General features: G+C 39.7%; 757 protein-coding genes, 5 tRNA genes, 2 other RNA genes and 3 pseudogenes (2 of these 767 cut by a window edge). 401 read left to right on the forward strand and 366 right to left on the reverse strand.

Going from position 1 to position 922,746, the window contains the following annotated elements; translation table 11 throughout:
- The 7 genes from SY85_RS00660 to SY85_RS00690 form a co-directional block, all read left to right on the forward strand.
- On the forward strand, window positions 1–672 hold the 3' portion of the coding sequence (locus SY85_RS00660) for a helix-turn-helix domain-containing protein (protein WP_066401307.1). It extends 492 nt beyond the left edge of the window; 672 of the gene's 1,164 nt are visible here — the last part of the coding sequence; its start codon lies off the left edge, out of view; it ends in the stop codon at window positions 670–672.
- A 1,777-nt stretch (window positions 673–2,449) separates the two neighbouring features.
- The gene (locus SY85_RS00665) at window positions 2,450–3,076 is read left to right on the forward strand and encodes a hypothetical protein (RefSeq protein ID WP_066401308.1); all 627 of its coding nucleotides are present in this window, start codon (window positions 2,450–2,452) and stop codon (window positions 3,074–3,076) included.
- Between the two features lie 425 nt (window positions 3,077–3,501).
- On the forward strand, window positions 3,502–5,298 hold the full coding sequence (locus SY85_RS00670; protein ID WP_066401309.1) for a sensor histidine kinase: 1,797 nt from the start codon (window positions 3,502–3,504) through the stop codon (window positions 5,296–5,298).
- A gap of 139 nt (window positions 5,299–5,437) precedes the next feature.
- On the forward strand, window positions 5,438–6,430 hold the full coding sequence (locus tag SY85_RS00675; RefSeq protein WP_158512920.1) for a helix-turn-helix transcriptional regulator: 993 nt from the start codon (window positions 5,438–5,440) through the stop codon (window positions 6,428–6,430).
- Window positions 6,431–6,615: 185 nt separating this feature from the next.
- Window positions 6,616–7,692, forward strand: a complete 1,077-nt coding sequence (locus tag SY85_RS00680) for a calcium:cation antiporter (RefSeq protein WP_066401311.1) — start codon at window positions 6,616–6,618, stop codon at window positions 7,690–7,692.
- 163 nt (window positions 7,693–7,855) lie between these two features.
- On the forward strand, window positions 7,856–8,932 hold the full coding sequence (locus SY85_RS00685; protein WP_066401312.1) for a DUF2652 domain-containing protein: 1,077 nt from the start codon (window positions 7,856–7,858) through the stop codon (window positions 8,930–8,932).
- Between the two features lie 84 nt (window positions 8,933–9,016).
- The gene (locus SY85_RS00690; RefSeq protein ID WP_066401313.1) at window positions 9,017–11,047 is read left to right on the forward strand and encodes a M13 family metallopeptidase; all 2,031 of its coding nucleotides are present in this window, start codon (window positions 9,017–9,019) and stop codon (window positions 11,045–11,047) included.
- A 433-nt stretch (window positions 11,048–11,480) separates the two neighbouring features.
- Here the strand turns inward: SY85_RS00690 and SY85_RS24970 are convergent, their stop codons facing one another.
- On the reverse strand, window positions 11,481–11,867 hold the full coding sequence (locus SY85_RS24970; RefSeq protein ID WP_071890928.1) for a cupredoxin domain-containing protein: 387 nt from the start codon (window positions 11,865–11,867) through the stop codon (window positions 11,481–11,483).
- 230 nt (window positions 11,868–12,097) lie between these two features.
- Here SY85_RS24970 and SY85_RS00700 point away from each other — a divergent pair, with 230 nt between their 5' ends.
- The gene (locus SY85_RS00700) at window positions 12,098–14,668 is read left to right on the forward strand and encodes a phosphoenolpyruvate carboxylase (protein ID WP_066401314.1); all 2,571 of its coding nucleotides are present in this window, start codon (window positions 12,098–12,100) and stop codon (window positions 14,666–14,668) included.
- A 227-nt stretch (window positions 14,669–14,895) separates the two neighbouring features.
- Here SY85_RS00700 and SY85_RS00705 read toward each other — a convergent pair whose 3' ends face one another.
- Entirely contained in the window at window positions 14,896–15,312 is a 417-nt protein-coding gene (locus SY85_RS00705; protein ID WP_066401315.1) for a hypothetical protein, read from the reverse strand.
- 695 nt (window positions 15,313–16,007) lie between these two features.
- Between SY85_RS00705 and SY85_RS00710 the strand changes: the two genes are divergently transcribed.
- From SY85_RS00710 to SY85_RS00880, 36 genes are all read left to right on the forward strand, one after another.
- Window positions 16,008–16,649 (forward strand): response regulator transcription factor, encoded by a 642-nt coding sequence (locus tag SY85_RS00710; RefSeq protein ID WP_066401316.1) that lies wholly within the window; start codon window positions 16,008–16,010, stop codon window positions 16,647–16,649.
- 576 nt (window positions 16,650–17,225) lie between these two features.
- The gene (locus SY85_RS00715; protein ID WP_066401317.1) at window positions 17,226–17,756 is read left to right on the forward strand and encodes a UpxY family transcription antiterminator; all 531 of its coding nucleotides are present in this window, start codon (window positions 17,226–17,228) and stop codon (window positions 17,754–17,756) included.
- A gap of 152 nt (window positions 17,757–17,908) precedes the next feature.
- Window positions 17,909–19,174, forward strand: a complete 1,266-nt coding sequence (locus SY85_RS00720; RefSeq protein WP_066401318.1) for a hypothetical protein — start codon at window positions 17,909–17,911, stop codon at window positions 19,172–19,174.
- A gap of 290 nt (window positions 19,175–19,464) precedes the next feature.
- Window positions 19,465–20,769, forward strand: coding sequence for a WcaI family glycosyltransferase (locus tag SY85_RS00725; protein WP_226998960.1), 1,305 nt, complete (start codon window positions 19,465–19,467; stop codon window positions 20,767–20,769).
- A 155-nt stretch (window positions 20,770–20,924) separates the two neighbouring features.
- Window positions 20,925–21,764 carry a polysaccharide biosynthesis/export family protein gene (locus SY85_RS00730; RefSeq protein WP_082886245.1) on the forward strand — a complete coding sequence of 280 codons (840 nt, stop codon included), beginning with the start codon at window positions 20,925–20,927 and terminating at the stop codon, window positions 21,762–21,764.
- 3 nt (window positions 21,765–21,767) lie between these two features.
- Window positions 21,768–24,158: a GumC family protein gene (locus SY85_RS00735; RefSeq protein WP_066401320.1), complete on the forward strand. Its 2,391-nt coding sequence runs from the start codon at window positions 21,768–21,770 to the stop codon at window positions 24,156–24,158.
- A 125-nt stretch (window positions 24,159–24,283) separates the two neighbouring features.
- Window positions 24,284–25,939 (forward strand): hypothetical protein, encoded by a 1,656-nt coding sequence (locus SY85_RS00740; protein WP_066401321.1) that lies wholly within the window; start codon window positions 24,284–24,286, stop codon window positions 25,937–25,939.
- Window positions 25,940–26,149: 210 nt separating this feature from the next.
- Window positions 26,150–27,205 (forward strand): Gfo/Idh/MocA family protein, encoded by a 1,056-nt coding sequence (locus SY85_RS00745; protein ID WP_066401322.1) that lies wholly within the window; start codon window positions 26,150–26,152, stop codon window positions 27,203–27,205.
- A 2-nt stretch (window positions 27,206–27,207) separates the two neighbouring features.
- Complete coding sequence (locus tag SY85_RS26145; protein WP_066401323.1) at window positions 27,208–27,711, forward strand: acyltransferase; 504 nt, start codon at window positions 27,208–27,210, stop codon at window positions 27,709–27,711.
- A gap of 1 nt (window position 27,712) precedes the next feature.
- The gene (locus SY85_RS00755; RefSeq protein WP_066401324.1) at window positions 27,713–28,828 is read left to right on the forward strand and encodes a DegT/DnrJ/EryC1/StrS family aminotransferase; all 1,116 of its coding nucleotides are present in this window, start codon (window positions 27,713–27,715) and stop codon (window positions 28,826–28,828) included.
- 1 nt (window position 28,829) lies between these two features.
- Complete coding sequence (locus SY85_RS00760; protein WP_066401325.1) at window positions 28,830–29,459, forward strand: DapH/DapD/GlmU-related protein; 630 nt, start codon at window positions 28,830–28,832, stop codon at window positions 29,457–29,459.
- Window positions 29,460–29,470: 11 nt separating this feature from the next.
- Window positions 29,471–30,442, forward strand: coding sequence for a glycosyltransferase (locus SY85_RS00765; protein ID WP_066401326.1), 972 nt, complete (start codon window positions 29,471–29,473; stop codon window positions 30,440–30,442).
- Window positions 30,439–30,807 carry a hypothetical protein gene (locus SY85_RS00770; protein ID WP_066401327.1) on the forward strand — a complete coding sequence of 123 codons (369 nt, stop codon included), beginning with the start codon at window positions 30,439–30,441 and terminating at the stop codon, window positions 30,805–30,807. Before SY85_RS00765 ends, SY85_RS00770 begins: the two co-directional genes overlap by 4 nt.
- Entirely contained in the window at window positions 30,800–31,783 is a 984-nt protein-coding gene (locus SY85_RS00775) for an NAD-dependent epimerase/dehydratase family protein (RefSeq protein ID WP_226998961.1), read from the forward strand. Before SY85_RS00770 ends, SY85_RS00775 begins: the two co-directional genes overlap by 8 nt.
- A gap of 20 nt (window positions 31,784–31,803) precedes the next feature.
- Entirely contained in the window at window positions 31,804–32,931 is a 1,128-nt protein-coding gene (locus SY85_RS00780) for a DegT/DnrJ/EryC1/StrS family aminotransferase (RefSeq protein WP_226998962.1), read from the forward strand.
- A gap of 64 nt (window positions 32,932–32,995) precedes the next feature.
- Window positions 32,996–34,279, forward strand: a complete 1,284-nt coding sequence (locus SY85_RS00785; protein ID WP_066401329.1) for an MATE family efflux transporter — start codon at window positions 32,996–32,998, stop codon at window positions 34,277–34,279.
- Between the two features lie 61 nt (window positions 34,280–34,340).
- Entirely contained in the window at window positions 34,341–35,285 is a 945-nt protein-coding gene (locus tag SY85_RS00790) for a hypothetical protein (protein WP_066401330.1), read from the forward strand.
- A 151-nt stretch (window positions 35,286–35,436) separates the two neighbouring features.
- Window positions 35,437–37,872 carry a glycosyltransferase gene (locus SY85_RS00795; protein WP_226998963.1) on the forward strand — a complete coding sequence of 812 codons (2,436 nt, stop codon included), beginning with the start codon at window positions 35,437–35,439 and terminating at the stop codon, window positions 37,870–37,872.
- A gap of 69 nt (window positions 37,873–37,941) precedes the next feature.
- Window positions 37,942–38,952 (forward strand): exostosin domain-containing protein, encoded by a 1,011-nt coding sequence (locus SY85_RS00800; RefSeq protein WP_066401331.1) that lies wholly within the window; start codon window positions 37,942–37,944, stop codon window positions 38,950–38,952.
- Window positions 38,953–38,985: 33 nt separating this feature from the next.
- Entirely contained in the window at window positions 38,986–40,113 is a 1,128-nt protein-coding gene (locus SY85_RS00805) for a glycosyltransferase family protein (RefSeq protein WP_066401332.1), read from the forward strand.
- 226 nt (window positions 40,114–40,339) lie between these two features.
- Window positions 40,340–41,221: a glycosyltransferase family 2 protein gene (locus SY85_RS00810; RefSeq protein ID WP_066401333.1), complete on the forward strand. Its 882-nt coding sequence runs from the start codon at window positions 40,340–40,342 to the stop codon at window positions 41,219–41,221.
- A 9-nt stretch (window positions 41,222–41,230) separates the two neighbouring features.
- Complete coding sequence (locus tag SY85_RS00815; RefSeq protein ID WP_066401334.1) at window positions 41,231–42,268, forward strand: glycosyltransferase family 4 protein; 1,038 nt, start codon at window positions 41,231–41,233, stop codon at window positions 42,266–42,268.
- A 9-nt stretch (window positions 42,269–42,277) separates the two neighbouring features.
- Window positions 42,278–42,439, forward strand: coding sequence for a hypothetical protein (locus SY85_RS25565; protein WP_158512921.1), 162 nt, complete (start codon window positions 42,278–42,280; stop codon window positions 42,437–42,439).
- A gap of 428 nt (window positions 42,440–42,867) precedes the next feature.
- Window positions 42,868–44,127 (forward strand): glycosyltransferase family 4 protein, encoded by a 1,260-nt coding sequence (locus SY85_RS00820; protein ID WP_066401335.1) that lies wholly within the window; start codon window positions 42,868–42,870, stop codon window positions 44,125–44,127.
- A gap of 33 nt (window positions 44,128–44,160) precedes the next feature.
- A complete protein-coding gene (locus SY85_RS00825) occupies window positions 44,161–45,528 on the forward strand; it encodes a hypothetical protein (RefSeq protein ID WP_226998964.1) in 1,368 nt (455 codons plus the stop codon).
- Between the two features lie 60 nt (window positions 45,529–45,588).
- Window positions 45,589–46,755 (forward strand): glycosyltransferase, encoded by a 1,167-nt coding sequence (locus SY85_RS00830; protein WP_066401336.1) that lies wholly within the window; start codon window positions 45,589–45,591, stop codon window positions 46,753–46,755.
- A 31-nt stretch (window positions 46,756–46,786) separates the two neighbouring features.
- Window positions 46,787–48,022 carry a glycosyltransferase gene (locus SY85_RS00835; RefSeq protein WP_226998965.1) on the forward strand — a complete coding sequence of 412 codons (1,236 nt, stop codon included), beginning with the start codon at window positions 46,787–46,789 and terminating at the stop codon, window positions 48,020–48,022.
- A 4-nt stretch (window positions 48,023–48,026) separates the two neighbouring features.
- Complete coding sequence (locus tag SY85_RS00840) at window positions 48,027–48,911, forward strand: glycosyltransferase family 8 protein (protein ID WP_066401338.1); 885 nt, start codon at window positions 48,027–48,029, stop codon at window positions 48,909–48,911.
- Between the two features lie 49 nt (window positions 48,912–48,960).
- Entirely contained in the window at window positions 48,961–49,551 is a 591-nt protein-coding gene (locus SY85_RS00845; protein WP_066401339.1) for a WcaF family extracellular polysaccharide biosynthesis acetyltransferase, read from the forward strand.
- A 185-nt stretch (window positions 49,552–49,736) separates the two neighbouring features.
- Window positions 49,737–50,642, forward strand: coding sequence for a glycosyltransferase family 2 protein (locus SY85_RS00850; RefSeq protein ID WP_066401340.1), 906 nt, complete (start codon window positions 49,737–49,739; stop codon window positions 50,640–50,642).
- 151 nt (window positions 50,643–50,793) lie between these two features.
- A complete protein-coding gene (locus SY85_RS00855; RefSeq protein ID WP_066401341.1) occupies window positions 50,794–51,681 on the forward strand; it encodes a class I SAM-dependent methyltransferase in 888 nt (295 codons plus the stop codon).
- Between the two features lie 15 nt (window positions 51,682–51,696).
- Window positions 51,697–53,142: an undecaprenyl-phosphate glucose phosphotransferase gene (locus SY85_RS00860; protein WP_082886246.1), complete on the forward strand. Its 1,446-nt coding sequence runs from the start codon at window positions 51,697–51,699 to the stop codon at window positions 53,140–53,142.
- A gap of 381 nt (window positions 53,143–53,523) precedes the next feature.
- On the forward strand, window positions 53,524–59,382 hold the full coding sequence (locus SY85_RS00865; protein WP_148661091.1) for a N,N-dimethylformamidase beta subunit family domain-containing protein: 5,859 nt from the start codon (window positions 53,524–53,526) through the stop codon (window positions 59,380–59,382).
- A 150-nt stretch (window positions 59,383–59,532) separates the two neighbouring features.
- A complete protein-coding gene (locus SY85_RS00870; RefSeq protein ID WP_066401343.1) occupies window positions 59,533–60,042 on the forward strand; it encodes a hypothetical protein in 510 nt (169 codons plus the stop codon).
- A 285-nt stretch (window positions 60,043–60,327) separates the two neighbouring features.
- Window positions 60,328–61,425, forward strand: coding sequence for a GDP-mannose 4,6-dehydratase (gene gmd / locus SY85_RS00875; RefSeq protein WP_066401344.1), 1,098 nt, complete (start codon window positions 60,328–60,330; stop codon window positions 61,423–61,425).
- 254 nt (window positions 61,426–61,679) lie between these two features.
- Entirely contained in the window at window positions 61,680–61,928 is a 249-nt protein-coding gene (locus SY85_RS00880) for a hypothetical protein (protein WP_066401345.1), read from the forward strand.
- Between the two features lie 75 nt (window positions 61,929–62,003).
- Here SY85_RS00880 and SY85_RS00885 read toward each other — a convergent pair whose 3' ends face one another.
- Window positions 62,004–62,540 (reverse strand): hypothetical protein, encoded by a 537-nt coding sequence (locus SY85_RS00885; protein WP_066401346.1) that lies wholly within the window; start codon window positions 62,538–62,540, stop codon window positions 62,004–62,006.
- Between the two features lie 213 nt (window positions 62,541–62,753).
- On the opposite strand from SY85_RS00885, the gene SY85_RS26065 reads away from it, so the two are divergent.
- Together SY85_RS26065 and SY85_RS25815 are read left to right on the forward strand one after the other, a co-directional pair.
- Window positions 62,754–63,836 (forward strand): M28 family peptidase, encoded by a 1,083-nt coding sequence (locus tag SY85_RS26065; protein WP_250647448.1) that lies wholly within the window; start codon window positions 62,754–62,756, stop codon window positions 63,834–63,836.
- Window positions 63,803–64,342, forward strand: a complete 540-nt coding sequence (locus SY85_RS25815; RefSeq protein ID WP_250647449.1) for a M28 family peptidase — start codon at window positions 63,803–63,805, stop codon at window positions 64,340–64,342. Before SY85_RS26065 ends, SY85_RS25815 begins: the two co-directional genes overlap by 34 nt.
- 125 nt (window positions 64,343–64,467) lie before the next feature.
- Here SY85_RS25815 and SY85_RS00895 read toward each other — a convergent pair whose 3' ends face one another.
- Window positions 64,468–65,769 carry a hypothetical protein gene (locus tag SY85_RS00895; protein WP_066401347.1) on the reverse strand — a complete coding sequence of 434 codons (1,302 nt, stop codon included), beginning with the start codon at window positions 65,767–65,769 and terminating at the stop codon, window positions 64,468–64,470.
- 848 nt (window positions 65,770–66,617) lie between these two features.
- On the opposite strand from SY85_RS00895, the gene SY85_RS00900 reads away from it, so the two are divergent.
- Complete coding sequence (locus tag SY85_RS00900; RefSeq protein WP_066401348.1) at window positions 66,618–67,070, forward strand: hypothetical protein; 453 nt, start codon at window positions 66,618–66,620, stop codon at window positions 67,068–67,070.
- Window positions 67,071–67,158: 88 nt separating this feature from the next.
- Here the strand turns inward: SY85_RS00900 and SY85_RS00905 are convergent, their stop codons facing one another.
- Entirely contained in the window at window positions 67,159–68,085 is a 927-nt protein-coding gene (locus SY85_RS00905) for an alpha/beta fold hydrolase (RefSeq protein ID WP_066401349.1), read from the reverse strand.
- Window positions 68,086–68,542: 457 nt separating this feature from the next.
- Between SY85_RS00905 and SY85_RS00910 the strand changes: the two genes are divergently transcribed.
- From SY85_RS00910 to SY85_RS00930, 5 genes are all read left to right on the forward strand, one after another.
- Window positions 68,543–69,145, forward strand: a complete 603-nt coding sequence (locus SY85_RS00910) for a TetR/AcrR family transcriptional regulator (RefSeq protein ID WP_066401350.1) — start codon at window positions 68,543–68,545, stop codon at window positions 69,143–69,145.
- A gap of 318 nt (window positions 69,146–69,463) precedes the next feature.
- Window positions 69,464–70,672, forward strand: coding sequence for an efflux RND transporter periplasmic adaptor subunit (locus tag SY85_RS00915; protein ID WP_082886247.1), 1,209 nt, complete (start codon window positions 69,464–69,466; stop codon window positions 70,670–70,672).
- A gap of 141 nt (window positions 70,673–70,813) precedes the next feature.
- Window positions 70,814–73,984 carry an efflux RND transporter permease subunit gene (locus SY85_RS00920; RefSeq protein ID WP_066401351.1) on the forward strand — a complete coding sequence of 1,057 codons (3,171 nt, stop codon included), beginning with the start codon at window positions 70,814–70,816 and terminating at the stop codon, window positions 73,982–73,984.
- 25 nt (window positions 73,985–74,009) lie between these two features.
- Window positions 74,010–75,431: an efflux transporter outer membrane subunit gene (locus tag SY85_RS00925; RefSeq protein ID WP_066409191.1), complete on the forward strand. Its 1,422-nt coding sequence runs from the start codon at window positions 74,010–74,012 to the stop codon at window positions 75,429–75,431.
- Between the two features lie 987 nt (window positions 75,432–76,418).
- Window positions 76,419–76,970: a nuclear transport factor 2-like protein gene (locus tag SY85_RS00930; RefSeq protein WP_066401352.1), complete on the forward strand. Its 552-nt coding sequence runs from the start codon at window positions 76,419–76,421 to the stop codon at window positions 76,968–76,970.
- 161 nt (window positions 76,971–77,131) lie between these two features.
- On the opposite strand, the gene SY85_RS25390 is transcribed toward SY85_RS00930, so the two are convergent.
- Window positions 77,132–77,446: a hypothetical protein gene (locus SY85_RS25390; protein WP_148661092.1), complete on the reverse strand. Its 315-nt coding sequence runs from the start codon at window positions 77,444–77,446 to the stop codon at window positions 77,132–77,134.
- Between the two features lie 204 nt (window positions 77,447–77,650).
- Between SY85_RS25390 and folE the strand changes: the two genes are divergently transcribed.
- Both folE and SY85_RS00945 read left to right on the forward strand, forming a co-directional pair.
- A complete protein-coding gene (folE, locus tag SY85_RS00940; protein WP_066401354.1) occupies window positions 77,651–78,328 on the forward strand; it encodes a GTP cyclohydrolase I FolE in 678 nt (225 codons plus the stop codon).
- Between the two features lie 36 nt (window positions 78,329–78,364).
- A complete protein-coding gene (locus SY85_RS00945; protein WP_066401355.1) occupies window positions 78,365–79,030 on the forward strand; it encodes an FAD-binding oxidoreductase in 666 nt (221 codons plus the stop codon).
- Window positions 79,031–79,369: 339 nt separating this feature from the next.
- On the opposite strand, the gene SY85_RS00950 is transcribed toward SY85_RS00945, so the two are convergent.
- A complete protein-coding gene (locus SY85_RS00950) occupies window positions 79,370–79,960 on the reverse strand; it encodes a porin family protein (RefSeq protein WP_066401356.1) in 591 nt (196 codons plus the stop codon).
- Window positions 79,961–80,890: 930 nt separating this feature from the next.
- Here SY85_RS00950 and SY85_RS00955 point away from each other — a divergent pair.
- Window positions 80,891–81,577 (forward strand): outer membrane beta-barrel protein, encoded by a 687-nt coding sequence (locus SY85_RS00955; RefSeq protein ID WP_066401357.1) that lies wholly within the window; start codon window positions 80,891–80,893, stop codon window positions 81,575–81,577.
- A 135-nt stretch (window positions 81,578–81,712) separates the two neighbouring features.
- Here SY85_RS00955 and SY85_RS00960 read toward each other — a convergent pair whose 3' ends face one another.
- From SY85_RS00960 to SY85_RS00970, 3 genes are all read right to left on the reverse strand, one after another.
- Window positions 81,713–82,249 carry a hypothetical protein gene (locus tag SY85_RS00960; protein WP_066401358.1) on the reverse strand — a complete coding sequence of 179 codons (537 nt, stop codon included), beginning with the start codon at window positions 82,247–82,249 and terminating at the stop codon, window positions 81,713–81,715.
- 295 nt (window positions 82,250–82,544) lie between these two features.
- Window positions 82,545–83,273, reverse strand: coding sequence for a LytR/AlgR family response regulator transcription factor (locus tag SY85_RS00965; RefSeq protein WP_066401359.1), 729 nt, complete (start codon window positions 83,271–83,273; stop codon window positions 82,545–82,547).
- Window positions 83,242–84,279: a sensor histidine kinase gene (locus tag SY85_RS00970; protein WP_066401360.1), complete on the reverse strand. Its 1,038-nt coding sequence runs from the start codon at window positions 84,277–84,279 to the stop codon at window positions 83,242–83,244. Before SY85_RS00970 ends, SY85_RS00965 begins: the two co-directional genes overlap by 32 nt.
- 241 nt (window positions 84,280–84,520) lie before the next feature.
- On the opposite strand from SY85_RS00970, the gene SY85_RS00975 reads away from it, so the two are divergent.
- The 3 genes from SY85_RS00975 (at window position 84,521) to SY85_RS00985 (ending at window position 90,714) form a co-directional block, all read left to right on the forward strand.
- Window positions 84,521–85,435: an ABC transporter ATP-binding protein gene (locus SY85_RS00975; protein WP_066401361.1), complete on the forward strand. Its 915-nt coding sequence runs from the start codon at window positions 84,521–84,523 to the stop codon at window positions 85,433–85,435.
- Window positions 85,432–89,019 (forward strand): ABC transporter permease/M1 family aminopeptidase, encoded by a 3,588-nt coding sequence (locus tag SY85_RS00980; RefSeq protein ID WP_066401362.1) that lies wholly within the window; start codon window positions 85,432–85,434, stop codon window positions 89,017–89,019. Before SY85_RS00975 ends, SY85_RS00980 begins: the two co-directional genes overlap by 4 nt.
- A 624-nt stretch (window positions 89,020–89,643) precedes the next feature.
- Window positions 89,644–90,714 carry an IS110 family RNA-guided transposase gene (locus SY85_RS00985; protein ID WP_066401363.1) on the forward strand — a complete coding sequence of 357 codons (1,071 nt, stop codon included), beginning with the start codon at window positions 89,644–89,646 and terminating at the stop codon, window positions 90,712–90,714.
- 225 nt (window positions 90,715–90,939) lie between these two features.
- Here the strand turns inward: SY85_RS00985 and SY85_RS00990 are convergent, their stop codons facing one another.
- The 7 genes from SY85_RS00990 to SY85_RS01015 all read right to left on the reverse strand — a co-directional run bounded on the left by SY85_RS00990 (window position 90,940) and on the right by SY85_RS01015 (window position 94,609).
- Window positions 90,940–91,185 (reverse strand): hypothetical protein, encoded by a 246-nt coding sequence (locus SY85_RS00990; protein ID WP_066401364.1) that lies wholly within the window; start codon window positions 91,183–91,185, stop codon window positions 90,940–90,942.
- A gap of 77 nt (window positions 91,186–91,262) precedes the next feature.
- Window positions 91,263–91,562: an RNA recognition motif domain-containing protein gene (locus tag SY85_RS00995; RefSeq protein WP_066401365.1), complete on the reverse strand. Its 300-nt coding sequence runs from the start codon at window positions 91,560–91,562 to the stop codon at window positions 91,263–91,265.
- Between the two features lie 424 nt (window positions 91,563–91,986).
- A complete protein-coding gene (locus tag SY85_RS01000; protein ID WP_066401366.1) occupies window positions 91,987–92,262 on the reverse strand; it encodes a hypothetical protein in 276 nt (91 codons plus the stop codon).
- 393 nt (window positions 92,263–92,655) lie between these two features.
- Window positions 92,656–93,612, reverse strand: a complete 957-nt coding sequence (locus SY85_RS01005) for a hypothetical protein (protein WP_066401367.1) — start codon at window positions 93,610–93,612, stop codon at window positions 92,656–92,658.
- A gap of 108 nt (window positions 93,613–93,720) precedes the next feature.
- Window positions 93,721–93,849: a hypothetical protein gene (locus SY85_RS26100; RefSeq protein ID WP_257739097.1), complete on the reverse strand. Its 129-nt coding sequence runs from the start codon at window positions 93,847–93,849 to the stop codon at window positions 93,721–93,723.
- A gap of 120 nt (window positions 93,850–93,969) precedes the next feature.
- A tRNA-Arg gene (locus SY85_RS01010) sits at window positions 93,970–94,043 on the reverse strand.
- Between the two features lie 47 nt (window positions 94,044–94,090).
- A complete protein-coding gene (locus tag SY85_RS01015; RefSeq protein ID WP_066401368.1) occupies window positions 94,091–94,609 on the reverse strand; it encodes a hypothetical protein in 519 nt (172 codons plus the stop codon).
- A 56-nt stretch (window positions 94,610–94,665) separates the two neighbouring features.
- On the opposite strand from SY85_RS01015, the gene hutH reads away from it, so the two are divergent.
- The 3 genes from hutH to SY85_RS01030 all read left to right on the forward strand — a co-directional run bounded on the left by hutH (window position 94,666) and on the right by SY85_RS01030 (window position 100,851).
- Entirely contained in the window at window positions 94,666–96,234 is a 1,569-nt protein-coding gene (gene hutH / locus SY85_RS01020; RefSeq protein ID WP_066401369.1) for a histidine ammonia-lyase, read from the forward strand.
- A 257-nt stretch (window positions 96,235–96,491) separates the two neighbouring features.
- A complete protein-coding gene (hutU, locus tag SY85_RS01025; protein WP_066401370.1) occupies window positions 96,492–98,174 on the forward strand; it encodes a urocanate hydratase in 1,683 nt (560 codons plus the stop codon).
- A gap of 352 nt (window positions 98,175–98,526) precedes the next feature.
- The gene (locus SY85_RS01030; RefSeq protein WP_226998966.1) at window positions 98,527–100,851 is read left to right on the forward strand and encodes a bifunctional alpha,alpha-trehalose-phosphate synthase (UDP-forming)/trehalose-phosphatase; all 2,325 of its coding nucleotides are present in this window, start codon (window positions 98,527–98,529) and stop codon (window positions 100,849–100,851) included.
- A gap of 12 nt (window positions 100,852–100,863) precedes the next feature.
- On the opposite strand, the gene treS is transcribed toward SY85_RS01030, so the two are convergent.
- Window positions 100,864–104,232, reverse strand: coding sequence for a maltose alpha-D-glucosyltransferase (gene treS, locus SY85_RS01035; protein WP_066401371.1), 3,369 nt, complete (start codon window positions 104,230–104,232; stop codon window positions 100,864–100,866).
- Window positions 104,233–104,435: 203 nt separating this feature from the next.
- Here treS and hutI point away from each other — a divergent pair, with 203 nt between their 5' ends.
- The 3 genes from hutI to SY85_RS01050 are packed head-to-tail and all read left to right on the forward strand — an operon-like array spanning window position 104,436 to window position 107,984.
- Window positions 104,436–105,680: an imidazolonepropionase gene (hutI, locus tag SY85_RS01040; RefSeq protein ID WP_066409197.1), complete on the forward strand. Its 1,245-nt coding sequence runs from the start codon at window positions 104,436–104,438 to the stop codon at window positions 105,678–105,680.
- Window positions 105,681–105,696: 16 nt separating this feature from the next.
- Window positions 105,697–106,926, forward strand: coding sequence for a cation:proton antiporter domain-containing protein (locus SY85_RS01045; RefSeq protein WP_066401372.1), 1,230 nt, complete (start codon window positions 105,697–105,699; stop codon window positions 106,924–106,926).
- Complete coding sequence (locus SY85_RS01050; protein ID WP_066401373.1) at window positions 106,923–107,984, forward strand: formimidoylglutamase; 1,062 nt, start codon at window positions 106,923–106,925, stop codon at window positions 107,982–107,984. The genes SY85_RS01045 and SY85_RS01050 overlap by 4 nt, the downstream gene beginning before the upstream one ends.
- On the opposite strand, the gene SY85_RS01055 is transcribed toward SY85_RS01050, so the two are convergent.
- The 8 genes from SY85_RS01055 to SY85_RS01090 form a co-directional block, all read right to left on the reverse strand.
- Window positions 107,981–108,394 carry an SH3 domain-containing protein gene (locus SY85_RS01055; protein ID WP_066401374.1) on the reverse strand — a complete coding sequence of 138 codons (414 nt, stop codon included), beginning with the start codon at window positions 108,392–108,394 and terminating at the stop codon, window positions 107,981–107,983. The two genes, SY85_RS01050 and SY85_RS01055, sit on opposite strands and share 4 nt — an antisense overlap.
- 8 nt (window positions 108,395–108,402) lie before the next feature.
- Window positions 108,403–108,747: a hypothetical protein gene (locus SY85_RS01060; protein ID WP_066401375.1), complete on the reverse strand. Its 345-nt coding sequence runs from the start codon at window positions 108,745–108,747 to the stop codon at window positions 108,403–108,405.
- A 766-nt stretch (window positions 108,748–109,513) separates the two neighbouring features.
- Window positions 109,514–111,478 (reverse strand): ABC-F family ATP-binding cassette domain-containing protein, encoded by a 1,965-nt coding sequence (locus tag SY85_RS01065; RefSeq protein WP_066401376.1) that lies wholly within the window; start codon window positions 111,476–111,478, stop codon window positions 109,514–109,516.
- Window positions 111,479–111,663: 185 nt separating this feature from the next.
- A complete protein-coding gene (locus SY85_RS01070) occupies window positions 111,664–113,094 on the reverse strand; it encodes a SusD/RagB family nutrient-binding outer membrane lipoprotein (RefSeq protein ID WP_066401377.1) in 1,431 nt (476 codons plus the stop codon).
- Between the two features lie 24 nt (window positions 113,095–113,118).
- Window positions 113,119–114,342 carry a SusC/RagA family TonB-linked outer membrane protein gene (locus SY85_RS01075; RefSeq protein ID WP_066401378.1) on the reverse strand — a complete coding sequence of 408 codons (1,224 nt, stop codon included), beginning with the start codon at window positions 114,340–114,342 and terminating at the stop codon, window positions 113,119–113,121.
- 8 nt (window positions 114,343–114,350) lie between these two features.
- Entirely contained in the window at window positions 114,351–116,210 is a 1,860-nt protein-coding gene (locus tag SY85_RS01080; protein WP_066401379.1) for a SusC/RagA family TonB-linked outer membrane protein, read from the reverse strand.
- 283 nt (window positions 116,211–116,493) lie between these two features.
- The gene (locus SY85_RS01085) at window positions 116,494–117,924 is read right to left on the reverse strand and encodes a SusD/RagB family nutrient-binding outer membrane lipoprotein (protein WP_066401380.1); all 1,431 of its coding nucleotides are present in this window, start codon (window positions 117,922–117,924) and stop codon (window positions 116,494–116,496) included.
- Between the two features lie 14 nt (window positions 117,925–117,938).
- Entirely contained in the window at window positions 117,939–121,193 is a 3,255-nt protein-coding gene (locus SY85_RS01090) for a SusC/RagA family TonB-linked outer membrane protein (protein WP_066401381.1), read from the reverse strand.
- A 429-nt stretch (window positions 121,194–121,622) separates the two neighbouring features.
- Between SY85_RS01090 and SY85_RS01095 the strand changes: the two genes are divergently transcribed.
- From SY85_RS01095 to SY85_RS01105, 3 genes are all read left to right on the forward strand, one after another.
- Window positions 121,623–122,243, forward strand: coding sequence for a DUF3347 domain-containing protein (locus SY85_RS01095; protein ID WP_066401382.1), 621 nt, complete (start codon window positions 121,623–121,625; stop codon window positions 122,241–122,243).
- 3 nt (window positions 122,244–122,246) lie between these two features.
- Window positions 122,247–124,598 carry a TonB-dependent receptor gene (locus SY85_RS01100; protein WP_066401383.1) on the forward strand — a complete coding sequence of 784 codons (2,352 nt, stop codon included), beginning with the start codon at window positions 122,247–122,249 and terminating at the stop codon, window positions 124,596–124,598.
- 281 nt (window positions 124,599–124,879) lie between these two features.
- A complete protein-coding gene (locus SY85_RS01105; protein ID WP_066401384.1) occupies window positions 124,880–126,850 on the forward strand; it encodes a delta-60 repeat domain-containing protein in 1,971 nt (656 codons plus the stop codon).
- Window positions 126,851–126,929: 79 nt separating this feature from the next.
- Here the strand turns inward: SY85_RS01105 and SY85_RS01110 are convergent, their stop codons facing one another.
- Together SY85_RS01110 and SY85_RS01115 are read right to left on the reverse strand one after the other, a co-directional pair.
- Entirely contained in the window at window positions 126,930–127,733 is an 804-nt protein-coding gene (locus SY85_RS01110; RefSeq protein ID WP_066401385.1) for a hypothetical protein, read from the reverse strand.
- 53 nt (window positions 127,734–127,786) lie between these two features.
- A complete protein-coding gene (locus SY85_RS01115; protein WP_066401386.1) occupies window positions 127,787–128,923 on the reverse strand; it encodes a hypothetical protein in 1,137 nt (378 codons plus the stop codon).
- 80 nt (window positions 128,924–129,003) lie between these two features.
- Here SY85_RS01115 and thrS point away from each other — a divergent pair, with 80 nt between their 5' ends.
- From thrS to SY85_RS01150, 7 genes are all read left to right on the forward strand, one after another.
- Window positions 129,004–130,947, forward strand: coding sequence for a threonine--tRNA ligase (gene thrS, locus SY85_RS01120; RefSeq protein ID WP_066401387.1), 1,944 nt, complete (start codon window positions 129,004–129,006; stop codon window positions 130,945–130,947).
- A 122-nt stretch (window positions 130,948–131,069) separates the two neighbouring features.
- Window positions 131,070–131,669: a translation initiation factor IF-3 gene (gene infC, locus SY85_RS01125; protein ID WP_066401388.1), complete on the forward strand. Its 600-nt coding sequence runs from the start codon at window positions 131,070–131,072 to the stop codon at window positions 131,667–131,669.
- Window positions 131,670–131,728: 59 nt separating this feature from the next.
- Window positions 131,729–132,076: an MmcQ/YjbR family DNA-binding protein gene (locus SY85_RS01130; protein ID WP_066401389.1), complete on the forward strand. Its 348-nt coding sequence runs from the start codon at window positions 131,729–131,731 to the stop codon at window positions 132,074–132,076.
- A 512-nt stretch (window positions 132,077–132,588) separates the two neighbouring features.
- Entirely contained in the window at window positions 132,589–132,786 is a 198-nt protein-coding gene (gene rpmI / locus SY85_RS01135; RefSeq protein WP_066401390.1) for a 50S ribosomal protein L35, read from the forward strand.
- A 95-nt stretch (window positions 132,787–132,881) separates the two neighbouring features.
- Window positions 132,882–133,226, forward strand: coding sequence for a 50S ribosomal protein L20 (gene rplT, locus SY85_RS01140; RefSeq protein WP_066401391.1), 345 nt, complete (start codon window positions 132,882–132,884; stop codon window positions 133,224–133,226).
- A 129-nt stretch (window positions 133,227–133,355) separates the two neighbouring features.
- Window positions 133,356–134,756 (forward strand): type III PLP-dependent enzyme domain-containing protein, encoded by a 1,401-nt coding sequence (locus SY85_RS01145; RefSeq protein WP_066401392.1) that lies wholly within the window; start codon window positions 133,356–133,358, stop codon window positions 134,754–134,756.
- A 66-nt stretch (window positions 134,757–134,822) separates the two neighbouring features.
- The gene (locus SY85_RS01150) at window positions 134,823–135,275 is read left to right on the forward strand and encodes a nuclear transport factor 2 family protein (RefSeq protein WP_066401393.1); all 453 of its coding nucleotides are present in this window, start codon (window positions 134,823–134,825) and stop codon (window positions 135,273–135,275) included.
- Window positions 135,276–135,461: 186 nt separating this feature from the next.
- On the opposite strand, the gene SY85_RS01155 is transcribed toward SY85_RS01150, so the two are convergent.
- Window positions 135,462–136,733: a hypothetical protein gene (locus SY85_RS01155; RefSeq protein ID WP_066409200.1), complete on the reverse strand. Its 1,272-nt coding sequence runs from the start codon at window positions 136,731–136,733 to the stop codon at window positions 135,462–135,464.
- Window positions 136,734–136,860: 127 nt separating this feature from the next.
- Window positions 136,861–137,307: an Hsp20/alpha crystallin family protein gene (locus SY85_RS01160; RefSeq protein WP_066409202.1), complete on the reverse strand. Its 447-nt coding sequence runs from the start codon at window positions 137,305–137,307 to the stop codon at window positions 136,861–136,863.
- A gap of 183 nt (window positions 137,308–137,490) precedes the next feature.
- Between SY85_RS01160 and SY85_RS01165 the strand changes: the two genes are divergently transcribed.
- The 7 genes from SY85_RS01165 to SY85_RS01195 all read left to right on the forward strand — a co-directional run bounded on the left by SY85_RS01165 (window position 137,491) and on the right by SY85_RS01195 (window position 143,382).
- A complete protein-coding gene (locus SY85_RS01165) occupies window positions 137,491–137,907 on the forward strand; it encodes a BrxA/BrxB family bacilliredoxin (RefSeq protein WP_066401394.1) in 417 nt (138 codons plus the stop codon).
- An 86-nt stretch (window positions 137,908–137,993) separates the two neighbouring features.
- A complete protein-coding gene (locus SY85_RS01170) occupies window positions 137,994–139,157 on the forward strand; it encodes a prolipoprotein diacylglyceryl transferase (RefSeq protein WP_066401395.1) in 1,164 nt (387 codons plus the stop codon).
- A gap of 225 nt (window positions 139,158–139,382) precedes the next feature.
- Window positions 139,383–140,240, forward strand: a complete 858-nt coding sequence (locus SY85_RS01175) for a sigma-70 family RNA polymerase sigma factor (RefSeq protein ID WP_066401396.1) — start codon at window positions 139,383–139,385, stop codon at window positions 140,238–140,240.
- Window positions 140,241–140,321: 81 nt separating this feature from the next.
- On the forward strand, window positions 140,322–141,209 hold the full coding sequence (locus SY85_RS01180) for a DUF4249 domain-containing protein (protein ID WP_066401397.1): 888 nt from the start codon (window positions 140,322–140,324) through the stop codon (window positions 141,207–141,209).
- Window positions 141,210–141,272: 63 nt separating this feature from the next.
- Window positions 141,273–142,220: a thioredoxin-disulfide reductase gene (trxB, locus tag SY85_RS01185; RefSeq protein WP_066401398.1), complete on the forward strand. Its 948-nt coding sequence runs from the start codon at window positions 141,273–141,275 to the stop codon at window positions 142,218–142,220.
- A gap of 37 nt (window positions 142,221–142,257) precedes the next feature.
- Window positions 142,258–142,623 (forward strand): dihydroneopterin aldolase, encoded by a 366-nt coding sequence (gene folB, locus SY85_RS01190; protein WP_066401399.1) that lies wholly within the window; start codon window positions 142,258–142,260, stop codon window positions 142,621–142,623.
- A gap of 6 nt (window positions 142,624–142,629) precedes the next feature.
- The gene (locus SY85_RS01195; protein WP_066401400.1) at window positions 142,630–143,382 is read left to right on the forward strand and encodes a hypothetical protein; all 753 of its coding nucleotides are present in this window, start codon (window positions 142,630–142,632) and stop codon (window positions 143,380–143,382) included.
- Here SY85_RS01195 and SY85_RS01200 read toward each other — a convergent pair.
- The gene (locus tag SY85_RS01200; RefSeq protein ID WP_066401401.1) at window positions 143,379–144,722 is read right to left on the reverse strand and encodes an MATE family efflux transporter; all 1,344 of its coding nucleotides are present in this window, start codon (window positions 144,720–144,722) and stop codon (window positions 143,379–143,381) included. The two genes, SY85_RS01195 and SY85_RS01200, sit on opposite strands and share 4 nt — an antisense overlap.
- A gap of 84 nt (window positions 144,723–144,806) precedes the next feature.
- Here SY85_RS01200 and SY85_RS01205 point away from each other — a divergent pair, with 84 nt between their 5' ends.
- The 7 genes from SY85_RS01205 to SY85_RS01235 are packed head-to-tail and all read left to right on the forward strand — an operon-like array spanning window position 144,807 to window position 151,245.
- Window positions 144,807–145,592 (forward strand): DUF3822 family protein, encoded by a 786-nt coding sequence (locus SY85_RS01205; protein ID WP_158512922.1) that lies wholly within the window; start codon window positions 144,807–144,809, stop codon window positions 145,590–145,592.
- Window positions 145,580–146,134: an RsmD family RNA methyltransferase gene (locus tag SY85_RS01210; RefSeq protein ID WP_066401403.1), complete on the forward strand. Its 555-nt coding sequence runs from the start codon at window positions 145,580–145,582 to the stop codon at window positions 146,132–146,134. Before SY85_RS01205 ends, SY85_RS01210 begins: the two co-directional genes overlap by 13 nt.
- Before the next feature lie 3 nt (window positions 146,135–146,137).
- A complete protein-coding gene (locus SY85_RS01215) occupies window positions 146,138–146,707 on the forward strand; it encodes a 5-formyltetrahydrofolate cyclo-ligase (RefSeq protein WP_066401404.1) in 570 nt (189 codons plus the stop codon).
- Window positions 146,697–147,770, forward strand: coding sequence for a tetraacyldisaccharide 4'-kinase (lpxK, locus tag SY85_RS01220; protein WP_066401405.1), 1,074 nt, complete (start codon window positions 146,697–146,699; stop codon window positions 147,768–147,770). The genes SY85_RS01215 and lpxK overlap by 11 nt, the downstream gene beginning before the upstream one ends.
- Before the next feature lie 3 nt (window positions 147,771–147,773).
- On the forward strand, window positions 147,774–149,822 hold the full coding sequence (gene rnr, locus SY85_RS01225) for a ribonuclease R (RefSeq protein WP_066401406.1): 2,049 nt from the start codon (window positions 147,774–147,776) through the stop codon (window positions 149,820–149,822).
- Window positions 149,823–149,873: 51 nt separating this feature from the next.
- Window positions 149,874–150,242, forward strand: coding sequence for a four helix bundle protein (locus tag SY85_RS01230; protein ID WP_066401407.1), 369 nt, complete (start codon window positions 149,874–149,876; stop codon window positions 150,240–150,242).
- 37 nt (window positions 150,243–150,279) lie between these two features.
- Window positions 150,280–151,245: a polyprenyl synthetase family protein gene (locus SY85_RS01235; RefSeq protein ID WP_066401408.1), complete on the forward strand. Its 966-nt coding sequence runs from the start codon at window positions 150,280–150,282 to the stop codon at window positions 151,243–151,245.
- A gap of 73 nt (window positions 151,246–151,318) precedes the next feature.
- Here the strand turns inward: SY85_RS01235 and SY85_RS01240 are convergent, their stop codons facing one another.
- On the reverse strand, window positions 151,319–151,708 hold the full coding sequence (locus tag SY85_RS01240) for a hypothetical protein (protein ID WP_148661093.1): 390 nt from the start codon (window positions 151,706–151,708) through the stop codon (window positions 151,319–151,321).
- Between the two features lie 154 nt (window positions 151,709–151,862).
- On the opposite strand from SY85_RS01240, the gene SY85_RS01245 reads away from it, so the two are divergent.
- The 5 genes from SY85_RS01245 to rnpB all read left to right on the forward strand — a co-directional run bounded on the left by SY85_RS01245 (window position 151,863) and on the right by rnpB (window position 156,406).
- On the forward strand, window positions 151,863–153,566 hold the full coding sequence (locus SY85_RS01245; protein ID WP_066401410.1) for an amino acid permease: 1,704 nt from the start codon (window positions 151,863–151,865) through the stop codon (window positions 153,564–153,566).
- A 273-nt stretch (window positions 153,567–153,839) separates the two neighbouring features.
- Complete coding sequence (locus tag SY85_RS01250; protein WP_066401411.1) at window positions 153,840–154,313, forward strand: hypothetical protein; 474 nt, start codon at window positions 153,840–153,842, stop codon at window positions 154,311–154,313.
- A 129-nt stretch (window positions 154,314–154,442) separates the two neighbouring features.
- The gene (locus SY85_RS01255; RefSeq protein ID WP_066401412.1) at window positions 154,443–155,462 is read left to right on the forward strand and encodes a Smr/MutS family protein; all 1,020 of its coding nucleotides are present in this window, start codon (window positions 154,443–154,445) and stop codon (window positions 155,460–155,462) included.
- Between the two features lie 57 nt (window positions 155,463–155,519).
- On the forward strand, window positions 155,520–155,927 hold the full coding sequence (locus SY85_RS01260; protein ID WP_148661094.1) for a hypothetical protein: 408 nt from the start codon (window positions 155,520–155,522) through the stop codon (window positions 155,925–155,927).
- Between the two features lie 86 nt (window positions 155,928–156,013).
- Window positions 156,014–156,406: RNase P RNA component class A (rnpB, locus tag SY85_RS01265), an RNA gene on the forward strand.
- 544 nt (window positions 156,407–156,950) lie between these two features.
- On the opposite strand, the gene SY85_RS01270 is transcribed toward rnpB, so the two are convergent.
- Together SY85_RS01270 and SY85_RS01275 are read right to left on the reverse strand one after the other, a co-directional pair.
- The gene (locus SY85_RS01270; protein WP_066401414.1) at window positions 156,951–157,370 is read right to left on the reverse strand and encodes a CPBP family intramembrane glutamic endopeptidase; all 420 of its coding nucleotides are present in this window, start codon (window positions 157,368–157,370) and stop codon (window positions 156,951–156,953) included.
- Window positions 157,364–157,855 (reverse strand): hypothetical protein, encoded by a 492-nt coding sequence (locus tag SY85_RS01275; protein ID WP_066401415.1) that lies wholly within the window; start codon window positions 157,853–157,855, stop codon window positions 157,364–157,366. Before SY85_RS01275 ends, SY85_RS01270 begins: the two co-directional genes overlap by 7 nt.
- 116 nt (window positions 157,856–157,971) lie before the next feature.
- Here SY85_RS01275 and SY85_RS01280 point away from each other — a divergent pair, with 116 nt between their 5' ends.
- Window positions 157,972–158,448: a GAF domain-containing protein gene (locus tag SY85_RS01280; protein WP_066401416.1), complete on the forward strand. Its 477-nt coding sequence runs from the start codon at window positions 157,972–157,974 to the stop codon at window positions 158,446–158,448.
- Window positions 158,449–158,511: 63 nt separating this feature from the next.
- Here SY85_RS01280 and SY85_RS01285 read toward each other — a convergent pair whose 3' ends face one another.
- On the reverse strand, window positions 158,512–158,937 hold the full coding sequence (locus SY85_RS01285) for a cupin domain-containing protein (protein WP_226998967.1): 426 nt from the start codon (window positions 158,935–158,937) through the stop codon (window positions 158,512–158,514).
- Window positions 158,938–158,951: 14 nt separating this feature from the next.
- Between SY85_RS01285 and SY85_RS01290 the strand changes: the two genes are divergently transcribed.
- On the forward strand, window positions 158,952–159,164 hold the full coding sequence (locus tag SY85_RS01290; protein ID WP_066401417.1) for a hypothetical protein: 213 nt from the start codon (window positions 158,952–158,954) through the stop codon (window positions 159,162–159,164).
- 26 nt (window positions 159,165–159,190) lie between these two features.
- Entirely contained in the window at window positions 159,191–159,394 is a 204-nt protein-coding gene (locus SY85_RS25395; RefSeq protein ID WP_148661095.1) for a hypothetical protein, read from the forward strand.
- A gap of 85 nt (window positions 159,395–159,479) precedes the next feature.
- Here the strand turns inward: SY85_RS25395 and SY85_RS01295 are convergent, their stop codons facing one another.
- Both SY85_RS01295 and SY85_RS01305 read right to left on the reverse strand, forming a co-directional pair.
- Window positions 159,480–159,740: an acyl-CoA-binding protein gene (locus SY85_RS01295; RefSeq protein WP_066401418.1), complete on the reverse strand. Its 261-nt coding sequence runs from the start codon at window positions 159,738–159,740 to the stop codon at window positions 159,480–159,482.
- 1,182 nt (window positions 159,741–160,922) lie between these two features.
- Window positions 160,923–161,549 carry an ABC transporter ATP-binding protein gene (locus SY85_RS01305; protein WP_066401420.1) on the reverse strand — a complete coding sequence of 209 codons (627 nt, stop codon included), beginning with the start codon at window positions 161,547–161,549 and terminating at the stop codon, window positions 160,923–160,925.
- Between the two features lie 434 nt (window positions 161,550–161,983).
- On the opposite strand from SY85_RS01305, the gene SY85_RS01310 reads away from it, so the two are divergent.
- On the forward strand, window positions 161,984–162,307 hold the full coding sequence (locus SY85_RS01310; RefSeq protein WP_066401421.1) for a hypothetical protein: 324 nt from the start codon (window positions 161,984–161,986) through the stop codon (window positions 162,305–162,307).
- Window positions 162,308–162,427: 120 nt separating this feature from the next.
- Here the strand turns inward: SY85_RS01310 and SY85_RS25570 are convergent, their stop codons facing one another.
- Complete coding sequence (locus SY85_RS25570; protein ID WP_158512923.1) at window positions 162,428–162,586, reverse strand: hypothetical protein; 159 nt, start codon at window positions 162,584–162,586, stop codon at window positions 162,428–162,430.
- 255 nt (window positions 162,587–162,841) lie between these two features.
- Here SY85_RS25570 and prfB point away from each other — a divergent pair.
- Both prfB and pruA read left to right on the forward strand, forming a co-directional pair.
- A protein-coding gene (gene prfB, locus SY85_RS01315; protein ID WP_099459364.1) for a peptide chain release factor 2 occupies window positions 162,842–163,937 on the forward strand; the annotation gives its coding sequence in 2 pieces (ribosomal slippage) (window positions 162,842–162,901 and window positions 162,903–163,937; 1,095 coding nt in all).
- A gap of 121 nt (window positions 163,938–164,058) precedes the next feature.
- Window positions 164,059–165,675 (forward strand): L-glutamate gamma-semialdehyde dehydrogenase, encoded by a 1,617-nt coding sequence (gene pruA, locus SY85_RS01320; protein WP_226998969.1) that lies wholly within the window; start codon window positions 164,059–164,061, stop codon window positions 165,673–165,675.
- A 141-nt stretch (window positions 165,676–165,816) separates the two neighbouring features.
- Here pruA and SY85_RS01325 read toward each other — a convergent pair whose 3' ends face one another.
- Window positions 165,817–166,380, reverse strand: coding sequence for an outer membrane beta-barrel protein (locus SY85_RS01325; protein ID WP_066401424.1), 564 nt, complete (start codon window positions 166,378–166,380; stop codon window positions 165,817–165,819).
- Window positions 166,381–166,624: 244 nt separating this feature from the next.
- Here SY85_RS01325 and SY85_RS01330 point away from each other — a divergent pair, with 244 nt between their 5' ends.
- The 7 genes from SY85_RS01330 to coaD all read left to right on the forward strand — a co-directional run bounded on the left by SY85_RS01330 (window position 166,625) and on the right by coaD (window position 171,834).
- The gene (locus SY85_RS01330) at window positions 166,625–167,167 is read left to right on the forward strand and encodes a DUF3575 domain-containing protein (protein WP_066401425.1); all 543 of its coding nucleotides are present in this window, start codon (window positions 166,625–166,627) and stop codon (window positions 167,165–167,167) included.
- A gap of 278 nt (window positions 167,168–167,445) precedes the next feature.
- A complete protein-coding gene (locus tag SY85_RS01335) occupies window positions 167,446–168,009 on the forward strand; it encodes an outer membrane beta-barrel protein (protein WP_066401426.1) in 564 nt (187 codons plus the stop codon).
- A 241-nt stretch (window positions 168,010–168,250) separates the two neighbouring features.
- Window positions 168,251–168,844: a porin family protein gene (locus SY85_RS01340; protein ID WP_066401427.1), complete on the forward strand. Its 594-nt coding sequence runs from the start codon at window positions 168,251–168,253 to the stop codon at window positions 168,842–168,844.
- A gap of 91 nt (window positions 168,845–168,935) precedes the next feature.
- A complete protein-coding gene (locus SY85_RS01345; protein WP_066401428.1) occupies window positions 168,936–169,625 on the forward strand; it encodes a porin family protein in 690 nt (229 codons plus the stop codon).
- A 98-nt stretch (window positions 169,626–169,723) separates the two neighbouring features.
- Window positions 169,724–170,251, forward strand: a complete 528-nt coding sequence (gene pyrR / locus SY85_RS01350) for a bifunctional pyr operon transcriptional regulator/uracil phosphoribosyltransferase PyrR (RefSeq protein WP_066409207.1) — start codon at window positions 169,724–169,726, stop codon at window positions 170,249–170,251.
- 112 nt (window positions 170,252–170,363) lie between these two features.
- On the forward strand, window positions 170,364–171,293 hold the full coding sequence (locus SY85_RS01355) for an aspartate carbamoyltransferase catalytic subunit (RefSeq protein WP_066401429.1): 930 nt from the start codon (window positions 170,364–170,366) through the stop codon (window positions 171,291–171,293).
- 64 nt (window positions 171,294–171,357) lie between these two features.
- Window positions 171,358–171,834: a pantetheine-phosphate adenylyltransferase gene (gene coaD, locus SY85_RS01360; protein WP_066401430.1), complete on the forward strand. Its 477-nt coding sequence runs from the start codon at window positions 171,358–171,360 to the stop codon at window positions 171,832–171,834.
- A gap of 3 nt (window positions 171,835–171,837) precedes the next feature.
- Here coaD and SY85_RS01365 read toward each other — a convergent pair whose 3' ends face one another.
- Window positions 171,838–172,437, reverse strand: coding sequence for an NUDIX hydrolase (locus tag SY85_RS01365; RefSeq protein WP_066401431.1), 600 nt, complete (start codon window positions 172,435–172,437; stop codon window positions 171,838–171,840).
- A gap of 41 nt (window positions 172,438–172,478) precedes the next feature.
- Here SY85_RS01365 and pyrE point away from each other — a divergent pair, with 41 nt between their 5' ends.
- Both pyrE and SY85_RS01375 read left to right on the forward strand, forming a co-directional pair.
- Complete coding sequence (gene pyrE / locus SY85_RS01370; RefSeq protein ID WP_066401432.1) at window positions 172,479–173,114, forward strand: orotate phosphoribosyltransferase; 636 nt, start codon at window positions 172,479–172,481, stop codon at window positions 173,112–173,114.
- Window positions 173,115–173,136: 22 nt separating this feature from the next.
- Window positions 173,137–173,499 carry a heavy-metal-associated domain-containing protein gene (locus SY85_RS01375; protein ID WP_066401433.1) on the forward strand — a complete coding sequence of 121 codons (363 nt, stop codon included), beginning with the start codon at window positions 173,137–173,139 and terminating at the stop codon, window positions 173,497–173,499.
- A 20-nt stretch (window positions 173,500–173,519) separates the two neighbouring features.
- Here SY85_RS01375 and SY85_RS01380 read toward each other — a convergent pair whose 3' ends face one another.
- The 3 genes from SY85_RS01380 to SY85_RS01390 form a co-directional block, all read right to left on the reverse strand.
- The gene (locus SY85_RS01380) at window positions 173,520–174,005 is read right to left on the reverse strand and encodes an LEA/WHy family protein (RefSeq protein ID WP_148661096.1); all 486 of its coding nucleotides are present in this window, start codon (window positions 174,003–174,005) and stop codon (window positions 173,520–173,522) included.
- Window positions 174,006–175,172: 1,167 nt separating this feature from the next.
- Window positions 175,173–176,855 carry a M56 family metallopeptidase gene (locus tag SY85_RS01385; RefSeq protein WP_066401435.1) on the reverse strand — a complete coding sequence of 561 codons (1,683 nt, stop codon included), beginning with the start codon at window positions 176,853–176,855 and terminating at the stop codon, window positions 175,173–175,175.
- A 1-nt stretch (window position 176,856) separates the two neighbouring features.
- Complete coding sequence (locus SY85_RS01390) at window positions 176,857–177,240, reverse strand: BlaI/MecI/CopY family transcriptional regulator (RefSeq protein ID WP_066401436.1); 384 nt, start codon at window positions 177,238–177,240, stop codon at window positions 176,857–176,859.
- 192 nt (window positions 177,241–177,432) lie between these two features.
- Here SY85_RS01390 and SY85_RS01395 point away from each other — a divergent pair, with 192 nt between their 5' ends.
- From SY85_RS01395 to SY85_RS01405, 3 genes are all read left to right on the forward strand, one after another.
- Entirely contained in the window at window positions 177,433–177,918 is a 486-nt protein-coding gene (locus tag SY85_RS01395; protein ID WP_066401437.1) for a hypothetical protein, read from the forward strand.
- 359 nt (window positions 177,919–178,277) lie between these two features.
- Window positions 178,278–179,285, forward strand: a complete 1,008-nt coding sequence (locus tag SY85_RS01400; RefSeq protein ID WP_066401438.1) for a DHH family phosphoesterase — start codon at window positions 178,278–178,280, stop codon at window positions 179,283–179,285.
- 9 nt (window positions 179,286–179,294) lie between these two features.
- The gene (locus tag SY85_RS01405; protein WP_066401439.1) at window positions 179,295–180,230 is read left to right on the forward strand and encodes an FKBP-type peptidyl-prolyl cis-trans isomerase; all 936 of its coding nucleotides are present in this window, start codon (window positions 179,295–179,297) and stop codon (window positions 180,228–180,230) included.
- A gap of 249 nt (window positions 180,231–180,479) precedes the next feature.
- On the opposite strand, the gene folP is transcribed toward SY85_RS01405, so the two are convergent.
- Complete coding sequence (gene folP, locus SY85_RS01410) at window positions 180,480–181,325, reverse strand: dihydropteroate synthase (protein ID WP_066401440.1); 846 nt, start codon at window positions 181,323–181,325, stop codon at window positions 180,480–180,482.
- A gap of 54 nt (window positions 181,326–181,379) precedes the next feature.
- Here folP and SY85_RS01415 point away from each other — a divergent pair, with 54 nt between their 5' ends.
- The 4 genes from SY85_RS01415 (at window position 181,380) to SY85_RS01430 (ending at window position 184,774) form a co-directional block, all read left to right on the forward strand.
- Entirely contained in the window at window positions 181,380–181,940 is a 561-nt protein-coding gene (locus SY85_RS01415) for a DUF1599 domain-containing protein (RefSeq protein WP_066401441.1), read from the forward strand.
- A 3-nt stretch (window positions 181,941–181,943) separates the two neighbouring features.
- Entirely contained in the window at window positions 181,944–183,077 is a 1,134-nt protein-coding gene (locus SY85_RS01420; RefSeq protein ID WP_066401442.1) for a BT_3928 family protein, read from the forward strand.
- 23 nt (window positions 183,078–183,100) lie between these two features.
- Window positions 183,101–184,147, forward strand: coding sequence for an ABC transporter permease (locus SY85_RS01425; RefSeq protein WP_066401443.1), 1,047 nt, complete (start codon window positions 183,101–183,103; stop codon window positions 184,145–184,147).
- A gap of 192 nt (window positions 184,148–184,339) precedes the next feature.
- Window positions 184,340–184,774: a CBS domain-containing protein gene (locus SY85_RS01430; protein WP_066401444.1), complete on the forward strand. Its 435-nt coding sequence runs from the start codon at window positions 184,340–184,342 to the stop codon at window positions 184,772–184,774.
- Here SY85_RS01430 and SY85_RS01435 read toward each other — a convergent pair.
- Window positions 184,768–185,049 carry a DciA family protein gene (locus tag SY85_RS01435; RefSeq protein ID WP_066401445.1) on the reverse strand — a complete coding sequence of 94 codons (282 nt, stop codon included), beginning with the start codon at window positions 185,047–185,049 and terminating at the stop codon, window positions 184,768–184,770. The two genes, SY85_RS01430 and SY85_RS01435, sit on opposite strands and share 7 nt — an antisense overlap.
- Window positions 185,050–185,063: 14 nt before the next feature.
- Window positions 185,064–186,152: a DNA replication/repair protein RecF gene (gene recF, locus SY85_RS01440; protein WP_066401446.1), complete on the reverse strand. Its 1,089-nt coding sequence runs from the start codon at window positions 186,150–186,152 to the stop codon at window positions 185,064–185,066.
- Between the two features lie 187 nt (window positions 186,153–186,339).
- On the opposite strand from recF, the gene SY85_RS01445 reads away from it, so the two are divergent.
- Window positions 186,340–186,798 (forward strand): DoxX family protein, encoded by a 459-nt coding sequence (locus SY85_RS01445; protein WP_066401447.1) that lies wholly within the window; start codon window positions 186,340–186,342, stop codon window positions 186,796–186,798.
- 151 nt (window positions 186,799–186,949) lie between these two features.
- Here the strand turns inward: SY85_RS01445 and SY85_RS01450 are convergent, their stop codons facing one another.
- The gene (locus tag SY85_RS01450; protein ID WP_066401448.1) at window positions 186,950–188,146 is read right to left on the reverse strand and encodes a DUF3095 family protein; all 1,197 of its coding nucleotides are present in this window, start codon (window positions 188,144–188,146) and stop codon (window positions 186,950–186,952) included.
- 176 nt (window positions 188,147–188,322) lie between these two features.
- Here SY85_RS01450 and SY85_RS01455 point away from each other — a divergent pair, with 176 nt between their 5' ends.
- The 5 genes from SY85_RS01455 to SY85_RS01475 all read left to right on the forward strand — a co-directional run bounded on the left by SY85_RS01455 (window position 188,323) and on the right by SY85_RS01475 (window position 191,654).
- Window positions 188,323–188,814, forward strand: coding sequence for a YajQ family cyclic di-GMP-binding protein (locus tag SY85_RS01455; protein ID WP_066401449.1), 492 nt, complete (start codon window positions 188,323–188,325; stop codon window positions 188,812–188,814).
- Between the two features lie 95 nt (window positions 188,815–188,909).
- Window positions 188,910–189,158: a type B 50S ribosomal protein L31 gene (locus tag SY85_RS01460; protein ID WP_066401450.1), complete on the forward strand. Its 249-nt coding sequence runs from the start codon at window positions 188,910–188,912 to the stop codon at window positions 189,156–189,158.
- Window positions 189,159–189,237: 79 nt separating this feature from the next.
- Window positions 189,238–190,416, forward strand: coding sequence for a putative sugar nucleotidyl transferase (locus tag SY85_RS01465; RefSeq protein WP_066401451.1), 1,179 nt, complete (start codon window positions 189,238–189,240; stop codon window positions 190,414–190,416).
- Between the two features lie 24 nt (window positions 190,417–190,440).
- Complete coding sequence (gene tpiA, locus SY85_RS01470) at window positions 190,441–191,211, forward strand: triose-phosphate isomerase (protein WP_066401452.1); 771 nt, start codon at window positions 190,441–190,443, stop codon at window positions 191,209–191,211.
- Between the two features lie 14 nt (window positions 191,212–191,225).
- Complete coding sequence (locus tag SY85_RS01475) at window positions 191,226–191,654, forward strand: hypothetical protein (protein WP_066401453.1); 429 nt, start codon at window positions 191,226–191,228, stop codon at window positions 191,652–191,654.
- A gap of 311 nt (window positions 191,655–191,965) precedes the next feature.
- Here the strand turns inward: SY85_RS01475 and SY85_RS01480 are convergent, their stop codons facing one another.
- Window positions 191,966–193,174 carry a lipopolysaccharide biosynthesis protein gene (locus tag SY85_RS01480; RefSeq protein WP_066401454.1) on the reverse strand — a complete coding sequence of 403 codons (1,209 nt, stop codon included), beginning with the start codon at window positions 193,172–193,174 and terminating at the stop codon, window positions 191,966–191,968.
- Between the two features lie 230 nt (window positions 193,175–193,404).
- Here SY85_RS01480 and lepA point away from each other — a divergent pair, with 230 nt between their 5' ends.
- On the forward strand, window positions 193,405–195,195 hold the full coding sequence (gene lepA, locus SY85_RS01485) for a translation elongation factor 4 (RefSeq protein WP_066401455.1): 1,791 nt from the start codon (window positions 193,405–193,407) through the stop codon (window positions 195,193–195,195).
- A gap of 70 nt (window positions 195,196–195,265) precedes the next feature.
- On the opposite strand, the gene SY85_RS01490 is transcribed toward lepA, so the two are convergent.
- The 10 genes from SY85_RS01490 to SY85_RS01535 all read right to left on the reverse strand — a co-directional run bounded on the left by SY85_RS01490 (window position 195,266) and on the right by SY85_RS01535 (window position 204,950).
- Window positions 195,266–196,261 (reverse strand): hypothetical protein, encoded by a 996-nt coding sequence (locus SY85_RS01490; RefSeq protein ID WP_148661097.1) that lies wholly within the window; start codon window positions 196,259–196,261, stop codon window positions 195,266–195,268.
- 552 nt (window positions 196,262–196,813) lie between these two features.
- On the reverse strand, window positions 196,814–198,055 hold the full coding sequence (locus tag SY85_RS01495) for an HAD-IIIA family hydrolase (protein WP_066401457.1): 1,242 nt from the start codon (window positions 198,053–198,055) through the stop codon (window positions 196,814–196,816).
- A gap of 33 nt (window positions 198,056–198,088) precedes the next feature.
- Window positions 198,089–198,667 carry a D-sedoheptulose-7-phosphate isomerase gene (locus tag SY85_RS01500; protein WP_066401458.1) on the reverse strand — a complete coding sequence of 193 codons (579 nt, stop codon included), beginning with the start codon at window positions 198,665–198,667 and terminating at the stop codon, window positions 198,089–198,091.
- A gap of 29 nt (window positions 198,668–198,696) precedes the next feature.
- On the reverse strand, window positions 198,697–199,719 hold the full coding sequence (locus SY85_RS01505; RefSeq protein ID WP_066401459.1) for a GHMP family kinase ATP-binding protein: 1,023 nt from the start codon (window positions 199,717–199,719) through the stop codon (window positions 198,697–198,699).
- Window positions 199,720–199,793: 74 nt separating this feature from the next.
- Complete coding sequence (locus SY85_RS01510; RefSeq protein WP_066401460.1) at window positions 199,794–200,933, reverse strand: glycosyltransferase; 1,140 nt, start codon at window positions 200,931–200,933, stop codon at window positions 199,794–199,796.
- Complete coding sequence (locus SY85_RS01515) at window positions 200,933–201,877, reverse strand: glycosyltransferase family 2 protein (RefSeq protein WP_066401461.1); 945 nt, start codon at window positions 201,875–201,877, stop codon at window positions 200,933–200,935. Before SY85_RS01515 ends, SY85_RS01510 begins: the two co-directional genes overlap by 1 nt.
- A gap of 2 nt (window positions 201,878–201,879) precedes the next feature.
- The gene (locus SY85_RS01520; protein ID WP_066401462.1) at window positions 201,880–202,449 is read right to left on the reverse strand and encodes a DUF4199 domain-containing protein; all 570 of its coding nucleotides are present in this window, start codon (window positions 202,447–202,449) and stop codon (window positions 201,880–201,882) included.
- Window positions 202,450–202,457: 8 nt separating this feature from the next.
- On the reverse strand, window positions 202,458–203,723 hold the full coding sequence (locus SY85_RS01525; protein ID WP_066401463.1) for a dihydroorotase: 1,266 nt from the start codon (window positions 203,721–203,723) through the stop codon (window positions 202,458–202,460).
- 158 nt (window positions 203,724–203,881) lie between these two features.
- On the reverse strand, window positions 203,882–204,370 hold the full coding sequence (locus SY85_RS01530) for a TlpA disulfide reductase family protein (RefSeq protein WP_066401464.1): 489 nt from the start codon (window positions 204,368–204,370) through the stop codon (window positions 203,882–203,884).
- The gene (locus SY85_RS01535; RefSeq protein ID WP_066401465.1) at window positions 204,354–204,950 is read right to left on the reverse strand and encodes a TrmH family RNA methyltransferase; all 597 of its coding nucleotides are present in this window, start codon (window positions 204,948–204,950) and stop codon (window positions 204,354–204,356) included. Before SY85_RS01535 ends, SY85_RS01530 begins: the two co-directional genes overlap by 17 nt.
- 99 nt (window positions 204,951–205,049) lie before the next feature.
- Between SY85_RS01535 and SY85_RS01540 the strand changes: the two genes are divergently transcribed.
- Window positions 205,050–205,123: transfer RNA gene (locus tag SY85_RS01540), tRNA-Pro, on the forward strand.
- A gap of 43 nt (window positions 205,124–205,166) precedes the next feature.
- On the opposite strand, the gene SY85_RS01545 is transcribed toward SY85_RS01540, so the two are convergent.
- The 8 genes from SY85_RS01545 to miaB all read right to left on the reverse strand — a co-directional run bounded on the left by SY85_RS01545 (window position 205,167) and on the right by miaB (window position 212,222).
- Window positions 205,167–205,769, reverse strand: coding sequence for a thioredoxin family protein (locus SY85_RS01545; protein ID WP_066409210.1), 603 nt, complete (start codon window positions 205,767–205,769; stop codon window positions 205,167–205,169).
- Window positions 205,770–205,851: 82 nt separating this feature from the next.
- Window positions 205,852–206,778, reverse strand: a complete 927-nt coding sequence (locus tag SY85_RS01550) for a YihY/virulence factor BrkB family protein (protein WP_066401466.1) — start codon at window positions 206,776–206,778, stop codon at window positions 205,852–205,854.
- Window positions 206,779–206,792: 14 nt separating this feature from the next.
- Window positions 206,793–207,803, reverse strand: a complete 1,011-nt coding sequence (gene mltG / locus SY85_RS01555; RefSeq protein ID WP_066401467.1) for an endolytic transglycosylase MltG — start codon at window positions 207,801–207,803, stop codon at window positions 206,793–206,795.
- Window positions 207,804–207,871: 68 nt separating this feature from the next.
- The gene (secG, locus tag SY85_RS01560) at window positions 207,872–208,237 is read right to left on the reverse strand and encodes a preprotein translocase subunit SecG (protein ID WP_066401468.1); all 366 of its coding nucleotides are present in this window, start codon (window positions 208,235–208,237) and stop codon (window positions 207,872–207,874) included.
- 1 nt (window position 208,238) lies between these two features.
- Window positions 208,239–208,994, reverse strand: a complete 756-nt coding sequence (locus SY85_RS01565; RefSeq protein ID WP_066401469.1) for a hypothetical protein — start codon at window positions 208,992–208,994, stop codon at window positions 208,239–208,241.
- Between the two features lie 19 nt (window positions 208,995–209,013).
- Window positions 209,014–209,523, reverse strand: a complete 510-nt coding sequence (lptE, locus tag SY85_RS01570; RefSeq protein WP_226998970.1) for an LPS assembly lipoprotein LptE — start codon at window positions 209,521–209,523, stop codon at window positions 209,014–209,016.
- A 30-nt stretch (window positions 209,524–209,553) separates the two neighbouring features.
- A complete protein-coding gene (locus SY85_RS01575; protein ID WP_066401470.1) occupies window positions 209,554–210,798 on the reverse strand; it encodes a sigma-54 interaction domain-containing protein in 1,245 nt (414 codons plus the stop codon).
- 2 nt (window positions 210,799–210,800) lie between these two features.
- Window positions 210,801–212,222: a tRNA (N6-isopentenyl adenosine(37)-C2)-methylthiotransferase MiaB gene (miaB, locus tag SY85_RS01580; RefSeq protein WP_066401471.1), complete on the reverse strand. Its 1,422-nt coding sequence runs from the start codon at window positions 212,220–212,222 to the stop codon at window positions 210,801–210,803.
- Window positions 212,223–212,331: 109 nt separating this feature from the next.
- On the opposite strand from miaB, the gene SY85_RS01585 reads away from it, so the two are divergent.
- Entirely contained in the window at window positions 212,332–214,752 is a 2,421-nt protein-coding gene (locus tag SY85_RS01585) for an outer membrane beta-barrel protein (RefSeq protein ID WP_066401472.1), read from the forward strand.
- Here SY85_RS01585 and SY85_RS01590 read toward each other — a convergent pair.
- Entirely contained in the window at window positions 214,749–215,258 is a 510-nt protein-coding gene (locus tag SY85_RS01590; RefSeq protein WP_066401473.1) for a hypothetical protein, read from the reverse strand. The genes SY85_RS01585 and SY85_RS01590 overlap by 4 nt on opposite strands.
- A gap of 46 nt (window positions 215,259–215,304) precedes the next feature.
- On the reverse strand, window positions 215,305–216,087 hold the full coding sequence (locus tag SY85_RS01595) for a (Fe-S)-binding protein (protein WP_066401474.1): 783 nt from the start codon (window positions 216,085–216,087) through the stop codon (window positions 215,305–215,307).
- A 184-nt stretch (window positions 216,088–216,271) separates the two neighbouring features.
- On the opposite strand from SY85_RS01595, the gene SY85_RS01600 reads away from it, so the two are divergent.
- The 3 genes from SY85_RS01600 to SY85_RS01610 all read left to right on the forward strand — a co-directional run bounded on the left by SY85_RS01600 (window position 216,272) and on the right by SY85_RS01610 (window position 218,771).
- Window positions 216,272–217,318 (forward strand): ATP-grasp domain-containing protein, encoded by a 1,047-nt coding sequence (locus tag SY85_RS01600; protein ID WP_066409216.1) that lies wholly within the window; start codon window positions 216,272–216,274, stop codon window positions 217,316–217,318.
- Between the two features lie 45 nt (window positions 217,319–217,363).
- On the forward strand, window positions 217,364–218,074 hold the full coding sequence (locus tag SY85_RS01605) for a LysE family translocator (RefSeq protein ID WP_066401475.1): 711 nt from the start codon (window positions 217,364–217,366) through the stop codon (window positions 218,072–218,074).
- A 235-nt stretch (window positions 218,075–218,309) separates the two neighbouring features.
- Window positions 218,310–218,771, forward strand: coding sequence for a hypothetical protein (locus SY85_RS01610; protein ID WP_082886252.1), 462 nt, complete (start codon window positions 218,310–218,312; stop codon window positions 218,769–218,771).
- Window positions 218,772–218,857: 86 nt separating this feature from the next.
- Here the strand turns inward: SY85_RS01610 and SY85_RS01615 are convergent, their stop codons facing one another.
- On the reverse strand, window positions 218,858–220,183 hold the full coding sequence (locus tag SY85_RS01615) for a 4Fe-4S dicluster domain-containing protein (protein ID WP_066401476.1): 1,326 nt from the start codon (window positions 220,181–220,183) through the stop codon (window positions 218,858–218,860).
- A 44-nt stretch (window positions 220,184–220,227) separates the two neighbouring features.
- Between SY85_RS01615 and SY85_RS01620 the strand changes: the two genes are divergently transcribed.
- Entirely contained in the window at window positions 220,228–220,737 is a 510-nt protein-coding gene (locus SY85_RS01620; protein WP_066401477.1) for a phosphoribosyltransferase family protein, read from the forward strand.
- Here the strand turns inward: SY85_RS01620 and SY85_RS01625 are convergent.
- Window positions 220,734–221,717: a DUF2279 domain-containing protein gene (locus tag SY85_RS01625; protein WP_158512924.1), complete on the reverse strand. Its 984-nt coding sequence runs from the start codon at window positions 221,715–221,717 to the stop codon at window positions 220,734–220,736. The genes SY85_RS01620 and SY85_RS01625 overlap by 4 nt on opposite strands.
- Window positions 221,718–221,797: 80 nt before the next feature.
- On the opposite strand from SY85_RS01625, the gene SY85_RS01630 reads away from it, so the two are divergent.
- Window positions 221,798–223,522 (forward strand): phospho-sugar mutase, encoded by a 1,725-nt coding sequence (locus tag SY85_RS01630; RefSeq protein WP_066401478.1) that lies wholly within the window; start codon window positions 221,798–221,800, stop codon window positions 223,520–223,522.
- 962 nt (window positions 223,523–224,484) lie between these two features.
- On the opposite strand, the gene SY85_RS01640 is transcribed toward SY85_RS01630, so the two are convergent.
- Window positions 224,485–225,108 (reverse strand): methyltransferase family protein, encoded by a 624-nt coding sequence (locus tag SY85_RS01640; RefSeq protein WP_066401480.1) that lies wholly within the window; start codon window positions 225,106–225,108, stop codon window positions 224,485–224,487.
- Between the two features lie 60 nt (window positions 225,109–225,168).
- Between SY85_RS01640 and SY85_RS01645 the strand changes: the two genes are divergently transcribed.
- From SY85_RS01645 to trhO, 6 genes and pseudogenes are all read left to right on the forward strand, one after another.
- On the forward strand, window positions 225,169–225,825 hold the full coding sequence (locus tag SY85_RS01645; protein ID WP_066401481.1) for a protein-L-isoaspartate(D-aspartate) O-methyltransferase: 657 nt from the start codon (window positions 225,169–225,171) through the stop codon (window positions 225,823–225,825).
- Between the two features lie 205 nt (window positions 225,826–226,030).
- Entirely contained in the window at window positions 226,031–228,493 is a 2,463-nt protein-coding gene (locus tag SY85_RS01650; protein WP_066401482.1) for a penicillin acylase family protein, read from the forward strand.
- Between the two features lie 9 nt (window positions 228,494–228,502).
- The gene (locus SY85_RS01655; RefSeq protein WP_066401483.1) at window positions 228,503–228,865 is read left to right on the forward strand and encodes a hypothetical protein; all 363 of its coding nucleotides are present in this window, start codon (window positions 228,503–228,505) and stop codon (window positions 228,863–228,865) included.
- A gap of 32 nt (window positions 228,866–228,897) precedes the next feature.
- A pseudogene (locus SY85_RS25820) lies at window positions 228,898–231,353 on the forward strand (DUF5686 and carboxypeptidase regulatory-like domain-containing protein).
- Between the two features lie 41 nt (window positions 231,354–231,394).
- Entirely contained in the window at window positions 231,395–231,766 is a 372-nt protein-coding gene (locus SY85_RS01670) for a hypothetical protein (protein WP_066401486.1), read from the forward strand.
- Window positions 231,767–231,898: 132 nt separating this feature from the next.
- The gene (trhO, locus tag SY85_RS01675) at window positions 231,899–232,939 is read left to right on the forward strand and encodes an oxygen-dependent tRNA uridine(34) hydroxylase TrhO (protein WP_066401487.1); all 1,041 of its coding nucleotides are present in this window, start codon (window positions 231,899–231,901) and stop codon (window positions 232,937–232,939) included.
- 28 nt (window positions 232,940–232,967) lie between these two features.
- Here the strand turns inward: trhO and SY85_RS01680 are convergent, their stop codons facing one another.
- The gene (locus SY85_RS01680; protein WP_066401488.1) at window positions 232,968–233,897 is read right to left on the reverse strand and encodes a phosphoribosylaminoimidazolesuccinocarboxamide synthase; all 930 of its coding nucleotides are present in this window, start codon (window positions 233,895–233,897) and stop codon (window positions 232,968–232,970) included.
- Between the two features lie 200 nt (window positions 233,898–234,097).
- Between SY85_RS01680 and SY85_RS01685 the strand changes: the two genes are divergently transcribed.
- On the forward strand, window positions 234,098–236,782 hold the full coding sequence (locus SY85_RS01685; RefSeq protein ID WP_066401489.1) for a TonB-dependent receptor: 2,685 nt from the start codon (window positions 234,098–234,100) through the stop codon (window positions 236,780–236,782).
- Window positions 236,783–236,799: 17 nt separating this feature from the next.
- Window positions 236,800–238,011, forward strand: coding sequence for a fasciclin domain-containing protein (locus tag SY85_RS01690; RefSeq protein ID WP_066401490.1), 1,212 nt, complete (start codon window positions 236,800–236,802; stop codon window positions 238,009–238,011).
- An 80-nt stretch (window positions 238,012–238,091) separates the two neighbouring features.
- Here SY85_RS01690 and SY85_RS01695 read toward each other — a convergent pair whose 3' ends face one another.
- The gene (locus SY85_RS01695; RefSeq protein WP_066401491.1) at window positions 238,092–239,090 is read right to left on the reverse strand and encodes a hypothetical protein; all 999 of its coding nucleotides are present in this window, start codon (window positions 239,088–239,090) and stop codon (window positions 238,092–238,094) included.
- A gap of 128 nt (window positions 239,091–239,218) precedes the next feature.
- Between SY85_RS01695 and holA the strand changes: the two genes are divergently transcribed.
- Window positions 239,219–240,220, forward strand: coding sequence for a DNA polymerase III subunit delta (gene holA, locus SY85_RS01700; protein WP_066401492.1), 1,002 nt, complete (start codon window positions 239,219–239,221; stop codon window positions 240,218–240,220).
- Here holA and SY85_RS01705 read toward each other — a convergent pair.
- Window positions 240,217–241,143, reverse strand: a complete 927-nt coding sequence (locus tag SY85_RS01705; protein ID WP_066401493.1) for a bifunctional riboflavin kinase/FAD synthetase — start codon at window positions 241,141–241,143, stop codon at window positions 240,217–240,219. The two genes, holA and SY85_RS01705, sit on opposite strands and share 4 nt — an antisense overlap.
- Window positions 241,144–241,208: 65 nt before the next feature.
- On the opposite strand from SY85_RS01705, the gene SY85_RS01710 reads away from it, so the two are divergent.
- Genes SY85_RS01710 through SY85_RS01720 form a run of 3 tightly spaced genes read left to right on the forward strand, consistent with a single transcriptional unit; the run spans window position 241,209 to window position 244,021 of the window.
- Window positions 241,209–242,387, forward strand: a complete 1,179-nt coding sequence (locus SY85_RS01710) for an AIR synthase related protein (protein WP_066401494.1) — start codon at window positions 241,209–241,211, stop codon at window positions 242,385–242,387.
- A gap of 24 nt (window positions 242,388–242,411) precedes the next feature.
- Window positions 242,412–243,101 (forward strand): cell division ATP-binding protein FtsE, encoded by a 690-nt coding sequence (locus SY85_RS01715; protein WP_066401495.1) that lies wholly within the window; start codon window positions 242,412–242,414, stop codon window positions 243,099–243,101.
- Window positions 243,098–244,021 carry a glycosyltransferase family 2 protein gene (locus SY85_RS01720; protein ID WP_066401496.1) on the forward strand — a complete coding sequence of 308 codons (924 nt, stop codon included), beginning with the start codon at window positions 243,098–243,100 and terminating at the stop codon, window positions 244,019–244,021. The genes SY85_RS01715 and SY85_RS01720 overlap by 4 nt, the downstream gene beginning before the upstream one ends.
- Window positions 244,022–244,036: 15 nt before the next feature.
- On the opposite strand, the gene SY85_RS01725 is transcribed toward SY85_RS01720, so the two are convergent.
- The 5 genes from SY85_RS01725 to SY85_RS01745 all read right to left on the reverse strand — a co-directional run bounded on the left by SY85_RS01725 (window position 244,037) and on the right by SY85_RS01745 (window position 250,208).
- On the reverse strand, window positions 244,037–245,218 hold the full coding sequence (locus tag SY85_RS01725; protein ID WP_066401497.1) for a glycosyltransferase: 1,182 nt from the start codon (window positions 245,216–245,218) through the stop codon (window positions 244,037–244,039).
- Between the two features lie 9 nt (window positions 245,219–245,227).
- The gene (gene wecB, locus SY85_RS01730) at window positions 245,228–246,325 is read right to left on the reverse strand and encodes a non-hydrolyzing UDP-N-acetylglucosamine 2-epimerase (protein ID WP_066401498.1); all 1,098 of its coding nucleotides are present in this window, start codon (window positions 246,323–246,325) and stop codon (window positions 245,228–245,230) included.
- Window positions 246,326–247,321 carry a Gfo/Idh/MocA family protein gene (locus SY85_RS01735; protein WP_066401499.1) on the reverse strand — a complete coding sequence of 332 codons (996 nt, stop codon included), beginning with the start codon at window positions 247,319–247,321 and terminating at the stop codon, window positions 246,326–246,328.
- 74 nt (window positions 247,322–247,395) lie between these two features.
- Window positions 247,396–249,984 (reverse strand): outer membrane beta-barrel protein, encoded by a 2,589-nt coding sequence (locus tag SY85_RS01740; RefSeq protein ID WP_066401500.1) that lies wholly within the window; start codon window positions 249,982–249,984, stop codon window positions 247,396–247,398.
- Between the two features lie 150 nt (window positions 249,985–250,134).
- A tRNA-His gene (locus SY85_RS01745) sits at window positions 250,135–250,208 on the reverse strand.
- A gap of 563 nt (window positions 250,209–250,771) precedes the next feature.
- Between SY85_RS01745 and SY85_RS01750 the strand changes: the two genes are divergently transcribed.
- Window positions 250,772–252,922: a carboxy terminal-processing peptidase gene (locus SY85_RS01750; RefSeq protein ID WP_082886702.1), complete on the forward strand. Its 2,151-nt coding sequence runs from the start codon at window positions 250,772–250,774 to the stop codon at window positions 252,920–252,922.
- 49 nt (window positions 252,923–252,971) lie between these two features.
- On the opposite strand, the gene SY85_RS01755 is transcribed toward SY85_RS01750, so the two are convergent.
- The 12 genes from SY85_RS01755 to panC form a co-directional block, all read right to left on the reverse strand.
- The gene (locus tag SY85_RS01755; protein ID WP_066401501.1) at window positions 252,972–253,481 is read right to left on the reverse strand and encodes a DinB family protein; all 510 of its coding nucleotides are present in this window, start codon (window positions 253,479–253,481) and stop codon (window positions 252,972–252,974) included.
- Between the two features lie 72 nt (window positions 253,482–253,553).
- Window positions 253,554–255,275 (reverse strand): S8 family peptidase, encoded by a 1,722-nt coding sequence (locus SY85_RS01760; RefSeq protein ID WP_066401502.1) that lies wholly within the window; start codon window positions 255,273–255,275, stop codon window positions 253,554–253,556.
- Window positions 255,276–255,394: 119 nt separating this feature from the next.
- Window positions 255,395–256,753 carry an OmpA family protein gene (locus tag SY85_RS01765; protein ID WP_066401503.1) on the reverse strand — a complete coding sequence of 453 codons (1,359 nt, stop codon included), beginning with the start codon at window positions 256,751–256,753 and terminating at the stop codon, window positions 255,395–255,397.
- 43 nt (window positions 256,754–256,796) lie between these two features.
- On the reverse strand, window positions 256,797–258,323 hold the full coding sequence (amaB, locus tag SY85_RS01770) for an L-piperidine-6-carboxylate dehydrogenase (RefSeq protein ID WP_066401504.1): 1,527 nt from the start codon (window positions 258,321–258,323) through the stop codon (window positions 256,797–256,799).
- 9 nt (window positions 258,324–258,332) lie between these two features.
- A complete protein-coding gene (locus SY85_RS01775; RefSeq protein ID WP_066401505.1) occupies window positions 258,333–260,252 on the reverse strand; it encodes a TonB-dependent receptor plug domain-containing protein in 1,920 nt (639 codons plus the stop codon).
- A 690-nt stretch (window positions 260,253–260,942) separates the two neighbouring features.
- Complete coding sequence (gene panB, locus SY85_RS01780) at window positions 260,943–261,758, reverse strand: 3-methyl-2-oxobutanoate hydroxymethyltransferase (RefSeq protein ID WP_066401506.1); 816 nt, start codon at window positions 261,756–261,758, stop codon at window positions 260,943–260,945.
- Window positions 261,759–261,808: 50 nt separating this feature from the next.
- The gene (locus tag SY85_RS01785) at window positions 261,809–262,699 is read right to left on the reverse strand and encodes a Ppx/GppA phosphatase family protein (protein WP_066401507.1); all 891 of its coding nucleotides are present in this window, start codon (window positions 262,697–262,699) and stop codon (window positions 261,809–261,811) included.
- Window positions 262,680–264,776, reverse strand: a complete 2,097-nt coding sequence (ppk1, locus tag SY85_RS01790; RefSeq protein WP_066401508.1) for a polyphosphate kinase 1 — start codon at window positions 264,774–264,776, stop codon at window positions 262,680–262,682. Before ppk1 ends, SY85_RS01785 begins: the two co-directional genes overlap by 20 nt.
- Before the next feature lie 37 nt (window positions 264,777–264,813).
- The gene (gene rfaE2, locus SY85_RS01795) at window positions 264,814–265,308 is read right to left on the reverse strand and encodes a D-glycero-beta-D-manno-heptose 1-phosphate adenylyltransferase (RefSeq protein WP_082886255.1); all 495 of its coding nucleotides are present in this window, start codon (window positions 265,306–265,308) and stop codon (window positions 264,814–264,816) included.
- Window positions 265,295–266,314, reverse strand: a complete 1,020-nt coding sequence (locus tag SY85_RS01800) for a lysylphosphatidylglycerol synthase transmembrane domain-containing protein (protein ID WP_066401509.1) — start codon at window positions 266,312–266,314, stop codon at window positions 265,295–265,297. The genes rfaE2 and SY85_RS01800 overlap by 14 nt, the downstream gene beginning before the upstream one ends.
- Window positions 266,315–266,615: 301 nt before the next feature.
- Window positions 266,616–266,960: an aspartate 1-decarboxylase gene (gene panD / locus SY85_RS01805; protein ID WP_066401510.1), complete on the reverse strand. Its 345-nt coding sequence runs from the start codon at window positions 266,958–266,960 to the stop codon at window positions 266,616–266,618.
- Between the two features lie 37 nt (window positions 266,961–266,997).
- Window positions 266,998–267,834, reverse strand: a complete 837-nt coding sequence (panC, locus tag SY85_RS01810; protein ID WP_066401511.1) for a pantoate--beta-alanine ligase — start codon at window positions 267,832–267,834, stop codon at window positions 266,998–267,000.
- Window positions 267,835–267,923: 89 nt separating this feature from the next.
- On the opposite strand from panC, the gene SY85_RS01815 reads away from it, so the two are divergent.
- The 6 genes from SY85_RS01815 (at window position 267,924) to SY85_RS01840 (ending at window position 274,545) form a co-directional block, all read left to right on the forward strand.
- Window positions 267,924–268,739, forward strand: a complete 816-nt coding sequence (locus SY85_RS01815) for a glycogen/starch synthase (RefSeq protein ID WP_066401512.1) — start codon at window positions 267,924–267,926, stop codon at window positions 268,737–268,739.
- Window positions 268,740–268,771: 32 nt separating this feature from the next.
- Window positions 268,772–270,232: a DUF4270 family protein gene (locus tag SY85_RS01820; RefSeq protein ID WP_066401513.1), complete on the forward strand. Its 1,461-nt coding sequence runs from the start codon at window positions 268,772–268,774 to the stop codon at window positions 270,230–270,232.
- Window positions 270,233–270,311: 79 nt separating this feature from the next.
- Window positions 270,312–271,565, forward strand: a complete 1,254-nt coding sequence (gene metK, locus SY85_RS01825; RefSeq protein WP_066401514.1) for a methionine adenosyltransferase — start codon at window positions 270,312–270,314, stop codon at window positions 271,563–271,565.
- 77 nt (window positions 271,566–271,642) lie between these two features.
- A complete protein-coding gene (rlmB, locus tag SY85_RS01830; RefSeq protein ID WP_066401515.1) occupies window positions 271,643–272,410 on the forward strand; it encodes a 23S rRNA (guanosine(2251)-2'-O)-methyltransferase RlmB in 768 nt (255 codons plus the stop codon).
- Between the two features lie 250 nt (window positions 272,411–272,660).
- On the forward strand, window positions 272,661–273,542 hold the full coding sequence (locus SY85_RS01835) for a hydroxymethylglutaryl-CoA lyase (protein WP_066409229.1): 882 nt from the start codon (window positions 272,661–272,663) through the stop codon (window positions 273,540–273,542).
- Between the two features lies 1 nt (window position 273,543).
- Window positions 273,544–274,545: a GSCFA domain-containing protein gene (locus tag SY85_RS01840; protein ID WP_066401516.1), complete on the forward strand. Its 1,002-nt coding sequence runs from the start codon at window positions 273,544–273,546 to the stop codon at window positions 274,543–274,545.
- Here the strand turns inward: SY85_RS01840 and SY85_RS01845 are convergent.
- On the reverse strand, window positions 274,542–275,165 hold the full coding sequence (locus SY85_RS01845) for a MiaE family protein (RefSeq protein ID WP_066401517.1): 624 nt from the start codon (window positions 275,163–275,165) through the stop codon (window positions 274,542–274,544). The two genes, SY85_RS01840 and SY85_RS01845, sit on opposite strands and share 4 nt — an antisense overlap.
- A gap of 519 nt (window positions 275,166–275,684) precedes the next feature.
- Between SY85_RS01845 and rpsO the strand changes: the two genes are divergently transcribed.
- The 9 genes from rpsO to SY85_RS01890 all read left to right on the forward strand — a co-directional run bounded on the left by rpsO (window position 275,685) and on the right by SY85_RS01890 (window position 285,806).
- Window positions 275,685–276,077, forward strand: a complete 393-nt coding sequence (rpsO, locus tag SY85_RS01850; RefSeq protein WP_269465690.1) for a 30S ribosomal protein S15 — start codon at window positions 275,685–275,687, stop codon at window positions 276,075–276,077.
- A gap of 113 nt (window positions 276,078–276,190) precedes the next feature.
- A complete protein-coding gene (gene pnp, locus SY85_RS01855) occupies window positions 276,191–278,509 on the forward strand; it encodes a polyribonucleotide nucleotidyltransferase (RefSeq protein ID WP_066401518.1) in 2,319 nt (772 codons plus the stop codon).
- Window positions 278,510–278,563: 54 nt separating this feature from the next.
- A complete protein-coding gene (prmA, locus tag SY85_RS01860; RefSeq protein WP_066401519.1) occupies window positions 278,564–279,376 on the forward strand; it encodes a 50S ribosomal protein L11 methyltransferase in 813 nt (270 codons plus the stop codon).
- 70 nt (window positions 279,377–279,446) lie between these two features.
- The gene (plsY, locus tag SY85_RS01865; RefSeq protein WP_066401520.1) at window positions 279,447–280,097 is read left to right on the forward strand and encodes a glycerol-3-phosphate 1-O-acyltransferase PlsY; all 651 of its coding nucleotides are present in this window, start codon (window positions 279,447–279,449) and stop codon (window positions 280,095–280,097) included.
- An 84-nt stretch (window positions 280,098–280,181) separates the two neighbouring features.
- A complete protein-coding gene (locus tag SY85_RS01870; RefSeq protein WP_066401521.1) occupies window positions 280,182–280,994 on the forward strand; it encodes a M48 family metallopeptidase in 813 nt (270 codons plus the stop codon).
- A 162-nt stretch (window positions 280,995–281,156) separates the two neighbouring features.
- Complete coding sequence (locus SY85_RS01875) at window positions 281,157–281,630, forward strand: hypothetical protein (RefSeq protein ID WP_066401522.1); 474 nt, start codon at window positions 281,157–281,159, stop codon at window positions 281,628–281,630.
- A 244-nt stretch (window positions 281,631–281,874) separates the two neighbouring features.
- Window positions 281,875–283,062 (forward strand): glycosyltransferase family 1 protein, encoded by a 1,188-nt coding sequence (locus tag SY85_RS01880; RefSeq protein WP_066409234.1) that lies wholly within the window; start codon window positions 281,875–281,877, stop codon window positions 283,060–283,062.
- Window positions 283,063–283,189: 127 nt separating this feature from the next.
- A complete protein-coding gene (locus tag SY85_RS01885; protein WP_066401523.1) occupies window positions 283,190–285,385 on the forward strand; it encodes a sugar nucleotide-binding protein in 2,196 nt (731 codons plus the stop codon).
- Between the two features lie 88 nt (window positions 285,386–285,473).
- Entirely contained in the window at window positions 285,474–285,806 is a 333-nt protein-coding gene (locus SY85_RS01890; RefSeq protein WP_226999078.1) for an aldose epimerase family protein, read from the forward strand.
- On the opposite strand, the gene SY85_RS01895 is transcribed toward SY85_RS01890, so the two are convergent.
- Window positions 285,764–286,927: a galactokinase gene (locus tag SY85_RS01895; protein ID WP_066401525.1), complete on the reverse strand. Its 1,164-nt coding sequence runs from the start codon at window positions 286,925–286,927 to the stop codon at window positions 285,764–285,766. The two genes, SY85_RS01890 and SY85_RS01895, sit on opposite strands and share 43 nt — an antisense overlap.
- A 213-nt stretch (window positions 286,928–287,140) precedes the next feature.
- On the opposite strand from SY85_RS01895, the gene SY85_RS01900 reads away from it, so the two are divergent.
- From SY85_RS01900 to SY85_RS01955, 11 genes are all read left to right on the forward strand, one after another.
- Window positions 287,141–288,274, forward strand: a complete 1,134-nt coding sequence (locus SY85_RS01900) for a cellulase family glycosylhydrolase (protein ID WP_066401526.1) — start codon at window positions 287,141–287,143, stop codon at window positions 288,272–288,274.
- A gap of 605 nt (window positions 288,275–288,879) precedes the next feature.
- Window positions 288,880–291,978: a SusC/RagA family TonB-linked outer membrane protein gene (locus tag SY85_RS01910; protein WP_226998971.1), complete on the forward strand. Its 3,099-nt coding sequence runs from the start codon at window positions 288,880–288,882 to the stop codon at window positions 291,976–291,978.
- Window positions 291,979–292,009: 31 nt separating this feature from the next.
- Window positions 292,010–293,596: a SusD/RagB family nutrient-binding outer membrane lipoprotein gene (locus tag SY85_RS01915; RefSeq protein ID WP_226998972.1), complete on the forward strand. Its 1,587-nt coding sequence runs from the start codon at window positions 292,010–292,012 to the stop codon at window positions 293,594–293,596.
- Window positions 293,597–293,679: 83 nt separating this feature from the next.
- A complete protein-coding gene (locus SY85_RS01920; protein ID WP_066401528.1) occupies window positions 293,680–294,786 on the forward strand; it encodes a glycoside hydrolase family 18 protein in 1,107 nt (368 codons plus the stop codon).
- Window positions 294,787–294,965: 179 nt separating this feature from the next.
- Window positions 294,966–295,616, forward strand: a complete 651-nt coding sequence (locus tag SY85_RS01925; protein ID WP_066401529.1) for a hypothetical protein — start codon at window positions 294,966–294,968, stop codon at window positions 295,614–295,616.
- Entirely contained in the window at window positions 295,603–296,733 is a 1,131-nt protein-coding gene (locus SY85_RS01930) for an AAA family ATPase (protein WP_066401530.1), read from the forward strand. The genes SY85_RS01925 and SY85_RS01930 overlap by 14 nt, the downstream gene beginning before the upstream one ends.
- Complete coding sequence (locus SY85_RS01935; protein WP_066401531.1) at window positions 296,706–297,443, forward strand: hypothetical protein; 738 nt, start codon at window positions 296,706–296,708, stop codon at window positions 297,441–297,443. The genes SY85_RS01930 and SY85_RS01935 overlap by 28 nt, the downstream gene beginning before the upstream one ends.
- A complete protein-coding gene (locus SY85_RS01940) occupies window positions 297,440–299,785 on the forward strand; it encodes a hypothetical protein (protein ID WP_066401532.1) in 2,346 nt (781 codons plus the stop codon). The genes SY85_RS01935 and SY85_RS01940 overlap by 4 nt, the downstream gene beginning before the upstream one ends.
- Entirely contained in the window at window positions 299,760–300,539 is a 780-nt protein-coding gene (locus SY85_RS01945; RefSeq protein ID WP_066401533.1) for a hypothetical protein, read from the forward strand. Before SY85_RS01940 ends, SY85_RS01945 begins: the two co-directional genes overlap by 26 nt.
- Window positions 300,539–301,489, forward strand: coding sequence for a tetratricopeptide repeat protein (locus SY85_RS01950; RefSeq protein ID WP_066401534.1), 951 nt, complete (start codon window positions 300,539–300,541; stop codon window positions 301,487–301,489). Before SY85_RS01945 ends, SY85_RS01950 begins: the two co-directional genes overlap by 1 nt.
- Window positions 301,490–301,709: 220 nt before the next feature.
- Window positions 301,710–302,141: a DoxX family protein gene (locus tag SY85_RS01955; protein ID WP_066401535.1), complete on the forward strand. Its 432-nt coding sequence runs from the start codon at window positions 301,710–301,712 to the stop codon at window positions 302,139–302,141.
- Between the two features lie 229 nt (window positions 302,142–302,370).
- Here SY85_RS01955 and SY85_RS01960 read toward each other — a convergent pair whose 3' ends face one another.
- The 3 genes from SY85_RS01960 to SY85_RS01970 all read right to left on the reverse strand — a co-directional run bounded on the left by SY85_RS01960 (window position 302,371) and on the right by SY85_RS01970 (window position 304,433).
- Complete coding sequence (locus SY85_RS01960; RefSeq protein WP_066401536.1) at window positions 302,371–302,850, reverse strand: DUF416 family protein; 480 nt, start codon at window positions 302,848–302,850, stop codon at window positions 302,371–302,373.
- A 127-nt stretch (window positions 302,851–302,977) separates the two neighbouring features.
- Window positions 302,978–303,622: a hypothetical protein gene (locus SY85_RS01965; RefSeq protein WP_066401537.1), complete on the reverse strand. Its 645-nt coding sequence runs from the start codon at window positions 303,620–303,622 to the stop codon at window positions 302,978–302,980.
- Window positions 303,623–303,881: 259 nt separating this feature from the next.
- A complete protein-coding gene (locus tag SY85_RS01970; protein WP_066401538.1) occupies window positions 303,882–304,433 on the reverse strand; it encodes a hypothetical protein in 552 nt (183 codons plus the stop codon).
- A 731-nt stretch (window positions 304,434–305,164) separates the two neighbouring features.
- Between SY85_RS01970 and SY85_RS01980 the strand changes: the two genes are divergently transcribed.
- Window positions 305,165–305,965 carry a HipA family kinase gene (locus SY85_RS01980; RefSeq protein WP_066401540.1) on the forward strand — a complete coding sequence of 267 codons (801 nt, stop codon included), beginning with the start codon at window positions 305,165–305,167 and terminating at the stop codon, window positions 305,963–305,965.
- On the forward strand, window positions 305,943–306,326 hold the full coding sequence (locus tag SY85_RS01985; protein WP_066401541.1) for a DUF3037 domain-containing protein: 384 nt from the start codon (window positions 305,943–305,945) through the stop codon (window positions 306,324–306,326). The genes SY85_RS01980 and SY85_RS01985 overlap by 23 nt, the downstream gene beginning before the upstream one ends.
- A 259-nt stretch (window positions 306,327–306,585) precedes the next feature.
- Here the strand turns inward: SY85_RS01985 and SY85_RS01990 are convergent, their stop codons facing one another.
- The 4 genes from SY85_RS01990 to SY85_RS02005 all read right to left on the reverse strand — a co-directional run bounded on the left by SY85_RS01990 (window position 306,586) and on the right by SY85_RS02005 (window position 313,070).
- Window positions 306,586–307,368 carry a carboxylesterase family protein gene (locus SY85_RS01990; protein ID WP_066401542.1) on the reverse strand — a complete coding sequence of 261 codons (783 nt, stop codon included), beginning with the start codon at window positions 307,366–307,368 and terminating at the stop codon, window positions 306,586–306,588.
- A 167-nt stretch (window positions 307,369–307,535) separates the two neighbouring features.
- A complete protein-coding gene (locus tag SY85_RS01995) occupies window positions 307,536–308,432 on the reverse strand; it encodes a LamG domain-containing protein (RefSeq protein WP_066401543.1) in 897 nt (298 codons plus the stop codon).
- Window positions 308,433–308,450: 18 nt separating this feature from the next.
- Complete coding sequence (locus SY85_RS02000) at window positions 308,451–309,977, reverse strand: RagB/SusD family nutrient uptake outer membrane protein (protein ID WP_066401544.1); 1,527 nt, start codon at window positions 309,975–309,977, stop codon at window positions 308,451–308,453.
- Between the two features lie 18 nt (window positions 309,978–309,995).
- A complete protein-coding gene (locus tag SY85_RS02005; RefSeq protein WP_082886258.1) occupies window positions 309,996–313,070 on the reverse strand; it encodes a SusC/RagA family TonB-linked outer membrane protein in 3,075 nt (1,024 codons plus the stop codon).
- Window positions 313,071–313,361: 291 nt separating this feature from the next.
- Between SY85_RS02005 and SY85_RS02010 the strand changes: the two genes are divergently transcribed.
- The gene (locus tag SY85_RS02010; RefSeq protein ID WP_226998973.1) at window positions 313,362–314,240 is read left to right on the forward strand and encodes an MBL fold metallo-hydrolase; all 879 of its coding nucleotides are present in this window, start codon (window positions 313,362–313,364) and stop codon (window positions 314,238–314,240) included.
- Between the two features lie 6 nt (window positions 314,241–314,246).
- Here the strand turns inward: SY85_RS02010 and SY85_RS02015 are convergent, their stop codons facing one another.
- Both SY85_RS02015 and SY85_RS02020 read right to left on the reverse strand, forming a co-directional pair.
- A complete protein-coding gene (locus tag SY85_RS02015) occupies window positions 314,247–315,488 on the reverse strand; it encodes an outer membrane protein assembly factor BamB family protein (RefSeq protein WP_066401546.1) in 1,242 nt (413 codons plus the stop codon).
- Window positions 315,489–315,632: 144 nt separating this feature from the next.
- On the reverse strand, window positions 315,633–316,004 hold the full coding sequence (locus SY85_RS02020; protein WP_066401547.1) for a LytR/AlgR family response regulator transcription factor: 372 nt from the start codon (window positions 316,002–316,004) through the stop codon (window positions 315,633–315,635).
- Window positions 316,005–316,317: 313 nt separating this feature from the next.
- Between SY85_RS02020 and SY85_RS02025 the strand changes: the two genes are divergently transcribed.
- Window positions 316,318–317,811, forward strand: a complete 1,494-nt coding sequence (locus SY85_RS02025; RefSeq protein ID WP_066401548.1) for an MFS transporter — start codon at window positions 316,318–316,320, stop codon at window positions 317,809–317,811.
- A gap of 5 nt (window positions 317,812–317,816) precedes the next feature.
- Window positions 317,817–318,062 carry a DUF6814 family protein gene (locus tag SY85_RS26160; RefSeq protein WP_066401549.1) on the forward strand — a complete coding sequence of 82 codons (246 nt, stop codon included), beginning with the start codon at window positions 317,817–317,819 and terminating at the stop codon, window positions 318,060–318,062.
- Window positions 318,063–318,230: 168 nt separating this feature from the next.
- Here SY85_RS26160 and SY85_RS02035 read toward each other — a convergent pair whose 3' ends face one another.
- Window positions 318,231–319,754 carry a glycoside hydrolase family 10-like protein gene (locus SY85_RS02035; protein ID WP_066401550.1) on the reverse strand — a complete coding sequence of 508 codons (1,524 nt, stop codon included), beginning with the start codon at window positions 319,752–319,754 and terminating at the stop codon, window positions 318,231–318,233.
- Between the two features lie 266 nt (window positions 319,755–320,020).
- Window positions 320,021–320,650 carry a LytR/AlgR family response regulator transcription factor gene (locus SY85_RS02040; RefSeq protein WP_066401551.1) on the reverse strand — a complete coding sequence of 210 codons (630 nt, stop codon included), beginning with the start codon at window positions 320,648–320,650 and terminating at the stop codon, window positions 320,021–320,023.
- A 219-nt stretch (window positions 320,651–320,869) separates the two neighbouring features.
- On the opposite strand from SY85_RS02040, the gene SY85_RS02045 reads away from it, so the two are divergent.
- From SY85_RS02045 to SY85_RS02055, 3 genes are all read left to right on the forward strand, one after another.
- Window positions 320,870–322,696, forward strand: a complete 1,827-nt coding sequence (locus SY85_RS02045; protein WP_066409248.1) for an ABC transporter ATP-binding protein — start codon at window positions 320,870–320,872, stop codon at window positions 322,694–322,696.
- A gap of 91 nt (window positions 322,697–322,787) precedes the next feature.
- Window positions 322,788–323,201 carry a DUF3276 family protein gene (locus SY85_RS02050; RefSeq protein ID WP_066401552.1) on the forward strand — a complete coding sequence of 138 codons (414 nt, stop codon included), beginning with the start codon at window positions 322,788–322,790 and terminating at the stop codon, window positions 323,199–323,201.
- 85 nt (window positions 323,202–323,286) lie between these two features.
- Entirely contained in the window at window positions 323,287–327,669 is a 4,383-nt protein-coding gene (locus tag SY85_RS02055) for a T9SS type A sorting domain-containing protein (protein ID WP_066401553.1), read from the forward strand.
- Between the two features lie 54 nt (window positions 327,670–327,723).
- Here SY85_RS02055 and pgi read toward each other — a convergent pair whose 3' ends face one another.
- Both pgi and ltaE read right to left on the reverse strand, forming a co-directional pair.
- Window positions 327,724–329,373 (reverse strand): glucose-6-phosphate isomerase, encoded by a 1,650-nt coding sequence (gene pgi / locus SY85_RS02060; protein WP_066401554.1) that lies wholly within the window; start codon window positions 329,371–329,373, stop codon window positions 327,724–327,726.
- A gap of 22 nt (window positions 329,374–329,395) precedes the next feature.
- The gene (gene ltaE, locus SY85_RS02065) at window positions 329,396–330,412 is read right to left on the reverse strand and encodes a low-specificity L-threonine aldolase (RefSeq protein WP_066401555.1); all 1,017 of its coding nucleotides are present in this window, start codon (window positions 330,410–330,412) and stop codon (window positions 329,396–329,398) included.
- Window positions 330,413–330,658: 246 nt separating this feature from the next.
- Here ltaE and SY85_RS02070 point away from each other — a divergent pair, with 246 nt between their 5' ends.
- From SY85_RS02070 to SY85_RS02080, 3 genes are all read left to right on the forward strand, one after another.
- On the forward strand, window positions 330,659–333,115 hold the full coding sequence (locus SY85_RS02070) for an outer membrane beta-barrel family protein (protein ID WP_066401556.1): 2,457 nt from the start codon (window positions 330,659–330,661) through the stop codon (window positions 333,113–333,115).
- Window positions 333,116–333,368: 253 nt separating this feature from the next.
- The gene (locus SY85_RS02075) at window positions 333,369–335,819 is read left to right on the forward strand and encodes a TonB-dependent receptor (RefSeq protein ID WP_066401559.1); all 2,451 of its coding nucleotides are present in this window, start codon (window positions 333,369–333,371) and stop codon (window positions 335,817–335,819) included.
- Between the two features lie 249 nt (window positions 335,820–336,068).
- The gene (locus tag SY85_RS02080; protein WP_066409250.1) at window positions 336,069–338,525 is read left to right on the forward strand and encodes a TonB-dependent receptor; all 2,457 of its coding nucleotides are present in this window, start codon (window positions 336,069–336,071) and stop codon (window positions 338,523–338,525) included.
- 103 nt (window positions 338,526–338,628) lie between these two features.
- Here the strand turns inward: SY85_RS02080 and thrC are convergent, their stop codons facing one another.
- The 3 genes from thrC to thrA all read right to left on the reverse strand — a co-directional run bounded on the left by thrC (window position 338,629) and on the right by thrA (window position 343,450).
- Window positions 338,629–339,948 (reverse strand): threonine synthase, encoded by a 1,320-nt coding sequence (thrC, locus tag SY85_RS02085; RefSeq protein WP_226998974.1) that lies wholly within the window; start codon window positions 339,946–339,948, stop codon window positions 338,629–338,631.
- The gene (locus SY85_RS02090; protein WP_066401561.1) at window positions 339,917–340,864 is read right to left on the reverse strand and encodes a homoserine kinase; all 948 of its coding nucleotides are present in this window, start codon (window positions 340,862–340,864) and stop codon (window positions 339,917–339,919) included. Before SY85_RS02090 ends, thrC begins: the two co-directional genes overlap by 32 nt.
- Before the next feature lie 144 nt (window positions 340,865–341,008).
- Window positions 341,009–343,450, reverse strand: a complete 2,442-nt coding sequence (gene thrA, locus SY85_RS02095) for a bifunctional aspartate kinase/homoserine dehydrogenase I (protein ID WP_066401562.1) — start codon at window positions 343,448–343,450, stop codon at window positions 341,009–341,011.
- Between the two features lie 1,024 nt (window positions 343,451–344,474).
- On the opposite strand from thrA, the gene SY85_RS02100 reads away from it, so the two are divergent.
- The 3 genes from SY85_RS02100 (at window position 344,475) to SY85_RS02110 (ending at window position 349,305) form a co-directional block, all read left to right on the forward strand.
- On the forward strand, window positions 344,475–345,461 hold the full coding sequence (locus SY85_RS02100; protein ID WP_066401563.1) for a GlxA family transcriptional regulator: 987 nt from the start codon (window positions 344,475–344,477) through the stop codon (window positions 345,459–345,461).
- Between the two features lie 1,352 nt (window positions 345,462–346,813).
- The gene (locus tag SY85_RS02105; protein WP_066401565.1) at window positions 346,814–348,133 is read left to right on the forward strand and encodes an O-acetylhomoserine aminocarboxypropyltransferase/cysteine synthase family protein; all 1,320 of its coding nucleotides are present in this window, start codon (window positions 346,814–346,816) and stop codon (window positions 348,131–348,133) included.
- Window positions 348,134–348,237: 104 nt separating this feature from the next.
- Window positions 348,238–349,305, forward strand: a complete 1,068-nt coding sequence (locus SY85_RS02110; RefSeq protein WP_066401567.1) for a homoserine O-acetyltransferase family protein — start codon at window positions 348,238–348,240, stop codon at window positions 349,303–349,305.
- A 30-nt stretch (window positions 349,306–349,335) separates the two neighbouring features.
- Here SY85_RS02110 and SY85_RS02115 read toward each other — a convergent pair whose 3' ends face one another.
- Together SY85_RS02115 and SY85_RS02120 are read right to left on the reverse strand one after the other, a co-directional pair.
- On the reverse strand, window positions 349,336–349,581 hold the full coding sequence (locus SY85_RS02115; protein WP_066401569.1) for a hypothetical protein: 246 nt from the start codon (window positions 349,579–349,581) through the stop codon (window positions 349,336–349,338).
- 263 nt (window positions 349,582–349,844) lie between these two features.
- Window positions 349,845–350,045, reverse strand: a complete 201-nt coding sequence (locus tag SY85_RS02120; protein WP_066401570.1) for a hypothetical protein — start codon at window positions 350,043–350,045, stop codon at window positions 349,845–349,847.
- Window positions 350,046–350,345: 300 nt separating this feature from the next.
- Between SY85_RS02120 and SY85_RS02125 the strand changes: the two genes are divergently transcribed.
- Complete coding sequence (locus tag SY85_RS02125; RefSeq protein ID WP_066401572.1) at window positions 350,346–351,101, forward strand: TerC family protein; 756 nt, start codon at window positions 350,346–350,348, stop codon at window positions 351,099–351,101.
- Window positions 351,102–351,163: 62 nt separating this feature from the next.
- Here the strand turns inward: SY85_RS02125 and SY85_RS02130 are convergent, their stop codons facing one another.
- Window positions 351,164–351,676 carry a formyl transferase gene (locus SY85_RS02130; RefSeq protein ID WP_066401573.1) on the reverse strand — a complete coding sequence of 171 codons (513 nt, stop codon included), beginning with the start codon at window positions 351,674–351,676 and terminating at the stop codon, window positions 351,164–351,166.
- 185 nt (window positions 351,677–351,861) lie between these two features.
- Here SY85_RS02130 and SY85_RS02135 point away from each other — a divergent pair, with 185 nt between their 5' ends.
- Window positions 351,862–352,608: a LytR/AlgR family response regulator transcription factor gene (locus SY85_RS02135; RefSeq protein WP_066401574.1), complete on the forward strand. Its 747-nt coding sequence runs from the start codon at window positions 351,862–351,864 to the stop codon at window positions 352,606–352,608.
- On the opposite strand, the pseudogene SY85_RS26105 reads toward SY85_RS02135, so the two are convergent.
- Window positions 352,591–354,627: pseudogene (locus SY85_RS26105) on the reverse strand (tetratricopeptide repeat-containing sensor histidine kinase). The gene SY85_RS02135 and the pseudogene SY85_RS26105 sit on opposite strands and share 18 nt — an antisense overlap.
- A gap of 258 nt (window positions 354,628–354,885) precedes the next feature.
- On the opposite strand from SY85_RS26105, the gene SY85_RS02150 reads away from it, so the two are divergent.
- The gene (locus SY85_RS02150) at window positions 354,886–356,709 is read left to right on the forward strand and encodes a M61 family metallopeptidase (protein ID WP_066401583.1); all 1,824 of its coding nucleotides are present in this window, start codon (window positions 354,886–354,888) and stop codon (window positions 356,707–356,709) included.
- Window positions 356,710–356,886: 177 nt separating this feature from the next.
- On the opposite strand, the gene SY85_RS02155 is transcribed toward SY85_RS02150, so the two are convergent.
- Together SY85_RS02155 and SY85_RS02160 are read right to left on the reverse strand one after the other, a co-directional pair.
- Window positions 356,887–358,125, reverse strand: a complete 1,239-nt coding sequence (locus SY85_RS02155) for a PQQ-dependent sugar dehydrogenase (protein ID WP_066401584.1) — start codon at window positions 358,123–358,125, stop codon at window positions 356,887–356,889.
- Window positions 358,126–358,272: 147 nt separating this feature from the next.
- On the reverse strand, window positions 358,273–359,037 hold the full coding sequence (locus SY85_RS02160; protein WP_066401585.1) for a DeoR/GlpR family DNA-binding transcription regulator: 765 nt from the start codon (window positions 359,035–359,037) through the stop codon (window positions 358,273–358,275).
- Window positions 359,038–359,564: 527 nt separating this feature from the next.
- Between SY85_RS02160 and SY85_RS02165 the strand changes: the two genes are divergently transcribed.
- From SY85_RS02165 to SY85_RS02215, 11 genes are all read left to right on the forward strand, one after another.
- On the forward strand, window positions 359,565–361,157 hold the full coding sequence (locus tag SY85_RS02165; protein ID WP_099459365.1) for a glycerol-3-phosphate dehydrogenase/oxidase: 1,593 nt from the start codon (window positions 359,565–359,567) through the stop codon (window positions 361,155–361,157).
- 22 nt (window positions 361,158–361,179) lie between these two features.
- Window positions 361,180–362,508 (forward strand): glycerol-3-phosphate transporter, encoded by a 1,329-nt coding sequence (gene glpT, locus SY85_RS02170; protein ID WP_066401586.1) that lies wholly within the window; start codon window positions 361,180–361,182, stop codon window positions 362,506–362,508.
- A gap of 58 nt (window positions 362,509–362,566) precedes the next feature.
- Entirely contained in the window at window positions 362,567–365,791 is a 3,225-nt protein-coding gene (locus SY85_RS02175; RefSeq protein WP_226998975.1) for a SusC/RagA family TonB-linked outer membrane protein, read from the forward strand.
- Complete coding sequence (locus tag SY85_RS02180; RefSeq protein WP_066401590.1) at window positions 365,788–367,305, forward strand: SusD/RagB family nutrient-binding outer membrane lipoprotein; 1,518 nt, start codon at window positions 365,788–365,790, stop codon at window positions 367,303–367,305. Before SY85_RS02175 ends, SY85_RS02180 begins: the two co-directional genes overlap by 4 nt.
- A 57-nt stretch (window positions 367,306–367,362) precedes the next feature.
- A complete protein-coding gene (locus SY85_RS02185; RefSeq protein ID WP_066401591.1) occupies window positions 367,363–368,862 on the forward strand; it encodes a DUF5689 domain-containing protein in 1,500 nt (499 codons plus the stop codon).
- Window positions 368,863–368,963: 101 nt separating this feature from the next.
- The gene (locus tag SY85_RS02190; protein ID WP_066401592.1) at window positions 368,964–370,382 is read left to right on the forward strand and encodes a calcineurin-like phosphoesterase C-terminal domain-containing protein; all 1,419 of its coding nucleotides are present in this window, start codon (window positions 368,964–368,966) and stop codon (window positions 370,380–370,382) included.
- A gap of 4 nt (window positions 370,383–370,386) precedes the next feature.
- Complete coding sequence (locus SY85_RS02195) at window positions 370,387–371,064, forward strand: GDSL-type esterase/lipase family protein (RefSeq protein WP_066409258.1); 678 nt, start codon at window positions 370,387–370,389, stop codon at window positions 371,062–371,064.
- Window positions 371,065–371,073: 9 nt separating this feature from the next.
- Entirely contained in the window at window positions 371,074–372,000 is a 927-nt protein-coding gene (locus tag SY85_RS02200; RefSeq protein WP_226998976.1) for a glycerophosphodiester phosphodiesterase family protein, read from the forward strand.
- A 152-nt stretch (window positions 372,001–372,152) separates the two neighbouring features.
- On the forward strand, window positions 372,153–373,652 hold the full coding sequence (gene glpK, locus SY85_RS02205) for a glycerol kinase GlpK (RefSeq protein WP_066401594.1): 1,500 nt from the start codon (window positions 372,153–372,155) through the stop codon (window positions 373,650–373,652).
- 15 nt (window positions 373,653–373,667) lie between these two features.
- Window positions 373,668–374,381 carry an MIP/aquaporin family protein gene (locus tag SY85_RS02210; protein WP_066401595.1) on the forward strand — a complete coding sequence of 238 codons (714 nt, stop codon included), beginning with the start codon at window positions 373,668–373,670 and terminating at the stop codon, window positions 374,379–374,381.
- Between the two features lie 125 nt (window positions 374,382–374,506).
- Window positions 374,507–375,409 carry a glycerophosphodiester phosphodiesterase family protein gene (locus SY85_RS02215; protein WP_066401596.1) on the forward strand — a complete coding sequence of 301 codons (903 nt, stop codon included), beginning with the start codon at window positions 374,507–374,509 and terminating at the stop codon, window positions 375,407–375,409.
- A gap of 151 nt (window positions 375,410–375,560) precedes the next feature.
- On the opposite strand, the gene xth is transcribed toward SY85_RS02215, so the two are convergent.
- Window positions 375,561–376,337: an exodeoxyribonuclease III gene (gene xth / locus SY85_RS02220; protein ID WP_066401597.1), complete on the reverse strand. Its 777-nt coding sequence runs from the start codon at window positions 376,335–376,337 to the stop codon at window positions 375,561–375,563.
- 804 nt (window positions 376,338–377,141) lie between these two features.
- Here xth and SY85_RS02225 point away from each other — a divergent pair.
- The 3 genes from SY85_RS02225 to SY85_RS02235 all read left to right on the forward strand — a co-directional run bounded on the left by SY85_RS02225 (window position 377,142) and on the right by SY85_RS02235 (window position 380,177).
- Window positions 377,142–377,633, forward strand: coding sequence for a hypothetical protein (locus SY85_RS02225; RefSeq protein ID WP_066401598.1), 492 nt, complete (start codon window positions 377,142–377,144; stop codon window positions 377,631–377,633).
- A gap of 154 nt (window positions 377,634–377,787) precedes the next feature.
- Window positions 377,788–378,363 (forward strand): carboxypeptidase regulatory-like domain-containing protein, encoded by a 576-nt coding sequence (locus tag SY85_RS02230; protein ID WP_066401599.1) that lies wholly within the window; start codon window positions 377,788–377,790, stop codon window positions 378,361–378,363.
- Window positions 378,364–378,374: 11 nt separating this feature from the next.
- A complete protein-coding gene (locus tag SY85_RS02235) occupies window positions 378,375–380,177 on the forward strand; it encodes an outer membrane beta-barrel family protein (RefSeq protein ID WP_066401600.1) in 1,803 nt (600 codons plus the stop codon).
- Between the two features lie 128 nt (window positions 380,178–380,305).
- On the opposite strand, the gene SY85_RS02240 is transcribed toward SY85_RS02235, so the two are convergent.
- The 3 genes from SY85_RS02240 to SY85_RS02250 all read right to left on the reverse strand — a co-directional run bounded on the left by SY85_RS02240 (window position 380,306) and on the right by SY85_RS02250 (window position 383,294).
- Window positions 380,306–380,554 carry a hypothetical protein gene (locus SY85_RS02240; protein WP_066401601.1) on the reverse strand — a complete coding sequence of 83 codons (249 nt, stop codon included), beginning with the start codon at window positions 380,552–380,554 and terminating at the stop codon, window positions 380,306–380,308.
- Window positions 380,555–380,697: 143 nt separating this feature from the next.
- On the reverse strand, window positions 380,698–382,836 hold the full coding sequence (locus SY85_RS02245; protein ID WP_066401602.1) for an elongation factor G: 2,139 nt from the start codon (window positions 382,834–382,836) through the stop codon (window positions 380,698–380,700).
- Window positions 382,837–382,913: 77 nt separating this feature from the next.
- Entirely contained in the window at window positions 382,914–383,294 is a 381-nt protein-coding gene (locus SY85_RS02250) for a hypothetical protein (protein WP_066401603.1), read from the reverse strand.
- 677 nt (window positions 383,295–383,971) lie between these two features.
- Between SY85_RS02250 and SY85_RS02255 the strand changes: the two genes are divergently transcribed.
- The 3 genes from SY85_RS02255 (at window position 383,972) to SY85_RS02265 (ending at window position 386,694) form a co-directional block, all read left to right on the forward strand.
- Window positions 383,972–384,541, forward strand: a complete 570-nt coding sequence (locus tag SY85_RS02255) for an REP-associated tyrosine transposase (protein WP_066401604.1) — start codon at window positions 383,972–383,974, stop codon at window positions 384,539–384,541.
- A 287-nt stretch (window positions 384,542–384,828) separates the two neighbouring features.
- A complete protein-coding gene (locus tag SY85_RS02260; protein ID WP_066401363.1) occupies window positions 384,829–385,899 on the forward strand; it encodes an IS110 family RNA-guided transposase in 1,071 nt (356 codons plus the stop codon).
- 111 nt (window positions 385,900–386,010) lie between these two features.
- Entirely contained in the window at window positions 386,011–386,694 is a 684-nt protein-coding gene (locus SY85_RS02265; RefSeq protein WP_066401605.1) for a hypothetical protein, read from the forward strand.
- Between the two features lie 243 nt (window positions 386,695–386,937).
- Here the strand turns inward: SY85_RS02265 and SY85_RS02270 are convergent, their stop codons facing one another.
- The 3 genes from SY85_RS02270 to SY85_RS02280 form a co-directional block, all read right to left on the reverse strand.
- Window positions 386,938–387,678 (reverse strand): DUF3307 domain-containing protein, encoded by a 741-nt coding sequence (locus SY85_RS02270; RefSeq protein WP_066401606.1) that lies wholly within the window; start codon window positions 387,676–387,678, stop codon window positions 386,938–386,940.
- Between the two features lie 2 nt (window positions 387,679–387,680).
- Window positions 387,681–388,298 (reverse strand): transcriptional regulator, encoded by a 618-nt coding sequence (locus SY85_RS02275; protein ID WP_066401607.1) that lies wholly within the window; start codon window positions 388,296–388,298, stop codon window positions 387,681–387,683.
- A 562-nt stretch (window positions 388,299–388,860) separates the two neighbouring features.
- The gene (locus SY85_RS02280) at window positions 388,861–389,454 is read right to left on the reverse strand and encodes a hypothetical protein (RefSeq protein WP_066401608.1); all 594 of its coding nucleotides are present in this window, start codon (window positions 389,452–389,454) and stop codon (window positions 388,861–388,863) included.
- A gap of 976 nt (window positions 389,455–390,430) precedes the next feature.
- Here SY85_RS02280 and dnaG point away from each other — a divergent pair.
- A complete protein-coding gene (gene dnaG / locus SY85_RS02285; protein ID WP_066409260.1) occupies window positions 390,431–392,455 on the forward strand; it encodes a DNA primase in 2,025 nt (674 codons plus the stop codon).
- A gap of 2 nt (window positions 392,456–392,457) precedes the next feature.
- Here dnaG and SY85_RS02290 read toward each other — a convergent pair whose 3' ends face one another.
- A complete protein-coding gene (locus SY85_RS02290) occupies window positions 392,458–393,276 on the reverse strand; it encodes an AraC family transcriptional regulator (RefSeq protein WP_066401609.1) in 819 nt (272 codons plus the stop codon).
- Window positions 393,277–393,400: 124 nt separating this feature from the next.
- Between SY85_RS02290 and SY85_RS02295 the strand changes: the two genes are divergently transcribed.
- Window positions 393,401–394,051, forward strand: coding sequence for an NADPH-dependent F420 reductase (locus SY85_RS02295; RefSeq protein WP_066401610.1), 651 nt, complete (start codon window positions 393,401–393,403; stop codon window positions 394,049–394,051).
- Between the two features lie 44 nt (window positions 394,052–394,095).
- On the opposite strand, the gene SY85_RS02300 is transcribed toward SY85_RS02295, so the two are convergent.
- Complete coding sequence (locus SY85_RS02300) at window positions 394,096–396,159, reverse strand: TonB-dependent receptor family protein (protein ID WP_066401611.1); 2,064 nt, start codon at window positions 396,157–396,159, stop codon at window positions 394,096–394,098.
- 76 nt (window positions 396,160–396,235) lie between these two features.
- Between SY85_RS02300 and SY85_RS02305 the strand changes: the two genes are divergently transcribed.
- The gene (locus tag SY85_RS02305) at window positions 396,236–396,451 is read left to right on the forward strand and encodes a hypothetical protein (RefSeq protein WP_066401612.1); all 216 of its coding nucleotides are present in this window, start codon (window positions 396,236–396,238) and stop codon (window positions 396,449–396,451) included.
- A 45-nt stretch (window positions 396,452–396,496) separates the two neighbouring features.
- Window positions 396,497–397,126 carry a metallophosphatase domain-containing protein gene (locus tag SY85_RS02310; RefSeq protein ID WP_066409263.1) on the forward strand — a complete coding sequence of 210 codons (630 nt, stop codon included), beginning with the start codon at window positions 396,497–396,499 and terminating at the stop codon, window positions 397,124–397,126.
- A gap of 42 nt (window positions 397,127–397,168) precedes the next feature.
- Here SY85_RS02310 and SY85_RS02315 read toward each other — a convergent pair whose 3' ends face one another.
- Window positions 397,169–398,191: a YpdA family putative bacillithiol disulfide reductase gene (locus SY85_RS02315; RefSeq protein ID WP_066401613.1), complete on the reverse strand. Its 1,023-nt coding sequence runs from the start codon at window positions 398,189–398,191 to the stop codon at window positions 397,169–397,171.
- A 94-nt stretch (window positions 398,192–398,285) separates the two neighbouring features.
- On the opposite strand from SY85_RS02315, the gene SY85_RS02320 reads away from it, so the two are divergent.
- Together SY85_RS02320 and SY85_RS02325 are read left to right on the forward strand one after the other, a co-directional pair.
- Window positions 398,286–399,557 (forward strand): NfeD family protein, encoded by a 1,272-nt coding sequence (locus tag SY85_RS02320; protein ID WP_066409266.1) that lies wholly within the window; start codon window positions 398,286–398,288, stop codon window positions 399,555–399,557.
- Window positions 399,558–399,574: 17 nt separating this feature from the next.
- Window positions 399,575–400,354 carry a slipin family protein gene (locus SY85_RS02325; protein WP_066401614.1) on the forward strand — a complete coding sequence of 260 codons (780 nt, stop codon included), beginning with the start codon at window positions 399,575–399,577 and terminating at the stop codon, window positions 400,352–400,354.
- 13 nt (window positions 400,355–400,367) lie between these two features.
- Here SY85_RS02325 and SY85_RS02330 read toward each other — a convergent pair whose 3' ends face one another.
- Window positions 400,368–401,612, reverse strand: a complete 1,245-nt coding sequence (locus SY85_RS02330; RefSeq protein ID WP_066401615.1) for a serine hydrolase domain-containing protein — start codon at window positions 401,610–401,612, stop codon at window positions 400,368–400,370.
- Window positions 401,613–401,794: 182 nt separating this feature from the next.
- On the opposite strand from SY85_RS02330, the gene SY85_RS02335 reads away from it, so the two are divergent.
- The gene (locus tag SY85_RS02335; protein ID WP_066401616.1) at window positions 401,795–402,973 is read left to right on the forward strand and encodes an acetyl-CoA C-acyltransferase; all 1,179 of its coding nucleotides are present in this window, start codon (window positions 401,795–401,797) and stop codon (window positions 402,971–402,973) included.
- Window positions 402,974–403,056: 83 nt separating this feature from the next.
- Window positions 403,057–403,476, forward strand: a complete 420-nt coding sequence (locus tag SY85_RS02340; protein WP_066401617.1) for a DoxX family protein — start codon at window positions 403,057–403,059, stop codon at window positions 403,474–403,476.
- 6 nt (window positions 403,477–403,482) lie between these two features.
- Here SY85_RS02340 and SY85_RS02345 read toward each other — a convergent pair whose 3' ends face one another.
- Window positions 403,483–403,743, reverse strand: coding sequence for a SemiSWEET family sugar transporter (locus SY85_RS02345; RefSeq protein ID WP_066401618.1), 261 nt, complete (start codon window positions 403,741–403,743; stop codon window positions 403,483–403,485).
- 313 nt (window positions 403,744–404,056) lie between these two features.
- Between SY85_RS02345 and SY85_RS02350 the strand changes: the two genes are divergently transcribed.
- Both SY85_RS02350 and SY85_RS02355 read left to right on the forward strand, forming a co-directional pair.
- Window positions 404,057–405,043, forward strand: a complete 987-nt coding sequence (locus tag SY85_RS02350) for a pyruvate dehydrogenase complex E1 component subunit beta (protein WP_066401619.1) — start codon at window positions 404,057–404,059, stop codon at window positions 405,041–405,043.
- An 839-nt stretch (window positions 405,044–405,882) separates the two neighbouring features.
- Window positions 405,883–407,043 (forward strand): sigma-54-dependent transcriptional regulator, encoded by a 1,161-nt coding sequence (locus tag SY85_RS02355; RefSeq protein ID WP_066401620.1) that lies wholly within the window; start codon window positions 405,883–405,885, stop codon window positions 407,041–407,043.
- Window positions 407,044–407,073: 30 nt separating this feature from the next.
- On the opposite strand, the gene SY85_RS02360 is transcribed toward SY85_RS02355, so the two are convergent.
- On the reverse strand, window positions 407,074–407,958 hold the full coding sequence (locus tag SY85_RS02360; RefSeq protein ID WP_066401621.1) for a MerR family transcriptional regulator: 885 nt from the start codon (window positions 407,956–407,958) through the stop codon (window positions 407,074–407,076).
- A gap of 114 nt (window positions 407,959–408,072) precedes the next feature.
- Here SY85_RS02360 and lepB point away from each other — a divergent pair, with 114 nt between their 5' ends.
- Window positions 408,073–409,620, forward strand: a complete 1,548-nt coding sequence (gene lepB / locus SY85_RS02365; protein ID WP_066401622.1) for a signal peptidase I — start codon at window positions 408,073–408,075, stop codon at window positions 409,618–409,620.
- A 60-nt stretch (window positions 409,621–409,680) separates the two neighbouring features.
- The gene (locus tag SY85_RS02370) at window positions 409,681–410,172 is read left to right on the forward strand and encodes a cytidine deaminase (RefSeq protein ID WP_066401623.1); all 492 of its coding nucleotides are present in this window, start codon (window positions 409,681–409,683) and stop codon (window positions 410,170–410,172) included.
- Between the two features lie 56 nt (window positions 410,173–410,228).
- Here SY85_RS02370 and SY85_RS02375 read toward each other — a convergent pair whose 3' ends face one another.
- From SY85_RS02375 to SY85_RS02400, 6 genes are all read right to left on the reverse strand, one after another.
- Entirely contained in the window at window positions 410,229–410,708 is a 480-nt protein-coding gene (locus tag SY85_RS02375; protein ID WP_066401624.1) for a methylated-DNA--[protein]-cysteine S-methyltransferase, read from the reverse strand.
- Complete coding sequence (locus tag SY85_RS02380) at window positions 410,708–411,043, reverse strand: tRNA-binding protein (RefSeq protein WP_066401625.1); 336 nt, start codon at window positions 411,041–411,043, stop codon at window positions 410,708–410,710. Before SY85_RS02380 ends, SY85_RS02375 begins: the two co-directional genes overlap by 1 nt.
- Window positions 411,044–411,050: 7 nt before the next feature.
- Window positions 411,051–411,920, reverse strand: a complete 870-nt coding sequence (locus SY85_RS02385; protein WP_066401626.1) for a transglutaminase family protein — start codon at window positions 411,918–411,920, stop codon at window positions 411,051–411,053.
- Between the two features lie 29 nt (window positions 411,921–411,949).
- Window positions 411,950–414,529 carry a type I DNA topoisomerase gene (gene topA, locus SY85_RS02390; protein ID WP_066401627.1) on the reverse strand — a complete coding sequence of 860 codons (2,580 nt, stop codon included), beginning with the start codon at window positions 414,527–414,529 and terminating at the stop codon, window positions 411,950–411,952.
- 106 nt (window positions 414,530–414,635) lie between these two features.
- The gene (locus tag SY85_RS02395) at window positions 414,636–415,244 is read right to left on the reverse strand and encodes an SGNH/GDSL hydrolase family protein (RefSeq protein ID WP_066401628.1); all 609 of its coding nucleotides are present in this window, start codon (window positions 415,242–415,244) and stop codon (window positions 414,636–414,638) included.
- Window positions 415,245–415,289: 45 nt separating this feature from the next.
- A complete protein-coding gene (locus SY85_RS02400; protein WP_066401629.1) occupies window positions 415,290–416,132 on the reverse strand; it encodes an alpha/beta hydrolase in 843 nt (280 codons plus the stop codon).
- A gap of 15 nt (window positions 416,133–416,147) precedes the next feature.
- Here SY85_RS02400 and SY85_RS02405 point away from each other — a divergent pair, with 15 nt between their 5' ends.
- The 5 genes from SY85_RS02405 to SY85_RS02425 all read left to right on the forward strand — a co-directional run bounded on the left by SY85_RS02405 (window position 416,148) and on the right by SY85_RS02425 (window position 420,284).
- Window positions 416,148–416,906, forward strand: a complete 759-nt coding sequence (locus SY85_RS02405) for a Rossmann-like and DUF2520 domain-containing protein (RefSeq protein ID WP_066401630.1) — start codon at window positions 416,148–416,150, stop codon at window positions 416,904–416,906.
- A gap of 72 nt (window positions 416,907–416,978) precedes the next feature.
- Window positions 416,979–417,500 carry a KdsC family phosphatase gene (locus SY85_RS02410; protein WP_066401631.1) on the forward strand — a complete coding sequence of 174 codons (522 nt, stop codon included), beginning with the start codon at window positions 416,979–416,981 and terminating at the stop codon, window positions 417,498–417,500.
- A 15-nt stretch (window positions 417,501–417,515) separates the two neighbouring features.
- Window positions 417,516–418,436 carry a geranylgeranylglycerol-phosphate geranylgeranyltransferase gene (locus tag SY85_RS02415; RefSeq protein WP_066401632.1) on the forward strand — a complete coding sequence of 307 codons (921 nt, stop codon included), beginning with the start codon at window positions 417,516–417,518 and terminating at the stop codon, window positions 418,434–418,436.
- A gap of 2 nt (window positions 418,437–418,438) precedes the next feature.
- A complete protein-coding gene (locus SY85_RS02420; RefSeq protein WP_066401633.1) occupies window positions 418,439–418,999 on the forward strand; it encodes a Maf family protein in 561 nt (186 codons plus the stop codon).
- A gap of 22 nt (window positions 419,000–419,021) precedes the next feature.
- Window positions 419,022–420,284, forward strand: a complete 1,263-nt coding sequence (locus tag SY85_RS02425) for a DUF2851 family protein (protein ID WP_066401634.1) — start codon at window positions 419,022–419,024, stop codon at window positions 420,282–420,284.
- A gap of 526 nt (window positions 420,285–420,810) precedes the next feature.
- Here SY85_RS02425 and SY85_RS02430 read toward each other — a convergent pair.
- Window positions 420,811–421,224 (reverse strand): OsmC family protein, encoded by a 414-nt coding sequence (locus tag SY85_RS02430; protein ID WP_066401635.1) that lies wholly within the window; start codon window positions 421,222–421,224, stop codon window positions 420,811–420,813.
- A gap of 43 nt (window positions 421,225–421,267) precedes the next feature.
- Here SY85_RS02430 and SY85_RS02435 point away from each other — a divergent pair, with 43 nt between their 5' ends.
- The 3 genes from SY85_RS02435 (at window position 421,268) to SY85_RS02445 (ending at window position 424,167) form a co-directional block, all read left to right on the forward strand.
- Window positions 421,268–422,065, forward strand: a complete 798-nt coding sequence (locus tag SY85_RS02435) for a hypothetical protein (protein ID WP_066401636.1) — start codon at window positions 421,268–421,270, stop codon at window positions 422,063–422,065.
- A 183-nt stretch (window positions 422,066–422,248) separates the two neighbouring features.
- A complete protein-coding gene (gene lipA / locus SY85_RS02440; protein ID WP_066401637.1) occupies window positions 422,249–423,178 on the forward strand; it encodes a lipoyl synthase in 930 nt (309 codons plus the stop codon).
- On the forward strand, window positions 423,178–424,167 hold the full coding sequence (locus SY85_RS02445; protein ID WP_066401638.1) for a phosphodiester glycosidase family protein: 990 nt from the start codon (window positions 423,178–423,180) through the stop codon (window positions 424,165–424,167). Before lipA ends, SY85_RS02445 begins: the two co-directional genes overlap by 1 nt.
- Window positions 424,168–424,285: 118 nt before the next feature.
- Here SY85_RS02445 and SY85_RS02450 read toward each other — a convergent pair whose 3' ends face one another.
- Together SY85_RS02450 and SY85_RS02455 are read right to left on the reverse strand one after the other, a co-directional pair.
- Window positions 424,286–425,254, reverse strand: coding sequence for an ROK family protein (locus SY85_RS02450; RefSeq protein ID WP_066401639.1), 969 nt, complete (start codon window positions 425,252–425,254; stop codon window positions 424,286–424,288).
- Between the two features lie 25 nt (window positions 425,255–425,279).
- Window positions 425,280–427,055: an MFS transporter gene (locus tag SY85_RS02455; RefSeq protein ID WP_066401640.1), complete on the reverse strand. Its 1,776-nt coding sequence runs from the start codon at window positions 427,053–427,055 to the stop codon at window positions 425,280–425,282.
- Window positions 427,056–427,220: 165 nt separating this feature from the next.
- On the opposite strand from SY85_RS02455, the gene SY85_RS02460 reads away from it, so the two are divergent.
- The 4 genes from SY85_RS02460 to SY85_RS02475 all read left to right on the forward strand — a co-directional run bounded on the left by SY85_RS02460 (window position 427,221) and on the right by SY85_RS02475 (window position 433,355).
- Window positions 427,221–428,639, forward strand: coding sequence for a glycogen synthase (locus tag SY85_RS02460; protein ID WP_066401641.1), 1,419 nt, complete (start codon window positions 427,221–427,223; stop codon window positions 428,637–428,639).
- A 94-nt stretch (window positions 428,640–428,733) separates the two neighbouring features.
- Window positions 428,734–430,002, forward strand: coding sequence for a glucose-1-phosphate adenylyltransferase (locus tag SY85_RS02465; RefSeq protein ID WP_066401642.1), 1,269 nt, complete (start codon window positions 428,734–428,736; stop codon window positions 430,000–430,002).
- Window positions 430,003–430,105: 103 nt separating this feature from the next.
- Window positions 430,106–431,488, forward strand: coding sequence for an MFS transporter (locus SY85_RS02470; RefSeq protein WP_066401643.1), 1,383 nt, complete (start codon window positions 430,106–430,108; stop codon window positions 431,486–431,488).
- A gap of 7 nt (window positions 431,489–431,495) precedes the next feature.
- Window positions 431,496–433,355 carry a glycoside hydrolase family 13 protein gene (locus SY85_RS02475; RefSeq protein WP_066401644.1) on the forward strand — a complete coding sequence of 620 codons (1,860 nt, stop codon included), beginning with the start codon at window positions 431,496–431,498 and terminating at the stop codon, window positions 433,353–433,355.
- A gap of 106 nt (window positions 433,356–433,461) precedes the next feature.
- Here SY85_RS02475 and SY85_RS02480 read toward each other — a convergent pair whose 3' ends face one another.
- Window positions 433,462–434,199 (reverse strand): GLPGLI family protein, encoded by a 738-nt coding sequence (locus SY85_RS02480; protein ID WP_066401645.1) that lies wholly within the window; start codon window positions 434,197–434,199, stop codon window positions 433,462–433,464.
- Between the two features lie 6 nt (window positions 434,200–434,205).
- Entirely contained in the window at window positions 434,206–436,968 is a 2,763-nt protein-coding gene (locus SY85_RS02485; RefSeq protein WP_066401646.1) for an outer membrane beta-barrel protein, read from the reverse strand.
- 171 nt (window positions 436,969–437,139) lie between these two features.
- Here SY85_RS02485 and glgB point away from each other — a divergent pair, with 171 nt between their 5' ends.
- The gene (gene glgB / locus SY85_RS02490; RefSeq protein ID WP_082886262.1) at window positions 437,140–439,110 is read left to right on the forward strand and encodes a 1,4-alpha-glucan branching protein GlgB; all 1,971 of its coding nucleotides are present in this window, start codon (window positions 437,140–437,142) and stop codon (window positions 439,108–439,110) included.
- 91 nt (window positions 439,111–439,201) lie between these two features.
- Window positions 439,202–440,230, forward strand: a complete 1,029-nt coding sequence (locus SY85_RS02495; RefSeq protein ID WP_066401647.1) for a tetratricopeptide repeat protein — start codon at window positions 439,202–439,204, stop codon at window positions 440,228–440,230.
- 662 nt (window positions 440,231–440,892) lie between these two features.
- Here the strand turns inward: SY85_RS02495 and argS are convergent.
- Complete coding sequence (argS, locus tag SY85_RS02500) at window positions 440,893–442,803, reverse strand: arginine--tRNA ligase (protein ID WP_066401648.1); 1,911 nt, start codon at window positions 442,801–442,803, stop codon at window positions 440,893–440,895.
- Between the two features lie 120 nt (window positions 442,804–442,923).
- Here argS and SY85_RS02505 point away from each other — a divergent pair, with 120 nt between their 5' ends.
- On the forward strand, window positions 442,924–443,451 hold the full coding sequence (locus SY85_RS02505; protein WP_066401649.1) for a GtrA family protein: 528 nt from the start codon (window positions 442,924–442,926) through the stop codon (window positions 443,449–443,451).
- Here the strand turns inward: SY85_RS02505 and SY85_RS02510 are convergent.
- Entirely contained in the window at window positions 443,448–444,851 is a 1,404-nt protein-coding gene (locus tag SY85_RS02510) for a DUF4403 family protein (RefSeq protein WP_066401650.1), read from the reverse strand. The genes SY85_RS02505 and SY85_RS02510 overlap by 4 nt on opposite strands.
- Before the next feature lie 250 nt (window positions 444,852–445,101).
- Between SY85_RS02510 and dnaK the strand changes: the two genes are divergently transcribed.
- Window positions 445,102–447,006: a molecular chaperone DnaK gene (gene dnaK, locus SY85_RS02515; RefSeq protein ID WP_066401651.1), complete on the forward strand. Its 1,905-nt coding sequence runs from the start codon at window positions 445,102–445,104 to the stop codon at window positions 447,004–447,006.
- A 113-nt stretch (window positions 447,007–447,119) separates the two neighbouring features.
- Entirely contained in the window at window positions 447,120–448,562 is a 1,443-nt protein-coding gene (locus SY85_RS02520; RefSeq protein ID WP_066401652.1) for a vWA domain-containing protein, read from the forward strand.
- Between the two features lie 55 nt (window positions 448,563–448,617).
- On the opposite strand, the gene SY85_RS25775 is transcribed toward SY85_RS02520, so the two are convergent.
- Window positions 448,618–448,773, reverse strand: a complete 156-nt coding sequence (locus tag SY85_RS25775) for a hypothetical protein (protein WP_193408747.1) — start codon at window positions 448,771–448,773, stop codon at window positions 448,618–448,620.
- A 166-nt stretch (window positions 448,774–448,939) separates the two neighbouring features.
- Between SY85_RS25775 and SY85_RS02525 the strand changes: the two genes are divergently transcribed.
- From SY85_RS02525 to SY85_RS02550, 6 genes are all read left to right on the forward strand, one after another.
- Complete coding sequence (locus SY85_RS02525; RefSeq protein ID WP_066401653.1) at window positions 448,940–451,630, forward strand: 4-alpha-glucanotransferase; 2,691 nt, start codon at window positions 448,940–448,942, stop codon at window positions 451,628–451,630.
- A 2-nt stretch (window positions 451,631–451,632) separates the two neighbouring features.
- Complete coding sequence (locus tag SY85_RS02530; RefSeq protein WP_066401654.1) at window positions 451,633–452,676, forward strand: dipeptide epimerase; 1,044 nt, start codon at window positions 451,633–451,635, stop codon at window positions 452,674–452,676.
- 116 nt (window positions 452,677–452,792) lie between these two features.
- A complete protein-coding gene (locus SY85_RS02535; RefSeq protein WP_066401655.1) occupies window positions 452,793–453,668 on the forward strand; it encodes a DUF6089 family protein in 876 nt (291 codons plus the stop codon).
- 50 nt (window positions 453,669–453,718) lie between these two features.
- Entirely contained in the window at window positions 453,719–454,576 is an 858-nt protein-coding gene (gene porG, locus SY85_RS02540; protein ID WP_066401656.1) for a type IX secretion system protein PorG, read from the forward strand.
- Window positions 454,577–454,606: 30 nt separating this feature from the next.
- Window positions 454,607–456,523 carry a menaquinone biosynthesis decarboxylase gene (locus SY85_RS02545; protein ID WP_066401657.1) on the forward strand — a complete coding sequence of 639 codons (1,917 nt, stop codon included), beginning with the start codon at window positions 454,607–454,609 and terminating at the stop codon, window positions 456,521–456,523.
- Window positions 456,524–456,711: 188 nt separating this feature from the next.
- Window positions 456,712–457,620 carry a TraB/GumN family protein gene (locus SY85_RS02550; protein ID WP_066401658.1) on the forward strand — a complete coding sequence of 303 codons (909 nt, stop codon included), beginning with the start codon at window positions 456,712–456,714 and terminating at the stop codon, window positions 457,618–457,620.
- Between the two features lie 33 nt (window positions 457,621–457,653).
- On the opposite strand, the gene SY85_RS02555 is transcribed toward SY85_RS02550, so the two are convergent.
- The 5 genes from SY85_RS02555 to SY85_RS02575 all read right to left on the reverse strand — a co-directional run bounded on the left by SY85_RS02555 (window position 457,654) and on the right by SY85_RS02575 (window position 464,690).
- Complete coding sequence (locus SY85_RS02555) at window positions 457,654–458,070, reverse strand: nucleoside-diphosphate kinase (protein WP_066401659.1); 417 nt, start codon at window positions 458,068–458,070, stop codon at window positions 457,654–457,656.
- Window positions 458,071–458,145: 75 nt separating this feature from the next.
- Entirely contained in the window at window positions 458,146–459,066 is a 921-nt protein-coding gene (locus tag SY85_RS02560) for a sterol desaturase family protein (RefSeq protein ID WP_066401660.1), read from the reverse strand.
- Between the two features lie 172 nt (window positions 459,067–459,238).
- The gene (locus tag SY85_RS02565) at window positions 459,239–461,455 is read right to left on the reverse strand and encodes a sodium-translocating pyrophosphatase (protein ID WP_066401661.1); all 2,217 of its coding nucleotides are present in this window, start codon (window positions 461,453–461,455) and stop codon (window positions 459,239–459,241) included.
- A gap of 554 nt (window positions 461,456–462,009) precedes the next feature.
- Window positions 462,010–463,521 (reverse strand): bifunctional ADP-dependent NAD(P)H-hydrate dehydratase/NAD(P)H-hydrate epimerase, encoded by a 1,512-nt coding sequence (locus SY85_RS02570; RefSeq protein ID WP_066401662.1) that lies wholly within the window; start codon window positions 463,519–463,521, stop codon window positions 462,010–462,012.
- An 11-nt stretch (window positions 463,522–463,532) separates the two neighbouring features.
- A complete protein-coding gene (locus tag SY85_RS02575; protein ID WP_148661100.1) occupies window positions 463,533–464,690 on the reverse strand; it encodes a serine hydrolase domain-containing protein in 1,158 nt (385 codons plus the stop codon).
- Window positions 464,691–464,823: 133 nt separating this feature from the next.
- Between SY85_RS02575 and serA the strand changes: the two genes are divergently transcribed.
- Window positions 464,824–466,056 (forward strand): phosphoglycerate dehydrogenase, encoded by a 1,233-nt coding sequence (serA, locus tag SY85_RS02580; RefSeq protein ID WP_066401664.1) that lies wholly within the window; start codon window positions 464,824–464,826, stop codon window positions 466,054–466,056.
- A gap of 137 nt (window positions 466,057–466,193) precedes the next feature.
- Here serA and SY85_RS02585 read toward each other — a convergent pair whose 3' ends face one another.
- A complete protein-coding gene (locus SY85_RS02585; protein WP_066409268.1) occupies window positions 466,194–466,649 on the reverse strand; it encodes a heme-binding domain-containing protein in 456 nt (151 codons plus the stop codon).
- Between the two features lie 95 nt (window positions 466,650–466,744).
- Between SY85_RS02585 and SY85_RS02590 the strand changes: the two genes are divergently transcribed.
- The 3 genes from SY85_RS02590 to SY85_RS02600 are packed head-to-tail and all read left to right on the forward strand — an operon-like array spanning window position 466,745 to window position 469,036.
- On the forward strand, window positions 466,745–467,248 hold the full coding sequence (locus SY85_RS02590) for a GbsR/MarR family transcriptional regulator (protein ID WP_066401665.1): 504 nt from the start codon (window positions 466,745–466,747) through the stop codon (window positions 467,246–467,248).
- A 39-nt stretch (window positions 467,249–467,287) separates the two neighbouring features.
- Window positions 467,288–468,103 carry a DCC1-like thiol-disulfide oxidoreductase family protein gene (locus SY85_RS02595; RefSeq protein WP_066401666.1) on the forward strand — a complete coding sequence of 272 codons (816 nt, stop codon included), beginning with the start codon at window positions 467,288–467,290 and terminating at the stop codon, window positions 468,101–468,103.
- A gap of 9 nt (window positions 468,104–468,112) precedes the next feature.
- On the forward strand, window positions 468,113–469,036 hold the full coding sequence (locus SY85_RS02600) for a TIGR01777 family oxidoreductase (protein WP_066401667.1): 924 nt from the start codon (window positions 468,113–468,115) through the stop codon (window positions 469,034–469,036).
- 75 nt (window positions 469,037–469,111) lie between these two features.
- On the opposite strand, the gene SY85_RS02605 is transcribed toward SY85_RS02600, so the two are convergent.
- The 16 genes from SY85_RS02605 to SY85_RS02675 all read right to left on the reverse strand — a co-directional run bounded on the left by SY85_RS02605 (window position 469,112) and on the right by SY85_RS02675 (window position 485,330).
- Complete coding sequence (locus SY85_RS02605; protein ID WP_066401668.1) at window positions 469,112–470,551, reverse strand: NADH-quinone oxidoreductase subunit N; 1,440 nt, start codon at window positions 470,549–470,551, stop codon at window positions 469,112–469,114.
- A 36-nt stretch (window positions 470,552–470,587) separates the two neighbouring features.
- On the reverse strand, window positions 470,588–472,075 hold the full coding sequence (gene nuoM / locus SY85_RS02610; RefSeq protein ID WP_066401669.1) for an NADH-quinone oxidoreductase subunit M: 1,488 nt from the start codon (window positions 472,073–472,075) through the stop codon (window positions 470,588–470,590).
- Window positions 472,072–473,961, reverse strand: coding sequence for an NADH-quinone oxidoreductase subunit L (nuoL, locus tag SY85_RS02615; protein WP_066401670.1), 1,890 nt, complete (start codon window positions 473,959–473,961; stop codon window positions 472,072–472,074). The genes nuoM and nuoL overlap by 4 nt, the downstream gene beginning before the upstream one ends.
- Window positions 473,962–474,014: 53 nt before the next feature.
- The gene (gene nuoK, locus SY85_RS02620) at window positions 474,015–474,335 is read right to left on the reverse strand and encodes an NADH-quinone oxidoreductase subunit NuoK (protein WP_099459420.1); all 321 of its coding nucleotides are present in this window, start codon (window positions 474,333–474,335) and stop codon (window positions 474,015–474,017) included.
- Window positions 474,336–474,414: 79 nt separating this feature from the next.
- Window positions 474,415–475,041, reverse strand: coding sequence for an NADH-quinone oxidoreductase subunit J (nuoJ, locus tag SY85_RS02625; RefSeq protein ID WP_066401672.1), 627 nt, complete (start codon window positions 475,039–475,041; stop codon window positions 474,415–474,417).
- A 92-nt stretch (window positions 475,042–475,133) separates the two neighbouring features.
- Window positions 475,134–475,649: an NADH-quinone oxidoreductase subunit NuoI gene (gene nuoI, locus SY85_RS02630; protein WP_066401673.1), complete on the reverse strand. Its 516-nt coding sequence runs from the start codon at window positions 475,647–475,649 to the stop codon at window positions 475,134–475,136.
- Window positions 475,650–475,695: 46 nt separating this feature from the next.
- Entirely contained in the window at window positions 475,696–476,655 is a 960-nt protein-coding gene (gene nuoH, locus SY85_RS02635) for an NADH-quinone oxidoreductase subunit NuoH (protein ID WP_066401674.1), read from the reverse strand.
- Window positions 476,656–476,684: 29 nt separating this feature from the next.
- A complete protein-coding gene (nuoG, locus tag SY85_RS02640; protein WP_066401675.1) occupies window positions 476,685–479,399 on the reverse strand; it encodes an NADH-quinone oxidoreductase subunit NuoG in 2,715 nt (904 codons plus the stop codon).
- A gap of 80 nt (window positions 479,400–479,479) precedes the next feature.
- Window positions 479,480–479,908: an ester cyclase gene (locus tag SY85_RS02645; RefSeq protein WP_066401676.1), complete on the reverse strand. Its 429-nt coding sequence runs from the start codon at window positions 479,906–479,908 to the stop codon at window positions 479,480–479,482.
- A 16-nt stretch (window positions 479,909–479,924) separates the two neighbouring features.
- Entirely contained in the window at window positions 479,925–480,293 is a 369-nt protein-coding gene (locus tag SY85_RS25825; protein ID WP_226998977.1) for an NADH-ubiquinone oxidoreductase-F iron-sulfur binding region domain-containing protein, read from the reverse strand.
- Window positions 480,294–480,367: 74 nt separating this feature from the next.
- Window positions 480,368–481,246: a complex I 51 kDa subunit family protein gene (locus tag SY85_RS02650; RefSeq protein ID WP_226998978.1), complete on the reverse strand. Its 879-nt coding sequence runs from the start codon at window positions 481,244–481,246 to the stop codon at window positions 480,368–480,370.
- Window positions 481,247–481,299: 53 nt separating this feature from the next.
- Entirely contained in the window at window positions 481,300–481,764 is a 465-nt protein-coding gene (nuoE, locus tag SY85_RS02655) for an NADH-quinone oxidoreductase subunit NuoE (protein WP_066401677.1), read from the reverse strand.
- Window positions 481,765–481,806: 42 nt separating this feature from the next.
- Window positions 481,807–483,552, reverse strand: a complete 1,746-nt coding sequence (gene nuoC / locus SY85_RS02660; protein ID WP_066401678.1) for an NADH-quinone oxidoreductase subunit C/D — start codon at window positions 483,550–483,552, stop codon at window positions 481,807–481,809.
- A gap of 72 nt (window positions 483,553–483,624) precedes the next feature.
- Entirely contained in the window at window positions 483,625–484,263 is a 639-nt protein-coding gene (locus SY85_RS02665) for an NADH-quinone oxidoreductase subunit B (protein ID WP_066401679.1), read from the reverse strand.
- Between the two features lie 133 nt (window positions 484,264–484,396).
- Window positions 484,397–484,831 carry an NADH-quinone oxidoreductase subunit A gene (locus SY85_RS02670; protein WP_066401680.1) on the reverse strand — a complete coding sequence of 145 codons (435 nt, stop codon included), beginning with the start codon at window positions 484,829–484,831 and terminating at the stop codon, window positions 484,397–484,399.
- A gap of 70 nt (window positions 484,832–484,901) precedes the next feature.
- The gene (locus tag SY85_RS02675; RefSeq protein WP_066401681.1) at window positions 484,902–485,330 is read right to left on the reverse strand and encodes a CBS domain-containing protein; all 429 of its coding nucleotides are present in this window, start codon (window positions 485,328–485,330) and stop codon (window positions 484,902–484,904) included.
- Between the two features lie 1,526 nt (window positions 485,331–486,856).
- Between SY85_RS02675 and SY85_RS02680 the strand changes: the two genes are divergently transcribed.
- From SY85_RS02680 to SY85_RS02720, 8 genes are all read left to right on the forward strand, one after another.
- Complete coding sequence (locus tag SY85_RS02680) at window positions 486,857–487,378, forward strand: hypothetical protein (RefSeq protein WP_066401682.1); 522 nt, start codon at window positions 486,857–486,859, stop codon at window positions 487,376–487,378.
- A gap of 623 nt (window positions 487,379–488,001) precedes the next feature.
- The gene (locus tag SY85_RS02685) at window positions 488,002–488,673 is read left to right on the forward strand and encodes a BON domain-containing protein (RefSeq protein ID WP_066401683.1); all 672 of its coding nucleotides are present in this window, start codon (window positions 488,002–488,004) and stop codon (window positions 488,671–488,673) included.
- A 65-nt stretch (window positions 488,674–488,738) separates the two neighbouring features.
- A complete protein-coding gene (locus SY85_RS02690) occupies window positions 488,739–489,563 on the forward strand; it encodes an adenine nucleotide alpha hydrolase family protein (RefSeq protein WP_066401684.1) in 825 nt (274 codons plus the stop codon).
- 16 nt (window positions 489,564–489,579) lie between these two features.
- Window positions 489,580–490,404, forward strand: a complete 825-nt coding sequence (locus SY85_RS02695) for a universal stress protein (protein WP_066401685.1) — start codon at window positions 489,580–489,582, stop codon at window positions 490,402–490,404.
- Between the two features lie 7 nt (window positions 490,405–490,411).
- The gene (locus SY85_RS02700) at window positions 490,412–491,257 is read left to right on the forward strand and encodes a universal stress protein (protein WP_066401686.1); all 846 of its coding nucleotides are present in this window, start codon (window positions 490,412–490,414) and stop codon (window positions 491,255–491,257) included.
- An 881-nt stretch (window positions 491,258–492,138) separates the two neighbouring features.
- Window positions 492,139–494,538 (forward strand): phosphoenolpyruvate synthase, encoded by a 2,400-nt coding sequence (gene ppsA, locus SY85_RS02710; RefSeq protein WP_066401688.1) that lies wholly within the window; start codon window positions 492,139–492,141, stop codon window positions 494,536–494,538.
- On the forward strand, window positions 494,535–495,575 hold the full coding sequence (locus tag SY85_RS02715) for a 2-hydroxyacid dehydrogenase (RefSeq protein WP_066401689.1): 1,041 nt from the start codon (window positions 494,535–494,537) through the stop codon (window positions 495,573–495,575). The genes ppsA and SY85_RS02715 overlap by 4 nt, the downstream gene beginning before the upstream one ends.
- Window positions 495,572–496,030: a pyridoxamine 5'-phosphate oxidase family protein gene (locus SY85_RS02720; protein ID WP_066401690.1), complete on the forward strand. Its 459-nt coding sequence runs from the start codon at window positions 495,572–495,574 to the stop codon at window positions 496,028–496,030. Before SY85_RS02715 ends, SY85_RS02720 begins: the two co-directional genes overlap by 4 nt.
- 32 nt (window positions 496,031–496,062) lie before the next feature.
- On the opposite strand, the gene SY85_RS02725 is transcribed toward SY85_RS02720, so the two are convergent.
- From SY85_RS02725 to SY85_RS02735, 3 genes are all read right to left on the reverse strand, one after another.
- The gene (locus tag SY85_RS02725; RefSeq protein WP_066401691.1) at window positions 496,063–497,124 is read right to left on the reverse strand and encodes a response regulator; all 1,062 of its coding nucleotides are present in this window, start codon (window positions 497,122–497,124) and stop codon (window positions 496,063–496,065) included.
- Between the two features lie 199 nt (window positions 497,125–497,323).
- Window positions 497,324–498,991 (reverse strand): sensor histidine kinase, encoded by a 1,668-nt coding sequence (locus tag SY85_RS02730; RefSeq protein WP_226998979.1) that lies wholly within the window; start codon window positions 498,989–498,991, stop codon window positions 497,324–497,326.
- Window positions 498,992–499,138: 147 nt separating this feature from the next.
- Window positions 499,139–499,537, reverse strand: coding sequence for a hypothetical protein (locus SY85_RS02735; protein WP_066401692.1), 399 nt, complete (start codon window positions 499,535–499,537; stop codon window positions 499,139–499,141).
- Between the two features lie 196 nt (window positions 499,538–499,733).
- Here SY85_RS02735 and SY85_RS02740 point away from each other — a divergent pair, with 196 nt between their 5' ends.
- Together SY85_RS02740 and SY85_RS02745 are read left to right on the forward strand one after the other, a co-directional pair.
- Complete coding sequence (locus tag SY85_RS02740) at window positions 499,734–502,205, forward strand: cation-translocating P-type ATPase (RefSeq protein ID WP_066401693.1); 2,472 nt, start codon at window positions 499,734–499,736, stop codon at window positions 502,203–502,205.
- A gap of 122 nt (window positions 502,206–502,327) precedes the next feature.
- Entirely contained in the window at window positions 502,328–502,801 is a 474-nt protein-coding gene (locus SY85_RS02745) for a pyridoxamine 5'-phosphate oxidase family protein (RefSeq protein WP_066401694.1), read from the forward strand.
- 211 nt (window positions 502,802–503,012) lie between these two features.
- Here the strand turns inward: SY85_RS02745 and SY85_RS02750 are convergent, their stop codons facing one another.
- Window positions 503,013–503,495, reverse strand: coding sequence for a chemotaxis protein CheB (locus SY85_RS02750; RefSeq protein ID WP_082886264.1), 483 nt, complete (start codon window positions 503,493–503,495; stop codon window positions 503,013–503,015).
- Window positions 503,496–503,561: 66 nt separating this feature from the next.
- Window positions 503,562–504,383 (reverse strand): universal stress protein, encoded by an 822-nt coding sequence (locus SY85_RS02755; protein WP_066401696.1) that lies wholly within the window; start codon window positions 504,381–504,383, stop codon window positions 503,562–503,564.
- 234 nt (window positions 504,384–504,617) lie between these two features.
- Between SY85_RS02755 and SY85_RS02760 the strand changes: the two genes are divergently transcribed.
- On the forward strand, window positions 504,618–505,379 hold the full coding sequence (locus tag SY85_RS02760; protein WP_066401697.1) for an SDR family oxidoreductase: 762 nt from the start codon (window positions 504,618–504,620) through the stop codon (window positions 505,377–505,379).
- Between the two features lie 136 nt (window positions 505,380–505,515).
- Here SY85_RS02760 and SY85_RS02765 read toward each other — a convergent pair whose 3' ends face one another.
- Complete coding sequence (locus SY85_RS02765; protein WP_066401698.1) at window positions 505,516–505,962, reverse strand: Hsp20/alpha crystallin family protein; 447 nt, start codon at window positions 505,960–505,962, stop codon at window positions 505,516–505,518.
- Window positions 505,963–506,462: 500 nt separating this feature from the next.
- On the opposite strand from SY85_RS02765, the gene mgtA reads away from it, so the two are divergent.
- The 4 genes from mgtA (at window position 506,463) to SY85_RS02785 (ending at window position 511,782) form a co-directional block, all read left to right on the forward strand.
- Entirely contained in the window at window positions 506,463–509,027 is a 2,565-nt protein-coding gene (gene mgtA, locus SY85_RS02770; protein ID WP_099459366.1) for a magnesium-translocating P-type ATPase, read from the forward strand.
- Between the two features lie 608 nt (window positions 509,028–509,635).
- Window positions 509,636–510,442 (forward strand): MlaE family ABC transporter permease, encoded by an 807-nt coding sequence (locus tag SY85_RS02775; RefSeq protein WP_066401699.1) that lies wholly within the window; start codon window positions 509,636–509,638, stop codon window positions 510,440–510,442.
- Between the two features lie 16 nt (window positions 510,443–510,458).
- Complete coding sequence (locus tag SY85_RS02780) at window positions 510,459–511,235, forward strand: ABC transporter ATP-binding protein (protein ID WP_066401700.1); 777 nt, start codon at window positions 510,459–510,461, stop codon at window positions 511,233–511,235.
- A 325-nt stretch (window positions 511,236–511,560) separates the two neighbouring features.
- Window positions 511,561–511,782: a hypothetical protein gene (locus SY85_RS02785; protein WP_148661101.1), complete on the forward strand. Its 222-nt coding sequence runs from the start codon at window positions 511,561–511,563 to the stop codon at window positions 511,780–511,782.
- A gap of 114 nt (window positions 511,783–511,896) precedes the next feature.
- Here SY85_RS02785 and SY85_RS02790 read toward each other — a convergent pair whose 3' ends face one another.
- Both SY85_RS02790 and gyrA read right to left on the reverse strand, forming a co-directional pair.
- The gene (locus SY85_RS02790) at window positions 511,897–513,141 is read right to left on the reverse strand and encodes a hypothetical protein (RefSeq protein WP_066401702.1); all 1,245 of its coding nucleotides are present in this window, start codon (window positions 513,139–513,141) and stop codon (window positions 511,897–511,899) included.
- 30 nt (window positions 513,142–513,171) lie between these two features.
- A complete protein-coding gene (gene gyrA / locus SY85_RS02795; protein WP_066401703.1) occupies window positions 513,172–515,757 on the reverse strand; it encodes a DNA gyrase subunit A in 2,586 nt (861 codons plus the stop codon).
- A 302-nt stretch (window positions 515,758–516,059) separates the two neighbouring features.
- Between gyrA and SY85_RS02800 the strand changes: the two genes are divergently transcribed.
- Window positions 516,060–517,571 carry a saccharopine dehydrogenase C-terminal domain-containing protein gene (locus SY85_RS02800; protein WP_066401704.1) on the forward strand — a complete coding sequence of 504 codons (1,512 nt, stop codon included), beginning with the start codon at window positions 516,060–516,062 and terminating at the stop codon, window positions 517,569–517,571.
- A complete protein-coding gene (locus SY85_RS02805) occupies window positions 517,571–517,903 on the forward strand; it encodes a cupin domain-containing protein (RefSeq protein WP_066401705.1) in 333 nt (110 codons plus the stop codon). Before SY85_RS02800 ends, SY85_RS02805 begins: the two co-directional genes overlap by 1 nt.
- On the opposite strand, the gene SY85_RS02810 is transcribed toward SY85_RS02805, so the two are convergent.
- The 7 genes from SY85_RS02810 to SY85_RS02835 form a co-directional block, all read right to left on the reverse strand.
- Window positions 517,900–518,748 (reverse strand): hypothetical protein, encoded by an 849-nt coding sequence (locus SY85_RS02810; protein ID WP_148661102.1) that lies wholly within the window; start codon window positions 518,746–518,748, stop codon window positions 517,900–517,902. The two genes, SY85_RS02805 and SY85_RS02810, sit on opposite strands and share 4 nt — an antisense overlap.
- Before the next feature lie 129 nt (window positions 518,749–518,877).
- Window positions 518,878–519,759, reverse strand: coding sequence for a hypothetical protein (locus tag SY85_RS02815; RefSeq protein ID WP_148661103.1), 882 nt, complete (start codon window positions 519,757–519,759; stop codon window positions 518,878–518,880).
- The gene (locus SY85_RS02820) at window positions 519,756–520,448 is read right to left on the reverse strand and encodes an SIR2 family NAD-dependent protein deacylase (RefSeq protein ID WP_066401708.1); all 693 of its coding nucleotides are present in this window, start codon (window positions 520,446–520,448) and stop codon (window positions 519,756–519,758) included. The genes SY85_RS02815 and SY85_RS02820 overlap by 4 nt, the downstream gene beginning before the upstream one ends.
- A gap of 67 nt (window positions 520,449–520,515) precedes the next feature.
- Complete coding sequence (locus SY85_RS25830; RefSeq protein WP_236938279.1) at window positions 520,516–521,175, reverse strand: YfbK domain-containing protein; 660 nt, start codon at window positions 521,173–521,175, stop codon at window positions 520,516–520,518.
- A gap of 188 nt (window positions 521,176–521,363) precedes the next feature.
- Window positions 521,364–522,122 carry a vWA domain-containing protein gene (locus tag SY85_RS25835; RefSeq protein WP_250647450.1) on the reverse strand — a complete coding sequence of 253 codons (759 nt, stop codon included), beginning with the start codon at window positions 522,120–522,122 and terminating at the stop codon, window positions 521,364–521,366.
- A 149-nt stretch (window positions 522,123–522,271) separates the two neighbouring features.
- Complete coding sequence (locus SY85_RS02830; RefSeq protein ID WP_066401709.1) at window positions 522,272–522,652, reverse strand: hypothetical protein; 381 nt, start codon at window positions 522,650–522,652, stop codon at window positions 522,272–522,274.
- A gap of 97 nt (window positions 522,653–522,749) precedes the next feature.
- Complete coding sequence (locus tag SY85_RS02835; protein WP_066401710.1) at window positions 522,750–523,157, reverse strand: EVE domain-containing protein; 408 nt, start codon at window positions 523,155–523,157, stop codon at window positions 522,750–522,752.
- A 135-nt stretch (window positions 523,158–523,292) separates the two neighbouring features.
- Here SY85_RS02835 and SY85_RS02840 point away from each other — a divergent pair, with 135 nt between their 5' ends.
- Entirely contained in the window at window positions 523,293–523,856 is a 564-nt protein-coding gene (locus tag SY85_RS02840; RefSeq protein WP_066401711.1) for a fasciclin domain-containing protein, read from the forward strand.
- A 186-nt stretch (window positions 523,857–524,042) separates the two neighbouring features.
- On the opposite strand, the gene SY85_RS02845 is transcribed toward SY85_RS02840, so the two are convergent.
- Genes SY85_RS02845 through pdhA form a run of 5 tightly spaced genes read right to left on the reverse strand, consistent with a single transcriptional unit; the run spans window position 524,043 to window position 527,401 of the window.
- Window positions 524,043–524,762 (reverse strand): (Fe-S)-binding protein, encoded by a 720-nt coding sequence (locus SY85_RS02845; RefSeq protein ID WP_066401712.1) that lies wholly within the window; start codon window positions 524,760–524,762, stop codon window positions 524,043–524,045.
- A gap of 1 nt (window position 524,763) precedes the next feature.
- Complete coding sequence (gene ribH, locus SY85_RS02850) at window positions 524,764–525,264, reverse strand: 6,7-dimethyl-8-ribityllumazine synthase (protein WP_066401713.1); 501 nt, start codon at window positions 525,262–525,264, stop codon at window positions 524,764–524,766.
- Between the two features lie 44 nt (window positions 525,265–525,308).
- Entirely contained in the window at window positions 525,309–525,653 is a 345-nt protein-coding gene (locus tag SY85_RS02855; protein ID WP_066401714.1) for a four helix bundle protein, read from the reverse strand.
- 35 nt (window positions 525,654–525,688) lie between these two features.
- Window positions 525,689–526,381, reverse strand: a complete 693-nt coding sequence (locus SY85_RS02860) for a tetratricopeptide repeat protein (RefSeq protein WP_066401715.1) — start codon at window positions 526,379–526,381, stop codon at window positions 525,689–525,691.
- Window positions 526,382–526,405: 24 nt separating this feature from the next.
- Entirely contained in the window at window positions 526,406–527,401 is a 996-nt protein-coding gene (gene pdhA / locus SY85_RS02865) for a pyruvate dehydrogenase (acetyl-transferring) E1 component subunit alpha (RefSeq protein WP_066401716.1), read from the reverse strand.
- 580 nt (window positions 527,402–527,981) lie between these two features.
- Here pdhA and hxpB point away from each other — a divergent pair.
- A complete protein-coding gene (hxpB, locus tag SY85_RS02870) occupies window positions 527,982–528,644 on the forward strand; it encodes a hexitol phosphatase HxpB (protein WP_066401717.1) in 663 nt (220 codons plus the stop codon).
- A gap of 85 nt (window positions 528,645–528,729) precedes the next feature.
- On the forward strand, window positions 528,730–531,606 hold the full coding sequence (locus SY85_RS02875) for a DEAD/DEAH box helicase (RefSeq protein ID WP_066401718.1): 2,877 nt from the start codon (window positions 528,730–528,732) through the stop codon (window positions 531,604–531,606).
- A gap of 102 nt (window positions 531,607–531,708) precedes the next feature.
- On the opposite strand, the gene SY85_RS02880 is transcribed toward SY85_RS02875, so the two are convergent.
- The 8 genes from SY85_RS02880 to SY85_RS02915 form a co-directional block, all read right to left on the reverse strand.
- Entirely contained in the window at window positions 531,709–531,936 is a 228-nt protein-coding gene (locus SY85_RS02880) for a hypothetical protein (protein ID WP_066401719.1), read from the reverse strand.
- A gap of 10 nt (window positions 531,937–531,946) precedes the next feature.
- Entirely contained in the window at window positions 531,947–533,599 is a 1,653-nt protein-coding gene (locus SY85_RS02885) for a sodium:solute symporter family protein (protein WP_066401720.1), read from the reverse strand.
- A 55-nt stretch (window positions 533,600–533,654) separates the two neighbouring features.
- Window positions 533,655–535,145 (reverse strand): family 43 glycosylhydrolase, encoded by a 1,491-nt coding sequence (locus tag SY85_RS02890; RefSeq protein WP_066401721.1) that lies wholly within the window; start codon window positions 535,143–535,145, stop codon window positions 533,655–533,657.
- Window positions 535,146–535,209: 64 nt separating this feature from the next.
- Window positions 535,210–536,403 carry an aldose epimerase family protein gene (locus SY85_RS02895; protein ID WP_066401722.1) on the reverse strand — a complete coding sequence of 398 codons (1,194 nt, stop codon included), beginning with the start codon at window positions 536,401–536,403 and terminating at the stop codon, window positions 535,210–535,212.
- Between the two features lie 475 nt (window positions 536,404–536,878).
- The gene (locus SY85_RS25300; RefSeq protein ID WP_066401723.1) at window positions 536,879–537,601 is read right to left on the reverse strand and encodes a 3-keto-disaccharide hydrolase; all 723 of its coding nucleotides are present in this window, start codon (window positions 537,599–537,601) and stop codon (window positions 536,879–536,881) included.
- Between the two features lie 3 nt (window positions 537,602–537,604).
- A complete protein-coding gene (locus SY85_RS25305; RefSeq protein WP_066401724.1) occupies window positions 537,605–537,991 on the reverse strand; it encodes a c-type cytochrome in 387 nt (128 codons plus the stop codon).
- 26 nt (window positions 537,992–538,017) lie between these two features.
- Window positions 538,018–539,073, reverse strand: coding sequence for a sugar phosphate isomerase/epimerase family protein (locus SY85_RS02910; protein ID WP_066401725.1), 1,056 nt, complete (start codon window positions 539,071–539,073; stop codon window positions 538,018–538,020).
- Between the two features lie 57 nt (window positions 539,074–539,130).
- Window positions 539,131–540,288, reverse strand: a complete 1,158-nt coding sequence (locus SY85_RS02915; protein WP_226998980.1) for a Gfo/Idh/MocA family protein — start codon at window positions 540,286–540,288, stop codon at window positions 539,131–539,133.
- A 461-nt stretch (window positions 540,289–540,749) separates the two neighbouring features.
- Between SY85_RS02915 and SY85_RS02920 the strand changes: the two genes are divergently transcribed.
- From SY85_RS02920 to SY85_RS02945, 6 genes are all read left to right on the forward strand, one after another.
- The gene (locus SY85_RS02920; RefSeq protein ID WP_066401727.1) at window positions 540,750–542,051 is read left to right on the forward strand and encodes an MFS transporter; all 1,302 of its coding nucleotides are present in this window, start codon (window positions 540,750–540,752) and stop codon (window positions 542,049–542,051) included.
- A gap of 11 nt (window positions 542,052–542,062) precedes the next feature.
- A complete protein-coding gene (locus SY85_RS02925) occupies window positions 542,063–542,938 on the forward strand; it encodes a hydroxypyruvate isomerase family protein (RefSeq protein WP_066401728.1) in 876 nt (291 codons plus the stop codon).
- Window positions 542,939–543,012: 74 nt separating this feature from the next.
- Window positions 543,013–544,698 carry a GMC oxidoreductase gene (locus SY85_RS02930; protein ID WP_066401729.1) on the forward strand — a complete coding sequence of 562 codons (1,686 nt, stop codon included), beginning with the start codon at window positions 543,013–543,015 and terminating at the stop codon, window positions 544,696–544,698.
- Window position 544,699: 1 nt separating this feature from the next.
- The gene (locus SY85_RS02935; protein WP_066401730.1) at window positions 544,700–546,160 is read left to right on the forward strand and encodes a Gfo/Idh/MocA family protein; all 1,461 of its coding nucleotides are present in this window, start codon (window positions 544,700–544,702) and stop codon (window positions 546,158–546,160) included.
- Window positions 546,161–546,177: 17 nt separating this feature from the next.
- Complete coding sequence (locus SY85_RS02940; RefSeq protein WP_066401731.1) at window positions 546,178–546,804, forward strand: gluconate 2-dehydrogenase subunit 3 family protein; 627 nt, start codon at window positions 546,178–546,180, stop codon at window positions 546,802–546,804.
- Between the two features lie 11 nt (window positions 546,805–546,815).
- Entirely contained in the window at window positions 546,816–547,691 is an 876-nt protein-coding gene (locus SY85_RS02945) for a sugar phosphate isomerase/epimerase family protein (RefSeq protein ID WP_066401732.1), read from the forward strand.
- Here SY85_RS02945 and SY85_RS02950 read toward each other — a convergent pair.
- Entirely contained in the window at window positions 547,688–547,903 is a 216-nt protein-coding gene (locus tag SY85_RS02950) for a hypothetical protein (protein WP_148661104.1), read from the reverse strand. The genes SY85_RS02945 and SY85_RS02950 overlap by 4 nt on opposite strands.
- A 496-nt stretch (window positions 547,904–548,399) precedes the next feature.
- Between SY85_RS02950 and SY85_RS02955 the strand changes: the two genes are divergently transcribed.
- Window positions 548,400–551,063 (forward strand): DUF5916 domain-containing protein, encoded by a 2,664-nt coding sequence (locus SY85_RS02955; RefSeq protein WP_066401734.1) that lies wholly within the window; start codon window positions 548,400–548,402, stop codon window positions 551,061–551,063.
- Between the two features lie 83 nt (window positions 551,064–551,146).
- Here the strand turns inward: SY85_RS02955 and SY85_RS02960 are convergent, their stop codons facing one another.
- The 3 genes from SY85_RS02960 to SY85_RS02970 form a co-directional block, all read right to left on the reverse strand.
- Window positions 551,147–552,214: a WD40 repeat domain-containing protein gene (locus SY85_RS02960; RefSeq protein ID WP_066401735.1), complete on the reverse strand. Its 1,068-nt coding sequence runs from the start codon at window positions 552,212–552,214 to the stop codon at window positions 551,147–551,149.
- 235 nt (window positions 552,215–552,449) lie between these two features.
- Window positions 552,450–552,659, reverse strand: a complete 210-nt coding sequence (locus SY85_RS02965; RefSeq protein ID WP_066401736.1) for a helix-turn-helix domain-containing protein — start codon at window positions 552,657–552,659, stop codon at window positions 552,450–552,452.
- A gap of 1 nt (window position 552,660) precedes the next feature.
- Entirely contained in the window at window positions 552,661–553,191 is a 531-nt protein-coding gene (locus SY85_RS02970; protein WP_066401737.1) for a DUF2975 domain-containing protein, read from the reverse strand.
- 283 nt (window positions 553,192–553,474) lie between these two features.
- On the opposite strand from SY85_RS02970, the gene trxA (SY85_RS02975) reads away from it, so the two are divergent.
- Window positions 553,475–553,843, forward strand: a complete 369-nt coding sequence (gene trxA / locus SY85_RS02975) for a thioredoxin (RefSeq protein ID WP_066401738.1) — start codon at window positions 553,475–553,477, stop codon at window positions 553,841–553,843.
- Between the two features lie 794 nt (window positions 553,844–554,637).
- Here the strand turns inward: trxA (SY85_RS02975) and SY85_RS02980 are convergent.
- Entirely contained in the window at window positions 554,638–555,657 is a 1,020-nt protein-coding gene (locus tag SY85_RS02980) for a c-type cytochrome (protein WP_082886267.1), read from the reverse strand.
- Between the two features lie 1,223 nt (window positions 555,658–556,880).
- Between SY85_RS02980 and SY85_RS02985 the strand changes: the two genes are divergently transcribed.
- The 18 genes from SY85_RS02985 (at window position 556,881) to SY85_RS03070 (ending at window position 583,824) form a co-directional block, all read left to right on the forward strand.
- On the forward strand, window positions 556,881–557,681 hold the full coding sequence (locus SY85_RS02985) for a polysaccharide biosynthesis/export family protein (protein WP_066401739.1): 801 nt from the start codon (window positions 556,881–556,883) through the stop codon (window positions 557,679–557,681).
- Between the two features lie 6 nt (window positions 557,682–557,687).
- The gene (locus SY85_RS02990; protein ID WP_082886268.1) at window positions 557,688–560,009 is read left to right on the forward strand and encodes a GumC family protein; all 2,322 of its coding nucleotides are present in this window, start codon (window positions 557,688–557,690) and stop codon (window positions 560,007–560,009) included.
- A 26-nt stretch (window positions 560,010–560,035) separates the two neighbouring features.
- Window positions 560,036–560,569: a UpxY family transcription antiterminator gene (locus SY85_RS02995; protein WP_066401740.1), complete on the forward strand. Its 534-nt coding sequence runs from the start codon at window positions 560,036–560,038 to the stop codon at window positions 560,567–560,569.
- Between the two features lie 32 nt (window positions 560,570–560,601).
- Window positions 560,602–561,753 (forward strand): glycosyltransferase family 4 protein, encoded by a 1,152-nt coding sequence (locus tag SY85_RS03000; protein ID WP_066401741.1) that lies wholly within the window; start codon window positions 560,602–560,604, stop codon window positions 561,751–561,753.
- Window positions 561,754–561,836: 83 nt separating this feature from the next.
- On the forward strand, window positions 561,837–563,207 hold the full coding sequence (locus SY85_RS03005; RefSeq protein ID WP_066401742.1) for a hypothetical protein: 1,371 nt from the start codon (window positions 561,837–561,839) through the stop codon (window positions 563,205–563,207).
- Window positions 563,167–564,087, forward strand: a complete 921-nt coding sequence (locus tag SY85_RS03010; protein ID WP_066401743.1) for a glycosyltransferase — start codon at window positions 563,167–563,169, stop codon at window positions 564,085–564,087. Before SY85_RS03005 ends, SY85_RS03010 begins: the two co-directional genes overlap by 41 nt.
- A 5-nt stretch (window positions 564,088–564,092) precedes the next feature.
- Complete coding sequence (locus SY85_RS03015; protein WP_066401744.1) at window positions 564,093–565,169, forward strand: glycosyltransferase; 1,077 nt, start codon at window positions 564,093–564,095, stop codon at window positions 565,167–565,169.
- Window positions 565,170–565,213: 44 nt separating this feature from the next.
- Window positions 565,214–566,290 carry a glycosyltransferase family 4 protein gene (locus SY85_RS03020; RefSeq protein WP_066401745.1) on the forward strand — a complete coding sequence of 359 codons (1,077 nt, stop codon included), beginning with the start codon at window positions 565,214–565,216 and terminating at the stop codon, window positions 566,288–566,290.
- 122 nt (window positions 566,291–566,412) lie between these two features.
- Complete coding sequence (locus SY85_RS03025; RefSeq protein ID WP_066401746.1) at window positions 566,413–567,804, forward strand: undecaprenyl-phosphate glucose phosphotransferase; 1,392 nt, start codon at window positions 566,413–566,415, stop codon at window positions 567,802–567,804.
- Between the two features lie 71 nt (window positions 567,805–567,875).
- Window positions 567,876–568,910, forward strand: coding sequence for a glycosyltransferase (locus SY85_RS03030; RefSeq protein WP_066401747.1), 1,035 nt, complete (start codon window positions 567,876–567,878; stop codon window positions 568,908–568,910).
- Window positions 568,911–568,998: 88 nt separating this feature from the next.
- Window positions 568,999–569,850, forward strand: coding sequence for an ABC transporter permease (locus SY85_RS03035; protein WP_066401748.1), 852 nt, complete (start codon window positions 568,999–569,001; stop codon window positions 569,848–569,850).
- Window positions 569,851–569,884: 34 nt separating this feature from the next.
- Complete coding sequence (locus tag SY85_RS03040) at window positions 569,885–571,177, forward strand: ABC transporter ATP-binding protein (RefSeq protein WP_066401749.1); 1,293 nt, start codon at window positions 569,885–569,887, stop codon at window positions 571,175–571,177.
- A 53-nt stretch (window positions 571,178–571,230) separates the two neighbouring features.
- Window positions 571,231–572,541: a glycosyltransferase family 2 protein gene (locus SY85_RS03045; protein WP_066401750.1), complete on the forward strand. Its 1,311-nt coding sequence runs from the start codon at window positions 571,231–571,233 to the stop codon at window positions 572,539–572,541.
- Window positions 572,538–573,554, forward strand: coding sequence for a polysaccharide deacetylase family protein (locus tag SY85_RS03050; RefSeq protein ID WP_066401751.1), 1,017 nt, complete (start codon window positions 572,538–572,540; stop codon window positions 573,552–573,554). Before SY85_RS03045 ends, SY85_RS03050 begins: the two co-directional genes overlap by 4 nt.
- Before the next feature lie 48 nt (window positions 573,555–573,602).
- Window positions 573,603–575,231, forward strand: a complete 1,629-nt coding sequence (locus tag SY85_RS03055; protein ID WP_066401752.1) for a glycosyltransferase — start codon at window positions 573,603–573,605, stop codon at window positions 575,229–575,231.
- 129 nt (window positions 575,232–575,360) lie between these two features.
- Window positions 575,361–582,242: a malectin domain-containing carbohydrate-binding protein gene (locus SY85_RS03060; RefSeq protein ID WP_066401753.1), complete on the forward strand. Its 6,882-nt coding sequence runs from the start codon at window positions 575,361–575,363 to the stop codon at window positions 582,240–582,242.
- A gap of 39 nt (window positions 582,243–582,281) precedes the next feature.
- On the forward strand, window positions 582,282–583,214 hold the full coding sequence (locus tag SY85_RS03065; protein WP_066401754.1) for a beta-1,6-N-acetylglucosaminyltransferase: 933 nt from the start codon (window positions 582,282–582,284) through the stop codon (window positions 583,212–583,214).
- A gap of 58 nt (window positions 583,215–583,272) precedes the next feature.
- Window positions 583,273–583,824: a nucleoside/nucleotide kinase family protein gene (locus tag SY85_RS03070; RefSeq protein WP_066401755.1), complete on the forward strand. Its 552-nt coding sequence runs from the start codon at window positions 583,273–583,275 to the stop codon at window positions 583,822–583,824.
- Here SY85_RS03070 and SY85_RS03075 read toward each other — a convergent pair.
- The 5 genes from SY85_RS03075 to SY85_RS03095 all read right to left on the reverse strand — a co-directional run bounded on the left by SY85_RS03075 (window position 583,821) and on the right by SY85_RS03095 (window position 591,871).
- A complete protein-coding gene (locus tag SY85_RS03075) occupies window positions 583,821–584,645 on the reverse strand; it encodes a polysaccharide lyase family 20 protein (protein WP_082886270.1) in 825 nt (274 codons plus the stop codon). The genes SY85_RS03070 and SY85_RS03075 overlap by 4 nt on opposite strands.
- 182 nt (window positions 584,646–584,827) lie before the next feature.
- A complete protein-coding gene (locus tag SY85_RS03080; protein ID WP_066401757.1) occupies window positions 584,828–586,171 on the reverse strand; it encodes a heparin lyase I family protein in 1,344 nt (447 codons plus the stop codon).
- A 1,217-nt stretch (window positions 586,172–587,388) separates the two neighbouring features.
- Window positions 587,389–589,128 (reverse strand): carbohydrate-binding protein, encoded by a 1,740-nt coding sequence (locus SY85_RS03085; RefSeq protein ID WP_066401758.1) that lies wholly within the window; start codon window positions 589,126–589,128, stop codon window positions 587,389–587,391.
- Window positions 589,129–589,905: 777 nt separating this feature from the next.
- Window positions 589,906–591,039, reverse strand: a complete 1,134-nt coding sequence (gene wecB / locus SY85_RS03090) for a non-hydrolyzing UDP-N-acetylglucosamine 2-epimerase (protein ID WP_066401759.1) — start codon at window positions 591,037–591,039, stop codon at window positions 589,906–589,908.
- Between the two features lie 124 nt (window positions 591,040–591,163).
- Window positions 591,164–591,871, reverse strand: a complete 708-nt coding sequence (locus SY85_RS03095; RefSeq protein ID WP_226998981.1) for a WecB/TagA/CpsF family glycosyltransferase — start codon at window positions 591,869–591,871, stop codon at window positions 591,164–591,166.
- A 665-nt stretch (window positions 591,872–592,536) separates the two neighbouring features.
- Here SY85_RS03095 and SY85_RS03100 point away from each other — a divergent pair.
- Together SY85_RS03100 and SY85_RS03105 are read left to right on the forward strand one after the other, a co-directional pair.
- Window positions 592,537–593,058: a hypothetical protein gene (locus SY85_RS03100; protein ID WP_066401761.1), complete on the forward strand. Its 522-nt coding sequence runs from the start codon at window positions 592,537–592,539 to the stop codon at window positions 593,056–593,058.
- A gap of 263 nt (window positions 593,059–593,321) precedes the next feature.
- The gene (locus SY85_RS03105) at window positions 593,322–594,083 is read left to right on the forward strand and encodes a hypothetical protein (RefSeq protein WP_066401762.1); all 762 of its coding nucleotides are present in this window, start codon (window positions 593,322–593,324) and stop codon (window positions 594,081–594,083) included.
- Between the two features lie 150 nt (window positions 594,084–594,233).
- Here the strand turns inward: SY85_RS03105 and SY85_RS03110 are convergent, their stop codons facing one another.
- The 5 genes from SY85_RS03110 to SY85_RS03130 form a co-directional block, all read right to left on the reverse strand.
- Window positions 594,234–594,560 (reverse strand): hypothetical protein, encoded by a 327-nt coding sequence (locus SY85_RS03110; RefSeq protein ID WP_066401763.1) that lies wholly within the window; start codon window positions 594,558–594,560, stop codon window positions 594,234–594,236.
- A 537-nt stretch (window positions 594,561–595,097) separates the two neighbouring features.
- Window positions 595,098–595,424 (reverse strand): TonB-dependent receptor, encoded by a 327-nt coding sequence (locus SY85_RS26070; RefSeq protein WP_066401764.1) that lies wholly within the window; start codon window positions 595,422–595,424, stop codon window positions 595,098–595,100.
- A gap of 20 nt (window positions 595,425–595,444) precedes the next feature.
- A complete protein-coding gene (locus SY85_RS03120; RefSeq protein ID WP_066401765.1) occupies window positions 595,445–596,209 on the reverse strand; it encodes a TonB-dependent receptor domain-containing protein in 765 nt (254 codons plus the stop codon).
- 231 nt (window positions 596,210–596,440) lie between these two features.
- Window positions 596,441–597,754 carry a gluconate:H+ symporter gene (locus SY85_RS03125; protein WP_066401766.1) on the reverse strand — a complete coding sequence of 438 codons (1,314 nt, stop codon included), beginning with the start codon at window positions 597,752–597,754 and terminating at the stop codon, window positions 596,441–596,443.
- A gap of 66 nt (window positions 597,755–597,820) precedes the next feature.
- Entirely contained in the window at window positions 597,821–599,263 is a 1,443-nt protein-coding gene (locus SY85_RS03130) for a gluconokinase (RefSeq protein ID WP_066401767.1), read from the reverse strand.
- Between the two features lie 484 nt (window positions 599,264–599,747).
- Here SY85_RS03130 and SY85_RS03135 point away from each other — a divergent pair, with 484 nt between their 5' ends.
- Complete coding sequence (locus SY85_RS03135; protein ID WP_066401768.1) at window positions 599,748–600,329, forward strand: HD domain-containing protein; 582 nt, start codon at window positions 599,748–599,750, stop codon at window positions 600,327–600,329.
- Here the strand turns inward: SY85_RS03135 and SY85_RS03140 are convergent.
- Both SY85_RS03140 and SY85_RS03145 read right to left on the reverse strand, forming a co-directional pair.
- Window positions 600,326–600,775, reverse strand: coding sequence for a cyclic nucleotide-binding domain-containing protein (locus SY85_RS03140; protein WP_066401769.1), 450 nt, complete (start codon window positions 600,773–600,775; stop codon window positions 600,326–600,328). The genes SY85_RS03135 and SY85_RS03140 overlap by 4 nt on opposite strands.
- Before the next feature lie 10 nt (window positions 600,776–600,785).
- A complete protein-coding gene (locus tag SY85_RS03145; RefSeq protein WP_066401770.1) occupies window positions 600,786–603,518 on the reverse strand; it encodes an MFS transporter in 2,733 nt (910 codons plus the stop codon).
- Window positions 603,519–603,976: 458 nt separating this feature from the next.
- Here SY85_RS03145 and SY85_RS03150 point away from each other — a divergent pair, with 458 nt between their 5' ends.
- From SY85_RS03150 to SY85_RS03160, 3 genes are all read left to right on the forward strand, one after another.
- Complete coding sequence (locus tag SY85_RS03150; protein ID WP_066401771.1) at window positions 603,977–609,679, forward strand: MBG domain-containing protein; 5,703 nt, start codon at window positions 603,977–603,979, stop codon at window positions 609,677–609,679.
- 72 nt (window positions 609,680–609,751) lie between these two features.
- On the forward strand, window positions 609,752–611,725 hold the full coding sequence (locus SY85_RS03155) for an adenylate/guanylate cyclase domain-containing protein (protein WP_082886272.1): 1,974 nt from the start codon (window positions 609,752–609,754) through the stop codon (window positions 611,723–611,725).
- 284 nt (window positions 611,726–612,009) lie between these two features.
- Window positions 612,010–612,351 (forward strand): hypothetical protein, encoded by a 342-nt coding sequence (locus tag SY85_RS03160; RefSeq protein ID WP_066401772.1) that lies wholly within the window; start codon window positions 612,010–612,012, stop codon window positions 612,349–612,351.
- Between the two features lie 183 nt (window positions 612,352–612,534).
- Here SY85_RS03160 and uxuA read toward each other — a convergent pair whose 3' ends face one another.
- Together uxuA and SY85_RS03170 are read right to left on the reverse strand one after the other, a co-directional pair.
- Entirely contained in the window at window positions 612,535–613,707 is a 1,173-nt protein-coding gene (gene uxuA, locus SY85_RS03165) for a mannonate dehydratase (RefSeq protein ID WP_226998982.1), read from the reverse strand.
- A gap of 25 nt (window positions 613,708–613,732) precedes the next feature.
- Entirely contained in the window at window positions 613,733–614,545 is an 813-nt protein-coding gene (locus tag SY85_RS03170) for an SDR family oxidoreductase (RefSeq protein ID WP_066401773.1), read from the reverse strand.
- A gap of 137 nt (window positions 614,546–614,682) precedes the next feature.
- Here SY85_RS03170 and SY85_RS03175 point away from each other — a divergent pair, with 137 nt between their 5' ends.
- The 7 genes from SY85_RS03175 to SY85_RS03205 all read left to right on the forward strand — a co-directional run bounded on the left by SY85_RS03175 (window position 614,683) and on the right by SY85_RS03205 (window position 619,359).
- Entirely contained in the window at window positions 614,683–615,687 is a 1,005-nt protein-coding gene (locus tag SY85_RS03175) for a LacI family DNA-binding transcriptional regulator (protein WP_066401774.1), read from the forward strand.
- A 150-nt stretch (window positions 615,688–615,837) separates the two neighbouring features.
- Window positions 615,838–616,080: a hypothetical protein gene (locus SY85_RS03180; protein ID WP_066401775.1), complete on the forward strand. Its 243-nt coding sequence runs from the start codon at window positions 615,838–615,840 to the stop codon at window positions 616,078–616,080.
- Window positions 616,067–616,603, forward strand: coding sequence for a hypothetical protein (locus SY85_RS03185; RefSeq protein ID WP_066401776.1), 537 nt, complete (start codon window positions 616,067–616,069; stop codon window positions 616,601–616,603). Before SY85_RS03180 ends, SY85_RS03185 begins: the two co-directional genes overlap by 14 nt.
- Window positions 616,604–616,994: 391 nt before the next feature.
- On the forward strand, window positions 616,995–617,570 hold the full coding sequence (locus SY85_RS03190; RefSeq protein ID WP_066401777.1) for a Crp/Fnr family transcriptional regulator: 576 nt from the start codon (window positions 616,995–616,997) through the stop codon (window positions 617,568–617,570).
- A gap of 70 nt (window positions 617,571–617,640) precedes the next feature.
- A complete protein-coding gene (locus tag SY85_RS03195) occupies window positions 617,641–618,135 on the forward strand; it encodes a carboxymuconolactone decarboxylase family protein (RefSeq protein WP_066409284.1) in 495 nt (164 codons plus the stop codon).
- A 330-nt stretch (window positions 618,136–618,465) separates the two neighbouring features.
- On the forward strand, window positions 618,466–618,885 hold the full coding sequence (locus tag SY85_RS03200; protein WP_066401778.1) for a response regulator: 420 nt from the start codon (window positions 618,466–618,468) through the stop codon (window positions 618,883–618,885).
- Between the two features lie 54 nt (window positions 618,886–618,939).
- The gene (locus tag SY85_RS03205) at window positions 618,940–619,359 is read left to right on the forward strand and encodes a response regulator (RefSeq protein WP_066401779.1); all 420 of its coding nucleotides are present in this window, start codon (window positions 618,940–618,942) and stop codon (window positions 619,357–619,359) included.
- A gap of 410 nt (window positions 619,360–619,769) precedes the next feature.
- On the opposite strand, the gene SY85_RS03215 is transcribed toward SY85_RS03205, so the two are convergent.
- The 5 genes from SY85_RS03215 to SY85_RS03235 form a co-directional block, all read right to left on the reverse strand.
- A complete protein-coding gene (locus SY85_RS03215; protein ID WP_066401781.1) occupies window positions 619,770–621,518 on the reverse strand; it encodes a serine hydrolase in 1,749 nt (582 codons plus the stop codon).
- A 72-nt stretch (window positions 621,519–621,590) separates the two neighbouring features.
- Complete coding sequence (locus SY85_RS03220) at window positions 621,591–622,979, reverse strand: serine hydrolase domain-containing protein (RefSeq protein WP_158512925.1); 1,389 nt, start codon at window positions 622,977–622,979, stop codon at window positions 621,591–621,593.
- Window positions 622,980–623,104: 125 nt separating this feature from the next.
- A complete protein-coding gene (locus SY85_RS03225) occupies window positions 623,105–624,349 on the reverse strand; it encodes a hypothetical protein (RefSeq protein WP_066401782.1) in 1,245 nt (414 codons plus the stop codon).
- Between the two features lie 231 nt (window positions 624,350–624,580).
- Entirely contained in the window at window positions 624,581–624,880 is a 300-nt protein-coding gene (locus SY85_RS03230) for a winged helix-turn-helix domain-containing protein (protein WP_066401783.1), read from the reverse strand.
- A complete protein-coding gene (locus SY85_RS03235; protein ID WP_066401784.1) occupies window positions 624,877–625,503 on the reverse strand; it encodes a hypothetical protein in 627 nt (208 codons plus the stop codon). Before SY85_RS03235 ends, SY85_RS03230 begins: the two co-directional genes overlap by 4 nt.
- A gap of 865 nt (window positions 625,504–626,368) precedes the next feature.
- Between SY85_RS03235 and SY85_RS03240 the strand changes: the two genes are divergently transcribed.
- Genes SY85_RS03240 through SY85_RS03260 form a run of 5 tightly spaced genes read left to right on the forward strand, consistent with a single transcriptional unit; the run spans window position 626,369 to window position 630,886 of the window.
- Entirely contained in the window at window positions 626,369–627,448 is a 1,080-nt protein-coding gene (locus tag SY85_RS03240) for a DegT/DnrJ/EryC1/StrS family aminotransferase (RefSeq protein ID WP_066401785.1), read from the forward strand.
- On the forward strand, window positions 627,445–628,134 hold the full coding sequence (locus SY85_RS03245) for a WbqC family protein (protein ID WP_066401786.1): 690 nt from the start codon (window positions 627,445–627,447) through the stop codon (window positions 628,132–628,134). The genes SY85_RS03240 and SY85_RS03245 overlap by 4 nt, the downstream gene beginning before the upstream one ends.
- Window positions 628,135–628,169: 35 nt before the next feature.
- Window positions 628,170–629,171 (forward strand): hypothetical protein, encoded by a 1,002-nt coding sequence (locus SY85_RS03250; protein WP_066401787.1) that lies wholly within the window; start codon window positions 628,170–628,172, stop codon window positions 629,169–629,171.
- 43 nt (window positions 629,172–629,214) lie between these two features.
- Window positions 629,215–629,913 carry a class I SAM-dependent DNA methyltransferase gene (locus SY85_RS03255; RefSeq protein ID WP_066401788.1) on the forward strand — a complete coding sequence of 233 codons (699 nt, stop codon included), beginning with the start codon at window positions 629,215–629,217 and terminating at the stop codon, window positions 629,911–629,913.
- Between the two features lie 28 nt (window positions 629,914–629,941).
- Window positions 629,942–630,886, forward strand: a complete 945-nt coding sequence (locus SY85_RS03260; RefSeq protein WP_066401789.1) for a glycosyltransferase family 2 protein — start codon at window positions 629,942–629,944, stop codon at window positions 630,884–630,886.
- A 162-nt stretch (window positions 630,887–631,048) separates the two neighbouring features.
- On the opposite strand, the gene SY85_RS03265 is transcribed toward SY85_RS03260, so the two are convergent.
- A tRNA-Ser gene (locus SY85_RS03265) sits at window positions 631,049–631,133 on the reverse strand.
- Window positions 631,134–631,177: 44 nt separating this feature from the next.
- Window positions 631,178–633,289, reverse strand: coding sequence for an endonuclease MutS2 (locus SY85_RS03270; RefSeq protein WP_066401790.1), 2,112 nt, complete (start codon window positions 633,287–633,289; stop codon window positions 631,178–631,180).
- A 153-nt stretch (window positions 633,290–633,442) separates the two neighbouring features.
- Here SY85_RS03270 and msrA point away from each other — a divergent pair, with 153 nt between their 5' ends.
- Together msrA and SY85_RS03280 are read left to right on the forward strand one after the other, a co-directional pair.
- Window positions 633,443–634,093 carry a peptide-methionine (S)-S-oxide reductase MsrA gene (gene msrA, locus SY85_RS03275; RefSeq protein ID WP_335583199.1) on the forward strand — a complete coding sequence of 217 codons (651 nt, stop codon included), beginning with the start codon at window positions 633,443–633,445 and terminating at the stop codon, window positions 634,091–634,093.
- 334 nt (window positions 634,094–634,427) lie between these two features.
- Window positions 634,428–635,459, forward strand: coding sequence for a WD40/YVTN/BNR-like repeat-containing protein (locus SY85_RS03280; RefSeq protein ID WP_066401791.1), 1,032 nt, complete (start codon window positions 634,428–634,430; stop codon window positions 635,457–635,459).
- Window positions 635,460–635,462: 3 nt separating this feature from the next.
- On the opposite strand, the gene SY85_RS03285 is transcribed toward SY85_RS03280, so the two are convergent.
- The 3 genes from SY85_RS03285 to smc form a co-directional block, all read right to left on the reverse strand.
- The gene (locus SY85_RS03285; RefSeq protein WP_066401792.1) at window positions 635,463–636,050 is read right to left on the reverse strand and encodes a peroxiredoxin-like family protein; all 588 of its coding nucleotides are present in this window, start codon (window positions 636,048–636,050) and stop codon (window positions 635,463–635,465) included.
- A 79-nt stretch (window positions 636,051–636,129) separates the two neighbouring features.
- Window positions 636,130–636,459 carry a DMT family protein gene (locus SY85_RS03290; protein ID WP_066401793.1) on the reverse strand — a complete coding sequence of 110 codons (330 nt, stop codon included), beginning with the start codon at window positions 636,457–636,459 and terminating at the stop codon, window positions 636,130–636,132.
- A 92-nt stretch (window positions 636,460–636,551) separates the two neighbouring features.
- Window positions 636,552–640,073, reverse strand: coding sequence for a chromosome segregation protein SMC (gene smc / locus SY85_RS03295; RefSeq protein ID WP_066401794.1), 3,522 nt, complete (start codon window positions 640,071–640,073; stop codon window positions 636,552–636,554).
- Window positions 640,074–640,260: 187 nt separating this feature from the next.
- On the opposite strand from smc, the gene SY85_RS03300 reads away from it, so the two are divergent.
- Window positions 640,261–641,046, forward strand: a complete 786-nt coding sequence (locus SY85_RS03300) for a universal stress protein (protein WP_066401795.1) — start codon at window positions 640,261–640,263, stop codon at window positions 641,044–641,046.
- Window positions 641,047–641,135: 89 nt separating this feature from the next.
- Complete coding sequence (locus SY85_RS03305; protein WP_066401796.1) at window positions 641,136–642,083, forward strand: arginase; 948 nt, start codon at window positions 641,136–641,138, stop codon at window positions 642,081–642,083.
- Between the two features lie 7 nt (window positions 642,084–642,090).
- Here SY85_RS03305 and SY85_RS03310 read toward each other — a convergent pair whose 3' ends face one another.
- Both SY85_RS03310 and SY85_RS03315 read right to left on the reverse strand, forming a co-directional pair.
- On the reverse strand, window positions 642,091–643,005 hold the full coding sequence (locus SY85_RS03310; protein WP_226998983.1) for an SDR family oxidoreductase: 915 nt from the start codon (window positions 643,003–643,005) through the stop codon (window positions 642,091–642,093).
- A gap of 21 nt (window positions 643,006–643,026) precedes the next feature.
- Window positions 643,027–643,653, reverse strand: coding sequence for a hypothetical protein (locus tag SY85_RS03315; RefSeq protein ID WP_066401797.1), 627 nt, complete (start codon window positions 643,651–643,653; stop codon window positions 643,027–643,029).
- A gap of 184 nt (window positions 643,654–643,837) precedes the next feature.
- Between SY85_RS03315 and pfkA the strand changes: the two genes are divergently transcribed.
- The 3 genes from pfkA to SY85_RS03330 all read left to right on the forward strand — a co-directional run bounded on the left by pfkA (window position 643,838) and on the right by SY85_RS03330 (window position 646,792).
- A complete protein-coding gene (gene pfkA, locus SY85_RS03320; protein ID WP_066401798.1) occupies window positions 643,838–644,821 on the forward strand; it encodes a 6-phosphofructokinase in 984 nt (327 codons plus the stop codon).
- Window positions 644,822–644,955: 134 nt separating this feature from the next.
- Window positions 644,956–646,449: a pyruvate kinase gene (gene pyk / locus SY85_RS03325; RefSeq protein WP_066401799.1), complete on the forward strand. Its 1,494-nt coding sequence runs from the start codon at window positions 644,956–644,958 to the stop codon at window positions 646,447–646,449.
- A gap of 4 nt (window positions 646,450–646,453) precedes the next feature.
- Window positions 646,454–646,792 carry an avidin-fold protein gene (locus tag SY85_RS03330; protein ID WP_066401800.1) on the forward strand — a complete coding sequence of 113 codons (339 nt, stop codon included), beginning with the start codon at window positions 646,454–646,456 and terminating at the stop codon, window positions 646,790–646,792.
- Between the two features lie 229 nt (window positions 646,793–647,021).
- Here SY85_RS03330 and SY85_RS03335 read toward each other — a convergent pair whose 3' ends face one another.
- From SY85_RS03335 to SY85_RS03345, 3 genes are all read right to left on the reverse strand, one after another.
- Window positions 647,022–649,943 carry a GH92 family glycosyl hydrolase gene (locus SY85_RS03335; protein WP_066401801.1) on the reverse strand — a complete coding sequence of 974 codons (2,922 nt, stop codon included), beginning with the start codon at window positions 649,941–649,943 and terminating at the stop codon, window positions 647,022–647,024.
- Between the two features lies 1 nt (window position 649,944).
- Entirely contained in the window at window positions 649,945–650,679 is a 735-nt protein-coding gene (locus tag SY85_RS03340) for a copper homeostasis protein CutC (protein WP_066401802.1), read from the reverse strand.
- A gap of 68 nt (window positions 650,680–650,747) precedes the next feature.
- On the reverse strand, window positions 650,748–651,767 hold the full coding sequence (locus SY85_RS03345) for a glycosylasparaginase (protein ID WP_066401803.1): 1,020 nt from the start codon (window positions 651,765–651,767) through the stop codon (window positions 650,748–650,750).
- A 121-nt stretch (window positions 651,768–651,888) separates the two neighbouring features.
- On the opposite strand from SY85_RS03345, the gene SY85_RS03350 reads away from it, so the two are divergent.
- The 7 genes and pseudogenes from SY85_RS03350 to SY85_RS25840 all read left to right on the forward strand — a co-directional run bounded on the left by SY85_RS03350 (window position 651,889) and on the right by SY85_RS25840 (window position 658,208).
- Window positions 651,889–652,446, forward strand: a complete 558-nt coding sequence (locus SY85_RS03350) for an NADPH-dependent FMN reductase (RefSeq protein WP_066401804.1) — start codon at window positions 651,889–651,891, stop codon at window positions 652,444–652,446.
- Window positions 652,447–652,520: 74 nt separating this feature from the next.
- Window positions 652,521–653,375: a pirin family protein gene (locus tag SY85_RS03355; protein WP_066401805.1), complete on the forward strand. Its 855-nt coding sequence runs from the start codon at window positions 652,521–652,523 to the stop codon at window positions 653,373–653,375.
- A gap of 80 nt (window positions 653,376–653,455) precedes the next feature.
- The gene (locus SY85_RS03360) at window positions 653,456–653,842 is read left to right on the forward strand and encodes a hypothetical protein (protein ID WP_066401806.1); all 387 of its coding nucleotides are present in this window, start codon (window positions 653,456–653,458) and stop codon (window positions 653,840–653,842) included.
- A gap of 113 nt (window positions 653,843–653,955) precedes the next feature.
- Window positions 653,956–654,831: a CocE/NonD family hydrolase gene (locus SY85_RS26075; RefSeq protein ID WP_250647451.1), complete on the forward strand. Its 876-nt coding sequence runs from the start codon at window positions 653,956–653,958 to the stop codon at window positions 654,829–654,831.
- Entirely contained in the window at window positions 654,756–655,835 is a 1,080-nt protein-coding gene (locus tag SY85_RS26080; protein ID WP_250647452.1) for a CocE/NonD family hydrolase, read from the forward strand. Before SY85_RS26075 ends, SY85_RS26080 begins: the two co-directional genes overlap by 76 nt.
- 100 nt (window positions 655,836–655,935) lie before the next feature.
- Window positions 655,936–657,362, forward strand: a pseudogene (locus SY85_RS03370) (beta-N-acetylhexosaminidase); the annotation flags it as partial.
- 12 nt (window positions 657,363–657,374) lie between these two features.
- Window positions 657,375–658,208: a discoidin domain-containing protein gene (locus SY85_RS25840; RefSeq protein WP_066401808.1), complete on the forward strand. Its 834-nt coding sequence runs from the start codon at window positions 657,375–657,377 to the stop codon at window positions 658,206–658,208.
- Between the two features lie 198 nt (window positions 658,209–658,406).
- Here SY85_RS25840 and SY85_RS25575 read toward each other — a convergent pair whose 3' ends face one another.
- From SY85_RS25575 to SY85_RS03400, 5 genes are all read right to left on the reverse strand, one after another.
- A complete protein-coding gene (locus SY85_RS25575) occupies window positions 658,407–658,544 on the reverse strand; it encodes a hypothetical protein (RefSeq protein ID WP_158512926.1) in 138 nt (45 codons plus the stop codon).
- Window positions 658,545–659,188: 644 nt separating this feature from the next.
- Complete coding sequence (locus tag SY85_RS03385) at window positions 659,189–660,409, reverse strand: ABC transporter permease (protein WP_066401810.1); 1,221 nt, start codon at window positions 660,407–660,409, stop codon at window positions 659,189–659,191.
- Between the two features lie 6 nt (window positions 660,410–660,415).
- A complete protein-coding gene (locus SY85_RS03390; protein ID WP_066401811.1) occupies window positions 660,416–661,162 on the reverse strand; it encodes an ABC transporter ATP-binding protein in 747 nt (248 codons plus the stop codon).
- An 81-nt stretch (window positions 661,163–661,243) separates the two neighbouring features.
- Window positions 661,244–662,485, reverse strand: coding sequence for an efflux RND transporter periplasmic adaptor subunit (locus SY85_RS03395; protein ID WP_066401812.1), 1,242 nt, complete (start codon window positions 662,483–662,485; stop codon window positions 661,244–661,246).
- A gap of 10 nt (window positions 662,486–662,495) precedes the next feature.
- Entirely contained in the window at window positions 662,496–663,848 is a 1,353-nt protein-coding gene (locus SY85_RS03400) for a TolC family protein (protein ID WP_066401813.1), read from the reverse strand.
- Between the two features lie 512 nt (window positions 663,849–664,360).
- Here SY85_RS03400 and SY85_RS03405 point away from each other — a divergent pair.
- A complete protein-coding gene (locus SY85_RS03405; protein ID WP_148661108.1) occupies window positions 664,361–664,837 on the forward strand; it encodes a hypothetical protein in 477 nt (158 codons plus the stop codon).
- Window positions 664,838–664,939: 102 nt separating this feature from the next.
- On the opposite strand, the gene SY85_RS03410 is transcribed toward SY85_RS03405, so the two are convergent.
- Both SY85_RS03410 and nagB read right to left on the reverse strand, forming a co-directional pair.
- Window positions 664,940–665,013: transfer RNA gene (locus tag SY85_RS03410), tRNA-Arg, on the reverse strand.
- Window positions 665,014–665,181: 168 nt separating this feature from the next.
- Window positions 665,182–667,110 carry a glucosamine-6-phosphate deaminase gene (nagB, locus tag SY85_RS03415; RefSeq protein ID WP_066401815.1) on the reverse strand — a complete coding sequence of 643 codons (1,929 nt, stop codon included), beginning with the start codon at window positions 667,108–667,110 and terminating at the stop codon, window positions 665,182–665,184.
- 861 nt (window positions 667,111–667,971) lie between these two features.
- Between nagB and SY85_RS03420 the strand changes: the two genes are divergently transcribed.
- Window positions 667,972–668,436 (forward strand): response regulator, encoded by a 465-nt coding sequence (locus tag SY85_RS03420; RefSeq protein WP_066401816.1) that lies wholly within the window; start codon window positions 667,972–667,974, stop codon window positions 668,434–668,436.
- A gap of 297 nt (window positions 668,437–668,733) precedes the next feature.
- On the opposite strand, the gene SY85_RS25120 is transcribed toward SY85_RS03420, so the two are convergent.
- Both SY85_RS25120 and SY85_RS03430 read right to left on the reverse strand, forming a co-directional pair.
- A complete protein-coding gene (locus SY85_RS25120; RefSeq protein ID WP_082886275.1) occupies window positions 668,734–670,752 on the reverse strand; it encodes a PAS domain-containing protein in 2,019 nt (672 codons plus the stop codon).
- A 67-nt stretch (window positions 670,753–670,819) separates the two neighbouring features.
- Entirely contained in the window at window positions 670,820–672,397 is a 1,578-nt protein-coding gene (locus SY85_RS03430; protein WP_066401817.1) for a hypothetical protein, read from the reverse strand.
- A 293-nt stretch (window positions 672,398–672,690) separates the two neighbouring features.
- On the opposite strand from SY85_RS03430, the gene SY85_RS03435 reads away from it, so the two are divergent.
- The 11 genes from SY85_RS03435 (at window position 672,691) to SY85_RS03485 (ending at window position 686,418) form a co-directional block, all read left to right on the forward strand.
- On the forward strand, window positions 672,691–673,863 hold the full coding sequence (locus tag SY85_RS03435) for a 2-isopropylmalate synthase (protein WP_066401818.1): 1,173 nt from the start codon (window positions 672,691–672,693) through the stop codon (window positions 673,861–673,863).
- 6 nt (window positions 673,864–673,869) lie between these two features.
- Window positions 673,870–675,273, forward strand: a complete 1,404-nt coding sequence (leuC, locus tag SY85_RS03440) for a 3-isopropylmalate dehydratase large subunit (RefSeq protein ID WP_193408748.1) — start codon at window positions 673,870–673,872, stop codon at window positions 675,271–675,273.
- A gap of 4 nt (window positions 675,274–675,277) precedes the next feature.
- Window positions 675,278–675,862, forward strand: a complete 585-nt coding sequence (gene leuD / locus SY85_RS03445; protein WP_066401820.1) for a 3-isopropylmalate dehydratase small subunit — start codon at window positions 675,278–675,280, stop codon at window positions 675,860–675,862.
- A 27-nt stretch (window positions 675,863–675,889) separates the two neighbouring features.
- On the forward strand, window positions 675,890–677,005 hold the full coding sequence (leuB, locus tag SY85_RS03450) for a 3-isopropylmalate dehydrogenase (RefSeq protein WP_066401821.1): 1,116 nt from the start codon (window positions 675,890–675,892) through the stop codon (window positions 677,003–677,005).
- 65 nt (window positions 677,006–677,070) lie between these two features.
- Window positions 677,071–677,961 (forward strand): branched-chain amino acid transaminase, encoded by an 891-nt coding sequence (locus tag SY85_RS03455; RefSeq protein ID WP_066401822.1) that lies wholly within the window; start codon window positions 677,071–677,073, stop codon window positions 677,959–677,961.
- A gap of 10 nt (window positions 677,962–677,971) precedes the next feature.
- Complete coding sequence (gene ilvD / locus SY85_RS03460; protein ID WP_226998984.1) at window positions 677,972–679,651, forward strand: dihydroxy-acid dehydratase; 1,680 nt, start codon at window positions 677,972–677,974, stop codon at window positions 679,649–679,651.
- Between the two features lie 62 nt (window positions 679,652–679,713).
- Window positions 679,714–681,459: a biosynthetic-type acetolactate synthase large subunit gene (gene ilvB / locus SY85_RS03465; protein WP_066401824.1), complete on the forward strand. Its 1,746-nt coding sequence runs from the start codon at window positions 679,714–679,716 to the stop codon at window positions 681,457–681,459.
- Between the two features lie 6 nt (window positions 681,460–681,465).
- Entirely contained in the window at window positions 681,466–682,056 is a 591-nt protein-coding gene (gene ilvN / locus SY85_RS03470; protein ID WP_066401825.1) for an acetolactate synthase small subunit, read from the forward strand.
- 117 nt (window positions 682,057–682,173) lie between these two features.
- Complete coding sequence (gene ilvC, locus SY85_RS03475; RefSeq protein WP_066401826.1) at window positions 682,174–683,298, forward strand: ketol-acid reductoisomerase; 1,125 nt, start codon at window positions 682,174–682,176, stop codon at window positions 683,296–683,298.
- Window positions 683,291–684,547 (forward strand): threonine ammonia-lyase, encoded by a 1,257-nt coding sequence (ilvA, locus tag SY85_RS03480; protein WP_066401827.1) that lies wholly within the window; start codon window positions 683,291–683,293, stop codon window positions 684,545–684,547. The genes ilvC and ilvA overlap by 8 nt, the downstream gene beginning before the upstream one ends.
- 296 nt (window positions 684,548–684,843) lie before the next feature.
- The gene (locus SY85_RS03485) at window positions 684,844–686,418 is read left to right on the forward strand and encodes a hypothetical protein (RefSeq protein WP_066401828.1); all 1,575 of its coding nucleotides are present in this window, start codon (window positions 684,844–684,846) and stop codon (window positions 686,416–686,418) included.
- A gap of 310 nt (window positions 686,419–686,728) precedes the next feature.
- Here the strand turns inward: SY85_RS03485 and SY85_RS03490 are convergent, their stop codons facing one another.
- From SY85_RS03490 to SY85_RS03525, 8 genes are all read right to left on the reverse strand, one after another.
- Window positions 686,729–687,850, reverse strand: coding sequence for a lactonase family protein (locus tag SY85_RS03490; RefSeq protein ID WP_066401829.1), 1,122 nt, complete (start codon window positions 687,848–687,850; stop codon window positions 686,729–686,731).
- A 106-nt stretch (window positions 687,851–687,956) separates the two neighbouring features.
- Window positions 687,957–688,223 carry a hypothetical protein gene (locus tag SY85_RS03495; protein ID WP_226998985.1) on the reverse strand — a complete coding sequence of 89 codons (267 nt, stop codon included), beginning with the start codon at window positions 688,221–688,223 and terminating at the stop codon, window positions 687,957–687,959.
- Between the two features lie 177 nt (window positions 688,224–688,400).
- Window positions 688,401–688,637, reverse strand: coding sequence for a hypothetical protein (locus SY85_RS03500; RefSeq protein WP_066401830.1), 237 nt, complete (start codon window positions 688,635–688,637; stop codon window positions 688,401–688,403).
- 1,316 nt (window positions 688,638–689,953) lie between these two features.
- Window positions 689,954–691,048: an adenylate/guanylate cyclase domain-containing protein gene (locus tag SY85_RS03505; protein WP_066401831.1), complete on the reverse strand. Its 1,095-nt coding sequence runs from the start codon at window positions 691,046–691,048 to the stop codon at window positions 689,954–689,956.
- A 172-nt stretch (window positions 691,049–691,220) separates the two neighbouring features.
- Complete coding sequence (hemN, locus tag SY85_RS03510; RefSeq protein WP_066401832.1) at window positions 691,221–692,600, reverse strand: oxygen-independent coproporphyrinogen III oxidase; 1,380 nt, start codon at window positions 692,598–692,600, stop codon at window positions 691,221–691,223.
- An 82-nt stretch (window positions 692,601–692,682) separates the two neighbouring features.
- A complete protein-coding gene (locus SY85_RS03515; RefSeq protein WP_066401833.1) occupies window positions 692,683–693,738 on the reverse strand; it encodes a response regulator in 1,056 nt (351 codons plus the stop codon).
- Window positions 693,716–695,302 (reverse strand): sensor histidine kinase, encoded by a 1,587-nt coding sequence (locus tag SY85_RS03520; RefSeq protein ID WP_226998986.1) that lies wholly within the window; start codon window positions 695,300–695,302, stop codon window positions 693,716–693,718. The genes SY85_RS03515 and SY85_RS03520 overlap by 23 nt, the downstream gene beginning before the upstream one ends.
- Before the next feature lie 39 nt (window positions 695,303–695,341).
- Window positions 695,342–696,061: a DUF542 domain-containing protein gene (locus tag SY85_RS03525; protein WP_158512927.1), complete on the reverse strand. Its 720-nt coding sequence runs from the start codon at window positions 696,059–696,061 to the stop codon at window positions 695,342–695,344.
- A 152-nt stretch (window positions 696,062–696,213) separates the two neighbouring features.
- Here SY85_RS03525 and SY85_RS25580 point away from each other — a divergent pair, with 152 nt between their 5' ends.
- From SY85_RS25580 to SY85_RS03545, 5 genes are all read left to right on the forward strand, one after another.
- The gene (locus SY85_RS25580) at window positions 696,214–696,381 is read left to right on the forward strand and encodes a hypothetical protein (RefSeq protein WP_158512928.1); all 168 of its coding nucleotides are present in this window, start codon (window positions 696,214–696,216) and stop codon (window positions 696,379–696,381) included.
- A 10-nt stretch (window positions 696,382–696,391) separates the two neighbouring features.
- Entirely contained in the window at window positions 696,392–696,853 is a 462-nt protein-coding gene (locus SY85_RS03530) for a cytochrome c oxidase subunit II (RefSeq protein WP_082886276.1), read from the forward strand.
- A 25-nt stretch (window positions 696,854–696,878) separates the two neighbouring features.
- Window positions 696,879–698,609 carry a cbb3-type cytochrome c oxidase subunit I gene (locus SY85_RS03535; RefSeq protein ID WP_066401835.1) on the forward strand — a complete coding sequence of 577 codons (1,731 nt, stop codon included), beginning with the start codon at window positions 696,879–696,881 and terminating at the stop codon, window positions 698,607–698,609.
- Entirely contained in the window at window positions 698,609–699,223 is a 615-nt protein-coding gene (locus tag SY85_RS03540; protein ID WP_066401836.1) for an SCO family protein, read from the forward strand. Before SY85_RS03535 ends, SY85_RS03540 begins: the two co-directional genes overlap by 1 nt.
- 87 nt (window positions 699,224–699,310) lie before the next feature.
- A complete protein-coding gene (locus SY85_RS03545) occupies window positions 699,311–699,829 on the forward strand; it encodes a c-type cytochrome (protein ID WP_066401837.1) in 519 nt (172 codons plus the stop codon).
- Window positions 699,830–699,905: 76 nt separating this feature from the next.
- Here the strand turns inward: SY85_RS03545 and SY85_RS03550 are convergent, their stop codons facing one another.
- The 11 genes from SY85_RS03550 to SY85_RS03600 form a co-directional block, all read right to left on the reverse strand.
- A complete protein-coding gene (locus tag SY85_RS03550; RefSeq protein WP_335583204.1) occupies window positions 699,906–700,844 on the reverse strand; it encodes an adenylate/guanylate cyclase domain-containing protein in 939 nt (312 codons plus the stop codon).
- A gap of 118 nt (window positions 700,845–700,962) precedes the next feature.
- Window positions 700,963–702,333 carry an MFS transporter gene (locus SY85_RS03555; protein WP_082886277.1) on the reverse strand — a complete coding sequence of 457 codons (1,371 nt, stop codon included), beginning with the start codon at window positions 702,331–702,333 and terminating at the stop codon, window positions 700,963–700,965.
- Window positions 702,334–702,440: 107 nt separating this feature from the next.
- Complete coding sequence (locus SY85_RS03560; RefSeq protein WP_066401839.1) at window positions 702,441–703,103, reverse strand: bifunctional 4-hydroxy-2-oxoglutarate aldolase/2-dehydro-3-deoxy-phosphogluconate aldolase; 663 nt, start codon at window positions 703,101–703,103, stop codon at window positions 702,441–702,443.
- Window positions 703,096–704,106 carry a sugar kinase gene (locus SY85_RS03565; protein ID WP_066401840.1) on the reverse strand — a complete coding sequence of 337 codons (1,011 nt, stop codon included), beginning with the start codon at window positions 704,104–704,106 and terminating at the stop codon, window positions 703,096–703,098. The genes SY85_RS03560 and SY85_RS03565 overlap by 8 nt, the downstream gene beginning before the upstream one ends.
- Window positions 704,106–705,731, reverse strand: a complete 1,626-nt coding sequence (locus SY85_RS03570; protein WP_066401841.1) for an NADP-dependent glyceraldehyde-3-phosphate dehydrogenase — start codon at window positions 705,729–705,731, stop codon at window positions 704,106–704,108. The genes SY85_RS03565 and SY85_RS03570 overlap by 1 nt, the downstream gene beginning before the upstream one ends.
- A gap of 18 nt (window positions 705,732–705,749) precedes the next feature.
- Window positions 705,750–707,189, reverse strand: a complete 1,440-nt coding sequence (gene uxaC / locus SY85_RS03575) for a glucuronate isomerase (RefSeq protein WP_066409308.1) — start codon at window positions 707,187–707,189, stop codon at window positions 705,750–705,752.
- A gap of 13 nt (window positions 707,190–707,202) precedes the next feature.
- Window positions 707,203–708,834 carry a UxaA family hydrolase gene (locus SY85_RS03580; RefSeq protein WP_066401842.1) on the reverse strand — a complete coding sequence of 544 codons (1,632 nt, stop codon included), beginning with the start codon at window positions 708,832–708,834 and terminating at the stop codon, window positions 707,203–707,205.
- Entirely contained in the window at window positions 708,831–710,351 is a 1,521-nt protein-coding gene (locus tag SY85_RS03585; RefSeq protein WP_066401843.1) for a tagaturonate reductase, read from the reverse strand. The genes SY85_RS03580 and SY85_RS03585 overlap by 4 nt, the downstream gene beginning before the upstream one ends.
- Window positions 710,348–712,309 (reverse strand): pectinesterase family protein, encoded by a 1,962-nt coding sequence (locus tag SY85_RS03590; protein ID WP_066401844.1) that lies wholly within the window; start codon window positions 712,307–712,309, stop codon window positions 710,348–710,350. Before SY85_RS03590 ends, SY85_RS03585 begins: the two co-directional genes overlap by 4 nt.
- Window positions 712,306–714,228 (reverse strand): glycoside hydrolase family 88 protein, encoded by a 1,923-nt coding sequence (locus tag SY85_RS03595; protein WP_066401845.1) that lies wholly within the window; start codon window positions 714,226–714,228, stop codon window positions 712,306–712,308. Before SY85_RS03595 ends, SY85_RS03590 begins: the two co-directional genes overlap by 4 nt.
- A 60-nt stretch (window positions 714,229–714,288) precedes the next feature.
- Window positions 714,289–715,932, reverse strand: a complete 1,644-nt coding sequence (locus SY85_RS03600; RefSeq protein ID WP_066401846.1) for a glycoside hydrolase family 28 protein — start codon at window positions 715,930–715,932, stop codon at window positions 714,289–714,291.
- Window positions 715,933–716,749: 817 nt separating this feature from the next.
- Here SY85_RS03600 and SY85_RS03610 point away from each other — a divergent pair.
- Window positions 716,750–717,328, forward strand: coding sequence for a hypothetical protein (locus tag SY85_RS03610; RefSeq protein ID WP_066401848.1), 579 nt, complete (start codon window positions 716,750–716,752; stop codon window positions 717,326–717,328).
- Window positions 717,329–717,416: 88 nt separating this feature from the next.
- On the opposite strand, the gene SY85_RS03615 is transcribed toward SY85_RS03610, so the two are convergent.
- The 12 genes from SY85_RS03615 to SY85_RS03670 all read right to left on the reverse strand — a co-directional run bounded on the left by SY85_RS03615 (window position 717,417) and on the right by SY85_RS03670 (window position 733,314).
- On the reverse strand, window positions 717,417–717,611 hold the full coding sequence (locus SY85_RS03615; protein WP_066401849.1) for a hypothetical protein: 195 nt from the start codon (window positions 717,609–717,611) through the stop codon (window positions 717,417–717,419).
- A 395-nt stretch (window positions 717,612–718,006) separates the two neighbouring features.
- Window positions 718,007–718,435 carry a hypothetical protein gene (locus SY85_RS03620; protein WP_066401850.1) on the reverse strand — a complete coding sequence of 143 codons (429 nt, stop codon included), beginning with the start codon at window positions 718,433–718,435 and terminating at the stop codon, window positions 718,007–718,009.
- Window positions 718,436–718,851: 416 nt separating this feature from the next.
- Entirely contained in the window at window positions 718,852–720,519 is a 1,668-nt protein-coding gene (locus tag SY85_RS03625) for a glycoside hydrolase family 43 protein (RefSeq protein ID WP_066401851.1), read from the reverse strand.
- A complete protein-coding gene (locus SY85_RS03630) occupies window positions 720,491–721,534 on the reverse strand; it encodes a Gfo/Idh/MocA family oxidoreductase (RefSeq protein ID WP_066401852.1) in 1,044 nt (347 codons plus the stop codon). Before SY85_RS03630 ends, SY85_RS03625 begins: the two co-directional genes overlap by 29 nt.
- A 3-nt stretch (window positions 721,535–721,537) precedes the next feature.
- Window positions 721,538–722,491, reverse strand: a complete 954-nt coding sequence (locus SY85_RS03635; RefSeq protein ID WP_226998987.1) for a pectinesterase family protein — start codon at window positions 722,489–722,491, stop codon at window positions 721,538–721,540.
- A gap of 142 nt (window positions 722,492–722,633) precedes the next feature.
- The gene (locus SY85_RS03640; RefSeq protein WP_066401853.1) at window positions 722,634–723,389 is read right to left on the reverse strand and encodes a rhamnogalacturonan acetylesterase; all 756 of its coding nucleotides are present in this window, start codon (window positions 723,387–723,389) and stop codon (window positions 722,634–722,636) included.
- Between the two features lie 64 nt (window positions 723,390–723,453).
- Window positions 723,454–724,872, reverse strand: coding sequence for a pectate lyase (locus tag SY85_RS03645; RefSeq protein WP_226998988.1), 1,419 nt, complete (start codon window positions 724,870–724,872; stop codon window positions 723,454–723,456).
- A gap of 111 nt (window positions 724,873–724,983) precedes the next feature.
- On the reverse strand, window positions 724,984–726,627 hold the full coding sequence (locus tag SY85_RS03650; protein WP_066401854.1) for a DUF4957 domain-containing protein: 1,644 nt from the start codon (window positions 726,625–726,627) through the stop codon (window positions 724,984–724,986).
- A 21-nt stretch (window positions 726,628–726,648) separates the two neighbouring features.
- Window positions 726,649–728,418 (reverse strand): RagB/SusD family nutrient uptake outer membrane protein, encoded by a 1,770-nt coding sequence (locus tag SY85_RS03655; RefSeq protein WP_082886278.1) that lies wholly within the window; start codon window positions 728,416–728,418, stop codon window positions 726,649–726,651.
- Between the two features lie 12 nt (window positions 728,419–728,430).
- Window positions 728,431–731,658, reverse strand: a complete 3,228-nt coding sequence (locus tag SY85_RS03660; RefSeq protein WP_066401856.1) for a SusC/RagA family TonB-linked outer membrane protein — start codon at window positions 731,656–731,658, stop codon at window positions 728,431–728,433.
- 41 nt (window positions 731,659–731,699) lie between these two features.
- A complete protein-coding gene (kduI, locus tag SY85_RS03665) occupies window positions 731,700–732,530 on the reverse strand; it encodes a 5-dehydro-4-deoxy-D-glucuronate isomerase (RefSeq protein WP_066401857.1) in 831 nt (276 codons plus the stop codon).
- 37 nt (window positions 732,531–732,567) lie between these two features.
- A complete protein-coding gene (locus tag SY85_RS03670) occupies window positions 732,568–733,314 on the reverse strand; it encodes an SDR family NAD(P)-dependent oxidoreductase (protein WP_269465691.1) in 747 nt (248 codons plus the stop codon).
- A 239-nt stretch (window positions 733,315–733,553) separates the two neighbouring features.
- Between SY85_RS03670 and SY85_RS03675 the strand changes: the two genes are divergently transcribed.
- Complete coding sequence (locus SY85_RS03675; RefSeq protein WP_066401859.1) at window positions 733,554–734,582, forward strand: LacI family DNA-binding transcriptional regulator; 1,029 nt, start codon at window positions 733,554–733,556, stop codon at window positions 734,580–734,582.
- A 418-nt stretch (window positions 734,583–735,000) separates the two neighbouring features.
- On the opposite strand, the gene SY85_RS03680 is transcribed toward SY85_RS03675, so the two are convergent.
- The 19 genes from SY85_RS03680 to SY85_RS03765 form a co-directional block, all read right to left on the reverse strand.
- Window positions 735,001–736,944 (reverse strand): hypothetical protein, encoded by a 1,944-nt coding sequence (locus tag SY85_RS03680; RefSeq protein ID WP_066401860.1) that lies wholly within the window; start codon window positions 736,942–736,944, stop codon window positions 735,001–735,003.
- Window positions 736,945–737,136: 192 nt separating this feature from the next.
- On the reverse strand, window positions 737,137–738,849 hold the full coding sequence (locus SY85_RS03685) for a RagB/SusD family nutrient uptake outer membrane protein (protein ID WP_236938264.1): 1,713 nt from the start codon (window positions 738,847–738,849) through the stop codon (window positions 737,137–737,139).
- A 116-nt stretch (window positions 738,850–738,965) separates the two neighbouring features.
- Entirely contained in the window at window positions 738,966–742,190 is a 3,225-nt protein-coding gene (locus SY85_RS03690) for a SusC/RagA family TonB-linked outer membrane protein (protein WP_082886279.1), read from the reverse strand.
- 883 nt (window positions 742,191–743,073) lie between these two features.
- Window positions 743,074–745,149, reverse strand: coding sequence for a hypothetical protein (locus tag SY85_RS03695; RefSeq protein ID WP_066401862.1), 2,076 nt, complete (start codon window positions 745,147–745,149; stop codon window positions 743,074–743,076).
- Window positions 745,150–745,292: 143 nt separating this feature from the next.
- Window positions 745,293–747,995, reverse strand: coding sequence for a GH92 family glycosyl hydrolase (locus tag SY85_RS03700; RefSeq protein ID WP_226998989.1), 2,703 nt, complete (start codon window positions 747,993–747,995; stop codon window positions 745,293–745,295).
- 250 nt (window positions 747,996–748,245) lie between these two features.
- Window positions 748,246–748,422, reverse strand: a complete 177-nt coding sequence (locus SY85_RS25585) for a hypothetical protein (RefSeq protein ID WP_158512929.1) — start codon at window positions 748,420–748,422, stop codon at window positions 748,246–748,248.
- On the reverse strand, window positions 748,419–750,176 hold the full coding sequence (locus SY85_RS03705) for a right-handed parallel beta-helix repeat-containing protein (RefSeq protein ID WP_082886280.1): 1,758 nt from the start codon (window positions 750,174–750,176) through the stop codon (window positions 748,419–748,421). Before SY85_RS03705 ends, SY85_RS25585 begins: the two co-directional genes overlap by 4 nt.
- Before the next feature lie 76 nt (window positions 750,177–750,252).
- On the reverse strand, window positions 750,253–751,065 hold the full coding sequence (locus tag SY85_RS03710; RefSeq protein WP_066401864.1) for a sugar phosphate isomerase/epimerase family protein: 813 nt from the start codon (window positions 751,063–751,065) through the stop codon (window positions 750,253–750,255).
- Window positions 751,066–751,168: 103 nt separating this feature from the next.
- On the reverse strand, window positions 751,169–752,578 hold the full coding sequence (locus SY85_RS03715; protein WP_066401865.1) for a sugar porter family MFS transporter: 1,410 nt from the start codon (window positions 752,576–752,578) through the stop codon (window positions 751,169–751,171).
- 105 nt (window positions 752,579–752,683) lie between these two features.
- Window positions 752,684–753,490 carry a sialate O-acetylesterase gene (locus SY85_RS03720; RefSeq protein ID WP_066401866.1) on the reverse strand — a complete coding sequence of 269 codons (807 nt, stop codon included), beginning with the start codon at window positions 753,488–753,490 and terminating at the stop codon, window positions 752,684–752,686.
- A gap of 13 nt (window positions 753,491–753,503) precedes the next feature.
- A complete protein-coding gene (locus SY85_RS03725) occupies window positions 753,504–755,873 on the reverse strand; it encodes a GH92 family glycosyl hydrolase (protein ID WP_158512930.1) in 2,370 nt (789 codons plus the stop codon).
- Window positions 755,874–756,186: 313 nt separating this feature from the next.
- Window positions 756,187–757,347 (reverse strand): XylR family transcriptional regulator, encoded by a 1,161-nt coding sequence (locus SY85_RS03730; protein WP_066401868.1) that lies wholly within the window; start codon window positions 757,345–757,347, stop codon window positions 756,187–756,189.
- Window positions 757,348–757,548: 201 nt separating this feature from the next.
- Window positions 757,549–758,523: a phytanoyl-CoA dioxygenase family protein gene (locus SY85_RS03735; protein ID WP_066401869.1), complete on the reverse strand. Its 975-nt coding sequence runs from the start codon at window positions 758,521–758,523 to the stop codon at window positions 757,549–757,551.
- A 350-nt stretch (window positions 758,524–758,873) separates the two neighbouring features.
- Window positions 758,874–760,694, reverse strand: a complete 1,821-nt coding sequence (locus tag SY85_RS03740) for a hypothetical protein (protein WP_226998990.1) — start codon at window positions 760,692–760,694, stop codon at window positions 758,874–758,876.
- A gap of 105 nt (window positions 760,695–760,799) precedes the next feature.
- A complete protein-coding gene (locus SY85_RS03745; protein WP_148661110.1) occupies window positions 760,800–763,670 on the reverse strand; it encodes an ROK family protein in 2,871 nt (956 codons plus the stop codon).
- A gap of 470 nt (window positions 763,671–764,140) precedes the next feature.
- Window positions 764,141–765,004, reverse strand: a complete 864-nt coding sequence (locus SY85_RS03750; RefSeq protein ID WP_158512931.1) for a M48 family metallopeptidase — start codon at window positions 765,002–765,004, stop codon at window positions 764,141–764,143.
- A gap of 159 nt (window positions 765,005–765,163) precedes the next feature.
- Window positions 765,164–766,588 (reverse strand): RagB/SusD family nutrient uptake outer membrane protein, encoded by a 1,425-nt coding sequence (locus SY85_RS03755; protein WP_082886282.1) that lies wholly within the window; start codon window positions 766,586–766,588, stop codon window positions 765,164–765,166.
- 26 nt (window positions 766,589–766,614) lie between these two features.
- Window positions 766,615–769,620: a SusC/RagA family TonB-linked outer membrane protein gene (locus SY85_RS03760; protein WP_066401871.1), complete on the reverse strand. Its 3,006-nt coding sequence runs from the start codon at window positions 769,618–769,620 to the stop codon at window positions 766,615–766,617.
- Between the two features lie 482 nt (window positions 769,621–770,102).
- Window positions 770,103–770,762, reverse strand: a complete 660-nt coding sequence (locus SY85_RS03765) for an arylesterase (RefSeq protein ID WP_226998991.1) — start codon at window positions 770,760–770,762, stop codon at window positions 770,103–770,105.
- 79 nt (window positions 770,763–770,841) lie between these two features.
- Between SY85_RS03765 and SY85_RS03770 the strand changes: the two genes are divergently transcribed.
- Window positions 770,842–771,630 carry an ABC transporter ATP-binding protein gene (locus SY85_RS03770; RefSeq protein ID WP_226998992.1) on the forward strand — a complete coding sequence of 263 codons (789 nt, stop codon included), beginning with the start codon at window positions 770,842–770,844 and terminating at the stop codon, window positions 771,628–771,630.
- Between the two features lie 160 nt (window positions 771,631–771,790).
- A complete protein-coding gene (locus SY85_RS03775) occupies window positions 771,791–774,334 on the forward strand; it encodes an ABC transporter permease (RefSeq protein WP_066401872.1) in 2,544 nt (847 codons plus the stop codon).
- Window positions 774,335–774,442: 108 nt separating this feature from the next.
- Here the strand turns inward: SY85_RS03775 and SY85_RS03780 are convergent, their stop codons facing one another.
- The 10 genes from SY85_RS03780 to SY85_RS03815 form a co-directional block, all read right to left on the reverse strand.
- The gene (locus SY85_RS03780) at window positions 774,443–775,855 is read right to left on the reverse strand and encodes a TolC family protein (RefSeq protein WP_066401873.1); all 1,413 of its coding nucleotides are present in this window, start codon (window positions 775,853–775,855) and stop codon (window positions 774,443–774,445) included.
- A gap of 6 nt (window positions 775,856–775,861) precedes the next feature.
- Window positions 775,862–776,524 carry an ABC transporter ATP-binding protein gene (locus SY85_RS03785; protein WP_066401874.1) on the reverse strand — a complete coding sequence of 221 codons (663 nt, stop codon included), beginning with the start codon at window positions 776,522–776,524 and terminating at the stop codon, window positions 775,862–775,864.
- A 43-nt stretch (window positions 776,525–776,567) separates the two neighbouring features.
- Window positions 776,568–778,004: an ABC transporter permease gene (locus SY85_RS25845; RefSeq protein ID WP_226998993.1), complete on the reverse strand. Its 1,437-nt coding sequence runs from the start codon at window positions 778,002–778,004 to the stop codon at window positions 776,568–776,570.
- Window positions 778,001–778,996, reverse strand: a complete 996-nt coding sequence (locus tag SY85_RS25850) for an ABC transporter permease (RefSeq protein ID WP_226998994.1) — start codon at window positions 778,994–778,996, stop codon at window positions 778,001–778,003. Before SY85_RS25850 ends, SY85_RS25845 begins: the two co-directional genes overlap by 4 nt.
- Window positions 778,997–779,005: 9 nt before the next feature.
- Window positions 779,006–781,423 (reverse strand): ABC transporter permease, encoded by a 2,418-nt coding sequence (locus tag SY85_RS03795; protein ID WP_066401875.1) that lies wholly within the window; start codon window positions 781,421–781,423, stop codon window positions 779,006–779,008.
- Window positions 781,424–781,442: 19 nt separating this feature from the next.
- Window positions 781,443–783,872, reverse strand: coding sequence for an ABC transporter permease (locus SY85_RS03800; protein ID WP_066401876.1), 2,430 nt, complete (start codon window positions 783,870–783,872; stop codon window positions 781,443–781,445).
- Window positions 783,873–783,882: 10 nt separating this feature from the next.
- Window positions 783,883–786,030: an ABC transporter permease gene (locus tag SY85_RS03805; protein WP_226999085.1), complete on the reverse strand. Its 2,148-nt coding sequence runs from the start codon at window positions 786,028–786,030 to the stop codon at window positions 783,883–783,885.
- 14 nt (window positions 786,031–786,044) lie between these two features.
- Entirely contained in the window at window positions 786,045–786,317 is a 273-nt protein-coding gene (locus SY85_RS25855) for a hypothetical protein (RefSeq protein WP_226998995.1), read from the reverse strand.
- 198 nt (window positions 786,318–786,515) lie between these two features.
- Window positions 786,516–787,193 carry an ABC transporter ATP-binding protein gene (locus SY85_RS03810; protein WP_066401877.1) on the reverse strand — a complete coding sequence of 226 codons (678 nt, stop codon included), beginning with the start codon at window positions 787,191–787,193 and terminating at the stop codon, window positions 786,516–786,518.
- A 227-nt stretch (window positions 787,194–787,420) separates the two neighbouring features.
- Complete coding sequence (locus tag SY85_RS03815) at window positions 787,421–788,680, reverse strand: efflux RND transporter periplasmic adaptor subunit (protein ID WP_226998996.1); 1,260 nt, start codon at window positions 788,678–788,680, stop codon at window positions 787,421–787,423.
- A 282-nt stretch (window positions 788,681–788,962) separates the two neighbouring features.
- Between SY85_RS03815 and SY85_RS03820 the strand changes: the two genes are divergently transcribed.
- Window positions 788,963–790,321, forward strand: coding sequence for a sigma-54-dependent transcriptional regulator (locus SY85_RS03820; RefSeq protein WP_066401878.1), 1,359 nt, complete (start codon window positions 788,963–788,965; stop codon window positions 790,319–790,321).
- Entirely contained in the window at window positions 790,311–791,657 is a 1,347-nt protein-coding gene (locus SY85_RS03825; RefSeq protein WP_066401879.1) for a sensor histidine kinase, read from the forward strand. The genes SY85_RS03820 and SY85_RS03825 overlap by 11 nt, the downstream gene beginning before the upstream one ends.
- Window positions 791,658–791,712: 55 nt before the next feature.
- On the opposite strand, the gene SY85_RS03830 is transcribed toward SY85_RS03825, so the two are convergent.
- The 3 genes from SY85_RS03830 to SY85_RS03840 all read right to left on the reverse strand — a co-directional run bounded on the left by SY85_RS03830 (window position 791,713) and on the right by SY85_RS03840 (window position 796,184).
- Window positions 791,713–792,570, reverse strand: a complete 858-nt coding sequence (locus tag SY85_RS03830) for a hypothetical protein (RefSeq protein WP_066401880.1) — start codon at window positions 792,568–792,570, stop codon at window positions 791,713–791,715.
- 69 nt (window positions 792,571–792,639) lie between these two features.
- The gene (locus SY85_RS03835) at window positions 792,640–794,193 is read right to left on the reverse strand and encodes a hypothetical protein (protein ID WP_066401881.1); all 1,554 of its coding nucleotides are present in this window, start codon (window positions 794,191–794,193) and stop codon (window positions 792,640–792,642) included.
- A gap of 158 nt (window positions 794,194–794,351) precedes the next feature.
- Complete coding sequence (locus tag SY85_RS03840; protein WP_066401882.1) at window positions 794,352–796,184, reverse strand: sensor histidine kinase; 1,833 nt, start codon at window positions 796,182–796,184, stop codon at window positions 794,352–794,354.
- Between the two features lie 545 nt (window positions 796,185–796,729).
- Here SY85_RS03840 and SY85_RS25860 point away from each other — a divergent pair.
- Both SY85_RS25860 and SY85_RS03845 read left to right on the forward strand, forming a co-directional pair.
- Window positions 796,730–796,993, forward strand: coding sequence for a hypothetical protein (locus SY85_RS25860; protein WP_082886284.1), 264 nt, complete (start codon window positions 796,730–796,732; stop codon window positions 796,991–796,993).
- Window positions 796,978–798,633 (forward strand): ABC transporter ATP-binding protein, encoded by a 1,656-nt coding sequence (locus tag SY85_RS03845; protein WP_082886285.1) that lies wholly within the window; start codon window positions 796,978–796,980, stop codon window positions 798,631–798,633. Before SY85_RS25860 ends, SY85_RS03845 begins: the two co-directional genes overlap by 16 nt.
- Before the next feature lie 107 nt (window positions 798,634–798,740).
- On the opposite strand, the gene SY85_RS03850 is transcribed toward SY85_RS03845, so the two are convergent.
- The 3 genes from SY85_RS03850 to SY85_RS03860 form a co-directional block, all read right to left on the reverse strand.
- A complete protein-coding gene (locus SY85_RS03850; RefSeq protein WP_066401883.1) occupies window positions 798,741–799,454 on the reverse strand; it encodes a hypothetical protein in 714 nt (237 codons plus the stop codon).
- Between the two features lie 98 nt (window positions 799,455–799,552).
- Entirely contained in the window at window positions 799,553–800,995 is a 1,443-nt protein-coding gene (locus tag SY85_RS03855) for a hypothetical protein (RefSeq protein WP_148661112.1), read from the reverse strand.
- A 225-nt stretch (window positions 800,996–801,220) separates the two neighbouring features.
- A complete protein-coding gene (locus tag SY85_RS03860; protein ID WP_066401885.1) occupies window positions 801,221–801,667 on the reverse strand; it encodes a hypothetical protein in 447 nt (148 codons plus the stop codon).
- Window positions 801,668–801,725: 58 nt separating this feature from the next.
- Between SY85_RS03860 and rlmH the strand changes: the two genes are divergently transcribed.
- Together rlmH and SY85_RS03870 are read left to right on the forward strand one after the other, a co-directional pair.
- A complete protein-coding gene (gene rlmH / locus SY85_RS03865; protein ID WP_066401886.1) occupies window positions 801,726–802,199 on the forward strand; it encodes a 23S rRNA (pseudouridine(1915)-N(3))-methyltransferase RlmH in 474 nt (157 codons plus the stop codon).
- Window positions 802,200–802,258: 59 nt separating this feature from the next.
- Window positions 802,259–802,912 (forward strand): rhomboid family intramembrane serine protease, encoded by a 654-nt coding sequence (locus SY85_RS03870; protein ID WP_066401887.1) that lies wholly within the window; start codon window positions 802,259–802,261, stop codon window positions 802,910–802,912.
- Between the two features lie 576 nt (window positions 802,913–803,488).
- Here SY85_RS03870 and tilS read toward each other — a convergent pair.
- A complete protein-coding gene (gene tilS / locus SY85_RS03875; RefSeq protein ID WP_066401888.1) occupies window positions 803,489–804,895 on the reverse strand; it encodes a tRNA lysidine(34) synthetase TilS in 1,407 nt (468 codons plus the stop codon).
- A 109-nt stretch (window positions 804,896–805,004) separates the two neighbouring features.
- Here tilS and SY85_RS03880 point away from each other — a divergent pair, with 109 nt between their 5' ends.
- Entirely contained in the window at window positions 805,005–805,580 is a 576-nt protein-coding gene (locus SY85_RS03880) for a hypothetical protein (protein ID WP_066401889.1), read from the forward strand.
- Here the strand turns inward: SY85_RS03880 and SY85_RS03885 are convergent, their stop codons facing one another.
- Window positions 805,581–805,895, reverse strand: a complete 315-nt coding sequence (locus tag SY85_RS03885; RefSeq protein WP_066401890.1) for a tetratricopeptide repeat protein — start codon at window positions 805,893–805,895, stop codon at window positions 805,581–805,583.
- A gap of 82 nt (window positions 805,896–805,977) precedes the next feature.
- On the opposite strand from SY85_RS03885, the gene SY85_RS03890 reads away from it, so the two are divergent.
- From SY85_RS03890 to ispE, 4 genes are all read left to right on the forward strand, one after another.
- Window positions 805,978–806,721 (forward strand): electron transfer flavoprotein subunit beta/FixA family protein, encoded by a 744-nt coding sequence (locus SY85_RS03890; RefSeq protein ID WP_066401891.1) that lies wholly within the window; start codon window positions 805,978–805,980, stop codon window positions 806,719–806,721.
- 55 nt (window positions 806,722–806,776) lie between these two features.
- Window positions 806,777–807,742: an electron transfer flavoprotein subunit alpha/FixB family protein gene (locus tag SY85_RS03895; RefSeq protein ID WP_066401892.1), complete on the forward strand. Its 966-nt coding sequence runs from the start codon at window positions 806,777–806,779 to the stop codon at window positions 807,740–807,742.
- Between the two features lie 196 nt (window positions 807,743–807,938).
- Window positions 807,939–808,535 (forward strand): bifunctional nuclease family protein, encoded by a 597-nt coding sequence (locus tag SY85_RS03900; RefSeq protein ID WP_066401893.1) that lies wholly within the window; start codon window positions 807,939–807,941, stop codon window positions 808,533–808,535.
- Window positions 808,536–808,624: 89 nt separating this feature from the next.
- The gene (gene ispE / locus SY85_RS03905) at window positions 808,625–809,443 is read left to right on the forward strand and encodes a 4-(cytidine 5'-diphospho)-2-C-methyl-D-erythritol kinase (RefSeq protein ID WP_066401894.1); all 819 of its coding nucleotides are present in this window, start codon (window positions 808,625–808,627) and stop codon (window positions 809,441–809,443) included.
- Here the strand turns inward: ispE and SY85_RS03910 are convergent.
- Window positions 809,436–809,924, reverse strand: coding sequence for a VOC family protein (locus SY85_RS03910; protein ID WP_066401895.1), 489 nt, complete (start codon window positions 809,922–809,924; stop codon window positions 809,436–809,438). The genes ispE and SY85_RS03910 overlap by 8 nt on opposite strands.
- 149 nt (window positions 809,925–810,073) lie before the next feature.
- Between SY85_RS03910 and rocD the strand changes: the two genes are divergently transcribed.
- Complete coding sequence (gene rocD / locus SY85_RS03915) at window positions 810,074–811,306, forward strand: ornithine--oxo-acid transaminase (RefSeq protein WP_066401896.1); 1,233 nt, start codon at window positions 810,074–810,076, stop codon at window positions 811,304–811,306.
- Window positions 811,307–811,356: 50 nt separating this feature from the next.
- Here rocD and SY85_RS03920 read toward each other — a convergent pair whose 3' ends face one another.
- Window positions 811,357–811,758, reverse strand: coding sequence for a hypothetical protein (locus tag SY85_RS03920; RefSeq protein WP_066401897.1), 402 nt, complete (start codon window positions 811,756–811,758; stop codon window positions 811,357–811,359).
- Window positions 811,759–812,388: 630 nt separating this feature from the next.
- Between SY85_RS03920 and SY85_RS03925 the strand changes: the two genes are divergently transcribed.
- From SY85_RS03925 to coaE, 7 genes are all read left to right on the forward strand, one after another.
- Window positions 812,389–812,670 carry a co-chaperone GroES gene (locus tag SY85_RS03925; protein WP_066401898.1) on the forward strand — a complete coding sequence of 94 codons (282 nt, stop codon included), beginning with the start codon at window positions 812,389–812,391 and terminating at the stop codon, window positions 812,668–812,670.
- 134 nt (window positions 812,671–812,804) lie between these two features.
- On the forward strand, window positions 812,805–814,442 hold the full coding sequence (gene groL / locus SY85_RS03930; RefSeq protein ID WP_066401899.1) for a chaperonin GroEL: 1,638 nt from the start codon (window positions 812,805–812,807) through the stop codon (window positions 814,440–814,442).
- Between the two features lie 684 nt (window positions 814,443–815,126).
- Entirely contained in the window at window positions 815,127–815,825 is a 699-nt protein-coding gene (locus SY85_RS03935; RefSeq protein ID WP_066401900.1) for an outer membrane beta-barrel protein, read from the forward strand.
- 105 nt (window positions 815,826–815,930) lie between these two features.
- Window positions 815,931–816,857 carry a transcription antitermination factor NusB gene (gene nusB / locus SY85_RS03940; RefSeq protein WP_066401901.1) on the forward strand — a complete coding sequence of 309 codons (927 nt, stop codon included), beginning with the start codon at window positions 815,931–815,933 and terminating at the stop codon, window positions 816,855–816,857.
- A 44-nt stretch (window positions 816,858–816,901) separates the two neighbouring features.
- A complete protein-coding gene (locus SY85_RS03945) occupies window positions 816,902–817,360 on the forward strand; it encodes a DUF1573 domain-containing protein (RefSeq protein ID WP_066401902.1) in 459 nt (152 codons plus the stop codon).
- 22 nt (window positions 817,361–817,382) lie between these two features.
- A complete protein-coding gene (gene yajC, locus SY85_RS03950; RefSeq protein ID WP_066401903.1) occupies window positions 817,383–817,709 on the forward strand; it encodes a preprotein translocase subunit YajC in 327 nt (108 codons plus the stop codon).
- 125 nt (window positions 817,710–817,834) lie between these two features.
- Window positions 817,835–818,428, forward strand: coding sequence for a dephospho-CoA kinase (coaE, locus tag SY85_RS03955; RefSeq protein WP_066401904.1), 594 nt, complete (start codon window positions 817,835–817,837; stop codon window positions 818,426–818,428).
- On the opposite strand, the gene SY85_RS03960 is transcribed toward coaE, so the two are convergent.
- Window positions 818,429–819,619 carry a pyridoxal phosphate-dependent aminotransferase gene (locus SY85_RS03960; protein ID WP_066401905.1) on the reverse strand — a complete coding sequence of 397 codons (1,191 nt, stop codon included), beginning with the start codon at window positions 819,617–819,619 and terminating at the stop codon, window positions 818,429–818,431.
- A 37-nt stretch (window positions 819,620–819,656) separates the two neighbouring features.
- Window positions 819,657–820,964, reverse strand: a complete 1,308-nt coding sequence (locus SY85_RS03965; protein ID WP_082886286.1) for a serine hydrolase — start codon at window positions 820,962–820,964, stop codon at window positions 819,657–819,659.
- 460 nt (window positions 820,965–821,424) lie between these two features.
- On the opposite strand from SY85_RS03965, the gene secDF reads away from it, so the two are divergent.
- Window positions 821,425–824,502, forward strand: a complete 3,078-nt coding sequence (gene secDF, locus SY85_RS03970) for a protein translocase subunit SecDF (RefSeq protein WP_066401907.1) — start codon at window positions 821,425–821,427, stop codon at window positions 824,500–824,502.
- Window positions 824,503–824,602: 100 nt separating this feature from the next.
- Here secDF and SY85_RS03975 read toward each other — a convergent pair whose 3' ends face one another.
- Window positions 824,603–824,947, reverse strand: a complete 345-nt coding sequence (locus tag SY85_RS03975) for a HesB/IscA family protein (RefSeq protein ID WP_066401908.1) — start codon at window positions 824,945–824,947, stop codon at window positions 824,603–824,605.
- A 101-nt stretch (window positions 824,948–825,048) separates the two neighbouring features.
- Between SY85_RS03975 and SY85_RS03980 the strand changes: the two genes are divergently transcribed.
- Together SY85_RS03980 and SY85_RS03985 are read left to right on the forward strand one after the other, a co-directional pair.
- A complete protein-coding gene (locus SY85_RS03980; RefSeq protein ID WP_066401909.1) occupies window positions 825,049–825,549 on the forward strand; it encodes a DUF7935 family protein in 501 nt (166 codons plus the stop codon).
- 39 nt (window positions 825,550–825,588) lie between these two features.
- Window positions 825,589–827,148: an acyl-CoA mutase large subunit family protein gene (locus SY85_RS03985; RefSeq protein WP_066401910.1), complete on the forward strand. Its 1,560-nt coding sequence runs from the start codon at window positions 825,589–825,591 to the stop codon at window positions 827,146–827,148.
- A gap of 59 nt (window positions 827,149–827,207) precedes the next feature.
- On the opposite strand, the gene SY85_RS03990 is transcribed toward SY85_RS03985, so the two are convergent.
- Window positions 827,208–827,870: a DUF4142 domain-containing protein gene (locus SY85_RS03990; RefSeq protein ID WP_066401911.1), complete on the reverse strand. Its 663-nt coding sequence runs from the start codon at window positions 827,868–827,870 to the stop codon at window positions 827,208–827,210.
- 105 nt (window positions 827,871–827,975) lie between these two features.
- The gene (locus SY85_RS03995; RefSeq protein WP_066401912.1) at window positions 827,976–828,590 is read right to left on the reverse strand and encodes a DUF4142 domain-containing protein; all 615 of its coding nucleotides are present in this window, start codon (window positions 828,588–828,590) and stop codon (window positions 827,976–827,978) included.
- Between the two features lie 158 nt (window positions 828,591–828,748).
- On the opposite strand from SY85_RS03995, the gene SY85_RS04000 reads away from it, so the two are divergent.
- On the forward strand, window positions 828,749–830,272 hold the full coding sequence (locus SY85_RS04000; protein WP_066401913.1) for a serine hydrolase: 1,524 nt from the start codon (window positions 828,749–828,751) through the stop codon (window positions 830,270–830,272).
- A gap of 74 nt (window positions 830,273–830,346) precedes the next feature.
- Here SY85_RS04000 and SY85_RS04005 read toward each other — a convergent pair whose 3' ends face one another.
- A complete protein-coding gene (locus SY85_RS04005) occupies window positions 830,347–832,017 on the reverse strand; it encodes a glutamine--tRNA ligase/YqeY domain fusion protein (RefSeq protein WP_066401914.1) in 1,671 nt (556 codons plus the stop codon).
- 292 nt (window positions 832,018–832,309) lie between these two features.
- Here SY85_RS04005 and SY85_RS04010 point away from each other — a divergent pair, with 292 nt between their 5' ends.
- Window positions 832,310–833,386, forward strand: coding sequence for a 3-oxoacyl-ACP synthase III family protein (locus SY85_RS04010; RefSeq protein ID WP_066401915.1), 1,077 nt, complete (start codon window positions 832,310–832,312; stop codon window positions 833,384–833,386).
- Between the two features lie 231 nt (window positions 833,387–833,617).
- The gene (locus tag SY85_RS04015; protein WP_066401916.1) at window positions 833,618–833,929 is read left to right on the forward strand and encodes an RNA recognition motif domain-containing protein; all 312 of its coding nucleotides are present in this window, start codon (window positions 833,618–833,620) and stop codon (window positions 833,927–833,929) included.
- Between the two features lie 60 nt (window positions 833,930–833,989).
- Here SY85_RS04015 and SY85_RS04020 read toward each other — a convergent pair whose 3' ends face one another.
- The 3 genes from SY85_RS04020 to dgt form a co-directional block, all read right to left on the reverse strand.
- Window positions 833,990–835,072, reverse strand: a complete 1,083-nt coding sequence (locus SY85_RS04020) for an ATP-grasp domain-containing protein (protein ID WP_226998997.1) — start codon at window positions 835,070–835,072, stop codon at window positions 833,990–833,992.
- A complete protein-coding gene (locus SY85_RS04025) occupies window positions 835,047–835,412 on the reverse strand; it encodes an aspartate 1-decarboxylase (protein ID WP_066401918.1) in 366 nt (121 codons plus the stop codon). Before SY85_RS04025 ends, SY85_RS04020 begins: the two co-directional genes overlap by 26 nt.
- Window positions 835,413–835,600: 188 nt before the next feature.
- Entirely contained in the window at window positions 835,601–836,983 is a 1,383-nt protein-coding gene (gene dgt / locus SY85_RS04030; protein WP_226998998.1) for a dGTP triphosphohydrolase, read from the reverse strand.
- A 139-nt stretch (window positions 836,984–837,122) separates the two neighbouring features.
- On the opposite strand from dgt, the gene SY85_RS04035 reads away from it, so the two are divergent.
- The 3 genes from SY85_RS04035 to SY85_RS04045 all read left to right on the forward strand — a co-directional run bounded on the left by SY85_RS04035 (window position 837,123) and on the right by SY85_RS04045 (window position 838,933).
- The gene (locus SY85_RS04035; protein ID WP_066401919.1) at window positions 837,123–837,437 is read left to right on the forward strand and encodes an HPF/RaiA family ribosome-associated protein; all 315 of its coding nucleotides are present in this window, start codon (window positions 837,123–837,125) and stop codon (window positions 837,435–837,437) included.
- A 179-nt stretch (window positions 837,438–837,616) separates the two neighbouring features.
- Window positions 837,617–838,063 carry a hypothetical protein gene (locus SY85_RS04040; RefSeq protein ID WP_148661113.1) on the forward strand — a complete coding sequence of 149 codons (447 nt, stop codon included), beginning with the start codon at window positions 837,617–837,619 and terminating at the stop codon, window positions 838,061–838,063.
- Between the two features lie 102 nt (window positions 838,064–838,165).
- Window positions 838,166–838,933, forward strand: coding sequence for a Mut7-C ubiquitin/RNAse domain-containing protein (locus SY85_RS04045; RefSeq protein WP_226998999.1), 768 nt, complete (start codon window positions 838,166–838,168; stop codon window positions 838,931–838,933).
- 1 nt (window position 838,934) lies between these two features.
- On the opposite strand, the gene SY85_RS04050 is transcribed toward SY85_RS04045, so the two are convergent.
- Complete coding sequence (locus tag SY85_RS04050; RefSeq protein WP_066401921.1) at window positions 838,935–839,963, reverse strand: transglutaminase domain-containing protein; 1,029 nt, start codon at window positions 839,961–839,963, stop codon at window positions 838,935–838,937.
- A gap of 679 nt (window positions 839,964–840,642) precedes the next feature.
- On the opposite strand from SY85_RS04050, the gene SY85_RS04055 reads away from it, so the two are divergent.
- Window positions 840,643–841,140: a hypothetical protein gene (locus SY85_RS04055; RefSeq protein WP_066401922.1), complete on the forward strand. Its 498-nt coding sequence runs from the start codon at window positions 840,643–840,645 to the stop codon at window positions 841,138–841,140.
- A 43-nt stretch (window positions 841,141–841,183) separates the two neighbouring features.
- On the forward strand, window positions 841,184–841,681 hold the full coding sequence (locus tag SY85_RS04060) for a hypothetical protein (protein WP_066401923.1): 498 nt from the start codon (window positions 841,184–841,186) through the stop codon (window positions 841,679–841,681).
- 11 nt (window positions 841,682–841,692) lie between these two features.
- Here SY85_RS04060 and SY85_RS04065 read toward each other — a convergent pair whose 3' ends face one another.
- A complete protein-coding gene (locus SY85_RS04065; protein WP_099459367.1) occupies window positions 841,693–842,127 on the reverse strand; it encodes a DUF2141 domain-containing protein in 435 nt (144 codons plus the stop codon).
- 360 nt (window positions 842,128–842,487) lie between these two features.
- Between SY85_RS04065 and SY85_RS04070 the strand changes: the two genes are divergently transcribed.
- Both SY85_RS04070 and SY85_RS25590 read left to right on the forward strand, forming a co-directional pair.
- Window positions 842,488–843,636, forward strand: a complete 1,149-nt coding sequence (locus SY85_RS04070) for a hypothetical protein (RefSeq protein ID WP_066401925.1) — start codon at window positions 842,488–842,490, stop codon at window positions 843,634–843,636.
- Window positions 843,637–843,903: 267 nt separating this feature from the next.
- Complete coding sequence (locus tag SY85_RS25590) at window positions 843,904–844,080, forward strand: hypothetical protein (protein ID WP_158512932.1); 177 nt, start codon at window positions 843,904–843,906, stop codon at window positions 844,078–844,080.
- Between the two features lie 89 nt (window positions 844,081–844,169).
- Here SY85_RS25590 and SY85_RS04075 read toward each other — a convergent pair whose 3' ends face one another.
- Complete coding sequence (locus tag SY85_RS04075) at window positions 844,170–844,361, reverse strand: DUF3606 domain-containing protein (protein WP_066401926.1); 192 nt, start codon at window positions 844,359–844,361, stop codon at window positions 844,170–844,172.
- 196 nt (window positions 844,362–844,557) lie between these two features.
- On the opposite strand from SY85_RS04075, the gene SY85_RS04080 reads away from it, so the two are divergent.
- Window positions 844,558–846,228, forward strand: coding sequence for a L,D-transpeptidase family protein (locus tag SY85_RS04080; protein WP_066401927.1), 1,671 nt, complete (start codon window positions 844,558–844,560; stop codon window positions 846,226–846,228).
- Between the two features lie 53 nt (window positions 846,229–846,281).
- Here SY85_RS04080 and SY85_RS04085 read toward each other — a convergent pair whose 3' ends face one another.
- Window positions 846,282–847,235 carry a CvpA family protein gene (locus SY85_RS04085; RefSeq protein WP_066401928.1) on the reverse strand — a complete coding sequence of 318 codons (954 nt, stop codon included), beginning with the start codon at window positions 847,233–847,235 and terminating at the stop codon, window positions 846,282–846,284.
- Between the two features lie 33 nt (window positions 847,236–847,268).
- Entirely contained in the window at window positions 847,269–847,508 is a 240-nt protein-coding gene (locus SY85_RS04090; RefSeq protein WP_066401929.1) for a hypothetical protein, read from the reverse strand.
- 135 nt (window positions 847,509–847,643) lie between these two features.
- Between SY85_RS04090 and SY85_RS04095 the strand changes: the two genes are divergently transcribed.
- Window positions 847,644–847,925 carry a hypothetical protein gene (locus SY85_RS04095; RefSeq protein WP_066401930.1) on the forward strand — a complete coding sequence of 94 codons (282 nt, stop codon included), beginning with the start codon at window positions 847,644–847,646 and terminating at the stop codon, window positions 847,923–847,925.
- Between the two features lie 55 nt (window positions 847,926–847,980).
- On the opposite strand, the gene SY85_RS04100 is transcribed toward SY85_RS04095, so the two are convergent.
- The 3 genes from SY85_RS04100 to SY85_RS04110 form a co-directional block, all read right to left on the reverse strand.
- The gene (locus SY85_RS04100; RefSeq protein WP_099459368.1) at window positions 847,981–848,367 is read right to left on the reverse strand and encodes a hypothetical protein; all 387 of its coding nucleotides are present in this window, start codon (window positions 848,365–848,367) and stop codon (window positions 847,981–847,983) included.
- A gap of 244 nt (window positions 848,368–848,611) precedes the next feature.
- Complete coding sequence (locus SY85_RS04105) at window positions 848,612–849,982, reverse strand: S41 family peptidase (RefSeq protein WP_066401931.1); 1,371 nt, start codon at window positions 849,980–849,982, stop codon at window positions 848,612–848,614.
- A 131-nt stretch (window positions 849,983–850,113) separates the two neighbouring features.
- Complete coding sequence (locus tag SY85_RS04110; RefSeq protein ID WP_066401932.1) at window positions 850,114–850,293, reverse strand: hypothetical protein; 180 nt, start codon at window positions 850,291–850,293, stop codon at window positions 850,114–850,116.
- Window positions 850,294–850,358: 65 nt separating this feature from the next.
- Between SY85_RS04110 and SY85_RS04115 the strand changes: the two genes are divergently transcribed.
- From SY85_RS04115 to SY85_RS04130, 4 genes are all read left to right on the forward strand, one after another.
- Window positions 850,359–850,823 carry an NUDIX hydrolase gene (locus tag SY85_RS04115; protein WP_066401933.1) on the forward strand — a complete coding sequence of 155 codons (465 nt, stop codon included), beginning with the start codon at window positions 850,359–850,361 and terminating at the stop codon, window positions 850,821–850,823.
- 42 nt (window positions 850,824–850,865) lie between these two features.
- Complete coding sequence (locus SY85_RS04120; RefSeq protein WP_066401934.1) at window positions 850,866–851,633, forward strand: TSUP family transporter; 768 nt, start codon at window positions 850,866–850,868, stop codon at window positions 851,631–851,633.
- A 135-nt stretch (window positions 851,634–851,768) separates the two neighbouring features.
- Window positions 851,769–851,960: a hypothetical protein gene (locus SY85_RS04125; RefSeq protein WP_066401935.1), complete on the forward strand. Its 192-nt coding sequence runs from the start codon at window positions 851,769–851,771 to the stop codon at window positions 851,958–851,960.
- A gap of 12 nt (window positions 851,961–851,972) precedes the next feature.
- The gene (locus SY85_RS04130) at window positions 851,973–852,194 is read left to right on the forward strand and encodes a hypothetical protein (protein WP_066401936.1); all 222 of its coding nucleotides are present in this window, start codon (window positions 851,973–851,975) and stop codon (window positions 852,192–852,194) included.
- Between the two features lie 499 nt (window positions 852,195–852,693).
- Here SY85_RS04130 and SY85_RS04135 read toward each other — a convergent pair whose 3' ends face one another.
- The 3 genes from SY85_RS04135 to SY85_RS04145 all read right to left on the reverse strand — a co-directional run bounded on the left by SY85_RS04135 (window position 852,694) and on the right by SY85_RS04145 (window position 854,952).
- Window positions 852,694–852,900: a hypothetical protein gene (locus tag SY85_RS04135; protein WP_066401937.1), complete on the reverse strand. Its 207-nt coding sequence runs from the start codon at window positions 852,898–852,900 to the stop codon at window positions 852,694–852,696.
- Between the two features lie 79 nt (window positions 852,901–852,979).
- Entirely contained in the window at window positions 852,980–853,648 is a 669-nt protein-coding gene (locus SY85_RS04140; protein WP_066401938.1) for a YggS family pyridoxal phosphate-dependent enzyme, read from the reverse strand.
- Window positions 853,649–853,797: 149 nt separating this feature from the next.
- A complete protein-coding gene (locus SY85_RS04145; protein WP_066401939.1) occupies window positions 853,798–854,952 on the reverse strand; it encodes an acyl-CoA dehydrogenase family protein in 1,155 nt (384 codons plus the stop codon).
- Between the two features lie 270 nt (window positions 854,953–855,222).
- Here SY85_RS04145 and SY85_RS04150 point away from each other — a divergent pair, with 270 nt between their 5' ends.
- Entirely contained in the window at window positions 855,223–855,651 is a 429-nt protein-coding gene (locus SY85_RS04150; RefSeq protein WP_066409343.1) for a GNAT family N-acetyltransferase, read from the forward strand.
- 32 nt (window positions 855,652–855,683) lie between these two features.
- Here the strand turns inward: SY85_RS04150 and SY85_RS04155 are convergent, their stop codons facing one another.
- Window positions 855,684–856,754 carry a fatty acid desaturase family protein gene (locus SY85_RS04155; protein ID WP_066401940.1) on the reverse strand — a complete coding sequence of 357 codons (1,071 nt, stop codon included), beginning with the start codon at window positions 856,752–856,754 and terminating at the stop codon, window positions 855,684–855,686.
- A 75-nt stretch (window positions 856,755–856,829) separates the two neighbouring features.
- Window positions 856,830–857,561: a bacillithiol biosynthesis deacetylase BshB1 gene (bshB1, locus tag SY85_RS04160; protein WP_066401941.1), complete on the reverse strand. Its 732-nt coding sequence runs from the start codon at window positions 857,559–857,561 to the stop codon at window positions 856,830–856,832.
- A gap of 449 nt (window positions 857,562–858,010) precedes the next feature.
- On the opposite strand from bshB1, the gene accD reads away from it, so the two are divergent.
- The 3 genes from accD to SY85_RS04175 all read left to right on the forward strand — a co-directional run bounded on the left by accD (window position 858,011) and on the right by SY85_RS04175 (window position 860,392).
- On the forward strand, window positions 858,011–858,925 hold the full coding sequence (gene accD / locus SY85_RS04165) for an acetyl-CoA carboxylase, carboxyltransferase subunit beta (RefSeq protein ID WP_082886290.1): 915 nt from the start codon (window positions 858,011–858,013) through the stop codon (window positions 858,923–858,925).
- A gap of 63 nt (window positions 858,926–858,988) precedes the next feature.
- The gene (smpB, locus tag SY85_RS04170; RefSeq protein ID WP_066401942.1) at window positions 858,989–859,423 is read left to right on the forward strand and encodes an SsrA-binding protein SmpB; all 435 of its coding nucleotides are present in this window, start codon (window positions 858,989–858,991) and stop codon (window positions 859,421–859,423) included.
- A gap of 33 nt (window positions 859,424–859,456) precedes the next feature.
- Entirely contained in the window at window positions 859,457–860,392 is a 936-nt protein-coding gene (locus SY85_RS04175; RefSeq protein ID WP_066401943.1) for a hypothetical protein, read from the forward strand.
- Between the two features lie 41 nt (window positions 860,393–860,433).
- Here the strand turns inward: SY85_RS04175 and SY85_RS04180 are convergent, their stop codons facing one another.
- The 4 genes from SY85_RS04180 to SY85_RS04195 all read right to left on the reverse strand — a co-directional run bounded on the left by SY85_RS04180 (window position 860,434) and on the right by SY85_RS04195 (window position 868,111).
- Window positions 860,434–862,434, reverse strand: coding sequence for an adenylate/guanylate cyclase domain-containing protein (locus tag SY85_RS04180; protein WP_066401944.1), 2,001 nt, complete (start codon window positions 862,432–862,434; stop codon window positions 860,434–860,436).
- Window positions 862,435–862,668: 234 nt separating this feature from the next.
- Complete coding sequence (locus tag SY85_RS04185; protein WP_066401945.1) at window positions 862,669–865,173, reverse strand: DNA gyrase/topoisomerase IV subunit A; 2,505 nt, start codon at window positions 865,171–865,173, stop codon at window positions 862,669–862,671.
- A 74-nt stretch (window positions 865,174–865,247) separates the two neighbouring features.
- Window positions 865,248–866,102: a DUF1835 domain-containing protein gene (locus SY85_RS04190; protein ID WP_066401946.1), complete on the reverse strand. Its 855-nt coding sequence runs from the start codon at window positions 866,100–866,102 to the stop codon at window positions 865,248–865,250.
- Between the two features lie 116 nt (window positions 866,103–866,218).
- A complete protein-coding gene (locus tag SY85_RS04195) occupies window positions 866,219–868,111 on the reverse strand; it encodes a DNA topoisomerase IV subunit B (protein WP_066409346.1) in 1,893 nt (630 codons plus the stop codon).
- A gap of 1,275 nt (window positions 868,112–869,386) precedes the next feature.
- On the opposite strand from SY85_RS04195, the gene SY85_RS04200 reads away from it, so the two are divergent.
- Window positions 869,387–869,656, forward strand: coding sequence for a hypothetical protein (locus SY85_RS04200; RefSeq protein WP_066401947.1), 270 nt, complete (start codon window positions 869,387–869,389; stop codon window positions 869,654–869,656).
- A 213-nt stretch (window positions 869,657–869,869) separates the two neighbouring features.
- Window positions 869,870–871,342: an aminopeptidase P N-terminal domain-containing protein gene (locus tag SY85_RS04205; protein ID WP_066401948.1), complete on the forward strand. Its 1,473-nt coding sequence runs from the start codon at window positions 869,870–869,872 to the stop codon at window positions 871,340–871,342.
- A 305-nt stretch (window positions 871,343–871,647) separates the two neighbouring features.
- Here the strand turns inward: SY85_RS04205 and SY85_RS04210 are convergent, their stop codons facing one another.
- Window positions 871,648–873,276 (reverse strand): ABC transporter substrate-binding protein, encoded by a 1,629-nt coding sequence (locus tag SY85_RS04210; RefSeq protein ID WP_066401949.1) that lies wholly within the window; start codon window positions 873,274–873,276, stop codon window positions 871,648–871,650.
- A 210-nt stretch (window positions 873,277–873,486) separates the two neighbouring features.
- On the opposite strand from SY85_RS04210, the gene SY85_RS04215 reads away from it, so the two are divergent.
- Complete coding sequence (locus SY85_RS04215) at window positions 873,487–875,148, forward strand: M1 family metallopeptidase (RefSeq protein WP_066401950.1); 1,662 nt, start codon at window positions 873,487–873,489, stop codon at window positions 875,146–875,148.
- Window positions 875,149–875,323: 175 nt separating this feature from the next.
- Here the strand turns inward: SY85_RS04215 and SY85_RS04220 are convergent, their stop codons facing one another.
- The gene (locus SY85_RS04220; RefSeq protein ID WP_082886291.1) at window positions 875,324–876,013 is read right to left on the reverse strand and encodes a C40 family peptidase; all 690 of its coding nucleotides are present in this window, start codon (window positions 876,011–876,013) and stop codon (window positions 875,324–875,326) included.
- A gap of 347 nt (window positions 876,014–876,360) precedes the next feature.
- Here SY85_RS04220 and SY85_RS04225 point away from each other — a divergent pair, with 347 nt between their 5' ends.
- From SY85_RS04225 to SY85_RS04255, 7 genes are all read left to right on the forward strand, one after another.
- Window positions 876,361–877,590, forward strand: a complete 1,230-nt coding sequence (locus SY85_RS04225) for a YncE family protein (protein WP_066401951.1) — start codon at window positions 876,361–876,363, stop codon at window positions 877,588–877,590.
- Window positions 877,591–877,663: 73 nt separating this feature from the next.
- The gene (gene dnaE, locus SY85_RS04230) at window positions 877,664–881,302 is read left to right on the forward strand and encodes a DNA polymerase III subunit alpha (RefSeq protein WP_066401952.1); all 3,639 of its coding nucleotides are present in this window, start codon (window positions 877,664–877,666) and stop codon (window positions 881,300–881,302) included.
- Between the two features lie 97 nt (window positions 881,303–881,399).
- Entirely contained in the window at window positions 881,400–881,717 is a 318-nt protein-coding gene (gene trxA / locus SY85_RS04235) for a thioredoxin (RefSeq protein WP_066401953.1), read from the forward strand.
- Between the two features lie 147 nt (window positions 881,718–881,864).
- The gene (locus SY85_RS04240) at window positions 881,865–883,511 is read left to right on the forward strand and encodes a NupC/NupG family nucleoside CNT transporter (protein ID WP_082886292.1); all 1,647 of its coding nucleotides are present in this window, start codon (window positions 881,865–881,867) and stop codon (window positions 883,509–883,511) included.
- A gap of 152 nt (window positions 883,512–883,663) precedes the next feature.
- Window positions 883,664–885,895, forward strand: coding sequence for a zinc-dependent metalloprotease (locus SY85_RS04245; protein WP_158512933.1), 2,232 nt, complete (start codon window positions 883,664–883,666; stop codon window positions 885,893–885,895).
- Entirely contained in the window at window positions 885,888–887,012 is a 1,125-nt protein-coding gene (mqnE, locus tag SY85_RS04250; protein WP_066401955.1) for an aminofutalosine synthase MqnE, read from the forward strand. Before SY85_RS04245 ends, mqnE begins: the two co-directional genes overlap by 8 nt.
- 181 nt (window positions 887,013–887,193) lie before the next feature.
- Window positions 887,194–887,715, forward strand: a complete 522-nt coding sequence (locus tag SY85_RS04255) for a DUF4262 domain-containing protein (protein WP_066401956.1) — start codon at window positions 887,194–887,196, stop codon at window positions 887,713–887,715.
- A gap of 179 nt (window positions 887,716–887,894) precedes the next feature.
- Here SY85_RS04255 and SY85_RS04260 read toward each other — a convergent pair whose 3' ends face one another.
- The 18 genes from SY85_RS04260 to SY85_RS04345 form a co-directional block, all read right to left on the reverse strand.
- Complete coding sequence (locus SY85_RS04260) at window positions 887,895–888,944, reverse strand: nucleoid-associated protein (protein ID WP_066401957.1); 1,050 nt, start codon at window positions 888,942–888,944, stop codon at window positions 887,895–887,897.
- A gap of 150 nt (window positions 888,945–889,094) precedes the next feature.
- The gene (locus SY85_RS04265; protein WP_066401958.1) at window positions 889,095–890,177 is read right to left on the reverse strand and encodes a TlpA disulfide reductase family protein; all 1,083 of its coding nucleotides are present in this window, start codon (window positions 890,175–890,177) and stop codon (window positions 889,095–889,097) included.
- A gap of 2 nt (window positions 890,178–890,179) precedes the next feature.
- Window positions 890,180–890,794 carry a bifunctional phosphoribosyl-AMP cyclohydrolase/phosphoribosyl-ATP diphosphatase HisIE gene (hisIE, locus tag SY85_RS04270; protein ID WP_066401959.1) on the reverse strand — a complete coding sequence of 205 codons (615 nt, stop codon included), beginning with the start codon at window positions 890,792–890,794 and terminating at the stop codon, window positions 890,180–890,182.
- Between the two features lie 90 nt (window positions 890,795–890,884).
- Entirely contained in the window at window positions 890,885–891,643 is a 759-nt protein-coding gene (hisF, locus tag SY85_RS04275) for an imidazole glycerol phosphate synthase subunit HisF (RefSeq protein ID WP_066401960.1), read from the reverse strand.
- Between the two features lie 12 nt (window positions 891,644–891,655).
- On the reverse strand, window positions 891,656–892,375 hold the full coding sequence (gene hisA, locus SY85_RS04280) for a 1-(5-phosphoribosyl)-5-[(5-phosphoribosylamino)methylideneamino]imidazole-4-carboxamide isomerase (protein ID WP_226999000.1): 720 nt from the start codon (window positions 892,373–892,375) through the stop codon (window positions 891,656–891,658).
- Window positions 892,353–892,784 carry a GNAT family N-acetyltransferase gene (locus SY85_RS04285; RefSeq protein ID WP_066401962.1) on the reverse strand — a complete coding sequence of 144 codons (432 nt, stop codon included), beginning with the start codon at window positions 892,782–892,784 and terminating at the stop codon, window positions 892,353–892,355. The genes hisA and SY85_RS04285 overlap by 23 nt, the downstream gene beginning before the upstream one ends.
- Window positions 892,785–892,786: 2 nt before the next feature.
- Window positions 892,787–893,377, reverse strand: a complete 591-nt coding sequence (gene hisH / locus SY85_RS04290) for an imidazole glycerol phosphate synthase subunit HisH (RefSeq protein WP_066401963.1) — start codon at window positions 893,375–893,377, stop codon at window positions 892,787–892,789.
- Window positions 893,378–893,379: 2 nt separating this feature from the next.
- The gene (gene trpA, locus SY85_RS04295) at window positions 893,380–894,150 is read right to left on the reverse strand and encodes a tryptophan synthase subunit alpha (protein WP_066401964.1); all 771 of its coding nucleotides are present in this window, start codon (window positions 894,148–894,150) and stop codon (window positions 893,380–893,382) included.
- Entirely contained in the window at window positions 894,147–894,611 is a 465-nt protein-coding gene (locus SY85_RS04300) for a GNAT family N-acetyltransferase (protein WP_066401965.1), read from the reverse strand. Before SY85_RS04300 ends, trpA begins: the two co-directional genes overlap by 4 nt.
- Complete coding sequence (locus SY85_RS04305; RefSeq protein ID WP_066401966.1) at window positions 894,608–895,030, reverse strand: DUF695 domain-containing protein; 423 nt, start codon at window positions 895,028–895,030, stop codon at window positions 894,608–894,610. Before SY85_RS04305 ends, SY85_RS04300 begins: the two co-directional genes overlap by 4 nt.
- A gap of 27 nt (window positions 895,031–895,057) precedes the next feature.
- Complete coding sequence (gene trpB / locus SY85_RS04310) at window positions 895,058–896,263, reverse strand: tryptophan synthase subunit beta (protein WP_066401967.1); 1,206 nt, start codon at window positions 896,261–896,263, stop codon at window positions 895,058–895,060.
- A gap of 66 nt (window positions 896,264–896,329) precedes the next feature.
- A complete protein-coding gene (locus SY85_RS04315; RefSeq protein WP_099459369.1) occupies window positions 896,330–896,848 on the reverse strand; it encodes a GNAT family N-acetyltransferase in 519 nt (172 codons plus the stop codon).
- A 78-nt stretch (window positions 896,849–896,926) separates the two neighbouring features.
- Window positions 896,927–897,286, reverse strand: a complete 360-nt coding sequence (locus tag SY85_RS04320; RefSeq protein ID WP_066409353.1) for a cupin domain-containing protein — start codon at window positions 897,284–897,286, stop codon at window positions 896,927–896,929.
- Window position 897,287: 1 nt separating this feature from the next.
- On the reverse strand, window positions 897,288–897,911 hold the full coding sequence (locus tag SY85_RS04325) for a phosphoribosylanthranilate isomerase (RefSeq protein ID WP_066401968.1): 624 nt from the start codon (window positions 897,909–897,911) through the stop codon (window positions 897,288–897,290).
- Window positions 897,908–898,699, reverse strand: coding sequence for an indole-3-glycerol phosphate synthase TrpC (gene trpC / locus SY85_RS04330; RefSeq protein ID WP_066401969.1), 792 nt, complete (start codon window positions 898,697–898,699; stop codon window positions 897,908–897,910). The genes SY85_RS04325 and trpC overlap by 4 nt, the downstream gene beginning before the upstream one ends.
- Entirely contained in the window at window positions 898,696–899,688 is a 993-nt protein-coding gene (gene trpD / locus SY85_RS04335; RefSeq protein WP_066401970.1) for an anthranilate phosphoribosyltransferase, read from the reverse strand. Before trpD ends, trpC begins: the two co-directional genes overlap by 4 nt.
- Before the next feature lie 2 nt (window positions 899,689–899,690).
- A complete protein-coding gene (locus SY85_RS04340; RefSeq protein ID WP_066401971.1) occupies window positions 899,691–900,308 on the reverse strand; it encodes an anthranilate synthase component II in 618 nt (205 codons plus the stop codon).
- A 23-nt stretch (window positions 900,309–900,331) separates the two neighbouring features.
- Window positions 900,332–901,786 (reverse strand): anthranilate synthase component I family protein, encoded by a 1,455-nt coding sequence (locus tag SY85_RS04345; RefSeq protein WP_226999001.1) that lies wholly within the window; start codon window positions 901,784–901,786, stop codon window positions 900,332–900,334.
- 289 nt (window positions 901,787–902,075) lie between these two features.
- Between SY85_RS04345 and SY85_RS04350 the strand changes: the two genes are divergently transcribed.
- From SY85_RS04350 to SY85_RS04365, 4 genes are all read left to right on the forward strand, one after another.
- The gene (locus SY85_RS04350) at window positions 902,076–902,363 is read left to right on the forward strand and encodes a GNAT family N-acetyltransferase (RefSeq protein WP_066401972.1); all 288 of its coding nucleotides are present in this window, start codon (window positions 902,076–902,078) and stop codon (window positions 902,361–902,363) included.
- An 87-nt stretch (window positions 902,364–902,450) separates the two neighbouring features.
- Window positions 902,451–902,747, forward strand: a complete 297-nt coding sequence (locus SY85_RS04355; protein ID WP_066409358.1) for a GNAT family N-acetyltransferase — start codon at window positions 902,451–902,453, stop codon at window positions 902,745–902,747.
- Window positions 902,748–903,125: 378 nt separating this feature from the next.
- Window positions 903,126–903,647 carry a hypothetical protein gene (locus SY85_RS04360; protein WP_066401973.1) on the forward strand — a complete coding sequence of 174 codons (522 nt, stop codon included), beginning with the start codon at window positions 903,126–903,128 and terminating at the stop codon, window positions 903,645–903,647.
- Between the two features lie 140 nt (window positions 903,648–903,787).
- On the forward strand, window positions 903,788–905,065 hold the full coding sequence (locus tag SY85_RS04365; RefSeq protein WP_066401974.1) for an amidohydrolase family protein: 1,278 nt from the start codon (window positions 903,788–903,790) through the stop codon (window positions 905,063–905,065).
- Window positions 905,066–905,093: 28 nt separating this feature from the next.
- Here SY85_RS04365 and hisB read toward each other — a convergent pair whose 3' ends face one another.
- From hisB to hisG, 4 genes are all read right to left on the reverse strand, one after another.
- The gene (gene hisB / locus SY85_RS04370) at window positions 905,094–906,257 is read right to left on the reverse strand and encodes a bifunctional histidinol-phosphatase/imidazoleglycerol-phosphate dehydratase HisB (RefSeq protein ID WP_066401975.1); all 1,164 of its coding nucleotides are present in this window, start codon (window positions 906,255–906,257) and stop codon (window positions 905,094–905,096) included.
- A gap of 2 nt (window positions 906,258–906,259) precedes the next feature.
- Window positions 906,260–907,315, reverse strand: coding sequence for a histidinol-phosphate transaminase (gene hisC / locus SY85_RS04375; protein WP_066401976.1), 1,056 nt, complete (start codon window positions 907,313–907,315; stop codon window positions 906,260–906,262).
- A gap of 80 nt (window positions 907,316–907,395) precedes the next feature.
- The gene (gene hisD / locus SY85_RS04380; protein WP_066401977.1) at window positions 907,396–908,691 is read right to left on the reverse strand and encodes a histidinol dehydrogenase; all 1,296 of its coding nucleotides are present in this window, start codon (window positions 908,689–908,691) and stop codon (window positions 907,396–907,398) included.
- Window positions 908,692–908,736: 45 nt separating this feature from the next.
- The gene (gene hisG / locus SY85_RS04385) at window positions 908,737–909,591 is read right to left on the reverse strand and encodes an ATP phosphoribosyltransferase (protein WP_066401978.1); all 855 of its coding nucleotides are present in this window, start codon (window positions 909,589–909,591) and stop codon (window positions 908,737–908,739) included.
- Window positions 909,592–909,884: 293 nt separating this feature from the next.
- Here hisG and SY85_RS04390 point away from each other — a divergent pair, with 293 nt between their 5' ends.
- Complete coding sequence (locus SY85_RS04390; RefSeq protein WP_082886294.1) at window positions 909,885–912,329, forward strand: alpha/beta hydrolase family protein; 2,445 nt, start codon at window positions 909,885–909,887, stop codon at window positions 912,327–912,329.
- A 443-nt stretch (window positions 912,330–912,772) separates the two neighbouring features.
- Here SY85_RS04390 and SY85_RS25865 read toward each other — a convergent pair whose 3' ends face one another.
- The 8 genes from SY85_RS25865 to SY85_RS04425 all read right to left on the reverse strand — a co-directional run bounded on the left by SY85_RS25865 (window position 912,773) and on the right by SY85_RS04425 (window position 917,947).
- Window positions 912,773–913,183 (reverse strand): M43 family zinc metalloprotease, encoded by a 411-nt coding sequence (locus SY85_RS25865; RefSeq protein WP_226999002.1) that lies wholly within the window; start codon window positions 913,181–913,183, stop codon window positions 912,773–912,775.
- A 50-nt stretch (window positions 913,184–913,233) separates the two neighbouring features.
- A complete protein-coding gene (locus SY85_RS25870; RefSeq protein ID WP_226999003.1) occupies window positions 913,234–913,761 on the reverse strand; it encodes a zinc metalloprotease in 528 nt (175 codons plus the stop codon).
- Between the two features lie 161 nt (window positions 913,762–913,922).
- Window positions 913,923–914,795 (reverse strand): DUF5777 family beta-barrel protein, encoded by an 873-nt coding sequence (locus SY85_RS04400; RefSeq protein WP_066401980.1) that lies wholly within the window; start codon window positions 914,793–914,795, stop codon window positions 913,923–913,925.
- A 1-nt stretch (window position 914,796) separates the two neighbouring features.
- On the reverse strand, window positions 914,797–915,339 hold the full coding sequence (locus SY85_RS04405; protein ID WP_066401981.1) for a YceI family protein: 543 nt from the start codon (window positions 915,337–915,339) through the stop codon (window positions 914,797–914,799).
- Between the two features lie 9 nt (window positions 915,340–915,348).
- Window positions 915,349–915,729, reverse strand: coding sequence for a c-type cytochrome (locus tag SY85_RS04410; RefSeq protein WP_066401982.1), 381 nt, complete (start codon window positions 915,727–915,729; stop codon window positions 915,349–915,351).
- A gap of 22 nt (window positions 915,730–915,751) precedes the next feature.
- Window positions 915,752–916,159 (reverse strand): OB-fold protein, encoded by a 408-nt coding sequence (locus tag SY85_RS04415; RefSeq protein ID WP_066401983.1) that lies wholly within the window; start codon window positions 916,157–916,159, stop codon window positions 915,752–915,754.
- A gap of 23 nt (window positions 916,160–916,182) precedes the next feature.
- Window positions 916,183–917,391, reverse strand: a complete 1,209-nt coding sequence (locus SY85_RS04420; RefSeq protein ID WP_066401984.1) for a porin family protein — start codon at window positions 917,389–917,391, stop codon at window positions 916,183–916,185.
- Window positions 917,369–917,947 carry an RNA polymerase sigma factor gene (locus SY85_RS04425; protein ID WP_066401985.1) on the reverse strand — a complete coding sequence of 193 codons (579 nt, stop codon included), beginning with the start codon at window positions 917,945–917,947 and terminating at the stop codon, window positions 917,369–917,371. The genes SY85_RS04420 and SY85_RS04425 overlap by 23 nt, the downstream gene beginning before the upstream one ends.
- 208 nt (window positions 917,948–918,155) lie before the next feature.
- Here SY85_RS04425 and SY85_RS04430 point away from each other — a divergent pair, with 208 nt between their 5' ends.
- Window positions 918,156–918,575 (forward strand): hypothetical protein, encoded by a 420-nt coding sequence (locus SY85_RS04430; RefSeq protein ID WP_066401986.1) that lies wholly within the window; start codon window positions 918,156–918,158, stop codon window positions 918,573–918,575.
- On the opposite strand, the gene fsa is transcribed toward SY85_RS04430, so the two are convergent.
- The 3 genes from fsa to SY85_RS04445 all read right to left on the reverse strand — a co-directional run bounded on the left by fsa (window position 918,576) and on the right by SY85_RS04445 (window position 920,092).
- Entirely contained in the window at window positions 918,576–919,226 is a 651-nt protein-coding gene (fsa, locus tag SY85_RS04435) for a fructose-6-phosphate aldolase (RefSeq protein ID WP_066401987.1), read from the reverse strand.
- An 83-nt stretch (window positions 919,227–919,309) separates the two neighbouring features.
- An RNA gene (gene ffs, locus SY85_RS04440) (signal recognition particle sRNA small type) lies at window positions 919,310–919,409 on the reverse strand.
- 413 nt (window positions 919,410–919,822) lie between these two features.
- Complete coding sequence (locus SY85_RS04445; protein WP_066401988.1) at window positions 919,823–920,092, reverse strand: hypothetical protein; 270 nt, start codon at window positions 920,090–920,092, stop codon at window positions 919,823–919,825.
- Between the two features lie 43 nt (window positions 920,093–920,135).
- Between SY85_RS04445 and SY85_RS04450 the strand changes: the two genes are divergently transcribed.
- Both SY85_RS04450 and SY85_RS04455 read left to right on the forward strand, forming a co-directional pair.
- Complete coding sequence (locus tag SY85_RS04450) at window positions 920,136–921,491, forward strand: pyridoxal-phosphate dependent enzyme (protein ID WP_066401989.1); 1,356 nt, start codon at window positions 920,136–920,138, stop codon at window positions 921,489–921,491.
- Window positions 921,492–922,355: 864 nt separating this feature from the next.
- Window positions 922,356–922,746, forward strand: the start of a protein-coding gene (locus SY85_RS04455; protein ID WP_226999004.1) for an ABC transporter substrate-binding protein. The gene runs 428 nt beyond the window's last position; 391 of the gene's 819 nt are visible here — the first part of the coding sequence; the start codon lies at window positions 922,356–922,358; the stop codon falls past the right edge of the window.

Consider the following 922,746-nt stretch of genomic DNA (forward strand, 5'->3'; position numbering starts at 1 on the left):
TGGAAGAAATACCGGCCAAGTATTTCAGATGAGGTGTCGAATAACAACCAAGTATTAAACTGGATAAAGGTTATTGTGGCCATCTATTCTATTAATGGCAGTTTAGGCGTTTTGATTGGAATTTATCCATCCACTATTCTTATCTGGGTGGCAGCTGTTTGGCATACCTTATCTTATTGCGGTGTAATTTGCGTAGGTCTTTTCTTTTTGCCCAATATCCTTTACGGTACATCTAAAGCATCTATTGTAGATCCAGTGGTAGATAGGCTTAAAACAGCGACGCCATCGGAAGAGAATGCCAATTTGATAAAGAACCGGCTTACAGAATTTTTAGAGAAAAAGGGGTTTTTGCAAAAACAAATTAAGCTTGCCGATCTGGCCAATCAAATTGGCGTGCAGCCTTATATTTTGTCGGCCTATATCAACCAGGTGTATCAATTGCGGTTTAATGATTTTATCAACTTTTACCGAATTCAATTCGTTGCTGAAGGTTTAGTAAAAGGGGAATGGGGGCAGTTAACCCTGGAAGCCGTTGGTGAAAAAGCTGGCTTCACTAATCGCACAACATTTCTTAATGCATTCAAGAAGTATAAAGGAACAACTCCAACGTTATTTTTGCACCAGCATCGATTTATTAAAAATCAACGTGATCATAAGCCTGATCAAGAATAAATTTTAATTCTCGCGATTGATCCATTATTCCCACTGATCTTCTCCTTTTTGCGAATGCTCTATTGGTTGAAAACCCTAAGTGTTCGAATGTTGTTCTTTGCGTTGCTTTGCGCGGCTTTGCGGTTGTTTTTTTATTGCAAAGGCCACAGAGAAACCGCAGAGGGGCGCAAAGGAAACTGCTTCAAAGAGTACGCTCTCTACTGTCTATTATAGCTTTCGAACACTTGGGGTTGAAAACCTAAGTAATGACCATTTTTAAATCTGTCTTTTACCACTTTTTAAACGTCTTGCAGAACTCTTCTATAGCTGTCAGCGTCTATAGCTTTGCACCATCAATTACACAGTACATTGTTCGTTGGTTGATTGGAGTTCTAAAACGAATTATTTACCTGCTGTGTGTTTAGTAGCGTGCTGTTAGGCGAGTTGGTTTGTAATTCCGTACCCTATTGAAACTATTGCCTTTGGAGTGGCACGAGCGTCATTGAAAAGGCTAGCAAATAGCAATCCCTGTGTAAACATAAATAATGTAGCTCAAAACTAAGATCAACATTATTTCAATCCGTATCCTTTGTTAGTGAAGTATGCTAAAATCTGTCCCTATGTAAAACTACTAATGAATACACCGCAAAAATGAAGTGCACATTGATCCGTACCCTCTGAAAACTTAATTGGTACCTTGAAAGCTCAACTGGTCTGTATCAAGAAATAGTCTATATCTGTGTAAACGTTGGTAAATCTGTAATCGTTGGAAATCTAAATTGCGACCATTTTGAAAGCGGTTTCTATGTCCTTGTCTGATCTACTAATTCAGTAGCTATGGAAATTGATATTTAACCGAGCCCTAATCCCATTGACAATTGATGCCCGTTTTTAATCTAATTACCATTGAATGGCTATAAATCTGTTCGCGTAAACGATTGTCCAAATATCCAAGAAAACCATGAAATCCAGGCTGCACAATGCCTGGATTTTTATTGTTTACTACTTACTGTCTTAGGAGTAATACTTTATTAAAGGTGTAGCCTCGAAAGGCCCGGCAACTTAAAGAGAGCGCTTCGCGCAGTATTGTTTCACGCTGGATGCGCCTTTGGCGCGAAGAGAAGAACCACGGAGACGCGGGGACAGGGAGGGACACAGAGGATAGGAGAAAAGGAGAAGAATATTGAAGAGGGAACAAGGAAGGATGAAGGAAGAAGTGGAGGAAAGGCATAAGGGGCAAGAAACAAGGAACAAGAAAGGAAATGTTCAATGCTCAATTTTCGATACTCAATGTTCAATGAAGAGAGGAGTAGTATAGGAGGATGGTAGGAGGAGTAGTGAATGTGGAAGGCAGGTAGAGGGCTTTATCTGTGCAGTTGGTACGGACTTACCTACAGAAGAGGTACAGAAGAGGTACAGACTAGGTACAGGAGAGGTACAGGCTAGGCAGGGCAGCGCGGCTGAAGCCTGGCTCGTGAATGGTGAGTGGGTGAGTGGTCAGTGGTGAGTAGCCAGCACACGCCCCCGGCCCCTAAAGGGGAGCATCCACGCACAAGAAGACTCCCGCCGATAGCACCGATTGACCACGGAGCATTTATGATATTAGAAGTGGCCTACATGTGTATAAATAAAGGGGGTGAAAGGTTTTGAGGGGGGCCTTTAGTTGGGTAGATTTGCTAAGATAATTAGCAATTAAGGCTCAGGGGACAAGATCCAGGAAGCAAGTGGAGGCCTGGATTTTTAACCTTAGACTTTACACTTTTACCCATTAACGCTCCACCTTTAACCTGTACTCTTTATGGCAAAACAAGTAGGCCCCGTATTTATTACCGGAACCATCGATGGCATCATCTTCTATAAGTTAGGGGACACGTATTACCTGCGCTCCAAGGGTGATTATAAGAGTGCTAAGATGATGCGCAAGGATCCCCGCCTCCAGCGCACGATGGCCAATGCCGAGCGGTTTGGCGTAGCTGCTAAAATGGTGAAGCGCGTATACTACCGCCAGCTTCCAGGGACCGTGCGCAAGCCTGGCTTGTTTGCCAGGCTAACAGGGATGGTCAATAAGTGGTTGTACCAGGGAAAGACCAAGGAAGAAGCACAGGAACTGCTGCTAGCGCATTGCCAAACCCTGCAGTCAACAGTTACACCTACATCTATAAATAAGGAAGTAAACCCCGCAACACCAGTATCTAATTCAATACCAACGAAATCTTCAATCCCAAATCCTTTGAAAACACCGATACACCGGGTCAAACAAGCCCGCTACCTTTCGCGCTGGAAGATCAAACCTAACGGGCGACTTCATATTCCTGGTAAACTAAAAGGGATTAACCATAAAAGGATGGCAGGAAGAAAATCCTGGAAAGGAGTGTGTGCAACAAACCATGATGTAATGCAGCTAACGCAGAAAATAAACACATAAATAGAATATCGTTTTTATCAAGCCTATCTTGTTCATTTCGAAGTTTGAAGGCAGCTAGTTTGCCATTGTTATCTCATCAATAGATGCTACGATTTATTGTTTGCTTGAAGAACTGTTGGTATAATCAATTTATTAGGTATTGCCCAGCAGTCTAAAGTATTTCTCATTACAATATTCTACTTTTGTTCAGGAGAGATGTTTGTTAGAAGTAAGGCGTTTTGCAGTATTTTTTTGTAGACTGTTCTTTAGAAGTGTTATGAACGATGTTTTGATCCCTGATGTAATATAGGTGCTTTAATTGTCGCTATTTCTTTGCTTGTTGTGGCTCAATTTTTCCCCGCACTTCCTCCCTGTATAACTAATGTTCCTGCTCAGTGAATTAACAAGACCAATGCTTGTATTTCTTAACAAGCTAATTTGTAGTTATGACCACCAAAGTTAAGTATGGTAAAAAGCTGATAAGCTACAGATCATTGCTGAATGCTATGTCAGAACCAGCCTTTTGTACCGACACTTCTTTTATTATTCAAAGCTGGAATGAAGCATCTGAGAAAATATTCGGCCTAACTGAAGACCAGGTTATGGATCACTATTTATTTTCCCTGATCGACTTTGCAATTGTAGGAGGAGCTCTTGCGCAAGTTCTAGAATCCATACATGTTACGGGGCATTGGGTAGGAATAACTGTGGTTGTTTACCCTAATGGGAAAGAGTTAAGTATTCAGGTTAGCATTGATCCTATTTACGATGTAAATGGTCACCTGATAGGGTACGTTTCCGTTTCTAAAGATATTACTGAAACTGTGGAAGCAAAGGGCAGTTTGACGGCCTTACAAAAAATGTTTACAGCTTTTATGGATCACAGCCCAACCCTTACCTGGATCATTGATGATGAAGGTTACTGCCATTTTTTTAATGACTTGTATTTGAAAACGTTTCATCTAGACCACAGTGTTATTGGTAAGCACGCAAGCCAGTTATTTCCCAAAGAAATAGTTGACCCTTATTTAGAGAATAATGCCATTGTATTCCAAACCGATCAGCCACTGGAGTTTATAGAAACAGCTGTAGGACCCGATGGTAAAAAAATTATTCTCAAGGTTTTAAAGTTTCCTCTTGACCTGCCTGGTATGAAAAAGTATTTAGGAGGTGTAGCTATCAATATTACCAAAGAAGTTGAAAAGCAGGAACAGTTGAGTTTGATTAATGAGCGATTCAGGCTGGTAAATAAAGCTACTTCCGATCATATCTGGGACTGGGATATTGTTGCGGATCGAATTGTAACGGATGGATTTGAAGAGGCTGAAAATGAGCGTAAGAACTGGCATAGTTTAGAAGAAAGTCTAGGTGAAGTAAATGTAAAAGACCGTGAAAGGATAAAAGAAAGTTTGCATAAGGCCATTGCTGACAAGGGTAGGCAATACTGGGAAGAAGAATATAGTGCCTTAGATGGAAAAGGAAGTTATAAAACGGTTATTGACAAAGGTTATATCATTCGTAATGCGTCGGGCAAAGCCATGAGAATGATTGGTGCGCAACATGATATTACAGAACTGAAAGTGCTGCAACACAGATTGTTAGAGCAGGAAAAAAACAGGCAGCGGGAAATCGTGAAAGCTGTGATTGATGCGCAGGAAAAAGAAAGACATGAAATAGCACACGAACTGCACGACAATGTGAACCAGCTACTCACTACTTGCAAGCTACAACTGGAAGCAGCCGAACATTATGCCAATGACGAAACCTATCTCTCCCGGATCTCATCCTATGTACAAAGCATCATAAATGAGATACGTAGTATCAGTCACCAGCTCAATCCTGCTAATATTGGAACCATAGGTCTTATTCCTACTATTGATGATATTGTTTCAAAGATCAATGCAGCCGGCAAATTGGCAATTGCGTTTGATTACAAAAAAATTAAAGCCAACGAACGTTTTGATAAGGATATTGAATTGATCATTTTCCGGATCATACAGGAGCAAATTCAAAACATTATAAAACATGCAGCGGCTAAACAAGCTAGTATTGCCTTGGAAAAGAATCAAAGCAAGCTGTATCTCTCTATTGAAGATGACGGTAAAGGATTTGATCTTAGTGTAACGAAAAAAGGATTAGGCCTAACAAACATTATTAACCGGGCAGAATATTTTGGTGGAGAGGTAGAAATAAACACCAGCCTGGGTAAGGGATGTAAAGTGTTGGTAACGTTACCTCTTTAATTTGTAGACGCATTTCTGAAATTTATATGATTTTGCAAGAGCGTCTTATTGTTGCTTTAAGATGTTTACTCTCAAATATCCTGTGTACTGTAATCAACTTCGTCCCTGTTGAATGCGGGCAAGTGATTAATGAATGATTATGATACATTATCCATTTACGCAAAAGAACTTTGAAGATTGGATAAAGGACCTTGGCCACTTTCTTCATACAGATGTAACTAATAATTGCTTATGCTTTCCTGAAAATGTTGGTGAAGGGTTTGCCTATGCCGGTAGTTTGAAAAGCGGCATGTCATTTCTGTATGTCAATATTGTTTTGCAACAGGATGTTTTGTTTGAAAGAACCGATGCTGATGATGCTGGTATTTTGCTCTATTTTAATAAAGTACAAATTGGTCGCTTTTACAAAATTACCTCGGGTGGCCAAGAGATCTTAGTCAATGAAAAAGAGTATGATACTGTATTGTTGAATTCATCCCAATATCCCTTAAAGCTGCATCTTACAAAAGATTCACATCTTCGAATGATTGGTATTCGTTTTAGTGAAAGCCTGGTGAAAAAGTTTATGAAGTCAAATAACCTAGCCTTCATAAAAAGCATTACCCAGCAAAACCTGGATAATGCAACCGACGCTTACCTGACTCCGGAAGTGCAGCGTTTGTTGGAGGATGTTTATCATACTGATGTACGTACTACTTTGGGTCAATTTGTTCTTCTTAACCGGGTCTTACTACTCGTTGAGAAATTCCTGCATTTGTTTTTCATTCGCGAACTGCCACCAGAAAAACAATATCATCCCAGCCAGGAAGAGTTAGAAAACCTGGGAAAAGTAGAAACCTTTTTGGCTAAAGTTCCTGATGACTTTCCATCTGTAGAAAAGCTGGCCAGAATGGCTATGATGAGTAGTACAAAGCTAAAAGCCCGGTTCAAAGAAGTGTATGGTATGAAGCTGTATGAGTATTATAATTATAACCGTTTAATCAAAGCCAAACAATGGATAGAAAATGGGGTAGCATCTATACAGGATGCTGCTTATCGTATAGGATTTACAAATAGTAGTAATTTTTCCAAAGCCTTTAAAAAAGAGTTTGGCATTTTACCTGGTAAATTGAAAGTTTTTCAGCCTGCCTGATTCATTTGCTTTACAAATTTCATTACGACATTCGGCATACACCCATTTTCAACTGAGTATAAATGGAGAACTGGAAGTAAAACCTTAACGGATGAGATTGAGCAATTTGGGGTGCTTTGCGGTTCATCGTGAAGGTGAGGTATAGTTCTACTAGCGATTCTCTTGTAGAATTTTTACATTTGTGAATGAAGTTCAAACTTCCGCTTCCAGCCTGGACAATGGTGGCACCCCTGGTGGCGTGGTTGCTTTACTTCTTATCCTCACTATCTTCCAGTAATTTATTTATACTGCTGCTTACCGTTTCACTAATGGGATCTGTAATGGCAGCTGTTCACCATGCCGAGGTGGTGGCACACCGTGTAGGTGAGCCATATGGGACTTTAGTACTAGCCATAGCGGTTACTGTTATTGAAGTTTCATTGATCGTTTCTTTAATGTTGTCCGGCGGGGCTGATACGGCCACACTAGCCAGGGATACTGTTTTTGCGGCTGTTATGATCATTCTTACAGGTATTATTGGCTTATGTTTACTAATAGGCGGTGTACATCATCATGAGCAAAGTTTTGGGCCTTTTGGAGTAAATGCTTCCTTGGTAACACTTATGGCTATAACAGCTTTAACGCTTATTCTTCCCAATTTTACTACCAGTATTAAGGGGCCGGTTTATAATGAAAGTCAGCTGGTATTTGTTGCCATCATTTCATTAGTATTATATGGAACCTTTGTAATGGTACAAACCGTACGGCATCGTAATTATTTTTTAGCTCCAGGCACTGATGAAGATGCCCATGCTGAACCACCTACTGCAAAGACAACATTGATAAGTGCTGTTTTGTTACTCGTTTGTTTGGGAGCCGTAGTATTACTAGCTAAAACGCTGGCCCCTTCTATAGAGCAAGGTGTAGCCCGATTAGGGGCGCCCAAATCAATGGTCGGTATTATTGTGGCATTGGTTATTTTGTTGCCAGAGGGGCTGGCCGCTTTTCGTGCCGCCCGGATGAACCGGTTACAGACCAGCCTTAACCTGGCATTAGGATCTGCCCTGGCCAGTATTGGCTTAACCATACCTGCAGTAGCAATTGTATCGGTTGTTACCGATATTCCTGTTGCGCTGGGTATTGATACTAAATCCATGGTGTTGTTAGTCTTGTCTTTATTCACCATCGTGTTGTCATTTGGAACAGGGCGTACCAACATCCTGCAAGGGGTGGTTTTACTGGTCATTTTTGCTGTTTATCTTTTTACTACCATTGTGCCATAAGGGGAAATTCGAAATATTAAATTCGAAATTCGAAGGGGCAAATGCCAAATACCAGAAGCTTTCTAATGGAAAAGGGTTTGGTATCATGCGGTAAAATACCTGTTAAAACGGCATTCCTCATGACTATTCATTTCTGGGGAATGGTAGTAACTTTAAAAGAAAAATGGAAAACAAAGGGCTGCTTTTTATCCCTGATATAAGTGGCTTTACACGTTTTATTAATGAATCGGAAATTGAACACAGCCGACTGATCATACAGGAATTACTGGAGCTGTTGTTGAATGCCAATCAGCTGGCATTAGAGGTTTCTGAAATAGAAGGCGATGCTATCCTCTTTTATAAATTTGGTGATGCTCCAAACATCAAAGACCTGTTTAAGCAAGTGGAAAAGATGTTTTGGGCCTTTCACCGTCATTTAAATACGTATGAACGCGGTCGATTTTGCCAGTGCAGGGCCTGTATGTCGGCAGCTAATCTTTCACTTAAGATCATTACACATTATGGTGAGTTTACCGATTATAGCGTAAAGAACTTTAATAAGCTGATTGGGCGAGATGTGATCATTGCACACCAGCTTTTGAAAAACAATATAGAGCAGCATGAATACTGGCTGGTCACTAAAAGCCTGCTTCCCAACGATCCTCCCATTGATCTTTCAGCGTACTTACACTGGGATAAAAGTGCTAAGCAAATAGAAAGTGGGGAAGTGCCGTTTTACTATACACAACTTGGTCCGCTAAAAGATATCATACCTCCAGAGCCGTTGCCTTTATTGGATCTTTCTAAAAAAGTAAAAGTGCTTTCCGTATCGCAGGATTATAAAACAGATATGATAACCTTATTTCATGCGGCTGGCGATCTGCGTTATCGCAGCCAATGGCAGGTTGGCGTAAAAGAAATTAAAGGGATTGAACATATTTTACCCCGTGTAGGCATGCGTTACCAAGCCGTACATGAAGATGAACAAACTGTGGTGTATTATAGCAGTTGCTCGTATCATCCTGAACATATAGCGTTTAGTGAGACAGATGAAAAGAAGGAAACTACAACCTATTATATTCTTGAAAAGAAAGAGGCGAAGCTTACAAAATTGACCCTAACGTTATACCTTAAGAAGTCGCCCTTTACCTATATTTTATACCAATTAAGTCGGAAAGACAAAGAGGCTACCTATAGCCAGTCATTAATAAACCTGGAGAAGGTAGTTGAAAAATTAAATCAGTCGGAAGATGGCTGGTAATAGAATGATCTCCTGCTTCCGTATATCAAATTATTTGGTGGTAAAACGATAAACGGTTTACCTTGTCGGAAATCATTTTACGCAATGAAACGAATTTCGCCTGTATTGCTTGCCTTATCTTTTTTGACGGCTTGTAATCAACAGAACGAGGTTGTCCCTAAAGGAGACATTCTCGCCCAAAACCGTGATACTACGGTAGATCCGTCCCAAGACTTTTTTATGTACGCAAATGGTGGGTGGGTAAAAAAGAATCCCATTCCCCCTGCATATGGCAGTTGGGGTATTGGGAACCTGGTCATTGAAGAAAATTTAAAACGACTACGTGATATCAGTGAAAAAGCTGCGGAAGCCAAGGCCGCAAAAGGTAGTGCCGAGCAGAAGATCGGTGATTACTGGGCTACTGCTATGGACAGTTCTAAGATTGAGCAACAGGGATTAAAACCCTTGCAACCCTACCTTGATAAGATAGCTGCGATTAAAGATGTGCCATCACTTGTGGCAACTGTGGCAGAATTAAAAAGCATTGGTTCGTCTACACTCTTTAGCGATTACATTACGCAGGATGATAAGAACAGTGATGTAATGGCCTATAAACTAATGCAAGGCGGAATTGGGCTTCCTGAGCGTGAGTATTATTTTAAGACCGATTCTGCTACTGTTGCTATCCGTAGTGCCTATACGAACTATATTACCCGAATTCTAACCTTATCTGGCGAAGACAGCACAAAGGCAGCCAAAGATGCACAAGATATCCTGGCTCTTGAAACAACCCTGGCCAAGTCGTCTCGTAAGTTGGAAGACCTGCGCGATCCCTATAAGAACTATAATAAAATGGCGATAGCTGATTTGGGCAAAATGTCTTCTAATATAAACTGGACACAATTCTTAAGCATTTCTGGTGTTAAGAATATTGATTCCGCTATTGTAGGCCAGCCTGAATTTTTTAAGGCACTGAACACGGTGCTTACCACAACTTCTATCGAGGTGTGGAAGAGCGATTTGAGGTTTAACCTGATCTCTGACTTTTCAGGATCGCTGCCCGATGCCTATGGACAGGCGTCGTTTAATTTTTCTAAACTATTAAGTGGTGCAAAAGAACGCTTGCCTCGTTGGAAGCGCGTGATCCGTGCTGAAGAAGCTTCCATGGGAGAGTTGTTGGGTAAATTGTATGTAAAAGAGTTCTTTAATGAAACCGCTAAGAAACGCTATAGCGATATGGTGGAAGCCATTCGGGGAGCGTTAAAGGACCGCATAAGCCAACTAGAATGGATGAGCGATAGTACCAAGCAAAAAGCCTATACGAAGCTGGCGGCTATGAAAAAGAAGGTAGGCTATCCTGATAAATGGAAAGACTTTTCTGCAATGGAAATTGGGCGAGAGAGCTTTGTTCAGAATTCGATCAATGCCAACCTTTGGTGGCATCACTTTTATATTAATAAGCTAGGTAAGCCGGTAGATAGGGATGAATGGGATATGAATCCACAGGAATACAACGCTTATTACAATCCATCCAATAACGAGATTGTTTTGCCGGCAGGTATTTTTACTGTGCCAGGGTATAGAGATGAAGAATTGGATGATGCATTAGTGTATGGCTATGGCGGCGCTTCAACCATTGGTCATGAAATAACGCATGGTTTTGATGACCAGGGAAGACAGTATGATGAAAAGGGCAATCTTAAATCATGGTGGACAAAAGGCGATGAAGAAAAATTCAATAAGCGTGCAGATGTAATGGTGAAGCAGTTCAATGCCTACGAACCTGTCAAGGGCTATACTATCAATGGGAAGGCCACATTGGGTGAGAATATTGCCGATCTGGGCGGTATTTTATTAGGCATAGAGGCATTTAAAAACACAGAGCAATACAAAAAGGGAGAGAAGATAGCGGGACTGACACCTATGCAGCGCTTTTTCCTGGGTTATTCATTGGGATGGTTAGGGCATATTCGTGATGAGCAGTTGCGCAATCGCCTGTTGACCGATGTGCACTCTCCAGGCAAATACCGGGTAAATGGGCCATTTGTAGATGTGGATGAGTTTTATTCAGCATTTCCTATTAAGCAAGGAACACCTATGTACCGGGCCGATAGTTTACGGGTACGCATCTGGTAATTCCCTTTATTTAGAGAACAACTTATTTACAAGGCCTTTTTAGGCCTTGTTTTATTTGTGGGCTTTTAGATCATCTGATGATGTCTAAAGGGGTGCTATTGCGTGTTTAAATTCGTTTGGCGCAACTAGAACAGCCCTCGCACTGGCCGTTTTCTAAAGTTAGCTATTACAGGAGCCGCTTTAATTAAGGATAAGGCCTGTTTTAGCCACCAGGTAATTAAAGTATCCGAATTTGGGATTTGTTTTTGGGTTCTTAAACGCACTATTTGAACATCCTGATATTGAAAAGGTTTTCATAGGAAGGAAGAGAATGAGGGCATCTGTAATCAGCAAGCAAGAAAAAGTAAATAGGCGTCTAGACCGAAATAGTGGTGTAAGTCGGCTTCTACATTGGGCTAAGTACATTAGATGTTATATCTGTAGGAGGATCGAATTAATAACTAACGACAACATTTGCTTTCATTGTTGGATGGAAGGTACAGTGATAAGGATAAGTACCCGCACCGCTAAACGTATGTTTATAGCTATCGCCTTTTTTTAAACTACCACTGTTGAAACTGTTATCATCAGCTGTTACCGTATGTGCCATGTCATCATCATTAATCCATGTGACCGTTGTACCAGAACTTACGGTTAAAGAGCCGATACTAAATTTCATATTGGAAATGTTAACTGTATTGGCTGCAGCCGGTGGTGGGTTGTTGCCGCCACTACTGCTGCCAGAACCGTAGTCGGAACCGCTACCTTTACTGCAGGCGGCAAGGAATAAAGTGCTCCACATTGCAAACACTATTCCTGCTGGAATCCATCTTAATTTCATATATAGTGTTTTAAAATAGTAATACGTATTACCGCAAAGTCCGGTTGCCCTTTGCTATCCGGAATTATGCAAAAAGCATTGTATTACATGTGTGTTTAAATCCGTTGTTTTGCCTATCTTTTCTCTATTGTTTTTATACACGTCAGCAGTAGCAAAGACTGGGCGAGTGGTTGCAATTTTCACTCAAGCAGAAGTAGTCATTTTTTAAAAGCACAGGTAAATTGAATCATATGGATTACCCTTCCAGTAGAGCTTTGGAAAACTTTAAGCGCCAGGTGGGCCTTAAGTTTCAGCTGTATAATAGCTTGTTTACCGCCTTGCCTTTTCATCGGATAGAGAAAACGGGCGTATTGTTAGCCTTGTTTTTAAATAACTGTGAGGAAGGGTATGAAAATAAACAAAGCCCAACTGAAATTGTTACTGATTTTTTTAATCGCTTTACATCCTACGCCGGTGGAAAGGAGCAGATCGATTTATTATTTCGCTTTGTGCAGTATGTAGAACGCCAGGTAGTATTATTTGATGCTTTAGAAGATGCAGCCTTCAATGAAGTAAACGATCTTGTAGGTGCCGGTACCTTAAAACAATTAATAAGCAAGGTGGTGCAGGTTAATAACCGTCAGACACTGATAGCCCGGTTGAAAAACTTCTCTGTATCATTGGTACTTACGGCACATCCTACCCAGTTTTATCCCGGTTCAGTACTGGGAATCATTAATGACCTGGCTAAAGCGCTTAAAGACAATAAAACGGACCAGGTAAATCTATACTTGCAGCAATTAGGGAAAACACCCCTGTTTAAACATGAAAAGCCTACTCCGTATGATGAAGCCGTTAGCTTGATCTGGTATCTTGAAAACGTTTTTTACAAGGCCATTGGCCGCATTTTAGCGGAGCTGAAGATGGAGATTGCAGGATTAAACCTCTTGGAGAGCCAGGTTGTTAAACTGGGCTTCTGGCCAGGTGGTGACAGAGATGGAAACCCTAATGTAACAGTAGATACCTCATTAAAAGTGGCTGATGCCTTGCGGACCAGCATTATCAAGTGTTATTACCAGGATGTAAGAAGACTGCGGCATCGCCTCACCTTTAAAGGCGTTGAATCCATACTGGCCGATTTAGAATCCAAGTTGTACCATCACTTGTTTATTCCCGGTAGCGACATTACACTTTCCCAACAAGAGATATTGCAGTCATTACAGCAGATTCGTAACATATTGGTTAAGGAACACAATAGCTTATTTCTCTTTTTGTTAGATGATCTGATCAATAAAGTAGAGGTATTTGGGTTGCACTTTGCTTCGCTGGATATACGGCAGGAGAGTTCAGTGCATAATACCGTTCTGGAAGAAATAGCAGCAAAGGAAAACCTGCTGCCACGTGATTATGCAACGTTGAATGAGAAAGAAAAGATCGAATTACTTACATCAATAGAAGGCCGCGCAGATATATCATTGTATGAGGGCCTTACTAAAGATACCTTACAGTCATTTGAAGTAATAAAGGCCATACAGGCCACTAATGGCCCACTAGGCTGTTACCGCTATATCATTAGTCAGTGTACGAGTGCTTTAAATGTGTTGGAGGTGTATGGTTTGTTCTTATGTAATGGCTGGAAAAAAGAAGAACTGTCAGCAGATATCATCCCCTTGTTTGAGACCATTGACGATTTGAAAAGGGCGCCACAGGTAATGCGTGATCTTTATGAGAATCAGGCTTACCGGCAGCACCTACAACGTAGGAAAAACATACAAACTATTATGGTGGGTTTTTCAGACGGTACAAAAGATGGCGGCTACCTGATGGCCAACTGGAGTATCTATAAAGCTAAAAACGAGTTGTCGCTCGTATCTAAAGAATATGGTATTGAGGTCATCTTCTTTGATGGCCGGGGCGGACCTCCAGCCAGAGGGGGTGGTAAAACACATAAATATTATGCTGCTATGGGCCAACAGATCTCCTCCAAAGAGATCCAATTGACCATTCAGGGGCAAACCATTAGCTCCAATTTTGGCAATGTTGATGCTGCTCAGTATAACATAGAGCAGTTGTTGGATGCCGGAGTTACCAATGTCTTGTTCGCAGACAGTAAGATGCAGATGCTTCCGGAGCAAGAAGAAGTAATAATTGAACTGGCCGATATTAGCTACCAGGCATATAATCAACTCAAACAGCACCCGCAGTTTTTTGACTATTTAGCAGAGATCAGTCCACTCAATTATTTCAGTGACACCAATATTAGCAGCCGTCCTTCTAAAAGAGGAAAGACCAGCGGCCTTACCTTAAAAGACCTTCGTGCCATTCCGTTTGTTGGTGCCTGGAGTCAAATCAAGCAAAACGTTCCGGGTTATTTTGGAGTAGGAACAGCGCTTCAAACCTTAGATGATAAAGGGAAATTGGAGGATATAAAGCATTTGTACAAACAATCGCTTTATTTTAAAACGCTTTTGGATAACTGTGAGATGGTGATGAAGAAAAGTTATTTCTCTTTAACGGCTTACCTGGCTGGTAACCCTGTGTACAGCAATATTTATGATATCATTTGGCGCGAGTATGAACTAACAAAAAAATACATCTTGCTGGTTACAGAGCGGCCTGAGTTAATGAGTGATTATCCAGTAGAGCAATTGTCCATACAAATGAGAGAAAAGATCGTGCTGCCGCTAACCACTATTCAGCAGTTTGCGCTTACCAAACTGAGGGAGGATAAAGAAATGCCTGCAGAAGAACGCTCTGTTTTGGAACGCTTAGTGGTGCGCACATCTTTTGGAATCATCAATGCCGGAAGGAATTCGGTATAGATTGTAGCTCAATTGTAATGGGATTTTAGGAAAAGTACTGTGATACGTTATGCACTAAATGGGCGGCTGATTGATAGGGGTGCATTTTAAATTCCCATCCATTCACGGGCCTTACCGATTATTTAAAAGACAAGGTATCGATTTTGGGCTCAGAACAATTGATGATAACTCTGGCTGCCAGGCATGGCATTAATGGCTGGAAAGCGTTTAAAATAGCCAAAAAGAGGCTACTGTACTTTAAACCCAACCTTTGCTTTTTGGGTGTGACCATCGTGGTCAAGGTAAATTGATACTTCTGCCAACAAGTTGGCCGGCAAGTTTAATGCATCAGTTTTCCATTTTTCATTGACGATGACTGTATCGTTATGGTCATGAATATGGATAAAGTATAGACTTTTTGTGGTATCCCTGGTATCGCGAATAGCCAGATCATAACCATGTATACTGGCAGTAGAAATAGCAGTTGCTTTTATGGTTACCGAGTCGCCGTTGTTATAAACTGCATCTGGAACGGGAGAAGAAAATTGTAAGGTTGCTACCGGCAGAGGTTCTGATTCATCAGCATCTGCGCTATCATTTCTGCTACAAGACGAATATATAAGACCAAGCCCTGCAATAAAAGGTAAAGCAACAAAACGGTTCATGTTAAAAACCTCCTTGTATAAGATACGAAAAGGGAGGATAAAAGGTTGTTTCCTTCATGATGATTGGCACGATCATCTAAAACAGAGAGGAATAACTCATTTTCCAAACAGGAGCCTGGGAAAGATCAAACGGAATATTGATGAGCTTACAGATTAGGTAATGAAATTCTAATAAAAAAACAAATGGCTTTGCTTTACAATTTTAAACTTTTACTTAATATATTTATATAACAATCCCGTATAAGTTGAAATCACCAGTCACTACCAAAACTACCCCATAAAGACTGTAAGCCAGTTCCTATTAACTTTTCGACAAATCAATATCGAATTTTTATAAGATCATTCCTTGGCAAAGGATATCAATTAATGATGTTCTTTCTTATATCTTTTAAAAATATCGATAAACCTGCGGCCTTTACTATGAGGCTGTTTTAAATTGTTCTAGACTTTGGTATCAGGAAAACGTTTAGAGTAATTTGTGACAGTTGCCTTAATAGGATCAGTGAATAGCACCTCTAATAAATGCGAAATGTTGCACTTGCCACACTTTATTGTGTCATAATTAAGATGAGCAATAAATTAATTGGTACGCAATAATTGCCGACTTCATTAACATTCATAACAGTAAATAGCGCTGAAACTCAATCCCAAAAGGTTGCGAAAGGCGTTTATTAACGATAAATCAATTTGGTGCTATGAAAAAAGTGGTAGCAATAGTAGATGAAGATTGTTTCTTTCAACATATGATTAGTAACGTTTTAAAAGCCAGTAATGAATTTGAATTAGGTAAAGTATATACAACAGCGGAAGAGGCTATGGAGCTAGTGGAAAGCCCTGCGGATATTGTATTTGTTGAAATTGCATTACCCGGGATAAGTGGTATAGAGCTAATTAAAGTATTGCATCAAAATAGTGCTATCCAGTGTATCATTTATAGTAAGAATAAGGAGGACGTTCATATTCTGTCAGCGCTAGAAAGTGGAGCTTCAGGGTATATTTTAAAAGAAGCCAGGGAGCAGGAGATAAACGGTGCTCTAAATGAATTAAAAAATGGTGGAGCTCCTATGAGTCCGTATATTTCTAAACGTGTTATTTCATTTTTTCAGCAGACCGAAAATAAGGTCCAGTCAACTATATTGAGTGAAAGAGAAATGCAAGTGCTTCAGTTATTAGCAAAGGGGCTGCCGTATAAGCAGATAGCTGAAAGTCTTTATATTAGTTCAGAGACGGTGAAAAGGCATTTGCATAATATTTACCATAAGTTAGGGGTACAGAATAAAATTGAGGCAATTAATAAGCTTAATCTGTTACAGGATAGAAATATAAGTAAGCACTGAAATCTGTATTTAAAACGTTAGTTGACTATATAATCTGCACCTATTCATTGGCTATAAGGTTTATGCGAAAAAAAAAGTCTAAATGCCCTATTCGGGTGATTGACTTGCGCAAAGCTGAAAGGTAATTTTGAAATAACAGGTCAGTCCCCTTTGAAGTTTTACCTACTCGGATCTTACTCCTGATGAAACTTTTACTTTACTTATTTTTTTCACTAGTTGCTATATGTAAATTATATAGATACTAGTAGCAAGAAAACGGTGTGAAGCAATGTCTGGAAAGGCGGCAATCACTTGCTGGCAACTTTCCAATTCAACGTTTTTCATTGTAAATGGAAGTGTATTTAAGACAAATTGAACTGCAAACAACTAGACTTTGGAGAACTACTTATTTCAAATTAACTAGTATAGATCATTGTTTAAAGTGAATTAGCTAAAACCTGATTTACTTAAAAAAGAGTCGGTTATCGTCTTTCCAATATGTGATGCTAGTATTGGAAGGGAGATAGTGGGATTGAAATTTCTTGTGCTTATTATTTCGAAGAGACAGCAATTTTAACAACTAACTGTTATTATCAAATGAATAATACGACAAGCCCTAAGAAATGGTATGCAATTTATACAAAGCCAAAATGGGAAAAAAGAGTAGATCAACTACTTAAAAATAAAGATATCGAAAGCTATTGCCCCCTTAATAAAGTATGCCGGCAATGGTCTGATAGAAAAAAGATTGTGCAGGAACCTTTATTCATCTCCTATGTTTTTGTACAGCTTACGGAAGCTATGATCCACTCAATTAAAGAAGTTGATGGTGTAATTAATTTGGTTTACTGGCTTGGTAAACCTGCTGTGATTAGGGATGAGGAGATACAGGCTATCAAAGAGTTTTTAGATACTTATGAAAATGTTCAACTTGAAAAAGCGAAGATTAGTATAAATGATACGGTCAAAATAATAAGTGGCGCTTTTATGGATATGGAAGGGAGGGTGGTTCAGGTAATGAACAATACAATTAAAGTTATTTTACCATCATTAGGGTTTGCAATGGTAGCGCCAGTTACAAAAGTAAATGTAATAAAAGCAAAAACTGGTGTCTCGAAAATTGCATAAAGCAAATTGTTATTAAGATTCAACGATTAGGAGTACAAGTTTAATCCTTTTTGATCTTGAAGTTTTCTATTGCTAACCAGTTGTTTTCTCAATAACCTACACCGCTAGGTTCATTACAAAGGTATTCGATACTATTCTTTATAAAAACTGACGTGGAAACACAGCATATCCATTTATTGAATCAAGAAGTAGAAAAGAAACTTGGAAGAAAAATTTTATCTTCTTCTGATTGTTATGATCTTTCTGCAGAAATTGAGCTTAAGCTAAAAGTTAGAGTCAGTTTCAATACATTAAGACGATTCTTTGGGCTGATAAAGTCTGATCACAAGCCCTCGATTTTTACATTGAATGCACTTTCCTGTTTTTGCGGCTATTCATCATTTGATGATTTCGAGAACGCTAAAAATGAACCTCATTCAAATACTGAAGTTATAGAAGGAAGTGGGTTGTTAAATTACCTAGTGTTGTTATTTAAAAACACAGAAGTAAGTAGCATCCATGACGCAACCTATTTTAGCCTGGTGCAACATACAATTGACTATATTTCACATTACCCTTATTTAATTGAACGGTTTCAGAAGGAGATAGCCTCTACAAAAAACGGACAAAACTATTATTATGAAATTTTTGTTCATTTCGATAAGTTGAATTCATTTTATGGAGATGGCCTTCAGTTTTATCTGCAAAAGAAGAAGGATGTTGAGGCTCAAATTTTTGCTAATTCCTTATTGTGTTTCACAGGATGGCTAACAGAGTCTAAGGATGAAGTACAAAAGTATCATTCTATTATAATGGATTATACAATCTGTAGATCCATGAAACCTTCAGTTTGCGCGCGGTATTATGCTGCTCAGCTATTTTATGGTAATGCCATGGGTGTAAGCAATGATGAAGTTGTAGCTGAGGGGATGCAATATTATACTAGTCTTATACCTCAGAAGGATCATTATAACTCCTTTTATTGTTTTGAAATAATCTGGACGGAAGCTTTGATTTTAACAGGCTATTATGAAGAGGCTCTGTTTTATCTCGACGAGCTTTCCATAAATCTAAATAAGTTCTTCCCGTCGAGCATTGATTTGCCATTAATGGAAGCCATCTTGCTTTTTAAGGCGATTATTTATTACCTGGAAGGTAAAAAGCAACGAGCGTTAGAGTTATTAGGTTATATATTACCGCAAAAGTTTTGCTTTTTATCCAGGCAGTATCAAACGCTTTTGTATTTACTGCTAAAAGGTACATTGCGAAATACTAATTCCGAAAATGAACAGGTGAGCCATCTTGTTAGAGAGACAGGGTTCACAAAATTATTATTACTCTGGCAAAATGAGTACGTTAAGGGGGATATTCAAGACCGTGAGAAGTTTATTTATACTGTGAGCAAAAATGGGCAAAAAAATACTGTTTCAAGTATCTAATTTAGAAATACCAAAAAGCAATATAACTGTTACAACTAAATGTATAATTGGCTCGATATGTTATCACTTTAATTAATTTTTATAACGTAATAACATAGCCACCTGGAATTACACCCGTCTCAAAATCTGAAAGAAATACAACATGGTAAGGGTGTCTTATAGTGTTGTCATAGTCAATCTAAAAGTAGAAATCTAAAAGCTACACGATAAAGTTATGTAGTAAACTACGGTACTGTAACTGGGGGCAGCGAAGCTATGAATTCTTATGTAATTGTTATTTCCGTTTCTCCATGGATTTGATCAATTGTATTACAAAACTGAATTCATTTGCTATGGAACTACTTTCATCATCAAAGAAAAGAATTCTGTTTATTGGCGGAAACTATTACCCAGAGCCCACAGGAATTGGAAAGTACAATGGGGAAATGATAGACCAACTTGCCAACTTCGGCTATCAATGTACCGTAATTACTTCTTTCCCTTATTATCCATATTGGCAGGTGCAAAAGCCCTACGCCAAGTATTCCTACTGGTTTAAACATGAAAAAAAGAGTGTGCATCCATCTGATGATAACTGTATTGATATTTATAGATGTCCACAATATGTACCTACACGTCCTACTGGATTAAGGCGTATGTTGTTGGACTTTAGCTTTTGCTGTACTTCACTTGTGACAATATTTAAATTGATCTTTTCTAAAAAGTTTGATTACGTTTTTACTGTAGTACCTGGATTTCCAGCTGGCATCCTAGGTGTTTTTTATAAAAGGATCAAGGGCGGGAAGTTTATATATCATATCCAGGATTTGCAAATAGATGCTGCCAATGATTTAAATATTATTAAGTCCAAATTTATTGTCAGGGTGTTACTTAAAATGGAGAAATACCTATTGAAAAATGCGGATATTGTTAGTAGCATTTCTCAGGGTATGATCAAAAAGATAAAAAACAAATACAATCGTGAAGTAATACTTTTCCCCAATTGGGTTGACACAAATGATTTCTATCCAATCACTGATGCTGAAAACCAAAAAAAGGCTTTTGGCTTTAAGGTTACCGATAAGGTAATCCTATATTCCGGGGCTATAGGAGAAAAGCAAGGATTAGAAATTATAATAGAGATAGCGCCCTATTTTAAGGGTAATACAGACTTGAAATTTGTTATTTGCGGATCTGGACCATATAAAGATAAATTGCAGCAAGCTGCTTTGTCTAAAGGTTGTGATAATATAATCTTTTTGCCCATTCAGCCAGTTGATAAATTAAACCTGTTTTTAAATATGGCGGATGCGCATTTGGTTTTACAAAAGCAAAATGCTGCTGATTTAGTGATGCCATCTAAGCTTACTACTATTTTTTCAGTTGGGGGAGTGGCTATAGTAAGTGCAAGTACAGGTTCAACCTTACATGATATTTTGGTGGCACATAAACTAGGCTTTCCGATTGAACCAGATTGCAAGGAGTCTTTGTTAAAAGCGGTTACTAGTTTTTTGCAATCAGATGTGGAAGTATTCAAGGTAAATGCACGTGAATATGCTGAAACGCATCTTTCTGTAGATAAGATTATCCCTAATTATTTGAGGCATTTGCAATAGGAGATACAAAATAAATTCTTCTCTTATTTTATCTTTTGATTTAAAGGAGCGCGGCCTTCTTCTGCCACTGAACTACTCCTTTTAAGATTTACCAGTTTTTATTTATTTGTTTTTTCAGCCACTTGATTTAATTCATTAAACTCAGCTCAAAGGAAATGAAAAGTAGACATTGTTTAAGCGTACCTATTAATATGCTTACGCTTGTAGTCTGTGTAGTGTTATTTTCTTCCTGCATTTTCACAAAGGATCTTAATAAGAATTACACTTATTTTCAAAAGGGCTTAGATAGTGTAGGGTTAAGAGAATTGGATAGTATTGGTTTGAATATTAAAGAAACTACTATACAGTCAAATGACCTGTTAAGTATTCTAGTATATAGTCAAACAATTAATCAAGAACAAACGGCAGTATTCAATATAGCTAATTCCAGTTCTTCGGGTAGTACACAAGGATTGTCTGGTGGAGCGCAAGGTTACAAGGTAAGCTTGATAGGAACTATCGATATGCCAATATTGGGTACTATAAAAGTGGCAGGACTAACTCAAAGTGATCTGCAAAAGATATTGGTAGAAAAACTTACACCTTATGTTAAGAATCCATCTGTGATCATTAAGCTAATGCAGTTTAATGTAAATGTATTGGGAGAGGTGAAATCTCCAGGCATTCATAGTTTTCAATCGGAAAAGGTAACTATTCTTGATGCTATAAGTTCTGCCGAGGATTTAACTGACTATGGCAGAAGGGAAGATATATTGGTAATTAGAGAAGAGGATGGAAAGAGAGCCTTTTATAAAATTGATTTAAGAACTGCCGATCTATTTAAATCTCCTGTTTATCAACTACGACCTAATGATGTGATATACGTATCACCAAATAAAAATAAGTTAAGCATGTTGAACGTGAATCCTGAGGCTCAACGAAAAACGGGGTTGCTTTTTGCTGTAACATCCACTTTGATAGGGTTAATTTCATTGGTTGTGAATTTAAGTCGATAGAATATGTCAACTATTAACGGATTAGTAGAAGAGAGTGGGAAGGGAAAGGATATAAAGGAGATCTTAACTAAATATTTAGCCTTTTACCCACTTTTTATTATTTCATTAGCTATATGTTTGGGAGTTGGCTATTATTACATAAGGATTACGCCACCATTGTATAAGGCTACAGCTACCATACTTGTTAAAGGTAATTCCAGTGAAGGTGCATCTTCAAATGCAGATCTAATTGAAAGTGCATTAAGCGGCAAGCCTCAGATTAATTTAAGTAATGAGATATTGCAACTTACTTCCGATAACTTAATGCAAAGGGTGGTTGCCAAATATGGCTTTAATATTTCTTACTTTATAAAAGGTAGGGTTTTGACCAGTGATATTTATCATTCTTCTCCTTTTAGATTGGTTGTTAAAAGTATAAAAGACAGTTTAACACCAATGCAAATCACAATCAATGAGCTTAGTGCAGATGGTGGTAAAATTACTTATGGCTCAGAAAAGGATGTGCATTCTTTCATCTTTGCCTGGAATAAGGCATTCAACTATAGTGGAAGTACTTTAATACTTGTGCCACAAGCGATTGGCTTCAATAATAATAATAATATAAAATATATTGTTCAGTGGAAGCCAGTTGCACAAGCAGCAGATGAATTGTTGTCAACCTTTAATGCTAGCCCTTTAGACGCCAAAACAAATGCTATTCAATTAAGCATAATATCAGAAAACATTGGCCGCTGCAAGGAAGTTTTGGATGCCATTTGTAATGAATTCAAAATGGTAGATATGGAAGAACGAAATCTGTTATCAGAAAACACTGTAGCCTTTATTGATGAACGATTGAATGTTATATCAAATGAATTAAAAGGGGTTGAAGGAAATTTAGAACGTTACCAAGGGTCGCAGAGTATAATTGATATAAAAAGCCAATCGACACTTTCTTTTGATAATTCCAATTCTATATCCAATAGTATTAAAGAGCTTAATATTCAACAAGGAATTGTAACAATGATTATGGCATATTTTAATAATACTGCCAACAATTCAGGTAAATTAGTTCCTTCCTCACTTGGTTTGAATGATCCCACTCTGGCTTCATTAATAGCGCAGTATAATGAATTGCAGTTAAAGCTGGATCGTGAATCAGTATTAGTAGGTCCAAATAATCCTACCATACTTGATATGAATAACCAGCTAGTTAATCTAAAGAAGAGTATTATCGAAAGCCTTGGTAGTATTTCAAATAGTCTTAAGTTGCAAGAAAGGCAGTTACAAGAACATAATACGCAGTATCGTCAATTTCTATCTTCATTGCCACATAATGAGCGTGTTATGCAGGGCATAAAGCGTAAGCAGTCGATTACAGAAGGACTATATTTATATCTTTTGCAAAAGCGTGAGGAGTCTGCTATCTCAAGTACATCAACTATTATTGCACATTATAAGCAAATTAATAAAGCGAAAGGTTTTGGACCGATAAAGCCTAATAAGTCGACAATCTATATTTCTTTTGTTATGTTGGGATTACTCATCCCTATTGGTATTGTTTATTTACGTGACCTGTTAAATGATAAAGTATCCAGCCAGGATGATGTTACCAGAAGATTGCCGATTCCCTTTTTAGGCAATATTAGCCATGTATCTGGAAAAGTAAATCTACTTACATCCTATAAGCGTCGTGATCTATTAGGAGAAGAATTTAGGATGATACGTACTAATCTCGCCTTCCTGTATAAACAAATCGATAAAAAGGTAATACTGGTTACGTCCACTTTGGGTAATGAAGGGAAGTCTTTTATAAGTATAAATATTGCTTCTGTGCTAGCGATGCCCGGAAAGAAAGTGGCATTGCTGGAGTTTGATTTTAGAAGACCTACTATAAGTAAAAGTTTAAATATTGCCAGCAAAAAAGGAATTACCGATTATTTGTTTGGGGGCATTCATAATTTTTCAGAACTATATCAAGCTTCTCATAAGGAGATACCCTCATTACATATTTATTCTTCCGGGCCTGTACCTGCAGATCCTGGGGATGTTTTACTTAGCGAAAATCTTAATAAACTGTTTACAGAACTAAAAAAGCGTTATGATTATGTGATCATTGATTCTGCACCATCTGGCTTAGTGAGTGATGCATTTCTTTTGGGTGAGTATAGCGATGTTGTCCTTTACGTTATTAGGCAAAGGTTTACATCAAAAAAGCAGCTTGACTTTATATATGACTTATATTATACAAAGAAACTTATCAATGTAGGACTTATTTTAAATGATGTAAAGGTGGGTGGTAAATATGGGTATTACAATAGCAACTTTGCAAATAAAAAGGGATATAATAATGCTACCCCAAATGGTAAAAAAGTTTTTTACTGGGGTTGGAGAAAAAATACAATAGAAAATTGATCAATTGTTGAGGTGCAGTTTAACAATACTTTTCTACATGTGCCTTCTTAAATCGACTTGCATTTTGCAATAGGTGAAATCTGACCTTAGCAACGCATTGCTGCTTAGTTTGTAAACGTTCGACTGTGGTTACACTTCAGAAATTAAATAATTCAGTCTATAGAAAATTCTGGGGCAAATGGGCTCTTGTTCTCTTTATTGCCTTTTTTATCCAGGTGTTTACTGTTGATGTTTTACCCCACATGCAGCAGGACGAGGCGCAAATAACAGACTATGGGCGACTTGCTCTGCACCCCGAAAGCAATTGGTCAGTTACCTGGTTGACTGGGGAAGAAAAACCATTGTTCCTGTGGTCTTATCTTGGTCCAGTTATAGATGAAGTCAGTTACCAACTAGGTGGACCAAATGGTCTTGGTCCGAGGATCGCATCTTTACTTGGAGGCTTATTAGCGGCAACCATGGCGCTGGGCTGGTTGCGCTCCCGTAAAGTTCCTTTACCTGCAGCCTTTGGCCTTAGTCTGGCATTGCTCCTAGATCCACTATTTGTCTTATCTCAGCGTATGGCAAGAGTTGATTGTTGGGTAGTAGCAGTTTGCCTAGCCTCCTGTTGGCTGCTCCGTGATGCGGCAGGTATCAGAGGTCGATTTATTAAAATAAGAATCATTGTTGCCGGGATTTTGGCTGGTACAGCCTTACTTATATGGCCTTCAGCAGTGTTTCTTTATCCTTTGATTGCCCTGGAGTTTTCTCACTTCGTACGTGGAGAGATACACACAGGACGTAGCTGGAAGAGTGTTGTCGTTGTATCCTTATGGTTTTTTGCAAGTGCGTTGGTAGCCGTGATTTTACTTCTTATCCCCATAAGAGAACACTTGTATGTGATCATAGGTGATATGACAAATATGATTTCTTTAAATACGAAGTCATCCCAATCGCAGACTTCTCAACTTGAACATATTTTTCAGTTACAGTCTTGGGCCAAGATAGGGAAGGCATTAATAAAAACATTTACTCCTTTCTTGCCAATTTTAGCTTTGATAGGAGCATTTTATCGGCGCGAAAAAGGGTTGCTGTTTGTAAGTTTAGCAACCCTAGGCCTGATGATGGCTACATTGGTCTATGAATTTCGTGTCTTATATCTATTTCCTTATTTTATCGCTTTCGCAGGGGGGATTTATTTTAAATTTAGCCTTAACCCTCCTTCTAGAGTTTTCAGGCAAATTAGTTCTATTGCATTAATTGCGGTAATCGCTTGGTCTGTAATTATATCCTTAGTGGTGCGTTCCGTACTAGCATACGAGAGTAAAACAAGCATGGGTCGGAGTAAAATACAGCATGCTGCTGCTTCAACTATCGGACCTGGAAAACACAAAGTATTTATGGCATTTACTTATGAGTTCTATTATGCCGGGCGCTCATTGGGTTGGGAGTTATATACACCCTATATAAACTTTTCGTATGACGGTTTAGGAAATTGGATTCGAAACAATGATTATGAGCCGAAAGATAAATTTGTTAAGCTGCTTTCAGGAATGGACTATGCTATCTTTCCAAAATCGGCTATTACACAAGAGCTTTCCACTGAGTTGGCAAAATCAGGTTTAAACTATTGCAGTATAATTTTGTTAGTAGGAAAGGATCACGAAAACGACAATAAGACAATTGATAGCCGAACTAAAAATATTCTGTTTTGGTTTTTGAAAGGGAAAGAATATTATGGTGATTATTTTCTTTATAGCAGGGCTGGGAAGTTTTGCAATGGACAGTTGGTAAAGCTATGATTCTGCTTTATACCCTCTAAATCAAATAGAAAAAGATTTGCTCCTTATTAAATATCATATCCGCAGGCATTAGCTTAAGTAAAATGTGTTAGTCTAATTTGAAACAAACAGTTTTAAAAGCAATTTCTTAGTACGCCTACTTTTCAAATGTTTTGCTGATCCCTTTGCCGCAACAATAAATAGCACAGACATCACCATAATTTATATTATATGATAAACATTGGCATCATAGGCTACGGCTATTGGGGCCCAAACCTTGTAAGAAACTTTTTCGCAGCTAAAGACTGTTGTGTTAGGTGTGTAGCTGACGCCCGATCAGACCGGTTGGAACAATTAGGAAAAGTTTTTCCAGGTATAACTGGCTTGCAGGATGCTGATGGTATCATTCGAGATCCCGAAATAGATGCAGTGGTTATTGCAACACCTGTTTTTACACATTTTTCATTGGCTAAAGAAGCAATCCTCCAAGGGAAGCACGTACTGATTGAAAAGCCAATGACCTCTTCCTTGATCGAGGCGGAAATCTTGTTGAATCTGGCCGAGCAAAAGAACGTCCTGCTCATGGTCGATCATACCTTTTTATATACCGGTGCCGTCGAAAAGATGAAACAGTTGGTAGAGAGCCGGGAACTGGGAAATATAAAGTATCTGGACTCAACTCGAATTAACCTTGGCCTCTTTCAATCAGATGTAAATGTGCTTTGGGACTTAGCCCCACATGATATCTCCATATTGAACTACATCATAAATGAGCGCCCATACAGTGTCAATGCCACTGGGGTTACACATACACATAATGCCATTGAAAACATTGCCTACTTGACTGTAAACTACAGCTCCGGATTTATTGCTCACTTCAACTGCTCTTGGACCAGCCCGGTTAAGGTAAGAATGATGCTAATAGGTGGTGACCAGAAAATGATTTTGTACAATGACCTGGAACCAACTGAGAAAGTTAAGATTTACGATACCGGATATCATCACAAAACCGATGAAGAAAAGAAGCGGATACTGGTAGATTATCGTACCGGTGACATTCATGTGCCTAAGCTAAATACTTCTGAGGCATTGCTGGGTATGGCAAATGATTTTATAAGCTCAATTACAGAAAGTAAGGATCCAAGATCATCGGCCCAGTTAGGCCTAAATGTAGTACAGATACTAGAGGCATCTAGTAAATCTATTAAGCAAAATGGACGAGAGGTAAAACTAGAATCAGTTAACGCGCACATTCAACATATTGATCAAACCGTATTAAGTTTTTAAAGATGGAAACAGTAACAATTACCACCGATAGGCTTTCTTTAAAGAATGTAAGACTAGGAAGCGAGGTTAAAATATTTGATTTCGTTAACGCCTATGGTTGCAGTATTGATGATGGGTCACGTATAGGAGCATTTGTTGAAATTCAAAAGGGTGTCAGTATAGGTAAGAATTGCAAAATATCAAGTCATAGTTTTATTTGTGAAGGTGTGCATATTGGTAATAATACTTTTGTTGGGCACAATGTTACGTTTATCAATGACAAGTTTCCAAGAGCCACAAATGACGATGGGTCTTTGCAAACAGCAGATGATTGGACATGTATAGAGACGTTTGTGGAGGAAGGGGCTTCAATTGGTTCTAGTGCTACCATTCTTTGTGGTCTTCGTATAGGTCAGGGGGCAATAGTAGGTGCAGGGTCAGTTGTTACCAAAGATGTACCCCAAAATGCAGTAGTGGCCGGCAATCCTGCGCGAATTATTAAATACGTAGAAAACATTCTCATTTAATATGCATTATATTGATACCAAAGCAGGAATTAACTGCCTTGATTTGTATGGCCAACACCAACAAATTAAAAAAGAGGTTTTCGAAGCTTTCGAAAAAGTATATGATAATACAGCCTTTTCTGGAGGTTACTTTGTTGAAGAGTTTGAAAAAAGCTTTGCCCAGTTTTGTCATACTCAATATGCCGTTGGATTAAATAATGGAACATCTGCCTTGCATCTGGCCATGTTAGTATTAGGCATTGGACCTGGGGATGAAGTAATTGTACCAGCAAACACATTTATAGCTACTGCATGGGGTGTTTCATATTCCGGCGCCAAACCCGTTTTTGTTGATTGTACATCTGATACCTGGCAAATAGACCCTACAAAGATTGAAAGTAAAATCAATTCACGTACAAAGGCTATTATTGGCGTACACCTATATGGGCAGCCTTTTGATATTGAGTCAGTAACTGCAATTTGTAAAAAGTACAACCTTTTTTTAGTGGAGGATGCAGCCCAAGCACAGGGTGCAATCTTTAAAGATAAACCTGTAGGCAGTTTTGGTGAAGTGGGTTGCTTTAGCTTTTATCCAGGTAAAAATCTGGGTGCTTGTGGTGAGGCTGGTGGTATTGTAACAAACGATGAGGGTTATTATAAGCATTTATTACGGCTACGTAACCATGGAGCGCATATCCGATATCATCACGATGAATTAGGGTTTAATATGCGTATGGGCGGGCTCGAGGGGGCTTCTTTACAAATCAAATTAAAATACTTACAAGGCTGGAATAACCGGAGACGGGAAATTGCACGGAGATACCAGCATGAAATTGTAAATGAGCAAATCAGGTGGCAGAAACAGCCATTGTGGGCTCAATCTGTTTATCATTTATTTGTTATTACTACTAATGACAAAGAAGAATTGATCAGTTATTTAAATCGCCATCATATTTATCCTGGTTTGCATTACCCCGTTCCATGTCATTTACAGAAGGCCTATAAGCATCTGGGCTACCAATTGGGCGATTGTCCCAATGCTGAATTTCTGGCTGGCCATTGTTTGTCTTTACCTATGTATGCAGAATTATCAGACAGCGAGGTGAGTTACATTATTGACATGATCAACCGGTATTGAAATGAACAAAAAGAAGTTAGTTATATTCCCGTTTAATGGCAATGGCATTGAAGCTTTAGATTGTATTGATTTTGATGAATATGAACTAATAGGTTTTATTGATGATAATCCTTTTAAGAAGGTTAGTTGTTACCCGCTTTTTTCCAGAGATATCTTATTAAAATACGGGGAGCTTTATGTTCTTGCCGTGCCTGGCAACTCATTAACTTTTAGAGACAGGAAGGAAGTGATTCTTTCACTTAATGTTGATCGCTTTGTTACCATTATACATCCTAGAAGTTCGATAGGAAGAAATGTTTCAATAGGTCATAATTGCTTAATTATGGCAGGAGTGGTGCTGACAAGTAACGTTAAATTAGGTAACCATGTTTGTGTTCTTCCAAACTCAGTCTTGCATCATGATGTGTCTATTGGAAATTACACTTTAATTGGAAGTAATGTTGTAATTGCTGGAGGAACTGCAATAGGCGAAAGTTGTTATGTTGGTAGTGGTACTAATATAATCAATGGGGTTAGCATTGGAGATAGTACTCTCATTGGCCTTGGTAGCAACATTACAAAAACGGTAGTAGAAGGTTCAAAGATGGTAGGAAACCCTGCCAGGAATCTCAATATTAGTTCTGTTCAATAAGATAAAAGCGTATGCTAAAGTTATCGCTAATTGTACCAATGTTTAATGAACAGGAAAACATTGACCGATTAACTACAGAATTGAATAGTTTCTTTAAAAAAGAAACCCGTTTTATTGCTGAGGTCATATTTGTAAATGACGGTTCAACAGATGATTCATTAGACAATTTGAAAAAAGTTAAGCATAGCAGCTACACGTATAAAATAGTTAGTTTTTCCAGAAATTTTGGTTCCCATGCAGCCTTAAGAGCCGGTTTGTTAGAGGCAAAAGGGGACTATATAACCTTTTTGTACGCTGACTTGCAAGATCCACTTTCATTAATCAGATATCTCTATGATGAAATCATTGCAAAAGGTGTAGACATTGTTTGGGCTTTTAGAAACGAAACAGCTGTTTCACGAAGTGAAAAATTGTTTTCAAATGCATATGCATCCTTAATGCGACGATTCGCAATCGCAAACTTTCCACAAAAGGGGTTTGATGTTGTCATGTTTTCTAAAAAAGTCAAGATTAGCTTAAATGAAAATATTGAAAGCAACTCTTCCCTTTTTATTCAAATTCTTTCATTAGGATTTAAACAGTCTAGTGTTTTTTATAATAAACAGGCTAGAAAAGCTGGCAAATCAAAATGGACATTGTCGAAAAAGATAAAATTGCTGATTGATTCATTTGTTGCGTTTTCATTTGCTCCCATTCGACTTGTTTCACTTATAGGTATTGCTTTTTTCATTTCAGGATCTTTTTGGACAGCTTATATTATTTTTCGGAAGGTATTTTATGACGACTTGTCTAGTGGCTGGCCAGCTCTTGTTTCCATATTAATGATCGGCTTTGGTATAACAAATATTTGTCTGGGTATCATTGCTGAATATTTATGGAGAACCTTGGATGCGAGTAGAAAACGCCCAGTTTTTATAATTGATGAAATAATTGATGGTGTCAAACAGGAAAAAGAAACTAAATCGTCAAGTTTAGTTGTATGATACAAGCAATCGTATACATATCCCTTTACGCTATATTAAATGTTTCAGGTTCTGCGATAATTAAATGGCAGTTAAAAGGGCGTGTTTTGCAAGGTTTAAATGATTGGATACAATTTTTATGGAATCCTTCCTTCATGGCTGCTTTTGTTATGATTTTGGCATCAGCTTTAGTTCTATTTAAAGCACTGTCGTTTAATAACTTTTCTTTAATCATACCCGTAGCTACCGGCCTAAACTTTCTTTTGACGGTATTGGTTGGATACTTTCTTTTTCAAGACAAATTATCGTACCTGTCTTTTATAGGATTCCTATTTATCATTAGTGGTGTAATTATTTTAAGCTTAAATAATCAACGGCATGCATAATTTAATTGCAAATTCTCAAATACTTGTTACTGGTGGAGCTGGTTTTATTGGTTCTTATGTGGTAGAAGAACTTCTGAAATATCACCCTAGGAAAATTATTATTGTTGATAATCTTGTAAGGGGGCGCCTTGAAAACCTGGGATCATTTATAGACAATTCTGCCATTGAATTTATTGAAGGCGATATTAGAGATGTATCATTAATGGATAAGTGTATATCAAATGTTGATTACGTTTTTCATATGGCTGCTTTACGAATTAATGCCTGTGCGGCCAATCCTGGGGATGGTTTTGATGTTATGTTAAAGGCAACATTTGATTTAGCCACATTATGTGTAAAGTATAAAGTAAAAAAAGTTATATATAGTTCAAGTGCATCTGTTTATGGTTTGGCTCAACATTTTCCAACTCCAGAAACTGATAACCCATATGACAACCAAACATTCTATGGGGGCGCAAAACTTTGGGGAGAGCAATTATTCCGCAGTTTTAAATTTATGTATGGATTGGACTATGTAGCACTGCGGTATTTTAATGTTTATGGTCCAAGGATGGACACTGATGGTAAATATACAGAAGTAATGATCCGTTGGCTGGACTGTATACAACATGGCTTAAATCCGTTGATCTATGGGGATGGTGAGACTACAATGGATTTTGTATATATAAAAGATGTGGCCAGGGCAAATGTGGCGGCTTTAATGGCAAATGTTTCAGACCAGGTTTTTAATATTGGCACCTGTCGAGAAACCAGTTTAAAACAATTGCTACAAATTATGCTTGCTGTAAATAAATCACATCTTATACCTGAATTTAAAGAAAGTGATACAGTCAACCCTGTTAGCAGAAGGTGTGCGGAAAATGGAAAAGCCAAGCATTTGTTAGGCTTTGAGCCCAAGTCGACGTTGAAAGAAGGCCTCTATGAATTAAGTCAATGGTATTTTAAAAAACAAAAAGCCACTCTTTATAGCATATGATACCTTTAGCGAAACCCTATTTGACCAAAGAAGAAGCCCAGGCTGCTTATGATACTATTCTTACCGGTTGGATCACACAAGGTCCTAAAGTGCAGGAGTTTGAAGAAAAGTTTGCTAGTTATACAGGTGCTTCTTACGCTGTAGCGGTCTCTAACTGTACGACGGCGCTACATTTAGCAATGATTGTTGCGGGGGTGAGTACGGGGGATGAAGTGATATGTCCTTCGATGAGTTATATAGCAACAGCAAATGCAATTAAGTATGTTGGGGCAGTGCCTGTTTTCGCTGAAGTGTTGCCCGAAACTTATAACCTGGACCCAGTTGACGTGCAAAGGAAAATTACCCAAAAGACTAAAGCTATTTTGATTGTACATCAAATTGGCCTTCCAGCGGATATCGATGCGTTTGCTGCTTTATGTCAAAAGAATAATCTGATCTTGATTGAAGATGCAGCTTGTGCAATTGGATCTGCCTATAAAGGGAAAAAAATTGGTTCTCATTCAGACTTAGTCTGTTTTTCTTTTCACCCCAGGAAGGTTATCTCAACGGGGGATGGGGGAATGATAACTACTAGCCGTAAAGATTTTTACAAGCGGCTTAAGTTACTGCGTCAGCACGGTATGTCAATTAGCGATAGAGTAAGGCATGAGGCAAAGAGTTTAGTTTTTGAGGACCATGTAGAAGTTGGATACAATTACCGTATGACTGATATACAAGCGGCAGTTGGTATTAAACAATTGGATAAGCTAGACTGGATTGTTTCTGAGCGCAGGAAAATTGCTATGGCATATAATAATGCATTTAGTGAAATACCCTTTCTACAGTTGCCTTTTGAAAATGATGGTTATTTTAGTAATTATCAATCATACTGTGTTTATTTGAAAAGGTCATCTCCTTTATCAAGAAACGACCTGATGCAACTTTTGTTGGACAGTGGTATTGCCAGCAGGAGAGGAGTAATGAATGCACACAGGGAAACAGCTTATGCAAAAGATGCCGAAGGTTTGAGTTTGCCAATTTCTGAAGATTTGCAGGATAACACAATTATTTTGCCCTTATTTATACCAATGGGAAAAGATGAAATCAATTACGTTATTGATACATTAATTGGTGCGTTAAAAAGTAATGTGGCCTCAGAAGCTATATAAAGTGAGTTGCTCTTAAAGTTACAGTGTTAAATGTGAGGGCGCTTTTCATCCATCCTTTATAAAAATGTTTATTCAGCGTTTTCACACTTATTCATTTTATAGTAAGATCCTTGATTGGAGTAAGTTGATTGCTATAACGGGTTCTGCCCAAGCTATAATTCAGGCTATTGGATTTATCAGCGGCGTATTAATTATACGCATATTGTCTACCTCGGAATATGCACTTTATACCCTTGCCAATACAATGTTGGGTACTATGTTAGTACTTGCAGATGGTGGCATCTCGGCAAGTGTAATGGCTCAGGGGGGCAAAGTTTGGCAAAACCGTGGAAAATTGGGTAGTGTTCTGGTAACTGGCTTTGATCTAAGGAAAAAGTTTGCTATTGGCAGCTTGGTAATTGCAATTCCAGTCTTATTTTACCTATTGAGAGGTCATGGTGCCGGCACATTCACTTCCATACTGATTGTTGGATCACTAGTTCCAGCATTCTATTGTGCACTTTCAGGCAATCTGCTTGCCGTTGGGCCGACACTTCATCAAATGATTACACCTTTGCAAAAGATAAATATCAGCGTAAGTTTACTCCGTTTACTTTCCTTGTTATCAATTTTACTGATTTTCCCATTTGCATATATTGCCATTTTCGCGGCCAGCTTACCGCAAATTTGGGCAAACTTTCGTTTGCGAAGTATTTCTGCAGTTTATGCAGACTGGCAGCAACCCCCCGATTCTTTAGTTCGTAATAATATTTTAACTGTTGTTAAGCGTATTTTTCCAGGTTCAATATACTACTGTCTTTCGGGCCAAATTACAATATGGTTAATTTCGATATTTGGGACTACTGCTGCTGTTGCACAGATAGGTGCTTTGGGTAGATTGTCAATGATGTTAAACTTATTTAGTGCCACTTTTACTACCCTTATAATACCACGTTTTGCAAGACTTGAAAATAATAAAGCCCTTTTATTTAAAAGGTTTTTACACATGTCCAGCGGGTTGACTTTTCTGTTCTCCATTATAATTATCATAGTATCAAAATTGCCAACACAATTGTTATGGTTATTAGGTAAAAGTTATTCGGGATTAGAGCACGAGCTTGTTTTGAGTGTTGCTGGCAGTTGTTTAAGTTTAATGGCCGGATTATTATTTACGATTGCAACAAGCAGAAATTGGGCTATTAACCCGTTGGTTTCAATACCAATTACACTAGTTTCCATTATTTGTGCTATCTCATTAATAGATATTTCTAGTCTCCGCGGCATTTTAAAACTGAATTTATTCGTTTCATCCGCTGAAGTAGGTATGTATTTTATTTACTGTTCACTAAAAATTAGAAAGATAAATTAGATACCTACCCTTTTTAATATAGTATGCTTCATCTGGTATAAACTTAATTTATTTACTTTTTATGATTTCTGCTGTATGTACTCTTTTTGAAGATCACTATCATAAAGGAGTAGTTGGTCTAGTAAATTCGCTTTATAAGAATGGATATAGGGGAGATTTTTATGCAGGTTATAAAGGGCGACTACCAAAATGGGCTAGCCAAGCAAAAGAAAATTTAGAATTGAACTGGCAAGGAGCAAAGACAATGCATCTAGGCGAAGATCTGCACATTCATTTTTTGCCTATTATAACAAACTATCACCTCTCATCATATAAGCCCAAGTTCATGATTAGTTTATTGAGGGGAGTAGCAAAAGCTGCAGACGCTCTGGCCTATTTTGATCCTGATATTATTGCCTTATGTCGATGGGGATTTTATAATAAATGGATGTCATATGGCGTAGCAATGGTTCACGAAGTAGTAAAAAATGACATGCCAGCTACGCATCCATGTAGGATGGAGTGGTATGAAATAATTAGGCTAATAAATAAAGAGCCAAAGCGCCAAATACATTCGTATATAAATTCAGGTTTTTGTGGTGTTACAAGATGCAATATTGAGTTTCTGGAGGTATGGTCGAAAATAATTGAGGTTGCAATAAATGAGTATAATATCAAAGAAACAGCAATGATGTCGTTTGATAAAACATCTGTTTTTTATTTCATAGACCAAGATGCTTTTAATATTGCAGCAATGTGTGCTGATTCGCCAATTAGTGAAATGGGACCTGAAGCAATGGATTTTGTTGGTTCTGGTTGGACCATGTCTCATGCTGCTGGCTGGCCCAAGCCATGGAAAAATAAATTTATCATTTCTTCATTACGTGGCATACCTCCATGTAGGCCACATAAGTACTATTGGGATAATCTTAAAAGTCCAATAAAACTGCATGGAAGTTTATATGTAATGATAAAGAAAGCTGAAATATCCATAGCCTCTTTAATTAGTAGATTTTATAAGCGGTAATAGATTTAACTAATTAGATCCTAATCTTATTCTAATTGAACTAGCAGTTTAATGTCTGTTTTGAGGTAGTTTGCTAATGAACTAAATGTAGCCAACTAATAATTTTTTGCAGCGTTTGAATCCTTGAGCTTATTAAACCATCGTAGATAAAATGATGAATGTTCTGAGCAAGCCTAGGTTAGTTTATTTTCAATGGAATCATAGTGCTTTGCCTTCGTTTTTGAAGTTACATATGCAATTGCATGTAAAATGTTTGTCTGAGTTTTTTGATGTTGTGTTGATTAATCAAGATTGTGATTATGGACAAGTTTGTGACAAATTTCAGCCAGACTTAACATTATTTGAAAGTGGGTACAGAACATCTATTTCTAAAAGGCTTACAATAAAAAACACATCTTCCCATTCTCATATTCCTAAGCTTGGTTTGCATAATGGTGATTCTTGGTGTGAATGCCGTACTGGTTTTATTTCGGATATGGACTATTGGGGAATAGAAACTTATTTTTCAATTTGTACTACTACGGCAGAACATACACCGGCACTTGCTGAAAATTTATTTGTTTGGCCGAACTTTATCGATAGTGATGTTTTTCATGACTATGATCAGCCTAAAGTTGTACCGGTTTTATTTAATGGCTTTATAAACCCTTTATATCCATGGCGGCAAAAAATTTATAAGGTAATTTCAAATTGCTATCCCTCACTAATTTTTCCTCACTTCGGTTATGATACGCATTCACCAATAATGATACATGGTGAGGAGTATGCCCGTACTATAAATGCTTCTTGGTTTGTGCCAGCTTGCGGTACTTTAGCTAAAGAAGTTGTTCGGAAACATTTTGAGATACCTGGCTCTAAATCTTGCCTGATTACAGAACGAACACCATCCGTTGAAGCTGCAGGCTTTGTTGATATGGAAAATTGTGTTTTTGCAGATGAAAATGATGTTCTTGATAAGCTTGATTATTTATTTCAAAATAAAGTTGAACTCGAAAGAATTATTCATTCAGGGTATGAACTTGTTCAAACAAAACATACATTAAAACAGAGGAGCCAGATTTTTCAATGGTTTAACCTCTACAAAAGCCTTAAATCAAATGAAAAGATTGTTCAACTGGGGCCATTTGAGCCTTTTGTAACTGTGCAAAGTTCCAAAGCTATTAAGAACTTACATGTTATTTGTAATGGATTAAACATAGAACTTTTACGCGCTGGAGATGAAAAGCTGTGGGCCTGTAAATATGACGAAGCGGAGTTGTGTTTTCTTAAATGTTTAAATTATATACATTGGATGCCTGAGCCAAAGCTTAAACTGGCAATCTGTGGTTTATTTAAAGGGAAACCGGAAAGTGCATTTCAACTGATTTCTGATACGACAATAAACATCTTAAGAGATTATAGAGCTGTAGACCCAGATCCAATAGAGTGGGCTTACCTGATTATTACGCTTATTTGCCAGGGGAAGTTTAATGAAGCCATAATCCGTGCAAATCAATTTCCTTCCTTAAGTCATCCTGAGTTAGACCGTGTTCGTTGGGTTATAAATAGTTTGGAAGATTGTTCATATTCAATTCAATCTCAACAAAATCCATTAATAAAGTGCAGAAATAGTGTTCATCAACTTCCATTGTTAAGTTTAACTGATTGGATTGAAAATCTTTGCAAAATGCTAGTTGCATGTCAGCAGTTTAATCTTGCAGAAAGAGTAAATAATCTGATAGAATTTAAAGAGGACTCTGTAAAAGAGCTAAAAAAAAAGACAATTATTAACGCAGGGGGGCATGGTAATCGCTTATTGTTTATTCGCATTCAATGGCTTAATCTTTTAAGCTTTATTTTCCAACGACTTCATATTCCTAATCCAAGGCCAGGTTTGCCCCCGACTTCTGAATTTGATTATTTCGTGCGTTTGGGTAGATGTTTTAAAATAAATTCAATAAAAGCTCTTATTATAAAGTATTATTTACGGTTTAAAAGATTTGTCATTTCCCCTAATACGAAATCTGTAGTTAAAACTGAAGTTGGCGATTTATGTCAACTTGTGAAGCTCCTTTTTCAACATGAGAGTGTTCGAAAGATTGTTATTATAGGAGCATCTTGTGTTGAATTAATTGAGAAGGTAATGTGTGAATTAGAAAGTACAAATACTTACCAGGTTTACTGTATTTATAATTCAAATGGTCAACTTCTTAATATTAAAAATAGTGATACTGAGAGCAATAGTTCAACAAACGACATGACATTCAAAAGTTTCACTACTGATTTATCACCAGAAGTATCCAGGATAATTAAAAAAATAAAAAAGGAAAATAGTATAAACGCTTTTGATCTGACTTTAATTGATAATTCTGATTGGAATACATTGGTTGACTTCAATGAGATCTTGGGGGCTAATTTTATTTTTATAAATAAAATTAATTCTTACCAAAACTTCAGCAATAAAGCAAAGCTATTGTTAGATAAAAGTTATACTATAATGGATCAAGGATTTTTTGGGAGTGATGGTTATGCGCTTTTTAAAATGCGGGGAAGTTTGAAACAGCACACTGCACTTATTGATTCAAGTAAAGAGAAAGTGCAAGTATAACTTCCCAATTAATGATTTGAGCAAAGCCTTGCATTATTTTCCCGAAAAGGACGTTTTCTCTATTTTAAAATGAAATTATTTTTTGTAAATAGAACGTTGTCAACAATTTCAGACGGCGAAGCAAAAATATTGCAAGACATAAAGGGTGAAATTCTAGCTAAAGACTATATTGAAGAAGTAATTTATCCAGAGGTTGCAGATGCTATTATTATTCAGGAAGACAGTAGCACGTATAAAGGTTTTCGTTATATTAAAGAACTTGAGTCGGATCCAATAACTTTTGCATATCCAGAGAAAGTTTTTACCATTAATACAGACGATAGTGCAACGGGATTGTTGAGAGGGTTATATACTGGACTGCCGAGAAGTAGATTCAATCCTAGAATTTATAAATCTGTTCCTTACATGTATTTTCCAAATGAGTTGGCATTTAGTCAAGCTACTGATGATTTTACTCCTACTTTTCTGGCTAGCTGGAGGGGAAATGCAAAATCGAATAGTATAAGAAAGAGAATGATTGATCTTTTAATAGATGATGATAGGTTTTGCATACAAATGACAGATAGCTGGCTTAATCATAAAGAGGATGAGAAATTAAGATATGTTGACCTCATTCGTTCTTCAAAATTTTCTCTATGTCCTGCTGGGTGGGCCCCAGTTAGTTTTAGAATCTATGAAAGCATGGCATTAGGCAGATGTCCGGTTATAATTGCTGATAATTTTGTACCACCTAAAGGACCAAAATGGCGCGATTTTGCACTCTTTTATCAGGAAAGAAAGATTTCGGGTTTGTCATCCTACCTTCTTAAGAATGAGCACTTGGCATTTAACCTAGGTTATAAAGCATTAGAAGCATGGAATAACTATTTTGGCGCTGCTGTTATTAAACAATATTATGCAAATGCATTAGTGTCTCTTATAAAATTAGCTCCTAAAACAACACGAGAAACTGAAATCAAAAGATGGAGGTCATTTAAGCTACAGTGGGACAATAAGTGGACCATATCTCAAAGGGCTTTGAATAGGTTGAATAAAATAGTAGGAAAGTATAAACACCCCTTTAGAAAGGAGCATCCTTAAAAGGTAGTTGAAATTCTAGTTACTTTAAGTAGCATGAAAATAACTTTTCTATGTGGCTCTTTAGAACCCGGCCGTGATGGCGTTGGAGATTACACAAGGCGATTAGCAGGCGAATTAGTACGTAGTGGGCATCAAATATCCATTGTTTCTATATTCGATAGTTTTATAAAAGATGAATTAATCGGTAAACAATGTGTAGATGAAGTTGAGCTGACTGTATTAAGACTTCCTTCCATAATTCCTTTTAATAAAAGACTCAAAAGTGCAAAATGCCATATAGATAGCTTTGATCCAAATTGGTTAAGTCTGCAATTTGTGCCATACGCATTTCATGCAAAAGGTTTGCCGTTTTATTTAAGCAGTTTTTTTAAAAGTGTTGGGCAAGGTAGGAAATGGCATATAATGTTTCATGAGTTATGGATAGGTAGCAGCCATTCGTTAAAAAGTCTTTTTTATGCATCCTTGCAAAAACTAATTATCAAAGATTTGAATAGGCAATTAAATCCTACGATAGTTCATACACATCTTCCTATTTATTATTCTAAATTGAAAAGGTTGAGGTTCAATGTGATGGTTTTGCCTTTGTTTTCTAATATACCTGTACATCCAGTTAGAAAAATTAAGGACAATGGCAAAATCTTCAGAATTGGGATTTTTAGCCAAGTTGATATTAATCAAAACATTTTTTGCTTTATCCAAGAAATTAACCAAGTCCTTTTTAATAGGAAGATATTTTTAGAGTTGCTTCTAATTGGTGACAATAACAAGTTAAAGGTGTTTGGAACTATGTTAGAGGTGCTGTTGGATGGCCAAGTCCTAATAAAGTATACCGGTTTTCTACAAAGTGAGGAAGTGTCTTGTGCCATTCAAAGTTGCGATATTGGACTTACTTCTGTACCTCGGCATGCGTTAGGGAAAAGCGGTAGCGTTGCTGCATTTATTTCTCATGGGATACCTGTTGCTGCACCCAACATTTATTACAGTGAAAAACCAGAAGTGGCTCCATTTTTTTCTGATACTTTTTGTTCAGCAATAATCAAGAATGCTGATTATAAGAAAATATGCGAAGCAAAGGAAACCGTCAATGTAGTGAAAGGAGAAATTGATATTTTAAATATTGCAAGAAAGTTTATGTTAGATATTATAGATAGTTCTTTTTAAATGCAATAGATAATCTAAAAATTACTTGTTATGCATTCCTTCTTTTAAAATATCAATAATCTGTTATGAATAGTTGTTGTGATCAGTTCCTTGTAAAAGCAATAAGCAAACTTTTGAGACATGTATCCCTTAGACTATTTGATATTTATTTATCCATTGTTAATTATTAGAGCTCCTATATAATAGTAATAGCAAAACAATTTATCTAATCAACTATAATATTGATATGCTTAAGGTCAGCGTTGTTATACCCGTATATGGACAATGGCATTTGGTGAAGCGTAATGTTGACTCGTTGTTAGCGTTGGATGGCAATAATATTGAAGAGATTATCATTGTAAATGATTGTTCCAAAGAAAGTAACCCTTATAAGTTTGATAGCCCTTTGGTTAAAATTATTTCAAATGAGAATAACTTAGGTTACACTGGCACTGTAAATAAAGGGTTGAAAATAGCTGCTGCTCAGATTGTTGTTTTATTGGATTCTGATGCTTTCCCTATAGAACCTTTTATACAAAGATTGACTACTTTTTATAGTAGTTCATCTGTTGGATGTGTTGGATTTTCTACGGTAGATGAAGATGGGAGAGATAATGGAAACTACCAGTTTGAGCCATCCATTACTGGACTTGTAATAGGACAGGCACTGGCGCATAAACTTAGATTTTTACCTTTTTATAAAAAAAAGTATTTTCTTCCTAATTCATGTGCTGTTAGCTTCCATAAGAGTTGTCTTGAAGAATTAGGTTATTTCGATGCTGTTAATTTCCCGGTACTAGAAGCAGATGTTGATTTGTGCATGCGTATACATCGTTCAAAGTGGGATTTGATATTTACCAAAGACATTGTTATCTGTCACAAAGGAGGGAACTCCTACAAGATTAATTATAAAAGAGTTTTGCTCTATCATAAAAGCAGATGGATATTATTAAAGAAGTTTAATCTGATTTTGTTTCCAAAACTTTCAAAAGTTTTATTAAATATTAGGGTAAGGGTTGAGCTATATGTTCTTTGTTTACTAGCGTTATTTAAGGAAGATGCCATTGATTTGGATGAAAAAAAATATGGCCGGCGTATTCTTCTTAAAGAAATAAATAATTATAAATAATACCACTCTTTGAAGATATTGTTTTTAACTCATCGATTTTATCCATGCATAGGTGGCATTGAAACTGTTTCTGCTTTATTAGCAAATGCTTTTCATAATGATGGCCATGAGGTTCATTTGTTAACATGGCAGGAGGGTAAGATTGGAGATGAATTTCTTTTTACAGTAATGAGGAGACCTAATTTGATTTCATTAATCAAAGAACATGCTTGGGCCGATGTGGTTTTTGAAAATAACCCCTGCCTGCAATTGTCATGGCCTGGTATGTTATTCAAAAAGCCTTTTATTGTGGCTTTACACACATGGATATCAAGAGTGGATGGTACAATTGGATGGAAGGATAGAGTAAAGCTTAAATGGTGGTTGAAAAGGGCCAAAAGAGTTGTTGCAGTGAGCAAAGCCATTGGTAAAGTAAGCTGGCCAATTGCAGAAATTATCGGTAACCCTTACGATGCTAATTTGTTTCGGCGCATTTCTTTTATAAAAAAAACAAGTGATTTTATATTTCTGGGAAGATTGGTTTCAGATAAAGGTGTTGATATTGCAATTAAAGCCTTTCACAAGTTAAAGACTTTAGGAGTAAGCAAAATCGACTCCGATAATTTGTCTTTTACGATTGTGGGTGACGGCCCGGAAAAGGAGCGTTTGAGTAATATGGCATTAAAGCTTGGCTTGGATAAATGCATTCACTTTGTTGGAGTATTACAAGGAGAGAGGTTAGTTGAATGTCTTAATAGGCATCGCTTTATATTAATACCGTCAGTATGGGAAGAACCTTTTGGATTAGTGGCTTTAGAAGGAATTGCTTGTGGATGTATTCCTATAGCTTCAGATGGTGGTGGATTGCCTGATGCAGTAGGCAAAGCTGGAGTTATTTTTAAACGAGGTAATATTGATGCTTTTTTTGATGTTCTATGTAAAGTTATACATGATACTGATTTAGAAAACCAGTATCGCAATGCCGGAGAAGAGCATTTGAAGAGATTTAAACAAGATGTAGTTGCCGAAAAATATTTACAGGTCATTAAAGGTGCTGTAAACAGTTAATATCTCCCTATGAAGGTTATATTACCCCATCCTACAGGCTACGCAAACGTTAGGGAAACTGTTAATGGTCTGGAAAATGAAAATATTTTAACTGGCCTTCATACTTCAATAGCCTCAATTCAAGGTAATATCTTTGATAAGATAGGGGCCATTGGTGTATTTTTGAAATAAGATGCAGGCGTTTTGATACTATTATCAAGCCTTATACAACCATATCCCCAATTAGGAATTTGGAAGAATAGTAGCTGCTAATTTAAAATTATCCAGATTGGTTCAGCATGAAATAAATGTTTTTTGTATTGAAGCGGTTGATAGGAATATGTTTAATTAAACAACACTTAATATTAGTTAGCAATCCAATGAAAGCGATGATAGGGTTTATGCTTATGAAGATGATGCCGTTGCAACTTTTCTGAAGGCCAAGGCGCTGAATGTTCTAATGTTTCTATGATCTTTCTATCGTTTATTGGCGAGCTGACAAAGAGCTTAATCATCTGTTGTTTTAATCCTTAAAAGGTTTTATTATTCTCTTCAGTTTTAATCTAAGTGGAGTTTCTTTTATCGTAGCTAAAGATTAATTGCAACTTCCTTCATGAATTATGTCAATCGTTATCTCTCATCCAACTGGCAATCAAAATGTACGTGCAGTACTGAATAGCTTTTCTGAAACTGAATTATTAACAAGATTCATTACTACAGTTGCTATTAATGCAAGAGCTCAGTGGTTAAATTTTTTGCCAAACAGATTTCGCCAAGAGTGTCTTCGTCGTACATATTCATTACCAGCTGCGTTAGTAACTACACATCCTTATTTAGAATTGGCTAGAATAGGATTATCTGCATTTGGTTTTATTAAGTGGGTGCAAGGCGAATATAAATGGGCTAGCATTGACTCCGTTTATAAAAATTTAGATATGGTTACTGCTAAGAAGCTCAGCTCTTTTTCAAGTAAATACAATGTAAGTGCTGTTTATGCGTATGAAGATGGAGCCTTTGATACATTTTCAAAAGCAAAAAAGTTAGGATTAAAATGCATTTATGACTTACCGATTGCTTATTGGGAAACCTCACGGAAGCTTTTACTGGATGAAGCCGAACGGCTCCCGCAATGGGTAAATACACTTGGAGGAGGCATTCTTGATTCAAGAATGAAACTAGAACGCAAAACTGCTGAATTAGAACTAGCCGATATAATTATCACACCCGGTAAGTTTGTTTCAGATTCGTTACCCATATGGGCTAAAAACAAAAAGATTATCACCTCGCCTTTCGGTTCACCAATGATGATAGACAAAAGCAGCAGGGGATTAAAAAACCGTAAGAAAAAGCAGAATCAACGATTACGGGTTTTATTCGTTGGTTCAATGGGACAACGCAAAGGCTTAGGTGACTTATTTAATGCCATTAAGTTACTTAATTGCTCAAACATAGAGCTAGTCGTTTTGGGGGCAATGTTAGATCGTTCAGACTTTTATAGAAAAGAGTTTCCTGATTTTACCTACGAGATTGGAAGACCACACAAACAAGTGCTAGAACTAATGCAAACCTGTGATGTATTTTGTTTGCCCTCGATAGTGGAGGGGAGAGCCTTAGTTATGCAAGAAGCTATGAGCCAGGGGTTGCCACTCATAATAACACCTAATACCGGTGGGGATGATTTGATTTTAGAGGAGCAAACTGGTTTTTTAGTTCCAATTAGGTCTCCACAAGCAATTGCGGAAAAGTTATCTTGGTTTTTAGATAATCGCTCAAAACTGAAAGAAATGAGTGTATTAGCACAAGAGCATGCTGGCACTTATACTTGGGAAAAATATGGGATGAACATAGTGAGTGAGATTAAAGAATCACTATGTTATTGAGAGCGTGTAGTAACAAAAAGACATTTGAATTACATGTTTACAAGTCAATTATATTCATTCGATAGTTGTAGGCTGGAAGGAAATGCTATACTTGTTACTGAAAACAAGGCAATAACAGAATATCGTTTGATCAAAAAGGGTATTTGGGCATACTTTATTTTACTTATTTTGGAAGGTGCATTAAGGAAATGGGCTTTCCCAAGCTTGGCCACTCCGTTATTGGTTGTGCGTGACCCAATTGCAATCTGGTTGGTACTGCTAGCCTGGAAAAATGGATTACTGCCATTAAGCGCAATTTTAACTCTTATAATACTTATCGGCATCATTGGTATTTATACAGCTGTGTTTACTGGTCATGGGAGTCTGCCTGTAGCATTTTTTGGGGCACGCATTTTATTATTTCATTTTCCTCTAATGTATGTGATTGGGAGTGTTTTTTCGCGAGAAGATGTTATCAAGCTTGGCAAGGTGTTACTACTACTTTCAATACCAATGGCTATATTAATCACACTACAATTTTTCAGTCCTCAATCAGCATGGGTAAACAAAGGTATTGGCGGTGAGGGATCAGGTGGCTTCTCTGGAGCAAATGGATATTATAGACCACCTGCAACATTCTCTTTTACAAATGGTACCAGTCTTTTTTTTGCTTTTGCAGGAAGCTATTTATTTTATTTCTGGTTAAATCTGAAGCGTATTAATAGTTTTTTACTCTTTGGGGCTTCAATTGCACTTCTGATTGCAATACCTTTTTCTATCAGCCGTGGTTTATTGTTTCATGTTTCAGTGACTTTAATTTTTGCCATTCTTGCAATATTCCGGAAACCAAAGTTCATGGGAAAAATGATGATAATAGGTTTTCTTCTTATTGCCGTCATATCTTTTTTAAGTAAGTATTCCTTTTTTCAAACAGCAACTGAAGCTTTTACAGCTCGATTTGAGCATGCAAATGATGCTGAAGGGGGCTTAAATGGTGTCTTGGCAGACCGTTATTTAGGAGGTATGATAGGGGCTCTTAACGAATCATCCAATTACCCTTTTTTCGGTTATGGCATTGGCATGGGAACGAACGTTGGCAGTATGTTATTATCTGGGCAACGAACCTATCTAATTGCTGAAGGCGAATGGGGTAGATTAATTGGGGAACTAGGTTTTTTGATGGGGCTTTTTGTAATACTAATACGTTTAGGTTTTAGCTTACGTATTGCTTTAGCAAGCTATGTGAAGCTTGTTCAGGGAGATTTGCTACCGTGGATGCTTCTAAGTTTTGGACTTTTGACAATTCCTCAAGCTCAATGGGCACAGCCTACAGCGTTGGGTTTTAGTACACTGATAGGCGGATTGATACTGGCCAGTGTAAAAAAAGATGATAGAAGTACTCAACAAGAAAGTATTAATTAACGTGGCCAATCAATTTTGTTTCTTATAGTGAGAAACAAAACCTCTAATAAACTTTGCTCTTTGAATATTGTATTTTTTGCACACCCCGATTTCCTACATCTTAAAAGCATGATTCGCTATACGAATATGCTGGTTAAGGGTATGAGAGAGCGTGGGCATAATGTAGAGGTATGGTCACCGAATAGTAAGTTCTTATTCTTAACATCAATAACATTTTTTAAAAAATGGTTAGGTTATTTAGATCAATACATTTTATTTCCTATTAAAATAAGGCACAGTATTAAGATTTGTCCTTCTGATACACTCTTTGTATTTACAGACCATGCATTGGGGCCATGGGTGCCTCTTGTAAGTAACCGTCCTCATATTATTCATTGCCATGATTTCCTTGCCCAGCGTTCTGCCCTAAATGAAATTGCAGAACATAAAACAGGATGGACCGGCCGAAGATATCAGAATATGATTTATAATGGTTATTCAAAAGCAAAGAACTTTATTTCAGTTTCACAGAAGACAAAAGAGGACTTGCATCAATTTTTGCCATATGTACCGCAACTTTCAGAAGTTGTTTATAATGGATTCAATCAAACCTTTATACCCCATGACGCTGGAAAGGCAAGGGCATTGCTTTCTAGTAAAACTGGGATCGAATTGACCAAGGGATATCTCTTGCATGTTGGTGGCAATCAATGGTACAAAAACCGTATAGGAGTACTAGAAATTTATGAAGCCTTCCGCAGTAAAAACAATTTAGAAATTCCCTTGTTAATGGTAGGTGATATGCCGGATCATCTTTTGAATAGTAAAGTAAGGAACTCCATATATAAAAAGGATATTCACTTCCTAACAAATATTAATGATTGCTTCTTAAACTTTTGTTACTCCGGCGCTTCAGTTTTTGTTTTTCCTTCATTTGCAGAAGGGTTTGGGTGGCCCATTGCAGAAGCTATGGCCTCTGGTTGTCCTGTTATTACTACTAATGAAGCCCCAATGACGGAAGTGGCGGGTCAAGCTGGATTTCTTATTCCGCGTAGACCGTCAGATGACTGTAAAGCTTGTGAATGGGCATATGAGGCTGCAAAAGTTGTTAAACTGGTGCTTTCACTTCTTCCAAATGAAAGAAAGGCTGTTATCGATGAATGCATTAACAACATAGAAAGGTTTAATGCTATAAATGCAATCAGCCGTATAGAATCTATATACGAAGATGTAATGAAATTCAATTGAAAAAATGAGGTTGTTACATGTTATTGCGCAGATGGATCCTCGATTAGGAGGGGTTTGTGAGGCCGTTCGTATTACCGTTAAAAAACTCAATGAATTAGAGGTTTGTAATGAAATAGTAAGTTTAGATTCGCCAAATGCTTCTTTTTTAGCCAAAGAAAAGGTAATGATACATGCACTTGGACCCGGTAGAACACCTTGGTGTTATAGTGGAAAACTTATACCATGGCTAATTAAGCATGCCTCCCGGTTTGATGCAATAATTCTTCATGGCTTATGGTTGTTTCCCAGTTTTGCTGTTAGAAAAGCATTGCAGTATTTACACCGGCAAGATCCATCCAACAAAGCGAAGCGACCAAAGATCTTTATAATGCCTCATGGAATGTTGGACCCTTATTTTCAGCGAGCTCAAAATAGGAGGCTTAAGGCAATCAGAAACTGGATATACTGGAAGTTAATAGAAGGAAGAGTTATAAAGAATGCCAACGGATTGCTTTTCACCTGTGAAGAGGAACTTTTCTTAGCAAGAACAACATTTAGTCCTTACAGGCCACAGAAAGAGATGAATGTTGGTTTAGGTATAGCACAGCCACCGTCTTATAGTAACAGAATGAGGAATAGCTTTTTGGAAAGTTGTCCAGGTCTAAACAATGAAACTTATATTTTGTTTTTAGGGCGAATTCATCCTAAAAAAGGAATTGATATCTTATTCAAGGCCTATGATGAATTGTTGCGAAGTACATTACAATTAATAAATTACACGACTTACACAAATAATGCAGGATTATTTAATGGAGTTTATTCCCACGATATCAAATTTCCAAAGCTTGTTATTGCAGGGCCCGGCTGGGATACTCCCTATGGTGTTTCTATTAAGAAGTTAGTAGAAGGAAACTCTTTACTAAATGGTTTCATTTACTTTCCTGATATGCTTGTCGATGAAGAAAAATGGGGAGCTATTTATGGATGTGAGGCTTTTATTTTACCTAGTCATCAAGAGAACTTTGGTATTGCAGTAGTTGAGGCATTATCATGTGGCAAACCAGTATTAATATCTAATCAAATAAACATTTGGAAAGAAATACAGGAATTAAGATGTGGTATTATTAAGCCTGATACATTAGATGGGGTGAAAGAGTTATTTAGTTCTTGGCTTTGCCTTTCACATGAGGAAAAGAAGTATATGAATGAGAAGGCTAGGTTAGCCTATGAACATAAATTTTCAATCGGCAGTGTAGCGGTTAATTTACTCAACATTATCAAAGAATAGTAATATGAATATTGTTTTTTGTATTAACCGATTAGGTATGGTGGGACTTGGTGCAACACTTACATCATTAATCAGAAATTGCTCAGATACAAAAAGAATAAAAATTTACTTTCTATGTGCAGGTATAACTAGTTGTGAAAAATATTACATTAAAAGTTTGTTTAATGAAGAACAGTTTTTAGGTGGGTACCAATTTATCGATTTTGACCCATCTAGAATATTTGGATCCTTTCCATCACTTCATGGCGATTGGACTACCTATGGGCGTCTATTGATTTCAGATTATTTAGAGGAAGATCAAGTACTTTACCTTGACTGTGATCTAATTATAGAATTAGATGTTCTGGAAGTCGAGAAGTTTGATTTTCAAGGTGAAGTTTTAGGGGCTGTTGGTGGAGGTAAATTCAAATATACGCTCGGTAATAAATTTTATATAGAAAAAATTGGCATTTCACCTGATGTAGAGTACTTCAACGCTGGGGTTTTGATTTTAGACCTATTCAAATGGAGAATGAAAAATATAAAAGAACAATGTCTTGAACTCGCTAATAAATATTCGTTGGAACTACCTTCTCATGATCAATCAATTCTGAATATTATTTTAAAAGGAAGCTTTGCCAAACTTTCTCCTGCGTTTAATTGTGAATGGTGTGCTGATAAAGTCAGACCTAATGTTTCGGAAAAAATGTTATTGCATTTTGTTGGTTCTCCAAAACCCTGGGACCTATTTGGTTCTTTCATTCATAATGGATATCAAAGCTGGCTTAAATATTCTACAAATAAATGGATGGCAAAATTTGGAGGAATATCCACATCTTCCTTGTTTAGAACATGGAGGATACGCAGATCCTACGCTCGTTGCATTCGTAATAGGTACTTGAATAAGTAATCATTGTCTGAATGTAAACAAATCGTCTTTCTTAAAAAAACGTAAACATATGTACAACCAGAATACCTATTCTGGACCTTCATTTTCATTAAAAAATAGAGTTAAAAGGGTTTTATGGGAGTTTGTTGCACTACTATTTTTTCGCTATTCGCCAAAACCCTTACATATATGGAGGTCGTTTCTGCTGCGATGTTTTGATGCAAAAATTGGCAGTAATGTGCACGTTTATCCAAAAGTTAAAATTTGGGCACCTTGGAATCTTGAGTTGGGAGATGAATGTGGGATTGCCAATGGAGTAACCCTTTACAGTCAGGGCAAGATTAAAATTGGAAAAAGAACGGTTATTTCTCAAGGGGCGCATTTATGTGGAGGCTCTCATGATTATAACCAACCAGGTTTTCCCTTAATTACTAAGCCTATTTTAATCGGGGACCAAGTATGGGTTGCGGCAGAAACCTTTGTTCATCCTGGGGTAATTGTTGGCGAAGGGTGTGTCATAGGTGCACGCTCGGTAGTTAATACTGATATGCCAGCATGGATGATTTGCGCTGGCCATCCCTGCAAGCCTATAAAAGAAAGACAACGTTTTAAGTGTCAATTTGATGTTCATCCAAATGAAGGTGTAAAACAAAACTCATAGAATAATTGCTATTGATTTTATTGCGGCCTTGTTTGGCGTTACAATCAATACAACTGTTTGGATAGTGGTTTCTGGTCAGCCATATAAACAAATAAACGAGAGAACACTAGTGAAATGTGAGTTGTTGATTAAGCTTCTTGTCATTATTCCTTTATCTGCGATTGCTAGTATGTAAAACACATCATATGATTTCTGTAGTAATCCTAACTAAAAACGAGGAGGTCAGCTTACCCAGCTGTTTAGCATCTCTGAGTTGGTGCGATGATATACATGTTCTGGACTCGGGTAGTACAGATAAGACCAATGAAATAGCGAAAATGTTTGGTGCAAATACCTATGTGCATCCATTTGAAGGTTTTGGGAAGCAAAGGAATTATGCGTTAGACAACTTAGATTTTAAAAATGAGTGGATCCTATTTCTTGATGCTGACGAGCATTCGACGGAAAAGTTTAGAGAAGCGATATATAAAGAAATAACAAAAGCAACCAATGGGGTAGCTGGTTTCTATTGTTGCAGTAAACTTATGCTAGAAGGAAGGTGGCTAAAGCGATCAGATACGTTTCCTATTTGGCAATTCCGTTTATTACGAAAAGGAAGAGCCAGGTTTACCAACCTTGGACATGGACAAAAGGAATGTGATCTAACAGGGGAAGTAAAGTATATTAAAGAAGGTTATTTACACTATTCCATTTCTAAGGGCTGGTTTGAATGGATTAATAGGCATAACATTTATGCCAAAAAAGAAGCAGCATTCAGGTATTATAATTGTCCACCATTTCGGAATATTTTCGTTCGTCACGCAAGTATGCGAAGGATTGCTTTAAAATGCTGGCTAACCAAATCTCTAATCTGGCCTTTTCTACGTTTTATTCATGCCTATTTCTTCAAATTGGGATTTTTAGAGGGTATTCAGGGATTATTGTATTGTGTTAATAACTTCTATTATGAATTTATGATCTCAATTCAATACAGAGAACTAAAAAGAAATGAAATTATTGCAAATGGGCAGCGTTCAAGTCCTATTCTAAATATAAAAAGTGATTTAAGGCTTGTTATACATCAGCCAGATAAAAGCCAAATTTCAGAATAAGATTGCCTTTTTTCAAAATGCTTAAATAGTAGCTCTGTCTAATAGACTCTCATAAATTATTCATAATCGTATTTCTATAGAATCAATTTTTCATCCTTTTACGGCAAGTCATTGTATCATTCCTTAATTATATACACATAAAAATTGAAAAATGCTCGCACAAATCAAACCATTTCTAGCTTCTAATGCGAATGTTGAAGAAAAAGAGAATTACTTAGAAATTCCGATTCAAAATCAAACTAACGGCTTAAAGGCAAACGCTTATTATTTCAACCATCCTGAATGGGCTGAAGAATATTTGAATTATTGTCATAGGAGTGATGCGTTTATTAATAGATGGAGGGCTGCTATTGGGGATTGGACTGATAAAATTGTTGTTGATTTGGGTTGTGGCCCAGGCAATATTTATGCGTCATTAAAGGGAAAGCCAAAGCTTTTAATTGGGGTTGATGTAGCACCCAAATCGCTTGAGTTTGCAAAAGATCTAGGGTACCTGCCTATTCTGGCTGATGCTACAAGTTTGCCATTTAAATCGGAATTTGCCGATATCGTTACTTTAAATGCGGCGTTACATCATTGTGAAAATATGGAAGCTGTTTTAAAAGAAGCTGCACGTCTTGTAAAGCCAGGCGGCCTATTGATCACTGATCATGATCCGCAGTTAAGTGCATGGAATTATAAAGGGTTAGCCAAGCTCTTATGGAATGTACGTTTAGTATGGTATAAAGTAACTGGTCATGGTTTTCATAAAACAAACAGTCAACAATACTGGGGATTGGCTTGTGAGCTTCATCATAAGCCAGGGCATGGCGTGACAAAACTATTTTTTCAAAAAACACTTAAGTCAATGGGTTTTGATGTTAAAGTGTTCCCTCATAATCATCAATTGGGGGCGGAAGTACTTGAAGGTCAAATAGGCAAGGCTGAACTCAAGTATAGAGTAGGAAATATTTTATCTGGAAGAAATCCAAATGCAGTTGGTAGTGCTTTGACGTTAATGTGTGTTGCCAAAAAAAGAGCGTTCAAAAGTTCTCTTTAATACTATAACGAGTTATTGGTTTTCAAACTGGCACAAGCAACTAATGTTGCTTGTGCTTTAAGAGTAAAGGTTATGAATAGTCGCTATTTATACTATTTGCAAGTCGTAACCGCTGCTTTAGACATTATTCTGTGTAATATACTATGTTTAATAATGTCGATCTGGCTTGAAGGTCCGATAGCTTTTCCCTTAACAAAGAGCTATTATGCGTTGGGCTTATTTATTAGTTCAGCATGGATACTTATAAGCTATGTGAATAAAATTTATAGTAAAAAGAACGTACTGTCATTTTTACTCTTTAAAAAGAAGACCTTAGAAGGGATTTTCTACTTTGGAATTATTGTTACGGCTTATTCTGTTATTTTTTATCCGGTAATGCTCTTCTCTGGAGTGTTTATCGGTGTCGCCTGTTTATTAATTACATTAACAAGCAATCGGTATTTGTATTTAAAAATATATAGGGCATTTAAAAGCAAACCTTTTCTGAAAGAAAAGGTGGTTCTCATAGGCTATAATGCTACTTCTAAAAAAATTGCCTCTAGTATTGAAGAAAATGAGATCAATAAAGAGGTGATTGGTTTTTGTGACGAGGAATCTAATGTAGAAGAGCTATCTCATTATCCAATTTTGGGAAATATTGACCAAGCTTTAGAAGTTTGTAAGAAATATGGTGCAACTGAAATTTATTCTAGCATAGCACCAGAATATAATCCCGAAATATATCGAATCATTCAATTAGCCGATCGGCATTGTATCCATTTTAGATTTGTTCCTGATATCGATGTTTTTATAAAAACACCCTATCACGTAGATTTTTGGAATAATATGCCTGTACTATCTCTTCGCAAAGAGCCATTACAGCAATTGGACAATCAAATTCTAAAAACTGCTTTCGATTTTGTTTTTAGTCTCATTGTTGTACTATTTATTCTTTCCTGGTTGGTTCCTTTAATTGGATTGATAATTTGGTTGGAATCTGGCGGTCCTGTTTTTTTCAAACAGGAGCGAAATGGAAAGGGAAATAAAAAGTTTACTTGTTTGAAGTTTAGAAGTATGAAATTAAATGAGCAGGCTGATGTAAAACAGGCAATTGTCAATGATGAGCGTCTGACGCGGGTTGGAAAACTACTTCGACATTTAAACATAGATGAATTACCCCAATTTATAAATGTTTTAAAGGGAGAGATGAGTATTGTAGGCCCACGCCCTCATATGCTAAAGCATACAACTGAATATGCTGAAACCGTAGATGATTTTATGGTCCGCCATTTTGTAAAGCCAGGCATAACAGGTTGGGCGCAGGTAAATGGATGTAGAGGCGGTATTGAATCAAAGGAAAAACTAAAAAGGAGAGTTCAATATGATTTGTGGTATTTGGAAAATTGGAGATTTGTACTTGATGTAAAAATCATCCTATTAACTACCATAAGCGTTTTTAAAGGTGATAAAAATGCTTATTAGCTATCTCTGTAAAATAGTAAGTACTTTATTTACATTTGTATCTTAAAGCAAGATTCTACTTCCGCTATATATATCCAATCTTATAAGATATACATTTCCTGAATTTATTACCATTTCATAAACGCTAACTTTTTTCATATACTGAATAGCGTTAAATAGGTATTTATCACCAGTTTAAATATGATCTAATTCCTCTGATCTGCTACCTGATTTTTTATTCGCATCTACTCAATTGTATTAACTGCAAAATTAAACTGTATGTTACCCCGCCATCGATCAGTCATTACTCTAAGATCTAAAACTGGCATCCGCAAAATTTTCCAGAGCAAATGCGGTTCATTAAAAGCATCAAATGCTAACTATATTTTTAGTCTAAGTATTATGATGTTGTTTCTCTTTAGTATTCTATCTGCTAACGCACAGAATGCAATAGTTGCTGAAAATCAGAAACCGGGCAGCCCTAGTAGTGAATGGGACATAAGTGGCGCAGGTGACTTGGGCCTTCAAGGCTTTGCAACTGATATCAGCGTCAATAAAGGAGAACGCATACAGTTTAAGATCAAATCAAATACAGCTTACACCATTGACATATACCGGATAGGATATTATCAAGGCAATGGAGCTCGGAAAGTGGGAACCGGAACTATTACTGCTACTTTACCTCAAACACAACCTGCCGAATTTGAAGATCCAGTTACAGGACTTATAGACTGTGGCACTTGGCTAGTTTCAGGCTATTGGGATGTACCTACAGATGCTGTGTCAGGTGTCTATGTAGCACTTCTTAAAAGTGTGAGCTCCAGCGGTGCCAGCCATATTGTATTTATTGTACGTGATGATGCCAGCACATCTGAATTATTATTCCAAACCTCCGATGCAACATGGCAGGCTTACAACAACTATGGTGGAAATAGCCTTTATGTGGGAAATACAAGCTTACCTGGCGGGCATGCTTCAAAAGTGAGTTATAATCGGCCCTTCCTTACACGTGATGGTGGCGGTGGTGGTGGCGTGGCTGAAGACTGGTTGTTTAATGCTGAATATCCCATGATACGATGGCTAGAACGTAATGGATATAATGTAACGTATTTCACCGATGTTGATGCTGATAGACGTGGTAACTTAATAAGGAATCATAAGGTCTTTATGTCTGTTGGACATGATGAGTATTGGTCGGCCCAGCATAGAGCCAATGTAGAAGCTGCCCGTGATGCTGGAGTACATTTAGCTTTTTTTAGTGGTAATGAAATTTATTGGAAAACACGGTGGGAGCCAAGCAAAGATGGTACCAATACAAACTATCGTACGTTAGTCTGTTACAAAGAAGGAACATTGGGCGAAAACGTATGTGGAGGAAAATGTGATCCATTGCCAAATGTTTGGACTGGATTATGGCGAGATGGCTGTCAAAGTTCAGCAGCAGATGCTTGCAAACCTGAAAATGCACTTTCGGGTCAAATTAGTTGGTCCGGTGATATTTCAACAATTTTGGTTCCTGCGAAATACAAAAGTTATCGTTTTTGGAGGAACACCTCTATCGCTACCCTTGCTAATAATCAAACAGCATCACTTTCAACTAATACATTGGGTTATGAGTGGAACTATGAACAAAATAATGGAGCTTACCCAGCAGGAAGAGTAAGGCTTTCTGAAACGACCGTAAATGGCAAAACGCATAAACTATCATTATACCGCCATAGCAGTGGAGCGTTAGTGTTTGGTGCTGGAACCGTACAATGGTCCTGGGGATTAGATGGTAAGCATGACAGGGGAAGCTCTCCAGAAGATCTGGATGTGCAGCAGGCCACTATTAACCTTTTCGCTGATATGGGTGTTCAACCAGGCTCCTTACAAACAGGAGTTGCAGTTACGGCTATTACAGAGCGTGTACCTCCCACTACTGTAATAACATCGCCAGTCAATGGTGCTACCATTGCTAGTGGGGCCACACTAACGATTAGCGGTACTGCTACTGAAACTGCAGGTGTGGTGGCCGGTGTTGAAGTATCAGTAGATGGAGGTGTTACCTGGAATGAGGCCACAGGAGCTACTAGTTGGACGTACTCCTGGACAGTCGCTGGAACGGGAACATTTACTATTAAAAGCAGGGCAGTGGATGATATGGGAAACCTGGAAACTACTGAGACAACTGCTAATAAAATACAGGTTAGTACTTCGGGTACAGTTCCTCCTCCACCTGATCCTTCTCCATCGCCAATTGATGGGCCTGGTGGGCCTATATTGTTGATCACTTCAACATCCAACCCGTTTAGCCGTTATACGGTTGAAATTCTTAGGACTGAAGGTTTTAATGCCTTTGCTAATAAAGATATTTCTCAGGTAACTGCAACCGAGCTTGATAATTATGACGTAGTGATACTAGGTGAATTCACGCTGAATTCAACCCAGGTTACTATGTTTACTAACTGGGTTACGAATGGTGGAACACTGATAGCAATGCGACCTGGTACACAATTGGCCTCACTATTTGGAATAACAGTTACATCCAATACACTTTCCAATCGCTATTTATTAGTGAATACAGCAACAGTGCAAGGCAAGGGTATTGTAAACCAAACGATCCAATTTCATGGAGCTGCTACTTTATATACTCTAAATGGTGCAACTAGTTTGGCTACCTTTTATTCCTCCGCCACGGCTGCAACTACCAATCCGGCTGTTACCATTCGTAATGTAGGCAGTAAGGGAGGGCAGGCAATTGCCTTTGCGTATGACCTGGCAAAGTCAGTGATTTACTCACGGCAAGGTAATCCGGCCTGGTCAGGGCAAGAAAGGGATGGACAGGATGGACCTATTCGTTCAGATGATCTGTATTATGGTAATGCATCCTCTGACCCACAAGCAGACTGGATTGACCTTAATAAAGTATCTATTCCCCAGGCGGATGAGCAACAGCGATTGTTGACCAATATTATCATGATTGGTAATGAAGATAAAAAGCCTTTGCCGCGTTTCTGGTTTCTTCCAAGAGGATTGAAAGCCGCTATTGTTATGACAGGGGATGATCATGCTAATGGAGGTACGGCTGGCCGTTTTGATATATACAAATCAATGAGTTCGTCTAATACAGCGGATGCAGTTGCTGACTGGAGAGCTATTAGAGGTACATCCTATATTTTTCCGAATACGCCACTTACTAATAGCCAAATACAATCCTACCAGTCACAGGGCTTTGAAATAGGAGTACACATTAATACCAATTGCGGTAACTGGACGTCCTCCACGTTACAGAACTTCTACAACACACAAATAGGAGAATTTACATCCAATTTTCCGGGTGCTGCAACGATTCGTACAAATCGCACTCACTGTATTGCCTGGAGTGATTGGGCTACCCAGGCAAAAATAGAAAGTGGTAAGGGAATTCGCCTTGATGTAAATTACTATTATTGGCCAGGTCAATGGATTCAAAACCGGCCGGGGATGTTTACAGGTTCGGGTATGCCCATGCGCTTTGCTGACCTGGATGGATCTATAATTGACTGTTACCAGGTTACAACCCAAATGACAGACGAATCGGATCAAATTTACCCTGGCTTTATCAATGATATGCTAGACAAGGCGATTGGTGCTGAAGGATATTATGGCGTATTCTGTGCGAATATGCATACTGATAATGAAACTTCTACCGGATCTGATGCTATTGTTAATGCTGCATTGGATCATAACATTCCCGTTGTGTCTGCTAAGCAAATGCTTACATGGCTGGATGCCAGGAACTCATCAACGTTTGGCTCACCAGCCTGGAGTAACAATACGTTGACTTTTACGATTAATGCAGCAAGTGGAGCCAGGAACTTAGAAGCCATGTTGCCCTACAATTATGGCACATTTAGATTGAAAACGTTGAAAATTAATGGTGCTTCTCAAGCGGTTCGGAAAGAAATTATTAAAGGTATAACTTATGCCTTCTTCCCGGCTGCTACTGGTAATTATACTGCTGAATACGAAATCAATCCTTGCAGCACACCACCGACGGCTACCTTAAATGCTTCTGTAGATTGTAGCACAAAGACCATTAAGTTAAAACTAGCTACAGCTACTGGCAATGCACCTTATAACGTAGTAGTGAATAATATTACCTATTCAGGTATTACTATAGGACAGGAGTTTGGTGCGATTCAAGCTTCAGAGCAAAGTATTTGGGGCAACAACAATACTCAGTCTTCTGACTACAATGATGGACAATTGATTGAGGTAGGTGTGAAATTCAAAGCTTTACAAAATGGTACCCTAACAGGCATTCGTTTTTATAAGGGAACTTCCAATAACGGAACTCACACTGGTAGATTATACTCAGCTAATGGCACTTTGTTGACCTCAGCTACATTTATAAATGAAACATCCACCGGTTGGCAAGAAGTAAGATTTGGTTCGCCAATACCAATTACAGCAAATACTACCTATGTTGCTTCTTACTTATCACAAAACGGTTGGTATGCAGCTTCTAATAATTATTTTGGAAGTAGTTATACCAATGGCTCTCTTACTGCCTTGCAATCAGGTGGTGGCGAAGTCAATGGCGTTTACAAATATGGTGGAGGCTTCCCTACTGACACCTACCAGGGGGCAAATTATTGGGTGGATGTTCTATTCAAGCCTGATGCTTATACCTACACGCTTACAAGTATAACGGATGCATTGGACTGCAATAACACAGGAAACCTAAGTAGTGCTACCGTTTCAAAACAAGACTTAGAATCTGGCAGTCAAACGTTTTATCAAGACAGCGATGGTGATGGTTATGGAAATACGTCAGTAATACAGACAGGTTGTACGCAACCAACAGGATTTGTAGCGCAGAGTGGAGATTGCAATGATGGCGACAACACGATCTATCCGGGTGCGCCAGAACTCTGTGATGGTAAAGACAATGACTGTGATGGTCAAACCGACGAAGGCTGTCCGGTACCGATAACCTATTACCAGGACAGCGATGGTGATGGTTTTGGTAACGCCGCGGTCAGCCAGACGGGTACCAGCGTGCCAGGCGGTTATGTGGTCAACAACACCGATTGCAACGATGGCGACAACACGATCTATCCGGGTGCGCCAGAACTCTGTGATGGTAAAGACAATGACTGTGATGGTCAAACCGACGAAGGCTGTGCTATAAAAACGTATTATTTAGATAATGATAAAGATGGATTTGGTGACAGGTCAAAACCAATTAGTACAACTCTGGCAACACCACCAGCTGGCTATGTGGTAAACAGCACCGATTGTAACGATAATAATAAAACAGTTTACCCAGGTGCTCCAGAGCTCTGTGATGGACTGGATAACGATTGTGATAATGTAGTCGATGATGGCCTTCTGGTCACATACTATCGCGATGCAGATGGCGACACTTATGGGGATCCTAACAATAGCATAAGAAGTTGTTCACAACCAGCAGGCTATGTGACTAGAGCGCGCGATTGCAACGATAATAACAACACGATCTATCCGGGTGCGCCAGAACTCTGTGATGGTCTGGATAACGACTGTGATGGATTGGTAGATGAAAACACAAAGACTTTCTACCGTGATGTGGATGGTGATGGCTATGGAAATAAAAACAGTACCATTAAAGCTTGTTCTGCACCTGCGGGATATGTATCTAATAGCACCGATTGCAACGATAATAACAATAAAGTCTATCCAAATGCTCCGGAAATCTGCGATGGTATTGACAATAATTGCAACGGAAAAGTGGATGAAAACACGCTGACAACCTTCTATCGTGACGCCGATGGTGATGGCTATGGAAATAGGAACGTTACCATTAAAGCTTGTTCAGCGCCGGTAGGTTATGTATTGATGGGCAATGATTGTAATGATAATGACAAAACCATCTATCCAAATGCTCCTGAATTATGCGATGGTAAAAACAACGATTGTGATAATAGAACAGATGAAGGATGTATTGTTGCGCCTACTGCCAAGTTATCTGAACAATCTAGTTCAGATAATATAGCAACAGTACCGTCATTAGCTGTGAAGGTGATTCCTAATCCTTCATCAACCAGCTTTAGCCTTTCAATAGAAAGCCCTGAAGAAAAGCCGGCAACAATAAGAGTATTCGATGTGTTAGGCCGCGTGGTGGAAATGAAACAGGGCATCCCGGCTAATGGAACGATCCGGGTAGGACATACTTACCGGCCTGGCGTATATCATGCAGAAGTAGTGCAAGGAAGTGAGAAGGTGGTGGTAAGACTATTAAAAATTAGTCAATAGACATCTCTGAAAACCAACTATAATCAGGCGACTTTCTAAAGTCGTCTGATTATTCTGATGTAGCAATAGGGTAGTGCCTTCTCCATTTCCACAATCGGATCTATTTCAAAAAATGTTTAAAATCTTAATGGTTAAATTAACTTGTTTGTTATGAAAAGAATACTTGTATTAATAATCTGTTTTGGCAGCTTTATGACGCTATGTGCCCAACCCGCTAAAGGGAAGAAAATCAGCGAAAACGCAGGAAGGAAAGTGTTAGGATTATTCCCGGCCCAAATGAATGGACAAGGTACAAATAGTGATAAGGATAAAGTATTTGGGCCACAAAGAAATATTGGTGTTACAGTACACCGGGATTACACAAAAGGGAGTAAAAAGATGACCCTAACGCTAATAAACGAATCGCCATCACTGGCAACGGTAAATAAACTTATTGCTCAAGCAGGTTCATCTACCAATGGCAAATACCAGGTGGTTGATGTAAATGGATATAAAGCCTTAATTCAAAGTGCAAACAGTGAAAGCAATAGTCTTTATTTAGAATTGCTTTTGCCGATAAAGTCTTCCCTTTTGGTATTAAAAGGAAATGATGTTACAAAAGACAAATTAACGAATGAGGCAAGAAAAATAAACATCGCAAAAATCGCTGAGAACTTATAGTGTGAGTAAACTTGACAGATCAACATAGTGTCTTGTTTATTGTTGGATGGTAGACTTTAGAAAAACTACTAGCTGCTCTAAAGTCTATTCATTCAGAACAGATGGCATCCCATTATTCAGATAAATAGGTGGTGCTATCGAGTCGAATCAGCCATTTCCGTCTAATCATTTTTGATATCTACCTGCTTAAGTGGAAGTGGGGTATTGTATGTTTTTGCCTATAAGAAGACATACACAATACACTATTGAAAAATTACTATTCGCCATTCACGAAATATTATTAAAATGAAAACAGCTCTAATTACTGGTATTACCGGACAAGATGGTGCGTATCTCGCTGAATTACTGTTAGAAAAAGGATATTTAGTTCATGGCATAAAACGTCGCTCATCACTGATAAATACTAATCGAATCGATCACTTGTACCAGGATCCACATGAACGTAATGTTCGTTTTAAGCTGCATTATGGCGATATGACAGATAGTACCAACTTAATCCGGATTATTCAGGAAACGCAGCCCGACGAGATCTATAACCTGGCGGCAATGAGTCATGTTAAGGTGAGTTTTGATACACCAGAATATACTGCAAATGCTGATGGTATAGGTACACTGCGATTGCTTGAGGCCATTCGCATACTAAAACTGGAAAAGAAAACCAAAATTTATCAGGCGTCTACTTCAGAGCTTTATGGTTTAGTGCAGGAAGTGCCCCAACGCGAAACGACACCATTTTACCCTCGATCTCCATATGCAGTGGCTAAACTTTATGCCTACTGGATTACTCGAAATTACAGAGAGGCTTATGGATTATTTGCCTGTAATGGCATCTTATTCAACCATGAAAGCCCCTTGCGTGGCGAAACCTTTGTTACACGAAAGATCACGCGGGCGGTAGCAGCAATTGCATTGAGATTACAGGACTGCTTATTCTTAGGAAATTTGGATGCACTGCGCGACTGGGGGCATGCTAAAGATTATGTGGAAGCCATGTGGCGGATCCTTCAACAAGATACGCCCGATGATTTTGTAATAGCTACAGGGATTACTACAAGTGTAAGAGAGTTTGTAAGGATGGCATTTGCAGAAGCAGGTATAGTAGTAGAATTCAGAGGAGAGGGCGTAGATGAGGTTGGCTATGTGGTTGCCAATAATAACGACGAATATCAATTGGAGATCGGGAAGCAAGTAGTTGCTGTAGATCCTACGTATTTTAGGCCAACAGAAGTAGAACTCTTGATCGGTGATCCAACAAAGGCTAAGGAAAAATTAGGCTGGCAACCCCAATATGATTTGGAGGCTATAGTAAGGGAAATGGTAGAAGGTGATATAAGCTTATTTGCAAAGGATGGAACCATTCATTTAAGTGATATGTTATATTGAAGTTCAATGTTATAAGATAAATAGATATTAGAATATAGAATCTAATAAAATGACAAAAGGCTACTTGTAAAAAGTAGCCTTTTGTTTTGATATAACTTGATGAATGATCATTAGTTGAGCTTCGATGTCCAATAATAATTTCTGAGAAAATACAGGCGTTTAAATAATTAGTTTTAAAGAACAAATTCAATTGTTGGAATGACAATTGTTATTTATTGTAATTAACTCGTTTGTTATAAGGGTAAAAGCATTTTATGGACTCCCGAGAAACGCTACCTGTTAACGCCACTTTTATGAAGCACTTGGCAGAAGCTTATCAGGCTGGCAGTAAAGTTCATCTATTGGTTGATGATGAAGGATTGGTGAGAGCCGAGGGATTCATAAAAACAATAATTACCGATACAGCAAATTCGATTGTTGAATTAGAGGGTGGAATGAAAATAGAAGTAAGGAAGATCGTCGCTGTTAATGGGCTCTTTTTGCCGGAGTACGGCGAGTGCTAGAACACTTTGAATAATCTGAATAATTTTTAACAAGAAAGCCTTTAGCAAACTTTTACGAAGGGCAAGTATTATTGTTTAATTCGCGAAAGGATCGGCATCCATTTCCGCCTTATAAATTTTCTTTAGATGTTCAAATGCGTTCTTAAGCTTATTGAAGTTGGTTGCATCAGCTTGTAAAAAGGGAACTCTTATGGTATCGGTGCTTTCGTTCACAACTTCGCCGCCTGAGTAGCGAACAGATCGAATCCCAACTTTACCTGTCAAGTAAATAAATAAAATGCCAACGGGATCTGAACTGCTCTTAACTGGGACAATAGAAGAAATATAGGCAGGGTTAAACGAATATTTTGAATCATCGCTTTCCAGTTCAGAATCATCTGGTTTTCTAGTATAATTAACAACTACGATTGCTTCTTTTCCAGATGATACGCCAAAGGCATGATTGCTGAATACCATTTTTACATTCTTTGAGTCATGTTCAAGGTAGCGGTAATGGCCTTCTGCTTCTTTCATTTTCTTGTCGATATAAACTATTGTTTCTCTTTTGGAAAGCTGTGCTTGCCCTTGAAAGAAGGCTGTGAAAAGGAGTACGAAAAGAATAAGTTTTGGCATCTTGTCTATTGTGGTTGCTAATATATAGATTATCTCAGTACTTGTTTCCTTAAGTTGCCTTTTTCTCCTGCTTCTTCTTGGCGCAAATGTCTTGTCGGAAAGCTTGGCTTGTATAAGATTTCATTTTATGTTTCATCTATTAAAAGTGCATTAGAAAGATTCAACGAAGACCCTCGTTAGCCAAGCCAAACAAATTATTGTTAAATTGCATCTATGCAATACCGTACTAAAATGAATAAAACATTACTCAGAAGATCTGCCGTTTTGCTTTTCTTCGGTTCCATTACTTGTAGTATTACAGCGCATGCACAGAATAAAGATTCTGTATTGGTGCAACAAATTGTAAAAGAAGCAACAGAGAACTCTCAATTACAATCCTTAGGACACCAATTAGTGGATTTGATTGGTCCTCGCTTAGTAGGTACACCGCAAATGCAACAGGCAAACGATTGGGCTGTAAAGACTTATGAGAACTGGGGTATTTCGGCACGAAATGAAAAATGGGGTGAGTGGCGTGGATGGGAAAGAGGCATCACGCATATTGATTTAATATCTCCTCGTGTGAGAACATTGGAAGGTATGCAGTTAGCCTGGAGCCCTTCTACTAATGGAAAAACAGTAACTGCTGAAACCATTATTCTACCAGATGTGGCAGACTCAATTGCTTTTAAGCAATGGTTGCCTTCCGTTAAAGGCAAGTTTGTACTGATCTCTATGGAGCAACCTTCTGGTCGCCCGGATTACAACTGGGAGGAGTTTGCCACAAAGGAATCCTTTGAAAAAATGAAAAAGGAGAGAGAGGCGCAAACTGAGGCCTGGCGCAAGCGTATTAGTAAAACTGGTTTGACTGCCAAAACATTGGCGCTGGCGTTGGAGAATGCTGGTGCGGTGGGTATCATTCAATCCCAATGGAGCAGCGGCTTTGGAGCTAACAAAATCTTTGGTGCTAATACCAAAAAGGTACCAACACTTGATATTTCATTAGAGGATTACGGTTTGTTATATCGCCTAACTGAATCTGGTCAAAAGCCTAAATTAAGTGTGCGCGCAGACTCTAAAGAGAGAGGCGTGGTTCCAACCTTTAATACTGTGGCTGAAATACGCGGATCAGAAAAGCCAAACGAATATGTTATGCTTTCTGCCCACTTTGATAGCTGGGATGGCGGCGGCGGCGCCACCGACAATGGTACTGGAACCCTAGTGATGATGGAGGCCATGCGTATTCTTAAAAAGTATATCCTAATCCTAAGCGTACCATCCTGGTGGGCCATTGGGGTAGTGAAGAGCAAGGATTGAACGGTTCAAGGGCTTTTGTTGAAGATCATCCAGAGATCGTTCAAAACCTGCAGGCGCTTTTCAATCAGGATAATGGAACAGGCCGTGTTGTAAATATATCAGGCCAAGGTTTTTTACATTCTTACGAATTTATAAATCGATGGTTAACTAAAGTTCCTGCCGATATCAAAGGCCAAATACAAACATCTTTCCCAGGTACCCCTGGTGCAGGTGGTTCTGACTTTGCTTCGTTTGTAGCAGCCGGGGCGCCTGGTTTCTCATTAAGTTCTAACAGCTGGCTATATGGTAATTATACCTGGCATACCAACCGCGACACCTACGATAAAATCGTTTGGGATGATGTACGTAGTAATGCCATTTTAACAGCTATACTAGTATATATGGCTTGTGAAGACACGCAGAAGATGCCAAGAGAGAAAAGTGTATTATCTGTTAATCCTAGAACTGGGCAACCCGCAACCTGGCCAGAGCAACGTAAAGCAACACGTAAAGGTGGCTTAGACTAAATAGTATTATTAAATTTCTGATCTCAAATCTCAAACTCCATAATATCGAAAACGCCGGAATCAACTGATTCTGGCGTTTTCATTTGTATTCATGAAGTATTTAGTTTTTATTAATGATCATGCCATTATAATGATTTTAAGTATTGAACCAGGTCCTTTTTTTCCTGGTTTGATAAGTTGAGCTTAAAGTGATCATCGTAATGGTTAACCACATCTGCCAGGTTGGCAAATCGACCATCATGGTAATAGCCGCCTTTTTCTTTGGCAAATAATCCTCCTAAAGGCATTGTACGGTACTTGCCGGTAGGAGATCGCATGGCTTCAAAATCATCAATCCCCAATTCTGAACCACTGTGCAACATATTGTCAGCATACAATGGTAGCTTGTGGCAGGATGCACATTTAGCTTTTGTAAGAAATAAGGACTTCCCTTTTACAGCGGCAGAATGATCGTAGTAGCTAGAAGGTGGCTTAGGAGCGTCTATTGAGTGTTGATATGCCCGCAATGCTGGAAGTTTTGAAGTGATCAGATCAGGTGAATTGAAGACACTGTAAAAACGATTCTCTACTGCTATAGGATACTTTGCAGGATTATTCAGGCGTGGGTCTACAAATGTTCCTTTACCATGCATTTCCAGGTTGCCAACAAAGGCATTCCAATAGGATATATCGCCCCAGCCAGTATAGGTGGTTAGGTCTATATCTTTCAGTCCAAAAGCCGCGGGAATTAAGTTGGCAGCAACTTTTCCATCAGGCCGGAGAGCCTTGCCATCCATAAATAATACAGCTGCAAATTTACCCGGACCCCATTGGCTTAATACCTGCCGAAGCGTAGTTTCATCTACATGCAACAAATTGGCAATGGGGATGGCATTGTCGGTAAGTGAAATAATACCACCTACATTCAAATCACGGTTGGGCCAGCCATCTAACCTTTTGCCAATACCAGGAGCAAAGGAATTGTCAACTGTAGAATGACAGGAAGCACAGGTGATGCCAATTGATTTTAAATCACCCTTTTGGTCAAAATTACCTTTTATACCTACTACCGCATTGAGCTTTAAAAGTGCTAACGTGGTGGCGGGATCAGTAAGTTTAAGGGCACCTGAAGTAATGCCGGCTACTACGTCTGGTGGTAGCGCTTCTGCATCTACCTTCAATCCAACAGCCAATGCTGTATTTGGGCTAACACCTGGACCATAGCCTCCATTGTCTTTACCTGCAATGGCTTTGTCTAAGTGAAGCAACCCGCTCCAAAAGTCTTCATCACCAAACGTATCGAACCGAAAGATCTGCTTGCCCTGTTGCACAAGACTTGGATTATTATCCGTGTGATGATCTATCCGGTCCTCGATCTTGGAACATTGAAACATACCAACGCTGAGAATTAGAAAGGTAATGATCAATACTTGCTTCCTGTATTTCATGATAAATGAGTTTAGCGGTAAATACTGGTTCGGCGGTGATCTTATAATTATATGAGAAACAGTAAGGTGGTAGTTTTGTAATAGAGTAATTGAAATGGAATAAGGTTACAAAATGGAAAAGAAAAAAAGTGCTTCCATTTCTCTGCATAGCTTAGCTGTATTAAGTGAAACCCGTGTTGTATTAGGTAATTCTGTGAGGCCTCTAAAGTCAATAGCACAAAATGAAGGTTTATACTTTCTCGCGTGTCGTTATGCTTGAAAAAGACTGTAGGTTTATTACTACTTTTTATTTGTTTTAATGCCAATATTTAATCACTTAACTCGCCTCTCTTCCCTGAAAATTTTAATGCAGTATAGTAAAATTAAGAAAGAGCGTTCTGGTAGTTTTTAGTGGACGGTCTTGCTGAGGTTTGAGGATAAAACTGAATTGTCTAATTTATATTTCGATTTCAATTGTGCTTTAATGCACATCTCTTTACTTATTTAAACTAGGCTTGTTTTGCAACAAGTGTATAAAAAAGATCCTGTGAAAAAAGGTATTGTCTTTGAGGAAAATACCACACATAATAAAGATGAAAACGATTGTAAAATTTGATGATTCCTTAAAAAAACTTGCTTTAGAATGGCATTTGTATTGCATAGTTTTTTATAGCTTACTCATGGAAAACAGAAAGTTGACAAGTACTCATTTTTATCTTGCTATTATACTTTATTAAATCGCTTTATCAAGGAAAACAATAACTGCCGTAGGCTAACCTCTATCCGCAAACGAACCATAGAGCTATGTTGGAAAATTAATAGGCGAACCAGCTTTTGGCTATTATAAATAGAAGCAAAAATTTCTAATCATGAAGCCACAACCACCTCTACTTGCTTTAATAGCATTCCTGTTCCTTACTGCCTGCCATAAAGACGATCTCCAATTCATTTACAGTAGAGACGGCATTTATGGTGCCAATGAAGTATTTGTAATCCCCACAGGAGAGGCCGCTAAAATTTTGGGGAAATGGATGGTAAACAGCATCACTGTTAAGCACAAAATATCAACCTTTGTTCAAACGAATAACTATGTAGGTAGGCCCGTGGATTATATAGACTTTCGCACCGATGGAAAAGTGTATACGTTTACACTTAATAATAGCGATACATCAAAATACTTCGTACGCAGCGAAAAGGAAATAACTATTGACACAGACCCCGCTACTGTAAAACTCTTAACAGCTAACAAGCTGGTGCTCTACTCTTATGATGAAGTAGGTTCGCTTGGTTTTACAGAAGTAACCTATGATCTGAGAAAATAAGGTAGGATTGCTAAGTTGAAGTTTTGTAAGAGCCGTGCCTTCTTCTGGTAATTGTAATAAAGTGAGACACGACTCTGAAAAGACCGTTTTATTGTTGTACTTCTTTTAAGAAGTTGGTAATACTTTTATTCAACAAATCAGGTTGCTCAATTGGTGGCAAATGCCCGCAACTGTCCAACATTAACAGCTTAGCATGAATTAAATCTGGAATTTCTTTATCAAGCGTTAGCGTCTTGTCTTGTTTGCCCCAAACCAACAATACTGGTTTTTTAATGTTTCCCAATTTTACATATGAAGGCTTTGGATCTACAGCTATAAAGTTTCGCAGAGTAGAAAGGATAGCCGTATTGAACCCTTTGTATTGCATCTGTTCTTCAAAGTTTTCTTTATAGTTAGCTGGAATAGTGGCAGGATTTAGGAAATCGCTCGTTTGGTCGTTCGTTAAGCTTGGAACAAACCAAACCTTGTTGAGGTAGGCACCCAGGTAAGGCGTTTTTAATACACTGATATCACTGGGCTGGTTGAACGGGTCAATTAATACAACTTTATTGATCCGGTCAGGAAAGTTAGCTGCATAACCTGTTGCAATTGCGCCTCCCATAGAAAGTCCGGCAATATTTATAGGACCTTGAATGTGCAAAGCATCTAACAGATCATTGATTTGTTGATGATAAAAGTCGGCATTGTAATCGGCTTCCGGGCGATCAGAAAATCCTCTTCCAAAAGCATCATAACGTATAACACGAAAACCTGAATCAGCCAGCGCCTGGAAGTTACGATCCCAGATATAGGAGGGTACAGAGAAGCCATGTATTAACAGGAGTACAGGTCCGTTAGCCGGGCCAGCCATTTCATAATGGGTTACACCCTGTGGCAGTTTTACAAAGCTGCCTTTCATTCCTTTACGGGTTTGATCATTTAAGGATAATTGCTCCTTAGAGCGTGCAAACGGCAGTATCACCAGGACTGCTACTAAAAGAACAAGAAATGTGTAAAGAATTGTTTTAAGTTTCATGGTACGAATGATAATCTTTGAGAGGGAAAAGTATGCAAAATACGATAGTGAAACAATTTTAAAGGTCGTCACTAAAAGTTGATAGAGTACCCTAGTGTTCGAATGTTTTAGTAAAGTACAACCATCAGACCTAGAAACGAGTTCAGGTTGACAAAAGCAAGAGGCGTTAAGAATAGCAGTTTGGTTGAGAACGAAGGCGTTTACCAGAAACCAGAAACATGCAATCTGAAATATTCAAATCAGAAATCAGGCATACCACATCAGCCATTTCCTCTGTGTCCCTTCGTGCCTCTTTGCCTCTGGAGTTCAAGAAGCCTGAGCGCTCCCCTTTAGGGGCTGGTGGCGTGCTGAGCTTCAACTGTAGCCACTTTTAATTAACACACCTTTCTAAAAGAATAGTTGCATTCCGGGATAAAACGTTGTTACTTTTACGAACAGTGTTCTATAAAATAACGGTATGGGAATAACGGAGCGCCGATTGAAACAAAAAGAAGAGCTGAGATCCCGCATTCTTGCTACTGCCTGGCAAATGGTTAAGGAGGATGGATGGCAATCGCTGTCAATCCGAAAGATCGCTGACGCCATAGAGTACAGCGTCTCTGTTATTTATGAACACTTTGAGAACAAAGAAGCCATTTTGCAGGAATTTGGAAAAGAGGGCTTTGAATTGTTGGCAAAAAAGGTTCACCAGGCCAAAGCCAAATTTGAAGACCCTGCTGAACAATTGAAAGCCATAGCGCTTGCTTACTGGAACTTTGCTTCTAAAAATAAAGAATACTACCAGTTGATGTTTGGACTCGGTATACCGAGTTGTGAGTTGGAAAAATGTCTGCCCGAAAGAACCAACTTGCGAGAAGCAGTAATAGCACCCATTACAGAGCTGATGCAAAGAAGTAAAAAGCAGGCAAATGCCGATCCCTGTCTAAAATACTATACTTTCTGGTCCGTACTCCATGGACTCAACTCCATTAAAATGATGGATGATACCAGCGTGTCAAATGAGATAAACAAGTTGGTAATGGAAGACGCTATTGCAGGGTTTATAAAGAACCTGAGCTGAATTTACTATTTGTAACTTGCAGCCCCAAGGCTAGTGGCCTTTCTTGAATGCATTGCTATATGAAGTTTAGCCTGATTACCACTACAATAAGTCGTTTGTGGTAAAAGTGATTACTAAAAAAATTAGCATTTTTATGCTGGTTGAATTAGTTAATCTGTAATTTAGTCCTTCGTTATTTAAACTGTGTGGCAGCATTCGCTAGCCTTTTCTAAAATCCTTCGCCCAAATATTATTTATACGCAAGATTCTTTCCTCTGGAAACATCCGGACCGTTTATTCTTAACTAAAAAGCTGTAATGCTTTTAAACCGTTTGGACCATGATTGAATGCAAAACCAATAAAAAACTTCTGTGGCTTTTGGAACGGGCTGGCCGTAAGTATTTCCTTTTTGTCACGGTCTTCATCGTTTTTATAGTATATGGCTGTGGCTCATCCTCAGGTAAAGAGGGCATGCCACAAGCCCCGCCGCCACAAGAGTTGCCAGTTGTTACGGTAGGCATTGCGCCTGCTACTACCTACCAGGAATTTTCAGCTTCACTGGAGGGAATTAAGGACATCGAGATCAGACCACAGGTAGAAGGATACTTAGATCGCATTTTTATAGACGAAGGGGCTCATGTCAAACAAGGGCAGGTGTTGTTCCATATTAACGATAGGCCATATCATGCACAACTCGAAAATGCTAAGGCTTCATTAGCAGCTGCCCGTGCCGATATGGTTAATGCACAGATTAATGTCACCAGGCTTACACCATTGGTAGACAATAATGTGATCTCTGATGTGCAATTGAAAACGGCAAAGGCCTCTTATGATGAAGCCAAGGCAAGGGTAGCACAGGCACAAGCCTTAGTGAATAATGCTGAAATTAATTTGGGATATACATCAGTAAAAGCACCGGTGCAAGGTTATGTAGGAAGAATTCCTTTAAAGATCGGTAGCCTGGTAGGTGTCTCCACTACAGAACCATTGACAGTGCTTTCTGAAATAAGGGAGATCTATGCATATTTTTCTCTGAGTGAAAATGACTTTCTCCAATTTAAGAACCAGTACCCCGGTACAACAGTAGAAGAAAAGATCAAGCAAATGCCACCTGTTGAATTGGTGCTGGCCGACGGTAGCACCTATCCACAAAAAGGAAAAGTGCAGGTTGTATCCGGACAATTCAATAATAGTATGGGGGCCATTAGTTTCAGGGCCAGCTTCTTAAATCAGGATGGCCTGTTGCGTTCTGGCAATACGGGCAAAATACGTATACCTCGCACCGTTACTACGGCTGTTTTAATACCACAGGAGGCAACCTTTGAGTTGCAGGACAAGGTATTTGTTTTTGTTGTAGGAGATAGTAATAAAGTAGCCAGTGTGCCCATTGTGGTAACGGGAAGCAGTGGCAATTATTATCTGGTCGACAAAGGAGTGAAAGCCGGCGATAAGATTGTTTACTCCGGAACTGACCGGCTTCAGGATGGAGCTGTGATTCAACCGCAACTGATATCCATGGACAGTCTGTTGAAGAAAAAGCCGCTATAATTATTTGAGAATGGCCAATTACCATCCATACACAAGCAGTATAGTAACGGACCGCCAGCTTATGAAATAGTTCTTGTATCAACGTGAGTAATGATTCAACTATTATTTCATTACTGGTAGCTGGTAAAAAACAAAAAGCTCATGTTAAAGCGATTTATTGAACGGCCGGTTTTGTCAACCGTTGTTTCTATCATCATTACCTTATTGGGATTATTATCTCTGTATACCTTACCTGTCACTTTATTCCCAGACATTGCCCCACCCACCGTACAAGTTACTGCCAGCTATCCGGGTGCAAATGCTGAAGTAGTAGCAAGAGCGGTGGCCACACCACTAGAAGAAGCCGTTAATGGCGTAGAAAATATGAGCTATATGACTTCTACTTCCAGTAATGATGGCTCCATGGCCTTGAATGTATTTTTTAAGGTCGGTACTAACCCCGATCTGGCCGCAGTGAATGTGCAGAGCCGTGTGTCAAAGGCAATCAGCCAGTTGCCTCCTGAAGTAGTGGTGGCAGGTGTTTCCACACAAAAACAACAAAACAGTATGATCATGGTTCCCCTCGTGTACAGCACCGATTCTGCTGCCTATGATGAAACTTTTTTACAGAACTATGCTAAGATCAATATCATTCCAGAGTTGCAGCGTATACCGGGCGTGGGACAGGCCGTAGTGTTTGGTGCTAAGGATTACTCCATGCGCATCTGGCTCAAGCCGGATCGTCTAACGGCAAATAATCTTTCAACACAAGATGTACTTAAAGCCATCCAAGAGCAAAACCTGGAAGCAGCTCCAGGTAGGTTTGGTCAAATGAGCACCGCCTCGTTTGAATATGTGTTGAAGTACAAGGGTAAATTTTCCAGGAACCAGGATTATGAGAACATCATTTTGAAGTCGGATGTAAGTGGGGCAGTAGTTAGGTTAAAAGACGTAGCACGCATAGAGTTTGGCGCCTTTGCCTATAATGCCAACACACACATTGCCAGCTACCCAGGTATTGGCATCGCACTGTTTCAAACGGCGGGTTCCAACGCCAATGATATTCTTACCGAAGCTAATAAGGTCATGCAGCGGGCAGCAACTACTTTTCCCAGGGGCATTAAGTATTTTAATATCTACAGCGCTAAGGAGTTCCTTGATGAATCTATTGGGCAGGTATTGGAAACCTTGTTGATTGCCTTTGCACTGGTATTCCTAGTGGTGTTTCTGTTTTTGCAAGATTTCCGCTCTACGCTTATCCCGGCCATTGCTGTACCCGTTGCTATTATTGGTACGTTCTTTTTTATGCAGGTGTTTGGTTATACCATCAACCTGCTAACGTTGTTTGCGCTTGTGCTGGCCATCGGTATCGTAGTGGATGATGCCATCGTGGTGGTAGAAGCAGTGCACTCTAAAATGGAGCGTACAGGACTACCGGCCAAGCCGGCCACCATTCAAACCATGAACGAAATCTCCAGTGCTATTATCTCAATCACCTTGGTAATGGCGGCCGTGTTTGTACCCGTTGGGTTTATGCAGGGGCCCGCTGGTGTGTTCTATAAACAGTTTGCCTTTACGCTAGCCACTGCCATATTGATTTCAGCTGTAAACGCATTAACGCTGAGTCCCGCATTGTGTGCGTTGTTTTTAAAAACGAGTCACAGTGATCCTGCTGGCAATACGGCAAGAAGGCAAGGATGGGCAAGGCGGTTTGGTAATGCGTTTAATTCAGGCTTTACCTCCATGACCAACAGGTACACCAGGAGTATTAATTTTTTGATTAAACATAAATGGGTGCCCATTATTGGATTAGTGCTCGTGACACTAGGTGCATTCTGGCTGGCAAAGAAGACGCCCACCGGATTTATTCCCACAGAAGACCAGGGCTTTATTGTTTTTTCCGTCAACCTTCCGCCCGGTGCTTCGCTTGATCGTACACAGAAAGTAATGGATAAGATCGATGCCTTGTTAAACGAAGTACAGGCTGTGGAAAGAAGGGGAACCGTAACGGGCTTAAACATTGTGGCCAATGCCATTAGTTCCAATTATGCGGTGGGCTTTATTCGCATGAAGCCGCATGGCCAAAGAGGGCCTGTTGATAATGTAGAAGGAGTGATGGGTGTCATCAATCAAAAACTGAGTGTGATCAAGGAGGCAAGTATTTTTCTTTTCCAGTTTCCTACCGTTCAGGGTTTTGGTAATACCAGTGGTTTTGAGTTCATTCTGCAGGATCGGAGCAGTGGTGCCTTGGATAAACTGGCCGGAACGGCCTATGGTTTTATTGGAGAATTGATGAAGCGGAAAGAGATCGCCTATGCCTTTACCACGTTCAACACTGGTAATCCGCAATACATGTTGCATATAAATGAAGCCAAGGCTGAACAGTTAGGCGTATCCGTGAGTAATGTGCTACAAACCGTGCAGGTCTACTATGGAAGTAGTTTTGCCTCTGATTTTAACCGCTTTGGCAAATTCTACCGGGTCATTGTGCAGGCCGATGTGCCTTACCGCGCAGAGCCGGCTTCTCTAAATAATGTTTATGTGAAAAACGATAAGGATGAGATGGTGCCGATAAATACGATCGTTTCGCTAGAAAGAGTATATGGCCCGGAAACGGTTACACGAAACAATCTGTTCAATGCTGTTACTATAAACGGTATGGCCAAACCGGGTTATAGCTCCGGCGATGCGATTGTAGCCATAAAAGAAGTCGCACAAAACTATTTGCCTCGCGGCTATTCGTATGAATGGTCTGGCATGACGCGAGAAGAAATAGGTGCCGGCTCACAAACCACATTGATCTTTTTACTGAGCGTAGTATTTGTATATTTCCTGCTGGCCGCACAGTATGAAAGTTATGTGTTACCGCTGGCTGTGATACTAACAGTGCCAACCGGTATATTGGGAGTGTTCGGCATCATTAACCTTAGAGGTATTGATAACAATATTTATGTGCAGATAGGATTGATCATGCTGGTGGGATTGCTGGCCAAGAATGCCATCCTGATTGTTGAATATGCCGTACAACGTAGACGGTCCGGAATGTCATTATTAGACTCTGCGCTGGAAGCCGCGCAACTGCGCTTGCGCCCAATTCTTATGACCTCGTTTGCCTTTATTGTAGGCCTGCTGCCCTTAACCTGGGTAGAGGGCGGATCGGCGTTGGGCAACCACTCCATTGGCACAGGAGCCATCGGTGGTATGTTGGCTGGCGTGCTACTGGGCATATTCATCATACCCGTTTTGTTTGTCATCTTCCAATACCTGCATGAAAAAGTAAGTGGTCAAAGAGTACAAACGGATGCCGCTACTATGGATCATTTGGCTGAATAAGTTTTGTAAGCAAAAAGAAGAAGTTATGTTACAAAAGAATATCAGGATACAATACATCATTTTTTCCTTGCTGATTATTTGGTTTACAGCATGTAGGGTAGGGAAGAACTATCAGCGTCCGGAGCTTGAGTTGCCCCAGCAATTCCAGGCGGTCAGCTTTGCCGATACCAGCAGTATTGCCGACATTGACTGGAAGGCCTTCTTTACCGATGTAACACTGCAACAGCTAATTGAAAAGGGGCTTGCCCATAATCATGACCTGCTTATTGCTATCAAGCGCATGGAAGTGGCAAGGCTCCAATCCAAACAGGCCGAGTTGCTCCAGTTGCCAGATGTAAACCTGCAGGTAACGGCTCAGTACAACCGGCCTTCTGACAATAGTCTTAATGGTATTAGTGCTAAGAGTTTTTTAGGAAAATCGCATATTGAGAACTACAACGCTATTGTTGCCTTGTCTTGGGAGGCAGATATATGGGGGAAGATACGCCGGCAGCAGGAGGCCGCACTGGCCAGGTATCTGCAATCCTATGAGGCGGTAAGGGCTGTACAAACACAACTGGTTGCCAATATTGCGCAAGGGTATTTTAACCTGCTGATGCTGGACCGCCAACTGGAAATTACGCGTGTCAACCTGGCCGTTAATGATTCTTTTGTAACAGCCACCCGTTTGCTACGTAATGCCGGTATAGGAACATCGCTGGCCGTGCAACAGGCAATAGCGCAACAACAAACGACAGCCTTGCTTATACCAAAGCTGGAACAAAGCAGGGCGCTCGAAGAAAATGCCTTGCAGATACTCACAGGTAGTCTGCCCGGTAAACTGACACTGAGTGCAACAATGCAGGATTATAGATTGCCGGAAAATCTTTCAACGGGATTACCAGTAGCTATGGTGAGCCGAAGACCCGATGTGCGGGCCAGCGAAATGGCCTTGGTGGCAGCCAATGCTGAAGTAGGTGTTGCGCAAGCCAATATGTATCCAGCGTTGAATATAACAGCTGGCGGCGGTCTGGAGTCATTTAAATCAAGCAATTGGTTTAATATTCCTAACTCCTTGTTTGGATTAGCTGCCGGTAGCATTGCGCAACCTATATTCAACAGGAATGCTTTAAAAACACAGGCGGCTGTAGCCGGCCAGCAAAGAGAACAGGCCGTCATTGAGTTCAGACAAACGGTGTTAAGGGCTACTGGAGAAGTTTCAGATGCGTTGATACAATTAGAGCAACTAAAAAAACAGCAACAGATAGCCGCAGACCAGGTTGACACGCTTACCCATGCCGTTTTTAATGCCCAACTATTATTCAAAAGCGATATGGCCAACTACCTGGAGGTGCTCCTTGCGCAGGGCAGTGTCATAAGGGCCCAGTTGGAACTGGTAACCATACGGCGGGATCAGATGGGGGCAGCCGTTGAATTATACCGTTCGTTAGGAGGGGGGTGGAAGTAGGTAAATAATTATAGTTAAAGTACATAAGGCTGTATATAAGCAGTAAATGCAGTAACGGGATAATGTAGTCTTAAGAACGTTTGCTTTTCTTCTTTTTATACTTTCTCCATTCTATAAATGCAGCTAAAATATCCCCTATACTATTACTTATAATTTCCGCTATCCACATTATGATCAAATTTAAAAAAATAAGCCTGTGATCCCCAAATGGATATCTAACCTATTTGAATAAACTTTTATGTAAATATGTAACATCTGGTATTATGCCGTAAGTTCTATCGGTCTTTGGCAGTTATAGCGTTTGTTGCTATTTAGTTAGCGCTGCTTGGTGATTACAACTCCGCTTACTAAAATCTACTGTTATTGAACTTATTTAAGCATATTAAAACTATTTACTGTGACTTAGGCTGACATCCGACCAAACAGTGGTGTTGATTCTGATTGTAAGGGATGTTAGTAACCTTCAAATCCCCACACTTCTGGTACCTATCTTTTGACTAACTCCTTACTGAAATTTAGGTGTTTTAATAAATACATCGTATTTAAAGACTATATAACTGGAAGATGACAGGAGGATAACCTGAGTCCTTATAGACTCGGGTTATCCTCTCTTTATCCTCGGGTTATCCTATCCGGTTAGCAAGTTTTTATAAGGCGAAAAAAGACGAGAATCCGGGGAAGTAATGCTTATTAAGGGAAATGAAGTAATCTTTAGGGAGGTTTTAATGGGAGGGCGAATCAGTGACTGATTTGGCCTTTTGGGGTCTTGTGTAGGCGGAGGCCTTTTTGTGTCTTTTGGCCAACAAGGGAAATAAGCCCCTTGATGGTGGTATGACATTCAAACAACTATAATCTCTTAGTAATGCAAAATTAATTGAGTATCTTACACATTGCCATTCTTTCTTACATATCCTATCTATAAGTCTTTACATGGTTTAGTGTTGTCCTATTTAAGACGATAATTCTTCATTCACTAAAACCACATATATGTACAAGTTTCGATTGCTTATTATTTGGACAATTGTTTTGGCATCTTGCAATAGCGCTCAACAGAAACCGGCAGAAGGCGGTACCGCGGCTACTAATGCTTCAGAGAACGCTCCGGCTGATCTTCCTTACAAGGCTTCTTATTCTAGTAGCTGGTCTACCGACGTTACTGATGCGGATCTGAAAATGGTATTAATGACCTATAAAAACTGGGCTGATGGAAATATGAAAGGACTGGGAGCTGGCATGGCAGATACTGTGGAATATGATAATGCCAATGGTAAGCATTATCGGTTATCTAATGCCGATTTGATGAAGATGTGGACGACATCCAGAGACAGTTTGAGCTCAATTGTTATTGATATGGAGGCATGGCAAAAAATGTATTCTACAGATAAGAAAGAAGGCCACATTGTAACATGGTATAAAGAAACCGACACGTATAAAACCGGAAAAGTAGATTCTGCCTATTTCCAAGATATTAACCGGTTGAAAAATGGTAAGATTGTGTGGTATGCGCAGTATAAGCGGCCGGCATTACCTAATCAATAGAAGCACTTAAGAAAATAGTAGTAATAATCCACGGTTCTAGCCGTGTCTCCAATGCAACGCTGAAGTGTTTTGGCTGGGACACGGCGCTTTAAATGTAACGCCGTGTCCCTCTCTGCGCACAATAGCCATACAGAGGAGACACGGCTAGGACCCAAAAAACTTTAACCGTATACATTTGCATACAAATACCATAACCCGATACTAAAGAGGAGAATTTCAATAAGCCATATATACAAAACCTTGTCTTTAAATATGGCTTTGAGAATAAAGTCGCTAATCCATAATAAAAAAGAAGCTGGCAGGAAAATTATTATTCCAAAGAAGCTCCATCCCTTAGATTCTTCCATATTTAGAATGCTAATAATTATGGTTATAGCACAGAAAGCGATGGCTATTACACATGGAGAAAGAATTCTTAGCCAATTAGTGGTTGCGCCAATAGTATTGGATTGGTCAACAGGCATATTCAAGTTCATTTAATTAAAGTTACAATCTGTTAGTGTCTCGGCCTTGTTCTTACCAATGCAAATTATCCATAGCATGGCGAACTGGTGTGAAGCCAAAATATTTCCTTTCTCTTTTGTAACCTTTTGTTCCCTCACTTACTCTACTATGGTTGATGCGCTTTGGTATTGGCTAAGAAAGCCCGTATAGCTGCATTTTCTTTAATCAAATAAACTATGATACAAAACGGGACGTTAGTGACAGTAAATGGAAAACACGCAGCGGAAACAAATGGCTATCACCTCGAATCAACCTCAGAGGGAGGGATACACAAGAATGGGCATTTAATAGATGATGAGACGAAGATCAAAATGATCAGCCATCATTTTAGACAGATCATGCAGATATTGGGTCTTGATCTAAACGATGATAGTTTAAAAGATACACCGGATCGTGTGGCTAAGATGTATGTGAAGGAGGCCTTTAGTGGCTTGAACCCTAATAATAAACCAGATATTTCTCTATTTGAAAATAGTTACCACTATAATGAGATGCTGGTTGAAAAGAATATCACCCTTTATTCCTACTGCGAGCATCATTTTGTTCCCATCATCGGTAAAGCACACGTAGCTTATTTATCCAGCGGCAGGGTGATAGGCCTTTCCAAGATCAACCGTATTGTGCAATACTATGGGCGTAGGCCGCAAGTACAGGAACGACTAACCGAACAGATTGCTACTGCCTTAAAAAAGGCACTAAATACAGATGATGTAGCCGTTGTTATAGATGCAGCTCATCTATGTGTAGCTTCAAGGGGTATTTGTGATGTGAATAGTACTACTGTTACCAGTCACTATTCCGGTAAATTCAAAGATGTAGAAGTTAAAAAAGAATTCTTATCTTATATAAAATAGCCTCGTCCACTAAAGATTACGCAAAGCAATAAAACAATGCCGCATATTATAAAAATAAAGTCGATAGAAAACGTTACCCATAATGTAAAGCGTTTCAGATGTGAAAAGCCTGCTGGTTATACGTTTCATCCTGGACAGGCAACGGAAGTAGCCATCAATAAGCCAGGATGGGAGGAGGAGAAAAGACCTTTCACCTTTACTGCACTTAATGATTCTCCTGATCTTGAATTCACCATAAAGATCTATGATGATCATCAGGGGGTAACCAACGAACTCAATAGCCTTAAACCGGGCAATGAGTTAATTGTTGATGATGTATGGGGTACGATAGAATACAAAGGCCCTGGCTATTTTATTGCCGGTGGGGCTGGTATTACACCCTTTATTGCCATACTCCGGCAGTTAAAGAAAGACAATGAGGTAGCAGGAAACAAGCTTTTCTTCTCCAATAAAACCTCGCGTGATATCATTTTAGAAGAGGAGCTGAGTAACATACTTGGCGAGAACGCTATTTATGTAATTACAGATGAACCAGCCAACAACTATCATACTGGTCTCATTAACGAAGCCTTCCTTAAAACACACATTGATGATTTTAGCAAGCCATTTTATTTGTGTGGTCCGACCCCAATGGTAGAAGCGTTAAAGGAATGTCTGACTATGCTGGGATCTTCTCCAGATGCTGTAGTATTTGAGAAATAGTACAGCGTTCGAGGTCTGTCGCCTGTTAATTGATATACACTAAAAGAATAGCCCCTTATCAAGTGTAAGCTTGATAAGGGGCTATTCTTTTCTTATCATTCTATGGATTCAAATTGATTGAATTTAAAACTACAGGCAGTGGTTGTTTATAATTTAGGAAACACTAGGAATTGCATGTGGCTGCGTAGACGCTGCAAAGAAAACACAAGACCTCAGCTAGTTGGCTAAGGCCAGCGAACTATAAGTTAAATAGGCTTTGCTTTTGTCTAGCAAAGGTAAGCCGAACTATAAAGAGTCACCAAGCTCTGAAAGAAAAGACAGAACATAGTCTTTACCTGCTTACTGCTCAACCTTCTTTTTATTTAAAAAGGTATAAAACAAACCCACTTGAAATACTCCATTTTTAAAGTCGGAACTATAATCGGGCGATTCTATGTTGCCGATACTGCTGAGACCCAAGATATAGCGTGCATTAATTCCAAGGCCTAACTTGGTTTCAAAACCAAGGCCTAATGCACCTGCCACATCGCTAGACTTGGTGAAGTCTTCACTGCTCGCATCGGGAACGTCTTCATTCAGTTTGAATCCTACCTGGGGGCCAATTTCTATATACAAACTATTAAAGTGATATTGTAACATTATGGGAACATTGATGTACGAAACCTTGGCATCAAATTCTGTTGTGCTTGACTTTAATTTAGCACCCTGTTCTGACCAAACGACTTCAGGTTGAAGTCCCAAATTATTGGCAAAGCGCCAACGTACATACGCTCCGGCATAAGGTCTTGTCAATGATTCATTTTCTATATTTTTGAAATCACCACCGACAAAGTTGCTAATGTTAACCCCAGCCTTCAGTCCAAGTTGGAGTTGAGCGTAAGTAGTTTGCAGGGAAAGCAGCAGAACCGCTGCCAATAAATGTTTAAGCATAATAAAGCATTTAATTTTAGAGATAAGTGCTAAGCACCGGGTACTAAAAACGGCAATCTGTAATCATGATATTTTCTATTGTATCATGATACTATACACGTTCTCGACCGGCATACAGATTTGATATTAGGCAAGCAGAAATTTTATCGGTAATCAGCAGGTAGCAGAATACAACGGAAGAATTCTAAAGCAAGTCGCTGTAGGAATAATACTAGGAAATTTGGCAAAAGTGATGAAACGTACTATTCATCATCTTTTCAAGCGGATAACATGATGTTAATGGCTGTAAAATTAAAACAAAATATATACTCGGTCGCTTATAATTGAACTTATTTACGCATTTCGGCTCAAAGTTGCTCAAAATCCTACAGTGAAGCCTGAATAGTCGTGCTAGTGGTGTAGTTCTTGTGTTTTATGTCTTGGACGTGGCTCCAATGGCGAGTCAAAGTGAGTTGGCATTGGAGAAACAGCTGAGGCTAACGAGCTATTATTTGAGTAGACATTACAAGCTTAAAGTAGCTGAGGTGCCATTCACATAAATGTCATAAAATAAGGTTGTCTTTTATTGGTGACATTGGCCCCGGAAAAGATGGCCGCACCGTAAACAGAAGAAATTTACTTATCTGGCTATCACGTACCTACGTTGTCCTTACTGTATGATCACCTGACTTTTCTTGAGAGATAACGTGACTGCTTATATGTAATTACCCAGTTCGCTTAGGGGTCAATGCACAAATTCTTATATGAGCTATAATAGGAGTTTATAATTGAATTGATGTAGGTAATGATGTAAATCAAACAATTTACTAATCCACATCATTTTGTAAGAATCAAGGCTGGCTTACATTAATATGTTGTAGAAAATAAAGACCTTAAATTGGTTATGTAAGCTGCTGAATTTGATGAGTGGTATGCAAAAACTAAGAAGTTATGAAAATACTTATTTGCTTGTTCGTATGTAGCTTGACCCTTACGATTCCGTGTTTCAGTCAATCAAAAACAAACTCATCAAAAGCATATGTGACGTCAGGTGGAGAGCTAATATTTTCTTTCGCGAACATCGAACAAGACGGGAGCAGCGAAAATTCTATTCTTCGTTTTTCACCTGTTATCAATTTACAGGGAATGCTAAATAAAGACTTGAGTGAAAAATTTGGTGTCTTTACCGGATTGGCTTTAAGAAATGTGGGTTATATAATGGATGACTATAAAGACCCATCCAATAATCTAAATTATAAGAAAAAGTTTCGGTCTTATAATCTGGGGATTCCGGTTGGGTTCAAAGTTGGAAATCTTGATAAGACCTTTTTTTATGGAGGTTACGAAGGGGAGGTTGCCCTTGCTTACAAAGAAAAGACCTATGAAGGGGGCGATAAAACAAATAAGATAACAGGCTGGTTTAGTAACAGGCAGGAAATATTTCAGCATGGCTTCCTTGCAGGGATTCAGTTTCCTTATGGCGCCAACCTGAAGTTTAAATATTATCTGAGTGAATTTCATAACCGTGATTATGTAGACAATGCCGGCGTAAAACCTTATGCTGCACTTAAATCAAACATCTATTATTTTTCGCTAAGCTTTTTTCTTTTCAAGAATTTAGACTTTAATGCATACTAGTAAATGCTATCATGTCTTTTTAATAAAAGGTTTAAGTGCTGAACGATATAAGCGAAGCTGGCCTAGCTGTTCGGAATAAATAAGTTTGGCTGATAAGAATAGGCTGTATACTTGCGTTAGTAATGGCTCCATTTTCTAATACTGCCTCTTTATTTTCTTCCTTACCCCATTTACAAGCACTTCATCATCAAAATAACCCCAAGGTAAATCATTTGGTAGTTTGGACTGAAAATAATGCGCTTGTTGTATGAAGACTGCTGAATTGGCATTCGTGTACTTATTCTCCTGTTTTGATAAAAGTGAATCGTTGGAATAATAGTACCTAGAGGCGCAATTTTTACATGTAGATTTTGGTGGAATAACCGTAACGGAAGTCAATTTGTTTTTACCGAAGGAATAAATCACCTGTGCTCCCTTCTCTGGCTTTTGGCAATTGTCGGATTCTCGAACAGAGCTGAGCATCCTGTTCTGTTTGTCAAAATAATAGCCACGGCTCATGGTGATTTTCTTTCCGGATACATCTACGGTATCCATAAGCTCAAACATTACCAGGAAGTATTCACTAGGCTTAAACTTTTTTGCCTTACTAACAATGGTCACCGTGTCCAATGCCTGTGCGCCGGCGAATGTTCCCACAGTAAGTAAGAGTAACAATACAGTTATCTTTTTCATGGTTAATTGTTTAACTGAGAGTAGTTGGATTTGACTCCAAAAGAATACTAGCTTCCACAACAAATACGGTTGTTTGGAACTACCCGACTGCGTTACTATTACAAAGATAAACCGAGATGTGTTGAGCAGAAAGGACAGTGAAGAAGAACAGGTTAAAACAGTGGTTGCTTTTGAAGATTGCAATAAAGTTATTCTTTGACCTTTGAAGTATATTATTCAACCAGTCCTTGTAGTTAATGGAATGGATAATAGCTTGGTTCAATTAATTCATTTTAAATCATCGTAGAGTGCCATCTTACTGAAAGCCTTTTAGCTTATTATAGAAGGCGTCAGCGTAGGTGTCGCTGATGGGGATGACCTGATCAGCAATACAGATTCTGTTTTTCTCGATGTGGTCTATTTTGTCAATGGCCACCAGAAAGGAACGGTGCACGCGGACAAAATCCTGTGGGGGTAACAACTCCTCCAATTTAGCAAAATTCAGAAGCGTCATGATCTTCTCTTCCTTAGTATGAATCCGCAGGTAGTCTTTCATACCCTCCACAAAAAGAATATCACCGGTAGCCACTTTTTGAATACGGTGGCCCACCTTCAGGAAGATATATTCCTGTTCGCTTTTCGGCTCTGGTTTCGGTCCCTTCGTTTCCGGTTGAAGTTTGAGGCTTTGTTCCTGGTACAGGCGCAGGACGCCCTTGTAAAAACGTTCAAAGGAAAAGGGCTTTAATAGATAATCCTTCACCTCAAGATCAAAGGCTTTTAGGGCATACTGGTCATAGGCAGTGGTCAGGATGATCATAGGTTTAGGATTCAGCATCGGGATGAAACTGAGCCCGTCCAGATCCGGCATGTTGATATCGAGAAAAAGAAGGTCAGGTTCGTATTCCTTTAAAGCGCTTGCAGCTTCCAGCGGGCTCATGAAACTACCTTTCAGCTCTAGAAAGGAAACTTTGGCGATATAGTCTTCCAGTATTTCCTGCGCCAAAGGTTCATCATCAATGATATAGCAGGTTAGCTTTTCTTTCATGAGGCTGTAATTGAAGACCTTGAATTTTGAGAACGACGGCAAATGTTTCGCCCGAGTTTTGAATTTCCAGTGTGTGCTGGTCCGGGTACAGCAAAGTCAGCCTTTTCCGGACATTTGGTAAACCTATACCGCCGGGTTCTTCAAGGGTATGGGCCGGATTATTGCCAACTGGATTCTGCACGCTGAAGGTAAGGATATCTTCCTGCACCTCCACTTTGACTTTCAGATCGCCAGGATTGAGCCGGGCAGGGCTGTGTTTATAGGCGTTTTCCAGGAGGTGTATGAATAGCAGCGGGGCAATATGGCAGGCTTCTGTTTCTCCTTCTATCTTCAAATCAACAACTGGGCTTTGTTTATAACGGAGTTGCTGCAAACTCATATAATCCTGCAAATAATTCATCTCCCTTGTGAGTGGAACGGTAGGGGCGTTTGACTCATAGATCATGTAGCGCATAAGAGAAGCTAGTTGCATGACGGCCTCTGGAGCGGTTGGTGCCTGTTTGTAAACCAGGGTGTGGATGTTATTAAGCGTGTTGAATAGAAAGTGTGGGTTGATCTGCGATTTGAGATAATATAACTCGGCCTCTACAGCCTGTTTCTCCAGCTGCTCTTTTTTGACTGTATTGATTACTAAATTCTCGGTGACCCTGGCCAGCCAACTTAAGAAGATAAAGGGGATTACAATAGAGATCAGAGAGATCATATAATACTCAGAGAAAAGGTCCCAGGTATCAAGCTTTCTGTAATGAAAAAACAAATACAGAAAAGGCCCGGTTAATAAGACTCCTGTCAGCCGGAGAAAATAAGGCCCCTTCTTTCGTTTGCCTAAATAGCGGGTCAGGAGAAAGAAATGGCTGTAATAGACATACAAACATGTCCCAACCACTCCCACAGTTAAGGCAAACCAGTGGGAAGTATCCTGGCTTAATTGTAAAGCTGCCAGCAAGGCAAACAATATCCAAAGGGAGATTTGGATCAGCACGAATACCTTCTTAATTCGTTTCATTGAACAAAAGTATTTTTTCTCTCCATTGTAACATTAGCTGATCGACCAGAGCCATATTCTAATCTATTAAAGCTCTTTAGGTAAGCAAAGCAGCCGTTGGTCGATTGCTTCGCCGCATTAGCATATCGCTTTTTGCTTTCCCGGCCCTTGCCAATTGCTTTGTACAGAAATAAAATGAAAGTACCGGTAAAGGTGCTTCACTTCTTTCCTTTAAAAGAATCACTGAAGAAAATCAGACAAGATGGAAAATCACCCATTTGGACTATCTATTCGCAACATCTCCAAAACGTATGCTAATGGAGTGCAGGCATTGAAAAATATTTCGCTTGACATTCCTATGGGGATGTATGGACTGCTAGGCCCAAATGGCGCTGGTAAATCAACGCTAATGCGCACACTAGCCACGCTGCAGGAGCCAGATCAAGGGCAACTTTTTTTAGGCGACATCAATGTAGTGAACCAGAAGGAAAAGGTGCGTGAGACGCTGGGCTACCTTCCCCAAGAGTTTGGCGTTTACCCCAAATCCAGTGCAGAGGAACTGCTGGATTATTTCGCCGTGCTCAAAGGCATTACCAATCGGGCTTCCAGAAAAGAAGTGGTAGAAGCCTTATTGAAACAAACCAACCTTTGGGATAAGCGCAGGCAGAAATTGGGCGGTTTCTCGGGTGGTATGAAGCAGCGTTTTGGAGTGGCAGTGGCCCTGTTAGGCAATCCCAAACTAATGATTGTGGACGAGCCAACAGCAGGGTTGGACCCAGCTGAACGTGTTCGGTTTCTCAATCTTTTGAGCGAATTGGGAGAGAACAGCATAGTGATTCTATCTACTCATATTGTAGAAGATGTGAGTGAGCTTTGTACTCGAATGGCCATTATCAACAGAGGACAAATATTGTTGGAAGTTGAGCCATTAAAAGCAATGCAAGGACTGCAAGGAATGGTTTGGCGGCGCATTGTTGATAAAAGTGCAATGCCTAAACTGGAGCAGGAATATAAAATCATCACTACCAAACTGCTAAGCGGACGAACAGTCGTTCATATTTACAGCGAAGAAGATCCCGGCAACGGCTTTGAACAGGTGGTTCCCGATCTGGAAGATGTCTACTTTACCACCATGGCCGGACATATCAACAACCATAAACTGGAGGTGGTACTATGAAGCTCTGGAAGATCTTTAGCTTTGAGTTTGCCTATCTGGTAAGGCGCACTTCAACCTGGCTCTATTTTGCCGTTCTTTTCTTATTTACATTAGTAATGAACCTGGTCACTACACCGGGGGACGGCGTATACGTTAACAATACCTTTCACATCACCGCTATTACTGTAATTGGCGGCCTTATCTGGCTTGTAATCGGCGCTGCCATTGCTGGCGAAGCAGCAGCACGGGACATGAAAATGCGGATGCATCCGCTTACATTCACCACTCCGATTAGAAAGCTTTACTACCTTGGTGGACGATTTTTTGCAGCCTTTGTACTGAATGCACTCCTTATCCTTTGCTTGCTGTTAGGTACGCTGCTTTCCTTTTATCTGCCAGGAATGGGAGAGGGTACGCTAGGACCATTCATGCCAACGGCCTATCTGAGTGTTTATTTTCTGATTGCCTTACCTAATGTATTTATAGCCACCGCCCTTCAATTTAGTTTAGCGGCACTTAGTCGCCAAGTGATGACAAGTTATCTGGCCAGCCTGCTATTGGCTATTGTTGCTCAGATTATTGCCATAGCGGTGGCAAAGCTTTTTGGAAACTGGGACCTGGTGAAACTATTGGACCCAGTTGGTGTTGCAGGTGTTGTAGGCAGCGAACTGGCAACATGGACACCCGCAGAGAAAAATACGCGGCTGGTTACGCTGGAAGGAATGTTTCTTTGGAATCGCGTCTTGTGGATTAGCATTGCTATAAGTTTATTGTGGCTTACCTACCACCGCTTCAATTTTGCTAATGCTGTAACAAACAGCTGGTGGAGTCGCTTTAAACGTAGGCCTATTGAACTGGAGAAAGCGTCTGCTAAAACTGCAGTTATTAGATCAACAGCGATCACTGTTTCGCAGGTTCAGCGAAGTTTCGATTTCGCAACTTATTTCCGTCAGACAATCCGAATTGCGTGGTCATCTTTCAAGATGATAGCCAGGCACCCAATAGGACTTACCCTGGTTGCTGTTATTACCTTGTTTTCAGTTGTGTTCAGCCAGCGAATAATGACTCAGTTTGAGATTCCGTTGTTTCCAACTACCCAGCAGGTGTTAACCTACCTGACCACATCTGTAGGTAACCTTAGTGCCCCATGGGTTGTTATTCCGCTACTCATCATATACTTCACTGGCGAGCTTGTCTGGCGCGAAAGAGATGCGGGTCTTAGTGATATTGCAGATGCATCACCTGTTCAGGAATGGGTACTTTTTACAGGTAAGTATTTTGGGTTGGGGCTCATCATAATTGCCTGGATGGCACTGCTCATGGCAGGAGGTATATTTATGCAGTTGGGCCTGAAGTACGATAAATTAGAGATAGGCCTGTACTTGAAAGTTCTCTTTGGGCTTCAACTTGTAGACTACCTGCTCTTTGCTTTACTAGCCCTTGTGGTACATGTAGTAGTGAATCAAAAATATATAAGCTACTTGGTGATACTTTTAGTTTTCATCTTCATTGCCTTTCCTTCCACATTTAAGATTGAGCATAGTATGCTCATTTTTGGAAAAGATCCAGGATGGTGGTACACCGATATGCGTGGTTTCGGAGCTACACTTAGGCCGTGGCTATGGTTTAAACTCTATTGGATATCCTGGGCTTTGCTGCTTGCTGTGTTCGCTAGATTACTCTGGGCACGGGGTAGGGAACAAGGTTTGACGTATCGTCTTCAATTAGCAAAGCGCCGTTTCTCACACTCAACAATCAAGTTTGCAATAGTAGCTTTAGTGCTTATACTTTCCCTTGGGAGCTTCATTTTCTATAATACAAATGTGCTGAATGAGTACCAAAGCAGCTCCGATATTAATGAACAAAAGGCTGAATATGAACGGCGCTATGGCCAGTATAGAAATACTCCACAACCACAGCTAACCGATACAAAGTTGCAGGTTGAGATTTACCCTGACCAGCAACAAGTTGATATACGTGCGACATATACACTTTTGAATAACAATAAAGTATCAATAGGCTCCATACATCTAGGAAGTATTTCGGGTATAGCGCCGACTGAAGTAACGTTTAATCGACCGGCCGTCGCCGTGAGTATAGACCATGAAGTTTGCCACTACATTTATGCACTAAAGCAAGCGCTAAGGCCCGGAGATTCACTACAATTACACTTTGTAGTGCATTATAAGCAACGCGGTTTCCTTCATAGTGGTCCGAAACCATTAGTTGTAGAGAACGGTACCAATTTCACGAATTTCGAGCTGCTCCCTACTATTGGCTACCAACGCTATAGAGAACTCAATGATGCGGTCATTAGAAAAAGCTATGGGCTTGCTTCACGCCAGGCAATACCGTCACTCTATGATCCTGAGGCGCGTAAAAAACCGTTCAGTACAGATAATATCACTTTTGAGGCAATTGTAGGCACTGCTAAGAATGAAATAGCCGTTGCGCCGGGTGTTTTACGCCAAACCTGGACAAAAAACGATCGGCGCTACTTCCACTACAAAACTGATGCTTCTATTGGGGGCGAGTACTCTATCTTATCAGGGGATTATGCAATGAAGGAGAGCATGTGGAATGATGTTGCCATCAGGATTTATTATCATCCGGACCATGACATGAATATTAATCGAATGCTCCGGAGCGTAAAAGCTTCGCTGGAGTACTATTCGGGGCAGTTTGGTCCTTACCCTTATAGGAATATTACGGTAGTAGAAGGCGCTGGACCCGGTGGCGGAGCAAGTGCAGATGCGAGCATCATTTATTATGGAGAACAGTATGCCCTTTTTAATCCTGATGAGAGTCCGAATGGCTTAGATCTTCCCTTTTATATTTTGGCTCATGAAATGGCGCACCAGTGGTGGGGAATGGCTAGATTAACACCTGCAAATGTAGAAGGAGCTGGTGTTTTGATTGAAGGTCTGTCTGTTTATTCCGGTATGCAGGTTCTGGAAAAAAGTTATGGTGATGCTCATTTGCGAAAATACCTGGGCTTTCTGCATTCTTCCTACGAAATGCCACGCTCACTTGCAACAGCTTCTTTACTTCAGGCAAATGAAGACTTTTTATACTATCGTAAGGGTGGACTCGCCCTATACGCCCTGAGTAAGTACATTGGTAAAGAAAAAGTGAATGCGGCGCTTCGGAGTCTGCTCCAAAAGCATTATTCAGGAGAGCTACCGCTGCCAACTACCTTGGATCTTTATCAGGAGATACAAAAGGTGACCCCAGACTCATTAAATTATTTGTTAAACGACCTGTTTAATACGAATACGTATTGGCGCCTTAAAACAAACCAATTTGCGGTAGAGCAGACTAAAGCTGGCAGCTGGCAAGTAACCTTGAAGGTGCAGGCGCAAAAGATAGTAATTGATACTACGGGCAGCGAAAAAGAAGTGCCGATGAATGATTGGCTGGAAGTTGGTATTTATGAAGAACACAAGGGGCAGGATAAACCGCTCTACCTTCAGATGCACCGCATCCGGTCTGGTGAGCAGATAATAAAAGTGATCGTGCCGCGAAAGCCTGTATGTGGTGGTATTGATCCTAACAATCTGATGATTGACTTGAGACTTGATGATAATCTTTTGAAACTGGATTAGTAAGAAGGCTAATATACTATCGTCATTATGAAACAAAGTGCTTTTATCATTCCTAAGTAATCGTATTCCAGTTTAATAGTTTGAGTGTATACTTAGCTGTTAAAACCTTGCTTTACCAGGTGAATGAACTTTAGTTCTTTAGGTCCCCGACGTCTCTCCTAAGCTTGGCCTAGTGCGGTTGCAGGGACACGGTGGTGGCAGAAAGGTAATGACTGTATTTTTCCTTAGTTCTGTTTTACAAGGATACAAGAATGCAAGTAGCCAAACTTGTTATGACTATCGCAGTGTCCATTGACACGCACAGGGCCTGGATAAGAAGATACGGCGCTTATCTAAACACCTAACGGTTCAGTACAAGTACGATCGGCTGCAAAGGCTTGGCTGCATACTCATATCATTGCAAAAGATTATTTTTCATTATAGCAACAAAGCAATTAAGTAACCAGTACGCATACTAAACAAGCATCGCTATGTTGAGCGCAAGGCCTCCCTTAATTGCTTTTTCTTTTAAAGCCTGAACAGTACTTAAAGGTAGCCGCCTTACAGAGCTGCTAACCTTGTATAAAATATGAGAGAAGGCTACTAAAGAAAACGTTGCTGCGTATTCATTTTTCAAATTCAGGTATGGATTTATTGAAGTATGGTATTGGTATAGACATGGCCATGGACAGCTTTGATGTTTGTTTAAGTGTAATTGACCGCCAGCAGCACGTTATCATTCAAGCACGCAGCAGTTTTAGTAATGACAAAACAGGGTTTGATCGTTTCGATGCCTGGTGTACGAAACACAAGAAGCTCCCTTTGCCGACGGTTTATTTAATGGAAGCAACGGGGGTCTATTATGAGCAGCTGGCCTGGTACCTGCACACCAAAGCATACGATCTCTCCGTTGTGCTTCCCAACAAAGCCCGGAAATATAAAGAGTCGCTGGGCCTGAAATCAAAAACCGATCGTATTGATGCCAAAGGCCTTGCCCAAATGGCCTGCGAACAACAGTGCAGCCGGTGGCAACCCTTATCGGCCAACATTTACCGGCTGCGATTGGTGACCCGGCAGATTCAAAACCTTACCGAGCAAGCCATCGCGCTGTCCAATCAGTTGCACGCCCTGCAGCATGGCATGTTCCGCGATAAAGACCTGGAGAAGATGCTGCAAAAGCAACTAGTGGTTCTAAAAAAGAACAAAGCGTCACTTAAAACAAAAGTGCAGGCACTTATCGATGCTGATCCGGCCTTAAAACAAAAATTTGAAAAGATCGGGAGCATCAAAGGACTGGGCTGCCAAAGCCTGGCCGTAATTGTAGCAGAGACCAATGGTTTTGCGGCTTTTGAAAGTGCGGGGCAACTGGTCAGTTATGCAGGCTATGATGTAGTGGCCAACGACTCCGGTAAGCGGGTAGGTAAAACAAAAATATCCAAGAAGGGCAATAGCCGGATCCGGAGGTGCTTGCATTTTCCGGCTTTTAATATGATTAAATATGAAGTGGGTGTTTTTAAAAACCTCTATCAAAGGGTGTATGAAAGAAGTAAGCTGAAAATGAAAGCGTATACAGCGGTACAGAAAAAACTGCTTATGATCATCTATGCACTTTGGAAAAACAACGAAGCTTTTATCGATAAGATACCGGGGCCAGCATTAGGCGATACAGCCGCAGCGCCTTCGGTGGCATTGGTTGGGCAAGGGACAAAAAATTAGCCCGGGCAAACGCCTGGGCTAAACAAGATAGACAGCCATCGAAGTATCGGCAGATGTCTTCTTTAAGAAAACAAAGGTATTAAAAATTAGTGCCTGAATAATTTGGTTTTCTTGACAGTACCTTGCGCCAGATGTTGGGCTTAGGTCACCTACTTACATTAAATCAGGAATTTACTGCCTTTGTGCTGTCTTGCAATTAAAATGTGAGCTACTTATATTAACAGATTAGCTTAAACGAGTATCGCGAATAGCCTCTGATAACTGCGACTCTATTTCATACAACCATCGTAGTGAACCTGGGGTAAGCTTCCAGTTACTTTCTTTTGCACGAATTAAACTAAAGGAAATATCCTTCTTATTTTCATCTTTTGATGTAATAAAGAATTTAACACCATTTACGTTTTCCATCCGTGTAAATACAAACTGCCTGGTTTCATTTCCGACTGCAATTTCTTTAACAAACCTGTCCATGTTTTAAAGCTTTAGGATGAAGCAATGTGCACAATAAAAAACCCCGGTTGACCGGGGTTTTATTATAAATACTTAGATCAATACCTGTTTTTGTTATAACTGTTGCTATTATTAAAATTACGGGCTGGTCTATCTTCTTTAGGTTTAGCTTCCATTACTTTAATAGTTCTGCCATCAACGGTTGCTTCATTTAATTCAGCAATAGCCTTTTGAGACGCTGCGGCATCGCTCATTTCTACAAAGCCAAAGCCTTTTGAACGGCCAGTTTCCCTGTCGATAATGATTTTAGCGGAAGTAACCTCACCATAAGGTGTAAAAAATTCTTTTAAGTCTTCATCCTGTACGTTGAAGCTTAAGTTTGAAACGTAAATGTTCATTCTTGAAATAATAAATAGATTAAAAGGTATCTGAGGAAGGCGAGGAGTAAAAATTAACTAAGATGCAGATGAAGCAGGATAATTATTGAATACTAATGCGAGACTCAAATTAACTTGGTGAAGATAGGCATTTTATAATGAATAGCTATACTTCAAATCACAAAGAATACACAATGTCTCTTTTCACTGATTTTAGTAGTGTTAACAGTCAGGGATAAGTTGACTTGCACAGACATGATTCTATCACGATTATTAAGGGATACGCATCTTGCATAAACTGGCTAATGTGATTGTATAAAGGAATTATAATTATTGAAAGCTAAAGAACAGCGTAACCACTAATAAATAATGGCTGCTTGTTAATGTATTACATGTCTTTAGCATTAAGCTGAGTGCACTCTTTCGAAAATAAAAACCATTTCCTTTATTGTAGTCTTTTTATGGTTTTTATTATTTCATCAACTAATGGATGTGTTCCAATTGTTTCAGTCTTTGCATCTTTATCTATTTTATTGAATTGGCGAATGAAGCCATAGGGTTTAACCTGATTAGCGTAGATGTCCAGAGAGGTAACATACCTAAACTGTTCATCATTCCATTCCAATTCAATGTAATTATACATGCCATATGATCTATTCTTAGCAATAATAACTTGTGGAAACTGTTCCTGTATCTTCTCAATAATTACTTGTGGCTCCATTTTGCAAAGAAAAGGCTTTAAACTTTAGTAAAGGTGACAGATCAGGGTCACAGCCGTGCCTCCAATGCTAGGCCAAAGTGTGTTGGCTAGGATAGGGCGTTGCACATTGAACACCGTGTCCCTCTCTGCTCACAAAAGCCATACAGAGGAGACACGGCTGGGACAGAAATGACTGTATTTTTCCTTAGTTCTGTTTTATAAGGATACAAGAATGCAAGTAGCCTTACTGACTATGACTGCCACCGTGTCCATTGCCACGCACAGGGCCTGGATAAGAAGATACGGCGCTTATCTAAACCTATCTAGCGGTTCAGCACAAGTACGCTCGGCTGCAAAGGCTTGGCTGCATACTTGCGCCAGATGTTGGGACACGGCTGGGACCGAAAAACCTCATTAAATCCCTATCTCAATCTCTTCTATTAATTGGGAAGAAAAGTCTAACTCCTTAATTAGATCATTTAGTACTTCTAAAGCTTCTCTTTTAGCTTTCTTGTATGTTGGAGTTACATTTGGCATTGCCTGCAATGATAATCGAAATGAAGAAGTTCCTTCAATCGCATAAATTATTTGAGCTTTTAGTGCAATTAAAGACGTTCTTATTACCTGAACTTCATCTGATCCTCCGGCAAGAGATGTCAATACAGAATAAGCACTTGTAAATAACTTAATTCCAATTTCAAAAGATTCTTTATAGAGAGATATTTCAATTTTAGTTCTTTTTACATAAGTAGTTAAATCTATGCTTACCTTATCCATTATTTTCTTTATCTCTTTGCTTCTCGCTTCTAAAGACCAGCCTTGAGTTCTATTTATGGCATCGGTTCTTTCATTTGTCTTTTCAGAAAGTTCATTCAAAAACTTGGACATATTTTGTAGTGTATGAGCACTATCAATAATCTTTTCTAGTGAAAGTTCAAGACTTTCGGCAAGGCCAATTTCTTCTGTTTGTTCATCTTCAATTATTGTCACGGGAGCTTCAATGGAAAGGACTTCTGTTTTGGGCTCAGTTATTTTAGGGGTATTAGGATTTATAGAATCTTCCTTTTCTTTTGTTTTAACTAAAGAGGTTATTGCATTATTTAGATGAATTCTTAATAATTGGGTAAATTCTGCAGAATCTTTATATGACCCATATAAACCACCTTTTTCATTTAATTCATGTTTGAAATCTTTGACAAACTTTATTTGCTCAATGTCAATGTTGTCGGGGAGAATAGGTGCATTTTTAAAGTAAAACATTATTTTAATGTCTTTGCCACCTGTTTCTTTCCATCTTTTATAAGCTCTTAAAAATTCCTCTTTAGTTCCGGAGTCTGCTCTATCGGTAGGTGAACCAAATCTACTCCACATAATACCAATAAAAATATCGTAGTCATCATTGATTTGGGTATTTATTACTTCTTGAGCATCCGTGCCAAAGCTCGGGTATGTATGTGTTTCCCACTTTACAAGTTCAAGTTATATAGATAGGAAATTTGCTGTAGTTAAATTAAATTCTCTAACAACTCCTTCTAAAGCTTCTCTTTCTTCTTTTACATCAGAGGGAGATGCAACAAAAACATTATAAAGTGTTATGTTTTTAGCCATATTACAATAGTTAGTTTGGTAATTAGATTATTGAAAATATGAAAATGGAGAAAATGATAATTGGAAAAACAAAAACCCCTTATCAAACTCACGCCTGACAAGGGGTTTAAAACTTCTTTGTGATCCGGATTGGATTCAAACCAATGACCTACTGCTTAGAAGGCAGTTGCTCTATTCAGCTGAGCTACCGGACCTTAAGGGGCAGCAAAGATAAGGATTGAAACTATTTTGCAAAAAGGAATTATGCAAATTGGAAACTATCCAGGAACATTTCCACTTTATTAACAGGTAAATCGGCTATGTTGGATACATAGACAACCGACATAATGCGTCCATTGGTCCAGCCTTTCAGCTTCCAATCCACTTCGGCGGCGTCCTGCCAGTAGTCCACAATGCCGCGGGCCTGGCTGTTGTTTTTGGGCATGTGGCCAAAACATAGGCCTGCCGTGTAGTCAACACTATATGATTTTTGTAGTGTTTGCATGAAAAATGCAAGGTTTTTTTCCGCTTCTGCCAGATTGTCTAGCTGCTCTTTTAATACAACGGTCACGCAGCCATAAGTAACACCATTATCCTCCGTTTCTGCGAAATACATTAAGTCGCCGTTCTTGGTATAGGACGGGCGGAAAGCGCCAGGATCATGGGGAAGAAGAAGAGTGCAGCCGCTGCGGCCAATGACGTATTTACTAAAACCATACGGATTGGGCTTTTTACGGCTTAAAATAAGCGTTGTAGCCAGGATTAATAGCAGGTTTTCCATAGTGAATCGAATAGGATTTAATTGGTAGCTGTAAGATATAATTTATTTTCGCCGCGATGATTGCGCATTCTACATTTTTCTATGGAACGGGTCATTTGACCGTCCAACAAGCGATTGCTATAGGTACAGGCCTCCAAAAGGGTGATTTGAGTCAAGAAACAATAGCCCGAATTGAGCAAAGTCAGCGCCACGTGCAGGAAATGACGGAAGCTGGCCGTACTGTATATGGTGTAACTACCGGTTTTGGCATCTTGGCCAATAAAAAAATCAGTGAGGCCGATGCCGCCTTATTACAGTATAAGATCTTACAAAGTCATAGTGTGGGTGTAGGTAATCCTATACCGGAGGAAGTAGCCAAGATCATGCTGATCACTAAGGTGCATGCATTAGCGCAAGGTTTTTCGGGTGTGCAGCTGCAAACCATTCAGCGTATCATCTGGCACATACAAAACGATGTGATTCCGGTAGTACCAGAGAAGGGTAGCGTAGGGGCTTCCGGCGATCTGGCACCTCTGGCGCATTTGTTCCTGCCACTGATAGGCTTAGGCGAAGTTTTCTATAAAGGCAATAAGTATAAGTCGGCCGAGATCTTAAACCAGTTTGACCTGCAATCCATTCCATTGGGCCCTAAAGAAGGATTGGCCCTGATCAACGGTACGCAGTTTATCTTATCCTTTGCTGTAAAAGCGGTGCAGCGTATGCACAACTGCCTGGAAGCGGCCGATATTATTGGTGCGATGAGCCTGGAAGCCCTTACAGGTACCAAGGCGCCGTTTGATGAACGCCTGCATGGTCTGCGTCCATTTAAAGGCAATCTATTGGTAGCGCAGCGCTTACGCTTGTTGTTACAGCAATCTGATATCATGCAAAGCCACGTTGATTGTGGTCGTGTGCAGGATCCTTATTCGTTACGCTGTATGCCGCAGGTTCATGGTGCTTCAAGAAATGCCTGGCTGCATTTAAAAGAGCTGACAGAAATAGAACTGAATGCCGTAACCGATAACCCGGTTGTATTTGGTGCAGAAGATACCATCAGTGGTGGTAACTTCCATGGTCAACCGCTGGCCTTACCATTAGACTATGCCTGCTTTGCTGCTGCCGAAATTGGCAATATCTCTGATAGAAGATGTTATTTGTTATTAGAAGGTAAGTGGGGCTTGCCTATGCTGCTGATGAATGATGTGGGCTTGAACAGTGGTTTTATGATCCCGCAGTATACAACAGCCGCATTGGTTACCGAGAATAAAACGCTTTGCTTCCCTAGTAGTGCGGATAGCATTCCTACCTCTTTGGGTCAGGAAGATCACGTTAGTATGGGTAGTATCAGCGGCCGGAAAGTAAACCGTGTTATTGATAACCTGGAATACATTCTGGCCATTGAGTTGCTGAGTGCCTGCCAGGCTATTGAGTTTCGCCGCCCATTAAAGAGTAGCGCCCTGTTAGAATTTGCGCATGGCTTTGTGCGTGAGCATGTAAGCTTTGCAGAAGAGGACCGCATCTTTGCTGAGGATATCAACGCCATTAAACACATTATATCCGACTTCTCTTTTGTAGAGAAAGTGAATGGCTTTGCAGAGGAAAAGGGCGTTGGGCTGAATAAAGGGTTTGAGGCCTTTGGCCTGTAGTTTCGCACAGAGAAAAGGAGAATAGGAGAAGAATATTGAACAAGGAACAAGGAATGATGAATTTTGAAGGAATTGGGAATGAGGGAAGGAATGATGAATAGTGAGTGATGAGTAAGGAGAGAAGGAATGTTCACTGCTCAATTTTCAATACTCAATGATCAATGTAGAGCGAAGGAAGGAGGGAGAAGGGCTGTTATTTCTAAAGTGGTTCAAAATAAAAAAGAAATAAAAAACGATTGTAACTTAAATAAATTGCTATGTCTACAACGACTATAACAAAGTATGATCCTGTAAAGTATAAAACACCTACAGGAAGTCAACTACAGTGTAAAGGCTGGATTCAGGAAGCCGCTTTACGCATGTTACTAAATAATCTAAATCCAGAAGTAGCCGAGCGCCCAGACGACTTGATCGTTTACGGTGGAAGAGGAAAGGCAGCACGTGATTTTGATGCACTGGATAAGATCATTGCCGGATTAAAGATCCTGGAAAACGACGAAAGCTTATTGGTACAAAGTGGTAAGCCGGTTGGCATATTGAAAACGCATAAAGATGCACCACGTGTGTTGATCTCTAACTCACAATTGGTACCCAACTGGGCCAACTGGCAGCATTTTGAAGAGTTGGAGAAAAAAGGGCTGATGATGTATGGCCAAATGACAGCGGGTAGCTGGATCTATATTGGTTCACAAGGTATCGTTCAGGGAACGTATGAAACCTTTGCTGCTATTGCAGATAAGCATTTTGGTGGTACATTGAAAGGTACACTAAGTGTAACAGCGGGTCTTGGTGGTATGGGTGGCGCTCAACCACTTTCTATCACCATGAACGAAGGTGTTTGTTTGGCTGCTGAAGTAGAACGTTGGAGAATTGAAAAGCGCATTGAAACGCGTTATTGCGATGTGTTGATCGAAGATATTGATGCTGCAATTGATAGAGCGTTAGAAGCCAAGCAAAATGGTGAGGCATTATCCATAGGTGTATTGTGTAATGCCGTGCATTTGTTGGAGCGCATGTTGGAGCGAAATATAATCCCTGATATATTGACCGACCAAACATCTGCACATGATCCGTTAATTGGTTACTGGCCACATGAGATCTCTTATGAGCAAGCCAAGGTATTAAGAGATGAAAATCCTAAGCAATACTTAGAGTATGCCTACACTTCTATGTACAGACATGTAGAACTAATGTTGGAATTACAGAAGCGTGGTGCCATTACGTTTGACTATGGTAATAACATTCGTGCAAGGGCTAAAGAAAAAGGATTGACTAATGCTTTTGACTTTCCCGGTTTTGTACCTGCTTATATCCGTCCACTATTCTGTGAAGGAAAAGGACCGTTCCGTTGGGCAGCTTTAAGTGGCGATCCAGAGGATATTGCCGTAACGGATAAAGTAATTGCTGAACTCTTTCCTGAGAATGCTTCTTTACAACGTTGGTTGAAGTTGGCGAAAGAAAAGATCGCGTTTCAAGGCTTGCCAGCACGTATTTGCTGGTTAGGGCAAGGCGAGCGTGAGAAAGCGGGACTAGCTTTTAATGAGTTGGTGCGTACTGGTAAAGTAAAAGCGCCCATTGTTATTGGACGTGATCACTTAGATACAGGTTCTGTTGCTTCACCTAATCGTGAAACAGAAGCGATGATGGATGGTAGTGATGCGGTAGCTGACTGGCCAATATTAAACGCATTGGTCAATACAGCTGGTGGTGCTTCGTGGGTAAGCTTACATCATGGCGGTGGTGTAGGTATGGGGTATAGCATACATGCCGGTATGGTGATCGTAGCCGATGGTACAGACGATGCTGCAGCTCGTTTAAGCCGCGTATTACGTAATGATCCAGGTATGGGTGTTATTCGTCATGCAGATGCTGGTTATGAATTGGCTAAAGAAACAGCGAAGGCAAATGGCCTTGATGTAATTGATCGTTTGAAAGCATAGAGGGGAATTAGCTGATTAGCTGATGTGAAGATTAGCTAATGAATAATGAACAAGGAACAAGGAAGGAAGAAGGAAGAAGGAAGAAGTGGAGGAAATGTTTAATGCTCAATGATTAGTAATGAATAATGATTGAAAAAATAATGTACGTGTTAAAGCACTCCGTTGGTGGAGTGCTTTTCTATTTATGGACATATCCTTTCTTCTCCTTTTCTCCTTTCCTCTGCGCGAAACCAATAGCGCGCAGCGCTCCCCCTTAGGGGCCGGGGGCGTGTGAGGCTTGCTGCGTGCAGCGAACAGCTTGTAGCGGGTAGCTTGTATTTGCCAATTATAAAGCAATTAGAATCCCCATAGAATGCAGTTAGAATCGCGAAAAATGGCTTCTAATGGTCTAATTTTTGGACCCTATATGGCAATAGATTGTTTGCAGTATATGGGAAGACTCATCATTATTTCTAATCGATTACCTTTTTCGATTGATAAAACCGGAGAGGGATTAATTGTTCGGCAGAGTTCGGGTGGACTGGTGTCGGCTCTGAAAAGCTTTTTTGAAAGGAGAGGTACAGATAGTTTTGCCAATCAATATAGTGAAGAGATTTGGGTAGGTAGTGTTGATTCTACAGAAGAGGATTGGCGTTCAGCAGAGGCAGAAGGATTGATTGATGCTGACTTCATCATTGAGCCTATTTTCCCTCCTCCAGCTCTTTATAATGGCTATTATACTGGCTTTTCCAATTCTGCTATTTGGCCATTGTTTCATTATTTTCCTACGTTGGTTGAATACAAAAAAGAATATTTTGAGGCCTATCTAAAGGTCAATCAACTTTTTGCTGATAAGATCGCTTCTATTTACGAGCCAGGCGATGTAATATGGGTACATGACTATCAATTGATGTTATTACCCAACATGCTTCGGCAGCGAATGCCAGAGGCTTCTATCGGGTTCTTTTTGCATATTCCTTTTCCTTCGTATGAGATCTTTCGTCTGATGCCATCAGATTGGAAGAGGGCCCTATTGGAAGGATTGTTAGGGGCTGATCTGGTCGGTTTTCATACATATGATTATGTACAACATTTCGTACAATCAGCTAAGATGATTGTAAAAGTAGAAAGCCAGTTCAATACCATTTATTATAACAACCGGGTAGTAAAGGCTGATCAGTTTCCTATAGGAATTGATTATGAAAAATTCAGAGATGCCAGTTTAGATGAAACAGTAGTAGGGATCAGTAGTGCTTTAGAGGAAAAATTCTATGATCAGAAGATCCTATTTTCTGTAGACCGGCTTGACTATACCAAAGGATTGGAACATCGGTTAGAAAGCTTTGAAATATTTTTAGCCTTATATCCGGAGTGGAGAGAACGTGTGGTATTTATACTAAATGTAATTCCTTCCCGCGATTCGATACCTACTTACAATGAGCGGCGAAAATTAATTGAAGAGCGTGTCAGTACTATAAATGGTAAATATTCAACACTGCAGTGGCAACCTTTAATTTATAGATATAATCATCTTTCTTTTGATGAGTTATGCGCCTTATACCAAGTGGCCGATGTGGCATTAATTACCCCATTGCGCGATGGTATGAACTTAGTGGCAAAAGAATACATTGCCAGCTGCATTGATAAAGGGGTATTGATCTTAAGTGAACTTACAGGTGCCGCTAGCGAGCTAAATGAAGCATTGATTGTAAACCCTACAGATACCACAGAGGTGGCCAACGCTATCAATCAGGCTTTGATTATGCCACTGATGGAACAGCGCTCGCGTCTATCTTATATGCAACGCCGCCTAGCAGAATATGATGTTTTACGTTGGTTGAAAGACTTCCTGGAGCAATTAAGTGCTTCTAAAAAAGATCAGGATGCACTACGTATCAACATCCTGAAGGAAGAAACAATTCAGGAAATGCTGTATCAGTATTCACAAGCAAATAAACGGAGCTTGCTTCTGGATTATGATGGAACCCTGGCGCCTTTTCAAAAGATACCCTCAATGGCAGCGCCTAGTACAGAGCTTTTGCAGTTGCTGGATGATCTGACAATTGATCCAGCTAACGAGGTGGTTATCATTAGTGGTCGAGACATGAATACCTTAGATAAGTGGTTGGGGCACCTGCCAGTGAACATGATTGCAGAACATGGCGCCTGTATCAAGCATAAAGGGGAGAAATGGAAAGAAGTAATTACCATGTCAACTGAGTGGAAAGAGCAGGTAAGACCACTAATGCAGCTCTTTGTGGATCGCTGTGCCGGCTCCTTTATTGAAGAAAAGAAAAGCACCTTAGCATGGCATTACCGCAATACCTATCCAGAATTAGGCTTTATGCGTTCCCGTGAATTACGTAATAGCTTATTGCAGCTTACGGCTAATACATCATTGCAGGTAATAGATGGCAATCGTGTTTTAGAAGTGCGCATGGTAGGTGTAGATAAGGGGGCTTCTTCTATACAGATGATCAACTACCTGAACCCTGATTTTATATTATGTATTGGCGATGATACAACCGATGAAGATATGTTTCGTGCATTGTCAGACAGGGGGTATACCATAAAGGTAGGTCGTGGCAATACGGCTGCTCAGCATACTTTATTATCACAACGGGAAGTGTATCCATTTCTAAGGCGTTTTATTTTGCCGGTTAAAACGGAGTTCTATAACTATTCAAAAATTGGATAGGAACCATGCAGGCTATGTTCCCGCCTGCATGGTATTGGTCATACTATTCGATGACTTTAATTCTTTCGTTTCTTTAATGATCGCTGCTATCAGGTGCAGCGGTATTATCACCCTGTCGGGCCGATTGTTTAATTCTATATTAAAGCGGTATAATGCTTTTTGTAATAAAAGTGTTTGTCCTAAAATGCGTAGATCCTGTTTGTCTTTTGGAACAAAAGACGAGCCCTTTACTTTATTCAAGTAAGCCTTTATGAAGAAAGAACTCATGTAGTAAGCCCATAGTCTTGCGAAAGGCAATAAGCCAGCTCGCTCTTCTGCTGTTACATGCGGATTGGTAAAGAACCCCTCATAAGCTACATAATAAAAAGAGCAAACCATATCGGCTACATCTCTTAATGGTGAGCGTTTTATCCGTCGCTCACTAAAACTACGCATGGGGTCACCACCAAAGTCTTGTATCACCAGGTCTTTGCCCGTTAATAAAACCTTGTCTAAATGAAAGTTGCCGTGATGCCGCACCTTTACTACATTCAGTTTTTTAGCATAGATGCGTTTCAACATATTAAGAAGGTGATCTTTACTATGAAACATTTCATTGGCTTCTTGTTTTACATCAATGGGCAAGTCGTCAAAGTGTTTTTGTAAACTTTGAAAGCTTTCTCTTACTAATGATTGCATAGCAGAAAAAAGCGAGCGTTGGTAGTGTAAAGAGAACTCCTCCGGTTGAAAGTCTGTATTGGGAATAGCTGCCAACGCTACATGCATTTCACCCGTGCGCTCGCCCAATAGTTTAGCAAAGTCGGCTGCTCTGTTACCTAGTAATACTTGTAAATGCTCAGGTAGCTCTTCAAAGCTCAAAGGTTCTATTAGGCTCCCATAACGTTCCGCTGGATTTAGAAAGTTCCTGTCCCGGGCAAGTATGCGTTCAATGTAATTATTGATACGCTCTAGCATGTAGGAATAACCGGTACCATGGTTCTCAATCAGCTCTTGCACCATTCCTAAAACAATCACCTCTTTTTCTAATTGCCATTCTATAGCACCAAGATATTTTGGTATGTGTTCAAATAAGTTTCGGGTAGAGAGGTAAGAGGTTGTTTCCACATCGGGATTGATGCTTTTATCTACTTCCCGATACATTTTTAAGAAGAAGGATTGGTTATAAGTTATCGAAGTATTGTTTTCATCTACCGTATGGATCTTCGATTTTACATGCGTGGACTCTTCGGGCCGAAACGCCAGACGGGTTGTTATTTTAAAATTTAGTTTACCTGTGGTTGTGGTTAACTGTTTTCCTTCTGCCAAGCTATTGATAAGAAACTGTTGGTAAAAAGGAAAATAGAAGGCATCGCATAATACGGTGAATTCACCGTCGGGCCGTAAGAAGGCTAAAACAGCCTCAGGAGTTTCTTCTACCAGCTTTCTCGCATCCACTCCCTCACAAATGGTAACAGCTAATTGATAATTCTCCGGAAGACCACTTTCATAAGCTACTTCTAGTATAAGTAAAATAGCTTGTGCTTCTACAAGAGGTATACTTGTTTTATGTGATATGGTAATGCTGTATATCGTTCGGTTCTTTCCTTTGAACCAGGACCTTTTTTGTAAAAAAGTAGGCAGCACTATTTCTGTCAGCTCTTTGAGATTGCGGCTTTCAAATACACTTTCCAAACTGTCTGCTTGTATGGTTGGTAGTGTTTTTTTGTCTTCTGTTTGTGCATACGCTTTTTGCAGTATAAACCATTGAAACGAATGGGGGCTTAGTGTAAAGAAATAAGGAGTGTTCTCCTTTATGGCTGGAAACTGGTTCTTGCTGAATGCCTCTACAGGTATATTACCTTTAAAAGCTTTGAGGTCAATTTCAGCCGGCTGTGCGTACTTGGCTAAGTTGGCAACGATCAATAAGGTCTCATCTTGGTAAGTGCGGGTAAATGCAAGCACTTTTGGATTTTCTACGTGAAGAAACTGCATATCGCCGCGGCCAAAGGCTTTATGGTTTTTACGCATGTTGATTATACGCTTCATAAACCAGAACAAAGACGATGTGTTGCGACGTTGCATTTCTACATTCACAGACTCATAGCTATACTCCGGATCCAGGATCACGGGCAGGTACAACGATTGTGGATTGGCCTCTGAAAAGCCAGCATTTCTATCGGCAGACCATTGCATAGGGGTGCGTACACCGTCCCGATCGCCCAAGTAAAAATTATCGCCCATGCCTATTTCATCTCCATAATAGATTACGGGTGTTCCTGGCAAAGAAAAAAGTAAGGAATTCATTAACTCAATCTTGCGCAGGCTGTTATCCATAAGGGGCGCCAATCGATGCCGGATACCTAAATTGATTTTTGCTTTAGGGTCTTTGGCATAAACTTTATACATAAAATCCCGCTCTTCATCGGTCACCATTTCAAGGGTAAGCTCATCATGATTGCGCAGAAAGATGGCCCACTGACACGTAGGCGGAATTGGTGGCGTTTGGTCAAAAATATCAGTAATAGGGTAGCGGTCTTCCTGTTGCATGGCCATAAACATGCGAGGCATTACCGGAAAGTGATAATTCATGTGGCATTCGTCACCATCTCCAAAATAGGAGGCTGAATCTTCTGGCCACATATTGGCCTCAGCCAAAAACACAGTACCTGGGTAATGGGTATCTACATGATGACGCAGCTTCTTTAAAAAAGCGTGTGTTTCTGGCAGGTTTTCTCCATTGGTGCCTTCCCGTTCAAAAAGATAGGGGACCGCATCCAGTCGAAATCCGTCTACTCCCATACTGCACCAATAATCCATGATCTTAAAGATCTCCTCCTGAACAATTGGGTTGTCATAATTCAGATCGGGTTGGTGATGAAAGAACCGATGCCAGTAATATTGTTGAGCTACTGGGTCCCAGGTCCAGTTGGAAGCCTCAAAATCCTGAAAAATGATACGTACGTCTTTATATTGGGTTGGGTCGTCGCTCCATACATAGAACTCTCGTTCTATTGAGCCTTTGTGGGCTGAGCGTGCCCGCTGAAACCAAGGATGTTGATCGGATGTGTGGTTGATCACCAGTTCAGTGATCACCTTTAAATTACGTTTGTGGGCCTCCGCTAGAAAAGCCTTGAATTGATCAAGGGTGCCATAGCTGTTATTGATACTATAATAGTCCGCAATGTCATAGCCATCGTCTTTCAAAGGCGATGGATAAAAAGGTAAGACCCAAATCGCGGTAATACCAAGATCCTGCAGGTAGTCCAGTTTGTCTAATAAGCCCTGAAAATCGCCTATTCCGTCTCCATTGCTGTCGCGAAACGCTTTGATATGCAACTCGTAAATAATGGCGTCTTTATACCAATGTAACTTATCATCAATCACAGAATTATTTGTTGCCATAGTGTTTGCTTAAAGTTTCCTGATTCTGGCTGAGCCAATTGTTGGTATTGCAGAAAATACCATGCCTATAAATTTGAATGAAGTGGCTGATGGTCAATGTCAAATTGCCATTTATTATTAAATGCGGCGTTAAGGTGCATTGTTTTTTTGGAAGCATATTGAAATATGGAAATGGATTTATAAGGCTGTACATTAGCAGCGTTATGGCAACACTGTTTACGAACATTCACACATTGGTAAATATTAGAGAAAATGCCGCGCTTTTGCGAGGAAAAGAGTTATCGTATTTACCAAGTATTGAAAATGCTTTTTTGATTGTAGAAGGCGATAGGATAGTAGCTTATGGCCCAATGAGTGAATTAAAGTTCAAGCCTTCCGATTTTGCGTTTCATATAAACGCAAAGGGTAAAATGGTCTTGCCATCCTGGTGCGATAGTCATACTCATATTGTGTTTGCCGGAAGTAGGGAGAATGAGTTTGTAGATAAGATCAAGGGATTGAGTTATGCAGAAATAGCGGCCAAAGGCGGTGGTATTTTGAACTCGGCCCGCAAACTCAATGAAACATCGGAAGATGAACTGTTTAATCAATCCTATGCCCGCTTACAGGATTTGATCAAGTTAGGAACAGGGGCCATTGAAATAAAGAGTGGTTATGGCTTGACCAAAGAAGGGGAGCTGAAGATGTTGCGCGTGATTCGCCGACTTAAACAAACTTCAAGCCTGCCAATAAAAGCTAGTTTTCTGGGTGCCCATACAATACCACTGGACTATAAGGAAAATAAAGAGGGGTATATAGAGCTGATCATTAACGAGATGCTACCCATTATAGGACAGGAAGGGCTTGCTGATTATATTGATGTTTTTTGTGAAACCGGATTTTATACACCAGAAGATACAGAACGTATCATCAAGGCTGGAAAACAATACGGACTAAAGGCCAAAATTCATGCTAACCAATTAAATCTTTCTGGCGGTGTGCAGGTAGGTGTAAAAATGGGGGCCATCTCTGTTGATCATTTGGAAACTATGGATGAGGATGCCATTCAAACATTGGCAGCTTCTTCAACCATTGGAACCTTATTGCCAACAGCTGCTTTCTTTTTACGAATGCCTTTTCAACCGGCGCGACAACTGATTGATGCCAATTGTGCTATTGCGTTGGCTTCAGACTTTAACCCAGGTTCATCGCCTTCTGGAAACATGAATTTGGTGGTAGCTATGAGTTGTATTCAAATGCGGATGCTACCTGAAGAAGCGATTAATGCAGCTACTATAAACGGTGCCTTTGCTATGGAACTTGAAAATGAAGTAGGCAGTATTACAGTAGGGAAGAAGGCTAACTTCATTTTAACCAAGCCAGTGCCTTCTATTGCTTATTTGCCTTATGCATTCGGTTCTAATTTAATTGAAAGAGTAATGTTGAATGGGGAATGGGTAAATAGCTAACAATAATTTTTGAGTTATGCACTATGTAAGTACAGAATGGCTGCTAATAATTTTATGTTGTCTTGTAGTGCTTTCTTATCTCTTTTCCATTGTAAGTAGGAAAATTAGAGTTCCATCTGTTTTATTGCTCTTGTTTGCAGGAATAGGCCTACGCTTTTTAGCACTGGCCTATAATATTGTGATCCCTTTGCCGGGACAAATCATTGAAGCCCTTGGTGTGGTTGGCTTGATCATGATTGTATTGGAGGCAGGCTTGGATTTGAAGATTGAAAAAGAAAAGATCGGCCTCATACGATATTCATTTTTTACAGCGCTATTTATATTAATCTTTTCAACTGCAATAGTTACAGGCATATTGTATTATTGGTTACGGGAAGATCTGGTAAAGTCGTTGGTTTATGCCATTCCCTTATGTATCATGAGCAGTTCTATTGTACTTCCAAGTATTCACCATCTAACGGAACGCAAAAGAGAGTTTTTGATTTATGAGGCCTCTTTTTCTGATATACTTGGCATTATCTTCTTCAACTATTTTATCGCTAAGGAAGTATTAACGCTGTATTCGTTTGGCTTATTTGGCTTCAATTTTATCGTATCAATCATCCTTTCCTTTTTTCTGTCCATAGCCTTGTTTTTTATTCTAAGGCGAACACACTTGGAAGTGAAGTTCTTTTTGATCTTCTCGTTGCTGGTTCTAATTTATGCTGGCGGTAAACTGTTGCACTTGCCTTCTTTAATGATCATTTTAGCCTTTGGCTTGTTAATCAATAATTGGGAAGGTATTCAAAAGCTGCCCGCAGTTAATAAGATTGCCCATTGGGAAATGGGGAGCATACGTTCATCCTTGCATTCTATTACCGCAGAATCCTCTTTCCTGGTACGAACGTTTTTCTTCCTGCTTTTTGGCTTTTCTATTGACCTGAAGTTTTTATATGAGGTAGAAGTATGGATGGTAGGAAGCCTGATTGTAATTGGCCTTTTTTTGATTCGTCTTTTATATTTACGGTTCTCTTTTAAGACAACTATTTTTCCAGAGAGTTTCTTTATACCACGTGGTTTAATTACTATTGTTCTGTTTTATAAGATACCTGCGCATTTGAAATTAGCCAACTTTAATGATGGTATCTTATTTTTTGTAGTACTATCAACAAGTATCATTTTAGCCTTGGGTATGTTGTTTTACAAAGCCTCGGGCACAGATGTAATAGAAGAACCTCAATTTGCTGAACGAAAAGAATTATTATGAACACACCCCATTTTAAGTTTTATACGAAAGAAGACATCTTGTCCATTACCCGTTTACGTCGCTATGAAACTAAATTAGGCGAACGTGTAGAAGTGTTGGGAGATGACCATTCCCCGGAAGCTTTTCAACGACTAAATGCAGAATATGTAATCATTGGTGTGCCTGAAGATATTGGTGTGCAAGCCAATATGGGAGTAGCCGGGGCCAGTACAACATGGGTGCCCTTTCTGCAATCGTTTTTGAATATTCAGAGCAATGATTTTTTGAATGGTGATGAAGTTGCAGTTATCGGTCATTTTGATTTTAGTGACCTGCAGGCTTTAATTGTTAGTAATGCCCAGACAGAAGAAGAAAGGGTAGAAGCGTTTCGCCATGCAGTAAATACCATTGATGAAGAAGTGGAAAAATTGGTAAAAGCTATTGTAGCTGCCGAACGTATTCCTATTGTAATTGGTGGTGGACATAACAATGCCTATCCTTTGCTTAAAGGAGCCGCTAAAGGCTTGAATGCCGCCCAGATCATAGATATGCCTCAGATCAATTGTGTAAACCTGGATGCGCATGCTGATTATCGTCCTGCAGAGGGGCGTCATAGCGGTAATGCCTTTCGTTATGCAGAGGAAGATGGTTTCTTGCAGAAGTATTGTGTGATAGGATTACAGGAGAATTACCTGCAACAAAATGTATGGATGGATATTGTCAATAATCCTTTCTTCGATTGTATAACCTTTGAAGACATCTTCATACATGAAAAACAAAACTTCCGTCAGGCGGTTTCCCACGCTATTGGTTTTACGGATGATAATTATGTGGGCGTAGAACTGGATCTGGATGCTATTGAAGATGTATTAAGTAGTGCCTATACTCCTAGTGGTATTAGCTCTTTTCAAGCTCGCCAGTATGTAACACAGTGTGCAGCGCAGGCAAAAACCGCCTATTTACATATTTGTGAGGGAGCTGCTAAATTGACCAATGGAAAAGCTGACGAAGCAACGGGTAAGTTAATTAGTTACCTCGTCAGCGATTTTATTAAGTCGAATGCTGCGCCTAAGGACTAAACCTGTAAATACTGCGCATAGGCATAGCCTTCTTCGCCATCTTTACTACGTACCAGCCACCACTGTTCGTTGGCTTTACTGATGACGGTTACGGTTTCGCCATGCGCAGCCTTTCCTACAATGGGCTGGTCTGTGCCTGGCCCTTTACGGATATTAAGGTTAGACGACTCCGTTACTACTTTTGCCTGTGTTCCAGTATTAACGTTGGAGTTAATATTAAGTACCAGGTCTCCCGCTCTGAAGTCGGGGTCTATTTGGTTATAGATATTCCAGAGCTGGTCTTTAACAGCCCCACTAGGTGCCGTACCATCTATATACAATACATTATTTTGTTCCCTTACCTGTAAGTCGGTAACACCTGCTTGTTGAGCAGCCGTGATGAGTTGTTGGTATTTTGATTGAAGTGCCATATCGCCTCCTATTGTTGAATGGTTAAGTTGTTATTGATTTTCTTTGGCTGTAGCGTATTTAACGACTGCATGAGTGTTGGCAGCCTGTCTCTTTTAATGGTTCCGGTTAGCGTGATCTCACCATTGTTTACGGTAGCTGTTACGCCTGGGAAGTCTTTTGTAGCGTCAGTTACCCCTTTTTTTAAAGCATCGTCGCTGGAAATGGTAACAGGTTCTGTAGAGGTAGTTGTTTCCGGGGTGGTGGTTGTAGTGGTAGTCGTTGTATCTACCTTCTTTTTATTTCCGCACGACTGTAACGTAAAACCAGCTAAAAGCATAACCCCTAGGCTTAGGGGAACAAAAAATCTTTTCATGAGCTTAATTTTAATTTGAGGTAAATATTGGCTCAACACTGCTACAACTCTTATACCAGACAAGGGCCAGTGCGTACCCCCGGCCCCTAAAGGGGAGGGCAGCGCGGCAGAATCCAGTCAATAGTTGTTGGTCAGTGGGGAAGGTTTAGTGAAGTAGTATAGGAGGATGGTAGGAGGAGTAGAGGAGGATATCCTCTGTAACTCCCCAGTAAGGGAGGCTCATATAACTGGAATTTGGAATTTGTCTTTTGGAATTTAATAGCGGTCTGGGGTGTGGTCTCTCCCCTTTAGGGGCTGGGAGCGGGTGTTAGCCTACTCACCACTGACCATTCACGAGCCTGGCTGCTGCCACGCCGCCCTACCTATCTCCCTAGTCTCTTGTACCTCTCCTGTACCTAGTCTGTACCTAATCTGTGGGTGTTCTGTAGGTAAGTCCGTACTAACTGCACAGATAAAGCCCTCTACCTGCCTTCCACATTCACTACTCCTCCTTAGATAAGCCTATACAACTTCTACTTACATCCCTAAGTCATAAGTAAAATAAATAATACAACTGCTTGAGATCCAGGCTAAAGGGCAGAACCTTAAAGATATAAATTAACCCTCCTGGGCATAGCATAACAGCTAATGTTGATGAATAGTACCAGCTTGCATGCGTAAAGTGACCCATCGGCAAGATCAGGGTATAGTCATAATAAGACAAAGCGAGGGCCTATAGAATAGTATGCCCTCGCTTTGTCTTATAAAAGCTTTTAAACATTTGGGATTACTGCCCTTCCAGCTCCATTAACTTCTCAAATACCTGTTCGTATGTAGTATTTAGCTCAGTCAGCTTTGCCAACACTGACTTATACTGCTTTTCAGTATCGGCAAATATGTTTTTGTCTGCGTAGGCTTCGGGAGAACCCAATTTTGCTTCCAGTTGGCTTTTTTGAGCATTTAATGCAGCAATATCTTCTTCAAGCTTTTGAAACAGGCGTTGTTGCTTTTGCAGTTCTTTTTTTGCCTCTTTGTTGATAGGAACATTAGGCGCTGTATTAACAACGGGTTGTGGTGTTATTACCTGGGGTGTTTCTTTTTCCTTCTGTACCTGGCTTTTTGCTTTTGGTTCCGCACCCTGAGCGCCATTTTTAGCCATACGCTCGTTCCAGGCTACCCATTCTTCATAAGTGCCCTTGAACTCCTTGATCTCATGATCTTTGATCTCCCAGATCTTATTGGCAGTTTTGGATACAAAATAACGGTCGTGACTAACCAGCACCAAGCTTCCCTCATAACGCTTCAGTGCGTCAATAAGAAGTTCAGTAGAGTGTATATCTAAGTGGTTGGTCGGTTCATCCAGTAATAAGAAGTTGGCTTTACTGATGATGGTTTTAGCCAAGGCTACTCTTGCTTTTTCCCCTCCACTTAGGACCTTGATTTTTTTATCAATATCATCTCCTCCAAAAAGAAAGCAACCTAATAAGTTGCGCAGCTCTTGCTCTGTTTTTTGGGAGCCGGCGCTTTTCATTTCTTCAAGGATAGTATGCGTTAATGTTAATGATTCTAACTGGTGCTGCGCGTAGAAGGCTTCTTCAATATTATGCCCCCATTTACGTTCTCCTTCAATAGGTTCACTACCATCTATAATTCTAAGAAGGGTAGACTTACCTTTACCGTTAGCACCGATCAGGGCAATCTTATCACCACGCTCAATTTCAGCGGTAGCATTTTGTAAGATCACATTTTCACTGTATCGTTTGCTCACTCCCTTTAGGTCCACCAATACTTTACCCGGTACTTTATCTACTGGGAAGTTGATACGGATGTCTGGACGTTCAATCTCTACATCTTCAATACGTTCTAGCCTGTCCAAACGCTTTACAATACTTTGGGCCTGCGCGGCTTTTGAAGCTTTTGCTTTAAAGCGCTCAATAAAGCGTTCTTGCTGGCGTATGTATTCTTGCTGGTTTTCAAAGGCGCGTTGCTGCAATTCTATCCGTTGTTGCTTCTCTGTTTCATAATACTCATAATTGCCGGTATAGAAATGCAGTTCTTTTTGATACAGCTCTACAATCTTCTTCACCATGCGGTTCAGGAAGTATTTATCGTGGCTCACAATAACCACTGCACCTTTATAGTGTTGGAGGTATTTTTCCAGCCATTCGATGGATGGAAGGTCCAAGTGGTTGGTAGGTTCATCCATTAACAGCAGGTCGGGCTGTTGCAAGATCATTTTAGCTAATAAGACGCGCATACGCCATCCACCGCTGAATTCCCGGTAAGGGCGCTTTAAATCGCTGTTGTTAAAGCCCAGTCCCTGTAAAACTTCTTCAGTTTGATGTTCTATGGTATAACCTCCGGCTTCTTCAAACTCGTGCAGTTTTTCGCTGTACTGCATAAGCAGCTCATCCGTTTCATTTTTAGCCAACGCATCTGTAATTTGGGCCAATTCTTTTTCTATTTGCTTGGCCTTATCAAAAGCATGCATGGCTACCTCAAGGATACTTTCGCTGGTGTCAAAGCTCAGAAGATCCTGGTGTAAATAACCAATAGAGGTATTCCGGCTGCGTTCAACAGTACCTGCAGATGGCTGGTATTCGCCTACAAAAAGCTTTAGTAGGGTAGATTTTCCCGTTCCATTATAGCCAATCAGGCCAATACGGTCATTGGGATGAATGTGCCAGGTCGCGTCTCTTACAATTGTGCGCGCCCCAAAGTCAAATGTTACATTTTGTAGTCCTGCCAGCATACGGTGAAACTTAAGAGCCGCAAAGGTAACCGCTGAGAGGAGGAATTAAAGGGGGATTAACAGGATTTTTTTATAAGGAGAATGTATAATTCTAGTATTTGCCAGGGATAGGAAAGCTTAAAGGCCTGCCAAGAAAAAAGGCTTGGTGTTAGACAACCAAGCCATTAAACTGCGCTAAGATGAATTTATGGTACATCCCACCAAACCCTGGTTTTAAGTGTTTCAAATGGAATAGGCACCCCTGGACCAGCTTCCAGAGCTGCGCGGTTAAGGTTGATTTCCAATTGTGGATAGGGAAGTCTCCGAGGGATCACACCACCGGTTCTATTTGTTCCGTTATTTACTATAGCAGGAAAACCTGTTCTTCTCCAGTCAACCCAGGATTCATAAGGAGCCTGATACATGGTGATCCATTTTTGTTCCATTATCCGTTTTAATGTATTGTCAAAAGCAACGTCTGGTTTAGCCAAGTAGGCAGCTGCGCCAGTAAGTCCTAAAGCCTCAAAATCCTTTGTAATGGCTGTATTATAAGCAGTGCCAGCCGCAGCTAAATTGTTAGCTCTGAAACGTACTTCAGCAATGATGAACTGTACCTCTGCTGCGCTCATTAGTACAACAGGCGAGTTAATAGATGCATAGAAAGAACCTACTCTGGAAAAATAGTTCTGGGCTGCATCATCTAGGTCATTTCCTGGGGTATTTCCCCAATACTGTCCTTTACGGCCTTGTCCATTATTTAGTACTGGAAAAAAATATAACGGAATTCGGGGGTCATTTAAACTCTGCATTTTCGTTACCAAAGTTGCACTAACAGCCATATCCTTTCGTCCGGAGAGTACGTCAAATCCATAAATAGGATTGGCATTATTTGCAGTTGTACCAAATACTAACATTGCATTATCCGCATTATCGGTAATGAGTAATGGGTTGCTGTTCAAAAAGGTTAGAACTGCATTGGGATCTCTCTTACTAATGTGGTTAAGTAGGCGAAGCTTTAAAGAGTTGGCGAATTTTTCCCATTTCACCATATCTCCTCCATAAATAACATCATCATCACCCATCTCTAATCCTGCATTTGATTTAATATTAGTTATTCCGGTTTCCAACATGGTAATAAGAGCAGGATAGATCGTTTCTTGTTTGTCATAACCTGGGGTAATATTTTTATCGTCTTGGAGTGATTGGGTAAATGGTATGTCACCAAATAAGTCAGTTAAAATACTATATGTATATGCTGAAAGTATTTGAGATACGCCAAGATACATTTTGTCGCCTGATACTTCTGCTTTATCACTAATAGATTTCAGGTCTCTTAATGTTACAGAATACAACCGTTGCCACAATCCATCTGATGTTGGAGGTGTTACATCAAACTGATTGTATTCTAATGGTTGGTTTCTATGACCAGCATAATGTTGTACAAAAGAGCCTGTAATTCTGGAAACGTCACCTCCTAAGGTATAAGCAAGCTGAACCTGTGCAGGTGGTAATATTAATTGAATCGGGACATCAGTAAAATTGTTTGGATCATTATTTATATCCAGATTTTTTTTACAGGAAAGTAGTGATGTTAGAGATATCAACACTACCATGCCTAATTTATATGTTGTTTTCATTGCTTGATTTTGAATGGTTAACACTTAAAAGGTCAGTCGAAGATTCACACCGTAACTTCTGGTAGTAGGGAATGACATACGTGTAGCACCTTGTCCATTGCCGGTACCAAATGAACTGGATTCCGGATCCACGTGAGGAACATCTGTGTCTATCCAAAGGTTTCTTCCATAAACACTTACTGTTCCAGATTTAAGAACCTTAGTATTATTGAGTTTGAAGTTGTAGCTCAGGTTGGCTTCACGTAGCTTAACCCAGTTGTTTTTATAGACATATTCTTCATTTCCCTGTGCAAAGTTCCACCAGGTAGCATCACGCTTCACTACTATATCATTAGGCTTATTATCGGATTCTTTAACGCCAGGGAAAATATAATCTTCTTCACGGGTTGCTGTTTTTTTGCTTACACCGTAGAAGTCTAGTAGTTCTTCTGTGCCATTGTATATATAACCACCTTGCCTTGTGTCAATTAAAAAATCAAGTCCAAAGTTCTTAAAGGTAAGCGTGTTTCTGATACCACCAGTCCAATCTGGTTCTGTATGTCCTAAACGTAAACCATCTGCAAAAAGTGGAAAGCCATCGCTATCTACAAGTACGTTGCCGTTGGCATCTCTCTGATATCCGGTTCCTATAATGGTTCCATAGCGTTCACCTTTAACTGCAAAGATGGCTGGGTTACCACTAAAACCACCCAGGTAAATTTGCTCTACGCCCGGATAGGTTTCTTCTACTTTAGACCGTATCCTGCTAAATGTAATGTTGGCATTCCACGTAAAGCCACTTTTCGATTTAACTGGAGTTACATTTAAACCTACCTCAATACCTTGTACTGTAGTTAAACCAGAGTTGACCACGAAGTTAGTAGCACCGGCTGCTGGTGAAATATCTACAGGAACGATACCATCAGTGTTTCTATTATGGAAATAAGTAAAGTCCAGGTTTATGCGTTCTTTTAAAAAACGCAACTCGGTACCTACTTCAATTTCAGCAGTTTTTTCGGCTTTCAGTTTAGGGTTGTTGATTACGTTGTTAAGTGTATAACCAGGTATAGATCCGAATGGGAATACAAAAGGCGCTGAGGCGCTTACAAAGCCATCACCAAAATCAGCTGCAATAGTGTTATCTGGTAATACATAGGTGTTTACAACTTGATAAGGATCTGGATCGCGTGCAGTTTGCGCGTATCCTACTCTTACTTTACCGTAGCTTAATATGGACTTATCAATATTGAACAGGTCTGTAAAGATCAATGAAGCGTTTACGCCTGGGAAAAATAACTTCTATTTTCTTCTGGTAAGGTAGAAGACCATTCGTTTCTTCCTGTTAAACCAAGGAACAGGTAGTTTTTATAGTCAAACTTCAGGTCGCCAAATACACCGACAAGTCTTCTCTTTTCCTGGTACTCAAAATCCGGATCAAATGCCTGAACGTTTGTCATATGTGCCACACCAGGAACAACCAGGCTGGTACCCGTTTGGGTATATTGCTTCAGTCTTCTCTGGAAATAGTCATGGCCGCCGGTAAACGTCATGCCTATATCAGAATTTATTTTTCGGTTAATGTTTACAAAGAACGTAGAGTTTATTTGCTGGCGGTTTATATTGTCATTTGCTAAATTACCATTTGGGTAAGAGCCTGTATGAATGTCTTTAAATGACTTTCGATCATCGTACATCTGGTCTAGCCCCAATCGATAAGCAACATCTAACCAGGGAAGAAATTTATAGCCAAGATTTAGTGCTCCAATGATCCTGTCATCAACAGTATTGAAGAAGGTTTTATTTACAGTCCATAGTGGGTTGTCAAATGATCCTCCTCTAAAGTTGATTTGCTCGCCTGTTTCTTTTTGATAACCGTACCCTTTAATATCCCAGCTAACAGGCATATTGAATAAGGCGAAGAATGGGTTATTACCACTTTGTCCCAAATCAGGAACATCACCCCAGGAGCGTACGTAATTTAAATTGACGCCAGCATTTAATCTGCTATTTACCTGGTTGTTTACGTTTAAACGGATACTTGCTTTATTATAATCCTGGTTGGGAACAATAGATTCCTGGCGGGAGTGTCCTACGGATAAATAATAGTTGGTGTTTTCTCTGCTTTGCGCCAGTGATAAGTTATTGCTATAGGTTACACCTGTTTCCAGGAAATCTTCCCTTGGATTAAACGCGCGAAGTGTTATATCCTTGCCTGCTGCATTACTATGCACAGTTTGTCCTACTATTTTTGGTCCAAAAGAGCGTGATGTGCCTTCTGTATAAGCTGCAGGACTTGTACCTTGTGCGTATATAGTCTGGAATTCCGGCATTCGTAAAGGATCATCAAAGCCGACAGTGCTGCTCAATGTAATGACTGGCGCACCAGCACGGCCTCTGCCAGATTTGGTTGTAATTAAAACTACGCCATTTGCACCTCTGTTTCCATAAAGAACAGCTGCTGCACTACCTTTCAGGATAGACATGGACTCTATATCTTCAGGGTTTATATCTGCAATGCGGTTAGGTGTAGCTACACCTTCTACTTCAGTGCTGCTACCGCTACCATCATTGGCATTACTGACAGGCACGCCATCTATAACAAAAAGTGGTTCATTATTACCTGTAATTGATTTGGCGCCACCGCGTATAATAATTTTGGAGGCTTGGCCGGGTGCACCGCCACTAGATACAACCTGTACACCAGATACTCTACCGTTCAACGAGTTTACAACGTTTTGATTATTGGATCTATTCAGTTGATCGCCTTTAACTTCATCAACAGAATATCCAAGTCCTCTGCGTTGTCTTCTAACACCTAAGGCTGTAACAACTACTTCTTGTAGTTGCCCTTCACCTCTAACCAAGGCCACATTTGCCATATTGCCTGTGACAGATAGGGTTTGAGGCTGAAAGCCAGTGGCTGAAATGGTCAATTGACCATTTGGGCTGAGCTTGATACTATAAGCTCCATTTGCATCAGCTTTAACTACATTTTGCGTTCCTGCTTCTGTTACCGTAGCAAATGGTACCGCTTCTCCTTTATCATCTCTTACGACACCAGTTACCGTTCTGGTTTGGGCAAAAGCCAGCGTACTACAAAGCATCAGCATTGTAAGCAATGAAGTAAAACTTCTCATGAAAGATCAAGTTTAATGGTTAAGTAATTAAGGGTAGGTTTTAAAGCAGTTCCTTGGGGTATTGATAAAGTGCTGAGAAGGGAAGGTGTTAAAGTAAAGCCTAAAAAAGTAGACAGATGAATTAAAATGAACGCTGCTTATTTAAAAACATATTCAAAACAATAGGCTAAGGTGTACCGCAAAATCTGAGTCATTAAAAGCAATATTTTTAATTGTAGGTGTATACAATAAAAGGAGTTGTCAATTGACAACTCCTTTTATTGTATACAAACAACAAGTAAGGCTATAGTACATCCCAAAATAGCTTCACACCAACTACATCTTTACCGCCAGGAATTTTTGAAACCGCTGCATTATAATTGGTTGTGTTTACGTTTTGTTCAGGTATTGGGTACGTGAAGCGTAATGGAACATCGGACACCGCTGAAGCTGGGGCTTTAATGATTGGATAATCTAACCGTCTCCATTCTATCCATGATTCCCAACCTCTATTATAAAGAGCAAGCCACTTCTGCTCGCCAATCAATTGTTTCCAATTTGCTGAATTATAAGCAACCCCTGGTTGTGCAAGGTATGCTGTTGCATCTGCTGCCGTGTTGCCCCAATACGTAATTGATGCTGTTACTGCATTATTATAATGCTCCTGTGCTGTGCCGGGTACATTATATCCTCTTTCTTTTGCTTCTGCCAAGAAAAATTCTACTTCTGAATAATCTATTAGCAAGGCATTGTTATCAGGCCGATAAAACACTGTGCCGGGCTTTGAAAATTGTGCCCAGGGACTGGATGCGCCAGGTGTACCACCTATATAGATACCGCCTGGTTGTGCTTGGAAGTACTCGTTTAACCTTGGGTCTTTGAGTGCATTCATTCTGTCAACAACGGTGCTGGCAGCAACGAAGTCTTTGCGATTACTTTGTACAAGATCATCCCAAACCGGGTTAGTGTTAGGCGGAGCACTAGTGTATACGATGTCAGTGTTTTCAGCATTCGAGCTGATAACGCCTGCTGCAACAGCTGATTCTACTGTAGCTTTTGCTTTTGCAGGGTCTACATCTGCTAGCGTCATACCCATTTTAAGCTTGAATGAATTGGCAAACTTTTTCCAAAGGCTTACATCACCACCATAAAGTAAATCAGCATTACCAAAACTTCCGTGATCTGGATTCAACTTACCAATGGCCGCATCAAGGCGTGTTAGTAAATCATTGTAGATGTCGTGCTGATTATCATATTTAGGCAAAATTTTCTGCGGATCCAATGCCTGTGAATAGGGTATATCGCCAAAACTGGTTACCAAATAATACCAAGTAACGATCTCTGTGATCTCAGCAATGGCTAATTGATTCTGTTGTAAGCCAGCATCTGTTACCTGTTGTGGAATCAGTTTTTTAGATTCCTGAATATCTCTCAAAACATCTCTATACAGATAGTTCCACATTTGCCTTGGAATTTGACGGGTAATCAAGTCATAGTTACTTTCATCTGTATAGGTTGTTTCCTGCCAGTATTGCATGATCAACCTAAAGATGTTTTCATTTACGTTCGTGGAGGTTAGTTCATCCATTAAGTTTACCTGGGCGTTGCTATAGAATGCATATGATGGTGCCGTTAATGGATTCTTTGGGTCCACGTTTATATCCGTTAGATCTTTTTCACAAGCTGCCAACATAAGTATTGGCAGAAAGATCAGTGTTATGAATTTCTTTTTCATTGTGATAAGGGCTTTTAGAATCTAAAACGTAGGTTGAAAGTATAGGTCTTTACAGAAGGGTATGCACCACTTTGCAGACCTTGGAAGTTACCGGCACTGATATTCTCTTCAGGGTCGGCATATGGAAGATCTTTATGAATGATCCATAAGTTGCGGCCAATTAATGAAAAATCAATACTCTTAAATGGATTCAGCTTGCTCATTACTGATTTAGGTAATGAGTAACCTAATACCACTTCTCTCAGTTTTACAAAACTGGCATTGTAAACAAAGGCCTTGTTAGGTTGGCGTCTATAACCATATAAACCAAATTGGTTATTGTCAGCGCGAACTGTGTTCGGCTTGCCATCGGGCGCTACACCTGGTAAAATTACGCCACCACCTTGCGAAAGTGGTAATCTTGAAGGGTTGCCTAAATCATTCAGGCCTGCTGATTCAGGATATAATCCAGTAGCCAGACCATAGTACCTATCGAGGGAGTATACATCACCACCTTGCCGCATATCGATCAGGAAGCTCAGCGATGCATTTTTATAACGCAAGGCATTATTGATACCACCTACCCAATCCGGATTGATATTACCAATCACAATATTGGATGAAGTGGTTCTCATGGGACGTCCATTCGATTGGTTAATGATCGGCTGACCATTTTCGTGATAAATAAAATCGGTACCTCGAATAGTACCATAAGGCTGTCCTAAAGTCGCATTCAGTGTTACGCCACCCTGGAAGTTGGGCACTAACACCACGTTGTCAATCTTAATGCTAGGATCATTTGGATCGGTATACAAAGATTCTACCTTGTTTCTATTGCGTGTCCAGTTCAAATTAATGTTCCAAGAGAAGTCGTGCTTTTGAATGGGTGTACCAAACATTGTAACTTCCCAGCCTTTGTTGCGTACATCACCAGAGTTGAACCACCGGGAGTTATAACCGATAGAAGTAGATAGAGGAACCGGATAGATCTGGTTAAACGTTTTGGCATTATAGTAAGTGGCATCAAAGCCTAAGCGATTCTTAAAGAAGGAAGCCTCTAAACCAAACTCATAACTCTTTGTTTTTTCTGGAAGCAAATTGGGGTTGGCATTGATACCAGTAACTGATACTAGTGGGTTGGAACCAAATGGACTACCAATTTGATAGGTTTCGGTAGTTGCATATGGGTCAGTATCATTACCCACTTCAGCATAGTTGGCTCTAACCTTACCATAGCTCAGCCAGTCGAAATTGCTCAACAATCTGGAGAAAGTAAAGCCACCAGAAACTGATGGATACCAATAACTATTATTACCCTTAGGGAGTGTTGAAGATTGGTCATTGCGGATAGTGGCATCTAAGGTTACCATATCGCGCCATGTAAAGGTTACTCCAGCGAAATTACCCCATACCTGGCGTCTGGCGTCTGATTCAATAGGCGCTGTAATTGGGTTCGTTGTATTAGATAGCGCATAGACCTTTGGAATGATCAGACCGTTGTTTGTAGAGCTCAATATGAATTGGCTGCGTTCTCTGCGGACGTTTGTACCAATTAATCCTTTGAAATTAATATCTGTATTTAGGTCGCGGTCAAAATTGGCGATCAGATCATAGTTGGTCTCATTTACTTTTCGATTTCTTTTGACATAGGAAGATGTAGTAACGCTACCTACAGCTTGTCGTTCTTCCTGTAGTTCATCAAAGGCATCACGAGAAACCCTACCCAATATGCTTAGCCAATCCAGGGGCTTATACGTAACGTTTATATTTCCGAAATAGCGGTCTCGGGTATCGGTTTCATAGTTCTCGTATCGACTGAAATAGGGATTATCCCAATAAATTGGTGTTAGTATATCTGCATCTGTCCAGTTCCAGGTAATGTTTTCATGATTAGCAAAATAGGCGTCTTTTTGTTCTTTAATATCCACGTTCATCTCCCACCATTGACGGAAGTTGGTCATTACGTTTTTGTCATCATAACCAGTACCATAACGACCTTTACCGTTGGTGTTCGTATAGTTGATATTTCCACCTACTGTTAGTTTTGGTACGATGCTATAGACGCTACCAAAGTTGACTATGTTTTTAGTAACAAGACTGTTAGGTAAAATACCTTTATCATCTGTACGTGTATATCCAAGCTTAAATGATCCTTTATCATTGGCGCCATCCACCATAATGCTTTGATTAGAAGAGATGGCTGTTTCTAAGAAAGTAGAAGGATCATTTGCTGCAGCTACCCAAGGCGTAGCTTTTCCATAATTAGGAGAGTTCGGATCAAATGCGTGCCATTGGTATACCAGTAAACTGGGATCAAAGGGGGCACCATAAGAGGCATCTTCATAAAAGGGAGCTACCAGATCATCCACACCATCGCCATTTATATCTCTCTTATCAAAATAGGCATCCTGGTTTGGACCATAGAATGGACCATATCCGGCGCCATAACTGTGTTGATAGGTTGGAAAAGTAGATTTATCATACTTGCCTATGCCTATACTGGAATTTACTGTAACGCCTACACCTCTTACTCCTTTTTTAGTAGTTATTAAAATAACGCCATTGCCACCACGAGAGCCATAGAGGGCAGTAGCAGCGGCGCCTTTTAAAACAGTGATACTTTCAATGTCATCGGGGTTAACGTCTGCAGCATTGCTACCATAGTCATAACCACCACGGCCAACGCTTTGCTGGGCAACACCAGTAACTGGATCTATAGATTTTTGGTTGCTGTTGTTAATAGGAACACCATCAATAACAAACAAAGCCTGATTACTACTAATCATGGTTTTTGTACCCCGTAGTACTACGTTTGTTGAGCCACCTAAAGTGTTAGATTGGCGCATTTCCAAACCAGAGACCCGGCCTGAGAGGTTTTGCATAAAGTTGGAGCTGCGGTTCTTAGAAACATCATCTCCAGTTACTTGTTGTGCTGCATAAGGCACCTGGTTTCTACTCCTTCTTTGTCCAAACGCAGTAACCACTACTTCTTGCAATTGGCCCGTACCTCTTTGAATGTTGAAATTGGCAGTGTTGCCATTTACGGTAATTGTTTGAGGTTGAAAGCCTGTGGCGGAGGCTACCAACTGGGCACCTTGACGTGCTGAAATTGTAAAATTACCGTTTGCATCTGCCTGAACAGCAGTAGTAGAGCCAGCAACAGTAACAGTAGCAAATGGTACAGCCTCCCCGTTTCCTGTGGTGATTTTACCCGTTACGGTAATTGTCTGGGCAATTACTAATGCATGAAAAAGCATTAGCATAAAGACCGCTAATGTGAATCTTTTCATGAAACGTTTAATTTAAAGGTTAAGCAAAAAGGGAGGATTAGCGCTGTGTTTCAGGGGGTTGAACTGGTTTTCATTAGGAAGCAAATAAAGCCTTTGATCAAGTGTAGACACCGATTGTAAAATAAATGCTGCAAGAATGTTACAAGATTGTAAAATTTTATTGGCTAGGATGCGCTACTGGATTACATTTTAGAAGATTGCCAAAGGGGAAAATAGGTTGAGGTCTAATACAAACCAACAGCTTCTTTTCTTTGCATCCTTATCCTGCCGGTTCTTATTCTAAAAGAATTTCCGAACTTCCTCTGTTGTTTGCCTCAGCTATAAATTCTCAATTAGAACATATGACTTCCTAATACTAAGTGCACAGTCTTCAACACGTGTTTTGGTAGGCTGTTCAGCCTACGTAACTTTGTCCAAATTCTGACTTAAATGAAGAAAATTGTATTACTAGTTGTATTGGCTTTGATTGGCGTACTTGCATGGTGGTTATTAGAAACTAAGAAAAAACCAAAAGATGAAACCCCTGATCTGCAACCTGTAGCTGTAAGTAAATACAGCCGGGACTTTATAAATGCAGTAGATACTGCTTTAAACAATTATTATCTTCTATCTGAAACCTTTGTTAATTGGGATAGTACCCTTTTGGCTGATCGGGCCAAAAACCTGCAAACCAATATTGAAAAGGTTCCTTTTGATGAGCTGAAAAAAGATACTGTTATTTATCAAACAGCCACATCTTACTTGGATGGCTTCAAAACAGACTTAGCTACCATTGCTGGTCAAGGTGACATAACAAGCAAGCGCAGAGCCTTTAATACATTTTCAGATAACCTTTATACCCTATTACGTGTTGTTAAATATGATGGTGGTAAAGTGTATATGGCCGAGTGTCCAATGGCCTTTAATGATTCAGAAGCCGCCATGTGGTTGAGCAAGACAGGTGAAATACGCAACCCTTATTTGGGCTTACACCATCCGAGGTATAAAGGGGGGATGTTAGAGTGCGGCGAAGTAAAGGACAGCCTTGCATTTATGGCTCAAACAAAATAACACATGCGCTCCATACTGATAGGACTATTTTGTTTGATGTCGATTGCTGGACAGTCTCAAACCAAATTTGCCATCAATGGATATGTAAGAGATAGCGCCAGTGGTGAAAGCATTATTGGCGCTACTATTGCTGTCAGCGGTCTGACAAAAACGATTACAACCAATCAGTATGGCTATTATTCTATCACATTAGATTCTGGCGCTCATTTGCTCATGGCGTCTCATGTATCCTATTTTGCCAAGCAACTATCCCTTTCATTACAGGCTAGCCAGCAATTAGATTTTTTGCTGACTTCTAAGTCTGCTGCTATGAATGAAGTAGTAGTTTATAGCAGACAAAAAGACGCTAATGTAAAGAATGCCCAAATGGGTAAGATTGACTTATCTATCAGCCAGATCAAAAGCGTTCCTGCCTTTATGGGCGAAGTAGATATTTTAAAGACCATACAGTTGCTCCCAGGCGTGCGAAATGCGGGAGAGGGGAACGCTGGCTTTTATGTGCGAGGAGGTGGGCCAGATCAAAACCTGATCCTTTTAGATGATGCCATTGTTTATAATACAGGACATTTATTTGGCTTCTTTTCCATTTTCAACTCCGACGCTATTAAAAATGTATCCTTAATAAAAGGTGGGATGCCAGCCCAGTATGGAGGGCGCATTTCATCGGTACTGGATATATCCATGAAAGATGGAAATAGTCAAGTGTTTACTGGCGAAGGTGGTATTGGTGCTATTTCTTCCCGTTTGTCGCTACAAGGGCCGATCCTGAAAAACAAGTCGTCGTTTATTATTTCCGGACGTCGCACTTATATAGATGCTTTGCTTAAACCTTTTGTTAGTAAAAAGAGCAATGCTTATGGTTCAGGTTATTTCTTTTATGACCTTAATACCAAGGCCAACTTTCAGCTATCTGAAAAAGACAGGTTGTTTCTTAGTGGTTATTTTGGAAGAGATGTGTTTGCTTACAAGAACGCGCAGCGGTCTTTCCGTGCCGACATTCCCTGGGGTAATTCAACCGCTACACTTCGCTGGAACCATATTTTTAACCGTCGATTGTTTGCCAATACTACATTAGTATATAACGACTATAATTTCACTTTTGGTGCCGCTCAAAACAATTTTGAATTAGCCCTAGCCTCTGGAATAAAAGATGGTGGCGCAAAGATTGATTTTGATTATTACCCTGCAGCAAGGCACAAAGTGCGGTTTGGGGGGCAATCCACTTTGCATAAATTTATTCCCAATGTAGTATCTGGACGGCAGGATTCAGTGGTTTTTAATCCAAGCAATGAAGATGTCAAGTATGCCTTGGAGAATGGACTCTACATTCAAGACGACTGGGATATTACTAGTAAACTGAAGGTAAATGTAGGTTTGCGCTGGAGTTCTTTTTCACAAAAAGGGCCTTATACAAGGTATATAAGAGATCAAAATGAAAACAAGCTCGATAGTATCTATTATTCATCGTTTCAAACCATTAAAAACTACAGTGGCTTTGAGCCAAGATTTACAATAAGGTATACATTAGACGAGTCGACTTCTCTAAAGGCGGCCATTACCCGTAACTTACAGTTCACGCACTTGGTTAGTAATTCCGGCACCACATTACCAACTGATCTTTGGGTACCTAGTACGTTTATGGTAAAGCCACAAACATGTTGGCAATATTCAGCCGGTATATTTAAGAACTTTAATAACAATCAATTTGAAACCTCTTTAGAAGTCTATTATAAAGACATGAGGAACCAGATTGAGTATAAGGAAGGGTATACGCCTGCCTTAAAAGATCCTGAAGTAGACTTTGTGTTCGGAAGGGGCTGGAGCTATGGATCTGAGTTGTTTATCAATAAGGTAAGGGGGCGTCTTACCGGTTGGATCGGTTATACCTTATCGTGGACCTGGCGAAAGTTTGATCAGTTGAATGGAGGTGAGAAATTTCCTGCAAAATATGACCGTCGCCATGACTTATCTATTGTCGGTAACTATGAACTTAGTCCAAAATGGAAGTTGGGTAGTGTCTTTGTATATGGAACTGGTAATGCCACTTCATTGCCTGTTCGATTTTATTTTGTAGAAGGCGTACTTACGCAAGAATACAGCAAAATCAATCAATACCGGCTGGCCCCTTATCATCGTTTAGATATTTCCGCTACATATACACCCAGACCTTTTAATAAGAAACGATTTCAAAGCTCCTGGGTCTTTGGTATCTATAATGTTTACAGCCGTCTTAATCCTTACTTTGTTTATTTTGATCAAGATGGTAGTATCATTAACGGCGATCTAAAAATTGAGGCAAGGCAAGTTTCTTTATTTCCAATTCTACCATCTGTTACCTGGAACTTTAAGTTTTAAAAGGAATCTCTCAATGTAATAAAAGCGAACATGCTGTTGTGTTGGATTTTTGTATGAGTTGTGCTTTTTATTACATGAGGTGTATGTTCGTTACCGTTATATTATATTTATAATACATGTAATAAATATTTACTACGATTTTAGGGTAGGTATTAGTACTTATGTTAAATTATGTAGATTGATATATAAGCAAAAGAAAAGTTAACGAATTCGGCATTAGATGTTGCACCACTGAAAGGTAGGCCTATACATTTGTTGCAATCAAAACATGCCGTGCTTATATGAAAGAGAAATTCTACTTTCCATCAATTTTCATAAGTATTGCTTTCCTTCTAATTGTCTATCCCTTTACTGGGTATTCGCAAGACAACCTCATTCGTGATTTTGGTTTTAATAGCAATATCACTACTACAAATGGGACTACATATGCTGTAGAAGTATTGAATGACGCCACTAATAAAGGAAAAATATTGGTGGGCGGTTTTTTTAATATCTATGGTGTGCCTCCAGGAACTTCAGTGCCCGGTAAAATTGTACGATTGAATCCAGATGGTTCGGTTGATAACAGTTTTACTGCGCCTACGCTCAACAGTTATTGGGGTGGTGCTGGTGGCGGAATCTATACTATTGCTGTGCAGCCTTGGGATGGAAAAACGCTAATTGGTGGTGAGTTTTCCATTAATTCATCTGGTAAAACTTTCACTAATATAGCCCGCTTGAACACCAATGGAAGTTTAGATCTAACCTTTAATCCGTCGGGTGGGGGTACCAGGGATGGTGGCGCCTTTGGAAAGGTAACTAAGATCCTGGTATTGGATCCGGAGAAACAAATAGTGATAGGAGGGGTTTTGGGTTCATATAATGGTACAACAATCGGAAACAATAAAGGCGGCGTATTAATTGTAAACGAAAACGGAAGTTTATTTAAAGATGCAAAAGTTACTTCTACCAGCGAAGATTGGACTGGTGAGGGGGTGACAGATATGGCATTAGCACCAGACGGAAAAATTGTTATTGCAGGTGAGTTTGGAAGGGTTGACACCTATCTTGCCAGAAGAGTAGCTCGTTTAAACAGAGATGGATCATTTGATGTAACATGGAAGAATGATGGTTATTTAGGAACTGGGCCATCGAACCATGTTACGGCTGTGACTGTACAACCCGATGGAAAAATTTTAATAGGAGGATTGTTTGACTATTACATTGAGTACAATAAAAGTCTTGGTGTAACCAAACAAATATTCCGGACAAGAATTGCCCGTTTGAATGTTAATGGGAAATTAGATAATACATTCAATTATGATGCTATAGCAGGCACCTGGTTGACCAGAGGGTTTAATGCCGAAGTACGTGATATACTTGTTGATTCAAGGGACAATATATTGGTTGCAGGGTTGTTTACAGATTACGGAGGAGTAGGTACTTCAACGGGTAGGATAGCCCGATTATTGTCTGACGGATCACTGGATACGGATTTTAATGCTGAAAATTTTGATGGGGGCGTGTATGCAATTGCATTTCAAGATTGGAAGTCAAATGGTACTTATAAATCTGAAGCGCATCTTTTGGCAGTAGGTACATTTAATAAATATGATGATGTAGGAACACAACAGTATGCAGCACGTTTTACTATAGTTCCTTCATCGCCAGATTTATCTTCATCAGGCGGTGGGGGAGATCCTCCAACACCTACGCCCACTCCATTGGCGAAAACAATTTCCAACTTCAAGGTCGTTAAAATCAATGCTTCTAAAAACAAGCTGACATGGAATGCTTTGCAAACTCAAACAACATATACAGTTGAACGCTCCTTTGATGGACAAAGCTTCCAAAAGATCGCGTCTTTTTACAACACGAATGCAGATGCTGCTTTGTCCTATGATGATGCCCTGAGTCATACAGGAAAAGTTCATTACCGGATAGTAGTAACAGCGGGCAATAATGTAAGTAGCGCTTCTACAACTATTGAGTATACTGGGGTTGTTACAGTGAATATGCTTAATGGAGTCTCCACAAATCTTGCTTTGAAGGAGTTTGTAATCGATATTAGTATTTCATCAAATGATAGCTCAAACCAAACGTATAATCTTTACGTGCTTAATGGTAGTGGACAAAGATTATTGACCAAGTCTTTATTAATGAAGAATAAAACCATTAATGAAACCATATGGTCAACCCAGTCAATGAAAAACTGCCTGGTCATTTTAAAGGATAGTAGTGGTGAAGTATTGAAGAAGGTCTTATTTAAATAATTGTGTGAGCGTTTCAGTGTCTTACAATTACTTCATCTAACAAAGAATAAAAGCCCTGAAAAGGGCTTTTATTCTTTGATTATAAGGGTTGGGCGTTTGGTGGTGGCGGCGAATAAATAAAGCGAACCATTGCATTCTTTTGGTTGGTTGATGTTAAATACAAGTTGTAGCGTTTTGTTCCTGCTGTAACGATCAATAATGCTGTGTTAGGTGGAATGCGCCCCATGTTTTCGGCCACCATTTCAATTTCCTGAAAGGTATTTTGTAAATCGATCTTAATAAAAGTGGTAGCTGCTTTGGCACTGAGTCTTTGATTGGAGAGAATCATTTTTTTGTTTACATAAACAGAGATCGTGTCATCATCGATTTCTCCATTGTCGTAAAAATCTAACCGGATGGTACCGGTGTCAACCTCTATTTCAGGGACCTCTTTAAAGGCAGATTCTTTTACTCGTGTTAGTACTAATTGGCCAGGCTGACAATCGAGGTTGGTGTTCATAACCTTACCGTTCCATTGGCCGGTTAGTGTTTCTTTGTCGCCGCTTGCGCTATACCAAAGCTCATAGTTTTTAATACAGGGTGTGCAGTCAGCTGGTATTTTAAACGTTTGAACAGGGCCTTCATTCATTACCAACTTCTTGTAAGACTGAATATAATGGCCGGTAAATTTTTTCTTTACATAATTCGTAATATCGGAATAGTGGTAGGTTGCGCCATGTACGCTATCGCCATTGATACTAAGTTGTACTTCGATAAAATAAACGGGAAAACACCCACCGGCTTGTTGTGTTAACGTTCCTTTCCAGATGCCATTCAAATCCTGTCCATAGGATAGAATACAGCTAATAATAAGGCAATAGGAGAGGAATATGAGTCTTTTCACTTATGGAAAATAATGCTATTAACTAAGTTTGATTGAAATTTTCGATGAACGGTTTATGGAGTGGATTTCTGATAACGGAATCGTACCATCGCATTTTTCTGTTCTGTAGAAGTAATACGTACTTCGTGACGTGTTTCTCCATCCTGTACTATCATCAATGATGTATTGGGTGGGATGCGTCCCATATTTTCAGCCACCATAATTAACACATGCTCCGGATTCGACTCATCCATTTTTAATTGAATAGTTATTGGGGCAGCTGTCAGTAGCTTGTTGCTTAAAATGGGTTTGTTATCCAGATAAACAGATATGGTATCGCCATCTATTTCTCCATTGTCATACAGTTTAACTGTAATTTCTTCATTGGTAACCGTTAGCGTTTTGGTCAGTTCGTTTGTACGAGCCCGCGTTTGAACAGGAATAGTAACCTTGGGAGCATCAATTGTTTTGGGTGCCTCCGTTTTGGTAATTTCGGTCTTTGGTTGCTCAATCTCAGTAGTCTTGGGCTTGGTGACTGTTGTTTTTTGATCCGGGGTTTTAGCCGGGGTAGTTTTTTTGGCTACTGCTGGTGGATTTTTAGCAGGCGGTGTTTTAGTTGGGCTTGTTTTAGCCGGAGGCGTTTTACTTTTTGCTACTGGAGGATTGGTTGCAGGCGGTTTTGTAGCTGGGGGTGTTTTTACAACCGGATTGTCTCTTAAGAAAGGTTCAATATAAAAATCGGAAGTGGGTACTTTTCGCAAGAAAATACGGCCGCCGCCGCAGTTTCCGCCCTTTTTAATACCTTCAGCAGTACTGGTTTTTTCATAGGTACTAGTGTATTCTCCTTCAAGAAACTCTTCGTTTCCTGATTTTACATAGGTGAAATTACACTTCATGATGCAGGCAACAGAACCTGCAGACATGCGTACCTCTACCGTTTTTGTCTCCTGGATCAAGGCTTTTTGGGAGGAATTGGTAAAATAACCCGTTAAGGAAGCTTTCCCATAAAAGCGGGTATCTAAATATGAGTAAGAAACACCAGTAACGCGGTTTGTTTTGTTTTGAATGATTTGGAGTTCAAACTTGTATTGGTCAGAGAAATCAGTAATAAAATAGCCGCGCCAAATGCCAGTAATATTCTGAGCTTTGGCAGTACAAAAAAGGAACAGGAACGTAAATGCTAACAGGACTTGTCGGAATGATCGGTTCATGTCGGTGTGAAATTAAAATATTAACAATCCGAACTTTAATCTTACTCTAGCAAGAGTTTGTTAATTTTGCCACTCATTTTATGGATCAACAAATAAATATAACATTTCCTGATGGTGCTGTACGACAGTATGCATCTGGAATTACGGCTTTGGACATTGCTAAATCTATTTCAGAGGGTTTGGCCAGGAAAATATTAGCGGCTGATGTAGCCGGGGAAGTATGGGACCTTACCAGACCAATTACAAAAGACACGACGGTAAAGTTTCTGTCGTGGGATGACGCTGGCGGTAAGTCTACCTTCTGGCACTCTTCTGCGCATTTGATGGCAGAGGCTATTGAAAGCCTATTTCCTGGCGTTAAGTTTTGGGTAGGTCCACCAGTTGACAATGGTTTTTATTATGATGTTGACCTTGGCGGTCGTTCCATTTCGGAGGACGATCTGCGTAAGCTAGAAACCAAAATGGCTGAGCTGGCCAAGCAAAATAACCCCTACATCCGCAAGCCTATGCCAAAGGCGGAGGCTGTAAACTATTTTACTGAAAAGGGTGATGAGTACAAGTTAGACCTGCTTCAAGGCCTGACTGATGGCGAGATTACGTTTTACACACAGGGTGCTTTTACCGACCTATGTCGCGGGCCCCATATTCCGCATACAGGCTTTATTAAAGCTGTTAAACTGACCAATATTGCTGGTGCTTATTGGAAAGGCGATGAAAAGAACAAGCAGTTAACCCGTATTTATGGAGTAACCTTCCCAACTCAAAAGCAGCTGGATGAATACCTACAATTGCTTGAAGAGGCTAAGAAGCGTGACCACCGTAAGCTGGGTAAAGAGTTGAGCATCTACACCATGGATGATGATGTAGGCCAAGGATTGATCATGTGGTTGCCAAACGGAACGGTTATCATTGAGGAGCTGGAAAAGCTGGCTAAGGAAACTGAATCTGAAGGTGGATATAAAAGAGTAGTGACGCCCCACATTGCCAAAGAAAGCATGTACCTGACCAGCGGTCACTTGCCTTATTATGCAGATAGTATGTACCCCCCCATGGAAATGGAAGGGGAAAAGTATTATCTCAAATCCATGAACTGTCCACACCACCATAAGATATTTGCGGCTGAACCTAAGAGCTATCGCGATCTTCCTTACCGCATAGCTGAATATGGTACTGTGTACCGTTATGAGCAAAGCGGGGAGTTATTTGGTTTAATGCGGGTACGTTGCCTGCATATGAACGATGCCCATATTTATTGTACTAAAGAGCAGTTCTTTGACGAGTTTCGCGCTGTGAATGAAATGTACCAGAAGTACTTTAAGATCTTTGGTATTGAAAAATATGTGATGCGCCTTTCATTGCACTCACCTGAAAAGCTGGGGATTAAGTATGTGAATGAGCCGGAGCTTTGGAAAGAGACCGAAGCTATGGTAAGGAACGTATTGATTGAGTCTAATATTCCTTATGTAGAAGTACAGGATGAAGCTGCCTTCTACGGTCCAAAGATTGACGTTCAGATCTATAGCGTGATTGGAAGAGAGTTTACTTTGGCAACTAACCAAGTGGATTTCTCTCAAGGTCGTAGCTTTAAGCTGGAGTATACCTCTCAGGATAACCAGGCAGAAACGCCATTGATCATCCACCGTGCACCACTGGGTACGCACGAACGGTTCATTGGCTTCCTACTGGAGCATTATGCTGGTAAGTTCCCTACCTGGTTGGCGCCACAGCAGGTAAAAATCCTTCCGATCTCAGATAAATTCATGGATTATGCGAAAGAGGTTTTAAAGAAATTGAAAAAAGCAGATATTCGTGTAGAGATTGATGACCGTAACGAAAAGATCGGTAAAAAGATCCGCGATACGGAATTACTGAAGGTGCCTTACATGCTGGTAATTGGTGAAAAAGAAATGAATGAAGGAAAAGTAGCCATACGCAGACAGGGTAAGGGTGATTTAGGCGCGAAATTGGTAGATGAGTTTGTTGCTGAAATTGTGGAAGAAGTAAAAGAAAGAAAAGGTGAGTAAGCCTTGTATATCTGGCATCAGATTTATTATTTTACCAAAAACTTATTTTTACATAGAAACGCACAGGCTAAGCCAATAGTTTTGTGTCGTCAGATTTATAATTATTAACTTAAAAAACGTAAATGGCATTACCAAACAGAGGTGGAATTAACAAAGGTGGCTTTAAAGGAAGATTTGCTCCCCGTAAAGAAGCAGAACATCGTATCAATCATCACATCCGTGTCCCGCAGGTTCGATTAGTGGGTGACAACGTAACTGTTGGAATTTATTCTACTCAAGATGCTATGAAAATAGCCCAGGAGCAAGAACTGGATTTGGTTGAAATTTCCCCACAAGCAGACCCACCAGTTTGTAGGGTCATTGACTATAATAAGTTCCTGTACGACAAAAAGAAGAAGGAAAAGGAAATGAAGGCGAAGGCCAAAACAACGGAAATGAAAGAGATCCGTTTTACGCCTAACACCGATGACCATGACTTTGACTTCAAAGCAAAACACGCCGAAGCTTTCTTAAAAGAAGGCAATAAGGTGAAGGCCTATGTGCAGTTCAAGGGCCGTGCTATTCAATTTAAAGACAGAGGAGAGCTGTTGTTGTTGAAGTTTGCTGAGCGTCTTGCCGATTTCGGTTCATTGGAAAGCATGCCTAAACTGGAAGGTAAGCGTATGTTGGCCATCTTTACGCCAAAAACCACTAAGAAGAAAACTGAAAAAGCACAAGCTTAATTTTTTATTCTGAATATGAATCCGCAGCCATCAAGCTGCGGATTTTTTATTTTTGGCCAATGAATATTGACCAACTGCGTTCTATTTGCCTTACATTACCTGCTGTAAATGAGGGTGTTAAGTGGGATAATGACTTGGTTTTCTCTGTCGGTGATAAAATGTTTTGTGTAGCAAGTCTGGAACCTCCATTTAAATGCTCCTTTAAAGTGCCGGATGAGGAATTTGAAGAGTTAAGCACCCGGCAAGGCTTTCAGCCAGCCCCCTACATGGCCAGGGCTAAATGGGTACTGGTAACCCAGCCATCTGTATTGCATAAGAGTGATTGGGAGGCTTACATTAAACAAAGCTATGGGCTAGTAAAAGCCAAACTAACCAGGAAGCTAAGGGGGGAGTTGGGGATAGATTAGCTGATGATGGTTGACAGGTTAACAAGTTGATAAGTTGACAAGGAGGAGGTCAATGGTGAGTGATGAGTGGTGAATGGTGAGTAATGAGTGATGAGAGCCGCTGTAATGGACCTGTAGTGAATGGATATAGGAGGTAGAGTGAAGGAGTAGAGGAGGATATCCTCTGTAACTCCCCTATAACTCCTCTGTAACTCCCCTATAAGTGGGCAACAGATTAGGGGAATTGGGGTGGTAGTTTTGGATTGGGGAACGGAAGATTGGGAATTTAGCTATTGGGATTTGGTGTTTGAGAGTGAGACTAAGGGTAAGTATTAATAATACATTAACGGCATTGCTTGGTAAAGTAGCCCGAAGATGTTTTGTTCCTTTTTTAATATGGATGCTTTTTCTTACTTTTGCGCTCCCAAATCCAAGACTTTGGTGGCGGATGAGGGGATATTGCCTGAAGAGGCCCCAAAAGTTTCCTCCAGTGAGGAGCGCCTCAAGGGTGTAATTATTAATCGCATTTTGAAATGCCAAAGGTTAAAACGAACTCCAGTGCTAAAAAGCGTTTTAAAGTAACAGCAACTGGAAAGATCACTCACCAACGTTCTTTCAAGCGTCACATCCTGACTAAAAAATCTAAAAAGCGTAAACGTGCTTTAGCTAAAGACGGCGTTGTTTCACAATCTCACAAAGATTTTGTAATGCGTTTGTTAAGACTCAAGTAATCAAGATACAAGGCACAAGAATATAAAACCTTGTTGCTTCGTACCTAGACCTTGTTCTTTAAACTTTAATTAATCAACTTTAAACTTATTTAGATATGCCACGTTCCGTTAACGCTGTAGCTTCTAGAGCACGCAGAAAAAGAATATTAAAACAAGCCAAAGGCTTTTATGGCAAACGTAAAAACGTATATACCGTTGCCAAAAACGTTGTAGAAAAAGGTATGACTTACAGCTATGTAGGTCGTAAACTGAAGAAGAGAGAATACCGTCGTCTGTGGATTGCCCGTATTAATGCGGCTGTTCGTGAAGAAGGTTTGACTTATTCTCAATTCATCAACTTGCTGAATACAAAAGGCATCACGTTAGATCGTAAAGTGTTAGCTGACTTAGCGATGAATAACCCTGAGTCTTTCAAAGCTCTGGTTGGCCAGGTTAAGTAATTAACATGCTATAAACAGATTTTAAAACCGGGTGCAGTTTTTGCACCCGGTTTTGTTTTTTATAATGAGTAACATATACTTTTGTTTAAAATAACAATCTTGTTCACTGAACAATCCATTTACCGTTAGATGAACAATACATACCTTGGTCTCGTTGAGCAAACCTTCAACTTTCCCCAAGAAGGGCTCCTGGTTAAAGATAACTCTCTTCATTTCAATGGCCTTGACATCAAAGCACTCATTGACAAGTATGGAACCCCAATGAAGATTTCCTATTTGCCGAAAATAGGGATGCAGATCAATAAGGCTAAGCAGATGTTTGCCAACGCTATTAAAAAGCACAAGTACGAGGGCCAGTATAATTACTGCTATTGTACGAAGAGTTCTCACTTCTCTTTTGTGGTAGAGGAAGCTTTAAAGCATGGGATTCATTTGGAGACGTCTTATGCATATGATATTGAGATCATCAAAAAGCTTTACGAAAAGCGTAAGATCACAAAGGACATCTTTATTATTTGTAACGGTTATAAGCAAAAAGGATATACGCGCCGTATTGCACAATTGATCAATAGCGGCTTTAAAAATGTTATCCCCGTTCTTGATAATAAGGAGGAGTTGAATGCCTATAAAAGAGCTGTTAAAGGGCCATTCAAGCTTGGAATCAGAGTAGCAGCAGAGGAGGAGCCAACGTTTCCATTCTACACCTCTCGCTTAGGTATACGCGCAAAGGATATCCTGGAGTTTTATGTAGATAATATTGAAGGGTATGAGGATAAGTTCCAGTTGAAGATGCTTCATATTTTCCTGAACAAGGGTATCAAGGATGATATTTATTACTGGTCAGAGTTAAACAAGATCATTAACCTTTATTGCCAGTTAAAAAAGATCTGCCCTGAGCTGGATTCTTTGAACATTGGTGGTGGTTTTCCAATCAAGCACTCATTAGGCTTTGAATATGATTATCAATTCATGATCAATGAGATTGTTGGAAACATTAAAGCTGCTTGTAAAAAGGCAAAGGTGCCAATGCCGAACATCTTTACAGAGTTTGGTTCCTATACAGTAGGTGAGAGTATGGCTCATATCTATAGCGTTATAGGTCAGAAAACGCAAAACGACAGAGAAATCTGGTATATGATAGACTCTTCTTTCATAACCACTTTACCGGATACCTGGGGTATCGGAGAGCGCTTCCTGATGTTACCAATTAATAAGTGGGATCAGGAACCACAACGGGTAGTGCTAGGGGGTATTACCTGCGATAGCCATGATTATTATGATTCGGAAGAGCACATTAATGAAGTATTCTTGCCAAAGGCTAACGGTGAGGAGCCGTTGTATGTCGGATTTTTCCATACTGGTGCTTACCAGGATCAGATCAGTGGTTATGGTGGAATCAAGCACTGCTTAATTCCTTCTCCAAAGCACATTATCATTGAGCACGACAAAAATGGTAAGCTGGTGGATTGGGTATATGCGAAAGAGCAAACTGCTCAGAGCATGCTGAAGATTTTAGGTTATATTAAGTAGGCTTTACCGCTGATGTAATTTGATATTTAGGAATACTTCATGTTCTTATTTTTAAAGAAAAAGAACATGAAGTATTTTTTTGTCCTGATATTACTGGGAAGTCTAACTGCTAATGCTCAAAAAGAGGAAGAAAATGTAAAAACACCCATTCAGGCTCTCTTTGATGGTATGCGCAAAGCGGATACTGCATTAATGCGCTCTTCCTTTGCTCCAAATGCACAACTGCAAACCATTGCGAAAAATAAAGAAGGGCAAATGATAGTTAGATCTGAGAATATTGAAGAGTTCATTGTCTCCGTTGCAAAAGCTAAAGAAGGAGCGCTAGATGAACGAATAAAGTATGATGCTATAAAAATAGATGCCGATCTGGCGAGTGTTTGGACACCTTACCAATTTTATTATAATTCAGCCTTTAGTCATTGTGGTGTTAACTCCTTTCAATTAGTACGCTTGAATGGTCAATGGAAGATTCAATATATTATTGATACGCGCAGAAAGCAAGGCTGTGAAGGGCAGTAATGTTGTTTCAAATTGAATAGTCTGGTAAAGGAAATTCGAAAAATAAAATAGCGAAATCCGAAGATTAGTAATAATACAAAATTCCAAATCGCAAATTCCAAAAACCAAATGGCCTATTATCCTGCTAGCCGTTTCATAAGGTAGTAGGATAATAGGCCACAAATTGAAGCAAGTATCTTGCTATTGCTAACTTTTTAACCGGTATTTTTTGGTCACTTTAGGACTATTGAAATACCGGTTTAATTCTTCTTCAGTAAAGTTGTTTGTGAGTTCTACGGGTACATCGATCAGCTGAATTTGAATTTGTTTCAATTCTTCTTTCAGTTTGGTAACTTTCTTTATGATATCAGGATCCTTTGAGCCGAGTAATTGGTTGTCAAAAAGAACATACTCCAATCGTTTAATAGAAGTACGGATCAGGGAGGCCTGATTTTGATCTACGGCCTTATTGGGTACCGAAGCTTCTTTAATGGGCACTAAGGCTAGACCAACGCTTGGTAAAATTTTACCGTTTCGTTGATCGGTTTTACTTGCTGAAGTAGATAATACAGTACCTGTTAGCGATGTTGAGGCTGAAGTAAGATCAAAGCTAGTCCGGTAGTTTTTGGTTCTTTTTAAGCGCTTGTCCAATTGTAAGAATGTATACTTCAATTGCAGAACATACCGCTCTATATTTTTAGATGTCTGCTTGTGCTCTTCTATTGCCATTGGGTAGTCTAATGCATTGCGTACGATGATGCGCACATTTGCAGTATCTCTATTTTGGAATTTTGTACTGCCGATAAACTGAACTATGATCTCCCGTTGTTTGTTTGGGTCTGTTTCTCTGGCAAAATCATAGCCAGGTGTCCAGCTGAATTGATCTCCGCATTTCTGTACACTTGTATAGTTATTTATGGGATCACTAACGGATGTTATAATAGACTCGATAGGGAAGCTACCCGTTTCGCAAAAAACAGAGAATTTAACTGATTCACCTTCATCAATTAAGAAGCTACCATTGATGGCGGGTTTAACGCGTGAAGGGATGATCTCTGTACTATAGAATACAAGAGAAAAGCTGGTATCTATTTTTTCTGTTGGGTCATTTAAGTTTTGAACACCAACAATTATTTTGTAGTTGACATCGTATTTCAGCTTGCCAGATAGAAAGTAGGCTTTATCCGCTCTAAAAGATAAAATACCATTGTCTTTATTGATGCGTAGACCTACTGGCGCATTTTTAAGGTACCAGAAATAATTTGAGGGGTTTTTATTGATCTGCAGTTGATAATTCATTGATGAGTCAACATGCAACGTAAAGTAAGGATTTAGGTCAATGATACGCAATGCCGAATCGGGATGAAATACCGAATTATAGCTTGTATCCGTTTTTAAAGTCGTTACTGTGTCAGAATATTGACAAAAACTAACAAGGCTACCTAAGATCAATAAGAGACAGATTAATGACTTCTTCATGGGCATTCTCATCTATAAAAGAAATGCAATATTACTTATTTAAAAAAACAAACCCCTCGTGGAAACGAGGGGTGATAAACCAAAACCAACTGCTTATGAGAAAATCTTTATTATTATATACGTTCAATTACTGAACGGCGATTTGTTTTGTTTGAGGTTTGACTTCAGCCTTCTTGGGAAGGTTTAATGTCAATACGCCATTAACATATTGTGCTGCTATAGCTTCTGTGTCGATGGTTTTATCTACTGTAAAAGAGCGTTTGAAAGATTGAAACTGGTATTCTCTTCTAATATGTTTCTCTTTCTCTTGTTCTGCTTCTTTTTTCACTTCGGCAGAAACGGTAAGAATGTTTTGATCTACATCAATCTTAAAATCCTCTTTGTTGAAGCCGGGTACTACCAGTTCTAAAGCAAATCCGTTTTCTACCTCTTTAACGTTTGCCGGAGCGAAGTGTTTGAAATTTGATGTCTGAACATCATCTCTATATAAAGACGTAAAAGGAGTAAAAAAGTTATTCATCAAATTGTTAAAAGAGTTATCCATTTGTTGATTTTTAAATTTTACAAGTGTCATAGTTATCAAGCTTTTAGGGTTAATAATCAATAATTGTTTCTTTCTTAATCCCAAACGGCATACCATCAGGTATTTTTATGCCATTACGTCACTGTTTAAACATTGAGCATGACATAATTTCTTAACAATCAGTTTATTATTGTAATAATTACAGTTTGCTACCTTTGCAAAAATTATAATAGTATGTATCCAGTAGAAATAGTTCAACCCATGAAAGAGGAGTTGACAGAAAATGGTTTTAAAGAATTACTGAATGGCCAGGAAGTGGAATCTCAACTGCAACAGAAGGGAACAACTTTAGTTATGATCAATTCTGTTTGTGGTTGTTCAGCTGGTACGGCTCGCCCAGGTGTGTTAATGGCTGTTGCAAACGCTGCTAAGAAACCTGATTTTTTAGCTACATCCTTTGCGGGCTTTGATGTAGAAGCTGTGCAAACCTTGCGTCAACATTTAATGCCTTATCCTCCATCTTCTCCAGCTATTGCTTTGTTTAAAGATGGAGAGTTGGTTCATTTTATCGAGCGTCATCAGATTGAGGGCCGTTCTGCACAAATGATTGCAACTAACCTAATCAGTGCATTTGACCATTATTGCAACTAAACTTTCCAAGTAAGTAGTTTGTGGTTTGTAGTTATGGACTAATATTGCCGGTTCAAACTATAAACCGCAAACTATAAACGCTTTACATGTATCCCAACCTTTACTACGCTTTTAAAGATTTATTTGGAGCTGATATTCCGGCCCTTCGGTTTGTTAATTCATTTGGTTTTTTTGTAGCACTTGCATTTTTAGCAGCTGCTTCCATTCTTACAGCAGAGCTTAAACGTAAAAGTAAAGCTGGTTTATTGCAACCGGTTGACGAGCAAGTGTTAGTTGGGCAGCCAGCAACTCCTTGGGAATTGGCGACCAATTTTATTTTAGGCTTTGTACTGGGATATAAAATTCTTGCTCTTTTCTTTTTAAGTCCTGAAGCAAAAGAAGATCCTCAGACTTTTATCTTTTCGGGTATGGGTAACTGGCCCTTAGGAATTGGTTTAGGTTTGTTCTTTGCGGGTTTGAAATGGTGGGAAAAAAGAAAGCGTCAATTACCGCAACCTGAAAAACGAACTGTTCGTATTTGGCCTCAAGATCGGGTAGGAGAGATAACTGTGCTTGCATTGATCTTTGGGATCGTTGGTGCTAAGCTTTTTGATATTTTTGAGAACTGGAGTGACTTTTTAGAACATCCTGCAGCTTATTTACTTTCTCCTGCAGGGCTAACTTTTTATGGCGGACTTATTTGTGCTGCCATTGCTATTATTCTATTTGCCAGAAAAAATAAAATTCCTTTGCGTCATTTGGCTGATGCAGTGGCGCCTGCTTTAATGCTGGCTTATGCTATTGGCCGTATTGGTTGCCATGTAGCCGGTGATGGTGATTGGGGAATTGTTAATACAAGCCCAAAGCCATTTGAATGGTTGCCTAACTGGATGTGGGCTTATAACTATCCTCATAATGTAAATGAGGCTGGTGTTGCTATTCCGGGTTGTGTTGGGCGTTATTGTAATCAACTTCCACAAACTGTTTATCCAACTGCATTTTATGAAACTATAGCCTCAACAATTTTGTTTTTAATTCTTTGGAGTTTACGCAAAAGGTTAAAACCCTATGGTGCCATTTTTTGCCTCTATCTTATCCTCAATGGCATTGAACGTTTCCTAATTGAAACTATCCGAGTAAACAATCAAATGGATTTGTTTGGTCTACATCCTACACAAGCAGAAGTTATAGCTATTGGACTTATTGTTACTGGAATAGCCTTGTGGGTATTCCTTTCAAAAAGATTTAATAGTAGAGTTGTTAAATCATAGTTATTAGTACCAGTTCTCTACTAAGAGTTAACCCTCATGATGCGTAATTGCTATGGTGTAGTATAGTTTTTGATGCGCATATTATGTGGCAAATCATTATGAATTATGGGTTTTGCGCTGTACTTTTGCAGATAGTGTCGAGATGTATTTAACTACACATTAGCATTATCCTGCAGCTCAAATTGGTCTTTATTTCGTTCATTATAAAAAACAAGGATAAATAACATGAGGCAGCTTAAAATTGCTACCCAGATCACGAACCGCGATTCCCAAGCCGTAGAAAAGTACCTCCAGGAGATCTCAAAGATTCCGATGATCACACCTGAGGAGGAAACTACACTTGCCCAGCGCATCAAAATGGGGGATCAGCGTGCATTGGATAAGTTGGTGCAAGCCAACCTCCGTTTCGTGGTTTCAGTAGCAAAGCAGTATCAACATCAGGGTTTGTCTTTAAGCGATTTGATCAACGAGGGTAATTTAGGTTTGATCAAGGCCGCTCAACGTTTCGATGAAACCAAGGGTTTCAAATTCATTTCATATGCTGTATGGTGGATTCGCCAGTCCATTTTACAGGCATTGGCAGAGCAGGGTCGTTTAGTCCGCTTGCCTCAAAACAAAATTGGCACCTACAATAAAGCTAACAAAGCGTACATGGCTTTTGAACAAGAGCATGAGCGTGAACCAAGTACAGAAGAGTTAGCTGATATCCTGGAAATGAGTGAGACAGAGATCAACAACATTTTCCAAAGCAATACCCGTCATACTTCGTTAGATGCTCCTGTACATGAAGCAGAAGACGTAGCCATGGGTGATTTATTAGAAGGTGGTGATGATACCGATGATGATGTGATGAAAGATTCTTTGCGTAATGAAATTCGTCGTGTATTAAAATCACTATCACCTAGAGAAGCCGAGATTGTAAATGCATACTTTGGTTTGGATGGTGAAAATGGTGTTACCATTGAACAAATTGGTCAGAAGTACGACCTTACAAAAGAACGTATTCGTCAGATCAAAGAGAGAGCGATTAAGCGTTTGCAGAAAGCTCGTTATAGCAATGCGTTAAAAGCCTATTTGGGCTAATACGATACAAATTGATGGGTTTTAAACGGCCTTGGTTTAATTAAACCAAGGCCGTTTTGTTTAATAACTTTACGAGTAGTTATGAAAAACAGCCTTTTACTTTTTGTCATTTCATTAAGCTTTTTCAGTTGTGAAAAAAAAGTAGATTTTCAGCTGGAGAAAACGCAGCCCAAGTTAACCATAGAAGCTACCATTGAAAATGGGCAAGCTCCAATAGTGATTTTAAGTAATTCGATTGATTATTTTTCAACGATTTCATTACAACAGTTGTCCGGTATATTCGTTCATAATGCCATAGTTGAAATTTCTAACCAGCGTCAAACACATCGCTTAAAAGAATATGCAATACCCGTGGGGCCTGGTTTGTTTTATTACTATTATTCAACTGATTCATCTTCTTTATCAACGGCCATTACTGGCGAATTGAATATGGCTTACACCTTAAACATAACTAGCCAAAACGAACAATATTCTGCTGCTACTACTATTCCTAATATCACTAAAAAGATTGATTCTATTTGGTGGAAGCCTACGCCTAATGATACTTCCAATAAGAAAGCAACGGTAATCATGAAGGCCACAGACCCACCTGGATTTGGAGACTATGTGCGGTATTGGACTAAAAAGAATCGAGAGAGCTTTTTACCAGGATTAAACTCTGTCTTTGATGATTTAATAATTGATGGAACCACTTATGAATTGGAAGTAGAACCTGGTTTTAATAGAAACAAAAGCTGGAGTGATAATGAGAAGGAGAGTGTTTTTCATAAGGGAGACACGGTTGCAGTTAAATTAAGCAATATAGACAAGGCTACATATGATTTCTGGCGAACTATGGAATATACCTATCAATCTGTTGGCAATCCTTTCTCTACACCTACAAAGGTCATTTCGAATATAAAAGGCAATGCACTGGGTTATTTTGGAGGATACGCCTCTCAATACCGCCAGCTGGTTATTCCACAATAGTGTATTTCTTTTTGTCAATACTTTTGAATTACTAGTATTTTTGGCGTTAATCATTTTCAAGCAATGGAAAATTCCACTATAGAAAAAGTACAGCTTTTAATTATTGGCTCTGGTCCGGCGGGGTATACGGCTGCCGTTTATGCGGCTCGTGCGAACATGAAGCCGGTTTTATACCAAGGTATACAGCCTGGAGGGCAATTAACCATTACCACTGATGTTGAAAACTATCCAGGTTTCCCTGAAGGTATACAAGGTCCTGAGTTAATGATCAATTTTGAGAAACAAGCACAGCGTATGGGGGCAGATCTGCGCTATGGTTTAGCTACTAAAGTAGATCTTTCAAAGCAGCCTTATAAGGTATGGATTGACGATGAAAAGGAAATTGAGGCCAATGCAATCATTATTGCTACAGGAGCCTCTGCTAAATGGTTAGGAATAGAAAGTGAGCAGCGATTGAATGGATATGGCGTAAGTGCATGCGCTGTTTGTGATGGCTTTTTCTTTAAAGGAAAAGAAGTTGCTATTGTAGGTGCCGGTGATACAGCTGCAGAAGAAGCTTTATATCTTTCTAAGCTATGTACAACGGTTCATATGTTGGTGCGTCGTGATGAAATGAGAGCCAGCAAGATCATGCAGGACCGTGTGTTGAATACTTCTAACATTAAGGTTTATTGGAACTCAGAAACTGATGAAATATTAGGTGAGAAAACAGTAGAAGCGGTTCGCATTAAAAACAATAAATCTGGAGAACTAACAACAGTCCCTATCAAAGGGTTCTTTGTTGCCATTGGTCATCAGCCCAACTCTGACATTTTTAAGGACTGGCTAAAAATGGATGAAGCCGGTTACATAGAAACAATACCCGGAACTTCAAAAACGAATATAGAAGGTGTTTTTGCATCCGGTGATGTTCAAGATAAAATTTATCGCCAGGCAGTAACTGCAGCTGGAAGCGGCTGTATGGCAGCATTAGACGCTGAACGATATCTTTCTGAAAAGGGTTTCCATTAAGCAGCAATTCATACCAGTTTTTACTCTATAATAGAATATGGCAGGCGCCCTGACTATACAGTTACAAAATGTGCGGTTTTTTGCCGGACATGGGTTGTATAAAGAAGAAGCTCTTGTAGGTAATGAATTTGAAATAGATGCATTCATTACTTACAAGGCTCCTAAAGACATAGTAGGGGCCATTGATGAAACAGTTGATTATGTAAAAGTGTACCAGCTGATTGAGGAGATTATGTATCAGCAAAAGGGGCTGCTTGAAACATGCGCCATGCAAATAGCTGACCGGATTCAACAGCAATTTCCATTTGTAAAGAAGGTTTCCATAACAATCAGAAAAGTACATGCACCCATAACCAACTTTGCCGGAACGGTAGGCGTTACCTATTCTAAACGATATAAGTAATACTGAATGAAGACCACCATTCTTTTACTGTTCTCTTTTTGCACTTTATTCTCCAAGGCACAAGACGAACAGCAGCTTTTGGCACAAGCTAGTCAGCAGGAGGCGGCATTAAATGAAAATGCAGCATTTGAGACCTTAAAACAAGTCCTTCGAATTAATCCACATAATTACAACGCCTTATGGAAGATAAGTGAGCTTTGTAGCCGAATAGGTAACCGCCAATCTACTAAAGAAAAGAAACAAGCTTTTTTTAATGCTGGTAAATCGTATGCTGAAGCTGCTATTAAAGTGAATCCCAATGCTGCCGATGGATACTATGCATTAGCGGTTGCCATGGGACGTTATGCTTTAGCTCAATCAGGTAGGGACAAGATCAATACTGTAAAAGAAATTCGCGCTAATGCTGAAAAAGCTATTAAGCTGAATCCCAATCATGGGCGTGCCTGGCATGTATTAGGAAAATGGCATTATGAAGTGAGCAATTTAAGTATGTTAGAGAAAGCAGGCGTTCGCATAATGTATGGTGGATTGCCAGAAGCTTCCTTAAAAGAAAGTATAAAAGCCTACGAGAAAGCAAAAGCACTTGAACCCAATTTTGCTCTGAATTACCTGGAGCTGGCAAAGGCCTATAACCGAAATGATGAAATATCAAAGGCTATTGAATGTTTGCGCAAACTTCCAACACTTCCCAATAAAACATTGGATGACAACCGCATCAAAGCTGAAGGAGCAACTTTGCTAAAAGAATTGAGCAACTAAATTGTCATTTTTTTCCATTTATTACTACGGATATAGAAATACGAAAGTGAAAATAGAATTGACCAATATAGAAGTTCGGACATCCATCCCCATAAAATACCCAGCTTGAATACTTCCAGAACTAAGAATACATAGGTGCAATAAAATATTATAGCTCCCAATTCTATTAAAAAAGTAACCCTGCTATTACCAGTACCTGTAACAGCATTTAGCCAAATGGTACCAAATGACATAAATAACATTGCCACAGCAACCGTTCGAATAACAGGGATACCTTCTTCTATAAAAGCTGCATCTGATCGGAATAAAGAAAGGTAGAACTGCGGGAAAACATTCAATATGATAAAAACACCTGCAGCAATACTTACACTAAGGGTCATGATCTTCGTAACCAATTTGACTACCTGGTCTTTTTTACCTTGACCGATTACATTGCTCACCATTGTATTGGCTGTAGAAGCCAAGGCCCAGATAAAAGTGCCAAAAAAGCCAAATACAGTGCGCATGGTAGTAGATATAGCTAAACCAGTTTGTGAAGCATTACGCGCTACCAGCATATAAAAGAAAAACCAACTAATAATGGAAATGGCATGTTGAAAAATGAGGGGACCGGCTATTTTTAAGATCAACCGGGCATTTGCTTTATCCAACTGAAATGATTGAAATAAACCATAAGTGTTTGTAATCCCTTTTTGGCGCAATACCATAAAGATGACAAACATGCCGGTAAACTCTGCAATAATCGATGCTACTGCTGCACCATTAAATCCCATAGCAGGAAAGCCAAATCCGCCATAAATAAGCGCATAATCAAAGAATACATTAGCAATGGTTTCAGCCAAGGTGCCGGCAACTAAAAATTTACTCTGATTAATTCCAACTAGTAATGCATTCCGCATTTGGTAGATATACAAAAAGGGAAGTCCCAGTATTCGGATGTTTAGAAAATTTATAACCGGGGTAGCCTGACTTTCTGATAAGAAAGTTTTAAATATGAGAGGCGCAGCAAACAGTGTAAACAAAATGCCTACAGTAGCTATTGAAAGAGCGATAAAAATCCCTTGTGTAAAGATCTTGCCGATTTCTTCAGGCCTGTTTTCTCCGGCGCGTCGCGAGATAAGCATTTGCAGACCATTGTTCAATCCATACCCAATACCGCCAAAGATCAGGTAATAAACACCGGTAATACTGGCATTAGCAAGTGAAGTTTCACTGTGGTGACCTAAAAAAATATTATTGATAATCAGGTTCAATTGAGGGACCAGTAAGGCTAGGCTTATTGGTAAGGCAATTTTCCAGATCTGCTTATAGTTGGTTTCTACTTGTAAAGACGTTGACATAACAAGGGAGCAAAAGTAATGGAAAAGCCTACGGCATCAGGAACAATAAGCAGATTATACTTACTTTGCAACAAACAACGTTCAGTGAAAACGCTATTTCAACTAGGGGATCAAAGTAAGAATGTGAATAAGGTATTATGTGAGTGGAGCCGACAACACTGTTGCCTGGCCGGTTTTGATTCCAAGGCAAATCAACTCTCCTGGCTGACCTACAATACATATGACCAACTGGATGAAGCAACGATCCAGACTATAATTAATGAGGTGACAAGCTCAGGAACTATAATTGTTTCATCGGCCTTTCCTGAATCCATTTTTACACCATTAGGTTATAATGGGGAAGAGGTTTTGCAGAATTTATACAATTCTGCAAAACCTGTGGTTGCGCTTTCGGATAATGTAAATGAATGGCAAGTAAAAAATCATTATCTGCTGCCTAAAGCCATTCATAATGTGATCAACCATAAGTTCTCCAATGTATCTTATATCAACTTCTTTACTGTAGCTTTAAAAGGAGATAACGGGATAGTGGCCAGCGAACAAATAGCAGTTCATTTTTCACCTAATCAGTTTTCCGTATTGGTTAAAAAAAGTGGCCAGCTTCAATTAGCACAACTCTACAGCTATCAGTCACCATTAGATGTTGTCTATTATTTAATGAAAATTGTTGATGAATTTAATCTATCTAAAGAAGAGACTGTTTTGATAATTTCTGGTCTTATTGAAGAAAGCTCTGACTTGTATAGAGAAATGTACCAGTATTTTCCAAACATTCAATTTGCCACGTCAACAATGCCTTCAATTGAGGGTGATACTTATCCATCACATTTTTTTACGTCTATTTATAATTTAGCAGCATGCGTATCATAAGTGGAGATCTTGGTGGTAGACGGATTAATCCACCTACAAATATGCCATACACCCGCCCTACAACCGATATTGCCAAGGAGGGGTTGTTTAATATTCTTCAAAACAATCTGGACTTTGAAGATTTAAAGACCCTGGATCTATTTGGCGGTACAGGTAGTATCAGTTATGAGTTAGCGTCAAGAGGTGTAGAAGACCTAACCATTGTGGAGAAGGACACACAGATGTTTAACTTCATTAAGAAAACGGCAGAGGCTTTGAAGTTGGAAAACTTTAAGGTTGTGAAGTCGGATGTTTTCAAGTTTATTGAAAACAGCGGTGAGCAGTATGATTTTATTTTTGCAGGTCCTCCCTATGCATTACAAACTATTGATGAATTACCCAAACTCATATTTGAAAAGAAATTATTGAAAGTGAATGGTTGGTTTATTTTAGAACATACACCAAGGAACGATTATAAAACGTTTCCTTATTTTAAATGGGAGAGAAGCTATGGAACTACAATCTTTTCCTTGTTTGTCAACAGCTTTGCTACTACAGAATAGGATATGCTAAAAAAAGAGGCCCGTAGGATCTATAAAAAGAAGAAGGAAGAGTTGTCTGCTTCGGAACAACTGAAAGGGGATGACTTGCTATTGATTCAATTTCAAACAGTAGATTGGCCTCAGGTTACGAATGTGCTTAGCTTTTATCCTATTTTAGAGATGAAAGAAATCAATTCGTTTATTCTCACTGATTATTTGCATTTTAGAAATCCCTCTTTGCAATTTTTTTATCCAAGAGCCAATTTTGATAGCCATACGATGCATGCTATACATTGCACAGCGGATACATCATTTGAGGAAAATAAATATGGCATATTTGAACCCGTTCAGGGGGAGGTTATTGATCCAAGGGAGCTGGATATGATCATTGTTCCATTATTGGCCTTTGATATGAACGGGCATCGTGTTGGTTATGGAAAAGGATTTTATGACCGTTTTTTGAAGGAGTGCCATGAAGATTGCCTGATTGTAGGCGTTTCTTATTTTGAGCCTGTTGAAGCCATTGAGGATACGGGTGAATTTGACGTACCTTTAGACCTTTGTATTACACCGCAACAGGTTTATGTTTTCTAATTGGTTTTTGAAGTCATTTCGCATTCTACTTCTTCCATTTGCTTTTTTATATGGTGGAATAGTCATCTTTCGTAACTGGTTATATAAGAAAAACGTACTTAAATCCACTTCATTTGGTTTGCCACTAATTGGTGTTGGTAACCTATCTGTAGGAGGTACGGGAAAATCGCCGATGGTGGAGTACCTGGTGGCTCATTTAAAGCAGAAATATAAAGTAGCTACATTAAGCCGGGGATATAAACGTAAAACTAAGGGCTATGCGTTAGCGAATGAGCGAACTACAGCTCTTGAAATAGGTGACGAGCCTATGCAGTTTCATCGCAAGTTTCCTGATATACCTGTAGCCGTTGGGGAAGAGCGTATTGTGGCCATTCCCCAATTATTACATGACCGCCCAGAAACAGATATTGTTATACTTGATGATGTTTTTCAACATCGCGCTATAAAACCGGGTTTCAACATTCTGCTAACCGATTGCAATAACCTGTTTACCCGCGACTTCTTTTTGCCAACAGGCGACCTAAGAGATCAACGTAGCAGTTATAAAAGGGCAGATGTGATCATTGTTACCAAATGCCGGACCGACTTATCTATAACAGAAAGGGATAAGCTTATAAAAGAGATAAATCCGTTATCTAATCAACAGGTATTTTTTACTACCATATCTTATGGCACTCCATACCATATTACAAATTATACTTCCTTTGATCTAAACCAACAGACAGAGGTTTTATTAGTTACGGGCATAGCTAATCCGAGGCCACTAAAAGAGTACCTGGAAAGCCTCATTCACACCTATACTATGATGAATTACGGTGATCATCATATATTTTCTATTGATGATTGGCGCGACATTAAAAAGCGTTTTGAGGGTATTGATGCTGAGCATAAAGTGATTCTTACTACAGAGAAGGATGCCATGCGGCTGATGAAGTTTGATTCTGAATTACAGTCACTTCCTTTCTACGTTATACCTATTGAGCACAAATTCTTATTTGAGCAGGGAACAATGTTTGATGATATAGTTATTAAATTCATTGAAAATTTTAAACAATCTGTTTAAAGCATGGGCCGAAAAAACAATAAGAATACCAAGAAAGGCAAACGGAAAGGCAGTCAGAAAGAAACTTACAAGGGAAGATTAGAAATAACCCGTTCAGGGATGGGGTTTGTAATTGTGGAAGGTTTGGAATCTGATGTTTTAGTTCGTCCCCCCGATTTCAATACAGCTTTGAATGGCGATACTGTAAGAATTCATGTGAAGCCGAACCGTGATGGGAAGCGCATGCAAGGGGAAGTGGTTGAAGTACTGGAACGTAAGCAGCTCGAGTTTATAGGCAAGCTGGAAATGAATAAAGGTTTTGCCTTTTTTGTGGGAGACAGCAAGAACCGGATGCCGGATATTTATATCCCGGAAAAAAACTTCAACAATGCGAATGAAAATGATCGTGTTGTTGTACGTATTACAGAGTGGGAGCAAGGGACCGGAAAGCGTCCAGTGGGAGAGGTGGTAACTGTGCTGGCTGCAGAAGATGCCAATGACATGGCTATGAAGGAAATCTTGTTGGAAAATGGCTTTCCGCTAGAATTTCCTGAAGAAGCAATGGAGGAAGCTGCACGAATTAGTGATGTGATACCAGAGGCTGAGATCAATAAAAGAAGAGACTTTAGAAACACGCTAACTTTTACTATAGACCCCGTAGATGCAAAGGATTTTGACGATGCATTATCTATTCGCGTATTGAAAAACGGGAATTATGAAATAGGTGTGCATATTGCTGATGTGGGCCACTATGTGGAAGAAGGTACTGCATTAGATGAAGCAGCCTATACAAAGGCGACATCCGTTTACCTGCCCGACCGCGTGAACCCAATGCTCCCTGAGCATATTTCTAACGTACTCTGTTCATTGCGTCCACACGAGGATAAATTGACTTTTTCGGCCGTATTTGAAATGACGCCGAAAGGTGCCGTAAAGAAATACTGGCTAGGCAAGACTGCTATACATTCTGACCACCGTTTTACTTACGAAGAGGTTCAGGAAATAATAGAGAAGCAAGAGGGGCATCTTTTGGACGAAATATTGTTGTTAAACAATATTGCCCAGCGCTTACGGAAAAAGCGTTTTGACAGTGGTGCTATTAATTTCTCCTCTCAGGAAGTGCGGTTTAAGCTGGACGAAACAGGTAAGCCGATTGGGGTTGTTGTTAAGGAAAGCAAAGAGTCCCACCAATTGATTGAGGAATTTATGCTTTTGGCAAATAGATATGTGGCACAACACGTATCAGAAATTGAGATCAATAAAAAGCCGTTGCCTTTTCCTTACAGGGTACATGATCTGCCCAGTGAAGAAAAACTTTTGCCCTTTATGGCCTTTGCCCGCAAGTTTGGACATAAGTTCGACATGTCTTCACCTGAAAAAATTGCTGAATCCTTCAATCAAATGCTGGAAGATGCCCAAGGAAAGCCAGAGCAGCATGTATTGGAGCAGTTAGGTATACGCACAATGGCTAAGGCCGTTTATACAACCGAAAATATTGGTCACTATGGCTTAGGCTTTGAGAACTATTGTCATTTTACTTCTCCAATACGTCGTTATCCAGATATCCTGGTGCATCGGGTGCTTTTAGGGGTATTAAGGGATAACATTAAGCCCGATAAGAAAATGGAGCAAAAGTGTAAGCATAGTAGTGAGCGGGAACGGGCCGCTATGGAAGCGGAAAGGGCAGCTAATAAATACAAACAGGTGGAGTATATGCAAAACTTCCTGGGCGAAGAGTTTGAAGGCGTTGTAAGTGGGGTTTCGGCTTTTGGCTTTTGGGTAGAAACTGTAGAACACAAATGTGAAGGAATGGTGAGTATAACTACCTTGTCGGATTATGATGATTTCCGCTTAGTTGATACAGAATATGCATTAGTAGGAATGCGGAGTAGACGTAAGTTCCGGATGGGAGATAAAGTGCGTATTAAAGTTGTAGCGGCGAATTTAGAGAAGAGACAATTAGATTATGAATGGGTGCTTTCGACTACTGCCGAATCATTTGAAAACAATAATGTCGTTGAAGAGGCACCTAAAAAAGCAAAACGGAAAAAGAAAAAGAGCACAGAAGATTAAGGGAAATGGGGAATGTGAATTTCGGATTGCGGAAGTGTAAACTACCAAAATATGACTGAATTTAAAATTCGTACCAAGGAATTTGCTTTGAATATTATCAAGTTAATAAAAGAAATTCCGTCAGATAAGATTGCTGATGTCCTCAACAAACAATTATTACGTTCGTCAACTAGTGTAGCTGCTAATTACAGGGCTGCATGTAGATCCCGCTCTCATGCTGAGTTTATTTCAAAAATTGGGATCGTAGAAGAAGAGGCTGATGAATCAACTTTTTGGTTGGAATTGATATCCGAGTCTAATACCCACAATTCAGATTCCCTTCAAGTATTATTAAAAGAATCAAAAGAATTAACGGCTATTTTTACCAGTTCTGGAAAAACAGCCAAAGCAAATAAAGTTCTAAATAACAAGGGAAAGTAATTTCGCATTTCGCGTTTCCCCTTTCGCATTTTAGTATATGTACACATTTGAAGAACTGTCGAAGCTGTTTATAGAAAAATTTGAAGTTGACCATTTTCCAGCTTCGCCTAAAACATTATATGATCCTAATCGCTATTTTTTACAATTAGGAGGTAAGCGGATCAGACCCGTATTATGTGTGATGGGCAATGACCTGTTTGATGTTATAAACCCTGATACATGGCCCGTAGCAAAGGCCATTGAACTGTTTCACAACTTTACCCTTATTCATGATGATATAATGGATAACGCCCCGCTACGCAGAGGGATGCAAACTGTTCATGAAAAATATGGTCAAAGTACAGCCTTATTAGCAGGTGATGTAATGTTGGTTAAGGCTTATGATTATTTGAATGCCATTTCAAGGGATTATTCCAAGAATATAATTGCCCTCTTTAATAAAACAGCCCGTCAAGTTTGTGAGGGCCAGCAGCTGGATATGGACTTTGAAAAAAAGCAGGAGGTAGGATTTGAGGAATACTTGAATATGATCAACCTTAAAACTTCGGTTCTGTTGGCTGCCAGTCTGCAATTAGGTGCAATATTAGGTGGAGCGAGCGAGCGTAACCAGCAGCTTATTTATGAGTTTGGGCGGAAATTGGGGCTGGCATTCCAGGTGCAAGATGATTATCTGGATGCCTTTGGAGACCCGGATAAGTTTGGAAAGCAGGTGGGCGGTGATATTAAGGCCAATAAAAAAACCTTTTTACTGATTCATGCTCTAGAGGCTGCATCTGCCGATCAGAAGACGGCATTAAATGAGCTTTTACATTCTGATGGGGATAATAAGGTGGAGCAAGTGCTAGCCATATTTAAGGCTTGTAAGGTAGATCAATGGGCTGCTTCATTAAAAGAGCAGTTTATGAATGAAGCCTTTACTCATTTAGAAGATATAGCTGTTGTAGCTAAACGGAAAGAGCCTCTAAAACAATTGGCAAATTATCTTGTGGAAAGAGAACACTAGGTTTGAAGACTTTCTCTAAAAATAAAAAGGCACCCAAATGAGGTGCCTTTTCCCTTTAAAACGATTATTTTGATTACATAGCGGCGTTTAAATTAAAGCCCATAGCTAAGCAGGAAATAATAATTGCCAGATCCATTACTATACTAAGTAGGAAGGCTGGAATGGTATATTTTGTAGGCATAGCGGCCAAGTTGGTAACCAGTGCGGTCATCATTGCCACAATAGCCATGATCCAAAAAAAGATAAAGTTGCCAGATAAAATAATTGCAAATAATGTAATTGGTGTTAATGCACAGCCATGGCCAGCTAAAGCCAAGCCCAACCAAACAAAGCGGTTCTTTTCCTGGCCTTCGCACCAATTAATAAAACGGCTAAAGGCTGTGGGTTTACCAGTAGTAATTTTATAAGAGGTAGGGATAGAATGTTGAATAGTATGTGCCATTGTCATTTCGTTTTGTTTCACAAAATTGCTTTTAGCTGATTTTCCATCTGTTGACTTGCATGTATATAGTACCTGATTTTTGTCAGCTTTACATTTGACAAAACACAGAATGTAGAAAACTCCTGAGCTTTGCTGTTCCTTTTTTCTCTATTTTGTCGCTTCAAAAATTTTAGACATGGCGAATTCGCTTTTCCGGAAGAAATCCATTGATCAAATCAAAAAAGACTATGATTCTACACATGGAGGGGAAGCTGGAAATTTGAAAAAAGTACTGGGCGTTCGGGATTTGACGTTCTTAGGGATAGCTGCTGTTATTGGTGCCGGTATCTTTTCGACTATTGGAAATGCGGCTTTTAATGGGGGGCCGGGTGTTACTATTTTGTTTGTTATTACTGCAATTGCCTGTGGATTTTCAGCCCTTTGTTACGCAGAGTTTGCCAGCCGAGTGCCAGTAGCAGGAAGTGCTTATACCTATTCCTATGTCACTTTTGGCGAGCTTATAGCCTGGATTATTGGATGGGCCCTTATATTGGAATATGCCATTGGAAACATTGTAGTGGCCATATCCTGGAGTGGTTATTTTAATAATCTTTTGGAAAATGTGTTCCATATCCATTTGCCCGAATGGATGTTGGTGGATCCGATGACAGCTAAGAAGGCCTTTACAGAAGCCAGTACAGCATTTGCTGCAGGACCTGTTACTGATCCTACTCATTTAAAGAATTACCAGTTTGCAGTAGATGCCTGGAATTCAGCTCCAACCATCGGCGACTGGCATATCTTTTTTAACCTGCCGGCTTGTATTATTGTTATTTTGATCACTTGGTTAGCGTATACGGGTATAAAGGAGAGTAAGCAAACGGCTAACTATATGGTAATGTTCAAAATAGCTGTGATCATCTTTGTAATTGTTGCGGGTGCATTCTTTGTTGATACCAATAACTGGACGCCCTTCCTGCCCAATCGCTTTGAGGGGGTGTTAAGAGGTGTTTCGGCTGTGTTCTATGCATATATAGGTTTTGATGCTATTTCAACAACAGCAGAAGAAGCGAAGAATCCGCAGCGGGATATGCCACGAGCAATGATCTACTCTTTATTGATCTGTACCGTACTTTATATCCTGGTAGCCTTAGTATTGACAGGAATAGAAAATTATTCAAAGTTTCAAAATGTGAATGATCCATTGGCCTTTGTTTTTGCAAACCGGGCACCATGGATTGAAACTGTAATATCAGTTAGTGCCGTTGTGGCTACAACGAGTGTGCTACTGGTATTCCAGTTAGGCCAACCACGTATTTGGATGAGCATGAGCCGTGATGGACTTTTGCCAAAACAATTTCAAAAGATTCACCCTAAGTATCAGACGCCTTCTTTCGCAACTATCGTTACGGGTTTTTTAGTGGCAGTGCCCGCGCTGTTTTTGGAGGATTCGCTAGTGACAGATCTAACCAGCATTGGTACCTTATTTGCGTTTGCACTGGTTGCTGGCGGTGTGCTATTGCTGCCACCTCGCCCACGTGAAGCAGGACGTTTCTTTTTACCGTATATCAACGGCCGCTTCATAATTCCTGTAATTTTTGCTTTATTCCTATATGCCTTTCATGGACGGTTGACAGATGCCTTTGCAAACTTTGGTAACGAAAACCACCAGGAGGTACTGTTCATATTATTTGTCATTATTTCCCTAATCATTACAGTATTGACAGTAATTAGGAACTATTCTTTTATTCCAATTATGGGTGTATTATTCTGCCTGTATTTGATGGTAGAGATTCCTGCTAACAGCTGGTTTGTATTCTTTGCCTGGATGGCGTTAGGTCTTTTCATCTATTTCCTGTACGGATTTAGAAATAGCAAGCTGGCAGACGTAAAAGCCTGAAATGACTCACTTCATTAAATAAAAAAGGACTGTTTTGAGGACAGTCCTTTTTTATTTTCTACTACTCAAGACAATAAACCAGCTTAACTAAACTGGAAGTTGAGCACATACGTATGGTAGCCAAAAGGTAAAATGGCAGTGTAGATGCGCAATCTATACAATAGAAAATACATTTTAATACATATGTAAAGCCACTGTGACAGTGGCTTTTTTAATTTGGTAGATAGAAGCTGAACTCTAGCTTTTTATTATATTTTTCTAATTCTAACTGTCATGAAACCAATCCTATTTTATTTCCTTGCTGTTTTTTGCTTACTAACTGGATGCAAAAAAGAGAATGCAATAGAGAGTTTTTATATTAAACATAAGGTTGATGGAGTCGTAAAAGAGTACAAAATTGCCATTGTAGCCAGTAAGAACAAAATTGGTAATGAGTACTATTTTGTTTTAAGTGGCCGCAGAACATTAAACACAAATCAAACAATAATTGTTGACTTTGCAGATGGATCTCCAATAGTCGAGAGAACATATCAACAGAATGACAATTTTGAGTATCATATAGCTTATGGGGATGAAAATAATAACCTTTATACCACTCAAAGAGTTACTAACCCGCAGGTAAATGTTACAATTACCAAGCTATCGGGCTCTACAGTTAGAGGAAGTTTTAGTGGCCGCGTTTATGACGATTTCACTAATAAGTATGTAACTATTACGGAAGGAGAATTTTATGCCGAGCTTCAATAGCACCTTCATGGTGGTGATATTATAATTATCTAACCTGATTACTTGTTCGTAATTTTGCTAGCTTCTTTTATTTCAATGAACTTGTCATTGAAATAAAAGAAGCTATTTTACTGTATACACATTTGCAATATGAAGTTTCAGATAGGTGATAAAGTACTGGTGTTACACTCTAATGAAGAAGGAGAGGTAATTGACATTATTAATGAAAAGATGGTAATGGTAGAAGTTAGGGGCGTACGTTTCCCGGCTTATATTGACCAGCTTGACTTTCCTTATTTTAAGCGATTTACGGAAAAGAAACTGTTTCCTCAGAAAAAGGAAAAGCGCTATGTTGAAGATGTACGTAAAGAGAAAACCCTTCCCAGGGAAAAAGTGGTGGATGGTGTTTGGATTTCCTTTCTGCCCAAGTTTGAAACCGACGAGTTTGGCGATGATGTAGTAGAAACATTAAAAATTTACCTGATCAATCGGACAGAGCAGTCCTACCACTTTATTTACCGTCTGCAATTTTTTGGTAAGACTGATTTTGAGCTTAAGAACGAAGTGTTACCGTTTACTGATTTCTACGTGCATGATATTCCTTTTTCGGATATGAACGATAGTCCAACCTTTGCTTTCGAGTTTTCATTACCCATTCCAGAAAAGTTGAAAGCGGAATATTATGAAACAACATTGCGTTTGAAGCCCAAGCAATTGTTTGATAAAATAGCTGAAATACAGCAAAAAGGTGAGGCCACCTTTGCTTATCGCCTATTTGAAAACTATCCCAACAGACAACAAGAAGAGAAGTTGGACCTGGGCAAGCTTTCCGCCAAGGGTATGAAAGTGTATGACGCGAAGGATGTGCGTAAACATTTGCCTCCAGCACGTTCTGTAGTAGATCTTCATATTGAAAAACTAACAGACAACTGGGAGCGAATGTCTAATATGGAAATATTGGATATTCAGCTCCGTGAGTTTGAAAAATGGTACGAGTTGGCTGTTGCCCATCGCCAGCCTAGTCTGATTATTATCCATGGCGTAGGAAAAGGTGTTTTACGCAATGAGATCCATGATATTTTGCGAATGAAAAGAGAAGTAAAGTCTTTTGTGAATCAATATCATTCTTCCTTCGGTTACGGTGCTACTGAGATCTTTTTTCAATATTAGTCAAAAGGAAGTGCAACAGTTTTGGTTAGGCCAGTGTCAATGGGACAAATGAAGAATATGAGACTGGTTACGCTGTTTTTTGCATTGCTGTTAGTGGTTTTGACTGGTTGCGATAAATTGGAAAAGAATAAAGAATTTGCTGCTACCTATAAGGGAACTTTTGTTAGAACAGAAGGTACTACACTTAGTAATGAAATAGTAGCTAACGTAACCTTGAACTTTACTAAGAATACATTTAGCGGGTTGAGTGATAGACGTAATTATCCAGCCATTTGCTCTGGGAAATTTTCGATCAGTCAATCCAAACTGATGGTAACCAACAGTTGTTATTTTACGGCTGATTTTGATTGGGCTTTAGTATTCAATGGTGAATACAATTATGAGCTAAAAGGGAACCACTTAAAAATCTGGCGTTCTTATGGGAATGGATCTAAAGATGTTTATGAACTTACCAAAGTAGAGTAATCATAACAGACAAGGGGAAGAATCAAGCAATAATAAAATCACGTTAATCTGCCTCAAATCCACTCATCTGTAGTTAATTTTGCAATACTGCAAGCTGCACTATCGATTCCGTTTAAATCGGGATAGGAAAGTCCGGACAGCATAGAGCAACGTATCCAGCTAACGGCTGGACATCCTCCTTCAAACGGGGAGCGAGACAGTGCCACAGAAAATAACCGCTCTGCTTTGGCAGAGTAAGGGTGAAAATGTGGGGTAAGAGCCCACGGTTGCTAGTGGTAACGCTAGTGGCGGGTAAACCTTGCGTGCTGAAATGCCATGTATAGGATCGACAGAAGGCGGCTCGTCTTCGTTCCTGTTGAAAATCAGGACGCGATCCAGGGTAGGCAGATACAGGTAGTCAGTAATGACCATCGCAGATAAATGATAGTGGTTCCGCTTCTGGCGGGATACAGAATCCGGCTTATAGGCTTGCAGTTATTTTTGCTCTCCTAATTTCATTATCGCAGATTTGGGGAGTTTGGGGTTTGAAATTGGTTGGAGGCGGGTGGGTTTTGTGATTGCAGATTTTAGATTGGCGATTGCGGATTGAGGGGGAAAGCCGCTTGCTTTTAGTATCTTTAGGGTCTTCTTTTAAGGTGTTTTCTGCCTTTCTTATTACACTTTTCTTTACTACTTCTTATGAGTTTATAAGGGTGACCGGATGACGACATACGGGTCAAGGTACGGGTGAGGTAGGGCCAAGGATCGGCCGAGGTACGGGTGAGATACGGAGTAACCTAGTCTTCCATACGGAGTAACCATGAAGGGACAGAGGCGTAGCAATGAAGGAACGTAGGAGTAGCAGGCAAGGAAGTACCAAGGATTAATGGGATTTGGGGAAGGATTGACAGGATTAGAAAAAGTATGATTTTGATTTACTCCATAAAAAAGCACCCCTTAAGGAGTGCACTTAAATTATAAGAAAGTTTGAAGGGAGGAATGAGTGATATATTATTGCCTTTATTAATGCCTTTCACAATGGGGCTAAAAATAGAGATTGCCTATATAGCCGCCTAGTTCCATCATCCAGGCGATACCAAGATGCACCATTAAGCCGCCCCAGATGGTTCGTGTATGATACGTTACCACTCCTAAAATAAGTCCACCAAAAAAGGAGGAAATGCATTCGCCTAGCGGTTTTCCAAAGTGGATGGTGCAGTAAAACAAAGCCATAGGAAGGATGGCATCTTTTCCCACCCATTTGGCAAATGCTAATATTAAAAAACCACGGAAAAAGAGCTCGATGCCCACAAAGTCAGAGCCATAGGAGAGCTCAAATAGCAGTTTTTTCCAGCCTTCGGTTACATGTATATGATTGGCGATGTTTTTTATTTTGGGATACATGGCTAGAAAGTCGGGTTGTGTAGATGCAGCTGTAATCAGCGGTAGCATAATCATCAGCATAAGCAGGTAAGGCTTTGCTTTAAAGCCTTTTGTGGTAGTGCCATAAAATGGCTGCTCTTTATTAAAAACTGCCAGGTTATCCCTAAACAAATAAACATTACGGCAAGCTTAAATGGCCAGTAAATAACCTGATTCCAATATTCATTATCTGCTTTGTTGGAACTGATAGCGAAGTCGAGATTAGCGGCCATTTTCCAGGCAAAGAAAGCGGGTGCTATTAAAAGCAAAGCAACAAACTTTGAATTGAATTGGTGAGTAAAATGCTTAAAGCTATAGTACAATAGGTAAGGAAAAGAAAGTGCAAGTAGGAATATAAAATACCAACCTGAAACTGACAGGTAAAACGGTTGCTTGCTTAAATAGGGACTGATAGAAAAATGATAGTTGCAAAAGATCATTAAACTAATCAGGCTTACACTAACTGTAAATACCCCTTTATTTAATGATAACCAATACTCCCGCAGATAACCAAAAATAGACCTCATGAGACGTTAAAAAGAGGTGTAAAATAGCCAAACTCTGGGGTTTTATAGAAGCATTATATAGCTGTTTTTGGGTGCAGCATCTGGTTTGGTTAATTTAGCCACCAAATTTGGAATGTATGGCAGAAGACTTACTTATTATAAAAGGAACAAAAGTGGAACAATATGAGGCTTTAATTCCGCAAATAAAAGGTTTGTTGGAAGGCGAGCCGGATATGGTAGCCAATTTGGCCAATGTTGCAGCGGCTTTAAAAGAGCAGTTTGGCTGGTTTTGGGTTGGGTTTTATATGATCAAGCAAGATGAATTAGTATTGGGGCCATTTCAAGGGCCGGTAGCCTGTACGCGCATCAGAAAAGGCAAAGGTGTATGTGGCAGTAGCTGGGCGCAGGAAAAAACGTTGATCGTACCCGATGTAGAAAAATTTCCTGGGCATATTGCCTGTAGCAGCCTTTCTAAATCAGAGATAGTGGTTCCGCTATTTAATAATGGAGAAATTAAGGGAGTTTTGGATGTAGATAGTGAGGTACTAGACCAATTTGATGAAACGGATCAAAAGTATTTAGAAGCAATAGTGAAACTGATTCCATTAGATTAATATTGAAAGATCGGTTTAAATAAAAAAGCTCATCCATATAATTATATGGATGAGCTTTTTTATTTAATGCTCAAATTTATAATCTTCCCGTTCTGGGTTGAAGACGTCTAACAACTGACATTCAGTAATAGCTCTGCCGCCATGCAACACATGAGGTGGTATAACGGCAACGATCCCGGGTTCTAATAGACGTGTTTCACCATCAACAACTAATTCAAATTTACCTTCTAAAACATGCGCTACTTGCTCATGTAAGTGAGAGTGTATGGGCATTGTGGCGCCTGCTTCTACATGCCAATAAACAAAGCTCATCGTTCCCGTATGAATAGTTTGAGCTTTATATCCTTTTATTATTTCTTTTGTCGGTAAATTTTTTAAATTTATGAAAGGCATTGCTAATACAGTTTTATTAAGGGAAATTACGGCTTCCCTCTTTTTAGAGAGATAAATATTATTAAAGCACAGATCGGCATAAATTTTATTGCACATTTAGAAAAAGGTTTATGCAAGAACGGAAAGGAAATACAAGCGGTCGGCATGAGCATCCTTTGCCACGAGAAATCAGCAGGCGAGAGGCTGACGCTGCTGCAGCAGCGCACAAGCAGGCCGAGCATGATATGGAAGAAGATGCTGAATTAACATCCCATAGCCCTAATGATGACTTAGATGAAGAAGAAACAGCGCGTTTAGGTGAAGACAAAACGGATTTGATCTAATTTATTAACATCATCAAACTGAAACTATGTCTCGAGATAAAAAACCAACAGCCAGAGAAGAAAAAGCGCCCCATCCACCATCGAATAATAAACCGGTTGCTAATACCCGTAGGCCAGAATTCAGAGAGCATATTGAGCTTTTTAGGAATAATGGCAACACTTCTCATCGTATACGCTCAGAACGGCAGATATTGTGGGAGAACGATCTTTACGAACGCCAAAGTATATAATACGGTTATACGTAGTCGAAAAATAAAAAAGCCTTGTTCTGTATATATTAAACAAGGCTGAAACTTCTTTGAAAGAGAATGTTTATCAATTCGTTTTTAGTCGATCTATCAAATTGATATAACTCTGCATTGCCTCTTCTTTTGTTTTTCCTTTTAGTCCGTTCCAAGCTTCGTACTTAGCCTTGGCCACAAAATCAAATGGATTTGCTGGAGGATCTGTATTAACGTCTCCTTCTGTTCCCTGTTTATATAGTGAATACAATTGCAATAATGTTTCATTAGATGGCTTCTCGGTTAAGGCTTTGCTTTCCGCTATTGCGTTTTGAAATTGTTCGTGCAAATTCATGATCTCAAAGTTTGGGTGAATATATAAAATAAAACTACAGTTTGGTGATTACTCTATTGACTGAACGATAATGTAGTTAGGTGTCTAGCGGTGGCTCATATAAACTGTAACTGGTAAAAAATAAAAGTAGAGCAATAAAAATTGTGAGCGTTGCCCACCACGTATATTGTTCACTGTTAAAAAAGAAGACAGAGACGAAGCTGACGCCAAAAATAATTTTCACAAATTCATTTCGGTCAATAATTCCGCTATACTGAACTGTTGTAAAAAGTAGTAATGTGTGAACTAACGTAAAATAAACAGCGAGTATTTGCTGTATCCCTAGAAGGGGGTATCCTGCTAAAATAAGATAAAGCAGCTCTGGCAGGAGTAATACTATAAAAGTGATATAATACATTAAGAAAATTCGGATAGGTTGAATAGGTAAGTTTCTAAAGAACTGCAATGACAATTCTATAAACCTAACAAACTGAAATGCAAGCGCCGCATGCGTTATTATAATTAGCAGTAAGAATAATACAAGTGAGTCGTGATCATAACGATCACCATTCCAAACTAAGGCTATGTAAAAGGCAATAAGAGATATCAGTTTTAGTACAAGAAGTTGTTTCTTCTTTTTCTGAAATGATAATCGAAGTAATAGAAAATGAAAGTGTTTGGGTTTTGTTATTTTGAAAAAATTGAAAGCTAGAAGTGGTTTTTTATAAATCCACGTTTTGTTGATTAGATTACTATAGTAAATGCTGCTGATAGAACAAATGGAAAGTGCAAAGAGAATCAGTATACTTGCTTGCAGCAACTGGTTTTGATGCAAGGCAATTACAACCACTATTGTTATATAAGAAAGAATAGGAAAGAATAAGAATAACTCAATTAAACTGAGTAATGCAATCTGTTTTTTAAACGGTAATGCTTGAAACTGGTATAAAAAATTGCCCTCTTCTTTCGTAATACTATTGAAAATAAACTGTGTGCATTTATGATTATAACAGGTCCATAGAAATAGAACGCCTGCTAAAATGATATTTGAGGATAGAATTGACTGAATTAGTGAAAAATGATAAGTAACTAACGAGCCAGGGCTAACGGTACCAAAGAATAAGAAAAAGAAGAAAAGAAAAAAGCCGGCATTACTCCTGTAAAAAGGGATAGCCCAAATTTTAAGAAGCAAATTGAAGAGCTTCATTGTTTTATCAGCGATTTGTTTTCAATACGAAGCAATTGAGTCTGGAAAGGGGCTGTGTCCATAAAAGATTGATGTGAAGTAATCAAAAATGAGACACCCTGTTGATTATATGAATGGATCAGGGATAAGCAGGTATCTATGGCCTTAATATCTAAAGTAATCAAAGGCTCGTCCAGAAGTATCCACTTAGGTTGTCCCATAAATGCTAATATTAGAGAAAGTTTTTTGGTCATTCCGCTGGAGTATGTACCAATCTTTTGATGTACATACTGATCTACACCGAATGCTTTAATAAGTCGATTAGTGTCAATAGCATCAGCCTGATTTGTTTGCTGATAGAAATTGATGAGATCCGTGCCTGTAAGAAAATCAGGATAGATAGGTTCTGCATATGACCAATTCACCAATCTTCGATATTGCATGCGGTGTTTTCGAATATCAATATCATGCACCCGGATGCTGCCTGAAAACGGAATGAGTCCTGCAATGGTTTTTAGCAAGGTGGTTTTACCAGCGCCATTTTCACCTTGTAGCCAATAAACACCTTCTTTTAATGTAAAGTTGGGTATAGAAATTACTGGCGCAGTGCCATAGCTTTTCTCATAATGGTTTAAATGCAGCATAGTATTACTTATCTAAAATAGGCTTTCTTAAAAATTGAATTCCTAATAACCTCTTAAAAGGGATGAAAGTATCCTTTGTGATTTTAAATGGGTTTATGGCACCAGTTTTTCACTGATAAGTATTTAAAAAAAAGAAATGGGTATCAAAAACAATAATTCACAAAGCAGTAAGAAAGGACTTCTAACTATTATAATATGACAAAAGATGCTAGTCTAAGGCCTCAAACAGATAGCAGTACTGAACAAGCTCGACAGCTAGAAAGTGATGACGTAAATGAAGAAACCGCTCAGGGGCCTATAAGCTCACCGTCAGAAGATAACTGGGCTGAAAAATAAGATAGCTACTTAATTAGATGATGAGTCTTAAATCGGCAGAAAGTTTGAGTATCAATTAAGTACTTTAAAAGGAATGATTATGAAACTCAATAAAAAAAGTGCAAGCACCGCAACCCCGTCAGAATGAGCAGGATATAAGAGAGCAAGTAAAAGGAGGCCCAACTTATGAAGGTAAAAGGAAGCACGCAGAAAGAGATGGAGAGCGGGCGCGTCAAGATGAAGCAAAAGGTGCCAGCCATATAAAAGATAAGGGGCATAACCTGGCGGCTGCTGAAGGTAGAATCAACCGTAATAAATCTCAGAATATTGATAGCGAAGCCCAAAATATCAATGATGCTGATGGTCGCCCATTAACAGATGAAGAAGCACATCATGCAAGGTTTAAAGCTGGCCAGGGACGTCAAAAGGGCAGTAACAAGTAGGCTCTAGGTATTGATGGAGGCCTAGCGCTATTACGCAGACAACAGTAAAGCAGGATAACGTGAAAAGCTCATTCTAAGGAATGGGCTTTTTACTGGAAAAGTGGGGCCTTCATTTAAAGATTAGTCTTTTAAGAACTGATCTAACATTTCCTCTTTCCGGATTGCATGCATACATTTTTGATAGGCTGGGTAAAATAAACCGATAACAACCAATGACAACAAAAAGGCGATTTCGTTGATACCATCGCCATACCCAACTGCCATGTCTAATACGTACATATTTCTCACCCTCCTATAGTTATTATAGGCAAAAGTTTTGCCAAGGGTAGACGCATGACTACTTAAAAGGAAATAGGTTTTTTTAAGGTGGCAGATTGATCGTTATCATTATGAATGGGGCAAGTAATTGGCCATTGATCAACGTAAACTGGCTGGTTCTATCAAGCTAAATAAGTATTATGCAACTGTTAATACTACTAATGCTTTCAAAATCCTGTATTCTGCGGTCCAAAGTATATTATCTTCGCACCCGCTATGACACAAGAATATTTGAAAGATATGAGGGACCGCGTGGTTGTCCTGAGGAGGTTTCTTTGACGTCGATACCAGACGTGATAAGATTAATAATGACAAACAACTTTCCCTTTCTCCCGGTTTCTGGGATGATAATGCCCGTGCAACCGGCATTTTAAAAGAAATTAAGCTAAATGAATTTTGGGTAAACCTCTATGAGGAGGTGGACGCGGCTGTAGAAGATTTTGCCGTACTTTTTGAATTCTGGAAAGAAGGCGAGGGTAGTGAAGAAGATGTAAAAGTGGCCTATGAGAAAGCATTAGCTACAATTGAAGAAGCTGAATTCAAGAGTACGTTGAATGAGCCAGAAGATGAGCTGCCAGCTGTTTTGCAGATCAACTCTGGTGCAGGCGGTACTGAAAGTCAGGATTGGTCAGAGATGCTATCCCGAATGTACCGAATGTATGGAGAGAAGCAGGGGTGGGGTGTAACCATTTTGGACTGGCAGGACGGCGATGGTGCTGGTATTAAAACCTGTACGTTGCAGTTTGACGGTCCATTTGCATATGGGTTTTTGAAAGCTGAAAGTGGTGTGCATCGATTAGTACGTATATCGCCATTCGATTCCAATGCCCGTCGCCATACCTCATTTGCTTCAATCTTTGTTTATCCACTTGTGGATGACTCCATTAACATTGAAGTAAAGGAAAGTGATGTGAAGATGGAAACTGCACGAAGTGGTGGTGCCGGTGGACAGAATGTAAACAAGGTAGAGACCAAGGTATTCCTGACGCATATTCCTACAGGAATTGTTGTGGTTTGTCAAACAGAACGTTCACAAATAGGTAACCGTGAAAAGGCCATGCAGATGCTTAAAAGCCGTTTGTATGAAGAGGAGTTGCGTAAGCGTGAAGCCTTAAAGAATGCTGCCAATGCCAATAAGAAAAAGATTGAGTGGGGCTCGCAAATCCGTAGCTATGTATTCCATCCTTATAAAATGATCAAAGACCACCGTACGGATTTTGAAGTTGGAAACGTGGGTCCTGTTATGGATGGTGATTTGGATGGTTTTATTAAAGCCTATCTGATGATGGAAAAAGAGCAGGAAGCTCAGTAATTTGAATTAGCTATTTGAATACTATTATTTAAGATTAAAACCTGACACCTCCTTCAGGATATCAGTATTCCCCAATAGGGGTTGGAGGTTGCATATGAACCAAGGTTATTTTTCATACCCAATGCCAGTAAACGAGCCGGTTTACAGTTATGGACCCGGAACAGCTGAAAGAGCAGCGTTAACGAAAACTCTAGCAGAATTAAAAGGTCAGTTAGCAGATATTCCAATGTATATTGGAAAAGAAGAAGTTCGTACTGGTAAACTGCAGCCTATATTTCCTCCACATGAAATTGCTCATAAATTAGGTCACTTTCATGCAGGAGATGAATCGCATGTTCGTCAGGCAATTGATGCAGCTTTAGCGGCAAAAGAAAGCTGGGCAAATATGACTTGGGAGAGCCGTGCCAATATCTTCCTTCGTGCAGCAGACCTGATCGCTACAAAGTATCGTTATCATATGAACGGTACCACTATGTTGGGGCAAAGTAAGAATGCCTTCCAAGCGGAGATCGATAGCGCTTGTGAACTGATTGACTTCTTACGATTCAATGTACACTTTTTAAGCGAGATCTATAAGCAACAACCTATCAGTGGACCTGGGATGCACAACCGTACGGAATGGCGTCCATTAGAAGGCTTTGTGCTGGCTATTACGCCGTTTAATTTCACAGCTATTGGTGGAAACCTGCCAACATCTGCTGCAATGTGCGGTAATGTAGTTGTTTGGAAACCATCTAACTCCCAGATATACTCTGCGCAGATGTTTATGCGCATATTAAAAGAGGCAGGCTTACCTGACGGTGTAATCAACCTGATTTATGTAGATGGTCCAACTATTGGTAATGTTTGTTTCAATCATCCTGATTTTGCGGGTGTACACTTTACTGGTTCAACTGGCGTTTTTAACCAAATGTGGGAAACCATTGGTAAGAATGTTGCCAACTATAAAAGTTATCCGCGTATTGTAGGCGAAACAGGTGGCAAAGACTTTGTCATTGCTCACAATTCTGCTGATCCTGCAGTAGTAGCAACAGCCTTATTACGTGGTGCATTTGAATACCAGGGTCAAAAATGCTCTGCTGCTTCTCGTGCCTATATACCAGCGAGCATGGCCGATAAAGTGCGTAGTCTGTTAGCCGAAGGTATAGACAGTTTTAAAATGGGAATTGTAGATGAATTTGGAAACTTTATTAATGCGGTGATTGACGAGAAAAGCTTTGATAAGATCACTAAGCATATTGAAGAGGCAAAGAATGGAGAAGGGGTAAAAATCATTGCTGGCGGCAATTTCGATAAGTCAAAAGGTTATTTTATTCAACCTACTGTAATTGAGACGACTGATCCAATGTACGTTACCATGTGTAAAGAATTGTTTGGGCCTGTTCTGACCATGTTTGTATATGATGACAATGATTTTGAAAAGGCGCTGGAGTTAGTGGATAAAACTTCACCTTATGCATTAACAGGTGCTATCATTGCAAATGACAGAAAAGCTGTAGAACTGGCTAGCTATAAGTTGCGTAATGCGGCTGGTAACTTCTATATCAACGATAAACCTACAGGTGCTGTAGTTGGTCAACAACCATTTGGAGGTGCTAGAGCTTCTGGTACTAATGATAAAGCTGGTTCAATGATCAACTTGTATCGTTGGTTGAGTGCTCGTACTGTTAAAGAAACATTCAATCCACCCACCGATTACCGCTATGCGTTTTTGAAAGGAGAGAGTGAGGGAATCTAAATAATACCACAGTTTTCTAAACAATTAGATATAAAAGCCTGGCAATTAATATTGCCAGGCTTTTTGTTGTGTTCTTACTAGTTGAATAAACGAAAAGCGCCCTGCATTGCAGGGCGCTTTTATAATTAAATAAGGTTAAACTTATTTTTTTGCATTTCCTAAGCTAAGACGGAAACCGAAGTTAAGTCCGATTGTGTTAAAACGGTTATCAATACCTTCTCCACCTTGAGAGTTGTATGCTAAAGTAGCATCGATTGCAATCTTTTCATTTAACCAGAAAGCAGGACCTGCTTGGATGGTAAATTCGTTGATACCGTTCGCGTTATCAGCTAAGGCGCTTTTGCGAGTACCAAAGCCATAGCTTGCATCAGCAAAAATGTTGATTTTCTTAGAAGTTGGTTTTAAGAAGTAGTATCTCAAGAATGGGGCAGCAGTGAAGTCTGTTGAACCTTCATCTGCACCTTTCATTTTACTTGTAGATAAGTCTAAACGCAAACCACCTGCAAAGTTATCAGCAAAGAAATAACCAGCGTCAGGAGCAATGTTGAAACTCGTAATACGAGTGTCATTGTCGGCATCAGCTACTTTGCTAGTTGCAAATAATGCATTGCTACCAGCACCTACAGTCCATTTACCTTTTTCAGTTTGTGCAAAGACTGCAGAACCTGCAACTACAAGAGCCAGAGAGAATAAAACTTTTTTCATAAGATTTATGTTTTGTTTTTTGTCGCCGCAAAGGTAGAAAGCTCTCTGTTTCAAACATTCTGAAAATATTTTTTTGTGGATCTATCTGGAATGAATAGTGGAAAAGTGGGAATGAATTGTAGTAATGTTTGTATAGGTTGTAACAGGTAGGCACATGTGAAAAGTCGACATATTTAACCGCTTGTTTATTAGTGATAATTGACGTTTCTTGTGCCTTCATTTAAACCAAACTAAACTTCGACTTATGAAGAAAGTACTTATGTTATGCGCATTTGTAATGTGCGTTTGTTTCGCTAATGCTCAGAACGGTCAGAATGTTATCAAAGTAAATCCAGTAGGTTTTCTTTTTGGCGCAGGAAGCGTTGCTTATGAAAGAGCGCTAGGTGCAAAGAGCTCTTTTGTAATTGCTCCTCAGTTCGGCGGTTTCAAATTTGGCGGTGTAAAGTATAGCTCATTAGGATTAGGTGCTCAATACCGCGCTTATTTCTCAAAATCTAAATCTGCACCAGAAGGTTTTTATGCTGCGCCAAACGTCAATTTCGTTAGCGGTAAAATCAAATATGATGGCTTTGATGAAGAGTCAGCAAAGGATAAATTTACTTCATTTGGTATTGGTGCATTAGCTGGAAACCAATGGATATTCAATAGCGGTTTTGTTATTGATTTGAATGCCGGTTTCTCTTATCAATCATTCAAATACAAGAATGACGAAAATGTAAATGGTTTCAATTTAAAAGGCAACGGTGTTTTCCCTCGCGTTGGTTTTGCCATTGGTTATAATTTCTAATTCAAGTATTCGTATACAAAAAAAGGCTGCAAGTATTTGCAGCCTTTTTTATTTGAAGAATGATAACTCCAATTTGATAAATTAATTATCAATAAAATAATTTATCTGAATAATTAAACTGTAGTGATTATTTAAACAATCAATAATGAAATAGTAAACTTACGTTGCAGCTTAAACGTATATATACTTTTAATTCTAGCTTTTATATATGATATTTTGTTTAATGTGTTGAGTGGATTAATCTTGTAAACATTTTTAAACCAATCTAATTTACTCTTATGAAAAAAGTGTTTTTAATCGGTGCCTTCATGGCCGGTGCTTTCTTCTCTAATGCACAAACTTTCAAACCATTTAAAGTTGACCTTGCTGCTGGATATGCTGTGCCGAGTGGAAAAGGCAGTAAAGGTGGTGTTGTATTAGCGATCGAGCCAAAGTATGCAATCAATGATAACATCTCTCTTGGTCTGAGAATGGAAGCCGCAATTACTGCTCGTGGTTATGTAGCTTCAAATGGTCAAGAAGTTAGCGGAGATGTAAAAGCTAGCGCTTCTTACTTAGCTACAGGCGATTATTATTTCAATACAAATAAGTTTCGTCCGTTTGCAGGTCTGGGTGTTGGTATTTACAGCCTTGCGAGTGCTTCTGTAGATATGATTGATGAAGAAGCAACAGCGCTAGATGCAGGTACTAAATTTGGAGCTGCTCCAAGGGCAGGTTTTGAATTTGGTCATTTCCGTACAGCTCTTGAATATAACATTGTTGGTAAATCAGGTGATATCAACAACAACTATTTCAGCGTTAAGTTGGGCTTCTTTATTGGTGGTGGAAGATTAAGCAAGTAATACATTAATTATTCAATACAAAAAAGGGCTGCAATATTTGTAGCCCTTTTTTTGTATACTCAAATGCAGTTAAGCTTAACCATAATCAATATTTCTGCTTTTATGTTATTGTTATTAAACTATCAGTTATCCACATTCCTGATCTGTTTCTCTTACTCTTTTCTACATTATTTTACTTAATTGCCCTGCTCCCCAAAAAAAGCGGCCTTCTTTTTGTAATGGTGTGGAAAAGAGTTCATATATGAAAAAACTAACCTTGTTATTAGGCGCGGCTTTATTAACCTGTACCACCATCTTTGCGCAATCAACACCAAAATTATTTATTAAGGCTGGTGCTAATCTGGCTGATCTAAAATTAGAAGGAGTAGACAATAGTGCTACAGATATGAGGATAGGCTTTCATGGAGGCTTAGGTGCTCATTTTCACCTGGCTCCAGAGTGGGCATTACAGCCAGAGTTATTATACTCTCAAGAAGGCGCTAAGATTGAAAATGATAAAGTAAAACTGGACTATATCAATATACCACTTATGCTTCAGTATATGTTTGATAATGGCTTCAGAGTAGAGGCAGGTCCACAATTTGGATTTTTGGTAAATTCAAAATATGAGTTTGAAAATGGTAGTGAAAGAAATCTGGATGAACAATATAAGACTCCTAATGTTGGGATGGGCTTTGGAGTGAATTATCTTTCTTATTCAGGATTGGGTGTTGGTGCCCGTTATAACTTAGGCTTAAGCAATATTGGAGAAGGATCAACTGATATTAAAACACGCACTTTGCAGTTAAGTTTATTCTACATGTTAGATCCTCGGCATAAGGCGAAATCAAGATAACATAAATTAAATAGTTCACAGTTTATTCACGGCCGCAAATTTTGCGGCCTTCTTTTTGTAAATAAACACGTAACGAAAAATTTATAGTGATATGAAAAAGATTAGTTTGTTTGCATTAGCGGTTGCTGCAGGATTTTCGGGTATGGCTCAAAGTCAGGATATAAAGCTTAGAACGGAAATGTCAGTTCAAACACGTTTTGGTTTACGCGGAGGCGTTAGTCTATCAGCTTTAGAATTAGATGACGAATATAACGGTACTACATACGACATGTCAAAGAAAACCACATTTCATGCGGGCGCTTTTGTAAATATTCCGGTAAGTAGTATGTTTCGCGTTCAGCCTGAAATCAGCTATTATGGTGGCGGTAGTAAAGTTCATGGAAACTTAATTTCAAATCCGCTGACTACTTCTGGTACTGGAAATTATGAACTTGATTTTCACTATATAGGTCTTCCTGTAATGTTTCAATTGCAAACACCAGGTGGCTTTTTTGTAGAAGCTGGTCCACAGGGGGCATTCTTAATTAAGGGTGAAGAGGAAGTTACTAATGGAGCTAAAACCGATTTAAAAGAAAAAAAGCTGGTTAGAAAGCTGGATTTTGGCGCAGCTGGAGGTATTGGTTATCTTTCTAGAATTGGATTAGGTGTCAATGCTCGTTATTATCATGGTCTGTCTAATGTATTTAACAGTGATAATGCCCCTGAAGGCACAGGAGATAGAGAAATTAGTACCAGAAGCGTACAACTTGGATTAGTTTATCATTTTGGTGCGAATAAATAAAGAGATCTTTATTTGTCTTGGGCCGGTTTTATACCGGCCTTTTTCATGTTTACATATACTATAGCTTAAAGTTTTACTTTTATAGCAAAATTGTTCCGTTGAAAACAGTCCTGACGCAGCAGCAAATATCATTGACCATTAAACGCCTGGCTAATCAACTATTAGAAAATCATGTGGATTTTCAGAATACCGTTTTAATTGGTATTCAACCAAGAGGTATTGCGCTGTCTGACCGAATTGTAGAGGAGTTGAAGAAAGAACCATTGCTCAATCTACTTTACGGTAAGCTGGATATTACATTTTATAGAGATGATCTGAGAAATGGGATTCATGTTCCCAATCATACCGATATTCCTTTTTCTGTAGAAGGTAAAAACGTTGTTCTGCTTGATGATGTTTTATATACAGGTAGGACAATTAGAGCTGCATTGGATGCTTTAATGGACTTTGGAAGACCAAACAAAGTTGAATTACTGGTTCTGATCGACCGCCGTTATAGTCGTCAATTGCCTATTCAGCCAGATTATGTAGGTAAATCTATTGACTCCATAATTTCTCAAAAGGTAAAAGTGCTTTGGAAAGAAAAAGAGGGAAGAGACGAAGTGGTTTTGCTGGACGATAATTAAATAGGCTTGTACACTGTGGATTTAACTGAATTTGAGCTTTAAAATAGTTATAACAGGCGCTTAATCATTTCTTTTTAATCAACTTATTGGTTTACCCTATCTTTGATTTTTAATGACACTGTCCTCAAAACATCTGCTGGGTATAAAGGATCTTACGCCTCAGGATATTTCCCTAATTCTACAAACAGCCCAGCAATTCAAAGAAGTTTTACAGCGGCCCATTAAAAAGGTGCCTTCTTTACGTGATATAACGATTGTAAACCTTTTTTACGAAAATTCTACTCGTACGCGTATATCCTTTGAGTTAGCTGAAAAGCGTTTATCAGCTGATACGATCAATTTTAGCGCTTCCGGATCGTCGGTATCCAAGGGGGAAACCTTATTAGATACAGTGAACAATATCCTATCTATGAAAGTGGATATGGTGGTGATGCGTCATAGTGCTAGCGGTGCACCTCATTTCTTAGCAAAGCATATTCCGGCAGCCATTATTAACGCTGGCGATGGCATCAATGAACATCCTACCCAGGCCTTATTGGATGCCTTATCTATGCAGGAGCAACATGGCACGTTAGAGGGCTTAAAAGTGGCTCTAATTGGGGATATAATGCACAGTAGAGTGGCGCAGAGTAATATCTACCTGTTGAAGAAAATGGGAGCTGAGGTGATTGTTTGTGGCCCACCAACCTTAATTCCCAAATACATTACAGAAGCTCTAGGTGTGCCTGTTGAATACAATCTTAGAAAAGCGCTTGAATGGTGTGATGTAGCCAATGTGTTGCGCATTCAGCTGGAACGTCAAAACCAGGTCTTATTTTCTTCTTTAAGAGAGTATAATCTGGTATATGGAATCAATAAGAAATTGTTGAATAGTCTTTCTAAAAAGGTTACAATCATGCATCCTGGGCCTATTAATCGCGGTGTAGAGTTAGATAGCGACGTAGCAGATAGTGATCAGTCTATCATACTACAGCAGGTCGAAAATGGCGTAGCTGTACGTATGGCTGCACTTTATCTTTTATCTAATCGCGCAAACGCATAAGGTATTTGTCAATTCTGTTGATTAAAAATCTCAAACATTAAATCCTTCATATCAAATTCCTGAAATGAAAACCTGTTTATTCCCTGGCACATTTGATCCCGTTACATTTGGTCATATTGATATCGTAAATAGGGCTTTGTCGTTGTTTGATAAGGTTTATGTAGGTATTGGTGTTAATGTCAATAAACAGCCTATGTTTACGGCCGAACAGCGCAGCCACTGGTTTAAGGAGATTTTCAAAGATGAGCCTAAGGTAGATGTAGTGGTTTATGAGGGACTTACAGTAGATTGCTGCAAACGAATTAATGCTAATTATATTCTCAGGGGAATCCGTTATGTCAGTGATTTTGAGTACGAGAAGGCGATTGCAGATATGAACCGCAGCCTGGATGGAAATATAGAAACCATTTTCCTGACCTGTTTGCCCCAGTATACTTCTGTAGCTTCCACTTTGGTTAGGGATGTAATACGCAATGGCGGAGATGTTACACAATTCATTCCGCCAGTGGTGCATGGATCTATAAAACAAATGACTTTCTAAGCCTTATAAGTGCGCTAAATAGGCTTCCAGTACATCTTTTACTGACGGCTGCATATTGTCAAAATAATTGATAATAAAGCTCTTAGGAACCCAACGACATTCTTCAATATCTTCATCAGTTTGGGGATGTAAGTCCTGTTTTTCGGCCTTCATATAATACCAAAACGTTTCTTTTAAAATGTCTTGACCGTGTTCCTGGTAAGTATGATAGGTCCTTTGAATAAAGCTTTCTAAGGCTACATTTTGTATTCCGGTTTCTTCTTCTACTTCTCTTACGGCGCAGGCCTCTAGCTCTTCCCCGTCATCTAATTTCCCTTTAGGTAAATCCCATTTACCTTTTCTGAAAATTAAAAGTACTTCCTCATTTGGGGTATAGGCCAATCCGCCTGCAGCTTGTATAACTGTAAAGTCTGCCTTTAACTGTTCAATTTCCTGATCTACATTTTCGGTTATTAGAACGAGTTGTTGATCATTTTGACTGAGATCCTTAAGTGCAGATTGTATCCTTGCTTTATTGGCGTTTTCAATGATTTTACTATTGGTAGATTGCTTTTTGGAAGACGTAATGATTAGTGGAATGGTTGAGAAGTAAATCTTTTGCATGCACAAAAATACTTTCATCTGTAATAGAATACCTTCGCATTATGACAGATGCAACTATTAGTGCTGAGAAGCTATTGCAGGCGCAAGCCGTTCGCTTAAGCCCAGAGCAACCCTTTACTTGGGCAAGTGGCTGGAAAAGCCCTATTTATTGCGATAACCGCAAGCTTTTATCACATCCTTTTATTCGGGAATACATAAAAAGCGAACTCTCAAATACCATATTTGAGAAGTTTCCAGATGCAGAATTAATAGCAGGGGTGGCTACTGCAGGTATTGCCTGGGGAGCCTTAATTGCTGATCAATTGAAACTGCCTTTCATCTATGTTCGCCCTAAGCCCAAAGAGCATGGTTTAGGAAATCAAATAGAAGGGGATTATACAGCAGGCCAAAAAACGGTAGTAGTAGAAGATCTGATTTCTACTGGAAAAAGTAGCTTGCAAGTGGTTGACGTATTAAAAAATAGCGGCCTTGAATTAGCTGGTATGGTCTCTATATTCAACTACGGATTTGATGCTGCTAAAGAAGCATTTGACAAGGCCCAGGTTAACGTTTATTCCCTGACTAACTATCCTACACTGTTAGAATTAGCTCTTAAAAAAGGAATCATTAAGGCTGAACATCAGGAGGTTTTGTTAAAGTGGCAAAATGATCCGGCTAACTGGACTGGAGTTTATTAAATTCGATAAAATATCATTCTTTATGAAGAAATTCTTGCTATCTCTTCTAACGATTATCCTGCTTTATGGTGCAGCTTCTGCACAAACAAAAGCTGTTCAAACGGCTAAGATCAGTACGCCAACGATTCAGTGCGATATGTGTAAATCAAAGATTGAAACGTATTTAAAACGTTATGATGGTATCAGTTCAATCAATGTGAATGTGAAAAAGAAAGAAGTGACTGTTAAGTACATTACTGACCGTATTAATGAAGAGGAAATTAAAACCGCCATAGCCAATGCGGGCTATGATGCCGGTGATATTCCTGCCAATGAAGATTCTTACAAACGCTTACCCAAGTGCTGCAAAAAGCCTGAAGACGGCGGTGGAATGAAGAAAGAATAACCGATCTTATCTATAGCAATTTATAAACCTAACCCAGCTGCGGCTGGGTTTTTTAATAGGGTTGAATCAAGCCTATGTCGGCCGGAATAATTTATATCCTTAGTTATATAAACGCCGGCTTTCCCCACCTTAATATTTCCATTTGCCCGCAATAATATCTCTCTATTTAATAAATCTTTCCGGTTCAATTTGAGGGCACTGGCTATATCTATTTTCCCTTCTAGTGGAATTATGAACTCTGCATTTTTGGAAACTTCTGTTGTTTGCGGTTGGATGAACTTGCCTAAATAGATAGAATCTACATACACATCTAACGCTGTCTCTTTGGCAGTAAGGCCAAATGAATTGGGGTTATAACAAACTACATTGAAGCCAATATCAGCATTTATAAAGTTGATTTTTCGTATTCCAAAATCTTCCAATCTTCTAAACTGAGGATCTTTTATATCGGTGCAGGAGCTCAGGAAGGCTAATAGGAGGGCGATTAGGAGGCTGTAAATCTTCATGAACATTTTATTGCAAAAATCATGCATCGTCCAAATTTGGGCATTTTAATATTGCACAATTTACAGCTAATATATTTAGTAAATAGCTAACTCCATACTTATATTATAATATCTAATAATTGTAGCTTTAAAATAATGTCATAAACTATTAAAAAACAATATATTATGCTATATCAAATCAATTAAATATATAAACTAATATGGTGGTATTATTACAACAAATCAATATATTTTAATTATAGTTACCATTTTAAATAAATATGTTGTAAATGATTCATTATCAGCTGTGAAACAATTTTAAATCTAAATATTATTCAATTAAACTCACATATTATAAAAATGGGTAAATAATGGATATTCACAAATGCATATTTTGCTCTTCATCCGAGCATTGTTAATTGTAGAGCTGCTAATTGCTGCTAATAGTATACAAAAATTGCATAGGTACATCTGGTCTGCATTATTGTATTTTAGGTTCATTTTGTCACTAGTGAACCTTTTGATTATGTATTTAGAATGTCTTTATAATTCATGAATTTTATCATAGACATTGTGGCATAGTTTATTTCAAAATATTATTTATTGGCTGCTATTTCGGATGTAATTAATATGGATTCTGTTTGTTATGTAGGTGTAGGTTATTGTAATGATTGTTTGGGTATTAGGTTTTTTGTGTCAAGAGTTTATTATAATAATGTGCCTCAATGCCTTGAGTTATTCTTTCAAAGTGATGAAAAACTGGGTTGATATATTTTTAAAATGTTTAAGGTCTTTTATTGCATGGTTGGCCCTGTATCCTTAATCGACAGTTTTGATTATTAGGTGATTCTTATGCGGATTTTTAATTAAGTTATTGTGCCATATCTTATGTTATTTAATTCAAAACTTAGCCTAAGATGGTCCAAGATTTTAGTTTTAGCGGCAGACTATTTTAAAAGAGGTGATGGCTCTTAGGTTTGCTTGAGTTGTGGAGATGCAGTTTATGATTGGGTGCCGGAGTTACGGTTAAATGCTCTTGGAAAGTATGGTGGTTGAATGGTTCCTATATGGAGTATTTTTGAAATCTGGCTTAAGCGGTAAGTTAGATTTAGGAATTAAAAAAGCCTGGAAATTGAAAGCAATCTACTTTCAATTTCCAGGCTTTTTCCTTAAGGTATATTTCAACTTTTACAGACGTACTACAGTTTTCTTAATTCGTATTTTTTGTAATTCATCAAGACGTTTTTGTACATCAGCCTTTGCTTTTTCTATTTGTTTAATAGATTCATCAGGCATAATAACGGCTAATTTGCGATACTCTGCTGCTTTTATCTTATGCAGTTCTGCCATTGTTTTTGAGCAAACTTCTTCGGCACTATCAATTTTGGCAATGGCAATAGACTGAGCTAAGTTCTCATTTACTTCATCCCAGTTGATCTCTTCATATTTAGTTTTTAAACCCTTCTCTACGTTGTCCCAATTGATCTTTTTGATCTCTGCCAGGTACTGTTCTTTAGCTATTGCTTTTTCTTTAACAGTCATCCCATCCCCAATAGATTTTTCAACTTCCAGCCATTTCATTTCTAAAATTCTACGACTGTCTTGCACTGTTTTTTCCACTTGTTCTTTTTGCTCTTTATCCAGAGACATGTCTACATTGTCCAGTGCTACTCGTATAAATGCAGGATCGTTTTGGTTGACTACTGGTATAGCGTTTTCGGGAGCGTCAGGTAGAGTATGTTCAACTGGTTCTTGATCTTTTGTAATTACATTTTGAGCTGCAATTATTTTCGGAGTTATTGATTTATCTGTTGTTTCGGGATTGGTTTTAGCCAGGTTCGTAGTTTCATCTTTGTTTACAAAGAAGGCAAATGGTTCTGACATATCCTGGAAAGGCAGTGCTACCAGGTTGTCTTTTCCGGCAATTAAAATGGAATTAATTACGAATAGAAGAAGCATAACAGCAAAAGCACCAGAGAAATGATAAGTATTAAAAGAAGCCTTCTTTTTAATGCCTACAATCTTTTCGATACGGCTTAAAAGGTAGTTTTTATTAGCGGCAGCCATAGCAAATTGTGGAATCTGTTGTGCGCTTTTTTCCAGTTCAAGGAGGGCTGATGCATAGCTAAGTTTGTCATATTCAAATTGTAAAACCAGTTCATCGCAGCAATTTTCTCTTTCCACTTCAGCCCTTTTGATAAACAGTTTAACAAAGGGATTAAAGTAGAGCACTGTTTGTATAAGACTCAGAAATAAGTTAATAATGTAATCCTGGCGTCTAATGTGAGACAGCTCATGTAGCAATATTGCCTCCAGTTGATCTACGCTCAAGTTATTAATGGATGCAATAGGAATTAAGATGAACGGCTTCAGAAAGCCAATGGTCATTGGAGAAGAAACTAGCGCAGATAAATATACTTTAACCGGTTTTTTTATGCCCAAATGACTGGAAATACGCTGCGCGAACAAGCGGTAGCGATAGGGAGCCTTACTTACACCAACAGTTTTAATTTGCTTCAAAAAGATCCAGTTGCGAATAATTTTTACAGTAGGAACAATCAGAAGCAATAGGTAGGTAATAGAGGCGCAGGAAAGCACAATAGACAGCTCATTTGTAGATAATTCTACCGAGACTTTGGAGAGAGCTGTCTTGTTAAATCCGTTTTTAAAATAAGTACTGAAGCTTAGCAAAAACCACACAAACCCTACAAACACATTGCTTACAGCCAAGAGGTATTTTTGATTACTGGTGAGTTTTGCAAAATGGGTCAGCAATTGAAAAATGCACCATAGCAGCGCCATTTGCCAAAAACTGTTTAAGGTAGCCCAGCCCAATGCTTGCAAAAAATGCGAGCTGCTCCAGTCTGCCATATTACTGTTTTTTCATTTTATCTAATAGGTTTTGAATTTGTGCTAACTCATCAGGGCTGGCTTTATGTTCCCCTAAGGCCTGAAGAACCAGTTGGGTAGAAGAGCCGCCAAAAAGGTTGGAGATCATCTTGCTCAGCATATGTTTTTGCGTCTTTTCCTTGTTTACAGCTGGCTGGTACACGTGTGTACGCATAGACTCGTCTCTTTTTACTAAGCCTTTTTCATTCATAATTTGCATCAGCTTCAAAGTGGTGGTATAGCCTACCTCTTTAGTCTTTGCCAATTCTTCATGTACTTCACGCACAGTAGCTAAACCGCGCGACCACAGTATCTGAAGAATTTCCAGCTCGCTCTCTGTAGGTTTTACTTGTTTTGAAATTGCCATATTACTTAGTTTTCTGTGACGAATATACGACCAATTTCGTATAACAAATAGTTTGACTGAAAAATTTTGATGAGTGGTTATCCGCATAACCTTCTATATATTATTATATACAAAAGGTTCTTTTGATTACGCATCACTTTGCAAAAAGTTACAGATTGGCACTGTTTTCTTGGCGTCTTTCAAAAAGAGAAAATGAGACCAGTAGCAGCACTTGAAGGCGGATTAGCAGGCGCTTTTGCCCTGACAGCAGTTCACCAATTGGTTAAAAGGGCCATTCCTCAGGCCCCTCGTTTGGACCTGTTAGGTATGGCGGCATTGTCCAAATTGCTAAAGAGCGTTGGTAAAAATCCGCCACGAGAGCAATCGCTCTATTACATTACCATGGCCGGAGATATTGTCAGCAATAGCTTGTATTATTCCCTGGCAGGAGTTGGCAAAAAGAAGAACTCCCTTTTACGAGGCTCTGTTTTAGGTTTAGCGGCAGGTCTAGGGGCCATTTTTCTGCCTGAACCTCTTGGTCTAAATGCTTCTTATAGCAAACGTACAGTGCCTACTCAAATAATGACTATAGCCTGGTATACGCTGGGAGGCTTTGTTTCTGCACTGATAATGAAGAAGTTAGAGTCAAGGAGGGAAGCTAAAGATGATGGTATGGTTGAAAAAGCTGCCTTACATTAGCAGGTAAGTGGTTACTGGCTTTTCTATGAACAGACTATTTATATTACTCTGTTATTCCGAAATGTCCCATATATAAGCTGTATATAATCCACATATAAGCCGTATATAAGCCGCCTCTATATAAAGACGGCTTATATACAGGATAAATAGAATTGGTATAAGGGAAAAAGATAATAAATGGCAGGATAAAGTAGGGGTGGCATTATACCTTATAAACAAAGAATGTATAAAATGCTTCCCAAGGGTATATAAATGAGCTAGAGATTCTATTTCAAAATGTACCTGAGGAATGAGGAAAATAAATTAAGTATATGTTTTTACAAGGGGAAGGCATTTTCTCGTAGGTTTGCGCCTTCTTTATGCAACCTATTCAGGACATATTTCCGTTATTAAATGAACCTAAACAGATAGCTATTACCATGCATCAGAAACCTGATGCAGATGCTATGGGTTCTACTTTAGGCCTCTATCACTTTTTAAAGCAGTTAGGCCATACCGTACAAGTTATTTCGCCTACTAACTGGGCCCGTTGGTTGAATTGGATGGAAGGTGTAGGTGAGGTGCTGGATTACGAGTTACATAAGACAAAGGCTGATGCTTATTTGGATAACACGGACTGGCTGTTTTGCCTGGACTTTAACCGGTTTGACCGGACCAAATCAATGGCACCCAAAATTGCCAGTCTTGAATGCACAAAGATCCTGATTGATCATCACCAAGAGCCGGATGTGGCATCCTTTCAATACGGTATTTACAATACAGCAAAGAGCTCAACCTGCGAAATGGTGTATGATTTCATTGTACAATCAGGTTATCGCGATAAGATTAACCTGTTTGTAAGCGAATGTCTATACGCCGGAGTGGTAGCCGATACAGGTTCTTTCCGCTTCTCTTCAACCCATGCTACTGTGCACCATATGGTGGCTTACCTAAAAGAGCAGGGATTAGAGCACACCAAAGTGCATGAAGCGCTTTATGATAACTTCTTAGAGAATCGCTTACGTTTTCTTGGGCATGTATTAAGCAATAGGATGGAAGTTTTCTACGAGCTTAATACAGCGCTGATCAGCATTCCTAAAACAGACCTGTTGAAGTATGATATTAAAACGGGCGATACCGAAGGTTTAGTTAATTATCCGCTTTCTATACAAGGCATTAAGCTGGTAGGCTTAGTTATTGATCGCGACGAGGAGCGAAAATGGTCCTTTAGAAGTAAAGGCAATTTTGATTGTAATACCTTTGCCCGTCAATACTTTAGTGGAGGAGGGCATTTCAATGCTTCTGGCGGTAGAGATGGCGAATCGTTACCGGAAACTGTACGTAAGTTTAAAAACGCAATCAACGAAAACAAAACTCTTTTACAATAAAACAACCGAATGAAACTTTCTAATCTTTTTTGGGCAGCAAGTGTGTGCGTAATTGCCGCAAGCTGTGACAGTCAGAATTTCAAAAAAACCAAAGGTGGCATGCCTTACAAGCTATATGCAAGTAAGACTGGTACCCAAATAGCTCCAGGTAAGTTTGTAAAGATGCACATTGAACAAAAGATCAAAGACAGTGTGCTTTTCACTTCTTATAATAGCCTGCCAGTTTATTTCCCTGTACAAGCGGGTACGCAACCATATGATATTTCTGAAGTATTTCTTACACTGAAAGAAGGTGATAGTGTGTATGCTGAGCAAATGATGGATACTTTCATTAAGAAGAATCCAATGATTTTGCAGCAAACAAAGTTCAAAAATGGCGACAAGATCACTACAAAACTTAAAATAATCAAGGTTTTCAATACAGCTGAAGAATCTCGTAAAGACGAAGAGAACGAGCGTTTGGCCTATGTGAAGAAGGAAGAAGTAGATGTAAAGAACTATCTGTCTAAAAACAATATAAACAATACGCAAAGAACCAACTCTGGAGCTTATGTTCAGGTATTGAATGCGGGTAATGCACCGCAGGCAGATTCTGGTAAATATGTAACGGTTATGTATAAAGGTCAAACCTTTGCAGGTAAAGTGTTTGATTCAAATATGGTACCGACATTTGGACATACAGAACCTATGGGCTTCACTATAGGTGTTGGACAAATGATTAAAGGTTTTGATGAAGGTGTGCGTTTATTAGGGAAAGGTGGAAAAGCTAAAATGTTTATTCCTTCTATGTTGGCTTATGGTCCTCAGCCACCATCTCCAGACATTAAGCCATTTGAGAACCTGATTTTTGATGTAGAAGTGGTTGATATTTTAGACAAAGCGCCAGCACAGCCGACTATGCCTCAGCAGCCTCAAAATATTGATGCGCCTCAACCGCGTCAATAGTTAGAGTGTAACATATTCAGTAACTTTAAAGCCCCTATTTAAGGGGCTTTTTTAGTTCGTATTTACGAACCGGTCTCGTTTTTATTCCAATAGTCCTAAAGCCAAATCTTCGTTCCCTCGTAAATCTATCCCGCCGTACCATTCTATTTATCAATTAAGTTCATACCCTTTTTTAAACACAGTATTATATCTATCACAATCCAAATAGCATATAATTGTGTGTAAGATGAAGCGTGTAAAAGGAGTGGCTTAAATAGCAACTCCTTTTTCTTTTTGGTAGGTAGTAACCAGCTTTATGGCCTGCATGGCTTCTTTTACATCATGTACGCGCAGAATATGGGCTCCATTCAACAAGCTAATGGTATTTAATACAATAGTACCATTGAGTGCTTCTTCGGCCGTAATTTTTAATGTTTTATAGATGGTTCCTTTTCGGGAAAGGCCAACCAGCAAAGGCTTTTGAAGGTTTTGAAAATAGGAAAGCTCATGTAGTAGCTGAAAATTGTGTGCGATGGTTTTTCCAAAGCCAAAGCCGGGATCTACAATGATATCGTTAATCCCCATTCTAATAAGTTCCTTTAATTGCCTGTTCAGTGCATCAAACACATCCAGCACTACATTATTATACGTAGGATTCGCTTGCATGGTTTGAGGGTCGCCCTGCATATGCATTAGCACATAAGGTACTTGCAGACGAGCCACAGTAGGTAATAAATTGTTATCAATTGTGCCTGCACTTACATCATTAATAATATGAGCGCCGGCTCTAATAGCGGCCTCGGCTACAGAAGCATAAAAAGTGTCAATAGAAAGAACGGCATCTGGAAAAGAAGCGTGTATGGCTTCAATGGCAGGAAGCACTCTATTTAATTCTTCTGTTGCGGCTACCCGCTCGCTGCCTGGGCGTGTACTTTGGCCTCCTATATCTAATATAGTGGCACCATCTTGCAACATTTGGCCTGCGGTTTCCAAAATTGCATCCAAATGATTTTTGCGGCTATTAGAATAAAATGAATCAGGCGTAGTATTGATAATGCCCATCACTACTGGTGTTTCAAAGTTTAACAGCCGGCCCTTGCAATTGATTGATAACATTTAATCTACTTTATTACTTTTGGAGCTAATGTAGCCAAACTTAATTGATTACGAATGCAAACAGTAGCAGTGAAAAATACTATACAGCAGTACGATGAAGTGATTCAGCAATGTCAAGATATATTCTCTAAAAAAACGAAGGATTATGGTACAGCATGGCGGGTATTACGCACCATTTCTATAGTTGACCAGATCTACATCAAGGCGCAGCGTATCCGTACTATCCAGGAAAAAGGTACGCAACGCATAGGAGACGATATTACCTCTGAATTCATTGGTATTCTTAATTATGCAGTTATTGGGCTTATACAGCTGGAATTGACAGAACAAGATCCAGAGGAGCTGGATGTAGATAAAACCGTTGAATTATATGCTACTAATATAGCTACGGCAAAAGCATTGATGCTAAATAAAAATCATGATTATGGCGAGGCCTGGCGTAGTATGAGCCAGGAAAGCTTTGCCGACCTTATTTTAATGAAGTTGCAGCGCATACGTCAAATACTGGCCAACAAGGGCAAAACATTGATTAGTGAAGGTATTGATGCCAACTATCACGATATTATCAACTATGCAGCTTTTGCGTTAATATTAATAAACGAAGGCAAACATTAATATATGAGAACAGCCATAACGGTTATTCGCTTTTTGGTTGGTATTTTATTTATCCTTTCCGGATTGATAAAAGCTAATGATCCATTAGGACTTAGCTATAAAATGCAGGAGTTCTTTGAAGTCTGGAATACCTCTTTGGGTGCGAATTCCCTGTTGGCCTCTCTATTTACTTATTTACATGAACATTCGTTGGCTTTGTCGGTATTTATGATTGCTCTGGAGATTATGACCGGCGTAGCACTATTAATAGGTTGGCAAAAGAAGCTGGTCTTAAATACTCTATTCGTTCTTATTGTTTTCTTTACTTTCCTTACGGCCTATGCGTTTTGGTCTGGCAAGTTTAAAAACTGTGGCTGTTTTGGTGATTGTTTGCCTATATCTCCATTAACATCCTTTATTAAAGATGTGGCTTTGCTCGCCATGATTGTACTATTGCTGGCCGGGCAACGTTTTATTACCCCAATTACCAGTAAGCGAAATATAAATATTGCGTTAGCGACTAGCTTATTTATAACTATTGGGCTGCAGTGGTATGTATTGAATTATTTGCCTTTGACCGATTGTTTGCCTTTCAAGAAGAACAACAATATAGCGGAGCAAATGAAGATTCCGGCCAACGCTATACAAGACAGCTTTGCCATGAAGTTCATTTATGAAAAGGATGGAAAACGTTTTGAGTTTGCTCCAGAGGAATTGCCCGCTGATTTAGGAAATTATAAGTTCGTTGATCGAATTCAAAAACTGATACGCAAAGGCAATGCAGAACCACCCATTAAAGGGTTTACACTCAATGGTATTAGTGGTACTGACTCTACGGCCGCTATTTTAAACCAGGATAAGAATATATTGGTAATAGGGGAGCACATAAGATCTGAATCGTGGATCAGTGAATTAAAAGAACTTCAGGCTATAACACAAAAGAAGAATATTCCTATATATATTGTAACTCCTGACCCGCAGTCAGCCGTTAAAGTACTGCAGGAAAACGGGTTAAGTAATATCTCTGTCTTTAGTTGTGATAATACGGCCGTTCGTACTGCAGCCCGTACTAACCCTACAGCCTATTTGCTGCAAAAGGGTACAGTGATCGATAAAAGAAGTTTTCGGCAGATAGATCAGCTAATTGCCATTTTATAAACTCAATAGCGTAATTTTCCAACGTGCTAAGCTTTATCCTTAAAAAACTGCTTTATGGTTTACTAGTGCTGGTAGGTGTTACAGTACTGGTTTTTGTTCTTTTTCAAGGTTTTGGAGATCCGTCGCGTTTGGTGATGGGGCAAACAGGAAGTAAGGCTACGCAAGAAAATATTCGAAAAGAGCTCTACCTTGACCAGCCTAAATACAAGCAATTCTTACTATATCTCAATGATGTCTCACCTCTAGGTTTTCATACAGCTGAAGAAATCAAAAGCAAAGAGCTGAAAGGCTTTTTTATTGGCGGTGAGAGAAAGGTTGGATTAAAATTACCCTATCTACGTAAGTCTTACCAAACCAAAAAGGCGGTTAGTGATGTTCTGCTAGAGGCACTGCCAGGTACGTTATTATTAGCTTTAGCCGCTATGCTTATTGCTGTACTGATTGGTATACCCTTAGGTGTAGTAGCTGCCGTAAAGCAAAATACCTGGTTAGATACCTCCGCCGTGTTTACCAGTATAGTTGGCATTTCTGCTCCATCTTTTTTTATGGGGATTATTATAGCTTACCTGTTTGGATTTGTTTGGAGTGAATGGACGGGGCTGCACATTACCGGTAGTTGGTTTGATATGGACCTGACAACAGGCGAGAAGCGTTTAACCTTACAAAACCTTATTCTACCTGCCATTACATTAGGTATCCGTCCGCTGGCTATAATTACGCAGCTTACCCGTAGTGCTATGTTGGATGTGTTGGATCAGGATTTCATCCGGACAGCTTATGCTAAGGGCTTGAGCAGGCGTGTGGTAATCTGGAAACATGCCCTTCGTAATGCACTAAACCCTGTGATTACTGCTGTAACTGGTTGGTTTGCTGAACTACTGGCAGGGGCCTTCTTTATTGAATACATCTTTGGGTGGAAAGGTATAGGGAAAGTTACGGTAGACGCCTTGGAAAAGCTGGACTTTCCTGTGGTGATGGGGTCTGTTCTGATCTCTGCTACCTTTTTTATCCTGGTAAACATCCTTGCCGATATATTATATGGGATAGTAGACCCCAGGGTAAGAATTTAGAACCTTTTTTCCTTGCTGTTTGATTTTTCCACATACGGTAAAAGGTCTCTCTGCAATATTGGCTTTAATATATAAGTTGATAAAAATCATATAGAAAACAAACAGTTTAAGTCTTGTCTCCAATCTAAAATGGTGTATCTTTAGTTGAACCCATCCAGTACCCGCCTATTCAAAACCTTAAATCAGAATTTTATGGAAAGAGTAGCCGATGTATTACGAGCCAAGTACCCCCAGTTTAATACCATTGGTCCCAATCGCTCCATTCATGATGCATTACATCAAATGCACTGTGAGAATGTGGATCATCTTATCGTTTTGGATGATGAACGTTTTGTAGGACTTCTGACGGAACATGGTATCACAGAAAAAATAATCTACAGATCCAGGGATCTAGATACGGCAACCGTTAAAGAATTCATGACCACCTATTTACCTGTAGCTACATTCAATGATTCATTAGAACAATGTATGCAGTTAATGGAGCGTCATAATACACGTTTTATAGCTGTATATGATCGATTTGACTTCATGGGAGTTGTTTCTTCACATGATTTGATGAAGCAAGCATTGAATAAGCGTAAGGCTACATTTGAAGAGCAAGAAGAGCAATATCCCTGGGACTATTGAATAACTACTTCTTTAATTTCTTTTTTTCCTAAAGCTTCGTTTACGCGAAGCTTTATTGTTTCTTTCTGGTAAAGTAATTCTTGTTTTAAGGGGGCTACATTAGTAGTAATAAACAAAGTGCCATTGATGATATGGATGCGCTCTGTGTATTTGGCAATGGTTTTACCCATTAGCTGGGCCCATACTTGTTCTATTTGTAATGCTTGAATATCGCCGCGAATACGGCTGCTTTTTAAAAACTCCTGAATTGCTGCTCCCAAAGAGTACTGTGCCATGGCTCAAAACTACACTAAAGCTCTATCAATTGGTAGGGTGTGGATAGTTTTTCCAATTGTTTCTTGAGCCGTTCTCCATTGGTATCGGTAATAAAGATCTGTGCATCTTCATCTGCGGCTACCCGTTGTAAGAGGTTGCTGATACGTTCTTCATCCAACTTCTCAAAAACATCGTCCAGTAACAGAAAAGGCGAGAGGTGCTTTTCTGCTTTCAATACTTCCATTTCTGCCAGCTTTAATGCAAAGAGCAAGCTTTTGCGCTGCCCTTGAGACGCCACACTTTTGAAAGGTTGCTGTCCCATATTAAAGACCAGATCGTCGCGGTGTATACCACTTGAAGTACGTTGTATTACTAAATCGCGTTGTCGGTTGAATTGAAGCAAAGTAGCCATTGAGTGCTCATGCAGTTCGCTTTCATAGATAAGATTGATTGGCTCGTAATGTTGTGCGATGTCGTTGTAAAGCTGTTTAACATCTGGGAGAAACTTCAGTAAAAAAGTACTCCGTTTTTTATAGATAGCATCACCTTCAACAGACAACTGTTCATCCAATACATCCAAGATGGAAAGATCCCTGCTACCAAACCCTTCCTGGTAGGCCTTTAAAAATGAGTTGCGTTGCTGCAAGATCTTTGTGTAGTTTATCAAACTTTGCAGGTAAGCCGCATCTAATTGCGAAAGCAATGTATCAATGAATTTACGCCGTTCTTCGCTTCCTCCTAATATCAGTTGAATATCATCGGGAGCTATTACTACACAGGGGTAGCGGCCTATGTGCTTTGAGAAGCGCGTATAAAATTCATCGTTTACTGAAAACTCTTTGCGTCCATTTTCCCGAAGTACGCACACTGCTTTCTCTTCATGTCCACGCACTGTAAAGTGTCCTTCTAAGCGGAAGCCCTGATGGCCATGTTGAGTAATCAAGCTATCCAAACGGGTAAAGTAACTTTTGGTAAAGCAGAGGTAGTGAATAGCATCCAAGAGGTTGGTCTTTCCCTTGCCGTTCTTTCCCCAAATACCTATAATACGTTCTGAAAACTGGAATTCCTCGTGGAAGTAGTTCTTGAATTGAAAAAGTGATATGGAGTGAATGGTTAACCGCAATATTTAAAGGGTTCAGGGCTCAATTTTACTACTTTTTATAACGTCATCAGCAATAAAGACTCTACAAAATGATGTTTAAGTAACAGTAGTTGTCATAATTGACTTTGAAAGCCGCTTACTATCTGAATTCCAAAGGATTCTCTGTAACTTTAAGTAAGATCTTTTCATCACCTTTAAACTTAGCTATATGAACATCCTTCAACGCATGGAGCTTTGGGGAGATCGCCATCACCCCAAATGGCTGGACATTATACGTATAGCATTAGGTATTTTCCTCTTTATTAAAGGCATTGAGTTTTACAACAATTTAGGTTCTATGATGAGTATGATGGAAAATCAAGTTCCATTTGGGTCACTAGTGCTGATATTTATGGCTCACTATGTCATCTTTGCGCATATTGTAGGTGGGCTGTTTTTGGCGTTCGGTATTTTTACACGTGTCGCTTGCATCGCACAAATTCCTGTGTTGTTAGGAGCAATTATTTTTATTAATTCAAAGGGTGAAATGTTTCGGCCATTTTCAGAGCTGATACTTTCTGTTTTAGTTTTATTACTGTTGATATTCTTTCTAGTTGTAGGTAATGGACCTTGGTCTGCAGAGCACTACTTTGATGAAAAGAAGGCTGAAAGTCAAGGTACAGTGTAAAGTTCACCAATTATAAATTGTAAGTGATGGTTCTTTAAAACGGAGCTATCTAATGAAGTATTGTTAATTACTTGAATACACTTCTTTTAAAAACCAAGGGTTACAAGGTGTTATTTGTACTTACTCGCTCTATAACGATTTCGGTAGTGTATTAATTAGCTCTTATACTGATGTATTGAGATTGTCGCTGTGCAATTTTCCTTTTTAATTCTTTTGCAGCTTCAGTATATCCTCCATCTGCTCCATCTAAAAAGTGAATATGTTTGTCTTTGTAATTTTCAATATAGCAGGTAATTACACTTTCTCTATTGCTATAATGACCAAATAGTAGCTGGCCAGCATTTTCTTGTTCTGTTAGATAGTTTAAGAATTGGGAGTGTTGTTGTGGGGTGCCTGAAATTATTGTGTTAATACGTCCATCTATTAGAAGTGAGTCGGAGTGGGAGATAATTTGTTCAATATAACGCTGTGCGTCAAACTTTGGGGATTTAATGTGAAATTTAAATACAAACCATCCAAAGAGATTTTTGAGAAAAGAATTTAAGAAATAAGTGATTTTCCATTTACCGTATTTGGCCAACATTTCTTTCTTCAGTCTGGAGAAGCTTAATAAAAGTTTTAGCCGTTCAATAGATAATGGATGCCTATGATTGATATCGCCAAAAACATTATCAATTTGAGATAATGCATTGCGGAAGATACTTAACTGGTTTACTAGTTGTGGTGAATCAATCAAATAGCAAACAACTTCATGTTCTGCGACAGGTGGTTTTACGCGATCCCAGCGGCATTCCAGACCTGTTAGATTTAATTGACTTGGGCGATCTTCATTTAATGATGAGCTAATATTAGCTGCATACTTTATTTGCTTTTCAGCGTATTGCATTCCATTACCAATAATAAGTGCCTTATTTAGAAAGTTATCTACTTTAAGTTTAGTGATTTTTATATGATATCCTGCATTTAGTACTTCTTGGATTGACATGAAGCCAATATGCATTTCTAATCCAAAGTATTTCTGGCTATTTTGGTTATGCAGAGCTAATCCAGCAAGCACTTCCATTAAAATGGGTTGCGGTACAAGTAGTGAACCTCCGTCACCTCCAAAAAAGAAAGGGACCTCTATATTCCGCTTCTTGCAAATATTGAGGGCTGCAATCAAGCTGCCGGCAGCTACCAGGTTCACATCATTGTGGCGTCCATTATTTATGGCAGCTGTTGAGTTCTTTATATCTGCAATGATTATGTGCCAGCTAGGTGGAATCTGAGAGAAGTTGTGATCGTATAAAATGTCGGTTATAGGCAGTTGTAAGGGCGGGAGATCTTTATAGAAGTTTATATCATTCATAACTCCTGATTTATGAAGGTTTCCGCTCCTTAAATTTAAGGAAAGTCTAATGCATTCATCTTATTAGGAAAGTGTTTTCTGATAAAAATGGTTCCCTTTTACAAGGGATTGAATAGTAAACTACCAGAAAAAGCAAAAAAATCGTAAATCTGCATTCTTAACATCAAAATCGTACTATGCCTTCTTTTGACATTGTAAGTAAAGTAGAACTGCAAGTCCTTGACAATGCGGTAAACGTAACAAAGAAAGAAATTGAAAATCGCTTTGATTTTAAAGGCTCTCATGTCGTTATTGATCTGGATAAAAAAGAATATCTGATTAAAGTTGAAACGGATAGCGAAATGCAAATGAAGCAATTGACCGATGTGCTGCTAAGCCGTTCTATGAAGCAGGGTATAGCTCCTGAGGCTTTTGATTTCTCAAAGGAGCCCCATCAAAGCGGAAAAGTGGTTAAAAAGGATGTGCCCGTGCGCAATGGACTAAAACAGGAAGATGCCAAAAAGGTAGTGAAGCTCATAAAAGACTCAGGTTTAAAGGTACAGGTGCAGATAATGGATGATTTAGTGCGTGTTACAGGGAAGAAAATAGATGATTTACAGGAAGTTATACAACTTTGTAAGAACAGTAACCTAGGTATTCCTTTCCAATATGTAAATATGCGGAGCTAAAAATTAACAGAGTAAGCATTTGGGTGAAATGATAATTTGAATTACCTTTGCGCCTTTGTAAACACAAATAGCTGCCTCTAATAAATAGAATTATCATGAAAAAAGGTCTTCATCCTCAAAATTACCGTTACGTAGTGTTTAAAGATATGAGTAACGGCCATAGCTTTTTGAGCCGCTCTACGGCTGCCACTAAAGAAACCGTGAAATGGGAAGATGGTAATGAATATCCGTTGATCAAATTGGAGATTTCTAATACCTCACATCCTTTCTTCACTGGTAAGAATATAATGGTAGATACAGCTGGTCGTATCGACAAGTTCAAGAAGAAATACGCAAAGAAATAATTACAGTTCGCTTTGTTCTGTTCATTATACTTATCCCGCCTTCAGCGGGATTTTTTATTTTTACCGGAATTGGTTGGATATGAACAAGATTGTCTTCACGGAAGAGTTCTGCAGTCCGGAAAATTTATTCCCTTTTACCCTTACCCGACAGATTCAAGATATACGAATAGGTGTTTTGACCATCCGTGAAAAATGGGAGCAGCTACTTGGTTTGCCCTCCTTTGATAAACAGGAAGATGACTATAAGGACCAGGAAAGAGCCCTGATTATTGATGATGCCATAAATGATGATATTCTTTATTTGATTCATGGAAATATTATCCCTACGCCCAAATTAGCCAAACAAGTAAAGAAGCTTAAGCCGGGGGAATTTATATCTGTACCCGGCCAAGCGGGTCTTGTTTATTGTATTTGCCGGGAGCAAATTGTTCATAAAGAAAGAATTCGGGTTGAAAAAGCCGTAAAGCTAACGGCTGAATATAAAGAGGTTAAATACCCTTGGGATATTTTTGGATTAAATGCGTGGGCTATCCAGCAAGATGTTGAATGGCTGAAAAAGAATAGAAAGCTTCAAGCGCCATCTGATACAAACAAGCTGATCAACGCTGAAGAAATCTACATTGAAAAAGGAGCTATTGTAGAGCATTGTTTTTTGAATGCCACTGATGGGCCTATCTATATTGGAAAAGGCGCAACGGTAATGGAAGGAGCTATGCTGCGTGGTCCTTTGGCTATAGGCGAAGGTGCCATAATAAAGATGGGATCAAAAATATATGGTGCTACTACTATTGGACCTTATTGCAGTGCAGGCGGAGAGATAAAGAATAGTGTGTTTTTTGGCTATTCAAATAAAGCTCATGACGGCTATTTAGGCGATGCGGTTATTGGGGAGTGGTGCAATATGGGCGCTGGTACGTCTTGTTCTAATGTAAAGAACAATGCCTCTACCATTGCGGTATATACACCAAACGGTCCAGTGCCGGTGGGTTTAAAATGCGGTGTTCTTATGGGGGATTATACCCGTACAGCTATCAATACTTCCATTAATTCCGGAACAGTGATAGGGGTGAGCTGCAATGTTTTTGGTAACGGTCTAACTCCAAAGTATATTCCGTCATTTTCCTGGGGAAGCGAAGGCATTAAGCGCTATGAACTGGATAGGGCGCTTGAACATATTGAAAACTGGAAAAAATTAAAGCAACAGACATTGACAACTGCGGAGTCTGTTATTCTAAAGCATATTTTTGACCACTATTAATCCATTTAATTAAATATACTCTCCATGCGTAAACAGATAGCTGCCGCCAACTGGAAAATGAATTTGACATATGATCAAGGTGAAGCACTTCTAAAAGAAATTATTGGCGCTGGTATTCAGCTGTCGTCTAATCAGCAGGCTTTATTTGCAGTTCCCTTTCCCTATTTAGCCATGGCTAAGGCTGCAGTAAAAGGACAAACTAATTTTGATATAGCCGCTCAGAATTGCTCTAATAAAAAGAGTGGCGCCTATACCGGAGAAGTTTCTGTTGAAATGCTACAGTCCATGGGTATTGGCTATTGTGTTATTGGTCACAGCGAACGGCGGGAATACTTTATGGAGAGTAATAAGGTATTGGCTGAAAAAGTAAATATCTGCCTGGAAAATAACATTACTCCGATCTTTTGTTGCGGCGAGGCATTACAGGTTAGAGAAGAAAGTGCCCAGAATGCTTTTGTGCAACAGCAATTGGAGGAATCCCTGTTTCATTTAACCCCAGACCAAGTACAGAAAGTGGTCATTGCCTACGAGCCTATTTGGGCAATTGGTACTGGAAAAACGGCATCGACCGAGCAAGCACAGGAAATGCATGCACATATACGCCAGGTTTTAGCTGGTAAATATGGAGAAGCAGTAGCTGGAAATATTTCCATTCTTTATGGCGGTAGCGTAAAAGCAAATAATGCAGCAGAACTTTTTGCCTGTCCAGACGTGGATGGCGGACTGGTAGGCGGGGCTTCGTTGTTGGCACAAGATTTTGTGCAGATAATTAAAGCTCTCAAGTCATCAAACTGACGCCAACATATAAAATGGTGATTACCCGTAAAAGTAGTTTGTTATTGAACTTGTTTAAGGTGCGGGTTATTATAGACGGGAGTAAGATTTACCAATTAGAAAAAGACAGTTCAATAGAGATTGGCAGTTTAAACAGCAGCTCTCGCATAGTAGTAACAAATGGTTTTCATCATAGTCCTTGCTTTGAGGTAAAGTACAATCAAAGGAAAGTGTGTTATTTTAATGTGGGTTGCGCTTTGGATGATAACCTGTTAGCTGCGGGAGGGCTGTTGCTTATATTACTATACCTGGCTGGATTGACATCTGGAATTCTTTTGCTAAAAGTTGTAAGTTTTTTGCCTATCATTTATTTTTTATACGTGTACTATGTTAACAGGAAGGAGTTTATCCAGCTTCGGTATAATAACCAACTAATGGGACCTATTAGATCTAAAGACTTCTAAAAATTATTGCTTCTTGGACATTCATCCCTTGATTTCTACTTAAAAGAGAAAACAATTAAATATACAATTGAAATTGGGCCTTGTCTTATGGTCAGTCGAATGGGTGAAAATTCTAAGTTTAATAATGAAATAATACATAGAAAGGTCGTTAAAAATGTGTATTTCAATAGTCCAATAAATCAGGCTTATTTAATTAAAGGTCATTTGTAGTTTTATATTTCGCTAATGGAGTGATTGATAATTTATATCCTTAAATAGATTCACCGACATACCAGTAATAAAGGGCCACCTCTTTTACAATACTATTGTAATTAGCTGTTTTTGAAGCGACTCAAAAGATAAAAATAGAAGAGCGTGAATGATGCTGAACTTCCAATTGCTGCTCCATAAATTGAATAGTGTGGGATGAGAACAAGATCTACAATTACCATCACTAGCAGAGCGTATAATGCTGCTTTAATGTTCTCGTTGTTTTTATTAATGCTTGAGAAGAAAGTATCAATAGGATAAGAGGCTGAAAAAAGTAAAACGCCAGGCATTAAGTAAATAAAGCTTAGATACATTTTATCGAATGTTGCTCCAAACACAAATGGAAATAGCCAATATCCTGTTAGGCAAAGAAAACAGCAAATTGTAAGACTTACCAGAAAGTATAAGCGACTAAGTTTGGTTACATTTTCCTTTAAAAGTGTATTGCTTGCACTTTGTTGAGTTAGAAGAGGAAGTAGCGTAAAGGAGGCAAGATTAGGTAGTAGTAAGATAAGTTGTACTATTTTGCCAGTTTGGATATAATTCCCTAAGTCTTTATTGTTGGTCAAATATCGTACTAGCCAAATATCGCCGCGTAGCAATAGATTAACGCCTAGATTAAAAAGAAAGATATTTAAGCTATAGGTCATAATCTCTTTCTTTAATCGAATAGGCCAAAGTTTAATTACTGTTTTCGTTTTAGATAATAGCGTTATAGTTAAAATAGTGCAGGTAAGGATTGAGGCTATAAAATAGGCGCTTAGGTATAAATGTAAAATATGCGTTTCACCACTGCCATTGAGTGTGTATAAGTAGCAAAGGAGTGAAATATTGCAAATGAATGGAATTAGGCAAGGAATAACAAGTTGGTTAGACGATACAAAAAGGGCGGTTATTAGTCCTGTTAGAATTGAGCTAAAGACAAAAAGAATTAAAAGAAGTGTGTTGTAATTATAATGGATTATATCAAATGAATAGCTGAAATAAAACAGTATTGAAAACAGAAGGGTGGTTATCAATGACCAATGTAGGGTAAGATTAAGCAACGTGCTTACTTTAAACTCTTTTTTAGCGTTAAAGTAGCTTAATGAAATATCCAATCCCATAGTCAGAAACTGAATGACAAAAGCAAGATTGTTAATAAGGTAAAAGAATGGGCCACTTTGAGAAGCACCTAAAATATTGGCCAGATAAATATTCAACAAAAAAGAAGAAATGTAGAAAGCTAATCTCCACACTACTCCCTTTAAGAATATATTTTTTAGATGCATAAATAGTGTTTCACCTTCTAAGTGATTTAATAGCTATTTTTTTAGGTGTTTTAAAAGCTTGTATAGTTTAAGACTGTTGGCCATTTTATGGCACTTAAGGCAAAAGCACAATTACCCGCGCACGGTTTTATGCAAATAAAGCTTATTTAACGCTTTAATCATGCGCAAAGTAAAAGAAGCTCAACCCTTTTTGCTACCTTTGCCCGTTCGTAAACCGAAGTATTCCTTACATGAAGAACATTCGTAACTTCTGCATTATTGCCCATATTGATCACGGTAAAAGTACCTTGGCTGACCGTTTGTTACAAACGACTAATACCATCAGCGAACGGGAAATGATGGACCAAGTACTTGATGACATGGACCTGGAGCGTGAAAAAGGTATCACTATTAAGAGCCATGCCATTCAGATCAATTATAAGCATAAAGGCGAAAATTATACATTAAACCTGATTGATACACCAGGTCACGTGGACTTTAGCTACGAGGTGAGCCGCGCACTTGCTGCCTGTGAAGGTGCTTTGTTATTGGTAGATGCTACTCAGGGTATTCAAGCACAAACTATCTCCAATCTTTATCTAGCAATTGAAAATGATCTGGAAATCATCCCCGTTATCAATAAAATTGATATGGATGGTGCCATGATTGAGGAGGTGAAAGATCAGATCATTGATCTGATAGGATGCAAGCCAGAGGAGATATTGTTAGCCAGTGGTCGTTCAGGGATTGGTATTGAAGGTATTTTAGAGGCGATTGTAGAGCGTATACCAGCTCCAAAAGGTGACCCTGAAAAGCCATTGCAGGCTTTGATCTTTGATAGTGTATTTAACAGTTTCCGTGGGATTATTGTTTACTACCGGATTTTAAATGGTACGCTGAAAAAGGGTGAAAAGGTAAAGTTCGTGTCTACAGATCAGGAATATGAGGCTGATGAAATTGGGATTCTAAAACTAGGTTTAGAGCCTAAGAATGAAGTAGGGGCCGGAGATGTTGGCTATATTATCACTGGTATTAAGAATGCTAAAGAGGTAAAAGTTGGTGATACAATTACATCCGCAACCAACCCAACGCAAGAAATGATCAAGGGCTTCCAGGAAGTAAAGCCCATGGTATTTGCTGGTATTTTCCCGGTTAATACGGATGAGTTTGAGGAGTTGCGCGACTGTATGGATAAGCTGCAGTTGAATGATGCCTCTTTGTCATTTGAGTTAGAGACCTCTCAAGCCCTTGGCTTTGGTTTTCGATGCGGTTTCCTTGGGTTGCTGCATATGGAAATTATCCAGGAACGTTTGGAAAGAGAGTTTAACCAAACGGTAATTACTACCGTTCCTAACGTAAGCTTTATAGCCTACACCACCAGGGGTGAGAAGATCATTGTCAATAACCCGGCAGAAATGCCTGATCCGGTAAAGACTGATCGCATTGAAGAGCCGTTTATCAAGGCGCAGATTATTACCAAGCCTGATTATATAGGCAATATCATGACCTTGTGTTTAGGAAAACGAGGTATATTAATTAACCAGAGCTACCTGACTCAAACCAGGGTAGAGCTGATCTTTGAAATGCCGTTGACGGAGATTGTATTTGACTTCTATGATAAACTAAAGAGCCAGACAAGAGGATATGCTTCTTTCGACTATTCTCCTATAGGATATAGAGATGCAGACATTGTGAAGATGGATATCTTATTGAATAATGATAAGGTGGATGCTTTAAGTGCTTTGATACACCGTAGCCGGGCACAGGATTTTGGTAGAAAGCTTTGTGAAAAGCTGAAGGAGTTATTGCCACGCCAACAGTTCCAGATTGCTATTCAGGCTGCTATTGGAGCAAAGGTTGTGGCCCGTGAAAATATCTCGGCTATGCGTAAAGACGTAACAGCTAAATGTTATGGTGGTGATATTAGCCGTAAGCGTAAGCTGTTGGAAAAGCAAAAAGAAGGTAAGAAGCGTATGCGTCAGATAGGTAACGTGGAAGTACCACAAGAAGCATTCTTAGCTGTATTGAAGCTGGATGATTAAGAAATGAAATACTTGAATAAAAGAAAAGGGATGTTTAAAACATCCCTTTTCTTTTATGATAACTTATGTATTAGTCAGATGATTCGTCTTTTTTCTTGGCTTTGGACTTATTGCTTTTGTCCATGAGTTTTTGCTCATTTCTGTTGCCTTTTGAATCTAAAAGTGGGTCGCCGACTGGTGGATTGCCTAAAAGAGGATCTACGCCACTCATATCAACTTTATAATTAAAGACTTTATCAATATGAACCCATTGGCCCTTTTCCCATTTAAAGCCTTCGTAATCGCCATCGGGAATGTAGGTGTAAGGTTTATCGGGTTCGTCTGACTCAGAAATCAAATGATCGACTAGGATCATGCCTTCTTCATCAATATAATTGACTAACGCACCAGCATCTTTTTTGTATTCTATAGCAAATCGATATTGATTAGGCTTTTTAACGCTATCTTTTTGAAAAGAAAATAAGGGGCCACCAAAGACTGGTTGGTTATTTTGATCAAACGTTAATACATCAATCCATTTTTTATTACTGCGAACACTATAGTCGTCAATGCCAAACAACGTGTAGTAGTTTTTACCGTTATATTGGGTTTTGATGATGTTGTAGTATACTGCACCAATCCAGTTGGTACGCGTGCGGACAGAGTCAAGAGGACGCTCTGTGAACTCCGAAAAGTCGGAGAGAGGTACTAATTTTAAGGAACCATCCAGGGTTCTATATTGGATAGCACCACGCTGGCGGGAGTAATAATCATCAAAAGATAATGACCAGGTAAAGATTCGAAAAGTACTATCGGGTGCATATAGTTTGGATATTCCGATAACAGAGTCTAATGGGTAATAGAAAGAGTTCTTTACTTGGAGTGTTCTAACCAGGGTGCGGACAAATTGACTATCATTACGCATGCGGCCTGCGGTAAGAGAGTCGATGATAAGGTTTTTAGCCAGAAGTTTTAATGAATCTTCTTTCTTGTGAAGAATCTTTATATCTGCGGGGGCGATTTTCTGAGCGCTAGCTCCAGCTGATATAAAAGCGGCAATCAATAAGAATAGGATGGTTTTTCTCACTACTAAACAATGATTTAGCATATGCTAAGAACGGCAAAAAAGTTTAAATATTATCTTAAGGTTGACTGTGTATGGGAATTTGAAATTTGAGATTTGGGATTTGAAATTGGGAGGAGCTGGTGGAGGCTTTGGATTGCAGATTTTAGATTGACGATTACGGATTGGGCAGTAAAGATGCCTGCTTTTAGTATATTTAGTGCCTTCTCATTGGTGTCATTTCTTCTTTTTTGATTACTCGTTTCTTAATTATTTCTTCATGGTTAGCAGCTAAGGACATACGGACTAAGGTACAGGTGAGATAGGACTGTAGTAGGGGCCGAGGGATCGGCCGAGGTACAGGTGAGATACGGAGTTAAGTAGGCTTCCATACGGAGTAACCATGAAGGAACAGAGGCGGCGTAGCTGATCGGGAAGTATGGCAGATGGGAATTTAGGGATGGCAGATGTAGGGGGATGGGCAGCGTATTGATAGGTTTGATATATTTCTTTAATAATAATATCCGGCTTTAATATTTACCCGTTATTCTTATATATAACAAAATACCTAAGCAATTATAGAGCTAGAGCAAAGTCTAAGAGGCTATTAAAGCGTAAGTCGATGTCTGGGTGAGGAAAAGGTTCGTTTGGGTTAGTAGAAGTAATAAAGACATTATAAATGCCTGCGGCTCTTCCAAAACGCATGTCGCTGGGTTTGTTACCGACCATAATGGTTTTGAAGAGGTCAATTTGAGGGAATTGGGTGGCAGCCTGAAGGGCCATACCGGGATTAGGTTTGCGGTTAAAGCAGGTGTTGTCTTTTTCGGTACAATAGAAAAAATGGTCGATGCGGCCACCAGTGGCTTTTACCTCTGCCAGTAGTTTTTGGTGAATATCTGCCAGGTCTTCTTCTGACATTAAACCTTTACCGATGCCTCGTTGGTTGCTTATGACTACTATAGTTCCGACCTTTTCACTCAGAATTTTTAAGGCTTTTAAAACGCCGGGACTGAATTTAAACCCATCCCAGTTAAGAACATAGTTCCCAACAATTTCATCATTTATAACGCCATCACGATCCAAGAACAAAGTCCATGATTTGTCTACTTTCTTTAAGTCTAGTGGAATGGATTTCAGATCAGACTGGGCCTTGTTGTAATCTTCAGGTATACCGATATCAATAAAGTAGCCTTCTTGAATGGCTGCATAGAATTTACCCTCTGAGCAGAATTCTTCGAGGTAGTCCTTTTCGAAGGAAAATTTGGTTGGTAAGTTTCGGCTTAATAATGCTGTTTTGTTTACAAGATAAATACCACCATTGATCAAGCCTTCTTTATAAAATTGTTTCTCTTTAAAAGAGATGATTTTATTCGAATTCTCTATTTCTACAACGCCATAGCGTTCGAAGTTTAGCATTGGCTTCAATGCTAAGGTGCATTCAGCCTTATTCTTCTCATGTACGGCAAATAACTCTTTTGCCTGTATACGGAACAATGTGTCGCCATTGGCAACGAGAATATTTTCTGTTTGCGCTTGTTGAATAGCCAATTGAATAGCGCCGCCGGTACCTAATGGTTCTTCTTCTAATGCAACAGTATAAGATAAAGTAGGATAATGCTCTTGTAGGTATTTTTCAATAACCTCGGCCATATAACCTAACGAAAAGATGAAACGCTCAACGCCTTGCATACGCAGTGCATCAATAACATGAGATAGGAATGGCTTTCCTGCTACTGGTGCCATGCATTTAGGTAAATCAGGTACTGCTTCACGTAATCTAGTACCAAGGCCGCCGGCTAAAACTATTGCTTCTATCATCTTCAGGTTGGCTATTAAATCAAATCTGTTTAACTATACTTCTGCAAAGTAATTTTCTTCTACCAGTTGGCAGATAATATGGCCCAGCATAATATGGCTTTCCTGGATGCGTGGGGTATCTGTAGATGGGATATTCAGCAAATAATCGGAGAGGCTATTCATGACACCTCCGCCCAATCCTGTGAACCCAACGGTATGTACGCCCTTCTCACGGGCAACTTCAAACGCTTTTACGATGTTAGCTGAGTTGCCTGAAGTAGAAAGACCAACCAACACATCACCTTTATTGGCAAGGCCATCGATTAAACGCGCATATACTACATCGTAACTGTAGTCATTTGCCACTGCTGTTAAATAGGAGGTGTTGCAGTGTAGTGCTTCTGCTGGCAAAGCTTTACGGTCGGTATAAAAGCGGCCGGAAAACTCCGCAGCCAAGTGTTGTGCGTCAGCGGCACTGCCACCATTGCCACAGAAATAGATTCGGTTGCCGTTCTTTAAAGCTTCTGTGATTATATCGGCAATAGTAGCTGTCGTATTGATCAACTGCTCATTTTCCAGTATTTGTTGTTTAACAGAAATAGAGTCAGCTATAATGTCTTGAATCTTCTTCATAATCAAATGTAATCCAATAAATGTTGGTACTAAATGGTCCAGGTTTTTAGACCATGTTCTACAAACTGATAGTTTTTGTGTTGGCCTCCAAAGCGTTCCAAGCTTTTGATCACACTGTATTTAGTATTGCCCGGGCAATAGAAGATCATAAAGCCACCACCACCAGCACCTGATATTTTACCACCCGTAGCACCGGCTTGCTTAGCTGTTTCATAAATTTCTTCCATTAGAGAATTGGAAATACCTTCTGCCATCTTTCTTTTTTGCTGATAGCCGTAGTCCAGAATTTCTCCGAATTCATTCAGCTTCCCTTTAAGAAGAGCTTCTTTCATCATTTGGGCTTGCTGCTTTAATTGATGCATAGCTTCAATAGAAGTTTCTTTTTTGGCTACCACATTCTTAGCTTGCTGTTCTATAATGCGGGCAGATTCGCGGCTTGTAGATGTATAATATAAAAGCAGGTTGTTTTCTAACTCAAAGAGATATTGCTCTTTAATGCGTAATGGGTTTACGATCACTTTGTCTTCTCCATAAAACTCCATGAAGTTGACCCCGCCAAACGTTGCTGCATATTGGTCTTGTTTACCCCCCGCTAGCTTTAACCGGTTACGTTCAATATCATATGCATAATGTGCAATATCATATTCTCCAAGCGGGAGGCGCATCATTTCAGCAAAGGCACCAATTATAGCCACTACAAGGGTAGAAGACGTTCCCAAACCTGATCCTGCTGGGGCATCTACAAAGGTGTTTAATTTAAAGCCGCATTTAATGGTGCCATAGTCAGCTTGAATAGCATTATATACGCCTTTCAAAAGGTCTAATTGACCATTGATAGGAAGTTCATTTGAACGGTCAAATGTTTGTATTTCCTGTCTATCCGATGCTTCCAGAATTATTTGGTCTTCAGTTAAAGGCTCAATAGTAGCATGTGCGTATAGTGAGATTGTAGCGTTCAAAATGGTGCCGCCGTATAGATCGCTGTAGGGGCTAACATCTGTACCGCCACCGGCTAGACCAATACGTAAAGGGGCTTTACTACGGTAAATCATTTATAAATGGCTTATGTGCAGTTTGACATTACTGTTAACAAACCTATCTAAATGTGCCTATTTCTTAAAGAAACTCACTTAGTAGGGATTGAGTCTACCAGTTCCTTAATTGCTTTCGTTAGGTTTGTCCAAGCGTATTTCTGCTTTTCGGTGCGAAGATGCGGAATAAAATAATCTTCGCCTAATTGGTAGTACTCCAGAATGGCGTCTGCAATGGATTTAGGCTGGGGTTCGCAAACTAATCCTACTTTATGATCTGGTACTAAATCGGGAAGTCCACCTACATTGGTAACGACCATTGGTTTTTCAAAATGATAGGCAAGAGGTGTTACGCCACTTTGTGTAGCGTTGCGGTATGGCTGAACGACCATATCGGCTGCGCATAAGTAGTATTTTACTTCCTGATCTTGAATGAATTGGTTCTTCAAGATTACCGTTTCTTCCAGATGGTTATCCTTTATTATTTGCAGGTAGGGTTTTTCATCTTCATAAAACTCGCCGGCAATCATTAGTTTGATACCTGCCTCTTTAATGCGATTGTCCGTCATGGCCTGTAGCGCCAAGTCGAGTCCTTTGTATTTGCGAATGAAACCAAAGAATAAAATAATCTTATCGGAAGTTGAAAGTTTCAAATAGGAACGAGCTTCTTCTTTGCTGATCTTTTCACCAAAGTTGTCATATAGCGGGTGCTGGACCAATTGTGCCGGTTTGTTATTTTCAAACTGACGCAGGTCGCTCATCACCTTTTCACTCATGGTTATAAAGCCATCACAGGCTTTTAAGAAATACCTTGTGAAGGTTCGATCTCCGGGCCGATGTTCGTGAGGTATTACATTGTCTGCAATACAAATCACCTTAGTGTGACGATTCTTCTTCACCTGTCTTAAAATGGTGCCTAAGGCTGGTCCCATAAACGGTATCCAAAAACGAACGATAATGAAGTCGGGGCGTTCGTTGCGAAGTCTTTTACCCACCTTTAACCAATTGGTAGGAGAAATGGAGTTAATAATTGAGTGGATTGTGAGGCCTGTTGGCGCTGGCTCCTCGCTATACTGTGTTTTTCCAGGAAAAAGTATAGAAGGGTATTGTAAGGAAAAGGAAACTAACTCGCAGGAGTGTCCTTCCTTAATAAATTCCAGAGCCAGTCGTTGGTTGAACGTAGCTAAACCACCGCGTAAAGGATACGCAGGACCTATGATCACAATCCTTTGCATTAAACTCCTAGCTTTTCTTCTATTAAATAGGAGTTGCGGCCAGGGGCATTACGAGCCACCAATTCAGAAACAAACCCTGCCAAAAAAAGCTGAACACCAATGAGAATTGCTACTAAAGCAAGGTAAAACGCAGGTTTGTTGGTTAATGAATACGAGTCAGGGAAAAATATCTTTGATACAATGAGATATAAAGTATTTAATAAACCGATCACGAAAAATAGGGTGCCCCATAAACCAAAGAAATGCATTGGGCGTTTTGAGAACTTACCTACAAACATAATGGAAGCCAGGTCCAGGAAGCCGTTTACAAAACGTTCCCAACCAAACTTTGTAACTCCATATTTGCGGGCTCTGTGTTCAACGACCTTTTCACCGATCTTCCGGAAGCCAGCCCATTTTGCCAATACTGGTATATAGCGGTGCATTTCACCATACACTTCAACGCTTTTTATTACTTTTTTGCGGTATGCTTTTAAGCCGCAATTAAAGTCGTGCAAGTATATTTTAGAAGCTTTTCGTGTAGCGGCGTTAAAAAGTTTTGAAGGCAGGTTTTTGGTAAACTTATTGTCGTAGCGCTTTTTCTTCCAGCCGCTAACCAAGTCAAAGCCATCTTCCAGAATCATTCTTCTCAGTTCAGGAATTTCATCTGGGCTGTCCTGTAAATCAGCATCCATTGTAATGACAACATCACCTTGGGCTGCTTTAAAGCCTTCGTTGAGTGCTGCTGATTTACCATAGTTACGTTGGAACTTAATGCCTTTGATATTTGGATTAGCTGCTCTTAATCGTTCAACAACTGTCCATGAATCGTCTGTGCTGCCATCGTCAACCAGAACCACTTCATAGCTGTAATTGTTTTGAGTACAGACAAGTTTGATCCAGTCGCACAATTCGGGGAGCGACTCTTCTTCATTATAAAGCGGAACTACAATTGAAAGATCCATAGTTATTGTTGTAAAAAAGCGGGTTTTTCTTTCCTAATTACCAAAGAGATCAATAAACTTTTAACAAAGGCCCAAATTAACTCCATGCCAGTTCCTAAGATAATGTTTTGGACGCCGGTTTCAGCCTTTTGCTTTTCAAGTTTACCAATGGTTTTTTCAACTTCGTCATCTGATGCACCCATTCGTTCCATTAGAGCTCTTGATTTTTCTATACCCAACTTAAATGTTTTCTCTGTCAAGTCTTTATCAATCAAATTAAAAAGGATATATGTGCCAAGGGCAATTATAACTGCTGCAATTACGTATGACACAAAAGTAAATTTAATTGCTTCTTTAAAACTTAGATAGCCTCCGTTCTTTTTCCGTAGCTGGAAACCAGCAATCAGAAGAACGATAATCATATAAGGGAGGAAGGCGCTAATATATTGCTGGTTCATGAATGTATCCATACCCATGAAATAGCTCCCATACATCAGGATCATAGCAAAAAGGCCATTGATTATGCCAATTTTAATTCCCTCGCGTTTAAAATCTACAAGGGGAGTCTCTTGTTCTGTGGAAAAAACATCCATAATTGTTCTCAATTATTCAAAATTAGGTTGCCTTTGTTAATTATCCCTAAAGGCTTAGCATTGAAGCGGTTATCAAAAAATGGTGAATTTGAAGACTTTGACTGGTTCTTGTCTTTTTCAAAGGCCCATTCCTGATCCAGTGAAAATAGACTGCAGCAAGCGGTGCTACCAATTTGTATAGAAGCAGATTCTAAACCAAAAATATTCCTAGGTTGAATAGCAAATAACGATACCAACTTTTCTGGTGCTAACTGAGGCATTGTTTTCTGTACTACAGCAAAAGCTGTTTGTAACCCAATCATGCCATAACGAGCGTATTCGAATTCTGTTATTTTATGGTCAATATCTTCAGGAATGTGGTGAACCGCGATACAATCAATAGTTCCATCTAATACTGCCTCTTGTAATGCTTTTCTATCAGCGGCGGTACGTAAAGGCGGATTTACTTTTAAATTGGTATCATAACTGCTTAAATCCTCATCAATAAAACACAAGTGATAAGGTGTAACTGAACAGGTTACAGAGAGATTCTCTGCTTTAGCCTGTTTGATCAATTCTACTGATTTTTTTGACGAAATACCTGTAAAATGCAGCTTTGAACCTGTATACTTCACCAATTCAATATCTCGAGCAACCATTAACTCTTCAGCTATTGCTGGTTTACCTGGTAAGCCCAACTGAGTTGAAATAATGCCTTCATTCATCAAGCCATGAGGGTTAAAGGATTTATCTTCCGGCAGTTGAATGATGGTTTTGTCAATAGCTTTTACATATTGTAGCGCTTTTAGCAGCAGACCTGCATCTTGAATACTTTTTGAACCATCGCTAAAAGCTACAGCTCCGCTTCCGGCCATATCGTACATTTCAGCTAATTCCTTGCCCTCTATGTTTTTGGTAACTGCAGCAATTGGATGAATATGAACGGGAGATTGTTTTCCTTTTTGAACTAAATACTCAACTCCTGCCTTTGTATGAACAACAGGCAAAGTGTTTGGCAGTATCATCAGATCGGTAAAACCTCCATGTGCTGCAGCAAGCGTTGCAGATTCTATAGTTTCTTTATATTCAAAACCAGGATCGCAGGCATCTGTAAATGTTTCAACCCAGCCTGGCGAAATAAAGGAGCCGTTTAAATCAATTACATAGTCAGCCTGTGTTGTAATGGTTGATTCAATTTGCTGAAAAATACTATTTGCAATAAGTATATCAGCTTTCTGTAAATGAAAAGGCGAGGAGGGGTCAATGATTGTTGCTTGCCTTAATAGAATGTTCATCGAGGTGCGAAGATAATGGATTGAAACGGCTCACCCAAACCCTCCCGAGGTATGGCTTTGCTTTCACTCAGAACCAACTTGTGGCTTAAGTTATTGAAATCGTAAAAGATTCAAATTCAAGCCTTAAGTTATAAAGACCCAATTTGGAGTGGAGGGCTTTATTGGATCATTTTTAAGACTTCTTTTTCTACTTGTTCTTTTGATAACTGGTCTTCAAAGAACTTGCGATATCCAGTTTTGTTATTGATAAACAAGCTAGCTGGTATAGCGCCGGACCATTTGGTGTCAACAATGGGACAAAAGAGGTCGGCATTAGTTTCATCCAGAAAAGTAATGGTATTGTTGATATTGCGTTTTTTTGCAAAGGACTGGATCTTGCTTGGGTATGCATCTGATAAATCCAAACTTATAAATACTAGGTTAACGCCTTCTTTTTCGTACTTTTTGACTACTTCCTGAAAGTGTGGTATTTCTTCAATACATGGTTTACAGAAGGTAGCCCAGAAGTTAAAAATGGTAGGTTTATCTGTTTGTTTGATAGCTGCCTGCAAATCGGCCAGTTTCCATTTAGGAATGGTCTGGGATTTAGCTGAAGTAGCTATAAAGAGTGCAATAAATAATACGCTTGTTTTAAAGACTGTTTTCATGTTCTATTCCCCATTGGTTACTTAAGGTATTATATTCAGCTCCCTGAATCTTTTGGCTATCGTAATGTCCTTTTACCAATTTTTGGCGAAAAGCTTCATACACACTAACGGCGCAGGCTACACTTATATTAAGCGATTGGATCATACCCACCTGAGGAATAATAAAGTTACCATCTGCCATGGCGCGTATTTCGTCACTAACTCCTGCATGTTCATTACCAAAAACAAGTGCTATGCGTTGCGTTAGATCTGTGTCATATAAACTTACAGCATCTGATGAAAGATGTGTTGTTAAAATACGATCATAGCGTTGACGAATATTATGAAAGCATTCGTCTGCATCTGTATATTGGTGGACGGTTAACCATTTGGCTGCACTGCTACTGCTACGCGGGCCCCATTTTTCATGCCGTGCGATCTTAGTGGTTAAAACAAATATCTCCTGGATACCAACAGCATCGCAGCTCCGCATGACAGCTGAGATATTATGAGGATCAAAGACATTTTCCAATACAACAGTAAGGTCGTTTTGTCTTTTAGAAAGTACCTTTTCTATTTTGGATCTGCGTTCGCTTGTCATAATTGTTTTGCAAACTACTACAGCAAATTGATTTTGAAATGCTTAAAAGTTATAAATTTGCCACCCCTTCATTAAGATAGTTTGCTATTTTAATGAGTTCGGGTGGTGGCGCAGCCCGGTAGCGCACTTGTATGGGGTGCAAGGGGTCGCTGGTTCGAATCCAGTCCACCCGACTAAAAAGGCAGCTTTTCAGCTGCCTTTTTTCTTGTCAATTATTTAGAGTCTTTTTATAGTGCATCCAACAGATCGGGAAGTTTGAACTGAAATGTTTTTGCCACTTAGTGCTTCGTCAATAGCTTCTTTTAAATGTTTGCGAGTTACAGCATTACCATCAGAGGGGTTGTCATCAATTGCGCCATGATAAACTAACTTTCCTTCTTTATTGAACAAAAATGTTTCAGGTGTACGGTTGGCACCAAAAGCGTCTGCCAATTCTGAGTTTTTATCTATGGTATAGAACCACTTGTAACCCTGCTCTTTTGCATAATTTTGCATGGCTTTAAACGAGTCGTCATCATTTCTTTGCCCTTCATTAGAATTGATCAATATAACGCCAATATCATTCTTAAGGGCATAGTTGCTGATCTCTACAGTACGCTGTTGGTTCTTAATTACATAAGGACAAGTATTGCAACTAAACATAACTAGAAGACCATTTTTCTTTATGGCCTCTTTTAAACTGATTTCTTTGCCACTAATGTCTTTCATTTTTACATCTGCTTTGGGCAAATCTGCTCCAATGGGGAGCTCTATCAATGTAGTAAATGCCGTAATACCAAGAGCTGATACAGCTAACAAAGAAAAAAGCAATTTTTTCATGTTTTTGCGATTTAAGCTTTTCAAATTTCCTGAAAATGTCTGAGAAATTTCCACCGATAAACGTTTTTGGCATCCACTTATCCTAATTTTCTTTATTGCTTAATGATGTTATTGTCACATTTAACTCAAAACCAATAAGTACTACTAAGGCATAAACATAGATAAGGGACATAAGAATAAAGACTGCACCAATAGAGCCATAAACTTTATTGTAGTTGCTGAAATTGTTTACCCAAAAGGTAACTAAAACTGTTGCAAATAATAGGAGTGTGGTAGCAAATACAGAGCCGGGAGTTACAAAAGGCCATTTATGTGTGATTGATGGCCCATGCCGGTAAATAAATGAGATGCTATAAAAAACCAGCAATAAAATTATCACCCATCTGAAATTATGGATGACAGCTCGGACCCATTCGTTTTCAACTCCAAGCCATTTCAAAACAGCTCCTTGTGCTATCAATAATAGTATGCAAACGAAGCCTAAAACAAAGACAATCAATGTAAGTTCTAGCGCAGTTCTCCTTCTCTTTAAGCCACTACGCTCTATAAAGCCAAAGTAGTTCTTGTCAAATGACCTTAGTATTCCCATCATCGCATTGCTTGAGAAAAGTAACGCTAATAACAAACCGAACGACAATAAATCATTCCGGGGTTGGTTTAAAAAGTCGTTTAAGAAACTAATGATTACGGAGTTGTTCTTTTCTCCTGGAACAATATCGCGTATAAGACCAAAAAGTTCATTAATGAACTGCTTTGAAATGGGCAAATAGGGTATTAAAGTAAAAATAAAGAGCAACGTAGGAGGGATGGCCATAAACACATTAAAGGAAATGGCTGCTGCTCTTTCGAAAAGACTTCCCTTACGCAATTGCTTGATGAATGGAGGCCATATGTCGTGTATAGTATGTAAGCCAAAGCCAGGCACATATACCTTTTTGCTCTGCGCAATGATACTTTGAATCGGCGCAGAACTAATAAAACGTTTTTTGAGTTGTTGTTTTATGGCCATCCAGACTTTACCTTTTATATTCCTCTTTGATTAAGTGCTTGTTGATACGCTTTAGCTTTTTGCATATGCTCAGCATAAGTAGTACTAAATTCATGCGTTCCATTGAACTGCGGACTGGCTACAAAGTAAATGTAGTTAGTGGTTGGCGCATTTAATACTGCATCTATTGTCTTTTTCGATGGAGTACAAATTGGGCCGGGAGGAAGTCCACGGTTTCTATAGGTATTAAATGGTGATTCTGCCTGTGTGTGCTTTTCGTATATGCGACGCAAACTAAAATCTTTTAATGCAAATTTTACTGTTGGATCAGCTTGTAAAGGCATTCCTATTTTAATGCGGTTCAAATAAACACTTGCAATATTTCCTTTTTCAGCCTGAGCGTTTGTTTCTTCTTCAACAATTGATGCTAATGTATAAGCTTGAACTTGCGTTAAACCTTTTGATTCTGCTTTCTGCTTCCTTTCAGCAGTCCAGAATTTGTCCGTTTCGTCTGAAAGCTTTTTAAATACTTTTTCAGGTGTTGTATTCCAAAAGAATGTGTAGGTATCAGGCAATACAAAAGCTAGTGCTGTATTGGTGTCAGCTTTTCCTTTATTTACTAAATCGGCCTGGATATAATTCATCATAGCTGCGGAGTCAAATTCAAATTTGCTTCCCACTAAACGCGCCAGATCTTCTTTTGTACGCAGTTTGGTAATGACCAGATTTACAGGTGTTTGTTGGCCATTTCTCAGCATACGGATAATATTTAGAACGCTGCTGCCTTTCTTGATTTCATATTTTCCAGGCTTAATAGTGGTCCAATAATCCATGCGATCTGCTAGTAGGTTAAAAACCCCTTGATTCTTAACAATATTATGGGCTACTAAAGAATCTAATACGGCCTCTTTAGTAGCAGCATTTGTTCTGATATATAAGGTTTCTTTTTTTTCTTTAAAACCTGTTCCTGGTCCGATTACCATCCATGCAACAATGCCGACTCCTAAAAACAATACCGCTAAAACAATAAAGACAACCTTTTTCATAATTAAGAAAGTAAAATAAATAAAAAACCCTGCCTAGTGAGCAGGGTTTAACAAATATTGTATAAGAGTTATTTTGTTGTATCAGCTTGTGCAGGCTGTGCACTAGGCAAAGTGGTAGTATTGGTAGTCGTAGGAGCTGTTTGAGGTAACGGCTGTGAACGAATCGGACCATTTTCAATTTTATCTACTCTGTCATGAACTGCTGCTCCGCCCCGGATAAAGAAAGTAGACGCAATACATAGTATAGCTATAACAGCTGCAAAAATCCATGTGCCTTTTTCAAGAACATCGGTAGTTTGCTTAACGCCCATGAACTGGTTGCTGAAACCAGCTACGTTACCAGCCAGACCGCCACCCTTAGGATTTTGTACCAATACAATCAGGCTTAGAATTGCACAAGCCAGAATAATTAAGATGATAAATAAGACAGTCATACTAGTTTGAGTCGTTTAAAAGTTCAATTTTGGATGCAAAATAAGAGTTTTTGGAGGGATTGAGCAAACTTAATTTACGGTAGATTTCAATAGCTTTTGCCTTATTACCTTGACGAACCCAAACTTCCGCCATCGCTTCAGTTACTATTTCAGAGGACTGAATTGAATGGGCAGCCATGTTTTCAACCTGTTTTTCTGCTGTTCCCTGAATTTTATTCATTTGAGTAGCAGGAAGCCTTTTCATAGTCTTTAACCACTCTGTGAAACTTTTTAGTTGTTTGCCAAATTTATCTTTTGAAGATTCCTCAAGTGAAAGCTTAATTCCTTGTGAAGCAAAATAATCAACGGTATGAAATGGCTCAAACGTGATTATATTTTCTGCTCCCGATGGCATGGGATCTTTAAGAGATGGCAGCTTAAATGCATTTTTAAGTTCTGTTAAATTTGGGGTAACAGGTGTTGCAGGCCCTTCATTTTCAACTTTTTGCTCTTCGCTGATTTCAAGATTAAAAGGTGTTTGAAAGGCTTTCTCGTCAATAAACTGATGAAAAAGGACAGGATCGTGGTAAAATAAAACTGCCTTTTGATATTGCCGCTGGTATTCTTCCGAATTAGGGTCTAGTTTTTTTAAATAAAGAAATTGAGCCGGCCCAAAATAAGGGTAGCGTTTTGAAAAGTTGGATAGTTCATCCAGACTGCAATCGTCTATCGATTTTTTAAATATTGAGTGTGCCAGTTGTGCCAAGCTGTTCGCCATAGTATCAAATTATCCAAGCTTACCAATTAGAAAACATGCGGTTAAAAATATCGTCGGTTAAATTCCGAACCATTTCATCTAACAATTGGTTTTCTGCTTGCTGAAGAGAGAGTGACGCACTGAATTCAAAATTTCGGCTAATGTCATACTCTTGTTTTGTATTTGCAAGTTGATTGTTGACTATAATGTGAACAGCAACTGTTAAACGGTTTGTTACTTCTTGCTTGTCAGAAATACCTGTTGTGCTTAATGAATAATCTCTTATTTCACCAGTAACTACCAAATGTGCGTTGTCATTATTTGTAAGTGACAATCGCGTTTGGTTCACAATTTTCTGACGAACTCTTTCAGTTAAGTTGGGACTTAACTGCGGATTAACATAAGGAGCACGGTTTTCAATGTAGTTAATCTTGATGGTTTTCAGATTAGGGTCTACAGAGACATCATTAAACTTATAGACGCCACAACTAGTAAATATTATAAGCGCTATAATTAAAAGAGTAAAGTTTGTTTTGATAAACTTGAGCATAAGTATTACTAAGCAACGATTTTAATCTGTTTATTCGTCTATATTGTATTCTTTTAACTTTCTATAAAGAGTACGCTCACTGATACCCAGATCCATGGCTGCGTCTTTACGCTTGCCTTTATGTTTCTTGAGTGCTTTTACAATCAACTCTTTCTCTTTATCCATTATATTCAGGCTTTCCTCAACCTCTACATGCTCATGTATCGGTTCATGCATGAGTACAGGTTGTGCTGTTTGTGAAGTATGCGGGTGCGGAACAATGATTGGCTGATGACTATCCGCCGCGGTTTGCAGTTCCTTCATATCGTTTAAAAACGATGGGTTGTGTACTGCAGAAGACGGATTCTGCATGACCTCAAAGAACAGCTTTTTTAGTTCTGTTACATCTCTTTTCATGTCAAAAAAGAGCTTATACAAAATTTCACGCTCATTATTGAACTCATGAGGATTTGCTGTGCCATTACCTGCTAATACAGGCAAACGGTTATTCGGATTACTTTCAGGTAAGAAACGCGAAAGCTCTGTTGAAGTAACTAACTTTTCTGAAGCTAAAACCGAGATCTGTTCGGCAATATTTTTTAACTCCCGTACATTACCCGGCCAAGGGTAGGATACCAGTCGTTGGCGTGCTGCGTCTTCCAGCTGCACAGGTGTAGTTTTATATCGTTCTGCAAAGTCTATGACAAATTTCCTAAATAGCAACGGAATATCTTCCTTACGGTCACGCAAAGCAGGAACCCGAATGGGAACTGTATTTAGGCGATAGTATAAATCTTCACGAAACTTACCAGCTTGTACCTGTTGCAGCAGATCACGGTTAGTTGCAGCAATGACACGCACATCCGTTTTTTGCACTTTAGAGGAACCCACACGAATGAATTCGCCTGTTTCTAGTACACGTAGCAATCGGGCCTGTGTACCCAACGGCATTTCACCAATTTCATCAAGGAAGATGGTCCCACCGTTTACTGTTTCAAAGTAACCTTTACGGCTATCCACAGCACCCGTAAAAGATCCTTTTTCATGACCGAATAATTCAGAGTCAATTGTTCCTTCAGGTATAGCACCGCAGTTTACTGCAATAAAAGAATTGTGTTTACGTGCCGATAAATTATGAATGATATGAGAAAATGCTTCTTTACCAACACCGCTTTCACCATTGATGAGTACAGTTAGATCAGTGTTAGCCACTTGTGCCGCCACCTGCAATGCATAATTCAATGCGGGTGAATTACCAATAATGCCAAACCTATTTTTAACGCTTTGTAAATCCATGCTTACGCTTTAACGATTTCACCCAGAAGGGTAGCTTGTGTACTTTCATTCACTTTTACCCATACATAATCACCAGGTTGATAAGAATTGTCTCCTTTTGAAAAAACAACTACTTTGTTCTGACTGTTACGTCCCATCCAATCGTTGTCGCTGCGTTTAGATGTTCCTTCAATTAGTACTTTGAAAGTGGAACCAATATCATTCTTATAACTATCGACAGAAAGTTTGTTTTGTAGCGTAACTATCTCCTGTAAACGACGTTTTTTCACCTCTTCCGGAATATCGTCTTCATAGCGACGCTGTGCCAGTGTACCGGGGCGTTCGCTATAGAAGAACATATAACTCATGTCGTATTTGGCATATTCCATTACTTGCAAGGTCTCTTGATGATCTTCTTCTGTTTCTGTACAGAAACCGGCAATAACATCAGAGCTTATACCGCAATCGGGCATGATTTCTCTTATACGATCTACCTTAGCCATATACCACTCTTTGGTATATGTACGGTTCATCATTTGCAATACCCGGGTAGAACCACTTTGTAATGGCAGATGGATGTAACGGCAGATATTTTCATATTTAGCCATTGTGTACAGTACATCATCTGTAATGTCTTTAGGATGTGATGTTGAGAAGCGTACACGCAGAAGAGGAGAAATCTGTGCCACCATTTCCAACAGGTTGGCAAAAGTTACAGGCTTACCATCTGCTTCCGGGGTAAAGTAATAGCTATCTACGTTTTGTCCTAAAAGAGTTACTTCTTTATAACCATTATCAAAGAGGTCTTGGCATTCTTTAATAATGCTCACTACATCACGGCTGCGCTCACGGCCGCGGGTGAAAGGAACCACACAGAATGAACACATATTGTTACAGCCACGCATGATGCTAACAAAGGCTGTGATGCCATTGCTATTCAGACGTATTGGGGAAATATCTGCATACGTTTCTTCGCGGCTTAGTAAAACGTTTACTGCTTTTTGGCCACCATCAGCCTCTGTAATTAATTTAGGCAGCGTACGGTAAGCATCGGGGCCCACAACCAGATCTACTAGCTTTTCTTCTTCCAGGAACTTAGCTTTTAAGCGCTCAGCCATACATCCTAAAACTCCAACCAGTAAGGATGGGTTCTGCTTTTTTAGCTTTCTAAATTCAGTAAGACGCTTTCTTACTGTCTGTTCTGCTTTTTCTCTAATAGAACAGGTATTTAGAAGAATGATATCGGCTTGCTCAAAATTCCTTGTAGCGCCAAACCCTTCTTCATTCAGGATTGAGGCTACAATCTCACTATCGCTGAAGTTCATTTGACAGCCATAGCTTTCTATATAAAAATGACGTTTGTACTCAATAGGATCATTCACAAAGGGAGCGAATGCTTCACCTTGCCGGGTCTCGTCATGTACTTTGGTTGCTGTATCAAACATAGACTTTAGAAAAAATTGGAGGCAAAGATAGTCAATATACGCGCAGTAGGTGACAGTCTGTCATATTTTAGAAAACTTTATTCTGACCGCGCTATCTTTGAAGTCATCCATGAAATTCGTACTCGCCTTTCTTTTGATTTTAATCAGATTTGCCGCTTACTCTCAAACAGATGCTTTAGGTATCCTTTCGGGAAATATATTAGACGAAAAGAAAAAGGCTTTGGAGGGAGCTACCGTTACTTTATATCAAATTGCAGATACCTCAAAAGCCAAAACAACAACGTCGGACAAAGATGGCGCCTTTTCCTTCTCTGCCATACCCTTTGGACATTATAAACTACGGTTTTCTTATGTTGGGTTAGCTGCATTGACGATCGATAGTATTTATTTCAGGCCAGACCGTTTTGATTTTAATTTATCAGATATCGTCCTTAAAGGTGGAAATGCCGAAAACCTGAATGAAGTGGTTATATATGCTGAAAAACCATTAATCCAAAGCAAGGAAGGGAATATTACATTCAATGCAGGTGAGTCTGCCCTGAGTGCAGGCAGCAATGCCAGTGAATTATTAACCAATGTGCCATTGGTTACAAAAGACCCAGATGGGAAGTTATTGGTACGTGGTAAAGAACCTAAAATACTGATCGACGATAAGCCTGTAGAGTTAAACCAGCAGCAATTGCAAGACTTACTAGAATCGATGCCAGGAAGTTCAATTGAAAAGATTGAAGTGATGACTAACCCACCTCCACAATATGCCAATGAACAAGGTGGGGTTATTAATATTACCACTCGTAAAGGCAAAGTAGGCAAATCCGGGCGCCTTACTCTTTCAGGAGGCACAAGAGGAGAAACCAGCTTAAATGGAAATTATAACTATCGTAAGCAGGGGTTTGCTATGAATATTAATGCAGGTGGTAGTTATAATCAGTATAACAGTAATAGCTATGCTATCAGGCAAAACTTTTATACGGCTACAACAAAAAATTACGAAACTAGAAGTCAATCAGAAAGTCAAAATTTGCGTCCCAACTTTAGGGCAAATGCTGATTACGAATTCAACAAGATGCACTCTATAAATGCCGTATTGAATTATAACCGTAATAACGCCAACTCTGAAGCTACTACTGATTTTATGCCTTCCTATCAGTTAAGCCACCGGGTAGTTAAAAACGAAGGAGAGAATTTTAACGCTAATCTTAGTTTAACCTATACATTCCGCAGTAAGAAGCCAGGTGAAGTGTTGCGGTTTATTGCAAACGGCAGCCTTTCTTCAAACGAAAATGACAAGAACTTTTACCAGCAGTTTCTGGATGCTGAATATAATTTTAACGGAAAGGATTCTCTTCTGCTTCAAAACACAGATAATTTCTCAAAAGGAATGAACTACCGGTTAAATTATGATCTGCCGCTAAGCAATCGAAAGACCTTTCTTTCTTTTGGTTCATTCTTGAATGAAATATATTCGCATATACAAACAGTTGCAGATTTTAAACAAGCTGTAAGTGGAAAAATGGTGCCTCTTTCTGCCCTTACTTATGCCTATAAATATCAACAAGAGATAAAAAATCTAAGAGGCTCCATCAAACAAAAATGGTCTGAATCCTTTAGTACAGCGGCAGGTGTCTCTATTGAGCAAACAAGTTTCGATTTTAACCTTTATAAGGTTTCTTCAAACGTAAATAATGCTTATTGGAGTTATTTGCCCTTTGCAAACATGAACAAAAGTTGGAAAGATGTCTTAAATCTAACCTTATCATACCGTCGTACCATCCGGAGGCCTGGAAATGGTGAACTAAGCCCTATTGTTGATTCTTCTGACTTATTTAACCTGCGCTCTGGTAATCCTACTTTATTGCCTTCTTTGACCAATAATTTTGATCTGGTATTGGGAACTTCGAAAAAGAAGTTTTATGCGAATCTTGGAATGGGCTTCAATACCATTGAGGACGTATTTAATCAAGTGCGCACTCAAGTAAACGACAGTACCACACAAATCATGTGGCAAAACAGTAGTGGAAAGAAGGAGTATGAGTTCAGCACATGGAATGGGTATACTATAAGTAAAAAAGTGAAAGTAAATCTAAGTGCGAGCTATACTTACAACATTTATAGTGGATTTGATAAGACACAGCGCAATTTCAAAAATGGTGGCTCGCTTACATCGAATCTGAATGCGAATTATACTTTTTCCGATTTATTCAATACGACGAGTAGCTTTACTTTCAACCGCTTTGCGAGCCCACAAGGTTCTGCGCGAAGCAGTTTAAGTATGAATCTGGGATTCCAGGCAAAACTGCTTAATAAAAAGATGACAGCTACTTTAAATGTGATTGATCCTTTCCGACAACAACAGAACCACAGTTTTACGTATGGAAAGAACTTTACTATTGAGAATTACAATTCAACACGTTCGCGAAATATTCGCTTAACTATTGGCTATATCTTTAATAAAATGGCTAAAAAGTCAAAGTCATCTGAAAAGGATAAACAGAAACTTCAAAAAGCCCTAGCTCCCAAAAACAGTTAGATCGTTGTTTTTAGCTTTCTTGCTAACCATGAATCTTTGACCGGGATGAGCCAGTTGTTTTCCAGCTGTTCTTTTGTAGCAGCCAGATTGTTGAAGTAAAGTGTATCGCCATTGATAAAACCATTATCAGCTGCATAGCCGAATTGAGCGAGTGGTAATAGCTGTACCTTATCTTTTATGATAAAGGCAAGTGTAGTACGGTCAAAGAAGTCTACATGGAATTGCTCACCCAATTGTTTTATAAAACGTACAGAACTGTCGGTACTGCAGCCACTAACAGCAGCTTGAGATTCGTCGGCTATTAATACCACAAACTGGCCAAAAAACAAATTACCATACGCCTTTACATCTGCGCCGTGGGAGCGCCATTCTTCACAGAATTTGTTAATAGCATCCTCAATATCAAAAGCCTCGCTTAAAGAAAATAAACGACTGCTTTGATAGATCCATACGCGGCTGGAAGGAGAGAAGTCTTCAGGCAATAAGTGTTTGTATTCCAGATTCATGTTGCAAAATTAAAGACCTGAAGGACAAAAGGTTCGTTAAGATCAATTAGTCTTGTAAACTGGCTGCTACTAGCTCGGCCACATCCATTACCTGTACATCCGCTTCTTTCTCAGCAGCTTTTACACCATCGGTGATCATAGTATTACAGAAAGGACAGGCGGAAGCCACAATATTAGATCCGGTAGCAATAGCTTCATTGGCGCGCTCCCAATTAATGCGTGTTTTACCAGGTTCATCTTCCTTAAACATTTGTGAACCGCCGGCACCACAACACAAGCCATTCTTACGGCAACGCTTCATTTCAACCAATTCAGCATCCAGAGCCTCTAAAACCTTACGAGGTGCTTCATAAATATCATTACCTCTGCCCAGGTAACAGCTATCATGGTAAGTAATTCGTTTTCCCTTAAAGCTATCGCCTTCTTTTAGTTTGATCTTGCCTTCGTCAATTAACTGCTGAAGGAGCGTAGTATGATGAATTACTTCATAATTACCACCTAATTCAGGGTATTCATTTTTGAAAATATTGAAACAGTGAGGGCAGGTGGTAACAATCTTTTTAATACCATAATTATTCAAGGTTTGAATATTCTGGTACGCCATCATTTGAAACAAAAATTCATTACCCGCTCTACGTGCAGGATCGCCAGTACATAATTCTTCCGGACCCAAAATAGCATAGTTCATTCCTACTTTATTCAGAATGGTAGCAAAGGCCTTGGTAATTTTTTGTGCCCGCTGGTCAAAGCTGCCTGCACAACCCACCCAAAACAAAATATCAGGAGACTCACCATTAGCTATTAGTTCGGAAACAAAACGTACCTGCATGAATTGTTAGTTTTCAACTCAAAAGTAAAGGATTGCAATCTTTCTGTCTAAAAGTATTCAGATAAACTTGAAAACTGGTATGATACCTTCTTTTTTACTGCTTTCATCGAAAGTAACAAATATTAAAACCCTCATTTATAAGGCAAAACTGATTAAATTCTATTTTTGCCAGTCTGGGAATACTATGAAACAATTTTTGGAAAAGTGGAAAAACTGGGAACTCTGGCCTTTTTGGATGCGTTATTTCTTTATTACACCTAAATGGTTGTTGTATTGCATTCGCAGTGGCTCCTTTTGGTTTTTTACACCATCCAATCCTACTTTAACCTTTGGTGGTTTTGAAGGAGAAGGCAAACACGAGATGTATGCGCAATTGCCACCAGGTTCGTATCCCCAAACGATCTATATTAAGCCATCTATGACCTTTGGCGAGGTTCAGAAATATATAGCAGAATCAGGTTTTCAATACCCATTCATTGTAAAACCGGATGTAGGTATGAGTGGTATCTTATTTCGAAAAATTGAAAAGGAAGAACAACTGAAGGCTTATCACGAGCACATGCCGGCAGAGTACCTTGTGCAAGCATTAGTGGATTACCCAATTGAATTTAGCGTTTTTTATTATCGCTATCCTGATCAAGAAAAAGGTGTAATTACAGGCTTTTTGCAGAAGGAACCGATGCATGTAATAGGTGATGGAATTAATAGCTTGTTGGTATTGATTCAACAACATCCTAAAGCAAAACACCGCATAGAGGAATTATTAGCCTGGCATAAAGAACGGTTGGATCTGGTTGTTCCGAATGGGCAAAAGTTCTATTTGACACTAGCGGCTAATTTAAACAGAGGAGCTAACTTTATTAATCTTCATAATGAAATTGATGAGGATTTGCACCAGGTATTTGACCAGCTGAATCTTTATTCTAAACATTTTTTCTATGGCCGCTACGACCTAAAGGCTACTTCTCTGGAGGATTTAAAGGCAGGAAAGAACTATCTTATTTTAGAGTATAATGGTAGTGGTGCAGAGCCCAATCACGTCTATAATTCAGGGTATAACTTACGAGCAGCGCATGTAGAAATTTTGAAGCATTGGAAGGTGCTATACGAAATCTCAGCACAGAATAACGCAAAAGGCATTCGTCCTTGGCCTTTTATGAAAGGCTGGCGTTACTTACAACAAGCCAAAAAACATTTTGCTGAATTAGAAAGGGTAGATGCCCTGGTTTAAGTAATTCATTGGAAAACCATATTTTCGAAACCCTTTATCATTTGCATGGCTAAACTCATCCGCATATTACTGACAGGGCTTTTTATTTCATTTCTGGGCTCATTGCCATTAGGGACATTGAATATTGCTGCCATGCAAATATCCATAAGCGATGGCCTGATGCCTGCTCTTTTATTTTCCTTAGGTTCATTGTCTGCCGAAATGGTTTATGTAAGGATTTCGTTGGTGGCAATGGATTGGGTGCGTAAGCAAAAGCATTTTTTTAAAGTATTGGAATGGGTAACCTTGCTGATTGTTTTGGCATTAGCCGTTTCCAGTTTTTATGCAGCCTTTCATCCAGGCGTTAAAAAGAATGTGATTCTAAGCAGTACCCTTAACCGTTTTTGGTTGGGGCTATTTATGAGTGCCTTGAATCCGGTACAGATACCTTTCTGGTTTGGGTGGAGTACTGTATTATTCAGTAAGAAAATATTGGAGCCTAAAAACAGTCATTATAATTTATACATTGTAGGTATTGGCCTTGGAACATTGATGGGTAACTGTGTTTTCATCTTTGGAGGAAAGTTAATAGGAGAACATCTTAATAATAACCAATCATTGATTCAAATAATTATTGGTTGTGTGTTTGCTTTAACAGCCCTTATACAGACCTGGAAAATGATTAAAAAGAAGGATACAGAACACCAAATGGAGCATCCAGAGGAGATTACAAAGCCTTTTGAGGAAGAAGTTGAGCATATCAATAAAGATCTATAATCCTAAATATTTACAGGCGGCTAGTAATAAAAAGTGGTATCTAAAATAAAACTAGATAGGAGCCAGCTTTACATAAGTTCGTCGTGCTTTCTAGGCCCTTTACATTCACTTCTAATATTATTTTAATTCGGGTTTAATGAAGAATTATGGTTCAGGAATAAAATTTGCTGATCACACTGACCATTAGTTTTTCTGTTTTAAGCTTATCTCTAAGCAAAAAACCTTTACATCCGAAATGAATGATCTTAATAAGATTAATTTTTATAAAGAACTCCAGGAAGAACTAGAAAACCGAAAGAAAAAGCAGCTCTATTTTTTCCATAACGACTTTCTTACTATTGAGTATGATCCTAATCATTGGTTGTATGTTGATTGGTTGGGTTATCAAACAGAGAAGTCAATTATGGAAGGTTGTGAGAAAATATTAGAGGCGCTAACTTTTTATAAAGTTTCTAAGGTTTTAAATGATAATACAAGGATTGTTGGCATTTGGACTCCTGCAGCTGAATGGGTTGGAGCCAACTGGCTGCCGCGCATGGAAGCTTCTGGCCTGAAAAAGTTTGCCTGGGTGTATTCGCCCAGTAGGCTAAGCCAAGTTTCTACTGATGAAGCGATTAAAAACGCTCCTTTGCCTTCATTAATTCAAACCTTCTATAACATTACTGATGCCTGGAAATGGCTACTTTCAGAAGATTAAAATAAAAAGTAATAGCCAGTAAATATTTACTGGCTATTACTTTTTATGATGCTTTTAAAGCTTGAAACTTATAATTACAAGTACGTTTAGCTATTCATCTCAAATGCCCAATTTGCTCTTTCATCTGGGCTAAATTTCCAAGGAGCGAAATTATTTTCAATATTGCTATACATACCATTCCACTCAGCTGGTTGTTTGCTTTCTTCAAGCGCCAAGTTACGTTTAAGCTGGTTGATAATATGTAAAGGGTTGATCAATACAGGGCAAGCTTGTACACAAGCCTGACAAGAAGTACAGGCCCAAAGTTCTTCAGTAGTAATGTAGTCATACAACAATGTCTTACCGTCATCTTCAAACGTACCGTTGTTTTTATCGCGTTTATTACCAATTTCCTCCATGCGATCGCGCGTATCCATCATGACCTTACGGGGTGATAATAACTTACCGGTTTTATTAGCCGGACAAGCTTCTGTACAGCGGCCACATTCAGTACAGGTATAGGCATCTAACAAATTCTTCCAACTCAAATCCATTACATCTTTAGCACCAAAGCGTTTATGTTCTTCAGCCGGTGCATCTGTAGGAATGGTCTCTGGTTGCATAGCATACAATACCTCGCGCTGAATCTCCGGCATGTTCTGCATTTTTGCTTGAGGGTCTAATCTTGCATAATAGGTATTAGGGAATGCCGTAACAATATGTAAGTGCTTTGAATAAGGCAAGTAGTTTAAGAAAACAAAGATGCCTGCAATGTGTAACCACCAGCAGGTGCGCTCAATAGCAATCAGTGTGTTTACCGAAAAATTTTCAAATAGGGGAGTCAGAAAACCTGAAACAACAAAATCACCTGTTTGTAAATAATGTTCTGCACCTTTTAATTGTAATGCCTTGTCAGTAGCGTTCATTGTGAGGAACAAGGTCATGAGAACAATCTCAAAAGTCAGGATTAAATTGGCATCACTACGCGGCCAGCCATTTAACTCACGCATATTCAAACGGCCAACGCGCATCACGTTACGGCGTATTAAAAACGCAACACATACCGATAAAACACCAAAGGCAAGTATTTCAAAGAAATTGATCACAAAGCCATAAAAACCACCAAGGAAGGGTGCAAATAAGCGGTGTGTTCCAAAAATACCATCAAGGATGATTTCCAGAATTTCAATATTGATAATTACGAAGCCCGCATATATTATAAAGTGCATGAGACCAACAAAAGGCTTGTCAAACATGCGCTTCTGGCCAAACGCCATCAACAAAGTATTGCGCCAGCGCTCGCTGGAATTTCCTGTAAACTGTTCATCCCTGCCCATATTGATATTGCGGCGAATGAAAGAAACTTTCTTTGCGAAGATCCAAATAGCGACGGCAGCTAATAGAATAAATAAAATTTGTTGGGCCAGATGCATATACAGAAGTTAGATTTGCTAAATAAACGTTGTAAAAATAACCGATGCAGTCAAATAATAGCCAAAAGAATTGTATTCTGTCTTCAGAAACTATAAAAAGAAAACTAAAGCGCATGGCGCTGGAGATTGCTGAACAGAATGCAGATGAAAAGGAATTGATTATTGCTGGTATCAATGGTAATGGAGAATTATTAGCACAAAAGCTAATTGAGGAACTGCAGCAGGTTGTACCTACGAAATTGAGTAAAGTGGTGATTCAATTAAATAAGAAACAGCCATTAGATGCTCAATTAAGCACACCAATTGATATAAACGATAAGGTAGTGATAATTGTTGACGATGTATCAAATTCAGGAAGAACTTTATTATATGGCCTAAAACCATTTATTACCAACCTGCCTAAAAAGATTCAGACGGCTGTATTGGTAGAGAGAAGCCACAAGTTATTTGCTATTCAGCCCGATTATGTTGGTCTTAGCGTGGCTACTACATTGCAAGAGCATATTTCTGTAGAAACGGAGGGTGATCAAATTACGGGTGCCTGGCTGCATTAAAAATAAAGGAAGTGCCCTTTTACTTTGCCATTTGAAAACTCTAGTGCAGGTGCAGGCATCTTAAGCATATTAAGCAAGGATAGCATGGTACGTACCAAAGGTTTCCTGGTTTTTATCTTTGTAAAATCAATGTCAGGGGAAAAATACCACTGCCGTAATCGGGGGATATCGCGCCGGTCAAATGTTACAGACCCATCTTTACCATAGGCCGTGTTTTCAAAACCTCCATAAAGCCCTTGTGCACCATAGCCGATAGCTATATTTAACCAAGCGGGCAATTGGCTTTGCTTGGCAAAAGACTTCAGGTTAAAGCTCATCCAATAAGTTTGGCTATTATAATCTTTAAGTAGGCGTTCTTGAAAGCTTTTCCCAAATAAGTCCTCCGTCCGGTTTTTCACGTCACCTGAATAGGTTGAAGGGTGTGACGAGAATTTAAATTGTATACGCTGTTCTTGCCAGCCCCATTCTTGAAGGCAGTACAAACTTACCCCAGCTGCATTGGCTGCCATATCGGACCAGCTCCAGCCCCATTCGGCAGAGTGGGCGTCAAGTGTTTCTAAAATGGTTTGGTAACCTAAGCTGCTTAAGCCACCCAGCATTACTGCTTTTTTATGTGGAAAGCCGGCCCATTCCCAGGTTTCTGTAGAATATTTGGCAATATTATAGGCTGTCCATGCATGTCCTACTTTATCTACCTGCAACCACTCCTTACTATCATCGAATGTGTGGAAGGCTGTTTTGGGGTAATCTTTATACCAAGCCTGGCTTAGGAGAAGTAAAGTTCCGGTATAAGCTGCTGTATGTATGCCAGCTATTAGTATTTTGCGACTTTTATAATTAGGAAGAAAGGTGTTGTGTATATTGGCAATAGAAGAGGTGTCCGATACTGTAACCGTAACCGGTGCTGTTATAGTCGCCGATTGCTGGCTCCAGACTGATACGGACGCCAAAAGAAAAATAGGTAGAATCCATTTCTTCACGTGCCAAATGTACAGACACTTGTAAATTCGTAACAGATTTTACCTTAAACAACAAACCAATTTAAAAGAAATCAACACTTATGGATGCAGCAATTGCGCAAAAAGTACAGAGCTGGTTAGATGGAAATTATGATGAAAATGTAAAAAATGAAATCAGGGCATTGCAGCAAAAGGGAGGTGATGACCTGGCGGATGCTTTCTATAGAAACCTTGAATTTGGAACGGGTGGCTTACGTGGAATTATGGGTGTAGGCACCAACCGCATGAATAAATATACGGTTGGAATGGCTACTCAGGGATTTGCAAATTATATGAAAGCCAGTTTTCCTGGTCAGGAAATAAAAGTAGCTATAGCACACGATTGCCGTAACAATAGCCGCTTTTTTGCTGAAACCACTGCCAATGTATTTGCTGCAAATGGCATTAAAGTGTTTCTTTTTGAAGACCTGCGCCCTACACCGGAGCTGTCTTTCGCCATCCGGCATTTAGGTTGCCAAGGCGGTGTAGTATGTACGGCTTCCCATAATCCCAAAGAGTATAATGGCTACAAAGCTTACTGGACTGATGGAGGACAACTGGTACCCCCACACGATAAAAATGTAATAGCTGAAGTAGAAAAGATCCACAGTGTAGATGAAGTAAAATGGAATGGTGGTGAGGCTAATATTACACTGATCGGTAAAGAGATCGATGAGGCGTACATTAAAATGGTTAAGGGCCTGAGCGTTTATCCAGAGATCATTCAGCAGCAAAAAGACTTGAAAATCGTTTATACGCCTATACATGGTACAGGTATCACTATGGTACCACCTGTTTTGAAAGCCTTTGGTTTTGAAAATGTAAACATTGTTGAGGAGCAGGCTACTCCAGATGGTAATTTCCCAACTGTCGTTTACCCCAACCCGGAAGAAAGCGAGGCTATGAGCATTGGCTTGAAAAAAGCTCAGGAACTGGATGCTGATATTTTATTGGGCACTGACCCAGACAGCGACAGGGTAGGCATTGCCATTAAAGACAATGACGGAAAATGGGTATTGATGAATGGTAACCAAACCGCTGTATTGGCCTTTAATTACATGATTGAAAGCCGTAAAGAAAAGGGATTGGCACAGCCCAATGATATGGTGGTAAAAACCATTGTTACTACCAATATGATTGATGTGATAGCTCAGCGCAGTGGTGTGCATTGCTATAATGTACTTACTGGCTTTAAGTGGATTGCAGAACTCATTAAGGAGAAAGAAGGCAAGGAAAATTATATCATTGGTGGTGAAGAAAGCTATGGGTTAATGATAGGATCACAGATCCGTGATAAGGATGCTATTTCTGCTGTAGCACTATTGTGTGAAATGGCAGCCTATGAGAAGTCAAAAGGCAGAAGTCTGTACCAAAAACTGATAGATCTATATGTACAATATGGTTGCTATAAAGAGCATTTGATTTCCATTACGAAGAAAGGCATGAATGGTCAGCAGGAAATTGCACAAATGATGGAAGACTATCGCACTAATCCGCCAAAGTCGCTAGGTGGAGGTCAAGTAGCGCAGTTGCTTGATTATCAGAAGCAAATAGCTACCGACTTAAAGACAGGTCAGACTACACCTATTTCCTTGCCTAAGTCGAATGTATTGCAATTTGTATTGGAAGACGGTAGCAAGGCAAGTGCACGTCCTTCTGGAACAGAGCCAAAGATCAAATTCTACTTCAGTGTAAATGCACCGTTGGCTTCAGCAGATCAATACCCCCAGGTGCAAAAGCAACTGGATGAAAAGATCCAAAACATCATTAAAGATCTCGGCCTTTAATTAGTATAGAACTTTGTATATGAAAAAGTCCGCAAGTGTTTGCGGACTTTTCTTTCTTCTATCATCTTTAAAATCTACTCAAATCGTAGTTCAGACAATAAAAAAAGTGCTCTTTAGGTGGAGCACTTCCTCTTTTTAGGCGGATGGACTTAATGTCTTTATATATAGTAAACTATCAGCGTCTTTGTTGATACAAATTGACGAATAAATCTCCACAAATACTAGAGATAATCGGTGAATACGGCATTTTACCCGTTGAGCGGTAAGTCAAACCCAGCAAGGCCTTTGGTCTCAAAAGTGGAGTGCTTTGCGCTGGACCGCGGATTATTGGGGTTTAGAAGAATGGATGATGTGAGGATGGCTGATTAAGGTTAACAGGTTTAAAGTTGACAAGGGAGAGAGGGAGAATTAGCTGATTAGCTGATGTGAAGATTAGCTAATAAATAATGAATAAGGAACAAGGAATGATGAATATAGAAGGGAGGAAATGTTCAATGCGCAAGGTACACGAACTAACGAATGATGATTGGGAGTGGTTTTGTATCTTTAGGGCTCTTCTCTTTGGGGCATTTCCAACCTTTCTTATTACACTTTTTTACTATTTCTACTGGGTTTTTATAGACTGATATACGGTGGTGGTAGGGGCCGAGGGATCGGCCGAAGGATCGGCTACGGGTGAGGTACGGACTTCATACGGAGTTAGTATGGACCTGATACGGAGTTACCTAGGCTTCCATACGGAGTAACCATGAAGTGGATACGGAGTAACCCTGAAGGTGTAGAGGCATAGCAGTGAAGGAACAGCGGAGTGGTAGTGAAGGTAGTATGGAGGAGTAGGCAAGGTAGTATGGCCGATGGCTGATTTTTGGATAGCGGATTAAAGGGATTAGAAAGAAGGGTTAGCTGGATGAGATTAGGCTTTTAAGGTAAAATTCTTATGTAAATCTTTGATTATTTGTACATTAGGTTTCATGAGCATTGGGGCTAGCATGCCAAGGCGTGAGGGTTGGGAGAATCATAGGCACCTTCTTTTGGTAAGTAATATAGGCTTCCCCAAACTCTTCAATAAGCTTCTGCTCTTCAAACCGGATAGCAATGAGGGTATAGATAGTAATAACACTATTGGCAATCAGTAAGGACCAATGCGGATAGAGTAGTAGTAGTCCCCAGATGAAAATAAAAGTGCCCAGATATAAGGGATGACGCACAAAGCGATGTACCCCATCAATACGCAGCTCATTGGCTACGACTTCTTCCGCCACAAGGCTTTTTAAACCACTAAGGTTTAGAAAATACTTTTTGATGCATATAAACATTACAAAGGCGCCTGTTAGCATGATAGTCCACCCAAGAACAAGAAAAGTAGTTGAAGGTTTTAATAGTAAAGGGGAAGAGATTTGTAATTGATAATCGATAACAACACCTAGGGTAGCAAAGGCTAAGAGGATGTAACAGAAGCGGTAATTTTTGTAAAAGTCAGGCGCTTTAATGGCTATCCATTTTTTAAACCGGGCGTTAGCCAGAATACTGTGCAACACACAGAAAATTATCCACATTATGCCTAAGATCAGGTGTTGCTTTAGCATACATTAAAAATACTTGAATTACAAAAAATCTTAGGCCATACCGCTATTTATATTTGCCGGATGAGGAAGTTTGAAGATACGTACCGCCACAAAGGAATGCGCCGGAAGCTGGTAGAGGTTGTTCGGCAAAAGGGCATACAGGATGAAAAAGTGCTGGAGGCTATCAATAATATCCCCCGCCATTTTTTCCTTGATAGTGCCTTTGATGAGGTGGCTTATGAAGACCGAGCTTTTCCTATTTTGGAAGAGCAAACTATTTCGCAGCCGTATACGGTTGCTTACCAATCACAACTGCTGGAAGTAAAGCCGTTTATGAAAGTACTGGAAATTGGTACCGGCAGTGCTTACCAGGCTAGCGTACTGGCAGAGTTGCAGGTGCAGGTCTACACTATTGAGCGGCAGAAAAAGCTTTTTGATTACAACAAAACCTTCCAATACCTGCGTAAGTATCCCAATATTAAATTCTTTTATGGAGATGGCTTTGAAGGATTGCCAACCTTTGGGCCTTTTGACCGTGTAATTATTACTGCGGCAGCGCCGGAAATACCACCGAAATTGATTCAGCAGATGAAAGTAGGTGGAATGATGGTAATTCCTGAAGGTATAGGTGATGTACAGGTTATGAAACGGATTACTAAGCTGGAAAATGGCGAGCTGAAAATAGAAGTATTTGACCAGTTCTCATTTGTGCCAATGCTTGTAGGCAAGAATGACTAGAAAACTCTAATAAAATACCTGATCGGCAATCGGGAACCGGGAATCGATAGGTATACTGAAGTAAAAAATTACATAGTTGGGGATATTCGGAATATGGATTGCCGATTGTCGATTACCAATTGCTGATAAAACTAAGCCACCTCTTTAGTAAAGATGGTGGCTTTTCATATTATTAACTACTTTTATCCGGTACATCTAATTGCTTATGCGCATAGTACCCTTTATAATTTCTACCCTTATTACCGCTGTACTGATCTTTGCCTTGGATAAGCGCTGGGGCGCTGCTCCTGCTATGGGTCGCTTCCTGAGCCCGCAGCATGGTTTTTGGCAAAATGCTGAGCCTGCTGATCAGGATTTTAATGAATCACTGACTTTCCCGGGATTGAAAGGCAAAGCTAAAGTGTATATGGATGAGCGTCTAGTGCCGCATGTATTTGCCGACAATGATGAGGATGCTTATTTCATCCAAGGCTTTTTACACGCTAAGTTCCGCTTATGGCAAATGGAGTTTCAAACGCTGGCTGCTGCTGGTCGTGTTAGCGAGAAGCTGGGAAATGATCCCCGGTTTTTACGTTTTGACCGTGAACAGCGCCGCCTCGGTATGGTGTATGCCGCTGAGAATGCGCTAAAGGAAATGGAAAAAGACCCCGAGAACATGAGTTACACTTCTGCCTATACAGCAGGCGTGAATGCGTATATTAATTCTCTATCGGATGCGCAATTACCAATTGAATATAAACTATTAGGTTATAAGCCTGAGCCTTGGAGCAATTTAAAAGTAGCTTTATTCATTAAGCAAATGACCAAGACGCTGGCTGGTTTTGACAGAGACCTGGAATTTACCAATGCGAAATCTATATTCAGTACAGATGAGATGAAACAATTGTTTCCTCAAGTACCTGACTCCTTATTACCTATAGTACCTAAAGGCACTGCCTTTGCAGCACCTGGTATTACACCAGTAAAGCCAGCAACAGCTGATTCCTTGTATTTTGAAAAGGATACTACTGTGCAGGTAAAAGAAGAATTTAAGCCTAATCCTAATAATGGTAGTAATAACTGGGCTGTAAGTGGAACAAAAACGGCCAGTGGAGCACCAATACTTTGTAATGACCCTCACTTGGATTTGTCTTTCCCTTCCATTTGGTATGAGATGCAGTTGCATACGCCTACGATGAATGCTTATGGCGCGACCTTCCCAGGTTCTCCTAACATTATCATTGGCTTTAACGACAATATAGCCTTTGGATTTACCAATGCCCAGCGCGATGTAAAGGATTATTATGCCATTCGCTTTAAAGATGCGTCTAAAAAAGAGTACTGGTATAATGGAACGTGGCAGCCTACCACATTACGTATTGAAACCTTTAAGATCAAAGGTGCTCCTGATTTCACAGATACAGTGGCCTATACACATTTTGGTCCTGTAATGTATGATGAAAGCTTTACAAAAGAAGAGACGGGTACAAAGGCCATTGCCTTACGTTGGACTGCACACGATCCTTCTAATGAAGGCTTGATGTGGTTTAAACTCAATAGAGCAAAGAGCTATGCTGATTATGAAGAAGCCATCAAGGTATTTAGCACGCCTGGGCAGAATATGATCTTTGCCTCAAAGACTGGTGATATTGCCTTGTGGCAACAAGGTAAGTTTCCGGCCCGCTGGGAAGGACAAGGGCTTTACGTAATGCCAGGTGAAGACTCCAGTTATGAGTGGCAAGGATTTATTCCTCAGGAAGAGAATCCACATGTTGTCAACCCTGTTAGTGGTTATATAGAAAGTGCTAATCAGCGTCCAGTAGATTCTTCTTATCCCTATTTTATTCCGGGTAACTATATAACGGCAAGGGGTATTGCACTAGAGAACAAGCTGCAAGCTATGCAGGGTATTACACCCAAAGACATGATGGCATTGCAAAACGACGTGTATAGTCCTACAGCAGCCGATATTCTTCCCTTACTAATAAGATACACGGATGAAACAAAGCTGGATGAAAATGAAAGGGGGTATCTGGCAGAATTGAAAGGCTGGAACTACTATGCCACTGCCGATTCTAAAGCGCCAACTATTTATCAAACGTGGCTGGATAGCCTGAAAAGCGTGATCTGGAAAGATGAGTTTAATAGAATTGCTATCCCTAAACCTTTGGATTATGCTAAGTACTTGCCTAACGAGCAAACCTTGGTAGAAACATTATTAAGAGATTCTGCTTTCCGTTATATTGATGACATCAATACAGCTGAAAAAGAAACACTGTATGTGCAAGTAGTGAAGGCTTTTAAATTAGCTGCAACTAGTTTACGTAAAGACGAGATTGACAACAAGCTGGTTTGGTGGCAACACAAGAATCCAACAGTTTATCATTTGCTAAAAAACTCAGTGATGCCCTTTGCCCGCACCGGTTTAAAAGTAGGAGGTTGGGATAATACCATCAATGCAATGACCCATAGTCATGGACCTAGTTGGCGCATGATCGTACACTTAACACCAGAGACGGAAGCTTATGGCGTTTACCCTGGTGGTCAAAGTGGTAACCCTGGTAGTAAATATTACGATGCGTTTGTTGATACCTGGGTGTCAGGTCAGTACTATCGTTTATGGATGATGAAGCCCACTGAAATCAACGACAAGCGTATTAAATGGACCATGAGTTTTTCAAAAGCCTAATTAACTGACATGAGATTTATAGCAGCAACTGTTTTAATATTATTATTCAGCTTTATTGCAGGTTTGTTTCTTCCCTGGTGGAGCATTGCCATAGTAGCTTTTTTAGTGGCGTTGCTTATTCCCCAGTCAATTGGAAAGAGTTTCCTGGCAGGATTTCTAGGGGTGTTTTTGCTCTGGGGACTGTTGGCACTTTGGATCGATATTAAAAATGATAGCGTTCTTTCTAAGAAAATAGCACAACTGCTTCCATTAGGAGGTGCTAGTATTCTATTAATACTTATTACTGCATTGATTGGTGCACTGGTAGCAGGTTTTGCTGCCATGAGTGGAGGTTCTTTACGACCTGCCCGGAAAAAGCGCCGCTATGTTTAAACTGCAATGACCCTGTGAATAGATCCATCATTGTGCTGCTGTGCAGTATTTTATTCTTATGTTTTCAAGGAAATGCACAAATTATTACGGGTACTGTACGTAATCGGGAAGGGGCTATTTTACCCTATGCTACCATAGAGGTAGAAAGCAGCCGTTTAGGAACGACTGCTAATGCAGAAGGAAAGTTTGTATTAAACTTATCAAAGGGCAAGCATACCATTTCATGTCAGCATGTTGGATATGAAAAAGTGGAAGTGGCCATTTCTATTGAACAGGAAAGTAATACGCTTGAATTTGTATTAAAACCAATAACGCTATCACTTCAGGAGGTCGTTGTAAAGAAAGGAGAAGATCCGGCCTATGCGATAATACGTAGTGCCATAAAAAAACGTAAAACGCATTTGAAGGAGTGGGAGCGTTTCACCGCTGAAGTCTATACGAAAGGACAGTTGCGACTGCGCGACTATCCAACAAAATTCATGGGGCAAAAGATAGACTTTGAGGATGGTGATACAAGTAAACGAAAGATCATTTTCCTGTCTGAGTCCATAGCTACCTATTCCGTAGCACCGCCTAATAAATCCAAGGTTGAGGTAATAGCTACCAAAGTAAGTGGACAAAGTAACGCCTATGGGTTGAGTGCACCGCAGATCATTTCTTTTTACAACAATAATGTTAGCATTGGTGACAACCTGAATAATCATGGTTTTATCTCACCTATTGCCGATAATGCTTTACACTTTTATAATTACAAATATGAAGGCGCCTTTTTTGAAGAGGGAGACAAATCAGTAGGATAAGGGTACTACCAAAACGCAGATTTGAACCACTGTTTACGGGATACATCAATATAGTGGAGGATGAGTGGCGAATACATTCGTTACAGCTGCAACTGACCAAAGAAAGCCGTATGGAATGGATTGATACCTTGCGACTGGAGCAGCTATATATACAAAGTGCCAACCAATGGGTTCTTAAAAGTCAGATTATCTATCCAAGTATTAAACTCTTAGGCTTTGATGCATATGGCAGTTTCGCCAACATCTATTCATCTTACAACTTTGATCCAGTATACTCAAAAGGCTATTTTGATAAAGTTGTGTTGCGGTATGATGATAGTGCTACTAAAAAGACAATTGACTTTTGGGCTGCAACTCGGCCTATCGTTTTACAACAAGATGAAATTGACGACTACAGAAAGAAAGATAGCCTGGAGATTGTAAAGAAGTCACCCGCGTATTTGGACTCCATTAACCGGATCCGTAACAAAACAGGCATATTGGAATTGATTACATCTGGTTTGACACTAACAAATGCAAAACATAGGAGCTCACTTTCTTTTCCTTCTTTAATGGAAATGGGGAGTTATAATACGGTAGAAGGTTTTGTTGGACATGCCTATTTGAGTTACCATAAGCGGTTTGATACCTTACAGGAAAACAGGAAAAGCATCACTATCACTCCAAAGTTTCGATATGGATTAGCCAACCAACATTTCAATGCAGGATTAACCACGCAATACACCTTTGGTAAAAAATATTTAAATGCTTTATCTCTGGCAGGAGGTAAAGATGTATATCAGTTTAATAACGCTGGACCTGTTAGTATAGTTGGTAGTACGTATTCTGCATTGGTGTCAGGTACAAACAATATGAAGATCTATGAAGCGTGGTATGGGAGTTTGCTTTATACTAAAGGCTTTGGCAGTGGGGTAAATATGTACCTGGGCGCAAATTACCAGGATCGTCTTCCATTAGAAAACAGCAGTAGGTTTACGCTGGATAAAGAAGATGGAACCAGTTTTACACTTAACCGTCCTTATCCGCTTACTGATACAAACATTCGCAGGCATCAGGCATTTGCACTTACTCTAGGGGTACGTTGGCAGCCTGGTACAATTTATATAAAGTATCCGAACAGGATGGTTTCATTGGGCTCCGAACTTCCTGCATTTGAATGGAGATATACGCAAGCGTTTGACCAGGTTTTGGGTAGTGATGTGTCATATAGTAAATGGTTACTGCGGATCTCGGATCAGCTGAATTTAAAGCTGTTCGGTAATTTGGAATATGGGATTGATCTGGGTGGCTTTATCAATAAGAAGCGGGTAGAGGTACCTGATCTGATACATTTTAGAGGAAATACTTCCAGCTTCTTATCTGGTGATTATTTGACAAGGTTTCAATTGGTGCCTCATTATTACTTCAGTAACAGTGAAACGTTTTATAGCACGTTGTTTGCGGAACATCACTTTAATGGTTTTATAACCAATAAAATCCCGGGTTTAAAAAGGTGGAAATGGAATTTAGTTGCTGGGGTTAATGCGCTGTATTTAAAATCAGGTAGGCGTTATATAGAGCCGCTTATAGGGTTAGAAAATATATTTAAGCTTATCCGTTTTGATTATATCTGGGGTTGTGAAAAGGAGGGAATCAAGCGTGAAGATTTTCGCATAGGCATTAAAACAACGCTAGGAAATAACAGATGATTCAATAATTTCGCCCAACAATAACCCAAAAACACTTAGATATGGCTTTCTCAGCATCGACTGTAGCTAGTTCTCAACCGGCACCTGTTCAGCCGGCAAAAACGACTGATCATACCGGCATGGCTTCATTATTGGCAACCCTAATGTTAACCATGTATGCGGCTCAAAAGAGCAAAAAGCAAATGCGTAAGCTGAAGCGAAAAGCCGCCTTTACGCTCCTTAAGCTTAAGATGCAAAGCGCTCTGTCTCCAGTGACTTCAATGTTTTCGAAACAGCCAGCACAATCTGTTTCTAACAGAACCTTATTGTATATCTTATTAGGAGTTGCATTTATCATTCTATTATTCGTAAGCTGGCCAGCAGCCATAGTATTATTGCTATTAGGCATTTTGCTGGTGCTGTTGATGAAATAAGCCCAATTTTCACAAATTAACGTTGCTTCAGTTCTTATCTTTGCGGCCTTGAAATTTTGTTCACCCTGCAAGTGGCAAAGCGAAAGCAAGCCGTTGCGCTAGAAAGCGTAACGATCTTAAAATTTCTAATTTATGGCCCTATTACACAATCGTGTCTCTCAGAAAGAGCTGAAGCAGCGTTTGCTGCAAGAAACAGAACCCCGTACTACAATTTCATTCTACCAGTACTTTCCCATTGAGGATCCTCAGGTTTTTCGTGATTTACTTTATAAAGAGCTTCATGCCTTAAAAGTTTATGGCCGTATCTACGTGGCTCATGAAGGGATAAATGCCCAGATAAGTGTTCCCAGCAGCAATTATGAAGCTTTCAAATCCTATTTATATACTATTGGGCCCTTAAATGACTTACGTCTAAATATTGCAGTAGACGATGATGGCAAGTCTTTTTGGGTTTTAAAGATCAAGGTTCGTGATAAGATAGTGGCCGATGGTATTAGTGATCCCAGCTTTTCTATGGAAGTAAAGGGTAAGTATGTAAATGCTGCCCAGTTTAATGAGTTGACAAATGATCCGGAAACTGTGGTGATTGATATGCGGAATCACTATGAATATGAGGTTGGGCATTTTGAAAGTGCTATTGAAGTACCTTCAGACACCTTCCGGGAGCAACTTCCTATGGCGGCAGACATGATGAAGGACGCCAAGGATAAGAATATTATCATGTATTGTACTGGAGGTATCCGTTGTGAAAAAGCCAGTGCTTACATGCTTCACCAAGGGTTTAAAAATGTATATCACTTGGAAGGGGGCATTATCCATTATGCCAATGAAGTGAAAAAACAAGGTCTGTCTAATAAGTTTCGCGGAAAGAATTTTGTGTTTGATAATCGGCTAGGGGAGCGGATTACAGAAGAAATTATTGCTAAATGCCACCAATGCGGCCAACCTGCTGATACGCATGTGAATTGCGCAAATGATGGCTGTCACCTGTTATTTATTCAATGCGACAATTGTGTAAAACAATATGAAGGTTGTTGCAGTAAGGAATGTCAGGATGTAATTCATTTACCCATAGAGGAACAAGAGATCTTGCGTAAAGGAATTGATAAAGGTCGAAACGTCTTTAATAAATCACGTAAGCGATTACGTCCACGACTAAATGAAAAAGAATAAAGAAAGGGCCTTTAAAAGGCCCTTTCTTTTAATGCTTATGTTTATTGATTGCGTCGACTATTCGTTGGTAGGTTTCCTCTTCAGCTAGTGGTTCAGGATTAAATGATTGGCCGGTAACAGCTTCAAATAATTCAATATAGCGCTTGGAAATGGTTTGTATCCATTCTTCTGTCATTTCAGGAACTGTTTGACCTTCCTTGCCCATAAACTCATTGGCAATCAGCCATTCGCGCACAAACTCTTTACTAAGCTGCTTTTGTTTTTCGCCCTTTGATTGTCTTGCTTCAAAACCCTCTGCATAAAAATAGCGAGAGGAGTCTGGTGTATGGATCTCATCCATTAAGACAATTTCGCCGTTTCGCTTTCCAAATTCGTATTTAGTGTCAGCTAGAATTAATCCTTGCTTTCTAGCTAGATCATTACCTCTTTGGAATAATTGCAAGGCATATTTTTCAATTTGTTGCCATTCGTCTGCGGTAGTTAACCCCTGTCTTAAAATATCTTCTACTGTAATATCCTCATCATGTCCCTCTTCTGCTTTTGTAGAAGGTGTAATTATAGGTTGCGGGAAAAAGTCGTTTTCTTTTAAACCGTCTGGCATTAAGACGCCACATAACATACGCTGACCGCTTGAGTAGGTGCGCCAGGCATGGCCACAGAGATTGCCTCTTACAACAACTTCTACCTTAAATGGCTGACATTTAAACCCAATAGAAGCATTCGGTGCGGGTGATTCCATCAACCAATTGGGGCAAATATCTCTTGTTTGGCTGAGCATAAACGCAGACAGCTGGTTTAAAACCTGTCCTTTAAATGGAATTGTCTTTGGAAGAATGACATCAAAAGCGGAAATACGATCCGATGCAATCATGACTAACAAAGTATTGTCTATAGTGTATACATCACGTACTTTACCTTGATAAAAAGCCGTCTGTTGGGGGAATTGAAGTCGTGCCATAATTCGAAATTAGGCTTGTGTTTCAGTTAATTGTAAGAGTTTAGGAGGATTTTTTTAACAATTTATACGTTTATCCAAATAAAAATTTTAACAAAAACAGGTGAATCTGTAAATTACCGCATCAAACTCCTTTGAAATCAAGCATTTGATGCAATTTGAGTTTGTATGGAAATTCAATCCTGAACTAAATTATTCACTCTATGAGAAAAAGCGCTTGCTTTTTATTTAGCTTGCTTGCTACAATGCTAATGTCTGTTACTGCTTTCTCGCAAGCTGTAACCTTATCTGGAACTGTAAAAAACAAAACAAATGCCGAATCTGTACCTTCCGTTTCGGTTTCTTTAAAAGGTTCTACTCAAGGTGTTTACACTGATGAAACTGGATCTTTTAAAATTGCGGTTCAAAAACTGCCTGCTACTTTAGTGTTTTCTTCCGTTGGTTTTGAAACACAAGAAGTGACTGTATCTGACGCTAGTAATTCTATTCAAGTAGCGTTTGTACCGGGCTCGTCTTTAGGTCAAGAAGTGGTAGTAGCTGCAACACGTACTCCGCAACGTATTTTAGAATCGCCTGTTACTATTGAAAGAGTGAGCAATGTTGCAATACGCAATGCTCCTGCATCAAACTATTACGATGTTGTTCAAAATCTAAAGGGTGTTGATGTTGTGGCTTCTTCATTAACATTCAAAACTCCTACAACTCGTGGTTTTTCTGGTAGCGGTAACCTTCGTTTTAACCAGATTGTAGATGGTATGGATAACCAGGCTCCCGGTCTGAACTTTTCAGTAGGTAGTGTTATTGGTTTGACAGAGTTAGATGTAGATAATATGGAATTATTACCAGGTGCTTCATCTGCTTTATTTGGCCCTGGTGGTATGAATGGAACTTTATTGATCAACAGTAAAAATCCATTTAAATACCAAGGATTATCATTCCAAATTAAAACAGGTATCATGCACATTGATGATAAAGAGAGAGGTGTTTCTCCTTATCATAACTGGTCGGTACGTTGGGCTAAAAAAGTATCTGATCGCTTCGCATTTAAGATTGGTACTGAGTTAATCCAAGCTAAAGATTGGTTGGCAGATGATTATCGTAATTATAAAAGGTTTGGTACCTCCGGTAATTTAACAACTGGAACCAGAGATACAGATCCAAACTATGATGGTGTGAATGTTTATGGTGATGAGACTACGATTGATCTAAGAACACGCGTTTTAAATCCAATTGCTGCACAAGTGCCGTTTCTGGCTAGCTATATCAGCACATTGCCATCAAGCATTCCTGTATCTAGAACGGGATATACTGAAAATGAAGTGGTAGATCCTAACACGATCAATTATAAACTTTCAGGTGCGGTTCATTATAAATTGACATCCAGAGTTGAAGCTGTTTTAGCTGGTAACTGGGGTACAGGTAATACCGTTTATACTGGTAGCCAGCGCTATTCGTTAAAGAACCTGAAAGTAGGACAGTATAAATTAGAATTGAACAGCGACAAGTGGTTTATCAGAGGTTATACTACTCAGGAAAATGCAGGTGAGTCTCATAACCTGACCATTACAACCCAATTGTTTAATGAAGCGTGGAAGCCTAGTGCTCAATGGTATCAAGAATATGCTTTTGCCTATTTAAACGCTAAGCAAGCTGGTCGCGATGATTTAGCAGCACATAATATTGCTCGTTCTACAGCAGATCAAGGACGTCCTGCTGCTGGTTCTCAGCAATTCAAAAATCTTTTCGATCAGGTAAGAATGAAACCTATTCCACAAGGTGGTTTATTCAAAGATCGCTCAGATTTGTATATGGCTGAAGGCCAATATAACTTAAGCAGTCTTGCTAAATATGCTGAAGTACTGGTTGGTGGGAACTGGAAGCAATATGTATTGAACAGTGAAGGCACGCTTTTCCCTGATACAAAAGGCAATCCTATCAAGATCAATGAGTATGGTGCTTATGTTCAAGTTGGTAAAGAAATTATCCAGGATGTATTAAAATTAACAGCATCTGGTCGCTATGATAAAAATGAAAACTTTGAAGGTCGTTTCACTCCGCGCGTAACAGCAGTAGTAAAACCTGCAAAAGATCATAACATTCGTTTATCTTATCAAACAGCCTATCGTTTCCCAAGTACACAACAACAATGGATTGATTTGGATGCAGGTACTGGACGTTTGATTGGTGCCAATAAATCATTATGGGAAAAATATAACCTGATTAACGATCCGGCTAATGCAGTTACTCCAAATGGTGATTTGGGCGAAAAAGTTCCTTATACTGAAGTGAAACCTGAATCTGTTACAACTTTCGAAGCTGGTTATAAGTCGCTTATCGCTAAGAAATTATTGATTGATGCCTATGGATATTATGGCAAATATCAAGACTTCATTACTCGTAGAGATGTGTTGCAAGTTTCTACTGGAAAAGGTTACTCTATCGTTGTAAATGCTCCTGAAAAAGTAAAGACTTACGGTTGGGGCTTAAGTGCTGAATACTTATTGCCTGCCAATTTTGTAGTAAACGGAAGCTTGTCTTCTGATAAAATTGAAGATGTACCAGCAGGATTTAGAGCTTTCTTTAATACACCAGAATTGCGTTCAGTTCTTGGATTGTCTAATACTGGTTTTGGTAAAGACAAGCGCTTTGGATTCAATATTGCTTGGCGTTGGCAAGAAGGGTTCTTCTATGAAAATGATTTCACACAAGGCGACTTACCAGCCTATAATGTTGTAGATGCAGCCGTTTCATATAAGCTGCCAAAATCTAAATCAATGTTGAAGTTGGGCGGTACTAATATTGGTAATCAATACTACCGTTCTGCAGTTGGTAATCCTAGCATTGGCGGTGTTTACTATGTTAGCTATGCCTTTAATGTTCTTCAATAATTTAAACAACGTATTATATGAAACTTACTATAAATAAATGGGTGAAATCAAGTGCCTTATTCATTGGTGCGGTTAGTTTGCTGGCTTCCTGTAATAAAGAGTTGCCAGATGCAGTACCCAATCCAGTACCTTCTCATGAGGGATCAACGATAATGGAACTTTTAAACGATGCTAGTTTTAGTTTATTAAAAACTGCAGTTACCAAGGCTGCTCCTGCTTCCAACTCTGGTTTGGTGCCGCTTAGTACACTATTAGCAGATAAAACAGGCGAGTTTACTTTTTTTGCGCCGACGAATACAGCTTTTGCAGCATCAGGAATAACTAGTACTCAGATTAATGGTATGAGTCCTGGTATGCTGGATACTTTATTACGATATCAAATCGTAGGTGGTCAAAAATTTTTGTACACTTCTACTTCAACGGCCACTCCATTTCCAAATTTCCAATTTCCATCACAGTTTGTACTGGCACCGCCTTCTGCATCACTACCTCCGGGTTTGAGAATGCCTATTTTCCCTTCTAAAGTAAATGGCATGTGGGTGAACAACATTCCAGTGGTTCAGCCTGATCAAATTGCGGCTAATGGGGTTATTCAAAAACCAGCAGTGGTTGTAGCTCCTCCGTCCCAATATCTGTGGAACCGAATTGATACGGCTGCGGATTTGACTTACTTGAGAGCAGCTATTAAAAAAGCTGATGTGGGAGCAGCAGCTGGAAGTGCGTTGGAAGATATTTTGAAAAATGCTGCTGCTAACCTAACGGTGTTTGCTCCAACTGATGCTGCGTTTAAACAGGTTTTAACTGCTCAAATTACAGTGGCTTTAATGGCTCAAGGAATGGATCAAGCTACTGCTTTAGCTACAGCAACAGCTTTAGCTTCTACTCCTGCAGTATTTACAAATCCACTACTAGCAACTGTATTAACTTCAGAAAATGTAAAAGGGATCGTTGTATATCATATGTTAGGTAACAGAGCGTTTACTGTAAACTTACCAACTACGGCTACCAATAAGCCTACCTTGTTAAATACAGCAATTGCCGCACATCCAGGCATAACATTACAAGCGACTTTTGGTGCAACTGGAGTTACTGCTGCCACTGTAAAAGGTGCTGCTAATGCAACCGCAGCCACTGTTTTAATAAATCCAACACCAACTGGTGGTACTAGTGATCAGAATTATATCAATGGAGTTTTGCATAAAATCAATCAGGTATTGTTACCTCAATAATTTGATTACTCTTTAAGCTTAATAAAAAAGCCCTGAACAAATTGTTCAGGGCTTTTTTATTGGAATTATTATATGGAATATTAACCGAAGATGCCACCTTTCTTAAGTGTTCTTACACCTTCAGCAATTTTGAAACCGTTCTGATAGATTTCAATTTTATAGTTGCCTGTAGCAAAGTTTTCCTGACGTAAAGGAACTTGAATTGTTTTACGAGTACCTTGTTCGTAGTCAACAGATGTTTTGAAAGTGTATGGTCTGTCGCCATCAGTTCTTGTTGTTAATGTACCAGAACCCATGTTTGGATCAGAAATAATTTGACCAGCAGGAGAAGTTACCATTACATACAAATCAGCTGGACCAGAACGAGCAACACGGTTCTCAACATCAAAAGAGATCATCAATTTATCTACACGACGTGCAGTAGATGTTTCTTTCTCTTTACCATTTCTTTTTTCTTGAATAGGTCTTATTTGAATATTTGAGGCACTAAAAGTAGAAGCTACATCAACAGTAGAAGCTAATTCATCTTTTTGTGCTGTTGTTGTCTGCAGGTTTGTTTCTAAAGTTTGCTTTTCTGAAGTCAACTGTGTATTAGCAGATGCCAATTCTTGGTTTTCCCCAGTTAAGCGAGCCACTTCTGCTTCTAGGTTTGCAATCTTGCCATTCAAGGTAGCAATTAAAGATTTTGCTCTTCTAAGATCTGCATCACTTGCATTTTTATTACGCAAAATGCGATTGATCTCATTCTTTAGTTTAGTGATTTCTGAGTTGTTTTCACTTAATTGGCCTTGTAAGTTGTTATTATTTCCTGTGATAGAATCCAAACGTGTCAAGGCATCATTATATAACAATTGTACAGAGTCGCGCGAAGACGTAGCCGTAGTAGCTTGTGCTTGTGTGATCTGTATTTTTTCATCTGTATTATTTTTGTCCCAGAGGAAATAACCCCATGTGCCTAAAAGAGCAGCAGCCAGAACGCCAATTGCTACATTTTTAGTTGTATTATTGGGACGATTACTTACAGGTCGGTTTCCGGTATCATTCGGTTGATTCGCAGAAGGATAATTTGTGTTTGCCATCGTTGATGAGATTTAGTTTTTATTAATGTGTTAGGTTTGAACGGAAAAGTAACTAAGAGTTATGAATTTTTGACACCAGAAACCTAAAACCGTGCCAGAATAGTTTTTAATTGATTTTCAGAGATAATATGAAAGCAGATAAGATTTTAGAAGGGTTACGTAAAAAAAGTTATAAATCGATATATTGGTTAGAGGGAGATGAGGACTTTTTTATAGATCAGGTATTGAATTTTGCCGAATCTAATATTCTCTCTGAAGACGAATCAGCTTTTAATCGTACCATTCTTTATGGTAGAGATACTGATTGGGCTACTGTTATGAATGCTTGTCGCCGGTATCCAATGTTTGCTGAAAGACAAGTGGTTATTGTAAAAGAGGCCCAGGCAATGAGAGATATTGAAAAGCTAGAACCCTATATAGATCATCCGTTGTCTTCTACACTGCTGTTTATTGGTTATAAAGGTAAAAAGGTAGATGGGCGCACAAAATTGGCAAAGACGTTAAAGTCCAAAGCTGAAATGCTCACTACACGTAAATTGTATGATAATGAATTACCTGATTGGGTTCAAGGTCTTACTCGCGAAAAAGGATTTACTCTCACAAATAAGGCTTTATATCTACTGATTGATCATATTGGAAATGATTTAAGCCGCATCAATAATGAAATAGATAAAATAGCTATAAATCTGGGTGAACGTAAGAATATAACAGAAGACGATATTGAAGTATTTGTGGGCATCAGCAAAGAGTATAATGTATTTGAATTGCAGGACGCACTAGCAAAGCGCGATTTAAGCAAGGCTATTCGTATAGCTCAGTATTTTGAAAACAATCCCAAGGCAGGCCCTTTACAATTGATTTTCCCTTCTATTTATACGTTCTTTAGCAAGTTGCAAATGATCCATACCAGTGGCGGAGCCGCTGATAAAGCATTGGCTGGAGCCATTGGGGTACCGGAGTGGAAAATGAAGGATTACTTTCAGGCCGCTCACAAATACAATTTGATGGCCATTGAAAAGAATATTCTTTTACTTCAACAATATAACCTACGTAGTTTGGGAGTAAATGATGCTGGAACAGAAGATGGACAACTTTTAAAAGAAATGCTTGTTAAAATGATCTATGATTAATTGTTAAGAGCCTTTAGTGTATCTATTTTATCTTGGTGTAGCTGGGTTTTTAAAGCATTTAAATCGTTATACTTTATTTGAGGACGTAAAAAGCTTTTAACGATTACTCGTATGGTTTCACCATATAGATTTTCATTAAAATCAAAAATGTTTACCTCTACGCGCTCTATAGTGTCATTCAGGGTAGGTCTTTTGCCTATGCTGAGCATACCTTGTTTTACAATTCCTGCAACCAATACTTCAACAGCATAAACACCTTCACCCAAATGAATTTTATCGGGGTCTGTGTACTCCATGTTGGCAGTAGGATAGCCAAGTTCCCTACCTAACTGATCGCCTTTTACTACTTTACCTTCAAAAAAGAAATCATATCCTAACAGCTTGTTGGCAGAGTGAATGTCGCTTTTTAAAAGTGCTTTTCTAACCTTAGTGGAACTGATGTCAGCTTCATTAAGAAGATGTTTAGGGATTTCAATAAGATTATAGCCCCAAATTTCTTTTTGCTTTTCAAGTAACTGGTAGTTTCCTTTTCGTCCTTTTCCAAAGTGATGGTCATAACCTATAACAATTACTTTCGGGTGGAATTTTTGGATCAGGAATTCCTTTATATAGTCATCTGCAGACAAAGAGGCAAAGGCTGGTGAAAAAGGAACAACAACCAAGTGGTCAATACCCTGTTTCTCTAATAACTCAATTTTTTCATCTAAGGTATTGATCAATTGAAGCGATGTATCTGGTTGAACGATTTTACGGGGATGGGGATGAAAAGTAATAATAATCGATTCGCCATTTACCTTTTCCACTTCATTTAAGAGCGCTTTAATGATCTGTTGATGTCCTAAATGCACTCCGTCAAACGTGCCGATAGTGACAACCGCATTATTAAAAACAGGCAATAAATCGATAGAATGATGGACTTGCATAGGAAGTGCTAAGATAACAAGGCATTTGTTTTAGATTTGCAGTTTATCAAAATTTCGTCTTAGGAATGTCATTATATGCTCAACGCGGTGTATCTGCCCAAAAAGAAGAAGTACATGCCGCTACCCAAAATATCGATAAAGGTTTGTTCCCAAAAGCATTTTGCAAGGTTTATGCTGATTTGTTAGGCGGAGATGAAGCATGGGTAAACGTTATGCATGCCGATGGTGCTGGCACTAAAAGTATATTGGCTTACTTATATTGGAAAGAAACCGGAGACGTTTCTGTGTGGAAGGGCATTGCTCAGGATGCTATAGTCATGAACTTAGATGACTTGCTTTGTGTAGGTATTTATGACCGGTTACTTTTCTCTTCTTCTATAGATCGCAATAAAAACTTAATTCCAGGTGAAGTTTTGCAGGCAATTATTGAGGGAACTCAAGAGTTCTTTGATAATATGCAGCAACATGGTGTACAAATAGCCTTTTTGGGTGGTGAAACGGCAGATGTTGGTGATGTGGTTAGAACTATAGCCGTAAACGGTACTATGGGCTCCCGATGGGAAAAAAGCAAGCTGGTAACCAATGAAAAGATTGCCGCTGGTAATGTCATCGTTGGATTAGCTAGCTATGGTAAATCTCGTTATGAGGATGCTTATAATAGCGGCATTGGCAGTAATGGATTAACAAGTGCCCGTCATGATGTTTTAGGTTCGTATTATAAACAATTTACTGAAACATTCGAACCATCCTTGAAAGATGAGGTTGTTTATATAGGTAAACACCGGCTTACAGACCCTATTACAATCAATTTTCAACAGGAAAGCTTTAAAACTGATATCGGACACCTGATATTATCACCTACAAGGACCTTTGCCCCCGTATTAAAGCCTATTTTAGAACAACATTTTGACGTAATCAATGGTTTAATCCACTGTAGTGGAGGAGGGCAAACCAAATGCATGAAATACGTTCCTGAGAATGTTCGTATTGTTAAAGACAATCTTTTTCAGGCACCAGAAATCTTCCAGATTATTCAACAAGCCAGTGGCGCTGATGCTAAAGAAATGTATCAGGTATTCAATATGGGATGCCGTATGGAAATCTATACAAATGAGTCTTCAGCAGCCTCAATCATAAGCTTGGCAGAGTCATTAGGTATTCAGGCTCAAGTAATTGGTAGAGTAGAGGCATCTTCTAACAAAGAATTAGTGATAAAAACAGCAGAAGCAGAAATTGTATATTAATTTTAATTCCTGAACATCGAATTTATGGCAGACCCAATCATAGAGATCAGAAATGTAAATATTTACCAAGGCGATAGCTTAGTGCTGCAGGATGTGAATCTGACTGTAGATAAGGGTGAATTCGTATACCTGGTTGGAAAAACAGGTACTGGTAAATCCTCACTTTTGAAAACCATGTATGGTGAATTGATCTTAAAAGAAGGAGACGGTACAGTAGCTGGTTACGATTTACGAAAGCTGACCTGGAAAACGGTTCCTTATTTAAGAAGAAGTATTGGTGTTGTGTTTCAAGACTTTCAATTATTGACAGATCGCAATGTTAATGAGAACCTGAAGTTTGTATTAAAGGCGACAGGATGGAAAGATGAGAAACTCATGAATGAAAAAATTGCTGACGTTTTGGATAAAGTGGGTTTAAAGTCTAAAGGCTTTAAAATGCCTTTTGAAATGAGTGGCGGTGAGCAGCAACGTATCGATATCGCCAGAGCTTTATTGAACTCTCCTAAATTAATTCTTGCCGATGAGCCTACAGGTAACCTGGATCCAGAAACATCCGATGAGATTATGAGTTTGTTATTTCATATCTCAAGAGATTATGGAACAGCTATCGTAATGGCTACACACGATTATATTGTATTGAAGAAATTCCCTGCCCGTGTAGTAAGAACAGAGCACGGCCGCATCATAGACAATGCTACCATTACGCATTTATGATATCGGTATTAATTCCTGTTTATAACTATAATGTTACGGGGTTGGTGTCTGAAGTTGGAGCCCAACTTTTAGTAACAGCAATTCCTTTCGAAATAGTAGTTGTTGATGACGGTTCTAATTTGTCATATAAAGAAACAAATAGAGCTATAGCTCAAGCCCCGCATGTTAGATATATTGAATCTTCACAGAATAATGGCAGAATTGCCACACGTAATGAGCTTTTAAAAAAAGCAGCCTATGACTGGCTGCTTTTTTTAGATGCAGACAGTGTTATAATTAGCAAAAGCTTTATAACGTCATACCTCATTTTTTTAAAAAATGATTACCATGTTATAGTTGGAGGGAGAGTATACACAAATGAAAAGCCGCAAAATTGTCAATTGAGTTTACATTGGGCATATGGAACCCACCGAGAAGCTCAGTCAGCACAAAAGCGTTTAAAGAGGCCATATGCTGGGTTTATGTCAAACAATTTTCTCATTAATAAAGAAGCCTTCCAACAACTACAATTGACTGAGGAACTAATGGGATATGGTCATGAAGATACATGGATGGGAATAAAGTTAGAAATAATGAAAGCAAGGATCTTTCATATTGATAATCCAGTTCTACATAATGGGATAGAGGATAGTCGTGTTTTTTTGGATAAAAGTCTTAATTCGTTGCTGAACCTATCCAGACTACAAAAAATTGTATGTGACGAAGCATTAAAAAATCATGTTAAGTTATTTGCAGCATATAGGCGGTATAAGAAGTTAGGGATAATCCCAATTTTAAACATTACTATTTCTTTCATGCAATCATTTATTTTGAAACGTTTGCATTCGTGTAACCCGTCTTTGTTTCTTTTTGATCTTTATCGGTTAAACTACTTTTCTCGTTTAGCAGAAGATAAGAGGTTTCAAGAAAATAAAAGTTGACCTGCTTGTCTGCAGCTACTTTAATTTAACTGGAACAGGAAGTTTATTATCTATACAAACACGCTCATATATTTGAAGCAACATTTTCTCTTCATTCTCCCAGTTCATTTCTGTTTTTACCTTTTCAGTATTTTGTTTCCACTTTTCGAGGTGAACAGGGTATTCAAATACTCTTACTATAGTTTGGGCAATGTGTTCTGGATTATGGTTCTCTATATAGGTCCCGACATCATATGTTGAAATGATCCTTTCCATTTCTACCAGGCGACTGGACAAAACCGGGACGCCAGAATGTAAATAGTCAAAAATCTTATTAGGAAGTCCGTACAGATGATTAATATTATTGGGCTTATCTAAAGTTAGGCCTAGATGCGCCTGGCGAGTAATATGGCGAAGTACTTCAAAGGGCACCTTTGGAATGATTGTAATTCGATCAGTGAGTTTTTTATCTTGAATCATTTCAACTAATGTGTCGAAAACATCACCGCCTCCAACAAGTAATAGATGGAATTTTGTGGGATCAAGAAATTGCGTGCTAGCAATTAATTCTTCTGCGCCTCGCTCATGATTAATTCCTGCTCCCTGATATAAAAGAAGGTATTTATCACGTGGTATCTTGTTATCGATGCTTTTTTTCAGGTCTTCAAATTGAAATGTTTCTTCAATTTGAAGAGGTGGCACATTTCGTATATACCAAAGTTTTTTTCCATAATCCTTATAGTAAAGGTCACAGAACGATTGGCAAATGGTATAAATGTATTTTAGTTTGGGGAAGATGTTTTTTTCAACTGTCGACCATACTTTCTTGGCCAACCTCTTGCCATTTAGTTGTGGCATCCCTAAGAAATATTCATGGGTGTCGTATACCAGTGGCTTCCTTTTAATAATCGAAGCCAAATAGTTAGCTGGTAATACATCTAGATCATTGGCCAACAGAATATCGCATTTTGTAAAAAGCAGTTTAAAGAACAACTTGATATTGTATTCTGCATAAAACCACATCTTTTTCTGAAAAATTAGTGGTATCCGGACGGCTTTATAAGATCTGGGTGTTAAAGGCAAACTTTTTTTACGTTTACCTCCAATTACTAATACCTCATAGCCTGCATTTTGTAAGGAGTTGCAAACTTTATGTACACGTTGGTCAGTAACTAAGTCTAAAATAACGGATACCGTTATGTGGGTTTTCTGTGGCATTAATATAGGTTACTGTTCTTTATTCTTAAATGCTTTAATCAGCTCCTTCGTTATGATCTTGGCGGCATCTCCTTTACCGAAAATAGAAGTCCTATTTCTTATTGTTACGTTTTTAATCTTCTCAAACGCTTGTATTAGTTGGTAACCTTCTCCGCTACAATAAACGGCACCGCCATAATTAGTGACTTCGGGCCAGAAAGGGCGCTCCATAATAATGGCTAACGGTTTTTTTGCAAAAAAAGCTTCACGCTGAACGCCGCCACTGTCCGTAATTACAAGCATACTATTATCCAAAAGTGCTTGCATAGCTAAGTAGCCTTGTGGGGGAATAATCTTAAAGTCAATATTAATACTATTCTTTTCTACTATTTGCTTTGTATTAGGATGTAGAGGACAAACAACTGGAATCTGCTTGTGAATCTGGTTTAATGAACGGATAATGTTTTTTAGAATGTCCAAGTGCTCAATATTTTGCCTTCTATGAATAGTAGCTAGTATATATTGATTCTTTTGCAAGCCATTATCGTCTAGAACCCTTGGGGATTTAGCAAAATGCTTTTTGTAATATAAATAGGCATCCAGCATTAAGTCGCCACTGTAAATTACTAAAGAAGGAATATCCTTCATAAAGCCTTCCTTCTTTAGTTGTCTTTCATTTAGCCGGGTACAGCAGAAGTTAATAGTGGCCATGCGATCTGTAAGGTATCGATTGCTTTCTTCAGGCATTTCTTCATCAAAAGTTCGAATGCCTGCTTCAATATGAGCAACAGGTATACCCAGCTTCTTTCCGGTTAGCGCACCAGCTAGCGTGGCATTTGTATCTCCAAAGACTACAATAATATCAGGGTTTACTTTGGGGATCTCTTTTTCCATAGCCTCCATGGTCCGGGCAATTAGTGCAACATGCGACAGGGAGTGAATGTTCAGATTAATAGTTGGCAGGCCAATATCTAGATCACGAAAAAATACATCACTCATCTCTGATGAGAAATGTTGGCCTGTATGTATGATGGACTCTTTAATGAATGCATGTTTTGCCATTTCCTGATGCAGTACTGCTAGCTTTACAAACTGCGGTCTGTTTCCTACTATGTACAAAACATTCATCTAGACTAAAGCTTTATAGATCTTTTCAATGATTTCGATTGTTTTAATGGCATCGCGTGCTTCTAACAGCGAGCCATTATTATTCAAGGATGCTACCAGTGATTCATAAACCTTGTTATGATTACTCATAGAGCCCTGGTAATGGCCATAGTGGTTTGCTTCTGTAGCTTGTTCTAAAACAGGTGTTTCTTCCGATTCCGTTTTATACCACTCTAAGGTATTTAAATACTGTCCGCCAATCTTTACGCTTCCTTTTTCACCAAATAACGTAATTGAACCTTCCTGGTTATGTTCATAGCTATTTATTGTAAAGTTCAGCGTCCCTAGAACGCCGCTTTTCAATTTAATGGCTACAACACCGGTATCTTCAATCTCTACGTGCTGGTGGTGCGTAAAGTTGTCTTTGAACCCTCTAACTTCTTCTACATCACCTAAAAACCAATAGAGGACGTCTATGAAATGACTGAACTGGGTATAAAGGGTACCGCCATCAAGTTCCTTAGTTCCTCTCCAATCACCCGTATAATATCCCTGGCTGCGGTTCCAGAAGCAGTTGATCTGAAAGCTATATATATCTCCATATTTCTTAGCTTCCAGATCCTTCTTCACCAATTGAATAGGAGGGTTAAAACGATTCTGTTTAACGACAAATAGCTTCTTCCTGAAGAAATGCGCTGTATCGGCCATTTGCCAGGCAGCTACGCTGGTAATACACATGGGCTTTTCGCAAAGCACGTGTTTTCTAGCCTGAAGCGATTTTATAGCATGTTCTGCATGGAAGCCGTTTGGGGTACAAACGGAAACCACATCTATTTCTGTTTCGTTTTTAAGTAGGTCGTCTATTGAGTAATAGGCCTTAGCCTCATATTGTTTGGCAAATGCAACGGCTCTTTGTTTATCAATATCACAAACAGCAACTAGGTGCCCTAGTTTTTGAATATTCTCTGCATGGCGGGTAGCAATCCGTCCACAGCCGATGATAGCAAACTTGTACATGTTTTCAAAAATAGGCAAGGTGAAATAAAAAAGTCCTGCTTATTGCAGGACTTTAAAAAATTAAATTGTTTGAATTACATACCGCCTTCCATTTGTACATCGTTCTCTGCCCGGGTATTCTTGCGTTTAAACAAGCTGGCATCAAACTTACCAAAACGGTAGTTGAAGTTCAGGCGGAACACCTGAGCATCTCTACGACGGCTGATATCTTGAATAAAGTAGGTAGATTCACTATAAGCGTTATATAGCTTGGTTCTGAATATATCGTTGACATTCAGAGATAGGGAGGCCACTTTGTTTTTTAAGAAGTCAAAACGTAAAGCAGCATCAACACCATAGTTTGGCTTGATATAACCTTGGGCAGCTGAAATGCCTCCTCCGCCAAACATACCACCGCCTCCAAACATACCGCCACGGCCACCACCGCCGCCGCTTCCGCTGCCGCCTGGCGAGGAAATGATTTTAGAAGTGTAGTCTCCCGATAGTTGAAGTGTAAAGTTTTTAGGCAGCTTAAAGCTATTATTCAACTTAACAAAGTAGCTTAAAAACTGATCAGGATCTTTTTCATTTTCCAGGTCTATTTTAGACGTAAATAAGTTTACGTTCGTTGTTACATCCCAGAATTTAGTTGCCTTATTACGACTAGTTAACTCTAAGCCTGTTACGTAACTTCTATTGGCATTAATATAGGAGTTTACTATAACGTTACCTTTTACAATCTCATCAAACTCTCTATACTGGTAACGCGTAATCAGGTCGTTCGTGTTTTTGAAATAAACTGATGCAATAAAATTATCGCGATTCTTAAATTGATGAGAATAGGAGAGCTCAAGCGAATTGGTGAACTCTGGATTTAAATCAGGATTTCCGCGGCTGATATTGAAAGAGTCGGAATAATCAGTGAAAGGAAATAATTGGAAAAAGTTGGGTCGATTAATTCTGCGGCTATAATTCAATTGTAAGTCTGAAGATTCACTAAGCTTTTGACTTAAGAACACGCTTGGGAATAAGCTTATTGGAAACTCTTTTTTGAATGATTCCTTAGCATTTAACACCCCCTTATTCGTTGAGCTTTCGGCCCGTAGTCCCAATTGATAACCGAAGTTCTTGATGCGATTAGAGAATGTAGAATACACCGCATAGACTCTGTCTTCATTTGTATAAAATACAGAACTATCTTCTCCCTTAATGGTATAGTTGGTTAGGTTGTCAATTTTACGGATAGCAGCTCTACCCCCTAATTCAAACTTGGAGTTTTTGCTGATTGGGTTGGTATAGTCTGTCTGAAAAACAATATTCTGATTAGTTCCCGAACCTGATTGAATTTGATTGTAAACTCCAAGTGGCTTTGCTACAGGAGTTACCAGGTTATTTTCTGTGCGGATGGCACTGCTGTTGCTATTTTCACCATTGTTATAGGTAACGTCAGCCGTCCACTCGTTACCAGCTTTAGGAAAATTGTGTTTGAAGCTTAATTGTGTTCCCCAATTTTGAAACTTATTGATGGAGTTACTGAATCTTGGGTTATATCTAGATGTATCTGTTATAGTATGATCCTCGTTAATATAGATATCACTTTCTGTATAAGGCGACATTTTGCCCTTAGCGATATTACCGCTAATCGTAATTGTATTTCGATTATTAATGAAATAATCAAAGCCGGCTCTTCCAAATCCAAAGTTGCCCTTCATTGTTGATTCATCATTTTGAGTAGATTTAACCGTAATAGAATCAAACGTAGTGCGGTTGGTTGTTCCTTCACTAATAGATTTTCTTTGGGCAAGCATACCAGCGGCAAAGAAGTTCACCTTGTTTTGACGCACATTAATGTCGCCACCAAAACCCACACGTCCTCTTGAGTCCACATTAGTTCTCAGGTTACCGGCATAGCCTACACGTTTTTGTTTCTTTAAAACAATGTTTAAGATACCGGCAGTACCACCAGAAGCATCAAACTTGGCTGAAGGGTTGGTAATGATCTCAACACTTTCAATAGCATCAGCAGGAATCTGCTCAAGCGTAAGGTTTGTAGGACGACCATCCACAAATACCTGTGGCGCGTTGTTACGCAGCGTTACGTTACCATCAATATCTACTGAAATAGAAGGTACATTCTTCATTACATCTACTGCTGTACCACCTGCAGATGTAATGTTTTTGTCTACGTTAAATACTTTGCGGTCAATACCCATTTGTAAACCGGGTTTGGAAGCCGTTACTGTAACACCCGCTAAAACCTTATCATCAATTTCCAGCTTGATATTACCCAGGTCTTTATCAAAAGCGGCTAACATAGCACTTGGGTCGCTTCCTTTAGCTGGCATTTCAAAGTTTACTGGCTGCTCATGGGTTTTATAACCGATACCAGTAATTCTCAATTTGTAACGTCCCATTACAGGAACGTTTTCAATGCTAAACTCTCCATTAGATGAGGTAAGCATACCGCCAACAACTACTTCCTTACGCTTTTTGGTAGCTGTGTCCATCCGGTCTTGAGCCAAAACAATAGATGCTGCTTCTATTCCTTTATTGGAAGCATCTACTACTTTACCATAAAATCGGCCAGAGGGCATTTGGCCTCCGCCACGGTTCATGCCACCAGGCATCTGGGCAAAGCCAACTATTGAAACTAAGAAACTAACTACAAAGGCAACAATCTTCATGTACTGTGTTTTAGGATACAAAACGATGGGCAAAGGTAATGCAGAGTATGAGGAAAGGCAGAGCTTTAACTATAATTAACGTTAGTTGCCGTTTATAAAGTTGTTGGGTACTGTTAGAAAGAAAAAAGCCTTGCGTTTGCAAGGCTTTTGGGTGGATGACCGGGTTCGAACCGGCGACCCTCAGAACCACAATCTGATGCTCTAACCAACTGAGCTACAACCACCGTTTGAGGAGTGCAAAAATAAAGAAATCGAGTTAAATAATTTCAATTTTTTAAAAATAAGGTTTAAAAAAAGTTTTAAGCCTTCAACCAAAACATGAAATGAGGGCTTTTTAAAATTCTATCTATACTACTTCTATTGTTACCTTATCCCGAAATATCCCGTATATAAGCTGTATATAACCTGTATATAATTCGTATATATCTCGCCCCTAATAGAGACGGGATATATACCGGATATATAGGAATTGTATAGCAGAAAAAAATGATATTGACTATAACAAAGCAAGGGATACCCCAAGATACTATATTAGCTTAACTCCCAAATGATCTGATCATAAAAAACGGGTAGATTTATAAACGATTATTTACTTGGATGCAGCTAATAACCGACAAAGAGTACATGTTGGTGCTTGGTCAGTTGTTTGCAATGAAATGATTACTACTTTTAATTCAAGTTTCCGTTCATCAAAAACGTTTGTTAAACAGAACATATTAACATGCAAGGCGTTGTTTTTGCCTTAAATTTGGATAGTATGCCTCAGGCGATTAAATATATAATGAACATGAAAAGACTCCCGTTACTGTTGTTGATGCTGGCAGGTGGAATTTTTTTAGCATTCCAAACCCTAGGAATTGGTAAGGCAGCGCCTCCCTCCAAATACGAACGTATCCTTCAAAATGTGGGCGTGTTATTAACACAAGGCCATTTCAGCCCCAAAGACATTAATGATGATTTCTCAAAAAAGATCTTTAATAAATATTTTGAAGAGTTAGATGGTGATAAAAATATCTTCATGCAAGAAGATATTGATGCATTGAAAAAGTATGAAACACGCCTGGATGATGAAATGAAAGGTGCTCCAGTGGAATTTTTCTTAGAAGTGTCTAAGCGTTTTAATGCTCGCGTTGAAGAAGCTTCTAAGATCTATAAAGATATATTAGCTCAGCCGTTCGACTTTACAGTAGACGAGTCTATTATTACTGATAATAAAAAGATCAAATTCCCCACTACACAGGCGGAGCGCAAGGAAATGTGGCGTAAAAAGCTAAAATACCTGACCTTGGATCGTTATGCCGAACTTTTGGACATCCGTGAAAAAAATAAAGGCAAGGACAGTTTTGTAGTAAAAACAGATGCCCAGTTGGAAAAAGAAGCACGCGATAAGGTGTCTAAGATCATGGAGCGCACATTTGAACGTTACAAGTTCAAGTTTAATGATGATGATAAGTTCAGCATTTATGTGAATACCATCACACAAACCATGGATCCTCATACTGAGTTCTTTGCACCAGTAGAAAAGCGATACTTCGATGAGCAACTCAGTGGTAGCTTCTCTGGTATTGGAGCTTCTCTTCAATATGATGAGGGTAATATTAAAATTGCCAGCTTACTTACTGGTAGCCCAGCTTGGAAGTCTCAACAAATTGAAGTAGGTGATGTGGTAATGAAAGTGGCTCAGGCAAACGATACAGCTGTAGAGCTGACGGGTTATGTGGTAGAAGATGCTGTTAAGCTGATCCGTGGTAAGAAGGGGACACCGGTAACTCTTACGCTGAAAAAGAAAGATGGTAGCTTAAAGAATGTAACCTTAATTAGAGATGAGATCAAGCAAGACGAAACTTTTGCACGTAGCGCTGTTATAGAGAACGGTGCTAGTAAGGTTGGATATATTTATTTACCAGAGTTTTATGCCGACTTCGAAAATCCAAATGGAGCGCGGAGTGCTGATGATGTTGGTAAAGAGATCTTGAAACTAAAAGCTGCTAATGTTGACGGTTTAGTAATAGACTTACGTAATAATGGTGGAGGTTCTCTATTTGATGTGGTGAAAATGGTAGGCTTTTTTATTGAAGACGGCCCTATTGTTCAGGTGAAAGATAGAGAAGGTAAGCCAATGGTTATGCGCGATAAGGACAACGGCATTCTTTACGATGGCCCTTTAACTGTTTTGGTTAATGAGTTTAGTGCCTCCGCTTCTGAAATCTTTGCAGCCGCTATTCAAGATTATGGTCGTGGTGTAGTTATTGGAAGTTCCAGCACTTATGGTAAGGGTACTGTTCAACGTAACTTTTCTTTAGACCCAGATGCAAATATTTTATCGTCAAACTCGGAGTTAGGCTCAGTAAAATTGACCTTGCAGAAATTCTATCGTGTAAATGGTGGTTCTACACAATTGAAAGGTGTAGTACCTGATCTGGTGATCCCTGATCAATATGAATATCTGAAATTCAGAGAGCGCGATAATGAGAATGCATTGCCCTGGGATGAAGTAAATAAGGCTACCTATAAAGCATGGAACGGTGGTTACGATCTGAATACAATTAAAAACTTAAGCAATTCAAGAATCGTTAAGACTCCAGCTTTCCAAAAGATCAAACAGAAAACAGAGTGGCTGTCCAGTCAAAGCGACAAAGAATATCCGCTGCAATTAGCCAAATTCCAAAAAGAGCAGGTAGAAATTAAGGCTGCTGTAAAAGAAATCGATTCGCTTTTAAAGCTGAATACTGATTTGAATATTGCCTTCCTAAAGCAGGACGCTGATCGCTACGCTCTGGATAAGGCTAAGGAAGATCGTTATAACCAGTGGTTAAAACAATTGAAAAAGGATATCTACCTGGATCAAGCTGTTAAAGTGATTGGTGATATCAATAGCCAAAGAAACCTGGTTAAAGGACAGGCTACTAAGCCAGAAAAACCAGTTAAGTCATTCTAAGTAACAATAGTCGTAATAAAAAACCCAGCCAATCGGCTGGGTTTTTACTTTATAAGTAACGTTCTTTAATGATTTCCAGGTGGTGTTTGGCATGGCCGGCTACTATAAAGCCAATGCCTTTTACATAGATGGGATTGTTATTTGCAACGCCATCAGCGTTTAATTGCTCTTCATTCATTGAGGCAAAAAGAGATAGGGTAGCGGCCTGTACTGTTTTCAATTCATTCAGAATACTTTCTTTTGAACGGCTATTAGCATCGGATGCGTTTACATAATCGTTTTCTTCAAAGCCCGGTAAAGAGCCTTTTTCGCCTCTTGAAAAACATAAGGCACGGTAGCAAAAGATCCGTTCCGCATCTGTAATGTGCTGTACCACTTCCTTGATGGTCCATTTATCGGCTGCGTACTTGTGTGACCATTTATCATCAGGAAGTTCTTCCAGGAAACTGTTCAATTCGGCTTGTAATGAATGTAAAGCTTCAGATAAGTCTGTTTCATTGATCTTTTGGATGTACTTGTGATAAAAGGTAGGAACGCGGGTTAAGTCTACGGAATGCATAATCGTCTAATTTGACGTGAAAATAAAAAACCCCGGCTAATTGCCGGGGTTTAAAATATGGATAAGTATTATTTAGAATGACTTAACTGGAGTTGCTACTTTTTTAGGAGCTTCTTTTGCTTTCTTATCTTTTTTAGGTGTGCTTACAGGTGCGCCACCTTTACCACCGCTGATCTTTTCAGCTAATTTCACGGCTTCAGCAGCATTTAATAAACCACCTGTTTTGCTTAACTCAGAAAAAGGAACCGTATTACCTGTAGTTGGGTTTTTTACGTCTCCAATGTTTGTTATAGCACTATTCTCTATAACATACTTCACTTGCTGAGCTGTCAGGTTCGGGAAGTAAGACATTAAGAAGGCTGCTGTACCTGCTACTACAGGAGATGCCATACTAGTACCTTGCAGATCTGCATACGTATTACCACCGGGAACTGTAGCATAGATCTTTACGCCTGGAGCAAAAACATCTACTTCGTTCTTACCATAATTGGAGAAATAGGCAACCATACCACCTGCTTTAGGATCGCCACTGGCGCCTACTGTAATCCAATTGGTAGCTCTTGTAGTTGAACCTTTGAAAACAGGAGTAGGGAAGTTGGCTGTAGTATCTACATCTGCTGCGTCGTTACCAGCTGCATGAACCAGTAATACACCTTTGCTTTCCGCATATTTCACAGCATCGTCTACCCATTTCTTTTCAGGAGAATAGCTTTTTCCAAAACTCATATTGATCACCTTGGCGCCATTGTCTACGGCATAACGAATAGCTAAGGCAATATCTTTATCGTGCTCATCGCCATCTGGGACAGCACGTATGGCCATGATACGTACATTGTCAGCTACGCCATCCATACCCTTACCATTCTTGCGTAAAGCACCAATGATACCAGAAACGTGCGTGCCGTGCAAAGCTGAGCGCTCATCTACCATAATGTTGTTGTTTCCATAGATACGATCGTTAATATCATCTTCGTTATCCTTTACGATATCGCCACGATAGTTCTTTGGCGCCGATGTAGCTGCTGTAGCTTTTTTCTCCTGACCGGCTAAGTATTCTTTAAAATCTTCCAAGAAAGCCTTGTTAGACATGTCTTTTATGTCATTGGCTGTAAAAAAGAACATGAAGCCCGTTTTTGCTTTTTTGGCTTCTTCTGTAGTTGGGGTAAACGCCTCTAGCTCTTTACCGGTATACACTTCTTTGCCAATGGCTTTTTGTAATAGGCTATCACTTTTTATAGCGCCTTCATAGGTACGCTTTAAGAAGATAAGCTCTGTAACACTGGTAGCCTGATCGCCACCCAGTATTTCTTTCTCTGCCTTCTTCCACATTGCATATAGGTCCTGGTCATCCTTACTTAAAGTAGAAGGGTCTATAACCTTGCTGAATTTATCTTTATACTTGTGATATACACGGTGTAATTCATAGGAGTCTTCTGTTACATTCCGGCCATCTTTACCGCCTAAGAAGTTCCAGCCGTGTACGTCATCTATATAACCATTATTATCGTCGTCAATACCATTGCCTGGAATTTCTTTAGGGTTTGTCCATAGAATGGCTTTTAAGTCTTCATGCAGGGTGTCAATGCCAGAATCTATTACTGCAACCACTACGGTCTGGCTCTTTTTGCCTTTTACCAGATCATAGGCTTTATCCATACTAATGCCATAATAACCATCTTTGGTTTTATCCATTAAATGCCATCCTCTTGGCACATCACTCGATTGTGCCAAAGCCGCAAAGCCACAAGAAACTGCAAAAGCGCACAGGACGGATTTCTTTAAGTGATTTAACATGTTTCGTTATTTGAGATTCAAAATTGGGTATGCAGTAAAAATAAAAGAAACCGTTCATAGAATAATGTCAAAAAAGCCCCGTATTAAGGGGCTTTTATAAAAAACTATGTGAAGATTTCTTATTTTTCTATACTTATTTCAACTCTGCGGTTTTGGACATTGGCTTTTTCCGTTGCACCTTTTACTATAGGACGTGTAGAGCCATAGCCAATAGACGTTATTCTATCTGCTGCAATTCCTTTAGAAGCCAGGTAATTTTTTACATTATCAGCACGATCCTGAGAAAGTTTAAGGTTAGACTTTGCATTTCCTTCTAATGAAGAGTGACCTTCTACTTTGATCTTTACATCAGTATCTTTTAATAATGTAACAATCTCGTCCAGTACTTTATAAGAGTCTTCTGTTAATGCAGCTTTTCCAAACTTAAATGCAATTTGTTTTGCATTCATATTGATCTGCTCAACTACTTTCTGGTCTACAACTACTTCTTTTTCCTTCACTATTGGCTGAGGTTCTCTTTCAACAATGGGGCAACCATTATTTGTTTTTGGACCAGCTTGCGTTGGGCATTTATCTTCTTCATCATTTATGCCATCGCCGTCAGTATCAGGTATGGGGCAGCCGTTGTATTTTGCTGTTCCAGCTACAGCTGGGCAATGATCTTTATCGTCTGCAATACCATCACCATCTTTATCCGGACACCCATTGGTAACCAATGAGCCAGCTAAGGTAGGACAGGCATCTACTGTATCGCTTATGCCATCATTATCACTGTCAATAACTTTTACTGGTTCTTTTCCAGGTTTTGCTCTGAATATGTAGATGCCCAAAGTAGCACCCCAGCTATCATGTCTGAAGTTTTCACCTGTTCTATCATAATAATCAGAGAGGCCTTTTGAATAACTACCCGTGAGGTACACATTCTTCAATTCAAAACCTGCAAATCCGGTTAGGCTAATAAAAGAAGACTTGTAACGACCTGCGCCTTTACCCACCAACAGGTTTTCCTCTCTTTCTTCTTTTATATGGTTGAGCGTATCTACAGTGGTAACTGTTTCGCTACCTGATACAAAGACAGAAATTTGCGGTCCGCCACCTACAACAAAACTGATACTCTTACTTAACGGCAGTTTATAAGCAATGCTAAAAGGAAGGTCCAGGTAATGTTGCTCCTGATTGGCATATACATAATGAGTCTTAGTCAGACTTGTATCTAATGTAATGGCTTGATTTTGTCCTCTTTTGTAATAGCTTAAACCTGTTTGAAAAAACCAACGATTATTCAACGGAATATCTGCTGTCACTCCAAAATGCCCGCTTTTTTGCGGAGAAGTAGCCGCATTTTGAATGTTTTGAGTCGTATAAAACTCAGTACTGGCAAAGGCCTGGTGATAGCCACCTGTAATACCGACACGAACCTGTGTGTGTCCATAAACAGAAGCCAGTAAAGTGACAAAGCAGAAAGTTAGTTTTTTCATAGTAGTAATTCCAATAGGGTTACAATTAGCAACAAGATAGTGTTTATAAATCGAACTTTATACCCTGTGCTAACGGCAAGCTAGTAGTGTAGTTTATAGTGTTGGTTTGGCGACGCATGTATATTCTCCACGCATCACTACCGCTTTCACGACCGCCACCTGTTTCTTTTTCACCACCAAAGGCACCACCAATCTCGGCTCCAGAAGTGCCAATATTGACATTGGCAATTCCGCAGTCAGAGCCAGCAGAAGAAAGAAACTGTTCTGCTTCTCTCAGGTTAAGTGTCATGATGGAGGATGAAAGACCTTGTGGTACTCCATTTTGAATGGCAACAGCTTCTTCAAATGTCTTATACTTCATTAAATAGAGTATAGGGGCAAAGGTTTCGTGCTGCACAATTTCATAATTAGGTTGCGCTTCAGCAATACAGGGTTTTACATAACAACCACTCTCATAGCCAGATCCTTCCAGTACACCACCTTCTACTACAAACTGGCCGCCTTCTTTCTTACATTTCTCAATAGACTGTAAGTATTGGTCTACAGCTCCTTTATCGATCAATGGGCCTACGTGGTTGTTTTGGTCCAGCGGGTCACCAATGCGTAATTGTTTATACGCTGCTACCAGTTTATTCTTGAAGCTATCGTATACATCTTCATGTATAATCAAACGGCGCGTGGTAGTACAACGCTGACCGGCAGTGCCAACCGCACCAAATACACAGCCTATTAAGGCCATATCCAGATCAGCATCTTTTGAAATGATAATGGCGTTGTTTCCACCTAGTTCTAATAACGAACGACCCAGACGGGCACCCACGGCTGCTCCAACGGCCTTACCCATGCGGGTAGAACCTGTGGCAGAAACCAGCGGTATACGCGTATCATTGGCAATGCGTTCACCAAGATCCCTTTCACCTATTACAACATTACAAACGCCTTCAGGAACATTATTCTTAGCAAATACTTCTGCGACGATATGTTGACAAGCAATTGCGCATAATGGAGTTTTCTCTGAAGGTTTCCATACGCATACATCACCGCATACCCAAGCCAGGGCTGCATTCCAGCTCCATACAGCAACCGGGAAATTGAAAGCAGATATAATACCCACCACGCCCAGTGGATGCCATTGTTCATACATACGGTGACCGGGGCGCTCACTATGCATGGTTAGGCCGTGTAGCTGGCGGGAAAGGCCTACGGCAAAATCGCAGATGTCAATCATCTCCTGAACTTCACCGTAGCCTTCCTGCAAGCTTTTACCCATTTCATATGATACTAGCTTACCTAAAGGCTCTTTGTATTTACGGAGCGCTTCTGCCACCTGGCGAACCACTTCACCGCGCTTTGGTGATGGCCATAAGCGCCACTCCTGAAAAGCTTCACCAGCTTTTTGCATAACGGCCTCATAGCCCTCTGCATCCGTTACTACCACATTAGCAATGTGCTGACCATTTACAGGAGAATTGGAAGTGATGGTTTGCCCGGTAGAAGCCAACCATTGAGCACCAGTGCTGGTACCTTTGTTTGTGTCCGTAATGCCTAAAAGCGTTAGTATATCTTGCATACCAATTGATTAAAGTGTGAATTTAGCTCCAACTAATAACCAACGACCCGGCATTTGAGCGCCAAAAAGGTCGCTGTAGTTTTCATCAAAAATATTATCTACTTGTGTAAAGATGCCTAATTTCTGGTTTAAAAACAGAACTTCAGCTTTTCCATTGATCACAAAGTAGTCTGAATTCATCTTGGTAATAAAGGCGGTAGCGGGCTGCTCTGCTCTATTTTTATAGATTCCATTGGTGCTGATACGGAAACGTGGCGTTGCATACTGCAAAGTGAAATTTGTTTGGAAGCGGGCATGGGATAAGATGTAAAAAGAAGGATTAGCTTCTGAGCTTTTACTTTTCAACCAAACCAAGCCAACGCTGCTCCAAATAGATTGCTTATTGGCTAAGGCCTTAGTGAATTGAACATCCGTTTCAATACCTCTTGTATTTACTTCATAAATATTCTTTGCTAAAGCATATGAATTGCCTGGTACCAGATTATCCTTGTATTTAATTTGTGCATAAGGAGTATATACATAATCAATCAGGTTTTCCTGGTCGCGTTTGAAATAGGAAGCAGAAACTTTAAATAGTTTGTTTGCGTAAATATCTACTCCTGCCTCATAGGCAAGCGAACGCTCTGCTTCTAAATCGGGATTTCCAATCGATTGCATATTAGGCGTATTCTTCTGATTGTAGTTGTTGTAACGCTCGGTAAAGTCGGCATCACGGATAGTTTTACCTATGCTACCTCTGAATTGGAAAATATTTAGGTTATAGGACAAGTTCAATTGGGGAACCAGTTCTGCTCCCCGGTTCTCGTTCCAGTCTAAGCGAATAGCAGGAGAGACGGTGAACTCGTCATTAAACGTGTGATTAAAAGTAGCAAACCCTGCCACAAGTGCTTCCTGGTGGTTTCCGCGGTTATTTGACACTAATTGGCGATTTACATATTGTGCCCCAGTTGTTAGAACTGATGCAGGAGCGAAGCGGTGCTCATATTGCAACAAACCTTGCCAGATGCTGCTATTATTTGCATTAGCCGGATACATGCTATTGAAAGCAAATCGGTCTTCTGCTTTCTTGTAGCCACCATTAAGACTTAGTTTGTTATTGTTTTTCTGATAGGCTACACGGAGCGTATTCCAGAATGAGGTTACTTGCTCATTTGCGGTATCAGCAATAGATCTGGTGTAAAAGTTTTGAGCACCGAACTTGCGATCGTCGTAACCGCTACGCAGGGCTACATCCCAGTTGTCACTAATACGATGGCTTACAGAAGCTGAAGCCGTATTCAGGTTAAAAAAGCCTCTTGTTCCTCTTTGTTGTTGTCCATCAGCATTATTGGTCATAAAACCACCGCCAACGGCTGTCTTACCATTATTGTAAAAGCCGCCGATATTGCCATTGATTAAACCATATTCACCAACGGCGAATTGTGCACTGGCTTGTTTTTGCTTCTCTTTACGAGCAGCAAAGGTTTTTGTAATAATATGTATAACGCCACCCACTGCTTCAGAGCCATAGATAGCAGAAGAAGCGCCTTTTAATACTTCAATACGGTCGATTTCGGCTGGTGAAATGGGTATATAGCTATTAAAATGGCCTGTTAGAGGGTCATTTAAGCGCATACCATCCAGCACTACTAATACTTGTTGGAAAGTACCACCGCGGATCACAAAATCGCTTTGAACACCCATAGGGCCACGCGCTTGAATTTCTAGTCCGGGTAAGTAGCGCAATAATTCATCAATGGAATTCACAGGCAGGTTGTTAAACTGTTCTCCCTTAATGGTTACAATGTTTCTTCCAGTTTTAGAGGTGTTTAAGGGGCTAATACTGGAGGTAACAGTCACAGGATCCAGGTCTAATTCCTGTTGTGCGGATGCATTCATACAGATACTAATCACGCCGGCACTAACAAAAGCAAATCGTTTGTTTAACATGTTAAGGTTTTGTGGGCGCAAATATAGGCTGAACAGGGATTTGAGACATTTTGCTAGAATAGAAAGTATGATGGTTGAACATTGAAGCTAAGAGATAAAAGAGGGAAAGGAGATAACGGGAATGATGAACAAGGAATGATGAATGATGAGTAATGAGTGGGATGGGTGTTGTATCTTTAGGTTCTTATTTTGAAGGGGATTTTATCCCTACTTATTACATATTTCTTTATTGTTTCTTCAGGATAAACAGGTAGACAGGTGCGGACAAGGTACGGCCGAGTATGGGCTTTGGTACGGGTGAGGTATGGACTTCATACGGAGTTAGTATGGACCTGATACGGAGTTAGTATGGACCTGATACGGAGTTACTATGGCTTCTATACGGAGTAACTATGAAGGGACAGAGGAGTATTAGTGAAGGTACTAAGAAGGAGCACCGAAGGTAGAGCGGAGTGGTAGGGAAGGTCTGAACCGGGATTGGGAGGAAGGGATTTAATGATTGGGGAAGGGCGGAAAGGATTTCACGCAAAGACGCAAAGAGGAGAAGGCGCAAATAACACTAAGGGCAAAAAGAGGGTAAGAAGGAAAAGAGAAGGGATATAAACTAAAAAGCACTCTTTTAAGAGTGCTTTTTAGTTTATTAGATGGAGGGGCATTTACGTCTTACGGTTGACGTATTTACCAACACCATTAATAAGATTCAGATTCTGAAGGGAAGCCGCCTTTTTTTACATCGTCAATGTATTGTTTAACAGCGCCGGTTACCTGCTCGTATAGGTTTAAATACTGGCGTAAGAAGCGGGGGCGGAACTCTGTGTTGATACCTAACATATCGTGCATAACCAGCACCTGTCCATCGCAATGTGGGCCAGCACCAATACCGATTGTGGGGATGTGTAAGCTTTGTGAAACCACCTTTGCTAATGCCGCTGGTATTTTTTCCAATACCAATGAAAAGCATCCGGCTTCTTGTAGTATTAAAGCGTCGGATTTTAACTTATTGGCCTCAGCTTCTTCTTTGGCGCGTACGTTATAGCTACCAAACTTATAAATGGATTGAGGTGTAAGCCCTAAATGTCCCATAACGGGGATACCTGCCGAAATGATTCGTTTTACAGAATCAATGATCTCTTCACCACCTTCCAGCTTGATAGCATGAGCACCCGTTTCTTTCATGATACGAATAGCAGAAGCCAGGGCGATATCCGAGTTGGATTGATAAGCACCGAAAGGTAGATCTACAACCACTAAACAACGTTTAGCACCACGTACTACAGAACTGGCATGGTAGATCATCTGATCCAGCGTAATCGGCAATGTAGTTTCATGACCAGCCATTACATTGGAAGCGGAGTCACCCACCAATATAACATCAATACCTGAAGCATCAATGAGACGTGCAAACGAAAAATCGTAAGCTGTAAGCATTGATATTTTTTGTCCTGAATTCTTTAACTTTTGAAGTGTAGCCGTCGTTATTCTCTTTATATCAGCAGCAGCGCTCATGTCACTAATTTGAGGCAAATTACAAAATAGTGTAATAGCTGAACAGGTTCTTATTTCTGCTTGGCCATTACTTCATCATACAGCAAATGTGTTAAGCCGTCGGCCAAACCAATTTTAGGAACAAAAATCTCTTCTGCATCGGCCCAACGCATTACGTTAATATAGATTATTAAGGCATGCGAAATGACGTCGGCCCGATCTTCACGCAGTTTATAAAGGCTCATGCGTTGTGAAAGCGTAAGGCTATTGAACTCTTTATAATAGGAACGTAATAAATCAAGTGATAGTGGCTTGCCTTCTTTGCGTTTGGATAAAGAAAACACTTTGTTGATGTTACCTCCAGATCCTATACAAGTAACATGGTGGTAACCTTTTGTTTTTTGCTTGATAAACTCCTTTATTTCGTCCCAGGTCTTTTCATGTACCTGGTTTTTTAAAAGACGGATGGTACCTATGTTGAACGACTCTTTGAAAATCAACTTGCCGTCGCTAAAGAAGGTGAGTTCGGTACTACCACCACCTACATCTATATAGAGATATGACTCTTCTGAGGTAAGATTTTCTGCTATATGATTCTCATAAATATAGGAGGCTTCCTCTTCACCGGTAATTACTTTGATCTCTATTCCTGTTTTATCTTTTACCTGCGTAAGAATCTCTTTAGCATTAGTGGCATCGCGCATGGCCGAAGTGGCTGCGGCTTTTAAATGATGTACGCCATAAACATCCATCAACAACTTATATGACTCGATTGTTTTGTACAACATTTCAGCCCTTTCTGTATCTATAAACCCTTTTTCAAAAACATCAAAGCCCAGGCGTAGTGGTACGCGAACCAGGGTCACTTTTACAAAATCAGGCTTGCCATTTGGCAGGTGGATCACATCGTTTATTAATAAACGAGCGGCGTTACTTCCGATATCAATGGCTGCTAACTTCAAGGGAATGCTTTATTTTACTGTGTAAATAATTGTAGGTTTCCACTTGAGAGCGGATAGGTGTGTTGTATTCATTTTGGACATACTCATTGCTTAGTTCATTATTCAGAACACGGGCCTTGACATTGTCCTGCAATTGGATATTGAGAATGTCTTTTAACTCCTGTTTCAAGCGATCATCCAAAATAGGGCAGGAGGCTTCTACGCGATGGTCAATATTACGAACCATCCAGTCGGCAGATGATATATATACCTTTTCCTTACCGTTATTATGAAATACCCAAACCCGCGCATGCTCTAAGTATTCATCAACAATACTGATAGCGGTAACCGGCTTTTTGAATTTATCGCTTTCCGTAAACATGCAAAAAATGCCCCTAATGATCAGCTTGATCTCAACCCCTTCTTTAGCTGCCTCATACAACTCATTAATGATCTCTTCATCGGATAGGGAGTTCATTTTTCCGATGATAATTGCTGTTTTTCCTTTTTTGGCATTTTTTACCTCTTCACGGATCAACTTTAGCAACTCCTGCCGCACAAAATGAGGGCTTGGAAGAATCGTATTGCAGGCTTTTAAAAAATGGTTTCCTGTTTTGTAGTGTTCAATATAGTTAAACAGTTTATTTACATCCGACATGATAGCCCTGTTTGAAGTGAGCAGACAGTGGTCGGCATAGATCTTTGAAGTACTTTCATTCAAGTTGCCAGTGCTAACAAAGCCATAATGAATCACTTTGTTTTCTACGCGTTTGCGGATCAGGCAAATTTTAGCATGTATCTTCATGTTAGGAATACCGATCAATACTTTTACGCCTTCATCTTCCAATCGTTCTTTCCACTCAAGATTTGCCTCTTCATCGAAGCGTGCTCTTAGTTCTAGCATAACCGTTACCTGCTTACCATTGCGGACCGCATTGATCAGTGCGTTTATCACTTTGGAATTGTTAGCTAAGCGATAGGCCGTGATCTTAATAGCTGTAACATCTGGATCTATGGCTGACTCTCTAAGCAGATTGATGACTGGGTTAAAAGAGTGGTAGGGGAAATGGAGCAATACATCTCTTTCCAGCACTACATCTGTTACCCGGTTTCTATGTTCGGTGAGTAAGGGATGGTCAAATGGTTTTCTTCTTTCGCTTTTTTGGCGAAACACTTCGCCGGGAAAGTCCATAAAATGGCGGAAATTATGGATACGCCCACCGGGAATGAGGTTGTCGCGTTTAGCCAGGTTGAGCCGGCGAATAAGGTATTCCAGTAAGCCTGGATCCATTTCCTTATCATAAACAAAGCGAACGGGTTTTCCCTTCCGCCTGTTCTTTAATCCTTTTTCAATCTTTTGAATTAGGGAAGTAGAAATGTCGTTATCGATATCGATTTCGGCATCGCGGGTTACTTTAAAAACATGCGACTGGTATTGGTCAAATCCAAAGTAGCTAAAGATCTGGGGAAGATTAAAGCGAATGACATCTTCAACTAGAATAATATGCTTTTCATTATCTGGGGAGGGAAGGAGGATAAAGCGGTCCAGAAACCGGGTAGGAACCTCAATAATGGCATATTTTCTCTTGAGGGCACTTTCCTTCTTCCACATCACTACCCCCAGGAAAATCGATTTGTCTCGAAGGTTTGGAAAGTCGGGAATGCTCTCAATCATTAAAGGGATGACATTGGGACTTATTTCTGTGTCATAGAGTGTATGTACATATTCCGCCTGTTCGGGGGTGAGGTCTTTTTCTGTAACGAGGAAGATTTTTTCCTCTTTCAGTTCCTCCAAAATACCCTCCCAAATGCGGTTAAATTCGCTTTGTTGGTTTAATACTGTCATCTGGATCTCCTCAAGGATTTCCTCAGGGTTGGTCTCCAAATGCATTTTGGCTTTGGTGCCAAACTGGATCATGCGTTTCAGGGTGGCTACACGTACTCTGAAAAATTCATCCAGGTTGTTGGAAAAAATACCAAGAAACCGAATGCGTTCGCGCAAAGGTACGGTGGGGTCTGCTGCTTCCTGTAAAACTCTTGCATTAAAAGAAAGCCAGCTAATATCACGTGGAATTGTTTTCCTTTTCAGGTTTGGCATACTTTCTTAATCGTTTTAATTACTCCAGTGGTCTTTCCTAGCTCTTTCCTTTGAACTTTTCTATGATATTGGTTGTAGAGAAACCTGCCACAATAGGATTTATTACAACTTTCCCGCCATTAGCAATAACCTCTTTAGCGCCTGCTATTTGTTCTACCTTATAATCGCCACCTTTTACCAAAACATCAGGTAATATTTTACTGATGAGCTCTCGCGGGGTATCTTCTTCAAAAATTACAACCGCATCAACCAAGGCTAAGGCGGCCAGGACCAAGGCGCGGCTGTCTTGAGAATTAATAGGGCGTTCTGATCCCTTAAGACGCTTGACAGAAGCGTCGCTATTTAGGCCAATCACTAAGTAATCGCCCTGCTGAGCAGCCTCTAACAAGGAAGCAATATGGCCTTGGTGAAGAATGTCGAAACACCCGTTGGTAAATGCTACTTTTTTATCTAAAACCCGCCATTGGGCAATACGTTGTGCTAGTTCGTCTGATGAAATAATCTTGTCTAAAATGCTTTTACCGGGTTTCAATTTTTCTTTGTTTTTTATTGTGGTAGGAAAATAGAGCTGAAAAAATTACGCCACATACAATGATAATCAATGTTTGGGCTGACCATAAGAGCCACCCTAAGGCGGTACCGATGGTATGTGGGTCCAGTCCATAGAGCTCCATTAATTTGGCAACCAATAAAGGATAAGCACCTATGCCACCGGGGGTAAGAATCATACCCACGCTACCGACGGCTAAAGTTGTAAGGCCGCCCGCAAATCCCAAATAGGCTGTTTCTCTTAGGGCAAATAAGCCGGCTGTAGTGCTTAATAAGTAGAGGGTCCATATTAAAAGGGTATGAAAAAGAAAGGCTCCTTTGTGTTTGATCAGCCGAATACTATTCAGGCCATGGCCAATGCCTATGATCACATTACGGATGCGTGCAACAACGTCTATATGGCCGTAGCGTTTTAATAAGAAATACAGAGCCAAAGCGATGACGGTAATTATAGAAATGACCAGGAGTACTTTGCGGTAAGAGGTATGACCTGTCTCATCATTAAAAAAGTTTCCAAACGAATCTGCTATATAGTCGCCAATTACGTGGCCCTGAAATAATAGCGCGGCTATAAATACGATAATCAGGCAAACCAGGTCTACGACACGCTCAATCACGATGGTTCCCACCAGACGGTCGACACGGACCTTTTCATATTTGGCAAGGATGCTACACTTGACCACCTCACCCAAACGCGGCACGCCCGCATTGACAAGGTAACCGATCATGACAGCTGCCCAGGTATTGAATGTGCTGGGTTTGAATCCAAGCGGCTCCATTAAAATTTTCCAGCGGAGGGCACGACTGTAGTGACTTAATAATAACATAGCCAGAACTGGAACGATCACCCATCTACGGGCATTAGCCAGCGAGCCTTTGATATGTTCCCATTCTGCTTGCTTTATATCTTTTACCGTTAACCAGACAAATAAAAATCCAAGTGCAACAAAAAAAAGATATTGGAGTATGGTGAGAAGAGATCGTTTCATTCCATTTCGAAAATACCAAATTAGGGAATGGATTTGGAAATTTGGAGATTGTGTGATTGATGGCTGATGGCTGACGTGATGATATCTGATTTAGACTTCAAGTTGGGTGTGTCTCAATTGGGGACCGGTATATAAGGCCAACATATCGTATTGGTTTTCTTTATACAATCTTTCTGATAAATGAAAAGCACTCCGATCAGGGAGTGCTTTTTTATGTCAAATAAGGTTGATACTATTGGATATTCATTAACGCCTTACGTTTCACGTTTCAATGTTGACGTGAGAATATCTCCGCTGTGTATTATAATTTATTCCCGTCTTTAGGGAAAACGATCCAAGGTTTGAATATTTTGGCCTCCTCGAAGGACATGGAAGCATAAGAAATGATAACTACAACATCTCCGGTCATTCCTCTGCGGGCTGCGGGGCCATTCAGACAGCAAACCCCTGAACCTCTTTTACCTTTGATCAGGTAGGTTTCAATACGCTCGCCGTTGTTAACATTTACGATCTGTACCTTTTCGTGCTCGATCATATTAGCCGCTTCCATGATGTCTTCATCTAATGTTAGGCTTCCTACATAATGTAAATTGGCTTCTGTAATAACGGCTCTATGCACCTTCGATTTCAAAACTGAGATATTCATAGCGGATGCAAAATTAAGTGATCTGAACTTGAAGCGCCTAATTTAAACGTTCATTATCGATGAGTCGGATGGGGCCTAGAAAAGCTGCAACCAGGCCAATCAATGGTTCATTTGTGGAATGCGCCTCCCGAAGTGTATTAGCATTGCTGATGGCAACATAATCTACCGTAAACCCTTTTTCTTCTAATTGTTGACGGCCTTGCAGCCGCAGGTCAGTGAGAGGAAGCTTGGTGATATTGGCTTTTAAAAATGTTAAAACCTGGTAGATAGCAGTAGCTAACACCCGTTGGGATTCATTCAATCGCAGGTTACGACTGCTCATGGCCAATCCATCGTCTTCTCTTTTTGTAGGTACGAAGTGCAGTTGCTCCCCGCTACCCCTTATTTCAAGAAGACGAGAAAGTACCATACATTGCTGGTAGTCTTTTTGGCCTAAGTACAGATTTTGGGGTTGTACAATATTTAACAATAAGTCAACAACCTGGCATACGCCCTGAAAATGCCCTGGGCGGTATTGTCCTTCCAAAATATTTTCCAAATAGCCCAGATCGTAATGGGGGGCTACATAGTTTGCTGGATATACTTCATCTTTAGTGGGGAGAAATAATATATCGCAGTCATAGCCTGTTAATAGTTCAATGTCCTGTTCTATGGTCTTCGGATATTTCTGAAAGTCTTCAGGATTATTGAATTGTGTAGGGTTAATAAAGATACTGCAGACTGTTAGGTCATTGTTTGCAGCAGCCTGTTCAATCAATTGCATATGACCCTTATGGAGAGCTCCCATAGTGGGGGCAAAACCTATCTTTTTACCTAAGTTCTTTTGCGTTTGAAGGTATTCTGACAGTTGGCGGGCTTGTTTAAAAATTATCATGAAACCTTATAGTAAGTAATAAGAATTACGCTTTATTAATAAATAATTACCTTTGCAAACCTTTTAAAGCCTTTAAAATCAGGTTTACAATGTCAGCAAAGAAAAGAATTTTATTTATTGCTAATGAAATGTCTCCCTATTTAGAGTTAACGGAGTTCTCTGAAGTCGTTAACAAATTGGCAATAAAATCGAATGATAATGGTTTTGAAGTGCGATGTATCATGCCACGTTTTGGATCTATCAATGAGCGTAGACATCGTTTGCATGAAGTAGTTCGTTTATCCGGTATCAACGTTTCTGTTGACAATGAAGACTTTCCATTACAAATCAAGGTAGCATCATTACCCAATGCCCGTTTGCAAGTTTATTTCCTTGACAATGAAGATCTTTTCAAGAGGAAATATGTATTTACAGACGAAAACGATCAATGGTATGATGACAATGCATTGAGAACAATTTTCTTCTGTAAAGGCGCGCTAGAGACGGTAAAGAAGTTTGGCTGGCCTCCTGATGTTATTCATTGCAGTGGCTGGATGACTGGTTTAATTCCTGCTTATTTGAAAACGGTTTATAAGAAAGAACCCGTATTTGCCCATAGCAAAGTAGTATACACTATTGGTCAAACTACCTTTACGGAAAGCTTAGGTGATGATTTTGTTAAGAAGGCGCTGATTCATACTTCATTAAAAGAGAAGGATCTGGAAGTATATAAAGACGCCAATAATATTGCTATGTTCCGTGGTGGAGCAACCTTTGCAGATGCCATAACATTTGGTGATGAAAACGTTGACAAATCATTGGTTGAAGAGTTCTCAAAAGTGCGCGGAAAGAAGACCTTGCCTTACAACGCTGAGTCTGATTTAACAGACTATTTACAGTTGTATGGCGATCTTGCAAACAAGTAATTCTGTATTATCAAAAAGCTTAATTCAATAGTGTGAAGAATCGTATCCCTTTCTATGTCTCATCTTCCTTTATTCTTTTTTTATTAATTGCATTTGCTTCTTGTAAAAAAATAAATGAGCCTACTGAATTAGGGACGGATCTCATTCCTCCAATTGATAATATCAACACGTTTGCCGATACATTAACTGTTGAAACTTACAATGAGGAGTTTTCCGCATTAAGTGATACAATTAATACGGTAGGTCCTAGTGCTATCCATTATTTAGGGCAGATCAATAATGATCCTTTATTTGGTACAACCAAGGCTTCTATCTTTCTGGAGTTGAAGCCACCAGCTGCCAAATATTATTTTGAAGATCATGATGTGATTTCCATTGACTCTGTGGTATTGGTGTTGAATTACAGAGATCTGTATGGGGACTCCACTATTGAGCAGCAAGTAACTGTGAGTGAGATTGCTCAGTCAGCCAATTTTACCGCTGATTCACTTTATAAAATAAGAAGACCTGAGTTTACGACTGTACCCGGACAGCTGGGCGTTAAAAACTTTCTACCCAAAACCCTGAATGATTCTGTTTTTGGATACAGAGAAAGTGCAGCTAATCAATTGCGCATTCGTTTAGACAACAGCTTTGGGCAAAGGCTATTGAACCAAGATAGTACTGGGGCCTATGCTTCTGATTCGGCATTTCGTAAATTCTTTAAAGGATTTGCTATTAAGCCTTCTGGTGGTAGTGGTAATGCGGTGATGGGTTTTTCATTAGCTGATACCAATACCAAGCTTTCTATTTACTACAATTATGTAAAAGGTTCCAAGAAGGATACTTCTATGCGCAACTTTTACTTTAATACCACTACCGGGGCGAATGCCAATATTGTAACGAGAGATTATACTTCAGGTGAGATCAAATCGCACTTAAGCACTGGTACGCCAGATCAATTGGGTTATATTCAAAATACACCTGGTACTTATGTTCGTGTTAAAATTCCAGGTTTGGCCAATTTAAGCAACCGTGTGATTCACCGGGCTGAATTGATTGTGCAACAAGTAGCCGATAATCCTGCTACGGATGGTTTATTTACAGCGCCAACCTATATGTTCTTAGAGGCGAAAACCGATACTGACCCCACTAAAGATGCCTATAAGGCCATTCCTTATGATCTATCCTTTAATAGCGATGGTTCATTGAACCTAACCGAATTGGGTGCTGTGGCTATTAAATCTTTTGATGGTAATGGCAGATCGATTAGCTTGTGGCGCTTGAATTTATCGCGCTATGTACAGAACATCGTGAATAAAAGAGAGACAGTTACAGACTTCCGTATATCTAGTCCTTATGCTACTAAATTTACTGTAGGTCAAGGAAGCAATCCATTAATAGCCACTCCGCTAATTAATCCTACATCTACGAAGTATAGAGTAAGAGTAGGGGGCGGTAATCATCCAACACAGCCGATGCGCTTGCGGATTGTCTACTCAAATATTCCATAACATACTTACTATCATAAAGCGTCGGGTGCTATATTTGCACCCGACTTTCATTTTCAACTGTTTAACACATTAAACTCCTATGCCTTACTTATTTACATCTGAAAGTGTATCAGAAGGACACCCAGATAAAATAGCAGACCAAATCTCCGACGCGCTTATTGATAACTTTTTGGCTTTTGATCCTCAATCTAAAGTGGCTTGCGAAACACTGGTTACAACTGGCCAGGTAGTACTAGCAGGAGAAGTAAAGTCAAAGGCGTATTTAGACGTACAGGAAATTGCCAGAGGTGTGGTACGTAAAATTGGATATACTAAGAGTGAGTACATGTTTGAAGCAAACTCATGCGGTATCTTATCTGCCATTCATGAGCAGTCTTCTGATATCAACCAAGGGGTAGACAAACAAAAGAAAGAAGAGCAAGGTGCTGGTGACCAAGGAATGATGTTTGGCTACGCTACTAATGAAACAGAAGATTATATGCCATTGGCTTTAGACCTAGCTCATAAAATTTTGCTTGAATTAGCGGCATTACGTCGTGAAAATAAGCAGATCAAGTACTTGCGTCCAGATGCAAAAAGCCAGGTAACTCTGGAGTACGATGACAACAATCGTCCAGTACGTATTGATGCCATTGTAGTATCTACACAGCATGATGATTTTGATACAGAAGCTAAGATGTTGGCCCAGATCAAAAAGGACATCATCAACATCCTGATCCCTCGTGTAAAGGCTAAATACAAGAAATACGCTAAGTTGTTTAACAACAACATCAAATACCATATTAACCCAACTGGTAAGTTTGTGATTGGTGGTCCTCATGGTGATACTGGCTTAACTGGCCGTAAGATCATCGTTGACACGTATGGTGGTAAAGGTGCACACGGTGGTGGTGCCTTCAGCGGAAAAGATCCTTCTAAAGTAGACCGTTCTGCGGCGTATGCTACTCGTCATATTGCAAAGAACCTGGTAGCTGCTGGTGTATGTGATGAAGCTCTGGTACAAGTATCTTACGCTATTGGTGTAGCTCAGCCTACCAGCATCAACGTAAATACCTATGGTACTTCAAAGGTAGAAATGACCGATGGCGAGATCGCTAAAATATTGGGTGGCTTGTTTGATATGCGTCCTTACTTTATTGAGCAGCGCTTGAAATTGCGTAACCCAATCTATAGCGAAACAGCTGCTTATGGCCATATGGGTCGCGCTCCTCAGGTTGTTGAAAAAACTTTCTCTACTCCAGATGGTAAGTCTATTAAGAAGAAAGTAGAGTTATTTACCTGGGAAAAATTAGATTATGTTCCAAAGGTGAAAAAAGCTTTTGGTATCAAATAAGTCCTTTTAGACTAGATGAAAGCCCTTGCCTAAAAGCAGGGGCTTTTTATTTGTCTCAGCTAAACTATTTTTGACGGGTGAAACATTTTAGACCGCAGCACAGACCGAAGAAGAGTTCCTTGATTGTAGGAAAGAAGGCGCTTATAGAAGCCATACAGTTGGGAAAGCAGATTGATCGCATCTATTTACAAAGCAATGGCTATCGTGACGTGATAGACGATGTAAAGCGTATTGCCGCACAAAACGCAATACCCATTAACTATGTGCCAGTAGAGAAGCTAAATGGATTTAATGCTGGTTCGCATGATGGTTGTATAGCGCTGGTTTCAAAGGTGCAGTATCAGGATCTTCAGCAAGTGATATCTTGGGTAGTTGAAAAAGGAGAGGTGCCGCTGTTCTTAATCTTAGACGGTATTACCGATGTGCGTAATATTGGAGGGATTGCCCGAACAGCTTTTTGTACTGGTGTACAAGCTATTATTATTCCGGATAAAGGAGTAGGAGCTTTAAATGAAGATGCTGTATTAACATCTGCTGGGGCCTTAGAGAAGATCACTATTTGCCGGGTGAATAGCTTACTAAAAGCGGTAGATGAACTGCATTTAAATGGTATAAAGGTATTAGCCAGTGAAATGACCGCCAGTACTTCTGTATTTGATGTAGACTTTAAAGAGCCGATGGCTATTATAATGGGAAGTGAAGAAAAGGGGATCTATCCGGCATTGATGAAGGCGTGTGATATAAAGTTCAAGATACCTATGGCTGGTGAGTTTGAGTCGTTAAACGTATCGGTGGCAACCGGTATGATCTTGTACGAAGCAATGAAACAACGGTTAAGTAGCTGATGTGATAATTAGCTAATGATAGCTGCGGGTAAGGGTTGATAAGTTGACAAGGAATGTCCCGCAGATAAACGCGGAGGAGGGATGATAGAGGATAGAGGGCAGTTGACAGGAAAGGATTATTGAACAAGGAACAAGGAATGATGAATAATGAGTAATGAGATAAGGAATGTTCAACGCTCAACTTTCAATGTTTAAGGGACAAGGGAAGGAATTGGAAATTAGGGATTTAGAAACGGAGGAAAAATTCGAAATGATTGATTTATCAGATAAAAGAAATCAAGGTGCGATTAGCTTTGTTGAGTGTCCGCGTGATGCCATGCAAGGCTGGAAAAGCTTTATTCCAACAGCTCAAAAGGTTGAATACCTGAATGCCTTGCTAAAAGTGGGCTTTGATACATTAGATTTTGGCTCCTTTGTTTCGCCTAAAGCCATTCCCCAAATGGCAGATACAAAAGAAGTACTTGCTCAACTAGATCTATCAGAAAGTAAAACCAAGTTGTTGGCCATTGTGGCCAATACAAGAGGGGCGGAAGAAGCCGTTAGCTTTTCACCAATTACCTATTTAGGATTTCCATTTTCCATATCTCCAACTTTTCAACAACGCAATACCAATAGCACCATTGAAGAGAGCCTGCATCGCGTAGAAGAGATACAGAATCTATGTGTGCGTCATAATAAGCAATTGGTCATCTACCTAAGTATGGGCTTTGGCAATCCATATGGTGATGAATACAATGAGGCCATACTTTTGAAATGGGCTGATGAAATGGTCAAGCGCAATATTCAGATCCTTTCATTGGCAGATACGGTAGGTGTGGCCACACCAGAACAAATTACGCATGCCTTACAAACACTTATACCGCAATACCCGCAAGCCACTATAGGAGTACATCTTCACTCGACGGCTCATAATTGGGAAGATAAATTGGCGGCGGCTTACGAAGCTGGTTGTAACCGATTCGATGGTGCATTAAAAGGAATAGGTGGCTGCCCTATGGCAAAGGATGATTTAGTGGGAAACATGACAACCGAATGGATGCTGGATTATTTTGAAAAGAAAGGCGATCCCTTGTTTATCAATAAAGAAGCGTTGCAGCATAGTCTTTTATTAGCAAATGAAATCTTTGTGTAGTATGGCTTTTATGATCAATATTGATTTACCCAAACCCGATCGATTAATAGAGCATCAGCATCACTTGCTGTCCATAGGCTCTTGCTTTACGGAGCATATTGGGAATGCGTTGAAAGAAATGAAGTTTCGGGTGCTGCAGAATCCAAATGGAATTCTATTTGATCCGTTGGCTGTTTGTAATAGCCTGATCTCCTATATTGACAATAAAGTCTACACAAAAGAAGACTTGTTTTACTTAAATGAGCTTTGGCATAGCTGGGATCATCATAGCCGCTTTTCTCATACTGATCCTAACAAAGCCCTGGAACTGATAAATGCTTCGCAAACAAAAGCACATCAATTCTTAAAACAAACCGATTGGCTAATTATAACCTTGGGATCAGCCTTTAGCTATAAGATCACAGAAGAAGCAGACAGAGCTGCGCTAGCCAGTGGTAATGGAGTAGCCAATTGTCATAGAGCGCCTGCAAAATGGTTTAAGAAGCAGTTGTCAACTATCGATGAAATCATTGCCAAACTGGATAATACAATTCATCAACTGTTTCGCTTTAATCCAAAGCTAAATATCATCTTTACCATTAGTCCGGTTCGGCATATCCGTGATGGGGTAGTAGATAATAACCGAAGTAAAGCGCGCTTATTAGAGTCGGTGCATCATTTGGTTAACAAATTTGATAAGCTCTATTATTTCCCTTCCTATGAGCTGGTGATCGATGTGTTGCGTGATTATCGGTTCTACGACATCGATATGGTGCATCCAAACTACCCGGCCACTGAATTTGTTTTGGAGAAGTTTTTACAAACTCATACTACTGAAGGCCTGCTACCGCTTTTGCAGGAGTTGAAACGATTAACGGTTGCACGTAAGCACCGTTCGGCACATCCTACTACGGAAGCTCATAAGCAGTTCTTAAAGAACCATTATGAAAAGGCTAAGGCTTTGCAGGAGCAGTATACTTACCTGGACTTGCAAGATGAGATTGCCTATTTCTCAATGGCTTAGTGCAAGCGGTCGCCACGGACTTCTAAGGATTGGATGATCTGGGCTTCATACTTAAGCCACTCATTCCAGCGTTTGCGTACTTTTTCTTTATCGATGTATTTCTCTGCTAATTCAATAAAGAGGGTATAGTGACCAGCCTCGCTTTCCATAAAGCGGCGGTAGAACTTGCGTAGATAGTCATCATTTAGACCTTCGCTCAAACGCTTAAAGCGTTCACAGCTGCGGGCTTCAATCATGGCCATCAGAAGTAATTGATCTAATAAACGGCCTTCTTCATCACCACCTTTCTGGCAAAACGCTAATAGGGCGTTAACATATTCATCTTTACGTTGCTGGCCCAGCTTTAAGCCTCGTTTATGCAATTCCGCTAGCACTAAACGAAAATGGCCCCATTCTTCGGTTACAATTGGTGCCAGCGCTATTACCAGTTCTTCCCTGCGGCTATAACGTTGAATAAGGGAAATACAGGTAATAGCGGCTTTTTGCTCACAATAGGCGTGGTCTGTTAAAACCTCTTCCAGCGACATGGCTGCAAGGTTTACCCACCTAGGGTCGGTGGGTAATTGTAGGCCCAGAATGGCTTTAGTATCTTGGGAAAGTGCTTCGTGGGGCGTGTGCATTGGGCAAAATTAAGAAGGAGGCGTTAAGTAGAAGGCAATTAGCTGATGAGGAAATTATCTGATGAAATGGGAATCCAGAGTTCAGAATTCTTGGATTTCAAGATTTCAGATTTGAAGATATCTGGTTGCATTCCTATTTCTTAGTGTTGTTCAACCTTTTGCAGGGGACTGGCCGCACCTGGCGGCGTCTCAGCTTGGCCTCAGCGTAGGGCCTTGTTTTAGGCTTCTTCGGGACTCCTTCGGACCGCTTCGAAGCAGTTTCGAACAAATCCCGAAGAAAAGCCGACGATGGGTGTGGCTAAGGATAGGGAAAAGATAAGTGGCAAATCGTGAGTTATGAGTCCTGATCAATAAAAATAGGTAGATGGCCAATAGTAGACAAGTAAAGTATGTTTATAGGAGAAATTGGAATGTATAGATAAGGATATCCTCTATAACTCCCCAGAAAGTGATACAATAAGTGACGTTAGCAATTTGCGGTTTGTGATGAAGGCTGGGGCATTTTAATAGGGTTAGTAATTGAAAAACACATCTTTAGTTTATCTTTTACTTTTTAGTTTTAACAGAAATGCCTACCTTTGCCGCCAAAATAAAGTAAAACTATACTGGCATTCAATCGGAATGCTGCAAAAAAACGTAGCGATGTCATTAACAAAAGAAAAAAAAGCTGGCATTTTTGCCCAATATGGTGGAAGCGAAACCAATACCGGTTCAATTGAGGGTCAAATTGCGTTATTAACAGAGCGCATTTCTCAAATTTCTGCTCATTTACAGCAAAACAAAAAAGATTTCTCTACACACCGTGGTCTGATGCAATTGGTAGGTAAGCGTCGTCGCTTATTGAACTACTTGTCTAAGCATAACCTGCAAGGATACCGTGGCTTGATTGAGAAATTAGGCATTCGTAAATAAGTTAGTTTTCCAATTCATTATAGGCTATTTCCCAACCACTACTTAAAAGGTTGGGTTTTGGCTTTTTGGACTAACCTTATTGATGCGCCCATTAAACCCCTCAAATTCTAATTATGCTGACACAAAAATTTTCAAAAACATTTGATATAGGTGATGGCCGTGAAGTCACTATTGAGACTGGTCGTTTAGCTCGCCAAGCTGACGGCGCCGTTACTGTTCGTATGGGCAATAACATTTTGTTGGCTACTGTTGTAGCAACAGAAGAACCAAAGCCTGGGCAAGACTTCTTCCCATTGAGCGTAGACTACATGGAGAAGTTTGCTTCTGCTGGTCGTATTCCGGGTTCTTTCTTTAAAAGAGAAGGCAGATTGAGTGATTATGAGATTTTGATCTCTCGTTTGATCGACCGTGCTTTACGCCCATTATTCCCTGAAGATTATTTCTGCGAGGTGCAGGTAATCGTTACTTTGATCTCTTCTGATTCGGAGATCATGCCTGATGCATTGGCCTGCTTAGCTGCTTCTGCGGCATTAGCTGTTTCAAATATTCCTATCCAAGAAATCATTTCTGAAGTACGTGTAAGCCGTATTGATGGTCAGTTTAAGATCAATCCTACACGCTCTGAAATGGAGAAGTCTGATATGGACTTCATCATTGCCGCCACTGAGAAAAACATCATGATGGTGGAAGGTGAAGCTAAAGAGTGTAGTGAAGAAGACTTAGTAAAAGCTTTGGAAGTAGCACATGACGCTATCCGTGTTCAGATCCGTGCACAGCAGGAATTACGTGACATGGTAGGTGCAGGAGCTAAACGCGACTATCCAAAACCTGTAGTAAACGAAGTATTACGTCAGCGCGTAGAAGAGTTTGCAAAGGCTAGAATGGAAGAATTGTCAAGAGCCAACTTGCCAAAAGCTGAACGTAAAGAGACCTATAAAAAGATCTCTGATGATCTTAAAGAAGTATTGGCTCGCGAAGCTAATCTTCCAGAAGGCGAAGAGATCGATGACGATACTAAGAAACTAGTTAAAAACTATTTAGGTGATCTGCAGTACTATGTAGTACGTGATATGATCCTGAATGATAAAGTTCGCCTGGATGGACGTAACCTGGAGCAAGTGCGTCCTCTGGATATGGAAGTAGATGTGCTTCCAACACCACATGGTGCTGCTTTATTTACAAGAGGTGAAACACAATCTTTAACAACGATTACCTTGGGTACTCCATTGGATGAGTTGTTAGTAGAAAGTGCTGCTAAGTCTGAGTATTCTAAATTCATTTTACACTATAACTTTCCGCCGTTTTCTACAGGTGAGGTGAAGTTCTTAAGAGGTCCTGGCCGTCGTGAGGTTGGACATGGTAACCTGGCTCAGCGTTCTTTGAAGCAAATGATGCCAGGAGCTGACTATGCTTATACTGTACGTATAGTTAGTGATATTCTTGAAAGTAATGGTTCGTCATCAATGGCAACAGTTTGTGCCGGTTCTTTAGCCTTAATGGATGCTGGTGTGCCTTTGCCTAAGCACGTAGCTGGTGTGGCTATGGGTTTGATTTCTAAAGGAGATCAGTTTGCTGTATTGACCGATATCCTTGGTGATGAAGATCACCTGGGTGATATGGACTTTAAAGTAACCGGAACACGTGACGGTATCTGTGGTATCCAAATGGATATTAAAGTAGATGGTCTGAGCATGGACGTTATGCGCCAAGCGTTAGAACAAGCACGTCGTGGCCGTATGCATATCCTGGATGCTATGTACAATTGTATCCCTGAACATCGTGCAGATGTGAAACCACATGCGCCGCGTATGGTGAAAATGTTCATTGATCGTGAGTTTATTGGAGCTGTGATCGGGCCTGGTGGTAAGGTTATTCAGGAAATGCAACGTGAAACTGGCACTACAATCAATATCGAAGAGAAAAACAACCAAGGTGAAGTAAGCATCTTTGGTACCGATAAAGAGAAAGTTGACAGAGCACACAACTGGATCAAAGGCATTGTGGCTGTACCTGTTGTAGGTGATGAATATGAAGCTGTTGTTAAATCAATCATGCCATATGGTGCGTTTGTTGAGTTCTTACCTGGCAAGCAAGGTTTGTTACACATCTCTGAAGTAAGCTGGAAACGCTTAGAAACATTAGAAGGTGTATTGAACGAGAATGATAAGGTGAAAGTGAAGCTGACAGGAACGGATCCAAAAACAGGTAAGTTCAAACTGTCACGCAAGGTGTTGTTGCCAAAACCTGAAGGAATGAAAGAGGAGAGTGGCGATAGGGGTGAAAGAAGAGATGGTGGCCAGCGTAGAGAAGGTGGTCAACGCTTTGAAGGACGTGGCGACAGACGTGAAAGCGGCTACGGCGGTCAGCGCAGAGAACCTCGTCAAGGTGGAGAGAACCAACAATCTCAAAGCTCTCAAGAGAACGAACAGTAATCTTTTCAACTATCTTTTTAAGGCTGTCGTACGACAGCCTTTTATTTTTTCATTATGTCCAATCACATTCAACTCAACATAGAAGCTTCAGAAGCGCAGCAAGAAATATTAATTAGTCAGCTGGAAGAACTGGGTGCCGCTGGCTTTGAGCAAACGGATACGCACCTGTTAGCCTATTTTGAAGAGGATTCTTTTCCCAGTTATGATGTCAATGCAATACTGGATGGCTATAACTTTCAGTTAAATACACTTCAGCAACAAAACTGGAATGCTGTATGGGAAAGTAACTTCCAACCGGTTATTGTTGATGATTTCTGTGCTGTAAGAGCTCATTTTCATGAGCCTATTCAAGGTATTCAACATGAGATTCTGATTACACCCAAAATGAGCTTTGGCACAGGTCATCATGCCACAACGTATATGATGATGCAGCAAATGCGTGATATTGACTTCGTCAATAAATCTGTATTTGATTTTGGAACCGGTACTGGCGTACTGGCTATACTAGCTGAGAAGTTGGGAGCTGCCAGTGTTTATGCTATTGATAATGATGAATGGAGTATAGAAAATACGAAAGAGAATATAGAAAAGAATCATTGCAGTAAAATAACCGCTGAACTTTCTTCAACAATTTCAACAGAAAAGTTATTTGATATCATCTTAGCCAATATAAATAGGAATGTGATATTGCAATACTTTACCAATCTCAAAGAGTCTGTTAATCAAAAAGGGTTTATCTTGTTTAGCGGTTTGTTAGTAGATGATAAGGACGTTATTGTTGATACGGCTCAAGACCATGGTCTACAATTGATAAAACATTGTGAAAGAAATAAATGGATTTCATTATTGTTTGTTAACGAGAACTGAAGAGAAGATTAAAATAGTAATACTGGGTATACTATTTGCCCTAAATTTGCTCCACTTCAACCCATTTTGAATGAATGAGTTTTTGCTGATTGTTGTTGCCTATTTGATTGGAAGTATCCCAACTTCGGTTTGGGTAAGCCAATATTTCTTTGATATTGATATACGAGAATATGGCAGTGGCAATGCAGGTGCTACCAATACCTATCGTGTTTTAGGTTCAAAATGGGGCACATTTGTAATGATCGTTGATATGATCAAGGCAATTGTAGCCGTTAAATTGGCTTTTTTCCTTCCGGATGCCTACGATCATGAGTTATACCTGATCAACATGCAGATAGGTCTTGGCCTAGCTGCTGTAGTTGGTCATATTTTTCCTATTTGGGCAGATTTCAGAGGTGGTAAAGGCGTTGCTTCCTTGTTTGGAATGGTGCTGGGTATTCAGCCGAATGTAGCGTTATGCTGTGTAGGTGTATTCCTTTTAGTATTGTTTTTAACCCGTTGGGTTTCTTTGAGCTCTATATTAGCCGGTATCATGTTCCCTGTATTTATTCTGGCCATTTTTAATGAACCTGAGCATTTATACCGAATATTTGCCGTAATGGTTGGGCTTCTGATCATTTTTACGCACCAAAAGAATATTGGCCGTTTATTAAGAGGCAATGAAAGCAAGGTGCCTATCCTCAAACACCGTGACCGTCGCCGTCAACGCAATCGGAAATAACTGCAGACTTTGTTAAAACTGCAGTGCCGATTAAGCTTTTTCCTTTTGGTATAATCATTGAAATTATAAACAAAAAGGTAAGCAATGTTATACAGATTAACTTTTCTACTGATCGTCCTTACGACTATTGTTGCTTGTTCTACTAATCCTGTAACCGGAAGAAGTCAATTCAAATTAGTATCCGAGCAAGAATTACAATCAATGGCCACTACGCAATACCGTCAATTCCTGTCTGAAAATAAAACGGTGAGTCCATCTGCCGATCGTGATGCAGAAATGGTGCGCCGCGTAGGGCAGCGTTTGGCTAATTCAATAACTCAGTATTATCGCTCCCAAAATCTAAGTGAGGTTTTAGATGGCTATAAATGGGAGTTTAACCTGGTAAATAATAAAGAAGCTAACGCATGGGCTATGCCTGGTGGTAAAATAGTGGTTTACACGGGTTTATTGCCTATAACTCAAAACGAGGCGGCATTAGCTAACGTTTTAGGCCATGAAATTTCACATGCTATATTCCAGCATGGTAACGAACGGATGAGCCAGGGATTAGCCCAGCAATTGGGTGGCGTAGCGCTTTCAGTAGCGGTTGCCAACCAACCCGCTCAGACACAAAATCTGTTTTTGCAGGCCTATGGTATTGGCAGCGAGGTAGGCGTAATGTTACCTTTCTCCCGTAAGCAGGAGTTAGAAGCAGACCGTTATGGTATGCGTTGGGCTGCAATGGCTGGGTATAACCCAAGAGAAGCAATTAATCTATGGCAAAGAATGGCTGCGCAGGCAAATGGACAGCGTCCACCAGAGTTTTTGAGTACACACCCTGCAGAGGAAAGACGTATTCAACAGCTGCAACAATACTTGCCAGAGGCTTTAAAATACTATAAACCATCTGGTAGGTAAGGCATTTTAGCCTAAAAACCTTGGAAAAACCCGCCTTTTGGCGGGTTTTTCGTACCTGAGCCTTTTTCGTACCATGTTTTTACCTTAACTTTGCACCTCTGTTTGTGTGAAAACATTCATTTGCAACTTAACTGCTTGTTTCTTCTAAAAGATAAAAACTCTATGTCACAAACAATTTTTGATAAGCTGCAATTAAAAAACGAAAAGACAATTTTAATTCAAGGCTTACCTTCTTCAATCGAAAAACAGTTTGTCAAACTTTCTTTTGCAAAAAATCTTACTCCTTTATTGCGTTCTAGAAAGATTGATTTCGCATTAATTTTTGCAGTAAACGAATCTCAATTGAATAGTATTCTGCAAGACATTATGCCTGCTTTGAAAGAAGAAACGAAGTTTTGGGTAGCCTTTCCTAAGGCTGCTTCTAAAATTGCAACAGATCTTAACCGGGAAAGCAGTTGGCATAAATTAACAACTGCAGGTTATGAGAGTGGAGAACAAGTGGACTTAGATCATGTATGGGTGGCTGTAAACTATAAGAGGAGCGAAGTAACAATAGTATCATCTGAAGAGTTTGTTGAAGAAGTTATCGTTAAAACATCTACAACTACTCGTAAGAAGAAGGTAGCACAAGTATAATTCACTTTCTTTTCAATGAATTAAAGCGACTATAATTTATAGTCGCTTTTTTATTTTCAGTTATTCTTTGTAGTTGATTCTTTGCCTTTATTTTTTTTATCTGAATAGTTGAGTTTCATAGTGTTAGAATCAATTTTATCTTGAACTAAGTAGAAAAATTTCTACACGTAAAGCTGAATGGTTTTTTGCAACAGAAGCATTCATGCGAAATCAGCCTTGGCATCAAAATCGCTTTTATAGAGGCATGATTACAAATACAACTACCGCCATATGGCAATCTTTGAATAATACTGATTTAGTTTGCTTTTCTCATCTGCGTTGGAACTTTGTATATCAACGCCCTCAACATTTGTTAAGTCGCTTTGCTAATTGTACACGTGTATTTTTTATTGAGGAGCCGCTTTTTAATGATGGTCCAGATAAACTACATATAGAAGAACCTATTAAAAACGTATATGTTGTAGTTCCGCAATTGCAACATGGATATAGTGAACATGAAGTAATTAACAAGCAGAAAGATATGATCAGTGATTTAGTATCCATGAAGGATATCACTAATTACTTTGCCTGGTATTATACACCAATGGCATTAACGTTTACTGATCATTTGAATCCAAAGATGGTTGTGTATGATTGTATGGATGAATTATCTGCCTTTAAGTTTGCGCCAGCAGCCTTAAAAGATAATGAAAAGCTATTGTTAGAAAAAGCAGATATCGTATTTACTGGCGGATATAGTATATATGAAGCAAAGAAACATCAACATCATAATATCTATCCGTTTCCAAGTAGTATCGACAAAGAACATTTTGGAACTGCAAGAACTTTAAAATCATCACCTCAGGATCAGTCCCATATTCAAGGACCCCGATTCGGTTTCTTTGGTGTATTAGATGAACGATTTGATATAGAACTGATTGAGAACGTAGCAAAGGCAAGGCCTGAGTGGCAATTCATTCTTATTGGTCCTATTGTAAAGATTGACCCAGCAACATTGCCACGCTTTGATAATATTCATTATTTAGGCGGAAAAGATTATAAGGAATTGCCAGCCTACGTGGCGGGATGGGATGTAGCAATGGTTCCGTTTGCCTTAAATGAATCAACGAAATATATAAGCCCTACTAAAACTCCAGAATACCTGGCAGCTGGTAAGCCAGTCATATCAACTGCTATTAAAGATGTAGTATCGCCCTATGGCGAAAACAAGTTGGTGCACATTGCTAACAGTGCAGAAGACTTTATAAAGTGTGCAGAAACTATTCTAAAGAAAAAAAGCCATAAACGTTGGTTAAACAAGGTTGATGCTTTCCTGGAAGGAAACTCATGGGATAGAACATGGAGCCAGATGGCCAAACATATTGACAATAAGTTAGTAGCAAAAGAGTCTATCGCATTTCCAAATACAACAGAAACAGCAATGGCCAGTTAACGCAAATGCATACTGGCAACTGATAACAAGCAGATTCTTCGTTTACCATTCGTACATATGATGTCTTAAGTTCCTTCTATTCCAACCTAGGGATAGTAGGAACTATTAGATTATTGAAACCTATATCATGGGAGTTAACCAGTCTTGTAATAACCCTGAAATATGGGGTGGGGTTGAATGCACTATTAATAGAGTTGCGGATTTCTATTTTGATCAATTAGCTTTCAACAATTATTATCAGCACCCACAACAGGAAGCTATTGCGCATTTGGGCATAAAAAAGCTTCGTTTTCCTGTTTTATGGGAGAAGCATGAGCTGACGAAAGATGCAACAATTAACTGGAAGTGGACCTCAAGTCAGCTGGAGTATTTTAATAATAATGGAATAGATGTAATTGCTGGCTTGATACACCATGGGAGCGGGCCCTCATTTACCAACCTACTCGATCCCTCATTCCCGGAATTATTAGCTCAATATGCACGTAAGGTGGCCGAGCAATTTCCCTGGCTTACCAATTATACGCCCGTAAATGAGCCCTTAACCACAGCCAGGTTCAGTGGACTTTATGGACTTTGGTATCCACATGCTACTGATGATAAAAGTTTTCTAAAGGCACTGGTTCATCAAATGAAAGGAGTAGTGCTTTCGATGAAGGAAATACGAAAAGTAAATCCTAATGCCGTTCTGATTCAAACAGAAGATTTAAGTAAAACGTATAGTACTCCACTATTACAGTATCAGGCGCAGTTTGAAAATGAACGCAGGTGGTTACCTTATGATCTATTGTTGGGACAGGTAACAGAGCAACATCCACTTTGGAAATATTTTGTTGATAATCGAATAAAACCAGAAGAGCTCTACTTCTTCCAGGATAATATTTGTGAGCCACATGTATTGGGATTTAATTATTACGTTACATCAGAGCGTTACCTGGATGAACGAATGCATTTGTATCCTGCACATACCCATGGTAGTAATAACATTCATAGCTATGCTGATGTAGAGGCTGTAAGAGTTGAATTGGAGGAACCTATAGGTTTGGAAGTTGTATTAAATGAAGCTTGGGAACGATATAGAAAGCCAATGGCAATAACAGAGGTACATCTGCATTGTCATAGAGAGGAACAATTACGCTGGTTTTCCTATGTCTGGAATACTTGTAATAAAGTAAAAGCGAGTGGAGTAGATATAAAAGCCGTTACAGCCTGGGCACTCTTAGGCTCATATGGTTGGGATAAGCTGCTAACAGAACCTAATGGTAGTTATGAACCTGGCGTGTATGATATGCGTAGTGGACGACCGCGTGAAACAGCATTAACACACTTTATTAAGAATATAACGGGAGCAAACGATTGCAAACATCACTTGATACAAGTAGAGGGTTGGTGGCAACGGCACACGCGGTATTTACAAGAGCCACTGCAGTTTTCACCAGACAGTCATCGGGTAAGAGTAGAACAAACAGCTCCTGTTTTAATTATAGGAAAGAGAGGAACCCTTGGAAAAGCGTTTGCGCGAATTTGTACAGATAGGGCTATTCATTTTAAGCTACTAAGCCGTGAGGACTGCGATATTTCCAATATTGAATCAATTGTAAAAGCAATAGATTATTTCAAGCCTTGGGCTATTATTAATGCAGCAGGTTATGTTCGTGTTGATGACGCAGAAGGAGATGAAGACGCCTGTATGCGAGATAATTTAATTGGGCCATTGCTATTAGCGCAAGTGTGCGAAAGTAAAGGTATAAAGTTGGTCTCCTTTTCCACTGACCTGGTGTTTGATGGATTGAAGCAATCGCCTTATGTAGAGAGCGATTCTGTTAACCCTTTAAATGTTTATGGTAAAAGCAAAGCACTTTCGGAAAATGCCGTATTAACAGCAAATCCTGATTCCTTATTGATACGTACCAGCGCCTTTTTTGGTCCTTGGGATCAATACAACTTTAACCATTGGATTGAAACACAGCTAAATAATTTTCAAACAGTTTCTGTAGCCAGTGATATTTTTATTTCCCCTACCTATGTACCCGATTTAGTACATACAGTATTAGATTTAGTAATTGACCATGAAAAGGGTATCTGGCATTTAGCCAATAGAGGTATAACAACTTGGGCAAACCTGGCATTTTATGTGGCAGAACGGTGCCAGCTAGATACAAAACTTATCAACCCTGTTCCTTCTTCTGAAATGAATTACACTGCGTTAAGACCTAAATACTGTGTGTTGGGAACAGAAAAAGGTCATTTATTGCCTTCGTTAGAAAATGCTTTGGATCGTTATATCGTTGAAAAAAAACAAGCCTTAGCTTTATGGGTCAATTGATCGTTAGCAAAAGGACATGCAAACAAAAGCGATTCAACGTCTTCTACCCCAAAAGGAAAACTTTCAATAAACGATAGATGGGAGACTTATAGAGCTTTATTTACTAAAGACTGAAAATATCCTGGTTGTGATCACCAATTACGGGGCACACATTGTAAGCCTTTCAGTTAAAAATAAAGATGGTGAATGGGTTGATGTTGTTATTGGCTTTGAGTCATTGAAGGATTACCTACAAACAGATGAAATCTATCATGGTACTATCGTAGGGCGTTATGCTAACCGAATCCGGATTCACCTAATCATTCCAACTTTCCTAGTACTATTTTGCGTACCGGTGATACATTTCAATCAACAACTATATTCCGCTTGCCTGCAGAATTATGATACTACAGATGTGCCAGAATTGATAACAGCAATGTAGTGGGTGAGTGTTCTACTCATCGTATCTGCGTAAGCTACACTCAGTTCTTTTATCAACTCTCCAATAGCTTCTTCTTTAACCAGGTTAATGGTACAGCCACCAAAGCCTCCGCCCATCATACGCGCACCTAAAACGTTTGGATTGTTTCTAACCTTGTCTACTAAGAAGTCTAGCTCCCTGCAGCTTACTTCATATTCTACACTTAACCCTTTGTGTGAGCCATACATTTTTTGGCCAAGTGTAGCAATATCACCTCTTTCCAACGCTTCACAAGCATCCAGTAAACGTTGATTTTCTTCCACCACATATTTACAGCGCTTGTAAATGACCGGATCAACAGGAGCCACAGTTTCATCAAGCATAGCTAATGTCGCATCACGCAGATTGATAACATTGGGATACTTTTTCTTAACTAATTCAACACCTTGTTCGCATTGCTGTCGGCGAACATTGTATTGCGATGTAGAAAGAGAATGTTTTACATTGGTGTTTAACAAGACTATTTTAATGCCTTCCAATTTAAAAGGCTCATACTTGTATTCTAAGGAGCGGCAATCTAATCGAATGACACTGTCTTCCTTGCCAAACATGGAAGCAAACATATCCATGATTCCAACTTTCACTCCAGCATATTCATGTTCTGCTTTTTGAGCCATTTTTACCATATCCAATTTGTCAATCTGGAGTTGAAAGAGCTCATTGAGGGCAAAAGCCGTAGCACATTCTACAGCTGCAGAAGAAGAAAGTCCTGCACCAATAGGGACATCACCATGGATCATTAAATTAAAGCCTGATAAGGTATACTTGTTTTTCAGGAGTTGGTCTACAACTCCTAATATATAATTCGCCCATTGTTTTTCTGATCGATTTATGTCTTTGAGCCTGATCTCTAATTCTTCATTGAACTCTTGAGAAACGAGGTTTATACTATCGTCTTCCCGTTTAGAAACAGCTACAAAGATGTTTTTATCGATAGCTGCTGGCAATACAAAACCATCATTGTAATCGGTATGTTCGCCAATGATATTTACCCTGCCTGGAGAACGCACAATTAAAGGGTCTTTTTGATACCGGTTTTTGAAAGAACTTTCCAACTCTGCCTGTAGCGTTTGACCTGCCATAACCTATAATTTTTTAGCTTAAAATATTAAAAATGAGATTGTTATACAATCTATAAAAATAGTGCCTAACCCACTTAACCCGCAAAACCCTGCCTTCACCGATGGATATAGGAATTAACCCGAAATAAGGTTTGAATTTATATGTTTTTGAGGTTATTTTGAAGTGTATTTCGAAACCTAAGAACAATCACCAATTAGTCCAAATCATCCTTTATGTTCTTCTCGAACCCTGTGCTTGAAATCCCGAAGCACGATCCCGAATTAAAATCCCGTTGGTCTGAAGAAAGAGTAGCTGAATGGTATGCCAAACAAGGCTGGTTAATCGGTTGCAATTTCGTTCCACACAATGCCATCAATCAATTGGAAATGTGGCAGGCGGAAACGTTTGACCCCTTTACAATCGATAAAGAATTAAGTTGGGCTGCAAGCCTGGGATTTAATACGGTACGCGTGTTTTTGCATCACTTGGTGTGGGAGCAAAATCCTACTGCCTATCTGGAGCGTATTGAACTGTTTTTATCTATAGCTACCAAGCATAGCATCAAAACCATGTTTGTGTTTTTTGATGCCGTATGGAATCCTTATCCACAATTGGGTAAGCAGCCAGAGCCGAGGCATAATGTACATAACTCAGGCTGGGTACAATGCCCGGGGTTTGATGTGTTGAACGATCCATCTAAATATGAAAGCCTGCACCATTATGTAGCAGGGATTGTTAGTCATTTTAAGAATGACGAACGCGTGCTTATCTGGGACTTATTCAATGAGCCGGATAACATGAACATGACCAGCTATAGGGATGATAATTATGCCCAGCATAAGGCTGATTTATCCTTGCAGCTATTGAAAATGACTATTAAGTGGGTACGTGAAATAGATCCCATACAACCTATTACAATGGCGCCCTGGCAAGAAGGCGAGGACTGGAGTTGCCATACCAGGTCTTCGGAAATAGACAATTACATGTTTGCTCATTCCGATGTGATCAGCTTTCATTGCTATGCCAATAAAGAGGGTATGCAAAAGCGCATAGAGGTATTAAAACGCTTTAATCGTCCAATCCTTTGCACCGAATATATGGCTAGGCCTTTTGGAAACACATTTGAGGAAATACTTCCCTTGTTCAAGGAAAATAACATTGGAGGATATAACTGGGGTTTTGTGGCAGGAAAATCTCAAACGCATTGCCCTTGGGACTCATGGCAAAATCCATACGAGAATGAGCCTGAATTGTGGTTCCATGATATCTTCCGCTCAAATGGTGATGCCTATAGGGAAAATGAAGTAGCCTTTCTTAGAACCTTTATTAAAGAGGGTAAAGCTGTACAGCAGCAGGAAGTTGCATAAGTTAGCACCGTTAGAAAACGCTAAAGCACAAGTACATGCGTTAGGTATAAAAGATTTAGTATTGTAAAAGAGCACTTCTCTAAGGAGTGCTCTTTACTTTATATAACTTCTCATAACAACCTTCAAAACCAATAGAACCGGTATTTGTAAGTTGTTTTGTTGTGACTCAGGATAGTACCGTTTCGTATTCGCCTATAAGAATTTACAATAAATAATACGGATGTAGTAGTACTCCTTATATTTCAATGCTTGTTTTTCTTCTGAATCTTTCGTACCTTTTTCAAGGTTTATTCATTTGCTTATGGATGAATAATTTCATGAAACCATTATACCAAACCCATTCGATTATTGCTTGTTTAAAGGCAATAAAAATGGACAAGAAAATCTGATATTGCTTTAACCACTGAAGAAAGACAGAGGGTTCTCTAATCCCTTTGTGCCAATATTCAATTCCTATGGACCGTTGTGTAACCAATTTTTAATTCTACCTGGCAATACCTCCCTTCTTTACAGCTCCGATGCCCAAATGCAGTAGCAACCTTTGATTGAATGCCAATTCATTGTTGGACATGATATACATTTCTAAACCGTATAAACCAATAAACATGCTACATCTTAACACAATGAGGCAATGGCTGTATACTTTGGCTATTGTACAGCTATTTCTAATTCCACCAGCCTTTGCGTATTCAGGGTCAAACGATAAGTTTGACCGAGGGTATAAAAATCTTTTTCAAGAAGTAACCGGACGTATTATAGGGGCAGACGGAAAACCACTTTCCGGTGTAAGTGTTACTGTAAAAGGAACATCAAGAGGTACCACCACAGATGCAAACGGGGCTTTTTCAATAAATGCCAATCGGGGCGAGGTGCTAGTAGTTTCCTATGTTGGATATCAAGCTCAGGAGTTTACAGTTGGCGATGATAAAACGCTAGCTATTACATTAACGGCTACCTCAGGCCAACTCAGTGAAGTAGTGGTAACAGCTTTAGGCGTAAGAAGGGAGCGTAAAGCCCTGGGCTATTCTGTAACAGAAGTAAAAGGAGAGGAATTGACCAGAGCCAGGGAGGTAAATGTTGTCAACTCGCTGGCAGGTAGAGTAGCCGGCTTAAATGTAAATGGAGTTGCTGGCGGACCGGGCTCTTCTTCCAATTTAATTATTAGAGGTATATCCAGTATTAGTGGTACCAACCAGCCATTATATGTGGTTAATGGTGTACCCATGGAGGGGCAACCTAATTCCCAATATTCACAGCAGGGTACCCAGTTTGATAACGGTCCAGATAGGGGCGACGCTATAGGAAACCTTAATCCAGATGATATAGAAACTATTTCGGTATTGAAAGGGGCTGCCGCTTCTGCCTTGTATGGTTATCGGGCCAAGGCTGGTGTTATTATGATTACTACTAAAAGCGGTAGAGGAGATGGCATTGAGTTTAATTCAAATTATGTTGCTGAAACAATCATTGATCCAACCGATTGGCAATATGTATACGGACAGGGTGCTAATAATATAAAACCACCAAACCAAGCTGCTGCTTTTACATCTGGCCAATCCAGCTATGGCGGGAAACTCGATGGTTCATCGGTTGTGCAATTTGACGGTATAAGCCGCCCATACATTGCCCAAAAAGACAACCTGGAAAACTTTTACCGTACAGGAGGTTCATTTACGAATACACTGGCCTTCAATAAAAGTTTTACAGGGGGCGCTTTACGTTTTTCAGCCAGTAATCTTTCTAACAATGCTGTGATTCCCAACTCCGGTTTAGATCGGCAAAACTTCAGCTTGAATGGAAACTTTTCTCCAATGAATAATTTGACCATTGATGTGCGCATGAACTATATTATAGAGAATGCCAAAAACAGACCTTTTTTATCAGATGGTCCTGGTAATGCCAACTTCAATGTCATGTTCCTGCCAACAAGTGTAAATGTGAATGATTTGCAGCCTGCAACAACGCCCGATGGGAAAGAGCGTTCTTATTCAGATAACACGTTTGCAACCAACCCTTGGTTTGCAGCCTATAACTTTATTACCAACACCAAAAGAGACAGATTGCTATCTACTGCCACTGTTCGTTATACGTTTAATAATGGCTTATTCTTACAAGGACGAGCAGGTCGCGATGCCTATACAGACCGCTATACACAGGTAGTGCCTACGGGAACTGCCTATCGGCCAAATGGTTCAATAAATGAACAAACCTATCAATTTGGTGATATTAACGTGGACGGTCTGGCGGGTATGACATTTAACCTGGGTGGCAACGGTATGACATTAACACCAAACATTGGTGCCAGCTACCGTAGAACAAAGGATGAAAATATAACCAATACAGGATCTGACTTTGCTATACCATTCCTGTACAATATTAATAATACAAAAAGTAAAGGCACTACTGCTCTTAAAACAGACCAGGAAGTACAGTCTTTATATGGCACATTAGAGTTTGATATCCGTGATTTCTTATACCTTACGGGCTCTGTTCGCAGTGACTGGTTTTCAACTTTGGCCGCAATAGACAGAGACAATAAACTGAATGTGGTTTATCCTTCCGTCAGTGCCTCATTTATTTTTTCAGAGTTTCTTAAGTTGCCCTGGATGACCTTTGGTAAGCTAAGAGCTGGTTATGCGGAAGTAGGTCAAGCTACAACACCTTATCAAACAGCGCTTTATTATTCTTTGCTGAGTCCTACCTTAAACGGCGCTCCGTTAGGTAATATCGTGAATCCAAACGTGCCTAATAATGAGTTGAAACCTTCCAGGGCTCAGGAATTTGAAATAGGCACAGAGCTACGCTTCTTTAATAACCGTTTAGGCTTAGATCTGACCTTTTATGACAAAAGATCAAAGGATGAAATTGTATTTGCTCCTGCTTCCACAACATCAGGCTATAATGGTGCAGTGTTGAATATAGGGGAGATGAAGAACGTAGGATTTGAAGCCTTAATTACAGGTACGCCTATACGCACTGGCGATTTTAACTGGACTACCTCTTTAAACGGGTCGGTTAATGACAATGAAGTGATCAAACTGGCTGCCGGACAATCATCGTTGCCAATTTCAGTATCCAGGTCTGGTGTAGGCTTTACACGACATGTAGTAGGAGAGCCTGCCGTACAGGTAATGGCTTATGATTATAAGTATGACGCTTCTGGTAAAGTAGTTTTAGATGCCAATGGTATCCCTGCAAGAGGGGATCTGGTTCCTTTTGGTTCTGCTTATCATAAATGGATTGCTGGTTGGAATAATGAAATTACTTATAAAAGAGCCAACCTTTCTTTCCTGATTGATGGCAAATGGGGTGGAAAGATCTTTTCAGCTACCGATTTTTATGGCTATTTATTTGGTTTGCATAAAGCTACCCTTGAAAATAGAGAAGGCACTTTTGGTACAGCTAATGTAAATGCTGCTACTTACTATGGTACAATAGCCAGTAATATTTCAAAAACATTCGTGAATGACGCCAGCTTTATAAAGCTTCGGCAGATTACGCTGGGCTATAGTTTCCCAAGCCTTTTTAATAATCATATCAAGGGCTTGAATATTAGCCTGGTAGCCAGGAACCTGGCCATCCTTATGAAAAAGACAGATAACATTGACCCTGAAGGCAATTTTACGCCTTTAGCACAAGGGTTAGAGCTAGGTGGCGTACCGCCAGTTCGTTCCTATGGTATCAATTTAAACGTTCGTTTATAACTATTCTTTCCCCATTTTAATTGTTATGATTATGAAACACTATATAAAAATATTTGGTTTTATTCTGGCTGGGTCCCTGTTGATACAAGGGTGTACTAAGGATTATCCAGAAATCAACACAGACCCCCTATCTTCTTCTCAGGCTAGTTTTAATCCTAATTATCTCTTAACTACTTCCGAGCTAACTTATACAGGTAGCACCGATTTTAGTTATGAAACCTGGCGCGCTAATTTGATCTATGCATCTACCATGATACAAGGTTTGTCCACTGTGGTAAGCTATTGGGCAGGTGACAAGTATTTACTGAACCAGGGCTATACGGGTGCTTATTGGGAGAAAGCTTACCCGGATCAGGTGAAATCAGTTGTGGACCTGGTGCAATTCACAAAAGATAAGACGCAGTATAAAAACCTTTACCAGATAGCGCGTATCATGAAGGCTTTGATCTTTGAGCGTATAACAGATTTGTATGGTGATGTGCCTTATTCTGAAGCGGGGTTGGGCTATTATTCTAATAATTATTTTCCTAAGTACGACAAACAGCAGGATATCTATAATGACCTGCTAAAAGAAGTAGAAGAAGCTACTAATGCACTGGATCCTGCAGCAGATAAACCATCTGGTGATGTTATTTATAATGGTGATATTGCTAAGTGGCAACGTTTTGGCAATTCCTTATTATTAAGAATAGGTATGCGCCTGGTAAAAGTTGATGCTGCAAAAGCTCAAGCTACTGCCACAAAGGTGCAGGGCAAAACATTTACCAGTAATGCAGATAATGCTTTACTAAAACATGATGCTACTGGCGGAAGAACAACCATTAACAGAAACAGTCAGGTACTAATTGGCGATGGTGGACAGGAGCATTACTATGTTAAGTGGTCAAAGACATTCATTGACATGCTAAAAACAAATACTGATCCTCGCTTAGGAAGGATTGCCGTTACAAAGCTCTATACGGATCCTAATAGTAAAATACAAAGTACAAGTTTTATCACTACTCCAGCTGTACAGAAAGGTATGCCTAATGGTAAAGATCTAAGCGGTATAGCAGGAAGAGATATTTCTTCTGATCCATCGTATACTACTTTCCCTGACTATTCCTCACCAAATCCTGGCATGATCAAGCGAGATGGCCCTACATTTATCCTGACTTATGCAGAAACAGAGTTGTTATTGGCTGACGCCGCACAGCGATTTGGTATTACCACATCCGGAAGTGCCGCACAGCATTATAACAATGGTGTAAAAGCCGCTATTACATATTTGGGCCAATACGATGCTACATTGGCTATTCCGGATGCGGAAGCCGATGCCTATATTGCAACCCACCCTTATGTAGCCGCTACTGGTCTACAAATGATCAATACGCAATACTGGATCCATACGAATACTATGTTTGACTTTTATGAGTCTTGGTCCAACTGGCGGAGAACAGGTTTCCCTGTATTAGTTCCAGTGAACTATCCTAATAATGTTACGAATGGAACGATCCCACGCCGGTTTTTATATCCATCATTTGAAGCAAACACTAACCCAGTGAATTATAAGGCTGCACAGGAAGGCATTCCGGGTGGTGATTTGCTAACATCACGCGTATGGTGGGATAAGCAATAAATTGTCCTCTTAAATTAAGCCCCGTAATGGGGCTTAATTATTTAATCTATGTCAATACCTTTAAAGACTTTAACCCACGAAATATGAGCACTTACAAGCGTTTTCTTTCTTTTCTATATTTACTGTTTTCTTTTATTTATATCCATACCGCTCAAGCGCAAACAAAAAAGGAGTTGGCTGTAATTGCTTACTATGCAGGCAATTCTACAGCCATTGACAGTTTTGATGTAAGTAAGCTAACACAAATTATTTACAGCTTTGGTCATTTGAAGGGTAATCAATTATTCATTAGAAAAGCTGAAGACAGCTTAACTATTCAAAAGCTGGTTTCTTTAAAGTCTAAATATCCTGGTTTAACGGTGTTGTTGTCGTTAGGCGGATGGGGTGGTTGTGAAACCTGTTCTGATGTATTTTCTAAGAAGAAAGGACGTAAAGAATTTGCCCGCTCCACCAAAAAAGTGATTACTTATTTTGGTGCTGATGGTATTGATCTGGATTGGGAATATCCTGTTATATCCGGCTACCCGGGACATAAATACCAGGAACAAGACAGAAAGAATTTTACAAAGCTGGTAAAGCAGTTGCGTAAAACATTAGGTGAAAAGAAGGAGGTAACGTTTGCGGCTGGTGTATCCAAGAAGTTTTTTGAACAATCAGTTGATTGGAAGAAAGTGATGCCCATTGTAAACCGGGTAAACCTAATGACTTATGACCTGGCCAATGGTACTGTATCAGGAATAGGACATCATACGCCTCTGTATTCTACGCCCATGCAGCTATCTTCAGCCGACTTCGCCATTAAATTCCTTGACTCCTTACACATTCCCCGCAACAAGTTGGTAATAGGCGCTGGCTTTTATGCACGCATATTTGAAATGAAGGATACAGTAAATAAGGGGTTGTACCAAGCGGGTACCTTTCAAAAATCAATTCCTTTTAAAGCCTTTGATAGCACCTTTTCGGCAGCAAACGGATTTACCTATTACTGGGATCCGGTAGCACAAGCCCCTTATTATTTTAATGCGGAGAAAAAGCTGTTTGTTACCATGGATGATTTGAAATCCATTCAGTTAAAAACACAGTATGCTATTGATAAAGGCTTGGATGGAATTATGTTCTGGCAATTGACGCAAGATAAAAAGGAGGGAGGGCTTGTGGATATGATCAATAAGACAAAGAAGGCGTTGTAGGTGGTGACTCTCTATTTAAGAATATTCATAGTGCTATTGGAGAAAACGCTAACGGTGAAGTAAAAAATAAATGAATCATGCCATACCTCTTTTAGGGAACCACAATATTTAACAAACAACCCTTATTTTGCAATGTTTGGAAACGGTAAGAGCGGTTCCACATTGTAAAGCTGTCTCCTATGATGAATGACATCCTTCAAACCATAGAACATCTCCGTCATTACGAAGAGATCATGTTATATGGTAACTTATTAGATGTGGCAGAGAACCATGAACGAGAAGTAGCTGACTACCTTGAGAAGGAATACCAACTAGAGCGTCTTCATTATCCCTTTGATGCTCCCGTTTTCGAACCAGCTGCTGCACAATGGGCTGGAAAATACATCTATATAGCCGCTCAGCTTTTATTATACCGTGAAAACAAACCGGACGAATTAGCTGCCTTACTGGCGCCTTACAAGGGAGTGATTACAGCCGGTGCTATACTCTCCGCTGATCTGGTGCTACGGTTTCTGCCAGATATTATCAAACACCTGAAAGCTATTGATCCGGAAGATAACTTGGTTGACTTACTGGAAGAACAATTGCATATTTGGCATTATTCAGCAATCGGTTACTCTTTACGGCAAGACGCATTACATTTTGAAAATATTGTATCAAATCCATGCGTATGCCAATTATATACAGATCGGGTAGTGGTTCATAAGGACCATCGCCTGGCAGCGCATCCAGCATTACGAAAACACGTTCTCGCTTCTCTGGGCCTACATGTCCCTACCTATTGGAATGATTTTCAAATACAACTAACTGCAGAAAATGGAAACTGTTGATCAATTAAACAAAGTATTGTCCTTTGTAAAGGAATCCTTTGTAGGTAAAAATGAAATTATCGACTTACTCGGCATTAGCCTGATTGCGCGTGAAAATGCTTTTCTTCTAGGCCCTCCCGGAACGGCCAAAAGTGCCATTATCCGGCAACTGTCAATGTGTATTGAAGGAGGGAAGAACTTTGAGTACCTGCTCACCCGCTTTACTGAGCCAAATGAAATATTTGGTCCTTTTGATATACGCAAGCTAAAGGAAGGCGAGCTGGTAACCAATACAGAGGGAATGATGCCGGAAGCATCACTGGTATTTTTAGACGAAATCTTTAATGCGAACAGTGCTATTCTGAATAGCCTGCTAATGGCGTTAAATGAACGGATATTCAGGAGGGGAAGAGAAACCCGAAAACTACCGGCTCTTATGTTCGTAGGTGCCAGTAATGTACTGCCCGAGGATGAAACACTGAATGCCTTACTGGATCGTTTCCTGGTTCGGATGAAGTGTGATTATGTTGATCCGGACTTGTTAAATGAAGTGTTATTGGCTGGTTGGACACTGGAAAACAGAGAGGCTAGCGAGAGACCATTTATTATACCAGAGGAGGTCGTTACTTTGCAGCAAGCCTGCCGCAAGGTGGATCTTACACCCATTCGAAAGCAGTATGTTGACCTGGTTCACAGCTTACGGAGCACAGGTATAAAAGTTTCCGATCGTAGGGGTGTAAAAATTCAAAACCTGATTGCAGCCAGTGCGCTTATGTGTAAACGTAAAGAAGCCATCCTTTCTGATCTCTGGGTCATGAAATATATATGGGACACCGAAGAGCAGATTGAAATACTGGCTGGTATTATCGATTCTGTAATAGCAAAGGAGACCAGTATGCATTCTCATCCACAAGCGTTGTTCAACACCGCTCCAAACGGTGAGGAGCTGATAAAAGAAGTGCAGCTGCTTCAAAACAGGTGGAGCACCCAAACACTTTCCTTTGAAGAGCAGAATGTAATCAAGGATAAACTGCGGTATGTTCAAACCCGCAATAGCTGGATTAAAAATGCTGAACATCAGCAGCATATTCAAACCGCAATAGATTCTTTATGGCAATCGATACTACAGGCAGTATAAGTTACTACTTATCGCTGGCTGGGGAGCATGCGGCGTACCTTGGTACCATCCGGCATTGGGAGAATCTGAAGATTGCTTACGAGGGAAATGTGGTTTGGGTTAAGGATTTGTCTCCTGTGCAGGTCGATAGCCTGGAGGTAAAAAGTATTCCTTTCAAAGAGCTCTATTATGCCCAGGACGGAAAACTGTTTCTAAAAGGAAGTCTGCTTCCCAGTCGGAATCTGCCTTCTTTATTATGGACACCTATAGGGCGCGGACTCGCAGTAACGCTACCCGCGTATAATCATAATTATTTCGGTCTTACCGGTAATGTCAATATACGATTGGCTCCATCTGAAAAAGAGACAGAAAGCCTTGTTTTAAGGGTTAATATTAATGTGCTGCAAAACTATATAGTAACGGCGCCGGCTATCCGCTTGGAGGGTTTGCAATGGACAGTGTTAGGCGCAACAGAAGCACTGCTCTTAGGTGCTCCTTTACTGCCATTACAAGGACAAGCCTTCTGGCGTAGTGGCGATTTCCTGCTGCCAGCCGGATTTGACCTGGAGCTTTATGCGGTGTCAGATGATCTGAGCCAGTTGCTAAATCCGGAGGGCGACAGTTGGATACTATGGCAAGAAGACGGCCGCTATAGCAAGCTGGACAAGCAAGCCTTTACACCGCTCTCTATCAGTTCATTTCGGTTAACGATGGAAAGGAGGACCGTGTGACAACATACTTTCAATCCTATAATGAATACTTCTGGCAGTGGGAAGATGATGGAGACGTTATTGCTATTCCCTTTAGTTCTACTATCGCTTATAAAGCCTTTGTGCTGGAAGCGCTGGAGCTAATGTCTCCACAAGGGTTACCGCCATTTGGATCCCTACTTCTCACTATAATTGCCACCAACCCGCAAGGCGAGAGTGCCTTAAATGATGTCTATGCACTCTTAGATAAAAAGTTGGATAGAATGGTGAATCAGCAGTTTGGTGATTCGAATCAAGAGAAAGCAATCCTGGTTGATGCCTTTGCCTTTTTAAAGCTGCTGGTACATCTGCCTGCTAAATATAAAGAAGGTCGAAACCGCTTGCTATTGCTGCAATCCCTGTTTGCCGGCTGCCACAACCAGCTGGCAGCGTCTAAGGCGAAGCATATACTTGAATATTATAAATCAGGAAAAACCAATATTGTTAATACTCCCAGTAAAGCTTTACACAGTGGTGCTTTCACTCACGACTTCCGAGTGGTCAGTCTTTTACATAAAAGGTTCCCGGACAACAAAATTATTATCGAAAGGTTAGCAGCTTTACCGGGTATAGAAACAGCGATTGCCATTGAAGAAGCGGAACCAGGAGAAGATGCACTCAAAGACTTCATTGAAGAATTAACTACCCATAGCAAGACCTTCCCGGTGGGTTCGCTTATTAAACGCCTATGGAGTGGCCTTAATATTCCTTTTCACCATTACCATCCCAGCCAGCAGCCAATAGGTGGCGTTTCTGACCTGACTAACAAGGGTACATTTGACCGCCTGCTGATCTCAGAATATGCAAATGATGACATTGTCTTTTTATCGCGCTTGGCCAATAATGAGGCCCTATATATTAACAGGGAAGTGCCACCGCAGCAAGATGACCAGGAACGGATCATTCTTATGGATGTTTCCATTAAAAGCTGGGGTACACCCCGAACGATAGCCTTTGCCATTCTGCTTGCTATCGCCCGTCACCCGAAATCAAATTTCATTTGCAAGGCCTTCGCGGTGGGCAATACCTACAGGCCGATTCCTTTTGAAACAATTGATGATATTATTACCAGCCTGGAAGAACTGGACCCCTGTTTGCACCCGGCCGAGGGACTGACGACCTTCTTTAAAGAGTATGGCGCACTAAAAAATGCCGAGGTTTTCCTGGTGGCATCAGAAGATAGTTTCCGTCACCCACAAGTACATAAAGCTATTAGCGACCACTATGCGCTTTTTAATTATTGGATTCAGGTAGGGCAAGAAGGGTCTATTGATCTATTCAGACGGCATCAAAACATCCGGAAACATGTGCAACATTTGCAGCTACCGTTAGACGAATTGTGGAAAAGAGAGCCTGCGCAGCAGTCAAACAGGGAATCAAGTGATAGCATTTCAGAATACCCGATTCTATTCCCGTCACCGCACAACCCTAAAAAGGTAGTGGCTGCACCAGATGGTCATTTCATTATGCTAACCTCAGAAAAACATATTCTGCGGAGCTTTCATAAAACACTGGGCCATGAAAAGGGCTGGGAAATGATGTATGAAAATGTTGCTTACAACAACGGTGAAGTAGCTGTTGGGATAACAACGAAGGGAGATTACTTGTTTTTCCTGTTCAATACTGCCGATCGGAAAATAACGATCATTAACATCTACACCCGTGAATCAAAATCAATCAGTTTTCCTGATTGGCGAACGTCTTCCAATAATCATTTCTTATTCTATGAAGGTCGCTTCTATTATGTAAACAACAATAGATACTGGGCATTTCAGTGGGGAGAACAAATTACGGTTGAAAAAGGCCAGAACCCGCCATCAGCATTACTTGAAGATTATAAGGAGATGGAAGCTGAAAAGAAAAAACAGCAGAAGTATGTTTCATATATAGGTGGTATTTTAAAGAACGTGGATTTTGTGTTTATCAACCAGGCAGGCAACCTTGTGTTAAATAAACAGGAATTACGTATAAAGGATAATGCAGTAATTGTAATGGAGCGAACGGAGTTTTTAAAAAAAGAAGTGGAAGCGCGTCGCCGGGAAAAGGATACATTCGCTTTTCCGGATGGAAGTACGGTTATTATTAATCGGGGTGGTATGCTTGTTTTAAAAAGCAGTGATCCTTCGATCCCTAAAATCTATGTTCCTTCTGTTCTTGATACCGCATTAGGTGTGAGTACAACGAGTGATTTTGCCGGTAATCCTTATTATCTACTTCTGGACCGATCCCGCCGCTCCATTAGTAACCCGCAGTTCTTTCAACAATACTTGGAACCCTATATCAAAACCATAACAGCTCATGGAACTACAAGTAAGACCAATTGATCATAGCCCCTTTCCAATAGGTGGTATTCTTATTCAGGGTTCCTCTGTGAAGCACTGGATCATGGAGCTCCAGGCGATGGGACTTTCGTTATCCGTAATTAAGGTATATCCTATACCAAGCACAAAGGCCAATACAATATGGGGTTGTTTGGTAGAGGGGGCTATTGAAAAACGAAAGCTGGAAATAGGGCGCAACCGGTATTGCCAGATAGCAGGTCATCTATTGTATATTCCTGAGCGATGTAGCTTATTTCCCAAGCTGTCAGCTGGAGAGCTGGAAAAGCTGCTTAATGGGCGTAAGCATATAATGCACCCGGAGTTTGGCCTGGTAGAACTACAGGAGTCCATAAACTGGATAGATGTACTTCAATTACCTGACGAACGGCCGTTTACTATAAGAAAACCTATAAACTCCCTGTTTATTCCAAGACAGATCAGAACCTTCCAGGTAAAGCCTCAATCTCCTGAAGCCGCATTGGAGGCATTGGAAGCACAACATTTTCCAAAGCCTGAAACTTTTCAAGACAAGCCTTTGAACCTACTTGAAAAAGGAAAGCTTTCTTTCTACAAACTATTGTTTACAAAAGGAACGGCGGAGGGAAGCAGTAGTGGTGATACGGGCAGAACCTCATTACTTTCCCGCTTTGAAGGAGCGGGGCGACTATTTTCCAAAATGTCAGCCAAGTGGGTGGATGGCCTGCAACAGGACTTTGAAGAACTGGAGCGGCGTAATCAAAACACCTGGATCGCTTAATGGAGCTCTTTAAAAACAACCCGCTGGAAGCCTTGAAATATGCGATCCCGCTTGATAGTGATGGCGTAACAAGAGGTGGGCATATGGGACAGTTTACACTTTCCAAAAGATGGATGGATTTTTCTTTATTTGGTGGTGGTGCCAATTGGAGTGGCGGAAGTGCTGTTTTACCGGATAGTGCATTCAATAAGTTGTATACCCAGTATTTGAAAACAGCGCAGGAGCTGACCAATCAGAAGGAGTATAAAAAAGCGGCGTTCGTATACCTGAAGCTGTTAAAGAATTATCCGATGGCGGCTCAGAGCCTGGAAAGAGGACTCTTGTACAGCGAAGCGGCTTCTGTTTACCTGAAATATTGTAATGATAAAGCAAAGGCAGCACACTGCTACGAGCAGGGAAATATGCCTGTAGAGGCTATAGAACTGTATAAGGAATTGGGGGATAATGAAAAAGTAGGAGACCTATATACATCCATTCAGCGCTATCAGGAAGCACTAGGCTATTACCAAAAAGTGGTCGATAGTTATGTAGATCAGCACAAGCATGTGAAGGCGGCACTACTATACAAAAACAAAATGAATAATGCTGCTGCTGCCCAGTTGGTACTACTGGAAGGCTGGCGCTCTAACAGTGACGCCTTTAACTGCCTGAACAATTATTTTGCGGCTATTGAGGATGAAAAGCAGCGGTGGTCTGCTATTCAAGCTATCTACCGGGAAGATGTAAACGACAAGAGTAGTGAGACCTTTATACGTGTTTTAAGACATGAATATGAGAACGCACCCAGTTTTGCAGAAGAGGTTAAGGATATGGCATATGAGGTAATTGTGAGGCAAGCTGCTAGCAATCCTAACATTGTTTCCGAACTGCGATATTTTAATCAAAAGGACAAGCAAATAGTAAAAGACATCATGCGGTTCAAGATGAATGTGAAGCAACAAAAGAAATAAATGTGTAGCTCTTCTGGGTGTTTAAAGTAAGTATTGGCAACATGCTCCAACTTTTAGCATGGCACTGGTACGCCGTGCTACAATTGGCCAACGAAATAATGGCGCTAAAGTGGTGACCTCATATGAATGGCCCATTGTCGCAATCCCCCTTTTAAATTGTTGTAATCGCACAGGGAAAAAATGAGCGATCGACTGCATCTTTGTAATAAATTCAAAAGTTATGAAGCCCAAAACAATCAACACGCTGTACTGGACGTTCACTATTCTATTTTGTGTATTAATGATATTTTCCTCGTGGGAAAGCATATTAGTAAACGAAGATTCGATTAAATTAATTCACGGTATGCTGGGCTACCCGGAATATTTTATTCCCTTTACTGGCTGGGCGAAAATAATTGGCGCTATAGTTCTCTTGATTCCTGGTTATGGCAGAATAAAAGAATGGGCTTACGCAGGTTTGTTTTTTGACTTGACTGCTGCCGTTTATTCCGGCATTGCCGTTTCCCAAACCTTTAATCCGTTAATGCTTACAATGGCGATTTGGTTTGCACCTGGTATACTGTCCTACATTTACTGGCATAAGAAAAGAAAGCTTGCTTCCAATAAGAATGTAATGACTGAAAATGAAAAGGAAGTTGCTTTGTCTTATTAAAGATTGATAATCATAAAGAACCAGATGGACTTTTTTATTTGTAGCTGTCTACAGTATGCGGGGTTGGGTAAGTAGCATGAGGTTCTGATGCCACACTTTTGGTAACGGCTTGGTTTAGTTGTTTGGGGTGCTGTTTTGAAAAAGCTATGGCTCGCCCTTTACCCCGGCATCAGTACCCTGCGCGGCCAAGGCCAGGCGGTATACTGGCGCCAGAAAGGGGAGGCGCTGTTTAGAAGTTTAAAAGGAAATGTCTTGCTTCAATTAGCAAGGGATGATTTTCTATTTCTTCTTCAGAAAGTTCTTCTTCATTTTCGTCATGTACTTTAGCATCAATAGTATCATAGTAGGACATTGCTATCTCAATATAATGTTCTTCGTCATTCGGTTCAGCCACTTGTAACAATAAAGCATTTACAGCACCACAAGCATTTAGAGCAAATTCCCCTCCATCGTAATCTTCTGTATCTGGGCAAACTTCTTCTAAGCTTTCTAAAAATTCATGAAGCTGGTCACTATCCTGTTTGCCTGTTTCAACGAAACGGATACTATCTAGTAAAACATCAGGGTTTCCAAAACTTGATTCATTGACAAACTCTTTATAATATGGAAAGAGTCTTTTGCAAATGCTTATTCCATGTGAGATACGGTCTTGGTAGGACAAAAGTTGTGCACGTTGTTTGAGACTTTTTTCAAATTCTATGAAAACCATTTGCTGTTATTTATTGCGGCTAACGAGTATCAACTTTGCGAAGGTTGGCCATTTGATATTCATCTGATTAGCGATTAAAAGTTTAAATTTAATTTGTCAGCCCGACTTTTGCAAAACTGCTGTTGTGCTAAGCTGTCAGTTTTAGTGGTGTTGCCGAACTCTTACCAATTAATCTGCGAATCCTATTTTGAAGTTCAATTGAAAGTCCATTTTTTATCCAAACTTTAGAGTCAAAATAGCCTGTCCATCCTTCGACCTCAAAAGGAAAGTTGATTCGTCCAGGGATTAAATTTGTGAGATATAATAAATCTGGGATTTCTCCATCATGTGTTTGTAAACAATCAACTGTACTTCTAATTTTGATTGTAATATGAGTGCCTATTACCTCATTATTTAATACGACGTAAGTAATAAATGGTTCAAGGTTTCCAAAAGATCGCAAACGCCCCTTAAAAACATGAAAACTATCGATTACACCCTTTTGATCAAACCGCCAAGGGGTTTGTTTGAAATTCCTTTGTAAAGTCGCTTCTATCTGCTTTGAATCGAATTCTCCATAGTAAAAGCCATTGAGAAACTCAAGTAGCTTTAGATCCAACCGCTTTTTCTTCCTAGCTTGCTTTAAAGTCGAACCCGTTAAAGAACACCCGCTTTTAGTGCGATACATCGAAATAAGACTGTCAACGAAAGTTTTGTTTTGCTGCCAAACAGGGGATTGACCGCAAACCGATACAACAGTTATCAATCCTATTATCAACAAGACGCTACGCATATTTTTAAGTAAGTTTCACATCACATGCTAATATACAAACCTCTGTCAGTTTCTCACTTTCATTAGATTTTAGTCTACTCAGCTCAGTTACAAGCCATTACAGGTGCGCCACGCTTATTGCCCGAAGACAGTGCTTTGCTTATTTTTATCCTTTCGGCAACAATGAAACTTACTGTATTCTATTAAACAGGCAACCCAAAAAACGCACCTGCTGCCTTGCCATTTAAATCTATCAAATGAAGACACTTATAACAAAAAACTATTCCTTCAATAATTCAGGATTAATACACTCCTGGCGAGAAGTAGTAGCAGTTTCGGGAATATGCAACCGCCCGTTGCGTTTCACTTTCCAGTTGGATAAGTAGCGCGCCTGCTTGGGTTTTTGATTGGCAGGTGCTGGCGGCTGTTGCACAGGCTTTGTTGTTGGTGGTACTGCCGCTACAGGTGTTGCTTCTGTTGCCTTTTGCTTGGCAGCTAATACCTGGCAATGCGCCATCAGCAGTTCCTGTGCTTCTTCTTTTGTATGGCCCTGGTACAACCACTTATTGACCATGCCAGTTAACCTGGCAAACAACCCGGGTTTACGCACGGTCCCTGGAAGCTGGCGGTAGTACACGCGCTTCACCATCCTGGCAGCCACCCCAAACCGCTCGGCATTGGCCATCGTGCGCTTGAGGCTGGGATCCTTGCGCATCCTCTTAGCACTTTTATAATCGCCTTTGCTACGCAGGTAATACGTGTCTCCTAACTTATAGAAGATGATGCCATCGATGGTGCCGGTAATGAAGACGGGGCCTACTTGTTTTGCCATGGGGTACGGGTGATTATTGATGATTTTAAATGCTAAGTATTTTAGCAAATCTATTCATTTCTTACTTTCCTTACAAGCGATTTTCAGCCTTTATTTATACACATATAAGCGGAAGCTAATACGAGGAGTTTCACGCAAAGGCGCCAAGGAGGAAAGGCGCAAAGAATAATGAACAAGGAAGGATGATGGAATGAGTAAGGAGTGGTGAGTGGTGAGTGGTGAGTGGTGAGTGATGAGAAGAAGGCAATCCCTAATGAACCTATAAGGAATGTATATAGGAGGAGTAGTGAATGTGGAAGGCAGGTAGAGGGCTTTACCTGTGCAGTTGGTACGGACTTACCTACAGAAGAGGTACAGATAAGGTACAGGAGAGGTACAAGAGACCTACAGGTTAGGCAGGGCAGCGCGGCAGAAGCCCGGCTCATGAATGGTGAGTGGTCAGTGGTGAGTGTCATGAAAAGAAAATCCTATCGTATAGATCTTCTTAAATCATCAATCATTATTCATTACTAATCATTGATTATTGAGCGTTGAGCATTGAACATTCCTTCTTTCTTCCTTTCGCATTTCGAATTTCCCCTTTCGAATTTTTCCTACTTCTTCATTCATCATTCCTTGTTCCTTGTTCATTATTCTTCTCCTTTTCTCCTTTGCGCTGTGCGAAACCCTTCGACTAAGGTGAAAAAGAAAGGAAGTAGTCAAGAACGGCCATAAATTTGCCAGCACAATACATGGAGAATCATAACCCATTACAACTGAGAACCGTAAACGTAGCCCGCTATGTAACGCCATTGAGAGAAGGCGGTTCATTACCTGCCATTGTGGAAGCGGACGACGAGTTTTTGTATGTACTCAAGTTCAGGGGAGCAGGGCAGGGCGTGAAAGCATTGATCGCTGAATTGATTGGCGGAGAGATTGCCCGCTCGCTAGGCTTTCGCGTACCGGAGATTGTATTTGCAGAAGTAGATTCCGCATTTGGAAGAACTGAGCCAGATGAAGAGATACAAGACCTGCTGCAGTTTAGTGAAGGCTTAAACCTGGCTTTACATTATTTGTCTGGTGCTATTACTTACGATCCGGTAGTTACTAAAATAGATCCGTTGCTGGCATCGCAGATTGTATGGCTGGATAGCTTCATTACTAACGTAGACCGTACCGCCAGAAATACCAATATGCTGATGTGGTATAAAGAACTGTGGCTAATCGATCATGGAGCATCCTTATATTTTCATCATTCATGGGATAACTGGGAAGAGCAGGCTAAACGCCCTTTCCAAGCCATTAAAGACCACGTATTGTTGCCTTGGGCCAGCCAGTTGGAAGAAGTAGATGTGGCCTTTAGTGCCCTACTTACTGCCGAAAAACTGGAAGCTATAGTAGCGAGTATTCCGGAAGACTGGTTATTGAAAGACCGAACACCAGAAGAAGCCCAAGAAGCACGTAACGTATATAAACAATTTCTGACCTTACGATTGAACGCATCCAAAACCTTTGTAAAAGCAGCACAACATGCCAGACAAGCAAATATATGAGTACGCCATTATCCGCGTTGTGCCTAAGGTAGAACGGGAAGAGTTTATCAATGTGGGCGTTGTTTTATTTTCTAAGAAACTTAAGTTTCTGAAGACGCTTTATAAAGTGGATGAAATGCGCCTGAAAGCGCTTAGCGATACGCTGGATATTGAAGAAGTGGCCCAATACTTAAAAGCCTTCCAACAAATTAGTGAGGGGAGTGCAGAAGGTGGTCCTATTGCTAAATTGGATCAGCCATCGCGTTTCCGCTGGCTAACGGCTACGCGCAGCACTATTGTTCAGGCTTCTAAAGTGCACCCTGGCTTTTGCGGAGAGCCAGAGCAGGCTTTGGAAAAGTTATTTACGCAAATGGTGGGATGAGAGGCCAAGGAACGGCCCCACACGCCCCCGGCCCCTAAAGGGGAGGCAGCGCGGCAGGAGCCTGGCCCGTGAATGGTCAATGGTGAATGGTGAGTTTTCAGCCGCACAAAACCAAAAGAACAAACAGTCTTATATACAAGAAAGCACTCCGTTAGCGGAGTGTTTTTCTATTTATAGACATTCTGTATTCTTCTCCTTTTCTCTGCGTCCTTTGCGCGAAACTAATTAGCGCGAAGCGCTCCCTTTAAGGACGGGGGCGTTATTTATAATGGCTGAAGAGCCATGGCAGTAAATCTTTTTCGGCGAAGGCGGAATCCCAGCTGTTGTGATTGGCATCAGGATAGAGGCGGAATAAAACTTCTGCTTTATGTTTCTTTAAGGCATCTACCATTTGTTCAGAAAAGGTGGGAGAAACGATATCATCTTTTGCGCCGTGGAAGATCCACCAGGCAGTTTTATGAAGTTTGTTTGCTGTTTCAGGATTTGCGCCACCACAAATTGGAAAAGCGGCTGCATAGGTCTTTGGATTGCGTCGTACCAGTTCAAATGTACCCATGCCGCCCATGGATAGTCCGCCTACATACATGCGCTTCCGATCTATGGGATAATTATCTGTAAGCGATGTTACCAACCGTTGCAGCAAATGCATGGCTGTTGTTGGTTCACCATCAGTTTGAAAGTTGAACGTACGCTTGCCAGCACTATCGGTAGTGATCTTTACATTACTCCAATAGCTGTTTTCGGAACATTGGGGAAAAACAACGATGGCCGGGAAGTCTTGGCGCACGGTGTCATTAAGGAACAAGTTTGCACCATGTGAAAGTTGCTTTTCATTATCGGATCCACGCTCGCCAGAGCCATGTAGAACAAGTACTAATGGATATTTCTTTGTAGGTTGAAAGTCTTTGGGTAATAATATACGGTAGGGTAAGGTATCGTTGTTGGCAATAAACCATTTCTTTTGGTATAAAGAGAAGTCTTGTGCCTGCAATTGAAGGCCAGTAAACAAACTTAGAATGCAGTAGAAAAAGAACTTCATCATGATTTCTTTACTTATAAACGTAAAAGTAAAGAGCTTCGCATAATACAGGTAGCTATTATATGGTTTTCGTTTTTCTTTTTAGCGCACCTATAGTATAGCGTATGAATAATACGTAGACTGAAAGCAAATGATAAGGGCTGCTAAAAGCAGGCCCTTATGTAAAGTCATTATCTACCTTGTTTTTCCAATACAGCCAACGCACTTATTTCCTGTGCCGATAGGGCTTTGTTATAGATCCTGAATTCATCCAGCGCTCCTGTATAGGTTAACATCCATGGCTCCGGGTTATTATAAGGTGAGCCTAATTGGTTTTGATAGCCACCAATAACAAAGCGTGTTGGGTCTTTAAAATTCAGTTCTCCCAATGGTGTACCGGCAGCATCGGCTTTGCGATCTTCTACACCGGGAGGCAAGGTTCTTTTTTCTCCATTCACATACCATCCAACTTTTGAAGTGGTCGCATCGTAGGTCCAGGCCACATGGCGCCAGCCACCATACATATTATCCGGACGGAAGTCGCCATTGGGTTCTACCCAGTTTTCTGCATTTGTTACGCCGTTCTTTTCAAAATGCAGCTTCATGAACATTTTATTCTCTGTTGAAGTATTGGATTCAATCAGCATGAAGAAGTTGCCCCAGAAAGAACCATCCTGTTTGGTAAGCGTGTAAATGCCCTGTGCGCCACCATCATGTTTATCTGTGTTGATCCACATGGTTACTGTAAATGACTTAAGGGTTGCTACAGGACCAGGATTGGTATACGATATAAATCCATTAGTAGAACCCTTATAAGCTTGACCTTTGACACCTGTAACCCAAGAGGTAGTTCCATTTGCTGTTCCTCCGGTAATAGCACCCTTGGCATCGTTAACGGATCCATCAAAAGTAAAATGGGCTACTAGGTTGGTTGGCGCCACTTCTGAAGAATTTTTGTATCCACCGGGAACGGGTGGGGGATCTCCGGGTGGAAAGTCATCACTTAGATCAGCTTCTGTGCAAGATGAAAAGGCAAGTCCGCTCAAGAGCAGACCTGATAAAAGATATTTTATAGAAACCGTTCTCATCACAATCTGTTTTAAAGATTAATAATTAGGGTTTTGCGTGAGTCTTCCGCCACTTAAGTCAATCTGCAGTTGCGGAATAGGAAAGAGTTCATGTTTACCTGCCACAAAAGGCTTACCATGTGCCTGCATAACCGAGGCGGCTCTTCCTTCGCGTACCAGATCAAAGAAACGGTCACCTTCTTCAGCCAATTCCACTCTTCTTTCTTTCCATATATCAGCTTCGGTAGCGGTTGCGGTAGTGAGGCCTGCCCGCGTTCTTACTTTTTTCAGAGGCGTTAGGGCATCACCTCCTGTGTGTGTAGCAGCTTCTGCATTGATCAACAATACTTCTGCATATCTAATAACGCGGATATTTTTTGGTTTGTTGTCTTTGTCGTTGATACCATTACATGCCAATGCCTCTTTAAAGGGGCTATGATACCCTTTATAGTTATAGCGTTCATTTACTACGGCAGGGCGGGGTGGAATAGGAAAACTATCCCAAAGTTTTACAACATCAGTGGCACTGGTGAAAATGATGGTGCCGGCTCTTCTTACATCTCCTGTTTCATAAGCGCCTGCTAAGTCTGCTGTAGGTGTATTCAATCCAAATCCCAAGTCGCCGGCTACATAAGATTTGCCCTCAATAGTTACAGGAGGAAAGGTGCCACGGGGCCCTTGGAAATTGCTGTAGTTAACACTAATGCCATCACATGTGGATCCAATCTTTATAGGAGTGGCCTGCACTTCAAAAATGGATTCAATACTATTTTCACCAACTTCTCTGAATAAGTTGGCATAGTCTGGGTAGAGATCATATTTGCCGGAATTGATAACAGCTTGCGACATATCATAGGCGCCTTGCCAGTTTTTCTGGTATAGATACACTTTGGCTAAAAGCGCCTGTGCTGAACCTTTTGTGGCGCGTCCAATTTGTGATCCAGCTTCTCCTTTTAGAGGCAAGTGGTCTACTCCAAATTTCAGATCATCTACAATTACAGCATAGATATCATTTGCAGAAGCGCGGGTTTGGAATTCATCGCTGTTTGCTTCTGCAGGATCGGGCACCCTGATTACTTTGGGAACACCGCCAAACATGCGCACCAGGTTGAAGTAATAGAGGGCTCTGATGAAACGAACTTCACCCAGCAACCTGTTCTTAGTGGCTTCTTCATAAGTTCCGCTAGTTAAAATATCTATTGCCTTATTAGCGGCTGCAATGCCTTTGTAATGATCTACCCATACATCATTAAACGTGGATGTGTTGGGGGTATGTACCAATGGATCTATTTCTATGGCACCAAAACCAGGGTCATTCGGTTCTGATCCTTTATCCGAGTTGTCGGAAGTTATTTCACCTAAAATCAAATATTTCAGTCCTATGGTTCCCTGGTAATACAGCGTATTGTAAACACCACCTACCAACTTATCTGCAGCTGCAGGGTCTATCAATGCCTGTTCTTCTGTAAGATCGCCCTGAGGGGCCACATTTAAAAAGTCTTTTTTACAGCTATTGGTAATAGCCAGTAAAGAAAGTGTTGTAATGGTATAGAGTAAGTATTTCATGGTTGATAAGAAGTTTGATTAAAACCCTAGGTTAACACCAAAAGCAAACGTGCGGGTGGTGGGATACGTGTTTATATCCACACCCTGATTTAAAACAGCTGCTCCAGGTTTTGCCGGATCATCTGCCGCTCTCATCTCTGGAGTAAAGCCGGTGTAAGGTGTAATGGTAAGCAGGTTTTGCGCTGTTAAATAAACTCTTAAGCTACTAATACGAGCCTTTTCCAGTTTGCCACTGGGGAATGTATAACCAACGGTAAGATTGTTAATCCGGAAGAAATCACCACTCTCTACAAAATAAGTAGATGCAGGTAAGGCGCCAAGGGTGGCTCTGGGAACATCAGTATTTGGGTTATTGGGTGTCCAGCGATGCCGGGCCACGTCTGCTTCAATATTATCTGTTTGTTGAATAGTACCGCGGGCTGCTTTTTTACCATTGTAAATTTTACTACCTGCTAAACCGTACGTATTAATGCTCAGATCAAAATCGCGATAGCCAACCGTACCATTAATACCATACGTAACCTTTGGTTGATAAGAGCCTGCATAGATCCGGTCCAGGTCATTGATAACACCATCTGGCTTACCATCCGGACCACTAACATCTCTATAGATAAGGTCGCCAAGGCGCGCACCTTTTTGAGCTGATGCAGCAATTTCTGACTCTGACTGGAAAATACCAACGTTATCAAGTACAAAATAACTAGCAATAGGCTGGCCGTTGTCGGTCTTGGTAACAGGATAATTACCGACGAGATCACCAATCAACGGTTGTCCGCCATTCAGGTTTTCAATGCGGTTTTTATTATGGGCTACGTTTCCGTTTATGGAATAGGTCCAGTCTTTACCAATCTTATCAGTCCATGTTAATCCTAGCTCAAATCCTTTATTCGTAATCGTTGTAGCATTGGTTAAGTATTTATTATCTGCATCACCAAGTATGGCTGGCAGGTTGATGTAGATTAGTGCGTTATCGGTTTTTTTATCGTAATAATCTATCGTGCCGCTAAGTCTTTTATCTAACATGGTAAAGTCTACTCCAAAGTTGAATTCGTCTGTTATTTCCCATTTTAGATCTTTATCATTAATGTTTGGGAATTGAATACCTAAGAAGAGTGTGTTATCAAAGAAGTAAGGCACATTCTGCCGGGCTATTGAATAATATAAAGAAGAAGCAATGTTGTCGTTACCCACCTGGCCCCAGCTACCTCTAAGCTTTAAAACACTAAATAGATTCTGTTTAGACATAAAGTTTTCATCCACCATGTTCCAGCCTAATGCCACAGAAGGGAAATATCCCCAGCGATTATCTGAACTAAAGCGTGAAGTTCCATCTGCACGAATCGTAGCTGTTAGCAGGTAGCGATTGTTATATGAGTAATTTACTCTGCCCAGGTAAGAGTTGCGTGCATACTTGTCGCCTGTATTAACAACTGTTTGCGTGCCTGATGCGCCTGCGTTTAAGAACCATTGGTCTTTATTGCCGGGTACCTGGTTGGCTGTACCAACTATACTATTGAATTTATACTCCTCTGCTGTAACACCGCCTAAAATGGTAAAGTTGTGTTTATCGATAGTCTTAGTATAGGTTGCAGTATTATCCCAGATCCAACGGTTTGCGTCATTCTTTGTTAAGGAAAGTGTTTGGTTCACACTTATCTGGTTACCACCAGGCGTTAGGAAAATGGAGCCATCATAATAATAGCCATAGGCAGTTGTTTTGACATAGCTCAAATCAATTCCCATTGCGGAACGTAAAGTTAATCCAGCTATGGGTTTAATATCCAATCCAAAGTTGCCCTGTATCCTGTCATCTAATGTTTGGTTGTAATTCTTTTCAATATCTACAAGAGGGTTAGCAACGTTACCTACAGCCGATGTATTTCCATACTTTCCATTTTCTTTAGCTGGAACAATTGGGGCAGCTCTATAAGCGTTAGAAAAAGCATTAAAGTTGGCGCCGTTGGCATTGCCTTTTGCAAATGATGCTGAAGTGGTTAATTTGAACACCTTACTAATGGTAAAATCATTGTTGGAGCGTACGGTAAAACGGTTGTAATCATTGCCTTCCAGAATACCTTCATCACTCAAATAGCCTGTGCTGAGGTAATAAGTAAATTTATCATTACCGCCAGACAAACCCACATTGTGGTTCTGCGTAAAGCCCGTGCGTAGTATTTCATCATACCAGTCTGTATTGGCACCTGTTAGGGCGGTGGAGGGTACTAATGGCGATCCGCTACCATAGTAGATACTGGCTTCATTCAGGTAGCCCGCATACTGGTTTTCACCGGCCATATCTACTAGGTCAGTAGCTTCTCTTACGCCTACCATACCATCGTAGGTGACTGATGTTTTGCCCGGACGTCCTTTTTTTGTAGTGATCAGTACAACACCATTAGCAGCCCGCATACCATAAATAGCGGTGGCGCTTGCGTCTTTCAGAATTTCCATTGAAGTGATGTCTGAGTTGTTGATGTTTCGGATATCATCTGTTAATACTCCATCAACTACATACAGAGGGTTCACACCAGCTATTGTTGATCCGGTACCTCTTATTCTTACAGCTGGCAAGGAGTTAGGCTCGCCACTGCTAATAACTTGTACACCGGCCACTCTGCCTTGAATGGCTTGGGTGGGCGTTTGTACAGGCTGCTTGGCTAGCTCAACACCCGCAATAGAGGCTACTGCACCTGTTACATCCCTTCTGCGTTGTGTACCATAACCAACAACTACAACCTGCTCTAACTGCTGTGCAGTGTTGATCAGCGTAATATCTATTGTTGTTCTGTTGTTGATGGCTACAGTTTGTGACGCAAAGCCTATTGATGAAAAAACCAGGGAACCATTGCCTGGAGCTGAAATGGAATACATTCCACTTGTATCAGTAGTAACGCCACTTGAACTTCCGCTAACCAGAACGGTTGCATTTACTAATGGCTGTCCGGCATCCGTAACAACCCTTCCTGTAACCCGAATGTTTTGGGCATTTGCATTCGCTGCCATTAAAGTCAGCGTAAACAGTGTAAGAACAGGTGTTTTAATCTGACGCCAGAAGAACACTAACTTTTGAAGGGTAAAAATTATAGGTCGCATGTTCTATGATTAAGGATGAAGATGAATTTTGAAGAATAAGAAAAGACAAGAAATCGTTAGGAAGAATCTTCCAGATAATAGGTAAGCTGAGAAATAACTAGTTTATCAGCCATGTTTGAAATAAAAAGAAGTGAAGTAGGTGTAGCAAGCGAACTTTACATTCCCTTAACTTATTGACAGTATTCATATGAAAAAAGCTGCTATTCATTAGATTTTTTTAGCCAATTAGACTGCTGAGCCAATGGCTATTAAGGCATTTTGTTAAAGGCAGAAGAAAAGCGGTTATATTTCATGTTAAACAACACAAAAAAGAAGTTTCTTTGCGCATCCATGTCCGTATATATTACTTCATTAAACTCCGGGAGCAACGGCAATTGTTATTATGTTGGAAATGACAATGAGGCCGTTTTAGTAGATGTTGGTATTTCTTGTAAAGAAGTAGAAACCCGAATCAATAAGCTTGGTTTATCGCTGTCTAAGGTAAAGGCCATCTTTGTTTCACACGAACATACCGATCATGTTAGGGGAATTCCGGTTTTAGCATCCAAATACAGACTACCCGTTTATATAACAACTAATACATTACGAAACTGTCGTTTTCGGTTGGATAAGCAATTGCTTAATACTTTCCAGGCAAATGAACCTGTGTCTATTGGCAGTCTTAAGGTAACCGCTTTTCCCAAGTTTCACGACGCTGTTGATCCATACAGTTTTGTGGTAGCCAATGGAAATGTGAGAGTAGGAGTCTTTACGGATATAGGCGCTCCTTGTGAAAATCTTACCCATTATTTCAAACAATGCCACGCGGCCTTCCTGGAATCTAATTACGATGAAGTGCTTTTGGAGAAAGGAAAGTATCCCTATTATTTAAAGAACCGCATCAGAAGTGGGCATGGACATTTATCTAATACCCAGGCTTTAGCTTTTTTTAAGGAGCACCGGCCAGCCTATATGAGCCATTTGATTCTTTCCCATCTTTCCAATGAAAACAACTGTCCAAAGCTGGTATATGACCTCTTTTCGGAACATGCCAATAATATAGAAATTATTGTGGCCTCCCGATTTGAGGCTACGCCTGTTTATACGATAGCAGCTCTAGAGGGTGCACCTGTAATGAGTGTAATTAATCTGCCACCCGAGCCAGCCATTACTCAAATGACATTATTTTAAACACCGTTATTCTTTATTAAAGCAATAGATCGCCCCGTCGGTACTGCTAATGATTAACTTATTGCCAGTAATAACAGGAGAGGAAAAGAAGGCGCCCAGATCATAATACATGGTAATAAAGTCTTCACCTTTTCGGATTATCTGTTGAATATCATTTCTGTATACATCATTTTCGGTGAAGTACCTGGCTTTGTTTCGTTTATAGGCCTCGGTTTCGTATGTCCAAAGAATGGCTCCTGTGCGACGGTCAATGCCAAATAGTTTACCCATTAACGTTCCTATAAATACGGATGTGTCTGCAATGGCGGGTGCACCAAATACATTAAACTTTACTGCTGCCTGCCATTTTGTTCGACCTGTATAGGGATCTAAAGCCAGAAGCACCATGTCGTCGGATGTACCTACATAAAGAACAGAGTCTTTTACAACTGGCGTCCCCATAGCCCATCCTTTAGCAAACTGTCTGTTCCATAGTCCATAGCCTTCTTTTATATTTATGGCATATAGGTTATAATCCCTGGAGCCAATAAAGATCCGGTCATTAAACACCGTAGGATTGCCTTGCATTTCGCCTTTAGGGAAAAATTGTTGTCCCACTGATTTAAATTTCCAGATCAGCGTTCCTTTTATAGCATCCAAGGCATACACATAGCCATCAAAGGATCCAATAAATAATTGGTTGTTATGAAGTGCTGGTCGAGCATGAACTACATCGCCTGTTTTAAACTTCCATTTAAGCGTTCCATTGTTGGCATCTAAAGCATACACATAGCTATCGCCAGATCCAAAATAGAGGATGCCTTTTTCAAAGATGGGGGAAGACTGGTAGTAGTCGGCATAGCTGTATAGAGAATAGGTTCGCTCTCCTTGAGTTTTAAATTTCCATAACAGCCGTCCTGTTTTTTGGTCTAATGCATAGACATTACCATCACCTGATACAAATGCTAATTGATTGCCATAAAGAGCTGCTATAGAACGGATCTCACCTTGCGTATGAAACTTCCAAATTGGCTTGCCGGTTATAAGGTCAATGGCATGCATGGTGCTATCCAGGTTGCCGCAAAAGATGAGGTTATTGACAATTACAGGAGAAGCAAAAAAAGGTTGAGCGGTTTTATAAATCCAAACAGGAGTAAGGGGGGGCTTGTTAGTAGGAGTTGATTCTTTTGAGTTTTGTGTATAACCTTCAAAAGAATAATGAAGTAGTAAAAGGTATGTGATTAGAAGTTTAAGATGCTTTGCCTGCAAGTGTTTAAGGGTTTAATTAATGAATCAATATTTCGGTTGAATAAATGCGTGTACTAAGCACTGCAATAATTAGTATTGAAAGATAACCAAAAGGCTGTCAGAGGGCAATGGTAGGATCAATAGCATATAAAAAATGGTGTAAAGCTACATTTCATAGATCCACTTCTTAAAATGGGGCGCTGTTTCCTGGCTAACTATAACCCGGTAGGTATTGTTCAATACGGAAATATCAACTTGTAGTTTAACTTTTTCAAAAGGCTTGAATACTTTAATAAAGTCAATGTTTATAATGTACTGTCGGTTAGCCCTGAAAAACACAGTTTCGTCCAGGGTTGCAGCCAGTTCAAACAATGGCTTATCGCATATATATTTATTCCCTAAATGATCAATTACATACACTACTTTGTTTTCGGTATAAAGCAGGGCTATTTCTTCTGTTTTTAATGAAATACATTCAATACCCCGGCGAACGATCAAACGCTTTCTAAGCCTCTTGGTGGTTTCTATACTATTCATTAGTAAAGAAATTATACTTTAATTTAAAAAAAAGAATGCACAAATCCTTTTGTTTATAATAGGGCATTTGATGAATGGTAAAGCTGCTTTGGCAGTGGATTTTTTGCAGGTTTAAAAGAAAGGGCTATTTCTGGTTTATACCTCAAAGCATAATATAATTGGAGAGAAAATCATCGCGTGACTTGGAATCACTTATTCAAATTTTACCCAATACAAATGATTTGTTATTAAATTCATAGCCTTAACTAAGTAGGCCAGAAGGATTGGTGATAAGTGGATTGGGGTTCTACACCTTATTGAAAATCATTACCACATGCAAACTGAAAAAGGTATCGGCAGGGTCATTACAGCATCTTCTGTAGGTACACTCATTGAATGGTACGACTTCTACATCTTTGGAAGTCTTTCGACGATCATTGCTCAAAAATTCTTCCCTTCCTCCAATCCAACGGCAGCTCTTCTTTCTACATTGGCCACCTTTGCCGCAGGGTTTATTGTGCGCCCATTTGGTGCGTTGGTATTTGGCAGAATAGGAGACCTCATCGGTAGAAAGTATACTTTCTTACTCACCTTAGTATTGATGGGCTTGTCTACTTTTTTGATTGGATGTGTTCCTTCTTATGCCACTATCGGTGGTTGGGCACCTTTCCTTGTTTTGCTGTTGCGCTTAATTCAGGGCTTGGCCCTGGGTGGTGAATATGGTGGTGCAGCTACCTATGTGGCAGAACACGCTCCTGCACATAAAAGAGGCTACTATACCAGTTGGATTCAAACAACAGCTACGTTAGGGTTATTTGTGTCATTGGGTGTTATTCTTTCCATCAGACGATGGGTAGGTGTTGATGAATTTGTAAATGGACAAGGTTGGCGTTATCCTTTTCTGCTATCGATAGTACTGGTTATCGTTTCTATTTTCATTCGACTGAAGATGAGTGAGTCGCCTTTGTTTGCTAAACTAAAGCTGGAAGGCAAAACATCTGTTAATCCGCTGAAAGAAAGCTTTGGTCATAAAGAGAACTTTAAAATGGTGCTGCTTGCTTTATTTGGCGCCACCATGGGGCAAGGTGTTATTTGGTATACAGGGCAATTCTATGCACAAAATTTTATTCTTACCAAGTGCAATGTTGAATATGAGCAAGCCAATACCATAATCCTGATTGCCTTGGTTTTTGCCACGCCATTCTTTGTGGTCTTTGGTTTTTTGTCTGATAAATGGGGGCGCAAAAAAATCATGCTGGCAGGTATGCTGCTGGGTGTTCTATTGTATCGGCCTATTTTCAAAGAGTTATTCCAAATAGCTGATACTTCAAATAAGGTGGTGGCTTCAACTAAAGTTGTCGCTAATAATGGCCCCATAGCTTCTTTAAATGATGCTTTGCAACCAACTACTACTATCAGCACATTTACAGATGATACGCAACTTAAAACCACAGTTACGCAAAAGGATACAGTATTGCCTCCTGTTATAAAAAAAGAAGTAACACTAAATAAGGGCAGTCAATGGAGAATGATTGGCTTAGTAGCGCTAATGGTATTATTTGTAACTATGGTTTATGGCCCTATAGCAGCCTTCCTTGTTGAACTCTTTCCTACACGCATCCGTTATACATCAATGTCTTTGCCCTATCATATTGGTAACGGGGTGTTTGGTGGATTAGTACCCTTTGTAGCTACATTGATTACGACATTGCCTGGTACAGATCATTTATCTGGGCTATGGTATCCAATTGGTGCAGCGTTATTATCCTTTATTATTGGATTAATATACCTGAGTGATAAAAACAAGATTGTTGACGATCATAAATAAATACAATGAATCAACTTAAACAATTTCTAGGAATCATATGGATGCTGATCGGTCCATTACTATTCGTGCTATTGATATGGAGTGCAGTAACGAATATTAACGCAAAAGGAGTCGGTGATATTAGCAATCCTGTACCTTGGATCATTATTATTTCTGTCTTTGCTCCAATAGCAGTTGGGCTTTGCATTTTTGGCTGGTACAGCTGGAGGGGAGAATACAATAGTGAAACAAATAACAACAATAGATCCTAGTACATGCCATTAAAAAAGGAGTAGGAAAACTTAAATTATTTAAGTTTTCCTACTCCTTTTGTTTTCACTAGACACCACACATCACTAGACACTACACATCACTAGACGCCACACATCACATGACACTCATTACTCATCACTCATCACTCACCACTCACCACTCACCCCTCACAGCGTCACTTCCTTTCCCTTGCTCTCATTACCTGTTCGGTCAACAGCCGTAACAATGATTTTTGTTAATGGGGTATTGGTGTTGCCAATTGTTTTATTGCGATTGACTTCTAAGCTTCTTTCTTTACGGTTCAAAATTTCATAGCTCCACTGTGAACCATACTGGTAATAAACAACCCAGTGGAAAACATCATTTTCTTCTTTAGGAGTCCAGTTGATTTGTACTATATCATCTTTTACAGTGATACTCGCATCTGGCATTTCAGGTGCTTTATTATCCAGCCATGGACTAGCAGGCACAAGTGCATTCTTTTTATAGGGGCCATTCAATACAGCTTCTGCAAGCTTTGGGTTTTTGGTTATTGAAGAAATGCTCCAGTGTACCACACCCTTGCTTTCTGGGGTCATTCCGCGCGAGATCATGATCTGGTTGACCGTTTCGTTTACAGCGTTCAAGCTGGAATCTCTGCTCACACTTATCCCAGGCCACAGGTGGCGGTGCTTTGTATTCTCCTCAGACCACCAGCCAAGTAATACAGGAAAGCTTTGGGGTATTTTATTGATGGTCCAGTATAGCTGCGGAGAGAAATAGTCTACCCAGCCTTTATTTAACCACAAGCGAGCATCTGCGTAAAGCACATTATACTGATCAAAACCTTCAATTGATGAAGGATAGCCGGGGCGCCAGATGCCAAAAGGACTTAGTCCAAATTTGACATGAGGTTTTTCTGCTTTTATAGAAGTATACAGTCGTTGAATCAGTTGGTTTACACTCTCTCTTCTCCAATCACCTCTGGATAAAAGTCCGCCACTGTTTTTGTAAGCAGTCCAGCTGACATCGTCAGGGAAATCTTCATTGTTGTTGTAAGAAGGATAGGGGTAAAAGTAGTCATCAAAGTGAACGCCATCAATGTCATAGCGTTTTACCAGGTCCATTACCACTGCGGTTGTTCTGTCCTGTGTTCCTTTTTGTGCAGGGTCCATCCAGTAATAACCATCTTTTAATTTCACCACTAGTTCGGGATTGGTTTTTACAATAGATTTTTCACTTATTTCCTTACCCGATACATGATGAGCACGATAGGGATTAAGCCAAACATGCAATTCAAGTCCTCTGTCATGGGCGGCTTCTACCCAAAAAGCTAATGGATCATAGTAAGGAGCTGGCGCCTTACCTTGTTCGCCTGTTAAAAAGTAGGACCAGGGTTCCAGCTCGCTTTGATACAAAGCATCAGCTTGCGGACGTACTTGGAAAATGACAGCATTAAAATGATGCTGTTTCAAAAAGTCCAATAAAGCAATAGCTTCTTGTTGTTGTGCCTCTGTGCTAAGGCCCGGTTTACTGGGCCAATTGATATTAGCCACTGTCGCTACCCAAGCCGCCCTGAATTCTCTTTCTACAGCGGGTTTTTCGGTTGAGGAAGGGGTAGGGGGTGATGTTAGTGATTTGGAATGACTACAGCCAGCCAAAGTGATCCATAAACATACAGATAAGATAAAGCCAATTCGTCTTACAATCATTGAATAAGAATTTAACGGTTAAAACAGCCTGTTATGGTTTTACCTCCCAAAAGTAATATGACAAAATCTAACGATGTGTAAGTATCATTTGGTATTAAGCATAATGCCTTACCTCTAAAGTGTTTCTTTAGAAAGAATTATAGAAATTATTTTTCCTTCTCTTCCTGTTCTTTATATCAAGGCTGGAATAACCGAAATCGGAGTAGATTTTAGACGTAGCTATCTTATGGATGTCAAATGCAATATTTTAATGAGAAAGTGTTTTATCAAGCTCCTAACCATTCCTTAAAATTGCTTACTCGTTCTTTACTTACAAACAACTCTTCAGATACAGCAATATTGAGCTTTAATTTCAATCGGTTGTTAAAATGCGTGTGCACCTCTTCAATTGCTTTGTAGGATATAATATAAGATCGGTTTATCCTAAAGAATTCATCTTTGTTGATGATACTACTGATCTCTTCAATTGTTTTATCAACAATGTAAGTTTTATTATTCCACGTTTTTATAAAATTCAAACGGTTTTCCGCATAGAAGTAGGCAATCTGTTCAGCGCCAACAGAGATTAGTCTAGTTGAATGTTTAACCAGGAAGCGATGTTTCACTAGTTTAAGATTGTAAGCGGTATCGTCTTCCTGCAGTTGTGATGGCTGAGGTGTATTACTTGAAAGCTTGTCAGTAGTTAGGAGATAAGCACCGGGAAGGTCTTGAATTTGCTTATACTGCACTTCTGTCAATTGCTCAACAGGAATAACCAGCATTTCTTTTTTACCAGTTTGTAGTTCTTCTTTTGATAGAAGCTTACGGAGGGGCTTTCTGCTGCTTATTTTTTCTTCATTCTTCAAATCAATGCATAGAGATGTATGCTCTTTAGATAAAGACACGTCAGCTTTCATAGAATGGATTTATTTGAGCCACACAAAACTACCAAATGCAGACCCACCTTAAATCATATGTAGCACCAATGGTATAATTATGCGATGAATCGTCCTTATTTGGGCACGAAAAGAATTACTTGAAACTTGCATAGAATAATTTTATTATCCGAAAGGTTGTTGTTTGCATACTATTAACAGCAAACATGTATCCGTGCAGTACATTTGAAAAAAAAAGGTGTGAAGCATTTAGGAGCCCTTAGAAAGTATTTTTGGAAGTATCGTCATCGGCTGAGCATTGGTATTTTGTTTATTTTAATATCAAACTACTTTGGTGTATTGGCACCCCAGGTTACTGGATATATTGTAGATAAAGTACAACGTAGCTTACACCTGGCCGGATATCAGCACCCCCCAAAGCATAAAAGCTACGATACATTCGTTCAGTATTTTATCCAAAAAATAGAAAGTATTCAATTGTCTTTACCGGCCATAGTGGCCATTTGTGGCATTACTATCTTGGTTTTGGCATTACTTAGAGGTTTGTTCATGTTCTTTATGCGCCAAACCATTATTGTAATGAGCCGTCATATAGAATACGATCAGAAAAATGAGGTATATGCTCACTACCAGCAATTAGATGTAAACTTTTACAAGCAAAACAGTGTAGGAGATTTAATGAGCCGTATTGCTGAAGACGTAAGCCGTGTGCGTATGTTTACAGGGCCTGCTATAATGTACCTGATAAACCTTTTGGCCTTGATATCAATGACGGTGTTCTTTATGATAAAACGCAGTCCCATATTGACTTTATATGTGCTGGCTCCGCTTCCTATTTTGGCAATCATTATTTATACCGTTAATAACATTATTCATAAAAAAAGTGAAGAACTACAAGCCACATTAGCTTCTCTTACAGTAAACGCACAACAATCATATAGCGGAATACGTGTTATCAAGTCATTTGTACAGGAAGGTGCTATGTTTGACTTTTTTGAACGCAATAGCGAGAAGTATCGAAAAGAGGCGGTAACACTTGCAAAGATTGAAGCTTTGTATTTTCCCTCTATGTCATTTTTTATTGGTTTAAGCACCTTGCTTACAATAATGATCGGCGGTCTTGCTTATATCAACGGAGAGGCCATTGGGCTGGATACGATCGTTGAATTTGTGATCTATATAAACATGCTAACGTTTCCGGTTAGTGCCATTGGCTGGACAGCCAGTATGATTCAGCGTGCGGCATCATCGCAAAAACGCCTAAATGAATTCCTGCAAACAAAGCCCGCTATAGCCAACGCTTTTACAGCAGAAGTAATTGAGTGGAAAGGGCAAATTCAATTTGAAAACGTTGATTTTGTCTATCCGAATACGGGAATTCATGCTTTAAAGAACTTTTCGTTGGAAATCAAGCCGGGAGAGCGTGTTGCAATTGTTGGAAGAACAGGAAGTGGTAAAACAACGATTGCTCAATTATTGCTCCGGCTATATGATGTGTCATCAGGCAAACTTCAGATAGACGGCCATGATATAAAACATGTAGATCTGGCCGCCCTTCGCTCACAAACAAGTTATGTTCCGCAAGATGGGTTCTTATTTAGTGACACAATTGAAAACAATATCAGCTTTGGTTTGCCGGGTGCTAATTTAGAAGATGTTGAGAATGCCGCCCAGTTGGCATCGGTACATAAGGATATCATGGCATTGCCTTCAAATTACCAAACGGTGGTTGGTGAAAGGGGAGTAACACTTAGTGGCGGCCAAAAACAACGGGTTTCTATAGCCCGGGCCCTGGTGAAAAATACCTCAGTTTTGATCTTAGACGATTGCTTGAGTGCCGTTGATGCGCGTACAGAAAAGGAGATTTTTCATAATATTGAAACCTATATGGCTGGAAGAACGGCCATAGTTATTACGCATAAACTCACTAATCTCAGTGGTTTTGATCGGATTGTAGTGATGAATAATGGTCAAATTGCAGAATCCGGCACACATTCGGCATTAATGAACCAGCAAGGCGAGTTTTACGAGATGTATTTAAAGCAGCAAGATGGTCGTAATAATTAATTTATCGCAAATTTGGCTGTAAAAAAAACATAATTATATTTGTAAGGTATAATGAATCAAAAGAATTAACTAACTGTCAAAAATTCAAACTGTGGCGTACGAAAACAACGACAAGAAAATGGAGAGCATTTACAGCAAGAGAATCCGTGCTGGTAAACGCAGAACGTACTTCTTTGATGTAAGAGCTACTCGTGGTAACGATTACTACCTGACCATCACAGAAAGTCGTAAGCGTTTTAACGACAATGGTTACGACAGACACAAGATTTTCTTGTACAAAGAGGATTTCAACAAGTTCATTAAAGCGTTGAATGAAGCAGTTGATCATGTTAAAACGCAATTAATGCCAGATTTTGACTTTGATGCGTATAACCATGATGATATTTCTGATGAACACGATATGGATGATGTAGCTGAAACAGTTGAAGTTCCTGCAACAGCTGCTCCTGCTTCTGTTACTGCGCCTGCCGCCACTTCATCTCAGGATGAAGTTGATAAATGGTAATCAGCAATCTTATTTATTATATTAAAAACCCTCAGTGAGGGTTTTTTTATTATATATATCTTTGATTCTGAGTCCTAACTGTCCTATGAAGAGAACGCTACTGCCAGTCCTGACGCTTTGTTTTTTACTTTCTATACTATTCCTAATTCCAGAAAGACCGTTACATTCTAATTTAAATAAGAAACATAAGATCCCTAAAAAAGACAGAATTGATCTGGCTATTCAGCAAGAATACCAGCTAACAAGGGATCCTGGTAGTAATTCCGTTCCCGTAGAAAGATTACTCGCAGCAAAAGCATTACGTGATAAAAAGCTGGCTTCCCGAGCCAACTTAAGAGTTTCTGGTATCAATTGGCAAGAAAGAGGACCCTATAATGTGGGGGGAAGAACCCGGGCTTTAATGTTTGACCTTAATGATCCTACTTATAAAAAAGTATGGGCTGCAGGTGTAGGTGGTGGATTGTGGTATACAAATGATATTAGTGTGGCTTCACCAGTTTGGACTAAAGTAAACGATTTCTTTAATAATATAGCTATAACCGCCATAGTGCAAAACCCGTTGAATCCTCAGGAAATGTATTTTGGTACAGGTGAAGGGTGGTTTAATGCAGATGCTATAAAAGGTTTAGGAATTTGGAAAAGTATCGATGGTGGCATTACCTGGACTCAATTGAATGCAACCAGCAACTTTTCTTTTGTAAATGACCTTTTAATTGATAAAGGTGGAAATATTTATGCCAGTGTTCGTCAAGGCCAAGCTTCTGATGCTGCGGGTATTCAAAAGTCTACTGATGGCGGCACAACCTGGTCGCAGGTCTTAGTTGGCTCTTCAGCTAGGGGAACTGATCTTGAACTAGCGAGTAATGGCGATATATATGCTTCAGTAGGCATTTTTGACAATGGCGGTGTTTACCGATCTAGCTATGCCACTAACACTACAAACACCGGTAATGCAGGCACTTGGGTCAATATTACGCCTAATACAAGCGGTTCTATAGCTTCACCTGCCAACTTTTGGCACCGTATTGAATTGGCTTGTGCACCATCAGATCCTTCTATCGTTTACGCTTTGTTTCAGGGCTATGGCTCCAATTATTGTACATCTGTTCAGCAATATAATAGTACTAATAATACATGGGCTGTAAAAACAGTTCCTCAATTTATTGATAATGGCGCTTCTGCAATATTTACAAGGGATCAAGCTTGGTATGGTTTAACAGCAGCAGTCGATCCTAACAATTCAAATAGTCTTTATGTAGGTGGGATTGATGCTTTGCGTTCAGATGATGGCGGGGCCACTTGGGCGCAAATGACATCTTGGAGTCTTGAAACCGGATTTACAGCAGCACAAAATGTTCATGCCGACCAACATGCAATTGTATTTGCACCAGGTAGTTCTTCACGGGCTGTTTGGGGAACCGATGGTGGTGTTGATTATACAGATAACGCAAATATTATTTCAGGTAAACCAACCTATACTAACAAGAACACAGGATACAATGTAACCCAGTTATACAGTGCTGCTCTTCATCCATCCAGTACAAATTATTTTTTGACAGGCGCACAGGATAACGGCACGCAGAAGTTTACGAATGCTGGTATGAATAATACCACTGAGGTTTCAGGAGGGGACGGTGCTTTTTGCCATATAGATCAGGACAACCCTAATATTCAGATCACGTCTTACGTTTACAATAACTATTTTGTATCTACTAATGGGGGGGCTAGTTTTAATAATACCCGGTTTTTTAATAATAACGGTGGTTTTATAAATCCTACAGATTATGATGACGCCCAGAATATTTTATATGGCGGAAACTCAGACGGTACATTTTTCCGTTGGAATGATCCAGCTACAGCGGGTAGTACGACAGCCTCGGTAAGTGTTTCGGCATTTTCTGGGAAAGGCATAACACATGTTTACGTTTCTCCGACTACTTCAAATCGTGTTTACTTTGGTTTAAATAATGGGTCGGTCATTAGAGTTGACGATGCTAATACGGGCACAACAAAAACTGGCACAGTCATTAAAGCTGCTGTTGGATCTGTTTCTGTTTCATGCATAGCAGTTGATATTGCTAATGAAGATCATATGCTTGTTACCTATAGTAACTATGGTACAACTAGTATTTACGAATCTTTCAATGCCAATCAGGCTTCACCCACTTGGACTGCCGTAGAGGGAAATCTGCCTGATATGCCAGTACGTTGGGTTGTATTTGATCCCCGGAATTCAGATTGGGCAATCATAGCTACCGAGCTAGGTGTATGGTCAACAGATGATTTGAATGGATCTTCTACCAATTGGGAAACAACAAATAGTGGCTTGGCCAACGTAAGGGTCGATATGTTGCAATACAGACCCTCTGATCGGACTTTAGTGGCGGCTACCCATGGACGTGGCCTGTTTACTACAGTTATTCCTAATGTAACAACGCCGGATATTAATTTTTCATCTAGCGCTGCATCAGCATCAGAACAGACAACTTTATCTTCAGGTTGTCGCTCATATACAGATGTAACACTGAATATGACGATCGCAAACGCTCCAACAGGCGATGCAAGTGTTGCTCTAACTATCAAGCCGGGCAATACGGCCACTGAGGGTGTAGACTTTGATTACACTACAAATGGCGACTTTAACAGCATAAGCCATGCAATAACGTTTGCAAATGGTGCAACGGCCAATAAAGCCATTACCATACGTGTATATAATGACACTGAAGTGGAGGCTGCAGAATCCTTTACATTGGAATATTCTTTGTCTGGAACCACGAATGCTAAAAAGGGCGCATCTTATCAGCAACATACATTCACCATTAATGATAATGATATAGCTCCTGTCGCAGGCAGTACAGCAACTATTGGAACTCCGGATTATTACCTGGGAGATAATACTGGAGCTCCGCCTTTTAACTCAAGACTCCGTTTTTCAAAGTCAACGATATTGTATAAAGCCAGTGAGTTAAGTGCCCAAGGTTTATCTGCTGGTTATATAAACTCTATTGCATTTTATTTACAGAAATATAGTTCTCGACCCTTTCTGAATCTTCAAATAAAAGCCAGGCTGACCTCTTTAAATTACTTAATAGATGGCGCTGTGAACGTAGTTTCAACTTCGATTGTGGGTTCATATAGCAGTTATACAACAGTTAACGGCTGGAATACATTTAACTTCAATACTCCATTTTATTGGAATGGTAGTAGCAATATTGTAATAGAAGTATGTTACGATAATGGTAGTACTAGTGCTACTGAAAACTCCGATGTTGCATTCGGATACAGCGATGGCGGAGCGCCGGCACAGGATAATATGTATTGGCAGGATAATCTAAGCTGCTCTGGTTCTTATTCACTAGTAAATTCATTTGGTAATGGTGTTAAACCAATGGCTAGATTCTCAATAGGTACTGCCGTTGCAACTGCACTAAATTCAACGAAAGCAGAATATCTAGGTCCTAATAATGATGTATACTTTTATTCAGCAACAGGCGAGTTGATGGCTCGTATTAAAAACCTGTCTGCTCATAACTTTGGTTGTACACAACTTACGATCGACAGAAGTGGAAACGGCGCTACGGCATTTACTAATAACGTGTCTGCTAACTTTTTAATGAATAAAACGTTTAGAGTCGTTCCAACTACAAATAGCAGTTTAGGTAACTATGAGATCACTCTATACTTTACGCAGGCAGAAGTGCAAGCCTGGGAAGCCGCAACGGGTAGTTTGTGGAGTAATATCCAATTAATTAAAGTTCCAAGCCAGATATCCAATTATTCTCCTGCAACTCCAATGCCTGATGGCGCAGGGGCAGCACAGGTAGTGGTTCCCATTAGAGGTACATTCGGAACAAACTATACCTTAACGTATACATTTAGCAATGGTTTCTCCGGGTTTGGTGCAGGTATTCCAAGTATTACAGCGTTGCCAGTTCGTTTGTTAAGCTTTCAAGGCAAGTTGATGGATCAATCTGTTGCGTTGAACTGGATAACTACCTATGAGCAAAACAGTAAGTTATTTATTGTTGAAAAATCTACAGACGGAACGAACTTCTACAAAATCGGTTCAGTTAATGCTAAAGGCACAAGTATTACTGTAAATGATTATCGTTTTACGGATAATGGACCTAGTTCTATTAATTACTATCGTTTAAAAATGGTTGATCTTGATGGTACTACAACTTATAGTCAGATTATAAAGATTCAATATGAGGATGCTCCTCAGAAAGTTTCTGTTTTAACGAACCCATTCGAATCATTTATTGATTTACAGTTTGCTAAAAAAGCGCAAGTTGTTTCGTTGCAGTTACTTCAACTCAATGGAACTATAGTAGAAGAAAAACTGTTTAAAGTATCTGCAGAAAAACTAAGTTGGAGTTTATCAAATTCTACATTGAGTAAAGGCGTGTACTTGCTGAGAATTACAGCCGATCGGCAAATATTTATAAAGAAACTGATTAAGAAATAGTCATAATAGAAAAGCCCTCTTTAATGAGGGCTTTTTTATTATGAAGTAATTTACTTACTTCCTCATTTCCTTAAAGGCGTTTATTAATCCATTTGTGGAAACATCATGAGAGGCAACTTTATCCTCACCTTTCAATTCTGGTAAGATCTTATTGGCAAGCTGTTTTCCTAACTCAACACCCCACTGATCAAAGCTGAAGATATTCCAGATTACACCCTGCGCAAATATCTTATGCTCATAAAGGGCAATTAATTGTCCAAGGGTAAATGGAGTGATCTTTTTAATTAAGATTGAGTTGGTTGGGCGGTTTCCTTCAAATATTTTGAAGGGAGCTAGCTTGGCAACTTCTTCTTCACTTTTACCAGCTTTCAATAATTCCTCCTCTACCTCTTCTTCCGTTTTGCCATTCATTAAAGCCTCTGTTTGGGCAAAGAAGTTAGACAGTAGCTTAGTATGATGATCTCCAATAGGGTTATGTGATTGGGCCGGAGCAATAAAATCACATGGAATTAGCATAGTGCCTTGATGAATTAATTGGTAGAAAGCATGTTGACCGTTGGTGCCAGGTTCTCCCCAAACAATAGGGCCAGTGGCATATTCCACCTGCTCGCCATTACGGTCAACACTTTTACCATTGCTTTCCATATTTCCTTGCTGAAAATAGGCGGCAAAGCGGTGCATGTATTGGTCATATGGTAAAATAGCTTCGGTTTGTGCCTCAAAGAAGTTGATATACCAAAGACTGATTAGCGCCATTAAAACAGGGATATTCTTTTCTGGAGATGTTTCTCTGAAGTGTTTATCCGTTTCATGAGCACCTCTTAATAATTGCTCAAAGTTGTCGTAACCAATGGTCAGCGCAATGGATAAGCCGATAGCACTCCAAAGTGAATATCGACCGCCAACCCAGTCCCAGAACTCAAACATATTTTCTTTGCTGATTCCAAAGGCAGTTACATCTTTTTCATTGGTCGATAAGGCTACGAAATGCTTAGCTATATGCGCTTCATCCTTTGCCGTCTTTAAAAACCAGTCCCGTGCGGTATGAGCATTGGTCATGGTTTCCTGTGTTGTAAAGGTTTTTGAAGCAATCAGGAATAAGGTTTCTTCTGGATTTACTTTTTTCAGCGTTTCCTCAATATGGGTAGCGTCCACATTAGAAACAAAATAAGCCTGTACGTCTTTCCAATAGGGGCGTAGTGCTTCTGTAACCATTAAAGGGCCCAGGTCACTACCGCCTATGCCTATGTTGACAATGTATTTGATCCTTTTGCCAGTATAGCCATTCCATTCACCACTATGCACGCTTTCACAAAAGCGCTTCATTTGTTCTTGTACACGTTTTACGTCGGGCATTACGTTCTTTCCCATACTGTATACAGGCTGACCTGAAAAATCGCGTAAGGCCACATGCAGAACGGAGCGTTGTTCCGTTTCATTGATCAAGTCGCCTTCAAATAAAGCTTGTATAGCATCAGTCAGTTTGCACTCATTAGCTAATTGTAGTAGGAGTGTAAGGGTCTGATCTGTTATACGGTTTTTAGAAAAGTCTATGAAAATATCCTTGAAGCGAATAGAATATTTGTCAAACCGGGTATCATCTTTTTTAAAAAGCTCACGCATATGCATAGGTCTTATCTCATTGGCGTGCTGCTCTAATGCTGTCCAGGCTTTGGTTGTGGTGGGGTTTATTTTGGGAAACATTGTAAAACTATTTGGCTAAGGTTTATAATTGTTGGAAGATGCGAATGGTTTCATTAATCATATCAGGTGTAACATCTAAGTGGGTTACTAAGCGTATTTGGGTAGCAGAAATGGCATAAGCAAGTATACCTTTTTCTTTGAGTTGTGCTACCAGGTTTTGAGGCGTATACCCCTCCGCCACAGTAAATATGACGATATTAGTTTCTACGGGTAAAACCTGTGAAACAAACGGCAGTTCGTTTAAAGCCGCTTCCAATTGTTTGGCGTGTTGATGATCTTCTTCCAGGCGGTCTACATGATTTCGGAGAGCATATATACCAGCTGCTGCAATAAAGCCAGCCTGGCGCATGCCTCCACCAAAAACTTTACGGATACGACGGGCTTTTTTGATAAAATCGGCTGGACCAAGCAATACGCTTCCAACCGGGCAGCCTAAGCCTTTGCTTAAACAAACAGATATAGTGTGAAACAATTGGCCAAACTCTTGTGCCGACTGTTTTTTTGCTACAATAGCATTGTAAAGACGGGCCCCATCCAGGTGTAACTTCAGCCCACGTTCATCACAGACCGTTCTGATTTTTTGTATTTCCTCCAATTCATAGCAACTACCGCCACCACGATTACAGGTGTTTTCCAGGCTTACCAAGCTGGTGTGGGGTTTGTGAACATCATCTGCATTTATACTATTTCTTACCTGATCGGCTGTTATGCGTCCTCTATTACCCTGTAATAATTGAACAGAAGCACTAGAATTAAAAGCTATACCACCTCCTTCATATTGATAAACATGTGATGTAAAATCGCAGATTACTTCATCCCCTGGTTGAGTATGACATTTAATGGCAATTTGGTTGGTCATAGTTCCGGAAGGACAGAAGAGGGCTGCTTCCATACCAAAAAGATCGGCGGAAAGGGCTTCTAATTCATTTACGGAAGGGTCATCTCCTAATACATCATCACCAACTTTTGCCCGCATCATGGCTTCTAACATACCAGCTGTTGGGCGGGTTACGGTGTCCGAACGGTAATCTATTATCATCGTATCAATTTAAGACATGAAGATAAGATGCCATTGATTAGCATAAGCGACCTGCCATCCGTTATATCTACCGCTGCTCCCAGATAAAGGCTCTTGTGTAACCCTGTTTCACCTTTTGCGTCACATTAATCAAGATACCGGTCATCCTCCCCATTTACCATTCATTACAAAACAATGTACTTTACATTGCATAGTACCTAAGTTTGTAGTGTAATATTTATCGCAGAGTACTATAAACCTATTACGATGAGAAAATTTTTATCTATACTAACACTTATTACAGCCTCTAGCTTTGGTTATATAAGCCATGCACAAACCAGCCCATTCAAAGTTTCAGGTGCCGTTCAGGATGTAACCGGAAAATCACTGGAAGCAGCCACTGTCAATTTATTAAGAGCAAAAGACTCAAGCATTGTAAAACTGGGAGCTGCCGATAAGAGCGGACAGTTCGCCTTTGAAGTAACAACAGATGGTAAATATTTGGTTTTAGCCTCAGCTGTTGGTTATACAAAACTGTATAGCCCCTCTTTTGAATTAACTGCTGCTAATCCTATTGTTTCGCTTAAAACCCTGCAGCTTGATAATAAAAGCACTTCACTGGGAAATGTTACGGTTACGGCAAAAAAGCCACTGGTTGAACAGAAAATTGACCGCACAGTAGTTAATGTTGAAGCTGCCGTTACCAACGTGGGTTCTTCAGCTTTAGAAGTGTTGGAAAAATCACCTGGTATTACAGTTGATAAAGATGGCAACATTAGCCTCAAGGGAAAACAAGGCGTAATGGTATTGGTAGATGGCCGCCCGACCCAATTAGGAAGTGCAGACTTAGCCAACTTACTGCGCAATATGAACGCTAACCAATTAGACCAGATTGAGATCATGACCAATCCGCCAGCGAAATACGATGCTGCCGGTAACGCTGGTGTTATCAATATTAAAACGAAGAAGAATAAGGCTTTTGGGTATAATGGTAGCTTAACGCTTGGTTACGGCCAAGGCTGGTTGCCTAAAGCCAATGAAGGATTCAACTTTAATTATAGAGGCGGTAAGGTTAACCTGTTCACCAACCTTAGCCATAACTATCGCAAAAACAAGAACTACCTGGAAATCCACCGCAACGCATTAGACCGCAATACAAAAGAGATCAACAGCTCAATTGAACAGCTAGCTAAAATGGTAAATGAGAACAACTCATACAATGCCAAGGTAGGTGTTGACTATTTTGCCAATAAAAGCACCACTTACGGAATTGTATTGGGCGGCTTTGCCAATGTTGGAGAAGGTTATAGTGTTAACAATGCTTATGGCTATAATGGCAGCGGTTTAAAGAGCAAGCATACCGTTTCTGATGGTGGTGGTAATAATAATTTCAAAAACTTTAGCACCAATCTGAATTTTAGAAAAGTATACAAGGCAGAACGTGAGTTAACAGCCGACCTGGATTATAATACCTATAATACCAAAGACGATCAGTACCTCTACACGCATTATAATGATGCAATTGGTAATAAAGTAGGCAGTTCCGATACACTATTCAGTATTATGCCACAAAACATCAATATCTATAGTGGCCGTTTAGATTACCTGCATCCATTGAAAAAAGGGGCTCGTTTTGAAACCGGTGTTAAAACAAGCTTTGTCAAAACGGATAACAATGCCCGCTACGATACTACCGATAATGGTAGAGTGGTTACAGACGCCAACCGGTTAAACCACTTTGTGTATGAAGAAATGATCAATGCTGCTTATGCAAATTTCAGTTCACCATTGGGTAAGAAGTGGTCAACCCAGCTAGGCCTGCGTTTGGAAAACACGATCTCTAAAGGCAATCAAATCACGCAAAACAAAACCTTTGAACGTCCATATACGAATTTGTTCCCAACAGCTTTCTTGCAATATAAAGCAAGCGAAAAGAATGTGTTTGGTTTGAATTATGGAAGAAGAATTCGTCGTCCAAACTATGAAAGCCTAAATCCATTCGTTGAATATATTGACCCCTACACCTTCCAAAAAGGTAACCCTTACCTGAAGCCTCAATTCAGCAATAATATTGAACTGAGCCATACGTTCAGAAACGTACTGACAACAACCTTGAATTATACAAAAACAAACGATATTATTCAGCCAGTGATTGAGCAGTATGGAGATACCGCTTATGTAAACCAAAGCAATATCGCCAACCAACGTCAGTATGGAGTTGCAGTTAGCCTGAATATGCCGGTTACTAAATGGTGGACGACCAGTATCTATGTAAATGCTTCTGATAATCGCTTTGCAGGTATTATTGACAATACACCTGTTGTGGTTAAAGCTAAAATGGTAATGCTTAATGGATCACAACAGTTCAAATTTGCTAAAACCTGGAATGCTGAGTTGAGTGGTTTCTGGAGATCAAGTGGTATTGAGGGTGTTATCGCAACAAAACCTGTAGGTATGCTAGCCATGGGATTAAGCAAGCAGGTGTTGCAAAATAAGGGAACCGTTCGCTTAAACGTAAGAGACATCTTATATACTCAAAAGTTCAGAGCAGAATCCAAATATGCCAATGTTGACGCTGGTTTCAAAGAGTGGAGAGATAGCCGCGTAGTAAATCTGGGTTTTACTTACCGCTTCAGCAAAGGAAAGATGAATGGTGGACCAAAGCGTAGAAACGGTAGCGCCAATGATGAACAAAGTCGTGTGGGTGGCGGTAACGGTAACTAATAGTACTACAACCAAAATCAATATACATCAAACAATCCCGTTCATTTAGAGCGGGATTGTAGTTAAACATCTCTGCTTTAACAGTTTTTCACAAGTTTTTCTTTTCATAAGCCCAAAGGACCGTTCGTGTATTGGTAACGATTAAGGCCCATTGAAAACGTCCATAGCTCGCTTTATCATAAACACCTATTCAACCCAATAAAAGCTTTACACTTTTGCCATGAAAATTTTTCAGCTCAATAACACACTACACATGAGAGTTAGTTTTACAATCGTTTTGATGTTGATACTGCTAACATCAACGGCTTTCGCACAATCGTTAGGAAAAATATCAGGAGAGGTAAACGAGACTGGTAATAAAGCCTTAAATGGCGTTTCAGTATCGTTATTAAAAGCCAAAGACTCTGCTTTGGTTAAAGTGGCTGTTTCAGATAAAAGCGGTCATTTTGAATTTGATAATATTAAAGAAGGTCAATACCTGGTTACATATACATCGGTTGGCTTTGAGAAAAAAGCGACACCGGTATTTGAACTTACAAGCGGAGGTAATGTACAAATGCCTGCTGTTATCTTACAGGAAGCTTCAAAGGGTTTGTCCGGTGTAACCGTACAAGCCAGAAGACCATTAGTAGAAAACAAGATTGATAAAATGGTAGTGAATGTAGATGCTTCACCTACCAATGCAGGTTCTAACGCGTTAGAGGTTTTGGAGAAGTCTCCAGGTGTTAGTGTTGATCGCGATGGAAACATCAGTATTAAGGGAAAGCAGGGAATTATTGTTTTAATTGATGGTAAACAAACATACCTGAGCGGTCAGGATTTAGCCAACCTGTTACGTAATATGCCTGCTAATCAGTTGGATCAGATTGAGATCATGACGCAGCCTTCAGCTAAGTTTGACGCTTCTGGAAACTCAGGTATCCTGAATTTAAAAACAAAGAAAAGTCTTGCCAAGGGCTTTAACGGCACCATCAATCTTTCCTACGTACAGGGCCGTTATCCAAAATCACCAAACAGCATTGGTTTTAACTATAGAACGGGTAAGATCAATTTCTTTTCTAACCTGAGCTATTCTTATTGGACTGGATTCAACGATCAGCACCTTACCAGAAAGATCGGGGAGTCAGTGTTTGATCAGCAGGCCGATCAGAAGAACAGCAGCCATAATTACAGTGCCAGAGTAGGATTGGATTATAGCATTGATAAGAAGACCACAATAGGCTTCCTTGTAAACGGTATCTATAATAAACGCAGATGGGAGAATATTGGCAAGGCAGATATCATAAGTAAAAATGTATTGGACTCTTTCACTACAGCACAAACCATCAATCGCGATACATGGCAAAATTTTGGTGCAAATGTTAACTTTAGAAGGGTGTTAAATGCTGAAGGTCGCGAGCTGACAGCAGATTTGGATCGCATTCAATACGATACGCGTAGTCGCCAAACTTCAGACAACTATACCTATTTGCCAGATGGACAGTTGTCCAATCATTCAGGTAATCCATTTTTATTAAGGGGTAACCTTCCTTCCAAAATCACTATTTACAGTGGTAAAGTAGATTATGTACATCCGCTATCAAAAGAATCTAAATTGGAAGCTGGTGTAAAAAGCAGTAACGTCTCTACCGATAATGATGCCCAATACTCCAATTATAGCGTACCAGAGAGCGAGTGGGTAGTTGATAATACCAGAAGTAACCGCTTTAAATATGAAGAGAATATCAATGCTGCGTATATCAACTTCAATCGTCAGATAAAGAAATGGGGCATTCAAACAGGTTTGCGTGTTGAAAATACCAATTCTACGGGCCACCAGTTGGGTAATGCTTTGCAAAAGGATTCTTCTTTTAAAAAGAGCTATACGCAGTTGTTTCCAACAGCTTATTTAAGTTATGCTCTCAACGACAATAACCAGTTTGGGTTATCATATGGTCGTCGTATTGAAAGACCAAATTACCAGGATATGAATCCTTTCCAGTATTTCCTGGATCAGTACACTTTCCGTCGGGGTAATCCTAACCTTACACCCCAGTTTACCCACAATATTGAGCTGAGCCATAATTATCGTAAAGCTTTAAATACAACAGTAAGTTATACCGCTACTACTGATATCTTAAATGATATCTTAAAGCAGAACGATGAAACAAAAGTGACTTTCCAAACTAAGGAGAATGTAGCTAAGCGTCAAACGCTGGGAGTGGCAGTTAGCTATAATGCTCCCATTACTAAATGGTGGACGTCTAGTGTGTATGTAAATGTCAATAACAGTCATTATGAAGGTATCGTAAATAACCAACCTTTGGATGTGCAATTGACTTCTTTCATGGGTAATGCCAGCCAGCAGTTCCGCTTTGCTAAAACATGGAGTGCTGAAGTAAATGGATTCTATCGCACCAGCGCACAAGAAACAGGAATGTTCCTGATTAGGCCTATGGGAGTTGTTTCTTTTGGTTTTGGTAAACAGATCTTAAAAAATCAAGGTTCCTTAAAATTGAACATTTACGATCCGTTCTATATCCAACAAGCAAAAGTGATCATCAAGCATGAAAATATTGACGCGGTTGTGCTAAATAAATGGGATAACCGCCGTGTTGCAATCAACTTCTCATACCGCTTTAGTAAAGGCCAAAACGTACAGCAACGCAAAAGAGCCAGCAGCGCGCAGGAAGAGCAAAATAGAGTAGGAGGCAATGGTCAATAAAATTAATTAGTTTTCTCATGTGCATGTACGGCCCCTCTTTCCAGAGGGGCTTTTGTTTTGATACACGTAAAGTCTTTTAACAAATTTTCACAACAACTGCATTTTAAACGATTTAATTGCCGCTCGTGTATTGGTAAGGTTTATATCCCTTCTGCACAGCCGAAGCCTCAATTCATCATAATTACGATTTTGTTCGTAAATGTATGAGGCATTTTTGTAATCCAATTAAACCAACCAATGCCAATTGTAATGAAAACAGTTCTTTCAACTTTTTTTCTTTGTTTCTTCAGCCTCTCTGTATGGGCGCAGACAGGTGCCCGAATTGCTGGTCAGGTACAGGAAAGTGATAATAAAGCCTCTATTGGGGGCAGTGCTTCTCTTTATAAAGCAAAAGATTCAACTTTAGCTAAAGTCGCTGTTACTGATAAAAATGGACAATATGAATTTGTAGGTATAAAAGCTGGTCAATATTATATTGTATTTACGTCTGTTGGCTTTGAGAAGAAAGCAACAGCTGTTTTGGATGTTGCAGAAAATGCAACCGTTCAAGTTCCTGTTATTTCATTGAAGCAAGCTGCGAAAGACCTAACGGGCGTTATCGTACAAAGTAAAAAACCATTTGTTGAAACCAAATTGGATAAAACAGTTGTAAATGTAGAAGCTTCACCTACTTCAGCCGGTTCGTCCGCTTTAGAGATATTAGAAAAGTCGCCTGGTATTATGGTAAATAGTGATGGAGCTATCAGCCTTCGTGGTAAGCAAGGAGTTATTGTAATGCTTGATGGCAAGCCTACTTATTTATCAGCAGCCGATTTGACTAACATGTTAAAGAATATGCCGGCTTCTGCTTTAGATCAGATTGAGATCATGACAAATCCTTCTTCTAAGTATGACGCTTCAGGCAACTCCGGTATCATTAATATCAAAACCAAGAAGGGGAAAGCTGCAGGCTTCAATGGAAGTGTAACACTTGGCGCTACATCTACAGTATACAATATTGATGGTAAAACGTATTATTCGCCCCGATCTCAAAACAGTTTCAACTTCAACTATCGTAAGAACAAGTGGAACTTCTTTGGTAACTATAATCCCAACCTGTTCAGAGGGCGCAATACACAAAACATTTTCAGAAAGAACTTTGATCCTGGCACTGGAGAATACATGGGCTATACGGATCAAACCATTCGTTTCAAATTTGGCAATAATAACCATACTTTAAAACTGGGAGCCGATTTGTATGCTGATAAGAAGAATACTTTTGGAGTAGTTGTAAGCGGTTTTGTTTTTGATGGCCATCCAAGACCGCGTACCACGGCAGAAGTTAAAGATGCAAATGGAAGGCTGCTTTCCGGTATGAACTCATTCACGGATAATAATTTTTCTCTTAAAAACCTTACTACCAACTTTAACTGGAGACACCAGTTTGATTCAAAAGGTAAGGAACTAACAGCAGATGTTGACTATGTGAAATACAGTAATCATGGTGAGATGCTATTGGAGACCAATCCTTTTGATGCCAACAGAACACCTGGCGCTCAATTGCTCTTAAGAGGAGATCTGCCATCCAGCATTGATATAGTGTCTGTAAAGAGTGATTATGTAAAACCCTTTAAAAACGGACGCCTGGAAGCGGGTTTGAAGTCCAGCTATGTAAAGACAGATAACCTGGTAGACTACGAGTATCTGGCCAACAGCAAATGGCATGTAGACAATCGTTCAAATCATTTTATCTATAAAGAGAATATTAATGCTGCCTATGTGAATGGAAATCGTCAGCTTGGAAAGTGGACATTGCAGGGTGGCTTACGCTTGGAAAATACAAATGCTACGGGCAATCAAATTACCTCTAATGAAAAGTTCAGTAGAGATAGAACCAGCCTTTTCCCAAGTGCTTTCATTAGTTATGAAGTAGACAAGAATAACAAACTGACAACTTCCTATAGTCGTCGTATTAACAGGCCAAGCTATCAGAACCTGAACCCATTCTTGTTCTTTGCCGATTCTCTTACTTATCAAAAGGGAAATCCATACCTCAAGCCACAATATTCAAACAACATAGAGTTAAGCCATGCGTTTAAAGGAAAATTCATTACAACCCTGGCTTATAATAATACAACCGATGTAATTGCCCAAATCATCAAGCCGGATGGTGTAAAAATGTTCAACACTTTTGATAATGTGGCAAAGCAAAACAATATTAGCTTGTCATTGACAATACCAGTCAAAGTAGCCAAGTGGTGGAATGCCAATTTCTTCTCAACAGTGTTTAACAACAATTACGAGGGTATTTACAACAACAAGCCATTTGATGTGTCCAATACTTCATTTTCGGCTAACCTAAGTAACAACTTTACATTAGGTAAAGGTCTGACCGGCGAGCTTAGCGGTTTCTATCGTCACAATGTGATTGACCAAATCACTTATCTGAAACCAATCTACCAAATGAGTTTGGGATTACAGCAGCAGGTTATCAAAGGAAAAGGTACAGTACGCCTGAACATTCGCGATCCGTTCCAATGGCAGAAGTTTGAAGGTTATAATCGCTTTGATGGTATTGATATGAGCTTCAAGAACCGTCCGGATTCCCGTTCTGTAACAGCCACCTTTACATATCGCTTTGGAAAGAGCACACCACAAAACCAGCCTCGCCGCCGTACTTCCAGCTCACAAGAAGAGCAAAGCCGCGTAGGCCAGGGTGGTCAATAAATAAAGACATTATTTTCTCATGTAAACGTCGGCCCCTCTTTCCAGAGGGGCCTTTTGCTTGAATGTGATATAGAAGTAAGAAACTAGAATCCTAAAATACTATTCATCTGCGGTCCATTAAATACTCTCGAAAACGCTCCCAATCCTTTTTCATTCGTATTACCTCCTTTTGTTTATTCAAAAGCTGTTGTACTGCTGAAGGTAATTCAAGCTTTTCCTTAATGATGGGTTCCACCACATCAAAAAACTTAACAGGGTGTGCTGTCGCTAAAAATATTCCTGACTGATCAGGATGATCTTCTAAATAGTGCTGCAACGCCAAATATCCTACAGCACCATGCGGATCTAACAGGTAGCCAGATTGTGCATATACATTCGAAATAATTTCTCGCGTGGCAACATCTGATATACAATAAGAACGCATCACTTCTTTCAACGACCCCAACTGATGATCAAATAGTTCCAATACTCGCACCCAGTTACTTGGGTTCCCAACATCCATTGCATTAGATATTGTTGGAACTGCCGCTTTAGGTGTATAGATTCCTGTTTGTAGATAATCAGACACAACATCGTTGACATTGCAGGCCGCAATAAATTGTTTAACTGGCAATCCCGAACAGTAAGCTAATAAGCCGGCGCAGATATTTCCAAAATTGCCACTTGGAACAGATATCACAGGTGGTTGCGCAGAATGTGGCCATTGCTGTAAGGCAAAGAAGTAATAGAATTGTTGCGGAAGCCAACGGGCTACATTAATGGAGTTGGCTGATGTTAGAAACATTCGGCTATTTAGTTCGTTGTCAGCAAATGCCTGTTTTACTAATTGCTGGCAGTCATCAAAACTACCATCTATAGCTATAGCCGTAATGTTATTACCTAAGGTGGTAAGTTGTAGTTCTTGAATGTTGCTGACTTTGCCAGCAGGGTATAAGATGATTACATCTACTCCTTCTACATTATAAAAGCCATTGGCCACAGCGCCACCAGTGTCACCAGAGGTTGCTACTAATACGGTAACCTTCTTAGCCTGTCCATGCATAAAATAGCCAAGGCAGCGACTCATAAACCGTGCTCCTACATCTTTAAAGGCAAGAGTAGGGCCGTGAAAGAGCTCTAAGGCATAGCTGTTTTCATTAACAGGCACCAATGGGAAATCAAAGGCAATGGTCTCTGTTACTATGTTGTTGAGTACATTCTGAGGGATATCAGCATCTACATAAGGTTTGATCACTTCAAAGGCAATTTCTTCTTTTGGTAGTTGGTGCAGCTCTTTTATAAAGGATGAAGGCAACTGAGGAATACGCAATGGAAAGTATAAACCTTTATCAGGAGCTTGCCCTTTTATGGTGGCCGTTCTGAAGCCTGCTTTCTCTTGTGGATTATTGGTACTATAATACTGCATGATTGTCGTTTGTTTCATCAAAAAGGGTAACGCCTTGGCAATTAATGTTGCTTTTGTAGATATGGGCAGGTATGCCAAGCTGTTGATATACATCTTCCATTTCTTGTGCTACTAACGTAGCTGTCGACTCGTCAGCACTCAGCATAAATATGGAAGGACCCGAACCAGAGATGCCACCTCCTAAAGCCCCTACTTGCAGGCATTTCTTCTTTACGTCGACAAAGCCAGGGATCAAAACACTGCGTACAGGTTCTATGATCACATCTTCCAGCGAACGACTAATAAGACCATAATCTTCTTTCATTAAGCCTGCAACCAATCCTGCAATATTGCCCCATTGTTTCACGGCATTCTTTAATAATACTTCTTTGCGTAAGATCTGACGGGCATCAGCCGTACGCACTTCTATTTGCGGGTGAACAATGCTAACATAAAGAGGTGGCGCTGTAATAGGGATGATGTCAAGTGGAAATATAGAACGCACTAATGTAATTCCGCCATAAATACAAGGAGCTACATTATCGGCATGTTTTACGCCCGATGCTACTTTTTCACCAAACATGGCCAGGCGCACCAGTTCGTCTTTAGTAAAAGGTTGGTTAAGTAAGAAATTAGCAGCTACTACAGCACCAGCTGCACTTGCCGCGCTGGAGCCAATGCCGCTACCAGGCTTAATGTTCTTTTGAATAATAACATCAAAGCCTATATCCTTATCCAGTTTCTTGATCATTTCCAGCAATGGTGCTCCCGCTGTATTCAATGCCGGATCTGTTGGCAAGGGGTAGCCATCTGCACTTTTTATGATTACTTCTCGGTCATCTCGCAAACGCACTTCCATAATATCGAAGGGCACTTCTGTACACAGACCCAATACATCAAAGCCACAAACAAGGTTGGCAATAGTTGCCGGCGCCTTTACTTTTATTGTCTTCATAAAACATTAATCCATTTCTTTCTTTAAAAACTCACTTTGAAATGCTCTCATTAACCTGATCGTTCATCCCTCATTCAAGATTCAATATTCCTTGTTCCTTTCAACTTGTTAACCTGCCAACTGCCAACTGTCAACTCCCAACTATCAAACACTCGCCGCCCTTATAATATCCGCAAACACACCCGATGCTGTTACTTCAGCACCTGCACCAGCTCCCTTGATTACCATAGGTTGATCTTTATAGCGGTTGGTATAAAACAGTACAATATTGTCCTTGCCATACAGGTGGTAGAAATCATGTTGTGGGTCAATCTGCTGAAGCCCTACCGCCGCTTCACCATTCTTGTAGTTGGCTACAAACTTTAATTTCTTACCATTAGCAGTAGCTTCGGTATAAAGCTTTTTGAAATGTGCTTCTTGTCGTTCCATTTCTGAATAAAAGTTTTCTACACTTCCTTCCATACAGGAGGCTGGCATAAAGGAGTGATTGACTATTTGTTCCATTTCTAACCGGGCGCCAGCCTCTCTGGCTAGTATCATGATCTTGCGCATCACATCGGTCCCTCCTAAATCGAGTCTTGGATCAGGTTCAGTATACCCTTCATCCTGTGCCTGCTTAACTACAGTGGCAAAAGAGCGGGTGCCATCATAGTTGTTAAATACAAAGTTTAAAGTGCCACTAAGTACAGCATGTATCTCGTTAATAGCATCACCACTTCGCAATAGATCGTTAAGAGTGCCAATGACTGGTAAGCCAGCACCTACATTGGTCTCAAACAAAAAGGAGGTATGCCGGTCAGTGGCCATTCCTTTTAAGTGTTGATAGTTGTTATAGGCTGATGAGCAGGCTATCTTATTACACGCTACTACAGAAATACTTTTCAAAAACAGGTCGGCATAAGTATTGGCAACAGAGTTACTTGCAGTTACATCTACAAATACCGAGTTCCGCAAGTTCATTGTTTGTATCCGGTTGATGAAAGCTTGCAGATCCATTGGCTCCGCACTATCCAGTCTATCTAATTGGTTTAAATCAATGCCGTGTTCTTCAAATAGCATACGCCGACTGTTTGCAATACCTATTACACGCAACTGTATGTTGGCATTCTTTTGTAGGTATGCTTGCTGCTGCTTTATTTGGGCTAACAATCGACTGCCAACATTGCCAGTGCCTATAATGAATACATTAACTTGTTTGTAAGTCGTTTCAAAGAATTCTTCATGTAGTACATTAATGGCTTTCTTTACATCAGCCGAAGCAATAACAGCAGATATATTTCTCTCAGAAGAACCTTGAGAAATAGCTCTTACATTAATGCCATTTCGTCCAAGCGCACCAAACATCTTACCACTGGTGCCTGCATGGTTTTTCATATTATCACCTACAAGCGCTATAATAGACAGGTCTTGTTCAACAACAATAGGGTTGACCATACCACGATTGATTTCATAGGCAAATGCTTTATCAAGAGCCTTTTTCGCTTTCGTAGCGATGGAAGCTTCAATGCCTACACAGATAGAATGCTCAGAAGAAGCTTGGGTTATAAGAATTACATTGATTTCACAAGAAGCTAAGGTTTCAAAGAGAAGCTTGGAATAGCCAGGTATGCCTATCATACCGCTTCCTTCCAGGCTAATCAACGAAATATTCGCAATGCTGGAGATTCCGCAAATGGTGCCCTTTGTGTGTACGATATTGCTTTCTATAATGGTCCCATGATCTTCCGGTGCAAATGTGTTTTTGATCCAAACAGGTATGTTTAATTGCATAGCTGGCTGAAGGGTAGGAGGATAGATCACTTTTGCACCAAAATGCGAAAGTTCCATGGCTTCCTGGTAGGATATACGCGATATCACCTTAGCATGTTTTACCTCTCGTGGATCAGCGGTCATCATACCCGATACATCTGTCCATATTTCTAATACAGAGGCTTGCAGGGCAGCAGCAAAAATGGCGGCTGTATAGTCAGATCCACCACGGCCTAGTATAGTGATTCTTCCTTCTTCATCACTGGCTATAAACCCGGGTACAATCCATAACCCATCTGATTGTTTAGGTATAACCGATTGAATGCTTTTGTTTGTAGCAGGAAAATTAACTACCGCCTTTAGGTAGTTAGAGTCTGTTACTATATGCTTCGTTGCATCAAGCCAGGTGTTTGTAATGCCGTGGGTGTTAAGATAAGTTGAAACGATATGAGAAGATAGCTGTTCGCCAAAGCTTAATATTCGGGCAATAGTGCGGTCCGAGAGCTCTTTTAAATGATAGACACTGTTACAGATATCTTCCAGTTCATTAAACTGTTGAATGATAAAACTAAGAATGCTGCTTTGTATGGCTACAGGTACCAGTTCTCGGGCCATATCCAAATGACGCTGTGTGATACTTTGTATGAGTTCTTTGTATGTAACATTTCCTGTCGCTGCAAGTGAGCCACATTGCAATAGTTGATCAGTTATTTTGCCAAGTGCAGAAACAACCACTACTAAGGGTTCATTGGTCTTTTTAGCTTGTAGAATAGAAGCAACGCTTCGGATAGCATCTGGTGTGGCTACAGAAGAGCCGCCAAACTTTAATACTTGCATAAGTATGCTTATGAGTTACCGTAAATAAATAAAGGATCAGGTGAGAGTAGCTTAAATGCCCAATTGGCGATATGTATAGACACAACCCTTTCGGGTTGTTGTTGTAATAGTAGTCGTTGTAGCTGTAGTAGCCACAATCCCAACATTGATATATGTATTAGATACTATCACTATTACTAGATGAGGTAAACAAGATAGAACATTAATTCGGTAAAACCAATTTTAGCTATTGCATACACCATACAATATGAATACGACTGCAAAGAATTTATAATACCTTACCCTTGTGTTTAGGTCTTAACAATAATAGCGGCATAGTAAAGTCAGTCTTCCTTGCCTGCTACTCCTAGGTTCCTTCATGGCCACTCCTCTGTCCCTTCATGGTTACTCCGTATCCATTCCTTAGTTACTCCGTATGGAAGCCTATTTAACTCCGTATCACACCCGTACCTCGGCCGATCCTTCGGCATACCTTACCTGTGCCCTGACCCGTATCACACTATCCACACACCATTAAGAAACAATAAAAATTAGTATAGAAAGGAATAATATGAAAGACAGAAACATTTTAAAAGAGAAGAATCTAAAGATACAAAACCTGCCCCTGTAGAGCAAGTCCTTTCTTTACTTGTACCTTGAACATTGATAATTGAGCATTGAACATTCCTTCTTCCTTCATCATTCCTTGTTCATTATTCCTTCCTTGTCAACTTCTCAACTTGTCAACCTGTCAACCCAAATCAGCCATAAGCCATCCTCACATCAGCCATTTCTCCCTAATCCGCTAATCTTCCCAAATCCCGGTTCCGACATTCCTCCATCGCTGTGCGCCCAGCGCCTCTGCGTGAGACTATTCAGCGCGAAGCGCATTCCCCGCGGCGCCAATTTCACTATACATGATGTGTAATTACGACAATTTAAAGGGTTGTTTGCGACAAAGGTTTCTGCTATTTTTATAGGCTGAAAGCTCGCCTGAATGTTGTGCTTTCACTATCTGAGAATAAAAATCAAAATTGCTTCTATTATGAAACATGTTTCTATTTTGATTCCACAAGGACATTTTAGCCTGGTAAATGTAGAAGGCACCCATCAGATTCTATCTTGGGTAAATGAATACTTGGAACAAACAGATAGACAGCCTCTGTTTAAGATTCAATTGGTTGGACTTTCAAAAGTAACAACGCAAACAAATGGCCTGTTTACCATAAATCCAGAAGTATTACTCAACGAAGTGACAAATACAGATTTGGTCATACTGCCTGCTGTTCATGGTGATTTAGAATCAATCCTAAAACAAAACAGTGAGCTTATTCCTTGGATCATCAAACAATATAAGAACGGCGCAGAGGTAGTAAGCTACTGTATTGGCTCTTTTATGTTAGCAGCTACAGGATTACTAAACGGTCGGCCCTGCTCTACACATTGGCGTACGGCCAATGAATTCAGAAGGCTATTTCCAGAAGTACATCTAATGGATGATAAGATCATGACGGAAGCTGATGGTATTTATACAAGCGGCGGAGCCTATTCATTCACGAACCTTTTGATTTATTTAGTAGAAAAATATGCGGGTCGGGATGTAGCTATTACAGCTTCAAAAACGTTTATGATCGACATCGACCGCCATAGCCAATCTCCATTTATCATGTTTGCTGGACAAAAAACACATCAGGATGAAGTGGTGTTAAATGCCCAACAATATATTGAGCAGTATTTCCCAAACAAAATAACCGTTGATGAGCTTTCAGAAAATTTTAGTGTAGGCAGAAGAACTTTTGAGCGCCGATTTAAAAAAGCAACCTCCAATACCGTAGTTGAATATATTCAGCGCGTAAAAATTGAAGCAGCAAAAAAACAATTGGAAAGCGGCCGGAAAACGGTAAGTGAAGTGATGTATGATGTAGGCTACACAGATACAAAGGCATTTCGGGATGTTTTCAAAAAAGTAACCGGTTTGTCTCCAGTTGAATACAGGAATAAATATAACAAGGAAGCTATAATGCTTCAATAGGTAAAACATCACATAGGCGGGTCCTTTAAATAAGGAATGTAGGTGTTAATAAGGCGCATGTAGACACCCGTTAGATACATGTTCTAGCCAAACAACATCTTGTAGGCAGCTGGAGAAAACTGCATAGTAGACCTCTGGTTCATAGTAAAAAATTACTGATAATACTAGTCGTGATCAATAGAGGAGGCGATCCGGTTTGTAGAGCTTAATGAAAGCTCTACAAAGAAGTTTAAAGTATCGGCAAGGGGTGAAATAAAAAAAATCCGTTGTAGAAACAACGGACGGAAACGATTGCTTGCTATATGAATGAAAGTTAAGTCTTCTTTGATCTTTACAGCTGTTTTGCTGTTTGATAAATCAAAAATACAATGAGATATAGCCGGGTACGAAACAAAGTTGCCCGCTTTTTACAGTATTCAAAGTCTTGCAATTGCTATCAAACCCACTGTTATCAACATCTGTAGCTATTTTTTTAGATGACAGCCAAACCATTTTTTAAAGAAATAAGCCGTGTTAGTTATTTATCAATTAAATGAAACGGCATGGCTCCTCTGGTGTTAGAATGTTTTCGTTGCAACCTAGTGGCACCCTATAATGGATGACATCCCTCGCACCCAAAACACAACCTATAACCCCCAAGCCCACAGCCCCACAAAGAAGTATCGGAGTGGTCCAGCGCGCCTTATATTGCGCCCCGAGCTTTCAGCCTCACTGTATTATTAGAGTCGGGCGGAATACACAGCGCCTGCCGTTTCTTACCCTCTCAGCTGTTTCTAGCTTCTTTGCTCCGTGCAATCAACGTTGGGAAGGGTACACTAAAAACGACCAACCTATCCTAAACAATAACCAAGATGTTAGAGTGTTGCTGTGCGTGGGAGGCCCAGCAGCCGGAGGCGCATTGGTGGTCCCGCACGTGCGGGATTGATTTTTTTGCTCACCCCTGAGCGTAGTCGAAGGGTTTCATCAAGGAAAAAAGTTGAAAAAATAAATAATGAAGGACATCTTGCATTTAAAGACTGAATAAATTTCACCAAGCAGAAGCATTGCACACAACGAATACTTCCTCTAATTCTTCCGTACAATATTGTAGGTGTGCTTCCCAAATACCTCATCTATATTTCGAAACATAGTTTCACTTTTTATCTTTTTGTAATTCCTTAACTAGAAATTTTTTCTGTTTGCTTGATTTAATCTATAATTTTAGTGGACTACACATTTCCTTATTCCAAAAATGGGATAACGGCCGTTGCGACCTTGTTGTATTACAGTATATAATGTATGTCTTGGCATGCATGATTACATCCATCCTGCCTAAGTGATTTCTAGCATTATTCATTCTTAAAGCTTATTTTATGAGCAACTTACGTTTTGAAACCTTGCAATTGCATGCTGGTCAGGAAATTGATCCAACAACCAACTCTCGCGCTGTTCCCATTTACCAAACCACATCTTATGGCTTTAAAAGTTCTGCACATGCGGCTAATCTATTTGGCCTGAAAGAGTTCGGGAACATCTATACCCGAATCATGAACCCAACTACAGATGTTTTTGAAAAGCGCATGGCAGCACTGGAAGGAGGTGTAGCTGCAGTAGCTACTGCTTCCGGACAAGCAGCACAGTTTCTTGCCTTGAATAACATTCTTCAGGCAGGAGATAATTTTATTAGTACTTCTTTTTTATATGGTGGTACTTATAACCAGTTTAAGGTCTCTTTCAAACGCTTAGGTATAGATGTACGCTTTGTTACAGGCGATGAGGTAGAGGAGTTTGAACGCCTGATAGATAAAAAAACCAAAGCCATTTATCTGGAAACTATCGGTAACCCACGTTTAAATATTCCAAACTTTGAAAAGTTTGCGGCTCTGGCCAGGGAATATGAACTACCCTTAATAGTTGATAATACGTTTGGTGCAGGTGGTTATCTTTTTAAACCAATTGAATGGGGCGCTAATATAGTGGTGGAAAGTGCTACTAAATGGATTGGCGGCCACGGTACTTGTATTGGTGGTGTAGTAATAGATGGTGGTAATTATAATTGGGGCAATGGCAAGTTTCCGCAATTCACCGAGCCATCTGAAGGTTACCATGGTCTTAAGTTCTGGGATGTGTTTGGAGAAGGTAATCCTTTAGGCTTGCCCAATATTGCCTTTGCTATTAGAGCCCGCGTAGAGGGTTTAAGAGACTATGGTGCCAGTTTAAGTCCATTCAACTCCTTCTTGCTTTTACAGGGCATTGAAACCTTATCATTACGTGTAGAGCGCCATGTGGAAAATGCATTGGCATTAGCGCAGTGGCTGGAAAAGCATCCACAAGTAGAATATGTACAATATCCGGGATTAAAGTCTAGTCCATATTACGATTTAGCCAAAAAGTATTTGCAGAATGGCTTTGGAGGCATTTTGAATTTCGGTGTTAAAGGGGGCAAAGAAAACGCCAGTGCTTTTATCGATAATTTAAAACTAGCAAGCCATTTAGCTAACGTAGGCGATGCAAAAACATTAGCTATACACCCAGCCTCTACTACGCATGAACAGTTAAGTGAAGAGGAGCAAGTTGCTGCAGGAGTAGAGCCAAATCTGGTACGTATTAGTGTCGGTATCGAGCATATAGAAGATATTAAGGCAGACTTTGAACAAGCCTTTGAAAAAGTATTTGCAACACAGGCTGTTTAAAATCTAATCAGGCAGTTAGCTATTACTGCTAACTGCCTGATTATTCAGCTGCGCAAGTAACATGTTTCTTTTCAATGCCTATTTAGGCTAATTCCAATTCCTATATGCCAGCGCTATTCACATATAATCATACTTTTTTATTGGAATCGGGTAGATCATTGCCACGGTTTCATTTAACGTATACTACCTTGGGTACATTGAATGCCAATGGTAATAACGTAGTTTGGGTTTTTCATGCACTCACAGCCAATAGCGATCCTTCCGAATGGTGGTTTGGCCTGGTGGGGTCTGATAAGCTCTTTGATCCAGAGCGCTATTTTATTGTCTGTGTAAATATGCCAGGTAGTTGTTATGGTAGTCTGGGACCTTTAGATGATGATCCAGAAACAGGTGCACCTTATTATCATGACTTTCCATTATTTACCACGCGAGATATGATTCGGGCTTATCAGCACCTTAGGACTTATTTAGGTATTCAAAAGATCTACATAGGTATTGGAGGTTCAATGGGAGGGCAGCAGCTTTTGGAATGGGCTATAGAAGAGCCCGACTTATTTGAGTTTATATTCCCAATAGCAACAAATGCTAAGCATTCGCCATGGGGCATTGCCTTTAATGCTACTCAGCGTTTCTGTATTGAAAATGACCCAACCTGGAAAGAAAAGAATAGCTTGGCGGGGCTTGAGGGGATGAAGATAGCACGTGCTATGGCGCTGATCTCTTACAGACATTATACCACGTATCTGGATCATCAAACGGGTGTTAGTGAAGATACAAAGTCTGATCCCGTAGATTGGCAAGTATTCAGGGCTGAAACCTATCAGAGATACCAAGGCGAAAAACTGGCAAAGCGATTCAATGCCTTTAGCTATTACTTTTTAAGTAAAGCAATGGACTATCATGATGTCAGTCGAAGTCGAAAAACTGCGGAAGAGGTTTTAAAAAGTATAAAGGCTAAAACCTTGGTTATTGGCATCCGATCCGACATTCTTTTTCCTATTGAAGAACAAGCATTCTTGGCTAAACATATACCAGGCGCCGAATTCTTGATTATCGACTCTGCGTTGGGCCATGATGGCTTTCTGCTGGAGTTTGATAAAATAGGGCAAGCGATCAATGCGTTTCAGTCCAAAACGGTTCCGGCAATAACCCTGAATAACCTACTGGTATAGGATAGTTGAATAATCCTAATTTAAAAGAGGTTACTCTAAAATTCTCCAGGAGCGGATATCAATGGCATGCAATGTAAGTTCTTGTACACCCATGCGTCCAGAACTTTGTTGATAAGCTTTCAGGTCAGTGATCTTTCTGAAAACACCTTGCCGTCCATTATAGAAGTCAACGATGATTAACTTGCCTTGCATGATTTCTCCATGTTTTGTTTCTACCTGCAAAGTCTTTCTGCCACTCACTTCAAATACATCACGTAGGTCCAGTACTTCAATCATCGCTCTAAAATTTGGGGCGGCTAAATTAGCTTCAATTCTAACAGTAGCAATAGTTGTGAATAAATAATATCAAGTTCTGTTATATGCAGATCCAGACTGCATTACAGCATTTGTGAGTTGAGTGTCTTTACCTTTTTACACTATTTGTAATACCCATCACTCATCACCTCACCATTCACCACTCATTTAGCTTTACTTATAGCTCACTGCTTCTCTATCTCACCACTCACCACTCACCACGCACCATTCACAGCTTCTCCACCTCACTCATCTATACCAAGACCAGAGCCAACAGCTACTGTGCCATCTTCCTGCACATCTTCAATTTCACTACTGTCGCCACTGGTGTCAACCGCTTCAGTTGTGGAACGTTGTGAGGATTGATCGTTGCTAGTAGAAGTTTGTTCTATTTGGTCGTCTGGCCTTTCCGGCTCTGCAAACCACTTGCGATTCTTATCTGTCATAACTCAATATTTTTTTAAAGCATAATACTAAAACTGTGCCTTATCGTAGTTAATAATATTATAGTCGGATTTTAATGAGTTGTAGTCTGCGCTTTATTTATAGGTATGGTTAAACGCAAGCCTACAGATTGAGAAAGTTTTTCTAATTGAATTTTAATGCCAAATCCTAAATCGGCCTTCCTTATAATCACATCAATAAGCCTTACTTTGTAAGGAATTATTTTTGATTAAGCTATTGAAAAAATAGTGGGTTAAGAACACGCAAGCTGAAAGAGGAGAAAAAACAATTAAACAAAACGCATGGAACAGGTCATTGCTTTGCTTACGTTAATTCTGTTGGAGGTCGTTTTAGGACTGGATAACGTAATTTTTATTTCTATTGTAGCAGGTCGCTTGCCCGCACATCAACAAAAGAAAGCAAGACGCTTAGGGTTAATACTAGCCATGTTTTTACGTTTAGGCCTCCTGGGTATCATTTCAATAATTCTTCAACTGCAGGGAGATCTCATTAATCTTTTTGGCACCGGAATTTCAGGTAAAGACCTGATCCTGATTTTGGGAGGATTGTTTTTATTGTATAAGGCTTCTACTGAAATCTATCATAAAACAGAAGGAGAGGAAGGCGATACATCAAAAGATATAAAGGCCAATTCGTTTCGGAGCGTTATCATTCAGATTCTGATCTTAGACCTGGTCTTTTCAGTAGATTCTATTATTACAGCTGTTGGTATGGTAGACGAGTTATGGATTATGTATGCGGCTGTTATTATAACTGTAACCATCATGCTTTTCGCCTCTGAGCCTATCAGTAATTTTATCAATAAGCATCCAGCCTTTAAAATGCTGGCACTTAGCTTCTTATTGCTGATTGGAATCTCATTGGTTGGCGAGGGGCTCGATTTCCATATCCCTAAAGGCTATATCTATTTTGCCATGGCCTTTTCTTTGGGTGTAGACGTCCTTCAAATGCGCATGCACCGAAAAGCTACCAAACCAGTTGAATTGAAAGAGCATTACTTGCCCGGCGAAGAGAAGCTAGAAAAAGATGCGTTATAAAGGGGACTTAGGTTTAAAACCTATGAACAACCGTGCCTGTTTTAAAACAGTTGTGTCGTGATTTATACTATAAGCTTTTTGTAATGAAATTGCCGTAAGGAGTCACGTAACAACGTCACTGCTATTGAGCTTAATTGTTCTATAGACGTCAGGCCACTTGTTGTTGGTAAAAGGGCCAGCGAACAATCATTGATTATTTCTCCATACTGATTCCCGAATGCTAATTGGTGAATAGTAATACTTGCAAATTGATTGGGTTGTAGGCTATAATGAACATTCCATCCGCCCCTTTTTACATCTTTCAATAGTTCACCATTAATGCTAAATGGAAAACCGTATGTTATTATCAGGTCAGGTTTTACTTCCTCTATTAATTCTTTTAGATCTTCATCAACCTGTTGTTGTGTTACCTGCCAGCAGGGAATTTCGTGGAAATGCGCCCATTTTTCTAATTCCAGGCTTTCAATGCCGGTGGATTCTTTTGGGCAAAGCAAGGCGGAAAGATGGTCCTTACTAAAAAGATATTTCAATGTAGGTAATGCCGCAGGGCAACCGGATAAAGCAATAATTCTCATAAACGCCTCTTTAAACACTTACACACGTAAGAGGTTTAGCAGGATAGATTTTGCTTTCAAATTATAATAGTATGGTATGTATTTTACGCTAATGGGAAGCGAGTTAGCCATAAATGGGATGGAAAGAGGCATATTATGGGAAAAAATAGGAATGTATCTTGCATTCAAGAAGCAAACGACGATGTATGCGTGAAGAAACGTCTGTATTAATTATTGAAGATGAAGAGTTATGGGCAAAGAGTCTTAGTGACAACCTGAATGATTTTGGATTTACTATTTCCGGAGTTGCATCAGATTTTGAGTCAGCAATAAGAGAGCTCAATAAGGCTGATTACGATATAGTTCTTCTGGATATACATATAGACGGGAAGGAAAGTGGTATTGAATTGGGCCGTATGGTTCGTAATCTATACCGGAAGCCCTTTATTTTTATTACAGCCAGTTATGATTCGCAAACAGCTCAAACCGCGGTTGCCTCTCAACCGTCTGCCTATTTAACAAAGCCTGTTCATCCAGCCTCGCTATTTGCCACTATTCAAGCGGCCATTCATAATTTTACTGAAACTGCTAGTCCTGTTTCCTCTCAGCAAGCCGATGAACAGCCTTCTTTCTTTGTAAAACAGGGAGAAAAATATAAAAAACTCTTTTGGAAAGACGTCGTTTGCCTGCGCTCAGAAAAAAACTATACAGGGTTATTAAATGCCGAGGATAGTAATACCTATTTTATTAGAAGCACTTTGCCGAAAACCTTACGCTATTTGGTGCCGCATTCTCTCCAGCAAAATTTCATTCAGATCAATAGGAGCGAGGCGGTACAACTTTCCTTTATAAATGAACTGATAAAAGATGAAGTACGAACGCCCTATGGCCAGTTTATAGTTACCGAATCAAATTTAAAGGAGTTAAAGGAGCGATTACACATTATCGGCTAATGGTAGGCGAATAAAAAAGGATGTCCCTTTTCCTTTTTCACTAACTAATTCAATACTGCCTTGGTGTTCAATTACTATATCACGACAGATAGAAAGACCAATACCAAATGATTTTTCGCCACTGGTCCCTCTGCGACGAGCCTTGGTAAAGCGATCAAATACCACCTCTTGATCTTATTTGGAAATGCCTAGTCCATTATCGGTTATAGAGAGTATTGCCTGATTGGTTTGATTATCTAGTCTTACGATGATCTTTCCTTGCAGTGGGCTGAATTTAATAGCATTTTCCAGCAAATTACCTACCAGGCGATTGATTCTATCCGGGAAACCTTTTATCATCAGGTTTTCAGCATCATTTTCCAAATGAATATCCTGTCCCTTTTCTGCAGCTTTATAATTCAGTTGTTGTATGGTGTCTTTTACCAATAGTGCCAGGTTTATACGTTCTTTTTGAGTGGAAGATTGTTCACCACTTCTAATTCCTAATAGTTCATTGGTTAAGTGAAGGGCTTGATGGGATGCCGATTTTATTGATTCTAGTAATGCTGTTGTCTTTTCATCTTGCTCTTCCATTAAAACCATATCGGCCATATAAACGGTACTGCCAATTGGGCTTCTAAGATCGTGTGCTACTACTTGCAAAATCCGGTCTTTCTCTTGGTTGGCAATCTCCAAAGCAGTTTTTTGTTGAGAAATTTCATTATTTAAAAAGGAAAGCGTCACTACGTTTTTCTTACTTCTCCGATAGTTCTGATAAATAAGCACTAAGATTATCGCCGCCATAACAGTAAGAAGAACTGCTGTCAGCAGGTAAATCCTGTTAAGTTGATTATTTTTAGTAAGTACAGTAATGTGGAGGTCCTGTTCTTTGGCCTTTAGCTGTTGGGCAAGATCGGTCTGTACTAACAATTTCTGATTTTGGACCAAGGAATCATTCAGCTCGTTATATAGTTTAAAATAGCGAAGCTCCTCTAAGGGTTGATTCGTGTCTCTATAATAACTAGCTGTCAGTCTTCGCCAATTTACTTCTCCATCACTGTTTGGCAAACTGTCTAAACCCTGTCTGACAGCTTGTAGTGTTACTTTCATTCGTGGGTACTGCCCCAATTTTTGATACACTTCCGCTAGTTGTATCTGTGCTGAAAGAGCATCAGTTATTTCATAGCCTGGGCGACTGTTTAAGGCAATGCTTTTTGAGAACAATTGTTCCGCTTCCTGAAGTTTACCTTGTACAACACTAATCTTTGCCATGTTACCATAATAAACCCCTCTGATTTTTTCTATGGCCACAACACCTAGCGAATCTTTATACTTTTCGGCCATTTGAAGCGACTTGTTGAAATAAAGAGCGGCACTATCATATTGCTTAAGCCTGAGAAGACAAAGACCAATATTGCTTAAGATCTCTTGTTGTTGGAGAACAATACCTCCCGTCTGAATAGGGCAGGTGGCTTGTGAGGCAAAAGCTTCTTTAAAATAAACAGCTGACTGGGTATAATTCTGCTGGCGATAACTCACCATTGCGGCGTTATACGTAAATCCACTACGTTCACAGGGATCTAAGTATTTATCAGAAAGCTGCTTTGCCAGGAAAAAGTATTCATTAGACTTTGTATAATTGGCTTGTTGAAACGCCATTTCTCCTCCGAATATCAATAATCCTACATAGGAGCGAGGATAATGTTCTTGCTGATTATTTTCACTATAAACAGCTAAAGCAGAATCGATATACCGACTTGTAGCTGCTTTATCTAAAGTGAAAAAGAAATTATAGTTGGCCAGCATTGCTAATCTTGTGGCCTTTACATAAAGTGAAGTTCGGTTGCTACTTCTTAATAATGAATCGTACAGAGGTAAGGCTCGGTTGGGGTTTTTATCCTGATATAAAACCTTAAAGGCTGTGTCTACAACTGTTGCATTCCAGTAAGACTGTTCTTCTTTTTCCGACTTCCACTCAGGTTGACAGCCCACTAAAATAAATAGAAGCAACCCCAGTGTCCAATAGCGTTTTAGTAGCATACACGAATCAGCAACTAATGATCAAAAGGTGATAAAAATAAAGATATAGTTGGTGTTGAAACGTTAAACAGCAAATAGTTGATATGGGAATTTCGGTCGATAGTAAGATTTATGAAGTTGTATTGATTGCAAATCAAGTGGTTATCCTACTACTTACTTAATAGTTAATTATGGTTAATAAATAAGCCTTTCAATTAATGAAACAGCTTCTTTGGTATTTATTTTCCTTGAATACCTATTTTTAGAGAAATAATTTTAATGAAACGTCTTTGCGTTCTTCTTTTCACTTTACAGCCATTGTTGCTTTTGGCACAACAAATTCATTATGAATTTTCCGCGCCTAATGCCCTACATCATGAAGCAGAAATATCGGTTACGGTTAGTGGCTTAAAACCAGGGTCTGCCATTTTTAGAATGAGTCGATCATCTCCTGGTCGTTATGCTACACACGAGTTTGGAAAAAATGTTTACAATGTAACAGCAGTTGATGGAAATGGAAAATCGTTGCAGGTAGATAAAGTGGATGCAGAAGTTTATGAGGTCAAAAAGCAAGCGGGAACAGTAAAGTTAAAATACACACTGTATGGCAATTATGCAGATGGAACGTATTGCAGCATCGATGCTACAGGCTACCACTTGAATATGCCTGCCACATTTATGTGGGTTAAAGGTTTGGATAAGGCACCAATTACTTTGCAATTTAAAGACGTAAATAAAGAGTGGAAAATAGCTACACAATTAAAACCCACCAATGATTCATATACTTTCAGCGCGCCTAATTTGCAATACTTTATGGATGCACCTACGAAAATAGGGAGCTTGCATATACGGGAATGGAAAGTAACAAATCCTGACAAAAAGCAATATACGTTTAGGCTAGCACTAGAGGCTGATGCTGCAGATAGCGTAGTCAACTCATTTACGCAGCGCCTGCAGCTGATTGTAAAAGAGGCGCAAGGCGTATTTGGTGAGGTTCCTGCATTTGATTATGGCACCTATACATTTATTGCTAGCTTAAATCCTTATGTAAATGGCGATGGTATGGAACATCGCAACTCCACTATGATTAGTAGCGGTCGTGTTTTTACAGGGGCCAATAATTTCCTAAACACTTTTGCTCACGAGTTTATTCATGCTTGGAACGTAGAACGTATCCGTCCTAAAAGCCTCGAGCCTTTCAACTTTGAGAAAAGTAATATGAGTGAAGGCCTTTGGATAGCTGAAGGGTTTACACAGTATTATGGATTACTGTTAATGAAAAGAGCTGGATTAACTTCAGAGGCCGACTTTCTGCAACAAATATCAGGTCTTGTAAACGGAAAAGAAAATACGCCTGGTGGTATGTATTATACACCTATTGAAAACAGCCAACGAGCTGTATTTGTTGACGCTGGAGTATCAGTTGATAAAACCAATTATCCAAACATGTTTACTTCATATTATACCCATGGTGCAGCCTTGGCCTTAGCGCTAGATATGAAACTACGTAGTCAATTCGGCAAATCGCTGGATGGGTTTATGCAACAAATGTGGAAAGCTTTTGGTAAAACAGAAAAAGCTTACACGTTACCTGAAGTACAACAGGTGTTAGCAGGGTATACTTCAGCAGCGTTTGCTTCCGACTTCTTTAATCAGAACGTATATGGGCATGCCTCAATTAACTATAGCACACTTCTGCAAACGGCAGGATTGGAGTTGAAGAAAGCGGCAGCAGGCAAGGCCTGGATAGGAAATGTGCGCTATGGTGCAGATTCCTCTAAACTAATTGTAGCAAGTAATACAGTTCGGAATACGCCATTGTATAATGCAGGCGTTGATATTGATGATGTATTGCTGCAATTAGGAGGTACTAAAGTATTTCAGTCTAAAGATGTAGATGCTGTATTGGCAAAACATCAGCCGGGAGAAACAATCAAGCTAATCTTTAAACATCGGAATACTGTAACAGAAAAAGAGTTGACACTGGCAGAAAGTCCGTCATTGACGATCGTTCCTTTAGAATCAATAAATGCTACAATAACAGACGCACAACAGATAAATAGACAAAATTGGCTGGAGTCAAAGGCTATCAAAAATCTTTAAGAAGTTAAATAATAAGAACAAATGTTTATAAAAGAAAAAGCGATCAGTAAATGATCGCTTTTTCTTTTATAAACATTTCAATTAGTTTGTATTCTATCTGGTATTTGGAATTTGAGATTTGGTATTTATCCTTACCATTTGGATTTAGTTATTTTATTTTTCGGATTTTCTCTTCCCTCATTTCTTAGCAATACGATATAAGCGTCCTTCATCCGTAATGGCGTATAAAGCACCATCCTTGCCTTGTGCAACATCACGAAAGCGTTGTCCTTCACCGCTAAGCAAGCGCTCTTCACCAACCACCTTGTTATCTCGAATAACTAACCGTGCAATGTGATTGCTACTGAGTCCCCCAATAAATAAATTGTTTTTCCACTCAGGAATCTGATCACCGCTATAGAAAGTCATACCGCTAGGAGAAAGTACAGGATCCCAATAGTACACAGGTTGGTCTAATCCATCTTTTTGAGTGATACCTTCACCTACCATCTGTCCGCTATATTCTAATCCGTAGGTAATCGTAGGCCAGCCATAGTTGTGCCCGGCTTGAATACGATTCAATTCATCACCGCCTCTTGGTCCAAATTCATTCTCCCACAAATCGCCAGTCACTGGGTGAAAGGCTAGTCCCTGCACATTGCGATGACCATAGGAATATAATTCAGGGCGTGCACCTGCACGGCCAGTAAAGGGGTTGCCAGGGGCTGGCTGTCCATCTTTTGTGATACGTACAATTTTTCCCAAGGCTGAATTTAAGTCCTGTGCCTGTGGGCGAGTAATGATATCAGAGCGCTCACCTGTGCTTACTATTAAATTGCCGGTAGCATCAACTAAAATGCGTCCGCCATAGTGCATGTTGCTGTTAAAGGCTGGTGTGGCACGGTAGATAACCGTTGCATTTTCTATACTATGCTCATCTGCCGAAAGTTTTCCTTTTGCCACAGCTGTTAAATTGCCTTGGGAAGTTTTTTCAGAAAATACCCAATACACCATGCGATTGCTTGCGTATTGTGGATCAATAGTAATTCCTAGAAGTCCTCCTTGACCTGAGGAATTTACTGAAGGAATCCCTGATATCGTTTCACTTAGTTGTCCGGAGGTTGTAGCTATCCGCATTGTTCCGCTTTTTTCGGTAATTAATAGGCGGCCATCTGGAAGGACTGCAATTCCCCATGGATGATTCAACGCTTTTGTTATAGCTGTTCCTTCATAGGGTGTAGTTGTTGTTACTCCTGCTATTCGTGTTTGTCCGGCAAAGGCAGGTTTGTATTTGGTATTCGGATCCTTGGTCTCTACGGGAGGCTGAGTGGTGTCATTTCTTGACTCGGCAGCACCATTTTTATTATTTGATGATGTGGAGCATGATAGGAGACAGCCGCAACAAAATACAATAACAGGTAGGGTTAATCTAATCATGTATATATGGTTTTGGAAATCTACAATACTACGATTGGCTGCAGGAAAAATTATACCACTTATCCGGTAGACTAATCCTTTGCACTTATACAAGAGCTTTAAATACTGGTTATCCTTCACTTCTAAAGTATCGACATTATCATTAGCCTAGACAATGGTTACTTGTATACCCATGCTGGTAAGCGTTTCCACCATGTGATTTGATACACCAGCATCTGTAATAATCTCTTCTATTTCTTCTAGTCCACAGATTTTACCAAACCCTCTTTTGCCAAATTTGGTTGAGTCGGCCAAAACAATTGTCTTTTGCGATGCCTTTATCATTTTGCGGTTCAGCTGAGCCTCCATCATATTGGTGGTTGTAAGACCAAACTCAAGATCAATACCATCAACACCTAAAAAGAGCTTACTACAGGAGAAGTCTTCCAGCATTTTTTCTCCGTAAAGCCCTGTCACAGAAGATGAGCTTTTCCGAAGCATGCCACCTAATTGGATGACTTCAATATCGGGATGGTGAATTAATTCTAATGCAACATTAAGTGCGGCGGTAATTACTGTCAAGCTGCCTACTGGTTGAATGCTTTTTGCTAGCGAAGCTACTGTGGTTCCAGAAGCGATAAGAATGCAATCGTTTGGTTGGATTAATTGGGCTGCCGCTTCGCCAATAACCGTTTTCTCACCTGATTTTATTTTTTCCTTTTCATTTACGGAACGGTCTACAGTATAGGGATTGGATAGGGTGGCACCGCCATGGGTGCGGTATAGCAAATCCTTATCTTCCAAAAGTTTCAGATCCTTTCGAATGGTTACAGATGAAACTTCCAGTTCGGAACAAAGATCAAAAACGTTTACATTTCCTTCCTTCTTTAATTTATTGATTATGTATTGATGCCTTTCTGCGAGACTGCTCATCTATTTAAACTGTTTTTATTAAGCTAAAGGAAAGATAGGTATAGCATTTCGATTTGGCAAACTTTCCGGGGAAAGGCGTAAGTACTCGAAAGCCAGAAAGCGTTTGAAGCATTATTGCTCTTGACGCTCAACTCTTCTTCGACTGATCCTATTTCCATACTTGTGTAGGATAACCCGAGTCTATATAGATACAGGTTATCCTCCGGTTATCTTCCTCATATTTTGTTTTTAAATAGGATATATCCTTTTCAACACCCAAAATTTAGCCAGGCGTAAGACAATGGATAGTTCAAGACTGGCCGGTATTAGGGTGGCTGGCCAAAGGTTCTAAAAGATGATCAACTACACATAGCTGGGTTTCGAGAATATAAGGGTTTAGCCCTAGTAACAAAAAGATAACCTCACAGTAAAAGAATTGTTAATAAATTGTGTTTCTAAATATTTCGAATTAGTATTTAAAGTGTTATAATTGCTTTCGAATCGTAACAAAACACCATAGTATCGAAACAATTTGAAACTATCTACTAATGAGCGAAATACATGACAGTGAGATAAAGATGGATAGAGAAGAACTCCTAGCAGCTATAAAAACTGGAAATACTGAGTGGGATGTCCTTGTAATCGGTGGAGGGGCAACTGGCTTGGGTATAGCCATGGACGCTGTAAGCCGTGGTTATAAAACCTTATTGATAGAACAATCCGATTTCGCAAAAGGAACTTCCAGCCGCAGTACAAAATTGGTGCATGGCGGCGTGCGATATTTGGCACAAGGTGATGTGCGTCTTGTTCGTGAAGCCAGTATTGAAAGAGGTCTTCTTCAAAAAAATGCTCCACATTTAGTTAAAAACCAAACTTTTATTATTCCCATATACTCACAATGGGATCGGCTGAAATATACAATTGGGTTAAAATTGTATGATTGGATAGCCGGCAAATTATCTCTTGGTTCTTCCATATTTATTTCCAGAAAGGAAACGTTAGAAAAACTACCCGGAATAAATACAAAAAATTTATTGGGTGGTGTTCAATATCATGATGGTCAGTTTGATGATTCTCGGTTAGCGATTAACCTGGTTCAAAGTATTAACCAAAATGGTGGTTACGCCATTAATTATACGAAAGTAATTGGGCTTAGTAAAAATGGACAGCAAATTTCAGGAGCTAAAATTGAAGATGTCGAATCGGGTAATCAATACTTTGTAAAAGCAAAGGCAGTTGTAAATGCAACGGGGGTTTTTGTGGATACCATTCTTCAAATGGATAATCCAACCAGCGAAAAAAGTATTTGCGTAAGCCAGGGCGTGCATCTTGTATTAGACAAAAAATTCTATCCCTCTGAGCATGCTTTAATGATACCGGAAACCAGCGATGGGCGCGTTCTTTTTGCTGTGCCCTGGCATGAAAAGGTAGTAGTGGGAACAACAGATACCCCAATTGAAGAAGCTTCACTTGAGCCACAGGCATTAGAAAAAGAGATAAACTTTATTCTTGAAACGGCTTCCGCCTATTTTACTGAAAAACCAAAGCGCAGTGACGTTCTTAGTGTGTTTGCTGGTTTACGTCCACTGGCAGCTCCTCAAAAAGGAGAACAAAAGACCAAAGAAATCTCCCGAAGTCATAAGATCATGATCTCTCCAGGTGGCCTCTTTACCATATTAGGCGGCAAGTGGACCACCTATCGCAAAATGGGTGAAGATATGGTTGATCAAATAGAGAAGCACTTGCAATGGTCACACAAAAAAACGGCTACGGCTCACATGCATATTCATGGATATGCGGAAAATGTTAACTGGAGCGATCCGTTGTATTTCTATGGCAGTGATGCACAGTTGATTAAAAGCCAAATGAATGGCAGCGCCGGAAAGTGGATCAGCGACAGCCTTAAAATTCACAAACAGCAGGTTAAATGGGCTGTAGAAAATGAAATGGCCAGAACAGTAGAAGATGTGTTAGCCAGACGTACACGTGCCTTGCTTTTGAATGCACAAGAAAGTATTCGGATAGCGCCACAGATTGCGGCTATCATGGCTGAAACGCTAGAGAAAGATGAGCAATGGCAGCATGATCAGGTAAACCAATATACGAAACTAGCGCACCAATATTTATTGAAACAAAACTGAGAAAATAGATTGCTTGTAAACTATGGGAACTTTCGATTTTTTGAAACCAGCGCCGCATAAGGAACTGTTGCCAGCTGCTGAGATTGACTCTGAATATAGGAAGAAACGCCTTCAGGTATTCCTTGGGATTTTTATAGGATATGCCGGCTATTACCTGGTAAGAAAGAATTTTACACTGGCCATGCCCGACTTGGTAGAGAGAGGTTTTTCAAAAGGAGAGTTGGGTATTGCGTTATCGGGTGTTTCTATTGCTTATGGAATAAGTAAGTTCCTGATGGGGAACGTTTCCGACAGAAGTAATGCCCGTATTTTTCTACCGCTGGGACTATTGCTTTCTGCTGTTACAATGATCGCAATGGGCATGTTTACGTTTGCTATTTCTTCCGTTGCTATCATGTTTGCCCTCTTATTTATCAATGGTTGGTTTCAAGGCATGGGATGGCCACCAAGCGGCCGCGTGATGGTGCATTGGTTTTCCATTAAAGAACGTGGGATAAAGATGTCCATCTGGAATGTGGCGCATAATGTAGGTGGTGGAATGATTGGACCATTATCTATTGCGGGTATTGCTCTATTTGGAAGTTGGCAAAGCAAGTTTTATTTCCCTGGTGCAATTGCTATCGTTATTGCAGTTATTGCGTACTTGCTTATCCGTGATACACCTCAGTCTTGCGGATTGCCACCTATCGAGAAATATAAAAATGATTACGGTGTTGCCTATTCACAGAAGCATGAAGAGGAGATGAGTGCCAAGCAGATCTTCAAGGATTATGTACTAAATAACAGAGTGCTATGGTATATCGCTTTTGCCAATGCCTTTATCTACCTGGTTCGATATGGTGTGTTAGATTGGGCGCCTACTTACTTGAAGGAAGCAAAAGGATTTAGTATGGATGAAACAGGCTGGGCCTATTTCGCTTATGAATGGGCTGGTATTCCTGGTACACTGCTTTGTGGATGGTTAAGCGATAAAATATTTAAAGGCCGTCGTGCGCCTGCAACCATTATCTATATGCTACTGGTAACAGCAGCTGTATTTGTTTATTGGAAAAATCCAGCTGGTCATCCAATGGTAGATAATATCGCACTGATTATTATTGGCTTTCTCATTTATGGGCCAGTGATGTTGGTAGGTGTACAGGCATTAGATCTGGTTCCTAAAAAAGCAGCAGGTACTGCAGCTGGTCTTACCGGTCTTTTTGGCTATTTGGGCGGGGCCCTGTTTGCCAATATTGCTATGGGTTATGTGGTAGACGCCTGGAGTTGGGACGGCGGTTTTGTAGTACTGATAGGTGCTTGCATATTATCCATTGTATTTACTGCGCTAACCTGGAACAAAGAAAAAGCATAAGAAACAATCGACTTATAAATAAAACCCAGACTAAAATTTTTAAACCATAATCGACACAATGAGAAGAAAAACGATGCTTGCCATGACAGGTGGAACGTGGAGACACCTGCTCAGCACTGTTTGCTTTATGATGCTCAGCCTGCTGATGCTGGCTCAACCAAAAAGAATCACCGGGCGGGTGCTTGACGACGATAAGCAACCCGTAGCTGGTGCCAGCGTAGTAATTAAAGGATCTAAAGCTGGTACAACCACCGATGATAAAGGTGCATTTGCTATTGACGCCAACGATGGTCAGACCCTTGTATTTTCAGCAGTAGGTTTTACTGCCCGTGAAGTACGAGTGGGAGGACAATCCGCCATTAATGTGGATCTAAAGGCCTCCAACACACAGATGGAAGGGGTTGTAGTAACTGCCCTTGGAATTACACGTAAGGAAAAGGCACTTGGTTACTCGGCCACTACTTTGAAAACCGAAAACCTGACGAATGCTATGCCAGCCAACTGGACAGACGCTCTTTCGGGTAAGGTTGCCGGTTTAAACCTGGTACGCTCTAATGGCGGTCCTGCTTCTTCAAATAAGATTATCCTTCGTGGTGAAAACAACTTAACTGGCGATAACGAAGCGCTTGTTGTTGTAGACGGTGTTGTTATTAACCAAGGTAGTGGTCGCCGCAATGCTATTAGCGGGGAGTCTGCCTATGGTACCAGCAGTGACAACATGCCTGCTGACTATGGTAGCAGCATCAACGACATCAATCCTGAAGATATTGAATCGGTTACGGTTTTGAAAGGACCTGGTGCAGCTGCGTTATATGGTCAACGCGGTGCCAACGGTGCCATTATTATTACAACGAAGTCCGGTACTGCTAAAAAGAAGGGTATCGGTGTAACGCTTACATCAAATTGGTCGATGGAGCAAGTGAACCGTTGGCCTGATCTGCAATATGAATATGGTCAGGGAAATAATGGCGTACCTTATTATTCTTATGGCGCCGGAGTAGATGGAGCAAGTACCAGCGCCACTTCCTCAGCCTATGGTGCTCGTTTTGATGGCCAGATGTTCTACCAGTATGACCCGGCAACTCAAGCACGCGGCACGGAAAGAACACCTTGGGTTCCCTATAAAAACAGCAACAGGAGTTATTTTCAAACAGGTCAAACATTAACGAATACGATAAGTGTGGATGGTGGTACTGATAAAACTACTGCCCGTTTCTCCTTTACCAATGTGGACAACAAATGGATTACTCCGAATACAGGTTACAAGCGCAATACGGTTGCTCTTTCTGTAAACTCTAAAATCACCGATAAACTTCAGATATCATCCAAAATCAACTATACCAATCGTTATAGTGATAACTTGCCAGGTGCTGGTTATGGTAACCAGTCTATTATGTACTGGTGGATCTTCTGGCAGCCTAATGCGGATGCAGCCTGGTTGAAAAATTATTGGCAGAAAGGGCAGGAGGGACGCAAAATTGAGTATCCGTTCAGCTCCTTTCCAGAGAACCCGTATGCTATAGCCTATGAGTTTATTAACAGCTCAAACCGACACAATATTACCGGCAATATCCAGGCGAACTACAATATCACTAAAGAGTTGAGTTTGCAGGTACGCACATCAATGGATATGGCTTATGAACAGCGTGCTCAAAAACGTCCTTATGACGCCGGTTCTAAGCTAACCAAAGGCAGTTATCGTACGCAGAATATTTATTCTAATGAAACATCCATGGACTTCCTTGCTAAGTATACCAAGCAGGTTGGTTCTGATTTTGACTTCACGGTAAACCTGGGTGGTAGTGTGCTCAAAAACAACTACAACCGCGACGAGACTCGTGCAGACTCTCTAACCTCTCCTGGTCTTTATTCTTTTGCTAATGCAGCCGGTACCTTAGTAAGCATGCCATTCAGAAGCAAGTATGGTATCAATAGCTTTTACGGATTGTTTACAGCTGGCTATAAGCGTTACTTGTTCCTTGATCTTACAGCCCGTCAAGACTGGAATAGCGTTTTGGCAACACCTCAACGTACTCAAAACTCAGGGTTCTTTTATCCTTCAGCAAACGTAAGCTTTGTGCTTTCTGACGCTGCAAAACTGCCAAGCAGTATTTCTTTTGCCAAGTTCCGTTTTTCTGCTTCCAGTGTGGGCAGTGGTGGTGTAATTCCTTATTTGACTTCATACAATTATGAAATTGCTCCTGGACTGTTTAGCGGAGGGTTGCAAAATCCGTCATTGTTGTCTAACCCTGACCTGAAACCATTGCGCACCATTACCTATGAGGCTGGTGCTGATGTTAAATTGCTTAAAAATCGCATAGGCGTTGATGTGGCTGTTTATACTGGCAATACGAAGGATCAGCACTTGCAACGTATTGTTGATCGTGCTTCCGGATTTACCCGTTATGTGATGAATGCTGGAAAGGTGAACAACAAGGGCTTGGAAGTAGCATTGAGCGGTTCTCCATTAAAGTCTAAAAAAGGTTTTAATTGGAACACGAATATTGTGTTCTCTAAAAATCAAAACACCATTAAGGAATTGCCTGATACATCTTTGGTGCTGCAAACAGGACCAGTAGGTGGTGGCCAGATCGTGGCCAAGGTAGGCGGTAGCATGGGTGACCTCTATGGAAGAGGGTACGTACGTTCTCCTGATGGACAAGTGGTGTATGATGCCACAACTGGTAACGCATTGATAACTCAAGATGTAGTATACCTTGGAAACACTATACCAAAGGGTAAGGTGGGTTTCAGCAATGAGTTTGCCTACAAGCAGTTCCGTTTGAATGTACTATTTGATGCACAGTATGGTGGCGTTGCTCACTCACTGATGCACTATAAACTTGCAGAACAAGGCAAACTTACATCAACGCTGCCTGGCCGCTATAATGGAATCATTGGAAACGGTGTAGTACAGGATGCAGATGGTAAGTATCGTACTAATGACGTTATTGCTACTGACATCGAAGAGTACTACAAATCTCATATGGGTACAGATAATGCTGAGGGTTCAACTTTTAGTACTGACTTCATTAAGTTTCGCGAGGCAAGGTTTGATTACACCATCAGCCCTAAGTTGACCAAGAAGTTGGGCATACAACGCGCTACTATTGGAGTGTATGGCCGTGACCTCTTTATCTGGTCTCCATGGCCAATGTTTGATCCTGAGTTTGGTACGCTTAGCGGCTCCGATATTGTTCGGGGTTTGAGCAAGCCCAATTCCCTTCTACCCGCACAATGGGTGCTAATCTGGTTATTGGATTCTAAAACTATTAAACAATGAAGCAGACTCTTAATAAAATTGTGTTTCTGTTGACGATGTTCAGTCTGGCATTAACATCGTGCACAAAGGACTTCCAGGAAATTAATACTGATCCAAATGATATTCCTGCTGCGTTGCCGCAACAATTGCTGGCTCCGGCATTAGTGGGTACATTGACTTATAACATGACCCGAAACCGCAACTTTAACAATGAACTGATGCAGGTTTCTGTAAACATGAGTGACGCAGATGGCCAGGTATTCCGCTATGACTTCCGCGCCACGCTGTCCGATTATCTTTATAACGGACTGTATTCAGAACTAACCAATTTTAAAGACATCTATAAGATTGCTGCCGATACCACCGGTTCCAATTTTAATAAGTCTTATATGGGTATTTCGTTGGTGTGTCAATCATGGATCTATTCCATTCTTACCGATACCTACGGCGACATTCCTTATTTCCAGTCTAACAAGGGAAAAGATTCGCTGTTGTTTGAGCCAACATTTGACCGTCAGAAAGACATCTACTTTGATATTTTCAAAAAGCTGGAAGAAGCAAACCTCCTGTTGAAAGAAAATACTGCCATCAATGGAGCTAGTGATCCTGTATATGGGGGCAACATCAAGAAGTGGCAAAAGTTTGCTAACTCTCTTTACCTGCGCCTATTGCTGCGTGTTTCAGGAAAAGCTGAAGTATCAGACTTGGCCAAAGCCAAGATTCGCGATATAGTAGAAACTAATGCTGCTACTTATCCGATCATTAGCAGCAATACCGAGTCTGCCATTTTAAGATGGAACGGAACAGCTCCTTATATTAACCCGCTTATGGCAGTTCGGGAACAGGATTACCGTCAGCCTGCTGTAGCTTCATTCTTTATCAATAATCTAGTTGATTGGAACGATCCTCGCATCAATACATCTTTAGGAGCAAATGGTATCAACCGCTGGGGAATTGCTCCTTACTTGGGAGCTTTTGAAGGAGTACCTAGTGGTTATGCACCAGCTGATAACCCAATAAAAAAATCATGGTTCTATAGCAATACATCTGCTATCTCTATGCAGAAAGATACTATTGCTGGTATGATGCTGAACTACGCAGAAGTGAATTTTATCCTGGCAGAAGCTGCTGCCAAAGGTTGGATTGGTTCTTCGGCCGAGACGTATTACAACAAGGGTGTTGAAACAAGCATTACACAGTGGCTGCCTACATGGACAGGTCCTGTGACACAGTACCTGATAGATGCAGACATGCAATGGAATGCAAGTGCATCATTAGATGAAAAAATGGAAAAGATACACCTTCAGAAATATTATGCCCTGTTCATGACTGATATGCAGCAATGGTTTGAATACCGCCGCACCGGACATCCGGTATTGCCCAAAGGTTCTGGCCTGCGCAATGGAGGCGTGATGCCTGCTCGCATGGTATACCCAGTGTATGTGCAATCTACCAATCCATCCAATTACAAGATTGCGGTGGCTAACCAAGGAGCAGATATTATTTCTACTCAAGTGTGGTGGCAAAAACCATAATTGTAACATGTGCTTTTGTTGAATAAACCCAAGCCGTCAATACAAAACAATACTATAATGAAACATATAAAACTCTTTTCCTTTCTTTTGTTGTCTTTGACCCTTTTGTGGGGTTGCAAAAAAGAAAGCAGTAATTACCCTGGTGGAACATTAAGCCCTTTCATAGCTTTGTTTGATCTCCGGAATTTAGACAAGGGTCAGGATGTAACCCTAACTAAGGATGCCTTGTTTGGGGCTTCCCAAATTACTGGTCTTGTCGTATCAGATCATTCAGGTGGTAATATGCCTGCTGGAATGCTAGTGGTACAAGACCACCGCCGTTTATCATTGTTGCGTGGTATAGCCATTTCTATAGGTGATGCTGCCGCCAGCTATGTACCTGGCGATTCTGTAGTGATCAATGTAGAAGGTGCTGTGTTAAAACGTGTCAATGGTATCTTACAACTTACTGGGGTCACTAATGAGAAGATCACAAAAGTGTCTTCTGGCGCTAAGGTTGTACCAGTGATTGTTAAAAACAGCGATGTGCTCAACGCTCCTGGCACTTATGAGAGCACCTTGATAACTGTAAACAAAGGAGGCTTTGATCCTTCTTACCCAGCCGGAACTACCTATGCCGGAGATCGCATCATGAATGATGGTTTTGGTAATCTTACATTGCATACAGAACAAGGAGCCAACTACGCTAATAAGCCCCTTCCTTATATGTCTAATAATACGGGTATTGTGTTTGGGGGTGCCGACGGCAAGCCACAACTTTGGCCCCGCGGTAATAGCGACATCCTTGTAACGGCTGCCACTGCCCCTAAGATTGCCAACATCATAATTACCGGCTATCTGACTGACCCTAGCGGTACTGATGGCGGCTATGAATACATTCAGTTAATGGCCACTAAAAACCTTGATTTTGCGGCTACACCTTATGCTTTAGTAACTTCTAATAACGCCGGGTCTAATGGATATCCGGCCGAAGGCTGGGCTACTGGAGGTGCCAGAACCTACAAGATCAACATTACTACCGGTACGGTGCAAAAAGGCCAATACTTCTATGTAGGGGCTAATAAAAAGATCTGGGGTGCCACCTCGGCTGATGTTACAAGCGCGTTATGGATATCTAAACCATACCAAACGGATGCTGGTGATGGCTTTGGTGCTGCCACAAGTAATCTTTTGGCAAATAGTGGTAACGTTGCCAGTATTGCTGTTTTTGACAAAACGGATGTTACGTCTCAAACCGAGCCCATTGATGTAATCTTCTATGGTAGTAATGGTGGTCAGGTATTTACTGCCGGACCGCCGCCTCTAGGGTACCGCATTACCAACACTGATTTGTATGATTTGAAAAATCCTTCTACACAAGCGGACCAGCCCTTTTTCAACCAAGGGTCAAATACCTCAAGATTTGCATTTCCTACGACAAGTAATTTTTCCCAGCTGGGTGGGAAATATAACAAAACAACTGGCCGTTGGACAACAGCACGTGCATTGAAAAGCGTTGTGCTGACCAATAGTTCCACTGTGAGCCAGATTGAAGGCGCAACCTCTATAGAAGAATAAAATAATTGCAGGCAGCAGTCTGTAGCAACTAAATAGATCTTTTCAGGAATGCGGTGCTCTAAATACACCGCATTCCTTATACCTCTCTTTTACTTAATGTTATGCAACGACGTTCGTTTTTAAGAAATACACTTTGGCTCTCTGGCGGCGCAGTACTGGCTAGTTGTTCTAAAAAAATTGTTCCTGAAGGTAGCGGCACCTCCGAAGTCATTAAGGGGCGCGTACAATCTGGTGGCAAGGGCTTGGCTAACGTGGCCGTTTCGGATGGTTTCTCGGTGGTACTCACTAATGCCAAAGGACAATATGCACTGACAAAGCATGAGGCTGCCGAATACATCTTTGTGTCAACTCCTGCTGGTTATGCATTTCCTCATACGAACGGTATCGCATCGACCTATAAAAAACTAGAGGGGAGTGGAGACATTGACTTTGAACTGGAGCGCCTGACCGTGGACGACAATGAACACAAATTTCTCATTTGGGCAGATCCGCAAATGGCAAACGCCAGTGATGTTCAAAAAATGCTAGCGCAATCGGTACCCGATGTAAAGAAACTGGTGGCAAGCGCAGGTACTGGCGCTTTGATCCATGGCATTACGGTTGGAGATATTGCCTGGGACAAGTTGGAAATCTTTGATGATTACAAAAAAGGAGTTCAGCAAATGGGCATACCTTTTTTCCAGTGTATTGGTAATCACGACATGGATTACCGCCAGGGGGGTGACGAAACTTCTGACCGCACTTTTAAGAAGGCTTTTGGTCCTACCTATTATTCCTTCAACCGCGGACAGGTGCATTATGTAGTGTTGGACGATGTACGCTACTTAGGCGTTGAGCGTGACTATGATGGATACATTACCCAACAACAATTAGATTGGCTAAAGAAAGATCTATCCTATGTAACCAAAGAGAAACTGATCATTCTTTGTTTACATATTCCTGTTCATTCATCGGTGAAGAATAGGAAAGACTTGTATGAAATTCTAGGAGATAGAACCGTGCATATTATGTCGGGGCATACGCATTGGCATGACAATGTGATACAAGGCAATATCTATGAGCATAACCACGGAACAGTGTGTGGTGCCTGGTGGACGGGCCCGATTTGTGGTGATGGAACACCAAATGGCTATGGCGTTTATACCGTAAAAGGTACTGACTTGAAATGGCATTACCAGGCTACAGGTCAAGACGCCAATTATCAATTGAGTGTTTCCATCAGTGAGTTTAACAATGTTCAAAAACAAGTGAAAGTAAATATCTGGAATTACGATCCTGCCTGGAAAACGGCACATTGGATTGATGGTGAAGCAAAAGGTTCATTAGAACAGTTTGAAGGATTTGATCCACAGGCATATGCCACTTTACAAGGACCGAACCTGCCAAAGCCAAGAGGATTTGCTGAACCTAAAATGACAGATCATTTATTCCGTGCTTTTGTACCGAATACGGCGAAGGAAATAAAGATCATAGCCACAGACCGCTTTGGTAAAGAATATGTTGTTACTCAAACTATTTAACCCGATGAAAAAACTTGCTTTGGTATGGATGCTTTTACAAGCATTTCAGGGGGCTTCCGCCCAAACAGCTAAATGGGATAGCACATTCCGTCCCAACAATTATGACTTGAAGAAAGAATTGTTCCGCAGTTTTAAAAATAGTGAGAAAGATGTAGTGTTCCTTGGTAATAGTATAACGGCTAATGTGGATTGGAGTGAGCTATTACAGATGAAGGAAGCCCGCAATCGTGGTATTTCAGGCGATATTACCTTTGGTGTATTAGAGCGCCTTGATGAGGTGATAGAAGGCAAGCCTGCCAAGGTGTTTATTCTTATAGGCATCAATGATATATCCCGTAATATTCCAGATAGTATCATCGCTGAAAATCATAGAAAGATTGTAGCGCGAATTAAGAAGGGTAGTCCTAAAACAAAGATCTACTTGGAAACATTGTTGCCGGTAAATAACACCTTTACCCAGTTTAAGAATCATTATAACAAAGACGAGCATATTCAATATGTAAACGAACGGCTTAAAGAAACGGCAAAAGCGTATGGTGCCGTATTGATTGATCTGCATCCTTATTTTCAAGATAGTGAAGGCAAGTTAAAAAAAGAGTTTACAGAGGATGGCTTACATTTAAAAGCTGCTGGCTATAAACTATGGGCCGACATATTGAAAAAAGGTAATTACTTAAAATAATCTTGCTTGATGATGACGAAGGTTTCTATTGCAATAGGCTTAATAGCTGTTACTACATTGGTTTCTTGTGCCACACATAAAAACAGTACAGTAAACAAGGAAGCTATGAATACATTTCCTGCTTTTGATAAAGAGGGTCACAGAGGTGGTAGAGGTTTAATGCCTGAAAATACCATTCCGGCTATGCATAATGCGATAGACTTAGGTGTAACCACTTTAGAAATGGATGCCAGCATTTCTAAAGACAAAAAAGTAGTCGTTTCTCACGACCCTTATTTTAATTCAGATATAACTACTACACCAGAAGGAAAGACGCTGACAAAACAGGAGGGGATGGCGTTGCTTCTTTATGGTATGGATTATAATACCATAAAAAAGTATGATGTAGGTTTAAAACCACACCCTGGTTTTCCGCGTCAACAAAAAATAGCTGTACACAAACCATTATTATCAGAACTCATTGCTTCTTCAGAGGAATATGCCAAAAAGAAGGGACACGCACCTTTGTGGTATAATATTGAAACGAAATCAATGCCTTCTGGTGATGGTGTAAAACATCCAGCGCCTGAAGAGTTTGTAGACCTATTAGTGGCTGTTATTAATGAAGCCGGCATTGCCAATAGAACCGTTATTCAATCTTTTGATATACGTACGTTACAAGTAATACATAAAAAATATCCTCAATTCAAGACCTCGTTACTTATGGAGGCTACTGATAAAAGAAGCCTGGATGAGCAATTGAATGAGCTAGGGTTTGTGCCATTTGTCTATAGCCCTAATTACGCGTTGCTTTCTACTCAATTGGTAAATGCCTGTCATGCAAAAGGAATGAAAGTAGTTCCGTGGACTTTAAACACGAAAGAGCTGATTGAACAAGCAAAAACATATGGCGTAGATGGAATCATTACGGATTATCCGGATCTCTATAATAACTAACTCTTAAATTAGGTATCATTTCTAAAAATCGGTAAATGCATGCCTTAAACCTGTAGTTGTTGGGAAAGAGATAATAAAATGATGTCTATCTTTTTAACCCGTGTGCTTTATAATTTTTTATTGAAAATATTTAAACGATTAACTTCAGCTCTATGAATCAATACATATTGGCATTTGACCAGGGAACCACCTCATCTCGTGCCATTGTTTTTAACCAAGCCGGAGAGGCCGTATCTATTGCACAGAAGGAATTTACACAACACTTTCCTCAGCCAGGCTGGGTGGAGCATGACGCTGAAGAAATCTGGTCAACTCAACTTGGCGTAGCTACAGAAGCTGTATTAAAAGCAGGTTTATCTACCCAAGATATTGCTGGAATTGGTATCACCAATCAAAGAGAAACCACCGTTGTTTGGGATAGGGTTACACTTCGCCCTATTGCTCATGCTATTGTATGGCAGGATAGAAGAACAGCCGCTTTTTGTGATCAGTTAAAGAAAGATGGTCATGCAGAATATATTCAAAAAACCACGGGCCTGATTCCTGATGCTTATTTCTCTGCTACCAAGGTAAAATGGCTGTTGGATAATATAGAAGGAGCACGTGAAAAAGCTGAAAAGGGTGAATTGTGTTTTGGTACTATTGACTCGTGGTTGTTATACAAACTTACAAACGGCAAGGTACATGCGACGGATGTGACCAATGCTTCCCGCACTATGTTGTTTAACATTCATACGTTGCAGTGGGATAAACAACTTTTAGAACTATTTGCCATTCCGGAAAGTATGTTGCCAGAAGTTCGCTCTTCCAGCGAAATATATGGCTATACAGATCATATACTGACAGCAGCCAATATTCCGATCTGTGGTATTGCAGGTGATCAGCAGGCTGCCTTATTTGGCCAGATGTGTACACAACCGGGCATGGTTAAGAATACCTATGGTACAGGATGCTTTATGTTGATGAACACAGGCGACCAACCCATTTTTTCCAAGAACAATCTACTGACTACCATTGCGTGGAAAATTGGTGATGACACACAATATGCCTTAGAAGGCAGCGTGTTTATTGCTGGCGCTGTGGTGCAGTGGTTGCGTGATGGCTTGGGAGTGATCCGCTCTTCTGCAGAAGTAGAAACCCTGGCTGCCAGTGTTGAAAATAATGGGGGCGTATATTTTGTTCCCTCTTTCGCCGGTCTTGGAGCTCCTTATTGGAACCAACATGCAAAAGGCACGATGATGGGAATTACCAGGGGTACAACAGCAGGCCATATCGCACGTGCCTCTATTGAAAGCATCGCTTTTCAAACTATGGATGTTTTGAATGCTATGAATGCCGATGCTGGTATTGAAATTTCCGAGATAAGAGTAGATGGTGGCGCCACTGTAAACGATCTATTAATGCAGTTCCAAAGTGATATGCTGAATTGTAAAGTGGTGAGGCCGAAGATCACTGAAACGACAGCTGCCGGTGCTGCCTTCCTGGCTGGATTAGCTATTGGTTTCTGGAAAGATCTTTCTGAAGTACAGCAATACTGGAAAGAACAAAAGAGTTTTGAACCTAATTTAGACGATACTACTCGCCAACGCAATATAGCCAAGTGGAATACTGCTATCAAGGCTGCTGAAGTGTGGGCTGAAATTGAGAAATAATCTAAAACAACGCTTATGTCAATATTTATTTCTGAACTGATTGGAACAGCCCTCCTTATTCTACTGGGAAATGGAGTAGTAGCCAATGTGGTACTAAACAAAACCAAGGGCAATAATGGAGGGTGGATTGTCATTACATTCGGATGGGCTATTGCTGTTTTTGTGGGCGTATTTGTAGCCGCTAAAAACAGTGGAGCACACCTGAACCCGGCTGTAACAGTAGCCATGAGCTTTTTAAAGAAAATACCGCTTGAAACAGTGCCACTTTATTTCGCTGGTCAATTTGGTGGTGCTATGCTTGGCGCCTTTCTTGTATGGTTGCTTTATCGTCATCATTTTACTTCGACAGCTGATGCAGGGCTTAAGCTAGCTGTATTTGCAACAGGGCCGGCCATACGTGATACCACGAGTAATTTAATCTCTGAGATCGTGGGGACTTTTGTATTAGTCTTTAGTGTCTTGTATATAGCAGCACCTTCAAGTAGTTTGGGCGCATTAGATGCCCTGCCTGTAGCCTTATTGGTTTTAGGAATCGGTTTAAGCCTTGGCGGTACTACGGGTTACGCTATCAATCCTGCCAGGGATCTTGGACCACGTATTATGCATGCACTGTTACCAATAAATGGAAAAGGAAGCAGCGATTGGTCATATAGCTGGATACCAGTAGTAGGACCAATAATAGGTGCTATATTGGCTGCTTTGGCCTTTAGTGCGGTTGCAGGATTTTAAACTAGCAAAGACCAACACATAAACTTTCTATTTTTTGAATGATAAGCACCAAAAGAGCTTATCATTTTTCATTAAATGAATGGCTAAGAAAAATTAAATAGTTAAATATATAAGGGATATCAATCATGAAAATGCTTCACTACGCTATATCTGTGTGCTCGATAATGGGCATCGTTTCTTGCCAAAGCGGCAAAAAACTGGCTTCAACCAATAATTTTCCAGCCTTTTATAAAGAAGGACACAGGGGGAGTAGAGGTCTGATGCCGGAGAATACGATTCCAGCTATGAAAAAAGGAGTTGATCTTGGTGCCAACGTAGTGGAAGTAGATGTGTATCTGACAAAAGATGAAAAAGTATTAGTAGCACACGATCCCTACGTAAATGTAAATCACAGTCTTTTTGAAGATGGTAGATCTATTCCGTCCAATGAAGCTACCAATTACGTTTGGCACCAGATGAATTATAGCGACATCCGGAAGTTTGATGTAGGCTCCAAACCTTATAGCGCTTTTCCGCAACAGGATAAGATCAAAGTATCGATGCCATTGTTAGCAGAATTGATTGACTCGGTAGAGCATTATACCACCTCTAAAGGCCTGCCGGGTGTGATCTACAATATAGAATTAAAAACCAGTAAGAGGTATGACAGCCTGGGTTATAATGCAACACCGGCAACACTTGTTGATGCTGTCATAGAGGTGGTTAAAAACACATCGATCGGTAACCGTTTTTATATTCAGTCGTTTGATGTGCGACCACTGCAAGAGGTGAAAAAGAAATTTCCAGGTGTGCGAATTGGTTTCCTGACCGATGCTGACCAAGCCTTTGAAACAAACCTGCAGGTTTTAGGATTCCAACCAGACATTTACAGTCCTTCCTTTCGATTGGTAACGCCCACACTTATTAAACAATGTCACGACCGGAAGATGAAGATCATTCCATGGACTGTAAATGATCAAGAGAAAATCAAACAGCTGATTGGTTGGGGTGTAGATGGAATCATTACTGATTTTCCCAACTATTTATAGAAATAAATTGTTTCAATGAGGCTGCTTAGGGCTGTGATTTTTTGACGTAACTGGTCCTCCATATAGATATTCCATATCTGTTAGTATTCTCAATTACAAGGACTCTTTCTAAGCTTTGGAATATCGAGGCCTAAAGTAGATGCCGAAGCCTTTAATGACCTTCCAGTTCAATCCAAACAGGTGCATGATCACTTGTTTTTTCCCAGCCACGTACTTGGCGGTCTACACCACCAGCCTGTAGACGGGGCATGAGTTGAGGACTTAATAAGAAATGATCGATACGTATTCCAGCGTTCCGGCCATATGCATTGCGAAAATAATCCCAATAGGTGTAGATAGTTTCATCGGGGTGTAATGTGCGAATTGCATCAATCCAACCCTGATCAATAAGTTTCTTAAATGTTGCTCGTGATTCTGGTCGGAACAAAGCATCCTCTACCCAGCGCTCTGGTTTATAAGCATCTTGTTCGGTAGGTATTACATTATAATCGCCCGTTAATACAGTAGGAATGCCACTCGATAGTAATTCCCTGGCATGTTTGATCAAGCGCTCAAACCATTGCAGCTTGTAATCGAATTTTGGTCCTGGTGCCGGGTTGCCATTGGGTAGGTATAGGCATCCGATCCTTATGCCATTGATCATTGCCTCAATATAACGGCTATGGGTATCTTCTTCATCGCCTGGAAGTGTGCGTCTTACTTCTTCAGGCTTTCCGTGTTTGGATAAAATGGCTACACCGTTCCAACTCTTTTGTCCATGCCAAATAGCCTGGTAGCCGGCTTCTAGTATAGCTTGCTCGGGAAACTTCTCTTGAGGTGCTTTTAACTCTTGGAGGCAAGCTACGTCTGGCGCAGTTTCCTCCAGCCAGTGTAATAGTACCGGCAGGCGAGCGGTTATTCCATTTACATTATAGGTTGCAATACGCATGATACAATATAGAGAATTAAGAAGCAATTATGAAATCGTGCCTTGATACATGGGGCATTTATTGAATGCACTTATGATGAATACAATCAGAATAAATAATAAAATTTTGACAATTTAAATTCAACTCTTCATTAAGAATATCGTTCCTTAAGCTTTGAAATAAATACAAGTTTCTATTGGGGAAATAATTTAATGTTCCTAGCTTTATAGCATAAACTTCAATTGGTAAACCAATTGGATCGTCAGACACCCATTAGCATTAATTCTCGCACCCCATTTACTTTCAAGTGTATTTCTCCCTTTGAATAAGATTAGTTCTTGGTCATAAGTAATAGCATCGGATATTTTTTATTGCTTCCTGTTTTAGATGTCAACTACCTCTATGCTATTGAAACCTGATTGTTGAAACCAAACAACTTATATGTGTATATTGAAATTGTGGCATTACCCGAGAGCAGTAACTGCTGTATTAAATAAAGCCATTTGTTCTATTATTCTTTTGCAGGAACATTCTCCACCTGTACGATATACTTTACTATTCCATTTCTCTATTGATTAACCTGGTGCAACCATTCAAGCCTACAAGCTTTGAACATCCATTCCTTTACTCCTTCTAAACAGTTTATAAGCTAAGCGCTTCCTTTACTTCAGACGCAGGCTTTTCTTTTTTTATGCCGCAAAAGCCGGCACTGGATATTATTTGCTGATAAGTTGTAACTACTACTATACGGATTTCCAATTTTTGACACTAAAGTAGGCAGTGTTTATAGCGCATTATTTCCAATTAACCTTAAACTATCAAATATGAAAAAAATTGTTTTAAGCAGCGTATTTGCGTTGGCAGCTTTATTTAGTTTTAATTCTATTCATGCACAGAAAATTAATCCCGGGCACGAAGATGAAGTAGTAATAACAGGTGGGTATCAAACTGTTGGCGGAAATACCTTCTTCGTATTGTGTTGCCAAAATGCTTTAATAACAGGTATATCTTCTAAATTAACAACAGTAGATGCGCAGCTGATCATTACGGCCACAGCTAATTCAGAATGTTTTAATGGCGGCCAGAGTGTTAAATCGATTCCAGGGCAAACAATAACTGTATCAAGTGGAAAAGTGCAATTGGCAGTGACAAATGGTAATGTGCTGGTTCAAAACCTTTGCGCACAAATAACCGGTGGTTGTAAAAGTAAAGGAGGGAGTGGTTGGACATCACAAGTCAGCAATGTGCTTATAAACAGAGTTGTACTTTCTTTAAGTGGCAAGGATGTTGATTTGACGTCTTTTTTCCATAACTAATATACTCATCTCTAATTGTAGATAGCGTATGGTTGTTATTAGCCAGTGTTTTCAGTTAAAACTGTAAGTACTGGCTAATGATTCTTGCAACTTTGAAATACGGTAATGTAATCCAAGCTAGACCTTCCTTCTTTTGACATATCCTATTGATGTTATGAAGAAAGCAAATCAAATCCTCTTACTATTTCTATACTGCTTTGCTTTCTACTTTTCTTTTGCTCAAGATCCAATTACCAGGCCTCATCCAAAAACCATTGTTGGAAAAGTTGTTGACTCTGCATCTGGAATCCCATTAAGCCAAGTATCGGTTGCTGTCAGCGAAACAGAAAGAAGCAGCACTTTTTTAAGTACCCTTTCCAATGACAGCGGTTTCTTTGAAATAAACTTATTTACTCAGCAGCAATACCTGGTTACCTTTTCTTTTATAGGCTACAAAACGGTTACACGAAATATTAACTCAATCCCTTCCGATTTGGGGGTAATTCCACTTCCTTCACTAGCTAAGCTCTTAAAAGAAGTACAAGTGACAACTAAGAAGCCAATTATTGAACAAAGCTTTGATAAGTTAATTTACAATGTAGATGCTGACCTGGAAAGCAGTACTGCCTCAATTTTGGATATACTCCGGAAAATACCCATGTTAGCACTTGATGCAGACGATAACCTTTACATAAATGGCAACAATAATTTCCGCGTACTAATTAATGGAAAGCCAACCTCTCTTTTGTAAATAACCCAAGCATGGTATTTAACAGCATGCCTGCCAGTATAATAAAAACAATCGAGGTAATTACAACGCCTTCATCACGCTATGAGGCGGAAGGTTTGGGTGGGATTATAAATATTATCACCTACAAAAAAAGTATTCTTGGCTATAATGGCGGACTGAATCTGAGGGCTACAAACCCTAAAGGTTTAATGGCTAATGGGAATATTACAATGACTAAAGAACGTTTTAGCATTGCAGGACACATTGGGTATACTACAAACACAAATCCAGCAAATATGAGCTACTATTACCGGAAAGATGCTATTCCGCAAAACCAGCTGGAGCAACAGGGTGCAAATAGCAATGGTAGTAAATTGAATAACTGGGGTAGTGAACTTAACTGGAAATTGAATCCTTTCAACTTGATTACAGCAAGTTATAGCAGTTACAGCAGTAGTGGGCTAAGCAGTTATTTGCAGCAGGCTCATCTGCTCGATGCATCTAATACGCTGACGCAGGCGTATAACATTTCAAATGAAGGGAGCAATGAATCAACTGGAAATGATTTGGCTATTGAATTTGAGCATGACTTTCGAAAAAATGAAGCGCAACAATTTATATTGTCCTATCGCCGTAGTAAGAGCAAGGCAAATAGCAAAACCAACTTACTTCTGTATCCAATTGTTAATTTCAAAGACCGGGAAAGTATAACCAATAATGATGATCGATTTAATGAGCATTCGGTTCAAACAGATCTCCGTTTAGCTATAAAGCAACATTCACTAGAACTAGGCGCTAGCTTTATTACACGTGATAATAGTAGCGATTATTCTTATTTAGATAAGAATACAGGAACTAATGTTTTTGTAATAGATACAAGCCAGAGCAATAATTATAACTACCAGGAAGCCATTTTTGCTACCTATTCAACATTAAATCTGAATGCTAAAAAATGGGGAATAAGAGCAGGTGTCAGAATGGAAAATGCCAGTGTTAAAGCCCGGTTTATTACTTCCAGAACAAGTACTAAACAGCAATACTTTAACCTGCTACCCAGTATTATTATAACTCGACAACTTAAAGGTCTAAGTATGCTAAAGTTATCTTACGCACAGCGCATACAAAGACCTGATCTTTTTTATTTGGACCCCTACATAAACGTATCAGATCCTTACAATATCAGCTATGGTAATCCAAATCTGCAACCGGCTTTAGGCCATGTGTTCAACCTAACGTATAATGCGATTCTTAAAAAGGTATTTATAAATATTAATGCTGCCCACCAATTCACTACTAACTCTATTCAGCAAATTACTGTACTATATCATGACTCTATTTCTCATACTACGTTTGGCAACATTGGGAAAAACAAAAGCTACAATCTTTCAATTAACGGTAATACCGTGCTGTTTAGAAAGCTAAATATTAATATAGGCGTATCAAGCAATTATATGCAATTCATGAGCAGGATAATGGAGAAAATGCAATTGAATGAAGGGCTAATTTATTCAATCTCAGGTTCTTTCAATATCAGACAGAAGAATTGGCGAGCCGGTATTAATATGAGTTATAGCTCGCCTAACATTCTGGTCCAAGGGCGTACGGCAAGTTTTATAGCAAACAGTGTTGCTATCAACAGGAGCTTTTTAAAAGATAAACGAATGAATGTTGGTTTATCTGTTAGCAATCCTTTTCAGCAGTATCGTCGTTCTTATACCGAAATTAGTGGTCTTTCATTTTATCAACTGCAGCAATCCATATCAGTAATACGGCGTTTTAGTTTGTCTTTTATTTATCGATTTGCGAAAGTGCAGGCTGGAAGTAAAGAACTTTAATTCGGGAACATTTAACCGCCTGGGTGTTTATTACCTTGGTAATGTTAGATATAAAAAAAGAGCAACAAATCGTTGCTCTTGGTCTCTTTATAAGACTACCTGAATAGTAGCCATTAACCCGATGAATATTAATTATTCAGATTGGATTGGTAAAAGCCTTCTTTTTGTAACAGGACTCTATTGTTAATACTAGTAAAAAGAGAATCCTGCACCAATTTTTTTACCAGTTGCGTCTGCTCATAATCTTCGGCCTGAGCGATCAATTTGTAGCTCTCGATTTTCATCAACGCTCTCTTGCTTGTTTTTTCAACCTGACGATCCATCCAATTGCACTTTTCAGCAAGGTATAACTGGTGGTTACGGAAATAGGCATGCATAGGACAAAGATTTAAATGGTTTTTAATGGTATGATTCTAACATCAAATTACTCATAAAAATCATTTTATCAAGTATGCATTAGCCTTTTTCACAAAAATGGCCGTTAAAATGCCTTTTTTTATCGATGGTTACTGCTTTTTACCTAGGCCATAGTAAGCGCTTCTTCCTTGCTATGTTCCTGTGCCAGCTTCTTCTGCATCTCGAATGATAGCGGTGCGTAGCTATCGAAATGCATGGAAAACTTAGCCCTGCCCTGTGTTAGCGAGCGCAGGGTAGAAGAGAATTCATGTAATTCTGCTAGCGGCACTTTGGCGGTTATCTTTTGAAAATTACCTTCAGTATCCATGCCTTCTACAAGGGCACGCCGGCTTTGCAATTCGCCAATAACAGCACCTGTTAGATCCTCTGGGCATAGAACCATTACCTGGTTTACAGGCTCTAATACCTGCGGATCGGCATGCTGGAAGGCATCTTTAAAGGCCATAATACCCGCTATCTTGAAAGAAATATCATTAGAGTCAACTGGGTGCATTTTGCCATCAAATACAGAAACGCGCACGTCTCTCACATAAGAACCCGTAATAGGACCTTCCTGCATTTTTTCCATTACACCTTTTAAGATGGATGGAAGAAAACGGGCATCAATAGCACCACCGACAATACAGTTATAATAAACCAACTTACCACCCCAAGGCAGGTCGATGGTTTCGCGTCCTCGTACTGTTAAACCGTGGGGTTCGGGCATGCCTTCATAATAAGGTTCTATGCGCATAGATACTTCTCCAAACTGGCCGGCACCACCACTTTGTTTTTTGTGGCGATAGGTCGCATCTGCTGCCTTACGTATGGTTTCCCTGTAAGGAATGCGAGGTTTGTTGAACTTCACCTGCATTTTATGCACGTTCTCAATCTTCCACCGGGCAACAGCCAAGTGCATATCGCCCTGGCAATGCAATAAGGTTTGCTTTAGCTCCGGAGATACTTCCACCAACAGTGTTGGATCTTCTTCCCTCAGTTGGTGTAGTGCCTGTGCCAGCTTTTCTTCATCGCCTTTTTGTGTAGCTTCAATAGCCACTGTCATGTTTGGCGGCGGGAAGTTGATAGGCTTTAAGTCTACGTTTTGTCCCCGGGCGTGTAGTGTATTGTTCACATGGGTGTTGCGCAATTTTAGCGTAGCACCGATATCGCCGGCAGTGAGTTCATTAACATTGACGCGTTTATTGCCTTCAATGAGAAATAGCTGGTTCAGTTTTTCCGATACCCCATTGGTTTCATTGACCAATTCGGCGCCGGATTTTACAGTACCACTAAATACTTTAAAGAAAGAAAGGTCTCCTACATGCGGTTCTGAAACTGTTTTGTAAACAAATAAGCATGTAGGCCCCTCAGCATCACATTTAAGCGCCTTGCCGCTCATTGGCTGCTCGGCAGGGCGTTCGTTAGCAGAGGGGCAAACATTGTCTATAAAGCCCATTAAACGGCCACTACCCATGTTGCGTTCTGTACTTAAACAAAACAAGGGAAACAGGTCGTGATTGATCATGGCCTTTTTTAGGCCATCTTTCATTTCATCTTCATCCAATTCACCTTTATCAAAGTATTTTTCCATTAAAGCCTCGTCGTTGCTGGCAACGGCCTCTACCAATTCGCGGTGCAGTTTGTCGGCTCTTTCTTTTTCATCGTCAGGTATAGGTAGTTTTTCCGGCTTGCCACCTATGTCTTTGAATTTATACATAGTCATTCGCAGAACATCTATGATCTCGTGAAAGCCGGCTCCTTGTTGACGTGGATATTGTACTACAGTTACTTTATTACCAAAATGTTCTTTGGCTTCGCGCAGGGTTTTATCAAAATCGGCCTTATCATGATCCAGCTTGTTGATGGCAAAGATCATGGGCGTTTTAAACTGCTCGGTATATTCCCAAATGATGTCTGTGCCCACTTCTACACCTTCGGCGGCATCCAACAGCATGACGCCCGTATCGGCTACACGTAAGGCGGCCAGTACTTCGCCTACGAAGTCGCTATATCCGGGAGTATCGATGATGTTGATTTTGTAACCGCGCCAGCGTGTGTGAAGAAGAGAGGAGAAGATAGAGTTGCTGCGTTCTTGTTCGAGAGGGTGGTAGTCGCTTACTGTGTTTTTCTCGGGTATGGATCCCTTTCGGTTAATGAGGCCAGCTTCAAAGAGCATGCATTCGGCCAGTGATGTTTTGCCAGAACCGGCATGCCCAAGCAAGACGATATTCTTGACATGGGCAGTATCAAATTCGGAGGCCATATCTAATGGTTTAATGGTGAGGTAATAAGGGTGAAGCCATACGGCGTGTTTAGGTAGTAATGGGTTAGTAAACTATATCAACAATTGGTTGCATTAATGAAATTATTGAATGAACCTCTGACCTCCTGCAACATATTTTCCAGGCTTAGGAACTCATTCAATAAACGTTCATGGTCTTCGTACGTTTGATCGGTTAAGGTATCGCTTTTGGATAGTTCGTACTGTACTTTACGCTCGTGATTTTTGATTTCTTGTTTTACGTCGTGAATGTTGATCAACTGAATGTGGAACTGGTTGTGGAAGTGTTCGACGTCTTGAAGTTGGTCTCTGCTTAGCGGTTGTTTACAATTGTCTTGAAGTAATCGTTTGCATTCAGAAAATTCGTCGCGATAGTTTCTTAATATTTGCCGCCAGTCTGCTGTTTCGGCATTTAACTGTGAGATGTCTGTCTGAACCATGGAAGGAAATTTAGAGGTTAAGGAATGAATAATTCGTACTCTTTCCATTTTCGCAGGTGCGGATCTCTCTATACGGACGGTTCTGCTTATAAAATTAGAGCGCAAATATTAAAAAACAAGATTTGTTTTTGCGGGGTTTAAAGTGTATATTCTTCAGCTTACTACGGCTCAGGTTAGTGGCTGCTCATAAAGGCCATAAATTGTAGCTCTTATACGGAAACGTATTAGCCTGATCAGGCAGGCTGAGGGCTATTCGCATTGTTCTTCTCATTAAACACTCAGGCAACGTGAACTCAATTATAGTGAATGCTGTAAAAGACCATTCTCCAGTTTTTGATTATAGGGGTTACATATGTTCTTACGGTGTGGCACAAGTAGGCAGCGCGGCAAGGGCTCGGCGACATACGTGTGCCAGTGGGAGCGGATTGCGGAATTAAGTCAGGCATGGTAGCATCTGCCAAGATACCATTTTCATAAACAGTCTTTCTTTATTTTCGGTTGTTGGTGCAGCAAGCGCACAAGGGCTGGGAGGAACACCAACAACGGCGTAAAAATACCCTAAGCGCCAAAGCCCGGCGGCATACTTGCGCCAGACGCTCCGCGATGCATTCCTATTGTCATATTCATAGACCTGTCCGCTATTTGCGCTTATGCCTTGTTGTTATTAGTTTTACCCGATGAGCCGTAAGTACAAGTTCCGGGACAACGACCAGCTCTATTTTGTCTCTTTTGCCGTGGTGGACTGGATCGATTTGTTTATCCGCACCGAATACAAAGACATCCTGCTGAAAAGCTTTCAGTACTGCAGGGAGCATAAAGGCCTGGAGTTGTATGCCTACTGCATTATGACCTCGCACGTGCACCTGATCATCGGCTCTCAGAAAGAACCCATGGCGAACATCATGCGCGATTTAAAGCGGCATACCTCCGAGCAGCTGCATAAAGCCATTCAGCAACACCCGGGCGAAAGCCGGAAAGAGTGGATGCTGCAGCTGCTGCAGCAGGCCGGAAGCCAGAATTCCAACAACCGCGGGTTTCAGCTTTGGCGGCAGGACAACCGGCCTATTGAGTTGCGGGATGCCCATCGGTTGTACCAAAAGTTGAACTATATTCACCGCAACCCGGTAGCGGCTGGTTTTGTGGAAAAGGAAGAAGACTGGTTGTACAGCAGTGCCCGGAATTACTTTGGGTTGAAAGGTTTGATAGAGGTTACTCTCTTAGAGCCGCAAGTAGTAACCGTTACGTAGCGTCTTACAGCGCGGCACAAGTACGCAGCGCGGCAAGGGCCAGGCTGCATACTCATATCATTGCAAAAGATTATTTTTCATTATAGCAACAAAGCAATTAAGTAACCAGTACGCATACTAAACAAGCATCGCTATGTTGAGCGCAAGGCCTCCCTTAATTGCTTTTTCTTTTAAAGCCTGAACAGTACTTAAAGGTAGCCGCCTTACAGAGCTGCTAACCTTGTATAAAATATGAGAGAAGGCTACTAAAGAAAACGTTGCTGCGTATTCATTTTTCAAATTCAGGTATGGATTTATTGAAGTATGGTATTGGTATAGACATGGCCATGGACAGCTTTGATGTTTGTTTAAGTGTAATTGACCGCCAGCAGCACGTTATCATTCAAGCACGCAGCAGTTTTAGTAATGACAAAACAGGGTTTGATCGTTTCGATGCCTGGTGTACGAAACACAAGAAGCTCCCTTTGCCGACGGTTTATTTAATGGAAGCAACGGGGGTCTATTATGAGCAGCTGGCCTGGTACCTGCACACCAAAGCATACGATCTCTCCGTTGTGCTTCCCAACAAAGCCCGGAAATATAAAGAGTCGCTGGGCCTGAAATCAAAAACCGATCGTATTGATGCCAAAGGCCTTGCCCAAATGGCCTGCGAACAACAGTGCAGCCGGTGGCAACCCTTATCGGCCAACATTTACCGGCTGCGATTGGTGACCCGGCAGATTCAAAACCTTACCGAGCAAGCCATCGCGCTGTCCAATCAGTTGCACGCCCTGCAGCATGGCATGTTCCGCGATAAAGACCTGGAGAAGATGCTGCAAAAGCAACTAGTGGTTCTAAAAAAGAACAAAGCGTCACTTAAAACAAAAGTGCAGGCACTTATCGATGCTGATCCGGCCTTAAAACAAAAATTTGAAAAGATCGGGAGCATCAAAGGACTGGGCTGCCAAAGCCTGGCCGTAATTGTAGCAGAGACCAATGGTTTTGCGGCTTTTGAAAGTGCGGGGCAACTGGTCAGTTATGCAGGCTATGATGTAGTGGCCAACGACTCCGGTAAGCGGGTAGGTAAAACAAAAATATCCAAGAAGGGCAATAGCCGGATCCGGAGGTGCTTGCATTTTCCGGCTTTTAATATGATTAAATATGAAGTGGGTGTTTTTAAAAACCTCTATCAAAGGGTGTATGAAAGAAGTAAGCTGAAAATGAAAGCGTATACAGCGGTACAGAAAAAACTGCTTATGATCATCTATGCACTTTGGAAAAACAACGAAGCTTTTATCGATAAGATACCGGGGCCAGCATTAGGCGATACAGCCGCAGCGCCTTCGGTGGCATTGGTTGGGCAAGGGACAAAAAATTAGCCCGGGCAAACGCCTGGGCTAAACAAGATAGACAGCCATCGAAGTATCGGCAGATGTCTTCTTTAAGAAAACAAAGGTATTAAAAATTAGTGCCTGAATAATTTGGTTTTCTTGACAGTACCTTGCGCCAGTGTCGGGGCCGTCAATGTCAATTATAATGCTTCTGAAAAGCTAACGACTACAGCCAGTTATTCCAACTTCCAGACCTTTACCAATGTAAAGCCCCAGTTTCAATACATTAACCAGCTTACGCCTTATGATAATCTAGATACGCTGAACTTTATGCAATTGAGCCAGAATGCCAATGTTAATATTAACTATGTATTGGGCAGGGATCCGCAGTTGCCTCAGAACCTCAATGTAAACCTGAGTTTCCAGGATGCGTTTGACAAACAAGGGGGCATTATTACAAAAGGCAATAACTCGCAATTTTATAACCTGGCGAGTACTTATAGCCGTACCAATGTAAAAAAAGCATATACTTTATCAAGGGCTCTCAATATGACATACAATACCATTGGAACTACTCAAATGATTACTGCTGGTCCAACGCTTATGGCCAATAAACAATTGTTTGAAAAGAAAGTACAAACAGGGGCTTCGGTCTCTTATAACATTACACACAACCTTGAAGCTGTTCAAGGGCAAGTAGCCTTATTGCGGGTTAATGGCGGCTATTCGTATAAGAAGAAGCATTTGCTAAACCTGTCAGCTGTTACCATGTACAGGACTATGAATAACAGGGAAGCACAGAATGATGTTACGGTTAACTTAAGTTATAATTACAATTTTTAGTGCTTTGGCTACTGTACTAAATTTTTGGTAGTTGGTCTTTAAGACGAGCGCCTCCCATATAATGGTACTTTCTTGTTAAGCGAGAGCAGATACTTACTTCAACAAACACAGGATCAAGTTCAGCATGATAGCGTATAGTATGTTTGATAGCGATCCAATTTATAATGGAAGTGTTTGAGATTCTTCATTATTACTCAAGCTCTTCATAGCGTTCTATGAATTATAAAAACCGTTTCCTAAAGTTTACGCCATTAACCTTAACGTAATCAGCGCCGTTGCTGTGGCAATACCAAAGCTTAACAAGGTACCGATCAATACGTACTCCGTGAGTTTCATTTCCGCGGCTTCTTTTAAATCACCAAACCGGAAAACAGACTTCGCTGCCAGTAAAAAGCCGACGCCTTCCCATTTGCCTAGCAGTACAAACGTAAGGATCAAGAGGCGCTCCAGTATACCAATCAGTTCACCGGCATTTTCCAGCGAGCCGCCACCAGGTGTGAATGCCATGGGGCTTGGTGTCCATTTGGATATGGCTATTTTAATGATAAAGGACGTTGGCTTTAACAGGAAAAGAATAGCCGTTATAGGTGCCAATATGTTTACCTGCATCAGTACCGACAGGTCAACATGAATACGTTGGAAGTAAGCCCAAACCGCAAACAATACAACTACATGCAGGCCTTGATCAATAAAGAACCAGGTTCTTTTAGTATGGCTACGTTGAAACTGTAGCTTCATACCATCAATCAATAGATGCAAAACGGTAATCAGCAAGGCTGGCTTCCAAAAATAAAATAAGGAGCTGCTGTTGGTGGCGTAGGAAAGGCCTGTGAATAGAATAAGGAGTGCTAAGTGCAGCACGGCATGCCCGTATAAATACGGGGATGTCCATTTTTTAGCTTCCTTGTTATGAATCCAGGAAGTGGGTTGTAAAAAGAAATCGCCTATCAGATGTGCCAGGAATAGTTGCAGGAGTAATGCCATGGTTAGTAAGGTTGTTGTCCAATTTTGTTGTGGTAATAAGCTTCCAGTTCCATTATTTCATTGTAATGGGCTCGCTTCTGGCCTTCGCTTATGGAGGATTGCGGGCGGCCGATTTTCTCCGCCAGCTCTTTTTGTGACAGGTGCCTGTGTTTTAACGTCATAAACATTAGTTCGGCTGCTATAGGTGTCCACCGGTCCATACCGATGGAGGCCAGCGTGAGCATCAGGTTCAACTCCGAATCCAGTTCTGCCCAGGGTGATTTAATGGCCAGGTTCTTTTTCCACTTTTTAAGATTCTCAAATGTTTCGCCTGAATAAATAAAAGCTTCGCCATTCGATTCGGTAATTTTAGAGGCCGCATGATCTTTTGGGCCAATGCCAATGGCCATGCGCACATCCAGCTCTTTAATTGATTTGATACAAGCTTTTATTTTCAGGGCGCATAAAAGGGCTGTTTCCGGCTTCTTGATCTCTATTTGAAAACTGTCTCCTCTAAACACTTCCCACACTTTTGGGGTCTTGCCATATTCTTGAAAAACCTCCTTCAGCGGCGTGAGCCATGTAGTAGGATTTTTCAGTTTCCGGGAGTTGATAATATCACCGGTAATAATACTGGTCATATGCGAATATCGGGTTTATAGCCGATAATTCAAAATATCGGGTGTAGGGCCGATAAGTAAGGGGTCGCGGATTGGGATTAGTAGGATTAACAGGATTATTGATTTGAGATTTGAAGTTTGATATTTGAGATAGATCTCACGCAGGGCGCGCCAAGGCGCGGAACATTTGAACCACGGAGGCACAAAGACAGGGAGGGGCACAGGGGAAGGGAGGAGGGTTAGGTGATGGTGTGGTTTGACAGGTTAACAAGGAGGAAGGAATTGGGAATTAGGGATTAGGAATTGGGAGAAGTGACAAAGAACAAGAAACTGGGAGCACAGAGAAGGTAGGTATAGCTGTAGGTGGCAGAAGCTCAGGTAGGTGGGAAATACGGCAGGCGCTGTATATCCCCTCAAGTTCTTCGTAGTGTTCTTTAAAACAATAAACGATTGCTGTCCGGATTTAGCAAATCCTGACTTAAAGAATTCTCTGTTTACACGTTTTATTCTTGCTGAGGAGCAAGGTAACCGTTCAGCCTAGCCGTAGCTACAAAAGAATTTATGTTTATCCTGTTCTTTATGGCTATTCTTTAAGCGGTTGCGTAATACTTGGAACAACAGGCTGTATGGATGACAATGTTATGGCTGATTTAGGTATATGCAACCGCCCATTGCGCTTGACCTTCCAATTAGATAGATAGCGGGACTGCTTAGCAAAAGAAGCTGGTTTTGTTACTGCGGGTTTCGGTTTTGTGGCCATAGGTGCTGGCATAGGCTTCGGTGGTAATACCGGTAACGTTTCTCTTACAGTAGTTGTTGCTTCTGTTGGGTTCTTTGGTATCAGTGTCTGCATATACTCGATCAATGCTTCCTTGGCTTCTTCCTTAGACTTGCCTTCCTGCAGCCAACGTTTTACCATGCCGGTTAACTTGGCAAAGAGGCCAAACTTCCGTACCTCCTTCGGTAGATTACGGTAGTAGGGGTATTTGACAATTTTAGAGGCTATACCAAACTGATCAGCATTGGCCATCGTGCGCTTGAGGTTAGGATCTTTGCGCATCCTCTTAGCACTCTTATAATCCCCCTTGGAGCGCAGGTAATACGTATTGCCTAACTTATAGAAAATGATGCCATCGATGGTACCGGTAATGAAGATCGGGCCTACTTGTTTTGCCATGGGACGGGTGATTAGTGATGATTTTAAATACTAAGTATTTTAGCAAATTTACCCAGCTAAATTCCGCTTTCAAAGTCTATTCTCCTCTTTATTTAGACACATGTGGGTGAAGTGTAATACGAGCTGAGAAAGCAGTCCACGGTCAACAGTCGACAGTCCACGGAAGGAAAGACATTAGTCAGTAGTCAGTAAGTCATTGGTCATTAGGTCCGTAGTGGACTATAATGGGAGGGGTATAGGAGGAAAGTAGGAGGAGTAGTGAATGTGTAGTGCAGGTAGAGGGCTTTATCTGTGCAGTTGGTACGGACTTACCTACAGAAGAGGTACAGAAGAGGTACAGACTAGGTACAGGAGAGGTACAAGAGACCCTTAGGTTAGGCAGGGCAGCGCGGCTGAAGCCTGGCTCGTGAATGGTGAGTGGTCAGTGGTGAGTAGGCTAACGCACGCCCCAACCTCTAAAGGGCAGAAGGTTAACACACAGAAACACTCCACTATATGATCGGTTATTACAATAGGTTGAATATTTTAGGAATTAGCCTCAAGATCTTTCATTAAACTGTGATAGTTCCTTTGCGGTTAGTAGAAAATACGGAAGGTTATGATCCTATTGTTATACTTCGAATTTCTTAAACAATTAAATCCGGATAGCGTATACTCAATTGGGAGAAAGTAAGAATCAACAGTCCATACTAACGAAAGGGTGTAGCCAGGTTTGTTGCTCCGCACTATTCTAGAGCGGGCAAAGCGGGGAATGGTGGGGAAGCGTTACTATAAGGGCATAGAGGATTAGCATTGGAGGTAGACCGTGGGGTAAGGAATTGGGAATTAGGAGTTTGGAAGATTAGAGGTAAGAACGTGGAAGATTACTATATTCTTTGACTTTATTGTAATCAGTTACTCATATTAGACCTATTCTTTCTATTTCTTAGTGCCCATATCTCTGCATTTGCTATTCCTTGAGCTATATTTGCCTGCTGTGATTTCTCAAAATACCATACAACAAATCCTTTCCCGAATTGATGTTCTAGACGTTGTAGGCGGATTTGTTAAGCTGAAAAAGCGAGGGGCTAACTACCTGGGGCTTTGTCCTTTCCATAATGAGCGTACGCCATCTTTTACCGTTTCACCTTCTAAAGAGATCTTTAAGTGCTTTGGCTGTGGCAAGAGCGGCAACTCTATCTCATTCCTAATGGAGTTGGAGAAGTTCTCCTATGCCGAAGCGTTAAAATGGTTGGCCAAACGCTATAATATTGAAATTGAAGAAACGGGCGTTTCTCCTGAAGCCATACAGCAGCAGCAGGTAGCGGAGAGCCTTTACATTATTAACCAGTTTGCACAGAAGTTTTACGACAAACAACTATTTGAATCGGAAGAAGGCCAAAGTATTGGCTTACCGTATATTCAGCAACGTGGATTTACAGAAGCCACCATACGAAAGTTTGGCCTGGGTTATGCGCCTGATAAGCGCGATGTTTTTACCAAAGAGGCGCTGGCCAACCATTACAATAAAGACCTTTTATTGAAAACCGGGTTGGTGGCGAACCGCAACGACCAACTGGTAGATAATTACCGCGACCGGATCGTTTTTCCTATACATAACAACAGCGGCAAGATCATTGGCTTTGGGGCCCGCCTGATCAAGAGCAATGATAAGGCACCAAAGTATATCAATACGCCGGAGAATGAACTGTACATAAAGAGTAAGATCCTTTATGGTAATTACTTTGCCCGCCAGGCTATTGATAAAAATGATGAATGCTTGCTTGTAGAAGGATATACCGATGTTTTATCCTTACACCAGGGTGGCATTGAAAACGTAGTGGCCAGTGGTGGTACATCGTTGACGCTAGATCAATTGCGCTTGATAAAGAAGTACACCAAGAACCTGACCATTGTGTATGATGGTGATGCCGCGGGCGTAAAGGCGGCACTGCGCGGATTGGATATGGCGCTGGAAGAGGGCCTAAACGTAAAACTAGTGCTGGTACCGGATAAAGAAGACCCGGATAGTTATTTACAAAAAGTAGGTGCTACGGCTTTTAAAGCCTTCATACAAGAGAATAAAAAAGACTTTGTACTTTTTAAGCTGGAGCTTTCTTTAAAAGATGTAGGGAATGATGCGGCTAAGAAGTCTGAGCTGGTAAACCAGATTGCGGAAACTATTGCCAAGATTGACAAGGCCGAAGATTTTACCAAGCAGCAGGAATACATTCGCCAATCGGCCCAATTACTGAAAGTTGAGGAGTCGGGCTTTACAGCCTTGGTCAATAAGTTTATCCGCAACCGTATTGCTCTTCAGGAGCAAAAGCTGCCCTTTGATGAAGCCAAGCATCATGAAGAAGTAGCTAATGAAGGCACAACGGTAAACTTTGACGACCAGACTTTTGAACTTCTTTATAAAGAAGAACTGCAAGAAAAAGAAATAGTACGGGTATTATTGGAGCATGGTAAGAAGCCATGGGATAGTGAACACAATATTGCCGGCTATATATTGTCTGAGCTACCAGAAGAGGAGTTGTTTCAAAGCGGTACGGTTTTAAAGTTCTTACATACCTATAAAAACTTGTTTCATCAGTTTAATGAAGTAGATAAGAGCCAGTTTGTATATAGCGAGGATAAAGAGCTAAGCACCTTTGCCGTATCGCTGCTTTCTTTCCCCCACGAGCAAAGCAATCACTGGAAAGATGAGTCAAACAGCAATGGTTTTCAAAAAACACTTTATCAGCAGGACTATAAAAGTTTTATGTATAGCATTAGTAAGGATGGTAAAGAGCGGCTTTCCAGTTTCCTGCTGACGCAGAAAGATACTACCAATGAAGAAGTGATTTCTGCAGTGAATTATTTAAAACTGCGAAAGATCAAAAAGCTGTTGATGCAAAACCAGGCTGATATGCAAACGGCGGATGCTTCGCAATTCAACAACCTGATATTAACGCATCAATTCCTGAAGCAACAGGAGATGGAGATCACAAAGACGCTGGGAACAGTGATTATGCGGTGATGTTATCGCTGTTTAAAATTGTTTTGTAAAAAAGACTGTGGTCTTGAACCTACTATTTCAAAAAAGCTATTGCTAAAGCTCGGTACGCTATCGTAGCCCACTTTGTAGGCCGTTTCAGAAACATTAGCTCCTGGTTCATTGAGCCATTCCAGCGCCTTAATAATGCGGGCTATTTTTAAGAAGCTGGAAAACGACATATCTAACTCTTGCTGGAAAAGCCGAGAAATAGTGCGGGTAGAAACATACATTCTCTTAGCCATGTCTTCAACAGTTATTTTTTCAGAGAGGTTGTCCAAAATATAGTTAATGCATGCCTTTACTTTAGGATGTTCTGACGTTGGTAAACGTAGGCCCAGAGCGGTGCCTTGTAAGTCGGGCAGGATCAGTTTTAAGGTGTGCAAGAAACTAGTTTCTTCTTCACTACTTTGAATGGATTGTGCCCATCTCTCTGTATACACAATCATCTCTCGTAATAAAGTACTTACCTGGAAAACATTTAACTGTGTGTAGAAAGAGTGCGTTAGGTGCGGCTCAATGGTAAAATACAGCGTACGTAAAAAAAGCTGTGGGGACGAAGATGTAACCGCATGCACCATACGGGATGGAATCCAAGCACAATGGCCTGAAGGCAATAAAAAGCTTCCCTGGGCAGTATAAAGACGGGTTAGACCATCTTCTGCATAGAGTAGCTGAGCTTTACTATGGGTATGCCAACCAGTATCTAAATCTCTGGATCGTTTATGCAATAAAATAGCAGCCTTATGATCTATTTCCAGTTCAGGATCAAAATCGGCCTTCAAAGGTGCATCAGTATGTCTCATATGAATAAATGAATGGCAAATGCCAATACTTCAGACAAATTTATCGTAAATACCTTTGAACCTTTCCATCTTCCTAATAGAATACAAGCTGTTCTATTTGTAAACCAAAACGCAATAAAAAGAAATGATAATAGCCATTTTAGGAACTGGCCGCATGGGTAAAGGGTTAGTAAAGACATTTTATCAGGCTTATCCGCAGGATGTTTTATTTAGTAGCAGGGACCAGCAACGTGCACAGGATGTACTAAGTGAATTAAAGCTTAACTGTACGGCAGTTGATATGGATGAAGCTTTGAAAGCCGATGTAATCATTCCAACATTTTGGTTCCGCGATCTGATCCCTTGGGCAATAGCACATAAAGAACAACTGAAAGGAAAAATAGTCATTGATATTACTAATCCTTTCAATGAAGATTTTTCGGACTTCACCACGTCTTATGATACATCTTCGGCAGAAGAACTGCAAAAAGTGATTCCGGAAAGTGTAGTGGTTGGAGCTTTTAAAAACACGTTTTGGGTGGTGTTTGATGCACCTGTTTTACAAGGTATCAAAAGTGATGTTTTTGTAACCTCCCAAAGTGAAGCAGCACGTAAAACCATTATCGAACTGTTAAAGCTACTGCCATTCCGGGTGCTGGATGCAGGGTTGTTAAAAAACAACCGAACTATTGAACGCATGACCTTGCTTTCTTCTGAAATGGCGCGTAAAGCCGGTAGTCATCCCCGCATATCTTATAACTTATGGGGGCTAGAACACGAAGGCCTCACAAGTTAATATGATGTCACTTTAGGTAAGAGTTGTTTTAAAAAAAAGGTCTACTATTTCAGCCATTGAAATTGAAGTGATACATAATAGTTGCGGCCCGGTGCTGCGTTGTAATAACGGCCTCCAAAGGCGTTTACATCATTGCCTAAACTATAGGTTACATCCAAAAGATTATCAACTCCCACTACCAGTTTAAATGGCCAGCTTTTACCTAGCTTGTTTTGATATCCCACCTTTAACCCAACCAGGTGAAAATCGTCTGCAAATGCTGTATTGGCATCGTTTAATGGTATGCGCGCATTAAAATAATAGGAGATACTAGCCAGCAACCCATTGTTGGCCGCCAGGTCAATTCCACTGCTGATGGTATGTGGCGGCACGCCTGGCAATTGGTTGTTGGAGAAATCGTTATCTACTTGCTTGAAGTCTTTATAATGGAAGTCGTGCCAGGTATAGCTTAGATAGGCTAAACTTCTTTTGAAAAAAGAGGAATGGTGAAATAAGGAATAGTTTACCTGTGCTTCGGCGCCATGCTGATCTGTTTTACCAGCATTGATAAAGTAACTGCCGCCACCAGCTGTACGACGTTGTACAATGGTGTTTTTCAGGGAAAAGTAAAAAGTGTTGATGTCAAAAGACAGTTGTTTGAATTGACCTCTTAAACCGATGTCGTAGTTTGTTCCATCTTCTGCATTTAGTCCCAGATTGATCTCCCCACCTGTAGGAAAAAGTTCCTCGGTAGTAGGAGGAGAAAAGCCCTTTGATGCACTGGTGTAGGCTGTTATCTTGTTCCACTTTCTCATTAAAGCGATCCGTGGTGCCAGTTCATTATTGAACTTCTTAGTTTGCTCAGGCCAGGGAGAAGGATCAAATACACGGAAATGAACCACACGCTGGTTGGTGCTTACTCCTGCTGTTAGCAGCCAGTTATGAATGTTGAGCGATGCCTGCGTGAAAATCATTGATTGCCGGTTGTCCACTTCATTATAGGATCGTAAAGTATCTGGTTGTCCTTGACGATTATCGTGGATCGAATAGGTCATCCAACCTTGTTGCCACTCGGCACCGGCATCAACAACCAGGGAACCAAAGGATAATGGATGCATCCATTTAAATAGGGTGCGACCTCCAAAATGCGGCTCTGCCGTACGTGAAAAGTTCTGAATTGTTGGATTACGTAGCTGTGAGTAAGCGCCGTAAAGCGTGGTTTTGTTTTGGACCGTTTGTGTTACCATTTGCTCGTAGGAAACACCTGCCAGAAATGTTCGTTGATGTACGCCAGCTTGAGCCTGTTCTGCGCCAGGAAAAACAGCATTGCCCGGTCTTGCCTGCCGGGGATTGGCTTTGTATTCTGCAAGCGTGAGTCCGCCCGGTGTTTCATACTCTAAGTCTCCATAAAGAACACTGGCCTGCAAATGGCGGTTGCTATCAATACTAACGGCACTGCTCCAGCTCAATACATCGCGTCGTAAGGCGCTATGCTTGCGGTAGCCTTCATTTTGTTGATGTTGGTAACTCAGTTTGCTAGTCCATTTGTCAGTACTCGTGGTAACTGCAGCATAAATATTATGAAGCTGGTAACTACCTGCGGTGTATTCAGCTGTAGCTCCTGAAGACTCATGATCACTTAAACTATTAATCAACAAGGCACCGCCTGTACCCGCGCCGTATAGGCTGCTGCTAGGGCCTTTAATAATTTCAATCGAGTTGAAGTTGTAGTAGCCCAACTGGTTCAGGTAGGTTTGACCGCCCGGATCGGTATAGGGAATGTCGTTGTAATACACTTTGATATTTCTAACGCCAAAGGGTGCCCGTAATGAACTGCCACGGATATTAAAGCGATAGCTTCCGGGGGATCGTTCTTCCATGCGGACTCCCGGAACTGTATTTACCGCATTCACAACAGATGCTGTTCCAAACTGCTCTAAAGTTATTTTTCCAACATAACCTATACTAGCCGGTACATCACGAAGCTTGCGGTTTTGCTCATATGCTTTTACGCGCACTTCTGAAAGTTGTACTTCTTGGGCGGTATCTGACGATTGTGCCAAAGCGCTTGAAGAAAGAAGGAGAGATGCAATAAAAAAACGATAGGGTTTAGTAATGAAGAACGACATTGGATTAGAAATATAATGGCATAATAACTGTAAAGAAAAAGATATAAACTTTTGTAAACATCAAAAATAGTATACTATGCCAGGAAGAGGTGATAATAATAAAAAGGGAAGCTCTGGCAGAGGTTCCAGTAATCAAAGTAATCAACCATTTGTTGGACAAGAGAAAGTGCAAAAGTCTAACCATGGCAGAGAGCAAACGGGTGGACAGCGCTCACAACCAGCAACACGTCAGCAAGATCAGGACAGTAATCGAAATACCAGTACAGAAGGAAAGGAAGTAAGACGATCTTAAAAGAAGAAGCCACCCTTTGAGGTGGCTTCTTTGAAAGAAACAAGTATGCTAACATTTGTTGCCATATCTGATACCCATGGCAGACATAAAGGTCTGCGCTTACCAAAGGGCGATGCTATTATACATGCCGGTGATGTTTCTTACAAAGGCGAGGAGGTAGAAGTAACTGACTTCTTGAATTGGTTTGCCGGCCTTCCTTATCGATACAAAATATTCACTGCTGGCAATCATGATTTCTTTTTTGAAAAAGCTAAACCCGTTGATGTGCAATCGCTCCTACCAACAGGCGTTATCTATTTGAATGATTCAGGTGTAGCGATTGAAAACCTTAACATATGGGGGTCTGCAATTACGCCCTGGTTTTACGACTGGGCTTTTAACCGTAAGCGAGGAAGTGAAATTAATAAACACTGGAAGATGATTCCGTCGGATACCGATATTCTGATTACCCATGGGCCTCCCTACGGCATTTTAGATGTCTTAGACAGTGAGAAGCACGTAGGTGATGTGGATCTATTGAAAAGGGTAAAAGAGATCAAGCCAAAGGTGCATATATCCGGTCATATTCATGAAGCGTATGGGCGTAAAAAGATTGGCGACACCCTGTTTATTAATGCGTCGGTATTAAATGAATATGATCAATTGGTGAATACAGCACAGATTTTTGAAATTTGAAGTTTGAAAAGCCAATATCCAAATTCCAATTAAGGATCCCGATTAACGATTAACGATTCCCGGCTTAACACTTTTCTCCTTTATATGCTGAATAATCTTATCCGCATGCTCACGGGAGTTCTCAATAAATAAACGGTGTGTATTCATGCCGCCACAGATCACGCCGGCCAGGTAAATGTTGGGCTGGTTCGATTCGTGTGTGTCATCATTAAAATGGGGTTTACATACTTCGTCTTCTGAAAGCTCGATGCCCAGGCTTTTCAAAAACGGCAGGTTAGGTTGGTAGCCAGTCATGGCTAACACCCAATCGTTTTCAATGCTTACAATGCCTTCTGGTGTATTAATAAGTACTTCATTTTCTTTAATTGAATGGATGGAGGCGTTGAAAAACGCTTGTATAGATCCTTCCTTAATACGGTTTTCAATATCTGGGCGAACCCAGTATTTTACACGAGAGCCAATCTCAGGGCCTCTAACTATCATGGTAACTTCTGCACCTTTACGCCATGTTTCCAGTGCAGCATCTACAGCCGAGTTGCTGGCACCTACAACAATCACTTTCTGAAAGGCATAGAAATGGGGATCGTCATAGTAGTGCTTTACTTTAGGAAGTTCCTCACCAGGTACATTCAGCATGTAGGGGATATCATAAAAGCCTGTAGCGATGATGATGTTGTCGGCAATATAGTTGTGTTTATTGGTGGTTACTTTATAGCTAACGTCACTGTTTGTATTTTGAGCAGTGTGCTTTTCAACGCTTTTCACTTCTTCAAATAAGTGGATCTTGACATGGTTATCCTTGGTTACTCTGCGGTAATATTCTAAAGCCTCACTTCTGGTTGGCTTGGGACTGTTGGATACAAAGGGTACTCCACCAATCTCCAGCCGCTCAGAGGTAGAAAAGAACGTCATGTTTACCGGGTAATTGAAAAGCGAGTTCACCAATGTTCCTTTTTCTAAAATCAAATAGCCTATACCAGCCTTTTGTGCTGCTAAGGCACAGGTTATTCCTATTGGGCCACCACCAATAATAATGAGTGGGTAATACTGTGTACTGTTATCCATGCAATTGTGTTTCTTAAATCCTTTGATTAAAAGGGAAAAATATAATGCCTATCTTATACAGTTCTGCTTAAATTTTGGTAAATTAATAAGTAGAATGAATATAAGAGTCATTTTATATTTTCTCTTATTCATTACACTTCCAGTGTTACTACCGGCACAAAAAGTATTATCCATAACTATCGATGGTGCCATTAACCCAGCTATAGCAAGCTTTATTGAACGGGGTATTCATAAGGCTAAGCAATCCAATGCAGCGTGCCTGATTATAAAATTAAATACGCCTGGTGGGCTTCTTAAATCTACACGTACTATTGTAGGCGATATATTGGATGCACCCATTCCTGTTGTGGTATATGTTTCTCCCAATGGAGCACAAGCTGGCTCAGCTGGTGTATTTATTACCATGGCAGCGCATGTTGCGGCTATGGCGCCGGGTACTAACATTGGAGCGGCGCATCCAGTAAGCTCTCAAGGTGGTATTGCTGATACTACTATGAATAAAAAAGTAACGAATGATGCGCTTGCGTTTATGCGCATTATTGCAGAAAAACGAGGGCGTAATAAAGAGTGGGCAGAACAAGCCGTAAGTAATAGCGTATCCATAACCAGTACAGAAGCCTTGCAATTGAAGGTTGTTGATCTTATAGCCAATAATACAAGAGAGTTACTAACAAAGCTAGATGGTAAGACCGTTGAACTTTCTGGAGGCTTAACAACACTTCATACCAAGAATGGTGAAATAGAAGAGCTGGAAATGAGCTTTGCCGAAAAGGTGCTCCATATTATTAGTGATCCTAACCTGGCCTACATCCTGTTAATGCTGGGCTTTTACGGCCTTTTATTTGAAATATACAGTCCAGGTGCTATTGTTCCAGGTATAATAGGCGTAATTGGACTTGTTCTAGGGCTTTACTCATTGAATACGCTACCTGTTAATTATGCTGGACTGGCATTGATCATTTTCGGTATCATCTTATTCTTATTGGAAATAAAGGTGACGAGCTATGGTTTGTTAACCATAGGAGGTATTCTTTCCTTATTCCTAGGCTCCTTAATGCTCATTCGAACAGATTCATTACTACAGATCTCACGCGGTCTTATCATTGGTTTTACAATAGTAAGTGCGCTATTCTTTCTGCTGATCATTGGTGCTGGTATTCGAGCACAAAGGCGTCGACCGATTACAGGTATTGAAGGGTTTATTGGAGCCACTGGTGTTACTCTTGAAGACCTTGATCCGAACGGCAGCGTAAAGGTTAATGGCGAGATCTGGCAGGCCGAATCGCTTTCTGGTAAAATTGAAAAAGGTGAGCGGGTGAGTGTAAAGTCTTTAAAAGACTTCAAAGCAATTGTTGAACGTATCTAAATTCTAAATACTTCTATATGGTACCATTTCAATCTACCATTATAATTGTTATTGTTTTTATCATTATCCTGTTTAGTTCTGCCGTTCGCATTCTTCGGGAATATGAAAGAGGTGTGGTGTTTCGGTTAGGCCGACTTGTTGGTGGTGATGGCGTTCGTGGCCCAGGCTTGATTCTTCTGATTCCATTTATTGATAAAATGGTAAAAGTTAGTTTACGTACTGTAGTGTTGGACGTACCACCACAGGATGTGATCACACAAGACAACGTGTCTATAAAAGTAAATGCGGTGGTTTACTTCCGGGTAATGGAGCCACAGAAAGCAATTGTGCAGGTAGAGAACTATTTATTAGCTACTTCACAGCTTTCCCAAACCACATTACGTAGTGTATTAGGGCAATCGGAACTGGACGATATCCTTTCACAAAGAGAGAAAATCAATCACCGGCTGCAACAAATTATCGATGCCCAAACCGGTCCATGGGGTGTAAAGGTTACTAACGTAGAGGTTAAACAGATAGACCTGCCACAGGAAATGCAACGCGCCATGGCAAGGCAAGCGGAAGCGGAGCGGGAGAGACGCTCTAAAGTAATATCTGCTGAAGGTGAGTTCCAAGCCTCACAGCGATTAGCGGATGCTGCGCAAATTCTGGCCAATCAGCCTAGTGCGCTAACATTACGTTACTTGCAAACGTTGGTGGAAATATCCTCAGAACATAACACCACTACCATATTCCCTGTACCAATAGATATAATGAAGCCCTTCCTGAATAGGGAGGGCCAAAACAGTAATACCTAACAATGTAGAAGTATTATGAGCTTTTCTTTTGAGCGGCTAAAACCAGTTTAACCAAATTATCTATAGCATTGTTTTCAATCCAGCGAACCACCATAACCAGGTCATGTTCTGGGTCCACATAAATAATATTGGTACCATTACCTACATGTACAAAGGCTGAGGCCGGTGCACTAGGCAAATACTTCTTGTCTGTATTCAGGAAGTAATTCATATAGCCATAGGTAGGTTGGGCAGATGTAGGAGTAAGAGATCGGTTGATCCAATTGGTTGAGATCAATTGCTGTCCATTCCAGTTTCCTTTATGCAAAGACAGTAAACCAAAGCGAGCCATGTCATAGGCATTAATGAACATGCCACCACCCCAGTGACCACCACCACTGGCCGATTGCACCGGTTGGCCGTCTAGTACAATCCAGGCATTTCTATAACTGGTCCAGCGCCAGGTGGAAGAAGCGCCTATTGGGTCCATGATATACTCTTTTAGTACTTGCGGTAACGGGTGGCGCCAAACGCTGGTGGCGGCTAATGCCAAAGCGTTTACCCGCACATCATTATACTCGTATACGGTACCGGGTTCATTGCGTTTGCGGTTCAGCCAGTTACTGGCATTGGCATCTGGCCGATCGGCCCACTCAGGCTTTCCCCACAATGTTCCTTCCCAATCGCTGGTCTGGCGTAGCATAACGTCCCAGGTTAGCCGACGATTGTGCTCGGTGGCAAACGGATATAATAATTGTGGTTGGCCAAGATCAGCGGCAGTACGTTGCCCACCTGCCGGATCATAGCGCTCTATAGGTGGTACATACTTGGCTACTGTATCATCTGCGCTTTTGATCAATCCTTTATCCACTGCCAGTCCCACTACCGTACTTAAAAAGCTTTTGGTTACACTAAAAGTCATATCTACACGGTTGGGCTCTCCCCATTCCGCAATAATGTAACCTTTATGAATGATTATACCCGTAGCATCACCCCGTACGGCAAAAGGTCCTACACCATCACCAAAGGGCTCTTTCCCAAAGGTCATGGCATGGGCTATTTCCAGGTCACGGGGATTCTTGCTTTCTTTCTCCTGGGCAAAGTGTATAGCCTGGCTTAATAGGGCAGTATCAAAACCGGCGGTTTGGGGCGATTGATGAGTCCAGTTGTTTTTGCTGGGAAAATACGATGGGCTTTCTTTTTTGACTCGGTTGGCGGGTTGAGCAACGGCTAACACTGAAATGCCCAATCCCAAGGTCATCATTAGGGGCGTTCGCATCAGCTAAAGATATTCAACTCTTAGAAGCTGTTTAAGATATTAACTTAAAAGTTAGCTGGAAGAATGCCACGGTTATTCGCTGCCTCTACAGGCTATTAAAACCCGTTGCAACCGTGGCATTCCTTTCTCCGCTTTATTTATGACCTATATTCAGCTTATCTTTGGCTCGCAAAAAAAGCTATATGAGTAAAGTCGTTTATATCGTTTCTGCTGTTCGTACACCTATGGGCTCATTTGGTGGTGCATTAAAAGATGTACCAGCGCCACAACTAGGTGCTACAGCTATTAAAGCAGCTGTTGAAAGAGCTGGTATCCAGCCTGATCAGGTGGATGAAGTATTGATGGGTTGCGTAATCCAGGCCGGTTTAGGCCAGGCACCTGCCCGCCAAGCCGCTAAAGCGGCGGGTCTTCCCGATAAAGTTATTTGTACTACCATTAATAAAGTTTGCGCCAGTGGTATGAAAGCCATTGCACAAGGTGCTCAAAGCATTCTGCTTGGAGATGCTGATGTGGTAGTTGCCGGGGGTATGGAGAATATGAGTAGTGTGCCTTTCTACGTAGACAGCTTACGTTGGGGTAACAAATACGGTACAACCAGCCTGGTTGATGGTCTGCAAAAAGATGGATTGACCGACTGTTATAACAATTTCGCCATGGGTTGTGCTGCTGATATCTGTGCTACTGAAAACCAGATCAGCCGTGAAGACCAGGATGCATTTGCAATAGAAAGCTATAAGCGTAGCCAATTGGCATGGGAGAGTGGTAAGTTTAAAGATGAGGTGGTGCCAGTAACCATTGCATCTAGAAAAGGAGAAGTGATAGTGGATAAAGACGAAGAACCCTGGAGCGTGAAGTTTGATAAGATCGCTTCTTTAAAACCTGCTTTTGGAAAAGAAGGTACCGTTACAGCGGCTAATGCCAGCACAATGAACGACGGGGCTGCTGCCGTAGTTTTAATGAGTAAGGAAAAGGCTGAAGAGCTGGGTATACAACCAATTGCTATCATCCGCGGTTATGCAGATGCTGAGCAAGACCCTGTTCAGTTCACAACTACTCCAAGTATTGCAGTTCCTAAAGCGGTTAAACGTGCCGGTTTAGAAATGAGCGATATTGACTTTGTAGAATTGAACGAGGCATTTAGCGTTGTTGGTATTGTTAATACAAAGATGATGAACTTGGATCCTGCTAATGTGAATGTAAACGGCGGTGCTGTTTCATTAGGACACCCATTAGGTTGCAGTGGTGCGCGAATTGTAGTAACCTTGTTGAATGTTTTAAGACAAAGAGGCGGAAAGGTTGGTGCAGCAGGTATTTGTAACGGTGGCGGCGGTGCTAGCGCTATGGTGGTTGAATTAGTGTAATAAAGAAATTGAGTATAGTAAGGGCCACCATTTTGAGTGGCCCTTTTTTTATAGGTAATCGGTTCTTAAAATAGCTCAACACAATGGGAGTATTCCGACCTTTTAAAATGAACAAGGATGTCGGTATCTTTCTGTTTCGGCTCTTTATCGGCTTCCGGCTGCTGTATGGTGTATTGGATAATATCCTAGTCGCGGAGCGAATGTTGGAGTTTGAATCGTTTTTGCATGCACATCACTTTCCTTCTCCCTATTTATCAGCTTGGGTTTCAATATATGTACAAGCCATTTCGGGCGTGTTAATTATAATTGGATATAAGATTCGGTGGGCTGCTGTTTTAATGATCATACATTTTACTGTAGCAATAGTGGTGGTGCATTGGGGGCAAAGTGTGGACGAAATGACACCAGCCCTGGCCATGCTTTCTGCTGCAGTCCTCTTTTTATTTCTTGGTGCAGGCAAGTATAGTATTCAAAAAGAGCCACTTGTAGTATTTAGGAAATAGCTTTTTCTACCGATCCTTATAGCGTATACGATAATAGCCAGTAATGGAATTAATGGTTATTGAAATGAAGTTGGTGATAATAATTGGCCAGTCATTACGCATAAACCCATAAACGGCCCAAAGTGTATTTCCTGTGGTAAGTATGCTAAGCATCAATATAGAAATATCTTTCGCTTTTTTTTCCTTGATGATCTTGATCAATTGCGGTAACATAGAAATCGAAGTCAGCAACCCCGCAGCAATTCCAACCCATTGTTTTAAATCCATATGACTTTTCATTCAAAAAAGCAGCCAGTAAAGTAGGGGAGCTGCGAGAACGGAAGAGTGCTGCAAGCTGTAAGCTGCACGCTGCACGCTTTGAAACAGCCTTTTGTTAAGTCAAACAGGCGACTAAATTGGTTGTCGATAGTTTGCAACTAAAGTATTTAAGAGTAGTCTATTTTCTATGTTTGAAGCGCTATACACACAACATTCACGCCTCTGCTTGCAGCTTGCGGCGTGAAGCTTGCAGCTCTCTTATAGCTTATTTTAGGTTATATGAAGTTGCTCCGCTAATTTTGCCCCGCTTAATTGTTACTGCATGAGACAAATACCTTTTCGTGAAGCATTACGCGAAGCAATGATCGAAGAAATGCGCCGTGATGACCGTGTATTTTTAATGGGAGAGGAAGTAGCTGAGTATAATGGTGCCTATAAAGTAAGCCAGGGTATGTTGGCTGAGTTTGGTCCAAAGCGTGTGATCGATACCCCCATTGCTGAATTAGGCTTTGCCGCTGTTGGTGTAGGTGCTGCACAAAACGGTTTAAGACCGATTGTAGAATTCATGACCTGGAACTTTGCTGTTCTGGCATTGGATCAGATCCTGAACACTGCTTCTAAGATGTTGGCCATGAGTGGTGGACAAATTACTTGTCCTATTGTTTTCCGTGGACCAAATGGCTCTGCCGGTCAGTTAGGTGCACAACACTCTACTGCTTTTGAAGCACTTTATGCAAATATCCCAGGCCTTAAAGTGGTTTCTGTAAGTAATGGATATGATGCAAAAGGTTTATTGAAACAAGCCATTCGCTACGAAGAAGATCCGGTGATGTTCATGGAAAGCGAGTTGATGTATGGAGATAAAAGTGACATCCCAGACGAAGAATACTATATCCCTTTAGGTAAGGCAGATGTGAAACGTCAGGGTACAGATGTAACCATTGTTTCCTTCAATAAAATGATGAAAGTAGCCTTAGGTGCTGCTGCTGAATTGGAAAAAGAAGGAATCAGCGCAGAAGTAATTGACCTGCGTACTATCCGTCCGCTGGATTGGATGACTATCCTTGAGAGTGTTAAGAAAACAAATCGCTTAGTGATTATAGAAGAACAATGGCCTTTTGCTTCTGTATCATCTGAAATCACTTACCGTATACAGAAAGAGGGGTTTGACTACTTAGATGCTCCAATTCGTCGTATAACCGCTGCTGATGCACCGCTACACTATGCGCCAAATCTGGTAGCAGCGGCTTTGCCTGATGTACCACGCACGGTTAAACTGGTAAAAGAAGTAATGTATTTGAAAAAATAAGTGCTTTATATTGAGGAAAGCCTTCCTCAAGCCGAGGAAAAAAAGAAAAAGTTGTGTGGTTTCACACAACTTTTTCTTTTTCAATACCTTGATGCAAAAAAATTTATTCGAGATAAAGTTTTGTTTTTCCAATTTTCATCGCATCTTTGTCTCGGTTTTTCATAGGATATTGGATTTTACACGAGGCTGGATTTCTATCCGGCCTTTATTATGCTTATCCATTTCGGTTCCTCCTTGCCTATATATCAATTGGAATACTCTGAAACTTTCATAAAGCAATGTTTATCAATAAGTAAATAGAAGTTTAAGTCAATATTTTCTAGTTTCTTCTTTCTTGGTTGCCCCCTTAGTTTACCAAAGTTTATAATGATTAATAAGGATCAAGTGGAACGATTCGTTTATTCCTTTAATCCCAACAGCTTACACTATTACCTGCGCCTTCCTTGCCTGCTACTCCACGGGTCCTTCATAGCTACGCCACTGTTCCTTCATGGTTACTCCGTATCCAATAGTGGGTTACTCCGTATAGGAGCCTCCTTTACTCCGTATAAAGCCCTACCGCACACCTTCAAAAGACGTAAACCTGCCATTTGGGTTGCTCTGGGTTAACTATTTATAATAAAGAAAAGAATAATGAAAAGAGACAGAAATTACCAAAAGAGAGGGTGCTTAAAGTTACAAAAAACCATCCGCTCGTCAATTAGATTTAATTGACGGATCTCAATTGTATTCCTAATTACAGCGAAAGCCTTCTTAAAAATTCTTCCATCCGCAATCCAAAATTTCTTCTCCTAAACGTATTTCGCTTATTTTGTTGCCTTAACACTTAACCGATAATAATGAGCAGAATTCTCATAGTAGACGACGAAAAGGCAATACGCAAAACCCTTACAGAAATCCTCTCTTTTGAAGGCTATACCATTGAAGAAGCACCTGACGGTGAAGAAGCGCTCAAATGTTTCAAAGAAAAAACATATGATGTAGTACTCTGCGATATAAAAATGCCCAAACTGGATGGTTTGGATTTTTTGCAAAAAGCTACTGAACATAACCCAGATGTCCCTATCATTATGATTTCCGGTCACGGTACTATAGAAACAGCTGTAGAGGCTGTAAAAAAAGGTGCCTATGACTTTATACAAAAGCCACCAGACCTCAACCGCTTACTGATTACGATCCGAAATGCAAAAGAGCGTAATAACCTTGTTACCGAAACTAAAACACTAAAAAGACGAGTTACCAAGGTGCAAGAGATGATAGGTGAGTCTGCACCCATTCACAGGATCAAAGAAACTATTGAAAAAGTAGCACCTACAGAAGCACGTATTCTGATCACTGGCGAAAATGGTGTCGGAAAAGAACTGGTTGCTCGTTGGGTACATGAAAAAAGCAGCCGTGCTTCAGGTCCATTGGTAGAGGTGAACTGTGCTGCTATTCCAAGTGAACTGATTGAAAGTGAGCTCTTTGGCCATGAAAAAGGTTCATTCACTTCCGCCATTAAACAACGCATAGGTAAGTTTGAGCAGGCCAATGGTGGTACGCTCTTCTTAGATGAAATTGGCGATATGAGCTTATCTGCCCAGGCCAAGGTACTGAGGGCACTTCAGGAAGGAAAAATTACCCGGGTAGGGGGCGATAAAGAAATCAGTGTTGATGTTCGGGTTATTGCTGCTACCAATAAAGATTTATTGAAGGAAGTGGAGGCAAAGAATTTCCGTCTTGACTTATATCATCGCTTGGGAGTTATTCTTATTCATGTGCCTTCGTTAAATGAAAGAAAAGACGATATTCCTCTCTTAGTAAATCGCTTTTTACAAGATATCTGTGCCGATTATGGGGTTGCCAAAAAAGCAATTGACCCAGACGCCATCAAATTATTACAAGAATATAATTGGACTGGTAATATTCGTGAACTACGCAATGTGGTAGAGCGTTTGGTAATCTTGTCTGGTAAAAGTATTACCAAGGATGATGTTACCAGCTATGTGCTCCCAAAGTAATTAAGCCTTATCATTAGCGTTAATTTCTTGTCACGAAGTCATCTTGCTTTTTATAAAAGCATAGATGGCTTCGTCGCTTTTTAAAAGACGAAGATTCACAAATGTTCGTGTAGCAGCAAGAGTACTTGCACCCGATGCTACGATTGTTTTACCCGGTAATGCTTGACAGAGCAACTCAAAATAGTCATCAATTTCAAATCGTGTGAAATTGGTTATGATATGCGTGAAAATATATTCAATAGGGTTTTGTTGGACTATTTCCTTTACTTGTTGCAGCTTAATATTTGAGCCTAAATAAATGGTTGACCAGCCCCACTTCTTCAACATATAATTTAAGAAAAGCAGCGGCATCTCATGATACTCTCCATCTGGCGTAAACAACAGTATTTGGCGATGTTTATCATTGCTGGCGGTTAACTTATCCGTTTCAGCTATGATTTTATGTTGAATTAAGTAAGAAGAAAAATGTTCTTGTGCCGGAATAACATTATTGGTCATCCAGAGCACTCCAATACGTTTTAGAAATGGATAACAAATTTTAGATATGGCTTCTTCCATTCCAAACTTCTCTATTAACTCATCCAGTATTTGATGAAAAGCTTTCTCATCAAAATCAATAGCTGCTTCAAGAAGTGTTAAAATAAATTGTTGATGATCTTTCGATAGCTTTCCTACTTCTAGTACAGAAGCAATAATTTCTTCTTCAGTTAATGCGGCAATTTTAGAGATCTTCCAACCATTATGATAAAGGAAAGCTATGCGTAGCAAGCGTTTCAGGTCTTCATTCTCATAATAACGTTGTTTGCCTTCTGTGCGCTTTGGTTTAAAAAAATGATAGCGCTGTTCCCAGATCCGGAGCGTATGTGCTTTAATATCACACATATTCTCAATGTCCTTAATCGTAAAATTTTGCATTGCCTACACTTTATTTCCTATTTTCATTGCTGTTGGATTTAGCAAAAACTTTGCGCTGCTTCCGCAGCAAGAGTGATTTAAAATAATAAATTTGTCCGTTTTAAAGTCAACCTAATGCCGTTAGAACACGTATTCATTGTTTACTTAGTCTCCTTATTACTGGTTCTGCTCCCGTCGTTTGGAATAGCAAAGATGTTTCAAAAAGCTGGTGTTGAAAGCTGGAAAGCCTACATTCCTTTTTATAATACCTGGGTAATGCAGGAATTGGCCAAGCGTCCCAAGCATTGGGTGTTCTGGCAATTCATACCTGTAGTAGGTTGGTTTATTACACCCGGTATCTTCATTGAATTTGTAAAGTTATTTGGCCGTTTCACTTTTGGCGAACATATACTGGCTGCGTTGGCAGCTCCTTTTTACTTTCCTTATGTGGGAAATAACCCCAAGATCCATTATATAGGACCAGAAGGGGCTAAACGTTATCACAAACCCAGCTGGCGCGAGTGGATTGATGCTGCTATATTTGCAATAGTTGCAGCTACGCTGATCCGCACCTTTGTGTTTGAGGCCTATACTATTCCTTCAGGCTCTATGGAGAAGACCTTACTGATCAACGACTTCCTTTTTGTAAGCAAGTTTAGTTACGGTCCACGTATTCCTAATACACCTTTGTCTATTCCATTTGTTCACAATTATATACCTGGCAGCAGCCGTACTTCTTATATTAGAGGTGTACAGTTGCCTTATGTTCGTTGGTTTGCAAGCCCTGTGAAAAGAGGCGATGTTGTGGTATTTAATTTTCCTGCTGGTGATACCGTAATTAACTCACCAGAATACCAGTCGCTACGTCCGTATTACGATGTGAAACGCGCTGCTAAAGCTGGCGACATGCAGTCGGAATATGTATTGTCTCACCCTGATGAATACCCGATTGTTGTGCACCCTGTAGATAAATCAGATAACTACATTAAGCGTTGTGTGGGTGTGGCAGGCGATACACTTGAAGTGAAAGGTGGCCAAGTTTATATTAATAGCAAACCAGCTGAGGCTCCGCCATATTCACAAATCAAGTATTTGGTGGAAACAAAAGGACAGCAGCTGGATGAAGAGGCCATGAAAGATTACAATGTAAATCTGAATGACCCTAACCAAATAGAGCCTCAAGGAAAGAACGTATTTAAGATGATGTTGACGAATGATGGCCTTCAAAGAATGGTTAAAGATGGGATCATCATTAACTATCGTCCTTTATTAGAAGAGCCGGCTACTACCGATCCTCGCTTCTGGGGGCAGGTATTGTTTCCGTATGATACTTTACATAAATGGACAGTTGACTTTTTCGGACCAATCTGGATACCTAAAAAAGGAGCTACATTACAGCTAACGCCAGAAAATTATACGATTTATGAGCGAGCTATACGTACGTATGAGCATAACGAATTTTATATGCAGAATGGTAAGTTCTTTTTAAATGGAAAAGAAACTTCTTCTTATACATTTAAAATGGATTATTACTGGATGATGGGAGATAATCGGCATGAGTCACAAGACTCCCGCTTCTGGGGCTTTGTTCCTGAAGATAGAGTAGTGGGTAAAGCTTGGATGATCTGGTTTAGTTGGGATAGTGGTCCACGATGGAACCGATTGTTCAGAATAGTAAAATAAACGTATCTTTAATTGCCCCAAACAAATCGTGCGGGGCATTTTTGTCTCTTAACGTTACATATGAAAGAAAACAAGTTTGAATTTTCGTATAAGGTTTACAGTGGTATAGAAGAATTACCCGAAGACCAACAATGGCTGCTAAATGAGGCCAGAGAAGTTACTGAACAAGCCTATGCTCCTTATTCTCATTTCCAGGTGGGTGCAGTTGCCCGATTGGCAAATGGCGAAATCGTTGCCGGCAGTAATCAGGAGAACGCTTCTTTCCCTGTAGGTCTTTGTGCAGAACGCGTTTTGCTCGCTTCTGTTGCTTCTTTATTTCCAAAGGTTCCTGTTGAAACAATCGCCATTAGTTATAAGGGGGATGGCCATAAAAGTGATCACCCAATTTCACCTTGTGGTATTTGCCGACAGTCGCTACAAGAATTTGAATCTCGGGTTGGACACCCTATTCAATTGATCTTAGGTGGCATGACAGGGCCTGTTTATATAATAGATAGCGCTAGTCGTTTATTGCCATTAGCCTTTACATCAGAAGAATTAAAGACGTCTTGATCATTATAAGATAGAGAATACTTATTAATAGCTGTCTAAAAGGCAGCTATTTGCTTTTAAAATGGTAGAGTTTGTACACCACTATGAAACTTGGCTTCATGTTCCAATAGCCATTGTTTTCGCCAGAGACCACCAGCATAACCTGTAAGGCTGGAATTACTTCCTATTACGCGGTGGCAAGGAATGATAATAGCAATTTTGTTGCGCCCATTAGCCGTTCCTACAGCTCTTATTGCTTTTACATCGCCTAATGTCTTGGATAAGCCCATATAGGAAACGGTCTTGCCATAAGGAATATCTTGCAAGGCAGTCCAAACACGGGTTTGAAAAGTAGTTCCGTTCAATTCAAGGGGTATTGAAAATTCTTTACGTTGTCCTGCAAAGTATTCTTCTAACTCTTGCTGGCACTGTTTTAATAAAGGATGCGTATCAGAAGTTGCTATGGCTTCTTCCCAAAAGTTTACAGTTGTAATGCCCTCATCACTGCATTGCAGCTGCAAATTACCTACAGGAGAGGAGATATAAGAAGTATACATTAACCAATTTTTTGCCCGTTAGAAACAGGTTGCTGTGGTTGTAATAATACCACATTTTTGTTTTCGTCGTAAATGCCTAAAACCAGGCATTCGCTGAAGAAGTTGGCAATCTGCTTTGGTGGGAAATTGACAACAGCTATTACTTGCTGGCCAACCAGCTTTTCAGCTTCATATAAATCGGTTATCTGTGCAGAAGATTTTTTAATACCTAGCTCTCCAAAATCAATAGTTAACTGGTATGCAGGCTTTTTTGCATTGGGAAAGTTAGTTGCAGATAGGATAGCGCCCACCCGGATATCTATTTTATCAAAGTCGGCCCATGTTATCGTTTCCATAGTGTAGTTATTGATCCAAAAGGCTAGCTAGTTGAAGGAGCTCCTCGCTTTTGTAAAAATTCTTTTCATCATCAAAACACTTAGCCATTTCTTCCAATAAGTTTTGAATTACCCTCTTATTGCTATAGGGTTTAAAATAAGCATGTACAGGTGGAACAGAAATTCTTTTAAAATAGGCCTCTACATCCTTATGAGAAAATACTTGTCCAGATGTAGGGTCAATAAAAAACTCTATTTTATTGATATGCTGGTCTTCCGATTCCGAGCTATAACCAGGCTTGAAATACGCCAATACAAATTGCTTGGGTAGATCAATTGCTTTTACGGGTATGTCCAACAAATCACACAGTATCAAATACAAGATTCCATTGCTTATCTGGTTACCTCTTTTGGTTTCTACAACATTATGTAACAAAAAGTCATTGACATTACTGTAATTCAGCTCATTACTCTTCAAGCCGTAATAACCATATAGAATTCCAGTCACAATGCGTACTTGCTCTAATGGGGTTAGGTAATTGTTTAACTCCAGCCAAATATTACGGCGTAGCTTTTCCATTTCTTGCAAAGTAGAAGCCGTTGAGAGGTCTGGATATTGGAATTTTGAAGCCAATAAAGCTCCCACCATAAGGTCGTGGTGTCCCGCTAGGCTCCATTGACGGAAATCTTCTGTCAGATCGGTTAAGTGCAATCGGTGAATTAATAACTCAATTCGTTCTTGGGTGTCCTCGCTTACCGTATTCTCCCATAAGTCCTCCAAATTTGGTATTATGGTGCGGCCAAATTGAATAATTCGTTGTGACACAGAGCCAAATACTTCGTCGTCAGGATCATCTATTAACTTAAGTAGGGCTGATATTTCTTTAGTTTCTTCCATTCAACACAATCTCTAAAATAATTATGCCTTTATTTCTTAGAGGACTTCTTGGCAGCTGCCTTTTTAGGAGCTGCTTTTTTTGCTGCAGTTTTCTTGGCAGCTGTTTTTTTAGCAAACGCTCCAGGTACTTGCTCTTCAATCATTTTTTTAACGTCTTCTAACGGCAAGCTCTTTACTTCATCTTCCGTATATTTCTCATTATTTGCTTTTCTTCCCAGCTTCAACATTTTCTTGCCAAAACGGATAAAGGGACCCCAACGGCCGTTTTCTATGGAGATCTTTTCCGACGGCCACTGTTGAATAAAGCGGTTAGCTTCTTTTTCAACTTTTTTCTCAATTAGCTCATTAATATCATGCTGCGTCAGAGCGTCAAAATTGTAAGCCTTTGGAACATTAATAAATAGTTCATTCCACTTAATAAAAGGTCCAAACCGGCCTTTCCCTTTGGTTACGGGCTTACCTTCGTAGTGGCCTATCGGAGCATCAGCTATTTGCTTTTGATTGATCAATTCAATCGCCTGTTCCATGTCTACTTCCAATGGCTCTACACCCTTAGGTAAGGAAATAAAGTCTTCACCATATTTTACATAGGGACCAAATCGGCCTGCGTTCACTGCCACTTCAAGGCCATTATATTCACCAAGTGTTAACGGCAACCTAAACAGATCCAATGCCTCATCTAAGTTGATGGTTTCAATACTTTGATTTTGCTTTAAGCGGGCAAAACGAGGCTTCTCTTCATCTTCAGTTGTCCCAATTTGAACCATTGGACCATAACGTCCCATACGGGCAATCACCGGCTTACCGCTTTGCGGATCGTATCCAACTTCACGCTCACCTTTAACGCGCTCGGCAGTCTCAATCGTTTTCTGTACATCATCCTTAAAGGGATTGTAGAAATCATCGATCATTTTATTCCAGCGCATTTTACCTTGGGCCACATCATCAAACTCACCTTCAATACGCGCTGTAAAGCCATAATCCATAATATCATCAAAGTACTGTTTCAGGAAATCTGTTACTACCAAACCTAAGTCAGTAGGGAAGAGCTTACCTTTTTCAGCACCTGTATTTTCAGTTTCGGTCTTTTTAGAGATCTTATCGCCACTAAGGGTCAATACCTGATAATTCCGTTGTACACCTTCTTTGTCACGCTTTTCTACATAACCTCTTTTTTGGATGGTTGAAATAGTAGGCGCATAAGTAGATGGACGTCCAATTCCCAGTTCCTCTAGTTTTTTTACAAGGGAAGCTTCCGTATAGCGAGGCAATGGACGCGTATAGCGCTCAATGGCTTTCATTTCCTTTAAGGGCAGCTGCTGTCCTTTGGCAAGTGGTGGCAGCATTGATTCCTGACCTGAAGTTTCGCCATCCTCATCGTCTACATCTTCGCGATATACCTTTATAAAACCATCAAATTTTAGCACTTCTCCTTCAGCACTTAATTCCGCATTGTTGGTAGACACATTGATCTTAGCAATTGTCTTCTCCAATTCTGCATCAGACATTTGACTAGCCATGGTACGCTTCCAGATCAGTTCATATAAACGTTTAGCATCCGGGTCGCTTACGGTTGTATGTTGCATATAAGTCGGGCGAATGGCTTCGTGTGCCTCTTGCGCCGACTCATTTTTATTCTTATACTTTCTAGACTGATAATATTTATCACCAAAGCTGGATTTGATCGTGTTCCGAATGTCCTCCATCGCTGTTTCGCTCAGGTTGACACTATCAGTACGCATATAGGTGATATGCCCATGCTCATATAGCTTCTGTGCTACCAGCATCGTACGGCTTACACTATAGCCCAACTTACGGCTAGCCTCCTGCTGTAGGGTAGAAGTAGTAAAGGGGGCTGCTGGAGTACGTTTAGCAGGCTTTACCTGAATGTCTTTTACCGCATAGTTAGCACCTATACATTGTTGTAAGAAGGTTTCAGCATCTGCAGCATTATTAAACTTAGAACCTTCTGCTTTAAACGAAATAGATTTTCCAGCTGAATCTGTTGCCGTAAAAATTGCCTCTATCTTAAAGCTGCTTTGTGTAACAAAAGCATTGATCTCACGCTCTCTTTCAGCAATAATGCGCACCGCTACACTCTGTACACGTCCGGCACTCAGGTTGTTCTTCATGCTTACCTTACGCCATAACACAGGACTTAACTCAAAACCTACAATGCGATCCAGTACACGACGTGCCTGTTGCGCATTTACCAGGTCCATATTTACAGTGCGAGGCTGCTTAACGGCTTTTTGAATGGCAGGCTTAGTGATCTCGTGGAAAACAATGCGCTTGGTCGTTTTAGGATCAAGGCCCAATACTTCACATAAATGCCAGCTAATAGCTTCTCCTTCACGGTCCTCATCCGTTGCCAACCACACTTCGCCACTTTTTCTGGCCAGTTGTTTCAGTTCGCTTACAACCCGCTGTTTCTCATCGGGTACTATATATTTTGGACGGTAACCGTTTTGAATATCAATACCCATGTCATCCTTCTCGAGGTCACGAATATGGCCATAGCAACTCTTTACCTCAAAATCGCTCCCCAGGATCTTTTCTATGGTTTTTGCCTTTGCAGGCGACTCAACAATCAACAAATTCTTCGCCATATATTCTATTTGGATATAGGTTTATAGATTCGAAAAACGTACAAGTTTACGGCAAGAATAGGAATTTTTACGAAAGAACCTATTTTTAATCGCTGCCCTAAACTTCTTATTTTAACTGTTTCTCAATAGCAGCTGCTACTTTGGTTGCCCATTTTTTATATTCTTTTTCAGATGGGTGCAAACCATCTTCAGCCACTAACGAAGGGTCTTGGGCGGCATCTCTTGAGCCTTCTGTTATTTCAATATAGTGTACTTTATATTGTATTGCCAATGCCCGGTTGGCCGTATTGAAAATGTCTATTTCTTTAGAGATCTTTTCAGGGTCTTTCTCTTTTGCAAAGGGCGTTACCCCATAATCCGGTATAGAAATTACAAAAACATGCTCTTTTTTATTATCAGCTAGTAATATTACCTTTCCTAATAACTTTTCAAACTCAGATGTATATTCTATTATAGCTCTTCCTCGGTATTGATTATTAACACCAATTAGTAACGTTACAAAATCGTATTTTGGTAGGAATTGGTAGCCCGCAATGCCATTCCATAACTCATCCGTTGTCCAGCCCGTTTTGGCGATGATCTCAGCAGCAGAAAAAGAGTGCCCTTTCTCTCTCAGGTTTTGTACTACCTGGTAAGGAAAGCTCTGCTGTATCAAAACGGCTTCACCTATCGTATATGAATCGCCTAATGCCAGATATGTTAGTTTCTTTTCCATTTTATTCTTCTTGGTAGGGTGTTTTTAAAATTAATCATTCAATGATTATAAAAACTCAATGATCTTTTTTGCTACATTATTGTCTCTATATATACGACGGTGCCCAAGCCCCTCCGTAATATAAAAGGCAAAGTTGGGATAGTTTTTTTCTATTACGGGTTTAACATCGACCAAAGGTGTCATGTTATCATTTTTATCATGACACCAAAGTACCTGAGCTTTTATTTGATCAGCTGCACGATTTACAGAAAACCAGCCAATAGGCTGATTCCCTTGTTCTTCAATCAATTTATCAAACTCTTTTCTTACAGCAGTATCCAGTTGAAGAAACTGGAAAAAGCTATCAGCTGCTGATGAGGTTTCAGTAGCTGGTGCAATTAAAACAAGCTTATAACTTTTGTCATGCGACCATTGCTCCATGGCAAGGCCTATTGCCAGTCCTCCTAAAGAGTGAGCTAAAAAGTTTTTTATCGGTCCAAATCGTTCATTCAGAAAGTTGATGAATTCTACATATAATAATACATTGATCATCTTTCCGCTACTTCTTCCATGGGCAGGAGCATCAAGCGCTAATACACAATAGCCTTTTTTAATCAGTGGCCTTACATAGCGGTCAAAGTTGATGACACTGGATTCGAACCCATGAAGGATCAATATTTTTTTGTCAGATTCCTTATTCCAACGATAACCTTGAATTGAAAATTCTTTAAAATGAAACCGCAACTTTTCTGCTTGTTCAAAAATATCGGGCAACTTTTTCCTATTCCGATGCTGAGGGGTGCAGAATAATTCAAAAGCCTTTTCTGCAGCTTTCTTTTTGGATATGGAAGAAAGAATACTAAATTTTGTTCGAATATATTTAATAACCAGTCGTTGACTTAACCGCATTTTGTAAAGATAAAAATGGATATTGTTATTATTGGTACTGGAAATACCGCAACTATATTAGGCAGGAAATTGAATGCCGCTGGTCATCGCATCATACAGATCTTTGGCAGAGATGCAAAAGCTGCCTCTGAGCTAGCCTATGAGTTAAACACAGAGTCTACAAACTATTGGAGCGTGGTTAACCGTAATGCCCATGTTTATCTTTTAGCCGTTTCAGATATAGCCATTGAAGAAGTTGCAAAAGAATTAAAACTTCCTTATAAAGTTGTTGTGCATACTGCGGGTGCTGTATCTAAAGAGATCTTAAAAGAATCCAGCAACCATTATGGTGTTCTTTATCCGTTGCAAAGTTTGAAAAAGGAGAGTAGCTACCTACCAGAAACACCAATATTAATAGATGCCAGCGATAATGATACATTAATGATTTTGGAAATACTAGGAAAAAGTATTTCCGATACAATAAGCCTGGCAAACGATGCGCAGCGCTTAAAACTGCATTTGGCGGCTGTATTCTGTAATAATTTCGTTAATCACATGTATGTGCTAATAGAAGAGTACTGCCAAAAGGAAGGGCTGGACTTTCAGCTTTTACTCCCCTTGATACAAGAGACGGCTCAACGCATTCAAACAATACCACCTGCAAAATCTCAAACAGGGCCGGCTAAGCGACGAGATACAGCAACAATTGAAAAACACTTGGCATTGATGGAAAGCTATCCCGATCTTAAATCTATCTATCAATTATTAACGAAAAGTATCCAACAACACAATTAATGCCTTTCAACTACATTTGCCTCATCACAAATTAGCTAATTAGCCAATTAGCTAATTAGCTAATTTTTATAAATGAACGTTCTTTCTTACTTCAAGCATATTACAACATTCGTTTTTGATATTGATGGCGTTTTAACAGACGGAACTGTCTTGCTTTTCGAAAATGGTCTTCAAGCACGTCAAATGCATGTTAAAGATGGCCTAGCGTTACAAATGGCCATGAAGGGAGGATATAGGGTTCTTGTTATATCAGGGGCCTATTCTGAACCCGTATTACAGCGTCTGCAATATTTAGGTCTCCAGGATATCTTTTTAGCTATTAAAGACAAAAGAGGTTTTTTGGAAAAGTATATTACAGAAAATAACCTGACATGGGAGGAAGTATTATTTATGGGTGACGATCTTCCTGACATTCCTGTATTAAAAGAAGTAGGCTTATCTTGCTGTCCCGCTGATGCAGTTACAGAAGTAAAAGCCGTTAGCAAATACATTTCTCCGGTAAATGGTGGGTATGGTTGTGTACGGGACGTTATTGAAAAGGTGCTAAAGCTTAATAATAAGTGGTACGTCGATACCGAAGTAACTTCACGCTGATACTAAACCGCATTCATGAGATTGATCCCTGCTTTTTTCCGATTAATACGCTGGCAAAACGGTTTATTTATTATTCTAACGCAGCTACTATTTTATTTCTGTATTTATAAATCAGTAAATAAAACGAATGAGTCTTTACACCAAATTACATGGCTTATTATAGCATCTGTTTTTATCGCGTCAGCTGGTTATATTATCAATGATTATTTCGACCTTAACATAGACCGTATCAACAAGCCCGATAAAAATGTAGTGGACTCCGTTATAAGTCGCCGCTGGGTAATTCTCTGGCATTTGCTTTTAAGCATTTCGGGTATTTTAGCAACAGCCATTGCTGTATCATTCCATAAGTGGTATCTGATTTTGGCAAATGTGGTTTGTGTCATCTTGCTGTGGCTTTATTCTACTTCCTTTAAGCGGAAGCTTTTAATAGGAAATATAGTAATCGCCCTTTTAACGGCTTGGACAATACTTATTTTATTCTTTGCAAAGGTCTCTTTTCTTGCAGCGTTTAACTCTCCGGATATAGAAACTATAAAGTTCTTTAGAGTGGCCTTCCTCTATGCTGGCTTTGCGTTTATCATAACAATTATTCGAGAGGCAATAAAAGATGTGGAAGATATGGCTGGTGATAGGCGTTACGGGTGTAAAACGCTACCTATTGTAGCTGGGGTTACAGCCACTAAAATATATACGGCTGTATGGATAGTGGTTTTGCTGTCTGCCTTGGTAGTATTACAGCTGTACATTTTACAGTTTCAGTGGTGGTGGGCAATTTTATATCTCACTCTAGGTGTTATTATTCCATTGGTCTATTTGTTTCTACAACATTACAAGGCTAAGTCAAGCCAAGATTTCGCCCGACTTAGTAGCTTGACCAAATGGATTACTTTAGCTGGAATTTTATCAATGGTATTCTTTAGAATCTATTTATAATAATGGCAAATTATATACTGGCATCGCAGTCTCCAAGAAGAAAACAGTTGCTAGAGTGGGCTGAAATTGATTTTGAGATAATTGTACATCCAACCGACGAGTCTTATCCAAAAATACTTTCTCCAAAAGAAGTTGCCATCCATATTGCAGTCGAAAAAGCGCGGGCTGTGCTGCCACAAGCAAAAGGAAAAACGATTATTGCCGCAGATACAATTGTTGTACTAGGTGATGAGATCATAGGCAAACCCAAAGACAGGGAAGACGCAATAACCATTTTATCGAAACTTAGCGGGCAGCACCATAAGGTTATTACAGGTGTAGCCATTATAAACAAGGATAAAGAGATCTCATTTGCCGATATTACCGATGTAGAATTTCATCCCTTAACGCAGGAACAGTTGGTTTTTTATATTGATAAATATAAACCTTATGACAAGGCCGGCGCTTATGCCATTCAGGAATGGATTGGTGTAGTAGGTATAAAACATATTACAGGAGATTTTTATAATGTAATGGGGCTTCCGGTTAGCCGTGTTGTACAAGCCTTACAACAATTTAAGTAGGTTATTTTTTGTATTTTTCGGTATGACCGAAAAACTGCTGCAATACATCTGGCAATTCCAGTATTTTAACCGTGCCCATTTGCAAACAACTTCAAACGAAGTACTCCAAGTACTTTTTCCTGGGCAACTGAATACCAATCAAGGACCTGATTTTTTAAATGCGCGTATAAAGGTTGGTGACACCATTCTTGTTGGTTCCATAGAACTGCATATAAAAGCATCTGAATGGCATAAACATCGTCATCAGGAAGATAAAAATTACTCGAATGTTATTCTGCATGTGGTTTATTCAGACGATGTAAATGATATCGATGCATTTCCAACACTTGAGCTAGCTTCTCGTATTTCAAATCTTCTTTTAGATAAGTATACGGCCCTGATGACAACACCCTCATTTATCAGTTGTGCCTCCAGTATCAGTGGTATACGAGAAATAACAATGATGTCTTGGAAAGAGCGCCTGCTGGCAGAGCGACTAACCCGGAAGGCAAAAGTTATTTTTGATTTTTTGCAAGCTACCAATCAACATTGGGAAGAATGTTTCTGGTGGCTACTGGCAAAAAGTTTTGGTGGAAAAGTAAATGGAGAAGCATTTCAAGCAATTGCTCGTACTATCCCATTAAATCTATTGGCCAAACACAAGAACCAGATCCATCAGTTGGAGGCTTTGATATTCGGGCAAGCCGGCTTATTACAGGCCAATCATACAGAAGCCTATCCCAAAATGTTGTATAAAGAATACCAGTTTTTAAGTAAAAAATATAACCTAAGGTGCATACATCAACCGCTTCACTTCTTACGTATGCGACCAGGTAATTTCCCTACAATACGCTTAGCCCAGCTAGCCATGTTAATTCATCATTCGCATCACTTATTTTCAAAAATTTTAGAAGCGAAAGAAAGTAAAGAGGTCTGGCAATATTTAAAAGTAACGGCCAATGACTATTGGCACTACCACTACCGGTTTGATGAAGAAAAAAGCTATATGCCTAAGAGATTGGGTGATGATGCAATTGATAGCATAGTTATCAATTGCATCATACCTGCATTGTTTGCTTACGGTTTATATAATAACTTGGATCAATACAAGAACAAGGCGTTGCAATGGCTCGAAAATACAAAAGCCGAAGAGAACGCCATAACAAAGGGGTTTAAATCCCTGCATGTCGATAATCTTTCGGCTTTTGACTCTCAAGCGTTGATAGAGCTAAAGAATGAATATTGTAATAATAAACGATGTTTGGAATGTACAGTTGGCGTTCAGTTGCTTAAGCAAACAAATTAGCGAACCGCCCTGCATTTTCTATAGCGTCCGCTGGCTGCTTCGGACGGTGTAACAGCGCGTGCACAGGAAGCCAATAAAATAACAATCAGGCAAAATGAAATCAGTCTTGTAATCATAGAGTTGGGATTAGATGGTTTTTAGCGACACAAAAATCTAAGGTTAAAGCATATTGAATCTCCTTAATTTGAATGAAATGTAGATTTTAAAGTATCAATTTGTTTAATTGTACAGACTTCTTATATATCCTTCTGTATGTGATTTCTCTTACTAGGTTTCTCTTACAAGTTGAATTGGTTTTATATAAATTTTTGGCCAAAATCAGGCTTATATAACAAGGCCTAACTAATCTTAATTTGAGATTGGTTAGGCCTATATTAAATAGAAATAAAAAAATACTTACTGAATTGTTTATTGAAGCATCTTCAAGCACATTACTAATTTAACAACTATTAGAAAACTTCATCCCATTTTTGCATATCTTTTTTTGAAGTAGTTTAAGAAAACGCTGTACTTAAAATTGGAAAGACTAAGACCAGTTACCCCAATTTACCTGTACTTCAATATCGGGATGAATGCTTTTCATAACAGGACAAGTATCACCAGTGTGTTTTAGAATTTGCCTTTGTTTTTCATCCAGGTTGGCTAAAGTTTCTGGTATATGAAACGTTAAATTAATCCCACTTACTCGTCTGGGTTCGGCTTTCATAAACTTTTCAACATCAATTTTTACACCTTCTAAATCAAAGCCCATAGTGCGAGCTTTTATGCCCATAACTGTAATCATACAAGAGGCTAGCGAAGTGGCTAGTAAGTCGGTAGGAGAAAAGCGTTCACCCTTTCCATTGTTATCTACCGGAGCATCTGTTTCCATGGCAGATTGGGAGCGTAAGTGGGTACAATTGGTTCTTAACTCTCCTTCGTATACAACTATTGAAGTCATTGTCTTTTTTTGCCTAAATTTACAGAACAACGTATCAAACACCGTGAAAAAATACATTCTAGCCTCTATACTACTAATTTTAGCCGCCACAATCAATGCCCAGAATACTTCTTCCCCTACATCAGATAAGAAAGCTGAAAAACGTAAGGAAAAGCAACAGCGCTTAAGCTCATTAACCAAGCAGGAAGAGGAAGGCGTTTTGAGTTACCGTAAACAAAGTGCTTTTGGTCTTCAGCTTCGTACAAATGGTTATGGTTTCTTCTACGAATTAGGGCGAGCTAGAACACCCCGATTTACAAACATTTATTCAATAGAGTTTACCGAGATAAAAGACCCGAAAGAGGACAAACAATCAGGTTCTGGCGGTTTTTTAGGTAATCCACTTATTTATGGTAAAATAAATAATTTCTACCAGGCCAAGCTAGGATTTGGACAGCAGTACCTTTTCGGTAACAAGGGCAATAAGAATGGAATAGCAGTAATGGGTCTTTACCAGGCTGGTTTAGCTTTTGGCTTCCTGAAGCCTTATTATGTAAGGATCTATGATAATAACGTTGAAAGAGATATTAAATACGACGATGATAATAATCTATTCCTTGAACAGGCTCAGTCAGGTAGTGGTTTATCTAAGGGCTGGAATGAGCTGAAATTTGAGCCGGGTGTTTTTGTAAAAGGAGCTCTTCGCTTTGACTTTGGTCGCTTTAATGAGCAAGTTCAGGCTATTCAAATTGGCCTAAGCCTGGAAGCCTATAATAAAAAGATTCCCATCATGGCTTTAAATGAAGGGGATCGCCTTTTTGTTCAAGGTCATCTGGCTTTCGTTTTTGGCCGCCGTAAATAAATGAGTTAATCACTTCATTTAGTTGATTTGCTAGCCTTTATGCATTGATTTCCTTGATTTGTAGTGTTTTAAAGAAGAGGTGTTTGGATTTGACAGAATATGCTGAACTTTGCAGCCGATTCGCTAATTCTAATTGAATATTGAGGTTTTGAATAGTGAATCTTCATTTTAGAATTGTTATCCATGATTGAACTTCCTATAGTAGCCGCAGAACAACCTATAAAAAGAAATAAACCAGATTGGCTTCGTGTTAAATTACCAATTGGACAAGAATATAAACACGTACGTAACCTGGTAGACACGCATAAATTACACACCATCTGCGAAAGTGGTAATTGTCCTAATATGGGTGAGTGTTGGGGGGCAGGTACAGCCACCTTCATGATCTTAGGGAATGTATGTACGCGCAGTTGTGGATTTTGTGCGGTGGCTACGGGGCGTCCGGAGCCTATCGATTGGGATGAGCCACAGCGCGTTGCGGAGGCTATTCATTTAATGCAGGCTAAGCATGCTGTTATCACTTCCGTTGACCGTGATGAGCAGAAAGACGGCGGTTCTCAAATTTGGTACAATACCATTAAAGCGGTTAAAGCCTTAAACCCAAATACCACACTAGAAACCCTCATCCCTGATTTCAAAGGGCAAAAGGAAAACATTCAACGAATCATAGATGCGGCTCCTGAAGTAGTATCACATAATATAGAAACAGTAGAACGTTTAACCCGCCAAGTACGTATTCAGGCAAAATACTGGCGTAGTATGGATGTCATTAAAACCTTGAAAGAGGGTGGCATGCGTACAAAAAGCGGTATCATGTTAGGTTTAGGGGAAACAAAGGAAGAAGTGATTCAAACGCTGGAAGACCTAAAGAATGCAGGTTGTGATGTAGTAACCATTGGCCAGTATTTGCAACCTACCAAAAAGCATTTACCAGTACAGCGTTTTGTACATCCTGATGAGTTTGCTGAATATAGAGAAATTGGCTATACCATTGGTTTAGACTATGTGGAAAGCGGTCCTTTGGTTCGCTCTTCTTATCATAGTGAACGCCACGTTATACCTGGTTATGGTAAAGCTGCCTGGGAAAAAGAGAAAGCAGAATTGATACCCTAATGCTTCGATACATTTTATTGGCCTCCTTAATGGGGGCAAAAGGTCTGTGTTATGCTCAATTAAGATGGACCAACGTTGATTCCCTTTTTCAGCCACTTCCAAAGTCGGTTCACGTTTATAAAACTACAGAACAGCTAGATGGAAAGCCTAATATTGCTTATTATATAAGCGCAGACCTGGCAGATAAGGATCTTGTATTTACAGTAGATACAACACTTCAAAGAAGGCTTACTCCTTCGCAATTCTTTGAGAAGAATGGTCAACCATTACTGGTTGTTAACTGTACCTTCTTTTCTTTTGAAACCAACCAAAGTTTAAATACCGTCATTAAAGATGGGAAACTGATAGCGCACAATAAGTCAGTAGCAGGAAAGGGAAAGGATACGTTGCAATATCATCATACACTGAATAGTGTATTGGGAATATCCAAAAAACGTAAAGCAGATATTGCCTGGGTCTATTCCGACTCCAATAGCAGGTATGCATTGGCTTCACAATTTCCATTTCGCAGTTTTAAGTCAGGCAATTTTCAGTTATCACAATCACTTCTTGGCCCTTTTCTAAATGATACAGCCTATAACTTCCATCAATCAAAACTTCAGAAATGGAAAATGAAAACGGCTGTTGGAGGAGGGCCTGTTCTGTTGCAAAATGGCGATGTTCAAATCACGAATAACGAGGAACGTAAGTTTTCTGGTAGGGCAATAGAGGATAAACATCCACGTACTGCAATTGGCTACACGGCAGACCAGAAGCTTATCCTACTAGTTGTACAAGGACGCTCTACCGGCTTGGCAGAAGGCGCAACCTTAACTCAGGAAGCCGTTATGCTTAAAGATCTGGGTTGTGTAGAAGCAATGAATTTAGATGGGGGAGGAAGCAGTTGTCTTTTAATTAATGGAAAAGAGACTATTACTCCTTCTGAAAAAGGTCAACAACGACCAGTACCAGCTGTTTTTATGATTGAAAAAAAGAAAGTAGCTGAATAAACTGTAAAGCCTATTTTCCCGGCTTTTTAAACTTTTGGAAATAACATCCTCTATAGCTTATAAAGCAGAAAAGTCGCCACTTGATGGCGACTTTTCTTATTCGGTTAGAAATAAAATTTTAGTCTCTTTGCTCCCATACAAGAGCTGAAGCACCTAGGATAGCAGCGTCAGCTTCACGCAATTCAGAAAAGATAAGCTTTACTTTATTCTGAAATATTGGAAGTAAATTTTTCTCCATGTGCTCTCGGGTTGGATTTAGAAGCAAGTTGCCCGCTTTAATCACTCCGCCAAAGAGTATGATGGCTTCTGGAGAAGAAAACATGACAAAGTTGGCAAGTGCTTCACCCAGTATTTGACCGGTAAAACGATAGGTTTCTGCAGCTATTGCATCACCCTGAATGGCGCAGTCGAATACCTTTTTTGAATCCAGCTCATCAAGTGCATAATTACGTAACAAGCTTTCTTGTGTGGAAGTGGCCAGAAGCTCTTTGGCTGTTATTACAATACCTGTTGCAGAACAATAGGCTTCAACAGAACCATCCAATTTTGTAGCCCAGTGCTTTCTTCCGCCTGGGCGAATTATTGTATGTCCTAACTCACCAGCAAAACCATCATGTCCTAGAATCAGATGACCATTTGCAACAATACCTGAACCCACACCAGTCCCCAATGTGATCATGATGAAATCCTTCATTCCTCTGGCAGCACCATACATCATTTCACCTATGGCAGCAGCGTTGGCATCATTAGTTAACGAAGCCGGTAATCCAAACTTTTCACTAACCAGATCAGTTACATCTAGTACACCTTTCCATTGCAGGTTGGGTGCGTATTCAATTGTTCCTTTATAATAGTTTCCATTAGGAGCACCAATACCAATGCCTTTTACCGTTTTGCCATCTTCTACTTCTTCCATTACAGGGGTAAGTGTATTGTAAAGCGCATCGATATAGGCTTCGAAAGTAGGGTAGCCTTCTGTTTTAAGGTCCCCCTTCCGTATAATATCACCTCTATGATTTACTAAGCCCCACTTTGTATTGGTGCCACCAATATCTATACCTATAGCTAATTCATGAGAAATTTCCATACTAAAATTCTATTCTAAAAGTTGATTATTTCCTTATGTCTGCGTCTAGCAAACCTGCTTCAGGGTTGTTTGAAATAGCTTCCAACTCAGCATCCGGCGTCTCATAATTTATACCCTGCTTTTTCAATATCCCTCTTACTGCAAAAGCAAAGAAAGCTAGGTAGGCAAAACACATTACAGGAATCCAATAAGATTGGTGGATACCATGACCTACAACAGTTGATTTTGATTGCAGGTAATCAGCCAACTTGCCTTGAATAGGAGGAATGATACCACCACCTAAGATCATCATAATAAGAAAAGCAGATCCTTGAGTAGTATACTTTCCTAAACCTGTTATTGCCAAAGTAAAAATAGCTGGCCACATAATAGAGCAAAATAGTCCTCCGCTTAAAAATGCATATACAGCAACCATACCAGTAGAGAAAATTCCCACTAACATCGCTGTTAATCCTAATGCACTAAAAATTAATAATGTTCTAGCAGGTCTATCCTTACTTAAGTAGAATCCAGCAATTTGAATTAAGACACAAATTCCATAAAAATATAAAGGCGACATGTCATATTGAGCCAAAGAATTGACTCCAATAACAATTCCAAAGGCTACTATAGGAACTATGAACAATAATGCCTGTCTTGTTGAGTTTTTAATATTGAAAGCCGAAATTGCTCCAGCCCAACGTCCAATCATTAAACTTCCCCAATACATAGAAACGAATGGGGCAATTTGTGATGATTGATAACCTCCAAATAATGGCTGTTTCAAGAGTTCTCCTAAATTACTTCCAATGGCAACTTCAACCCCTACATACACAAATATGGCAAGCATACCAAGTACCAGCTGAGGGTATTTCATTGCTCCCCATCCTTCAGGGCTTTTCTTTGCACTTAAATTGGATAATAGCAAACCTCCAACAACTACTGCTAAAGCACCAAATAGCCATTTCATTCTATAAGTTTCCAGCTCATGTTTCTCAATTACACTTAATGACGCTTGATCAACTTTATAGCTATTAAAAACAGGGACAAACATGAAAATTAGTAACCCTGTTATTATTAGTAAGGCGTATAATGCTTTGTTTGCTTTCTCTGTTCTCTCAGTAGTGATGCCTGAAGGAACTTTTTTAGAAAAGAAAAATAAAGCAGCAGCACACACAAATAATGCACCAACACAGGCGTATAGGATAATCACCTTATTTAAGCCGAGTGATTGAATCTTTTCATCTGTAATAGCTGCGGTAGTTCCAAAAAGTGCAAAAGCGACAATGATCGGACCGATCATTGTACCAAAAGAGTTGATACCACCTCCAAGATTAACACGACTGGTCCCAGTAGAAGGATCACCTAATGTGATAGCAAAAGGTTGAGCAGAAGTTTGTTGTAAAGAAAACCCAAGTGCTACTATAAAAAGGCCAACAAGCATTCCAGCAAAAGCATCAGCATTCACGGCAACGATCATTGCTACAGCTCCAAGTGCAGAAAATAGCAAACCGTAAATAATACTTTTCTTATAGCCCCATTTTCCAACTAAGTCGTGTCCTCCAAATGCACCATATGCGAACAACACTAAAGCTCCCACATAATAGGCTAAGTAAAATGCAAAATCAATAAGCTGACTCTGAAATTGATCTAATTGAAAATAGTGCTTACAAAATGGGATAAAAACACTATTCCCAGCCGCAATGAATCCCCAGAAAAAGAAAACAGATACTAAAGTACTTAAGGCACCATAGTTTGTAGGGATAGGTCCGTTAGAATTAGGAGCTGTTGGTCTAATCGGAGCTCCAGCTGATGTCGCCATAATTAAAATTTGGATTAAAAAGGTTGCCCAAAATAAAGAGAAAGTATTAATATACAATTATTATTACTTAATAGTGTTGATAACTTGACTTATAAATTGGAATAAATTCTGCTTTGAGAATCCGCCAATTCGTAAGTAATTTGACGATTGGGAGTAAATAGCCATATGGAAATAATTCACGTTTCAGCAGAGTGTTATCCGGTAGCAAAAGCAGGCGGATTAGGAGATGTAGTGGGAGCCTTGCCTAAATATCAAACAGCTTCAGGGCATATCGCCAAGGTAATTATGCCTATGTACAGAACAAAGTTTCTATTTCAAAATGAATGGGATGTTGTACATGAGGGTGGACAATATATCGGAGGACAATGGTTTAAATATGCCGTTATAAAGGAAAAGACAAACAAACTAGGTTTTGACTTGTATCTTTTAGATATAAATGGGCTTTTAGATCGAGAGAAGATCTACGGATACGACGATGACATCCAACGGTTTTTAGCTTTTCAAATAGCCGTTTGTGATTGGCTAAGCCAGTGGCAGGATAAGCCAGATGTAATTCATTGCCATGATCACCACGCTGGTTTGATCCCTTTTATGGTTAAGTACTGTTATGGCTTTCAAAGTCTAGCCAATGTACCAACTGTGTTTACGATACACAATGCAGAATATCAAGGCTGGATGGGTTGGCATTTACAACATTTACTCCCTTCGTTTGATTCCTGGAAGACAGGCATGATGGATTGGGACAATACAATTAACCCCCTTGCCAGCGCAGTAAAATGTGCATGGCGGGTTACTACGGTTAGTCCTAGCTATATGGAAGAGCTAAAGCATGATGCCAATGGGCTGGAAGCATTGTTATCATCGGAGTCTTATAAGTGTACGGGTATTTTAAACGGAATTGATACAGAAGTTTGGGATCCTTCTACCGATACCTATTTAACCAAAAACTTTGATGCTCATGAAGTCAAAGAAGGGAAAAGAAAGAATAAAAAAGAATTGTGTACACAGTTCGGATTAGATTCTACAAAACCATTAATTATATTTATTGGCCGACTGGTAGGAGAGAAAGCTGCTGATGTTTTACCCGATGCTATCCGTTCATCAATCTATCATTCAGGGGGGGCTGCCAATTTCCTGATCCTTGGCTCTGGCGAACCTCATATTGAGCAACGCGTTGCCGCTTTGCAGCATCAGTTGCACGGGTTCGTTAGTACCTATATTGGCTACAACGAAGGACTAAGTCATTTAATGTACGCAGGGGCCGACTTTTTGATGATGCCAAGCAGGGTAGAGCCTTGCGGACTGAACCAAATGTATGCTTTACGTTATGGCACGGTACCCATAGTGCGTAGCACTGGCGGCTTAATGGATACGGTAAAGGATTTTGAAGACTGGCAAGGGTATGGTATTCGCTTTAACCATGCTAATGTAGAGGACCTTACACATGCAATTAGCAGAGCTATTGATCTGTATAATGAAAAGCGGGATTTATTTAATTGGATGCGAACTCATATGATGGGACTAGATCATTCATGGAATACATCTGCTAAAGAATACACACTTCTTTATCAAAGTTTGAAATAAAGAAGTGGTAGTAAATTGTTAATCACTAAAGTTTAATTTTATAACTCATTCGTCTGACCTTTAACGATAATAAATAAATAGAAAAGATACGGCTATGAAAGAAATGTTGTCAGTTATACTTGGAGGAGGTGCTGGAACAAGACTATATCCCTTAACAGCTACACGTTCAAAACCGGCAGTTCCTATTGCGGGTAAATATCGCCTGGTAGATATTCCTATTTCTAACTGCCTGAATTCGGGTATCAGCCGCATTTTCGTATTGACCATGTATAACTCGGCATCTTTAAATCGCCATATCAAAAATACTTACCAGTTTAGCACCTTTAGCAATGCTTTTGTTGATATCCTGGCAGCCGAACAAACTCCAGATAACTTTACCTGGTTTATGGGCACAGCCGATGCCGTTCGTCAGGGTTTACGCCATATTGCTCCTTTCCCAAGTGATTATGTACTGATTCTTTCTGGGGACCAACTCTATCAGTTAGACTTTGTGGCTATGCTGGAGGAACATAAGCAACGTGGTGCTGATATAACAATAGCTACCATTCCAGTATCAGCTAAGGAGGCTTCTGAATTCGGTATCTTAAAGACTAACGATGGTTATATTACTTCTTTTGTAGAAAAGCCTAAAAGCGGATTAGAAGATTGGATAAGCGATACCGGAGAAGAAATGAAAGCTAAAGGCAAAGAATACCTGGCCTCCATGGGTATCTACATATTCAACAGGCAGATGTTATTCGATATGTTGTTGAATGAAAAGAAAGAGGCTACAGACTTTGGTAAGGAAATCATTCCCCAATCTATAGAAAAGTATAAGGTAGCCTCTTATCAGTATGAAGGCTATTGGGAGGATATTGGAAACATTCATGCCTTTTTCGAAGCCAACCTGGCTTTAACAGAAGACCTGCCTGCTTTCAATTTATTTGACAACCAACGCGCCATTTATACAAGAGCACGTATGCTACCACCGGCCAAGGTAAGTGGTACTCGCTTGGATAAGGCTATTATTTCTGAAGGCTCTATCATTAATGCTTCTCATATCGAACGATCAATAGTTGGTATCCGCTCCCGTATTGGACATGAAACTACGTTGATCAATACCTACCTCATGGGTAATGATTATTTTGAAACGCTTGATGATATTCAAAACGACAAAGACAATGGAATTCCTCCTTTAGGAGTAGGTGCACGTTGTAATATTCAAAATGCAATCATTGACAAAGATTGCCGTATTGGTAATGATGTGAAGATTACTGGCGGATCACATTTACAGGATGGAGACCATGCACTATTTACGATCAAAGATGGTATTATCGTTGTGAAAAAAGGAGCTGTTTTGCCTGATGGATTTACCATTGGGTAACAGTTATTCACACTGAATTCCATAGCGTATAGTATTTGTGTAGCAAAAACACATTATTAGGCATTTGTTACTTAACTTAGGCCATATATTGTAACGCTTGCTTATGTCTACTATCACTACCACCTCCAAGCCCAAACTGCCGCTTTCTGAAATCATAAATATGAGTGTTGGATTCTTTGGAATCCAATTCGGTTGGGATTTACAGCGTGCCAACATGGGGCCTATATATGAAAACCTGGGTGCAAACGCAGATGATATCCCATTGTTGTTTTTGGCAGCACCACTAACGGGTTTGCTGGTGCAACCCATTATTGGTTATTTAAGCGATAAAACCTGGCATCCCAAGTTTGGTAGAAGAAGGCCTTACTTCTTTATCGGTGCTGTTTTAAGTTCTATTGCTCTTTTATTTATGCCACACAGCGCAGCTCTATGGATGGCTGCCGGCTTGTTATGGGTACTGGATACCTTTGGTAACGTGGCTATGGAACCATTTCGCGCTTTTGTGGCCGATAAATTACCCGATAGTCAATTGAATCAGGGCTTCATTATGCAAAGTCTTATGATTGGATTAGGAGGTAGTATTGCTTCCTCTTTACCATGGGTAATGAGTCACTGGTTGAATTTGAAAAATACTGCCGAGAAAGGTGGAATTCCTGAAAACGTAAAATTCTCTTTTTATATAGGAGCGTTCTTCTTCTTAACTGCAGTATTATATACTGTATTCAGTACGAAAGAATATCCTCCTGCAGATATTGATAGTAAGGATAAATTAAAAGAACCTAATAAAGGAATTAGCGGCGGTATTCGAGAAATTACTTCTTCAATTGCTCACATGCCACCCAAAATGCGCGTCATAGCTTTAGTACAATTCTTTACATGGCCAGGCCTTTTCTTAATGTGGTTCTATTATTCTACAGCTGTAGCGTACAACATATTTGGAGCTACCAGTGTCTCTGATCCACGTTTTGGAGAAGGTCGTGATTTTGCAGGTTTAACGCTGGCATTTTACAATGTGGTTACGTTTGTTTTTGCCTTTATTCTTCCCTTTATTGCAAATAGGTTAGGAAGAAAAGCTACGCATTCGCTTTGCCTGGCTATAGGTGCGTTAGGACTGATTAGTGTAGCATTTGTATCTAATCAATACATGCTTTTTGGTTGTATGACTGCTGTAGGAATTGCCTGGACTAGTATTTTGTCTATGCCCTATGCTATGTTAAGTAGTGCGATACCGCAAAACAAAATAGGTATCTACATGGGTATTTTCAACTTCTTTATTGTATTACCAGAAATTATAGCATCTCTGTTTTTTGGATACATCATGGAGCATTGGTTACATAATGATCGCTTGTTAGCCGTACAAATTGGTGGCTGTTTAATGATTATAGCCGCTATAACCTGTTTCCTTTTTATTAAGGAAAAGAAATATGAAAGGGTGGATGAAGCAACCACTGCTGAGATGGAAATTTTGGAACAACGCTCTGTTTAAATACTTTATGAAAAGACTTACCCTATTTTTTTTAGCACTACTTGCTATAAAAGCATATTCTCAAAGTATCAAGGTTTATCCTACCAATTGGTGGGTTGACATGAAACACAATAAGATTCAATTAATAATTCACCAAGAAGACAGCACGCAAGTATTTCCGGCTAAGTTGACCGTTCGATCTTCTTCTCCGGATTTCAAAATAGTAAAGGTTCATCAACCAGAAAATCCTCGCTATCTTTTTATAGATGCAGAAATCAGTGCAACAGCTAAACCTCAAAAAGTAAAACTTTCGTTGGGGGGTACTACTGCTAGTGCAGCGAATACTATCAATTATGAGTTAAAGCCCCGTCGTTCTGGTAAAGGCACAAGCTATGCACAAGGAGTGACTTCAGTTGATTTCATGTACTTGATCATGCCTGATCGTTTCGCTAATGGAGATCCTGCAAATGATAAGATTGCTGGAATGAAGGACCATGCCTTCAGCCGGGATTCTATCTACTATCGCCATGGCGGCGATTTGCAAGGAGTGATCAATCATTTAGATTACTTACAGGAGCTAGGTGTAACAGCTATTTGGTTAAACCCGGTTCTTGAAAATAACATGCCTCGCACTTCTTATCACGGCTACGCTTTTACAGACCATTATACGATTGATCCTCGGTTTGGAGGCGATACTGCTTACAAGCGTCTGATCAACGAAATGCATAAGCGTGGTTTGAAAATGGTACAAGATGCTGTTTACAATCACGTAGGTACAGAACATTGGTTTGTAAAAGATCAACCTACCAAAGACTGGCTGCATCAATGGCCTACTTATACAAACACTACTTATAAAGACCAAGTATTGTTTGATCCTTATGCCAGCAAATCGGACCATAAAAAGATGAGTGATGGCTGGTTTGTGCCTTCCATGCCTGACCTAAACCAGCAAAATCCTTATGTTGCCAACTTCTTAATTCAACATGCATTATGGACAGTGGAGGAGTTTGGTATTGACGGTTGGCGGATTGATACCTATGCCTATAACGATCTGGAGTTCATGAATCGCTGTAACAAAGCATTATTGGATGAATATCCTAAGCTGACCATCTTTGGTGAAACCTGGGTTCATGGAGTTCCCAATCAAAGCTATTTTGTAAATAATAATTACAAAATAGCTTACAAAAGCAATCAACCAGGAGTGACCGATTTCCAGGCACTTTGGGGGCTTCAAGACGCCATGACGAAGGACTTTGGTTGGACAGATGGTGTGAACCGCTTATATACTACACTGGCCCAGGATTTTGTTTATAAAGATCCTATGCAGAATGTGATCTTTATGGATAACCACGATCTCAGCCGCTTTTATTCTGTTGTAGGTGAGGATTTGGATAAATACAAAATGAGCATTGGCTGGCTGCTAACATCACGCGGTGTGCCACAATGGTATTATGGCGCAGAAATAGGGATGAAGGGCCTTGCCAATCCAGATGGCTGGGTACGTTTAGACTTTCCGGGAGGATGGCCTGGCGATAAAGTCAACAAGTTTGTAAAAGCTGGCAGAACCCCAAGAGAAGATTCTATTTTCAACTATACAAAGACGCTGGCCAACTATCGTAAAAACGCTTCTGCTATTAAAACAGGCAAGCTTATGCAATTTGTACCCGAAGATGGAGTGTACACTTATTTTAGGTACGATAACAACCAAACAGTGATGGTGGTTATGAATACCGCAAAAGAGGAGAAGACGGTTGATACCAAACGCTTTGAAGAACGTTTTTCTGGCTTTAGTAAAGGAAAAGAAATTACAACCGGTGCCATTCAGGAATTAAGAACAAAATGGAAGCTTCCTGCAAAAGGCATTTGGATTTTGGAATTAATGAAATAACAAAACAACTACATAATAAAGAAAGGTCGCGTTTAGCGACCTTTCTTTATTAAAAACACTTTCACTTCTTATTTCTCAAAACTGTAGCTTGTAGCTCTCAGCTTCCCTAAATAGCAAAATTGACTATTAGCTTACTGCCATATTCACCCCACTGACGTAACACTTTATCTAAGGATTGCATCATGGTAGTTCTGCTAACTTTCTTCCCTTTTGTAGCAGGCGTTACACTATTCATATTGATATCAAAGACATCGACCTTTGTGGCAAACCAAGTGGCATGTAAGCGGGGGATACCTAAACCCAGAATCATGCCGGGTAAACCTTGTATACCTTCCGGCCCACCGGAGATCATGATCTCATCTGTGTAAAAAGCAAAAAGTCCAATAGTATCATTTAAGATACCCACGGCCTTACGGCATTCATAACCAGCAATAACCCTTGTATCTGCCGTTAGCTTCCATTTGATTTTAGAAACACTGTCTTCCATTAGAAATGTTTCTTCATACACTGGCTTTTGAGCTATGGTTCTACCCGTTTTGAAGTCTGTAAATACTACATTCTTATCAGCTACAGGTCTGTACCAGGTTTTAGGGTCTACCTCTACTTCACGTCCAGGCTTATAGATAGACTTAGTGCTGTCGCCAATAAAATTGTGATAGCTGAGTACTGTTTTCGGGAGTCTTTCCTTGATCCGTTCAAACCATTCCGGTTCCATGTCTTTATACAGGGCATGAACGTTTGTGGTTTTTTCAAATTCCACATTTACTTTTCCAAAGAATTGTGTCTGTGCCTGGCTAGCTAAAATGCTGTTTAAGGCTATGATAAATAAACTAATCTTTTTCATCGTTAATTATTTTGATCCTGGCATTTTATTGAATGACCATTCGAATTTTAATAAGAAGTATTGACCTATACGCGAGAAGCGCTCTTCTGTAATGAAATTGCTGCTAATATTACGGTTGAAGCCTTTGTTCTGATCTAACAGGTCACGGGCTTCCAAAATGATCTTTCCGTCTTTTTTCTTAAAAATCTTTTTAGACAAGTTCGCATTCCACAGGATGATGTTGGTAGCCGGGGCAAAGGCATCCAATCCCTGCCGCAAATCAAAGTTGCAATCAGAGGTTAATTCTATTTTACCTGGCAACATCAACATACCACTTATATAACCACCATAAGATAAGTAGTTTGTCTTCCTTGTTCCATCATTGATAGAGCGAGTAGAAGAGAAGTTTTGAGCAATTTTTGGACGGAATTCAAAACTGTATTTCTCAGGATAATCGTAATAAAAGCTTAGGTTTAGATCAAAGCTTTTATAATCAGTCGTATTTTTTTCATCATTTAAAAAGTTGATATTACGTCCACCATTTGCATTAATTCCAATTCTACGGCCAAGCTTCTTCTCACCACCATTTTTTCCTATTTGACCCCATGTAAACCAATTATAGGTTCCGTTAACATTAACCGGGCGGGAGGTGCGTTTACCCGTTCTTAAATCTAGAGTGCTTGCAGTAGTAATTGCATTTGTTACCTTGTTGAAGCTGGCGCTAAAATATAAATTGCGGCCACTTAATACTTTATAACTATTGAAGAAGGTACTTAAACTATGATTAAAGCCTACTTTCAAGTTCGGATTACCTTCATAGATTGCCAATGGGTTGGTATTATCTTTTAATGGTTGTAATTGGTTGATGGACGGTTGTCGTGTAGTACCTCTATAATTAAATGACCAGTTGGTTTGTTGTTTAAATGCATAGTTGAAACTGGCTTGAGGTGTCAGGTTGAGGAAGTTATAGGTTGAATTTTCTTCACTATCCGCATTTAACAGCTTTAACTTAACTGAGGAAACTCCGGTACCAGCAGCAAAGCGTATCTTTTTGTCAGTATATCGCAGCACTGCCATGGTACTGTGTGAATACGCATCCATGTCAAAATTATTGCTGTAGTCTTCATTCCTAATGTCATATTTACCATTTCCACCTTCATTATATGTGTTCTGATAAGAAGAAGCATTATTCCGGTTGTACGCATAGTCCAATACAAGATTCATCTTTTTTGAAATGGGCTCACTAAATGTAACCTTGCCTCCAAGTGTTTGAGAGCGGCCATCAAAAAAGCGCATCTGGTCTACTAAGCCAACAGAGTCCATAATACCATCTTTGTTTGTATCATAGTCTGACCGGACATGTGAATAGCTCTCATTGTCATCTTCAGTTATACCAAAACGTAGTGTTGTCAACAACTGGCGATTCTTCTTCTTAAACAATTGCTTATATACTAGTGAGTTGTCATTTTGTATACGGGTGTTGTCATTCTCTCTCCTTTGGTTATCGATTCTTGTCAATAGATTGTCTTGAGTAAAGTCTCGATTGGTTTGCTCTCCACCATTTGTCATTTTGTATGTGGCACTGGTAGTAAACTTAAATGAAGTCAATGAATCCATTTTCCATTCATACTTGCCATTAATGGCATGTTGCTCGTTTAAGCCATACGAATTTGTTAAGCGATTTTCTAGAGTAGGGACTTTGTAAAAACCCTGCGTAAAGCCGGTGGCTATATTCTCTGTCTCTAAACGGTTGTACCGATAGGAGAGATTCACATTGTTCTTATCTGCATTCCACTTATTACTGAAAAGGCCGCCAACAGAGGTTGCTGTTGGCAAACCTCTCAAGCTCCAGTCGTTGAAGTCATCATTAGAACCATAGCTATAATAAAAACCACCAATTTCATCATACTCCATATCGTTTTCCATGCCAAGCTTCTCCCGATCCTCCCAACTCAAACTTCCAGTATTTATCCCTGTACGAGTTCCATAAAGTGCTACTTTCTTTTTACCTACAAAACGATTGTATAAAGCTTTGGCATCTACCAGATTGTCAAAATTACTGCCGGCAATTACCTTTCCAAAGGCACCTTTTTTGCTGTTCTCCTTGAGTTTAATATTGATCGTCTTTCCTTCCGTACCAGATGTAATACCGGTTAGTTGTTGCTGTTCTGTTTTGGTATCAAATACCTGCACTTTATCTACAGCCTTAGCTGATAGATTTTGAGTAGCCATGGTAGGATCGTCTCCAAAAAACTCTTCACCATCTACCAATACTTTGTCAACACGTTTGCCCTGTGCCGTTATCTCACCCTTGCTATTTACTTGGAAACCTGGTAGCTTTTTCATCAGGTCTTCTACAGTAGCACCTTCTTTTACCACAAATGAATCAGCATTGAATTCTGTAGTATCACCTTTGATCCGAATGGCTTGTCCACTGCGAATTACCACTTCTTTCAGTAATACACTTTTGGGAGTAAGGGATATTTGTCCAATGTCTTTTTGACCATCTTTCAACTCCACTTCATCTGCATAATCAGCAAATTTGGGGAATGTGATCAGTAAGATATACTTCCCCGGTTTTAGGTTTTGCAGGTCAAATGCACCGTTTTTGTCCGATCGGGTAAAACGAGCCAGTGTGCTATCGTTTTTGTGTAGTAGGGAAATAACGGCATTTGGTAGCGCACGCTTTTCTGAAGTATCGCGTAACGTACCTTTCAGACCTGTTTCTTGTGCATATAACGTTAGAGTAGAGGCTAAAAAAAATGCCAATAGCCCAATGAGTTTCTTCATAAACAGTTGTTCTGGTTTTATGACAACAAAATAAAGAGGTATTGATTTGGCAATTGCTAACTTTATGTTAACTGTAATTGTTTTGGATCAAGTAGGTTGACAAGCAAGATCAATTGAAAAAATAGAGGTACTGAAAATTATATTAAGGCTAAGTCACGCAAACGATAAAGTATGAACGACGAAAAGCACACGAGCAATAAGGTTATGCGTTACGAAGACGCCAATTTTGTTGATACCCAAAAACCGGTATGGAACTATTCTGTTTTTTACGATCATGATATAAACAACTTTCAAAACGGCACCCATTATTCGCTGTATGAAAAGTTTGGTTCCAGGCCCATGACCGTACTAGAAAAAGAGGGGTATTATTTTGCCGTATGGGCGCCAAATGCCACTAAAATAGCTGTAGTGGGCGATTTTAATGGTTGGGACTCACAAGCACACATTTTGTTTCCTCGTCTGGATCGAAGTGGCATTTGGGAAGGCTTTATTCCTGATATCTCTAAAGGCAGTCTTTATAAATATCATATTACAGGATATCATGGTCGCATTACATTAAAGGCAGATCCTTTTGCCAACTATGCAGAGCGGAGGCCTGCAACCTCATCCATAACCTGGAATTTTGACTATAAATGGAACGATAAGAAGTGGATGCAGGAACGCAAAAAACATAATGCACTTAATGCACCCTGGAGTGTGTATGAGCTGCACCTGGCTTCTTGGATGCGACCTGCTCGCCATGACGAGGAGAGTTATAACAATTATCACCAAATTGCTGAACACTTGGTGCCTTATGTCCAAGAAATGGGCTTTACGCATGTAGAGTTTATGCCTGTTATGGAATATCCATTTGATGGGAGTTGGGGATACCAAGTGACAGGTTTTTTTGCACCCACCTCACGGTTTGGTGAACCAGAAGGACTGATGCATCTTATAGACCAATTACACCAGGCAGGTATCGGTGTTATCCTGGATTGGGTTCCTTCTCACTTTCCAGCCGATGCACATGGTCTCTATATGTTTGATGGTACCCACACTTACGAATATGCTGATATGCGTAAGGGCTTCCATCCCGATTGGAATTCCTACATTTTTAATTATAAAAGAGGAGAGGTAAAATCCTTTTTGATCAGTAGCGCCCATTTCTGGTTTAAAAACTTTCATATTGATGGTGTGCGTGTTGATGCTGTTTCTTCCATGTTGAAATTGGATTATTCTCGTGAGGAAGGAGAGTGGGAACCAAATGAGTTTGGTGGAAACGGTAACTTGGAAGCCATTGCTTTTATAAAAGATCTGAACGAAACGCTGTTCCGCGACTTCCACGATATACAAACCATAGCAGAAGAGGCTACGGACTGGCCGGGTATCTCTAAGCCTACCTATGCAGGCGGATTAGGCTTTGGTATGAAATGGATGATGGGATGGATGCACGATACTTTAGATTTCTTTAAAGTAGACCCCTATTATCGAAAGAATTACCAGGATAAACTAACGTTTAGCATGATGTACTATTACGATGAGAACTTCATGCTGCCGTTGAGTCATGATGAGGTAGTGCATGGAAAGTCGCCCATGATCTATAAAATGCCGGGTGACGAATGGCAGAAGTTTGCCAACCTGCGACTAATGTATACCTATATGTGGACCCACCCTGGCGGGCGTTTGCTTTTTATGGGTGATGAGTTCGGGCAGACATCAGAGTGGGATTATCGAAGTGAACTGGACTGGTATCTCTTGGAGCATAAATACCATAAAGGGGTGCAAAGCTGTATAAAAGACTTAAACAGTATTCTAAAAGCCAGCCCTGCCTTGTTCAGTCGCCAATTTAGTGCGGGTGGATTTGAATGGGTGGATTTGAATCATCGACAGGAAAGTGTAGTGGTATATCTTCGTAAGGGAGAAAAGGTTGCTGATAATGTATTGGTGATACTAAACCTAACACCAGTGCCTAGACTGGATTGGGAAATCTATGTTAGCGATAAGAAGTATACAAAAGAGATCTTTAATAGTGATGCTGAAGACTATGGGGGCTCTGGCGATGTATATAACCCTAACATACACAATGAAATTGTTAACAGGAATGAAAAAACGTATAAAATCCTTGTCAACTTACCGCCTTTGGGGGGCATTATTCTAAAGTAAATACTTATTAAAAACAAATTATATTAGTAGTTGTCAAATTTGATTACCACTTTTGTAGTGTCCAGTATCCAAAACAACTTAACGGTATCCTATGCGAATCATTTTAGCTGTTGCATTTACGGCTTTCTCTGCCGCCGCTGCGTATGCGCAAACTGATAGTTCTACATTTTTCCTTCAAAAGGGTTTAGAAGAAAAAGGCAAAGGCCGGGCCATGGAAGCCTTCAAACAGTTTGATAAGGCCTATTCTTACAACAAGACCAATAAGGATGTAGTAAATGAATTAGCCAACTCGCTGTTAGGCTTACGTCGTTATGCACAGGCACGCGAAAAGTTCCTGGAACTTGAAAAGTTGGGTGACAAATCAGTTGATATTTACAAAAACCTGATGACGCTTTCTTTCAACATGCGTCAGTTTCCGGATGTTATCAAATATGCCGGCTTGTTAAAGCAGGCAAACCCCAATGAAAAAGTAGCCTTCTATATAGGTAAAGCCCATTACGAAAACGAGAATTATGGAGAGGCTATCAAGCAGCTTACGGTAGCTATGCAGGAAGATCCTACAAATGCAGAATCACCCTATATGATTGCCCGTGCGTATAGCGACATGAATAACAACAAGCTGGCTGCTCCTTTTTTTGAAAAAGCTATTGCCTTGCAACCAGACAATGCCCGTTGGATGTATGAACTGGGCTTAATCTATTATGCTATTCCCGACGATAAGAATTCTTTGAAGTATTTATTGATGGCGGGTGAAAAGGGCCTTAAACGAGATAATGAATACCTGGAGAATCTGGCCATTGCTTACTTAAACAACAAGCAGTTTGATAAAGGAATGGATATTTTGAAGGAATCTTTGAACCGCCGCCCTTCTGATATGAACCTGTTAAACATGATGGCAGAAGCCTGCTATGATACTAAGCGTTATGATGAAGCCATTGGCTATTGGGATAAGGTATTAGAGCTAGATAAACAAAACGCATCTGCCTTGTTTATGATCGGTATGAGCTACCAAAAGAAAGGCGAAAAGCAAAAAGGTATGGCGTTGTGTGATAAGGCTATAGAAATTGATCCAAGTCTTGCTAAAAACCGTCAGAAAATGGAAATGCCAGGCGGACTGTAGAATTGCCTGTGCACGCCCCCAACCCCTAAAGGGGAGGGCCTGCTCACCGCACTAAGCTAGTCAATGGCCATTGGTCAATAGTCATTGACTAGAACACAAAACCTGAAGTTCAAACGCTCTCATAATAAAAAAGCACTCCAATGATGGAGTGCTTTTTTTTGTGGAGGAAAACAAATCCTTATAGTAATCCTTCTGATCTTCCTAATCCCGGTTCATTCTTCCCTCAAGCTTCAGTCTTCCTTGCCTGCTATTCCTCAGCTCCTTCATAGCTACGCCTCTGTCCCTTCATGGTTACTCCGTATCCACTCCTTAGTTACTCCGTATGGAAGCCTACTTAACTCCGTATCAGAGCCCTTCCTTGCCCGGTATCTCTGCCATTCTACTCTTATACCCTGGGAAGATTATCTGTCAAAACAGCCATAAATAGTAGAAGAAAGTTTAATCCGAAGGAAAGAAAATGACCTATAAGAGTAGCTCTTAAAGATATAAAACACCCCACCAAAGACGTACTTTCATCATCGGCTAATCAGCAAATTCCTTCCTCTGTGTCGCCGTGGATCCCGACAACGCTGGCGCACCCCTTCAAGGTGCAAAAGTGCGCAACTGGCTTTCTCACGTTTGACGTTTCACGTCTCACGAAAAGCCTTTGTGATTAAAGTTATTTACATACGCTCCGGTACCCGAATACCTAACAACGCCATGCTGTTTTTAATAGTTGTGGCAGTCAGCTGGCAAAGCTGCAGACGTAAGGCTTTTTTTTCTTCGCTTTCGGCATTCATTACGGAGTGTTCGGTATAGAAAGTATTAAATGTCTTAGCTACATTAAACGCATAAACGGCAATTACGGATGGATTGTGTTCTTCGGCTGCTTCTTTTACTACGGTTCCAAATTGTTCCAATAACAACAACAATTCCTTCTCTAGCTTCATTAGTCCATTAAAACTGATCGGAGCGTTGCTTATAGGCTCCGCCTTGCGCAAAATAGATTTGATACGTGCGTGTGTGTATTGCACAAACGGACCAGTGAAGCCGTGGAAGTCAATGGACTCCTCTGGATTGAAGACCATCTTCTTCTTAGGATCTACACGCAATAAGAAGAACTTCAAGGCACCCAAGCCAATAATATCATAGAGCTCTTTTAGTTCCTCTTCGTTGAAGTCTTTCACTTTGCCACTTTCCTGAGTATGCTTGGCTGCAATGGCTACCATTTCATCTACAAGGTCATCGGCATCTACTACCGTACCCTCACGGCTTTTCATACGACCACTAGGCAGTTCCACCATGCCGTAGCTTAAGTGGTAGATACCATCGGCATAAGGCTTGCCTAGCTTTTGTAGAATCAACTTCAGCACCTTCATGTGGTAGTTCTGTTCATCACCAATAACATACACACTCTGATCGTAAGGAAACTCGTTGTATTTCTGATCAGCAAGACCGAGATCTTGTGTGATATATACAGAGGTGCCATCTTTACGTAGTACCAATTTCTCATCCAAACCATCAGCCGTTAGATCAATCCACACAGAGCCATCATCTTTACGGAAGAAGACACCTTGCTCTAATCCCTGCTCTACAAACTGACGACCTAATAAATAGGTTTGGCTTTCATAATAAGTTTTATCAAAGTCTGAGCCTATACGTTTGTATGTTTCATCAAATCCTTCATACACCCAGCCATTCATTTTATTCCATAGCTCCATTACTTCGGGCTTTCCGGCCTCCCAATCTACCAGCATTTGCTGGGTTTTTTTCATAATTGGAGTATTAGCCCGAATCAAATCTTTCAACTCATCTTCAAGTTTTGCTTTTTTCTCCTTATCCTTTTCATTTTTTCCATTCTCACCAATAGCATTTATTTTCTCTACAAGTTGATTTACTTTTTGTTTATCGATTTCTTTAAAATCTGTAAAGTCTTTATTCGAGATCTTTTGAGAAATCGTAGATGCTTCAGCTTTTATTTGATTTTCGCAACGTACATAATAATCACCTACAAAGTGGTCGCCTTTCATTCCTCTACTTTCTGGAGTCTCTCCATTGCCAAATAGCTGCCAAGCTATCATGCTCTTGCAGATATGTATTCCCCGGTCGTTAACAATACAGGTTTTCATAACCTCATTGCCGGTGGCTTTCAGAATTTCAGCTACAGACCATCCTAAGAAGTTGTTACGCAAGTGGCCAAGGTGCAAAGGTTTATTGGTGTTAGGAGAGGAGTACTCCACCATCACTTTAGTACTGCTTTTAGGACTATGGCCTAAATAGGCATTATTATAATCTTTTGAAAGGAAGTCTGTATAAAAGTTGTCTGCAACCGTCAAATTCAAGAATCCCTTGATGACGTTGAAGGCGGTAAACAGCTCTTTATTATTGTTTACCAGGTACTCGCCCAGTTCCTGGCCTATTTGTTCCGGCGCTTTGCGCAATTGTTTAATTAAGGCAAACAATACTACTGTATAATCACCTTCAAACTCCGGTTTGGTTTGGTTTACCAGCACATCATTGGCATTGGCTGATACTTGATAAACTTGTTCAATAGCTTTAGCTGTGGCTTCTTTTACCTGCGCAACAAGGCTCATGTCGTCTAAAATTTGGGCGCAATTTACTTAAACAAGAGCAGAGGGCCTGAGAACTCGCAAAGTGTCTTTAACGAAATCCTTACGGCTTTCTTTTCAGAACCCTTTATTTTCGCAACTCCAATGCGAGCGATACATTATAAAATACGTGCCTGGATTCTCCAGTTTATTGATTTATTCTATCCGTTGTTCAGACGTTTTATGACGTTGCAGATGTTTCGCTATGCTGCATGTGGAGGGGGAAATACAGTGCTAAGTATCTTATTATACTTCATCTCGTACAATTACATTTTGCAGAAGCAGATGGTACACCTAGAGTTTGTAACCATTTCACCGCATATCGCGGCCCTACTTTTATGCTTCTTTATTACGTTTCCTATTGGTTTTTACCTGAGTATGTATGTAGTATTTCAAGGATCGTTTCTACGTCGCCGTACGCAATTGTTACGTTACTTCATGGTTACCATTGCTTGTATGTTCCTGAATTATTTCTTCCTGAAATTATTTGTTGAAAAACTTTATTGGTATCCAACACCTTCCATGATGGTTACAACTGGACTTGTAGTATCATTCAGTTATTTCTCACAACGGTATTTTTCTTTTCGCCAACCAAGGGTGGTTACCAAAGCAGAGCAGAAATTCAATTTTTAGAATTTGAACTCCATCTGGCTTACCAATATATTCAGTTTACCAATACAGTTACTTCGAATTAGCAGATGTTCTGGCAATGCTTTTACGGCTGTAAGACTTAGATCCTGAATAGATCCAGAGCCACGGATACCTTTCGTCCATTCGCGATTTAACCACTCGTTCATGGTTTTAGAAGCAGTGTCATAATAGCTTTTCATGTCAATAGAAGTATATTTCTGGATCTCAGACATGATGCGTTTGTCAAAAAGCCACTTGGCTGTTTTCAATAAAAACGATTTGGTTTTTAAATCATAGCCAAACTCTTCCAACTCAATCTTTTTGGTTTCCGGGTTATAAGCGGGTTTACCTGTAAAATAAACTGTTCCCTTATATGAACCTTCAAAGTCTACTTCAAGGGCTAGTTTGTCTTGCAGATCGCTGTAAACTTTGCATTCTTTCACGATCACATGTTTATTAACCAGACCTTCTGACATTTCGAACCTTTGGCCTGCCATATAGCCATTGATAACCTTAGATAGGGAGTCATATTGTAATGCAGCTTCCAGGTTAATATTAAAGCCGTCTTTGTTAGCCGCAGGGGATAGGTTGGGTACAACACTTTGTACGGGTTGTGGCTTAATAAGCGTAACTACAGGAGTCGCTGATATGCCTATGGTTAGACTGAGCATATCATTTTGGGCACCAATTCTTTCCATACGTAATGCTTTAGGGTTGAGTGTAAAATAACCAATTGAAGGAACAGCATATACTTCGCTCAATTTATTCCAGGCCTGTTGCATATAGGGCCGTATATCAATATTGCCGAAACTGGTTTCCATTGTTTTTTTGGAGGCGTCCAGTTCTTTCTTAAGGCCATCCATTACTAAAGACGTAATATCCTGACCCCAAAAGCAAACAGTGCATTTATCCAGCGCTTGTGGTTCTTGTCGTACAATTTTAGCGTTTAGAATATGATTCGGTAAAAGTGTAAAGGTGCTGGAAAATCCAATATTCACTTTCCTGTCTCCCTCCTCAAATCCACAATTACAATCCGGAGTCCAGGGTGTAATTGTCGTGCCTCCAAGGCAGGCGCGGGTAGCTCCTGTAATTCTGTAATAGCCGGTAAAACCCAGATTAAAGGTAGTGCCAGTAGCTGAAATGCGGAAAGGCGAGCGCTTAAAGCGGTATTTATACCGGGTAGCACAGTCGGCTTGTACCCAGGCATTGGGATAGTTAGGTGATGTAAACAAGGTATCTACCTGCTTTTCAGCCATCGCAAATATGGGCTTTAGGTTGATGGATATAGGAATGTCTATTTCAGAAACGGGCAGGGAGTCCAGGTAAGATTTGGAAAGCTGTGCAGAAGCAGCTAATTGGAATACTAGTACAAAGAAAGTAAAAACAGATTTACAGTTAATCATAGTGTTACAATAATACGCCGGGATTTAAAAATGCGACGTTCGTTTTACCCACAGACCTGATTCAGGTTGTGCGTCTTTTTATGCATGTACTTGTCAGCTGCCTTTTGATCTTCTCATAATATGACATAGAAAGACTGAAAGGTTAACGGTAGAGATAGACAATTGGTGTCTAAAAACTGCCAAAATTGCACATAATTAGTGGCGGCATAATCATTGATATCCAAAAGAGGACATTAAATTCTTTAATTCAATGGGAAAAATAATAGGTATAGACTTAGGTACAACCAATAGTTGTGTAGCTGTAATGGAAGGCAACGAGCCAGTCGTTATTGCTAACGATGAGGGTCGTCGTACAACGCCTTCAGTAGTGGCTTTTTTAAAAAATGGTGAGCGTAAAGTAGGTGATCCTGCTAAACGTCAGGCAATTACAAACCCACAAAACACGATCATGAGTGTGAAGCGTTTTATGGGGCGCCGCTTTGAAGAAATTTCAGAAGAGAAGAGCCATTGGAGCTACAAAGTGGCACAAGGTGACAATAATACCGTTCGTATAGATATAGATGGCAGATTATATACTCCACAGGAAATTTCTGCAATGATTCTTCAGAAAATGAAGAAAACAGCTGAAGATTACCTGGGCCAGGAAGTAACAGATGCGGTAATTACTGTACCGGCCTACTTTAACGATGCTCAGCGTCAGGCTACTAAAGAAGCAGGTGAGATTGCTGGCTTAAACGTACGTCGTATTGTTAACGAGCCTACTGCTGCTGCATTGGCTTATGGTTTAGATAAACATGGTAAAGATCACCACATCGCTGTATTTGACTTGGGGGGTGGTACATTCGATATTTCTGTTTTGGAACTGGGCGATGGTGTATTTGAAGTAAAATCTACCAATGGTGATACACACTTAGGTGGTGACGACTTTGATAAAGTGATCATGGACTGGTTAGCAGAAGAGTTTAAAAAAGAAGAGAATGTAGATCTGCGTAAAGATCCGATGGCTTTACAACGCTTGAAAGAAGCAGCTGAAAAAGCTAAGATCGAATTGTCTTCTTCTTCTGAAACTGAAATCAACCTGCCTTATATTACTGCAGTTGATGGTGTTCCTAAACACTTAGTAAAGAAATTAAGCCGTGCAAAGTTTGAGCAACTGGCTGATACTTTATTTGAGCGTTGCTTGAAGCCTTGTGAGCAAGCTTTAAAAGATGCTGGTCTGAACGCTTCTCAAATTGATGAAGTGATCCTTGTAGGTGGTTCAACACGTATTCCAAAGGTTCAGGAAATTGTTGAGAAATTCTTTGGTAAGAAGCCTAATAAAGGAGTTAACCCGGATGAGGTGGTAGCTGTTGGTGCTGCTATTCAAGGTGCGGTATTGACTGGTGAGGTTAAAGATGTATTGTTGCTTGATGTTACTCCTTTAAGCCTAGGTATTGAAACAATGGGTGGCGTAATGACTCGTTTGATCGATTCAAACACAACAATCCCAACCAAGAAATCTGAAACCTTCTCTACTGCCAGCGATAATCAACCAGGTGTACAAATCCATGTATTACAAGGTGAGCGTCCAATGGCTTCTCAGAATAAGAGCCTAGGTATGTTTAACCTGGATGGTATTCCTCCAGCTCCTCGTGGTGTACCTCAGATTGAAGTAATTTTTGATATTGATGCTAACGGTATCTTACATGTTACCGCGAAAGATAAAGGCACTGGTAAAGAACAAAAGATCCGTATTGAAGCTGGTAGTGGTTTAAGTAAGGATGAAGTAGAAAGAATGAAAGCTGAAGCTAAAGCCAATGAGGCAACGGATAAAGCAGAAAAAGAAAAAGTAGAAAAGATCAACCAGGCAGATAGCTTAATCTTCCAAAGTGAAAAGCAGCTGAAAGAGTTTGGTGACAAGATCCCAGCTGATAAGAAAGGTAATATTGAGTCGGCTTTAAATACGCTGAAAGAGGCTCATAAGACTGGTGATCTGACGCAGATAGACAGTGCTGTTACAGCTTTGAATACAGCTTGGACAGCTGCGAGTGAAGAAATGTATAACGCTTCTCAACAAGCTGGTGGTGGCCAACCTGGCGGAAACGAAGGCGGTCAGCCACAATCTGGCGGTGGCTCTGAAAATGTACAGGACGCCGAGTTTGAAGAAGTGAAATAATTCTTTGAATTCATTAATTCATATTGTTTTGTTTAAAGCCCACAGGTCATCTGTGGGCTTTTTTATTAGTTTTATTGTACCGTCCTATAGCTTATAGAACCTAAACAACTGCTATGAAAACAAAGACCTTCTCCTTTTTATTGTTGCTATCTGCCTTTTGGGGGTTAGTTGCATTTACTCACTCAACAGCATCGTCATTTTCTAATACTATCAATGGAGTTGATACTTTTCCTTTTATAGCCAGCCTGAAAGAATTTAAAGGTAAAACCATTACTTCCTCTCATGGGGCTGTTATGTTTTCAAGTGGCTTACACAATGATTACTTTATTGCCGATTCTCTAAACAAGATTGGATACCTGTATGTAGAAACAAAGCTGGGTGCATTTGTTAACCAAAATGCCGAACGGCTGCCTTTAAACATATCTATAGTTATAGACAGAAGTGGCTCAATGGCTGGCGCTAAAATGAAATATGCTAAAGAGGCAGCAAAGACGATTATTGATAAGTTGACTGCAGAAGACTATGTATCTATAGTTATATATGATCATGAAGTAACATTGATTCAACCTGCTGTACATCCTCTTTTAAAAGACTCCATTAAAAAGAAGATTGAAGCTATAGAGGAACGCGGATCTACTAACCTTTGGGGGGGCAGTGAAAAGGGATATGAGCAAGTGAAAAGCAGCTTTAAACCATCTTTCGTCAACCGGGTATTGTTAATCAGTGATGGATTAGCCAATAGCGGGCTCACTAATTCAAGGATCATACAAAACAAAGTGCGTCAATATAAAGATGAAGAAGGAATCACCTTATCCACGTTTGGTGTAGGTCTGGATTATAACGAAGTGTTGATGACTGACATGGCAGAAAGCGGATCGGGGAATTATTATTTTATTAATGACTTAGATAAAATGGCTTCCATCTTGGAAAATGAGATCAATGGATTGTCCAAAATTGCAGCTAAGGATGCCACACTAACTATTTCTATTCCTGCCGGCATTGATGTGCTGAAAGTATATGCCTATAAAGCCGACGTAAAAGGGAATACAATAACCATAAAGTTTCGTGACCTTTTTGCTAATGACACGAAAGGAGTTTTGATCCAATTTCTGCGTCGCAGTGATACGGGTATGCCATATGTCTTTACATCCAAGCTGGGTTTTACAGATGTAAAAACAGGCTCAGTTGAACAACTAGAAAATAAAAATATCTTTCAAACCACGCTACTGAAAGATGAGCTAATCACTCACTATAATAGAGCTGTCCTGGAGCAAACGGTATTGTTTCAATCCAATGAAGCATTGGAAAAAGCCATGTTGGAGGCGGATAAAGAGTTGTATGAAGGAGCCCGGCAGTCATTAAAAAGGAATGAAGCTTATCTCTCACTTCATCAGCCGCTGGTTAAAACCTCAACAGAATTGCAGAAAATGGACTCAGCCAATAGAGCTTATTATAATCAGTTATTGCAGGCAGAGCAAATGAATGCGGATACTATAAAGCTTATGCAGAAGGCAAATAGAGCAGCTTCTTATAAAATACGAGCAAAAAAGAGCTAGAAATTAAAAAGCCCTGATATAAGCAGGGCTTTTCTATAAAAAGGTAATAATTGGCTTAAACAATATCCATTGCTAATACAAAGAATGTAGTAACAAATGGAATAATCAATGTTAACCATTCCCAATGAGCAAAAATTGCAAATAGTAAAGCTGCAGTTGAAATAAAGAATAATAACCAGTATATGCCTGTAGATTTCTTTTTTACTTCCATTGAAAATAAGTTTTTGCAAAAGTAGGGGAGAAAAGTCAAAATAAATCTCTCTAAACTATTGGATTTCTTTTCTTACACTTGTACATAACGTTTCTTATTTTCGCCTTCTATTGTGTTTTTAGTACACAAGAGCTCATCATCCAAACGATTGCATAATTCCAAACGAATGAAGATCGATTTTTACATACGGTTTCGTACGAAATTCGGTGAATCGCTTGCTATTACAGGCAACTTACCTGTATTGGGTAATCAAGATGTTACCCAGGCGTTACCAATGGAGTTTCTAAATGAAGAATTTTGGCATGCTTCCATTGATCTTGACCCTGCTTTGCTGACGAAACTGCACTACCAGTATGTTTTTACTACTGATAATGGCGAAGTAATAAAGGAAGAGGAAAAATTCCGGCAAATCGATCTGGAGACAATCAATCAGAAACATATTGTTCTTATAGATACCTGGAATCATGCAGGATCATTTGAAAATGCCTTTTATACAGCACCATTTAAAGAGGTTTTCTTTACGCAAAAACAGAACTATAAACCTAAAAAGGCAAAAGGAGCTACCCATTTTTTTAATGTAAAAGCACCGCTGTTACAGCCTAATGAAGTGATTTGTTTGTTAGGTAACACAGAGCCCCTAAATAATTGGCAGACAGAAGCACCTATTATTCTTGAAAAAAATGGCGACTGGTGGACCACAGCGGTCAACCTTTCAGATTCGGCTTTTCCGGTTGTTTATAAATATGGTGTTTTTGATACGAAGCAAGGAATCTTTGTTCATTTTGAAGAAGGTGAGAATCGCACCATTCATATAGCTGATTGTACAAATCGGTTAACAATCCTTCACGATGGGTTCACGCAATTACCCAATAATACCTGGAAAGGTGCTGGTATAGCCATTCCTGTCTTCAGCCTACGTAGTAATAATAGTTATGGCGTTGGCGAATTTTCAGATATTAAGTTATTAGCTGATTGGGCTTCAAATACAGGCTTTAAACTGATTCAGCTGCTACCTGTTAATGATACTTCTGCCACTATGACCTGGCAGGACAGTTATCCATATGCAGCTATTTCTGCGTTTGCCCTTCATCCTATCTATATTAACTTAAGTAAGGTCGCGGGAAAACGTTTTGCGAGTGCTTTAAAATCTGCTCTAAAAAAACAAAAGCAGTTAAATAGCTTACCTGAAGTTGACTATGAGGAAGTTATGCATTATAAAATGCAGGCTTTACGAGAATTGTACACATTAGATGAGAACGCTTTCCTACAAGAGAAAGAATTCAAAGATTTTTTTGGGGAAAATGCCAGTTGGTTGAAGTCCTATGCTGCGTTTTGCTTATTGCGTGATAAGTGGGGTACCTCGGATTTCAATAAATGGAAATCACATTCTGTCTACAATGCGGAAGAGGTTGAAAAATTAGCTTCACCAAAGAACAAGTCGTCTAAAGAAATCCGTTTCTGGTATTTTGTACAATATCATTTACATCTTCAATTAAAAGATGCGGCTTCGTACGCACATAAAAAAGGGTTAGCGCTAAAAGGTGATATTCCTATTGGTATTTATAGATATGGTGTTGATGCCTGGGTAGCACCTGAGCTTTATCATATGGAAAATCAGGCAGGTGCTCCTCCTGATGATTTTGCAGTGAAAGGGCAAAACTGGGGTTTCCCAACCTATAATTGGAAACGCATGCAGGAGGACAACTTTGAATGGTGGCGCCAACGCTTCCATCAAATGAGTAACTACTTCGATGCGTTCCGTATTGATCACATTCTTGGCTTTTTCCGTATTTGGAGTATTCCATTAGATGCAGTTGAAGGCATTTTAGGCCGCTTTGTTCCAGCCTTACCAGTAATGGTAACCGAGTTGGGAGAAAAAGGTATTTGGTTTGACTACGAGCGGTATTGCAAGCCTTACATCACGGATGCAGTACTTGATCAGATTTTTGGAGAGTTGGCTGAAACCGTAAAAACGCAGTTTCTTCAGCCAAATGAAAATGGACGTTATAATTTGAAGGAAGGTTTTGATAACCAGAAAAAAATTGAAGATTACTTCTCTGGATTAGAAGAAACTTCGGACAATAACCTACTTAAGAATGGGCTATTTGATTTAGTTACCAATGTGCTTTTCTTTGAAGAACCTGGATCAAATCGTAAAGCGTTACACTTCCGTATTTCAATAGATAATATTACCTCCTTCCAGCACTTGGATGAGCAAACAAGAGCAAAGCTAAAAGAGCTATATATCGATTACTTCTATCATCGCCAGGATGAATTCTGGAAGCATGAAGCTATGGGTAAGCTTCCTGCTTTAAAAGAAGCTACAGATATGCTTATTTGTGGTGAAGATTTAGGTATGGTACCGCATTCTGTACCACAGGTTATGCAAAACTTGGGAATTCTAAGTTTAGAAATCCAGCGGATGCCCAAAAATCCTGCAACGGAGTTCTTCCATCCAAGCGATGCACCTTATTTATCTGTAATTACGCCATCTACCCACGATATGAGTACTGTCAGGAGTTGGTGGGAAGAGGATTCAATAAGAACGCAACGCTTTTTTAATACGATCTTAGAGTCACCTGGTGAGGCGCCTGCTCAGTGTGAAGCGTGGGTAAGCAGAGCTATTATTTTACAGCATCTGTATTCTCCTGCTATGTGGTCTATTTTCCAATTACAGGATCTGTTTGGAATCAATGAAACCCTGCGTCGTGATAATCCTGATGAAGAACGGATTAATAATCCTGCTAACCCTAAACATTACTGGCGTTATCGCATGCATATTCCATTAGAGCAACTAATAAAAGAAACTACCTTTAACGAAGAACTGAGAGACTACATCATCCATAGCAACAGATAAAAATGAAAGTATCCTATAAAACGTATAATCTTAAATTCAAACATCCTTTTGGGATATCAAAAGGCACAAAGACACATCAGCCCTCTATTGTAGTTGAACTAGAGCATATGGGCTGGAAAGGCTATGGTGAAGCACCTGCCATTACGTATTATGATGTTACGGTAGAAAAAATGGCGCAGCATCTGGAGTTTAAAAAGCTGATGGTAGAGAAGTTTGCTTTTACTGATCCAGAGCGCTATTGGCACTACTTACATCATTTATTTCCTAATAATCCTTTTTTAGTATGTGCGTTAGACATTGCAGGATGGGATTTATGGGGTAAAATGAGAGGTAAGCCCTTAAAAGAGTTTTGGAAACCTGCACACCCTAAATCTCCAGTTACGGATTATACTATTGGGATTGATACGATTGATAAGATGGTATCTAAAATGCAGGAAAAGCCCTGGCCTATTTATAAGATAAAATTAGGTACCGCCAATGATATTGCGATCATTGAGGCTTTACGAAAACATACCGATGCTACTTTTCGCATAGATGCTAATGCTGCCTGGAAGGCTGATGAAGCACTAGAAAAGATAAATGCCTTTAAGGATTTAGGTGTTGAGTTTATTGAACAACCTTTGGCGAAAGATGACTGGGAGGGAATGAAGTTATTGTTTGAAAAATCACCTTTACCACTTGTTGCAGATGAAAGCTGTGTGTTTGAGCAGGATGTTGACAAATGCCTGAACCATTTTCATGGTATCAATATAAAATTGACAAAATGTAGCGGTATTACGCCTGCACTGCGAATGATCGATAGAGCGCGTGAGCTGAATATGAAAGTAATGGTAGGTAGTATGAACGAATCTACTTTAGGTTCAGCTGCTATAGCACACTTAATGCCTTTGATTGATTATGTAGATGTAGATGGACCTTTATTATTAGAAGAAGATATTGCTACAGGTTTAACCTATAATTCAGATGGTACTGTATTTACTTCAGCATCTCCGGGTTTAGGGATAGAATATGCTGGTCTTTATCAAAAAGAAAAAGCTCCTCTTTAAGGAGCTTTTTCTTTTTGAAACCTTGAGAAAACAGGGCTGATATAAAATTTCCAACTTCACATACCAAAGCCCGCATTAAAGCGTTATAAGTATTTTACCCTAACGCCGAACCCTTTGTGAAATACATTACTGTATTATTTCTTTCTTTTATTAGCCATCAGCTAATTGCACAAGACGTTGATAAAGGCTGGCATGTAGGTCTTTTGGGAGGCCTTGTTAACTATCAGGGAGATCTGCAACCCAATAGTTTTTCCTTTGAACGTTCTCAGTTTTTAAGTCAAGCCTGGATTCGTAAAAATCTAAACAATAGAATAGCTGTTAAAACGGGTATTGGTATTGGGCTGATCACAGCAGCAGATAAATACAATCGTGATTATTTGCAGGTACGCAACTTAAGTTTTCAAACTAATATCAAAGAAGCCTTTTTAAATCTTGAATTAGCAATTTTAGATATCCAGCGTTCGCGTTGGACACCATATGGTTATGGAGGAATAGCTGCTTTTCATTTTGATCCATATGCATATGATCAAACGGGCAATAAGATTTACCTGAAGCCTTTAAGCACAGAGGGCCAGGGAATAAGTGACTTTCCGGATCGTAAACCATATAAGTTAACCCAAATGGCATTAGGTTTTGGAGGAGGCGTACATTTCCTGGTTGGAGAAGGCCTAACGGTTAGTCTGGAGACAGGGCAACGGAAAACATTTACTGATTATTTAGACGATGTGAGCGACAGTTATGTAGATAAGGATAAACTACTGGCTGCCAGAGGAACAAAAGCAGTAGAGTTGGCATTTAGAGGCGATGAATTAAACAGCAATATTCCTTATCCAGCTCACGGTGAACAACGCGGTACTCCTAAAGAAATGGACTGGTACTATTACATTGGTTTATCAGTTGAAGTAAACCTTTCAAAAACCAATTATTTGCTTTCTTCTATTTTCAATGGAAGAAAAGAAAATAATTATACTCGGTGCCCTTCAGTTTTTTGAATGTTTAATGAAATGGCCTAAAATTTGTTAACGTGTGCGTAAAACGCATCATGCGCATCGTACATACCCTTTGCTTTTTACTTCTTACTCAATTCGCCTTCTCTCAATCTTTTCATGTTGGATTATTTGGTGGCATTAGTAATTACCAAGGAGACCTGATAGATAAATATTATATAGGGAAATTGACCAAGCCTGCAATTGGTCTAACAGGAATGTACGATATATCAGATCGTGTTAGTTTAAGAGCTGGACTAACCTTTGCCAAGATTGCCGGTAGTGATAAATATATTTCAAAGGATTATTTAAAGGCGCGTAACTTAAGCTTTGAATCAAAAATAACGGAGTTCAGCCTGTTAGGGGAGTTTAATGTATTTAACCTTAACAGTATCCGCTGGACGCCCTATATTTTTGGTGGATTGGCTGTATTTAAATTCAACCCTTACACCTATGATACTACTAATACAAAATACTTTTTAAAACCCCTTAGCACTGAAGGTCAGGGGCTTGATCAATATCCTGGAAGCAAGCCATATAGCTTGACGCAGTTTGCTATTCCTTTTGGTGGAGGTATTAAATATGCATTATCTGATCGTGTACGTATCGGGTTAGAAGTAGGATTCCGCAAAACCTTTACCGATTATTTGGATGACGTGAGCACTAACTATGCAGATGCAGCTGATCTTTTAGCCGCCAAAGGCGCAAAAGCTGTGGAATTAGCTTACAGGGCTGGTGAATTACCTGGAGGAAATACAACTTACCCAGCTAAAGGCGCACAGAGAGGCGGTTCAAAGGAACATGATGTTTATTATTTCACTGGCCTGCATTTAACCTACCGCCTGGGTGGAGGTGATGGCTTTATGGGCGGTGGTAATAAAAAAGGTTTAGGTTGCCCGGTTGTTAGACCATAGCTTCTCTTTGGTTGTTACCTTTGCAACCGCATGGCTTACAAAAATCTTCAGCAGTTTATTCAAGTATTAGAGCAGGAAGGGGAATTAGTGCGTATCAAAGCATTTGTTGACCCTCACTTAGAGATCGCAGAAATTACTGATCGCATTAGCAAAACACCCGGAGGGGGAAAGGCGCTTCTTTTTGAAAATACAGGTTATGACTTTCCTGTACTCATGAATGCGTATGGTAGTGAGAAGCGTATGTGCCTGGCTTTGGGCGTAAAGCATTTAGATGAAGTAGCTGAAGACATTGAACATTTATTTCAGTTACTTGCTTCTCCTAAAGAAAGTATACTGGATAAGCTAAAGCTATTGCCTAAACTAGGGCAATTCGCTTCCTGGATGCCGAAAGTGAAAGCAGGTAAAGGAGAATGCCAGGAAGTAATTATAAAGGATAATCCCGATATCACAAAGCTCCCCGTTATTACTTGCTGGCCAAAAGACGGTGGGCCGTTTGTAACCTTACCAATTATTAATACCAAAGATCCAAATACAAATGCCCGTAACGTAGGCATGTATCGTATGCAGGTATTTGGACCAACACTAACCGGTATGCATTGGCATAAGCATAAGGTATCTGCCAAGCATTTCAACGAATATAAAAAGTTAGGTAAGAAGATGCCCGTAGCCGTAGCGCTTGGTGGAGATCCTGCCTATGCTTATTCCGCAACAGCACCGTTGCCTGAAAATGTTGACGAGTACATGTTGGCTGGCTTCTTACGCAAGAAGAAAGTGGAGTTAGTTAAATGCATTACGCAACCTGAAATAGAAGTGCCTGCTGACGCTGACTTTGTTATAGAAGGATATGTAGATCCTAATGATGAGTTGATATGGGAGGGCCCATTCGGCGATCATACAGGCTATTACTCTTTACCTGATTGGTATCCTCGTTTTCATATTACCTGTATCACGCACAAGAAAAATGCTGTTTATCCAGCTACCATTGTTGGTATTCCGCCACAGGAAGATGCATGGTTAGGAAAAGCCACTGAACGCATTTTCCTGGCTCCAATGAAGATGACAATGGTTCCTGAGATCTTGGATATGGATATGCCAGTAGAAGGCGTATTCCATAACCTAGTTATTGCACAAATTAAAAAGGAATATGCCGGACAAGGTCAAAAGGTGATGAACGCGATGTGGGGTGCTGGGCAAATGATGTTTAATAAGATCTTAGTCATAGCTGATGAAGGTGTGAAGATCCAGGATTACGAAGCGTTGACACGTTATGTATTTAAGAATTTAAATCCAGCAACCGATTTCTATTTTTCACAAGGCCCAATGGATGTATTGGATCATAGCTGTAGCAAGTTAGGCTTTGGAGGTAAAATGTGTATTGACGGTACCTTTAAACACGATGAAGAAAAGGATGAAACTTTTGATTTGAAAATTCAATCTGCTGATTTGAATATCCTTAAGGAAAGGTTTTCGGAGATCAGTTCATTGAATGTCTCTTTATTAAAGAAAGATATTCCTGTATTAATGGTTGCCTTAGAAAAGAACCGGAAAGGGCATGTACGCGAGTTACACCAGGCTATCTGTGAGCATAAAGAAGTAGAAGGTATAAAGTTGATCTTATATGTTGAACATACTGTTGATGCCAATGATTTGGGAATTGCTCTTTGGCGCTTTTGCAATAACCTTGATCCTAAAAGAGATTACAACTTGGTTCAACGAGCATCGCTTATACAGCCAGATCATCAGTTTGCATGCATGGGATTGGATGGTACACGCAAAACGAAAGAGTTTGACAACTTTCAACGCGATTGGCCAAACATCATTATTGCTGATGAGAGTACCATAAAATCTGTAGACCAAAAATGGGATCAATTAAATCTGGGGCAATTTATTCCCTCTCCATCCCTGAAATTCCAAGGTCAAGTGTATGGTTCTGAAGCAATGGTATAGTAATCTATAGGCTATAATTGTAATTTTACTTTGTTGCCAAGGAATTCAACCCGGCATAGCTATTGAATTGCATATTTAAATCATTAGTTGGAGATATTGTTTTTAAAATACAGGCATGGCTCTTTTACATTCCACCTGGCTACACCAATTATTGATGTAAATGTTTATTTACTCCTAAATAATTTACCATGAAGCGGATGATTTTGTGGGTAACTACTACATTACTCTGCGTGTCCTGTTTCTCTCAAACCGTTGATAAGAACAATACATTGCTTTGGCGTATCTCCGGCAAAGATTTAAAAACGCCTTCTTATTTATTCGGTACCATACATATGCTGTGTGGCGATGATGTATTTGTTAGCGACAGTTTAAAGTCCGCTATAAAGCAAGCTGATAAAGTTTACTTAGAACTGGACATGGATAACATGTTTGAGTTAATAAGTGTGATGAGTAAAATGAAAATGCGTGGTGATACTACTCTTGCTCAATTACTGAAACCAGAAGAGTATGAAAAGGTCAAAGCCTTTTTTACAACCAATAAGGGTTTTATTCCTTTCTCCATGCTGGAGACTTATAAGCCTATGTTAGCGGCTTCCACACTCATGCAGAATTCTGTTGATTGTAGCCATCCCATGGCTATGGAGCAACTTATAATGAAAGAAGCCAAACATGAGGGTGTTGGAATAAAGGGGTTGGAAACGATGGCCTTTCAAATGAGTATTTTCGACAGTATTCCTTATGGGATACAAGCAAGACAACTACTGAATTACGTTGAGAACTACGAAAAAAAGGATGATAATAAAGAGTTTGAAGAACTAACCAAAGCCTATAGAAATCAAGACCTCAAATTGCTTGAAGAATTAACAGAAAAGGAAGATGCCGGTGTTGAAAAGTTCACAGAGATCATGTTGTACAGGCGTAATGAAGATTGGACTCAGAAGTTAAGCCTAATCATGCCCAATGGTCCAATTGTAGTAGCTGTAGGAGCTGGTCACTTACCAGGAGAGAGAGGCGTTATCAACTTGTTACGCAAAGCAGGATATAAAGTGGAACCCGTTGAAAACAAAATGATCAAAAACTACGAAAAGACATTATAAAGAAAAACCCCGCAAGAAGCGGGGTTTTTAGTATTAGAACTGCTCCAGTCCGGAGAAGAAGAAGTTACCTTCAATTTGTGCGTTTTCATCGCTATCGCTACCGTGTACAGCATTCTCGCCAAGAGAAGTAGCAAATAATTTACGGATTGTACCTTCATCAGCTTTTGCTGGGTCAGTTGCACCAATCAGCGTTCTGAAATCAGCTACAGCGTTTTCTTTTTCTAAAATAGCTGCAATGATAAGTCCGCTGCTCATAAATTCAACTAGCTCACCATAGAAAGGACGCTCTTTATGCACTGCATAAAACTCACCAGCTTTCTCCGTAGTTAAACGAGTTTGTTTTAAAGCTACAACACGGAAACCCGATTTAATAATCTTATCCAGGATAGCACCAGCGTGACCATTTTTCATGGCATCTGGCTTAATCATCGTAAATGTTCTATTGCTCATTACTGTTATAATTTTCGGCGCAAAGGTAGGGCGATAGCAATAGAATTCATAGAAAAAGAGCGATTATAACAGCATTTAAACGCTTTCTTTGGCGCTTGGCAGGCTCGTAGTTGATTTATTTGCTTGCGACGAGACAGTTTGATTGCGTAATTGCTTCGTTGTCAGAGTGCTGCTATCATGACTCCATCCGGGTGATTCAAAGAAATAACGAAATCGGTTTTTCCAGGATGGGCAGTCTTTAGCACTTTTAATCAACTCTCCCCATGTTTTAAAAGCAATAACAGCAGGATTGAAAGAATGAATGTTTTTTGTAAGTCCATAGGTTGGACGTTCTTCTTCTTTTTGGAAGGTGCCAAATAAGCGGTCCCAGATGATTAACACACCTGCATGATTCTTATCAAGGTATTTTAGATCACTCCCGTGATGTACGCGATGATGGGAGGGCGTGTTGAATAAAAACTCAATTGGCTGGGGAAGTTTGTTAACCGTTTCCGTATGAATCCAAAATTGGTAGATCAGACTTATTTGTTGCATAAATAACACCCATATAGGATGAAAGCCTACGAGAGGCATCCATGCCCAAAATAAGAATGAACCAGTGGCATTGCCTGTCCAGGTTTGTCGCAAAGCTGCCGCCAGGTTATATCTTTCAGAGGAATGGTGTACAACATGAGAGGCCCAAAACCAGTTGACAGAATGGGCAATCCGGTGAAACCAATAATAGGAAAAATCGTCAGCCAGGAAGAGTAATAGCCAAAACCACCATACCTTTTCGTTTAACTCAAATAGCCGAAACTTGTAAATAAAGGTGAACAAACCAAAGATCATGACCTTGGTAAGAAAGCCTACTAATACATTGCCTATTCCCAGTCCTAAACTGGCAAACGTATCTTTTACTTCATACAAATGCTTGTTTTCTTTATAAGAAAACCATGCTTCTATAGATAATAGAAGAATAAAACCGGGAATGGCGTAAAGTAAAATGGCAGGAGGCATATAGCAAGTAAAACCAAATTTAATTGAAGTTTTGAAGGAATAGAAGCATTATCTATTCTTTAAGACCTCAATAACCAGCTAAAAAAGTAGGAATAAGAAGAGTAAGATGTATAAAGAAAAAGCCCGCCAAGCAGAGGCGGGACTTTTAATTCTCACAGTAAAGCAAAGCTTTTTATTTCAATTGAATAGTGTTTAATCCTGTTGTCTTAGCAGAAGACATAACAGTAGACTGCTCTGTGCGCACTTTCGCTGCTTCAGCATCAACATTTTTTGTATGAAACATTTCAGCCAATGTAGGAGCGATAACTAATGACACAATTGACATCAACTTGATCAAGATATTCATAGAAGGACCAGAAGTATCTTTAAACGGATCACCAACAGTATCACCAGTTACAGATGCTTTATGTGGATCTGATCCTTTAAAGTATTTCTGACCATTGATATCAACACCTTTTTCAAAGCTTTTCTTAGCATTATCCCATGCACCACCAGCGTTGTTCTGGAACATACCCATTAAAACACCGCTTACTGTAGCACCTGCTAAGAAACCACCCAATGCTTCTGGGCCTAGCAAGAAACCAATAATAAGTGGAGCAACGATAGCGATTGCGCCAGGTAACATCATCTTTTTGATAGATGCTTCTGTAGAGATAGCCACGCACTTATCGTACTCAGGCTTGCCTTTACCTTCCATGATACCTGGAATTTCGCGGAACTGGCGACGAACTTCCTCTACCATGGCCATTGCAGCTTCACCTACAGCGCGGATGGCTAATGAAGAGAAGATAAATGGAATCATACCTCCAATAAACAGAGAAGCCAATACATCAGCTTTGTAGATATCGATACCACGGATACCAGCAACACCTACGAAAGCTGCAAAAAGAGCTAAAGCTGTTAAAGCGGCAGAGGCAATAGCAAAACCTTTACCAGTAGCAGCGGTAGTGTTACCTACTGCATCCAGTGTATCTGTTTTTTCACGAACTTCTTTAGGTAATTCACTCATCTCAGCAATACCACCAGCATTATCGGCAATAGGGCCAAACGCATCAATGGCCAACTGCATAGCAGTAGTTGCCATCATACCAGCTGCAGCAATAGCCACACCATATAAACCAGCGAAATAATAAGAACCATAAATACCACCAGCTAAAACCAGAATAGGAAGGAAAGTAGATTCCATACCTACCGCCAAACCACCAATTACGTTGGTAGCGTGGCCAGTTCCAGATTGGCGTATGATAGAATTTACCGGACGCTTACCCATTGCAGTGTAGTATTCTGTAATGATGCTCATTAAAGTACCAACTACTAGACCTACTATGATAGCACCAAAAACACCATTCTTTGTGAATTCGAAACCACGTAAGGTCATGGTATCAGGTAATAACCAATTCACCAGGAAGTAAGAAGCTATAGCTGTTAAGATAATAGAACCCCAGTTACCCATATTTAAGGCATTCTGTACAGCAGAGGTATTAACACCTGCTTTTTCAGAAATGCGAACAAAGGCAGTTCCAATTATAGAAAACAGGATACCTACACCTGCAATCAACATCGGTAATAGGATAGGAGCAAAACCTTCAAAATTGTCGCTTGACAGTGTTTCTTGTCCCAATACGATGGTTGCCAATACGGTAGCCACATAAGAACCAAACAAGTCAGCACCCATACCAGCCACGTCACCTACGTTATCACCTACGTTATCGGCAATAGTAGCAGGGTTACGCGGATCATCTTCTGGGATACCTGCTTCTACTTTACCTACCAGGTCAGCGCCTACGTCAGCAGCTTTTGTATAAATACCACCACCAACACGCGCAAAAAGAGCAATGCTTTCAGCACCCAGAGAGAAACCAGTTAGTACCTCAATGGCTTTCAGCATTTCTGGAGAATTAGCAGCAGTACCTGCAGCGAAATAATGATATAAAACAATGAATAAACTACCTAAACCTATTACTGCCAGACCGGCAACACCCATACCCATAACGGCACCACCAGTAAAGGATACATTCAGGGCTTTAGAAAGAGATGTACGGGCTGCATGTGCTGTACGTACGTTAGCTTTTGTAGCCGCACGCATACCAATATAACCTGCCAATGCACTGAAGAAAGCACCAATAATAAAGGCTACAGCAATCAACCAATGAGAATGCTCATTACGGCTGGCCATAAAACCCAACAACAAGGCAACGATCAACCCGAAATAGGTCAAGATCTTCCATTCTGCTCTCAAGAAGGCCATAGCGCCTTCAGCGATGTAAGTGGATATTTCTTTCATCCGGTCGGTACCGGCATCTTGCTTACTTACCCAAGAAAATTTCCACAAGGTGTACAAAAGTCCAATTAAACCCATGACAGGGACGAGATACACGTACGAATTCATGTGCTAAGTTTGTTTTTTTCATTCACATGGAATAGCCCGCAGACTATTTCACAACGATGTATTAGTTAAAAATTTTAACAGTCGGCAAAGATAGGGGTTGAGAGTCATTCTTTTTACCCCGTCAAAAATGCCCAATTCTTCCTATTCTATCCAGCTTTTGGTTTTGGGCCCAAAATATAAATCAAACTTTTCTTATTTCCCCAATTGTTGAGCTATATATTCTTATAGAACAGCAATTTCTATGTTAATCTAGAGCCAGGTAATCCTTTTACTTAGGAATTGCTTTACCCATCGTCGTACTTTGTTCGAGACTTCTTCGAAGCGCTTCGAAGAAGTCTCGAACAATTCTCGAAGAACTCCCGAAGCGGTCTTGACAATGAGTGCAACAAAAGGTGGAAGAATGGTGTTCTGTATTTTCTTAGAAAGAGACTTTACTGCGTAGCTAAAAGGTAAACAATTACATGGGAAGCTTTGAAGTGCTGCAATTGGTATTCTTTATATGGAGAAATCAGAAACTACATTAAACTTTTATGTACGTTTTTGCTTAGGGCTTTTTAAGCTTTTTGTAAATACCGAAATGCAAAACTCAGCGAATCAATAAGGTCCGATGCGATCATCGTTTCTTGTGTAAGATTCTGTGCATTATGATCGCCGGCAGCTCCGTGAAGATGTACTCCCAGAAGGGCTGCAGTTTCTGGTGAATAACTTTGGGCCAGTAAGGATGTTACAATACCTGTAAGTACATCTCCGCTTCCTCCTTTAGCCATGCCGGCATTCCCTGTCATATTAAAATAGGCTCTACCATTGGGTAGTGCAATCAATGTATGGTGACCTTTTAATATTATGATCACTTGTAGGGCTTGCGCATTTTGCACTGCTTTTTGAATCCGCTCCACCTCATTAGGGCTTTCTCCAAACAAGCGATCAAACTCTTTTGGATGAGGAGTTAAAATAGAATAGGAGGGAAGCTGATTCAGTAGTTCTTTATTGAGAGAAAGACAATTTAATCCATCTGCATCTACTACCAAGGGTTTACTTATTGATTGCAGCAGTGCAGCTACCGCATGCTGAGTAGCTGGGGCTGTGCCTAAGCCTGGCCCTAAACCTATTGCTGAAAATGTACTTAAATCTATAGTTGGTATGTGTGAAATTAAGCGGTCTTCGCTGTCTACTAATGCCATTGCTTCAGGTAAAGCTGTTTGCATAATAGTATATCCACAGGAAGGCATATACGTAGTAGTAAGACCACAGCCCGTGCGAGCGCAAGCTGTGGCCGCTAATACCACAGCGCCTATCTTCCCAAAACTGCCACCTATAATTAGTGCGTGTCCAAATGTACCCTTGTGTGAAAAACGATTCCGAGGCTTATATAAAGATGATACAAGTGAAAAGTCTATTGTTTCAAAGGTTGTTGGCTCAGCTTCATAAAATTCTATATTTAAGCCAATATTCAGTACTTGCACCAAACCCAGATAGGAAGCATTTTCTGCTAATAGAAGTCCTAATTTATAAGTTTGAAATGTAAGCGTGAATGTGGCTTCAATAATGGTATTCCCTTTTGATGACTGACTCAGAAAAAGTCCGCTAGGAACATCGACAGCTATAATAGTAGATCCCGATCGATTGATATGGTATACTAATTTTTGGCTTAGTCCCTCTAGCGGTTTGTTAAGCCCAGCGCCAAACAAAGCATCTATTACTACAGATGCGGGCTGAATGGGTGGAAGAGAAACACCCTCTTGTATATAGTTTATAGTTACAGGTAAATCATGTAAACGCTCCAGATTAGCTTGGAAATCATCGGAGCCTTTTTTACCAAACTCAAGAATATATACCTCTACATTCTCGCCTTGCTGTGCAAGTAACCGGGCAATAGCCAATCCATCACCGCCATTATTACCTTTTCCACAAAAGATAACAAAGTTGTAATTGGTGTATCCATGTTCCGTGAGCCAGTTTACACACTTAGTAGCTGCACGTTTCATTAACTCTAATGAAGAAATGCCTTGATGTTGAATGGTGAACGCATCCCAGCGTTTTATTTGCTCAGCAGTAAATAACTTCACCGTAGTAGGGTTTATTCTTCAGCCGGTCCCTCATGCTCATCGTAACTGCCAAACAAGTTATACATTTTACGAGTTATACCATAGATGCTACGGTTAAATTTATTCGTTAGCACAATGATTGTTACCTTCTCATCTGTTAATCGTGCAAAGCATGAGTTGAATCCATGCCAACGACCATGATGGTAAATGACCTTCTTACCATTTGGTAACATCAATAAACGCCATCCCAGTCCATAATTATGCATAGACGGTTTTTCGTTACTGTAAGGCAAAAATGCAGAGTCCATTAAAGAATTGCTTATGATGCCATTGTACCAACCCTGATCCCATTTTAATAGATCTTTTGGAGTAGAGTAGATATTCTTATCACCATAAGGGCCATCGCTAAAGTCTAACGCCCATTGCGCACCGTAGCCATCAAAGGATGGTACAGTATGTGCAGAGTCTTGTATAGTATGAACATATGTATTGGTCATACCCAATGGCTCAAAGAAGTTTTGTTTTAAAAACTCAGGGAATGTTATTCCGCTTACCTTTTCTACTATAGCGGCAAGCAGCACATAGTTGGTATTACAATAATTAAAAGCTGTATTAGGCTTAAAGGCTCGCGGGGGCTGCCAGTTTTGTAAGGTATTAATAACGTCTGCATTAGTTGCCAGTACTTTTCTATCCCAATCGCCCTTATCCATATAGTATAGATAGTTAGGCAAACCACTGCGGTGCGTAAGCAAGGATTTAATAGTTACCTCGGGATAAGGGAAGCCTGGCAGATATTGACTTACAAGAGCGTTAAGATCAATTTTATTTTGTTCTGCTAATTTTAAAACCGCTGCGGCAGTAAATGGCTTACTGGTAGAGGCTATTTGGAACACCGAATTTTCAGTAAGGGTATCTGTTTTCTTACGAATATCCTGGTATCCTAAGTAAGCTTCATATACGGGAACCCCATTCTTAGCCACTAGAATAGATCCGTTAAAGGAGCCACGCTTGAACGTGGATTCTACAAAATGGGAAACAAGGTCGTGGTATTTCTTTTTTTCTTCTTCAGGAAGGGTAGGTGTAGGTGGTTTGCTAATTGTAGTAGCAGCAAACAGGTCTTTACCTTTTTTCTCTGACTTACAACCCCACAACATCACAAAAGCGCAGCAGGTAAGGAATATAGTTTTCAAAATAAGATGTTACGTTTTCGATGCAATAAATTATTGGGTATAGCATAGCAAAAAAGAAACCAAACCATTTTTCATTAAGCTGATTAGAAAAAACTAGCAACTATTCAGTAAAATTTATTTAGCATATTTGCTTATGGACCCTAAGACGAGCTATCCCAAAGACAAAATTAATGTAGTGCTGCTAGAAAACATTAGTGAAAATGCTGTAAAAAACTTTAAAAATGCTGGTTACAGCCAGGTTACGAAGCTAACGAAAGCCTTACCAGAAGAAGAGTTGATTCAAGTCATTCGAAATTGTCATATTCTAGGCATCCGATCAAAAACCAGTGTTACCCCTAAGGTTCTGGAAGCAGCACAAAAGCTTCAGGCAATTGGTTGTTTTTGTATTGGAGTGAATCAGGTGAATCTGGATGCCGCGATTCAGCATGGCGTAGCGGTTTTTAATGCCCCATATAGTAATACACGCTCAGTTGCTGAGCTTGTAATAGGCGCTTCAATTATGCTCATCCGTAGAATACCTGATAAAAATAAAGCAGCCCATTTGGGCATCTGGCAAAAGGAAGCGAGTGGCAGCTATGAGCTTAGAGGTAAAACTTTAGGCATAATAGGATATGGTAATATTGGAACGCAAGTGAGCGTATTGGCTGAGGCCTTGGGTATGAAGGTGTTATTTTATGATGTGGAAACCAAACTACCCTTAGGAAATGCGGTTGATGCCCGTTCATTGAAGGAACTGATGAGTAAAGCAGACATCATTACACTACATGTACCTGAAACGGCTCAAACAAAAGGGTTATTAAATAAAAATAACCTGAAGTACTGTAAGAAAGGGGCGATCGTGATCAATTATGCCAGGGGAGAGGTAGTGGACTTAGCAGCTTTACGTAAAGCGTTGGAGTCTGGTCATATAGGCGGCGCTGCAGTTGATGTGTTTCCTGTTGAACCTGAAAAGAATGGAGATAGTTTTGAAACACCGCTTCAAAACTTACCCAATGTATTGTTAACGCCGCATGTTGGTGGATCGACAGAAGAAGCACAACAAAATATTGGGGAAGATGTTAGCAGCAAACTTCTGAATTTTTTGGAGAAAGGTATTACACTTGGTTCTCATACCGTACCGGGATTGTCACTTCCTCCTCAGGAAGGCGCCCATAGAATCCTACACGTTCACCGAAATGTACCTGGTGTATTATCACAAATTAACGGGCAGCTTTCAAAATATAAGATCAATATCGTAGGGCAGTATCTGAAAACCAATGAGGAGATTGGTTATGTGGTAGTGGATGTAGATAAACAGTTATCGCAGCAAGCTGCCAAACTATTGAGAGCTGTGCCTGAAACTATTAAGGTTAGATTATTGTATTAATAAACAAGGATCAAAGTGTCTGTACTAAATCCTAAAGACACTTTGATTCTCAATCAAAAAAGTTCACGGAAATACTTAACCGGGAACTTAAATAATGAAATTTTACAAATGGCGTTGATTATTTAAGGCAATAAGCGTTACGGTTTACTCAAACGCTCTTGTTCTCCTTTGGCCCATTGAATAATGATATTACGTTCCTGTTCATTCAATTTGGCATCTGTATGAATTAGGGTATATGATTTTAAGGGCATATCACCTTTCTCTACTTGTTCCGCTACTTCCTGTAGTTTATGAGCCATTTTCTTTTTATCCCATTTTGAAAAATCAGAAAAATTAATCTCTCTTTTTCCGTCATCTATGTGATTATTCAGCCATAGCCCTACAGGGTTGATATAGCTATACCATGGGTAATTGGTATGATTAGAGTGGCAATCGTAACAAGACTTCTCTAATAACTGTTGAACATTGGTAGGAACTGATACATAATGCGTATAGTCTGTACTTTGAAGTGCAGCACCATTATTGGCTTTAGGTCTGATAAATTGAATAGCAATAAATAAGACCAATAGGGTGATTAAAATTTTCCGTTTCATAATTAGTGTAAGTGTATTTATAAAATCATACCACATTTCCTTATTAAACTTTCAATAATATTTGAAAGTTAAGAAATTAATATTATTTTTACTTTATGAAGTTGCAAGAGGCTAAGCGTCAATTCATACAAACATGGGCGAGGTTAGGTACAGAGTGGGGGATCAATCGCACGATGGCTCAAGTACATGCCTTGCTTTTAGTTACTGACAAGCTTTTAAGTACTGAAGATGTAATGGAAGAGCTAAGTATCTCAAGGGGTAATGCTAATATGAATTTACGTGAGCTAATGAATTGGGATCTTATTTATAAAGAACTGGTTCCTGGTGATCGTAAAGAATATTTTAAGGCCGAAAAGGATGTATGGGAAATTGCTAAACGTATAGCCCGCGAGAGAAAGAAAAGAGAAATAGAACCTGTATTACGTGAGTTAAAAGAATTGCAGGATATTGAAGATAAGAGTTCGGCAGAGAGTGCCCGTTTTTTGAAAACAGTAAAAGATATTCATGGCTTTGCCACAAAGATTGATAAGAGTGCCGAATCAATGTTAAAGGCAGATGAGAACTGGTTTTTTGGTGCTATTCTAAAGCTATTAAAATAGCTTTTTTTTGATTCCTATATTTCAAAAAATATTGAAAGTATGAAAACATTGAGAGAACATGTTATACTTTATGATGAGGCCTGCCCTATGTGTAATTTATATACAAGCGCCTTTGTGAAATATAAGTTTTTGGATAAACAGGGTAGAGCATCCTACCAAAATATGCCTAAACAATTTACTTGTAACATAGACGCAAAACGAGCTGTTAATGAAATTGCCCTGGTTAATAAAAAGACTGGTGAAGTAACCTATGGAGTAAACAGTTTAATCAAAATATTATCGCAACGGTTTCCTGTTTTTAAACTCGTATTCCAATTCAAGGTTTTTAACTGGCTGGCTACCAAAGCGTATCGGTTTGTGTCGTATAACCGGCGTATTATAATGCCAGCCCTGCATAAACAAGAAGAGCAACATGAGCCTTCACTTCATAAAGGTTATCGCATTGCTTATTTGCTTTTAACCTGGCTTTTTACTGCTCTTGTGCTAAATGCCTATAGCAAGACATTCACTGAATTATTACCACCCTCTACTATTGCACGAGAGCTTTTCATTTGTGGCGGGCAAATGTTATGGCAAGGAGCAATTCTCTATTGCTTTAATCGAAAGAAAATTTGGGATTACCTCGGTAACATGATGACCATCTCTTTTGCTGGTGCCTTGCTTTTGAGTATATGTCTTTTGTTTCAATCACTGTTTATTACCTATAATAGTTTGATTGCCATAATTCTCTTTTTTGTCGTAGTCGGATTGATGTTTCTAGAACATATTCGACGTACAAAATTGCTTCAATTGCCATGGTTGCTGACAGCCAGTTGGGTTTTATACAGATGTATTGTATTGATCTTCATTTTATAATTCAACTCTATGTACAATAAAATAATACTAGCAGGCGGTTCGGGTTATTTAGGCCAAGTGTTGGCTGATTATTATAAGGATAAGGCTAAAGAGATCATTATTTTGAGCCGAAAAGCTAATGCTACCAATGGGAATATAACTTATCATCAATGGGACGCAGAAACGAAAGGTGAGTGGGTAAAGCAATTGGAAGGAGCCGATCTATTGGTTAACCTTTGTGGCAAAAATGTAAACTGCCGGTATACCCCTGAAAATCGGCGAGCTATTTTAAGCTCCCGCATTTTACCAACCGAATTGCTTGCTGCGGCTATAATGGATTTAACGCATCCACCTAAACTATGGCTTCAGTGTGCATCTGCTACTATTTACCGACATGCAGAGGATAGATACCAGGATGAGGAAAACGGCGAAATAGGGGAAGACTTTTCTGTTGAAGTTTGTAAAGCCTGGGAAGCGTGCTTTATGAAAGCAGAAGTGCCAGGAGTACGAAAAGTAGTCTTACGAGTTAGTATGGTTCTAGGATGTAAGGATGGTGTATTTCCCCGCCTAAAAAATCTTGTGCTTTCCGGAATAGGGGGCTGTCAAGGCAAGGGGAATCAATATGTTTCCTGGATTCACGAACAGGATTTTGCAAGAATTACTGAATGGATATTGTTGAATGAATCATTTAACGGCGTACTTAACGTTTCTGCTCCAGAGGCGGTTACTAATAAGTCGTTTATGCAATTATTACGAAAAGCATATCGCGTACCCATTGGCATTAATACGCCACAGTGGTTATTAGAAATAGGTGCTATTCTAATTGGCACAGAAACGGAACTAGTTTTAAAAAGTCGATGGGTATATCCTAAGCGTCTTTTGAACTTGGGGTTTCAATTTCAATATCTAAATGTGCAAGACGCAATAAAAGATTTATCTAGAAAGAAGGAATAAAGTTCCAGGTGAAAGTGTTTTCAATTCTATGGAAATCCATTTAGAATTGGGTCATTATACCTGATTTCATAGTACTTACCTAATTAGAAGAAATGCTTTAATACTATCAATAGCAATTCTGGGATAAACACCAAGACCTATCAACAATAAGGTCAGCGTTATTAGTGCTGTATAAGTGCTGTAATAAAAGAAAGGATGCAATCTGTTTTCATTCATTAAAGCAGGAGCTGATTCAGCAAAAAGTATACTTATTACCCGCAGGTAATAAAACGCTCCAAATACACTTGTAAGTACCAGTGTAATAACCGGTAACCATAATGTTTGTTGTACGCCAGAGGCTAGTACATAGAACTTTCCAATAAAACCAGCGGTTAGAGGAATACCTGCTAAAGAAAGGAGTGCAAAGGCTAGAACAGTTGCCATAACCGGATTTCTCCAAAATAATCCTCTATAGAATTCTAAGTCTTCTGCATCCCGTTGTCGATTAGATAAGAGCGTTATAACGCCAAAAGCAGCAAGAATAGTAATTGAATAAGCCAATAGATAAAAAACTGCAGCTTCTACACCGGCCTCATTGCCCGGCAAAAAAGCAACAAGCAGATAGCCCAGATGAGCAATAGAGGAGTAGGCTAAGAGGCGTTTAATATTATTCTGCAAAAGTGCCAGTATATTACCACTGATCATGGTAATAACAGCAATTACTATAAATATCAACTGAGCTAAAGAAAATGTTTGTAGTGATACGGCTAGTCCAAAACGAAGCAATACGGCAAACACGCCAATTTTGGAAACTGTTGCAATAAAAGCTGTAACTGGAGCTGGTGCCCCCTGGTAAACATCTGCAGCCCATAAATGAAATGGAACCAGTGCTAATTTAAAACCAATGGCTACTACCATCAACCCAATACCTGTTATAAATAAGCCAGAAGTAGGCTGAGTAGCTAAATGATGTGCTATGTTGCTAAAATACATGCTACCTGTTTCCATATAGATCAACGCCATACCAAATAAAAGAAAAGCTGATGATAGTGCTGCCAATACCAGGTACTTCATACCGGCCTCAATCGCATTATTTCGATTACGCAAATAAGCTATTAACGCGTAAAGACTTACGCTTAATATTTCCAATCCAATAAAGAATGAAATAAAATGCTGGCTGATGGTTAGTATAGCTGATCCTAATGTACTTAGGAACAAAAGAATGTAATATTCCTTAGGGTTCTCTTCACGTTCTTCAAAGTAGATATATGAAAGCAACCCGATAGCGAGTACGGAAAGAACAATCAAACCTGTAAATAGGGCAGCAAAGCCATCTACAATAAATAATGGATCTAGTTTTACAGGGAGCAAGTCTCGCACATACCACATTGTAAAAATTACCAGGCACATCATTACAAAGCCTGTTATTTGTATAACTGTATGGCTCTGTTTAAAAGCAATTAATAGAATTACTATAATGGAAGCTGCTGCAAGCAACGTAAAGGGTAATAAAGCATAAAATTGGACTTCATTCATAGCAAAACATTTATTTATGAATGTTTAAGATGATTGTCAATTTATTACTACAGACTCGCCACTACTGACAAATTGTAGTACAACATTTCTCGTCATATCAAATACTAGTTGCGGATATAAGCCAAGTAAAACAATCGCAATTGTTAAAGAGGAAAGTATAATGATCTCTCTTATGGACAGATCATTAATATGCCGCTCACTGATATTTGTACCTAAGAATACTTTTTGCATTAAGCGCAAGGAGTACAAAGCAGAAAATACCAAGCCTAGCGTAGCAATGATCGTAAGTGGGACATTGACTGTAAAGGCACTCATTAAAATGAGGAATTCAGCTATGAAGTTTCCTAATGCGGGTAAACCTAAAGAGGCCATAGTAAAGATCATCGCTATACTTCCCATAGCTGGCATGGAAGTCCAAAGTCCTCCCATCTGGCCAATATCTCTTGTGTGAAGCCGCTCTTTTATCATTCCTGCTAATAAGAAAAGCGCGCCTGTACTAATACCATGGGTGATCATTTGCATAATCACTCCCTGCATGGCCATTTCCCGAAAAGCAAAAATGCCTACTAGAACAAAGCCCATATGGCTTACTGAAGTGTATGCGATCAGCCGCTTTATATCTGTTTGTGCAAATGCCAGCATAGCTCCATATACAATGCCGACTACTCCCAGAAACATGGCCAACCAGGCTACTTCTATAGATGCTTGAGGGAAAAAAGGAAGTACAAACCGGATGATACCATACGCTCCTGTTTTAAGTAATAGTCCAGCCAAGATCAAACTGCCTGCTGTTGGTGCTTCACTATGTGCATCTGGCAACCAATTGTGAAAGGGTACCATTGGTAGTTTGATGACAAAAGCTATCATAAATCCCAATAGAAGCCATCGGGCTGTAGATGGCCTTATTGAAGTAGTTAGTAAACTTTCATAATCAAATGAGTAAATCCCAGTTTGTGCTCCATGCATAAAGTATAAAGCAAGTATTGCTACCAACATTAATAAACCACCGACCTGTGTAAAAATGAAAAATTTAAAAGCAGCATAGCGTCGGTTATTATCTCCCCAAAGGGAAATCAAAAAATACATAGGTATTAGCATGATCTCCCAGAAGAAATAAAACAGGAATAGATCAAGTGCCATAAAGACGCCACAAATGCCAGCTAATGTCCAGAGGAGATTGAAAAAGTAAAAGCCGACTCTTTGTTGTATTTCGTTCCAGGAACATAAAACAGCCAAACTTCCTAAGAAAAAAGTTAAGAGTAACAATACAAGACTTAGGCCGTCAATGGCTAAATGAAATCCAATACCAAATGTAGGAATCCAGCTGGCTTGATAATTCACCAGCCACGTGTTTGCATTTATAGGAAGATCAGGTTTATATATCCATAAACTACACCCCAGAACAAGGCATGTGAGAACACTTACCAATGCAATCCATTTAACCAAATCTGGCGCCCAACGATCAAACAGCCAGCAAAGGATGCCTCCTAAGAGCAAGGTTGTTATTATCATTATTAATATCATAGCAAAAGCTGTAAGGTTAAAATGAATAAAATACCGAACAGTACGCCAGCCAGGTACCAACGTAAGGAACCATTCTGTGTGGTAGAGATTAATTGATTCATCCAACGACTACCAGAGGCAATTCCTTTATTTATTTGATCAAACAGATCGGATTTATTGATGCTTGTGAGGAATAAAAAAGGGCGTACAAAAAGCCAATTGTAAAAATGATCAAATCGCCATCCATCCAATAAAAAGCTGCGGAGACTCTCCATTCCCTGTGACTGCTTCCATCTTTCCACTATTGAAAGGTTTCGGTAGTAAAGCAGATAGCCAATGTAAACGCCACTTAAAGTTGCTAGAATAGCAATGAGTTGGACAATAGCTTCTGGAATTGCAGTTTCGTTTACTATAGTTGCCGGTAGGGTGTTTTGTACAAAATTTGAAAACAAAGTCAAATGGATCATATTATGTGGCCATTCAATAAAACCTGCAGTAAGACTTAGTATTGCAAGAATCAGAAGCGGTATGGTCATTAATCCATTAGGTGGTGCGCCAATGTGCGTTTTAGGCTCACCCCAGAAAACAACCAATATGAGGCGTGTCGTATAAAAAGCTGTAATGAGCGCGCCACTTAAAGCGATTAGCCATAGCAGGGGATTGCCATTGTTGGCCGTCAAGGAATACCAAAGAATCTGGTCTTTACTAAAAAAGCCTGAGGTTATAAATGGCAAGGCCGCCAAAGCTGCTGCACCTGCAAGGAACGTCCAAAACACCAGGGGGAGCCTTGTACGTAAACCACCCATTCTGAAAATATTGTGTTCATGATGTAGTGTTTCGATAATTGCCCCAGCAGCTAAGAATAGAAGGGCTTTGAAAAAGGCATGTGTAAAAAAGTGAAAGATAGCTGCACCCCATGCGCCTACACCTAATGCCAGGAACATATAACCTATCTGACTCATAGTGGAATATGCCAGAATGCGCTTAATATCTGTTTGTACCATTGCACTACAACCAGCAACCAATAAAGTAAGAGCGCCAATTACAGCGGTAATATTCATGGCTATTGGAGCTAGTTGAAAAACAATATGCATGCGAGCAATAAGATAAACACCTGCTGTTACCATGGTTGCGGCATGAATCAATGCACTTACTGGCGATGGGCCAGCCATGGCATCTGGAAGCCAGGTTTGCAATGGTAGTTGTGCTGATTTTCCAATACCACCTGCCAATAGAAGTAATGCTATAGCTGTGATTGTTGGTGAACCAATATTGAAATGCATCGGAGCAGAAGCTGCTATCTGTTGTATATCTAAAGTGCCTAGTTCCTGGAATATTAAAAATAGACCAATTGCCATGGCTGTATCCCCGATGCGTGTAAGGTAGAAAGCTTTGTTTGCTGCTCTATTATTGGCGGGTGTCTCATACCAGAAGCCAATTAATAAGTAACTGCATAACCCTACACCTTCCCATCCTAAATACAGCAACAAAAGATTATCTGCTAATACTAGTATCAGCATGGAGCAGACAAATAAATTCATGGAAGCAAAGAAGCGGGCATAGTCTCTGTCGTGTTGCATAAAAGCAGCCGAATAGAGATGAATTAATGCCCCTACAAATGTGATTACGAAAACAAAAGTTAATGACAAAGAGTCGAGTCGCAAGGTAATAGTGCTGGAGAAGCTGGATGTATTAAACCAATGCCATAATGTTTGAGTGTAAGCACCATTGGGAGGCGGAGATTGTAAATACTGAATCCATAAAACAATGGTAAGCAAGGCTGCAATACTTATTGTTCCTGTACCTATTATGGCAATCATTGTTCTAGACAAATAGCGTCCCGCAAGAAACAGGATAAAGAATCCCAAAAAAGGTAACAACGGAATAAATGCCAGAAAGTTGTACATACAACGTGCTTTATAGTGTAAGACGGCTTTGTGTTGACTACTCCTTTTAACTCTTAAATAGTAACTGGTTCGTCTCTTAAAGCTGTCAATTGATCTACATCCAAGGTTTTATGCTGGTGATAGGCTTGCATTATTAATGCTAGGCCTACTGAAACCTCCGAAGCAGCCATAGCTAGTATAAAAAGAAACATTATTTGGCCATCCGGTTGTCCCCATTTAGCACCGGCTGCTATAAATGCCATACCAGCAGCATTCAGCATGATCTCTAAAGAGACCAGGATAAAAATGATATTCTTTCTGGTAAGAACACCAACAAGTCCCAGGATAAAAAGAATAGCTGCCACAATTAAAATGGCTTGCGCTGTGATTGGCATATTCATTAGTTTTTTATCAGAAGTTCATAAGTTTTAGTTCAATAGGGTTTGAATTCTATTAAAATCTTTCTACTTACTTCTAACGACCACGCTTACTATTTTCATTAGCTATTGGCATTTGCGTTGATGACTCTTTATCAAGAATAACAATGGACTTTGCATTATTTGCTGGTTTTTCCATAGTTCCTTCATTTTGTAAAAAGCGGTGCAAATGCTTTTTAGAGTGTTTGCCAATATGAGCTGCGCCAACAATTCCTGCCATCAATAAAAAACCAGCTAACTCAACTGCTATAATGTATTCGCGATAAAGCGATAACGAAACCTGGCGGGCATCAACAACTGTTATATTCATAGAAGCTGGGCTTGCCTTTAACAAAAGCGCCCCTAACTCTGCGAGGAGTATTAAGGCTAGTATAGATGGACCTGCCCAAACTTTTGGTTGTAACCATTGTTTTTCCTGTTTTGCTGTCTCTTTTCCAAGATTTAGCATCATTACCACGAATATTAACAGCACAACAATAGCTCCTGCATATAAAATGACTTCCAACGCAGCAATAAAAGGGGCTCCTAACGATAAAAAGATCATTGATACAGCCATGAAAGAAACAACCAGGTACAAAAGCGCATGAATAGGCTGATGGCGTGTAATAACCATTAATGTAGCCAATACTGCAATAAAGGATGATATGTAGAAAAGCAAAGACATGATCAATGTGGGTGAGTGGTGAGTGGTGAGTGGTGAGTTTTATTCCGCATATTTACAAGTGTCTGTAAGTGGTTTAAAATATATTCTGAATCTTAGGGTAATAAACTATGCGTATCAACTGGAGTTTCTTCCTGTTCCCCTTGACCTTTTGCTTTTACTCCGGCTTCCATGCCTGCCACCCGATAAAAATTATAACCAGGATACTTTCCTTCACTATTTATCAATAGATCTTCCTTTTCAAAAACCAGGTTTTGTCTTTTGTACTCCGCCATTTCAAAGTCAGGGATCAACTGAATTGCGTATGTTGGACAAGCCTCTTCACAGTAACCACAAAAAATGCAACGGGAAAAATTAATACGGAAGAACTCTGGATATCGTCTTCCATTTTCATCTTCAGTAGCCTGCAAGGCAATGCAATCTACTGGGCAGGCTGCTGCACAGAGATAACAACCCACACAGCGTTCACCGCCGTCCGGATCTTTCGTTAAAACTATACGACCTCTCCAACGTGGATGTAGTTCTACTTTTTTTTCAGGATACTCTATAGTGGCCTTCTTTTTAAAAATGTGTAAGAAGGTTAACCATATTGTCCGGACGTGACTAATCATACTTGTTGTTTTTAATAATTAGTACATAGTTCTAATCAACAAAAAACTAGTGATCTCTCAGCCAAAGTGCTATTCCTCCAGTAACTAGTAAATTCAATAAAACCAATGGCAGCAATACTTTCCAGCCATATTCCATCAATTGATCATAGCGGGGACGGGGTAGGGAAGCTCTCAATAGGATAAAGAAGAGAATAAAAGCAAATGTTTTTAAAAAGAACCAAACCCATGGTGGTAGGAATGCAGGACCAAGCCAACCTCCAAAAAATAAGGTAGTCATCATTGCCGATATAAGTGTAATACCCAAGTATTCACCAATAAAGAACATTCCGAACTTCATTCCTGAATATTCAGCATGGTAACCGGCTATTAATTCGCTTTCTGCTTCTGGTATATCAAATGGTAGGCGATGGGTTTCTGCTATTCCTGCGATCAGGAAAATAACCGCAGCTACAGGTTGTTTAACAATAAACCACATATCCTGTTGGGCTGCAACAATATCGCTTAATTTAAAAGAACCTGTTAACATGACTACACCCATTAAGCTTAGTCCCATGAAGACCTCATAAGCTATCATTTGTGAAGCACCTCTCAAGGCGCCCAACAAGGAATATTTATTATTAGAGGCCCAACCGCCTAGTATAATGCTAAATACACCTAGTGAAGACATGGCTAAAAAAAACAGTATGCCAATATTCAAATCCGCTACAACAATATTAGGCGCAAAAGGAATAATAACGAAACTCATTAATACACTTGCTACTACTATAGCAGGTGCTGTAATAAATACCCACTTATCTGCGAAAGGAGGGATCCAATCTTCTTTAAAAAAGAGTTTTAGCGTATCTGCCAAAACAATTAGTATCCCAAAAGGTCCAGCACGGTTAGGACCAAGCCTTTCTTGCCATAAAGCCAGCATCCTGCGCTCTACCCATATTAACCCTGCCGCAATATTTAGCAGAACAAATAAAACGCCTAATACAATCCAAACATGTTGCATGGTAGTCATGGCTATAGCTATTTATCAGATGAATCTCTTCACTTTTCTTCTACTTTTTCAATTTTTGACCAGTTGCCCCAACTCAAAGCACCTCTATCCTTTAAACCAGCACTTACTAATACTAACCCATTACTTAAATGGTTATTTATTTTTACTGGAAATGAATATTCATTTCCTTCCGTTAAAAGTTTAATCCAGCCACCTTCTTTGATACTCAATTGTTCAGCATCATGTACTGAAATGCTAACAAAAGGCTCAGGAGAAAGTGATGCAAGTGCTTTTGTATAGCTGCTTAATTCTCCTGAACCAAGTACGTGGTATTGAGGCAATAGCAACCATTTCTCACTTCTTGCTTTAAAAGCTTCCGGTATATCTTTAAATAAAATTGACTTCTGCTCTTTTTTGCCATTTAAGAGTCGAATACCAGGGTCTCCACCACGTAAACTACCACCAGGCTCCTCCTGGTACTTTAATACTGATTGTACAGAGTTCCATCCAGGTGACCAAAAAAACGGTATTAATGGTGATGGGGGATAGCCTTTTAATCCCTCCATTGTAAAAGAGAGGGGTGAGTCATTGTCTTGTAAAGGCTTAGGCTCACTTACTTGTATATTCGCACGCATAGCTGTTCGGCCACTATATCGATGTGGCTGCCTGGGAATGCGCTCTCCATGAATAGTAAAATTATGCGATGGAGCTACTTTTGTTAATCCTTTGAATTGTGGTAACGCCGCTTCCAGCTGTTCTTCAAACCGGTCCAAATAAATATGCTTGCCATTACTTGTACCGTTTTTTATCAATAACATTTCACTCAGCCATCTCCAGCTTTCCTTTATGAAAGGATTATCTGGCATGAAAACCTGATAGAACCTTTGTGCCCGACCTTCATAATTAATGAGTGTTCCATCAGCTTCAGCAAATGTGGCCGCGGGAATTAGTATATCCGCTTTTTCGGTTGTTCTATTGTGCAGGTGATCTATTACGATCACCTTTCCACTTAACTTGAAAAGTTCATCTGCAATAGGGGCGTTAGTAGAATGGTACAAGTCATTTTCTAAAATGACTACTGTGGTTTCTTCTTGTCGCTTGAGTCTAGAAATAGCCTCTTGTAGGAAAGGTGCTTGCATCATGGTTAATCCCACACTATTGCACTCTTGCATTATATAGGCAAGTTTGGCTTTTCTCTCTGGGGAATTTAATGTGGCAGCAATATCAAATGCTGCTTTAACAATCCCTTCGTTAAAGCATGTAATGCCACTAATAATAACAGGATGTTGTGCCTGGCGTAAAGCATGGGCAATACTGGCAACCTTTTGGGTAAGCTCTTCGCTTAAGTTTGAAACTGAAGGCAATGAGTCATTTAATTCATGAGCAATTGCAAAGCCTAATCGGGCGATATCATCTGGCGCAGCATAACAGGTTTCTGTTGTTATTTCATCTAATGGACTACCTGCTATGGTTATATTGGCCAGAAACCCATTTGATTCCTGCACTTGTTCTTTAATAGCTGCATCATTCCATAATGGTAAATGACCTTTTTGAGAAACTTGAAGTGCAGCTGTTTTTTTAACAGCCTGCCGAACGGCTAATGCCATCATAGGTGCCGTATTCCAAATGTCTTCACCTAATATCAATACGGCATCAGCGCTTTCAATCTCTTTTAAAGAGGCCGTTTGAACCTCACCAAAATTTAAAAGCTGCAAAACTTTGCGATTTAAATAAGCTTCATCTTCTGAAACACCTTGATAAAAATTATCACTGCCTACCAATTGACGAAGTGCAAAGTTGCTTTCTAAAGAAGCTCTTGGTGACCCAATTCCAATAATATTAGTGTTGGAAAGTGTTGTTCTAAGCTGAATGCTTAATTCGGCATCGCTTACCGCTTCATTTCTTTGATGGCGAATTAAGGGACGTTGTACCCTGTTTTCACTATTTACAAACTCGTAACCAAAACGTCCTCGGTCACACAAGAAATAACCATTTACTTCTCCATTATACCGGTTTACAACACATCTTACTTCTCCGTAGCGTTCGCCTGCAATTGTATTACAGCCAACACTGCAGTGGTGGCAAATGGATGGAGACATGGTTAGGTCCCATTTCCGGGTGTAGTGTTCTTTTAGTGTTTTATCGGTAAATACTCCTGTTGGACAAACCTCTGCTAGGTTTCCACTAAATGGGCTTTCTAAAACGCCATCTTTTTCTCTACCAAAATAAACATGATTATGGGCAGAAAATACATTCAAATCATTTCCACCTGCATAATCGTGGTAGTAGCGAACACAGCGATAGCACTGAATGCACCGGTTCATTTCATGATGGATCAATGGGCCGAGGTATTGATTACGATAGGTGCGTTTTTTAAACTCGTAACGCCTGTAATCATGGCCCGTCATAACAGTCATATCCTGCAGATGACAACTGCCACCTTCATCACAAACCGGACAATCGTGTGGGTGATTGGTCATTAGCCATTCAATGACTTGCTCTCGGAAAGCTTCTGCTGTTGGGTCAGATATAGACAAGTATTGTCCTTCCTTTACTTCCTCCATGCAGCTCATTATCAGTCGCCCTTGTGTATCTGAGCTGTCTTTAAATACTTTAACAGCACATTGCCGACATGCACCTACACTTCCCATTGCCGGGTGCCAACAGAAATAGGGCAGATTAAAGCCAAGCGTCAGGCAGGCCTCTAAAAGTGTTTTACCTGCTTTAACGTTATACGGAACCTTATCAATGTAAATAGTAGGCATGTCTATATAAATGATGGTTATTCATTTTCATAGAGCCTGGGTTACCGGTTATTGCAAGAGATTCGATTTTCCTATTGCTTTCAAAACACTTTTTCCTGGTCGTCTATCTGTGCCATTACTTTATCTAAATCCATTAAGCTCCACTGTTCTATGATCTTGCCATTTCTTAATCTAGAGATGTCAATAATATCTATAAGAACTTCTTTGTTTGTTGCTGCCATATCTAGAAAGTTGCCTTTATGTGTAGCATGAATGGATTTATGTGTAACTACTTTATCTCCTTCTGCTATCTGGTCATAAATTTCAATTTTTATATCCGGGAATGCTTTTCGTAGGAAGAAATTGAAAAAATAAAGAACACCATCTGGTCCTCTTCCGACATCAATTGGATAGGAGTGATTTATAAAGTCTGGATCTATAAGTTCATACAATGTTTGAATATTATCTTCCTCTATAAATTCCTTATTGTAACGATTGACTATCTGTTTATTTGCATCTGGATTAATCATTTTGGACAGTTTAGGGTTATTCAATAATCATTTGCCTCCTATCTTGTTGCGTTGAATGGTGCGTTTCATGCCAAGGACATCTGCCTTGAACAATATGCTGAATAAAATCTTCTTTGAAATATTTCAAGGCACTTTGCAAAGGTTCCATTGCTCCAGGTGCCAAGGCGCAAAATGTATTTCCAGGACCTAACATTTTTGTATGCAGCTCTAATAAGTCCAGATCACTTAATTGTCCTGTGCCATTTTCAATTCTTAATAAGATCTTTTCAATCCAAGGCAATCCTTCTCTACATGGTGTACACCAACCACAACTTTCTTGAGCAAAAAAGTGCTGCAGGTTATGAACAAAGCCAACAGGGCATGTGGCATCGTCTAAAACGACCATTGTACCCGTTCCTAATCGGCTTCCAGCAGCTGCTACCGATTTGAAGTCTAGCTTAATATCCAGGTGTTCAGCTGTTAAAAATCAGTAGACGCTCCTCCGGGCAATACGCCTCTGAATTGATAGCCATCTAACATTCCACCGGCATAATTTTCCAGGAGTTCTCGCATGGTAATTCCCATAGGTAGCTCCCAAGCTCCGGGGCGTTTAACTCTTCCACTTACACCATAAATCTTTGTTCCTGCATCCTCGCTATTACTTAGACCCTTGAACCAATCTGCGCCATTATTTATAATATGTGGTAAGCAGCAAAAGGTTTCAACATTATTCACAATAGTAGGCTTGCCAAATAGCCCACTTACTTGAGGGAAAGGAGGTTTGGCTCTGGGTGTTGCACGCTTGCCTTCCAGTGCATTTAACAAAGCTGTTTCTTCGCCACACATATAACGGCCCACACCTGTATGCAAGTGCATTTCTAAAGACCAGTCACTTCCTAAAATATTCTTACCCAAATAGCCTGCTTCATACGCTTCCGAAATGCTTTTAAGTATTAATGTCGCGGCTTCCTTGTAGGCCCATCTTAAGAAAACATATGAGATATCTGCCTGAATAGCATATGCGGCCACGATCATACCTTCAATCAGTTGATGTGGATTTCCTTCCAATAACAACCGGTCTTTAAAAGTACCGGGCTCCATTTCATCTGCGTTAGCAATAAGGTACTTGGGGTGAGGAGCATCTGGACCCATAGGGACAAAGCTCCACTTCATACCAGTGCTAAAGCCTGCACCACCACGGCCTTTCAAATTACTGTCTTGTACTAGTTTCTGAACCCCAGCTGGGTCCTTTTGCTGTAAAACCTTTCGAACAGCTGAATAGCCACCTACCTTCTCGTACTCTTTAAGGGAAAGCGGTGGACGATTTGCGTTTATATGTTGCGTTAAAGGTTGCTCCATAATAGTAGGTTACGCTATGACTGATTACTTTAATTTGAGTTCATTTGTTGTCATCAGCTGTATTGATTCAATATTGTTTCTAATTCTTCAGTTTTTACATTGCGATATAAGTTCTCATCGATCATTAATGCAGGTGCTCTATCACAACAGCCAAGACAAGCATTTGGCAAAAGGGTAAAACGGTTATCTAAGGTTGTTTCTCCAAAACTGATTTCGAGTTGACTTTGTAAAGCTTTATATAGATCCTGATAACCCATTACATAGCAGGAAATACTATCACATAATAATATTATGTGGCGGCCAACTGGCTTCCGAAATATGAGGTTATAGAAAGTAGCTACGCTATCCACTTCTGCCGGACTCATTTCCAAGTAAGCTGCTATAGCCTCAATACTATCATCACTGATCCAACTGCGTTCTTTTTGTACAATTTTCAATGCTTCAATAACTGCTGCTTTTTTATGAGGTAGCAATGAAACTTCATGGTCTATAGCTGTTCTTTCGGTTGCACTAAGCATGTCGTTGTAATTATATAATGGTCAATGCTTCGTATTCATAATTTACCTGTCAATATCTGCTAACACAAAATCCATTGCTCCCAGAATCGATAACAAATCAGCTACCGTATATCCCTTGCTGATGTATGGCAGCATCTGCATATGTGGGAACGATGGAGTGCGAATGCGTACCCTATAAGGTGAAGTATTACCATCACTGGTAAGGTAATAGCTATTGGCACCTTTTGTAGCTTCAATACAACTCATGGCCTCACCTGCAGGAATCACAGGTCCCCAGCTAACATTGAGAAAATGTGTGATCAATGTCTCAATATCCTTCATTGTATATTTTTTCAATGGGGGAGTAGTAAGAGGGTGATCTGCTTTATAACTTCCTTCTGGCATATTATTCAGGCATTGTTCTATAATCCGTAAGCTTTGCCATAGTTCTTCTAAACGAACAACAGCACGATCATAACAGTCGCCATTTTGAGCAGTAGGAATATCAAACTCAAACTGATCATAACCAGAGTAGGGGCGTTGCTTTCTAAAGTCCCACTCGTAACCGCAAGCACGTAGTCCAGGCCCGGTAACGCCCCATTCAATAGCTTCATCTAAAGTGAAGATGCCGATACCTTTAGTGCGGCTTTTGAACAGGCTGTTTCGTAATACCATATTCTTGTATTCTCGTAGTTGTTTGGGGAAATGTTTGATAAAGTCTCTGACCAAGCCTTCCCAACCATTGGGTAGATCCTGTGCTACGCCGCCAATTCTGAACCAGTTGGGGTGCATGCGGCCACCGCATATAGCCTCAACTATATCAAATACTTTTTCCCGATCAGTAAACATGTAAAAAACAGGCGAGAGCTGGCCGACGTCCTGCGCAAAGGTGCCAAACCAAACTAAATGGCTGGAAATGCGAAACAGTTCACAAAGCATTACCCGGATTACTTTCACGCGATCAGGCACTTCAATGCCAGCCAGTTTTTCAACGGCTAATAAATACGCCAGGTTGTTCATGACACCACCCAGGTAATCAACGCGATCTGTATATGGAATATAGGTGTGCCAGCTTTGACGTTCGCCCATTTTTTCTGCACCACGATGGTGGAAACCAATTTCCGGAACCGCATCAACAATATCTTCTCCGTCTAATTGTAAAACAACGCGCAGTACGCCATGTGTTCCGGGGTGCTGTGGCCCAATATTCAAGAACATAAAGTCTGAATCTTCGCCTTCCTTTTTCATGCCCCATTCTTCGGGCTTGAATTTTAAAGCAGCTTGTTCCCGGTCTTGTAGTTCATTATAAAGCTGGAATGGCCCGAGCTCCGTTGCTCTTGCCGGATGTTCTTTTCTTAAAGGGTGTCCTTGCCAGGTAAGAGGCATTAAAATGCGTTGCAAATGTGGGTGGCCGTCAAAGTGAATACCAAACATATCATAGACTTCGCGCTCATACCAGTTGGCATTTTTGAAAACAGACGAGATAGATGGTATTGATGGATTATCACCTTCCAGTGCAACTTTCAAGCGGATAAAGTCATTCCGTTGAAATGAAAAAAGATGATAGACAACGGTGAAATCTTTAATGGGCAATCCATCCTTTTTCATCCGATCTCTTTCATCTATACCGCATAAGTCATAAAGTAAATTGAAAGGTTGATTTAGCGATTTAAGGTATTGGATGGCCGGTTTTATTGAGTTGACCGGAATCCAAATGGTGAAAATGTCATCGGCAGTTTGTTGCTGACGAATAGCATCCTGTCCAAATTGTTTTTGCAGATCTTGTAATATATTGCCGCTATCTACCATAGTGTCGGTTTTAACCTTTTAGGCTCAGGGCACGAACTGCTTACCTATTTTTTTGCTCCACACTACTTCATTCTAAACTTCATCTATCGTTTTAAAATTCACCATATTCATTCTTTCTTCTCTTTTTTGGACTTTCATCGGTGTCATCTCTGGTTTGATAATGCCTTGGTCACCAATCACCCAGCTTAAGGGACGTTTTTCATGTCTTACGGCTTCACTGAGAAGTATCAGACCTTGCATAAATGCATCTGGTCGGGGAGGGCACCCTGGTACATATACATCTACCGGTAAAAATTTATCTACTCCTTGAACTACGCTATAGATGTCATACATGCCACCGCTATTGGCACAGCTACCCATGGATATAACCCAGCGAGGCTCCATCATTTGCTCATGTAATCGTTTAATGATGGGAACCATTTTTATAAAAACAGTACCAGCTATGACCATCACATCAGCCTCACGCGGAGTGCCTCTAATAACCTCAGCACCAAACCTGGCTACATCGTATTTACTGGTTATGCTGGTGGCCATTTCCACAAAACAGCAACTAAGGCCAAAGTGGAATGGCCACAGGGAATTTTTTCTTCCCCAAGCTACCAAGCTTTGAACGGAGGTAAGCATAATACTTTTGCTTACAGCTTCTTCCATACTTCCGGTGCCGCTAATTCTATGGGTAGAATCATCTGCTTTATTGAGCCACCATTTCATTTTAACTTGTATATGTGGTTTGCAATGAAGAAAACTGTGCTTAACAATCAGTAAGACATAGGATGGGATTGTGTTTTTTACGGGTAAGAATTGTAATATAAAAATTGGGTATTTATAGGTGCTGTAGTTCTAATCAATGATCTGGTTGGTTTACCAGTTGCTTATATCTTTTAAAAATCCCTTTAATATTAGGACCGATGTCCAAGGCTCCGATACCCCATTCATAAATGAGTACAACAACTAGTTGGCCTATGAAAACAGCTACACCAATATATCCGGGCCAGCCTAGTTCATAGAACCCTAATGCCCATAATATTATAAACGCAGCTTCTACATCGAAAATTACAAATAGCATGGCAACCAGGTAAAATTGGGAGGAAAAGCGGAGTCGAGCTGATCCAGTCTGTTCAATACCGCCTTCATATGGCAGATTTGTTTCCCGTTCCTGATGGCGTTGGCCTAAAAAGTATGATAATGTCAAAATGGCAAGGAGAAGAAATACAACCAATGCTGCGAATAGCAGCAACGGCCAAAGCAAGACTGTGTCATTAGGTTCGTTACCTGGCATTTACACATTTTTAGCGATTAGCGAATACAAGGAACAGAGTATCAGTCTTTTAAAGGACGGTGGTTAGTGATCAGCTGGAGATATAATGTCGAAGATTTTCGATGATATATTCTTTCTCATCGATTATATACTTGACGATATCACCAATAGAAATAACGCCAATCACTTGATTATTTTCAATCACAGGCAGATGACGCACAAATTTGTCGGTCATCAGTTGCATGCAATCTTCAATGGAGGTATGTGGATTAACAAAGATGGGGCGGTCGGACATTATATCCGCAACCAAGGTTTCTTTAGAGGATCGGCCTTTCAAAACAACTTTACGTGCATAATCTCGTTCTGTAAAGACTCCGATAAGTTTCCCTTTGTCAATAACTACCAGTGCGCCTAGGTTTTTTTCTTCTAATACTTCCAGGGCATCGTAAACGGAGCTATCAGGACTTATACTATGCACTGTCTGACCTTTTATTTCCAAAAGATTTTTAACAGTGCTCATAACAGTAAGTTTAAGAACTTGAATAGTAAGTTAAATCAAATTTGTTGAATTTAAAATAGTAGTAAGTAGAGACAGGATATTATTTTTCTTAAACGTTTAGAATTTAAGAGAAGTATTATTAGTTCAGAACTAGTGGTTTAAATATATAAAATATCCTCATAATTTATATTATGTTAAATAGGCGCACCGGCTGTATTGCCTTGTTTTCTTGCCCACGCTTCTTTTCGTGCTACGATAAGTAATTTCTTTATTACATTTGATGAGGTTAAAAATCGCAGTAACTGTAGCGTTATTGCCAACAGTCGCACAACCTCCTATTGTTCGGTGCATAGTCTTTCTAAATCTTGACAAAATCAAGGTGTAGGTGTTCGAGTTCCATTAGGTGTTTTTATAGGATACCTCATTAAAGATTATGATTAACACCAATAACAGGCATTGTTCGTGCCCTGTGTGCCGCCAGCGGCGGAAGCACAAAAGACCGATTATTATCCTAGAAAAAGGTATGGCCACCATTTACGGCAGCCACCTTGATAATAATTGTAGTTGTTGTAATTGCAATTCAGACGCCAATCAGAAATTGCAGATTTTGTAACCGTTCAAAGCAGCCTCCCACAAGGGGGCTGTTCTTTTTGGTTACTGCAAATGTAATGCCTGCTGCATTATAATCATAGTGCCCAATATTAGGAGAATGCTAAATTAAGTACAACCACTCCGTAAATTCACCTTATTTGCCCTAGCGGGCATGAAGCCTATCGGCTAGTTTGCTATGAGTAAGAAAAAAGGCAAAACAGCCCCCTTGCGCACAGGGCTCACCCTTCAGCGTGTTTTGGTAGAAAAAACTTACAAAACACGCCCCTTCGCGCGCCAACCTATTGGTAACATAATATAGAGTTATCGGCTGCGCTTGGTGAACTATAACTCTCATGGCGTGGTGGCCGCTGCCCTATACGACCGCGCTTTACGGCTAACGCTACAAAAAACCATGTGCTGCAGGTAAAGCGCGGTCGTATAGGGCAGCGGCGGTCGCTACGCCGATAACTTGGATTTTATGTTAAATAGGCGCACCGGCTGTATTGCCTGTTTTCTTGCCCACGCTTCCCCTTGAGGTCTACTGCCCGGCTTACGGGTATCGCTGAGGTGTGCTAGGATTGATAGAGTCATTACAGAAAAAGAAAGGTACCTTAACTCAGACTACATTTAGGGTACTATTAAACCCTTCCAATCTTACTATTCCACGCTTCCTTGCCTGTTACTCCTCTGTATATTCATTGCTCTGCCTCTGCGAAGTCTAGGTTACTCCGTATAAAATACTTAGTTACTCCGTATAGCATCTTCCCTTACTCCGTATAAGGGCCTCTTCAGGGATAGTTATGAGTCAGAAAGAATTATGAAACAATAGGTATTAAAACCCGCTAACATGTGTATAACTAAGGTGAGTAAATCGCTTGTAAACCTAGCGATATAGTTATAAATTTACTAAATTATTTAGTATTAAGCAGTAGCTAATCATCAATAAACCACTCCCCATGGCACGACAGTCTGGCCCTATTTACCTTACCGGCACCATCGATAGCATTACCTTCTACAAGATGGGCGACCAGTATTTGGCCCGCAAGAAAAGCTCGCTCAATCGCAAGCAGTTCCACAAAGATCCACGCTTCGCGCGCTCACGTAAAAGTGCCCTTGCCTTTGGCGATGCCTCTAAACTGGCTTCCGCTATATACTGGAAATTACCCAAGGAACAGCGTGGCAAAGGCGTCGTCAACCAACTCACCGGCCAGGTGGGTCGCTTGCTAAAAGAAGGAAAGACCATGGAAGATATAATTAAACAATACCAACAACATAACCAGCATCCGAGTACACAAGCGTCTATTCAATCCCAGTCCAACGAAGCTACTCACAAGCAAGAAAGCATTTCAGCTTGGAAAGTAACTCCCACTGGAAAATTGATCGGCACAAGCCTTGAGCCAACTCTTTCTATTAATTTGGTAACTTCTTTTGTTAATGCGACTAGACTAAACAGTTATCTTGTTCCAATGAGAGAGTAAAAGTGCCAGTTGTTAGTTTTTTTTGTTAGGAAAAGTAGCCTTTGAGCAATCGAAGCAGGCAATAGTAATGTAGTAAATGCTTTCTTAGCTAGATCCATAAAACTGACTGCAAGGGAATGGAAATTCAGGGAAGATTTTCAAGTAATGCCTGGCGCCTACTTAAAATACAGTAAGAATGGTATCAAACCTCAAAATAAAGTCGACCCCGACCCTGCATTTTAGAAAGACTTTATTGCAGCCAAGTTAAATCATCAATAATTTAAGCCGAACGAAGATCAACATGAAATATAAAGTGCATCAACATGAATATCATCGAAGCTCTTAGCCCATGGGTTAGCAGATTAATACAATAATTGGAATGTAAGTTTAATTGCTTGGCTGATAATGACCAGCATCATTGATAACCTTGACTACACTCATTCAGACAGATTATAAAACAACCTTTCTTTGAATTAGTTATGAGGTAGTAGATCTATCATAATTCACTTTTCGCTACCAGATGGTAAACACGCTCTCCCCTACCTTTTGTATTGAAACTTCTTGGAACAGATATACCCATGAATAACATTAGCAAGTTATTGCTTTAACGTTGAGGTCTTTTCTAAATACTTAAATATACCAGTATGAAAAGTGATCTTCATATTCAACATGATGTGCAAGACCAAATTATGTGGGAACCTATACTAAACCCTGCACAGATTGGAGTTGCAGTAAAAGATGGTATCGTTACATTATCGGGAATAGTTGATACATATGCAAAGAAGCTGGCTGCAGAAAAAGCAGCAAAGAAGGTAGCTGGCGTAAAAGCCGTAGCATTAGACTTACAAGTAGGTATCTCACCTTTATATCGAAAAACCGATTCAGAACTAGCAGACGCGGTGATACATGCTTTAAGCATGAATGTATCTGTTCCACAAGAAGCGATACAGGTCAAAGTAGATGACGGGATTGTAACATTAGACGGAGAAGTAGATTGGGACTACCAACGTGCTGCCGCTAAAACAGCCATTGAGGGCTTGATAGGCATTAAAGCTGTTAATAACAATCTAACTATAAAGCCTATGTTGTCATCTGAAAACATTAGTAGAAAAATAAGTGAAGCCCTACATCGTAGTGCCACTATTGATGCACAAAGAATCAGTGTAGAAGTAATTGGAACAAAAGCAGTTTTAAAAGGGAAAGTGCGATCCTTTGCTGAGCGGGATGATGCAGAAGACGCTGCATGGGCAGCACCTGGCATTACCAGTGTAGAGAATAAACTTGACTTGGAATCTGAAGAAATACTGACTTTCTAATTCAAATAGACTACCCTATTAAGCACATTGTTAGATAAAGTTTTCACCTCATAAATCCAGGTATCATGAATAAGATAATTATAGCCTTTGATGGAACACAGTTTTCGGAAGGCGCTTTTGAACTGGCCCGTGAGTTAAACGAGATGCACGCCATTTTACTAACAGGTGTATTTATTCCTCAGGTTAGTTACTCCAGCTTATGGAGTTATGGAACGGCCATGGCTGGACCTGGCTTTATTCCATTAGTAGAAGCAGAAGAATCAGAAGCTATACAAAAAAATATTCATCATTTTGAAGAGTTATGTAGTGAACATGGCATAAAGTACACCATACACAAAGACTTCTACGACTTCGCTCTTCCAGAGTTAAAAAAAGAGTCTCGATTTGCAGACCTGCTAATTATTAGCAGTGAGAAGTTTTACGAACATATGCTGGATGATATCAATAACGAATACATGGAAGAAGCCATTCATCATTCAGAATGCCCTGTAATTGTTATTCCAGAAGAATTTGAGTTTCCCAATCGCAATATACTAACCTATGATGGCAGCGGTTCTTCAGTCTATGCCATTAAACAATTTGCCTATTTGTTTCCAGATTTGTGTAAAAATGAAACCCTATTGCTTTATGTAAAAGATGACAAATCAGACAACCTACCTGAAGAAGAATATATTAAAGAGTTAACAAATCAACACTACCCCAATATAACTATTGAGAAACTGCACTTAAATCCCAAGAAATACTTTACAACATGGTTGGCAGAAGAAGGTAATGTACTACTAATTAGCGGCGCATATGCCAAGTCCAATATAGCTACCATGTTTCATAAAAGCTTTATTAGTCAGGCTATAAGCACACATAAGCTACCTGTTTTTATTGCACATAAATAACAATCAAACACCACAAATGGAAAAGATCCTTTTAATCATGAATAGCCATAAAGCAGATACAAAGATCATAGATTTTGGCTGTTATATTGCTTTACTCACCGAATCGAAGCTGACAGGAGTGCTAGTAGAAGATACTACTCTAGAGCTGGCCTCGCATGATCACCAGCAATCGTATTACAGAAAGGTTAAGGTCCGGGATGACCAATCGATCCTAATGGATTCTGATCAATTAATGCGCTATTTCTCACAAGAATGTCGACTAAGAGGGATTAGTAGTATAATTTACAGTGATAAAGGATCGCCAATGGAAGAGGTGCTGTACGAAAGCCGTTTTGCAGACTTGATGATTGTAACACCTAACCTTTTCAATAAAAGCACAAAGGAGGAAATCCCTTCAACGTTTGTAAAAAAAATCCTATCAAAAGCTGAATGCCCAGTTGTTGTAGCTCCTAATGAATTCAAAGGAATTGAAGAAATTGTCTTCTGCTTTGACGCCAGTGCATCATCACTATTCGCCATTAAGGAATTCACTTACCTTTTCCCACAATTTCAATCCAAAAAGATTACAGTTCTCGAAGTTCGCAATGATATACTCGAAGAAATGGGTGAGGATGTTGCTAAAACTCGTGAATGGCTAGAAGCGCATTATCAAAATGTTCATTTTCGATTTTTAGAGGGCGATGTAAAGGATGAACTTTTCACATATTTTCTTCTAAAGAAGGACACCTTTATTGTAATGGGTTCTTTTGGAAGAAACATGATCTCTCAGCTATATAAAAAGAGCGCTTCGGAGACGATTATTAAAACTATTGATTTACCCATCTTTATCACCCATCACTAATCTAATTATGCAAAAATTTATTGCTGCTTTTGATGGGTTGAGATTTTCACAGAGTACTTTAGATTATGCAGTTCATCTGGCAAAATTATCCAACACACACTTAATAGGAGTATTCCTAGACAACATACTATACAATAGTTATCAGTATGCTGAACTGGTGGATGAGGAGGAAGGTGGTGTTTCGGAAAGAAAACGACGCCTATTAAATGAACAGGACAAAATCAAAAGGGATGAAGCCGCACTATCATTTGAACAGGCTTGCCACCAAGCAAAAATTACTTTTGCTGTACACCGGGATCGAAATGCCTCTTTGCAAGAGCTGTTGCACGAATCCATTTATGCGGACTTGCTAGTAATTAATCAAACAGAAACCTTTACTTATTTTGAAGAGGAGGCGCCTACTGCCTTTATCCGGAATTTACTTTCTGATGTTCAGTGCCCTGTACTGGTTGTTCCAAAATCGTATCACCCCATTGAAAAACTAGTTTTGCTTTATGATGGAGAGCCATCATCAGTATATGCTATAAAGATGTTCGGTTATCTCCTACCCCAGCTTGGCCAATTACCTACCGAGGTCCTTACTATAAAAAGCCATGATCAGCCAATTCATGTTCCTGAGTCCAGATTAATGAAGGAATTTATAAAACGCCACTTTTCAAATGTAGAATATATTGTTAAGCAAGGCATTGTTGAAGAACAGATCCTGGGTCATCTCCAGTATTATAATCCCCACTGCCTGATTGTAGTTGGCGGCTACCAGCGAAGTCGTGTTTCCAAATGGTTCAGACGCAGTATGGCTGATCATCTGTTACAATATACTAAACTGCCATTATTTATTGCACATAATAAATAATGGCATGAAAGCTTCATTAACTGCTTTGTTGGAAATTGAAAATACTCAGTTATAGAAGTTGAACGATATTGTCCATACAGCTATTGAAGAAGACTAACTATCCTTCCAAAAAAAATTTCTGATGATGCATATCATTTGTTAACGTCATCGCCCTCATTAAGCAGGGAAATAAAAAGGCAGACATTATAAAGAAAATAGTATGGCACTATCAATTTACCCCAGGTCTTTATTAACTCAAATGAGTTCTTCCAGTAACAAGGTACCCCTTTATAAAATCTTGCCTTGGACGTTAGCCTTCGTGGTAATAGGTTTAGGGGCATCAATAATAAAAAGTACTATTAGCATTTTTATGATGAAACTATATGAATTTTTTATTGAAAAAAATGCCTTGAAGTTATGATCCTGCACATTGATGATTCGATGACTGTCTCGGATGTTTAAGACAAATTCTCGCGATGTTTCCCCAACTTGAAAATTGAGTTTTATGCAAAACAACACCATTTTAAAGAGGGGTCATCAGACGTACAAAGATTAGATTCTAGTATAGCACTATCAATCATCAGACAGAATCATACCCCAGAAAACCTCGCCATTATATCAAGTGATCGAGCTGGAGACATTGAACGGAAGTTTATGAAGGTCTTTGGTTTGAATATTCAGGTGTTCCGAAAAGAAAATGGCTCTTGGAAACAAACAGGTAACTCGGACACTTGTACCCTTAAAGAGCTTAGTGATCTTTCAACCCATTCCTCCTGATAAGCCATGTTATCCGTATTAGCCGAGCAACTGTTTATCTAATGACAGCTATCACGAGCCACCTTGATGCCAGTCATTGAACTTGTATCATTTACACACCAACTTTACTATTACAAACCAGCAAAATGCAACCCTTTATAAAGAAATTCAACCAGGTAAATTTGGCAGACATAACAGCAGTGGGTGGTAAAAACGCGTCTTTGGGTGAGATGCTAAACCAGCTTTCATCCAAGGGTATACGTTTGCCCGACGGTTTTGCCGCCACTGCTTCTTGCTTTTGGAATTTTCTTGAAAGTTATAATCTCACCACCGCCTTGCAACAATTAATGGATCGCCTGGACCGGAACAACTATGTCAATTTAAAAGAAATTGGTAAAGCTGCAAGAGAATTAATTCTTAGTCATGAGTTGCCCCCAGCAACCCAGGCACAGATTATAAATGCCTACCGGGAACTAAGCGGTACTGAAGATATTGCTGTAGCCGTTCGCAGTAGCGCCACAGCAGAAGATCTACCGGAAGCCAGTTTTGCCGGCCAGCATGACTCCTTCCTTCATATTGAAGGCGGAGAAGCTGTTATACGTGCGGTACACAAATGCTTTGCCTCTTTATATACTGACCGGGCGATCAAATACCGGGAGGATAAAGGTTTTGACCATAGCAAAGTGGCTATATCAGTTGGTATCCAGAAAATGGTTCGCTCAGACAGAGGCAGTGCCGGTGTTTGTTTTACATTAGAACCCGAATCCGGTTTTCGTGATATTATTCATATCAGCGGTGTTTGGGGATTAGGTGAAAATATTGTACAAGGTACTATCAACCCTGATGAGTTTTTGGTATTCAAGCCTACTCTGGCTCAAAATAAAAATGCCATCATCCAAAAAAGATTAGGCGATAAGGCACAAACAATGATCTATGCTACAGACAGTAGTTCTACTACCTATAACATAGACACGCCGCTTAACAAGAGAGAACAATTTGTTTTAGCTGACCATGAAATCAAGCAATTGGCAGAGTGGTGCCTGATTATTGAGGAGCATTACAAAAAACCCATGGACATTGAATGGGCTAAGGACGGCATAACAGGTGAAATGTTTATCATTCAAGCCCGACCTGAAACGGTGCATTCACAGAAAAAACTAAATACCGTAACGGAATACGCTCTCCAGGAAAAAGGTGAAAAAATTACTTCTGGAAATGCCATTGGATTTAAAATAGCTTCCGGGAGAGCACGTATTGTACACTCTCCGAATGAGGACAGTCAAATTGAAAAAGGTGACATTATTGTTACCGATACCACAAGTCCCGATTGGGACCCTATTTTAAAAAAAGCAAGCGCTATTGTTACAAATAAAGGCGGGCGGACCAGCCACGCCTCCATCATTGCACGCGAATTGGGCATCCCTGCCGTGGTTGGCTGTGGAAACGCTACTGAAGAAATTAATAATGACATGCCAATAACCGTTTCTTGCGCTGAAGGGAAAACGGGAAATGTTTATAGAGGCCTGCTGAAATGGAAAGTAGAAGAACATGACTTTAATAACATGTATTTGCCCCGCCATACAAAACCCTTATTAATAATAGGAGAACCGGAAAAAGCATTTCAGCTTTCCTTTTACCCTAACGAAGGCGTTGGCTTAATGCGTCTGGAATTTATTGTCAACCATTATATGCAGATACACCCCATGGCATTAGTCAAGTTTGATGAATTAAAAGACCAGGCGGCAAAACATAAAATTGAAGAATTAACCCACAGCTACAAACATAAGCAGCAGTATTTCATAGACAAAGTATCACAGGGTATCGCCACAATTGCCGCAGCATTTTATCCCAAAGATGTTATTGTAAGGCTTAGTGATTTTAAAACAAATGAATATGCCAACCTCATTGGAGGAAAAGAGTTTGAGCCAAAAGAAGAAAACCCTATGATTGGGTTTCGGGGAGCCTCCCGCTATTACCACCCTTTGTATAAAGACGCTTTCAAACTGGAATGTAAAGCCGTACTTAAAGTGCGAAATGAAATGGGATTCACTAATGTGAAAGTAATGATTCCCTTTTGTCGTACGCTACAAGAAGGTAAACGTGTTATAGAAGAAATGGAAAGACATGGCTTATCCAGAGACTATAGTCCATCACTGGAAATTTATCTTATGGTGGAGATTCCTAGTAATGTGATTCTTTTAAATGAATTTGCTCAAGTATTTGATGGCTTCTCTATTGGTTCAAATGATTTAACCCAATTAACATTGGGTATTGACCGCGATTCTGCTATTGTTAGCCAGCTGTTCAGTGAGCAGGACCAGGCTGTCAAAACCATGCTTTCTATGGCCATTCACCGAGCCAACGAAGCGGGCATTAAAATTGGGTTATGTGGCCAGGCCCCCAGTGATATGCCTGATTTTGCCCAGTTTTTGGTTGAGCAAGGTATTACTAGTATTTCCTTTAATCCCGATGCACTACTTAAGGGTATACAGAATATTGTAGAAGCAGAAAATAAATTAAAATCACCCGCAAACCTTTCATTGTGAGAACCCTGTTTTATAATACAAAAAGTTACGAACGCAACTTTCTAGAGCACGCTAAGGCAGAACATACTGTTTTGTATACATCTGAAGGCCTTACAACTCAGACAGTTGGACTGGCAAAAGGATTTGAGAGCATTAGCATTTTTGCCACCGATACCGCTGATGCTCCTGTCCTTCGTGCATTAAAGATGATAGGCGTTCGCTATATTACCATACGTTCACCTAATTATGAAAATGTGGATATAGCGGAAGCAAACAGTCAAGGTATTCATGTTGCAAACGTACAGGAATATTCGCCGCATGCCGTTGCTGAACATGCTCTTTGTTTATTGCTAGCCTTAAGTAGAAAAACGATTCAGGCACATGAGCAGGTACAACAGTTGGATTTCACCTTGGATCACTTAATTGGTTTTGATCTTATGGGGAAGAAAGTAGGCCTGTTAGGTACGGGAAAGATTGGAAGCGCTATGGCTAAAATCCTTCATGGTTTGGGTTGTACGATACTGGCCTATGATGTAGACCGTAACCAGCAACTGGAAAACAACTATAATGTCTATTATGTTGGGCTTCATACACTGTGTAGTATGTCGGATATTATCTCCATTCATTTACCACCAAATAATGAATCCTATCCCCTTGTGACCAGCAGTTTCTTCAGTAAAATGAAAAGAGGGGTTATCATAATTAATACGGCTAGTGGTGCTGTGCTAGACACTATGGCCTTGATTGAGTACTTGGAGAGCGGTCATATAGGTGCGGCTGGGCTGGATGTGTATGAAAATGAAAAAGAGATTTTCTACCAAGATTTATCACAAAGTATGCTAAAAGATCCTATCCTGTTAAAACTAATGAGCTTTCCAAATGTAATTATTACTCCCCATCAAGGCTTTGCCACTAAAGAAGCATTGACTAAAATGGCAATGACCACTTTTGAAAATATCAGCTGCTGGGAACAAAAGAATAGTTGTGCAAACCAAATTACGTATGGTTTGCAAAATGAGCTAGCCACTAAGTTTCAATCAAACAATATCGAATCATGATAGGCCACCTTACAGAAACAGAATGCAAGGGCTTCTTAAAAAAAGAGATCGTAGGGCGTATTGGATGTAGTGTTAATGATGAGACATATGTAGTACCAGTTAACTATTTGTTTGATGGCAACAATATCATTGCACATTCACAGGAAGGAAAAAAGATTGAGATGATGCGGTTAAACCCGAAGGTGTGCTTTGAAGCGGATGATATGAAAACTTTAAAAAACTGGAGAAGTGTAATTGCCTGGGGGACATATAAAGAGATAACGGACGATACAGAGAAATGGGATACTCTTCACAATTTTGTTAACCGAATGATGCATTTTAAGTTCAGTGAAACAGCGCTTCCCCCTGAAATAATGCCACAGCGTATGCATCCCAGAAGTGGAAAGCTAAAGACAGTAGTCTTTAAAATTATAATTGACAAACTAACTGGTAGGTATGAAATTGAAGATGAGTAAAAAACTATGTTATCCCTTCTATTCTACTAGCATTAATTCCTCATATTTTTCAACTTTACTTCATTTAAGATAGTTACGTTTCCATCTTTAATATCAATAAGCTTCTCATTACGGAAGTCAGTTAGTGTCCGTATAAAAGATTCTGTGGCCGTTCCTGCGAGTGCTGCCATGTTTTCGCGGCTCAACTGGATAGCAGGAACTCCGCTGGGTTGTTGCTGTGACACCTTTTCTTTCATCACTAATAAAGCGTTCGCCACCTTTTTTCGAAGCGAGTTGTAAGCAATATCCAGCAACTGCTGCTCTTTTTCAGCTATGTTGTGCGAAAGCAACTTGATAATTGTTTTAGTCACTTCTGTATTATGATAGATTATCTCTTCAAACTCTGACTTGGGAAGCATGATCAGTTCCGTTTCTTCAACAGCTTGCGCCGTTTCTTTATAGGTCACTCCTTCAAGGAGAGGTACATAACCAAAAAACTCTCCTTCTTTATACAAGCCTGTAATGAATTCTTTTCCATCATCATTAATTTTAAAAGTTCTTACTCCTCCTTTTTGTATATAGAAAAGGTAATGGGGGTGATTGCCAGAAAAGTAGATGATCTGCTTTTTTTTGTACTGACTGGTTCCTCTTCCGTCTATGAATTCATGAAGGGCCTGTTCACCCGACATGTGCATATGAATCTGATTGATACCCTTTATGCCTTCAGCAATCTCCTGCTTCACCAAATCAGACTTTTGCAGCCGTTTTTGTATTGCATTCAACAGCTCTGTAGCAGTAAAGGGCTTTGTGATATAATCATCTGCACCTAGCTCCATTCCCATTCTAAAGTCGCTTCGTTCTGACTTGGCTGAAAGAAAAATAAATGGTGTATGGCTTAAATCAGAATGCTTATTTAGCATATGAAATACCCCATACCCATCCACCTCTGGCATCATTATATCGCATAAGATGAGGTCTGGCTTTTCCTGCACAGCAACTTCAACTCCCTTCTTACCATTCTCAGCCTTTAGTACATGATAATTAGAAAGCTCCAGCAGTTCTGCCGTATTTTCCAGTAATGGCACATTGTCTTCAATTACAAGAATCTTTTTCATAACGACTCTTTAATCTGAATTAAATAATGGGAATAGATCTACTGTTTTCGAGATAGGGTTATTTATGAAGTACTGTAAAGCTAGAAAATTCTTTAGTGTAATTCAACCTACCATACTATCAGCTTTATACACCAAAAGTTTTTTGATCGCCAATACCCGTTTGGTAACAAATAGCAAGAATATTTTTTTCAGGATTAAATTATGATTCCAATATAGGATTAGGCAATTCTACAATAAAAGAAGTGCCTTTGCCAATATTGCTTTCAATTTGAATCCGTCCACTCATTAACTCGACATACTTGGCTATAATATGCAAACCCAGCCCTGTTCCTTGTATAGTGGCGGCATTAGGTGCCCTAAAAAAGCGTTCGAACAAATGCTGCTGGTCTTCTTCTGAAATTCCTATGCCTTTATCTGTAACCACCAGGTTTAACAGGCCATCTTTTATCTCACACACCACATTTATACAAGAATTCTCAGGGGAAAATTTTATGGCATTAGACAGTAGGTTAGTTAAGATATTTCGCACCAATGCCCTATCTGTATAAACACTACTTTCTCCAGAATGGTGAAATGCTATCACCTGACCAGGCTTGACTATTTGCTGTAATTCCTGAACCAGTTTTTCAATCTCCGTTATATAATCACGGAATTCTATTAATTCCATCTTTGGTTTTACAGTACCTTCTTCAAGCTTACCCAGTGACAGAAAATCTTCCAAAATTGTTTTCATGCCAATAACGCAATCTTTAATGCGTAGGATTTGTTTTTCAACTTTCTCGTTCTTATCAATGGTATTGTACTTCTCCAATATGTCTGCAGAAGAAAGGATGGTACTAAGAGGGGTTCGAAACTCATGAGAAGCCATAGTGACGAATCTCGACTTTAAGTCACCTAACTCCTTTTCCTTTTCCAAAGCATCACTTAATTCTTGTTTCGACTTTTCCAGTTCAATTAAGGCATCTTTTAGTAGTTGCGTACGACTCTCTACTTTTGTTTCTAATTCCTGATTATTTTGTCTGATGCGAAATGCTGTATGCTCCAACTCTACCTTTTGTTGAAGCACCACCTGTTCGTTTTCTTTACGGAGTGTAATATCCACTACAAAAGCGATGACATAAGTTTCATTACCTAATTTGTAATAACTCAAACTTACTTCTACCGGGAACTCTTCTCCAGCTTTATTGCAAGCGTAAAGCTCCCTACCCGCCCCCATTATACGAGGCTGCAAATGATGATAGAAATTTTCTCTATGCTTAATGTGACGCGCTTGAAAGGTGGTTGGAATCAGTATTTCCACACATCTGCCCACCACTTCTTGCTCTGTATAACCAAATTGAGATTCTGCATATTTATTGAAATTCCGGATAATACCTTCTTTATCAGTTACAACTATACCAATTGTTGCATAATTAAAGAGTGATTCAAGTTTCAACAAATTCATAGCGGCCTCATTGGTCAAATTCTTACTAAGTAAAATGATAATACAAGTGAAGGCTATGCCGAAAGCTAAATTTAAAAAGATAGCCAGTGATGAAAAATTACTTTCTTCATGTAAAACATAAAAATCAAGAAACATGACTCCTAACCCTGCAATGCTAATAATTAAAGTATGGAGCCTTCTTACAGAAAAAAGTGTACAGACAATCGCAACAATGTAGAAGACTTTAATATGATAACTGGGAAATAGGAATGTATTGATAAGCCCCAGGCTTAAAAATATATAACCAATGATCAGCCAATAGTCGTTCTTCCTGGAAAGTGACATTGCATTGATTGAACACCATAAAATTACGCCAAACCTGAGACGTATCACGCAACATAAAGAGGAATAGATCAGGTTGAAGGTAATGGTCGCCTTTTCCAATTAATAATAAGCACTACTGCAAAACGAAACAATCTTTATGAGATGGATTGTAAATAATTTATTCTGTAAAGTGACCCGGAGAATATTTAAAGCTATGCATCTTCAATATCATAGCTTTAACATTAGTTAATAGCAATTTCTTTACCCCTACCCTTCATCATAAAACTGTTCATTCTGGGGTGCCATCAATGAAGCTTCACGCCCCATTTCATTTTGATGTTCCAACGAAAGATTGTCCGTTTCTGTAGTTTCAATCCAAAGATTGCCCATTTTGCGAAATACCTGAACCGGAAGGTTGAATTTTCGCTGGAACAATTGTTCTACCTCATTTACACTCTGGGATGGAATAATATCTATATCGCCTTCCCTCATTACTCCAAGCACTTCTACCAACAGGGTATAATCAGTTGCTTTATCGCTTAAAGGAGTGCCTTTACCTGGCTGGTGTTTACTTTTGAAAAACTCTAGTTTTAAAAAAGGAAATTCTAAATGAAATGCTTCTTTAACATCGCCTACTTTGGTAGTGGGAGCCAAATACAGTTGCATACAATATTTATTCTATTGAATTAAAGTTCATTTGTTTTCAAGGCTTTTACAATGACGGGCCTCAGCTGCCTTTGCTGATTGATATCATTGGCCCCACTAGTATGCGACATGAGCTGTGTCAGTAAATAGGTTAACTTCTATTTGTAATTTAATAGTGACAGCCTGTGGGCCGATCAAGTACAATAAATAAATCGTTATGGGAGGCTTACAAGGATTAACCAAAGCAGATGCAGAAAAACTACAGCAGCAATATGGAAAGAATACTTTTCAAATGGAGGGAAAGAATCAGCTATGGGATACGATTGTAAATACTATTAAGGAGCCGATGTTTTTGATGCTGCTGGCTGCGTGCCTTCTTTATTTTTTATTGCAGGAATACAAAGAAGGTTGGATGATGATTGCCGCCATGAGTATTGTAAGTGGTATTTCGTTGTACCAGGAAGGAAAAAGTAATAAGGCGTTGACAGCCTTACGCGACTTAACAGAACCTAAAGTTTTTGTGATAAGAGATGGCAAGGAATTGCAGGTAGATACAGCAGAATTGGTACCAGGAGATATTGTGCGGCTGGAGGAAGGCAATAAAGTACCAGCCGATGCTACTATACTGCAGCAAAATGATTTAACTATTAATGAAGCTGTTATTACCGGAGAGTCGTTACCAGCCATTAAGGAGAACAACCAAATGGTGTTTCAAGGTACTACAGTAAATACAGGAGGCGCTTTTATATCAGTTATAGCCATAGGCAATGAAACCAAGCTTGGTAAACTGGGTAAGCTTGTTACTTCCTATAGCGAACAAAAAACCAACCTGCGAAATAGTATAGACCAACTGGTACGTTTTCTTTCAGGCTTTGGCATCTTTGCTTTTATTGCCATTTTTCTTATGAACTACTTTTCGGGTGTTCATATTATAGCCAGCTTACTTTTTGCACTTACTCTGGCTATGGCAGTTCTCCCGGAAGAGATACCGGTCGCGTACACCTCCTTCATGGCCTTGGGTGCTTACCGACTTTCCCGCAAAGGCATCATTACCCGAAAGCCACAAACTTTGGAACATTTGGGCCGTGTAAGTGTTATCTGTATGGATAAAACCGGCACGATAACCGAAAACAAAATGAGCGTCAGGCACGTATACAATCATCATAGTAGTCAACTGACAGAGTTGGAAATGCGTCCCTTAAAAAAAGACGAGGCGCTACGTGTATTGACGTATGCAGTGTTGGCCAGTGAGACAATTCCTTTTGATGAAATGGAAAAAGCTATACTACGTGGTTACGGAGCACTTTCAAACGATATACATTGTGAGCCAATTGTATATGAATACCCTTTACAGGGGCGCCCACCAATGATGACGCATGTGTATAAAAATGCTGGACATTTTATTGTAGCCGCAAAAGGAGGCTTGGAAAGAATAATGGAAGTTTGCCAGCTACCTGAAACAATTAAAACACAGACAAATACACTGTCAATGCAACTGGCACGCGAAGGTTATCGCATTTTGGGTGTAGCCAGTGCTATCTATCCAGATAAAGTAATGCCAGCACACCAGGATGACTTCCCATGGCAGTTTGAAGGATTCATTAGCCTGTATGATCCTCCGCGTAAAGATGCACCTCTTTTAATGAAGCAGTTTTATAAGGCTGGCATAGATCTAAAGCTACTTACCGGCGACCTGGCAGAAACGGCGGCCACTATTGCTCAACAGGTTGGCATTAAAAAGCAAGGAAAAATATATACAGGTGAAGAGATCATGGAAATGACTGATAATGAACTGGAGTTTCAAATCAAGCGAAACAACATCTTTGCGCGCATGTTTCCTGAAGCAAAGATCCGAGTTGTAGAAGCTCTGAAAAAGTCAGGAGAGATAGTAACTATGATTGGCGATGGGGTGAATGATGGTCCCGCCATTAAAGCAGCGCATATTGGCATTGCTATGGGCAAGAGCGGTACTGAGGTGGCTCACCAAGCCGCCGACCTGGTATTAACGGATGATGCGATCGGCAAAATGATAGCAGCTATAGAACAAGGCCGCCGTATCTTTTCAAATCTGAATAAAGCGATACGCTACATTGTATCTATTCATATTCCCATACTACTTACTGCATCAATTCCGCTCTTGCTTGGCTGGAAATACCCTAACCTGTTCACGCCTATCCATATAATCTTTTTGGAACTAATTATGGGGCCTACCTGCTCCATCTTTTTTGAACGCGAGCCCTTGGAGCCTCAACTCATGCAACAAAAGCCAAATGCCTTCCCTTCTAAAATGTTTAAGAAAGATGAGTTAATGATCAGCATTACACAAGGCTTGATCATTACAGCGGGACTTTTTATTCTTTATCAAAGCTATGCACCCCAGTACTCGCTAGAGACAGTACGAACCATATTATTTACTACTCTCCTAATAAGTAATATTGGTCTCACGTATGTTAACCGTTCTTTTAAAGAGCCATTTTATGTAACGATGAGATACCGGAACAACCTGGCATTTCCCATTCTAATTCTTTCATTGACTTTTCTGACATGTATTCACGCAATACCTTATTTGCGGCTGCTATTTGGATTTACATCTATAAGAATGGTCGATATTTTTATTTGCACCGGCGTAGGTATAATGTCTGTTGCTTGGTTTGAAATATATAAAATGAACCTGAATGAAATTGAATGAGGCTATCAAGTCTAACATAAAATATAATAACCTAATGCCATGATACCAATCACTTTATAAAGTGATTGACCTCATTCAATAATAAGTAGTGATAAAATAATTTAACTGATAAATAGAGTGTCATGATTACACTATTAGAAAATCAACAGATTGAGCAACTCCTCTCCCGGCAAATTGTAGGAAGGATTGCTTGTCATGTTGACAACCTGCTTTATCTTGTTCCTGTTAGTTATGCATATGATGGCAAATATGTTTATGTGCATTCACATGAAGGCACTAAAATAAATATGATGCGTAAAAACCCTGAAATTTGCTTTGAAGTTGATGATATTACCGATATGGCTAATTGGCAGAGTGTTATTGCCTGGGGGCGTTTTGAAGAACTGAAAAAAGAAGAAGACAGGCAAAAAGCATTAAGGACTTTACTCAACCGGAAATTACCTTTAAGCTCAAGTATTACAACACATTTAGGAAAAACCTGGCCATTCTCTGAAGATGACCTTGATGATATTACCGGCATTGTTTACCGCATAGAACTAACAAAGAAAACAGGCCGGGCTGAACAAACATCGTTTTCACATTCCGATTGTCAATAACCTGTCCATCTTGCTAACCTTGTATTGGTTGTTTTTACTATTCCAGGATCATAATTCAATTAAAAAGAGCTTAAACCATTTCTTTTTCTGTAAGAAATTTCGTTTTACCTTACCAATAGAAACCTGCTAATTTATTCCTCTTAATCAATTGCTATGCGCTAATATACCTAAATGCATATAGCGCATACATAATTTAAAGTAACAACCAGCATTAGATTGATAAGGCATATTCTTGAATTAGTTGGGGGATCTGCAAAGGTTCGGCCACATGATCTACTGAACCACCTTCTATGGCATGCTGTGGCAAGTACTTACATGTACTTGAAAGCGGGTCTTGAGCAATCTCCAATCCGCCGGCACTTTTAATGGCCTGTGCCCCAGAAACGCCATCAAAGCCGCTTCCAGAAAGTATAACACCGATGGCCCGCTTTCCAAGTTCCTGCTTAGCCATTGAGCCAAAAAAGCGATCAACACACAAATTTTGTCCGGCAACAGGTCTTGCTACCAGTTCAAGTTTACTGTTTTTTAAAATGAGGTCCTGTGCTGAGGGCGCTATGTAGACCGTATTTGCCCTCAATGGCATTGATTGAGCAACATTTATCAGTTGCAGTTGAGAGTGTTGCTGCAGGATATCTTTCAGGTGACTTTGAAAATTTCTGGGAATATCCTTTGTTCTGCCTTTATTAAATATAATTTACTAACAAACAAGATCATTGTTGAAGGTTACTTCATCTCATAACCCATCAAAATGATAAGGACGTTATTTATCTTCTAAAACTAGTAGCGGGACCTTGGTCTCATATGTTATCGATCGGGTATATATTTTGCCTATTATCCGCTCTATAATTTTGTGGCGGTGTGCTATCATTACCAACAAGTTTATCGGATGATTGTCCATGTAAATCTGAATGCCACTTTCCACATCATCATCTTCAACTTCTTCATGCGAAAATGAATGAATTTTAGAAAAAGTCTGGCCAAGTTGTACTCTGCCGGGTACCTCCATACCTGACATTACCGCACCACTCTTTTGTATATGTAACAAGCGCAAAGAAGCTTCAAATTTCTCAACCATGTCTAAGAGTATACTAAAGCAAGTTGCGTCTTCTACTCCTTCAAAATCAGTAGCCAGAACAATATTTTTGATCGGACTGAACTGGGATTGTTCTGGGACCAACAACACAGGCAAATTGGATTTACGTATGATTGACAGGACTGTACTTCCAAAAAACCTGTGAGGATGATCTCGTTTCATACCCATTACAATTAAATCTGTACTCATTTTTCTGGCAGTTTCCATGATGGAGTCGCCCTTGTACCCCATTACTACAGATCCGCTGACATCAATGCTATAAGTTTCTTTTAAAAAATGAATCTCTTTTTGAAGTTGGGTTTCGTTAGCCTGTTGCTGCGCATCATTTATTATCATCCAGGCTGAAGGATCCTCCCCTGTCGGTCCTGGTTCCATGTATACATGAACTAAATACAATTTTGCTAAGAAGAGCTGCGCCAGAGAAGCTGCATAATTACTGGCAGCACGTGAGGCATCTGTAAAATTGATTGCCACCAATATTCTTTTCATGTTGCAATTTTCACTAAGTAAAACTGGAAATTAGTCCCGCAGAAAAGAATGACCTCTATTTGCATGATTACTGATACCTATCAATAAATAGAAAGGTAATAGTAAAGTCTCCGATAAATACCCTGTTTCTATTTGGCATTTATTTTTGCATTCCACTTGCAATCAGTATTCCTGTTGACAATTATCATTGCTCTGGCTTTTCTGGTCTGCTAGCTTAAGATCAAATTCGTGTATATGGAATTGATATTTCAAAACCAGGTAGCCTTGGTAACCGGTGGCAGCTTTGGTATTGGCCGGGCGGCGGCTATAGCTTTTGCACAGCGAGGTGCCAAAGTTGCAGTAGCAGATTGGATTAAAGACGAAGAGAATACAACCTTGGAAAGGATCAATGAAGCGGGTAGTGAAGGAATATTTATTCAGTGCGACGTTTCCAAACATGCAGACGTAAAAAAACTCATTGACCAAACTATAGCCACTTTTGGTAGACTCGATTGTACCTTCAACAAGGCTGGTATTGAAGGCATTATTGCGCCTACACATGAATGCACCGAGGAGAATTGGGACAAAACCATTGCTATTAATCTGAAGGGAGTATGGCTTGGCATGAAGTATGAACTAACGCATATGCTTTTATTAGGCAAAGGGGTGATCGTCAATTGCGCTTCGGTAGTCGGATTGACCGGTTTCAAGGGATTACCTGCTTATGTAGTCAGTAAGCATGGATTGGTAGGCCTAACAAAAACGGCCGCGTTGGAATATGCCAATGCAGGTATAAGGATAAACGCAGTCTGCCCTGGTGTAATTCATACGGCTATGATAGATAGGATTACCGGCCGAGACAATGAAGTGGAAAAACAATACACAGTTATGGAACCAATTAGCCGCATGGGGGATCCCAAAGAAGTAGCCGAAGCCGTGGTATGGCTATGTTCTGATGCTGCTTCCTTTGTAACAGGACATGCCATGACAGTTGATGGTGGATTCACGGCTGGATAGAAACTGTTTTAATGAAACTTGTCTTCAAATTAATTTGCAGTTAAGAAAAATACTCTTTGTCATCTATATGGCTTTAAAATACAATAACCCCACTATTTATAAATAGTGGGGTTATTGTTGTAGGTGGAAAAGGATACTACTTTACAGTAACATGTTTGGAAACTTTTGGCTTTCGTGCTTCTTCCTTTTTAGGAAGAGTCAGATTCAGTACCCCATCTTTGTAATTTGCCTCAATACTATCCTGCTTTACATCATCGGGTAGTGTAAAACTACGTGAGAAAGAAGTGTAGTTATATTCTCTTCTTGTATAGCGCTCATCCTTTTCTTCCATTTTATCTTCCTTTTCTGCACTAATGGTGAGAACATTATTTTCTACATCAATATTAAAATCTTTGCTTTTTAGTCCTGGAGCAGCAACAGTAACTTTATATTCATTTCCATTTTCAATAATATTTACTGCTGGCAAATTGGCTCCCTTACCCAATAAGCGGCTGCCTTCAAACATATCAGTCCAAGGCCGGAAAAAATCATCGAAAAGACCAGAGAAACCTGATTCAGGCCTCATTAATGCTTTAGTTGCCATGATTGTAGGTTTTAGAGTGAAGTAATAAGAAATTAAAACTACTTCTTACAAGTACAGGCGCCAACGATGGTTGTCAGCCAAAAGGGTGAGTTCAATCAGTATCTTACAACCGTACACTCCTTTTGCTAACAACCACTATTTCTTTCTTATTGTTCAGCGGTCTTTTGTAAAAAGAAATAAGACATAGACCTGCGCTAAAAAACATTTGGTTATAAAAAATATAGTTAATGTTGTTTCAAATTGAAGACACCACTTTTACCATTGGATTGACAAATGTGTAAAGGCATATAGTTTTCATTTCTGATTCCTCTTACATTATCAGTTTAAAGCCAAAGCTTCGTTTGACCGGCAGGCCAATAACAAATTCCTTTATTGCTGATGAAAGTCATTGATAAGAGAATACTGAAATTGTACTTTTCTTAGTAAGTATTCTTCTCTTTTAGATATTCTGTTCTCAAACAAGGCATTATATGAAAATAGTAAGGGGCAGATCATTGACAATGAAAAGTATATCCAACGAGATGGGATTACCTCTAAACGAACTGAAAACAAGGATGGGTTTTTTTAGAGAAGGACTGACTACACAGGAAGCCACGAAACGCCTGCAACAATATGGCTTTAATGAAATTGCAAAAGAGAAACCTTTATCTGCTTTAAAACGACTGTGGAACCACCTGAAAAACCCATTGGTCATCTTGCTTTCCGTTCTGGGTGTTGTTTCCTGGCTTACCAGTGATATCAGAGCAACCATTGTCATTTTTGTAATGGTGTTGCTCGGCATTATCTTACGATACTTCCAGGAAATGCGGGCCGATAAAGCTGCTGAAAAATTAAAAGCAATGGTCAGCACCCATGCCTCTGTACGAAGAGATAACAAAGACATAGAAATACCCCTGAAAATGTTGGTGCCTGGAGACATTATTATGCTTGGTGCTGGCGACATGGTTCCTGCTGATGTACGGATACTTTCAGCCAAAGACCTTTTTGTAAATCAAGCTGCCCTTACCGGCGAATCTCTTCTAGTGGAAAAGAATGACAAAGAAAGCCATTCAGAAAACAATAATCCACTGGAGCTTTTGAATACCTGCTTCTTAGGTACCAATGTAATAAGTGGTTCAGCAACGGCACTGGTGATCCATACCGGAGATGATACTTATTTTGGCAACATCGCTTATAATTTGGCGGGTGAGCGACAACCAACAAGTTTTGATAAAGGTATAAATCGTTTCACCTGGCTGATGATCCGGTTTATTTTTATCATGGTGCCTGCTGTTTTTCTAATTAATGGGCTGAGCCGGCACAATTGGGTAGAGGCTTTTCTATTCGCTTTGGCAGTAGCAGTGGGACTAACGCCGGAAATGCTTCCAATGATTATTTCGGTCAACCTTTCAAAAGGGGCCATTGCGATGTCCCGTAAAAAAGTAATTGTTAAGCGCTTAAACTCTATACAGAATTTTGGTGCGATGGATGTTTTGTGTACAGATAAAACAGGAACTATCACCAGAGGCAAAATTGTTTTGGAACAACACCTTGACGTAAAAGGTGGTGAAAGTCAGAAGGTGCTGGACTTTGGCTACCTGAACAGCTTTTATCATACCGGATTAAAAAACATCATGGATGATGCAATTCTGGATCACGAAGAATTGGAAACGGCTTTAAAGATCAAGGATACCTACAAAAAAATTGATGAAATTCCTTTTGATTTTGTGCGTAAGCGAATGTCGGTAGTAGTGGAAGACAAAACAGGTTTAAACATGTTGATTTGTAAAGGAGCGGTGGAGAATTTACTTGATTTATGCACACAAGTAGAAGTAGGCAGAGAAATGAAGGTAATGAAAAATGAAGACAGGGAAGAGTGCCTTCAGTTGGTGCACCGCTTAAATAGCAATGGCTTTCGTGTGTTAGCAATTGCCTATAAATACATTCCGGGTGGATCAGATGAACAGGTTTACAAAACAGCTGATGAAAGTGACCTCGTGCTGCTTGGTTATCTCTCTTTTTTTGACCCTCCAAAAGAAACAGCCTCTGAGGCTTTGCAGCGGTTAGAGAAATTAAATATAGAGGTAAAGATTCTCACCGGCGACAATGAGGCCATTACTGCTTACATCTGTAAAAAAGTGGGCATAAAAACGGAGCAAGTTTTGCTTGGGCCTGCTATTGAAAATATGACCGAAGAACAACTGAAAGAGGCGGCGGGGAATTATAATGTGTTTGCACGGTTGGTACCGACTCATAAAAAAAGAATCATTCAGGCATTACAGAAGAGTGGCCATGTGATCGGATTTATGGGTGATGGCATTAACGATGCTCCTGCACTGAAAGCTGCCGATATTGGTATTTCAGTTGATAGCGCAGTGGATGTAGCAAAAGAGTCCTCGGATATTATTTTACTGGAAACCAGTTTGTTGGTTTTAGAGCAGGGCGTGGCTGAAGGAAGAAGAGTATTTGGTAACATCATCAAATATATTGAGATGGCCGCCAGTAGCAATTTTGGTAATATGTTCAGTGTAGTTGGCGCCAGTGCCTTTCTCCCTTTTGTACCCATGTTACCTATTCAGATCCTTACAAATAACCTGCTATATGACTTTTCACAAACTACTATACCAACCGATAACGTGGATAAGGAGTGGTTAATAAAGCCTCGAAAATGGGCCATCGGTGAACTGCAACGATTTATTCTTTTTATTGGTCCAATTAGCTCTATATTCGATTACATCACGTTTTTCATTATGTGGTTTATCTTTCATGCAAAGAATAATGAGGCTTTATTTCATACAGGTTGGTTTGTTGAATCCTTGTTTACACAAACACTGATCATCCATATCATTCGTACTAATAAAATTTCTTTCATTCAAAGCCGTGCTTCCTGGCAGTTAATTACAAGTTCTATTATCATTGTTTTTGTGGGTGCGTGGCTGACGGTATCACCCCTTGCTACAACGTTAGGCTTTGTATCCTTACCACCACTTTATTGGTCATTACTTGTCTTGATTTTATTCTGTTACATCATACTTACGCAACTGATGAAAAGCTGGCTAATCCGCAGGTACGGTGCGTCCCGTTAAACATGTATCTAGAAATGGAGTTCTCTTATTCTTTTGTGTTAGCCTTGGAGCTCCTGTCAGTGTAGCTATTATGGTAACCTAGCTATTCAGGCTACTGGCATTTTGGCTACATATGCCGATTAGCCTCCTTTTGTATAGTGGCTTACTTAAAAAGGCAACCTACAAAGCTAGAGCCCTTTAAATTGATACATACTACCTATTACAAAAATTCCAGTTGTAGTTTATGCACAATTGGCGGAGAAGCAACCATTCGCTAATTGTTGCTACAAAAAATGAACACATTTGATATCAAATGTGAATCGTAAATCATAATTACTGTTTTCAAGACTTTACTACAATCTTATCATTGGCAGGTTAATACTCCGGTAATCTAAAATAAAAATACACTAGATGTTTCCAACTTTGGTTGGGTACTACTATCAGTGAATGATTGATATCAGCACATTCAGTGATAGTTTCTATTAAAAATATTTTTAGAAGAGAATGCAAATCAATGGTTGGATTGACGGACATCATTGAAATCTGCTTAAAGGTAGAATAGTTTTATAAACACATTAATAAGAAGATGGATGAGTAAGCACATTTATGTAGCTGAATAATGATACATCATGGAAACGATTTCCCATATCCCCCATTACCCATCGATTGTTCACAAAAGAAAGCAACGCATTCCGCTTTTCTTTATAAGTATTTATAATGTCTATCGCTTTATCCTTCGTTTTATTAAAGAAAGCGTTTCCTATCCATTTGAAGGAAAAGAAGTGGTGCGGCAATGTTATGAAATCGGCTGCAAGTCACTTCCTATTATTTCACTCACAGCTTTTATAACTGGGATTGTATTTACTAAGCAGTCGCGACCCTCTTTAGCTTCTTTTGGCGCTAGTTCTTGGCTGCCTGGATTGATAGCTATTGCTATAGTTCGAGCGCTCGCACCATTAATAACGGCTCTTATTATTGCGGGTAAAGTAGGCTCTAATATGGGTGCAGAATTGGGTTCGATGAAGGTCACCGAACAGATTGATGCCATGGAAGTATCCTCTACCAATCCTTTCAAGTTTCTAGTAGTAACGCGTATAATGGCCATTACTATTATGCTGCCTTTATTAGCGGGCTACTTTGCATTTATTGGCTTATTGGGTGCTTACCTGAATGTGCATGCTAATGAACAAACTAGCTATATTCTATTTATGCACCATGCCTTTTCCAGTCTTTCTTTCATAGACCTATTTGGCTCTATCCTAAAATCTTTTGTTTTTGGTGCAACTATTGGGGTTACGGGATGTTTTAAAGGCTTTTATGCTTCACATGGCACTGTAGGAGTTGGCCGTGCGGCAAATGCGGCTGTTGTGATTTCGATGTTTCTTGTTTTTATTGAAGAAATGTTTATTGTTCAAATCATTAATTACTTCCGCTAAAAAGAGTAATACAATAATGACAAATCAATCAATAAGCACTCAACAGGAAGAGGCTGTAGTTTCAATACATGGCCTTAGAAAGTCGTTTGAAGACCTGCACGTTTTAAATGGTATTGACTTAACTGTGCATAAAGGGGAGAATGTAGTTGTCCTAGGGCGCTCGGGAAGCGGAAAGTCTGTTCTGATCAAAATTATTGCAGGCCTACTAAAGCCAGATCTGGGCACTATTGCTGTTTTGGGCGAGGATATTGATCAATTGGATGAAGAGGAGTTAAAGCGTTTGCGCTTGAAAATTGGCTTTTCCTTTCAAAGTAGCGCCCTGTATGATAGTATGACCGTGCAGGAAAACCTGGAATTTCCACTTATAAGAAACAAACCAGAGTTAAGCAAGCAACAAGTTAATGAGGCCATTGAACAGGTGCTAGAAGATGTGGGCCTATTACATACCATTTATCAAATGCCGGATGAGCTTTCCGGCGGCCAGAAAAAACGCATTGGTATTGCTCGTATGTTGATTCTGAATCCAGAGATCATTTTGTATGACGAACCTACAGGAGGACTAGATCCAATCACCTGTGTAGAAATCAATCACCTAATCAACAAAGTACGTCAACAATACAATACCAGTTCTATTATCATCACTCATGATATGACCTGTGCGAAAACAACTGGGGATAGAGTTATCATGCTTTCGGATGGTATTTTCCTTAAAGATGGACCTTTTGAAGAAGTGTTTGCATCAACAGATGAACGAATAAGTGCATTTTACAATTACAACTTCATTAACCAATGAAAAGCTGATAAACAAGATTTTTTTATTGTTTCGTTTAAAATTTTCTATATCGCTTTATTTATAAAAACGCCTACTATCTGGAATAGAATTGGCCTGACGTGCAATCTTATTAGTAACTGATTAAACCCTTTAGGGTAAAATATTAGGTATCATAGCTCTACAATGAAATTCTAATAAACCAGTAAAACCCAATTATGCAATCTTTTAACGACTCGCAATTACAAAAATTAGCTCATAAGCGAGTAGAGGTTCGGGCTCGTTGGGCCGTGCTACAATTGGTAGAGGTTTTGCTACCTTGTTGCCTTATTAGAATTAAAGCTAAAAGATGGCAGACACTACTCGATTAATGGAAATATATAAGGCTATTCTAGCTGATGTTTTAGACAACCAGAATTTACAAGAGCATTTAGATAATGTAGAAGGCAGTATTGCTGAAGTGGATGATCTGATAGCAACCGCCAAGCAAAACGGTCAGAAAACCGAAGGTTACGAAACCTTCAAAAACGAGTTATACTTTTTAAAGTATCAAATTTTAGAACGGCTCTAAACAGTTGTTCAAGCAGCTTCGGAATAATTACACTCACCTCTTTCCTTGTTTTTCAAGGTAAATTATAAAGCCCTGCAATCGCAGGGCTTTATAATTATCATCAGAAAGCAAATATTATTTGATCGTATCCAGTTTAGTTTCGTAAACTTTTACTTTATCCATTTGCTTTTTCATTGTATAATAGTCGATCAGCAAATTGGTTACTGCTCTAAAGCTAGCTTTTTCACCTGGCTTAATGCTGGCGCCCATTTTGTCATATAAATCATAAGCGGCAGATGCATATTTGAATTGCTCTTCAATCAATCCATCGATTTGTTTATTCAGGTCTTGCTTCTTCTTTGCATCTTCAGGCTTTGTTCCCTTGATAGCAGTTCTAGTTTGTTGCAGATCATAGATCTGGTTTGACAAATGCTGTGTTAAGATATAATTAGCATAAGCATTTGTTGGGCTCAGCTCAATTGATTTCTTAAGAGCGGTTGTCAGATCTGCTTGTCTTTTTTCATAATCCGCAGGCTTGTCTTTGCCATATGTATAGTTGAAAAGATCTACCGCATATTCCATTTGCAAATCAGTGTTTTGCGGATTTTGCTTGATCATTTCTTCCAGCTTAGCCATCTTTTTAGCTTTATCGCCTTCTAGCCCTTGCAGTTCGTAAGCCATCCAGTTAGGATTGTTTGGAAATAATGATTTACCAAGGTCAATGTATTTCTGCGTATTTACCGGATCTTTTTTCTCTTGGTAATAACCAACCAGGTATTCATAAATGCCCATGTAGCTGGTATCAGCAATTTTAATATCTGCTAATTGCGCATAATACTTAGCTGCCTGATCTGTCAACTTAGCGTTTTGTGCTGAATAACCTGCATATAAAACAGCTGTTGTATCGAATGATACATTTGTCAACTTATTCTTAGATATTACATCAAATGCATCCAAGGTTTTGGTGAAATTGTTATAGGCTAACGGCCAGTTCTGTGCCTGGAAAGCGTTTACACCTGATTTGAAATAATTTGAATAAATATCAAAAGCTGTTTTGTGTCCTTCTAAGGCAGATTTTAAAGCTCTTTTGCTTTCTTCTTTTCCGCTTTCTAATTGGAAATATTTTTGGATGGCGGTTAAGGCTTCAGCCTGTAGCGTCGTATCCTGTTTTTCCTGAGCGAGGTTGTTGTAGACTTGTGCTTTAGCAAACCAATAGTCAGCGTTTGACTGATTCTTTGGGTCGTTCAATGCAGCATCTACTTTTTCTTTTGCTTCGCCGTACTTCTTTTTCCCAATTTTGTCCTGGATATCATCCAGCTTTTGAGCAAACAAGCTGCTAGTAGCTGCTACTAGTAATGCGGATAAAATGAGTTTACGCATTTGTGTTTTGTTTAGTTTGATTTTTATAGTTTAAGCATTGTTCTCTTCTTCAGATGCAGAAATTGTAGTTTCGGTTGTATCTACATTTTCAACTGCAGCTTCAGCGCCTTCTGTTTCTTCTATCATTCCAGTTTCATCTTGCACATCTATGCGTGTAATGGCAGCAATTTCATCTTTGTCATCAATGCGAATTAGTTTAACGCCCTGTGTGGCACGTCCTAATTCACGGATATCTGCAACCTTCATACGAATTGTAATACCGCTCTTACAAGTTATGATCAAGTCTTCTGATTCAGCAACATCAAGTATACCTACCAGCTTTCCTGTCTTTTCTGTAACGCTAATGGTTTTAACACCTTTTCCACCACGGTTGGTAATACGGTATTCATCAACCTGAGTACGTTTACCATAGCCTTTTTCACTAACCACCAATACCGTTCTTTCAGGCGTCGTTGGGTTAGCACAAATCATACCAACAACTTCGTCATTAGCATCATCAACTTCTATACCGCCTACTCCAATAGCTCCGCGGCCTGTAGTACGAACTTTAGATTCAGGGAATCGAATAGCTCTACCACTTCCAACGGCCATCATAATATCACAATTGCCATCAGTTAAACGAGCTTCTAAAAGCTGATCGCCTTCTACAATTGTAATAGCATTTACACCTGTTTGACGAGGACGGCTGAAATCTTCTAGAGCTGTTTTCTTGATAATACCCTTCTTGGTACAAAGTACAATATAGTGTGAGGTAACGTAGTCTGTGTCCTGAAGATCCTTGATATCGATAATTGCTCTGATTTTATCGTCCTGAGCTAATTGCAACAAATTTTGGATAGCTCTACCCTTGCTGTTCTTATCGCCTTCTGGGATCTGGTACACATTTAACCAATAACATCTACCCTTTTCAGTGAAGAATAACATGGTATGGTGGGTTGATGCCACAAAAATGTGTTCAATAAAGTCTTCGTCACGCGTACGACCGCCCATAGCCCCTCTACCTCCTCTGCGTTGTGCACGGAATTCGGTAGCTGAGGTACGTTTCATATAACCTAAGTGAGAAATGGTAATAACCACATCTTCTTCTTTGATGAGGTCTTTAATGCTCATCTCGTTATCTAGGAACGTAATATCTGTTTTACGAGCATCACCAAACTTGTCTTTTACTTCAGTCAACTCATCCTTAATGATCTGGTAACGCATTCCTTCATTAGACAGGATTTCACGCAGGTGAGCAATCAAGATCATAAGGTTATCATATTCTTCTTTGATCTTATCGCGTTCCATGCCTGTAAGACGTTGTAAACGCAATTCAAGGATCGCTTTTGCCTGAATTTCATCCAATCCCCAACCGGCATTAATCAAATTATCTTTAGCCACCTCCGGAGTAGCAGAAGCACGAATCAAAGCAATTACTTCATCCAGATGATCCAGGGCAATCAGGTAACCCTGTAAGATGTGAGCTTTCTTTTCGGCTTCTCTCAACTCAAACTTCGTACGACGTACAACTACTTCATGGCGGAACTCTACGAACTCAGAAATCAGTTCTTTTAAGTTCAATATGCGAGGACGGCCTTTAACCAGTGCTACGTTATTGATACCATAGCTGGTTTGTAGTTCTGTGTATTTGAAAAGCTGGTTGATAACCAGGTTGGCAACCGCATCTCTTTTCAGATCGATTACAATACGGGTACCTTCTTTTTTATTGGATTCGTTGTTAACGTGGGCAATTCCTTCAATCGATTTATCATTTACCAGCTGACCGATGCGATCGCAAAGTGAATCGCGGTTTACCTGGTAAGGCACTTCAGTAATGATGATCTGCTCACGACCACTTGGTTTCGTATCCACGTGAAGTTTACCGCGCAATACCACTCTACCACGACCAAAATGGAAGCCCGCTTTTACACCTTCCATACCAAAGATGGTACCTCCGGTTGGGAAGTCTGGCCCTTTGATATAGTGCATTAGTTCATCGATGGTAATTTCACGGTTGTCAATATAGGCAATACAACCATCAATTACTTCACTCAAGTTATGCGGCAGCATATTGGTAGCCATACCAACGGCAATACCGCTAGAACCATTTACCAATAATTGAGGTATGCGGGTAGGAAGAACTGTTGGTTCTTCTAATGAATCATCGAAGTTGAGCTGATAATCGATCGTATCTTTTTCAATATCCTGCAGGATGTTTTCCGCAATACGGTGCATACGGACCTCGGTATAACGCATGGCCGCCGGACCATCACCATCTTGGCTACCAAAGTTACCCTGGCCATCAACCAGTGTATAACGCATGCTCCAGTCCTGGGCCATACGTACTACAGCGTCATATACGGAGGAGTCACCATGCGGGTGGTATTTACCAAGTACATCCCCTACCAGACGAGCTGATTTTTTGTAGGGACGAGTAGGGCCCATACCCAATTCATTCATAGCGAAAAGGATACGGCGGTGTACCGGTTTTAAACCGTCGCGAACATCAGGTAAGGCACGGCCAACAATTACCGACATTGAATAGTCGATATAAGCCGTTTTCATTTGCTCCTCAATGTTGACGGGTATTATCCGGTTAAAATCGTTTGTTTCCTGCGGTTGTAATTTATCTTCCATTCAAATCAGCTTGTAGTAACAAAATTTAAGGTTGGCAAATTTACCTTTTATTCGGCTAAAAACCTTATAAAATAGCCTTTATAAGTGTTTGGTTTATAGAGATATTAGACAAATCCGTGTTAATGTTGAAAACCTGAGGAAAACATCTTTTTGAAAATAGCCTGCAATCCATTCTTTCCCCCTAATAAACCTATAAAAAACACTTGAGAATTTTGAAAAAAAGCCGCTTTTTAGAGGCGCTAAGGACGAATTAAAATGATAATCCTTTTAAAATTTTATTTTCACTTATCATTTTGAGGATTATGAAGAAAATTTTACTGTTTGGCGCTGGTAAATCTGCAACGGTTTTGATTGATTATTTATTGAAAAATGCATTGCTTGAAGACTGGACTGTTACTGTGGTAGATGCAAATTTGTCTTTGGCTCAAAGTAAAATTGGTAATGCATTGGCTGGTCAAGCATTGTCCTTTGATATCAACGATGCTGCAGAAAGAGGAACACATATTCAGCAAGCAGATATTGTAATATCCTTACTCCCCCCTGCCCTTCATATTTTAGTGGCTAAAGACTGTATTTCCTACAAAAAGAACCTGCTTACGGCGTCTTACGTGGATGAGCAAATGCGCAACCTGGAGCAAAGCATTCTAGACAGTAATATTCTCTTTCTCTGCGAAATGGGGCTGGATCCAGGAATTGACCATATGAGTGCTAAAAAGATGATTGATACAATTGAAGCAAATGGCGGTAAAATAACCTCTTTTTACTCTCATTGTGGTGGTCTTGTAGCACCAGAAAATGACAACAATCCCTGGCATTATAAGATCAGCTGGAATCCAAGGAACGTAGTGATGGCTGGTAAGGCTGGTGCTATTTTCAAGGAAGATGGAGCTGATAAAGAAATGCCTTATGAAAAGCTGTTTGCTGAGAAACGTTTTGTTGAGATCCCTAATCATGAATCGCTTTGTTGGTATCCCAATCGTGACTCGCTTAGCTATATTCCTGTATATGGATTAACTGAATGTGAAACATTTATTAGAACTACTTTACGTCATCCTGATTTTATGTATGGCTGGAGAAATATCATTGAATTAAAACTAACAGACGAGCAAAAGCAATATGAAACTGACGGTGTGACTTTAAAAACATTCTTCAAGGAACATTTTGAAAAATATGGATTTAGTAACTGGATACAAGAGCAAATGCAGGAACAGTTTCAAACCAGCAAAAAGATATTGGAAGATTTGGTGAACCTTGTGGAGCTGGAAGGAAAAGTAGATGAAGCTGGTGGCGAGTCTGTAGATGACTTTATGATGGTAAATGAAAAAGGGAACCTACAACAGATTGATCTTGACGAATTGAAAACAAGTGCAGCTGCTACCGTTGCTTATAAAATGCACGAGGCTAAACTGACTTTACAGCAATTGTTCTTCTTAGGCATGGATGACAACCAAACTGTCATTAATAAAGGCCTTTGTAGTGCTGCAGATGTACTTCAGTTTGCGTTAGAAACAAAGCTAGGGTTACAAGCTGGTGATAAGGACCTGGTGGTGATGGTGCATGAAATTGAATACGCGGTTCAAGAAAAGAACTTTAAAGAAACTGCTAGTTTACTGATAACAGGTGATAATGATGTACAAACAGCTATGGCTAAAACGGTAGGTTTACCTTTAGGTATTGCTGCTAAACTTATTCTAAACGGTACTATTAAAGCTAAGGGCCTGCGTATTCCTATAGTGAAAGAAATTTATGAGCCAGTTCTGCTAGAATTGGCAACTAATAATATTATCTTTCATGAAACATTAACCCAGGTTTAATGAAGTACCATGTTTCTTTAGCCGAAGCCATATCGCAACTTAAACAAGACCAAGAACATCCATTTACTGTACTCTTGCAACACGGCACTTTACAGGTAGAATATTTTGTACCCAGAGATATAGATATGCAAACGGCTCATGAGCAGGATGAACTTTATATCATTTCCTCTGGTTATAGCGATTTTTACAGAAATGGCGAGACTATTAAGTGTCAGAAGGGCGATGTGCTTTTTGTGCCAGCCAGAATGGAACACCGGTTTAAAAACGCCTCTAATGACTTTGCTACATGGGTTATTTTCTATGGGAAAAAAGGTGGTGAAGCTTCTGCCTAACCGGGAGTTACTTTGTATCCATCCCATTTATAAACTTTACGTTCGTGAGTAGTCTTGTAAATAGGGTTTCCTTTTTTATCCATTTTATCGGTAGCCTCTCCAGTTTCAATTTTCATTATAATACGATCAGCTAAGCCACTCTTGTCAGAAGGAAATATAAACTGTTCATCATAATAAACAGTTCCTGCATCAACCATATCAGTTTCCAGTGGTAATTGGTACAACTTCTCTCCTGTCCATCCAAAGCGGTATGTTAATGTGGGAATGGCACAAGCTTCCCCACTAAACGTAAGAGCTATGATATTCTTAATGTTTGGTAGCCCTTTGTTTGTGCTAACCCGCGCCATTGTAGCACGGGCTGATTCACTATCTTCTAACTTAAACTTATAGCTAGCCACTTTTTGTTTATTCACTACTACTTTTAAACCGATGATGTAATCTTTCAATTCCACTCCGTCGCGTTTACTTTCAATAACTCGCTCTAAACCATAGACAAACTGGGTTTCACCTCTACGCATAGGGTTAAAAGTCAGCAAGCCAGCCCAAATATATCCATCCCTAAACTTTCCTCCTTTCTGGTAATGTACTTTTGACCATTGTGCCCAAATACCTTTTATGGTACTGGTTTCTTTTTCATTAGAGGTAATGGTGATATTATCTCCTACAAACAATGTATCGTTGATGGTTGCGTTTAGGGCCGGTGAAGAACGTACAAAAGCTGTGTCAGCATAAACATATTGATCTCCGCTGAGAGGGGTATATAACGGGATATATACATCCTTATCCTGCGCAAACGAATAAAAAGATGCTACTAAAGCAATACACAATAGGATAATTGTTTTCATAACTGATATTAGGAACTGAAATTCTGACGCCATATTAAAAGCTACTCTACCTTGGTAGTTTTAGGAAAAGATAACTCACTTATTATTTAAGGATATTTTGAATAAACCAAAGTGAATCCATGCATTATTCTAATGCGTTCCAGACGTATTATTATATTTCCTCGAAACTAGAATTGCTTTATTCCCATTCCAATTGTACAATTGAGTTTTTTTAAATGTTTCATGACTAAGGTTACCCTTACTTGATCCTTTTCTTATTTGCTTTATAATGCTATTGGGCTTGCCACCATTATCCGATGGGAAAATTAGATTTTCTAAATAGTAACTCTCCTCGTCTCCTACTTCCATAATTGAAGGCAAGCTTAGAATTTGGGTGCCATTCCAGGCAAATGGATATGTAAAATTAGGAATCATACAGGCTGCACCTGAAAAGTATACTTCAATTATTGCTTGTATCCTATTTAAGCCCTTGTTGCCATGAAGTGTAGCACCAGCACTCATAGCGCTTTCCAGATTATCAATTGTAAAGTAGGTGTAATCAATAATCTTTCCATTATGAATTGCTTTTATTACTGCGCTATATACCTTCCTGATATCATCACGAACATCTAAGTGCATCTTTTCATAAGGATCTTCCATAATTTCAGCTATACCAAATACAAATTTTACATCCTTATCTTCTACCTTATTAAATGACAAGTCTCCACTCCATATATACCCCTTTTCATCACGACCTTGAACATTATATTGGATTTCATACCAGGGAGCAGCTATACCAGAGACTTCCAATAAACTATCAGTCCCTCTTAATATGGTTACTTCAGAGCCGGAAATTAGCTTGTTCTTATAATTGGTACTGTAAATGGGGGTTTCATGAATATAGGCTGTATCTGCAAACACAAAAGTCTTTTGCCCATTCATAAACTGATTGTAGCAACCCGGTTCTTGACGTATTTGTGTTAGTCCCAGAAGTGGTAAACATAAGAGTATGGATAAAAATAGTTTTCTCATTTAATGTCAAGTAATAGTTCTTTAAGCAAGGGCATACCTTCTGTAGCAGTTTTTTCAATCTTGGTTAAATTGTATAAAGGAGATGTGTAAGGTATTTTTTTATCGACTATAAACTTGGGTATTTGCCATGGAGCATAATCTACCAGTCCGGCGGCAGGGTAAACCACTAATGAGGTGCCTACTACCATAAAGATGTCAGCGCTTTTCACCAATTGTATGGCATTTTCAATCATAGGAACAGGCTCTTCAAACCAAACGATATGCGGCCGTAACTGGGCACCGTCATCAGCCTTATCGCCTATTTGTATATCACCTTCTATTGGATAGACCAATGATTCATTTGTTTCACTGCGCATCTTGAAGATTTCCCCATGAAGGTGTAGTACATTCTTTGAGCCTGCCCGCTCATGCAGGTCGTCAATATTTTGAGTAACGATCTGCACATCAAAATGTTCCTGAAGATCAGCCAGAATATGATGTGCTTGATTAGGTAAAGCATCCTTAACATTACGGCGTCTGAAATTATAGAACTCCAATACCAATGCCGGGTTTCGTTTCCATGCTGTTGGCGTGGCCACTTCATGAATATCATAGCCCTCCCATAAGCCATCTGAATCCCTAAATGTTTTCAGTCCACTTTCAGCACTGATGCCAGCACCTGATAGTACAACGAGTTTCTTTTTGGCCATCCCTAAAAATAAATGATTTCAATAAATGTTAGGTGCCTACATGATAATTAGGTACCTAACATTTACACTAGTTCTTTGCCAGGGAGCTGGTGGCTTTTACCAAATCAATAAACTCTTTTCGATAGCCGTTGGGATCAGCACCTGTAGCAGATGTGGCGAGTGAAATCACCTGCTTGTAATTGCTGCTTTCTTTAAATTCAGAATTGCGCAAAAGGAGCCCAAACTCAGCTACAGCGGCTGAAAACCGAAAATTATTGGATGTGCTTTCAACGCTTAGCTTTTTATCATTGACTTCAATAGAAAGCAAACGACTTATCGTTTCATCAGGCTTCTTATAGCGTAGCTTCACAGTCATGATCTCTGTAGAATTACTGCCGATAATCTCCCTTTTATTGGATTGATACTTTAGGCTATCCACTGACTGTGTAAACTTGTCCTTTATACCTACAGGAATTACTTCGTATAGAGCGGTAACGGTATGCCCACTACCTAACTCACCGGCATCTTTTTTATCGTCATTGAAATCTTCAGCAGCCAGCATGCGGTTTTCATAGCCAATCAAACGATAAGCCTGTACTTTGGAAGGATTGAACTCTATCTGGATCTTTACATCTTTAGCTATGGTAAATAAAGTACTGCCAAACTCATTAACCAATACTTTCCTGGCTTCATTACTATTATCAATATAGGAATGATTCCCATTGCCCTTATCAGCCAACTGCTGCATTTTATTGTCTTTATAATTGCCCATACCAAAGCCCAATACACTAAGGTAAATACCACTCTCCTGCTCCTTTTCTATCAGGCGTACCAGTTCGTCATCGCTACTAACACCAACATTAAAATCACCATCTGTTGCCAGTATTACTCTATTGTTGCCATCATTTATAAAGTTCTCTTTTGCAGTCTTATACGCTAGTAAAATTCCCTCTCCCCAGCGGTAGAACCACCAGCCTGCAGGTTGTTAATGGCTTCCTTAATTTTGGCCTTATTACTGCCATTTGTAGAAGGTAAGACAAGGCCTGAATTGCTTGCATAGACAACTATTGCCACCTTATCTTTTTCCCTTAGTTGATCAACCAACATTTTCAGGGATTCTTGTACTAACGGAAGCTTATTGGGTTCAACCATTGAGCCACTAACATCAATTAGGAAAACAAAATTGGATGCAGGAAGGTTATCTGTTGGAATCTCTTTTCCTTTTAAACCAATATGCACTAATTGATGTTTGGTATTCCATGGACAACTGGCTATTTCTGTAAATACGGAGAATGGTTCATTGCCTTTAGGAGCCTCATAATCATAGTCAAAATAATTGATCATCTCTTCAATGCGCACGGCACCTGCAGGTGGTAAACTTCCCTCTTGTAAATAGCGTCTAACATTACTATAGGATGCCTCATCTACATCTATAGAAAATGTGGAAAGAGGTTTCTTTAAAGGTGATAGAAATCGGTTTTCAATGATATTGTCATAATCTTCGGTATTAATTGGGAGTTCTGGTTTCGCTTCATCTAGCTTGTTAGATTCCGCTACCATTGTAGTATCTGTTGTAGTTAAGGTCACATCTTTTATGGCCACATTATCAGTAGACATATGTCGGCCACCTTGATTACAGGCTGCAAAAAAGCATAGTAGCGCCACAGCTGCTAGAGCAGTTGATTTCGTAAACATGATTGAAGATTTAATGGTTATAGATAGATGCAAAAACTGAGAATTTGCATAAAGGCAAGGTGGGCAATCGTTAGAAGAAATAGAAATGATGACAGTAGTTTATAATTAAAAGGATAAATTAATTGTGCTGGCTGTCAATTAAAGAAGCCTTATTGTTTCCTTAAGAAAATAATTGTACTGTCTTTTGCTATAAGCTTGATGTAAGATGAATCGATAGGTTGATAAGAAAGTACAGAAGAATCTTCTTTCAGCAGGAGTTGCTTGTTTTTACTATCAAATGTATAGCCTGATTTTGTTACCGAATCTTTTTGGTGAAGTGTTATGGTATCTTTTGTGAAGGAGACATCATAAACTGCAGTGTCATAGAGTGTGGAGGCTAAGAGCATTACACCGATTAAATTACTATCGGGTGTTGCAATAGAATCGATCTTCCATTGACCAATAAGCGCATTAGAAGAATTGGTTGTCTGTTTACAAGAAACCAAAAAAATAAATGCTGCTGAAATAGCAGCCAGTGTTAGCTTTTTCATTGTTGCAGGTTTTAATGAATTAAAACTGCAGGCCTGCAACAATGAATACGCAAAACCTTAAAAGGGTAACCTGTAAAAAGTATAAATTCTTAAAAAATTATTCGCCGGCTAACTCCATCACCACTTTCCATTCCTCTTCTTTAACAGGCGAAACTGATAAACGGCTTAAACGTAGTAAAGCCATATCTTGTAGGCGGGGCTCTGCTTTAATTTGTTTAAGGGAAACCGGCTGTTTTAATTTCTTTACCGGCTTAACATCAACAACCAACCAGGCTGTTTCATCTGTTGTAGGATCCTGATAATGTTCTTTTGCCACTTCGGCTATGCCTACTATTTCTAACCCTTCATTACTGTGGTAAAATAGTAATTTGTCACCTTTACGCATGTCTCTTAAGTTGTTGCGCGCTGCATAGTTGCGAACACCATCCCAAAAGGTTTTACCATCGTTTACAAATTGATCCCAGCTGTATTTAAAGGGTTCGGATTTTATTAGCCAATATGCCATAATGCTCTATCTAATTTAATTGCGACTGCAAGAATAATTTTTTTTCACTTTTCCAATCCAAGTTTTTTCTGTCTGCGTAATTATTACAGCATGTCGCTTTTACAATCATGCAGTAATCAATAAAACAAAATCATTATGAAACGTCTATTATTGGCAGTTTTACTGCTAACTGGAATTGTATTGTCATCACACGCGCAAACTTCTATGAAGAATGAAAAAACAGTTATGGTGGGAGGCGCCGCTATGTATCCATCAAAGAATATTGTAGAGAATGCTATGAACTCTGCTGATCATACTACGTTGGTTACAGCCGTTAAAGCCGCAGGTTTAGTGGAAACCTTGCAAGGGAAAGGCCCTTATACTGTATTCGCTCCTACTAATGCCGCCTTCAATTTACTACCAGAAGGAACTGTAAATAACCTGGTAAAGCCTGAGAACAAAGCCATGCTAACCGGAATTCTAACTTATCATGTTGTACCCGGCCGTTTAGATAGTAAAGAGTTAATGAAATGGATAAAAAAAGGAAATGGTAGTACTGAACTAACAACTGTTGCTGGCGGTAAACTCTGGGTGATGGCTAAAGACAATGAACTCTGGCTGAAAGATGAAAAAGGCGGAATGGCTAAAGTGGAAATTAAAGATGTCTACCAAAGCAATGGAGTGATACATTCTATTGATCATGTGTTAATGCCGAAATAACCCCCTGTCCCCCTAAAGGGGAGACTTAGGTTATTGCTTTCCTTTTTATTGAATCTGTTACTTAGAAATATCGGTTAAACAATAATGCCTCCCAAAGGAGGCATTATTGTTTATAATTTATCTATAAGGATGATTGTGTAACGGCAGTATAATAAACCTAAGTCTCCCCTTTAGGGGGACAGGGGGTTACCATCCATTTGCCAACACATCAGCAATATGCAGAGGCTTAATTGAATAGTTTTTGCCTTTGATATAGCCACCTAAGTGCATGAGGCAGGAAAGATCAGTAGATATGAGGTATTGCGCTTCGGTAGCCAGGGCATTTTCTACTTTTTGTTCTCCCATGGCTATGGAAATAGGCTCAAACTTTACGGCGAAGGTGCCGCCAAAGCCACAGCAGGTTTCAACATCATTCATTTCAGTCAGCTCTAAGCCTTTTACATTGGCCAGAAGTTGGCGTGGCTCATTCTTGATCTTACATTCACGTAAAGCCGCACAGGAATCATGATAAGTGGCCTTGCCATTCAGGGAGGCGCCTACATCTGTAACTTTTAGAATGTTGACCATGAAGTCGGTAAACTCAAAAATGTTTTTACTAAGAGCAGCTACTTCATGATGTAAAGAAGAGTCCTGAAAGAGTTTACTATAATAGTTGCGAACAAAGCCAACACATGAGGCGCTGGGAGCAACTATGTATTGATCGGGGTTGAAGTCCTTTAAGAACTTAGTACAAACCTCGCGCGATTCATCCCAAAAGCCAGCATTGAAAGCTGGTTGACCACAGCAGGTTTGGTTAGGATTATAGGTGATTTTGCACCCTGCTTTTTCCAACACCTTTATCATATTGAAAGGCGTTTCCGGATAGAGCTGGTCTACGAAACAAGGCACAAATAATTGTACGTTCATTTTATTTATCCTTTTTCAATAAACGGCTTAAGGCTATCATTTTCAGCGCTGTAATAGCTGCTTCCTCTCCTTTATGACCATGTATACCACCAATGCGCTCCTCTGCTTGTTCTTGCGTATTGACCGTTAATACACCAAAAATGGAGGGAACATCTAAGGTTACATTCAGTTGAGTAATGCCTTGTGTTATTGATTGGCAAACGTAGTCAAAGTGCGGCGTATCGCCTTTTATCACACAGCCTAAAGCAATAAAGGCATCAGCCTTTTCTTTCTTTTTGGCTTCTTTGTGATAGTGCTGGATAGCAAAAGGAATTTCAACAGCGCCAGGGACTACAATTGTCTTTGTATGAATGCCTTGTTCGTGAAGGATACGTAAGCAGCCGTTTTCCAATTCGTTGATAATGGCTGCATTCCATTCTGTTTTCACAAGAACAACGAGGGCATCCTTTATTTGTGGGATGCCCTCTGTTTGTAATAAGGTACTATTAGCTATTTGTGCCATAGAAAGTAGAAAGGTTCAAGATTTAAGAGTCAAGGTACAAGGTCTTAGTTCAATTTATTCAGAATAGCAGATAAGATCTTTCTGATCTGGTTACCTTCATCAATTAACTTAGTCTGTTTATCGGTTAGGTCCAGATTGTCATAAGTTAAAACTAAGCCCAACCAATAAACCGTTTCTTTTGCTTCCCTTCTGGAAATCTTTATTTTCATTTTTTCATCCAGCTTGCCTAAATCATCAGATGCTTCAATATAGTTTGCTCCAATTGAACCACTTGAACGGATAACTTGACGTATATACTGTATATTAATTACATCCCATTTTAAGGCTCTGCAAAAATCTCTAACATCGATCGCGTATGTTGAAAAACGCTCTTCTAACTGTTTAGACATCTTCTTGCGCCTTGTTTCTTTATCCTTGAGCCTTATTATTTATATTCTCCTAATTGTGCTAAGAATTTATCAGCTTCAAAACCTTTCTCTGTACGAGGGAATTTTTGCTTTAATTCTTTGAATAATTCAACAGCTTGTTTCTGATCATTAACTACGCGAGCTGCAAAGTAAGCTGCCATGAACAGGTAGTCAGATGAGTTGGCTTCATCTTTTTCAAAATGATGAGCTGCTTTCTTGTAATTACTTAAAGCGTCATTGTTCTTGCCTTGTTCTGCGTAAGCATCACCTAACAACTTGTAAGCTCTGGCTTGAATTTGCTTGGCATCTGAGCTAAAGTCGTTTAAGAATTTTACTGCATTAGCAGCGTCGCCTACTTGCAAATAAGAAGCACCAGCATAGAACTTAGCCAGGTTACCAGCTTTTGTACCAGAGTATTTGTCGGCCAGTTTTACAAAGCCTTGGTTAACGCCATCGCCATTTAAAGCCAAGCGGAAAGAGTCTAAGCGATAGTATTCTTCAGCTTTAAAAATTGCTTCAGCCGCTTTTTGCTCGTTAGGCTTCTGAACGAAGTTCTTGTAAGCCAGGTAACCACCGCCTACTAAGATAATAGCCAATGCCGCAATGGTAATGGGGCGGTTGTAACGACTCCAAAAGTCTTTTGCACGATCCACCGCCTCTGTTTCCTGATTTTGTTCAACCGGGCGGGATACTGTTTTTGTTTCAGCCATTGAAAGGATAGTTTATTGGTGGTTTTAATCTACAATGAATGGATAGTTCTGATCAACGTATACGTCTTTTAGTACCTCGTCGTCATTAGGCCATGGTGATTCTTCCGCAAATTTCACGCTTTCTGCAACAGCTTGGTCTACCCTTCTGTTAATTTCTGCGATTTCATCGTCCGTTGCGAACTTATTTTTCTTAATGGTTTCTAAAATTGCGGTAATAGGGTCTTTTCCTTTATACTCTTCTACCTCTTCCTTTGTACGGTATTTCTGAGGGTCAGAGATAGAGTGACCTTTATAACGATACGTTTTGATTTCTAATAAAGTAGGGCCACCACCTTCACGAGCTCTTTTCACGGCACGGCTAACACCTTCATGAACTGATTCTGGGCTCATACCATCTACTACATCAGATGGCATGTCGTAACCATCGGCCAACTTAAAGATATCAGTAATATTAGAGGTACGCTTAATAGAGGTACCCATTGCGTAGTTATTGTTCTCGCAGATGAAGATCACTGGCAGTTGCCAAAGCATAGCCAGGTTGAATGTTTCATGCAGCATACCCTGGCGGGCAGCACCATCGCCAAAGTAGGTTAAGCACACATTATCAGTGCCTTTATACTTTTCAGCAAAGGCTAAACCAGCACCGGTACCAATTTGGGCACCTACAATACCATGACCGCCATAAAAAGCCTGCTCTTTACCAAAGAAGTGCATACTACCACCCTTTCCTTTAGCACAGCCTGTGGCTTTGCCATAAAGCTCAGCCATACAAGAGTTTACCGAAATACCCTTGGCAATAGCCAAACCGTGGTCGCGGTAAGCGGTAATGAAAGGATCTTCTGGGCGGGTAGCCGTCATACAGCCAGCCGCAATAGCTTCCTGCCCTACGTAGGCATGGAAAAAGCCACGGATCTTTCCTTCCATTTTGTATTTCTCTTCAGCCATTAACTCGAACTGACGAATCAATTGCATCAGTTCATACCAGTACAGATAGGTCTCTTTTGTAAATTTTGTTGCCACCCTTTACGGAATTTGGTCGCAAAAATAAGGGAATATAATATAGGATGTTCGATTGGTTATCAACAGAAAAGAAGGAAAAACTAATTAGCTGATTAGCTAATGGGAAGATTAGCTGATGAAATGGGGAATCAGAAGTTTAAAATTTCCTATTTAAAGATTTATAATTTGAAGATTTTAGGTTGTATTCACCTTACTTTTTGCTTTTCTACCCTTATTTAAGAAATCATTGTACCCATCGTCGTCTTAAGCGGGTGATTGCTTCGGGACTTGTTCGGGAATTGTTCGGGAATTCTTCGAAACGGCCCGAAGGAGTCTCGAAGAAGGCTCGAATAAGTGTGCTACAAGGAGTAAGAAAAGGTTTGTGGTGAATGTTTATTAATTGGTTGCGAATGTGCGGCACTTTAGTAAATGTCTGCTGAAGGAATAGTAAAAGAAATCATCAGTTTTTACCTGATAAATCCTTTGTGTGTCCACTGTAACTCCCTTAAAGTGGTAAGGGCTGGTAAATAAATTTGTGAGTTTTATTTATAGATAAAAAACGGCTCATAGGCTATCTTTGCGGCCCTAAATAGAGAGATGGATGCTGGATACAGTGATTTTTGATATGGATGGCTTATTGATTGATTCTGAACCACTTTGGTTTGAGGCTATGCAGGAAGTATTTGAAAAGCAAGGGGTAAGCCTTACTAAAGAACTGGCCAGTAAGACTACCGGGCTGCGAACCATTGAAGTTGTTCATTTCTGGCACCGCTATTTTGATTGGAAGAATGTAAGCCAGGATGAAATTGCCGATGATATTGTAGATCTGGTAATAGAAAAGATCATTGCTTCTGCTACTATTATGCCTGGAACGCATGAAATATTATCGTTTTTTAAAGCCAAGAATGTCAAAATGGGTCTGGCGTCTTCATCGCCTATGCGATTGATAAAGGCCTCCTTACAACATTTTCAGTTGGAAGGCTATTTTGATGGTCTTTATTCTGCTGAATTTGAAGCTTACGGTAAACCCAACCCGGCCGTTTATTTATCCTGTGCTGAAGCTTTGGGTTCCTCCCCTCTCTCCTGCCTGGCCTTTGAAGATTCTATTAATGGCATGATCGCTGCCAAATCGGCTCGCATGAAGGTGGTAGTGGTACCGGAGCCGCATAATAACTCTAATCCTAAATATGTGTTAGCCGATTTGCAATTAAGTAGTCTTACTGAGTTTACGGAATTACATTGGCAACAACTATCCGTTTTATAAAAGAAGCTATTGGGCGATTATTTTTCCCGTTACATTTGCTACCCTTTTTTTGAAAAACTCATTGAATCTTATCCTGTATTAACCCATGAACGGAACGCTGCTTGAGAAAAAAGACACCAAGGTTGTCTTATTATTTACGCCTGAAGAATTCCATCGGAATTATCAAGTGCTGCAGTCTTTGCAGATCAATAAGTCCACGAAAGGAATTGACTATACAACTGGCGATCTGAATCGGCAGGAAGTATATAAAAATTTCCCCTCTCTTACACAAGATGCCAAGGTATTGTTATTGAAGTTTCAATCTGAGGCTATTAGTGAATTAAGGCAAAGCATTGAACAGCGTTTTGCCAAACAAAAGGCTGGTATTTCTGGTCAGCAGTTTTTAACTAATGCCTTGCACCGGCATTTTCACCAGTTGTTTTTGGATTTGCGGCCATACTTCACTGATGTAAAATGGTACCATAAAATACGTAAGCCTGAAAATCCAAGATATCAAACATTACCTTGTTCCTTTCACTTAACAAAAGCACGGTTGCGCTTTGATGTTATCAAAGATGAAAATGGACTTGGAATACAAGCGTGGGTGGTGATAGATGATCAGCCGCATAATTTGGCTGACTTTGTTAGGCATACCTTCTTTTTGGAAAAAGACAATACATACTATTTACTTGCTTATAAGGATAGTCAAACTATACAATGGTTGGAACAGCCGGAGGCAAAGCAATATGCCAATGACCCCGCAGCTTTTACAGAACATGTAATAGGACGCCTGGAGAGTGATTATTCTGTAAACCGGAATGGCTTATTTGAAGAAAAGCAGGTGGAAGCCATACCTGTTTGCCGGGTAATGCTTTCCGAATTGAACAATTCGTTTCTGATGATCACGCCCCAATGGTTATACGATGGCGTAACTGTAGACGGCCCCTGGAAGGATACTTATGAAACGACATTAAATGGGGAGCGGATTCGTATTGCACGACATAAAGCCACAGAGCAAGATTTTCTGAAAGCTTTAGTAGCGTTGCATACCAACTTTACTAATCAGTTTAACGGTTACTACTACCTGCCCTTTGCTGAAGCGCAGAAAAAGCAATGGTTTATTAAGTCGTATTATAAGCTGCTGGAAATGGATATTGAAGTAGCTGGTATGGATTTACTTCAGCATTTTAAATATTCGGCACATCAGGCTGAAACGGTTGTTAGCATTCAAAAGGAACAAGGCAGTTTTGTACACTTACAAGTGGCTGTTTCTTTTGGAAAAGAAAAGATATCCTTAACGCAGCTGCAAAAGACCTTATATGCTGGCCAACGTGCCATTGTATTAAAAGATGGCAGCCTGGGTATGTTGAGTGATGATTGGTTGCGTCAACATGCGGCCATTATAAAGCATGGAACGGTTAAAGGCAGTGAAATCGTAGTATCGAAATTCCTGGCCATACCTGAATCTGGAACAGAAGATGCGAAGCCAATATTAGGCAATTTAGTAAATGAAAGTTGGTGGCAGAAATGGCAACGTTGGCAAACAGGTACTGAACCAGTTTATAGTCTTCCTCAAAGCATATCTGCTACATTACGCCCTTATCAGCAAAAAGGATTTGAGTGGCTGGCATTGCTGGCTGATATTGGTGCTGGTGGCTGCTTAGCTGATGATATGGGATTGGGTAAGACCTTACAAACTATTTGCTTCCTGGCCTGGTATTGCGAGCAATATCCGCAAACCAAACATTTAATTGTTTGTCCTACCTCTTTGATCTACAATTGGCAGCAAGAATTGCAGAAGTTTGCCAGCAGTTTGAAGGTAGAAGTCATTCATGGAACAAATCGCAGCGACAACGCTTCAATTGTCAGTGCACAAGTACTAATTACCAGCTATGGCACCTTGCGCAGCAATAGCGATATATTATTATCTCAGGAGTTTGGTGTGGCTGTATTGGATGAAAGTCATCATATTAAAAACCCAGCGGCGCAGATCACTCGCCTAGTACAGGAAATACCCGCTACTATCCGTATTGCACTAAGCGGTACACCTGTTGTAAACAATACATTTGATTTGTATTCTCAATTAAACTATTCCCTTCCCGGTTTGTTTGGTACGCGTGAATTCTTTAAGCGCGAGTATGCTGATGCCATTGATCGCTATGGTGATGAATACAAGATCAAGGCTTTGCAGCGATTAACTGCTCCTTTTATTCTTCGTAGAACAAAAGAGCAAGTAGCCAAAGATCTTCCTGAAAAAACGGAGTCTGTTCTTTGGTGTAAAATGGGACCCAGACAAGAGGAATTATATAATGAGGTGAAAGATCAGATACGCACTCGCTTATTGGGCGATATACAAACGAATGGTTTGGGTAAATCAAAGTTAGCAGTGTTACAAGGACTGCTTAAGTTGCGCCAGATCTGCAATGATCCGCAATTGTTGCCATTGGATGAACAACAGGGCTGTACAGAATCTACCAAAACAGAAATGTTACTAGAGGAGCTGTCGAACTTATTAGGCCGTCATCGGGTATTGGTATTCTCCCAGTTCAGCAGCATGCTGCAATTGCTAGCCAGGGCTTGTGAAAAGAAAGGTATTTCCTACTACCTGCTGGATGGCCAAACGCCGGCAGAAAAGCGGATGCAGATGGTCAATAACTTCCAGGAAAATGGGAATGCACCAAGTCTATTCTTTATCAGCTTAAAAGCAGGTAATACCGGCCTTACCTTAACGGCCGCAGATTATGTGTTCTTGTTTGATCCATGGTGGAATACAGCTGTAGAACAGCAGGCTATAGATCGTACCTATCGCATAGGGCAAACCAAGAATGTATTTTCATACAAGTTGATCTGTAAGAATACTATTGAAGAGAAGATCATTGAACTACAAAATCGTAAAAAACAATTAGCTGAGGAGCTAGTTTCAGAAGATGAAGGGTTTGTAAAAGCCTTGAGTGAAGATGATATTGCTTATTTGTTCTCATAATCGTAGAAATAAAGTTTCAATAATAAAAGAGCCTTTGCTTTATGGCAAAGGCTCTTTTATTTAAATAGATACTTGTTAAAAAAAATCTAGACTTAATTATCCTTAATCTCTTGGCGGTTCTTCTACTAATTCATCATATCCTTCTTTACGTTGAGAAAGGATGATCATGAAAACACCAAAGGCTAATAAAACAAGGCCGGTATACCGATTTATGCTTTCGCCTGTTTCTAATTGTGTGGTAGCAAAAAAACTGTATACTAACAGTAACAAGCCGATAATGGTAAAGAACAGTCCTATAACAAAACGTAAGTCCAATAAGCGTTTTTGCATGTTACTCAATTTAATAGAAAATAATATTAAGGATGGTCGTAATTACTAATACAGTTATACCTAACCAGAGGGGGTTCTTATACCAGACTTTGGCTTTATCGGTTTGTTTAGGGGTAAGGCTATAAACCAGGCCTATCAGTTCATCATCCTTTTTAGGGCGGGTAAACAAGCTTACCAGTACTGTTATAATAAAACAAACAAGGAAAGCAATACCTGCAATGTTGAACGCCTGGCTGGTGCCGGAATAGAACTCATGGACATTAGTGATCCAACCGCCTTTTCCTTCAGCAACGGTCAAACCATGCGTAAGCGCTGCAGCTGCAGTACCGGAAACCAATCCCCAGAAGGCGCCATTGGCGGTAGTGCGCTTCCAGAACATACCTAAAAAGAAAGTAGCAAAGAGCGGAGCGTTTACAAAAGAGAAAACCAATTGTAGCAAATCCATAATGCTATTGAACCCGCGGGCTACATAGGCGGTGGCAACAGAAATTAGAATACCCACAACAGTGGTAGCCTTACCTACCATGAGGTAATGGCGTTCCGAAGCATTGCGGCGGATGTGCGACTGGTAGATGTCAAAAGTCCAAACGGTGTTAAAGGCTGTTACATTTCCCGCCATTCCTGACATAAAAGAAGCAATTAATGCAGTTATACCCACTCCAAGGATACCACTAGGATAAAGATTTTGCAGCATTACGGGTAAGGCCATGTTGTAGTTGACACTACCGCTGGCATCGGTTGGTAACGCATAACTGTCTGAACCTTTTTGTAGAGCCAATAGTATGATACCGGGTAAGATCACAACGATTGGCATTAAGATCTTAGGGACAGCCGCAATGATAGGTGTGCGTTGGGCTTCATTTAAGTTGCGGGTGATCATAGCACGCTGTACCACCAGGAAGTCGGTACACCAATAGCCAAAGGCAAGAACGAACCCTAGGCCAAATACTAGGCTAAACGCATCTACCCCCATAGGGTTGGTAGAGGGGCTGGCCATGCCTTTCCATAAATGTAATTTAGCGTTGTCTACATTTTGCATGATGCCTTCCCAGCCACCAGCACGATCTATACCTATGATTACGATTGGAAGTATACCTAGTACAATTAAGAAGAACTGAAGTACTTCATTATAGACGGCACTAGTAAGTCCGCCCAGGTAGGTATAGACTAATACAATACCCGCGGCCAACCAGATGGAGACGTTAAAATCCCACCCTAATATGACTTCCATTAAGAGAGCCAAGGCATATAAGGAAACGCCGGATGAAAAAACGGTCATGGCGGCAAAAGAAACGGCATTGAACGTTCGGGTCTTTTCATCAAAACGCAGCTTTAAATATTCCGGTACTGAGCGGGCCTTACTGCCATAATAAAAGGGCATCATAAATATTCCCAGGAAGATCATGGCAAAGGCAGCACCCAACCAATAAAAGTGGGTGGTGTACATACCATATTTGGCCCCATTGGCAGCCATACCCAATACTTCCTGGGCTCCCAAGTTAGCAGAAATGAAAGCCAGCGACGCAATCCACAAGGGAATATTGCGATTGCTCATGAGGAAGTCATTGCCGGTTTTTACCCGCCGTTTTAACAGGACGCCAATGCCGATCACAAAAACAAAGTAGATGACAATAATGAGGTAGTCAATTATCTGAAGATTCATAAGGTTTATTTGTTGGAGTAATAAGGACTAGCCCGAAAGTTACATAAACAAGCCATTACTTGTTCTTTAATTCAAAGTTGTCAAATACGCCTACCCGTGTGCTATCGCCTTTTGCAAAAAGTCCTACTCTTACGGCTCTATCCCAAGGAGGCAGGTAGGAACCATTGATTGGTGTAAGATTTAGCTTTTTGAGATCTTTACCGGAAGGACTATAAAGGAATGTAATGTTCTTGCCTTCTCTAACCTGCACACCCATTGTAAGGCTTTGGGTATTAGAAAGGCTTCGGCTTATTAAAGTAGATTTTTTGCCGCCTTTAATTTGTACAATTAGCAGCTTGCCTTTATCGTAATAAAGCGAAATGACATTTTTCTCATCGCCAATTAAACCTATGCCTGTAGCCGCTGAGGCTTTCTGTACACTCACTGTTGTAGTGGCAGTATAATTACCAGAAATGGTTTTATGGCCAATAAAAGATCCGGGATAGGAAGGTGAAGCCGATAAATACAATGCACTTCCCTTAAAGGTAAATTGCGGCTTTTCAAACACACTCCATTGCCAATGAGTAGCCATTTTTTCGTTTATAAAATCATACGAGCTTTTATATAATGGGGCATTTGGTTTTGGTTCAGACGGTTTTACAAACTTTATCCAGCTATCGGGTGTAATGGTATATTCAATTAGTAATCCTTGTCTACCTGTATAAACACTGCTAGCCTTGTTGTACGCATGAAAGAGGAAATAATGTTTGCCCTCTTTTGCAACAGGAGTTCCGTGTCCAGGGCATATCCATTCTCCCCCTCCCACTAAAATGGGGTTCCCGGAATATTTTTCCCATGGCCCTAATAGACTCTTTGAGCGGGCAATACCTGTAGCATAGGTACAAGCACCGCCACAGCAACCATTGGCAGCATAAAAGGCATAGATATAATCGCCATGACGTATCATAGAAACACCTTCAACCAAATTGCCTTCCCAAGGAACGGAATTATGGAAAAGCTCTTTCTTTTCACCTATTAGTCCAGTTCGATCTTCTTTCATCTCCATTGCCCAAATAGAGGTAGGCTTTTTTACACTGTTGCCATCTTCTTTCCAAACTAAATAAAGCTTTCCATCATTATCTCTCATGGGAAAGGCATCTATCGAACCAACTTCCTGGCACATGATAGGGCCAAGATCTGTATAAGGACCTTCTGGTTGATCGGCGCTGGCTACACCTATACAGAGATTACCACCTTTTTTATGTGCGGAGTAATATATATACACTTTGTTGTTATCGTAAGATATTTCAGGTGCCCAGAAGTAGTAATCTGCCCATTGGGGCAAGTTGGTAAAAACATTAGATACAACTTGCCAGTTTATAAGATCTTTAGATTTGAGAATGGGAAAGGCTGGAGCCCAATTCGAAGTAGTAGCAGTGGCCCAATAAGTATCTCCAATTTTTACAACTGAAGGATCGGGATAATCGCCGCGTAATACAAGTTGTTGACTCCACGAGCAAATTGGAAACAACATTATTAGGAATAAAGTGTTTATCAATTGCTTCATAAATAAGCTTTGTTTATGAGGTCTACATCTTTGTTAACTGCATAGGAAGTTCTATACTGAGATGTTATTGGTTTCTAACTGAAAACTTGTAAATAGATGATGTTTTATAAGTTTGTCCAGGATTAAGTATTGTGCTAGGGAATGTAGGCTGATTGGGCGCATCCGGAAAATGTTGTGTTTCCAAACAAAAAGCAGTACGGAAGTCATCTTTGCTTCCTCCTTTAAACGTGTTTTTGGATTGCATGAAATTGCCACCATAAAACTGTATACCCGGCTCTTGGGTATACACATCCATCACGATACCGGATTGATCACCAATAGCCGTTGCGGCGTGTTTAATAGAACCGTTATTACCTTTCAATACAAAATTGTGGTCGTATCCATTACCATATTTTAATTGTGTATTACTTGCGGTATCAAGCCTTGAGCCTATAGCTGTAAGTTTTGTAAAATCGAAGGGCGTACCTGCAACTGGCTCCAGTTTGCCTGTTGGAATCAACGTAGAATCAACAGGAGTGAATTGGTCAGCATTAATTTGAAGAAGGTGATTATTGACGGTACCACTACCCTCTCCATTAAGATTGAAAAAGGCATGATTGGTAAGGTTGACGATGGTCTTTTTATCAGTCGTGGCTTCATAGTTCATTGTCACTTCATTGTTGTCTGTTAGGCCATAAGTAACCTTTACATTCAAATTACCCGGAAACCCCTCTTCGCCATCCTTAGAAAGATAGGTCAACTCTAAAGTAGAATCATTGAGTTGATGCGCGTCCCATACCACTGCCTGATACCCTTTTTTGCCACCATGCAAGGTGTTGGGGCCATTGTTTGTAAACAGCTTATATTCTTTCCCATCCAACGAAAATTGGCTATTAGCAATACGATTGCCAAAACGTCCAATAGTAGCACCAAAATAGGCTTCTGTTGAGTTGACATAGTCGGCAACGCTGTTGAATCCAACCACTACATCGCGCAACTTTCCATCTTTATCATGCACCAATAAACTAACAAAACGCCCGCCGTAATTCGTAATGGCGAGTGTTAGTCCTTGATTGTTTTTAAGGATAAACAAATCTGTTGGCTTTCCATCTATTGTGTCTATAAATCCTTTTCTGTCTGGAACAAGAGTACTTGTTTGATTTACATTATTCTCCATATTCTTAGTAGCACTGTTATTTGAATAATTTGTATTGTTGTTGCAAGACATAACAACCCAGGCATTAAACAAAAGGGTGATGGCAACTTTTATTTTACTCATAAGCAACCTACTATTAGGGTAAGTATTTTAGTAGCCTTAATGTAATACATGTTTTTAGATTTATAAAGCTTTCGTTATTCCTCAGTTATGGGTATACTGGAAAAAGTATAAATATCTCTCCCGGTTGTTGAGGTTAAAACGTAAAATAAATAAGACAACTTATATTTTAAAGTCAACTTTCCACTCATCCATTACAAATCCTGCTAATCCGTAGACACTTACAGAGGAGTTATAGAGGATATCCTTCTCTACTCCTCCTACCATCCTCCTATATACATTCAGTAAAGGTTCTCTACTGACTCATTATTCATCACTCATTACTCACCACTCACTATTGACCATTCACTCCTGACTATTGACTCATTTACGTCTATAGTAAACTGAATAATAATATGAAGGGATAACAAATAATGTATCATTACCATTATTGGTTATCCCCTCGTATTTTTTGAAACTTTCTTTTTGGAATAAGACACTACAAACGCTTGATCCGAATATTCCGGTACCAAACATTATCGCCATGATCCTGTAAGGCAATCTTTCCCTTTTTAAAGGTGCCAAAGGCAGGCATATCCTTAAACTTGCTTCCTGCAATCATACTTCTCCATTGGTCATCCCACATGGTAGTCGATAGTGTATGCTGACCATTCATATAGAAGTCAAGCTTGCCTTTATTGGCAATAACTTCTACTTCATTCCACTCACCTACCGGCTTTATAGCTTCTTTGGAGGTGATAAGATCATAAAGATCGCCAGCTCTGTGTTTTGTAATCTTGGCATCGGGGTGACCATCCTGGCTTTCTGTGCCATTATCCAACACTTGCATCTCTGGACCCGTATTCCAAGTGCTAGTATACTTCGTATCTTCATTTATATAAAAGATAATACCGCTATTACCTTTCGGAGAAATTTTCCACTCCAGCTTTAAGTCAAAGTTTTCAAATTCTTCATTGGTTACCAGGTCCCCACCCGCCTCTTTATTGGATTTATCAAGGTAAATAGCATTGTCTGATATTTTCCAGGCAGCCCCAGGTGTACTCTTACCATAGGAGTGCCAACCATTTAGGTCACGTCCGTCAAAGAGTGTAATCCATCCAGAGTTTTCAGATGGTGAAGAAGTTGAATCCATAGTGGCTTTTTTAGACGAATGACAAGCCATTATTGAGCTCGCCATTATGATTAAGAGCAGTTTGTACATGGTTTATTTTTTAAGTGACAATACATATTTGACCATAGCCTTAGCATCCTCCTCTGAAATAGCAGGATGTGGAGTCATGGGAATAGTTCCCCAATTACCCGAGCCCCCTTTGATTACTTTATGCGCCAGACTATCTACAGATCCAGGCTTGTCTTTATAACGCTCAGCAATAGCCTGATACGCAGGGCCCGTGGCATTGTCTAGAATCTTATGGCAGGTAAGGCAGTCGCTTTTCCCTACAAGAGCCAAGCCCTTTTCCACCTCCGGATCAGCAGGCGCTTCCGTTGAAGTCGACTCTGAACTGGTCGACTTATCCGTCGTTTTGTTTTCATTACTTCCACAACTGGCAATGAGACCTACAAACGAAAAAATGATCAATGTCTTTTTCATCTTTCTATTGGTTTTGCTTTACAATTTTAAATGATTCCTAAGATCTTTTTATTAAGCACTTCATCTTTACTCACCGCTGCAAAGTCATCAAATGCCTTTTCGGTTACAGGTATGATATGCTTTTTAATAAATTCGGCACCTTCTTTTGCGCCTACTTCAGGGTGTTTAATGCAGCACTCCCACTCCATCACAGCCCAACCTTTATAACCATATTGCGTTAGCTTGCTAAAGACGCCTTTAAAGTCTACTTGCCCATCACCCGGCGATCGATACCTTCCTGCCCGGTTTAGCCAGCTTTGGTAGCCTCCAAATACTCCTTGCTTGCCTGTAGGATTAAACTCCGCATCTTTTACATGAAAGGCTTTAATGCGCTCATGGTAATAATCAATATAGGTCAGGTAATCTAACTGCTGCAATACAAAATGAGAAGGATCATATAACAGGCAAGCACGCGAGTGATGATTTACTTTTTCCAGGAACATCTCATAAGTAACGCCATCAAACAGGTCTTCCCCAGGATGTATCTCATAACAAAGGTCTACCCCATGTTTATCAAATTCATCTAATATAGGTTGCCATCGGCGGGCCAGTTCTGTAAATCCTTCTTCTACTAAACCAGCTGGGCGCTGTGGCCAGGGAAAAGCCGTGTGCCATAACAGGGATCCACTAAATGTTGGACAAGCATTCAATCCTAGATTTTCTGAAGCCTTGGCTGCATATTTTAATTGTTGCACTGCCCACTCAGTGCGGGCTTTGGCATTTCCTCTTACTTCTTCAGGGGCAAAGCCATCAAATAAAACATCGTAGGCGGGGTGAACCGCCACTAACTGACCTTGTAAATGGGTGGCTAACTCGGTTACGACCAAGCCCGCTTCATTTACAATCCCCTTAAATTCATCTGCATAGGTTTTACTTTCAGCAGCCTTTTTCAAGTCAATACATCGGGGATCATTGGTGGGTATCTGTACACCTACAAATCCAAGGCTTTTCGCCCATTTGCATATAGAGGATAACTCATTAAAGGGAGGCTTGTTATCCATGAACTGAGCCAGAAAGATACCGGGTCCTTTGATCGTTTGCATAGTGAATTTATTATCGCTCAAACAAGTTACTATAATTGGAAAATAGAGGGTTTTCTATTAAAGATGAAAAGGTGTCCACTTGATTTCCGACTTTCCTGATGCTATCACACTTTCAATAAATGCCATTCCTCTTACCCCTTCTTCTACACCTGGGTAATCAAGCCATGCTGTATCCGGCTTATTGCCATCCTGGATTGCTAACAGACTCAATGCAAAGTTGCGGTAATGATTGGCGAAGGCTTCAATAAAACCTTCCGGGTGTCCAGATGGAGTTCGTGTATTATGCTTTGCTATATCACTTACATAAGGTGTGCCTGTACGTAATACCTGAATAGGTGCATCAGGCAATTTTAATACTAAAGAATTAGGATCTGTATGTTGCCATTCCAGCCCGCCTTTATCTCCATATACTTTTATGGTCAGGTTATTTTCCTCTCCGCTCAATACCTGCGAGGCTACTAATACCCCGGTGGCACCATTATTAAAACGTAACAACACCGTTCCATCATCATCTAGTCTTCTACCTTCCACAACTATATTTATATCCGCACAGACCTCACTTACACGTAAGCCGCTGATATATTCTGCCAGGTTAAAAGCATGAGTGCCTATATCACCCATAGCACCAGCTATTCCGCTTTTTGATGGATCAGTACGCCACGCAGCTTGCTTTTGTTCTGAACCTTCTAAAAAAGTAGCAAGCCAGCCTTGTGGGTAGGTAACGTATATTTTGCGGATGTTACCTATCGTTCCATTATTTACTAAATAACGTGCTTCTTTTATCATCGGGTAACCCGAGTATGTATGTGTAAGACATAAAGATCTTCCTGTCTGAGCTACGATCTTTTGTAACTCTTTGGCTTCGCTAAGATCAAAGGTCATCGGCTTATCCATCACCACATCAAAACCATTTAGCAAAGCTTGTTTTGCTGGTTCAAAATGCAGGTGATTGGGAGTTACAATGCTTACAAAGTCAATGCGCTGTTCTGCAGGTAACTCCTTTTCTTTACGTACCAATTCCTCAAATGAACCATATACCCGCTCCGGAGCTAATTGTAGCTCCTCACCCATTTGTTTTGATTTATTGGGGTCAGAACTAAAAGCGCCAGCTACCAATTCAATTAAACCATCCATTGTTGCTGCTGTTCGGTGTACGGCACCAATAAATGCGCCTGGTCCACCACCAATCATACCCATCCTAAGTTTTCGCTTCATATTCATCTATCCTTTTTACTTTTAAATGTAACGCTGTTTTGATCTGGTATTGTTACCTGCTTTTGAGCAGAAACGTATTAATAGTGGTAAGCACAAAGTTTAGAATTAATGGAATACTTACTTGCAGATAATATAAGATTGATCGTTTGCATGAGTTACGTTAAGGTTTAAGCGTAAACACCTGAGTGTATAAATCGAGCAAGAAAGTTATAGAAAGATTTTTTCATTTCTTAGTTTTCTAAACTGCAGAGTGTGGATTGTTATCCAAAAAAGATACTATATTTAAGAGCTCTTGTCGATGCTTGCTGATAGTATAATACCCGTAGACAGGAAATCGTGCAATGGAAGCTTTATAGTATAGTAAACGATCTGCTTGAGCGTTTACGTATCATTAGCAAGTATTTTAAATAATCCAATAGTTCCTGAGAAAACCAGCGTCAATCTATTTTATTGTTTGAAATATGAATCCTATTAACCGTAACCAGTTATTTGTTGCCAGTTGCATGGCCCTCTTGGTCACCTCTCTATCCTTTGGTATTAGAGCAGGCATTCTCAACACACTTGGATCAGAGTTTAATCTTACAGCCTCTCAATTGGCTAGTATTGCCGGCACGGCCTTTTGGGGTTTTCCACTGGCTGTTATTATTGGCGGCTTCTTAGTAGATATAATAGGAATGAAACGTCTATTAGTACTGGCCTTTCTATTACATCTAGCTGGTATTATACTTACAGTTTTTGCTAAGGGCTATTCAAGTCTATTTATTTCAACCTTATGCATAGGCTTAGCAAATGGTACAGTAGAAGCGGCTTGTAATCCATTGGTAACGGCATTATATCCCGAAAACAAAACCACTAAACTGAATCACTTTCACCTTTGGTTTCCCGGTGGTATAGTCATAGGCTCTTTAATTGTTTATTTGACCAATAAAGCATTCACACTCACAGGACCCATCAATTTATGGCAATTGCAAGTAGGTGTTATGCTTATACCAGCATTGATTTATGGCTATCTTTTCTCTAAGCTTCATTTTCCTGTAACAGAACGCGTTGCAGCAGGTGTTTCTACCAAAGAAATGTATGCATCGCTGTTAAATCCGCTATTTATTTTCATGATTGTTTTAATGTTCGGTACTGCTATTACAGAGTTGTTTACCGGGCAATGGATAGACGTGCTACTGAAAAACGTTACCGACAATGCCTTGCTTTTATTAACAATAGAAACAGGTATCATGGTGCTCGGTCGCGGCTTGGCAGAACCAGTTGTTCATCGCTTTTCACCACAGGGGGTGTTGCTTATTTCAGCCATCCTTTCAGCCCTTGGTTTATATATTTTAGGTCATTCAGCTGGGGGAATGCTGTTTGTTGGGGCCATCATTTTTGGTATGGGCGTTTGTTATTTCTGGCCTACTATGTTGGGTTTTGTAGCTGAAAACCTCCCTAAAACGGGTGCTGTTGGTTTAAACCTTATGGGGGGGGCCGGCATGTTTGCGGTATCCATTTATATGTCGTTCATGGGTGGCTATTATGACCGCCTCATCGCTTCAAAGCTTCCTGCAGGTGCTGAAATGAGTGCATATGCCAATGCAGCTGCGGGCACGGATATGGCCAACACCTATAGTGAAGCACGCAAAGTAGCAGGTCCTGAAATTATTAATGTCACATTAATAATCCCTATTGTCCTCATTCTGGCCTTTACTGTTTTGAATCTATACATGCGCAATCGTGTTAAAATGCATAAGAAAGAAATTCTAAAAACCGCATAAAACTTCCTCCTGTGAATAGACGAAACCTGATACGTAACCTTTCCCTTAGCGGTTTGGCTTTTACTTCATTCAATGCTTTTTGTGCACCACGTAACAGCACCTCACCGGCTAATTCAAGTGGCCGCATCAAGCATTCTGTTTGTCGCTGGACATACGGCTTCCTTTCACTTGAAGAGCTCTGTAAAACGGTTAATACCCTTAGCTTTTCGGCAATCGATCTTGTTGGCCCCAAAGACTGGCCCACACTAAAGAAATACGGTATACACTCCTCCATGTGCAATGGGGCAGAAATTAGTCTTACAGAAGGCTGGAATAATAAACAAAACCATTCTACGCTTTTAAAGAACTATCAAACGCATATCGATCTGGTTGCAGATGCCGGTTACACCAACTTGATTTGCTTTAGTGGCAACCGCAAAGGCATGGATGATGAAACAGGCTTACAGAACTGCGCAGAGGGATTAAAAAAACTTATGAGCCAGGCCGAGAAGCGCGGTGTGATCATCCACATGGAATTATTGAATAGCAAGGTGGACCATAAAGACTACATGTGCGATCATTCACCCTGGGGCGTTGAACTCTGTAAACAAATTGGCTCACCTAACTTCAAATTGCTCTACGATATCTATCATATGCAGATCAATGAAGGCGATGTTATTCGAACCATTCAGAATAATCATGATTGCATAGGGCACTATCATACGGCAGGGGTACCTGGTCGACATGAAATTGATGAAAGCCAGGAGTTATACTATCCTGCTATCATGAAAGCAATTGCAGACACAGGTTTTAAAGGTTATGTAGCGCAGGAGTTCAGTCCTACTGGAGCAGATGCTACTGCTAAAATCGCCGCACTTAAAAAGGCCATCCAAATTTGTAGTGTCTAGAAGATTTACCTTTTACTGAGGTTATTTAGAATTAGTTTAAATATACAGAACTCATAAAATAAAAACGTACACGTATGCCTGAAAACACTTTCGACGCCATTGTAGTAGGATCCGGAATTAGTGGAGGTTGGGCTGCTAAAGAACTGACTGAGAAAGGACTAAAAGTTTTACTCTTGGAAAGAGGAAAAAATATTGAACATGTAAAGGATTATGTAAACACCAATAAAAATCCTTGGGAGTATCCACACCGCGGTGGTCGTACGCAGCAGATGATTAAGGATTATCCTGTTTTGAAACGCGATTATCCACTGAACGAAGTGAATCTCGACTGGTGGGCTTCCGATAAGGATTGCCCCTATACAGAGGTCAAACGTTTTGATTGGTTTAGAGGTTACCAGGTAGGTGGACGCTCTTTACTTTGGGGGCGCCAAAGTTACCGTTGGAGCGATATCGATTTTGAAGCCAATGCCAAAGATGGAATTGCTACAGACTGGCCCATTCGTTATAAAGACATTGACCCTTGGTACACCTACGCAGAAGGTTTCGCCGGTATTAGTGGTTCTATGGAAGGGTTGCCCCAATTGCCAGACGGGAATTTCTTACCTGCCATGGAGATGAATTGCGTGGAGAAGGATGTTGCTGCTCGTATTAAGCAACAGTATAGTGGTAAAAGATCAATGATCATTGGCCGTACAGCTAATATTACGCAACCGCGTCCTGAGCAAAATCGTACCAATTGCCAATACAGAAATAAATGCTGGAATGGTTGTCCATTCGGCGGATACTTTAGTACACAATCGGCTACACTGCCCGCCGCATTGAAAACGGGCAACCTTACGCTTCGCCCTTTTTCTATTGTTACAGAAGTGCTCTATGACAAAAACACGAAGAAAGCAAAAGGAGTTCGTGTATTAGATGCCGAGACCAATAAGACCTACGATTACTTTTCTAAGATCGTTTTTTTAAATGCTTCTACATTAAATACCACTTGGATCTTAATGAACTCAGCTACAGATATCTGGCCGGGAGGTTTAGGAAGCTCTAGTGGTTCATTGGGCCATAACCTTATGGATCACCACCTGGGAGTTGGCGCCGGCGGCTGGGTTGAAGGTTATGAAGACAAATATTATTACGGTAAACGACCGAATGGAATTTATATCCCCCGCTATCAAAACCTGTTTGGAGATAAACGCGACTATCTACGCGGTTTTGGTTATCAGGGTGGTGCAAACCGTGAAGGTTGGGGACGCGAAGTTGCAGAATTCAGCATTGGTGCCGAATTCAAAGAAGCAATAACTGAACCTGGTCGCTGGACATTTGGTATTGGTGGCTTTGGAGAGATTCTGCCTTATCATGATAATAAAGTTTCCCTAGATAAAACAAAGAAGGACAAATGGGGTTTACCCGTCTTGGCTATCGACTGCGAGTTAAAAGAGAATGAACTCAAAATGCGTAAGGATATGATAGCAGACGCCGTTGAAATGCTAACCAAAGCAGGTGTAAAAGGGGTTTATGAACGTAATGGCGACGGCACCATGGGACGCGGTATCCATGAGATGGGAACTGCACGCATGGGGCGCGATCCTAAATCTTCTGTTCTAAACGAGTGGAACCAGGTATGGGATGCCAAGAATGTTTTTGTAACTGATGGTGCATGCATGACTTCAGCTGCTTGTGTGAACCCTTCTTTGACCTATATGGCATTAACAGCGCGTGCTTGTGATTTCGCAGTAAAAGAACTAAAAAAACAAAACCTTTAATATGGAGGAAAAAGCCCTTACAGCAGACCATAATGCATCAAGGCGTAGTTTTATACGCAACACAGCTATAACCGCTGCCGGTTTCTTTATCGTGCCCCGCCATGTACTCGGTAAAGGTTTTATTGCACCAAGTGATAGATTGTTGATTGCTGGTATTGGTGTTGGTGGCAAAGGAGAAAGCGACATCATGAGCTTTTCTAAAAGTGGCAAGGCCGATATTGCCTTCCTCTGCGATGTAGATGACCGCCGGGCTGCAAATTCTGTTAAGGCATTTCCTAAAGCCAAGTATTACCAGGATTGGCGTGAGCTATTGGATAAGGAAGCTAAAAATTTCGATGCCGTCTCTGTCTCCACACCAGATCATAACCACGCAGCTCCTACCCTTGCCGCTATGCAATTGGGTAAGCATGTTTATGTACAAAAGCCATTAACACACGATATATACGAGGCCCGCATACTAACGGAAGCTGCTAAACGCTATAAAGTGGTTACCCAAATGGGAAATCAAGGTGCCTCTGGCGATGGCGTACGCCAATTAATGGAATGGTACGATGCGGGAGTTATTGGTAATGTACACACGGTTTATTGTTGGACAAACCGCCCTGTGTGGCCACAAGGCATTCCCTGGCCTTCAGCAAAAGCACCAGTGCCTCAGGGTCTGAACTGGGACTTATGGCTTGGAACAGCCCCTTATAAGGATTACGTAGAAAAACTGGTTCCTTTTAATTGGCGTGGCTGGTGGGATTATGGCACAGGAGCTTTGGGCGATATGGGCTGTCATATAGTAGAACCTGCCTTTAGAGTGTTAGGCCTTCAATATATCAATGATGTACAAGCCAGTGTCGGTGCCGTATATGTTGATGAGTTTAAGCGTGGCGAATTTCCAGAAAGCTTCCCTCCTTCCAGTCACATTACTATGAATTTTCCAAAAACACCCAAAACAAAGGATCGTGTTACACTGCACTGGATGGACGGTGGTATACAGCCTGAACGCCCCGAAGAATTGGGCGCGAATGAATTGTTTGGAGATGGTGGTAATGGTACCTTGTTTATTGGAACAAAAGGTAAAATGATGTGCAGTACTTATGGGGCAAATCCACAATTATTACCTACCAGCAAAACAGCTCAGGTAAAAGTGAAACAACGCTATGAGCGCGTACCCGGAGGCGCTGAAGGACATTATGCGCAATGGGTGGAAGCTTGTCTGGCGGGTTATGGTAATAAGCAAGTAAGTGCTCCTTTTGAAACTGGGGGGCCTTTAACCGAAGCTTTACTAATGGCCAATCTGGCTATAAGGGCTTATGATGTAAAACGTCCAAAAACAGATGGTAAAGGTTTTAATTATCCTGGTCGTAATATCAAGCTGCTTTGGGATAAAGACGCTATGAAAGTGACGAATCTCGACGACGTTAACCAATATATTAAAAGAGAATATCGTCAAGGCTACAGTCTGACTTTATAAATTTTAAACAACACACTATGGAACGCAGAGAAGCGGTAAAATATATAAGCATACTTCTGGGTGGCGCCCTTATAGGTGGGGATTCCTTTCTATTAGGTTGCAAATCAAATACAGGAAAGGAAATGGAGTTCTCTCCAGATCAGATTGCTTACCTCGATGAAATTGCTGACACAATAATTCCAACAACCAGTTCCCCCGGCGCCAAGGCCGCTAAAGTTGGTCAGTTCATGACAATAATGGTGAATGATTGTTATGAAGCCGGAGATCAAAAAGTGTTTAAAGAGGGCATGCAAATGCTGAATAAAGCAAGTAAGGAAAAGTATAGCAAGGAATTTATACAACTCTCACCTGCCGAAAGAAAAGAGTTTTTGATCACCTTAGATAAAGAAGCCAAAGCCTACCAGGAAAAAGTAAAAGCCTTTAATGATAAAGAAAACGCGAAAGAGGTCGAGGCACGCAATTCAGGTAAGAAGTACGAGCGACAAAAAATGTCACCTCATTATTTTACTATGATGAAGCAGCTCACGTTATTAGGCTATTTCACATCAGAAATTGGCTGTACACAAGCCCTCCGTTACAATCCGGTTCCTGGTAAATTCGAAGGTTGCGTGGATTATAAAAAAGGCGATAAAGCTTGGGCATAAAAAATTGACCTATGACGTACAATAGAAGATCGTTTATTAAAACAATGGGAATCACAGGCGCAGGCGTTGCACTAAGCAGCTTATTGCCTGCCTGCGGAGCTGTTTCAAAGACGAATGCTAAATACAAAGATTTTGGCCTTGGCCTATACACATTGCGTGATCAATTGCATGCCGATCCTAAGGGCACATTAACACAGGTGGCCTCTTATGGGTATAAACTGATAGAAAGTTTTGAAGGGGATAAAGGGATTTTTTGGGGAATGAAGAATACAGAGTTCAAAAGTCTAATGGACGGTTTAGGGATGAAGATCGTTTCCAGTCATTGTGATATCAATAAAGACTTTGAACGTAAAGCAGCGGAAGCTGCAGAGATCGGCATGTCCTATTTGGTCTGTCCATGGTTGGGACCACAAAAAAATCTGGATGATTTCAAGCGGTATGCCGATGCGTTTAATCAGCGTGGTGAGGTGTGTCGGAAAAATGGAATTCGCTTTGCTTATCACAATCACGATTACAGCTTTATGCCACTGGAGGGTCAGTTGCCACAGGATGTATTAATGCAACAGACAGATAAAAGTCTGGTAGACTATGAAATGGACATTTATTGGGTGGTTGTTGCTGGGCAAGATCCTGTTTCCTGGTTGTCTAAATATCCGGGACGTTTCCGCCTTGCCCATGTAAAAGATCGTAAAAAAGAGGCTACAGCTAACGAAAAGAATGCTTTTGTAATGTTGGGAACAGGAAGCATCGACTTCGAAAAACTCTTTAGTAATGCAGCTGCTAATGATATTAAATACCGCTTTGTGGAGCAAGATACAGTTGTAAATGCAACACCCATGGAAGCGGTAAAGGCAAATGCCGAATACATGAAAAAGCTTACAGTTTAACGCCTGTTTTTTAAACTATCAGCTAAAGACAGACTATCCACAGTCTGTCTGTTTTCTAATGAAATACTGTTAGTAGTATCGGGTATATTACCATTTACATTTTCAACATTGGTAAGATTTGGCGACGACTCCGTTGTTGTCGTTGTAGTATTTTTATTCTTGCAGCTAAGCAAGATCCCTGTCATTAATACGCCAATCAGATACTTGGTCATAATTACTTCTTTTGAAGGAGTATTGAATGCAATTTTATTACCAAATGCTCTCACTCTCCAATAAATGCTTCTTTGCTAAAAGTCAAACAGCAGAGTGGTACAGCGCCTGCCGTTTCTTCGCATAGCAGCTGTTTATATCATCTTTGTTCCTTGCAATCAACGCTTAGAAGTGTACGCGTAAAACGACCCACCTATCCTAAACAATACCCAAAGCAGCGGAGTGCTGCTGTGCGTGGGTGGCCCGGCAGCCGGAGGCGCATTGGCGGTCCCGCAGGTGCGGGATTGATTTTTTTGCTCACCCCCTGAGCGTAGTCGAAGGGTTTCATCAAGGAAAAAAGTTGAAAAGATAGAGGTAAGAAGGACCAGCAAGAACTAAAAGCCTCTTGGTGTTATAAAGATTGCTGAGCTTGAACGAATTTTTCACCGCATATTTTGATAATAAACCATTGTTACATTTTTAGGATATAGCAACTTGCACATTTCTTATAATTGACAAATGAATAGGATTTGTTTACTGTTGATGATGTCGCTATTGCTTACTGTATCTACTTTTGCACAGACCAAGGATTCAGTAATAAGCAGGAAAAAATATTTTACCAAATCGCTAACCGGATCAATTACACTCGATGGTATACCCTCTGAAGAAGCATGGAATGCGGTAGAATGGGGTGGCGATTTTATTCAAAACCAACCGCATGAAGGCGATGCGCCCTCCCAGCAAACCAACTTCAAAATCCTCTACGACGATAAATTTCTCTATATAGCCTATCGCTGTTTTGATCAGGCCCCCGATTCAATCATTAGGCGCTTAAGCCGCCGTGATGAATTTCCTGGCGATTGGGTGGAGATTAATATAGACAGCTACCATGACCTGCGTACTGCATTCTCATTTACCCTTTCTGTTTCAGGTGTTCGTGGCGATGAATTTGTTTCAAACGATGGTAATAACTGGGATGCCAATTGGAATCCTATCTGGTATGCAAAAACACACATAGATGATAAGGGTTGGACCGGTGAATTAAAAATACCGCTCAGCCAATTGCGTTATGGAAATGAACCTGAAAAGGTTTGGGGCTTTCAAATAACCAGGCGGTTGTTCCGAAAAGAAGAACGTTCCATCTGGCAGCCTATCCCTCAAAGCTCGGGGCAATGGGTAAGCCGCTTTGGAGAACTGCATGGCTTAAAAAATATTCCCTTTCACCGGCAGGTAGAAATTGCTCCTTATGTAACTGCTCAGCTTGATAAATATAAAAGTGTACCGGGTAATCCTTTTGCAGATGGTACAGATACTCGCCTGTCAGCTGGGGTTGATGGCAAAGTAGCAGTTACAAACAATCTGATCATGGACTTTACCATTAACCCCGACTTTGGACAGGTAGAAGCCGATCCATCTCAAGTGCGCATAGATGGCTTCCAAAACTTCTTTGAAGAACGTAGGCCATTTTTCATCGAAAGCAGGAACATATTTGATTACCAATTGACTGGGTCTGAAGCAGGGGGTGATTATGATGCCGACTTATTATTCTACTCCCGTCGTATTGGAAGTTCCCCTCATGGCTATCCAAATGTAGCAAATGGCGAATATGTGGACATGCCGCAGTATACATCTATCCTGGGTGCTGCTAAGTTCAGTGGTAAAACAAAAAAAGGCCTCAGTATTGGCATATTGGAAAGTGTTACCCAACGAGAGTTCGCTACTATAGACGATTCTGGTGAAAAGAGGAAAGAATTGGTAGAGCCACTTACTAATTATTTTGTAGGTCGGCTACAGAAAGATTATAATGGCGGTAATACCATTGTCGGTGGTATTATTACCAATGTTAAGCGGGAGAATGGGCTAGAACAGTATTTACATAATAGTGCTACTTCAGGTGGCGTCGATTTCCTGCATTACTGGAAAAACCGCACCTGGTATATCCGTGGAAACATGGTGTTTAGCAATGTGCAAGGAACTAAAGAAGCAATATTACAAACACAAACAGCATTTGAGCACCTCTTCCAACGCGAAGGTGCAAGCGAAGTAACTCTGGATAGCAGTAAAACCTCTTTAACCGGTGTTGGTGGTACTATTCGCTTTGGAAAAAGTGGTGGCAAGTCTGGTAAGATAGGTCAGGTATTTCGTTTTGAAACAGGCATTACCTTCCGTTCTCCCAGCTTGGAGCTAAATGACATTGGCTTTATGCTAACCACCAATGAGATTAATCATTTTACCTGGGCGGGTGTCCAGTTCCAAAGGGCCTTCTCCATATTCCGCAATGCACGGATAAACTATAACCATTGGTCTCGCTGGGACTACGGTGGAAAGTTTCTCTACCAGGCATTTAACATGAACACTCACGCTACTTTTAAAAACAACTGGCAAACGGGAACTGGCGTAACCTGGAACCCTTACGATGTTTCCAATAATGCACTGCGGGGAACTGTTGCTATGCGCAGGCCTGCAGGTATTGGTCACAGTTTGTACGTTGTAAGCGACACACGTAAAAAAGTATATGTAAGTCCGGATATTTTTAACTTCTGGGGTTTTAATAAAGAGCTTAAAATAACCGAGCTAAACCTTTCCCTTACATTTCAGCCTATCAATGCATTACGCGTTAGCTTAGCAGGTAGTTACGCTTATAACTATCGAAAACAAGATCAGTTCGTAAGTAATGTAAATTTTAATAATGGTATCCGCTCCATTGTAGGTGAGGTAAAACAAAAAACAATTCGTTTTACGGGTCGGCTTACCTATAACATTACCCCCGATTTAACGCTACAGTATTACGGGCAGCCATTTATAACCAGGCCCATCTATAGTAACTTCGCCTACGTATCAGACCCATTAGCTAAAAAGTACAACGATCGGTTTCACCAGTATAAATCCAATCAGATTAGCTTTAATAATGAACAGTATTCGGTAGATGAAAATGGAGATGGTACCCCTGATTACAGTTTTAGTAAGCCAGATTTTAATTTTGTACAGATGCGCTCCAACTTAATCATACGTTGGGAGTACAAAGCAGGTTCAGAGCTTTACTTAGTTTGGGCACAGGGCACAACACCAGATGTGGCTTCTGATCTGACATCCCCTCTAACACAGAGTTTATTTAATAATGCATTTAATAACAGTGCTCGAAACAGTTTTTTAATAAAATGGACCTACCGCTTCTTAAAATAAACGAATAGCATTTCAACCGGTAGTTGCTAAATGTAACTGCCGGTTGAAATTATCTTCTTAGTAAAAATTGCGTTTATCTTTTTCTATTGATTTACCTTCCAGAGGCAAACTGTATTATCCGCACTGCCACTTGCTATCCAGTGCCCATCAGCACTATAGTCAACACCATTTACATCGTTGGCATGTTGCATGAAAGTTTGTAATAAGTGTCCGGTTTTTATATCCCAGAGGCGCATCGATATACCTTTATTACGGTGAGAATCGCCAAAGAGGTGCTGAAAGAACTCGCCTATGGTTGTTTTATCACTTCCCCCTCCTACTAATCTTTTGTCATCCGGACTAAATGCAACGGTGTGTTGATGTTCATCGCCAGTAGAAAGAGTTTGGAGCAATCGGCCGTCTTGTACATTCCAGACTTTAAGAGTAGCATCGTCAGCGGCACTGGCTAAAAGCTGGCCACTATTACTAAAGGCAATGGAAACAACAGCTTCTGAATGACCTGACAAAGTGCGTAATAGGTTACCATCAGGTATACTCCACAGCTTAATATCGCTATCAAAGCTACTACTGGCTAGTGTTTTACCGTCCGGACTAAATTGAACACTCCATATATTACGGTCATGTGCTTTTATTGTTTTTAATAAGGCCCCTGATTCTGGGCTCCATAACCGGATGCATTTATCTTCTCCCCCGCTGGCAATAAGTTTTTGGTCGGGACTAATGCTCACTGTCCACACTGTGCCTTTATGCCCGGTAAACTCTTTTATTAATTTCCCATCAGCTATTTTCCATAGTCGTACTTTTTCGTCATAGGCAGAGGTGACCAAATAGTTGCCATCACGACTAAACTCAAGATTGGTTACACCAATCGGATGCTTTAAGATCACTCGAATCCTACCTGTTTCTCTTTCACGAATGATCACTGTGCTATCAATACTGCAGCTGGCTAAAAGTTTATCATCTGGACTAAATTCCACTTTCCATATACTTTCTGTATGTTCTTCAAATTTTCGATTTAAGCTGGCAACACTTCCGGTTATTTGTTTTACTGGAGATGAAGAGGATAAGAAAATAAGGATGCTTGCTATAGTAATAAATGCCAATGATAGGATTACTTGAATCTTTCGACGTTTAGTTTTTTGAGGAATCATATGAACTCGTTTAAGTAAATGTGTAATTAGAATAATAGCCAACCATCAAAGGTTAGGGCAAATACATAGTTGTCAGGATAGCAACGCTTTCCTGTAGTATAGGTTAAGTAAGCTTTGTTTTGCTATTTATAGCACAAAGGATTTTATAAAGCACTGCGCAGTATTTCCTACAGGGCAATAAGAATTTTAAACGCCCTAAAGTGTTTATAAACAAGCTTGTAAATTGAATAATGTACTATCCTTCTTTTCTATATTCCAGAATATCGCCTGGCTGACAGTCTAATTCTTTGCAGATAGCCTCCAATGTAGATAAGCGTATAGCTTTTACTTTGCCAGTTTTTAAAATAGATAAGTTCACGGGTGTAAGGCCAATTCTTTCTGCCAATTCATTGCTCTTCATTTTGCGCTTGGCCAACATTACATCTAGGTTGATAACAATTGACATATTATAAGGTTAGATCCTGTTCTTCTTGTAAAACCAATCCCTGTTTAAAAATAGCAGCTATAAAGTAGGCAAAAACGCCGATCACAAAGTGTAAAAGTGTAATACGAACAATGTCTAGTAATTCATTGCCAAAAACGATCAACAAAAAAATAAAAACAAACGGAACAATGATGTTGGTTAAATAAAAACGTGTCAAGCGCACAACACCCTTAGGCGTAAATAGTCTAGGCTGTTTAAATGCATGAAAAACGTCGGCTAGTAACCATAGAAATAAGCCATAAAAAGCCAACATCATTAAATAGCTGACTAAATAGGAACTTGTATAATCGCCTAGCAAAAAGGTCGTCTGTGTAAATGGAAGAAACAGCTTAAAGGATCCATCTTCTAATACACGAAAAGGCAAAGAAAATGAAGAGTTCATTTCATAAAGCAATATAGTAGCTGTCGCATACACAGTTATTGACAGGACCATTACTGAAAAAATACGCGATAAGTAATATAAAATGCCAGCCAATAGTCGTACAGATCTCATATCCCCCATATTTAAGTCAAAGATATATTAATTATCGAAATACGATAATTAAGTATTGAAATATTTTAATGAAAATTGAAAAAGATCATCAGTTTAACCTTATAAGCCTGTAGCTAAATTGTAGACTTTTAAGGGTTTTAATGGGAGAACTACAACTATAAAACACCAGATATTATATTTTACAACAATTAAGACTGAAGGGAAGTAGTATAGGTCTCATTTTTGAGTAAGAATAGTAAGTTCGAGCAATAATGTTGAGCTATTCTTAATTTAAATAGTTGATATGTCTACAAAGCAATTAACAACACAAGGTTTCAAAGATTTGGTATTTAACTACGACAAGGACCAGGAATGGAAATTTAAAGGTGATGTTCCTGCTATTATTGATTTTTATGCAGACTGGTGCGGGCCTTGTAAAACAGTAGCCCCTATCCTTGACGAATTAGCAAAAGAATACGATGGAAAATTGAATATTTATAAAGTAGATACAGAAGCCGAAGAAGAGTTGTCGTCCATATTTGGGATTCAAAGTATTCCCACACTTTTGTTTATACCGCTTTCAGGCGCACCAATGTTACAAAAAGGAGCTATTCCCAAAAACGCATTTAAGGAAGTAATAGAAAATCGCTTATTACAAAGCAAAGAGAGTTAAATGATCAATTATGAGTAGAGAAATAATTACTTTATTTCTCTACTCATTTTACCGCATTAGACACTATCTTATGTGATAAAATATTTAAACCAACACTAAGAATGATTCATTAATAGGCTTTAGACTGTTTAAGCCCGCAGTTGAGACTTGCAAAAGAAAATGCCATAGAAGAGTATCTAAAAAATCAAAAAACTTCCAGTCCCGCTAACTCCCAATCACTAATTCCAAATTCCTTCTCTTCTCAAATCACAATTCCCTTCCTTTTGCCTTGAGGATTGAACAATTCCTTCCTAATTACTCATTATTTCTCCTTCCTTGTTCATATTCTTTCCCTTGTCAACTTATTAACCTGTCAACCAAAATCGGCCATCCGCCTTCCTCCTCTAATCCATTTTCCCTGTGCCCCTCCCTGTCTCAGTGCCACTGTAGTTCCCATTCCGCACCAATTGGCGCCATCTGCAGGACACTTATGCGTGGGTGCTTCCCTTTAGGGGCTGGGGGTGTGCCTAGTCTGTGGGTTTCTTGTACCTTATCTGTACCTAGTCTGTGGGTCTCCTGTACCTAGTCTGTACCTCTTCTGTACCTCTTCTGTAGGTAAGTCCGTACCAACTGCACAGATAAAGCCTTCTACCTGCCTTCCACATTCACTACTCCTCCTACCATCCTCCTATACACATTCACTACGGACTCCCTAACTCACCACTCACCATTCACCACTGACTTACTGAGTATTGACTTTTCCCTTCTGTGGACTTTCGACTGTAGACTCCTCTCGTAGCCCCACCTCTCAAAGCTCAATTTCGTAACGCCAATTCTTTATGTATCAGTTTTTTCCATTCTTCTATTGGCTTAAATGGTCCAAATTGATGTTGATGCTGTGTAAAGGGATCTGCATAAGGACCAAAAGGAAAATCAATAGGTTTTTTTGTCATATCTGGCCAGTCAGCCCGTTGATCCATATGAGGTCGCGGTTGTGAATTCACAAACGCCGCTACATCCCAGGCTTCTTCATCTGTAAGTGCGGGGCTCTTACGTGAAGCAATGTTAAAAGGCATATTATACTTTACAAAAACAGCAAAACTGGATAACCGATAAAGGCCGGCTCCATCGTTGTAGCTATTTATTCCCCAAAGAGGAGGTGTGGCAAAAGATGCGCTATCAAGATTTAATTGTCCTTCTCCCCTCTCACCATGACAACGTTGGCACAATTGGGTATATACATTTTTGCCCTTATCAGGGCTCGCTGCTCTGTCTAAATAGTTGAGCTTACCTAGTGCAGAACCATAAGGTTTTACACCTTTGGCTACACCTTTTCCCACCCATTTTATATAGGCATACATGGCCTCCATTTCTTTAGTGTTCGTATCTAATGGCTGACCATTCAAACTCCGTACAAAGCAGTCATTAATACGCTTATGAATGTCTTCAATGCTACCACTTCGCTCTCTGTATTTTGGATAAGTAGAATAAACGGCTCCAAAATTATTTCCCCAGGCTCTTTTGCCGGCATCCAAATGACAGTTTTGGCAATTCATTCCATTCGAGATCTGAGCAATACTTCCTTTAGGCCCTAAATATTTAGCAGTATTGGCAATTAAGTCTTCACCATAAATTACTTGTGCCCTTTCTTTTCCCGATGTAACTAAGTCGGTATACAAGCTCGGCGCTTCCCAAGCGCTATCCTTTAATAGGGCTGCGTGTAGCTGAAGATCTTTTTCATTTGTATTACTAATGCTATGGCTTAATAATAGTACAACAGCAGAAATGAATAGGATAACTACAAAAACACTACTTATTTTAATTGCATTTCGCATGAGTCATGCTATTAAAATTACTTTTAAAAGCATAGGTGGATTAAACTTGAAAACTTTATAGCTCGTTTATAAATAGGTTAAGAGCGCTATATCAAAATTAATAAACTAACTAGCTTAAGATAATTTTCCCATAACGCACATTTAAACAATAATTGTTAAATGATGTAATATGGTAATAGCTCAACTTAAGGATACTAAACAATAAAGTGGTAATGCAAAATTTGGGGTTGATATACCCAGAGAACTTTTTGAAAACACAACGTGCTATTAATCTTTAAAGACATCCCGTTTAATCAATGTATACTCATCAATGAATGCTTCATAAGAGTAATTCTTTTACTGCTCATAATTACAACTACATTAATGGAGTGGTATAAGATTTGAATACAGATAGAATTAGGGTATACTAACGGCATCGCATATTCATAGATGAATAAATTCTTTAGGGTACGTAATGAAAATTGAACTAGTTGTCGATATACGTTTATGTTTACTAGTTTTTCAGTTTGTTATAAACAAACTATCTATGATTTAATGTGTGCACTTTATTAGTTCGTATAATTTGTATCATTATGTAATCAGTATACTACATTTTTGTGAGGACTATTCGACAAGGAATAGGCGAAAATGGAATGAGTGTTATAGATAAAAGTATACTGAAAATGGGTAATGTATATATGTGTTGCTTTCATTTAGTTAACTAAAAAGTTTGGCTTTTTACAGCAGAGTGTATTGAATTGTAATAAGTTATACATTCCCGTTGTATAAAACAGGATAAATAGAAAATAAAAAAAAAGGATAAAAAAAGTCGAATAGAGTTTTGAAATTCAACTGACTTCATGTTATCTTTATAAGCAATTCCGCTCCCTATTAATTCTACGCACTTTTTATTCGTCCCCCCCGATCCCAACTCTCTGATTTCTTGTCAACTCCTATAAAGATCCTTCTAATCAATGTATTAGTAGTTCAATTACTTCATAAGGCTTGGTTGCTATATGCGAATGGCCAGATAGATACTCATATTCTAGTTATAACCAACTTCATAAAAACTGTTTTTTCCAGGCAGTTTCAATTAAAGCAGCAAGATCACCTTTGATCTTAGAACAGCAGCTTTAAAAAATGAATGTTAATCTATTTGCCTCAAAACAACGAATGTAATTGAGATTAGCGAAGCTTTTTTCTAAACTGAACTATCTCTACTACATTGTAAACCACCCCCCGCTATGAACAATACAATATGGAAGCTGACTATTTTTGTGATAGTTGTCGTTTGTGTTTCTGCATGTGTAAATCCAAAGTCAGCAACTTATTTTATCGATCAGAAGGATGCTGAAATTAAAACTTCCAATCAGTCTGCAAAAGTCTTAATACATAGCAACGACGTGCTCAATATTAATGTTACAAGCATGAGCACCCAACCTACCAATCTTTTTAATATTTCAAACGTATCCACCAACTCCAACACTAGCTCAAGTTTCCCTGGTCTTTACAGCTCTCAACCGGCTGGATACTTAGTAGATCCAGATGGCTACATAAAATTACCTTATCTAGGAAAGTTAAAAGCGGATGGTTTAAGCAGTAACGAACTGGCTGATACCATTACAAACGGCATACTTTCTAGAAAGTTAATGATAGATCCTATCGTTAATGTTCGCCTGTTGAATTTTAAAGTAACAGTCTTAGGTGAGGTCGGTCATCCTATGGTGATTAATGTACCAAACGAAAAAATATCAATTCTCGAAGCTATTGGTATGGCTGGCGACTTAACAATGTACGCAATACGAGATAAAGTCTTACTTATACGGGAAGAGGATGGTAAGAAAATAACGAAAAGACTGGATTTGAATTCTGCTTCCATGCTTACTTCTCCTTATTATTATCTGAAGTCGAACGATGTTATTTATGTTGAGCCAAATAGCGCCAAAATATCAAGCACAAGTAAATCACGTCAAGTGTTACCTATAATATTTAGTGCAATGGGTTTAGCAGTCATAATTCTTGATCGGATTGCTTTTAGAAATTAAACAACTATGCAAGCGTTATCAAACAAAAAGCTTGAAAATAAGCATGCCTTAAACTTTACGCAACTGTGGTTGCGGCACAGCGTTTATTGGCCATACTTTTTGATTTTGCTGCTCTTGTCAGTGGGTGCAGCTTGGCTTTATTTATTGTATACACCTCCACAATATCAAGCCAATGCTAGGGTATTGATTAAAGATGAAAATAAAGGCGCGGATGATAGATCTGTAGAATTTCTGACCATGGTAAGTACCAAAAAGCTTTTGGAAAATGAGAAAGAGGTGTTTTTGTCAAAAAGGATTCTGGTAGAAGTTGTCAAGAACCTTGGTCTGTATGCACCTATTTATGAAAAGGGTAAGTTTCGGGATGTTTCAGCTTACACCTCCTCTCCTGTAAGAATAGAGGCCCAAAACCAGACAGTAATAGGTAGTCCTGAAACATATAGTTTCACATATAATGCAAACGATAATACAGTTCAGTTTAATCAAAAAGTGTTTGCATTGAACCAATGGATAGTTCTCAATCGTGTGGATACAATTCGCTTTGTCAAAAATCCGGATTTCTCTTATTCAACTGCTAGTAAATATGATTTCCAGTTAGTAGATCCAGATGCGGTTGCTGAAATGGTAAAAAATAGCGTTTTTATTGAGCCTAGCAGTAAAGCTTCAACTATACTTGATATCTATTGTGCTGATGACGTTCCACAAAGAGCTGAAGATATTTTAAATGAACTGATTGAGGCATACAATAAAACAAGCTTAAACGATAAGAACATCCTGGCAACAAATACATTGAAGTTTGTACAGGAACGCTTAGATCAGGTAGGTAAAAACTTAGATGCAGTTGAAAATAAAATTAAACAATATAAATCTAGTAGTGGAGCAGTTGACATAGGAACCCAAAGCCAACTTTTCTTACAAAATGTAAGTTCAAACGACCAAAAGTTAAGTGAAATAAATATGAAGTTGGCTGTGCTAGATAAAGTGGAAGAATATGTTGTTTCAAAAGATGCAAAGGATGGAATAGTTCCATCCACCCTTGGTGTAGATGATCCAATGTTGGGTAAGTTATTGGGCAATCTGTATGATGCAGAACTTGAATATGAGAAGTATCGGAAAACGGAGGGAGAAAACTCTCCGGCTTTAACGGCCATTAACATGCAAATCGATAAAATACGACCTAGTATAATCGAGAATATCAGAAGTCAACGTATAAGCCTTGAAACCAGTAAAAATAATTTGGTAAGAACCAATAACCAATACAATTCTTCGCTGGTAAATATTCCCAATCAGGAAAAAGAATTGGTGAATATAAATCGCGAACAAAGCACTATCACTTCTATCTATAGTTTTTTATTGCAGAAAAAAGAAGAAGCTGTTTTATCAAAAGCCTCAACAATCCCAAGCTCTATTGTAGTGGATCGGGCAAAAGCTTCTTATTCACCAGTTAGCCCCAAACCTATGAAAATATATATGATTGCCTTTATAGCACCATTTATCATAGGAATTGGCACCATTACTATAAAAGAAACACTCAATAGCAAGGTTTTGTTTAGGCAAGAAATTGAAGATCTTACCGTCTACCCTATTATTGGTGAAATTGCAAGCGACAAAACCAAAAGCCCAATAGCTGTTAATGCAAATGCAAGAACCTTTATTTCCGAACAATTCCGGCAATTGCGTGTTGCAATCAGTTTAAACAGTAATAAAAACAAATGCAATCGCATTCTTGTTACTTCAACTATTTCAGGAGAGGGTAAAAGTTATATTGCAGTTAATCTGGCAACCTCGTTTGCCATAAACAATAAAAAAACAGTTCTGCTTGAACTAGACTTAAACAACCCTACGGTTTATGAACCGGCAAGCATTTCCAATTCACCAGGCATTTCAGAATACCTGCAAGGCAAAGCCGAAAAAGAAGAAATAATTAAACGGACAAACCTGCAGGAAAACTTATTTATTGTTCCAGCAGGCAAATGTCCGGAATGGCACCCTTCAGAACTGCTTGAAAATGGAAAGGTTCAGGAATTCATCAATTACTTAAGTGAATTATTTGATTATATAATTATTGATACTGCTCCAGTTGGAGCTATTACAGATGCTTTCATTCTTTCTCACTCTTGCCATATGACACTATATGTGGTAAGACATAACTATACGCCTAAGATTTATTTAGAGCGTCTTGATCAAAATAATGCAACAAATAAATTGAATAATATTTCCATTGTATTTAATGGAATAAGACCTAGAGGATTTGGAAAACACCATTATGGATATGGGTACGGTTATGGTTATGTCTATAATGTCAGAAAAAAAGATTTAGACCATGCCTGATCCCGTGAAATTTGAAAGGAGAAGTTATGAACATAAACAAACATTGGATTGCCGTTTACACCAGGGCAAGGTGGGAAAAAAAAGTATCTCAATTATTATCGAATAAGAACATTGAAAATTATTGCCCCTTAAATAAGGTGGTAAGGCAATGGTCGGATAGAAAAAAGATTGTACTGGAACCACTGTTTACATCCTATGTTTTTGTCAATACCAACATTGATGAATATCTGTCAATAAGAAAGACGGATGGTATAATAAACTTCGTTTATTGGCTGGGTAAGCCTGCTGTTATAAAAAATGCAGAGATAGAATCAATAAAGTCCTTTCTGAGCGACTATACCGATGTTGAGTTAGAAAAAATCGATGTAAATGTCAATGAAGAAGTCAAAATTATTCATGGTCCCCTTTTCTCAATGAAAGGTAAAGTGATAGAAGTACAGTTTAATTATGTAAAAGTAATGCTGCCATCAATTGGCTATTCAATGGTAGCTAAAGTTCCAAAGTCCCATATTGCAAAAATTAGCTTAAATTCTCCTAGCTCCATTTTAAGAGTGATTTAAGCCCCTCTTTTTACAGTTCCAATTAATAATCTATGCGGGTAGCGTATATTACTTCATACAATTCAGAAGAAGTAAAACATTGGTCTGGAAGCGGATTTTATATTGCTGAAGCTTTAAAAAACCAGGGTATAGAGCTGTTAAGAATACATTGTATTGTCAAACACTCTTTTATTCAGCGATTAAAAAGAAAGCTTAATAAAATTTTATTTAATAAAGTGCTTTTATTAGAAAGAGAGCCGTCATATTTAAAGTCATTGGCTAAAAAAGCTAATCAATTGCTTTTTAATCAGGAGTACGATATTGTTTTCTCCCCAGGGTCATTACCCATAACGTACTTAAAAACGGATAAGCCCATTGCTTTTATGACAGATTCCACTTATGATGGTTTGATAAATCTCTATATGCAGGATCAATCCTTGACAAAACAATCTATTATAAATGGAAATAAGGCAGAAGCCATTGCTTTGCAAAAAGCTTCTTTGGCCTTTTATACTTCTGAATGGGCTATTGAAAATGCAGTAAATAAGTATAATATAGATAAATCAAAGGTTCGGAAAAGCAGTTTTGGACCTAATCTTTCGAATGGTTTTTCGGAAAAGAAAATCCGAGAATTGGTAGGTGAGCGTGCAGACAATAAAGTAAAGAACTTATTGTTCGTGGGCGTAGAATGGCGGCGCAAAGGTGCAAGGAAGGCTATAGAGACAGTAGCTGCCTTAATTGAAAAAGGCCATAATGTAACACTTACATTGGTTGGTTGTAAAATACCCGAAGGCGAAGTTTTGCCCTCCTTTGTTAAATACTACCCCTTTATTTCAAAAGAAACTATCGAAGGCCGTCAAATACTGGATAAGCTCTTTCAACAAGCCAGCTTTTTTATACTACCTACTGAAGCCGATTGTACACCAATTGTGTTTTCTGAAGCAGCGTCTTATGGCCTACCCGTTATTACAACAAATACCGGAGGATGTCCTGCTGTTGTATTAGATAAAATTTCTGGTTATTGTTTTCAACCTGAAACATTTAAGGAGAATGCTGTTGAAATCATTGAGAATTTGATAAATGATCAACGATTATATGAGAGGATTAGCGTAAACGCATATTATCGTTTTTGTAACGAGTTAAACTGGAACGTTATTGGTAAACAATTACTTGAGTCATTAGAGCCACTAGTTGAAAAAAGATAAATCCCAAGTTACTACCTATTAATTTACAAGAACACTACTTCTCATCCATTCTGTAAATATGAAGCTCATAATTAAGCTATAAAATGATAGGCGCAATATTATTCATTGTCTCATTTGCTTTATTCTCTGGGCCTAATAGGTTTATTTCTATTGTGCTGTTATTTGCGTTGTTAACCGGTGGTTTTCAATTGGTGCCACTTAATTATATGGTAATATCTTCAATTGGCGTTACTAAATGCTATGATTGGGTATTATTATTTGTTGGTGCAATGTTGTTGCTGCAACCTCAGGTATTTTTAAATACGCTGGTATGGAAAAGTTTTAAAATGATGTCCATCTATGGTGTCATTTTAATAATACTATTAGTATACAGCATTTTTGTTCAGAACGTCGAACCTGCAGTAAGTGTACGGGTTTTTCGAAACTTACTTTATTTTTTACCGATCGTATTGTTTGTACAACTTCCTCAGGAAGAAATTGCCAAGGTTTTTAAAATCCTAATTTTTATTACAGCATTCGTTAGCCTTGTTTATTGCTTGCAACAGGTGTTTCACAAAACATTGCTGAATGGTATAACATCCGATTTTATGGGTGTTAGCGGAGAGAAAGACCGTTACTATAATTTGCCTGTTTATGTCTATCCTGTTATCTTTTTCCTGTTTTTTAAAGACAACTTTTTACAAATACGTTTTAGGTATATTCTTTTATTAATGTGCTGTTCAGCAGTTTTGTTATCACAACACAGAAACCTGCTTTTAGCAATAGTTGTCTGTTATTTCTTACACTTCCTATTTAGCAATCGTGTTTCAATAATTGCAATTTTAGGGTTTAGCATTTTAAGTGCTGGGTTTCTCTACTTTGCTGATTCTTTATGGAATAATCGCTTCTCTAAAGGTTTGGAGGATATTTCACAGACTTCATTTGCAATAACTCCTGCAGCCTTCTATGAAATAGATTTAACAAACATAACTACTACTGAGTTCCGGCAATATCTTTTTCAGGAACGACTGAACTATATATTAAAAGAAAATGGCAAAACACTATTGGGAGCTGGACTAATTACTGATGATTCCAGAAAGGCAGCCTCTTTGAATTTCAATATCGGGATGGATGACGGATATGGAAATGTTTCACAAGTAGCTAGTAGTGATATTGCTTGGTCCTCAATGATTTTACAAATGGGCGTAGCAGGTACTTTAGTTTTCATTTTATTTCATATTTCATTCCTTAAAGATTTTTTTAAAGAAAGAGAAGATGGAATTATGCAGGTTGGTGCCCTGTATATTATTGCACTTTTTATTACTTCCTTTTTCAGTAATACCATTTCTCTGCCATATACAACCTCTTTATTAGTATTATTTGGTGCTTACTATTATCAACTTTATTTAAATAAAAGAGCTAAATCGTATTTGAATGATCAGGATTTCAATCATTACTTCTCTTTATCGGTGTGAAGCTTTTTTAGAGACCTTTATCCATCACTTTTTTAATATCGTTAATAAAGATGAATGTGAGTTAATACTTGTACATAATGATCCCACTAGTAATGAATTGCAGATCATTAAAAAGTTTGATTGGACAGGCATTCATTTAACACATATTCAAATTGGGCGTGAAGGTTTGTATAATTCATGGAACAGGGCCATTAAAATAGCCAAAGGTGAATATTTGGCTATTTGGAATGTCGATGATATCAGAACACCAGATTCCTTGCTTTCGCAAAAGATAGCATTAGATAACAATGACGCTGTATTATGTTATGGCGACTTCTATGGCACTCGTGAATATGGAACCTTTAAACATCGAAAGCTTCAGTATGCTGAATTCAGCGAAATGAAGAAAAGTAAATTAAGAAGACACATCATTGGATGCTTTCCTATGTGGCGAAAATCGGTTCATGAAAAGGTTGGATATTTTGATGAACAATTTAGGCTAGTAAGCGACTTTGAGTTTCAATTGCGGCTCTTACCCAATTACAAGTTTGTAAAAGCTGACAAAATACTGGGTTATTACTTAGAGTTTGTTGGCCACAAATTAAGTAGTAATGGTTTTTTACAGAATAAAGAACGAACTGTAGTTGAAATAAGGTATAAGATTTATGAAAAGATATTGATGCATACACTCCCCTTTCTATCTAAATATCGGCCTTATTACTTTTTGAATTTTGGTGTATGGTATAAAGTTTCAGATGTTGTTCCACATGTCAGGAAAATTAATGAAATGGATGTACTTCATTTTATCCAAATGCCTTTTTCCTTTTTCCTTACATTTTTATCCCGTAGTACTAGTAAACTTTATAGAGTTCTTTTAAATAAACCCTATATCCCTTCATAAATAAAATGACCAAGATCAATATAGTGCATGTAATTTTTGTAATGCGGGTTGGTGGCGCTGAGAATATGTTGACTGACCTGGTAAATGAACAAGTCAAAACAGCTAATGTTTCTATAATTGTGGTGAACAGTAAGATTGACCAAATATTAATTGACCGTCTATCTCCTGCTGTAAAAGTTTATTATGCCGAAAGAAATGAACAGTCGCGAAATCCCTTTGTTCTCTTTAAGATCTGGTTTTGGCTTTTCAATTTAAAGGCTGACGTTATTCATTGTCATCAACACAATTTGATTAACTATTTGCCATTTTGGAAAAATAAAATGGTTGTTACCATTCATACAGTTGGTGTGGAAGTGAAAAATCTAAGAAAATATAAAAAGGTTTATGCTATTTCTGATGCTGTAAGGAATGATCTCCTTAAACGCGGAGGTATAAATGCAACCGTGGTTTATAATGGTATAGAAACGCCCAATATAAAGCCAAAACAGTTAAGTACCGTTAATAGCGCAGCTTCGTTTAAAATCGTGCAAGTAAGTAGGCTTATACATGAAGTAAAGGGCCAACATCTAGCAATTGAAGCTATACATAAATTGAGAACTACACTTAATCTAGACGTACAATTGTATTTTATAGGCAGAGGCCCTTCTTTGCAATATTTAAGCGAATTGACAAAAGAGTATAATTTGGAAAACAGTGTGTTTTTTCTGGGTGAAAAAGATCGCAACTGGATTTATGAGAACCTTAATCAGTTTGATCTTCTATTGCAGCCTTCGATATATGAGGGATTTGGGCTAACAATAGTTGAAGGCTTGGCTGCAAGGCTTCCGGTTATTGCATCCAATGTTGACGGCCCGGCTGAAATCTTAAAGGATATCCCTGCTGGATTTTTATTTGATATTAATATAGAAGGAGATTTGGTCTCTTGCATTCTAAAAGTCATAGAACTGACAAAGAATAATGAGTTTCAAGATTCTTGCGAATTGTCACGAAACATGGTGTGCCAAAAATATGGAATTAACCAAACGGTAAGCAATTATTTAAATAGCTACCCATTATTGCCGTCGAATTTGGCCGTTGCATAAACCTATAGTTGTCTAAAAGGAAATAGACCTCATTAATTTATAGTATGATCTCGTCACTGGTATCTAGAAAAGTGTTACTAATCGGGCCAGACTACATTGGTCACCGTGGGGGCATTGGTGCATTGCTTGATATTTATAAAGATCATTATGAGGTATTTAATTTTATACCATCTTTTAAGAATTTGCCAAGTAAGTCACAAAAGCTGGTTTTTTTTATAAAGCAACTTGTTAGAATAATAGCTTTCTTAAGAAAGAACAAAGAGATTCAGGTGCTTCACATCCATTCAGCTAAAGATGGTAGCTTGTATAGAAAGTTGATAATTGCCTTTTTGGCAAAAAAATTCTTTAGAAAAAAAGTTATTAATCATATCCATACAGGACACTTCAAGCACTTTTATGATGAGAGTAATTGGATTTCAAAAAAAAGCATTCGTTACTTCTTGAGTTTGAATGATGCTACAATTACAGTATCAGATTTCTGGAAGGGCTATTTTATTGAATCGTTTAGCTTAAATAATGTTTTCAAAGTAAATAATATCGTATCCATTGCAAAGCAGGATAATTCAATTAAGGAAGAAAAGATTTTAAATTTTTTATTCTTAGGCGTGATAACAAAGAAGAAAGGAATCTTTGATTTGGTAGATACAATTGCAGAAAATAAAGAAATTTTAGAAAATAAGGCAAAGTTGATTATATGTGGAAGTGGTGACACTGACGACTTACTAGATCTAATTAAAATAGGTGGGCTTGAAAATTGCATAGATTACAGGGGCTGGGTTACTGGTGAGGAGAAGAAGTGTTTATTACAGGTTTCAGATGTTTATGTTTTACCCTCCTATTTTGAAGGTGTTCCTATTTCTATTTTGGAGGCTATGAGTTGCGGTATGCCTATTATTTCAACCAATGTAGGCGGTATACCAGAAGTTGTAGAAAACGGCGTTAACGGGCTACTTATAGCACCAGGCGACAGAAAAGCGATTTTGCAGGCTTTGTTGTACTACATTAACAATTTTGGAAAAGTAGAAGATCATGGAAAGCAATCTCTTCAAAAGATAAAAGAGTACTTCCCTGAATCTGTAACTAGAGAACTAGAAGAAATATATACAAGGTTGATAGTTTAACCTTTCGTTCCCGCACTTAATATCATATAGAAAAGCTCCAATTATCTTTTCTTATAAAGAACCACTTGGTAATTTAAAATTATAAGAAGAGAAATACTCTAACATTATTGTAAAGCATCACTATGAATAATTACTTTTTAAGATTTATTCAGGTTTGTGTTTTTTGTTTAGATGTAATCAGTCTAAATTTTAGTAACGTCATTTGTAAGATCTGGTTTCAATTTCCTTCCATAGCAAGTCATGAGTTGGAATACATGAATCTTTTGGTATGGATGAACATCAGTTGGCTGGGTACAGCATGGCTAACTAATTTATATAGCAAAAAAATTATATTATCATTCGAAGCCTTTTCACAACGTACATTAAACACTTTTTTATACTGGCTAATCTTAGTTGTATCTTATCTGTTTTTCTTAGACCAATATATTATTTCCGGTTATTTCATCGGAGCAGTCTTTTTAAATCATTTCATTGTTTTACTGTTTAATAGACTGTTGCTTTTATACCTACGTTATTATTTTAAAAGACATAAGCTTTTGGCACGAAAAATAATGATCGTTGGCTATAATAACACAGCTAAGAAGCTAGCTTCATATTTAGAAGATGACGATCCGAATACCCAAATTATAGGCTTTTGTGAGGAAAAGAATAATGTTCGTGAGTTATCAAATTATCCAATTATTGATTCAATTGATAATACAATTACAGCTGCTCGATTTTATGATGTAAATGAAGTGTATTCTACTATTGCGCCGGAACATAATACAGTTATTTATAAGCTTATGAAGCAGGCAGATAATGCATGTATTCACTTCCGTATTATACCAGATCTAAGCTTTATTATAAAGAAAGTAGTGTATATCAATTACTTTAAAGACATTCCAGTACTTTCTTTACGGGAAGAACCATTAAGTGATGTTGATAATAGAATTAAGAAACGGGTATTCGATATTGTTTTCAGTTTTTTGGTAATTACACTAATCCTATCCTGGCTTATACCTATTATTGGATTACTCATTTATTTAGAATCTCCAGGTCCCATATTTTTTAAGCAACTGCGAACAGGCAAAGACAAGAAGCCGTTTTATTGTATAAAGTTTCGCAGTATGCGTCTCAATTCAGAAGCTAATACAAAGCAAGCACAAAAGTTTGATGTAAGAATTACACGTATTGGAAAGTTTTTGCGGAGGACTAGTATTGATGAGTTTCCACAATTTCTGAATGTTCTTTGGGGTAATATGAGTGTTGTGGGTCCCAGACCACATATGCTAAAACATACAGACGATTATTCAAAACTTATTGATCAGTATATGGTTCGGCAATTTCTAAAACCTGGTATAACTGGTTGGGCGCAAATTAATGGGTTTAGAGGAGAGACAAAGATTCTTGAGCAAATGCAAGGGCGAGTGCAGCACGATATCTGGTATATGGAAAATTGGAGCTTGCTACTTGATATAAAAATAATTTTCCTCACTATTATAAATATGTTCAGAGGTGAAAGGAATGCTTTTTAATTAACCAAGTTCATTGTATCTGATATTGATTTAGTGGCAATTATAAAGTTGCGATAAACAAACTTTTCAAAATGGAAAGAATACTCAAGACACCACCACGCATTTCTCCTGTAAATGCTGATGAAAAACGACCTATATGGTCGGTTATGATACCAACATATAATTGCTACCAACATATCAGGCAAACGCTTGAGAGTGTTTTGTTGCAAGATCCCGGTCCCGAAATGATGCAAATTGAAGTCATTGATGATTGTAGCAGTGACGGCGACGTTGAAGCTCTAGTACTGGAAGTGGGTAAAGGACGAATTGGATTTTATAGGCAAGCACAAAATGTGGGTCATCATAGAAATTTTGAAACATGTTTAAATCGTTCTAAAGGAGAATATGTTCATCTTCTTCATGGCGATGATTGTGTATTGAATGGTTTTTATAAAGAAATTGAAACGCTATTTGAAAAACATCCGAACGCTGGGGCTGCTTTTACAAAGAATGGCTATTTAGACGTATGGAATAACATGTCAATCCCTGAAAAAAGTTTACGGAATAGAGCTGGAATATTGGAGGATTTCTTATTTGATATTGCTCAAGGGCAAATGTTGCAAGTTGTTGCTATGGTGGTAAAGCGGAAAGTGTATGAAGACTTAGGTGGATTCTATGCTGTCAATTATTGTGAGGATTGGGAAATGTGGATTCGAATTGCGGCACATTATCCAGTTGCCTATACTCCTAACTGTCTTGCGTTATACAGAGGTGGTCAAAATAATGCTGCAAGCATTACTAGTACCTCAATGGTCAAGGGCGAGAATTTCAAGAATATGTATAAAGCAATTGAGCTTAGCCAACAGTATTTGCCTGTGGAAAAGAGAAGGTTTATAAAGAATATGGCGAAAAAGCGATACTCTATGCATATAGCCAAAGCTTCTAATAATATTTATGACTATAGTAGTAAGGTGGCATTTAAGCAAGCCTTATGTGCACTGAAAATGCACCAAAATAGTAGAACTGTTTATTGGGTAATGCGACTTTACCTTAAACATTTTCGTCATTTAGTTATGGGAAAATCCATTAAGAATCACCAGTTAGAAATTAATGCTACACAAGCCTAAAATTCATAACCCTAAAAACCTAATTGCAGAGGTGTAATTAGGAAATGATAGTGAAACAATTGACCCTATAAATTAAAATTTACTTTTCATGGCAAATGCAAAAGCACAATTAAGTTGGGTAATTAAGCCTCAAACGCCTTGGTTAGGTGCCAGCTTAGCAGAGTTGATTTCTTACAAAGATTTATTATTAAGACTAGTTCGAAAGGAGTTTCTTACTTCATATCAACAAACATTACTTGGTCCGCTTTGGGTATTGGTACAACCATTACTAACTGTTGCCACATCAATCCTTATTTTTAATAAGGTAATTGGTATATCTACAGATGGAGTTCCTCCTGTATTATATTATTTAACTGGTATTACGCTTTGGGGGTTGTTTTCAGATATTTTTACAAATACTTCACTTACGTTTATACAAAATGAAAAAGTATTTAGTAAAGTATATTTTCCACGAATTATTTCTCCGTTATCCATCGTTTTATTAAACTTATTTCGGTTTAGTATACAACTGGTATTTCTGATAATTACAATAATATATTATTACCTAACTGGCCAGGTTGAACTACATATAAGTACTTGGATAATTGCCTTCCCGATGATTTTATTAACCATTATGATGGGATTCGGGGCTGGTATGTTTTTTTCTGTAATTACAGCCAAGTATAGAGATCTTACTCACTTGTTGCAATTGCTAATACGCCTATTAATGTTTGTCTGCCCTGTATTTTACCCTTTGTCAATTGTACCTGAAAAACATAAATGGCTTATGAATTTAAATCCACTTACTACTCAATTTGAACTATACAGATATGCTTTTTTGGGAACAGGAACTTTTACGCCAAATCAAATTATTTATAGTGTAGTTGGTTCTATTGTATTGTTGAGTGGAAGCATGCTGCTATTCAATAGAATGAGTGATAAGTTAATTGATGTTGTTTAAATAAATGGAAGTTGTTTAAAGTAAATTAAATCACATGAGTAAGTCTGTAATAGAAGTTGATAATATATCCAAACGCTATCGTTTAGGCACTATAAGTACAGGAAGACTTAAGCAAGATGTTACGTTATGGTGGAATAATAATATTTTAAAGAAGAAAGATCCATTTTTCCACCAATCTGATGGACAATATATTGCTGATAATAAGGATTATTTATGGGCATTAAAAAATGTCAGTTTTGATATAAAGGAAGGTGAAGTATGTGGTATCATTGGTCGAAACGGAGCTGGCAAGTCAACACTTCTAAAAGTCTTATCTCGTATTACCCGCCCTACATTTGGACAGGTAAGAGGAATTGGTAAAATAAGTAGTTTATTAGAGGTTGGAACAGGCTTTCATCCTGAACTTACAGGGAGAGAAAATATTTATATCAGCGGTTCGATGTTGGGTATGAAGAAAAGCGAAATCCAATCGCAATTTGATGAAATTGTTGAATTCTCTGGTATTAGCCAATTTATAGATACACCAGTTAAGAGATATTCATCTGGTATGTATGTTAGATTGGCATTTGGAGTAGCTGCTCACCTGGATCCTGATATTCTTATTGTCGATGAAGTATTAGCTGTTGGTGATGCCGAATTTCAAAAGAAGTGCTTGGGAAAGATGAAGGATGTTTCTGCTAAAAAAGGCCGAACAATAATCTTTGTGAGCCACAATATGCAAGCTATAAACAATTTATGCTCACGCACAATTTGGATGCAAAAAGGAAGTATTTGTGCAAATGGTGAAACGCTAACTGTAGTAAATAAATACTTAAGTGCTTATCAAAAGAAACTCTGGAAACAAGAATGGACATCTTTAGACGAGGCGCCGGGTAATAACTTAATTAAAATAAAGTCTATTGAAATAGTTCCACATTTGGAAGACCCGTTAGCCCCTATTGATATTCGTACACCTCTAACGCTAAGGTTTAGTTTTATAAACTATAGTCAGAATTTGAACCTTTCAGCTTCTCTTGGACTATTTACGTTAGGTGGTGATTGTGTTTTCAACATTCCTTCAAAATCTTCAATACATGAAGAAGGTGTTATAAAAGGAGAATGTACTATACCTGGTTGGTTTCTAAATGACGGTTCATACTATATTTCATTGTACTTCATTAAAGATGCATCTCGCTCTATTTTTGAATATGAAGAGTGTCTTCATTTTGATGTAGCCGATTACCGTGAAAATATTAATCGCTATGACAAATGGCAGGGATATGTAAGGCCCCATTTTCCATTTGAATTAAAAGCTTGCAAAGAATTAGAAACTGTTCTTGTCAAGTAAAAAGGCATAGGCATCGGACAAAATTTTGTGAAGAATATTTTGATTACACCAATATGGCTCCATATTATATATATCAACTCAATCTAGAGCAGCAAATGGATATTTATGACCAGTTAAAAGAACATGGTCGTTATTATATTCAAATTTGGTGGCGACAGATACCACTAGGGTTTTTATATATTGAGGAGGACGACAAACTAGATAGGTATGATTTACAATTGAAAATCATACGTGCTATTAAGCTTTGTGTAGATTACTATCAGTCAAACAGTAATGCTTCTGAGAAAAATTACATAAGCTCATTTTTAAATAATGATCAGCAGACATTTTTATCAATAATGAACGAGATTTTTGTTTCCTATGAAACGAAGATTACTCAACAAGTAATTGATGTATCTGTTATTATCTGTACCCACAATAGAAGTAAAGATTTGTTTAATTGCTTGACTTCTTTATATGAACAGCAATGTGTTCCACAGGAAGTCATTGTTGTTGATAATGCTCCAATTGATGATTCTACAAAAAAGGTCACCGAGCAATTCCCTGGTATAGTCTATTTTAAAGAAGAAAGGAAAGGATTGAGCTACGCTCGAAATACAGGTGTAAAATTAGCCACTTCGTCAATTATAGCATTTACAGATGATGATGTAAAAGTTCACCCACTATGGTTGCATAGAGTATGGGAAACGTTCCTTACTCCAGAAGTAAAAGCTATGACGGGACTTGTTATTCCTATTTCATTAGATACAGAAAGTCAACAGTTATTTGAAAAATTCTGGGGATTTACTAAAAACTATTGTGATAGAGAGTTTACATATAGTTTTATTGAAAGGGGATTGAAAAAAGCGCCAGAGGTTTGGTCTATCGGTGCTGGAGCAAATATGGCCTTTCGAAAGAATGTTTTTGAAAGTATAGGGTTGTTTGATGAAAGACTAGGTGCAGGAGCATCGGGCTGTAGTGAAGATTCGGAACTGTGGTTTCGGGTTTTGCTTAATGGTCATCGAATACATTATAATCCTAGGGCTATAACTTATCATAATCATCGTAGTGATATGAAGTCACTCCGAAAGCAACTTTATTACTATGCAAGGGGGCATATGGCAGCTGCACTTATCCAAGAACTATTGATTAAAGATGCAGGCTATAAAAAACGCGTATATATTGGTTACCCTAAGTTTTACTTGCGTCGCCTAATCAAAGGCTTTCCTTTTTATAATAATAGAAATAGAACATTATTAAGTGAAATAATGGGTTGGTTTGCTGGAATTCGTTTTTATAAGAAATATTGCAAAAAACAAATAAGTCATTATAAAGGAAAACAAAGAGTTATCACCGATTCTGTAAACCAATCTAAAGCTATATGAATGTAAGAGTATGGTATAGAAAGATGCGGAAGCGGATAGAAAACAAAGCGATTGTACTCATGTACCATCGGGTTGCTGATCTTTTAATTGATCCATTTGAACTGTCTGTTAGTACAGCAAATTTTGAAAAGCAAGTATACCTTTTAAAGAAAAACTATAATGTTTTAAGCACCGAAGAAATTGTTTATAATCTTAAAAAAGGAAAGGTTACGCCTAATGCTGTCTGCCTCACATTTGATGATGGCTATTCGGATAATTATATAAATGCATTACCAGTATTAGAAAAATATAAATGTCAGGCAACTTTTTATATTACTACAGGACTTGTGGGGAAACCACAATTATATTGGTGGGATGAATTGCAATACATCTTTTTGCATACCCCAATTCTGCCTAAAAAATTAGAAATTGATATAAATGGTGAACTTATTGAGGAAGATTTACAAAACAATGGAGTTTTGCTTGCAAGTGACTGGTTCAGAAGTAGAAGTTGGCTTTTTGAAGATATCCCTCCCACTCAAAGGTGTAGCCTTTTTAAGAATATTTGGGCAAAGCTTAAACCTTTGCCGCATGAAGAGCAACGTTGTGTGTTAAAGAAGTTAAAGACGTGGGCAAATCTTCCACCATTTTTTGGAACGGACTTTTTTCCAATGACTAATGAGCAATTAAAAGAAGTTAGTAAGAATCCCTTAATAAGTTTGGGAATACATACACATACACATCCTTCTTTGGCTCTTTGTGACAATGATACGCAGAACAATGAAATTGTTGATTGCAAGAACTATTTGCAAGACTTCAAAACGCATACGATTCCTACAATTTCCTATCCATTTGGAGAATTTAATGATCAAACGTTAGCTATTGCTAAAAAAGAACAACTTATGGGTGGCTTTACAACAAATGAGCAGTTTGTAACGAAAAGAACCGATCCTTTATGTATAGGACGGTTTCAGGTAAAAAATTGGTCTGAAGGCGAATTGGAACAACATATTAAGTGCTGGCTTAAAAAATAAATGGCAACCTACTAAGTTCATATTTCAAGATTCTATATACGGGTATTGATGACGGACCAACCAAATAATACACACAGTTTAGATCTTATTTCAGTTGTAATTACTTGCTACAACCATGGCAAATATTTGACTGAAGCAATTCGCAGTATTGATAAACAACATAATGTGAATGTCGAGATTGTAGTGGTTGATGATGGTTCTACTGATAATACAAAAGCCATAGCTGAAAGTTTCCCCCATGTTAAGTATGTTTATCAGGAGAATAAAGGACTATCTGCTGCCAGAAATACTGGAATAAAGAATAGTACTGGCACCTATCTTTTATTTTTAGATGCTGACGATTGGTTGTTAGATGAATCTCTGGCTACAAACCTGAAGTACTTGAAAGAAGACCAACATTATGCTTTTGTATCAGGTACATATCAATATGCTTTTGAAAAAACAAATCAGGTTTTTGATATAATTCGTGATGTCAAAGGCAATCATTATGAGCAGTTTTTGAGAAGTAATTATATAGGGATGCATGGTGCTGTAATGTATAGAAGATGGGCCTTTGATTTTTATCAGTTCGATACAACCTTAAAGGCTAGCGAAGACTATGATATGTTTTTGCATCTTGCTAGAAAGTTCCCGGTATTTCATCACACCAGGCCTATGGCTGCTTATCGGATTCACGGCAATAACATGTCGGGAAATATTCCAATGATGCTTGAGTATACATTGAAAGTGGTTAAGCGACAGATGCCATATTTAAGAAGTGATAATGAAAAATCGGCGATTCTAAAAGGAATTAAAGGTTGGAAGTCGTGGTATTGTAATGAATTATATAAAAAGCTTTATCCACTGCCAGTATTTTCTAATAGTTATTCAAAGGCCGAATTAAATATGCTTTGGAAATATGACAAATATTTGTTGTTTAAATTTCTGGCACGTCAAAATCTTAAGCTAGGAAAAAGGTTTGGTCTCAAATTCTTACCCAAATTCGTTTTACACAAACTAAATATTGCCAGTAATACAAATCAACTACCTGCTGTAGGTAAAGTTAAAAAAGGTGACTTTAATAGAGTGTCTCCCTTAAGCGAAGAGTTTGGATATGATAGAGGGGGACCTATCGATAGATATTATATTGAAAAGTTTTTATTACATAATGCCTTTGCAATAAAAGGAAGAGTTTTAGAAATTGGTGATAATTTTTATACAACAAAGTATGGTGGAACATACGTTCAAAAAAGTGATGTTTTAAACATCTACGAAACCCCATTGGCTACAATAGTTGCCGACTTAAGTGATGCTCATCAACTTCCAAACAACGCTTTTGACTGTATTATACTTACGCAAACACTTCAATTTATTTATGACTATAAAAAGGCAATAGAAACTTGCTATCGTATATTGAAACCAGGTGGTTTACTCCTATTGACTGTTCCTGGAATTAGCAATATTGATCATGACGAATGGAAAGATTTTTGGCTGTGGTCATTTACTTCAAAGTCAGTTGAGAGGATATTGTTAGAGTGTTTTTCTCCTGACGCTATAAATGTTCAGACACATGGCAACGTATTAAGTGCCACATCTTTTTTATATGGCATGGGAGTTATAGAATTAACAAATCATCAATTAAACTATACGGACCCACATTATCAATTAGTGATTACAGCAACAGCCAAGAAAAACTAGATTTCCGACTAGGCTTTGCATTAAGAGCTCCAATTTCCTTACAAAAACGTATTTCTCGTTTCTTATTCTATCTATGTGCCTAAGTGAAGACTGCCCTTTTCTATTACTTATTTCTTACAAATGATTACAATGAATTCTTCACGTATCTATTACCCTGGTATTTGCATTTATGCATTGTTGGTGGCATTATTATCAATAGCACTAACATTCCAAGCTAACGCACAAGTCAATTTTACATCTAGTGGCTTATCTGGAGCAAGTCTAACAAACCCTACTTCTTTGCAATTTGGGCCGGATGGAAGACTTTATGTATCGCAGCAAAACGGATTAATTAAAGCATTTACTGTTGTTAGAAATGGAGCAAATAGTTATGCCGTAACTGCAACAGAAACAATTAGCTTGATCAATCAGATTCCTAATCATAATGATGATGGTACCGTAAATACTTCAGTTACTACACGTCAGGTTACTGGTATACTGGTAACCGGAACAGCTTCCCAACCTAAGATATATGTAACGTCGAGTGACAGTCGCATTGGTGGTGGTACAAGTGGGTCAGATGTAAACTTGGATACTAATTCAGGTATCATTTCACTTTTAACATGGAATGGAAGTTCTTGGACAAAAATTGATTTAGTTAGAGGATTACCAAGATCTGAAGAAAACCACTCTCCAAATGGAATACAGATAGATCCTTCTGGAAATAAACTTTATGTGTCAATGGGAGGTATCACTAACGCTGGAGCACCCTCTAATAATTTTGGCTTTACTTGTGAATATGCACTTTCTGCTGCAATTATATCAGTCGATCTGACTGCAATTAATGCATTGCCAACACAAGGTAGCGGTAACACAGCTTTTAAATATGATATTCCAACGCTTGATGATCCTACTAGAAGCAATGTGAGTGGGAAAGACGTGAATGATCCATTTGGTGGAAATGACGGGTTAAATCAGGCGAAGATAGTTGCCGGCGGACCAGTAGAGATATTTTCACCGGGCTATAGAAATCCTTATGATTTATTGATTACTAAAACGGTCGGAAAAGCTGGAAGAATTTATACTATCGATAATGGTGCTAATCCTGGCTGGGGCGGTTATCCTGAAGGTGAAGGCACTGCAAACGTTACAAATAATTATAACAGTAATGAGCCCGGTTCCACAACAGGAACCGCAACTGAAGATAAGGTCAATAACCTGGATGGTTTACACTATATTGGAACCTTAGGAACTTATGTTCCAGGTAGTTATTATGGAGGACACCCAAATCCTACTAGAGCAAATCCCAATGGTGCAGGTTTATATACCAGAAGTGGAACTACTGGTGTTTTCAGAACGCAAACTTCAGGTTCTAACCCATTACCAGTTGACTGGCCCCCTGTTGCAACAGCCAATTCAATCGAGGGCGACTTCCAACAACCTGGAACTAGCGCTTCAACGGCCTTACTAACTTTTTCAAACTCAACAAATGGAATAACAGAGTATACGGCTTCAAATTTCAATAATGCTTTAAAAGGTGCCATTCTAGCTGCTAGTTACGACGGTGCTATTTATAAAATTGGATTAACTACTGATGGTAAAAACGTTACGAACTCAAAGTCTTCAACAAATAAATTAAACCAGGATGCCCCATTCGCTAGTGGCTTTGGGTCTACTCCGTTGGATATTACAGCTCAAGGAGACAATGATATATTTCCAGGAACTGTATGGGCAGCCACTTATGGCTCTAATGCTGTTACTGTATTTGAGCCTACGGACATGGCTACCTGTACGGGGTTAGATAATAATCAGGACGATGATTTAGATGGTTATACAAACGCTGATGAAATCGATAACAATACGAATCCTTGTTCTGCTTCAAGTAAACCTGCTGACTTTGATAACGATAAAGTTTCTGACTTGAATGACCCCGATGACGATAATGATGGAATTAATGATAATGTCGATTTATTCCCAATCGATGCAAACAATGGCGGAACTACTAGCATGCCGATTAACTATGAATTGCTGAATAATAGTCCTGGTACAGGATTTTTTGGACTGGGATTCACCGGCTTGATGAGCAACAAACAAACTGGTAATAATTATCTAAATACATACAACCCTGATAATCTTGTAGCTGGTGGTGCTATAGGTGCATTTACAATTGTTGATGTTTCACCAAAAGATGCGCTGGGTACATTAAATAACCAGGAAAATGGTTTCCAATTTGGTGTTAAAGCTGGAAATGCTCCTTTCACTATATCCTCTAAAATGTTAGGGCCGTTCTTTAATAACAAAACACCGTCAGGAAATCAATCGCAAGGTATATTTATCGGTACGGGCGATCAAAGTAATTATTTAAAAATTACCCTAAATGCCAATGGTGGTGTTGGTGGTATTCAGGTAGTAGTAGAAAATAATGACGTCCCTGTTAGTTCACAATTTTCTATAAGTGGAGGCATTCCAAATTCATCGCTCGAATTTTTCCTTTCTGTGAATCCTACAACAGGTGTTATCCAGCCTAAATACTCTTCCAACGATGGAGCGTTGATAAATGCTGGTTCACCCATTCAAGTAAGTGGAGCGCTCTTAAGTGCACTGCAGTCAGGTGGTGTTATAGCTGTTGGTATTATTTCAACCTCTATAAATGGCCCAACTTTTACTGCCACTTGGGATAATATTAAAGTAACAGCAGATGCAGTAAATACTTCTTGGACCACAGTGGCTTCTTCAGGTGTTGGTAAATGGGTAGGTGTAAGTGTAGTTGTAAATAATAAAATGTATGTTTTCTCTGGTTTTGATAATCCCCAGGTGCACATTACACCTAAGTGTGAAATATATGATCCTGCAACAAATACTTGGACATATGCTGCAGATATGCCATTCCCTGTAACGCATGCTGGTATTACTGTCGATGGTAGTAAAGTATATGTATCTGGAGGCTTCTTGTTAGGCTCTGATGGAGGTCCAAATACTGATAAGTTACAGATTTATGATGCAAATACTAACACATGGAGCTTTGGACCTAGCCTTCCTGAGTTATGTGGTGGTAATGCTCTTGTACGTGTTGGTCGTAAGCTTCACTCTTTTGGTGGCGTAATGACAGATAGGCAAACAGGCAACCCAGCGCATTATGTATTGGATCTAGATAACATTAACCAAGGCTGGGTTAGGAAGGCTGATATGCCTCTATCCCGCTGTCACTTCGCAAGTGCTTTCGTTGGGGGTAAAATCTATGCATTGGGAGGTCAAACAGGCCATGACGGCACGATCGCTGACGTGAAATATGTACAGGTTTATGATCCTTCAACAGATACTTGGACGCGCTTGAAGGATATGCCTTATAGTCGTTCTCACAGTGAATCAGCAACTTTTGTAATTGACGGCAAAGTATACTTGGTAGGCGGTAGGGCTAATACCACATTTAGCAATGTTCTTCCTAATGTCACATTCTATGATCCTGCTACAGATTCATGGACCGAAGACACTCCATTACCTGTTAATTTATTCGGACCAGCGGCTGAAGCAATTGGAAGTGAACTGATCGTTTCAAATGGTAGCTTTAATCAATGTTGTGATCCGCAAACTACAACCCGAAAAAGAGGGATTACTAGAACACCTAATTTCAAGATTGGATTTGTACCCGGTACTTTAAATATGTCTGTAGGTGCAGGTGGTTCAACAACTAAAGAAGTCATTCTTTGGACTTTGAGCGGAACGCCTACTTATACGATCAATACCAGCGGTTTCCCATCTTGGTTAAGTGTCACTCCAACTTCAGGGACTATCGACTTATTAGGTGGTACAGAAATAAATGTAACAGCTAATGCAGCATCACTGGCAGTTGGCAGCTATTCTGCCACTGTAATTGCTAAGGCTACTGGTTATCCGGATGCTGTATTGAATGTTTCATTGACAGTTACATCTAGCAATAAGAATGTGTTGTATGTATATGGTAGCATACCTCCGGCACAAGATGATATGAAGATGTCTTATACGGGCGCTACCGGTATGTCACAATTCAAGCAAGCATTGATAGATGTTGGTTTTAACCCAACAGAAGCTCTTGATGCAAACATCACACTAAATGCCGCAACCTTAAACCAGTATAAAATATTGATATTGGGTTCAAATAACCGTCGCTTTACTGCTGCAGAAAGTGCTGCTGTAGCTACATGGGTGAATGCAGGTGGTGGCTTAGTAGCTTGGTCTGATGCAGCTTTCGGCTGGTCGAATGGACAGTTGAATAGTTCCGAAGGTTCACTAAGTGATAATGACATCACACAACAATTTGGTTTGCAGTTCTTGCATGATAATGGCCAGCAGTCCTTTACATATAATCAGTGGGCTATTGATCATTATATTAACAAGTTCAATAAAAATGCAGGTGTCACCATTAAGGCAGAAGGTGTCAGCCCCATACGAACCAGCGGTTCAGCTACTATAGTTGGTGGTTTGCCAGCGGGTATGAGTTTGAATAGCATGGATGGTCCAGTTACAGCTGCAGATGCTGCTCTTGCAGTGGCAAAAATAGGCCAAGGACGTGTGGCTGGATTCTTTGATCGGAATGCTTTCTGGAACGGAGGAGCTGGAACAAATATTAACGAAGTGGATAATAAGGTTTTTGCACAGCGACTGTTCTTATGGGTTTCTGGTGTTGATAACGACCCAACTACTCCACCGCCTTCCAATGTTGTTTACCGCATTAATTCAGGTGGTCCGGAGATCACCACTTCGATCGGAACGTTTGCGGCCGACAATTTCTTCAGCCCAACACCTGGCTTTGTATATACTACAACGTCAGCCATCGCCGGAACAAATGACGATGCCCTGTATCAAAACGAAAGAGGCTCCGATCAGAAGCTCGGTACCTTTAGTTATGCCTTCCCGGTCAGCAATGGTACCTATACCGTGGTGTTGCACTTTGTAGAAATGTATCAAACAGTTGTGGGTGCACGCGTGTTTGATGTAAGTATGGAAAATGTCAAGGTGCTGGATAATTACGACATCTTCAAGAAAGTGGGTAAAAACGTCGCTACTACCGAAACCTTTACGGTAACGGTGAATGACGGCACATTGAATATGCTGTTCAGCGCGCTGGCAGCCGATGGTGGTGTTAACCGTCCTGAAGTAACCGGTATCGAAATACTAACTTCAGGGGCTACAACTAATCAGCCGCCTACTGCAAATGCGGGTAATGATCAAACCATCACCCTGCCAAGTAATAGTGTTACCTTAAATGGTAGTGGTAATGATCCCGGTGGCGCAATAACCGCTTATAGCTGGCAGAAGTTAAGTGGCCCTGCCCAAGGCACCATTGCCTCCCCAGGCAGTGCATCTACCAATGTAACGGGTTTGGTTCAGGGTACCTATGTCTTCCGTTTAACAGTTACCGATAATGGCAACCCGGCAGCAACAGGATTTGATGATGTAACCATTACCGTAAACGGTACTCCTACAACCAATGTTGTTTACCGCATTAATTCAGGTGGTCCGGAGATCACCACTTCGATCGGAACGTTTGCGGCCGACAATTTCTTCAGCCCAACACCTGGCTTTGTATATACTACAACGTCAGCCATCGCCGGAACAAATGACGATGCCCTGTATCAAAACGAAAGAGGCTCCGATCAGAAGCTCGGTACCTTTAGTTATGCCTTCCCGGTCAGCAATGGTACCTATACCGTGGTGTTGCACTTTGTAGAAATGTATCAAACAGTTGTGGGTGCACGCGTGTTTGATGTAAGTATGGAAAATGTCAAGGTGCTGGATAATTACGACATCTTCAAGAAAGTGGGTAAAAACGTCGCTACTACCGAAACCTTTACGGTAACGGTGAATGACGGCACATTGAATATGCTGTTCAGCGCGCTGGCAGCCGATGGTGGTGTTAACCGTCCTGAAGTAACCGGTATCGAAATACTAACTTCAGGGGCTACAACTAATCAGCCGCCTACTGCAAATGCGGGTAATGATCAAACCATCACCCTGCCAAGTAATAGTGTTACCTTAAATGGTAGTGGTAATGATCCCGGTGGCGCAATAACCGCTTATAGCTGGCAGAAGTTAAGTGGCCCTGCCCAAGGCACCATTGCCTCCCCAGGCAGTGCATCTACCAATGTAACGGGTTTGGTTCAGGGTACCTATGTCTTCCGTTTAACAGTTACCGATAATGGCAACCCGGCAGCAACAGGATTTGATGATGTAACCATTACCGTAAACGGTACTCCTACAACAGTTACAAACTATAAGATAAATACTGGCGGTCCAGATTTAACTACATCATTTGGATCATTCACTGCTGATAATTTCTTCAGCCCTAGCCCAGGCTTTACCTTTAGTACAACTCAGCCTATAAATGGAACTGCTGATGATGCCCTTTATCAGACAGAGAGAAGTGCAACAGCTGGTAATGGTACATTCAGTTATGCATTCCCGATTAATAATGGCACGTATACTGTAATACTGCACTTTGCAGAAATTTATCAGACCGCCATAAACAGACGCTTGTTTGATGTAAGTATTGAAAATGTCAAGGTGTTAGACAATTACGACATCTTCAAGAAAGTGGGGGGCTTTACAGCTACAACGGAAACCTTTACTACTACTGTTGCTGATGGTGTACTTGATATTTACTTCAGTGCTCTTGCTGCCGATGGTGGTGTGGATAGACCAAAAGTGTCAGCAGTTGAGATTAGTCCTGTTTCTACTCCACCTGTCGCAAGTTTGAGTAATGAAGCACTTCGTACTGATAATACACAAAGCAGCACTATCATAGCCTATCCTAACCCTTCATTCGACGGACGCTATAAAGTTGTTCTTCCAAAAGCTCTTGAGGGAGAATTAACCTATAGCCTGGTTTCTTCTACAGGCTCTGAGTTGGCAAAAGGCAAGCAGAATCTTTTAAAAGCAACATCAGTACTCGACTTCAATTTTTCACAACAAACGCAAAGGGAAGGCGTGTATTATTTAAAGATCAATAGTAAATCTGGTCAGTTGAATCTGAAACTGGCTAGAATTAATAAGTAGAATAATATTTTTTACCGAGCCGGCTAAGTTGATGATAATATGAATATCAATTATATTATACTAGCTCATAAAGAGCCCGGTCAACTATGCCGGCTGGTAGAAAAATTGAGTACAGAAAATACTTTCTTCTATATACACGTAGACCGATCCCAGGACATAACTCCGTTTAAAGATGTGTTGAAGGATAAATCCAATGTTTTTTTCTTATCAAAAAAGAATAGGATTGCGTCTACTTGGGGAAGTCCAGGCCTTGTTAAGGCTACTTTACAGGCTATGCGTGATATCATAAAAGATAACCGTAGCGGGTATGTGATATTATTAAGCGGCCAATGTTATCCTATAAAAAGCAATCAAAACATAGCTGAATTTTTAGAAAAACACAATGGGTGCAATTTTATAGAAGGCTTTGAATTGCCGGACTATCGATGGCCAAACTCTTCAATCCGCATGCAGTTTTATACTTTTTTTCTATCGAGTGAGAAAGGAGATTTTATTACCACTCCTTCTTTTTTCGATCTTTCGGTTCAAAAGATATTGTCAGTTGGCACCATCAAAAAGTATTTGAAAATATTCCTCAACGCCCCCTTAAAAACAAAAGTTCTGTTTAGTAAACGCAGATTTCCAAAAGAACTAAAACCATATGGAGGCATGCAATGGTGGGCGTTGCCCATTGAAACGATAAAGTTCATTATCAAATATGTAGATGAAAACCCTGCTTATTCAAAGTATCACGCTTTTACTCTTTTTAGTGATGAAATTTTCTTTCAAACCTTAGTTCATAATTATTGCACAAAGGTTAAGAACTCAATTATGTTCTCATCATGGTCAGGTATTGATGTTTCCTCCTCTCCCACAACAATTACTACAGATCATTTTGAAGAACTTAAACAACGAAAAGAAATATTTGCTAGGAAGTTTGATTTTGAAAAAGATCAAAAAGTGCTTGATATGATTGACCAGTATACAGCATAAAAATTACACTCTAAAATGCTTGGCTATTTTCATTCTTTATACTTAAATAAACTTTAAAATGATCATTGGTATTGGCGGTGTGAGCAGGGCTGGTAAAACAACCCTCTCTAGTTTTATTAAAAAGAAGCTTCGTAAGAAAACGTATGAGATTCATTTAGATCATTACATTAAAGAATCAAGTCACTGGGATTTCTTTGCCAAATTTCCTGCATTTTACTTGAGCATGCTTTATCGGAAGTTTGATATGGAGCATCCGGAAACGATTGATTTCACACGTTTGTACAATGATATTCTTTTACATAGTCAGCAAAATGAAATCGTCATTGCAGAAGGTTTTTTAATAACCTATGATCATCGTATAAGAGGCTTGCTTGACAAATACATCCATATAAAATTAACAAAGGATGAATTTATGAAACGGCGAATGAACGATTTTAAAAGAAATAACGAGTGGTACGCCAATCATGTATGGAATAGTTTCATGAAGTATGGAAACTATTATCAAGGTTTAAATCATTTAGTATTAGATGGTAATCAGCAGGTGGATAAGGAAGCAGTTCTTCGTTTTTTAAGTAGTAGCGAAAGTATAAAAGCTGATGTAATGACTTAAAAAGGTGACACAGTCTGAAGATTTGCATTTCTATCTCCCACTCTTATTTCATCAAAATATAATATCCTTGTACTTTCAGGAGATCGCTTGCCACCACCGGCCCATCCCCATTTATAAATGCCAACTTTAAAGTATGGAAATCGTTGATCATTATATGAATTAGGTCCTTCACGGAATAAAACTTTCTCTTTATTCTTCCAGACTTCTAAAATACCAGTACTGTCATACCGGAATTTGATGTGGAATACCCAATCGGTCCATTTACTTTTATCCACAGGACCTAAGTCATAAAACAATTCCCCGTCTTTCGTACGATTAGTATTTACTGGATTTGAAGCCCAAAGAACTTTTATAAAATAATGGTCATTTTTAATTTCTAGTGAAATGGGGGGCGATCGCCAATCTTCTCCTAATTGTTTGTCTGGAATTTCATGCCATTGTGCTATTACTTCAGGTACAGGGTCAGCAACGAAATCTTTTGGCAAATAATGACTAAACCCATACCAGTTTTCTCCCGTCTCGTCTGTTTTAAAATCCTGTTTGAGCTCCGCTCGCACATATCCATTATATTGAAGGGGATCAGATTTGGAAAACTCAAATCGTAAAGAGTATTTACCTTTTCTTGAAACCACTTTACTTACGGTGATCGCATCTTTTCGACACACTTCTAAAGACCATTGAGAGAAGGCATTTTCATTTTCAAACTTTGATTCAAGTAGTATTGATTCCATTAGCCTATTGTTTTTTTGACAATAAGAATTTTGTGAGAAATAGACTAGGAAACAAAATGCAGAAAATAGATATGGTGCAAGTGATTTCATGATTTTAGTAACCCCATCTTAAAAGATTACTTAATAGTTAAGGTGATATTGATTGATAAGATATAAAACTTTTGGTATTGGAAAAACAAAAAAGCCAGGAATAAATCCTGGCTTTTTTTATATGCTTTTGATGTTTTTAATGAGTTGTAGCAAACAACTCTCGTGTTTAATCTTATATAAGATTACATAGTGCTCAGAGAGCTACTTTCGTTACCTACACGTACATCGTCTACGTACATCACGCGAAGCGTTGCATCACTGGTTGCTGTTCCACTCCATACCCACTTGTAGATACCCAGTTTAAAGGTTGGTAAGCTAGAAGTAATGGCTGGTGGATAAATGGTTTTACCCGCGTAGTTCAACACCTGTGAACCATTTTTCCAGATCTGCCACGCACCATCGGTGTTGTAAGAAAATTTGTAGTGAATCACAAAGCGCACCCACTGGTCTTTTGGAACTGCACCAATGTCCATGGTTTTAGAAGTTCCGGTGCCTAAGGTACCAGAGAATACCTGGCCGTTCACTTCTGCCCAGATGTGACCATTTTTTACGATCAGGCTCACGGGAGGAGAAGTCTGGGACGTCTGGTGTGCCTGGTGGAACAATTCTGGTTTAGAATCGTCCTTCATGCCACTGGATGGCCAGTATACAGAGAAAGAAACCCAACGGTCTTTTCCGTTATAAGTTGAAGGGAAACGTACTTCAGAACGGTAATTGGGATCGGTATCACGCAGTTCAAAACGACCTACCTTGGAACCCTGCAGGGCCGGTGTAGTAGCTGTAGTGAAGGCGTACGAAGTATACCACTCCTGACCAAAGCCACTCCATGGAGAAGTACCTTCAAAAGTCTCACGGAACAGGGTGTTAGAGCCAATTGTTGTACTACCCAGTGCACTGGAAGTAGTTGTTGTTGTGCTGCCAGAAGTACTACCCGATGTACCTGTAGAAGTAGAAGCATCAGTAGAACCACTGGTTGTTGTACCACCCACTACTTCAAACCAATTGATATTGTATCCAGCACTTACTGCATACAATTGAATGGTTTGAGAACCGGAAGCAAGATTAGCGTTTACGCTTACTGTAGTATAAGTCTGATAGGCTGCAGTCTTTGGAGCTGTAACGGTTGCCAGTACAGTACCGGCTGCATTACGCACCTGGAACTGACCACCAGGACCCGCCACGCGGAAATTCATTTTATAGGATCCTGCCGCTGGAGTTGTGACTGTGTATTTCATCCAGTCGCCGGCTTGGATAGAACCTACGTTCTTTCCACCTTCGCTACATGCATCCAGTCCTACTCCGCTCATGCTGGTATAGTTTTCTGCTTCTATACGTGTAGTAGATGTAGTTGTTGATGATGTAGTAGTAGCAGTTGGAGCATCCAATGCTAATGTTTCTGTTGGAGTTGATGCTGTTGCAACTGTGTTGTTTTCTGCAGACAGATCATCTTTCTTACAAGCAGTGGCTAATAGAATTACCGAAAGGTACGGGATCATTAGAGATAACTTAATTCCCTTGTTTTTCATGGATTTTGATTTTTGGTGAATGATTGCGATCAACTTGAGGGCTAACCGCTTTTTGTTTTAAGTGAACTTGTTGAAATAACGCACCAATTGATACGAATACTATTCCATATTGAGGCGTTTTTTGCACAGAGTTGTGGACTTAGTAGGTTAATGGTAGAGCTTGCTAAGTGGATATACCTATAATCCGTAAGCGCTTTCAGATAAATAGATTTCAATCAAATCCTTTAGTGGCAAGGGTTTGGCACGCCTTATTTGAAAATGCAGATTTCCTATTTGTATATAGGCTACAACGTTATTTTAGATCAATCAAAACCGCTTTATACTCTTTATTCCTGCTTATTATTTAAGCGTAAATGCTATGATAATTAGCTTCTTGGCATTTTTAAATGAAAGGATACATTATCGGTAAGTAGGAAACTGAGAATATGACAATTGATTATACTTAGTGGGATTCTTAATGATCTAGAGAGTTATAAATTGGCACGCAAGGAATTCATTAGGTACCTGCATTATATGCCAAAATCCAATTTTATACATTTAAATGCTATTTCTGGCATGGTCAATGACAAGCTCAATTGCAATTATTTTAAATCAAGATGCCAAAAACGTGTTCATATATATAATAGTATTATAAAGAATTAAAAAGGGTAAACATTTAAAGCTGCTTCATTTAGTAATTAATAACTCTCTAAACAATCCATTTTGAGCTATATATAATTCCTTCTTTAAAGGTTTATGGCATTTTAAATTTTATCGAGCCAATTGTTATATGCTGAAAATGAGTGTGTTATGAAAGAGTGTTGTTCGAAAGGTGCTATTTGTAGAATATCTTTTAATTGTTAAAAGTTGTTAACGAGCTTATTGAGTTGGTTTTTGGCAATTATTGAAGGATGCTTAATTGTTTTCCAATCTGATGGAATGCCTATTTCCCAGGTTATACCATTCGGCATCCCCTTATTAATGTATCTGGTAGGCAAATACGCATTCTTTTGATTTTTGGCACTGTCAAATAGGTGTTTATATACTATAGGAAGTAAGAAGCCCGTGTGAATTGATTAGAAAGTAAATTATTAAATAAGGGTCTTTCTAAGTTTTGCACTGCTATTATTCAATTGATTTTAATCAAACAAAAAAGCCAGGATTGCTCCTGGCTTTGTGAGATTGGCTGTTCACTTAAGCTCACTTTTATCAAACACCCAATCCACGATATTATAAGATTACATGTTACTTAGTGTACATTTTTCGTTACCTACACGTACATCGTCTACATACATCACGCGAAGCGTTGCATCACTTGTTGCCGTTCCACTCCATACCCACTTGTAGATACCCAGTTTAAAGGTTGGTAAGCTAGAAGTAATGGCTGGTGGATAAATGGTTTTACCCGCATAGTTCAGCACCTGGGAACCATTTTTCCAGATCTGCCAGGCACCATCCGTGTTGTAAGAAAACTTATAGTGAATGACAAAACGTACCCACTGGTCTTTTGGCACCGCACCAATGTCCATTGTTTTAGAAGTTCCGGTGCCTAAAGTGCCAGAGAATACCTGTCCATTAACCTCGGCCCAGATGTGGCCATTTTTTACGATCAGGCTCACGGGAGGTGAAGTCTGGGACGTCTGGTGTGCCTGGTGGAACAACTCCGGTTTAGAATCGTCCTTCATTCCATTTGATGGCCAGTATACAGAGAAGGAAACCCAGCGGTCAGTACCATTGTAAGAAGACGGGAAACGTACTTCAGAACGGTAGTTGGGATCAGTATCTCGCAATTCAAAACGACCGGATTTTGATCCTTGGTTTACAGGGCTGGATGATGTGGTAAAAGCATATGAAGTATACCACTCCTGTCCAAAGCCTGTCCACGGTGCTGAACCTTCAAAAGTTTCACGGAACATGATATTAGAACTGATGGTACCGCTACCAGTTGAGACACTAGGAGGTGTAGTTGGCTCAGTTGGTGCTGTCGGTTCAGTTGGTGCAGTAGAACTGCCTGAGCCGTCAGAAGTTGAACTGCCTACTACTTCAAACCAATTGATGTTGTAACCACCGGTTACGGCATAGAGTTGTATAGTTTGTGAACCAGCTGCTAGGTTTACATTTACGCTCACGGTTGTATACGTTTGGTAGGCTGCAGTTTTGGGAGCCGTAACGGTTGCCAGTACAGTACCGGCTGCATTACGCACCTGGAACTGTCCACCTGGACCCGCCACGCGGAAATTCATTTTATAGGATCCTGCCGCTGGAGTTGTGACTGTGTATTTCATCCAGTCGCCGGCTTGAATAGAACCTACGTTCTTTCCACCTTCGCTGCAAGCATCTAAAATAACACCACTCATGCTTGTAAAACTCTCTGCTTCAACACGGGTAGTAGTAGGTGAAGTTGGTGCAGTAGAACTACCTGCATCAGAAGTTGTACCGCCCACTATTTCAAACCAATTGATGTTGTAACCACCGGTTACGGCATACAATTGAATGGTTTGAGAACCAGAAGCAAGATTGGCGTTTACGCTCACTGTTGTATAGGTCTGATAGCTACCTGTTTTAGTTGCTGTTACAGTTGCCAGTACAGTACCGGCTGCATTTTTAACCTGGAATTGTCCACCTGGACCCGCCACGCGGAAATTCATTTTGTAACTACCTGCTGAAGGAGCATTTACACTATAGTTCATGTAGTCACCAGCTTGCACGCTTCCTATGTTTTTGCCGCCCTCACTACAGGCATCTAACGTAATACCTTTCATGCTGGTGTAGCTTTCTGCTTCTATACGAGTAGTTGTCGCCGTAGCCGTTGCTGTAACTGTTTCTGTTGGGGCATCCAATGCTATTGTTTCTGTAGGTGTCGAACTCGTTACTGTATTGCTTTCATCGAAATAATCAGATTTCTGACAAGCAGTAGCTAAAAGGATCACCGACAAGTACGGGATCATCAGTGATAATTTAATACTCTTGTTTTTCATGGATTTTAGCTTTTTGGGGTGATTGATTTGATTACAGTTAGCTTGAGGACTAACCGATTATTAAAAGTGAACTTGTTGAATCAACGTGGCAATTGTCTTTAGTCGGATACTTTTTATTTAGGCTGATTAGACAATTGGTCCGTTATATTTTCATTGATTAATTTTTACGAGGGCAAAACTATCTACGCTTACGCGTGCTGTTGAATTCTAGAAGACATAAGAATAGTGTAAGAAGACATCTTAAAACGAAAGAAGAATTTTCTATTTCGTATATACGTGAGTGTAAATACTTAGAAACTTAATAGTGTAATGAATAGTATTTAGTATAAACACTTAGTGTTATCTATTGAATTAGTTTATATAAATAAGTGAATACACTTTGTTGTATGGTTTATTAAAGACTAGCTACCCACAATTCGAATTGGGAATACATGAATTACAAGAACAGGGTATTCTAATTATATAGCTATCCTGAGTATGGATGTTTAATTAGTATTGGGGTTATTATATTAGAGTAACAAGCAAAAAAAGGAAATCTGCAAACTAGAAGGAGAAAAGTTGGAAGTTGAGAAAGATCAATTTTGAGTAGTAATGTAGGTGTAAGGATAATATTATATACAGACTATTTTATAACAAACAATTAAAAATAAAACAGGCTAAATGTCAACCATTTAGCCTGTAGTCAATATAAAAAATCAAAATGAATCGAGTTGTAAAATATCTTGATTTATTTATTAGTCAACATTGTGTAACATGTTGATATTCAGCATTTATTTATTAAGAAGCCTGAAGTGCATATTCCACTTTAGGTATATTGGGAATATTATAAACTCTTATTATGGTGGCAATAATTCTTTGAGCCGTATCACCATCCCAAAGTGGCGGAACACTATAGGGCTTCCAGATTCCCTGCATTATTTTTTCTAAGTAAGGCAACAGGTTGTTTGGATCTGTACCGATGAGCTCGTTTGTACCAATAGTTACTGTTTCAGGCCGTTCTGTTGAATTTCTTAGGGTAAGACAAGGGATGCCGAGAACAGTAGTTTCTTCAGTTATACCTCCGGAGTCAGTAATAACAGCTTTAGCATTTTTTACCAGGTAAATAAATTCAAGATAACTCATAGGGTCGGTCTGAATCAGCCTTGGGTGCATAAAACCTGCTGAATCAAGCATTTTACGCGTTCTTGGATGAACAGGAAAAACGATGGGAAGCTTCCCGGTACTCTTTAGTATAACTTCCAGCAAATGAGTTAGGTTGTGGGGATCATCTACATTAGATGGTCGGTGAAGTGTTATTAAGAAATAGTTCCCTTGCCTTAAATCTACTTGCTTCCAAAGTTCGGGTTGTATTAATCGGTTTATATTTTGATACAAAGTATCAATCATGGTATTGCCAACAAAGTGTACTTTTTCTTTAGGCACGCCGGAATGATATAAGTGATGATTGGCTTCTTCGCTAGTGGTAAAGAAATGATCACAAATAACATCGGTAACCAAGCGGTTTATTTCTTCTGGCATTGTTCGATCTCCTGAGCGAATGCCCGCTTCTACATGTGCTACATCTATGCATAGCTTTTTAGCTACTATTGTACAGGCCATGGTAGATGTAACATCTCCTACTACCAGTACTAGATCTGATTTGTTCTCCTGTAATTCTTTTTCAAATTTTACCATAATGGCAGCTGTTTGCTCTGCCTGGCTTCCTCCCCCAGCACCAAGATTGGCATCTGGCTCAGGAATGCATAGTTGCTCAAAAAAATCGCTACTCATTTTCTTATCATAGTGTTGACCCGTATGTACCAAGCGATACTTAATATCATAACCATTTGTTTGAGCTTCTTGTATAGATTTGATGATGGGTGCTACTTTCATAAAGTTAGGCCGGGCGCCAGCTACGATAGTTATAATCATTGCAATCTTGTTTATTGATTAAGGTGTAACAGTTTCCTTTTTTAAAAGGTCAGATAGGTTAATAAATAAGAGAATGATAGATATTATTGAATGCGAAATAGTAATGAAGTGCAGATCAACTGGGTTAGTTGGCCGATTGAAACACTTGCTTTATTTTTTCTTTTGCTACTAAATAGATAAACTCAGAGTTGCCAAATAGGTAACGCTTCCACATTCGTTTTGGCTCCTGCAGTACACGGTAAAACCACTCCATGCCTAAGTTTTGCATCCATAAGGGAGCCCGTTTTGTTTTACCGGCAATTACATCAAAGGAGCCTCCCACTCCCATTATAAATGGTACATTCAAGAGGTGTTTATAGGTATTAAGAAAGATTTCTTTTTTGGGTGATGTTACAGCCACAAATAGCATATCGGCTCTGCTCGTTTCAATCTGTTTGGCCAATTCTGGCTCTTCTTCTTTTTTAAAATAACCATTGCGATAGCCAGCTATCAATTGATCGCCATATTTTGTACGATAAACTTCTACTACTTTTTCCAAAACTTCCTGCTCCGCACCTAGTAAGAATATTTTATACCCTTTACTTGCTGCCATGTCTACCAGGTTGTGCATGAGATCAATTCCTGCAACTCGCTCAGGCAATGCACAGTTTAAAAACTTTGATGCCCAAACAATAGATTTACCATCTGCATTAATGATATCACAGTCAACGATAGATTTTTTAAGTTCTTCATCTTTCTGAGCGTTGACCATTTTTGCTGCATTAACTACAACATGGTGTACAGGACTTTTGTCTTGTATAGCTTTATTAATTAAAGCTAGTGTTTGTTCCATGGTTAGAGCATCAACAGGGATTCCACAGATCCGTACTCTCCTTTTTAGTGTCTCCATACTAAAATCTTAAATAGAAATAAAACGACTGCTTTAGTACAATTTCAATTACTTAAATGGGAAGCTCTTCAATAAAGATGGAGTGGATGAGTAGTTTCGAAAGGGTATGATAATTATAAAGATACAAGCGTCATACCAAGTGCTACAACGCCGTTTATTGGGAGTCAAAATACTTAAAGATTTTAAGATTTGCAAGCAACAAGGAATATGATTATCAAGGAGATGCCAAGATTTCCTGAAGATATATCAAATGAATACAGTGTGGAAAAATGATCAAAGTTCATATTGGAAAACTTGCTAATTGTTTCTCTAAAACCCCAATAATCCTTCATGCTTCCTTGCCTGCTACTCCTCTGTTCCTTCATTACTCCTGCTCTGTCCCTTCATAGTTACTCCGTATAGAATTGTGGGTTACTCCGTATAGTAGTCTCCTTTACTCCGTATCAAAGGCTAATAAGATGTAGTAACAAGTCAGAACAGATAGGCAAACAACTGGTATTAAAACCTGCTTACATGTGTATAACTAAAGCCACCAGAAAGCTTGTGTAGTTGAAATTGTCAGTGTAAATTTACTAAAATAATTAGTAATAAGTAATCAACCCTAACTTATGGCACGACAAGCAGGCCCGCTCTTCTTCACCGGCACCATCGATGACATCACCTTTTACAAAATGGAAGGAGTGTATTTGGCTAGAAAGAAAAGCTCGCTGAATCGCCGCCAATTCCGCACCGATCCCCGCTTTGCCCGCTCCCGAAAAAGTGCTGAAGCCTTTGGCGAAGCTTCCCAGTTGGCCTCCGCCATCTACTGGCAATTACCCAAAAATCAGCGGGGCAAAGGTGTCGTCAATAGGCTCACCGCCCAGGTCGGCGAGCTGCTAAAAAAAGGAAAAACAAGAGAAGAGGTTATCCAACACTTTCTAATACATGACCAGCACCCGATTACTCATACGACTCTTAAATCTCAGGCCAATGAACCCTCTCCCAAGCCAGAACGAAATTCGGCTTGGAAAGTAACACCTAAAGGAAAGTTGATTGGTCCTATGCCACTAAAAATCCTTTCCAATGATACCGGAACCTCTTTTGCAAGTGCGGCTAAACTTAACAGCTATTTTGTCCCTCAACGAGAATAAGTGTTATTAAATGATAGATTCTTTTAATTAAGAGAACCAGCCTTCATGCAATCAAAGTATTCATGAATTATAATGAAAACTATGGATAGTTTGATAATAAGAAGTAGCAAACCTTTGGCAATCGTATAAAGTCTTAAGAGCATTAGTTGTAGTTTGTAGAAAGGCTTTCTACTTTTTATTATCTTGTACACCTTAATCCAAAACTATCAATGCTGTCACTTGGTAAACGCAATTGCTTTCTGTTTCTACTTTCCATTTGTATAATGAGTCCAGGTTTAGCTTTGGGACAGAAATCAAAAGACTGTTCAAACTTCAAAAATGGTTGCTTTCACTCCTATCCAATTAATTCTGCCGATCATTATATATTGCACAGGGATGGTGCTACACAAAAGGAAATCAACGCTGTTACCGGTGATTCCATTATCTGGAAGTTGGATTGGAATAGTGATTGTTCCTACTCATTAAAATATATATCAGGCAGTAAGCTAAAACGTGAAGAACTGGCAGTTTTAAAGCAGCATACCTTTTTTTATGAGATCACGGAGAACACGCCCGATTACTACTTATTTAATGGCTATTTGGAAAACAAAAAAGGAGCTTTGTTACAATCAGACACCATGTGGCTGAAAGAAAAAGCGGTTACACCTAATACATTGCTATTCGCGCCAACCGACCCTAATGCCGTACGAAAAGCCCGCTTTAGCGACACATCCACTTACGCCTTGCTTTATATATACCGGCCTAAGAGAAACATTTGCTTTTTAGCAGATTATACGGTCTATGGAAACGACATGCCTATGTTTGTATCTAAAAACAATTCTCGGTATATACTTAAAATATATAAAGAAGGACCACTTAAGCTGAAAGCAAAGGGCGGTTTAAAGGATGATAACTTGGAAATTAATATCCGCTTCGGGCAAAAATATTACCTGGGTGCGCTCATTAAATTTGGTGGTTATTGTACACCGTTACTGACACTGGAAAAAGAAGAAACAGGAAAACTAGAATTTGATAACATTCTTTAAATCTCACCTATTTTAATAGTGGATCTTTTGCTACAATTACATGCCAATAAAACAGCCCAGTTTTGGTAGGCATTTTGCTTCACAATTTACCCGACACCTATGCTATAGGCTATGAAAATTAATCGAGACTTGAACTTAAATGTTTGCTGTTTAATCAATCGGAACCAATGGTGAAAAGAAGAGAAATGTTCCTTTGTTGTCAATCCAAACAGAACCACGGTAGGTTATAAAACCAGTTTCACCTGTTGGATCGTATTCAGCTTCTCCTATAAAATCAATTTTATAGACATTACGCTCCTTAGTGTAGGTATCACTAATAAGCGCCATTTGAAGCACCCCAAGCCAAGTATCGTATGCGTCCTGCACTTTCGGTGGTAGTTTTTTCCCAGCTTGTACTATAGCCTGTTGTCCAATAGAGGCAGAAGTAACAGTGAGCGTAGCGGTTAGCAGGCAAGCAGCCAGTAAGATCTTTTTCATGATTAACTGTTTTAGGTTTTGGTAGAAATACAATTTACTCACTATCTAGCCGAATCGCAAGCACAACAATAATAGTGATCAATATTTTTTTACATTATATGCCGCTGTTGGCATTCTTACAAGTAGACACCTCGGTACTTATCCCCACGAACCATTCGTACAACTTACGCATAAACCACACTGTTATACCACCTCCTCCCTTGTTTTCTTTCCTTTAACCGTTGGCTGCCCCAAGTGTTAGAGTGTTCTAGTAATTACTAAGAGTTGCTCTATAACAGGACTTAAGCTTATACCAAAAGAAGGCAAAGAATGCTGTGATTTCTTTCAAACACTTGGGATCATCGGCTAGTAGTGCCAATTATGCGAAAGGCAATCTATACCTATATCGAGAATAACGAAATGACTGGAATAAAAACGATATACAGCATATTGCCAATCTTATGCTGGTTTAATAATCCCCATAGGTCTATAAAAAAATCAGCAAAGCAGTCATAAACAACCGCTTTGCTGATTATAAAAATAGAGATCTACCCTAGATTAAAATCTAATATTCGCTCCAATTCTGGTAAAGGCTCCTGTATACTGAATTTCATATACACGGGTAGAATTACCCATATACGTATAAGCAGGGCTGTTTAACATGTTAACACCTTCAACGTATACCATAAACTTATCAGTGATCTTATAAGAGGCATTAACATCCAACTGCCAACGTGCATCTACCCAAAGATCTTCTTCTTTATTTGATCCTAGTGCATAGATGAATTTACCATTGTAGTTAGATGAACCCTGGATCGTTAGCTTTTTAGAAGAGTAACCTAATGCAAGATTGGCTGTATTATCAGCTTGACCTGGCAGGCGCAACTCTCCTATTTTTTGATCGGTTACAGCATTAGAATGGGTGTAGTATAGTTACCTGTAAATATCAGGTTTTTCAAAACACCTGGCATAAAGGTCAATGTACTGTTATAAGTCAACTCTACGCCATACACATTGGCTGCTTTACCATTACGTGGTTGTCTCATCACATACTGCTCCGTAGCACCGCTGCTATAATAAGGGTTGCTAGCATCAGTAATAGGCCCTTCGCTCAGGTACTGGAACTTGTTTATATGCTTATAAAAAACACCGCCTGATAATAGACCTACATTTTTCATGTATTGTTCAAAAAGAACATCCATGTTGTTTGAATAAGCCGCTTTTAATTCAGGGTTGCCTTTTTCAATCTTCAATAAGTCTGTATTAATATTTAAGGTTGGCATCAGATCCACGTAGTTAGGACGAGAATATCCTGTTGTATAGGCCGTACGTAAGATCGTGTTTTTAGCCAGGTCAAACTTGAACTGCAAGTTTGGTAATACCATTACATAATTAAGCGATGAATCAGCAGGTGTTGCAGTATAGGTATTAAATACTGGCGTAGTTGTTCCAGGCTTCTGACCGCCATTTACATTCGGGTTGGCATCTTTGTCATAGCTGAAAATTCTAAAGGCCTTGTAATCTACGTGTGTATTTTCAACCCGTGCGCCAAAGAGCAACATTGTTTTGTTGAATTGGATCTTGTTCATCACGTATCCTGCAGTAATGTTTTCATTAGCATCATAATAAGCAGCATCTCTGCTTAATGCCGTTCTATACGCATCCAACACAAAGCGTTCTGGACGGTTTGTGATAAAGGCCTTGATCTTGTCAACATCTGCAGCAGATCCGAAACTGAGATTATTATTCAGGAATTTAGGAGATAGATCGCTCTTATAAATTAAAAATCACAATTAAGTGATCTTTCTTCCATCACCTTTTTGGCAATACAACACACAGCACAATGTGTACACGTTACATATACCGCTCCTACTTATTAGCAGTAGTAATACTTGTCTAAATTACACAAACAAGTGAATGACCAACACACCCACTAAACCCACAATCGCTACCAGTGTTTCCATAACGGTCCATGTGCGTAAGGTATCTTTTATAGACAGGTTGAAGTATTCTTTGAACATCCAGAAGCCGGAATCGTTGACGTGCGAAAAGGCCAGACTCCCTGCACCTATTGACAACACCATCAAGCTGGGATGAATCTGCGATTGCAATACCATTGGTGCAAATATGCCACCCGTAGTTAATCCTGCTACGGTTGCCGATCCTACACAAATGCGGATGGCGGCAGCAATCAGCCAGGCTAATACCAACGGATGAAGGTTCACCTTATTCAATTGCTGTGCAATTTGCTGACTAACGCCGCTCTCAATCAGCACCTGCTTCAAGGCACCAGCACTGCCAATAATGAGCAGGATCAGTGATACTTCCTTTACAGAATCGGCATAACTATTCATAATATCCTTCATTGGTATTCCACGGTTAATGCCCAATACCCAGGTGGCTACAGCCAACGATAGTAACATTACAATAGCAGGCTCGCCCAAAAAGGAAAGAATAGCCGCACTATTTGAAGTCGTTACCACCACAAATGGCAAAACAGCCGTAAGCATTAATAAGATCACAGGCAGCAAGGCTGCTAAAAAACTGCTGGTAGTACTGGGTAGTTTGTCAGGCGCTAGCTCCTTTGGTTGAAATGTTTTTAAAGGATCTGCCGGAATATTTTTCAGGAACTGGGAAAATAAGGGCCCGGCTACAACAATGGCAGGAATGGCTATGAGAATACCATATAACAAGGTCAAACCAATATTAGCCTTAAACTGAACAGCCAAAGCTGTAGGTGCCGGGTGTGGTGGCAGAAAACCAAAGGTTACCGACAAGGCGGCTAACATGGGCAAGCCAATATAAATAGCTGGCAACTTATATTGATAAACAACAGTAAAGATTAAGGGCACCACCAATACAAAACCCACATTATAGAACAACGGTATGCCAATAGTAAAACCGGTCAAAACCAAAGCCAACTGAATATATCGAAAACCAAAAGCCTTCATTAGTACAGAACAGATCTTTTGTGCCGCACCACTATCGGCCACCAGCTTGCCTAACATAGCACCCAGTATAATTATAATGGCCAAGGAGCCCAACGTATCTCCTATACCCTTTTGCACAGCCCCCATTACCTTAGTCAATGGGATGCCTAACCATAAGCCACCAATGATTGAAACAATCAGAAAGGCCAGAAAGGCATTGATCTTGCCCCAGGCAATAAGGAGCACCAGTAAGAGGATGATGGCAAAAATGATCAATACGGTCATAAAGCAAGCTGTTCGTTTTATAGAAGATTTATTGTGTACTTCGTAGGCTATTGAAATGTTCTTTAATTACATTTCTTCTTTTAAAACTTCATAAAGTCGAAGAAACCGATCAAAGGCTTTTTGATAAGTTGCATGGTGACCTGCATTTGGATGATAAACGCTTGTTGCCGTATTATCCATTTTCCACTCTAATCCTAATGCCTCTGCACCAACAACCACAGCGCCCAATGCGGAACTATCTATCCCACCCGACACTACTACTTTTCTATTAAAGACATCCGACAACAGCTGTAACCACAACTCACTTCGAGCAAAACCGCCAGTGGCATATATTAAATCAGTTTCCTGTTTTTCAAGAAGCACCTTTCCTATACTGTACAAGCTATACAAAACACCTTCCATACAGGCGCGTACCAGGTGTGCTTTACTATGATCTATTCGCAACCCCAAAAAGACTCCAGTAGCTTTTTCATTCCAGATAGGCGCCCGCTCACCCAGCAGGTAGGGCAAGAACAATAAACCATCACTACCCGGTCTCGTTTGTTGTGCAAGCTCCAAAAGTTCTTCATAGGTTTCCGTAGTGTTCAATAGTGTTTCCTTTAACCACTGCAACACCACAGCACCATTATTCGTTGCCCCACCAAAGACAAACTCATGGTCTTTTACATGATAACAAAACAAGCGCATATAGGGGTCTATTTGCGGCTCTTTAACCATCATACGTACGGCTCCGCTGGTACCAATGGTAATCACCATAGCATTTCGTATATTGCCTGCTACTCCTAGATTCGATAAGGCCCCATCGCTTCCACCTATAACAATTGGTGTATGTAACGAAATGGCCAATTGAGGATGATGCCCAACATGATAAAGAACATGTTTTGTACCTACCAATTCTGATAATTGATCTAAACGAATACCAGTAAAGGATATAATTTCTTCATCCCAGGTTAACGATTCTAGTTGCAACAATCCCATAGCCGATGCAATTGATGTATCAATCAAGTATTGGCCAAATAGCTTAAAGAAGATGTATTCTTTAATGCTTATAAACTTATGCGCCTCTGTGAAAAGTGCAGGCTCATATTGCTTCCACCACAGCAGTTTACACAAGGGCGACATGCCATGGATTGGTACACCAGTTCGCTGATAAAAGTGTTGGCCTCGTTCGGTATTTCGCAGATCTTCAGCAATGGCTGCTGCTCTATTATCAGCCCAGATAATAGCCGGTGTAATAGCATTTCCTGCTTCATTTACCGCCAGTATACTATGCATAGCAGCACTAAACGATATAAATGCCAGCGACTGAGGTGCCAATACCGCCACTATTTTATTGATACAGGTAATTACAGAATGAAGTAAACCATCAGCATCTTGTTCAGTCCAGCCAGGCTGTGGATGCTGCATGCCATAATAAATCGTTTCAATAGCGATGGCTTTTCCATTAGGAGAAAAGGCTACTGCTTTAGTAGCTGTAGTTCCAATATCTACACCTAAATAATACTGCATGCTGATACGAATAGCTTCAAGGTGGTAGTAAGTTACACATTGGTTGGGGGAAATGAAAGTTGGTGTTTTTCACTAACAGCATTTCATTAATTCCCGCCTAAACTGTAGTCTTTAATTTAAATACCCAAATACGGCTAGCGCACAAGGAAAGCCAAACCATGGGATTTATTCTTTTCTTTCAGGGCCTATCCCCAGTCTTCCACCACAAGTGTTCGAAACCTTATAGTATCATTAAAAGCAAGACTGTTATAGGTAGGTATTCTTTGCGCATCTCTGCGAATTCTCAGCGGGCTTTGCGGTAAAAATTAACCGCAAAGAGCAGCAAAGCACGCGCAAAGAAGCGCAAAGTGTACGTTTCGAACTGGTCTTCAACTCATATTCAGAATCATTCAGTTTCTAGTTGCAAAATCCCCATTTAATATTGTAACTTCAATACTACTGTAGTGGAATGCTTGCGTAACCCCTAAACCCCTCTTCGCCTGTCATGTACAGCCACCAGTTTCTTCAGCTTAAGTCAAATGTTATCCGTTTATTGGGCAACTTAGATTCCCGTCTCACGTATCACAATGTGACACATACTTTAGATGTTACAGAGATGGCGGAAAAAATTGCAAGAGCCGAGAATATTACAAATGAGAAAACCCTATTTCTGCTGAAAGTGGCAGCCCTTTATCACGATACGGGTTTTTTGAAAGTATACAAAGGGCATGAAGAAAAAAGCTGTACTATCTTCCTGGAAGAAACAAGGTCCTATTCATTTAGTCAGGAAGACAATGATCTTATTCTTGGCCTGATCATGGCCACGCGCATTCCACAAAATCCCAAAACACACTTACAACAGATCATTTGTGATGCAGACCTGGACTACTTGGGTCGGGAGGATTTTTCAGTTATAGCTGATAACTTATTTCAGGAATCATTAAACTATGGATTCGTATCCTCAAAAGAAGAATGGGATGATATCCAATTAAACTTTATCAAAAATCACCATTATCATACCCTCACCTCCAAACAGTGGAGAGAACCAGTAATGCAAAAGCATTATTCTATGCTGGCAACACATTAAGAGTGGCTACTAACCATCTTTTTCATCTCAATAGTTACACGATCTTGCTCTCTTAATCGTTTACAAAGTGTTTTCATTATCCCTTTCAATACATCTGTATTGGTAGCCATGATATCAAAAAAATCGTCCTGCTCAATTTTAAGCATAATGCAATCGGTTATGGTGGTTGCACTGGCAGATCGGGTTTCTGAATCCAACAATGACAATTCACCAAAAATCTCATTATCCCCTAATACAGCCAGTTGGTGCTGATCATCGTGAATGGATACTTGTCCTTTGTAAATAAAGTACATACAGTGCCCGTAGCTTCCTTTTTTAAAAATAGTAACCTCTTTATCAAAATAACACTCTTCACATACCGCAGCTATTTCAATTAAGTCCGTCTCTTTACAGTTCTGAAAAATCTCCGAACTCTTCATGAGTAAAACCTTTTCAATAATAAGCATAGAATAAGTATTAAATGGCTTGCAGAGCGTAGGCCCTGGTTTCGTTGATTATATAATGATTGCTTAAATCACTCTCCGCATTCAGTTCCCTGATAACTCCCGATTGTTGGTTTTCAATAGAACAATAGATACATACGGCTTTCGTCCAAATATTGAAAGATTGAGATTGCACCACCAGCACTTTGTTCAAAAAGGCTACCGGATCAAAATTGGCAGCTGTACGCTTATTGAAAGTGGGCTCCAATACAAAGTCAATTAAACTGTTTATTTGCATGGATAATTTCTTTGGAAGCGTCCATTCCAACATCTCCATCGCGTTGAATAGTTTATTGTTTTTATTAAAAGCTACCAGTTCCAACAAGCGGTTTATTTCTTTATTGTGATATAAAATTATGCACAGTTTCAGTGCCGTCGTTACATCACTTTCAATTTCGCTTAGTAAAGACTGCCGGATAAGATGATACCCTTTTACAAGTGGCACTTCTTTACAATAAGCAATCTTTTCAAAGCCGTTTTTAATATAATACTTAAGAAGTGGTTTAAACTGGTGCATCTGCTCCGGTGTTTCTGCCACATATGATTTCATCCATAATGCATGAATGATCCTATCATTATTATCAGGTGCATCCGATAGTTGAGATAGTAAATATGCAGTTGAATGTGTGCCCTTACTCTTTCCGGCAATCTTGATCAACTCTTGCTTGTGTATGCTTAAAAGTGGCGTTGGCAATGTCTTTATATCATTAAACAACACATCGCCATACACTTGCAAACCATGTAGCGCAAGGTATTTAGTTGGTTGTTCTTTTAATAATTGAAGGATAACAGGAAGTAACTTCTGTATATGCAGCCTGCAGGCTGCTATAATAGCGCTACGTCGAATAGCTGGCTCATTATCTTCCAGCAAAACCTCAATAGCATCAGTAAACTTTATATCACTTAATTCACTGATAATTTCCAATGCCTGCTCACGTTCCTTAGGAAATGGTGAAGTAATCAATGAATGAATTTCCTTCGAAGCTGTATATAAGAAAGAAAACTCTTTCTGACTCAGCAGGTGATGAATGATAATTTTACGGGTCGCATAGTCTTGTTGAGAAATCAAGCCCGATATGGTTTTAAGGAAACTGGCATCTAATTGGCAAAGTAGATCCACAATCCGTTCTTTTACTTCTCTTTCTTCTTCTGTTGCCAATAGATCATGTAAAAGAGTTACATCTAATTGTTCCCTTTCTTCTAATTTAAACAATGCATATTTCTTAACTTCCTTCAACGGTGAATAGAGCTGTTTCTTAAGTAGCTCATCCAGATCTTGATAAGAAGCGCTTTCTAAAAGCTTTAATGCATAAATGATCTCTACATCCTTACCTTCTTCAACCTTCTTAAGTAATAATTCTATGGTTTTATGATCCGAAACCTTAAGATCCTCACCATTATACACACCTTTTTGTATGGAATAGTGTAACACCTTGACATAGGCTTTTTTGATCATAAAGATGATAACAGCCCAAACTACCAGGTTGACCAGCAATACCTTAATAGTCGTCATAATGGTAAAGGGCAATCCCATTACAGGAAATAAGATCAACGACAAACCTACCACAACCAAAGAGATTGGAAACATATAACCCTTAGCAATGATGTGCCCCTTCAAGCGTAAGTGTTCGCTCAAAGGCTGAAAGAGAATCAAAAAGACGGGCTCCTGGATAGTTGACCGCAACACCTCTGTAAGTAAGGCCATGATACCAAAAATGAATACAGTATAGGTGACGTCATAAGTAAAGAAGAATGTACAGGAAAATAAAAACAAGGTAACAGGAGTAAAAGACAAACAGGCTATTATACCCAACCGTTCTATTGCACGACTAGAAAAAGTCAATTTTAATACAAGCGCAATGATCCTTCCAAAAGCAAAGAACTGAGCTATAAAGGCAGCAAGATTCGTTAGATCATAAAAACGACTTTTAACCTGGCTTATAAATGTATAATCAATAAGTACAAATACATTATAACTTAGAATAGAGAGAAGTGATATGGAAAAGATGAGCTCACTTCTAAAGAAGGCTTCTATTCTACCCTTTTTAATGGGATGACTTTCAGTATGATGTTGCGTATGCGCATGAGCCCTGCGCAAAATGGACTGCCAGGTGCTTTTATGGGCTAAGCGGTTTAATAAGATAAAGGCCGTTCCCATAAACACAACGGCCAACAATAAAAGATTGGGAACACCAGTAATAGGAATCAGTAATGGTGTTGCAGCATAACCAATGAGTTTTGCAGGTATGTCTCCAGAACCTACTATTGAAAAAACCCTTTTGCTTTCGCGAATATTGAATAATAAAGAAACAATACCCCAAAAAGCATAACTCGTTATCATGTAGAACAAGGTGCTACAGATCAATATGCAATAAATAAAAACATGCGAGTGGGCTACTACAAGGCCTGACCAAAATGCCAGAAAAACAAATAGAGATGCTATAAGAATGGAACGCAATAGCTGGATAGGTGTAAAACGTTGTTCCAGCTTTTCATACATCAAATTAATGAGTAAGAGAAAAAAAGCAATTCCTAAAAATGCATAGGCTAAACCAGTTATGGCGAACGTATGTATAAAGAGGGTAAAAGCAACGATATTGATCAGCGCATTGGCAAGACCAATAAAGAATTGCACTTTAAGTAGATCAAATACATATTTGGATTCAGATATTCGAATATTTAATATGCTGAATATCAATTCCCTCATTCATCTAATATAATCATTTTTATAAGTATATACGTATGTTGAAACTATTTATTAACCCCTATTTACAGAGAGCCGGCAGCCATTGACGCTCTTTAATAAACTCATAAATAAAACAGAAAATACTTACTTAAGTTTTTTATTGATTATCAATGGCATTTCAACAATGAACAACCGATCACAGTCTATTTATGGCTAATGGGCCATTTGTCATTTAATCATTGCAATATTGTTACGAAAAAAGAAATAAAAGTGTAATTTCACGAATACATTTTTATCCCATCCCCTTGCTTTCTTCCTCTAGATGATTGAATTAGTGTTTGTTAAGTAATTCAAACTAACAGTAATACCCTATCTTTTTTACTACCCTTACAACACAACATTAATCCTATGGTATTGCAGTAATGCTGCACCTATCTGTGCTATGACGACTCCACTTTTCTAACGCCTAACAACCAAAAATGAAACTGTTTAGGAACCTTGTCTATTTTTATAGCACATTACTGTTACTCGTTCTTAGTTCTACAATTTCATCGCTGTTTGCTCAATCATTAAAAATCAATGATTTCGTTCTCTTTGGTGGAAATTGCAGTACCTCCTCTACTTGTGGTATAACGATAGCATCAGGTACAATAATAAAAGGCGGTGCTATAGGTACCAATTCCCTGATACAAACCAGCAATGGAGTAATAGTTACAGGTAACCTAAATAGCAATGGGGCTATTGTACTAGGAAATGGAAATACCATTACTGGAAATATTACTGTTGCAAACACTACTTCCACTAACCCTGCCTTTTTGAGCGGATCCAGTACTAGCATCATTGGAAATATAGATGCTGCCGGCAACATTACCATTGGAGCAGGTACTGTACAAGGAAACATCACCCACCCCAATGGTACAAAGTATAGAGGCCCCAAACCAAGCGGTAGCGAAATATTGGGAACACCAGCTATACCAACTATGCCTGAGCTACCTGCCATTACCACCTTTCCCAATCCAGGACAAAGAGATATTGTCAAAACAGATAGTGTTGGCCCCGGAGAGTACCGAGATGTTATTTTAACGGGTAATCAAAGTTTGAAACTTAAGGGCACAGGTATATATACCTTCCGTTCTATCAAAAATTCTGGAACTGTCAACAAATTCATTTTTGACTTTGGTGGTAATACTACCGGAACCATTAAAATTTATATTCATGGTGATGCCATGATGGGTAAATTCGCTACTGATATTATTAATGGTGGAAGCCCATCAAGAGTTTTTGCTGAAACACACGGCCAAGGAACTACCACTGGATATGCATGGACCATTAACAATGGTAATGTTGGTACAGCTACTACTGCATGGCAGGGAACGATCTGGGCTCCTTTTGGAAGTGTCACCTTAGGCGCTGGCTCCACTTCCCAAAAATTGATCGGAGCCGTTTGGACTACCAAGCAGATCGTTATAAATAGTGGAATTCTCCTGGAGTTTGCCGCTTTCCAAGCATCAATGCTCCCCTATTATCCACCATCAACACCCGGAAAAGTTAACGACCTGATTGGTTCTGAACTTTCTTCCTTATATCAAAATTTTGGCAGCGTTAGCGATAAAGCGGAATCTATTTTTATTTTATCAAGCGATAGCGTATATGTCGATGTTATTGCCTTAAACGGCAAACAAAATGAATTAAGAGATACACTTGTAAAACCATCTTACGGACTTACACGCCTGATTTCAAATGGAAGTAACCCATTGATTTTAACAGGTGTTTTCCCAATAAAAAATCTATTTAAGTTAAATGCACTTCCCAACCTGATTGATTATGCACGTCCCCTATATCCCTCCATCAGCAATAGCGGTGTTACACAAACAGCAGGTGATAGTGCCATGCAATCCAACTTTGTACGTAATGGATATGGCTTAACGGGCAAAGGGGTTAAAGTAGGCGTTATTTCTGATAGCTATAATACACTTGGCAATGCAGCAATAGATGTAGCAAACGGCGACCTTCCTGGCCGGCCAAATAATCCAGTGAACTCAACTCCAGTACAGGTTTTAAAAGAATATCCGTTGGGTAGACGGCCCGATGAAGGAAGAGCCATGCTCCAAATTATTCATGATATTGCTCCTAAAGCCCAACTGGCATTTCGTACCGGTTTTATTACAGCTGGCGATATGGCTGCAGGAATTCAGGAATTACACAATGCAGGCTGCAACATTATTGTTGATGATATCACTATGGTAACGGAGCCTTTCTTTAAAGACGGTCAGATTGCAAACGCTGTAAATAATGTTGTAAACCAAGGTACAGCCTATTTTACATCTGCCGGCAACTTTGGAACGCGTGGCCATGAAGGTGTTTTCAACCCGGTACCTGCTCCTGCCGGTCTTACGGGGCAAGCACATAACTTTCAAAATGGTGACATCTATCAAAAGATCACATTAGATCCCGGCACCTATACCATAGTGCTTCAATGGGACGATGCCTTCTATTCTAACGGCGAGTTTCCCGGCACACAAAATGACTTTGATATTTACCTGGATAATAACGACGGCACTCCCCGTTATGGCTTTAATCGTAATAATCTGAACGCCGATCCTTTTGAGTTTCTCCCTATTACCGTAACCTCCAGAACAGAAACGAATATCCTCATCGTTCGCGCAGCAGGTACTGGCAATGTTCGCTTCAAATACATCATATTCCGCGGCCAAGCAACCATTAATGAATACCAATCCGGACTGTCAACCATTATAGGGCAAGCCAACCATCCGAAAGCCTTGACCATTGGCGCTGCTTTATACTTGAATACACCGCCATTTGGCGTGGCTACACCAACTATTGCTTCTTTCTCTTCCAGAGGAGGATTGAAAATAAGTGGAGTTGACAGGTTGAAACCCGATTTTGTAGCACCCAATGGAGGAAACACTACAGTAGATTTTGGAACACCGAATATTGATGGCGACCTGTTCCCCAACTTTTTTGGCACCTCCGCTGCAGCTCCACATGCAGCTGGTGTAGCGGCTTTGTTGATAGAGGGTATGGATTCTTTTAGCCACTACCATTTAACACCAGACTCTCTGCGCGGCTTATTAAAAGTGGAGGCATTAAACATGGGTGCTTCAGGTTATGATGATAGTACAGGCTATGGTTTTATTCAACCGTACAAATCCATGCAAACCTTTGCGGCCCCAAGACCAGAGATCATCTCTTTATCCTATCCTTCTAATACAACACCGGGTGAACAATCATTCACACTGACAGTTACGGGCAATTATTTAAGCCCTAATTCAGAGATACGTCTAAGGGGCACACCTTTAGAAACAACCTTCGTAAATGGAACAGCATTAACAGCTGAAATACCAACATTTACAGGCAACCCATCCATTGATGTGACTACACCCGCCAAATCATCATCGGGACTTGATGGCGGTATTTCCAATAGCCTGTTCTTCTTCAATACAGTTAAAAAATTGGTCACTGTTAAAGCTGACACACTTACTAAAAAGTACTTCGAAAGCCTGCCAACCTTCACAGCAACAATTCGTGTAGATGGCGTACGCTTAGACAGCACCAACTATACGCTAAAACAGTTGGGCCTTGACTCGCTGAAATTCATTACAGAAGCTAAAGACACCAGCCAGGTTGGCTTTTATTCTATTGAACCCCGACGTGTATTTGATCCCAACAATGCAACAGATGCTGGTTTATTAGAATCATTCAGCTATTCATTTACAAATAGCTTACTCAATATTGTAAAACTGCCAATCACTATAACGCCCGTAGAAAAAACCATTCAGTATGGTGAAAACATTTCTGATTTTCAATTTAATTATAGCTATAACACAGGTACTTCTATTGCAGACACGGCTAGTTTCCGCCAAACATTAACCTCCTTACACCAGGGCAATATTGTAAATAACGCAGTAGTGCTGGTCAACCCGGCCTATCTGGTGAACAGCGATCGCACCCTTACCGATCAGGACCTTAACAATCTAAGTTTTTTGGTATCACCGCCGGCCTTACAATATGCCCGCGAATTAGTAAACCCCGCTTACTTAGTAAACGGTGTAGCAGGTAAAACAACTATTATCGATATCTCACCACAAACGGTTTTTGATTATCAGGTTAACCCAGCCACTTCAACACTTGTTAACCCGGCTTATTTGGTAAATCCAGCCTATTTGGTAAATCCGGCTTACTTGGTCAACCCTGCCTACCTGGTAAATACTACTTCTAAAACCATAGTGAATCCAGCATATCTGGTCAATGGTAGCGCCACGGTAAATAACATCTTAGTAACCAACCCAGCTTACCTGGTTAATCCAGCCTACCTGGTCAATGCTATTTCTAATTCAAGCAATGTAAATACAGTAGCTATTATTGACTCAACAGATGTTTATGTAAATAGCAATCAGCCAGCTATACTTAAGCCTATCAATATGATTACAGGCTATGCGGCTGGCACACACAGAGTAGTACCGGCGGCCTTATTGAATAAGAACCTGGATATACGCTACAATTTGTCACTATTGCATATTCTGCCAGCTACACTCACGGTTAAACCCAAAGACACCACTATCGCCTATGGCCAACCGATCGCTTTTAATTTTGCTACATCAGGCTACCAATATGATAATACGGACGATCAGATCCTAAGTGGTCCCCCTCAATATATAGTAACTAAAAATGGCGTGACAGTGGATATTACCAAACCACTACCCGTTGGGGAGTACACCATTACGCCAGCTAACTTGCCATTTAAAGCGCCAGCTAGCTATATAGCCCGTTACTTGACTGGCAAGCTGACGATTTCCTTAGCTGTATTAACTGTTAAAGCCGATAAAAAAACTAAGGTATATGATGGCAAGACAACTAGCAATTTTACAGTTTCTTATACAGGCTTTTTAAATGGCGACACGCCTGCTAATTTACAGGGCACGTTAACCTTTACGGGTACTGCTACCACTGCTATACAAGTAGGTACCTATGCAATTTTGCCATCAGGTTATACTTCACCCAATTATGATATCAGATTTGAAGTCGACAGCCTAACCATCACAAAAGCACCATTATTCATTACAGCCAATAATATTACTCGTGCTTATGGTGACCCAAATCCAGCACTGACACTTTCTTACCAGGGCCTGGTGAATGGAGAGAACAGCAGTGTTTTATCACCACAGCCAGTAGCAACTACTACCGCTAACCAAAGTTCTCCAGTTAACACCTTCCCTATTACAATAAATGCTGATAGCGTAAGAAACTATTCACTACGCCTAACTCCTGGAACGCTAACCATTACCAAAGCAGGCTTAGATGTTATAGCTGATGATAAGGTCATCTTTAAAGGTGATCAGACTCCTGCTTTAACAGCTACGATCAATGGGTTAAAGAACAATGATAGGAGAATATCAGGACCAACACTTACATTGAGTCCATTGTATAAAGGCGAGGCCGGACTCTATCCTATTACGCCATCTAACCTGACGGTAACGAATCAAAGCAGTTATACTATTACTTACATTGCCGGTACGCTGTATGTAAATCCAAAAGGTAAAGGTGCTAAAAAGATCAAGCCTTCCCTGGAATGTGTTGAATATGCGCCAGGAAATTCATCTGGCTTCGATTATATCGCGCACTTTACTTATACAAACGATAATGCAACTGCCGTATATATTCCTATTGGGCCAGACAATAACATCATAGCTACGGGAAAATATAGTGGCCAACAACCCAAACTATTCCTGCCAGGCACATATCCATTCCAAATTCCGTTTGACGGCCAGAAGTTGATCTGGTCAGTTAGCACCTATGATGTAAACCAAAAAACGTCTGTAGGTAGTGAAGCCAGCTCTACATCTAACCGCTGCGGTCCTATTACAACAGCTCGAGCCAAGGAGCGTGATGAATCAAGTATCGTAAGTAATGATAAAGTAGAGAAGCTGGTATTTCCAAATCCTACTACTGGAAGAGTTATCATTCAAATACCGAAAGCAATTATCGGTTATAAAGACATTCAACTATTTGATGCAAATGGTAAAATACTGCCTATTCGTGGTTGGAAAAAGCAATCGGACAGCCAGTGTGAAATCGATCTGACTGGCTTAACCAATGGCATGTACTTCATTCGTATTAGAACAGGTGATACCTATCAAACAGTTTCAGTTATTAAAAGATAACAGAGCAACCTAACGCCTATCCCAACCCTGTGATCATTCACAAATCATTTCATTCATTGAAAAGATAAAAAGATGATTATTACGTGGCGTCCTTTATTAATTGCATTGTGTATTTGTTCTTTCCCCCAATTTGTAAACGGTCAAACTAAAGAATATACAACACAGGATACAGTTAAGATCAATGATTGGCTGGCAAAAAGCAAAGAATTGATCAATACCAATCCTGATTCCGCTTTGCTGCTTAGTAAACAGGCAAGAGAGCTGGCTAACCAAAAAGGCTTTCAAAAAGGAGAAGCTATTGCTTTTAAGAATATTGGACTGGTCTATTTAAATCAGGGCAAGTTTTTAGATGCCATTCACAACTGGACACAATCCAAAGAGATCTTCCAAGCCACCAATGACCTGATTGGCGTATCTAACATCCTTAATAATATTGGCGTTATCTACAGTATTCAGGGCGACTATCAAAACGCGTTGAAATGCTACCTTGAGTCACTAAAATTTGCTGAGCAAACCAGCGACAAAACGCGCATTCTATATGCCATGAACAATATTGGTGGCACGTATTCGCTAAAACGTGAAACATACGATAAAGCCCTCTTCTATTACTTAAAAGCCTTGCCCTTGGCAGAAGAAGTAAAAGACACTAATAGTATAGGTACTACAGCTGTTAATATTGGTGAAGTGTATGCCAACCAAGGGAATAGCACCAAAGCCTTGTTCTATTTCGATAAATCATTAGCGATCTATAAAGCTTCCAAAAACAATGAGAACATCCCCTATGCTTATAATGCCATTGCAAAAGAATACAAAAAGCAAGGCAAGTTTGACCTGGCGTTAAATTATCATACACAAGCACTGAATACAGCCCAGAAAGCTGAGAATAAATTATACGTAGTACAATCTTTGTTAGGACTAGCCAATACCTATACCGCTAAAAAAGAGCCCACTATAGCCCTTAGCTATTTTAAACAAGCAGAATCCATTGGTCGCCATATCAATGCCCGTGATGAACTGAAAGATATCTATAATGGCATGGCAGCCACCTTTGCTTCTACTAAACATTTCGATGAAGCCTTTCGTTATCAATCATTGTACACAGATATAAAAGATACGCTTTACAATATTGAAACCGATAAGAAACTAGCCAGCATGCAATTCGATTTTGACCTGCAGAAAAAGCAAGGTGAGATTAACTTGCTGACAAAGGATAAAATATTACAGGAATCTGAGCTAAGAAGACAAAAACTATTTAAGAATGCGCTCACTATAGGCTTAGTCTTAGTGTTCCTGATTGCCTTTATCATCTTCCGTAACTACAAAGCCAAAGTAAGGATCAATAAAATACTGGATAAGCAAAAGGCCGAAATAGAACACTTACTGCTAAACATACTACCAGCAGAAGTAGCCAAAGAGTTACAGAATGAAGGACAGGCAACGCCACGCAATTATGATACAGTATCGGTCTTATTTACCGATTTCAAAGGTTTTACCTCGCTGGCAGAGAAAATGACACCCCAGGAGCTGGTGCAGGAATTAAATGCCTGCTTCATGGCCTTTGATGATATCATTGAAAGAAACCACCTTGAAAAAATTAAAACTATTGGAGACTCCTACATGTGCGCTGGCGGCATACCTAGTCCAGACCCTGACCATGCCTACAATATCATAAAAGCCAGCCTTGAAATGCAGCAATACATTACCCATCGCAATCAGGGCCGTCTTGCGCTCGGTCTAGAACCTTGGGATGTACGCATAGGTATTCATGCCGGACCAATTGTGGCAGGTGTAGTAGGTAAGAAAAAATACGCCTATGATATTTGGGGTAGCACAGTCAATATCGCCAGTCGTATGGAGAGTAATGGCGCACCCGGACAGGTAAATGTCTCAGAAAGCTTTTATAACCTTATTAAAGACCGTTACGAATGCAGTTACCGCGGTAAGATCTATGCAAAGAATGTGGGCGAAATTGATATGTACTTTGTCAACCAACAGCCCGTTTTTGCACCCGGCCAAACACCTAATGCAGAAACTTTATTACAGTAACTCCATACATTTAAAGAGGAACAACCAACTTGTGTAGATATTAAAACCTGTAACACATATATAAATAAAGCGGGTAAATCACTTCAGAAACTGCTTAAAATGGTCATAAATCACTAAAATACTAGTGGTAAAACTAGTAAACGTGTAAGCTTATATACTAAACCACAGCCCTAAACTCTCTCCCACCTGTATGTTATTTAACGTTAATACTCAAGAAAAGCTTGTTTTTAGTTGAAGAAATACTTTTATCTTTCGACAGCAATTTTATTTCTAAACAAAACTTTATGAGAAAGCTCTCCGTAGTCCTGTTTTTATCTGTAGCGGTGGTTTTGTCTTTTTGTACTTCTTCTAAAAAAGCACAAATCGCTCCCGTTAAAATGACATATGTCGCTAACGTTCAACCTATTATTTCTGGTAATTGTTCTCCTTGTCATATACCAACACAAGGAAATAAAACGCCTTATAACACCTATCAGGCCGTTAAGACTGATATCGACGAGATCCTTACACGCATTCAAAAGAACCCTGGTGAAAGAGGATTCATGCCATTTAAGCATGCTAAGCTTTCCGATTCTACTATTTTGGTTTTAACGAATTGGAAGAAAGATGGCTTGCTTGAAAAATAAGAAATGATACTTTATAAATAGTAAAAGCCGGTATGCAATCATACCGGCTTTTTATTTGTCTAATGAAGTTTCTATTAAAAACAAAAGTCTATTTCCCAATCATAATATTCAGTACGCCAATTTGATGATAGAGGACAGTAGACAGCGGGCTACTATCATCTGTCAACTGTCCCCTGTAAACTATTAGCTTAAAGATCGTAAAATCCCATATTCCAATCCTCTTAATTCAGCTAGCCCTCTTAATCTTCCAATAGCTGAATAACCGGGATTGGTTTTCTTTTTCAAATCGTCCAACATTTGGTGGCCATGGTCCGGACGCATAGGAATATCTACCTGGCGTTCCTGCATTACTTCTACCAACGCTTTTACAACTTTATACATATCTACATCACCATCTAAATGATTGTCTTCAAAAAAATCCCCGTTCTCATTGCGGCGCGTACTTCTGAGATGCACAAAATTGATTCGATCTCCAAATTGCTTAACGATGCCCGGCAGGTCATTATCCGGCCGCACACCAAAAGATCCGGTACAAAAGCATAAGCCATTGTGTAGTGAGGGTACTGCCTTAATCAATTCTTCAATATCTTTTGCAGTGCTTACCACTCTTGGTAAGCCTAGTATAGCGTTTGGCGGGTCGTCTGGATGAATAACCATGTGTACGCCGGCTGATTCAGCTACCGGTACTACTTCTTTTAAGAAATGTACCAAGTGACTTTGAAGCTTTGTGGCGTCTATACCTTTATAAGTGTCTAATGCTTCCTGGAATTGTTGCAGCGTAAAGCTCTCTTCACTGCCTGGCAAGCCTGCAATAATGTTACGTTGTAGCAGCAAGCGTTCTTCATCACTCATTGCCTTAAACCGATCTTCGGCCCGCTTTATTTCTTCGGCTGTATAGTCGCGTTCAGCACCCTGTCTTTTCAAGAGAAACAAGTCAAACGCTATAAAGGCGGCTTTTTCAAAGCGCAATGCCTTCGAACCATCAGCTACTGTATAACTAAGATCCGTACGTGTCCAATCCAGTACCGGCATAAAGTTGTACGTTACGATTCTGATGCCACAGTCGCCTAGATTTTTAATGGAAGCCTTATAGTTTTCAATGTATTGCTCAAATCCTGCACTTTGTGTTTTTATGGCTTCATGTACCGGCACACTCTCTACCACCAGCCAATGCATGCCCGCCTCTTCTACTTCGCGCTTGCGTTTTAATATTTCTTCACTACTCCATACCTCTCCATTAGGAATATGATGTAAGGCTGTAACCACACCAGTACATCCTGCTTGCCGTATATCGGAAAGACTAACCGGATCGTTAGGGCCAAACCATCTCATGGTTTGTTGCATGCTATTTTTCATAAGTTCAATCGTTTTTAAAGTCTAATTATACACCTCCAAATATGGAGAAACCACCATCCACACAAATCATGGCTCCTGTTACAAATTGCGATGCATCGCTAAGCAACCAAACTAAGGCGCCTTTCAGTTCATCAGGGCTCCCAAAGCGCTTAAATGGCGTTTGCCTGATTACCAACTCTCCCCGTTCAGTATAACCGCCTTCCGGCTTAGTTAGCAAATTTCTGTTTTGTTCAGTAAGAAAAAAGCCAGGTGCCAATGCATTCATGCGTATTTTATCGCCATAACGCTTGCCTAATTCCACCGCAAACCACTGCGTATAGCAATCTACAGCCGCTTTTCCCATATTATAACCCAACACCTTGGTAATGGCTCTTTTTGAGTTCATGGAAGATATATTTACAATGCTTCCTTTCCCTGTTTGGGAAATGGCCTTGCCAAATACCTGTGTAGGCAATAGGGTTCCCCAAAGATTTAGGTCCATTACCTTCCGCATGCCATCCATGTTCATGGAGAAAACGTCTTCATCAGGCTGTAACACACCATCGGGCATATTGCCACCTGCTGCATTCACCAATCCATCTATTTTTCCAAAGGCTGCCAACACTTTCTCTTTGGCCTGCTCTAATTGTTCCTGGTTCATAACATCGGCTACTAAGGCAATGGCTTCCCCGCCTTTTGCAGTGATAGCTGCCGCCCTTTCTTCTGCCACTTGCGCCTGACGGCCTAGTATTCCTACAGTGCCTCCTGCTTCCACAATGGCATCTACAAAAGCGCCACCTAAAATACCAGTGCCACCTGTTACTACAATAACTTTTCCGGATAATGAGAATTGGTCCATTCGTCTAAAGGGTTGATTTTCCGGTAAGGTGTATCTTTTTTCAGAATAGCCGTTAGCCCGTTCCGACTTTTTTTACGGAAACGTTCCCGAAATCGATTTCGTTTCCTCAAATTTGGAAAGTGATTATATTGTAGTTTATGAGTACGGTCAACCTGAAGCAACTGGCTAAAGAATTGAATCTTTCTGTTTCCACGGTGTCAAAAGCGTTTAAGAACAGCTATGACATTAGCGAGGCAACAAGAGAACGCATCTTGACAAGGGCAAAACAGCTTAACTACCAACCCAATCCTTATGCGGCGGGCTTGCGTACACAACGTAGCCAAACCATTGCTGTTGTGATTCCGGAAATAGCCAACAATTTTTTTGTACAGGCCATTAATGGAATTGAAACAGTAGCCCAGGGAATGGGATATCATGTAATGATCTATCTCACGCATGAAGATCAAAGTAAAGAGCAGGCTTTTTTACAACACTTGCAAAATGGACGAGTAGACGCCATACTATTATCACTATCCTCAGGTAAAGACCATGCGCAGCAATTGAAAGAGCTACAAAAAAGAGATATTCCCATTGTGCTGTTCGACCGTATAGATACGCAAGTAGATGCTATTAAAATACAGACTGATAATATAGAGAGTAGCTATAAGGCCACTACACACCTGATAGAAGCTGGTTGCAAAAAGATCGCGCATCTTACCCTTTCAGAAAAATTAGCCATCAGCAACGATCGTTTAGAGGGATATAAACGAGCACTTAAAGATGCTGGCCTGAAGTTTAAGAAAGAACTGGTAGTCGATTGCAGTCTTACTAAAAATAATGAAGACCAGATTGTGCAACTGTTGCAGAAATTAAGACCTGATGGACTCTTTAGCGGTTTTGAGAAGTTGGCCTTGCAAACTTACCAGGTTTGCGAGAAGTTGAACGTAAATATTCCCAACGATCTAAAACTGATTTCCTTTTCTAACCTGCCAATTGCAGAATTGTTGAACCCTGGATTGAGTGTAGTTGTACAACCTGCTTTTGAAATAGGCAAAGTAGCTGCTGAAATGATATTTGAATTGTTGAAAATAAAAGGCAGTAACAGAATTAAAACTATTACCATTCCTTCGCATTTGATCAAGAGAAAATCAACAGGTAATTAGTGTAGGCAATCTATTATGCTATTCTGCTTCTCACCCCGTTGCTATGTTTTGCATTAGTGTTAGGCAAAGGAAGCAACACTACGGCTTACAGGTATTTACAAATACTCCCCCCATTCTTCCATTGCCAATAAGGTAAATTGACAAACAGAAATGGAAATAATAATTAAACAAGTTGATCCAGCCGATACCCAAGTGCTAAAATTGATTGGTAAACCGGATGCTTACCAGATCAGCCTGTATGGCATTGAGAAATGTAATCTGGAATCGCCCAAATCGTTGAATAAGAACGACGCTTATATGTTAGGCGCCTTTTCTGGTGATCAGCTGGTAGGCATAGGCGGGGTAAAAATAATAGACAGCTATTCTGAAATAAAAAGAATTGATCAGCAATGAAAAGGATGGCGATGTAGAGGTGTTTTCAAGTTATAGTTCACGCACAGTAAATAACTTTTGGAATCTCCTGTTCTATAATACCCAAACGGGTCAAATTAATATATTAGACGAAAATCGCCGGATGGTGATCACCAGTATGGAGTATAAAGTACACCCACCGGCTACGATAGGTGTAATTTTCTACGAGATAAAGGTAGCCGACTATAATAAAGACGGTCTGCAGGACCATAAGGATCCCACCTACCTTTTTGTATCCAACCACGATGGAACTACATTTAGACAACTGTCTCCCAATGAAATCAATCTTACCCATTGGCAGTTGTTAGCCAAATCCTCTCTTGTGCTGATGCAGGGTACAAGAAACAGTAACAATGACAAGAAATTTGATGAAGAAGACGAAACAGTGGTTTACCAGTTTGATTTAAACAAGAACACGGTTCCTGCTGAACCCTTTTCCAAAGATCTGGTAGAGCGTTTAAAGCTTACTCTGTGGAAACACTGGGGGCAGCAAAAAAAGGGCTAGTGCCAGTTGGTTACTTTTCGGTTAAGCTTTCTCTTTGGGTTGCTTTTGTGTTTGTTTGAGAGTTGTTTTTCCCCGCTTCGGAAATCTTCGAACAATTCCAAAACAATGGTAAAAGAATGACGGAAGAAAAGCTTAAATAAGAAGATGTGGGAGGAGGCTACAAAGATAATATTGCTAGTTGTAAAATGAAACTATTCTATAGTTGATTATCGTTGTTTGCTAACTGTCGTTATGTTTTATGACCAACAATCTTAGTATGTGTAGAAGTAATAACTTTTATTGGACTATGGATGAAAACAACAGTAGTGGTTCAGGGGATTAATAAAAGTACAAGTGGTTATGTAAATTTGTGAGTTGCAGGCAATTTTAAGTAATATCACTGACTAACATTATGTCTGAAATATTTAAGAATCATATAGAGAAGTTCATCAAAATTAATGTTAAAGAATTTGAGGACATTTTCTCCTTTTTTCAACTGCAACAGGTGAGAAAGAAAGAGAACGTACTTGTTGAAGGGAACGTTTGTAAATACCATTATTTTGTTCTTAAAGGCTGTTTGCGTAAGTTCTTTCTTACGGAAAAAGGTACAGAGCAAACCACTGAATTTGCCATTGAAACCTGGTGGATGACAGATCATATTTCTTACGAACGCCGGTTGCCATCCGAATTCTTTATTCAGGCGGTAGAAAACACTGAAGTATTACGCATTGACAGTCACTCGCAGGAAGAACTACTGAAGGCTTTTCCTAAAATGGAACGCTATTTCCGGTTCATTTATCAACGGGCTTTTGCAGCTTCACAGATGCGTATAAAATACTTGTATGATCTTTCTAAAGAAGATTTCTTCCAGCATTTCAATAAGCTTTATCCTGAGTTTGTACAAAGGATCCCTCAGCATTTAATCGCTTCCTTTTTAGGATTTACACCAGAGTACTTAAGTGAAATTCGAAAAAGATCACATTCTTAAACCAGTTTAAGTTTTTCCTGTTTTCTGTTGTTGACCTTTGCCCTATCAAAAAAATTAAATGGTAATAAAAATGGAAAACAGATTAAATATCAACCAGGTAGAACCTCAGGCATATAAAGCTATGTACGCATTGGAAGGCTATTTAGCATCCTCTCAGCTGAAAAAATCACACAAGGAGCTGATAAAAATTCGAGCTTCTCAAATCAACCGTTGTTCATTTTGTATTGATATGCACACAAAAGATGCGCTTAAAAATGGTGAAACGGCTCAGCGTATATTTTTACTGAATGCCTGGAATGAAACGGATTTATTTACCGACGAAGAGAAAGCTATATTGGCCATAACTGAAGAAGTAACACTCGTTCATCAACAAGGATTAACCGACGAAACGTACAAAGCAGCTGAAAAGCTTTTTGATGAGCAATATATTGCCCAGCTTATAATGGCTGTGGTAACAATAAATGCATGGAACCGGATTGCCGTCAGCACCAACCTGGGTGTAGAAATAAAAGTAGATCCTTCTTTTACCAACGATCCTCACCCTACCCTACAGCCAACCAATTAAATCTAACAGGAACTCGTTGTAGTTAATAAAACTAGCTAGCGGCGGGTTCTTGTTTTCTTGCAGTACTGATGTTAGCAGTAAAACTGATCAGGCTATTATTGAAAGAGCATCAGTAGTCCTCAAAAGCACATTCAATTTAAGAATGAATTCTACTGCCGTTGTATAAGCCAAAGCAGTAGCATTGCTTATTTCTTTGTAAGATAGTTTGTGTTCTCTTCAACAATAATGTAATTAACAAGAAAGTCACTTATCTATTGTTGGTATCTATAGTAAACGTGTTACAGAGCTGGTTCTGGTCTAAATTTTTCTACAATAAGAAAAAGAACGGTTATGATCAATGGCCCTATTGTGATTATTGATGATGATAAAGACGACCAGGAAATTTACGCTGAAGCTATCAAAGCTATTGGTTTTACCAATGACATACATTTCTTTAACGGGGGCAAGGAAGCGTTAGATTATTTAAACACCACAGAAGAGCAACCATTTATACTCTTGTCTGATATCAACATGCCTGGGATGACAGGATTGGAGCTTAAGAAGAGTATAGAAGACGATCCTTACTTAAAAGCGAAGGGCATACCCTTTGTGTTTATTTCTACTAATGCTACAAAAGTATCCGTGCGCCATGCTTATGCCTTGAGTGTGCAAGGTTATTTTCAAAAGCCAGACAATATGGAAGAGATAAAAGAAATGTTGCAGACCTTATTTTCCTATTGGACTCGTTGCAAACACATTAACAGTACCTGATCTTTCCTATGAATAACCTTAGACAAGTTTATTAAATACGTTTTAAAACATTTTATGAAGAGAACAACTTTTTCCCTTTTAGTGGTAGACGATGACGAAGACGACCGTATGATCATAGATGATGCCTTTCTTGAAATAGGCTATGCAGGCCAGGTTAAGAAGTTCATGAATGGAAAAATGTTGTTTGATTACCTGGAACAAATAGACCCTTCTTTCTATCCATCCCTGATCGTTTTAGATAATACGTTGCCAAAGATGGGTGCAGAAGATATTCTTACGCTTTTGAAGGAAAGCCCTGCTTACCAGTCTATTCCTGTGGTTGTATATACTACATCCCTATCTCCTTCCAGGCAAGAAAAACTTTTGCAAAAAGGTGTATATGCCTGTTATCAAAAAGGGGAAGTGATGGAAAAGGTGATTGAATTGGCTAAACAGTTAAGAGAATTGGCTGAAAGCAACAGTCCAAAGGAATAAGGCTTGTACCGTACAGCCTTATTCCTTTATTAATTAATAAGGGCAGCCAGAAGGCTGCCCTTTATCTAAGTTTTCATCGTTCTTCGTCAAACGCACCATTCACTCTTCACTCGTTATTCATAGTGTATTCTTTCACACTTGCCACACTCACAATTATATATAGCCAATCATCGTGCCAAACGCCATTCACTATTATTTTTTAGTGTCAACCTGTTTGTTTACCATTGGCCACGTCGTTATGGTATCAATAACAGACCCTTGGAGCATAGGTACAAAAAGTCGTACAGGTTGGGCTATTAATGAGATCATCAATAGCGGCGTAAAAGAAAATATGATATTCCATAAAAGGATGGTCACTATTGTTGTAACATAAATACGAACAGTAGCTTTGCTTGATCTTTCCTTTTGCATTAAAGATGACTGTCTGGATTGTTCAAGCGCGTGAAGGGAATATTGTGGATCACAGGATTGGTGTAATCGAGTGCCACTATTTTGCCCGACTTATCGCGTTTAAAGCGCATCAGCATACGGCCTAATTGAAAAGTGTCGGTATCTACTGGCTTTAAGGGCAAACTATACGATGGTGTGTGTTCAATAGTAGCCAGGAGACCATCCCCTTTCGATCTTATTTGGAAAACAATTCCTATTTCATCGCTGCTATATCGTCCGGCAAATGCCTTCAGTTCTTCTATTGTGTGGGCATAGGGCTTAGCACGACGATAGCGGGTGGTTTTGCCATCCATAGACTTAAGTTCAAACTGGTCGGGAAAGAGGAAATTGACTGTAAACTCGTCACCTGACATATATTGCAAGGAAGTTCCCCAGCGTTTAAAATGATCCTTTGCTTGCGCCACCAGTGCAGGGCCGTCGTCAAAACGAAGTCTGCCGTGGTCCACTACTAATCGTAGTGGCTCTCCGGTAGTTTCACTCCAATACAATCCTGTTCGACTATTCAAGTTGAGTATTACTGTATCCACACCATCGGCAGCTATTGGTGGTATTGTGTTATCAGCCGTTGAGGTTGTTGTAGCAGGCAGGTATAGTGATGCTATGCGATGTGCCATGTTAGATGTGCCCATGGCATCTGTATTACACATTAGTGCAATAGAAAGTCCTTGTTCCGAAAAACGGCCTAGCCAGGTGCTATAGCCAGCGGCGCCACCACTGTGCCACACTTCTTTAGTACCCCGAAAAGTATCCAGGAAAAGCCCGCGTGCATATCCAAGCTTCCTACCCTGGTTCAGTATGGCCGGCTCTTGCAGTTTCTGTGTAACAAAGCTTCCCAGGCGGTTGTTTGTTAGTGCGTCGTTCCAGATCAACAGGTCACTTGGTGTGCTAAGCAAGCCACCGCCGCCACCACGATCCTTGTCCAGCTTCATGGACATCGACCAACCTTTGCTCCCTTTATCATAAGCAAGGGCGCGGTCTTTCACAATTACTTTCATGTCTGTGCGGTAGGCCGTATGTTGCATGCCCAGTGGTTCAAACAAACGTTTATGGGTGAAGTCGTCGAACGACATTCCGCTTGTGCGTGCCACAATCTCTTTTAGTAATACATAGCCGCTGTTAGAATAAGAAAATTCATCGCCAGGCGCAAAATTGAGCCCCTTCTGGCGTAAGATCAAGGTCAGGGCGTCTTCATTACCTGCAGTAAGCGATATGATGCCTGTCCAATCGCGGATACCGCTGGTATGAGTGAGCAGGTGGTCTAACGTTATCTTCTTACCGTAATCCGGTAATTCAGGAATATACTTGTGTATGTCTTCAGTAAGTGAGAGCTTTCCTTCTTCTACAAGGAGCAATGTTGAGGCTGCCACAAACTGCTTTACTACAGATGCCGCATCAAAGACTGAATTGGTGCTTATAGCTACATTGCGCTCCAGGTCAGCTGCACCGAAGCCTTTGTTATAGACCACCTTGCCGTTTTGAGAGACTGCACAGGCGCATCCGGGTGTTTCTACTGTGGCCCAGTTGAAGATCTTATCGATCTCATTGGATTTGTCTTGAGCGTAACTGTTGACGCCACCATGCAAAGTGATGAATACTACTAATACCTGAAAGAAAAACGGCATCGGTGCAGATGGGCAGGTGGCACGGCATTTAGAAAGAGTATATATTCTATTAGGCGTATTGCGGTTCATGATGTTTGATACTTGCATATGGTTGGATTTTTTTTAGCGGACTAGCTAATTTGAATATGCGTAATTACTTTTCAGATGCTATTACGACGGTTAGCCTTCCTTGGTAAATACCTTCTCCCGGCCATTACGAATAACCGTCATCTCTTTTTTTGCTGTGTCAAATAGAAACTCGACGGGAGCCGATTCAATCTTAAATCTATCAGGAGCTGTTGGCACTAGCGGAATTGCAGACTGATTGGTCAATTGAACAAAAAGTTTTGTACCATCCCTGGTTACTGTAAATTTTACGGGAGCACCAGCACTTGAATAAACGCCTACATATTTTTCCAGCTCTTCTGTACTAATGGCTATTGATTCAAAACTGGGTATTGTAAATGGCTTATTGTAATAAATGTCAAAAACGCCATCTATGATATTGGATACCGGGTACACTTTTGCGTTAGTAGCGTAAGAAACAACAAGCTTTTCTTCTGGTTGGTAAACGAGCCAGGATCCAAAGTTGTCAATGCCACCTGTATGCCCATAAAAGGTTTTGCCGTTGTAGGTAAAGGTGGTCATACCTAATTGATTTTGCATCATTTGAGCAAGGCTTGCTTTTGAAACGATCTTCTCGTTGAAGAGTGCCTGAATGAATTTAGCCTGGTCGGCTGGCGTGGAGATCATGGCGCCTGATCCGAATAGAATACTGTTATGCGTTATGGGCAGCTGTTCCCAGTCGCGGCTATACCTGTAAGAAAAACTTTCATTATGGTTCGCATCAATATTCCCGGTGCCCATGTAGGTATCCTTAAGCCCGATCTTTGAAGCGATCTGTTTTTTAAAGGCTTCATTGTAGGATTTGCCGGTTACCTTTTCTACGATAGAGCCCAAAATAAAATAACCGGAATTGCTGTAAGCATATTTTGTATCGGGTTCAAAATCAGCCTTGCTTTTAGCAATAAAAGTCATCATATCCTCTTTAGATATTCCACTTGTTCTGTGCGTTCGCACATCCTGGTCTTCTGATACGTCATGAATGCCACTTCGGTGTGCAAGGATATTGGCTATTGTGATTTTATTGGAATTGGGGATCTGTGGATAGAATTTGTCTAGGTGGTCTGTCAGTTTTAGTCTGCCTTCCTCTGCAAGTTGAAAGATCAGGGCAGCCGTGAACATTTTTGTAACGGAACCGATACGGTACTTGGTAGCTGCTGTTGCCGGTTTCTTGTCGATACCATTGATCTGGCTATAACCGATAGAACGTGTGTATTGAACATTTGCATCTTTGGAAATAAACAGGCTTCCCATGGCCTTATCCTTTTCTGACAGACGGTCAAAGAATTGATCAAGTTTGGCTTTGTCCAGCGGCTGTGCGTATGCTGCAGTACACAAGGTCAGTGCCATTAGTAAGATCAATAACGTTTTACATTTTATCATCATTAATAAGCTGCTGCGGTGTATGGTTACAGCTACATTATGGGCTGGTTGCATCTCTCTCATAGTAATTGCGGTTTGTTTTTTATTGAGTATAGTGTGAATAAAAGAACTTTGCGTTTCAAAGTAAATGGGCAAAAAAACATGCGGTCTTATTTCTTGCGTAAGAAGTAAGCCGCACATCTTCGTTTTTATTTAAATCCAAATAGGAGCGGGAATAAAAAAGTGACGATCGTTACCCAGAAAAAGTAAACAGGCAGGTAAAAGGAAATAGTTCTTCCTACTACTTCAATGTTCGTCTTTTTGGCAACTACCCTGAATAGCTGTGTAGTGACCAATAAAAGATGGATCAGGATAAGAACATTTGCGCCCAGTACGGCGGCCCTATTAGGTGTCAATCCCCATTCTGAGATCCGGAATAAGATAGCCGAAAGCGCAATGCCATTCACAATAATGGTAACAGCGGAAAGCAATAACAATACCCATATCTCCGGTTGGCGTTGGGTAGTATTCGCTGCTTCAGCAACTGAAAAGAAAATGATGGCCATAACACCAATCAGTAGTGCATTGAAGATCATTAAAAACTCACGATCATTATATGGGTCTTTGCCAGAATAAATCATGGCTACCAGATAAGCGACCAACATCACCAACACCAGCGGACTGAATAGTTTGGCAATGACTGGTGATACCTTGCCTACTAATTGCGGATTCGATTGTGTAAGGTAGGTACCTAAAATGGGCACAGCAGGTAGACAAAAAAACACAATGTTCTCAAAATAGAATTGTCTGATGTCAAAGCCTATTAAAGTGAATAGCCCAATTGTAATACCAGAAAGAATGCCGCCTGCAATTATAATCAATGTCGTCATCACCACCACATCACCATTATACTTTAAAAAGCCAAGTCGCTTGTTTATGTTGTCTCGCCACTCTCCTACAAATGCAAATCCAAGAATAAACCATAGAAACAAGACCATGTGAATACAGGATAGGATCAATGTATCACTCTTTGCAACATTTGGAAGTGAATTGATGAAAAGCAGGCCTGCTAGAGTTAGGCCAGCCATTAGCGCTATTTTACCGGTTGCTACTTTATTCTTCCAGGCGAAGTAAGCCGTTAATACGGGAAATAAAATAAAGCCGATGTTTCTTGGATAGAAAAATTCTTCTTTAATACCAAGTAAAGCTGGAAGTTTTGCAATGATCCCTGCTATTAATGCGCCAATGATCACCAGTAGTAATTCCTTTCGTGTGCCCCAGTTGATGGAATCGGATTCATAATTCAATCTTTCGTTCCAGAAGTCAGCAAGTGGGTTGCCTTGGAGTTCCGGGTAAAGTGTACTAAACGCTTGCTTAAAGGGTAATTTATTAGTCCGGTACATCCTTTCGAGATGTCTTGCATCGTTTAGGTGGGAAAGTATTTCGTCTCTCATGTCTTTATACTTTGAAAGGTTTGGTCAATAGTTGTATGTTAGTTTACAATGGACAAGTGACTTTACTGATCGTTAAAGCACTTTGAAATTCAAAGTGTAAGGATAAAAAAAAGTTTTTCCTTTTGATACGCAAAGTGAATAGCAGCACAATACCTGTGGAGTTTTAAATGATTTATGTCCAATATTATTTACACTAAACATTGTTTGTTGATTTAGGTTTGTTATTCCTATTTATTTCTGCGATTTAATAAGTTTTTCCAATGCAGCAAGATGATCAACAAATGCTTTCTTGCCCAGTTTGGTCATAAAATATTTTGTATTCGGTTTTTTGCCAATGAATGACTTTTCTACACCAATGAATTCTTCCTTTTCCAATGCTTTAATATGGCTGGCAAGGTTACCATCGGTCACATCCAGGTATTCCTTAAGCGAATTAAAATCCAGGCTATCGTTAACTGCCAGTACCGACATAATTCCTAGTCTAATTCTACTCTCAAATGCTTTATGTAAACTGTTGATTGATATTTTCATCTTTCGTATCGGTAGTGCAAATAAACACCATAAATAATATGGACAACGCCAAAACCTAAAGCCCAGAATAATAATCCATATCCAACAAAGTATGAGCTGATCAAACCCAACCCTATTTGTATGAGTCCTAAACTTCTTACTTCTTCATAAGTGTACTTGCTGACATTATATAAAGCCAAGCCATAAAATAATAAAGTAAAAGGTGCAACGAAGCCAATCAATCCTTTAGAGATCAAAATAAGAACCAGAAGTCCACCTGTAATAAGAGGGATGGCCATATTAATCAAGGCACGCTTAGAAGTTGGGTTCCATAGTTTTTCACCTCTTTTTCTTGCCTTTTGATAGGAAAGAAAAAGAGCTGTGCCAATAGCCAATAGTAGTACGGTAAGCGCTAAGAAAATAACCTTTAATAATCCTGTAGATATAATACCTGGATCAATGGAGTTGTAAATAACCTCGTCAGGATTAAAATAAAAAACTTTATAGGCAATAAATGCGCCTGCTAATGCATAAATACCGGCCATTATACCTGCCAGTCCGGAGAGAGCCAGAAATTTAGAAGAACGCTCCATCATAGAACGCATCTCTGCAATATCCTGGATATAATCCTGTTTTTCTTTCATTTAAAAGTACTTTGCCGATCAAAGCTATATTAAAAAATGTGGTTATACAAACATTGGTTGAATTATTTGACAGTTCTTCCGTTTTAAAGCATTTAATGTTGACTTCAATAGCATATAAAAACTGAGGTTCCAAATTGAAGGGAAATGACAACAATATTCACTTCGTTTATTGTGTCGCTATTTAGATTAAATAGTACATTCCTCTTATAAAATTAATTTCATGGAAAAAGTATTCAACTGTATAACTTCTTTATTTAAAACATATTATCTTTAAAAAAGAACTAGATACTATATTCTTCAGGTAGCGAATTACAACTAATACTATGAAAGAATATTTTTTCGTTTACCAATTATTATATCTAGATAAACCAGAAGAAGTAATTAAAGTCAAATAACTAGCTTTTAAATTCCTTATTCCAATATTCTTATGTAGCAATGGATTTAACATCCTTTCAAAACCAGCTACATTTTTCCGACCCCATTATATTGATAACTAATAAGCTCATCTATTTGTAACTAATCTGCAAAGTGATGAAAAAATTTTGCTTGTTATAATTAGTATCATAGTATGTTTTTTTATTCTAAAGAATAGCCATAAATAGATTTTAATGTTGTCATCAGGGTTATAAATATTTCAAATTTTATAAAACAGATCGTTCAAACTTGAAATAGTTACTACAAAAAGAGGATAAAAACTTGAAATAAAATACGGTATTTATAATATGAGGAGAAAGAGAAGGGAACTAAATATTCGAGACTCCCAGCAATTAAGTTGCTTTTCTTCCCTATTACTCTTCGCTTCCATTTTCAAGATTTAAATACACGTTGCACATAAACTCTATCTAAACACCAAAAGTGAGCGTGAATGATTAATGTTACTAAAGCCTATTTACCTGAATTAGATGAGTACTACTGTTACTTAAAAGACATTTGGGAAAGGTGTTGGCTAACCAACTACGGTCCATTAGTAGTAGAGCTAGAAAAGAAGCTTAAGGAGCACCTAGGTGTTAAACACATCTTTTTTGTTAACAATGGAACGTTTGCTTTACAGTTAGCCATTCGATCCCTGGCTCTAAAAGGGGAAATAATTACTACTCCGTTTTCATATGTAGCTACTACTTCCAGTATTGTTTGGGAAGGTTGTGCTCCTGTTTTTGTAGATATAGATAGAGAAAGCTTGTGCATAGACCCAGAGTTAATAGAAGCCGCTATTACGCCTAATACAGTGGCTATTCTGGCTACCCATGTTTTTGGAAACCCCTGTGATCTTGAAAAGATAGCTGCCATTGCTCTCAAGCACGATCTAAAACTTTTGTATGATTCGGCTCATGCATTTGGAGTGAAGTATTATGGAAAATCAGTTTTAAACTATGGTGATATTTCAACATTGAGTTTTCATGCCACTAAACTTTTCCATACAGTAGAAGGCGGTGCTATCATTACAGATGATGATGATCTGGCTTTTAAGATTTCCTATATGGTCAACTTTGGACATGATGGTCCAGAAAAGTTTCATGGATTGGGTATTAATGGAAAGAATTCTGAGTTTCATGCAGCCATGGGACTTTGTGTTTTACCTAAAGTATCATGTTTAATGGCAAAACGAAAACAGATAAGCGAGCTGTACGATAGTTTATTAATGGGAATGGGTTTGAAAAGGCCTTTTATCAGAGATGCTGTTCAATACAATTATGCCTACTACCCTATTATTTTTCCTACGGAAGAAAAAATGTTATGTGCACAGAAAAAGCTAAATGCAAATGATATTTTTCCCAGGCGTTATTTCTATCCGGCACTATCAACATTGAGTTATGTGAAAAGTAATAATAGCAAAGTAGCGGAAGATATTGCTCCGCGAATCCTGTGCCTTCCGCTGTATTACGATTTAACGGAAGAAAGCGTTTACCAAATTGCCAGAATTATTAAATCTTGCTTACTAGCATGAAAGTTGGGATAATGCAACCATATATTTTTCCTTATATCGGTTATTATCAACTCATTCAAGCGGTAGATAAGTTTATTCTTTTGGATGATGTTAGTTATATCAATCGCGGATGGATCAACCGTAATAGGATACTGGTTAATGGTCAGGAATATTTATTTAGTATACCTTTAGAAAAGTCCTCTCAAAACAAACTGATCAAAAATTTAGTTATCGCAGAGGTAGTTAATTGGCAGGAGAAGTTCTTAAAAACAATTAGCTATAGTTATAAAAAAGCACCTGGCTATTCTACTGTATTTCCATTAATAGAAGACATTGTTTCAAATAAGGATAAGCAGCTATCTGGGTTCATTCATTACAGCCTCACAAAAATTTTAGCTTATCTGAATGTGGAAACAAGAATTGTATCAAGCTCTAGTGTTTATAATAATGAATACTTAAAAGGCAAGGAACGTATTATGGATATCTGTCAAAAGGAATATGCCACAGTGTATATAAATGCCATTGGAGGAAAGGAGCTGTATAAGATAGATGATTTTGCTGATAAGAAGATTAAGCTCCGTTTTATTAAGTCAAGATTCTCGAAGCAAACAACAAATGGGAATGCGGCACTTTCCATGATTGATGTTCTCATGAATCATTCAAAGGAAGAAGTGAAAGCGATGCTAAATTTTTATGATTTGGAATAAAAATATAAAAGTGAAGATGTTTAGCTAATTACATTATGATTGAAGTAAAACATGAATTGATTCCACTAACAGCACCTTCACGCTGGCATGAGGTATTGCGAGATATACCTCATTCGTTTGGGCATACCTGGGAAAGTTGTTATGCCATGAGTCTTACTACTGGATATCCTACCTTTCTATATCATTTCCAAGATAAAGAAACCAGAATCGCTTGCCCAATAGCCGAACGTGCGTATAATGGACATATCGATATTGTAACACCCTATGGCTTTTCTGGCTTTGTTGGTAATACGGATTATCACAACTTTCAAAATGAATGGAAGGTCTTTGCACAGTCCAAAGGGTATGTTTGTGGATATATTGGTTTGAATCCATTATTTGAAAATGCCAGTTACGTAGATAAGCATGAGGTATTTGAAAATAGTGATCTGTATGTTCTCAATTTAGAGTTAGAGATGCATCAGTTAGTTGCCAATCTTTCAATAAACCGTAAAAGGCAGCTAAAGCGCTATGAAGATCAAAAACAGCATATCCATCACAATGAAAGAGAATTGAATGAATTCTTTTTATCCAATTACACTCCTTTCTTCAATCAAAAGCAACATGCCAGTGTTTATGATTTAACACAGGAAACATTATTGACATTAACAGAGTCAGAAAATGTTTTCCTGAATGGCATTTATGAAGGCAAAGAATTGAAAGCAGTTTCTATGTATGGATTTACTCCTTATTGTGCGGAATATCTATTCACTATTTCTTTTGAAAGAGATCTTACGTTTCCATTAATATGGAATGCCATTGGATATTTAAAAAGTATAGGAGTGCCAAGACTAAATCTAGGTGGAGGCGTTAAAAAGGGTGATTCGATTGCGGCGTTTAAAGAACGATTTGGCAGTATAAAACTGCCTCTTAAATGCTTGAAGCAAGTTTATAATCATGCTGTATATGAGACCTTGAATGAGCAAGCCAATGCTGATGTTTCAATCGATGGATACTTTCCCGCCTATAGAAATAGACAAATTGTTGAAATGAAGTAAGTCATTTGATTAATGTAATTGTTTACTCTTTTAAGTTGCCTTTATGTTTACAAAGTCAGCAGCGTTTTATGATGCGCTTTATCATTTTAAGGATTATGAATTGGCCTGTTCAGCGTTAGATCAGTTGATCCAAGAAATGAATCCTGGTGCTAAAACATTATTGGATGTAGGATGTGGCACAGGCAAGCATTTGAAATATTTGCAAAACGACTATCAGGCAGATGGGTTAGACTTAAATCCTGAGTTGCTAAGTATTGCACAAAAACGGTGTCCTGAAGTAACATTTCATGAAGCCGATATGACCTGCTTCAACCTAAACAAATCTTATGATGTAATAGTCTCTCTGTTTAGTTCCATTGCTTATGTAAGAACATTTGAAAACCTTAAAAAGACATTGCAAAGCATGGTGCAGCATTTAAACCATGGGGGACTCATTGTAATAGAACCATGGATCTATCCAGAAAATTATTGGCTGGGAAGGCTAACGGCCAACTATGTTGACCAACCCGACCTAAAAATATCCTGGATGTATGTAAGTGAAAAAATGGATTCTTCATCCCTTTTTAATATTTATTATATGGTAGGAACCAAACAGGGTATATCCACATTTAATGAAGAACACGTTATGGGATTATGGACAGATGCTGAATATAGAGAAGCCTTTATACGTGCAGGAATAGAGCCACAATATGATGCAAAAGGTTTCTTTGGTAGGGGTATGTATTTCGGTGTAAAACAATAATTTTTTTTTCATCCCTAATAAAATATTCATGAAAGTAAGTGTATGGATAACGGCTTATAATCATGAAAGGTTTATTGAACAAGCTCTGGATAGTGTGTTACGTCAGAAAACCAATTTTGATTTTGAAGTGGTAATAGGTGAAGATTGTTCTTCAGATCGTACACGTGAAATTATACTACGGTATAAAGCGCAGTATACTGATAAGATAAAGCTTTTTCTACCTGATAAGAATTTAGGTGTGAATCCTATGTTTTATGCCTCCTTCCCCTTATGTGATGGTGACTATATTGCTTGGCTTGATGGAGATGACTACTGGACTGATGATTATAAATTACAGAAGCAGGTTGACTTTTTAGAGCAGAACCCGGAGTTTGTAATGTGTACGCACAAACTGTATGTTCAGGATGAAATTCTCAATATTAGTTATGAATCAGAAGATGAAGGGGGTGACAATGAGAATATCTTAACCATTAGGGATTTCCTTGAAATAAGGAATCCGGTCTTTCCGGTCTCTGTCATACATAGAAATGTACTTGGGGGAAAATTGCCGGAATGGTTTAAAACCCTACCCTTTGCAGATCTGGGCTTTTATTTTCTCTTATTTAAGTATGGAGTAGTTAAGCAGTTAAAAGATAACATGGCTGTTTATAGAATACACAAGGCGGGTAGCTACCAGGGAAATACAGAATATAAGAATTTTAATGACCTACTTAGCTTTTTCCAGATTTTAGTTCAACACATAGACCCAGCCTTAAAAGAACAAATAGAAGCAACGATATGCAGGCTTAGTTTGATTTTATTAAAAATGAATATGGAAAAACGAAAATTTAAAGAAGCCTGGAAGAATTTAGATTGTTTGAAAACAAACCACTTTAAGCAGGTAGATAAATATCTGTGGAAATCGTTGAAAAAATCTACCCCAACTTATATTAAACATCCATTTAAAAGAATTGCCTCAATTTTTAATGGATGAAATCTCAATCAAAAAGAGTTTTTAAGATTTTGTTGGTTTCTTTATTAACAAATGAGCAGAATTAGTAGCAAATAGCTGGTTTTAAGTTGTTGAATTGAATAATAAAAGGTACTAAAACAAAAATCCCTGCTAGTGTTAGCAGGGATAATGTCTTTATTAGAGCGGAGAGAGAGGGATTCGAACCCCCGGACCTGTTACAGTCAACGGTTTTCAAGACCGCCGCATTCGACCGCTCTGCCATCTCTCCGCGGCAAAAGTAAGGGGAGAGATTTTAATAGCAAAAACTTTTCTTTATTGTTCTGCAGATTTTTTTTCTTGAATCAATACCAAGTTCTCTAAATCGACTTGCATAGGGAGTAGTCCGATCTTTACCACGGCTTTCTTTCCACGCAATTCCAACACTTCGCCTACTTGTAGATTGCGTTTCATTTTTACTTTATCACCTATCTTAATTTCGCCGCCAATCTCTTCGTACTTGCTGTCCAGTTGTTTTTGTTTCTTACTTACTACTTGCTTGTTCTCAGTTTTATTGAATAACAGAGCCGCCATTTCTTTCACCACTTTGTTCTTATCCTCTTCTTTTTTCCAGGCTATAACCATTTGTCGGAGCTTACGCTCCATATCTTTTAAATAAGTCAGACGGTCTTCTGTAACCTTATTCTGCTGTTTAAGCACCTCTACTTGCTGGCGGTGCCGCTCTCGGTCCATCACTTGCTCCATTTCTTTTTTCAAGCGCTCATTTTCTTTTAAGAGCTTATGCAGGTCTTTTTCCTTCCCTTCCATACGGCGTAAATCCTGTTCTGTTCGGTTTAATAACTTGTCTAACTTAAAATGGTCTTCATCCACTAAGCTGCGGGCTCTTTCAATTAGTTTTTTATCAAGGCCAATACGTTCGGCAATAGAGAATGTATATGAACTACCGGGCTTTCCAATAATTAACTTGTATAATGGCATCAGGCTATTTTCATCAAATGCCATGGCACCATTAATAATACCCGGTGTTTTATTGGCCATCACCTTCAAGTTCAAGTAGTGAGTGGTAACAATTCCCATGGCATGTTTCCGACCCAGTTCTTCCAGGATTACTTCTGCAAAGGCACCACCTAAGTTGGGATCACTACCGCTACCCAGTTCGTCAATGAAGAAAAGTGTTTTTCCATTGGCTGTCTCCATGAAATGTTTCATGCTAAGCAAATGGCTACTATAGGTACTTAGCTCAAACTCCAGGCTCTGCGTATCGCCAATATGAATCATTACTTGCTTAAAAATGCCAAACTCTGACGAAGGGTGTACTGGTACCAATAGTCCACTTTGCACCATCATTTGCAGTAAGCCGACTGTTTTCATAGTAACCGTTTTACCACCGGCATTAGGTCCGCTGATTACCAGTATACGTTTGTTTTCATCTAAAGTCAGGTTGGTTGGTATGGTAGGCTTTCCTGTCCTTAGGTTATATAAATATAAAAGCGGGTGTAATGCATTAATTAAGTGGATAAGTGCTTTATCGTGAACAACAGGAAACTCACCTCTTATAGCTATACCGAACTGTGCTTTGGCATGTATGAAATCGTACTCTCCTACTATTTTATGATAAGTTGTGAGCAAAGAAGCAAATACGGATAAACGCTTTGTAAGTTCTTTTAGGATGCGATAAACCTCTTTACGTTCAGCGTTTTCCAGTTCATAAATATCATTATTTAACTCAATGGTTTCCTCTGGTTCTATAAATGTGGTTCGGCGACTATCGCTTTCTCCATGCAGTATACCCTTTACCGTACGCTTTTGTTCAGCAAATACAGCCACAACTCTTCGGCCATTCATAAAGCTCTCTTCAATATCAGCCAAGTAGCCCTGCTTATTTAGCTTACTAATTATCCTATCAAACACCCGGCGAAGTTCATTGCGCTTACGATAAAGCCCCATGCGGATGGACTGCAACTCAGCGCTGGCATTATCTTTTACATTGCCAGATTCATCAATCACTTCATCAATCAAGGCCAGAATAGCTTTTTCATAATAGGTACCTTCTATCACATAAGCCAAAGCGCCGAATGCGGTTTTCCTTTCCTGATCAAACCACCTGAATATTTTTTCAATACTGGTAGCTAGTTTGCGAAAAGACACCAATTGCTCGCCTGTAAGTAAGGCTCCTTCAATCTGGAGTAAACGTAATTCTTTTGCCAGATTAAGGATATAATCATTAGGGAAATAGATACCGTTTTGCAGTAATTGTTTGAATTCAAACGTTTGGCGTAGCTCCCTATCTATATAGTCCTTTCGGGTATGTATACGTAAATTGGCAGCTTTTTCTTTAGCATATTCAGACCGACACTTCTCAAGGAGTAGGTTCTTAATTTTATCAAATTCAAGCTGTACTGTTGCTGATTCCGGATATAACTTCATGAAATTCTTAACGAAAATTGTCTACAAATTTACGATTACTGCGCCGCTTCTCTTAAAGCTTTGTCAAAGCTTAATTAAACCTCTTGTTAAATCTAATTACCTATAGTAGATTACAAGCTGTTACAATGAACTTTGTTATATATGTTTGTCGCAATGAACAAAATTCTGTTTGCAGTGTTGATTATGTCGGGATTTATAGCAGGCTGTTCTGCAAAAACCCAAACTAATAAATTAAGTGCGTCAATGATGAATGTAAACGAAACTATTGATACAGCTACATTTGCAACGGGTTGTTTTTGGTGTACAGAGGCTATTTTTGAAGAGTTGAATGGTGTTTTGAAAGTGACCTCTGGATATTCTAACGGCCATGTGGCCAATCCAACCTACAAGGATGTATGTACAGGTGAAACTGGTCATGCAGAATGCGTTCAAATACTGTATGAACCTAGTAAAATTTCATATGATGAACTATTGGAAGTATTTTTTCAGGTACATGACCCAACTACTTTAAACCGGCAAGGTGCAGACGTAGGTACGCAATATAGGAGTGCTATATTCTATCACAACGATGAGCAGCGTAAAAAGGCAGAATATTATAAAACAGAATTGAATAAAAGCGGCGCCTTTAACAAACCTATTGTAACAGAGATAGCTGCTGCTGAAACGTTTTATCCAGCGGAGGATTATCATCAAGAATACTATGTAAATAATAAGAACTCTAACCCTTATTGCGCGGTAGTTATACGTCCTAAGTTGGATAAGTTCAAGAAGGTATTTGCGCAAAAACTTAAATCAGCTAATTAGAATATATAACTTAATCGAGGCCCCGCTTGTAGCGGGTTTTTTTTAACCGCGGATGTTAGGGATTGTTGATTGGATTAGCATGATTACAGTCCTGAATAATTTAAAAAACCTTCTGTCAGTAGAGTTTATGTTCTTCCAAGTATAATATGATGAGAATTATATATTCTCCATCTATGTGTATTTAATTAGCCACATTGCTTTTAATTGGGTTCTAGGCTGTTATAATATCCGAATTTCATAATTTGATTTTCCGCATTTTCCTTTACTATATACAGCTTGAAATATAATTACTCCAGTTTTGACTATATTGTAGATACATTAGGAATAATTATCCATGAAAAAGCTATTACTCCTCCCCTTCTTACTGCTTGTAGTAACAAGTTTTAGTCAATACCCAGAAATAGCAGTTCTTACACAAGGTACCAAAACAAGTATCCGTGGTCTAAGCGTAGTAAATGATGCTACGGCATGGGTTAGTGGCAGCAATGGAACGGTAGGTAAAACCACAGATGGGGGAAAAAACTGGAAGTGGATAACCGTAAAAGGTTTTGAAAAAAGGGATTTTAGGGACATAGAGGCTTTTGATGCTACAACAGCTATAATAATGGCTGTTGACGCTCCTGCCTATATATTAAAAACAGTTGATGGTGGTTCAAGTTGGAAGATAGTATATGAAAATGAAACGAAAGGCATGTTCCTTGATGCCATGGAATTTTGGAATATAAATGCAGGTATCGTTGTAGGTGATCCCATTGATGGTCGACTATTTATTGCTCGCACATTTGATGGCGGTAATACCTGGAAGGAAATACCAAATGAATACAAGCCGAAAGTAGATAGTGGAGAAGCCCTTTTTGCAGCTAGTGGCACAAATATCCGCATATTAGATCGCGATGAAGCCATTTTTGTAACCGGCGGATTACAGTCACGTGTATTTATTAGAGATAAGATTATTGCCTTGCCTATTATTCAAGGAAAAGAAACAACAGGCGCCAATTCTATTGATGTTATGGATAAATACTCAAGAAACGGTGGACAAACGTTAATGGTTGTTGGCGGCGACTTCAATAAACCTGATAGCGATACTTTAAACTGTGTATATAGTACTAACCGTGGTAAGTCATGGCAAACGCCTAAGCGCGCGCCCCATGGCTACCGTAGCTGTGTGGAATATTTATCTAAAAAACACGCTATTACTTGTGGTCTTAATGGTGTTGATTATACCATTGATGGTGGTAAAAACTGGAAATTGATCAGTAAAGAAGGTTTTAATGTTTGCAAAGTAGCTAAAAATGGATCGGCAGTATACTTAGCTGGTAGCAATGGAAAAATTGGCAAAATTATTTCTGACAAAAGCAAAAACTAATTTCTACAGATTATTCAATAAGTCTTTTACAAGAACACGCTTACGGTAATCTTCTTCAAAGTATCTGAAAGTAATAGTGCCATCACGGTTTACAATGTAAACAGCAGGGACAGGCAAGTAGGCTCGTTCTTTTTGCCCGTTGATTTCTAATAGGTCATTTCCAAAGCTTTTATAGCGTTGCTGCGTTTTCTCATCTACCTGATAGGCTACTCCATACCCTTTAGCAATCTTCATGTCTTCATCGTGAAGAATTGAAAAAGTTGCTCCTGTTTTTTCTACTGTTTTTGTAATGCCTTCACCTTTTTCTGGAGAGATGGCAACTACTTGAGCGCTCTTGTCTGTCAGTAATTGTAAAGAATCTTGCATGCGCTTTAATTCTTTGTTACAGTAAGGACACCAATTCCCTCTATAAAAGACCACTACTACTGGGCCTTTTTTCCGAAGATCTTTTAAGCTTATCTCTTTGCCATTCTGATCTTTCCCTTTAAAATCTGGGGCTTTGGAGTTAATAAACAAGCCTTCAGGTTTGTCCTGTGCGTTCACAATGGTGAAATTGAAGACGAGAAAAGCAAGGGCAAGAAACTTCTTCATAACAGGTATTTATAAGTTCAAATGTAAGATAGGTATATTAGGTTTTTTAATGGATGCCTGTTCTTAACAAACTGTTGCATTATTTTTTAAACATAAAATATACGGCACACAACAAAAAACCAAAGCTGATCAAGTAGCGGTAATGAAAGTGCTCTTTTAATACAAAAACAGCAAACAAGCTAAAAACAACCAGTGTAACAACCTCTTGAATGATTTTAAGTTGGAACGCACTAAACCCGCCTACATAGCCCAGTCGGTTTGCCGGCACCATTAGGCAGTATTCAAAAAAGGCTATGCCCCAACTTAGCAAAATTGCTTTCCATAGAGGCATACCCGTATTTTTTAAATGGTAATACCAAGCAAACGTCATAAATACGTTGGATGCCAATAACAATACTAATGTTCTCATACAAACAATAAAAAAAGACTACCAAAGCAGTCTTTAAAAGTAATTCAATATGAAGTAATTTATTCTTTTAGGAGTCTTTAGAATAAAATTCTTTAATTCAAGTTTCTAAAGTCCACACTCACCAGCTTACTTACTCCCGGCTCTTGCATGGTTACACCATAGATCACATCTACAGTGCTCATAGTGGTCTTGTTGTGAGTAACTATAATAAATTGAGAGTTTTGGCTAAACTCACGAATCATCTTTGTAAACTTACCCACGTTAGCATCATCCAGAGGGGCGTCAACCTCATCAAGAATACAGAATGGAGCAGGCTTAATCAGGTAAATGGCAAACAGTAAGGCAGTTGCCGTTAACGTACGCTCACCACCACTAAGCTGTCCAATGCTAGCCGGGCGTTTACCTTTTGGCTTAGCCATGATGTCAATTCCTGTTTCAGCCAGGTTGTCTGGATTTTCTAAAATCAAATCACACTGATCATCTTCGGTAAACAAGGCTTTAAATACTTTATGGAAGTTCTCACGTACTTGGTTAAACGTATCTAAGAACTTCTGGTTGGCTGTAGTTTCTACTTCAGCAATTGTTTGCAACAGGCTTTCTTTAGCAGTAACAAGGTCGTTCTTTTGTTCAACGATAAACTCATAACGTTTCCTCATTTCTTCAAAAGCCTCAATTGCAGTTGGGTTAACCTCTCCGAGGTTCTCCAACCGCTTCTTCATTTTGTCGGCTTTTTCCTGAAGCTCCTCCACTGGAGTTGTTCCAGTTCTAGCTTCATCAAGTATCTCTTCCAGATTAATTCTAAACTCAACGTGCAAGCGTTCTTTCATACCGGCCAAGCCAAGCTTAACATCTGTCAGTTTATCCTTAAGTGCATTTAAAAGTTGCTCAATGGCATCTTTCTCTTTAACTATCTGGCGCAACTCGCTTTCTTTAGTGCTTAACTGGTTGCGTATATTATAGTATGCCTGGTCTGCTTCATTTAGGCTGCTTTCTTCCGCTTCACGTCTGCGCATTAAATCATATAACGCATCAGCTATGCCTTGAAGGTCTTCCTGTAATGTTTCAATATTAGAAGTAGCTTCTCCTAATTGCTTTGTGTTTGTTTCTACTTGCTGGCGCAGGTCGTTTAATTGATTGCTCTTGAACTGATGTTCCTGTTTTAAAGCAGTGATCTTACTTTGCTGGCGTGTTAGATTCAGGTTGCTTGCATTGTACTGGGTATTTATTTCATTATACTCCATTTCAATGCGGCGGTAATCACTTTCTGCTTGTTGTAAACCTTCCGTATACTGTGTAAGATTTTCATTCAAAGAGTTCAATTCTCCTCTTACTGCTTCAATTGAAGCCTGAGTCTGATCTAACTGGCTGTGTAGATCTTCTACGCGGGTACGAGATTGATTTTGTGTATGTACCAAGTTCTCCAAGCGGTTTTGAACAGAGAACATTTGGTTATTTAACTGTCCAATCTCACGCTCCGTATCCTTAATTACATTCTCTTTCAAATCCTGGTTAAAGGCTATTACTTCATTGTGACGAGCTTGTATCTGATTTTTCAAATCATCTACTACCACTTGTTGTGCTAAGATCTCTTCCTGTAATTTCTCCAGGTTTTTAGCACGACCAATTTTCTTGCCTTCAAATAAACCTACACTACCACCTGATAGAGAATATTTACCTTTTACATATTTACCATGACGTTCCAGTATAACCGCGCCATTAGTACTTTCTAAAGCAATATCAGAATCTGCAATAAAAACGTTGCCTAGTAATTGCTCTGCTAATTTCTTGTACTGGGCATCAACTTCTATTACATCCATTGCTGCAATGGTGCCTTCTGGTTGATGGCCAATTGCACCTTCTGTTGAATTAACCTTATCCAAAAGGAAGAAGTTTGCCTTACCTTTTTTGTTTTCATCCAAAAGATGAATGGCTTGTAAACCTTCTGCCAGGTTGTTTACTACATAGTAGTTCAAATAAGGTTCCAATACATTTTCTACAGCAGCACGATAGGATTCTTTTACATAAATGATATCTGAAAGAATTGGGGCTTTATGGTTCCAACCTTTATTATTATGTAAGAACTTAATACTTTCTGGATAGCCTTCCATGCTATCGATGAGGCTTTTCAGCAGGTCGTGCTCATTCTTCTTAGCGTCAAGCTTACGATTTTCTTCTGCTAATTGGGTACGCAACTCCTCTAATACAGACTGAGTCTGTAAAATTTGCTCTTTGGTAGTATTATGGTGATGCTGAAGTTGGTCCAGGTCTTTTTTCCGGGTTTCCAGCTCTTTTTGCTTATTATCTTTTTCTACTTCCAGTTGTTGTATCTGCTCCTCACGGTTAGCGCGTTCTTCCTCTATTTGGTGAATGGCACGTTGCAAATTCTGAATAGAGGTATCTGCAATGGCAACTTTTTTCTCTGCATCAAATTGGTTTCGCTGTACTTGCTGGAAAGAGTTGCGTAAGTCATTAACAGCCGTTCTCTTTTCGTCTAAGATGCTACGCTTCGCATCTACCTGGTTGCGATATTCTTCTAATTGAGAAGTCAGGCCTTCTAATGCACCTTCTTCATCTTTTATCTGTTGCTCTGTAAAGACAATACTCTCCTCAATACCAGTAATTTGGCCACCGGCCTTTGAAAGGAAATCTTGAAGTCCAGTAGCTCTTTCTTTCAAATGCTCCAGCCGTTGAGAGGCTAAGCTCTTTTCGTTTTCTTTGGTTCGCACCTGTTGCACCAGCTCATTAAATGACTGTTGCATGCTATGCAAGGATTTTTCTCTTTCTATGAAGCCTACTCTTTCTTGTTCCAAAGAAGCTTCGCGTGTAGCTATATCAGCTTCTAAAGCAATGCGTCTGTCTGTTTCTTTTTCATGTTGCTCATTCAAGTCTTTGAACGTTAGATTGAAACCTTCGAGTGCAGCCTTAGCTAATTCAATTGAGATCTCACGATAATCCTTCTTGATCTCATAGTATTTCTCAGCTTTTTTTGCCTGATTTTCAAGCGTTTTAAGCTGATTGTTAATTTCAAATAACAAGTCCTCAATACGATTCAAGTCTTGTTCTGTAGCGTCTAACTTTTGCTTTGCTTCCTTTTTCCTAGTTTTATAAATAGAAATCCCGGCTGCTTGTTCTAACATCCGGCGACGGGAGTTTTCCTTGTCTTTGATCAAGTCGTCCACCATGCCTAATTCAATGATGGCATAGCTGTCTGTTGAGATACCCGTATCCATAAACAGGTTTTGGATATCTTTTAAACGACACTGTACATCATTCAGTCGGTATTCACTATCCCCGTTCTTATAGAACTTACGGGTAACTGTGATGGTACTAAACTCAGTGGGTAAGAGATTGCGGGTATTTTCAAATGTAAGGCTTACTTCTGCTAAACCGCTGGCACTACGGGTTTTTGAACCATTAAATACAAGACTTTCAAGGTTTTCAGAACGTAACTGTGAGATTTTTTGCTCCCCGATTACCCAGCGAATACTGTCCACAATGTTGCTTTTTCCGCAGCCATTGGGGCCAACAATTCCTGTAATATTTTCATCGAAGTTGACAATGGTTTTATCAGCAAAGGATTTAAAGCCTTTTATCTCCAGGGATTTTAATCGCACGCTTCAGCAAATTTTAGTCGACAAATATAACCTAATAGAGGTGAAAAAGGATGAGCTGAGCATTTTTACCTTAATTCTTAAGTGACATTTTTACACGAATTTGGCATAAAACACAAAATAAATGACAGTATTTGGTCAAATATGATAGAGAACCTTTAACTTCCTTTGACAAAAACTAAACCAACGAATGAAAACGGTTATCGTTCCTGTCGATTTTTCTCCTACTTCTTACAACTCAGCCCGTTATGCTGTTAAAATGGTTACCGGAACCTATGATGTAAACCTGGTATTATTCCATGTTTTTGAGAAAGAATCTGAAGAAGAAGAAGCTTATTTTTTATTGGAAAAACTGAAAACTGAGCTTTCTGAACAAGGTATTGCAAAAATTTCCTGTCACGCAGAACTCGGCAGCGACTTTCCTGATACATTAAGTCGTTTTGCACGTCATAGAGCTGCTCAATTGATTGTTATGGGCTTAAATGGCAAAACCAAACTGGAACAGATCTTTTTGACTAGCAATACACTAAAGATCGTAGATAAGAACCCTTGTCCGGTTATGATCATCCCTCCTTCTGCTGATTTTGCTTCCATTAAGAACATTGCGCTTACATCAGATTTTAAAGACGTAATGTCTACAATCCCGGTTCAACCTATTAAATCAGTATTGGAAATCTTCCGCCCGCAATTACATATTGTAAATGTAGATAGTGAGCATTATGTTTCTCTTACAGAGGAGTATTTGCAAGAAAGAGCCAAATTGGCTGAAATGTTCAAGGATTTCAAGCCGGAATTTTACTTCATTGGTACATTTGATTTCCACGATACGATTAACCAATTTGTTGCTGACAAAAAAATTGATATGGTAATTACTATTCCACGGAACCATTCCTTTATTGATAATTTGTTTAAATCTAGCAATACAAAAAAACTGGTATTTGAAAGTACTGTCCCTGTATTGGCAGCCCATGAATAAATGAGCTAAGTTTTGCCTGTAGAAGTACAAACCCTAATTTCGAGTTGCGGAGTTAGGGTTTGTTGCTTTGGGAGATTTAAAACGATTGCATGAAAAATATTAAGCTGATTGAGGTTCCATCAGAGATTGGAGCAGGAACTAGAGGTGCTAGTCTGGGTGTAGAAGCTATAAAAATTGCAGCTCTGGATTATATGTCCAGTTTTTTTGTACATTTTCCTTGTGAGTCCATTCCTGTAGAAAATAAATTGTTGTATGAGCCGATTCAATCACCATATGCAAAGCGCATAAAAGGAATTGTTTCGATGTATGAAAAAGTTAGTAAGTCTGTTACCGATAGCTTAAAAGGTCATTTCTTCCCTGTTGTACTTTCTGGTGATCACAGTATTGGCGGTGCTACGATAGCTGGAATTAAAATAGCTAAGCCAAAAAGTAAACTAGGCGTGATCTGGATCGACGCTCATGCTGATTTACATACCCCCTACACCACCCCATCTGGTAATATGCATGGTATGCCCCTTGCTATTTCTATTAATGATGATAATAAAGAATGCGCCGTTCATGACTTGGATCCTGAAACACAAAAGCACTGGCAATATTTAAAGAACTTAGGAAAGATTGCACCCAAAGTTTTGCCTGAGGATATTGTATTAATCTCTTTACGTGATTTTGAACGTGAGGAAAAGCATTTAATCGACAAGTACGGTATAAAGGTCGTTTCTACAAAAGAGGTTCGTAGTAAAGGGCCTGAAAACGTTGTGCGTTCTGTATTGCGTTATTTAAGTGACTGCACTGATATTTATATATCCTTTGATGTTGATAGCCTTGACTCATCCATATCAAAAGGCACTGGTACACCTGTAGGAAATGGCTTAAAAGAAAGAGAGGCTGAAGATTTGATCTCTAAGTTTATGCAGAATAGAAAAGTATGCTGTTTTGAGATTACTGAAGTGAATCCTACATTGGATAAGGAAAACCTGATGGCGGAAATTGCATTTAATATCTTGCAAAGAAGCGTAAATGTAGTAATGATGAGCTAGTCGTACACTAAATCCTTTCCATCATCGGCTTTATTTCCCTAAACGTTTTTTGTAACCCTTCCTCGAAAGAAATAGGTTTATAACCTAACTCCCGTTCTGCTTTTGCCAGTCGAAAGCCCGTTTTGGGTGGGCGTAAGGCTGGTTGTTGAAAGGTATTTGCTGTTACAGGTTCAATCAAGGACTCTTTCAGTCCTAAATACTTTGCAACAGCTATTGTCATTTGATAAGGAGTAAGTATGTCATTGCCTGAAATGTGATAAATACCGGTAGCCTTTTTAGCAATAATGGTATTTATAGCCCCTGCCAAATCTTCCACATATGTGGGCGTACGCACCTGGTCATTTACAATACGAGACATTTTCCCTTCCTTTAGCGATTTAGCTACTATTGTTAAAATATTATCTCTGCCTGACTTTGGTGCTCCATAAACTAATACCGTGCGAACAATTGACCAATCATATTCATAAGCCTGTACTGCATTTTCTGAAAGTAATTTGGTCATTCCATAGTAATTAACAGGATTAGGAACATCTTCTTCAATGTACATACCTGTTTGGCCATCAAATACAAAATCAGTAGATACATACACAAAAAAGCTTTTCAAAAAGTTTGATTGCGCCAGCAAATGTTTAGTAGACTCGACATTTGATTGATAGGCGAACTCTTTATTTAATTCACATGTATCGGGTTGAGAAATAGCACCAGCATGGACAACAATATCTGGCTTTACTTTTTGAAACAAGTACTCAACCGCATCCCTTTGAGTAAAATCCAAGGATTCGTAGCAAAAGTTCTCGTGTAGCAAGTTAATGCGACAAGCCCCTTTCCCCGTAGCAATTACTTTATAATTATGAACCAGCAAAGCCGTTAAGTAATGACCAAGAAAGCCGTTGGCACCTGTTATTAATACCTTTTGCATCATTCAAAAATAATGTTATCTCCCCTATGGTGTTTTTGCAGTAAACGTTATTAACTGTTTATAACTCATATTCTTTAACGCTGTTGGACTAAGCTTTTTCTTCTTTAAATAGGATTTGTCCAGTAGGAAATAACAGAATTGAACCTTTTCTTTCAACTTTGTAAGTTTTTCGGTCATGTCTAACGGTGCTTGAAACGTTATGACCAAATGATCCGATGATGTAGTATAGTACCAAGAAAGTGGTTTTAAGGCATTGCCGTCAGGAGTAAAAAAGTAAAAGGGAAGCGAAAGCGGCTTTTCCGAATCAGAAGTATCTTCAAATAGGTATCCTTTGACAAATACAACTAATTCACTTTTAGACAATAGTTGTATTTGTTGTTTAGAAAGTAAACGTTTAAAGGAATATTGTATGGTTTCTTGGTTTTTAATGGCTTCCCAAGATGTTACCTGTTCCCAATTAGATATAAAAATACCAGTTATTGACTTTGTTAAAGGTAATTTACTTGAATCAGGTTGTGGAGGTAAAACGGTCAAGGGGTTATATATTGTTAAAAAAAATGAAAGAGTTAAGGTGCAAAGGCTGGTCATAAACTGTCTTATAGGTATGGCAGAGGGAACTAATTTTGTGCCACTCAACAATAGAATGGACATTTAAGCAAAGGGTGATTTAATGGTGAAATAATCGATTTATATAAGAGTAATAATTTACCCATGAAGATTAATTTAATTATTTAAAATGTGTATAGTCTACACAGTTAATACAAAATCTTATTTTTGGATTTTACAGGGCAGTTGGAAGCAACTGTTCTATCTTGTTTGAAATTACAATAACCTGATGCAAAAGAAAATAAGTCGCATTGGTGTATTAACCTCCGGAGGCGATGCCCCTGGAATGAATGCTGCCGTGCGCGCTGTAGTACGTACCGGAATTTACCATGGATTGGATGTATTTGGTATCATGAGAGGATACCAAGGCTTGATGGAAGATGATATCTATCAAATGGAAGGTCGCTCTGTTGCCAATATCATTCAGCGAGGCGGCACAATCCTAAAAACAGCTCGCTGCAAAGAATTTTACACGCCTGAAGGCCGCAAAAAGGCTTATGAAATCCTAAAACAAAGAGGAATTGAAGGCCTTGTTGTTATAGGCGGCGACGGCTCATTCAGAGGAGCTGTGGCTTTTAGCCAGGAATATGACATACCTGTTATAGGTATTGCCGGCACCATCGATAAAGATATCTATGGTACCGATTTTACAATAGGTTTTGATACTGCAGTGAATACTGCTGTAGAAGCTATTGACAAAATTCGTGATACTGCTGATGCTCATGACCGCTTATTTATAGTAGAAGTAATGGGCAGAGATGCCGGCTATATAGCACTACACAGTGGAATAGCTACCGGTGCGGAAAATATTTTGGTTCCCGAACGGAAGACCGATCTTAAAGACATCATTAACTCCTTACAGGAAAAAGAACGCCGTAAAAAGCTGGTAAATATTATAGTGGTAGCTGAGGGTGATGAATATGGCGGTGCTCAAAATGTAGCCAACCTTTTAAAGGAGCATTTACCTAAGGCTGAAGCCAGGGTATGTATCTTAGGACATATTCAACGTGGAGGTGCCCCCTCCTGTTTGGACCGCTTAATTGCCAGCCGTATGGGCTATCATGCTGTTGAGTGTTTAATTGAAGGTAAATTCAATGTGTTTGTTGGTATCCTGAACAATAAAATGAACTATGTGCCACTGGAAAACGTGGGAAAAAAGAAAGGCACTATTTCTGAAGAATGGATGAAGATTGTAAAGATATTGGCTAGTTAATTTGCCCTGTCTCCTTGAAAACGACTCAGGAGTAAAGAGTCTTATAGAAAAATAACAGCTCTTTTAATAGAAGAATTTATATACGAGAAGAACTATTTCAAAACAAACTAAACTCCCCTTAAGAGGTTGGTATTATGAGTAAGAATATAGATAAATATTTACACCGTCAGATGGATAAGACGGCAGGGATTGAACACGCGTACCATCGTACTAAAATTGTAGCTACTGTAGGTCCAGCCTGCGATACACCAGAAAAGCTCTTGCAGTTGGTTAAATGTGGCGTGAACGTTTTCCGCCTGAACTTTTCTCATGGTGCACACGATGACAAAGCCCGTATCATTGAAATTATCCGCAACATCAACAAGAATGAACCTTATAACATTGCTATTTTGGGCGATCTACAAGGTCCTAAATTGCGTGTAGGTGAAATGGAAGGAGGCGGTATTGATGTTGAGCCAGGCGACATCTTAACCTTTACCAATGAGAAAGTAGTTGGTAATAAAGAAAAAATCTATGTTTCTTACCCTAACCTGCATGCTGATGTGAAGGTGGGCAATAAGATCATGATCGACGATGGAAAGCTGGAAGTACAGGTAAAAAATATTAGTGCCAAAACCGGTGAAGTAAAGGTGCAAGTAACTATGGGGGGGCGTCTTTCTTCTAAAAAAGGAATTAACCTCCCAGATACAAAAATCTCTTTGCCAGCATTAACGGAAAAAGACCTTGTAGACCTGGAATTCATTATAGACCAGCAGTTAGACTGGGTGGCATTATCATTTGTTCGTAGTGTAAAGGATATCATTATACTGCGAAATAAACTGCAAGAACGCAAAAGCAAGACGAAGATCATAGCTAAAATTGAGAAGCCAGAAGCACTTCATAACATCCGTGATATTATTGTCGAAAGTGATGGTATCATGGTTGCGCGTGGCGACCTTGGTGTTGAGCTGCCAGTAGAACAAGTTCCATTAATTCAAAAGCAAATTATTCGTAAATGCTTACACCGTGCTAAGCCTGTGATTGTGGCTACACAGATGATGGAAAGCATGATCGACCGCATTAAACCTAACCGTAGCGAAATCACTGATGTTGCAAACGCTGTATTGGAAGGTGCAGATGCCGTGATGCTAAGTGGTGAAACAGCTACAGGTCAACATCCACACCTGGTAGTTGAAACCATGCGCAAGATCATTATGGAAGTAGAGCGTACAGATTACCGTTATAACCTTGAGGAAGCGCTACAGCCTCAGCCCCACTCTCCTTCTTTCTTATCTGATGCCACCTGCTATAATGCCTGTAGCTTAGCTAAAGATGTACATGCTGATGCCTTAATTGGTATGACACAAAGTGGATATACAGGTTTCATGTTAAGCTCTTACAGACCTAAGGCTCCTTTGTATGTATTTAGTAAAGAGCGCTCACTTATCAACCAGTTAAGTTTAAGCTGGGGTGTACGTGCCTTTTTCTATAATGAAGAGGAAAGCTTAGATGATATTGTACAAGACCAGATCAATATCCTGAAAGAGCGTGGATTCTTGAAATCCGGCGATGTGGTAGTGAATACAGGTAGTACACCTGTGCATCTTCACTTACCCACCAACGTGGTGAAGATCACTAAAGTGGATTAAACACTTGATCAATTATAACAACAAGACGTTTCGTTCCGTAAACAACTCCAGCAATGGGGATGTAGGGAGCGAAACGTTTTTTTATTATCAACAGCAAGACTACATTGTTACAGCCCACTATAGCGGTGGTAATATCATTAAGGGACATCTGATTGCAATTGTTGATGAAACAGGGCACTTGAATATGCGTTACCAGCATATCAACACTGATGGAAAATTGATGACAGGCATCTGTCATTCCAAACCTGAAATCTTACCCAACGGAAAGCTTCGCCTGCATGAGGCCTGGCAGTGGACTTCTGGCGACCAATCTTCTGGAAATTCAGTTATAGAAGAAATATGAGTTTTGTGGGTTTGTGAAACGTCAAACGTGAGACGTGAAAGGAAGGTTGCACGCTACACGTACATGCAGAGAGCTAACCATTTTATATACAAAAGCACTCCACCATTGGAGTGCTTTTGTATTATATGAGCTTTTGATTTTTTTGGATTTGTGTGCTGGCACTACTTACTATTAACCATTTGTCATTCATGAGCCGTGCTTACCCATTTGGGCCAGGGGCTTGTGTAGTTTATCTAACAATAACTTCATCGATAAACAAGTGTGAGGGTTCGCTGGCGCTTTCATGCCAAGAAGGCAATTTACCGCCGGAAATAGCTTTTACTTTAATATAGCGCGCTTTTGTATTGACTTCAGCGCCTAATTCTTGAACTTGTATGGTTTCTAGTTGTTGATCTACTTTGTTGGTAGCCCGAGCTATTTCCTTATACGTCTTACCATCATCGCTACCATAAAAGATCACTTCTTTGGGATACATGATCCATGGACTTATATCCTGTAACACATGTACACCTACATAAGAAACAGGCTTAACCTTCTTCTGATCTACAATAGCTTCAAAGTCAGTATTAAAATAGCTTTGCCAGGCTCCTGTTTTCCAATTTGTTGTACCTTCTATACCATCAATTAAAGCTTCAGGTCCACCGCCAGTATACATAGGGTGTACTTTGCTTAAAACCGTAATTGATTTATCGCCCGGTACATGGTAAAAGGGCTGCACCACTTCCCTGCTCTTTACACCATTTCGTTCTGCATAAATATGTAATTCGCCAGACTGTGAAATGGGAAACGGTTTGGTGTACTTAACAAAACGTGAGCGGATGTTGGGCTGGATCCACATATAGTAGATATCCGTATTCGGCTCATAGGTTTTTAACTTCACCTGCAAGTTTTTCGTAAACTTGTTGGTAATCATGTCAAAGTAAGGAACAGCCACAATGGGTTCTGTTGTGATCTTTGATACCGGAACATCTTTATCACTAATACCTCTGGATTTTTGAGGTTGGCTGCTCATTGTAAAATCTAATTGCCCTCCCTTCATTACATCAGTATGCGAGATATAATTAGCCGTAAATGGCTTACCATTGAGACTGGTAGCTACTATATATTTTGCTTTAGATGAGTTATTCTTTGCATTGATAATGAAACTCTTACCGTCTTCCAGATTTATCTTTACTTCATCAAATAACGGTGATCCCAGATCGTAATTTCCTGAGCCTGGACACACTGGATAAAAGCCCATAGAGCTTAAAACAAACCAGGCGCTCATCTGTCCACAGTCTTCATTACCAATCAAACCATCCGGACTATTTTTATAAAACTCCGTATTGATCTGATGAATCAATTCTTGTGTGCGCCAAGGCATTCCTGCATAATTGAATAAGTAAGCCATGTGGTGACTAGGTTCATTACCATGTGCATATTGGCCAATTAATCCTGTTACGTCGGCTTGTTCTCTACCCGTTAATTTAGAAGCGGTCGTAAATAATTCATTCAGTTTTTTACCAAATGCTTGTTTACCACCATATAGTTGAATCAGGGTTTGAATGTCTTGCGGTGCTGCAAAAGAATATTGCCAAGAGTTTCCTTCTGTGTAAAAATTATTCACCTCGCGTGCATCAAATGGAGAATACCATAGTCCAGCTACTTTCCCGCGCATATGCCTGGTCTGTGGGTCAAATACGTTTTTGTAGTATTGAGCACGCTGGCTGTACGTTTGATAAACAGAATCGTTGCCTAACATTTTAGCAAACTGGGCAATACACCAATCATCATACGCATATTCTAATGTTTTAGAAACAGACTCATGGTCTTTTTCATTACTTAAAAAACCATTTTCACGATAATTTGCTAGTCCAAAGCGGTCGCTTTCAGCATAAGAACGCATAGCTTGTAAGGCCAACTGGGTATTAAAGCCACGAATTCCTTTTTGATATGCATCTACAATTACAGGAACAGAGTGGTAGCCGATCATACAGAAGGTTTCATTGCCACTTAATTCCCATACCGGTAGCATGCCACCGTTTTGATATTGTGCCAAAAAGGTGTTGATCCAATCGGTAACACGTTTTTGATTAATAATGGTCATTAAAGGATTGTAGCCTCTGTAAGTATCCCAAAGAGAGAACACAGAGTAATTGGTAAACCCATTTGCTTTATGAACTTTCAGATCTGTTCCACGATACTGACCATCAACATCCTGGTAGATATTAGGAGCTAAGAAAGTGTGATACAGTGCTGAATAGAAGATCGTTTGCTGGTCTTTAGTGCCACCTTTCACCTCAATCTTATTCAATTCTTTATTCCAGGCATCTTTGGCTGTTTGACGAATCTTGTCAAAGTTCCAATCTGTAATCTCAGTATCCAGATTGAGCTTGGCACCATCTGTACTAACGCCAGATATGCCCACTTTTGCCTTCACCACTTTATTGGAAGTGGTATTAAAGCGCACGAAGGCTTTGACATTGTTACCTTGTGCTATGGCGGTATTTACAACTTTGCCATCATCGCCCATTACAGCAAATTCCTGGATGGGTTGTTCAAAGCGGATGTAGAAATATAAGATTTGATTGGATGCCCAGGATTTACTGCGACGCAATCCGCGCAGTTCATAAGGACTTACTTTCTCTATATAGGATTCCAGCACCTGGTCGCGGTGTTTTAAATCGATCAATACAGCTCCGTCGTTGGTATTGGGCGCGAATTGATATTCATGCATACCACTTCTGTATGAGGTTGTCAGCTTTGCTTTGATGTTATCTTTATCCAGCAATACTTCATAGTAACCCGGAGATGCTTTTTCATTTTTATGAGAGAAAGAGGAACGATACTCTTTATTATTCCATTTAACCTCGCCACTGAATGGCATCATTAGAACATCGCAATAATCAGGAATGCCCACGCCACTTAAGTGTGTATGTGAGAAACCATAAATCACAGAGTCGCTGTAATGATAACCAGAACTACCATCCCAGTCGGCCATGCGTGTATCCGGGCTCAATTGCATCATACCAAACGGCATGCTGGCGCCTGGGTAAGTATGTCCATGTCCACCCGTACCAATAAACGGATTGACTAAGTTGGTGTAATCGGTTTGTGCTTGTGATGTCAATACTGATAAAGAAAACAGCAAGGAAAGCGAGAGTTTGTTCATACTATTGATATAATGCGTTTCGTAAGGCTTTTACTTCTTCTGGGTGAATACATGGGTTGATATAAGACTCTTCTGATGTAGCAAAGGCAGGATGAATAAATGTCATTTTTGTTTTGGTACTACTTCTCAAAGAAGAATGGAATTCTGTAGCGCCAGATTTTTCTGCCAGCAGCTTAATATTCTCTTTACGGACGCCGCTGCCTGGCAAAATAATAATGCGATCATCTGCGGCCTTCACCAGTTCTACCAAGGTATCCAATCCTTCTGTAACAGTAGGTTTCTGGCCAGATGTAAGTATACGCTGGCAACCGATATCTATTAATTGTTCCAAGGCTTCAAATGGGTCTGCACAACGATCAAAGGCACGGTGAAATGTTACCTCTAATGGATAGGCTGCATTTACTAAAGCCTCGGTATGTTTTACGTCAATGGCACCATTAGACAGGAGCATGCCTATGACAACACCATCGCAGCCCAATTCTTTACAAAGCTTGACTTCTTTGAGCATGATCTGGAATTCTTCCTCTGTGTAAAGGAAATCGCCTCCGCGGGGGCGGATGATGGGAAATAAGGTGGTATTGAATGCTTCCCTACATTGCCTGATAGTGCCATAAGAAGGAGTTGTTCCCCCCTCTACTAAGGCTGCACACAGTTCAATACGATCGGCACCGCCCTCTACAGCAGCCTTGGAAGTAGTGAAATCGGTTGTGGCAATTTCTATAATGTAATTAGTCATCGACAAATTCAATGATTGAAAGGTTGAATTGTTTTAGTTGGTAAAATTAAGATGAGGGCAGTTGGTTGTTATTTGTAAAAGCTTTCTGCGTGGAACACTTTAACGCCTGCATTGGACTGAACGGCCACTGAAAAGCCTTTTTGAATGGCATAGCCACCATATTCACCTTTCTTATTAATGGCAATAAAACCAACCTGCAGGTCTTTGGCCTTATCTCCTTTAATCTTCATAATGCGCTGCACGGCACCCTTGCAAGCCTCCTTGGGTGATTTACCCTGTCTCATTAATTCTACTACTGTGTGTGATCCACAGATGCGTACAACTTCTTCACCCACACCAGAAGATGTAGCAGCTCCTACCTCATTGTCAACAAAAAGTCCCGCACCGATGATAGGACTATCACCTACACGTCCGCGCATTTTAAAGGCCATACCGCTAGTGGTGCAGGCACCGCTTAAGTTCCCTGCTGCATCCATTGCCATCATGCCAATGGTATCGTGATTGTTTACCTGGCCCGGTATATTTTTCTTATTGCGCTCTTCTAAAATTTTGGGAATTGTCATCGGGTCGTAGTTAGCGTTCTTCAACCAGTTTTTCCAGGCAGCTTCACTTTCAGGAGTAAGCAAGTTTTCAATAGTGAAACCGTTTGCCAGTGCAAATTGTAAAGCGCCTTCACCAACCAGTTGAACGTGAGGTGTTTTTTCCATAACCAAACGAGCCACTTTTATGGGATGTTTAATACCTTCTAAAAACATTACGGCGCCACAATTGCTATTCTCATCCATAATACAAGCATCGAGGGTAACTTTACCATCTCTATCTGGTAAACCGCCATAACCAACACTTTGATCAGCGGGATCAGCTTCCGGAATCTGTACACCTGCTTCTACTGCGTCTAAAGCTCTACCACCCTTTACTAAAATCTTCCAAGCTTCTGCATTTGCTTTTACATTCGGCTCCCATGTAGAAATTACAATAGGATTGTTTTTTGTGGTCTTGTACCTGGTTTCAGCAAATCCATTTGAAGAAATCAATAGGCCTAAGGATGATAAAACAGAGGAGTTTAGAAACTTTCTACGGTTTAGCATGTTGATGATTTGTGCTAAAGGTAATATTTAACCTAAAGCAGACATTCGAACTGAGGAATGAAAATGGATTTATCTTTGAAGTTGTAACACCAAGAGTGCGTTAAACAATTAAAAAAGAATCATGAGGATAGAGATCATATCTGGCAGTCCCAATAAGAACAGTGTTACATACCGAGTAGCATTACACTTGCAAAAAGCAATAACTTCTTCAACTGGACATGAGGTAGGGATCCTTGATACCCGCGAATATCCATTGCCAGTTATACAAAAAGTGTTTGTATCTGTAGAAGCAACTCCAGATCCTTTTAAGCCATTAGCTGAACGCATGTTTGGTGCTGATGCTTTTATACTGCTTACCCCTGAATTTAATGGAAGCTATACCCCTGCTTTAAAAAATCTGGTTGACCATTTTCCCAAACAGCATCATAAGGCATTTGGAATTGTTACTGCGTCACCGGGTTCAATGGGTGGCATGCGGGCAGCCATGCAGATGCAGCAATTGGTATATGCCCTGTTTGGTGTCGGTTCTCCTTATATGCTAGTAACGCCACATGTAGAAAAGAAGTTTGATGCAGAAGGTAATTTGATAGAAGAAAGTTTTAGAAAAGCGGTGGATACTTTTATTCGCGAATTTCTTTGGCTGGCGAAAAAGTTGGTGAGTGAGAAAGTGGAAGCTTAATTACTATAATAACTATTGATTACTCATTATTGATTATTGAGTAAATTTCATGCTCTTTTTCAAATACTACTATTATGAAAGAGAAAACCGCTATCAGGCATACTGATCTACAGCATATGAGTGTGGGGCCCTTTAATGTAAAGCAACCTTTCCCTAGTGCTGGTATTGAGCAAGTGAGTCCCTTTCTATTATTGCACCATGCTGGTCCTGATGTATATGCGCCTGGCGCAATTAAAGCACGTTTGAGTCCTCATCCCCACCGTGGTTTTGAACCTGTGACCTTTCTATACAGTGGTAAGATACATCATAAGGATTCTACCGGTAGTGAGGGCTTTTTAGAGAGTGGCGATGTACAATGGATGACAGCAGGTAGTGGTATTATACATAGTGAGGGTCCATCAGTAGCTTTTGCCAACGAAGGCGGCACTATGGAACTGATACAACTGTGGGTAAATCTACCCCGTGATCATAAAATGACCACGCCAAAATACCAGGATATAAAGAAAGCAAGCATACCGGTTTTACAGGAGAATGGTTTTGAAATCAATATTGTTGCTGGAGAATATAAAGGGATAAAAGGCCCTGCTTCAACTTTTACTCCCATTCTTGCTTTGATGATGCATTTTACCGAAGGAGGTTTTATCACTGTTGACATTCCAACCGGTTATAATACTGTTGCCTATTTGTTAAATGGTAAAATCACTTCTAATGGCATTGATCTGGAGCAATACAATACTGCCATCTATAAACCAGATGGAGAGACTGTTACATTGTCTGCTCAAACAAATGGACAGCTTTTATTCTTAAGCGGACAACCTATAAATGAACCAGTTATATCGTATGGACCTTTTGTCATGAATTATCCTGGTGAGATCAAACAAGCCATTTTGGATTTTGAAAACGGAAAAATGGGTGTGTTAGAAAGCTGATAATTATCATTATTTATTTGAACGAGAGTTAGCCTTTTTAAGATTTGGGTGGAGTTACTTTGTGGTTTAAATCATAACCTATGTTTCCTACTATATCTATAACACAACTTCATTTGGAATATCAGCGTTGGATAAATGAATTGATCTTCTATAAAGAAGAGATTAACATGTTTGAAAACTACCTTGTAAAAATAGTCCGGACCAATAAGAGTAATGAAGTAGCTGTTGGAATTGAACATTTTCAAAATCAGTTTATACTACAAAAAGAGATCATTGATTATCTAAAACATGATTTGAAGATATCAGAAAAACAGCTGGCTAGTTTTGTGAAAGAGCTGTCTGGATTGGGTTTGGAGAATATAAGAATGGATAATCATGCAAAATTGCGGGAACGCATGAGAACCTTTAGAACCATTTTCAATGAGCTGAAAAAGGAATTTAGAGATTTTGAAGTAGAATGTCTCTAAAGGTAAAGTATACACTAAATACACACTTTTAATGCACAGGCTTTATACAAGCCTGTGTTTGTTTTATATACCCCATCCTTTTTCTCTAACTTAGGAGCCTTTAAATACCTAACATGAAAAAGTTGCTTGGGCTTTCTATTTGTTTAGTCCTATCTATTCTCTCCTTTGCACAAACGAACTCTCTAGATAGTGCATGGGTACGTGAAAACTACTATAAAATAGAACGCATGGTTCCTATGCGTGATGGTAAGAAACTCTTTACCGCCATTTATATACCTAAAGACACTTCAGAGAAACATCCAATACTAATGCGTCGTACGCCATATTCTTCGGCGCCATATGGTGAGAACAACTATCCGGATGCTTTTTGGAATAGTTACTACCGCCTTTATATGCGTGAAAACTATATTATGGTTGTACAAGATGTGCGTGGTAAGTTTATGAGTGAAGGTGAATTTGTGGATGTTCGCCCTTATAATACGACCAAGACTGGAACACAGGTAGATGAAGCCAGTGATACCTATGATGCCGTAGACTGGCTCATAAAAAATGTTCCCAATAATAATGGCAATGTAGGAGCCTTTGGAATCTCCTACCCTGGCTTTTATTCTACGATGGTTGCTTTAAGTAATCACCCAGCAGTAAAGGCAGTGAGTCCACAGGCGCCGGTTACAGATTGGTTTATGGGAGATGACTTTCACCATAATGGAGCCTTCTTTATTATGGATGCCTTTGCCTTCTATCCTAGTTTTGGTGCACCGCGTCCTGTCCCTACTTCAAAATCTGCTGCACCACGCTTTACTCCACTTGCGGATAATTACAGTTTTTACCTGCAAACAGGCGCTTTGAAAAATTTTGCCAAGTTAATGGGGATAGCATTACTTTCTGGAGGGATCTTTATGCACATCCTAATTTGGATGAGTGGTGGAAAGCACGCAATACAAGGAATTTTGTGCAGAATATTCCTGCAAATACAAATACACTTGTAGTGGGTGGATTATTTGATGCAGAGGATTGTTTTGGCGCCTGGAACTTATATAAGGCTATTGAAACTAAGGCAAAGAATAACAATAAAGTGGTTATTGGGCCATGGTTTCATGGCCAGTGGGGAGGCCGCGGAGATGGCAGTTATTTAGGAAATGTGAGATTTGGTTCCAAGACCTCTGAGTGGTATCAGAATAATATTGAAGTGCCGTTCTTTAATTATCATTTAAAAGGAAAAGGCGACCTTTCAAAGTTGGCGGAAGCCACTGTCTTTTTCACAGGTGAAAATAGCTGGAAGCAGTTCGATCAATGGCCTGTTGCTAATATGAAATCCCAAAACCTCTATTTACAAGCAAATGGAAAATTAGGTTGGAATAAACCTGCAACTTCCGCTTCTTTTAGTCAATATACCAGCGATCCTTCTAAGCCTGTGCCTTATACAGAAGATGTGCACCTGCGTCGTACAAGAGAATATATGACTGATGATCAACGCTTTGCTGCCAGACGTTCAGATGTATTAGTGTTCCAGACGGATGTGTTGCAAGATGATGTGACGCTTGGTGGACCTCTATATGCAGATCTATTTGCATCGTTATCAACAACAGATGCTGATTTTGTAGTTAAGCTGATTGATGTATTTCCTGATACGTTTAGTTATAAAGCACCCGCACCTAATGGCGTAGACTATTTCATGGGGGGCTACCAAATGCTAGTTCGCGGAGAAGTAATGCGTGGTAAATTTCGTAATTCTTTTGAGAAACCAGAGCCATTTACACTGGGTAAAGTAGAAAAAGTAAACTTTTACTTACCTGATGTGGCACATACTTTTAAAAAAGGACACCGTATTATGGTGCAGGTTCAAAGTAGTTGGTTTCCGTTAGTTGACCGTAACCCTCAGAAATTTGTAAATATTTATGAGGCTAATGACAACGATTTCCAGAAAGCTGACATCAAAATATATCATAGTAGCCAGTATCCATCAAGTATTGTTTTACCCATAATCAAGTAATATGAAACGAATAACATTTGCATTTTTGTTCTTAGTGCAACTTGTTCAAGCGCAACAGCATAAACAGCTTACACCACAGATCATACCACAGCCAGTATCAATGCAGGTAGGTAGTGGGGAGTTCAAGCTTTCCAAGAAGACCGTAATAACTGTAAGTGATGAGGAAGATCGTAAGGCAGCCAACTTTCTTAATGATTATTTGCAACAGGTTTATGGCTTAAAACTAGATATAGATAAGCAGGAAGGCAAAGATTATATACGGTTAGCTACTAAGAAGTTTATTAAGGCACCTGATAAAGACGCCTATTCATTAACTGTATCGAAAGAAGGTATAGCAATTAGTGGCGATACTTATAATGGTACATTTTATGGCGTGCAATCGCTTATTCAATTGCTGCCATCATTAAACGTTCAGCCTTTGATTAATTCTAATGAGGGTGTGAATGTTTCTTCCCTGCTTATTCCTTTTGTTACTATTCAGGATTATCCTCGATTTAATTACAGGAGTATGCATCTGGATGTGAGTCGTCACTTTTTTCCAGTATCGTATGTCAAAAAATATATTGACTATCTAGCATTTCATAAAATGAACTATTTCCACTGGCACTTAACTGATGATCAGGGCTGGCGGATTGAAATCAAAAAATATCCTGAGCTAACAACGATTGGTGGCTATAGAAACGGTACTATTATTGGCCGCTATCCCGGTACAGGAAATGATAACCTGCGTTATGGTGGCTTTTACACTCAAGATGAAGTAAAGGACATTGTAAAATATGCTGAAGATCGACGAATAGCGGTTATTCCAGAAATAGAGATGCCAGGTCACGCTTCAGCTGCTATTGCTGCCTATCCATGGTTAAGCTGTTTTCCAGACAGACCGACAAAAATTCCATCAAACCCATCTCCCACAAGTAAACAACAACAAGCAGAAGGAAAAAAGAAATTAGTGCAAGAAACCTGGGGTGTATTTGAAGATGTGTTTTGTGCAGGTAATGATTCTACATTCCAATTCCTGGAAAATGTGTTGGCAGAAGTACTTCCGCTTTTCCCATCTACTTATATCCATGTAGGTGGTGATGAGTGCCCTAAATCTAACTGGAAACAATGTCCGAAATGCCAGGCACGTATGAAAAAGGAAGGTTTGAAAGATGAACATGAACTACAGAGTTATTTCATACAAAGGATGGAAAAGTATTTAAACAGCAAAGGGCGTACTTTAATCGGTTGGGATGAAATTTTGGAAGGTGGCTTAGCTCCTAATGCCATAGTAATGAGCTGGCGTGGTGAAAATGGCGGAATAGAAGCTGCCAAGCAAAAACACCAGGTGATCATGACACCTGGAAAACCGGTTTATTTTGATCATTCACAAACACGTAATGAAGATTCTGTAACCATTGGTGGCTACAACCCCTTAGAGGCTGTTTATGCGTATGAGCCTGTGCCTGCAGCCTTGAATGCTGAAGAAGCTAAATACATTATGGGGCACAAGCAAACTTGTGGACGGAATATATTGGATATCCCAGCAAAGTGGAATATATGATCTTCCCACGTATGAGTGCATTAAGCGAAGTATTATGGAGTCCAAAAGAAAAAAGAAACTGGAAAGATTTTGAGAAGCGATTGCAAACACAGTTCAAGCGTTATGATCTATGGAAAGCCAATTATAGCAGGGCCTATTTTGACATGAAAGCCTCTATACTTCCTACAAAAGATTTCAAGGGAGTGTTATGGCAATTGCAAACAGCACAACCAGTAGGCAAAATAGAATATACATTAAACGATCGGTCTGCAACTACTCAATATAAATCGCCTGTAAAAATTAATAGTACTGGAAACTATGTTGCTTTCTATTCTAATGGTGGACCTATACTGAATACTATTCAACAACCTTTCTATTTTAATAAAGCAACTGGTAAGAAAATAACTATTAAAAGAAAGCCTGATGAAAAGTACCCTGGCCAAGGAGGAGCATTTGGTTTGGTAAATGGTATTTATTCTAATAAAGGATTAAGCTATTCAGATTGGTTAGGTTGGATTGGTGATGATCTGGAAGCCACTATTGATCTTGGAAGAACTGACAAAATAACGTCCGTAAAACTGCATACAATAGAACAGAATGGTAGCTGGATCTATTTACCAACTGCCATGAATGTATATGTTTCTAATGACGGAAAGAACTTTAAACAAGTTGGCGAATCTGCTACGTTTGAAAGCGACGTATTAACTACAGGATTTTTGACTGTATCAGTTCCTGCCACAACCACACGTTATGTGAAAATAGTTGTAAAGAATTATGGAATAATACCTGATGGAAATCCAGGTGCCGGAAACAAAGCTTGGTTGTTTGCAGACGAAATTCAAGTAAACTAATTATTACAGCAAGTATTTGTATAACAGTAGTTTTTACACATGCATTCTAATAAGATTTAAGTAGTAATAGTTAAGTCGACGTTTTTATCTAATTCAGTGACTTAACTATTACTTTTTTATAATCTTCTGTTTTACTGATTACTTAAATTTGATCAGAGCTATTAGCTGCGGTTTTTATAGTCAGATCGAGTAATAGAATTAAAACTCCATTTCTTGCATTGCTAGTTCTAATTGCAAGACTTTTCCATTGTATACTTCTTCTGCTACTATAATATCAGCTTCAGAAAGTTGACCGGTAAGTGAAATGGCTGAAGCATTGATTCTATAACTAGTCATTTCAATTGCTTTCTGGAACTTTACTAGATCTCCTAGTGTGTCGAATTGAATTGTTGTTTTGTTCATGATGACTTTGTAGGATAACTGGTTAACGGGGTTAAAAATTACTTATACTAAATTATAAACGCATTCTCTTACTTAAAAGTTGTTAAAGACATTTTAATAGCGCTATTATTTTATTAACACTAAGAATCAATCTATAACAAATTGATTTTCCGCTTAAACATAAACTTTAGAAAAGTTATTCAGGTTACAGGTAAAACCATTTCATCAGGACTATATATCATCAGGAAGTACGAAAAATAAAATACGAAATCCCAATACGATTATAGTCTCCTAACTGAAACAAGTATAGGTTCATATCAATTAAATAGGACTCTACACTTTTTTAAAATTTGAACAATATAAAGCCCCTGTATTAGAGGGGCTTTGGATTAAATTTACATAGGTAAAGACTAGAAGTACGTTTTAGCGTTTGTCTATAGGTATCAGATAATTCAATAGGAATTGGATATAAACGGGTATTTGTAAATTTATTTACACTATTGGTCCTGACCTATCAATTATTTAAGGCTTTAAGAGGAATTGCTTAATTGGGATTATCGAAGTTGATTGGTGTCAACCTGACGAATATGTTAAACTCATCACTCGTAGCGTAAGGCTTCTATTGGATCTAATCGTGACGCTTTTTGGGCAGGATAATAGCCAAAGAATATTCCTGTAATGGCACAGACCAAAAAAGATAGCCAAACAGAAGATGGGGCAACTAATGTAGGCCATTTGAGCAATATATTGATGAGCCAGGCACTGAGAATACCAAGACTCACCCCAATAATGCCGCCTGTAATGCTAATGAGTATCGCTTCTACTAAAAACTGAAGAAGTATATCTCGGCTTCGTGCGCCAATAGACATACGCAAGCCAATTTCTTTAATTCTTTCCGTTACAGATACATACATGATGTTCATAATGCCAATACCTCCAACAACTAGCGAAATAGCAGCTATAGCTGCCAATAATACAGTAAGTAACTGACTAGTAGAACTGAATGTTTGAATGAGCTCGGCTTGTGTACGTACAGTAAAGTCATCTGCATCCTCTGCTTTTAATCTATGTGTTGAACGAAGAATGGAAGTTATTTCTGCAGTAGCCTGGGAAGTACTTTTCTCATCTAAAGCTGAAGTAAATATGTTTTGAAAATAGAGGGAGCCAGTAATGCGTTCCTGTACAGTAGAATATGGCGTTAAAATAATATCATCCTGATCTTGACCGAAAGCATTCTCTCCTTTTTCCGCCAGAATACCTATAACACGAAATGGGATTTTATTGAAACGTACCACTTGTCCTAATGCTTCTTGCCCGTTTGGAAAAAGATTATCTATTACTGTTTGTCCCAACAAACAAACTTTACTAGCTGTTGTTAAATCTGAATTAGTAAAGGAGGTGCCTTCTTTTAGTGGCCAGTTCCGGATAGCTAAATAGTCATTACCTACGCCTTGAATAGTAGTGGGCCAGTTGTTATTGCCAACAATTGCCTGTCCTCGAGCAGAAGAGGCAGGAGAAACATAGCGTAGATGATGAGCCTGCTTTTTGAGTACGTCTACATCCTGTTGTGTAAGCGTTTGCAAATTGGAGAAATCGAGTCGTGCGCCTGCCGTAATATTGCTATTGGGCCGGATCGTGATCATATTGGAGCCCATTGTGGCTAATTGGTCTTGTATGCTTTTCTTTGATCCCTGGCCAATAGCAATCATAGCAATCACCGCACTGACGCCAATGATAATACCCAGCATAGTAAGGAAGGCCCGGAGTTTATTTCGTTGCAGTGCCTTAATCGCTATCCGTAATAGGTTAATTGCATTCATAGCTAATCAATAATCATCTAGTACTGGTAACGTAGCCAACATGTCCTTGGCTGACCGCACTTGTTGGTTTAATACATCTTTTATCATTCGGCCATCACGTAATGTTATTGTACGTTGACTAAAGGCAGCAATATCTGGTTCATGTGTAACAAAAATGATGGTCCTGCCTTGTCCGTTTAACTCTTGTAACAAAGCCATGATCTCGTAAGATGTTTTTGTATCTAGATTTCCAGTGGCTTCATCTGCCAGTATTATTACAGGTTCATTGACCAGGGCTCTGGCAATGGCAACACGCTGCTGTTGACCGCCGGAAAGTTGGTTTGGCAAATTGTTGAGGCGGGACTCAAGCCTTACAGCTTGTAATGCGTTCATTGCTCTTTCTTTTCTTTCTTTTGCAGAAACAGCCGAATTGTAATACAACGGTAATTGTACATTTTCCAGTGCGCTTGTTCGCGGCAGCAAATTGTAAGCCTGGAAGATGAAACCTATTTTTTTATTTCGCAGCATAGAAAGTTCATTTCGGTTTGACGAACCTACATTGATGCCATCTAGTAAGTAGATGCCTCCAGATGGTTTATCCAGGCATCCTATTATGTTAAGCAATGTGGTTTTACCTGACCCACTACTACCCATGATTGTCATAAATTCACCTTCATCTACGTCAAATGAAACATCCTTCAGTGCTCGCACTGTTTCTGCCCCCATTATAAATTCTCTTTTCAGGTTTTTTATTTCAACGATTGTTTTTTTCATCAGGTTATTAGTTTAAGATTTTCAACAAGGCTTGCATTACAATTTATGGCTGATTCCATAAATACGGTATTATGGATAAACTTACCTTCCGGTACGACCGCCTCTTGTAGGCATAAATGGGCTTCTTTCTTCTTTATTAGCCTTGTTGTTACCCTTATTAAGACGGATACCTGTGACTACAACATCTCCTGTATTTAAGCCATTTATTACTGCTTGCTGTACATCATTGGAAAGCCCTGTTTGAATCTGCTTTTCTAAAAGTGTATCACCTTTTTCTATCCATATATCCGCTGCATTATTCCCTGATTCACTATTCTTACTACTTTTTATATGACTATTATTGAAGGTTGCTTTTTGTTGCGTGGTATGAATGACCAATGGTACAATGCGATATTTTTTTAATTGTGAAGGATCAGGGGTAAACTGAGTTGCTAATAGAGGCACTAGCAGTACATGATCCTGCTCCTGGGTTATAATATTGATGTTGGCTGTCATGCCGGGTTTTAGCTTACGACTAGCATTATTGACCTCAATAATGGTTGTATAGGTAACCACATTGGCTGTTACCGCTGGCTCCAATCGTATCTCTTGCACCATTCCGTAGAAGGTTTCATCCGGATAGGCATCTACTGTAAAACTTGCCTTCTCTCCTTTTTGTACAGAACCTATATCTGCTTCATCGACTGATGCTCTGACCTGCATTTGTGTAAGGTCATTGGCGATACTAAACAAAGTAGGCGTATTGAAGCTTGATGCTACTGTTTGGCCAACACTAATATTCCGCGATAAGACCGTTCCGTCAATAGGCGAATAAATGTGGGTAAAAGAGAGATTTTTTTGTGCTTCTGACAATTGCGCCGCATTACTATTCAGATTATCCCCTGCCGCCTGGTACTGGTAAGTAGCTGTTTCCATATCTGCTTTGCTTATTGCGCCTGCATTGAATAATTCCAGCTGCCTGTAATAGTTAGCTGATTGGTACTCCAGATTGGATTTTGCTTGTTGGTGGTTAGCAGCTATCTGGCGTTCCTGAGATAAAAGCAATACAGGATCCAGATCTGCCAGTAATTGTCCTTTTCTCACTACCGAATTAAAATCTACGTAAATGTTTTTGATTGTACCAGATACTTGTGCACCAACAGCTACCGTATCTACTGGCTGCAATGTGCCTGTAGCTGTTACTGTTTTAGATATACTTCCAAAGGAAGGTTTGGTAGTAAGTAATATGGTGTTATTTTCATTCTTTTTAAAGAGTGTTATCCCTGAAAGCGTTACCACAGCAAGCGACAAAACCATCCAGACAACTAACCTATGTTTTTTCATAACAAATGCTTTAAAGTTCTATAGGATCCCCATTATAAAAATGATAGACTTGTGCGCTGATCAATGCATTATACTTTGCCTGTAAGTATGCCTGCATAGCCTGTATATAGAGATTTTTTTGCAGTAAAAAATCGGTAGCGGTAAAAGAGCCAAGCTTTAATTCTTCAAGTGAAATACGATAGGACTCCTTGTTGGCGGTGAGTTGTTTTTGTGCTGCCGTTAATTGTGCTTGTGCATTAAGGCTGTTGATATATGCTTGTTCTACCTGTTGTGATAAAACTGTTTTTCTATTGCGCAAGTCTACATCGGTCTGCTCTATTGCTATTTGTGATTTAGCAATATTTGTTTTTACAATGCGGTTATTGAATAATGGGAAAGAAAGCATTAACCCAATTCTTTCGTACAGGTTTTTATCAATTTGTTGACCATAATCTTTGAGCATATTGTTGTTATAGCTAGAAGCAATGCTATTGTTCAATGAAAGCACGGGCATACGGCCTGCTTCCGCTTTCTTTAATTGGAAACTTGCTGCTTGCTTTGCCAATTCACTGCTTTTGATCTCTGGCCGATGGTTTAGTGCCGCAGCTTCTACATCGGTCAAAGGTAAAATAGTAGATATGGTATGTAACGTATCTGGAACTACAATTTGAAAATCAGTGGTGGCAGGTAACTGTATTAACAACTTAAGATTAAATGTGGCTTGCCGTTGATTATTGGTAGCAGTCGCCAGGTTGTATTGATCATTGGCTAGTTGTGCCTGCAATTGAACAGCTTCTTTTTTGGCCAGGCTGCCTGCATTATATTTTATTACTGCCTGTTGTGTTTGGGATTGTGCTGTTTTTACCAGGTCGTTGAAATAAGATACATTCTCTTTAGCAAGTAAAATTTGCAAGTAGGATTGTACAATTTGAAGTGTTATATCATTTTCAGTAGTGAGAATATCTTGCTTTGCCGCTTTTACCTGCAAGTCTTTTTGCCGGATATCATTGTTAAGGTAATTGTCATTATATAATGTGAAAGCCGAATTCAGGGAATAAATACTAGCCAAACTGCCATTCGATGTACCTGCTGGATAATTACCTGCATTATTGTTATTGAGTGTTTGAGTGGCAGCCACTATTAGGTTGGGATATTTGGCCGCCTTAGCCAATAACCGATCTTGTTCAGAAGTCTGTTCTGTAAGCCTAAAGCTGGCTATTTGAAGATTGTTTTGTTTGGCGTATGCAATGCATTGCTGTAAATTCCAAGTGTACCCCGTATTATTTGCAGATTGCGCATAGAGATTATCTGTGGCGATCAAATTGGTTAGCCATACTAGCGAATGAATGACAAAACACTTTTTTTGTAGCAAACAGTGTTTCATACCGAAGTTCGTTTATTGGATAAGGGCTATCGTACAATCCTAAAGCTAAGATGTGTTTTTACACCGTTTATTCGCATATGTGCGAAAAGGCAAAATCAATCGCTAGAAAGGAAAAATCAGTTTGCAAGTGTATGGCATTAATTTATGTGAACCGTAATGGTTAAAACTGTACGGTTATCCTTCTGCCGTCATTCATTCCTACTATCATTTATAGAAAAGGGTGTAATGTGCGTTCGTGAATCCTTTTCAGCATTTGTCTTAAGGGCATATTAAACAACTAATAAGGCCAAGTAAGCCCTACATTTCCATAGTAAACAATTTAGGAGGAGAAAATAGTGCTGATCTATTGCTTTAAGGACAAGGCATGAATAAAGTCTATTTCTTTTAAATAGATATTTTGTTGTCGATTCTATTTGCCTTGCCTGACTATTGGATCTGCCTATTTGCCTATTGGCAAACATTTTCGGTATTTTCTGGATGTAGGTTTATATCAGCAATCAAATATCTTAATAATGGAAAAGCCCTTACTTCTAAGACAATATGAATACGAAATTCCTACTTCGCGTGTAATGTTACCTGCTGTAACTAAGGAAGGCAATAATAATGATACAGAAAATCAACCCTTATTAAAGGTTTTTTTTGATTTCAAGAATGGGCATTTAAAAATAGAAGCTGATTGGCAGTATATGGTATTTGCAAGCAAATACAGTGAAGAGGCTTGGATAGGTTACCATGAAAATAGAGTTTCTATTGACGCTTCGATATATCCGGCACTCTCGATTAATTTAAATGATAGCACTTGCGATGGATTGGTATTGCCTTTGGAAGGATATATTGAAGATGGTGCAATACTAAGTTCCTGCTCCGGATTACTGGCTTTGGATAAAATATCTGCAAGCTATGAGCCACACTGGAAGATTACTACTTATCTCTGTGATTTACAGTTTGACAATTGTGAATTAAATGTCCAGTTTCCGGTTTACGTATAATTACTTCAATTCAATATTTCAATTGTGTAATTGAATAATCATCAATAACCATAAAAGAAAAAGGGTTATACATTTTTAGATGTATAACCCTTTATTTTCTTGTGACCGCGTCAGGATTCAAACCTGAAACCTTCTGATCCGTAGTCAGATGCTCTATTCAGTTGAGCTACGCAGCCAGCGTTTGTGGGGTGCAAATATAAGGAGGTAAATGAATACCAACCAAATACTATAGAAAAAAAAGTTACTAATTTTTTGAAAGCCTGTATTTTATAACTTGTTTTCTACCAAGTGCACCCACATTACGAAATATAAAAAGAACTAGTTAGAATAACATTTATTGCCCATTAATAATGCCAACGTACAAAGGCTTCCATGGCGGCATAATGGGTGAGTCCGAGCTGGGCATACAGGTTGGCGGTATTGCTGTTTCGTTCTTCGGCCCGCTGCCAGAACTCCCGGCTATCGCTGCCCTGGAAGGGCACCATATCTTTTTGGGATTGGTGGATGAAAATGCCATAGCGTTTTTTCATCACCTGGTCGGGGCTCATGGGAATAGCCATTTCGATTTCTTCAATATTCCACTCCTGCCACGCACCCTTGTATAACCACAGCCAGCAATCCCCGATCCATTCATCACCGGCTGCCTTGATGCGACGCAGGGCTTCAAAAACAATATCCAAACAAACCTTGTGGGTGCCATGCGGATCGGCCAGGTCGCCGGCGGCAAACACCTGGTGTGGTTGAATCTTTCTTAACAGTTCCATGGTCATCAACACATCCTCCTCGCCCATTGGTTTTTTTTCAATGGTACCGGTTTCGTAGAACGGAAGGTTTTGGAAATGGATATTGGCATCCGCAATACCAACGTAGCGACACGTAGCCGCCGCTTCACAGCGTCTGATCAATCCTTTGATCGCGCGAATTTGTTCGGTATCCATTTGGTTGGATTTCTTCTTGCCCAGGAATTGACGCACATCGTTTAAGATACCTTGCGAGGTTTCATTGTTAATGCCGGCAATGGATTCAAAGCCGACTGCGAAATCCAAAAAGCGCGTTACGAATTCATCGGTCACCGCGATGTTGCCCGATGTCTGATACGCCACGTGCACGTCATGCCCCTGGTCGTGCAGGCGCTGGAAGGTTCCGCCCATGCTGATGATATCATCATCGGGGTGCGGCGAGAAGATCACGACCCGCTTGGGCGAAGGCTGCGAACGCTCGGGATGAGCCGGTATATTGGCATTGGGTTTGCCCCCCGGCCAGCCGGTAATCGAGTCACGTAGCATGTAATACACCTGAAGGTTGATTTCATAAGCATCGCCCTGCTCTACCAGCAGGTCGCCTAAACCATATTCATTGTAGTCATTGTTGGTAAGCGATAACACGGGCTTGTTACGATCAATGGCCATGTTAACCACCGCTTTTTTGATCAGCTTGGGGGTCCACTCCATTTCCCCCGTGAGCCAGGGGGAGCGGAAACGGGTCAGCTCCGCTGCAGCAGCGGTATCAATGATAAAAGCGCAATCGCTGTGTTGTTGCAGTAACGAGGCCGGCACCTGCTCGGTAACATTTCCTTCTACCGACTCCCTGATGACGGGTGCTTTTGCCGGGCCCCAGGCCAAGAGAATGACTTTGCGGGCCTTCATAATGGTGCTGATGCCCATGGTGATGGCCAGGCGGGGCACCTGGGAGATGTTGGCAAATTCATACGCATTGGCCAACCGCGTGGAATTTTCCAGGTTGATCAACCGCGTCCGGGAATAAATACTGGAACCGGGTTCGTTAAAACCAATATGGCCGTTATTACCAATGCCCAGGATCTGCAGGTCAATGCCACCAACCGCCTCGATCTTGCTTTCATAATCGGCGCAGTGTTGTTTTATGGCTTCCTTGGGTAACTCCCCGTTGGGAATATGGATGTTGCCAGGATCGATATCGATGTGGGAGAACAAATGCCGGTGCATATAGCTGTTATAGCTTTGCAGGGCATCGTTTTCAATGGGGTAATATTCATCCAGGTTAAAGGTAATCACATTTTTAAAGCTTAACCCCTCTTCCTGATGCAGCCGCACCAGTTCGGCATACAACGTTTTGGGGGTAGAACCCGTGGCTAAACCTAACACACAAGGCTGACCCACTGCCTGCTTATCGCGTATTAACCTGGCAATCTGTTTTGCGGCTAAAACTGAACCTTTCTTTAAATCGTCAACAATCGTTACTGGAACACGTTCAAAAGCGTCAATTAAATTAATTTCTCGAATTTGGTCTGCCATGTCTTGGTTTTGAAGGGGCTAAAGATAAGAACTCATAAAGAATTTGATGAACTAACGATGAAGACAATTAGTAGAAACCCTTGTAAATAGTGCTTGAAATTTGAAAATATTTTATTTGGGTTGCCATCTATGAATTGATTTATATTGAAACAAAGGCAAAATAGTTACAAGAAAATTGAATATAGAAAAGGTGAAGATGAATTATGAATAAGGGGTAGATTGTTGTGAAAATACCCAACGAATATTTAGCATTTTCGTATTTTTAAGCTCTACATTTTACGATTGTATTTTACTTCTTCTTATTACTCTTTTTATTACTATTTGTAGTTGCTTTTCGGTAAATTATTTAGCTGTGATTCGGCGGTTGGTTGGTTAGATTACGGATGAGGAAGGGCCTTGATACGGAGTTACTATGGCTTCCATACGGAATAACATAGTCTTTTATACGGAGTAACCATGAAGGATCAGAGGAGTAGCCATGAAGGAACGTAGGAGTAGCAGGCAAGGAAGCATGAAGGAACTAAGAGAAGTTAATCAATTTAGGAGTGAAACATACCTGACTATAAATAATCATAGTAAAGGATTAAAATACGGATGAGGTCGAATGCTTAAATCTTAGCAGTTATTTTATCTTAAGAGCAATTATTATTGATGAGTTTACAATAATTGAATACTGATAATCAAACTGTTAAATTATTATAAGATCTGTACCCTACTTTAGAAAGCTTGGTTTTTCTCAAAAAGGTTGTTTTTACAACTTTTTTTGAGAATTAGTTGTGTGAAGACTACACAATGTCTTTATATTTACAGACAGCGATAAACCTATAACCTACCTCTTTGTTGACAGACCAAATCTGAAAAATGAAAATTATAAAGCACCCCATACGAACTATATTATTAATAGATGATGATAAGGATGATTGCGCCCTTTTTAAGGAGGCTCTTCATGAAGTTGATCCTACAATACAGCTTGTCTTTTTAAATACTGCAGAGGCACTTCCGAATACAGTATTAAACGTAAATCCAGATTTGATCTTTTTAGATATCAATATGCCCCGTGTAAATGGTTTTGAGTGTTTAAAAATGCTTTATGAATCGGTAACTAAATTTCGAATGCCGATTGTGATGTATAGTAATTCAAATAATGCTAAAGAGATCAATATAGCTTATGCATTAGGAGCAACTTTATATCTGCAAAAACCAATGGGCTATATAAAGCTAGTAGAAAGTATACGAGGCATCCTTAATTTATCCTGGGATACTCCTGCAGAGGTTAAACAACAATTTTTTCAAGAAGGAAAGTATTCAAGATTTGAATTGACTTAAAAGATATAATTAGTTTAGAATAAATAGAAAAGAGCCCTTTATTTAAGAGGCTCTTTTCTATTAAGAAGATTCTTGACTTGGATCATTTTCTGAAAGAAAGTAAGCTTATTATTTATTGTTCAGCTTGTTAGGCTTTGGCTATGAGCGTAACTTACTAACAGTTTTCATAGGGTACGGATTAAAAACGGGCCAGGGTTTCTACCCAGGCCTTATTTTTTATATCGTTTCTCTAAAATCAATCGAAAAATGATGTTCTATTCGACTGCTTTTAGAGCAGATTAATAGGTGGATTAACCGCTAACCGTCGGCCGGAAAATACACTTTAAAAGTAGCACCTTCTCCAGGCGTACTATCAGCTAAAATATAGCCTTTGTGATTTTCAACAACCTTGCGTGCAATTGAAAGACCTATACCTGTTCCAGTATATTCTGTGTTGCCATGAAGACGAGTAAAAACATTGAAGATTCGATCTGCATCTTTGGGGTCAAAACCAATACCATTATCCTGGATTTTGATTTCGTAAAACAATTGGTGATTGTCTCTTAGAGGAAGGCCTGCATCCTGTGCCAGTAGTTTTTGACAAGAGATCTTTATTTCTGGCCTAACGCCAGGCTTACCATATTTCAGTGCGTTACCAATCAGGTTTTGAAACAGTTGTTGAATTTGACGTTTATGTCCTTTAATAATAGGCAAGGTAGCAACACTAATCTTGGCCTTTTTTTGTTCTACTTCTAATTCAAGATCTTCCAAAACCAGTTTTACTTTATTATTTAAGTTTACCTCTTCTGAAAAGCTAGAAATTCTGCTTACATGTGAATAGGTTAATAAATCATCTATAAGCGTTCCCATTCGACTGGCAGCATGTTTCATACGATCAAAATAGCGCTGTGCGTCAGCATCCAATGTATTATTTAAATGATGTTGTAAACGATCAGCAAAAAAGTGAATCTTTCGTATAGGCTCTTTCATGTCGTGCGAAGCTGCATAAGCAAACTCTTCCAGGTTAGCATTTGATCGTTCCAGTTCTTTGTTCTTATTTTCCAACTCAAACGTCCGTTCCTGTATTCTTTTCTGCAGATTAGCTTCGCTTTCTTTAATCTTTTGCTTAGTTTCAACTAGTTCAGTAACATCTACTGCCATATTGAGAATACCATAGATTTGGCCTTGGGAATTGCGAAGTGCTTTATAACTAAAGTTGAAGTAGTATGTGCGAAGGTTTCCATCAACAACCAATTCTCCTTTATCTTCTTTACCCCAGTATGTATTGCCAGTTGTATAAACGTTATCCAATAACTCATGGAAAGGCTGCCCTTCAAGTTCAGGAAGTGCCTCTCTAACGGTTTTGCCTATGACAGAAGAATCTTTCCCCCAAACTTTAATCATAGCCTCATTTGCATATTGGATCTTCATTTCACGTCCCATATATACGGCAGTAGCCACATCTGCTTCAGCAATCAGGTTACGATATCGTTGTTCGCTTTCTTCCACTCTTTTCCTTGCTAATACCTGCTCGGTAACTTCGTTTGCAATAACCAATACTCCAATAGGTACTTTGCTTCCCTCTTCATAATAAGGTTGATAGACAAAATTGAAATAAACCAGCTCTTCCTTACCGTTACGTATAAAACAGGCATGACTTTCATTTTCATAATGCGGATTGCCAGTAGTTAGCACTTGATCCAGCAATTCTGGGAAAGGACCGCCTAAAATTTCTGGTAATGCTTCTAAAACTGGTTTTCCAATAACCTCCTTCCCTTTTCGCCAGATTTGCAAGATAGAGTCATTGGCCAAAGCAATTTTTAGATCAGGCCCTTTAAGGATACCAACGGCCACTGGGGCCTGCATAAATAAATGATACGTATCCTCAACCGTCTTTAATGTACCTTCTTGTCCTTTACTCTTTTCTGGATTTACTATTTCCTCAGCGGAGAAGATAATGTATTGAACAGTGTCGGTACCTTCTATAAGTGGCCGACACAATACTTTCCAATATTGCTTTTCGGATGAATTGTATGCACTATGACTTTGGACGCTTTGAGCAGAAAAACTTTGTGATTCTTTACTTTGAATAGCCTTTGCAAAAGAATTCTGTAAGCTGCCATTATCGTTAAGATTACTAAATACAGCGTATGAGGTGTGTATATTAAAAAAGTCTTTCCCTATTAATTGCTCTTTAATTAACCCTGATTGATTAATAAAATCATCTGTAACCGCAATAATTGTGTAACTAGAGCCATTGGTTTTTAAAAGGGCGCAGATACCTGGTAATGTCTCAAAAACCGACTTGTAATCTACAAATCCTTCGTTCGGTGTCATGGAGGTTTCGTTGGTTATATAGGGGCACGAAGGTAAGCAAATTCCCCTATGATCAGGGTGAGTTCCCTTAAGACGTTAGTTTTCCCTTTGCAGCATTTTTAGAATTCATTTTATCCAAGTATTTCTGTCGTAGTATATCCTGTACGTGTAAGTGATGAATTTTGCTTTCCAGCCAGGAAATAATGTCGAGGTAGGCAAAAGCTCTTGTGGCTAGTGGGTTATATTCAAGTTCTTTCAGTCGTTGCAATAACTTTTTAAATTCCGGTTGAAGTTCGTTTGGCGTTAACTGAAAGGACCGCTGTAAGAACTTAAAGATTTCTTCTTCAACAAAGCCCAGGTTTTCCATTTTAGCCATAAAACGGTAGACCGATTTAATAAGATATTCCAGCAGGTTGTAGTTCCCTAATTCATAATGAGCAATCAAATGAAGCAACCGAGCATAGCATTGAAGGTCATTGCGAAGGTTTACTTTCCAGTTGATAATCTTATTCAGATACTTAATCGTGTTATCATAATCACCACTGCCAAAATAAAGTGATGCTATTTTATAATAAAACACAAGAATTCGATGGCTATCCAGATATAATGTGTATTCTGCCAGTTTTTCTGTTATGTAAGGAACTAGTACAAGGCCTTCTTTGAAAGAACCCTGCATGAAGTGGCGATTAATCTTGGCAATATATAAGTAAACAAAAACCTGAATGGTGTTGTTCTGATTACGTTTTACCAGCTCGGATTGCGAGAACTCTTCAAAGGTTTTCAGGGTTTTATCAAAGCCTTCAAAATTATTTAAATCAAAATGAGCACTAATTAAATTGTGTAAGCCTTTAATGTAATGCGCCGTTTCAATTTCTATCATAAATGGCTCTTCATGGAAAAGATCGACCCATTTTTGTGTATAGCGGTAATACATTAAAAAGTCGAGCTGAATAAAGGCATACCAACAGAAACTTTGATAGAGATACAGTTTTTGATAGAAGCCATTAATCTTGGTGGGTTCGGCAGGAAGATGTTGGTGAAAGAATCCAGATAATTCTACTACATCCTGCTTATTCCTGGCGTGTCCGTTACTAATATACCATCCATATAATTCAAGTGCCAAGTTGGACAGTTTCGTAATCAAGGTTATATGATCCACCACCCCATTTGACTCTACTCTTAAATCCTTTGCCCTACTGTGTAAGCTATGTGTAATATGAAGGGATTCTATCTTCTTTTCTAAAAATAAGATCTGTACTAGAAAGGAATACTGATTGTTGTTGCGTGCATTTTCTTTTGCCTTGTCCAGGATCTTCAGACTTTGAATATATAAGCCCTTGTTATAAAGAATCCGGGCATAATCTAGCTGTTCATGCAATTGAATGTCAATATTGTCGGTAGTTTCTAAAAGACGTAGACTTGCCAATATCTGCCTATAAAGATGAGCTTTACGGTTAGCAAGCTGTTCCTTTTTTATGGACTCCATTTTAGTAAGAACCACGTTTTCATCATATTCCCGCATTTTATCCAAAACGTCAAATAGCTGTATCACTTTCAGGTCTTCATTTGAAGAATTGCGCTTCATGTACAGCTTAAAATTGCGTTTTTCACCCTTTTGGAGTGAATGGATCAACTGGAACAATGGATCTGAAGACCGGTTAGGCATGGTAAAATATTTATAATAAAACGCAGTATTATAGGGCCTTCCAGCGGATGAGGGCCGGTTTTCCCAATGCAAAATACCTCATATTTTGATTTCCTGAGCTATGACTGTTACGTTAGTTTCGATACTGACGCTTGCCTGCTATAGAAGAATGCCAATGTTTTGCTTCGGTTAATGAAAATGAGGTATGAATGGAAAACTTGGAAAAACACAATTCCATTGTTTTATTTCCAGACTTCAGTTTAACCGACAGACAGTAAATAAACAAACACGTATTTAAGACTCATTCCAATACTATGGCTGAAAACAAAATCTTCATTTTTGACACTACATTACGAGACGGCGAGCAGGTACCTGGCTGTAAACTAAATACCAATGAAAAGGTAGAATTGGCATTGGAGCTGGAATCTCTAGGCGTAGATATAATTGAAGCTGGTTTTCCTATTTCCAGTCCTGGTGACTATGAATCGGTTAACCAGATATCAAAATCCATTAAGGATGCCACTATTTGTGCTTTAAGCCGGGCCGTACAAAAAGATATTGAAGTAGCGGCCGAAGCCTTACGTTATGCCAAGCGACCACGCATTCATACGGGTATTGGCACTTCGGATTTCCATATAAAAAGTAAGTTTAACTCAACTCGGGAAGAAATACTTGAAAGAGCCGTACAATGTGTAAAATGGGCTCGTCGCTTTACCGATGATGTGGAGTTCTATGCTGAAGATGCCGGCAGAACTGAAAATGAATATTTAGCCAAAGTAATTGAAGCCGTAATTGCTGCAGGTGCAACAACAGTAAATATTCCAGATACAACTGGTTATTGCTTACCGCATCAATACGGTGAAAAGATAGCCTACCTGGTAAACAACGTTAAGAATATTGACAATGCCATTATTTCTTGCCATTGTCACAACGACTTAGGGTTAGCGACAGCCAATTCTATTGCCGGTGTAATTAATGGTGCCCGTCAGATTGAGTGTACGATTAATGGGTTAGGTGAACGTGCTGGTAATACCTCTTTGGAAGAAGTGGTGATGGTACTGAAACAACATAAAAACCTTGGATATTTTACTGACGTAAAGAGTCAAAAGCTGAATCCAATCAGCCGGTTAGTATCAGAAACTATGCGTATGCCGGTACAGCCTAATAAAGCAATTGTAGGTGCCAATGCATTCTCCCACTCTTCTGGTATCCACCAGGATGGTTTTTTAAAGGATGCTCAAACCTATGAAATCATTAATCCAGAAGAAGTAGGTGCAGAGCAAAGTAAGATCATACTTACCGCCAGAAGTGGTAGAAGTGCTCTTGCTTATCGCTTTCAGAAAATGGGCTTTCAGTTCACTCGCAATGATGTAGACTCTTTATATGATTCATTCCTAAAAGTAGCAGATGCTAAAAAGGAAGTGAAAGAAGAAGACCTGTTAGAACTAGCCAACCAATATCAAAAAGAAACAGTCAGTGTAGCATAAAGAATTATGGGTAAAACATTATTTGAAAAGATTTGGGAAAAGCATGTGGTGCGCTCCATAGAAGGTGGACCAGAAGTGCTGTATATTGATAAACATTTTATACATGAAGTAACCAGTCCGCAAGCTTTTGCCGGGTTGGAAAAAAGAGGACTTAAAGTATTTCGACCTCACCAGGTGGTAGCTACAGCTGATCATAACGTACCTACTCAAAATCAACATTTGCCCATTGGTGATCAATTATCTCGCCAGCAAGTAAATACGTTGATTGAGAATTGCAAAAAGCACGATATAGAGCTATATGGCCTTGGACATCCATTTCAAGGAATAGTACACGTTATTGGACCAGAGCTTGGCATTACTCAACCTGGTATGACCATTGTGTGTGGTGATAGTCATACTTCTACCCACGGTGCGTTTGGATCAATAGCCTTTGGCATTGGCACCAGTGAGGTAGAAATGGTCTTTGCTACCCAGTGCTTGTTACAGAGCAAGCCTAAGCTAATGCGTATTAACATTGAAGGTGAGCTAGGTAAAGGCGTTGTTTCCAAAGATGTCATCCTTTATATCATATCGCAAATTTCTGCTAGTGGTGCCACTGGCTACTTTGTAGAATTTGCCGGATCTGCTATCCGCGCCCTTAGTATGGAAGCCCGCATGACCATCTGCAACATGAGTATAGAGATGGGGGCGCGCGGTGGCATGATTGCTCCTGATGAAACAACATTTGAGTACTTGCAAGGACGCCAATTTACTCCTACAGGCGAACGATGGGAGTCTAAAAAAGCTCAATGGCAACAATTGTATAGCGATGCTGATGCTGTCTTTAATAAAGAAGTTAATATCAATGCAGCGGATATTGAACCTATGATCACCTATGGTACCAACCCTGGATTAGGGATTGCAATAAATGGTCTCATTCCTGCATTGGAAAGCATCCCGGAAGAGAGCGAACGTAAGAATATAATTAAGGCGCTTGACTATATGGGATTGCAAGCCGGCAAAGCTTTGAAAGGCACTCCTATTCAGAACGTATTTATAGGAAGCTGTACCAATTCTCGTATTGAAGATCTTCGTTTAGTTGCTAGCATAGTTAAAGGCCGCAAGAAGAATGAGCATGTAAAAGTGATGATCGTACCTGGTTCTCAACAAGTAGCTGCTCAAGCTAAAGCAGAAGGTTTAAATAAGATCTTTGAAGAAGCTGGTTTTGAAGTTAGACAAGCTGGCTGCAGTGCCTGCTTAGGCATGAACGAGGATAAAGTGCCAGCCGGTGAGTATTGCATCTCTACCAGCAATCGCAATTTTGAAGGCCGCCAAGGTGCAGGTGCCAGAACTTTATTGGCCAGTCCTTTGACAGCTGCTGCTGCAGCTATTACAGGAGTTGTTACAGATGTACGTGAACTTTTAAGCTAATTGAATGCAAGCAATACACACGATAAATAGCCGTTTTATTCCTTTTGTTTTAGAGAATATAGATACAGACCAAATTATTCCGGCGCGTTTTCTAAAAGCCACCACCCGGGAAGGATTTGGCAAAAACCTATTCAGAGACTGGCGATATATAAATGATGATGAAGGCCAACCTAAAGCTGATTTTATTTTAAACAACCCTAACTATACTGGAGAGATATTGGTTGCCGGAAAAAACTTTGGTTGTGGTTCTTCCAGAGAGCATGCCGCTTGGTCTATAACTGATTATGGGTTTAAGGTTGTTGTTTCCAGCTTCTTTGCTGATATCTTTAAAAACAATGCGCTGAATAATGGCTTGTTGCCAGTAAGAGTTACTGAAAGCTTTTTGCAAAAAATCTTTGAGCAAAATAACGAAAGTACTTTAACGGTAAACTTAGAAAAGCAGACAATTACAATAGATGCTACAGGAGAATACGAGCAGTTTGACATCAATAACTATAAAAAAACCTGTTTACTAAATGGGTATGATGATATTGATTTCCTGTTAAGTATTAAAGAAAACATTGAAGTTTTTGAAAAGGCAGCCTTATAAATTAAAAACATTTAATACAAATTCACTGTGGAAAAGAAGATAGCAGTTATACTAGGCGATGGAATTGGCCCTGAGGTTACTAATCAATCGCTTAAAGTTTTAAATGCAATTGCAGAACGTTTTGAGCATCACTTTGAATATACATATGGATTAATGGGGGCTGATGCTATTGATAAAACAGGTAGCCCATTACCAGATGAAACGCTGGCTATTTGCTTAGAGAGCGATGCTATCCTGTTTGGAGCTATTGGCGATCCTAAGTATGATAATGACCCAACAGCCAAAGTGCGTCCAGAACAGGGTTTATTAAAACTCAGAAAGTCGCTTGGTCTCTTTGCTAATATTCGTCCAGTGGCTACATTTCCATCACTGCATCATCTGTCGCCTTTGAAAAGCGATCGTTTAGAAGATGTAGATTTTGTAGTGTATCGTGAATTAACGGGAGGTATTTATTTTGGTGAAAAGAAAGTAGATGCTGCTTATACGGAAGCCTCTGACCTTTGTTCATATAATAAAAGTGAGATAGAGCGTATTAGTCATCATGCCTTTAAAGCCACGCAACAGCGAAAGAAACACTTGACGTTAGTAGATAAAGCTAATGTTCTTGAAACTTCTCGTTTATGGAGAAAAGTAGTACAAGAAGTGGCGAAGCAGTATCCCGATGTACAGGTAGATTATTTGTTTGTTGATAATGCTGCAATGCAGTTGATTGTAAATCCCAAACAATTTGATGTAATGCTTACTGAAAATATGTTTGGTGACATATTGAGTGATGAAGCCAGTGTAATTACTGGTTCATTAGGAATGTTACCTTCAGCATCAGTTGGTGCTACAACTGCCCTGTTTGAACCTATACATGGCTCTTACCCACAAGCAGCAGGCAAAGATATAGCCAACCCAGTGGGCTCTATTTTATCAACTGCCATGCTATTGGACCATTTGGGATTATTTACAGAAGCATCACTGGTACGTGATGCAGTAGCCTGGACATTAGAGTCAAAGTTTGTAACCAAAGACATTGATCCTATCAATTACTATTTTACATCAACTATAGGTGATCTTGTTAGTGAATATGTAGCTGGTCGCTTACCTAATGATGTAAATCGAATCAATATAGAGCTTAGAAAGTCCACCTTGATTTAGAATTTCCATATCGATTGCTTGCCTAGTATGAATGAATAGTTTAAAAAAATTCATAAGGCAAGAATATGTACTACAACGAAGAGACGATCATTTACTACAATGGCGCGTTTGTAAAAGCCATTGAAGCAAACGGCAATGTGTATGATCAAACACTCCATTATGGATATGGTGTGTTTGAAGGCATACGTGCCTATGATACAGCAAATGGTGTAAGGATATTTAAAGCGCAGGAGCACTTTGACCGTATGCGGTTTTCCTGCGAGGCCATTGGTATTCCCTATCCTTACTCCAATGCTGAATTGATTGATATATCCTATGAGGTACTTCAGCGTAATAATTTGAGTGATGCGTATTTGCGTCCCTTAGTGACATGTCCTCCCAATATGTCCTTAACAAAAGGTCGGGGTGCGCAACTTCTTATTGCTGCCTGGGAATGGGGCGCTTATCTGGGAGAAAAGCTCTTGCGTTTAAAAACCTCTTCTTACCGACGTATTTCTCCTAAGAATTTTATTGTAGAAGCTAAGGTTTCTGGTCATTATGTAAACTCCATTCTTGCTACACAAGAAGCAAAAGATCTGGGTTATGATGAAGCCTTATTGCTAGATATGGAAGGCTTTATAGCTGAAGGCCCGGGTGCTAACATCTTTATAGAAAAAGATCAAACACTATATACACCCCAATTGGGAAGTATACTGCCAGGTATAACACGAGCTACTGTTATTGAAATTAGTAAAGAGCTCGGCATCCCAGTAATTGAAAAACAAATAAGGCTTGAAGAAGTATATAATGCTGATAGTGTGTTTTTATGTGGCACAGCTGCTGAAATCATAGGCGTTGAATCGTTGGATGATCAAACTTTTCAAAAGCCTTGGAGTGAATCTATAGGTGCTGTAATCAAGCATGCCTACAAAAACTTAGTTCTGGAAAAAGATTATAAAAACGTACACGCCCATTAGCATGAGTGAAATGAACAGATACAGTAAAGTACTGACGCAAGATGAAACGCAACCTGCCGCCCAGGCCATGTTATATGGTATTGGCTTGACTGATGATGACTTGAATAAAGCACAAGTTGGCATTGTGAGCATGGGTTATGATGGCAATACTTGTAACATGCATTTAAATGACTTAGCCAAACTGGTAAAGCAAGGTGTATGGGATAATGATTTGGTAGGGCTGATCTTTAATACAATTGGTGTAAGTGATGGTATGAGTAACGGTACTGATGGTATGCGTTATTCATTGGTGAGTCGTGATGTAATTTCGGATTCGATAGAGACAGTTTGTGGTGCTCAATATTATGACGGATTAGTAGCGCTACCGGGATGTGATAAAAATATGCCCGGTTCCATCATCGCTATGGGACGCCTGAATAGACCAGCTATAATGGTGTATGGTGGTACAATAGCGCCGGGACATCATAACGGACAAGATCTGAATATCGTATCTGCCTTTGAAGCATTAGGACAAAAGATAGCGGGCACCATTACAGAAGAAGATTTTAAATGTGTGGTAAAAGCCTCTTGCCCGGGTGCAGGTGCCTGCGGTGGTATGTATACAGCCAATACCATGGCCGCAGCTATCGAAGCCTTGGGTATGAGCCTTCCCTACTCTTCTTCCAATCCGGCTATCAGTGATGAAAAGAAACAGGAATGCCTAGCTGCAGGGAAAGCTATCTATCAGTTGCTTGAAAAAGATATTAAGCCTAAAGATATCATGTCACGCCAGGCATTTGAAAATGCCATTGTAGTGATCATGGCACTGGGCGGTTCTACCAATGCAGTTTTACACCTGATTGCTATGGCCAAAAGTGTAGATGTAGATCTTACACAAGATGACTTTCAAACAATCAGCAATAAAATACCTGTACTGGCAGATTTTAAACCAAGTGGTAAATACCTGATGCAGGACTTGCATCAATATGGAGGTATACCAGCTGTAATGAAGTATTTGTGGAAACAAGGTTTATTACATGGCGACTGTTTAACAGTTACAGGTAAAACGGTTGCTGAAAACTTACAGCAAATACCTGATTTGGATTTTGAAAAACAACAGATTATTCGTCCTATAGAAAATCCTCTAAAACAAACCGGTCACCTGCAAATTCTATATGGTAACCTGGCGGAAGGCGGTAGTGTAGCAAAAATTAGTGGTAAAGAGGGCGAGAGATTTGAAGGGCCAGCACGTGTATTTGATGGTGAGTTTGAATTGATTGCAGGCATTCAATCTGGCAAAGTACAAGCAGGCGATGTGGTAGTGATCCGTTATGTAGGACCGAAAGGCGGCCCCGGTATGCCGGAAATGTTAAAACCTACATCTGCCATTATTGGTGCAGGCTTAGGTAAATCAGTGGCCCTTATAACTGATGGTCGTTTTAGTGGTGGCACGCATGGCTTTGTAGTAGGACATATTACTCCAGAAGCATTTGATGGTGGCACGATAGCTCTTGTAAATGATAATGACCGCATTATCCTGGATGCTACTAAAAATACGATCACATTAGATGTTTCTGCTGATGTACTGGAACAACGCAAGGCGCAATGGAAACAACCTGCACTTAAAGCAAATAAAGGAATACTATATAAGTATGCGAAACAAGTAACAACAGCTGCAGAAGGTTGTGTTACAGACGCACCCTCTGAATAAAACAAACGAAGAGGGTTATCGTAGCAGCAATAAATCAGAATCATCTTCATTAAATCATTAGTATGCAAACCTTTGACACGGTAAAAGCAGGTAGTCTAGAACAGGTCTCACTTAAGACAGAAAGCATTAGTGGCTCAGAGGCCGTATTAGATGCCTTTCTTCATGAAGGTGTAACAACCATTTTTGGATATCCTGGCGGGGCTATCATGCCCATTTATGACGCTTTGTATGACTATCAGGATAAGCTGGAGCATATACTTGTACGACATGAGCAAGGGGCTATACATGCGGCTCAAGGATTTGCACGCACATCAGGAAAAACAGGTGTGGTGTTTGCTACTAGTGGTCCAGGTGCTACCAATTTAGTTACCGGATTAGCAGATGCTATGATTGATAGCACACCCCTAGTATGTATTACCGGACAAGTATTTGCTCATTTATTAGGGACTGATGCCTTCCAGGAAACGGATATCATCAACATTACCACGCCCATTACCAAATGGAATTATCAAATAACAGACGCAACTGAAATTCCTACCGTTTTAGCAAAAGCTTTCTTTATTGCCTGTAGTGGCAGACCAGGTCCTGTATTAATTGATATCTCTAAAAATGCCCAGCTTCAAAAGTTTGATTATAAAGGGTATCAAAAATGCGAGTTCATCCGCAGTTATCGTCCAAAACCATTTGTACGCCAGGAGTATGTAGAACAAGCTGCTGATTTAATTAATAAGGCCAAAAAACCGTTGGTTGTTTTTGGGCAAGGTGTTATACTGGGAAAAGCTGAAAAAGAGTTTCAAGACTTTATTGAAAAGGCTGGGTTACCTGCCGCTTGGACCATTATGGGATTAAGCGCATTGCCTTCTGGTCATCCATTAAATGTAGGCATGTTGGGCATGCACGGCAACTATGCTCCCAATGTTTTAACCAATGAATGCGATGTATTGATAGCCGTGGGAATGCGCTTTGATGATCGTGTTACCGGAAGATTAGATAAGTATGCCAAACAAGCCAAAATCATTCATTTAGATATTGACCCTGCTGAAATAGATAAGAACGTAAAGACAACTGTATCTGTTTGGGGAGATTGTAAAGAAACACTCCCTCTTTTGATCCAGTTGTTAAACCATAATCAACATCCTGAATGGCTACAGACTTTTAAGGCATTAGAGCAAAAAGAAATTGATGCCTGCATTCAAAATGAATTACATCCAACAGGCGAACAAATGACGATGGGTGAAGTGATTGATGTTCTAAATGAATTAACTGAAGGCAAAGCAGTTATAGTAACCGATGTTGGTCAGCATCAAATGGTAGCCTGCCGCTATGCACAATTTAATCAAAGTAAAAGCAACATTACTTCTGGTGGACTGGGTACAATGGGCTTTGCCCTTCCAGCCGCTATAGGTGCCAAGTTTGGAGCACCCAATCAAACAGTCATTGCCATAATGGGTGATGGCGGAGTACAAATGACCATTCAGGAGTTAGGCACTATCATGCAGAGCCAGGTAGATGTAAAACTGCTTATTCTCAATAACCAATTCCTTGGCATGGTGCGTCAATGGCAAGAGTTATTTCACGGCAAGCGTTACTCCTTTGTAGATATTGAAAGTCCCGACTTTGTACAAGTAGCCAAGGGTTATGGAATACCAGGCCAGCGAGTAACAGCAAGGGAAAATTTAAAAGAAGCCCTTAAAGCAATGCTGGAATATAAAGGGGCCTATTTATTAGAAGTAATGGTTGGAAAAGAAAATAATGTTTTTCCAATGGTAGAAGCTGGCACCAGTGTATCTGAAATACGATTGAAATAGACAACTATGCAAAAACAAGAATTCACAATAACAGTCTATACAGAAGACCAGATTGGTTTGTTGAACCGCATTGCTATCATCTTTTCTCGCCGTAAAGTGAGTATTGATAGTATCAACTCCTCCCCTTCTGAAATTAAAGGAATTTACCGCTTCACTATTGTCATACATGAAACAGAAGAGATGGTGATCAAGATATGTCGCCAGATCGAAAAGCAGGTAGATGTTTTAAAGACGTATTACAATACCAGTGATGAGATTGTATGGCAAGAATTAGCCTTATATAAAGTACCAACGGATGAAGTTGCGGAGAAGGTTCAAGTAGAGCGTTTGCTACGTGAAAATGGCGCACGTGCTGTAGTGATCCGTAAAGACTATACTGTATTTGAAACCACAGGCCACCGCGAGGAAACAGACGCCCTAATTAAGGTTTTAGAGCCTTATGGATTGATTGAATTTGTACGTAGTGCCCGTATAGCTATTATCAAAAACAGTAATGGCTTTCATGAAAAGCTTAAAGAGTTTGAACAGCTGGCACCGGGGCCTGAACTAGTAGAGAATGAGTATCTAAATAAACGAAACGAGGTCTTTGATTATTAGTTGACGGCTAATGGATGACAGAGGGCAGTATGTACTAAAACACTGTTAACTGTCATCAAACCTCTGTCAACTTTCTTAAACTATATATTCTATTTAGTAACAAATAAACACACAACAATGGCAAAATTAAATTTTGGTGGTGTTGAAGAGAACGTAGTAACACGCGAAGAGTTTCCACTTGTAAAAGCACAAAAGGTTTTACAAAATGAAGTAGTAGCTATTATTGGCTATGGCGTACAAGGTCCAGGACAGGCCTTAAACCAACGTGATAATGGTATTCATGTGATCGTTGGTCAAAGACGCAACTCAAAATCCTGGGATAAAGCCGTACGCGATGGATTTGTTCCTGGTGAAACGCTTTTTGAAATTGAAGAAGCTTTAGAGCGCGGTACCATCATTTGCTACCTGTTGAGTGATGCAGCCCAGATACAACTATGGCCAACTGTAAAGAAGCATTTAACACCTGGTAAGGCCCTTTACTTCTCTCACGGATTTGGTATCACTTACAATGACCAAACAGGCATAGTACCACCTGCAGAAGTAGATGTTTTCTTGGTGGCTCCTAAAGGCTCAGGAACCTCACTACGCCGTATGTTCTTACAAGGACGTGGATTGAATAGCAGCTATGCTATTTTCCAGGATGCTACTGGCCGTGCTTTTGAGCGTGTAATAGCATTAGGTATTGCAATTGGCAGTGGTTACCTGTTTGAAACCAACTTTAAAAAAGAAGTGTATAGCGACCTTACTGGTGAGCGCGGTACTTTAATGGGCGCTATTCAGGGATTATTTGCTGCCCAGTATGAAGTTTTACGTTCTAAAGGGCATACCCCTTCTGAAGCTTTTAATGAAACAGTAGAAGAGCTCACACAATCATTAATGCCATTGGTAGCAGAGAACGGAATGGATTGGATGTATGCTAATTGTTCTACAACAGCGCAACGTGGTGCACTGGATTGGTGGAAGAAGTTCCGTGATGCTACTCTTCCAGTTTTCAATGACCTTTATGAAAGTGTAGCTACTGGCAAAGAAGCTGCCAAATCCATTGAAAGCAATAGTAAGCCAGACTACCGTGAAAAGCTGGAAGCAGAATTAAAAGAACTGCGCGAAAGTGAACTATGGCAAGCCGGTAAAACAGTTAGAAGCCTACGTCCGGAAAATCAGGATCCTGCTGCTAAATCCGAAAATAAGTTGCACAAATCAACAGCAAAACAGAAGTTCTCTTCAACACTGTATCATGACTAGTGCCAATAGCCATAGTATCCATTTTGATTATAAGACTGCACAAGAGCGATTGAAGCCAGTGGTACAGCGTACGCCACTGGTCTTCAGTCATAGCTTATCTCGCAGATATCAATGCCAGGTATATCTGAAACGTGAAGACCTACAGGTAGTACGTTCCTACAAAATACGTGGCGCTTATAACATGATCAGCAGCTTACCTGCTGAATTATTACAACAGGGTGTTGTGTGTGCCAGTGCTGGTAATCATGCACAAGGTGTTGCCTATAGCTGTAAAAAGCTTGGAGTAAAAGGTGTCATCTTTATGCCGGTAATTACACCACAACAAAAAGTCCAGCAAACCAAGTTCTTTGGTGAGAGCTATGTTGATATCAAACTAACCGGAGACACCTTTGATGATTGCGCAGAAGCAGCTAAACAATTTGCCAGCCTCAATGGCATGACCTTTATCCCACCTTTTGATGCACCTAAAGTAATTGAAGGGCAAGCAACGGTTGGAGTAGAAATACTGGAAGATCTGCCAACACCAGACTACTTATTTGTTCCCATTGGCGGTGGTGGATTATGTGCTGGTGTAGGTTCTTATGTTAAGACCATTTCTCCTAAAACCAAATTGGTTGGTGTAGAGCCCAAAGGCGCACCCTCTATGAAAGCGGCAATAGAAGCCGGTCATCCAATTACATTGACCAATATTGATCGTTTTGTTGATGGTGCAGCTGTAAAGCGTGTTGGCGACCTTACCTTCTCCCTTTGTAAAACATTCTTGGATGAGATGCACGTAGTTGCCGAAGGCAAAGTTTGCTCCACCATTCTAAAACTCTATAATGAAGAAGCACTGGTTGTAGAGCCTGCCGGTGCCTTATCTATAGCAGCGTTGGATGATTATGCAGCCGAAATTAAAGGCAAGAAGGTTGTATGTGTGGTCAGTGGCAGTAACAACGATATTGATCGTATGCAGGAGATCAAAGAACGTTCCCTGCAATATGAAGGCTTAAAGCATTATTTCCTGATCCGTTTTGCACAGCGGCCAGGCGCATTAAAAGAGTTTGTAAACCATGTACTAGGGCCCACTGATGATATCACACGCTTTGAATATGTACAGAAGCATAACAAAGAAACAGGGCCGGCCTTAGTGGGTATAGAGTTGCAATCCAGGGAAGATTATACATTGTTGATTACCAAACTCAAGAAGTTTCAGATCAATTACACTGAGTTGAACAATCATGATAATTTGTTTGGCTACATTGTTTAAAGTGCCAAATCCCTAAAGGCATAAAATATTTTATTTATTTGTGCTTGGATTGTAAAAAAACACTTAAAATTGTTCTACGATTAGAGCGGACGTAAACGCTTGCTTGCTACTTGAACCAATACCAACTCGTATCACTGATCGCTAATATTATTTTTCGATTGCTTGCTATTGTTTTTAAGAACTGAAAGCCATTATAAATTGTTAACAAACGAGCTATAATGGCTTTCATTACATTAAAACAAACTAATTTACTCTAAGCCCTTTGATATTGTTTTCTTTCATGGCTTAACTAATTTATGTCCAATCGGTCTACAGATATATTGTTCCAATTGATACGTTCTCTGGAAAAAGCAGAGAAACGGCATTTTAAACTATACATCAACCGTAACTCCTCTAACGAAAATCTTAAGATTGTTCAGCTTTTTGATGCTTTAGATAAGGCAAAGGAATATGATGAGAAACTGATCTTAAGAAAAGTAACAGATATTCAAAAAGCACAGCTGTCTAATTTAAAAGCACACCTCTATAAACAGATATTGGCCAGCCTGCGTTTATTAAAGAGCGCCGATAGTTTGGATCTGCAGTTAAATGAACAATTTGACTATGCCCATATCCTTTATAAAAAAGGACTTTTTCTGCAGAGTCTTAAAATATTGGAAAAAGTCAAAGCGCTGGCGAACGCTAATCAGAAATATAGCTTTTTACCTCAGATCATTAACCTGGAAAAGCGCATTGAAGCCTTGCATATTACTCGTAGTATGGAAGACAGAGCTGAAAGCTTGTCAATGGAGGCAATTGAGGTTAGTAAGCATATAGATATGGTGGCTCGCTTGTCTAATTTATCGCTGCTGTTGTATAGCTGGTATATCAAAAACGGACATGCAAGAAACGAGCAGGATGAAGATAAGCTGAAGGAGTTTCTCAAGACCCAGCTACCTGATGATGCATGGGAACAAACAGGATTTTATGAACGCATGTACCTCTATCAAAGCTATGCTTGGTACGCTTTTATACGTCGCGACTTTTTAATGTATTACCGGTATTCACAGAAGTGGATCAACCTGTTTCATGAAAATCCATTAATGAAGCGTGTAGAAACGGGACATTACATTAAAGGCCTGCATAATCTGCTAAATGCGCATTTTGATATCAGGAACTATAAGAAGTTCCAGGAAACGCTTTTAGAATTAGAGGCGTTTTCAAAAACAGATCGCGTACAGGAGAATGAGAACTTTCGCATACATTCATTTATATACATATCGCAGGCCAAAATGAACCAGCATTTCATGACAGGGTCTTTTGAACAGAGTATGAGCTTAGTGAAAGAGATAGAAGATCGCTTAAAGGATTATGAGATGTTCATAGACAATCATCGTGTGCTGGTATTGAATTACAAAATCGCTACACTCTATTTTGGAAATAATGATTTTGAGAAAAGTATCGATTATCTCCATAAAATCATTCACCAGTCTACCGATTTGCGCTACGACTTGCAGTGCTATGCTCGACTTCTGCACTTACTAGCACATTTTGAATTAGGTAATCACGATCTGATTGAGCACCTGGCTAAGTCAGTGTACCGGTATATGGCTAAAATGAAGAATACAACCGCATTAGAAAGGGAAATGTTTAAGTTCCTGCGTCAAGCTATGAACTTATCCAGGTATCAATTAAAAGAAGAAATGGTTTCTTTCCTGGAACGTATTAAGGTCTTAGAAAAGAACCGGTTTGAAAATCGCTCTTTTGCCTATCTCGATGTAGTCTCTTGGATTGAAAGCAAGATTCAGAACCGCAAGATGAGTGAGATTGTACAGGAGAAGTATAAGAAGGGATTGCAGAAAAAACAATTAACACCCATCAGTGGATTGTAAAGGCACTACTTAGTGCCTCCTATTGTTTTTAATGTTTGGCAAAATTAGGCGACTCTAAGTCTTGCAATAATGCCAACTTTGTCGTATCAATTTCTTACTCGTTTAATTAAAGGAAAAAAGAAGCACTGTATCTACAGAGCTTCTTTTTTTATTTGGGTGTTTCAATAATTCAGTCGTTGTTTAAGTTCTTAAATAAACACTCTAATCTCTATCTCCTTAACTATTGCTAAATACAACTACTACTTAAAATGCCTCACGTTTGTCGTTTCACGTTTCACGTCAGTGAAAACCCTGTTTATGATTAATGCTTTTACTTGCCATCAATCCATTTTATACAAACAGGATTTGGCACTTCAATACGTTTACCTGTATCGGTCAATAGCCCAGTTTCGGGGTTGATGCTAAAGATCACAACGTTGTTTGTATCCTGGTTAGCTACCAGCAACAACTTACCTGTAGGGTCAAAGTTGAAGTTACGTGGCGCTTTACCCATAGTAGATTGTTCCCCAACTAATGTCAACTTACCATCTTTTTGGTTAATGCTGAAGATAGCAATGGTATTTGTTGGGTTTCTGTTAGACGCATACAGGAATTTTCCGTTGGGAGAAACATGAATATCAGCACTGGTAGCGGCACCCTTAAAATCGGCTGGTAAGAGCGAAATAACCTGTTGCTCTTTCATTGTTCCTTTATCATAAGAAAAAACTGTTACCGTACCAGAAAGCTCTTGTACCAAATAGGCCCAATTACCTGATGGATGAAATTCCAAATGGCGTGGCCCTGATCCATCTGCAACCTTTACATGTTGCTTCTTGGGAGAAAGAGTGCCGGCCTTATGGTTAAATGTATATTCCACCACTTGATCGATTCCAAGGTCTGGAACAAAAAGATACTTGTTGTCAGGTGAAAGAACAGTAGCGTGTACGTGCGGACTAGCCTGGCGCTCTTTATTGGCGCCGTGGCCCTGGTGTTGCATATTGGTTGAAGGGTTTCCTACTCCGCCGTCTGGAGCAATTGGCATTACAGCTAGGTTGCCCGTACTATAATTACCTACAAAAACCCAGTTATTCTTTTTATCAACCGCTATATAACAGGGATGGTCACCCATTGAAGGTAACTGGTTAATTAGGGATAGCTTCTTGGTGGATTTGTTATAGGAATAAGCACTCACCTTGCCACCACCTTTGTCATTTCCATCTTCATTTACAGCATAAACATAGCGTTCATTGGGAGCTACAGCCAGGTAAGAAGGGTTAGATGATTTAACTGAATCTCTTAAAACGGCCTCTCCTGAGCCGCTATTAAAGTCATATTGATAGATCCCATAGCTCCTTCCACTTGTATAGGTACCAATTAAAAGAGTACTCTGCGCCTGTGCCTGACTGGCTAGACTTGCCAGCACATAGCCTGTAGCAATCAAATGCTTAGTCATTATACGAATACGATTGAATAAATGAAATTAAGAAGTGTAAAGTTAAGGTTGCACCATTGAAGCTATACAAATAAAGAAGAAACTAACCAGGAAGTTTGGTTAATCGTTATTTTGCAATTGCCTCAATAGCATGCGCTATCGCTTTTAATAACTCCAGATTGAGTTCTTTATTGCTTTTGATATCGGCCGTTTCAATTATAGCCCTGTAATTCCTTTCCTCATCAGGTTCAAAATAAACAGGTTGTCCGTTAACGTCAACTACAAACTTGTGCGTGTAACCGTGTTGTAAAAGCCGCGAAGAAAAGAAATAGCTTTCACCTTTGAAAGAAACCGGAAGATCGAAAGTCCCATTCATAACTGTTTTGGTAACCATTGTAATAAACTTGGTTAAGGTGTTTTTTACGCTTTAAAAAACTGAACTAAAAAGAACAGTAAAGAATTTGCAGAAACAAAGCCTTAGGTGTAGCTTGGTTTCCAGTTTTCATAGGGTACGGATTAAAACGGGCTGAAGTTTCCACTTCGGCCTTTTTATTTGTACAATGACCTAGAATTAATCAATCAGAAAAGCTTTCACGAGATTTTCAATCTTATTGATGGCCTGTTCCATTAATTGTATATTAATAGCCTCTTCTGTTTCCCAACCACCTGCTATTTTCTTAAGGAAAAAAGGACTAACAGCTGAGTCGTTTGCTAAGCTTCGCATGGGGGTAAAATGAAAGCCGCCCTTCCCTTTATGCACTTCGTACACGGTGGGGTTACCATTGGTAAATAATACGACCCAATCCATGATTTAAAGTTATTATTTATATCCTTAGCATATAAATATATTTATATATGATAATATGTCTTCAACCAGCTTTCCAAAGAAGCTCAGCTATTTTTTCATTGATATATAATGACTTATAGATGCACGTCTATAATTGCCCATTTTTATAATTCAGTACAAGTACTGATGGCAGAGCTAGTCACTCTAACAGGCACAACTATATGTAATATGGCTATATCACCTAAAGATTGATTGAATTGTAAGGCTTAAAAGGTAAGAGAGAAGCGAAAGCAATCTAAATTAAATTACCGGGCATTGTGTTGCTAAAATCTTCATCATAAAAAAAGCCCTGAATAATTCAGGGCTTTTCAATTCGTTTGGTGGGGCGTTAAAGTGGTGCGTACTTTTCTATTTTAGAACCACTTCTCCGTAAAACAGTACCATTAATAATATAATAATGGATACTGCCAATAACAACCGTTGCTGGTTGCGGCGCCTGAAGTAAATCATAAGATACCAGTTTTCAATTAGGATATAAAGACTACTTAATAGTAGCAACCAAATGTAAAGTTTCTCCCACAACCAATTAATCAATAAATCATTAAATCTTAGTGAAATGAACATTATAAGTGGTGAACTGGAATATCAACAGATAGGAAGTATTAAGCTTTATTTTAACGCTAAGGCTGATGGGTCTTTATTTTAATTAGCAATAAAATTCCAGGCTATAACCAAGCTAATATTTAAATAACTATTTAATAATCAATGTCTTTTGAAATTTATTCGTGATTCTTACGCTAATCTTTGGCTATCCTCAACTACTTTCTAACTGCAATTACAATTTAAACACTAAACCGCTTTATTGTAGGCAAAGAGCTATAGAGATTGAATCTGGTTAACAGGGGTATAGTGTCCCTTTTTACTTATCTTTAGTACCTCTTCTCTTTACCAGGTTTTTCCTTGGTTATCTCCTCTTTTCAGGCGGAATTCTGTGTTTCTTTTGACTTTCTTTTACCCTTGTTCGGGAATTTCCGAAGGTGTTCCGAACAACTCTCGAAGAATAGCAAACCAAAGGCTAACCAAGGCTAAAAAAAAGAAATGGGCGTCTGCTGTTTTTAGTACCCTGCCAGGAGTCTGCCTACTATCTATGATAGAGCGTCTTCCTCCCCTGAAAGTGTTTTCGTCCAATGGTCTACCTTACTTAAGCTTGCCGTATATAGTCCCAGAAATAATGTTTGAAGTGGTATTAAGGAAAACTTTCATCAAAAAATACCCGCTTTTACCAGGTAGTTTTTTGAACTATTAGTACTTGGCGTGCTTCACAAAGCCAATCATACTTAAACGGACAGAATGGAGAACAAGGTTATTTTTTCACCTCTACCCCTTAATGTAGTTTCTCCTAAGTCTTTGATTTGAAAGGGAAAAGGACGCTGGAGCTGCTTAATTAATTCATTTGATACCAGGTTGTCAACACCATACTGATTGCATAAGTCTTGTATCCTTGCGGTTGTATTCAATACATCTCCAGTAAAAATGATATCTTTCTTGATCACTCCTATTTCACCTGTAGTTACCTTGCCCATATGAAAGCCGGCTTTAAAGGTTGGCAGTAAGCCATATTGCTTCAAGTACTTATCAGTTTGTAGATGCAAGGCTGCTTTCATTGCCAAAAAGCAATGGATACAATTGTTGTTTTGAAGACCGTTTTTTAATCTCCACGATACTACTATTTCATCACCTACATATTGATATACTTCACCTAAATATTCAATAATCGGCTCCGACAAATCGGCATAATAAGTTTTCAGCATTTCAAAATACCTCACATGTCCCATACTTTCTGCAATGGTGGTGGAAGACTTCATGTCTAAAAACATGAATATGCGCTCCTCTTCTACCGGTTGGAGGTACTTACCGGTAAAGAAATTTCGTAGAACGCCTAAACCTACATTCTCACTTACTTCTGCATAAAACTGCGTTACAATAATGATGGCGCCTATATAAACCAGTATACTTAAAAATGGAATTGAAAGCGAAAATACCCATACTGCATCCCATATTTGTTTACTAAATAGACTGGTACCTCTTGCCAGATAATTAGAAAAAGCAGTAACCAGAATTAGAAACAATGATATAATGATGAGGTAGATTGTGGATTTGAAAAAGATCTTTTTACCAAAGCTTAATCTCCTGAACCATTTATGGATATACAATACTTCCAGTGTTCCCAGAAATAATCCTGTTAACGTAGCTGAGATAGGCGTAAGGTATATGGCACTTCTAAAATTATAGGGATTGCCAGTGGATGGGTAATGGTTAGAATGACCAAGAATACCTCTTTCAAGAAGGGTATAGACAATACTAAAGATTAACCACATCAAACCAAAGGGAATGATTCGATAAATATTCCTCTTGGTTTTTGGTGATATCATTACATACAGACCATCAATTTAAACCGTACAAGCTGTCTCTAAAATTACCCTTAACGCGTTAAAATAGCAACTGCTATGATGTATGGGCTATAAAAATGAAAACATAGTAAGTTGTTAGAGAAAAAGAAGACTTTGGCCTTTCAATAATAGTCCACCTATTCCTCTAACAACTTTAAATAGCTTTACTAAAAATCGGCTTGGATGATGATTCGTTAGTGCTTCTTTGCAGGTACAAATCAAATGCACTACATATATTACGAATAAAGAAATGCCCTTTGTTGGTAATGGTTAGCTCCTTCTCATCATAAAGTATCAACCCGTCTTTTTCCAGTAGTTCAAATTGCTGAAAACTATATTGTTTTAAAAGTAATAAATGATCGGAATGGAATTGTACGTGACCTTTGCAGGCTGCACTAAGGATATACTTTTTAAAAATCAAATCTTCATGCGTTAGGAAATACCCTTTCTTAATAGCTAATTCATTTGCTTCAATGGAAGCATAGTAATCATGCAATGTTTTATGATTTTGTCCATAGGCAATACCAATATCACTAATACTGGATACACCTAGCCCCAATAAAAAGCCTGTGTTTTGCGTGGTATACCCCATAAAGTTGCGATGCAATCTACCCTCCATACTGGCTTGGTATAATTCATCTTGCGGCAAGGCAAAATGGTCCATTCCAATATCTACATAACCCGCTTCCATCAACAACTCCTTTCCTTTTATGTAAAGCTGAATCTTTTCTTCTGCAGATGGCAGATGTGATTCATTGAATAAACGTTGTGCTTTACTGGTCCAGGGTACATGCGCATAACTATAAAAGGCTATACGGTCCGGGCGCAGTGACAACACTTCATTAATTGTGTTTTCTATACTTTTTAGAGTTTGTAGGGGTAAGCCATAGATTAGATCGAAGTTTACTGAAGTATATCCAATCTGTCTGGCTTCTTCAGTGGCCCTTTTTACATTTTCAAATGGCTGAATACGATTAATAATTCGTTGCACCTCCGGATCCATGTCCTGTACGCCATAACTGATTCGTCGGAAACCTAATTGGTATAACACTTTCAGGTGGCCGGCAGTCGTATTATTCGGGTGACCTTCTATACTAAAACTATGTTGAGGATGTACGATACTGTTTTTTAAAATGAATTTAAGTAGCCGTTCAAGATTCTTAGGCGAGAAAAATGTAGGCGTACCACCCCCTAAATGCAGCTCCCTGATTACAGGTGTTTGCCGCATCATTTTGCGATAAAGCTTCCACTCCTTTTCAATTGAATTCAAGTATTCTTCTTCAACACTATGGTTGGTGGTAATCTTTTTATTACAGCCGCAGTAAGTACATAAAGACTCACAAAAAGGTAGGTGAATATATAATGAGATGCCCTTTTGGGGGTTTTCCTTGTGAAATTGCTCATCAAATGCTTTTAACCAAAGCGATTTATCAATTTCTTCATTCCAGTAAGGAACTGTAGGATAGCTTGTATATCGAGGAACAGGCTGATCGTATTTGCGAATTAATAAAGAGCTAATGGTTTCTAGTTTCATATTACAAATCTAGAAAAGCCATTAGCCCTTTCACCTGACCGGTGTTAGCTTTTGACAGGAGTTTACTCAACCCTACTCATGGTTAATATAGGAGGTTTTTTAGTTTATCTAAGTCAACAATAGAGATCTTGCCGCTTTTGATATCGATCAGCTTTTCACTTTTAAAATCACTTAATGTACGAATCAACGACTCTGTAGCAGTACCTATATATTGAGCAATATCATCTCTTGAAAATTCAATAATGCTACCGGTACGCTCTTTATAAAACTTTTCATGAATATTCACCAGTGCTTTTGCTACTCTTTTTCGTAAGGAACTGTAGGCAAGGTTTAATAATCGTTCTTCCTTCTCCTTTACATTCTGGGTAACGATCTTAATAAATTTCGAAGCTATATTGATATCGCTATAGATCATTTGCAAAAACTCATCCTTGGGAATCTGCATTACTTCAGCGTCTTCTAAAACAGTAGTACTTTCTTCATATACTTTATCCTCAAATAAGGCAGTATACCCCATAAAATCGCCTGCGCTGTATAAATCAGTAATATACTCTTTACCGTCCTCATGGATTTTAAAAGCCTTGACTTTTCCGCTTACCAGATAGTATAAAAAGCGAGGGCGTTTGCCTTCCGCATAAACGGTTTGTTTTTTGGAAAAATGCTCTACATCGTATTGTTCAGACAATTGCTTAAGAAGGCCAGCGTCTTTTACATCTTTTACAAACTGTGAAAGTCCCTGAGGAGAAGGGCTATAGTTCTGCTGCAAAACCTCCGTCTTTTTTAAACGAACTTCAATAGCATTTAGCAGTTCAATATCTTCAAATGGCTTGGTCACATAATCATCTGCCCCCATTTCCATTCCCTTTCTAAAATCGCTACGTTCAGTTTTAGCAGTTAAAAAGATAAAAGGAATCTGCTGGGTATCTGGATGCTTTCGTAATAAGTGCAATACACCATAACCATCAAGCTCAGGCATCATAATATCGCAAACGATCAATGCTGGCTTTTCTTTAATGGCTAGATCAACGCCTCTTTTACCATTCTCAGCAGTAAGCGTTTTATACCCAGCCAGATCTAAAATCTCAGCTGTATTTTCTCTTAAATCATTATTATCATCAATTACTAAGATCGTCTTCATGGTAGTTTTTATTTTGTACTGGGAATTCTATGGTAAATGTGGTGCCTTCCTCAAGCTTACTTTTTACAGTTATATTTCCTCCAATTAAATCTAAATAACGTTTTACAATATGCAAACCCAAGCCTGTTCCTTGAATATTTGTCACATTGTGTCCTCTGAAAAATGAACTGAAAAGATGGTGTTGATCTTCATCTGAAATTCCAATACCCTTATCAGATACGGATACAATGGCTTTGCCATTATTGTACCTGCTTTTTACAGTAATACAGCCGTTTATTTCAGAAAACTTGACAGCATTACTAATTAAATTGATAAGGATATTTTTCAATAATCTTTTATCACTAAACACTTCTTGCTCACCCTCATGGTTATACTGAATTTGTTGCCCCTCCTTTACTAACCCACGCATATCTTCTATAGTATCCAGTATTGTTTCGGGTAGATCAAAACTTGAAAAACTAGCACCCACTTTTCCTTCATCTAGTTTGCCTAAAGATAAAAAGTCTTCCAACAGGTCATTAAGGTGTTTAACTGAATCCTTTATCCGATTAATGTGCTTATTTCTGTTTTCCTGTTGTTCAGTGGTTGTATATTTTGATATCAAAGAAGCCGAAGACAGTACAGCACTTAAAGGTGTACGAAACTCATGGGATGCCATAGAAACAAAGCGGCTTTTGATTTCATTTAATTGACGCTCTTTATCCAACGCTTCACTTAGCTCCTGTTGTGATTGTTCCAGGCGCTGCAATGCTTCCTTTAAAATAAGCGTACGTTCTTCCACCTTCCCTTCCAGTTCTGTATTTAGCTTTCTAATATCACCTGAAACCCTTTCCAGCTGTTGCTGCTGTTGAAGAAAACTTCTTTCAATTTCCTTTCTGTGGGTGATATCAATAATAAAAGCAATTACATACTGGTTGTTGTTTTGCTTATAAGAACTCAAGCTTACTTCTACAGGAAAGTTATCACCTCCTTTGCGCTCACCAAAAAGATCCCTCCCCGACCCCATAACCCTGTCATGAGGATCGCCATAAAATTCTTCCCGCAGTTTTACGTGTGCTGCTCTATGTTTTCGAGGTAGAAGAACTTCCACCTTTTTACCCAACAACTCTTCTGGATTATAATGAAACATCCGGCAAGCAGCTGGATTCACAAGAATTATCTCAGCTTTATTATTGGCAACAATAATTCCCTCTGTGGCATTTTCAAATAAAGACGTCATGTGTGACTTATCAAACTGCATTTTCCGAATCAGGGATTTGATATACAGTACGATCAGCGTAGAGAATATAACAAGGGTTAGGATAAATAAAGATGGGGTCCAGATATTGTCTGATTTATTTGAACTCCAGGAATGCCAAGCCAAAAAACCAATAACTACCAGGCTACTTACTATGCCAGCAATGACTGTAGAGCTACGTGTTTCAACAAATACAGACAGAAAAATAACGATCAGCAATCCACTCAAGGTGATGGTTTCACCTTGCATGAAGTAAGAAAGCATAATCGTTGTAATAAAAACGATAGCCGCATAGATACTAGCTTGCCGGCTTGAAAGTTGGGGCATGTTCAGATTCTCGCTTTTTACAAACTTAACGAACACGTCTTATAATTCAAGTAGTTCTTTTTCTAATTGTAAACCTTTGGGAAAGAGAACGTTATTCTCTAAATGCATATGCTGCACCAAATCATTATCAAACTCTTTTAACTGGTTGTAAATAACTTGGTGACGGGTGCAGGCTTCCTCCGCAAATTGATAAGAATCTGTTTCCTTTCGTAATTGTTGCAATAGCGCTTCTATACGAAGGTGATCGGTAACAGTAATATCATTCAACGATTTCTTTAGGAGCCGAACAAAGAGAGGGCCATAAACTTCTTTGTTTTTAAGGGTACTGCTTACTTGTTTCAGGTAAGGAAACACCACCTGCTCTTCTTTTTTTATGTGTTCTTGTAATACAGTAGCCAAATCTTCAAAGGCCTCCTGCACTATTTCCATATGAGGATATTTCTTTTTATGTCCTGGAACAAAGGCTATCAGCGCTTCTTGTAACTGTGGAATTGCTTCATTTAAATAGCTGTGATGGACGTTTAAGATATAATCGATAAGGAAGTCAATAGGCCACTGATTATAGTTTACAGAATTTGGAATCCGTACTTCACGTGTTACTTGCTGTATATCCTGTTCAATTAGGCGTTGATCCAATCCTTTATGAAAGCAGGTTTCTGCAAGTGACAAATTGCCGCCACAACAAAAGTTTATACCCCATTTTTTAAATACTTCAGCCGTTCTATAGTCATTACGTACGATCTCAGATATCGTATTCACCTTATACATATTGTAAATATAGCGGCGGGCCAGAACCAACTTATTGACTTCACTACATAGCAAACCTGATAAAAGTCATGTTTTCAACTCCGCCACATCATCCATCACACATTACTGTGACAATACTTTTGATCTGAATTAAAACACGCAATATGGAAGTACGCGAAGCGCCACAACCCGCCATCACAAATGAAGATCTTGAAAAGCAATTTGACCAGAATTTCAAGCCCAAAGGTGCTATTGCCTTTTTCCTCCTACTCATACTTTTAGGTTCTATCATCTGGTTTGGTATTTATTTCTTAATGCTTGAACGTATCTAAATCAATTATTATGTCAGTAATCGATAAATCAGAAAAAAAAGTATTGATGATAACAGGCGCCACCTTAGCCTTATTCATCTTTTCTATACTATACGCCAGAGGAAAGTATAATGATGCACCTGAGTGCTTGCCTTTTGATAAAACTTACGAAACGCCCAAGGTTAACAAACTAGACGATAAAACCTACCAAGTATATGCTGTTGCCCAAATGTGGCAGTTTCAACCTTCACAAATCTATATCCCAGTTGGTGCAGAAGTAGACTTTTTCCTGACATCAAAAGATGTGGTACATGGATTTAATATAGCCGAAAAGAATGTAAACATGATGGCTGTATATGGCAACATTAATAAAACAACTGTCAAGTTTGACAAGCCTGGAGTATATAAAATTACCTGCCACGAATATTGTGGTGTTGGACACCAAAACATGCAAGCCGAAGTTATTGTAAACGATCCGGCAGCCACCAAATAACACTGAAACGAAAAACTTTTGAACAATGCAAATCTCTAAATCATTAAAGCGACTTATCTACTGGGAACTAGGTATCCCCGTAACGCTTTTGTCTATAGGAATATATCATGGTTTAATGCAAACCATTTACCGGTCTGGTGTGATCCATGAATCCAATTTCGCCAAATTAGATTACTACCAGGGTCTAACATTACATGGTGTTATAAATGCAGTAGTACTAACTACCTTCTTTGCTGTTGCATTTGGACATGCTACCATGGCTTTTTATACAAAAAAAGAACCTAATAAGAAAGCTGCCTGGATCAGCTTCTGGTTAATGACTATTGGTACTGTAATGGCTGCCTGGGCTATGTTAGCAGGTAAAGCCTCTGTACTTTACACTTTCTATCCACCATTAAAGGGGCACCCTCTATTTTACTTAGGTGCAGCCTTATTGATTGTAGGTTCCTGGATACCTCTGTTTGACTGGGCACGCATGTATGTGCAATGGAAACGTGAGAATAAAGAAACGAAAACGCCATTAGCAGTTCTGGGAACACTAATAAACTTTATTATTTGGTTTGTATGTACACTGGCTGTGGCTTATGAAGTATTGGTTTTGTTACTACCATGGGCCTTAGGTTGGAAACCTGATGTGAATGTTGTTTTAGCGCGTACTTTATTCTGGTTCTTTGGACATGCACTGGTTTACTTCTGGCTGTTACCTGCCTATATAATGTTTTACACAATACTTCCTAAGTTGGCTGGAGGTAAATTGTTCTCAGATTTAGCTGGCCGCGTAGCCTTATTCCTGTTCTTGTTATTTTCTGTACCTGTAGGTGTACACCACCAGTTTTCAGATCCTTCTATAACTAAAGGCATCAAAGCATTTCAAGGATTTTTGACATATGGTGTAGCTATTCCAAGTTTTGTAACCGCATTTACGATAGCTGCTACTTTAGAATATGCAGGTCGTAAAAGAGGAGCAAAAGGATTGTTAGGTTTCTTTGGCAAACTTCCCTACCTGGATCCTAACCGATATCTCTTTGCCTATTTGATCTCTGGTTTATTCCTGTTCATTTTTGGAGGTTTAACGGGGCTTGTAAACGCTTCTTATCAATTAAACAATGTGGTTCACAATACAGCCTGGATGCCTGGTCACTTCCATATGACGGTTGCTGGTCCTGTATTCCTGGCAATAATTGGTATGAGTATTTATCTATACTCTAAAACAGCAGGAAAACGCATCTTTTTACCTAAGGTGAATGTGATCATACCTTATTTGTGGGTAATTGGAATCCTGATTTTTTCCTTTGGCCTGTCTTGGGGTGGTTTGCTTGGGGAACCAAGAAGAACTAACCTTGGCCTGACCTATTTAAACCCTAAGCACGAGTTATTTACTCCAGAATGGGTACCTACTACTATGCTGGCCTTGTTTGGTGGTATCATTATGACCGTTGCTGCAGTATTGTTCTTTGTTGTATTCTTTGGAACCATTTTCAGCAAGCGCAAAGAAGAACCTGTATTAGAGTTACCAGTAAGTGAAGCCTTACATGATGAAAAAAGAATTCCTTTATTAGACACCTTTAAACCTTGGTTGGTAACTATGGCGGTAATCTTGGTGATTGCTTATACACCAGCACTAATTGACGCTACTACAAACCCTGGTAAAGGAGCTCCACGCTTCCTACCAGAAAGCCCTACGCCAGTTGAAAATGCAGCACCGGCTGCCAAAGTAAGCACAGAAAATAAAACCATCACATTAGCTGATAAATAATGCGTAGTAAGTATAACATGTGGGTGTTTGTTGCTGTCGTGTTGCTGGTCCCTTTTAGCGTATTTGGAATTGTTAGGTGGTACGAGAATACCTATCAACAGCTACCGGTACTTGGACCCACAGGTCACGTGGTTTCTGATTTTAACCTTGAGAACCAACATGGCAGCAACACCACACTTGATCAATGGAATGGAAAGATAGTAGTGGCGAACTACTTCTTTACCCACTGCCCAAGTATTTGCCCTAAAATGATATATAATCTAAAGCGTGTTCAGGCTTATGCAGATATAAAAAATCTTCAGATCAATTCCTTATCAGTGGATCCTGAAAGAGACAGTGTTTCCCAATTAAAATCCTATGCAGCGAAGTTTGACATTAAAGGCAATTGGAACTTGCTCACAGGAAACAAAAAAAAGCTCTATGCTTTAGCTAGAAAAAGCTTTCTGGTTGTTGCTACAGATGGTGATGGCGGACCGAATGATTTTATTCACAGCGATAAGCTGGTTTTAATTGACACGCAAAAAAGGATACGCGGTTTTTATGATGGTACAGACGAAGCTTCTGTAAATCAACTGATCAAGGATATTAAAAGATTGGCCAAAGAGCGCATTTAAATTGACAAAAATCACAAATGCAACTGCTTTAAATAAGCTCTTTTCAGCTGCTTTCTTTCGAAAATTGTAACTAGAAAATTCAACAAAATGAAAATAAAATTTATCTTCTTCAACTTACTTTTATTGGTAGCTTTTTCTGCTATTGCCGCCCCTCCTGTTGAAGAAGGCAAAACCATATTCTCTGCCCGTTGTGCTGCTTGTCACAACGTAAACAAAATACTAACTGGACCAGCACTTGCTGGTGTAAATGAACGTCACTCTATTGATTGGATCATTTCCTTTGTAAAATCCTCTCAAACCATGGTAAAAAGTGGCGACAAAGAAGCCATAGCCTTATTTGAAAAGTTCAACAAGATCCAAATGCCGGATCATCAGGATCTGACACCTGATAATATTAAAAATGTAGTAGAGTACATTAAATCAGAGGCTAAAACTGGTGAGGAAAAGGCTCCCTTTGCTAAGCCTTCGAAGCTTCGTCCTAATTATACACCTCTGTCTTTAACAAAAGATGCCAGCCTCTTTATTGGGTACCTGGGTGTTGTAGCTTTATTAATCATGGTACTGCTCTTTGCTGTTCAATTGAAGCAATATGAGCGCAATTCTTGATAGTGGTTTCCATTGGTTTCGTTTCAACATTAAAGCTCCAGGAATGGGGCTTTGGTGTTTTATAGAGATTGGCTAGCTACCACATATTTTCGCTATAAGGTGCTCCGAGCAGATAGACACGAATTTTGTTTTTAATCCCTTTCAATTGTACCTCCTGATGATTAGCGTTTAATTTTTCCAAAAGCAATTGGTAGGTATCAGATGAAACAATAATACTATTATTTAATTGCTTGGTGCTATCTTGAATTCTGGATGCAATATTTACAGGTAGCCCCATAACTGTCAGGTTGTTATTTACACCTATTCCCACATTACCAATAATCACCCGGCCCACATGTATCCCAATACCTACTTCAAAAGAATGTAGGAAATGCCTAACCAGGTATTGCTCATTGAAGAACTTTAATTCTTTCTGAATAGTGAACGCAGCTTCACAGGCTTCATTAGCCGCTTTCTGAACGTTTGTCTGAAAGCCAAATACAGCATAAAATCCATCGCCTGCTGTTTCAATGATTTGACCATTATGTTTTTCGATGCAATTGCGAAATAATGAAAACAGGCGACGCATCACATGGATCACATCAAAAGCCAGGTAGTTGACCATAAAGTGAGTAAAGTTTCGGATATCCAAAAAGAAAAGAGCCATTTCTCTTTCCTCACCTATATTCACCAGATCATCTTTTGGATCTTTTGATATATAAAAGCCGATATCTGACTCATCTCTGATGATACGGTGCAACTTTACTTGTGGCCCGGTCACAGAAGTTTGGCAAGCCAAGCGAACATCATGAGGAAAGGGTAGTTTTCTACGTAAGGCGGCCTCTTTTGAATTGATAGGTGAAAGTTGCTCTGCCCCGTCAATTATCAATATTCGGCAGGTAGAACATTTTGCTTTACCGCCACAGGCATGATAATGCGGAATACCGGCAAATAAGGACGCTTCCAATATGGTTTGTCCTTCTTCTATTTTGACAGAACGGTCACCTATAAACTCTATCCAAAATGACTTTTTAATGGCTCTGGGTTTCCGATAAGTTACGTATAGTTTTTAAAACTAGGAATAGAAAGCTCTTACCTAGAAAATAAAAAATCCCTGACAGGGCAGGGATTTCACATTAGTATTTAAATAATAACTATTGCTCACTAACTGGCCTCATTCTTGGCACCAGGAAGTGCATTATCAGCCATGCCATTAGGTACGCACCGCCACAAATGAAGAACATAATAAAATAGCCCGTTTGAATCTTGCCTATGCTTTCATAGTACACGAACATTTGCTTTTGTACAGCCCAGGAAAGGAAAATCCCTCCAAGTCCTCCAAACAATCCTCCAATACCTGTTACTGATGCGGTACTTTTCTTGGGGAACATATCGGATACGGTGGTAAAGATATTGGCGCTCCAGGCCTGGTGAGCTGCAGCCGCCAAACCAATAATTAAAACAGCCAACCACATGTTTAAAGAACCCAGGTATTGTGCAAATACGATAGGCACTACACATAAAGCATAGATCAGCATGCTAGTTTTACGGGCTTTAAATATTGGCCATCCGCTATTCACCAATCGGAAAGGTAACCACCCCCCTCCAATACTACCAATGCTTGAAATGATATAAACAATGGCAGTTGGCCACATTAATTCACGGCTCGTTAAAGTATATTCCTTTCTTAAAAAATCAGGCAACCAAAATAGGTAGAACCACCAAATAGGATCTGTAAGAAACTTACCAATGGCAAATGCCCAGGTTTGACGGAAGGTCAATAATTTAAACCAGGATAGTTTGGGGCCATTAACAGTTTCTGTAGCAGGTTGTTCATCCCTATCACTTTCAATGTAAAGTAGCTCTTGTTCTGATAAGCGCTTTTGTTTCCGGGGCACTTCATAATAAACAAACCACAGCGCCAGCCAGATAAAACCGAATAAGCCGGTTATAATAAAGGCCCACTGCCAACCTAAATTATCGGCAATAATGGGTACGCTAAGCGGCGCTAAAATGGCACCTATATTAGAGCCGGAATTAAAGATACCTGTAGCTAAGGCACGTTCCTTTTTAGGAAACCATTCTGCCGTGGCTTTAATAGCTGCGGGGAAATTACCAGCCTCAGTAACACCTAAGAATATTCGTGCTAGCTGGAAGCCAAAGGTGCCCGTAGCAAAGGCATGTGCCACTGCAGCTACACTCCACAAGCAGGTAGCTATTGCATAACCTATTTTTGTTCCTAGTTTATCAATAATTCTGCCTGCAAACAGCATCCCAATTGCGTACGAGAACTTGAAGGCAATCTCTATATCTGTGTAATTAGCCGCTTCTTCAACAGGACTCCAATGAAAAGCAGAAGCTAAATAAGGCTTCAACAGACTAATAACAGCCCTATCGAGGTAATTGACCGTTGTTGCAAAGAATACCAGTCCGCAAATGGTCCAACGATACTTTGTCATTTTTTGGTTGGCTTGGTTAAAGCTCAACTTCTTTTCAGATTGCAGACTTGTTTCTTGTACCAGCATAATCGTTTTTTATATAGTAAGCAAAATCGTGAATGGTAAGTGGTGAATAGTGAGTTTTGATATCCTACTTACTATTCATCTCAAAATAATCTTTAATTCAATTGATCTTATTTAGCTGCTTCCTGCGCTAATGCTAACGCTTTAATACTAGCATTGGCAATACTGGTTTCATCGCGTTGTTCCATCATATCTTTTGTAATGAGTTTGCTACCCATGCCTACAGCAACAACACCTGCGTTGAACCAACTTTTTAAATTACTTTCTTCCACTTCTACCCCACCGGTTGGCATAAATTTCAAACCGGGAAACAAATCCTTAACGGCACTGATGTAAGATGGGCCTAACAAATTACCGGGAAAGATTTTTACCAATTCAGCTCCAGCGTTTTCAGCCATAGCAATTTCAGTTGGTGTCATGCAACCCGGAATCCATAATAGGCCTGCATCCTGTGTCACTTGCGCTACTTCAGTATTTGTGGATGGACACACAATAAAATCAGCACCAGCATCTATATACTGTTTTGCCTGATTCTTATTTTTAATAGTTCCTATTCCAAGCAACATATCAGGCATGTCAACATCTACGGCTTTACGTAGTTCTGAAAAGTTTGATAACGCATTCGCACCCCTATTAGTATATTCCACTAATCGAACACCACCTTTATAAAGTGCTCTTAAAACTGCCAGGCTAGTGCTTGCACTCTCATGATAGTATAATGGCAATAGCTTCTGGTTGAGTAAAGCTTGTAAGACTTGTTCCTTCTTATGCATAGTTTAAATAGCCTTTCTTAATTTCCTCTACTGTTGTTGTTGTTGCATCGCCTTTTACAAATAGTTTATTGAAAGCAGCCGCTGCAGCAAAGTCAATGATCTCCTGTGGTGCCAATGCATTATAGTTACCATAGATCAAACCAGCCATAAAACAATCACCACTACCTACTTTATCAACTACTGTTTTCGTTTGTTGCTCCCTGGAAATATACAAATGGTTATGTTTAAAAAGTGTAGCATAATAACGCAGGCCTTCTTCCTGGTCAAAACGAAAGGTGTAAGCCACTTGTTTAACCTTGGAAAAGCGCTTACTTATAGCTATTGAACTTTCTTCAGCCAGCTCTAAATACTGTTCTTTGTTATCTGCAAATGAAGAAGGCAATGAAATACCTAACATTTTCTCCGCAGCCCAGATGTTGCCCATTACCAGGTCACAGTATTGCACCAATTCTGGCATTACTTCAGATGGTAGTTTACCATACTGCCAAAGCTTAGCGCGGTAATTCAGGTCTACTGATATAAATAACCCTTTTCTTACGGCTGCCTGAAGTCCTTCTTTACATACAGCTGCTACATTTTCATTTAATGCTGGTGAAATAGCGCTAAAGTGAAACCAAGACTTACCTTTTAAAACTTCATCCCAGTCTGTTTGACCTGGCTGCAATTCATAAAACGACGAGTACGCCCGATCATAGATCACACCTGCATTTTTCAGGTCAGCACCTTGCGGGAGATAATAAGTGCCTATGCGATTGCCTGCATATAAAATCGCTGAAGTATCTACACCTTGGTCTTGTACGTATTGTGTAATTTCTTTTGATAAATAGTTATCTGGCAGTGCTGTTCCATAGCTTACAGGTACTTTCCAGCGAGAAAGTGCTTGAGCTACATTTAACTCTGCTCCTCCAATAAATACAGGCATAGACGAATGATGAATCCATTCGCCATGCAATACTGGAGACAATCGTAATAGTAACTCACCAAAACAAAAGACCGTATTCATTAGAAAATGTATTTCGTGCTTAAAAAGTTGGAATGATGTCCGTGAACAATATCATTCAATAAACGCTTGTTGGTTTCATTGTTCTTTGTTGCAACTAAAGAACGGATAGAGAACGAACGAAGGGCATCAACAACCGACAACGTACCTTCTGCACTGTCTTTGCGACCCGTAAATGGAAATACATCTGGGCCTCTCTGGCATTGACAATTGATATTGACACGGCTAACCTGGTTTACTAAAGGATCAATAGTAGCAGCCACTTCTTCAGTATCATTGCTAAATATACTGACTTGCTGGCCATGTGTAGAATCAATAATATAGTCAATTGGTTCCTCCAGGCTTTCATAAGCCACTACCGGAATAACAGGGCCAAACTGTTCTTCTCTGTACACCTTCATTTGACTCGTTACCGGGTATAAGATAGCCGGATAAACAAAAGATGCTACTGCTTCACCCCCATTTTCGTTGATCACTTTTGCCCCTAGTGCCTGCGCATCTGCAATCAACTCTTTCAAATAGTCAGGCTTATGTGGTTCAGGCAATGGCGTTAGTGATACACCCTTTTCCCATGGCATACCGAATTTCAATTTGGCTACTTCTTCTTTCAATTGTTGCAAAAAAGGTTCGGCTATGCTTTTATGAACAAAAATGATCTTTAATGCTGTACAACGCTGCCCATTGAAAGATAGGGATCCTAGTACGGTTTCCTGCACGGCCAGTTTCAAATCGGCATTTGCCGTAATAATTGCTGCATTTTTAGCATCCAATCCTAAAATAGCACGTAAACGATTCACTTTGGGATGCAGTTTCTTTAACTCGTTGGCTACTTTACTGGAGCCAATTAATGTCAATACATTCACCTTTCCAGACTGCATTAAGGAAGGTACTATGGCATGTCCACGACCATAGATGGTATTTACTACACCTTTGGGGAAGGCTTGCTGAAAGGCTTTTAATAAGGGATAATGTAATAAGGTACCATGCTTTGGTGGCTTAAATAACAATGTATTACCCATTATAATGGCTGGAATCAGCGTGGTAAACGTTTCATTTAATGGATAATTAAATGGCCCCATACACAAAACCACACCAAGCGGAGAACGGCGTATTTGTGCAATGATGCCTTGTTCATTTTCAAAGCTGGATGATTTACGATCCAGGTCTTTTAATGCATCAATAGTCGCGTATATGTATTCAACAGTACGATCAAACTCTTTTACGGAATCTGCATAAGACTTACCAATTTCCCACATGATCAGTTTTACAACAATATCCTTTTGTTGCAACATGCTATGTGTGAAGTTCTCTACGCATTTTATACGGTTAGCAACCGACATGGTTGGCCATTCGCCACGGCCATTATCATATGCATCAACAGCAGCCTGCAAGGCTACCATGGCCTCTTTTTCTGAGCAAACAGGATAGGTACCTATGAGCTTTCTCTCTAACCCATTTTCTGTTTTTATACAAATAGGCGAATAAACGGCATGAACATCACCGTTCCACGAATGCATTTCTCCATTGGACAAGTACTCTCGTTGATGGATTTCAGAAGGCAGTTTGTATTCTGCAGGTATCTGTTCTTCGCTTACGAATATATTTTCTAACTGACTTTTAAAGCTCATAAGGTTTCTTTAGGATTTTTATTGTACAGATGCAATTACACGAGGCTGGTTGACTTCTTTCCAATTGAAGTAGTTGCTGGCATTGTTATAACAAATGTCCTGTACCACTTTACCAATCCATTCTATATCATTGGGTAATTCACCTGCTTCCACTTCATTGCCAAAAAGGTTACACAAGATGCGGCGGAAATACTCATGACGCGGAAATGATAGGAAACTACGGCTGTCGGTGAGCATGCCCACAAAGCGGCTTAACAATCCCATATTGGACAGTGCATTGAGCTGCTTGATCATTCCATCTTTTTGGTCAAGGAACCACCAGCCGGAGCCATATTGGATCTTACCCTGTACAGAACCATCATTAAAGTTGCCAATCATGGTAGCCATCAGTTCATTGTCGGCCGGGTTCAGGTTATACAGAATCGTTTTAGCCAGTTGATTATTTGTATCCAAACGGTCTAAAAACTTAGCAATGGTTTTTCCTTGTGAGAAATCACCAATACTGTCCCAGCCTGTATCAGGACCTAATTGCTGCATCATGCGGGAGTTGTTGTTGCGCAGGGCTCCTAAATGGTATTGCTGCACCCAGCCTTTTTCCCAATCCCATACAGCAAAGATTTCCAGCATAGCTGATTTGAACTTCAGATTTTCAGATGGTTCCAACTCTTTACCAGAACGGACTTTGTTGAAGATGCATATGATCTCTCCTTCCGTATAATCTTCAGCATAGATCTGCTCTAAACCATGATCCGATACAGAGCATCCCATGGTGGCAAAGAAGTCGTGTCTGTTCTTTAAGGCGTCCAAATAATCAACAAACGATACAATTGTGGTATCGCTGGCCGCTTCTAACTTTGAAAGATAGCTATTGAAGGCTGCTGCATTATCTACATTCATTGCCTTATCGGGACGAAACGCAGGCAGGATCTTAACTTCAAATCCTTCATCTTTCACCTTTTGATGATGCTCTAGATTGTCAATAGGATCATCGGTCGTACACACCACCTTTACATTCATTTTACGTAAAAGATTACGCACAGAATAGTCTGGTGTTTGCAGCTTTACGGTAGCTTCCTCATAAACTTTAGCCGCTGTGTCAGCATTTAGGATGTCATGTATCCCAAAATAGCGTTGCAGTTCTAAATGCGTCCAGTGATATAATGGATTGCGCAAGGTATAAGGAACGGTAGCTGCCCATTTTTGAAACTTGTCAAAATCAGGTTGGTTTCCAGTGCAGAAGCTTTCATCCACCCCGTTTGTACGCATGGCTCTCCATTTATAATGATCGCCATATAGCCATACCTGCGATAAATTTTGAAAATTGATATCATTAGCTATCTGATCGGGTGGTAGATGGCAATGGTAATCTATAATGGGCATCTCTTTTGCAAACTCGTGATACAAACGTTCCGCAGTTTTGGTTTGCAATAAGAAGTTATCGTCTAAGAAATTTTTCATGTAGTTAAATGCTTTATAAAGAAACTCCACGCTTCCATGGAATAAAATCGTCCTGGTTTAATAAAACAGCCTTAGGTGTTACTTCACCACTAGCCGCTTTGATACAATACTCCAATATTTCAGCACCCATTTCTTCAATGGTTTTCTCTCCTTCTATGATGGGTCCAGTATCAATGTCTATGATATCCGCCATCCGTTTTGCCAACTTAGAATTGGTGGCCACCTTAATGGTTGGGCAAACCGGGTTGCCTGTAGGTGTCCCTAAGCCTGTCGTGAACAGAATTAATGTGGCACCAGAAGCAGCTTTCCCTGTTGTAGCTTCCACATCATTGCCTGGTGTGCAAACAAGGCTTAAACCGGGCTTTACAGCCGGCTCTGTATAATCCAATACATCTACTACTGGCGATGTACCCCCTTTTTTTGCAGCGCCCGCACTCTTAATTGCATCTGTAATTAATCCATCTTTAATATTGCCTGGCGAAGGATTCATGTGAAAGCCAGATCCTACGCGCGTCACAATCTCTTCATAGCTTTTCATTAAATGAATGAACTTACGTGCTATAGATTCATTTACAGAACGATCAACTAACTGCTGCTCAACACCACATAACTCCGGGAATTCTGCCAGTAATACTTTGCCGCCTAATGCCACCAATAAGTCAGAACAGTAGCCTACTGCAGGATTAGCTGAAATACCGCTAAAACCATCACTACCACCACATTTTACGCCAAGAACCATCTTGTCTAATGTAGCAGGCTTACGCTCCAGTTTATTTATCTCCACTAATCCCTCAAATGTTTTGCGGATAGCTTCTGCTACCATTTGCTCTTCACTTTGCGATTGCTGTTGTTCAAAAATGTAGAGTGGCTTAGCAAACTGAGGATTACGCTTTTTCAAGTCTGCAAAGAAATCATTTACCTGAAGGTTTTGACAACCTAAACTTAATACCGTAATGCCACTAACATTCGGATGATCAGCATAAGCTACCAGCAGTTTGCTAAGTATAGCTGCATCCTGACGTATACCACCACAGCCACCCTGGTGGGTTAAGAACTTGATACCATCTACATTCTTAAACACCCGGTTTTGATGATTATTGGCAGGAGCCAAATTAACGGCATCAATGGCTTCACCATTTTTGTAGGCTTCTACCAGTTGATGTGCATATTGTTTATACTTATCAGTTACGGCATAGCCTAACTCATTATGTAGCGCTTCCCGAATCACTTCCATATTGCGGTTCTCACAGAAAACTGTTGGTATGAATAGCCAATAATTGGCAGTACCTACTCTACCATCAGAACGATGATATCCATTGAACGTTCTGCCAATAAATTTGGAAACATCTGGTGCGTTCCATTGATAGTTGGAACTTCTATACTGATAAGGTTCAGCGGCATGTTTAACATTGGAAGTCGACATCAATCCGCCTTGTGGTATAAAGTTTTGTGCTTTCCCCACCAGTACACCGTACATGATCACTTCGTCCCCAGTATTCATATCATTGGCAAAAAACTTGTGCTTTGCTGGAATATCATCCACTACCTCATAATCCTGACCATTATAGGTCACCGTTTGGCCTTTTGCAATATCATGCAAGGCTACGATCACATTATCATCAGGATGCACTTTCAATACTTTCATGCTATTATTGTTCTGTTCGCTTGTATAGTTTCAATAGCAGCATTCATTCCGCTATTGAGTATAAGATGTAATTTTTCTGTAACCGCTTGTTGAAAACCAGGAAGCGTGTTTACTTCAGTTCCCCAAAGAGAATCATCTGCCAGTACTTCTTCAACCAAAGCATCCAATGTCAATGTCTGCCAGCGTTTATAAAATGATTCAGCCTGATCGTCTGTAATCAAATAAGGTTGGCCATTCAATTCACCATAAAACTTGCCTTCTTTTACAGCAGTTGCTTTCATAAAACGCAAATAGGCAGCAAACCCAAAGGCAAAGTACTCAGGAACCGTTTGTATTTGCTCATAATGGCGAAGCAAAAGGGGGATACAACGCATTTTCATCTTAGAGCTGTATTGCATAGTTATGCTCAACCAATAATGCTTGATATGAGGATTGCGGAAACGGTCTAATACCTGTGTGCCGAAAACATGTGCTTTTTCTAATTCAACTTCATAGGGAATGGAAGGTGCAAGCTCTTCCATCATTAACTGAGCTATAAAGGTCCCCGTGTCTTCTTTGTCCATTGCATTTTTAACAGTGTCGCAACCCGCTAGAAAGGCCAAACCACAGCTAAGTGTATGCGTACCATTTAACAAACGAAGCTTTAACTCACGATACAGATCAATATTGGGTTCTATAATAACCCCTTCATCTGCCTGCGCAAATGTCAGTACCTCTTTCACATGTTCATTTCCTTCAATGGCCCAAAGGCGGTATACTTCAGACATGGTCATTAAGCCATCCATGTAACCAAGCTCCTGTTCAAGTTCTTTTTGTAAAGACTGGTCTGGCTTTCCTGGTACTATACGATCAACCAAGGAATTGCAAAATTGATTGCTGTTTTCCAACCACTCAATAAATGACGCTTCTAGTCCATTCAGATGTGCCAATTCCAATACAATAGCTTCTAACTTTGTTCCATTGTCAGGAATAAGTTCTGTAGGTACTATCACCATGCCGCTACGCTCACTGCCACCAAAGGCTTGGAAGCGCTCATACAGAAAGGCTAAGAGTTTTCCAGGAAATGATACTGGCGGGTGACGACGAATATCATCATTCACCAATTGAATACCTACTTCCGTAGTATTAGATATAATAACCTGCATATTTTGATTATGTGCACAGGCTAAAATTTCTTCCCACTCTTCTGCGGCATTCAACACACGACTTATAGATGCATTAATTACATTCTCTTCAACTTTTTCACCGTTCTGTATACCTCTAACACATAGCGTATAGAGGCCGTCTTGTTTATCAAACGCACTGGAATCGCCATGCGATGTAGATTTTACTACTACAATACGGCCATTAAAAATGCCTTTTTTGTTGGCTTTATCAATAAAATAATCGGGTAATCCCCGTAACAAAACGCCAGTTCCAAACTGCAATACTTTTTCAGGCAGTTCGAATAAAGTTTCATCGGGTATGGTCACCTTCTTAGAGGTGATGTTCTTTAGTGTGTAGCGTGAGAGTATCATAAACTCTTTTTAATAATTGCGGTTGCTTCCTGTTCTAGCAAGAAGTTTTGGAAATAAGTTTTATTAGCAAAGTTCATATCGGTCTTTTCCCAGCAGGCATAGAACTGGAATTGGACAGGCTGATTATTCTTAATATCCATGCTTACCGTATAAGTATTCAATATGCCATCGCCTTCATTTGATGTTTGACCAAATACCGGGTTGTATTTAGTAGACACCTTCACAGCCATGCCTAAATAATCATCATTTTCAGATTGCTTGTCGTGTGTAAATAGAACTTTATAATTATTGTTTTCCAGGCTGTAGGATTGTTTTGATTTCAGATTAACAATACCTGTAACTAACTTCTCATCCCCTTTTAAGCCTGTCATCGTGATTTTACTTTCGTAATAGTAAGTACCCGGACGAATACTGATTTCCTCTGTGAGGTTGTATGTACGGTTCAATACTTTCCAGTTTTTGTAATGCAATCGTATTACAGCCACCGAGGCTTCATCCTTTACTAATTGGTACAATGTCTGTCCAACATTTTCTCCTAATCGGATCAAGGTGTCTTTACCTGCATTTGTTTTTACCTGTATGGCTAATGATCCAGCCCCTAATGATTTCCCTACTTTCAAAACATCCATTCCCCAACGTGGATCAAAATGGTGATAGTACTTATCGCCGTAGGTACCCACCGTATCCATTACCAGTGCCGCTGTGGTCTTGCCAAAAATGTCTTTACCATTACGTACATCCAGGTATATACGAAAGCCTACTTTGTCGTTTTCCCAGGCCGGACCTTCTGTTTGATAATAAGGAATGGCCACTTTAGAGAAATCATTTGCCTGAAGGTTGGCGGGCATCACATCTTTCTTTAAAATGGGGCCATACGAACCATCCGCCATTTTCTTTCGTAAGCGTGCATGGGCTTTAGCTTCAGCTGGAGCTGCTTCTGGTTGCCATCTTCCGGTAAACAACCAGCTGGTTGTTATCTGGTCTGATGTAGGTGCTCCTTTTGCTGTATTCAGGTTATCCTTATGCCAGGCATAATCGCCTCCTGTTCTATGACAGTTATAATAGTACACTCTTCTACCCCACAAAATAGTATTAGGAGTAGGTACTAAATAAATGTCTTTATCAGCCATGTTTTGCGGAAACGTACAATCAATCAGGTAGAACTGCGCGTCACGGTGATAGCGTCCCAAATTAAAACCATCAAACCCTTCAAACGTGCAGTTTTTTAAAACAGTTTTTGAATCCTCAAAGCGAGAGCCATCATGCCAGATAGCTGCTACACCGGTATGTGAAATAAAGTGACAGTTTTCTGCCCATGCCCAGCCTCTTGGACAATAGAAATCAACACCACCTTCCATAATACAGTCTTTGAAATAGAACATACCTTCCTGTACATTCCAGGGACTAACAGTATCGCCGCCAAAGGCGCGGAAACGGCAATTAATAGCTTTTAAGCGTGTGCTATTCATGGTACGCAAAGCCATTTGATGACCACTCTTAGATATCGTTTTTTGATGCGCTACCGTATCAGTTGCACATGGTATTGTTTCATCTCCTTTCCAATCAAATCCAAATGAATTGGTAATGGTTAGGTTTTGAAACGTAAGGTCATTCCCATCCGTATTTATAGTAGCCACACCCCAATCTTCATTGTGCAAGCATCGCCAGGCATCACGCGCAATGGCTTGTGTAATAATGGTCTTCTCGCGGTCTTCCCCTAAAAGAATAAGGTTATGCTTTTCAATATAAAGTTTTTCATTGTAGACACCGTTGCGGATATAGATAACACGAGGGGTAGTAGCAGAATCGGGTAAACTGTTAATAGCTCCCTGGATGGTTTTATAATCACCCTTGCCATAGGCATCAACAACAATCCGTACTGGAGGTTGTTTTGCCAAAATGGTAGTAGTGGTTAACAAACAAAAAACAACAGCTATAATGGAAAATATAGTTCTCACTTTTTAGCAAGGGATTTATTGTTCTTAACTGGTACTTGTTTTATAGCCCATTTCACTAGGTCTTCTACGGCTTTATAGTTTTCTAGTGTAGCGGGCAGTTTACGGCCATCAATGTATTCATTATAAAACCAAGGGTCGCCAACAGCAAATACGGTCCCCTTGCCTACTTTACTCACGGCAATAATGTTATCTCCATTATCTGCCAATACAGCCTTTGCCGGAGCCGTCAACTTCAATGTACAAATCTCTTTTAAGTAAAGTGTTTTGGCTGTCTTAAAGATGGAATGGTTGGCTGGTGTTTGGAAAGTACCAATAGAAAATTCATTTCCGACTACCATGTTGCGGGCATTCTGATTAAAGTGGATACCAAACCTTTCGGCCAACTGGTTATAATGTTGAAACTCTACGTTATTGGTATCGTTAGCAAACATCAATAAGACCCCACCTTCTTTTACCCAGTTATAAATAGCATCTATGTGAGCAGGCTCTATATAATTAGGTGTTTTATTTTCCTTTGGAAAGTCAGGATCAATCATGATATAGATATCTGCATCCGACAGGTTTTTAGGTGTAGGTGCCACTGCCAACGAGTGCTTCTCTACGCCATACTTATTAAAGACTTCTCCAAACAAAGAGTAGCCGCCATTACTTTTATCTTCCCATGTGTAATGATGGCGCACTAAATTGCCATTATCATCTTTTTTACGTTCGTTATTAAAGTAATAATCTAATACCACTTTCTTTCCCTTACCAAATGGCAGCGTAGGTATCATTTCCATTTCTACAGCAGCATTAATAAAGGCACCCATGCCCTTGGGATCATTTACGATAACCGGCTCACTCATATAGTATTCAAAGCTGCCATCACGATAAGGCTTGCCGCCCAAACCAGAAACAGCTACTGTACCATATAAGTTTGTCTGACCATTTTCTACTTTAACGAATTGCTTCAAAATGCCTTCATATCCTTTTTTAGCATTAGCCAGATAGCTGGAAGGCAAATAGCCTTTCCGTACTCCTTTTGCCAATGCATAGACCAACATAGAAGAAGCAGAGGCCTCTACATAGTTTTTAGCCTTCGTTGGTTTATTCGGCACATCATACCAAAGTCCTGTTTTCTTATCCTGTATGCTGGTTACCGCTTTGGCAAAGCGATTCAGAATACTAATGATAGAATCACGCCCCGGATGTGAGGCAGGAAAATAATCCAACACATCTACCATGGCCATGCCATACCAACCTAGTGCTCTACCCCAAACATTGGGAGAAAGACCGGTTGTTTTATCCGCCCATTTTTCCTGGCGACTTTCATCCCACCCATGATATAACAATCCTGTTTTTGGATCACGTGCATGACGCTCTATTAATGTAAACTGGCGGGCAATGTCTGCAAAGGCAGTGTCCTCGCCAAACACAGAAGCATATTCTGCATAAAACGGCTGACCCATGTACAAGCCATCCAGCCACATTTGATAGGGATAGATTTTCTTGTGCCAGAAGCCACCTTCTGCTGTTCTAGGGTGTGTAAGTAATTGTGTACGTAATAAGTCGGCCGCTTTTTTATACTTGGTCTTTCCGGTAACTCTGTACAGCAGCAACAGTAATTTACCGTTGTTTACATGATCAATATTGTATTCAGTGGGTTTATACCCCTTTATAGTTCCGTCTTCCTGAACATAAAAGTCCATGCTTTTCTGGATATAGTTAAACCATTTGGCATCACCTGTAGCCGTCCATATGCCTTCTATTCCTTTCAATATAACGCCTTGGTCATAACGCCACTTGGCAGCTTTATCTCCTTCTATTAAAAAAGAGTCCTTCCATAAATTCATAGCAGTAGTAGCAAGTTGCTGCGACCACTGCTGCGAATTACTTTGAAAAACGATGATAGATAAAGCAATTGTCAGAAACTTCTTCATGGGTCTTTTGATTTTGCCATTCAACAGTGAATGGCATAGTGACAATCTTAATTCTGTTTGTTAGTTTTTGCTAATAGCAGCATCTGTAGCACCGTAGCTATACTCAACGTCTTTCTTCGCCCTCTTCACATCCGTGCCATTCAACTTTATGCCTTTACTCTTTTCTCCACTAATGTTCAGTAGCAAGTCGGCACCAGGTTTATAAGTGATGCGATCCAATACGATATTCTGACTGTTATGAATGTTCATTACCGGGTCCACTTCTTTTGTCAGCAGTTGTACATTACGCAATGTGATACCAGTGGCCTCTGTCATATCCAAACCTGCTTTTGCCTGGATGATCATGTTTTCCATGACAATGTTTTTAACATTCATTTCCGGTAAGCCTCTTACAAAAATGGCTTTCTCTGCACCTTGTGCCACTACACCATTAACGAATATATTTCTGAACTGAGGAGTCTCTTCTGTTACAGGCAAGGTTTCAACTTTAGGTGGCTCACGTTTCTCACCAACCAATGCAATTGGATCCTGGGCAGCATAGTACATATCAAACAGGATAGCTTCACCTGCAATATCTTTCATCGATATGTTCTTGATGTAGATGTTCTCTACAATTCCACCACGGCCACGTGTTGTTTTAAAACGCAAGCCAATATCAGTACCAATGAACGTACAATTGTCCACCCAGATATTACGTGCACCACCGCTCATTTCACTACCTATAACAAAACCACCATGTGCAGCATATACAGTACAATTCTTAACAATAACATTTTCAGTCGGCATTGCTCTTTTTCTTCCTTCGGCATCACGACCCGATTTGATACAGATGCCATCATCACCCACATCAAAAACACTATTTTCTATCAATACATTTTTACATGATTCTAAATCAACACCATCACCATTCTGTGCATACCAGGGATTCTTTACATGAACATTACGAATGGTAATATTCTCACTCATAAGTGGATGCAGGTTCCAGGCTGGTGAGTTTTGAAAAGTCACTCCTTCCAATAAGATCTTATTGCATTTGGTAAGTACTAACAGGTTAGGACGCAAAAAGTCTTTTACCTCTTGGTAATAAGCTGTCGTCTTTTCAGGAGATATTTGTCCCGGGTTTTTCAACTTGGAGCCCTTTAAAGAGCTTTCACTAGGGTACCAGGTCTTTTTATCTTCACTGAGTACACCACCGGACGCTACCAGCTTTTTCCAGTTGCTCTCCGTTAGTTTCTCCTTCTTCACCATACGCCAGGCTTCACCGCCACCATCAATAACGCCAAATCCCGTAATGGCAATATTAGTAGCTCCTGTAGCAGATATGGGCGACTGGTTGCGCATTTGAGGTATGCCCTCCCAGTTACCTTCCACTAATGGATATTGATTGAAGTCTTTGGTAAATTGTAAAACAGCATTTTTTTGCAGATGCAGATTGACATTGCTTTTCAACACAAGTGGACCTGTTAGCCAATAGCCGGTAGGAATCAGTACTACACCCCCGCCCTTTTTGTTACAGACCTCTATGGCGTCGTTAATGCTTTTGGTATTTAAGGTGAGACCGTCTGGTTTAGCACCAAAACGTATAATGGAAACAGTATCTTTTCTAAAGGTAACAGATTGAATGGTTGGCAACTTTGCCGTTTGTCCTACAACTGTTACTCCCAAAGTCATTACAATGCTACAACACAACCAAGCTTTTTTCATATAGCGAATAAATACAGGTGTTAAAAGAAAAGGCTACGCAGAGAACTACACAGCCGGATTAAACGATTGCTAAATGTCATTTACATGAATTCTGGAAAATTGCATTCTGACATAACAAGTCTACTCCCTTATTTTCTGATAACAAGCCATTTAGACTGATTTATTTACGCAAACGTTACCGAAAACGTTCCCGATAAGTGTTGCATAAAAGAAACTGGTTTCGCACAGAGGAAAGGAGAAAAGGAGCACTGCGAATTAGGTGATGGAGTTCACAGGGAATGTCCCACAGCTAACGCAGATAGACACAAAGATCAATTCAAGTTGTAGGATTCCGGTTTCAATTTACACTCTCATCCCGCCTGATATAATTAAGCCTCTTTATTTTGTCATACTGAACGCAGTGAAGGATCTTAGAGGCTATGGTAATAGTACAAGCTGCTAATGTAAAGTCTCTTGCTGTCACCATGAACTTGATCCAAGGCCTATCAAATGGAGCATCTCCTCTCCCTCCCAATTCCATTCCTTCTGCCTTCATCATTCCTTGTTCCTTATTCCCTTGTTCCTTGCCTGCCACTCCTCTGTGCCTTTATAGTTACTCCGTATAGAATACTAGGTTACTCCGTATGGCATCCCCCCTTACTCCGTATAAGGGCCTCTCTGCACGCAATAAATAGTCAAAAAATATGGGAAACAATAGGTATTACAACCAGCCAACATGTGTATAACTAAAGCGATCAAAATGTTTGCATGGGCCGAAAAGAAGGGATAAATTTACTAAAATAATTAGTAATAACTAACCAGTAATCAACCCTAACTCATGGCACGACAAGCAGGCCCGCTCTTCTTCACCGGCACTATCGACGATATCACCTTTTACAAAATGGAAGGCCAGTATTTGGCTAGAAAGAAAAGCTCGCTGAATCGCCGCCAATTCCGCACCGATCCCCGCTTTGCCCGATCTAGAAAAAGTGCGACTGCCTTTGGCGAAGCTTCTCAGTTGGCCTCCGACATCTACTGGCAATTACCCAAAGAACAGCGGGGTAAAGGCGTCGTCAACGGCATCACTAGTCAGGTTGGTCAGCTGCTGAAAGAAGGCAAATCAATGGAAAAAATAAAGGAATTGATGTTAATACATTGCCAGGTTTTAAAACCCAAACCCGTTGTTACATCAGCTACAACAACTACTTTATCTAACACTTCAAAGCCAGTACGTACTTCGCCTACACAGCAAACAAAAAGTAGTATCAGGGTCAGATCAACTAAAGTCAAACAAGCCCGCTACCTTTCCAATTGGAAGATCAAACCTAATGGTCACTTACAAATACCTATGTCCGGTATCTCTATCGGCCAATTTAATCCTACACTTGCAGAAGAATTAATAACGAAAAGAGAATAAGGTAAATAAAAATCCCCTGCGGTTACCAGGGGATACTATAGTGCTTTTCAAGAAGTGTAATTCTCATGTGCAAAAAAGTACGTTTTTATTAAAGGCCTTTATAGCCTCCGCCCATACTATCATTATAGTAGCTACGGCTGGTATACTGATAAGAAGGAACTTGTGGTGCTTTTGCTGGTGCTTTTTCTTCCTTACGGATCTGTATCTCTTCGTTTTTTAAAGTTACGGAAGGAGATACATACAGTGTGTTAGCAGACGATGGTGACAGGGTTTTGTTGCTCATAATAGTTGTGTGTGATTAATGCTTTAAAAGCTGGTGATTTAAATACCTCTCCACTGAACAACAAATAACAGATTACAGGACTAATTTAGACTATTAAACGCTTCCGATCTACATCATTAGGAGAGTGTCTACAATATTCTACCTCAAAAGTAGTTTTCCATATCATGCTCTTCAAACCAAAACAAGTAGGTTTTTACGTTGTTTAACTACTCAATATTCTGTTAAAACACTTACCTGTAAAGGCTTTCCGCGAATTCCAATTACGATAGTCAGTGTTTTTACTTAGTAGTTTTTTTCTTACTTCTTTCTGAGCCTTTCCCTACGCAGCTGTTATGGCAGAGAATTCCTTTAAAGCTGCAACTCTTAAAGCAGGGAAAGGCCGAAAGAATATCGATTTATTGCTTGGCAACAATTACATCCTGGATAACGCGGGTATTAGTAGATACCTGGAATACCTGCTCTTGCTTCACTTTACCTCTCATCAGTACAAAAACCAGGTTTTTGCCTTCCAACTCTTCTTTCTTTACACCAAAGGTTTTGGCAAAACGAGCATCTTTAAAGTCTTGTCTGTAAAGAACTTCACCAGTCTCATCTTGAATAGAGATCCAGCAACGCTCTTCATTTCTGTTATCAATATCTACGTTGAATAACAATTTATCTTCTACAAAACCTAAATACTTAATAATGGCAGATGTAGGTGCTTCGTAAACACTTTCCTGTGCTTTAGCTGCTAATGGCAGCATGGCTGTTAATGAGGTGGCGAAAAGGCCTAGGCTTAAAATTGCGGCTCTTGCTACTCGTGCGTTGATTACTCTGTTTATCATAATGTATAGTTTAAAATGTTGAATACTTACACACAATAAAGCAAGCAATATGTTTAAGACTACATCATAAGAGCAAGTAATGTTTGGAAGGAAATACGACGTGTCGTATCTGTTTGGTGAGACAAAAGTATACTCCACAAATTGAGTATACTAAACCTGTTTTGCCCTATTTTACTATTGCAAAAGATGAATAATAAATAGTAACACATTGATAATCAGCAGTATACATTACAGATGAGTTACAACGTCCAAGGCCTATTAGGGACATAAAAAAAGGCCATGATTACATAGCCTTTAACAGAATTTAACCAATTAACACTATTACTGAGCCTCAAGTCTTATCCCAACATCCTGACTTTAAGCGTTGGAATTTGGTATTTAGGTTTTGGAATCTATTAATTGAATTCTCGTATTTATTATTCATTTGAAGTCGTAAACCGAAACCAGTCAAAATCAGCATAACCGGCATCGTTGATAATACTGTCTCTTGTACAGAAGATACCCACCTTCGCTCCTTTCCATCGACCTACCGCTGCAGTAAACATCTCACCTATTTCTGTAAACCGATTCCCATCCGCACTGTAGCTAAACTGGCATTTGGCTCCCTGCATTACATTTACGCGCAAATAGATTTCTGAAGAGGACCATTTCGCAATTTGCTTTTCTTCTTCCTTCTTTCCCTTGCCAGCCTCAAGGGCTTGAATATGTACCAGGTAAATGCCATCCTTTGTACTTTTTAAAGCCAAACCAGCATAGCTTAACCCCATAACAGTAATTCCCGTTTTTTCGTTTTCCAACTTAGGGTTAGGTTTAAACGATAGCTTGGTGGTTACTACAAAGGATTCAGCAGGGAACTTTTGTAAGAGCACATTTCCTGCCCCCCATAAATTATTGGCACTGTCTGGCAGCTTATCGGAATATAATCGCAACGAACTGTTTGCTGGATTTATAAAATACCAGCTGGCTTTGGGATTAGCCATCCACTGCCATTGTAAGCCTAGTTGATTATCATTGAATTCGTCACTATCAGCAGGTGTTGCTTTTGGATAGGTTTTACCAACGTTAGGTTTCTTAAATACAAGCACTGGCTCTCCTTTCCCGTTACCATCTTTATCAATGCCTATTACTGGCCAGTCGTTGATCCATTTCATAGGTTGTAAATGAACAATTCGACCATAGGCTTCTTTGTCCTGGAAATGAAGAAACCAATCCTCGCCCGTCGGTGTAGTTACCCAAGCACCCTGGTGTGGGCCATTGATAGCAGATTTACCCTGATCCATCACTACTTTTCGTTCATAGGGTCCATAGATGTTTTTAGAGCGTAGTACTAATTGCCAACCGGTAGGAACACCACCTGCGGGTGCAAAGATGTAATAGTAGCCATTACGCTTATAAAACTTAGGACCTTCAATGGTTGGATCTAATTCATGCCCGTCGTAAACCAACTTACCGGCATCGATTACTTTAGTACCTTCTTTATTCAGTTGCTTTACCACTATGATGCTCTTGATACCTGCACGGCTACCAGCATATGCATGTACCAGATACGTGTTACCGTTATCATCCCACAACGGACAAGGATCAATCAATCCCCTACCCGCTTCTACTAAAATAGGCTCGGACCAAGGGCCTGCAGGATTTTTTGCTTTCACCAAATAGATGCCGAAATCCGGGTCGGGGTAATAAATATAAAACTCGCCGTTGTGGTAACGAATAGATGGCGCCCACACGCCTTCTCCATGTCTGGGGATAGAAAAATGTTGTAGCGGTACCTGTTGTTGTAAAGCATGACCAATTAACGTCCAGTTCACAAGGTCTTTGGAATGCAGAATAGGCAGCCCAGGTATATCTTCAAAAGAAGAAGATGTCATGTAAAAATCATTGCCTACCCGTATAGCATCCGGATCGGAATAGTCGGCATGCAGAATTGGATTTTTATAAGTGCCATCATCATTATCTGCAACCCACACTTTCGATATTGAAGTTGTTTGTTTTCTTGATTGCGCCATAAGGATAATAGGGAATAATAGTCCTGTTAAGAAAAGTCCTAACAAACTACATTCCAACAACCTTTTTCTGATCATTACTTTCAAATGCTTTTCTTATTATACGGATTACATCAAGCCCTTGTTCTGGCTTTACGGGCACTTCACTTCCTAAACGGATAGCATCATAGATACCCTTGAAATAGTCTCCATAATTGCCATTTTCTGAAGCTATATATTCCCGAACAACAGTACCATTTCTTTCTGTATGCAGAAAACCTCTTTCTTGCTCTGGTTCTGAGCCCCAGGTATCTGAGCCAGGTATTTCACCAGCTTGCAAAGCGGTTTCCTGTACGTCCGACTTCGATTTAATAAAAGAACCTTTAGTACCATGTAAAATATAGGCTGGCAGTGGTTCTCTAACTATATAACTGGACTTTAGTCGCACCCGCTTATTCGGATAGTAAAGCAATAGTTCAAAATAATCATCTACCTGTGAGTGCGGACGAATAATCCGAATATCTGCAAATAGCTCCTGCGGCATGCCAAATAGCTGCAAAGCCTGGTCTATTAAATGAGAACCTAAATCGTAAAGAGATCCGGTGCCGGGTCCTGCTGTTTCTTTATGTACTTTGGGACTCAATTCTTCTTTAAACCGATCAAAATGAAATTCAGCTTCCACAATTTCACCTAGCAAATCCTCCTTTAATACTTTCTTAACCACTTTATAATCGCTATCAAAGCGTCTGTTTTGATATACAGAAAGTACTCGTTGCTGTTGCTTGGCCAAGGCAATTAATTCTTCGCCTTCTTCAACGGTAACCGTAAATGGTTTTTCAACAACTACATGCTTGCCAGCCAGCAAAGCTTTTTTAGCAAAGTCAAAATGTGTATAGTTTGGTGTATTGACAATAACTAATTCAACATTCGGATCTGCCAGCAGCTGTTCATAACTACCATAGCTGATAACTGAAGGATAGATCTCCTGTGTCAGTTTCTTACTGCGCTCCCATACGGCATAAAAATTAAAGCCGTCTAGCACCTGAAGAAACGGGCCATGGAATACTTTACCTGACATACCAAACGAACAAAGAGCCGCGTTAATTGGTTTCATACACTATTTTTCAGGGTCCCAAGTTCCTAAAATATTCTGAAGAGTCATTTTCTTTGCTTCTTCAGTTGTTAACTGCTTAGCCCATTTTACACGCGCATCACTATTAGCGCCTGGCCCGGAACTATTATATTCAGCATAACGGGCTGTTGCTTCGTTAGCCGGATTCTTCCAGTTGTTCCACCCCTCAGGCACAATATGCGAATCCATCCAGCAATTTATATAGGCAACAGAGGCTGTTGATGACCATGGCCTACCCAACGACACTTTATTGATATTGCTATCGGCGGTAAGTCTGCAATCCAAAAACACAAAACCGTAAGGGATAATGCTATTGGTAGAAGCTGCTGTTACATGCGAGTTCTTCTTGCTATGGATATGACACTTTTTAAATACGGCTGTTGCTGCACCAAAAATAAAATCGGTTGTGCCCTCTATATAGCAATCTCTAAAATAATGCTTAACGCCTGAGCCACTTAGGAATAATACATCTTGAAAGCCTACCATTCTGCAATTTTTAAAGGAAGCGCGGTTTCCTTCAATACGCAGTGCAACTGCTTGTCCGGCCGTAAAGCCCGCATTGTTTTCAAAACTCACGTTCTCCGCACTAAAGTCATTACCATAAACAAAGAAGGAAGCACAGGTCCAGGTATTTAACGTGTCTCCATTGGGCATACGTGTGCCGGCATGATTATCATACGTTAGAATAGTTTTCGCGGCATCTTCTCCAACCAGCTTGATAAAACTCTTGGTGGCATCTACTACTATTACTTCTTTATAAATACCTTTTTTGATATAGATCGTTACCGGCTTGTTGTTTCCTTCAGGAACAGCATTCAGTGCTGCCTGCACCGTCTTGTATTGCCCAGAACCATCTTTAGCAACTGTTATCCGATGTTGTGCTTGTACCAAATGACAAAGAAGCACAATGAATGTGCCGAGGAATGCTTTTCTCATCATAATTAATTTATTTAAATCGGCTTCAGGCTTAGGAAACCAATTCACCACGCACCTTTCAACATTGACCTTCTCATCACTCATCACTCACCACTCACCACTCACGTTAGCATTTAGCAACCTTGAAATCAAGTTAGTTTTTAGCTTACTTTTTAATTTCCGGCTGACGGATATGATTTGATAGATCCAGGTTCAACTGCTTTACATCTGCTAATACCAATTGCGCAATTTTACGGGCCCCTAATTCACTGAAATGGGTATTATCTATTTTACCTTCTGGATAGTTAGGGTGCTCACCTGGTGCCACCTGTAAGAACAAAAGCTTGGAGGTTTCTTCTCCAAATTGCTGGTACAAGGCCTGGCTTGTCTTATCAAGATCAATAAAAGGTGTATTCAATGTCTTGGCTAATTCCCTTACCAATGGCGAGTAGACTTCATGCGTTTCTACGGCAGTGCCATTCACAAACTTGCGTCTGCTTACAGGTGTCAATAAAATTGGAATGGCTTTTTTTGTTCTAGCCTCATTGACAAATCGAGTGATATTCGCTTTATACTGTTCTGGAGTTGTATACCGGTCTACTTTTTCTTTGGATTCGTCATTATGACCAAACTGTATAAATACATAATCGCCTTCCTGTAAAGCATCGGCCACTGGCTGCCAAAGATTTTCACTAATAAATGTTCGGGTGCTACGCCCATTCTTAGCGCGATTATCAACTTCTATAGTAGAATCAAAGAAGTAGGCAAAGGGCATTCCCCAACCCGTTTCCGGATAAGCTTTTACTTCCTTAATGGAAATAGTGGAATCACCAATCAAATAGACTTTGGTCTTTCTTTTTGCAGGTGTAATAAATGCAGTTAAGAATAGAACAGCAGCTAATGCGAAGAAATAGGGTTTCATATTTTAATTGTTAGAAATGTGGTACAAATACAAAAGCTCTTTTCAAATTATGTTTCAATAAAGATTACAACAGTCCCGTTAAGCTATTAATGTAAACTTCAATATTGGTATACTGCTTATGCAACGAATAGCCCGCGCTATCTGCCGCATTATTTGGGTTCAATCCATTCTTTATCTCCCATTCATCCGGCATGCCATCACTATCTGTGTCCTTAAGTGCTGGAAGTGATTTTAGCATAGGCCAAGCTGATGCGGTCTGCTCATAGGGAGTGCCATGAGGATAACCACCCTGAACATCAATGATCCTTCCTGTTCTGGTTTTCACTTCTTTAATGATTCGTTGGTCCAACGTATCTCTTTTAAAACTGGCGCCTACCTGTTGTAGCACCTGCTCGTAAGCTATAGTAGCAGTTTGAATGGGAATAACTACAGATTGAAATGCTTGACTTTGCTTCGCTGCTAATGCATCCGCTTCTGTTCCTTTATCCATGGCTACACCTTTCCAATTGTTCTGCGTTACATCTGGAGAACCATCCACATAATTGCCATCTACATAGAACTTTCCAAAAGGAATAGTTTCATTTTTGAAAGGATTCAGAATACGATTCTGTACTGCCTTTCTAGTATCAGGTCCGTATTTGTAATAATTGTTGACAATATTATAATTGCCACCCTCGCCAGCATAGGTATTATTATGCCCCCAGTTATAAATCACATTATTACGGAAGTCAACGTTTTCTTCCGGTGTATGCCGGATGCCATTGAAGCGTGGCGTACGGCTGGTACAGTGTGCAAACAAATTATGATGTGCTGATAAATGCAGGCCTCCCCATATGGCTCCGTAACCATGGTTCTCAAAGTCGGCATCCCCCTTTTCAAAGTGATACGAATAATTCAACGGTTCGGCCATCAGGTTCCATTGTAGTGTGGTACTATCGCCTGCGTATACGCTAAACAATTCATCGGTGCTCCAGCTCATGGAACAATGATCAATAATGATATTTTTTCGCCTGGTGCCACTAAATGCATCATCATGACCAGAGCCGTCTACTTTACCGCCGTTCTGGTAACGGTCCCCCATTCTAAATCGTAGATACCGGACAATTATATTATCGCCACTTAAATCTACCGGGTGGTCGGCTATGCATATACCATCACCAGGTGCTGTCTGGCCAGCAATGGTTTTATTTCCTTTGATTGATAATGGTGATGCAAGGTGTATGGTTCCCGACACCGCAAATACAATTACTCTAGGTTCCTTCTTACTTACGGCATCACGTAAGCTTCCTGAACCATTATCATTTAAAGTGGTTACAACATATACAGCTCCACCTCTGCCACCTGTAGTATATTTTCCATAACCTTCGGCACCAGGGAAAGCTATGGGTAGATCTTCTTTTTCAATATCATGCCCAATTACTTTAGGTTGTGCACATGCCACTAAACAACCAAAAAATAACACGCCTATCAGTTTTCCTTTCATACGCATTGAGTCTACCTATTTTAATTTGCTTAACGTTGCCAAAGCAGTATTTTCTTGCTAACAAAAAAGGTGCTTCCTGTTGGAATGCACCTTTTCTTTAATTAGTATAAATTATTGCCATCTTGGATCACCAATAGGGCCGTTAGTTGTGGAAGCAGTTCGTAATTCAGAAGCTGCAGGTAAAGTGAATGTGCTGGTTGTATTTGTCCAACCTAGATCTACCGTTTTATTATTTGCAGGAGTAACTGGGAAATTTAGAGCAACAGGTGTTGCGGCACCGTTTGTTACTTTAAACATATTATTGTTAGTGATAGTAACGGAAGAACTAGCAGATGAAGCTCTGAAGGCGTTTGCTCCAATTGTTTGACCCTCTTTTGGAATATTCGCAATAATACTATTGCGCAAGGTAAAATCAACTGGATTTGCATTTGCATCTAACAACACGTTGTCTCTTGATGTACCGCCATAGCCCAATCCATTTATAGTAACAGCATCTACAAGGATTACGGGTTTGGGTGCCGTAATATTGGTTGCCCAGGAAATTAGTCGACGACCACTATTATAAAAAGTTGAGCGTGTCAATTCTAATCTATTAAATTCCATTTTATCTAATAAGATATAATCAAAAGCGCCTGACCCATTATCATAAATGATATTGTTGTCGAATTTGATAAAATCTATCTTATGGCCATTATTAGCTGTTGCCCGGTTACCTCTCAACAAGCTATTAGCTGTACCATGAATCTTTGAATTCTCCACCAAAACAGATTTAAATGTGGCAGCGTCACCATCAGCATTTAAGCCCGCTAAATTGATAAAGTAACCTGCAGCTCCAGTCGTACCATCAAACTCAATTCCTGATATTTTAACACCAGCACCAGTTCCTTTCAATGTTACTTCTTTAAACAATACTTTAGTATCGTTATAGTTTCCAGAAGTAGATTGAAGGGTGATATGCTTGCCTGAAATCACAATGTTTGCAACAGAGGCATCGTATGTACCCGGAGCCAAACCAATTACATCATTATTTACAGCATTGTTTACAACATCTATTAAGTTAGACGTTGGTGTGATTTCAATAGTGAAAATACTTAGCTCCTTAGTTTTAAAAGTAATGGTGCCTTTACTTTTAGTTCCCGCAAATATTTCTGCAGTATAGTCCGTACTTGGAGTAAGGCCAGTTAACTTTTTAGTAGCAGCAGTAACCTCGTCTGCTGTTACGGCCACATCTGTAGGTGTACCTGCCTTAGTAAGTACAATCTTGGTAATACCTGCCATTTGTCTCCACTTTAATTCAACACTCTTATCTTTTAAAGTAGAAGGAGTAATCGGCAAAAATATTTGCTCACCTGTTAATCTAAAACTTGGACTAATTACCCAGTTTGAGGCAGCAGATGCTTCAGAAGCATTTGCACGAATACGAGCAAAGTATTTCTGCTTTATAGATATATTATCATCAGTAATAGTAACATTTGGGCTAGCCACTTCAGTAGAATAAATAGCAGGTGATCCAGTCGTTGAATCAGCCATTACTTCTATTCGGTACTTTGTTTCACCAGCAGTTGAAAAAAGCGAAACATTCCACTCCAGTTTTGCTTGTGTTTCACCACTGGTTACTTTTACGTTTACGGGTGTGAACATTCGTGTAGGATTGAATTCTCCAGGTTCTTCCACCTTTTTACACGAAATGATGACCAAGGGTATTGTCGCTGTCAAAAGCAAAGACTGACCTAATGTATTTTTAAACATTTTCATTTATAGCAAGATTTTAATGGATTAATAGCCGTAGTCCTGTGATAATTTTGGATTTGCATCAATAGAAGCTTGAGGTATTGGTAGTAATTCGCTTTTATTTGGCGTAAATGCTATAGCATAATAGCGTGTAATGGTACTAGTAATACCACTGCCCACCCAAGCCACATTAGCAGAACCAGCAGGTGCCGTAGCTGGAGACGGACTATAAAGCGAATTCAACCAAACAATTGTTTTTGAATCAGGCTGATAATACATGGTTGCAGGCAGATTGTTATAAGGTGCATTTCTGGCAGCCATAGCGGTTAATTCAGCCTTGGTTTCGCCTAAACGCTGCGCCAGCATATTCCATCTGATCAAGTCGTATTTACGAATACCTTCTCCACCTAATTCTAAAGAACGCTCTTTTACAATAGCATTAAAGAAACCATTATAGTCAGCAGGCGTAACGCCTATTAAACTGGCATTACCGCCAAACGCTCTTAATCTTACTTGTTCAAAAGCTGATTTTGCAGATGCAGTAGGACCATTGTTCAATTCATTTTCAGCTTCTGCATGCATTAACAATACATCGGAAAAACGAATCATGGGCCAGTTAGTACCAAAATATTGTGCGCTGGATGTCAATTGTGTGGTCCAGTCTCTTCTAAACTTTCCATCCACCATTGTTTGCAGCGGACGAGCCACCAGATTCAGGTTGGCACTGATATCATAGGGTGCACACATCACATCTCTTCTAGTGTCTTGCGGATCGAATGAATAAAAATAAGTGGGTAATATGGTCAGTGCGCCATTTCCTGTCCCATTATAGCGCGGCCCATTATAATATCCTAATTTACTATCACCAAAATTGCTGCTACCGCCGGCAACACCCACTTCCCAAAGAATCTCACCATTGGGTTCTTGTTTGTGAGCGCCCAGCGCATCTTTAAACACAGCCAAATAACTTGAATTCAACTTATGGTCATTTCTGCCCATGATTATTTTTGTCTCGTCACTAGCAATCTTATAATACTCTTTATAATCACTGGGTCGCTCCATTTTCTTACTGGTTCTCAGGGAATAACCACCTCTAAACAAAGCAATTTTCGCTCTTAAAGCTCGAACAGCGCCTTGAGTGATTCTTTCGTTTGTTATACCAGCAGCTTCTGTTCTCCAGGGCACCATGGTGGAAGCTGTTGCCAGATCAGCAAGGATATGATTGTAAATCGTATCCCTGTTCATTTTGGCAATAAACAAATCAATTTGTTGGCTGGATGGTTCAAATTGAGCAGGCACATCACCCCAGTTGCGAACTAGTTCAAAATAGAACTGTGCTCTCAAGGTCAACGCTTCGCCATGAAGCATCCGTAATTGGCGCTTTTCAGATTCACTGCCATTATTATACTTATCCATCTGTGGAATGTAATAAATACAAACATTGGCACGCTCAATACCTCTATATAGCTGATTAAAAGGATTCGCTAGCTGCGTATTACTAGCTTGCACATTAAAATGCGCAATATCTCTTCTTTCATTGTCAGGATAAGGTGTTCCGCCTTGTCCCATCATTTCATCATTGTCATAGGGATAGTACATGCTAAGACGTATACCATATCCATTGTCACCTCCTAATGCAGAATACACACCTAATATGGCCTTTTCTGCATTTGTATAGTTAGAGAAAACATAGTCTGTACCAAACGATGACACAGGCTCTACTTCAAGATATTTCTTACAAGAGCTTATCGCAAACATTACACCGCTAAAGCATAATGCGCTGACGAAATATTTTAATTTATGGTTAGATAACATTGTAATAATTTTTTAGAATGACAAATTAGCACCAAAGATGAATGCACGGCTTCTTGGATAGGCGGAGTAATCCACTCCAGGTGTCATCGGTGTAGAACGACGTGTATTTACTTCTGGATCGTACCCCGAATAGTTTGTAAATACAGCCAGGTTGTTTACCGTACCATAAACACGTAATTTGGTAATTTTCACCTTTTCCAACAAGCGAGATGGTAATGTGTAACCTAATGTAATATTGTTTACACGCAGGAAGGATCCATCTTCTACAGCCCAGGAGTGTACATAGAACGAGCTGGCACTTCTAAGTGGAGACCACAACGTAGCATTAGCATTCAGTGCAGCCAAGGCAGTTGGATCAGTTACAACTTGCCCTTGGTCATTCACATTTCTCCAGCGATTATTCATTTCTTCTAACAAGTTAGAGTTCACTGTATAACCACTTGTAAATTCTAGTCTGTTTGCATTTAATACATCATTGCCAATCTGGTAATTCAGGAATAAGCTGACATCAAAATTCTTGTAAGTGAATTGCTGATTCAAGCCACCAAAGAATTTGGGCTGCGTGTTACCAATTACAGTACGATCTCTGTCATCAACGATACCATCAGCCTTGCCCTCTGGTCCGCTAATGTCTTTAAACTTAATTACACCTGGCTGAGGCACCAATGAAGTGATGCTCTGGTTAGTAGGAACACCTGCCTTTAAAGTATATACACCGTTGTTGTAATCAAAGTCTTCAATTTTATAATAACCGTCTGTTTGTAAGCCCCAGATAGCGCCTACAGGATCTCCTACTCTAACGATATAATCGGAAGGCTGGTTGCTTCCTGCCCATCCAGATGAGAATAGAAAGGATTTCTGGTATTGTCCTAAGCTCTCAACCTTATTCTTATTATATGAAATATTGAAATTGGCTGTCCAGTTGAAGTTTTTCTTCTGTATTGGCGTACCGTTTATTTGCAGTTCCACACCTCTATTAGAAGTAGCACCCACATTTTGTAGTTGTGTTGTATAGCCAGAACTTGTAGGAACTGTAACTCTTACTAAAAGATCTTCAGTAGTGTTTTTGTAAAAATCAGCAGAAACCTGTAAACGGTTGTTTAATAAACTTAAATCAACGCCAATGTTTCTTGCTATAGTTGTTTCCCATTTAAGATTTGCATTTGCCAGATCTTCTAAGTTATAGGCAGTTACCAATTGGTCATTTAAACTGTAATAAATGTTAGAAGTATACTGCGTCAGATATAAGAAATCACCAATTCTATTATTTCCAGCCTCACCATAACTAAGACGGAACTTCAAGTCATTAATAGATGATTTTAAATGCTGAAAGAAAGGCTCTTCTGATACTCTCCAAGCCAATGAAGCTGATGGAAAATAACTCCATTTATTGCCTTGAGGGAATTTAGAAGACCCATCGCCTCTTACAGTAAGCGTAGCCAGATATTTGTCATCAAAGGCATAATTTACTCTGCCAAATAGGGAGAATATTTTATCGGTTAAATCCGTTGAAACGGGTGGCGGCTGACTAGCACCTACAGGCGCTGTACCTAAGCCCATATTACCTAAAGCACGCTCAGGAGAAATGCCTACTGGGAAATAACGTGTCTCAATGTAATTTCTTTTGTATTTATTCTCATAGATCTCCTGGCCTAATAGAACATCCAAATCATTTTTGTTGCTAAATCGTGTACCAGACTTCTTCATAGTAAAAGTCAACACATTTGAATTATTAAATGTGTTCTTTGAAATAGTATTGATTGAAGCAATTGGCATGTTGGAGTTAGAACGGGCGTTTGTTGTTATTGTATCATCAAACGCGTTTTGAGTAGTATTCGTAACATCAAAGCCTATAGTAGAACGAAACGACAGGTATTTATTAATGTCGTATGTAAAACTTCCATTCAGGTTTAAGATATTATCTAGGTTTTTGCGGTACTCTGCATCATTCAATAAGATAGGATTAACCAGAGAAAGTCCATTTGCATTGGTTTCTAATGCATAATCTGGGTCATAAGCCATCAGGTCCTGATCACCCATAAGTACTGGTCTGTACTTAACACTATGACGCAAACGGTTGGTAGCTGAAGAACCAGCATTAGCTGTACCTGCACCATTAACCGTAGTGTGGTTATAACGAACGTTAAAGCCTGCTTTTAGTTTATTAGTGATTGTTTGATCAAATCTGAAGTTTACAATCTTTCTATCAAAGTCAGAGCCGCGCATAATACCTTCTTCCGTATTTGAAGTAAGGCTAAGATTATATTTTGTAGCAGCTGTACCACCGGCCAGGCTAATGTTGTGTGTTTGCATTAATGCATCTCTACCAAACATTTGGTCCTGCCAGTCAACAAATGGTGCATTTTTATAAAGCTCCAGATCATCAAACGTTCCATATGTATTTCTAAATGTGTTTTCATCCTGGGAGCTTCCTCTACTTCTCTCATATTGGTAGAGAACAAAGTCATAAGGCTTCATCACATCCAGCTTATTTGCCAATTGACGAACCCCTACCATGCCTGAATAGGTAATAGTAGGCTTCATTTGCTTACCGCCTTTTGTAGTAATAATAATTACACCATTAGCACCGCGGGCGCCATAAATTGCTGTAGCCGATGCATCTTTTAATACATCGACAGTCTCAATATCTTGTGGAGCAATTACAGAAAGAGCATTCTCAACCTGAATACCATCTACAACATAAAGGGGAGCGTTGCTTTGAGTGATAGAGCCACCACCACGAACGCGAATCACGGCTTCTGCGTTTGGAGCGCCTTCAGCCAGGTTGATCTGTACACCTGCCAGTCTTCCAGTTAAGGCTTCTGCTGCCGAATTAATAGGCACATCGCGTAGCTGTTTCGCAGATACGGATGATACAGAACCTGTTAGATCACGACGGCGAACGGTTTGGTAACCTACAACAACTACGTCGCCAAGAGTAGAAGCGGTTTCCTTTAGAGCCAGGCTAATTGATTGATTATTGCCAATGTTGATTTCACGTGGCTGCATACCTACATAACTAAAAATCAGGACTGCATTATCACCAGGAACAGTGATTGTGTATTGGCCATCCGCATTTGTAGTAGTTACAGATTTGCTACCTTTTACTGTTACAGAAACACCTGAAAGTACTTCTGTACTACCATCTTTAGTAATACGACCAGTGACCTGTCGCGATTGGGCAAACGCCATAGCGCTACACCACATAAAAAGCAGCGACAACAAGACTTTTCGATTCATATGCAAGCTTTGTATTTAATGAGTGAGTTAGTTTTTCTTTCTTAGCGTAATTCGCTTATTTCTACGAAATCCATATCGGTAAAGGACTGGTTCTCTCCTGCCATTCCCCAAATAAATGAGTAGTTGGTAGTGCCGCAGCCTGAGTGGATAGACCAGGGAGCAGAAACTACAGCATCACCAGCGCCCAATAACAAATGGCGGGTTTCCTGCGGCTGTCCCATAAAGTGAAATACGCGGTGCTCTTGCGGCATATCAAAATACAGATAGGCCTCCATTCTTCTGGAATGGGTATGTGCTGGCATGGTATTCCATACACTGCCTTCTTTTAAAATAGTTAATCCCATTACCAGTTGGCAGCTTCTAATACCATCTAGGTGAATGTATTTGTATATAGTACGTTCGTTTGCAGTTTGTATAGAACCCAGATTCACAGGCGTGGCATCTGTTTTCTTCATCAACGTATTAGCATATTGTTGATGTGCGGGCGCAGATAAAATGAAGTATTGAGCTGGTTCGCTTGTGCTGTTACTTTTGAAGCTAACTTCCTTTGTTCCTTTACCCAGGTATAAGCAATCCAGCTTGTTTAATTCATAGCTGGTACCATCGGCAACAATTTGTCCTGCTCCCCCAACATTAATAATACCCATTTCCCTTCTTTCCAGGAAATAGTCTGATTTTAATTGTTCGTAAACAGGTATGGATACAGATTGTTCAGCAGGTGTCACTCCTCCAACCACCATGCGATCATAGTGGGTATAGACAAAACGAGGCGTTTCAGATTTCAGTAAATTCAAAATTGCAAAAGCATCTCGTAATTGCTCGGTACTCATACCCTTCACTTGGTCTGGGTGGTACTGATAACGTTCTTCCATTTCTGTCTATAATTAATTAGTAATCTTAAATACTTTTCTAGCGTCCCATCCAACCACCATCAACTGTCAAAATGGTTCCATGCACATAGGCCGCGGCTGGCGAACATAAAAACACAATTGGACCTTTAAAATCGGTTGGCTCACCCCAGCGGCTAGCTGGTATTCTATCCAAAATGCTTTTACTTCTTACCGGGTCATTGCGCAACGCCTCTGTATTATCTGTTGAAATATAACCGGGAGCAATGCCATTTACATTGATTCCTTTGCTAGCCCATTCATTGGCAAATGCCTTAACCAAACTGGCTAATGCACCCTTGCTGGCTGCATAACCTGGCACATTGATTCCACCCTGAAAGGATAGTAATGAACAGGTAAACACAATTTTTCCTCCCCCATTTTGCAACATTTGCTTTCCAATTTCGCGGGTAAGTATAAATTGAGCATCCAGGTTTACAGAAAGAACTTTATCCCAATATTCATCACTGTGTTCTGCAACTGGATTTCTAAGAATGGTACCGGCATTATTTACCAGGATAGTAATATCATTATGTTTCGCTTTAAGCTTTTCAATAAAGGCATATAGCGCCTTTCTGTCACTCAAATCTGCAGCATAGGAATAAAACGTACGGCCTGTAGCTTCTACCGCTTTCTGCGTTTCGCTACCTGGCTGTAAAGAATTAGAAACACCAATTACATCGGCACCAGCTTCCGCAAGGGCTACAGCCATAGCCTGACCAATGCCTCGGCTACAACCTGTAACCAATGCTTTTTGTCCAGTTATCATAAAAAGCTCAGGAATGCTCATCGTGCAAAAGGAAGGCTTTTTAGCCAATTTGAATTTGTTCGCAATCAATCTTTCAGTAACAAGTCTACTATTATTCTGATTGAGATATTTGAAGGCTATCGACTTTTTTTATGCAATCGTTCCCGATAACGTTTGCAATTGTTGCAGAAAACTCGAATGCTAAAAAATTAATACTTTTAAATGCTTTTTTGCTCTAGACTATAAATCTAGCTCCCGACATGAAGTTTGACTCCGTTACAATAAAGGATATTGCCAAAGCTTTGAATCTCTCTACTTCCACTGTTTCCCGTGCGCTACGTGGTAGTTATGAGATCAGCCCAGAAACAAAAAAGCTGGTGTTAGAATATGCCGAGAAGATCAATTACCGGCCTAACCCAATTGCATTAAGCTTAAAGGAGCGACGGACTCGCGCTATTGGTATAGTGGTTAGTGAAATAGCCAACAACTACTTTTCGCAAGCCATTAATGGTATTGAATCAATTGCCTATAATAGAGGATATCACGTTATTATTACACAGAGTCACGAATCCCAGGAGCGTGAAAAGGTGAATGTGCAGCACCTGGCCTCCCGGGGAGTAGATGGCTTATTGGTTTCCTTATCCAGCGAGTCGGAAGAAATTCCGTATTTAACAGAATTGCATGAAAAAGGCTTGCCCATAGTGTTCTTTGACCGTATAACAAATGAGATAGATACACATAAGGTAGTGGCCAATAATTACTTAGGTGCTTATCATGCTACAGAACATTTGATTTACCAGGACTTCAAAAAGATTGCCCATATTACCAGCTCTCCTCACCTATCCATTACTAAGGAGCGACTGGAAGGTTATAAAGATGCCTTGGCTAAACACAAAATCCCTTTTGATGAAAACCTTGTAAAATATTGCCATCGAGGCGGTATGATTTCCCAGGAAGTAGAAGATGCGTTAACAACACTATTTAAAGGGAAAGTAAAACCCGATGCCATTTTTACGGCCAGCGATCGCTTAACAACTGTGTGCTTTGGACTTCTTAAGCGTATGAAAATGAAACGAGCTGATGTCGGCTTTACTGGTTTTACCAATACGCAGTTGGGCGACCTGTTCTCTCCCCCATTAACCGTCATTCGCCAACCAGCATTTGAAATTGGACAAACCGCAATAGAACTTTTAATTCAAATCATTGAAAGTAAACGCCCCGTTACCCATTTTGAAACCCGACAGCTGGAAACCAGCCTAATCATTAGAGAATCTTCCATGAAAAAATAAAAGGATTTCTCCATTTGGAGTTAAATCAAGAGAGTTAATAAAAAGGTCAAGTCTTAAATTACGTTCAGGAAAAGAACAGGATAATAGCAGGTTGCCAAAAAGCGTTCTTCTCTTTTGGTTCATTTTACATTCATATTATAGTCATAAATGTTTCCGGTTATGTTTTCAGGAACCTATTACCAAACCTTTATTTTTTGTGTACTGTTATTCTTTATTTTAATTGACAACCCTATTCCCGCAACGCGCAAATAATACAGTTATAGCAATCCTCTGTCTTTTTTACATAAGTATTCTTCAATTTATTTTTAAATAGTTCCGGTTGGCTGCTTCTTGCTTTATTAGCTGTCCTTTCGTGGAAAGGTGGTAGAAAGAATTAAGAGGCAAGCTACCTTTAACCGTAAGTCGATGCTGGGTTCTTTTAAAACTTCCTGTTGTTTGCTGCAGCAGGAACCGCAGTCAAAAAAGATTTGATTTTTACATAAGCCTTTTCCAATCCTGCATTACTAATAATCGTTTGTGCATTGGCTGGCCAATTGTCGTTACTAACAACAATGGTGTTTGTAATATTGGTATTAACGCCACTATTCTTATAAACGGTAGTATTTGTATACGTGTTGTTTGCATTAATATCATGGATCGTATTTGTCCAGATATGAATGTATTTGGGTGCGTTGTTTACCACATTGTCGGCCAAATCAAACCAACTGCTGCCCTCGTCCAGATATAACGCTCCAAATGGATTGAGTACATCATGGCAATAATTGTTTGAAATGTATCCCTTGTTTGTAGCAGATCCGTTTGTTGGCCCCATTGTATAGATCGCTCCCCCATCTCTCAATACCTCCATTACATCATGGACATAGTTATATTGAATATTTGTTCGTTGATGTATCGTGTTGGGGAACCTGTCCCATCCCCATCCAACATGAATACCTGAATAGGGAACGTTGCTAATTTCGTTATGGGTAATATCCATATCCTGCGGCAAGGTGGCAGCTATGGCCGAAGATGAAAAATACTCCACACCGATTTTGTAAAAATAACTGTTGCTCACATCGTTATTACGAAGCCAAACAAGCGTATCGGTGTTCTGCGCATAGTTCTGACTTCCAGCAGTGAAGAAGCCTGAATAGTCGCCAACCTGCACGCCATTTCCAGATATATCTGTAAATACGGTTCCTACAACCAGATTGTCCTGGCAACCGCTGTACATATTTAATCCCGTGCCCCCAAGATGCTCGAATATGTCTCTGTCAAACTTAATTGACCGTGCATATTTCAGGCTGACAGCCGCGCCAATGATACTTTCACCCTGGTCGTCACGCATCACGTTGTTTTGAGCATCTGGCAATCCGCGGTCCCCGTTTGGTCTTAAATACGTGGCATAAGAAAAAGTAATACCCCGGAATTGAATAAAGCCAGCTTTATTGACTGAGTCCGCCCCTTGAACTCTTATTAATTCTTCCATAACCGGTACTACAACTGACGCAGTAGACAGATTCTCTCCTATTCTTGGTTTATAATAGAATGAGTCTGTTGCCCTGTTTAGATACCATTCTCCTTCTGCATCCAGCAGCTCATAGGCATTTTCAATATACCAGGGCCGCCCATTTTTGTTGTGGGTACCGCCGACAGAAGTACCTCCTTTATTGGTTACAAACCCCCAACCGGGTTGCTTCATTGTTATCGTTGTTATACTATCATTGCGGGTAATCATATTGACGCAAATCCTTGGTGCTGTCCATTCATTTTTATAAACAAACTCGATGTCCTGCTGATTTTTCCAATGATGCAGGGGAATACCGCTATTCGCAAACACATCGCCTTTGTTAGTATAACCGGAAGCTTTAACGAAATTGAGTGAGGACGGAGCTTCCGTGCTTTTGGCACGGATGGCACGAACGCCATTAATAAATAGCTGACGGGTTTCTATGTCTCCACCCGCATAAGCCCTGTAAATGTTCCGGCTGGTATCGTATAATGACCATCCTGTGATTTGCTTCCCCCCGCTGATTACAGGCCTCTCGCCTTTATAAGCAGCATAAATAATGTTGAAACCATTGGTTCCTGAATCGTCATTACCAAAAGACAACGTAGATGTGAGGCCGTAAATTCCGCCTCTCAGGTATACATAAATATCGCCTGTCATTTTCGAATTGATGGTTCGAACAACATTACGGGCTTTTTCAATTGTTCGAAACGCCCTTGCCGGAGAACGTCCGTTGTTAGAATCATTGCCTTTCACAGGATCTACGTAATACGTAGCCTGTGTACCAGCCATCACGGTGGCTACTGGTGCAACAACTGCCACAAATAAAATAAGAATGAGTTTTATGATGGATTGTTTGACAAACAAAGTCATCGAGAGTTTGATTTATAAATGATAGAGTGAAAAATAGAAATAGACTTTGGCTTTTCTTCAGCCTGCACCTGAATGGTATGCTGCCTGGTATTCCCAAGCGTTTTATAAGCTCATAACAAGAGAAAAAGGATATTCTGCTTTTTTATAGAAGCAGAATATCCTTTATTCTAGCAGGTTAAAAATAAACCCTGCTTAACCAGGAGACTGCCACCCTGGATTTTGTGTCAATTTTTTGTTGCGCATAAGGTCATCCAATGGAAGAGGAGACAGATAATCCCTTTCAGCATTGAATCTGTACCCACCAGGCAAAGTAGTCTGGTATGGATCAACATAACCTTGTGCATCCACTTTTACGTTTGGTTTAGTAGCGTATGGAGCATAGTCCGCCATAACAAGCTTAAAGCCTTTTGGACGTTGGCCATCAAACAACTTATGAGCACGCCATCTTTTCCAGTCACCCGATCTAAAACCTTCACCGCCCAATTCAACCCTGCGCTCCTGCCTTACAATCGCCAAAGCGTCTGATATAGCATAGCCGTAGTTGGGCCACTTTGCCGTAACTGTAGGTTTTACACTTGTCAGTGTAGGCATCCCCACACGTTGACGCAGTAAATCTATATTATCAGAAAGATCCGGGAAGTTTCCGTTCAGCTCAACATAAGCTTCTACATAGTTGAGCATCAGCTCCGGTATTCTGAAAGCTATACCAGCAATTTCAGGATCGATATAGTTGCCTTGTAGTGTCGAACTAGGGTTATGCGCTTTCTTTGGAGCAAATCCGGATATAGTATTATAGCCCATTGTACCGTTATGCATCTGAGGTACTTTAAACAGGGAGTCTTTATAACCTACCGTATTATTATTGATCAAATCACCCGGTATAAACACAGATTGTCTGAATCGGGGATCAAGAAGGTTGGCCATCTGGGTTAAAGAAGCAGCACCCTTTGCGGTTATTACATTTACAGTATCTGAAATATCGATCGATGTTCCATCTTTTTTCAGGTAACTCTTTACCATATCAAAAGAGTATGAACAACCGCCATAACCATATAGCCATACTATATAACCAACTTGGTTGGTTACACCCAATGCTTGCGAATAGTTCTTGCTCAGGGTAACCTCTGGGATATTTTTATAGTCAAATTGACCAAACAGGTTGTAATAAGCCTGTTGTGTTCCACCGGTGGTATATAGTTTACCTGCAAACCCGCCACAGTCTGTTTTAAACTGCGTGTATGCGTCTATGGCTTTTTGGAATAGCTTATTGGCATTTACGCTCGAAGCCGAAGGCGTTCCGGCGTGATATTTAGCCCAGGTTGCCTCATACAATGCCACGCGGGATTTATAGATAAGCGCTGTTTCTTTATTGATCCTGTTTACACCAACTGTTGCTCTTGGTTTAAGGTACTTTATCGAGGTATCAATGAGTGCCATGATCGAGTCTACGACTAAGGCTCTTGAATCTCTCGGTTTATACAATTCTACAGTATCCTTATCTGATATTACATGTGAATACCAAGGCACATCACCAAAAGCAGCCACCATACCATGATAACGTAATGCTTTCAAAAAGCAAGCTTCAGCATAGGTTTGTTGATACTGCGCAAACGGCGCCGGACAACGTTGATAGTTATCGAAAAACGTATTGATTTGTCGTATGGCTGTCCAGTTCCATGCACCACCGGTAGCAGGGGTTGTGGCATTTTCGCCATTCATAAACTTGTCATAACCCGTTGACAGAATCATATTGTCTGATGTCTGGTCAGCTGTATAGTACCCCATCCCGCTTGAAGATAGTTGTCCGGGCAGCCAATCATATAAACCTATTATATAGGCATCCAGTTCCTGGGGCGTTTTCCAAAATTCAGGCGTAGATATCTGGTCCAGAGGAGCTCTATCCAAAAATTTATTACAGGAAGCAAGCGAACAAATTATGCTGAGAGAAGCCCCCCACATCAGGGATCTTCTTTTCAATTTTTCAATTAATTTATAATTCATGATTTATTTTATATTATCTATTAAAACCCAAGATTTACACCGAATGAATAGGTTGCCTGTTCCGGATACATTTGACCTCCGTTCACAAACTCAGGATCGATGTAATTAGGTAGCTTCGACAACACGGCAATGTTTTCTGCCGAGAAATAAAAGCGGCAGCTCTGAATTTTCGCGTGGTGTAACCACTCATTCGGTAAAGTATAGGTTGCCATCACGTTTTTCAAGCGCATATAGGCGCCACTGATCATATACCTGGTACTGGTCTGGAAGTTTTTAGCACCTTGACCACTTGAATTGTAAGGTCTTGGGAAAAAAGCATCTACATTTTCACCCAGGTGCGCAAGAAGTCTTGGGTTGCTATTGGCATCTCTATAATAGTCCAGTTGCTTTCCTTGATATATACCCGTACCAATCGAACTACCAGTGTACATATTCCCCCAATAAAAATAACTGCTTGACATAAACAAGTCTCGCTTGCCTACACCTTCAAGGAATGCAGAAACATCTAAACGTCCTACTCTGGGAATGCTATAACCGGTAGCAAGGTTGAAACCAAAGCGGTAGCGGGGCGTACTGTTTCCTATCTTACGCAAATCGCCGGGGTTTTCAACCGTTGAATTGCCTGCAGATATTTCTTTATTACCATCAAGGTCTTCGTACTTCACGTCACCGGCATACCATTGGGCATTTATCTTACTCTGGCTAATGGTTGGTTGTTGTGCTGTTATCTGAGCAGGATTAGGGAAATCATTTGCATTCAGTAAACGATTCGAAGTGTATCCCCAGATCTCACCAAATTCTTTACCCACATACCATCCATTGATAGAGTTGACGGTCGTATTGTATTTGGTTACTTTCGACATCGCATCTGACAGGTTAAATCCTGCACTGTAATCCCATCTTCTGTTGATGTTATCAGCCCAACGCACTTGCGCTTCCCAACCTTTGGTTACAAATGCAGCATTATTTACGTCCGGAGCACTTGCACCTAATACATTTGGCATAGGAGTAGCCGGCCCGATGATGTCCCATGAATTTCTATTGAAATAATCAAACTCTGTGGTTAAGCGGTTGTTGAAGAAGCCTAATTCCAGGCCAAGGTCAGCCGTGGTTAATTTTTCCCAGGTGCGTTCCATATTCAATATGCCCGGCATATTCACATAGGGCAGGCGTTTGCCGTCGAATATCCATGCTGACTGGGCGCCTCCTGTCATCGTAGGTACGTGCAGATAACCCGCTGAGTTACCCTGGTTACCCACGGTACCATATGATCCGCGTAGTTTAGCACGGTTAACAATTGGTGCAATAGATTCCCAGAAACTTTCGTTACTCATATTCCAACCTGCAGATGCTGATGGGAAGAAGCCCCAACGCTTATCAGCTGAATAACGGCCGGAACCATCGTATCGTCCATTCACTTCAAGCAAGTATCTGTTGTCATAGTTGTAATTGAACCTTCCAAAGAAACCAGCAGTAGCCCAATCGCTTATTGCATCATCAAGTGTGGGAGTTGTTCCATACGAAGTATGGATTGAAGGCATATCGATAATGTAAAGGTTCAGGTTAGAACCAGACAAGGATTTCGAGTTACTCTCTTCAGCCTGGGCACCCGCTTGAACTCTGAAGTTATGTTTTGCAAGGCTATGTTCATAAGCCGTATATCCTTGAATGGTCCAGTATGTTCCCAAAGAAGTTGCTTTGGATATCTGGGACACATCCGTAAATTGAACCGGAGTGAGCGCCCCATTAGGTTGTATTTCATAAACAGGTTTCCGAAGCGTCTGGTTGTCATTAAACGCCAAACGCCAGGTACCGTCAACATGTGCTGTCCATCCTTTCATAAGATCAAGATCCAGCCCTAATATATTATCCAGTAGATGTGATTTATTATCAGAGTTACCACCTTCCATTGCCGGGAGAATCCGCGACAGAGAACTATATTGTCCTGAAGTATTTTTTACCGGGATGGTTGGCCATCCGCCGTAAGCAAATTGATAGAACCTGTTTCTATCATTATTCTCACCTGTTGGAGCTAATGTTTTGGAATATGAATAACGGGTACGATAGGTCAGTTTCATCCAGCTATTTACCTGTGCAACCAATCCGCCATTGATATTATACCGCTTATAATTGTCTATATCTTCTATAAAATTAAAAACACCAGGTTGATCCACAAACCCAGCAGAAACAAAGTAATTGACCTTATCAGTTCCACCTTTTACAGAGAAATCATGCTGCTGACGACGTGAAGTACGAAACAATATATCAAACCAATCATTGTTGTTATATGTTTGAGCGGCATTACTCCATGCAATTCCATTATTAGGATTCAGTTGGTCATAGGTATATTTTCCCGGATTATTTACATTATCCTGGATGATATCCAAAGCGGCTGGCGTGAAAAAATCAGCAGCTCCACTATTTGCTTGCGCCTGATTCCTGGAGAGCGCGAAAGTGTAAGAGTCAGTAGTGTGAGGCATTCTCACATTAGAAACATTTGCAAAGTTCCCACTATACGTAAAGGAAGGCTTTTCATTTTTCTTACCCATTTTGGTAGTAACAACCAGTACACCGTAAGGTGCGCGGGCACCATATATAGCAGATGCAGCGGCATCTTTCAACACCGATACGCTTTCAATATCATTGGGGTTCAACATATTGAAGTCTCCCATACCCGCAGGGATACCATCGATCACCACCAGGGGTTCTGTAGTGCTACCTAATGCAGCTTGCCCCCTGATTTGGACAGTAGGCCTTGAGCCGGGTGTGTTACCACCACCTGGTGTGCTAACTACCAAGCTGGGAGCTACGCCCTGCAACAGGGCCGCGGCACTGGTTACCGGGCGATTTTCCAATGCCTTAGCGCTGATCGTTTCGATTGCGCCTGTCATATTTGTTTTCCTTTGCGTACCATATCCTACCACCACAACATCTGATAGTTCTTTTGCTGTTTGTGTTAGAATAACCTGAATATTTCCAGTCCCTGAAACATTATATTCTCTGGCCTGAAATCCAATGCCCGTAAAAATCAATACGCCGCCTTTTCTTATTGAAATAGTAAAGGCACCGGCCGCATTGGTTTGCGCGGCGTTTTTGGTTCCTTTTTCGGATACAGTTATACCTTGAAGGGAGCTCCCCTTTTCGTCTTTAACCGTTCCAGAAACCTCTATTCCCGGTGAATTCTGACTGTAACCCAGCAAGGATACAATCATGCAAAAAACAGCAAGCAAAAGTTTCGATCGCATAAATGGTTCTAATTGTGTTTCGTTAAAAATGAAATTAAAATTGCCGTACTTGATATTATTTGAAAATGGACCAAGTATACATTTGGGTGTACGAAAGCGTGTTTTGCCGATAGGAATTCCAGGTCATTAGCCTTTTTCCAATTGCCTGGAATACGCTGAATATGGAAGAATCAAAAATCATCTACCCATTGCCGCATCAGTATTAATTCCTTATCCAGCCATTTAAACCTGTTACAACTATTACCACAATATGCGGGGATGTGCGATTGTTCTGGACTCGACTATGACACAAATCCTGAAAAGAAATTTGTTAAGGATGTACAATTACTTTGAATAGCAAGTTGACACATCTCTCCCGACATTGAAGAAATATATTGAAGCAAGATAGTTGAACACTTCTAGCCAGATAATAACACTTTGCGTATAAAAACCGTCATTTTGCGAAGCGCATAACCGGCAGGGTTTTGTGCTGGCCAATTCCATGTCACGATTACTTGTGCCCAACCCCAACGAAATTGGGAAAAGAAGCCATTGCCATCGAGACGGAGATTTAGACTCGGGAGTTTTGAAGAAGAGGCATCCCGCGATAGCACAAGGCGCTGACCAACAAACACATAATGGCAGCAGATGGAGTAAATTCATGTCCATTTAAAACCAAAAGCCTGCAGAATAGGCATTCTGCAGGCTTTTAATCAGGAAGTTCTACCTAAGCAAAAGCGGCAACTATTTAGAGATTCTGAACCAAATGACTTTAGATTTAAGATAAAGTCTTGAATCTATAACAGCCTAGCAATGACTATTTTCTTTTTATATCATTCACATACCACTATTCATTCTAAGCTTACTCTTTCAGCTTCACCGTTTCCTGAGACTATACTTTGGCCTAATTGCCTTCTTTGAATATTGGTGGCGCCGGCGCATCGAAGTGCGTACCTGGTTTTAGCGGTTCATCCAACGGCACACCGGTTTTCTTTTGCCGGGATATCTTAATGCCTTGCACTGGAGAAAGATACAGATTGATCAGCGTGCCTTCACAGCCACGATCGGGCATCATTTCGGCATAGACCTTCATACACTCTTCAAAAAGGGCCAACACGTCGTTGCTTATGGCATTGTACTGATCGTTGCTAATACCCGGCTCCTTTAGTTCATTAGCCTTCCTAAATGCCTGCAGGTAGATGATGGTAGCCCTTAACCGGTTGTCGAGAAAAGCTACTGTTTGCTGTGCATACGGAGTTTTATTGCCTGCAGCACATTTACCCAATTCCTGCCTTGCCTCTCCGTATAGCTGCATCATATTTTTCAATTCATTATTGGAAACAAAGTTGAACCCGTTACGCCAATAACCCTTCCAGGCAAAACCAATATTAGAAGTGTGGGCACTGAATGCCTTTTGCAGCAGCAGCATAGCATTACCAAATGTATCTGGAGAGGAAATACCGATACGCTTTGCATATTCTTTATAAAAGATCGCAGGAACTTCAGCCCCATACAATGTAGCCAATGCGGCATAGCGGGCAGTGATCTTATTTTCCTCTGTGCGCCAATGATTGAAGGCTATGGTGTTAATCCTGTATGGACCTGAATCAGAAGGCTGCCCTTCAAATAATTGATGGATACCATTGATGGCATCTTGCTGCAGGTACATCATGCCGTCGAACTCCAGCCAGGAATAAATAGTAGAATTGGCCCAGTTATCTTCGTTCTGCAATACTTTGGGCGTTGCTTTGGCCACATAGGCACTGCCATGTGCAGGCAGAATGCAAATCCTGTCTGCCGGTAAAAACTTCCTTGCCAGATGATAAGCTGCAACATTGTATTGATTGGTGCAATAAATACCGAGCTTTAAAGACGGCAGTTTCATTTTCTGCCGTTTGGCAACATCCATGGCTTTCAGGATATGTCCAATCTGCCCATAGATATAACCCAGGTCTGACTGTACGGCTTGTATGGGCGACGTCAATACGGTATCGTTTAAAATTTCTTTACCAAAAAAAGAAGTAAGAATGGTTTTCGTTTCATCAGCTGTATTGCGCGGGCCCCAACCACCGCCTTCCTCGGTGATCATTTCCATGACATCAATTTGAGGATATCGTTTGAAGATCTGCTGCATAGCATCTAAAGTCGATTGCACATCGGTGCTCTTGTTGCGGGGTTCAAAGGAAAACTGCAGCTTCATGCCCACTCGTTTTGCTTCGCTCATTACTTCATGCAGCCATTGCATAGCCATCTGGCTGCGTTTGGGAATCGTATCGAACCAAGGTTCGATTTCAGGAATGCAGAATGTTTTTTTGTTGTGCACCTTCTTTTTAAGAAGTGCATTGTCAGGTATGTCATGCCGGTCGCCATAGAAAAATTTACCGGCGTATTCTACTGTATCTTTTTTCTTTAACTCATACCACTGACCGGGGTAGCTGTGGAAGGCGATAAAATTAAACCGCATTCTTGCAAGGTTGCGGATGTACTCCTTGGCATCGGGCAATGAGTAGGAAGAAATATCCATCGGGAAATTGATATGCTGGCGAATGCCACGATATTTTACCAATGGAACGATTGTATCAGAATAATGTTGAATGGCTGCCTTATTGATTTTTCCGCCTAGTGTATAACTGCCAAATTCAAAAGTATAGCCTGCTTTTTCCAGCAATGTATATACGGCACAGGGAATATCCTTGTCCGTAGCGCCCGTTAATTCAACGTATTGCTTTTTGTTTTTGGTAAAACATTTTATTGCAAAAGCGCATTCAGGTAATGATGAATTGCTTTTCAAGCTAATGACCCAATCTGCTGATGATCGGTGAGGGGTATATGTAAATCCGGTTTCAGGATGAAGCAATTTTTTCAATTCAGCAATGCTGAATGCAACAGTTGGATTTGTATTATTAGCAACAACAGTAAATTTTTGTGCAGTGACAAACAGCGGCCACAACAGCAAGGAGAAGAATATTTTCTTTGTCATAAGCACAATGAATTGCTTCTAAAGATCAACCCATAATTAATGGTTAGATATAGAGTTCAAGCGTCCCATTTCAGTTTAAATGTCTATAGCTAATTGATTGCTTCCATTTAAACGTTTGATGTTACAAGTAGCAATGATTTCTTTTAAGGCTGATTGCAGGCAGGTGGTAGCTGTCCGGTTCCCCAATGCTTATTAGGTTTTGGACCCATCCACAAATTAAGATATCCCCCACTGGCAAAGCTTTCATGAGGAAACCAAAAGGCATTCAGCTTTTTGCCATTAAGCGTGGCTGACTGGATATAACAATTAGCAGTGCTGTTGTTAAAACAACGGATCACAAATTTTTCGCCTTTGTAATAATTTTTGTTTAACGTAATTACAACTTCATCAAAAATAGGTGATGTGATTTCATATACTGGTTGTTGTGCTTCTCCGCCCATAATATCGAACAAGCCAATTGACATTAAAGCGCTTACAGCGCCCATTTGACCTTCGTCTTCATCATGTCCGCCATATCCAAGATCTGGCGTAGTACCGCCATATGTTTGTCTTTGTACCTGGCGCACCCAATACTGGGTAAGCCAGGGTTTACCTGCATAACTAAACACATGTGCATTGGAGCAGCCGGGCTGGTTCGCATAACTAACATATCCATTTCCATAAGATGCGACAAAATCGAAAGGCTTCGCTTGTTCAAAGGCATAGTTCAAGCGATTGCAAAAACTATCCTTTCCGCCCATCAACTTTACAAGCTTTGTGATATCATGTGATACGCCCCATGTAGCCTGCCAGGCATTCGACTCTACCCAGCCAACGCCACTCAGTGGGTCGTTGTGTAAAAATTTCCCGTCTTTATTCTTGGGGAGAATAAGCTTACTAACCGTGTCAAAACAACTTTCCCAATTGTGTGAACGCTTTTTGAAATATTGATAATCTTCCGTTCTACCTAATTTGGCTGCCATTTGCGCAGTGCCGAAATCCTGGAATGAGGCTTCAATGGTAATACCTGCGTTTCCCGGCCACCAACCTTTTTCTATATAAAACGCTACATTGGGTTTATTACCTCCATCAAGCATACCGCCGGGCATCTGATTTTGCTTTACCATGTTAAAAGCATGGAGCGGATTTGTCTTTTTGATCAGTCCTTTCATGTGCGTACTGCTGATGAAATTGGCTGCAGGATTACCGGTCATTATAAACGAATAACCACCGGCAAATGGTCCCCTTGGCAATAAATTTCCATTGTTGGCATATTCGATTAATGATGCTGAAAAATCGTCCATCAACTCAGGCCACGCCATTGACCAAAGCAGGTTGATGTTCCATTGGGTTAACCAAAAAGCATCGGAGAGATACATATTGAATTTCAGTTTACCATCAGAAAGTTTGGGAACGGTTTTTATTTTGAAGCCCGCATCATAATGAGCATCGCGTCTCCCAAAGCGTTTGATGATTTCGGTACGGTCGGGGTAGTCGCCAGATACATCATTTATTTTCTGGCGTCCCAATAATACATGCCAGAGGTCTGTATAAAACTTTGTGCGTTGTTGCTGCGAACCTCCTTTAACGGCAATCCTCCCCAGCCAGTTGTTCCAGACCGTTTTTGAATGGTTACGTACTTCATCGAAATTCCAGGTAGTGCATTCCTCGTTCAGATTGTTGCGGGCATTTTCAATCGAAGTGTAAGAAATGGCAATTTTCATTTGCACAATTTCTCCAGCGTTCAAGTTGTATTCAGCACCAAGTACAATGCTATCGCCTTTGATATCATTCACGTTCTCTTTTTGAACCGTTTTACTGGTGCTCCATGCATCCAACGATTTAAATGGCTTATCAAATTGTATCACAAAAAATACAGGTATATCAGAGGGCCCTCCCCAAAATCTTTTTCGGCTATGAAAAACTCCTTCAATTTCGCGGTCATTAACTTTTCTCACTTCCGCATCTTCCATGGTTGAACAGTTTATAACACTGCTGCCCATATCCATAATAATACGGGCATTTGAGGAGCGGGTGTACCGAAATTTATAAAAGCTCACTCTATCTGTAGCTGTTTGTTCTACCCAGATCTTATTTTGTTGCAATAAAACGCGATGATAACCCGGTTGTACAATTTCATCATCATGGCTGAAGGCAGATTTCCATGCCTGTCTTCCATCTGCCGGATATTGAGCAGTAGTGGCAGGCATGATTTCAATTCCTGACATCATCCAGGTATGTATTTGCTGAAAGCCCAGAATTTCTTTATCGTTATAATTGTACCCTCCACCAAACTGGTGTTTATTTCGGGTGAGGGGTGCCGCTGTAATCATACCAAACGGCATACTACCAGTGATAAAATATTCATATCGCCCACGTGTTGTCTCAATATAAGGATCTACCTGTGCAACGTAGTCAGTAAATTGCAGAGACGACAGATATACTTCTATTTCTGAAAACCCTAAATCTCGACCAATGCCGTCTGTGGCTATAATACGAATCCATTTTGTTCTCCTGGCGGCAAATCGAACAGCAATCCCGACACCATCAGCCGGTATTTGATGGATACTTTCCGTGGTGCCGTCACTAAAAACTATTTTGGCGCTGCTTATATTATGTACCAAACTAGCCCTGTCAAATAAAACGATTTTGTCAATCAATTGGGCCGAATCCCACTCTAATTGTACCCATGGCAGGCGTATATAACCCCAATCTGCGGTTTGGCCTTCACAGGCCCATTCGCCTAAACCATCTACCCCAACTATTCTGTCTGCTACGTTGCCTGCAGCATAAGACATCCCGAGTTCCGTTGAGGCAGAGATCTTAGCCTTGGGCGCAATATTGTCTGAACTCGCAAAGGAAGGCAAGCTGCATGTTAACAGAAAGAAAATCACAATTCCTATCTGCAAATATTTGCACATAATTAAAATAAAATGGTTTTTGAATATTATAAATCCGGTTCAGTGATATACCAATAAGGGTTTTTACATCTGAGTTTTATAATAGGAAGGGTGAAGACTCACCCTTCCGTTTCTATACTTAATCTATATGAGAGAAAACGCTAAATCACTATGAAATCGTTATGAAAACACAGCACATTGTATTTAAGTCATAGCCCTACCACACCTTCATTTTTTGTTTACCACTTTTTAAAATTTCAAAAGGGCCAGGTGACGGATTAGAGCGATTACGTTTTGTACCGCAATAATCAATTTCCATATTTATATCCGAACCATCAGGATTTTCAAATGAAGCGTTCGAGATAATCGTTTTGGTCAGTGAAGCTGTCGTCACATTTTTCTTTTTTGCGTAAGCCAACCTTTATCCATTGCTATCTCCAAATACACTCCGCCGTTTTGATACAGCAAAGTATCAGCTGCATCAAAATCAGTTCTAACCAATGCATTCGTTTCAATTGCATTCTGTTCTCTGTAGTTTTTCATTTTTTCTTTGGCATCGCCATTCAACTCACCTTTTCTTCTTTCACCCCTGAGGCCGATTGCTCTCACTGAGCCTTTGGTGTATACATTTCCATCGAAGATGACCGGCAATAATGCGTTCGTGTATTGGCTAACATCTGCTCTGTTCACAAACAAATTATTAATGAACTGCACATCGCCTCCCGGATTATCGTGCAAATTTTCAACAAACGTAGAATGTGACTTGTGATAAGGCGTTAACCGGCTATCATAGGGGATCATGCCGATCTTACCCGCAAAAAGATTGTGTACAAATGCAACACCCTGAGAATTCATAAAGACGCTGTTCTCTGAAAGCGAAATATTGTTGCTTACTAAAGTAGGCCCATGACTTACTTCAACAAAAATATCTCGCTGGTTATCATGCATAAGGTTGCCTTTTACCTGCGCCCCCTGCGCCATCCAGTCCAGCCATACGGCCATATTGGAACGGTAAATATGGTTGCCGCTAATCACTACGTCCACCGGTCCATGCAATTTTATGGCAGCCATTTCAGCCCCTGAGAATAACCTGCGAATATGAATATCATGAATGAGGTTGTTTTCAATACGGCTGAACGAACAACCCATACTGCCAACAATACCATTCTGTTCGCAAAAGGCAATATTATTGTTGCGAACAACATGCCCACCGATATTGCTTTTATTCCATCCGAAAGCCAATGCCCGTTTAATGGTCCCTACATAGCCTTCAGCCGATTCAGTATTACGGTTATCATGTTCATCGCCATATTTTCCCAATGCGATGCCCACACATTTTGAATATTGAACCGTATTGTTTTCAATGACCCAGCCACGACTCCAGTGTGTGCCAATCAATCCCATTTGCTCTGCAGTAGGTGGCGCCCAATTAGTAGCTGCATGCTGCAACGTGAAGCCTCTTACGGTTATAAAATTGACAAATGGTTTATCAGGATAAAAAATAGTTTGCCGCACATTGATCTCAGTGGTTTCTTTATTTGGATCTATGTTTTTGAATTGAGCCCAAATGGTTGTTGTGGTTGAATCTACCTCGGCCCACCAAAGCTGTTTTTTTTCTTCAGCTGCTTTCATCACTTCTATTTGCGAAGCTGCTTCCATCAACCAGTCGCCGTTTAAATAGACAGCACCTGTATGGTATCTTCGCTCTTTCGGCGTGGGCCAAAACCAATCGCCACGGATCAAATCACTGTAGGGATTAAACGCTCCAAAAAAGCTGTTAGGAATTTTTACTTCCCATGTATCATTTTCCAGTTTTTTCCATCCAGTAATAACTTCAGAACCCTTTATTTCTACTTTTTCACCTTTGGCTGCCTGATACGTGATTCTCTTATCTTCTGAATCACCTCCCCGAGGCGGCACAACCTTTTCCCTGTATACACCGGCATGAACAGTGACCACATCACCCGGCATTGCCACTTTAGCAGCCGCTGAAATAGTCTTAAAAGGTTTAGATTGCGATCCATCATTAGCATCATTACCGTTCACTGATACATGATACTCCTTGCCTGCCCCTTTTTTTTGTATTGTATTTGCGTATGAAAAAAAAGCGATGCACAATGCGCTTGCAACTAAAAAGAATTTGTTCATAAAAACTTGATTACATCGAGTGATAAATTGTCTCGTACTCTCATTTTCGCTCTCATCGGTATAGTAGAACAACCGACTAATCCTTGCTATACCGTTTTCTCAACAGGTTCATCATAAACACGTTCACCTCCCACTGGTTTGCAATAGGGCTTCCAGTAACCGGATCATGCACCATATAGGGATAAGGCCCAAACTCGGGAGTGATGGTAACGGTTTGATTTATGTTCTTTTTTTGTGCTACTATCTCATCCCACCATGCTAAATGTTTGTTCAAAGCATATTGCCATTCATTCACACGGGGGTCAGGTATTTGCGGACCTTCGGGGTATCCCACACGTGCATGAAAATGGTCAGTTCTTTCCATGGCCAATTGCATTGCAGACTGCTGGTCTTCCAAATAAGATTCTGCCACGCAAACCCAGTGTGAAGCGTCGAGTGTAATTTTTAAGTCAGGAATTTTCTCCAGGTATTCTTTCGTGATATGTGCTGCAAACGAAAATTTGTTGCGGTGGGTTTCGTGCACCACGTTGCCGGAGATTTGAGCAGCTGCCTCTATCAGCTTCTTGTTCTGTTCAAATGAAAAGTAATCTTTACCGGTCTGTGAATTGATCTTTACCAGCGGGTAAGGATTGATTTTTTCCATCCAGGCGCAATACCTGTCGTAGTGCATTGAAAAATCAGCATCCACAGTATCGTAATGCTGTGCGATTATCTTAAGACCAGCTTTTGATGCACCATTCCAAACTTCGTCAAGTTCTGCCTCTAGTGCGGTATAGGCAACGCCGTATTCGATGCCATCATAGCCTGCTTCTTTTACTTGTTCAAAAAAAGTAGCCCAGGCAATATTTTCACTCCCCCAATGTGGACAATAAAACTCAATAGCGGCCATTATAGTTCGTTATTATTTTTGATTCTTCAGGTTGTAAATAAGGTTTGTTAGCATCAACTGCCTGTTTACAGGCACATCTAAGCTTCATTTGGACTTCTATGAACTAGTTTTTATGAAGGAAGAGGGTTTCCATTTCTTCCAACGAACGGCCTTTGGTTTCTTTCACCTTAAACCACATATAAACAAATGCAACTGCACATAAAAGGGCATAACAAAACATGGTATAAGAAGTACCGAGGTGTTTGGTCATCACAGGAAAAGTGAGGGTTACTGCAAAATCAGCCAGCCACAAGGCAAGTGTTGCTATTGACAGAGCCAGACTACGAACGAGGTTAGGAAAGATCTCCGATAAATAGACCCAAACTACTGCGCCCAGGGTAGCACCAAATGAAGCCACATAAAGGAGCATAAAGATTAGTACAACGTAATGATCGAAATACCTATAGGAGAAACAAAGTCCAACCGCCACAAGTGAAATGCCCATAAGGAGGCAACCGGTTAATAAAAGTTTTTTTCTTCCTACCTTATCAACCAGCCCAATTGCCACACAGGTAGAAAGAATATTGACAACGCCAATACCAATGGTTTGCATTAGGGAAGAAGCGCTATCAATTCCGGTCTCTTTAAAGATTACAGGCGCATAATAGATAATGGAGTTGATACCGGTAACCTGTTGAAACACGGCGACTATGATGCCTATGAATAATACAGGTCTATAGGTTTTACTGAATAGCTGCTTGATTGAGATGCTGTGCTTTGCGTGAAAGCTGCTTTCTATTTCTGCCACTTCTTCCTCAATCGACTCTGTCTCTGATATTTTTTCAAGAATGGTTACAGCCTTAGCCTTCTTCCCTTTCATGATGAGCCACCGGGGTGTTTCCGGTACAATCAGCAACAACAGGAAAAACAACAATGACGGCGCTGCCTGTGAGGCAAACATCCATCTCCAGTTATTTGCACCCAATCCATCGAAAATATAATTGGAAAAATAGGCAACGAGGATCCCAATCACAATCGCCAACTGGTAACAGGCAACAAGCCTCCCTCTCCACCTGGCAGGCGCTATTTCAGCAATATACATCGGTGATACCATGGCAGCAGCTCCTACCCCCAAACCTCCAATTAAACGAAACGCAATGAACAGGCTTAAGTTATCCGACAAACCAGCACCAATACCGGAAGCCGCAAACAAAACAGCACACACAATCAGCATCAAGCGCCGTCCGTATCGATCAGCAAGCCCTCCTGCGAGCATAGCGCCTACTGCACATCCGATCAAAATGGAGCCGACCGCCCAGCCAAGCATATATTCACTGAGGGAAAAATAAGCACTGATATAGGGGATTGCACCAGATATAATGGCAGTGTCAAAACCAAAAAGCAGGCCACCGAAAGCAGCCACGCCGCTTACCAGCATTATGAACCTTGCATTGGTCTTACCTGGATTTTTTCCATCTGACCTGCCTGTATTCAAGCGACCAGATTGCTTTGTCATTATTGTAGTTGTTTCCATTTGATCAATTTGTAAGTAATTATGATAAACATTACCTGTACACTTAATAAATCTATTCCGGTAACCGTTCCAGACGTCTTAAAAAAAGCAAGGAATGGTGAGTCATTATTCTTTGCGCTCCTTAATGGCCTTCATCCATAATTGTGCAAAGGCCTTCAATCCAAAGTCAGAAAAGTGAACACTATCGTATCGATAAATAGCATAGATCAGCTGATCGGTATCAGGACCTTTCACTACGCTTTTGTTTTCGCTGATAAATTCCTGCTGCGCATTTCGTATGAGGCTGTCAACACCGAGAGGCTTATTAATGGCGCTGGGGTGATACGATGCCAGCGCTATATAAAAGTCTGCCGATTGATATTTGCGTACTGTTTTATAAATAGTAGCCAGGTGCTCTTTATAGATGGCTTTCGTTGTATTATTAAGGTTATCCGTTTCGCCTTGGTGCCAAAAGATATGCGTGAGTGATATATGCTGGCTATCTAACACGGCAAGTGTTCTATCTAACTTTTTAGCGCAATCGCCGCTGGTCCAGCAGGCAATTTCTGATCCGCCAATAGCGATAGGAACCAATACCACTTTTTTATAGCGGCCACTGTCAATCAGCATATCGGCCAGGTGTGTCCAAACACTCCCGCCTCCCCCCGTGTTGCCAATCAGTGGGTCTTTTGCCCTGTACAATTTACCTTCATAGTAATTGAACACGGAAGCATTGTGAGGTGTATATGGTGTCTGTCCTCTGTTAGCCGCGTTCGACTGGCCGAAGACCAAAGCAATCATTGTTTCGCTGTCTTTAGCAAGGTTAGAAAGGTTTACCAGCCGGCCGTTATCCGAATCGGCAGGAAGAATCAGCTGGGCTTCTAACCGGCCAACCATCAAAGTAAACAAAGCAACCATTAATATCTTGTTCATACAGCAACTATATCTATTCAACTTTTTTATTACTTGCTAACAAGCTTAATTCCTCCAACATTGTCCCCCATTTTTTATTCGGTGTAGGTCCAAGATTGATGGTCATAGAGCCACCATTGGTAAAAGTTTTAAAAGGCAGTTCAAAACTGTTCCATGACTTTCCGTTTAAATGAACTGATTGTATGTAGGTGTTATCCTTTCCTTTTGGATAATTTGTTTGAATGATAAAAGTTTTGCCACCGGGTAGATGAAAAACAATTTTATCAAATATGGGAGAAGTAATTTCCAGCGTAGGATTTACATCAGCGAGACCCTGTACATCAAACAAACCAATAGCCATCAATGTGCTCAATGCTCCCATCTGCCCCTGGTCTTCATCGCCGCGATAACCGGCTGAAACAGTGGTATCACTGAAAGTGGCTTCTTTTACCTGGCGAACCCAATACTGTGTGAGCCATGGCGTACCGGCATAGCTAAACAGGTGGGCCAAATGGCAACCGGGTTGGTTATCGTAATCGACACGGGCTGCAAAGTGCAGGCCATGCTCCGCTGCAAAGCCACTTGGAATTGCACTTTCAAAATCGGTATTCAATCTTTTTACAAAAGCATTATCTCCCCCCATGACCCTTATTAATCCTTTTACATCCTGGGGAACATAATAACTGTAGATCGCTGCATTCGATTCAATGAAACCCGGCGTGGCGTGATTAACGCCAGCTTTTGAGCCTATAGGTTCGAAGGGCGTGAGCCAGTGGCCTAGGGTATCCTTGGGTCTTACATAACCAAGTGATGAATCAAAAATATTTTTCCAATATCCCGCCCTTTGCATAAACTCTGGGGAATAGTTCTTTTTATTTAATGTGGATGCCATATTGGCTATGCACCAATCCTGGTAAGCATATTCCAGCGTCATGGCAGCACCGCCCCGGTTATACCCATCACCTCTATCCCTGATTTCAATGGGCACATAGCCATATTTAAGATACCAATCAATACCGCCCCCCTTGCCTATTGGGCCCGCTTCATAACCTGCCCTGTCCCTGGTTCCTCCAGGGAATGCATTTTTATACGCCCCTTTAAAAGCAAGTTCCTTATCAAACGTCGCACGATTGGTCTGGAGCAAGGCAGTCAATAAAGGAACAGTCTGATCGCCCACCATCACCCAACATTCCTGTCCGCCCCAGGATGTTCTGCCCATAGTGCCGCTATTCTGGTAGTAGGCAAGAAAAGTGTTTGCCAGGTCATTGCCATATTCAGGATAAACCATCGACCATAAAATATTAAGGTTCCAATGGCTTCCCCATAAACCATCTGCATCCAGGAAATGATACGAAGGAACACCCTTAGATGTGAGCGGTATGTATCGCACAACAGGGGATGAACCCGTATTGTCTGTATAAGCACCATTTACATCTTCTGTCATCCTACGCCCAATGGCAGTGTGCATCAAATCAGTGTAAAATTTTACCTGCTGTTTTCTTGTCCCACCATTCACCTCTATCCTGCCCAAGTAATTATTCCATTCCTTCTTACCTTTTGCAACGGCTTGCTCAAAATTCCAGTCAGGCATTTCTTTGTCAAGATTCATCCTGGCATTTTCCATACTTACAAAAGATATCCCGACCTGTAGCATTACCTGCTCGCCTTTCTGTAGATTATAATAACTGGCATACACTCCAGCTTGTCTATCATCGGTCAATTCTACATTTGTGAGTGTCTTAGCCGAGGAGTCAGTATCAGACGATTTCCAAAAATTGATCGTATCAAATGGTTTGCTGAACCGAGCGAAAAAATAAACGGTGCAGTTCTTCTTTCTTCTGAAAGTGGGCGCATTTACCGAGTATCCTTCTATTTCAGTTGCGCTTATTTTCCTGGCATATCCCTTCACCATCTTTACAGGTCCGAGAGCAGCAGTCAGATCAATAATGACATGCGCTTCCTTAGCAGCAGGAAAAGTATAACGATGAAACCCTGCGCGCTGCGAGGCGGTTAGCTCAGCAGTTATGCCATAATCCTGAAGTATTATTTTGTGATATCCGGGCTTTGCTATTTCTCCCTGGTGGTTCAGTTTGGATCGGGATGCTTCCAAGCCCTGTAATGCCTTGCAAATACCAGTTACAGGCATTACCGGAATGCCCGCCGTTTGTGCATTGTGAATATGGCTGAAGTTGAGAATAAATTCGTCGTTGTAGCGATAGCCTGCATTCCACAAATCACCATGATGGGTATCAGGACTTAATGCCACCATACCGTAGGGTAATGCTGCTGCTGCAAAAAAATCAAAACGTGGTTTAGTTACATTCACCAATGGGTTGGCCAGGTCAGCTGGCTGTTGGCCATTGGCCCAAAGCGAAAAAAATAATAGCACTAAGATGCCTCTCATAGCAAGCATGATTTTTTAGGTTCCTGTATAGGTTTTATGGTGAAGTAATCCTGGCTTTATTGTATTCGAAAGGGCATTTTGTTTTTTGCGTTATTTATAGTCCATTTTTGGCGAACTTCTGCTTAATCCATATCTGCACTTTATAGAGGCACCAATTAGTGGGTCTATAAGCAATTTAGAAGAAAGCCTGTCCGTAATCTTGCCGGTTTGCGAATAAAAACCGTCATTTTGCGAACACATTTAAAACTGTTTCTTATGCATTGGTCGTGAGAAAATGCCTTACGTATCAAGTTAGTTTTGGTAGTGGAGGAACTCAGGTCAGTTTGCATTTATTTCGGTACTCTAGTGGCGTCAAACCTGTAAACTGTTTGAAATACCGGGTAATGTTTTCAAAGTTCCGGAAGTCAAGCTCATAAGCCACTTGTTGAACGGAAAGATCAGAATGCTCCAGCAAGAATTTAATGCGCTCAATGCGAACCTTTTTTATTTCTTCCAGTATCGAACTTTTGATTACCTGTTGGAACCGCTTTTCAAGAATCCGGCGTGATACGGTAGTCGCTTTTACTACATCCTCCACCGAAATGTCTTCCGAAGGTGCTGCATTGGCGATATAGTGTAAGGCTATACGTACCTGGTCGTCATCAATGGCCAGGGCATTGGTCGAATTGCGGGTAATGATCGTCCCGTTCGTAAAAATTATATCTCCAGAGGGCCTTTCGCCGGATTCGATCCACTTGCATAAAGACTCTGCAGCCAAAAAACCGGCATTCTGGGCATTTTGGTCAATACTGGAAAGTGTGGGCGACGTCATTTCACAAATCATGAGATCATTGTCCACGCCTAAAATGGAAAAATCATCCGGTATCTTGGCTCCTAATTCTTTTGCAGCCTCTAACAGGTGGATATTCAATTCATCGGTAGCCGTGAAAATAGCACAGGGTTTCACCAGTGTTTCCAGCCATTTTTTGAGTCTTGCCGACAGGTGTTCCCACAGCAACTGTGAGTGATCATAGTTAAACGTGTTCACATTACCACCAACCTCTGTTACAACATCCGTGTAACCAGCCTGCCGTTCCAATGACCACTGAAAATCCTTAAACCCAAGGAAAGCAAAATTTTTATACCCTTTGGCAACAAAATGACGGGCAGCCATTTCGCCTATTTCTTTATTATCACCCCATACGTTAATGTGGTCTCGATATAATTTGGTATGCGGGAAAATGATGAGTGGAATATTTAAGCATAGCAGGCTTTGAACCCCTTCGATCTCTCTGGTCAGAATACCATCAGGGTTCCAGGCCTTTATTCGCTCGACGAGCATCTCCTGATTTTCTTTACCTAAATATTTAGGAGAATAGAAAAAGAAAAGAAACTTATTATGAAGTTTATTGAAGTTGGTAGCCCCTAATAAAATATCCCTGTCATAGGCCCTGGAAACGTCTACCAGTACCGCAATTTTCAACTTGGTTTTCATAGCAATGTAATCGTTAGTTAGTAGTAAAAAACCTCTCTAAATCCAGCTTTAGAGAGGTTTTTTTACTATCCTCCAATTGCAATGATAAAGGAAATCTGTTTAAAACAACAGGACTTTATTCAATTGTTTTAAGCTCTTTTTCGGTGTTAAAACATTGTTGTCACATAGCCACTGGTTTTAATTATTGCATGAATTTTTAAGTTATTTGACATTATATAGTCGGCTTGAAGAAACCTTGGGAATTGGCTTTTTAAAGGCTTCCAATTCCTTATCGCCATCAAATAAAAGCGGGAAAAACTGGCTATCAAGCACTCTATCATGTTCCATAGCTGGAAAGTTGTGCAAGGCATCGATTCGTTCGTAATTGGCGGTATTGCCAAGCGTATTGTGAGCCATAGCATTCAACACAGCGGCCCTGCGGGGTCTTTCCGAATAGTTGGCATATGATCCGTGCATCATTAGCGGGTGATGGAAACTGGCATATCCCTTTGGTAATTCATTGGCCACCTTGTTGTCGAAAATGGCAACCTGCTCTTCATTTAATACATTCCTGACTGCATCCATGTCCCCAGTCAGGCCGGTAATTGGCAGTAGTCCCCATTTATGGCTTCCAGGCACATAATAAAGACAACCGTTTTCCTTATTAGCATCGTCCAAGCCGATCCAGCAGGTTAGGTGATGCATGGGTTTGGTAAAGGTCCAGTATGAAAAATCCTGGTGCCAGGCCACTACCCCACCATGCTTTGCCGGTTTACAAAACAACTGATCATGGAAAAGCCTGAAGGATTGCCCCAGTAGCTGATAGGCTGCCATGCGATAAGCTGGTGACCAGATCAGATCATGAAATCCTGGCGTGGCCCGCCATGCACCTATGGCATGAAAAAGCACCTTGTTTGGGTCTTCCGATTCGTTACTTTCATAATGATAAAACAACTTCTTTTCTTCCGCACCTATCGTCTGCAATTTTTCCAGTTCTTCATTCAACAAGTCGACCTGTGCACCAGTCAGGATTTGTATACCTGAAAGAAACCCGTTCTCTTCAAAGAAAGCGACTTGCTCTTTGGTCAACATATATTGTTCCCACTCCTGTGCCGTTTTAGGCTGATCGAAGATGTTGTTTATAGGACTGCTATAACTGGCCAGATCAAATGCTAGTTCTGTTTCTAATGCTTTCATAATCGGTTATTTTAAAATTAGGATCTTTAATAAGTTCTGTTTATTCAACTAATACTGCGATTTGTAGATACCGCGGCTGAGGAGACCAATATTTGGGCGGCGTTGATGCAGTATAGCAGCAAGTTATCTGATGCAGATAGCCGAAATGTGCCGTTTTGCGAATAAAATCTTTCATTTTGCGAATGCCAGATACGATAGCCAGTTATAACTGGTAATTCCCACCGCTATTACATATAACATGCAGCAATAAAGAATGGAAGTGGGTGATAAAACTACCTGTTGTAACGGACACTAGGGACTATGATCTGCTGTCGAACAACCTTTCTATTTGGTTTAGTAGAAAGAACTTTTCATTTTGCCGAAGCAGTATTGGTTTCTAGTTCTTTCTTAACGATATTCCTGTATTTATCAACCGAAGCACCCATTCCTTTCTTCAAATGATACTTGGGCCCTATAAATACAAAAGCATAGGGTTTGTACAGGCTAGCACAGGAAGGATTTTGATTTTTCAAATCTTCATACTGTTTCCAGTAGTGATCATAGTTTTCTATTGAAGCGCTGATTTTAGCCTTATCGTAAACACCCGTTTTGTCTCCTTCAAAACCCAGTGCCATGATATTCCATCCTTCGGCAATGATTTGATGTAACAGCAATCCGTATCGGGACGATACATTCAAATAGACCTGATCATTTTTGTTGCTCATGGTAACCTTTCGGCTTAAGGTCTCTATTTGTTTCCAAATTTTTACGGCTTCATATTTTTCGGCAACAGCTTTCAACAACATCCCTTGTTGATAATAGTTTGAGAATGCATGAAACAGTGGACCTTCTGAGCTGAATTTATCGACTTCTGCTACTGAATCGATTCCTCCCAGAAACTCATCTCTCATCCACCAGACCCAGGCATTTTCAAAAGGCAGTTTACTGCTTGCATGTCCCCTAAGTACTGCCTTTGCCGAAAGCAGGCATAATTCGCGGAAACGTTTTCGTGACGCCCCCCTGATTCCTGCTTCATCCATAAAGCGATCAAAGACCTCTTTCTCAGTTTGCTTTGTATTGGCTGCCCAATGACTGAGAACATAAGCATTGAGTCTACACCAGAATTCATTGCTGATATAGGGACCTACCCAGCCTCCTCCCCGACTCCAGTTCCAGATGCCTTTAAAGTTGGGATGATCCTTAATATCATTCAAAGACTTATTGCCTTTTTGGGGTGTATTTGTTTGATACTCTTCAAAACCATTGATCACCCCGTTCATTACATAGTTGGGATAGGCTCCTTTTCCTTCATACTCGCGTTGGCATTGCACTTCAACAATTTGCGGATGCTTACCGAGCGTCAAAGTAGGGTTGAAATCAAAAGTCCTATGATAATCACCTTTTGTATGCTTTATCGAAAATATCAGCTGCGGATGAGGAGCTATGCTGTTGACCACATTTAAGTAATAGTCTGGCAATTCGTGCATGCCGCCAAAAGACCAGGTACGATAAAATATAGTTTTATTTCTTTTCACACAAACCTCTTCACGTAACAAATTCAGTAGCTTGATATGGCTTTGTTCCCTGTTAGTAATAGGGTTATTACCTGTGTGATAGGGCACATTGTTTAAGTAAGTCTCCCCTGTGCGTATCACCAGTCCGTCCAGATCCGGGAAGGTTTCAAACAATTCTTCCAGCATGATTTTGTGAACTTCTAACGTGCGGGGACGCTCAAACGATATTCGGCCCAAACTGTCGCAGATTTCATCTCGATACAATTCCACCAGCTTTTTGGGCAACACGATAAGGTCGGTAAAGTAATATACTTTGATACCTGCGGCATGAGCGTCCCTGATATTTTGACGCACCCTATCAGCGGCATTCATTACCCACTGCCATTCTTTGGATCCTTCCGGAAAAATATTTGGGTTCAGCTTTTTAAATGTAATAGCGGCATGGGCAAAAGTGAAATCATTCAAAACCTGTCCAGTGTATCCGTTGTCAGCTAATACTTTGGGATCATTATAAATGGAATTTGTCAATGGTTCACCAGGATTATTGTGCACCATGTCTAAAATGTAAAAAGGATTTTTTGCCTGCGAGTAAGCAGTTACCGTGATGAAATTCAGAGAAACACTGAAAATAACAAGCAGGTAAAAAAAAGAACGGGCACTCATATGCATTGTAATCATATGAGCCTCCCGTTTCCTAAACGTTGACAAATTATTCATATCGATTGTTCTGCTTCATTTCGTTTTGCTAATAGTGGTCAGTCAGCCTGTTTGTTTATGCATCGATTATTTAATAAAGGCCTTAATCACTTTAGCCATTTCTTTTCCTTCATTTACCAAGCGATACTTACCAGCAGCCGCAGGAATTACGAAGGTTTCCGCAAAGTTGTATCGCTGCTGTACTTCTTCGGTTTCTACCACAATAGATGTCCCTTCAACTAACATGAGAACATGACAACCATTCTCTGTATCCACAGTAATAGTTTCAGAAAACTCCAGGCGATGAACGTCGTAGAAATGATCCGGATGTGTGGGCAAATGCACCACCTGCCAGTTACTTCCTTTTTCCAGAACCGCAGGATGCGAAATCAACTCTTTTTTTACCAGCTCCCCTTTCCTTTCAAAATTCAGGTTCCGGAAAGCATGATCAATATTAATGGGGCGAGGCTTTCCGTTCAGATCCAGCCGTAGCCAATCATACATCTTGAAGGTAAAAATGTAGGGAGTGGCGGAGATCTCCAGCACCAGGTTTCCGGCACCAGAACTGTGCACGGTGCCATGGGGAATTAAAAACAAATCGTGCTTGTGTGAAGGGTGAACCTGTACGTATTTTTCAATGGCAACCGGAACTTTTTCTTCCAGGCTCCTTTCCAGTTCGGACCTAAATTTTTCAGGATCAATATCCTCCTGGAAACCCAAATACACTTTAGCCCCTTCCTGACAATCTACAATATAATAGGTCTCATCCTGGGTGATGGTCTCGCCAAATTGTTTGCGGATATAATCCAGGCGGGGATGACATTGAATGGAAAGATTTCCGCCGTCGATAGTATCCAGAAAATCAAAACGTATTGGAAACTCCAGTCCGAAGCGGGCAGCATCTTTTCCAAGCACAGCATCGGCCTCCTGGAGCATAAGCCAGTCAAAGGCCACTTCAAGTAAATAACCATCGCTTTCAAACACCAAGCCGTTCTCCGGCACTATAAGTTCAAAGGACCATGCATAATTTACTTCTTCCTTATTCAGCTCCTTAATATGATTCTTTAACCATTGCCCGCCCCAAGCGCCAGGTGCAAGCCATGGCCGTACCCGAATGGCATTTTTGGCCAAATGTCCAAGCCCGTTTTTTACATCTGAATAATTTGACCATGTGATTTCGTTCTGCCACTGGCCATCAGCTACCAACGCTATCCGTGACAGGAGTTGAAGCCTGAAGCGATTGAGTATTTCCCAATCAACAAAATAAAATCGTTTATACATTGCCGCCGCTGTTTCAGGCTTCGTTTTGCCTAAGTTGCAGATGCTGCCCGCCGCCATTCGGTGCTGTAATTCATTTTTGGGAAGGTCGATGTAGACAATGGGAGCGTCCCAACTACTAAGACCTGCACCAATTCCAAAGAATATGCAGATGTCGCAAGCTGCATCGGGCTGCACCTGATGCAAGTGCTCCAGATTATACAAATCTTTCAGCAAAAGGTCTGTTTTCCGTCCCCACACAGAATCCTGTTCACCCAAGAAAGGGGCTACAATGGCGTCGATCTCTTCTTCTGTCTGAAGAAATGCGGCTGTGTCTACCCATTGAACCTTTAGTTCTTTTTTATTAAAAACATCATCAAGTTCCCTGCGCACCGTCATCCAATCTACTCCTACATATCCATCGATCAATACTACTTTCTGCGAGATGATCCACTCAGCAATAGAGTCAAAGCCGGAAAAAATCTTTTGAGCGCCCAGTGAAGTGAAGGGATACAAATTGTACTCACCTTTACTTTCCGTAATGCTCTTTATTTCCAATGGCATCAACGGCTGCTTTGTCTTACGCCATAACTGAGTTGACTCCGTTGCATTTTCATTACCTCTGGTAGGTTGTACTAACCCCGCCGCACCAGCAATGGCGGCCAATTCAGTTTCTTTTGCGATTTGTATCATAAGTGTTGGACAATGTTGTTTAAAAACCTGTTGTAGTTCCTGCAAGAAGAACGCGGATGCCTTACTAATATTTCCTCCGATAATGAGGCATTCTGCTCCAAAGGATTTTACCCACGGAGCCAGGCATTCTCCTAGGTTTTTACCAAAGGATTGGAAGATATCAATAGCAAAGCTATCATTTCCACTAAGGGCCCGTTCATAGATTTCTTTGGCTTCACGAACTCGTTTTGTGCTGATTGCATTGAACTGGCTGACCAGCCAGGCAGTAGACAGATAATCTTCAGCAATGCCATCTTTAAAGGGTGTATTATACAGGAATCCTTCAGGAGGTACACCAATACCTTCTTTTTGAATCTTGCCCCCAGCCAGGAAGGCTGCGCCTAAGCCAGTCCCCAATGTGATGGCAATTACTTTATGACAACTAGCTGCCACTCCTGTTAAGCTTTCACCCAAACCAAAACAAAAAGCATCATTTTCAAAGTGAATAGGCAAGTCTTCTGTGAAACCAAGTTTTGTTTTCAGCACCTCTTTAACGTTCACCCCATACAATTCATCGTATTTGTTCACTCCCTGGATCAGTGAAATACCATTACTATAGTCAAAAGGTCCAGGCATTGAAATTCCTACACCATTTATACGTGATGATGGTACTTTGGACAAAGAAAACTCAAACGCATCCAGCCACTGCCCTATTATCACGTCACGGCTTGCGTAGGCAGTCACAGGTTTTTGGCTGAAGGTGTCTTCCAGAATTCTTCCGCAGGCTACACACGCCATTGCCGCCGAAATATGCGAGCCTCCAATATCCACACCCAATATTAAATCCTTCTCCGGATGTTTAAACTTGCTATATCTTTTATTGTTAGATGATTTCAATAGTTCTGGAGTCGACTCTAACAGCAAGCCCGAACAGGAATCTAACAAGGATGAACAGTTGCATTGCATAGGTTGATTGCTTTCAATGATTAGACAGAAGTAAAGAGCAAGGTCGTTGGATACAATATTCACACCTTGGCCTTTTGCGTATAAAAACTGTCATTTTGCGAAAGGGACGGTAGGAATTAGCTTGCAATGGTTGATGACGTATCTCGATTACTTGTACCCAGCCTGATATTATAGCTTACCTCCGCTCCTACCATCTTTTACCCAGCATTGAAAAGAACTAAACGCCTTTCATTCGTGGCACACTCGAACTGCAGGTAGGCCTGGGCACAAACGCAAAGTCAGGGAAGGCAAACACAAAATGAGTGTGCTCAATGCTGTTAAGTGGAAACTACTGGCCCGCATGTTTTCTTCAGGTTCCACCGATACAATGAGAGCCGAAAAGAATCAAAATGGAACAGAAAAAGTAAACGCTCGCATAAGCCTTTACTGTATAAAGTATTGTCAATGATGGTAGCGTATGATTTACATAAAAATACCCGAATGTTAAAACCAGGATGCTTTGACTGACAATTTACTTACCGATGCTCAACATTTTATCGTTTAACGATCTCAGGATGTGAATCTGCGGCACTTACCACACCACAATTCTTGCCAAAATTGGTGCGTATATGATTACTCAAACATTCCGAGCGGAGATTAGAAAATGGATGCGTACGAAAGAAATCCTCCACCTGGCTATAAGGATTTTCTTGGCTGGCCATCTCTTTCCAGAAAGCAACTGCTGTACACACGTCATATCCAAGTTCGTTAGTGAGGTTTATACCGTAATAATCAGCCTCCAGTTCATTCTTCTGGTTAAATGATGCGGTAAGCAATTTCTTAAGCTCAAATACTGTCCCACCAGCACCTGGGCCAAATATATCATTGGCTAGCACTAATTCCTTAATGGTAGCTTTTATATGTCCTACTTCAGAATGCCCGATTTCATGACCTACAATTGCATAAAGCAAAGCGTCTTTGCCCTGGCATTTTTGTAACATGGCTTTTGTAATATAGATACGGCCGCCAAAAGTGAACGCATTGATAGTTGTATCGTCCAACTCATAGATCATGTACTTTATAGAGGAAGGCTTTTGGCGTTTTGCAAGCAAATTATTTAAGACAGTATTCAGTTTTTGATTAATTGATTTATCATTTACCAGTTTAAATCCACCCTGTTGAAGCATATCCTCATGAAATAACTTCCCATAAGCCGTTTGCACACTATCTGTTATTTCTTTATCCGGAACCGCCAAATCGCGTAATATATCACTCGCCTTTGTAATTCGCTTATTCATTGCCCGCCCGCCTATAGCACTATCTAAACAGCTATAGGAGTAAGTTATTTCTTTTGGCGGTTCATTTTTCCCAAGGTAACGATCAACATCATTACAGCTATATACTGCTAAACAAGACATTACTAGGGCTAAGATTCTGATCATAAATCTTATAACTGCAAAAGAAGAGCCAAATAGAAAGGAGTGTTTAAATACGAAAGGAAATACTAATTCTAAAATAAAAAAGCCGCCATCAGATATACTCCAATGACAGCTTTCTCCCACACATATACAGCAAGGTTAATAGCCAGGATTTTGTTGTCCTCTAATGTTTGGATTTGCGTCTAACTCAGCTTGTGGTATTGGCAATATCCTTCTGAAATAATCGGCTTCTATTATTAATGGCGCCCCAGTATATTCTCCGTTAACGTCAATACGAACTACATCCTGATGGTATCGGGCATAATCCCAGTAGCGATGTCCTTCAAAGGCTAATTCCTTTCGTCTTTCCAGCAGTATATCACTTAATAGAGCAGACCCAGTAGATTTATACCCTGTAAAGCCAGCCATTCTTTGTGTAGCAACAGCATTTACATATTCAAGTGCCTGTGCTTCATCACCCAATTGATAAGCGGCTTCAGCTGCTGTCAGGTATACTTCTGACATACGTATGATTTTCACCTCATCTTTATCTGGCTGTGAACTGTTTGGGTATTTGTTTACAACTCTTACGTCTCCTCTAATAGGGCTAGATGGCAGGATCAATGTTTTCCTGACATCATTATCGGTAAATAGCGTATAGAACGACTCTGCTACTAAAGCATCACCATACCCAACCTGGTCGTAGAAATAAGCCAATGCATCAATTCCTGCATTTCCAGAAAGATCGTTTACCACTTCAAAAAGTGTTTCCAATTTGTCCTTGCGGGCTGTGTTAGAAGACCAATAGCCTTGCACCTGATTTATTTTCAGCAAAGAATAACCGCTATTTGAGATCACATCTTCTGCCGCTTCTAAGGCTTCTGCCCATTCTCCTTTATATAAATGCATTCTGGCTAAAAGGGCTGTTGCAGCATACCTGGTAAAATACCCAGATGAACGTTCCTGTGTCATTAAATTAATAGCCGTAGTTAAATCATTTTCAATTTGAGCATAAACTTCACTTACTGTATTTCTCGGTGGTTTAAGCGTAGGATCGTATTTAGTGATAATTGGCACGCCTAAAGCATTTGGGCTTACAGTATAGGGCTGCGCAAAGTGTTTTACCAATTCAAAGTACATGAGTGCACGAAGCGCATACGCCTCTCCTCTAAACTCATCAATCTTTTCTGTGCTGGTTAAGGCACAATTAATGACATTGTTGGCATTTAAGATTACATTATACCCATCTTGCCATAAGTCACGTGCATTTGCATTATTCACAGTCATGTTTACGTAAAAGAAATCCAGGTACCTGTTGCTATTGTCGTTTGAGATATAGACGTTGTCAGCCATTAGATCGCCAAAAATGGGAATAGTTCTCCCGAATAGCGTTGGGTTTCTTAAACCAGCATAGGTTCCATTTAACGCAGCCTCCATATCATCTACAGTCAATATTGCCTTACTGGTTGGTACAGCACCATATTGTTCCTTTTCTAAAAAATCTTTTTTGCAGGAACTCACTAACACCAGCAGCAGTGTCAGCCTCAGTATTAGTTTGTTGGATATATTGAAAAATGTTTTCATTGTTTAGCTTTTGATGATCAAAAAGATTACAACTGGATAGATAGACCTACAGTATAAGATTTTGGTATAAAGAACTGCAAGTCGCTAATTCCACTAATCGGCTGCTCTGGATCCATTGTCAAATTATCATCGAATGTTTTGGTCCATAAGTTGGTACCGCGGAAATACAATCTGGCTGTTGTTAATTGAGCCTTCTTTGCCCATTGAGAGGGTAAATCAAAACCTAATGTCACATTCCTCAAGCGAATGAAATCACCTTTATATAAATACCTTGTCGATGTTTGATTGGAGGATGAAGCATTACCAGCAATAAACTTAGGCACATCGGTAACATCACCCGGCTTTTGCCAACGTTCTAATTGCTTACGATCATGATTTAAACCAAAAAAGGCGCCATCTCCTAAAAAGATAAAATCCCACTGATTGAATAAATAGTTGCCATACTGGTAGTTTAATTGAGCATCCAGCGTTAGAAACCTCCAGGTTAATGAAGAACTAAAGCCACCAAAGCCTTTTGGAGATGCGCTATTCTTGTATACACGGGTAGCCTGGCTAAAATCGTTTGTGGTTTCACGCTTACTTTCATCTTTATACCATAAAGGATCACCATTATTAGGATCTGCGCCAGCCCATAAACGTAGGTAATAAGACTGTACATCTTCTCCAACTTTTAAACTGGTAGGGTCTCCAACAATTTCATCAACCCCGTCTCTTAACTTGGTGACCTTGTTTTTATTCCATGCTGAATTTAATGATACGGTCCAGGTAAAATCCTTGCTTTTAATAGGAGTAGCATCGATCGTCAATTCAAATCCTTTATTTTCCATGGCGCCTACGTTGTTACTAAAGGATGTAAAACCACTGGTTCCTGACAAAGGCTCTGCTAGTAGAAGATTGTCTGTTTTTCGAACATAATAATCTGTCTCTACATATACCCTGTTCTTTAATAGTCCTACTTCCAAACCAATATCAAATGGTTTATTTTGTTCCCAGGTAAGGTTAGAATTACCAATACCATTTTGGAAACTTCCAGGTGCACCATTGTAAGTAGTTGAGTACAAGAAATTGCTACGCCAGTCATAGTTACCTATTCCGGCATTACCATTCACACCATAAGAAGCTCTTAACTTGAGTGCAGACAAAAAATCAATTCCTTCCATGAAATCTTCCCCGTCTATATTCCAGGCAGCACCAACACTCCAAAAGGTTCCATAACGATTGTTAGATCCAAAGCGTGATGATCCATCTTCACGCAAGCTGGCAGACAGGCTATATTTACCTAAATAGTTCACTTGTGCTTTTGATAGCAACGACGTAAAGCTGTAGTCAGACGCTGTAATAGTAGCCGTTGTAGGAACTGCAGGTACAGGATAAACTATACCTCCATTTTTAGGCAATGTGGTAGCATCTGCAAATTGATTATAACTCTTTGATTCCTGCGCTTCATAACCTACTGTAACATTGCCATCCATTTTATTATCAAATGCACGGAAGTTGTAATCAGCAAGGTTGGTCCACACCCAGTTGTACAAGCGTTGATAAGAATTAGCCGTATACCCCTGCGTAGAGACAGCGTCCCCAAATAGAGGATTCCAGAATAGGTATTCTTCAATATTGTTGTAGTCAATGCCAAAACGAGTAGAAAGACGAAGATTGTTTAAAAGTTTATATTCCAAATTCGCATTTCCCAAAAGCTTAGATGTTTGGTTCTCTTGCTTATCGTATTGATGTATAGCTAATGGATTATAGATTGGGCTAAAATCAGCAGGATCATAGTTAACTGTACCATCTTCATTATAAGCAGGCTGTGTTGGTAGCAGGGCTAAGGCCGCTAATATGGGATTACGAAAGCCAGAAGATTCTGTTTCTCCTCTTTGATGAAAGGATGAAAGATTCAGATTGACACCGGCTGTAAAACGCTGACTAATCTGATGTTTTAGGTTTAGCGTTGCCGAATACCGTTTCAGATCCGAGCCGATAACTGGACTTTGTTGCTGGAAGAAACCACCAGATATAAAGAACTGTGTTCTGGGATCACCACCGGAAGCAGATAAGTTTACTTGCCGCTGCTTTCCATTGCGTGTAACTAAATCAAGCCAATCATAGTTATTATTCGTATTGTAATAAAAATTTTGATCCATGTACTGATCAATGAATGAATTAGGCAAACCCAAATTGGCTAATCCTTCTCTAAATAGTTCATTCACCTGGTCCCTATTCAACGGTTTTCCAGCATCTGGAAAATAAGCAATGTCATTGGAGCCTATTTCAGCATCTGCTTTTATAACTGTTTTTCCCGGCCTTCCTTTCTTAGTAGTGATAACGATTACACCATTGGCAGCTCTTGATCCATAAATAGAAGCAGCAGATGCATCTTTTAATACCGATATGCTTTCTATATCGTTAGGGTTAAGACTAGCCAGCAGGTTACTGGAGTTAGTAAGATTAGATGCATCGCCAGAGTTTATTGGTGTTCCATCAACTACGTACAAGGGCGCAGAAGAAGCAGAAATGGATCCGATACCACGTATCCTGATTTGCTGAACAGAACCAGGCTGACCGGATATAGCCACTGATTGTAAACCAGCCACTTTACCCTGTAACATTTGATCTACAGATACCATTGGCACATTCTCCAATTCTTCACTTGTAACTCTGCCAACGGCTCCGGTTACTTTTCTTTTTTGCTGCTGTCCATAAGCTACTACTACCACTTCATCTAATGAACGTACGTTTTTGGAAAGGTTTATTGCATAGCTGGATTTGCCTTCCACAATAGAAACCTCATTATCTGTGTATCCGGTATAACTAAAAATTAGCGCAGTAATATTTGAGGGCACTATTAGGCGAAAATTTCCATTTCCATCAGTAGTCGTTCCAGTAGTCGTATTTTTAGCAGTTACACTAACACCAGAAATAGGGGTTTTTGCATCATTATCAAATACCTGCCCGGTTATCTCACGTTGTGTCCAACCAGAAACAGCCAATAGCAGTAATATACACACGAAGAGTAAAGCTTTTTTCATTTGCATAGTAATTGGTTTACTGAAATGACAAAAGCATTTCCATTAGTGCTTCTTATGGTAAACTCCTCATTTACTCAAGCCGCATGTAGAACCATTGAAGCATGAAAATCGGGTGCTAAAACCGCTTTCCTGTGTTCTTACTTGGCTTATTAAAACTTAGATGGGTAATGAATTTACGACAGTGATAGAAGTGGTAATACGGCCAGCTGAAAGGTGAAAAGCTGGACTGCAGATTTACGGACTTAATTGAATTGACAGGAATACAATCTGCTGGTATTACTTTTTTTGATTTATATATTCTGTTGTTATGCACTGAGCAATAACTGGCTTTCCTACCCCTTTCCGTGGATAAGCTGTCCTCATCAACACTTCAGTTTTCCGACAGCATCGGGACAAGTTCGTTTAAAACACCTTTATGCCTGCTAATACCGAAGCAGTCCTAAATCAAGAGCAGTGATAAGGACAGCAAGAGGTAGGAAAGGTTTAACTTATAAAATACCCTTCACGATCTGCCAAACATTAGCAGCTACAATCTGGTGTCCTTCTGGAGTTGGATGAATACCGTCCTGCTGGTTTAGTTTTGCTTCTCCGCCTACACCTTGAAGTAGAAATGGAATCAATGCCATATTGTTAGCCTGAGCCAATTCAGGATAAATACTTTGAAATGAACGGGCATAGGTCTGCCCCATATTGGGTGGTACCTGCATACCAGCCAATACTAATTTGACATGAGGGTACTTTGCTTTTACCTTACTAATGATCGACTGCAAATTCTTTTTTGTTTCAGTAACAGGAATTCCTCTCAAGCCGTCATTTGCACCCAATTCTAATACAAATACATCAACAGGCTGTTTCAGAATCCAATCAATACGGCTATTCCCTCCGGAAGAAGTTTCACCACTCACACCTGCATTTACCACTTTGTAGGATAAATTCATTGAATCAATCTTTTGTTGGATAAGAGCCGGAAAGGCCTGGGAAGGCTCTACACCATAACCTGCTGTTAAGCTATTACCATAAAAAAGAATGGTTTTGGCTTTAGTTTTGGCAGTATTATTTGCGGCTTCAGGCTCTTTAGACTTTGCCTTATTATTAGTTGACTTATCGCTACAAGAAGAAAGTAGGATAATAAAAAATAGGAATACCATAGATAATATCCCTTTTACTATTCTCATCCCTTTCATTAAGTCTATCCTATTTAAACGTGTTTCTAACATATTCCTTTCCATGAATGCGGTATTTTTATACTATTCGCCCTTCCAACCTGCTGAAGTTGGCAGCTTGGTAAAGCAAAATAATGAAAAGCAATTTATGGATACGATACTTGAATTACAGAACGTTAGTAAAACATATCAAACGGCAGACCGGACATTAACGGTTTTAGATCATATCAGCTTTTCGGTAACAGCCGGCTCTACCTTATCGATAGTTGGCCCCTCTGGAAGTGGAAAAACGACACTACTTGGACTCTGCGCTGGTTTAGACAGGGCCAGCAGTGGCAGTGTAGTTCTTAACCAAATTCCTTTAGACAAGTTAAATGAAGATAAACGAGCCCAGGTTCGAAATGAATATGTGGGATTTATCTTTCAAAATTTTCAACTCCTTCCTACCCTCACAGCTTTGGAAAATGTAATGGTACCCATGGAACTCCGAGGTGAAAAACATATTCGTTCACGAGCATTAGATTTATTAGATAAAGTTGGACTTGCTGACCGCAGCCACCACTATCCAGCACAACTAAGTGGCGGTGAACAGCAGCGAGTATCGCTGGCTCGAGCTTTTTCCAATAAACCGCGGTTGCTTTTTGCCGATGAGCCTACCGGTAACCTGGATGCTGAAACCAGCGAACGAATAGAAGCGTTATTATTTGACTTAAATAAAGAAGCTGGCACTACACTGATCATTGTTACACACAACCTTGAGCTAGCAGCCAGAACCCAGCGCATTATCCGAATAAAAGGTGGAAAAATTATAGCAGATGAGCTTACTGATCAAGCAGTAAGTAAGGCGGTGTGATTTGACATGAAACGTGAGACGATAAACGTGAAAGAGAGCTGCATGATCTTACATCCTTGTTAGGGTTTGTTATTGAAATTAAATGAGAAATACAAACTTGTAGCACTGCTAAAGAAAAAAGGAATCCAAAGAAATTTAGTTACTGAATAAAAGAAATTGAATGAATCACAGAACAGGAATACGGTTGAGGTGGTTAATGACTATGGCTTGGCGAGACAGCCGGCGAAACCGGTCGCGATTATTTTTATTTATCTCCTCTATCATTCTTGGAATAGCAGCCCTTGTGGCTATTTATTCGTTGAATGAGAACATGCAGACTGAAATAGACCGGCAAGCCGCTTCACTCATTGGAGCTGATCTGGAAATATCGAGTAGCCGTCAGGTTTCACCTGCTTCTCAAAAACTGATCGATTCTTTAGGTGATCGCCGTTCTGAAGAACGCAGTTTTGTTTCCATGGCCCTTTTCAACAAATCAGGTGGCACCAGACTGGTACAGGTAAAGGCCTTGCAGGGCGAGTTTCCTTATTATGGCGCTTTAGAAACTGAACCGTCTACTGCTGGAGTTTCCTTTCGCAATAAGCAACAAGCATTGGTTGATCAAACACTGATGCTTCAGTTCAAAGCACAAACAGGAGATTCTATTCAATTAGGCAATATGAACTTTGTTATTGCCGGCACATTACTACGTGCGCCCGGACAAACAGGTTTATCCGCATCTGTATCACCCGTTGTATATATCCCCTTACAATACCTGGAAGCAACTGGGCTATCACAAAAAGGCAGCCGTATTGGTTATAAGTTTTACTACAAGTACGATCGAAAAGTAAATATTGATAAAATTGCCAAACAGTTAGAACCAAGATTATCCGCTGAAGGATTAAACTATGACACGATCGCTTCACAAAAAGAAGAAACCAATCGTTCGTTTAGGGATGTGACCCGCTTTTTATCACTTATAGGCTTCATTGCATTGCTATTAGGCTGTATAGGCGTAGCCAGTTCCATTCATATATACATACGTGAAAAAATCAATTCTGTAGCCATTTTGCGCTGCTTAGGCGCCTCTTCCAAACAATCTTTCCTGATCTTTTTGATCCAGATTGCAGCTATTGGACTTGTTGGTTCTATTGTTGGCGCTTTCCTAGGCACAATTATTCAACAGTTATTACCAGTGGTGCTAAAAGAGATCCTGCCCATTGATATCCCAACGGCACTTTCCTGGAGTTCCATTACACAAGGCATACTATTAGGCACTATTATTTCTATTCTCTTTGCCTTATTGCCATTAGTTTCCATTCGGCGCATATCTCCTTTGAACACGTTACGGGCTGCTTTTCAGCAACAAAAGAAGAAATTAGATCCGGTAAAATGGCTGATATACAGTCTAGTATTATTGTTCATTTTCGGGTTTGCTCTTTTGCAAATGGATAATTGGAGACAAGCCCTGTTCTTTACATTGGGGGTTATCCTTGCCTTCCTAATTCTAACTGGTATAGCTGCCCTATTAATGTACTTAGTACGGCGATTTTTTCCGGGATCCTGGAGTTACCTATGGCGGCAGGGACTGGCTAATTTATATAGACCCAATAACCAGACAACTATACTGATTGTTTCAATAGGATTGGGTACTGCCTTTATTTGCACATTGATCTTTATTCATTCACTGCTGCTTAACCGCGTATCCTTATCATCTAGCGGCCACCAACCCAACATGGTATTGTTTGATATCCAACCTGCACAAAAAGAGCAGGTAATAGCGCTTACCAGGCAACAGGGTTTACCGGTAAATGGAACTGTACCTATTGTAAATATGCGACTGGAGTCGATCAATGATATCACAGCTTCGCGCTTGCAACAAGACAGTACAATTGATGTACAACGCTGGGTATTTAGCCGGGAGTATAGAGTTACTTTTCGAGACACCCTATCGGATTCTGAGAAAATAGCAGAAGGCAAATGGAGCGGTAAAGCTGATAAGGATGGCACTGTGCGTGTTTCAATCGAAGAACGGTTTGCCAAACGAAACAAAATACATATTGGAGACACCATGACATTTAATGTGCAAGGCTCCATTATACCCACAATTGTAGGTAGCTTGCGGGAAGTAGATTGGAACCGCATCCAGACCAACTTCTTGGTAGTGTTTCCAACTGGCGTTTTAGAAGATGCACCACAATTTCATGTACTGCTAACAAGGGTACCATCCAAGGAAAAATCAGCACAGTTTCAACAAGTGCTGGTGAAACAATTTCCAAACGTTTCAATTATTGACCTGGGACTAGTGCTAAGTGTCATAGATGATGTTTTAAGTAAAGTAGGATTTGTTATACGCTTTATGGCAGGCTTTAGCATTTTTACCGGCCTGGTTGTATTAATTGCTTCCGTATTGATCAGCAAATACCAGCGCATGGGTGAAAGTGTATTATTACGAACACTCGGAGCCAGCAAACGCCAATTGTTTATGATCACGGCTTTAGAATACTTTTTCTTAGGAGCATTTGCCGCTGCTACAGGCATTATACTTTCTTTAATAGGCAGTTGGGCTTTAGCCAATTATAGCTTTGAAATGAGTTTTTCACCAAGTTTGTGGCCAGTCCTTGTTGTCTTTTTAAGTGTTTGTGCGCTAACAGTAAGTATTGGATTGGGCAATAGCCGTGAGGTATTGACGCAACCGCCCTTGGAAATACTAAGACAGGAAAATTAAACCTTACCCCGGCCCACTCCTAAAGGAGAGGGAGAGCTAACACAAAGGGCTGGCTTAGTTAAGACTATCTATATAGACAGCGTAGTTTAAGCAACTACGCTGCTTTTTTTATCGGTTGTAATAATCCAGTATTTGTTTACGCAATATGAAATCGTAACGTGTCATCAATAAATTCAGGTTAGCTCTATCCAGGTTATTTTTTGCCATCAAGTAATCGACTGATGTACCCACACCTGCATTAAAACGTACTTCTGCTGCTCTAAAGGACTCCGCATAGGCGGATACCTGTTCTGCAGAAATTTGGTATCGCTCCCATGCGTTGGTCATATTCAAATAGGCCTGCTCCACTTCCTGACGTAGCTGGCGCTTCACATTTTCTTCCACCAAGGCCGTATTCTTGTATTCGATTGTTGCTAATCGCACACGATTACGTGCTTGTAAAGAGTTGAATATAGGAACTCTTACGCCAATACCCACTCCGGAGAAAACATTGTTTTTTAATTGTGTACTATAGTTGATTTTTTCTGAAGAAAAAGTTGGTTGTTTAGATACTACAGGATTTTTAATACCATTGACCAGTACATAATCTGACGTAGGCACTTCAGACATATCTACAAGCTTATCTTGTGTTGCGGCACTGGAATAATTGGAGTTAAGGTTCCCACTCAAATACACAGTAGGAAACTGTAACCCCTTAGTAGCCTTAATGGCATAAGATGCACTTTTTTTACGCCATTCAGCAGCTTTAATTACCCCCATCTGTTTGAGTGCATTTTGGTAGACCTCATTGGCACTGGCAGTATAGGGAGCCAAAGCATTTGCATTATCAATCTTTTCCAGCTTGAAGTTTTCTGAATAAGGAATATTCATTAGTTGCGTCAATTGCAAAAGGGCATTGCGCCACGCATTCTGGCTACTTACAACATTTAACTCACCCTCCTTCATTTGTCCACGCAGATCATATAAAAGTGGCGGACTGATAGCCCCTTCTATATTTAACTTCTCTAAACGCTCTACCTGCTGGCGTGAAACCTCTAGCTGTTGTTTGGCTAAGGCTATTAAATCCTCTGTGCTTAAGACACGCAAATATGCCAGAATTACATTTAACGTAACATCATCTTTTGATTGCTGCCAGTCGGCATTTGCAGCGTTTGCAGAGGATGAGGATTGCTTTATCTGGTTACGAAGATTTAAACCATTAAACAAGATCAAATCTGAGCCTAATCCATAATTAGCATAGTTAACCGTTTGATTTATATAACTATTCGTGAATGGATCAATACTACGCCCCTGATTAACGCCATGAAACACACTGCCATTTAGTGTTGGCAACAAGTTTAGCTTAGCCTGGTCTTTATTAATATCAGCAGCATCTGTTTGTAAAGAACGCTGTTGTACCTGAATACTATTTTTTATTGCACTATCAATACACTGCTGCAACGTAAGTACTTGAGGTGTCTGCGCCTTTACTTCAGTGGCAGACAACCAAACAGTACCTAGGATATACAATACACGTTTCATAATAACTTAATGCTTTATTAGTCCATCCATCAATTCAATAATGCGATGCCCATATGCCGCATTCTTTTCTGAGTGGGTAACCTGGATGATGGTTACGCCTTCTTTGTTTAACTGCTTGAAGATTTCCATAATCTCCTCACCTTGTGTTGAATTCAAGTTACCTGTAGGTTCATCAGCCAATATCAATTTTGGCTTGGCAATCAATGCCCGTACGATACCCACCAATTGTTGTTGACCACCAGATAACTGGTTAGGAAACAGGTCTTTCTTTCCAACAATGTTGAAGCGATCTAACATATCGGCCACAATTGCTTTTCTATCTGAAGACCTAACATCCTGATAAAGCAGAGGCGTTTCAATATTCTCGTAAACGGTTAGTTCATCTATTAGATGATAAGATTGAAAGACAAAACCGATAAATCGCTTATACAGTTCTGTGCGTTGCTTTTCCTTTAATTTGAAAACATCATTTCCAAGAAACTGGTAGCTGCCTTCATTTGGTTGATCTAGCATTCCAATGATATTCAATAAAGTGGACTTACCTGATCCGGATGGACCCATTATTGATATAAACTCGCCTTCTTTTACATTCAGGTTAATATCCTTTAAAATAAATGTGCGATTGCCTCCAACCTGATACCACTTGTATATGTTTTGTAATTCGACCATTCTTTTTATAGTCTTTTTAGGAATTTAGTATGAGGAAAGTACTTTATTCAGTACGTAAACTTTTAGCTGGATTAGTAGTTGCAGCCTTAATTGATTGAAAGCTTACTGTGATCAAGGCTATTAATAAGGCTATAAAACCAGTAATTAAAAACACCCACCAACTTATATTTACCCGGTACTCAAAATCTTGCAGCCAATTGTTCATAGCCCACCAAGCTATGGGAAATGCAATAAGCGCAGCAATAAATACAGGCTTCAAAAACGTTTTAGAAAGCATCGCCGTAATATTTAAAACACTTGCACCAAGCACTTTTCGAATTCCTATTTCCTTTATTCGTTGTTCTGCACTAAAGGCTGCCAGTCCAAACAAACCCATACAGCCAATAAAAATGGCCATGATAGTGAATATCCAAAGAAGTGTGCTCAATTTGTCTTCAGAGCTATACATTACTGCAAAGTTTTCATCAAGGAACTTATAATCTAATGGATAATCGGGTGAGAAACTATTCCATGTATTTTTTATGTGTTGTATGGTATTTGGAAGATGCGCAGCTTTTACTTTTATAGCCATTTTTACTAGTACTTGCGGATAGATTTGTAAAATAGTCGTACTTAACTTTTCATGCAGGCTCTTGACATGAAAATCTTTTACCACTCCGATTACTTTTCCTTTTTTTATCGGGTCAAGCGAATCGGCTGCAGACCATTTGTCCCAATGTAAAGGCTGTCCTATAGCTTTTTCAGGGGTACCAAAACCTAGCTCCTTTACCGCGGTTTCATTAATTATAAAACCTTCACTTACATCTGTAGCCATTTGTCTGCTGAAATCTCTTCCGGCGACTAGCTGTAAGCCCATTGTTTTAATATAGTCGTGATCAACTAATATTTGAATAGCTGAATATTCCTTATCACCATCTTTTGTAGGCAATTTTATTCCATCACCTGCCAATTGATCTCCAGGTAATCCATAGCCCCCTGTTACAGAAACAACACCAGGTGAACGCTTTAACTCCTCTTTAAAAACATCATATTTATCAGAAATATTCCCTCGTGTATCAAAGTAGATTATCTGGTCTTTATTGAAGCCTAGATCTTTTTGGTGCAGATAATTCATTTGTCGATACACAACTACGGTACATACAATTAATAAAGCAGATAGTGCAAACTGTATAATAACCAAACCTTGCCTTAAAACAGCAGTAGAATTAATACTGTTACCAGTTGGTTTTAATCCTTTCAAAACGCGAATTGGCTGAAAGCCGGACATCACCAAGGCTGGATAAATACCAGAAAGAATACCTATCAGTATAGCAGCACCTAAAATAAGCAGCACTAAAAGTGGATTGGTAAACAGATTAAAGGATATTGCTTTACCGGTAAAGGCATTTAGTGCAGGAAGAATAATAATTGTTGCAATAACTGCCAATAGGATGGAAATAAAGGCAACCAATATTGTTTCACCTGTAAACTGTAAGATCAACTGTTACGATCAGCCCCAATAGCTTTACGAACACCTATTTCTTTGGCCCTACGGAATGAACGGGCAGTGGCAAGGTTAATAAAATTAAAGCAGGCAATTAATAGTACAAATAAAGCTATGATGGTAAGACCTTTTACATATGTGGCATTTCCCCTTTTGGCATTATCAAATTCAAAACTTGCCGAATAAAGATGAATATCCTTTAATGCCTGGAAGTATGGCATAGTAATAAAACCAGATTCCTGCGTTTGAGGTTCTCCTTCTTTTTTAACAGCCAAATGAAGTTTGTTTTGCAATTGTTGCAGGTCTGTACCCTCTCTTACTTTTAAATAAGTAAAGAATTGCTGCCATCCCCATTTTTGCATTCTTTCAGCCGGTATGCCGGCAGCAGACATCGGGATGATATAATTAAAATCAAGATGAAAATGTTCAGGAAGAGAAGCTAAAACTCCTTTTACTTCAAAATTGGTTTTATCCAACTTTATCGTTTTTCCAATAGCATCAATACTGCCGAAATATTTTTTAGCTGTTTCTTCTGTAAGGACTACAGAGGATGAACCTACCAGGGCATTTTTTGCAGATCCCGCAGTAAATTTTAATGGAAAAATTTCAAAAAATGTGGAATCAGCTATAGCGCCTTTATTTTCATAGGCTCGTTTTTCCCCCACCTCCATCAGCATTTTACCATCCCACATTAGCATACGTGCTGCTTGTTCTACCTCTGGATAATTTTGCTTCATATACGTAGCAAAAACAGGAGGTGTATTGGCAGACGTTGTTGAAGCACCAGTTTTGCTAGTGTTTTTTAAATAGATCCGATATATACTGTTTCCGTCCTTAATGAATGTATCATATTGCAATTCGTCCCAGACAAACAAGCCAATAAGCAAGCAGCCGGTTATACCAATAGCTAAACCCAATATATTGATCAGGCTAAAACCCTTATAGCGAAGAAGATTTCGTATAGCTACTTTCAAATAATTTTTAAACATATAATACGTTTATTCTGTTCGTAGATTTTTAACCGGATTTGCCTTTGCCGCCTTAACCGTTTGAAAACTGATTGATACCAATGCAATTAGCATAGCAACTAAGCCAGCCATTAAAAACATCCACCAACTGATATGAATACGGTATACAAAATCTTGCAACCACTGATTCATAAAGTACCAGGCAATTGGAGAAGCAATTAGTAAGGCTAAGGCTACTAGTTTTATAAAATCCCTTGATAATAGGAAAACAATAGAATGAACACTTGATCCAAGCACTTTTCTGATTCCAATTTCTTTGGTTTTGCGTACAACAATAAAAGTGATCAAGCCCCATAAACCAATACAGCAAATAAAAATGGAGATCACTGAAAACGCTTTAAAGAGGTTATAATCTTTAGTTTCTTGTTCATAAAGTGTTGCTAGTGCATCATCAATGAAGCTGAATGTATAAACACTTTCCGGATAGATCTTTTTCCAAGCCTGTTCTATTTTGCTTAGTATTTGATGCATATTACCGGGATTCATACGAATACCAGCCGCATAGTAAAACGGAGGGAATGGTGTTAATACGACCGGTTTAATTTCATCATGTAACGAGGTAGTATGGAAATCTTCCGTTACCCCAATTATTATTGGTCTTATATTATTTAGCCCCAGTTCAATAATCTTACCAATGGCTTCTTCAGGTTTTTTATAACCCAACGTTTTGATCATGGCTGTATTTACCACCACGGCTGACCCAATATTTTTTTCTTCAGATGAGAGAAACCACCGACCTGCTCTTAGCTTCATCTGATAGGCCTTAATATACTCCTTATCACATGGTATTACTTTAGCTGTATACTCTATATTCGAAGGCAATTGCGGAGCTCTTAAACCCACACTTATACCATTATCTGATACAGGTGCCCCCAAGCAAAATGTTATATTTTGAATGCCAGCTTGTGTTTGCAAGGCGTTTCGAAAACTTTCAATCTTTGCACTATCACTATCCGGCAACGGAATTTCCACTACAGCTTCTTTATTAAAACCCAATTTCTTTTGGTGGAAGTAATCCATCTGCCTTGCAATGATTATTGTACATATAATAAGAGCAATAGAAGTTGCAAACTGAAATACCACCAGGCCTTTTCGTAAAAGCGTCGATTGTTTACTAGGTATATTTAGCTGATTTTTAAGTGCTGTAATCGGATTAAATCCTGCTAAAACCAAAGCCGGATAGGCTCCTGATAACAAGCTAACAACTAGCAGGGCCAATAAAGCACCCGACAAAAAAGACAGATCGATTAATTGATTAAACGATAATGACTTATTTAGAATAGTATTGACATAAGGTAAAGTAAGTCCAGCAACAACAAACCCAATAATAGCTGCTATTAAAGTAACAATAACTGTTTCCTGCATATAATAGAGAAACAATTGTCCTTTTGAGGCACCAATTGATTTCCTTACCCCTACTTCCTTTGCTTTTGTAAAAGCCTGCGATGTAGACAAGTTTATATAATTTACACAGGCAATAAGTACTATAAAACAACCCAGCAACCATAGCATGGTTAAATACTTTTTGCTAACTGTGTAGGTAGGGTTACTATTTTCAAATGTAGTATCAAAGTGCACTTCCGATAATGGCTGTAAATACATTTGCTTGTTACGATCTCGTTCCTCAGCACCGTATTTCTTCACAATTGCAGCTAAAGCGCTATTTACAGAAGCAACTGCATTAATGTTTTGTAAACGAACATATGTATACCCGTTACTGGTAAAGTTCCAATTATCAGGATCTAACCCACCCATAAACTCAGTAGTTAAGGTACCTAAGGACAAAAGCATAGTAATAGGCAAATGTGTTGCAGCTGGAATATCTTTGATCAACCCAACTACTTGAACATCAACTTTATTATCTATCCGAATTATTTGACCCAATGGATCTTGATCACCAAAATACCGTTTAGCCGTTGTAGCGGTTAAAACAGCCTGCCGAGGTGCGTTCAAGGCTTTTGCCTGATTGCCTTTCAGCCAGAATTTTTCTATCCCCGAAAAATCAAATACAGAAAAGAATAGCGAATCAGCAAAAATGATGTTTTTTTCCTCAAAAGGGTCTTGATTTCCAATTCGTACATTCGCGTTATCGCTAAAATGAATCTGAGTAATTGGCATACTGGCCATTTCATTTCTTAGAAAACGTGCTGTTGGGTAAGGTGTTTCGGCCTCATACTCTATTTTATCCTCCCTACTCTGCTTTGTTACAACTCTATATATGGAATTACGATCACCCAGAAACTTATCAAAGCTGTTCTCATGCTTAACAATCAAAAAGATGATAACAACAGCAGCAATGCCAATTGATAAGCCGAGGAGGTTTATTAAAGTAAAACTTTTATGACGCCAAAGGCTGCGGAATATTTGTTTAATATTTCGGAAAAACATGTTGTACGTTTTGAGAGAATTATTCTGTTCTGAGGTTTTTCACAGGGTTTGCTGAAGCCGCTTTTACCGTTTGGAAGCTGATTGTAATAAAAGCAATTATGGCAGCAACAATACCGGCCACTAAAAAGAACCACCAGGAAATACCAATACGATAGGCAAAGTCCTGCAACCATTGATGCATAATATACCAGGCAATTGGGAAAGCTATAATAGCTGCTACGATAACCAGCTTCATAAAATCTGCAGACAATAAGCCTACAATACTCTTCACATCAGCGCCTAACACTTTGCGAATACCAATTTCTTTTATCCGTTGACCAATTGCAAATGCGGATAAACCTAAAAGCCCCAGACTAGCAATAAATATGGCAATACAAGCAAATACGGTAAAAATGGCTTTTTGACGCTGTTCCGCTTCATAGAGCCTGTTGAAGTTTTCTTCAAGAAATGTATATTCAAAAGGCACTTCTGGTAAAAACTTCTTCCAGGTATTTTCAATATGATTTAAAGCTGCGGGAATATTTTGTCCTGATAACTTGATCGAAAGTTGAGCATATGAAGTACGACCAACAGGCATCAAGAAGGCTATTGGTAAAATGCGTTCATGCATAGACTCAAAATGAAAGTCATGAAACACACCAACAATCTCCCCTTTTCTTCTTCCATATTGAAATTCTTTTCCAACAGCTTCTTCTGGAGACTTTAATCCCAAAGCTTTTACCCCTGCTTCATTGACTAGAAAGGCAGAAGTGTCTCTAAGGCCATTACTCCTGGAAAGATTCCGTCCAGCTACTACTTTTACTCCATAGGTACTCAAGAACCCATCGTCACCTACAACCATCTTGATATCTGCTCCTGAAGGCGCCAATGAATCACCACGTTTTATCTGTGCACCCATTGCATCTAATAATCTACCTGTGGGAATACGGGAAGATCGACCAACTTCTTTAATGAGCGTATTAGAAGTCATTTCATTTCTAAAACCTTCATAATGTTCTGCAAGTGCACTATTGTAACCTAAAACCACAACATGATCGCGATCAAAGCCCAATGACTTGTTTTGCATGAATCGCAATTGTTGAAATACAACGATTGTACTAACAATGAGGATGATAGATATTGCAAACTGCAAAACCACTAAAACCTTCCGGAAAGAGAAGACATGATTATCTACCTTGATAATTCCTTTTAACACTTTTACCGGCTGGAAGGATGACAAGAATACAGCAGGATACAAGCCTGAAATAATGCCAACGATAAATGGAATGAATAATAATGGAACAATGATCTGCCATTGTAATAAGCTTTTAACTGACAAGGACAATCCAGAAAGTTCATTCAACCAAGGCATCAAAAGCCAGGTAAGTATAAAGGCCAGTATGGTGGCTATCCAGGAAATAAGTACCGATTCGCTTAGAAATTGTGCAATCAGCTCCTGTTTACTTGCCCCTATGGTTTTTCTTACCCCAATCTCTTTCGCTCGTATGATAGATCTTGCTGTAGAAAGATTCATATAGTTAATACAAGCAATCAGCAAAATGAATAAGGCAATGGCCGAGAAAATATATACACGCTTAATATCTCCATTCTCTTCCATTTCATCGTCTTTATGGGACCGCAAATGAATATCGGTCAACTTTGTAAAGGATAAGGATGTCCATTGGCTGGGTTTAAACTTGTCGCCTTCAGAAGGGATATGACGGTCAAGGAAAGCCGGCATCTGTGCTTCCAGGTTTTTAATCTTATAATCCTCTGGAACTAATAAATAGGTATAAAAAGAATTATTACCAAAGTTGGTCCGTAACCGCTCCTCACCATAGATAGCTGTATCCTTCAGTGTATTGAAAGAGATCATGATCTGTGGATGAAAATGAGAATTAGAGGGGAATGCTTTATAAACACCCGTAACTTTTGCATCAATTTGATTATCCAGACGAACTACTTTATTAATAGGGTCGCTGGTACCAAAATACTTCCGGGCCACTTCTTCAGTTAATAATACGGTGTATGGATCGTCGAGTGCTTTGTCCTTATTTCCTTTTAAAACAGCCACATCAAAAACATCAAAGAAATTTTCATCTGCAAAATAGACGTCACGCTCGTTGAATCGCTTTTCTTCATAACGAAAAGCAGTGTTGCCATTTTGAAGTACGCGTGTCATTTTTTTGATCGCCGGAAAATCATTCACAAATAAAGGCCCAAATGGAGGTGCCACTGCGCTCAGCGCCAAGTTGATATCACCTGTTTCCGGATTTATGAACGTACGATTAACCCGGTATATATTTTCAGCCTTACTTTGATACTTATCATAACTTAGTTCATGTATGATATAAGAAAGTATCAGTAAACAACAGGTAACCCCAACGGTTAAGCCAAATAGGTTGATCCCTGAAATAAACTTATGTTTCATCAGGTTTCTAATGGCGATCTTTAAATAATTCCGTAGCATATAATACGTTTTATTCAGTTCTCAGATTTTTTACTGGATTTACCAATGCCGCTTTTATACTTTGCATGCTAATAGTAAGAACGGCTATCAGCAATGCAATAATGGCTGCAACTAAGAAAATCCACCAACTTAAGGGCGTTCGATAGGCAAAGTCTTGAAGCCAGTTATACATGAACCAGCCGGCTAATGGTGCGGCTATCAGGAAGGCAATACTTACTAACTTGATAAAGTCTTTTGAAAGTAGACTTACAATACTGGTAACGCTGGCGCCTAAAACCTTTCGAATACCAATCTCTTTTGTTCTTTGTTCTGCTATATATGCTGCCAAGCCAAATAAACCCAAACAGGCTATAAATATGGCAAGGGATGAAAATATCAAGGCAATCTTTCCAATACGCTGCTCGGCACGATACATTTCATCAAATGATTCATCCAAGAAACGATAATGAAATGGTATTCCAGGGGCCATAGTTTTCCAAAAGCCTTCAGCCTGATTTATAATATTCGATGCTTTGTCAGCTTTTACTTTAAAGGAAGCCAGACCAGTGCTTTTACCAAATCGCATACATAGTGGTCCAATTGACTCTTTAAGCGATTCAAAATTGAAGTTTTGAACAACGCCGATTATTGTAAAAGAGATCATCCTCCCGGTACTAATATCATCAATGGTATAAATCAATTTGCCTATAGGATCTTCATAACCTAATATCTTGGCAGTCGTTTCATTTATGATGACGGCGTTAGAGTCTGTTAGATGCTGAGAAGAGAAGTTACGCCCCTTAACTACGTTCATTCCCATGGTAGGGATGTATTGATCATCTACCGTCCAATACTGCATGTTTAAACCACTCTTTGCATCAATAACCGCTTCTTTTGAAAAGGTCTGGTCATTACGGGAAGAATTGGATACCGGTAAGTAATCGCTATAACTGGCATTGATTACTCCTGAATTCTTTACCAGTTCATTTTTAAACGCAGTAGTATTATTGGCAAGCGCATAGGTATTGTCTATAACCAAAACCTGATCTTTACTAAAACCAAGCTTTTTGTTTTGTATATAGTTCAATTGCCTGTAGATGACTATTGTTCCAATAATTAGAATAATAGAAGTGGCAAACTGAAATACAACTAATACACTACGAAGTCCTCCACTCCTGGCTCCTATACTTAACTTTCCTTTTAAAACCTGGATAGGCTTAAAGGCCGAAAGATAAAAGGCTGGATAGCTCCCCGCTAATAGACCAACAATAAACGGAATGATGATTATAATAAGTAGTATTGGAAATGAAAACAGATAGCTAAAGCTCATTTGTTTTCCTGAAATCGTATTGAACAGCGGGAAGATCAGGTAAACAATACCTAATGATACAATAAACGCAAAAACGGCCATTAAGGTAGATTCGCAGAGAAACTGACCTATCAGGTATCTCCTATCCGTTCCTAGAACTTTACGAATACCTACCTCTTTTGCCCGACCAGCCGAACGGGCTGTTGTCAAGTTCATAAAATTGATACAAGCAATAACCAATATGAAAAGCGCAACAGCAGAAAATATGACGACATATTGGATATTCCCACTAGGACTTAATTCAAATGACCGATCTGAACGCAAATGAATATCGGTTAAAGGAATCAGGCTGTAATCCAATTTATTACCTGCTTTTTTAAAATCATCCATGCTCTGGATGTTCATAATAGCCTTTGCCTGGGCCAGCACATAGGTATTCGTGTATTGAATAAACTTTTTCTCAAAAGCCTTTACATCTGTACCTTTTCTCAACAACAAATAGGTGTGAAAATTATGGCTTAGATAAGAGCCCCATTCATAATTCACATTATCCATTGAGAATATCAGATCTGCATTAAAATGTGAATTCGTAGGCATATCCATGATAACGGCCGTTACCTTATACAGGGTACTTTTATCATCATTGGTTTCAATTATTTTACCTAAGGCATTTGTAGTACCGAAATATTTATTGGCAGCAGACTCTGTAATAACTACTGTATTCGGATCGTTTAGTGCAGTTTTAATGTCACCTTCAATTGTTTTAAAACTAAAAACATTAAAAAAAGTAGAATCGGCATGAAAAACACGATTCTCATTTATAAAATTGTTGCCCTTCCGAATTAATTTGGCTCCATTTGAATTATAGATTCGGGTGTACTGCTCTACTTCCGGGTAATCTTTTTTAACGTAGCGCCCATCATATCAGACGTAACGGGCAAATGAAGATCTGTGCCACCAAATCGTATGTCAGAATTAATTCTATATATACGCTCGGCATTTTGATTAAATCGATCATAACTTATCTCATCTAACACATAAATGGCAATCAATAAGAAACATGCCAGTCCACAAGCTAGTCCCGTAATATTTATGATAGAGAAAGCCTTATTTTTTATAAGATTGCGGAGTGCTACCTTAATATAATTCTTTAACATAAACAGCGTTTATTCATTGCTAAAGTTGTTTACAGGTGTTTTCTAGGTAAGTTTCAAAGAATTCAATGCCACAGTACTAATTATAGCATTTAAGAGTTGACTACGTTACACAAAGAGATTAACCTGCCATTTTACAAAAGCAAATCATGTACATCAGCTTTAATTTGAAGTCTAACTATCCTCTACTCTATCCGTCTCCTATGCAATAATGTTTTCCAGTACGGCCTGACCATCTAACATTCTTATAATGCGATGGCTATACCTGGCATCATGCTCAGAGTGTGTTACCATGATGATCGTGGTTCCTTGTTCATTTAGATCCGTCAATAATTGCATTACTTCATTACCATTCGAAGAATCCAGATTCCCTGTAGGTTCATCTGCCAGTATTAATTTAGGATTATTCACTACAGCACGCGCTACGGCTACACGTTGCTGCTGACCACCAGACAATTGCTGGGGATAGTGGTTACGGCGATGCATGATCTGCATTTTATCCAATACTTCTTCTACGCGCTTTTTACGATCGGTTGCACTAATTCCTAAATAGATCAACGGGAGTTCAACATTCTCAAAAACCGTCAGTTCGTCTATCAGGTTAAAACTTTGAAATACAAATCCGATATTCTTCTTGCGCAAGTCTGCCCGCTTACGTTCATTATAGTGAGCGATCTCCAGTCCATTAAACAAAAAGCTACCACCATCAGGGTCATCTAATAAACCAAGAATATTAAGCAATGTAGACTTGCCACAGCCTGATGGACCCATGATAGCTACAAACTCCCCTTCTTTCACTTCAAATGAAAGTTTATTTAAAGCGACCGTCTCTACATCTTCAGTACGATAAACCTTTTCTAAGTTGGAGATCTTTATCATAATAGCAGTTGATTTTTATGCTTATTTAAAAATGTATAAAGGGTTTAATACATCGAATCCATTATCGTAAGTAGTAGTACAAGTTCTCGGTGTTTCTACTTTACTTTCACAAATTGAAAAGCTATTAGTCATTAATTCAGTTATGCATAAACTGAAAGACAATAACAAAACATTTGTCAATGAAGAATACCAATGCGCTCTCATAAAAAATGATTTATTAGCTATAACTATTTTTTCAGCACTAGTTCCTGCATATTGCCATAGTTTTCATAGCTAGAAGTCACCACTTTATCGCCAGGCTGCAAGCCACTTAACACTTCATAATAGTCTGGATTCTGACGGCCTAATTGAACATCAACCTTATAAGCCATGGTACCATTCTCATTTACTTTAAATATCCAATTGCCACCAGTTTGTTGAAAGAAACCTCCTTTAGCAACTAAAACAGCTTGCGTTTCATCGCTTAAAGAGAGTCTAATTTGTAATGTTTGCCCACGCCGAACATCCGAAGGTGGTGTATCCACAAATTCCATATCCACCTGGAAACGACCATTATTTACCTGGGTATATACCTTTTTAATTCGCAGTTTGTATGTTTTACCCGCCAATGTTGCTTCCCCCAATTGACCAATCATTACCCGGGATATATAATGCTCATCAATATCTACACGCACCTTATAACCACTCATTACATCTATTTGTCCTAAACGTTCGCCCTTGTTCTTTGATTGTCCTATTTCAGCATCCAATGATGTTAATTGACCGTCAACCGGAGCACGAACAATCAAGTCTCCTACTTTGCGGCGCATTAAGGCTAAAGCGTTTTGCATGCGTGCGTACGAAGCACCCATCTGGCTAATTTGTTGTTTATTGGAAATAGCATCCTGTTGTAGCGTTTGCTCGTTAAGTTTCTTACGATTCACTTGATAGGTAAAATTATTTTCAGAAGCTTTAAACTCTTGTGAACCAATTACTTTTTCTTCATACAAATGTTTGTTGAGCTTGTACAAGCGTTCCGCCTCAATAAATGCATTGTCCACATCTGCTTTATGGTTAAGCTGTTGAATAGTGTTTTGAACGGCATTGTTTTTCGTGTTCTGCATTTGTGTTAAAACATCAAACACTGCCGTTTCCTGGTTTGCCAGGCTTAATTCCAAATCGGTATTAGACAACCGAAGAATCGGTTGACCTCTTTTTACAAACGCACCATCCTCTACTAACTTCTCTTCTATCCGGCCTCCTTCTATTGCATCAAGATAAATAGTTGTGATCGGCATGATCATTCCATTTACTGGAATGAATTCTTGGAAAGCTCCTTTTTTCACTTCGCTTATTGTGATTCTTTCAGGATCTACATTTAACCGGCTTTTACCAGAAGTGAAGTACCAGCTAGCACAAATGAGTAAGACCAATGCAGTGATACCAGCAATACTTAGTATTCGTTTTTGATTCCAGCGTTTTTTTTCAATTTTACGATCCACGGTCATTTTGGTTTAAGAACCATCCAGCATTATTAAAACACTGGATGGTTAAGATCAATGCAGAATAAGGCTGCCGAATGATATAATACAATGATGCCAATTACAGAACCATTTAATTTTCAAATAGTTAGAATTTCATCCTGCTAAGATCCCGTACGTTAGCGAACACAAACTGTATCAAAAACGAACACTTTAACTGCGAACACTAACTGAATTAAAAAGTTCATTATGAAGCTATTATAATAACGGCATAATTGTAGTTTCGCCTATACAACCACTTTCTTTTTTATGTCACTGAAAACTGCTTCTGTTCTAATAATCGATGATGACGTAGACGTACTAACTGCTGTACGGTTATTATTAAAGCCAGAAGTCAAAGAAATTGTTACTGAAAAGAATCCTGAGAATATCCGTTCCATCTTAGCCAAACAGTCGTTCGATGTGATCTTGTTGGATATGAACTTCAACAGCTCCATTAATACAGGAAACGAAGGCTTTTATTGGCTAAATAAGATCAAAGAATTTAAGTCCAATGCAGCTGTTATTATGATTACTGCCTACGGAGATATTGATCTAGCTATACGCTCTTTAAAAGAAGGTGCTTTTGATTTTGTAGTAAAGCCCTGGCATAATGAAAAGCTGATCAATACTATAGCTGATGCTGCCAAAAACAAAAACCAATCATCGGCTTCTCTAAAACTACAAATAGAAAAACCCGTTATTGGCTCTGAGCTGATTGGTGATTCTGAAGTGATGCAGGATATTTTCTATAAGATCAACAAGATAGCCCCAACGGATGCTAATATTTTAATACTTGGAGAAAACGGAACCGGTAAGGATCTTATTGCCAAAGCCATACACCAACAGTCATTAAGAGCTGATAAAGCATTTATTAAAGTAGATGTCGGCGCTTTAACAGAATCATTATTTGAAAGTGAGTTATTTGGTCATAAAAAAGGAGCCTTTACCGACGCTCGCGAAGACCGTCTAGGTCGATTTGAATCAGCAAATAATGGGACTTTGTTTTTGGACGAGATCGGCAACATTAGTTTATTTCAGCAAGCCAAATTGCTTACCGTATTGCAAAACCGCCAGGTAACTCGATTAGGTACTAATACACCAGTACCTATTGATATTCGGCTGATATGCGCCACCAATGTGCCCATGACAGAACTGGCTAACGAATCGCGTTTTCGCAAAGACCTTATTTACCGGATCAATACAGTAGAGATCATAGTCCCTCCATTGCGTAAAAGAGGACGAGATATTATTTTACTGGCTAATCATTTTTGTAAAGTCTACAGTAACAAATATTTAAAACCAAATATAGAACTTGACAATAGTGCCATTGATAAATTGTTACACTACCATTTCCCAGGCAATGTAAGAGAGCTACAATATGCTATAGAGCGTGCAGTTATTATGTCGGAAGATCGTGTATTAAGAGCACAAGACTTGTTATTTTCTCCAATTGAAACTGCTAGTGCTCAAGAGGAAGAAGCTGTTACTACTAACCTAAGTAGTGTTGAAAAGAACACCATCTTACGCGTAATTGAAAAACACAATGGAAATATATCAAAAGCTGCCAAGGAATTAGGTATTACCAGAACGGCTTTATACCGCAGACTCAATAAATATGACATATAAAAATTTTGAAGGGCGCATCATTATTCGCGTCATCTTATTATTTATCATCCTTTTAGCAACGTCATTTTTGATTGTAAAAGGGCTGTATATCTATTCAGTATTAATTACGCCTGTGATTATTTATCAAGTCATTGAATTCATCCGCTTTCAACGCAAAACACATGAGGAACTTAACCAGTTTGTTGAAGCTGTTCATTACCGTGACTTTTCTCGCTATTTTGATGTAAAGCAGGCCCCTGTTGAACTTCAGCCTTTAAGAGAGGGCTTTAATGAGATCAACACAACTTTTAAAGTTATTAGCAAAGAGCGCGAAACGCAATTCCATTATTTACAAAAGATATTAGAACTAGTTGATACTGGCATTCTTTCTTATCATGAAGAAGGTGGTGAAGTAGTTTGGATGAATGAATCACTTAAGCAGATGCTTCAGCTCCCCTATCTTAAAACAGTGCAATCATTAGCCAAGCGTGATGAAGAGTTATATAAAGAGATCCTGGTTTTACAACCCGGCGAGAGCAAAGTAGCCATTGCTCATTTGGAAAAACAAAACTTAAAAGTTCTCCTGTCTGCTACTACTTTTCAAACTGATGGCAAGAAATTCAAACTGATTGCCTTTCAAAATGTAAACGAAGCTCTTGACCAAACAGAAGCAAATGCCTGGAGAAAACTATTGAGCGTACTGACACATGAGATTATGAATTCAGTAGCCCCCATATCTTCTTTAGCTGAAACCCTTAAGCACAGGCTAGTAGCTACCAGCCAAGAACGCAGCCTTGATACAAGTGCATTAGAGGATCTAGAGTTGGGCATTGAAACCATTAAACGAAGAAGTGAAGGCCTGTTGAAGTTTGCAGAGACCTATCGCAACTTAAATAAGATCACCACCTTAAACCTGCAACGCGTGTATATCAGTGAGTTGTTTGCCAACCTGCACCAACTAATGCAACCCACTTTTGAACAGAAAGGAATTGAATTAGATATACTTTTGCGGGACCCATCCATTATGTTACAAGCTGACCCCAACTTGCTTGAGCAGGTATTGATCAATCTAACAGTAAATGCTATAGAAGCCGTTAAAGACAAACCGAGTCCAAAAATTGTATTATCTGCCGACCAAACAACCAATAAAAAGATTGTGATTCGAGTAGCCGATAACGGCCAAGGCATGCCAGACGAAGTGCTTGACAAGATCTTTATACCCTTCTTTAGCACCAAAAAACATGGCAGTGGTATTGGATTGAGCCTATGTAAGCAAATTGTTATGCTACATAAAGGCACTATACAGGTGCATTCTAAAGAAGGTGTAGGAACAGCGTTCTCTCTAACTTTTGCCTGATAAAACTTCTATTTATAAAAAAGGCCGGTTTAAATTACCGGCCTTTTTTACTTCATTAATTGTCTAAATTATCTCTATCTTTTTCTACATCCTGCATGCGCTTTAGCATAATAGCTGAAGATATTGATGAGAGAAGCAGTTTGTCATGCGCCTCTAAATTATTTGCTAACCAGATATTGTTGTCTAAAATATCAATCACAGCCACTACACCACCATCCCATTGCAATTCATAACCACTCAACATTTTACCACCAATTACCTTTGTATCTTTTCCACTCTTCGTTGTTACTTTATCAATATGAAGCGGACGAATAGCTATATTTTCCTTTCCATTAGTAGCATATCCTTCCTCTTCTACATAAGGCTTATCAAATAACTTTATGGCTGTATCCTTAGCGATATCGTATTTATTGATAAGCACTAGCGACCAAGGTTCACTGTTTTGTGCTGTTAAAGGAAGTATGGCTGCTGTAAAAGCATATTCATATTTATTGGTTTTTGAAGCACTCCCTATATAGGGATTATTGCTTTTGTACACCAGTTGCTTTTCAGAAAACTTATCCATGGCATAAACTTCCGCCACAAGGTTACCATCCTGTATAGAATATTGAAACTTATTTTTCTGATTAATAGTACGCTTATCAACATCAACATTCAATACATTTAAAACCATTTCCTCTGGCTTCAAATTGAATTTTGTATGCTGCATACCATGTGTAAAGTCCCAACCTCTCTTGATTTTGGAAGTTTGAAATGGTCCAAAATTTAGTTGCTGGTTGATCTGCCAGCCTTGCAATCCCTTCACATGCATTTTTGTGGCTTGGCTACTAAATTGTTCCGGAACTGAAAGCTTCACTGCAGTGCAAGAGCTTAATGCTATTAAAAAAACAAATGAAATTATGGAGTAGCGCATAGAAAATCAATTGTAGTGTAAAGTAATATTGTTAATAATTGTTATGCATGCTTAAGCAGTAGCAATTGCTTAGAAATATGTATAAACTGTTTTTAATGTATATGAATGACTATTAGTAGCAGGCGATAAATAAACAGTGATCACCTCTTTTGGATACCCGTTGTTATCATAAGTATAGTCAGACTGATAAGGATAAGCATTGGGATATGATCCAGTATACTGTTGTTGTTGTGATACCAAATTGTTTTTAGATTGATTAGAAAGGTATAGATCTGGCCTGCCAATGAAAATATAAGGGTTGATATTAAAATCATACTGATATAGGCCTTTCTGACCACTTTGATTGGCTGCAACCGAACTTTCTACCAGGTTGCCTTTTTCATATATCTGGTTATAATCCATCGTATTGCTGTTGTGTGAATAGGAATATTTAATGTGCGCATTATTTCTGCCTGGCGTTTGATAATAAGTAACGAAAGCATTTGTTACAACACCATTTTCCGTGTGTTCAATGGCATAAGGCCTCTTCATAATATCATAAAGAAACTCCGTGTTGACCAGGAAAACATCCTTAGGACTATATTGTACAATGCGCGTTATTTTATTATCAGTATTATAGGCAAAAAATTCATAACGCACTAACTGTGGCTGCCCATTGTCTTGTCTATCATAATAATCAATACGGTGGAGGTGACCATCCGAATAGAAGTTATACTCTACTTTGCGCTCAGGTACATACAATCCATTTACTAGCCGGTAGACCATTTCCTGCTTTATCTTCTTAGGAGCCATTTTACCACCAATGCCATATACTTCTCCTTCACGTACTTGTTCATGGTTTAACACCATTGTACTGTTGATTCCCCATTTTGAAAACTCAAATGTATAACTGTGAGCAGCCTTTGGTATTTCTATTTCATTAGTACCTGCGGTTAAATCCAAAGTCTTTTGAGTTACTGGTCCATAATTATTTAATATGGTCAATTTTACAGTAGCGGGTATACTATCATAATAGATATCGCCAATTTGTGCATATGCTCTGAGCTTAATCTTGAAGAAAGGATTACCCTGATCTGGAGGAGTCGGCCCATCTACCGGATCGAATGCCCATGATGGATAGCCAAAACTTTCAGGCTTATCTCCTATTTCTCTTTTTAGCACTTCCACTTGAACTGGAACTAATGCTGTTTGTGGCAAAGAGTAAGAGATATGTAACGGCTTAGCTACCAGCAATGCCTTTTCAGATCCTATAACAGGCGCCACAAATAGTGTTTTGTGGACATTGTTGTTTACCAAAAACTTTACTACGCGATATTTTCCATCAGGCAATTCCAAACTACTGGTCTTATAATTGCCTTCAAATTGTAAGGGAAGCTTAACATTATCCAATACTGTTTGATTTTGTTCATTTACAATCATCACTTGCGCATATAGACTGGATGAACCTGTAGATGACTCTCTAGGTAAGTTTGCAATAACAAACTGATAGAGATTTGATTTGGTTGAAGGTTGTGAAGGTGGTTGAGGAGATGGGGTGACGATTGGATCTTCTTTTCTACAGGAAGCAAAGAAGAAAGAAACAAATGCCAAAAGACTTATAATTCGGATGTGTAGAGGATGCATTTTAAATGATTTGAGTTTTGGTTAACTGCTTTACTATAACCAATACCCTAGGGTCATTCAAAAGCGTTGGGTATACATAAACCCTTTAACAAGACATTTGCAAATGCGCTTACAGTTTACTAGCCAATTATATGGGCCTGCATCTAAATCAATCCTAATTATGCCTCTACCACCTCTTCTAGCGGAATAGCTAATGTAAGTGTACAACCTGCAGTTGGTTTGCTATCTATGGTTAACTTACCATTCAAGCTTTCAGCCCTCCCTTGCATGTTATTGATCCCTATCCCATTTCGCTGTGCATTTATATCAAAGCCTTTACCATCATCTTTGATCTTTACTATTAGAGTGAAGTCACAAACCGAAATGGTAATATTTACGCGTGCAGCCTCGGCATGTTTCAAGATGTTTGTCATGTGCTCTTGAATAATGCGGTAAACGCCCAAATGCACCTCCTGGGATATTTTTGCGTGATCACCATTAACCGTAAGGCTTATCTGAAGTTTATTGGTAAGTTTTAATGCGCCAACTAGTTCTTTTATGGAATCAGCTAAGCTGATTTCACCAAGTGTAGGACTGGAAAGCCGTTTTGAGATGCTCCTTATTTCGTTTATACAATCGGATAAATACGTGGTAGCTTTTTCTAGTAACAATTGTTGATCGGGGTGTTTATCCAAACAAAGCTCAGTATAAAGTTTTACGGTAGTCAATACCTGGTTTACATTATCATGCAACTCTTTTCCTAATTGCGCTCGTTCCTGTTCCTGGGCCTGAATGGTTGCTTTATTCACTCGCTTCTGCCATTCCGTAACTTGCTTTTCAAAACGTTCCTGCAATATCTTTTTATCAGTTATGTCTCGAGAGTTAATTACAAAGCCATCAACGGCAGAATCATGAAGCATATTTATTGCCTTGGATTCTAGCCAGCGCCATTCCCCTTTCGCGTTTAAAAAGCGAAAAGGCTCTAAATCATCAACATAAGTTTCAGTAAAAAGCCGGGAAAAGGATTTAGCTAGTCGCACAACATCATTTGCATGTACCAAATCAAAAACATTTTTGCCAACTAGAGCTTTGGGCTCATAGCCCAAAATGCGATAAACAGATTCGGCCACATATAGGTAATTGCCTTCAACATCCAGAATGCCAATCATATCAAAGCCATTCTGTACCAGTGTGCGATATCGTCGTTCATTTGCCATCAACAGTTGATCAGCCAATCTAGAATCTGTAATATCCTGAACTACACCTTTCAAAAGTGCAGGTATATTGTCTTTAAAAACCACTTCAATCCATTGTCTTACATAAATCACCTGCCCATTAGGCCGAATCATCCTGTGCTCCGTAAAGTAGTTGTTTAAAACACTAAAATCACTTAAATCCTTTTGTAAACGATCTCTATCGTCCGGATGTACTAAAGACAGGTATACTGTTTGGGAAAATTCAGGATACTCTTCACGACTAATACCATATATTTCATAAAGTTGATCAGATGCCCAATGGGTGCTTTTGTTTAACAGATCATATTCCCAACCAGCTACACGAGCCATTTGGTATACTTTCTTTAAACGCTCCTGTTTTTCTACTAATTGTTGCTCCACTTTTTTCTTTTCCCGTCCATCTCTAGCTACACAGTACATAATTTGTTCTTCTTCATCCCATCGTGCCGACCAAACCAAGGGTATAATAGAACCATCCTTACTACAAAAGCGATTTTCAAAATAGGTAACCTCTAAACCGTTTCTAATCTGCGAAAAAGTCTCCTGGCTTACTAATTTGTCATCACAATAAACCAGATCGTTTGATTGCATTCCTACCAATTCGCCAGGGGCATAACCTAATAATTTTTGAGAAGCCGCACCGACCTTCAAGAATATTCCCGTTTTATCAATTGTGCAAATTATATCTACTGAGAAATCCATGATTTTTTGAATAGCACGCTGGCCATTTAGACTAGAATCAGGAGAAGTAAAGTCAGATGTTGGAAATGGCTGCATGTGGATTTTCATAAAGTTTGTCGGATAGAAAGTGTTCAAAGATATATTACATAAAACCCATATAATATTACAGCTAATTGACTTAAATCAACCTGCAATCTATCTTTTTTTCAATGTTTTTATAAAATGATCTTTACCGAATGTGTCGTCAACAGGCTAGCGCTTATTGATTTTTCCTACGACTTTTCAAGGCCTTACTGAACTATTTTAGATCTATTTCTACCATATCACTCCTATTTATCCAGTATATTACGTCTCTATTAGGGCGAGACACATACGAGATATTTCGGTATGAAGGGGCGCCAGCTATTACGCTTAACGACATATGGCTCAAAATCTCCTTAATCTCAAAAAACCAATTGAAGACGCCGTTTTGTCAAACCCTTCTTAAACTTAAAAGGGGAGTTACTGTAAAAGCTTAAAAATCAGCGTTCCACCGTTATTTTTGCAGATGTCTGCTCAATGATCCACTACGAAGGATGGGAAGTAGACCGTTAATCTTACATAGAGTAAAATCAAACAATCGCTCATTTTATAAATAGTTTATGGCCCGGGGAAGAGGTAATTACAACAGTAATGGAAAACAAAAGGATGAATCACCTAAAGTCAAGATCACCAAAGAAAGTCTACGGCAGGCCTTAGTTCTCTTTACTTATTTAAAGCCGTATAAAAGCAAATTCATTCTTAGCCTTGTTTTCATTGTTCTTTCCGCTTTTACCACCAGCTTATTTCCACTCTTTTTAGGAAAGATGATTGATGCCGCCTCGCCTGGTGCATCTTTACCCTCCCTGGAATGGGGGCAGGGTTAGGATTTACGCTTAAGAATGTTCATTGGAGCTTAAATACCACGCTACTGCTCATTTTTATACAGTTAAGTGTACAGACTATCTTCTCTTTTATGAGAGTATATCTTCTGACGGAAGTTGGGGAGAAATCTTTGGAGGATCTGCGTCGTGATGTGTATACAAAGCTACTCAGTATGCCTATGGCTTATTTTGCAGAAAAACGGGTAGGTGAACTGAGTAACCGTATTTCGTCTGACCTTTCGCAAATACAAGATGCCATTTCCTTCACCTTAGCTGAATTTCTCAGAGGCATTTTTACCTTGTTGATCGGGTTAGTATTTATCTTCTGGATCAGTGCAAAACTGGCCTTGGTAATGCTGGCTGTGGTACCTGTAATAGCCATCCTAGCTGTAGTATTTGGTGTACGTATTAGAAAGATGGCTCGCCGTGCACAGGATCAGTTGGCAGATAGTGGTACCATTGTACAGGAGACCTTTCAAGGCATTTCTATAGTGAAAGCCTTTACCAGTGAGTTTTATGAGATTACTCGTTATGTAAAAAGTGTACAATCAGTAGTAAATACAGCTATCGCCAATGCCCGCTACCGTGGTGCCTTTATTTCATTTATGATCTTTAGTGTATTTGGCGCCATTGCGTTTGTAATGTGGTATGGTGCACATATGATCCAATCAGGCCAACTTACCATAGGTTCATTGACCATGTTTGTTATTTTCTCCATGTTCGTGGGAGGAACCTTTGCCGGCTTTGCCGATTTGTTTGGCCAACTTCAAAAAACACTCGGAGCTACACAGAGTGTACGTGAAATCTTGCGTAGTGAAGGAGAACCTATTGAACTGAAGTCAACAATAGTTGAGCCTACATATGAGTTAAAAGGACAAGTAAGCTTTGATCAAGTGGCCTTTAGCTATCCTGGCCGTAAAGATGTACCTGTGTTGAGAAATATTTCGCTATCTGCCAACAATGGAGAGCAAATAGCGCTAGTAGGACCAAGTGGTGCCGGAAAGAGCACGCTGGCAGCTTTATTATTGCGCTTCTATGAACCGAATGATGGAGCCGTTTTATTTGATAATAGACCCGCCAACTCTATTCCTCTCTCTCAATTACGCAAACAAATTGCACTAGTACCTCAAGACATCATTTTGTTTGGAGGCACAATCAAAGAGAATATTGCCTACGGCAAACCTGATGCTACTGATGCAGAAATCCAAGAGGCTGCGCGTAAGGCAAATGCACATCACTTTATTTCACAGTTTCCAGAACAGTACGAAACCGTTGTTGGTGAGCGTGGTATTAAACTGAGTGGTGGTCAGCGTCAGCGTATAGCCATTGCGAGAGCTATTTTAAAAGATCCATCTATTTTAATATTGGATGAAGCAACCTCTTCTTTAGACAGCGAAAGCGAGCAACTAGTACAAGAGGCATTAGATAACCTGATGAGGGGACGTACTTCTTTTGTTATTGCTCACCGACTGTCTACTATTCGCAATGCTGATAAGATCGTTGTGATTGATAAAGGAACAGTAGTAGAAACGGGTTCTCATCAGGAGTTAATGGCCAACAATGGGCTATATCGAAAGTTGAATGAAATGCAATTTGAGTTTGGAAGTGTTACGACTTCACCGATTGATATTACTGGCGAGTAGGTTTACTATTGTGAATGGTGAGTGGTGAATGGTCAATGATTAGTGTTCTATTTGAGTGTAAGTTCTGACTGAATTCTAACATATAGGTATTTATTTCTTCCTTATCCCTATACGCGATTAGGTGCTGTAGAAGTTTTTTCAATCCAGCGTATACCTGAACTTGAAAGTTCAACCATATTAATGGGGATGCTTACAAAAGTTGGTGTTAGTTTACACCCTTCTTCTATTACCCTACTAGCAAGGATTTCAGGCGTTAAGGCCCAATCTTTTTCTGGTAAAGAAGATGGTAAATAGCCTGTATTTCCAATGGCTCTCCAAAAGCAACTTGTAGTTGTATTTATATCTGAAATGGTTGTACTTCTGGAAGTAACCGTTACTTTCAAGTCTTTTGAACCGGTAATTAAATAATCCAGCACATAGGCTGTGGGAATATTCTTATGGCGCTTTATTAAAAACACTTCTCCAGCCGCACCGCCAACGTTTCTTAATTGCTGAAAAACAGCAGGACTACTAGTTTTTAAACTTGTAAAATATTGTTTTAATTCAGCAGCTAAAGAATGTGTGATTTGTGCAACAGCATCGCGGAAGTTGGCAAATTTAGCCAGGCAATTATGTAAGAGGCGATGAACACTAAACCCTTTTACTTCTTCATGAAATCCGCAAACAGCATAATAACAGTCATTGGTCTCGTAAATTTTATCAATGGTGTCTGTTTTATGAATGCCTTTCTCATCCAGATAAGTCTTTCGACTATCGGCAGCTAACAGAATTCGCTGGTTTGTTACTACCATGACTAATATAGTGGCATAGAGGGCATCCATATATAAGAATCTCCTTAAAGATACGCCGGTATTATTTTGTAATAAAGTGTAGGTCGTAACCTACTATCGCCATTGTATACAAGAATGTAGATTTGCTTTTACTGCGCTAGTGTTTTTGAAAGACTCACCAGGCTGCTGTCTTCACCTTTATCATCTTCTATTTTGTACTTCACTTTACCTTTTATATCATAAGTGTCTTTTCCTTTTCCTCCTACGAATAGTAGCCTGATCTTACTATTGGTACCATCTTCTACCACAAATTGGTCATTACCATCAAAGCCTTGTAGTTTTATTTGCCATGTTTCCTTACGGGTAAAGACACGCTCGTAAACTTTATGTGCGGCTTTACCATCTTTCCATGCATAGACCTGTATTATTAGGTTGCTGTTGTTGCCGGAAATATGAAAGAGCTCCTCCTGATCCGTTCCATTTATTGTTACCATCTGCGATAAGAAATGATAGTATTTCATTCCCTTATGTAACAGATCATCCCGTCTATCCTTTAATTTTTGCTCCATTTCTGGTCCGCTGATCGGATAGATTTCAGGGGGCATTTTAAGCATAGCCTGATGGATCAAATCGTCTGTTAGCTGTGCTTGTACAAAGCGAATGGTGCTATCCCAAACCTTAGCATCTAAAGTGTTTAAAAAGAGCTTATCAAACTTCCAGGATTTGTAACTCAAGTTTTTTACTTGTCTCAAGTTGTCTCTAAAGCCTACAAAATGCTTGGCAGATATCATTTGTGCCAATTTCACCAATATTCCATTGGAGGAAAAATAGGCCTGATCACGGTCGCGCGGTATTGGGTAATAATAATCGATATTATTTATTTCTTGCTGCCCCCAACGCCACTGATCGGCGTGACGATCCCAATCAGAGATCAGCATATCTAATAAGCGTGCTTTTAATAAATTTTGTTGCTGGATAAGGTGATTGTTTTCGGTTAATATCTTTTCAAACATCTCATCTGTGCCTTCCGACTTACCATTATCCGGCGTTGGTGATTTCTGTTCCAGTAAACAAAGGCGATTGGCAAAAATGGTTTGATATTGCCCAAAGGCTGGATCATTAGGAACAAAATAGATAACCGGAATAGGCGCTACGACTCCCAATGCTTTTGCCATTGGCGGTATTGTTACCGGCGCATATGGATGAGCTGCTGAAACCAAATCCTGCACCACCCGTTGTGCCAGTGTATGGCGAAGTGCTGGTGGTAATGCCTTTTCTACCTCTTTATCGATAGTCCGCAGTACCCACTCACGCCCCTGCTTATCCTTAAACTGAAGCGACTTAGTTTGGTTACCACCACCTAACTCATCAATTGTAAAATCTGTTTGGGCCAAGCGGAATACAGGCAACTTAACTGCTGTACCCCATTCTTGCCTGTAATTCGTCCCTAATAGCAAACGCTTAAAGAAAGAAGGATCTTTATACTCTTCACTTGCTTTCCATGTCATTGAATCACTTACTGCTTTCTGTGGGGGCTGAGCATCACATAGGTTAGCGATCAAAGACAAGCTTATCAATAATAAGTTTCGCATTGGCACCATTACATTCATTACGTTCAATTACTTACTACTCTAATTAGTCTATGGCAATAGTTATGCAAAACTTGTACTAAGGCACAGGTGGCAGGAATAGTCAGTGGTGAATGGTCAATAGTCAATGGAAAAATTTGTTATTGATATTTCCTTATTTTGAGTATTGTAACAAACCTTCACTATGAAATTTATTACTTCCTATTGAGCACATTCACTTTTGTGCATTTATTGACCAGATGGATTGGCTACGCGGCGCCATGTTTGCAAAACATCTGAATTGTTGGCCGATTTTGTGGCTATTCGTATTTCATCGTTAGTCAATACTGTTATTGTACCATCTGTATAGGACAAGGTACCGTTACAAGAGTTTACAATGCTGTTTAGGCTGAACGTTCCTCCCTGTAAGCTTTTTAGATTTTTCCAAACTACATCTCCTTCTCTAAGACAATAGGTGTTATTAGCCAACGTACGAGCTGTACCATTACTATAGCCAGGAACCACTGTTACTACAGTTCCTTCCAAGGCTTTATTATCGCTTGATGATGCTAATTGCCAGTTGCCATTAAGAGAGAATAAGCCGCCACTGGTATTAGTGGGCAGGTTTTTGATCGTATCGCATTGCGTAAAAAGCGTTACTATTGCGGCACTTAAGGCAAAGAAATATCGTTTCATAAAATACTTTATTCACTGCCTATTCATTAACTGTGCCAGACTCTAATACCTAAACTACATGAAACTCTCACTTTGGTCCATCGGCAAAAACAATGAATCCTATGTAAAGGAAGGCGTGGAAGAATTTACCAAGCGACTTACTAAATACTTTCCTGTAGAATGGAGTATCATTCCTACACCTAAAAATGCAGGTATGATGTCTGAAATGGACTTAAAGAAAAAAGAGGGAGAAATGATCCTGCAATGGTTAAAGCCAGATGACTACCTAATAGCGTTAGATGAAAGAGGAAAAACCTTTACATCTGAAGGTTTGGCTAACCTATTACAACAACGGGCAACCGAAAGCACTAAAAACATTGTATTTCTTATTGGTGGCGCTTTTGGTATTGATGAATCTGTATTGCAAAAAGCAAAAGTAAAATGGTCGCTCTCACAGTTAACTTTTCCACATCAACTAGTACGCTTAATTTTAGCAGAACAACTCTACCGCGCATGTACTATTTTGCGCAATGAAAAATACCATCATAAGTGATTTAAGATTTGAAGATTCTAATCCAATAATTATTAATTACTAATTATTAATTCATTCAAATGCAGCTTTCTATAACTGTCATAATTATTATCATAACTGTATTGGTCTCTCTTGGTGGTTTTTCCAATCAAAAGATCATTAATGATCTAATCTTTTACCCGCCTGCTGTTTCACGAAATAAGGAGTGGTATCGGTTCTTTTCCTGTGGCTTGATTCACGCCGATTACGGTCATCTGATATTCAATATGCTTTCACTTTACCTGTTTGGCCGTTTTGTAGAAGAACAGTTTGTTGAAATCTTTGGCCAGGTTGGTAAATGGTATTATTTAGGGCTTTACGTTATTTCTTTATTAGTGTCGCTTTTACCAACTTATTTCAGAAATAAAGATAATTACCAATACAGGAGCTTAGGGGCCTCTGGTGCTGTAAGTGCTATAGTCTTTGCCGGTTTGATGATTGCCCCCTATGTGGAAGTAGGCTTCTTCATCATCCCTCCTATTATTCCAGGTTTTATTTTCGGTCCATTGTACCTTTTAGTTTCAGCCTGGCTAGACCGTAAAGGTGGAGGTAACATTAACCACTCAGCGCACTTTTGGGGCGCTTTGTTTGGTGTGTTATTTATTATAATTGTTGGCCGTACAGCTGGTTATGATGCTATTCAGGAATTTATTAACGGCGTACAACTGTATTTGCACTCTAAAGGCTGGGCATAAGTTGGTGAGTGGTGAATGGTGAGTAATTAGCGCGTCAGGAGCCAAGCAGAATAACGAACAAGGAACAAGGAATGATGAATAATAATGGTAAGAAATGTTCAATGAGCAATTCTCAATGTTCAAGGCACAAGGGAAAAAGGACTTGCTCTACAGGGACTAGTTTTGTATCTTTAAGGTCTTCTCTTTTAAGGCATTTCATGTCTTTCTTCTTAATATTTTCTATGCTATTTTAATGGTAACCGGGTACGGCATACGGGCCAGGGTACGGGTGCGGTAGGGAGGTGATACGGAATTAAGTAGGCTTCCATACGGAGTAACTAAGGAGTGGATACGGAGTAACCATGAAGGAACAGAGGCGTGGCTATGAAGGAGCAGAGGAGTAGCAGGCAAGGAAGACCGGCTGATGGCTGATTTGGGGACGTGAGATGGGGAGAGTGGACTGAACTGATATTATAAAGAGGCTTGTTTAACCTTATAAGAAAAGCACTTCATGAAGAAGTGCTTTTCTATTAGAAGAGCGTTTGATCTTTTGTGCGCAGGCCATCTCCCCTTTAGGGGCCGGAAGTGAGCCTTGGCCTATACAGGCTTCAACTCTATTCTTACAACCTCTTTGGTTGAGGGCTTTATCTTAAACCGGTCGTCGATACGGCGACCAACAACCCATACAATACGTTTATTGCTTTCCAGTACCCAAACCTTTTCTTTTTGAAGCTGTGATAACTTTTGATCTATAAAGAAACGCGCTAGTTTCTTCTTCTTACGCATGCCTAATGGATAAAAATAATCACCCTCTTTCCACTTCCGGAGTATCAAAGGAAATTGCATTTCCTCTTTATCTAATAAGGCTACAGCTGCGTCAGCTTCAATAGTTATACTTTCGGCAGGTAAGGTTTTAAATAGTAATGTTCCCTCAGTAAATGCCAGTTGAGTTGTAGCTTCCTCAATTATTAGAACAGTATCTTGAACCTGTGGCAAAGGTGTAATGATCAGCCAGTCCCTGTTATGTAAAATACGGTGGGATGCAGATGTTACATAACGGCCGCTCTCACTACGCAAAAGCTTAATGACCTCCGGCACCTGCTGACTGGAAAAGCCATAATCCTTTATGATCTCATATATAATAGTGGCCAAAGGAGATGTGCGCTCCAATTTCAAGACGGGTATGTAAACTTCCTGACCTTTAAACTCTAAAAGTTTCTTTTTATGTACTTGCATAGCCTGCTCGTACAAGATTTCAGCTTCACGCAAGCGTTCAATGCTATCTGCTATATTTTCTTTTACAGTAGGGAAAATGGATTCTATTGATGGTATGATCTTATGACGGATATAATTCCGGGTGTATTTTATTTCTGCATTACTGCTATCTTCTACCCATAACAAGTTATGTTCTGTTGCAAAATCCTTAATCTCCTCCCGCTTGGCAAACAGTAAGGGTCTTACTATTTTGCCAGACTTTGGCTGAATACCATGCAACCCACTAATGCCCGTACCCTTGAATAAATTCATTAGTAAAGTTTCAATATTGTCATCCAGGTGATGGGCGGTGGCAATGAAAGTGAGTGGTGAATAGTGAGTGGTGATTGAGGGAAGGTGAGTGCTATAACTGCTTGCCTTTTCATTAATTACTGACAATTGACCATTGACAATTTCATGAAACCATTGGTAGCGTAGCTCACGAGCGGCTACCTGAATAGAAAGCTTATGCTCAGCAGCAAATGCCTTTGTATTAAAGTTATTGACATAAAATGGCACTTCAAGCTGGGCAGCTAATGCCTTAACAAAGGCCTCATCCTTATTACTTTCCTCCCCCCTAAGCCCGAAATTGCAGTGCGCGATAGCAAATGAATAGCCTGCTAGTTTACATAAATGACATAAGACAACGGAGTCCAATCCACCGCTAACGGCCAGCAACAAAGTATGCTGCTCAGTAACTGCTATTAATTTTAAATTATTTATAAACCGCTGAAGCAATAAGTTATTCATTATTGGGCTAAAAGTAAGTGGATTTTAAACACACAATTCAAACATAATTAATTGCAGTTCAACTCTTATATGTTTATTTCTTTCTCTTATTTATTTCCTTTGTTTAAATATGAAATCATTCTGTCTTTTAGCCTTATTATTTAGTCTCCTTGGCTGCAAAAAAGAAACTTCTGTAATTACGGAAACGATATATACAGATTTAAGTAATAAGGAAGTAAAATATAATCAAATACAATCTGTAGACATCAATAATGATAAAATAGATGACTTCTATTTTGTGACTTCACTAATTGGAGGATCTGATTTTGGATCAACCTTGTTCAAAATCCGCCCACTACTTAAGAATCGCCTGTATATAAAATACGACGAAGTAAAGGATTATCATGTAACACCCGCGTTTAACAAGGATGATATGATAAACGCAAAAAGTGAAAACGACTTTCAATGGGGCACGTATTCTGCAGTTACTGTTGAAAGCTTATATACAACTTCCAATGACCAAACGACTTGGATGGGCCCATGGAAGCAAGCACAACATAAATATCTCCCGGTTTGTGTATTTAAAGACAACTCTTACTATTACGGATGGATAGAACTCTCTGTAAATGAAGCCGATGAGAAAATTATTTTGCATAAAGCAGCTTTAAGAAAGATAGCAAGTAAGGAGATAGGTGCAGGCCAGTAATCAATTATCAAAAAATTCCTCATACGCTACTCTCAGTTCGTTATATGCATGCCGGTCACCTAATTCCTGTGCCTTTTGCATTCCCTTTTCATAGATGGCAATGGCACCCGCCTGGTCATCAATCCGCTCCAGTAATTTTCCTAAGTGGTAGTAACTGCCAATATAATTAGGATCTGTTTGCAATACCTGCTCAAAAAGCTCTTTTGCATGGACTTCCTCGTTTCGTTTTACATACTCAAGCGCCAGGGCATGTTTTACAAAGCAATCATCCGGATTTGAAGCTAAAAAACCTTTCAATTGTTCAATTCTATCCATAATCAAATTCTCTCTTTACTTTTGGTGCTTATATTTGTAGGTAGTTGCATAAGCAACCTTTTTTCACTCCTAAACAGTTTGTATGAAAATTTTGGTGTGTATTAGCAAAACACCGGATACGACGGCAAAAATAGCCTTCACGGATAACAACACGAAATTCGCAGATGCGGGTGTACAATGGATTATCAATCCATATGACGAATGGTATGCCTTAGTACGAGCCATTGAATTAAAAGAAGCTGATGCTTCTACTTCTATTCATTTGGCAACCGTAGGTGGTGCTGACGCAGAGCCAATCATCCGTAAAGCCCTGGCATTGGGTGGCGATGAAGCTATTCGCATCAATGTAGATCCATCTGATTCTTACCAGGTGGCAGCCCAGATTGCTGAAGTTGCAAAACAAGGCAATTATGACCTGGTACTGACTGGTAAAGAGACCATTGATTTCAACAACGGTTCAGTTGGTGGCATGCTGGCTGAATTTCTCGATATGCCTTACGTAGCACAAGCTACCAGCTTACAATTGGCAGGTACAACAGCTACTGTTAAGCGCGAGATTGAAGGTGGTGAAGAAACTGTTGAAGTTGCATTGCCATTAGTAGTTAGCTGTCAAAAAGGAATGGCAGAAGCACGTATTCCAAATATGCGTGGTATTATGGCCGCTCGTACCAAACCACTAAAAGTTGTAGAAGCTTCTGGCAATGAGACACTAACTAATGTAGCAGAATTTGGTTTACCTCCTGCTAAAGCAGGCGTGAAACTAGTTTCTCCAGATAATGTAGACGAGTTGATCCGTTTACTTCACGAAGAAGCAAGGGTGATTTGATAATTAGCTTAATTCAACTTCAAATCCCCAAATTTCAAATCCTCAAATTATTAAAATGAACGTTTTAGTATTCATAGACCACGTAGATGGTCACATTAAAAAAGCATCACTGGAAGCTGCTTCTTATGGTGCACAATTAGCGCAAAAAGCAGGCGGTACTGCTGAAGCTATTGCGTTAGGAAACCTGACTGAAGATCTTGCTACGCTCGGTAAATACGGCATTCAGAAAGTACACCAGGTGAAAAATGATGCCTTAAATACGATTGATGCCCAGGTTTATACAAAAGTTATTGAACAGGCCGTTCAGCAAACTGGCGCTAAAGTGGTGGTATTCTCTAATAATAGCACTGGTAAACTGGTTGCCCCTCGCCTGTCTGTACGCTTGAAAGCTGGTTTGGTAGCTGGTGCGGTAGCCTTACCCGATACAACTAACGGCTTTGTTGTACGTAAAAACGTATTTTCTGGAAAAGCATTCGCAAATGTTTCCATCAATACGGATATTAAGATCATCTCTTTAAACGTAAATGCGTTTACAATCAGCGCTACTGGTGGCACTGCTGAAGTAGTACCTTTTAATGCGACAGTTGATGCACCAAAGGTGAAAGTAATTGATACGACAAAGGCAAGCGGTAAGGTTTCATTAACTGAGGCTGACATTGTCGTTAGTGCTGGTCGTGGTTTAAAAGGACCTGAGAACTGGAAAATGGTAGAAGACCTAGCCGACTCATTAGGAGCCGCTTTAGCCTGCAGCCGTCCGGTAGCAGATGCACATTGGCGCCCTCACAATGAGCACGTTGGTCAAACTGGCGTGGCCATTGCACCTAATTTATATATTGCAATTGGTATCTCAGGAGCCATACAACACTTAGCTGGCGTTAACCGCAGTAAAGTAATTGTGGTGGTAAATAAAGATCCTGAAGCACCTTTCTTTAAAGCTGCCGACTACGGTATAGTAGGTGATGCATTTGAGGTAGTACCAAAGATGCTGGAAGCTGTAAAAAAAGTGAAAGCCAGTTCTTAATAACCAACTTTTCAAAATGCCACGGTTCAATACCGTGGCATTTTATTTATATAGTTAACAAGGTTCTACTTTTAAAGTCTCAGCCATTTAACCAATAGCAATCCCAGCCTGAATTCTGAGGTACTGACAGGGCTCATTAGGAAGAAATGGCATAAAATCAGTAGGTTTGTAGCTTGTAGAAAAGCATTGAATAAGCATGAGAAAAATAGAATTGGAAATTGTGGCCCTATCGCATAGCATTACCCAAACCCATTCATATGCGGTTGTGTTAGGGGAAGTTAATGGATTAAGACGTTTACCAATTGTAATTGGTGGCTTTGAAGCACAAGCTATAGCAGTAGCCTTGGAAAAAATGCAACCCAGCCGTCCTTTAACACATGATTTAATGAAAAATTTCATGTCAGCTTTTAATATAGAGCTGCACGAAATCATCATATCTGACCTTCAAGAAGGAATATTTTACTCAAAACTTGTTTGCTCTTCCGACAACGATACGATTGAAATAGACAGCCGCACTTCAGACGCTCTTGCCTTAGCCGTTCGATTTGGCTGCCCGGTATACACCTATGAACATATTTTGGAAAGTGCGGGTATAATGATGGAAGATACGGGTACCTCCAAACGCCGCAGAGGTGAAGAAGAACAACCCCATCCTATTAGCAGTGGCAATAAAGATGACCTTAAGTCTATGACTTTAGAAGATCTGGAAACTTTATTAAGCGAGGTACTGGAACAAGAAGATTATATACGCGCCATTGCCATTCGTGATGAATTAAACAGCCGCAGGAAGTAATAGAACTAGGATTGATTGGATTATTACTGATTAATCGGGAAATAATACTACTCCTCAAAATCCTTGAAATCCTATAATCATAGTTCTCCATGATTCTTTTCCCCAACTGTAAGATCAATCTTGGCTTGCACATCCTGCAAAAAAGGGCAGATGGTTTTCATGATTTAGAAACCGTTTTCTACCCTATTGCTATACAAGATGCCCTGGAGGTAATACATGGCAACATCAATTCTGATATACAATTTACTTCATCAGGGATCCATTTAGATGTAACTGCCGCAGACAATATTTGTGTAAAAGCCTACCAATTACTAAAAAAAGACTTCCCAAACCTGCCCCCTGTTAAAATGCATTTGCACAAAACAATTCCATCTGGTGCAGGCTTAGGTGGTGGTAGTGCAGATGGCGCTTTTACCCTATTGGTGTTGAATAAAAAGTTCAACTTGCAACTGACAGAACAGCAGCTTATTAAGTATGCTTTACAATTAGGTAGTGATTGCCCTTTTTTTATAAAAAACAAGCCTTGTTATGCAACAGGACGTGGCGAAAACCTAGAGTCTATCGACTTACCGTTATCTAATTACCAGTTTGTTATTGTTAATCCCGGCATCCATATCAATACAGGCTGGGCCTTTAAGCAATTAAACCCACGCGCAGATCGTACTTCTATAAAAGAGGTGATTCAGCAACCAATACTCCAATGGAAAGAAGTATTGGTCAATGATTTTGAAGTTCCTATTTTTCAAGCCTATCCCGAAATAGAAGCCATTCAAAGGACTTTATACCAAGCAGGAGCTGTTTATGCTGCTATGTCCGGCAGCGGATCTACCGTATTTGGAATATTTGAGAAAAGCAAAACGCCAGAACTTTCATTTCCAGAACATTATTTTGTAAGGCCCGTTAGCTAATGGCTAGCTGCATTAAATCGTTTAGATCCAGTGCTTCCGTAACCATTTGTAAGTTTCCCTGTGCATCCGAAGGCCATTCCTCTTTGGGGCGATCCCAATACAGTTCTACTCCATTTTTATCCGGATCATTTAAATATATAGCCTGTGAAACACCATGATCGGCTGCGCCACTCAATGGATAATTTGCTTCTACAAGTCGTTTTAGTGCAATAGCCAGATCTTTCCTAGTGGGGTATAATATGGCCAAATGATATAGCCCTGCCGATTTAACGGGTGCAGGACCTGCATTCTTACTGTGCCAGGTATTTAATCCAATATGGTGATGATAACCGCCGGCAGAAATGAACACAGCACTATCGCCATACGTCTGTGTAATTTCAAAGCCTAAAAGTCCCACATAAAACCGCAAGGCATGCTCCAGGTCGGCTACCTTTAAGTGTACATGTCCAATCTTAGTTGCGGGTGGAATTTTATATTCCATTTTTGTTACTTTTGTTTCAGTTTAATAACTATGCAGCTATCATTCCTATCTCAGAATCTTGACCTTCTTAACCACTAGGGTTATCAGCTGCCTCACTCTTCTTTTTATTATACTACCCTATTTCATTTACTACTTTAAATTTACTAAATATGCAAACAACCTTACCGGTGCTGCATGACACTCAATATTATTTAGACCTTGAAGAAAAATATGGTGCCCATAACTATCATCCCCTACCGGTTGTACTTACACGAGGCGAAGGTGTTCATTTGTGGGATGTAGAAGGCAAACAGTATTATGATTTTCTAAGTGGATACTCAGCTGTAAATCAAGGTCATTGCCATCCTAAGATCATAGCAGCCTTAATTGAACAAGCACAAAAACTTACACTAACCAGCAGAGCTTTCCATAGCGACCTGCTTGGTGAATACGAGCAGTATATAACAGCCTTCTTTGGTTACGATAAAGTACTGCCGATGAACTCTGGCGTAGAAGCCGTAGAAACAGCCATTAAGCTTGCCCGCCGTTGGGGCTATACCGAAAAGGGCATTCCTGATCAGCAAGCAAAAATGATTGTTTGCCAAGGCAACTTTCATGGTCGCACTTCTACAGTAATTTCTTTTAGTACAGACCCTTCATCTTATAGCAAGTTTGGTCCCTACATGCCGGGCTTTATTCAAATCCCCTATAATGACCTCACTGCATTGGCAGAGGCCTTAAAAGACAACACTGTTGCTGGCTTTATGGTTGAGCCCATTCAAGGTGAGGCCGGGGTGGTAGTTCCAGATGAAGGATACCTGAGCAAGGCCTATCAGCTATGCCAAGAGGCCAATGTGTTATTTATGGCAGATGAAATTCAAACTGGATTGTGCCGTACGGGTAAGATGCTTGCTTGCGACCATGAAAACGTACATCCAGACATTTTAATACTAGGAAAGGCTTTAAGTGGCGGTACATTACCTGTAAGTGCTGTACTGGCCAATGACTCCATTATGCTGTCCATAAAACCAGGTGAGCATGGTTCTACTTATGGTGGTAACCCTCTGGCTTGTAAAGTGTCCATTGCCTCGTTAGAAGTATTAAAGGAAGAAAACATGGCAGAAAGAGCGGAGGAGTTAGGTGCCTACTTCCGGGAGCGATTACAAAACCTTAATTCCCCTCATTTAAAACTAGTACGTGGAAAAGGACTTCTGAATGCTATAGTGGTACAACATGCCGAAAAAGAAGCTGCCTGGAAATTATGTCTATTATTAAAAGAGAATGGATTATTAGCAAAGCCTACTCATGGCGACAAAATCCGCTTTGCTCCACCGTTAGTGATCACAAAAACCGAGTTAGATGAATGTATAGATATCATAGACCGCAGTCTTCAACAGCTGTAAATAATAAAGCCCCTTCAAAGGGGCTTTATTATTAAAGTATTTAAAAAAAGTTATTCTGTTTCCTGTACTTGTTTAACCTTTGTTTTTGTGAGCATAACTGCTAACAACATACAAAAGGCGGCCACTAAAACTACATAAAAAGCAGGCTGTCTTTCTGGACACACGCCACCATGACAAATTGAGATGATCAGGAAATTTCGTACGCTCCATGCCAAATTAAATGCTGCCGCAAACAACGCGGCTTTTCGCGTCCAATCTTTAGCAACCACTAAGAATAGCGCAAAAAGGGCTGACAAAACAAAATTGAGATAGCCTGGCTTACCAAAGGCTGTACCCGTTGAATCTACTCCACTCACTACGATATTCTTTGCAGGAATAGTAACCCATGGATAAAAACAAGCTATAACTAAAACAATGGCGGCGAATAAGCCAAACCATACAAATCGACTCATGCGGCGAATATAGTTAAAAGAAGAGCTATGGGGAGCAATTGTTATATTGGTTTATAGTTGATATAGCGTGATACGTAAAAGGTGAGAACCGGCTGAGCGCTATTAGCTGCAAGAAAAGAGTAAGCAATTCAGCGGACGACTTTTCACGGTTCCGATATAACATTCCAAACCAACCAAGCGATATTTTCCTACCCTTCTACCCATTTAGTGAATCTTTAGTCGCATCCATTTGTCTAACCTTTTCCCTATTCTTTGGAACATCCATCATCGCCCTTGACTCAGGACTTCTTCGGGGATCCTTCGGGAATCCTTCGAGATTGCTTTGGTAATTCCCGAAGGATTCCCGAACAAAAGGCGACTATGGGTGCAGTGATTCCAAAGAAAATAGTAAAAAAACACACTCTCTTATTTACTCAGCTATAGATCCAATTTAGACAGTGTGATTATACACAACAATGCAATTTTGACACATAAACTGAAAAAAAGAAAGGTTAAACAAACTTAAACTAGCTGTTAACGTCAGTAAACTGCAATTTTTTCCGGTTATGACGCGGTGGCATAGTATTCGTTTACCTTTGCCCGTCCGTATTTCACGGAATTTCAAAACTTAAACCAATAAATCATACACGTATGGCTAACAAAGTAAATGTTACCCCTCTGCATGACAGAGTAATTGTGAAACCGGCTGCTGCAGAAGAAAAGACCGCCGGAGGTATCATTATCCCTGACACAGCTAAAGAAAAACCACAGCGTGGTGTTGTAGTAGCTGCTGGTCCTGGTAAAAAAGACGAGCCTGTAACAGTTAAGGAAGGCGATACTGTTCTATACGGTAAATACGCTGGAACTGAGATCTCAATTGAAGGTAATGATTACCTGATCATGAGAGAAAGTGACATTTTAGCAATTGTGTAAAATATAGCTTTGAGCTTCTAGCCACGAGCTACAAGTAATTTTTCTCACAGTTCACGGCTCATAGCTCGCAGCTAACTTCAAAAAATACCTTAACCACTCATTCAATTTTTAAACAATTTCAAACTACATAAGTTATGGCTAAACAACTGTTTTTCGAAACGGATGCTCGTAATAAAATGAAAAAAGGCGTTGATGTTTTAGCAAACGCTGTAAAAGTGACTTTAGGACCTAAAGGTCGTAACGTTGTTATCGAGAAAAAATTTGGTGCTCCTGCCGTTACTAAAGACGGTGTTACAGTAGCAAAAGAAATCGAACTAGAAGATGCTATTGAGAACATGGGTGCTCAAATGGTAAAAGAAGTAGCTTCTAAAACAGCTGATATTGCTGGTGATGGTACTACTACTGCTACCGTTTTAGCCCAGGCTATTATTACTGAAGGTTTAAAGAACGTAGCAGCAGGTGCCAACCCAATGGACCTGAAGCGCGGTATTGACAAAGCGGTTAAAGCGGTGATTGAAAACCTGCGTTCTCAATCACAAACTGTTGGTAACGACAACCAAAAGATTGAGCAAGTAGCTACAATCTCTGCTAACAACGATAGCGAGATTGGTAAGCTGATCGCTCAAGCAATGGAAAAAGTTTCCAAAGATGGTGTTATCACTATTGAAGAAGCTAAAGGTATCGAAACAACGGTTGACGTTGTAGAAGGTATGCAATTTGACCGTGGTTACATCTCTCCTTACTTTGTAACCAACAGCGAAAAAATGCAAGCTGAGCTGGATAACCCATACATCCTGATCTATGACAAAAAGATCAGCAGCATGAAGGATATCCTGCACATCTTAGAAAAAGTAGCTCAACAAGGCGCTCCATTAGTGATCATCTCTGAAGATCTGGAAGGTGAAGCATTGGCTACTTTAGTAGTAAACAAACTGCGTGGTACTTTACGCGTTGCATCTGTTAAAGCTCCAGGCTTTGGCGACCGCAGAAAAGAAATGCTGCAAGATATTGCTATCCTGACTAAAGGTATCGTGATCTCTGAAGAGCAAGGTTATAAATTAGAGAACGCTGATCTGACTTACTTAGGTAGAGCTGAGCGCGTAGTTATTGATAAAGACAACACTACAATTGTTGGCGGTAAAGGTGAGCACAGCGATATCCAAAACCGTATCAATCAAATCAAATCTCAGATCGAGAACACAACTTCGGATTACGACCGTGAAAAATTACAAGAGCGTTTAGCTAAGTTAAGCGGTGGTGTGGCTGTATTACATGTTGGTGCTGCTACAGAAGTAGAAATGAAAGAAAAGAAAGACCGCGTAGACGATGCTTTACACGCTACTCGTGCAGCTGTTGAAGAAGGTATCGTACCAGGTGGTGGTGTAGCTTATGTTCGTGCAATTGAATTTTTAGGCAATATTGATACATTCAACGAAGACGAAGCTACCGGTGTCCAAATCGTTCGCCGTGCTTTAGAAGAACCTTTACGCCAAATCGTAGCCAATGCTGGTATTGAAGGTAGCGTAGTGGTAAACAAAGTTCGTGAAGGAAAAGCTGACTTTGGTTTCAATGCCCGTACTGAGCAGTATGAGAACCTGATTGGTGCTGGTGTTATTGACCCAACTAAAGTAAGCCGTATTGCCTTAGAGAATGCTGCTTCTATTGCAGGTATGTTGTTAACTACAGAATGTGTAGTAGCTGACAAACCAGAACCTAAATCTGCTGCTGGTGCTCCTGCTGGAATGCCAGGCGGAATGGGTATGGATTATTAATCGCATACTTTGTGGAGATGAATTAGTTTCCGCAAACTTTATAGAAACCTCATCCGTTGATGAGGTTTCTTTTTTATACAAAAAATATTTTTCAGCTCTGCCAGAACATTCTATTTATTGTTTTAGTATCTTGAAGTTCACCAACTGTTTCCTACGTCAACACAATGATCTAGATTGGATTATTGCGCCACGATCAATCCCCTTTGAGTTTTTTTAATTATTTGTTTATTTTAAAAAACAAACGCGTATGTGGAACAAACTATTTAGCTGGTTCAGAAAGACCTTTGTCGGGAGCACAAAGAAGAATAAAAAGGGCTTCAATGTAGATAATCCTTTTTTGATTTTGTAAGGCTGATCCTTACATGTAAAGCAGTTGGAGTATAGTATTTCTTTTCAAAAGAAAATGTTCTAAAAGCTTGACACAAAAAGCTGTTTTTTTTACTTTCGTCTCACAGTTGTTTAGGAATCCAATTCCTACCCATCGCCTGTTAGTCTTTCCGGGAAGAATTTTGTATCCTGGGCGGAGAGTATCACGGGTCACGTGATTCGGGCTGAAGCCAACTTGAATAAAAATTTTAAACCCCACCTAACCAGTGGGGTTTTTGCTATTCTAGAAATTTATTTTTTCATTTCGTTAAACTTTTGGCAAGTCATTTGTTCAAAGAGACCAAAACTGTACGATATATGAAAATGAGATCCGTTTCTGTAGGAGTAACCCTTTTGTTATGTTCTTTCTTTAGTGCGTCTGCGCAATCGAGTGGTCAGCTACGTGCTGGTGTAAACCTGGCTAATGTTTCTGTAACGGATGATGGGCATGTGAATGATGCTAAAATGCTTACATCATTTCAGGTAGGCTTTATCGGTGATTTTCCATTGGCTGGAAGCATCTTATCTGTACAACCAGGTCTCTTATTTACTGGTAAAGGTTCTAAAACTGAGTCTGGCAATCCTAATGGCAGTTTTTATTCTAAAGCCACGACCAATCCTTATTATGTGGAAGTGCCAGTAAACTTGGTGGCAAAATTACCTCTTGGTGGTGGTAGTCGCTTCTTTGTAGGTGGGGGTGCATACGGAGCTATTGGTGTAGCTGGTAAAACAAAAATTGAGAACAAGACACCTTTTACAACCACTAATGCTGAAAAAACCATTAAATTCTCCAATGACGATCCTACCACATTAGATTATGAAGAGGGTGCAGGCTTTGGCATTATGAAGCGCTTTGATTATGGTCTAAATGGTACGGCTGGTATTGAAGGCAAATCTGTTGTTTTAGGTGTTAACTATGGTTTGGGGCTTGCCAAACTACAATCTGGAACAGAAAGCAATGACGATAACAAGAATAAACACAGGGTATTAAGCATTACACTTGGCTTTAAGTTGTAAAGAAAGTTTTACCACTATTTTATAAAACGGCTGCCTAAACAGCCGTTCTTTCATTTCAGGAAGTCTTTGTTCCTTACTATCTTCGCCGCCCAAATAGTTCTTATCATGATCAGCAGACGGAATATACGGGTAAAAGTGATGCAGACTTTGTATACGTTGAGTACCCTAGAGAATAATGTGAAGCCCGGCGAACCCCAAAAGCTTTTACAAAAGCATTTTGACCAATCAAAAGACTTACTCCAATACCTACTTTATTTTGTTACAGAGATAGGTATGTATGCTGAAACTGATTCCTACGCGCGTAGCAGCAAGCATTTACCTTCTGTAGAAGACTTAAATGTTAACACTAAGATTGCAGGTAATGAGTGGCTTTGGAAGATTAAAGAAGATGCTTCATTAAAAGCGGAATGGGAAAGTTCTAATGTAAACCTGCGCATTGATCGTGATTTATTACGCAAACTCTATATTCAGCTAACCAACACTGATATTTATAAGCGCTATATCTCCACTCCTTCCAGAGAAAAAAATGAAGAAAAAGAGATTGCCAACTATATTTTCGAAGAACTGCTACTTCCTAATGAATCATTTATTTCCCATTTAGAAGAGGTTTATAGCAACTGGGACGATGATGGTGAAATGGTTGTACAATTAGTAAAAGGCGTTTTACAAAAACCTGGCAGCGCAGATCTTGGTCAATTTATAGGTGGCGACAAGTTGCAATTTGCCAAGAGCCTTTTATCGACAGTAATAGAGAAAAACGAACACCTGGAGAGCTACATACTTCCTAAACTTAAAAACTGGGATGCAGAGCGTTTGGCAGCATTGGATTTAATCCTGATGAAAATGGGAGTAGCGGAGTTCCTTTATTTTGAAACAATACCACCTAAGGTAACCATTAACGAATATATTGAACTAGCTAAAGACTATAGCACTCAGCAAAGTGGTCAGTTTGTAAATGGCATTCTGGATAATATACACAAAGAGTTAGTGCAGGAAGGAAAATTACAGAAAACAGCATTTAAGAAAGCTTAAAACAATTCCTGTTACATTTGTACCTCAAACTGTTTTTAATCAATATGAAACAAGCCCTAATCATTCTTGCAGGCAGCTTCATTTTATACAGCTGCTCCAGCAATGATGCTTCAGCTACAGCAAAAGCTAAACATGACTCAGTACAACATGCACAAATGTTAGATGCTGTAAATGATTCTGCTAACTATACTTCTATCCAATGGGTAGACTCTATTCATCAGGAATTGGGAAAAGTACAGGAAGGTAGTGTTGTTGAAGTAACCTGGAAATTTAAAAACACTGGCAATAAGCCTTTAATCATTGCTTCTGTTAACCCTGGTTGCGGCTGTACCGTTGCCGACAAGCCTGAAGAGCCTGTTGCTCCTGGTGCAGAGAGTGTTATCAAAGCTAAGTTTGACAGTAAAGGTCGTGAAGGTCAGCAACGTAAAGATGTGTATGTTACAGCTAATACTAATCCTAACATGCAGACACTGTCTTTTGCTGTAGACGTTCAAAAGAAATAATTCAATTACTAATATCTCAATCATGTATCTTTTACAAGCACAGGCTCCAGGATTTGGAGGATTTCAGTTTATATTCTTAGGCTTAATGATCCTTGTTTTCTGGTTGTTTTTCATTCGTCCTCAAGCTAAAAAAGCAAAGAGTCAAAAAACGTTTATTGATAACCTGCAGAAAGGTGACAAAGTAGTTACGATTGCTGGCATTCATGGCACCATCAATAAAGTAAATGAAGATGGCACAATTAGCCTGGAGATCAATCCTGGAAGCTATATCAAAATAGAAAAGAGTGCTATTTCATTGGAGTGGACAACCCAACTGAATAAACCAGCTGCTACTACTCCAGCTAAATAGAACGAAGAATTTATAGATCATTTGATTATTTAGAAAGCTGTCTTTACGACAGCTTTCTTCTTTTATACAATAGAAAGCTCTAATTTTCCCTTTCTCATCATACAACTACTTTAATCTAGCTCTATATGATTCTAAAGATTGGTCTTACAGGAGGTATTGGATCCGGTAAATCAACTGTAGCAAAAGTTTTTGAATTGCTAGGTATCCCTGTTTATTATGCAGATACTGCATCAAAACTTCTGTATCAAACCAATCAGGAATTGATGTCTTCAATAAAAAAATACTTTGGTGAAGAGATGTATGAAGGAGGCAATTTAAATAGAAGTAAACTAGCAGCAGCAGTATTTGGAAATGATGAAAAGCTGCAATTACTCAATAGTCTTGTCCACCCTCCTACTATAAAAGATGCAGAGGATTGGATGGCTAAACAAACGGCCCCCTATATTATTAAAGAAGCTGCCCTGCTATTTGAAGCTGGCTCTGCAAGTGGCTTAGATTATATAATTGGAGTACAAGCACCAAAACATTTACGGCTGAAAAGAGCGATGGACAGGGATGGCGCTACAAGAGAAGATATTTTAAACAGGATGAATCGCCAGATAGATGAAACTATAAAAATGCGTCTAAGCGACTTTGTTATTAGGAATGATGAACAGGAATTGGTTATACCTCAAGTGATTTCTTTGCATAACCAACTCCTGCAACTTGCTGCCAATTAATTAACGCAGCTTACTTAATGCCTCATTTAAGCGGCCAAAACCTTTTTCAATATTAGCCGTACTGTTAGCAAAGGAAAGACGCAGGCAACGGTCATCACCAAACGCTGACCCGGTTACCGTAGATACGTGGCCTTTGTTTAACAGGTACATAGCTAGGTCGCTGCTATTTTCAATAACGTCTTCACCATCGCTTTTACCAAAATAGTAATCTACACAAGGAAATGCATAAAAGGCACCATCGGGTTCCGTAAATTCCAATCCCTTAATACCTCTCAACAACTGCATTACGCGCTCTTTCCTACGAGCAAATTCAGCTACCATGGCCATTGTTGCATCTAACGGTGAAGTAAGAGCAACTATAGCAGCACGCTGTGTAATAGCGTTAGTACCACTAGTAAACTGCCCTTGGATTTTATCACAAGCCTTTGCGATTTCTTTAGGTGCTGCCAGGTAACCCAATCTCCATCCAGTCATGGCAAAACCTTTACTCAATCCATTGATCACAATGGTGCGATCTTTCATTTCTTCGAATTGAGCAATGCTTTCTGTGCGACCATTGTAATTAATGTATTCATAGATCTCGTCAGAGATCACCAATACCTGCGGATGTTTTTTAAATACTTCCACCAGAGCGGCTAACTCCTTTTTACTGTAAACAGCACCACTTGGATTACAAGGTGAAGAGTAGATGAAAAGTTTGGTCTTTGGAGTTATAGATGCCTCCAGTTGTTCTGGGGTAATTTTATAGCCTGATTCTACTGTGGTTTTAATGAGTTTCACCTCGCCCTGTGCCAGTTGCACCAACGCAGCGTAAGTAACCCAGAAAGGCGTAGGTATAATTACTTCATCACTTTGGTCTACCACGCTTAAGATGGCATTGGCCAAACTTTGCTTGGCACCAGTAGAAACTACAATATTTTCAGGTGTATAAAAAAGGTTATTATCTCTTTTAAACTTTTGGCAAATAGCCTCACGTAAATCTAAATAACCTGCTACCGGTGTATAATGGCTCCAGTTTTCATCGATGGCTTGCTTGGCGGCATCCTTAATATGCTGAGGCGTATCAAAGTCAGGCTCACCTAAGCTCAAGTCAACAATGTCAATACCTTGGGCTCGGAGTTCACGGCCAAGTTTGGCCATTTTCAGTGTTTCCGGTTCGTTGAATCGTGTAAGTAATGTTGATAATTGCATGCAATCGGTGTTATCAAAAGGGCAAATGTAATAACTTCTATTGGCCGTAGTTCATTTTAAACGAAGTTAAATCGGGCAAATGCTTTCGCACACGTGTTTTCTCGTAGCCATAAATCACCTCACCCAGGTGTTTCATAAAGGGAAAACCTACTTGATCATAATCATACTTATCATCATTATAGATTCCATCTGAGTTACAATGAATAACGGCACTTAATAGGAACTCAATATTATTTTCAAAATCGACTATATAGGCGGCATCAATTAAAAACCCGTAAGCATCACCTACTTTATTAAAAACGCGGATATTGGGATTTACTGGATCTTTAGAGCCATATAACAAAAACTTCACATAGGCATCATTATGGGTACTATCAAATGAAGGAAACACAGATTCTTTAGGGTACATAGACATATAGTTGTACAAAAATTGGTAGTCATCTGCTGTTAATTGAAACCGTTGTTTTTGAGGTACGTCATTGGGGAATAACACAGATTGTAGAATAGAATGCAGGTCTATTAATGTTAGCCTGTTTTTCATTGAGAAATCAAACGGTTTATGAACCAGTTTATCGTCACTATAATAACCAACCCCTAAAAGATTTGTACGTTTTTGATAAGATAAATTACTTCTTATCAATGGCTGCTGGTAGATAACCTGGCCACTTGTGTCAGCAAAAAAGACCGGATTAGTATGCCTGTTTTGTTCTTCATTCAAAGCAATATTTAAACGGTGTATGATTTGTGTTTGATCATAACCCATCTTAGCCAACTTATCATTTAAATATTCTTGCCCTAAAAATTCATATAAACGATTAAAGGCTTCATTATCACTAACCAGCAAAATCTTTTTTATATAGTGTGCAATGGTTGGACGGCCATCAGGAGTTGTCGGATCATTATATACACTTGTTTGTCCTGGGTAGTCCGCCTCCGTTACCATTGTTGTATTTCTATCCAACCCTTTTATATTTAATTCATTCAGCTTCTGCAATGCTAAAACAGCCGCTGGCAACTTCACCGTTGAGGCTGGGTAGTAATAGTTTGAGGGGTTTATGTTGTAATAATAATGCTTAAATGATGGCTTATTTTTCTCATCCCGGTCAATTTGGGTATATATAATCTGGATTTGCCAAATTTTCGGATTTGCCAAAAGTGTGTCAAAATACTGTGGGTAAGAATGTAATAGATTGGCCAGAAATGCATCAGTTTTTGAAGAAGAGTCAGATGTTTTTAAATGCTCCTTGATTTCCATAGCTGGCGTTATTGAATGTTTGGCAGAGCTACATGAAAATAGGATAAACAGGGTAATGGATAATCCTATATTTAATGACCTTGTTTTCATTAAGAGTGAAATTAAATCTTATTCATTTAAAGCAAAAAGAATCGGTATGCTATGCCCCTACTTATAATGGAGTCATAGGATCAGCTTGAAAAATACCTGTAATTAGATATCACCAGAATATTACCTCCACTTGTCTTTTTATTAAAAATAGTATTTACATTAAGCTTTAAAAAAAATGCCGTTTAAGGTCTTTGTCATGCTATAATACGCTACCTTTCTATGCTTTTTAAAGAATTCTCCGGTTGACTTAAATCAATAAGAATCATTAAATTATGTAGCTAAAAAAACGCTGAAACAGCTACCTTTTTGAAAGATTTTTTCATTACTTAAATCAACTCAATCCTTACATTGCTGATTATCAACTATTTAACTCATGTTTAGAAATTGCTAATCATCGAGCTCTGCAGGGGTGGAATTCAAGTTGAAAAAGCTATATTTGCCAACTCTAAAAAAACCGTGTATGCAACTGAAAGGCTTGGTTCGCTTTTTTACCATCCTACTAATCCTTTATTCTATTTATGAATTATCTTTTACATGGGTTGTTCGTGGCCATGAAAAGAAGATGGAGGCAAAGGCCCAACAATTTGTAAATGCGAATTACGCAAATGCACCTGCTGATGTGCGTGATCAAGCGTTTAAAGATCGCTTAAAGCGTTTATTAGACAGTACTCGAGATGAGACTGTACACTATGGTCCTACAGGAAAAATCTCCTATCAACAAGCCAAAGAGAACGAGTTAAACCTTGGTCTTGACCTACAAGGCGGTATCAACGTAACAATGGAGGTTGAGTTAGCAGGTTTGTTACGCTCAATGGCCAACAATTCAAAAGAGCCAACTTTCAACCAAGCGATTGCTAATGCTGACAAGAAAAAAGCCAACAGTAATGCTGATTTTATCAGCTTATTTGTTGAAGAGTACAAAAAATTAAATCCAAACGGTCGTTTAGCTTCTCTGTTTGCTATTCCTGGCCAGGATCTTATTAAAGTTGGAGACTCTGATGACAAGGTAATTTCTTCAATCCGCCAAGAAGCAAGATCTGCCTTTGACAGAACTTTCCGTGTATTACAACAACGTATTGACCAGTTTGGTGTGGCACAGCCTAACATCAATCCTGATCCAGAACGAGGTATCATCACAGTTGAGCTACCTGGCGTGCAAGATCAAGAGCGTGTACGTAAATACTTACAATCTTCTGCCAACTTACAGTTCTGGGAAGTATATAACATTAGTGAATTAGCTCCTTCTATCCAAAAAGCGGACGAAGCTTTCAAAACTGTAATGGGTGGAAAGAAAGCTAACACTACTACTCCATCAGCCGATACTAGTAAGAAAGCAGATACAGCCACTGCTGTAGCTTCTGCAACAAAAGATACAAGCGTTGGTAGTGTTGCTGATTTACAAAAAACAACGGATACAGCTAAAAACACAACAGCGACAAGTAGCTCTTTGTGGCAGTATATTCAATTCAATATCAACCCACAAAACGGACAGGCAATTGATAATGGTCAGCTTGGTTTTGTAGCTACTAACGATACTTCAATTGTAAGAACACATCTGGAAAACCCTGCTGTACGTAGTGCTTTCCCTGCAGATGTAGTCTTTATGTTTGGTATTCCTGATGTAGTTGAGAACAAAAGAGCTCCATTTGTTGCTCTTTATGCTATAAAAACTTTAGGTCGCGATAAAGCTAAACTGGAAGGTGAATCAGTAGTAGAAGCTCGTTCAGATTACAATCCTACTACTGGTAAGCCAGAGGTTTCAATGCGTATGAACCCTACAGGTGCTCGCATTTGGGCTGATATGACAAGAGCAAATAAAGGTCGTGCTATTGCCATTGTATTAGATAACATCGTTTACTCTGCTCCAAATGTTAATGATGTTATTGAAGGTGGTAATTCTAGCATTTCAGGTTCTTTCTCTCCTGAAGAGGCTAATGACTTATCAAACATTTTAAAAGCAGGTAAATTACCAGCTCCAGCTAAGATTGTTCAAGAACAAGTAGTTGGACCTACTTTGGGTAACGATGCTATCAAAGGCGGTATCTTGGCTTTCGCTATTTCATTTGCAGTGATCTTCATCCTGATGTTGGTTTATTATAACACCAGCGGTTGGGTTGCTAATATTGCTTTGATTCTGAACTTGTTATTTACTATTGGTGTATTAACTGGTTTAGGTGCTACTTTAACAGCTCCTGGTATTGCCGGTTTAGTACTGACCATCGGTATGGCGGTTGATACCAACGTGTTGATCTATGAACGCATTAAAGAAGAGTTAACCAGAGGTAAAAACTATATTCAAGCTGTAAATGAAGGTTATAAGCGTTCATTGCCTCCAGTTCTTGATGGTCACATTACGACCTTATTAACAGCCGTTATCTTGTTCTCTTTTGGTTTGGGTCCTGTAAAAGGTTTTGCTACTACCCAGATCATTGGTATCCTGCTTTCTTTATTCTGCGGTATCCTGGTGAGCCGCTGGGTAACAGATTGGTTTACTAACAAGAGAAAGCATTTGGAATACTTCACTCCTATTTCTCGCAGCATCTTCAAGCATGCTAACTTCCAAATCATTGAAAAACGCAAAATCGCTTATGCTATTTCCTTAGTGGTTTTAGTTTTAGGTATTGCTTCTTTCTTCCATGGTTTTGATTATGGTGTAGAATTCCAAGGTGGTCGCAGCTACGTGGTTCGCTTTGATAAGCCAGTTAATGTTGAGGCAGTTAGACACGATTTAGAAACTGCTTTTGGTGAAAGCCCAATCATTAAAACTATCGGTGGTAACAATCAACTTGATATCACTACAGCTTACCTGATCACTGATACTCGCCCTGGTGTAGATACAGTGGTTGAAAGCAAATTGTTAGAAGGTTTGAAAAACCATTTACCTACAGGTCTTTCATTCAACCAGTTTGACCAAAAGTATAAATTAGGTTCTACAACCGTTTTACCTACTATCTCTGATGACTTGAAGACAGGTGCTAAATGGGCTACTTTCTGGTCTATCCTGATCATTTCGATCTATATCTTCATCCGTTTCCGCGACTGGAGATATTCACTGGGTACTATTGCAGCCTTGTTGCATGACGTTTTAGTAACCTTAATTGTATTCTCGTTCTTTAAAGAGATTGTACCATTCCCACTTGAAATTGATCAGCACTTTATTGCTGCGGTATTGACAGTAATTGGTTTCTCAATGAACGATACGGTGGTAATCTTTGACCGTATTCGTGAATACAGCCGCCAATTGACCGGTCAATCAAAAGAAACCATCATCAACAAGGCCATTAACGATACGCTGAGCCGTACAGTAATGACTTCATTGACAGTATTCTTAACTATCCTGATTCTCTTCATCTTTGGTGGTGAAGTAACCAGAGGTTTTTCCTTTGCGATGTTGATCGGTGTAGTTGTAGGTATCTACTCATCTGTATTTGTTGCGGCTCCAGTTCTTGTAGACTTGGGCGGTAAAAAAGCATTGGGAGAAAACCTGCTGCCAGAAGAAAAACAAAAAACAACTCCTCAGCATGAGACGATTAAATAATCAGTCTTAGCACGATAATAATAAAGCCCCGGATTGCCGGGGCTTTATTATTATATATACAAGTTCAAACTAAGTTCATAAAAGAATATTTCTACTCAAATTAAACAGCAAAGGAACTACCACAACCGCAGGTAGCAGAAGCATTTGGATTTATAAAGGCAAATCCTCTGTTGTTTAACCCATTCTCCCAATCAATCTGCATACCGTACAAATAAAGCTCATGGGCTTTCTCCATAACAAAAGAAACGCCTTCAAACTCATATACTGCATCAGTATCCTTTTTATCATCAAAGCCCAGTACATAGGATAGTCCAGAGCAGCCGCCGCCCTTTACACCTACGCGCAATACCTTGGATGTATCAAAAGAAGGATCACTGTGCAATCTTTTCAGTTCATTTATAGCCCCTTGTGTAAAACTTACCGGGGCTGTTGTTGTCGCTTCCATGCTGCAAAATTATTTGATCTGTAACTAACAAATTAATGCCAATTGTAGTTTACCTGTCATAGTTTCACATCTTCTTTATTTTTGCGCCCATAAATTAAAATATGACAGAAGGAACTATTAGCCTGATATTAGCTGCCTTAGCTTTAATTATTTCAATTACAGCTTTTCTTACCAGTAGAAAACAGCCAGCGGCAGCTCCAATGCCGGATTACAATACTGTTCCGCTGCAATTACAAGCTTATGAACGCCTAGTGCTTTTAGTAGAACGTATCTCTTTACCCAATTTGGTTGGCCGCATGAATCACCCGCATTTATCTTCACGTGAGCTACAGGTACTTTTATTAGAAAATATTAAACAGGAATTTGAATACAATGTTACCCAGCAGGTATATGTAACACAACATGCTTGGAATGCTGTACAGAATCTTAAGGATCAAAATATGCTGATCATTAATCAGGTTGCCAATGTTATGCCGCCCCAATCTACTGGTCATGAATTAAGTCGCCAGTTAATGGAAGTTATTATGAGCCAGGAAGAAAAGGCGCTGCATACTATAGTTTTGGATGCCCTAAACTATGAAGCTAAACGATTATTAAAATAATTCATCTTTCAACCGACCAAGTGTCTATTACATTGCTATATGAGTGAAAAGAAACGAAATACTGATAGCGGTATTGAAATAAAACAACTGTATACAGTTGAAGACCAGCCAACGCAACAAATTGAAACACCCGGCTCTTTCCCTTTTACCAGGGGTGTACAGCCAGATATGTATAGAGGGAAGTTATGGACCATGCGACAATATGCTGGCTTCTCAACTGCTGAAGAAAGCAATAAACGGTATCATTATCTTTTAAACCAAGGGGTAATGGGATTAAGTGTTGCTTTTGACCTCCCTACTCAGATTGGATATGACAGTGACCATGCGTTGGCAGAAGGTGAAGTAGGTAAAGTAGGCGTTGCCATTGACTCGCTCGAAGACATTGACACTTTATTTAAAGGTATTAAGCTGGAAGAAGTAAGCACTTCTATGACCATTAATGCTACTGCCTTTATTCTCCTTTCCTTTTATGTAGCCCAGGCTAAAAAACAAGGAGCTGATTTAAAAAAGATATCAGGTACTATTCAAAATGACATCTTGAAAGAATACGCTGCCAGAGGCACCTATATCTACCCTCCTAAGCCCTCTATGCGTATTATTACAGATATCTTCGAATGGTGCAGTAAAGACCTTCCGAAATGGAATACAATTTCTATATCTGGATACCATATACGTGAGGCAGGTAGCACCGCTGTACAAGAGATCGCTTTTACGTTAAGTAATGGCAAAGCATATGTAAAAGCTGCTTTGGAAAAAGGATTAGACATTAATGTATTTGGCAAGCGCCTATCCTTCTTTTTCAATGCACATAATAACCTATTTGAAGAAGTTGCTAAGTTCAGAGCAGCCAGACGCATGTGGGCAAAAATGATGAAGGATCTTGGAGCTACTGACCCTAAAGCCATGATGCTACGCTTCCATACACAGACTGGTGGCAGTACACTTACGGCGCAGCAACCGCTGAATAATATATCACGTGTTACCATTCAAACATTAGCAGCTGTTCTTGGTGGCACGCAATCGTTACATACTAACGGATATGACGAAGCACTGAGTTTACCCACAGAAGAAGCTGCGCGTATTGCTCTACGTACGCAACAAATTGTAGCTTTTGAAAGCGGTGCTCCTGAAACTGTTGATCCCTTAGCTGGTTCTTATTTCGTAGAAACCTTAACAGATGAAGTAGAACAAAAAGCATGGGAATTAATCAACAAGATCGATGCAATAGGTGGTAGTGTTTCAGCAATTGAACAAGGTTTCATTCAAGACGAGATTGCTCGAAGTGCATACGATTATCAACGCGGTATAGAAAGAGGTGAAAAGATCATTGTTGGTGTAAATAAATTTCAAGTGAATCGGGAAGAGCCCGTTCCTGTCTTTAAAATAGACGATAGCATTCGCGAACAGCAGTCGCTCAAATTAAAAGCCCTACGTGAAAGAAGAGACAATAATAAAGTGAAGGCTAGCCTGGAAGAAGTGCGCTCAAAAGCAGTACATAATGAAAATCTAATGCCAGCAGTTATCGAGGCAGTAGAAAACTATTGTACACTAGGAGAAATAGCAGATACATTAAGAAACGTCTTTGGAGAATATCGATAAACAATATAAAAAAAGCCCGTTAGTTTCTAACGGGCTTTTTTTATATAAGTCACTATTTATTACTGATTGTCAGTACCTGATGTGCCTGTTTTATTTTTGCCTTTCTTTTCTTGCTTCATATTTTCTTTCATTGGTCCTTTAGCTTCTTTTGCTTGTTGGTGATGACTCTGTAATACAGGCAATTGCTTGGTAGCAAAAGCTTTTACATCAGGGTCTTTTGCATCCTTTGTTTCATCTTCAAACTCATCGATGGCCTTTTCGTGAGAATCTCTCATTATAGCCATATATTCTTTATCAAATTCAGCGCCTTCTAATCCATTTAATCGGTCCATCAAAGCTTTATGCTTTGGCATTAATGTGTCAGGAATAGACGCACCTTTACTAGCAACAACAGACTTTAATTCTTCTGTAGCTTTTGTATGATCACGAACGATCATTGCGCCATAGTCTTTAACTTGCTGACTCGCTCCTTTCTTTTGTGCTAACTGGCCCAGTTCAATTTCCATGCGACTAGCGCTGGCGGCTTCCACTAAAAATTTCACATCTTTTTTCTGCAGAGACCCTGCTTGAATTCGTGTATCCATCATTATCGAATCCTCCGCCGTACCTAAACCACCCCCTCCAGCCGTAGTATCAGTCGATGGCCTGGTGGTTGTATCTTGTGCAAAGCAACACAAAGCAGAGAAGACAAGTGGCATGATGAATAATGCTTTCTTTTTCATATCTACTGTTTTGGCCCTTGGCCGAAATTTCTATGCCAATTGTATCTCTGCCGAAGTATAAATAACCAAGTTTTAAATAAAAAAACAACTCTACTGTTTATGCGCTTACATCTTCATTTTAGATATGGCTTTTGCTGAATCTAAATGTGTTTTTATAACAGGTAAAGTTCTGGAAGCAAATGCTTTTAGATCAGCATCTTTCACTTTGGTTGTCGCCTTTTGAAATTCGCTTACATCTTCCTGATGATCCATTAACATGTGACTCATATACACTTTGTCAAATGCGCTACCTGTCTTGCCTTTCAACATATCAATATGTTTCATATGCTCAGGCATTGGTTGAGTAGGCAACGTCAATCCTTTACTTGGTGCTAGTGCTTTCAATTCCTCGCCTGCTTTTCCATGATCCCGTATCATCATAGAAGCAAAAGCTTTTACCCTTTCATTAGTACTACTATGCAAAGCCATATTTGCCATTTCTACTTCAGCCATCCCTCCACTTGCTGCCTTCATAGCAAATTTCTGATCCATTGAATCTAAAGTAACTACAGCTGTAGCAGGACTATTGGTTGCAGCAACTGAAGAATTGGTATCATTTACCATTGAATGATCTACCGTGTTTATAGTATCATTTGATGATGACTCTTTATTTGCATTATTTCCACAAGCAACTATACCGGACATTCCAATAGCAAATACAGCAATTGATAGAAATTTCATGATTATAAGATTAAATTTAAAATAGATTCTTCAATGGCATAAAGCCATATAATCTTGGCACAACATATATACCAAAACGGTCTCATCAATTGTGTTTAACCTGATTAGAAGTTGTTCAAACAAATAGTTTGTAATTTGGCTCTTTAACTCATTAAATAATGAAACGTCTCAGTTTATTTACATTTCTCCTATGGGCCAGCCAGTTAGTTCAGGCTCAATCTCCCTCCTTTATAAAGGATAGCCTGGATTCCTATATTCAAAAAGGCTTGAAAGACTGGGATGTACCCGGGCTAGCTATAGTTGTTGTTAAAGATGGAAAAGTTATTATACAGAAAGGCTATGGTGTAAAAGATATTTCTACAAAAGCTCCGGTTGACGAAAACACGCTTTTTATGATTGCCAGTAATACAAAATTATTCACAGGCACATCATTGGCTTTACTGGAATATAGAGGCGTACTGAATTTGAACGATCGAATTACCAAATATTTCCCTGATTACAAGCTTTGGGACAAAACAACAACAGGACTGGTAACAATTCGTGATTTGTTGTCTCACCGTATTGGAACCAAAACCTTTCAGGGTGACTTTACATTTTGGAATACAAAGCTTACTAGAAGCGAGATCATGAACCGCATGCGCTTATTAAAGCCTTCACAAGTGTTTCGTCAGGATTATGGATACTGCAATAGCTGCTTTTTAACGGCAGGAGAAGTAATACCCAAAGTAACAGGTAAGGCTTGGGAAAATTTTGTTAGAGATAGTATTGTCAATCCTTTACAAATGTCAAGTACCTTACTTCTTTCAACAGATGTTGACCAACTACCCAATGTAGCTTCACCATATACTACTAATTATACAGGCACCCTGCAGCGCGTACCATTTGACAACTGGAACAATCTGGCTCCCGCCGCTTCTATTGTAAGTAATGTAAAGGATCTTACGAATTGGCTACAAATGCAATTAGATAGCGGACGTTTTAATGGCAAACAGGTTATACCCTTTCAAGCTATTTTAAAGACACGTGATGTTCAGATTTCTACAGGTAGTCGTAAGTCAGGGGCCTATCCCATGCATTTCAGAGGATATGGTTTAGGACTATTTGCCGCTGATTACAATGGACGTGCTCTTTACTGGCATACAGGTGGTGCCGGAGGAATGGTTAGCAATGTGTGTTTTGTACCGGAAGAACGTTTAGGTATTGCTATTTTAACAAACAATGATAACCAGAACTTCTTTGAGACTTTACGATACCAAATTCTCGATGCCTACCTTGGAGTTCCGTATGTAAACCGTAGTGCACAACAACTACCTGCATTCAAACAGGGCATGCAAGAACAGCTAAAGGAAATTGCTGGCTGGAGATCCCGCGTAAAAGGTAGCAAACCTACACTTCCCCTTGCTACGTATACAGGCACTTACACTAACGAACTTAATGGCAATATTACCATATCACAAAAAGGAAACGACTTACTAATAAAATTCCAGACAAAGCCAGATCTTAACGCCACCTTACATTATATGGATAATGGCGAGTGGCTAATGGAGTATAATAACATTGAATATGGAATCTTTGCTATCAAATTTGAAGAAACTAATAGTAAAGTGAAATCAGTTACAACCCGCCAAAATGAATTTGTAGAATACGATCCATATACTTTTACAAAGGTTAGCACTAAATAATTATAACATTTATAACCATTGAAAAGCCCCGCGTTATGCGGGGCTTTCTTATTTGAATCAAGTTAAAAGATGATCTATCCTTTCTTTTGCTCTTTTGCCCATGCATCCTTAAGTGTAACAGTTCTATTGAACACCAAGCGATGATAGGTATCCTTGTTATCCAGAGTAAAGTATCCTTTACGCAAGAATTGGTACCGCTCATTGATGGCAGCATTTTTTAAAGCAGGCTCAGCATAAACCGTTTGCACCACTTGCAATGAATCGGGGTTGATATAGCTTTTAAAATCTCCTTCTTCTGCGGCCGGATTCTCCACCTTAAACAGGCGGTCGTACAAACGCACTTCAGCTGTTATATTATTTGTAGCAGACACCCAATGCAATGTACCTTTCACATTAATACCTGATGTATCGCTACCACTTTTGCTTTCAGGGAAATAAGTACAACGTAATTCTATAACATTGCCGCTTTCGTCCTTAATAACCTCATCGCAACGAATGATATAAGCATATTTCAAACGTACCATGCTGCCTGGAAACAAACGGAAGTATTTCTTTGGCGGGTTTTCCATGAAATCTTCGCGCTCAATAAAGAGCTCTTTACTAAACGGAATTTCACGGCTATCACTATTCGGGTCTTCTGGATTATCTTCACCTTTCAACATTTCCACCTCGCCCATTTTCTCCTCATAGTTGGTGATAACAATCTTTAGGGGATCAAATACCACCATCCGACGTAAGGCAATCTTATTTAAATGCTCACGTACACAAAATTCCAACAAACCTACATCAATCAGATTTTCGCGTTTAGCAATACCAATACGGTCGCAGAAATCACGAATTGCTTCAGGAGTATAACCGCGACGACGTAAAGCACTAATAGTTGGCATTCTTGGGTCATCCCAGCTTTCCACATGCCTTTCTTGTACCAGTTGCAATAGTTTGCGCTTACTCATTACAGTATAGCTAATGTTACCCCTGGCAAATTCATACTGGTGAGAAGGGAAAATCTCCAAGTTTTCAATAAACCAGTCATATAGTTCGCGGTGAGGAATAAACTCCAGCGTACAAAGAGAGTGAGTTATATTTTCAATACTATCACTTTGGCCATGTGCAAAGTCATACATTGGATAGATACACCAATTGTCACCTGTGCGATGGTGATGCGCATGCTTAATACGATACATGATGGGGTCACGCATGTGCATGTTAGGGTTTTGCATATCTATTTTAGCACGCAATACCTTCTCACCATCTTTATACTTGCCTGCACGCATATCGTTAAACAACTGCAGATTCTCTTCAATGCTTCTATTTCTAAAAGGGCTGTCTTTCCCCCCTTCAGTTGGCGTTCCTTTTAAGGAAGCTATTTCTTCAGCACTCAGATCATCTACATAGGCAAGGCCCTTTTCTATGAGCTTAACAGCAAAGCCATAGAGCTTTTCAAAATAATCAGATGCATAAAGTTCATGTTTCCATTGGAAACCCAACCACTTCACATCTTCTTTAATACTTTCTACATACTCTGTTTCTTCTGTAGTTGGATTGGTATCATCAAAACGCAGGTTGGTATATCCCCCATATTTTAGGCTTAATCCAAAATTGAGACAAATGCTTTTGGCATGTCCAATATGCAGATAGCCATTAGGCTCTGGAGGAAAACGAGTTACAATTGATTGATACTTTCCAGACTTGAGATCTTCTTCAATAATTTCCTCTAAAAAGTTGAGGCTTTTTTCTTCACTCATGCGGTTGTTATTTCAAAGGAGGCAAAGATACTACACGTAAGCTTCTCTTGATTTCAATTAGCTATTACTAACTTCAACTATCTTTTTTTCTTTTAAAAAAATACAATAAAGTAGCATCAACTACATCAAAACGTTGATACCCAATTGATGTAATTGGATAAAAGTTAAAAGAAACCGTCATAAATAGATAAATAATTCTGTATTGACCACTAACAATTCTCCTATTTATGGACGAGTTAAATACCTATATTTGAGTGGAAACGATTGCAGTTATATTTTTTAATTAAAATCCATGGCGCAAAAAACAATTATAACTGGCACTGGTTGTTATATCCCTACGGAAATTGTAACCAATCGCGACTTCACCATCCATAATTTCTATGCAGAAGATCACGCACGTATAGAAACACCTCCCCAGGAAGTGGTGGAAAAGTTCATACAAATTACCGGCATTGCCGAACGACGTTATGCCTCTTGTGACTTGAACGCTTCAGATCTTGCTAGTATTGCTGCTGAAGCTGCCATAAAGGACAGTGGCATTGATCCTGAAACCTTAGACCAGATCATCGTTGCTCATAATTTCGGAAATGTTCTTAAACACACCATTCAAACAGATGCCGTACCAGCCCTTGCCAGCCGGGTCAAACATAAGCTTCAAATCAAAAACCCGCATTGCGTGGCTTACGACATCTTATTTGGCTGTCCGGGCTGGGTACAAGGGTTAATACAGGCCGACGCTTTTTTCAAAGCAGGAATAGCCAAAAGAGCCCTAGTAATAGGTTCTGAAACCCTAAGCAGGGTTATAGACAGGTATGATCGCGATAGCATGATCTTTTCTGATGGTGCAGGCGCCTGCATTTTAGAGTCTGTTCCTGCTGAAAATTCTGAAAGCGGCATATTGGCCAGCTCTGCTGTAAGTCATTGCCAGGATGAAGCTTATTTTATTTACCTGGGCCAGTCTAACTTTCCTGGCTCTGACCCACGTATCCGGTACATTAAAATGCATGGGAGGAAGGTGTACGAGTTTGCTATCAAAAAAGTGGCAGAGGCCATGAAAGAATGCCTTGATAAAGCAAATGTCTCTATAGATCAACTGAAAATGGTCTTTATTCACCAGGCCAATGAGAAAATGGATGAAGGTATTATTCGCGTTCTTTATAAACTTTATGGAAAACGCGACATACCCACTACTATAATGCCTATGAGTATTCATTGGTTAGGCAATAGTTCTGTTGCCACTGTTCCTACCCTATACGATCTGGTAAGAAAAGGTAAAGTAGAAGGTCACAATCTGGAAAAGGGAGATATTATCCTTTTTGCCTCTGTTGGGGCCGGTATGAATATCAATGCCATTTGTTATAGAGTTTAATCAAGCTGGCTTACCCTATATTTTAATAGGCTGCTCCATATAGTCTTAACAAAAATTCTTTAATTGTAGCCAAATAGAAATTAACCAGATAGACCTACCTTTGCAAGGTCAATTTGAGCGTTCGCATAGTGTTAAGTGAACTATTATTCTGCTAGTCTGATTCTGCGTTTTAGTTAGTCTCTTTATCATTTGCCTCTCAAGATTTTTTACTTTTTTTATTTAACAACAAGAATGAACATTTACGTTTCAAACTTAAGCTTCAATGTAGAAGATGAGGACTTAAGAGAATTTTTCACTGAGTATGGTGAAGTATCTTCAGCCAAGATTATTACTGATAAATTTACTGGTAAGAGCCGTGGATTTGGTTTTGTGGAAATGCCAGATACAGATGCAGCTCAAAAAGCAATTGCTGAACTAGATAACGCAACAGTTGAAAACAGAACTATCCGCGTTATGGAAGCTAAACCAAAAGAAGATCGCCCTGCACGTAGCAACAATGGTGGTTTTGGTGGCAACCGTGGCGGTTTCAAACAAAGATTTTAATCTTACCGATTCAAATATCAAAAAAGCCCTATAACAATAGGGCTTTTTCAATTTACAACATTAACTAAGAATAAGTTCCTTATCCAGTTTCTTAAGTACTTTAAAATGTTTCTTAGAGTTCTTTAAAAAGTAATGCCCTTTCTTTAAACTCCATCGTGGAAAACCGTTTTCATGATTGTATTGGCTTATGTCATACAACCATCTCCAATGAGTCAATATTTCCCTATAGGCGCTTAATAAACTGTATTTACCTGCATATATATGATTAGGAACAGACCCTGCGCCATTAAACTCCAAGATGTAAAAGTTCTGACCTTCTTTCATTTCCTCCACTGAGTTACATTTTATATCATAACGACCATAGTAGAAATGATTTTGCCGGCTTATACGATCAAACAATTCCGTTAATTGGTCATCAATCAAGTGTTTCAGGTCTTTAAATTGCGCCCCATGAAAGAGATTTGCTACATGTGACAAACAATAGCGCTCACCTTTCTTTAATACAATTCCTAATTGCCTGTCTAGGTTAATGCTAGATTTCTTCACCCATCTACTGGCAATCGGCTGTTGCAGTATTAGATCACTAAGATTTGTAACTCCGTCACCACATACTTCTAGCAAATTCTTTTGAATGAGTGCCGTGATCTTACCATGCTTTTCGAATGGTTTCCGGCAATAAAACACGCTGACCTCTAATGGTAGATCTAAAAACTCCTGGATAATATAATCCGCAGGCATTTGAATATGATATTGCCGCAACTGCAGTTCATTCTCAATTTTCCGGAACAGAATACCCTTCATACCTACATCTGGCTTTACAATAAAAGGATAGGTAAAGCCAGCCACTTCAAGTTTAGTCAACACTTGGCCTAAAGACATAAACGGCTTAATAAAGAGGCTTTTAGGACAATATTCTGCTGGCAGTTGATCATACATCTGACGCTTCCCCTCTCCTTCAAATCCACCAAAAGCTAACGTAGGATTAGAGGGTGTAAAGAACCACAGGGAACGACTTCTTACATAGTAAGCAAGCCAGGGAATCATCAAGGGAAAATAGAATAGATAATGGGGCCAATGCGACCAGTCAAGCAATCGTTGTATGAAGTGTCTCAACTCGTTAAAATGCATAAGTTTTAGCTTCAATCAAACGGTTTTCTGCATCAGCATAGATGATACGCGGCTCAAATCCCACAGCATCTTCCTCAGTAAAATAACCAAAGGCCAAAACATGTATCAAGTCGCCTTTATTAAAGAGTTTAGATGCTGCACCATTAACTGTTACCAAGCCTTCATTTTTACTACGTACTACATAAGTTATTATCCGGTTGCCGTTTGTAGCATTGTTTACATGCACAAGTTCAAAAAGACGTAGTCCCGCCGCTTCAATTAATTCATCTGGCAATGCAATACTGCCCGGATAGCTAATGGAACTTTCTGATACCACTAACTGCTGAATTTTTGTACGTAGTAATTGAATGAGCATATGACCTTTAATTGGGTTATGTAGTAAAACGCCGTAAAAGACGTAATACAATACCATAAAAAATTGCGCCAGCCTACAAATCAGAATCTACAATTACCACGCACATCTTTTATAGCACAACCAGCCATCTAAGTAAATGACTTTCAACCAATTATAAAAAGTATACAATATATAAGCAGCTTTTATTATTAACCATGATTAGGGATGACAATACCTTTTAATCGCCGGTATATTTCGGTTGCGTACTCATCTGTCATGCCGCTTAAGTAGTCAAGAGCGCTTAGCACTTTTTCATATGGTGAGGCCTTCTCTTCAAACTCAGTAAACTGGTAAGGGAAAAGTTTTAAAGCAATAGCTTCACGGTGCGAAGGTTTGTTTTTTAATAAGGCAGGTATAAATAGTTGCAACAGCTCTGACATAACATTATAGCCAGCCAGCTCTATCTGAAGCACGGTATCGTGGTTATAGATCTTTGTACGTGATAGATATTGTACTTTCTTTAAAGCCTCACATTTATCTTGGATAGCATCAACCAAAGTATTATTGAAAGTGCCACCAAGTATGTCGTCTTGTTGGGCAATAAACACATCAGCAGCTTCATTGGCCAATATGTTTATGACTTTAGCTCTAAGAAAAGCAATGGCTTCATTTGTATCTTTTATATCATTAAAATAGCCCAATATTTTAGTAGCATTTTCATCAGGCCTGTTGATATTTCTGATCACTTCCATGAAAGCTTCAACGACTTCTTCCTTTTGCAATATCCCTAAGCGCTGTGCATCTTCCATATCTACAATACTGTAGCAGATATCATCGGCAGCTTCTACTAAGTACACAAATGGATGACGTTTATAGATCACCGGCTGCTCACTTTCCTGAAGCATATTCAGCTCCCATGCCAACTGTTTTATCGTATCCTTTTCTGATTGAAAAAAACCATACTTCTTCCTATGCTTATACCCTTTATCCATTGCATTTGATTCACAAGGGTATTTCAATATAGATGCAACAGTAGTATAGGTGAGACCAAATCCTCCCTTAAACCGCCCCCGAAAGCTGTGAGTGAGTATGCGTATTGCATTGGCATTACCCTCAAACGTGCATAGGTCTTTCCATTCATTTTCTGAAAAATAGTTTTGCAGCTCTTGGCCATCAATAATGGCCTGTGCATTTTCTACGAAATAGGCGGAGATAGCTTTTTCACCTGAGTGACCAAAAGCTGGATTTCCTATATCATGGGCCAGGCAACCAGCCGCTAGCACATTGGAAAGTTCATATTTATAAAACTCATAAGCCTCTTCATTGGAGTGCTTAAATTGAGAAGCAATACGCTCTCCTGTCATTTTACCCAATGAACGCCCGACACTGGCCACTTCTAACGAATGGGTGAGCCTGTTATGAACAAAGGCAGTACCCGGCAATGGGAAAACCTGTGTTTTATTTTGCAAACGCCGGAAAGCAGAAGAGAAAATCAGCCTGTCATAGTCGCGCTGAAAGCCCGAACGTGGGCCACTAGGAATTTTATCAGAACCTACCCGCTTATGGGTAAACAGCTGGTCGTATTGCATCATTTCGGAAAAGTGAACGACAAATGTAGGTTTTCTGTTAAACTCATGCGTAAGTACAAGTTGGGTTTAAACTTTAAACATTCCCTTTCCACAAATGGTATGAAAATGGTTGAACTAGCTCTGAACTTAAAATGAGTTAGCTATGGATATTATCATACAGTCCTTGGGCTTCAAGGCTAGTGATCATTTAGAAGGGTACATTCGTGAAAAATTGGGGAAGCTAAACCCCAGTGAACATGTAATCAGAGCAAATGTGATGCTATTCCAGGGCCCTAACAGGAGCACGCCGAATGATTATTGTGAAATACGGTTAGAGGTACCAGGAAACGATCATTTTGTAAAGGAACAGAGCACTCAATTTGAACAATCGGTTGATAGTGCTGTCAATAAGTTACAGCAAATGTTACGTAAGCAAAAGGAAAAGCAGGTTGATCACTTTCAAGGTCGCCATAATTAATCATAAAATTGCTTTTTATACGTTATAGCTTGAAAATTGCCCCTAACCGGGCAATTTTCTTATTTGATCAGTTGGTTTGACTTAGCACTATTCAACTGCTCTTTTTAATTTTATACAACCAATAGCAACCTACTCTAAACTGCACTTGAAGAAACTTTATAAACATGTAAATGTATTCTATGGCAGATTGGCGATTAAATATTGATGATTTTTTAAAAGGCCAGGGGTTTGAGCGAAAAGAACCAGATTTAACACATAATGACGCTGTTGTTATCCAGGAATTTCTTGAAAATATAGGTAGGCCTGTATTTGAAAATATAACCGACCAGTTAAATGCCTTTAAGGAAGTAAAAGCTGAAGTAGTTGAATCCTCTTTTACGCCCCCACTCCCAATTGATTATTTTCATTTATCCGTTTTCAATAGAACACAGCCTAAGCTAACCTATCGTCTACGTTTTACAAAAGAAGCAAACGGACAAGTAATGTTGGGCGCAGAATACAGCACACCCAATATTTATGGCGAGAATACCCGTTTTCATAACAGTGCACTGAATCGTACATTAACAGGTACAACGGAGGAAGATATAGCCAGTGATTTTTTCCAGATTCTGCAAACAAAATTCTAGTACAATAAGTAGCAACAGAAACTCGTATTCGAAAAAATTACTCAGTCTACCATTTCTTTTACTAACCTGTATATTATAAAAGATTTTAACTGAAACGCTTTAATGCCAGGAACAAAGCACCATATGGTAGAAAAAATTCCATTTTACTTCCATGGAAACCTTTTCGATTTTCTACCAAAGCGGATTCAAATGCCATACCCATATCCTCTTTTTACTACAACTACAGTAAAAGATGCCATAGAGGCCATAGGTGTTCCTCATGTAGAAGTAGGAGCAATTAAAGTGAAGGAAGAAGCCGTATCCTTTTCTTATTTATTACAGCCACCTGATACTGTAGAAGTATTTCCCTATCAGCCCTCTCAAAAACTAAATGACATCTTGCGCCCTGCCCTCAACGAGCCTTACCGCTTCATTCTGGATGTGCATTTGGGAAGCCTTGCCCGGTTGCTTCGGCTTTCTGGATTTGACACCTATTACCAAACCGAAGCTGAAGACGCCACCATTGCCCAGATAGCAGCAACAGAAAAGCGCATTGTCTTGACCAGGGATATTGGCCTCCTCAAGCATAAAATTATCGACTGGGGCTATTGGATTCGCTCCCAGCATAAAGAGGAGCAGTTTAGGGAAGTAGCCTGCCGGTATGAGCTCTGGTCGTCATTCTCTCCTTTCACCTACTGTCTGGCTTGTAATGGAAAGATTGTTCAAGCTCCTAAAGAAAGCGTATTAGACCTGCTTCCATCCAATGCAGCTTTTTACTTCCAATCATTTTATCAATGCCAGAATTGTAAAAAGGTTTATTGGAAAGGATCTCATTATGATCACATGCTGCAAACACTGGAACGGTTACATTCACAAAGCCCTGGCTGCTGAATTATTTACGGGCTGCCAACCGATTTTTTATCTGAACCTTATATTGGAGAATAACACGGTCATTTAAAACCACCTGCAATTGACTAATAGTAGGAGAAGCAATCACATATTTATAAAACAACCGGTTGCCTTTCCGGCTAAAGGAAGGCGTTCTAAATGGTGTAGCAGTAATTTGGGGCAAAATTCCCACTTCAAAATAAGGGTTAGATGAAACAAAAAATTGTGTTGCCTTAACATCAGTTTCCAGCTCAAATTCAATTGTATCCCCTACTGCCGCCTCAATATTTCCTACTTCTGGCTTAAAGCTCTGGATCTTATACTTTATATATGCCTGATGCCTAAAAGGCCCATACTCAAACTCTCTCAAGCCTGGCGGATTAGTTAACAATGTCCAATAGCTAAGCTCGGGATAATGATCTTCTATAAATTGCTGTGGCGGAGCCAGGTAATACGATTCATTAAAATCTTTTACATATGCATCTCCAAATGTTACATAGCCACTGGCCCAGGTAACATCCAATAAACGCCAGGTATTGTCTAAGTAAACAGCATTCCATGTATGGTTTGTTACAAATCGATTACCAGATCGTATATAATTGGTTCTGGCATAGCCATAGATAATTTCGCATCGTATGCCGGCGTAATCGCAAAGTGTCTTAAATAGTCTTGAATAGCCCTCACAAATAGCCACCCGGCGCTGAAGTACCAACTGTGCTATTCGCTCATTTAGTGGTGAAAGAATTCTACTGGTATCATCTGACACAAACGAATTATACTGATTAGTATAGTTCCGCGATGGCTTTTGATATAAAACAGTGTTGTAAGCAATATTTTCCGTGATCCAATAAAAGATGGCTCTTACCTTTTCCGCATCTGTTTTATAAGGGGCTGATAGCTTTTTAGCCAATGAAGTCGGCGTTTTAGCATCTACTGTACGTGCATAGGCATCAATAGCTGTAGTATTTACAGTTTGTGATTTTGTCTTTAAAAGCAGTAGTAGGAAAGCAAATAGAAAGCTAGAGCATTTCATTTCATCGACAGCCGCTTAACACGGTACTACCAAATTTCAATCTTTTCCCGAATTCTGCAACAGGTTTAACATATGAAAAATGATGTTAATAGATGGTCAATCGGTTTCCGAATATCCATTAAAATGTGCTAGTTTTCTTGCCACCATTGCTGTTTTTCAATGGCCTTTTCCAGGAACAAATAGCATTTTAAAACCATATTACTCCTATTTAAACTGCATATAAGCCGTATCTATATAGGGGCGGGTTATAGGCGGCTTATATACGGGTTATATACAGCTTATTTGCGGGTTATTGCTGATTTAGGTAAGGAATTGACGATACCTGAAGAACGAAAAAGGCAGCTATAATAAAAAGGCTTAAGAGTTAAGCGTATCAGCATGATTGATACTATCTTTTTCATTTTGGGAACAAAAAAGCCACTCAGTATACTGAGTGGCGACAGACGCCCTATTGGCGTCACCAGATATTTGAATGGATGAACCCGGTTAGGCGATACCAACCGAAGGTTTTCCATGAATACTCTGTAGATTCATAATACCTCCTTTTCTTTGGTGAGTCCTGAAGTTACGACACTTTAAGATCAAAATTTATATGAAAGACAACTTTAAAAGTGTAATTCCGTTATTTTATAAAATCCTTAGGAGTAATTTGCAGTTAAACTCACAGAAATATTAGGGCATGAACGAATCGCTTTTTTATCAAGCTGTTAATACAAAGGCTAAGGAAAATGGAATCAACCCCATTCTTTTATTAGCGGGCATTGAAGGGTTGTATACCTTCAAAGATGTACCTCTAAGTGAAATCAATTATGACTTTCTTGACAGCCTGATCATCACCATTTTCACATTACGTATCGGCGACCAGTTTCATGCCATGGCGGAACAAAACCTTTCCAGTAAAAACATGGAGCACCAGATGACGGCAATTGAAGAGTTAACGGAACTAACACCTGCCGTTATTGAGCGTTCCGATAATCAATATCTAAAATCGTTTGCCCATGTAGTAAATGGGAAGACGCCTATTCGAAAGTATCACGAAAAGGCCCTTGAAGCCGCAGCCATTGAGGTGCAAAAAGCACAAGCACATTTTAAAGAAAAAAGCATAGGGGCCATTGTTATTGAAGTATGTAGGAATGATATAGGTGGCAAGATGGACCTAAAAGCCGTTTTTGGTTAAAGACCTTAACAATTTTGAATACTAATTTTTTGTTTCTTTAAGTATGAAACTTTTGCTTCCCTTACTTTTTAGTCTACCCATCAGCGTTTTTGGACAAGATTGTTCCTTAAAGAAAACCAAGGATCAGTTCTCCCAGGAGCCAAAACTCACTACAGGTTTTGTTAACTTAAGCAATGCCAAACTATCAATGGATGCTGATGCCAAGGAAATACATCTATTATTTTTAATAGGAAGCAACGGTGAAATGAAGTGTTTTGAAGAAGCTTCTACCTTAACAATAGCCTTTGATAGCACCAATACAAAGGCAAATTTGAGAAACGGCGGTAGTATGAACTGTGAAGGCTATTTTGATGTGGTGTTTAAGAATACACCCACCACTACTTCTTATTTAAATCGCCTAACTACTCATACAGTGAAGACACTGACCTTTACTGGAAACAATAAAACGGTAACGGTTGTTACCCTTAGCGATGATCAAAAAGCCCTCCTAAGGCAGCTAGCAAATTGTATAGCTACAGAAAGCAAAACGCTGATAAAGTAAATACCTCCTCGTTATAAGTTGCGCAGTTTAATGGACAGGTGTACAGTAGTGCCATTAGTGACTGGAAACTTATTCTCATCAAATGTAGGGGCACTGGCAAATGGCAGCTTATTAAGGGAAGCGCCATAGCCCTCTTTTGGGATACCCATAAAGTTCTTATCCATTTTATTGTTCCTATTGGTATCATGAAAAAGAAAGATGGCGTAGGTTCCTGCAGGCACATTGTCAAACTGCACCTGTGACCGCTTTTGGTTAATGGTTACTTGGACGCATTGAAAGGGATTTCCACTTTCCCCTTTGAACGAAGCCGCACTATTAAAAAGACAAGCACGGCACATTCCTTTATCATTTTCAAAGTTGGAGATATCAGCAATTATTTTTGACTGAGCTAGGCTTACTTGCTGGAGAAAAAAGACCATAGCGCCAACTCCCATCCAATGTTTCATATGGTATTTACATTTTCTCATTGTTTTGCAAATAAAGTTCCAAATCAGGAATAATACTGTTTACGCATGCAATTGTTCATTGGTGCACATGTTCACTTAAACAATTTGGGGGCATGAAAACCTTTGTAAATAATTCAAAAGACTACTGAATGACTACAAAATTTTTCGCGATTTGATAGAAGCTTCAATCCGACTACTTACACTTTGCAGCCTCTAAACTTTTATAAATTAATGAACAAGAGAACGCAAGAATAAACTAATAACTTAAAACAGTAGCAACTCGCCCTATACACCTCTACCGTGGCAGGATATTTGAATAGATAATAAAGGCCCACGATACCTTCCACTAAACCCGGGACTATGCCACTACCCTCAAACGCTACAAAGCCCCTTGTATTAGTATTTCCTTGTGCCCATACCACAAACTACCAACGATGCCTGGTAATTGCCCAGCATCTAAGACCATTTTTTGAAATGCGCTTTATTCATACTGACCAACAAGCGCACCTAGTCTATCAACAAGGCTTTGAGACTTTTAATGGCAACTTCTTCCCGCTTCTTCACTATTTGATTGAAGAAAAATTACCAGGAGTTCATGAAACAAATCCGGAGTTGATGTTCCTAGAACAAGTGGAAATTTTAGAAACCCTGCAACCGGCATTGATAATCGGAGATAACGACTATACCTTAAGTATGGCCGCAGAATTTACAGGTATCCCAATCATTTCTGTAATGAATGGCTACCAGTCTCCCTACTTTGCCAACAGAAGTATATTTCATAGTCAATTCAGAAACTATGAACCCTTTTGCCGCATAAGAGAAAAGTACGGGCTGCGAGAAAAAAATTCAATTCAAGAAGAGTTAGAAGGTGATCTAAACTGGATATGCGACCTCCCTGAATTGTTTCCCCAAAAAGAACTGCCTTATCATTATGAATTGATAGGGCCACTAATTGAAGTGCCCAGGCCTTCCAAAGCAACAGGAATTGAAAAGCTTTCATCATTCAAAAAAAACATACTAATTGATCTGGATGATACAAAACCGGTCAATTGGTTAGAGGTATTGGATACCATTACTTGCCAGGGATATAATCTGACAGTTCGTGCAACCAATCAAAACCCAAAGCTCCTGCACTTAAGGAGAACGTCAAGCTGTATTAATTCGGCGCATTTATTTGCCAAGGCAGATCTTTTGGTTTGTAACACGGAAGGTTTACTATATGAAGCTTTGTTTTATGGCTTACCTGTAATATTCAAATGCCAATTTGCCTATCAGGAACGAATAATAGAAGCACTAGAATATTGGCAAATAGGTACCTCCTGGAGTCATACAACCTCAACAGTAAAAAAGACTTTTGATTATTGGATTAGCAATAAACGTTCAGACATGCATAGGACCTTACAATACAAATTAAAGGCATCCTTAAATTCATTGGGGAGTAAACTACTTCAGAGTATCACACTACATTTTCCCTATTTGGATAGGCTCAGTGTACCAGTATCAAAATGAGCTAGTTTTTATAAGCTGTTTAAAAATCAGCTCTACATAAGCACTCATCAAATTGATCAAGATCAAGTGCTATTTCAGTAAGCAACCTCTGCAATTGTAATAAATAACCTGTTCTATTTTATTTTTGCCTATTACTACCAACTCTTCTGTCTTTAACAATTTATTGCCGATAATTTCACCCCTTTCACCGACTTCGGATTATATCTGGGCACAAACTGCTGTAATTTTAGAACACAATAAACCTCTGCAATACCTAAACCCAATCGTATGAAAAAATACCTGTCCGAAAAAAATGCTTTAACTGTAATGGTGAGTTTGTTTTGCTTTGTGATGTTGATCGTTTCTTTTTTTAAAAAGGAATCAATGTGGGAAACAATTGCCTTTGCTTTGGCATTTAGCTTTTCGATTGAAATTATTTGCCACCGGACAAAAGAAAACAGCTAATCAATTTACATTTTTATAGAATAAAAGAGCCGCATCAATCATTCAAAACGATGCGGCTCCTTTATTTACCACGTATACAAGGATCTTAATTAACTTCTATTATATCGATCTCTGATATATTCTTCAATTTCATCCTGATCAAAACCAACTTCCTGAATTGCTTTTAAAATGTCTTCTATTGGAGCTTTGAGCCTTCTGGCTAACTTTTGAATTTGATACTCCTCTGTTCCAAAAACTCCGAAACGATCGGTACTGGATATAAAACTCGTATAGTTGTACATAAGGTGTTTTTCTCTTGCACAAATCGAAAACTGTACCGTTTTGTAAACCGTAGCCTTATATGATATTTTATCAGCTAATTACTTGTTTATAAATAAGAATTGCAGAAAATATTGCTCACCCTCTCTTAAAACTAATTAGCATCACTGTCTTTACAGGCATGTCTTTTGTAAAACTTGAAATATCAATACGAGTGATATGAAAAAGATTTTAAGTGCCGTTGCAATCGTTACGATAACTATGGCCTCTTGTGATAACATGAGTGGCTATTTTAAAAGTGAAAGTTCGCATAATGCATTAGATAGCACCAATAGTCAAATGGCAACTGTTGTTTCAAGAGATTTAAGTATTTCACCCACCAATGCTTACTCTGACCTATTCCTAGATAGTGCGGCTATGGAACAATATATTCAGCAGCAAAAAGTTTCAGACACACTTGCCAGGGATCTGCGCAATTTCTATAACACAAGAAATTATCAATATGCCTGGTTCAATACGCAAGGTATAACTGAGCAAGGGCGTAACTTTTGGAGTTTGTATGAATCGACAATCGATGATAAGCATTACAAACCAGATTCCTTATTAGACAAACGACTAGATACATTATTAGCAGAAGATACATTGCTTATAGCAACAACAGATTCTAACTATATTAAAACAGAACTAGCTATAACAAAAGAGTTTATTCAATATGCCAAGGTAAATGGCAACGCCGACTGGAATCATTTAGTGCCAATAAAAAAAGTAGATGCACTACAATTAGCGGATTCACTAAGCAATAAAATTGACACGGTACAATTTGCTAACAATCGGTCCTATATGCTTATGCGGGAACAACTTAAACACTATTCAGCTATTGCAAAGCAAGGTGGTTGGAAGCCTCTTACTTTAGATGCTAAAACAATAAAGAAAGGCACTTCCTCACCTGGTATTTCCAATTTGAAAAAACGTTTGTTGACAAGTGGTGATTATTCTGCCAATGATACAACGGCTTTGTTTAATGATTCCTTAGAAGTGGCCATAAAATCGCTTCAAGAGCGATATGGTTACAAACCTACCGGTATCATAACAGACACACTAATTACTGCATTGAATACTCCTGTAGAACAGCGCATACAACAGTTACTAATCAACATGAACCGTATGGCTTGGATGCCAGTGCCACAGAGAAACCAGGTTATAGAAGTTAATATCCCCTCTTATATGTTATATGTATATGAGAATAATGCGAAGGCATTTGACATGGAAGTGGTTGTAGGTAAAGAAGGCACCAATACAATGATGTTTACAGGCAACCTGGATCAGATTGTATTTAACCCCAGCTGGAACATTCCACAAAGTATTGTGGAAGCTGAGATCTTGCCCGCAATGCAAAAGGACCCGAATTACCTAAAGAAAAACAATATGGAGATTATAAATAAAAATGACAGCATTCCACAGATTCGTCAACTGCCAGGTAAAGACAATCCCTTAGGAAAGGCGAAGTTCTTATTCCCGAATAGTTATGAGATCTATTTTCATGATTCACCATCAAAGAGCTTATTCGATAAGGACAAACGAGCCTTTAGTCATGGCTGTATTCGTTTGGCCGATGCCAACAAAATGGCGCAGTATTTATTAAAAGGGCAAGCAGATTGGACACCCGAAAAAATCCTACAGGCGATGAATAGCAACAAAGAGCAAACTGTTAAGTTACAAAAGCCAGTTCCGGTAGTTATAAATTATTATACAGCCTGGGTTGACGATAGTGGACGCTTAAATTTTAGGGAAGACATTTACAAGCATGATATGACAACAGCTTCAAGAATGTTTACCAATAATACAAGCAGTAATCTAACACCTACAACAGATACTACTAAACGCGTTTGATCTGAAGGAATAGCGATTTCGGAAAAGGCCCTGATTCTTAAAATTGGGGCCTTTTAGTTTTTAAACACCTGGGTGATCATTAGACCATATATACCGCCGTCGAGTATACCAATTCCTATTCTTCCATAACGTGGCTGTAAAATATTGGCTCTGTGGCCGGGCGACTCCATTAAACCATTGTGTGCAATAGTAAGGGTTTGAGCAAGTGCCAGGTTTTCTCCAGCTACTAAAAACCGGACGCCTGCTGCTTTTAATCGATCAGAAACGGTTTTACCCTCTAAAGAATAATGAGAGAAATAGCCTCGGCTGAACATATCTTGTGAGTGAGAGCGCCCCACTTGCACTAATGTAGGATCAAGGACCAAAGGGGAAAGTCCTTTTTTTCCCCTCTCCGCATTTACCAACTCCACCATTTTCACTTCCAGATCTTGCCGAGGTGTAGCATTATTAACAGTAAAGTTTAAATGTACAGTCTCGTCTGACCCAGGATGTACGACCAGATTATTAATAGACTTTTTGACAGCCCCATCAAATACCGGTGCTAGTTTTTCATCTAGCCACTCTATTTTCCCAGCAAGGATATTAGCCGTACTGCTCTTCCGAGTTGTAGCGGTGATATTATTTGAAATTGGAAAGGCTAACAAAAGGGCTGCAATAATTGCTGCATTGATCAGACCTGTAAGAAAACCAGGCAAAAGCCCCAATGCTCTATTGACAGTATGCTGATGAACGTCTCTACTATTTGGAAATATCCAGTAGAGTAAGGAGGACATTAAAATCTTTGAAAGCACCAGTAGAAAAATAAAAGCTACGGGTGCGCTCCACACATCTGCAGCTTTTAAAGATGACACAAGTATCGAAGCAACATATTGATAACCAATAAAGGCAATAAAAACACTTCCGATCCAAGTTCCAAGATCGATTGAACCCATTATAAACCCTTTACTCCATCCGCTCCAAATAGCCAATAATATAACCAGCCATAAAAGAACATCGATATAGTTCATAGAACTGACTTCTAACTTTGAAGTTAGACAGTTTTAAGATTTTTTTTCATCTTCTGACCTCTTATTATCCTTACTAATGGCATCTTCTTGGGCTGCTTCATAATCATCATCAAAGCGGGCGGCGTCAGTACTTCTCTTTTCAACCCTTCGAATACCACCTTCCCGGGGCTCTTTTTGCTGCCTTACTTTGGGGTCTGTAGGTGCCGTACTGTCATCTCGTGTCTCTGCGGGACTATTGACATTAACCGATTGTTTATTGTTATTCTTATTCATAATTGACTGTTTTAATGACAACAATCAAATTATATGCGAGAGAATGGCACAGATTAGCAGAAATCAACTGGAATTAAGGATTCTTTTATAAAGTTGAGCATAGATTTTGCAATAGCATAGGATCAATACTGTATAATGATGCTGAACTTTTTTAGAAATATAGCGTTCACCAAGCTGGTAAAATCTGCTGACCGCTTGAGAGAATTTAATTTCCGCCGGTTACCCTCTTCCAATGAGGAGCTTTTCCATGTAGATGTGAGTGATGACAGAGGAAACCGTATCATCTTTAAAATGCATAAAGATGCTTCAGGAATGTGGCATTTTGTAGATAACAACCTCCCCCCGTGGATTGTTAGTTCTGAGACCAGACTACATGAAGTAATTGAAGAAGAGCTACAGCGTTCTTCCGTGGCTTAACTTATAAATTAAAAGGCTTCTTTAAAAGAAGCCTTTTTTAATATCTACTATCTGTTTATGCTTTCCATTTAGAGGATACTTTTTTCTGAATTTCTACGTCCTGCATAAAAGCGCCTGTTTCTTCATCTGAATACCTGCCATAAGCATCTATTAATGTGCCCTTACGCCCGTCACTTGTTTCAATTGCATAAATAATCGACATATCGTCAGGATCAGAATTACCTTCATACCGGTAGAAGTTTACTGCTTTTATTTCTTTTGCCTTATAGGTCTTTTTAGGATCTGTTGTTGAGCGCAAAAGCTTCTTTTCTACCTTAAACTGATCAGTAAACCCGTCAGCCTCCAGTTTATTGATTATTTTCTCTTCATCCGTCATAAAGGTCATACGATCATTCGGCTGATTCACGTTTTGATTATTTACGTTGCTATTTGCTGTGTTCATAACCTAAGATTTTAAAGGCTTTCTTGTTTTAAAAAGAAAGTACCAGCTATTCTACTGCTAATATGATGCCTTTATAATCATAAGATGGAAATTCTTCGCATTGTGGTATTTCCTCTACTCTTGTTTAATCATCTGTTGTATTCATTCAACCTTTGATATTCTATAACTCAACTTATTACAAGGCTGAACAATTAAAAACCCTGCTTTTAGCAGGGTTTTATAAGAGATTTAAAATTTGCAATTTCTATAGCTTTTGAAGGCTTCTGGCATCTATCATGCCTTTAAAACTTGGTCTATCTAAAACACTGTTACCTTCATTTACATTGGCCCGCTTTGAATCATCAATGTTTGAAGGCACTACTTTTCCAAATGAACCCGTTGAAATATACTGAAGCACACTAGCCAAAGAAGACTCATTAACATCTCCCCAATCCTTATCCAAACCATCGGCAGATTTGTTAGTTAATGGTAATCCATTGTAATAATTTCCTTCACCAGCTTTATTGGTACTTTTAAAAGAAACTGGGAAAATATACCAACTACCCACCGCTACTGGGAAATACCCTACAGGCTTTCCGTAGGTAGCAGATGGACCAACGATCTTAACATCTAAAACTGGTTTTAAATTATTTATTAATAACTCGCTGGCCGAGGCGGTACTTTTACTAACAATAAAGAAAATCCGACTTAGATTCAGGTTCCCTAGTTTTTTAAAATAATCGGTGCTATTATACTTTGTATACTTATCATTAAACTCTTGTTTCATCATTAAATTCCCATTGGCTGATGATGGCGCTAAATAGTTAGCCAGCTTTTGCTGAACCGATACATACCCACCACCATTATACCGAAGGTCAATAACCACATCCTGAACACCAGCGTTGACAAAGCGGCTAAACACCTGAGAAAATTTATTATAGACAGCTGTAGTATCTCCTAAAAAGGAATTGAATACCATATATCCTACTTTAGAAGAACCCGTGGTGTAAACAGAATCTAATTGAACTGGGTTTTCCAGATATGTACCTGCATTAAGCGTTAAATCGACTGTACTATTATCAGGCTTTTGAAAAGTAAAAGTGGTTGCAGCGCTATTATAAACAGCGCTAATAATAGCGTTTGCATTACCGGTAGTAATATTATCACTACCATTCAGTTTTAGTATCCGCCATCCTCTACGAATGCCAGCCTTACCGGCAGGAGATTTTTCCTCTACATAGCTAACACGTAAATCGCCCTCTTGTTTGAAGAATACATTGATCCCAAAGTCGCCTCCAACACCAGAGCTAACATTATTCCATTGGCTTTGATCAATAGCAAAACTCCAACGGTCTACTGCAGAAGCATAGCCTGGCTCAATACTATATTGCCGTATTCCTTCCATTTCCTTATTCAGATCACTATAACTCCTGGCATTAAAAGTTGAAGGAATTTGTTTATACCACAGATAAAGATCTTTAGAATAAAGCAGAGCTGTGTCTTTTAATTTATCTGCTTCAGAAGGATTACTAGTTGGGTCGTTTGCTGGCGCATCATCATTATTTTTCTTACAGGCAGCAAAACTGGTAATACCCAAAAGGGCTATCCAAAGCCAACGGTGTTTTGAAACTAACATAGATGTGTACGTGTGTATTTTTATAATTTCAAGTTACTACAGAGTTTGAAAACGAATCTTTAAAATCGGTTGATATCTAACGTTTTAACAACTTCTGTTAGTATACTTAAATAAACACATGAGTCATAAACTTATTTTGGGGATTCTATAGTAGCTACTATTGTATCGCAATTAGGGCAATGCAACTCTTTAATTTTACTCACACCATAAAAATCAATAAGATTAGCATCACTAGCCTTACCTGCCCAGCCACATTTTTCACAAACCAGGTCTTCATCAATATAGTCTTCCGGATCAAGTATTTTATCCATAATAGGGAATAATTTTAGCTTAATGCGTATATACAAGCAATAATCAGGCAAATACCAAGATCTGTATGCGTAAGAGTGCCGGGATACTTCTTTACAGGAAAGAAAAGAGTAAAATTGAAGTTCTACTCGTACATCCAGGTGGCCCTTTCTGGGCACAGAAAGATCTAGGTGTATGGTCCATACCAAAAGGAGAGTATAATGAAAACGAAGACCCATTACTGGCGGCTGTACGAGAAGTAGAAGAAGAAACTGGCTACCGTCCCCAAGGTCCTTTCCTTCCGCTTGCTCCTATAAAACAAAAAGCCGGCAAGCAGGTAATGGCTTGGGCAGCCGAAGGTGACTTAAACCCCGAAACAATAAAGTCCAATACGTTCAAATTGCAATGGCCGCCAAATTCCGGAAAGTGGATAACGATACCTGAGGTAGATAAAGCTGGTTGGTTTAGCCCTGCTGTTGCCAAACAGAAGATCATTCCTACGCAAATTCCATTAATTGTTGAGTTATTAGTCAATCTCAAAATTGATAATTAAACGCAATTGGCACTGATCGTTTAAATTCGCTTCCATTATTCTATGAACATAGCTATTGAAACTATTCTTTTCCTTTGTTTGGCCTCTTTTATGGCTGGCTTTGTTGATGCTATTGTAGGAGGTGGTGGGCTTATTCAAACACCCGCGGCCTTGATTCTACTTCCTGCTTATCCTGTAGCAGCCGTTATTGCTTCAACCAAAATTCCATCTTTTTCAGGCACTGCCATGGCTGCAGCCCAATATATCCGAAAAGTACCTATCAAGTGGAAATTGATTTCCATAGTATGCACAATAGCCTTTTTTGCATCTTTTGCAGGATCACAATTACTTACCATGGTGAGTAATTCGTTTATGAAACCAGTTTTACTAGTTGTGCTGTCTTCAGTGGCCGTTTATACTTATAGCAAAAAGAATTTTGGGGAGCACACTGAAAAACAACACAGCCCACAAAAAGAAATTGTACTTGGAATACTATTCAGTTTAATCCTAGGATTTTACGACGGGTTTATTGGCCCTGGTACCGGTAGTTTTTTTATCCTGGCTTTTATTACCCTTTTAGGTTTTGATTTTTTAAAAGCATCTGCCTCTGCTAAGTTGGTCAATCTGGCTACCAACTTAGGCTCCATTACACTTTTTATTATACAAGGTAAAATTATATGGAAAGTGGCTATCCCTATGGCGGTGTCTAATGCTATTGGTGGTGCTATAGGCGCCCGGCTAGCTATAGCAAAGGGAAATCATTTTATACGCATCTTTTTCTTAATAGTAGTATTTGGCACACTTTTACGCTTTCTATATGATGTAATTTAAGTTTCATCTTATTTCCTTCATTGACAATAACTTACAGAGCCTTTACAATACAAGTGTTTGTCCATTTGGATATGCCCAAGCTATAAATCTTTATTGTGGCACAATTCTGTTATTTTCTTTCTCAAATGCACGATTATGAAGCGCGATGAAGAATTTCCTAAAATGCAGACGACTGCCACCTCTCCCCTGCAAAATCTTGAAATGCACATTACCTCTGCTTCTGTAGAGAACGCACATGCAACTGGCGATGGAGCTGTAAAAAAAACTGATGAGCTAGACCCATGCGATGAAAATGAAGAAAGCACAACAGAATCAACACCTTATTAATAAAGATCAGCTATGGATACACTTTTTACAACCGAATTGGAAATGAATGGAAGAACAGAAACCTTCCAGGTCTCTTTTCATGATGACAAGTATATATTCCAGGCGCTAACCAGCAATATGCAATTTAGCATTCGTCGTGAAGAAGATGAATGGCATCCTGTAGATCCCATAGATGAGCAGTTAAAAAATGCAGCAACCGAAAAATTGGACAATTACCTGCTGGCACAACATTAAAGTGGGAACGTATCTAAAGGCATCTATTGCTTTCATACAACTGTTGCAAAACTTCTATAGGTTTATGTTGCAAATTCCACAAATAACCTCATTAATTCAAATAGGAAAGCCTTTTCTAAGCACTTTACCCTAATCTTTTACTTTTTTTCCTGATGATTGTTCATTGGAACAGTGTTTGAAATTTATAGAGTATAAAACGAAGTGATATGTTTCCAGTGTGGTTTTTCATAATGCTGATTATAGTAATCTGCTACCTTTTAATAATAACGCGTCCAAGCGAGGAAAGTATATTGGCTACAAGTCGTAACAATATTCGTAAGGTTCAGTTTTGGTTTCGGAATATGGGGCGCTAATTAATAAATACATTGTGGTGCAGTTTCTATATTAAAATGGCTTTAAAGCCATTTTTTTGTGGCATTTACTGTTCAATAAAGTATTAGAATAATAATAAAGCCTTGCTGTTTGCAAGGCTTTTGACTGATATATAATGTGATAAAGTTTAATCAGCTGAACGACCGCCACGTAACAAGGCTACTAATAATAAAATAAATATAGCAGCACCAACAATCCACACTAACGGAGATGCATACCAATTATTATGTCCACCATTGGAATTAATGTTTACATCAAGCTCTCCTTTTTTCTCCTGGGCAAATGTAATAGCACTTACCAAAGCCGCCACTACAGATAAATAGGCTTTTTTCATAACTTCCTTTTATATACCCATGTTTAAAAAAATATGCCAAATCTGCACCATAAGCCGTTTTAATCAAACTTTCAAGTGTTTATTGCTGATAATTCCTGGCTCCGAAGAGTAAACTCCCAATTCTGACCATTGTGCTCCCTTCTTCCACTGCTAACTGATAATCACCGCTCATTCCCATGGAAAGAATAGTAAACATGGGTAGATTACTGTTATATTTATTAAACAGACTTCGTAAATATTGAAATTCTCGCCGCACTAACGTTTGATCATCACTAAAAGAGGCCATTCCCATCAAACCCCGAATGCGTACATTCTTTAATTGATCTATACCTGATTGGGTAATTACTTCTTCCAATTCTTTACTATCCAGGCCAAACTTCGTTTCTTCTTGGGCTATGTGTATTTGCATCAACACATCAATTACACGACCTTGCTTTTCTCCTTGCTTATTAATTTCCTTCAATAGTTTATAGCTATCCACTCCATGAATCAAGTGTACAAACGGAGCTATATATTTAACCTTGTTTGATTGTAAATGTCCAATAAAATGCCAGCGAATATCAGATGGCATTTTCGACTGTTTATCTATCAGTTCCTGTACATAGTTTTCTCCAAAATCACGTTGTCCTAATTCATACAATTCCTGTATTGCTTCTACAGGCTTTGTTTTGGATACTGCTACAAGCGTAACATTTTTCTGATTTAAGTCTTTACCAATCTCTTGGTATGTATTCTTATTAACCAACATTTTCTTTCTATTGCTTACTATCAAAGGTAGGCACCATATCCATTCTGTTTCTTAGAATCATCTTATGATAGATCAATAGCCTTGAAAGCTGATACGCTAAATAAAAAAGCGCTCCTCTTGGAGCGCTTTTACTTTCAAGTTAATTTCTATTACTTCAATATCGTTCGGCTTATTACAATACGCTGTACCTCAGAAGTTCCTTCATAGATCTGCGTAATCTTAGCATCGCGCATCAAACGCTCTACATGGTATTCTTTTACAAAGCCATAGCCACCATGTATTTGTACTGCTTCAGTTGTAGTCCACATTGCGGTTTCTGAAGCAAATACTTTGGCCATTGAAGAACTAAGGGTATAATCCTTCATCTGATCTTTTTCAAATGCCGCACGCAAACACAATAAGCGTGAGGCCTCAATTTTAGTAGCCATATCTGCCAATTTGAAGGCAATAACCTGATGGTTGGCTATTTCAGTTCCAAAAGCTTTACGCGTTTTAGAATAAGCTAACGCTAACTCGTATGCGCCACTAGCAATACCTAGCGCCTGAGAAGCAATACCAATTCGTCCGCCAGCTAACGTCTTCATAGCAAACTTAAAACCAAAGCCATCTTCACCGATTCTGTTCTCTTTTGGCACTTTTACATCATTGAACAAAATAGTGTGCGTATCTGATGCGCGAATACCCAGTTTATTCTCTTTGGCTGCCACTACTACACCCGGCCAGTTTTTCTCTACAATTAATACATTGATACCTTTAGGACCCAACTCTGGATTGGTTTGAGCAATAACTAGATATACAGAAGCTGTCCCCCCATTGGTGATCCAGTTTTTAGTACCATTCAATAAATAATAATCACCTTTATCTTCTGCAGTAGTTCTTTGTGAAGTAGCATCGCTTCCTGCCTCAGGCTCACTTAATAGGAAAGCTCCAGTATACAGTTCGCCATCTTTTAAACCATGTGCCAAGGGCGTCAGGTATTTTTGTTTTTGCTCTTCAGAGCCATATGCTTCTAACCCGTAACATACCAAGCTATTGTTAACGCTCATGCATACGCTAACACTGGCATCTACTTTAGAAATCTCCTCCATGGCAAGTACATAGCTTATTGTGTCTAAGCCACTACCACCATATTTAGGATCAACCATCATTCCTAGGAAACCTAGTTCGGCCAGTTTCATAATTTGTTCACGAGGAAATTGTTGTTTCTCATCACGTTCAATTACACCTGGCAAGCATTCGTTTTGTGCGAAATCGCGGGCGGCCCGCTGAATCATTAAATGTTCTTCGCTTAGTTGGAAGTTCATGAGTATTATTTGTGGCGCAAATGTAATGGAAAAGACGGCTGATTGTAAATGCCCAAATAGCCCCTCTTAAACCCATTACAAATCAATCACTTATGAATAAAATAACAAAGCCAATCAAGCAGATTTGGAGCCATTATTTGAATAAATACAGCATTTAGTTTATAGATTTGAGTAAAATTGATTAAAGGCCACATTTTAGGCCCCAAACCTTTATTTTCTCCCTCTTTCAATCCCTCTCCCCTTTTTCTCGCTGCATCCTATTTTTGCCTCATGGATATTCAGATAATTTCTTCCAATTCACCCGCCTATGAGCAAATGATCAATCTCAGAATGGAGGTTTTGCTTGATCCAATTGGCATACCCAGATCCTATATTAACCCAGAAAAAGAAAGCCTGGATAACTTGATTGCCGCCTTTGAGAACGATCAGGTAATTGGTTGCTGTATTCTCACTCCCAGCATCAACAATAGCATTCAGCTTCGCCAGATGGCAGTTAAACAAACTATTCAACGAAGTGGCATAGGTGCATCAATTATTACATTCGCAGAAGCCAAAGCAAAGGAAATGGGTTATAAAACATTGTTTATGAACGCGAGAGACGTAGTTCTGCCCTTTTACGAAAAACAAGGCTATCAAATAGATGGAGAGGGCTTTAAAGAGGTTAATATTCCACACCATAAAATGAAAAAGGAGCTATAAAGCTCCTTTTTCAACAATTCAATTTATTTTCTCTACGCTGCTCTACCCATTTGTTTTAAAAATGAAACATGTGAAGCTACCGCATGTATCATCTTTGGATATTCAATATAAGGAACATCATACTCAGCACATGTTTGCTTAATGATTTTACTAATAGCTGGGTAATGAATATGAGAAATTTTAGGAAATAAATGGTGTTCAATCTGAAAGTTCAAACCGCCTACGAACCAGCTAATAACTCTGTTACGAGGTGCAAAGTTGGCGGTAGTCTTTAACTGGTGAATAGCCCACTCATCATCCAGTTTGCCAGTCTCTGCATCTGGCATCGGGAAATGAGTATGCTCCACGGTATGTGCCAATTGGAATACTATACTTATAACAAAACCTGCTACCAGCGTAGTTATTAAGAATCCAACTAACCATGAAATAAAACCAACTTCATAGATTGGCAAACCAATAAACAAAAACACATACAACAATTTAAAGCCCCAAAAAACAAGATGATCGTAAAAGCTCATCTTCTTCAAAGGCATAGATCCTACACGTTGCTTAAAATACTTTTGAAAGTCCAGCACAAACACCCAAAGCACATACAACATGGCATATAATACCCAGAAATAGCGATGCTGATATTTATGGAAACCATATTTCGGCTGTGTAGAACTCATGCGCATCCAAGGCTGAATGTCTATATCATCGTCAATACCATCAATATTAGTATAGGCATGGTGAATTACATTATGCTTCATATTCCACATAAAAGAACTTCCACCTAATACCTCTAAAGAAAAAGCAGCCAGCTCATTTACCCATTTGTACTTACTAAAACTACCATGAGCCCCATCGTGCATGATATTAAAGCCTATGGCAGCAATTGAACCTGCAAAGATTACACATTCTACTATGGCCCAAAAAACTGGCGGAGTGAAAAACACCAGATGTATATACATAAAAATGAAAGCCGAAACCAAAAGAATGGCTTTAAGAGAAAGAGCTACTCCACCTGTAGACTTTTTACCAGTTTGCTGAAAATACTGGTTAATACGTTTTTTTAACTCTGAATGAAAAGAGTGCTTTACGTTTGAGAATTTCGGTGTTGCCATTACAAATACGCAGATAAGTTGTTTTTAAATAAAATATTTATGTTCACTTTCATAGAAAGGGAATAGGCTTGGTTGTTAAGTTTCCTGAAGCACCAGTGCATCTAGACTTGAAATGCCAATGCTTTTTTTGGAAAGAAAGCCTTCCGCAAATTGCACACCAATCCGTTTACCTAAAAGTCGAGCCCTTGCTGTAACAGCTTCTAAAAACTCAGGACTAGATATATAAGTCTGAGGCTCAGAGCTGTTTGGGTCAAAAAACTGTGTTTTATAAGCCTTGATCGAATCAAGCCGTTGCTCCCACACATCGCTGATATCTACAATCACATCAGGTTCGTAAAAACGGTCTTGAATATAATGAAGCAAGTATTTAGGACGCCATTTCTCCTGCTCCTTACCATTGTCATCATAAGTTTTTACCTGTCGCAAACCAGATAAAAAACAGGCGTCATAGATAAGTTGTCCACCTTTGCCATGATCGGGGTGACGATCTTCAAGTATGTTTCCGATGACAATTTCGGGTTGATATTTGCGCAACATACGAATCACCTTCATTTGGTGAGCTTCATCATTTACAAAGAAGCCATCCCTCATTTTAAGATTCTCGCGTACATGCGCGCCTATGATTTTAGCAGCATCAGCAGCCTCTTGGTAACGGGTTGCCACGGTGCCACGGGTACCCAACTCTCCTTCTGTTAAGTCTATGATACCAACTTTTCTACCACTATTTACTTCCTTGATCAATACACCGGAACAGCCCAACTCCACATCATCAGGGTGTGCGCCAATAGCTAATACATCCAATTTCATGAATTGCCAATCTTTAAAGAGGCTGCAAGATAAACAGTAACGCCCGAGTTACAAGGGGGATTAACATTTACCTTTCTTTATAAATGGCGGAAGAATCCAAACCTCCCTAATCTTCTGACGTTCACAAGCAATTGCCTATTAAACCATTAGGTCACTCGAATAATTAAGTCCCAAAGCATTCCTGATTTTAATCACCCAGAAAATTTAAGTTTCCTGACAGTAAAGTAGACTACATTTACATTTCACCTTTTCATCTAGCCTTTTAGAGATGAAAAGGCAGACCAATTGTTCCCAAGTCCTTACAATGGAGCTATCCTGACATTTCTTTCCCATCCTTAATTCCCAATACCCAGTTCCCTTCTTTCAACTGCCAGCCAATAACCAATACACATCATAGTCCTATGTACAAATGAACGCCTATATTTGTGCCTGAAATAAACATTGATCGAATGTCCAAACAATTTGAGGATTTTGACGCAAACCTCGCTGGCGAAGAAGGAAAGACAGAAGAAACAAAAACCAGTTGGTTTAAACGATTAACAAAAGGTATTACGACTCCATCGTCTGAAAGAAAGGAAACTCCTGAGGGTTTGTGGACCAAATGTCCGGAGTGTAATTATATCTGTACCATAAATGATTTACGCGAGCAATTGTTTGTCTGCCCTACTTGCGGTTTTCATCATCGTATTGGAAGCCATGAATACTACGAGATATTGTTTGACGACAACGAATACACTGAGTTATTTGAAAATATTCGTTCAAAAGACTTTTTAGGCTTTACAGATTTAAAACCTTACCAAAAACGTTTGGAAGAAACCTGGTCAAAAAGCAACCTAAAAGATTCCATGCGTGTAGCCACAGGTAAAGTGGGTGGAAACGATATCGTAATTGCCTGTATGGACTTTGGCTTTATCGGCGGTTCATTAGGTAGTGTTATGGGTGAAAAATTCAGCCGGGCAGTTGATTACTGTATTCAGAACAATATGCCATACATGGTTATCTCTAAGAGTGGTGGCGCCCGTATGATGGAAAGCGCCTTCTCCTTAATGCAGTTAGCCAAAACAAGTGGTAAACTATCCCAATTATCAGATGCCAAACTGCCTTATATCTCTTTATTAACCGATCCTACGTTTGGTGGTATTTCAGCATCTTTCGGTATGCTGGGCGACTTAAATATTGCAGAACCAGGTGCTTTAATAGGTTTCGCTGGACCTCGTGTTATTAAAGAGACTATCAAAAGAGACCTGCCTGAAGGGTTTCAGCGTAGTGAATTCATTTTAGAGCACGGCTTCTTAGATTTCATTGTAAACCGTAAGGAATTAAAAGAGAAGCTGGCGAAAGTTGTAACGCTTTTCAAAAACTAGACACAACCATTTGAAGTTATTGACCCAATTGTAAACTTCAGATTTCAAACCCTAAATAACTAAATGGAAATTAAGAACCGCTCGGCTTACTTTGAATACTATGTTGACGATAAATATGTAGCTGGCATTTCATTGCTGGGTACAGAAGTAAAGTCGTTACGTACAGGCCGGGCGAGCTTCAATGATAGTTATTGCCTATTTCAAAAAGGAGAACTCTGGATCAAATCCCTGCACATCTCCGAATACTCGCACGGGACAGTTAACAATCATGACCCAATACGCGATCGTAAACTCTTGCTTACAAAAAGAGAATTGAAAAAGCTGGATGCCAAGATCAAAGAAAAAGGATATACTATAATTCCACTGCGCATCTTCTTTACAGATAAGAATCTAGCCAAACTAGAAATAGGACTGGCAAAAGGTAAAAAGCTTCACGACAAGCGTGAAACCATTAAGCAGCGTGATACTGAGCGGGAATTAAAACGCTACATTAAATAATTTATAGACCAACCTATCGTTATAGCTAATAGCATGAAAAAGTTAATCACAACACTTTTCTTATTCGCTTCTTTTTGGGCCAACTCTCAAACAAGTTTAGCAGGCTATTGGTATGGCGTTGCTTATGTGGGTACCGGTACAAGCGCAAATTCTTACTTAGTAGAACTTATCATTAACCAAAATGGCAATACTGTAAATGGTATTGTCAATTATTATTTTCGTAATACATTTCGCAGTTTTAAAACAAATGGCAGTTATTCGGCCGACGATCGCCAATTGTCTTTATACAATATTCCCATCACTTACCATGGTTCTAACAGCCGCATGGAAGTAGATTGCCCAATGGATTTCATTGCTAACTTACGAGTAGCACGTGCAGGTTCAAATTTGAATGGTCGCTTTGTGAGTAAGGAAAACTATCGCTATACATGCCCCGAGATTGTTTTTGACCTGCAGTTGAATAAAGATGCCAACAACCAGGACTCTATTTTAACAGCATTGCGCCAATTTAAAGAAACATACCAGGTATGGTCGCCTTCTGCTACTGACACATTGGTATCGACAGTGGTATTACAACGCCCCATTACAAATTTTGTAGTAAATGACCGTTACAAACAAAGGGAAAATGTGATACTAGATGAAATTGAAGTAGAAGCTGATTCTGTTCGTGTAGACTTATACGATAATGGTGAAGTAGATGGCGACTCTGTTTCTCTTTTCTTTAATGATAAACTGCTAGCTTCTAGCCAACGATTAAGCACAAAGGCAATACATATGGACTTAAAATTAGACTCCCTGAAAGAGGTTAATGAAATTGCCATGTTTGCCGACAACCTAGGCAGTATTCCTCCTAATACAGCTCTTATGATTGTTTATGACGGACGTCAGCGTCATGAGATTCGTCTAAGCAGTAACCTCAGCCAAAATGGAGTTCTTCGTATTAAGAAGAAGAAAAAACCAAATCAATAACTAGTCATTTTATTAATGAGCTTAACTATTTAAATTAATAGTTAATTGGGGAACCCCATGCGTGATAGTAGCTTTGTATACCGTGGATCTGTTTTTATATTCTCTGGTATATAGGGCTCGTATTTTAATGTCAGCAGAACAGGCTCTTTATTTTCAAATGCTTTTTCAAAATAGTCAAAGGCCTCATCAACATCACCCAAATATGCTGATGATATACCCGTAAAGCCATAAGGCACATAAGCTTTTGCTTGCCGCTCTTTCAGGTCATGCATCAAGGCTCGCGCTTTTTCCAGGTTGCCCATTTTACAATAGGTTACAATCAATCCGTTTTGAGCAAAGTGGTGCCTGTTGGATATTTTCATTGCTTTTTCATAGGCAACGATAGCTTCTTCATATTGATCAAGGCACATGTAGGAATTTGCCTCATAAAGCCGACAAAGGAAGGAATATGCATCTAATTCAAGACCAGCCTTACAAGCCTTTATAGCATCTTTAAATTTACCCACAGAGAATAGAATGGCTCCCAATGCGCCATGCGTAATAGCACTATAAGGGTCTAACTTCAACGCCATCTGGCCATATTGCTCTGCTTCATCAAAATCGCCTATAACCCATGCTAATAGATCCAATCCATACCAATAGTAAACTTGGGGATAATTAGGATTGAGGGATATAGCCTTTTGAAAATACCCCTCCGCTTCTTTCCATTTTCGTTCAAATGTGTAAAATGTTCCCAAGGAGCAATAAGCCTCACTTAAAGTAGGATTCAATTCAATGGCCTTTTCCGCCGACTCTTTGGCTTTATATAATACTTGCAGAGGCGGCATCAAACCATAAAAGGCAGCCAATAAGTTTCCATCGGCATAGCCAGCATGGGCTAATGCAAAGTCGGGATCGATGTCTATTGCCTGCTCAATATGCTTAAGTCCCGTCATAATAGCAGAACCCCTCCTATTTATGTAAAAACGCCCTTTCAGATAAAGATCATAAGCCTGTGGATTGTGCCGATATATTTTTGTGGAAGATGTTATTGTATCCAGGTCAAGTAAGGTTACTTTTAGCTTTTCCGATATAGCGCTTGCTATTTCATCCTGAATAGCAAAGATGTCGTCTAAATCCCGATCGTATTTCTCAGACCATAAATGAAAGCCATCTTCAACATTGACCAGTTGCACAGTTATTCTTAATCGATTACCTTGTTTGCGCACACTTCCTTCCAAAACGGTGCTCACCCCTAGTTTCTCTTTCACTTCGTCAAGGTCTACTGTTCGCTGATTAAATTGAAAGGAAGAACTACGTCCAGCAACCTTTAATTCTTTTATGTGTGTTAGTGAGTTTAATATCTCCTCTGCTACCCCATCTCCAAAGTATTCCTGTTCCGGATCATTACTCAAGTTTACAAATGGTAATACAGCAATACTTTTTTCAGGTGAACTCTTGATAGGCTTATTAAACCGTACCTGTACCCCCTCACGTTTGCGCTGAGATTGCTTCTTACTTACCTCTGCCTTACCCAATAAAGAGTCTTTGGGGGGTATAATTAAACCATCGTGCTCTAGAGCAAACACTTCAACTTCTCGTTTTACATTCTTCAGTTGATATATACCTATGGAGACTGTTTTAAGATCCGGGTGATTCTGAATCTCATCATTTACCTTATCAGACAATAACACACTTCCTGCTATACTTAAGGATTCAATGCGTGAGGCAAGGTTCACACCATCGCCTACTACATTTTCATTATCAATAATCACATCGCCTACATGCAGCCCCATCCGCACAGGCACAAACAGATTCTTTCGCAATGATAGTTGCATTGATAAGGCGCACTGTACTGCTTCAATTACACTTTGAAAAATACTCAGTGTTCCATCGCCATAAAACTGAATGATCTTGCCATTAAATTCCCGATGCTTCGCTTGTAGTACATCCCGATGACGGTCTTTTAAAGCGATAGCCTGCTGCTCATCTTTTTGCATGATAGCCGTATACCCCTCAATATCTGTAAACAGTATGGCTGCTAATTGGCGGTGTTGACTCATAGGAATTAAGTTCAACGTAATAAAATTAGACAGTATTTATCCATTAACCTATTGCAGGGATTAATTACTTGCATAAATTCTAAATAGTTAGGCAACTGAAGAGCAAGAATGAGGGAAATTAACTGTATGGCAATAAAAGAAACCACCAATATAGGTGCAAAAAATCAGAGAGTTGCACAAATAAAAAAGCGTTTACAGTAATACTGTAAACGCTACGTATAAAAAGAATTGCTTTTAGAACAATTGTGATTGCTTGGCGGCTTCAGCTACTTCCCAAGACATTAAAATACTCTTGTTGAAGTCGATCAACTTCGCACCAATAGCTTTCCACCCCATCACGTCAACAATCTGTGCCACCTTGAACTTAGAAGTTCTCGCTTGTGTACCTTTCCCTTGTTGAACAAGTAGTACTGGCTCGTCTTCTGTAGAAACCGCTTCCAGCAAATTACCTTTTCCTTCTTTGATGAAAGGAAACTTGGTCTTTAATGTAGTGGTTTCAATACGGAAGCGTTTTAGGTTATATTGCCCTTTATCGTTATCCAGATATACTGCTGTAATAATACGCTCCGGGTCAAACTTCTCAACCAGCATTACATCTTCCGGCTTGAAACGTTGCGTCAACTCCTGATCCGTAATTTCATATGTACCATCGTTATTGATCACCAGGATTCTATCTTCTGCATCAAAGTCACCCAATTCTATACCCTTGCTATCATGATTCAGTCTTCCGAACTTATCATCAAACCAAAGCTTGATACTACCTAAGGTAGCAACACCAGCTTCTTTAAACTTCACCTGGCGTACAGGGTATTTGGTTACTTGATTACCAATTGAAGATCGGCTCTTGATCTCCAACTCTTCAAAGAAGAATTCAAACTCTTTATTACGTGCTGAACAGTTTGGACTTAAAACTACACGCACTATTTCCGCTTCACCATTCGGGTTGGCAGTGAAATACTGAACTTTACTCTTATCACCACCTTTTGTCAAATCATATTCTTTATCACGGGTAATACCTGTTACATTGAAACGCTTAGCAAAAGAAATTCCACTGTCGCTATCTGTATAAAGCATGTTGTATGTTGTGCGCTCATCCCCTTTGCGGAAGACAGCTGCATACAAAATGTCTTTACCAATAAACACTTTATCCTGCACCTTTACCACCTTCATAATACCACGCTTAGTAAAAGCAATGATATCATCCAGGTCGGAACATTCTACTAAGAACTCATCTTTCTTCAGAGATGTACCAATGAAACCTTCCGCCCTATTGATGAAAAGACGGGTATTAGCAATAGCTACATGCTTAGCTTCAATTACCTCAAACACTTTAATCTCAGAACGACGCTCTTTGCCTTTGCCATACTTCTTCAACAATCCTTCAAAATAAGCAATAGCATAATCGTTCAAATTGGCTATATCATGTTTTACTTGCTTGATCTCTGCTTCCAGATTACGGATCTGCGCATTCAATTCATCAATATCCAACTTGTAGATACGACGTACTGGCTTCTCCGTAAGCTTCAGAATATCCTCACGTGTAATCTCACGGCGAAGGTTCTTTGAGAATGGAACAAAAGCCTTGGCAATTGCCTCAATTACTTTATCCCAGGTTTCATATCTTTTTTCTAACTCTTTATAGATCTTTTCTTCAAAGAAAATTTTCTCTAAAGAAGTATAATGCCATTTTTCCTGAAGTTCAGACAACTTGATCAGTAACTCTTTTTCCAATAACCCTTTTGTTTTATCAGCAGATAAACGCAACAACTCGTTTACGCTAATAAAGTGTGGCTTATTATCAATGATCACGCAGGTATTAGGAGAAACAGATACTTCACAATCTGTGAACTTATACAAAGCGTCAATGGTAATATCAGGTGAAATACCTGGCGCTAGGTCCACCTGTATTTCAACTTCAGCAGCTGTATTATCAATTACCTTTTTGATCTTGATCTTGCCCTGATCGTTTGCTTTAACAATAGAATCGATCAGACCGGAAGTTGTAGTACCAAAAGGCACGCTTTTGATTAGTAAGGTCTTCTTGTCAAACTCCTCTATGTGTGCACGTACCTTAACCTTACCGCCACGACGACCTTCATTATAATCGGTCACATCGATCATGGCTCCTGTTAAGAAATCGGGATACAGATCAAACTTACGGCCTTTTAAATATTTGATAGAAGCATCGCAAAGTTCACAGAAATTGTGTGGCAATACTTTAGTAGCTAAACCTACAGCAATACCTTCCGCACCATGTGCTAGCAATAATGGAAACTTAACCGGAAGCGTTACCGGCTCATTCTTACGGCCATCATAGCTTAGTTGCCAATCGGTAGTCTTAGGATTAAACAATACTTCCAATGCAAACTTGCTCAAACGACCTTCAATATAACGGGCGGCTGCCGCATCATCACCTGTGCGCACATCACCCCAGTTACCTTGTGTATCAATCAACAGGTCTTTCTGACCCATGTTTACTAATGCATCACCAATAGAAGCATCACCATGCGGATGGTATTGCATGGTTTGACCAATGATGTTGGCCACCTTATTGTAGCGACCATCATCCATTTCCTTCATGGAGTGAAGGATACGGCGTTGTACAGGCTTTAAACCATCTTCAACTGCAGGTACAGCTCTTTCCAGGATCACATAAGACGCATAGTCAAGGAACCAGGTTTTATACTGTCCGTTAATCCCATGGTCAGTTTGCACGTGGTCGTAATTCTTGTTTTTCATTCTCTTGATAATCGATTTTAATTGTCAGCTATAACCACCATCGCTAGCGGCTTCGTAGTACTCGTTATAAATTGTTATTGTACACTTGTTTCTTCTGCAACTGGCTCAGTAGCAACCGCTGATTTCAATTTCACCTCAAAATCTTTCCACCCTTTAGATGTATCACCATTGATCTCAATCTTTTCTTGCTCCGCCAGTTTCTTCATGCGCCAAAGCAGAAATACATCGCCTGTTTTGATCTTCATTTTCGACAAGATGTTATGCATGACTTTATTGCCCCTTTGCCATTCATTGGTCAGTCCAGCCATTACATCTTTATCATAAAAATCCTCTCCCTTCCCAGCTATCTTTTTTCCACCTTCTAGAATGCGCACCATGTCATTATCATCACAAAGCTTTCTCCACTCATCTGGATCTACTTCAAACTCACTCAATGTGATCTTGCGACAAAGGCGTTTAGCCTTAAGGAATTCTTTTGGCTGAATTTCGTGTAACCAGGTGGGATAAAAGATCTGACCCTTTTCATTTATAAAAGGCAGGTTGTTTAAATACAGTACAAACACACGCCCTTGATAATTACTCAATTGACTCATTAACCAATAGTAACCACACACGTCGTGTTGATTTTGCCCCATCCAGATCCATAATTCTTCTTTAGCATTTTCATCTAGCGCTTTTTTCAGATTATGGACGGCGAGCTTGTCATCCACCAAGGACATTGTCTCCTCTGTTTTATAAGGCGATTGATCCACCAATTCCTTCCACCAGTCTCTTCGCTGCTGGTAGCCTTCTGTAACATAGATATTAACAACAGGACCCACAGCAAAATCATCTCGAATAATAACTACTTCTCCAGCTAATGACTCATCTAATTCTTGTGCCTTTTTTAAAACCTCAATATCGGCTTCGTTAAAAACAATATGGATCATTGGTTTTGGTTATTTTATTTAACTGGCTGCCAATAGTAGCCTATCAGCAGCCTTTAATTTTTCATTGTGAAATGTCTGTAATGAAGAACAAACATAGAAGGACGCTGCTTTTGCTATTAGTTCAAAGCTTCTGCTGCATCCAATTCAACACGCAGATTATTGATGATAAACTCCTGGCGTTCCTGTGTATTCTTACCCATATAGTATTCCAACAGGTGTTGAATATGATCGCCATGTTCCAAGATTACTGGTTGCAAACGCATTTCTTCGCCAATAAAGCGACCAAATTCATCAGGCGAGATCTCACCTAATCCTTTGAATCGGGTAATTTCTGGTTTTCCGCCTAACTTCTTCATTGCTTTCTGCTTTTCTTGCTCAGAGTAGCAGTATATAGTTTCCTGTTTGTTACGCACACGGAATAATGGCGTTTCCAATATATACACGTGATTGTTCTTTACCAGGTCTGGGAAGAACTGTAAGAAGAAAGTCATCACCAGCAAGCGAATGTGCATACCATCTACGTCGGCATCGGTAGCAATTACAATACGATTGTAACGCAAACCATCCATTCCCTCTTCAATATTCAGCGCATGTTGCAGCAGGTTCAACTCTTCATTCTCATACACGATCTTTTTGCTCATACCAAAGCAGTTCAAGGGCTTACCACGCAAGCTAAATACCGCTTGCGTTTCAACACTTCTAGCCTTTGTTATAGAACCACTCGCTGAGTCGCCCTCTGTAATAAAGATGGTGCTGTTTTGCTGTGTTACAAAAAAGTCTTGCTTGTTCTTAGTTGGCGGTTCATCGTTCAAGTGTACACGACAATCGCGTAACTTTTTGTTGTGTAAGTTGGCCTTTTTAGCTCTCTCGTTAGCTAATTTTTTAATACCAGCCATATCCTTACGCTCCCGCTCACTTTGTTCAATACGCTTTTTCAGCGCTTCAGCAATCGTTGGATTCTTATGTAAATAGTTATCCAACTCTCGGCTTAAGAACTCCAATACAAACTGACGCATGCTTGGACCGCCATCTTCAACGTTTAATGAACCTAACTTTGTCTTTGTCTGGCTTTCAAACACGGGCTCTACCACACGTACAGATACAGCCGCCACAATACTTTGGCGAATATCAGCCGCATCATAGTCTTTCTTAAAGAAATCGCGGATCACCTTTACATAAGATTCACGAAAGGCTGCCTGGTGTGTACCGCCCTGGGTAGTATGCTGACCATTAACAAAGGAATAATAGTCTTCGCCATAGTCGTTGTTATGCGTAATGGCTACTTCAATATCATTCCCTTTAAGGTGAATGATTGGGTAGCGCAGTTCGTCGGCATTGGTATTGCGTTCCAGCAAATCCAACAAACCGTTTTTACTGATATAGTTTTTACCGTTGAAGATGATCTTCAAGCCAGCATTTAAGAAACAATAGTTCCAAACCTGCTTTTCCAGATATTCTGGTATAAAATGGAAGTTCTTGAAGATGGTATCATCAGCAGTAAACGTAACCAGCGTACCATTTTCTTCATTGGTAGCACTTTCTCTGTGTTCTTTTATCAGAGCTCCGCGCTCAAATTCTGCAACTTTTGTCTTACCCTCACGGAATGCAGCCACTTTAAAATAGCTACTTAAAGCGTTTACGGCCTTAGTACCCACACCATTTAGGCCCACACTTTTCTGGAACACCTTGCTGTCGTACTTAGCACCGGTATTGATCTTACTTACTACATCTACCACTTTACCCAGTGGAATACCTCGGCCATAGTCACGAATGGTTACGTTTTTTTCATCAATCTTGATTTCCACTTGCCGGCCAAAGCCCATTGTATATTCATCTATACAGTTGTCAATCACCTCTTTAACCAATACATAAATACCGTCATCGGGGCTGGAGCCATCGCCTAATTTACCAATATACATACCGGGACGTAAGCGGATATGTTCCCGCCAGTCTAGGCTACGAATACTGTCTTCATTATAAGAAGACACTTCTTTTACTGTTTTTGCCATAGGATTTTCCTGATCCAAAAAATCTGAAGAATGCTCCGGGTTAATCATGATCTTACACAATTGATACTGAACGCAAAAATGCACTTTTCGGCGCAGTTTCCCCGGAAAAAGTTAACCCTACAAATTTATTGATATTTGACGGAATTTGCTAATTTTTTTAGCGAACACTCAACTGTTTAACATCTACTTTCAATTTAATACTACCATATTAACTAACTGTTTATCAACAAACTATGACTTATGCACGCATTAAAAACCGGCTATAACTATTTAGGCAAACAGGCTATAACAGTAGCTTAACAATTGCCATTTGGAATTGCCTCAAGGCCAACAAAACAATAAAATGTACAGATAAATTTTATCCACAAAATCTTCGGCGTAAAAGCCTGTTTAACAAAAGGTTAGAAGTTATCAGGCTTGATTTTAATCGACAACTTGGTGAACAGATGAGCTTCTGGAAAAAGAAGGCGGTATGAGTGCACGTTTAAGAAGGTTCATTGAATAACTCTCCTTTTCCTCTAGGCTTACCTACCTAAGAGCTTCCAATCGTTATACATAACCAACTTCCAGGAGATCCGGGGGAAATTTTATCAATAGCTAGTGATTTTAAGTCCAACTGTTGAATAAAAGAACCAACCCTTTATTGCCTACCCCAACCCATATTGACCCTATTTGCTTCCTATTTCGTTCGATCCTATTTATCGAACGAATATCGAAGAAGAATCGAAGGAAAATCGAAGGAAAGGGGAACAATCTACCCTCCTTCCACTTTGCGGGAACCTCATTAGTGCAGTTGTAGTAAAAACGGATAAGGGAATATTGATCAAGTAGGTCAAAAGAGCTGAAAAATATCCTTTTACAAAAAAGAAGGTTTTGCAAGCCCATCATTTCATATTAGACATTGCTATTATTGATTAAAAACAAGATATCCTAAGCTATAAAACAGCGATAAACATGAGCTTAAAGCTCAGCAGCAGCTTTACTATTATTTTTAGCAATAAATTTAAATCAATACCTAAGAATTTATTAAGAAAACTGCATTTAACATATTGATTATCAATATCTATTAAAGAAAAACAACCTTAACATTTATAAGGCAAAAAAATTACAAATCAAAAATTTTTCTTTTCCCAAAACCCCTAATTTTGGGTCTCACAAGGGGAACGATTCCCGCCAGAATTGACCCAACTTACTACTACCCACTAAATTCTGGCAAACGTTTTACTATACCCATATATTCGGTTCAATAACTACCTTAAAAACAAAGGAAATTGTATGTACACGTACGGATTGTTAGAGCCTGGCTGTTATTATCTGATTCAGGAAAAAGAGGATTCACCCATCACGTTAATTAAAGTAACGACTGAGACGGATTATTGTATGTACGTATTTACATACGATGATCAGTTAGTTACCACATGGAAACGAAAAAATTCACCTATTCATGACATTATTGAATGCCTGACCGACGAGGCTGTGGAAGAATGGGAAAAGCATTACAATGATAATGAGGGTGCTTTTCATGAAGAAGATGAAGAGGATTAATAATTAAGAAAACCTCGGTCCGCCTGGGGCGGATAGCATCTGCTCGCGAGGATCATTTATAAGAAGTATCTTTTAGAAACGTATTTTTTAAACAAGCAGCACATCTCAGTAGAAGCGCTGCTTGTTTATTTAAGTAACCGCTTGTGTATTACTCTTGAGTGTAATTGTATTTATGTAAATGAATGCTTTACCTTCAAAGGCAAAAACATACGTATGCATTCCAAGCGTTTGCTTTCTTTTATCAGTATCTGCACATCCCTATTATTTAGTATTACCAGTTTTGCACAGGACCAATTACCAACAGACTATCTAACAAAAGAATTTCATAAAGGACGCCGCGATGCCGCGCGTGCTTTAATGCCTGACAATTCTGTGATGGTAGTGTTTGCTGCTCCTACCCGCAATTATGCTAATGATGTAGATTACAACTATCATCAAAACCCAGACCTCTATTACTTTACCGGTTATAAAGAACCAGACGCCGTACTCTTTCTTTTTAAAGAGAAACAAAAAGGTTCCAATGGTGAGGAGTTTAACGAATTGTTCTTTGTACGCCCTAAAAATGAAATGGCAGAAAGATGGACTGGCAAACGTTTAGGAGAAACAGGCGCAAAAGAGAAATTGGGCATCTCAAATGTGGAGAGCTATGCCAAGTTTGCTTCTTATAATTTTGACCTAACTCCTTTCGCCAAAGTACTTCTTTATACACCTAATGATATACCGGCTCCATCTGCAAAAGATACGGCTTCTCAAACCGGAGGACTGTTAACGCAACTACTACAACTTAAACAGTCAACTAAAAAAGATGCGCCTGCATCTAACAATAAGATTGACACAAAAACATATGAGGTTCTAACAGGGTATTTAAGATCTGTAAAAACACCAGAAGAAATGGCGCTGTTGCGCAAGGCTGTTGAGATTTCCTGCCAAGGACAAACTGAAGTAATGAAGGCCATTCGCCCTAATATGTCTGAGCTGGAAATTCAAGGTTTGCATGAATACATTCACAAAAGATATGGCGCTGAAAGTGTAGGTTATGGTTCTATTGTTGGCTCAGGTGCCAATGGTTGTATTCTGCACTATGTAGAAAACACAAAGACCAAGATTGGTAATGATATGATATTGATGGATGTGGGTGCTGAATATCATGGCTATACTGCCGATGTAACACGCACCATTCCGGCCGATGGTAAGTTCTCTGCTGAAGAAAGAGCCATCTACCAAATAGTATATGATGCACAAGAAGCTGCTTTTAAAACATTGAAAAACGGCTCTACCTGGAGTGCCGCCAGCACAGCTGCACGTAGTACTATTGCACAAGGCTTGATGAAGCTGGGTATCATAAAGGAAGAAAAAGAAGTGCGTCAGTATTTCCCACATGGCTTAGGTCATCATATTGGCTTAGATGTACACGATCGCGGTCCTTATGATACGTTAAGAAAGGATATGGTGATTACTATTGAGCCGGGCATTTACATTCCACCAAACAGCAAGTGCGATAAGAAATGGTGGGGTATTGCTGTACGAATAGAAGATGATGCGCTGATCCGTGAGAATGATTATGAATTGCTATCTCGTTATGCTCCACGCTCTATTGATGATATTGAAAAGATGATTGCAGAGAAAAGTGTGCTGGACAACTATAACTTACCACCATTACCATCGGCTACCAAGAAAGCGTTTTAAGGTGTGGTCACTAGTGAATAGTGAGTAGTCGTGAAACGTCAAAAGTGAGACGTGAAAGGAGACATGAAAGGAGAAAAGCTGCGAGCTATAAGCTACGAGCTGTGAGAAATGAGTGATGGATAATCAGTACTGAGTAAATAGTGAAAACCCAGATCTGGGTTTTCTATTGAAAATTAGACAATCTATTTAAAACAATTGCTCATCTAGTAATCAGTATTTGTAGTTCATCCTAACCATTCCAATTAGATGGTATTACTTCTGGTATTTGGAATTTTTAATTTGGAATTTATCACTACCCTGCGGTATCAATTTTTTATTTGTGTTCTTCTTAGTTCTAGTAGGTTTAACGCATTAGGTTTAAAGCCTTGTACATTAGGTTGCACCAGGTGGATGGCCATATCATACCATAGCGGCACTACCGGTGCATCATTCATCATGATCTGATCGGCCTGTTGGTAAAGCTTATAACGTAGACTATCATTGGTCTCTGCTAATGCTTTTTCAAACGCCGCATCAAATACTGGATTCTTGTAACGGGTATAGTTGGGCGGTGCGGGGTTTTTAGAATAGAATACGGAGAGATAATTCTCTGCATCTGGATAGTCGGCAATCCAACTCCCTCTAAAGAAGACCGCTCTTGAACTGGATGTCATTTCTAATAGCAATGATTTTTGTAGCGCCTCTACCTGTACATTAAATCCAATCTCCTCAAGCTGTCTTGCTATATAGCTGGCTATATCAGCATAAATGGGAATTGTTAGCAATTTGATTTGTGGTAAAGATCCTTTGGTACCAAAGCCAGCCTCTTTCAGCAACTCGCGGGCTTTATTTGGATCATAATAGTAGCCCTTTACTTTAGTGGAATCAAAGGATGGAAGTCCAGCAGGTACAAATCCGCTCTCTGCTGGTATACCTAATGAATTGCGTAAGTATAAAACCAGTTTACGACGGTCAAAGCCATAATTAATAGCCTGCCTAACTTTTTTCAATCGGGTTGGAGAGTTTTGTAAAACAGGATTGGTAGAATCAACCAACAATCCAAGATACTCAATATTCAGGTAAGGATGTGTTTGTAAATTGATCTTTCCTTGCCATTCTTTGCTTAGTACACCCTTCTTTGTTAACACTTCATCCTTAAACGACGCGTCTATATCGTTAATGAAAGAAAGCTTCTTTTGACGAAACAAAAGGAATTCAGTGGCCTTACTATCATAGAAGCTCACTTTTACGCCATCTAGATACGGCAAGGATTTTCCAGTTTCATCTTTTTCAAAATAGCGGGGATTTTTCTTTAAGATCAATGACTGCCCTTCTTCCCATGCTACAAATTGGAATGGTCCGGAGCCCACTGCATGACGGCGGAAATCACTACCATACTTTTCTACCGCTTCATGAGGCACAATAGAGCAGTACTGCATGGATAAAATTCCCAATATTGGGTTATAGGGGCGTTGTAGCTTTATCTGGACAGTGGTATCATTTATCGCAGTAAACCCGTTTACAGAATCAACTTTACCATCAAAGATCCAGGCACCTGGACTGGCTACCTTTTCATCAGTGATACGATTTAAGCTATATACTACATCATTTGCATTCACTCTCCTTCCCTTTCCATTGGGAAAACAAGCATCATCGTGAAAGAACACGTCGTTCCGTAAATAAAAAGTATAAAGGGTTCTATCAGCAGATATCTCCCAATGTTTAGCTACTGAAGGCACAATATTCAATTGGCTATCTACCTCTACCAGCGTATTATATAATTGGTGAACCGCCCACATGATAGATTGGTTCTTAGCAAAGGCAGGGTCTAAAGAAGCAATACCTGTTTGCTCATTATATTGAAAGTAATGGCCGTTTTCCTTTTCACTATAATAACACCCGGTCAGAAAAAGCCCAATACTACAAATCGTTAAATATTTATACAGTCGGTACATAGATTCGGTAGAAGCCGTCTAAATTAGCGAAGTATTTAGAACTTGTCGCAAAATGACAACGTCTTTTGTCAGGAATCAGGAATCAGCAATTGGGAAACAGCAAATTGAGTGGATAAAATTGCTAATAGTCTTCTTAATAGAAACCCATCACGATTACCGATTCTTGATTGCCGAAGCTAATATTGGAATAACTTTTACTAAACCTTTTACATGAAACGAACGATTGGGTTCTTGGCTTTTTGTTTATTTACAACGGTATTAACACATGCACAGCCTTTAAATCATAAGGATCAATTTAACAGGCAGGATAGTTTACGAGGCACATTAAACCAATACCGCACGTGGTGGAATGTTTTGCGTTATGATATTTCTGTAACACCCGATTTTAATACTCGCACCATAAAAGGGAAGAATACGATTACCCTTTGGGACAGTGCGGTTGGCCCCGGTAGCCATACTTTGCAATTAGACTTACAGGATCCTATGCAGGTTGATAGCGTTTATTTCGGTGGCCAGCCTGTATCATTTAAGCGCGATAAAAATGTGTATTGGATTTACGTTAGAGACTCTTTAGCAAAATATAAGATCACACCCGGTGAGCGAAAGTTAGAAGTAGTATTTAGTGGTGTTCCTCGACCTGCCTATAATGCGCCTTGGGATGGTGGCTGGATCTGGAAGAAAGACGAAAAAGGAAGACCTTTTATTAGTGTGGCTTGTCAAGGTTTAGGTGCCTCCGTTTGGTACCCCTGTAAAGATCATCAAAGCGATGAACCAGAAAAAGGTGCCAGCTTAACAATCAATGTTCCAGATACGCTAGTTGCCGTAGGTAACGGTAAATTGAAAAGCAAAACCACTCATGATGGCCTGGCTTCTTATACCTGGGAAGTTAACAACCCTATCAACAACTATAATATCATTCCTTATATAGGCAAGTATGTCAACTTCACGGAAACATATGCTGGTGAAAAAGGCAACTTGAGCTGCAGCTATTGGGTATTGGACTACAACCTGGATAAGGCGAAAAAACAATTTGAACAGGTAAAGGCTACTTTGAAATCAATGGAATATTGGTTTGGACCTTATCCTTTTTATGAAGATGGATTTAAATTGGTAGAAGCACCCCATCTGGGTATGGAACACCAGAGTGCTGTAGCATATGGTAATAAATATATGAATGGCTATTTCGGTAGAGATCTATCAGGAAGTGGCTGGGGTAAGAATTGGGATTACATCATTGTACATGAATCGGGGCATGAATGGTTTGGCAATAACATTACCACTAAAGACATAGCGGACATGTGGGTACATGAAGGCTTTACCGATTATTCAGAGACATTGTTTATTGAATTACAATATGGAAAGAAAGCTGCTGATGAATATGTACAAGGCTTGCGTAAGAATATTGAAAACGACAAGCCAATCATAGGCCCCTATGGTGTAAATCAAGAAGGCAGTGGTGACATGTATTACAAAGGAGCCAACCTGATACATACCATCCGCCAGATCGTGAATGATGATAATAAGTTCCGGGAGATACTACGTGGTCTAAACAAGACATTTTACCATCAAACTGTAACAACAAAGCAGATTGAAGATTATATAAATGCACAAACGGGCAAAAACTTATCAAGCGTTTTTGATCAATACTTAAGAACTCGAGAGATTCCTGTTTTACGAATGGAGGTTGACGGGAAAAAACTTAAATATAAGTGGGACAATTGTATTGACAATTTTGACATGCCTGTTAAGCTGACAAATGGGCAATGGTTGATGGCTACAACGAAGTGGCAACAAATAAAAATCGACGATAAGAACGCTAAGGATCTTAAGGTTGATCCTAACTTTTACATTCAAACGAAGATGGAAGATTGAGATCGTGAGTGGTGAATGAGGAGAAGTAGTCCACTGTCGACAGACGACCGTCCACAGAAGGAAAGTTAAAAGTCAGTGGTGAATTGTGAGTAAGGAATAATTCAGTTGGATTATAAAATAAGAGAGGCCGCAATAGAATTGCGGCCTCTCTTATTTTATAAAACGTAAGTTTAAATTAAGGATTTACAACCAGTGTAGGAACCTCTGTCTTCTCCATTCTGCCTGCTCTCAAGAAATGTTTAGCCCAATAAGGATCCGTAAGATCGGAGACAGTAACACCTGTAGAAGAGCCAGCATGGACAAATCGGTTATTCTGCAGATAGAACCCTACGTGTGATACGCCTCTCCCTCTTGTACTAAAAAATACCAAATCGCCTTCTTTCAATTCTGTTAAGGAAACCGGACGTACGGTATTATACTGCTCGCGTGAAGTTCTTGGCAAAGTCATACTAAATAAGCCAGCGTACATAACCTGCATAAACGCAGAACAATCAATACCAGATTTGGTAGAACCACCCAAACGATAAGGTGTTCCAATCCAATCGTCTATAATATTGAACAACTCAATATTAGTAAGCGTTTCAACTTCAGTATCTAATAGTATGGAATATTTGAATTGTAGACCGGTAGCGCGTTCAATATAGTCGGCCTCTGATGCGTATGATTTTCTAACTTCAGCAGCAGACATCGCACTCTTGGATGCCTTTTCTTTTACGATGTTTAGATTGTCTTCTGGAAAAGCAAAACCTACTTCAATGTCACTAATAAATTTGATATTGGATTTTGAACCTCTTTGGGCTGAGACTTTATTAAATGCCCCCAGAAAGAACACAATGGCGAAGGGAAAAATTTTATTTTTTACCATGTGGCTTTATTAAGGTGAACTGGTTTAAAACGAAATTATGGATTTTTTTCTACAGTTTACAAACGATATATAACGTTTATGCTTGATTTATATTGCTTTATAGGAAATTTTGTTGCTTAATTTCCCAAGAAACATTTCCCTTCTATCTAACAAATAGTATTTCGTTTTATATATACACTATTATTAATTAACGCCTTACCATAAATACTTGTCAGTTTATCCGATTGCTCTTTCTTAGTAATAAGCGGTATTGTATTATTGCAGCTTTAATATGAACACCTAAGGGTTTCCCTTGATTGTTTCTATTAAAACAGGTCTGCTCAAAACTAACAACCAACTAACTGCTTATGCTTTCAAAGCTATCTTATACAGTTATTGCTATTTCTATTCTTGCCATTGGTTGCCAAAGTGGCGCGACTGAAAGTAAAAGTGCATATCCTAAAGCATTGATACTTAGTACAAGTATTGAAACACCAGCAACAGATTCGCCATCAATCAAGACATTAAAGCCATACACTGATCTGGTTTTTGAGAAAGAAGAAATATTGTCAGCAGCACCAGGAACTAAATCTGTTCTATTTAATTCAGATGGATCTAAGCTGTATGCTATGAATTTAGAAGGCATGAGTGTGTATGAGTTTGATCAGGCTTCTCGCAAACTAAATAGAGTATTTAAGTTTAAGCCAACAGTTGGTATGGGTTGGGATTATACTACAGATAAGCCCATTCGTTCTTTTGAGGAAAAACCCGTTGAAGCCTGTTTTAGTCATAATGACTCCATTTTATGGGTATCCTTACATAATGCAGAAGGTATTGTACCTATTTCTATAAAAAATGCACAACCTCCATTTGAAACAGCATCTGGCATTCCTTCAAAAAAAATCACTATCAGCTACCCCGAGTCTACCAGTAAAGATTCGGCTCTTTTACCATTAATTAAAACAGGTAAAACGCCAAAGATCATTACCAAAACAGCAGACAGTAAGTACTTGCTTGTCAGCAACTGGCATTCTTACAACGTAAGCGTATTAGAGCTTGATAAAACTCAATTTCCTTTTGGTAAAGTAATAAGTACGATACCTGTTACTTCTATTCCACGTGGAATAGTGGTGGATGATAAAAAAGAAAAATCCTACGTAGCAATTATGGGCGGGGCAAGTATAGCGGTCATTGACAATAAAACATGGAAAACTGAAAGAACCATTGACGTGGCTTCCAATCCAAGACATATTGTAATGGATTCAACCGGTCGGCTTTTTGTTTCCTATAACAAATTGGCCAAAGTTGCCTGTATTGACCCAGAAACCGGCAAGACCTTATTTACAGCTCCTACTCATGTACAGCCCAGAACTATCTTTCTTTCGCGAAATCAGAAGTTTCTGTTTGTAACCTGTTATAGCGGCAACATGGTCGATGTATTTAAAATAAGCGATACCGGCTTTAACAAAATAGCATCACTTCCAAGCGCAGGGAAACCTGTAGGGGTAGATATTTTTGAAAATGATGAAAAACTGGAAGCCTGGGTGTGCAGTTACACGGATGGGGCTATACGAGTTTATAGCTTTAAAAAGAGCTAATAATTTATTTTTTTCTTAACCTGACTTTCAGCAATTTGAGCCGCTTTTTTAGTAGCTTACTGAATAGTCAATCATGAAGTTTTCACATTTACACGTACATACGCAATACTCTCTGTTGGATGGTGCCGCCCCCATCTCCTCTTTATATAAAAAAGCGATCAAGGAAAACATGCCGGCTGTGGCTATTACGGACCACGGTAACATGTTTGGTGCTTTTGAGTTTGTTTCTGAAGCTTACAAACATAAAAATGACGACGGAAGCCTGAAGGTAAAACCGGTAGTGGGTTGTGAGTTTTATGTGGTAGCAGACCGTCACAGGAAAACATTTTCTAAAGAACAGAAAGATGAGCGCTACCACCAGGTATTTTTAGCCAAGAATGCTACTGGATATCAAAACCTGATCAAACTGACCTCTCTTGGTTACATGGAGGGTATGTATAGTAAGTACCCCCGTATTGACAAAGAACTGATCTTAAAATATCATGAAGGATTGATTGCAACTACGTGCTGTATTGGTGCGTATGTACCGCAAACCATTTTGCATGATGGTGAGGAGAAGGCAGAACAAGAGTTCAAGTGGTGGCTGGATATTTTTGGAGAGGATTACTTCATTGAACTTCAGCGGCACAATATGAAAGAGCAGGAAGTGATTAACCAAACGCTCTTAAAGTTTGCCAAGAAGTACAATGTTCCTGTTATTGCCACCAACGACAGCCACTATGTAGACCAGGATGACTACAATGCCCACGATATCCTGCTTTGTATCAACACTGGTGAGAAACAAAGCACGCCAGGCTTTGATGATTTCGTGAATGATGATGTGGCCATTAAGAACCGGCGTTTTAAATTTCCAAACGACCAGTTTTACTTCAAGGGCTCAAATGAAATGATCCAACTATTCCAGGACATTCCAGAAGCCATTGACAATACCAATATGATCGTTGATCGTGTAGAGGTATTGAATCTAAAAAAAGACATTCTACTTCCCGCCTTCCCTATTCCTAAGGAATTCCAGGTACACAATGATAGTAACCTGAACCAGTGGGAGTTCTTAAAGCACTTAACATTTGAAGGTGCCCGCCAACGCTATGGCACTATTGATGAAAAGGCGCAAGAGCGTCTAGACTTTGAATTGCATACCATCAAAACGATGGGTTTTGCCGGTTACTTCTTGATTGTAAGTGACTTCATTAAAGCTGGACGTGATCTTGGGGTATTCGTTGGTCCTGGTCGTGGTTCAGCGGCTGGTAGTGCGGTAGCCTATTGTATAGGTATTACCAACATTGACCCCATTAAGTACGATCTGCTGTTTGAGCGTTTCCTGAACCCGGATCGTAAGAGCATGCCGGATATTGATACGGACTTCGATGATGAAGGCCGTCAAAAGGTAATTGATTATGTAGTTAAGAAATACGGCCGTAACCAGGTGGCACAAATTGTTACCTATGGTACCATGGCTGCCAAAATGAGTATCAAGGACGTAGCACGCGTACTGGATTTACCATTGGTAGAATCAAACATGCTGGCTAAACTAGTGCCCGATAAGCCGGGTACTGATTTGGGCCGTGTATTACAGGCTCCTCTTACTGCCAAGGATGGTGAAAAGTCTTTAGAAGAAAAGGAAGGCCTTGGTTCAGAAGATCTTGAGAATGTAAAAAAGCTACGTGAAATCTATAATGGGAACGACTTGCGCGCCCAGGTATTACATGAAGCAGAACGTTTGGAAGGCTCTGTACGAAATACAGGTATACACGCAGCCGGTATCATCATTGCCCCTGATGACCTGATGAACATCATCCCGGTCTGTATGGCTAAGGATTCTGATCTATTAGTAACACAGATAGAAGGAAAGATCATTGAGGATGCCGGAGTAATTAAAATGGACTTCTTAGGGTTAAAGACCCTTACCATTATTAAGAATGCGCTGGACATGATCAAGGAAAACCACGGTGTGGAAATCGTAATTGATGACATACCGCTGGATGACCAACAGACTTACGAACTATACCAGCGCGGTGATACCATTGGTACATTCCAGTTTGAAAGTCCGGGCATGCAGAAATACCTGAAGGAGCTGAAGCCTGACCAATTTGCCGATTTGATTGCCATGAACGCCCTGTACCGTCCGGGTCCTATGGCTTACATTCCTCAGTACGTAGATCGTAAGCATGGTCGTGAGGAAGTGCATTACGACTTGCAGGAAATGGAAGAATACCTAAAGGAAACGTATGGTATTACGGTGTATCAGGAGCAGGTGATGTTGCTGGCACAGAAGATCGGCGGCTTTAGTAAGGGTGACGCGGACGTACTGCGTAAGGCCATGGGTAAGAAAGACCGGAAGACGCTGGACAAAATGAAGGGCAAGTTCATTGATGGTGCAGTGGGCAAAGGACATGATGCTAAAATATTAGAAAAGGTATGGACCGACTGGGAAGCGTTTGCCCAGTATGCCTTCAACAAATCGCACTCTACCTGTTATGCCTTTGTGGCTTATCAGACGGCATATTTGAAGGCCCACTACCCTGCGGAGTACATGTCAGCGGTACTGAATAACGCTAATGCTATTGAAAAGCTCACCTTCTTCATGGAGGAATGTAAGCGAATGGGTATCAAAGTACTAGGCCCTGATATCAATGAATCACACAAAGGTTTTGCGGTAAACGCTGTCGGTGAAATTCGTTTTGGTCTAGGAGGATTAAAAGGTGTAGGTGAAGCAGCGGTAGATAGTATCATCGAAGAACGTAAGAAAGATGGCACTTTTAAAGACCCGTTTGACTTTATCAGACGCATCAACCAGCGTACTGTAAACAAGAAGACATTGGAAAGTTTAGTCTATGCAGGTGCGTTTGACACTTTCCCACAGTTACACCGTGCACAATACTTTGTTGTACCAGAAGGAGAAACGCAAACAGGTTTGGAAAAACTGGTTAAATATGGCAACGTGGTACAGGCGCAAAGTGCTAGCACTACTAATACCCTGTTTGGCGATATTTTACCTTCTGTAATGGATATCAAGCCACCAGCGATAACTCCTTGTCCTACATGGTCATTAACAGAGCAGTTGGGTTTTGAAAAAGAGATCACCGGTATTTATTTAAGTGGACACCCACTTGATCATTATAAGTTTGAAATGAAACATTATGGCATAACGCCGATAGTTGATTTTAACGAAGTAAAGGACAACGCCCAGTTAGCTGCGAGCGGAAGAACTTACAAGCTTTTGAGTTTAGTGACAGTAGCCAACCATCGTATTTCCCGTCAAGGCAATAAGTTTGGGTCGTATGTAGTGGAAGATTATTCTGGCAAAACAGAGATTGTACTCTTTGGTGATGATTATATACGCTTTGGCTCTTATTTAGAGCTGGGGCAAACCATTTTATTAGTAGGTGCTTACCGCCAGCGGCCTTACCGGGATGAGTATGAGTTCAAGATCTCATCTATTTCCCTCGCAGAAAACATTAAGCGGCAAATGACAAAACAGCTCAGTTTGGAGTTGGATGCCCGTAATGTGCAAAAAGATTTTATTGACTTTCTGGAAAACAATATAAAGAAATTCCCAGGCTCAGCTTTACTGAAAATAGTGGTAAATGAACCAAAAGAAGCCTTAAAGGCAGGGTTTATGACCTTTGGATCAGGGCTGGAAATGAATGATGATTTAATTCAGTACCTTACCGACAAACCGGAAATTGACGTACAGGTCACAGCCGTTTAAATGACAGTTATCAACATTAACTGACAACTATTCATTAAATATTAGGTTGGGCCTAAATTTGTACCCGCAAACAAACAATTGATTAAAAATAGTAATCATGGCACAAGCATTCACAGATTCGAATTTTCAAGCTGATGTATTAAGTTCTGATAAATTAACCGTAGTAGATTTTTGGGCAGAATGGTGCGGTCCTTGCCGTGCAATTGGGCCCGTTATTGACGAGTTAGCTAAAGAATATGATGGTAAAGTAAACGTAGGTAAAGTAAACGTAGATGAGAACCCTCAGGTTAGCATGAACTACGGCATTACTTCTATTCCAGCTATCCTTTTTATTAAAGGTGGCCAGGTAGTTGACAAATTAGTAGGTGCACAGCCTAAATCTAATTTTGTAAAGAAGATTGAAGCACATATCTAATATAATTGATATCAAATGAGTAAAAAAAGCAGGCATTTTGCCTGCTTTTTGCTTTTTTAACGTTCAGAATTTCCAACTCAGCAATAAAAATCGGCCTAATGCTATAAGAATCATTAAATTGCCTCCCTATTTTTCAACTACGTCTGCATGAACGCTGCACTCATGAACTTAGGCCGTGGCGCCATTGGAATGACCTTCCTCATTCTTGTTTGCTATTTATTAAGTAACGACCGTAAAGCCATTAATTGGAAACTTGTCATTTTTGGTGTGCTTGCCCAGGTAATGTTTGCCATGGGGGTTCTACATACTACAATAGCAGGACAGCCGGTGTTCTGGCTGATGTTTGGACTTATTTTGGCCTATACCATTTTCCGCAAGTTTGGTAAAGTCAAAAAAGGCGAAGATCCTATAAAATATAATCCATCCAACCTGGTTTTATCCGTTGTATGGCAAATTCTATTAGTCGTTGGCCTTGTATTAGCCCCTCGAATCTTTAGTCAATGGACGAATCTGGCCATGCTGCTCAGTGGGATTGCTCTTTTGACAATGGCGTTTAAAATGGGAGCCCGTTTTCCAGAGCTCATGAAATGGAACATTCTGGTTTCATCTGTAATTCTTACCATTTGTGTTTATACCAGCGTTTGTACTCCTGAGCTATTTAAAGTAATGCTACAGGCTGTGTCAAGTGTCTTTGTTGACTTGATCAATGTAAGTCATAAAGGAACTGAGTTTCTTTTTGGTAACCTGGCTGATGCATCAAAAGGTTGGGCTTATGTATTTGCCATACAGGTACTACCAAACATTATCTTCTTTGCGGCTTTATCTGCTATACTTTTTTACCTGGGAATACTACAAAAGATCGTGTTTGTATTTGCCTACCTCCTCAACAAGCTATTTATCTCTGGTGCGGAGAGCATGTCAACAGCAGCTAATATCTTCCTAGGCCAAACAGAAGCGCCCTTAATGATCCGTCCTTATTTGGACAAAATGACGCGTTCTGAAATTCTATGTATCATGGTAGGCGGTATGGCCAATACTGCAGGCAGTGTTCTAGCCGCTTATGTAGGAATGCTGGGTGGCACAGATGTAGGACAACAAAACTTCTTTGCCCTGCACATGTTGAGCCAATCGATTATGAGTGCACCAGCTGCCATTGTATGTTCTAAACTGCTGTTTCCTCAAACACAAGGTGCTCTAATCTCTAAAGACTTATCAGTTTCAAAAGATAAACTAGGTGACAACTTTTTAGACGCTATTTCGTTAGGAACTACAGACGGTTTGAAGTTAGCTGCCAATGTAGGTGCCATGCTTATTGTATTTACAGCCATGATGTGGGTAGCCAATGGTCTTATGGGATGGATTGGTAGCATGACCAATTTAAATGGAGCTATTGCAACCGCTACCGGTGGCCGGTATACTTCTTTATCGCTGGATCTGATCTTAGGTTATCTTTTCTCTCCAGTGGCTTGGCTCATAGGGGTAGATAAAGTGGATATGTTAAGCATCGGACAATTGTTAGGCGTAAAAACCATCATTAATGAATTCCAAGCCTACATTGTATTGGGCGATATGAAAGCACATAACTTGATACGTGACCCTAAATCACTATTAATAGCAACCTATGCGCTATGTGGTTTTGCCAACTTTGCTTCTATAGGAATTCAAATAGGTGGAATTAGTCAGCTAGCTCCTTCTCAACGCAGAAATCTTACAGAACTTGGTGTGAAAGCCCTGATTGGTGGTACGATTGCCTGCCTGATGTGCGGATGTATTGCGGGCGCTTTATATGGATAAAAGGCGGTTATTTAAAGGCAGGAATTTAGTATTATTGTATGTGTGCATCTTAACATAAATTGCTTATCTGCAATACATTACAAAATTATCCTACATTGAAAAAAGCTTACGGTTTAATGATAGCCATATGCAGCCTAGTTTTTACTGGGACAATGGCTCAAAAACCACTTACTGGTAGTGAAAGTACCACACCAGTGCCATCATCTAAAATAAGATGCGCTACCACTGAAGGAATCCAGAAACGCCTTAAAACTGATCCAGTCTATTATGCTGCTTATCAAAAAAAACTAAAGGATTTTCAGCATTCCAAAGTAAGCGCATTATCTCTCACACCTACGACCGCTAAACTAACCAGCACTATCACTGTTCCTGTGGTTATACATATAGTATTACCTAACCCGCAAGTAGTAACAGATGCTGATGTTCAATATTTCATTGAACGTTTGAATATAGATTTTTCGGGATTAAATCCAGATAGCACGAATGCTATTCCTTTTTATGGTGTTAGAGGACATTCGCTTATCCGTTTTGCATTAGCAAAAAGGGACCCTAATGGCAAGCCAACAATTGGAATTGTTAGAAGAGCAAGTGCTACAACCATAGGATTTGATGAACCGCAGGCTATAAAAGATGCTTCTTCTGGAGGCTCCGACCCATGGCCATATAAAGAATATTACAATATTTGGGTGGGTGAATCAACAAGCGGGCTTCTAGGTATAGCACCAGAAATTGGTCCAGGTACTTCAAAAAGTGATGGTGTATGTATAAACTATGCGGCCTTTTCAAACAACAATTGTTATACTGATCCCACCTTTTCAATGGCCCGAACAGCCGTACATGAGATTGGACACAATTTTGGACTCTATCATATATTCGAAGGCGGGTGTGGTAATGAAGACTTTAAACAAATAACCAGTCCAGATATTTCATTGCCCGCAGAACTACTTTCGCCTGCTGATGATACCCCTGCACAAAGTGAACAAACCCTTACCTGCCCAACTGGTGTGGCTAGTAATGGATGTACAACTCCGGCCCCTTTTGGAAAAATGTATCAGAATTTCATGGATTATACACAAGATGCTTGTTACTCCATGTTTACTAATGGACAGGTTGAAAGGATGCATTATGTTTTAGAGAACTTTAGATCTGGCTATTTGACATCAAAAGCTTTAATACCTGTAACAGCACCAGCAACGTTAGATGTAAGTGTATTTGAATCTGTTAGCCCTGGAGGTGGTGAAGTAATAGGTTGTACTCCATTTACATATCCTTCTAATTTACTGTGCAGCGGGAACTTTACTCCAAAATTCAGAGTCCGCAATTTTGGTACAACAACAGTTACATCATTAATCGTTGGTTACAGATTAAACGATGGTAATCCAGTAACACAAAACGTTACCGTTAATTTGCCACCTAATGCAACTACAGTAGTTAGCTTTCCTATCATTCCTGTAAGTTCCGGCGATAATCAATTTAAGTTCTTCACCAGTTCTCCAAATGGACAAGAGGACTTAGTAAAATCGAACGACACACTGATAACGACACTTACCATCTCCACTCCTACTATTTCTCCAATTAATGAAGGATTTGAAAGCAGTTTTCCACCAAAAGGTTGGACATTATCTAACCCTGACAATGGTATTACCTGGCAGAAAATTAACATTGGCAAAAACAGCACTGCATCTACCTATATTAATAACTTCAAGTATAGTTCTAATGACCAAAGGGATGAATTATACACTCCTATTTTCCAATACAGTAAGGTAGACTCTTTAAAATTAAGTTTTGACCTAAGTGCTGCTGTTTATAGTGATCCTAATACCAGAACCACGCCATTGGATACACTTGAAATATTGGTAACTAACGACTGTGGCCACTCCTTTACCTCTGTTTACAAAAAATGGGGAGCTGCATTACAAACACTAGGTCAACCAGCGCAGCCTTATACGGATGAATTTTTCCCGGAAAGTCAATCACAATGGCGTACAGAACAAGTAGACCTTACCCGCTTTAAAGATAACGGTTCGATCATCGTTGCGTTCCGAAACATTACCAATTGGGAAAACAACATCTTTATAGATAATGTTCAACTAAGAACTAGAGTATTACCACCTGCCTTAAAAGAAAAAGGTTATTTGGTATTGCCCACTTTAAATAACGGCTTATTTGGTTTATGGATCTATGAAAACTATAAAGACCTCAGATATACATCGGTTTATAACAGTTCTGGTCAATTGGTTTGGAAGAAAGAATTCAGTGGCAATACAGATGCATATATTCCAGTAAATTTGCAGGGTAAACCTGCGGGTGTCTACTTTGTAAAATGGGGATTCACCGGCGAGAACCGCATATTTACTGAACGAATTATCATCAAAAATGAATAACGAATCTATAGCGAGATTAGTCAGCGAACAAGAAAATGAATTAAGAAAGATTGGCGAAAAAGTAATTAACAATATTCGGTTAACTGATGAAGATGGACTGCTACTTTTTGAAAGAGGCAGTCTTTCTTTTTTAGGGGCCTTGTCCAATTTTGTCAGAGAGCGAATGCATGGGCATCAAACCTTCTTTAACCGAAACTTTCATATTGAGCCAACTAACGTTTGTGTGTTTTCCTGTCATTTTTGCGCCTACTCTCGGCTTTATGCTCACCGTGAGGAAGGATGGGAATTAAGCATTGAGCAGATGATGGATATTGTAAAGAAATATGATAACCGTCCAGAAACGGAAGTTCATATTGTAGGTGGGGTGCATCCCAAAATGAACCTGCATTATTTTGCAGACCTTTTACGTCAAATAAAAGCACATCGCCCAGACCTTCATATAAAAGGCTTTACTGCAGTGGAGCTAGACTATATGTTTAGAAAGGCCAAGCTCAGTGTTGCAGAAGGTATGCAATATTTAAAAGAGGCAGGTCTTGATTCTATACCCGGTGGTGGTGCCGAAATCTTTCATGAAGAAATACGCAATCAAATCTGCGCAGACAAAGTAGATGGAGCAGGTTGGTTACACATACACGAAACTGCACACAAACTTGGCATGCATAGCAATGCAACCATGCTTTATGGCCATATTGAAAAATATGAGCATCGAATAGATCATATGCAGCAACTAAGAGCATTACAAGATAAAACAGGTGGCTTTAACACCTTTATTCCGCTTAAGTTTCGCAATGGTGATAACGACATGAGTCATGTGCCAGAAGTTAGCGTTATTGAAGACTTCAAAATGTATGCAGTGGCCAGACTTTACATGGATAATTTCCCGCATTTAAAGGCATACTGGCCGATGTTAGGACGTAAAAACGCACAGTTGTCACTGGCATTTGGTGTAGATGATATTGATGGCACTATTGACGATACCACAAAGATCTATTCAATGGCTGGAGCAGAAGAGCAAAGCCCTGCAATGACGACGGAAGAAATTGTTACGCTTATTAAACAGGTTAACCGAAAACCGGTAGAGCGAGACACTTTATACAATATTATACAAGCCTATTAATCATAAAACTCCCAGATTTTACTGGGAGTTTTACTTTATTCCCATTGTTCATTGTTGGTCGTTTTATATATTTCAATAGCTTAATCTGTTTCTTTTTTTGCAATTTGAAGTGTAATTTGGTAATAGACATAGTCTTCTAGACTTAACAAGTTCAGTAATCACCCTTACTTTATCGAGAATCATGAGTATAACAGGCGATCTGGAAAAAAGAATCTGGAATGATATAGCGCTTTATGGATGGCATGTCATTAAAGTTCAAGAAGATGAGTATGGGCCATCATTGGTACACTCCATTGGCTTCACACACTCCTTTAAGCATCCTGAGGTTTTAGTTATTGGTCTTGATATTGAAGCTGCACATTTACTTATAAATCGGTTAGGCGATGCCATTAGAGATGGTTTAGAATTACAATCGGGTCAGTTCTATTCTAACTTAATTGAAAGTGTTGATTGTTACTTCACATCTGTAGAGGCAGCTAATTATGATGAATATGCCGGATACGCTAAACAATTTTATGGCGAAAACAATTTCTCTCTTTTGCAATGTATCTATCCCACCCTCTCTAACGTTTATCCTTGGCAAACTGAATGGCCTGAGCAACTAAAACAACAACCCATTTTAGGGCCGACTCCTTCTGCTTCTCAAGGTGAGGTAAGGCAGATAGCGAGGATGTCTGAACCGAGACTGGGAGAAAATGGCTGATTTAAGTTGACAGGTTGACTAGTTGACAAGGGGGAGAGTTTTTTAATTATAAACATATCTACCAGACGTACAAATTTCTTGTTTTTACGAATGTTACAATTGTAACAGTAACGAGTAATATATAAATAAAACCTCTCTAGGAGGTTTTATTTATATAGGTACATACTTTTTTGAAACAGTTATTCCTCTTCCTGATAGTAGATCTTGTAGAATTTTCTACCGTCGTCTTCAATACCTTTTTCGATCAGTTCTGTATTTCCGTGAATGTAAATATGAAAGTTACGGTCAAGCTTAAGAACGCTTTTATAGACACGCATTTGTTTCTTTACAGCTTGAGTAGAAATATCGAATTGGGCGGCAATATCAAAGTCGTTTTGTTCAATATACTTGGAGCCAAAGTTTCGAAATGACTCAATCATTTCATCATTGTTCTGAAATACCTCTTGCTGGAATTCATCCATATCAAAAGACTCCTTATTCCGGAAGTAGTCTATGGATTTAGTAAGCAACTCTATTTTCTCTGTTTTCTCCAAACCAAACTCCTCATCCATGTTTTCAGTAATATACTGCTTTGTAAGCGTCAGGAAGTGCTGCGTTTGGTGAAACTCGTTCTTTTGGGGAGTTATATTCAAAAACTTCTCTTTCCAGTATTGAGCTTCCTCTCCACGGTTTTGGTTATCAAAGATCAGCACATCGAAGCCCTCATCTCTTTTACCATTTATGATCAAACATCCTTTATCAATCTTATTTAACTCAACCCCTTCTTTCATATTTACCAGCAACTGTTGGCTACTATGTTCAACTTCAAGGAATAGCGATTTATTCTCAGTTTTAAATAAACCTACAGCACTATACATTCTACCTTCTACAGGCAAACCTTCAAACAGGCACACATACAGTTCACCTCCCTTTACTTTAGGATGAGTAGAACTTTCATATAAATGCCTGGCAATGTTTATTGAAATCTCCTCAAACAGGGTTTTATCTTCAAAGAGATTTTTGGAATAGGAATATATCTCGTTAAACTGCAAGGAAGATGGGTGCTGGAAATGATAGTACTCAACATTATTGTTGAAACGATTTAAAAAGCTCTCGCCAATGGCCATCATGGTTTCTTCATCAAAAACCAATGGTTCTTGAGATAAATGCAGCGGATCAAGATTATTCTTGCTGCCCACATAGTGTACAATAATTTTTTTAAGGGATGCGGCTTTAAAATTCAAATCCATAATAGTGGCTAGCTTATTGGGAGCGCGAATTTAAGGAAAGTAATAGGCTGAGAGAAAAAGTATAGGAAAACTCTATAAATAGTCCTTTTTAGATAAAAAAAGCCTTGCAACAAATGCAGGGCTAAGTATAATAATTTACGAAATACTCTTTTAGTTACAGCCTAATAGCTGGCACAACTTAGCAGTCAGCTCCTCACCTCTTAAGTCTTTAGCAATGATTTTACCATTTGGATCAATCAGGAAGTTTTGAGGTATGCTTTGTACTCTATACAATTGGGCCACTGCATTACTCCAGAACTGAAGATCGCTCACTTGTGTCCAATGTAGTTTGTCTTTTTCAATAGCTTTTACCCAAGCATCCTTTTCCTGATCCAATGAAACACCTAATACAGTAAAGTTTTTGTCCTTAAACTTTTCGTAGGCTTTAACCACATTTGGATTCTCTCGACGACATGGTCCACACCAGCTAGCCCAAAAGTCAATCAACACATATTTACCTCTAAAAGAAGATAATGAAACTGGATGACCGGCCGTATCAGCCTGGGAAAACTCCATTGCTTCAGAGCCAACAGAACCAACTTTATTGTAAGCTATATATTCAGAAAGAGCTTTACCAATTCCTGAGAAGCGAACAGCACTATCTAGCTTCTGATAGTTTTGCTCGACAGTAGTTATATCGGGGCTAAACTGTGCTGTCACAAATAAAACAAACGGAGAAACATACGAAGATGGATGAGATGTAACAAAATTTGTCACATTACTAGCTATAGTTTTTCCTAAAGAATCATATACATGCATTAGCTCACTACGCTTAACATCGTCTGTATTCTTTTGAATTTGCTCGGCCTTAGCATTAAGTTGCGCAACCAAAGGGTCAAATACCTTTCGGAAACCATCAAAATCAGCATGCGATTTTGATCCTTCGACTTTAATATCTTTAATGGCTTTAGTAGAACCTGTAACTTTTATAGTTCCACTTTCCAGATAAATATACTGTGGCTGTTCTTTTCCTACGCTAAGCCAAAATAAGTTAGGCTCGCTTAGTTCTCCTTTTAAGGAAAACTGTCCTCCTTTTACTTTTCCAGTAGCGATGGGAGTCTTGTTTTGAGTACTTAAAAGTTTTACATCAGAGCCATCCGCTGCACCTTTAATTGTCCCTGACACAACAAATTGATTAGATTGTGCAAAAGCTAGAGCCGGCAGAAAAACCAAGGAAAGTAAAAGCTTTTTCATGATTATTTATGTTGATGTCGCTCTTTTAAAACGTTAATTACGTCTTGTAAAGTGCAATCCTTTGCTTGCAATAATACCAAATAATGGAACAAAAGATCAGCCGACTCGTTTAAAAATAACTCTTGGTTAACGTCCTTTGCTTCTATAACCACTTCCACAGCCTCCTCGCCTACTTTCTGCGCAATTTTGTTAATTCCCTTATTAAAAAGCTTCCTTACATACGAGTTTTCATCATCGCTGGTTCTACGGAGCTTTATAATATCTTCAAGATAATAAAGGAAATCGGAGGCGTGATTGGGTTCACTCCAACAAGTATCGGCCCCTGTATGGCAAACAGGTCCTTTGGGTTCTGCTTTAATCAGCAATGTATCTTTATCACAATCCAATAAAATTTGCTTTACCTGTAAATGATTACCGCTCTCCTCGCCTTTTGTCCATAATCGTTGCTTTGTACGACTATAAAAGGTAACTAAGCCTGTTTGCTGGGTTGTAGTTAGGGCCTCTTGATTCATAAACCCTAACATGAGCACTTTTTGCGTATTATAATCTTGAATAACAGCAGGCACTAAACCATCGCTGTATTTAGAGAAATCAACAGTTTGTAAAGGATCAAGCATAGTACAAAGTTATTTACCTAAGAATGGAATTCAGAAAGAAAGCCTAGAACAGATTTTAGTGTTTAAATACAAAGCACATTAATTCTATTGTTAAATCCTAACCACTATTCCTTTATTATTAAGCTCCTGCTTTAATTCTGGAATCTCGATTTCTTTAAAATGGAAGATACTAGCTGCTAATGCGGCATCTGCTTTTGCATCCTCGAAAACATCTACAAAATGCTGAACTTTTCCACCGCCACCAGAAGCAATAACTGGTATAGGCAGGTTTACAGCCAATTGATGGGTAATATCTAGAGCAAAACCAGCTTTTGTACCATCATTATTCATAGATGTCAATAAGATCTCGCCGGCTCCCAGATCTACAGCTTGTTTGGCCCAATCAAAACACTTGGTATCCGTTTTTGTACGGCCGCCATTCAGATATACATACCATTCGCCATCCTCTTCTTTTTTAGTATCGATAGCTAATACTACACATTGGCTACCAGCTGTATTGGCTATTTCGGTTATCAGCTTAGGATTCTTATAAGCTGCCGTATTTATTGATACTTTATCCGCACCACTTTGCAGCAATACGCTTACATCTTCCATAGCGCTAATTCCACCACCTACGGTAAAAGGAATATTGATTTCATGCGCAATCCGTTTTACCAGCTCATTCAACGTCTTGCGTTTTTCTACAGTAGCTGTAATGTCCAAAAACACCAACTCATCGGCACCTTGTTGTGCATATAACTTACCCAGTTCTACGGGGTCTCCTGCATCACGAAGCTGTTCGAAATTGGTACCCTTCACGGTCCTTCCATCTTTAATATCCAAACAAGGAATAATTCGCTTAGCTAACATTGTGTTTGAAAATTAGTTAATGAAGCGTTTTAACTCATCTAACTTGATTCGTCCTTCGTAAATAGCCTTTCCAATAATAACGCCTTTACATCCTGCGTCTTCTAATCTGTATACGTCATCAATAGAACTGACACCACCACTGGCAATAAAATGTAAAGCCGGGAACTTCTCCGTTATACTCTTATAGAGTTCGGTTGCTGGTCCCTGTAGAGCACCGTCTTTAGAAACATCGGTACAAAACAATTGAGTGATCCCCTTTTCAGTATACTTCTGAATAAAATCGTAGATCCAGATATCAGTCTGTTCTAGCCAACCACTAACTGTAATCTTTTCATTCTTCACATCGGCACCTAATAAAAACTTTTCAGCACCAAATGAATTGATCCAGTTCAAAAAGGTTTCCTCGTCTTTAACAGCAATACTACCAACTGTAGCTAAGGCTGCACCTGAATCAAAAACAATTTCTACATCCTTTTCGGTTTTAATGCCGCCGCCAAAATCAATAATCAGTCCTGTTTTTCCAGCTACTGTTTCCAGAACTTTCCAGTTCTTTATGGCGCCTGCTTTTGCGCCATCCAAATCCACTAAATGCAAGCGACGAATACCAGCATCTTCAAACTCTTTAGCTACATCTAAAGGATGTTCGTTGTAAATGGTTTTTTGAGCATAATCGCCGTGAGTCAATCGTACGCATTTTCCCTCAATAATATCAATAGCAGGTATTATTTCCATGATGGTTTAACTCCATTTGCATTTTAATGTATTCAATACCGTTCTTTTCCCAAGTCTCGCCAAACGGCTTCAGATCAAACTGTTTATAAAAATCAACTGCAGACACTCGGGCATTACACCAGACTATTTTGTAATGATTTGCTTTTGCCCACTCTATTACATACTGAAGTAAAAAGGTTCCAAATCCATTTCCCTGAAAGTTCTTTCGCGTGGCAAACTTTCTGAATTGTAACTTTTGTTCAGATAAAAACAACGAAATAACAGTAATCAGCTGTCCCTCTTCATATAACCCCAAGTGAATACCAGCCTGATCATTATCTAATTTCACAACATCAATTGAGTCATGCGGATACATCACTTCCTGGCGCAATTGCCAAACATCAGACAAAGGAACTTCATTTACGGTCATGACTAAATAGATAAAAAGTTTTCAATAATCCGGTCACCGACAGCTGCACTTTTCTCAGTATGAAACTGTACTCCAAAAAAATTATCCTTTTGTATAGCAGCAGCATAGTTAAGGCCATAATTACACTTAGCAATTGTATACGCACTATCCTCTGCATAATAGCTATGAACGTTATAGATATAGCTATCCTCCTTGATATTTTTAAACAGAGGAGATTGCAATTGAAAGATCGTATTCCAACCAACCTGTGGCACCTTTAAATGATGGTCTACTCCATTAAACTTTTTGATCTGTACTGGCACTATTCCAAGGCAATCTGTATTGTTTTCTTCTGAATGTCGACACAACAATTGCATTCCTACACAAATACCTAAAACGGGCTGTTTCAATTCCTTTATAACAGAATCCAGCTGGTTCTCCTGCAAACTGCGCATAGCGCTGCTGGCCTCGCCAACGCCAGGGAAGATCACCTTATCTGCACTTTTGATCTTTTCCAGATCTGCCGTTACTTCAGCATTGATCCCTAAACGCTCTAAGGCATTTAATACTGATTGGATATTCCCTGCACTGTATTTAATCAATACTACATTCATAACTATGCTAATACCTTGTGTAAAAAAGCCTTTGTAGCCTGCTCAACGTCTATATCTGTTTCTAAGGCCTTTATATAGGCACTGCCAATAATAGCGCCATTGGTGAATTTGCTAGCAGCTTCAAAGCTGTCTTTGTCTTTAATTCCAAAGCCCACCAAAACGGGATTCTTGAGTGGCAAGCTTTTCAAGCGTTTCAAATAGGATTCAACCGGAGAAAAATCTTTGTCTGTACCGGTTATCGATGAAGAAGAAACAGCATAAAGAAAGCCACTACTTAAGCTATCTAATTTTATGATTCGTTCTTCAGAAGTTTCAGGAGTAACCAGAAAAATGAAATCAAGGTTATATTTCTGAAGCACCTGTTTATACGCTGTTTCATACTCATACATAGGAATATCCGGGATGATCAATCCATCAACACCTATTGCTGCTGCCTGAGCACAAAAGTTTTCAAAGCCGAATTGTAATAGTGGATTCAAATAGCCCATTAATACAACAGGCACATGGATCGTTTTTCTAAATCCATCTAACTGTTCAAACAATGTGGAGATTGTCATTCCGTTTTGCAATGCCTTGGTACTACTAGCCTGTATTACTGGGCCATCCGCAAGCGGATCGCTGTAAGGCATACCTAACTCTATCAGATCTGCACCATTATTCTGCAATGCCTGCATAACCGTAAGGGTACTATCCAGTTGTGGATAGCCAGCCGTACAATACACATTTAAAACGCGTTCTTTTTTACGCTTAAACAATTCCGAAATCCTACTCATAACTGTTTCTCCATTTTAATATTGGCCCTTTCATAATCTACGTTTCCCAAGGGCACTTCTACAAATCCATACTTTTTGTACAAATGAATGGCTGGCCCCAATAAGGTATTGGAATATAGAATCACTTTTTTAGCACCTAAGTCTGCCGCTTTTTCTAAACAAAACGCCAGCATGCGATTGCCAACCTTATTGCCCTGAAAGGTTTCATCTACCGCCATTTTGCTTAGCTCGTAAGATTCATCATCTTGTTTTATTAAGGCAAAAGTTCCTGCCACCTCACCATTGATCGTGGCAAAAAAGATATGACTGCCTTTATCAATGAAATAAGCCTTGGGGTTAGACAACATCTCTTCATCGATTGGCTCTACATAGAAGTACTTCTTCAGCCAGGCAACGTTAAGCTCTTTAAACCGTTGGGCCAGATCGTCTCTAAAGTCAATAATTTCAACTGTTGTACTCATAATAATTCATAAAAGGCAGATACATTTTGCCATTCTTTGTCTGACTCTATTTCAAAACTATTTTCTCTTTCAATGGTGGACAGAAAGTGTTCAAGAAAGGTTTGTACAGGCTCAGGATCTTTTGTATAAAAAATAATCTCTCTTCTTCTATAAACTGTAGTATGGCCTACATGTACACTATTGGTCTGACTCTCCAAATAGGCAATCATTTCTTTTTCTACTGCCACTAAATAGTCGTGTTCTTCCTCTAATGGGTGTCCCATTTCATTATACTGATCCGGCATGATCTCAATAAATACTGAATGGGTATACTGCGCTTGCTCTTCTACATTTTTAAGATCTGTATTTATAATTGCAATTGCAGGGTAACCTTCTACCTCAAACTCAAAACCGACATATGTTGCTTTTTCGCTTTTCATTTTACTATTTTATTATCAACTGTTCCTTTATTCTACATCCATTATTCGCATATAGGTAGCCAAATCTTTATCCCCCCTGCCGCTTAAACATAAGACCACACAGTCTTTTTCGGTGAGAGCAAGCTGGTTTAAAGCAGCGAATGCATGTCCTGTTTCTAAAGCCGGAATAATTCCTTCTAACTTGGCCACCTGGAAAGATGCTTGCACAGCCTCATCATCAGTAGCGCTTAAAAATCGACCGCGTCCGCTTTCAAACAGGTGAGCATGCATGGGACCTATTCCTGGATAATCCAAGCCAGCAGAAATACTATGCGGCTCTACCACTTGTCCATCTTCCGTTTGCATTACCAAGCTACGGCTACCGTGCAGAATACCATCTCTACCTAGTTGTGTAGTAGCAGCACTTAATCCACTTTGTACACCATGACCTGCTGCTTCTACAGCAATCAACTGCACGCTTTGCTCTTCCAGGAAATGATAAAAAGCACCGGCGGCATTTGATCCACCACCCACACAGGCTATGACATGCGTAGGCAATTCTGTTCCGGTCTTTTCTTTTAATTGTTGTCTTACTTCCTTTGAAATGATACTTTGGAAACGTGCCACCATATCGGGATAAGGATGCGGGCCTACTACACTACCAATAATATAATGGGTATTATAAGGGTTATTGATCCAATCGCGAATGGCCTCATTTGTAGCATCTTTCAGTGTTTTACTACCGCTAACTGCAGGAATAACCTTTGCGCCCAACATTTTCATACGGGCCACGTTTGGTGCTTGCCGCTCAATGTCTTTCTCGCCCATATATACAATACACTCAATACCCTTAAGTGCACAGACAGTAGCCGTTGCCACACCATGTTGACCAGCTCCTGTTTCTGCTATTATTCGCTTCTTTCCTAAACGCTGGGCTAAAAGTATTTGTCCTACTGTATTATTGATCTTATGTGCGCCTGTATGACACAGGTCTTCGCGCTTCAGGTAGATATTTGTATTGAAATGTTTGCTTAAGCGCTGAGCGAAGTATAATGGAGTTGGGCGACCAACATAATCTTGCAGTAATTGCTGATACTCTTTTTGAAATGAAGCCTCCTGCATGATGTCCAGGTATTGTGTTCGCAGCTCCTCAACATTGCGATACAACATTTCCGGAATATAGGCGCCTCCATATCTTCCATAATACCCTTGTTCATTGGGGAAAGTATATCGTGGAGCTTGTTTTGTGTTCATGTTTTATGTGTACGTTTTACCTCTTAAAATGTTTTATCCTTTTCGATGGCTAATATCCAGACGTTATCAATTCTCCTCAGGATGTTCTGGCGTCTCCAATATTAACTGAAAGAACTTCAAGTCCAGCCATTTCCCAAACTTGTATCCCACCTGCTTAAAATGTGCCACTTCAACAAAACCAAAGTGTTCATGTAGCTTAATACTCCCTTCATTCGTAGCATCGATTCCAGAAACTATTGTATGCATATTCCGTTCTTTAGCCGCTTTGATAATCGGTGGAAATAGCAACTTACCAATACCTTTTCCTCTAGCCGATGCAGCCACATAAATAGAATTCTCTACCGAATATTTATAAGCTGCCCAGTTACGGAATGGGCCAATAGTGCTGAAACCATAAATAACACCATCCTCTTCCGCTACAAATACAGGAAACCCCTGCTCTTGTTTTGTTGCAAACCACTGTCGTCTCATCTCTATAGTGTGAGGATGATAATCATAAACAGCTGTAGTGTTTACTATAACATCATTATAAATCTCTAGCATAGCCGGCAAGTCTACGTTTGTGGCCTCCCGAATAATAATCATAGCTATCAGCTCTATTTAAAGTTTATACAATTCAATTTCATCTCAATCTTACCAAATACGCCCAAACCAAATTGCTCTCTATATTTTCTCTAGCTGCGTTTTAGTCTTCTCGTTAGTAACATTCCCTGTATTTAAAGTACTGGCAGGTTCAAACAAAAGCACCCAAACTTCTTCTTTTGCAACGGGCCTGTGCGCTACACCTTTGGGCACAATTAGAAACTCACCTTCTTTTACGATCACTGTTTTATCACGAAACTCCATTTCAAAACTGCCTTTTACCACTAAAAACAACTCATCTTCGTTATCGTGATGGTGCCATACAAACTCACCTTGAAATTTTACCAATTTCACTTCCTGTCCATTCAATTCTCCAACTACCTTAGGACTCCAATGCTCATTAAACAAACCAAATTTTTCCAGAAGATTTATTGTATCCATATCAGGCATTTAGTTGTTTTATAAAATGAGCAACCTTATTCATATCCTTTATACCCGGCGCTATTTCAAAACGGCTGTTCACATCTACTGCATAAAGGTACGGGTGATGAAAAGTTTTTAGCTTCTCTACATCCTCCAACCCTATTCCGCCACTTAGAAAAAAAGGCTTATTGATGCCTGCGCACTCCAATACCCTCCAATCGAATTGCTGGCCACTACCTCCATACGCAGCTGTATCCGTATCAAATAAAAAATAATGACATACCTCCTGAAAGGGTGCTACTAAACCGTCTATATCTTTCTGGCCAGCTACACGAAACACTTTAATTACCTGAACCTTATCCATTAAATCCAGGCAGAACGCGTCTGTTTCATCCCCATGTAGTTGTACGGCCGTTAAACTATAGTCTTGAATAGCCTTTTGCACAACATCCATTTCGGTATTAACAAAAACGCCTACTCTTGCAATATCTAACGCATTGACTAATGGCCGTTCATCTTCTAACTTATCTCCTGCAAATCGTTTGGATTTATCATAGAAGATCATTCCTGCATAATCAACACCAAGCTCTTGCAAGGTTTGCAGTTGTTCAACAGTAGTTATACCACAAACTTTGATTTTCATACCAGCGCATCTCTTAAATCTGATGTAAACTTCATAAAAGCCAGCCCCGGATCTTCCTGTTTCATAAAGTTCTCACCAATTAAAAAGCCATTATAACCAGCGCTTTTCAGGTTCAAAATATCCTGTACGCTATTGATGCCGCTTTCTGATATCTTGATTTTATTTTCAGGTATATGATGGCTTAAACGAATGGACTGTTCAATATCAACTTCAAAGGTTTTCAAGTTGCGATTATTTACACCTACAATATCTGTCCGCTGTTGGATATGTCCCAATTCAGAGTCGTCATGTATTTCCAGAATCACTTCAAGACCTAACTCATGTGCCTTAAGAGTAAAGTCATGCACCTGCTCTGGTGTAAGAATGGCCGCTATCAGCAAGATAACATCAGCCCCGTAGGCTTTTGCTTCAACAATCTGGTATTCGTCAATGATAAACTCCTTACGTAAAATGGGCACATCATTAAAGCGGGCGGTGATCATATCATCAATACTGCCACCAAAGGAAGGCTCATCGGTAAGTATCGATAAGCCTGATGCACCATTAGATGCATAGGCCCGGGTTATTTGAGACACCTTTACTTTATCATTGATAATTCCCTTGGAGGGCGACTTACGCTTAAACTCGGCAATGATGCCTGTTTTCTTTTCATCCAACAGAAAGCGCTTCAAGGAGAATGAGGGCTCTTCGAAAAGTGGCAACTGCTCTAATTCGGCAATAGACTTTAAAGACTTTGCTTTTTCTACTTCCTCTCTTTTGTAAGCAACTATTTTATCCAGTATGTTCATTGTAGTTCAATTAACTTTTGAAACGATTGATAAGCTTTACCACTCTCTAAACTTTCAATTGCGGCATTATAGGAATCTTCATAATTAGCAAAGTTACCCGTGCATTGCAAAGCCATGGCCGCATTCGCTAATACAACTGCATTTTGAGCCCAGGTACCATCGCCTTTGATGATTTTCATAAAGATCTTTGCAGCTTCACCTACCGAGTTACCTCCCTGAATATCGGTAGAAGAAACCGTTCGTTTGCCCAGGTATTCTGGCGACAACACCTCTTCTCCTTTATTCGTAATAACCTTGGTATCATTCGTTAATGATATCTCATCATACCCATCTAAACCATGTATAATCGTAAATGGTTTGCCTTCCTGTTGTAATAGGTAGTTATAAATGCGCGCCATTTCCAGGCTATACACACCTACCAATTGAAACTCGGGCTTTGCCGGGTTTACCATAGGCCCCAGCATATTAAAGAAGGTACGCAATCCTAGGTTCTTACGGATGCCGCCTACATTTTTTAAAGCCGGGTGAAATAAAGGTGCATGTAAAAAAGTAAATCCCGATTCATCTAATTCTCTTTTCAATTGGTCATTATCGTTCTTAAACTTATAACCCATGCTCTCCATGACATTAGAGGCGCCACTTACAGAGGAGGCCCCATAGTTGCCATGCTTGGCCACTTTTTGTCCGGCTCCAGCCACTATAAAGCAGGCCAGCGTTGAAATATTAAATGTATTCTTACCATCGCCACCCGTGCCCACAATATCCATTACCTTATGGCCATTTAGATCAACGGGTACAGCAAGTTCGAGTAAACCATCGCGGAAGCCTTGTAATTCGTCGATAGTAATACTGCGCATAAGAAAGACTGTCATGAATGCAGCCAGTTCGCTTTCATTGTATTCTCCCTTGGCAATATTCAGCATTACTGCTTTTGCTTGCTCCCGGCTAATGGTCTTATGTTCAAATAATTGTAGTAAAAGCTCTTTCATGTTTACTTCTTTAACCAGTTACGTAAGATCTGTTCGCCTAGAGGAGTCAATACGCTTTCAGGGTGAAATTGTACCCCTTGTACATCAAAGCTCTTATGCTGCAAGGCCATTATGTAATCATTTTCATCGCGTGCTGTTACTTCCAGTTCTTCGGGAAATCCTTCTTCACTAATCACCCAGCTATGATATCGGCCAACGTCCATTTGATCACCTAATCCTTCAAAAAGCCCTTTTCGTGAATCGTGAATCGGGAATCGCTGACTTTCATTCCCGGTTGCCGATTCTCGTTTCCCGATCACTACTGGCGTTGCCACTCCATGATACACTTGCTTCAGATTGATCAATTTACCACCAAAAGCTTCACCGATAGCCTGATGCCCCAGGCATACGCCCAATATGGATTTTTGAGAAGCATAGGCATTAATCAATGGTAGCAATTCTCCTGCTTCACTTGGCAAACCCGGCCCCGGCGACAAGATAATCTTATCGTAAGCTGCTACTTCTTCCAAGGGAATTTCATCGTTTCGATACACATCTACCTGGTCGGTTACAATCTTTTTAACCAGATGCACCAGGTTGTAGGTAAAGGAATCGTAATTATCAAAGACTAATATTTTCATGTTACTGTAGTTCAAGTATATGACTAACCGATCTTTTGCGCCTGACCAATAGCCACTTTCAATGCGTTCAATTTATTATTTACTTCCTGCAATTCGTTTTCTGGCTGACTGGCCGCTACTACCCCTGCCCCTGCCTGGTAGAACAAGGTATTTTGTTTACTTAACAAGGTGCGAATCATAATAGCATGATTGCAAGAGCCATCAAAACCTATATAACCAATAGCCCCACCATAATAGCTTCTGGAGGTAGGCTCGAACTCATTTATGAGTTCCATAGCGCGGTATTTAGGTGCACCGCTCAATGTACCTGCAGGAAATGTTTTGAACAGAATCTGAAATGGATTACTACCTGCAGCCACTTTACCAACCACCTCACTAACCAGGTGTATTACATGGGAATAATACTGCACCTGTCGATATTGACTCACTTTCACATCGGTACATACTGTACTAAGGTCATTACGGGCCAAATCAACCAACATTACATGCTCTGCGTTTTCTTTTGCGTCTTCCAATAGAGCGGCGGCTCTTTCCTGGTCTATGGTATCGTCGCCAGTACGTTTAAATGTGCCAGCTATAGGATGTACAACAGCTTGCCCATTTTTGATGATGAGCTGTGATTCTGGGGAAGAACCCATCAGCTTATAATCGCCATAGTCAAAGAAAAATAAATAAGGGGAAGGATTCACATGTCGCAAGGCGCGATAAACATTAAACTCATCGCCGATGAACGGTTGTTGAAAACGGCGACTAAGAACAATCTGGAACACATTGCCACGGTAACAATTCTCAATGCCTTTTTTCACCATTTCAATATACTCAGCATCGGTAAGGTTTGATGTTTCCTCACCTTTTAAATGGAAGGGATACACAGGTACATCTTTGCTATTAATGAGTGACTCTAACACAGCAGACTCACTTTCAAAGCCATTGATCTTGTTTTCACATAGGATCAACTCATCTTTATGATGATTAATGGCAATTACGTATTGATACAAACGGTAGCGCGCTATAGGAATGGCATTCGCCTCATCGTTTCCCTTCTTAAATTGAATGGTTTCAAAAAACTGTACAGCATCAAACGTAAAGTAGCCATATAAGCCTTGCGCAAAACGGGCAGCTTTGGGATCTGTACTTGTTCCCTCAAATCGTTGGGTAAATTGCCATAACAGCTCCTTTAGATCCTCATTCTTTTTTAAAGCAACATTTTCAGCCGGTTGATTGGGCAGTTTAAACTCAACCCTGCTTTGATCCTTTATTTCAATACCAGCAATAGCATTGATACAGATGAAGGAATAACTGTTTTCAGCAGCATGGCTGTCCGTGCTTTCCAGAAGAACAGTATCTCTGAAACGATCACGCAACCGAAGGTAAATGCCAACAGGAGTATAGATATCTGCCAACATTTTCTTAACTGTCGTTTCTATTACAATCTTTTTGCCCCCAATCCCAAGGGGAGCCGTTTTAATCGCTTCCAACTGTATATTTTTTTGTTAAGAGTAAATCATATAAGGTTTCAACAACTTCCAGCTTTTCCCATTTCTTCCTAATTCATCCAATCCACCCAAATCCCGGTTCAGACAATAAAAAAAGCCCCGAAACCGGGGCTCTGAATATATTGGACAATATATGGCAATAGCTTACAGAACCCGGTTTGAGTTTGTATGCCACCACCACTGATTGTTTATTACTTGTTTCATTTCAATACAAATATGCATCAGGCACGGCATTTGGGCAAATATTTTTTTAGAACAACAAAACAACGCTATGCTAATTCAACATAAACAAGACGGCCACAAGGGCATATATTATATTGAAGAAGATGGCAATGTACTGGCAGAAATCATTTATTCCAGTGCCGACAATGATCAACTATTGATCATTGAACACACAGAAGTATATGATGAGCTACGTGGTACAAACGTTGGCTATGAACTGGTGCACAAATTGGTGGAACAGGCCCGCATGCATGGACAAAAAATAGCCCCTGTTTGTCCCTTTGCCAAAGCTATTATTGATAAAAAACCCGACTTCCAGGACATCTTATCTGAATAAGCCAACGATATTCTTTACTACCCTACTAATAAAACCACACCTCTTCATGGCATGGTTAATGAAGAGAGATTTAAAAAATACGAACACATGCATATTCAACACGAAGAATCAGATATCAGAGGCAGGCATTTTATAACAGATGAGCAGGGGAATATGTTGGCCGAGATCACCTATGCGGTACGACATCCAGATACGATGGTTGTAGATCATACTGAAGTGAGTGAGAATCTGCGCCACCAAAATATCGGACATGAATTAGTAGAAGCCGTGGCAGAACACGCCCGGGCAAAAGGACGACATATTGTGCCAGTTTGTTCTTTTACGCGTTCTGTAATGGAAGAAAACAGGTCTTACCGAGATGTAATCAGAGAGCAGAATATTTAACATAGATAAATAGACGAAAAGTAAAACTGGATTCCAGCAGTATATTCTTTTACTTAGAATCGTATAGAGCTTGGCAATCCAAGTCATTCCCTCATCCTTCATGTTTCCTTGCCTGCTACTCCTCTGCTCCTTCATTACTACTCCTCTGTCACTTCATGGTTACTCCGTATCCACTACTAGGTTACTCCGTATGGCAGCCACCTTTACTCCGTATCAGAGCCTATCTTGGGGTAGCTCTAAGTCAGAAAGAAAAGGTAAACGATAAGTATTACAACCAGCCGACATGTGTATAACTAAAGTGTGTAAATCGCTTGTAAACCTAGCGATGTAGGAGTAAATTTACTAAATTAATTAGTAAATATTAATAAGCAATACACCATGGCACGACAAGCAGGCCCGCTCTTCTTCACCGGCACCATCGATGACATCACCTTTTACAAAATGGAAGGCCAGTATTTGGCTAGAAAGAAAAGTTCCCTCAACCGGAAACAATTTCGCACCGATCCACGCTTTGCCCGATCTCGCCAAAGTGCGGAAAAGTTTGGCGAAGCTTCTAAACTGGCCTCTACCATCTACTGGCAATTACCCAAAGAACAGCGAGGCAAAGGCGTGGTTAACAAGCTAACCGCCCAAGTTGGCCAGCTGCTTAAGGAAGGAAAGAAAGTTGAAGAAATTATCCAATACTTCATAATACATGACCAGAATCCTATTACTCTTACATCCATTCGATTCCAGTCCAAAGAAGCCCCTCAAAAGCAAGAACACGTTTCAGCCTGGAAAGTAACCCCCAATGGAAATTTGATTGGCCCTAAGCCTTTAAAAATACTATCTACCATGACTAAAAACATCTTTCCAACTTCGGCTACGTTGAATAGTTACCTTGTTCCATTATTAGAATAATGTATTGTAACTGAAAGATTCAAAGCCCGATTAATAAATTTCAACCATTATTGATCGAAGTTTATCAGCAATTTTTACTTGTTAGACATGTCGTCAGGCAAATACACCCCACTCTTCTCTACTTTCCCTAACTTTCACAAATGAAAAGAGCACTTCTACAACTCTTAATAGCAGGCTTGACTTCTCTTAGTGTCAATGCACAAACCGATAGCTTTTACTTACTAAAACCCGATCGTGTATTTGATGGTGAACAAATGCACAACGACTGGATCGTATTGGTAAAAGGCAATAAGATAGAAGCAGCTGGAAGTATGAAGTTTAAACTTCCAGAAAACACACGCGTTATAGAATTGAAAGGGATGACACTATTGCCAGGTTTAATCGAAGGTCACTCCCATCTTTTTCTTCACCCTTATAACGAGGTTAGCTGGAACGACCAGGTGCTAAAAGAAAGCCGGGCCGAGCGTACAGCCCGTGCCGTTAACCATGCCAAGGCCACTTTACTGGCAGGGTTTACCACTGCAAGAGACCTTGGAACGGAAGGTGCTGATTATGATGATGTGGGTTTGAAGAAGGCTATTGAGAAGGGAGTAATACCGGGCCCCCGCATGATCGTTGCCACTAGGGCTATTGTTGCTAAAGGTGCCTATGGACCTAATTACGGCAATCCTGATGTGGAACTTCACCAAGGTGCAGAAGAAGCTGGTGGTGCAGAAGAACTAAGTAGAATTATTCGCAGCCAAATGGGCAAAGGTGCCGATGTGATCAAAATATATGCTGATTACCGTTATGGCCCCAATGGAGAAACCCGGCCTTCGTTCACTGAAGCAGAATGGGCGGTAATTGCAGCAACAGCCAAGAATGGCGGCCGCAAAGTAGTAGCCCATTCCGCCACTCCAGAAGGCATGAGATTAGCTGCTATGGCCGGCGTTTCGTCTATAGAGCATGGTGATGATGGTACCGAAGAAATATTTAAGCTGATGAAAGAAAAAGGCGTTGCCTTCTGCCCTACTATTGCCGCAGGCGATGCTGTATTACAATACAACGGATGGAAGAAAGGCGTTGGTCCAGAACCTGAGCGCATCGCCAGCAAAAGAAAAAGCTTTGCAGCTGCTTTGCGTAGTGGCGTTACTATCGTTTTTGGCGGCGATGTTGGCGTGTATTCGCATGGCGACAATGCCCGTGAGGCGGAGTTAATGGTGGAATATGGTATGAAACCAATTGATGTTTTGAAATCAGCCACATCAGTTAATGCTGATGTATTTGGTTACGCAAATAAAATAGGGCGTATAAAAAAAGATTTACTGGCAGATATTGTAGCCGTAGACGGAGACCCATCAAAAAGCATTAGCGATATCAGAAAGGTAGGCTTTGTAATGAAAGATGGAAAGATCTATAAAGAAAAAGGAGTGCAATAAGCACTCCTTTTTCTTTATGCCTTATTTGTTATAAAACCCCTTTTGTAGAAGGTAGATAATTCTTCAACGGATCGCGTTTCACCGCCATCTTTATGGCTTTGGCAAAAGCTTTAAAAATGGCTTCTATTTTATGGTGCTCATTTTCACCCCTGCACTCAATATTCAAGTTACACTTTGCAGCATCGGAGAAAGATTTGAAGAAATGATAGAACATTTCCGTAGGCACATCCCCTACCCGCTCACGACTAAAATGCGTATTCCACACCAACCAGTTGCGCCCACCAAAATCAAGAAGCACTTTGGCTTCCGCTTCATCCATCGGCAAAGCAAAGCCGTATCGTTCTATTCCTTTCTTATCTCCTATTGCTTTAGCAAAAGCTTCTCCCAAGGCTATTCCTGTATCTTCTACAGTATGATGTTCATCAATATGCAGATCACCCTTAGAGTGAACAGAAAGATCAATTAAACCATGTCGGGCTATTTGATCCAACATGTGATCAAAAAAACCTAACCCAGTATCAATAGATGCTTTACCACTTCCATCCAGGTTGAGCCCAACAGCTATATTGGTTTCATTGGTTATTCGGATATGGCCTACCTCTCGTTTACCCAACTTCAGGTACTCATAAATATCTCTCCAGTGTTCTGTAGCCAATACTACCACTTCTTCCAATGCCTTTGCATCATCGCTCACTTCCGCTGCTCCTAACTCAGGATTGTTTTTAAGCCAGATGGCCTTACACTTTAAGTTCTTTGCCAATTGCACATCGGTTATACGGTCACCTATTACAAATGAGTTGGCTATATCATATTCTGGATTATTAAGGTATTTCGTAAACATACCAACCCCAGGTTTACGTGTAGGCAGGTTATCTTCAGGAAAGCTTCTGTCTATTAATTCTTCTTTAAAGATCACCCCTTCATTGGCAAAGCTGCTCATGACCAAGTTGTGAACTGGCCAGAAATCGGCTTCTGGAAAAGATGCTGTACCAAGACCATCCTGATTGCTAACCATTACCAGTTCATAATCTAACTCTTCCGCTATCTTAATCATGTATTTAAACACTTGCGGATAGAAGCTAACCTTATCAAATGAATCAATCTGGTAGGTTGGTGGACACTCCTGGATCAATGTTCCATCACGGTCTATAAATAAAACTCGTTTGCCTTGGGTGGTAGTATTTGCTGCCATTCTTAGTCTTCTTTATAAGCTTTTAGAGCCGTTAACAATTGCTGGTTTTGATCTGGAGTACCAACGGTTATACGTAAGCTATCCTCGCATAATAACACATTACTACGGTTACGTACAATGATGCCTTTCTCTTTTAAATAGTTATAAACAGCTGTAGCCTCATTGATCTTTGCTAATACAAAGTTGGCGTCAGATGGATACACTTTTTGCACCATTGGAATTTCTACTAACCCTTTAACCAACACCTCTCTTTCTTTCACTGTTTCTTTGATCATCATATTCACATCCTCCAGGTTATCCAAAGCCTTTAACACCAGCTCTTGAGTAGCCTGGTTAATGTTGTACGGCGGCTTTATTTTATTGAGTATATCAATGATTTCCTGAGAAGCATAGGTCATCCCCAAACGTAACGCCGCTAACCCCCACGCCTTAGAGAAGGTTTGCATGATCACCAGGTTGGGGTAATCTTTCAATTCAGATATAAAGGAGCGATGGCGGCTATAATTAATGTAGGCTTCATCCAGAACCACCAATCCTTCAAAATTATTCAGTACAATTTCTATATCCTCATGTTCTATGCTATTACCTGTAGGATTATTAGGTGAACAGATAAAGATCATTTTAGTAGAAGGTTCAATGGCATGCTCCAATACATCCAGATTTAACTGGTAGTCTGGCAACAAGGGTATCTCTTTCACGCCTACATCATTGATATTGGCATATACCTCATACATACCGTAGGTAGGTGGGCATATGATTATATGATCTTCTTTGGGATTACAAAAGGCACGGATCAATAAGTCAATACATTCATCACTTCCATTTCCCAGCAACATCTGTTCTGCCGGCACATTTTTGATCTTACTTAGCTTTTTCTTTACTTCCCATTGCAAAGGATCGGGATAACGGTTATACCATTTGGTAAGTGGCGAGCCGAAAGAATTTTCATTGGCATCCAGGAATATGCTGGCTTGCCCGCTGAACTCACTACGCGCTGATGAATACGGTTTTAACTTCTTTATATTTTCCCGCACTAACCGGTTAATATCAAAACTCATTGTATTTTTTATCGCTTGTTTTACTAGTTATTTTAATTATTGTAACAATCACTTTCGCCATCCTCTTTTCTACCTAATCCCTAAATCTCCCCAAATCCCGGTTCAGACATCCTCACCTTCACAGCATTGGCATGTGCCTGCAATCCCTCTGCTTCTGCCATTTCAATAACGGTTTGCGCAATACCCTGCAATCCTTTTTGTGATAGCTTCTGATAGGTAATTTTTTTCAGAAAGCTATCAACACTTACACCACTGTATGCACGAGCAAAGCCGTTAGTTGGAAGTGTATGGTTGGTTCCACTGGCATAATCACCCACACTTTCTGGCGAATAGTTACCAATAAAGACGGATCCTGCATTGGTTATCTTATCAGCAATCGTATCTGCATCCTTGCAACTAATGATCAAATGTTCTGCAGCATATTCATTTACCAGATCAATAGCATTTTCTACATTCTCTACAACTATAGCCTTACTATTACTTAGCGACTTTTCTGCCAATTCTTTTCTTGGAAGTTTCTCCAATTGAATAGCTACTTCCTTAATACAAGTATTAACAACAGCTTCAGATGTTCCAACAAGCAAAACCTGGCTATCAATACCATGCTCCGCTTGCGACAAAAGATCTGCAGCTACAAAAGCAGGATTGGCAGATTCATCAGCCAATACACACACTTCACTTGGCCCAGCCGGCATATCAATAGCTACTCCCTCCATTTGCACCAATTGTTTGGCCGCTGTTACAAATTGGTTACCAGGGCCAAAGATTTTAAATACTTTAGGAACCATGGCTGTCCCATAAGCCATTGCGGCAATTGCTTGCGCCCCACCTATTTTAAATACTTGTGTAATGCCAACGAGTTGTGCTGTATAAAGAATAGCTGGATGTATTTGTCCTTCTGAATTACAAGGTGTACATAAAACAATATCCTTACATCCGGCCAGTTTGGCAGGTATACCTAACATCAATACCGTCGAAAACAAAGGAGCTGTACCACCGGGTATATATAAACCTACTTTTTCAATACCTACACCTTTACGCCAGCATTCTATTCCAGGCATTGTTTCTACAACTTCTTTGCCTACCAGTTGCTTACGGTGAAAGGAGTCAATATTTTCTTTTGCCTGTTGAATGGCTTGCTTTAAAGAATCCGTAAGTTGTGTTTCTGACTGCGCCATTTCATCAGGCTGCACTTGCAACTGCTCTAACTCCACACCATCAAACTTCTTTATAAAGGAAAGCAAAGCCTCATCACCATGCTGCCGAACTCCAGTCAAAATCATCTGCACACTTTCCAATACAGTTTTATTATCTACATATGGCCGCTTTAATAATTCTGCCCACTCACTTCTTTTAGGGTTGCATATAATATTCATTTCTTTCGAATCCGTTTAAATCAAAATAATCTTAGTTCTTTAGTTCTACATGATCATTTTCTCAATCGGCACTACCAGTATCCCTTGTGCGCCTGCTTGCTTTAGCTTTTCTATCTTTTCCCAAAACTCATCTTCTGCTAATACACTATGCACGGAGCTCCAACCTGTTTCTGCCAAGGGCAAAACCGTGGGACTCTTCATTCCTGGAAGCAATTCAAAAATCTTTGGCAAGGCTTCATTAGGCGCATTCAATAAAATATACTTGTTATTCTTTGCCTTACGCACTGATCGAATACGGAATAATAGCTTGTCCAATAATTGCTGTTGCTCACTACCCAGACCTTTGTTTTTTATCAACACTGCCTGGCTTTTCAGGATAGTCTCTACTTCTTTCAACCCATTCATAAATAAAGTAGACCCACTGCTCACCAAATCACAGACCACATCAGCCAGTCCTATACTGGGCGCCAACTCTACGGATCCACTGATCTCATGAATCTCTGCCTGAATCCCTTTTTCTTTTAAAAACTGTTGGGTAATGAACGGATAACTGGTTGCAATTTTTTTGCCTTGCAGATAGGTAGAATTTGTATAGGTTTCGCCTTTAGGTACAGCAAAGGATAAGCGACACTTACCAAAACCCAATGGTTCAACAGTATCCACTTGCTTATTTTTCTCCAACAAAACATTCTCCCCGACAATACCAATATGTGCTACGGCATCCTCTACATACTGTGGAATATCATCATCTCGCAGAAAATACACCTCTAATGGAAAATTTTCTGCGGTGCTTTTTAATTGATTATGACCGTTTTTAACAGAGATACCACAATCTTTCAGCAACTGAATACTATCCTCGTGTAAACGTCCCCCTTTTTGCACGGCAAGTTTTAAAACCATAATTTCTAAGTTTAGAATTGGATTTCTGCACAAAAGGATGCCAATCAGCGAAATCCGTTAAAATCAAAAAATCTGCGATAAAAAAAAGGCTCACCCTACGGTAAGCCTTTCGATTATATGAAGTACAACAATACATCATTGGCTCACCCATTAGGTAAGTGCGCATGATGATGTGTATGTACTGAAAAATTCAACATTAGAGTGCAAAAGTAAGGGCCAATTTATTCTCACCAAAAACTTTCTTTAGTAGAGTCAAAGCTCTACATTATCTTAACAGAGAAATTACAAAGCACATGAACAAGATGAGAATTCCATTCTTTACCCTATTTATAGCGGTATCGATAGGCGCATTTGCACAGGATGATGCCTCTTACAAAACACCCCCGAAAGACATTACAGATTTGGTTTTAGCCAAACCTACGCCTTCAGTTTCTATAGATGATAAAGGGGAATGGATGCTGCTTATGGAGCGAAGCGACTTCCCTACTATCGAGGAATTGGCGCAACCAGAACTACGTATTGCAGGTTTGCGTATGAACCCTAATAACTTTAGTCCTTCCCGCTCTGGTTCATTTAGTAACCTGGAAATTAAAAATATCAAAACAGGTAAGGTTATTGAAATTGATGGTTTACCAAAAGACCTAAGAGCTTCCAGCGTTCAGTGGTCACCCGATCAATCACAGTTTGCTTTTGTACATTCTGGTAATACAGAGGTAGACCTGTATGTCGTAAATGTAAAAGATGCAAAAGCACGCAAGGTTAACACAAATGCATTGAACACCATTCTTGGCAGCAGCTATGAATGGGCTGGTAATGCATTGGTTTACAAAACCATTGTCCCCGGTAAAACATTAACGGCTAAGCCAAGTGCACCAAGTGGTCCGGTAGCACAAGAAAACATTGGAAAAGCAGCAGCGTCAAGAACTTATCAAGACCTTATTAAGAATACTTATGATGAGGCGCTATTTGAGTTCTATGGAACAAGCCAGATTGTACGCAATGATTTCACCAAAGAAACAGTTATTGGCCAACCAGCCATCTATAGAAACTTTAGTGTTTCTCCAGATAAAAATTATGTTCTTGTTACCACTGTCAATAAACCATTCTCTTACTTAGTAGCAGTAAATGGCTTCCCTCACTCCGTATCAGTTATTGGTATTAATGGCGGCACTCTAAAACAATTAGCTAATAACCCTAGCGGTGAAGGCCAGCCTATCGGCTTTGACGACGTAGCTGTTTTCCCTAGAAACTTTGACTGGCGCGACGATGAGCCAGCTACCATTACCTATGTTCAGGCATTGGATAATGGCCTGGGTAAGAAAAAAGTAGATTTCCGAGATGCGGTTTATGCAGTAACTATTAATGGCGATAGCCAACCGAAAGAGTTATTCAAAACCAAACGCCGATTTGCTGGCGTAGTATGGGGAAATAAAGACAATGCCGTTTTCTATGAGCGCATGGTGGCCGATCGTAAGATCCGCATGAACCGATACAATCCAACAACAGGCAAAATTGACTCTTTATTTGAGAGAAGCAGCAATGATTCTTATAGCGATATTGGTTCGCCAATGACTCAAAAGAACAGCCTTGGCAAACAAACCCTGATCCTGTTAAACGGCAAAGAATTGGTATTGCGCTCACAAGGTTCTTCTCCTGAAGGTGATATGCCATTTATCCAAACCATGGATATCAATAATGGTAAGAAGAATATGTTATGGCGCTCGCAAGCACCTTATTATGAGCAGGTAATTGATGTTATTGATCCTGCAAGCGGCGTGTATTTGACCAGCCGTGAAAGCCAGACAGAAACGCCCAACTATTACATTCGTAATGTAAAGAAGAAAATAGCACCTATTGCTATTACTGATTTCAAGAATCCATATGCCGGTCTTGAGGGTGTTAAAAAAGAAAAGATCTCTTATAAAAGAGAAGATGGTATCAACCTTACCGGCAACCTGTATACACCAAAAGGCTTTGATCCTAAAAAAGATAAGCCTTTGCCTGTAGTTATGTGGGCTTATCCGGTCGAATATAAATCTGCCGCTGATGCAGCCCAGGTACGCGGATCAAAATACACGTTCACCCGGATCAACTATGGCTCGCCTATCTTTTGGGTAACGCAAGGATATGCTGTGTTGGATGCAGCCGAAATGCCAATTGTTGGAGAAAATGGTAAAGAACCTAACGACAACTTTATTCCACAGTTATACCTAAACGCGCATGCTGCTATCCAGGCTTTGGCAAACATGGGAGTTGGCGATAGCACTCGTGTAGCCGTTGGTGGCCACAGCTATGGAGCCTTTATGACAGCTAACTTGCTGGCACATACTAACTTGTTTAAAGCAGGTATTGCCCGTAGTGGCGCCTACAACCGCACACTAACGCCATTTGGCTTCCAGGCTGAAGAAAGAACTTACTGGGAAGCTCCAGAAATTTATAACCAAATGAGCCCGTTCACTTATGCTAATAAGATTAAAACACCAATCTTGTTGATTCATGGTGAAATGGATAATAACCCAGGCACCTTCCCAATTCAAAGTGAGCGTTTATATAATGCTATTAAGGGACATGGCGGAACTGTTCGTTATGTAGTACTTCCTTATGAAAGCCATGGTTATTCTGCTAAAGAAAACATTTTACATATGCTCTGGGAACAAAACCAGTGGTTGGAAAAATGGGTTAAGAATGCAGATAAAAACAAACCAGTAACTGCCAGTTCTACATCTAAAGAATTTTAGAGAACCAATTGCTTATTTGTAAAAAGACCAGCAAATGCTGGTCTTTTTTATTGGCCAGCATTTTAAAAACTATTATGGCTTTATAGTTATACCATGTTAAGTGAGCAATGCCGATATTCGATGACAATCAGCTGCTGATAGTTAACATTCTGTACTTTGATTCTACCGTACTGCCAACTGTAAACTGTCAACTATCCACTGCCAACTACAAACTAAATACCTCTTCTGAAAATGAAAGAAAGCCTCCACTGCATTTACGCAGGGAGGCCGGGCTTATATCATAGGCAACAATGTACAGGTGAAATTCAGTGGTGACTTGCGATTATACACTGCATCTCTTTAGTACATTTTAATTGCAGGCTTTTCAATTTTTAAAGTAAAATAGCTTTGTAAAAAGACGGGTTAGTAGAGAACCAACCCGTGTTTACTAACCAAATTAATCTTTATTGGGCAAAGCTAGCTCTGGGACCACCAGCTGCAAATGCAGCCAGCATCCTATCTTTTTGTCCGTTTGAGAACATATACATACAGGCATCGTATGTATAGTCCATATAATTCATCCACATTTCAAGCGGCGTACCGGTGCAGGTACTACGATGATCTGCTGAAGGGCATCCAGTATTGGCAGCATTGTGAAGAGGGGTATCTCCTACAAAGTCATTTCCACAAGCAGCATCTCCCCAAATATGGCGTAAGTTCATCCAGTGGCCTATTTCGTGAGTAGCTGTTCTTCCCAGATCATAATTAGTTACGTAGGTGCCGCCTGCTACTTTCTTGCGACTTCCTACTGACGAATAAAGTATTACTACTCCATCTGTGGCAGGATTCCCTCCGGGAAATTGTGCATAACCCAATAGGCTTTGCCCTAAGTTACACGACCATAGGTTTAAATTATGAGCAGGATCTACTGGATCACTTCCCCCATACTGCTTTTCTTAACGGCATCATTCGTACCCCAACTTTTCTTGTTTGTAGACTTCCGGATTACTTGAGCCAAGGTAAACTTTATACCTACATTGGCTTTTACCCCAGAAAAAGTTGAAGGTACTTTTGTGTTATCAGCATTCTGCAGGTTATAGTCTTCATTCAATACATCAATTTGTGATTGAATTTGTGCATCAGAAATATTCTCAGCGGCTTTATTATAAAGCACATGTACAACTATCGGGATCGTTATTGTTGATCCCACCAGCTTTGATTTGTTTAATTCGCCACTGGAAATCATCCTCCTGGTAAAGGTTTCAATATCGTCTACCTTACGTCTAAAATTGGGATCTGCGTCTAGTTGTGCCTGAAAAATATCATCAGCCGCACATTTCCGCTCTACAATCTGACTAGATTCATCATCAAGCTGTTCATGGGGTACTTCTGCTTTTTGACAAGACAGGGCAAATAAAACCAGTAACAAACCTAAGAGGGTAAGTTTCTTCATGTATCTGTGTGTATGTTTAAAGTAAAAAGCTTACTTGGGTAGGAATGTTCGGCTTTATTGTAGGACTGGCAGACTTCTAAGATAATACATTCAATGAATTATACAACAAAAAAGTTCGGGCCTAGGACCCGAACTTCTATAACAACACAGCGCAAGAAAGACTATCGTTTAAGCGTAAATGCTCTTGTAATATTAAAGCCGAAATAAATATCGCCATCACCCCACTTGCCGGTTGTTTTGGCTAAATACGCAGGCCCAACCATCCCTTGGGAATTAGAAAATACCAGTTGAAAAACGTGTCCTCCGGTTTCTATATCCATTCCAAAAGAAAGCGAATTAGTAATGTCATTTGTCACTATTTGGCCATCAGGCACATAGTTGTATTCAGCATTTATACTAACACGCTTAGATACTTTCATACGTCCCCCAAAGCCAATAGCAAAAACATTATTATTATCCTCCTCTGTTGGCACAAGATTAAAGTGCATCCAACTTGGTGCTAATTGCAAAGAAAGATTCCTGGAAAACTTTCTTGCCAGAAGTGCTTGCGTAAGATAAGAAGTACGGAAGGTACCATTCAGATATGGCTTATCGCTGTACTTTAATGTTGAATAAGCGATCAAACCATATAAGCTTGCCGAAAAGGGCATGCCTTGTTCTTTCTGTTGCAAGGCTTTCCATTTAAAGGAGCCATCATAAGTTTTATCATGCGAGCTTCTACCTATTCCAATAGACAAGCGGTCAGATATTCCATAATCCAATGCAAACCGGATAGTGGCATTATCTAACCCCCATAATTCATAAGCGCCCTCATTTAATCGTCCAAAGCGGTGCATGATCATGAATTGCAGCCCTCCCTTTGCCGGAGACTCGATCGTAGGCATATTTACAATCTGTGTAGCCTTAAATGTGCCTTTAACAATGCTATTTTCATTGATTGAAGAATCATTTACAAGTTGTGCCAATGAAGAGTCCTGTGCCTTAATACAGGATCCAAAAAGTAAAAAAGATATAAAGATGTAAAACTTCTGCATATTAATGATTGATAGGGTAATCTACTTTAACCTTCACATCAATACGCTCTGCTATCTTATCGCGTACGACGGATGGTATTTTAATATTAAAATCGCCTGGTAATAATTGAAAATTAGCGGTACCCGTTAGTTTACCACCTTGAATTTGCAATACGGCAGGAACGGTAACATCTTTGGTAACACCATGAAAGGTAATCTTACCACTGACTTGTACAGGATAGCTACCCTCTTTTTGCGTATTCACTTCTCCAGTATAGCTTCCTGTAAAGCTGGTTTTAGGATACGTATCACTTTCCGCATAGTTTTCATTAAAATGCTGTTGCATCAGTTCCTTACGGAAAAGAAAACTCTTGACCAACGCAGAAAAGGCAAGGGATTTTTTCTGCAGATCAATAGCGGCTACCACCTGATTGTTTTCCGCCTTTATATCTTCCATTGGCGTCTTCGAATAGAAACCTAAGAAGCCGTTTCTGGTTATCAATGGTTGCGAGCTGGCAAACATGCTAAGTAAAACGGCAGCTATAGTTATAGATAATACTTTCATAAGTTGGTATTAGTTATTTGGTGAACCACTATTTACCCAGCTTTTGATCTTATTAATATTACAGTCAGAAAGTTTTGGTCCAATCTGCGGCATAGGTGGATAGCCTGCTGCATGCGTAATTACGCCTATAAGTCTTCCATCGTCAGCCACCTTCTTTAAATTACTATGTCCTTCAAGGCTAATCCCAGAAATAGACTGATTAGCATTGCTATGGCAAGCATAACAATTGGCTTGCAATATGGGTGCTATATCAGTTGCATACGACATGTTGGTAGTATTACAGTTTCCTGCGCCCCCCATTTCAGCTCTTTCTGCCTCTTCGTTACTTTTGGCACATGATGTTACCAAAAGAATTAAAACCAGTGCCCATAAAGGCTTGTATCGATTCATATTTATTACATTTAGATATGGATTAGTTCTTTTCTATTTCAGCATCCACCAGGCTTACATCCATTAAAAAGCCGGTACAACGCCCTTTAATAACTACCTGGTCTCCCACTTTAGGCAATTCATTTTTAGTTGAAAATGTACAGTTAATACCACCATCAGGAACATTAGAAGCTAAGATCACATTAGCGCCTTCTTGAGTGGTTTCTACTTGCTGCACTTTACCTTCCACTTGTATCACCTTGTCAACATAAATCTTATTGGCGGAGTCTTCATTGGCTACAAATGCCTGGTAAAGGCTCCCGGCTGCTATAGTATAGTCTGCATCTACTCCTTTAACTCCAGCCCGTGGCTTTTGATATAGGTAATATGCCCAACCCGCCACAATAAGACATACAATGATTACTATTAAAAAGATGGTCTTTTTACTCATAATTGCGTTGGCTATTGAAGCGTTTATTTTATAGGATAACTAGCGCCCAGGTTTAAACCACCACTACTGATTGGAAGCCTTCCAGTTCCCATTCCTTTCAAAGGCAATCTTAAATAAGGCTCAATACGTAAGTGTAATTTTTGGTTGACCGCCTTTTCAAAGCCAACACTGGCATTAACAGCTGTCAACCAGTTATTGGCTCCATTATAATAAACCTTATTACCTGTATACTCCACATTATAACGTGAATAGGTAATATTGTAATCTTCTTTGTTCATGAGGTAAGATGAAATACCAGCTGTTGCAAACCAACTCGACTGGTTCTTTTGAGAGATATTATATCGGATGTTTACAGGAATCTCAAACATATTACAGTAACCATCTACCTTAGAAATTAAGGTATGTTGTGGCAGGTAAGATTTTTCAATATTAAAATATTCGCCATCAGAATAGTAAGTTTTGTGGTTAATCAAAACGCCACTTTCCAACTGCCATTTTGGTGATATCTTATAGCCTAAAAGAATACCAAAATTATAACCAAGCCCATTCGACTTTTGCATCTTTACAGTGCTAAAATCTGGTCCCATCAGCATGCCGGCATAGAACACGCCCCTCCTTGCCATACCTTTTTTATTCGGTTGCGCCTCAGGGGAAGATTCAATCGCAGGATTTTCTTTTACCAATTTATTATTGCTTAATAAGTCAATTTGTGACGTTGATAAAGCAAAGGCTTTCTTATAATCTAAACCTGCACCGAAAACTTCATTGGCTCCAATAGCAGAAACGGTCTTTTTATCTAAATCAGTAAATTGTTCTGATACAACACCATTATTAACTGCTACATTTCCCTGATCATTTACTACACTAGGAACAGACCATTTACGACCATCATTTCCAATATTTACCGATGGCCCGCTATTTTTATTATTAGTACCTATCTCATGAGCAACCGCATCATTGGTTGTTTTTGGCTGATTATTATTAACTGGAGCACCTGCATAGCGTTTATCAAAATCCAAACGCAGGTATTTATTTAATACCAAACTAAGCAGCATAAAAGAGATGATCATAGCCGCATAACGAAGCAGTGCATAACCGGCAATCCTTTTTACCGGCTCTTCCTCGTTAAGCTGCTTGGAAACGGCATCCCAATCCATCCCAATTGGTTTTACGGGATAGTCCTCGGCAGCCTTACGCACCCAATCGCTACTATCGTTGTCTAAAAATTGCATGTCCAGTTTGTTGTTGAGCTTCTTTGGTCAACAGTTTTTGTAAATAAGCCTTTGCTTTAAATAGGTTTGATTTAGAGGTTCCAACGGAAATGCCTAAGTGTGCCGCTATCTCCTGATGATCATACCCATCTATCACATACATGTTAAACACAGTCCGATAAGCAGGTGGCAATTTTTTGACCTCAGAAATGAGTTCCTTATAGCGAAGCAAATGATCAGCAGAAGCCTGGTCTGTAGTATGTTCCCATATGGTCTCGTCAATATTCCCAATTTCAGGCATTAGGTTATTTCTTCTTAGTTCATCAATCGCCGTATTAATAACGATTCGCTTTAACCAGCTTAAAAAACTGGCTTCCAGGTTGGTACTCTCCCATTTATTAAAGGTTTTTAAGCCTTTAAACAGCTTTACAAACCCGTCGTTCACAATATCCGGCACCTTTTCATAACGGTAGATATATCGAAACACAATCTTAAAGGCATAGCCATAGTAACGCTCATAAAGTACCTTTTGACACTTTTGATCATTACGGATACATCCCTCTAATATGGCGTGCATGTCTTCCAATCCAGCAGCTGTGTGTTTAAACCATAATACGGTAAGTTGAAAATTTGGTTGCCTGACCTTTAACTTAATAAATTACAAAGAAAAAGGCATAACTTTCAATTACTCCTGAAAGCTACCACACCCTAAATTTCTGTTAACCACTCAACCATTGAAGTTTCATTAACGTCTCACTGGTGAACTTTGCTAAAACTCCATCTGAATGAAAAAGCTAACCTTACTGCTCATGTTAATTGCTCTGTATAACGGTTTGCATGCTCAAAAGGTAGAGAGCATACATTTTAATCTTTACACAGACAGTCTAAAAAAGGGGTTTTATAATTATATAAATATAGACGGTAAGTTTACAGATGGCAGTTGGCAGCCTTTAGACTCATCTCAGATTACCTTTTTAGCCAATACCGGTTTTTTTAAAGGAAACGACCTCTTTATTGATAGTTCTTACAAGGGAGAAAAAGTGACAGTAAAGGCTATTCTAAAAAATAACCCCCAAATTTGGAAGGAAGTTACCATCTATATAAGAAAAAGGGGCTTTGATGAGCCCCTTAAAACAAATGAAGAGATATTAGATGAGATGATGCGATCCAACCAGCGTAAAAAACGCACAGATCGCAACGCCTAATTACATTTTCTTAGCATCTTCCAGGAATTTGGCCAAGCCAATATCTGTTAAAGGATGCTTTAACAGACCCAGAATAGAGTCTAACGGACAAGTACAAACATCAGCACCTAGCTCTGCAGCACGTACAATGTGATTAGCATTACGGATAGAAGCAGCCAGGATCTCTGTTTTATAACCCTGAACAGTGAAGATAGTAGCAATCTGCTCTATCAACAGCATACCATCCCAACCGCTGTCATCGATACGGCCAATAAATGGAGAAACATAAGCAGCACCAGCTTTAGCTGCTAAAATTGCTTGACCTGCAGAGAATACCAATGTACAGTTGGTACGGATACCGTTATCTGTAAAATACTTGATAGCTTTTACACCATCTTTGATCATTGGCACTTTCACCACAATATTGGGGTGAATAGCGGCTAGTTTCTTCCCTTCTTCAATGATATCCTCGTACTTAGTAGATAATACTTCTGCGCTGATATCACCATCAACCATTTCGCAAATGGTCTTGTAGTGGTTTGCAATAGCTTCTTCACCTTTGATACCTTCTTTGGCCATCAGCGAAGGATTGGTAGTAACCCCATCCAAAATACCTAGTGCATGAGCTTCTTTAATCTGCTCTAAGTTCGCTGTATCGATAAAAAATTTCATAAAAGTGGTAAAATTTGAGGGCAAATATAGAGCAATTAACCGCCTCTGAGTAGAAATAAAAAAAGCCCATAAAGGGCATAAAAAAAAGGCAGGCTACTTACATCGCACCGCTACAACCGCCTACCCTTGCTACCTTCCGGTCCTGGGGGAGTTCAGCAGGAGCTGGTCGTGCAAGACCTGCCGCCGCAAATATAGAACCTTTTAGTTTATAAAAAACAAAATATTCAAACTAAATGATTGAATAAAAGACATTTAAAGCTCTACCAGCATTTACTCACAATTGCTAAAACCAATTCTAACCACTCTTTATCACTCTTCTACTCAACTACTTAAAATATAAAATACTATATGCACTTTCCCATCCTTGCCAATTACTCCTACGTTCCTTCATAGCTACTCCTCTGTCCCTTCATGGTTACTCCGCATGGAAGCCTACTTACCTCCGTACCTCACCCCTTCTTCAGCCCTACCTCAACCGTACCTTGGCCCGTATCACGCTACCTGATCAACTCAATAAACCCATAAGAAATAGTAAAGAAAAGTATAATAAGAAAGGCTGAAAACACCTTAAAAGAGAAGAACCTAAAGATACAAAACTACCCCTGTAGAGCAAGTCCTTTCTTTACTTGTACCTTGAACATTAAGAGTTGAGCATTGAACATTTCTTCCACTTCTTCATTCTTCCTTCCTTGTTCATTATTTCTTCCTCCTAATCCCTTAATCTCCCCAAATCCCGGTTCAGACAATTTCCGCTGTGGTTCAAACACGCCATCGGTGCTATCTAAATGAACCCCGATCTTGAAACCAGATATCTTAAAATCAGAAATTCCTAAATGCCTTCTTAATCCTTTTAATCCTTTAACCAATCCTGCAAATCTCTGGTTATCTTTGCGCCGTCAATTACAGACTATGAATGTAAAAAATAACATACTTGAAACCATTGGCAACACGCCGCTGATCCGACTGAACAAGATCGTAAAAGACCTACCCTGCGAGGTTTACGCTAAAGTTGAATACTTCAACCCAGGTAACTCTACCAAAGACCGTATGGCTCTGAAAATGGTAGAGGTGGCCGAAAAAGAAGGCAAACTCAAACCCGGCGGAACTATTATTGAGTGCACCTCTGGTAATACTGGTATGGGCTTAGCTATGGCGGCTGTTGTAAAAGGCTACAAATGTATTTTTACCACTACCGATAAGCAATCCCAATCCAAAGTTGATATCTTAAGAGCCTTAGGTGCTGAGGTGATCGTATGCCCTACTAACGTAGAGCCAGAAGATCCAAGAAGTTATTATTCAGTGGCATCCCGCCTGAACAAAGAAATTCCTAACTCTTTCCATTTTAACCAATATGACAACCTGGCCAACCGCTTGGCGCACTATGAAACTACTGGACCTGAGCTTTGGGAACAAACTGATGGAAAAATCACGCATTTTGTTGCTACAGCAGGTACAGGTGGTACAGTTACAGGTACAGCTCAATTCCTGAAAGAAAAGAACCCCAATATTCAGGTATGGGCAATTGATGTGGAAGGCTCACTGTTAACAAAATACTTCCGCACTGGCGAAGTCGACATGAACGAAGTACACCCTTACATCTCAGAAGGTTTTGGTGAAGACTTTGTTCCTGGCAACTACGACATGAGCGTTATCGACTACTTTGAACAAGTATCCGATAAAGATGGTGCTGTTGTAGCCCGTCGCCTGGCTCGCGAAGAAGCTTTATTCTGTGGCTATAGCTCAGGTAGTGCCTTACAGGGGCTTTTCCAGTTAAAGGACAAATTGAAGAAGAATGATGTGGTAGTAGTATTGCTTTGCGACCACGGTAGCCGCTATGTTGCCAAGGTTTATAATGACCAGTGGATGGCTGAGCGTGGCTTCTTTGATGTAAAAACATTTAAAGATGTGGTTAATGCCAGAGGCAAGCAACGTTTGATCACTTTAGAACCTACACAATCAGTAGCAGAGGCTGTTGAGCTGATGAAGAAATACGACATCGAGCATATTCCAGTAATTAAAGATAGTGAACTGGTTGGCTCTATCTCTGAAAGCGGTTTATTCCAACGGGTATTCCATAATCCAGATATTAAAACAGAAAGAGTAGACCGTGTAATGGATGCAGCTTTCCCTATAGTAGGTTTAGATACCCCTGTTGAAAAAATAGGCACTCTTATAAATAAAGAGAACGGTGCTGTTTTGGCTAAAGACGAGAGTGGCAATTTCCATATTGTTACCAAATACGACGTATTACAAGCCTTAGCATAAGCTGCGGTTTTTACGCAATATTTTTCAGAAAGGCGCTTACTACAAGCGCCTTTTGCTTTTTTTACAAATCGCACCAACGTAGTTTTACGAATAACGCTCGTTTTGTACAATAACACATGACAATAAAGCATAATTAGTAATCGATCATCGTAGAATAAGTTTGTAAAAGCCCCAAACAGCGCTAAAGACCATCGTAAATCTACCAACCACATTTTCGCTATTACCACATAAGCTTCCCCGTTTGTTTACGGCAACCAACGTAAATACCATAAATAGAAATTAGGGCAAATCTGCAATTGATTGTGCTTTGTGTGCGAGCTATTTTTGTGTCAGAAGTTGATTGATAAACAAATCCAGTATCTAGAAAAAAACCAAACATCCATCCAATTCTAGAAAACCACCAGTATCCAGTAAAAAACCAGAACCGTCCAAGAACATCTTTACGTCCAAATCCTAATTAAACCAATCCAATATCAATCAACTTCTTCCTTAATTGGAAGAACATTTTGAAAAACCAATGAAAATTGATATCCGATATCTTACGAAAATCGCCTCGTTTTAATCCTTTGTCTATGAGAAGTTGCTATCCTTACACCAACGGACTAAAATTGTAATCCTATCACCCCTTTCCCTTTGAAAAACAGGAAAATCCTTACCCACCTGCTGACTACCCAATCAGCAGGTGGTTGGTGATAGCCACTTGAGCATCTTTTCCTACCTTTTTCCTTTCTTTCTTCCTTGTTCCTTGTTCATTTTTCTCTCCCTTGTCAACTTATCAACTTGTTAACTTGTCAACCCTTCCTCATTACTCATCACTAATCACTCCTTGTCCCTTGTCCCTTATTTACACTTCATCACCCTATCTTGCATACAAAAGCAGTAATGCCTGTTTATACTGACCAACTTAATAGAACTGTTACTTTGCCAGCTACACCAAAGCGTATTATCTCGCTGGTACCTTCCCAAACAGAACTGTTGTATGACTTAGAATTAAAAGAACAGGTTGTAGGCATTACTAAGTTTTGTATCCATCCTAAAGAATGGTTCCGCACCAAAACCCGCATTGGCGGCACTAAAACTTTACACCTGGATAAGATACGAGAACTCCATCCTGACTTAATTATTGCTAATAAAGAGGAAAACGTACAAGAACAAATTGAAGCCTTAGCAAAAGAGTTCCCTGTATGGATAAGCGATGTAAATAACCTTCCAGAGGCACTAGAAATGATTGAACAAATTGGCTTGATTACCAATA

Origin of the sequence: Flavisolibacter tropicus (assembly GCF_001644645.1) — a bacterium.
Taxonomy (GTDB): Bacteria; Bacteroidota; Bacteroidia; order Chitinophagales; family Chitinophagaceae; genus Flavisolibacter; species Flavisolibacter tropicus.

What these genes read in the sequence shown, in the direction of transcription:
- dgt (WP_226998998.1), bottom strand. Translation starts at nt 836,983, where the DNA reads ATGATGCAATACGACCAGCTGTTTACCCATAAGCGGGTAGGTTCTGAT.
- SY85_RS03895 (WP_066401892.1), top strand. Translation starts at nt 806,777, where the DNA reads ATGAACGTTTTAGTATTCATAGACCACGTAGATGGTCACATTAAAAAA.
- SY85_RS02075 (WP_066401559.1), top strand. Translation starts at nt 333,369, where the DNA reads ATGAGAGTTAGTTTTACAATCGTTTTGATGTTGATACTGCTAACATCA.
- SY85_RS03620 (WP_066401850.1), bottom strand. Translation starts at nt 718,435, where the DNA reads ATGATAAACAGAGTAATCAACGCACGAGTAGCAAGAGCCGCAATTTTA.
- SY85_RS25775 (WP_193408747.1), bottom strand. Translation starts at nt 448,773, where the DNA reads ATGGAAGTAAAAAAGAAATCTACAGGCATATACTGGTTATTATTCTTT.
- SY85_RS02595 (WP_066401666.1), top strand. Translation starts at nt 467,288, where the DNA reads ATGAAAACATTGAGAGAACATGTTATACTTTATGATGAGGCCTGCCCT.
- serA (WP_066401664.1), top strand. Translation starts at nt 464,824, where the DNA reads ATGGACCCTAAGACGAGCTATCCCAAAGACAAAATTAATGTAGTGCTG.
- SY85_RS25395 (WP_148661095.1), top strand. Translation starts at nt 159,191, where the DNA reads ATGTCTCGAGATAAAAAACCAACAGCCAGAGAAGAAAAAGCGCCCCAT.
- SY85_RS02805 (WP_066401705.1), top strand. Translation starts at nt 517,571, where the DNA reads ATGAAGTACCATGTTTCTTTAGCCGAAGCCATATCGCAACTTAAACAA.
- SY85_RS03985 (WP_066401910.1), top strand. Translation starts at nt 825,589, where the DNA reads ATGAGTGAAAAGAAACGAAATACTGATAGCGGTATTGAAATAAAACAA.
- SY85_RS01600 (WP_066409216.1), top strand. Translation starts at nt 216,272, where the DNA reads ATGAAACAATTTTTGGAAAAGTGGAAAAACTGGGAACTCTGGCCTTTT.
- SY85_RS03920 (WP_066401897.1), bottom strand. Translation starts at nt 811,758, where the DNA reads ATGAGTCGATTTGTATGGTTTGGCTTATTCGCCGCCATTGTTTTAGTT.
- SY85_RS03215 (WP_066401781.1), bottom strand. Translation starts at nt 621,518, where the DNA reads ATGCAAGTATCAAACATCATGAACCGCAATACGCCTAATAGAATATAT.
- SY85_RS03150 (WP_066401771.1), top strand. Translation starts at nt 603,977, where the DNA reads ATGAAACTGTTTAGGAACCTTGTCTATTTTTATAGCACATTACTGTTA.
- SY85_RS01840 (WP_066401516.1), top strand. Translation starts at nt 273,544, where the DNA reads ATGGCTTTTATGATCAATATTGATTTACCCAAACCCGATCGATTAATA.
- SY85_RS04070 (WP_066401925.1), top strand. Translation starts at nt 842,488, where the DNA reads ATGCCACTACCCTCAAACGCTACAAAGCCCCTTGTATTAGTATTTCCT.
- SY85_RS03050 (WP_066401751.1), top strand. Translation starts at nt 572,538, where the DNA reads ATGAATGTAAGAGTATGGTATAGAAAGATGCGGAAGCGGATAGAAAAC.
- SY85_RS03795 (WP_066401875.1), bottom strand. Translation starts at nt 781,423, where the DNA reads ATGTTTTTCCGAAATATTAAACAAATATTCCGCAGCCTTTGGCGTCAT.
- SY85_RS04040 (WP_148661113.1), top strand. Translation starts at nt 837,617, where the DNA reads ATGGCAGATTGGCGATTAAATATTGATGATTTTTTAAAAGGCCAGGGG.
- SY85_RS03825 (WP_066401879.1), top strand. Translation starts at nt 790,311, where the DNA reads ATGACATATAAAAATTTTGAAGGGCGCATCATTATTCGCGTCATCTTA.
- SY85_RS00980 (WP_066401362.1), top strand. Translation starts at nt 85,432, where the DNA reads ATGAAGCTCTGGAAGATCTTTAGCTTTGAGTTTGCCTATCTGGTAAGG.
- SY85_RS00910 (WP_066401350.1), top strand. Translation starts at nt 68,543, where the DNA reads ATGGGAATAACGGAGCGCCGATTGAAACAAAAAGAAGAGCTGAGATCC.
- SY85_RS03975 (WP_066401908.1), bottom strand. Translation starts at nt 824,947, where the DNA reads ATGGAAGCGACAACAACAGCCCCGGTAAGTTTTACACAAGGGGCTATA.
- SY85_RS02785 (WP_148661101.1), top strand. Translation starts at nt 511,561, where the DNA reads ATGGCAGACACTACTCGATTAATGGAAATATATAAGGCTATTCTAGCT.
- SY85_RS02040 (WP_066401551.1), bottom strand. Translation starts at nt 320,650, where the DNA reads ATGAAAGCTGACGTGTCTTTATCTAAAGAGCATACATCTCTATGCATT.
- SY85_RS02505 (WP_066401649.1), top strand. Translation starts at nt 442,924, where the DNA reads ATGCGAGCGATACATTATAAAATACGTGCCTGGATTCTCCAGTTTATT.
- pruA (WP_226998969.1), top strand. Translation starts at nt 164,059, where the DNA reads ATGCCAGTAAACGAGCCGGTTTACAGTTATGGACCCGGAACAGCTGAA.
- SY85_RS03195 (WP_066409284.1), top strand. Translation starts at nt 617,641, where the DNA reads ATGGAAAACAGATTAAATATCAACCAGGTAGAACCTCAGGCATATAAA.
- SY85_RS03175 (WP_066401774.1), top strand. Translation starts at nt 614,683, where the DNA reads ATGAGTACGGTCAACCTGAAGCAACTGGCTAAAGAATTGAATCTTTCT.
- SY85_RS04200 (WP_066401947.1), top strand. Translation starts at nt 869,387, where the DNA reads ATGTACACGTACGGATTGTTAGAGCCTGGCTGTTATTATCTGATTCAG.
- treS (WP_066401371.1), bottom strand. Translation starts at nt 104,232, where the DNA reads ATGGCAACAAATAATTCTGTGATTGATGATAAGTTACATTGGTATAAA.
- SY85_RS02935 (WP_066401730.1), top strand. Translation starts at nt 544,700, where the DNA reads ATGGAGGAAAAAGCCCTTACAGCAGACCATAATGCATCAAGGCGTAGT.
- SY85_RS02840 (WP_066401711.1), top strand. Translation starts at nt 523,293, where the DNA reads ATGAAACGTCTATTATTGGCAGTTTTACTGCTAACTGGAATTGTATTG.
- SY85_RS03355 (WP_066401805.1), top strand. Translation starts at nt 652,521, where the DNA reads ATGAAAGAGAAAACCGCTATCAGGCATACTGATCTACAGCATATGAGT.
- SY85_RS04060 (WP_066401923.1), top strand. Translation starts at nt 841,184, where the DNA reads ATGAAACTTTTGCTTCCCTTACTTTTTAGTCTACCCATCAGCGTTTTT.
- SY85_RS01285 (WP_226998967.1), bottom strand. Translation starts at nt 158,937, where the DNA reads ATGTGCAATAAAATTTATGCCGATCTGTGCTTTAATAATATTTATCTC.
- SY85_RS01250 (WP_066401411.1), top strand. Translation starts at nt 153,840, where the DNA reads ATGAAACCAATCCTATTTTATTTCCTTGCTGTTTTTTGCTTACTAACT.
- SY85_RS01180 (WP_066401397.1), top strand. Translation starts at nt 140,322, where the DNA reads ATGAAAAACAGCCTTTTACTTTTTGTCATTTCATTAAGCTTTTTCAGT.
- rlmH (WP_066401886.1), top strand. Translation starts at nt 801,726, where the DNA reads ATGAAACTCTCACTTTGGTCCATCGGCAAAAACAATGAATCCTATGTA.
- SY85_RS02675 (WP_066401681.1), bottom strand. Translation starts at nt 485,330, where the DNA reads ATGAGCACTGTTAAAAATCTTTTGGAAATAAAAGGTCAGACAGTGCAT.
- SY85_RS01765 (WP_066401503.1), bottom strand. Translation starts at nt 256,753, where the DNA reads ATGAAAAAACTAACTTTCTGCTTTGTCACTTTACTGGCTTCTGTTTAT.
- SY85_RS02230 (WP_066401599.1), top strand. Translation starts at nt 377,788, where the DNA reads ATGAAGAAAGCAAATCAAATCCTCTTACTATTTCTATACTGCTTTGCT.
- leuD (WP_066401820.1), top strand. Translation starts at nt 675,278, where the DNA reads ATGCAAGCAATACACACGATAAATAGCCGTTTTATTCCTTTTGTTTTA.
- SY85_RS25305 (WP_066401724.1), bottom strand. Translation starts at nt 537,991, where the DNA reads ATGAAAAAGACATTGATCATTTTTTCGTTTGTAGGTCTCATTGCCAGT.
- folE (WP_066401354.1), top strand. Translation starts at nt 77,651, where the DNA reads ATGATACAAAACGGGACGTTAGTGACAGTAAATGGAAAACACGCAGCG.
- SY85_RS01430 (WP_066401444.1), top strand. Translation starts at nt 184,340, where the DNA reads ATGGAAAGAGTAGCCGATGTATTACGAGCCAAGTACCCCCAGTTTAAT.
- SY85_RS01170 (WP_066401395.1), top strand. Translation starts at nt 137,994, where the DNA reads ATGTATCCCAACCTTTACTACGCTTTTAAAGATTTATTTGGAGCTGAT.
- panB (WP_066401506.1), bottom strand. Translation starts at nt 261,758, where the DNA reads ATGAGCGCTGCTGCTGATATAAAGAGAATAACGACGGCTACACTTCAA.
- SY85_RS01870 (WP_066401521.1), top strand. Translation starts at nt 280,182, where the DNA reads ATGTTATACAGATTAACTTTTCTACTGATCGTCCTTACGACTATTGTT.
- SY85_RS03945 (WP_066401902.1), top strand. Translation starts at nt 816,902, where the DNA reads ATGAAACAAGCCCTAATCATTCTTGCAGGCAGCTTCATTTTATACAGC.
- SY85_RS01455 (WP_066401449.1), top strand. Translation starts at nt 188,323, where the DNA reads ATGCCTTCTTTTGACATTGTAAGTAAAGTAGAACTGCAAGTCCTTGAC.
- SY85_RS01085 (WP_066401380.1), bottom strand. Translation starts at nt 117,924, where the DNA reads ATGAAAAAGAAATTCATAACACTGATCTTTCTGCCAATACTTATGTTG.
- SY85_RS04130 (WP_066401936.1), top strand. Translation starts at nt 851,973, where the DNA reads ATGGATACACTTTTTACAACCGAATTGGAAATGAATGGAAGAACAGAA.
- SY85_RS01130 (WP_066401389.1), top strand. Translation starts at nt 131,729, where the DNA reads ATGAATATTGACCAACTGCGTTCTATTTGCCTTACATTACCTGCTGTA.
- lptE (WP_226998970.1), bottom strand. Translation starts at nt 209,523, where the DNA reads ATGCTCAAGTTTATCAAAACAAACTTTACTCTTTTAATTATAGCGCTT.
- SY85_RS02275 (WP_066401607.1), bottom strand. Translation starts at nt 388,298, where the DNA reads ATGACCAGTATTATTACCGGTGATATTATCAACTCCCGGAAACTGAAA.
- SY85_RS01115 (WP_066401386.1), bottom strand. Translation starts at nt 128,923, where the DNA reads ATGAACCGATCATTCCGACAAGTCCTGTTAGCATTTACGTTCCTGTTC.
- SY85_RS04415 (WP_066401983.1), bottom strand. Translation starts at nt 916,159, where the DNA reads ATGAGTAAAAAGACCATCTTTTTAATAGTAATCATTGTATGTCTTATT.
- SY85_RS01030 (WP_226998966.1), top strand. Translation starts at nt 98,527, where the DNA reads ATGCAGTTAGAATCGCGAAAAATGGCTTCTAATGGTCTAATTTTTGGA.
- nuoG (WP_066401675.1), bottom strand. Translation starts at nt 479,399, where the DNA reads ATGCCTACTATTTACATTGATAAGGTTCCGTATAACGTTAAAGCAGGT.
- SY85_RS00845 (WP_066401339.1), top strand. Translation starts at nt 48,961, where the DNA reads ATGTACAACCAGAATACCTATTCTGGACCTTCATTTTCATTAAAAAAT.
- SY85_RS01985 (WP_066401541.1), top strand. Translation starts at nt 305,943, where the DNA reads ATGCCAGACAAGCAAATATATGAGTACGCCATTATCCGCGTTGTGCCT.
- SY85_RS02980 (WP_082886267.1), bottom strand. Translation starts at nt 555,657, where the DNA reads ATGCGAAATGCAATTAAAATAAGTAGTGTTTTTGTAGTTATCCTATTC.
- SY85_RS00975 (WP_066401361.1), top strand. Translation starts at nt 84,521, where the DNA reads ATGGAAAATCACCCATTTGGACTATCTATTCGCAACATCTCCAAAACG.
- SY85_RS02405 (WP_066401630.1), top strand. Translation starts at nt 416,148, where the DNA reads ATGGATATTGTTATTATTGGTACTGGAAATACCGCAACTATATTAGGC.
- SY85_RS02420 (WP_066401633.1), top strand. Translation starts at nt 418,439, where the DNA reads ATGGCAAATTATATACTGGCATCGCAGTCTCCAAGAAGAAAACAGTTG.
- SY85_RS01215 (WP_066401404.1), top strand. Translation starts at nt 146,138, where the DNA reads ATGCTAAAAAAAGAGGCCCGTAGGATCTATAAAAAGAAGAAGGAAGAG.
- SY85_RS00820 (WP_066401335.1), top strand. Translation starts at nt 42,868, where the DNA reads ATGTCAATCGTTATCTCTCATCCAACTGGCAATCAAAATGTACGTGCA.
- SY85_RS02400 (WP_066401629.1), bottom strand. Translation starts at nt 416,132, where the DNA reads ATGCGGTTAAGTCAACGACTGGTTATTAAATATATTCGAACAAAATTT.
- SY85_RS01395 (WP_066401437.1), top strand. Translation starts at nt 177,433, where the DNA reads ATGAGACCAGTAGCAGCACTTGAAGGCGGATTAGCAGGCGCTTTTGCC.
- SY85_RS03335 (WP_066401801.1), bottom strand. Translation starts at nt 649,943, where the DNA reads ATGAACAAACTCTCGCTTTCCTTGCTGTTTTCTTTATCAGTATTGACA.
- SY85_RS02325 (WP_066401614.1), top strand. Translation starts at nt 399,575, where the DNA reads ATGGTACCATTTCAATCTACCATTATAATTGTTATTGTTTTTATCATT.
- SY85_RS04150 (WP_066409343.1), top strand. Translation starts at nt 855,223, where the DNA reads ATGGATATTCAGATAATTTCTTCCAATTCACCCGCCTATGAGCAAATG.
- SY85_RS04245 (WP_158512933.1), top strand. Translation starts at nt 883,664, where the DNA reads ATGGCTCAAAAACCACTTACTGGTAGTGAAAGTACCACACCAGTGCCA.
- SY85_RS01915 (WP_226998972.1), top strand. Translation starts at nt 292,010, where the DNA reads ATGAAACACTATATAAAAATATTTGGTTTTATTCTGGCTGGGTCCCTG.
- SY85_RS03885 (WP_066401890.1), bottom strand. Translation starts at nt 805,895, where the DNA reads ATGGATAGAATTGAACAATTGAAAGGTTTTTTAGCTTCAAATCCGGAT.
- SY85_RS26160 (WP_066401549.1), top strand. Translation starts at nt 317,817, where the DNA reads ATGAATCAACTTAAACAATTTCTAGGAATCATATGGATGCTGATCGGT.
- porG (WP_066401656.1), top strand. Translation starts at nt 453,719, where the DNA reads ATGCGCATCGTACATACCCTTTGCTTTTTACTTCTTACTCAATTCGCC.
- SY85_RS04145 (WP_066401939.1), bottom strand. Translation starts at nt 854,952, where the DNA reads ATGAACTTCCAACTAAGCGAAGAACATTTAATGATTCAGCGGGCCGCC.
- lipA (WP_066401637.1), top strand. Translation starts at nt 422,249, where the DNA reads ATGATTGAACTTCCTATAGTAGCCGCAGAACAACCTATAAAAAGAAAT.
- SY85_RS01845 (WP_066401517.1), bottom strand. Translation starts at nt 275,165, where the DNA reads ATGCACACGCCCCACGAAGCACTTTCCCAAGATACTAAAGCCATTCTG.
- SY85_RS02245 (WP_066401602.1), bottom strand. Translation starts at nt 382,836, where the DNA reads ATGGCCTCCGAATTTGATACTGCCCATGTCAAGAATATCGTCTTGCTT.
- SY85_RS03240 (WP_066401785.1), top strand. Translation starts at nt 626,369, where the DNA reads ATGATTAATGTTACTAAAGCCTATTTACCTGAATTAGATGAGTACTAC.
- nuoJ (WP_066401672.1), bottom strand. Translation starts at nt 475,041, where the DNA reads ATGTCTTTGCTTTTCTACATATCATCCTTTATTGCAGTATTGGCTACA.
- SY85_RS01145 (WP_066401392.1), top strand. Translation starts at nt 133,356, where the DNA reads ATGAACAATACATACCTTGGTCTCGTTGAGCAAACCTTCAACTTTCCC.
- SY85_RS01415 (WP_066401441.1), top strand. Translation starts at nt 181,380, where the DNA reads ATGCAAACAGTAGCAGTGAAAAATACTATACAGCAGTACGATGAAGTG.
- smpB (WP_066401942.1), top strand. Translation starts at nt 858,989, where the DNA reads ATGGAAATTAAGAACCGCTCGGCTTACTTTGAATACTATGTTGACGAT.
- SY85_RS03500 (WP_066401830.1), bottom strand. Translation starts at nt 688,637, where the DNA reads ATGGATTGGGTCGTATTATTTACCAATGGTAACCCCACCGTGTACGAA.
- bshB1 (WP_066401941.1), bottom strand. Translation starts at nt 857,561, where the DNA reads ATGAAATTGGATGTATTAGCTATTGGCGCACACCCTGATGATGTGGAG.
- ltaE (WP_066401555.1), bottom strand. Translation starts at nt 330,412, where the DNA reads ATGATAATAGATTACCGTTCGGACACCGTAACCCGCCCAACAGCTGGT.
- SY85_RS02875 (WP_066401718.1), top strand. Translation starts at nt 528,730, where the DNA reads ATGAACGGAACGCTGCTTGAGAAAAAAGACACCAAGGTTGTCTTATTA.
- SY85_RS03675 (WP_066401859.1), top strand. Translation starts at nt 733,554, where the DNA reads ATGAAGTTTGACTCCGTTACAATAAAGGATATTGCCAAAGCTTTGAAT.
- mqnE (WP_066401955.1), top strand. Translation starts at nt 885,888, where the DNA reads ATGAATAACGAATCTATAGCGAGATTAGTCAGCGAACAAGAAAATGAA.
- SY85_RS04325 (WP_066401968.1), bottom strand. Translation starts at nt 897,911, where the DNA reads ATGAAAATCAAAGTTTGTGGTATAACTACTGTTGAACAACTGCAAACC.
- SY85_RS02915 (WP_226998980.1), bottom strand. Translation starts at nt 540,288, where the DNA reads ATGAAGCGAAAACTTAGGATGGGTATGATTGGTGGTGGACCAGGCGCA.
- SY85_RS04175 (WP_066401943.1), top strand. Translation starts at nt 859,457, where the DNA reads ATGAAAAAGTTAATCACAACACTTTTCTTATTCGCTTCTTTTTGGGCC.
- SY85_RS02960 (WP_066401735.1), bottom strand. Translation starts at nt 552,214, where the DNA reads ATGATTCCTCAAAAAACTAAACGTCGAAAGATTCAAGTAATCCTATCA.
- hutH (WP_066401369.1), top strand. Translation starts at nt 94,666, where the DNA reads ATGATTGCGCATTCTACATTTTTCTATGGAACGGGTCATTTGACCGTC.
- SY85_RS03835 (WP_066401881.1), bottom strand. Translation starts at nt 794,193, where the DNA reads ATGCATCCTCTACACATCCGAATTATAAGTCTTTTGGCATTTGTTTCT.
- SY85_RS02020 (WP_066401547.1), bottom strand. Translation starts at nt 316,004, where the DNA reads ATGAATAGTATAGAAACCACCAAGAGGCTTAGAAAGCGTTTGATCGTT.
- SY85_RS03395 (WP_066401812.1), bottom strand. Translation starts at nt 662,485, where the DNA reads ATGAAAAAACATAGGTTAGTTGTCTGGATGGTTTTGTCGCTTGCTGTG.
- panD (WP_066401510.1), bottom strand. Translation starts at nt 266,960, where the DNA reads ATGAATATCTCAGTTTTGAAATCGAAGGTGCATAGAGCCGTTATTACA.
- SY85_RS01520 (WP_066401462.1), bottom strand. Translation starts at nt 202,449, where the DNA reads ATGGATGTTTTTTCCACAGAACAAGAGACTCCCCTTGTAGATTTTAAA.
- SY85_RS02520 (WP_066401652.1), top strand. Translation starts at nt 447,120, where the DNA reads ATGAAAACAAAGACCTTCTCCTTTTTATTGTTGCTATCTGCCTTTTGG.
- SY85_RS01275 (WP_066401415.1), bottom strand. Translation starts at nt 157,855, where the DNA reads ATGAGGTCTATTTTTGGTTATCTGCGGGAGTATTGGTTATCATTAAAT.
- SY85_RS03075 (WP_082886270.1), bottom strand. Translation starts at nt 584,645, where the DNA reads ATGAAATCACTTGCACCATATCTATTTTCTGCATTTTGTTTCCTAGTC.
- glgB (WP_082886262.1), top strand. Translation starts at nt 437,140, where the DNA reads ATGAACGACGAAAAGCACACGAGCAATAAGGTTATGCGTTACGAAGAC.
- SY85_RS01150 (WP_066401393.1), top strand. Translation starts at nt 134,823, where the DNA reads ATGAAGTATTTTTTTGTCCTGATATTACTGGGAAGTCTAACTGCTAAT.
- hisF (WP_066401960.1), bottom strand. Translation starts at nt 891,643, where the DNA reads ATGTTAGCTAAGCGAATTATTCCTTGTTTGGATATTAAAGATGGAAGG.
- SY85_RS25860 (WP_082886284.1), top strand. Translation starts at nt 796,730, where the DNA reads ATGGCCCGGGGAAGAGGTAATTACAACAGTAATGGAAAACAAAAGGAT.
- SY85_RS01710 (WP_066401494.1), top strand. Translation starts at nt 241,209, where the DNA reads ATGTCATTATATGCTCAACGCGGTGTATCTGCCCAAAAAGAAGAAGTA.
- SY85_RS02360 (WP_066401621.1), bottom strand. Translation starts at nt 407,958, where the DNA reads ATGCAAAATTTTACGATTAAGGACATTGAGAATATGTGTGATATTAAA.
- SY85_RS01980 (WP_066401540.1), top strand. Translation starts at nt 305,165, where the DNA reads ATGGAGAATCATAACCCATTACAACTGAGAACCGTAAACGTAGCCCGC.
- SY85_RS01445 (WP_066401447.1), top strand. Translation starts at nt 186,340, where the DNA reads ATGAACATCCTTCAACGCATGGAGCTTTGGGGAGATCGCCATCACCCC.
- SY85_RS01620 (WP_066401477.1), top strand. Translation starts at nt 220,228, where the DNA reads ATGCAGTCAAATAATAGCCAAAAGAATTGTATTCTGTCTTCAGAAACT.
- SY85_RS01060 (WP_066401375.1), bottom strand. Translation starts at nt 108,747, where the DNA reads ATGAAAAGATTTTTTGTTCCCCTAAGCCTAGGGGTTATGCTTTTAGCT.
- SY85_RS03060 (WP_066401753.1), top strand. Translation starts at nt 575,361, where the DNA reads ATGAATTCTTCACGTATCTATTACCCTGGTATTTGCATTTATGCATTG.
- SY85_RS03540 (WP_066401836.1), top strand. Translation starts at nt 698,609, where the DNA reads ATGCGTAGTAAGTATAACATGTGGGTGTTTGTTGCTGTCGTGTTGCTG.
- yajC (WP_066401903.1), top strand. Translation starts at nt 817,383, where the DNA reads ATGTATCTTTTACAAGCACAGGCTCCAGGATTTGGAGGATTTCAGTTT.
- ilvN (WP_066401825.1), top strand. Translation starts at nt 681,466, where the DNA reads ATGCAAAAACAAGAATTCACAATAACAGTCTATACAGAAGACCAGATT.
- SY85_RS25580 (WP_158512928.1), top strand. Translation starts at nt 696,214, where the DNA reads ATGGAAGTACGCGAAGCGCCACAACCCGCCATCACAAATGAAGATCTT.
- SY85_RS01290 (WP_066401417.1), top strand. Translation starts at nt 158,952, where the DNA reads ATGCAAGAACGGAAAGGAAATACAAGCGGTCGGCATGAGCATCCTTTG.
- SY85_RS01260 (WP_148661094.1), top strand. Translation starts at nt 155,520, where the DNA reads ATGAGACTGGTTACGCTGTTTTTTGCATTGCTGTTAGTGGTTTTGACT.
- SY85_RS01755 (WP_066401501.1), bottom strand. Translation starts at nt 253,481, where the DNA reads ATGCATTCCGTAGACTTAACCCGCGTTCCTACCTTTTATCACAAGTAC.
- SY85_RS02815 (WP_148661103.1), bottom strand. Translation starts at nt 519,759, where the DNA reads ATGAGAAAACTATTTTTATCCATACTCTTATGTTTACCACTTCTGGGA.
- SY85_RS04285 (WP_066401962.1), bottom strand. Translation starts at nt 892,784, where the DNA reads ATGACCGTAAATGAAGTTCCTTTGTCTGATGTTTGGCAATTGCGCCAG.
- SY85_RS02585 (WP_066409268.1), bottom strand. Translation starts at nt 466,649, where the DNA reads ATGAAACGGAAAATTTTAATCACCCTATTGGTCTTATTTATTGCTATT.
- SY85_RS03315 (WP_066401797.1), bottom strand. Translation starts at nt 643,653, where the DNA reads ATGTCCATTCTATTGTTGAGTGGCACAAAATTAGTTCCCTCTGCCATA.
- SY85_RS02735 (WP_066401692.1), bottom strand. Translation starts at nt 499,537, where the DNA reads ATGCAACTGTATTTGGCTCCCACTACCAAAGTAGGCGATGTTAAAGAA.
- lepA (WP_066401455.1), top strand. Translation starts at nt 193,405, where the DNA reads ATGAAGAACATTCGTAACTTCTGCATTATTGCCCATATTGATCACGGT.
- SY85_RS00865 (WP_148661091.1), top strand. Translation starts at nt 53,524, where the DNA reads ATGATGTTGTTTCTCTTTAGTATTCTATCTGCTAACGCACAGAATGCA.
- SY85_RS04300 (WP_066401965.1), bottom strand. Translation starts at nt 894,611, where the DNA reads ATGAGTACAACAGTTGAAATTATTGACTTTAGAGACGATCTGGCCCAA.
- wecB (WP_066401759.1), bottom strand. Translation starts at nt 591,039, where the DNA reads ATGATTATAACTATCGTAGCTGGCGCCCGGCCTAACTTTATGAAAGTA.
- SY85_RS25840 (WP_066401808.1), top strand. Translation starts at nt 657,375, where the DNA reads ATGATCTTCCCACGTATGAGTGCATTAAGCGAAGTATTATGGAGTCCA.
- SY85_RS01545 (WP_066409210.1), bottom strand. Translation starts at nt 205,769, where the DNA reads ATGAAAAAATTGCTTTTTTCTTTGTTAGCTGTATCAGCTCTTGGTATT.
- SY85_RS03535 (WP_066401835.1), top strand. Translation starts at nt 696,879, where the DNA reads ATGCAAATCTCTAAATCATTAAAGCGACTTATCTACTGGGAACTAGGT.
- ilvA (WP_066401827.1), top strand. Translation starts at nt 683,291, where the DNA reads ATGACTAGTGCCAATAGCCATAGTATCCATTTTGATTATAAGACTGCA.
- SY85_RS03850 (WP_066401883.1), bottom strand. Translation starts at nt 799,454, where the DNA reads ATGGATGCCCTCTATGCCACTATATTAGTCATGGTAGTAACAAACCAG.
- SY85_RS02070 (WP_066401556.1), top strand. Translation starts at nt 330,659, where the DNA reads ATGAGAAAATTTTTATCTATACTAACACTTATTACAGCCTCTAGCTTT.
- SY85_RS01935 (WP_066401531.1), top strand. Translation starts at nt 296,706, where the DNA reads ATGGCAATCGATACTACAGGCAGTATAAGTTACTACTTATCGCTGGCT.
- SY85_RS02510 (WP_066401650.1), bottom strand. Translation starts at nt 444,851, where the DNA reads ATGATTAACTGTAAATCTGTTTTTACTTTCTTTGTACTAGTATTCCAA.
- SY85_RS01510 (WP_066401460.1), bottom strand. Translation starts at nt 200,933, where the DNA reads ATGCAAAGGATTGTGATCATAGGTCCTGCGTATCCTTTACGCGGTGGT.
- SY85_RS01885 (WP_066401523.1), top strand. Translation starts at nt 283,190, where the DNA reads ATGGGAGTTAACCAGTCTTGTAATAACCCTGAAATATGGGGTGGGGTT.
- SY85_RS02305 (WP_066401612.1), top strand. Translation starts at nt 396,236, where the DNA reads ATGCCAGGAAGAGGTGATAATAATAAAAAGGGAAGCTCTGGCAGAGGT.
- SY85_RS03250 (WP_066401787.1), top strand. Translation starts at nt 628,170, where the DNA reads ATGATTGAAGTAAAACATGAATTGATTCCACTAACAGCACCTTCACGC.
- SY85_RS04140 (WP_066401938.1), bottom strand. Translation starts at nt 853,648, where the DNA reads ATGTTGGTTAATAAGAATACATACCAAGAGATTGGTAAAGACTTAAAT.
- SY85_RS03225 (WP_066401782.1), bottom strand. Translation starts at nt 624,349, where the DNA reads ATGAGAGACGAAATACTTTCCCACCTAAACGATGCAAGACATCTCGAA.
- gyrA (WP_066401703.1), bottom strand. Translation starts at nt 515,757, where the DNA reads ATGGAAGATAAATTACAACCGCAGGAAACAAACGATTTTAACCGGATA.
- glpK (WP_066401594.1), top strand. Translation starts at nt 372,153, where the DNA reads ATGAATCAATACATATTGGCATTTGACCAGGGAACCACCTCATCTCGT.
- SY85_RS04100 (WP_099459368.1), bottom strand. Translation starts at nt 848,367, where the DNA reads ATGAACACAGCAAATAGCAACGTAAATAATCAAAACGTGAATCAGCCG.
- SY85_RS01385 (WP_066401435.1), bottom strand. Translation starts at nt 176,855, where the DNA reads ATGGCAGACTGGAGCAGCTCGCATTTTTTGCAAGCATTGGGCTGGGCT.
- SY85_RS03490 (WP_066401829.1), bottom strand. Translation starts at nt 687,850, where the DNA reads ATGACTAAGCATTTGATTGCTACAGGCTATGTGCTGGCAAGTCTAGCC.
- SY85_RS04365 (WP_066401974.1), top strand. Translation starts at nt 903,788, where the DNA reads ATGAAAAGAGCACTTCTACAACTCTTAATAGCAGGCTTGACTTCTCTT.
- SY85_RS00700 (WP_066401314.1), top strand. Translation starts at nt 12,098, where the DNA reads ATGGATTACCCTTCCAGTAGAGCTTTGGAAAACTTTAAGCGCCAGGTG.
- SY85_RS00785 (WP_066401329.1), top strand. Translation starts at nt 32,996, where the DNA reads ATGTTTATTCAGCGTTTTCACACTTATTCATTTTATAGTAAGATCCTT.
- SY85_RS01910 (WP_226998971.1), top strand. Translation starts at nt 288,880, where the DNA reads ATGCTACATCTTAACACAATGAGGCAATGGCTGTATACTTTGGCTATT.
- SY85_RS01835 (WP_066409229.1), top strand. Translation starts at nt 272,661, where the DNA reads ATGATTGATTTATCAGATAAAAGAAATCAAGGTGCGATTAGCTTTGTT.
- SY85_RS04430 (WP_066401986.1), top strand. Translation starts at nt 918,156, where the DNA reads ATGAAAAAGCTAACCTTACTGCTCATGTTAATTGCTCTGTATAACGGT.
- SY85_RS03530 (WP_082886276.1), top strand. Translation starts at nt 696,392, where the DNA reads ATGTCAGTAATCGATAAATCAGAAAAAAAAGTATTGATGATAACAGGC.
- SY85_RS03435 (WP_066401818.1), top strand. Translation starts at nt 672,691, where the DNA reads ATGGCTGAAAACAAAATCTTCATTTTTGACACTACATTACGAGACGGC.
- SY85_RS04050 (WP_066401921.1), bottom strand. Translation starts at nt 839,963, where the DNA reads ATGAAATGCTCTAGCTTTCTATTTGCTTTCCTACTACTGCTTTTAAAG.
- hxpB (WP_066401717.1), top strand. Translation starts at nt 527,982, where the DNA reads ATGCTGGATACAGTGATTTTTGATATGGATGGCTTATTGATTGATTCT.
- SY85_RS03545 (WP_066401837.1), top strand. Translation starts at nt 699,311, where the DNA reads ATGAAAATAAAATTTATCTTCTTCAACTTACTTTTATTGGTAGCTTTT.
- SY85_RS04080 (WP_066401927.1), top strand. Translation starts at nt 844,558, where the DNA reads ATGAAAAAGATTTTAAGTGCCGTTGCAATCGTTACGATAACTATGGCC.
- SY85_RS02755 (WP_066401696.1), bottom strand. Translation starts at nt 504,383, where the DNA reads ATGAAAAGAATATTGGTGGCAATCAATTTTACAGATGCCTCACGTGCT.
- SY85_RS02765 (WP_066401698.1), bottom strand. Translation starts at nt 505,962, where the DNA reads ATGGCAACTAAAGCATTAATGAGGCCTGAATCAGGTTTCTCTGGTCTT.
- SY85_RS02970 (WP_066401737.1), bottom strand. Translation starts at nt 553,191, where the DNA reads ATGAGATCTGTACGACTATTGGCTGGCATTTTATATTACTTATCGCGT.
- SY85_RS02740 (WP_066401693.1), top strand. Translation starts at nt 499,734, where the DNA reads ATGGGAGGCTTACAAGGATTAACCAAAGCAGATGCAGAAAAACTACAG.
- SY85_RS01000 (WP_066401366.1), bottom strand. Translation starts at nt 92,262, where the DNA reads ATGGAGCCACAAGTAATTATTGAGAAGATACAGGAACAGTTTCCACAA.
- coaE (WP_066401904.1), top strand. Translation starts at nt 817,835, where the DNA reads ATGATTCTAAAGATTGGTCTTACAGGAGGTATTGGATCCGGTAAATCA.
- SY85_RS02125 (WP_066401572.1), top strand. Translation starts at nt 350,346, where the DNA reads ATGGAACAGGTCATTGCTTTGCTTACGTTAATTCTGTTGGAGGTCGTT.
- pyrE (WP_066401432.1), top strand. Translation starts at nt 172,479, where the DNA reads ATGACAGATGCAACTATTAGTGCTGAGAAGCTATTGCAGGCGCAAGCC.
- SY85_RS04185 (WP_066401945.1), bottom strand. Translation starts at nt 865,173, where the DNA reads ATGAAAAACAAGAATTACGACCACGTGCAAACTGACCATGGGATTAAC.
- SY85_RS01160 (WP_066409202.1), bottom strand. Translation starts at nt 137,307, where the DNA reads ATGACACTTGTAAAATTTAAAAATCAACAAATGGATAACTCTTTTAAC.
- SY85_RS03230 (WP_066401783.1), bottom strand. Translation starts at nt 624,880, where the DNA reads ATGAAAATATCAATCAACAGTTTACATAAAGCATTTGAGAGTAGAATT.
- trxB (WP_066401398.1), top strand. Translation starts at nt 141,273, where the DNA reads ATGGAAAATTCCACTATAGAAAAAGTACAGCTTTTAATTATTGGCTCT.
- SY85_RS01650 (WP_066401482.1), top strand. Translation starts at nt 226,031, where the DNA reads ATGCGCATAGTACCCTTTATAATTTCTACCCTTATTACCGCTGTACTG.
- SY85_RS01775 (WP_066401505.1), bottom strand. Translation starts at nt 260,252, where the DNA reads ATGTTAAACAAACGATTTGCTTTTGTTAGTGCCGGCGTGATTAGTATC.
- SY85_RS01695 (WP_066401491.1), bottom strand. Translation starts at nt 239,090, where the DNA reads ATGGCAAACACAAATTATCCTTCTGCGAATCAACCGAATGATACCGGA.
- SY85_RS02885 (WP_066401720.1), bottom strand. Translation starts at nt 533,599, where the DNA reads ATGAATCTTCAGATAATTGACTACCTCATTATTGTCATCTACTTTGTT.
- SY85_RS02965 (WP_066401736.1), bottom strand. Translation starts at nt 552,659, where the DNA reads ATGTCAATTGTTATCAACCTAGATGTAATGTTGGCCAAGCGCAAAATG.
- nuoH (WP_066401674.1), bottom strand. Translation starts at nt 476,655, where the DNA reads ATGACTACCATGCAACATGTTTGGATTGTATTAGGCGTTTTATTTGTT.
- SY85_RS03035 (WP_066401748.1), top strand. Translation starts at nt 568,999, where the DNA reads ATGGCAAATGCAAAAGCACAATTAAGTTGGGTAATTAAGCCTCAAACG.
- SY85_RS01305 (WP_066401420.1), bottom strand. Translation starts at nt 161,549, where the DNA reads ATGCTGCATTTAAACCATTATGAGAAAAGCTATGGCACTGCGCCAGTA.
- SY85_RS01400 (WP_066401438.1), top strand. Translation starts at nt 178,278, where the DNA reads ATGCAACCTATTCAGGACATATTTCCGTTATTAAATGAACCTAAACAG.
- SY85_RS02155 (WP_066401584.1), bottom strand. Translation starts at nt 358,125, where the DNA reads ATGATTAGATTAACCCTACCTGTTATTGTATTTTGTTGCGGCTGTCTC.
- SY85_RS25870 (WP_226999003.1), bottom strand. Translation starts at nt 913,761, where the DNA reads ATGAAGAAACTTACCCTCTTAGGTTTGTTACTGGTTTTATTTGCCCTG.
- SY85_RS03705 (WP_082886280.1), bottom strand. Translation starts at nt 750,176, where the DNA reads ATGAACAAATTCTTTTTAGTTGCAAGCGCATTGTGCATCGCTTTTTTT.
- SY85_RS00950 (WP_066401356.1), bottom strand. Translation starts at nt 79,960, where the DNA reads ATGCTTAAACATTTATTGGCAGCGGTTCTGCTGCTTTCCCTGCAAACT.
- SY85_RS03580 (WP_066401842.1), bottom strand. Translation starts at nt 708,834, where the DNA reads ATGAAAGTATTGAAAGTGCATCCTGATGATAATGTGATCGTAGCCTTG.
- SY85_RS03190 (WP_066401777.1), top strand. Translation starts at nt 616,995, where the DNA reads ATGTCTGAAATATTTAAGAATCATATAGAGAAGTTCATCAAAATTAAT.
- SY85_RS02300 (WP_066401611.1), bottom strand. Translation starts at nt 396,159, where the DNA reads ATGTCGTTCTTCATTACTAAACCCTATCGTTTTTTTATTGCATCTCTC.
- SY85_RS03880 (WP_066401889.1), top strand. Translation starts at nt 805,005, where the DNA reads ATGAAATCATTCTGTCTTTTAGCCTTATTATTTAGTCTCCTTGGCTGC.
- nuoE (WP_066401677.1), bottom strand. Translation starts at nt 481,764, where the DNA reads ATGCTTAGTGCAACCGAAAGAACAGCTATAGACCATGAAGTTTCATTG.
- SY85_RS03345 (WP_066401803.1), bottom strand. Translation starts at nt 651,767, where the DNA reads ATGCTAAACCGTAGAAAGTTTCTAAACTCCTCTGTTTTATCATCCTTA.
- SY85_RS00760 (WP_066401325.1), top strand. Translation starts at nt 28,830, where the DNA reads ATGAACAAAAAGAAGTTAGTTATATTCCCGTTTAATGGCAATGGCATT.
- SY85_RS01095 (WP_066401382.1), top strand. Translation starts at nt 121,623, where the DNA reads ATGAAGAAAATTGTATTACTAGTTGTATTGGCTTTGATTGGCGTACTT.
- SY85_RS01355 (WP_066401429.1), top strand. Translation starts at nt 170,364, where the DNA reads ATGACACTGTCCTCAAAACATCTGCTGGGTATAAAGGATCTTACGCCT.
- SY85_RS03695 (WP_066401862.1), bottom strand. Translation starts at nt 745,149, where the DNA reads ATGACAAAGAAAATATTCTTCTCCTTGCTGTTGTGGCCGCTGTTTGTC.
- SY85_RS02920 (WP_066401727.1), top strand. Translation starts at nt 540,750, where the DNA reads ATGAATCCTATTAACCGTAACCAGTTATTTGTTGCCAGTTGCATGGCC.
- SY85_RS01505 (WP_066401459.1), bottom strand. Translation starts at nt 199,719, where the DNA reads ATGATTTACCGTAGTAAAGCCCCTTTACGTATTGGTCTAGCCGGTGGC.
- SY85_RS04255 (WP_066401956.1), top strand. Translation starts at nt 887,194, where the DNA reads ATGAGTATAACAGGCGATCTGGAAAAAAGAATCTGGAATGATATAGCG.
- SY85_RS01515 (WP_066401461.1), bottom strand. Translation starts at nt 201,877, where the DNA reads ATGGATCTTTCAATTGTAGTTCCGCTTTATAATGAAGAAGAGTCGCTC.
- SY85_RS03290 (WP_066401793.1), bottom strand. Translation starts at nt 636,459, where the DNA reads ATGAGAACATTAGTATTGTTATTGGCATCCAACGTATTTATGACGTTT.
- SY85_RS03405 (WP_148661108.1), top strand. Translation starts at nt 664,361, where the DNA reads ATGGAAAAGCCCTTACTTCTAAGACAATATGAATACGAAATTCCTACT.
- SY85_RS02005 (WP_082886258.1), bottom strand. Translation starts at nt 313,070, where the DNA reads ATGCGACCTATAATTTTTACCCTTCAAAAGTTAGTGTTCTTCTGGCGT.
- ribH (WP_066401713.1), bottom strand. Translation starts at nt 525,264, where the DNA reads ATGGCACAAATAGCTAATAGTACCTTATTACAAACAGAGGGCATCCCA.
- SY85_RS03305 (WP_066401796.1), top strand. Translation starts at nt 641,136, where the DNA reads ATGAAAAATATTAAGCTGATTGAGGTTCCATCAGAGATTGGAGCAGGA.
- SY85_RS02380 (WP_066401625.1), bottom strand. Translation starts at nt 411,043, where the DNA reads ATGGAAACGATAACATGGGCCGACTTTGATAAAATAGATATCCGGGTG.
- SY85_RS02450 (WP_066401639.1), bottom strand. Translation starts at nt 425,254, where the DNA reads ATGGAAATTTCTCATGAATTAGCTATAGGTATAGATATTGGTGGCACC.
- SY85_RS01750 (WP_082886702.1), top strand. Translation starts at nt 250,772, where the DNA reads ATGAAAAGACTCCCGTTACTGTTGTTGATGCTGGCAGGTGGAATTTTT.
- fsa (WP_066401987.1), bottom strand. Translation starts at nt 919,226, where the DNA reads ATGAAATTTTTTATCGATACAGCGAACTTAGAGCAGATTAAAGAAGCT.
- ilvC (WP_066401826.1), top strand. Translation starts at nt 682,174, where the DNA reads ATGGCAAAATTAAATTTTGGTGGTGTTGAAGAGAACGTAGTAACACGC.
- pgi (WP_066401554.1), bottom strand. Translation starts at nt 329,373, where the DNA reads ATGTTTCCCAAAATAAACCCCACCACAACCAAAGCCTGGACAGCATTA.
- SY85_RS03570 (WP_066401841.1), bottom strand. Translation starts at nt 705,731, where the DNA reads ATGAGCTTTAAAAGTCAGTTAGAAAATATATTCGTAAGCGAAGAACAG.
- SY85_RS04010 (WP_066401915.1), top strand. Translation starts at nt 832,310, where the DNA reads ATGGCGCAAAAAACAATTATAACTGGCACTGGTTGTTATATCCCTACG.
- SY85_RS03455 (WP_066401822.1), top strand. Translation starts at nt 677,071, where the DNA reads ATGTACTACAACGAAGAGACGATCATTTACTACAATGGCGCGTTTGTA.
- SY85_RS02695 (WP_066401685.1), top strand. Translation starts at nt 489,580, where the DNA reads ATGGAAAAGATCCTTTTAATCATGAATAGCCATAAAGCAGATACAAAG.
- SY85_RS03680 (WP_066401860.1), bottom strand. Translation starts at nt 736,944, where the DNA reads ATGACTTTGTTTGTCAAACAATCCATCATAAAACTCATTCTTATTTTA.
- SY85_RS00810 (WP_066401333.1), top strand. Translation starts at nt 40,340, where the DNA reads ATGCTTAAGGTCAGCGTTGTTATACCCGTATATGGACAATGGCATTTG.
- SY85_RS02180 (WP_066401590.1), top strand. Translation starts at nt 365,788, where the DNA reads ATGAAGCAGACTCTTAATAAAATTGTGTTTCTGTTGACGATGTTCAGT.
- hisA (WP_226999000.1), bottom strand. Translation starts at nt 892,375, where the DNA reads ATGGAAATAATACCTGCTATTGATATTATTGAGGGAAAATGCGTACGA.
- SY85_RS04240 (WP_082886292.1), top strand. Translation starts at nt 881,865, where the DNA reads ATGAACGCTGCACTCATGAACTTAGGCCGTGGCGCCATTGGAATGACC.
- secG (WP_066401468.1), bottom strand. Translation starts at nt 208,237, where the DNA reads ATGACTGTCTTATTTATCATCTTAATTATTCTGGCTTGTGCAATTCTA.
- SY85_RS02185 (WP_066401591.1), top strand. Translation starts at nt 367,363, where the DNA reads ATGAAACATATAAAACTCTTTTCCTTTCTTTTGTTGTCTTTGACCCTT.
- SY85_RS01465 (WP_066401451.1), top strand. Translation starts at nt 189,238, where the DNA reads ATGAACAAGATTGTCTTCACGGAAGAGTTCTGCAGTCCGGAAAATTTA.
- SY85_RS01420 (WP_066401442.1), top strand. Translation starts at nt 181,944, where the DNA reads ATGAGAACAGCCATAACGGTTATTCGCTTTTTGGTTGGTATTTTATTT.
- SY85_RS02485 (WP_066401646.1), bottom strand. Translation starts at nt 436,968, where the DNA reads ATGAAGAAACTCATTGGGCTATTGGCATTTTTTTTAGCCTCTACTCTA.
- SY85_RS01255 (WP_066401412.1), top strand. Translation starts at nt 154,443, where the DNA reads ATGAAGTTTCAGATAGGTGATAAAGTACTGGTGTTACACTCTAATGAA.
- SY85_RS02855 (WP_066401714.1), bottom strand. Translation starts at nt 525,653, where the DNA reads ATGTCTAAACAGTTAGAAGAGCGTTTTTCAACATACGCGATCGATGTT.
- SY85_RS03155 (WP_082886272.1), top strand. Translation starts at nt 609,752, where the DNA reads ATGATTATTACGTGGCGTCCTTTATTAATTGCATTGTGTATTTGTTCT.
- SY85_RS03635 (WP_226998987.1), bottom strand. Translation starts at nt 722,491, where the DNA reads ATGATGAGAAAAGCATTCCTCGGCACATTCATTGTGCTTCTTTGTCAT.
- groL (WP_066401899.1), top strand. Translation starts at nt 812,805, where the DNA reads ATGGCTAAACAACTGTTTTTCGAAACGGATGCTCGTAATAAAATGAAA.
- SY85_RS02480 (WP_066401645.1), bottom strand. Translation starts at nt 434,199, where the DNA reads ATGAAAAAGATTAGTTTATTTATCATAGCCTTAAACAGCATTTTAGCT.
- secDF (WP_066401907.1), top strand. Translation starts at nt 821,425, where the DNA reads ATGCAACTGAAAGGCTTGGTTCGCTTTTTTACCATCCTACTAATCCTT.
- SY85_RS03870 (WP_066401887.1), top strand. Translation starts at nt 802,259, where the DNA reads ATGCAGCTTTCTATAACTGTCATAATTATTATCATAACTGTATTGGTC.
- SY85_RS00855 (WP_066401341.1), top strand. Translation starts at nt 50,794, where the DNA reads ATGCTCGCACAAATCAAACCATTTCTAGCTTCTAATGCGAATGTTGAA.
- SY85_RS00965 (WP_066401359.1), bottom strand. Translation starts at nt 83,273, where the DNA reads ATGAAAGAAAAGCTAACCTGCTATATCATTGATGATGAACCTTTGGCG.
- SY85_RS03085 (WP_066401758.1), bottom strand. Translation starts at nt 589,128, where the DNA reads ATGAAAAACAAGAGTATTAAATTATCACTGATGATCCCGTACTTGTCG.
- holA (WP_066401492.1), top strand. Translation starts at nt 239,219, where the DNA reads ATGAAAGCAGATAAGATTTTAGAAGGGTTACGTAAAAAAAGTTATAAA.
- SY85_RS03960 (WP_066401905.1), bottom strand. Translation starts at nt 819,619, where the DNA reads ATGCAATTATCAACATTACTTACACGATTCAACGAACCGGAAACACTG.
- SY85_RS25575 (WP_158512926.1), bottom strand. Translation starts at nt 658,544, where the DNA reads ATGACTAGTTATAGAATCAATGCTTCAGCCATTTCACTTACCGGTCAA.
- SY85_RS02860 (WP_066401715.1), bottom strand. Translation starts at nt 526,381, where the DNA reads ATGGCTGAAACAAAAACAGTATCCCGCCCGGTTGAACAAAATCAGGAA.
- SY85_RS00795 (WP_226998963.1), top strand. Translation starts at nt 35,437, where the DNA reads ATGATGAATGTTCTGAGCAAGCCTAGGTTAGTTTATTTTCAATGGAAT.
- SY85_RS02190 (WP_066401592.1), top strand. Translation starts at nt 368,964, where the DNA reads ATGCAACGACGTTCGTTTTTAAGAAATACACTTTGGCTCTCTGGCGGC.
- SY85_RS02330 (WP_066401615.1), bottom strand. Translation starts at nt 401,612, where the DNA reads ATGCGAACGCCCCTAATGATGACCTTGGGATTGGGCATTTCAGTGTTA.
- SY85_RS01725 (WP_066401497.1), bottom strand. Translation starts at nt 245,218, where the DNA reads ATGCCACAGAAAACCCACATAACGGTATCCGTTATTTTAGACTTAGTT.
- SY85_RS04205 (WP_066401948.1), top strand. Translation starts at nt 869,870, where the DNA reads ATGCATTCCAAGCGTTTGCTTTCTTTTATCAGTATCTGCACATCCCTA.
- SY85_RS01715 (WP_066401495.1), top strand. Translation starts at nt 242,412, where the DNA reads ATGGCAGACCCAATCATAGAGATCAGAAATGTAAATATTTACCAAGGC.
- SY85_RS03495 (WP_226998985.1), bottom strand. Translation starts at nt 688,223, where the DNA reads ATGGTTACCAAAACAGTTATGAATGGGACTTTCGATCTTCCGGTTTCT.
- SY85_RS01925 (WP_066401529.1), top strand. Translation starts at nt 294,966, where the DNA reads ATGATGAATGACATCCTTCAAACCATAGAACATCTCCGTCATTACGAA.
- SY85_RS03660 (WP_066401856.1), bottom strand. Translation starts at nt 731,658, where the DNA reads ATGAATCGAAAAGTCTTGTTGTCGCTGCTTTTTATGTGGTGTAGCGCT.
- SY85_RS03785 (WP_066401874.1), bottom strand. Translation starts at nt 776,524, where the DNA reads ATGGTCGAATTACAAAACATATACAAGTGGTATCAGGTTGGAGGCAAT.
- SY85_RS01050 (WP_066401373.1), top strand. Translation starts at nt 106,923, where the DNA reads ATGAACACACCCCATTTTAAGTTTTATACGAAAGAAGACATCTTGTCC.
- SY85_RS01475 (WP_066401453.1), top strand. Translation starts at nt 191,226, where the DNA reads ATGGTGATTACCCGTAAAAGTAGTTTGTTATTGAACTTGTTTAAGGTG.
- SY85_RS02910 (WP_066401725.1), bottom strand. Translation starts at nt 539,073, where the DNA reads ATGCAAACGATCAAAGGACCCGGTATCTTTCTGGCTCAGTTCATGGAT.
- SY85_RS02120 (WP_066401570.1), bottom strand. Translation starts at nt 350,045, where the DNA reads ATGACAGATAAGAATCGCAAGTGGTTTGCAGAGCCGGAAAGGCCAGAC.
- nuoL (WP_066401670.1), bottom strand. Translation starts at nt 473,961, where the DNA reads ATGTACAACTTTCTGGCATTTATTCCGTTGTTACCTTTTTTGGGATTC.
- SY85_RS00825 (WP_226998964.1), top strand. Translation starts at nt 44,161, where the DNA reads ATGTTTACAAGTCAATTATATTCATTCGATAGTTGTAGGCTGGAAGGA.
- SY85_RS04220 (WP_082886291.1), bottom strand. Translation starts at nt 876,013, where the DNA reads ATGGTAAAAAATAAAATTTTTCCCTTCGCCATTGTGTTCTTTCTGGGG.
- SY85_RS03180 (WP_066401775.1), top strand. Translation starts at nt 615,838, where the DNA reads ATGGAAATAATAATTAAACAAGTTGATCCAGCCGATACCCAAGTGCTA.
- SY85_RS03910 (WP_066401895.1), bottom strand. Translation starts at nt 809,924, where the DNA reads ATGGAATATAAAATTCCACCCGCAACTAAGATTGGACATGTACACTTA.
- SY85_RS02340 (WP_066401617.1), top strand. Translation starts at nt 403,057, where the DNA reads ATGGGAGTATTCCGACCTTTTAAAATGAACAAGGATGTCGGTATCTTT.
- SY85_RS01295 (WP_066401418.1), bottom strand. Translation starts at nt 159,740, where the DNA reads ATGAATTTGCACGAACAATTTCAAAACGCAATAGCGGAAAGCAAAGCC.
- SY85_RS02495 (WP_066401647.1), top strand. Translation starts at nt 439,202, where the DNA reads ATGCGAATCATTTTAGCTGTTGCATTTACGGCTTTCTCTGCCGCCGCT.
- hutI (WP_066409197.1), top strand. Translation starts at nt 104,436, where the DNA reads ATGGCAACACTGTTTACGAACATTCACACATTGGTAAATATTAGAGAA.
- hisH (WP_066401963.1), bottom strand. Translation starts at nt 893,377, where the DNA reads ATGAATGTAGTATTGATTAAATACAGTGCAGGGAATATCCAATCAGTA.
- SY85_RS25825 (WP_226998977.1), bottom strand. Translation starts at nt 480,293, where the DNA reads ATGGTCGTTTTAGACGATGCCACATGCCCTGTTGGCTTTGTTCATAAC.
- SY85_RS02680 (WP_066401682.1), top strand. Translation starts at nt 486,857, where the DNA reads ATGGCACGACAGTCTGGCCCTATTTACCTTACCGGCACCATCGATAGC.
- mgtA (WP_099459366.1), top strand. Translation starts at nt 506,463, where the DNA reads ATGAAAAGTATATCCAACGAGATGGGATTACCTCTAAACGAACTGAAA.
- msrA (WP_335583199.1), top strand. Translation starts at nt 633,443, where the DNA reads ATGAACAAAATTCTGTTTGCAGTGTTGATTATGTCGGGATTTATAGCA.
- SY85_RS02290 (WP_066401609.1), bottom strand. Translation starts at nt 393,276, where the DNA reads ATGAGACATACTGATGCACCTTTGAAGGCCGATTTTGATCCTGAACTG.
- SY85_RS01480 (WP_066401454.1), bottom strand. Translation starts at nt 193,174, where the DNA reads ATGCATCTAAAAAATATATTCTTAAAGGGAGTAGTGTGGAGATTAGCT.
- SY85_RS04090 (WP_066401929.1), bottom strand. Translation starts at nt 847,508, where the DNA reads ATGAATAAGAATAACAATAAACAATCGGTTAATGTCAATAGTCCCGCA.
- SY85_RS02080 (WP_066409250.1), top strand. Translation starts at nt 336,069, where the DNA reads ATGAAAACAGTTCTTTCAACTTTTTTTCTTTGTTTCTTCAGCCTCTCT.
- SY85_RS03830 (WP_066401880.1), bottom strand. Translation starts at nt 792,570, where the DNA reads ATGCGCTACTCCATAATTTCATTTGTTTTTTTAATAGCATTAAGCTCT.
- SY85_RS02430 (WP_066401635.1), bottom strand. Translation starts at nt 421,224, where the DNA reads ATGACTTCAATAGTTGTATACGAAGGAGAGTTAAGAACCAATTGTACC.
- rplT (WP_066401391.1), top strand. Translation starts at nt 132,882, where the DNA reads ATGCCACGTTCCGTTAACGCTGTAGCTTCTAGAGCACGCAGAAAAAGA.
- SY85_RS02590 (WP_066401665.1), top strand. Translation starts at nt 466,745, where the DNA reads ATGAAGTTGCAAGAGGCTAAGCGTCAATTCATACAAACATGGGCGAGG.
- SY85_RS01080 (WP_066401379.1), bottom strand. Translation starts at nt 116,210, where the DNA reads ATGAGAAGTTTTACTTCATTGCTTACAATGCTGATGCTTTGTAGTACG.
- SY85_RS00730 (WP_082886245.1), top strand. Translation starts at nt 20,925, where the DNA reads ATGAAAAGTAGACATTGTTTAAGCGTACCTATTAATATGCTTACGCTT.
- SY85_RS00880 (WP_066401345.1), top strand. Translation starts at nt 61,680, where the DNA reads ATGGACTCCCGAGAAACGCTACCTGTTAACGCCACTTTTATGAAGCAC.
- SY85_RS02395 (WP_066401628.1), bottom strand. Translation starts at nt 415,244, where the DNA reads ATGGAAAAGAAACTAACATATCTGGCATTAGGCGATTCATATACGATA.
- SY85_RS25570 (WP_158512923.1), bottom strand. Translation starts at nt 162,586, where the DNA reads ATGTACGTATTAGACATGGCAGTTGGGTATGGCGATGGTATCAACGAA.
- SY85_RS04400 (WP_066401980.1), bottom strand. Translation starts at nt 914,795, where the DNA reads ATGCAGAAGTTTTACATCTTTATATCTTTTTTACTTTTTGGATCCTGT.
- SY85_RS01760 (WP_066401502.1), bottom strand. Translation starts at nt 255,275, where the DNA reads ATGTTAAATCACTTAAAGAAATCCGTCCTGTGCGCTTTTGCAGTTTCT.
- SY85_RS03890 (WP_066401891.1), top strand. Translation starts at nt 805,978, where the DNA reads ATGAAAATTTTGGTGTGTATTAGCAAAACACCGGATACGACGGCAAAA.
- SY85_RS03610 (WP_066401848.1), top strand. Translation starts at nt 716,750, where the DNA reads ATGGCACGACAAGCAGGCCCGCTCTTCTTCACCGGCACTATCGACGAT.
- SY85_RS02335 (WP_066401616.1), top strand. Translation starts at nt 401,795, where the DNA reads ATGAGTAAAGTCGTTTATATCGTTTCTGCTGTTCGTACACCTATGGGC.
- SY85_RS02895 (WP_066401722.1), bottom strand. Translation starts at nt 536,403, where the DNA reads ATGAGTAAAATAAAAGTTGCCATCACCCTTTTGTTTAATGCCTGGGTT.
- SY85_RS03855 (WP_148661112.1), bottom strand. Translation starts at nt 800,995, where the DNA reads ATGCGAAACTTATTATTGATAAGCTTGTCTTTGATCGCTAACCTATGT.
- SY85_RS01405 (WP_066401439.1), top strand. Translation starts at nt 179,295, where the DNA reads ATGAAACTTTCTAATCTTTTTTGGGCAGCAAGTGTGTGCGTAATTGCC.
- SY85_RS03220 (WP_158512925.1), bottom strand. Translation starts at nt 622,979, where the DNA reads ATGAGAGAGATGCAACCAGCCCATAATGTAGCTGTAACCATACACCGC.
- SY85_RS02545 (WP_066401657.1), top strand. Translation starts at nt 454,607, where the DNA reads ATGGCTTACAAAAATCTTCAGCAGTTTATTCAAGTATTAGAGCAGGAA.
- SY85_RS00705 (WP_066401315.1), bottom strand. Translation starts at nt 15,312, where the DNA reads ATGAACCGTTTTGTTGCTTTACCTTTTATTGCAGGGCTTGGTCTTATA.
- SY85_RS02835 (WP_066401710.1), bottom strand. Translation starts at nt 523,157, where the DNA reads ATGGCATATTGGCTAATAAAATCCGAACCCTTTAAATACAGCTGGGAT.
- SY85_RS03625 (WP_066401851.1), bottom strand. Translation starts at nt 720,519, where the DNA reads ATGATCAGAAAAAGGTTGTTGGAATGTAGTTTGTTAGGACTTTTCTTA.
- SY85_RS03565 (WP_066401840.1), bottom strand. Translation starts at nt 704,106, where the DNA reads ATGAATACGGTCTTTTGTTTTGGTGAGTTACTATTACGATTGTCTCCA.
- SY85_RS00670 (WP_066401309.1), top strand. Translation starts at nt 3,502, where the DNA reads ATGACCACCAAAGTTAAGTATGGTAAAAAGCTGATAAGCTACAGATCA.
- SY85_RS02465 (WP_066401642.1), top strand. Translation starts at nt 428,734, where the DNA reads ATGAAAGAAATGTTGTCAGTTATACTTGGAGGAGGTGCTGGAACAAGA.
- SY85_RS03025 (WP_066401746.1), top strand. Translation starts at nt 566,413, where the DNA reads ATGAATAATTACTTTTTAAGATTTATTCAGGTTTGTGTTTTTTGTTTA.
- SY85_RS03770 (WP_226998992.1), top strand. Translation starts at nt 770,842, where the DNA reads ATGAATGCGGTATTTTTATACTATTCGCCCTTCCAACCTGCTGAAGTT.
- SY85_RS02355 (WP_066401620.1), top strand. Translation starts at nt 405,883, where the DNA reads ATGAGCAGAATTCTCATAGTAGACGACGAAAAGGCAATACGCAAAACC.
- SY85_RS02600 (WP_066401667.1), top strand. Translation starts at nt 468,113, where the DNA reads ATGTACAATAAAATAATACTAGCAGGCGGTTCGGGTTATTTAGGCCAA.
- SY85_RS01460 (WP_066401450.1), top strand. Translation starts at nt 188,910, where the DNA reads ATGAAAAAAGGTCTTCATCCTCAAAATTACCGTTACGTAGTGTTTAAA.
- SY85_RS04125 (WP_066401935.1), top strand. Translation starts at nt 851,769, where the DNA reads ATGAAGCGCGATGAAGAATTTCCTAAAATGCAGACGACTGCCACCTCT.
- SY85_RS02375 (WP_066401624.1), bottom strand. Translation starts at nt 410,708, where the DNA reads ATGTATACTTCTTATATCTCCTCTCCTGTAGGTAATTTGCAGCTGCAA.
- SY85_RS00905 (WP_066401349.1), bottom strand. Translation starts at nt 68,085, where the DNA reads ATGAAACTTAAAACAATTCTTTACACATTTCTTGTTCTTTTAGTAGCA.
- nuoC (WP_066401678.1), bottom strand. Translation starts at nt 483,552, where the DNA reads ATGGTAGATAGCGGCAATATATTACAAGATCTGCAAAAACAATTTGGA.
- SY85_RS01015 (WP_066401368.1), bottom strand. Translation starts at nt 94,609, where the DNA reads ATGGAAAACCTGCTATTAATCCTGGCTACAACGCTTATTTTAAGCCGT.
- mltG (WP_066401467.1), bottom strand. Translation starts at nt 207,803, where the DNA reads ATGAAAAAGGTTGTCTTTATTGTTTTAGCGGTATTGTTTTTAGGAGTC.
- SY85_RS02670 (WP_066401680.1), bottom strand. Translation starts at nt 484,831, where the DNA reads ATGCCAGGTAACGAACCTAATGACACAGTCTTGCTTTGGCCGTTGCTG.
- SY85_RS02690 (WP_066401684.1), top strand. Translation starts at nt 488,739, where the DNA reads ATGAATAAGATAATTATAGCCTTTGATGGAACACAGTTTTCGGAAGGC.
- SY85_RS01740 (WP_066401500.1), bottom strand. Translation starts at nt 249,984, where the DNA reads ATGAAGATTGTTGCCTTTGTAGTTAGTTTCTTAGTTTCAATAGTTGGC.
- SY85_RS02565 (WP_066401661.1), bottom strand. Translation starts at nt 461,455, where the DNA reads ATGAATTCGTACGTGTATCTCGTCCCTGTCATGGGTTTAATTGGACTT.
- SY85_RS03055 (WP_066401752.1), top strand. Translation starts at nt 573,603, where the DNA reads ATGACGGACCAACCAAATAATACACACAGTTTAGATCTTATTTCAGTT.
- SY85_RS02385 (WP_066401626.1), bottom strand. Translation starts at nt 411,920, where the DNA reads ATGGAAGAAACTAAAGAAATATCAGCCCTACTTAAGTTAATAGATGAT.
- SY85_RS03100 (WP_066401761.1), top strand. Translation starts at nt 592,537, where the DNA reads ATGGCACGACAAGCAGGCCCGCTCTTCTTCACCGGCACCATCGATGAC.
- SY85_RS01590 (WP_066401473.1), bottom strand. Translation starts at nt 215,258, where the DNA reads ATGAATCTGGAATACAAACACTTATTGCCTGAAGACTTCTCTCCTTCC.
- SY85_RS25830 (WP_236938279.1), bottom strand. Translation starts at nt 521,175, where the DNA reads ATGCAGCAGTTGGCTGATAAGGGCAATGGGAATCATTCCTATATTGAT.
- SY85_RS01175 (WP_066401396.1), top strand. Translation starts at nt 139,383, where the DNA reads ATGAGGCAGCTTAAAATTGCTACCCAGATCACGAACCGCGATTCCCAA.
- SY85_RS03520 (WP_226998986.1), bottom strand. Translation starts at nt 695,302, where the DNA reads ATGCCCCAACTTTCAAGCCGGCAAGCTAGTATCTATGCGGCTATCGTT.
- SY85_RS01435 (WP_066401445.1), bottom strand. Translation starts at nt 185,049, where the DNA reads ATGGCACAGTACTCTTTGGGAGCAGCAATTCAGGAGTTTTTAAAAAGC.
- ispE (WP_066401894.1), top strand. Translation starts at nt 808,625, where the DNA reads ATGATTCTTTTCCCCAACTGTAAGATCAATCTTGGCTTGCACATCCTG.
- SY85_RS03760 (WP_066401871.1), bottom strand. Translation starts at nt 769,620, where the DNA reads ATGCAAATGAAAAAAGCTTTACTCTTCGTGTGTATATTACTGCTATTG.
- SY85_RS03360 (WP_066401806.1), top strand. Translation starts at nt 653,456, where the DNA reads ATGTTTCCTACTATATCTATAACACAACTTCATTTGGAATATCAGCGT.
- ppk1 (WP_066401508.1), bottom strand. Translation starts at nt 264,776, where the DNA reads ATGCCAAACCTGAAAAGGAAAACAATTCCACGTGATATTAGCTGGCTT.
- SY85_RS01945 (WP_066401533.1), top strand. Translation starts at nt 299,760, where the DNA reads ATGGAACTACAAGTAAGACCAATTGATCATAGCCCCTTTCCAATAGGT.
- SY85_RS02890 (WP_066401721.1), bottom strand. Translation starts at nt 535,145, where the DNA reads ATGAAGCAATTGATAAACACTTTATTCCTAATAATGTTGTTTCCAATT.
- SY85_RS04180 (WP_066401944.1), bottom strand. Translation starts at nt 862,434, where the DNA reads ATGAGTCAACACCGCCAATTAGCAGCCATACTGTTTACAGATATTGAG.
- leuC (WP_193408748.1), top strand. Translation starts at nt 673,870, where the DNA reads ATGGGTAAAACATTATTTGAAAAGATTTGGGAAAAGCATGTGGTGCGC.
- SY85_RS03755 (WP_082886282.1), bottom strand. Translation starts at nt 766,588, where the DNA reads ATGAAAACATTTTTCAATATATCCAACAAACTAATACTGAGGCTGACA.
- SY85_RS04405 (WP_066401981.1), bottom strand. Translation starts at nt 915,339, where the DNA reads ATGAAAGTATTATCTATAACTATAGCTGCCGTTTTACTTAGCATGTTT.
- SY85_RS00680 (WP_066401311.1), top strand. Translation starts at nt 6,616, where the DNA reads ATGAAGTTCAAACTTCCGCTTCCAGCCTGGACAATGGTGGCACCCCTG.
- SY85_RS03340 (WP_066401802.1), bottom strand. Translation starts at nt 650,679, where the DNA reads ATGACTAATTACATTATAGAAATTGCCACAACCGATTTCACTACTTCC.
- SY85_RS00725 (WP_226998960.1), top strand. Translation starts at nt 19,465, where the DNA reads ATGGATTTGATCAATTGTATTACAAAACTGAATTCATTTGCTATGGAA.
- SY85_RS01955 (WP_066401535.1), top strand. Translation starts at nt 301,710, where the DNA reads ATGAAGCCCAAAACAATCAACACGCTGTACTGGACGTTCACTATTCTA.
- SY85_RS03140 (WP_066401769.1), bottom strand. Translation starts at nt 600,775, where the DNA reads ATGCTTATTATTGAAAAGGTTTTACTCATGAAGAGTTCGGAGATTTTT.
- SY85_RS02195 (WP_066409258.1), top strand. Translation starts at nt 370,387, where the DNA reads ATGAAAAAACTTGCTTTGGTATGGATGCTTTTACAAGCATTTCAGGGG.
- SY85_RS01920 (WP_066401528.1), top strand. Translation starts at nt 293,680, where the DNA reads ATGAGCACTTACAAGCGTTTTCTTTCTTTTCTATATTTACTGTTTTCT.
- hisIE (WP_066401959.1), bottom strand. Translation starts at nt 890,794, where the DNA reads ATGCTTGATCCTTTACAAACTGTTGATTTCTCTAAATACAGCGATGGT.
- SY85_RS01045 (WP_066401372.1), top strand. Translation starts at nt 105,697, where the DNA reads ATGCACTATGTAAGTACAGAATGGCTGCTAATAATTTTATGTTGTCTT.
- SY85_RS02415 (WP_066401632.1), top strand. Translation starts at nt 417,516, where the DNA reads ATGAGATTGATCCCTGCTTTTTTCCGATTAATACGCTGGCAAAACGGT.
- SY85_RS04120 (WP_066401934.1), top strand. Translation starts at nt 850,866, where the DNA reads ATGAACATAGCTATTGAAACTATTCTTTTCCTTTGTTTGGCCTCTTTT.
- SY85_RS00775 (WP_226998961.1), top strand. Translation starts at nt 30,800, where the DNA reads ATGCATAATTTAATTGCAAATTCTCAAATACTTGTTACTGGTGGAGCT.
- SY85_RS04190 (WP_066401946.1), bottom strand. Translation starts at nt 866,102, where the DNA reads ATGATCCATATTGTTTTTAACGAAGCCGATATTGAGGTTTTAAAAAAG.
- SY85_RS01380 (WP_148661096.1), bottom strand. Translation starts at nt 174,005, where the DNA reads ATGAAGATTTACAGCCTCCTAATCGCCCTCCTATTAGCCTTCCTGAGC.
- SY85_RS00800 (WP_066401331.1), top strand. Translation starts at nt 37,942, where the DNA reads ATGAAATTATTTTTTGTAAATAGAACGTTGTCAACAATTTCAGACGGC.
- SY85_RS02810 (WP_148661102.1), bottom strand. Translation starts at nt 518,748, where the DNA reads ATGAAAACAATTATCCTATTGTGTATTGCTTTAGTAGCATCTTTTTAT.
- SY85_RS02700 (WP_066401686.1), top strand. Translation starts at nt 490,412, where the DNA reads ATGCAAAAATTTATTGCTGCTTTTGATGGGTTGAGATTTTCACAGAGT.
- SY85_RS02945 (WP_066401732.1), top strand. Translation starts at nt 546,816, where the DNA reads ATGACGTACAATAGAAGATCGTTTATTAAAACAATGGGAATCACAGGC.
- SY85_RS03845 (WP_082886285.1), top strand. Translation starts at nt 796,978, where the DNA reads ATGGGGGCAGGGTTAGGATTTACGCTTAAGAATGTTCATTGGAGCTTA.
- SY85_RS03065 (WP_066401754.1), top strand. Translation starts at nt 582,282, where the DNA reads ATGAATATCAATTATATTATACTAGCTCATAAAGAGCCCGGTCAACTA.
- SY85_RS02370 (WP_066401623.1), top strand. Translation starts at nt 409,681, where the DNA reads ATGAAAGAAAACAAGTTTGAATTTTCGTATAAGGTTTACAGTGGTATA.
- SY85_RS01610 (WP_082886252.1), top strand. Translation starts at nt 218,310, where the DNA reads ATGAATGATCTTAATAAGATTAATTTTTATAAAGAACTCCAGGAAGAA.
- SY85_RS02820 (WP_066401708.1), bottom strand. Translation starts at nt 520,448, where the DNA reads ATGGCCAAAAAGAAACTCGTTGTACTATCAGGTGCTGGCATCAGTGCT.
- SY85_RS01630 (WP_066401478.1), top strand. Translation starts at nt 221,798, where the DNA reads ATGGATGCAGCAATTGCGCAAAAAGTACAGAGCTGGTTAGATGGAAAT.
- SY85_RS02930 (WP_066401729.1), top strand. Translation starts at nt 543,013, where the DNA reads ATGCCTGAAAACACTTTCGACGCCATTGTAGTAGGATCCGGAATTAGT.
- SY85_RS03430 (WP_066401817.1), bottom strand. Translation starts at nt 672,397, where the DNA reads ATGCCTAACCGGTCTTCAGATCCATTGTTCCAGTTGATCCATTCACTC.
- glpT (WP_066401586.1), top strand. Translation starts at nt 361,180, where the DNA reads ATGGGAACTTTCGATTTTTTGAAACCAGCGCCGCATAAGGAACTGTTG.
- SY85_RS01345 (WP_066401428.1), top strand. Translation starts at nt 168,936, where the DNA reads ATGAAAAAGATTAGTTTGTTTGCATTAGCGGTTGCTGCAGGATTTTCG.
- SY85_RS03300 (WP_066401795.1), top strand. Translation starts at nt 640,261, where the DNA reads ATGAAAACGGTTATCGTTCCTGTCGATTTTTCTCCTACTTCTTACAAC.
- SY85_RS02775 (WP_066401699.1), top strand. Translation starts at nt 509,636, where the DNA reads ATGGAAACGATTTCCCATATCCCCCATTACCCATCGATTGTTCACAAA.
- SY85_RS01090 (WP_066401381.1), bottom strand. Translation starts at nt 121,193, where the DNA reads ATGAAAAGATTCACATTAGCGGTCTTTATGCTAATGCTTTTTCATGCA.
- SY85_RS03740 (WP_226998990.1), bottom strand. Translation starts at nt 760,694, where the DNA reads ATGATTACAATGCATATGAGTGCCCGTTCTTTTTTTTACCTGCTTGTT.
- SY85_RS25390 (WP_148661092.1), bottom strand. Translation starts at nt 77,446, where the DNA reads ATGAACTTGAATATGCCTGTTGACCAATCCAATACTATTGGCGCAACC.
- SY85_RS03125 (WP_066401766.1), bottom strand. Translation starts at nt 597,754, where the DNA reads ATGACCGTATTGATCATTTTTGCCATCATCCTCTTACTGGTGCTCCTT.
- SY85_RS02845 (WP_066401712.1), bottom strand. Translation starts at nt 524,762, where the DNA reads ATGAACGTACAATTATTTGTGCCTTGTTTCGTAGACCAGCTCTATCCG.
- SY85_RS01450 (WP_066401448.1), bottom strand. Translation starts at nt 188,146, where the DNA reads ATGAATGATATAAACTTCTATAAAGATCTCCCGCCCTTACAACTGCCT.
- SY85_RS03595 (WP_066401845.1), bottom strand. Translation starts at nt 714,228, where the DNA reads ATGAAGAAGTTTCTGACAATTGCTTTATCTATCATCGTTTTTCAAAGT.
- SY85_RS03860 (WP_066401885.1), bottom strand. Translation starts at nt 801,667, where the DNA reads ATGAAACGATATTTCTTTGCCTTAAGTGCCGCAATAGTAACGCTTTTT.
- thrA (WP_066401562.1), bottom strand. Translation starts at nt 343,450, where the DNA reads ATGCAAGTATTAAAGTTTGGCGGCTCTTCTGTAGCCACACCAGATGCT.
- SY85_RS03310 (WP_226998983.1), bottom strand. Translation starts at nt 643,005, where the DNA reads ATGATGCAAAAGGTATTAATAACAGGTGCCAACGGCTTTCTTGGTCAT.
- SY85_RS02010 (WP_226998973.1), top strand. Translation starts at nt 313,362, where the DNA reads ATGTTAAACAACACAAAAAAGAAGTTTCTTTGCGCATCCATGTCCGTA.
- SY85_RS03030 (WP_066401747.1), top strand. Translation starts at nt 567,876, where the DNA reads ATGGAAAGAATACTCAAGACACCACCACGCATTTCTCCTGTAAATGCT.
- SY85_RS04035 (WP_066401919.1), top strand. Translation starts at nt 837,123, where the DNA reads ATGGATATTATCATACAGTCCTTGGGCTTCAAGGCTAGTGATCATTTA.
- SY85_RS00765 (WP_066401326.1), top strand. Translation starts at nt 29,471, where the DNA reads ATGCTAAAGTTATCGCTAATTGTACCAATGTTTAATGAACAGGAAAAC.
- SY85_RS01055 (WP_066401374.1), bottom strand. Translation starts at nt 108,394, where the DNA reads ATGGCACTTCAATCAAAATACCAACAACTCATCACGGCTGCTCAACAA.
- miaB (WP_066401471.1), bottom strand. Translation starts at nt 212,222, where the DNA reads ATGTTTGATACAGCAACCAAAGTACATGACGAGACCCGGCAAGGTGAA.
- SY85_RS02320 (WP_066409266.1), top strand. Translation starts at nt 398,286, where the DNA reads ATGAATATAAGAGTCATTTTATATTTTCTCTTATTCATTACACTTCCA.
- SY85_RS01245 (WP_066401410.1), top strand. Translation starts at nt 151,863, where the DNA reads ATGGCGAATTCGCTTTTCCGGAAGAAATCCATTGATCAAATCAAAAAA.
- SY85_RS04305 (WP_066401966.1), bottom strand. Translation starts at nt 895,030, where the DNA reads ATGAAAAGCGAAAAAGCAACATATGTCGGTTTTGAGTTTGAGGTAGAA.
- SY85_RS01875 (WP_066401522.1), top strand. Translation starts at nt 281,157, where the DNA reads ATGTCACAAACAATTTTTGATAAGCTGCAATTAAAAAACGAAAAGACA.
- SY85_RS03750 (WP_158512931.1), bottom strand. Translation starts at nt 765,004, where the DNA reads ATGTCTTGTTTAGCAGTATATAGCTGTAATGATGTTGATCGTTACCTT.
- SY85_RS04005 (WP_066401914.1), bottom strand. Translation starts at nt 832,017, where the DNA reads ATGAGTGAAGAAAAAAGCCTCAACTTTTTAGAGGAAATTATTGAAGAA.
- tpiA (WP_066401452.1), top strand. Translation starts at nt 190,441, where the DNA reads ATGCGTAAACAGATAGCTGCCGCCAACTGGAAAATGAATTTGACATAT.
- rnr (WP_066401406.1), top strand. Translation starts at nt 147,774, where the DNA reads ATGGGCCGAAAAAACAATAAGAATACCAAGAAAGGCAAACGGAAAGGC.
- SY85_RS01705 (WP_066401493.1), bottom strand. Translation starts at nt 241,143, where the DNA reads ATGCAAGTCCATCATTCTATCGATTTATTGCCTGTTTTTAATAATGCG.
- trpD (WP_066401970.1), bottom strand. Translation starts at nt 899,688, where the DNA reads ATGAAAGAGCTTTTACTACAATTATTTGAACATAAGACCATTAGCCGG.
- SY85_RS02115 (WP_066401569.1), bottom strand. Translation starts at nt 349,581, where the DNA reads ATGATTGAAGTACTGGACCTACGTGATGTATTTGAAGTGAGTGGCAGA.
- SY85_RS03285 (WP_066401792.1), bottom strand. Translation starts at nt 636,050, where the DNA reads ATGAAGAAGTTTCTTGCCCTTGCTTTTCTCGTCTTCAATTTCACCATT.
- SY85_RS02000 (WP_066401544.1), bottom strand. Translation starts at nt 309,977, where the DNA reads ATGAAATACTTACTCTATACCATTACAACACTTTCTTTACTGGCTATT.
- panC (WP_066401511.1), bottom strand. Translation starts at nt 267,834, where the DNA reads ATGATAATTTTTAAACAAGCCCGCCAACTGTCAGAATACCTTCAAACG.
- SY85_RS26065 (WP_250647448.1), top strand. Translation starts at nt 62,754, where the DNA reads ATGCAATACCGTACTAAAATGAATAAAACATTACTCAGAAGATCTGCC.
- SY85_RS03935 (WP_066401900.1), top strand. Translation starts at nt 815,127, where the DNA reads ATGAAAATGAGATCCGTTTCTGTAGGAGTAACCCTTTTGTTATGTTCT.
- SY85_RS00970 (WP_066401360.1), bottom strand. Translation starts at nt 84,279, where the DNA reads ATGAAACGAATTAAGAAGGTATTCGTGCTGATCCAAATCTCCCTTTGG.
- SY85_RS04055 (WP_066401922.1), top strand. Translation starts at nt 840,643, where the DNA reads ATGAACGAATCGCTTTTTTATCAAGCTGTTAATACAAAGGCTAAGGAA.
- wecB (WP_066401498.1), bottom strand. Translation starts at nt 246,325, where the DNA reads ATGAATGTTTTGTACATAGTAGGAAACAGACCGCAGTTTGTAAAGCTA.
- SY85_RS00840 (WP_066401338.1), top strand. Translation starts at nt 48,027, where the DNA reads ATGAATATTGTTTTTTGTATTAACCGATTAGGTATGGTGGGACTTGGT.
- SY85_RS04155 (WP_066401940.1), bottom strand. Translation starts at nt 856,754, where the DNA reads ATGGCAACACCGAAATTCTCAAACGTAAAGCACTCTTTTCATTCAGAG.
- topA (WP_066401627.1), bottom strand. Translation starts at nt 414,529, where the DNA reads ATGGCGAAGAATTTGTTGATTGTTGAGTCGCCTGCAAAGGCAAAAACC.
- SY85_RS03015 (WP_066401744.1), top strand. Translation starts at nt 564,093, where the DNA reads ATGACCAAGATCAATATAGTGCATGTAATTTTTGTAATGCGGGTTGGT.
- SY85_RS03645 (WP_226998988.1), bottom strand. Translation starts at nt 724,872, where the DNA reads ATGAAAGGAAAACTGATAGGCGTGTTATTTTTTGGTTGTTTAGTGGCA.
- SY85_RS03235 (WP_066401784.1), bottom strand. Translation starts at nt 625,503, where the DNA reads ATGAAAGAAAAACAGGATTATATCCAGGATATTGCAGAGATGCGTTCT.
- SY85_RS00920 (WP_066401351.1), top strand. Translation starts at nt 70,814, where the DNA reads ATGTTAAAGCGATTTATTGAACGGCCGGTTTTGTCAACCGTTGTTTCT.
- SY85_RS03505 (WP_066401831.1), bottom strand. Translation starts at nt 691,048, where the DNA reads ATGATATCACCAAAAACCAAGAGGAATATTTATCGAATCATTCCCTTT.
- SY85_RS01535 (WP_066401465.1), bottom strand. Translation starts at nt 204,950, where the DNA reads ATGACAAGCGAACGCAGATCCAAAATAGAAAAGGTACTTTCTAAAAGA.
- SY85_RS02260 (WP_066401363.1), top strand. Translation starts at nt 384,829, where the DNA reads ATGGATTTATTGAAGTATGGTATTGGTATAGACATGGCCATGGACAGC.
- SY85_RS01895 (WP_066401525.1), bottom strand. Translation starts at nt 286,927, where the DNA reads ATGGCAGGTCAAACGCTACAGGCAGAGTTGGAAAGTTCTTTCAAAAAC.
- hemN (WP_066401832.1), bottom strand. Translation starts at nt 692,600, where the DNA reads ATGAAACTAGAAACCATTAGCTCTTTATTAATTCGCAAATACGATCAG.
- trhO (WP_066401487.1), top strand. Translation starts at nt 231,899, where the DNA reads ATGGCCCTATTACACAATCGTGTCTCTCAGAAAGAGCTGAAGCAGCGT.
- SY85_RS04340 (WP_066401971.1), bottom strand. Translation starts at nt 900,308, where the DNA reads ATGAAAATATTAGTCTTTGATAATTACGATTCCTTTACCTACAACCTG.
- SY85_RS03560 (WP_066401839.1), bottom strand. Translation starts at nt 703,103, where the DNA reads ATGCATAAGAAGGAACAAGTCTTACAAGCTTTACTCAACCAGAAGCTA.
- nuoI (WP_066401673.1), bottom strand. Translation starts at nt 475,649, where the DNA reads ATGATTAGTCACGTCCGGACAATATGGTTAACCTTCTTACACATTTTT.
- SY85_RS03010 (WP_066401743.1), top strand. Translation starts at nt 563,167, where the DNA reads ATGATCAGGATTTCAATCATTACTTCTCTTTATCGGTGTGAAGCTTTT.
- SY85_RS03005 (WP_066401742.1), top strand. Translation starts at nt 561,837, where the DNA reads ATGATAGGCGCAATATTATTCATTGTCTCATTTGCTTTATTCTCTGGG.
- SY85_RS03585 (WP_066401843.1), bottom strand. Translation starts at nt 710,351, where the DNA reads ATGATACTCTCACGCTACACACTAAAGAACATCACCTCTAAGAAGGTG.
- SY85_RS00990 (WP_066401364.1), bottom strand. Translation starts at nt 91,185, where the DNA reads ATGGACAGGTTTGTTAAAGAAATTGCAGTCGGAAATGAAACCAGGCAG.
- SY85_RS03810 (WP_066401877.1), bottom strand. Translation starts at nt 787,193, where the DNA reads ATGATAAAGATCTCCAACTTAGAAAAGGTTTATCGTACTGAAGATGTA.
- SY85_RS02165 (WP_099459365.1), top strand. Translation starts at nt 359,565, where the DNA reads ATGAGCGAAATACATGACAGTGAGATAAAGATGGATAGAGAAGAACTC.
- SY85_RS04360 (WP_066401973.1), top strand. Translation starts at nt 903,126, where the DNA reads ATGGCACGACAAGCAGGCCCGCTCTTCTTCACCGGCACCATCGATGAC.
- SY85_RS02035 (WP_066401550.1), bottom strand. Translation starts at nt 319,754, where the DNA reads ATGATTGTAAGACGAATTGGCTTTATCTTATCTGTATGTTTATGGATC.
- SY85_RS01165 (WP_066401394.1), top strand. Translation starts at nt 137,491, where the DNA reads ATGTATCCAGTAGAAATAGTTCAACCCATGAAAGAGGAGTTGACAGAA.
- SY85_RS03780 (WP_066401873.1), bottom strand. Translation starts at nt 775,855, where the DNA reads ATGAAACGTGTATTGTATATCCTAGGTACTGTTTGGTTGTCTGCCACT.
- SY85_RS04420 (WP_066401984.1), bottom strand. Translation starts at nt 917,391, where the DNA reads ATGCAATTTTTAGACAACGATAGTAGCGATTGGGTGCGTAAGGCTGCC.
- SY85_RS03775 (WP_066401872.1), top strand. Translation starts at nt 771,791, where the DNA reads ATGAATCACAGAACAGGAATACGGTTGAGGTGGTTAATGACTATGGCT.
- SY85_RS01340 (WP_066401427.1), top strand. Translation starts at nt 168,251, where the DNA reads ATGAAAAAACTAACCTTGTTATTAGGCGCGGCTTTATTAACCTGTACC.
- SY85_RS04085 (WP_066401928.1), bottom strand. Translation starts at nt 847,235, where the DNA reads ATGAACTATATCGATGTTCTTTTATGGCTGGTTATATTATTGGCTATT.
- SY85_RS02100 (WP_066401563.1), top strand. Translation starts at nt 344,475, where the DNA reads ATGAAACATGTTTCTATTTTGATTCCACAAGGACATTTTAGCCTGGTA.
- SY85_RS03245 (WP_066401786.1), top strand. Translation starts at nt 627,445, where the DNA reads ATGAAAGTTGGGATAATGCAACCATATATTTTTCCTTATATCGGTTAT.
- SY85_RS03555 (WP_082886277.1), bottom strand. Translation starts at nt 702,333, where the DNA reads ATGCTGGTACAAGAAACAAGTCTGCAATCTGAAAAGAAGTTGAGCTTT.
- xth (WP_066401597.1), bottom strand. Translation starts at nt 376,337, where the DNA reads ATGCGTATTGCAACCTATAATGTAAATGGAATAACCGCTCGCCTGCCG.
- ppsA (WP_066401688.1), top strand. Translation starts at nt 492,139, where the DNA reads ATGCAACCCTTTATAAAGAAATTCAACCAGGTAAATTTGGCAGACATA.
- SY85_RS02550 (WP_066401658.1), top strand. Translation starts at nt 456,712, where the DNA reads ATGAAGCGGATGATTTTGTGGGTAACTACTACATTACTCTGCGTGTCC.
- nuoK (WP_099459420.1), bottom strand. Translation starts at nt 474,335, where the DNA reads ATGCCAATCACAGCGCAAGCCATTTTAATTGTGGCAGCTATTCTTTTT.
- SY85_RS03385 (WP_066401810.1), bottom strand. Translation starts at nt 660,409, where the DNA reads ATGAATGCAATTAACCTATTACGGATAGCGATTAAGGCACTGCAACGA.
- SY85_RS03420 (WP_066401816.1), top strand. Translation starts at nt 667,972, where the DNA reads ATGAAAATTATAAAGCACCCCATACGAACTATATTATTAATAGATGAT.
- coaD (WP_066401430.1), top strand. Translation starts at nt 171,358, where the DNA reads ATGAAAACCTGTTTATTCCCTGGCACATTTGATCCCGTTACATTTGGT.
- SY85_RS03130 (WP_066401767.1), bottom strand. Translation starts at nt 599,263, where the DNA reads ATGCAGTATTATTTAGGTGTAGATATTGGAACTACAGCTACTAAAGCA.
- SY85_RS04410 (WP_066401982.1), bottom strand. Translation starts at nt 915,729, where the DNA reads ATGAATCGATACAAGCCTTTATGGGCACTGGTTTTAATTCTTTTGGTA.
- SY85_RS01005 (WP_066401367.1), bottom strand. Translation starts at nt 93,612, where the DNA reads ATGTGGAGTAGATTTGGTTCACCTACCGATAGAGCAGACTCCGGAACT.
- plsY (WP_066401520.1), top strand. Translation starts at nt 279,447, where the DNA reads ATGAATGAGTTTTTGCTGATTGTTGTTGCCTATTTGATTGGAAGTATC.
- SY85_RS01065 (WP_066401376.1), bottom strand. Translation starts at nt 111,478, where the DNA reads ATGCTGGCAGGACTACAAAATGTAACATTTGACTTTGGGGCGCGCACA.
- pfkA (WP_066401798.1), top strand. Translation starts at nt 643,838, where the DNA reads ATGCAAAAGAAAATAAGTCGCATTGGTGTATTAACCTCCGGAGGCGAT.
- SY85_RS02940 (WP_066401731.1), top strand. Translation starts at nt 546,178, where the DNA reads ATGGAACGCAGAGAAGCGGTAAAATATATAAGCATACTTCTGGGTGGC.
- SY85_RS03135 (WP_066401768.1), top strand. Translation starts at nt 599,748, where the DNA reads ATGTACAGCCACCAGTTTCTTCAGCTTAAGTCAAATGTTATCCGTTTA.
- SY85_RS04075 (WP_066401926.1), bottom strand. Translation starts at nt 844,361, where the DNA reads ATGTACAACTATACGAGTTTTATATCCAGTACCGATCGTTTCGGAGTT.
- SY85_RS02455 (WP_066401640.1), bottom strand. Translation starts at nt 427,055, where the DNA reads ATGGCGACATCAGCTGGAGCTCCGATTAGACCAACAGCTCCTAATTCT.
- SY85_RS04450 (WP_066401989.1), top strand. Translation starts at nt 920,136, where the DNA reads ATGAATGTAAAAAATAACATACTTGAAACCATTGGCAACACGCCGCTG.
- SY85_RS02525 (WP_066401653.1), top strand. Translation starts at nt 448,940, where the DNA reads ATGAAGATCGATTTTTACATACGGTTTCGTACGAAATTCGGTGAATCG.
- gmd (WP_066401344.1), top strand. Translation starts at nt 60,328, where the DNA reads ATGAAAACAGCTCTAATTACTGGTATTACCGGACAAGATGGTGCGTAT.
- SY85_RS01685 (WP_066401489.1), top strand. Translation starts at nt 234,098, where the DNA reads ATGAGAAAAAGCGCTTGCTTTTTATTTAGCTTGCTTGCTACAATGCTA.
- hisB (WP_066401975.1), bottom strand. Translation starts at nt 906,257, where the DNA reads ATGGCAGCAAATACTACCACCCAAGGCAAACGAGTTTTATTTATAGAC.
- SY85_RS01230 (WP_066401407.1), top strand. Translation starts at nt 149,874, where the DNA reads ATGACTGAATTTAAAATTCGTACCAAGGAATTTGCTTTGAATATTATC.
- SY85_RS03730 (WP_066401868.1), bottom strand. Translation starts at nt 757,347, where the DNA reads ATGAAAACCAAGTTGAAAATTGCGGTACTGGTAGACGTTTCCAGGGCC.
- SY85_RS00770 (WP_066401327.1), top strand. Translation starts at nt 30,439, where the DNA reads ATGATACAAGCAATCGTATACATATCCCTTTACGCTATATTAAATGTT.
- SY85_RS25120 (WP_082886275.1), bottom strand. Translation starts at nt 670,752, where the DNA reads ATGACACCGAACGAAGGATTTGTAGATTACAAGTCGGTTTTTGAGACA.
- SY85_RS02160 (WP_066401585.1), bottom strand. Translation starts at nt 359,037, where the DNA reads ATGAGCAGTCTCGCAGAAAGGCATCAATACATAATCAATAAATTAAAG.
- SY85_RS03040 (WP_066401749.1), top strand. Translation starts at nt 569,885, where the DNA reads ATGAGTAAGTCTGTAATAGAAGTTGATAATATATCCAAACGCTATCGT.
- SY85_RS02280 (WP_066401608.1), bottom strand. Translation starts at nt 389,454, where the DNA reads ATGGCAAAACAAGTAGGCCCGATCTTCATTACCGGTACCATCGATGGC.
- SY85_RS03170 (WP_066401773.1), bottom strand. Translation starts at nt 614,545, where the DNA reads ATGGACCAATTCTCATTATCCGGAAAAGTTATTGTAGTAACAGGTGGC.
- SY85_RS03390 (WP_066401811.1), bottom strand. Translation starts at nt 661,162, where the DNA reads ATGAAAAAAACAATCGTTGAAATAAAAAACCTGAAAAGAGAATTTATA.
- SY85_RS02055 (WP_066401553.1), top strand. Translation starts at nt 323,287, where the DNA reads ATGAAGAGAACGCTACTGCCAGTCCTGACGCTTTGTTTTTTACTTTCT.
- SY85_RS00685 (WP_066401312.1), top strand. Translation starts at nt 7,856, where the DNA reads ATGGAAAACAAAGGGCTGCTTTTTATCCCTGATATAAGTGGCTTTACA.
- SY85_RS02830 (WP_066401709.1), bottom strand. Translation starts at nt 522,652, where the DNA reads ATGAAAAAGCTAACACTGGCTGCTATTTCAGCAGCATTTATTTTTTTG.
- rocD (WP_066401896.1), top strand. Translation starts at nt 810,074, where the DNA reads ATGCAAACAACCTTACCGGTGCTGCATGACACTCAATATTATTTAGAC.
- SY85_RS02530 (WP_066401654.1), top strand. Translation starts at nt 451,633, where the DNA reads ATGAAAGTATCCTATAAAACGTATAATCTTAAATTCAAACATCCTTTT.
- SY85_RS03725 (WP_158512930.1), bottom strand. Translation starts at nt 755,873, where the DNA reads ATGAGAGGCATCTTAGTGCTATTATTTTTTTCGCTTTGGGCCAATGGC.
- SY85_RS02470 (WP_066401643.1), top strand. Translation starts at nt 430,106, where the DNA reads ATGTCTACTATCACTACCACCTCCAAGCCCAAACTGCCGCTTTCTGAA.
- SY85_RS02880 (WP_066401719.1), bottom strand. Translation starts at nt 531,936, where the DNA reads ATGCAAAAACGCTTATTGGACTTACGTTTTGTTATAGGACTGTTCTTT.
- SY85_RS03400 (WP_066401813.1), bottom strand. Translation starts at nt 663,848, where the DNA reads ATGAAACACTGTTTGCTACAAAAAAAGTGTTTTGTCATTCATTCGCTA.
- SY85_RS02025 (WP_066401548.1), top strand. Translation starts at nt 316,318, where the DNA reads ATGCAAACTGAAAAAGGTATCGGCAGGGTCATTACAGCATCTTCTGTA.
- SY85_RS00690 (WP_066401313.1), top strand. Translation starts at nt 9,017, where the DNA reads ATGAAACGAATTTCGCCTGTATTGCTTGCCTTATCTTTTTTGACGGCT.
- SY85_RS01965 (WP_066401537.1), bottom strand. Translation starts at nt 303,622, where the DNA reads ATGCGTAGCGTCTTGTTGATAATAGGATTGATAACTGTTGTATCGGTT.
- SY85_RS00960 (WP_066401358.1), bottom strand. Translation starts at nt 82,249, where the DNA reads ATGAAAAAGATAACTGTATTGTTACTCTTACTTACTGTGGGAACATTC.
- SY85_RS01655 (WP_066401483.1), top strand. Translation starts at nt 228,503, where the DNA reads ATGAGATTTATAGCAGCAACTGTTTTAATATTATTATTCAGCTTTATT.
- SY85_RS01800 (WP_066401509.1), bottom strand. Translation starts at nt 266,314, where the DNA reads ATGAAACGATCTCTTCTCACCATACTCCAATATCTTTTTTTTGTTGCA.
- SY85_RS01390 (WP_066401436.1), bottom strand. Translation starts at nt 177,240, where the DNA reads ATGGCAATTTCAAAACAAGTAAAACCTACAGAGAGCGAGCTGGAAATT.
- SY85_RS00870 (WP_066401343.1), top strand. Translation starts at nt 59,533, where the DNA reads ATGAAAAGAATACTTGTATTAATAATCTGTTTTGGCAGCTTTATGACG.
- SY85_RS03735 (WP_066401869.1), bottom strand. Translation starts at nt 758,523, where the DNA reads ATGAAAGCATTAGAAACAGAACTAGCATTTGATCTGGCCAGTTATAGC.
- SY85_RS01200 (WP_066401401.1), bottom strand. Translation starts at nt 144,722, where the DNA reads ATGTCAACGTCTTTACAAGTAGAAACCAACTATAAGCAGATCTGGAAA.
- SY85_RS03815 (WP_226998996.1), bottom strand. Translation starts at nt 788,680, where the DNA reads ATGACCGTGGATCGTAAAATTGAAAAAAAACGCTGGAATCAAAAACGA.
- SY85_RS04425 (WP_066401985.1), bottom strand. Translation starts at nt 917,947, where the DNA reads ATGCACGCCATATTAGAGGGATGTATCCGTAATGATCAAAAGTGTCAA.
- SY85_RS01645 (WP_066401481.1), top strand. Translation starts at nt 225,169, where the DNA reads ATGAGGAAGTTTGAAGATACGTACCGCCACAAAGGAATGCGCCGGAAG.
- dnaE (WP_066401952.1), top strand. Translation starts at nt 877,664, where the DNA reads ATGAAGTTTTCACATTTACACGTACATACGCAATACTCTCTGTTGGAT.
- SY85_RS03965 (WP_082886286.1), bottom strand. Translation starts at nt 820,964, where the DNA reads ATGAAAACAAGGTCATTAAATATAGGATTATCCATTACCCTGTTTATC.
- SY85_RS03990 (WP_066401911.1), bottom strand. Translation starts at nt 827,870, where the DNA reads ATGAAAAAGAAAGCATTATTCATCATGCCACTTGTCTTCTCTGCTTTG.
- SY85_RS02955 (WP_066401734.1), top strand. Translation starts at nt 548,400, where the DNA reads ATGAATAGGATTTGTTTACTGTTGATGATGTCGCTATTGCTTACTGTA.
- thrS (WP_066401387.1), top strand. Translation starts at nt 129,004, where the DNA reads ATGGATCAACAAATAAATATAACATTTCCTGATGGTGCTGTACGACAG.
- SY85_RS04260 (WP_066401957.1), bottom strand. Translation starts at nt 888,944, where the DNA reads ATGGATTTGAATTTTAAAGCCGCATCCCTTAAAAAAATTATTGTACAC.
- SY85_RS02250 (WP_066401603.1), bottom strand. Translation starts at nt 383,294, where the DNA reads ATGGTTCAGACAGACATCTCACAGTTAAATGCCGAAACAGCAGACTGG.
- SY85_RS04135 (WP_066401937.1), bottom strand. Translation starts at nt 852,900, where the DNA reads ATGAAAAAAGCCTATTTATCTGTAGTGGCGGCTTTGGTAAGTGCTATT.
- SY85_RS02790 (WP_066401702.1), bottom strand. Translation starts at nt 513,141, where the DNA reads ATGCGTAAACTCATTTTATCCGCATTACTAGTAGCAGCTACTAGCAGC.
- SY85_RS01105 (WP_066401384.1), top strand. Translation starts at nt 124,880, where the DNA reads ATGAAAGAGAAATTCTACTTTCCATCAATTTTCATAAGTATTGCTTTC.
- accD (WP_082886290.1), top strand. Translation starts at nt 858,011, where the DNA reads ATGTCCAAACAATTTGAGGATTTTGACGCAAACCTCGCTGGCGAAGAA.
- SY85_RS00885 (WP_066401346.1), bottom strand. Translation starts at nt 62,540, where the DNA reads ATGCCAAAACTTATTCTTTTCGTACTCCTTTTCACAGCCTTCTTTCAA.
- SY85_RS01550 (WP_066401466.1), bottom strand. Translation starts at nt 206,778, where the DNA reads ATGGCCATAAAACAACAACTCAAAAAACGTTTTATTAGTTCTGCGCCG.
- argS (WP_066401648.1), bottom strand. Translation starts at nt 442,803, where the DNA reads ATGAGCCTTGTTGCGCAGGTAAAAGAAGCCACAGCTAAAGCTATTGAA.
- SY85_RS01585 (WP_066401472.1), top strand. Translation starts at nt 212,332, where the DNA reads ATGAAATTCGTACTCGCCTTTCTTTTGATTTTAATCAGATTTGCCGCT.
- trpC (WP_066401969.1), bottom strand. Translation starts at nt 898,699, where the DNA reads ATGAACATACTGGATAAAATAGTTGCTTACAAAAGAGAGGAAGTAGAA.
- SY85_RS25835 (WP_250647450.1), bottom strand. Translation starts at nt 522,122, where the DNA reads ATGTTTACGAAATCAACTGCTCTAGCAGCTGTGGCGCTACTATGCTTT.
- SY85_RS02555 (WP_066401659.1), bottom strand. Translation starts at nt 458,070, where the DNA reads ATGAGCAATAGAACATTTACGATGATTAAGCCAGATGCCATGAAAAAT.
- SY85_RS01995 (WP_066401543.1), bottom strand. Translation starts at nt 308,432, where the DNA reads ATGAGAACGGTTTCTATAAAATATCTTTTATCAGGTCTGCTCTTGAGC.
- SY85_RS03200 (WP_066401778.1), top strand. Translation starts at nt 618,466, where the DNA reads ATGATCAATGGCCCTATTGTGATTATTGATGATGATAAAGACGACCAG.
- SY85_RS02175 (WP_226998975.1), top strand. Translation starts at nt 362,567, where the DNA reads ATGAGAAGAAAAACGATGCTTGCCATGACAGGTGGAACGTGGAGACAC.
- SY85_RS03840 (WP_066401882.1), bottom strand. Translation starts at nt 796,184, where the DNA reads ATGCAGCCATTTCCAACATCTGACTTTACTTCTCCTGATTCTAGTCTA.
- rpmI (WP_066401390.1), top strand. Translation starts at nt 132,589, where the DNA reads ATGCCAAAGGTTAAAACGAACTCCAGTGCTAAAAAGCGTTTTAAAGTA.
- SY85_RS03615 (WP_066401849.1), bottom strand. Translation starts at nt 717,611, where the DNA reads ATGAGCAACAAAACCCTGTCACCATCGTCTGCTAACACACTGTATGTA.
- SY85_RS01335 (WP_066401426.1), top strand. Translation starts at nt 167,446, where the DNA reads ATGAAAAAAGTGTTTTTAATCGGTGCCTTCATGGCCGGTGCTTTCTTC.
- SY85_RS03900 (WP_066401893.1), top strand. Translation starts at nt 807,939, where the DNA reads ATGAGAAAAATAGAATTGGAAATTGTGGCCCTATCGCATAGCATTACC.
- SY85_RS02105 (WP_066401565.1), top strand. Translation starts at nt 346,814, where the DNA reads ATGAGCAACTTACGTTTTGAAACCTTGCAATTGCATGCTGGTCAGGAA.
- SY85_RS01950 (WP_066401534.1), top strand. Translation starts at nt 300,539, where the DNA reads ATGGAGCTCTTTAAAAACAACCCGCTGGAAGCCTTGAAATATGCGATC.
- SY85_RS04225 (WP_066401951.1), top strand. Translation starts at nt 876,361, where the DNA reads ATGCTTTCAAAGCTATCTTATACAGTTATTGCTATTTCTATTCTTGCC.
- SY85_RS02425 (WP_066401634.1), top strand. Translation starts at nt 419,022, where the DNA reads ATGACCGAAAAACTGCTGCAATACATCTGGCAATTCCAGTATTTTAAC.
- SY85_RS02315 (WP_066401613.1), bottom strand. Translation starts at nt 398,191, where the DNA reads ATGGATAACAGTACACAGTATTACCCACTCATTATTATTGGTGGTGGC.
- SY85_RS00915 (WP_082886247.1), top strand. Translation starts at nt 69,464, where the DNA reads ATGATTGAATGCAAAACCAATAAAAAACTTCTGTGGCTTTTGGAACGG.
- SY85_RS04350 (WP_066401972.1), top strand. Translation starts at nt 902,076, where the DNA reads ATGCTAATTCAACATAAACAAGACGGCCACAAGGGCATATATTATATT.
- SY85_RS02760 (WP_066401697.1), top strand. Translation starts at nt 504,618, where the DNA reads ATGGAATTGATATTTCAAAACCAGGTAGCCTTGGTAACCGGTGGCAGC.
- SY85_RS03720 (WP_066401866.1), bottom strand. Translation starts at nt 753,490, where the DNA reads ATGAACAAGATATTAATGGTTGCTTTGTTTACTTTGATGGTTGGCCGG.
- SY85_RS01330 (WP_066401425.1), top strand. Translation starts at nt 166,625, where the DNA reads ATGAAGAAAGTACTTATGTTATGCGCATTTGTAATGTGCGTTTGTTTC.
- SY85_RS01990 (WP_066401542.1), bottom strand. Translation starts at nt 307,368, where the DNA reads ATGATGAAGTTCTTTTTCTACTGCATTCTAAGTTTGTTTACTGGCCTT.
- SY85_RS02350 (WP_066401619.1), top strand. Translation starts at nt 404,057, where the DNA reads ATGAGACAAATACCTTTTCGTGAAGCATTACGCGAAGCAATGATCGAA.
- SY85_RS03995 (WP_066401912.1), bottom strand. Translation starts at nt 828,590, where the DNA reads ATGAAATTTCTATCAATTGCTGTATTTGCTATTGGAATGTCCGGTATA.
- SY85_RS00925 (WP_066409191.1), top strand. Translation starts at nt 74,010, where the DNA reads ATGTTACAAAAGAATATCAGGATACAATACATCATTTTTTCCTTGCTG.
- SY85_RS02225 (WP_066401598.1), top strand. Translation starts at nt 377,142, where the DNA reads ATGAAAAAAATTGTTTTAAGCAGCGTATTTGCGTTGGCAGCTTTATTT.
- nusB (WP_066401901.1), top strand. Translation starts at nt 815,931, where the DNA reads ATGATCAGCAGACGGAATATACGGGTAAAAGTGATGCAGACTTTGTAT.
- trxA (WP_066401738.1), top strand. Translation starts at nt 553,475, where the DNA reads ATGTCTACAAAGCAATTAACAACACAAGGTTTCAAAGATTTGGTATTT.
- SY85_RS03925 (WP_066401898.1), top strand. Translation starts at nt 812,389, where the DNA reads ATGGCTAACAAAGTAAATGTTACCCCTCTGCATGACAGAGTAATTGTG.
- SY85_RS00945 (WP_066401355.1), top strand. Translation starts at nt 78,365, where the DNA reads ATGCCGCATATTATAAAAATAAAGTCGATAGAAAACGTTACCCATAAT.
- hutU (WP_066401370.1), top strand. Translation starts at nt 96,492, where the DNA reads ATGTCTACAACGACTATAACAAAGTATGATCCTGTAAAGTATAAAACA.
- SY85_RS01680 (WP_066401488.1), bottom strand. Translation starts at nt 233,897, where the DNA reads ATGGCACGACTTCAATTCCCCCAACAGACGGCTTTTTATCAAGGTAAA.
- SY85_RS03655 (WP_082886278.1), bottom strand. Translation starts at nt 728,418, where the DNA reads ATGTTATCTAACCATAAATTAAAATATTTCGTCAGCGCATTATGCTTT.
- SY85_RS01365 (WP_066401431.1), bottom strand. Translation starts at nt 172,437, where the DNA reads ATGCAAAAGATTTACTTCTCAACCATTCCACTAATCATTACGTCTTCC.
- SY85_RS01615 (WP_066401476.1), bottom strand. Translation starts at nt 220,183, where the DNA reads ATGCATCTGGCCCAACAAATTTTATTTATTCTATTAGCTGCCGTCGCT.
- SY85_RS02110 (WP_066401567.1), top strand. Translation starts at nt 348,238, where the DNA reads ATGCCAGCGCTATTCACATATAATCATACTTTTTTATTGGAATCGGGT.
- SY85_RS02295 (WP_066401610.1), top strand. Translation starts at nt 393,401, where the DNA reads ATGATAATAGCCATTTTAGGAACTGGCCGCATGGGTAAAGGGTTAGTA.
- SY85_RS03485 (WP_066401828.1), top strand. Translation starts at nt 684,844, where the DNA reads ATGTCCAATCGGTCTACAGATATATTGTTCCAATTGATACGTTCTCTG.
- SY85_RS00710 (WP_066401316.1), top strand. Translation starts at nt 16,008, where the DNA reads ATGAAAAAAGTGGTAGCAATAGTAGATGAAGATTGTTTCTTTCAACAT.
- SY85_RS03710 (WP_066401864.1), bottom strand. Translation starts at nt 751,065, where the DNA reads ATGGCCGCTATTGAGTTTTATTGTCCACATTGGGGGAGTGAAAATATT.
- SY85_RS02985 (WP_066401739.1), top strand. Translation starts at nt 556,881, where the DNA reads ATGAACAATACAATATGGAAGCTGACTATTTTTGTGATAGTTGTCGTT.
- folB (WP_066401399.1), top strand. Translation starts at nt 142,258, where the DNA reads ATGGCAGGCGCCCTGACTATACAGTTACAAAATGTGCGGTTTTTTGCC.
- trpB (WP_066401967.1), bottom strand. Translation starts at nt 896,263, where the DNA reads ATGAACACAAAACAAGCTCCACGATATACTTTCCCCAATGAACAAGGG.
- SY85_RS00675 (WP_158512920.1), top strand. Translation starts at nt 5,438, where the DNA reads ATGATACATTATCCATTTACGCAAAAGAACTTTGAAGATTGGATAAAG.
- SY85_RS02720 (WP_066401690.1), top strand. Translation starts at nt 495,572, where the DNA reads ATGATAGGCCACCTTACAGAAACAGAATGCAAGGGCTTCTTAAAAAAA.
- SY85_RS03980 (WP_066401909.1), top strand. Translation starts at nt 825,049, where the DNA reads ATGACAGAAGGAACTATTAGCCTGATATTAGCTGCCTTAGCTTTAATT.
- SY85_RS02310 (WP_066409263.1), top strand. Translation starts at nt 396,497, where the DNA reads ATGCTAACATTTGTTGCCATATCTGATACCCATGGCAGACATAAAGGT.
- SY85_RS01525 (WP_066401463.1), bottom strand. Translation starts at nt 203,723, where the DNA reads ATGAACATTCTATTAAGGCAAGCAACAATCATTGACCCCTCCTCGCCT.
- SY85_RS00735 (WP_066401320.1), top strand. Translation starts at nt 21,768, where the DNA reads ATGTCAACTATTAACGGATTAGTAGAAGAGAGTGGGAAGGGAAAGGAT.
- SY85_RS03070 (WP_066401755.1), top strand. Translation starts at nt 583,273, where the DNA reads ATGATCATTGGTATTGGCGGTGTGAGCAGGGCTGGTAAAACAACCCTC.
- SY85_RS01930 (WP_066401530.1), top strand. Translation starts at nt 295,603, where the DNA reads ATGGAAACTGTTGATCAATTAAACAAAGTATTGTCCTTTGTAAAGGAA.
- folP (WP_066401440.1), bottom strand. Translation starts at nt 181,325, where the DNA reads ATGTTATCAATCAATTGCAAGGGCCGGCTGTTAAACTTTGAAACACCA.
- SY85_RS03800 (WP_066401876.1), bottom strand. Translation starts at nt 783,872, where the DNA reads ATGCTACGGAATTATTTAAAGATCGCCATTAGAAACCTGATGAAACAT.
- SY85_RS01270 (WP_066401414.1), bottom strand. Translation starts at nt 157,370, where the DNA reads ATGCTGATGATTATGCTACCGCTGATTACAGCTGCATCTACACAACCC.
- SY85_RS04320 (WP_066409353.1), bottom strand. Translation starts at nt 897,286, where the DNA reads ATGGATACAATAAATCTTCTGGAAAAATTTGGTTTGTTTAATGAGCAT.
- uxuA (WP_226998982.1), bottom strand. Translation starts at nt 613,707, where the DNA reads ATGAAAAATAGCATGCAACAAACCATGAGATGGTTTGGCCCTAACGAT.
- SY85_RS01670 (WP_066401486.1), top strand. Translation starts at nt 231,395, where the DNA reads ATGGCTTTCTCAGCATCGACTGTAGCTAGTTCTCAACCGGCACCTGTT.
- SY85_RS03820 (WP_066401878.1), top strand. Translation starts at nt 788,963, where the DNA reads ATGTCACTGAAAACTGCTTCTGTTCTAATAATCGATGATGACGTAGAC.
- SY85_RS02950 (WP_148661104.1), bottom strand. Translation starts at nt 547,903, where the DNA reads ATGACCAAGTATCTGATTGGCGTATTAATGACAGGGATCTTGCTTAGC.
- SY85_RS01640 (WP_066401480.1), bottom strand. Translation starts at nt 225,108, where the DNA reads ATGCTAAAGCAACACCTGATCTTAGGCATAATGTGGATAATTTTCTGT.
- SY85_RS04115 (WP_066401933.1), top strand. Translation starts at nt 850,359, where the DNA reads ATGCGTAAGAGTGCCGGGATACTTCTTTACAGGAAAGAAAAGAGTAAA.
- nuoM (WP_066401669.1), bottom strand. Translation starts at nt 472,075, where the DNA reads ATGATATTAATAATGATAATAACAACCTTGCTCTTAGGAGGCATCCTT.
- SY85_RS02270 (WP_066401606.1), bottom strand. Translation starts at nt 387,678, where the DNA reads ATGGCATTACTCCTGCAACTATTCCTGGCACATCTGATAGGCGATTTC.
- SY85_RS02135 (WP_066401574.1), top strand. Translation starts at nt 351,862, where the DNA reads ATGCGTGAAGAAACGTCTGTATTAATTATTGAAGATGAAGAGTTATGG.
- SY85_RS02725 (WP_066401691.1), bottom strand. Translation starts at nt 497,124, where the DNA reads ATGAAAAAGATTCTTGTAATTGAAGACAATGTGCCATTACTGGAAAAT.
- SY85_RS02560 (WP_066401660.1), bottom strand. Translation starts at nt 459,066, where the DNA reads ATGCCTCCTGCCATTTTACTTTACGCCATTCCCGGTTTTATTCTTCTA.
- SY85_RS25565 (WP_158512921.1), top strand. Translation starts at nt 42,278, where the DNA reads ATGAAGGTTATATTACCCCATCCTACAGGCTACGCAAACGTTAGGGAA.
- SY85_RS01155 (WP_066409200.1), bottom strand. Translation starts at nt 136,733, where the DNA reads ATGAAGAAGTCATTAATCTGTCTCTTATTGATCTTAGGTAGCCTTGTT.
- SY85_RS01530 (WP_066401464.1), bottom strand. Translation starts at nt 204,370, where the DNA reads ATGAAAACAGTCTTTAAAACAAGCGTATTATTTATTGCACTCTTTATA.
- SY85_RS03765 (WP_226998991.1), bottom strand. Translation starts at nt 770,762, where the DNA reads ATGGTATTCCTATTTTTTATTATCCTACTTTCTTCTTGTAGCGATAAG.
- trxA (WP_066401953.1), top strand. Translation starts at nt 881,400, where the DNA reads ATGGCACAAGCATTCACAGATTCGAATTTTCAAGCTGATGTATTAAGT.
- lpxK (WP_066401405.1), top strand. Translation starts at nt 146,697, where the DNA reads ATGTTTTCTAATTGGTTTTTGAAGTCATTTCGCATTCTACTTCTTCCA.
- trpA (WP_066401964.1), bottom strand. Translation starts at nt 894,150, where the DNA reads ATGAGTAGGATTTCGGAATTGTTTAAGCGTAAAAAAGAACGCGTTTTA.
- SY85_RS03000 (WP_066401741.1), top strand. Translation starts at nt 560,602, where the DNA reads ATGCGGGTAGCGTATATTACTTCATACAATTCAGAAGAAGTAAAACAT.
- SY85_RS03110 (WP_066401763.1), bottom strand. Translation starts at nt 594,560, where the DNA reads ATGAAAAAGATCTTACTGGCTGCTTGCCTGCTAACCGCTACGCTCACT.
- SY85_RS00900 (WP_066401348.1), top strand. Translation starts at nt 66,618, where the DNA reads ATGAAGCCACAACCACCTCTACTTGCTTTAATAGCATTCCTGTTCCTT.
- SY85_RS00745 (WP_066401322.1), top strand. Translation starts at nt 26,150, where the DNA reads ATGATAAACATTGGCATCATAGGCTACGGCTATTGGGGCCCAAACCTT.
- SY85_RS00930 (WP_066401352.1), top strand. Translation starts at nt 76,419, where the DNA reads ATGTACAAGTTTCGATTGCTTATTATTTGGACAATTGTTTTGGCATCT.
- SY85_RS02665 (WP_066401679.1), bottom strand. Translation starts at nt 484,263, where the DNA reads ATGAAATGGTGGCTCAATAAAGCAGATGATTCTACCCATAGAATTAGC.
- SY85_RS02780 (WP_066401700.1), top strand. Translation starts at nt 510,459, where the DNA reads ATGACAAATCAATCAATAAGCACTCAACAGGAAGAGGCTGTAGTTTCA.
- SY85_RS03255 (WP_066401788.1), top strand. Translation starts at nt 629,215, where the DNA reads ATGTTTACAAAGTCAGCAGCGTTTTATGATGCGCTTTATCATTTTAAG.
- SY85_RS02345 (WP_066401618.1), bottom strand. Translation starts at nt 403,743, where the DNA reads ATGGATTTAAAACAATGGGTTGGAATTGCTGCGGGGTTGCTGACTTCG.
- SY85_RS03640 (WP_066401853.1), bottom strand. Translation starts at nt 723,389, where the DNA reads ATGAAACCCTATTTCTTCGCATTAGCTGCTGTTCTATTCTTAACTGCA.
- SY85_RS02745 (WP_066401694.1), top strand. Translation starts at nt 502,328, where the DNA reads ATGATTACACTATTAGAAAATCAACAGATTGAGCAACTCCTCTCCCGG.
- SY85_RS01500 (WP_066401458.1), bottom strand. Translation starts at nt 198,667, where the DNA reads ATGAAGAAGATTCAAGACATTATAGCTGACTCTATTTCTGTTAAACAA.
- SY85_RS03045 (WP_066401750.1), top strand. Translation starts at nt 571,231, where the DNA reads ATGGCTCCATATTATATATATCAACTCAATCTAGAGCAGCAAATGGAT.
- SY85_RS00995 (WP_066401365.1), bottom strand. Translation starts at nt 91,562, where the DNA reads ATGAACATTTACGTTTCAAACTTAAGCTTCAACGTACAGGATGAAGAC.
- SY85_RS04110 (WP_066401932.1), bottom strand. Translation starts at nt 850,293, where the DNA reads ATGGATAAAATACTTGATCCGGAAGACTATATTGATGAAGACCTGGTT.
- metK (WP_066401514.1), top strand. Translation starts at nt 270,312, where the DNA reads ATGCCTTACTTATTTACATCTGAAAGTGTATCAGAAGGACACCCAGAT.
- SY85_RS04095 (WP_066401930.1), top strand. Translation starts at nt 847,644, where the DNA reads ATGATGCTGAACTTTTTTAGAAATATAGCGTTCACCAAGCTGGTAAAA.
- SY85_RS01970 (WP_066401538.1), bottom strand. Translation starts at nt 304,433, where the DNA reads ATGGCAAAACAAGTAGGCCCCGTCTTCATTACCGGCACCATCGATGGC.
- infC (WP_066401388.1), top strand. Translation starts at nt 131,070, where the DNA reads ATGGCATTACCAAACAGAGGTGGAATTAACAAAGGTGGCTTTAAAGGA.
- SY85_RS04000 (WP_066401913.1), top strand. Translation starts at nt 828,749, where the DNA reads ATGAAACGTCTCAGTTTATTTACATTTCTCCTATGGGCCAGCCAGTTA.
- SY85_RS01235 (WP_066401408.1), top strand. Translation starts at nt 150,280, where the DNA reads ATGTACACATTTGAAGAACTGTCGAAGCTGTTTATAGAAAAATTTGAA.
- SY85_RS03350 (WP_066401804.1), top strand. Translation starts at nt 651,889, where the DNA reads ATGAGGATAGAGATCATATCTGGCAGTCCCAATAAGAACAGTGTTACA.
- tilS (WP_066401888.1), bottom strand. Translation starts at nt 804,895, where the DNA reads ATGAATAACTTATTGCTTCAGCGGTTTATAAATAATTTAAAATTAATA.
- thrC (WP_226998974.1), bottom strand. Translation starts at nt 339,948, where the DNA reads ATGAAACAAACGACAATCATGCAGTATTATAGTACCAATAATCCACAA.
- SY85_RS00715 (WP_066401317.1), top strand. Translation starts at nt 17,226, where the DNA reads ATGAATAATACGACAAGCCCTAAGAAATGGTATGCAATTTATACAAAG.
- SY85_RS00755 (WP_066401324.1), top strand. Translation starts at nt 27,713, where the DNA reads ATGCATTATATTGATACCAAAGCAGGAATTAACTGCCTTGATTTGTAT.
- SY85_RS03650 (WP_066401854.1), bottom strand. Translation starts at nt 726,627, where the DNA reads ATGAAAATGTTTAAAAATACATTAGGTCAGTCTTTGCTTTTGACAGCG.
- SY85_RS01495 (WP_066401457.1), bottom strand. Translation starts at nt 198,055, where the DNA reads ATGATAGAAGCAATAGTTTTAGCCGGCGGCCTTGGTACTAGATTACGT.
- SY85_RS02235 (WP_066401600.1), top strand. Translation starts at nt 378,375, where the DNA reads ATGGTATTTAACAGCATGCCTGCCAGTATAATAAAAACAATCGAGGTA.
- SY85_RS25855 (WP_226998995.1), bottom strand. Translation starts at nt 786,317, where the DNA reads ATGTTAAAGAATTATATTAAGGTAGCACTCCGCAATCTTATAAAAAAT.
- SY85_RS00895 (WP_066401347.1), bottom strand. Translation starts at nt 65,769, where the DNA reads ATGAAATACAGGAAGCAAGTATTGATCATTACCTTTCTAATTCTCAGC.
- SY85_RS00805 (WP_066401332.1), top strand. Translation starts at nt 38,986, where the DNA reads ATGAAAATAACTTTTCTATGTGGCTCTTTAGAACCCGGCCGTGATGGC.
- SY85_RS04065 (WP_099459367.1), bottom strand. Translation starts at nt 842,127, where the DNA reads ATGAAACATTGGATGGGAGTTGGCGCTATGGTCTTTTTTCTCCAGCAA.
- nagB (WP_066401815.1), bottom strand. Translation starts at nt 667,110, where the DNA reads ATGGCAGACCAAATTCGAGAAATTAATTTAATTGACGCTTTTGAACGT.
- SY85_RS04210 (WP_066401949.1), bottom strand. Translation starts at nt 873,276, where the DNA reads ATGTACCGACTGTATAAATATTTAACGATTTGTAGTATTGGGCTTTTT.
- SY85_RS01375 (WP_066401433.1), top strand. Translation starts at nt 173,137, where the DNA reads ATGAAGAAATTCTTGCTATCTCTTCTAACGATTATCCTGCTTTATGGT.
- SY85_RS03205 (WP_066401779.1), top strand. Translation starts at nt 618,940, where the DNA reads ATGAAGAGAACAACTTTTTCCCTTTTAGTGGTAGACGATGACGAAGAC.
- SY85_RS02255 (WP_066401604.1), top strand. Translation starts at nt 383,972, where the DNA reads ATGAGCCGTAAGTACAAGTTCCGGGACAACGACCAGCTCTATTTTGTC.
- SY85_RS02130 (WP_066401573.1), bottom strand. Translation starts at nt 351,676, where the DNA reads ATGAGAATTATTGCTTTATCCGGTTGCCCTGCGGCATTACCTACATTG.
- SY85_RS03270 (WP_066401790.1), bottom strand. Translation starts at nt 633,289, where the DNA reads ATGAAGTTATATCCGGAATCAGCAACAGTACAGCTTGAATTTGATAAA.
- SY85_RS02090 (WP_066401561.1), bottom strand. Translation starts at nt 340,864, where the DNA reads ATGAAGACAATAAAAGTAAAGGCGCCGGCAACTATTGCCAACCTTGTT.
- SY85_RS02475 (WP_066401644.1), top strand. Translation starts at nt 431,496, where the DNA reads ATGAAAAGACTTACCCTATTTTTTTTAGCACTACTTGCTATAAAAGCA.
- SY85_RS03105 (WP_066401762.1), top strand. Translation starts at nt 593,322, where the DNA reads ATGAGTCCAGGTTTAGCTTTGGGACAGAAATCAAAAGACTGTTCAAAC.
- SY85_RS02990 (WP_082886268.1), top strand. Translation starts at nt 557,688, where the DNA reads ATGCAAGCGTTATCAAACAAAAAGCTTGAAAATAAGCATGCCTTAAAC.
- hisC (WP_066401976.1), bottom strand. Translation starts at nt 907,315, where the DNA reads ATGAGTTTTGATATTAACCGGTTAGTGCGGGAAAATATAAAGAAGTTA.
- ilvB (WP_066401824.1), top strand. Translation starts at nt 679,714, where the DNA reads ATGCAAACCTTTGACACGGTAAAAGCAGGTAGTCTAGAACAGGTCTCA.
- SY85_RS25590 (WP_158512932.1), top strand. Translation starts at nt 843,904, where the DNA reads ATGAAAAAATACCTGTCCGAAAAAAATGCTTTAACTGTAATGGTGAGT.
- SY85_RS03145 (WP_066401770.1), bottom strand. Translation starts at nt 603,518, where the DNA reads ATGAGGGAATTGATATTCAGCATATTAAATATTCGAATATCTGAATCC.
- SY85_RS03020 (WP_066401745.1), top strand. Translation starts at nt 565,214, where the DNA reads ATGATCTCGTCACTGGTATCTAGAAAAGTGTTACTAATCGGGCCAGAC.
- SY85_RS26075 (WP_250647451.1), top strand. Translation starts at nt 653,956, where the DNA reads ATGAAAAAGTTGCTTGGGCTTTCTATTTGTTTAGTCCTATCTATTCTC.
- pyk (WP_066401799.1), top strand. Translation starts at nt 644,956, where the DNA reads ATGAGTAAGAATATAGATAAATATTTACACCGTCAGATGGATAAGACG.
- SY85_RS02240 (WP_066401601.1), bottom strand. Translation starts at nt 380,554, where the DNA reads ATGCATGCCTATTTCCGTAACCACCAGTTATACCTTGCTGAAAAGTGC.
- SY85_RS00850 (WP_066401340.1), top strand. Translation starts at nt 49,737, where the DNA reads ATGATTTCTGTAGTAATCCTAACTAAAAACGAGGAGGTCAGCTTACCC.
- SY85_RS04215 (WP_066401950.1), top strand. Translation starts at nt 873,487, where the DNA reads ATGAAACGAACGATTGGGTTCTTGGCTTTTTGTTTATTTACAACGGTA.
- uxaC (WP_066409308.1), bottom strand. Translation starts at nt 707,189, where the DNA reads ATGAAAAATTTCTTAGACGATAACTTCTTATTGCAAACCAAAACTGCG.
- SY85_RS02210 (WP_066401595.1), top strand. Translation starts at nt 373,668, where the DNA reads ATGTCAATATTTATTTCTGAACTGATTGGAACAGCCCTCCTTATTCTA.
- SY85_RS01280 (WP_066401416.1), top strand. Translation starts at nt 157,972, where the DNA reads ATGGCAGAAGACTTACTTATTATAAAAGGAACAAAAGTGGAACAATAT.
- lepB (WP_066401622.1), top strand. Translation starts at nt 408,073, where the DNA reads ATGCCGTTAGAACACGTATTCATTGTTTACTTAGTCTCCTTATTACTG.
- amaB (WP_066401504.1), bottom strand. Translation starts at nt 258,323, where the DNA reads ATGCAAGATATACTAACGCTTTTAGGCATTACGGACACAAACAAAGGT.
- SY85_RS04315 (WP_099459369.1), bottom strand. Translation starts at nt 896,848, where the DNA reads ATGATTATTATTCGGGAGGCCACAAACGTAGACTTGCCGGCTATGCTA.
- SY85_RS00790 (WP_066401330.1), top strand. Translation starts at nt 34,341, where the DNA reads ATGATTTCTGCTGTATGTACTCTTTTTGAAGATCACTATCATAAAGGA.
- SY85_RS03160 (WP_066401772.1), top strand. Translation starts at nt 612,010, where the DNA reads ATGAGAAAGCTCTCCGTAGTCCTGTTTTTATCTGTAGCGGTGGTTTTG.
- SY85_RS04265 (WP_066401958.1), bottom strand. Translation starts at nt 890,177, where the DNA reads ATGAAAAAGCTTTTACTTTCCTTGGTTTTTCTGCCGGCTCTAGCTTTT.
- SY85_RS01960 (WP_066401536.1), bottom strand. Translation starts at nt 302,850, where the DNA reads ATGGTTTTCATAGAATTTGAAAAAAGTCTCAAACAACGTGCACAACTT.
- SY85_RS26145 (WP_066401323.1), top strand. Translation starts at nt 27,208, where the DNA reads ATGGAAACAGTAACAATTACCACCGATAGGCTTTCTTTAAAGAATGTA.
- kduI (WP_066401857.1), bottom strand. Translation starts at nt 732,530, where the DNA reads ATGGAAGAACGTTATCAGTACCACCCAGACCAAGTGAAGGGTATGAGT.
- SY85_RS02800 (WP_066401704.1), top strand. Translation starts at nt 516,060, where the DNA reads ATGAAGAAAATTTTACTGTTTGGCGCTGGTAAATCTGCAACGGTTTTG.
- SY85_RS02650 (WP_226998978.1), bottom strand. Translation starts at nt 481,246, where the DNA reads ATGGAGCAACCTTTAACGCAACATATAAACGCAAATCGTCCACCGCTT.
- SY85_RS03080 (WP_066401757.1), bottom strand. Translation starts at nt 586,171, where the DNA reads ATGAAAAACAAGGGAATTAAGTTATCTCTAATGATCCCGTACCTTTCG.
- SY85_RS01880 (WP_066409234.1), top strand. Translation starts at nt 281,875, where the DNA reads ATGATTACAAATACAACTACCGCCATATGGCAATCTTTGAATAATACT.
- SY85_RS00665 (WP_066401308.1), top strand. Translation starts at nt 2,450, where the DNA reads ATGGCAAAACAAGTAGGCCCCGTATTTATTACCGGAACCATCGATGGC.
- SY85_RS02685 (WP_066401683.1), top strand. Translation starts at nt 488,002, where the DNA reads ATGAAAAGTGATCTTCATATTCAACATGATGTGCAAGACCAAATTATG.
- SY85_RS03670 (WP_269465691.1), bottom strand. Translation starts at nt 733,314, where the DNA reads ATGATAACTGGACAAAAAGCATTGGTTACAGGTTGTAGCCGAGGCATT.
- SY85_RS24970 (WP_071890928.1), bottom strand. Translation starts at nt 11,867, where the DNA reads ATGAAATTAAGATGGATTCCAGCAGGAATAGTGTTTGCAATGTGGAGC.
- SY85_RS00985 (WP_066401363.1), top strand. Translation starts at nt 89,644, where the DNA reads ATGGATTTATTGAAGTATGGTATTGGTATAGACATGGCCATGGACAGC.
- SY85_RS02150 (WP_066401583.1), top strand. Translation starts at nt 354,886, where the DNA reads ATGAAACGTCTTTGCGTTCTTCTTTTCACTTTACAGCCATTGTTGCTT.
- SY85_RS02200 (WP_226998976.1), top strand. Translation starts at nt 371,074, where the DNA reads ATGATGACGAAGGTTTCTATTGCAATAGGCTTAATAGCTGTTACTACA.
- SY85_RS03095 (WP_226998981.1), bottom strand. Translation starts at nt 591,871, where the DNA reads ATGGAACAAACACTAGCTTTAATTAATAAAGCTATACAAGACAAAAGT.
- SY85_RS03715 (WP_066401865.1), bottom strand. Translation starts at nt 752,578, where the DNA reads ATGGAAACAACTACAATAATGACAAAGCAATCTGGTCGCTTGAATACA.
- SY85_RS03600 (WP_066401846.1), bottom strand. Translation starts at nt 715,932, where the DNA reads ATGAAAAAAGCTTGGTTGTGTTGTAGCATTGTAATGACTTTGGGAGTA.
- SY85_RS02215 (WP_066401596.1), top strand. Translation starts at nt 374,507, where the DNA reads ATGAAAATGCTTCACTACGCTATATCTGTGTGCTCGATAATGGGCATC.
- SY85_RS26100 (WP_257739097.1), bottom strand. Translation starts at nt 93,849, where the DNA reads ATGGCTAAAAACATAACACTTTATAATGTTTTTGTTGCATCTCCCTCT.
- ilvD (WP_226998984.1), top strand. Translation starts at nt 677,972, where the DNA reads ATGAACAGATACAGTAAAGTACTGACGCAAGATGAAACGCAACCTGCC.
- SY85_RS25850 (WP_226998994.1), bottom strand. Translation starts at nt 778,996, where the DNA reads ATGTTTAAAAATTATTTGAAAGTAGCTATACGAAATCTTCTTCGCTAT.
- SY85_RS01325 (WP_066401424.1), bottom strand. Translation starts at nt 166,380, where the DNA reads ATGAAAAAAGTTTTATTCTCTCTGGCTCTTGTAGTTGCAGGTTCTGCA.
- SY85_RS02995 (WP_066401740.1), top strand. Translation starts at nt 560,036, where the DNA reads ATGAACATAAACAAACATTGGATTGCCGTTTACACCAGGGCAAGGTGG.
- prmA (WP_066401519.1), top strand. Translation starts at nt 278,564, where the DNA reads ATGTCCAATCACATTCAACTCAACATAGAAGCTTCAGAAGCGCAGCAA.
- SY85_RS04045 (WP_226998999.1), top strand. Translation starts at nt 838,166, where the DNA reads ATGCCAGGAACAAAGCACCATATGGTAGAAAAAATTCCATTTTACTTC.
- SY85_RS00955 (WP_066401357.1), top strand. Translation starts at nt 80,891, where the DNA reads ATGAAAATACTTATTTGCTTGTTCGTATGTAGCTTGACCCTTACGATT.
- dnaK (WP_066401651.1), top strand. Translation starts at nt 445,102, where the DNA reads ATGGGAAAAATAATAGGTATAGACTTAGGTACAACCAATAGTTGTGTA.
- SY85_RS03690 (WP_082886279.1), bottom strand. Translation starts at nt 742,190, where the DNA reads ATGCGATCGAAACTTTTGCTTGCTGTTTTTTGCATGATTGTATCCTTG.
- SY85_RS01900 (WP_066401526.1), top strand. Translation starts at nt 287,141, where the DNA reads ATGTTCTTCTCGAACCCTGTGCTTGAAATCCCGAAGCACGATCCCGAA.
- SY85_RS04195 (WP_066409346.1), bottom strand. Translation starts at nt 868,111, where the DNA reads ATGGCAAAAACAGTAAAAGAAGTGTCTTCTTATAATGAAGACAGTATT.
- SY85_RS03515 (WP_066401833.1), bottom strand. Translation starts at nt 693,738, where the DNA reads ATGAAGACGATCTTAGTAATTGATGATAATAATGATTTAAGAGAAAAT.
- SY85_RS02605 (WP_066401668.1), bottom strand. Translation starts at nt 470,551, where the DNA reads ATGAATGAAGTCCAATTTTATGCTTTATTACCCTTTACGTTGCTTGCA.
- SY85_RS01210 (WP_066401403.1), top strand. Translation starts at nt 145,580, where the DNA reads ATGCGTATCATAAGTGGAGATCTTGGTGGTAGACGGATTAATCCACCT.
- SY85_RS00835 (WP_226998965.1), top strand. Translation starts at nt 46,787, where the DNA reads ATGGATCCTCGATTAGGAGGGGTTTGTGAGGCCGTTCGTATTACCGTT.
- SY85_RS02645 (WP_066401676.1), bottom strand. Translation starts at nt 479,908, where the DNA reads ATGATTAATCCAGATGCAAATAAACAGATAGTCAATCGTTACAATAAG.
- SY85_RS03260 (WP_066401789.1), top strand. Translation starts at nt 629,942, where the DNA reads ATGAAAGTAAGTGTATGGATAACGGCTTATAATCATGAAAGGTTTATT.
- SY85_RS02410 (WP_066401631.1), top strand. Translation starts at nt 416,979, where the DNA reads ATGAACGTTCTTTCTTACTTCAAGCATATTACAACATTCGTTTTTGAT.
- SY85_RS01070 (WP_066401377.1), bottom strand. Translation starts at nt 113,094, where the DNA reads ATGAAAACAACATATAAATTAGGCATGGTAGTGTTGATATCTCTAACA.
- SY85_RS01100 (WP_066401383.1), top strand. Translation starts at nt 122,247, where the DNA reads ATGCGCTCCATACTGATAGGACTATTTTGTTTGATGTCGATTGCTGGA.
- SY85_RS01595 (WP_066401474.1), bottom strand. Translation starts at nt 216,087, where the DNA reads ATGCAGGTACGTTTTGTTTCCGAACTAATAGCTAATGGTGAGTCTCCT.
- SY85_RS02445 (WP_066401638.1), top strand. Translation starts at nt 423,178, where the DNA reads ATGCTTCGATACATTTTATTGGCCTCCTTAATGGGGGCAAAAGGTCTG.
- SY85_RS04025 (WP_066401918.1), bottom strand. Translation starts at nt 835,412, where the DNA reads ATGCTCATTCAATTACTACGTACAAAAATTCAGCAGTTAGTGGTATCA.
- SY85_RS03630 (WP_066401852.1), bottom strand. Translation starts at nt 721,534, where the DNA reads ATGAAACCAATTAACGCGGCTCTTTGTTCGTTTGGTATGTCAGGTAAA.
- SY85_RS01565 (WP_066401469.1), bottom strand. Translation starts at nt 208,994, where the DNA reads ATGGCGAACAGCTTGGCACAACTGGCACACTCAATATTTAAAAAATCG.
- SY85_RS01720 (WP_066401496.1), top strand. Translation starts at nt 243,098, where the DNA reads ATGATATCGGTATTAATTCCTGTTTATAACTATAATGTTACGGGGTTG.
- SY85_RS01815 (WP_066401512.1), top strand. Translation starts at nt 267,924, where the DNA reads ATGTCAGCAAAGAAAAGAATTTTATTTATTGCTAATGAAATGTCTCCC.
- SY85_RS02460 (WP_066401641.1), top strand. Translation starts at nt 427,221, where the DNA reads ATGGAAATAATTCACGTTTCAGCAGAGTGTTATCCGGTAGCAAAAGCA.
- hisG (WP_066401978.1), bottom strand. Translation starts at nt 909,591, where the DNA reads ATGGTTTTAAAACTTGCCGTGCAAAAAGGGGGACGTTTACACGAGGAT.
- SY85_RS01605 (WP_066401475.1), top strand. Translation starts at nt 217,364, where the DNA reads ATGGCTAAACTCATCCGCATATTACTGACAGGGCTTTTTATTTCATTT.
- SY85_RS01735 (WP_066401499.1), bottom strand. Translation starts at nt 247,321, where the DNA reads ATGTACAAGTTTGCTATCATCGGCTGTGGACGGATTGCTACCCGCCAT.
- hisD (WP_066401977.1), bottom strand. Translation starts at nt 908,691, where the DNA reads ATGAATATTATATGCAACCCTAAAAGAAGTGAGTGGGCAGAATTATTA.
- SY85_RS04390 (WP_082886294.1), top strand. Translation starts at nt 909,885, where the DNA reads ATGAACAAGATGAGAATTCCATTCTTTACCCTATTTATAGCGGTATCG.
- SY85_RS01575 (WP_066401470.1), bottom strand. Translation starts at nt 210,798, where the DNA reads ATGGATTTACAAAGCGTTAAAAATAGGTTTGGCATTATTGGTAATTCA.
- SY85_RS01690 (WP_066401490.1), top strand. Translation starts at nt 236,800, where the DNA reads ATGAAACTTACTATAAATAAATGGGTGAAATCAAGTGCCTTATTCATT.
- SY85_RS04105 (WP_066401931.1), bottom strand. Translation starts at nt 849,982, where the DNA reads ATGTTAGTTTCAAAACACCGTTGGCTTTGGATAGCCCTTTTGGGTATT.
- SY85_RS25300 (WP_066401723.1), bottom strand. Translation starts at nt 537,601, where the DNA reads ATGTACAAACTGCTCTTAATCATAATGGCGAGCTCAATAATGGCTTGT.
- SY85_RS04355 (WP_066409358.1), top strand. Translation starts at nt 902,451, where the DNA reads ATGCATATTCAACACGAAGAATCAGATATCAGAGGCAGGCATTTTATA.
- pnp (WP_066401518.1), top strand. Translation starts at nt 276,191, where the DNA reads ATGCTGACACAAAAATTTTCAAAAACATTTGATATAGGTGATGGCCGT.
- SY85_RS03280 (WP_066401791.1), top strand. Translation starts at nt 634,428, where the DNA reads ATGAAAAAGCTATTACTCCTCCCCTTCTTACTGCTTGTAGTAACAAGT.
- SY85_RS01195 (WP_066401400.1), top strand. Translation starts at nt 142,630, where the DNA reads ATGAAGACCACCATTCTTTTACTGTTCTCTTTTTGCACTTTATTCTCC.
- SY85_RS04015 (WP_066401916.1), top strand. Translation starts at nt 833,618, where the DNA reads ATGAACATTTACGTTTCAAACTTAAGCTTCAATGTAGAAGATGAGGAC.